Raw genomic sequence first — 922746 nt, 5'->3', positions numbered from 1 at the left:
ACATATGTATGAAATCTTTTTTGTGCGCACAGATACAAACTGGCTTAATGTTTTAGAAGCTTTTGCTCAAAATAACACGAATTTAATGCCTGTTCTTGATGAAACTACGAGAGCTTATCTTGGATATTATGAGCTGGCAGATGTGATGACCTATTTCAACAACACTCCTTTTTTAAATGAACCCGGAAGCATTCTTGTTATTGAACACGGTATTCACGATTATAGTTTTAGCGAAATAAGCCAAATTGTTGAAAGCAATGATGGTAAAGTATTAGGAGCTTTTATTTCAAAAATCAAAAACGAGGTTGCTCAAATATCAATCAAGATAGGAGGCAATACTAGTTTTAATACCATTCTTCAAGCATTTAGACGCTATGGCTATGTGGTAATTTCAGAACATCAGGAAGATGCCTTTATAAAAGATTTGAGGGAACGCTCTCAATACCTTGAAAAGTACCTAAACATATAAGTTTAAACTTGCCCCATATGAAAGTAGGTATCTACGGTCAATTTTACCACGAGAATTCAGGACATTATGTACAACAGTTACTCGATCTGCTAGATCAGAAAGGTGTCGAAGTTATTATTGAAGAAAACTTTTTGCGTCTTATTCACGAGAATGACGACATTAATAAAACATATTCACACTTTAGCACTTTTGAAGAGCTAGATACAAGCTACGATTTGTTTTTTAGCATAGGTGGTGATGGTACTATACTGCAAACCGTTACCTATGTGCGCGATTTAAACATACCTATAGTAGGTATTAATACAGGACGATTAGGATTTCTAGCTACTGTTCAAAAAGAAAAACTGGTAAGTTCTGTTGAAGAAATACTGAAAAATAACTATAGTATTTCTGAACGCTCGCTAATAGCGATCAAAACTGCCAGCCCTAATGAAAACTTTGAAGAGTTAAACTTTGCTCTAAACGAAGTAACCGTAAGCCGAAAGAACTCAACATCTATGATTTCTGTAGACACTTATCTAAACGGAGAGAAATTAACAAATTACTGGGCAGACGGTTTAATCATTTCTACACCTACAGGTTCTACAGGTTATTCTTTAAGTTGCGGTGGGCCGGTTATTACCCCTATGACTTCTAGTTTTATCATAACACCTATAGCACCACACAATTTAAATGCAAGACCCATTGTAGTTCCTGACGAAACCGAGATAAAATTAATAGTAAGTGGTAGAGAACACGAGCACCTTGTATCGTTAGATTCGAGAATAGCCACACTCCCTATTGAAACAGAAATCACACTTACCAAAGCACCATTCAAAATTAAGCTGGTACTTCTAGAAGAAGACACGTTCTTAACCACCCTCAGAAAAAAACTACTTTGGGGTGAAGACAAGCGCAACTAGGCAATAAAAACGCTCTTATCTTGTTTACCAAAAGACTACAGAATCATTTTGAGTCTGCGTAAACAATATTGCTATATTTGCAAACTTTTAAAACCTATGCGGTATTTATCAATTTTACTAATTGCTTTGCTCTGTCACCTAGCTGTTGAGGCCCAGACCTATGAAATAGGTTTGTATGGCGGGGGTACTAATTTTATAGGTGATGTAGGAAAATCAAATTACATAGCTCCTAACGCCCCTTTCATAGGTGGTATTGCAAAATGGAATCGTAGTCCGCGTCACGCATTTAGAGCCAGTGTCGTGGTTGCAAATTTAGAAGCTGCAGATAGCGATAGTGATGACGCAAGAAGGCAACAGCGCGATTATGAATTTAACTCTACATTTATTGAAGCTTCTTTAGGTATAGAATACACGTTCTGGGAGTTTGATATGCATAAAAGTTTCAGTAAACCTGCTACTCCTTATTTATATAGCGGTTTTACTTACTTTTACCACGACAATTTTGCCTTAGACCCAGATCAAAATGCACTGGTTAATATAGGTTCTGAAGGAAATATTGCAATCCCAATGGTTATCGGGTTTAAGGCATTAGTGACAACATCTATAGTAGTTGCTGCAGAAGTAGGAGCGCGCTATACCTTTACAGATAATTTAGATGGAAGCTATCCCGGTGATGGTGATAACATTAATTATTTTGGTAACATAAATAATAAAGATTGGTATATGTTTACAGGTTTTACAGTAACCTATACCTTTGGAAGGCAGCCGTGTTATTGCGGCTTTTAAGTATATATAATGGATTTTTTAGACGAAATAAATCACGATAAACTACCCCAACACATCGCTGTGATTATGGATGGTAATGGTCGTTGGGCTAAAAACCAGGGATTATTACGTGTTAAAGGTCACCAGAAAGGCACAAAGGCGGTTAAAGAAACCATTGAGGCTTGTGCAGAACTTGGTGTTCCTTGCGTAACACTCTATGCTTTCTCAACAGAAAACTGGAATCGTCCAAAACTCGAAGTAGACACCTTGATGAAGCTTTTAGTTTCCTCCTTAAAGAAGGAAATTAAAACACTTCAGGACAACAACATATCTCTTCACGCAATAGGAAATTTATCTAGTTTACCTGATAAAGCTCAACGTGAATTAACCGAGGTTATAGAAAAAACTAAAAATAATTCAAGATTACGATTAACGCTTGCACTCAGCTATGGCTCTAGGGAGGAACTCATAAAAACAGTGCAGGAAATAAGTCTTAAAGTTAAAAATAACCTAATTTCGCCACATTTAATAAATGAGGCAGTCATTAAGGAACATTTGTACACTCATGATTTGCCTGATGTTGATTTACTTATACGCACCAGCGGTGAACAACGCATAAGTAATTTTTTATTATGGCAGATAGCCTACGCCGAGCTCTATTTTACACCAGTGCTCTGGCCAGATTTCACAAGAAAACATCTGTACGAAGCAATTTATAATTATCAGAAAAGAGAACGACGATTTGGAAAGACGAGTGAGCAAATTAATTAAGCAGATGGCTAAACAAACAGGGTTAATTTTGGCCTTCTTATTAAGTTGTATAAGTTTTACAACAGCAACAGCACAAAACGATTTACCGGTTTCTAATGGTAAGCAATACGAGATAGGGGTTATCTCTGTTGTAGGTGCAAAACAGTATAACGAGCAAACCGTTATTGCCTTTACGCGTCTCAAAAGCGGAGACCTTGTATATCTTCCCGGCGATCGTATTAGTAATGTCATTAAAAAACTATGGGATTTAGATCTTTTTAGTGATATAAATCTATATGCCACTATTAATGGTGATAAAGTAGATCTCAAATTTGAGATTGAAGAAGTTCCCGAGCTTAATAAGGTTACAATAACCGGTATTAAAGAGAAGAAAACAAAAGACATTATAAAAGATAATGATCTTAATAAAGGAACAAAGGTTACTGAAAACTTAATAACTAAAACCAAGTATTATATTGAAAATAAATATAAGAAAGAGGGATATTTAAATTCTAAAGTAACCATACTAACAAGACCTACTAAAGATACTACAGAGTCACAGCGTGTAGATATGTTAGTTAACGTAGAGCTTAGTGACCGTGTTAAAATCGAAGACATTGAATTTATAGGAAACGAGGAGCTTTCTGATGCTAAACTGCGTAAGCAGATGAAAAACACGAAGCAGAAAAACCTTATACGTTTCTGGAAACGTTCAAAATATATTTCTGAAAACTACGACGAGGACAAAGTTGCAATTGTTGATAAATACAAAGAAAACGGGTTCAGAGATGCACGTATTGTTACAGATACTCTAATTCACAGTGGCGAAGATTTAATCACATTGAAAATAAGTCTTGAAGAAGGTGACAAATATTACATAGGAGACATTGATTTCTTAGGAAATACTGTGTATTCAGATCGTGAACTTGCCCGCCAGTTGGGTCTTGAGAAAGGTGATGTTTACAATGGTGTTTTACTTAAGGAGCGTATCGCAAAAGACGGCGATCCTAATGCAGATGACCTTTCTAATTTGTATAAAAACAGCGGATATTTATTTTCTTCTATTAACCCAGTTGAAGTAAATGTAGAAAACGATACTATAGATTTTGAAATACGTATTACAGAAGGTAAGCTCGCTTATTTTGACCGTATTACAATCACAGGAAATGACAAGACTAAAGATCGTGTTATCTACCGTAATTTACGTACCAGACCTGGTCAACGCTATAGCCAAGCAGCCGTTTTACAAACAACCAGAGAATTAGGCCAGACCGGTTTCTTTGATCCTGAGCAATTAAATCCTCAGTTTTTAAATGCAAACCCTTACGACGGCACTATTGATATTAACTACGCTTTAGTTGAGCAAGGAGCCAGCCAGATAGAACTACAAGGTGGTTATGGTGGTGGTGGTTTTGTAGGTACCTTAGGTCTTTCTTTCAATAACTTTTCTATTCAGAATTTATTTAATAAAGATGCCTACCAACCTTTACCTATGGGTGATGGTCAGAAATTTAGTTTAAGAGCTCAGGCCAGTACTTTCTATCAAACTTATAGCGCTTCACTTGTTGAACCGTGGTTAGGTGGCAAAAAACCGGTACAATTACAACTAAGCTTTTCGCACAGTATACAGTATCGTTATAACTTTAATGGTGGTAATAATGCACGACCAGATAAAGACAGTAGATTCTTAATTACCGGTGGTTCTATAGGGCTTGCTAAGCGTCTTGAGGTTCCTGATAACTACTTTACGATTTCACATGCTATAAGCTTTCAACATTTTGATTTAAGAAATTATAATGTAGGTCTATTTACCTTTGGTAATGGCTCTTCAGAAAATTTAGCATATACAATAGGAATTTCTAGAAATGAAGGTGATGTTAACCCTATTTTCCCACGTACAGGATCTAAATTTAATTTAACTGCAAAATTAACACCTCCTTACTCGCTTTGGAATGGAACAGATTACAAAGAATTAGCCGACACCCGTGCTTCTTTAGATCCTGTTGCAGATCAAACTGAAATATCACAAATTGACCAAGAGCGTTTTAACTGGTTAGAGTACTATAAAATTAAGTTTGAAGGACAATGGTTTACTTCTTTGGTAGGTAAATTAGTATTAAGTTCTAAAGTTGAATTTGGTTTCTTAGGAGCCTATAATAACGACAGAGGCATTCCTCCTTTTGACCGCTTTTTCTTAGGTGGTGATGGTCTTGGCGGTTTTGCTCTTGATGGTAGAGAAGTAATTAGATTACGAGGATATCCTAATCAATCTGTACTTCCTCAGGACCGTGTAGATAATTCTAGCCTGGATGCAAGTGATGGTGCTACCGTTTTTAATAAATTTGAATTTGAATTGCGTTACCCGATAACTTTAAAACCTTCAGCATCTATTTATGCTTTAGTGTTTGGAGAAGCAGGATCATCTTTTGATAATTTTAAAGATTACAATCCGTTTTTAATGAATAGATCTGCCGGTGCCGGTGTACGTATTTATATGCCAGCGTTTGGTCTTCTAGGTATTGATTTCGGTTATGGGTTTGATCCTATACCAGGAACAGTAGGTGGCCCTAACGGATGGGAAACTCACTTTATAATTGGTCAACAATTTTAATTTGGCACGATATTTTCTAATATACTCTTAACTATGAGAAACAACGTTATTTTACTAAGCTTAACCGTATTATTTACGGGATTCTTGGCAGAAGCACAACGTAGTATTCGCATAGGTTATGTTGATATGAATTACATTCTAGAGAATGTTCCTGAATATCAAGAAGCTCAAAACCAATTAGATTCTAAAGTCGCAGGATGGAAAGATGAAATTGAAAAACGCAATAAGGAAATTGATTTAATGAAGACGGCTTTAGAAAATGAGCGTGTTCTATTAACACAAGAACTTATAAAAGAACGGGAAGAAGAAATACGTTTTCTTCAGAACGAAATTTTAGAATATCAGCAAAAGAGATTTGGGCCCCAAGGTGACTTAATGAAACAACGTAGTGTTTTAGTTGAACCTATACAGGATCAGGTTTTTAATGCGGTTCAGGAAATTTCTGCTAATAGACAGTATGATTTTGTTTTTGATAAATCTGCAGATTTAGTAATGTTGTATGCAGATAAACGTAACGACATTAGTGATCAGGTCTTATTAAGTATAAAACGTTCTTCAAAACGCAGTCAGGTAAATTCTAAAGCAGACAGAGAGCAATTAGCACGTGATGAGTCTTTAGATCTAGAGGAAGTGAGAGAGCGTGAAGCAAGAGAAGCAGAAGATGCTGCAAAGTTATCTGAACGCGAACGCATAATTGAAGAACGAAGAGCACTACGTGATTCTGTACAGGCAGCAAAACAAAAAGAATTTGACAATCGCCGCCAGCAGTTATTAGACGAGCGTCAACGTAAAAAAGATTCTATTAGAGATGCCAGAAGCGGTACCAGAAATGCAGGTAACCCGCCGGGATTACCTCCTAATGGAGTTAAAAGTGCAGACGGATTAACCCCTGAGCAACGCAGACAGCAAATTTTAGAAGAAAGACAACGCAGAAAAGATTCAATATTAGCATCTAGAAAAAAAATTAAAGACTCAATTAATTAAAAATAATACCTTGCCATTAGGTTTAATAATGGCCCCTCAAAACTTAAATAATTAAACACTTAATATCACTTAAAATGAAACACGTTAAAACCCTAGTTGTAGCCATAGCTTTAATTTTAGGAACAACAGGATTTATGCAGGCTCAAGATCTTAAAGTTGCTCATATTGCTACTCAAGAATTGTTAACTTCAATGCCACAGTACAAACAAGCACAAGCAGATTTAGAGAAATTACAAAGCTCGTATGATGCCGAAATGACAAACATGGCTAATGAGCTAAAGAAAACAATGGAGCGTTACGGAAATGAAGCTACAAGCCAAACTGACGAAACTAATTTACAGCGTCAGGCTGAGGTAGAGCAAACTCGTAACAAGATTATGGAGTACCGCCAAAACGCACTTAGAGATCTTCAGAAAAAAGAATCTGAAGCTTTACAACCTATAGTTGAAAAAGCTCGTTTAGCTATTCAAAAAGTAGCGCGTGCTAAAGGTTATAAGTATGTTTTAGATAGCACAACCGGTACCGGTCTTATCTTAGCAGACGGTTATGATCTTATGGCAGATGTTAAAAAAGATTTAGGTATCTAATACCTTCAAACTATTAATGAACTGCCCTATCGATTAATTTCGGTAGGGCAGTTTTTTTTTATTTTTGAGCTATGAGAAACAAAGAAGCAATAGGTGTATTTGATAGCGGTGTAGGTGGCACCTCTATCTGGAAAGAAATTATTAGGATGCTTCCTAATGAAGATACAATCTATCTGGCAGATATTGCAAACGCCCCTTATGGAGAAAAATCACCAGAACATATTATTGATTTATCAATAAAGAACACACAGAGACTCATTTCTCTCAATTGCAAACTAATTGTTGTTGCCTGTAATACTGCCACGACTAATGCCATAGATTTTCTTCGAAATAATTATGACATCCCATTTATAGGAATAGAGCCAGCTATAAAGCCGGCTGCACTTGCTTCAAAAAGTAAATCTATAGGTATATTAGCAACTAAAGGAACGCTCAGCAGCTCCTTGTTCCACCGAACATCAGAATTGTATGCAAGTGAGCTTAATGTTATTGAAGTGGTAGGAAAAGGGCTTGTAGAGCTAATTGAAGCAGATAAAATAGAATCTACAGAAATGTACAAACTACTCGAAGATTATCTTCAGCCTATGATTAATCAAAATATAGATTACCTGGTTTTAGGATGTAGTCACTACCCCTACTTAATACCTGTTTTACGTAAAATTTTACCTCAGGATGTAACAATAATAGATTCTGGGCAAGCCGTCGCTTTGCAGACAAAAAATATTCTAACAAAAAACAACCTTTTAAATACCCGTGAACTTTTAGGAAATCATATTTTGTATAGCAATGCGAATATTGAAGTATTACAAAAGCTCACAGATACTGAAAAAGAAATAAATAAGGAAGTTGCTTTCTTAGACTTTTAATTTATTGCGGGGCAATTACACTCATACTGTTCCCGCCTCTTTCCGAAGTCATAACCTAGCGTAATCTGGTGAAACCCATTTGAAATTACAATATCATTTTGTTGATATGAATAGGTATATGCTACTAAAAAGTTTCCGTAAGTAACCCCTAAAAATGGACTCAAATATTGTGATTTTTGATTAGATATAGATCCATCTCCGTTACGATATTGAGCACCATCAAGATTTCTTCTGTAAGACAAGCCGCCCCAAAGTTTCCCCCAATCAAATTTATGATACACTTTGCCATTTATATCTAGAGAAACTTCTTTAGTCTCGTCTGTAGCCTGTAACATTAAAGAAGGCTCATAGCTCCACGGGCTATCAAATTTACCAAACACATAACCTGCAGAAGCCAGATAACGACGCTGGTTTCTAGACTCTAACTCTGGTGTAAATATGGCTCTGTTTCTGGGGAGAATATTTTTGACTGTAGCGTGTGCATAAAAATCAAGAAAGTAATAGGACATCCCAAGATCTACATTAAAGTAATTATCAGTTTGGCTACCACCGGTAATTACAGGATCAAAATCAGTTTGATCAAAGGAGCTTTCATCTAAGGTATTTTGTAGCAATCCTACACTCAGCCCAAAAGATAATTGATTGAGATCTATATAATTTCTAGATAATAATAAATGATAGGCAAAAGTTGTATATACTCCACGTTGCGAATAATTACCATTCTCATCAGAAAACAAAATAGCTCCAAGACCCACTTTATCTCCTATCCTACCATTTACGGCTGCTGTATATAAATTAGGGGCATCTTCTATATCAAACCATTGCTGGCGCGCAGTTAATCGAACCTGATTAGAATTAGCAGCGCCCGCCATTGAAGGATGCAACAAATACAGGTTATCTGTCAAATAATCCCAATATACCGGTATGCCTTCTTGTGCCTGAATAAATTGACCAAAAATCAAAAAAAATAGTACTATAAATCTCTTCAAAATAACAATATGGATTTTAGGTCATTAACACACAGGGTGCAAGATGTAAATCTAATTAATTTATTAGGTAGATTGCGTTTAAGAGTTCTAAAAATAAATTATAAGAGTTCTAAATTAGCTAAATTTGCATCAAAATTATAATATGAGCACTTTTAGCATCTCTATAGAATCTACATCAAATCCTGCGATAAAAAAATTTCAGGCAAGTTCATTTCTTGTTAATCACAACAGCTACGAATTTAAAAATATTGATGAGGCCAAAAATTCACCTTTGGCACAGCAACTCTTTTATCTTCCCTTTGTGAAAACGGTTTATATTTCACAAAATTTCATCGCTATAGAAAAGTTTAGCATTGTTGATTGGATAGACGTTCAAAATGAACTCTCTCAGCAAATTGAAGACTTTCTTAATGACAACGGAATTGTTATTATTGAGGATGCTGCTTCAGCTAAAAAAATACCGGTTACCGTTTATGCAGAAAGTACACCTAATCCTGCTGCACTTAAATTTGTAACTAATAAAAAATTAGTTACAGAGACTCTTGAATTTAAAAATATTGATGAGGCTAAAAATGCACCTTTAGCTGTTGCACTTTTTAGTTTTCCGTTTGTAAAGGAAGTTTTTATGGATTCTAACTATGTTAGTATTCATAAATACGAGGTTGCAGATTGGGATAATGTTTTTCAGGAAGTAAGAGAGTTTATCAAAAACTATATTGAAGACGGAAAAGAAATCTTATCAGAAAACTTTAAAAAGACGCCTCAACTTGTTGAACAGGAAAAAGAAGCCCAGTTTGAACATTTAGACGATATTTCTAAAGAGATAGCCAATATTATTGAAGAATACGTAAAACCTGCAGTAGCAAGTGATGGTGGAAATATTCTCTTCAAAAATTACGATCCGGAGACTAAAAATGTAAAAGTTGTATTACAGGGAGCTTGTAGTGGCTGTCCTTCCTCAACATTTACATTAAAAAATGGAATTGAAAATATGTTAAAAGAAATGCTGAAGGGTAAAATCAACAGTGTTGAAGCCATAAACGGATAATTACTAATAGATTAGTTAAAATATAGCTGAAAAATTGAGCATAATATTGTAAATTCAACAGAAATCACAATAATTAATAAAATCAACGATTATGGCAATTTTAAAAGTTATAGAATTATTAGCTAGTTCAAATAAAAGCTGGGAGCAAGCAACAGCAAATGCTGTTAAAGAAGCTTCAAAAACAATTAAAAACATACGCTCGGTTTATGTAAACGAGCAAAGTGCAGTTGTTACCGGCGATACAGTTTCAGAATTTAGAGTAAACGTAAAGATTACTTTTGAGGTAAAATAAAAATTCAAATCAAGTATTATGAAGTCCTGTTTCCATTTTTGGTTACAGGATTTTTATTTTATATAATAATCTATTAGCTCAAAAAATATTTTGAATTAGAATTATGTTAGCATTTTAACAATTAACGATATTTAAACACTTGTATTTTTTTTATATCTGCGCTATACAAGACCTTTGCTTCAAAATAAAGTTATTTATGGAATTGAATACCCAATATTACGAGGACTACATTAAAAAATTTGGAGATAAGATTATCGATTTTCTTCCTAGCCTAATAGCAGCAGTGTTAATGCTGGTAATAGGTTTTTATATCATCAAATTCATAAACCGTCTTGTAAAAAAGTTTTTTGACAAAAAAGATTACGACTTAACATTAGAAAAATTTATAGCAGATCTAATAAACTGGACACTTAAAATACTCTTATTTGTTTTAGTTGTCACTCAACTTGGGGTAGAATCTGCATCCCTCGTTGCTGTTATAGGTGCTGCCGGTTTAGCAATAGGTTTAGCATTACAGGGATCTTTAGCAAATTTTGCAGGTGGAGTACTTATTTTACTATTAAGACCATTTAAAGTAGGTGATTGGATTTCTGCACAGGGAATTGACGGTACAGTAAAAGAAATTTCAATTTTCAATACACGATTAATTACTTTCGGAAATCAAGAAGCTGTGATTCCTAACGGCAAACTTTCTAACGATAATATAATTAATTTTTCATCTCAAGGAATTCGTCGTAATGCACAGACCTGGGGAATTTCTTATGATAGTGATATCAAATTAGCAAAAGATATTTTGCTAAAATTAGTGAATGAGCAAGAGACTGTTTTACACGATCCACATCCTGAGCCAATGATCGTAGTTACCGAATTAGCAGATAGCTCTGTAAATCTATCGCTACGTTTTTGGGCTACAAACGATGATTACTGGGCACTGCACTGGTATGTTTTAGAGGAAGGAAAAAGAAGATTAGAAGAACAAGGTATTGTTATACCATTCCCACAACGTGATGTACACGTATTTAATGAGAGTGGTGCTTCTTTTAGTGCAAAATAATAAAACCTATTTTTTAGGCTTATTTATCTGAAAATCTTTAAGATAAAATGGTTCAAAATAAGCGACATCTTCGATGTCGCTTATTTTGTATTTAGCATCTGCTAATAATGCCATTTCCCTTGCAGATGGTAGTGCTTCTAAAACAAAGTTTCCATTTGGATGCTTGTTAATACGTTGTAGCTTTTCTGCACCGTCACCAATAAATACGGTCTTCCCCGCATTTAAAAAATCATTAAACGAATGCTCATCTATTATTTGTGCTTCGATACCACGCAATTCATTAAAATCTGCATCATAAATAGCGCTATAGACCTCCATTCTACGTGCATCTAAAAGTGGTATAATATATTTAGCATCACTAACTCTTGCTTGCATTGCAAGAGCTTTGAGCGTATTTGTAGCAATTAAAGGGATGTCAAGTGCAAATGATAAGCCCTTAGCACTACTTACTCCTATACGCAGACCTGTATAGGAACCAGGACCTTTACTCACCGCAATAGCGTCTAATGCACTTTGAGCTACGCCAGCCTTTTCAAAAACTTCTTGAATATAAATATGCAATCGCTCAGCATGGGAGTAATTGAGCCCCATGTCTTCCTTAAGTGCTATAACTGCTCCGTTATTAGCTAATGCGACCGAACAATTTGTTGTAGTAGTTTCTATACAAAGTATAAGTGCCATAAATCTAGTCTTCTTTCGAAGCCCCAAATTTAGCATCTTTTTTCACCTCAACAAGATCACCTTCTTTAAGTAATTTTGTAACTGTATTATAAGGCCCCACAATAACCTCATCACCCGGCTCTAACCCTGATGTCACAACAATATTTGAATCGTCCTGAATACCGGTTTTTATGCGTTTAACACTGGCTTTGTCTCCATTCTTTACAAATACTGCTTCATATTGATTATCTCCAAAAGCAGAAGTAGTCGTATCATTTTTAATTACAATTGCACTTATAGGCACTGCAATAGCATCTTTAACGCTATTTGTTATAATATCTACAGTAGCCGTCATACCGGGTCTAAATGGTGAGTATGCTTCCGGTTTACCTTCAATCAAATCTTTATAAGAAGATTCTAGGATACGTACTTTTACTTTAAAATTTGTTACCTGATCTGCTGTAAGATTGCTTTCGGCTGAATTTGCAATCTCAGTTACCTGCCCCTTAAAAGGTTTCTTCAAGTACGCATCTACCTCAACACGGGTAGAATCGCCTATATTAATTTTAACGATATCATTTTCATTTACATCAACTTCAACCTCCATATTGCCAAGATCTGCAACCCGCATAATCTCTGTACCGGCCATTTGTTGCGTACCTACAACGCGCTCTCCTAATTCTACATCAAGACTAGATATAGTGCCACTAATAGGCGCATAAATTGTAGTTCTAGATAAATTATCGCGGGATTGATTTACGTTTGCAGCAGCACTTTGCACACTGTAGTAAGAAGACTTAACATTAGCCTGGGCAACCTCATAATCTGAGATAGACTGGTCCCAAGCAGATTTTGAAATCACACCTTTTTCAAATAATGATTTGTTACGCTCATAGTTTGCTTTTGCATTTTTAAGTGTTGCCTCTGCCTGTGACAAACCGGCTTTAATATTTTGTAAAGAAGCTTGTGCCTGAGTTAATGCAGATTGAATTAAATCTGGATTTATACGCACCAAAAGGTCTCCTTTTTCAACCTGTTGCCCTTCAACAACGGGAAGTTCTATTATTTCTCCCGAAACTTCAGATGAAATTTTAACTTCTACTTCAGGCTGAATTTTTCCGGTAGCGGCAACCGTTTCAATCACATTCATGCGATCTATTTTTTGAGTTTCTACAGCTTTAAACTCACCAGTTTTGCCGAACCATCCCGCTTTTTTACCTCCTATAAGGGCTAAAATAAGTACTACAGCAACACCAAATATAATTAGGATCGTCTTTTTTTTCATCTTGCGTATTTATATAAATCTATTATTGGAAACAGAACTTAAAATCAATTAAAATTTTAGTTGGTCTGCAGGCACACCAAAGTACAATTCGAGCACTTTTATTTTAAATATATAATCGTACTTAGCACGATTTAAATCTATTTGAGCATTGTCATACCGTTGTTTTGACTGGCTAAAGTCAAATGCATTGATTAAACCTACATCATAACGATCTTTCCCGTAAGAATAAGCAAGCTCCTGAGATTCTGCAGCTTTTTGTGCAGCCTCATACGATTTTAAAGCCCCTTGAGCATCTAAATAAGCCTGATAAACATTGGACTCTAAATCAAGTTTTGTTTGCTCCAGGTTTATCGCTGCTCGGTCTGCAGTTATCTTACTTCTTTTCACATTATTACGCGCCTGAAACCCGTTGAGAATAGGCACATTTAATTGAAGTCCGTAAGAAATACCGTCATTAATGTATAACTGATCCTGAAAAGAATTAAATATATCTTGCTCAGAATATCGCGTACTATACCCAAAGAATGCTGATATTGTGGGAAGTTGAGCCCCTTTTGCTATTTGAACATCTTTCTCTGCAATCTCTAGATTAGTTTGCGCAATTTTAACTTCATTTCGCTCTTCTTTAGCAGCCTCTATAATTTTCTCTGGAGCTAACAAAAGCATTTCCTCGCCGTAAATCGCATAATCACCTTCGGCAATATCAAATGATTTGTAATCACGTATTAAAAGGGTTTGAGCTAGACTTATAAGCGAAATCTGTACTGCATTTTCTGCAGCTACAATACTTTGAATTTCAGTAGCATTTTGAGCCTGCACTTCTAATAAATCACCACGAGGTGAAACACCACCATCTACGAGATCCTGTGTTTGTTGAAGTTGTTGCTGGGTAACCTCATTTTGAGATTTTAATACTTTTAAATTTTCTTTATTTAAAATCACCTGTAAATAACCATTTGCAACAACAAGCGCAATGTCATCCTGCAATTTTTCTAGTCCGTATTGAGCTGACAACGCAGTTAATTTAGCACGTTGTACTTGCTTAAAGTTACGCAAACCGTCAAATAGGGTGTAACCGGTATTAATACCACCACTTGCAGATAAAAACTGAGTTGTTGTTACCAGGTTACTGGTAGGGTCAATGTTTAGACCCGTGTTTTTAGAAACACTCGCATTAGCATTTAAAGAAGGTAAAAAATTACCTATAGCATCAGACTTATCTATAGCGGCTGATTCTTTATCAAGTTCTGCCTGACGTATTTGTATATTTTCTTCTAATGCACGCTGTATGCATTCCTGCAGCGTCCATTTTTGTTGCGCCATCCCGGAAAACGCAGAAAAAACTATAAAAACAAAGAGTAATATATTTTTCATAATTGTAATTCTGTTTAATAAGTAGTCTTAATCATTGAAGTGTTACACCTAAGTTGTTTTTTTTAATCTAAAAACTTGCAGCAGGCTTAATAGCATTCCACACTTTAATCTTATCTGTCATTTGAATTCCAGATTTGATTTCGACATAGATACCATCGCTAACGCCCAGAGTTACCTCGCGACGTTCAAATTTCTGATCACCTACCTCAACTTCAACATAAGGCGCCTGTGTTTTAGAATCGTATTGTACCAGCGCTTCTTTTATGGCAAGTACTTCATCTGCTCGTTCTAAAATAATAGATGCGTTAGCACTTAACCCTGCACGTATAAATGTGGTATCTGTTTTAGTAAGTGTTCCTTTTATTTCAAATTGAATTGCTCCGTTCTCGGCAACACCCTTTGGCGCGATATAATCTAGAGTAGCATCAAATTTTTTGTTCTCAATAGCACCTACCGTAATTTCTAACGGAAGGTTTTCAGTAATTTTACCCACTTCACTTTCATCAACTTTACCTTCAAAAATCATATTATTGACATCTGCGATTGATGCTATGGTAGTTCCGTCATTAAAATTATTTGCTTCAATAACCTGATTGCCCGCTTTAACAGGAACTTCTAAAACCATCCCCGTGATTGTTGCTTTAACAGATGTTGTCGCGTCACTACCTAATCCTGCAGTTGTACCGGTTCTAATAATGTCATAGTTCTGTCGTGCAGAATTTAAATTTACCTGCTGCTGTCTCCATTCCTGAACTGCCTGGTTGTATTCACGCTGACTAATATCAAAATCATTTGCTGAAATAACCCCACGATCAAATAGAGATTTTTGTCTGCTGTAGATGTTTTTCTGGTTTTCATAAGCCAGTTTTGAAGTCTCTAATTGGTTGCGCGCTCCCTGAATTGTATTCTTAGCGCCTACAAGTGACGATGCATTAGGCACCACATCTATCTTCGCTATAAGATCACCTTCTTTTACAATTTGACCGGCGACAACATAAATCTCACCTATGATTCCCGAAATGTTAGGCTTTATCAAGATCTCTTCCTTAGGCACGATACTTCCCGTTGCAACCGTTTTTTTAACAATGGTTTGTTTAGACGGCGACTCTGTCTCGTAAACAATAGGATCTTCCTGATTCTTTTGGTAGAAATAGTATAAAGATCCTACAAAGACAATGGCTATCAACGAGAGGATTATAATAGTAACTGATTTTTTCATATGATTAACGTTCGTTTTTGATGATTTTTATTCGTTACGCAAAGCGTCAATAGGTTTAACTTTTATGGCATTTTGAGCCGGTATAAAACCAGCCAATAACCCTGAAAACACAAGGATAAATAAGGCGATTATAACTGTCCCAAGATCTACACTGGGATTAGAAAACATTTCTACAGGGCCATTAGCATCTAGTACCTTGTTTACCAAATAAATTACGCCGGCTCCCAGAGAAATGCCTACCATACCAGAGATTATAGTAAGAAAAACAGATTCCATTAATATTTGACCCCGTATAGACCATGGGCTGGCTCCTAATGCTCTGCGTATTCCTATTTCTTTGGTGCGCTCTTTGACTACAATTAGCATAATGTTACTTATGCCTATAATTCCCGATAGTAAAACCAAAATCCCGACGAAGTAGGCAACTATTTTTAAAGCAATAAAAAGACCATCTACTTTCTGATATTGCTCGTATAAATCAAAATTACCTATAGCTCTATCATCTTCAGGATGTATACTGTGTCTGTTTTTAATAATCTCAAATATTTCAGATTTCAACGCCGTGATAGAATAACCATCTTTAGCAGTTACAGCCATCCAACCTACGGTATCTCCCATATTAAATGCTTGAGAAAACGCGGTAAAAGGTACATAGATTTGCTTCTCATCTTCTTCTGCATTTCCGTTGCTAGAAACCATAGAATAAGTTCCTACAACCATAAAGTTTACACCGTTTACTTTAATATAGGTTCCTATAAAATCTTCTCCTTTATCATATAGCGCGTTACGTACTCCCTCTCCTATTACTGCTACCTTACGGTTTGCCTTTATATCGCTGTAGTTGACAAAGCGGCCGGCAGTAATATTCATAGGCTGCTGCTCAATATATTCTGGGTAATCACCATATACATTAAAAGCACCGGTATTAATACCACGTGTTACATTATTTGCTCCGCCAAAACCACCCAATTGATTACGAGGCGAGACAAAGCGCAATTGCGGTATGTTTTCTTTCATTGCAGTAACATCTCCCAGATTGTAATTAAATCTTCGGCCTTTAGGTAATCCTTTATAAGATTTTGAGATGGTTTGGGTCCACATAAACATGCTGTTGGTTGCTATGCCACCAAAATCTTTCTTTACTCCATTTTCAAGACCTTTACCGGCAGCCAGTAAAATCACCAGAATAAATATTCCCCAAAGAACTCCAAATGCAGTCAAAGCTGTTCTAAACCAATTACGGCTTAGTGCTTCAATAATTTCATCCCAACGATCTCTGTTAAACATTTTTTAAACTGAATTTATTCTTCTCTTAGTGCTGCAATAGGCTTTATTCTTGAAGCGCGCCAAGCCGGTATAAACCCTGCCAGAGCACCCGCAATTACCAGTATAAATACAGTTGTAATCGCCACATTAAAATTAACCGAAGGATTCCGTATATAATCCATTTCTAAATTAGGACCTATAAGCTCTAGCAAACCCATACTTACAATAAGGCCACTAAAACCGGCTATTGTTGTAACAAATATAGACTCGTGTAGAATCATACTTACGATTGAAAGCGGCTGAGCTCCCAGAGCTTTGCGAATGCCAATTTCTTTAGTACGTTCTTTTACGATGATAAGCATAATGTTACTTACTCCTACAATACCAGCTATTAGGGTACAGATACCCACAAACCAAAAGAACGTCTTTATCATCCAAATTAGATCATAAAAACGTTTAGCATTCTCGAGCGTATTATTCACATTTACCGCACTCGTATCATCTGGAGAAATTAAATGTCGTTCTTTTAGAAAAACTTCAATTTCTTCAGAAAATCGAAGGGATTGTGCTAAAGCATCTTGAAAAGTACCTTTAGGAGTTAAAGTAAAGCCTAAATTATTTACTTTATCTGCACCGCCAAAAACACGTTGTGCTGTAGAAAGCGGTAAGAAAACACGGGTCTCTTCACGTTCTCCCCCCGGGTCTGTATAAACACCTACTACTTTAAAATTAATACCGTTTATTTGAACCTGCTCCCCTATAGGGCTTTTGTCTTTAAAAAGATCTTGCTTTACCTTATTGCCTATTGCAATTACTTTAGCCTTAGAATCCTGATCAGAGTAATTTATATAGCGGCCTTCAGTTAAACTCGCGTTTTCTAAAAATTGATAATCAGGATACACCCCTTCAACACGATAACTTCCTGATTCATTTTTAAAGCTTAAAATACCACTCCATATTCTATATACTGAAGATTTAAATTGAAGATCATCCTCATATTTAGTTATCAGGTAATCATAATCCTCATTAGTCATCTCCACAAATCTTCCGGGATTAAGACCTTTATAGCCTACAGAAGTAACACCCGTATATACAGAAATACGATTAGAGGCATCCTGCTCAAATTCTTTGCTAATTCCATTTTGCATTCCCTGACCAAAACCCAAAAGTATTACCAGAATAAATATACCTGAAGCTACAGAAAGACCTGTTAAGAAGGTACGCAACCTATTTTTTGAGATGGTCTCTAATATTTCTTGCCAGCGTTCTAAACTAAACATGAGATGAAGCCCTTACTTGATTAACCAGTGTGTCATCTATAATTAACCCGTCTTTAAGGTTCACGATGCGCTTAGTCATATGCGCGATATCGTCTTCGTGCGTAACAATTAGAATGGTTTTGCCTTCATCGTTTATACCCTGTATAAGCTCCATCACCTCGTAACTTGTCTTTGTATCTAAGGCTCCGGTAGGTTCATCTGCCAGTAAAACTTTAGGATCACTTGCTAATGCTCGTGCGATTGCCACACGTTGCTTCTGACCTCCAGAAAGTTCATTAGGCATATGATGTGCCCAGTTTGCAAGACCTACTTTTTCAAGATAGCTCATCGCTTTTTCAGTGCGTTCTTTTCGCTTCATACCCTGATAGTAAAGAGGCATCCCCACATTATCTAAAGCACTTTTATAATTAATAAGATTGAACGACTGAAAGATAAAACCCAAAAATCGATTGCGATACTGGGCTGCTATTTTTTCGTTAAGATTTTTAATAGGAACATTGTCGAGCGTGTACGAACCATTGTCTGCTTCATCAAGCATTCCCAGAATATTAAGCAATGTAGATTTGCCAGAACCTGATGATCCCATTATTGAAACGAGCTCTCCCTCTTTTACTGAAAAATTGATACCCTTAAGTACATGCAATGAATTAGCTCCCATGTTATAGGACTTATGCAAATCTTTGATAGCAATCATATAATGATGGTTTAGAATAAAAAAATATAAAAGAGAGGTCTCAATCTATACTTTCATAATAGACCACAAAGTAGGGGGTTTGTTACAAAAAAACTATAAAATTATTTGAAATCAACTGGTATTTAGCGATCAGCTTTTTTTCTACTTCTGTAAATAAGATAGATGAGTCCTCCCATTAAGATATAGGGTATTGCAGCAAGATATACAATCCCATTATTTACTCCCTCTGCCATACTATTATCTGTCTCACTTTCTAAAACAGCTCTACACATTGCACATTGAGCATTTATAGAAAATGTAACTAATATGAATAGTAAAGAAAGAAGAACTTTTTTCATAGCAAGGTTTTAAGCAGGGTAATACGGGAAAATCATAAAATACACGACTACACCGGTTACTGCAACATATAACCATATAGGAAATGTAATACGCGCGATTTTACGGTGTAATTTAAATTTGCCCAGCGTGGCACGAACGTAAGTCACCAAAACAAATGGGATCACTCCTATTGAAAGTAGAATGTGTGAGATTAAAATGAAGTAGTATACGTATTTAAAAGAACCTATAGAAGCATTTTCAGCATCAGATACAACCCCATCAAGATTAGTATCGCCAAACATGGTCGAATCTGATGTCGCATGATATACAACATACAAGACTAAAAAAACCACCGATAAACCTATGCAGGTTTTCATGATTTTCTCGTGAGCTACACGGTTTCCTTTTTTTATTTGTACTACTGCAAAAATCAGCAAAACGGCTGTTAAGCCATTTATTGCAGCATAAATAGGAGGTAAAAAACCTAAACGGGCTACACCCGGAATACGCACTGTAAAAAGTAGCGCTACCGCTACAGGTATTGCAATAGATAAAATTATAATCCATCTATTATATAATTTTTCTTTTTTCTCTATAGCTTCCATCTACTATTTCTTATTCTTATTCTTATTCTTATTAAGTAATTTATGTATGTCTTCAATCAAAATATCTATTTGTGATGTCTCTTCGTCATCAGTCTCTGGTGTTCCCTGCGGAATAAAACCTCTGTAATAAATTAGAGGATTTCCAAAATCATCTTTGCGAGATCGTATAAAACCATTTTGATCAACTAAAGCAAAAAGACCTGAATGCTGAAAATTTCCGTCAATCTCAGGGTTCTCTTGAGCTAATAAATTAAAACCTACGTTTGCAAGTTCATATATTTTCTCACGCTCTCCCGTCATTAAATTCCAATCAGGATCAGTAACGCCATATTGATCTGCATATTCCTTTAGAATCTGTGGTTGGTCATATTCTGGGTCAATACTAAAACTAGCGATTCCGAAATTTGCATCATCCTTAAACTCGTCTTGTATAAGTACGAGATTTTTGTTCATAGGGATGCAAATAGTAGGACATCTTGTGAAGAAAAATTCTACTAAAAACACTTTTCCTTTATAAGAATCTTCGGTAATTGTGTCTCCGTTTTGATTTACGAACTCAAAATGCGGAACCTTACGATCTTTACCATTTATATTAATATAAGAAAGTTCTGCGTTAGAATCATCTACAGTATCTAGCTCTGCAACATTAAGCCTATCATTTTTCACCACTTCACCTCTCATCACTCGATCTATAATTTTTGGAATAACAACTATTCCAAAAATTAGAACGATTACCGCGATACCTATATAGGTCTTTTTTTTATTCATTTTTTAATTTTTTCTTTCTGCATTATTTTTCTTCAAAGCAAGCCTGTATTCTGCAAGTATAATTTTAACGTCATCTTTCATTTTATTTGCCAGTTCTGCTATGTCTGAACTATCGTAACCATAAAGCACCCCATAATCCTCATCATCATCACGCCCTCGTAAGCTTCTATCTTTATCTAGTATAAAAATGTAAGGAGAACCACCATCCTGAGATAATGTATAGGGAGATTTTAAGCTTTCAAATGTCTTATTAATGTTTTCTTGTGAAGTTTTAATAAAATACCAATTAGATATATCTGTAAGTAAACTTATTTCATCTAAAACACTTTTAAGCTCTTCATCATCTATGGTGTCAGGAACCAAATACACAAACTGAAAATCATCAAACTCTCTAAATGACTTAAATATCTTCTGATTGAGATTAAAAAGATCACCTCCATCACGTTCTATAGTGGTTCCTAAAAAACCAAGAACCGTAATTTTATCCTGTAATTTTACTTCGTTAGTGAAGTTTAATTCAGGTATATCATTTTCTATAATGGGAAGTTTTGCAAAGTTATGTATCCCGGATGCGAAAAAAAGATAGGCTACAATAGGCAATATAAATAAAACCCCTAATACCAAAAATTTCTTCATAACACAGCTGCTTTAGTTAGCATTTATTAATGACTGTAAAGTTAAGCTACAGAACGTTCTCCTTAAAAATAAGGCATAAAAAAAGACGGTATATACCGTCTTTTTTTATGCCTTATTTAAGTATTTCTTAGAAATCCCAACTTTGATATTCGCTATTATATACACCGTAGATATAATCACCTTCGGTAAGTAATATAAATACTAAATAACAAACAAGGAAAATACCCGTCCACACTACAGCTCTTCTCAAACCTTTTGCTTCATGCTCCATGTGCATAAACGCCCAGGTTATTAAATAGGCTTTATATAGTGTTAATATTATAAATATCCAGTTTAGTAAACGCATTCTTAGAAACATCGTCTCTATTAAGAATTCTGGTCTTATAATACCTAAAATTACTTCTGCAATTGTTACAACAGATAAAATCCCAAAAACCGACCAAATTCTTTTGGTAGCTGATTCATTATGTCCTGTATCGTGTGCCATTATATATTTTTTATTTATTCCGCGGAAGCGAACATCTTTTTATAATTAAACCAGATAGAAAAAGGTAAATACAAATACCCATACTAAATCTACAAAGTGCCAATAAAGACCTACTTTCTCAACCATCTCATAGCTACCTCTTCGCTCGTAAGTACCTAAAATTACATTTATGAAGATGATGATGTTTATAATAACCCCAGAAAGTACGTGAAAACCGTGAAATCCTGTGATAAAGAAAAAGAAGTCTGCAAATAACGGAGGCCCATATTCATTATGATACAAATTAGCACCTTGAACCACTCCTACTGCATCACGCTCTAAACGCTCTAAAGACTCTTCTCTAGATAATATAGTCTTTTCATTAGACTCGGTTAGAATTTCGGTACGTATAAGCAAATCTGGATTAGCTTTAAAACCTGCAACAATCTCAGCTAAATCATAGTCTGCCATAGTATCTTCAGACTCATACCACAGCGCATCACTTTTAGTAAGCAGTTTACGATCTGTAGGTATGTTTGCTGCAAATGACTCTAAAGCTACCTGCTCCCCTTCAGCATTTACAAATTGTAAAATACGACCTGCTTTAGTTTCAACAGCACCGTATTCACCCGAAATAAAGTTTGCCCACTCCCAAGCTTGAGAACCTACGAAGATTACACCACCTATAATGGTAAAAAACATATACCAGATTACACTGTTCTTCTTCATATGATGACCGGCATCAACTGCAAGAACCATAGTAACTGATGAGAAAATAAGAATAAACGTCATCAACGCCACATAGTACATAGGCGCATCAACACCGTGTAAAAATGGAAAGTGAGTAAACACTTCATCGGCTATAGGCCATTCGTCCATGTATTTAAATCTCGAAAATCCGTAAGCGGCAAGGAATGCGGAGAAAGTAAGTGCATCAGAAAGGATGAAAAACCACATCATCATTTTTCCGTAACTAGCTTTTAGGGGGTTGTTATCACCTCCCCAAATTTTGCCTTCTGTGCCTGTTCTAACAGCAGTAGCGTCCATATTTTAATATCAATTTATAAGCGTTGCAAAAATAGGTATTTTAAAAATGCTTTTCAAAGCAATAATCGGTATTTATAACCATTCAAAAAAACGATTTTTTAAAGAATTCTTAGCATTTAAAAAGAACTCTTTTATTTTATAAGATCGTCTGCAAATAAAAAGAACAGAAACAAATAAACCCAAAGTATATCTACAAAGTGCCAGAAGGTAGCACCCAGCTCAAATCCAAGTGATTGCTCTTTAGAATATTTTCCTCTTAATTGTTGAATAACTACTACTAATAAAACCAATATACCGGCTAATACGTGAACCACGTGTGTGATTACAAATGCATATATAAATGAAGTTGTAACCGAACTTTCACTACCCGTAAAAAAATATCCGCTGGCGATTATCTCATCAAAACCCCTAAACTGAAGCACCACAAAGGCAATTCCGAGCCCTAAAGTTGCCAATAAAGATAAAGTACCCAGTTGATTTTTATTTTGAAATATCGCCCACTTTGCAACAAACATAGATAGGCTACTCATTACAATAATTCCCGTACTTAAATAAAATGCTTGTGGTAATTCAAAATTTGAAAGCCAGTCTCTGCGCTCACTACTTACGATGTAAGCACTGGTAAGACCCGCAAACATCATTGAAAGACTAATGATACCAAACCACAGCATCATTTTTTTTGACCTCTTTAATTTAACCGCTTCTGATTGTGATGTATATTCCATTATCTCAAAAATTTATCAGCAACATATATAATCTGTATCAACGTTATATAGCTTACACTAGAAAGCATCAAACGCTTTGCAGTAACATTATTTTTAAACCTGTATAGCCGTATTGCATAATACAACAAGCCTAAACCGCAAATCCCAACCAGTACAGCAGATACAGGCGTCAAATACAACCTCCCTGTAACGCCAAATACAGGAATTAAAGAAACCAGGATAGTCCAGATTGTATATAAAATGACCTGTATTGCGGTGCCGCGATCGCGCTCACCTGTGGGAAGCATAAAGAATCCTCCTTTTTTATAATCATCATACAAGAACCAGCCTATTGCCCAAAAATGGGGGAATTGCCAAAAAAATTGAACCATAAAAAGCGTACCCGCCTCTATGCCAAAATTACCTGTAGCAGCAACCCAGCCCATCATAAATGGAATTGCACCTGGAAAAGCACCTACAAAAACAGACAAAGGAGTTTTAGTCTTTAATGGCGTATAGACACATACATATAGAAAAATAGATACTCCACCAAAAACTGCTGTAATTGGGTTTATTATATATAAAGTAAGTAAACCTAGAATTGTAAATGTAGTAGCAATAGTAAAGGCAGTACGCACAGTCATTCTTCCTGCAGGGATAGGTCTGTTCTTTGTACGATCCATCAAGGCATCAAGATCGCGCTCTATAATTTGATTGTAAGCATTAGATGCTCCTACCATTAAATAGCCTCCTATTGCGAGAAGAACCACAGTTAACCAGTCTAAGGCGTAAGCACCTAGAAGATAACCGGCCATACTAGAAAAAACCACGCTAATGGCAAGACGCATCTTAGTGATTTCTTTAAAATCTATCCAGATAGATGCTGGTGCTGTATGGGTTTTAGCGAGGCTCAAATGCGTGTTTTCAAGGGCTTTAAAAAGTCGTGCAAAGATACTGCACGCACACCTTCTATACAACCTATTCTAAGGTTAATACACCCTAATGATTTATGTATAGTAAAGTAATTCTCAAAGCTTTAATTTACTCAAGAAAATACACAGCATTTTAATGCTCGCTGTACTACTAACAATCAGTAATTTAAATGCTCAAAATGATATTTTTAAATTAGCGCAAATACGAGATCTGGTTTTGATTGCACTTTATAAGTTAACCAGAGCCCTGTCAAATATTGACATTGCTAGAGATCATAGAAGATGCAATTGCCCAATTCTCACAGGGTATAAAAGAACTATTATTCAAGTCAAAAATACTTTTCATTAAAGACTCCTCAATAATAAAATCACATATTCACAAAACCTTAATACAAGCGTTTGACTACTGAAAATCAACTAATCTAATTTTACAGAATCGTAAACCTGTACGCGCTCCCAGAGATTAGATGACTCTTCGATAAACTTTAAATGCACGGGTTCATTCTGGTAGTTATTCTGAGATTCTTTAGACGGAAACGTTAGAATTATTGAATAAGTCCAGCTGTTATCAACAACATCGCGTGGGGTTTCAGCAGGAACTCCTATAAATTTTGTCTTAGCGTATTCACTTGTAGCTAAGAATTTTTTTAGTGATGTTTCAAATGCTTTGCGGTCTTCTATATTTTCAGGGTTTTTAAGCCAGAAGTACACCACATGAGCAAAATTAGAGTCAAACTCCGGCCCTTTAAAAACTTCTTCTTTACATGAATTTGACATAAGTAATAGTATTGTTAAACCTAAAATAAAATGTGCTTTCATAATTCTAATAATCAAAATACCAATTAAATAAATCTGTTCGAATTCCAAAATTAACCCAAAGTGTTTTTTCTGTAAAATTTACAGGATCAACCTCATCTATTGTATGATCTCTAAAAAGCACATTTGTATAAATTTTTAAGTTTGTAGACGGGTTAACTAAATAACCGAGCTCAACATTTGCGAGAAGCGTCTGCGCTTTATTACCCTGACCGATCTCAATACCCAACTCACTGGGAATATTCTCATCATTACCATAAATACTTCCTCCATAATAGATGGTATTAATATCACCCACTTCAAAACCTCGCTCGCCGTATATAAGTTTTGCAGTACCATACCATCTATCATTCTCGTAGCGCGCAATACCTATAAGCTCTCTAAAATTTGCACCCCATAAATGCGCCATAGATTGATTGTTATGCCCGTAATTAAGCACAATCTCATTATTTGAATATACATAAGGACGCACCTGATTAAACTCAAACTGAAGCTGTAGATTATCTATCTTAAAAGCATCGTAGTACTTAAAGCCTACCTGCACCCCTTGTTTATTTTTATAGCTTTTTGTGTTACTAAACACTGCCGAGGTTGAGAATTCATCTATAACCACCTGTGCATAGGCATTAAAGTTATCGCTGAATTTATATTTTGCACTCAATCCTATTAAAGCATTTCCTCCTCTTGAACCTGTAGAAAACTCAATTGCCCGGTAAAATATAACCGGATTTAAATAATTAAGATCAAATCCTCTGTCGTTATCATTGGTCCAAATTACATTTTCAAAAAGCCCTAAATTCAAACGTTTTGTAGCATTAAAACTTAAATAGTGATTTGCCATAAACTTGGTCTTAAACGATCCGTCTGCAACAACTTCTGGCCGCACATCACGTAATGACATCCAGGTATTTGAATATTTAAATTTCCAAAATGTAGTATTCAATTTAAAAAAAGGATAAGGACTCGCATTATCACTCTGTAAAAGCGATCGGTAACCATCGCCTATAAAATTTTTTCCGTGACCAAATTGAAAATTAAAATGCTCATTTGGCGAATACGATAAATAAGCCTCAGCAACCGGATAATCAAAGTCATCTGTCCCAAAATCTGCAGCTACACCTCTACCCGGTACAATCGCAGGGTTACCCCCATCTGGTCTTAACGATCTTGCAAAACGATTATAATAGCCAGCAAAGCTACCCTGACTCTCATAAAATACCGTATAAAAATTAAGCTTACTTCCAAGACCTCCCTGAAATACTAAAGCACGTGTATTATTATAGGTATAACTTTGATTTTCTGAATCTGCAGTTTCAAAACCTAATTGCAAATCTGCTGCAGGATCTAATGTGAACCAGTAATCTTCACCCTGAAGCGTCACCATATGCTCATTCCATAATTTCCTTCCAAACCAGGAACTTTTCTCTTTATACAAACGTTCCTGCTTCTCCTTAAAATTGTAATATGTATTTACACTAGCATAAGTAAATGGCTTACTCGCCGTATGGCTATTTGTACCCACTCGATTCATCTCCTGATCAAATCTGCTATAGGTTTGATGAGAAAACGGAATATAAAGTTGCGAATTGTATTCCCGGTTTTCAAAAGGATATGTTTGAATACCATCATATTCTGAGGCACCTTGCTCTTCAAAAGATAGCTTCTGAACCGGTTTTGGCTTAATTACCGGAACATTATCTAATGGTCTTACATCTTGATTTTTGCTAAATGGAATAGGAACAGGCATACTAAACTGCATATAGGTAGGTCTACCGTTATAAGTTGCCGGTTTAACCTTTGGCAGCGTTAAAAAAACACGCTCAAGTTCTTCCTTTAGCTCAGTATAAATAGCGGTTACGTTCAAAAGTTCAAACTTGCCTTCTTTTGTAACTTCAAAGAGTACTATTAGCTCTCCGGTATAATTTTCGTCTAAAACCCGTTGCGGCATTTTAAATTCTGAAGTTACTTTAGCAATTAAAGTTGCATTAAAACAAACCTTTAAATCACCTGCGGAAACTGAATCGCACGCTTCAAAAACGGGGTATTTCTCAAAGTCTCCCTTAACTAGTTGTGAGTAAGCAAAATTAATACTGAAAAATAAAAAGCAAAATGCTAAAAGTTTAGATAGCATAAGTTGAAAAAATTTAGGATAGCGAAAGATAGTATTTTTTAGAAATCTTTAAGATTAAATACGCCAACACCACAAAAACTCAGTCTTTAACTTCCCCATTTTAAAAAAAGCCTGAGCAGTACACCTAGGCTTTTGAAGATAAACGTAATTTTCAATTAATTCTGCACTTTAAATTTTATAGGCTGATAATAAATAACCCGCACTTTTTTACCCTGCTGTGTTCCCGGTTTCATTTTGGGTAATTTATTCATAACGCGTTTAGCTTCGGCTTCTAAAGCCTTGTGTGGCGCGCGGCTTTGCAAATTAACCACATTACCAAATTCATCAATAGTGAATTGTACATCCACTTTATTCATTCCGGAAAGGCCATATTGCTCTCCCAATGAAGTATCAAAGTTCTTGCCTATAAAAGAATTTAATTTTTCCTGGAGACAAGCTTTACGCGCTGCATTAGAATCAAGCCCTTCACAACCGGGATAGATGGGAACCACTTCTACCCCCATAACACTAAACGTTTCTACTTCTTTCTCAGGCTCTGGTCTTAGATCATTGGGATTAATCGACTCCTTTGAGATATCTGTAGTTTTAAAGTCTGGTATTATAGCTGCTTCTGGGGTATTATCATCAACTACTTCTGGCGGCAAAATCTTTGACACTTCAGGTAACTTTGGTAAAGGCTTTTGATGGGATTCTTTTACAAAAGACTGATTCCAGTCTTCTAATGAAACCGTAGCTACTTCCTTTAAGGGTTCTGTTGAGTAGCTCACAGCAGGAGACTTAATTTCAAGAATTAAAATAGCTAGAATTAAGGTAACGATAAGCCCAATCTGAAAATAGACAACACTGTTTTTTCGTAGATTTACATCGTGCTTGCTTGTTGCGCGATTTCCACTTTGCCGAGTGGTAACTTCGCGTTTTTGTGATTCTTTCATAATAAAAGTTTTAAAGATTACTATATCTTAAAACTTTAACAATAAGCTTGCCACAAAAAAAATCCCGTCTCGCTTACGCGGACGGGATTTTTGATTCTATTAAAATTCAGATTAATCCTGAACCTGGAACACAATAGGAAGTGAATAAAGCACCCCTACAGCCTTACCTCTTTGCTTACCTGGAGTCATTTGCGGTAATAATTTAATTACACGCTCTGCTTCAGATTCTAATCTAGGGTGAGGACCTCGAGAACCTATATCAACTATATTTCCTTTTTGATCAATTTTAAAACGTACATATATACGGTTTACACCAGATAACCCTAATTCACTACCTAATTCAGTATTAAATTTTCTGTTTACAAACTGGCTGATCTTTTCAGACATACATTTTTTCTTTGCGTCGTTACCTTTCTCATCTTCGCAACCAGGATAAACCGGTACGTTTTCAATAACTGCAAATGGTACATCTTCAATAACTTCTTCTTCAGCAAAAGAAACTTCTTCAACTTTTACAATCTTCTCTTCCTGATTTGTTTCAGTAGATTCGATTACAGTTTCTTCAATTTCTTTATCATCCTCAACAACCTCAATGATTTCTGGTGCTGGTGGTGGTGGCGGAGGTGGTGGTGGAGGTGGAGGTGTGTTCAATTCAGTAATTGGCACATCTTCTTCTAGAACATCGTCCATATTTAATTGACCGATGTCTATGGCCTCTTTCTCATACGTTTTCCACTCAATGGCCATATAACTCAGCCCGAGTATCAAAATAAGACCTAACTGAAAGAAGAGTACACTTCTTTTACTTAGATCTGCTTTAGGATTTTTCTTAGGTTCCATGAATCTTTAGTTATTAAGGATTGCTAATTTAAATAAAAATAGCTTCAACTCGAAATTAAAATTTTGATTTTAATCGTAAAAACTGCGATTTCATTGCAATTATCAGAATTACTCCTGTTAAAATACCTATAGAATTCGCTATTAAATCTTTAAAATCTGCTGATCTAGAGACTGTTGCTACTTCCTGTACTACTTCAATAAGTATACCATAAATAAGAGCTAATCCCGCACATTTAATTAATGATTGCTTAAAATTTTCTGTTTTTGCTCTTAAAAAATAGTATAAAAACCAAATTAGTGTAAATAAAAAATACACCAAAAGATGAATGACTTTATCACTATCCTTTGGTGCATTAGAAACGCGCGGCATAGGCATTAAACAAATTACCGCTATAAATAGCGTATAAGCATATGCAGCAGGCCTTAAAAATTTACCCACCTATTAATTCTTGATACGCACTTGCTTCTAAAAGCGAGTCCAGCTCACTGGCATCTGTAAATTTAATTTTTATCATCCACCCCTTGCCGTAAGGATCTTCATTTACAGCTTCTGGCTCAGATTCTAATGCAGTGTTAAATTCTATTATTTCACCGGTTAATGGTAAGAATAAATCTGAAACTGTTTTAACAGCCTCTACAGTACCAAAAACTTCTTCGCGATCAAGTGTCTCTCCTTCGGTCTCTACTTCAACATATACGATATCACCCAGCTCTCCCTGAGCAAAATCTGTAATACCTACGGTTGCAATGTCACCTTCGATGCGTACCCACTCGTGATCTTTTGTATATTTTAAATCTGATGGTAAACTCATAACTTATATTTAATTAATTTCCGAAATTATATCTCAATGTTAAACCTGAACGTATTGTTGTTTGCGGATATGCAGTTGATATGGCATAAGTCGCAAATGAGTGATCATAATAAAAGATCGCAGTTAGATTTTTACTCAAAGCATAATCTGCTGTAAAGGTAAGACCATAAATGTCTTGTCCTGCTGTAATCTGACTGTTTTCTACATCTAAATAGCGCACTACCGTCTCATTTTGTCTCAGTGATAAATCTGCTTTAAAATTTAAATCACTTTTTAAGATTGTACGCTTACCTCCCACTCGCGTGGCAAATCTAATATCTTTTAAGCGATATCCTAAACCTATTATATATTCGTTTCCGTGAATTTCTGTAAGTAAATTATTATCAAAACTTAAGGATAGCGTGCGGTCTTTACGCAATTCTGCAAGAATTTTTACTGAATTTTTCATCTCAAAATCAAGGCGTATAAGCGGAGAAAATAATTCGGTAAGGTTAATATTAGAATATAAAACCGGATTTAGAAAATCTCCAGCCTGGTTCACCTGTGCGTCAGAAGCATCGTTATTTAAGCCCCTATCATAGTTTAAGTTAGTTCTAAACTGATTTATAGTATAGCCTGCCTGATATCCGTGATTTACAGAAAATCGCTTGAACCGCTTTTTAAACCAGTCTATCTTCATCAAACCGGTGTATTTAAGATTCCAGTTCGGTAACGGAAAACTTCTAAATGCTCCTAACGAAACATTATCTGCCGTTCCCGGAGTATATGCAGATAGAAATGCTGGTAACAACACTGCCTGGCTAGTTCTACTAAAACCTACAGGATAGCCACTTGCATCTCTGGGATATTGATCATTACCATAAAACTCTTCGGCAAGGCGTTCTGCAATAACGAGTCTATTAGCTCTAAACCGATTGAAGTTAGCTGAAGACTCTAGTGAACTTGAGTTGAATGCAGTCCCTATCATTAAAGTCGAAATACTGTAGTTGCCAAGCGTATTACCCGTAAGACTCGTGTAATCGAGACTTATAGGATTTACTCTGTAATTTTCGTTATAAGTTTCCTGATAAATTCGATTCATATTTATATCTAGGGTGAGGTCTTCTATAAAACTGGTCTGCGCCTGTATGTCTAGCTTACGGCTTTCAACTTCACTATACTGCTCATTATATTCTTGATAAAGCGTTAACCAACCTTGTCTGGCCGCATAATCACGTATCTCTGCCTGACTACCAAATACAAATCCTGTAGATGGTCTTACGGTACCCAAAAACCCTACTCCGGGAAGATAACCCGGTAAGAACGTACCATTGTTTTGCTCGTAATTTACCTGAATACGCTTAATACCTGTAGCCAGATTAACAAGCGAATTTTTAGCTTTATCACCGGCACTTAGTCCATCTTCATCAGGCTTTTGAGAAGCAGCTTTGGGATTTCCTAAAGTAGGCACAGCTTTACTTCTTGCTGATCGTGTCGTCGCTCCGGTTTTCTTTTTAACTAATCCTAGGGCATCGTACAGCGATTTCATGTCTAAAGAAGTCTGCAACGAATGCGTATTTGCATTTTGAACCGAATTTCCTAAATCTGGTATTCCTTCTAAGGACTGTAGCTGAAATGAACCTCGCGTCCATTGAAAATCTGTACTATAAGAATACGTAGACTTCACAAAGTCTAAGTAAGGAAGCTTATCTAATGGCAAGTCATAATTAACCTGCATCGTCTGATTGTGCCTGTCTGGCGTTCCTACATCAAAAAAGCTGGTATACACCCCACCGGCATTAGGATCTAACGTGTTATCAGGATTCAAATAATTACGTACTATTCGGTTTTGATACTGCTCCAGATTTACTCGTAATGATTTTGTAACGGGATAATTAATTGCAAAGTTTCGGTCAAACTGGTAATTGCGTTGTACATATTCAGGAATAGGTAATGAACCTTCTGTAGCTAAAAGATCTCTAAAACGCTGCTGGCTGAATTGCCGTGTAATATTTGAAGTAATATTTACACTGGCCGGCAGGTAATTAATATTGAAATCTTTAAGTAGTTTCCAATACTTACTTACAAACAAAGAATCGTTTTTCTTAAAAGGCTCGTATGCCTTTGGCTTAAAGGCATAACCATAAGTTGCTCCTGCCCGCACATTTTTACTCACAGCCTCTTCAATCTCAAAATCTTTATGATCTTCCTGATTATGGCTGTATGCCAATGTAAAATTCTCTATATCCCAGGGCATTGGTTTTTTCTCTCCCGTACGCTCTTTTCTAACGCCAATAAAATTTATGCTTTGTCGCTTAGTACGCTCAATAGCGATTTCTTTAATACGGTCTCGTTCTGCTTCACTAGCGGCAGAAGCAATGCGTTGATCTAATTTTATATCTGTAAATAGCGGATCGTATTGTGGTGTGATTGTCTCAGCACCGCTCGCATAATTAAATGGAAGTTTTATTCCCCAGTCTTTAGGAAGTAGTTGACCTAGATTTACATTAGTAACCACATCATAAGATTTTACATCTTCTCTACTACGCTGATTAGGACCAGCATCTATATTACCAAAACCTACTGTAGATTGTCTCGCTGTACCAGATACGGTAGCAAAATCTGCAAGGTTAGCATCTAGATTCACTACACCGGCCCAACCTCCTTGATTTTGCAATCCTGACAAACGCAATTCATTAAACCAGGCCTCTGCGCATACTGTATTTTGCCCTTCGTCATTTCCATTCTTAACACCTAGCATTAAAAGTCGTACATCTCCAAAACTAGGATTACCTTTTATACCCACTCTCACTCTTCCGGTTTCATAAGGTGTTGCTGCAGGATCAGCAATAAGATTTGCCTCATCATCAAAATAGGTAATTTCATCAACAAGCGTGTTGAATTCACCCCCAAAAAACACAGCTTTAACGCGTTGTAAAATATCTAATGAAAGTTTTAAGCGGTTAGCTTCAGGCCAAATTAAATCAGGACTGGTTGTTCCAAAAGCGGTAACGCTCAACGGCAACTCAATCTGGTAAAAATTTTGAGTTAAATCTGTACCCATACGCACTATCGCAACAACTTCGTTATCCTGAACCGCAGTTTCATTTAATAAGGACTCTAGATGTATAAACATTTCCAGATTTTCATACTGACGCATGTCTAATCTGAAATTCTTATAAACCGCACGGCTATCTTGAGTTTCTAAGTCACATACTTCAAGAGATAAAGATTGCTCATTTTGACGAATGTTGTTATTATTATTGATAAGCTCCTCTCTAAAAACTCCCGGTGGCAATACATAAGGAATAGGATTACGATCGTTATTTTCTTCAATATTTACTGAAGTTACTTCAAACCGTGTATTTTCTGTTGCAGGGTCTGACTCGTCAGGATCTAAGGTGTACAAGTATCTACGGTAATCTCCACGCACTAAATCTAGCGAACCTAAACGTAGTACGGTAGGCTGTTGCCAACCACTCATAAACATGCGCATAAAACGAATAGATCTGAAGTCATTTATACCTCCCTGTTTATTAGTTGAAGCACTAATAGGCACTTTAAACTGATACCATGTTACCGGTAATGTATTTCCATTTTGCAGAGTCACTTCAATATCACGTTGATCTACTATAAACTCGTTCTCAACATTAAGAGTAGCACGTGTAATATCTAGTTGATACTCGTAATAACTATCTACCGTGTTCATTGTAAAATCACGGTTTATATCTTCGGTATCGGGTATGGTTGTAGAACCCCTATTAGTTTGACTAACATCTACAGGAGAGTTTCCTTCCTGACCATTATATTGTTTATAGCGATCTAAAACCGAACCTTGAGCAGCAACAAAATATTGATAATTATCTCCGGCAGGATCTTCTAAACCCGCAAAGGCCGGAAAATTTGCGGCTTCCTCATCATCACTTAAACCGTCATAACCTACATCTTGATTTGTACGCTGAGCACCCTCTGTATCAAAAGCATAAATTAGTGCCTGATTAGTAGGTACTTTTCCCCAAACGGTAGGTGTTGTATTTGTAACACCACCATCCTGCGGCAATCCGTTCTCATATTGTTTACGCCCGTCCTTTAAAATATCTTCTGAAATATTTCCGAGATTTAATGTAAGTCTTCCACCGGTATTTGTTGCATTTTCAGCATAAATAAACGGATCCATAAGCCAGAATTCAATAAACTCTACGTTTGCCTGTTCAAAATCTGTTGAAGCAAATTGTCTCATTATGCCTCCAAAATTTTGTTCGGGGTTTTCAAGAATTCCATCTTGTGCATCTAGACTATAGTTATATGGCCCGCGCTCCTGAGGATAATAGGCCATATCTAACGTAAACAGCGCTTGTGTTGTACCCGCTACAATATCTTGTTCAGGAAAAATCTCATCTCTAAAAACTCTACGTGTTGCATAGGTAGAAACATCTGCATCTGTAATACCATCTGGACGCTGGTTTGTATAAAATATAGGGTCTATACTGTACCAGGCAAATTTTGCTCTACGGTAACCGGTTCTTAAATCACCATTAGCAAACTCACCCCCAAAATCTACCGGTGCCGATGCCAGACTCCATTGCAACGGAGAGCTTATATCTAATGAAGTTTGTGCACCTTCAAAATCATCTATATATGAGGCAGCCTGCCCTCCAAATTCTGTAGCCTTAGGTTGACCAGGCATTAAATAAGCTACTTCTCCTCTAAATGAAATATTAGAAGGAACATCTGTATCTATATTAGGAAGCTTATTTACGAGACGCGTAAGAAAGGGAACTTCAGTTGAAAAGTTAGCGTTGAAACCAAAAATGGTATTGTTTATAGGCTCAAAACTATATGTTGCTTTCTGGGTAAGCGGGCGCTCATTTAAATTAATCAACGTCCCACCCACCATAAAATTTTCATTAAACTGATGCTCTACATTAATTCCTGTAAAACGCTTAGTCTGCTGCCCAAACAATGTATTATTTTCTGTAGAGACCTGTATAGGAATTCCTGAACCCTTAAGCGCCTGATCAAGAATTATAACTCTTCCTCGTTGATAATCTACTGAATAATCAAGACCTTCCTGTAAAACTCTACCTCCTGCAGTTACTGTAACAGATCCCTGCGGAACATTGAAACCTCCTATAGGGATACCTTCTTCCTGTGTTGATTTAAAAGTACCCTGTAATTGAAACAGATTTTTATCTGCGTTATCCTGCGCTATGGTTTTAGTAGAATTATATAGCGAGTTATATACATACTTGCGCTGGTTAGCATTATAACTATCTTCGTTATCATAATTCTCTGTCCCGGCGTTGCGCAGCTTATTAAATAAATATTCTCCAAAAGGCTCTACCGAAGTAAAAATGATGCTTCCATTACTTTGATTAACAGTCAAGCCATTTACAAAATCAAAAAAACCGTCACCCCCATTTTGAGGATCTCCAAAGTTGGTCAGATTATCTAAATTAAATACATTAAGCAAAGGTGTATTCTGCACATCTTCAGGAAGCGCAGGACCACCATCTGCTGCAGTAATATAATTTATAGGTGATGGTGACGTGTAAACAATATTCATCCTAAAGCCATCTGGCTGCAACTGCCCCACTCCAAGACCATAGATGTTTTTCATCATCAAATCCCAAATGGGCTCATTAACATCTGTAATATTACTTTTAAGCAGTTTTACGATCAAGGCTTGAGATGTTCCTCCCTGCCCCGGGGTAATTAAACTATCTAAAATCCCATCATTATTTATATCTGCACCACGTATTTGCCCATTAACATTAGCGTCAGCTCCATCGGCAATTTGATCTCCGTCAACATCCTGCCCGTTCTCATTAACCCCATCTCCATCTACATCTACATCAACAAGATCTGGAATGCCATCGCCGTCTGTATCTGGGTAAGCGCCACTGGTAGCATCAACACCATCATTAGCAAATTCTCCAACCTGGTATACCTGCCCATTTACAGTATATTGAAAAGCAACAGCTAAAACCTCATCATTACTCAAACGTTGATTAAGCGATATATAGCCCAGCTGCGTATTTAATGTATATTCTGATGGTGTAAGTTGACGTGCATTTTCTAGAGAGGCATAATCAGACCCATCTGAAACCTGAACCCCACCAAAACCCTGACCAACGGTAGCCGCATCTCTAATCGCAGGTGTTAAAACAGTCTGCCCGTTGCCAGATAAACCAAAAGGGTTAAAATCGTTACTTGAGTTTCTAGGATAACTACCTGCCGGCAGATTAATAAAACCCGTAGGTATGTTAGGCAATCCTATTTGTGTGGGAGTAGATTCTCCAATATCTTGAATAGCAACAATATTACGGGTATTTTCAAAACGCTGTGTACGGTTTGTAACCCAGACTTCAACCCGTGTAATTTGAACATTAGAATTTATAAACGGGTAGTTAGCCAGTGCTCTATTATAGTTATCTCTAAAATATTGAGCTAAGAAATAATGCCTGTTTTCATCATATTCTAAAGCTTGTATTTCAAAATTTTGTATGGTGCCATCACCCTGTGCTAATACTTGCTGGGTTTGACTTTGTTGTTCTGAAAAAACACCTGTTATTGTTGTTTTTCCAAATTGAAGCTGCGTTTTAACCCCAAAAAGACTCTGAGAACCTTGTATTAATGCACTATTAAGAGGCATACTTACGTTTCCTACTTCAATCTTTTGTATAATATCGTCTTCGTTAGGCGTGTACTCTAACTTTATCTGATTTTGAAAACTGAAACTAGCTTCGGTATCATAAACTGCATTTACCTGAAGCCGTGAACCTACTTTACCCAGCAAGCTTAAACTGATGCGCTGATCAAAATCAAAACTGAAGTTTGTACGGTTTCTGGGAGAAAAACTTGGATTATCCTGCTTGGTAAAAAGACCACCAATATCCATCTCTACACTACCGGTAGGTATAAACTCTATACTGTTTCCTCCAAATATAGATTCAAACAAACCTGAGTTTACATAAAAATTAGGAAGTAAACTTTTTTGGTCTTCTAAACCTTCTTCAGTCTTACCATCTACAGCGGCAATTTTCTGCTGAAAATAGTTGCGCATCTGTTCTTTCTGAACAAGATCTTTAAACTCTTCTGGAGTTAAAATGCGCGGATAATTAATGTTGTAATTACCTACACTTTCCGTATAAATATATTTATCTGTTAACGGATCGTAAGTATATTTTGAAAGTATAGAGTTGGGATTTTTAAGGCTAAGTTTTCCTAATGTAAAACCTGTTTTTGTAGAGTCCTTAACTTCTTCCTCCTGAGCAAACAAAGACATCGAGCACAAAAACGTGCCTGAAACTAATAGCATTTTAAAAGAAAACCAGCGTAGTTTTGTAACCAAAGTCTATTAAAGTTTTTTAAGGGCCAATTTTATAATAGTTTCAACAGTAGCATCAGGATTTTCACGCACGATAACATCGCAAACTTTTTCTGCTTGTTTACGTACAAAGCCAAGAGTCTCTAAAGCTGATAACGCTTCATCCTTATTGGTATTGCCTGTTCCCGCCGAAACTTCATCAACATCGTAAACTTTAAGAATTTTATCTTTTAAATCAAGAATTACACGCTGAGCAGTCTTAGCGCCTATTCCTTTCACACCCTGAATTGTTCTTACATCTCCCGTTGCAATGGCTTGCTTTACCTGCGTAGGGTCTAATGAAGACAACATAGTACGTGCAATACTTGTACCCACACCACTCACAGATATTAATAGTTTAAATATCTCTCGTTCCGACTTTTGAGCAAAGCCGTAAAGTGTATGAGCATCCTCCTTTATATGAAGATATGTGTAGAGCATAATAAGCTCTCCTTCTGGCAAAAGTGAAAAGGTATGTAGCGAAATATTTACAAAATATCCTATACCCTGACAATCAATAACGACATCTGTGTGGTTTTTTTCGACCAACTTGCCCTTCAAAAAAGTAATCATCTAGCTAAAAAAGTTAAGGCTTCAAATGTACTAAAATTAATTAGCACAATTGAAGCCTGTTAGATAGAGTATTAGACTTTTGATTGGCCTAATAGAACATCTTGTAATTTTTTACCTTTTTGTTGAGCATCTATAACTGCAACTGCCGCCATATTAACTATCTCGTCAACACTAGCACCTAACTGAAGTACGTGAACAGGCTTGTTCATACCCATCATTATAGGTCCTATATTATCTGCATTATTGAGCTCCTTAATCATCTTATACATGATATTAGCCGAGTCTATATTTGAGAATACTAGCGTATTGACTTTTCTACCTGCTAATTTAGAAAATGGAAATTTACTTTTTAGCAACTCTGCATTCAACGCAAAATCTGCCTGCACCTCACCATCAACAGCTAAATCTGGATAATATTTATGTAAATAAGCCACCGCTTCTCTAACTTTATCTGCCTGTGGGTTTTTTGAAGAACCAAAGTTTGAATACGAAATCATTGCTATAACCGGCTCCATACCAAATAACCTAACTGTACGCGCAGTCATCAAAGCAATTTTAGCCAGTTCTTTTGCAGTAGGCTCGATATTTATAGAAGTATCTGCTAAAAACAAAGGACCTCTACTCGTGTTCATAAGGTTTGCCGCAGCAACTTTTTGAACATTAGGCGCCGCTCCTATTACTTCTAAAACCGGCTTAACTGCAGAAGGGTAGCTACTGCTATAACCGGTAATCATTGCATCTGCATCGCCTTCATTTACCATCATTGCAGCATAATAATTACGTTGTCTCAACAGCTTTTGAGCGTCAAAAAGCGTGACTCCCTTACGTTTACGACCTTGCCAGTATATATTAGCATATTTATTAAGATTTACTTTTTCCTCTGGCGTCTTAGGATCTATTATCTCAATATCTGCTTCAAAATCAAGCTCTTCCATAAGCTCAATAATGGTCTCTCTATTTCCTAACAAAACGGGAGTACCTATACCCTCATCATAAATTATTTGAGCAGCTTTCATCACATCGAGTTGATCTGCTTCAGCAAAAACCACACGCTTAGGATCTGTCTTTGCACGGTTAAGTATAAGACGTACGATCTTATTATCAGACCCCATTCGATCTAACAATTCGTCTTCATATTTTTGCCAGTCTGTTATAGGCTCGCGTGCCACACCACTTTCCATAGCAGCTTTTGCCACTGCAGGAGGTACTTTTGTAATTAATCGTGGGTCAAATGGTTTTGGAATAATGTAATCTGTTCCAAAATTTAAACGGGTTTCTCCATAGGCAATATTTACCTGCTCAGGAACCGATTCTTTTGCTAACTCGGCAAGAGCTTTTACAGCTGCCATTTTCATCTCTTCATTAATCTTAGTAGCGCGAACGTCTAAAGCACCACGGAAAATGAAGGGAAAACCAAGAACATTATTCACCTGATTAGGATGGTCTGAACGACCGGTAGCCATAATAATGTCTTTACGTGTACTTGTTGCCAACTCGTAATCAATCTCAGGATTAGGATTTGCCATTGCAAATACAATAGGGTTAGGTGCCATAGACAAAAGCATATCTGGTGTAACGATGTCTGCTATAGAAAGACCTATAAAAACATCTGCATCAACCATCGCCTCATCTAAGGTATCTATTTTACGATCTGAAGCAAATTCTGCCTTTTCTTCAGATAAGGTATCCCGATCGCTACGTATAACCCCTTTACTATCTAACATCACAATATTATGAGGTGATGCTCCAAAGGCTTTGTACAAACGGGTACATGAAACAGCTGCTGCCCCTGCACCGCTAATTACGATGCGTACATCTTCTAGTTTCTTTCCGGTAAGCTCTACCGCATTGAGTAAAGCAGCGGCAGATATTATAGCTGTACCGTGCTGGTCATCATGCATAACCGGTATATCTAACTCTGCTTTTAAACGGCGCTCAATCTCAAATGCTTCAGGAGCTTTTATATCTTCAAGGTTAATCCCTCCAAATGTTGGAGCGATATTTTTAACCGTTGCAATAAATTCTTCTACATCTTTTGTACCTACTTCAATGTCAAAAACATCAATTCCGGCAAATATTTTAAAGAGTAATCCTTTACCTTCCATAACCGGCTTAGATGCCTCAGGCCCTATATCTCCTAGACCCAAAACTGCGGTTCCGTTAGAAATTACAGCTACAAGATTTCCTTTAGCTGTGTATTTATAGGCATTTTCAATATCTTTTTGAATCTCTAAACAAGGCTCTGCAACGCCGGGAGAATAGGCTAATGACAGATCGCGCTGTGATGAATATTTCTTGGTTGGTACTACCGCAATTTTCCCAGGAGTAGGTTTTGCGTGATAAACTAAAGCTTCTCTTCGCTTACTTTCTTTACTCATAATTTAATGGTTTACTCGTACTACAAAAGTAAACCTATTATTGAATCACCCTAAGAAATGACCTCTTTTCCTTTAGCTTATTTTAGCCAAAACATCTACATCTTCGGGAATGCTACCCAGGTACTGAAGTTTTAAAGCGGCCATTTTTAATGCGGTTTGAGCTGCTTCTTTATCATCAAAACCAGATAAATATCCGAATAGAAAACCAGACCAAAAAGCATCTCCTGCTCCTGTAGCATCTGCTATAAATTCAATTTTTAAAGCTGGGAATTCTAAAATTTTAGCATTCCTTCTGGCTATTTTTACACCAGCAGCACCTAGTGTTAAGCAAACCAGATCAACACCATTACTATGGAAAAAATCAAATATCTCTTCATGTGATTTGTGAACTTCAAATAAGCGAAACATATCATCTTCACTTATTTTAACTAAAGGATTGTAACTGCAATAAGATTTAATCACCTCGATTGCCTCTTCTCGTTCTGGCCAGATACGCTCACTAAAATTGACATCTATACTTAATTTCAAACCCAATTCTTTAGCGCGTTTCGCCGCGGCCATAATACTTGTTTGCGCAGGCTTTTTACTCAATGCAAAACAGGTGGTGTGAAAAACTTTTGAACGCTCCAGCAGCTCTTGAGAAAGTTGCTCTTCATAAATCTCCTTATCAGCCTCTCTGTAAGCTACAAAATCTGGAGTTCCTGTAGTTTTAGAAACTAAAATCACACTCGTAGGTTGCGACTCCCGAACACCTACACTTTGAGTATCTAAATGATATGCACCAAGTTTACTAAGCATAAAATCTCCTAAACCATCATTACCTACTGCACAAACAATACGAGGGTTAAGTCCTAATCGAGAAGTATTAACGGCTACATTTGTTGGGCTTCCTCCTAAATATCTAGAATATGAAGTTGTCTCTTTTATAGAAACGTCATCCTGCATTCCTATAAAGTCTATAAGAATCTCACCTGCGCAAATAATATCTATATCTTTTTTCATAATGCCAGTGTATTACCGTTTAGAGCTTGTTGTATTAAAATAGCACCAGCTGCGCTCCAAGTACAATAAGGCACACCATTAGGCGCCCCTGTTTGAGAATTAAAATTTTCGTAAAATGACCAATCTTCATAGGCATTTAAAGTATTTATGTGACCTAACACCTCTTGTGCTATATCTTGTTTTCCTAAGTGCACAAGCCCCAAACCATAAAAACCATTAACCATTTGCCAGGTTCCCCCATTGTGAAATTCATAGGGATAGTTTCTAAACTCATACTTACAATTATTTGTTAGAAAACGCCAGTCTTCATCTCCTTCTTTAATTACGGGCCAAAAAGCAGGCAGGAGATTTGTTTTTAATTCTTTACGAGTAGTTTCTGTATAAGCGAGTAACTCATCCTGATCGTCTTGACTTCCTAATTTTAGCATAAGTGCAAGGCTGTTAGCAAATGCGTCAAACTGCGTTTGATAACCAGCAGGCTCCAAGGATGCTACCCAATACGGTTTTTTATCAAGATTAGAATATGCTTTAGGATGATAAACAGCTTCTTGCTCACCACGCTGCTTATAATTTTTGACGAGTTTACTTTCAATGGTCTTTACCTTAGACTTTAAATCTGCATCTTCCACTAGGTTTAGATACGAACGCATAGCCCAGACACGAAGTAATTGATCATATAAAATAAAACCTTGAGTAGGATATTCATCAGCCCAGTTTCCGCTGCGCGGTACATACATTAAACCTCCATCATTGTACTCCCAACTATGCATTAATGCAAACCCCTTTTCTATAGCTTCATTCATAGATTTAAAAAAAGCGGTATCTCCCGTTTTATGTACATATTGACAAACTCCTATTATAAACCAGGAAACTGTATCTACACGACCGGCTAGCCCTCCAAAACTGATTTCAACACCTGTTTCTGCAAAATGAACATTTGAAGGAATATTACCTAGCTTATGTTGATGTGTTGCTAATGTGATAAGCGTTTGTTTAAAAGCTTCAGTAAGCTGTTTATCACCATCAAGTAAACCAGCTAAACCGCATATAACACCATCACGTGCCCAAACTCTCCTATAATTTGAAATATCGTTGGCGCTTGCAAGAAAACCTTGTGGAGAAGCTACTTTATGAAGTAAATCTTTTGCTTTATTGTATTCTATCATAACTAAAACTTGTTTGGTTATTTTTTAAATAAGTAGTGGATTAATTACTGAGAATTAATCCACTACAATACAATTTAATTATAATAAGGGGGTTTAGAACGAATAGTTGAGTGAAAGGCTTAACGATCTACCGCTTAGAGCTCTTGCTCTAACAAAATTTGTTTGTCCTTCTATAATACTTCCTTCTTCAGCTTCAGTAATACCTAAAGAATCAAAAATGTTGTTTGCTGAAATATTAGCGCTTAAAGACTCTGTAATACCTACTTTAACAAAACTGTTAACCATAACAAATCCCGGTAGAATAAGTTCATTTGAATCTTGAGCATACGCCTTAGTTTGACCTACAAAGCTTAATCCTACAGAATTTTGCTTTGCAGCACCAAAATCGTAAGTAGGGATTACGTTAAAAATAAAGTCTGGCTGTCTACGTGGCTTATTTCCTTCATTATCCCCAGAATCTATCTTCGCATTTGTATAAGTAAGAGCTCCTCTTAAGCTAAAATCTTCAAAGGAATAAGAACCTTCAATCTCCAGACCTAGTGATCTGTAATCATTTTCTATAATAGTTTGCGAAGTTGCTTCAAACCCGCCTTCTTCAATAGTTTTAGCGTAAAAAGCAGTTACATAAAGTGCACCTTTCTCAAAGTTGTTTTTATATCCTAATTCTGCCTGGTTGATAAAATCTAAACCATTAATTGCATCACCATCAAGATAATTTAAACCTGAGAATAAAATACGATCTGCTTTTGCAGAAGCACCACGGCTATATCTACCAAATACCGCCTGACGATCTGTTAGCAATAAATTAGCTCCTACAGAATACGATACATAATCATAATCATAGTTAACAGTAGTTGCATTAGCATTATCTACAGCAAAAACATTTTGTTCTGGCACAGATATAATACCATCATTATTTACATCAAATTGTCTTGAAGTACCACCAGTGAATGTACCATCAACTCTACCTAAATCAACACGTAAACTTGCATCAAAATTTAATTTTTCTGAAGCTTCAAAACCTAAGTTAACATAGGGTGCAGATACATTATAACGCGTATCGTAATTACGATGTAGATTGCCCCAAAATGGTGTCCCGTATGCATAAAGTCCGTTTTCACTTAAAGAATTACCCGCTGCATCAGCTATATTTACTAAACGCGCATTATCATCTGATACCTCTTGCAGATAGGAATTCCACAACCAGGACATTGAGATATTTTGCATAGATTTAAAGAAACCTAAAGTAACGTTTAAGTTATTTAACTTCTTAGTAAGCTTAATATCATTCATAAAGTTATTGAAGTTGTTAAGCTCTGTATCAAATAGATGAATACGCGCTAAAACCGCATCATTGGCTACGGCGCCATCACCATTTGCGTATTGAAAAGAACTCCAATTGTTAGCTGCAGCAAAATCATCACCTAGTAGCGCACCAGCAGTTGCAACCTGCGCAGGGAAAGGAGATACAAATCTTCCTTTATTCATACTAAATCTTCCGTTTGTTTTAATCTTAAAATCGTTCCCTAAATCAAATGAAGCCTCAAGACCTACTGAAGTACTCACGGGGTTCATACCGTCAGAAATTTTAGATCTTCGCAAGTCACCATTAGGACCAAAACCTACATTTTGCTCAAGGAATGGGGTATGCAGTGTTCCGCGGGTTGCATCAAAATTAGCTAAATCTGAAAACTCAGGGTTTGCGTTAGTACCTGTAACGGCAACCGGTCCCGGAAGGTAAGCGATAGCACGATCATTAAGATACTTGGCGCTTAAACGCACATAGCCTTTTTCAAATTCCTTAGTGATATTAAATTTAAACTGGCCTCCATTATTTGCAGTAAAATCTGCAGGACGCACACCTTCACCTACGCGGTAAAAACCACCCATATGCATATATAAACCGTCACCTATCTTACCCCCATAATCAAAATCTGTACGGAAACTACTGTAATCAAGACCTAAAGTAGTTCCTACAGAACCGCCTTCTTGTTTTCCGGTTTTACTAATGATGTTTATAATACCACCCGGAGAGTTTGAAGATAATGTTGATGCAGAACCCCCACGTATAGCTTCAATACGAGCTACATTGCTGTCAAAACGGGTAAAGATATCTGCTGTACCAAAAGATATATCACCATACAATAATACTGGCAAACCATCTTCTTGTAATTGTACATATTTAGATCCGCCGGAAGAAATAGGCACCCCACGTACTGCGATGTTCGCATTCCCTTCACCACCTGAAGATTCTGAACGAATACCCGGTATGGTTCTAAAAATCTCAGCGGTACTTCTTGGCGCAGATTGCTGAACCACTTCTGGCTTTAAACTCGTAACCGAAACACTAGATTCTATACGTGATCTTGGGTTTGCAACACCGGTTACAATTACCTGATCTAAAGATTGTGCGTCAGTTTGTAAATCAAAGTTAGAAACCACATCTTCTCCGCTAATTGTGATCGCTCTTTTTTCAGTCTTAAAACCTACATAAGATACTAGTATTGTATAAGAGCCATCAGCAACATCTGTAATAGTATAATTCCCATCAAAGTCTGTAACAGAGCCTTTACTCATAGACTCAAGAATAACATTTACTCCCGGCAATGCCATACCAGCATTATCTTTTACAGTACCAGAAATTGTTGATTGGGCCATAAGGCCAGATCCTACTACTAAAAATAGTACTAGTAAGAAAACGTTTGAAAACCTATTTAATCTCATCTCAATATGATTTAATGATTACTTGATACCCTCAAATTAAATAGACTTATAAAGTAGAAATGATTAAAAAATCATCGAAAACGTTTTCGATTTAACCGAAAACGTTTTCGATTTTCATTTAAATAGTTGCGCTAATAGTACAATGTTTAAATTTGAGTATGGAACAGACGACCTTAAGAGATATTGCAGAAAAATTGAACATTTCTATTACTACCGTTTCAAAAGCCTTGAAAGGTTATAAAGATGTAAGCCCTAAAACCAGAAAAAAAGTTCTTGAGATTGCTGAAAGTCTCAATTACAAACCAAACTCGTTTGCTGTTAATTTAAGAACTAAAGAATCTAGAATTATAGGTGTGATCATTCCTGATGTTGTACATCATTTTTTTTCGACGGTTGTTAACGGCATTATAGAACTTGCAGAAAAAAAAGGATATCTCGTAATAGTTCTTCAGTCTAATGAATCCTATGAGCTAGAGAAAAAGCAAATAGATCTTCTTATTGATAAACGTGTAGACGGTATTATAATTTCGCTCGCAAATAAAACTGATGATTTTAGACATCTTTTAGAAGTCATAGACCGTAAAATTCCATTAGTGATGTTTGATAAAATAGCTAAGGTTGTACCCTGTTCTAAAGTTGTTATTGATGATCGCAAAGCAGCGTACATTGCTACCTCTCATTTATTAAAAAATGGCTGTAAACGCATTGCACATTTTAGAGGAACACTTATTCCTCAAAACGCAATCGACCGTTTCCTTGGGTACAAACAGGCATTAAAAGATTACAATATTCCGTACGACCCTTCTATAGTTTACGAATGCCCTGCAGTAGATTTTGAAGACGGCATTAGAAATGCAGAAAAACTACTTCAAGATCATACAGACATAGATGGTTTATTCACGGGTGCAGATCAAGTTGCGGTAGGCGCCATTAAAGTTTTTAATGAAAAGGGTATAAAAATGCCACAGGATATTGCTTTAATGGGATTTAGTAATTGGTTTGTATCTTCTGCAATTACGCCCACATTGAGCACGGTAGATCAACCGGGGTTTAAAATGGGTAAAAAAGCATTTAAATTATTGCTGAAAGAATTGAACGCAGGTAAACAAAAAACCGCTATAAAGCATAAAACAGTAGTTTTACCTACTGCTTTAATAACCCGTGATTCAACAAATAATACAATTATTTAGTAATGTATTATCCTTCTGTCTCTTCAAATACTTTCTCTGCGTGTTTTGGCTTTAGTCGTAATGCCAAAATTGCTGCGATCATAAAGAACACACCACCAAAAAGTATTGCATTTACTGCATTACCACCTAATAAATATTTATAAATAGGACCAAAAGAGACTGTTTGAATACCCATTGGGATTACAATCATCATATTTAAAATACCCATATAAATACCTCTTTTTTTCTGAGGAACAATTTTAGAAACCATCGTGTACGGAATACCCATCATCGCCGCCCATCCTATTCCGAATAAGATCATAGGTAATAATACTAATATAGGATCTGTAATGTAGGGTATCGTAAGCAGTGCTAGTGCAGAACCAAAAAGACTTAAAGAATACACTTTACGTCCCCCAAATTTCAAAGTTAACGGCACTAGTGCTAATGCTACTACAATAGTGGTGATATTATAAGTCGTACTCATCTTTGCTGCCTGTGCGGCTGCCTGTGAAGTATTGAAACCCATTGTTGTTTTAAATAAAGGCACCGTAAACTGCCAGTAAATAAATAATGCATACCACTGAAATAAATACACTCCTGCAACACGCCACATAAATCGAGGCATTTCTTTAATGGTGCTTGCAATCTCAATAAATGGTATTTTTAACCGCTGTGAAAATGGAAGTGCTCTATGCTGGTTAATTTCGTCAAGTTCCTCTTCTGTAGGTGGGATTTCAGGAGTTTTTAAAACAGACCACAAAATTGTTCCTACTGAAAGTACAGCTCCTATAAAAAACGAATAATATAACCATTTTGGGATCGAGCCTGCAGCATCAGCTACATCGCCTCCACCAAACCAATCTTGAAATAGGAAGATTGAAGCGTTTGCAAGAACTATACCTGCGCCTACAAAAAGACTTTGCATTTGATATCCTAAACTCAATTGCTTTGCAGGTAATTTATCTCCCACGAAAGCACGATAGGGCTCCATCGCCATATTGTTTCCCACATCAAGAATCCAGAGTAAACCTACAGCAAACCAAAGCGCCGGACTGTATGGAAAAGCAAATAAACACAAACTTCCTATTAGCGCTCCCACAAGAAAGAAAGGTTTTCTTCGACCACCCCATTTTGGCAACCAGGTTTTATCAGAAATAGCACCAATTATTGGCTGAATCACAAGTCCCGTAATAGGCCCTGCAATATTTAAAATAGGCAGCATATCTTCTGAAGCACCTAAAAATAAAAAGATAGGATTTATGGCTGTTTGCTGAAGTCCAAAACTGAACTGAATACCGAGAAAACCAACATTCATATTGAAAATTTGCCAGAATGAAAGTTTAGGTTTATTAATTGCACTCAATATCTTATTCATAAAAGAATATTAATAGATTATAATTAAATGTAGAAATAGAAAGTTGTTTTAAAATAGCAATACAGAAAACGCAAACGCTTTCGAGAATTAGATCACTAAAAACAGCGGTCAATATACAAGAATATGCTATTATATTAACAAGAAATTATAATTTATTACCTTAAGATACTATATTACCTATTCTGGCTTTATAAATTTTATATTCCGCATTAAACCAGCATATTTAGTACGTTTTACCGGTGATTTCCTGAAGATTTCTGAAAATAAATCTTGCGTAAGTTCTTCCCATTCATTTCTGGAATAGTCTAAAATAGCCTGATTGGAACTAAATAAAGGCTGATTATGAGGTTTAGAAAATCGATTCCACGGGCAAACATCCTGACAAATATCACAGCCAAACATCCATTCATCCATTTTATCCTGCGCATAGGATGGTATTTCGTTTTTGAGTTCGATGGTAAAATAACTAATACACTTACTGCCGTCAACTACGTGAGCATCTACAATTGCCTGGGTAGGACATGCATCTATACAAGCAGTACAGGAACCACAGTGATCTGTAACCGGTGTATCATACTCAAGATCGAGATCTATAATTAGTTCTGCAATAAAATAAAAAGAACCTACTTGCTTAGTGAGCAAATTACTGTGTTTACCTATCCAACCTAATCCGCTTTTGGCTGCCCACGCCTTATCTAAAACAGGCGCAGAATCTACAAATGCTCTCCCATCTACAGCACCAATTTCTTTAGTTATATAATTTAAAAGCTCTTTAAGTTTGTCTTTAATTACAAAATGATAATCTGTCCCGTAGGCATATTTAGAAACTTTATAAGAGTCTTTGCGTTGATGCGCTTCAGGATAGTAATTTAAAAGCAAGGAAACCACACTTTTTGCGCCGGGAACCAGTAACGTAGGATCAAGTCTTTTGTCAAAATGATTTTCCATATAGCCCATTTCTCCGTGCATATTTTTTTTGAGCCAACGCTCAAGTCGGGGAGCTTCCTGTTCTAAAAACTCTGCTTTTGAAATGCCACACGACATAAAGCCAAGACGTTGCGCCTCAGTTTTTATGAGTTGGGTATATTTTGACCTGTTATCTATCAATTTTCACGTTTTGTAAACTGAAGTATTGCGTCTTTAGGCTTAAGGGTTATTAAGGGATTAATTTCAATAGGACTGGCTTTAAACTCAATTTTAAAACGCTTAACTAATTCCGCCACTGCCAAAATCATTTCGTACATAGCAAAATTATTACCTATGCACATTCGCGGCCCCGCACCAAAGGGATAGTAATAGGGTGAATACTTAATGCTCGTGTCCTCAATAAAGCGATCGGGGTTGAAATTATTAGGATCTTTCCAAAAATTTGTGTCTCTGTGTATTTCATAAATAGAAAAAAGTAAGCTCGTATTTTGAGCAATTTCATAACCTGAAAATGAATCTGCCGCTATACTTACTCGATCTATAAAATATGCAGGAGGATAAAGTCGCATAGACTCATTTACAACCTGCTCTACATACTGCAAACTTTTGATTTTAAGTAAAAGGTCATTCTCATTATCTAGTTCGCTTATTTCAGCATATAATTTATCCTGAACTTCTGGATGCCTGGCCAGTAATTCTGCAGTAAAAGTTAATGCATTAGATGTAGTCTCGTGCCCGGCTGTAAATAGTATTAAAATCTCATCTATAAGCTGCTCTTCTGCCATGGCAGAACCGTCATCGTAACGCGCATCAAGAAGCATATCTAACAAATCATCCTGTCGTTTATTTTGGTTTTGACGCTCTTTGACTAAATCTTTTAGAATTTGCCGTGCCTCCTGAGTGAGTTTTAATGTACTATTTAACTGTCCAGAAAGTTTAAACCACCATATTAAATACGGTTGTCTCAATTCTCTGACCATCATTTCCTGAGCTGCTTCAGTAATGTATTGCAGTCTTTTTATAGATTTCTGATCTACAGCACTACTAAACAAAGCTTTCACGACAGTCTGGAAAGCAAGATCATTAAAAATGGGAAAAATATCGAAAGGCTTATTTACTTCGATTTTTTCAATTTCAGTAATGACAGCTTGTTCAATCTTATCAATTAAAGTGGCTAATTGCTTTTTATGAAAAGCAGGTTGAATAAGTTTACGCTGCTTTGCCCAGTGTGTTCCGTTTGAAGTTAATAAACCCTGCCCCAGATATTTTGCAAGATCTTTAGTTTGTATAGGAGACTTCTTATAATTTTTCTGATTTTTTTGAAGCACATATTGTGCGAATAATGGATCTTTAGAAAATACAACACTTTCAGATATACCCAACTTTAACCGAAAAGTATTTCCTTTAAGTTTAAAGTTTTTTTTATGAAATGGAAGCGGATTCTTTAAAATAGCACGCGCTGATTTAATAAACATTAGGCGCGAAACCTGAGGTATTTTTTGCATAGTGCTCATCAATTAAAATAAGCCACCTTGAACAGGACCTTTTATTCTGTCCAGGTGTTTATAGGCCGCTTCCGTCACCTCTCGTCCACGCGGTGTACGCATTATAAATCCTTGTTGAATTAGAAAAGGTTCATACACTTCTTCTATGGTTTCTGCACTTTCAGATACCGCAGTTGCTAATGTTGTAATACCTACAGGCCCTCCTTTAAACTTATCTATTATTGTAGAAAGTATTTTATTATCCATCTCGTCGAGACCGTGAGCATCAACATTTAGTGCCTTTAAACTAAAGCGCGCAATAGCAATATCAATTTTACCATTGCCTTTAATTTGAGCAAAATCACGTACCCTACGTAGCAAGGCATTTGCTATTCGCGGAGTACCTCTACTTCTACCCGCAATTTCAATTGCAGCCTCCATATCTATAGGCACATTTAATATTTCAGCACTGCGCTGTACTATGGTCGTTAGCAATTCGGTATCGTAATATTGCAAACGTGATGATATACCAAATCGAGCTCGCATAGGTGCCGTAAGAAGCCCAGATCGTGTGGTTGCACCTATTAATGTAAACGGATTGAGATTAATCTGAACCGTACGGGCGTTTGGCCCACTTTCGATCATAATATCTATCTTATAATCTTCCATCGCAGAGTATAAATATTCCTCTACAATAGGACTTAAACGATGTATCTCATCTATGAAAAGAACGTCTCGCTCTTCTAAATTTGTTAAAAGACCGGCAAGATCACCAGGTTTATCTAAAACCGGACCCGAGGTAATTTTTATACTCACACCAAGTTCATTGGCTAAAATATTAGCAAGTGTGGTTTTCCCTAAACCCGGCGGGCCGTGAAACAGTGTGTGATCTAATGCTTCTCCTCGCCTATTAGCTGCCTGTACAAATATCTGAAGGTTTTCAATAACCTGTTCCTGTCCTGTAAAATCATCAAAACTTAAGGGTCTTAATGCTCGTTCTATATCGTGTTCTTCTCTACTGAAGCTTTCACCACTGGCATCTAAATTCTCATTCATAGTGTAAATATACTAATTCAAAACTCAGGCAAAATACATACAAAGTATTAGCCTAAATTAATCATTAACAATAAAAAAGCCCGCTAGATGAGCGGGCTTTTAGATTAAATTATTTTGAATCTTAATGATTCATTTCTTCTTCATTTGGTTGAAGTGGAACTGTCTGAGGAACATAATCCTGACCGGCAATAACATAATCACTTTCATCCTCATTGAGTTTACTGTAATCATAAGGCCAGCGATACACGCTTGGTATTGCACCAGCCCAGTTACCGTGAATGTGTTCATGACCTGTAGTCCACTCTAACGTATTTGATTTCCAAGGGTTTAATTCTCCTTTCTTACCGTAGAAAATTGAAACAATAAAGTTGTATAAAAATACGAGCTGAGCAGCAGCAGTAACTATTGCAGCTATTGTAATTAGAATATTTACATCTGCTAAATCATCAAAATATGGGAAAGCAGTATTTGAATAATATCGACGCGGTAAACCGGCCATACCTATAAAATGCATTGGGAAAAATACTGCATAAGAGCCTATAGCCGTCACCCAAAAGTGAACATAACCAAGATTTTTATTCATCATTTTACCTTCAAACATTTTAGGGAACCAATGGTAAACACCAGCAAATAAACCATACAATGCAGATATACCCATTACCAGGTGAAAGTGAGCTACTACAAAATAGGTATCGTGAACATTTATATCTAGCGTACTATCTCCTAAGATAATACCTGTTAAACCACCCGTAATAAAGGTAGAAACAAGACCAATAGAAAATAACATCGCTGGGTTAAACTGGAGATTACCTTTCCATAAAGTGGTTATGTAGTTAAATGCCTTTACTGCTGAAGGTATAGCGATCAACAAAGTTGTAAAGGTAAATACAGAACCCAGGAATGGATTCATACCTGAAATAAACATATGGTGACCCCAAACTATGGTAGATAAAAATGCGATAGCTAAAATAGAAGCAATCATTGCTCTGTAACCAAAGATAGGTTTACGTGAGTTTGTTGCAATAACCTCTGAAGATATACCTAATGCAGGCAATAATACAATATATACTTCCGGATGACCTAAGAACCAGAATAAGTGTTCAAAAAGTACTGGAGAACCACCACTATTGTGCAGTACCTCACCACCAATATATATATCTGATAAGAAGAAAGAAGTTCCAAAACTTCTATCCATTATAAGTAATAAAGCTGCAGACAATAATACCGGGAATGAAACAATACCAATGATAGCAGTTACAAAAAACGCCCAAATTGTAAGTGGAAGTCTGGTCATAGACATTCCTTTTGTGCGCAAATTAATTACAGTTACCACATAGTTAAGTGAACCTAACAGTGATGACGCAATGAAAATAGCCATAGAAACTAACCACAATGTCATACCGGTACCCGCCGCAGAAATTGAATTAGGTAATGCACTTAATGGTGGATAAATAGTCCAACCGGCAGCTGCAGGCCCTGATTCAACAAATAAAGAACAACACATAATTACAGCAGACAAGAAAAATAGCCAATAAGAAACCATATTCAAAAATCCTGAAGCCATATCACGCGCACCTATTTGAAGCGGAATAAGAAGGTTACTAAAAGTACCACTCAAACCGGCGGTAAGTACAAAGAAAACCATTATAGTACCGTGTATCGTCACTAGCGATAAGTAGATACTAGGATCCATAACACCTTCTGGCGCCCATTTACCTAAAAATATTTCAAAAACCGTAAAACTTTTTTCTGGCCACGCTAATTGCAATCTAAATAAAATAGACATAGCAATACCAATAATACCCATTATAAGACCGGTAATTAAATACTGTTTAGAGATCATTTTATGATCTGTACTAAAAATGTATTTACTTATAAAAGTCTGGTGATGATCGTGATGTGAATCGTGATCATCGTGAGCATGGTCCAGTGCATTTGAATGTGCTGACATAATCTAATTTCTTTTTAGTAATTTTTTTTTATTCTTGACCTGCAATGCTAGTTTTAAACGTTTCTTGTTGTTTAATCCAAGCTTCGTAATCTTCCTGACTCTCTACTATTATTTTCATTTGCATATTGTAGTGACTTTTACCACAAATTTTATTACATAGCAAATAATAATCAAACTCATCATAATTGTCTAGAGCCGGTTCACCAGCAGCAGCAAGTTCTTTATTCTTATCATTACGTATTTTCTGAATTGTACGCATTTTATCTTGCATATAATCTGTAGTACGTATCTCTTCAGTAGTTACCGTAGGTGTAAATGAAAATTGTGTAATCATACCCGGCACTACGTTCATCTGTGCTCTAAAGTGAGGCATATAAGCAGAGTGCAATACATCTTGAGAACGTAATTTAAATATTACTTGTCTACCTACCGGTAAGTGTAATTCTTGCGTCACGATATCATCTTGGCCGTCTGCATCGCTAGGGTCAATACCTAATTGATTTATACCTTCTATAAAACGAACGTTAGCATTACCTAATGTATTATCCTCACCAGAGTAACGAGCTTTCCAGTTAAAACGTTGAGCATATAATTCAATCACTAGTGCATCTTCGTCTTCCTCAAAATTCATTATATCTGACCAGGTAAATAAACCGTAGATAATTAAACCCGCCAGTACGATTACAGGTATAATGGTCCAGATGAATTCTAATTTATCATTATCGGCATAAAACAATGCGCGTTTTCCTTTTTCACCTTTATACTTATAAGAGAAGAAGTGAAGTAAAAATTGCGTTATAATCTGTACAAACATGATTAAAGCAATAGAGATAAACATAAGATTATCATACTTGCTACCATGCTCAGATGAAGCTTCTGGTAAATAAAATTTAGAATAATGCCAGAAACAATAGAACATTAAGAAATAAAGGAAAACTGTAAACATCACCATCAATTTTGCATTGACGCTGTTGTCTTTATCATTTGCAACTTCACCAGACTCATCTTTCGACTTGCCTTTAGATAGTGCATATATCTTACTCATTTGCCATAATGTTACAGCAAAAAGTATAATTACAATAAGTACTAAAAAAACGGTCATTGTTGTGTTTTTTCTGTTCGTTGATATTAATAATGAAAATGCTCGCTTTCTACTAAGAATGGATTATTCTTAGGTCTCAACGACACTCTAGATAAGCCTAAGCCCACCATAAGAATAAATAATCCTAGGAAAAATAATATAGCTGCGAATTCTGTAATTCCGAAAGACCAGTATGGCCCTACTGTAGATGGCATAACAAGTAAGAATATATCTATGTAATGACCTACAAGTATAATAGTACCAGCTATAACTACAAACCAGGAAACTCGTTTGAAATCACTGTTCATTAAAATAATAATAGGAAATACAAAATTCAATATCAACATTCCGAAGAAAATAGGATTGTATTCCTGAATTCTTAAAATGAAATAGGTTACTTCTTCCGGTATATTTGCATACCAAATCAACATAAATTGACCAAACCATAAATAAGTCCAGAATATACTGAAACCAAACATAAACTTGGCTAAATCATGAAGATGACTGTCATTAACAAACTCGAGCTTACCAATTGCCTTTAGTGAAACGGTAACCATAGCTATAACGGTAACTGCAGATACCATAATACCAGCTAAAATATACCAGGCAAAAAGTGTGCTGTACCAATGTGGAGTCATTGACATGAACCAATCCCAAGCCATTGTAGATTCTGTACATAAGAAAAAGGCTAAAAAGAATATTGAAAACTTAAACAAATTCTTGTAAGGCTTATCATCTTCTGCCGTATCCATCGCAAGACTATTTTTTCTTGCAAAGAATCTATATAAATTCCATCCTGCAACATAAATAATAGAGCGTATTAGCCAGAAAGGAAAATTTAAATAACCAGCTTTATCTTGTAAAATTTGATCTTCAGCAACCAACTCGTGGTTTTGCCAGGGATAAAAATGCTCTCCTGCAAATATTACAATAAGAAGAACAATTATAGACCCAGGAAGTAAATAATGCGTTATACCTTCCATTACTCTAAAAAGTACTGGAGACCATCCTGCCTGAGCAGCTGTTTGAATCGCATAAAATACTAAAGTACCTAAAGCTATCATCATAAAAAAGAATGCGGCTACGAATGCGGCAGACCAGGGTTTACTTTGCATTTGATGTAAAACATGTTGCATATGCTCTTCATCTTCATGAGCATTATGTCCCATATCCTTATCTTTAGCCATTGCAGCTTCAGAATAACCGTGCTCCTGACGAGCTTCATCTATAAAACTGGCTTCTTCATGATTATCAGTAGTCTCATGATGGGCATCGTGAGAGGCTAAAACCGCGCTTGCCTCCTCTACCGTAGCCGGAACAGAAAGAAAGCCATAGACCAAGCCAACTAACCCAAGTACCATACTAATAATGGCGAAAAGTCTTAATTTACTAGAAAATGTATACATAATTTTGAAATATCCTGGCTTTATTATTCTTCAATATGAGCTTCTTCTGTGACTGTTGCATTAGTAGCAGCCTCCTCATCAGTTGTTTCTTCTTCAGTTAAAACAGCTTCATCATCTGCACTAGAATCAGAATCAAAGGCTCTTTTAGGCTTACCGTCTAATTCGTTTTTAAGATCTATGACATAATGATTAATCAACCATAATTCACGCTCTGTAGTTTGAGAAGCGTAAGAACCCATAGTATTTATACCGTAATATGTCACATGATAAACACTACCTTCAGTAATTGCTCTTCCCTGATCATTATATGCAGGTACACCTAAAATCTTTTCACGCTTGGCTAAAGTTCCTTTACCATCACCTTTATCACCGTGACAAATTGCACAGTAAATAGTATATAGTTCTTTACCTTCATTTAAATTATCTTCAGTGTAAGGAACCGGATTTACTAATGTTGCTTTAGCAGCTTCATAACCTGCTGTACTATTTTCGTACTCATAAGGCATCCAACCGCGAGAAACAGAACCCTCTGCAGGTATCATAGCTTCCATTCCATTTGGAAATACCTCATAATTACCGTAAGCCTCATAACTTACTTCCTGGTACATGTTAGGCATATATTGATAATTACGATAGTCTTTATTTTGACAAGATGCCAAAATAACGAGCAACATCAAAGAGCCTAATATTTGGATATTATTTCTCATTTGTTAAGCGTGTTCTTCATTATGAATTAAACTAATTTCTGAAGCTCCCGTGTCATATAGAAACTTAGAAAGCGCATCTAGATCGTGATTTGCAGCATCTACTTCAATTAAGAAATGATCATCTGTTGTTCTAACATCAGGATTAGCAGCTTTCTGAAAAGGCCATATTTTACTTCTCAAATAAAATGTAATAACCATTAAGTGAGCTGCAAAAAATACGGTCAACTCAAACATAATTGGCACAAAAGCAGGCATATTTTGTAAGTATGAGAAACTAGGCTTACCACCTATATTTCTTGGCCAATCTTCAATCATAATGAAATTCATCATTAAAGTTGCCACACTCAATCCTATAAGACCATAAATAAAAGAAGTTATTGCTAAACGTGTTGGAGCAAGCCCCATTGCTTTGTCTAGACCGTGTACTGGAAAAGGAGTGTACACTTCAATTATTCTATACTTTTTAGCACGTAACTCCTTCACAGCTTTCATGAGAATATCATCATCATTGTAAAGCGCATGTAAAACGTTTGCTGATGCCATATTTTATTGTTTAAGTTTTTGTGCCTGACCTGCCCAATCATCACGTTCAGCTCTTCCTGGAAAAGCATCAATGATCTCATCTAACAAATCATATTCTGTTTTTGTCATTTTACTTACCTGATCGTAGGTATAAATACCCAACTGATGTAATTTCTGTTCAAGTACAGGACCCACACCACTTATCAGCTTCAAATCATCTGCCGTTTGAGTTGCTGGATCGTAAATACCTATTCGTGACAACATCAAATCAACCTCTGCTTTTTTAGCTTCAGTATCTAACAATGCATCTGCATTAACTGTAGCTTGATGATATGTTTTATCATTATTTGATGCAGAAGCTAAGGTTGTACGCTCAGCATAATTAGAAGTACGACTATCTGCAGCAGTTCCTGCAAGATCTTCACCAGACTCTCTAATTCTCTTATAACGAGCTCCTGACGACTTAAGAATACTCTTAACTTCAGCCTGAGCTATTACAGGGAAAGTACGAGCATATAATAAGAATAATACGAAGAAGAAACCAATAGTTCCAACAAATACTCCAATATCTACAAAAGTAGGAGAGAACATAGTCCAAGAAGATGTTAATCTATCTTTACTCAAACAAAGAACAATAATATCAAAACGCTCAAACCACATACCTATGTTAATAACAAGGGCAACAAAAAAGGTCCAAACTATATTTCTTCTCCAAGCTTTAACCCAAAGCGTAAGCGGTACAATAAGGTTACATATAATTAATGCCCAGAAGGCCCACCAGTAAGGTCCCGTAGCAGCACCAAAAGACAAATAGGTATAATTCTCATAAGGTACACCAGAATACCAACCAATAAAATACTCGGTTAAGTAAGCAACAGTTACAATACCACCAGTTAGTAGTATTACCTTATTCATAAATTCAATATGAACAATTGTTATGTAATTTTCAAGATTTACAACTTTACGCATTACAAGAAGTAATGTTTGTACCATAGCAAATCCTGAAAATATTGCACCAGCAACAAAGTAAGGAGGGAAAATCGTACTGTGCCATCCCGGAACAACTGAAGTAGCAAAGTCAAATGATACAATAGTATGTACTGAAAGTACTAACGGTGTTGCTAAACCTGCAAGCACTAGAGATACTTCCTCAAAACGTTGCCAGTCTTTTGCACGACCGCTCCATCCAAAACTTAATATACCGTAAATCTTTTGTTGAAAAGGACTTTTGGTACGGTCTCTAATCATTGCAAAATCTGGAAGTAAACCTGTCCACCAGAAAACAAGCGAAACAGATAGATATGTTGATATTGCAAATACGTCCCAAAGTAGTGGTGAATTAAAGTTTACCCACAACGAACCAAACTGGTTAGGAATAGGTAATACCCAATACGCCAACCAAGGGCGACCCATGTGAATTATAGGAAATAAACCAGCTTGAACAACAGCAAAAATTGTCATCGCTTCTGCAGACCTGTTAATTGCCATACGCCATTTTTGACGGAACAATAAAAGTACTGCGGAGATCAAGGTACCGGCGTGACCAATACCTACCCACCAAACAAAGTTGGTAATATCCCAGGCCCAGCCAATTGTTTTGTTAAGACCCCAAACCCCAATTCCTGTAGTTACTGTATAAACAATACAGCCTAAACCCCACAAAAATGCGATAAGCGCTATAGAAAAAACAATCCACCAAGATTTATTGGCCTTTCCTAATATAGGAGCTCCTACATCTACACTGATATCGTGGTAAGATTTCTCTCCAAGAATCAAAGGCTCTCTTATGGGTGCTTCGTAGTGTGACGACATATTAATATATTGATATTTATTTTAAAAAATTTTAAGCTTCAGCAGTATTTTTAACTTTTACCTGATAGAATACATTAGGTTTAACTCCTATATCTTCAAGTAAATAATACTTGCGTTTATCATTTTTCAATTCTACGATTTCTGAATCTGGAATATTTACATCCCCAAACTTAATAGCACCATTATCACAAGCATTGCTACAAGCTGTTGCAAACTCACCATCTTTAATTACTCTACCTTCACGTTTAGCATCTAGAATAGTCTTCTGAGTCATTTGAATACAGAAAGAACATTTCTCCATAACCCCTCTAGAACGTACAGTAACATCTGGATTAAGAACCATACGACCTAAATCATTGTTCATATTGTAATCAAACTCATCGTTTTCACTATATAAGAACCAGTTAAAACGACGTACTTTATATGGACAGTTGTTTGCACAATAACGTGTACCTACACAACGGTTATATGTCATCTGGTTTTGACCCTGTCTACCGTGACCTATGGCAGCAACAGGACACACAGTTTCACAAGGAGCGTGGTTACAGTGCTGACACATCACAGGTTGAAAAGCTACCTCAGGATTATCATAAGACTGAACTTCTACTACAGAATACGAGTCAAAAGCCGGAAGCTCTTCAAGCGTTTTAGTTTCTTCAGCAAAGGTATCTTCAGAAGAATAGTAACGGTCAATACGCAACCAATGCATATCTCTAAAATTTCTAACTTCTTGCTTCCCTACCACAGGAACGTTATTCTCAGCATGACACGCAATAACACAAGCACCACAGCCGGTACACGCATTTAAATCTATAGAAAGATTAAAATGTGGCCCTACAGTATCATCAAAAGATTCCCAAATGTCTGCATTCTTATCTCTAACCTCAATCTCAGAGTGGTTATAATCAACCTCTCCTACAGGGTTCCAAGCATGAACATCTTTAGTATTAAAAATCTCTAATGTAGTCTCACGGATAATATCATCTGCACGACCAGCCATTGTATTCTGCATCTGAACGCAGGCAAACTCATGCCATCCACTAGTTTTAGTAATTTCAACTTTTTGAGTTGCACTAAAATCTTTATATAATGGGTAGGCGTTAACACCTACTTTCATTTCATCCTGTACAGCAGCAGTTTTACCATAACCCAAAGCAAGTCCTACAGACCCTGGAGCCTGACCTGGCTGAATATATACTGGTACATTTTCAAGTTTAACACCATCTAATGTTATGGTTACATAGCTACCATTAAGCTCTCCCTTTGAAGTAATCTCATTCTCGACACCTAACTTATCTGCGTCAACTTTTGACATAGTAAGAAAGTTATCCCATGAAGTTCTTGTAATAGGATCAGGAAATTCTTGCAACCAGGGGTTATTAGCCTGCTGACCATCACCCATACCCGTACTAGAATACAGCGTTAAATCAAAAACATTTCCAGAAGGTTCACCATCCTGAGCTAATGCAGATAATGCACTCGCTAGTGTTAAAGATCCATTTTCAGAAACTGAATTCATTTCTTCAGTAACAGCGGTTGCTTCTGTATTTATAGTGCCAGACACGATACCATCGTGCAAAGCTTGATTAAAGCTAGTTGAAGAGTTACTCCAATTTGCTTTTAAATAATCATAATACGTTTGTGTACTACCGGTCCAGGTTAATAAAGAATCCTGAAATTGTCTAGTACTAAATAATGGTCTTATGGTAGGCTGCGTCAAACAAATTTGACCCTTTTTAATCTCTACATCACCCCAAGATTCTAAATAGTGTGGAGTTGGCGCAAGATAATTACACAACAAAGCGGTTTCATCTTCTTTCATATTGAAAGAAACACGAACATCAACCTTCTCTAAACCAACTTTAAACTCATCAACATTAGGCATACTGTAAGCCGGGTTAACGCCCATTACTAATAAAGCACCTACCGAACCTGAGTTCATGTCAGCTACTAATTGCTTAACAGCCTTGGCATCACCCTGACGAGTCATTTTAGGATATTGTGTATCTATAACAACACTACCAAGAGATTCATTTATAGATAATGCAACTAGCTGAGCATTTGCATCCTGAATACCCGTTACAAAAACACCTTTTCTGCCAGCATTACGTAATTGTGCTGCAGCAGCTTTAACAGCTTTATCAAGTTCTGGAGAAAGACCTGTGTTAGACCCACCACCAGCAATTAAACCTTGCAATGCAGTTATTGCTTTTTTCTGCTCACTTGGCGTCATTAACACACGCTTATCTGCATTAGCTCCAGACAAGGTCATATTTGCCTCAAACTGAATGTGACGAGACATTTTTCCGTTTTGAGGAACTCTACTTTTTGAGTAGCTCGGTCCAAAACCACCACCTTGCCAATCTCCTAAGAAATCTGCTCCAAAAGAAACAATAACTTCTGCCTTAGAAAAATCGTAATCAGGTAATGCACGCATTCCATATTTACTCTCAAAAGCATCTAATGCTGCACTCTCACTTATAGTGTCATAAGTCACATGCTTAACATTAGGATACGCTGCAGAAAATTCTGCAATTAATTTTGACGTTGATGGACTCGCAAAAGTTTGTGTCAACAACACAATACTTTTTCCACCTAGAGATTTAAGTTTAGAACCTAAATTTTCATCAAGCTCATCCCACGAAACATCCTCTCCATTTATCTTTGGCCCTTGCAATCTTTTTGTATCGTACATAGACAATACAGAAGCGTGCACACGAGCATTATTACCCCCTAAAGCAGAGGCCATTTTATTATTCTCAATTTTAATAGGTCTTCCCTCACGAGTTTTAACCAATACACTAGCGAAGTCAAAACCATCTGCCATTGTAGACGCATAATACTCTGCTTTACCTACAGTAATACGCTCTGGAGCTACTACGTAAGGTATTGATTTCACAACAGGACCCTCACAGGCAGCTAATGTAGCAGCAGCTGTAGAAAAACCTACATATTTTAAGAAATCACGACGCGTAGTAGAAGAGGCATCTAACGAATTCTTGTCGCCCAGAAACTCATCTGTAGGAATCTCCTGCGCAAACTCATTCTGTTTAAGCGCCTCAACAATAGAGCTATTTTCATTTAGCTCTTCAACACTTTTCCAGTATTTCTTGTTTGATGACATAAAATCTATTGTTATTTATTTTGGAACGCGAGATAAAACAACACGTATTCTATTTTATTAATAATGGCACTTACCACATTCAAGACCTCCCATTTGCGCAGCCGTTAATTGCTCAACACCATATTTCTTAGAAAGCTCCTCATGAATTTTCTCATAATATGGGTTACCATCTATCTTAACGTTTGTCTCTCTATGGCAGTTTATACACCACCCCATAGTTAAAGGAGCAAATTGATACATAATCTCCATCTCCTCAACAGGACCGTGACACGTTTGACACTGCACCCCAGCAACACTAACGTGCTGCGAGTGGTTGAAATATGCAAAATCTGGTAGGTTATGAATACGTACCCATTCTACAGCCTGAGTCTCCCCAGTGTATGATTGCGTAGCAGGATCCCAACCCGCTGCTTTATATAATTTCTGAATTTCTTTATCGTAAAACTCTTTTGAATAGTCCTCAGTAACTGATGAGAATTCTGAAGTATTATCAGCAACCTCGCCTATACTCTTATGACAATTCATACATACATTCAAAGAAGGTATCCCAGAATGCTTACTTGTTCTTGCTGAAGAGTGACAGTATTTACATTCTATTTGATTCTCACCAGCATGAATTCTGTGTGAATAATGTATAGGCTGAATTGGCTCATAACCTTGATCAACTCCTACCTGCATCATCCACCCATAGGCAAAGTAAGCACCTCCTAAAAGCAATACAATAACAGAAACCAATACTAAAAATTGATTTTCAACAAATGCTTTATAAATAGGCTTACGGGTTTCCTTAACCGGAAGCTCTACACCTTGTGCTACTGCAAATTTTCTCAAAGTGCTATTTACAAGAAAAAGAACCGCAACCAGCATCACCAGGATTACAGCAAGAATTCCCAATATTATAGTGGTAGATACTCCACCTCCACCACCTTGAGCAGAATCACCAGCAACAGCAGCAGGAGCTGTAGCTTCAGGCTTAGGCGTATTCGTGTACGCAAGAATATCATCAATGTCTGCATTAGTCAACTGCGGAAACAAGTTCATTGCAGTTTGATTGTATTCATTATACACCTCTAAAGCTTCTGGATCTCCCGCATCAATTAATGCACGGTTGTTTTTAATCCATTGATACAACCACTCTCTGTCGCGTCTTTCTGTAACTTCAAATAAAGCCGGACCAGTAGCACGAGTGTACAATTTGTGGCAAGCTGCGCAATTTGCGTTAAATAAAGCTTTTCCGGCAGCCGCATCACCACCCTGCACCGCTGGCGAGGTTTCTGATTGAGCAGCACCATCAGCAGGCTGTTCCGCTTCTTGAGCATATACAAAAGAAGAAAAGGAAAGCAATAAAGCTAAAGTGATTAAAGAAAATCGAAAAGCTGAATTAAGGTTTTTACCCTGTTTCATAGTGTGATAGAATTGTCATCTTAGCGCGGCATCGATCTTAGGAATTCCAAGGGTCTCAAGGCTAAAAAGAATGCCGACAAATTTGATGGCAAAAGTAAGACTTAGAAGTGGATTTTTGAAGTGTTAGCAAAGCGTTAAAAGGTAATTTATACGAGTTCTAAATAATAAAATATGTCCATTTTGAGTTATAACAATTACTTTTGCTTAAACATTTTTTCTTATGAAAAGAACCCTTTTAAAACCGCTTGCATACATTTTTTTTGGCGGATTATTCATTACAAATACATACGCTCAAAGTGGCAAATCTAATGTTATTCAAGATAATAGAATACCCGAATTGCTGTCACTTAAATCAAAAATGACTAATAATGATGAATTAGTTGATCGATATAAAATTCAGCTTTATTATGGCACTGTGACCGGTGCAAATAGCGTTCACAGTAAATATAAGTCTCGCTATGATGAATGGGAGCCCAAAATTGTTTACGAAAGCCCCAATTACAAGGTTTGGGTAGGTAATTTTAGAAATCGACTAGAAGCTGACCGTGCACTATTACAGGTGCAAAAATTATTCCCTAACGCTTTTGTTATGAAGCCTGAGCGTTAATGCACTTAAGTATATGTAAAATCTAAAAAGCCCCTAAAGAATATTTCTTCAGGGGCTTTTTAATTTATATATTAAACCGAATTACTTCAGTTTCTTCTTGACCGCTACCTGGTGATAGGATTCAATAATATCTCCTTCTCGTATATCATTGTAGTTCTTAATCTGCATACCACAATCATAACCTTTAGCCACCTCACGCACATCATCTTTGAAACGCTTTAAGGATGCTAATTCACCGGTATAAACCACTACACCATCGCGAATTAATCGAACGCCATTATTGCGGAAGATTTTACCGGAAGTAACCATACAACCTGCGATAGTTCCTATTTTAGAAATCTTAAACGTCTCTCTAATTTCAGCATTACCAGTAATCTCCTCTTTCATTACTGGAGAAAGCATACCTTCCATTGCATCTTTAAGATCGTTGATAGCATCGTAGATTATAGAATATGTACGGATATCAATTTCTTCTTTATCTGCAACTTGACGGGCATTACCGGCAGGTCTAACATTAAATCCAATTATAATTGCATCTGAAGCAGAAGCTAACAATACATCACTTTCAGTAATTGCACCTACCCCTTTATGTATAATATTAACGACAATCTCTTCAGTAGATAGTTTAGCAAAACTATCTGTCAACGCTTCTACAGAACCATCAACATCACCTTTAAGAATTATATTTAACTCTTTAAAGTCTCCTAAAGCAATACGTCTTCCAATTTCATCAAGGGTAATATGTTTCTGAGTACGCACAGACTGCTCTCTTTGCAGTTGAGTTCGTTTAGAAGCAATATCTTTTGCTTCACGCTCATCTTCCATCACATTGAACTTATCACCTGCTTGTGGTGCGCCATCTAATCCTAAAATAGACACAGGAGTTGAGGGCCCAGCTTCTTTAACTTCTTTACCGCGCTCATCTTGCATAGCTTTAATCTTACCGCTATGAGTACCTGCAAGTACGTAGTCTCCTATTTTTAAGGTTCCTCCTTCTACCAGAATTGTAGAAACATAACCCCTTCCTTTATCTAAGAAAGCTTCTACCACAGTACCGTTTGCACGCTTATCTGGGTTTGCCTTAAGCTCAAGAATTTCGGCCTCTAATAGCACTTTTTCTAAAAGCTCTGCAACACCTACACCGGTTTTAGCCGATATATCGTGTGATTGTATTTTACCACCCCAGTCCTCAACAAGTAAATTCATTTGAGCTAATTGCTCTTTAATTTTCTCAGGATTTGAAGTAGGTTTATCTATTTTGTTTATTGCAAATACAATAGGCACTCCCGCCGCCTGTGCGTGAGAGATAGCTTCTTTAGTTTGAGGCATCACATCATCATCTGCCGCAACTACAATAATTGCAATATCTGTAACCTGAGCACCACGTGCACGCATTGCGGTAAAGGCTTCGTGACCCGGCGTATCTAAGAAGGCTATTTTTTGACCATCTTTTAAAGTAACCCCATAAGCACCAATATGCTGCGTAATACCACCACTCTCACCTGCAATCACATTCTCTTCACGTATGTAATCTAAAAGTGAGGTTTTACCGTGATCTACGTGACCCATTACCGTTACAATAGGAGCTCTTGGTTTAAGATCTTCTGGCGCATCTTCCTGTACAGCAACAGATTCTTTAATATCTGCATTTACAAAATCAACCTCATAGCCAAATTCATCTGCAACGATAGATAATGTTTCAGCATCTAGACGCTGATTCATTGTAACCATCATTCCTAATGACATACAAGCAGAAATCACTTTAGTGACCTGAACATCCATCATCGTGGCAACCTCACTTACAGTAACAAATTCGGTAACTTTTAAAACTTTGTTTTCTGCTTCTTGCTGAGCTTGCTCGTCTTCATTCTTTTGACGGTGTTGATCTCTCTTATCTCTACGATATTTAGCACCTTTACCTTTACTCGATTTACCTTGAAGTTTTTCTAAGGTTTCGCGCACTTGTTTCTGTACTTCTTCTTCAGTAGGCTCCTCCTTAACTACAGGTGTAGCACCTCTTCTGTTTCCGCTACCAGATGTATTACGTGTATTTTTTCCGCGTGTATTAGCGTTAGAACCTGCGGTATTCGCCCCTGGAGCACCCGGAGCTTTACTTATTCGCTTACGCTTGCGTTTTTTATCATCATTAACAACGGGCTTCTTCTTCTTTTCTGGTTTTTTAAACTGAGATAAATCAATTTTTTGACCGGTAAAGTTAGGACCGTCTAATTTTTTATAATCTGTTTTTAAAACATCATCCCCAAGTTTAGGCTCTTCTTTCTTAGGTTCTGCTTTTTGTTCCTGAGGTTTTGCACCTACTTTAACAGAAACTTCCTTCTTTGCCTCAACAGGAGCTACTTTAGGAGCTTCTTCAACCTTTGGCTCGGCCTTAGCAACCTCTTCAACCTTAGGCTTAGGAGTTTCTTCAACTTTCTTAGCCTCTTCTTTAGCTTCAGCTGGGGCCTCCTCTTTAGAAGCAGCTTCAACTTTAGATTCTGAAATCTCTTCCTTAGGAGCGGCAGCCTGCTCAGCTTTAACCGGCTCTACAGGTGTTTCTTTAGGTTTGCCAGGCTTATCAAGATCTATTTTACCTACTTGCTTTGGACCCTGAAGATTAGTTTTAGCACGAATAACCTCAGACTGAGTTTCTCGCGTCTGACGTTTTTCTTCAATTTCTTCTTCACGAGCTATACGCAACGCCTCCTTCTCTTTTTGCTTCTCTTGAGCTACCTCTTTTGACGCTACTTTTTTATTGGCATCTGTCTGAAATTGATCAGATAGTACCTCGTAGATTTCGGCAGAGATTTTTGTAGTAGGACGTGCTTCAATTTCGTGACCTTTTTCCTTTAGGAAATCTACTGCACGATCAAGTGAAATATTAAGTTCACGTAATACCTTATTTAACCTCATGTTTCTTACTTCTGCCATAAAATGCTATAATTCGCTATAAAATTAACCTAAAAAACCTGTACACTCCTAGTTATTGTTCAAACTCTTCACGAAGAATACGCATTACATCTAACACGGTTTCTTCCTCAAGGTCTGTTCTGCGTACAAGATCTTCTACGTCTTGTTCTAAAATACTTTTTGCGGTATCTAAACCTATTTTTGAAAACTCAGCTATTACCCAAGCTTCAACTTCATCAGAAAATTCGGAAAGCTCTACATCCTCTTCCACTCCTTCTCTGTACACATCAATCTCATAACCTGTTAGCTGACCAGCTAAACGAATGTTATGACCACCTCTACCAATTGCTTTTGAAACCTCTTCAGGCTTAAGCATAACCTCTGCTGTTTTATTCTCTTCATTTATTTTAATTGAAGTAATTTTTGCAGGACTTAATGCTCGTGTTATAAAAAGTTGCAGGTTAGACGTGTAATTGATTACATCTATATTCTCATTACCTAGCTCACGAACTATACCATGTATACGCGAACCTTTCATTCCCACACAGGCACCTACAGGATCTATACGATCGTCATAAGAGTCTACTGCTACTTTTGCTTTCTCACCAGGAATACGCACCACTTTTTTAACAGTAATTAAACCATCAAAAACTTCAGGTATTTCTGACTCAAACAATTTCTCCAAAAATAACGGAGAAGTACGGGACATTATAATAGAAGGCTTATTGCCTTTTAACTCTACACTCTCTATAATACCTCTTACACTTTCCCCTTTGCGGAAAAAATCTGATGGTATTTGTTTTTCTTTAGGCATTATGATCTCATTACCCTCATCATCAAGTAAAATGATCGCACGATGTCTAATATGATGCACTTCTGCATTATAAAGCTCTCCTTCAAGATCTTTAAATTGCTTGTATATATTTGTATTATCGTGCTCGTGAATCTTACTAATTAAATTTTGACGTAACGCCAAAATAGATCTACGACCTAAGTCTATTAATTTAACCTCTTGAGATACATCTTCACCTACCTCAAAATCTGGTTCGATTTTACGCGCTTCAGTTAAACTTATTTCAGAATTCTCATCTTCTACCTCTCCATCTGCAACAACAACACGATTACGCCAAATCTCTAAATCCCCTTTGTCAGGATTAATAATTATATCAAAATTATCATCACTTCCAAAACGTTTTTTCAAGGTACTTCTAAAAACCTCTTCGAGTATTGCCATAAGCATTACTCTATCTATTAGCTTATCATCTTTAAACTCTGAAAACGATTCGATTAACGCAATATTTTCCATGCTATGTACTTAAAATTTTATCTTAACTTTTGCTTGCTCAATAGTATCAAAAGAGATTACCTCTTCTTTATCAACCGTAATTTTACCTTTCCCTACTTCTTTAGGAACGCGTTCTTTCCAAGATAATGTGATAGTATTTTCTTCGGCCTTAGTAAGTAACCCGGTAATTTTTGAGCCATCCTGAAGCTTTACCTCAAGATCTCTCCCAACATTCTTTTTGTACTGTCTTTTATTAATTAATGGCTCTGTAGCACCAGAAGACATCACTTCAAGAGAAAAATCTTCTTCCTCTCTATCAAGATTATGCTCTACCTTACGACTCACATTTATACAATCCTGAACGGTAACACCCTCATCACCATCAATCACAACAGTAATTTCGTTATTTCCTTTAAAACTAAGGTCTACTAAAAATAGCGACTCATATTCTTCAAACGCCTCTACTAAAAGAGCTTTTACTTTTTCCTTCAACATGATCCTATAAAAAGAGGGGACTTTAAGTGCCCCCTCGTTTAATTTTTTCTTAATTAACGCTGCAAATATAGTAATAATTTTGAAGTTTTAAAAACCCTATACAATAGCATTGTGTAGGTATTAACTAAAAACCAATTTAATAGCAAATACCTACCATTAAATAGCTCCTCAAAATTTAAAATTTATACCTAAAATAGTTAATACTATTCTAAATAACATTTCATTAAAACTTTAGATTAAAAAACAGAGTTAAATTCAATTAAAATCTAAACCAGTCTTTATGAAAGCAACCACTCAAGAGATCCTAGTTAATCTATTTCAGATTATTGATCGCAACTGTACAAACAACCTTCGTTCTGCACAATCTGAAAGCATTCAAAAAGCTATTCTGAAAAAATTTTTCAAAGCCTCTGAAGTGGTGATAGAACATAAAGAAGATATTACATTAATTCGCCTGAAGTCGATTTTGTCTGATTCCCCAGACACGGAAGCTTTAATAGAGATTGAATCATCTCAACTAAAATCCTTTTTATGTGATTGCATAAAAAAAGACACACACGGAATCACTTTTTATACAAACATGCTTCACTACTTAACTACAAATAAAAAGGCCTAAATAAGTGGAAACTTTTTAAATAAAAAAAATCCGAATCTAAGATTCGGATTTTTTTTTGTTGGCCTACTAGGGCTCGAACCTAGACTCTTCTGGACCAAAACCAGACGTGTTGCCAGTTACACCATAGGCCATTAACCTTCTTCGTTAAAAAAGAAAACACTCACCTGACTTGCGAATGCGGCTGCAAATTTAAAACAAACTTTTAGACCAGCAAATATTTTTTTTAAAAACTTTCAAAACAAAAAATATTTTTATTCCTGGCGTCGTTTTAAGTAAAACAGAATTCATTACCGTATTAATTCTTAAATTCGCTGCTTGCTAAATTTGCCTTATGATAAACTTCAATTTCCCGAAGTACAATAAAATAGTTGGTTGGTGTGCATTTGCTGTTGCATTAATCACTTACAGCTTAACAGTAGAACCCACAGCCAGTTTCTGGGATGCCGGTGAGTATATATCAACCTCTTCAAAATTAGAAATTGGGCATCCGCCGGGAGCACCTTTATATCAAATGTTGGGAGCATTTTTTTCAATCTTTGCACCAGATGCCACTTACGTTGCCCTTTGCGTGAATTTCATGTCATGTTTAGCCTCTGCATTTACCATCTTATTTATGTGCTGGTCCATTTCTCTATTATTGCGTAAGCTCTTAAAACGCAATAAAGAAATTCTTACTGACACAGATCAAATGGCAATTTTAGCAGCCTCTTTTATAGGATCAACTGCATTTGCATTTACAGATAGTTTCTGGTTTAATGCTGTTGAAGCAGAAGTATATGCGATGGCCATGTTTATGCTATCAGCGCTTTTTTATGTAGCCCTTTTATGGGAGCGTGATATGTTTAAGCCGCGAGGCAACAGATGGCTTATGCTTATCTGTTTTATTATAGGACTTTCCTTTGGGGTTCACTTTATGGCCCTACTAACAATTCCTGCAATAGGTTTTTTATATTTCTTTAAAAATTACAAAACCATTACGGTAAAGAACTTTATTGTTGCTAACGTAATTGTAGTGGCAGTATTAATGTTCATTTTTAAATTCTTGCTACCCTATACCTTAAGCTTCTTTGGTTATGCCGAAGTATTCTTTGTAAACAGCTTCGGACTCCCTTTTAACAGCGGGACTATAATTGCAGGAATCGCATTTATTGCTATTTTCTATTTCTTGCTGAAGTTTACACGTAAAAAGTCATACTACCAGCTAAACACGCTAATTCTTTCGATATTATTTATTTTTATTGGGTTTTCGAGTTGGCTGATGCTTCCTATACGCGCAAATGCCGGCACTACTATAAATGAAAATAACCCAAACAACGCTCGAGAACTACTTGCATACTACAATAGAGAACAGTATCCAGAAACGCATTTGTTTTACGGCCCTCAATTCACCGAAATTTTTGGTGGGCTAGATGCTCAAAACCCATACGTTGACGGCAAACCTAACTATGAAAAAGATGAAAAAAGCGGGAAGTACATCATAGTTAACGAATGGAAAAATGCAGTTCAAAACTCAGAAGACCGTCATAAAGTTTTTCTACCACGTATGTGGAGTACAGACCATATGGCAAACTATATGCAGTTCACAGGGCCATTGCAGTTTCAGGTGAAGGCAGAATATGCAGATAATCAAGAATTACAACAAGCTGTCGCACAATTTAAGTCTGATTATGCTCAAGGTCGCATTGATAATGAAGGCTTTCAGGCTTTCTTAATGCGCATACGACAATATATAGATGTTGATCCTCCTTCATTTTCAGACAACCTTGCGTATATGTTTGATTTTCAATTTGGTTACATGTACTGGCGTTATTTTATGTGGAATTTCACAGGACGTCAGGATGATATTCAAGGTAATTATGACGATATACACGGTAACTGGTTAAGTGGAATTTCATTTATAGATGAAGCACGTCTAGGACCTCAGGATAATTTACCTAGTGATGTTTTAAATAATAAAGGAAGAAATATGTATTTCTTCTTACCACTTATTTTGGGACTACTCGGATTGGTTTTTCAGGCAAGTAAAGACAAAAAAAGTTTTTGGGTACTTCTTGTTTTATTTCTATTTACAGGAATTGCACTTAAAATTTATTTAAATGAGCGCGCATTTGAACCTAGGGAACGAGATTATGCTCTAGTAGGTTCGTTTTATGTATTTGCTATGTGGATAGGTTTTGGAGTATATGCACTTTATGATATGCTTAAAGATAAACTTAGTGCAAAGGTTGTTTTACCTATTGTTACCGTAGCATGCCTACTAGCTGCACCCGTAATTTTAGCAGCTCAAAACTGGGATGATCACGACCGTTCTAACCGAAAAACCGCGTTAGCCATGGCAAAAATGTATTTAGACAGTTGTGATGAAAATGCTATTCTATTCACTATAGGTGACAATGACACCTTTGCTCTATGGTATGCTCAGGAGATTGAAGGTTATAGAAGAGACGTGCGCATTATAAATACCAGTCTTTTTCAGACATCATGGTACATAGATGATATGAAGCGTAAAGCTTATGAGAGTGATCCTATCCCTTCTCAACTTACCCACGATAAATATGTAGCCGGAAACAGAGATGCAATTTGGTATAATGAGTTAAGACCAAATGATACTTTAGATATTAAAACCTGGATGAACTGGATAGCCAGTGATGACCCCAGAACAATGGAAGAATTGCAAAGCGGTACGATGGTTCACACCTACCCGACTAAACTTGTGAGCATACTTGTTGACAAAAACACTGTTTTAAAAAATGGCATTGTAGCACAAAAAGATGGAGATTTAATTGTTCCTAATATCGTTGTTAACATTAAGGAAGACGTGCTTTATAAAAATCGCCTTCTAATGCTAGACGTCGTGGCTAACAACAACTGGGAACGTCCTATTTATTTTACAGGCGGCAGCTTTGGGGACGATGACTACTTGTGGATGAAAGATTTTCTTCAGCTTGATGGTGTTTGCTACAAACTTGTACCTATACGCACTCCTATAGACCCGCAATCTCCTTATGATATGGGCCGAATAGATTCAGATAAATTTTATGATATCGCAATGAATTGGTATTGGGGTAATAGTGGCGATCCTGATGTTTATCACGATACCGAAACCCGTCGTAATGGTATCACCTACCGCGGAAATCTTGCTCGTCTAACCGAAACGCTAATTAATGAGCAAGAATTTAATAAAGCCAAAAATATTCTCGACCTGGCTATGGAAAAAATGCCGGTAGAAACTTTTGAATATTACACATTATTAGAACCCTATATTAGTGGTTATTATCAAGTAGGTGAACAGGAAAAAGCACGTGAATTATGGAATTCTGTCGCTAAAAAATATCAGGAAAAATTGAATTACTGGAGTACTGTAAATCTCAACAAGCAGTATAAATATGCACAGGATATCATTACAGATATTGAACGCTACCGAAGTCTGGTTGATCTTTTAATACGTAATCAGGATCAAGACATTTTGCCTGAGAAAGCAAAAGAGTTCAACTCGTATCTACGTAAGTTTAGTCAGTTTTATGGTGAAGACGAGACAGCTCCTGAAACTGCTCAACCCACAGAAAACTTAAGAGATACTTCTATTGCAATCCCAAAAGATACTACGCGATAATGTTTGAAGAATTTAACTTACCGGTAAAGACGCCTAAATTAGTTAAGCGTCTTTACAGTAAGTACATATGGGATAAAATAATTGCGAATGACTCTCAAAAAGATATTTACCTCACTTTTGATGATGGCCCCATACCAGAGGTTACTCCATGGGTAATAGACACTCTTAAAGCGTATAACGCTAAGGCCACTTTTTTCTGTATAGGTGAAAATGTTTTTAAGAATCCTACCACTTTTGAATACTTAAAGAATAGTGGTAATAGCATAGGTAATCACACCTACAATCATCTCAACGGCTGGAAAACAGAAACAACCACCTATATTTCTAATTTCTTAAAAGCGGAAGCGGTAATGGAATCTAAGCTTTCAGCAATTCAAAAAATCTTTAGACCTCCCTATGGGAAAATAAAGAAAAATCAAGCTGAAAATTTGATTGCTAGAGGTTACGACATTATTATGTATGATGTTATAGCCCGCGATTGGGACCCTAACATCACAAAAGAGCTGTGCTTAAAAAATGTTTTAAAAAACTCAGTAAATGGTAGTATTGTCGTTTTTCATGACAGCCTTAAAGCAGAAAGAAATCTGCGATATACACTTCCCAAAGTATTAAAGCATTTTTCTGAATTAGGATATGAGTTTAAAGGTCTTTAAACAAATTTTTGCACAATCGAAATTAAAGAGTTAGCATCAAGTTCCCCGCTTTGACGCCATTTCATCTCCCCTTTCTTATAAATAACTAATGTAGGAAGTCCTTTAATTCGCAAAGCTTCGGCAAGTTCTGGATTTTTATCTACATCTATTTTTACAACTTTAACTTTATCGCCTAGTGCCGCCGCAACATCACGCAAGATTGCATGCATTGTAGTTGATTGTTCATTCCATTCTGTATAAAAATCAAGCAATACCGGAATTTGCAAATCAATGAGTGCTCCAAATTTTGACATAGTTCACGCTCTTTTAGAGTGTTAAATATAAGGCTAAAAGCCTTAAAAGCTTTATTTTAAGAAAACATTATAAAAAAGACGCTCATTTATTAATTTCCTATAAGATTATAGCTCGTAACTAAAAATTGATTAGGAGTAGAAGATATATTTCTTTCTACATAAATTTCAATGTAATCATTAGGATTTACATCAACGGTACCTATAATTGACAATCCTTGCCTGTCGTTAGTGTTTATTATATCATAAATAACTTCGGTTCCCGAAACGATAGTGCCATTTTTTCGGATTGAAAAAGTAACTCGCATACCTCCTATGGCAGTGAATGATATTGCTCCAAAAATATTAATAGCTCGGGATTTTTTTCCTTGGTATACTAATCTATTTGAAACACCCCCATTAGCCATTCTAAAAAGTCGGGTTGACAATGTTGTGACGGGAAGTTTTATTGCTGATGATCCCAATACAGTAACTGGTGCAGAATCAAAATATATATTACCTGTAGCTTCATTATCTGATTCTGCCGGTATACCGGGACAATTAACAGTCCAATTGTTTGTGAAATTATACCCTGCAAATGACCCTGTTGTGTATTTATTAATATAAGTAGCTGATGTCCCTGTAAAAACCGTTCCTAAGATTACACCACTCCCTGCTAATACAGGATCGGCACTCACATCAATAGCTACAGCAGACCCGTTTACCGTACTAAAGCCACTAACCTTTTCTATCAATCCAAAATTACCCGTAAATTTTTCATATGTACCTAAATTTGTTCCTAACCAGGCCTGATTATTTAGCAATAAATTACCGATATTAGAATAGGAAACACCATTTTTATTACCTACAAACTGTACAATATTTGAAAATAGTAACCCGATTCCTGAGACAGAACCTACACTTGTAGTCATACCATTAATAATGGTGTTTTGTATTAATAAAGATTCTGAAGAGGCAATCCCCGGCCCGGTTATCTCAAATGCTTTAGACCCCTTAAGTGTAACATTACGAATACTTCCGCCTGTGGCTCCTTTAAAAATAACACCCCCAGGAAAATTCAAAACATCTTCGCCTGCATCTAAGCCAGCTACGTATGCTCCATTTAGATTTATAGAAGCGGTTAAAGTTATTTCGCCATTTATCTCATAATAAACATTCTCATCTAGCGTGATTGAACCCGCAGAAACTGCCGGAAAATCTGCCTGGCTTTTTACTAAAACATAATTGTCTCTTTTATTGGTACCATCAACCTTTGACCAGGTAGAAGATTTATAGTAATAAAAAGATGACTCATCTGTATCGTAAACTAAAAGTCCGTTTGCAGGATTACTTATTGCAAGTCTATTTATTGTTGTCATTCTAGGAGTTAAAAAACCCTTTGTATCAGAATGGATTTCAAGCAAAGCTGAAGTGTTGGGAGTGGTTGTTCCTATACCTACTTGAGCATAGCTAGTTAAACCTAAAAAAAACAACAAGAGCAGAAAAATATTTTTAACGTACATCATAATCACATATTAGATCTAAACTAATATATGTATTTCAAGTTAAATAATATAACTTTTATCGATATTTATTAATAATATAAATTTATTAGGTAGGAATTTTATTACTGTGATGTTTTATTGTTTTCGTTTTAATTCAATAACAGTGACTTCTGGCCAAATTCCTACTCGACCGGGATAACCTAAATATCCAAATCCACGATTAACATTAAGAATCCTATTATTTTCCTTATATATACCTGCCCAGTTTTCATATCGGTATTGAACAGGACTCCATCTTAAAAAGCCCGGAATCTCTATACCAAATTGCATCCCATGGGTATGACCACTCAATGTTAATTGATAATTTTTAGGATCTTTTTTTATGCGCTCTGCCCAGTACGAGGGATCGTGACTCATTAAAACTTTAAAATCATCTTTAGATAAACCTTTAGAAGCCTTATCAATATCTCCGACTTGCTTAAAACCGGCTCCCCAGTTTTCTACACCCACTAACGCAATACGCTCGCCTTTTCGCTCTATAAACCTATGCTCATTTAATAGAAGCTGCCAACCCATTTGAGCTTCAATACTTTTTAGCTGGTTTAAATTTTCTTGCTTAGCTATCTGGGATTCCCAATCTGCATAATCGCCGTAATCATGGTTTCCCAAAACAGAATAAACCCCATCTTCAGCTTTTAAAGTAGAGAAAAGCTGAGACCAATTAGTCATTTCACTTGCAAAGTTATTTACTAAATCTCCTGTGAATAAGATAAGATCACTTTCTTGTTTATTTACAAGATCGACCCCGTAAGCTATTTTAGTTTCGTCATCAAAACTTCCACTGTGTATATCACTTATTTGAGTTATACGATATCCATCAAATGCTTCCGGAAGATCCTCAAACTCTAACGTATAAGAAAGCACCCTGTATCTATACTTGCCCTTGTACATTCCGTAGATTAACGAGGCGAAAGGTATCGCGGCAATACCTAGAGCCACCGTACTTATAAATTTACGCCTTGAGGGTAATTCAAAAGATTCTGACTTTCCAAATAGTGTAGTTATCAAACCAACCAAAAATCGAACAAGATCTTCACCAAACATGATAATGAGCAAGATTAATTTCGGAACAAAAAAGACAAGAAACCAACCAAAAATATACATCTCGTGCGATTCAATTCCTTTAGACCTGTCCATAGTAGAAAGCGTATATATTAAAACACCCAATACAGTTAAAGACACGATTATATAAATTGAATTGAGCCATATACTCTTAGAAAAAGTTCTAAAAGCTTGAAAAGCGTATATATCAATAAGAATATAAAAGACAATAAATAAAACCCACCGCATATTTAAAATTTTGACGCAGCAATATTAATAAAGCAATGTGTTTAAAATTCTTATTAAAACTTATATTTTTAAGAAATCTATTTAAAAAAGGCTATTCACTATCTAATAATTATTCAGCACAAAACAACCCACATGAAACGTCGCAATTTTATTACCACTACAAGCTTAAATACCATAGCTATAGGACTAGGCATAAACAGTTTTGCTCAAGCTAAAACTCAAACTAAAAACAATCAAGATTTATCTACCTCTAAAATGAACGAAACTGCTGTAGCAATTTGCACATGGGAATTTACTAAAGCAAACGCAACAGCGGGTGCACTTTTAGATCAGGGATATTCTGCATTAGATGCGGTAATTGCAGGCGTTGCAGTTGAAGAAGAAAATATTAAAAATACAACCGTAGGAAAAGGGGGCTCTCCAGATCGCGAAGGAAATGTAACCTTAGATGCCTGCGTGATGGATCATACCGGGAATTGTGGTTCTGTAATGTGTGTAGAAAACATAACCAATGTTGCCGCACTTGCGCGTAAAGTAATGGAAGATACACCGCATGTAATTATGGTAGGAAAAGGAGCTGAAGAATTAGCCGTCGCTAGTGGTTTTACTTCAGAAAAACTATTAACAGAGGAGTCTGAAAAAGCATGGAAAGAATGGCTAAAAACATCAGACTATAAACCAATAATTAATATTGAAAACCACGATACTATAGGAATGCTAGGCCTTGACAAAGAAGGAAATATTTCTGGTGCGTGTACAACTTCTGGTCTGGCATATAAAATGAAAGGCCGTGTAGGTGATAGCCCCGTGATAGGTAGTGGGTTGTTTATAGACAATACTATAGGCGGTGCTGCTGCTACAGGAATGGGGGAAGAAGTTATTAAAACAGTAGGCAGTTTTTTAATTGTGGAACTTATGCGAAATGGAATGACGCCACAGGAAGCATGTGAAGAAGCTGTACGCCGTATTGTAACCTCAAATCCTAATCATATAAATTTTCAAGTCGCTTATATTGCTATAAATAAAAAAGGAGAGACAGGCTGCTATTGCATTCACCCAGGCTTTAAAATGATGCACTATAGTAATCAAGAAAATAAGCCAATCGTCGCAGGTAGTTATTTAAAATCTTAGAAAATCGAATAGATTTTTTAAATGTTTTTTTTTACAGAAAAAAACTTTAGTTTTGTTTCACGCTTTTTAAGGCAGAAAATATTTAAGACTGTTGTAATTGACTTGTAATAATCAATTATGATTTGGGGTGAAAGCCAGCTCTTGTAGCTGGCTTTCTTTATTTTTATAAATTCCATGATTACAGAAATTACTAATTGTAACTAATTTCGGGGTGGTCAGCGAGGTTTACGTGAAGCTACAATCCTCTAAAATATTCAAACCGAAGCGAAGCGTTATTCCAATATCACTGTAGCTGGCTTTCTTTATTTATATAAATTCCTTGATTACAGAAATTTCTAATTGTAACTAAATTTCGGGGTGGTGAGTGAGGTTTTCGTGAAGTTACAATTCACTAATTAATTCTTATCTCAAATACATACAGCTATATTGATAATCAATTACGGCTTTACCAATTTTGAGAACATCTGCACCTATTATACCACTTACAGGATCAGCATCGTGATTAATTAATGCTTGATTCACGTGAGAAAGATCAAATAATACTATTGATAAATTCTTAGTAGACCAGGTATCTATTTCAATTAAATTATCTTGAGCAATTTGGGTTAACATATCTATAGCTCCTGCACCAGCAGCTTTTACTTCACTTTCTTTGGCATATAATTTAAAACGCTCAAGATCTTCAAAACCTATACAGGTATTAGACGCACCTGTATCTAAAATAAAGTCTCCTTTGACACCATTTATAACAGCCTCAAATTTTAAATGCCCAGTACCTACAGGTTTAAGCGGTATTCTAGTGTACTTTTTTTTCTTTAAAAACTGCCAGAGTGAAATCATATCAAATGCTAGATGACCAAACTTAGATTAAATAAAACTTTTTGAATTTTAATTTTTTAATAAAGTTTACCAACGCTAAAGGCTAAGTTTTAAATTTACCCCATATGTTTATAGACACCCATACCCATCTGTACAGCGAATCTTTTGATGAGGATCGCGATGCCATGATTGCAAGAGCCCAACTGAAATCAATAACACATTTTATGCTGCCGGCTATAGATTCTACATACACATCAAAAATGTGGGATTTAAAAAAGAAATATCCAGAGGCTATGCATGTAATGGCAGGCTTACACCCTACACACGTTAAGCCCGAAAGTCTTAAAGGCGAATTAGAACATGTTGCCCAGCAACTCGGTTCAAAAAAACATTGCGCTGTTGGCGAAATAGGTATAGACTTATATTGGGATCAATCAACAAAAGAAATTCAACAAGAGGCTTTTGCTAAACAAATACACTGGGCAAAAGAATATGACTTACCTATTGTGATACATTGCCGAGATGCTTTTAAAGAAGTATTTGAGGTTCTCAAAAATGAAAATAATGATCGTTTGAGAGGTATTTTTCATTGTTTTACAGGAACTGAAGAAGATGCCTTACAAGCTTTAGACTTTAATCTTAAATTGGGAATAGGCGGTGTAGCCACATTCAAGAATGGAAAAATAGATCAGTTTTTAAAGAAGATTGATCTAAACCACATCGTATTAGAGACAGACGCTCCTTATCTCGCTCCAACACCCTACCGCGGCAAGCGCAACGAAAGTAGTTACCTTATTGAAGTAGCACAAAAACTTTCAGATATTTACAGTATTTCTCTCTCAGAAATAGGTGAGATTACCACAAAAAATGCCAAAAATATTTTTAACCTTGACTGATCAATAAAATATTTTGTTCTTTTACGATCAAACTAAAAAATAATTTGTGTCAAAATTTGACTCCATAAGACCCTATGACGATTCTGAAGTACATGAAGCACTTCAGACACATTATCGCCATCCCATGTTTCAGGCTTTGTTGCAATTCACATTTCCTGACAAATCCTTAAGGGAAATAAAAGAAATCATAAACGAATGTCATTCAATTTTTGACTTTCAGAGTAAAATCATCTATAAGTCAGTTCAAAAAATAATGGAAAAGAGCACCGATGGGTTCTCTACTTCGGGATTTGAGAATTTAGAGAAGGGAAAAGCGTATTTCTATTTGTCTAATCATCGTGATATTATTTTAGACACTTCCTTTATAAATGTTGCACTCTATGACAATGATCTTGTAATGACTGCATCAGCAATAGGTGATAATCTGGTTCAAAAACCATTTTTAATGGCACTTGCCAGACTTAATCGAAGCTTTCTTGTTCAACGCAGTTTGACCCCAAGAGAGATGCTACTAAGCTCTAAAAATCTATCAGAATACGTTGCTCATGTCTTAAATAACAACAATCAATCTATATGGATGGCGCAGCGCGAGGGGCGTACAAAGGATGGAAGCGACAAAACCCAGCAGGGAGTTCTTAAAATGATAGGAATGGCACGTCGTGATAAGCCGGTGATTCCATTTCTAAAAGATTTAAATATTCGACCAGTAGCTATCTCATATGAGTTTGACCCTACAGATGTCTTAAAAGTACCTGAGCTTATTGCTAAAAGTGAAGATACAGCTTATGTAAAAAGTAATAATGAAGACTTTAATAGTATATTAAGAGGAGCTCTTGGAAATAAAAAAAGAGTACATATCGCGACCGGAAAATTAGACACTTCGGTATTTGATGAGATTGATTCACGCGATTTATCTGATAATGATAAACTACAAGAGCTTGCTAAATATATAGACAAAGAAATTTATAGAATTTACAAGCTATGGCCTTCTAATTACATTGCCTACGATCTTTATCACAACACCAGCACGTACAGCTACACCTATACTGAAAAAGATAAAAGGGCTTTTGAACGCAGGCTAGAGCGCAGAATAGATTCTAACAGAGAAATTGCACGGGAAAGTTTTCTTTTAATGTATGCTAACCCCGTAATTAATAAACTTAAAAGTATTGAGTAAATTATCTAGAATCTTATTGATTTATACAGGTGGAACAATAGGAATGATTAAAGATTTTGAAACGGGAGCTTTAAAATCGTTCGACTTTAATGATCTTTTAGACAAAATCCCAGAACTACGTCTAATTGAATGTACTATTGAAACCATAAGCTTTGAGAAACCTATAGATAGCTCAAATATGAACCCTAAACTTTGGGGAGACTTATGCGCAATCATAGAAAAACATTATGACCGTTTTGACGGATTTGTAATTCTACACGGTAGTGACACGATGAGTTATACAGCTTCAGCGCTAAGCTTTATGTTAGAAAATTTATCAAAACCGGTTATTCTTACAGGATCTCAACTCCCTATAGGTGATTTAAGAACAGATGCAAAAGAAAATCTAATTACTGCTATACAAATAGCTGCATTAAAAAAAAGAGGTAGATCTTATATTACTGAGGTTGGACTCTATTTTGAATACAAATTATATCGAGGTAACCGGAGTTCAAAAATAAGTGCTGAGCATTTTGAAGCATTTAAATCACCTAACTATCCTCCATTAATAACCTCTGGTGTTCATTTGACAATTGAAGACGAAAAATTGCTTCCCTACACCAGAAAAAAGTTGAAAATTCATAAAGAATTAAAAACAGACGTGCTTGTAGTACATCTTTATCCCGGTATAAATGAAAATCTACTAACAAATATGTTTGAAAAATTAACCTACAGTGGCGTAATTATAATGACATTTGGGCCGGAAATGGCACTACAGAAGGTTGGTTTATCGATTTATTAAAAAAAATTATCAATAAAGGAATCCCCCTGGTAAACATTACGCAATGCAAATGGGGAAGTGTACAAATGGGTAATTATGAGACCAGTACAGCACTTAAAGAGCTTGGTGTTATTTCGGGAAAAGACTTAACAATAGAAGCTGCAATAACTAAAATGATGTATCTTAATAGTCAAAATTTGTCTCCAAAGGTCTTTAAGACTATATTTGAAACTTCACTAAGGGGAGAAATGAGTTGATAAGAAATTATTATTATTTTCGATGTTCCTTTTGGGATTTGACATATTTTTTGTTATTTGGCAGCCTGTCACAAAGGCTTCGGCTCAACAAATTAAAGAGAGGTGGCCGAGCGGTCGAAGGCGCACGCCTGGAAAGCGTGTATACGCCAAAAGCGTATCGAGGGTTCGAATCCCTTCCTCTCTGCTATTTTTTAATATTTGAATAATTAATTTTATATCTTTATCCTTTACTAACTAAATTTTTAAGATCAAAAGCAATGAAAAGAGTATTTTCTATTCTAGTAATCACAGCTGTAATCGCTTTAGGCAATCTTACAGTTCAAGCAAATACTGCCTCTTTAATGTCTGTTAACGCAACAGTATTAACTGCAGTTCAAGATGAAGCTCCAGAAGAAGCTGCAGCCGCAGACACTGATGAAGAGTCTTTATCATTTACTCAAGAGTTAAAGAAACGTTTTATAGAAGGGGGACCTGGATTTATGGGTATCGTACTTTTATGTCTTATTTTAGGTCTTGCTATTGCAATTGAACGTATTATTTACTTAAACCTTGCAAGCACAAATACAGCTAAATTAGCTCAAGATGTAGAAGATGCATTGAATAGCGGTGGTATTGAAGCTGCAAAAGACGTTTGTAGAAATACAAGAGGTCCTGTTGCATCTATATATTACCAAGGTCTTGATCGTGTAGACGAGGGCGTTGACGCTGCAGAAAAAGCTGTTGTAGCTTACGGTGGTGTACAGATGGGGCTTCTAGAAAAGAACGTATCTTGGGTTTCTTTATTTATTGCACTTGCACCGATGCTTGGTTTCATGGGTACAGTAATAGGTATGATACAGGCATTTGATAAGATTGAGGCTGCAGGAGATATGCAACCATCACTTGTTGCTGGTGGTATTAAAGTAGCACTTTTAACAACTGTATTTGGTCTTATCGTTGCGATTATACTTCAAATCTTTTATAACTATATCATTGCTAAAATTGATAGCATCGTAAATGATATGGAAGATGCTTCAATCACTTTGATTGATATGCTTGTACGTTACAAGAAGTAATAATCCTTTTAAATACATAACTTAATTATGTTACATAAAATTCTAAAAATAGTTGCACTAATCCTGTCGATTTTAGGAGCCGTATGGCTTGTTAGAATCATTCTTGCAGGAGATACTGCAATACTAGATTCAGCAGATTTACAAGATAGCCTGGTTACACCATTTATTTACATTGCTTATTTCATTTTTGCAATAGCATTGGTATTTGTCTTGGTATTTGTAATTAAGAATATATTCACTAGTGGTTCGTCAATAAAAGGAACTTTAATAGGGCTTGGCGCATTCTTAGCTGTTGTAGCTATATCTTTCCTACTAGCTTCTGGTGAAGAAACTCCAATGAGAGATGGTGAAGTGCTTTCCGCTAGTGCATCAAGATGGGTAGAAGCAGGTATTTACGCTTTTTACATTCTAGCTCTAGTTGCTGTGGGTGCAATGGTATTCTCAGGTGTTAAGAAATTAGCTAAATAAAATAAATTATGGCAAAGAGATCAGCTCCAGAAGTGAATGCAGGTTCGATGGCAGATATTGCCTTCTTACTTCTTATTTTCTTTCTGGTTACAACTACAATTGAAACAGATAGCGGTATAAGCCGTAAATTGCCTCCCAAGTTAGAGGATAATCAACCACCTCCGCCTATTATTAAAGAGCGTAACTTATTTACTGTTGTAGTAAATAGTAATAACGAACTTTTGGTAGAAGATGCGTTGATGGATCTTAAAGATTTGAGAGCGGCAGCAGTTGAATTTTTAGATAATGGAGCTGAAGATTGTAATTACTGCCAGGGTGCAAAAGCGGAAAATAGCTCTACTAATCCAACTAAAGCGATTATTTCTTTAGTAAATAATAGAGGTACATCTTACAAAAGGTATATAGCTGTTCAAAATGAACTTGTAGCTGCTTATAATCAGCTAAGAGATCGTGAAGCAATGAGTAGATACGGTGAATCTTTTGTTTCGTTAGAATCACGTTATAATGACGCGAGAACTACTCAAGCAAATAAAGATAAGCTTAAGCCGAAAATTGAACTCATTAGAGAATTATATCCTGAGAAGCTTTCTGAGGCAGAACCGAAATAATACTACTAAAACTTAATAAATACATACTATGTCTAAGTTTAATAAGAAAAAGGGAGGTGAACTACCAGCTATTTCTACGGCTTCATTGCCAGATATAGTTTTCATGTTGTTATTCTTCTTTATGGTTGCTACTGTAATGCGTGAAAATACCTTAATGGTTAAAAACAATTTACCAACGGCAAACCAAATTGAGAAACTTGACAAAAAAGATCTTGTTATGTACATATTTGCTGGAGAACCAGTGGATAGGTATCAAGCAAAATTTGGAACATCTGCAAAAATTCAGTTAAATGATAAATTTGCAGAAGTTAAAGAAATCCAAGATTTTATTTATCAAGAAAGAGCAAGTAAACGTGAAGAACTGGTAGACTATTTAACTACTGCTCTTAAAGTTGATGGCGATAGTAAAATGGGTCTTATTTCTGATATTAAACAAGAACTTAGGACTGCTAATGCTCTTAAAATTAATTATGTTACTAAGTCTGGTGACGCTGTTAAAAATAATTAAGATACATTAAATATTGCATTATTCTTAAAAGTTAAAAAACGCTCTGATTTTCAGGGCGTTTTTTTATTAACTTTAAATTCAACATCAATACTTCTAAAATAATTTTGACCTCTTCCTAATAAATATTTAAGTTGCTTAAAAATGCTTCAATCTTCTAAATCTACCCTTGTTATTTTATTCGTACTATTTTCAATAGTTACAAAAAGCAACGCGCAGGACAGCCTAATTGAGACCATAGATAGTTTACAACTTGATCAAAAATATAGGGAGGATCAATTTTATATTGGAGTTACTTTTAACCTACTAACCAATAAACCACAAGAACTATCTCAAAATGGATTTAGTGGTGGACTACATATCGGTTATATACGAGATATGCCAATTAATGAACAGCGCAATATTGCGATAGGTATAGGAGCTGGATTTTCGATGAACACCTACAATCAAAATTTATTTGTTGGAGAGGATCAATCTAATACTACAATTTTCAATGTAATAGATTCAGGCTATGACTATGATAAAAACTGGCTTAGCACTTATCTCATAGAAGCTCCAATTCAGCTACGATGGCGTACTTCTACTGCAGCAGATTATAAATTTTGGAGAGTATACACTGGATTGCAACTTGGCTACGTTTATGCGTACAAATTTAACTTTGAAGAAACCGGAAATCAAGTTGTACAAACTGATGTTCCTGAATTTGACAGATACAGATTAGGACTTACATTCACATTTGGTTATGACACATTTAATTTCCACTTTTATTATAACTTAAATCCGTTCTTTAAAGATGGAACTCTTATAAATGGACAACCTTTAGAGCTAAATAGCTTTAAATTAGGTCTGATGTTTTATATATTATAAAAATAAAACACTACAAGCTGAGGAAGACCTCCGGCGATTAAACCTACTACTAATTCGTGCATATTGTGGGCTTTCATCTGTAACCTTGATGCCGCAGTTAAACCTATTGCAATTACTAATAGGGAAATAATCTGAAGGTAGTTTGTAGTATAAACCATACTCAAAGCTATAATAAATCCCAGCACGCCACTAACACCTACCATATGCAGGCTTGCTTTATATTTAAAAAAACTCAAAAGCAAACAAACAGCTGAAGCTATTAAAATCCCTATAAAAAACATATATAATTCTGGGAATTCATACCCATTTATTATAACGCTAATAATAAGAAACGTTACACCCATCTGGCATATAAGCGGTACGCGTCGTTCCTTAACATCGCTCAATTCTTTGGAAGAAACAAGATTTATACTTTCTAGAAGAAAGTAAAATAAAATAGGTACTACAAGTGTTAATATACTAATCGCAAATATCTTAGCATACATAAAAGATTCTGGAACAAACTTAGGCGTAATCGTAAAATAAATACACACCCCTAGAAGTGGCATAAATAGCGGATGCATAATATAAGAAAAACTGCGAAGTATAAATTTCATTTAGATTTCCTTACGTAATCGGGCTACTGGCACATCTAATTGTTCACGATACTTTGCGACCGTTCGCCTTGCAATAGGATAGCCCTTATCTTTTAAAATCTTAGCTAATTTATCGTCGGTTAGAGGACGGCGCTTATCTTCTTCCTGAATTGTAATCTCTAAGATTTTCTTTATTTCGCGAGTAGAAACCTCTTCCCCCTGATCATTAGTCATACTTTCACTAAAGAACTCCTTGATCAATTTTGTACCGTAGGGTGTATCTACATACTTACTATTTGCTACGCGAGAAACCGTAGAAACATCCATCCCAATTTCATCTGCAATATCTTTTAAAATCATAGGACGTAGATTACGCTCATCACCAGTTAGGAAAAATTCTTTCTGGTAATTCATAATAGAATTCATAGTAACGAAAAGCGTTTGTTGACGTTGCTTTATAGCTTCAATAAACCATTTTGCAGCATCTAATTTTTGCTTTATAAACATTACCGCATCTTTTTGAGTTTTACTCTTTGCTGATGCTTCTTTATAACCTTTAAGCATATTTGTATACTCCCTTGAAACATGCATTTCAGGAGCATTACGACCGTTTAAACTAAGTTCTAGTTCACCATCTCGTATACGTATTTCAAAATCTGGGATAACGTGCTCGACAACTTTAGTATTTCCAGCGTAAGAACCTCCTGGTTTTGGGTTTAAATGCTCTATCTCATCAATAGCGGCCCTAAGTTGATCTTCAGAAATATCAAATTTAGAAAGTAATTTCTGGTAATGCTTTTTACTGAAATGATCAAAGGCCGTAGATAAAATGGATATGGCAAGTGAGACAGCCTCAGTTTCTTCTTTACGCTTTAATTGAATTAACAAACATTCTTCTAAACTACGCGCACCTACACCTGAAGGATCTAAATTCTGAACTATTTTTAATATTTTTTCTAAGGTAACCTCGTCTGTATAAATATTTTGTGTAAACGCTAAATCGTCTAAAAGATCAATTAGATCACGACGTAAATAACCACTATCATCAATGCTACCAATAAGAAATTCAGCAATTTCCATTTGTTGCTCATCTAATCTATAGGTATGCAACTGCCCCATAAGATGTTGTGTGAATGAAGTTCCCGATGCATAAGGCACCTGTCGCTCTTCGTCATCACTACTATAGTTATTTGTATTTAACCGATAACTGGGAACTTCATCATCAGACAAATAATCATCAACATTGATATCTGTCTCTATCTTTTCAGATTCATAATCGTCATCTGCACTGTTGTCAAATTCCTCATACTCATCTTTAGCTTCTTCCTTCCCACTATCGAGCGCTGGGTTTTCTTCTAGCTCTTGCTTTACCCGTTGTTCAAATGCCTGGGTAGGCAACTGAATAAGCTTCATCAGCTGTATTTGCTGAGGCGAAAGCTTCTGTGAAAGTTTAAAATTAAGTTGTTGTTTAAGCATATAGATTGACGAAACTGTTCTTACAAAAATAGAAAATTGCTGCAAGTAAAGAGTAAGAATATTTTGTTAAGACTTATATCAAAAAATCTACGCTGAAAAAAGGAAGCCCATTACGGAGTGAAGATATTATTTTTAATTGCGTATATAACCAGACCTGTGCGGTTTTTTAGACCTAATTTATGAAAGACAGATTCTCTATAACCCTCTATTGTCTTAGGACTTAAAAACATCTTTTCTGCAATCTCCTTATAAGTCATCTCAGTACACGCGTGCTTTATAAATTCTATTTCGCGTTCTTTTAAAACAATTTCTTCTTCTAATGAATGTTCAGATTTATGCACGAGTCGCTCAACAGTATTGGTATAATAAAACCCGAAATTTATCAACTCATTTAAAGCCTGTTCTAATATGCTTTTACGAGTGTCTTTAAGTAAATAACCTTTGGCACCTGAGCGTATCATTTGCATAACTACATTCTCCTCTTCTTCAATAGAAAGGGCAAGTACTTTAATATCGGGATAATGCTTAGTGAGGTACTTGGTCGCTTCAATACCACCCATAACAGGCATTTTTACATCCATTAAAACAATATCTGGTTGTAATGCGCCAGGCGATTCTAAATAATTTATGAGCTCTCTTCCGTTAACAGAAATGTTGACAACATCAAAATTTTTAAATTGACGAACTAAACCCGCAATGGCTTCAGATAAAAGGGTGTGATCGTCTACTAATGCAACTTTATACATAATTTAATCTAAAGGATAAATTAATTTTAATTGTGTTCCGGCTCCGGGTATTGAACTTATTTTAACCTGAGCTCCAATAAGATCTGCGCGTTTATCAATATTACTAAGCCCTATACCTTTGTCTGCGAGTTTATCAGAATCAAATCCCACACCATCGTCGTGCGCAATAATCTCTAAAGAATCTGCTTTAAAATGTACCAGCACTTTTAAATTTGCAGCCTTAGAATGTTTCATCGTATTCGTTATAAACTCCTGCACGATTCTAAAAAGAACAATTTCTGCCTGGGCATCAATAACAACAGAATCTCCGAGCAATTCATAAGACGCAGATAAAAATTTAAGACGGTTAAAACGGGCAACTTCCATCTCTAAAGATTTTATAAGTGACTGTCCATTTATAGCTTCAGGATTAATCGATTTTGACAACGCTCTAAGTTCATTTAAGCCCGTACCTATCGTTTCAGCAACCTCAAGCATTTCTTCCCCACCTTCTATGTTTTGTGCCTTTATTTTAGCTAAGGTGAGCAATTGACCAATATTATCGTGTAACTCCCAGCTTATATTGCGCAGTGTTTCTTCTCTAATTTCAATCTGAGTTTCTGCTATTGCCTTTTCAAAACGTTTTTCAGCCTCTATCTGCTCCCGAAGCAAACTGTTTTTACGCTTCATAAATACAGAAAACAGCACAAATACAATTACCGCAAGCAGAAAAAGAATTAACAAAACGACAAGAATGACGAGCTGTAATGTAGCTTGATCCATAACTTTAAATATTTACCAATTGCGGGCGCTTTGCACGATAAAAACCATAAGCAAAAATGATATACATAACACAATACGCCCAAAAACTAGCATTTCTTACAATACTAAAAAAAGTATTAAGGCTATTAGTTGCATCAGTTATTTGAGCCCACCCTACATACGTCATTATTACTACAGGAAGTTGAACAACACTGCTTAATAAAAGCGCAACACTTATATAAATCAATATAAAATCCTGAATTTTATTGAAATCTGTATTATTAATTGTTTCAACCAGATAAAATAGAATTATAATAATTAAAAAGAAATCTCCTGTTACAGCTGCCAGTATGGGTTTTTCTGAAAAAAAATCACTGGTTAATATAAATGACAGATAACTTAAAAGCCAGATAGCATATAAAAGCACGGTTGCTTTTCTAAATGAGGATTTTTGCAAAAACTTGTAATACAAACCATAATAAACGGTAAAGCATATAAAGTATCTAATATTATAAAATACAAAATTCATATCAACCAGCTCGGTGATATAAACGAGTGCACTTATCATTTCATTTACAAAATTGTAACCTAAGAAAAGTATAAACCATATAACCGGGGTTCCAGAAAATTTTCTCCAGTACAAAAGCCCCATTAAAAAAGAAAATAGCTCTAAAGCATCCATCGTAATTAACGAGGGATTGTTTAATATATGACCTAATCTTTCAGAAGAAACGTGAATATCCAACAGTTCTCTATTTACTATTGAAAATCTCCTCCCCCTACTGGTGGTGGTGGTGCCTCATGTCCTATATTCTCAGATAGCGACTGAATATCTTGACCTCCCATTTCAGCATCAAGAGCAGACCCGTCAAGTACAGAGCCAACAGTTACCGCCTGATACTTTCCTTTTGCACCTTTTTTTATTGCAAAGCTAACAGTATCTCTCGTTCCATCTGCTGAAACAAACTCTGCTGCAGGGTTAAAAAATACAGTACCTCTATTAGATTTATCTTTATTTTTAACTTTTTTACCGTATTTACCTAGATAAACGCGCAATTGTAAAATTTCAATATTAGCAGAATCAGATTGCTGTTCTATATATGCCATATATTTTTTCATCTCCTTAAATGAAAAACTCACATAACGAGTTGTTTGTTTATAATTTGCATCTTCTAGAGGTATGGTATCTCCTTCTTCGGTGATGTTTTCTGCACGCTCAATTAATGGAACTCGGCTGTTGCCATAATTTTGATATAAAGAATCTGCTGCTGCTATCGGGATAATATTAGCTGGTGCTCCCAAAACCGGGGTTTCCTGATCTTCGCAATTGCAAGGTTTATTTTCACAGGATACAATTAACAAAGTAGCAGTAAACGCAACTGCCAATAAAGTATTTTTATTCATTAGGTAAAAGGTTTTTGTTAGATAGCTGTAAAATAGACATCTTTTAATTCTTAAGGAAAATAACCTTTGAAAAAGGGTGTTTTTCCTCATTAAAAATTTGCCCACTTTTATGTATTAAAAAACCCGACTTCTTCAAATCGGGTTTTTATAAATATTTATTTTTTCTTTTAAAATTCAGCATTTTGCGGAAAACGTGGGTAAGGTATCACATCTCTAATATTTGTCATACCGGATGCAAAAAGAACTAAACGCTCAAAACCAAGACCAAAGCCACTATGTACACAAGTCCCAAATCTACGGGTATCTAAATACCACCACAGTTCTTCTTCAGAGATATCTAAAGCTGCCATTTTTTCTTGTAAAACCTCAAGACGCTCTTCTCGCTGCGAACCTCCTACAATCTCCCCTATACCCGGGAAAAGTATATCCATAGCACGTACCGTTTTTCCGTCTTCATTTAAACGCATATAAAACGCTTTTATATTTGCAGGATAATCAAACAAGATTACGGGACATTTAAAATGCTTTTCTACCAGAAAACGCTCGTGCTCACTTTGTAAATCTGCTCCCCATTCTTCTATAGGGTATTTAAACTGCTTCTTTTTATTAGGCTTAGAATTCTTTAAGATATCTATCGCCTCAGTATAACTAACACGCTTAAAGTTATTTTCTGTAACAAACTTTAGTTTGTCTCTTAATGCCATAGGTGCACGATCTGCTTCAGGCTTAGCTTTATCTTCCTGTATAAGTCTGCTTTCTAAAAACTCGAGATCATCCTGGCAATTCTCTAATACGTATTCAATAACGTACTTGATAAAATCTTCAGCCAGATCCATATTCATATCCAGATCATTAAAAGCTACCTCAGGTTCTATCATCCAGAATTCTGCAAGATGACGACTGGTATTTGAGTTTTCTGCTCTAAACGTAGGGCCAAAAGTATAAATCTGCCCCAGACCTAAAGCATATGTCTCTCCTTCTAACTGGCCAGAAACGGTCAAATTTGTTTCTTTTCCGAAGAAATCTTTTTTGTAATCTATATTACCATCTTTATCTTTTGCAGGATTCTTTAAATCCTGAGCGGTTACCTTAAACATCTCACCTGCTCCTTCTGCATCACTTCCCGTAATAATAGGAGTATTTACATAGTAAAAACCTTCTTTCTGAAAGTACTCGTGAACGGCAAAACTCAATTTTGAACGCAAGCGCATTACAGCTCCAAAAGTATTTGTTCGCACGCGCAGATGGGCCTGCTCTCTCAGTTTTTCTAAGGTATGACGCTTAGGTTGTAAAATAGTAAGTTTAACTTCTTCCGGGTCTGCATCGCCCAGAATTTTAACTTCTTTTACATCTACTTCTACAGTCTGGCCACCACCCTGGCTTTCAATTAAATTACCAGTAACCATTATCGCAGCACCTACTGTAATACGCTTTAGTAACGCAGGATCTGTGTTTTCAAAGTCAACAACACATTGTAAATTATTTATGGTAGAACCATCATTTAAAGCAATAAAACGATTGGCTCTAAAGCTACGCACCCATCCTCTTACAATAATCTCGAGCCCCTTTGGCTCTTCTTTTAAAATATGTACAATGGTTTTTTTCATAATCTAATCTATAGGATAAGCCATTAACGGCTAAAAATTCAATTTTATAATTAGCAAATATATATTTTACAGCTAATCTCCGCAAAGCGGAAACTCACATATAAAACTTATTCTTTATCTAAATTTTCTAATTCTTCCTCGTCATCAGCTTCATCAAGAATCTGAATAGCCGGCTTTTTAAAATCTTCTTTATTTGCAATATTTCGCTCAAGTGAAAGCAATAAAGAAGGTAATAATAACAAGTTTGAAAGCATTGCAAAAATAAGTGTCACTGAAACGAGACCACCTAAAGCTACAGTACCTCCAAAGCTACTAATCATAAATACCGAAAAACCAAAGAATAATACGATTGATGTATAAAACATACTCACACCTGCTTCTCTAACCGAAGCATATACAGAGCGTTTAATTCTCCAACCGCTACTCTTTAACTCCTGACGGTATTTTGCCAAAAAATGAATGGTATCATCTACCGAAATACCAAAAGCAATACTAAACACCAGTATTGTTGATGGTTTTATAGGTACTCCTAAATATCCCATAAGACCGGCAGTAATTAACAGCGGTAACAAATTAGGAATTAGGGAAACTAAAATCATTTTGACTGACCGGAACATAAATGCCATAAAAACAGCAATTAATAAAATTGCAAGAGACAAGCTTATAATCAGATTGTTTATTAAATACGTTGTTCCTTTTTGAAAGACCAGCGCTTTGCCCGTAAGCGTGACATTAAATTTATCTTTAGGAAACAAAATATTTATTTTATTATATAGGTTGTCCTCTACGATTTCCATACGATCTGTACCTATGTCTTGCATAAAAGTAGTCATACGCGCGTATTGACCGGTAGAATCTATGTAACTGTCTAGCAAGCTCGCTTCGGTAGAAAAACGCTGGGCATAGGGTAAAATAAAATTACGCTCGTTTGAAGTTGGCAACTGGTAATATTGAGGGTCGCCATTGTAAAAAGCCTGTTTACCATACTTAACAAGATTTACGATTGACAGTGGCTTAGACAGTTCTGGTGTTTCAGAAATTGTAGTTGCCAACTCATCCATTCGCTTTAAAGTAGGCAATTTCATCACTCCTTTAGGCCGCTTGGTATCAATTAAAACTTCGAGCGGCATGATACCATCAAACTCAGACTCAAAAAATTTAATATCTCTATAAAATCCGGTATTCTTCGGCATATCTTCAATAAGACTTCCTGAAACCTTAATCTTATAAATGCCTATCATACTTACAATAAGCAATAGAATTGTTGTAATGTAAATAGTAATTCTGCGGTCACGAACCATCTTCTCAACCCAGTTTACAAAACCTTCAATCCAGGATTTACCCAGATGTTTTAAATGACGTTCTTTAGGAGGCGTCATGTAGCTGTAAATGATAGGAATAATCAATAAACTCAATAAAAATATCGCAAGAATATTTATTGAAGCCACAATACCAAACTCTTTTAGTAACGAGCTTTGGGTTAAAATAAATGTGGCAAAACCAGAAGCCGTGGTAATATTTGTCATCAACGTAGCGTTACCCACTTTAGTAATGACCCGTTGTAAAGCTTTTATTTTATTACCGTGATTTTTGTATTCCTGCTGATATTTATTTATTAAAAATATACAGTTAGGAATTCCTATAACAATAATCAAAGGCGGAATTAAAGCGGTAAGTACGGTTATCTCATAACCCAGTAATCCTAGAAGACCAAATGCCCACATCACGCCAATTACCACAGTAATCATGGAGATGAATGTTGCCCTGTATGACCTAAAAAAGAAAAAGAATATTAATGAAGTAACCACTAAGGCACCTCCTACAAACCAACCTATCTCCCCTATTATTGTCTTACTGTTAAGAGTTCTTATATAGGGCATTCCGCTAGTGTGAACTGTAATACCCGTTTCTGCCTCAAAATTTTCGATAAGTGGAATTAAGTCATCTACTACAAAATCTTTTCGCGCAGCTGTATTCACAATATCCTTTTTAAGATATACTGCAGAACGCACCGTACCGGTTTTTTTATTGTAAATAAGACCTTCATAGAATGGAAGATCTGTAAATAATTTTTTCTTTAATGCTTGTGCTTCAGCATCTGTTTTGACATTACCATTTATAAATGGCTTCAAGTCAAAACGCTTTGGATTGTCTTCTTTTTGTAAGAGTTTCAAATCTTTTAAAGAAACCGAAAGCGCAACTGCATCTAAACTGTTTATGGTATCTGAAAGCGCATTCCACTTATTGAGGATTTCAGGTGTAAAAAGCGCGTCATCCTTTATCCCGAAAACAACTAGATTTCCCTCTTCGCCAAATTGCTTTAAAAACGTATTATATTCAAGATTTACTTCGTGATCGTCTGGAAGGAGATTCGCTTCGGTATAGGTAAATCGCATATATTTCCACTGCGTTCCCAAAAACACCGTAAATCCGGCAATAAGAAAAAGAATAAAGAGTCTGTTACGAAGAATAAGGCGAGCTACACCGTTCCAAAACCCGTAACCCAAAAGCTTGGTCATCGTCTTAGTTTAAGAGCGGCAAAGGTACTTATTTGATACTGAATTCCCTTTAGGAAAACCTTATTTTACAGTTGCAGATTAAAGGTGAATTTAAATGCGATATTATCTGCAAAATTTGGCAGACTATATGCACCGTATCTATAGGTTAAGCTGGTACCAAAACCAAATAGAATTTTATTAATCTCAAAACCACTTTCTGTAAACCCTTTGTTTAATTTACCAAACGTTACATCTTGATGACGCTCAATATTAGAGATATCTCCTATCGCATAACGGGTTATAAAAACCATTTCTGGTTGAAATTTTTCACCTAAATTAAATGGGCGTAAATGATGCTTTATTTGAAGTGAAGCAATACGATCTGAGAAAAACTCTCCAAAATACATGGTTTCAAAACTATTTACCCCTGCAACAGAAAAGCGTTGCATAATTGTTTCTTTAGTAGGTGCATTAGGATACGCATGAAATAAATGCGTAAGCGGTACCTCGCCAAATGCCATTTTACCTTCAATCAAAAATTCGGTTGTTGATTTATTTAAGCGCTCTACCTGATAGAAAAATTTAGCTCCTACCCGTGTAAAATCAAAATCTCCGTTGAGTAAACCAGATATACCTTTTGATATCTGCGCTGTAATTTTAGGATAGCCATCGTAAATCTCAACAGTTCCTTTTTCTGAACGCATAAACTTGCTAGACGGACTCCAGCGAACACCAAAAGTAGCTTCGGTAATATCATATTCACTATAGGTATCATCACCTAAAACAAATGAATAATCCTGGGTTTGCAACACATTTGTCTTAGCAAACTGAAACTCTGATAAAATTTTTGGTGTGATCTGATATTCCTGATTTAGTCGGAAGGTTTTAAAATCAAAAAACTGCGTAATATTAACTAAGCGCGGTTCAAAAAGCGAATATACCCGGCGATCTGTAAGATAATTAAAACTACCTGTCTCCTGCAAATCATCACTATAACTTAAACTTAACCAGGCTCCGTGAGATTCATTTAATAGCACACCACCTCCAAAACCGTATTTTAAAACTTTATCCTTAAAGCCATAAGCGGTATATCCTTCAAGTCTAAAATTTTCAGAAAATCGAGCGTTAGTAACTCCACCTAAACCCAAGCGCAGTCCCTCGTAATTGTTGAATTTTAAAGGGTAAGTAAGATCAAAATCAAAGAAGTCTACAGTATAGTACCCAATCCCAAAATTATTTATCATCGCTAAACGACGTTCTATATTTTCGGTTTTAACTACATCATCAAGATAGTCAAAACTATTTAAATCGCGCTGTGACAGCCCTTGTGTTCTGTACTTTTCCCAAAACGATTCAGGCTTCTCCTCAGCATCTTCCATAACTTCAATGGCCAGGTTTGAATGTTCAAGAGCGGCACTTTCAGAAAGGTTAAAGTTGGTGTTATACGATGTAGAGAGCAAATACCTGCCCTGTATGGCTTCCTTTACAGGATTTTTTTCAATTGTTCCTACTGAAACTTTTCCTCTAAAAAGTGAGAGCCTTTTTGAACTTTCTCCTTTTTCAATATAAAGTTTACTTGACTTAGGTAAATACACCTCATTTTCAGGTATGTATTCATACTCCTGTTCAATGCGTGCAAGAAGCTCATCATTGATGCTAATATGTACCTTCTGAAGCGCCATTGTTGCAGCATCTAAATAAAGGATCCCCTCTAATCCAGGAATTGTTTCTGGTCGCTTAGGCTGAAAAGACACCGCGAAGCCCGGCCTATTTAATATTAATGTATCTCCTACAAACTGATAATTATAATTTTTAAGTCCGCGTTTTGAAAGCGGTCCCGCATAGCGGTAATTAAAGATTACAAAGTCTTCATCATAAAAAGATCTTGACTGCAATGTGATACCTAATACTTCATAACGCGGCTCTTTAAAGCCTGCCATGTTAATACCCAGTACTTCTTCCTTAAAACCATTAGCCTCATTATAATTATTTAATGCAACCTTCTCGGTAAAAAATGAATGAGAATTTGTTTGGCTGGCTATAGAATCTGTAATTATCGTTTTCTCGTAGGTTGTATAGCTGTAATGCTTTAAAACGGCCTGAGGATTATTTACTATGCCTCGATCAATAGCCGACTGCATCAACGAATCAATATCTATATTTTTTTGCTGAGAAAAGCCATTAATCTGCCCAGCGAAGAACACAACAAGAATAAATATTACGGGTTTAACCATTATAAAAAAGGAACTTAGAGACTAAAAATACTATAAAAAAAGCGACCCTCGGGTCGCTCTTAGCATGAGTTTAACTAGCTAAATAAAGAAGCCGTTAACTAAATTAGGTACTGCATTATTAAACAGTAAGAATTTCTTTTTCTTTGACTACAAGAATCTCATCTATCTTTTTAATATAACTATCAGTTAGATCCTGCACGTCTACTTCCGCATTACGGCATAAATCTTCTGCAAGACCATCTTTCTCTAATTTTTTAATATCGTTGTTTGCGTTTTTACGATCATTACGCACGCCTACCTTAGCATCTTCTGCTTCTGCTTTTGCCTGCTTAACAAGATCTTTACGACGCTCTTCGGTAAGTGGCGGTACATTTATGATAACACTTTCCCCATTATTCATAGGATTGAAGCCTAGATTAGCATTCATAATTGCCTTTTCAATCTCGTGAATCATCGCTTTTTCCCAGGGTTGAATAGAAATTGTTCTACCATCTGGTGTATTCACGTTTGCGACTTGAGAGAGTGGCGTTTGACTACCGTAATAATCTACCATTACACTCCCCAACATCGCAGGACTAGCTTTACCGGCACGTATGTTTGCAAATTGTTTTTTAAGATGCGTAATAGCACTTTGCATCGCTTCTTCTGCACCGTCTAATATAAATTGTATGTCTTCGTTCATAGCATTATAAATTATCCTGTTTTTAAAAAACAGTCAAAAATACTAAATTATAAATTTACTGTTGTACCTATAGCTTCACCATTAACAACCTTTAAGAGATTGCCTTGCTTGTTCATATCAAATACAATAATAGGCAATTCGTTCTCCTGACTTAATGTAAAAGCAGTAGTATCCATTACCTTTAAGCCTTTTTGAAGTACATCTTCAAAACTAATAAAGTCAAATTTTACGGCTTTATCATCTTTTTCAGGATCGCTAGTATAAATACCATCTACACGAGTACCTTTTAAAATTACATCTGCGTGAATTTCTATTGCTCTAAGTACCGCTGCTGAATCTGTAGTAAAATAAGGATTCCCTGTACCTCCACCAAAAATAACCACGCGTCCTTTTTCTAAATGACGAATAGCTCTTCTACGAATGAACGGCTCTGCTACTTCGTTAATTTGAATTGCACTCTGTAGACGAGTTTGTATACCTGCCTCTTCAAGAGCGCTTTGCAATGCAAGACCGTTTATTACCGTTGCAAGCATCCCCATATGATCACCCTGAACACGATCCATACCACGGCTTGCACCTGCCACACCTCTAAAGATGTTACCACCACCTATAACAATAGCTACTTCTACACCTTTATCGAGAACTTTTTTAATCTCCTCTGCATATTCTGCTAATCTATCGGGATCAATACCATACTGGCGATTTCCCATTAATGCTTCACCAGATAATTTAAGAAGAATACGTTTGTACTGCATGATTTTAATAAATTTTGGGCAAATATACGGTTAATGAGTATGTGAAAAAAAATGAATTTAAGACATAAAAAAAGGCTGCCAATTGGCAGCCTTTTAATTCTATAGAATACTCTAAACGAATTAAGCTAAGCTTACACGTTTAAAGCCTACAACTTCAGCATCACCTTTGCTAGCTACATACTTAGCAACGTTTGTGCTTTCGTCCATAATAAATACTTGATCAAGTAAAGCTTTCTCATTATCCATAGTTGTGTTATCAGCTACGTAACGGTCTAATTTACCTGGTAAGATACGATCCCAGATTTGCTCTGGCTTTCCTTCTGCTTTTAATTCTTCTTTGATATCTGCTTCTGCCTTAGCCATAACTTCTGGAGTTAACTGAGACATTGAGATATATTGAGGAACATTTTTAAGTGTTTTACCTAAACGTCCTAGCTCTTCATTTTCTTTTTCAATAGCAGCAATACGAGCTTCAGTTTCTGATGCAACAAATTCTGGATCAAAATCTTTGTAAGATAATGTAGTCGCACCCATTGAAGCTACTTGCATAGAAACACTTTTAGCAACCTCATCTGCATTCTCTGTAGCTTTAGAAAGACCAGTTAGAGCACCTATTTTATTACCGTGTACATAAGCACCTACAAAAGGAGCTTCTAAAACCTCAAAACCACCTATTTCTAATTTCTCGCCAATAACACCAGTCTGCTCAATTAGCTTTTCAGAAACAGTCATCCCCTGAAAATCAGCAGCTAAAAATTCATCTTTGCTGTTGTAATTTAAGGCAACATCACCTAACTCATTAGCCATCTCAACATACGTATCGTTTTTAGCAACGAAATCTGTCTCACAGTTTAATGAGAAAACAACACCTCTATTGTTTGCATCATTAATCTTTGCTACAACAACTCCTTCACTTGAGTCACGATCTGCACGTTTTTCAGCAATTTTTTGTCCTTTTTTACGAAGTACAGTAATCGCTTTGTCAAAATCACCTTCTGCCTCAACTAATGCATTTTTACAATCCATCATACCGGCACCGGTAGCTTTTCTCAATTTATTTACGTCTGCGGCTGTTATTTTTGCCATTTTATTTAGAATTTATGAGTTAAAACAAAAAGTCGTTTAGCTTAGTGCAAAATTGCAATATACTAAACGACTTCAGCTATTATCAAATTGTTAAATACTATTCTTCTTCGTCGCTAGCTGCAGCTTTAGCTTTTGCCTTTTCTGGCTTAGCGTCTGCTTTTTTAGCTTTTGGCTTGTCTTCTTTATCTTTCTCTTTACCAGCTTTACGCTCAGAAAGACCTTCAACAATTGCATCAGCAACGTTAGCTATGATTTTCTCGATAGATTTAGAAGCATCATCATTAGATGGGATAGCGAAATCAACCTGACGTGGGTCAGAGTTAGTATCAACCATCGCAAAGATTGGAATGTTTAATTTTTGAGCTTCTTTAATCGCAATGTGTTCACGCTTAATATCAACTACAAATAAAGCACCCGGTAAACGTGTCATATCTTCGATAGAACCTAAGTTCTTCTCTAATTTGTCACGCATACGGTTCATTTGTAATTGCTCTTTTTTAGACAAGCTATCAAAACGACCGTCTTGTTTCATACGATCTACAGTTTGCATTTTCTTAACCGCCTTACGTATAGTTACGAAGTTAGTTAACATACCACCTGGCCATCTTTCTGTAATGAAAGGCATTTTAGCGCGACCTGCGTGATCAGCAACAATTTCTTTTGCTTGTTTTTTGGTAGCTACAAAAAGTATTTTTCTACCTGAAGCTGCAATTTTAGCTAGAGCTTCTGAAGCTTCGCTAAGTTTAGCAGCAGTTTTGTATAGATTAATGATGTGAATACCATTACGCTCCATATAGATATATGGTGCCATGTTTGGATCCCATCTTCTGGTAAGGTGACCAAAGTGTACACCTGCATCCAGTAAATCCTTTACATTTTCTGTTTTTGCCATTTTTAAATTTAGTTTACGTTCCCGTTGTAGTAGCAATATGTAAGTGGTTCCCGCCTTTGACGTGTCGCCTTACCTATTTAGATGCTAAACCAATTTTTCCGCTTTCGCGAAAACAAGGACTATTTAATTAAAAATTAATTTCTTTTTGATTTCAAAAGAGCTGCCAATAAAAGACAGAATTTTTGAAATACAATAGTTGTTAACGTTTTGAGAATTGGAATTTCTTACGCGCTTTCTTCTGACCGAATTTCTTACGCTCTACCATTCTTGGATCTCTCGTTAACAAACCTTCAGGCTTAAGGATAAGTCTGTTTTCTGCGTCTAATTCGCACATCGCTCTAGAAAGAGCAAGACGTACAGCTTCAGCTTGACCAGTAATACCACCACCGTAAACATTTACTTTAACGTCAAAGTTTTTTTCATTTTCAGTCATTACTAATGGCTGATTAACTTTGTACTGTAAAGTTCCTGTAGTGAAATATTCTTTAACATCACGCTTGTTTATGGTGATGTTACCAGAACCCGGAGCTAAATAAACACGAGCAACAGCCGTTTTTCTACGACCAATTTTGTGAATTACTTCCATTTACTTAAGTTCGTTAATGTTGATTACTTTAGGCTTCTGTGCTTCCTGCCCGTGATCTGCACCGGCATAAACCTTTAAATTGCGATAAATCGCGCTACCTAATTTGTTTTTAGGCAACATACCTTTTACTGCATTTTCGACAAGACGCGCAGGGTCTTTACCGTACAATTCTTTTGCAGTTAGGCTTCTTTGACCACCAGGATAGCCCGTATGACGGATGTAAGATTTAGAATCCCACTTCTTTCCTGTTAAGTTGATTTGAGAGGCATTGATAACAATAACATTGTCTCCGCAATCAACGTGTGGTGTGTAGTTAGGCTTGTACTTTCCGCGCAAAAATTTTGCAACGATAGTAGACATGCGACCCAACGTTTGTCCTTCAGCATCAATAACAACCCACTCTTTGTTAACGGTGTTCTTGTTGGCAGATACTGTTTTGTAACTTAATGTGTCCACACTGTTTTATTTAATTATTAAACATTCCATTTCCTGCTTTCTCGTTCACACGGGAAAACAGGGGTGCAAATGTACAATTATAAATGAATATGACAAACTCAGCCTTACTATAATTTTTATCGCTTTTAATAACTGGTTATCAATACACTAATCAGCTCTAATAAAAAAAAGATAAAAATGTTTACTGAATAAGATATAGTTGAAGACTCAGAGACTTCTACTTGTTAATAGACTAAAAGCTATTTATTTAAAAGAATCTAGATTTATGAGCCCTCTCATTTAAACTTTTAAATGCATCATAAATCACTTATTTAAACTTTCTTCAAAAGAATATTTTAATACATTTTGAAATATTTTTTAGGCTTACTGGGTATTTCTAAGAGTGAATTTATAATTACTTATGCACTCATTAAGCAGATCATAATTTCTCTTAAAATTTTGAAAACGTTTTTTCTAAATTCTGTTTTAAATTCTAACGCAACAAGTTTTGTTAAAATATTATTCAATAATTAGTTTTTACTACAAATAGTTGTGTATAATTTAAATATTAGACTGTATAATTGTTGAATTCTGTGTAAAAAGTAATAATCACTTCATTTTCATATTTTAGAAAAATATAATTAACAATTAATATAAATTTCACCTTTATAACCAAAACATAATTTAAATGGTGAAAAGACTATTATTTAGTTTGCTATTATGCCTGATAGCAATGAGCACCTATGCTCAAGAAAAAACCGTTTCTGGAACTGTTATAGGACCTGATGGTATTCCTTTGCCGGGAGTTAACGTAATTATTAAAGGTGCCACAAATCGGGGAACACAAACAGATTTTGATGGTGCGTACTCGTTAACTGCAAAACCCGAAGAAACATTAGTTTTTTCATTTGTAGGTTTTATTAATCAAGAGAAAAAAATAGGAACGCTGTCAAAGATTGATGTTGTTCTTGCTGAAAGTACAGAATCTCTTGACGAAGTAATTGTAGTTGCCTATGGTACCACCACACGAGGTGAAGTGACCGGGTCAGTAAGTACTGTATCTGGCGATGCAATTGAAAACAGACCACTTACTAATGTCATCTCTGCATTAGAAGGAACAGCGTCTGGAGTTCAAATCGCATCTGGTAGCGGCCAGCCTGGCTCTGCTCCTAGCATACGTATTCGTGGTTTTGGCTCTGTAAACTCAAGCCAGGAACCACTTTATATAGTAGATGGTGTAGTGTACTCAGGAAGTTTTGCTAGCTTAAACTCTAACGATATTGAAAGCTTTACAGTTCTTAAAGATGCTGCATCTACTGCAATTTATGGTTCGCAGGGTGCAAACGGGGTTGTTGTAATTACTACAAAAAAAGGGAAAAAAGGAAAGGATCAAATTAGTCTTGAAGTGAGCCAAGGTATGGCATCACGTTCGATTCCTGAATATGATCGTGTAGGCCCTTCTCAATATTATGAATTGATGTGGGAAGCTTATAGAAACAGTTTAACGTTTAGAAATTCTAACCCTTTATCTACTAATGATGCAAACATAAAAGCATCTGAAGATATTTCCAATTTACTAGGATACAATCCTTACAATGTAAGCAATGATCAAATTGTTTTAAATAATGGATCAATAAATCCTAACGCATCACTAAAATATCCTGGTGATTTAAATTGGCAAGATGCACTAGAAAGAACGGGGATTATTCAAAACATCAACTTCTCCTACCAAGGTGGAACCGAGAAAACTGATTATTTTGCATCACTAAGCTACTTAGATCAATCTGCTAACGTTATAAATTCAGACTTTGAGCGTATTACTGGTAGAATAAATTTAAACTCAAAAATTAAAGATTGGTTTAAGACAGGTTTTAATATTACTGGTGCAACCTCTACATCAAACCAGGCTGTGGATGGCGCTGCAAATAGCTCTTCATTTGTAAATCCTTTCAGATTCTCAAGATTTATAGCTCCCATTTATCCTGTATTTTTACACGACGCTACAACCGGAGACTTTATTCTAGATGATGCCGGAAACAGAATTTACGATACAGGAGATTATACGGAAGTAAGACCAGCAGGAGCGTCGCCTGGAAGACACGCTATACAAGAAAACTTGTTGAATATTGACAAGGATGATCGTTTTGCAATAAATGCCAGAACCTATGCTGAGTTCTACTTTCTTAAAGATTTTACATTCACATTTAATGCTGGTATAGATAAGAATTTTTATCAAAATGAAAATTATGATAATAAAATCGTAGGTGATGGCGCACCTGATGGTCGTGCCGGAAGAACAACCCAAACAACAACTGTAATCACTTATAACCAACTCTTAAATTGGAATAAATCTATCGGAAACCACAACATCACCGCTTTATTAGGTCATGAAAGTCTTGATTACAGCTTAAATTTTCTAACAGGTTTCAGACAAAATCAAGTTGTAGATGGTAATACCGAATTAATAAACTTTGCCACAACGGTAGATTTAGAATCTTACAGCAGAGAATATGGAAAAGAAGGGTATTTTTCAAGATTAAATTACAACTATGACAATCGTTACTTTGCTGCGGGGTCATACAGAAGAGATGGTTCTTCTCGTTTTGCAAATGACGTACGTTGGGGTAATTTCTACTCATATAGTGGGGCCTGGAGAATAGATCAAGAAAACTTTCTTAAAGATCAGAGTTGGTTAAACTTTTTAAAACTTAGAGCTTCTTACGGTCAGGTAGGTAACGACTCTAACCTGTCAAATGCTTCTTTAAGTTTTTATGCAAGTCAATCTTTATTAGGATTAGGTAATAACAACGCAGGTGAGCCTGGTATTTTAATAAGTGCTCCTGGTAATGAATTTTTAGAATGGGAAACTCAAAAACAAACTGATCTGGGTCTTGATTTTGGCTTTTTCAATAATCGAATTAGCGGATCTTTTGCATATTATAAAAAGATTACAGACGGACTCATATTTGACGTACCACTTCCTATATCTTCAGGTTTAGACAACTACCCTGCAAACATTGGTAATATGTTCAACAGAGGTCTCGAGCTAGATTTAAATCTTGGCTTAGTGAGAAATGAAAACTTTAGCTGGAATTTAAATATCAACGCTTCTACAATTCATAACGAGTTTACAGAACTTCCGCAGGAAGAAATTATCAACGGAACTAAAAAATATGTTGTAGGCGGTTCTATATTTGATTACTGGCTACGTGAATATTCTGGTGTAGACCCAGCAGACGGTTCTGCTCTATACGTCTTTGATCCAGAATTAGGTACTCCCGAAGATGCAGATGTAAGAACTGTAAATGGCAACCTAGTAACAACTAATCAAAATAAAGCACTTTACAATTCTACAGCCACAGCGCTCCCCGATTTATTCGGAAGCTTTACAAGTACTTGGAATTATAAAGGCATAGAATTGAGAACACTATTTACTTACAGCATAGGCGGAGACACCTATGATACTAATCTTGCAGGTCTTTTACATTCTGGAAATTACGGTGCAGCATTAAGCACTCGTATATTAGACAGATGGCAACAGCCGGGTGATATCACAGATATTCCTAGATTAGATACAGATCAACGTGCTGCTTTTGAAGCAGCTTCAGATAGATATTTGGTAAGCTCTACCTTTTTAGGTCTTCGTCAGGTTTCATTATCCTATAATTTACCTGCACAACTTATTGATCGTATTGGCTTAACTAATGCTAAAATTTATCTGAACGGTGAAAACATTCATTTTTGGACTTCGGTTGATGGTCTTGATGTAGGTCAAAACTTTAACGGAACCACACAAAACCGCTTTTCTCCCTCCAGAACTATAAGTTTAGGATTTAACTTATCTCTATAATATACTACTATGAAAAAAATATATAAATACACACTTGCACTTTTTGCTCTACTAAGTATGAGTAGTTGCAGTGAGGACTTTTTAGATAGATTTCCTACTGAAGATGTGCCTGCTGAAGCTGCAACGACCACCACAGACAACTTATTCTTGGTTGTAAATGGTATTCACCGCTCCTTATATCAGCGCTACAATTCACAGGGAGAAGGAGGAATAGGTTCTATGATGATTCAAACAGATGTTCTAGGAGAAGATTTTGTTATGACTTCTGCAGGAAACGGCTGGTTTAATAATACCTATAAATGGGTTGATCATACTAATGCTTCTGATGCAGATGACTTATTTCCATATCGCGTATTATACCGTGTGATAAGAAATGCCAACGTTATTATTAATGGAGCTGAAAATGCATCAGGTCCTACAGCAGATAGAGATGCAGCTCTTGGCCAGGCTTTAGTATACAGAGCCTACTGTCATTTCCAATTGGTTCAACTTTATGGTAAACGCTATCAAGCAGGAGCACCTAATAATCAACTGGGAGTTCCTATACGCCTAACTACAGAAAATAATCCTCTTGCCAGAGCAACTGTAGAAGAAGTTTACACTCAGGTAAACTTAGATTTAGATCGTGCTCTAACACTTCTTGATGGATATGAGCGTCCTAATAAATCTCATTTTGATAAAAGTGTGGCCTTAGGATTAAAAGCGAGAGTAGCTTTAGTGCAACAAAACTATCCGCTTGCAGCCACTTTAGCTAATCAAGCTAGACAAGGATACACGTTAATGTCTAATGACGAATATTTTAACTCATTTAATACTTACACAAACAGAGAATGGATGTGGGGTAGTTTTGTTCAGGAAGATCAAACAATATTCTTTGCAAATTTTGGAGCATATGTATCTAGAAACTTTAGCTCTACGAATATTAGAACAAACCCTAAAGCTATTAACTCAAAGCTTTACAATCTAATTTCTGAAACAGACGTACGCGCTAAACTTTTTGATCCAACAGGAGCTCATAGCAACCTTCCTGCAGGAGTTACTCTTGCCTCTAACTTTGCAAAAAAACCTTTTACCAGTCAAAAGTTTATTGCTGCAGGTACAGGAGATAGTAGAATGGATGTACCTTATATGAGAGCGGCAGAAATGTATTTAATTGAAGCGGAGGCATTATCCTATTCAAATGAAAACGCAGCAAAACAAGTTCTTCTAGCTTTAGCTTCTAATCGCGATCCAAGCTATACTCTTTCAGCAAATACAGGCGCAGCACTTAAAAATGAAATTTATACGCAACGCCGCATAGAATTGTGGGGTGAAGGTTTTAGATTTTATGACTTAAAAAGATTGAACCAACCTTTAGACAGAACTGGTGCAAATCACGATCCTGCTTTAGTGGGTCAATTATTTGAAGTTCCTGCCGGGGATAATAGATGGCAATGGCAAATACCACTAGATGAGATTAACTCAAATCCACTAGTTGAGCAAAACCCTTCTTAGTTAAATTAGCCCGTTTAAGAAATCTTAAACGGGCTTTTTTAATTCTTATAAGAACTTCATAGACTGCCGTTAGTAACTGTAAACAGCTTTCACAAATTTCTCAAGACACTCAAATTTAGTTCTGTTTAAGGTTTCAAAATTCCCATTCCAAATTAAAACTATAATTATTTATTCCGATTTTGTAAATATTGAGACCTATTTAAGTCTAAAATTCAATAAAAATTAAAATATTTGCCTTGTTATTGATAATCTCCTATCTAAAGGCTTAATTTTTATTTTATGCGCGGTTTATTATGTCTGGTATTTCTCTCCTTACTACTAGTTCCAGATATAGTTTATGGTCAAAATCAGAAGACTGAAAAAATTAATAAACGCTCGTATACAACATTAAAGATTGAAAATGAAAATGCACCTGATATTGATGGAGTTTTAAACGATTCTGCCTGGGAACTTGTACCATACACTACAGATTATACACAACTGCAACCTAATATTGGGTTGGCTCCTACAGAGCAAACTAAAATGAAAATCATCTACGATGACGGGTATATTTATGTCGCATTTAGATGTCTTGATCAAGATCCTGATGGTATTGAAAAACGCCTTTCAAGACGTGATGGTTTTGCAGGCGATTGGGTAGAAATAAGCTTTGACAGTTATAATGATGATCGTACGGCATTTTCATTTACTCTAACCGCTGCGGGTGTAAAAGCAGATGAGTTCATATCAAATAACGGTCGCTTTGATGAAACATGGAATCCCATCTGGTATGCTAAAACTAATATTGATGAGCTGGGCTGGACAGCTGAGTTGAAAATTCCTTTAAGTCAATTGCGTTTTAATAGTGATGAAGATCAAGTCTGGGGATTACAGTCAAAACGTTTTTATTTTAGAAACAGGGAGCGTTCACTCTGGCAGGAAATCGTACCCAATGCACCGGGATATGTTAGTGAATTTGGCGAATTAAGAGGTCTCAAAAACTTAACGCCTCAAAAACAACTGGAAATACAACCTTATTTAGTTACTCAACTTGACACATACGAATCTCAAGCTGGAAACCCTTATCGGGATGGTAGTGATTCCCGCATAAATGCAGGTCTCGATGCTAAAATAGGTATTACAAATGACCTTACACTAGATCTCACATTAAATCCAGATTTTGGGCAGGTAGAAGCAGATCCTGCGGCAATTGCCCTAGATGGTTTTCAAATATTTTTTAAAGAACAGCGTCCTTTTTTTGTAGCTAACAGCAATATATTTGATTATGATCTTGACGATCAATCTTCAGATAACTTATTCTATTCACGACGCATTGGTCGCAGTCCGCAGCGAGCGGTGCGTGACCCTGAAGTTGTTTATACAGACACTCCTCAAAATTCAACCATTCTTGGAGCTGCAAAGTTTAGTGGAAAAACAAAAAACGGGTGGACACTTGGCCTATTAGAAAGCCTTACTGCAAAAGAATATGCACAAACGTTTAGAAATGATTCTACACAACGCGATGTACTGGTAGAGCCGCTAACAAACTACCTTATTGGGCGTGCACAAAAAGATTTTAATAATCGCAATTCGTACATAGGCGTAATAGCCACAGCGACCCATCGCAAATTAGAACCCGGACTTTACAACTTACATAGCGATGCCTTTTCTGGAGGTATTGACTTCAAACATAACTGGATTGATCGCAAATATTATTTACAAGGTAATACTGTAATTAGTAATGTACAAGGCAGTACAGAGGCCATTACACGTACGCAGCGTTCCTTAACGCACCTCTTCAATAGACAGGACGCAACACACCTCACTGTAGATACTACAAAAACAGCACTTACAGGAACCGGAGGAAATTTAGAAATTGGTAAAGCTTCCGGCGGAAACTTCACAGGCAGTTTAGGAGCTTCCTGGAAATCTCCAGAATTAGAGCTTAATGACGTGGGCTTTCTCAGACAAGCAGATCTCATTACACAATTTAGCACGCTTAAATACACGCTTTTAAATCCTACTAAAAAATTCAGAACTATAAATATTGAATTTGAACAACAAAGTCTATTTGATTTTGAAGGAAATTACAACCGCATAGAATACAGTCTCGAGTCCTTTTTTAGATTTAATAATACCTGGGAGACTAATTTTGGTTTAATACACAAGCCTAGAATCATTAGTACAACAGAATTGAGAGGTGGACCACGTTTTAGATTTAATGAAGAAAATATTCAATTTTTATTTATTAACTCAGACTCCAGAAAAAAATTTACCTATGGTGCCGGGTATGTAATCTCTCAGGCATCTCAAAATAATTTCTCACTCTTTAGACTTGAACTTGGGTTAGAATACCAACCTCTAGACGCCTTAAGTCTAGCTTTTTATCCGGAATATGAAATTAGCCCAAACAAAACACAGTACGTTAGCACCACAAACTACAACAATCAAAACCGATATATCTTAGGGAATATAGATCAGAAGACCCTAAGCGCCACCCTACGTCTTAATTACAGCCTAAATCCTAATTTAAGCGTACAATATTATGCGCAACCCTTTGCCTCTAAAGGAACCTATACAAACTTTAACCGTGTTGATAATTCAATTGCAAAAGACCTTAATGAGCGCATACGTTTATTTACGCCAGATCAAATTTTTAAAAATGATGTAGAATACACAGTTGATGAAAATTTAGATGGCGTTACCGATTACCGTTTTAGAGATCCTGATTTTTCTGTGGTGCAACTAAGAACAAATCTGGTAGTACGCTGGGAATACATTCCGGGTTCGGAATTGTTTTTTGTCTGGTCACAGGGAGCAGACGGCAATAATGACCCTTCAAATACGGTCTTTAATGCTTTAGACCAACAAATTGTAAACAAGCAATTAAACAATACATTTCTAATTAAAGCTACCTATCGCTTTTTATTATAAAGTGATTAAACCAAGCCTCTAACGAAGAACCATCTTAAATGCATTTTCGATTTCAGAGGTTTTAAGCTTTCTATTTTCTTTACTTAGCTCTTCAATAAATACCTTCTTTTTTTCAAATCGAAGAAATTTAAATCATTTTACCAATTCATTTTATAGGTTAAAAAACAACCGTACCAACTGTAGTTGGCTGAAAATTAGATAAACTTTAAAAGTACTGGTACAAAATAACTTTTTTACCTATTTTTAAAACCCCAACTTATTGAAATGAAAAATTCCCTAATTTTACTACTACTCCTCACATTTTCTCATGCATTAATCGCTCAGGTAGGTATAGGAACTGTAGATCCTGAAGCTAGATTAGATATAGTTTCTACAAACTCAGGAATACTTATCCCACGTGTTGCTTTAACTAGCATCAATGATGTTGCAACGATTATTAATCCTGCAGGTGGTGCACTTGCTGTAAGCACCTTGGTCTATAACAATGGCACCGGAGGTTTAACACCACAAGGGTATTATTATTGGCAAAATAACCAATGGAATCAAATAGCATCAACTAACCAAAAGCAGGTTCACTTCGGAAAAATACTTGTAAGTGCCTCTGGAGTAATAAATGTTGCGGGCGTAGGATTTTCTCCAAAATCTGTTGAATTTGTAGCAATTAATAGAATACAAGGATATAACGGCACTTATCGGGCAGACGGTAATAATACTAATGATATACGTATGGCTGGTGGGATGACCGTAGGTTATGCTCAAAATAATGGCACCAGTATAGATCAACAAGTAATATCAAATGGTTTTAACGGGTCTAGTATTAATAACATTGGCACATTTGCATCATCATCGCATTGTATTGCAGCCTTTTTTGTGAATAATAATGGAGAACCCATACACGATAACGGCACTAACAACAATGGATCTGATACGCAAGACGGTTTAGTAAGAGCTTCTCTACAGTCTTTCAACAGCGATGGTTTTACTCTGAATTTTGATCGTTTTTTAGTTGGTGATTCTACCAATAACCGCACAAACCAAATTGCAATCATTTACAAAGCTTACAGATAAATCATTCTACAATCACTAAAAACACAAAGGGCTTCCAAGATGGAAGCCCTTTGTGTTTTTATTAATGCGCCTCAAGCCAGTTTTGACCAACTCCCAGCTCAACATCTAGCGGAACATCCATTTTAAAGGCATTTTCCATTTCAGACTTAATCATTGTTTTTACCTGTTCTAATTCTGTTTTATACACATCAAAAACAAGTTCATCATGTACCTGAAGCAACATTTTTGTCTTTAGTTTTTCAGCTTTCAGCTTTTTATGAATATTAATCATCGCAATTTTGATGATATCTGCAGCACTACCTTGTATAGGTGCGTTTACCGCGTTGCGCTCTGCTGCACCACGCACAACAGCATTACTACTGTTGATGTCTTTTAAATAACGACGACGACCTAAAACTGTAGAAACATACCCGTTATCGCGTGCAAAATCTACCTGCTCACTCATGTAGTTACGCAGCTTCGGATAGGTTTTATAATAGGTATCAATAAGATCTTTACTCTCTCCTCTGCTTAAATCTGTTTGATTGCTCAGTCCGAATGCCGAAACTCCATAAATAATACCAAAATTCACAGTTTTCGCATTGCTGCGTTGCTCTCTGGTAACATCTTCTAACGCTACATTAAATACTTTTGCAGCCGTAGAAGCGTGAATATCTTCACCATTCTTAAACGCCTGCATCATGGTTTCTTCCTGACTTAAAGCCGCTATGATTCGTAATTCTATCTGCGAATAATCTGCTGCCAGCAAAACATAGTCTTCGCTACGCGGAACAAAAGCCTTACGTACCTGACGACCACGTTCTGTACGAATGGGAATGTTTTGTAAGTTAGGATTATTAGAGCTCAAACGCCCCGTTGCCGCTACAGTTTGCATATAGTCTGTATGTACACGGCCGGTGTTCTCATCTACTTGCGTAGGCAATGCATCTACGTATGTACTCTTTAATTTTGCCAGTCCTCGATAATCTAGTACGTTCTGAATGATCTCGTGATCTGAAGCTAAATAAGAAAGCACATCTTCTGCTGTAGAATACTGGCCGGTACGTGTTTTCTTCGGCTTATCTACCAGTTTGAGTTTATCAAATAGAATCTCTCCTAATTGCTTCGGCGAACCAATATTAAATTCTTCGCCGGCATCTTTGTAAATTTTTTCTTCTAATGAAAGAATGTCTGAATTAAGCTCTTCAGCAAGGCTGTTTAAAAAATCTTTATCAAGATTAATACCTTCAAGCTCCATATCTGCAAGAACCTGTACCAACGGAATTTCGATTTCGTCAAAAAGCTTCTGTGTATTAGCCTCGCCCATTTCTTTTTCAAAATGCTCCTTGAGCTGAAGCGTTATATCTGCATCTTCAACAGCGTATTCGGTTTGTTGGTCAACCGGGACATCTGCCATCGACTTTTGATTTTTTCCTTTTTTACCTATTAACTCCTCAATAGAAACCGGTGAGTAATTAAGGTACGTTTCTGCAAGAACATCCATATTGTGGCGCATATCTGGATTTATGAGATAATGCGCAATCATGGTATCAAAAAGTTTTCCTTTTACTTCAACTCCGTATTTTGCTAATACTTTGATATCGTATTTTAAGTTTTGACCTATTTTCTGAATGGTTTCTGCTTCAAAAAATGACTTTAACTCTTCTATTAATTGCTGAGCTTCTTCCTGTTCCTGTGGAAAAGGAATATAAAACCCCTTGCTTTTTTCCCAGCTAAATGCAATGCCCACTAAATTTGCTTTTAACGGGTCGAGAGATGTTGTTTCGGTATCAAAACATACGGACTCCTGCTTCATAAGATTTTTAAGGAATAGTTTTGTAGCCATTCCGGGAGCAACGCTTTGATAAAAATGCTCTGTATCTTTAATTGTTTTGCGTGTATTACGCTCTTCAATCTCATTGCCTTCAGAAGGACCGCCAAATAAATTGTATTGCCCCGCTCCTGCATTTGCTGCCTGCTCTGAAGAATTTACAAGCCTCTTGGCTGTTTCCGTACTACTTACTGCTGCACCCGTATCACTATCGGCTTCGCCTGAAAATATCTTAATAAACTGGTCTTTAAGTCTTCTAAATTCTAATTCATCAAAAATCTCCTGTACCTTATCTGCATCGGGTTGTGAAAGTTCGTATGATTCTGCGTGAAACTGCACGTCACAATCGGTCATAATCGTAGCAAGCTTTCGAGACAGGCGCCCTAATTCTGCACTCTCAATTACCTTCTCTTTCATCTTGCCTTTAAGTTTATCTGTATTAGCAAGAAGTCCTTCAAGACCACCATATTCTTTAATAAATTTCTTGGCAGTCTTATCACCTACACCCGGTAAACCGGGTATATTGTCTGACGCATCTCCCATCATTCCCAGATAATCAATCACCTGTTCTGGTCGCTCAACTTCAAAACGTTTTTGTACTTCAGGAATTCCCCATATCTCAATCCCATTCCCCATACGGGCAGGCTTGTACATAAATATATTTTCGGAAACCAATTGTGCATAATCCTTATCTGGTGTTACCATAAAAACCTGATAACCCTCTTGCTCTGCCTGTTTAGCCAGTGTACCTATTAAGTCATCTGCTTCTACACCTTCAATTTGCACAAAAGGTACGTGCATAGCTTTTAAAATCTCCTGTATGATAGGCACAGCAATACGTATAGCCTCTGGCGTTTCATCACGATTAGCCTTGTATTCTTCATACATTTCTACACGTTCAGAGCTTCCACCTTTATCAAAAGCAACTGCTAAATGATCTGGTTTTTCTCGTTTAATCACATCAAAGAGTGAATTTACAAAACCCATAACCGCAGAGGTATCCTGCCCTTTTGAGTTTACTCTAGGATTTTTTATAAGTGCGTAATAACCACGAAAAATTAGTGCGTAAGCATCTAAAAGAAATAAGCGTTTTTGAGTTGACATATTGGGAATCTGTTTTAATCTGGAATTGAAATATCAAAAATAGGAATTAGTCTTTTGATATGCGTTTTTATACCTAATCCATTTTTAAATTTGCAAAATATAATAGATCTTCATCAATTGAAGTGTACCTATTACTAAGCTATTTTAGGATTACAATAGGAACTTTAAACTTAAAACAGAATACTGAAAACGTCTCAAATAAGTTCTGTTGAAGAATAGATTATTCGATTTATATAATGATCTTCAATCCCAACCTCAGCTTAGGTTTAGGACTACATTCAAACTTAAAATTAACTATGAGCATTCCGAAGGATTATAAAGAATTTGAGATCACGCTAACTTTTGACAATCCTCCTCCAGACTGGCCGGAAACCTTACAATCTTTGTGGTATAAAGCCAATGATAATTGGGAAGCTTCGCACACAATAGCTCAAGATATTAAGCATTCTATGGGTAGTCTTATTCACGCACACCTACACCGTGATGAAGGCGATATTTTTAATGCCAAATACTGGTATAGTAAGGCTGGGAGAGCTTTTCCAAACACCACTCTAAAAGAAGAATTAAAGTTAATTGTAATCGAAATTATTATCTGTCGCTGATTTAAAACATAAAAAAGCCTGTTAGCAAAAACTAACAGGCTTTTCATACATATTCCAATATTCTTAAAGCTCTAGTGCTTTTAATACATTGTTATTCATCAATAACTCTTCAGGATTTTCTAATGCTTCTTTAACAGCTACCAGAAACCCTACAGATTCTTTACCATCAATTATACGATGATCGTAAGAAAGTGCTACATACATAATAGGCGCAATTGCAATTCCTCCATCACGTACGATAGGTCGTTCTACAATATTGTGCATTCCTAGGATTGCAGATTGCGGAGGATTGATGATAGGTGTAGAAAGCATACTACCAAAAACACCCCCATTTGTAATTGTAAATGTACCACCGGTCATCTCATCTACTGTAATCTGACCATCACGTGCTCTAAGAGCAAGACGCTTCACTTCAGACTCAACACCCCTAAAACTTAAATTTTCAGCATTTCTAATTACAGGAACCATAAGACCTTTTGGACCAGATACTGCAATAGAAATATCTTTAAAATCATAAGTAATCATTTCCTTACCATCTATCATAGAGTTTACAGCAGGGTACATTTCTAATGCACGTACACAAGCTAATGTGAAGAAAGACATAAAGCCTAACCCAACACTATGTTTTGATTTAAAGTCTTCTTTATACTTATCACGTAAAGCAAATATAGCAGACATATCTACCTCGTTAAACGTAGTAAGCATTGCCGTTTCATTTTTTACGCTTACTAAGCGCTCTGCTACTTTGCGACGTAACATAGACATTTTTGAACGACTTTCTCCGCGACTTCCGTTACCCGGAGTTCCCATTGAAGGCTTAGCATTAACAGCATCATCTTTAGTAATACGACCGTCGCGACCACTACCCTGAACATCTTTAGCATCTATACCTTTCTCATCTAAAGTTTTCTTAGCTGCAGGAGACGGTGTTCCTGTTGCATAAGACTTTTTATCCTGAGATTGGCTAGGAGTACTTGACTTTGAAGGTGTTTCTGTTTTTGCTTCTGCCTTCTCGTTTGTATCTGCCGTATTCTTATCTTTTTTATCTAATTCTTTTTCAGAATCTCCACCACTACCTTCATCACCTGAAGCTTTGTTAGAATCTGAGCCCCCTGGTTTTGGAGCATCGGTATCAATAAGGCAAACGACCTGCCCTACTGCTACAGCATCACCTTCTTCAGCCTTTAATGTTATAATACCGCTTGCTTCTGCCGGAAGTTCTAAGGTAGCTTTATCGCTATCTACTTCGGCTATCGCCTGGTCTTTTTCTACATAGTCGCCATCCTCAACAAGCCACTGTGCTATTTCAACTTCTGTAATCGATTCTCCCGGAGAAGGGACTTTCATTTCTAAAGCCATATTTCTATTTTATTAACTTTTTTCTTTTGTAATGTTTCTATTTCAGTAGAACCAAAAACAAATTTTTTATTGGTTATTTGAATCTTTATCAAAAACATCATCAATCACTTTCTGATGTCTTCTTTTAAAACGAACAGAACTTCCTGCAGCAGGAGCACCGTAGAATTTACGACTGCAAATTCTGAATTTTTGCGCTTCGGGAAGATGCATTAACAAGTGCCCGTAAGCTCCCATATTACGCGGCTCTTCCTGAGCCCAAACTACATCATCTGCATTTTTATACTTTTCTATAGCTGCGCGAATCTCATTCTTAGGAAGTGGGAATAATTGCTCTACACGTACTAGGGCAACATCATCTCTTTTTAATTCTTCACGCTTGTCAAGAAGATCATAATAAAATTTACCGGTAACAAAAACTAATGTTTTTACAGCATCTGGCTTTACTGAATCATCATCAATTGTCATTTTAAAACTTCCGTTAGCTAATTCTTCTTTTGTAGAAACAACTTTAGGATGTCTTAATAAACTTTTAGGTGTGAAAACAATAAGCGGTTTTCTGAAATTGGTTTTTAACTGGCGACGTAATAAGTGGTAAAAGTTTGCCGGTGTGGTACAGTCTGCAACATACATATTGTCTACAGCACATAACTGTAAGTAACGCTCCATACGTGCAGAAGAGTGTTCTGCACCCTGGCCTTCATAACCGTGTGGCAATAACATTACCAGACCGTTTTGTAATTTCCACTTATCTTCTGCGGCAGATATATATTGATCTAACATAATCTGAGCTCCGTTGCTAAAATCACCAAACTGTGCTTCCCATATAGGAAGTGTTTTGGGGCTCGCCATTGCATAACCGTAATCAAAACCTACAACACCATATTCAGATAATAAAGAGTTAAAAATATACATATGACCCTGATCGCCTTTTAGGTTATTCAAGAGCACGATTTCTTCTTCACTATCTTCTACTTTAGTAACCGCGTGTCTGTGCGAAAATGTACCTCGCTCCACATCCTGACCTGTCATACGTACATCAAATCCTTCTTTGAGTAAAGAACCGTATGCAAGTAACTCTGCAAGACCCCAATCTATCTTATTATCATCAAAGTACATCGTACGACGCCCTTCAATAATCTTAAGAATTTTACGCATAAACTTTTTATCTTCAGGAAGCCTGGTAATTACATCTGCAATTTCATCAAGTGCCTCGAGATCATAAGTAGTATCTATAGGATTCATCATTTCTACCTCAGTAGCCTGCTCAAACCCTTCCCACTCATCCTGCATAATTGCAGTAATACGTGTGGTATCTTCTTCCCTAGATTTCTCTAGTTTTTCTTCTAATTTCTCCTTGTATTCTTCTTCAAGAAGTTTAACATAATTTTCATCAATAACACCTTCTGCTCTTAACTTTTCTGCGTAGATATCTCGAGCGTTATCGTGTTTTGCTATTGCTTTATACAATTTAGGCTGGGTAAAACGTGGCTCATCACCTTCGTTATGACCGTATTTTCTGTACCCTAAAAGATCTATAAATACATCACGACCAAACTCCATTCTAAAATCTAATGCAAATAATGAAGCGTGAACTACAGCCTCTGCATCATCTGCATTAACGTGCAGTACCGGCGAAAGTGTGGTTTTTGCAACATCTGTACAATAAGTAGAAGAACGTGCATCAAGATAATTTGTAGTAAAACCAATCTGGTTATTTATGACAATATGTATGGTACCCTTTGTGGTATAGCCATCTAACTGAGCCATTTGTATTATTTCATAAACAATACCCTGACCTGCAATTGCAGCATCCCCATGAACCACGATAGGCAATACCTGGTTAGGTTGGTCAAAATGATGCAAGTCTTGTTTTGCTCTGGCGATACCTTCTACAACAGCACCTACAGTCTCTAAGTGAGAGGGATTGGGTGCTATATTTATATTTATTTCTTTACCGCTATCTGTTTTGCGGCTAGACGTCCAACCTAAATGGTATTTTACATCACCATCAAAAACTTCCTGATCATAATCTTTACCGTCAAATTCGCTAAAGATGTCTTTTGCATTTTTACCAAAGATATTAGTAAGGGTATTTAAACGACCTCTGTGTGCCATACCCATTACAAATTCTTTTACACCGCGATCTGCTGCTGCTTCGATAATAGCATCAACTGCCGGGATAAAGCTTTCACCTCCTTCGAGAGAGAATCGCTTTTGACCCACGTATTTTGTATGAAGAAAAGTCTCAAAAGAAACAGCCTCATTGAGTTTCTTTAAAATCTTCTTCTTAACATCTGCTGAAAATTTTGGGTGATTGTCGTTGATATTCAGCTTATCCTGAATCCACTGTATTTCTTCAGGTTTGCGAATGAACATATATTCAACACCTATAGACTCACAGTATATTTTTTCAAGATGACTTACGATCTCGCGTAATGTCGTACTACCTATACCTAGAATCTCACCTGCCGAAAACGTGATATCTAAATCGTTTTCACTAAGACCAAAGTTTTTTAACTCTAGCGTGGGTATATACTGGCGGCGTTCACGTACAGGATTTGTTTTTGTAAACAAATGTCCACGTGTGCGATACCCGTCTATTAACTTTACTACCTGAAATTCTTTTTGAAGATTATCAGGAACAGAAGTTACTGTAGCTGTTGATTTTACCTCAGATATGGGGCTGTCTGGCTGTACACCACTTTCTTCCATACCGAAATCGAAACCTTGAAAAAATGCTCTCCAACTAGGCTCCACACTATCAGGATGCTGTAGGTATTTATCGTAAAGTTCTGCGAAATATGCAGTGTTTGCTGCATTGAGAAATGAAAATCTATCCATTTTATAATTTAAATCTGTCGATTTTTTAAGCAATAATTTGTCAAAAGTACAATTTTTCGATGGCACAAGACCTTTGGTTTACTAATTTTATGCTTATCATTAACATTTTAAATGAGGTGTTTATGAAGTTGTCAAATCACCAATTAATCACTTAAATCTAAGTTTATGAATTCACTACTAAAAGTTTGTGGTTTTGTGATGTTATTTTTAGCAACAAACATCTCATTACAAGCACAATCACAAGGCTCTGATTTTTGGGAAAAGGTAGATGTAGGCGGCGGTTTTGGTTTAAATTTTGGAAGAGAATACTTTGCAGCAAGCATCGCTCCAAGTGCCATCTATAATTTCAATCCGTATTTTGCGATGGGTCCCGGTTTGAGTTACTCATATGTAAAAGATAGGTCATTAAAATCTTCAATTGTAGGAGGTAGTATAATTGCCTTAGCAAACCCACTACCCATCATACAGCTGTCTGCAGAATTTGAAGAACTCTACGTTTCTCAAAGGGCAAATTTAGATGGAGGAACATTTAGTGATGACTTCTGGAACGCTGCCCTATTTTTAGGGTTGGGATATCGTAATGGCCCCGTTACAATTGGCGCGCGATATAATGTTCTTTACAGTGATCGTGATGCGGTTTACTCAAGCGCGATTCAACCTTTTATTCGTGTTTATTTTTAAAAGAAACTTTAACAAATTCACGTTCAAGAATTAATTGTGTTACTGCTGTTGCAAGTTCATGAACCTCTTGAACAGGCAAATCTTTTATTTTAGATTCAGAAACATCTATGGCATATAGCAAATTTAGATACGCCTCAAAGTCAGAAACGATAAGTTCATAAATTGTAGCAGTAAGGTTTCTAACGAGGGCTTCAGGTTTTAATTCCAGGCCAAAAGAGGCTTCTATCCCAACTCGCCTAAAATCTTTATTTAATTGATTTACTAATGCAACATAAAGTTGATTTGTAATTGATAATTTTAAGATTTCCTGAGTCGTTTTCATAGAAAGTTATTAAACTTTTCTTCGCATTAAAGCTTGAGCAAACTCTCTTAGGAGTTGCTTGTTTTCTTCTTTAACATCGAGATCATTCAGCACTTTAAGAGCCTTATTAGTATATACTTCAATTTCTTTTTTAATCGCTTCGGCTGCGCCGGAATCTAAAAAGAGCTGCTTAACGGTTTCTATTTTACCATTAGGATCTTGCGGACTAATACTGTACAAATGACTTAACTGTATACTGTGTGCCGGGTCGAGACGTTTTAAAGCAGTTAAGTACAGGAAGGTTTTTTTATTTTCTATGATATCACCACCTACCTGCTTTCCAAAGGTTTCAGGGTCACCAAAAGCATCTAAATAATCATCCTGAAGTTGAAAAGCGATACCTAAATCTCTACCGAATTCATAAATGAGGTCACAATTAGTTTTAGAAGCCGCCGCCACAATCGCTCCCATTTTTAAAGCCGCACCTACTAAAACAGCAGTTTTATATTCGATCATTTTTAGATACTCAGGTAACGTAACATCGTCGCGAGTTTCAAAATCAACATCGTATTGCTGCCCCTCACAAACCTCTATAGCGGTTTTACTAAAAAGTTTTGCCAGATTTCTAAAAGTATCTCCTTCATAATTTTCAAAAAGCTGATAGGCATTTATGAGCATGGCGTCCCCAGAGAGAATACCGGTATTTATATCCCATTTTTCGTGAACGGTCTCTTTACCCCTGCGTAGTGGAGCATCGTCCATAATATCATCGTGAACTAAAGAGAAGTTGTGAAATACTTCAACTGCCAGTGCAGCATCGAGCGCCTTTTTATAATCTGACTCAAAAATATCTGTAGCCATTAACGTTAACACGGGACGTAAACGCTTACCGCCCAATTGTAAAATGTAAAGAATGGGATCATAAAGGTTTTTAGGCTCTCTACTTTTAATTCGCTCATTTAAATAGTCAACAAATACATCTGTGTATTGATCAATACGCAACATAGTTCAAATTTTTGGCTAAAATAACACTCTAAATTCTAACTCTACTCTCAAACTCAAATAAGCTCAACTATATTCATAATGTTATTATTACGTTAAGTCACTAATAAACTTCGGAAACTTAATTCGTTTTTAAAGTTTCCGAAGTATCTTTGCGCCGCAATATGAAACAACAAATTTTAGATACCGCCACACAACTCTTTATAAAGCAGGGCTTTAAGAGTGTTACTATGGATGATATAGCCACGCATATGGGCATTTCAAAAAAGACCATTTATGCCAGTTATTCACACAAAACAGAATTAGTTTATGCAGTAAGTCATCAAATGATGACCACTGTACAGACCGCAGTAACTAAACTTATAAGCAAACATAAAAACCCTATAGAAGAGCTTTATGAGATTAAAAAGTATGTAATACAACATTTACAAGGTGAGAAATCCTCATCTATTCAACAACTATTGAAATATTACCCTAAAATTTTTAATGAGCTCCAACTTCAGCAATTTGATTTTATGAAAGGCTGTATGGAAGAGAACATAACTAAAGGTATAAATATGGGTTTATTTCGTAATAATCTAGATGTCGAGTTTGTTTCCAGAATGTATCATATAGGAATGACTAACATCAAAGACGACAGTATTTTTCCGCAAGAAAAATTCCCCCACGCTACTTTGTATGAAATGTATCTTGAATACCATTTACGTGGGATTGTCACTCCCGAAGGCCGGAAAATTCTCAATCAAATAATTCACTCAAATCAAGACTAATGCGAAAATCCCTAATTCTCTTAGCGTGTGTATTTGGCTTCCTAAATTATAGCCAGGCACAAGACAGTACAGAGGTACAATCGTATGCGCTAAGCTTACAAGACGCCATTATTTATGGCTTAAACAACAGTTATAGTGCAAAAAATGCACAGACAGATGTTGAGATTGCCCTTAAACAAAAATGGGAAATCATAGCACAAGGACTACCACAGATAACAGGTGAAATAACCTATCAAAACCAGTTGATACAACCTACGTCATTCATTCCCGCTCAATTTTTTGACCCGAATGCTGCCGCAGGAACCTTTATCCCCGTTCAGTTTAGCCCAAAACAAAATGCGGCCGCTACTGCAACCTGGAATCAACTAATTTTTGACGGTTCCTATATTGTAGGTGTTCAGTCTTCAAAAACCTTGCTTCAGATTTCTGAAAATGCAAAGGTTAAAACAGACTTAGAGGTAAAACAAGCTGTTATAGAGGCTTATGGTAATGTTTTACTTGCTGAAGAAAGTGTTATAATACTTCAGAAAAACCTAAAAACCTTAGATAAAAATTTATCTGACACCCGGAAGATTTTTGAAAATGGCCTTACGGAAGAGGAAGATGTAGAGCAATTACAAATCACCTATTTAGGTCTTGAAACTCAATTAAACAATACCATACGTCAACTTGCTATCGCTTATGATATGCTTAAGCTGACGTTAGGCATCACAATAGACAGCAAACTACAGGTTACAGACAGTCTTGAAGATTTAGCTATGCAATACTATGATCTAAACCTACTTACCCAGTCTATAGACCCAGAAAATAATATTGATTACCGCATTGCGGCAGATCAAACAAATCTTGCACAGACTGAAGTTAAACTTGAAAAAAGTAAAGCTTTACCTAGACTGAGTGCCTATGTAAATTATGGTGCTTCAGGTGCGAGCAATGATTTTAGTTTTCTTAGCGATGAGCAGCGTTATTTTGAACAGTCTATTGTAGGCGTATCGCTTACAGTACCTATTTTTAGTAGCGGAATGCGTGCAGCAAAAACCGCTCAAAAAGAACTGGCCTACAAAAAAAGTCTTGAAGATCTTGAGCAGACTCGCAATCAAGTAAAATTACAAATGGCTACTGCACGTAATGATTATCAATTTGCCCTAGATAATTTTAGCACTCAAGAGAAAAATCTGGCATTGGCAGAGCGTATTGAAAATAAAAATTCGATTAAATTCTTTGAAGGTATCGCCAGCAGCTTTGAACTTAGTGAAGCACAAACCCAACTCTACCAGGCACAACAAGATTACTTACAAGCTATGTATGAAGTTATTGCAAATAAAGCTGCATTAGAAAAAACATTAGACACCAGCGTTTATCAACCTCAACAAAACTAACCTTAGAAATTCTTTTTTTATGAAAAATATAGTATCCCTACTCGTAATTACCACACTATTAATTTCTTGTGGCGAAAAACAAGTTGATGTAGATAAACTTATTGCTTCAGGAGATATTGAAGCTATTAAGGAAGCGCAGACTCAATTAAAAGATGAGAGTACAGAGCTCCAATTAAAGCTTAAAAAATTAAATACGGTTATTGAAAATGCGGAAAAGAAAAATAACGGTCCGTTAGTTTCTACTCAGAAAGTAACAGATACTTTATTTAATCATTTTCTAGAAATACAGGGGAATGTTGAAACCAAACAAAATGTAATGATTAGCGCAGAATACAGCGGGGTTTTATCTCGGGTATTTGTTAAAGAAGGCGACAAGGTCACTAAAGGTCAGGTTTTAGCACGTATAGACGATGGCGGTTTAGGATCTCAGTTGGCTCAGTTAGAAACTCAAGCCCAACTTAACAAAACCACTTTTGAACGTCAAAAGCGCTTATGGGATCAGAATATAGGTTCTGAAATTCAATATTTACAGGCAAAAGCAACTTACGAGGCTTCTCAAAGCCAGGTAAATCAATTAAAGAGTCAATTAGGAAAAACTACTATAAATGCACCCTTTTCAGGAACAATAGACCAGGTAATGACTGAGCAAGGTTCTGCAGTAATGCCAGGCACTCAATTATACCGAATTGTAAATCTAAGCGATATGTATATCACTGCTGAAGTACCTGAAAGTTACTTAGGGACTGTAAACATTGGTAAAACTGTAGAAGTAGATTTCCCGGTACTCAATAAGAATATCGAATCTAAAATACGCCAGACCAGTAATTTTATCAATCCTGCTAACCGCTCCTTTACTATTGAAGTAGCAGTACCTAATGAAGAGAAAAGTATAAAACCAAACCTTACTGCAAAACTTAAGATTAATGATTACACCAGTGAAAATGCTATTTTAATTCCGCTTAGTGTAATTTCTGAAAACGCGGAAGGCGAGCAATATGTATACGTAGCAACTTCAGGAACTGAAAACAATAGAATTGCAAAACGAGTTATCGTCAAAACCGGAAAAGCACAGGGAGATAAAATAGAAATTCTAACAGGATTGAATGCAGGTGATGAAATCATCGTTCAGGGCGCTCGCAGCGTACAGGATAATCAGGAGATTAGAATCCTAAATAATTAAGGAGATGAGCGAAAAGAAAATAAGTAAGAAAAAAAATCAGGTAGATAAAGAATTTGGCATGTCAAGCTGGGCGATAGACAACCCCACCGTGATCTATGTCATAATGGCTTTACTTCTGGTAATGGGTGGTATCGCATATTATGTTATGCCACGGGAGGCATTTCCTGAAATTAATGAAACTAAAATTTACATATCTGCTCCTTACCCGGGGAATACTGCTGAAGATGTAGAAAAATTAATTACAGACCCTCTTGAAGACCGTTTAAAAAATGTTTCGGGAGTAACAGAGATTACCTCTACCTCTCAAGAAAATTATGCCCTCATCACCATAGAATTTGAAGATGATATTTCGGTAGAAAGCGCTAAGCAAGAAGTTAAAGACGAGGTAGATTCTGAAAAGGCAAATGAAGACTGGCCGGTTTCAAACGGTGTTAAAGTTGAACCTAATGTATTTGACTTAAGCTTATCTGAAGAACAGCCTATTCTTAATGTGAATATTCAGGGGAATTATCAGGTAGAGCAACTTAAAAAGTTTGGAGAATACCTTCAGGATGAAATAGAAGACCTTCCGGAAATTAAAGAAGTTTCTATACGTGGTGCTCAGGATAAAGAAGTTGAAGTTGCTGTAGATGTGACTAAAATGAATGCTGCGCAGGTAAGTTTTGACGATATCCTAAACACCATTCGCAATGGCAACATGACTATGGCTGCCGGTAACTTAATTAACAGCGGACAACGCCGAACCATTAGAATACTTGGCGAAATACAAAAACCTTCAGAGCTTGAGAATTTTATTGTTAAGTCTCAAAACGGAGCTGTTTACTTACGGGATATAGCAAGTATCACTTTTAAAGAAGAAGACAAAACTACGTATGCCCGCGAATGGGGAGAAAATGTAGTGATGCTCGACGTTAAAAAACGATCTGGTAAAAACATGGTTGAGGCGGTTGAGAAAATCAACACCATTTTAGCAGAAGCACAGGCAAATGAATTTCCTCCAGACGTAAAAATAACTACTGCAAACGATCAATCAGAAAAGACAATTAACCAGGTAAATGATCTGGTTAATAACATCATATTTGGTATTATTCTGGTTGTAGGCGTACTTACGTTTTTCCTTGGGTTTAGAAATGCACTTTTTGTAGGTTTTGCAATCCCAATGTCTATGTTCATGTCATTTATGATCCTGAATGCTTTAGGATATACGATGAATACGATGATCCTTTTTGCCCTTATTATGGGTCTGGGGATGCTCGTTGACAACGGTATTGTAGTGGTAGAAAATGTCTATCGCTTGATGGATGAAGAAGGAATGTCCCGTATTGAAGCCGCAAAAAAAGGTATTGGTGAGATTGCATTTCCTATTATTATATCTACACTTACGACTGTGGCTGCCTTTGTTCCGTTAGGGACCTGGCCAGGCGTAATGGGGCAGTTTATGATTTACTTCCCTATCACACTTTCTGTAGTATTGGGCTCTTCATTATTTGTGGCCATATTCATCAACTCGATGTTGGTTAGTAAGTTTATGGATGTTGACCAGAAAATTCTAACCAGAAAACAGCTAATTAGACTTACACTGGTTTTAGTGCCAATAGGTATTTTAATTCTAATTTTCGGCGGTGCTATACGCGGTATAGGTTCTGTAATGATTGTAACTGCAATTATCTTCTGGCTGTATAAATACAGCATAAAAGGAGCTGCAGAATATTTTCAGAATCACAGCTTGGTTTGGTTAGAAAACAAATACAAATCATTTTTAACCTGGGCCTTAAAAGGAAGAAAACCTTCTGTTCTGGTAATTTCTACTTTCCTACTACTAATTCTTGTATTTATAGGATTTGGAGCTTCGGTAGGATCACAACGTACGAGTATCGAATTTTTCCCAGACAATAAACCCAACCAAATAATTGTCTATATAGAATATCCTGAAGGAACAGATATCTCTAAGACAAATACCATCGCAAAAGATATTGAAAAGCGCGTGTATGCTATTCTTAATGATGAGCGCTACCTTAACGGAGATTTCAATTTTCTGGTAGAAAGTGCTGTTTCACAAGTGGGTGAAGGCGCCGGAAATCCACAGACAGATGGTGGTAGTGCAGCAGAAATGCCACACCGTGCTAAGATTACAGCGACTATGCGGGAGTACAAATTCCGTAATGGTGCAGATTCTGAAGAATTACGTACCCGTGTTCAGTCTGAATTGACAGATGCTTACCCGGGTGTAGCCATTTCGGTTGAAAAAGATGCTTCAGGTCCTGCGGCGGGATATCCTATAAATATCGAACTTGAAGGCACAGATTACAATGAGTTAATCGCTACCGCTGAAAATATGCGCAGCTTTATCAACTCTAGAAACATACCCGGAATTGAAGAATTAAAGATTGATGTTAACCGTGCTAAACCGGCAATGCAAGTTATTGTAGATCGTGAGAAAGCAGGTGCTCTGGGTGTTGCCAGCGGTCAGGTAGGTAACCAGCTTCGTAGAGCTCTTTTTGGTGAGAAAGCGGGTATTTATAAGGAAGACGGAGAAGATTATGATATTAATGTACGTTTTGAAGAAGACGATCGTTACAATACTTCGGCATTATTTGATCAAAATATAACTTTTAGAGATGCTGCGACAGGGGTAATTAAAGAAATTCCGGTTTCTGCGGTTGCTACAAAGAAAAACACCTCGTCTTTTAGTGCTATTAAACACAGAGATACTAAACGTGTTGTAACTGTTTATTCGGGCTTAGCCCCTGGTTTTGTTGATGCAACTGCCGTGGTTACTAAAATACAGGCAGAAATGCAGTCTTTTACAGCCTTACCAGACAGTATTCATATTGATTATACCGGTCAGATTGAAGAACAAAATAAGCAAATGCAGTTTTTAATGGGAGCGTTTTTTGGCGGTCTTGCATTAATATTCTTTATTCTTATTTTTCAGTTCTCTTCTATTTCTAAGCCTACTATAATTATGATAGCAATTTTCTTGAGCTTCATAGGTGTTTTTGGAGGTATTCTAATTACGGGAGCTTCTTTCGTTATTATGATGACGATGATGGGTATAATCTCGTTAGCCGGGATTGTAGTAAACAATGGTGTTGTACTATTAGATTATACACAACTTCTAGTAGATCGTAGAATTGTACAGCTTGACCTTGATGACGACGCGTTACTTCCTAAAAGTGAAGTTATAGATATAGTTGTAGAAAGTGGTCGTGCCCGTCTAAGACCGGTACTTCTAACAGCTATCACAACAGTATTAGGTTTAATACCGCTTGCAATAGGTATCAACATAGATTTCTTTGGCTTATTTAGTTCGTTTGACGCCGGTTTTTACATTGGTGGGGACAATGTAATATTCTGGGGTCCATTAGCCTGGTCTGTAATTTACGGTCTGATTATAGCTACCTTCTTAACGCTAATTATTGTGCCGTTACTGTATTTAATGGTACATAAATTTAAACTGCGTATTCACGGAAAAAAGAATACATCTGTTGAAGCTGAAACTCAGGAAATCGAGTAATAATCAAAATACCTCATATAAAAAATGGCTGCCTTTTAAGGCAGCCATTTTCAGTTTAAACTAATTGTGGGTATTTACTCATTTTCATTAAGCGGAATAGGAAATGAACTCCATACATCATCATTAGGACGCTCAAGAGGTAACGTATTTAAACGATCATATCTTCTAACATCTATCCATCTATGACCCTCTGCGTATAATGAATATCTACGTTGCTTTAGAAGTTCATCAATTAATGCTGCTTCTGTTTGAGCACCAGTATATGCTGTAAGCCCTGCTGCTGTGCGCACGCGATTAATACCAGTAACCGCATTTGCAGGAGTAGTAAAAATACTTGCTTCAGCGTATATTAAAATTAACTCCTCATTGCGAATTAACGGAATAGAACTCGTTTGTGAAGGATAAAGAAACACATCATAATTACCCGTAAGACCGTCTAATGTTAAGGACTCATCGCGCTGAACTACTTTACCTAAACGGGTATCACCTGCCTCTGCGTCTGTAACAAAACTAGATTGTACAATTCGTGCCCCAGCAGTTGATGCATTTAGTGGGAAAAACATAGGGTTTGGTAAATCTGTAGCATCTAAAGAGAAACTATAATAAACACCAGTATCCAAGTCGCCAGTTAAATCAAGAAATGAATTGCTTAAATAATTTAAAGCTCCTGCATAATCTTCTTGATATAATGCTACCCTAGCGGCAAGAGCTCTGTTAAACTCTAAAAAGGTTGCTGGCGTATCAAAACCCGTAAAACCTACCGGAAATTCAAACGGAAAAGAATCTCCTGCATTAGCTAATAGTGTAGCTGATTCATTTAATAGACCTAAAATTCCTGTAAGCGCTTCTGCTTTACCTACAATTGGTCCCAGATTATTAGGATCACTCACATCAAGACGTATCCCATTTTCATCCATCAGATTAAGATTCAGCAATAACTCGTGCGCTTTAATCGTATTTGCATATGCTCGAGTTGCATTGCGCTCTGCTTCTGTAAAATCTGCTGTAGAATTTGCAATACCATCACTTATAATATTTAATTCTTTTACCGTACGGTATCGTGCAGACCAGGGGCCGGTGGTATAAAATGTATTATTGTCTAAGACTGAATTCTCACCACCCAATAAATCTGCAGTAAATCGCGGGTCTGAACTTGAGAATCTAAAATACTCGCGACCTACAACACCCACATCATCATAATACGTACCTAAACGGTTACGCATCGAATAAAAAGTTCCTCCTACTAAATCCCTTAAATCTCCTCTAGAAAGATCTGCAACAATATCAGATACTTCGGGGCCATTAAGATTAGAATACTCATCAACCTCGCACGAGACACTTAACGTCCCCGCAAGAAAAAGCATACTTATATATTTAAATGTTTTCATAGTGTAGCGATTAAAATTTAAATGATACGTTAAACAAGTAACGTTTTGAAGATGGAAACGGTGTTACTTCAACTCCTGTAAATATTCCATTTGAACCAAAGTTTGAAACCTCAGGGTCATAACTGTTGTAATCAAAAATATTGATTAGGTTAGTTCCTGAAAATCCTAATTTTATCTGACTAAATGTACCACCTAAGAAGTTATCAAGCACTCCTGAAGGTAACGTATAGTACAAACCAATCTCACGCAATCTAATGTAAGATGCATCCTGCACAAATACTTTTGCAGAAGAACCTAACTGACTTACACGGTAAGGACCGTTTCCTAATTGACCGTCAGGATCAAGATCAATGGTATCAAAGTCGTGACTTGTACCGTTAAGATCGCTTAAAAGATTAGTAAGATTTATGTTATCACCACCCTTTTTCCACTGCCATAAGAAAGAAAGTGAAAAATTATCATACTTAATGTTATTATTGAAACCTATTTGAAAATCTGGCTCTGCATCACCAAATTTTTGTAGACCATTTTCACCTGGATTAGGACCTATACCTACAATCTGTGTAGCACTTTGACCTTCCTCAATTCTAAAAGTTCCTAAAGTTGCTCCAAAAGCACCTATGTTAAACGCCGGTATATCTAACTGCGTGATTTTTGATTTGTTTTTAAAGAAGTTGATTCCTGCATCCCAGCTAAAGTTTTCAGATTGAGCAATAGTTGCATCAAGGCTAATCTCAATACCTTTATTTTGAAGTTTTCCTGCATTTACAAATTCAGAATCAAAACCTGATGAAGGTTCTTTTGCTGCTTGTAAAATCAAATCATCTACTTTTTTAACGTAGTAGGTTACAGAAGCTGTAATTCTGTTGTTTAATAGACCAATATCGATACCTGTTTCAAATTCTTTTTGACGTTCTGGCTGAAGATCTGGATTTCCTAAAGTACCTAACAAGCTAATACCTGATAATCCTCCTGTTGAAGATGCAAAGTAGCTGGTAAATAAACTTCCGTAAGAAGGAAAGTTACCCGCTTCCCCATAAGCAGCTCTTAATTTAAGTTGGTTTAAGAAAGAGTCTTCCTCCCATAAACCAAATTCATGAATGTTTGCTGCAAGTGAAGCTTTAGGATAGTAATAGAGTTGATTTGCATCACCATTGTTAGATGATCTATCTCCTCGTACCCCGATGGCAGCGATAAGCTTATCTTCAAAATTTATCTCTTCCTGAACAAAGAATCCCGCATCCTGCTGCTTCAATCTAAACTGATTAACCCCTATATTTCCTGCCTGATCTACATTACTTTCTGAAGCAATTAAATCTGTAGCAGTGATTAAATAAGAATTTCTGTCAAAAACTTCTTTAGTAATACCCAACTGTGTTCTAAAATCAAGACGTTCACTTGCCGTATAATTGTGTACCAGAAAAGCAGATAGGTTGTATTGCTTGTTTGAGTTTGCTCCCTGAACAGAAACACCATCTACTCCCCCTTGTTCTGGTTGTTGAAACTGTAATTCTTTAGGAAATAAAGCAATGGTTTCAAGATTGTAAAAGTCAAGTCCTCCTCTTAATATCAACTCAAGATTTGATTTTTCAGCTTTATATAAATCTATATTAGCTGTACCACCCATTATAAAACGATTTGTTTTCTCACGGTTTGTTACCAGATCTCGGGTTTGCAAAATGTTAGAGGCTCCCGCGGGTTGTTAGGATAATTCCCATTTGCATCAGGAAATAATTGCAACCACGGTGTTGTAGCGGTTAGTGCCACACCTATTGAAGTTCCTGTATTATCATTATTAAAATACCCTCTATCTGAAGACGAATTGATAAAGTTTGTACTTAATCCTAATTTAATGAAATCTGCAGCACGGTGATCAAGATTTAGACGTAAAGAGATTTTATCATAGCCAGTATTTTGTACAATCCCGTTTTCAGAAACATAAGACACCCCAGAGTAAAAGCGTGTTTTATCACTTCCTCCACTCATACTAAAGTTAGTATTGCTCACCAGACCTTTACGACCAAACATCTCTTTTTCATAATCTACCAGCCTGTTTTGATTTTGAGCCTGTACAAACTGTGCAGCAGCATCTGCTCCAAAAGAATCTAATACGCGTTGCTCTGTATAGTCACGCATACCCAATAATGTGATGACACTTGTAAAACCTAAATTTTGAGAGAAACTATATTGTGTTTCTCCGGTTTTACCTTTTTTAGTGGTTATAATAACCACCCCGGCAGCTGCACGAGAGCCATAAATAGCTGCAGCAGATGCTCCTTTTAAGATTTCGATATTTGCTATATCCTCTGGGTTTATATCTGCAATACGGTTAGAGGGGTTATCCTGGTTAGACGCGCTACCTCCTGCGGCAGCGGCAGAAACCACATTTAAACCTGATGCTATTGAAGAGTTGTCAATATAAACCCCATCAATAATATAAAGAGGCTGTGTGTTTCCGTTGATAGACGTTGCTCCTCTTAATTTAATGTTTAAACCTCCTCCCGGCGCACCAGAGTTTGCACTTACTACCGCTCCCGGAAATTCACCGTATAATGCAGCGTCTAATGTAGGCGGTGCAGTTGTTCCTGTTAAAGCTTCCGCAGATATTGTTGCTACTGCATTAGCAAGATTAGATCGCTTTACCGAGGTTGCAAGACCCGTAACTACAACTTCTTCTAAAGATTCTGTTGATTCTTGCAAAACAATAGTTACAGCACTGGCATCAGTGATTTTGCGTTCGGCAGATGTAAAACCTAAAGTTGAGAAAACTAATGTTGTAGGTAATTCACTTACTTTAATCGAAAAATTACCATCAAAATCTGTTGTTGTACCATTAGAAGTACCTTTTTCTATAACATTTGCAAAAGGTATAGTACCTCCGCTACTGCTCTTTACAGATCCCGTTATTGTCTCTTGGGCAAATCCCCCCACGGATATGCTCAAGAAAAATAAAACCCTTAAATACCACAAAAAGTTAAATTGCTTCATAAATAGTTTATTTAATTAAAACTTAAAAATATCAAAGTATTATCAAATATTGTGATTTTTATTAACATATAATTGTAAATATTGACATTTAAATGATTATTTCAAATTTCACTCAGTTTAGTATACTTAGAACAATTACTTCTTAAATTTGTACCTCAAATAAATTACGATGTATAGAACGCATAACAATGGAGCTTTGCGCGCCGAACATATAAATGAAACCGTAACACTTTGCGGTTGGGTACAAAAATCACGAGATAAAGGATTTATGATCTGGGTTGATTTACGAGATCGTTATGGTATCACCCAGCTTATTTTTGATGAAGAGCGCACGCCTAAAGATGTTATGGATCTTGCAAAAACATTAGGTCGTGAGTTTGTTATTCAAGTGACCGGTTCTGTAATCGAGCGCGAATCTAAAAACTCAAAAATGCTCACGGGGGATGTAGAACTTCTGGTAGAAAAACTTGAAGTTTTAAACGAGGCAAAAACACCTCCTTTTACTATTGAAGACAGCACAGATGGGGGTGAGGATTTACGTATGAAATACCGCTATCTCGACATACGTCGTAATCCAGTGAAAGAGAAATTAATATTTAGACATAAAGTAAGCATAGCCGTTCGTAATTATCTTTCAGATAAAGGATTTATAGAGGTTGAAACGCCGTATCTCATTAAATCTACACCAGAAGGCGCCCGCGATTTTGTGGTACCCAGCCGTATGAACGAAGGTCAATTTTACGCACTTCCGCAATCGCCACAAACTTTTAAGCAATTGCTTATGGTAGGCGGTATGGATAAGTATTTTCAAATTGTAAAATGCTTTAGAGACGAAGATTTACGTGCAGACCGCCAACCCGAATTTACGCAGATTGACTGCGAAATGGCATTTGTTGAGCAGGAGGATATTTTGAATATTTTTGAAGGATTAACTAAACACTTGCTGAAAGAAGTCGTTGGTTTTGAGATCGAAAACTTCCCAAGAATGACTTATGACGAGGCGATGTCTAAATACGGTAACGATAAACCAGACATTCGTTTTGGGATGGAGTTTGGCGAATTGAATGCTGTAACTCAACACAAAGAATTTAAAGTGTTTAACGAGGCTGAGCTTGTTGTAGGTATTGCTGTTCCCGGTGGCGGAAGTTATACCCGTAAAGAAATAGATGCATTAATCGACTGGGTGAAGCGACCACAGGTAGGCGCTTTAGGCATGGTTTACGTAAAATGTAATGATGACGGAAGCTTTAAATCTTCCGTAGATAAATTTTACGATCAGGAAGATTTGGCAAAATGGGCAGAAGCTACAGACGCAAAACCTGGCGATTTGATTTGTGTACTTTCCGGCGAAAGCCTAAAAACCCGCACGCAATTGAGCGCCTTGCGTATGGAACTTGCAAACCGCATGGGCTTGCGTAAACCTGACGAATTTGCACCGCTTTGGGTAGTAGATTTCCCATTATTAGAATGGGATGAAGATACGCAGCGTTATCACGCGATGCACCACCCATTTACATCGCCTAAACCGGGCCAAATGGAATTACTGGACACCAACCCCGGCGACGTTAAAGCAAACGCTTATGACCTTGTTTTAAACGGAAACGAAATAGGTGGAGGTTCGATACGTATTCATGATAAAGAAACCCAGTCTAAGATGTTTGACTACCTTGGGTTTACTAAAGAAGAAGCTCAGGCACAATTTGGCTTTCTTATGGATGCATTTCAGTACGGTGCACCTCCACACGGCGGTCTTGCCTTTGGCCTAGACCGTTTGGTAGCGATTCTTGGTGGTCAGGAAACCATACGCGATTTTATTGCATTTCCTAAAAACAACGCGGGCCGCGATGTAATGATAGATGCTCCTGCAAAAATTGACGATGCTCAATTAAAAGAATTGAATTTAAAGGTTACTTTATAAACCTCAATAGCTTTAAACACAAGAGGGATGCTCGTTTGAGCATCCCTCTTGTGTTTTGTATACTACCTAAAAGGTGAACATAAAAAAACCCGGACGCTTGTCCGGGTTTTTTATTGGCAAATTAAAATAAATATTATTTAGTCCAACCACTACTCCACGTAGTATAATCGGTACCTGTACCATCACCGTCACCAGAAATGAAATCAGCAATCGTGAATTCAAAAGCTGTGTCATTTTTCATTTTAGTTGTAACATTTGTAAATAAAACATCATTTACTTGAAGTTTATCATCTACAACACCTTGTCCTGTAGGACTATTTCCCATATCACCATCTAAATCAAAACCTTCTTCAAAGCCTGTGATTGAAACGTTAGTGAAAATTCCCTGAGTACCTGCACGCAAACGTACAGCTTCAGTATCTGGTGTATTTCCCTGACCTACAATTGTTAAGTTTCTTACGTTAGGAGCAGAAAAATAAACAGGGTTTGAGTTATTCCCTATATCTGTATTGTATCCATCAGCCTCAATACCTTTATCGTGTGCAGCGCCGTGCTGAATATAAACATTGTTCAATGTCCCTGAAAAACCTTCAGTCCAGTCAACAGAATCATCTTCTGCATCAATTACAGAAATAAAACTAACATTAACAGTTCCTCCAAAAAACTCAACACCATCATCTTTTCCTTTATAAGCCTGAATGTGATCGACTACCGTACCATTTCCAACCCCATAAAATGAAAAACCGTTATTTTCAGACTGACCGTCAGCTGCTCCTCCAGAATATTCTACACGCACATACTTAATTACACCAGAATAATCTGAAGCATCACCACCACCGTAAGGCAACGCACCAATCTCTGATGTTGAAGTTGCTGAACCACTGGTAGAGTTAATAGGTGCCTTACCTAAAATAATTAAACCACCCCAATCACCTGCCGCTGGTGAAGCAGCCGCTGAAGTAAATATTATAGGATTTGTAGCTGTCCCCTGAGCATCAATTTCTGCACCCTGAGATATAGCCACATATGCATTTGCACCATTTGCTGCTTTAATTACAGTACCGGCTGGTATAGTTAATTTTGTATTAGGAGCCATAACCAGAGCATCAGTCAAACTATATTCTTGACCAGCCTGAAGTGTAAGATCACTTGTATAAGTTCCTTTTAACTCAGTTCCTACAACTGGACTACCATTACCGTTTCCGTCTACATTGATAACGATATCTGCTGTATCATCTGCTTCACAACCCGCGAAAAGAATCGCCGCCGCAAGCAAGCTTGAAAATAAATAATTAGTTTTCATTTTGTTTAAGTGTTAAGTTTAATTTTTTTGGTTATTATTTTTTAGAATGAATATTTTACAGAAAGGCTCATATCTATACCTCTTTTATAATTTGAGATAATAATATCTCCAGCAGACTCTGCTCTAAAATATTGAATATTAGGATCTAGTAAGTTTTTAGCACTAAGATTAATCTCCCAGTCACGACCCAATTCATTACGCAATACAAAATCAAGATTATGCACTCCTTTCTCAACGATATTGCCCAATTGCCCAGCTCCAAGTGCCTCTATACGATCATCAAAATAAGAGTAGATAATATTGGCTACGGGTTTGTAATTTTTAAAACGTGTAGGGCTGTAACTTAAATCAGCATTAATCAAAAATGGCGATGCACCCTGTAGTTCATCTGTACGATCAAGAGTAGATGAGAACAGTCCGTCTGAGCTTTTAAGTTTTTGTTCTGTTTTCATCACAGTCGCATTTAGCCCAGCAGAAAGAGTAGATTGATCATCCTCATCCATTAATAGGTTCTTGCGCAGCTCAAGCTCTAATCCATATACATTTGCCTTATCGCCTGTTCTAAAATAACGTTGAGTACCTGTAGCATCATTTGCGATTACCTTGTTTATAGGATCATTGATTTCTTTACCAAAAGCAGATACAGAAAGTAACTCACCCTTACCATAAAACCACTCGTATTTTAAATCAAGATTGTATATGTTTGAAACCGCAGGATCATTTAATAGGTCAGGATTACCTCCTACTCGCTGAGTTACATCTTCATATACAAACGGCGCAACCTCTTTAAATTCTGGAAAAGAAATTGTTTTTGAAAATGAAAAACGAAGATTAGAATCATCATTCAAACCGTACTTCACGTTTAAACTTGGCAAGTAAAAATTGTCATAACCGCTTGCTTCACCAACTCCACTATTACCTAAGTTAATTACATCATAAGCGATAGATTGTCTAAATGATTCGACACGTATACCAGGCACAAATAACCAGTCACCTGTTGTTATCTCAGCGTTCACGTAACCTGCATGAATATCTAGTTTACCATTATAAGTATTTTCTAAATTACCTGGTAAGTTTCTATTAGTAAGTCCGATTTCAGGAGCAAGAGGTCTAAACACGTAGGTATCGTAAACCGTTGATAAATTATTAAGATTAAATACCGCATCCAGGTTGTTGATATCGGTCACCTCGGTACGTGGCTGATTTAAATCATAACCGTATCTCGTATTGTCAAAATCACGAGTTTTAGTTCTACCGTTATATCCAAAATTAAATTTTACAGATTCTGATGCCGTGTATTCAAGATTTAAACGACTATTTAATTCCTCGTCCTCGATATTCTGAAAATAACGCTGGTTGTCAAAATTTGTATTATTGTAAAAAGAAGGATTTGTAGTTGGATCATTATCTAAAGCGTTTTGATAATTCTCAAGTGTAAATCGCTTACGATCTGGCTGTCTTGCAAATACTCGATTGTATCCTACACCCCAGCTAAGTTCAAATTTATCATTGATTTGATGATCTCCAGAAAGCTGATTTACAAAAATCATATCCTGGCTAAAAAGAATATTCCGTACAAAAAACCCTTCATCTGTATTGATGATTGCATCTCTGTTTGTACCAGTCCCATCAATACCATAATCTCCTACTTCATCTGACGAACTGTTTAGGAATAAGGAATTATATGAAATGTGGTGTTTGCTATTAATGCGATAAATTAAGTTTGCCATCGCTGTTGTTGTTGTAGAGTATTCAAATTCTTCAACATCATCAAAACGCTGTTTATATTCACTGGTAAAGTCTGCTTGTGAACCTCTTCTATATTCAAAGTCATTTGAAAAAGATGCAGTTGCAAAAACACTTAAACGCGTATCATTTTTAAAATTAAAAGAGGTGCCACCAGAAATACTCCCGTTTAAATTTATAGGCTGACCACCATCAACAGGATCTACAGGTTGAGAAAGAACTACTGCGAAAGGATTATTGTCATATCGGTTATAAAAACCGAAATAACCAGTACCCTCACTACGCACGAAATCTTTACCTAATGCGCGGGAATTAACTCCTGTGCCTAGTGAAATGTCTAAAAAACCCTGACCTTTATAGTCCTTAGCAATTACATCTACATTTGATGCAGCAAAATCTCCGTAAAATTTAGTAGAGTACGCTTTACTAACGGCAACATTTTGAATAATGTCTGAAGGAAACAGATCAAGATTAATATTCTTGCGTTCAATATTATTTGAAGGAAGTGACAAACCGTTGTAGGTTGTGTTTAAGTAGCGGTCACCCAGACCACGCACATAAACATTACCTGAGCCTCCAGATTGTTTAGAAACCCCAGAAATCTTAGCGATTGCTGCTGCTGCATCACTAACACCTTTACGAGCTAACTCATCTGCACCAATACTTTGTTGAATTGAAGTGGCATTTTTTTGTTCTAAAAGCAGTGCTACCTCAGATTCTCTTGAAACAGTTGTCGTAATTACCACCTCATCTAATGCTGCTGCGGTAGCACCAAGACCTGTATTAATTGTAGTTACTTTACCTGCCTCTACAATGACATTAGGTATTTCTACAGTCTCATAACCTACAAAACTAAATACTACGGTATAAGAACCAGCTTCTACATTTGCAATCTCGTATAAACCATCAAAGTCTGTAGTCGTACCTTTAGTTGTTCCTTTAATTTGAACTGTTGCAAACGGCAAAGGCTCATTGTTAACTTCTTTATCACTCAACACTCCTACTATACTTCCGCTACCTTGTGCAAAAGCACCTGCGGTCATTATAAGTCCTAGTAAAAACAGATAGAATTGTCTCATTGTTCGATTTTATTTATCGCTGCAAAGATGTTGCTAAAGAACCGCTAGTGGGTTAATGCATTGTTATCAATTCGTAAGCTAGGGGTTACATCATGGTTACCTTAACGTTAAGAGATCTGCGAAAACGCTATAAATCAATTAACCAAAAATTTTACAAAAAATGTATCTTGCTCAAAATTGAAAATTATGATGAACTGGGAGCAATTACTGTCTCTAAAACGTCAGGGCGACACTGCAAAACGCTTAAGAATAGAACAAGACGACACCCGCCTGGGTTTTGAAGTTGATTACGACCGCATCATATTTTCGGCACCTTTTAGAAGCTTACAGGATAAAACGCAAGTAATCCCGCTTTCTAAAACAGATTTTGTACACACACGACTTACTCACAGTATGGAAGTTTCTGTGGTAGGACGTTCCCTGGGTAGAATGGTAGGGAAACGTATTATCGAAAAATACCCGCACTTAGAGCAAATTCACGGGTATCAATTTAATGACTTTGGGGCTATCGTAGCAGCAGCGGCATTAGCGCACGATATTGGGAATCCGCCTTTTGGGCATTCTGGAGAAAAAGCAATTGGCGAATTTTTCAAAACCGGATACGGTGCTCGTTATAAAGACAACCTTACGGCAAAAGAATACCAGGATCTCATCAAGTTTGAAGGTAATGCTAACGGCTTTAAAGTACTTTCACAAAGTAAGCCGGGTGCTCCCGGAGGTTTACGTCTCTCGTACGCGACATTAGGAGCATTTACTAAATACCCAAAAGAATCGCTACCTCATAAACCTACAGACCATATTTCAGATAAAAAATATGGCTTCTTTCAATCTGAAAAAGAACTCTTTGATGATGTTGCGGTAGAATTGGGCTTAATTAACCGCAGTGCTGAGCATCTAAGCTGGTCACGTCATCCACTAGCGTTTTTAGTGGAAGCTGCAGACGATATTTGTTATACCATCATTGACTTTGAAGACGGTATTAATCTAGGTTTAATACCTGAAGAATATGCTTTAGAATATATGGTAAAACTGGTAGGTAACACTATAGACCGTAATAAATACAATGCATTACAAGACACTGCAGATCGTGTAAGTTATTTAAGAGCTTTAGCCATAGGCACACTCATTAACGAGAGTGTAGAAACATTTATGAAATATGAAGAAGAAATTCTGGCAGGCACCTTTAGTCATTCTCTAATAGATAAAAGTGCTTATCAGGCACAGATTACAGACATCATAAATCTTAGTATTAATCGTATTTATAACAGTCGTGAGGTGATTGAAAAAGAAATTGCCGGTTACGAGATTCTCTCAACGCTTCTTGAAGCACGTTGTAAAGCTTTAGATAATCACGATACCCATTACAACAGGCTTATTCAGAAGCTACTCGCTCCTGTAGATCAATCTGAAAAAAGTCTATACGCTAATCTTATTCAGATTTGTGCTGAAGTTTCAACAATGACAGACGGTAAGGCATTGCGCAATTACAAAAAAATAAAAGGGCTTGATGTGAAATAAGTTATTCTGCCAGGAGACTTTTAATTTTCTGTCTAATACTTTCAATATCTAAACCTATAGAAGTATAAAGTTGCGCAGTTGAACCGTGCTCTATAAACGCATCAGGTATTCCTAAAATTTCAAGGCTTCCTGTAAATTTAAAATGCGCCGCTTCTTCTGCGACAGCACTCCCAAAACCTCCGGCTTTGGCGCCATCTTCAAGTGTAACGACAGTCTTGTAAGTTTTAAAAATACGTTTGAGTGCACTTACATCTAAAGGTTTTACAAACCCAAAGAAGTAAACCGAAACAGCACCCTTAAATTCTTCAGCAAGGGCTACAGCTACATCTGTAAAATTGCCGGTTGCTAAGATTGCAAGTTTAGTACCTTGAATAAGATGTTCTGCCTTTCCTATTTCAATTTTTGTAAACGGAAGTTGCCATTCTAAAGTGTTTCCCCGACCACGTGGATACCGAATCGCGATAGGAAGTTGTAAGCCCAATTGTGCTGTATATAGTATGTTACGCAACCCGGCTTCATTCCGCGGAGCGTAAATAATTAAATCTGGAATGCAGCGCAAATAAGCTAAATCAAAAACGCCGTGATGTGTTGCCCCATCTTCGCCCACCAGACCCGCACGATCTATGCAAAAAATTACCGGAAGACGTTGTAATGCCACATCGTGAATAACCTGATCATAAGCACGCTGTAAAAAGGTAGAGTAAATAGCACAAAAAGGAATCAATCCTTCTGCCGCAATACCTGCGGCCAGAGTTACAGCATGCTGTTCTGCTATACCTACGTCAAATGCCCGTTCCGGAAAACGCCGCATCATATACTTTAACGAACTTCCTGTAGGCATTGCGGGGGTTATACCTACAATTTTCTCATTTTTTTCCGCAAGCTCAACTAACGTAAGCCCGAAGACATCTTGATATTTTGGCGGTTGTACATCCTTGCTTTTAGGATTTAACTCTCCCGTAATTGCGTTGAATTTTCCGGGAGCGTGGTAAACTACCTGATCGTCTTCGGCTTGTTTAAGTCCTTTACCTTTTGTGGTAATTACGTGCAGAAACTTTGGCCCTTTAATTTTCTTTAGCGTTTTAAAAATCTCTAATAGCTTCTCAATATCATGACCATCTACAGGTCCAAAATAATTAAAATTTAATGCTTCAAAAATATTATCCTGCCCCTGACTTCCGGTTTTTACGCTCGTAAGGTAGTTTTTTAATGCGCCTACACTGGGGTCTATACCTATTGCATTGTCATTAAGGATAACAAGTATATTTGCATCGCTGTCTCCCGCATGGTTAAGCGCTTCAAACGCCATCCCACTAGCTACAGATGCATCACCTATAACCGCAATATGGTGTCTGGTTGTATTATTTTGAATTTTTGCAGCTAATGCCATTCCTAAAGCTGCAGATATTGATGTGCTTGAATGTCCCGTTCCAAACGTATCATAAATACTTTCGTCTCGTTTAGGAAAACCACTAATACCTTTATATTGTCTGTTAGTTTCAAAAAGTGATCTTCTCCCGGTTAAAATTTTATGCCCATAAGCCTGGTGCCCCACATCCCAAATCAATTTATCATCAGGAGTATTAAAGGCATAATGCAATGCCAGAGTAAGTTCTACTACCCCCAGACTTGCTCCTAAATGACCTTCTTTTGTTGCAACGATATTTATAATAAAACGCCGCAACTCTGCTGCAACTTCAGCCAAATCTTTAACCGGTAATTTGCGTAAATCTGCCGGATCGTCAAGAGTTTCTAAAACACGATACTTCATAAAACAAAGGTAGCCGATGTTCAATAAATAACTAGTTTCCTCTATAAAAATGATATGAACGCATTTTTCTAGAAAAGTCATGAAGTTTCTTAAATACAGAAAGCGCTATTATATCTGTAAGCCTCTTTATTTTTAACCGTACTTAATGGTTAAAACTTTTTATCTTACTTCCTCAAATACGTTACAATGGCACTTATAGAACCTTTTGATGATTACTACTTTATGAAAAAAGCAATACAGGAAGCAGAGACCGCTTTTGAGCTTGGTGAGATTCCTGTAGGTGCGGTAATCACAGTTAACAATACAATAATTGCCAGAGCACACAATCTTACAGAACGCCTAAACGATGTTACAGCACACGCTGAAATGCAGGCAATAACTGCAGCAGCAAATTATCTGGGCGGTAAATACCTTAAAGATTGTACGCTTTATGTGACGCTTGAACCTTGCCAAATGTGTGCAGGAGCATTATACTGGAGTCAGTTATCACGTATTGTATTTGCAGCTTCTGATGAAATGAGAGGTTTTAAAAAAATGGGCACCCAGATACATCCTAAAACTACGGTAAGCAGTGGGGTGATGCAAAATGAGGCAGCAGCACTTCTAAAGCGCTTTTTTATCGAAAAACGAAATCTTAATTAGTTTACTTTTAGAGAATGACTACTAAAAATACAATAGCAGAGCGGGTAGCAGATTTTTTAAAACGGTATCCGCCGTTTCAGTTTTTGGAGGCCGAAAGTTTACTTACCATAGCTGGTCAGGTAAGCGTGCTGTATTTTGAAAAAAATAAATCTATATTTAAAGAGCACGAGAAAAACCACGGAATGTTTTATGTGGTTAAAGATGGTGCGGTACGCCTGTATAGAACACAGGACAATGAGCCTAAAATCGTTGATATTTGCGACGAGGGTGACCTTTTTGGCCTAAGGCCATTAATCACTAAAGAAGATTATGAGCTTTCTGCATCTGCAAATGAAGAGTCAATTCTGTATGGTATTCCTATAGATTTATTTTTACCCATAGCATTAGAGCATAAAGATGTAAGCAATTTTTTAATCGCTTCGTTTGCTTCAAATGTGAGCGACCCCTATTCTTTAGAAGAAAGCGGAAAGCTTTTTACTGAGTATTCTGTTGAGCGCAATAGTGAGATTTTTGATCTTCAGAAAGCCCGCTATTCAAAAAATATTTTGACCTGTCCACCTGAAACAACCATTAAAATTGCTGCTTTAAAAATGGAACATCGCGGTGTAGGTTCTATAGTTGTTGTTGAAGATGACAAACCTTTAGGTATTATAACTAATCGCGATTTGAGAGATAAGATTGCTACCGGTAAATTTCCTATTTCAGATGAGGTCACTTCGATTATGAGCGCTCCTGTACGCTGTTTTCAAAAAGATCTTAGCGTATCGCAGGCACAGCTTATTATGCTTAGAAATGACATAAACCATTTGTGTATTACCGAAGATGGCACTCCAGATACTAAACTTCTGGGGTTGTTATCTGAGCACGATGTAGTCGTCTCTTTTGCTAACAATCCTGTTGTTTTACTTAAAGAAGTAAAACTTGCAAAACGTACTAAGAGATTGCGCGAAGTACGCCTGCGAGTAGCACAACTCCTCAAAAAATACCTGGATCAAAATCTTCCGTTATCGCAAATTCTTAATATTTTAAATGAGATTAATTACGCTATAGCGGTACGTGCAATCGAACTTGCACTTGCAAAAATGGAAACGCCACCGCCATGTAAGTTTGCGTGGTTGGCTTTAGGTAGTCAGGGGCGAAAAGAACAGCTTTTATATACAGATCAAGACAACGCAATAGTGTTTGACGATGTTCCTAAAGAAGATTATGAGCAAACACAGGCCTATTTTATTCAATTAGCACGACACATTACCAGAGCAATGCACAAAGTGGGATACGCTTATTGTCCCGCAGATATGATGGCAAGTAACCCACGGTGGTGCCAGTCGCTATCAGAGTGGCAAAAACAATTTAACATATGGATTTTAGAGCCATCACCAGAAAGTCAATTACTTTCTGCAATATTCTTTGATTACAGTTATGTTTATGGCGACACATTACTAGTCACTAAACTTTCAGACAGTATTTTACAAACACTAGATCGCAATACAAATTTTTATAGGGTAATGGCAAAAGACGCCATAAGAAGTCCGTCACCACTCGGTTTTTTTAGACAATTTCTGGTTGAAGAAAGTGGAGATCATAAAGATTTCTTTGATATTAAAGCACGAGCGCTTATGCCCTTAATAGATGCAGCACGCGTTTTAAGTTTACAGCATAAACTGCGGAATATTAACAACACTGCAGGACGTTTTGAACGTCTTGCCGAAGTTGAAGATAATAATAAAGAGATATACGAAAACTGTTCGTATGCCTTTAAAGCACTGTTGAAATTTAGAACCAGACAAGGTATTTTACACGATGACTCCGGAAGGTTTATAGAACTTGCAACCTTAAGCAAAGCCGAAAAACTAAAGCTGAAACGTTGCTTTAAATCTATACATGACATTCAAGAATTACTCACCATACGCTACCAACTCAAATAAACTATGCGTATTCCCTTTTTCGACAAAAAACCAGACCCGCCAGAATTCTATAAAACCTATGCCAAAGCGTTTTCAGAAGCTACCCCTTCTACTATTGAAGATACCCGCTTTGTAGTTTTTGATACTGAAACAACCGGAATAAATGCACGTAAAGACAGGATGCTAAGCCTGGGAGCTTTAGAAATAAAAAGTAATCAGATTCAACTAACTAAAAGTCTTGAGGTGTACGTATCACAAGAGATATTTAATGAAGAAGCGGTTGCCATTCACGGGATTCTACGTCAACATAGAAATCAGATTAAAATTTCTGAAGAAGAGACCGTAAAATTATTTTTAGAATTTATAGGCAACGCTGTATTAGTAGGCCATCACGTAGGTTTTGACATCGCTATAATAAATTATGCTCTAAAACGATTAGGAGCCCCTAAGCTTAAAAATAGGTTTACAGATACCGGCATACTTTTTAAACGAAGCGTACACCTTGTAAACATTACAAACCCTGATAAAGTTTATAGTTTGGATGAACTCTGCGAAGAACTCAATATTTCTAAAAATGACCGTCATAAAGCTATGGGAGATGCGTTTATTACCGCTTTAGCTTTTCTTAAAATCCAGAACAGACTTAGGGCATCTAAGAAAATTACGTTGAAAGATATTTTAATTTAAATTATTGTGTTGTAAATGAATAGAACTTAACCCATTTAAATTTTCAAAATTAGGCACATACACCTCACGCATTAATTTTTCTACTTTATTAATATAGGGCAACTTATTTTGTGCAATTAATTCGTGTAAATGGCTTTCAAAAGCAGAATATAATAATGTAAGCAGTCGGTTTTTTATAAGCGTACTTTGATATTGTGTTGTAAACTTCTTGCAGGTAGATAAAAATAACTGCGGGTGTTTAATAAGCGTATCTACAACGATGTAGAAATATTTAATGACGTTGACATCGTGATGCTCCTGAACGATTTGTGTGTTTAAATTTGGTGTGTCACCTTGAAATATCCAGAGGTTTTTGACAATAAAATCGGTTTTACTACTAGGACTGCAATAATAGATATCCAGTCCTAAGGCCGTACTTATGAGGAACACATTTTGTCCTAAAGAATCTATAAGAAACCTATTAAATGATTTTTCTGCTGCAGGCGAAAGCACCATTGTGCGTTTAAAACCAGAGTTTCTAAAACGCACACAATGCAAATCATTTAAAATTGTACGATTGTCTAACATATCATAGCAATTGCTCTATTTGATCAAGGCCTTGCATTTTTGCGTGATCTTTTGCGGTTAAACCTTTAGAATCTTTAATTGAAGGATCTGCTCCATTTGCAATTAGCATTTCTACTAATTCTTTTTGATTGAATGTTGCCGCATAAATTAAGGCGGTTCCTCCATTTGAATTTTGGGCATTTACATCTGCTCCATTATCTATAAGAATCTTAGCGATTTTAGGATAGCCCTTAAAACAAATACCCATAAGTGCTGTATTCCCAGAAGCATCCTTTGCATTTAAATCGGCATTGTGTGCTACAAGTACTTCAGTAACTTTTTCAAATCCGTAGTAGGTTGCAAGTACTAAAGCCGTTGAACCTCGCTGATCTGTTGCAGCAATTAATTCAGGATTGTTCTCTAAAAGTTCCTGCACTTTTTGATCGTTTCCTAATCGTATGGTATCAAATAATAACTCTGAGTTCATAATGTTAAAATAATGTATTTATTATAAAAAATAGCCTTAACCGGGTTTTTAAGTTCTTATTTGCCTATCCTTCAATTTAATACTCCTCTATTTCCATAATTTCTAAAGTAGCATATTATTGTTACCGATGTAAATAGTACATAAAGTCAAAGCCTATAAGATAGTCACATTTACGACATAAACTCGCATCTTAGTAATTTCAAATGAGAAGCTTCCTTCGACCTAAATATATCTGAATTGGAGTAAAAAATTGTTCAGAATAATCAAAATTTTATTCAAATATATCTATTGAATACAGGTAAAACTGTTAGAAAATATGTAAATAATTAAAATCGAAATAATAATCTTTCCTAAATACTCAATTCTTAAAAACTTAAGGGAGTTTTAAATCTTGTCAAAGCGATGTTAAACCTTACTTCACATCGCAAGGAACTTTTAACTTTAGATCAAATTTATAATTATGAGTAACTCATTTGAAGCCTGGTTAGAAAAAGATTCGTTCACTTCTAATGTAAGTCGTGGCCTTATCTCCGGATTGTTAGGAGGTATTGCAGGGACTGTAGTTAAGAGTGCCATAGAAAAAGTACTACCAGTTAGAAAACCAAACACACGCTCTGCGCAGTTGAAAATGGTTGATGATTTGTCTGTAAAAATTACCGGAGATCGCATTAGTACCACAAATCACGAGCTTGCAGAACAACTGGTCAACATACCTTTTGGAGCAAGTTTAGGCGCAACCTATGGTTATGCAAAACGCGATAAAATGGAGACTAATATTTTTGAAGGAGTCGCCTACGGTGCTACAACGTGGATAGGAACACACGAAACTTCGTTACCGCTTTTGGGTTTAAAAGAAAGCCCAAAAGATATCCCATTAAATATTCAAATTAATGAGCTAATTGCTCACGTAGCATTTGGAATCACAACAGAAGTAGTACGCGGTCTCATTGCCCGAAAATTGCGTGATTAAAAAATTGCAAAATGCACATTATAAGCTAAAAAATCATTCTAAATTGCTGAATGTTTAGATTCCAGCAGCATTACAATTCTTCAATAGCCTTTGCAAAAAGTACAGACTTTGCAAAGGCTATTTTAGTGACCATCGGTGTGGTAACGCCTATTTTAGTAGGTTATTACCTTGATTATTTAGGTCTGGGAATTGCCATAGGAACTGGTGTTCTTTTAAGCTCCCCAAGTTCGGTAAGTGGTAGCTTAAAGAATAAACGTATAGGAATTCTACTCTCTTCATTAATTGCAACGCTGGTTAGTTTTATTGGCGCCTACATTCCAGATATTTATTGGATACAATTGCCTTACTTAGGTATAATGACATTTGCACTGGCTTTTATTGCAGTGTATGGTTTTAGAGCCTCTCTCGTAGGGTTTTCGGGATTATTTGCCCTTGTTTTAAGTTTTGCAAACTTATCATCATCAGGAATGCCTCCTTATGAACGCTCCCTCCTTATAGGGCTGGGTGGTATTCTCTATCTACTATTAACCCTGCTTTATGATGTACTAGCTCCAAAAAAACAAACCGAAGAATTACTGGAAACTGCTATTGAGTTAAGCTCACGATATATTGAAGCTCGTGGTCAATTTTTACGCCAAAGCATAGATCGTGATACCGGCTTAAAAAAACTTTTTACTGTACAAAGTGATTTTAATGACCATCTCGAGAAACTCAGGGAAATCTTATTAGATAGCAGACATGCTTCAGGAACTTCAAGCTATTATCGAAAGCGATTTTTAGTATTGGGAGAGCTTGTAGATCTATTAGAATTATCCCTGACGAGCCCTATTCCGCCTGCGAGAATGCACGAAATTCTTAAGAAATATCCTCAGCAGTTATATGCATTTGTAAACCTAAATAAAGCACAAACAGAAACCTTACGAAAGATTGCTCATACCGATCTCAAAAAAAATAAAGTAGACTTAAATGCACTTAGAGCTGCTTTAAAAGAAACTAAAAATAAAATCGATAACTACAAAGCCCCTACTGCCTCTACCGAAGATGATATAATACTACATAACCTGTATGAGCTTCAGGAAAATCAAACTCAACGCATCATAAACATTGCGCAAATATTAGATCGTAATAAAATAATAAAAAACACAAATTCAGCAAATTTAAACGACCTCGAAGGTTTTGTCACTAAACAGGATTATAGTTTTCAAATTCTGCTTGACAATCTAAATAAGGACTCCCCTATTTTTAAGCATGCATTGCGTATTGCTTTTATTGCAGTCTTAGGATTTGGTCTGGGTAACTTTTTTGAAGTTCAAAACCCCTACTGGATTTTGCTTACTATAATTGTAATAATGCGTCCCAGCTACGGCCTTACAAAAGAGCGATCAAAAAACAGAATTATAGGCACTTTACTTGGGGCAGCGTTGGCGACAGGCATAGTATATGTATTTAGAGATAATACACTTTTTAGAATACTTGCTGTACTTAGTTTTATAATGGCTCACGCATCGCTACAAAAAAATTACCGTACCGGGGCATTCTTTATTACGCTAAGTATCATTTTTGCTTACGCGTTATTGCGACCAGATATCCTGGCAGTTATACAATTCCGTGTGCTTGATACCAGCCTGGGAGCAGCGCTTACAGCGCTGGCCAGTGCCTTTTTATGGCCAACCCGAGAAGCAAAAAGCCTCAAATTTAATTTAGCCGAAAGCCTAAGGACAAACCGTAATTATCTGCAAGTAATATCATCACATTATGAGACTAAAAAACAAATTGAAACACATTACAAACTAGCTCGCAAAAAAGCTTTTTTAGCAACAGCTACAGTAAATGCTGCCATACAGCGCCTACTACAAGAACCTGGTGCAACAGGAAAACTCACGGGTAAACTGTATGAACTGGTTGTACTAAATCACGCTTTTTTAGGTGCACTTGCATCTATAGGTGCTTATTTACGCAATCACAACACTACCCATATAGATGATGTGTTTAGTAAATATAAAAATCCTATTTTTCAAAATTTAGATACTGCAATTGCAGTTCTAGAAAACAAATCTACTACTGGTACACTACCAGATACCTCTAAAGAACTAGAAGTACCTGTACCTTCAATTTATATAAATAAAGAACTTCACGAAGCGCATATTCTTACAGAACAGCTAAAATGGCTCAAAAAATTAAGTGAAGACTTTAATAAGCAGCTTAAAGCGCTACATACATAAAAATGTAAGCGATTTGATATAAACTGGAGAATTATAAACTCTTTAAAATTGTAGTCGCTTTCAAAAGCGTTTCGTCTGACTTTGCAAAACAAAAACGAAGGAGTTGACCGTCCTGTTGATTTACATTAAATACAGAAACTGGAATACTGGCAATTCCCTTCTCTTTTGTAAGCCTTTCGGCGAAAAGTTTTGCGTTTTCCTGAGAGATTGCACTATAATCTAGCATTTGAAAATACGTCCCCATCGCAGGTTTAAAATTAAATCGAGAATCTTTAATTCCATCAAGAAATAAATCTCTCTTACGCTCGTAGAAACCTGAAAGATTCAAATAATTGTCAGGATTTTTAAGATACGCTGCAATTGCTTTTTGCATAGGGTGACTTACGCAGAAAACTGTGTTCTGATGAACTTTCTGAAATTCGCGCATCAAATTCTCAGGAGCAAGGCAATAGCCTATCTTCCACCCGGTAGTGTGAAAAGTTTTACCAAAAGAAGCAGTGATTAAAGAACGTGCTGCCAGACCCGGATAGGATGCAACACTCTGATGTTTTTTCTCGTCAAAAACAATATGCTCATAAACTTCATCGCTTAAAACTAAAATGGAAGTACCTTCCAGGATTTCCTGTAGACGTTTGAGATCACTTTCAGAATACACCATTCCGCTTGGGTTATGTGGATTGTTGATAATAATCATTCGTGTTTTTGAAGTAATACTAGCCGCTACCTCATCCCAATCTACTTGATCATAAGGAGCTTTTAATTGTACTGTTACCGGCTTGCCTCCTTGTAATTGTATTGTAGGCTCATACGTATCGTATGCAGGTTTGAGTACAATTACTTCGTCACCGGGATGCACAAATGCCGTGATGGCCGCAAATAAAGCTTCAGAAGCACCTACAGTAATAGTCACTTCAGTTTGCGGATTGTATGATTTACCCCTCAACGTTTCAATCATTTCTGAAACTCTTTCGCGTAAGCCTAAATCTCCCGCAAGTGGCGCATATTGATTAAAACCATCTCGCATTGCTTTTGTAACCAACTCGATAAGAACAGGATCGGTCTCAAAATCAGGAAAACCCTGTGAAAGATTGAGCGCATCATATTCTGCCGCCATTTTGCTCATAACAGCAAAAATAGAGAGGGTCGAGTTAGGTAATTTGCTTTGCATTATTCTTTTCTAAAATGTGCCGCAACAGCTTCTAACTCCTCATACCACTCGGTGCCAAATTTACGTATAAGGGCATCTTTAGTAAATTTATAAACAGGAACCTGAAGCTCTTTTCCTAAGCTGCACGCATCATCACAAATAGGCCATTTATGATAATTTACAGCCGTAAACTTAGAATACTCCTGCAAACGCACAGGATATAAATGGCATGAAATAGGTTTTCTAAAATCTACTTCGCCTGCGTTGTAGGCGTCTTCTATACCACAGGAAGCGACACCTTCTTTAGTAAACGTCACATATGCACATTCTGCACCGTTTACCAGCGGCGTTTCAAGTTCATCAAGATCTGTAGTAATATGAGTACCCTGTTGTTCTATAGCAGCAATGCCTTCGGGACGTAAAAAAGGCTTTACTTTAGGATAGATATTTTTTAAAATCTCTACCTCTTGCGGCTCTAAAGGAGCTCCCGCCTCACCGGCAATACAACACTCGCCTTTACACGATGAGAGATTACACACAAAATCTTTTTGAATGACCTCTTCTGAAACTATGGTTTTTCCTATCTGAAACATAGCTGCAAAGATACATATTTGCCGAGGTTAACAATGAGTTAAATCTCTAGGCAATAACACCTGAAAATCATACAAATAACTGTACTTTTGCCGACCTTTTAAAAAATTTTAGATTATGGGGTTTGATTTTAAAGAAATCGCAACAGCAAGTATGATTCTTTTTGCAATTATAGATATCATAGGAAGCATTCCTATTATCGTAGGATTGCGTGAAAAAGTAGGGCATATTCAAAGTGAAAAGGCTTCTATAGTTGCTGCTATTCTTATGGTTGTTTTTTTATTTTTAGGAAAAGAAATTTTAAAACTTATTGGCATTGATGTAAATTCTTTTGCAGTTGCAGGTGCTTTTATCATCTTTTTTATTGCTCTCGAAATGATTTTAGGCATTCAGCTTTATAAAGATGATGCTCCAGAAACCGCGAGTATTGTTCCCTTGGCCTTCCCACTTGTTGCCGGCGCAGGTACTATGACATCTTTATTATCATTGCGTGCAGAATATGCAGTTCAGAATATAATTGTAGCGATTGTGATTAATTGCCTTTTTGTGTATTTAGTCTTAAAATCTTCAGGAAAAATAGGGAAATTGCTAGGAAAACAAGGAATTAGTCTTATTCGAAAAATCTTTGGCGTAATTTTGTTAGCGATGGCTGTAAAGCTGTTTACAACAAATATTCAAGGACTTTTTTAAACCCCTTTTTATGAAAATTGCTCTATATATTATTTTAGGCCTTGCAAGTGCATTACTTATTTTTAACTTCTCAAAAATAGATTATGCAGCTCCTCTAGATGGTAATAGTTCTGTCGCAGTGATTTCTGTACTTGCTTGCCTTTGTGCTATATTATTACTTGTGATATTACTTATCTCCAGAAAAATTGTAGAAAAGAAAAAGCGTAGTTCATAAAAGTTCAACAAGGGTAGGATTTATAAACTCGTATATAATACCCCCAATAAATGTAATTATAGAAAGCACCAGGAAAATCTTGTGCAACTTTTGATAAATTAAAGTGCGTTTAAGCTGCTTACGAAGTGTGCTATCTTCAATTTTATCTAATTGTTTTTTAACCTCAGATTCGGTTAAGTAAAACGGACTTACAGATATTCCGTTTGAGATAAGAATACCCGCACTGTTGTCTAACAATCTAAAAATTGCAGCAATACAAAACACAAATATAGACGCGATTATTACCATTATTCCTCTCTGCTTAATTCTTTAATCTTTTGAATAGCAGCATCTTCTTCGTTTATTAATTTCTCAAAGATAGTATTTCCAAAAAGTTGCTGCGCAAATACAGCTTTAATATAGCGCTTTAAATCTTCTTTATAATCTCTTACTCTTATTTTTAAATCTCGCTTACCGGTATAATTTACAAATTCTAAAATGTTAGCGTCTGAGATAACCACCTCTTCATTAAATTGCTTATAGGTAAGTTTATTATAATACGGTCTATTTTTCTCTAGCAATTCAAATACAAATCGGTTCATAAAACCAGTGCGCAATGCATAATTTATGGCTTCTTTCTCGTAGTTAGTATCTTTAGGTATAAAAATATCTGGTATGATACCACCACCACCATAAACCACTTTGCCCTTAGGAGTTACATATCGCAAACTATCTGCTATACTTATACTATCTATACTTTGCATCTCGCCGTTCTTGTATCGAGAAAGGTAATCTTCATAATATGCTTTATTACCTTCTCCATAGGGACGCTGTATGCTTCTGCCAGTAGGTGTGTAATATCTGGCAATTGTTAAGCGTACTGCACTGCCGTCACCAAGCTCCATTTCCCGTTGTACAAGACCTTTACCAAAAGAGCGTCTGCCTACAATATCGCCACGGTCATTATCCTGTAATGCTCCCGCAACAATCTCACTCGCTGAGGCAGAATTTTCATTAATTAAAACATATACTCGCCCTTCCTGAAAGACGCCGTCATCAGAAGTAAATGCTTTTTCGATTTTTCCGGTTTTATTTTTTGTAAATAAGATAAGCTTGTCATCTGCTAAAAATTGATCTGCCACTTGTTCTGCGGCAGAAATATAACCTCCCGGGTTATCGCGTAAGTCTAAAATTATTTGACTGGCACCTTTTCGCTTTAGCGTATTTAAAGCATTTTTAAATTCGGCAGGTGTACTCTCGGCAAAACGATTTATTTTAACATAGCCTAAAGTGTCGGTTAGCATATAGTACGCATCTACACTTTTTAGAGCAACTGTTGCGCGTTTTACTTTAAAATCTATTAGATCTTTTACGCCAGGCCGTTTCACTTTAAGATTAACCTGCGTATTTATTTTTCCCTTTAGCTGTGATGTTATAGAATCGTCTATTAAATTAGCTCCGGTAAGTGGTTTGTTATCTGCTGCAATGATACGGTCTCCGCCTTTTATTCCGGCTTTTTCGCTGGGACCTCCGGGAAGTGTGTAACTAACTGTTATAGAATCGTTGTAATTGTAAAAACTAACACCAATACCCACAAAATCACCTTTCATGCTTTCATTAACACGCTCCAGTTCGCTAGGCGGTATGTATACGGAATGTGGGTCAAGATTTTCTAAAATACTATTTACAGTAACATCAACAATACTATCTGTATTTATTGAATCTACGTACTCGTAATCTATATAATCTATAAGTCGGTTTAATTTTTCTTTCTTGGCATTACCTCCCAGAAGACTTGTAGTATTACTGCTGTAATTAAGCTTACTTCCTATAAATATGCCTATCGCAACTGCTACAGCAAAAAATATAGGAAGGTATTTTTTTTTGTAGCCTCCCATTATTCTTCAATATTTTCTATACACTCTACCTCAACACCTGCCCGCACTAAAAAATCGAGTCCACTAGGATCTTTATATCCCATATGATACACCACGCGCGTAATACCTGCCTGATGAATTAGTTTACTACATTCTGTACACGGAGAAAGCGTGATGTATAGTGTCGCTCCTGCACAAGCCTGTGTAGAAGAGGCTACTTTCAAAATTGCATTTGCTTCTGCATGAAGCACATACCACTTAGTATACCCTTCATCATCTTCGCAGACATTCTCAAATCCCGTAGGTGTACCGTTATAGCCGTCTGATATTATCATCTTATCTTTAACGATAAGCGCTCCCACTTGTTTTCTTTTACAGTAAGAAAGTTTTGCCCATTCACGAGCCATTCGCAAATAAGCAATATCATAAGTAAGTTGTTTATCTGAAGATATTGAAGACATATGTTAGCTTACTAAACATTTGAAGGCAGTTAATGGTGAGCGAAGATAAAAAACTTACACCGCTTATAATCTGTAAAAAAACACTTTACCACGGATAATTTGCTATAAGCATTGGGATTACCATACCTATTACTACAGCAGAAATAAACATCATCCAATCTCTGCGAGAAAATCTAAAAATAGTTTGACAAATAAACCCTATAATTAAGACAATTAAGACGATAATTATCTGTGCACATTCTATACCCAGAGCAAATTCTGCTAACGGTAATAATCTACTTGATAAGTGTGCCGTTAATGATTTAAAAAATGAAGAGAATCCCAGACCGTGTATAAGACCGAAAAATAATGCGGTGATTAACAAAACTCCTAACTTATCTTTTTTAGCTCCTTTACCTGCTGTAAACACATTGTACAAAGCAGTAATAAAAATGGTTACGGGTATTAAAAATTCAATAAAGCCACGATCTACTTTAACAACTCCATAGACGGCTAATAATAAAGAAATGGTATGTCCTAAGGTAAACAGCGTAACAAGTAGCAAAACACGACGCCAATCACTAAATATGTAGGGTACAGTAAGAACAATTAGAAATAATACGTGATCGTAAGCTTTATAGTCTAGTACATGTTCAAGACCTATATTAAAATAAAACCAAAAATCTGACATAAGGGAAGGGGATAATTTTGTATTTACTCAAAACTACAACTATTTCTGAAAGTTGATGAGTAAAACGTTAAACTAAGCCTAAACAGAAATAACAAAAATTGCAGCTTTCGTAATTTAAATTTTTCAAAAAAGACCAAGTTATGCAAAGAATCAGCTTGTTTTCTATATTTATACTAAACACTATGCTTTTAATGAGCTGTGGTGCTACACCAGGATTAACAAATCTGACCCAGAATGTTGATGCTAATTTGCCGGTATACACGTATTTAGACACTGAAGGAAATACATACCGTATTTCTCCAAATAAATTAATTTACGATCCCGCTTCCGCAGAGAATACTATAGACGGCATTAAAGATCAGGGATATCATCTTGAATTAAATATCTCGCTCAATGATTATTCTAAAATAGCAGCTACCTGCAAAAAACAATTCGAAATTTCGCAGGAAGCCTTACCTGCTGCAAATACAGATTTTGTGATCCCACAACTTACACGTAAAAGCACAGAAATTAATGAAACTATAGACTTGGGTAAAACCGCGGTACAGGATCTCAATTACGTAATAAAACCCTTTTTAAAAGATGAATAATCCTAAAAATCCTATTGTAAAAAGGGGGTTGTTTCTTTTTGCTTTTTTAAAGAAAACCTATTTTGCCTGGGACCGTACAGATCCTTTTGCCCGCAGTGCTATCATAGCTTACTACACGCTTTTCTCTCTACCATCATTACTAATGATTGTTACCTCTATCGCAAGTTATTTTGTAGGTGCAGAAGCGGTTCAAGGACGCATACATACAGAAATTGCGCGTTTTATATCTAAAGATGTAGCAATTGCGATTGAAGATATGATAGGTAATGTTACACTAGAAAATGACAATTGGATTACCCTTATCATAAGCATAGCGGCCCTTATTTATGGTGCTACTGGAGTATTTTTTCAGATGAAGATTACTATGAATATGATCTGGAATGTTACTGAGAAAAAGCAGAATTTTAAACGAATGCTTATCAACCGTGCTATTGCCTTTGGGATGGTGCTGGTTCTTGGCTTTATGCTTCTTGTTGCTTTTGTGGTAACTCTGGGCCTTAATCTACTTACTGAATATCTAAGTCAGTATGCTCCAGAAATCACTGTAGTCTTTGCCGAAATCTTAAGACTTCTAATCTCGTTTATATTTATAACTGGATTATTTGCTGCAATGTTCAAAATTTTGCCTGATGTAATTATGACGTATAAAACGACCTTACTGGGAGCAGGTATTACCGCAATATTGTTCTTAATAGGTGAAAGTTTATTAGGTTATTATTTTACAAGTAGCAATCCCGCTTCAGTTTATGGTGGCGCAGCTTCAATTGTTCTAATACTTCTATGGGTAAATTATACCTGTTTAATTTTATTTTTTGGTGCGCAAATAACGGTTCAATATGCCTTAATTAAAAGACATAAGATTGTACCCAATAAACATGCTAAGCTTGCACATGAAGATGTAATCGCCGCTTTAAATGAAAAAAAAAAGCTCTTGGATCAAGATAAAAAAGATGCCATAAAGCTCATTAACAACCCTGAGACACCACAAAAAAAGAAAACTAATTCTTAATTAGCGTATTCTCGTATTAAGCTAACATAAACAGGAAAATGATCGCTGTAACCACCGGTATAACTTCCGTTTGCAAAACTTCTAAAAGGATAGCCATTGTAAGGACCTGAAGGTGTTTGCAAAAATTTCTTATTAAAAATTCCGGCTTTATAAAACTGGAATGACCCATAGTCTTTAGAAAACCAGGCCGAAGTAAGTATTATTTGATCAAAGAGATTCCACCCATCCCGATACGCAAGCGTACCCAATCCCTTTTTAGCAAAAGCCTCCATAGGGTTATAAAGATCCTGCAATCCTAATTTTTTTAAACTTCCTTTAGCTCCTAAAATAGATTTTACACTGCTATTTTTTGGATCATCATTTAAATCGCCCATTGTAATAATCTTCGCATAGGGTTCTTTAGAACGTATAGAATCTATAATTTTCTTATTTAAATAAGCTGCAGCTTCTCGCCTGGGTTGTGACCTGGCCTCTCCTCCACTTCTCGAAGGCCAGTGATTTACGATAATATGAACTTTTTCACCCGCGAGTAAACCTGTTACCAGTAATTGATCACGCGTGTAAATACGTTCATTATTGTTTTCTGGATCATAAAGCAAGAGTTCGTGCGCACTACTGCTTATAGGTTGAAAATATTTCTTTTGGTATAGAAGTCCTGTATCTACACCCCTACGATCGGGAGAGTCATAATGTACAATGCCATAATCCCAGGGTAAAAGTGACGACTGAACTACTAAATCTTCTAAAACTTTTCGGTTTTCTATTTCTGATACGCCTAATATCACAGGTGGCATTTTAGAATTGTCAGGACCTATCTGTTTAATAACCTCAGCCATTTTACCCAATTTATCATGATAAATAGCTAATGTCCAGCGATCTTTACCCTCTGGAGTACGATCATCATCAAATGTCACAGGATCGTTTATGGTATCAAATAAGTTTTCAAGATTATAAAATGCAACAGTTACTAATTGATAATCACGAGCTTTTTGGGCATAATTAATAATTGAACAAAGACAGAATACCGTAATTATTACTTTTAATCGAATTTTTTGCATAACACATCTATTATCAAGACATTAAGATATAATTAATTAATATATTAGGTTTACCGGCGCGACATAAATATGTGCTTTTTAAAAATTGCGAACATTAGTATTTGTCTATTTATTAGTTATTTACGGGTATAAATTATCTTCTCAAGAATATACCATATATGGAAACGTTAGAGATGCAACTACAGCGACCAGTATTCCGGAAGTTCTCGTGACTTTAAAAAATTCTAAATTCAGTATTACGACTACGGGCGATGGTGCGTTTATATTAGAAGGTGTAACGCTAGACGGGAAGCAACAATTAGTTCTTAGTAAAGCAGGATATAAAACACTTATACTACCTATAACGCTAGAAGGAGGTAAAGAACTTAACCTGTTTTATATTCCTTTAGAAATTGATCTTAAAGAACTAAATGAAGAACTAGATCGTATAAGTCTAACAGAAACTGAACTCAACAGCGATGAAGAGCAACAAGACAATATTATTTCAGGACTTTTAGGTGCTACCAATGATGCTTTTAGCAACGCTGCTGCTTATGACTTTAGTTCAACATTTTTTCGACCGCGTGGTCTCGATAGTAAATACAGTAAGGTTCTTATCAATGGCATAGAATTAAATAAGATAAATACCGGCAGACCACAGTGGGGTAACTGGGGAGGTCTTAATGACGTGATGCGCAACAGAGAATTTAGTTTAGGTATTCAACCTAGTGAATATAGTTTTGGCGCTCCCGCAGGTGTACTTCATTTTAATATGCATGCTTCCCAATACAGACGCGGTGGGCGAGTATCTTATGCTTATGCAAACCGAACCTACACCGGCAGAGTTATGGGGAGCTACAGCAGCGGATTAAGTACAAAGGGTTGGGCATTTACAATTTTAGGCTCCAGAAGATTTGGTGCCAAGGGAGCTATAAAAGGAACTTCGTATGAAGCTAACTCGATATTTTTAAGTATTGAAAAGAAACTAACTCAAAATCACCGCATAAATCTGGTTGCTTTTTATACACCTAACCGTAGAGGAAGAAGTACTGCCCTTACCCAAGAGGTAATTGATTTAAAAGGTAACGACTACAACCCTAACTGGGGATTACAAAACGGAAAAATTAGAAATTCCCGTATGCGTGAGATTGAGGAACCTATTTTTATTTTAAGTCATGAATGGTCTCTAAGCGATAAAACTACATTAAGCACAAATCTCGCTTATCAACGTGGAACAACTAAAAATTCACGTATTGATTATACAGGAAGTACGCTAATCACGAGCTCTGAAGGTCAGGAAAGTTTTATAGGCGGGGCCCGCAACCCTGCACCCAATTACTATCAAAATTTACCCAGCTACTTTCTTAGATTTCCCAATCCTACGGCTGCAAATTATCAAAATGCCTATCTCGCTCAAGAAGCATTTACAAACGATGGCCAGCTAGACTGGTCTCAATTGTATGCTGCAAATACGATTGCTACAAATGCCGGTTTAAACAGTATTTATGCTGTACAAAATGATGTAAATAAAGACAGCTTTGTACAGGCGTCAAGTATCTTAAATAGTAATTTTTCTGAACATTTTAAGCTTACAGCAGGTGCCTCTGTTTCAACACTCAAAAGTTCAAACTATGCACAACTAGAAGATTTATTAGGTGGAAACACCTGGCTTGATATAGATAATTTTGCTGAAGATGATGCTTCTACAGGAGGTAACCTCGCACAAACCGACTTAAATAACAGGAATCGAATTGTACGGGAAGGAGATCGCTACAAATACAATTTTGATATTTCTGCATTTAAAGCATCTGGATTTACACAACTACAGGCCACTTTTAAACACATTGATTTTTATACTGCATTACAGGCAGGCACGGTAAACTATCAACGTAATGGGTTGTATGAAAATGGCTATTATCCCGGCGAGGCATCTTTAGGCAAAAGTTCGGAGATTAACTTTACAACCTATGGCTTAAAAGGTGGATTTACCTATAAATTTTCAGGAAAGCATTTTGCGCTTTTCAATGCAGGTTTACAATCACTTGAACTTCCATCTAACACAGTATTTACAAATTCACGACAAAACAATGCTGTAATAGAAGATGCTTCCGCAGAGAAACTTCTCAACCTTGATGCAAGTTATGTCTATCGCAGTGCATTACTCAAAGCAAAACTCACCGGTTATTATCTTGATTTTGCTAACGGAAGCGAACTTTCATTTTTCTATACACAGTCACTACAAAGCCCCTTAATTGAGCAAGGCAATGCACTGGTTCAGGAAGTAACTACTAATATTTCGAGAAGAAATATAGGTCTTGAACTGGGTATTGAATATAAAATCCTACCCACTCTAACCTTTAAAACAGCTGCTGCCCTATCTCAAAATACATTTACAAACAACCCAGATGTTTATTACACAACAACACTCGCAAATAACAAAATTACATTTGGCGACGGCACAGTAAAACTCAAGAATTACCACGTATCTGGTGGCCCAGAGCAAGCCATACAACTTGGTTTTGACTACAGAGATCCCGATTTCTGGTGGCTTGGCGCAAGCATTAACAGATTTTCAAATGCATATATAGATGTGAGTAACCTACGCAGATCAGGAGCATTTTCTACAGATTATGACGGTCTCCCGTTTAATGATTTTGATCCTGCAATTGCGAGAGACCTACTCATTCAGGAAAAAATAGGCTCGTATTATTTGCTAAATATTGTAGGTGGTAAATCCTGGCTAGTAAAAGGGCGTTCAATTGGCTTTTTTGCAACTATTAATAATGCGCTAAATACTAAATACAAGACCGGTGGTTTTGAAGATTCACGTATCGCCGACTACAGGGGTTTACAAGAAGAAAAAGAACGAGAGCAGCCCCTCTTTGGAAACCGCTATTTTCTAGGTTATGGCGCAACTATTTATGCAAATCTCTATGTACGCTTTTAAAGAATTTAGCGCTTCCGCGGAAGCGTAAAACAAAAACCTTATGAGACATCTTAACTATTTTACAGTCTTGATTATACTTGTATTCATTTCTTGCGTAGATTCTGAATTTGAAATCCCCGAAACGTCTGCAATTGATCCCGAACTTATTGGCACAGAAGTACCTTTAGTTTCGGTTAAAAATATACTTGCTCAAAGTACAGAGGGCATTGTCACCTTTAGAGATACAGATACCTATTTTGTAGGCTATGTCATAAGTAGTGATGTTGCCGGTAATTTTTTTAGAGAAGTAGTTGTTCAGGACAAACCCGAAAATCCCACAAGTGGAATCACCATTCAGCTTAATCAAAATGCAATTTACACCTATTATGAATTAGGCAGAAAAATTTACGTAAATCTCAACGGACTTTCAGCAACTACAGAAAATGGCATTGTACAGTTAGGAATCAGAGATGGTAATTCTATCACCGAAATCCCTACCTCGCTCATTGCAAATCACATTACCAGAAGCAACGAAATAGCCACACTCGTCCCCTTACCTATTACCATCGCAGACTTCTCTGACGACACCGAAAATTTATTAATAAGCTTGCCCAGTGCGCAATTTAACCGTAACGAAATTTTAGGTACTACCCGCAAGACCTTTGCCGGTGAGGCTACAGATGAGTTTGACGGCATTCGCATCTTAGAAACCTGTGACGCACGTGGGAGAACCTTAGTAAGTACCAGTACTTTTGCCGGTTTTAAAGCTGTTGAACTTCCCTTAGGAGGTGGAAGTATACAGGGGATTTTAAGTCGGGATTTTTATGATGATTTTTATATTCTACGCTTAAATACACTCGAAGATATTTCTTTTGATACAGGAAATAGATGTGATCCTAACGAACTCAAATGTGGTCTAGCAGATGCTGAAGGAGTTCAGATTTTGTTTCAGGATGATTTTAGTGCACAAACGCGCAATCAACCCATTACTGGTAATGGCTGGACCAATTTTAATGAATACGGCAATCAGTTTTGGGAGGCTTATACTGCAACCGGTACAAATGCCTCTCAAGGAGTTTCTGCCCGCATAGACTCCTATCAATCTGGTGACGCCCTTACTATGTGTTGGTTAATTACTCCGCCAATAGATTTACAAACTAATTCTAATGTAAAAATACGTTTTGAAACCAGCAATAGTTTTGCAGATGGCAGTGATCTCGAAGTACTTTTCAGCTCAGACTGGGACGGGGAGCAAGCAACAATTACACAAGCAAACTGGTTAGTTTTAGATGATGCATTTGTTATACGAGATCAGGATTTTTTTGGAGACTGGTACAGTTCGGGTATAGTAAACCTTTCCTGTGCAGAGGGCTCTACAGGTTATGTAGCTTTTAAATATATAGGAAGTACAAAAGATGCTTTTGACGGTACATATCAACTCGATAATATAACCATAACATCAGATTAGTTTTTTTTGAGCTCTAGCGATGACTTATTCATAAACCATCAGCATTATGTAAGACTGAAAAGGATATCGTAAAATATTCTATTTTTAAGGATATAAAACAGTTCATAATGATACGATCCCTAGTTACGGCAGTTGTACTAATTAGTTGCTTAAGCTGCACAAGTGCAAAAAAAGATATTCAGGCTACTTCTACAGCTTCACAATTTACAGAAAGTGACAGATCTTTAATTATGGCCGCAGATGGTACTAAACCTATGCGCGTATTTAAAATTACAAAAGAGAGCGACTCCATTTTATTGAGAACACCTAGTCAACATGTAATTGTTGACCCCAATGATCCAGAACTTAAGAATTTAATAGACCGAATGTACGCTACGGTAAGAGATAGTTTATCTCTAGGTGCAGGCATCGCGGCACCACAAGTAGGAGTTTTAAAAAATATAGCCTGGGTTCAGCGTTTTGATAAAGAGGGTTTTCCTTTTGAAGTAATTATTAACCCCGTAATAAAACAATATTCTAAGAAAAAGCAAGACTGCCCAGAAGGCTGCCTTTCTATTCCCGGAAGACGCGATACACTTTCTAGTAGAGCGTATGCAATTTTAGTAGAATATGACAAACCAGATACCAGTCATATGGTAGAAATGGTAGAAGATTTTACGGCTGTTATTTTTCAGCACGAGATAGATCATTTGAACGGTATTATCTATCTAGACCATTTAAAACAGGAAATCAAAGATGCTCAAGGCCTCAAAACCTTAAATAATCTGAAGAATTAAACTATTTTTGCGGCTATGGCTTTATCAAATAACGATGTTTTTAAAAAATTAAGGGTAGCATTAAAATTACGCGATGATGATATCGTAAAAATTTGTGCTCTAGTAGATTTTGCAGTTACTAAAAGCGAATTAGGTGCAATCTTTAGAAGCGAAGATCACCCCAAGTATGTAGAATGTGGCGATCAATTTCTCCGCAATTTCCTAAACGGACTAGTCATTCATATGCGCGGGCCCATGCCAGATAAGAGACCTAAAAAAGATGCTCTTAAAACTGAAGAAAAAAAGAAGCGAAGTACTAAGAAAGACTAGTTAGGTTCAGTTTTAAAAATCGTGTACACGGGGAAATGATCGCTGGGACCTCCCAGATAGTTGTCTCCTGCATACGTGCGCAAGGGATTTCCTTTATACTTCCCCGCTGCCTCAGCTAAGTGAGCAGGATTGAAAATTGCAGACTTCACATATTCTAATGGGTTCTCGTACGCCTTCATCCAGTTTGGCGATAAGATTATTTGATCAAATAAATACCAGTCTCCTCGATGAGTTAAAGATCCTGCATAACGTGTTAGCAGAAATATCATCGGGTTGTAAAAATCTGTAGATACCAGGTGATCACGGACAGCTACGCTCTGAGGATCATCGTTAAAATCACCCATTATTATAATTCGTGCTTCTGGATCTTTTGCCTGTATTTCCTGTAAAATTTCACGGTTACGTTTTGCCGCGAGAATACGTTTTGGGTTAGATTCTTCAAGCCCCTCGCGTCTAGAGGGCCAGTGATTAACAAGAATATACACGGGGACATCCTTTAACTTACCGTGCACATATAAAATATCACGTGTGAAATCACGTAAACCTTCTGCAGTTTCTAAATGAAGTGAGTAACTTCTAGATTCTAAAACTTCAAAATGATCTTTCTTATATAACAGAGCCGTATCTATTCCGCGCTCATCTGGGGAGTTGTGATGTACAAATGCGTAATTAAGATTTTTTAAAGCCTCGGTAGTTATAAGATCATTCAGTACTTTTTTATTTTCAACTTCAGCTACCCCCAATAAAACGGGAGAAGTGCCAGTTTCTTCTTTTCCTATTTCAGCAATTATAGCGCTTTGATCATTAAGTTTTTTAGCGTAGCGCGTTGCATCCCACTTCAACTCTCCCTTAGGAGTAAAGTCGTCATCAAAGATGTTGGGATCATTTTGCGTGTCAAAAAGATTTTCAAGATTATAAAAGGCTATTGCCAAATTATTTTGAGGCATGTTTATGATTTTGGTGGGTTCAATTTAAGAAAAGCTTAGCGTCTAAATCGTTATCTTTACCGCTTACTTAATCTTATGATAGAAGAGAATACAATAGAATACGAGAAAACCGTCTTAATCGGTGTAATCACGCAGTATCAGGACGAGGAAAAATCGACTGAGTATCTTGATGAACTCGAGTTTTTATCATACACCGCAGGTGGTGAAGTGCTGAAGCGTTTTACTCAAAAAATGGAATCTCCTAATCCTAAAACGTTTTTAGGAACCGGTAAGATGGAAGAAGTACGTGCCTATGTTGAGCAATATGAAGTAGGTACTGCGATTTTTGATGACGAATTGAGCCCGGCACAGCAAAAGAATATTGAAAAAATACTCAAATGTAAAGTTGTAGATCGTACAAACCTGATTCTTGACATTTTTGCACAACGTGCACAAACAAGTTATGCGCGTACACAGGTAGAACTTGCTCAATATGAATATTTATTACCACGCCTTGCAGGTATGTGGACGCACCTTGAGCGGCAGCGTGGAGGTATAGGTATGCGCGGACCCGGTGAAACTGAAATCGAAACAGATAGACGTATTGTGCGTGATCGCATCTCCCTACTAAAAAAGAAATTAGAAAAAATAGACCGTCAACAAGCTGTACAACGTGGCAATCGTGGTGCTTTAGTACGCGTAGCATTAGTGGGTTACACTAACGTAGGTAAGTCTACTTTAATGAATGTAATCAGTAAAAGTGAGGTGTTTGCCGAAAATAAATTGTTTGCAACCCTGGATACCACGGTACGCAAGGTCGTTATACGCAATCTTCCTTTTTTGTTGAGCGATACGGTAGGATTTATTAGAAAGTTGCCTACGCAGCTCGTAGAATCCTTTAAAAGTACACTAGACGAGGTGCGCGAAGCTGATCTTCTATTGCACATTGTAGATATATCCCATCCTCAGTTTGAAGATCATATTGCATCTGTAAATCAAATTATGGATGAAATAGGTGGTGCTGATAAACCTATGCTTATGGTGTTTAATAAAATTGATGCCTACACCCATAAAACAATAGACGACGATGATCTGGTAACCGAACGTACTGAAGAACATTTTACATTAGAAGAATGGGAACGTACCTGGATGTCACGAGCAGATGGTGATGCTATTTTCATTTCGGCTTTAAATAAGGATAATATGGATGCCTTTAAGAAAAAGGTTTATGAGCGTGTACGTGAGATACACATTACACGTTTTCCTTATAATAGTTTCTTATATCCTGAGTACGATTTGTATACAGGTAATGATGACGAGGAAGAATAAGCCTAGGTCTTGCGTAAATTCTAAATGCAAAAAAAAATCCGATACGTGCGTACCGGATTTTTTTATTTTAAATGCTTTTGCTAATTAAAACGAATAGGTAAGCCCTAAAATATAATATGATTGTAACTGGCTGTCTATACTATCAAAAGTAGGTACAGTTCCCGGAGGAGTTAATGCCGCAGCTTCTTCAATAGCATTTGCTAAGTTTTCTTGCTTGTTACCGCGCAAGCCTACTTCAAAACCAACACCTATATTGTTAAATAATTTGTAGTTGAATGCATTGATCCACGTAAAGTTTGAATAGTCACTACTCTTATAGCTTTGGAAAGCTGACAGGTTTGATTTAAAAGCAATTTTACCAATCTGGCGTGTGTAGTCTGCAACAATTTTTGCACCTAAAGAAGACTCATATACGGTTTCCCCACTGCTAAATACAAAATTGTAGTTTAACGGGTGTACAACCACCGTCAAATTGGTTATTGGAGTCCAGGTCATACCCACACCCAGGTCTAAATAACCAGGATCATTAAAGTTGTCAAGAATTGTAGTACGATATTCACCAAGTGTTGAAACAGCTAGTTTTTCACTTAGTTTATAACCATAAAGTGAAGTAATATTAAAAACATCTGTAGCATTACGGAAGCTGTCATCATCATTTTCATCATCGCGATCATCAAATTTTACCCAGCCTAAATTTAGATTTAATGCATTACGCCAGAAGTATTTTTCTTCTTTTCTATTAGCAAATGCATTTACTGTAATTGCTGCATTAGCTGAAGATACATTAGGAGTACCCTGAGAATACCAGCTGCTAAATCTGCTAAAGTTTGCTCCTACAGTACCAAATGCCCCAAATTTCCAGCCAGGCATATTGTCTATTTGAGCCTGCAACGCACCTACTTCTTTCTGTAGTTTTGCAATTTCAGCTTTCTTAGGAGCCATTTCCTGCTTTAATTCTTCTTCTGTCTTTTCTTGCGCCTGCGCAAAGCTGAAACTACAGATAGCCAGTAACATAAAAATAATTTTTTTCATCCTTCTTAAATTGTTGGTTTTGTGGCGCAAATATACAGCACACAAAAAACATGCGCAGTCTTCAATTTTAAGAAAATTTGAAAATTAAATTAAGAAACTATTTTGATTTGTAGAGTGGAACTGAAGAACAGGCTTCACCAAACATTAAATTTTTTACTGTTGCTTGTAATTTTTGAGTAAGTAAAATATAAGCATTTTGAGGTACAGGCTTATTGGAGCACCCTTTTATTATAACATACTGATCTCTATATTCAGAAACATCGAGTGTTTGAATTTCTTCAGCATATAAAACCGTTTCCAGGTCTGTTAGAGTACCTACCACTATTTTCTTAGCTACCGGCTGTAGATATGTTGAGACGAGCATAAATGCCCAGGCCGGTACGATTGCATCAGTACTGCAAGATAACGCTACAAAGGTGTCTTGATATACAGACCAATCATAGTTTTTTAAACTTTCCCGAAAGTCTTTTTCTCGTAAAATAAAACCTTCAGTTAGCCACTGGGAGATATCAATAACCTCACGTTTACCCGAAAGATATAAATCTTCCAGATTAAACGTGATAAGTTTACTGTTTGCTACTCTATTTATGATTTCCTCCATGAAGTTTCAAAACTTTTAAAGCAACCCTAACTCTAATTTTGCTTCATCACTCATAAGATCTTGTGTCCACGGCGGGTCGAACGTAATCTCTACCTCGCAGTCTTTGACCATATCAATAGTTTTTACTTTTTCTTCTACCTCTACTGGAAGCGTTTCTGCTACCGGACAGTTAGGAGTTGTTAAAGTCATAAGGATTTTAGTCTCATAATCTTCATTTACAAAAACGTCATAGATTAATCCCAATTCATAAATATCAACCGGGATTTCAGGATCATATATAGTTTTTAAAACACGAACGACTTTTTCGCCAAGTTCTTTTGTATCTATTTCTTTTGTATCGCTCATAGTATTCTAATTAGAATTTGCCTTAGCCTGATAGGCTATGGCATATAATTTAATTTGTTTAATCATACTCACTAACCCGTTTGCACGTGTAGGTGAAAGGTGCTCTTTTAAACCTATTTTATCAATAAAGGAAGTGTCTGCATCTAAAATTTCCTGTGGTGGCTGATTAGAAAATGAACGGATTAAAATAGCAATTATACCCTTTGTAATAATAGCATCACTATCTGCAGTAAATTCTATTTTATCTTCATTCAGATTAGCGTGAACCCACACTTTACTCTGGCATCCCTTAATAATATATTCTTTGGTTTTGTATTTCTCATCAATAAGAGGCAGTGACTTACCCAACTCTATCATATACTCATAGCGCTGCATCCAGTCATCAAACATCTCAAATTCTTCAACAATTTCGTTTTGTATTTCTTGTATACTACTCATACGCATTAATCCTCTTTTGCTGTCAAAATCAATTTATTTTCGGCATTATAAATACTTAAAATGCCTTTTTTTAATTTGTAGGTATTTGCCTTTAGTAATGATTGGAAAAAGTTATATTCTAAAGAAGTTCCTTCAGGACACATCATTTTTGTAGCCATTGCAGGAGAAAACTTTATATTCTCTGCACTCACGACGTATGTAGAACTATAACTGTTACAAACTCCCGTACCATTAATCTGGCCTTTTTCAGGGTTAAATTTTATAGTAATTTGCTTATCTACTACAGAGTCTTTATCTATTGTTTCTACAAGATATTCTCCTTTAGGGCCCAGCATTTTCTTATCTGAAGATTTGCACGAACTAAAACAAATTATAATTACGAGTAAGATGGTTGTGGTTGCTTTCATATTTTAAATTTTGTATGAAATTACTAGTAATCATCGATATAGACTTCTAATACTAGGTTAAATTTAACTCAACATCTCCTTCGCCTTAATTACTGCACTCACAAGGCTATCTATTTCTTCAAACGTATTATAGAATGAAAATGAGGCTCTTACCGTTCCGGGTATTTTATAAAAGTCCATTATAGGTTGTGCGCAGTGATGCCCTGTACGCACTGCAATACCTAGCTTATCTAGAATTGTCCCCATATCATACGGGTGTATTCCTTTTATATTAAAAGAAATTACAGCTGTTTTATGCGTTGACTCCCCATAAATACGCAAACCCTCTATTTCTTTAAGCTTGAGAGTAGCATATTCTAAAAGTTCATGCTCATAGTTTGCTATAGCATCAAAACCTATTGCATTCATATAGTCTAAAGCAGCGCCAAAAGCAATACCTCCACAAATATTAGGTGTGCCTGCTTCAAATTTATGTGGTAAACCGGCATAAGTTGTTTTCTCAAAAGTTACCTGATCTATCATCTCGCCACCACCTTGATATGGAGGTAACTTTTTAAGTAACTCTTCTTTTCCGTACAGCATTCCCACTCCTGTTGGACCGCATATTTTGTGAGCCGAAACTACATAAAAATCTACATCAAGCTCCTGTACATCTGCTTTTATATGCGGGGCTGCTTGCGCACCATCTACTAATACGGCTGCCCCTACTCGGTGTGCTTTTTGAATAATTTCTTCAATAGGATTTATAGTACCTAAAGCATTACTCACATGATTAACAAAAACCAGTTTTAAATTTTCTGAAGTTAATTCATCAAAAGCCTGCATATCTAACTCTCCGCTTTCTAGCATAGGAATTACTCTAAGCACAGCCCCTGTTTTCTCACATAACATTTGCCAGGGCACAATGTTAGAATGGTGCTCTAAAGCAGAAACCATCACTTCATCACCAGCCTTAAGTATTGAAGCGTAACCCGATGCCACTATATTTATACTGTGTGTTGTACCAGCAGTAAATAAAGTTTGATACGAATTGGGAATATTAAAATGCTTCTGAATTTTAATACGAGCCTGCTCATAAGCATCTGTTGCTTCCTGAGAAAGTGCATGAACACCTCTATGTATATTTGCATTGTAGTTAGAATAATAATCTACAATAACATCAATTACCTGTTGCGGTGTTTGAGAGGTCGCAGCATTATCTAAGTACACTAGCGGATACCCATTAACTTTTCTGTTAAGTATAGGAAAATCTGCTCGTATTTTAGAAACATCAAAAGTGGTAGTTGCAGTAGCGGAAGCCATAAGCATTTCTTGTTTTATTCCTGACAATGCCTACAGCTATCAGAAATGTTTTCAATTAAATTTTAAAGCCAATTCAAGTTTAACTCTTTGTGCAAATATTTTATGACACAAAATGTATTCTACTACACGTCAAATCCTAAATTCACCTCTAATTTATTGGCTATTAGTTTTGTAATTCGAGCTTTTAACTGAGGTATTTTTACACTCTCGAGTACGTTATTTGCAAAAGCATACATCAATAATGCACGACCTTCTTTAACGCCAATACCTCGTGAACGCATATAAAATAAGGCATCTTCATCTAGCTGACCTATTGTACAACCATGAGAACAACGTACATCATCGGCAAAAATCTCAAGTTGCGGCTTAGAGTTTATAGAAGCTTTATCACTTACCAGAATATTATTATTAGACTGGTATGCATTAATCTTTTGCGCAATGCTGTCTACAAGTACTTTACCATTAAAAACTCCCGTAGAACTATCATCAAAAATACCTTTGTAATCCTGATGACTCTCACAATTAGGCTGCTTGTGATGCACTAACGTATTGTGATCTACGTGTTGTTTATCTTCAATTATAGTAACCCCTTTTAAAATAGAATTATTATGTTCTCCATTCTGGTAAAAATTAAGATTGTTACGTGTTAATTTTCCACCGAAAGAAAATGTATGTACAGACACTTCACTAGAATCTTGTTGATCTATATGGGTGTTATCTATTAAAGAAGCATTCTCTTTATCATTCTGAATCTTATAGTAATCTACCATCGCACGCTTGCCTGCATAAATCTCTGTAACACTATTAGTGAATACAGCATTAGCATTTAAACTCTGGTGACGCTCTATAATCTGAACTTCTGCGTTCTCTTCAGCAACAATTAAGTTACGCGGCTGAAGCATTAAACTTGACTCATTACCGGTAGCAAAATGTAAAATCTGAATAGGCTTGCTTACTGCTTTTCCTTTAGGGACATATATATAGGCTCCTTCTTTTGCAAAAGCTGTGTTAAGAGAAGTAAGACTATCCTGAGGTGCTATTTTATTAAAATAAACATCTATTACGGCCTTGTACTTAGGCTTTGTAAGCGCAGCACTCAATAAACAAACATCAACACCATCATGGGTAGTTTCTGAAAGGTACGAACTGTAAACACCATCAATAAACACAATCTTATAGGTGTCTATATCGTGAATGAAATATTTTTTAACGTCTTTAAACTCTATAGTATCTTCTTGCTTAGGAACTAAGCTGAAGTCTTGTTTAACGAGGCTGTTAAGTGACGTATATTTCCAGTCTTCCTGCTTTTTAGTAGGGAAACCTTTTTCTTCAAAAATCTTAATAGCTTCATCTTTAATATCGTGAATGCTATTATCTAAATCAAGATGTTCCTGAGATGTTAAATAAGAAGAAAGTAATTTATCTTTAAGATTCATATGTGTTCAATTCAATATTCATTGTTTAATAACGATCTGTAATTCCAGATAATTATTATCCTGCAGCTAATTCTGCCTTCACCCAGTCGTAACCTTTTTCTTCTAGTTCAAGAGCTAATTCTTTACCTCCAGACTTAACAATTTTACCATCAACTAATACGTGTACAAAATCAGGTACGATATAATCTAGCAAACGCTGGTAATGGGTAATTACAATTACCGCATTGTCTTTACTTCTTAATTTATTAACACCATTAGATACGATACGTAATGCATCAATATCAAGACCAGAATCAGTCTCATCTAATATTGCTAATTTTGGCTCTAACATTGCCATTTGAAAAATCTCGTTTCTCTTTTTCTCTCCTCCCGAGAAACCTTCGTTTAACGATCTGGATAAAAATTTACGGTCAATTTCTAAAAGTTCAGACTTTTCACGTATCATCTTTAGCATATCACTTGCTGGCATGTCTTCTAGACCTTTAGCTTTACGCGTTTGATTGATTGCCGTTTTAATAAAGTTAGTAACTGAAACTCCAGGAATTTCTACAGGATATTGAAATGAAAGAAAAACTCCTTTATGTGCTCGTTCCTCGGCATCTAAATCTAAAAGCGATTCTTTTTCAAAAATCACGTCTCCTGCACTAACCTCGTACTCTTCTTTACCGGCAATTACAGATGACAAAGTACTTTTACCAGAACCGTTAGGCCCCATAATTGCGTGTACTTCACCTGCATTTACTTTTAAGTTAATTCCTTTGAGGATATCTTTTCCTTCTATACCTGCACTTAGATTCTTAATTTCTAACATAATCTCGATTCTACAGATTGCACTTTAGCAATCGTTCTTTAATTTCTTATTTAACGTTTAAATTCTGACCGTTAAAGGGTAAGAATTACGATTTATTTCTTTAAACTGAAACTCCCTTAAGAATTTCTAAACCTAACTATTTAATAGCGTCAGGAGCTTTAGTTGTTTCTTTAAAATCATCCATATCGTGCTGAATAATTACTTTAGCATTCTTCTCTTTTACAAAAGCTTCAAATGCCTTAATACTCTCTTCAGATTGAGGGATATCATAATTAAACTGTGGCACTACACCATCTATTCTATTTTGCTCAAAATGATAGGTGTCGCCTGTTAAAACCAGAGGTCCTGTCTCTGGCAAATCTACAAACAACGCATTATGACCTGCTGTATGACCGGGCATATATTTGATAACAACACTACCATCTCCAAAAACATCATAATCTGTATTTGCAATAATTTCTTTATTCTTTAATGCCGAAAAAGAATCAGGAGCATAAAATGTATTTCCTTTTATATCATCGCTGTTTAAGAAATCATCTTCGCTTTGCTGAATCAACCATTTTGCATTTGGAAAATGATTTGCAGCTCCCGTATGGTCAAAATGAATGTGAGAAAACGCGATCATACTAACATCTTCAGGCTTAATATTTATTGTTTTTAACTGATTAAGGATGCTATCTTTTCTAGTAATTGTAAAGGCTCCTCCTTCTGGAGTATATGGCTCCTGACCTACTAGCATTTCTGGCAAACCAGTATCCCATAAAAGAATCCCGTTAGGGTGTTTTATCACATAAAATGCGTCTGCCAACTCTTTACTTTCTCCTTTATACGTATCTCCCTGCGCAAAGAGATTTAAGTTATTAGCCATTACCGTTCCTCCATCAAAAGCATAAAGCTCTACGTCTGGTTTTGCAGTTTCTTCTACAACAACTTCTTCTTTATTTTCCTCTTTTTTTGAGTCTTTACAACTTGCAAAAGCTAGAGCAACAAGCGAATAAAAAGCAATTTTTTTAATCATTGTATTTAGTATTTCTTTTTCTAATTATTAAACAATTATCCTACAGACCCTTCTAATGAAATTTCTAAAAGCTTTTGAGCCTCAACAGCAAACTCCATAGGAAGTTTATTTAAAACCTCTTTACTAAAACCATTTACAATAAGTGCAATAGCTTTCTCTGTATCTATACCACGCTGGTTACAATAAAAAATCTGGTCTTCACCTATTTTACTTGTAGTCGCCTCGTGCTCTATTTTTGCCGATTTATTTTTAGCTTCAATGTATGGGAAGGTATGCGCTCCACATTTATTACCCATCAACAAAGAATCACATTGAGAAAAATTACGCGCATTGTCTGCTCTGCTATTAATTTGAACCAGACCACGATAACTATTTTGCGAATTTCCGGCAGAAATACCTTTAGAGATAATTGTACTCTTAGTGTTTTTTCCTAAGTGAATCATCTTTGTGCCGGTATCTGCCTGCTGAAAGTTATTAGTTACCGCAATAGAATAGAATTCACCAATTGAGTTATCCCCTTTAAGCACACAACTAGGATACTTCCAGGTTACCGCACTACCGGTTTCAACCTGCGTCCAGGAAATTTTAGCGTTTTTCTCACAAAGACCACGCTTTGTTACAAAATTGTAAACACCACCTTTACCCTCCTCATTACCAGGATACCAGTTCTGAACTGTAGAATATTTAATCTCAGCATCATCAAGAGCGATAAGCTCTACTACAGCGGCATGTAATTGATTTTCATCTCGTGATGGAGCCGTACAGCCTTCTAAATAGCTCACATAACTACCCTCATCTGCCACAACGAGCGTACGCTCAAACTGACCGGTATTTGCCTGATTTATTCTAAAATAGGTAGAAAGTTCCATTGGGCAACGCACCCCTTTAGGAATATAGCAAAAAGAACCATCACTAAATACAGCACTATTAAGAGCGGCGTAGAAATTATCTTTTTGAGGAACTACTGTTCCCAAATATTTCTTCACTAGCTCAGGGTGTTCTTTTATCGCTTCAGAAATAGGACAAAAGATTATACCTTTTTCAGCTAAAGTCTTTTTAAAAGTAGTTGCTACAGAAACAGAATCCATTACGATATCTACTGCAACACCTGCAAGTTTTTTCTGCTCATCTAAAGAAATACCCAATCTTTTAAACGTATCCAACAATTCTGGATCTACCTCATCAAGACTATCGTATTTAGGTTTTTTTGAAGGTGCAGAATAATAGGAAATGCTCTGAAAATTTGGTTTTTCATAATGCACATTTGCCCATTCAGGCTCCTCCATTGTTAACCAGTGTCTAAAAGCCTCGAGTCTCCAATTGGTCATCCATTCTGGCTCGCCCTTTTTTAAAGAAATAGCACGTACAATATCTTCATTAAGTCCTATAGGAAATGTTTCAGACTCAATATCTGTATAAAATCCGTATTTATATTCTTTAGTGGCTAATTCCTTTTCTAAATCGTCTTCTGTGTATGCCATATACTTTTTGTAACCTGTTCAAGAAATTGAACAACTTTTTAATTCTTTTTTAAAGTGAAAAACTTTCACCACAACCACAAGTGCGCTGTGCATTGGGATTATTAAACACAAAACCCTTACCGTTAAGGCCTCCACTGTATTCTAAAACAGTACCTATAAGGTATAAAAAGCTTTTTTTATCTACTATAAGCTTAATATTATTGTCTTCAAAGAGTTTATCTTCTTCAGCAATGCTTTTATCAAATTTTAATTCATACGATAAACCAGAACAACCACCACTCTTCACACCCACTCTAACATAGTCAACGACAGCATCATAACCCTCCTCATTCATCAAGGCGGCTATTTTCTTTTTAGCATCTTCACTTACTTTAATCATATCATTTTCAATTAGTGCAAATATACCATTTAAGTAGGGTTTTACCATACTTCCTTACATTAAACTATACTATGATTGCATAGCTTCTATATATAGCAAATTATTAAGCTATTACATAAATCTATTCTTACAAAAAACTTAACTAAATCAAACCAGCGAAAAGCCACTAGGATATACATTTTGAGCCTCAATCTTGGTTTAGAGAATCGATTAAAAGGTCTTTAATTATTAAAATTAAAAGCTTCTCGTTTAAAATGAAATTACAGACAAATGAATATTTAGTGTCTGTAATTTCCCATTCAACTTATTCAAGTTAACTTTGCGTGCAAAATAGCAGCTATTATGTTTGACAATAAAGATCAATCCCGCACATCTCTTAGTGAACTTGGTGAATTCGGTTTAATAAATCACTTAACTAAAGATTTTACCATAAAACAATCTAGCACTGTAAAAGGCATTGGCGATGATGCAGCGGTTGTAGATACAAACGGAAAACAACTTGTAATCTCTACAGATTTACTGGTTGAGGGTGTTCATTTTGACATGAGCTTTATGCCTTTAAAGCATTTAGGATACAAAGCCGTTATGGTAAACCTTTCTGACATTTACGCGATGAATGCAGAACCTACACAAATTACAGTATCTATTGCCGTATCTAACCGGTTTCCGTTAGAAGCTTTAGAAGAATTATATGCCGGTATTGAATTAGCCTGCGCGATTTACAATGTTGACCTGGTAGGTGGTGACACAACTTCAAGCACAAAAGGGTTATTAATAAGTATAACCGCTCTGGGTCTGGCCGATGCAGATCAAATCGTGGGCAGAGATGGTGCTAAAGATGGAGATTTACTTGTTGTATCTGGTGATTTAGGCGCATCTTACATGGGGCTTCAGGTTTTAGAACGAGAAAAACAAGTACATAAAGTAAACCCTAATTCTCAACCAGATTTAGAACCTTATTCCTACTTAATAGAGCGCCAACTTAAGCCTGAGGCTCGCAAAGACATTATTGAGTTACTTAAAAAATTAGATATAAAACCCACCGCTATGATTGACATTAGCGACGGGCTTTCTTCAGAAATTATTCACTTATGTAAAAACTCAAATGTGGGTGTGCGACTTTATGAAAATAAAATACCCCTAGACCCGCAAATGATTACTGTTTGCGAAGAGTTTAAAATAGACAGCACCACAGTAGCATTAAGTGGCGGTGAAGATTACGAACTCTTGTTTACAATGCCGCAAACAGACTATGAGAAGATTAAAGGAAATCCTAATTTTACAATTATAGGCCATATTACTCCAGAAGGTGACGGAATGAATTTAATCACACGAGCAGACACCTCTATTCCGCTTGTAGCACGTGGCTGGAATGCACTAAGTAACGATAGTGAAGATTAGATTATGCAGATTGACGCTGATGCCTAAAAACATAAAACTTCTCCATTACTTCGTTTATCTGTCTTAGTTTTGGAGTAAGTATTAGTTTATCGCCATCTTCATTTTCTGTGAACTGCTTTTTGCACTGAATACACTGAAATTCTTTCTGTTCATTTTTATAAAATCTTAAGATCTCATATTTATGACCTAAGATTTTACATAGTATACTGCTAAACATGTTTTTAATTAATTGTGGAGAATTCATATTAGGGAGTTAAACTGTTGAACACCGTGAAATTAACAAAAAATAACGTTAAAAGGTTTATTTTGACGTTTAAAAACATTATGAGCGCTGTAAATCTTTAAATTCAATTTTACACCTTACACTTACAGCTGATTAAATTACTGATTTACAGTTTTTTAAAATTGAATTAAATGCTTCATTAAATCATTTGGATTTTCAAGATGCAACATATGCCCGCCATCTAAAATGACTACTTCGACATCCTGGTTGCTAAATTTACGGGTCAAATGACTAGAATCTAGCAATGTATCCTGAGCTCCTAACACTATTTTCTTCTTAAATAAGGCTTGTTTAAATAAATTGCTATAGTCTGCTCGTAAAGCCATCGCTCCCTGACAAGCTATATAACTTTGTTGAGAAGTAGCCAAAGCTGTACTTTTTGTTCGCTGAATTTCTTCCTCTAAATTTGCTCTAAATTTTTGTGTAAATAAATTGACTACAGACATTGATATGAGCGCCTCATAGTTGGTTTTAGCTACTTTTATTCCGTGTTTACGCAATTCTTTGCGTTTTAAAGTATCTGCTTCTGGTGTAGAATTCATCAATAGAACACCCATGACTTCTTGCGGAAATGTTTCCGCATAAGCCAGTGCAACATAACCACCCATAGAGTGCCCTATAAATTTAACCTTAGCTATACCGCATTCTCGTAAAACTGAATGTACTGCATGTGCCATATCTACCATTGTGTTTCCGGCAGCAAGCAAACTACTTTCTCCATGACCCGGTAAGTCAATACTAATAACCCGGTAGTGTTCTGTGAGTTTAGTTAAGAAAGGATCCCAGATTTCTTTATTTTCTAAAAAACCATGTAATAAGCAAAGGTTTTCTCCATTTCCATTATCAGTGTAATTAAGTCGTTCAGACTTTATAGATAGCGTCATTTTATTTTATCTTTCGCCCCGAAAGATACGCAGCATATGAGATTTACCAAAGAGACCGCAATTACTTCATTTGCCTTGTTCTCCCTTTTTTTTGGAGCCGGAAATTTAATCATTCCTCCCTTTTTAGGATATACAGCTGGCAGCATGTGGCTTATAACCAGTTTAGGATTTGCGCTTTCGGCAGTGGTAATTCCTATTTTAGGCATTTTTGCTCACGCACGTTTACAGGGAACTTTACTAGATTTTGGAAATAAAGTACATCCTATATTTAGTCTTATTTTTTGCATTATCGTCTATCTTATTGCCATTACCTTACCGGGGCCACGTACTGCTTCTGTCACCTACGAAATGGGATTACAACCTTATTTCGCCATTAACTCATTAACGTCTAGCAGCATCTATTTTGGATTGGTTCTAATTTTTGTACTTAACAGATCTAAAATTATTGACCTCTTAGGTAAATATCTAACCCCACTTTTATTAATCATATTAGCAACTATAATTGGAGTTGCTGTTTTTGCAGAATTACCCGCTCCTCAAAAAATATCGGAAGAGGGCTCAGTTTTTAAAGGAATTATAGAAGGTTATCAAACTTTTGATGCTATAGGAGCTATTGTAATAGGTGCGATTTTAGTAGTTTCCTTAAATCTTAAAGATCACGAATCTGCTGATATAAAGAAAAAGCTTCTTTTTAGAGCAGGTATCTTTGCAGGTCTAGGCTTGTTCTTAATTTATTTTGGTCTTATTTACGTAGGGGCATTATACAGCACAGTACTGGAGACATCTTCCCGTACAGACCTACTTTCACTACTAAGTTATGAGACCCTGGGTAAAGGTGGCAGGTTAATGCTTTCTGTACTTATAAGCCTGGCTTGTTTTACAACCGCTATAGGAATTGTTACAGGTACTTCAGACTTTATAAAAGGCATTCTCAAAGGGTCACAAAAAGCCTATATAATTACCGCCGTTTCTGCATGTATTTTAGGAGTCATTATCGGTCAAACCGGCGTAGCATATATCATAAGCATTGCAGTACCCGCTTTAAATTTTATTTATCCGTTAGTAATCGTTTTGATTATCCTGAATGTTTTTCCGGCAAGAATGGTGTCACCATTTATATTTAGATCTGTAGCCATTGCAACTTTTTTATTGAGTATCCCAGATTTTTTAATAAGTCTTGACCTACTGTCTATAGAAACAGCCAAAGAATTAATTCCATTTACAACTTACGGAATCACCTGGGTTATACCCACTTTAATTATTTTTGCATTAGCAAAATTAGTAGAACCTTTTATCTTTAAAAAGGCAAAAACAGATACTGAAATCTAATGGCAAAGCGAGGAACTCCCAAGAACGGAAAAAACAAGGCATTACACACAAAGCTGCTCAAGCGCAAAAAAGACAAATTACGTGATGACAAACAATTGAGAGCAGATAAACTAAAAGCTATTTTAAAGGCTACCCAAGTCAAAGATGTCACGGGCGATTAAATATTTCCCAATGTGCCATAGGTATATTTTTAAATAATAGATATTTACCGCTATGAAAGCAGAACCCACTTTAATTTGTATCCCAGACATTAGCGGTTTTACCCAGTTTATGCGGGAGGCGAATTTTGAGCTTACTTCACAAATTATACCTGCACTACTCAATGAGATTATTTATTCTAATACAATAGATTTGAAGGTTTCTGAAATTGAAGGAGATGCTGTTCTGTTTTTTAGAAGTGGAGAATTACCCACTCTTGACGACCTTATTGATCAATGTAAGCGGTTTTACCTTGATTTTTACCATAAAATGAACCTACTTTATAAGAAGCATAAAAAAGCTGAAGATGCTGAAAGTATTCCTCAAATTTTAGGGTTAAAGATCATAGTGCACTACGGGGAAGAAATAGCCATGGTTCCTATAGGGAACAGAATTAAATTAATGGGGGAAGATGTCATTACAGCACACAGATTATTAAAAAATTCTATAAAAATTGATGAGTACTTACTCATTTCAGACCAACTTCTTAACCACTACGACAAAGAGGATTTTGTTAGAAAATGTAACTGGAGTTCTTTACATAGTGAATCTATTGAAGTTGAGCATTTAGGAACAATCAACTATCATTTTATAGATTTACTACCATTAAAAACAAGCTAACTAGTGTAATGAATATCAATAATTTTTAAAAGTCTCGTTTCATTACCTAATTTTAATTCTGCTATTTCACCTACTTTTTTTCCCACTAAAGCTCTAGCTATAGGTGCTGTAAATGCAATTTTCATTTTTTTTACATCTGCCTCATCTACCCCTACAATTGTTATGGTATTTAGCTTTGAGTTAGGTTCTATTTGGTAACTCACTGTAGCTCCAAAACGTACTTCGCCACTTTCTGTATTTTCTAAAATACGAGCAGAAAGCAACCGCTCATTAAGCAATTGCAATTTACCTACGATAATAGCTTTTGAACGCCTTAATTCGCGTTCATCAATTTCAGTGAGATTTAGAAGTTCATTTTCTAATTCTAGCTTTTCGGCTTTAAGCGCTGCTAATCCATTTTTTGTCACATAATTTGTTTCCCCAACTGGTAATGCTGCTCGTGGTGGAATAATTGGAGCTTCTTCCTGATCATCTTCTTTTACAAATCCTCTGCTCATATAATTATTTTTATTGCTAGAATATACAAGTTCTATCCTCTTGAAAATCATATAAAATTCATAAAAAAACCTTTCTGAAGGCAAAGCGAAAACGATTGCTATAAAAATATTAAAATTTTAACATAAAAATCATAGAGATATCCTAGAGTAATTTATGCTCAATACAAGGAATATTTATTATCTATAATAATAGTTTATAAATAATAATGTCGGAAATGTAAAAAATATAAAGACTTAAGGAATTTTCCTACTAAAAAATAATTAATCCTGCAAGAGCTTAAAAACCCATTTATCGCTTTATTACGTATATTTGACGATATTTAAGCGTCGTTTATCAACAAAATTGCAAAGATGTTAACACTGTCCTTTAAATTTAATGTTTTTAAACTGCATTTTAAGAATTGCATCCCAACTTTAATTCTTGCTTTATGAATAAAATTACTTCTCGATTTTTGTTTTTTTCTATTCAAATTGATAGAATAAAATTAGTTTCTCTTTTTTTTATTCTCTTTTTAGGTGGTTCTGCAACATTTCAGGGTTATAGTCAGGCTACATTTTCTGCAAATCCTTCAGACGCGGCAATTGTTAATCAGTTAAGCGGAGAAGGTGTAACGATTACAAATTTTAGCTTAATCACAGGAGATAGAAACTCTCAGTTAGCTATTTTTAGTAATGGTAATGCCGGTGCAAATCTAGATATCAATACAGGTGTTGCCATAACTACATCTAATGTTACTACAGCCTTTTCAGCGAATGATATACCTAATGCAAGCATAAATGCTCCGGGACCAACTACATACAACGATGCTCAATTACGTAGTATAGATAACAATGCACGGTTTGATGTGGTAGTTTTAACGTTTAATGTAACGCTAGACCCAGGTTACTCAGAGTTAAATATCACTTCCATTTTTGGGTCTGAAGAATACCCTGATTATGTAGGATCTGTTTTTAATGATGCCTTCGGCTATTTTATTTCTGGACCAGGTATTTCAGGAAGTAGAAACTTAGGGGTACTCCCTAATGGGAATCCTGTATCTGTGAATAATGTTAATGCAGGATTTTTAGGTTGTGCACAAGACGGCTCATTTGCAGATTTAGGACAAACTCAAAATTACATCAACAATGGTCACGATGGTCCCGGCGCTTGTAATAACGGTGGAAATATAGCTCCGGTATTTGTAGAGTTTAATGGTTTAACTACTCCTCAAACCGGTAAAATAACAGGATTATCTTCTGGTGTATCATATACTTTTAAAATCGCTATAGGTGATACAGGTGATGCAACTTTTGATTCTGGTTTATTTATTAATCAATTATTTGCATCATCTCCTGCAGACTATGATCAGGATGGTATAACAGATGTTGTTGACTTAGACGATGATGATGACGGTATTTTAGACACGGTTGAAAGCCCAGGTTTGCCCAATGCTAGTGAAGATGATGATCTGGATGGTATATTAAATTATCAAGACCCAGATATAGCTGGTTTTATAGATTCTAATAATGATGGAGTAAATGATAATTACGATTATGACTTAGACGGGATTATAAATCAGTTTGATCTTGATTCTGATAATGACGGACTTCTAGATATTTTTGAAAGCGGGCAGACAGATAGTAACAAAGATGGTAAAGTTGATAATTTTGTAGATGCAAATACAAACGGTGTCTCAGATCAGGTAGACCCCGAATGTAATGGTGCGACCAGTACTTTTAATGTTACAGCTAGCTCTGTATATAGCCAATTTGCCGTGACAAATGCTGGTAATGCTCTGGGCGCTCAGGATGATAATTTTGCGATTTTAGACACTACAGATGATGTATTAGTTTTAAGACTTTCTGATGCCATACCCGTTGGTGAAATTTTACAGGTACGATCAAATCTATCAGGAGGCACAGGGTCTGTTTACGATTTAGGAATAGAACAATCTATAGATGGTTCAACATTTACAAACCTTCAAACAATCCGTTACACTACAACTGCGGCTACAAACTATAATTATACGGTTACAGGGAGTCAGGCTAGATTTATTAGACTTTCGATGGTTACAGATAATGGATCACGTGTGATAGGTATTGATAACCTTAGGAGTACGTTTACACTTACCGCTCCATGTTCCGGAGGAATTGCTGTAACCCCTAGAAATACAGACGGTGCAGATACTGCAGATTATTTAGATACAGATGCAGATAACGATGGCTGTTTTGATGCTCTCGAAGGAAGCAATACGTCTATTAGTTTGGCCTCGGTCAATGCCGGTGGTTTCTTGCTGGGAAATATAAATACAAATGGGATACCTACACTTGTAAACAATGGTCAAGATGATGTGAGCAGTACAAATAACGCTATTACTTCACCTCGTTGTGATGATGATGGTGATGGCGTTATAAATGCTGAAGACATTTGTCCTGATTTTGATAATTCTATTGATGCAGATAATGATGGTGTGCCAGACGCTTGTGATCTTGATGATGATAATGATGGGATATTAGATACTGATGAAGAAGCTTCTTGTTTAGCTTCAGTATCTTATGAATTTTATGATTTAATACCTCCTGGTTTAACAGTAGATAATATTCCTACAACTGGAGCTCTGGCAACAGGCACAGTAGGTAATTTTGATGTCAACTCACTTCAAAATACAGTAGATCCAGGCGACACAGACACCTATGCAATTCGATATACCGGATTAATAAATATTGCCACTGCAGATACGTATACCTTTTTCACAAATTCTGACGACGGCTCAAAATTAATTATTAACGGTATTGAGGTTGTAAATAATGATGGTGATCACGGTCCTAGAGAGGCAAGTGGTGCAATAAATTTAAATGCAGGTCTTTATCCAATAACCGTATTATTCTATGAAAATGGTGGTGGTGCAGTTCTAACGGTGAGTTATCAAAGCAGTACAATATCTAAAACAGCACTGCCTTTCTCAATACTATCGTGTGGCTTAGATTCTGACGGCGATGGCACACCAGATTATTTAGATACAGATTCTGATGATGATGGTTGTAGCGACGCAAATGAGGCGTATGGTGATGCAAATACAGATGGTGGCGATAATGAATTTTACGGTACGGGGAATCCCCCTGCTGTAAATGCTGATGGTACTGTACAGGGGGCAACATATCCCGGTACAAATGTAGATGTGACTACAGCAGGATCTGCTCCTGCAATAAATACTCAACCTACAGATCAATCTATTAATGAAACTGAAAATGCAACCTTTAGTGTAGATGCAAGTGGTGTTTCATTAAGCTATGTATGGCAGGTTAGCACAGATAATGGCACGAGTTTTACAACGCTTTCTGATACAGGAATATATACAGGAAGTACAACAAATATTCTTACCCTAACCGCAGTACCCTACACATATGACAATTACCAATATCAGGTAATTATTACAGATGAAAATTATGTTTGTGGTACTACCACTTCAGAAGCGGCGCTCCTTAGTGTAAATGCAAATCCTATTGCGGTTGATGATTTTAATTCAACAACTCAAAACATTACACTCTCAATAGGAGATAACACCCCGGGAGATTTATTACTAAATGACACAGATGCAGACGGCGATACGCTAACAATCACCTCATTTACAATAGGTGGTTCTAATTATACTGCTGGTCAAACAGCTTCTATTACAGGTGTAGGTAGTCTACAAATATACGGAAACGGTAGTTACATATTCATTCCGGAAACTGACTATACAGGTCTTGTACCTTCAGCAGAATATAGTATTACAGATGGAAACGGTGGCACAGATACAGCTATACTTACAATTACCATAGATATAGATTCAGACGGTGATGGTATTGCAGATATTGTCGATTTAGACTCAGATAACGATGGTATTCTAGATACTATTGAAGGACAAGGTACAGACCCTACCGCAGACGCTGATGCTGATGGTGTGCCTAACTATCTAGATGCAGATTTTGCTGCGCTTGATGCTAATGGTATAGCCGCAGGTTTTGACTTTGACGGTGATGGGATACCTAACCATTTAGATCTGGATGCAGATAATGACGCTATTCCAGATGTTATAGAAGCTGGTCTTGCAGATACAAATAATGATGGTCTTGTAGATACTTCCACTTTTGGAACTAATGGTTTTGCAGATTTCTTAGAAACTTCAGCAGATAGCGGTACACCTAATTTTACAGTACGAAATACAGATGCCTCTTCAGATATAAAAGCCACCCTTTACGACTTTCTCGATAGAGATTCAGACAATGATGGTCTTTCAGATACAACAGAAGCCTTTTCAAATAACAACTCTTATAACGACACAAATAACGACGGGATAGTTGATGGCTTTGCGGACACAGACAATAATGGGTGGCACGATGCTATCGATGCTGAAGTTACATTTCCTGCTTTTCTAAATTCAGATACAGATGTATTACCCAACTATTTGGATCTTGATTCTGATAGTGATGGCTTACCAGATACTTTTGAAGGAAACTTTCAAATAGTTGACGGTGATAACAATGGTATTGTAGGCACAGGAACTCCTGCAGATAGTGATGAAGATGGTCTTGCAGATACAAATGATCGTGATTTTGGCGGCAATGTTTTGGATAGTTTCGGTTTTAATCAAGACAGAGATAGTGATGGGATTAAGAATTATCTGGATATAGATATTGACAATGATGGTATTATTGATAATATAGAAGGTCAATCAACTTCAGTCTATGTTGCACCATCAGGAATAGATACCGACAGCGACGGTATAGATAATGCATATGATGTAGATAACGGGGGCGCAGGTATAGGATATACAAACACAGATGGTGGTTCTGCTCCAGATTACGCAGATGTAGATTCTGAAAATGATGGGATTTTTGACTATCTAGAAAACAATACTACTGTAGATGATTTATTTACTCAGCGGGCTGATGGTATTCTTGAGCCAAATCAATTTACCGATTCTGATGGTGATGGTCTCGCTGATATTTACGATACTGTTTCTGGAACAGGAACTGCCGGTAATGCTACAAATGGCGGTCAAACCCCAAATGACCAGCCAGATTTAGACCCTGCTGGTGGCGATAGAGACTGGAGAGAAGCTTCAGCACAAGATAATGATGGTGACGGCATTAATGACATCGTTGACTTAGACGATGATAATGATGGTATTTTGGATACTGATGAAGATTTCAACGAAGATGGAGATAACAACCCAAGAACAAATCCTTCAGACAAAGACGGAGATGGTATTCCTAATTATTTTGATTTAGATACAGATAATGATGGTATTCCAGACTATCGCGAAGCAGGCGGTACAGATGATCCTGACGGAAACGGTCAACCGGGAATAGGAGTTTTAGATAATACCGAAGTAAATGACAATGGTATTCCTTTAGCGGTGACCACAGATCAAACTTCAACAGACTCAAATCTTGCGATTCCTAATACAGCAGGGACTAATAACCCAGATTTTATTGATCTAGATTCAGACAATGATGGTATTGTAGATGCTATAGAAGCCGGCGGTACAGATGCGGGTGGAGATGGTCGTTATGGTGCCGGTATTGCTAATGATGCAGATGCAGATGGTCTGGCAGATATTTTAGATCCTTATGACGACCGTGAAGGTAATTCTGACATAGCATTTGGTGTTATAGGAATACCTCTACCTGTACCAGATACAGACGGCGATGGTTTTCCAGATTATTTAGATTTAGATTCTGATGATGATACAATACCAGATAATGTTGAGGGGCAAAGTACGTTAGGATACAGACCGCGTTTAGAAGTTGATTCAGATAAAGATGGTCTTGATGACGCTTATGATTCAACAGATAATGTGGGAATTCCTATTATACCTGTAAATACAGATGGAACTGATGTTCCTGATTATTTAGATTTAGATTCAGATAATGATCTTTTATTTGATATAGTTGAAGCTGGCAACGCCACTGCAGATACAGACAATGATGGCCAGACGAATACTGCTGTGGGTAATAATGGTTTAGACAATAATTTTGACAATGCAGACACGTACGTAGACGTAAACGGGATTCTAGATGATACCCAGGCAGATAACTTCCCTGATGAAGACGCAGATGTAAATACTGGTGGTGATGTAGATTATAGAGATATTCAAGATACAGATGGTGATGGCGTTGCAGATGCTATAGATCTTGATGATGATAATGACGGTATTTTAGATACTGCAGAAAATGGTGGTATAGACCCTACTCTAGATTCTGATGGGGATGGAATACCAAACTATAAAGATTCTGACTCTGCAGGATTCGTAGATTCAAATTCAGATTTTGTTGATGATAATTTTGATACAGATTTAGATGGAATTATCGATCAATATGATAATGATTCTGATGGAGATGGTTGTAATGATGCAAATGAAGCTTACAATTCTGCAACTGCAGATGCTGACGGGAACGGATATTACGGCATTGGTAATCCACCTGCTGTAAACACAGATGGTACTGTTATTGGCGCAGCCTACCCGGGTACAAATGCAAATGTTACTACAGCTGGTGCAGCTCCGGTTATTGATGTTCAACCTGCTGATCAATTAATAAATGAAGGTGAAAACGCTACTTTTTCAGTAGATGCTACAGGCGCAACGCTCAATTTTCAATGGCAACTAAGTACAGATAACGGAGCGACATTTACTGATTTAGCTAATACAGGAATTTACTCAGGAACCACAACTTCTACCCTTACCTTAACTGCTGTTCCTTACTCACACGACAACTACCAGTATCAAGTTATCGTAACAGATAACAGCTACATATGTGATTTTACAGCCTCTACACCTCCTGCTCTTCTTTCAGTAAATGGTCTGCCTGTAGCAGTAGATAACTCAAATACCACTTTTGAGGATGTAGCTATAAATGTAATAGATGACTCTGCAGATGATTTGTTACAGAATGATACTGATGCAGATGGAGATTTATTAACCATTATATCTTTTACATTTAATGGAGTTTCTTATACTGTAGGAGACCCTGCTTTTATAGATGGAGTAGGAACCTTAACTATAAATAGTAATGGAAGCTACACATTTGTGCCTTTTGTAAATTTTAATGGAATATTACCTGCAATAACCTATACAATTACAGACGGTGGTGCAACTGATACAGCTAGTTTAAACATAACAGTTATATCTACTCCTGATGCTGTAGATGATGCTTTTACTACAAATGAAGATACACCTATCCGGAATGATTTATTTGCGAATAATGGAAGTGGCACAGACGATTTAGGAACGGAACCTACAACTGCAGCTCTTACTACAGGAACTACAAATGGAACCGTAAATGTAAATGCAAATGGTACATTTACCTACACTCCAAATGCTGATTTCAATGGTAGTGACAGCTTTACCTATACCATCACAGATGCTAACGGTCAAACCAGTACCGCTACTGCCACCATAACTATTATTGCTACTCCTGATGCGGTAGACGATGCCTTTACCACTAATGAAGACACGCCGGTAACGGGTAACTTATTTGCTGATAATGGTAACGGAATCGATGATTTAGGAACCGAATCAACTACGGCGGCTATTGAAACGGCTGCAACTAATGGGACAGCGGTAGTCAACTCTGACGGTACATTTACCTACACTCCAAATGCTGATTTCAATGGAAGCGATAGCTTTACCTATACCATCACAGATGCTAACGGTCAAACCAGTACTGCCACAGTAACCATCACGGTAGCTCCCGTAGCTGATGCCCTAGCTGATACTTTTAACGCTACTGAAGATACCCCGTTGAGCGAAGATGTAAGCACTAACGATACCTACAGCGCAGCTGCTACCTATGCATATAACAACAATACCGACAATGGTGGTACAGTAGTAATGGCCGCTGACGGAACTTTTGAATATACGCCGGCACCTGACTTTGCAGGTGAGGAGACCTTTACCTATACCGTAACTGATGTAAACGGCACTACCGAAACTGTAAGTGTTACCATCACGGTAGCTCCCGTAGCTGATGCCCTAGCTGATACTTTTAACGCTACTGAAGATACCCCGTTGAGCGAAGATGTAAGCACTAACGATACCTACAGCGCAGCTGCTACCTATGCATATAACAACAATACCGACAATGGTGGTACAGTAGTAATGGCCGCTGACGGAACTTTTGAATATACGCCGGCACCTGACTTTGCAGGTGAGGAGACCTTTACCTATACCGTAACTGATGTAAACGGTACTACCGAAACTGTAAGTGTTACCATCACGGTAGCTCCCGTAGCTGATGCCCTAGCTGATACTTTTAACGCTACTGAAGATACCCCGTTGAGCGAAGATGTAAGTACTAACGATACCTACAGCGCAGCTGCTACCTATGCATATAACAACAATACCGACAATGGTGGTACAGTAGTAATGGCCGCTGACGGAACTTTTGAATATACGCCGGCACCTGACTTTGCAGGTGAGGAGACCTTTACCTATACCGTAACTGATGTAAACGGCACTACCGAAACTGTAAGTGTTACCATCACGGTAGCTCCCGTAGCTGATGCCCTAGCTGATACTTTTAACGCTACTGAAGATACCCCGTTGAGCGAAGATGTAAGCACTAACGATACCTACAGCGCAGCTGCTACCTATGCATATAACAACAATACCGACAATGGTGGTACAGTAGTAATGGCCGCTGACGGAACTTTTGAATATACGCCGGCACCTGACTTTGCAGGTGAGGAGACCTTTACCTATACCGTAACTGATGTAAACGGCACTACCGAAACTGTAAGTGTTACCATCACGGTAGCTCCCGTAGCTGATGCCCTAGCTGATACTTTTAACGCTACTGAAGATACCCCGTTGAGCGAAGATGTAAGTACTAACGATACCTACAGCGCAGCTGCTACCTATGCATATAACAACAATACCGACAATGGTGGTACAGTAGTAATGGCCGCTGACGGAACTTTTGAATATACGCCGGCACCTGACTTTGCAGGTGAGGAGACCTTTACCTATACCGTAACTGATGTAAACGGCACTACCGAAACTGTAAGTGTTACCATCACGGTAGCTCCCGTAGCTGATGCCCTAGCTGATACTTTTAACGCTACTGAAGATACCCCGTTGAGCGAAGATGTAAGTACTAACGATACCTACAGCGCAGCTGCTACCTATGCATATAACAACAATACCGACAATGGTGGTACAGTAGTAATGGCCGCTGACGGAACTTTTGAATATACGCCGGCACCTGACTTTGCAGGTGAGGAGACCTTTACCTATACCGTAACTGATGTAAACGGCACTACCGAAACTGTAAGTGTTACCATCACGGTAGCTCCCGTAGCTGATGCCCTAGCTGATACTTTTAACGCTACTGAAGATACCCCGTTGAGCGAAGATGTAAGCACTAACGATACCTACAGCGCAGCTGCTACCTATGCATATAACAACAATACCGACAATGGTGGTACAGTAGTAATGGCCGCTGACGGAACTTTTGAATATACGCCGGCACCTGACTTTGCAGGTGAGGAGACCTTTACCTATACCGTAACTGATGTAAACGGTACTACCGAAACTGTAAGTGTTACCATCACGGTAGCTCCCGTAGCTGATGCCCTAGCTGATACTTTTAACGCTACTGAAGATACCCCATTGAGCGAAGATGTAAGTACTAACGATACCTACAGCGCAGCTGCTACCTATGCATATAACAACAATACCGACAATGGTGGTACAGTAGTAATGGCCGCTGACGGAACTTTTGAATATACGCCGGCACCTGACTTTGCAGGTGAGGAGACCTTTACCTATACCGTAACTGATGTAAACGGCACTACCGAAACTGTAAGTGTTACCATCACGGTAGCTCCCGTAGCTGATGCCCTAGCTGATACTTTTAACGCTACTGAAGATACCCCGTTGAGCGAAGATGTAAGTACTAACGATACCTACAGCGCAGCTGCTACCTATGCATATAACAACAATACCGACAATGGTGGTACAGTAGTAATGGCCGCTGACGGAACTTTTGAATATACGCCGGCACCTGACTTTGCAGGTGAGGAGACCTTTACCTATACCGTAACTGATGTAAACGGCACTACCGAAACTGTAAGTGTTACCATCACGGTAGCTCCCGTAGCTGATGCCCTAGCTGATACTTTTAACGCTACTGAAGATACCCCGTTGAGCGAAGATGTAAGTACTAACGATACCTACAGCGCAGCTGCTACCTATGCATATAACAACAATACCGACAATGGTGGTACAGTAGTAATGGCCGCTGACGGAACTTTTGAATATACGCCGGCACCTGACTTTGCAGGTGAGGAGACCTTTACCTATACCGTAACTGATGTAAACGGCACTACCGAAACTGTAAGTGTTACCATCACGGTAGCTCCCGTAGCTGATGCCCTAGCTGATACTTTTAACGCTACTGAAGATACCCCGTTGAGCGAAGATGTAAGTACTAACGATACCTACAGCGCAGCTGCTACCTATGCATATAACAACAATACCGACAATGGTGGTACAGTAGTAATGGCCGCTGACGGAACTTTTGAATATACGCCGGCACCTGACTTTGCAGGTGAGGAGACCTTTACCTATACCGTAACTGATGTAAACGGCACTACCGAAACTGTAAGTGTTACCATCACGGTAGCTCCCGTAGCTGATGCCCTAGCTGATACTTTTAACGCTACTGAAGATACCCCGTTGAGCGAAGATGTAAGTACTAACGATACCTACAGCGCAGCTGCTACCTATGCATATAACAACAATACCGACAATGGTGGTACAGTAGTAATGGCCGCTGACGGAACTTTTGAATATACGCCGGCACCTGACTTTGCAGGTGAGGAGACCTTTACCTATACCGTAACTGATGTAAACGGTACTACCGAAACTGTAAGTGTTACCATCACGGTAGCTCCCGTAGCTGATGCCCTAGCTGATACTTTTAACGCTACTGAAGATACCCCGTTGAGCGAAGATGTAAGTACTAACGATACCTACAGCGCAGCTGCTACCTATGCATATAACAACAATACCGACAATGGTGGTACAGTAGTAATGGCCGCTGACGGAACTTTTGACTATACGCCGGCTCCTGACTTTGCAGGTGATGAGACCTTTACCTATACCGTAACCGATGTAAACGGTACTACCGAAACCGTAAGCGTAACCATCACGGTAGCTCCCGTAGCTGATGCCGTAGCTGATACTTTTAACGCTACAGAAGATACCCCGTTGAGCGAAGATGTAAGTACTAACGATACCTACAGCGCAGCTGCTACCTATGCATATAACAACAATACCGACAATGGTGGTACAGTAGTAATGGCCGCTGACGGAACTTTTGAATATACGCCGGCACCTGACTTTGCAGGTGAGGAGACCTTTACCTATACCGTAACTGATGTAAACGGCACTACCGAAACTGTAAGTGTTACCATCACGGTAGCTCCCGTAGCTGATGCCCTAGCTGATACTTTTAACGCTACTGAAGATACCCCGTTGAGCGAAGATGTAAGCACTAACGATACCTACAGCGCAGCTGCTACCTATGCATATAACAACAATACCGACAATGGTGGTACAGTAGTAATGGCCGCTGACGGAACTTTTGAATATACGCCGGCTCCTGACTTTGCAGGTGAGGAGACCTTTACCTATACCGTAACCGATGTAAACGGTACTACCGAAACCGTAAGCGTAACCATCACGGTAGCTCCCGTAGCTGATGCCGTAGCTGATACTTTCAACGCTACAGAAGATACCCTGTTGAGCGAAGATGTAAGTACTAACGATACCTACAGCGCAGCTGCTACCTATGCATATAACAACAATGCAGACAATGGTGGTACAGTAGTAATGGCCGCTGACGGAACTTTTGAATATACGCCGGCACCTGACTTTGCAGGTGAGGAGACCTTTACCTATACCGTAACTGATGTAAACGGCACTACCGAAACTGTAAGTGTTACCATCACGGTAGCTCCCGTAGCTGATGCCCTAGCTGATACTTTTAACGCTACTGAAGATACCCCGTTGAGCGAAGATGTAAGTACTAACGATACCTACAGCGCAGCTGCTACCTATGCCTATAACAACAATGCAGACAATGGTGGTACAGTAGTAATGGCCGCTGACGGAACTTTTGAATATACGCCGGCACCTGACTTTGCAGGTGAGGAGACCTTTACCTATACCGTAACTGATGTAAACGGCACTACCGAAACTGTAAGTGTTACCATCACGGTAGCTCCCGTAGCTGATGCCCTAGCTGATACTTTTAACGCTACTGAAGATACCCCGTTGAGCGAAGATGTAAGCACTAACGATACCTACAGCGCAGCTGCTACCTATGCATATAACAACAATACCGACAATGGTGGTACAGTAGTAATGGCCGCTGACGGTACTTTTGACTATACCCCGGCTCCTGACTTTGCAGGTGAGGAGACCTTTACCTATACCGTAACTGATGTAAACGGCACTACCGAAACTGTAAGTGTTACCATCACGGTAGCTCCCGTAGCTGATGCCCTAGCTGATACTTTTAACGCTACTGAAGATACCCCGTTGAGCGAAGATGTAAGTACTAACGATACCTACAGCGCAGCTGCTACCTATGCCTATAACAACAATGCAGACAATGGTGGTACAGTAGTAATGGCCGCTGACGGAACTTTTGAATATACGCCGGCACCTGACTTTGCAGGTGAGGAGACCTTTACCTATACCGTAACTGATGTAAACGGCACTACCGAAACTGTAAGTGTTACCATCACGGTAGCTCCCGTAGCTGATGCCCTAGCTGATACTTTTAACGCTACTGAAGATACCCCGTTGAGCGAAGATGTAAGCACTAACGATACCTACAGCGCAGCTGCTACCTATGCATATAACAACAATACCGACAATGGTGGTACAGTAGTAATGGCCGCTGACGGAACTTTTGAATATACGCCGGCTCCTGACTTTGCAGGTGAGGAGACCTTTACCTATACCGTAACTGATGTAAACGGCACTACCGAAACTGTAAGTGTTACCATCACGGTAGCCGATGTTATAGATATTGTAGCAGATGCTGATACTACATTAGAAGATACTGCTGTGACTACAGCTGTACTCGATAATGATACCTTTCAGGGAACATACGGTACAGACTATACCATCACGGCAACTACTGATCCGACAAACGGAACCATTACCTTAAATACCGATGGCACCATTACCTATTTACCAAATCCGGACTTTAACGGAACTGATTCCTATACCTACTCAGTAACTGATGTAAATGGAGCGGTTAGTACCGAAACAGTTTCTATTACCATCACTCCGGTGGTAGATATTGTAGCAGATGCTGATACTACTTTAGAAGATACTGCTGTAACTACAGCTGTACTCGATAATGATACCTTTCAGGGAACATACGGTACAGACTATACCATTACGGCAACTACTGATCCGGCAAACGGAACCATTACCTTAAATACCGATGGCACCATTACCTATTTACCAAATCCGGACTTTAACGGAACTGATTCCTATACCTACTCAGTAACTGATGTAAATGGAGCGGTTAGTACCGAAACAGTTTCTATTACCATCACTCCGGTGGTAGACATTGTAGCAGATGCTGATACTACGTTAGAAGACACTGCTGTAACTACAGCTGTACTCGATAATGATACCTTTCAGGGAACATACGGTACAGACTATACCATCACGGCAACTACTGATCCGACAAACGGAACCATTACCTTAAATACCGATGGCACCATTACTTATTTACCAAATCCGGACTTTAACGGAACTGATTCCTATACCTACTCGGTAACTGATGTAAATGGAGTGGTTAGTACCGAAACAGTTTCTATTACCATCACTCCGGTGGTAGATATTGTAGCAGATGCTGATACTACGTTAGAAGATACTGCTGTAACTACAGCTGTACTCGATAATGATACCTTTCAGGGAACATACGGTACAGACTATACCATCACGGCAACTACTGATCCGACAAACGGAACCATTACCTTAAATACCGATGGTACCATTACCTATTTACCAAATCCGGACTTTAACGGAACTGATTCCTATACCTACTCAGTAACTGATGTAAATGGAGCGGTTAGTACCGAAACAGTTTCTATCACCATCACTCCGGTGGTAGATATTGTAGCAGATGCTGATACTACTTTAGAAGATACTGCTGTAACTACAGCTGTACTCGATAATGATACCTTTCAGGGAACATACGGTACAGACTATACCATTACGGCAACTACTGATCCGACAAACGGAACCATTACCTTAAATACCGATGGCACCATTACCTATTTACCAAATCCGGACTTTAACGGAACTGATTCCTATACCTACTCGGTAACTGATGTAAATGGAGCGGTTAGTACCGAAACAGTTTCTATCACCATCACTCCGGTGGTAGATATTGTAGCAGATGCTGATACTACGTTAGAAGATACTGCTGTAACTACAGCTGTACTCGATAATGATACCTTTCAGGGAACATACGGTACAGACTATACCATCACGGCAACTACTGATCCGGCAAACGGAACCATTACCTTAAATACCGATGGTACCATTACCTATTTACCAAATCCAGACTTTAACGGAACTGATTCCTATACCTACTCCGTAACTGATGTAAATGGAGCGGTTAGTACCGAAACAGTTTCTATCACCATCACTCCGGTGGTAGATTCAGAAAATGATATTGTATCTACGCCAAATGAACAAGCAATTGAAATTGATGTCTTAATTAACGATACAGAGGTTCCAACATTAGGTACCTTATCCGTTTCTGTTTCGCCAGCTAATGGTACAGTTTCAATTTTAGATAATGGAACACCAAATGATCCTAGCGATGATAGTATTCTATATACACCAAATGATAATTTCTTCGGAATAGATACATTCGAATATACAGTTTGTGATCAAAATGGAGGATGCGATAAGGCAACTGTAACTGTAACTGTAGATGAAGCCATAATTACAGCTGTAGATGATGATCTAACAGCAACACCTATACCTGGCGATACTGGAGCTACGGGAATTGTTAACGTTTTAGATAATGATCTTAAAAATAACCAACCTGTTGATCCTACTGAAGTATCTATTACTCCAATCACAGTTGGTCCACTAACTGTGAATGCCGATGGTTCTGTAGATGTAGCTCCAAAAACATCACAAGGAAACTATTCTATTGAATACACTATTTGCGAAATCGCCAATCCAACGAACTGCGAAACAGCTGTTGTAACAGTTGTTGTTGCTCCGGCGGTACTGGTGGCTAATGCTGATGATTTCAGTGCTAACCCGATCACAGGACAAACCGGTGGTGTGGCTGGTGATGTTACGACTAATGATACCTTAAATGGGGATCCGGTTGATGATGGTGATATTACCATCTCAGTTGCCAATAACGGCGGTTTACCTGGTGTAACAATTGATGCTGATGGATCTGTAATTGTGCCTGCGGCTACTCCTGCAGGAACCTATGACATTACCTACTCCATCTGTGAAAATTTAAATCCAACGAACTGCGAGACAGCTGTTGTAACAGTTGTGGTTGCTCCGGCGGTACTGGTTGCTAACACTGATGATTTCAGTGCTAACCCGATCACAGGACAAACCGGTGGTGTGGCTGGTGATGTTACGACTAATGATACCTTAAACGGAGATCCGGTTGATGATGGTGATATTACTATCTCAGTTGCTGATAACGGCGGTTTACCTGGTGTAACAATTGATGCTGATGGATCTGTAATAGTGCCCGCAGCTACTCCTGCAGGGACCTATGACATTACCTATTCCATCTGTGAAAACTTAAATCCAACGAACTGCGAAACGGCTGTTGTAACTGTAGTGGTTGCTCCGGCGGTACTGGTGGCGAATGCTGATGATTTCAGTGCTAACCCGATCACAGGACAAACCGGTGGTGTGGCTGGTGATGTAACTACCAATGATACCTTAAATGGGGATCCGGTTGATGATGGTGATATTACCATCTCAGTTGCCAATAACGGCGGTTTATCAGGTGTAACAATTGACGCAGACGGTTCAGTGATTGTGCCTGCAGCTACTCCTGCCGGTACCTATGACATTACCTATTCCATTTGTGAAAACTTAAATCCGGATAACTGCGAGACAGCTGTGGTAACAGTTGTAGTCGCTCCGGCGGTACTTGTGGCGAATGCTGATGATTTCAGTGCTAACCCAATCACAGGACAAACCGGTGGTGTAGCTGGTGATGTTACGACTAATGATACCTTAAATGGTGACCCGGTTGATGATGGAGATATCACTATCTCAATTGCTGATAATGGAGGACTTAACGGTGTCACTATAGATGCTGATGGATCAGTAATTGTGCCCGCAGCTACTCCTGCAGGTACCTATGATATTACCTATTCCATCTGTGAAAACTTAAATCCAACGAACTGCGAAACGGCTGTTGTAACAGTTGTGGTTGCTCCAGCGGTACTCGTGGCTAACACTGATGATTTCAGTGCTAACCCGATCACAGGACAAACCGGTGGTGTGGCTGGTGATGTTACGACTAATGATACCTTAAATGGTGACCCGGTTGATGATGGTGATATTACCATCTCAGTTGCTGATAACGGAGGGCTTAACGGTGTCACAATAGATGCTGATGGTTCGGTGATTGTGCCCGCAGCTACTCCTGCAGGTACCTATGACATTACCTATTCCATCTGTGAAAACTTAAATCCAACGAACTGCGAGACGGCTGTTGTAACTGTAGTAGTTGCTCCAGCGGTACTGGTTGCTAACACTGATGATTTCAGTGCTAACCCGATCACAGGACAAAACGGTGGTGTAGCTGGTGATGTTACGGCTAATGATACCTTAAACGGAGATCCGGTTGATGATGGAGATATTACTATCTCAGTTGCTGATAACGGCGGTTTATTTGGTGTCACAATAGATGCCGATGGTTCAGTAATCGTGCCCGCAGCTACTCCTGCAGGTACCTATGACATTACCTATTCCATCTGTGAAAACTTAAATCCAACGAACTGCGAAACGGCTGTTGTAACTGTAGTGGTTGCTCCGGCGGTACTGGTTGCTAACACTGATGATTTCAGTGCTAACCCAATCACAGGACAAACCGGTGGTGTAGCTGGTGATGTTACGGCTAATGATACCTTAAACGGAGATCCGGTTGATGATGGTGATATTACCATCTCAGTTGCTGATAACGGCGGACTTAACGGTGTCACTATAGATGCTGATGGTTCAGTGATTGTGCCTGCAGCTACTCCTGCCGGTACCTATGACATTACCTATTCCATTTGTGAAAACTTAAATCCGGATAACTGCGAGACGGCTGTTGTAACAGTTGTTGTTGCTCCGGCGGTACTCGTGGCGAATGCTGATGATTTCAGTGCTAACCCGATCACAGGACAAACCGGTGGTGTGGCTGGTGATGTAACTACCAATGATACCTTAAATGGGGATCCGGTTGATGATGGAGATATTACCATCTCAGTTGCTGATAACGGCGGTTTATCTGGTGTAACAATTGATGCTGATGGATCTGTAATTGTGCCTGCGGCTACTCCTGCAGGTACCTATGACATTACCTATTCCATCTGTGAAAACTTAAATCCAACGAACTGTGAAACGGCTGTTGTAACAGTTGTTGTTGCTCCGGCGGTACTCGTGGCGAATGCTGATGATTTCAGTGCTAACCCAATCACAGGACAAACCGGTGGTGTGGCTGGTGATGTTACGACTAATGATACCTTAAATGGGGATCCGGTTGATGATGGTGATATTACCATCTCAGTTGCTGATAACGGCGGTTTATCTGGTGTAACAATTGATGCTGATGGTTCAGTGATTGTGCCCGCAGCTACTCCTGCAGGGACCTATGACATTACCTATTCCATCTGTGAAAACTTAAATCCAACGAACTGCGAAACGGCTGTTGTAACTGTAGTGGTTGCTCCGGCGGTACTGGTGGCGAATGCTGATGATTTCAGTGCTAACCCGATCACAGGACAAACCGGTGGTGTGGCTGGTGATGTAACTACCAATGATACCTTAAATGGGGATCCGGTTGATGATGGTGATATTACCATCTCAGTTGCCAATAACGGCGGTTTATCAGGTGTAACAATTGACGCAGACGGTTCAGTGATTGTGCCTGCAGCTACTCCTGCCGGTACCTATGACATTACCTATTCCATTTGTGAAAACTTAAATCCGGATAACTGCGAGACAGCTGTGGTAACAGTTGTAGTCGCTCCGGCGGTACTTGTGGCGAATGCTGATGATTTCAGTGCTAACCCAATCACAGGACAAACCGGTGGTGTAGCTGGTGATGTTACGACTAATGATACCTTAAATGGTGACCCGGTTGATGATGGAGATATCACTATCTCAATTGCTGATAATGGAGGACTTAACGGTGTCACTATAGATGCTGATGGATCAGTAATTGTGCCCGCAGCTACTCCTGCAGGTACCTATGATATTACCTATTCAATTTGTGAAAACTTAAATCCAACGAACTGCGAAACGGCTGTTGTAACAGTTGTGGTTGCTCCAGCGGTACTCGTGGCTAACACTGATGATTTCAGTGCTAACCCGATCACAGGACAAACCGGTGGTGTGGCTGGTGATGTTACGACTAATGATACCTTAAATGGTGACCCGGTTGATGATGGTGATATTACCATCTCAGTTGCTGATAACGGAGGGCTTAACGGTGTCACAATAGATGCTGATGGTTCGGTGATTGTGCCCGCAGCTACTCCTGCAGGTACCTATGACATTACCTATTCCATCTGTGAAAACTTAAATCCAACGAACTGCGAGACGGCTGTTGTAACTGTAGTAGTTGCTCCAGCGGTACTGGTTGCTAACACTGATGATTTCAGTGCTAACCCGATCACAGGACAAAACGGTGGTGTAGCTGGTGATGTTACGGCTAATGATACCTTAAACGGAGATCCGGTTGATGATGGAGATATTACTATCTCAGTTGCTGATAACGGCGGTTTATTTGGTGTCACAATAGATGCCGATGGTTCAGTAATCGTGCCCGCAGCTACTCCTGCAGGTACCTATGACATTACCTATTCCATCTGTGAAAACTTAAATCCAACGAACTGCGAAACGGCTGTTGTAACTGTAGTGGTTGCTCCGGCGGTACTGGTTGCTAACACTGATGATTTCAGTGCTAACCCAATCACAGGACAAACCGGTGGTGTAGCTGGTGATGTTACGGCTAATGATACCTTAAACGGAGATCCGGTTGATGATGGTGACATTACCATCTCAGTTGCTGATAACGGCGGACTTAACGGTGTCACTATAGATGCTGATGGTTCAGTGATTGTGCCTGCAGCTACTCCTGCCGGTACCTATGACATTACCTATTCCATTTGTGAAAACTTAAATCCGGATAACTGCGAGACGGCTGTTGTAACAGTTGTTGTTGCTCCGGCGGTACTCGTGGCGAATGCTGATGATTTCAGTGCTAACCCGATCACAGGACAAACCGGTGGTGTGGCTGGTGATGTAACGGCTAATGATACCTTAAATGGGGATCCGGTTGATGATGGAGATATTACCATCTCAGTTGCTGATAACGGAGGACTTAACGGTGTAACAATTGATGCTGATGGTTCAGTGATTGTGCCCGCAGCTACTCCTGCAGGTACCTATGACATTACCTATTCCATCTGTGAAAACTTAAATCCGGATAACTGCGAGACGGCTGTTGTGACAGTAGTGGTTGCTCCAGCGGTAATTGGTGCAGAACCAGATGACTTTAGTGCCACTCCAATTAATGGCTTAACAGGCGGTATTGCCGGCGATGTGACAGCAAATGACACGTTTAACGGAGCACCCGTAGATGATGATGATGTATTCATTTCTGATGATGGTGGTATACAAGGGGCCAGTATCGATAACGACGGAAGTTTAATTATTCCTCCAGGAACACCAGCAGGAACCTATACTATTATTTATACTATTTGCGAAAACCTGAATCCTGGGAATTGTAGTTCGGCACCTATAACTATTGTGATTGCTGCAGCTACTATTGATGCTGTTGCAGATAACTTTAGCACAACTCCAATTAATGGATATGAAGGTGGTAATACAACTTCAGTATTTGGAAATGACACCTTAAATGAAACAGGATTCAATAACAATAAAGTGCGTTCTTCAATCATTGATAATGATGGAATTTCAGGTTTAAGCATTCTAAGCAACGGTGTACTTGTAATTCCTTCGGAAACTCCGGCCGGAACGTATACAATATCTTATCAAATATGTGAAGCACTTAACCCTTCTAACTGTGATACTGCAGAAGTGACGATTGTCATTTCAGAACCTGCAATTATAGCTGTAAACGATGATTTTTCAGCCCGAACAATAAATGGTATTGAAGGGGGTTCTGCCGGTAATGTATTGAATAATGATACCATTAGTGGCGACCAAGCAGATGCTACTACGGTCACTATTTCTGTTCTTAATGATGGTGGTGTAAGCGGAATTACAATTTCTCCTAACGGGGTGGTTATAATTCCTGCAAATACTCCCGCAGGCACCTATACTGTAGATTATCAAATATGTGATGTGCTTAATCCTTCAAATTGCAGTACTGCTTCCACAACGCTCAGTGTAGGTGCCGGTACGCTAAATGCAAATGATGATGATCTTACAGCATCTCAAATAAATGGTTATCAAGGCGGTACTCTTAATGGTATTTTAGATAATGATTTACTGAACAATACAGCTGTAGATCCAACTGCAGTTACATTAAGTCTTGTGGATAATGGCGGAATAAATGGTTTAAGTATTGATGTAAATGGAATTGTAACTATTCCTTCAAATACAAATGCCGGAAATTACAGTGTTATTTATCAGATTTGCGAAAACCTAAATGCTAACAATTGTGATAGTGCTACGATTTTAATTACTGTTGTAGCACCTGCTATAGTTGCGCTGAATGATAATTTCACCGGAGACTCTGTTAATGGTTTTACAGGAGGAATAACTCCAAGTGTTTTAAACAACGATTCTCTCGATGGAAATGCTATAGCAGCATCAGATGTTACACTTCAATTAGTAAACACAGGTGGTTTAGACGGCCTTGAACTAAATGCAGACGGAAGTTTTACGATTCCATCAGGAACACCTGCAGGAGACTATACGGTGAGCTATGTAATCTGTGAAAACTTAAATCCAAATAATTGTACCACGGCTAGTGTAATAATTCGAGTTGATGCAACTTCTATTGAAGCTATTGCAGATGATTTTACAGCTAATATCGTTGATGGTCAAAGCGGCGGAATTGCTGGAGACATCACAGATAATGACACTTTAAATGGCGCAGCTGTAGATGATAATGATATAGACATCACGCTCGTTAGCAGTGGCGGACTTAATGGTGTTGAGATTGATAATGATGGTACCGTAAGTGTTCCTCCATTAACTCCTGCAGGCGTATATACAATAACCTACTCAATCTGTGAGAACTTAAATCCAAACAATTGTTCGGGACCTGTGAGCGTTCAAATTAATGTGGGACAATCTACATTAATACTTACACCAGATAATTTTATTGGAACTCCAGTAAGTGGCCCTAATGGCGGTATAGCCGGGAACGTTCTTGTTAACGATACATTTAATGGTGCTGCAATTGATGCTGCAGACGTTGATGTAACGCTAACCAGTAATGGCGGATTAAGTGGTGCCCGTATTAATGACAACGGAAATCTAATTGTACCACCAAATACTCCGGCAGGTACATATACGATTACCTATTCAGTTTGTGAAAACTTAAATCCGAATAATTGCTTAACTACAACTGCTACAATAGCTGTTGAAGCTGCAGATCTAGTTGCAACTAACGATGACTTTAGCGCTACACTGGTTAACGGAGCAGATGGTGGCGTTGCTGGTAATGTCTTAGGAAATGACACCTTAGATAACGCTGCTGTTGACTTTGCAGATGTGGCTGTAAGCCTGTCAGACAATGGTGGATTAAGTGGAGTAGCTCTTAATGATAATGGTGACTTGATTGTTCCGCCAAACACACCGGCGGGTACATATACTATTACCTATTCAATCTGTGAAAACTTAAATCCGAATAACTGCCAGACAGCAACGGCTACTGTAGTTGTTGGAGCCAGCGAAATAATTGCAGGTGCAGACGATTTCAGTAACACTCCTGTTAATGGTAAGACTGGCGGAATCGTAGGTGATGTAACGGCTAACGATACCTTGAATGGAGATCCTGTTGAAGATGCTGATGTCTATATCGTAAACAATGGCGGACTGAACGGTGCTGCAATTAATGCCAATGGAAATTTGGTGGTTCCACCAAATACACCGGCGGGTACTTACACGGTAAGTTACAGTATTTGTGAGGTTCTTAATCCTGATAATTGTGCGACTACTACGGTAACTGTTGTGGTTGCTGCAAGTGAATTAGTTGCCACTAACGATGACTTTAGCGCTACACCGGTTAACGGAGCTGATGGTGGCGTTGCTGGTAATGTCTTAGGAAATGACAGCTTAGATAACGTTGCGGTTGACTTTGCAGATGTGGCTGTAAGCCTATCAGACAATGGTGGATTAAGTGGAGTAGCTCTTAATGATAATGGTGACTTGATTGTTCCGCCAAACACACCGGCGGGTACATATACCATTACCTATTCAATTTGTGAAAACCTAAATCCGAATAACTGCCAGACAGCAACGGCTACCGTAGTTGTTGGAGCCAGCGAAATAATTGCAGGTGCAGATGATTTCAGTAACACTCCTGTTAATGGTAAAACTGGTGGTATTGTAGGTGATGTAACGGCTAACGATACCTTGAATGGAGATCCTGTTGAAGATGCTGATATTTATATCGTAAACAATGGCGGACTGAACGGTGCTGCTATTAACGCAAATGGAAACTTAGTGGTGCCACCAAATACACCGGCCGGAACATACACGGTAAGCTACAGTATTTGTGAGGTTCTTAATCCTAATAATTGTGCGACTACCACTGTAACTGTTGTGGTTGCTGCAAGTGAATTAGTTGCCACTAACGATGACTTTAGTGCTACGCCGGTTAACGGAGCTGATGGTGGCGTTGCTGGTAATGTCTTAGGAAATGACACTTTAGATAACGCTGCTGTTGACTTTGCCGATGTGGCTGTAAGCCTATCAGACAATGGTGGATTAAGTGGAGTAGCTCTTAATGATAATGGTGACTTGATTGTTCCGCCAAACACACCGGCGGGTACATATACCATTACCTATGCAATCTGTGAAAACCTAAATCCGAATAACTGCCAGACAGCAACGGCTACCGTAGTTGTTGGAGCTAGCGAAATAATTGCAGGTGCAGACGACTTCAGTAACACTCCGGTTAATGGTAAAACTGGTGGTATTGTAGGCGATGTAACGGCTAATGATACCTTGAATGGAGATCCTGTTGAAGATGCTGATGTTTATATCGTAAACAATGGCGGACTGAACGGTGCTGCTATTAACGCAAATGGAAACTTAGTAGTTCCACCAAATACACCGGCGGGCACTTACACGGTAAGCTACAGTATATGTGAAGTACTAAATCCTGATAATTGTGCGACTACCACGGTAACTGTTGTGGTTGCTGCAAGTGACTTAGTTGCCACTAACGATGACTTTAGCGCTACACCGGTTAACGGAGCTGATGGTGGCGTTGCTGGTAATGTCTTAGGAAATGACACCTTAGATAACGCTGCTGTTGACTTAGCAGATGTGGCTGTAACACTATCAGACAATGGTGGATTAAGTGGAGTAGCTCTTAATGATAATGGTGACTTGATTGTTCCGCCAAACACACCGGCGGGTACATATACCATTACCTATTCAATTTGTGAAAACTTAAATCCGAATAACTGCCAGACAGCAACGGCTACTGTAGTTGTTGGAGCCAGCGAAATAATTGCAGGTGCAGACGACTTCAGTAACACTCCGGTTAATGGTAAGACTGGCGGAATCGTAGGTGATGTAACGGCTAACGATACCTTGAATGGAGATCCTGTTGAAGATGCTGATGTTTATATCGTAAACAATGGCGGACTGAACGGTGCTGCTATTAATGCCAATGGAAACTTAGTAGTTCCACCAAATACACCGGCGGGTACTTACACGGTAAGCTATAGTATTTGTGAGGTTCTTAATCCTAATAATTGTGCGACTACCACTGTAACTGTTGTGGTTGCTGCAAGTGAATTAGTTGCCACTAACGATGACTTTAGTGCTACACCGGTTAACGGAGCTGATGGTGGCGTTGCTGGCAATGTCTTAGGAAATGACAGCTTAGATAACGTTGCGGTTGACTTTGCAGATGTGGCTGTAACACTATCAGACAATGGTGGATTAAGTGGAGTAGCTCTTAATGATAATGGTAACTTGATTGTTCCGCCAAACACACCGGCGGGTACATATACCATTACCTATTCAATTTGTGAAAACTTAAATCCGAATAACTGCCAGACAGCAACGGCTACTGTAGTTGTTGGAGCCAGCGAAATAATTGCAGGTGCAGACGATTTCAGTAACACTCCGGTTAATGGTAAAACTGGTGGTATTGTAGGCGATGTAACGGCTAATGATACCTTGAATGGAGATCCTGTTGAAGATGCTGATGTTTATATCGTAAACAATGGCGGACTGAACGGTGCTGCTATTAACGCAAATGGAAACTTAGTGGTGCCACCAAATACACCGGCCGGAACATACACGGTAAGCTACAGTATATGTGAAGTACTAAATCCTGATAATTGTGCGACTACCACTGTAACTGTTGTGGTTGCTGCAAGTGAATTAGTTGCCACTAACGATGACTTTAGTGCTACACCGGTTAACGGAGCAGATGGTGGCGTTGCTGGTAATGTCTTAGGAAATGACAGCTTAGATAACGTTGCGGTTGACTTTGCAGATGTGGCTGTAAGCCTATCAGACAATGGTGGGTTAAGTGGAGCAGCTCTTAATGATAATGGTGACTTGATTGTTCCGCCAAACACACCGGCGGGTACATATACCATTACCTATTCAATCTGTGAAAACCTAAATCCGAATAACTGCCAGACAGCAACGGCTACCGTAGTTGTTGGAGCAAGTAGTTTAATTTTAGAAGATGATAATTTCAGTAGTATTCCTATTAATGGTATTACAGGAGGTGTTGCAGGTAACGTTCTTAGCAATGACACTTTAGATGGCAACCCAATAGATTCAGCAGACGTTAATGTTACAATTGCTGACAATGGTGGATTAATTGGGGTTTCTGTAAACAATAATGGTAATATAATTGTTTCTCCAAATTCTAAAGCAGGAACTTATCGTGTGACATACACCGTTTGTGAAAACCTGAATCCGAATAATTGCTCAACCGCAACTATAACAATAATTGTATTAGAATCAAGTATGCAACTTACTAAAGGTGCTATTTATGTAGATGCAAATACAGATGGTATTGTAAATCTAGGTGATTTAATCACCTATACATTTACAGTTATCAATACCGGAAACACAGTTCTTAACAATATCGCAATTGATGATGCTGAAATTGGAGTGACTGGTATAGCGATCTCTAATTCAACTTTAAACCCTGGAGAAGAAGGTTCGGTTACAGTAGATTATCTAATCACACAACAGAATATAGATAGTGGTCAGGTCGTTAACTCTGCTACAGCAACAGCAACTGATGACAGTAACAATGTCATTACTGATATTTCCGATAGTTCTAACCCTGCAGATGAAACCGGTGGTGATGCTGATGCAACTGTTACCCTATTGAATGCAAACTCTAATTTAGATCTGCTTAAACAAGTAAACTATGCAGATACTAATGGAGATTTAATAATAAGTGCAGGTGATGTATTAACCTATAGCTTTACGGTAACAAATAATGGCAGTACAGCCATCAATGACATTTCAATCTTAGACGATATGGTTGCAGTTATTGGAGGACCAATTAGTCTTGCTCCAGGTCAAAGCAATTCTAATACGTTTAGCGCTACCTATACTATCACTCAGGCAGATTTACTTGCGGGAGAGGTTGTGAACATAGCCTTAGCTACAGGGACCGATGTTAATGGAATTGTAATAGATGATTTTTCGGATAACCCGGCAGATCCTACCAATCTAGATATTGATAACGATGGTGATTTTGAAGATCCTACTACGTTTGTCATTACGGCTAATCCCGGTATAGAATTATTAAAAATGGCAGAATATGTAGATTCAAATAATAATGGTATTCCTGATTTTGGAGATACCATTAACTACACGTTCCAGATTAACAATACCGGCAATGTGGTGTTAAATAATATTACAATTACAGATAGTAAGGTTACTGTGATAGGCGGACCAATTAGTCTATTGCCGGGTGAATCAGATTTCACTTCGTTCTCTGCAGTATATCAAATCACGCAACGTGATGTAGCTACAGGCTATGTAGATAATACGGCAACGGTAACTGGTACAACTGAAAATAACACCCTTATTACCGATATTTCTGATGATCCTACAAACACAACAAATGAGGATTTAGACGGTAATGGTGATCCAGATGATGTTACCAGAATGGTACTTTCTATAGAAGACATATTTGTATATAATGTTATTACGCCAAACGGAGATGGTATTAATGATGAGTTAACCATAGGGGCAATAGAACGCTTCCCAGATAATACGTTAAAAATATTTAACCGTTGGGGTGTTGAAGTATTTAGTCAAGATGGCTATGGCCAAGCCGGAAGTTCAGCATTTACAGGATATTCTAATGGACGTACAACAATAGATAGCGGAAAGTTATTACCTACCGGAACCTACTATTATGTATTGAATTATGCAACTGCAAACGGAACACCCCGTTCAAAAGCAGGATACATATATATCAATTAATAGTAAATTAAGAAACACGCTTTATTCAAGTTTAAAAAAGAGAATGTGAGTATATTCAATAAATGTTTAATCATAACGGCCCTACTCTGCTGTACATTCGGGTTTTCTCAGCAAGACCCGCAGTACACACAGTATATGTACAACCCATTAGTAATTAACCCTGCTTATGCGGGAAATCGCGGTGTAACCAGCATTTTGCTTCTACACCGCAGCCAGTGGGTGGGTCTTGATGGTGCGCCACGTACACAAAATCTTTCGGTGCACAGCCCTATAGGTTTAGGTAAAGTAGGACTTGGTTTTAGTCTTGTAAATGATGCTTTAGGTCCCGCACGGGAAACTTATTTTAATGCAGACTTTAGCTACACAATAGAAACAGGTGCAGAAGGGAAGTTTAGCTTTGGTATTAAAGGATCATTAAATGTACTGGATGTTGACTTTAGTAGAACCAATCCTTTTAATTCGGGAGATCCTTTTTTAGTTAACATTGATAATAAGCTTTCTCCAAATGTGGGTGTAGGTATATTTTACCACGATTCTAAGTTTTATGGAGGAATATCTGCTCCTCAACTCCTGCAGACTTCTCACTTTGATAGAAGCGGTACGGCAGGAGCAGAAACATTTTTAGCAGAAGAGCGTATTCATTATTACGGTTTAGCCGGTTATGTATTTGATTTAAACAGAGATGTAAAGTTTAAACCCTCTACATTAGTTAAACTGGTAGCGGGAGCACCGCTAGCAGTTGATGTGAATGCAAACTTTTTATTTTATGACAAACTAACACTAGGCGCTTCCTACAGGTGGAGTGCTGCCTTAAGTGGTTTAGTAGGCTTTCAGGTTAATGACGGCTTACTCATAGGCTTTGCATACGATCGAGAAAGTACAGATTTAGGAAATGCAACTTACAATGATGGTACTTATGAATTATTCTTACGCTTTGAATTATTTAAAGAATACAATCGTATGCTAACTCCTCGATTCTTTTAAATGCAATTTCTAATTTAAAATAGCTTTAGGTATAGCCTAATTTTTAGGCTCCAAAACCGCATAGAGAAATCCGTATTTGATAAAACAAATACGGATTTCTTTATTTTTAAACTCTTCTATTTTGAAATAAAATTTTCATTTCTCAATCTAAATAGAAAGTGATCGATATGTGGTGAAGAGTTAAAAATTTGATTTTAAGATTATCAATTCAACAAAAAAAACTTCAAAATTGAACTTTCAGTAAACTCCATTATGTATTTCTATCGATAAGGTTAAATCATTTACATTTAACTTTAAATTAATATAAGTTTTAAAGAATATGCGTTGAAAACCACGTGTTTATTACGATTATAACTAATCGTGCTTCAAGATTCGCAGTGTTTGCTTCATTTCTTTTAGTGCACATGTTACCCTTCACATACATTTGTTTTATTGCAGCTTGTAAAAAAGCCAGTATTAATAACAAACAACATTAAACGATTTAATTATGAGTAAACTCAAACTCGCATTAATTGCACTAATTGCAATGCTCGGGCAAATTGCATTTTCGCAAACAACGACCATCACGGGTGTTGTCACTGATGAAAATGGCGCCCCGCTTCCCGGAGCCTCAGTTGTAGTTGTAGGAACAAATAATGGTTCACAAACAGACTTTGACGGAAATTACAGCATTACCAATGCTCCTTCAGACGGACAACTGGTTATAAGTTTTGTTGGCTTTTTTACGCAAACGATTTCAATAAATAATCAGCGTACTATAAATATTCAATTAAAAGAAGATACAGCTCAATTAGATGAAGTTGTTGTTGTAGGTTATGGTACCCAACGTAAAGAATCTGTCACAGGGGCAGTCTCCTCAATATCTGCAGACGAAGTTACCGCATTACCCGTAGTAAGCTTTGCAGAGGCTCTACAAGGTAGAGTTCCCGGTATACAGGTTACCAATTCAGGTGGACCCGGTACAGACCCTATTGTACAGATTAGGGGTGTAGGTTCTATTACCTTTGCCTCTACTCCACTTTATGTGGTTGACGGATATCCTGTAGGTGGTCTTGGAGATTTTGATAATAATGATATCGAGTCTATTTCGGTATTAAAAGATGCAAGTGCTGCTGCTATTTATGGTTCTAGAGCTGCAAATGGGGTTGTTCTTGTTTCTACTAAAAAAGGTCGAGCAAACGGAAAAGTAGAATTTACTTATAAAGGTTTTACAGGTTTTTCTGATGTTCCTAATACATTAAACTTACTTAACAGAGAGCAATACTTACAATTTGGCCGTGAATTATTAAGCAATGCAGGACAGGCAGAACCTGCACGTTGGGCAAATTTAGACACACCTATATATGCAGGCGCAACTCAAACGTTTGCACAAACAGATACAGATTATCAAGACGCTCTTTTTCAATCTGCAGTGACTACTTCACATCATATTGATCTAAGAGGAGGTTCAGATAAATCTCGCTTTTATGGTTCTTTTGGTTACTTTAAACAAGAAGGTATTGTCGTAGGAACCGGTTTTGATCGTTATAATTTCAGAATAAATTCTGATCATGAGATTACAGACTGGTTAAGTATTGGAGAATCATTAACACTTGCAAACGGAAGAAGAGAAAATGAGGGCGAACCTGGTGGTCGTACCAGTATTCAAAATACAATACGAGGTGTACCTTATATACCCTTACGTGATCCTACTTTAGCAGGAGGGTTTAGATCTCCTGATGGTGCAGATGGCACAGACCCAGTAAACCCGCTTATTTCTAGTCTTCTTAATACAAATGAAGATACTAACGTACGTATTTTAGGTACGGCATACGCAGATTTACGTTTAGTTAAAAACTTAAAATACCGTTTTACATTTGGTCTAGACTGGACAAGCGCTACAAATAGCGACATACAACCTATTTATTTTGATGGTTTTACGGGCAATAACGAAAATAAAATAAGAAAAACTACCAGTACGTTTTCAGGGAATTACTTTTCTAATCAGTTGAATTACGAAAATAGCTGGGGAGATCACAATCTAGACGTATTAGCTGTTGCAGAACGACAAGATTTTCAGCAAACAACACTTGAGGGTTATGGTGAGCGTGATAGCAACACCATTAATGTATTACAAGGTACAGTAAATCAAACCACTAGTTCTACATTAAGCGAAAGCAGTATTTTCTCCTTTTTAGGAAGGGTAAATTATGATTTTGGCGGTAAATATTTATTTAGTGCTTCAATAAGACGTGATGGTTCTTCTAAATTTTCTGATGATAACAAATGGGCAACCTTCCCGGGTATCTCTGCAGGCTGGAATTTAGCACAGGAATCTTTTATGGAAGATGTAGATAACATCACAGAATTAAAACTTAGAGCAAGCTGGGGTAAAATGGGGTTTGAAGGTATTGGCAATTATGAAAGTAATGCTGGTATAAGCACAGACACCTATGCAGTTATTAACGGCCAAGTGGTACAAGGTGCGTTTTTTCAAAGTTTAGCTAATAGCGCTTTAGAATGGGAAATTACTGAAATGACTAACATAGGTATTGATCTGGGTCTATATCAAAATCGAGTACAGTTTACTGCAGAATATTATAAGAGAACTACAGACAATCTTATTCTTATAGTTCCTACGGCAGACTCACAAGGTTTTCAAGGAAATACACTTGCAAACGTAGGTGCTATGGAAAACTGGGGACTTGACTTCTCTGGATCTTATTACTCTAAACCGGGTACTGCTTTTCAGTGGAATGCCAGTGCGAACATTGGTATTTTTAGAAACACTGTAAATGGTTTAGGATCGGGCCCTATTTTTGGCGGAAGAAATGCAGACTTCGGCGATACAGATATTACAAGAACAGCTGTGGGTGATCCTATACAATCGTTCTACGGCTATCGTGTTGAGCGTATTTTTCAAACTCAGGCAGAGATTGATCAGTTAAACGCAGCATCGCCTAATGGTGCTTATCAAGTTGCTCAGACCGCTCCCGGAGATATTAAATTTAAAGATTTAAATGGTGACGGCCAGGTAACTCCAGATGATCGAGAAGTAATAGGAAGTTTTATACCAGATTTTAGCTACGGATTAAATTTTGATGCAAACTATAAAAATTTCTTTATGAGTATGTACTGGTACGGTAATCAAGGTAATGATGTTTATAATGCGCTACAGGTTACAAGACAAGGTGGTGTACGTCTGTTTGGTCACGATGTAGCAGTTTTAGATGCGTGGACACCAGAAAATACAAATACAAGCATACCTCGTATGATAAGTGGTGATCCTAATGCGAATAATAGAACTTCAGATCGCTATCTGGAAGATGCATCTTTCTTACGATTACAAAATTTAAAAATAGGATATCAGTTTCCTGAAGAATGGTTAGGCAGAACTTTAAATGACAATGTTAGTAAACTAACTATTTATGTTTCAGGTAACAATCTGGCTACGTTTACAAAATATTCAGGTTATGATCCTGAGATAGGTGCCAGAGGAAATAATTTACGCGTACAAGGTGTAGATTATGGTCAATACCCAAGACCACAATCGTTTTTATTAGGTCTTGAACTCGGATTTTAAAAAGAAAAAAATTATGAAAAATATTAAGACAATTGTTACGCTGTGTGTTGGTTTTTGGGCAGTCACAGCTTGTGATTCAGAAGATTTAAATCTTAAAAACCCCAATGATTATTCGGTACCCACTTATTACCAAAACACAGCAGAATTACTAGCAGGTACAAATGCTATTTACGCGACTATTCAATCAAGTCAAATGTATGCCCGCGAATTCTGGTTTTTACATGATTTACGTGGCGATGATAATAAATCTGGTGGTGGTCAATTAGAATTGCCGCGCGCGGCACTTTTAAACGGTACAAATAATGCAGACAATGCGGTTGCAACCGCCGTCTGGAAAGGATCTTACACTGCAATTCTACGTGCAAATACGGTAATAGAACGTGGGGCAGAAACTCCAGACATCTCTGATGCAGACCGTAAAACCTTAATAGGTGAAGCTAAATTTGCCCGCGGTTGGATGTTTTTTGAATTAGGTTCCCTTTGGGGCGGTGTACCGCTTGCTACAAAAGTAGCTACAGACTTTAATGAAGGCTTTCCTAAAGCTACTCAAGAGGCTGTGCTTAATCAGGCAATCACAGATCTTAGTGAAGCCGCCGAAGCTTTACCACTCGCATCAAACACAGCCATAAAAGGTCGCTTTTCTAAAGGTGCGGCACTTGCAATGCTGGGCCGTGTATATATGTACACCGGTCAATATGGTCTTGCAAAAGATGCATTTGATGCTATTGTTGATTCTAAAGAGTATAAGTTAATAGACCAATATGACGAGAATTTTCAAGAAGAAAATGAATTTAATGACGAGTCTATTTTAGAAATAGGCTATGCTAATGCAGGTGGTTTTGACTGGGGTGGAACTGGTAATGGTACAAATGAACAAGCTGTAAGAACTCAGGAATATTCTCACATAGGATGGAGAAACCTAATACCTTCTAATGCCTTACTAAACGATTTTGAGCGTGTCTCTAAAGGTGACGCTAAGAATGATCCGCGGTTTGCAATGAGCTTTTACAAAACAGGAGATTTGTTTAATAATGGAACAGAAGTCGTACCTCCTGCACAGGGAGAAACTACCACCTTTGAAGGAGAGACTACAGAAATAAGCTGGAGAAAATACTCGTTAATGTATAAGGAAAATCCGGGTGGTTTTAAAACAGGTGGTATTAATATGCGTGTAATTCGTTATGCAGAAGTACTACTTAATCTTGCAGAATGTGAGCTTGAAGCGGGTGATCCCGCCCGTGCAATAACTCTTATGAATCAAATAAGAAGTCGTGCCAGTGTAAATATGCCCGGATATCCTACCGCAGCATATCCTGTAAATTCTGAACAACAGATTATGAAAGCAATTATGCACGAAAAACGAGTAGAATTAAGTTCTGAACAAGTTAGAAACAGAGATATTCTAAGATGGAGAAAAGAAGGAAAATTTACAGTTGAACCTCTGGCTAATTTTGAGCAAAAACTGTTGGTACTACCTATACCTCAATCTGAAATTGATAATAACCCTGCATTGACACAAGCTGATCAAAATCCCGGTTATTAGATTAGAATTAAAATATTTATTTGAGTTTGTTTCAAAATGCTGTGATCTTTTATCTGATCACGGCATTTTGACTTTCTGAGAAAGTTGTCATTTAATCTGTAAATTTCTTTATGCTTAGAATCACCTACTTCTTATCGTTGATGTTATTATTTTCCTGCACAGATAAACCTGCAGAATTAACCATGTTTGTAAAGATTCCCGCACATTTATCACATTTAGATTTTGAAAATACCCTTGTAGAAAATGAATTGTTCAATATTATGGATTATCAATATATGTACAATGGCGGCGGTGTAGGAGTAGCAGATTTTAATGGTGATGGTCTTCCCGATGTCTGTTTTACCGGTAATATGGTGAGTAGTAAAATTTACATCAACCAGGGGAATTTACGTTTTAAAGATATAACTGAAACCTCGGGCTTTACAACAGATAAATGGTGTACAGGTGTATCAATTGTAGATATCAATAATGACGGTAAACCAGATATACACATATCGACCGCGCACGATCTTAATTTAAAGGAATCTAAAAATTACTTCTACATCAATAAGACAGATGCAGACGGAATAGTAAAGTTTGAAAACCTTGCGGAAGAAATGAATCTAACAACTACGGGCTACGCCATACAGGCAGCCTGGTTAGATTATGACAAAGATGGCGACCTGGATATATATCTGGCAACAAACTCAAATGAAAATTACCCTAAGAACAATCCGTTTGGACAGCGCAAAGATGGCACAGGTAACAGCACAGATCATTTATTTCAAAATCAGGGGTTAAATGAAAACGGCATTCCGGTTTTTAAGGAAGTTTCTGCAGAAGCCGGTATTCAAATTGAGGGATGGAGTCTGGGCCTTAAAGTGCTTGATATTAATCAGGATGGTTTCCCAGATATATATGTGGCAAATGATTTTATGTCTAACGACATCTTGTATGTTAATAATGGGGACGGAACATTTACAAATAAGATAGCAACGTATTTTAAGCATCAAAGCCATAATAGTATGGGCATAGATGCTGCAGATTTAAATAACGATGCCCTGTTAGATCTGGTAGTACTTGATATGCTCCCAGATGATAACGTGCGTAAAAAAACCATGTTTTCAGAAATTCCTTATGATCGCTATAATACTGCCATAAAGTCTGGGTATCAGCCCCAATTTGTGCGTAATGTGTTGCAAATAAACACCGGAAACAACTTTAGTGATTTGGGCTATTTTTCGGGAATAGCAGCAACAGACTGGAGTTGGTCTCCTTTAATAGCAGATTTTGACAATAATGGCTATAAAGACATTTACATCACAAACGGCTACAAAAAAGACATCACAGATATGGATTTTGTCGATTTTAATAATTCGGCAAGTAGTTTTGAATCACGCGATAAGCACATTGAAAAATTACGCGCAGAATTGGCAAAAATGCCAGGTGTAAAAAAATCGAATTTCTATTTTCAAAATGAAGGGTTAAACAGGTTTTCAAATCAAACTAAAGCCTATGGCTTAGCATTACCCTCCTACTCTAACGGTGCTGTTTATGCAGATTTTGATTTAGACGGCGATCTGGATATGATTACAAATAACATAGATGAGCCTGCTTTTCTATTTGAAAACACCACGTTCAAAAAGGAAACAACCGCACATAATTATTTAAAATTAAACTTTCAGGCAAATGGGCAAGATCTGGGAGTAAAGGTGTGGTTGTATGCTCATAACGGTGTTCAGTTTTCAGAATTGTATCCGCATCAGGGTTATTTATCTTCTTTTGAACCTTCGCTGTATTTTGGTTTAGGCAAGTCGCAGCAAGCCGATTCTATACGTATTTTGTGGCCAGACAATACCACCATTCTCTTATCAAATGTTGAAAAAAACCAGGTACTTACACCCACAAAAGGAACAAAATTTCTAGCAGATCAAAATACACAAAAGCCTAAATCTTCCTATTTAACGCTTTATGAAGCAAAGGGTTTAAACTTTAGACCTAAAGAAACTACGTTTAACGATTTTAAAAAATGGCCGTTACTCTTTAGAGCACACAGCAAACCGGGCCCTGTCATAGTCACAGGAGATAGCAACGGTGACGGGATTGAAGATGTATTTGTAGGCGGATCGAAAAATCAAAGAAACCACCTCTATTTACAATCTAAAACAGGTGATTTTAAACTAAAAAAGGAAAATCTGGTCGCTTTAGATTCAATTTCTGAAGTTTCTGCAGCCTTGTTTTTTGACGCAGATGGTGACACAGATCTTGATCTTTATATCGCCTACGGAAGCTCTGAAAATTATTTTGACACCAGTCTTTATCAAGACAGGATTTTTGTAAATGATGGTACGGGTAACTTTACCTACTCCCCCAATAGCTTACCTAAGATAGAATTTCCTACCAATACGGTTGTACAAATTGATTATGATCAAGATGGTGATCTCGACCTCTTTGTAGGCGGCAGACTCAATCCCAATAACTACCCATATGCTCCGCGATCGTATCTTTTAGAAAACAACAATGGCATCTTTAAAGATGTTACTGCTTTAAAAGCGCCTGCACTTCTCAATCCGGGAATGGTGACGGGTGCTTCCGTACAGGATCTCAACGCAGATGGCACTGCAGATCTGGTTCTCGTTGGCGAATGGATGCCTATACAGGTCTATTACTCTAAAAATGGTAAACTCATACCAGACACCTCAGCAAATGGTTTAGCTAATACAAATGGCTGGTGGAACTGCATAAAATCTAGAGATTTTGATGGGGACGGAGATCTGGATTTTGTTGTAGGCAATTGGGGACTTAATAACCCATTTAAAGCTTCGGTAGAAGAACCGCTGCGTATTTATGCTAAAGATTATGATTCTAATGGAAGCATTGAGCCCATTATGACGCACTATGTGCAGCACAAAGAATATATTATGCAGCCCAGAAACACGCTTATAAGTCAGATACCTATGATACGTAAACGTACAGGCTCCTATAAAATGTACGGCAGCTCAACCTTTCAGCAACTTTTTGGAACCGTAAAATTTACTTCTGAAGAAATTTTAAATACATACATGTTACAATCTATATATATAGAAAATCTTGGCGACGGAACTTTTAAGTATACCGCTCTTCCTGATGAAGCGCAATGGGCACCTATTTTTGATTTTGAGTTTATAGATATAAATGCAGATAAAAAACCTGATATTCTCGCAGTAGGAAATTATATAGATACTGAAGTATTAACGGGACAATACGATGCAGGAAATGGTTTATGCCTTATAAATAGAGGACATAATACATTTACAGCTGCAAATGCTACAGAAAGTGGTTTTTATGTACCTGAAGAAGCCCGAAAAATCGTAAAACTAAAAACTGAAGATTCTAAAGATTTATACATTGTGAGTCTTCAAAATGCTCCTTTAAAACTATTTAAAACCCGGTAGAACTTGCAATACTGCCACTCAATAAAAACCCTGAAGCTACTAAAAACACATTATACACGTGATTTTTAGTAAGTTCAGGGAATAGCATTTATTCTAAACTATTTAATTCTACGCTGTTTCAAGTCGGTTTCTATTTGAGTTTCTGCTTTTTTATTAATCTCGTAGAAAAACAACAAGCCTATACCTATTAAAAAAGGTATTGCAGGATAAATACTCACCAGCAAACGGGTTCCCTGTATAGCACTTTCGGGCTGTATAAGCGCTTCTCCTGCTACCGCAGCTTCTTTAGTGATATAGTTATACAAACCTAAAATCCAAGTGACTAAAGCACTCCCAATACTCAACCCTCCTTTTAAACCTACCATCATTGCCGAAAATATAATAGCGGTTGCTCTTCGATTATTTTTCCATTCAGAATAATCTGCAACATCTGCAATCATTGCCCAAAGTAAGGGTATGGTTAACCCATAAAAGAATCCGTGTAGGATTTGGGAGAGAAATATTAAGCCTACAGACTCTTTTGAAAAAAAGTAAAAAGCTATTATAAAAAGTGTTGATAAAAATAAAGCCACACCAAAAACATCTCGTTTTCCGTATTTATCTGCAAAGCGTTTTGAGAAGGTAATTCCCACAATCATAAAGATAATACCGCCGGCATTAAAAAGACCAAAACCCGCAGAGACCGGGTTTTCCCCAAAAAAATTAATTCCTATAGAATTTAAAAAATCGAGTATAGGCTGTATAAACGTAGTAAGCGCATTTGGGTCTACATAATTTTTAAAGTAATAGACATACGAACCCCCTTTCATCGCAAGTGTTATAAAAACTAACGTAGTAAGCACCAGCATAATCACCCAAGGGCGATTTTTGAATAAATCACCCAGGTCTTCCTTAATACTTGACTTTTGATCTACAGATGGTATAATACGCTCTTTTGTGGTTAAAAAAGTAATGATGAGCATTATGGTACCTATTATAGCAAGCCATGTCATTACAATCTCAATGCCTACGGCTTTATCGCCATCTCCTGCAGATTCAATGATAGGCAGCATAAATACCTGAACAAAAAACTGAGCAAACATAACTGCCACAAAACGATAGGCAGATAAACTGTTGCGTTCTCCCATATCTCCCGTAATCACCCCACTAAGTGCGGAATAAGGAAGGTTATTAGAAGCATATAAGAGTAATAATAATGTGTAAGTTACGACCGCATAAATCACTTTACCTTTATACTCAAAATCTGGAGTTGTAAAGGCTAAAAGCGCTACAATACCTAAAGGTACTGCCGTCCAGATAATCCACGGTCTAAACTTACCATACTTCGATTTTGTACGATCTGCCAAAGCCCCTATTACTGGGTTGAAACCAAATGCAGCCACCAGTCCTACAGTAAGAATAATTGCTGAAGCATCATTTGCTTTTAAACCGTAGATATCTGTATAAAAATAGGCCAGGTAGGTCATTAAGGTTTGAAAAACCAAATTTGCTGAAAGATCGCCCAGGCTGTAGCCTATTTTTTCTTTGATCGATAATTTTTGTGAATGGGTGCTCATGAAATATGTGGTAGGGTATTTATTAGTTTAAGAGGAGCTTGTTTACATGATTTTGAATCATCACATTTTGTAATACAAACAAACTAGAAAACGTTTTACGCAAATACATCGTTTGCGTAATTAACCAGTTTAGTCTAGATGTTTCCATTTTTAATTTTAGCGATTAGGTGTTCAAAAAACACGTGTTGTTAGATCTCTAAAATTCGCCCAATTAAAATCCACCCAATACTAACTATGAAGCACTTGTTGAAACATTTGTGGCTAAATGCAGCAAATACGCGATCTACGAGCTCTATTTAAGCTCTGTAGGTAGAATCCCGAAATGAGCCTTAAAGCATTTAGTAAAATACGAAGGGGACGAGAAACCCACTTTAAAACAAACCTCACTTATTGAAGCATTACCACTCTCAATGAGTTCTTTTGCTTTTTCAAGGCGTATTTTTCTCAAGAATTCATTAGCAGAATTACCGGTAAGGGCTTTAATTTTTCGATACAACTGACTTCTACTTAAATTCAGCTCTTCGGCCAGATTTTCTACCGTAAGGTTTTCATCAGAAATATTTGTAGTAATATACTCCAGCACTTTTGTGATAAATTTCTTATCGAGCTGTGAGGTGTTTTCAGGAATCATGACATTATTAGAATCCTTTAGATATTTATTAAAAAGTACCTGACGACTCAAAATAATCTGACGTAATTGTGCCTTTAAAATTTTCATGTCAAAGGGCTTGTTGAGGTACACATCTGCACCGGCATCTATACCGGTTACCCAATCTTCAGTCATTGCCTTTGCCGTTAACATTATTAGTGGAATGTGACTGGTTTTTAAATCGGCTTTGAGCTGTGCGCAAAAAGCAAAGCCATCTAACTCGGGCATTACCACATCTGTAATGATTAAATCGGGTATCTTCTTCGAAGCAAGAGCTAAACCTTCGGTACCGTTAGAAGCTTCCAGAATAAAATATTCTGAAGAGAGTTCGTTTTTTAGATAATTGCGCAACTCTGCATTATCTTCAACAATAAGCAAACTTTTTAAATCGCTGTCTTTTAATAATTCTGAAACCGAATCCCTTTGAGGCGTATTATTTTGTGGCACAGTAGCACTTTCCTGCGGAACCAAAAACAGTTCATTTGCACTAAAGTGCGCATAGCCTAACGGGAAAAACAATTTAAACTTGGTTCCTATACCTTCTTCACTTTCTACTTCAATTTTACCTTTAAGAAGGTCTATAAAATTTTTAACCACCTCGAGACCTATGCCGGTACCGCCGTAGTATTGACTGTTCATTTTTTCAACTTGATAAAATCGCTCAAAAATTTTATCTACTTCCTCTTTTTTAATGCCCAGGCCGGTATCTTCAACCTGTATTTCTAGAGCAGAAACGGGTTCGTTCTCATCTACCAGCGGGAGTATTATTTTTTGATTACACCTGTACACGCTTACTGAAATACTACCAGAATCTGGTGTGATTTTAAAGGCATTTGACAATAAATTGAATAAAATTTTCTCAAGCATTGAAGGGTCGCTCCACAGATTTACATCAACCTCATCGGTCTCTACGCTAAGTGCTATATTTTTAAGTGAAGCTTCTTCTTCAAAATGAGAAGTGATTTCTTTAACAAAAGCTCCCGCATCTAATTTTGAAGCTTTTACCGAAAATTTATTGATCTCAAGCTTTCTAAAATCCATAAGCTCGTCTATAAGACGCTTGAGACGGTTTGTATTTTTATGAATTATTGCAAGCTTATCGGTAACGGGTTTGGGCATTTTTGAAAAACCCCCATCTATAATATCTTCTAACGGATTTAAAATAAGTGTGAGGGGCGTTCTAAACTCGTGCGAGATGTTTGTAAAAAACTGAAGCTTTCTATCATTTAATACTTCTTCCTGTATTCTTCTGTCCCGTTCTGAAGCTATTGCGCGTTTTTCGGCAACCCGTTGTTTTACGAGATTGTATATAAAAAAGGAAATAATAAGCAGTGCAAATAAGTATGCCCCAATAGCTGTATTTGTAGACCACCATGGGCGCAAAACTTTTATGTTTAATGTCTGCGGAATTTCATCCCAAACACCATCATTATTAGCGGCTTTTACTTTAAACACATAATCACCGGGAGGAAGATTTGTGTATGTAGCGCTTCTACTTTGACCTACATAATTCCATTTCTCGTCAAAGCCTTCTAGATAATATGCGTATTGATTTTTTTCAGATCGTGTAAAACTAATTCCTGCATATTCTATTGTAAATACAGATTGCGCACTGGTGAGTGTGATCGCCTCTGTTTGTGAAATAACTTTCTTTAACGGAGCATCTTCAGTATTAGGAATAACAGATTTATTAAAGAGTTTAAAGTCTGTAAAATAAACCTGCGGACTATAATCGTTAAAACTTATGTTCTTAGGATTTAAATAATTTATACCCTCATAACTACCAAAATATAAATAGCCATTCTCGTCTTTAAATGATGCGTTATAATTAAAATCATTTGCCAGAAGACCATCTTGCTTATCAAAATTCTTAAACATTTTTGAGGCGGTATTAAATTGCGTTAGACCATTGTTTCCACCTACCCAAATATTACCCAGATCGTCTTCTAATATAGAAGCAATCGTCTCTTGACCCAGGCCATCTACTCCAGTAAACCATGTAAATGTATTTTCAGCAGGATTGTATTTACACAAGCCGGCTCCTATGGTACCTGCCCAGATGATACCTTTAGAATCTTCAAATAGCGAAACGATGATATCTACCTCTGTTCTGTTTACTAGATTTTGACGCATTTTCTCTTTAAAAGAAATTGCACGCATACTGCCGTCAGGAAGTTGTTCTATTTCATAAAGACCACTGGTAGTACCCAGCCAAACCGCATCTTTTTTATCTACTAAAACAGTACGCACATCGCGCTGGCTCGCCAGGGGGTTCGAAAATAACTGGTCGTTGACGTGGGTGAATTTTTTAGTTTGTGGGCTGTATGAATGCAAGCCCATGAGAAATGTTCCTATCCAGATAGTGCCTTTTGAGTCTTCTGCAAAACTCATAATACGGTTTGATTTTAAACCGCCGTCAGTATTAGAGACATTGTATTGTATAAATGCCGAAGCATTTTCTGGCAGATAGAAAATTCCAGAATTCCAAGTGCCCACCCAAATTGTATTTTTACTGTCTATAAACAGTGTGACAATATCGCGGGCATCAAGATTTTTAGCAATGGGGTTGTTAGGATCTGTAAGGTGTGTGATATTTTTACTTGCCGTGTTATACACATCAACACCACCGCCGTCTATCCCTATCCAGATATTTCCTTTCTTATCGTTAATAATGCCGGTCACAGAAGCACCGTGCAGCGAATTATTAACATATGGCAGGCTTTCTATATCTTTAAATTTATCATAGAATTTATCGTAAACAGCCAATCCTTGATTGTAATATCCTATCCAGATACGGCCTTGCGTGTCTACAAACAAAGACCAAATAGAATTTGATTTTATGCTTCCGGTATCAAATTTATTATGCCTGTAATTTTTATAAACCTGATCATTTTTATCGATAACAAAGAGTCCGTCATTTTCAGTTCCGCAGAGCATTTTACCATCTGGAGCCTGTGCAATAGCAAGAATACGTTTATCACTTATTTCATAACGTAATGTTGTATAATTTCCTCGCGCATCAAAGCTTATTTTAAATAATCCGTTTGCAAAGGTTCCCACCCATAAAGCACCGGTATTATCAAAATATAAGGTTTCAATATGATGTGATATAAGTTTATCATCTTGTTCATATTGAGCTAATACCGGTTCTACAATGGTACCCGTATATTTAAAAAGCCCTTTATTTGTACCTATGTATAAATCTCCGTGTGTACTATTTACAATGCTGTTAACTTCTAGCGAATTAATTCCTGAAAACCGCACGGGCACCTGATATCCCTTTAATGTTTTTGGGTTTACTTTAAAAAGCCCGTGATAATGCGAGCCTATTAACAAATTGCCATTTGCATCTTCCTGTATCGCCCTAATTTGAATATTTGAAACCTCTAGTGAGTCTACATAAAGCTTAACTTCTTTAAAATTATCAAAATCTCGATTATACAGATTTAACCCATAGTTTGTACCTGCCCACAGGCGATTTGCCTTATCTATAAAAAGTTTATGTATAAGTGAGCTACCTAAAGAGTTGCTATCATTAAAATTCTGCTTGTACGATGTTAAGTCGGCACCATTATATCTATTTATGCCTACGCCATTTGTACCAAACCAAATAAAACCCAGACTATCCTGAACAATTGTAGAAACAGCTCGTTGTGTATTTCCGTTTGCAATATTTAAAAAACGGTACTCTTCTCCTACTTCCTGAGCAAATAGACTACTTTGTAGTAGTAAACTAAAAATAACTGCTAACTTGAAAGACACTCTAATCTTCATAATTCTTTAAAACGAAAAGGTACAGGTTAATTCTATTTTGACGCGTATAGGGAGTTCGTTAATTTAAAAAAAGAAAAATATCTTTTTAAAAAAATGGAAGAACTTCAGCTTTAAATTTTAGACCACATATTAGATAAATTTCAATATAAATAGAAAAAAATAACAGATTTGCAAATGCACCATATGTACTAGCAAGAGCAACATATATACTAGAGACTACCAGTATTAACCAAGATATTTGAGCTATAAAGAAATTAATATCACAGATAAATCTATTTTAAAATATTACCTGCATAAACTATAAACTCCTATGAAGAATAGAATTAAAACATATATTCAAACCCTGCTCTTATTAATCATAGCTATATTTACAACAACTGCACAAGTACAAGAATCATCAATTCCGCATCTTAGAAAACAAGGTAATGCCACTCAACTTATTGTAGAAGGGAAGCCTTTTTTAATATTGGGAGGAGAACTGGGCAATTCTACGTTTACCAGTCTTGAAAATATGGCGCCTGTATGGCCCAAGTTGAAAGCACTCAATCTCAATACTGTTTTAGCTCCCGTTTACTGGGAATTATTAGAACCGGAAGAAGGAAAGTTTGAGTTTCAGCTTTTAGATGATTTACTAAAAGAAGCTCGTAAAAACGAACTCAAAGTGGTGTTGCTTTGGTTTGGTTCCTGGAAAAATAGTATGTCTAGTCATGCTCCATCCTGGGTAAAAACCAATCAGGAGAAATTTCCGCGAGCAAAAGATGATAACGGAATTAGCCAGGAATTACTTTCCCCATTTAGCTCGGCAAATTTAAATGCAGATCGCGCTGCGTTTAAAGCATTAATGCTGCATTTAAAAGAGTTTGATTCAAAAGAACAAACTGTAATTATGGTACAGCCCGAAAATGAAATAGGAATGCTACCCGCTGCACGAGATCACAGCAAAGAAGCTAATCTCAAATTTGAAATGGCAGTTCCGCAAGCTTTAATAACTTATATGCAGAAACATAAAGAGAATCTTGTGCCAGAACTTTATAGCGCGTGGGAACAACAGGGGTTTAAAACAAAGGGAAATTGGGAAGAACTCTTTGGTAAGGGAGACCACACCGATGAGTTTTTTATGGCCTGGTATTTTTCTGAATTTACAAATGCGGTTATTACAGCCGGTAAAGATGCATATGCGCTCCCTATGTTTGTAAATGCTGCTTTAAATTACAAAGGTCGTAAACCGGGTGAATACCCCAGTGCCGGCCCTCTGCCGCATTTAATGGATATCTGGAAAGCTGCGGGTTCTAAAATAGATTTTATGGCTCCCGACTTTTACAATCCAGATTTTAAATATTGGAATGATTTATATGTAAGACAGGGAGACCCTTTATTTATTCCTGAGCATCGCTATGATAATACCATTGCCGGGAAAGCTGCTTTTGCGATAGGTCACTATGAGGCAATAGGTTTTTCGCCATTTGCAATAGAATCTGCTGAAAATCCCGAAAATCAACCCTTATCTAAAATGTATAATTTACTGCGACAATTAACGCCAATACTAATGGCTAATCAGGGTCAAAATAAAATTGAAGGAGTCTTGCTTGATAAGGAAAATGAAGGGAACGTAATTACTCTGGGAGATTATGAATTTACATTTAACCACAGTTACAAATTAGGTTGGGAGGATGCCGCTAAAAATGAAAATTGGGATATGGCAGGAGCACTCATTGTACAAACCGGAGCGCATGAGTTTTATATAGCAGGAAACGGAATCTATGTAACCTTTAAAAATCTCAAAAATCCAGATTTACATGTGGGCATTTTAAAAGTAGATGAAGGAGTTTTTGAGAATGATACCTGGAAAACAATACGCCATTTAAATGGTGATCAGACGCATCAGGGCAGGCATTTGCGCATCTTTAAAGAAGATTATAAAATACAGCGTTTAGAGCTTTATAATTATAAATAAAAGTAGATTTCAATTAAAATATATACGTCACCATCTTATTAAACAAAAAAAGAAAGCCAAAAAATAGTACACATAAAATAATAACCTGCAGATAAAATTTAAAATGGTTTGTTTTCATCTGTTTTAAAATTTAAGTGAGTTATAAACTTCTTGTGTCTCTTTACGTGTTATCTTATTTCTAACGAAATAAGGCGCTCATAAATGATGTTTTGTAGCGCTTTAAACTCTCTAAAATGATTTATAAACTGATTGCGCTGCATATCTTGCTCGTGATTCCAATCTAAATTGTAAACCCCAGAGCCGTATTCTTTTTCTTTTTGAAGTCTCTGCTCCTGTCTAAATAAAGCAGCAAGAAATAACGTATTTTTTCTTCTGAATGCGAGCAGGTTATAATTTAAAGAATTGTTTTTTAATAGTTTTTTTTCGATAGCAGTTAATTGGTTTATCTCTACAGTGAGCTGCTCTAGTTGCATCATCCAGAAATTCAATTCTTTAATGTCTTTATTAAAAAGTTGAATTGTAAAAAAATAGTCTTGAGATTTATTCATTAGTATACAGCCAGAATCTTACTTCAACCCTGCTTGAATGTTGTTTTTAAGTTGAATATTTGATTGCAGGTTTAAACTATTAAAAAAACTGCATTTTAATTTTGTGCATTGTTCAGCATGATAGTTAAATAATCGTCTTAGCTGCTCGTGCTGGCGTTGATAATAAATTTCACAATCCATATCATCGCATTCTCTATTATCTTCAACCTGATTTACATATTTATAATAAATATTAAGCTGTGAGCTTGTTTCTGCTTTCTTATCAACTATCTTTTGAATTAGGCTTGAGTCTATAGTATGATTTTGTTCAACGAGATTAACGAGTGTTTCAAACTCCAGATTTAGATTTTCTAATAGCTTAATCCAGGTATACAGTTCTGCGCGTGTATTCTTTTGAAAAAGATCAAACTCATTATCGTGATTATAAGCACTTGTATTCATAATATAAAAATTTACTCAACTATTATAAAACAGTAGTATCAATAGAAGTGTCTTGCTGCAAAACAGCTTTAATAAGTACACGTTTAGAACCATCTGGGAAATCGCCTAAGACTTCATCTCCTTCAGAGAAACCCATTAATGCAGCACCTAAAGGTGACATAACAGAAATTCGTTTTTTTAAGAGATTACTTTGCGCAGGAGGCACTATGTATAAATCGTGTGTTTGCTCGCTGCTCTCAACCGTAACTTTACTATTAAACCGAACCACATCTGCGGGGACATCTATATCCTCGCAGATCATGGCCAGTTGTAATTCTTCGTTCAATTTATGTATTGAATCGCGTATAATAGGGTCGTCTAAATGATAGGAGATATTCATAATACGCTTTAAAAGAACGTATTCTTTCTTCTCTAAAATTAAGCTTCCGTATTTCAAAACAGGTATTTCAATTATGGGAAAATCCCGCGTTGCACGTATGCTTTTTCAATACGCTCTATCGCTAAAATGTACGCAGCAGAACGCATATCTATATTACGCTCTTCTGCAGCATTGCATACATCGTGAAAGTTTGCTCCCAGTTTTTTATCTAATTTTTCAATAACCTCATCAAGCTTCCAAAGCTCTCCGTTACGGTTTTGAAGCCACTCAAAATAACTGGTTATAACCCCGCCAGAATTGCATAAAATATCAGGAATGATGGTCACACCTTTTTTAAGTAGAATTTTTTCTCCCTCTACATTTGTTGGTCCATTAGCACCTTCAGCTATAAGAGTTGCTTTAATATCTGCGGCATTATCTTCGGTGATTTGATTTCCTAATGCTGCCGGAATAATAAGATCACAGTCTATACCAAAGAAAGTGTCTTTCTCAATTTCGCTAGCACCCGGAAAATTCTGAACACCGCCTTCATTAGCATTAATATGGGTAAACAGATCTGCTACTCCTATACCTTCTGCCTTATAAATACTTGCGAAAGCATCTTGAACACCTACCATAAGAGCTCCTTCCTGCTCCATAAAATAAGCGGCCCAGTATCCTACATTTCCAAAGCCCTGTACAATATATTTTTTGCCTTTAAGCGGCATATTGTTTTTTTCTGCCCAGAGTTTGATACATAAATAAACGCCATATCCTGTTGCACGATCACGGCCTTCAAGACCACCAGAACCTACCGGCTTACCGGTAACAACGTGTTGATGCGTAGAACGCTCAGACGGACTTTTTGTAGACATGTATGTATCTGCAATCCACGCCATCGTTTGCGCTCCTGTGTTAACATCTGGCGCAGGTATATCATGTTCAGGTCCTATGTTTTCACCTAATGCATACGTAAACCTACGGGTAATACGCTCTAATTCAGATTGAGAATACAGTTTAGGATTTATTTGAATACCTCCTTTTGCACCCCCGTATGGTAAACCAGCCAATGATGTTTTCCAGGTCATCCACATAGCTAAAGCCTTTGCAGCATCAATATCTACTGTATCGTGGTAACGCAGGCCGCCTTTATAAGGTCCTAAAGCATTGTTGTGTTGTACACGATAACCTGTAAAAATTTCGACATCGCCATTATCCATCTTTACCGGAAAATGTATGATAATCTCATTGTTAGTTACGCTAAGAATCCTGCGTATGTTAGGATTTAAATTGATAATATCTGCCGCAGTATTAAACTGCTCCAGAACATTTTCTACCATCCCCGTAGCATTAGATTTTGAAGGACGATTTACAACTACCGTTGTATCTTTTTCTAGACTTGTCATATAAATTTATTATTTCAAGGTTACTTCACCAGTTGATAAAGCACCCTTCAAATTTATGCTAACTGCGCTAACTGCATTAAAAAACTTTGATCCATCTGCGAGTTTAACGTCAATTTTAGAAATACAGCCTTCTTCATGTTGTACACCTGTTATTTCTACCTCTTTATTATTTAATTTTTTGTAGTCTACGATGCCTCCACGTTTAATTATGAAGTTTTTCTTCGGAAAATTTATATGTTGAAAGGTCGTATTTGTATCACCAGAAATTTTTAGAACATCACCCACTTTCAAATCTGGAGTATCACATTGCTTTTGTGCCTGAAGACTTAATGAACCAAAAGCGATAAGCATTGTAAATAAAATAGTTTTCATAGTACTGTGTTTTAAGTTTAATAATTAATTTTTTCGTTGCTGTGTTTGTATTAAATGTGCGTTTATCAGCGTATCTGAAAAGTCGTATTCGCTGCAAGACCATACCTGATCTTTTTGCATAGTTAGCACACACGTATGCACGTGTCTGCAACTGGGGCAAATGTTAAATGAATTGATTTTCATAGTATATAACTTTAACTATACTGCTAAAGGCAATACTAATGCCAATACCGCATTAATAAAGCAGAACAAACCTCAACACATTTATAATTAGACACTTATAGTATTGTGTGTTATTTTTTTCGATTTAAGAAATAGGAAAAGTTTACCCAAGTGGGTAAGGATTGACCAGCTGGTGTATGTAGCACCAATTAATGGTTTTAAAATTTTAATCGTTAAATAAGAAATCCCGTCCTTTACTTGTCTGTGCTGTTGCACCTTAGCGATGCAATTTGATAGTTAATCTTTAAGTTTTTCGCGAAGTGTTTTGCGGGTAATTTGAAGAATTTCTGCTGCCTTGGTCTTGTTGTTACCTGTAGCTCTAAGTACTTTTAATATATAATTCTTTTCCATTGCAGCTAAAGTAGTTAAAGCCTCTTCCGGAAAATCTAAAACATATTTCAAGTGATCTGGTAAATGTGTTACCTTAATATTCTTGTCACACATTATAACAGCTCGTTGTATTACATTTTCTAACTCTCTAATATTACCGGGCCATTGATAGCGCTTTAAAACGTCTACAGCTTCTCTATCTATTTTTATAAACCGGTCTTTGTATTCAACCCCGTATTTAAAGAGAAATTTTTCTACAAGCAAGGGTATATCTGCTACACGTTCGCGTAATGGCGCAACATTTATCTCTACCACACTAAGCCTGTAATACAAATCTTCTCTAAAAGTTTGTTTTTTAATCATCTCGTGTAGATCACTGTTTGTTGCTGCAATCACACGTAAATCTATTTTTTCTGGGATCTGCGATCCTATACGTACTACTTCTTTTTCCTGTAAAACACGTAGTAATCGCACCTGTACTGCAAGCGAAGCATTGCCTATTTCATCTAAAAAAAGCGTACCACCCTGAGCCGCTTGAAAAGCTCCTTTTCTATTTTTATCTGCTCCTGTAAAAGCTCCTTTTGTATACCCAAAAAGTTCTGCTTCAAGTAAATTTTCAGGAATACCTCCACAATTAACTGCAATAAATGGTGCCGCAGCAAACTTTCCGCTGTAGTGAATAGCCCGCGCCACCAGTTCTTTACCAGTACCACTTTCACCCGTAACCAGAACTGTAGCTTTGTTGTTTTTTACACGATCAATAATCTGCAGAACCTCACTTATTTTTTCGGAAGTACCTATTATTTCATTAAACGCAGTATCATTATTTTTTGAACGCTGAATTGGTTCAACACCCTCTTTTAAATCTTTAGGGATTGCTTTTTCAATAGCATTTTTTAATTCATCTTTAGTAAAGGGTTTAGTAAGATACTCGAGAACGCCAGATTTAATCGCTGCAAGCGAGTCTTGAACCGAAGGATAGCCGGTAACTATTAACTTAGGAATCTGTGGGTAATGCTCAGAAACAAATTTTATAAGTTCGAAGCCATCTATTTGAGGCATTTTTAAGTCTGTAATCAACAAATCTACTTGAGTATCGCTTAAAATACTCACGGCCTCTTTAACAGAAACTGCCCTGTAGGTATGATAATCCCAAGAGTTTAAATGCCGCTGCAATAGCTCTAAGATATTGAGGTCATCATCAACAATAAGAATATTCTCTTTACGTAATTGCATCTCGTTTATTTAGGTAAGCTTACTATAAATGTAGCGCCTTTATCACTATTGTTTTCTGCACTAATCGTTCCCTGATGGCTTGCTACAATGCCATGTACCACGCTAAGTCCTAAACCAGAACCTTCTCCCGTAGGTTTTGTGGTAAAAAACGGCTGAAAAACTTTTTCCAAAGCGTCTTCAGTTAAACCGGGACCTTCATCAATGATTTTTAAAACAATTGTATTTGAATCTTCGTGGACTTCAACAGTAACTAATCCTTCTTCTGGAGTAAAGTATATAGCATTTATAATAAGATTAAAAATAATTTGCGTGATTTGCACAGTATCTGCCCGCAAAAACATTTCCTCTTCCTGTATTTTTACTATGTATTTTACCCGCTCTTTTCTAAAGGTAGCGTCAAGCAGATTAATAGCATCATTAATATGAGGTACGATGTTTATCTTCTTTTTTTCCTGAGGCATAGCACAGGCAAAAAACATGAGTTTCTTTACCACCTCTCTAGAAAAAATAGCGTTTTTAATAATCTTATCTAAATCTGCTACTGTTTCTTTATCATCTTCAAAATTATCTTTAAGTAGTTCTGAAAAACCTAAAATATTAGCCAGAGGTGTATTGAGCTCATGAGCAATACCCGCAGTAAGTTCGCCTAAAATTGATAGGCGGTCTGCACGCTCCATCTGTTGTTTAAGTAAGGTCTCACTACGTTTAATTGCAACCCGCTCTAGAAAATCTCCAATTTTAAGTGCAATATTGTCTATTAGCTGCTGCTCTTCCGCAAGAAAAAGCAACTCTTTTTTATTAAGACCTACCTGCAGAATACCTTCTTCTTTGTTGAATAAATTTATTGAAGCTTTTAAAAAATTGTCTGTTTTAAAATCGCCCGTATTTGTGCTGGTCTCCCCCTGTTGAATTTTAATCTCGGTGAATTCAGGATACTGAAAAGCCCGCTTTAAACATAAGCTAATAGCTCTAAAAGTCTCTTCCTGCTCCTCAGGATTTGCATTTACCAGAATTGAAGAAACTTCATAAAGGCAGGTAAGTTCTTTGATACGTTCTCTTAATGCATCTTCGGGACTATTCATAAATTTAAATATGTTACCATGATTACCCTAAATACTGAAAACTTCAAGCTGCAAAATTACGCTTGCTTTCAGTTTACTCACCACGTTTAAACCTCAATATCAAATATCCTAAAATCGCTGCAATTAATGAACCTATAAGTATGCCCATTTTTGCAGATAAGTTATAAATAGGATCACTCGCAAAAGCTAAATTAGAAACAAAAATTGCCATCGTAAAACCTATACCTGCCAGAAAAGAAGTCCCTATAATGTGCTGCAGCGTAATATCTTTAGGAACTACAATAAGTCTCATTTTTTGTGCTAAAACTACAATTGCCGTGATGCCTATACTTTTACCTAAAACAAGACAAACAATTATATTTATTATCAACATGGTATCTAGATTTACATCACTTGACAAGGTTATCCCTGCATTAGCAAGTGCAAATATTGGAATTATTAAATAGGCTACCCAGCCATGTAAATTATGCTCCATATGCTGCAATGGAGATTGATATCTACTCGTCCAATCTTGTAAATCATCTATTTCTTGTATTTGCTCCTTACTTAAAATAGGTTTCTTAGATATAGCTGCCTCTTTAATATTGGTGGTAATAGCTACCAGATTTTCTATAAAAGCCGGTGTGTTTATGGTTTGTCGTATAGGTACTGAAAATGCCAGTAATACGCCTGCAAGTGTAGGGTGAATGCCCGACTTGAGAAACAATACCCAAATTATAATCCCAAACGTAATTAAAACAAATTTTGAATAATACCGCTTGTACGAGAGTAAGTACAACATCCCTAAGAGCGCAACAGCAATACTTAAAAGTATGAGATTAATAGTCCCACTATAGAAAAAAGCAATCACCAGCACTGCTCCCAGATCATCAACGATGGCAAAAGCCGTTAGAAATATTTTGAGACTAAGCTGTACTTTTTTACCTAATGTATTTAAAATCGCAAGAGAAAAAGCAATATCTGTTGCCATAGGTATTCCCCAACCTTTATAGGTTTCTCCATTGTTATTTAGTACCAAGAAAAACACAACCGGTATCAGCATTCCGCCTACTGCACCAAAGAGTGGAAAAGCCATTTTTTTTAATGAATTTAATTCTCCTATGAGAACCTCGCGCTTTATTTCTAACCCTATCAAAAAGAAGAAAATAGTCATAAAACCATCATTTACCCAAAGAATTAATGGTTTATAGAGTTCAAAATGCTCTGTTTTAATACCTATTTTAAAATCCCATAAAGCAGCATAGCTTGACCCGAGGGGTGAATTTGCCCAGATTAGTGCGGTTAGGGTTGCTAATAAAAGAAGTATTCCTCCTGAACTTTCAATTTTTACAAATTTTTGAAATGGAGTAATGCGTAGTATTTTTTTTTCCATAGAGAATTTTTAAAGGATAATCAATACTGCCCCGGGTTGTGCAAGATGCTTCCTACTAACGGCTTTTCTTTACCCTATAAAAGAGAATAAATTGTATGGCTATCCCGGTTATAATAAGAAATAGGATTTCTAAATTAGAAAGGAGCTCACTAAAATCTAAAGACTTTTGAGCATTAAATGTAAGATCTCTACTCTCTCTAATTTGAATTTCAGAAAGTTCTTTAAGATTTACCTGCATTGCTTCTAGCGTTTGAGAAATTTTGTCTTTAAGCACAACTGTATCTTTTACCGGTTGAGAATATTGAGATTCTAATTGAATTAATCGATCAAAGTTCGCCTGTAATTTATCGAAATTTCGTGCTTCGGCAATAGTAAGCTTAGTCTCTTTAAAATTTAAAAGAAGTGTACGTATATTCTCATTTTCTTTAAGTCGTTGCAGCTTAACAAGACTATCTTTTAGAGCCAAACGCTTATAAAATAAAGCATTAGATATCGAGAATATATAATCCTGTACTACAACTCGATCATTATAAACTTCTTTAACTGAGTTTTGAGCGACTTCAAAATGTTTTCGATCTATACGATTAGTAGCCAGTACCAATAAAAAAACAATGGAAAGGGCGAGAATGGCGTTTACGCGTTTTGATATCGATATTTTTTTAAACATACTTGGTTGTACTTAAGGTTTGTATTTCTTTGAATATGAACCTGCAAAGACTTTTCCAAATCAAAATGAAACAAAACTGAAAATATATAACCGCCTAAATACCTGTATTTTACGCAAAAAGGAACAGATTATAACATGTTCTATTAATGGATTTATTTTTCCCGATAGGGTAATTATTACCCATAACAAATTATATAGCAATAAATTACACTGATACACAAAAATCTAAAAAGGGAACAAAGCGTAATCCAGAAACATAAAATTCTAAAATTTTCCTATTTCAACATAGCGAGATCAACCACAGTTCTAAAACCGGTATGGTCTGAAGAAGAATTTAAGCTTTGCCCCATACGGGCAGAAATGCGATAGCTCGCACAATAAGACTTGTCACACAAAAACGAACCTCCTTTAATCACCTTCTCCTGTTGATAAGGATTTTCAGGATTAAATGGTTTTTCCGGTCCTTGTGGATTGAGTGACTTTTTGCTACTATCTATATCCTGATAATAACGCACTGAAAACCAGTCTTGGGTCATCTCCCACACGTTACCTGACATATCGTAAATACCAAGTGAGTTAGACTCAAAAGAAGCTACCGGTGCTGCATATGCAAAACCATCTTCTTTTATATTTTTATTAGGGAAATCACCTTGCCATGTATTTGCCTTAGTAGTTAATTCTTTCTCATCATTTCCCCAGGTATATATACCACCATGCATTTTTCCATGGGCAGCGGCTTCCCATTCGGTTTCGGTAGGCAGTCTCCTATTTGCCCATTGGCAATAAGCAAGAGCATCTTTATAGGTAATATGAACAACAGGATAATTTTCTTTTCCCTTAATCGAACTTTCTGGTCCCTGAGGGTGCTGCCAATTGGCTCCTATTTTCCATTCCCACCATTGTGTATAATTATCCAAATCTATTACCTGCTCAACGTTACGATTAAATATTAAAGAGCCAGGCTGTAATAGGCTGTCTGCGGGCTTTGGAGTTCCTGCCGGTAATTCTTTTTTTAATTCCCCCCATTTAATAGGCCGTTCTGCCACAGTAACATAACCCGTCGCATCAACAAAATCTTTAAATTGAGCGTTTGTAACTTCGGTCTTATCTATAAAAAAACCATCTACAACTACAGGATGTGCGGGTTTTTCGCGCGGTAAAGCCAGTAGATCAGTAGCTGTTGCTCCCTGAGTAAACTGTATCCCCGACACCCAGACCATTCCGTCTGGTGTAGCAATACTATCTGGTTGTGCTATAATTCGTGGCGCTATTTCTAAAGCTGCATTTTCTGTAATAGTTTTTATAGGGTGCTTCTCTCTACACCCCGTTGCTTGTGTGCATAAAACTAGCGGCATCAATAAGACGGAAAGATATTTTTTTAAGATCATAACGTACTAATTATATTGAAGCTAATCTTCCTCATACCCAGGCAAACGGTTCTCAGGTAAAAGTAACCACGTAAGTACTTCTAATAAAGTTTTTGCTGTTAATTGTAAATTTACAGAAGCCCAATAGCGCTTATTCAAATCTAAAAAATACTACTTTTGTAGCGATGAGAACATTGATTCTGACCCTTTCTATTATCACACTTTTTTCTTCGGTTTTTCCGTGCTGTTTTACAGAGCAATTTTGCGATTCTGCATCTTTTGAAATATGTGATGACACCTCACAGAGTGATCACGATGTTGATCATTTACCCTGCTCTCCATTTTTTAGCTGCGGAAACTGTACCGGTTTTATTAGCCCTAGTTTTGATCAAATTTCATTTATACAAGAATCTATTTTGACTTCTAAGATCATATCCTATAAAAGTCTGAACACGTATAACTTCTGTTCACCTTCCTTTAAGCCTCCTAAGGCTAGATATAGAAATTCTTTCGATTTCGCTTAAGCGAAAAAACACATTTTATAATCAAAACATTTACAAATTGAAACATCTCGTTTTAATGTTGTGGCTATTAGCATGCACAACAACCTGGGCTCAAAATTCATTTGAAGCCACTATACAAGAATCTGAAAACAACGAACCGCTTTATGGCGTTTCCGTATTCATTAAAACTTTAAACAATGGTGCAGTCACTAATATGCAAGGTCTCGTACATTTAAAGAATATACCAGACGGCACACACACTATAGAAATTAGTTATGTAGGTTTTAAAACCTTAAGAATTACACGAAATTTTCCTTTAGATAATCAATATTTAAATGAAACAATCCTACTTCAGGAATCTCACGAAGAAATGGACGAAATTATTTTGACCTCTACACGAAGTTCAAGAACTTTTCAAGATACTCCTTCCCGTCTAGAATTTATTGCCGGTGAAGAATTAGCCGAGAAAGGAAATATGAAACCCGGTGATATTAGAATGCTACTTAATGAAAGTACCGGAATACAAACGCAGCAAACCTCTGCTACCAGTTACAACTCGAGTATTAGAATACAAGGTTTAGACGGTAAGTACACCCAGTTAATACGCGATGGTCTTCCGTTATATTCGGGTTACTCAGGCGGATTAAGCCTAATGCAAATCGCACCCTTAGACCTTAAGCAAGTCGAAGTAATTAAAGGTTCGTCTTCAACATTATATGGCGGCGGTGCGATTGCAGGTCTGGTAAACCTAATTTCAAAAACACCTCAAGAAGAACGAGAGTTAAGTTTTATGGCCAATGCCACATCAGCATTAGGTTTAGATTTGAGCGGTTTTTATTCTGAAAAATATGGCAAAATAGGGACCACAGTTTTTGCTTCCTACAATACCGCTACTCCTTATGATCCGGCAGATATAGGCCTTACAGCGATTCCTAAATACGATCGTTTTACCTTAAACCCCAAGCTCTTTTTGTACTTAAATGAAGAAACTAATTTAAATATAGGCTTCAATTTTGTTACTGAAAATCGCTTGGGCGGATCGATAGATTTTATAAAAGAAGATCGCGATGCGGGTTATTTTGAACGCAATAGCACAGACCGTTTTTCGACACAACTGCTAGGGTCGCATAGCTTCTCGAGTACCTTGTCACTGGTAGTCAAAAACAGCATTAGTTTTTTTGATCGAAAGATTGAAATCCCTGACTATACATTTGCAGGAAAGCAAACCTCCTCATTTTCAGAAATAAACCTAACCGCAATTGAGGAGAAGACCGAGTGGGTTGCCGGTATTAATTTATGGACGGAAGACTTCAAACAATATGAGGGAAATCCCAATCAGGATTTAAGTTTTACAAATTATACCTTCGGAATGTTTGCCCAGAATATATGGGATATTGAAGAAAATTTGACGCTTGAAACCGGCTTGCGAGGTGACTATCAAAGTGATTACGGGTTTTATATACTTCCCCGATTTTCTGTAATGTACAAGCCATCAACACAACTTACCTTAAGAGCCGGTGGAGGTTTAGGTTATAAAACACCCACCGTTTTTACAGAAGATGTAGAGCGCTTGCAGTTTCAGAATATATTACCTATAGATGTTGATGAAACCAGTGCAGAGCAATCTATGGGATTTAATTTAGATGCAAATTATAAATGGTCTATTACAGAGGATCTGAATCTATCTACAAATATTCTGTTGTTCTATACACAAATTAATGACCCCCTATTGCTAACCAGAACATCGGGTTCTTCGTTTGAATTTACTCAACCCGATGGTGCAATAGATACAAAAGGGATAGAAGCAAACTTGCGTTTAAGTTATCACGATTTTAAATTATTTGTAGGCTATACGCTTGCTGATGTAAACCAGGAGTATAACGGTAAGCGCGAGCAATATCCTCTAGTAGCAACCCACCGCCTAAACAATGTGTTGATGTATGAAAAACACGAAAATTTCTGGATAGGTCTCGAAGGATACTACTACAGCCCGCAACAATTAAATGACGGTGCTACCGGTGATGCATACTGGATTGTAGGTGTAATGACCGAAAAGAAATTAGGAGATAAATTTTCGTTATTTCTAAATTTTGAAAACCTACTAGACACGCGTCAAACCAGATTTGACACTATTTACACAGGAAGCATTGATGATCCTCAATTTAGAGATATTTATGCACCTGTAGATGGGTTTGTAATTAATGGAGGCTTTAAGCTAAAATTATAGCACTTAACCTGTACTATAACTTATAACAAATCCGTATATCGCTACTTAACGATATGCGGATTTATTGTTTAGGTCTTGAATTATTTTACTAAAGACGGTCTATCCAGTTATCTTCAAAATATTTTATTGGATTAGCTCCTTCAAAATAGTTGTTAAGTAAGTTGTTGCAATAGACCTTAAAAACAAAAAAGCCCAACATTTCTGTTGAGCTTTGTACCCCGGGCGGGAATCGAACCCGCACTCGTAAGAACTGGGTTTTGAATCCAAATAATATAAAATGAAAACAAAACATTTTTTATTATATATCATTGCTTTTTAGAGTTTTAATAAATTATGGTTTTATTAAATATCATTAAAAAGTAAATTTAGTTGTACCTATGTTGTACCTGTATTTTATATCTTTATTGCTATAAATTATAAAAATATGACTTCAAACACCAAAATAGTTATACGAAAGAAATCGAATAAAGAAGGACTTTATCCTCTAGCTATTAGAATAACTAAAAACAGACGGTCCACCTATCATTATATTGGTCATTATATCAATCTAAAAGATTGGGATGAAAAAAACTTAAAAGTTAGAAAATCAAACCCTAATGCTGCACAACTTAACAATTTGATCACAACTAGACTATTAGAAGCAAATCGAACTTTGGTAAACCTACAGTCAAACAATATGGATTTATCAGCAAATCAGATTAAAAAAGAGCTTTACTCGAATTCAAAGACAAAGAATTTTTATGAAGTAGCTCAGGAGTTTCTATTTGAGTTGGATCAAAATAAAAAGCTTGCACAGTTATCAGCAGATAAGGTACGGGTTAATCACGTAATCAATTTCCATAACTCAAAACAACTGACGTTTGAGGAAATTGATGAAGCTTTTCTCAGAAAATTTAAAATTTATCTTAAAAGTAAAATTAACCTTTCAGAAAGATCTATAGTTAATAACCTTATTGTCATCAGAACCATCTACAACAGAGCTATTAAGTCGAGGATTGTTGACAGGAAACTATATCCTTTTGGTGCAGATAAGATTAGAATAAAGATTCCAGAAGCTCAAAAAATTGGATTAAGTGTTAATGAAATAAAGGCATTTGCATCTTTAGAAAACCTCACAAATGAGGAAAAGCATGCTCAAAATATATGGCTTTTTAGTTTCTATTTAGCAGGTATCAGAATAGCAGATTTATTAAAAATAAAGTGGAGTGACATTTTTGATGATAGATTACATTATACCATGAATAAGAACTCCAAGGTTCTTTCATTAAAATTGCCAGAAAAGGTACATCCTATCCTTAATTATTATAAACCGCTTCAAAATAATAATGATGATTTTATATTTCCAGAAATGAAGATTGCTGACCTTAGTAACTCAAAAGATATATATGCCAAGACAAAAACAGCAACAAAGAATATAAACTATCATTTAAAGGAGGTGGCTAAAAAAGCCAAAATTAAAAAAAAAGTAACTATGCATATTGCACGTCATAGTTTTGGACATATTTCTGAAGATAAAATTCCAATACAAATGTTACAGAAACTATATCGCCATTCTTCATTAACTACAACAATAAATTATCAATCCAATTTCATTCATAAAGATGCTGATGATGCACTTAATAGTGTAGTGAATTTTTAAGGAAAATTCCAAATATCAACTTTTTAAAAAAAGCCATCTAAATAAATTTTCTCTTCTGATATAGTTAAGTTCCCAAGAAGTTATATGTCTCATTAAACCTTATAAATGTCTCTAGGCAATTAGTATAAGTTTGTCCTTTCTATAATATTCAAGTCTCTTTTTATTTATTAAAATGCTAACATATAATCCTTTTAAGAACCCTAAGTTCATTGTATTCGTCCTTAAAAAATAGAAAAACCATAAACATAACTATAATCTCTGTCTGGATAGAATAATAAGGTGTTATTAAACTAATAATTCTGAGTCAAGTATTATTAGAAGTATAATTCGAGCGGTGATAATTTATATAACAGATATGCAGATTAAAATTGTTTTATATCCTCAAGGTATTTGTTAATTCAGTTGAATTACTTTTAATCTTCATTTGAAAATAATGAGACAAATGACGCTCCATTAAGTTTAAAACTTATTTTTCCGTCTTTAGGTCTTATTTTCTTCTTCTTTTCAAAAAAACTACTCTCGTTAGTCGTATAAATATTAAAAAAAGATATTGTTTCAGGTATACCCAAAATGGTAATCTCTCTGTCACCGCTTTTATTCACGAGATGTAGCGCATATTGCGAATTTTCGCTACTACCCAGCGCTGTAGCTGTTATTAACGGATCATCAGAAACAAGAGGGAGAACATTTAAACCCTTTGGAGTTGTTCCCAATTGTTTCAAATTATAGAAACGCTGAGTAGGGTGCATTTCCTCGTCATCATTACCATAAACACCACCTCCGGAAAGCACCGAATAATCTGAGGTCAACTGCCATTGAAGGATACTCAAAGGCTGCGCCATTTTTATAATCTTCAGGTAAATGCGCATTTCTTCAAGTGCATAGGTAGGTTCCTCAAAAATTTGGGGATATCTCCAAGCTCCTGCATCGATACTCCCTTCTCCTACAAAAAGCGGCTCTTTGACTCTATTAGCAATATCAAGCCATTTCAGAAGATTTTCCTGAGACCAACCCCGCCAAGAATGAAAAGAAACACCCCCTATAAAAGGTAAGGATTCCGGGTTAATAGAGGCTTGATTGGTAAAATCCCATCCTGTTGCATCGGCGGTATCTCCCAGAAGTAATTTTGTGTTTAAACCGGCATTTTTGAAATGACTACCAAGCTCTCGTATCAATTGATCGTGTTCTTCCGGAGCTTGTCTTACATCGATTCCTAAATCTGATTCATTGAACGAAAACAGTACAGCTTCTACCCCATATTCTTCTTTTAAAAATTGAATGTAAGACGTTATCGAATTATAAATTTCTTCTTTTTTAGACTGATCTAATTGGTTTCCACGGCTGCCGTCAAGATTAACTCCTTCTGCCCGTTCCCCAATAATTGCCCAATTAGGAGCAAACCAGGCCGCCAGGATTACCGGAATACCTCGTTCATTTAAACGCTTCGCCATTTCTAAAGAGGCTTTTACCTTGGGATGTAAATTCCCCTTTTTAGCCTCAATCATCGGGTTTTTATCAGGATCAGGATGCCATTGTTTCCAAGGTAATTCTACCCGGCTCCAGGCGACACGTAGGTTGTCTAAAGCATAATCTATAACCTGTGGATCTGCTTTGGGATTTTGTAAACGAAAATTTCCACCTATCCCGTCAAAAGGATTTCCTTCTTGTTCCGGAAAGAGCTTTAAAGTTACCGGTGAGTTATCAGTTTCTCCGCTAACTTCTATATCAAATGTGTTTGAATAGGTCTTACCCGCTTCAAGATTACCCGTAGCTATGGCAAAATTCAACTCAAATTCAGGATTTAAAGAATCTTTACCCGTAATAATAATCAATTCGGTTTGCTCTTGAGCTGTGACTTGAATGCCGCGTTCTTTGGTGAGCATATTCACTGCTTTTACCGGCGCCTTATAAGATGCATTATCAAACGCAGCCCTTATCGCCTGAGCAGTTATAGATTCTGGATTGGTGATTTTAATACTAGTGTCTTTTGTAAAATCTTCCGGTAATTTAATTCTAAAATAAGCACCCTGAATCAGAGTATCTTTTGGAGCGCTAAAATCAATTTTAACACGAATGGAATTAGTAGTTAATGGTTTAAGCGTTTGAGTCCAACTGATGTTTTTCATTTCATAACTGAATGTATTGGTCTCGTTATCTCTCTTAAAATCGGTTTTCTGCCCTTCTTTTCGTGTGACCCATTTATATCCTTGTTCATTTACCAGCACGAGGCTGGTATTAAAATCATGCAGGCCTTGCTCTGTGCGAATGCCGGTAAGGTTACCCCAGGTTTCAAATTCGGTCTGAGCAGTTATTTTTTGAAAAAAACTTGTAACCACTAACAGTGTTAGCAATACCTTATTTTTTAATTTCATCTTTTGTTATCGTTTCTGAGTAATTATAGATTTCTTTCACGCGATTGACCGTATTTGCAGTCTCGAGCCAATTAGACCACACCATAAACCAAGACCATTTAGGTTGTTTTTGAAGAATATTAGGTTTGGGTAATTCTCCCACTTCCCCGAGCGCTATAGGCTTACCGGCGGCAAGCTTTAAAAGTGCTTCATAATCGCGCTGCTCATAGTCATAATGATACACATCTGTAGCTAGTATATCTACATATTCAGCTCCCGGGTAAAAGTCCTCATAAGCAAAAGCCTCATCAAAGGGGATATCACGCGGCGCATTTGCATTCCATACCCAAATCAAGTTATTTAATTGATGGTACTCCGTTAAGCGGTTGTAGAGCATTTTCCAAAGCTTTTTATAGGCCTCCGGTTTATTTCCCCACCAAAACCAAACCCCGTTCATCTCATGATAAGGCCTCCACAAGACCGGCACTCCTGCTTCTTCCAATTTTTTAAGATATGAAGCCACATGATCAACTTGCTTGAGCCATCTCAAATGAAGAGCGGTATTGGGAGTAAGTACTTGTTCCCAATTTTCATCACTAAATTCATTCTGTACACTTTCACTCCAGCTATAGGGTGGTTTATCTGTAGGTCTTCCTACATGCCACATCAACGTTACCAGTGCTCCCTCTTCATGTTTTTGAATAGCATTCTTTACAATTCGCTCTCCAGGATCCTTTTGACCATTCCAATAAAAATCTGTTCCCCAGACCGCGGGATAGTTCCCAGTGATTTCATAAGCCAGTTTATAAAACTTTTCAGGCTCTTCGTTGTAACTGTGCTGACCAGATAAAATATTGTCACCTAAAGAAGCTATATAGGCTAATACCTGCTTTGCTTCCGGAGTTGCATACGCATTTACCGGTGTTTGAGCCAAACCTACAGTAGAAAGCACTACACTTATTAAACAGATTATTTTTCTCATTGCTGCTCATTTAAAAACTGATCTGCCGCAAGAACCAGAAAGATATAATCTGTGGTTCCTCCTCCCAACACATATTCGGTTTGCTGCCAAAGGAAAGGCCACTCCAGTAGTTCGGGAAAATCGGGTCTAATTAAAGCGGTTCCCGAACCAATACCTCCGGGTATAAACGAAAACTCCCCTCGATTCATCCCATAAGCTTGAGTCAAAGATCGTGCACCTATCCCTGAGGCAAAAGAAGAGGTATTTACGCCGGGATGAGCACCTAACACAAAATTAAGAGCGTTAAGCAAATAGTCTTTCGGAAAAATTTCAGGATAACTGGTATGAAAATAATATTGTTTCATTCCAAAATTCTGAATGCCCCAGCCAGCACCCCAGATGTCTGGTTCATAAGGCATTCCATAAGGTGTTTTTTTACCTAAGTCTACTACTTGTTGATAATAAGCCTTTACAGCGGTGTTCAATCGCTTCTTGAAAGCAGGCTCTTGAATTAAGGGTAATGCCGGCCCTACTATCCACCCGGTGTTTTCTATATTAGAAATAATACCTTCTGTGTTTTTTATCAGGAATTGTGCGTATTCTTTATTTTGAGTAGACCTTAACAGTTCTACTGCCAGTTCTAGTTTAGGGATAAAAGCTTCCTCACTGTGCGAGTCCCAAATGGCTTTTGCAATAGACAGGCATTGCGCAGCCAGGTCTGGATTGTAGCTTTTTAAAACCCGTGCTGCTGCAGCTAAGGCAGCGGCAGTAGAAAGTTCTCTGGCAGGGTTTTCTTCTGTAAAAACCCAGCGGTCATCAGGTGCACCGGCTAAACCTACAGGGATATTCTGATCTGCTTCCGTGTTGGAAAAAATAATATTATCGCTATGGTTTACAGGATCTCCCAATAAGGTATATTGCCTTTTAGTAGGAACTATTATTCCGCGGTAAAAACGACCCATAGCGGTATACCCTCCCACTATAGAAAGTACGCCATGCTCAATTTGCTGTAAGATATCTGGTTTGCCATCTGGCTGAAGGATTTCAACCACGCGTGTACTTTGATCAATACTTGTATTGTCGTAGTTTATGTTGAAATTTTCATAAATATGCGCCAACCCTTGTACTGTAGCTGCCTGAGATTCAACCCGAAGATCAAAATCTCCTGCATCATGCCAGCCGCCCTTATTTAATTCAGGGACGTGTTCTCCTGATTTATATTCTGTAAGTGTTGTAAACCCCTGTATATACCCGTCAAAATGATTGTAGTCTACAGGAGCCATACGCGCATCATCCATATGACAGAGTCCGTGCCAGACTTTATAACGATCGTTCACGCGCATATGGCACATTTGAACCGGTAAAAAGTATTCTAGTGTGGGTTGCCAGACGTCTCTTTGATATACCTCTTGGGTTATCTGAAAAGCTTCGGTAGTATAGTCACCATATTGAACCACATACATACCGGGTTTTGTAATCGCACTAAAGTCTAGTTGATAATAGGTATACCGAAGAAAATTCCCCCAAAGTTCTGGTTTCTTAGAAACCACTTCTGTATATCCGCCTTCGTTATTGATGCGTAGCAGTTTTGCATCCTGTTTTTTGGTGTCATTGGGATCAGTTTCTATTACGGCTATTTTTTCTTGTGCCGGATGGTAGCCCACCTGAGAAATTTGTACTACCGGATCGTATAAAAAATCTTTCAGCGTATTAGGCGTGATGAGCCATTCTATAGCATTTTTTGTTTTTCCGGCGGGAACCAGCGATCTAACAATAAACCAACCATTGCTGTGACTGGCACGCCCATCTAATAATCGCAGTTCCGCCTGAGAATTTAAATTTTCAATATGAATAGTTTGTGCCGGAGTACCCGGAGCAATTACCAGATGTTTTCCTTGAGCCATGGACTGCAGGCGATATTCTCCTTCTTCAGCAAAGGTGCCGGGGCCATTAGCTTGCCTATTAAAAAGACCAAACTTTTCATCCATGTAATAGGATTTTCCAAAAAGAATTCCGGGGAAAAATTCAATATTCATCCCTACTTTTCCTACCCATTCTTCCGGTAAAGGTTTATCAAGATCTACCGTTATTTTAAAAGATTTCCCTTGCGGAGTTACCTTCAGTTCATATTCCATCTCCAGACCTGGGTAAATAATAGGGTTAAATCCTTTGCGGTCTTTCGAAGCGTCGGGGTAGCTCATGTGAACGCTTATTTCCTGTTTTTGTCTGTCTACCTGTCGCTCTCCTACTTTGGGAACCGGTTGCCATTGACCGGGAGTTGGTTCTAGTCTAAGATCACCATTCGTGGCGACGCGTATGCCGTTCTGAATGACACCTACTCCGCCCTGATGGCTTTCCGGATAAAAATCGTGCGCCAGCATCACATTAGCACCTTGTCGTTCAAGATATTCCTGTTTGTTAATTTTAAAAACAGCAGAAGAGTCAGCCAATTGTTGCGCACTAACTTGAGCTAATCCGAAAAAAAATAAGAAAAAAATAAAAATACGTGTCATAAATTATCGAAAACTTAAAAATAGGTCTCTAATGTATGCCTTACTTAATACTTTTTTATCGATTTCCTATAGGATATTTTCAGAACAGGTTGCGCTAGTGCACATTGCTTTATATTTAAACTGAAATTAATTATGTTATGAAAATACTACACTTTTTTAGTCTCTTTTGTCTAACTACTTTTACCGCTTTTGCTCAGGAAAAAGTAGCTAACGAGGCGATCATTTCTCAAATGAAGGTTGATGCCAAAGAAAACCTACTCGATAAATGGTATCCGCTTGTGATAGACAAGGAAGACGGGGGATATTACAGCGAGATTACCTATGATTTTCAAGTAGGGGAAAAACACGATAAGATGATCGTAACGCAAGCACGGCATATCTGGACCAACTCGGTCGCAGCTGAATTTTTTCCTGATAAGCAGAACTACCTAAATTATGCGGCACACGGATTCGAATTTTTGAGAGATGTCATGTGGGATGCTAAATATGGTGGGTTTCATAACCTGGTTACCAAAGAAGGAAAACCTATCGCTAAAAAAGGAGAAGAAAAAACCGCTTATGGAAACTCTTTTGCTATGTATGGCCTTGCGGCATACTACAGGGTTTCTGGGAATAAAGAAGCGCTTGATCTTGCAAAAAAAACCTTTTACTGGCTTGAAGAGCACAGTCATGATCCAAAAAATAAAGGCTATTTTCAATCTTTAAACTTAGATGGTTCTCCAATTTTAAGAGACTCAAGTTTTGACTCTACATCAGATGTGGGTTATAAAGATCAAAACAGCTCTATACATTTACTGGAAGCTTTTACAGAATTATATAAAGTATGGCCAGACAAACTAGTTGCCGAAAGACTGGAAGAACTCTTATTGCTTATACGAGATACTATCGTGAGTGAAAGATATTATATGAATCTCTTCTTTGAGGCAGACTGGACTCCTGTATCTTTTAATGAGGAAACAAAAGAGATTATAAAAAAACATTATTATCTAGATCATGTTTCGTTTGGTCACGATGTAGAAATCGCGTACCTAATGCTAGAAGCTTCTGAAATACTGGAGCGTAAGGATATCGAAAAAACGTTATTAAAAGGCAAAATGATGGTAGACCATGCTCTTGAAAATGGTTGGGACCCCGAATTTGGAGGCTTTTATGACGGTGGGTATTATTTTGGGGAAGATAAGTCGTTAACCATCGTGAATTCAGATAAAAACTGGTGGTCACAAGCTGAAGGATTAAATACACTCCTGATTATGCAACACTATTTTCCAAATGACAGCCACCACTACGGGATTTACTTCAATCAATTATGGGAGTATGTGAACACATTTTTCATGGATGATCGCTTTGGAGGTTGGTATGAATGGGGCCAAGACAATAAACCGGAAACGAAAGACGATCTAAAAGGCCATATTTGGAAAGCTAATTATCACAACTTTAGAGCACTTATCAATTGCTTAAAAAACTTAGAAAAATAAGCAATAAAAGTATTTTCAAAAAAACAGGGCAAATACATTGATGTATTTACCCTGTTTTTTTGAAATATGTTTACTCTATTTTTTAGTTAACTGCAGTGTGATCACATCGTGTGGTGCAACTACTGCATTAAAGGAACTCTTTGTTGTTTTTAGGTCTTTCTGCGCCCATACATCTTTTAAAGAAAACAGGGTATTTTTAAAATCAACACTATATTCAAAATCAGGATCTTTTATTTGATGATCTTCCCAGTTGAAATTTACTTGATGTTCACGATCTGCCCGGTTTAAGAACGTTACAGCCCAGTCTCCGTTTTTAAGAGGCTTAAACCACGTTTCAAGTCCATCTTTACTGCTGTATTTGAAGCCTTGGATTCCTAAAGAATCCTGATTGATAGCTATCATATCTTTATTAGTAAGAATAGCAACCGTTTCTGCACTCATATCTGCTAAATCATTGCCCGCTATTAGTGGTGCTGATAGCATAGACCACATTGTAAAATGGGCACGGTCTTCATTAACAGTCATTCCATTACCCACTTCCATCATATCAGGATCATTCCAGTGACCGGGACCCGCATATTTTCGCAGCCCATCTTGCATATCAAGAATTTTGAGTACGCCCCAAGATGACCAATCCCCATGGTCTTCTTCGCAATCCCAACATGGGTAGATATCACCTGTCGTTCTCCACATATGTCCTATATCTTCTGCCCATTCCCACGGTTTATTGTCACCCCACTCACATATTGCAAATAAAACAGGTCTGCCTGCCTCATAAAGTGCGTTTCTCATTGTTGTGTAGGATGCTTGGGCATTTTGTTTACCCGTATTGCACCAATCGTACTTTAGATAATCGACTCCCCATTTGGCATAAGTGATGGCATCCTGATACTCATGACCCCGACTTCCGGGCTCTCCGCCACACGTTTCTGTACCGGCATCTGAATAAATTCCAAATTTTAAACCTTTATTGTGTATATAATCTACCAAGGATTTTATTCCTGAGGGGAATTTTTCTTTATCAGCATGTATAAATCCGTTTTCATCCCTTTTCCCGTGCCAACAGTCGTCAATTACGATATACTCATAACCTGCGGCTTGCATTCCGCTTGAGACAAGGGCATCTGCAGCCTCCTTAATGACCTGCTCATTTATATCGCAGGCAAATTTGTTCCAGCTATTCCAACCCATAGGAGGAGTTTGAGCGACATCCTTAAATTTTTGGGCTTTAGCTTGGCCTATGCCGGTACTTACGACACAGAATAAAAAAAGAAGATATTTATTCATAGTATTTATTTAAAAAATTGTTCCCTGCCTAATTTCTTAAACAGGGAACAAACATGAAACATTCTTGTTAAAAACAAATTGCTAAATCAAACCTAAATCGTCAATATAGACAACGGCAGGTACTGTGCCGCTAAACTCTTGAACCCAAAATTCTGTTAAGACGGCTGGAGATCCTAATTCAGAAAGTGGAATCGTAAAGTCATTCCATACTCCTTCTTCTATCGTAATCACTTTACCAACGCCATCATTACCATTAAGAACTATTTTGACATCATTTATACCCTCGCCTCCATAAATAGACACTTTAACTGCTGACATAGTACTTAGATCTATAGTTGCTCCTCCGTTCCCAATTTGAAAACCAGAATAACCCCCTTCATAGGTTCTCTTTATTGAAAAATCCCCTCGTTTAACTCGTTCTGTATTTTCAAAATCTTGAGTACCGGCCCATCCACCTATCCACCAGCTATCGGCTAGTGCATCATCGTAAATGACAAATTTAAAACCAAAAGACTGGGTACTTTGAGATACTCCTCCTGCTGTTTCAACAAATAGAAAAGCCTGTACAACACCTTCAGGCACCCTTACTTGAATTTCTGTTGTAGTGGAAGAAACAATTTCTGCCTCGGTGTCTCCAAAGCGTACAGATTCTAAACCTTCAAATATTTCTCCTTTTATAGTCACAATATCTCCAGCACTAGCAGCTAAAGGAGCAAAAGAAATTATTTTAGGAGCAGGCTGCTCTATGGAAAAAGGTATTGTTGCCTCACCTTTAGAAGTTACTACCCGAAGCTCATCACTTGCATCAAAATAAGGTGCATCTTCCGGTATACTTGTAATTATAACATTATTAGTAACTAGAGTAGGGTTAAAATAAGCCTTGGTGCCATTAAAATAGACCTCTTGAGTTGTGCCCAGATTATTGCCATAAATCGTATACGAGTTTTGGCGAAGACCTACTGTTGTAGTAGAATCTTTTGCTGTAAGTGCTACACTTTCAATAGAAGGAGGTCCACTTGACTCAGCCCCCCCCCCAGTGTCATCTGGTTGACAAGATGTGAGGGCGCCTACGAAAAGAAGCGTCATCAAGAATAAGGTGCAATTACCTTGATTTAAAATTTTAAAATTCATCATTATCACAATTTTTTAATTAAATTCATATGGAACAGGATCTTCTAGCAATCTTGGATTCAGAGCCACATCTGTAGCCGGATAAGGCAATGTAAAATCGTTTGCTTCCGGAGTGTACATTTCAGAAAAAACCACTGGTGGAGAATCGTTACTATAGGTACCTCTTTCCTGATTACTAATTATAGTAATAGCTTTTTGGCGATCGATTCTTCCTAAATCAAACCAGTAATCCCCTTCAATTGCAAATTCTACCCTTCTTTCATGTAATATGTTATCAAGGGTAATCGAAGGAAGAGTACCAAGGCCCGCACGTAACCGTACTTTATTAAAAGATTCTAAGGCTTGGGTATCGCTTGTAGAACTACCTCCTGCAAGAATAGCTTCCGCATTTATTAGCAACACATCTGCATATCTCATAATATAAGTATTATTGGAAGCGGCTTGTTGTGCTGAATTACCATTATTATCAGCCGGAGTACCTACAACATATTTTTTGATACCTGCTTTTGTATTCTGAGCATTAATATCATCTGGCACTGTATAACCGCCATCTGCAGCTCTAATGTTAGGATAAAAGTCGTTTGCAAGCATTATAGTTGCTTTACGTCTTTCATCCCCGTCTTCAAATGCCTCTTGCAAATCTATTGTGGGTCCTATAACGCCATAACCGTCACCTGTACCCGTAATAGCGCTACTTATTGCGAAGGATGCCTGCATAGCATTACCCACTCCATAACCTTGCGAAGTCCATTGCATTGCTGCTATAGATTCTTCATTATTGTTAAACTCTGTAAGAAATAAATCAGCATAATCATCTAGCAATTTAAACTCTTTGCTTGCAATAACTTCTTGAGACAATTGTCTTGCCATATCATATTCTTCCTGATAAAGATGTACTTTGGCCTTCATAGCTTTGGCCGACCCACTTGATACATGAGCATTAGCTAGATAGTTACCGCCACGCACTTTAGGATAACAATTATCGATAGCAAACTGAAGATCTCTCTCTATTAGTTCGTAAATATCTTCGACTCTATTGGTAGGTATTTGAGGGTCGTAAACATAGCTAAGGTTATTTTCAATTATTGGCACAGGCCCCCAGATTCTAGTCAGATAAAAATAAGATACTGCCCTCATGAAATGAGCTTCCCCAATCGTATTGTTGACTGCAGCTTGAGGAACATCTCCGCTAACTCTACTCTCAGTATAATTAATTATTGCATTAGATTGAGCAACAACTCCCCATAAAGAACTCCAGCCATCTGCTAATACCGTATTATCACCAGTTATTGAGAAGTTGAAAAAGTTTACAACATCTCCAGAATACGTTCTGGCATTACCTGAGCTCAGTTCCGTAATAGACCAAAAAGCCTTAGTATTAAAATTAAACCAAACTGACCCATAAAGACTGTTTGTATTAGCGATAAGTTCTTCTTCACTTGAGTAAAAATTATCTAAAGCTATACCATCTTCTGGAGGTCTTTGTAAGAATTCCTCACTACAGGAAAAGAGCATAAAAATCGACACACTAAATAATAGTAATCTATTTATTTTTATATTTTTCATTTTCATTTTATTTAAAATTCAACATTTAACCCAAGTGTGAACGTTCTAGGAGAAGGATATCTTCCTCTATCAACACCCATTTGTAGTGCATCTCCATTAAAGGAACCCACCTCAGGATCATATCCTGAGTAATTCGTAAAAGTATACAGGTTTTGTATCGTGCCGTAAATTTTAAGGTTAGATAGATAAAATTTTTCAGAGATATCTTTCGGAATATTATATCCTAAACTAATGTTTTGTATTCTCAAATAAGAACCGTCTTCAACATAACGGTCTGATATAAATAAATTTTGATTATCATCACCTCTGCGTGGTCTAGGAAATGCCGATTCTATATTATCTGGCGTATAAAAATCTTGAGCTACGTCTAACTGATTTGTATATAATCTGGCAAGTCCTACAGTTTCTTTTCTTGTTAAGTTTAAAAGGTCATTACCCACAGATCCCTGAAGGAAAACACTTAAATCAAAATTTTTATAGCTAAAACTGTTTGTAAAGCCAAATGTAAAATCTGGATGAGGATTACCAATATAGGTTCGGTCTCTTTCATCAATAACACCGTCATTATTAACATCTACATATTGAATATCTCCCAGGCTATTGTCACCTTGTTCTTCAGAGAAGGGTATACCGAATTGTATAGGTGCACCACTAAGATCTTCTGCTGTTCTGAAGATCCCTTTTACTTTATAACCCCAGTATTGTCCGATAGGTTCACCTTCAACGGTTCTTGTGATAGGTGATGATAAGAAGCCAGTAGTTACAGATCTTAGCACTTCAAGACTCTCATTATATAAGGAAGTTACTTCGTTTTTATAGTGAGATATGTTAATGTTAGTAGACCACGTAAAATCTTTGGTTTTAAGAGTTGTATAACCTAAAGTTACATCAATCCCTTTATTGTTCATTTCCCCAAGGTTAACATAAGGTGCAGCAATACCGCCTAGGTAGTTATCAGGACCTGTTAAGTAAATAGGTAAAGGTAACTGATATAAGAAATCTTTAGAATTTTTATTATATACTTCAATAGTAGCGTTAAGTCTGTTATCTAATAAAGTAAATTCTAAGCCCAAGTTCGTTTGTCTTGTTTCTTCCCATTTAAGATCAGGGTTTGGAATATTATTTACCAAATATCCCAATCCTATTCCTGTAGGGGTGTTGTTTAAGCTTGAGCCGTAAAGGTAATTTGGAATACCTTGATTACCAACCACACCATAACCTGCCTTAAACCTTACATTATCTATTGTTTGATTAATACTTTCCATCCAAGGCTCACTTGACACTTTCCAAGATCCTGCAAATGAAGGGAAATAACCCCACTGTTTATCTCCTTGGGGATCAAATTTTGAAGAACCATCGGCTCTAAGGGTAGCTGTTATACTGTACTTGTTATTGTACGAATAGTTTGCTCTACCAAAATAAGAACTAAGAGAAGTACTACCTTGATACGCATCATAACTTACAATAGAATTGGCATTATTCAAAGTTTGAATATCATTGTTTACAAAACCCTGACCCTGAGCTTGAATACCTTCCCAAGAAGATTCCTGAGCTTCCTGGCCTAGTAAAAATGAAACATTATGAATCTCATTAAAGGTTTTTGAGTAATTAAAATAGTTTTTAACAATCCAAAAATAACTTTTCTCTCTTTTTTCAAATAGGGTCGCATTCTCATTAACAAACCTTCCCCATTCATAGGTAGGTGTAAATTGAGAGTTAGTCCCAAAAGTTAGGTTACCTCCTATTTCATTTCTAAAAGTTAACCCTTCTAAAAGAGTGAATTCTGAATAAAAGTTACCTAAAACGTTATACGTAATTAAATTATTACTTCGTTCCAATGCCAGGGCAACCGGATTGATACTTCCTTCAACTGCGCCTGGTTCATCAGGGGGGCCTGCAAATGTACCATCAGGATTTCTTACTGCAACATCTGGAGCTTGAAGTAAACCTAGACTTACGATTCCGTTCCTATTACTATTTAAGGTAATTCTCTCATCAGTTCTACTTGCGGTAACGTTTGCGCCAACTTTTAACCACTCTTTAAGCTTACCGTCTACGTTTGTTCTTACAGTCATTCTCTCAAATCCAGAACCTATTACGGTACCTTCCTGATCTAGGTAACTCCCAGAAATCAAATAGTTTATCTTTTCATTCCCTTGCGAATACGATACCTGATGGCTCTTTAAAATTGCCTGTTGAAAAACTTCATCTTGCCAATCAGTACCTTCTCCAAGATTTTCAATCGTTGTAAATTCTACCCGTGGTTCAGTATCATATTCTACAGCCAAGGCATTTTGTAATCTTGCATAGGTTTGAAGATTCATAACATCTAAAAGCTTCTGTGGTTCTTGCAATGCATAATAGGTGTTGTACTTAAACGAACCTTCTTTGTTACGGCTACCATTTTTGGTTTTTATTATTACTACACCGTTTGCGCCTCTAGATCCGTAAATGGCAGTAGCTGAAGCATCTTTAAGAATATCTACAGACTCTATATCACTTGGGTTTAATCCTGCAAGTGGGCTGGTTCCTGTTTGACCACTACCCCCAAAATCTGAAGCAGCAGTGCGGCCACTCGTACTTGTATTTCTAGAATCCCCAGATATTGGAACCCCATCAATAACATATAAAGGTTCATTATTACCGGTTATTGAAGTAATACCTCTAATTCTTACAGATACCGCACTTCCAGGCTTACCCGAGTTTTGACTAACGGTAACACCGGCAGCTCTGCCCTGCATAAGCTGATCTATACTTACCTGAGGAATATTTTCTATCTCGTCAGCTTCTATACTAGACACAGAACCGTTTACATCTTGTCTTTGCTGAGTTCCATAACCAATAAGCACAACTTCCTCTAGACTTTCAGAGTCTTCATACATACTTACATTAATTGTCTGTCTATCTCCAATTGTCACTTCTTGAGTTTCAAAGCCCAGAAAACTAAATACTAAGACTGCATCTTGGGGCGCAGTAATCTGATAGTTTCCATCGAAATCTGTTGCAGTCCCATTACTTGTGTTCTTCTGAATAACATTAACACCCAGAAGAGGGGTGCCACTTTGATCTGTTACGGTTCCTTTAACCACAATTTGTTGCGCCCAACCTACTTGAGATAAAAGGCAAAGGAATGCAAAAGTGAGCATCTTGCCTTTGCGATAAATACCGTCTTTACGTTTGAATAGTTTTTCTTGCATTTTAAATTAAATTGTATGATTGATTTTTAATAATTGAGGCTTTAATAAGATTGCTAGTAATTAATTACGACTTTAATAATTATTAGCCGAAATTATTTGAATATCAAAATTAGAAGGAAGGTTAAGTTTTTGTTAATAGTATTTTATCATTTAATAATGTTATTTTTTCGATAAAATGCTAAACTTCAAGTATATTAAATGTAATTTTGACAATTAATCAATAAATATCTCTTATTATTGAGAATTTGAAACATCTAAAGGAAATTTTTAAAATCCAAGTGAGTTTCCTGTGAATTAGCTAACCTTTATGGAGAATTTTCAAAAGAAACTTACCTGAGTCTGAGAGATTCTCGGATGAATCAATATGATCAGGCTCAATTCCCTGCTTTAAAGCCGCCGAAGCCTCCCTTTTATCAGCTAAAGACCAGTTGCACCAGGAAAGATCATTTTTTTTCATAAAGCGTAGCCACTTTTTTGTTTCCTTATAAAAAACCTTTCCATCTCCATCTGCATTGGTAGTACCAAACTCTGTTACAAAAATGGGAAGCCCCTTTTCTATAGCTAATTTGGCTTCATTTCTCAGCTCCTCTTTGTGTGTGCCTGCATAAAAATGCAAGGTGTAGGCGATATTAAACTCCTTAATAGGGTTTTGAGAAGCTTCTAAAACATTTTGAGACCATTGGGGCGTACCACAGACAATAATATTATCTGGATCATTCATTCTTATTTGAGCAATAACACTCTCGTGATAAGGTTTTAAGACATTTTTCCAAGAAACCGCTAATGGCTCATTATAAATTTCATAAATAATATTTGGGTAACTTCCATATTTGCGGCTTACCTCTTCAAAAAAACCACGAGATTCACTTAAATGATCTTCAGCATGATGATCATGCCAATCTACAATCACGTAAATTCCGTTTGCAATAGCAGCATCTATAACTCGATAAACTTTTGCTTTTTCTATTTCAGGATTTTTCAAGTAACCACCGTTCTCAATGCCCATTGCGGCTCTTACTACCGTAACGCCCCAGGATTCCTTTAAAAGTTTTACAGACTGTGCAGTATAAAACTGAGGTTGCCATTGACTCCAAAATAGGGACATCCCTTTTAAACGAACTACTTTACCATGCTCATCTTTAAGTACGTGACCTTCAAAGGCTAACTTCCCATGTTTTTGAACCGGGTCTGAAATATTTTGAGAGTACGAATAAGAACCTATGATGAAAAACGTAATTAAAAGATAAAACCTCATTTTTTTATTATTTATTTTAAAGAATCTAAGGCTATAAAACTCTTTTAATCCCACTAAACTCACTTCTATATTGACTGGGAGTACAGTTTTTTGTTTTTTTAAAAACCCTATTAAAATTTGCAATATTATTAAACCCACATTTAAAGGCAATCTCTGCAATACTAAGCTCTTTTTCAATTAACCACCTAGAAGCGAAGCCTATTCGTGTATCATTAACGTAGTCAATAAATGTTTTGCCTGTTCTCTTTTTAATAAATCGATTGAACGAAACCGCGCTCATATTTACTAATTCTGATATCTCTTTTAAACTTATCTTATTCTGGTAGTTTGCCTGCACGTATTCATAAATCTTTTTAATTTTATCACTATTCTCAAAATTTTTGTTTTCGCTGGTATAGGTCGAAAGTATTTGTTGATTTCTCGAATTTGCAAGATCATGAAGAATAGAAATAAGTTCTAAAAAGTAATCAATACTGTCAATTTTGGATAAGCGTAAAATTTTTGGCTTTATTTCGTCTGCTATTTTTTGTGAGAACAAAATTCCATGGGCTGAACGTTCAAACATATCTTTAATCGGTTTCATAATTCTTCTCCCTAAAAGTCTCTCATCAAAAAGATCATTATGAAATTGTATGGTTATCTCGTGTATCTTATCATTTGTACAGTTATGAATCTCCCAACCGTGTTGTAAGTTGGGACCCACCAAAACCAACTCAACATTCTCAATTTCATTCAAATTGTCTCCAACGATACGCCGCACTCCTTTGCCGTTTAAAATAAAATTGAGTTCAAACTCAGGATGAAAATGAATTGGAAAATCAAAATCGTCTTTTATTCTGTCGAATACAAGGAAACTATCCTCAGGGGACAATGGTGTAATCTCTCTATGTACATCTTTTTGCATTCTGTGAAATTTTTAGAATTTATTTTATTAAGAAATGACAATATCCTATTAATTCCCTAATAGAATTGAGTTTAATTTTGGTTTTTCTTAACTTTTTAAAGAAAATATAATTAAAATATAATCAGCAACAATTTTAAGAAAAATATTTTAAGAGCTGAAACAACTCTATAATATATTGTCTTTTTTTAACCTTATATCACTTCTTAAATGCAATATTTTTACAAAATAACAGTATTAATTTTAAGTATTTTACACCTAACTTCATGTTCAAGTCTTTCTAGTACCAACTTTAACCAGTTGCAATTAGCTGATAAGAATGCAGAGTTACAAACTAAAATCCTTTTTGAAAGAATTCGCGAGATACCCAATAAAGGGATCGCATTTGGTCAGCAAGACGCAACTATGTACGGTATAAACTGGAAAATGAAAACAGCAACTTCTAAGCTAAAGAGTGATATTAAAGAGGTTAGTGGCAAAATGCCTGCAATTCATGGATTTGATTTGGGACATATAGAATTAGGTGCCTCTTCAAACCTAGATACAGTATCTTTTGATCTTATAAAAAATCACGTTAGAAAATTAAATAAAAAAGGCGCGATTATAACGTTTAGCTGGCACGCAGACAATCCTAAATCAATGGGTACATCTTGGGACACTACTTCGGTAGTTAAAACAATACTCAAAGGCGGCTCAGAACGCTCAAAATATGAAAGTTGGGTAGCCAGACTCTCCACTTTTTTTAAATCGTTAAAGACATCTAAAGGAACTCCTATTCCAGTTGTATTTAGACCTTTTCATGAAATGAATGGTAATTGGTTTTGGTGGGGAGAAGGTAACTGTACTCCAGAAGAATATAAAGAATTATGGCGCGAAACGTTTTATTTATTAAAGCAAAACGGAGTGACAAATCTACTGTATGCTTATGCCCCTAATATTATGCAATCTTCCGAAGAGTTTGATTTGTACTATCCCGGCGATGATTTTGTTGACATTCTGGGTGTTGATATCTATAACTATGGTGGTAGGGAAGCTTTTATAAATAACATTCAAAAAAACCTTGCTATCCTCAAAGAAAAAGCTATTCAAAAAAATAAGCCTTTTGCGTTAACAGAAACCGGAAATGTTAATTCAGGATCTGAACCTAACTGGTGGACGAAAAGTTTATACCCGGGCATTGAGAACAGTGGTGCAGCTTGGGTTCTTCTGTGGAGAAATGCAAGATTAGATCATTATTTTTCTGTGTATCCCGAAGATATTTCAGTACCAGATTTTAAAGAATTTGCAAGGCTTGATGAGCTCCTATTTTTGAAAAAAATAAAAAAAATTAACTACTAAAACAAAGCACTAAATGTTACAAGGTTGGGATATCGTTATAATCTTAATTTATCTTACGGGTACCATAGTAATTGGCCTGGCCCTGCGTAAGCGTGCGCAAAAGAGTAAAGATGACTACTTAATGGGCGGCAAAAGCTTGCCCTGGTATATGTTAGGCCTTTCTAATGCTTCGGGTATGTTTGACATATCTGGTACGATGTGGTTGGTAACACTAACCTTTGTCTACGGCTTTAAAAGTATCTGGATCCCTTGGTTATGGCCGGTTTTTAATCAGGTTTTTCTAATGGTTTATCTCTCCGTTTGGCTGAGACGGTCTAATGTTACTACCGGGGCAGAATGGATTTTGTTTCGATTTGATAGTGGTAAAGGTGGAAGAAGATCCCATACCATCATAGTTATTTTTGCCATATTAAGTTGCCTCGGCTTTCTAGCATATGGCTTTATTGGACTGGGAAAATTTGTTGAAATCTTTATCCCTTGGGAAATCGTTTCTAATTACGTCCCTTTTAACGTTCCGCCTAACTATATTCCTCACTTCTATGGTATTATTTTTACATTATTTGCGGTATTTTATTCCGTTTTAGGAGGAATGTCTGGTATCGTGTGGACAGACGTACTTCAATATACGGTGATGACCATATCATCTGTAGCCATTGCTGTAATCGCCTGGCAAGCCATGGGTTCAAACGAGTTAAATGTTCCAGATGGCTGGATGAACCCCTTCTTTGACTGGAACTTGAATATGGATTGGACCGGAATAATAGATGAAGTAAATACTAAAATCGCTTCAGACGGATACTCTTTATTTACCATTTTCTTTATGCTCATGCTGTTTAAAGGTATTTTGGCAAGTATTGCCGGACCCGCACCCAACTACGATATGCAAAAAATTCTCTCCACAAAATCTCCCCTAGAAGCTGCTAAAATGAGTGCCTTTTCGTTAGCGGCACTAATTCCTACCCGTTACCTAATGGTTGGTGGCTTCTCTGTACTGGCTATTTTATTTTACGACGACCTTGATCTTTATACAGCTGGAATTCTTGATTTTGAAAAAATACTTCCGGCTGCAATTGAGCAATTTATTCCTGTAGGCTTATTAGGTTTGTTACTGGCGGGCTTGCTTGCCGCTTTCATGTCTACGTTTGCCGGTACGTTAAATGCCGCTCAGGCTTATCTGGTAAATGATATTTATTTAAAGCATTACAATCCGGAAGCTAGCCATGATAAGGTAAAACAAATGAATTACAGTAGCGGCATTGTTGTGGTGATCATCAGTATTATACTCGGTTTTTTTATTCAGGATGTGAATTCTATTCTACAGTGGATTGTTTCTGCACTTTACGGTAGTTATGTAGTGTCTAACGTTTTAAAATGGCACTGGTGGAGATTTAATGGGGAAGGCTATTTCTGGGGAATGCTTTCAGGAATGATTCCGGCAATGATTTTTCCAATTTTTACAGACACCCTTGACCTCTATTACTTCCCTATAATACTCCTGATTTCTATAGCGGGAAGTATTTTAGGAACCTATTCAGCGCCTCCTACAAACGAGCGGGTACTTATGGATTTCTATAAAAAAACAAAACCGTGGGGATTCTGGAAACCCATTTACAAGCAGATTAAAAAAGAAGATCCTCAATTTTCCAGAAATAAAGGTTTTACGAGAGATATGTTTAACGTGGTTTTAGGTACTGTAGCACAAACCTTACTCGTAATAATCCCACTCTATCTCATTTTACATAAAAACATATCTCTAATCGTATCGGTTTTAATATTGGTAGTATGTGTGGTAATCTTAAAACGCACGTGGTGGGATAAAATTAAAACTGAAAATAATATTAGCAACAATTGAATATGGACCTAACAGAAAATAACAAAGCTTTACACAAAAAAATCTCCAATTACCAAGAACTGGTTAACAATCACGCAGAATTTTTAGCAATACCGAATCAACCTGAAAAACACTCAAACGGTATTTTTAAAAGATATATAAACCCGGTGCTTACTGCTACACACGCGCCTTTAGAATGGCGGTATGATTTTAATGCTGAAACGAATCCGTTTGGAATGGAGCGCATAGGAATCAACGCAACATTTAACCCGGGCGCCATGAAATTGAAAGATAATTATATACTGGCAGTTCGCGTAGAAGGCAATGACCGTAAATCTTTTTTTGCCATTGCAGAAAGTCCTAACGGGGTTGATAATTTTAAATTCTGGGATAAACCTTTAATATTACCCCAAACCCATGAGCCAGATACTAATGTGTATGACATGCGCCTTACAAGGCACGAAGACGGTTGGATTTATGGTATTTTTTGTACAGAGCGCAAAGACAAAGAAAGACCGGGAGATACCTCTGCGGCAATCGCTAATGCCGGTATAGCCCGTACTAAAGATTTGACCAACTGGGAACGTTTACCCGATCTAATTTCAACTTCAGGACAGCAGCGTAATGTTGTTATGCATCCCGAGTTTGTAGATGGTAAGTATGCCTTATATACCCGTCCCCAAGACGGTTTTATCGAAGTAGGAAATGGCGGAGGAATAGGACTGGGATATATCACAGATATGACTAACCCGGTTTTAGAAGATGAAAAAATCATTAACCGTAAAGTTTACCATACGATTTATGAATTGAAAAACGGTCTGGGTCCTGCCCCTATCAAAACTAAAGAGGGCTGGCTACACTTGGCTCATGGCGTTAGAAATACAGCCGGAGGCCTACGTTATACCTTATACCTTTTTATGACCGCGCTTGATGATATTTCTAAAGTAATCTACCAACCTTCCGGTTATTTTATGGCTCCCAATTATATAGAAACAGTAGGTGATGTACCTAATGTACTTTTCGGTAATGGCTGGATTCAGGATGATGATGGGACACTTTTTATCTATTATGCCTCATCTGACACACGCTCCCATGTAGCGGTCTCTTCTATAGACAGAATTCTTGACTATGTGATGAATACACCCCAAGATGCATTTACTTCAGCTGCTTCCGTTCAAAATATAATTTCACAAGTAGCACAGAATATGACCCTCAATGATGAAGAATGAAGAGTTTATACAATTTAAAAACGAGATCAGAAGTGAGCTTGACAGTATTCTAACCTATTGGAAAACCAATAGCGTAGATACGGTCAACGGCGGCTTTTACGGCAGACGTGATTTTAATAATAATCTAATCGCAGACGCTAATAAAGGTATTATTTTAAATACGCGCCTGCTTTGGTCATTCTCAGCAGCAGGTAACTTTTATAAAAATGACACCTATAAAACCTATGCTGATAGGGCTTATACGTATCTGAAAACTAATTTTCAAGATCAGGAATTTAAAGGTCTTTACTGGGAATTGGATCATGAAGGAAACCCAGTAAATAAAAGAAAACAAATTTATGCTCAGGCTTTTGGCATCTATGCACTTTCTGAATTTTACCGGTACACCGCAGATGAAGAGGCTTTAAATTGGGCCATATCTCTATTTAATCTAATAGAAAAATACGCCAGAGACAACAAACTCAATGGCTATTTAGAAGCTTTTCAAGAGAACTGGTCTCCTATAGAAGATATGCGTTTGAGCGAGAAAGATGACAATTCTGCTAAAACGATGAATACCCACCTACACATTTTAGAGGCCTATACCAATTTGTTACAAGTAACAGGAAATAATGCTGTAAAAGAAGCGCTCGAAAATTTGACAAAGCTCTTTCTGGAAAAATTTCTAAATACAAAAACGCATCATTTTCAATTGTTTTTTGATACCCAATGGAAAAGAGCCAATAATGTGGTTTCCTTTGGCCACGACATTGAAGCGGTTTGGCTTATTGTAGACGCTTGCAAAGCCATAGCCAATAAAGACCTGCTACAACAAGCAGAGCAAGTTACGCTTGAGGTTGCTTCAACCTTTCTTAAAGAAGCCTATATACCCCAAAAAGGGGTGGTGAATGAACAAGACATGGATACCGGTGAGATAGATACAGATAGACACTGGTGGCCACAAATGGAAGCCATTGTAGGATTGCAGTACGCATTTGAAATTTCAGGAGAGGAACATTTTAGAACTGCTCAGCTCGATATTTGGCAATACACGAAGAATCATATCATAGATCACAAAAATAGAGAATGGCATTTCCGCGTAAATAAAAATAATGAGCCTTATACATCAGAAGATAAACTCAGTATGTGGAAAGCTCCATACCATAACTCCAGAGCCTGTATGCTTGTTTTAAACTAAAAAAATTATGAAAAAATTTCTATTATCTTTATTACTAGTGAATTTTATTCTTGTAAGCTGTTCAAAAGACGAAGAATTTCTTGAGGATCCAGAAACAAACTCTGAACCTCCTGTAGCAGAGCAGTCTGATGTGCGTTTTTTACCCTCAGAAGCCAATTCCTATATGGTAGATCCTTCTGCTACTCCAGAAACAGTAGCCTTGTTTTACAATCTGAAAGCGCTTTCTTATAACAACTACATCGTTGGTCAGCAAGATGCATTAAGTTCATTTTATCAGAATAACAGTGGTATGTCTGATATGAAAAAATTAACTGGAAGCGACCCGGGATTACTAGGCTCTGATTTTATGTTCATTACAGATGATGAAAATAACGAGCAACCTAACAACTGGTTTTATCAACAAGAGCAACTTATAAAATCTAAAACTATAGAAGCTTACGATAAAGGTATGGTCAATATTTTTTGTTGGCACCTGAGAGAACCTTTTGAAGGAGAGGTCTTTTATACTTCAGAAATGACCGCAACACAAAAACAAAATGCATTTAAGAGTATTTTACCGGGCGGTGAAAATCATGAGTATTACAAACAAAAACTTCAAAAAGTAGCTTCTTTTGCAAAAAGCCTTACAGGCTCAGACGGTAACGCGATTCCTATCATTTTCAGACCGTTTCATGAGTTTGATATGGACTTTTTCTGGTGGGGAGCTGCATACAGCACTCCGGAGGAATTTAAAGAATTGTGGCGCTTCACCGTTGAATACTTAAGAGACGATCTCAGCGTAACCAATATGCTTTATGCCTTTTCCCCAGATAACAGTTATACGACAAAAACCGCTTATCTAGAACGATACCCGGGCGACGCCTATGTTGATGTTGTGGGGATGGATAACTACGGTGATGTGGCAGCCCAAAACGGTTCGTTAATCGCTCGTGCCAATCAAAAACTTAAAGTAGTGTCAGATCTAGCTGAAGAACGTAATAAAATAGCCGCGTTTACAGAAACAGGCTATTTTGTTTCTGCATCGGGTACCGAACTCGCATCAGATTTTTACTCTAATAATTTGTATAAAGTTCTTACAGATCAAGATATAAACCTTGGTTTTATGATGTTCTGGCAAAATTATTCGGACTCCTATACGGTTCCGGTTCCTGGCGCTAAAGGAGCTGATGATTTTATGCTTTTCACCAAGAAAGAAAAAACAATTTTATTAAATGATATGCCAGATGTTTATGACCTTCCTCAGGACAATACCTAAACTAAAAAAGATTAATCTCGTTTTTATCTTTTTATCCTTCTTCCTTTTTTCGTGCGCAAGTCTAGACAGGATAACCGTAAAGGAAGGCAAATTTTATAAAGGGAAAAAACCTTATTATTTTGTGGGTGCCAATTATTGGTATGGCCCTTTAATCGCCGCGAGGAATATAGGTGACCGCGAACGTTTACTTCGGGAACTAGACCTGATGGATAGTCTGGGAATAGATAATCTACGGATTTTAGTAGGTGCTGAGGGGGGTAATGAAGACTTTCAGGTCAAACCCGCTTTACAGCCAAAACAAGGCGAGTATAACGAAGATCTTTTAGACGGTCTTGATTTTCTCCTAGCAGAAATGGCTAAGCGGAAAATGTATGCCGTTTTATATCTCAACAACAACTGGATCTGGTCTGGAGGGATGTCTGCCTACCTAAGTTGGAATGGATATGGAGAAGTTGCCAATCCCTTTTTAGAAAAATACAGCTGGCCAGATTATTTTAATTATACCCAACAATTTCACACCTGTACCCCTTGCCGGGAAGCTTTTCAAAATCACATACGTTTTATACTGGGTAGAACCAATTCTTATAACGGGAAAAAATATACCGAAGATAATACCGTAATGTCATGGCAAGTTGCTAATGAACCCAGAATATTTACAGAGGAAGATAGAGGTCCTTTTAAAGAGTGGTTAAATGAAGTTGTAGGCTTACTTGAAGAATTAGATCCTAACACCCTAATATCGACGGGAGCAGAAGGTAAGGCAAGTTATTTACAAGAAATTGAGACTTATAAAATGTTGCATGAAAACCCTGATATAGACTATTTAACAATGCACATGTGGCCTAAAAACTGGCAATGGTACTCCTCAGAAAATGAAGAAGAAACTTTAAAAAATTCTGTAATTAAAGCTAAAGATTATATTCAGGAACATATACAGGTTGCACAAGAACTGAACAAGCCTGTAGTAATTTCAGAATTTGGCTTTCCAAGAGAAAAAGAAAGTTTGTCTAAAAATGCCTCTGTAGTAAATAGAAATACCTTTTACTCTGTTTTGTTTGAAATGATCGAAAAAAGTGCAGACGAAAAAGGATCTCTTGCAGGATTAAATTTTTGGGGTTTTGCTGGTTTCGCTGAAACCAATGAAAAAAGCGGAAAGTGGGAAAAAGGAGATGACTTTAGCGCAGATCCCCCTCAGGAACCACAAGGACTGAATTCTGTTTTTGCTTCTGACACCTCCACATTAAACCTTATTAAAAAATCTAACGATGCTTTACAAAACTAATTTTATAAAATGGAGTTTAACAATTACTCTAGGATTAAGTGCCTTTATTGTTTTGAATAGTTTCCGTTTTAAAAATCCTTCAAATTTATCAGCAATGCAGAAGCCGCAAGCAGATTCTATTGATGTGAAAGTAGATTCCATTTTAAAAATTATGACTCTTGAGGAAAAAGTGGGTCAGATGAATCAATATAACGGTTTCTGGGACGTCACCGGTCCTTCACCCGAAGGAGGAAATGCAGAGAAAAAATACGAAGACCTCAGAAAAGGGCGGGTAGGCTCTATGCTAACCGTACGGGGAACAGAACAAGTAAGAGCAGTACAAAAAATAGTAGTCGAAGAAAGCCGACTGGGTATACCCCTTATTATAGGTTTTGATGTAATTCATGGTTATAAAACGCTAAGCCCTATCCCCTTAGCAGAAGCCGCAAGCTGGGATCTAGAAGCGATACAAAAATCTGCTTCCGTCGCAGCTTCAGAAGCCTCTGCTTCAGGCATCAACTGGACCTTTGCTCCTATGGTAGATATCTCTCGGGACCCCAGATGGGGACGTGTTATGGAAGGTGCAGGAGAAGACCCCTATCTGGGCAGTAAAATTGCTATCGCAAGAGTTCACGGTTTTCAGGGAGAAGATCTTGCTGCTGTAAATACAATCGCTGCAACCGCAAAACATTTTGCCGGTTACGGCTTTGTCGAAGCAGGCAGAGAATATAATAAAGCAGATATAGGGAGCGTCACATTACACAATATAGTATTACCCCCTTTTAAAGCGGCAGAAGAAGCCGGGGTTAAAACCTTTATGAATGGCTTTAATGAGCTTAATGGTATCCCGGTTACTGGTAGCAATTATTTACTTCGGGAACTTTTAAAAAATAAATGGGGTTTTAAAGGTTTTGTGATTTCAGACTGGGCGTCTATTGGAGAAATGACAACACATGGCTATGCTAAAGATCTGGCTCATGCCGCAGAAATGGGTGTAAAAGCCGGTGTTGATATGGATATGGAGTCTTATTCTTATATTGATGAGTTGGTGAATTTGGTAGAAACAGGCAAAGTAGATGTAGCACTCATCGATGATGCCGTTAGAAGAATTTTACGTGTGAAATTTGAATTAGGTTTGTTTGATGATCCTTATAAGTATTGCGATCCGGAAAGGGAAAAAAATGTAATAGGCAGCAAGGAGAATCAGGAAGCTGTCTTAGATATGGCAAAAAAATCTATAGTTCTTTTAAAGAATAATAACAAGTTGTTGCCTTTAAAAAAGAAAGGTCAGAAAATAGCCGTTATAGGCCCTCTGGCAGATGACAATAACAGTGTTTTAGGAAGCTGGCGCATTGCATCTAAAGATAGCAGTGGCATCTCTGTTTTAGACGGTTTAAAACAGTATACCGGCAATGACCTTATGTTTGAAAAAGGAGCAGACCTTCTTACCAATGAGCCTACTTTTATTAATGAACTTGCATTTAATACAACCGACACAAGCGGATTTGAAAAGGCAATTAACGTCGCTAGAAATTCAGATGTGGTTATCCTTGTTTTAGGGGAACACGGCTTTCAGAGTGGAGAAGGTCGCAGTAGAACAAATTTAGATCTTCCTGGAGTACAGCAGGAATTGATGGAGAAAATTTATGCAGCCAATAAAAATGTAGTCTTGGTACTCAATAACGGAAGACCTTTAGTGTTAAACTGGGCTGCAAACCATATACCGGCAATCGTAGAAACTTGGCATCTAGGAACGCAGACAGGGAACGCAGTTGCTCAGGTTTTGTATGGGGATTACAACCCCAGCGGCAAGTTACCTATGACTTTCCCTAGAAATGTTGGGCAAATTCCCATCTACTACAGTCATAAAAATACAGGAAGACCTGTAGATCCGCAGCCGGGTGCAAACATGGTTTTCTGGTCGCATTACAGCGACGTAGAAAGCTCTCCACTCTTCCCTTTTGGTTATGGGTTAAGCTACACTTCTTTTAACTACTCCAATCTCAACGTAGAAAAAGATAGCTATGCTTTAAACGAAGAAGTACAAGTTAGTGTAGAACTTAGCAATACCGGGGATTATGACGGTAAAGAGGTTGTACAATTATACATTCGTGATCTTTTTGCAAAAATAGTAAGGCCGGTAAGGGAACTTAAAGGTTTCCAATTAGTAGAGCTAAAAAAAGGCGAATCTAGAACTATAAAGTTTAGTCTTACCAGCAAAGAGTTGGGTTATTATGATCAAGACGGAAACTTTACAGTAGAGCCGGGAGAATACGAAATCTTTGTAGGTACTGATTCAAACGCTAGTCTTAAAACCCATTTTATCCTAAAGGAATAACTACTCTATTTTTATAGTAAAACTGGAAGTAGGTAAGCCTGCTGTATTAAAGATATTTGGAACACATGAATTTGTCCAAGAATAGCGGACAAAAAGCGGGTGTTCCAGCTTTCCTTTTTTAAGAAAAATCTGGTTGTCTTTTATTTTAAAATCTACAGGTTGAAAGGCTTTATTTGCTCCTGCAATTTCAAACTGACTAGCTTTATTATTCTTGTCAATTTGTAAACGTTCCGCATTACTAAAGTTTAGAATAATTTTATTTTTATCGACTGTAGCTTTTTGAATAAGCGGTGCGTATGCCTTTATTTCTTTTTTGAATTTATCAGCCAGCACGAGGTTTGCAAATCGAATCCCTACTTCTTTCTTATTTTTAGGATGTATGTTGTTTATATTCCCAATGTCACCTGTTACCACCATTGCAGTATGCGGCAGCTTTAAGGTTTTTCGTTGAGCGTCTCGCACCTTTACTCCAGAAAATTCAGTTTCGTAACTAAAGGGAGCTATTTGAGCAAAATAAAACGGTAATTCTTCTTTAAATTCAGCTCTCCAACTTGTGATAAGCGCACTAAAAATAGCTTCATAAGAATCTGCATTCGGCGTATTTGATTCTCCCTGATACCATAAAATTCCAGAAAATTTAAACGGTTTTAAAGGATTAACCATCGCGTTATAGATCAAACCGGGCTTGCTGGGCCCCCACTCGGTTTCTGGTAGAAGATCTGCTGCCTTACTTAAAACACTATCATTTTGAATAATTTGTGCAGGAATCCAAGGTTCTGCAGGCGTTCCGCCCCAAGTGGCATTTACTAGACCTACAGGTACGTCAAGTTCTTTACTGAGTTTTTGTGCGAAAAAAAAAGCCACGGCACTAAAATTCTTCATCGTCTCGGGCGTACTCTCTTCCCAATTACCTCTTAAATCATTTTGAGGGAACTCTGCTGTTCGGTGATTCACTGTAAAAAATCGAATGTTGTTGTTTTTTGAATTTTCAATCGCCTCTTCTCCACCCTCAATACCTGCACCTGCGCTCCATTCCATATTTGATTGTCCTGATATTAACCAGACTTCGCCTAACAAAACATTTTTAAGAACAACTTCATTATAGCCTTTTATGCGTATTGTCTGGCTTCCAGACTTTTCATTAGTAGGAATTACAGATTGCCAGAAACCGTTATTAGTAGGCTTAACCTTAAACTTCTCATCACTCCAACTAACGCTTATTTCAATTTCCTCTCCCGGTTTAGCCCAGCCCCAAAAAATCACATCAGCATTTCTCTGAAGCACCATATTATCGGCAAATAAAGCAGGTAAACTTACATTTGAATAGGTAAAACCCGGGGTTAAAATGATAGCAAAAAGTAAAGCAGCAATTTTGGTGGACATAATATAACGTTAGAATAAAATTAATTCGAGTTTAGAATTTTCTCAAGGAAAGGAATAAGATGCTCAGTCATTTTTTTATGATCTTCAATATCAGGATGACCGCCGCAACCATTTGGTTTCATTATATCAAATTCAAAGATAAAAAGCGGTTTCTCTGAAAAATGATTTTTAACTTTCTGGAGACTTTCTAGTAAGATAACTTGTTCCTTTTCTCCTATCATTGGACTGGTGAGTAACGTTATTTTTGTTTCGGGGAATTTCTGGAATACCTTTTCTACAAAACCTATATAATTAGCTACAAATTTTTCCTGATTGAATTCGCTTCTTTCCTTTTGACCGTCGCCTACAGAAAGGTCATTGGTTCCCAGCGCGATAGAAACCAGATCTGGCATTCGATCTATAGTTACTTTTTTTGAAGAATCTGTATTGAGTCTAAGGTTCTCATAAACGTCTGGCATAACGGCTTGATCTTCGTCATTCCAGTTTCGGTACATTCCCATGCCAGAAACACAACTTAAACGAAAATCTGTATTTAAAGCACGTGCTGCTCTAGGCCCGTAAGCGAGATATGCATTGTGCTGATCGTACCATTCACCTTTATCACAAGGAATTTCCTCTGTATGCGAACCCATTCCACAAGTAATGCTATTCCCTATAAATTCTATTAAGGGCTTTCTTTCCGTTTCGACTTCTAGTAGGTTTTCAGCAATGATTTTATTAAATATAACATCTCCGGTACTAGCCTCTGTAGCTTTATAAATTTTTATGTTTGACGTATCTGATGAAGATAATTTAAGCCCTATTGGATTTTCGTCAACAAGAAATCTACCTTTATATTCCTGATTTACTTCGAGAGTAACATAGGAGTGATCCTGGTTTCCGTTAGAAATAAAAAAGATACAGGTATCTCCCACAACTTTCATCTGTGCAAAGGAACCCGAACTTATAAGAGCTACAGCAGAATCGTTGAGTTGCTCTGTCCTACCCTCAAATTGAAACAAAGGGTTACCTGCATTGTATTCACGACTTTCCTTAGCTTTATCCTTGTGACAGCTAATTATTATAAATATTAAGATTGAAGATGTTAGATATTTTAATTTCATAGTTCGGTGAATTTTCAACAATTTATTAAAGGCCAAATATTTTTTATTGTAGCATTTCTTCAAAAACTTCTCCTATTTTAACTTTTTTCAAAAGTTTAATAACTCTCATCGTATAAAATTACAATCAAAAACTTTTTTTATCCTACAATAATTTAAATCATATTAAATCTATATAACTAATTAGTGACGATATGAATATTTTAAAAGCGACGGTAGATGCTCGTGAAAATAAATAAATGCCAAACTAAAAAAAGTAACCCTAGTCTTAAAGAGGCTCATCATAATTTTTAATTCTATTGCTTTTTACTTTTAAATCTTCTACAAAGCCAGAAAATGGACTGGTATAGTTTTCTCTATTTTTAAAACCATTCTCAACAAAATTTAAAGCTAATTTCTGCCAGTTTTGAATCTTTAATCCTTTGCTAAGTTTCCAATTTTTACTTTGATAATATGCATAAAATTTTTTTCCTTCATCAGCAGGCCATTTTTGTTCTTCAAAATAGTTTAAAACGACAAGTTCATTTTTTGGCCTGCCCTGTTTATTAATGTATTTATAAATTGTTTTTTGTTTATTAAAAGAGGTCAAATTTTGGCGTACTTCTGGTACGGTCAAATCCAATTTTTGAACTTGCACCGGCCAAAAAATAAACATCTCTATTTTAGATCCTCGAGCAGGATTATAGGTTGGATAATAATTTAAATACCTCCAGTCGTTTAAGTCCTTCAGGTAATTATGATAGGTCGTTTTCGATTTAATCTTCGCACAATCCATAATCTGTAACCTACTCACCTCAATATACTTTTTAAAACGACTACGGTTCCACTTTTGAAAAAAGGCTAGATATAAAGTAATGTGACCTTGCTTGATTCTTGAGTCGTTGCTGAAACGATCAAAAACCGTATTTAATTGAGTGATATAATTGACTTCGCTCATAACTGTTCTTTTAAATATTAATGCTCCTATCTCGTAATCTTAACTTCTAAAAATTTAGCGTTCGTTATTCCCTTTTTCCTTTTCAACAAAACGTACCGGCTTCTTTTCCTCGCTGTTTTTCTTTTCTAAAATCAAGGGTTTCTTTTGGGGTTGATCTACTTGAAAAAGCGATTCTAACATGGCTACCGTTGGTTTGGATTGCGTCTTTTCAATATCACGCATTATGGCAATAACGGCATTGATGCGTTTCTTTAAATTCGCCTCGATAGTTCTACCGGTGGGTCCGAGTCGTTCCTTTGGGGAGATCTCATTGTAGCGAAAAAAATCAAGCATCGAATCCATAGCCTGGGTATGGGTTTTGAAATGCGCTTTTGAAAATTCCTGAAACCGTTTGGCTGTGGCTCGTTTAATACGGATGGTGATAAAAGTGTCCATTTGACTTTCCTTTTTTAGTGAGTTTGACGTAAATCCATCCCTATTTACAGGCATTTCAAAGGCATTTGACGTAAATCGCAACCATTCAGTTGATTTACATATTTATAAAACATTGATATACAATGTTTTATAAATAGTATAAGGACCGTAACAGCGCGTAGCGTGTTACCCTCTTGCTAGTCCTTTTCGTTCGCCCCGGGCGAACAAAAATTCCATACATACTGACCTAAAGTCAATTGCCTTTTCCAGGGATTTTTCATCCCTATGCTTAAATAAAATGATGGATACAGCTACCAGCGAAAGTCAAAAATTGGGATAGCTATATGTATTTTAATCGCTGTAGTTCAGCATTCTAAAGATACACTTTTTTGAATAAAATCTAATTTTTAGCCAAAAAAAAGACCTCTGCTTTAGAGGTCCTTTCAATTGTGTATTTTGAGTTTATAAAATGCCTTCATCTGCAAAACTGTAATACTCCCCATCGGGGTTCAGGATTAAATGATCCAAAATTTTAAGGTCAAAAAATTCTGCTGCCGTTTTAATTTTACGTGTAATGTTTATATCTGCCTGACTCGGTTTTAAGGCTCCACTGGGATGGTTGTGTGCTAAAATTAAACCGATGGATAAGGACTTTAAAGCCACTGCAAAAAGCAAGCGCATATCTACCAAAGTACCGGTGATTCCTCCCTGTGAAATTTGATAAATCCCTTTGATTTGATTGCTGTTATTTAGCAGTAGAATTTTAAACGATTCATACACTGTAATGGTGTCGATATCCCAGTTTTTAAAAAGTACTTCTGCAGCGGTACGGGAAGAACTCACCTTGGGCCAATTTAAAGCCTTAACCCGATGTACATAGCTTATTTTTATTTCGTTGATACGTGATTCCATAGTACTGATTTTAGGTTTAATATTCACCGGGAAGCATCAACGTATCCTGTACAAAGAACAGCCGAAGTTCATCCAATGGCAAGTCTGAAAATTTATAATCCTGTTGATACGGTATGGTTCCATTACCATCACCATAGGTGATTTGTGCTTCTGTATTTTGTTTTTGCTGCAGCTCTTCTGATAAGCGATTAAAATAGATTACTAGGAATGCACTTTTTTTACGCAAGGTCTTAGCCATCACCATCACATCAGTTACTAACCAATAGCAGTTGGCAGCTTCGGCTAAATACTTAACGCCTTCGGTATATCGGGTCTTAAACATAGGGATTGTATATATGGTTTCACTTCCACAAAATCTGTGTAGCTGTTCTATTATTTGATTACTTTGTGTGCTCATTTTAGTAACATTTAAAGTGTTTAATAAGAGGGCGCTACTTTGATCGGGAACGCCCTCTTTTTTAATTGGATTTACGCATTGGATTTAGATCCCAGCAACAGAATTTCACTGGCTTCTACTTCGGTTACATAGCGTTTGATGCCGTCTTTATCCTCATAGCTTCGGGATTTAAGTTTACCGATTAAGGCTAACTCTTTACCTTTTGGGGCGTAGCTTTCGATGAGTTCTGCAGTCTTTCCCCAGGCTACAACCGTATGCCATTGGGTGTCCTGCACCTTCTCCCCTTTTTCACTTTTGTAGTATTCATTAGTAGCCAATGAAAAACGAGCTACTTTTTTTCCGCTCTCTAGCGTGGTTAGGGTAGGTTCCTGTCCTACGTTTCCAATTAACTGAACTTGATTTCTGATCGTACTCATAACAGTAGTATTTAAAGATTAATTAAAATGCTGCCTAAACTATTCAGACAGTTGACCTGTATTTTTTAAAAATTGATTTACTTATTTTATCCTGAGCGTTTTCCTTTTTTGTTTTTGATCGTTTTGATCCCGCTTCTTTTTGGATGTTTTGAATTGAGTTCATAGTGCTTTATTTTGATTTACTTCCCTTAGTGCCTATCGCTGTTCTCTTTTTTTGTTGCTGATACATCTTCAAGAGTTTGAATTAGGTAGGACATATAAAAGCGCGTATGCAAGCGGTTATGCTGTCCGTCTAACTTCAAACTATTGGTATTTTGCTTTCAAAAAAGAGAAGGATAGCGATGCTACTTTGAGGGAATTCAAAGGGAAAGATGGGAAGTTTTAAAACTCAAGAAGTGGGATCAAATACTAAATGAAAATCCCCTAAAGCGTATCTCATTTACAATTTAAGCATGCAATGAAGCGGTCTATTCCTTAAGAATAGTTAGCGCAATGAAATGAAGAAATGGAAAATGGTGTCTAAGACAATGGAGTGAACCGCTTTGCCTGCAATACAGCTTTTCGCGAAATATAAGGAAATGGGGGCGGTTAATTAAGGTTGAAAGTCTTAACTATTTAATTTTTCCTTGGGGGTTCTATAAAAATTAAAAGTAAATACTTTTAAAAAGATGCAAATACTATGTAGACTCAAAAAGCACTCAAATGTTGTACCTATGTTGTACCTAATAAAATAAAAAAGGGCCTAAGCTTTCGCTTAAACCCTTCTGGTACCCCGGGCGGGAATCGAACCCGCACTCGTAAGAACTGGGTTTTGAATCCAGCGCGTCTACCAATTCCGCCACCGAGGCATTGTGCGTGCCAAAATTAATAAAAAATAAGGTTCTTTCACTAAAATTTATCATCAAATAAAACTCTACAACCCAATTAAATTTATACTTTTGCAGCCTCTTATAAATTTAGCTAATCTAATCATAAGATACAGATGCCTTTACAAGAACCCGAAGCAAAAATTTTTCCCTGTACTCAAAGCAGGGCCTTAGCTGAAAAAATAGCTGAAGCTTACGGGCAACCGCTAGGTAAGATTATCACATCAACCTACAGTGACGGTGAATTTCAACCTTCTTTTGAAGAATCTGTAAGAGGATCACGAGTATTTATCATAGGCTCAACAATGCCCAGCAGTGAAAACCTGATGGAAATGTTGCTTATGCTCGATGCCGCAAAACGTGCTTCTGCTCGTCATATCACGGCTGTACTCCCCTATTTTGGGTGGGCACGCCAGGATAGAAAAGACAAACCCAGAGTACCTATTGCCGCAAAACTAGTCGCTAATTTATTAGAGACTGCAGGAGCAACACGCATAATAACGATGGATTTACACGCAGATCAAATACAAGGCTTTTTTGAACGCCCGGTTGATCACTTATTTGCATCTACAGTATTCTTGCCGTACTTACGCTCTTTAAATTTACCTAACCTAACGATAGCTTCACCAGATATGGGTGGTTCTAAAAGAGCCTATGCCTATTCTAAAGCTCTTGATTGTGATGTGGTAATTTGCTACAAACAACGTGAGAAAGCTAATGTAATTAGCTATATGGAACTCATAGGTGATGTAAAAGGTCGTAATGTCATTTTAGTTGATGACATGGTAGACACTGCCGGTACACTTACAAAAGCTGCCGATCTAATGATGGAACGTGGCGCATTAAGTGTACGTGCAATATGTACACATGCCCTACTAAGCGGCGATGCTTATGAGCGTTTAGAAAAAAGTAAATTAGAAGAACTTATCGTAACCGATAGTATTCCCCCACGAAGAGAAAGCAATAAAGTACGCATCGTAACATGCGCAGACTTATTTGCAGATGTAATGCACCGTGTGCACAATAACACGTCTATTGCATCAAAATTTATAATGTAATTTATTAATACTTAATATATAATTAAATGAAGTCAATCACGATCACAGGATCTAAAAGAGAAAGCGTGGGCAAGAAAGCTGCAAAAGCCCTACGTAATGCTGGACAGGTTCCTTGCGTATTATACGGAGGGGATGAGCCAGTACACTTTAACGCACCAGAATTAGCGTTTAAAAGCTTGGTTTATACTCCAGATGCGCATACCGCGACTTTGGAGCTTGACGGAACTACCTATATGGCAATTCTTCAGGACATTCAATTTCACCCGGTAACAGATCGCATTCTTCACGTAGATTTTTACCAGATTTTTGAAGGTAAAGAAGTTACAATGACTATCCCTGTACACTACGAAGGTAACTCTAGAGGTGTACGTAATGGTGGTGTTTTACGTAAAACATTCCGTACGTTACGTGTTAAGGCATTGCCTAAAAACCTTCCTGATTTTGTTGTTGCAGATATTACCAAACTTAAAATTGGTGATAAATTGTACATTACTGAAATTGAACAAGGAGACTGGAAATATCTTCACCCAGACAACACTGTTGTTTGTCAGGTTAGAACTTCTCGTAATGTTGTTGCCGACATGGATGACGAGGATGAAGAAGAAACTGAAACTACAGAAGCAACTGAACAAGCTGCTAACCCTGAAGCATAGGTTTAATCAAAAAACCATAACAAAAACACCCGCTATCGTGGGTGTTTTTTTATGCGCTAACTTCAAGAGCAAATTAAAGACAGTAATTTTCTGATAAGCTTAACCAATTATTCAAATTCAATACATTCAAAACCTTAAATTTGCAGAGATAATAAACCCTATACGCCAGAATTACTGTGTAGGTTATATAATTTATTGATTCTGATTTTTCAAAATTGAAATACCAGAAATGTATTCCACAGAAATTTTAGAACATTAAATTTTTGAATACAAACAATGCTCTTCATTAATTGAGCAGTAAAATATGAGTGCATTCTTTAGCAAATTTTTTAGCTCATCAAAAAAGGAAACCATAGACCCTATGAAGAAGTTCTTAATAGTAGGTTTAGGCAACATAGGCCCTAAATATGCAGAAACCCGACACAACATTGGTTTTAAAATTGTTGATGCCTACGCAGAATTAAAAGAAACCACCTGGGAAACAGAAAAACTGGGTGATGTCGCTTATACTAAGGTTAAAGGTAAAACGGTTATTTTATTAAAACCTAATACCTATATGAATCTTAGTGGTAAATCTGTAAACTTCTGGATGCAAAAAGAAAAAATAAGTTTAGAAAATATTCTGGTTATTACAGATGATCTTAATCTTGATTTTGGAACCATTCGCGTAAAAACAAAAGGCAGTGATGGTGGTCATAACGGTCTTAAAGACATTCAAAATCAGCTTTTAACTTCAGCATATAACCGATTTCGTTTTGGCATAGGCGATCGTTTTAGCAAGGGCAGACAAGTAGATTATGTTTTAGGAGAATGGGTAAAAGAAGAACAACTAGATATGCCCGAAAGGCTTGATATGTCGTGCAAAGTTGTTGAAAGTTTTATAGCTTCGGGCATTACAAATACAATGAACGCGTACAACGGCAAATAAATTGGAACAACACATTTCTGCAGAAGGCTTTAACGGTTCAAAACACACCGTAGTTACTATTGGCACTTTTGACGGTGTTCATTTAGGACACCGCAAAATTATAGATCGCCTGCTTACCAGTGCGCAAAACAACGATTTAGAGTCTGTAGTACTCACTTTCTTTCCGCACCCTAGAATGGTGCTTCAAAAAGATACCCAGATAAAACTTATAAATACAATAACCGAGCGAAAAGACCTTCTTGAGGCAACAACACTCGACCATTTAATAATTCATCCCTTTACCAAAGATTTTTCACGTTTAACAGCAGAAGAGTTTGTAAAAACTATTTTAGTAGATCAGCTTAAAGCGCACAAAGTAATTATAGGATACGATCATCATTTTGGCCGTAACCGCAATGCAAATATTGAAGATCTGAAAGAATTTGGTAAACACTATAATTTTGAAGTTGAAGAGATTTCAAAAAAAGATATTGATGACGTCGCTGTAAGCTCTACTAAAATTCGCAAAGCACTTCTTGAAGGTGATATTAGACTTGCTAATGACTATTTAGGATATTCTTTTATGCTCAACGGGATTGTTTCTCGCGGCAGAGGTTTAGGCAGAAAATTTAATTACCCTACAGCAAATCTTAAGGTTGAAGAAAACTATAAGCTCATTCCTGCTAAGGGCGTTTATGTTGTAAAATCTGTTATTGCCGGGCAGACGGTTTACGGGATGATGAATATAGGCACAAACCCCACCGTAGGCGGAAGCGATCTTACCATAGAAACTTTTTTCTTTGACTTTAACGAAGATCTTTACGACCAGCATCTTCAAATAGAATTGCTTACCCGAGTGCGCGATGAGAAAAAATTTAATGATGTAGCCGATTTAATTGAAGCTATGCAGGCAGATGAACGTTTCTCTCGGGAATTTATTAAAAAATTAGATGCTTAATAAGTATCTCTACAAACAGGTAGACAATAGCGCTCTCATCGTTTTTAGAGTATTTTTTGGTCTGCTGATTACGATAGAGGCCTGGGGAGCAATTGCCACCGGGTGGATTCGCACCACCTTAATGGAAGGCGATTTTACATTCAATTTTATAGGCCTAGATTTTTTACAACCTCTTCCCGGCAATGGTATGCTCTACTATTACGGGATAATGGGATTATTTGGCGTATTTATTATGTTAGGCTTTAAATACCGCTTTAGTGTTGTTGTTTATGGTATTATGTGGTCTGCGGTTTATTTGATGCAAAAATCATCGTACAACAATCATTACTACCTCTTAATGCTTCTTTTGGGTATAATGGCTTGCCTGCCTGCAAACCGATACTTTTCAATAGATGTAAAACAAAACCCAGCTTTAAAAAAAATAAGCATGCCGCGCTGGGTTTATATGATTATAATCGCTCAACTCTGGATTGTTTACACCTATGCTTCCGCAGCAAAACTTTACCCAGACTGGCTCGATGCTAGTATGGCAGAGCAACTTATGCGCTCAAAAGCAGACTACCGCATAATAGGAGGACTCCTTCAACTAAAATGGGTGCACTGGTGCATCGCCTATTTTGGAATTCTATTTGACCTTCTTATAATTCCTGCGTTACTGTGGAAACCTACCCGTAAATTTGCTTTTATATTTTCAATCTTTTTTCACTTATTCAATTCAGTAGTGTTTCAAATTGGCATTTTCCCATATATGTCACTAGCATTCACACTGTTCTTCTTTCCTTCGGAAACCATACAGCGTATTTTCTTACCTAAAAAAGAATTCTACGATAAAGCTGAAGTGATACGGCCAGATATCTACAAACCGGCTCTACTCATTTTCGGTTTGTATTTTTTAATTCAACTGGAGCTCCCTTTACGACATTGGATTATTAAAGATGATGTACTGTGGACTGAAGAAGGGCACCGTCTTAGCTGGCGTATGATGCTACGCTCTAAAGGCGGGAGGATAAACTTCAAGGTTATTGACAAAAACACTGGTCTTGAAATACCTTTTGATCACAACAAAATACTCTCCCGCAAGCAGCAACGATCTGTAGGCACAAAACCAGATGTAATCTGGCAGTTTTGCCAGCGTATTAAAAAAGATTTTGCAGCAAAAGGTAAAGACGTTGCAATTTATGTAGATTGTAAGATACGGGTTAACGACAGCGATTATCATACCTTAATTGATCCAGAGGTAGACATGGCTGCTGCTAAATGGGATTATTTCTGGCACAATGAGTGGATTATGCCGTCTCCACTGGGAAAGGAATCTACTAAAGAGGCTTTACATAATTAATTAAGTTCTGCTTTTTTATAGCATAATTCCTAAATTATTAGCTTCCGTTTTTAGCGTGGGTTTACGTACTTTTGCCGTCTAAAATTTAAGATATGCTACACCTTGCAGATATACGTGAAAACAAAGAAGAATACATCAAAGCACTTACTAAACGTAATTTTGATGCCACTTCTGTTTTTGACCAAGTAATTTCTTTAGACGACAAGCGTCGTAGCACCCAGACTTCTTTAGATAATACTCTCGCCGAAAGCAATAAGCTCTCTAAAGAAATAGGGGCTATGTTTAAAAATGGCGAAGCTAAAAAAGCTAACATTTTAAAAGAGCGCACTGTTAAGTTGAAGGAAGATTCTAAAAACTTACAGGAAACACTTACTGCAACTATTGAAGAATTAGATCAATTACTGTATACCATTCCTAACATCCCACAGGAAAGTGTACCCGCAGGGAAAAGTGAAGATGATAATGAAGAGGTTTTCCGCAAGGGAGATATTCCTGTTTTAGAAGATGGCAGCTTGCCGCATTGGGAACTGGCAAAAAAATATGACATCATAGATTTTGAACTGGGTAACAAAATTACAGGTGCCGGTTTTCCGGTGTATAAAGGAAAAGGTGCGCGTTTACAACGTGCTCTAATAAACTACTTTTTAGATAAAAATACAGCAGCCGGTTATACTGAATTTCAAGTACCGCATTTAGTAAATGAAGCTTCAGGTTTTGGTACCGGTCAGTTGCCAGATAAAGAAGGTCAGATGTACCACGCAGGTATAGACGACTTATATTTAATTCCTACTGCAGAAGTACCGGTTACAAATATGTACCGCGACAGCTTGCTTGAAGAAAAAGAACTCCCTATTACTTGTACTGCTTACACACCTTGTTTTAGAAGAGAAGCAGGTTCTTATGGGGCACACGTACGCGGCTTAAATCGACTACATCAGTTTGACAAAGTTGAAATCGTACGCCTAGAAAAAGCCGAAAATAGCGATGCTGCACTTGACGCAATGGTTGACCACGTGAAAACCATATTAGACGAGTTAAAATTACCATACCGCATTTTAAGACTTTGTGGTGGCGATCTTGGCTTTACTTCTACCCTAACCTATGATTTTGAAGTTTTTTCTACAGCTCAGGATCGCTGGTTAGAAATTAGTAGTGTTTCTAATTTTAAAACCTTTCAGGCAAACCGTTTGAAACTGCGTTACCGTGATGCAGATGGCAACAAACAACTTGCACACACGTTAAATGGTAGTGCACTTGCATTACCACGAGTTCTTGCAGGTATTTTAGAAAATTATCAAACAGCAGATGGCATTAAAATTCCAGAGGTTTTGATACCGTACTGCGGCTTTGATAAAATCTAAGATTTAATACGTTTAACACACAGTGCGTTAGTGAAGTGTAGACTCTGCTGCAACTTTAGTATATTTATTAAAAATTGTAATTACGTGCTGCGCCTTTTCTCACTTATCGTATTTGTTTTTTGTATTTCCTTATCTGGAAATGCACAGGACGAACTTGCCCGTAATTATGCAGATCAGGGAGCTTTTGAAAAAGCTGCGCTTAGTTATGAGGAATTACTTAAGGAGTCACCCACAAATTCTAATTACATTCACGCACTCGTTGAAGTTTATCATCAGTTAAAAAAATACGAAGCTGCTGAAAGCCTACTTAATCAAGCAATACAGGTTTCTAAAAACAACAAAACCTTGCTTGTAGATCTGGGTTACACCTATCAACTACAAGGCAAAACCACCGAAGCAAAAACGTATTACGATAAAGCGATAGCAAGTATTACCGAAAATGCTGCTTTTGCATATCAAGTGGGTAATGCGTTTCAAAATTATAGCTTGCTTGATGAGGCTATTCAAGTGTACACTTATGCATCACAACAAAATCCCCGATTCAATTTTGAGTCATCTTTGGCTCGCATTTATGGGGAACAAGGCAAGATTGACAAAATGTTTAATTCCTATCTTGATCTTATTCTTAAAGATGAAAAACAGGAAACCATTTTACAGCGCTATTTCAACGAATTCATAACAGAAGATCCTGAAAATGAAGCCAATCAAATTTTAAAAAAAGTACTGCTTAGCCGCATGCAAGAAGACCCCAACCTGTTTTATAACCGAAAACTAAGTTGGTTGTTTATTCAGCAAAAAGAATATAATAAAGCCTTTTTACAAGAAAAAGCAATTGCCAAGCGCAGTAATAATGAATTAATAGGCGTACTAAGACTTGTTGATGTTGTTTTAGATAATGAGGAAGATGAGCTGGCAACTTCGATACTCAATTACATCATAGAGAATACACTGGTAGACGAACTCAAACTTCAGGCACATCAAAAGATTCTTGAAATTCGAATTAAAACTGCAGAACCCAGCACTTTTAATGACATTAAGGAAGAATATAAAAACCTGCTTTCAGTATATGGCTCTGGTGCTTCAACATTAGATCTTCAGACTGAGTATGCACACTTTCTGGCGTTCAGTAAAAAAGAAGAGGAAGCTGCTTCAGATCTTTTACAAGAGACTTTAAAACTGAAGCTAAATACATTTGAACAAGCCCGCGTAAAAATGGAACTTGCAGACATTCTGCTGCTACAAGAGCGGTTTAATGCAGCTCTTATCTATTACTCCCAAATTCAAAAATTGCTTCCTAACGACCCTATTGCACAAGAAGCCCGCTTTAAAGTGGCAAAAACCAGTTATTTTAAAGGAGATTTTGAGTGGGCAAAAACCCAATTAAAAGTTTTAAAATCTTCAGCAACCCAACTTATTGCAAATGATGCTCAAGACCTGTATTTACTAATAACAGACAACGCTATTGAAGATTCTACTCTGGTAGGTTTAAAAGCGTATGCACGTGCAGAGTTACTACAATATCAAAATAGAGATGAAGAAGCACTAGCCGTTTTTGACAGCTTGCTTATTATTGAAAAAGGCAAATCTATAGAAGATGAAGCGCTTTTAGCTCAGGCTATTTTATTTGAAAAAAAGAAAAATTACGCGAAAGCCGAAGAAAATTATTTAAAAATCATTCAATACCACAACGACGATATCTTAGCTGACGATGCCTATTATAAATTAGGAAACCTATATGCAAACGTGCTTCAGGAACCCGAAAAAGCTAAAGCTCAATACGAGCAAATCATATTTAATTTTGCTGACAGTATTTTTTATGTTGAAGCACAGCAGAAATATCGAAAATTAAGAGGAGACGCGATTAACTAAGGTATCTTTGCCCTCACAAAATAAAATTCCCTATGATAATATATAACGTTACGGTTAACGTAGATGACAGTATTCATGAAGATTGGCTGTACTGGATGCGCAATGAGCATATTCCTGAAATCTTACAAACAGGTAAATTTTTAAAAGCGCTAATGACTAAAGTTTTAGTAGAAGAAGAAATGGGTGGCAAAACCTATTCTGTACAATACACTGCTAAAAGCAAAGACAGTCTTTTGCGTTATTATAAAGAAGATGCACCTCGACTTAGAGAAGCTGCAGCCCGTTTTGGTGATAAAACAGTAGCATTTAGAACAGAACTTGAGATTATTAGCGAGCAATCTGAATTTAAGCCACAATAAGACGGCATAAATAATCAATACTAAATCACACTCATGAAGAAAAAGTTTACCCGGTCTCATTCTAAACCTGCATCAGATGATCCCATAAAGGCAAAGAAACATCTGGGTCAACATTTTTTAAAAGATGAAGGTATTGCTCAAAAAATTGCAGAAACTCTTACACATTCAGGATATAATGAGGTGTTAGAAATAGGACCGGGAACTGGTGTTTTAACTAAATATCTGTTACGCAAAAACAGCCATATCACCGCAATGGATCTTGACAGCGAGTCTATTGTATATCTCAATCACAGTTTTCCGCTTGAGTACCCTGCCCTTTTTGAAACAGGTTCGCTCACCGTTTTAGAAGCAGATTTTTTGAAATATGATTTAAGTGAGCTATATGCAGAAAAGTCGTTTGCCATAACGGGTAACTTCCCTTATAATATTTCTACACAGATTGTTTTTAAAATGTTAGAATGGCGAGATCAGGTTCCAGAATTTAGCGGAATGTTTCAGAAAGAAGTGGCACAACGCATCTGCGCACCTTCGGGCAGCAAAACCTATGGTATTCTTTCGGTACTGGCACAGGCGTTTTACAATGCAGAATATCTGTTTACAGTACCACCTGAAGTTTTTAATCCGCCGCCTAAAGTAGATAGTGGTGTTCTTAAACTTACGCGTAAAGAAAACTATAAAGAGCTCGCTTGCGATTCCGCAGAACTTTTTAAAGTTGTAAAAATGGCGTTTCAACAACGTCGCAAAACCTTACGCAACAGTCTTAAACAACTGGAATTGAGCGAAACATTAAGAGCTACAGATGTTTTTGACAAGCGCCCCGAGCAATTAGATGTTAATCAATTTGTAGCACTTACTCAAGCAATACATGAGGATTTGCTTTTAGACAAAAACTAAAAATACGCATCTTCAATACCTTACTAGAAAGCCATTAATAGTTCTAATTAGGAGCGTTAAAGAATCTCTTATAATTGCTATTTTAAGAGGGTAAATCTATCACAATGCGACGCTCGTCTCCTACTAGTTTATTTATATTTGCCAGACCCAAAAACTAAGTAATAACCCGTTAAGTGAGCAACTATGGCTTTTGAAATTACTGAAGACCTTATAGAGCAAATCGAAAACTTAATCGAGGCTCGTGATGACGCTGCTATTCTTGAGCTTCTTGACGAGGTTCACCACGCGGATATTGCCGAAATTTTTGATGAGATTAATCTCGATGAAGCAACCTATCTGGTAAAACTTCTGGATAGTGAGACTACTTCTGAAGCTCTTATGGAGCTTGATGAAGACCTGAGGGAAGACATTCTTGATAATCTTTCTCCACAGGAAATTGCAGATGAGTTAAACGAGCTAGACACCGATGATGCGGTTGACTTTTTATCTGAACTCTCTGATGAGATTCAAAAGCAGGTTATAGATGCCATTGAAGATGAAGCGCATGCTCGTGATATCGTTGAGATGTTGCTCTATGAAGAGAATTCTGCAGGGGGGTTAATGGCAAAAGAGCTTATACGTGTACGCGAAACCTGGACGGTTGCCGGTTGTGTAGATAAAATGAGAGCTCAGGCCGAAAATGTAACCCGGGTACATTCCGTTTATGTAGTTGATAAAAGAGACCATCTAATAGGCAGACTTTCGCTTAAAGATCTGTTAACTGCAGATGCTAATGCAAAAATTTCAGACATTTATATTCCTAATGTAGATTCGGTTAACGTACACGATTCTGGTGAAGATGTTGCCCGTTTAATGCAAAAATATGATTTGGAAGCCGTGCCGGTTACTAATGATTCTGGCGTGCTTTTAGGTAGAATTACCATAGATGATATTCTAGATTTTATACGGGATGAAGCAGATGAAGATTACCGTATGGCTGCGGGTTTATCACAAGGAGCAGAAGCAGATGATACCACCTGGGAACTTACCCGGGCACGATTACCGTGGCTTGTACTAGGTCTCGTAGGAAGTCTGGGCGCTGTAAATATTATGAAAAGTTTTGAAGGTGCTTTACAGGTACATCCCGAACTGTTTTTCTTTACACCACTCGTGGCAGCAGTTGCCGGTAATGTAGGTGTACAATCAAGTGCGATTATTGTTCAAGGTCTCGCTAATGACAATGTAACGGGTAGTTTATGGCTGCGACTTCTTAAAGAAATAAGTATAGGACTTATTAACGGTATTGCCTTAGGAGTACTCGTAGTAAGCTTCGGACTTATATTTGGTTTTGGCTGGTTATTAAGTTTAACTGTCGCTGTGGCAATGCTTTCTGTTATTATTGTTGCTGCTCTGGTAGGTACGTTTGTCCCCATCTTATTAGACTGGAAAGGTATAGATCCTGCAATTGCAACAGGACCTTTTATCACCACGAGCAATGATATCTTCGGAATTCTTATCTATTTTAGCCTGGCGAAACTCATCCTAGGGTTTTAAATAAGGCTAAAATATTCCCAAATAAATCTCAAAACAGGTAGTTAAACATACTTGCCAAATTTAGTTTAGTATTTTTGAGAAATGAATGCAAAAACATTTAAACTTAATATAACGGTTCCTGCTGAAGCTATTGACGGTCTTGGTCACGTAAATAATGTAATTTACCTTCAGTGGGTGCAGGATGTTGCAGAAGCACACTGGCAACACAATTCTACAGAAGAAATGTTACAAAAATATGCCTGGGTAGCACTCGAGCATACTATTAAATATCACGCCCCTGCATTTGAGGGAGAGGCGGTCACCATAGAAACGTGGATTGAAAAATTTGAAGGTGTTCGCTCGTTCCGTAGAACAAAAATATTTAGACCGGCAGATAATAAGCTATTGGCCAGCGCTATAACGAGTTGGTGTTTACTGAATATGGATACTCGTAAGCCTTTACGCGTACCTGAGGGTTTTACAGCATATTACGAAGAAGTAAATCAATAATTTCCAGATTATCATACTTATGAAAATTTTACATATAGACAGCAATCATGACTTGATGATTGAACAATTAGAGGCAGCCGGTCATAGTAATCACACAGACTTTACCTCTTCTAAAGAAGAAATTGAAGCAAAAATTGATGAGTATGAAGGTGTTGTAATTAGAAGTAGGTTTAAAATAGATAAACAGTTTATTGACAAGGCAACAAACCTAAAATTTATCGCGCGTGTAGGTGCCGGTCTTGAAAGTATAGATATCCCGTATGCCGAATCTAAAGGAATACAACTTATAGCCGCTCCTGAAGGAAACCGAAATGCAGTAGGAGAACACGCATTGGGAATGCTCCTAATGTTGTTTAATAAATTGAAATTGGCAGATGCAGAAGTAAGACATGGCCAATGGAATAGGGAGAAAAATAGAGGTTTAGAACTTGAAGGAAAGACCGTAGGGCTTATAGGTTATGGCAACATGGGAAATGCCTTTGCTAAAAAACTGCAGGGTTTTGATTGTGAAGTACTGTGTTATGATATAAGACCCAATTTGGGTAATGCGCATGCACGACAGGTTACTCTTGAAGAATTACAAGAAAAATCAGATGTCTTAAGCTTGCACACCCCGTGGACACCATTAACTGACAAGATGGTTGATAAACAGTTTATAGAAGGGTTTAAGAAACCATTTTGGCTCATCAATACTGCCCGTGGTAAAAGTGTGGTTACGGCAGATCTTGTAGACGCTCTTAAATCTGGTAAAATCCTGGGTGCCGGTCTCGATGTTTTAGAATACGAGAAACTTTCTTTTGAAAATTTATTTACTACCGAAGAAATGCCAGAACCCTTGCAATATTTAATTCAAGCTGATACGGTTATTTTAACCCCGCACATTGCGGGTTGGACGGTTGAAAGCAAGGTTAAACTTTCTCAAACAATAGTAGATAAAATTTTAAAGCTTTAAAAAACTACTACGGTTTCCTAACTAGCTTATATAAAAGGCTGATTTTTAATGCATTTTTGTTATTTTAGAAGTAACAAAAGGTATTTTATGCAGCACATTTACGATCCTAATTTTCAAAATCAAAATCTTTCTGTACGCACAACTGCGGCTTTTGATAAGCTTGCAGATGCTTTTAGAATACTCGCCTGGAAAGGGCAAAAGCAAAGCGGTTTCTCTCCACTTCAACTAAAATTATTATTATTTATAGCCTATCACGAAGCAAAAGATAATACGGTAAGCAGGTTAGTAAACGAATTTCAAATTACTAAAGCAACAGTTAGTGATTGTATAAAAACACTTGAAAAACAAGGACTTCTACTTAAAGTACTAAACTTTAGAGATAATCGTAGATTTCATATAGAACTTACCGAAAAGGGTAAAAAACGTGTTTCTGAAATTCAAGAGTACACAACTCCTGTTTTAAATATTTTAAACGATGAGAAAACAGAGAATTTAGAGGCTATTTATAATAGTCTGTTTTCCATACTATCTAAACTTAATTCGCAGAATACAATACAATTAAACAGATCTTGTGCAAACTGCACGGCCTATAGATCTGACGGTATTAATCACGCCTTTTGTATGCAACTGCGCGTGCAATTAAAACCAAAAGACAGACGAATTGATTGTCCCAAACATCAATCTAAATAAAATAATATGAAGAATAGAGTTACCGGTTTAGGAGGATTTTTTTTCAAAACTAAAAATCCAGATCAGATTAAAGAATGGTATAAAACTCATTTAGGAATACCCACAGATCAATACGGGTGGACATTCTGGTGGCATGATAAAGACGGCAATAAGTGTTCTACGCAGTGGAGCCCTTTTGAAGAAAAGTCAGAATATTTCTCACCCAGTGACAAACCGTTTATGATGAATTTTAGAGTTGAAAACTTAACCGAATTATTAGAAATTCTCAAAGAGGAAGGCGTCACTATAGTTGGAGAAACTAAAGAATATGAATACGGAAAATTTGGTTGGATTTTAGATCCCGAAAACAATAAAATAGAATTGTGGGAACCTAAGGATTCTGTATTTTTAGAAAATAATTAATTAACAATCAACCAAAATCAGTAAATCAATGAATGAAGATAAAAACTTCGAAGACCAGGCCAGAGAAACTGCTAAAAACTTTGGCGATGGAGCAAAAAATGCTGCTAATGATTTTAAAGAAAGCTGGAATCAAACAACCAATCACGGAGAGAATAAAAAATTAATCTGTGGTATTCTGGCATTAATTTTTGGATACTTAGGTATTCATAAATTTATTTTAGGATACACAAAAGAAGGCATCATTCAAATTGTAGTTTCGGTTGTTACTTGTGGAATAGGCGGCCTTATAGGTTTTATAGAAGGCATCATCTATCTTACTAAAACAGATGAAGAATTTTATCAAACCTATCAGGTAGGGAGAAAACCCTGGTTTTAATTTTAAATGGATTTCTTTATATTCAGTAGTAAAATTGCTTAAATATAAATTTTAAAACCTAAAAATGTCGCTACAAACATAAAGTTAGTAGCGACATTTTTTTTATATACAGGTTCTTTAGTTTTGTTTTAAGACTCTCTAGCAGACTCTTCTTCCTCGCGCTTAGATTGCTCTAATTTTTGCTCTAATTCTGCCTGAAATTCTTCTAAAACCGGTTTTACCGTACTTTCAGGAAGATCTTCTATACGTATATACATTAACCCGTCTATTGCGTCATTAAAAAGCGGATCTACATTAAAAGCGACTACTTTAGCATTTTGTTTAATGTATTTTTTGATCAAAACAGGAAGACGCAGGTTTCCGGTTTCCATCTCTTCAATGATTTTATCAAACTTATTCAAGTCTGCTTCTGTCTCGTCAAAAACAAACTCTTTATCTGCATCCTTCAGCTTAACCTTAAATTCTTTTTTCGGTCTAATGTATTGTGCCACATAAGGATCGTAGTAATGCGAGCGCATAAATTCAATCATCAAAGATTTTGAGAAATTAGAAAACTGATTGCTAATACTTACACCTCCTATAAGATATTTATGTTCCGGAAAGCGCAAAGTTGTGTGCACAATACCTCTCCACAACAGGAATAAAGGCATTGGTTTTTGCTGATATTCTTTTATGATAAATGCACGCCCCATCTCGATACTCTCGCCCATCATTTTGTGCAATTCAGGCTCAAATCTAAAGAGACTTTGAAGGTAAAAACCGTTGATACCAAGTTTCGGCATAATCTGAGAACCCAATCCCATACGGTACGCGCCAGCGATTTTTTTATTGTCTTCATCCCATAAAAACAGGTGATGATAATGACGGTCATAACCGTCTAGGTCTGTAGGCTCATTAGTTCCTTCACCCACTTCTCTAAAAGTGATCTCGCGCAAACGACCTATCTCATTTAATATATTCGGAATAATTTCGGCGGAAGCCAAAAACACTTCATAGTTCTTGCTTTGCAACAGGCGACGCTCATTATCCCGAAGAAAATGAACTTCCTCCTCAATAAGCTCAGACTTCACACCTTTTACAATCTTTTTAGGCTCTTTAGGCACTTTTAAAGACTGCGGAATAGTACTCAAAATTGACTTTTTCTCAAAAGTCTTGGCGAGCATATAGGTTTTCTTTCTTAAAAATTCGGTGAATTCTTCTAATGTGGCATGCTCTTTTTGAGCTGCTACATTAATAGGATTACCTATACGTACGTGAATGATACGCTTCTTCTGCGTAAGTAATTCTGAAGGTAATTTTGCTGTACGCAACGTATCACTTATACGGGATAATTGATAAAACAGTCGGCTGTTTTTTGCGTGAAAATAAATAGGAACAATAGGCACCTCTGCACGTTTCACGAGCTTCATCGCTGCTTCTTCCCAGGGTTTATCTATAATTAACTTGTCATCTTTGTAAGTAGAAACTTCCCCTGCAGGAAAAATCCCTAAAGGATGCCCATCTCTCAAATGTGTAATTGCTTGCTTAAATCCTGCAATGCTCGATTTTGCATCCTTGTGATCTTCAAAAGGATTTACCGGCATTACGTAGGGTTTAAGCGGCTCTATACGGTGCAGTAAAAAATTAGCGATAATCTTAAAATCAGGGCGCTGCTCTATCATCAGCTTTAAAAGCAGTATGCCATCTATACCGCCCAGCGGATGATTACTTATAGTTATGTAACTTCCATTTTTAGGAAGTCTTTTCAAATCTTCTTCAGGTATATCAAAATCGATCTCAAATTCACCTAGAATAGCGTCCAGAAATTCTAGGTCGCTCAAATGCTTATTGCGATCATAAATCTCATTTGCTTTTGAGATTTTGAGCACTTTCATAAGTGTCCAACCCATAAATGTACCCGCAAAACCAAATTTATCTACATTAATTGCTTTTGCGACTTCTTTTGCGGTAACTAATCCCATTAATTGCTAGTGTTCAAAACCTTTAAATAAAGATAAAGGTTGTATCGTTTTAACTAAATTATTTTGAAGGCAAGGCCTACTATTAAAAGACCACCAAGAAGGTAGAAAACAAATATAGGTAAAAACGCAGCAAGCTACCTATAATGTAACCAGTTGAACGGTATTTTGCGCAACTTGTTTTAATAAGATCTGTTTATTTAACTCTAAAACTTTTACAGAATCATCTGTAGCATGTCGCAGCGTGTACAACGATACATCCTGATATACAGTCACCTTGAAGTCTGCCCGCAGCTTTGCAACCAGCGCATCTAAGTTTTTATATTTATTATCTATACACACCGAAAAACTAATAGCAGAGTTCTGTATTAAATCTACTTTCATTTTATACGTACCCAGTAATTTAAAAATTTCACCAATATTCTCTTCGGCCATAAATGAAAAATCTAATGATGCCAACTCTAGCAAAACCTGCCCGGTTTTTAAAATATAGCAAGGCACTTCGGGCTCTATAGCTTTACCCAAACTCACCTGGGTTCCTAATGCTTTAAAATCGTTAAAAGAACGTACATAAAGCGGAATTTCCTTACGCTGCAACGGCTGTAATGTTTTAGGATGTATTACAGACGCCCCATAAAAAGCCAGTTCTATCGCTTCTTGATAGGATATAAACTTTAGTAAAACGGCATTTTCAAAATACCGCGGGTCTGCACTTAAAACACCGGGCACATCTTTCCAAATAGTTACCTGTTTAGCATTTAAACAATAGGCGATGATAGCAGCCGTATAATCACTGCCTTCTCTTCCTAATGTTGTAGTAAACCCATTTGCGTCAGAACCTATAAAACCCTGCATCAGCTGAATCCCACTTTTAGGCAAATTTCTACTTAGATTACGCATCGTAAGTTCCCAGTTTACTTTTCCTTCTCGGTAACTCGCGTCAGTTTTTATATACTCTCTTACATCGTGCCAAGTGCTTCCTAAACCTTGCTCCTGTAAATAGGCGTTTACGATAGTAGTACTTAAGAGTTCGCCATAACCCACAATCTGGTCATATACAAAATCGTAATCGGGAGATTTATTGCGGTTTAAAAAACCTCTCAATTCATCAAAGAGACTTTGTAATCTTTTAAATACGGGTGCAGCAGGATTTTCAAATAAATCACCTGCAAGTGCAAAATGAAATTCAATAACCGGCTGTAAGGCTTCAATACATCCTTTTGGAGACTCAAAATAGGCCACAATTACCCGCTCCAGAGCATTAGTCATCTTACCCATCGCCGAAACCACTATTATAAGGTCTTGATTTTCGGTTTCTTTAAGAACGTTTAATAAATTACGTACACCGCCGGCACTTGCAACAGATGCGCCTCCAAACTTGTAAACTTCAAAACTCATAAGCTGTTAATCGAGCATTCCTTTAGTAGACAGAAATTTCTTCATAGCCTCAATATCCATTTGTACTGTATTCCACTCCCGCATCACATTTGCTCCAGAAGCTTCATAAAAATCAACTGCAGAAGTATTCCAGTCTAGCACGACCCATTCCACACGTTTTAAACCCAGCTTGTAAGTATATTTAATCACTTCGGTATATAATGCCATTCCTATACCCTCGCCGCGGTATTGCTGGCGTACGATAAGATCTTCTAGATGCACGGTACGGCCTTTCCAGGTAGAAAACCTAAAATAAACCAGTGCTATACCCAGAATTTCACCCTCTCGCTCTGCAATAAAACAGGTGAAATCAGCATCATCTCCTGTTCCATAAGAAATAAGATCATCTACAGTTACCTCAACGGCATCAGGTTCTTTTTCATAAACAGCAAGCTCTTTGATTAAGCGTAAAACCTGAGCCATGTCGTTAGATTCTGCTATACGTATGTGTGCATTCATAAAATGGGATTTTCTAGTTAAAGATACATTTAAAAAAAAAGAACAAAATCACGAGAACCCATACCTTTAAATAGATTCTTGAGAGTTCCTTAATAAAAAAACCCGCTACAACAGGTTGTACCGGGTTTGATATATATATTTATAACCTGATCTTACTTCTTATTTAGAAGGTAGATATAATCTTCAAAATCTACACCACCTTGAAAAATCTCAATAGATCGCTCTATTAAACTTTTTGATTTTTCTGCACTAAAACCAAGACCTATCGCATATTTTTCAATTAAAAAACGCTCGTGATCATCAATCTCGTGGTCGATAAAAATCATTTTAAACAAATCGTGTAAACGCTCTAAACGTTTTTCTGAAGTGTTAGGAGGATTAATTGGGTATTTACGTGCATTTTCAACGATATCAACATATTCACTCTCGTCAATATCAAGTTTAACTGCAAAACGCTTTAAAAGCTTAGTTTCTTCCGCGTTAAGTTCACCATCAACAGTCGCCATATTTGCAATTGCTGCAAAATGACCCAGGTTGCGTCTGTGTTCTCCGCTATCAAATAAATCTGTAAAAGACATGGTTGTATTTTTAAGAGCCCAAAGATAATTAATATGTAATCGTATTAAAACATAAAAGTAATTATTTGAGAGATTGCATTTTTAGCTTAAAAAAGCTAGAAATGCACCGGGCTATACGCGCTACACGGTAGCTTGCTGCTATCCCTATCTCAGCGGTAAGTTTAGCAATTATAGTTTACCTTGAATATTCAAATTTCTTTTTCCTACTTTCCAATTCTCTTTTCTGATATACATTTTATTTCTATTTTAAAAATCCTGTTGGATCACTTACAATTTAAATAATTTGATAACCATCAACAATAATTACCTGTTGACGCTAATATTTTCTTAATCCCACAAAGGCTTTACAGACTGCATTGTAACTTTAAATAAAAAAGCTAGAAATCATCGCAGAGCCACTCTTACAATTTAACGACAAAGGTATTTACTGTGCAGCCGCTAAGGTCTATCTCGACCCCTGGAAACCGGTAGACAAAGCCATTATATCCCATGGTCACGCAGACCACAGTCGCTACGGTCATAAAGCATACATTACGCATCATACTAATGTCCCTATTATTCAGCACCGGCTGGGAGCAATTAATGTGACCGGTAAAGAATGGGGAGAAACCTTTGTGATTAACAATGTAAAATTTAGTCTGCATCCTGCGGGACATATTATTGGCAGCTCGCAGATACGAGTAGAACACAAAGGTGAAGTCTGGGTATTTACCGGCGATTACAAAACTGAAGATGATGGCATTGCGGTACCTTATGAGCCGGTAAAATGCCACACATTTATTACCGAAAGCACCTTTGGACTTCCGGCATTTAAATGGCGCCCGCAAGCTGAAGTATTTACGGATATTAACAATTGGTGGGCAGAAAATAAAGCCGAAGGTAAGACCTCTATAATATTTGGATATTCATTGGGTAAAGCACAGCGCTTGTTGCGCTACCTGGACACAGATATTGGTAAAATATACACCCACGGGGCAATAGAAAACATGACCGAAGTCATACGCCCGCTTACCCCAATGCCGGTAACCACACGTGTAACCCGAGAGACCAAAAAAGAAGATTTTATAGGTAATATTGTGGTTGCGCCGCCCAGCGCACACGGCAGTACGTGGATACGTAAGATGGTTCCCTACGTTACCGCATCTGCGAGTGGTTGGATGACTTTTCGCGGAGCGCGTCGAAGAAGAGCCATAGATAAAGGTTTCGTACTTAGCGACCATTGCGATTGGCAAGGTTTACTAGAAAGTGTAAAAGCCACTGGAGCAGAAAAGATCATCAGCACCCACGGTTATACCGATATTTTTACGCGCTTTTTACTGGAACAAGGTTATGATGCACGTACCGAAGCTACACAATACGAAGGCGAACTCGGAGAAGAAAATAAAAAAGAAGAATCTGAAGAAAATTAACTGCTCCCCTCCCTTTTCTCTGTTGAGAAGGGCTGGGGATGAGGTACAGCGATATGAAGGCATTTGCACAACTCATTAAGAAAATAGACAGCACTAACAAAACTAATGTTAAGGTAGATGCACTTACCCAATATTTTCAGGAAGCTTCCCCTAAAGATAAGGTGTGGACGATTGCTATTCTTTCACACCGTCGTCCACCACGACCGGTAAACACAACGTTATTGCGTACCTGGGCGACGGAACTCGCCAATATTCCCTTATGGTTGTTTGAAGAGAGTTACCATATCGTAGGTGATCTCGCAGAAACTATTGCACTGGTGATTCCCGCCTCTGAAGATAGTACCGAAAAAAGCCTGACGCAGTTTCTTGAAGAAATGATTGCCCTTAAGAAAAAAACCGACGAAGAAAAAAGAGAATATCTTCATGAAAACTGGACAAACCTCAACTACTACGAGCGCTTTGTATTTACTAAACTCATTACCGGAAGTTTTCGAATTGGCGTTAGTCAGAAGTTAATGACGCGTGCACTGGCAAAAGCTACAGGTATAGACATTGATGTTTTGGCTTACAAACTGATGGGGAATTGGGATCCTAAAAAAATTAGTTTTCAAGAACTTATTTTAGAAGAAAACGCAGCAGATTACCTCAGCAAACCTTATCCCTTTTATCTCGCCTATGCTATTGAAGACAAACCAGAAGATTTAGGTGATGTAAATAATTGGTACGCAGAACATAAATGGGACGGTATACGATCTCAGGTAATTATTCGTAATGAAGAATTGTTTGTATGGAGTCGCGGAGAAGAACTGGTTACCGATAAATATCCTGAGTTTGAAGCTTTTGTTTCAGCATTACCTAACGGAACCGTACTAGACGGCGAAATTCTCCCTTATAAAAAAAACACAATAGGCACATTTAATGATTTACAAACCCGAATCGGTCGTAAAAATATTACCAAAGCCCAACTCAAAAAAACTCCTGTAATTCTTAAAGCCTACGATATTCTGGAGTGGGATGGCAAAGACATACGTGAAATGGCTTTCGCCGAAAGGCGTAAACTTTTAGAAAAACTATATGCCGAAGTTAAAACTGAAGAATTACCATTACATCTTTCAGAAACCATCGAGTTTTCAAATTGGGAAGAGGCAGCAGTAGAACGGGAGCGCAGCCGCGAAGTGATGTCTGAAGGCTTGATGCTCAAACGGAAAGATTCGCCGTATCTGGTAGGTCGTAAAAAAGGCGACTGGTGGAAATGGAAGGTTGACCCGCTCACTATTGATGCGGTGCTCACCTATGCGATGCGCGGTCACGGCCGCCGCAGCAATCTGTTTACCGATTACACCTTTGGACTTTGGGATGACAATAAAGAAGAACTCGTCACTTTTGCCAAAGCCTACTCCGGATTAACAGATGCCGAGTTTCGCAGTTTGGATGCTTGGATTAAGAAAAATACGTTAGAACGTTTTGGTCCCGTGCGCAGTGTCACACCACATCATGTTTTTGAGATCGCCTTTGAAGGCATCGCGCTATCTAAACGTCACAAAAGCGGCGTCGCCACCCGTTTCCCGCGTATGCTGCGCTGGCGTAAAGACAAAAAAATTGATGATGCCAATACCTTAGAAGACCTCAAGCAATTGATTCCGAAGCCTGAAAAAGGTGAATAATCTGCTATGACAACTAAACAACTACATACACTCGCAAAATCCTGGTTTAAATCTCAGGGCTGGAAACCATTTCCCTTTCAGGAAGAAAGTTGGGATGCATTTTTGGCGGGTAAAAATGGTTTATTAAATGCGCCAACAGGAAGCGGAAAAACCTATGCCTTGTGGGTCGGGTTTGTTTTAGACTACATTAAAAATAATCCTGATTATAAAACTAAACACAAGCCGGGATTAAAAGCAATATGGATTACACCACTGCGGGCGCTTTCAGTAGAAATTGCACAGGCGGCGCAACGATTTTCTAATGGTTTAGAAACCCAACTAACTATAGGCATACGCACAGGAGACACGCCTCAAGCCGAACGTGCAAAACAAAAACGTAAAATGCCAGATTTGCTCATCACTACTCCAGAAAGCTTACAGCTTTTACTAACTTCTAAGGGCTACGACAAGGTTTTTAAAGACTGTACAGCAATTGTAATTGATGAGTGGCACGAACTTTTAGGCAGCAAACGAGGCGTTCAAGTAGAGTTGGGATTATCAAGACTTAAGACAATTGCTCCAAAACTGCGTATTTGGGGAATTTCAGCAACTATAGGAAATCTCAACCAGGCACGCGAAGTGCTTTTAGGAACCGACTCTGAGCCTTTTGAAAATTCAGTATTGATAAAAGCAAATCTTGGGAAATCGTATAAAGTAGAAAGTATTATTCCTGAGACTATGGAAAAGTTTCCGTGGCGCGGTCACATGGGTTTACATCTGGTTGAAGAAGTTGTGCCTATAATCAATAACAGCAAAACAACTTTACTGTTTACAAATACCCGAGCGCAATGCGAATTGTGGTTTCAGAAGTTGATGCATAAACATCCTGAATATGCGGGCGAACTCGCAATGCATCACGGAAGTATAAATAAAGAAACCCGATTATGGGTTGAACAAGCCATTCGTAATGAGAGTCTAAAAGCGGTGATTTGTACTTCTAGCCTTGATCTGGGTGTTGATTTTGCTCCTGTAGAAAGCATCATCCAAATAGGCGGGCCAAAAGGTGTTGCCCGCTTTTTACAACGTGCAGGGCGCAGTGGTCACCAGCCGGGGAAAGAAAGCGTCATCTATTTTTTACCTACACATGCGATTGAGTTAATCGAAGCTTCGGCATTGGGGAAAGCAGCTATTAATCAGGTGGTAGAAGATCGCATTCCATACTTATTAAGTTTTGATGTATTGATTCAGTATTTGACGACTTTGGCGGTTTCTGATGGATTTTACCCAGCAGATATCTGGAAAGAAATTAAACAGACCTTCTGTTTTCAGGCAATGACCGAAGATCAATGGCGCTGGATTCTCAATTTTATAACTAAAGGAAGTCAGTCTTTACAAGCCTATGACGAATACAAAAAAATTGAAATTGAAGACGACGGGAAATTTAAAGTAAACAGTAAAGCCGTTGCCATGCGCCACCGCCTACAAATAGGAACTATCGTGAGCGATGCCGTACTGCAGGTAAAATATCTCAAAGGTGGTTTTATAGGTAGTGTTGAAGAGTGGTTTATCTCAAAATTATCACCGGGTGATGTATTTACGTTTGCTGGTAAAAACCTCGAACTTTATCGCATAAAAGGAATGCAGGTTTTAGTCAAAAAGGCAAAAACTAAAAAACAAGCCCGCGTGGTAAGTTGGATGGGAGGCAGACTTACACTATCTGCTCAAATGAGCGAACTGCTGCGCGAAGAGCTCTACTCTGCAAACTTACCCTTTGCACAACAAACCCGCGAACTGCAGGCCTTAAAAGAGATTTTTGAACGTCAGCGTTTAGAATCTATCGTACCTACAAATGATGAATTTCTCATAGAAACCTTTAAAAGTAGAGAGGGCTATCACCATATATTTTACCCTTTTGAGGGACGATTTGTACACGAGGCTTTAGGCAGTTTACTAGCATATCGCATTAGTTTACTTTCGCCTATAACCTTTAGCATTGCCTTTAATGATTATGGTTTTGAGATTTTATCAGACCAAAAAATAGATATGCAACAGGTGCTTGATAATGATCTTTTTACTTCAGAATTTTTATTTGAAGACCTGCAAAAAAGCTTAAACAGCACCGAAATGGCACGCAGGAAATTTAGAGATATTGCGGTAATTAGTGGAATGGTTTTTACCGGTTTTCCGGGAAAAATAGTCAAAAACAAACACCTGCAAAGCAACAGTCAGTTGTTGTTTGAAGTGTTTCGGGATTATGAGCCCGAAAATTTGTTGTTTCAGCAGGCGTATCGTGAGACATTTGAGCACCAACTTGAAGAAGGCCGCTTGCGTATTGCCTTAGAGCGCATCGAAAAACAAGAAATAATTGTAAAAGAATGCCAGAAAGCAACGCCGTTCTCCTTCCCTATTATTACAGATCGCCTACGCGAAAAACTGAGTAGTGAAAAACTCGAGGATCGCATTAAGAATATGCTGAGGTATCTAGATAAGATTTAGTTTTCGGTAAAAATAACAGCTGAAACTCCTCCTTTTAAACTGACTATTTTTTTAAGCGGAAAATATTCTATAAGTGCTTTTACCGCACTAGCACTGCGTTTTCCCGAAGCACAATACAATACGAGATTATCTTGCGCTGCGAGTACTTGAGGATTTGCCAACAGTTTATTTAAAGGAATGTGCAAACCACCTAAATTGAAATGTTCCCGTTCTTCCTGCTCCCGCACATCTACTAAAAAATAGATTTCTTTAGCTTCCGCGTATGCAGAATAATCTATTTCAGGAATTGAAGGTATCGTGCAACTCAAATCCAGCTCAATAAGTCCTGTGATTTTGATAGCTTCATTTTTTGTAAACGGAAGCAGTATTTGAGAGGCTTCAAGACTATTGTAAATGAGAAGTTTCCCAGAAAGCACATTCCCCAAATCTAAAATAATCTTAAGCACTTCATTTGCCTGAAAAATTCCTATAATTCCGGGTAGAATTCCCAGTACACCCACTTCGCTACAGGTAGGCATTTCTGCTTCTGAAACCGGCTCGGGGTACAGGCAGCGGTACGTAGGGCCGTTTTTGTAATTGAACACAGAAACCTGCCCTTCAAACTTAAAAATAGATCCAAAGACCAGTGGCTTATTGGTTAGTAACGCAGCATCATTCGCCAGGTATTTTGTACTGAAACTATCGCTGCCTTCAACAATAACATCGTATTTATCAAACAAATCGAGTGCATTTTCCGCAGATAAGCGTGTGGGGTAAGTCTCAATTTTTAATTGTGAATTCAGCCCGGCTAACACCTCTTTTGCAGCTTCAACCTTTAATGTTCCAACGTGATTTTCCGTAAATAAAATCTGTCGTTGCAGATTACTAACATCAACGCGATCATCATCTATAATCCCTAATTGCCCTATTCCGGCAGCAGCTAAATACTGTAAAACAGGACAGCCTAAACCGCCGCAGCCAATTACAAGCACGTTAGCATTTTTAAGTTTTTGCTGCCCTAATTCTCCCACCTCATCAAGTAGAATATGTCTGGAATACCGCTTTTTATCTTTAGTAGTTAACATCATTTACCAGTTTTGATCCCAATCTTTCCATACCGGTTCACGACCACTATCGCGTAACATTTGAGCAATAGTTTCGGTGCTGCGCTCATCTGAAATTTCAAACTGCTCTAATGACTGCGGTTCTACCACATAACCGCCGGGATTTGTTTTTGACTCCGCACTCATCGAAGTGATTCCTAAATGCACAATATGATCTCTAAACTTTTGCTGTTCGCGTGTAGAAATTGAAAGCTCTACATCTTCATCAAGAATACGATAGGCACAAATTAACTGCAGCAAATCTGGATCTGTCATTGCTACTTTAGGTTCGAGACCTCCACTAAAAGGACGCAATCTGGGAAACGAAATAGAATACTTCGTTTTCCAATAGGTTTTTTGCAAATATTTGAGATGTAAGGCTGTAAAAAAACTATCTGCCCGCCAATCTTCAAGTCCAAATAATGCGCCGATTCCTATTTTATGAATTCCGGCTTTTCCTAACCTATCTGGTGTTTCTAACCGGTAATCAAAGTTTGATTTTTTTCCTTTGGGATGGTGAATTTTATAGGTTGCCTCGTGATACGTTTCCTGATATACTAATGTGGCATACAAACCTTCTTTAATTAAAAGCTCGTACTCATCCTGATCTAACGGCTGTATTTCTATAGAAATGTTTGCGAAATGTGGTTTTAATATGCGTATCGCATTAGCAATATACCCCACGCCTACCGTCTGATTTGCTTCACCGGTAACTAATAAAATATGCTGAAAGCCTTTATCTTTTAAAAACTGAGCTTCCTTAAGAATTTCAGCATCAGTCAGCGTTTTTCTGGGAATCTTGTTAGTAAGACTAAAACCGCAATAGGTACAAATATTCTGACACTCATTACTTAAATACAAAGGCGCATACATTTGCATCGTATTACCAAACCGTTTCTGCGTAATCGCCTTGCTTTTTGCCGCCATGTGCTCTAAAAAGGGTTTTGCCGCAGGCGAAATCAAAGCTTTAAAGTCCTCTAGGTTGGGTGTAGCACTGGCCAGCGCCAACTCCACATCCCGTTCTGTTTTAGAAAAAATAGATTCTAAAACGGCACCCCAAGAGTGTGCGTTTAAGTGCTCTTTAAAATTAGTCATACAGAAATTGAGTTAGTGGGCTGCTTGCCTGTGCGTGTGTAGCTTGCGGTGCAAATCGTGCCGTATATGCCATTCTACCGGCTTCGACAGCCATTTTAAACGCTCTTGCTATCCTCACAGGATCTGGAGAAACAGCAATTGCTGTATTTACTAAAACGGCATCGGCACCCAGCTCCATAGCATCTGCTGCGTGAGACGGTCTGCCAATCCCCGCATCTATGATAACCGGCACATTGCTTTGCGCTATAATGATTTCTAAAAAATCCCGCGTTTTAAGTCCGTTGTTACTGCCTATAGGCGAACCCAACGGCATCACACATTGCGCACCTACTTCTTCAAGACGCTTGCACAACACCGGATCTGCCTGAATATAGGGCATCACTACAAAACCTAATTTTACCAGCTCTTCACAAGCTTTTAATGTTTCAATTGCATCGGGCAACATGTATTTAGGATCTGGATGAATCTCCACTTTAACCCAGTTTGTTTGTAAAGCTTCCCGAGCCATCTGTGCTGCAAACACCGCTTCTTTTGCGGTGCGTACTCCAGAGGTATTGGGAAGAAGATGCAGGGTTTCATGAGCAAGACTGCTTATCATATCATCCTCAGTATTTCCTGCTTCTACGCGTTTTAAAGCAACGGTCACCAACTCACTTTCTGAAGCTAAAATCGCATCGCGCATCAATTGCGAACTACTGAATTTTCCGGTTCCTGTAAACAGTCTTGAATTGAAGGTTTTATCTGCTATTCTTAATTTTTCCATTTTTTAAAATATTTTATTTTTTCGCCATAAACGGAAAACCTGATTAATAGGCTCTTCAAGGTTCTGTGATTGAGTAAGTAATCCTGAAACCGCAACACCGTGTATTCCGCAGCTTTTTAATGCCTCAAAATCTTCTATGGTAATTCCGCCAATAGCGATAATAGGTACTGTATTTTGATTTTTTAAATACTTCTGAAGCACGCTTGAATACCCTTCTATCCTTAAAACCGGACTCAGCTTTTCTTTAGTAGAAGTAAATCGTAACGGCCCTAAACCAATATAGTCGACTCTATTTTTTAGGTGATCTAAACACTGCTCTAGTGTATTTGCAGTACCACCAATTATTTTAGACTCGCCTAAAATCTTTCGCGCTTCTGCGGTTGACATATCCTGTTGCCCCAAATGAACACCAGCTGCATCTACCTCTTGTACAATACTCACATTATCATTTATAATGAGTTTTGCATTGAATTCATCGCATAATTTTTTCGCTTTATGCGCAGTATCAAGAACTTCTTCATAAGCTGTATTTTTCATTCGCAGCTGTACCCAGTTGCAACCTGCCTTTAAAACCTGATCTATATGTTCTAAATGGGCTTTGCCGTCTGCTCCCTGAGAAATATAGTGCAAATGAGAAATTTCCTTATTTACACGGGTTTTATCTATAAATGTGTTCATACTCATTTTTTATTTTAATAAAAGCTTCTACGGGATTTTCAGAAAGCCAGATTGCTCCCAAAACGGCAGCTCCGCTAAATCCGCGTTGGTGTACTTCTGCAATTTTTTCTGAAGTGATTCCGCCCAAAGCGATTATTTTTTGTGGAATATTATGCACTTCAAAGTGTTTCCCTTCATATCCTGTTTTTGAAATCGAAGTAAAAACCGGACTTAAAAAACAGTAATCAAAAAGTGCTGCATAACTATTGAGTTTGTTTATCTCGTGAAAAGAGGTACTCACCTGAAACCCTTTCTTCTTAAGTTTTTCTAATTCATATCTAAAAGCTTCTGACTCTGTATTGCGCTGCATTTCTTTAAAATGCATTCCCTTACAGCAAAATTCCTCAGCTAGTTTATGATGCTGATGTAGCATCATGGTCGCTAAATAATGAGGCTCAAACTGCTGCAACCAACTTTTCAATTCAGCATAAGAAGCCTGTGGTTTGCGAATGTGAACTGTTTTTAAACCCAAATCAATAAGTTGTTTGATTTGGGTTATTTCAGAAGTAATAAACGCTTCAGCAGTAATAACAATTAGCATCTTTAATGATTTACAGATACACTTCGCTTCCGTGTTTTTTAAACTCTTCAGACTTTTCCTTCATTCCTTTCTCGAGTGCTTCTTCGGTCTCTAAACCATTTTCTTTAGCGTAATTGCGCACATCCTGACTAATTTTCATCGAACAAAAATTAGGACCGCACATAGAACAAAAGTGAGCCACTTTAGCATTTTCAGAAGGTAAGGTCTCGTCGTGAAATTCACGAGCCGTATCAGGATCGAGTGCTAAATTAAATTGATCTTCCCATCTAAATTCAAATCGCGCTTTACTCATCGCATCGTCTCTGTGTTGCGCTCCGGGATGCCCTTTTGCGAGGTCTGCTGCGTGCGCCGCAATTTTATAAGTTATCACACCGGTTTTTACATCTTCTTTGTTAGGCAACCCCAGGTGCTCTTTAGGGGTCACATAACACAACATTGCACAGCCGTACCAGCCTATCATTGCAGCACCTATACCACTGGTGATGTGATCATAGCCTGGAGCAATATCTGTAGTTAAGGGTCCCAAAGTGTAAAACGGAGCTTCCCCACACACTTCGAGTTGCTTATCCATATTTTCTTTTATCATATGCATGGGGATGTGGCCAGGACCTTCTATGATACATTGTACATCGTGTTTCCATGCAATTTTTGTGAGTTCGCCTAAAGTTTCTAACTCGGCAAACTGTGCATAATCATTAGCATCTGCAATACTTCCGGGACGCAAACCATCTCCTAAAGAGAACGATACGTCATAGGCTTTCATAATCTCACAGATATCTTCAAAATGCTCATATAAGAAGCTCTCTTTATGATGCGAGAGACACCATTTTGCCATTATAGAACCTCCCCGAGAAACAATTCCGGTAAGGCGTTTTGCTGTATGTGGCACATACTTAAGGCGTACACCGGCGTGAATCGTAAAATAATCTACTCCCTGCTCTGCCTGCTCGATAAGCGTGTCTCTAAAAATCTCCCAGGTTAAATCTTCGGCTTTGCCATTTACTTTTTCTAAAGCCTGATAAATAGGAACTGTACCTATGGGCACCGGAGAGTTGCGTAAAATCCACTCTCGAGTTTCATGAATATTTTTTCCTGTAGAAAGATCCATTATGGTGTCTGCTCCCCAACGGCACGCCCATACCGCTTTTTCTACCTCTTCTTCAATGGAAGAACTTACTGCAGAATTACCGATATTGGCATTTATTTTTACTAAAAAATTACGCCCTATAATCATAGGCTCTGCTTCCGGGTGATTGATGTTTGCCGGGATTATTGCTCTTCCACGAGCCACCTCATCACGCACAAATTCTGGAGTAATCACTTTTGGAATACTCGCCCCATAACTGTTGCCGGGATGCTGTGGAGTAATGTGTTGTATTTCGGCTAGTTTTTGATTTTCGCGAATTGCGATATACTCCATTTCAGGAGTAATGATTCCCTGACGCGCATAATGCATCTGAGTAACATTTTTGCCTGCTTCAGCCTTTAATGGATTTGTATTGCGTACAAAGCGCAAATGATCGAGCGCGGCATTTTCTTCCTGTTTACGACCGTAAGCCGAAGAAAGCCCTGATAATTGTACGGTGTCATTTCGGTCTAAAATCCATTGTTTACGTACGGGATCAAGTCCTTTTTTAACATCAATCTCAATATTAGGATCGGTAAATGGGCCGCTGGTATCATACACCAAAACCGGCGCGTTTTTTTCAACCTTACCATTAAATTTATCTATCGTATCTGCCAGAGAAATCTGGCGCATAGGCACTTTAAGGTCTGGGTACAGGCTGCCGCTTACGTACACTTTTTCTGAATTAGGAAAAGGTGCGCGGCTAATGGTTTGTTGCTTCGGAATTTTTTCGGTCTTCATAACGGATAGTTTTAAGAATTATACGTGTCACAAATCAATAATTCTATCCGCCTTGCGTGGCTTTAACGATAAGTACCAGAGCACCATCTTTCAGCATAAATTCATTCCATGCAGTTTGGGTAACAATGGCGTTATTAACAGCCACAGCGATGCCTTTTTGCACGATGTCGAGATGAATTAAAAGTTCTGAAAGCGAAGGCTCTTTAGCGAAAGAATGTGATTGATTGTTGACGTTTACAGTGATCATTTAAAATAGTTTTAAACTGTAAACTGAAGGTGGCATACGCCAAAAAGCAACAACCCGTTTGCATGGAATCTTTATAAAAGATCCTATCTATTGTGGAAAGTTTTCACTTTTCCCTTCGCTGGTACTAACCAGATCAGGTTCAAAGGGTACTATCTCAGCCGATATTGCTATCAGCGCCCCTAAAGTTTACAACGTAAAGCTATACATAAATTGGAGACCTACTGCACTTATAATTTGAAAATTTTAAAAAGGCATTATCCTACTTAACATTATTTAGCCTTTGATTAAGAACAAAATAACACGAAAGAGCCCATAAATACACGCCTCGCTTTGTAATTTTAGAATAACTAAAAAATCAAAAATTATGAAAACAGTAAAACCATATTTAACCTTTAGAGGTGAGTGTCAAGAAGCTTTAAATTTTTATAAAGACTGTTTTGGTGGAGATATCATTAACAAAGAAACTTACGAAGGGAAAGACATTGATATTCCGGGAAGTTATAGAGATAAACTACAGCATGCAGAGCTCAAAGGAAAAGGAATTCATTTAATGGCATATGATGCTTCTCCAGATACACCCTTACAGCACGGCAATCAAGTGCAACTGGGCGTTGATCTTGAGAGTAAAGATGAAGTAAGCGAATTATTTAATAAATTATCTGCAGAAGGTCAAAGTCTTGCAAAACCACAAGAAACCAGCTGGAATGCCTATTACGCTCGTGTTCGCGATAAGTATGGTGTAAACTGGATGCTTAATTACGATATGTAATAATATCATTATTATAAATTTTTAAAATGCCGAAGTACTGCTTCGGCATTTTTTATGCGTCTGCGTTTAAGAAGTGGCTAAAAAGACTGAAATTTGCAGCGCTATGAATCAAACTATTACCATACTCGATAATACCTTTGTTTTACATCCTGCAGGTGGTATTTATTGGGTAGAACAGGAGACGCTTCTTATTGCAGATGTACATCTGGGAAAAGTTTCCCATTTTAGAAAACACGGAAGCGCTGTGCCTTACAAGGCTGTAGCCGAAAATTTTATACAACTTTCACGCATTGCAGATTCTTTTAAACCTAAAGGCATTTGCTTTCTGGGCGATTTGTTTCACAGCAGCTTAAATACCGAATGGAATTTATTTGAAGACTGGGTTGCCTCCCGAGAAGAAAATATCATTTTAGTGGCGGGGAATCACGATATCATTGCTCCGCTTAAATACGAAAAACTGGGAGTTCCCATATATTCTGAAATTAGAACCGGGGCGTTTTTACTTACGCATCACCCGGAGGAAACTGAAGGCTTTTTCAATTTTTGTGGACATATACATCCGGGAATTCGTCTGGGCGGAATAGGCCGTCAGGTATTAAAACTTTCATGTTTCTTTAAGACTGAAAATCAATTGATCTTACCGGCTTTCGGTACATTTACCGGAAACTATTATCTGGAGCCAAAACCTGGAGATGCTGTTTTTGCCGTAACAAAAAAAGAGGTAATACAAGTTCAATAGAAAGCTGGTCTAACGCAATGGAATGATACTATTTTTGAATCTTTCAACTTATTATCAAAGCTGAATAGTTTAAATACCTAAAAATTTTGAGACACTTAGAATACTAATTTGATTTTTATACAAATCGAAATCTATGAAAAAGAAACTCGCTATACTCAATTTACTTTCGGTACTTCTGGTTATTACCGTTAATGGCTTATCACAAGCACAACGCTGGAACAATACTACTATTGGCGAAGTAAGTAATCGTTATGACAATCTGTTTACGCCTGCGGGTTACGCTTTTTCAATCTGGGGTGTTATTTTTTTGGGTCTTTTGGCGTACGCAGTATTTGGCATTAGACGCGCCTTTTTCAGTAAAAAAGATACTCCGCATATCGAGCAAACAGGTTACTGGTTTACGAGTGTAAATGTACTTAATGCATTGTGGGTGGTTGCTTTTACGTATGAATACGTCTGGCTTTCCGTATTTATAATAATCGGGATGCTTTTTTGTCTGCTTAAAATTGTTTTAAAAACAAATATGGAACGCTGGGATGCTCCTATAGAAATTATAGCATTTGTATGGTGGCCTATTTGTATTTACAGCGGTTGGGTAGCGGTTGCAGTCATTGCAAATATTTCAGCATTTTTAGTTAAATTAGATCTAGCCGGAAGCCAGTTAACCCAGATTATTGCTACGATGACATTAATTACTATTGCTGTGTTTATAAATCTGCTTATGATTAACCTGCGCAATATGCGCGAATTTGCACTGGTAGGCGCATGGGCGCTTTTTGCCATATTCATAAGACATAAAGACAGCCTGGAAAGTGTTGCCTATTTTGCATTATTAGGAACTTTATTACTCGTAATTTCTTCAGGATTGCACGGCTATCGCAATCGGGAAACAAACCCTATTAATAAACTTAAAGAGCGGTTTAAATCATAGATTTAATATCATTAGACCAGCTGGGATAAGTAAAAACCATCCCTTTTAAGGTATTTACATCTAGTTTGCCGCACATTGCCATAACGAACATATTTATGGTTTCTGCGGCATCCCAACTTAACAGATGTGCTCCTAAAATATAACCTGTTTCTTTATCCACAATTGTTTTAAAGGCATAGCAATTTTGATTCATTCGTTTTGAGTTGTACCATGTAGGCACATTTTCTTCCCGTACGACAATATCATAACCCTGTTCCTTAGCTTCTTTTTCATTAAAACCTACAGTTGCCAGTTGTGGTTGTGTAAATACGACAGAAGGCGTAGGCGGCACATCTAGTTTCAAGTAATTTTCTCCTTTAACTATATTCTTAGCTACAACTCGTGCTTCTTGATGCGCTATAGGGGTTAGTGCTAATGTGCTTGTATCTGAAACATCTCCACAAGCATAAACATTTACATTTGTTGTGCTTTGCAAATATTCATTGACCTCAATCCCTTTTTTACTGAACGCTACGTTTCCATTTTCAAGCTCTAAGTCTGCTATTGCCGGCGCACGACCTGCAGTATTAAAGATCATTTCAGCTTTTAATTCAAAAGACTCATCTCCCTGATCTAAAGTAACCCGGTAGTTCTTCCGAAGTTTTTCTATAGCGGTGGCTCGTGCATTAAAAACAAACTTAATTCCTATTTGCTCAGAATTCTCCTGAAGATATTTTGCCAGCTGGCTATCAAAATTAGAAAGAATACCGTCATTCACATCTACGATAGTTACGTCTACCCCGCAACGTGCAGCAATATGCGCAAACTCCATCCCAATATATCCTGCACCTATAAAAATCATGCTTTCGGGCAATTCTTTGAGCTCTAAAAAGTCATCACTTATATGCGCATATTCTCTTCCCGGTATTTTTAACTCAAGTGGTATGTTTCCCGTCGCAATTACAATTTTATCTGCTGTCACCGTTTTACCTTCCACAGAAAGGGTTTGCGCATCAATAAATTTCGGCGACTGGTGGTATAATTTGATTCCTGCATCTTTCAGTTTTCGCTCTGTTGTAAAGGGTACCGCACTGGTAAAGGTCTCTTTAAATTTCATTAAGTCTCCCCAATTTACTTTAGGCAAATCATCGATTCCTTTACCGCTTAAGTCACGACTACGCTCTAAGACTTCGGTGATTCCTACTAAAACTTTTTTAGGATCACATCCTCGGTTTGCACACGTACCGCCAAACTCTCTATTATCTGCAATGGCAACTTTTAATCCGGCTTCAACAGCATCATAAGCTACATGCTTTCCTGCGTTACCGGTCCCAATTACAAATACATCAAAGTGCTCAATTGCCATAAATCTAGTTTTTTATAAAGATACTGTTTGCCGCAAGGCTATCTTGTTATTGAAATTGTAAATACCTGTTAGGCTTTTGCCAAAGCACTGTTTTAAATATATAAATAGATTTAAGCTATGTTACAATAATATTAAATACGCCTGCGGATTAATGATAAAAAACAAGAAGATACTATCTTTGTCGGCTTATGGGTAAAACCAAGATCACGCAGCCTTTTTTACAGTCTTTGCAAATGCAAAAACTGCAAGACGCTATTTCTAGTAGCGAAAAAAATTCATCTCGAATTACATTGAACGGCCTTATAGGTTCGTCGCTTTCCATTTTAATTGCAGAAAGTTTTAAAACTGCAGATAAACCCTTTCTTATCATCTTAAATGACAAGGAAGAAGCGGCTTATGTGCTCAATGATTTAGAGCAATTAGTAAAAGAAAGCAATGTACTTTTCTATCCCGGCAGCTACCGCAGACCGTATCAAATAGAAGAGACCGATAATGCTAATGTGTTACTTAGAGCCGAAGTTTTAAACCGCATCAACAGTCGTAAAAAACCGGCCCTTATTGTCACTTATACTGATGCGCTTTTTGAAAAAGTAGTAACCCGTAAAGAACTCGACAAAAGTACCTTAAAGGTAAAACTGAATGATAAGCTGTCGCTTGATTTTGTAAACGAAATGCTTTTTGAATATAAATTTAGGCGAGTAGATTTTGTTACAGAACCCGGCGAATTTTCGGTGCGCGGGGGGATTATTGATGTCTTCTCCTTTTCACACGATGAGCCGTATCGTATTGAGTTTTTTGGCGATGAGGTTGACAGCATACGTACTTTTGATGTAGAGACGCAACTTTCGGTAAAAAAGATTGAAAAGATAAGTCTGATGCCTAATGTTGAAAATAAAGCTTTACAGGAATCACGCGATAGTTTTTTCAAATATATTTCAGAACAGACCGTTGTTTTTGTACAAGACTTAGAACAACTTTCAGCTCGTATTGATACTAATTTTGAAAAGGCTCAGGAAGCCTATGATAAACTTGAAAGTGAGATCAAACGTACAGCGCCTGAAGCTTTATTTTGCGATTCAAAAACCATTCGAAGACAGTTACTTGATTTTACCCTGGTAAAAATAGGAACTGATTTACCGGAGCAGGAATCTGCAAATCAAATAACTTTTAGCCAACACCCGCAACCGGCATTTAATAAGCAATTTGATTTGCTTATTCAAAATTTAAATGAAAACAACGAAGCGGGATACACCAATTATATTTGCTGCAGTAGTGAGCAACAAGCAAAGCGTTTTAAAGATATCTTTGATGATGCCAAGTTAGACGTGAAGCAATATGACACCATTATTTTACCGCTTTACCGGGGTTTTATTGATGAGGATTTTAAAATAGTCTGTTATACAGATCACCAGATTTTTGAGCGCTATCACAAGTTTAAGCTTAAAGACGGTTACGCAAAAAAACAGGCGATCACGCTTAAAGATTTAACCAGTCTGCAGGTAGGTGATTACATCACACACATAGATCACGGGATTGGTAAATTTGGCGGACTTCAGAAGATTGAAGTGGAAGGCAAAATGCAGGAAGCCATCAAATTAATTTATGGCGAACGCGATGTGCTCTACCTGAGTATTCATTCGCTTCATAAAGTCACTAAATACAATGGCAAAGACGGCAAACCGCCTCAAATTTACAAGCTAGGTAGTGCCGCCTGGAAAAAACTTAAACAGAAAACAAAAACACGGGTTAAAGAAATTGCTTTTAACCTGATTAAACTATACGCCAAACGTCGTCTTGAAAAAGGCTTTGCCTTTGGTCCTGACACCTATTTGCAAAACGAGTTAGAAGCGAGCTTTATTTACGAAGATACTCCAGATCAAAGTAGCGCCACCGAAGCGGTAAAAGCAGATATGGAAAGCTCCCGACCTATGGATCGTTTGGTTTGTGGTGATGTAGGTTTTGGTAAAACTGAAGTTGCCATACGTGCGGCCTTTAAAGCAGTAGATAATGGGAAACAAGTGGCGGTTTTAGTACCCACAACAATTCTTGCTTTTCAGCATCATAAAACCTTTAGCGAGCGTCTTAAAGATTTACCGGTTACTGTAGATTATTTAAACCGTTTTCGCACAGCGAAAGAAAAACGAGAAACCTTAGAGCGTCTTGCAAATGGTAGAGTTGATATCATTATAGGCACACACCAGCTTACCAGTAAAAATGTAAAATTTAAAGATTTGGGCTTGCTCATTGTAGATGAGGAGCAAAAATTTGGTGTAGCAGTAAAAGATAAGCTTAAGACGATAAAAGAAAATGTAGATACGCTTACCTTGACGGCAACGCCTATACCGCGTACGCTACAGTTTAGTTTAATGGCGGCTCGTGACTTAAGTACCATCACCACAGCACCGCCTAACCGTTACCCCATTGAAACCCATATCGCGCGTTTTACCGAAGATACCATACGAGATGCTGTATCGTATGAAATACAACGCGGCGGACAGGTGTTCTTCATTCATAACCGCATTGAAAATATTAAAGAAATTGCCGGTTTAATTCAGCGGCTTGTACCCGATGCTAAAGTAGGCATAGGTCACGGCCAGATGGATGGAAAGAAACTTGAAGAACTTATGCTCAGGTTTATGGATGGCGAGTTTGATGTACTCGTATCTACCACCATTGTAGAAAGCGGTCTTGATGTACCTAACGCAAATACGATATTCATCAATAATGCTAATAATTTTGGACTTTCAGACTTGCATCAAATGCGCGGTCGTGTAGGCCGAAGCAATAAAAAAGCGTTTTGCTATTTCCTTACGCCTCCGTTTTCTACAATGACCGAAGATGCGCGTAAACGTATGACGGCATTAGAGCAATTTTCAAGTTTAGGTAGTGGTATCAATATCGCGATGAAAGACCTTGAGATACGCGGTGCCGGTGACCTTCTGGGTGGTGAACAAAGTGGTTTTATGAACGAGATAGGTTTTGATACCTATCAGAAAATCTTAAACGAGGCTATAGAAGAACTTAAAGAAAATGAGTTTGCAGATCTATATGCTGAAGACAATGCAGACGACACTAACAAAGAGTACGTAAAAGATACCGTCATCGATTCTGATTTCTCCTTAATGTTTCCTGATGACTACATCAATAATATAACCGAGCGTTTAAATCTCTATACAGAACTTAACGGGTTAAAAACTGAAGAAGAACTGGCAGCTTTTGAAACTCGATTGATAGATCGTTTTGGTGAGTTGCCCAAACAAGCAGATGACTTATTGAACTCGGTACGTATTAAATGGGTTGCAACGCACTACGGACTTGAAAAAGTAGTAATGAAAAATAAAAAACTTATTGGGTTTTTTATTGCAGACCAGCAATCTAAGTTTTACCAAAGTGCTGCGTTCTCCCGCGTACTTCAATATGTACAAACGCACTCTAACCGCGTGACCTTAAAAGAGAAGAAAACCAGTAAAGGTTTACGTTTATTACTTACTGCTCAAGGGATTTCTACAGTAGATAAGGCTATAGATGTTTTAAAACCACTAATGCCGAAGAAAGTAGAACAAGTTTCAGAATAGGTTAAAAACTGCAGAAGACTAACCTCAAAAGAGGAAGATTAATTCGAGTTTGATTTCTCTTTTTAAGTTTTAGAAATATTCTTTCTAATGACATTTTGAACTACTTCTGCTACAGTATTCTCGTTTATACTTTTTGATAAACAATATTTGCCAGTAAGCCATTCTTCTAATTTATGAGCTCCTTTGCTCGCATTACAAGAAATACAACATAGCGCAATATTTTCTGCTGAGGAAAGATGAATATCATTAATTATATGCTCCCAAGATGGTTTAGTCTTTCTTGAGACATGGTTTATTGGAAAATCAACCCCGCAATACACACACTTTTTATCACGGCTTAAAACTAATTTCTCAACATCTGCCGGAATACCCCACTGATTAGCCATAGTTATGTTTTAAAAATGATAAAATGCATTCTCAAAATGCTCTAGCTTTTCTTGAGTCTTGTTTTTAAGAACAGCAATGATATCAAAACGGGTTTCGATATCCAGATCATTTGATATGACATATTCATTAGCTGCTTTGACGAGTAATTTAATTTTTGAAGAACTGACAAAGTCCTGAGGGTCTCCAAAAAAATCTGAGTTGCGCGTTTTGACCTCTATGATGATGAGTTCGTTGTTTTTTGTAGCTATGATATCAATTTCCGCTTTAGCGAAAAACCAATTGCGCTCCAGAATTTCAAAACCGTTTTTTTCTAGATATTCTGCTGCAAACTGCTCGCCCCATTTACCTAATTCGTTATGATTCATAGCGAGATTTAATACTTATTCTACGTGGTCAAAAGCAAGTCTAGAACCTTTTTCTGTAACTTCAAGCGACACATTTCTACCTAATATTAGCGCGCGATTATCTTTTAAATGACCCGCAGGAAAATTAAAACATACCGGAAAATCATAATCCTTAACGGCATCTAACACAATCTCTTTTGCCGTTTTTCCAAATGGAATTGAATTGTCGTGCATTTTAGTTAAACTACCTACCACAAGACCTTTTAGATCGCATAGCATATTATTACGTTTTAAATTAACCATCATACGATCTACGTGATACAGGTATTCATCAAGATCTTCTATAAACAGGATTTTATTTTTTGTATGAATCGAAGAATTGCTTCCACATAAAGAGTACAAAATAGAAATATTACCTCCTACCAGCTCTCCAGTTCCTGTTCCCAAGCGGTTTAGAGGAGCAGGTTTTACACTATAATTTAAGGCTTTCCCAAACCACGCTTTCTCTAAAGTTTGTTTAGCTGCTACTGTGTTACGTGCAATACCCACCGGCATAACCCCGTGAATGGTTTCAAAACCCATCATATGCAATTGCGAATGCAACACGGTGATATCACTATAGCCCACCACCCATTTAGGATATTTTACAAACTTGTAAAAATTGATTTGATCTATAATGCGCACTGTACCATAACCTCCCCGGGCACACCACACTGCCTTGATTTCTTCATCATCAAGCATTGTCTGCAAATCTGCAGCCCGGGCTGCATCTGTACCACCAAACTGATCATCTTCGGCTCCTATAGTTTTACCTAACACAGGGATTAAACCATAAGATTCGAGCAGTAAAATACCTTTGTGTAAGTCTTCTTCATCAACCTTACGAGCGGTACAAACAATACCTATTTTATCACCTTTTTTTAAATATGGGGGAGTTAACATAACCTGTTATTTGTTAGGACGATATAGTAGTCCCGTTACTTTAAATTCAATATCATAATCTTTAGCCTGCTCCGCAGTAATTTTGACATCACTGCCTACAAATTCTTTGGGCATCGCCACATCACCGTCAGTACCCAAATAAACAAAGAGCGTTTTGCTAGACAGGGCTCCATGTTGAAAATCTACAGCACCAGCAAAATCCCATTCGTAGCCAGAAAAACGAATTGCTTTCTTATTTAACGTCTCGAGTTCTGCCAGTGGCATCCCCATATAAATATCGGTTTCTGATTTCCAGGGGCTGTCATAGGCATAAGCTTCAATACTGTGAACGGCAGTCTTGTTGATATCTGTATAATGTACCAGTAATTCTTTCGGCGTGTTTGGGTATATTTTTAGCGTAACCACTTCGATAGAGCCCTCTTCTATCCAGTTTTTTGTTTCCAAAAGATCGTCTTCGGCAAACTTATTTTCTAATGTGCCTGTCTGGGCAAAACCGTAGATTTCTTCAATAATAAATACCGTTTCCTCTGCAACATTTTCTTCTGTTACAGTATTGGAAGCAGGTGCAGAATCTGGTTTTTCTTTACAACACACAAAGATTGTAAAAACTGCTAAAACTAAATAACGTAGGATCATAGTGTATCTAAAAGACTAATATACATACTTAATAAATGTACTCCTACCACAGGTTTTGATTAATCCCATAAATGGTATCTTTGCGGCTGAAAATTTTACTTTTACTATGACTCCCAAAAGATATACAATTACCGCAGCATTGCCCTATACTAACGGCCCTATACATATAGGTCACTTAGCCGGAGTTTATGTACCTGCAGATATTTACGCGCGCTACCTAAGAGGCATCGATAAAGATGTTGCTTTTATATGTGGTAGTGATGAGCACGGTGTTGCAATAAGTATTAAAGCTAAAAAAGAGGGAATTACGCCTCAGGAAGTGGTTGATAAATACAATACAATAATCAAAGACTCTTTTGCAGATTTTGGGATCTCATTTGATAATTACTCCCGCACTTCTGCACAAGTACATCACGATACCGCTTCAGAATTTTTTACAAAACTCTACGAGAAAGGCGACTTTATTGAAGAAGTAACCGAACAATTGTACGACCCTGAAGCAAACCAATATTTAGCAGATCGCTTTGTTATAGGAACCTGCCCTAAATGTGGAAATGAAGAAGCCTACGGAGATCAGTGTGAAAATTGCGGTTCTTCTCTAAACGCAACAGATCTTATCAATCCAAAATCTACCATCTCTGGTGCAAAACCGGTGATGAAAGAAACCAAACACTGGTTTTTGCCTTTAGAGCGTTATGAAGATTTCTTAAAACAATGGATTCTTGAAGACCATAAAAAAGACTGGAAATCTAATGTATACGGGCAATGTAAATCGTGGATTGATGATGGTTTACGCCCTCGCGCAGTGACCCGCGATCTGGACTGGGGGATTCCTGTACCGGTTGAAGGTGCAGAAGGCAAAGTTCTTTATGTATGGTTTGATGCACCTATAGGGTATATCTCATCTACAAAAGAATGGGCAGCACGCGAAGGAAAAAATTGGGAAGATTACTGGAAAAAAGAGGATACCAAATTAGTACACTTCATTGGGAAAGATAACATCGTATTCCATTGTATTATTTTCCCTGCCATGCTTAAAGCAGAAGGCAGTTATATTTTACCAGATAATGTACCGGCAAACGAGTTTTTAAATCTGGAAGGAAACAAACTTTCTACTTCAAAAAACTGGGCGGTGTGGTTACACGAATATCTTGAAGATTTTCCGGGCCAGCAAGATGTGTTGCGCTATACCTTAACTGCAAATGCTCCCGAAACAAAAGATAATGATTTTACGTGGAATGATTTTCAAGCGAGAAACAACAATGAACTGGTTGCTATTTTTGGAAATTTCATCAACCGTGTGGTTGTATTAACGAGTAAATATTATGAAGGTGTAATACCGCACCCGGCAGCTTTTAATGAAGAAGACGAGCGTGTTTTAGCAGAAATGAAAGCTTACCCTGCTGTGATTGCCAGTTCTATTGAACGCTATCGTTTCCGCGAAGCGCAAAATGAATTGATGAATGTGGCACGTTTGGGTAATAAATATCTTGCAGATGCAGAGCCCTGGAAAACGGTGAAAACAGATGCAGAACGTACGCAAACCGTGATGTATGTGGCGTTACAAATCGCAGCAAGTCTTGCTGTTTTAAGCGAACCCTTTTTACCCCACACCGCAAAAACTTTAAAAGATATGCTTAATATGGAAAGTAACGATCCGCTAATGACGTTACCTCAACCTTTAAGTTGGTCAAGTTTAGGTGAAAAAATAGATTTACTACCTGTAGGTCATACGATTAATGCTGCTGCATTGCTCTTTAGTAAGATTGAAGACGAGCAGATTCAAAAACAATTAGATAAACTAGAAGCCACAAAAATGAGCAATCAAGCCGAAAACGCAACGGTAACTCCGCAAAAAGACACCATCGAATTTGATGATTTTACCAAATTAGACATGCGTGTGGGAACCATTATTGAAGCGGAAAAAATGCCAAAAACCAAGAAACTTTTGGTTCTTAAAGTTGATACCGGTATTGATGTGCGTACAATTGTTTCAGGTATTGCAGAGAGTTTCACTCCCGAGGAAATTATAGGTAAACAAGTGACTGTTCTCGTAAATCTTGCTCCTCGCGCATTGCGTGGTGTAGAAAGCCAGGGAATGATTTTAATGACCGAAGATGCAAAAGGCAAACTCGTGTTTATGAACCCAGATACTGCCGGTGTAAAGAATGGTGGGGTGATTAGTTAACTATTATAATCTCCCCTCTTTCTTTAGAAGGGAGCTTTTCAGCTTTGCTAAAATAAGGGTGGTGTTTTTCGCATTTCTTGCGATAAAGTCTGCCCTTTTTCATTCAGATTAAATTATTTTATCAATTATGTCCGCAATCCTCTCCTACCTCCTATCTCAAACTAATCTTCCGGAAAGTAGCATTAAAAATACCTTGCAGTTACTTGATGAAGATGCGACTATTCCTTTTATATCGAGGTATCGGAAAGAACGTACCGGAAATCTTGACGAGGTACAAATAGGTGAAATTGTAACCTATAAAGAGCAGTTTGAAGCGTTGGAAAAGCGAAAAGCAGCCATACTAAAAGCGCTTAAGGAGCAGGAGGTTTTAACCCCAGAACTTAAAAAGCAAATTAGTAACACCAGTGATTTAATTGCACTTGAGGATCTTTATTTACCTTATAAAAAAACTCGAAAAACAAAAGCAGACACTGCCCGTGAAAATGGTCTGGAGCCACTTGCCAAAATCATAATGGCGCAAAATACCCGTGATCTGGAAGCTGCTGCTGTGACGTTTCAAAACGATACGATTAGCTCTACAGATGATGCGCTGGAAGGTGCCCGTCACATTATTGCAGAATGGGTAAATGAGCGTGCAGACATTCGTAATTATTTACGTAATCAATTAGAGCGCCACGCGCAGATTACCACTAAAGTTGTCAAGTCTAAAAAAGACGAAGAAAAAGCACAGAAATACAAAGATTATTTTGAGTGGGATGAGTCATTAGCGCGTATTCCTTCCCATCGGTTTTTAGCATTAATGCGTGCTGCTGAAGAAGGTTTTATTCGGTTAAAAGTTGAGATTGATGACGATAAAGCCTTGCAAAACATAGAGAATCGCATTATAAAATCTAACAACGCCAGTGCAGAACAAATTCAATTGGCAATTGCAGATTCTTACAAGCGTTTGCTATTTCCCGCATTAAGTAATGAATCATTAGGCGCTGCAAAAGAGAATGCAGACAACGAAGCGATTTCAGTTTTTGCAAAAAATTTACGCCAGCTGCTATTAGGTTCGCCACTGGGCGAAAAACGTATTCTCGCACTCGATCCCGGTTTTAGAACGGGTTGTAAAGTGGTTTGCCTTGATGAAAATGGCGGATTGCAACACAACGAAACCATTTATCCGCATCCACCTAAAAACGACACAAAAGGCGCAATGCGTAAAATAAGTTTTCTGGTCGACGCACATAAAATAGAAGCTATTGCTATTGGTAACGGTACCGCTAGTCGGGAAACCGAACAGTTTATCAAACGCATGCAATTCAATAGAAATATAGATGTTTTTGTAGTGAGTGAGGCCGGTGCCTCGATTTATTCGGCTTCTAAGATTGCCCGTGACGAGTTCCCTAATTATGACGTGACAGTGCGCGGCGCGGTTTCTATAGGGCGTCGCCTGGCAGACCCGCTTGCTGAATTGGTAAAAATTGATGCAAAATCTATTGGCGTAGGACAATACCAGCACGATGTAGATCAAACGAAATTGAAAAACGAACTCGACCGTGTTGTAGAAAGTTGCGTAAATACCGTGGGAGTTAACATTAATACAGCTAGTGTTCCGTTGTTAAGTTATGTTTCCGGAATTGGCCCTAAACTGGCAGAAAATATTGTTGCCTATCGTGACGAAAAAGGTGCTTTCGCTTCGCGGAAAGAAATTTTGAATATTCCGCGACTGGGTGCAAAAGCCTTTGAACAAGCCGGTGGGTTTTTACGCATAAAAGATGGTGAAAATCCGCTAGACGACTCTGCTGTGCATCCCGAGCGTTACGATTTGGTCGAAAAAATGGCTAAAAAACTAAAAGTTTCCGTAGCAAATCTGGTAGGAAACAAAAGCATTTTAAAAGAAATAAGCCTTGAAGATTACGTTACCAACGAGGTAGGCTTACCTACACTTAAAGACATTTTAGACGAATTAGAAAAACCCGGACTCGACCCCCGGGAGCCGGCAAAAGCTTTTACCTTTAATCAAAACATACGTAAAATTGAAGATCTGGAAGTTGGCCAACTGCTTCCGGGGATTGTGAATAACGTGACTAATTTTGGTGCTTTTGTAGATATTGGGATTAAAGAAAGTGGTTTGATTCACATCTCAAATCTCGCCGATGGCTTTGTAAGTGATGTAAATGCACACGTAACCTTACAGGAACATGTGGTGGTAAAAGTGCTCGAGGTAGATATTCCGCGAAAGCGTATTCAACTTAAATTGCATAAGCTGAATGCTTAAAATCGCCTATCATCCTATTTATAAGCATCCTTTACCCGAAGGACACCGCTTCCCGATGGAAAAATATGATTTGCTGCCCAGGCAATTGTTGCATGAAGGCACGTGTACCGAAGCTAATTTTTATGAGCCGGGTTTCCCTGAAGAACACTACATACGTGCCGTACATACCGATAGCTATGTTACAAACCTTAAGGCTTTAAACCTAGACCGAAAAGCTGCACGTAAAATAGGTTTTCCGCTGTCGCAGGAGTTAGTAGACCGCGAACAAATAATCGCTCAGGGTACTATTTTAGGTTGTCATTATGCGTTGGAAAATGGCATCAGTTTTAACATCGCAGGTGGTACTCATCACGCTTACAGCGATCACGGCGAAGCCTTTTGTTTGTTTAATGATCAGGCTATTGGGGCGCGCTATCTTCAGAGAAATGAGTTGGCTCAAAAAATTCTTATTGTAGATCTGGATGTACATCAAGGCAATGGTACAGCAGAAATTTTTCAGGAAGATGACTCGGTGTTTACATTTAGCATGCACGGCGCAGGCAATTATCCGTTTAAAAAAGAAGTTTCTGATCTTGACATTGCTATACCTGATAAAAGTGGTGATGACTATTATTTAGCAAAGCTGAAAGAAACTTTACCCAAACTCATTAAGCAGGTAAACCCAGATTTTATTTTTTACCTCAGCGGTGTTGACATCCTGGAAACCGATAAATTGGGCAGACTTTCCTGCACCGTAGAAGGCTGCAAAGAGCGTGATCGTTTTGCATTGTCTTGTTTCCGCGAAAGCGAAATTCCTGTACAGGTAAGTATGGGCGGTGGGTATTCTCCTCAAATAAAAACCATCATTGAGGCACACGCAAATACGTACAGACTGGCACAACAGATTTATTTTTAAAAAATATTCTAAATAGCTGGTTTTAATCTAAATAGCTCTTGACTTAGGTGTTTTCCCCCTATTTAAAAGTAAAGACTTGATTTCTATTTAATTAGTGCTATTTTTGTTAATGTAATTAACAAATGAATTATGAAAACAATTAAAACCTTTTTTGCCCTTTTTATTTTTGCTGCTACGTTTACTTCGTGTGATGCTGTAGATGACCTTGTCAAAATTGATGTACCTACCACATTTACTAAGGATCTCGTGATTACAGTTTCTGAAGGTGAAACTTCTTTTTCAGAAACTGCTGCAATAAGCATTGATAATGATGAAGTACAGGATAATCTTGATAAAATAGATAATATTGAAATTACAAAACTTACTTATCAAATTGTTAGTGTAAGCGGTACCGAAAACGTAGTTGCTACAGGAATGTTTACTGCTTCAAGCAGTTCATATCCTTGGTTTGAGGCGTCAGATAGTGATTCTGTAAACTTAACCGAGGCAGCGGCAGCCGGAACAATTTATAATATAGATGTAAATCAATCTTTAGTTGATGCTTTTGAAGCTGATTTAAAAAGCGGTGCAACAGCAACACTATCGGCATCAGGAACAGTATCTGATGCACCTGTAACATTTACCGTTCGAGTAACAGCAGACGTTAAAGTTACTATATAATTTAGTTAAGTAAATAAAGTGAGAAGAACCCGATGCTAATGCATCGGGTTTTTTTATGCCTATATTTTACTCATAAACAGGTAAGTGCAGGTAGCACACTTCTAATTAAAGAATTATATTAGTAAACTATTAACACAATTACAAAAATGGCTATTCCCGAAAAGGCACGTAAATACTGGCGTGAGAACATAAAATATCTCACCCTATTACTCATAATCTGGTTTGCAGTTTCGTTTGGCTGTGGTATTCTTTTCAAAGATTTTCTCAATCGATATAGTCTGGGCGGTTTTAAACTGGGTTTCTGGTTTGCGCAACAAGGAAGCATTTATGTCTTTGTCATCCTCATCTTCGTATATGTGTGGCTAATGAATAAGCTTGATAAAAAATACGGCTACAACGAATAGCGAATTCTTCTCAATTTTAAATATCAACTATGAGCGTTCAATTATGGACTTGGATTTTAGTGGGGGTGACCTTTGCTATTTATTTTGGAATTGCAATCTGGGCACGTGCAGGATCAACTAAAGAATTCTATGTTGCCGGTGGCGGGGTTTCTCCTCTTGCAAATGGTATGGCAACAGCAGCCGACTGGATGAGTGCTGCTTCGTTTATCTCAATGGCAGGAATCATCTCTTTTGCGGGCTATGACGGCTCTGTTTATTTGATGGGTTGGACCGGTGGTTATGTGCTACTCGCATTACTGCTTGCTCCATACCTGCGTAAGTTTGGTAAATTCACTGTACCTGATTTTATTGGAGACCGCTATTACTCCAACACTGCCAGAACCGTAGCCGTAATTTGCGCACTCATTGTTTCATTTACCTACGTAGCCGGGCAAATGCGTGGTGTAGGTATCGTTTTTTCGCAGTTTCTTCAGGTAGAGATTACCACCGGGGTGCTTATAGGTATGGCGGTAGTGCTCGTTTTTGCTTTTTTAGGCGGAATGAAAGGTATCACGTACACACAAGTTGCTCAATATTGTGTATTGATTTTTGCATTTATGGTTCCGGCAATTTTTATTTCGATACAAATGACGGGGAATATTATCCCGCAAATTGGGATGGGTGGTCGTGTAGAAGATGGCACCTATTTACTAGAAAAATTAGATACGTTGCATACCAAGTTGGGCTTTAAAGAATATACTGAAGGAACAAAATCAACCTGGGATGTTTTTGCAATTACATTGGCTTTAATGGCAGGTACTGCAGGTCTTCCGCATGTTATTGTTCGTTTTTTTACGGTTCCTAAAGTAAAGGATGCCCGTAAATCTGCGGGCTATGCGCTGTTGCTAATTGCCATTTTGTACACTACAGCTCCCGCGGTATCGGTTTTTGCGCGCACAAACCTCATCGAGACCGTTAGTGAAAAAGCGTATGCAAACCTTCCGCAATGGTTTAAAAACTGGGAAAATACAGGTCTTATCGCCTGGAGTGATAAAAATGGAGATGGAAAAATACAATACGTAAATGGGGAAGCTGTTTCCGGTAAACCCGAATTTACCGAAAAACGTGGCAAATCTGGCGAACGCTTAGTAAGTAATGCAACTACCGAAACAAACGAGTTGTATGTAGATCGCGACATTATGGTTCTTGCCAATCCCGAAATTGCACAACTACCGGCCTGGGTAATCGCTTTAGTGGCTGCAGGAAGCCTTGCTGCTGCACTATCTACCGCTGCGGGCTTACTGCTGGTAATCTCTACTTCAGTTTCTCACGATTTGATAAAGAAACAATTAAGACCTAACATTTCTGATAAAGGTGAATTATTAGCAGCACGCATAAGCATATTTTTTGCGATTCTGGTTGCGGGGATTTTTGGTATTTACCCGCCGGGATTTGTTGCGGCAGTTGTCGCATTGGCTTTTGGGCTTGCAGCTGCTTCATTTTTCCCTGCAATTATTTTAGGGATTTTTGATAAACGTATGAATAAAGAAGGAGCTGTTTCCGGAATGGTAGTAGGTATTATCTTGATGTTGTTTTATATGATACGCTACAAAACCGGACTTATAGGCGTTTTAGAACCCTTACCAGAAGCAGACTGGTGGTTTGGCACATCGCCTGAAGGTTTCGGCACGATAGCGATGTTTGTAAATGTGGTGATCGCCGTGGTGGTCTCACGAATAACTCCTGCCCCGCCTGAAGATGTACAGGAAATCGTTGAGACCATTAGAATTCCCAGCGGTGCTGGGGAAGCACAGGAGCATTAAATTTGAGATATTAGAAGTTTAAGATTTAATTAAATTTTTAGAATTATAGGATTTTAAATATAATGAAGACCTTTAAGCCTTAAATCCTACCGCATGCCCACTTTTATATTTAATCATATTGCGCTTTCAGTCAAAGATGTTGATGCATCCATAGTCTTCTATCAAAAGGTATTTCAGCTTGAAGAAATAGAAAATACCGCTTCAACTTCTGCTACCCGTTGGCTATCGCTGGGCGAAGGCAAACAACTGCATCTAATCCCGAGACCAGATGCTGAAATAAAAACCAATAAAGCTGTTCATTTTGCACTATCAACCGCAGATGTAGGTTTATTTATGGGACACTTAGATAACTTAGCGATTACCTATTCAGACTGGCGGGATACGCCTACTAAAGATTATATACGCAATGACGGAATACGGCAGGTATATTTTCAGGATATAGATGGATATTGGATAGAAGTGAATGAGGCTGTATAAGGCTAAACTTAAATTCTGAAATACAATATATTTTATTTGCTGTGTACTTGAAGCATATTGGCTTTCGCAAGAAATAGATTTTTTTTAAATAGTTAAATTGAAAAAACACAGTTATAAAATACACAACAGTATAGTATTGTTCTCCTCAAATCGACCACGATTTAGTAATTTTAAGCGTTATAACTACACTAAAAAGACCAGATGAGTAATTATCATATAAAACATTTAGAAGAATATTTTCAAGTATATCGTAAATCTGTGCGCAACCCGGAGAGTTATTGGGAAGAAATAGCTGAAGAACATTTTATGTGGCACAAACGCTGGGATGAAGTTCTTAGTTATGATTTTGAAAAACCAGAATTTAAATGGTTTGAAGGTGCAAAATTAAACATTACCGAAAACTGTATAGACAGACACTTAAGAACGCACGGTAACAAAACAGCAATTCTTTTTGAACCTAACGATGCTTCTGAAGAAGCGCAACACATAACCTATAACGAGCTACACGAGCGGGTTTGTAAAATGGCAAATGTGCTTAAGTCAAAAGGAGTTCAAAAAGGTGACCGGGTATGTATTTACCTACCTATGATACCAGAACTGGCCGTTTCAGTTCTTGCGTGTGCACGCATAGGTGCCATACATTCTGTTGTTTTTGCTGGTTTTTCTTCTACAGCTCTTGCTACACGTATTAATGATTCTTCGTGTAAAATGCTTATCACCAGTGACGGGTCTTTCCGCGGAAATAAAAAAATAGACTTAAAAGGGATCGTAGATGCGGCCCTTGAGCAATGTGATTGTATAAAAGATGTTTTGGTCGTTAAGCGCATACAGACCGATATCCCAATGGTAAGTAACAGAGATGCGTGGCTTCAGCCCTTATTAGATACAGCAGAATCTACTTGCGAACCTGAAATTATGGATGCCGAAGATCCACTATTTATCTTATATACTTCCGGTTCTACCGGTACGCCTAAAGGGATGGTGCATACCACAGCTGGATATATGGTGTACACGGCATTTACCTTTAAAAATGTGTTTCAGTACAGAGATGATGATGTGTATTGGTGTACTGCAGATATAGGCTGGATCACCGGTCACAGTTATATTGTGTATGGTCCGCTGGCAAATGGAGCAACTACAGTTATGTTTGAAGGTGTGCCCAGCTATCCTGATTATGGGCGATTTTGGGAAATTGTAGAAAAACATAAAGTTACGCAGTTTTATACGGCACCCACAGCAATACGTGCCTTAGCCAAAGAAAAAATTGAATATGTTGAGAAGTATGATTTATCATCGCTTAAAATTTTAGGAACCGTAGGTGAGCCTATTAATGAAGAGGCCTGGCACTGGTATGACGAGAATGTAGGAAAGAAAAAATGCCCTATTGTAGATACCTGGTGGCAAACTGAAACAGGAGGTATTATGATCTCGCCCATCCCCTATTCTACTCCTGCAATACCTACTTTTGCAACGCTTCCATTACCGGGAATACAGCCTGCGCTGATGGATGAAGCAGGAAAAGAAATTAAAGGAAATCAAGTTGATGGTCGCTTGTGTATTAAATTTCCGTGGCCTTCTATGGCACGTACCATCTGGAATAATCACGATCGCTATAAAGAAACATATTTTTCTGCTTATAAGAATATGTATTTTACCGGAGATGGTGCATTGCGCGATAGTGTAGGCTATTATAGAATAACCGGTAGAGTTGATGATGTCGTGATTGTAAGTGGTCACAATCTGGGTACAGCTCCTATAGAAGATGCGATTAACGAGCACCCGGCTGTGGCAGAAAGTGCAATTGTAGGATACCCGCACGATATTAAAGGTAGCGCACTTTACGGTTATGTTATTCTGAAAGAAACCGGTGAAACCCGTAATCAGGATAATTTGAGAAGAGAAATAAATCAACTAATTTCAGACCGAATAGGACCTATTGCAAAACTTGATAAAATTCAATTTACAAGCGGTTTGCCTAAAACCCGAAGCGGAAAAATTATGCGTCGTATTTTACGTAAAATAGCATCTAACGATACTGCTAATCTTGGAGATACCAGTACGTTATTAAATCCTGAAGTGGTAGAAGAATTAATGGAAAATGTGTTGAAATAATTAATATGAACTATTGCTGTTAATCTTTATGAACAAAATAAACCATTCTATTTTAAGATAATTCTTAAATTAGTTCACTACTAATCAATCAAAATAAACAAATGAACACATTTAATGATCAGCAACCCCCTAAAACCTGGCTCGTAGAATCTATACTTGTAACCATATTATGCTGTTTGCCTTTTGGTATTGCAGGGATTGTAAATGCTGCAAAAGTTGAATCACAATTTAATGCTGGCAATTATGAAGGTGCCAGAAAGGCTTCTGCAAATGCTAAAAAATGGACCATCGTTAGCTTTGCAGTTGGTTTAGGTGGAGCAATTATTTATGGAATTATAATGGTATTAGGTTTTGCCGGAAGTCAATTCTAAGAAATCCTACTATCTAGGCTTTGCACTTTTGGGTATAGGATTGCTTATTTTTTATAAGACCTATAACCCGGAAGTGCATTCTTTTTTTCCGAAGTGTCCTTTTTTATCTATTACAGGTTTACAATGTCCCGGTTGTGGTTCACAGCGAGCCATTCACCATATTTTAAACGGGCATTTAGTTAGTGCAATTAAACAAAATGCAATGCTGGTCATAGCAATACCTTACGTAAGTCTTGGTATGTTTTTAGACTATAAAAAATCCCTTAGCCCAAAATTGTTACAATTAAGAAATAAGCTTTATGGCATTACAGCCATATGGTTTATTCTGGGATTAGTTGTATCATTTTGGATTTTTAGAAATATTTCGATTTAATGATTCATAAAAAAAGCCCCCAATTGTATCTAAATTAAATACACTTGAAGGCTTTTAAATCAATAATCTATTTGTTTAAAAGGGTCTTTTATTTACTTAAGAGTAACAATTCATCACATACAATCTCTGTGATGTAGCGTTTTTCACCTTGTTTAGTCTCGTACGATCTGGAAGTAAGCTTCCCTTCAATAGCGATTTCTTTTCCTTTAGTAACATAGTTTTCAACCAGCTCGGCTGTTTTTCCCCAGGCCACTACATTATGCCATTGCGTATCTGTAACACGCTCACCCTTGTTATTCTTGTAGTTTTCATTAGTTGCGATACTGAATTTTGCCAGTTTCTTACCCGATTCTAAATTTACAATCTCAGGATCATTACCTAAATTTCCGATCAACTGTACTTTGTTTCTTAATGTGCTCATGATTTTTGTTTTTGCGTTAAACAGTTAATTATACTTCCGCAAAGGCGGAAGTTTTTTTGTCTTTCATTACAATTGCTGCAACTAATTGACAGGGCAAAGATGAATCAGCACTCAAAAAATATTCGGTTATTAACCAGTTACTTACGTTTATAGTCGATTGTAAACGCTTACAAGTGTTTGTTTTCAGTTCTTTCTGTAGACTTATAGCCTTCTTATAAATTCAAGTTTAAATCCCTGTAACTAAAGGAGAAAATACCCCTTGCGATTGAGTCACAATCTTCTAATCTTGGCATTATCGCTTGATATTAAATAATATATGAGCAAACGCAACAGAGAACCGACTTAAAGACTAAAATATGATTGCAACATTATTCAAACCGAAAAGACCTAAAACACCTGCACTCTATAACGACTCATTTTTTAATACGTTAAGACAAAAAGAGTACAGCAGACTAGATAAAGACAGTCATGTATATTTAGATTATACAGGGGGTAATCTCTACAGCGAATCTCAAATTTTAAAGCATCTTAACTATTTAAAAGAGCATACTTTTGGTAACCCACACTCGTCAAATCCCACATCAAAACATGCTACCTACTTAGTGGAGGAAACCCGAAACTCTATTTTAGACTATTTTAATGCCCACGACTATCATTGCATATTTACACAAAATGCTTCAGGCGCTTTAAAAATTGTTGGAGAGTGTTACCCATTTACTGCAACCAGTGAGTATTTGCTGTTTTCAGACAATCACAATTCAGTTAATGGCATTCGAGAATACTGCCGTAATAAAGGCGGAAATTTTAATTATGTTCCTTTAAAATTTGAAAATCTACGTGTAGATGAAGACCGTTTAAAGGAAGCACTGCATAAAAATAAGTCTGCATCAAATAAACTCTTTGCTTACCCGGCACAATCTAATGTATCTGGAGTACAACACGATTTAAACTGGGTTGCGTACGCACAGCAGCTAGGATGGGATGTATTACTTGATGCCGCAGCATATGTTCCCACTTCGCAGTTAGATTTAAGTAAAATAAAGCCTGATTTTGTTACTATGTCATTTTATAAAATTTTTGGCTACCCTACGGGTCTTGGATGTCTTTTAATAAAAAAATCAAAATTTAATAAGTTGAAAAAGCCCTGGTTTGCAGGGGGTACAGTTACTTTGGCTTCGGTGATGGCACCTCATCATTTTCTTATAAATAATCACGAACGCTTTGAAAACGGAACGCTTAATTACTTAGACATTCCTGCTTTAAAAACAGGACTTGAGTATATTAGTGAGATAGGTATAGACCGTATAAATGCGCGGGTCCAATCATTAACTCACTACCTATGCGAAAAATTAAGTGCCTTAAAACACACTAATGAGGTACGGAAAGTAAAACTTTTTGGACCCTGTGACCGTTCAGATACTGGCGGAACGTTAATTATGTCTTTTTTTGATTCATGCAATAAAGTAATTCCCTTTGAACACATTGAAACGCAAGCCAACGCAAAGAATATTTCATTACGCACCGGCTGCTTCTGCAATCCCGGGATTGATGAGATTAATAATAATCTTTCCGCAGAAGAATTAGACAGTTATTTTAGCACCAGACACACCGGCAATTACAATGAGATGATAAATACCCTACAAAAATTAAGAGGTGCAACCCGAATTTCGGTAGGGATCGCTACGAATAAAGCAGATTTAGACTATTTCATAGATTTTGTAAAACATCTCGAATAGTATTTACTAAATAATAAAGACAAATCTCAATTTCAGTTTGCTACTTTTTTAGGTTTAATATTTTAAAACAGGTTTTTTCAAAGTCAATAAATTTTATATTTAAATTTTAAAACAATCAATCAAATCACAATTTTAAAATTTAATCACCTTGACAAAATCTAACAATTATCTGTTCTCAACGCTTCTGCTCATTGTCCTATCGTTTACCTCGTGTTCAAATGATGATAACACTAGTAATTATAGAAATTCATATACTACAGCAGACCTACAGATCATTCATAATAACGATTCAAAAAATTGGATTCTTGAGGGGTATTATGATCACTACAATTCAAAAACCTTGAATAAAGACAATGCGTGTTATACCGATGAGCAATTTAGTTTTACAGCAAATGACGGACAAATAAGTGTTATTTCTGGTGAAGAAAATTGTTTTGCAAATGCTTCACAAACCGAACTTACAAATGCCTCTTATACGTTTTATGAAGAAACAGGCTCTGTATTTATTACCATTGCAAAAAATGCCGAACTAGGAGAAGTAACCAAATCAGTTTTCTTTAGTTTACAACTCGTAGAGCTTGAAGAAAACTTAATGATTTTTGCTTCAGGAGAACAAAACAATTACGGTAAAGCTTTAGTTTTTAAACGCTAATTTAATTCCTGTTTAATTGTGATACCATGAATGATTTAGAAACACTTCAATATCCTATAGGTAAATTTCAAAGACCGCAGTTTATTAGTGATACACAACTGCAAACAAGCATAAAACAGATCGCTAATTTTCCTTCGGAAGTGGAACAGTTAATTAGTAGTTGTTCACCGTTTGATTTAACTAAAACCTATCGCCCGGGAGGTTGGAGTATTAATCAACTCGTACATCACTGTGCAGACAGTCACATGAACGCTTTTATAAGATTTAAACTGGCGCTTACTGAAGATTGCCCTACAATTAAACCGTATTTTGAAAATCTCTGGGCAGAACTACCAGACACCCATAAAGTTGACCCGTCTATCTCTTTACAAATTATAAAAGGTGTGCATTACCGCTGGGAAGTACTGCTCAACTCATTAACACTTAATGATTTTGCAAAAGAATATATACACCCCGAACTTGGCGAACGCTTTACGCTAGCTGCCGTACTTAGTATGTACGAATGGCATTGCAAACACCATCTAGCTCATATTAAACTGGCAATCAACTCCTAAAAAAGTCTTATTTTAGTAAAAGACTTAAAAAATATGCAAAAGACCTGTCCGGAGTGTGGTGATAAAATTATAGGAAGAGCAGATAAAAAATACTGTAGTGATGCCTGTAGAAATACCGCAAACAATAAACTGAATACAGACAGTAAAAATCTATTGCGGAACACAAATAATAAGTTGCGTAAAAATTACCGCATCTTAGAAGCGTTGAATCCAGACGATAAAACTAAAACCACAAAGGCTAAACTACTTCAAGCAGGTTTTGATTTTGATCTGTTCACGGGTATTTATACGACTAAAGCGGGCACTATATATTATTTTGTTTATGACCAGGGTTATCTTCCGCTTGACGGAGATTTTTATGCGCTCGTAAAACGAAATTAAATAGTATTCTCTTTTGATTTATCTTTGTAGCTTGAAGAGCACAGGTGTCGTCCCGGGCTCAACGAACTTTTTACTGAAAAGTTCTAGTTATTATTCAGAATGCAAAATTTAAATCAAGTTCTTTCCCTAGAGGACAATCAGGCACTAATTCTTGCCGTTGGTGAAATTATTACACCTAAAATTAAAGAGCGCGATCAGTTTGATCACCTCAACACAGCAGAAAAAACCTTCATCTATCTTGATGTGTTTGAAGCTGCTCTACACACCGGTAACTTTGAATCCTTTTTTATAAACTCAGGCCAATTAGCTCATGAAATCCTTGAAGCGTATCGCGCTATTGGTGCTACTAAAACCGTTCTACTCTTAGAACAGGCTATAAGTAGATTTCCAGATCATAAGGTGCCTAAAAACCCCTCAGCACGTGCTCAGGTTATAGACCAGATGCACGAGTCAACGTTTGAGTTTTGGGATTCACTATTTCAAAAACTATTTGCGAGCGGTGAGCCTGTAGCAGATTTGCTTGCAGCATACATACGCGATCACAAAGACCAGTTTACTGTAGAACCTAATACAGGTTCTCATGTCTAAACTACCTAAAAAGTACGCGTTTACAGATCTATCTGATTATGGTCGTGCAGGCGGACGATTTATTGCAAGTAATCTAAAAGACACTTCATTTACACCTATTCATATCACAACTGCTTTTATATGTGCAGGTATAGCAGCTGTATTTTGCATTCATTATGGGCTTCATGGTGCTGCAGCACTCCTATTAATACTAAAATCTATTCTTGACGCTGCAGACGGTGAACTTGCGCGCATAAAAAACACCCCATCTTATACCGGGCGTTATTACGATTCTATTGCAGATATTATTTTAAATTTTTTGATTTTAATTGCTATTGCACAAGCAACACAAACACCACTTTGGTTTGCGCTTTTAGCTTTTTTAGGTCTTCAACTGCAGGGTACACTTTACAATTATTACTATGTAATTCTACGCAACAGGCATAATGGAGACACCACAAGCCGCGTTTTTGAGAATGTTACGCCTTTAGCATTATCAGGCGAAAATCAAGCAACAGTAAACTCGATGTTTTTAATGTACACCATTTTATACAGCGCTTTTGACAAAGCCATTTACTGGCTCGACCCTAAAGCAATACAAGGCACAAAATTACCGGGCTGGTTTATGACTGCCGTATCTGTGTTTGGCCTGGGCTTTCAACTGTTGGTAATAAGTTTACTCTTGTTTTTGAGATTAGAAATTTACATCATCCCTACACTCTTAGCAATGACGCTGCTAATCCCTGTATTTATTGGAGTTCGTAAATTATTATAACCTATTTCCAGGTTGCGCCTTTAAGTTGCAGGGCTGCTTTAATGACATCCATTTGGCTTATTTGTCCTACTAACTTTCCGTCTTCAACTATGGGAAAACGTCTGTGTTTACGTTCAATAAAAAAACGAGCAGCATCAAAAACATTCATATTTCCGTCTATGGTTTCTACATCAATCGCCATATTTTGACCTACTGTAGCATTAAGCATAGGCAGGTTATGATACCGGCTATCTGAAATATGTTTAATACAATCTCCTTCAGAAATAACACCCAGCAACTCATTGTTTTCATTGACAACAGGAGCTCCTGAAATGCGATTTTTAATGAGTTTTTGCATAACCTCCATAATCGATTGATCTGGAGTAAATGTGATTAATTTACGGGTCATATAATCTGCCACCGTGATGTTTACTTCTTCTTCCACAACCTTTGAGCGCTTGCCCATAAAACTCTTGATTCCCATATGATTAGATTTTAGATTCCTTAAGTTAGTTAATTTTTTTAAAAATCAGAAAATGATTTTTGTAGCCTAAGCCCTTATATTTTTAGAGTTGCGGGTAATAGGTATTCCTACTACCTTTAACGCACAATACCCTTTTATGAAAACAAACTACGCCGCTATACTTTCCTTTTTACTGATTTTAGGACTTCTCTATTTCAGTTTTTACACACATAAACCGCAAAATATATCGGGTGCAGACACCCCGTTAATACAATTTTCTACATTACGCGCACAAGCATATGTAGATTCTTTAGCGCAAATGCCTCATGCAGTAGGAATGCCGGCACATCAAAACGTACAGGATTACGTTGTAAAAACCTTAGAAAAGTTAGGACTTGAAGTAGAAATACAGAGTGATTTTGCTTACAAACCGGGCTGGGGAGCACTAAGCAGAGCCGAAAATATAATTACAAAAATACCCGGTGACGGTACCGGTCAGACGCTTTTATTAATGTCTCATTATGACAGCGCACCACATACAGATTCTCGCGGCGCCAGTGACGCAGGTAGTGGGGTGGCTGCCATTTTAGAAATAGTAAGAGCACATATAGCTAAAGGAGAAACCTCTAAAAATGATATTATTATTCTCTTTACAGATGCGGAAGAATTAGGCTTAAATGGCGCATCTGTATTTGTAAATAAACATCCCTGGGCAAAAGATGTAGATCTTGCTTTAAATTTTGAAGCACGCGGAAGCGGAGGCCCTTCTAATATGATTGTAGAAACTAATGGAGGTAATGGGGCGCTTATAAAAGCGTTTTCAAAAGCGAATCCGTCGCACCCATATGCAAACTCCCTAATGTATAGTGTGTATAAACTTTTACCTAATGATACAGATTCTACAGTTTTACGTGAGAATGGTGATATAGATGGATTCTTTTTTGCCTTTATAGGTGACCATTTTGATTACCACACGGCTAATGACATCCCTTCCCGTTTAGACCCGGAATCTCTAGAGCATCAGGGCCGATATCTTTCAGCGCTTTTAGACTATTTTAAAGATGCCAATCTTAATTTGAAAGCAGATGAAGACTACGTTTATTTTAACCTTCCGCTGCTTAAAATGGTGTATTATCCTTTCAGTTTTATACTCCCTATGCTTATAGGTGCGTGGATTTTGTTTATTGTGGTTTTATTATATGGAATACGAAAGAAAGAAGTAAGCCTTGCTTCTGTAGGACGTGGTTTTTTACCTCTTTTAATTGCCCTTTTTTTTGCATATATCTTGAGTCTGGGTTGGAAATTAATTCTTGCATTAGATCCTGCTCAGGCAGATATTCTACAGGGATTCCCGTATAACGGCTACGAACTTTTAGCTGGTTTTGTGGCGTTAATGCTTGCGATAACATTTTTAATCTACTATTTTTTCTACAGACCTAATGATGCTGCAGCTCTCAGTTTTGCTCCGTTATTTTTCTGGTTATTAATTGCAACCGGAGTAGGTATATATCTCGAAGGTGCTTCATTTTTTGTGATTCCAGTTTATTTTGGCTTGCTTTCAGTATTTTTAATTTTACGCAGCGGTAAACCTTATTTATTACTATTAACGCTTCTTTGTGCTCCTGCCCTATTTATTATAGCCCATTATATTAAAGAGTTTCCGGTAGGACTAGGACTCAAAATGCTTGTTGCCGCAATGATGCTCACCGTTTTATTATTTGGTCTTTTGCTTCCGGTAATGGGGTATTATAAGATGAAAGCTAAACTTGCGATCCTGTTTACTCTGGTGAGTATAGGCGCATTTATTTCGGCGTATGCCAAATCTGATTTTACCGAAGAGCGTCGTTTTCCTAACAGCCTTAACTATGTATATGATGCAGATAGCGGAGCTACATTTTACGCTACCTATAACACACATCTTGACGACTGGCTAAAACAAACCCTGGGCGAAAACCCAAAAATAGCTTCAGAAGTTTATGAGGCACCGGGCTCTGGGAAATACGGTTCACGATTTACATTTGCTAAAGAAGCTCCTAAAAAATTTATAGCGCCTTCTCAAGCCTACACGTCAAAAGACACAATCATAGACGGAAAACGGCATTTAAATTTCAGTATTTTTCCGCAGCGTAATGTAAATGATATGGTTTTACTAGTTTCTCAAGAAACTGTATTTAATAAATTAAGCTTTAATGGTCAGGAAGTAGAGGCGAGACCGGGAGAAGCATACCCACTAGCCGATAGAAATTCTAATTATTTATTGAGTTACAGACTCACAAACAGAGAGCCGCTAGAAGTACATTTAATTACAGAAAGCACAACAGATCTCAATTTTACACTACTTGATTACAGTTATGATCTTTTAGAAAACCCAGACTTTGACTTACCTTCGCGACCCAAAAATGCAATGCCAATGCCTTTTGTAAATACAGATGCGCGCATTACCATACAGCGTATTGCTTTTTAAAAGGAACGCTATAAGAAAAATTATATGAGTACGATTGCTATTGCTGGTTTAGGTTGGTTAGGGTTGCCTCTGGCTTCTCAATTACGGGATTTAGGCCACACGGTAAAAGGTTCTGTAACATCAAAATCTAAACAAGAGGAACTAAAAACTTATGGTCTTGATGTCTATCAGGTTGAGATTGCTGAAGACGAAATACGTGGCGAAATAAATTCGTTTTTAAAAGATACTGAAATTCTTATCGTTCTAATACCTCCTGGATTACGCCGAAATACAGGGCACAATCACGCTTTGCGAATGGCGCAATTTCTAGACGCAATAGAAAAATCGCAAATTAAAAAAGTGATTTTAGTAAGTAGTACAGGCGTTTATGATGACTCGCAAGGTAAAGTGACTGAAGCAGACATCCCAAAACCCGAAGATTCTAAAGGAAAACAGCTTGTAGAAGTAGAACAGCTATTCTTTAAATCTCCTGCAATACAAAGTATGATTATTCGTTTTGGCGGACTTTACGGTGGTAGTAGAAATCCTGTGAAATATCTTGCCGGCAGAACAGGTTTAACAAACGGTCAAGCCCCTGTAAATATGATACATCGTCAAGACTGTATAGGAATAATTCTAGGTGTTATTTATAAAAATGCCTTTGGTCATATACTTAATGCTGTAAACCCAGAGCATCCTACAAAAGAGGTTTATTATACGCAACAGGCAAAAAAACTGGGTCTTGAGCCGCCTCAATATGAAGTAGAAGACGCGACGCTATTTAAGCAAGTAGATTCGGCAAACCTACAACCGCTTATAGGGTACACATTTAAAAAAAGCCTATAAAAAAACCCGGCAAGCACATCCCGGGTTTTTCATGTTAGTCTTCTGGTTGGTCAGAAGACAGGCTAACACTAACTAACAAAGTTTAGGCTACTGTTTCTTGAAGTTGAAACAGTTGTGCATTTAAATACTGTAGCGCATTAATTTTTTCACGTGTAGGCACGAGTAGAGAGATATTATTATTACTACCACCATAGGCAATCATACGTACTGGAATAGAATTTAAAATCCCGAAAGCTTTATACGATTCCTGGTCTGCTATAAGATTCTCTCCTACAATACAGATGATACTGTGATCTTCTTCTACCGTTACTTCTGCAATAACAGATAGTTCTGTTATGATACCTTTTAAGTGACTGGTATCATCTATTGTTAATGAGATAGCTACTTCAGAAGTGGTAACCATATCAATAGAAGTCTCGTGACGGTCAAATACCTCAAAAATGGTACGTAAAAAACCGTGAGCACCAAGCATACGATTTGATTTAATTTTTATTGCCGTGATACCATCTTTAGCTGAAATCGCTTTTAAACCACGGTTGTGATATTCATTAGAAATTTTTGTTCCGGGAGCAGAAGGTTCGAATGTATTTTTTAACCATACCGGGATATCTCTGTCTATTACAGGAGCTACCGTTTGTGGATGTAAAATTTTCGCGCCAAAGTAAGCCAACTCCGCAGCCTCATTATAGGTCAAATGCTCTATTGGGTTTGTACCTTCTACATAACGCGGGTCATTATTGTGTAACCCATCAATGTCTGTCCAGATTTGTACCCCGTCTGCAGCAACAGCAGCAGCAATAATTGTTGCGCTAAAGTCGCTACCTCCTCGTTTAAGTGTTGCCAGTGAACCGCGTTCATCACGACATACAAAACCTTGAGTGATGTATACCTGTGATGGATTTTGAGTGAGTTGCGGTAACAATGCGTCAGAAACGTTTTCTATATTCGGATTTTCAACAGAGCCTACATTCATAAAGGAACTGGCATCCAGCAATACGTTATGTACATTTTCCTGCGTTAAAAATCTTGAAAACAGTGATGTTAACATCGTTTCCCCAAATGTCACCAACTCAGCATATGTGGTAAGTGTACGGCCACCTCTTGCAATAGATTCTATCTCACTTATAAAACCTTCGATTTGAGCTCTCGCATCGGGTTGATTAGCAACGGTAAATAAACTATCTATAGCCTCGTTATGTTTTGCACGTAACTGCTCAAGTACAGCGGTAATCTCGTCTGCCTTTTTATCTATACTCGCCTGATTAAGGCTTACTAATAAATTAGTCACACCAGACATTGCAGATAACACTACAATTTTTGGACTTTCAGTAACCGCTAGTATTTCTACTACTTTTCTAATATTTTGAGCACTTCCTACAGAAGTTCCTCCAAATTTTAAAACATTCATCTTCATTAATTTAGTGATGCATAGTTAAGTCGAAAAAAAGAAGACTGAAAAAAATTCAACAATTTTATATAAATTTGTACAAATTGTTAAATATATAACATTGAAGACAATCACATCTGTTGTAGAGAAACTTATCAAACATCAGCCATATACTGAAGATGCGCTGATGCGAAAGATTATTAATTACAGTGCCCTTGCTGAAGATTTTCAGCCTAGAATAGAAAAAGAGTTGGGCAAATCTGTAAACGTAGGTTCTATTGTAATGGCCTTACGCAGATATTATCCCCAAAAACGATTAGATGAGCGTGTGATGCGCGATCTGGGCGATATCGTGGTGCGTAGTGGTATTACAGACTTTACATTTCTAAATTCAAATACCATTTTAGAAAGTCAGTCAAACTTGATGGAGCAAACTAAAACCATACCTAAAGCCTATCTCACCTACTCAAGCACCTTTCACGAGAGTAATATTCTTGTGTCTAACGATCTTACGCAACTTGTAGAACGTTGTTTTGAAAAAGAAACCTGTGTTATGGTTAAACACGATCTTTCTTCGTTATCTATTGCTTTACCCGTTAACAACTCTAAGACCGTAGGCTTATACTTCTATATCTTTAAGCTTCTGGCCTATGAGGGGATTCCTATTTTTGAAGCTATTTCTACTTCAAATTATTTTACACTGTTCCTAGAAAAGGAATATGTGAACCAGGCTTTTGCATTGGTTAATGAAATAAAGGGATAAAAAAACCCGGAAGCTTTGCTTCCGGGTTATTAACTTTTTAAAAAGATTTTAATTACCAGATACGTACCCGCTTTTCAACAGGTAAAAACATCGCATCTCCTTCTTTAATATTAAATGCCTCGTAGAATGCATCAATATTTTGAAGTGGTACGTAAGCTCGGTACATTCCCGGAGAGTGAGGATCTGTTTTAATACGTGTTCTTAAAGCATCATCACGCATCTTTGTACGCCAGATAGTTGCCCAGCTGATAAAGAAACGCTGTTCTGCTGTGTAACCATCTATAGGTTGAGGTTTCTCATTCTTCTCATAGAATTTCTGTAAACCGGTATAGGCCGCTAGTACGCCTCCTAAATCCCCTATGTTTTCGCCCAAGGTAAATTTTCCGTTTATAAATAAGCTGTCTGCAACTTCTATAGCGCTATACTGCTCTGCAAGAGCACCACTACGTTCTGAAAATGCACTTAAATCTTCATCGGTCCACCAGTTTTTTAAGTTACCATCACCATCAAAACGCGAACCACTGTCGTCAAAAGCGTGAGAAATCTCGTGACCTATAACCGCTCCTATACCACCATAATTCACCGCTTCATCTGCCTGATAATTATAGAAAGGGGGTTGTAATATGGCTGCAGGAAATACAATCTCGTTAAATGAAGGATTAAAATATGCATTTACCGTTTGTGGAGACATACCCCATCTTGTTTTATCTACAGGCTCTTTATAGTCTGCATTGTTTTTATCTTCTGCCCAGGATCCTGCTGCAAGTAAGTTTTCAAAGAAAGTTTTATCTGCAGTTATTTCGAGTTTAGAATAGTCTTCCCACTTATCAGGGTAACCTATTTTTACAGTAAATTTATTCAGTTTGTCTATCGCCTGAAGTTTTGTAGAATCGGTCATCCACTCCAGGTTGTTGATACGATCTCTAAAGGCTTCTTTGATATTGTCTATCATCGCTTCTGCTTTAGCTTTCGCCTCTGGCGGAAACACTTTATCAACATACAATTTACCTAAAGCTTCTCCCAGTGTATTGTCTACGGTCTCTAGAGCGCGCTCGTCTGCCGGTTTTTGCTTAGGTGTACCGTTTAAAGTTTTGCTGTAAAACTCCCAGTTTGCATATTCTAACTCTGTAGTTAGCGCATCTGACCATGAGTTAAGTGTTGCCCATCGCATTAGTAATTTAAGATCGTCTAATGGTGTTTTTGTCAATACATTTTGAAGTGACTTCATGTATTGTGTTTGCAATACAATAACCGTATCAACTTCTTTAGACAGACCCTGATTTTCAAAATATGCTTTCCAGTTTATTGCTGAAGTCATCTTTTGAAGTTCTGCGACGCTACGTGGGTTATTCATATTACGCGCATCTCTGCGTGCAACCTTATCTAAACGCGGTTCTGCAAGTTGAGTTTCTAATGCTAAGATACGGTCTGCTTCGGTTTTTGAAGTAGCCTCATCATCTCCCGCATATTGCAATACCCAGCTAATATATGCTTTGTATTGCTCACGTATTTCTTTTGATTTTGCATCCTGCTCTACGTAATAGTCACGGTCTGGCAAACCTAATCTTCCCGGAGCGATATAGCCCGCGTTCATCTTACTGTTTGAAAAGTCTGAAAACACGCTGAAGTTTACAAATGGTGAAACCGTACCGTTACGTTCCTGACTCACTTTCTGTATGTCTAAAACAGAAGTGATAGCAGCAATACTTTCTAATGCAGGCTGAAGCGGCTTTAAACCGGCTTCGTTACGAGCAACCGTATCTAACTGACCTTCGTATAAAGCAAGTGCTTTTGCCTGATCTGTTTCTGGCCCATACTTGCCTTCTTTTTGCGCATCTGCAATAATTGTAAGTACATCTTCACGGGTTTTTTTACGTAATACACTAAAACCTCCCCAGGTAGATTCTTCTTCAGGAATCTCGGTGTTACGCATCCAATTACCATTTACAAAATCGTAAAAATTATCTTGAGGTTTTACGAGTGTATCCATATTTGCAAGGTCGAGCGCTGGTATTTTAACCTCGGCTATCTCCTGCTTTTTAACTTCCTCTTTACAGGCCGTTAAACTTAAAATCCCAACCGAAACCGGGATTATCATTCGAACGATTTTATTCATAAATCATTTTTGAAATTAGGGTTTATTATAAATTAATTAGCACGCAGCTTTGTAATAAGCAAGCTGTCGTGTTCTTTTTTAAGTGCTGTAACTTCTGAAACATTTTCATTAGGCACAGCTATAGAGAGTACATAGTGTTGCACTTTCCAATTATTATCTTCAAAACGCATGACTCCAGATCCTCTGCAGATTCCCATTTGGGTATCTAACAGCTCGTCAAACCAGGCTATTTTTGATTTTTTGGGATGGTATATTGTGCGTTCTAATGTTGTAAAACTCCAGGCTTTGCCCGCCTCAAAATATGGTTTAGCAAATGTTTTGAATTGATCTAACTGCCAATTTTCTTCTGCATCGGTACCTATAAAAACAGCATCGCGAGTCATAAGCGCAAAATAGGCATCAAAGTTTGCGTCTGCAGCTGCCTTATGCCAGTTTTCTAACTGCGAATTAATAGCCATTTCTGAAGTATCTCGTTGCTGAGCAACTAAAGACCCTGCTAATAAGGTGAAAATAAAAAGAAACTTTAGTCGCATAATTCGTGTTTTATTTTAGCCCCTGCGCTGGTGTTAATTTAGAAAGTGTTGCTGCTTTTCTTATTGAATCTCGAGAAACAGATAAGGAATCTGCTTTGATCTCATATTTTTCTAATAACTCTTCAATAGACTCCTGATACTTTAAATTTATTTGAAGCTTTAGATTTTGAAAAGCATTAAAGAATTCTGTGGCTTCTTTATTTACAAGTGCTGTGTCTATTTTAACTTTAGATGCTTCCTGAACGAGTGTATTGGTTTTAGAAAAAAGAACATTAAGTCGGGATTGAATTGCCGGGTTAACAATACTATCACTTACCTCCTTCTGCGCATTTGCGGCGTTTTTAATCCACTCACTTCCCTGTTTACGTAAATAATACAGTGTTATCGTGTCTAGAGCATTAACATGTTCTGTAAGAAATTTAAATTCTTTCCACGATTCTATCTCTTCTTGAGCCGTAGTGGTTAAAAAGATCTCCTGTTTTATTTGAGGCTGCATCTTGATTGATAAAGTGTCTGTGGCTAAACGAGGGTCTACTGCAACTTCTTGTTTTTTGTTGCAGGAAGCAAAAAGCACAGTGAGTAGAAGAAAGGCTAAAATTGTAAATCTCATAGCCCAAAAATACGCAAAGCTTTCCATAAAAAAAGCCCCTTAAAAAGGAGCTTATTAACTGGTATAATATGATCACATAATGTGATTGATTTCTTTATTGAGCGTATCAAAAGCTTGATAAATTGTTTTTAAATGATCTTCTACTACACGCTCTCGAATCTCATCGCGATTTACTTCGGCATAAAATTCATTCACTTCTTTTTTAACTTTCTCAACTTGATTCTTAATTTCAGGTAGCTCTAAATCGTCAGGGATATTTTTTATCATTGAGTCGCAATTTTCGGCGAGCTTATTGCGCATATCTACGGCATTCAATGCATTTGTATTAGAAATTAGAATTATTGTTTTTTCTAATGCTAAATATCCATCCCACTTTTTAACCGCTTCTTTAGCATTGGGTTCTAATTGTTCAACATTAGCTTTTAACACCAAATTTTGAGACCTTTCTGTACCCGAGTTTTTACACGATACTATCGAGGCAAAAATTAGTAATACTATGAACAATTTGTTTTTCATTAAAAAATCATGTTATTTCAAGGTGTAAAATTAAGATAATGCACTATTCTTAAGAATTTTATATTAATAAAGTATTCCTAATAATTAGCTGTAAAATTCTAAAAACAAGTATCTTTTATTAAAACACTGTTAAAAAAAACGCCTGCTGTAGAGCAGGCGTTTTTTTCATTGAGATAAATCAATAACCTTATTGATTATCGTCAAGAATAGTTTTACCGTTTTTAGAAACTGTTTCTTTAAGCTCCTCATTTAAATCTGCATAAGCTTCCATCAACTCCTCTACTTGATTTTCAATTTTATTTTTATCTGTACCTGATTTAGCAATTACAGCTTTTAAATCTGCTACTTCTTCCTTGATATCTTTTAAATCTTCCTGTACTTCTTCAGTAAGTAATGATTTAGGTATTGTAGTCTCAAGATTAGATGCTTCTTCTTCTAATTGTGTGATGTAATCTTTAATTTCCGCTTGCGGAACTTCTTTCAAATCTAGTGCCTTAACGCTGTTAGAAAAAGTTTTTAGATTTTTCCATCCATCGACGTCTGCTTTTAATTTAGGATCTACATCTACCTGATCCCAGTTAATTGAGTAATCGTCTGGCATAGCAGGCTTTTCTATAGACCCCAGATCATCTACTCCTGCATCTGCATAACGCTCTTTTTCTGTTACGGCGCTGTCTTTTACATTTTGCACTTCTTCTGTTGCTTCATTTACCTGCGCTTCTTTATCTGCATCATTTTTACAACCTATAAAGGCTAAAGTCACTAATAAACCGGTGGCGGTTAAACTTATATATTTCATAATGTTTTTTTTTAAATGTATATAAAAGTAAAATTAAAAGAGATACTCAGAACTAAACGTTTTGATAATATAAAAATTACTTAAACTTTAGCTAAATCTTTAAGAGACTTTTTGATTTCAAATAAACTTAACCCCCTAAAAATTAAGGTTAACGCAATTTTAAAATTTAAATAAAACCTATTGAATATCTTTGTTTAAAAACTAATTGTTAAAAAGAATTATTAATGAGTACTACTAACTATTCAGAGAAGTTTAGCGATCGTGAGATAGACCGAATTATTGAAATGGCCTGGGAAGATCGTACAACTTTTGATGCAATCGAATTTCAATTTTGTTTAAAAGAGCAGGAGGTAATCGAATTGATGCGTCGCCAGATGAAACCATCTAGTTTTAAAATGTGGCGCGAGCGGGTACAGGGGAGAGCTACGAAACATGCGGCTAAACGTAGTTTTGAGAAAGGCACCTTTAAAAGTACCAGACAGAAACAAATTACCCATAACAAAATAAGTAAGCGATAATATATTGCTACTGTGTAAAAGAAAAGCCGTTAATCTCGCGATTAACGGCTTTCTAATTTTTTTTAAAGAACGATTTGTTCTAACTAAAGAATTTAGTTTTATTCGTTACTTACTACACGATCACCTGAAAGTTTCCATGTATTTACTGCTGTAATTTTTGACCCGCTGTAATCAACTTCACGTAATGTGTTTTCATTCCAGAAAAACCATTTACCTGTTTTCTCTCCGTTGTCATAATTTGCAACAGCTGTTTTAGAGCCATTTTCATCATAGCTCACCCACTCACCAGTTAACTTACCATCTTCTGTGTAATAACCCTTCTGACTAATTTCTCCGTTGTTATGAAACAAAGTTGCTTTAATCAAATTACCGTCTTTCTCGTAAACATTCTTTTGCTTCTCTTGTGCAGATGCAAAACTTACAACACCCATTAAGGCAATAACAACTAGTAACTTTTTCATAATAAACAGTATTTGGGTTAAACTTTACTTTACAAATCTATGAATAATTTAAACATATAGCAATGTTTAGGTAACATTAAATTAACATTTAAAGTTTAATTAACTGTATATCAATATTTTAAACTGGTTTTTTTATCATAAACTTAGGTAACACGGGAGTTTAATTGTGTTTTTTAACTAAATTATAGACCTCAACATGCACTACTTATAACTTTATCGTAACATACAGCCTAAAAATAAGTATCAAATTTGCAGGCTGAACTGATTCATCTTAATATGGATAATATTTACCTGATTATGCTTATTGCTCTAGCTATTTTAGCTATTGCAGATCTTGTTGTGGGAGTGAGTAATGACGCTGTCAACTTTTTAAATTCTGCTATAGGATCTAAAGCAGTCTCCTTTAAAACTATAATCATTGTTGCCAGTGTGGGTATCGCTTTTGGTGCGCTATCTTCAAGCGGAATGATGGAAGTTGCCCGTAAAGGAATTTTTGTACCCGAAAAGTTTTACTTTGACGAAATCATGATCATTTTTATGGCCGTGATGCTTACCGATATTCTTCTTCTTGACTTTTTTAATACTTTAGGATTACCTACCTCTACAACGGTTTCTATTGTATTTGAATTACTGGGAGCTGCATTCTGTATGACTTTTATAAAACTGGCCGGAAGCTCAGACACGCTCTTACATCTGGGAGAATACATAAATTCAGACAAGGCTATAGAAATTATAACCGGAATTCTCCTCTCGGTCGTCATCGCATTTACAGTAGGTGCCCTCGTCCAGTTTTTTACACGACTCTTACTTACATTTGATTTCAAAAAACGTCCTATATGGAATGCTGCCGCATTTAGTGGAATAGCAATAGCCTCTATAAGTTACTTTATCATTATTAAAGGTCTAAAAAGTGCAGATTTTGTTCAGGGAGCTTTTCTAGATTGGGCAAATGCTAATGTATGGCCGTTTATAGGATTAAGTTTTGTCGTTTACTTCATACTAAGTTACATTCTCATTAAACTCGTTAAACTTAATGTTTACGTACTGGTAATTATAGTAGGTACTTTTGCTCTGGCAATGGCATTTGCCGGTAATGACCTGGTAAACTTTATAGGCGTACCTATGGCTGCCTACAATTCATACGAAATATGGATGGCGAGTGGCGAACCTGCAAGCTCTTTTACAATGGAGTCACTTGCAGAAAAAGTACCTACTCAACCGTTACTCTTATTATTTGCCGGTCTGGTCATGATACTTACACTCTGGTTTTCTAAGAAAGCACGAAGAGTGGTAAAAACTTCTGTAGATTTATCGCGTCAGGATGAAGGCCAGGAGCGTTTTAAATCAAATATGGTTTCTCGTGCTTTAGTACGTGGAGCAATGAAATTAAATGTAGGATTCAATGCAATTCTACCTCAAAATATAAAAGATTACATAGAAGTTCGGTTTTCTAAGCCTAAGTCATCTATACGTGTTGCAGCGATAGACATGCCTGCTTTTGATCTTGTACGGGCCGCAGTAAACCTGATGATCGCCAGTGTTCTTATCTCTGTTGCAACATCATTAAAATTACCCTTATCTACTACTTATGTAACCTTTATGGTGGCTATGGGTAGCTCATTAGCAGATCGTGCCTGGGGTAGTGATAGCGCAGTGTATCGTGTGGCCGGTGTTCTTAATGTTATAGGAGGCTGGTTTATGACTGCAATCAGTGCATTTACCGCAGCTGCAATTATGGCCTTTATTCTTTATGAGGGTGGAAGTGTTGCGCTCTTTTTACTTTTTGCAATTGCCATCGCAATATTAGTGCGTAACTACATGAATCATAAAAAACGTTCTGAAGCTGAAGCTGAAGAAGGACGTCTAATGCGTGCCGTTAGCAGCTCTATACAGGGTATTATTAATGAAAGTACTACAAACGTAGCTTCAGCATTCAAAAGAGGAAGTAAAGTGTATGTAGGTGCGATTGAAGGGCTTGCTAAAGTAGATCTCGGTAAGCTGCGAAAAAGTAAAAAAGGTATTACAAAATTAAATGCTGAAGTTGAGGAACTACGTAACAGCCTTTATTATTTTATAAAAAATCTCGATGAATCTCATGTACAGGCCAGTCGTTTTTACATAGACGTTTTAGGTTATTTACAAGATGTAACCCAATCTATAGACTTTGTAGTTACCTCTAGCTACAATCACCTTAACAACAATCATAAAGGCTTAAAGTTTACACAGCTTAAAGATTTAAAGGAAATCGAAGAAAAACTTGATACACTTTTCAGTAAAATTGAAGATACCTTTAAAGCTAAAAACTTTGATGCCATTGTACCTATTTTAGAAGAAAAACAAGATCTTTTAGATAGCGTTTCAAGCAAGATTGAAAAGCAGGTAGAACGTACTAGAAACAGCGATTCTAGCCCTAAAAATACGATGCTTTATTTTAGCTTACTTCAGGAAACTCAAGATCTTATTGTAGCTACCATGAATATCTTAGAGCACTATTATATAGAACACAAGAAGCTCATGAAGTAATTTATTTACTTCATAAAAAAGCCGAAAACGCATTGTGTTTTCGGCTTTTTTATTTTGTGCCAAAACCAACTAAATATCGTTGATAGCTTTCCTGCACTTATAGTATTTATATATAAAAACTATTGCGAAAATTTGAATACACACAGCCAGAATTGATCCTTCAAAACCAAATGCACCGCCATTTAAAAGATTAGCATCCTGAATATCAAATTTAACGATGGAGTAGAAATCCTGACCACTTACATTAAACCCAAAATAGGACTGAAAGAGATTCCAGCTAAAATGCAAGCCTATAGGAAACCATAGATTTCTCGTATATACATACGAAATGCCTAAAAGTACACCCGCAAGAAACAGGTTTATAAATGCCATATCATCAAGATTGGGATTTAACCCGTGCATTGCTGCAAATAGCACAGAAGAAACAATAAGTGCTATATATTTATTAAAACTCAACATTAAATTGCGCAATACATAACCTCTCAACACGACCTCTTCTGCGACCGCAACTACGGCAAATAGAAGTATAGAAACAAGAGCATCCCTCCTATTAAAATCTATACTCTTAAAAATAATTTCATCTAAAACAGTAAGAAAACTAAATGCAAAAGCCATAATAAGTGTACCTAATAAAAAACCTGCTAAAAGTTCTTTTCTTCGGTTTTTAAAAGAGAAGCCTAATGCTACAAAAGGCCTCTTATCTACGTATTTCATGAAAATCCATAAGGCCAATAAGGTTCCTAAAAACTCGAAAAATTTCAGTAGAAATTGCTCTATATACGTATGCTCATTTGATGGATATTCAATACCACACACATAAGCACCCAGTATCTGTATCCCACCAGCAATAAATATATAAGGCAGTATAAAGAGCAGCACACGAGCCCATCCCCTTTTTTCCCTTTCCATGCTAAATTTTAGTTTAATTTGAGTTTTACAATGTTAGCAAAACACTACTTATTCCGCATAAAAAAAGCCCTCTCTAAACGAATAGAAAGGGCGATTTTCAATTAACTACTTAAATTGTTATTAAGAACCACACATTAGGCAATCATCATCACCTTCGGCTGCTTTTGCCTGCGCTATGATTGCTTTCATTTCTGCAGCACTCATAGGTTCTGTGTTTATTTCTTTTTCTACAGCTACCTCTACAGATGCCGCTTCTTTTACTTCGTAAGGCTTAGCACGCTCTTCAACAGAGTCAGGTCTATGAATGGGTCCTGCCGTAGCTTTTAGCGTTTCAGCAGCGCGCTGAGCTACATGTATTTCTTGAACGGGCTCTTGCTTTGATTCTTTATTAAGTGTGAACTTAATCGCATCTACTGCAGACTTCGTTCTTAAATAATACATTCCTGTTTTAAGACCACTTTTCCAGGCATAGAAGTGCATTGAAGTAAGCTTAGAGAAGTTTGCGTTCTCCATAAACAGGTTGAGTGATTGAGACTGGTCAATAAAATATCCACGATGACGAGACATATCAATAATGTCTTTCATACTTAATTCCCAAACGGTTTTATAAAGCTCTTTTAAATCTTCCGGAATACCATCTATGTGCTGTATAGAACCATTTGCACGCATAATCGCTTGCTTTAATTCTTCATCCCATAAGCCTAATTCAACCAGGTCTTCAAGGAGGTGTTTGTTTACAACAATAAACTCACCAGAGAGTACACGTCTTGTGTAAATATTAGAAGTATACGGCTCAAATGCTTCATTATTTCCTAAAATCTGTGAGGTAGAAGCAGTAGGCATAGGTGCAACCAATAACGAGTTACGCACACCGTGCTCCATAACTTCTGCACGCAGTTTACCCCAATCCCAGCGACCGCTTAATTCTTCATCTTTAATTCCCCATAAGTTGTGCTGAAATTCTCCTTTAGAAATAGGCGAACCTTCAAATGTAGAGTATGCTCCTTCCTCTTGTGCCATTTCTTTTGATGCGGTTACTGCTGCAAAATAAAGGGTTTCAAAAATTTCCTGATTCAGTTTCTTCGCTTCATCAGAGGTAAATGGTAAACGTAATTTTATAAATGTATCTGCAAGACCCTGAACACCTAAACCAATAGGGCGGTGACGCAGGTTACTGTTTTCTGCTTCTTTAACCGGGTAGTAATTACGGTCTATAACTCTATTTAAATTACGGGTTACTCGTTTTGTAATTCTATATAATTCTTTATGGTCAAACTGCCCGTCTTTAATAAACATAGGCAAACCTATAGAAGCAAGGTTACAAACCGCAACTTCATCAGGGCTTGTATATTCCATAATTTCAGTACATAAGTTAGAAGAACGTATGGTACCTAAATTTTGCTGGTTTGACTTACGGTTAGCAGCATCCTTATACAACATATAAGGGGTTCCTGTCTCAATCTGAGATTCTAAAATTTTCTCCCAAAGTTCGCGTGCTTTTATGGTCTTGCGCCCTTTACCTTCAGATTCATATTTTAAGTATAACTGCTCAAACTCTTCACTGTGAACATTGAATAAGTTAGGACACTCGTTAGGACACATCAGCGTCCAGGTATCATTATTCTGAACACGCTCCATAAATAAATCTGGAATCCACATTGCATAAAATAAATCACGTGCACGCATCTCTTCTTTACCGTGGTTCTTCTTTAAATCTAAGAAGTCAAAAATATCTGCGTGCCATGGCTCAATATACATTGCAAACGAACCTTTACGCTTTCCACCGCCCTGATCTACATACCTCGCGGTGTCGTTATAAACGCGCAACATAGGGACAATACCATTTGAAGTACCGTTAGTACCCCCTATATAAGACCCTGTAGCTCTAACATTATGAATAGACAAGCCTATACCTCCTGCACTCTGCGAAATTTTCGCCGTTTGCTTTAAGGTATCGTAAATACCATCTATACTGTCATCTTGCATTGTAAGTAAGAAACAAGAAGACATTTGAGGTTTAGGTGTACCCGAATTGAATAAGGTAGGTGTAGCGTGCGTAAAGAACTTTTTAGACATCAACTCATACGTTTCCTTTACCGAAGCAAGGTCGTCTAAGTGAATACCTACAGCAACGCGCATAAGCATATGCTGCGGGCGCTCTGCTATCTTACCATTTATCTTTAATAAATAAGAACGTTCTAATGTTTTAAAGCCAAAATAATCGTAACCAAAGTCTCTGCTGTAAATTATTGAAGAATCAAGTTCTTCTTTATGCTTGCTAATTACTGCATATACATCATCTGCAATAAGCGGCGCTTTTTTACCGGTACGTGGGTTCACGTACTCATACAAATCTGTCACCACCTCACTAAAGGTTTTCTTGGTGTTTTTATGCAGGTTAGATACAGAAACACGAGCAGCTAACTTGGCATAATCTGGGTGAGATGTCGTCATTGTAGCCGCAACTTCTGCAGCTAAATTATCAAGCTCACTGGTGGTTACACCATCATATAAACCTTCAATAACACGAAGCGAAATTTTAACCGGATCAACCAGCGGGTTTAGACCATAACACAGTTTTTTAATACGTGCAGTGATCTTGTCAAACATTACCGGCTCTTTGCGGCCATCCCTTTTTACTACATACATAAGGCTTCAGTTTTAAAGATTTTTCAAAATTATTTTGGCGAAATTTTGAAAAAAGTGGTTTATGGGTCAAAATGAAATACATTTTAACCTGAATTAAAATAAATATGGTATTGTGTATTTGGCCTAAGCCAAAATGAAAATTATAATCTAAAAATCAGCATCAAAGCTAATTTTTTGACCTTCGGTGCCGCCGCTTCCGCTTGCAACACCTGCCTTCTGGTACTCACCTACACGCTTCTCAAAGAAGTTAGTTTTACCCTGAAGGGAAATCATATCCATAAAATCAAATGGATTTGTGGTATTGTACTCCTTCTCGCACTCTAACTCTACAAGCAATCTATCTGTAACAAACTCAAGATATTGTGTCATTAATTTAGAATTCATTCCTATTAAACTAGCAGGAAGTGACTCTGTAATAAACTCACGCTCAATATTTAAAGCATCAACAATAATCTCGCGAATGCGTTCTTTAGGAACTTTATTTATCAAGTGATTGTTGTGCAAGTGCACCGCAAAATCACAATGTACACCCTCATCTCTGGAAATCAACTCATTTGAGAACGTAAGACCTGGCATAAGTCCTCTTTTCTTTAACCAGAAGATTGAACAAAATGCCCCAGAAAAGAAAATACCTTCAACGGCTGCAAAAGCGATTAAACGCTCAGCAAAAGAAGGACTGTCAATCCATTTTAAAGCCCAGTCTGCTTTTTTCTTGATTGCAGGAAAGGTTTCGATCGCATTGAATAGCTGATCTTTTTCTTTTTCATCTTTAACGTAGGTATCAATAAGCAACGAGTACGTTTCAGAATGAATATTTTCCATCATAATCTGAAAGCCGTAGAAAAATTTAGCCTCAGAATATTGTACTTCATTTACGAAGTTTTCTGCAAGATTTTCATTTACGATACCGTCTGAAGCGGCAAAGAATGCTAAAATATGTTTTATAAAGTAACGCTCATCTGCATTTAGCTTAGTGGTCCAGTCTGAAAGATCCTGGTGTAGATCAATCTCTTCTGCAGTCCAAAAACTCGCTTCAGATTTTTTGTACCACTCCCAGATATCAGGGTGTTGTATTGGAAAAATCACAAATCGATTTTTGTTTTCCTGTAAAATTGGCTCTACTGCATTACTCATGTCCGTCTATTTTTTTAGTGATTAAGTACCGATAATTAGGGACTAACAAATATCAAAAAAAAAGAAGGGTTAAAGCCGAAAAGCGGCCTGACGTTTTCAACAAAGTTTTCAACATTGAGCATAAACAAGAATTTACCTACAACATGCAGAAAACCATTGCAAAAACTTGAAAACGAGGTAATTATACCAATATATAATACTTAGAAATATACCGTTTTTTAACCTCTAAAAAGCTCCTTAGCAAGTGCAATTACAGGCGTTTAAAAGTGTTTTACCTGAGCTTTTTTTAGGCTGAAAAAGTTATTAAAAATGCTATTTTCTTATCAAGAAGAGTACTAAACTTTAACAGTTACAAGCTTCCTTATAGATTAAGTAATTCACTTTAGCCCCTTGTCGTTTTTTAGTGTTAAAAAGCAATCTAAACCGAAAATCTAAACAGGGCAATAATTACAAGCTTCCCTCCCATTCTGCATAGAATTGAGTTAAAAAATCTTCCATAAACTCGTGCCGCTTTGCCGCTATTTTTTTTGCCGTCTCAGTATGCATACGGTCTTTAAGAAGTAAAAGCTTCTCGTAGAAGTGGTTAATGGTGGGCGCATCAGACTTCTTATATTCTTCAACAGTCATATCTAGTTTTGGCGGTATAGCAGGATCGTATAATTTTCGATTTTTAAAGCCGCCATAATTAAAAGTTCGCGCTATCCCAATAGCTCCTATCGCATCTAGTCGGTCTGCATCCTGCACGATTTTTAGCTCAATACTGTTATGCTCTGTCTTTCGGTTTCCGCCTTTAAACGAGATATTTTCAATAATAAGAATCACAGCCTCAATGAGACTTTCTGCAGCATTTTCTTTTTTTAAAAACTCCCGTGCAACTCGTGGACCTACGTGCTCATCACCATCGTGAAATTTTGAATCTGCAATATCATGCAGTAAAGCGCCTAGGGCAACAACCATAATATTACACGTTTCGCCCTGTGCGATATGCAACGCATTTTTATAAACACGTAAGGTATGAAACCAGTCGTGGCCCCCTTCAGCATTTAAAAGCGTTGTTTTTACAAAAACACTGGTTTTCTCAATGAGTTCGATGTCTGATTTATGTAAGTGTAAAAGCGCGTTCAATTGAAGATATTTTAAATTAAGATCTGTGCTGTCGTATTTCTTTAAAGTCTGCCAAAACCACGGCCTGTACAATTTTCACCAATTCTTCAGGATCGTGATTTGCTACCGGAATAGGTGTGTGTACGTGATGCTTTACGTGAACCCCTATGTCTTGCGGAAAACCTCCCCAGCGCATCAACTTCCACGAATTATTAATGGTGACAGGCACGATTAAAGCTGTGGGCATAGATTTAAACAATGTAACTAAACCTCCTTTAGCAAATTCCTTTGGGATACCGGTTTTACTGCGTGTTCCTTCCGGAAAAATTACAACAGATCTGTTTGTCGCATTCAATGTTTTAGTGAGATCCCGTATTGCAAGTATAGATTGTCTTTTGTCTTTTCGGTCTATTAATGCTGAACCTCCTTTACGCAGGTTATATGAGATACTGGGAATACCCCTGCCCAGCTCTACTTTGCTTACAAACTTAGGGTGAAGACGTCTTAAATACCAGATTATAGGCGGAATATCCCACTGCCCCTGATGGTTTGCCACAATAATTATAGGCTGATCGCGCTTTATCGTATGCTTATTTTCAAAACTAAAACGTGTGCCCAATAGATTGAGCGTACGCATAATCATAAAATTGAGGTAATCTACACTCTTTTTATGCGCCTGATATCCTAAAAGGTTATAACACAACCATTGTATGGGATGAAAAATTACGATTACCAGGCCAAAAGCGAGATAGAAGATAATACTTAAGGGGTATGCTATTAGTTTTCTCATCGTGCAAACATTGAAGGCAAAGAAAAGACTTCGCGCTAAACCTACAAATTTAAAGATAATGATTGTTTAAAATAAACCCGATTGGTCTCAATTGAAAGCATACCCATTTCTGGGGAGAAACCCCCTAACACACCTAAGCATGCTCCTGTATCTTCGCTATTAAGAAATAGAAATGAAAAGATCTCTTAAAATACGAATTACTGTTTTTCTGGTGCTCATGAACTGTGTTGCCTTAAGCGTTAATTATTTTGGTATCTCCCCAAAAATAAAGGCTACTGCAGAACATAAGACGGTGGAGATTTTTTTGTTAACAGATTCAGAGATCGGCTTAAAGTCCCAGTTGCAACAAGTTGGGTATTTAGAGCATACGTCTGACGGTTTCTGGCCTTTTGAAGCATTTTACGTAAATACTTCAGTAAGCGCTACAGATTACACCGGAAGATTTAGGGGCTTTTTTGCCGGCTTTGATTTTTCTGAATTTGTATTTTACAACAGTATGCTTTTAGGCACTTTATTATTTCTTAGACTCTGGTGATTTATTGAGTTTCTTTTTACGACGTTTACTCCAATACACATACAGGCCAAAAATCACAAGACTTACTACAGAACCCCATAAAAGTCCGGTTTTCATACCTTCAGAGCGCTCTCCCATTATTGCAATAAAGACTGTTAATGGCGCTACCCCAAGAAGTGTGGCGCTTATAAATCGCAGATAATTCATTTTTAATATTCCGCCTACAAAACTAATTGCATCATTAGATAAAAACGGATTTAAGCGTGTTATTGCAATAGCCCAAAAGCCATAATCCTCAATAAAATCTTCGAGCTTAGCTTCGGTAGAAGAACCTATCAATTTATTAATTAATCCAGATCCTAATTTTTTACCCAAAAGATACCCTACGCTAGAAGCACACCCTATAGCCACAAACACGAGTAAACTTCCCCAGACGGGCCCGTAGGCAAGAATACAAACAGCCATAAGTACTACAGAGGGAATTATAATTAAAAACATCTGGGCGATCATGGCTACAATTAACACAACAGGTCCTACCCAGCCAAAGGAAGAGACCCACTTCTCAATACGCTGCTCATCGCCACTGGTTAAAATCTGCCAGGCCTTATTAAAAAAGGTTTGCACATCTGGGATAAAAAAATAGGCCAGTACCAGACTTAAAAACAGCAAGACCGAAACCAGTTTAGGTAGATTATTTGAGATAAATTTCTGCATGGTAACATTTTAGACTAGGGCTCATAGACAAACAGCTCTTCTATGGTACATTTAAATACAGCTGCGAGTCTAAAAGCGGTAGGTAAACTTGGGTCAAATTTACCTTTTTCTATGGCATTAATCGTCTGCCGCGAGACTTCTATGCGGTTTGCCAAATCTTCCTGAGTGAAATCAAACGTGGCTCTTAGCGTTTTGATGTTGTTTTTCATGAGTACTTTCGGCTATTAATGGCAGTACAAACTATATACGTCACCCCCATAAACAACAACAGGGTGCTAATCTCAGCATCAGAATTGAGTAAGCCGGTAGTATCTAATTGAGAATAGGCAAGACCTACCACAACGGTGAGCCCAAGCGTAAGCCCCATAGATTCTAATTGAATTTTACGTTGCAACTCATCAGCCGCGTTTACAAATTTTCTATTAGCAAGCACCATACCTACTCCCACAGCCAGACTTAGTATAATAGCAATGCCCGTAAGCAGTGATGATTCCCATAAATACATAGAGCCAAAGGTTACCAGGGCTGTGGTACACACCCAGGCTAATGCCCACATTAGAAGATACTTTTTTGAAAATTTCTGTTTTGATTTCATAATTGATTGTTTTTTGATTAATGTAAAGTACACTTTACAAATATAAACCTATTTTCAAATGTAAAGCAAGCTTTACATTGAGAAATTTATGAAAATCGAATTTTTGTGTAAAGTATTGATAGGGTAAGTTGAGAGTGGTAAGGAGATGAAAACGAAATGTATAAGAACAAAGAGGCCTTTTATTATCAGATTTTTTCTACATCATTTTCTTTAATTCATGATGAAAAGTTTAAATTTCAATAATGGACTTAAACAATGATGGAAGAATTATTAGTAAAATATTTAAACCATTTCAAGAAATTGAATAGAGGTTTTAATCCTGGCTTTGGCAAAGCTCCTCACAAGCCTATTCTTCTGATTTCTATCATAGATATTGCTGAAAGAGGTCTATTAACTAGTAATAGATTTGACATTACTCCAGAATTGGTATTAAGATTTAAAGAATATTTTGCTGCTTTAGTTGAAACAGGGCATCACGATAATTTTGCCCTTCCTTTTTTCCACATGAAAAGTGAACCTTTTTATAGATTAATTCCTCGAATGGGTTTTGAAAGAACGTTTGATAAAATGAAAAGTGCAAAAAGCATTTACAAACTTATTGAACTAGTTGCCTTTGCTGAAATTGACAAGGAATTATTTGAATTACTTCAAATACAGTCCTATAGAATTATAATGAAGAAATTTCTATTAGAGTCATACTTTCCGGGACATACACTTGCTCTTCAAGCTAATAAACAAGGATATTTAGAAAACATAATAGAGCAACAAATATTAAATGATTCAAGAGCTGAATACGTATTAAAATTGAATAGTATTAAAGCTAAACTTGAAGAAACTAATTTTGAAGAGGAATTATTTGTTAGAGGAGGTGTATTCAAAAAAACAGTACCTAAGATATATGACTATACTTGTTGTATTTCAGGATTAAAAGTCATTTCCAATCATAATTTTCAGATGGTTGACGCCTGCCACATAATTCCTTTTAGTCAAAGTCAGGATGATACTATAAGCAATGGCATATCCTTAAGCCCTACTTTGCATAGAGCATTTGATAGAGGTCTCATAACGATAGACTTAAAGTATAAAGTGCAAATCTCTTCTTCTATAAATGAATCTGAATCTACGAGAGAGCTTCTAGATCTTAGTGGATTTCCAATTAAATTGCCTAAATATGAAAAGTATCTACCTTCTGTTGAAGCTTTAGCTTGGCATAATCAAGAGGTTTTTCTAGGTTAGAAAATTTAAATTTCACTTAAAGCTTATCTAGCTTCCATTAAACTTAAACTCATTGCAATATTAGCCAACTCATAAGAAGAGCTACCTTTTTCTTCTGCTGTCTAATCTATTTTAGATAAACGGTTAGATAAACCAAACCGCCTAAAAACAAAAAAGCCTCAACTAGAATTAGTTAAGGCTTAATTTTGCTCCCCCTCTTGGGCTCGAACCAAGGACCCTTTGATTAACAGTCAAATGCTCTAACCAACTGAGCTAAGGAGGAATTTATCTTTAAATTTTTAAAATCATCTATCAACATCGCAATGTTGAAGTTTGTTATGTCTTAAAGAACGTTTCGCTTATTTGCTGAAAGCGGATGCAAATATACACAACTATTTAAACCCACAAAACAATTTTTAAAAAACTTTTTTAAAGCATTTTAAAAATTGTTTTTCTAAGCTTATCCACCCGTGATCCAGCGATACACATCGTTTCCGTTAGCATATAATACTAAGGCAATTAGCAAGAAGAAGCCTATCATTTGCGCATATTCTAAAAATTTGTCGCTAGGTTTTCTTCCGGTAATAATTTCATACAATAAGAACATTACGTGCCCACCATCTAATGCCGGTATAGGTAAAATATTCATAAACGCCAGTATGATCGATATAAACGCGGTAGTTTCCCAAAAGGACAACCAGTTCCATGTGTCAGGAAAAAGGCCTGCAATCGCTCCAAAACCACCTACCTGAGAGGCTCCTTTAGAAGTAAACACATATTTAAACTGAGTTACATAGTCCCTCAATTTATCATACCCATAACCTACACCTCTACTAATACTTTCTCCAATACCATATTCCCGCTTACGACGTTCTGGCATTAAATAGTCTTTATCTGCAAAGCCAAAACCTACTCCTACCATTTTTTGATCACCCATAGGGATTTCAAATTTGCGCTCTACTCCGTCCCGAGAAACGGTAATGGTTGCGATACTATCTTTTTTAGCCTGCAAGGCGTAACTCGCATCACTTTTATATTTTATGGGGTAATCATTTATTTTCAATAATTCATCGGTCCCCAGTACTCCTGCTTGTTCTGCACCTCCAAAAACCGAATCTAAATAGACCGGTGTACGCGGAAAGTTAACCCCAAACATCTCACCAGATTTAAACAACTGCATCCCAATATCATCAGGAAGGCTTAATTCTTCCTGACTTCCGTTTTCGTGAAGTACCGTAACTTTAGAAACATCACGCATCATTAACATTTGCGGAAACGCTAACTGATCTTCTAATTCTTCACCATTTACAGCAAGTATTTTGTCTCCCTGTTCAAAGCCATACTGCTCCATCGTAGGGGTGAAACCAAAGCCGTATTTTAAATCTTCTGGTGTAGAATACTCATCCCCATAAGTTGCAATGATCATTATGTAGATAAAGAATCCTAGCACAATATTTACGGTAACTCCACCTATCATAACGATAAGTCGCTGCCAGGCCGGCTTAGAACGAAATTCCCATTCTTTAGGTTCCTGAGCCATAGCCTCCTTATCCATACTCTCATCTATCATCCCGGCGATTTTTACATAACCACCCAGAGGCAACCAGCCTATACCATAAACTGTTTCCCCAATTTGTTTTTTAAACAGGGCAAATTTGACATCAAAAAACAGGAAGAATTTCTCTACACGTATTTTAAATAAACGGGCCGGTATAAAATGACCAAACTCGTGAAGTACGATTAATATTGAAAGACTCAGAAAAAGCTGAGCACCTTTTACAAAAAATGGATCCATAAATTTTATATAACTAAAGGTATCAATCTAATCACGTATTACAGGGAATAAAAGATACCTTAAAAACTAAAAATACTATATTAATTAAAAGGCAAGGGGCCTTAAAAAGTGCACAAAAGTAACCTTTTACATCCGCATACAAAAGTATTTACAGCGTGCTGCAGCGGGCATTTAAAAAGATAGCCTTAGAATACTTTTGCCAGGCGCGATTCGGGTTGTAATTTTGTAATCTAAAACGCAGTTTATGCTTCAGTTTTTTGCTAAGTACAAAAAGTTTGCCATTGTAATGGTGATCCTTTCCGCAGTAATTCTTTACATATTTTATACCCTTCTTAAACCAGAACCCAGCCTGCCTATTTACCAACCTACGATGGTAGATAATACACTTGTAGACAGCACGGTTCAGTTTGTAAAAAAATACCACAAAATTGCCGACTTTAAACTGGTTAATCAAAACGGAGATACCATTACTCAAAAAGACTATCCCGGGATTTACGTAGCCGATTTTTTCTTTACCACCTGCCAGACGATTTGCCCTATTATGACCGAACATATGGTGCAAATACAGGAAAAGCTTAAAAACAATCCCAAAGTAAAACTACTCTCACACACGGTGATACCTGCAACAGATACCGTAGCTCAATTAAAACGCTATGCTATAGAAAAAGGGGTTAATGATGCACAATGGAATCTCGTTACAGGACCCAAAAAAGAAATTTATGAGCTGGCGCGAAAGAGTTATTTGGCTGTAAAAACTGCGGGAAATGGCGATAAATATGATATGATACATACTGAAAATTTTATGCTCATTGATTCTGAAAAACGAATTAGAGGCTTTTATGACGGTACAGATCCCGAAGCTATTGAGCAATTGCTAGAAGACATTGCTATACTTCAACAAATTGAAAGTCGGGTTTACGACTAAATACCTGCTATTTTAAGCATACTTTATACCTCAAATCTTTTCGAGTCTGTTGCTTTTCCATTACTTTTGCCTTGTTTAAATTCAATCTAAATAAATTTTGATTATTTCATTAGATCTTCTGAAGCGTGGCGAGAAAGCTATAATTAAAGAGTTTACCTTAGATATGGTACCTCTTAAGCTTTTAGAAATGGGCTGCCTGCCCGGTAATGAAGTAGAATTGGTTCAGATTGCACCGTTTAAAGACCCCATGTATCTCAACATCAATGGTAGTCACCTGGCAATACGTAAAGAAACTGCCAGTCATATCCTTGTAGAAAAGCTCTCGCAATGAGTAAACAGTTAAACGTAGCCCTTATAGGAAACCCTAATACCGGTAAGACTTCCGTTTTTAATCAATTAACCGGTCTTAAACAACAGGTAGGAAACTACCCGGGAATTACGGTAGAAAAGAAAGAAGGTATATGCAAACTTCCTCGAGGGGTTAAAGCACATATACTTGATCTTCCTGGTACCTACAGCCTTAATGCCAGCTCTCTTGATGAGAATGTGGTTATAGAATTACTTTTAAATAAAAACGATAAAGATTATCCAGACGTCGCCGTTGTGGTTTCTGATGTAGAAAACCTAAAACGGAATCTGCTGCTGTTTACTCAAATTAAAGATTTAAAAATACCTACGATTCTGGTTATCAATATGGCAGATCGTATGCAGCGTAAAGCCATTACGCTAGATATTGAAAAGCTTGAAGAGCGTCTGCAGACCAAAATTGCACTGGTGAGCTCGCGTAAAAACACCGGCTTTGAGAATCTTAAAGAACTAATTACAAATTATAAAGAACTCTCTGTTGAACCTTGTGTAAATGCTTCGGTAATTGCGCCAGAATACTTTGATCGCTTACGCAAAGCATTTCCGAAACAGGATTTGTACAAATTATGGTTGGTTATTACCCAGGATGTAAATTTTGGTAAACTTGACCGTAATGAAATGCAAAGTATTACCAGTTTTCAAACCGAAAGTAAATCTAATCTTAAACGTTTACAGCAAAAAGAAACTATTGTACGCTACCAGTTTATAAATGGTGTTCTAAAAGAAACACTGAGTATAGATCATCTGGCAGCTAAAGATTTGCGCAGCAGACTAGATCGCGTGCTTACTCATAAATTCTGGGGATACATCATATTTTTTGCGATTTTACTGCTTATTTTTCAGGCGATTTACGACTGGTCTTCCTACCCTATGGACCTTATTGATGAGTCTTTTGCCGCAATGGGAGAATGGGTACGTAATACGATGCCACCGGGTGCGTTTACAAGTCTTATCGCCGAAGGAATCATACCCGGTTTAGGAGGTATTGTAATTTTTATTCCGCAGATTGCCTTTTTATTTCTCTTTATTTCTATACTCGAAGAAAGTGGGTATATGAGTCGTGTGGTCTTTTTGATGGATCGTATTATGCGTCGTTTTGGCCTAAGCGGAAAAAGCGTTGTACCACTGGTTTCGGGTACTGCCTGTGCGATTCCTGCGATTATGGCTACCCGTAATATCGAAAACTGGAAAGAACGCCTTATTACCATTCTCGTCACCCCATTTACAACCTGTAGCGCACGATTGCCGGTATATCTTATCATCATCTCATTAGTTATACCAGACCAACAAGTACTTTACATTTTCAATCTACAGAGTTTAGTACTTATGGGGTTATACCTCATTGGGTTTGGTACCGCAATACTTTCTGCCTGGCTTTTAGATCGAATACTTAAAATTAAAAGCCGTACCTTTTTTGTTATTGAGATGCCTAACTATAAGCTTCCGTTGTTTAAAAACGTTGCTTATAATGTGATCGAAAAGACAAAATCATTTATCGTAGGTGCCGGTAAAATAATTCTTGCAATCTCTATTGTGCTGTGGGTTTTAGCTTCTAATGGTCCCGGAGATGCTTTTAATAATGCCGAAGCAAATGCTGTTGAACGCATGCAAGCCGGAGATTTCCCAGAAAGCGAACTCGATAAACACATCGCTTCAGAAAAACTGGAATACAGCTACATTGGCTATATGGGTAAAGCTATAGAACCTGTTGTGCGTCCTTTAGGTTACGATTGGAAGATAGGCATCGCTATTGTAAGTTCATTTGCAGCCCGTGAAGTATTTGTAGGCACGCTAGCAACCATTTATAGCGTAGGTAGTGACGAAGAAGAAACTATTAAAAACAGAATGGCAGGCGAAGTAAATCCTATTTTAGGTGGCCCGCTGTTTAATCTGGCAAGTGGTGTTTCCCTCCTATTATTTTACGCTTTTGCAATGCAATGTATGAGTACTCTGGCAATTGTTAAACGAGAGACCAATACCTGGAAGTGGCCCATACTACAAGTCGTAATTATGAGTGGTTTTGCCTATGTAGTTGCTTTAATTGCTTATCAAGTATTGATTTAAGTGTTTTTTCGCTTTAGCGAAAGCAAACCATTAAAAACAAAATTATTATGATACAGAATATAATAGTACTTCTTATTTTTTTAGTTGCTGTAGGATATCTTGTAACTAAATATGTTTGGAAACCAGCATTTTTAAGCAGCAAATCGGGTGATAAATCCTGTGGAAGCGATAACTGTGGCTGTCACTAATTCTGCTTCCAAACTACACTAAAAATATAATCTTTTTGGGATATTCTTTCTTCGGAAGTTTTAGGATAAGGATGTACAGAAAGTGCAGCAAGACTTGTACCGGCAGTATCTAGCAAACTAACAAACTCTTCTTTTGCCCCTAAGATCGCTTTGCAGTCTTCCACAAATTTTCCATCTCTATATACTGAATACTCAACACCTACGTTTCCTGCCCAAACACAGATTACGTCACTAGGACATCTGGAATCTACAACTTTAGTAACTTTGATTGCCACATCCCCAAAAGAAGTAAGTTTACCAAAGGGTACTAGTACCACAAATTGAGGTTCAGGAACCTGCTTTTTAGCACTTATTGAATCATTAGATATAACAATTGTTTGCGCTGTAGATACCACACTAAACAAACTGAATAATATAAGTGCTAGCTTTTTCATAATACAATTGTGAGTTATTTAATAAAGACTCAAATAAAAGCTGTACCGTTGCAATTATCCTAGCCCTACATCAAGTGTCATCATTAGAATAAATCCTCCTATAAAGCCTAGTGTGGCAATATCTGTATTACTCCCTTGTTGCGATTCGGGAACTACTTCTTCTACTACCACAAAAATCATGGCTCCTGCGGCAAAAGCTAAAGCATACGGTAAAATAGGTTTAAAAGTCATTACCGCATAGGCACCTATTACTGCTGCAATAGGCTCAACGATCGCAGAAAGCTGACCGTAGTGAAAACTCTTCCATCTACTGAAACCTTGTTTGCGTAAGGGTACGGCAACTGCAAAACCTTCCGGGAAATTTTGCAAACCTATACCTATGGCAAGCGCCACGGCACCCCCTATGGTTGCGCCATCAAAACCGGCCGCAACACCACCAAACAACACCCCTACCGCAAGACCTTCGGGGATGTTGTGAAGCGTTATCGCCAGCGTTAACAATACCGATTTATGCCAGGGACTGCGAATACCTTCTTTATCTTCCTCTTTAAAGTTTACGTGTAAATGTGGCAATACTTTGTCTAAACCAAACAAAAATGCAGCACCCAGAGCAAATCCCACTGCTGCGGGTATCACTTTTATAAAACCTTCCCCGGGGCTCATTTCGATTCCCGGTGCCAGTAAACTCCAGAAACTAGCGGCAACCATGACGCCTCCTGCAAATCCTAACATTGCATCAAAAACCTTACGATTCATCCCTTTAAAAAAGAAAACCAGAGAGGCGCCTAAAGCGGTCACACCCCACGTAAAAAGTGTCGCTAAAAAAGCACCCATAACCGGGTCTAAGGTTTCAAAATAATCTATTATTTCATTCATTTTACAGTAGAATTAAAATCTAAAACTTACTTTTTAATACTTTTAAATACGCACATAAATATGTTCTGTGGCGATTTGTGATAAGGACAATTCACGCTCCTCTATACGCACCCGCATACTTTTATCAAACTCCTGAATATTTAAAATTTCTAAAACGCTCCCTAACCGTATATTTTGCTGATCGAGAAACTGCAAAAAAGACGACGAGGTGTCATTAACCCCAATACAGGTTCCCACATCTCCGGGAACTAATTGAGAAACACGCTTCTTTTCCATTTTTATGATATTTCCATCTGCATCAGGAATGGGATCTCCATGCGGATCGTGCTTGGGAAACCCCAAAAAACGATCTAGTTCTCGTATCAACTTTTCAGATTTTATGTGTTCAAGCTGCTCTGCCACGTCATGAATCTCATCCCAACTAAAATCTAATTTCTGTACTAAAAAAGTTTCCCAGAGGCGGTGTTTCCGAACCACACGCAAGGCGATTTCTTCTCCTTTTTTATTTAAAAGCACTCCTTGATACGGCTGATAATTCACTAAATCCTTATCATTTAGTTTTTTAATCATTTCTGTAGTCGATGCCGGTTTTGTCTCTAAATACTGAGATAAAACCGTCGTACTCACACCCTTAGGACTATCTTTTTGCAAGGCGTAAATCGATTTTAAATAATTTTCTTCAGAAAAAGTCATACTTATATTTAATTATACCACAATAATACGTCAAAATATTCAAATATATTTTTTAGGTTTACCTAAACTTTATTTTTGACAATACATAAACAACTATGAGGTATTTGATTAGGATTCTATTTTTAAGCATTTACTGCGTGACTTTTGCACAAGAAACCATCACAATACACGGCAACATCTCGCATAATAACACAAAACTACCCTTTGCGACGATTCTGGTTAGTGATACAACAATCGGAGTTGCTGCAGATGAAAACGGGTTTTTTCAACTTGATGTTCCTGATAAATACATCACATTAGTGATTCAAGCAGTAGGTATTAAAACTTTAAAAAAAACAATTAATCCCGCAGAGTTTGTTGAAAAGCCACTTAATATCAACCTTACTGAAGATTTACTGAGTTTAGAAGAGGTGGTGGTTAGCGCTACGCGGAATAGAATAAGCAAGAAAAAAGCGGCAGTAATTGTAAATGTCTTAAGTCCGAAACTGTTTAAAGCAACACAATCTATTTCGCTTGCAGACGGTTTAAATTATCAACCGGGCGTTCGGGTAGAAACCAATTGTCAAAATTGCGGATTTACGCAGGTGCGCCTTAATGGTTTGGGTGGTCAATACACACAGGTTTTATTGAATAGTCGCCCAGTTTTTAGCGCACTTAATGGCGTGTATGGTCTTGAACAAATTCCGGTTAGTATCATCGACCGTGTAGAAGTGGTACGTAGTGGTGGCTCTGCACTTTTTGGGTCTAGCGCAATCGCCGGAACGATAAATATTATTACTAAAGAACCCATTAACAACAGCTGGGAAGTAAACAGCAGTCTTGGTTTAATAAATGGTGAAACTCCAGACCGTAACCTCAATATAAATTCATCAATTGTAAGCGAAGATTTGACCGCCGGAATTACACTTTACGGAATGTATCGCAATCGTGATGCATTTGATGCTAATGATGACGATTTTAGTGAAATAACGAAACTCACTAATAATTCATTTGGAATGAAAACATTTTATCGTCCTAACGATAATAGTAAGCTGGGCTTAGATTTTACAGCGATTAAAGAATACAGGCGTGGTGGAGATCGGCTTGATTTGGCACCACAATTTACAGATATCACTGAAGAGCTAGACCACAATACGATTTTTGCGGGTGTAGATTATGAGTTGTTTAATGACTCTCGCACCAATAATCTTACGGCTTACGCTTCGATACAACACACCAATCGGGACAGTTATTACGGCGGATTAGGCGGCGGCCGAACGCGAGTAGATTCTACTGCTGCAAACAATTCTTTCGGAAAAACTACAGATATTGCTTTTGTGGCTGGCACTAAATTCACACATACATTTAAGAATAATGATGTGCTCACCTCAGGCTTAGAGTATCAACTTAACGATACCGAGGATGCTATTTTAGGTTATAATCGTGTAGTTGATCAAGAAGTGAATAGCTTAGGTTTTTACAGTCAGTATGAGTGGAAACCTACAGAGCGTTTTACCACATTAATAGGCGCGCGGCTAGACCACATTACTATTGATGGGTTTTATCAAATTCAAAATGTTTCCCGCACCTCAACAGTTTCTCAAGCAGTTTTCAGTCCGCGATTAACCTTGCTTTACAACTTTACAGATGACCTTCAGTTTAGAGGAGGTTACGCACGCGGCTTTCGAGCTCCGCAAGCTTTTAATGAAGATCTGCACATCAGTTCGGTAGGTGGTGAGCAACGCTTCGTAATTTTATCAAACGATCTGGAAAGCGAATTCTCAAATGCTTATACAGCATCTTTAAATTTCACAAAAGAGTTCAATAAAGTACAAACCAGTTTGCTGGTAGAAGGCTTTTACACCACACTAGAAAACCCATTTACTCTGGTGAGCACGGGTGCTTCATTACCCAATGGTTCTATTCTTGAAGAATCTCGTAACGGTAACGGCGCCTACGTAGCAGGTACTAATATTGAATTTAATGTATCTCCAAACAAGGCTTTGTTGTTTCAGGCAGGAATTACCTACCAACAATCTATTTACAACGAAAACCAAATTCTCTTTGAAGCCGATGGAAGCAACCCCAATGAGTCTGATGTTTTGACAGATCAATTTGTACGATCGCCTAATGTATATGGCTTTTTTAATACCAACTGGACGGTAAATGAAGCCTTAAAGGTTGACTTTACCGGAAGTTATACCGGCACTATGATTGCCCCTCACGTGATTACCGAAAGTGGCTTTATAAAACTGGAAGACACCCCATCTTTTATGGATGTTACATCCAAAATTACCTATCATTTTGACCTGACAGAACACCTGCATATAGAATTAAGTGGTGGGGTTCAAAATGTGTTTAACAGCTATCAAAACGACTTTGACCAAGGCGCGCTTAGAGACTCAAATTATATTTATGGTCCTAATAGACCGCGCACTGTTTTCTTCGGAATACGTTTTGGCGACTTCTAATTGCGGGCCACACGGGCAAAATAGATTGTTATGAAAAGATTTATTCTTCTTCTTATTGTATGCTGCGGAAGCCTTGCCGCTCAGGATCGGGCGCAAATCAATTGGATTAGCTGGGAACAACTAGAAGATTCTTTAGTTGAAAAACCCAAAAAAACATTCATCTTCTTTCACGCCGACTGGTGTGCATATTGTAAAAAAATAGACCGTGTTGTATTTACTAAGCCTGAAGTGATCAAAAAAATAAATAAAGAATTTTATGCCCTACGCATGAATGTAGAAACCACAGACACCATACATTTTGATGGTCAAATCTTTACAAACAAACAACATCTCACTAAACGAAATGGTGTTCACGAGCTCCCACTCCTACAAGCTACGCGACCTAATAAACCCTTCTCATTACCGGTAACCTTGATTTTTAATAAAGACTTCACCGTAGAAAAACGCATTTTTGAATATTATACCTCAGGTTTATTGCTTGGTTTTTTAGACGACTAAGCTTAAAATCATTTTGTGCGATAGCTCAATAAGTTCTAGCTTTAAACCGCTATGCAAAAGACTTCTTTACATTTTGATTACATCATACTGGGCGCCGGGCTATCTGGATTGATGGTTGCAAAATCATTAGTTAGTGATCCTTACTTTTCAGATAAAAGCATCCTTCTTATTGATAAATCTGAAAAAAATAAGAATGACCGTACCTGGTGTTTTTGGAGTGAAAATTCACATAACTGGGATGCGGTAATTTCTAAAAAATGGAATAAAATACGGTTTAAAGGCAGTGCATTTGATGCTGAAATTCCGCTGAAAGAATACAGTTATAATAAGATTGAAGGCATCGATTTTTACAATTCGGTTTTTGAAATCCTTCGGGCTTCCAAACAAATAACTTTTAAAACTGAAAATTTTCAAGACTTAACCGAAACAAAACAAGGTGTTGAGGTCACTACAGATCAAAATACCTATACGGCTTCTAAAGCGTTTAGCAGTATTCTTCCGCCAGAACGGCTAAAAAATCAAACTGCATTTCCAGTTTTACAACAGCATTTTATAGGCTGGGAAGTAAAAACTCAGGAATCTGTTTTTGATCCTGAAGTTGCCACTTTTATGGATTTTTCTATCAAGCAAAATGGCAATACGCGTTTTATGTATGTGTTGCCTACGGCGAAAAATCAAGCCCTTGTAGAGTACACCCTTTTTTCTGAACATCTTCTGCCCAAAGCAGAATATGAAGCGGCAATAGAAGATTATATGGAAGGTCTGGGCGCGTCACAATATGAAGTCACAGCCGTAGAACAAGGCAGCATCCCGATGACGGCCTATCCGTTTGAACAACACAATACGAAAAGCCTAATGCATATAGGCACAGCAGGCGGTTGGACGCGTGGTAGCACCGGTTATACCTTTAGCTATACCGTGAAAAGAACAGCTGAATTGATTCGCTTTTTAAAGCAAGAAAGTGACTTTAGAAAGCTTTCGCTAAACGATAGATACCGCTGGTATGACAAGCTATTTCTAGATGTTTTGTACCGCAATAATGATCAGGGAGCGGCTCTTTTTACACAGATGTTTAAAAAGAATGAGATTGCTAAAATATTTAGATTTCTGGACGGCACCAGCACCGTAAAAGAAGACTTACAAATCATCTGGAGTCTGCCTAAAAAAGAATTTATAAAGTCTTTTTTTGGGTTGAAATAAAAATACCGGAAGGGTTAAAATCTAGTTTTGCTCGAGTAAAGCTGCCGGAACTAATTTTTCTAACATCCCATTTTGGCGGTTTTCGAGAACGATAAATTTCCAATCTGTGGTGCCATTATTTGAGATTGCGATAACCTCTTTTTCTGCGTGTATGGTATAACTATCTGTAGAGTCTTTATACTTCACATTATCTTTACCAAATGATTGTGCAAATGCAGCTTGTGTAAGCCCCGTACGCATAGCTTTTTGTTCTTCGGTCTCGTTTTCTTCACCTTTAAGTTGCATATCCATATCATTTGCATAGGTGAGCATTGCATAAAATTTATCTTCTATCTCCTGTGCATCCTCAACACGCAACACTTCAGGATTACGAATTTTAAAAGACATTTGCGGGTTATTAAACGTCTGCTCCATAATGCTCACGAGTTGCGCTCTAGGGATAATATCGAAGAATTCGGGCAACATATAATCCATCGCTTTCTCAAAGTCTGAGTTTACAATCGCATCCAGATATTCTGAAAAAGTACTTTTTATAGTGCTTTTATAGTTCTGTGCGTGTATCGTGAAGCTTGCAAAAAGGAAGCAGGCAATCAATAAAAAGTGTTTCATTTAAATGGTTCTAAAAGTTTTAAAAACTGAAAAATACAGTTTAAAACAAATAAACCTCAACAGAAATTAAAATCCGTTGAGGTTTATTTTTCAATTTAAGTATTTTGATACTATTCCTGTATTAACTCAAAAGCACCTTTAGTAAGATATTGCGCATTTTTATCGAGCTGATCTGCATTTAAAATTTCGGTTAATCCATTTGCGGTTTTTCCGGGTTCTACCGCTATCTGGTCAAATAAATATGCGCCATTTTCCTTACTTTTTAATTTAAGTACATAATACGCTTCTCCAAGATTTACAACAGCGGTCTGAGGTAACGCCATTCGCGTGGCTTCTCCGGTTTCAATCTTAGCCTCAACAAACATTCCTACCGCAAATGTTGGGGTGTCGTTCTCGTGCTCCAGATGCCCGTGTACTTTTACCGTACGACCTTGCTCACTAAGCGAATTTCCTATTAGATGTACTTCTCCTTTATACATTGTGTTTGAAGATTCCGGGATTTTAAATTGTATCGCCTGCCCTTTCTGCACGTTAAGCATATCTTTCTCAAATACCGAAAGCTCGAGATGTATGTGGTCTACGTCTATAATTTCCATAATAGGATCTGCGGGAGAAACATAGCTTCCTTTACTCACAAAAGTCTCAGAAATGGTACCGGTTATGGGTGCATAAATACGTGCCAGCGAGGTATAGTTTCCTTGCAAAGCCTGCGCGGTGCTAATGTTGAGCATCTGCAATTTTTTCTGAAGTCCGTTATAGGTTGCCACACTTCTTTTGTATTCACTTTCAGCTTTTAAAAAGTTTTTTTGTGAAGTAATTTTTTCGGCTACTAAAGCTTGTTGCCGCTCATATTCTGACTTTAAATACGCTAATTGCTCTGCCAGTTCCTGAAATTCTTGTTGTAGCGCAACAAACTCGGTATTCTCAAGCGTGATCAACACCTGTCCTTTTTTAACGGCATCACCTATCAACAACGGGTTGTCTTTAATATAGCCTCCCATAAAAGACGTAATTACGGCTCTGTTTTCGGGTGGGACATCAATCATTCCGCTAGCTTCTACCCATTCTGGGAATGTAGCCTCCTTTAACTTATCGAGTTCAAGACCGGCACTACTAAACTGCTTTTGAGTCACCGTAATATCTGCCTTATTTACCCTGGGTTCTTCTTCAGCATTTTTCTCTTTGCTTCCACAGCTTAACACTATAAAAAGCGAGCAAATTTGTGCGTATCGTTTAATTAAATTTTTCATTAGAATTTTTATAAAAGCGCCTTTAAGACGGATTAGTTGATTTATAGAACACTGTAATTGAGCTGAATAACCACCTGATTGTAGTTATTAAGACTCTCCAGATATGCGAGTTTAATATCATACGCCTGTTGCAGGATTTGTATGTATTGAAAAAAGTTTATCTCCCCGTTTTTATAGCTGGTAATCGCTGTTTTTTCAAGTTCGTCTGCCAATGCATTTCCCTCCTGCTCGTAATATGCAAGTGTCTCTGTATATTTAGATAAATGACTTATCAATTCTTCTTGCTTAGCCTGTAACTGAATTTTATAATTAACCGCTTCCTGTTGTGCCGCTTCGGCAGAAATTCTGGCCGTTTTTATTTGGCTTGCCGCTCCTGAGAAAAACAAAGGAATCTTTACGCCAAACTGATACCCGATCAGATTTTTATTTAAACCGTCGTTGGTACCCTGAAAATAGTTTAAAGTTAGATCTGGCAAAAGCTGTTGACTACTGTATTGACGTTGGGCTTCAGCTAAACTAATTTTAGAATCATAGTATGCGTTTGCCGTTCCCATCGTTTCATAATTTATTTTGGGGATCAAACGATCTAAAGGTTTAAATTGAACGTGAAAATTATCTACTTGCATCAAACGATTTAGGTTAATAGCAGCCGCTTTCAGTTCTTCACGCACTTGTTTGAGCTGCGTTTCGATCTCTTTTTGTTTGGCTTGCGCCGAAATTTTCTCGAGATAATTGCTTTCGCCCAACTCAAACCGGCGTTTTGCCGCATAGGCAAAATTCTGATAGATGCTGTCCAGATTCTCATACAACCGAAATTTTTCATTTACATACTGCAGGTTGTAATACGAACTTGCAAGGCTGCGCTCTAACTCTATTTTAGTAAGTTCGGCGCGAGTCGCGACCAGATTATAATTGGCCTTATTCACCTTAGCTTGCGCAAAATACACCGTAGGAAACAAAAAAGTCTGACTCACCCCAAAAACATCTATAGGCCGGTTGTTTGACGCAAGGTTGTTTTCATCAAAATGATAATACACTTCAGTTTTATCAAATGTAAATGCATTTCCTATAGCTGCAGTTGCTTCTTCACTGCGCAAACCGGCAGCTTTTATACCCGCATTGTTTTTAAATGCGAGATCGCGTACCTGCTCAAAACTGTTTATTTCCTGAGCCTGTGCAAAACCTCCCATCAAAATCAAAATCAGGAGTATTGAAATTCCTTTGTTTTTAAATTTCATTCCGCCTTCATTTTTTAAATCGTTATCAAACCAGGAAACCAGAACCGGTAATACCACCAGTGTTAATAATGTTGCTGAAATAAGGCCTCCTATAACCACTGTTGCTAGTGGGCGTTGTACCTCTGCCCCGGCATTTGTAGATACCGCCATAGGTAAAAAACCCAGTGCAGCTGCAGTTGCCGTAAGCAATACCGCTCTCAAACGATCTGTCGCACCTTTAGTAATAAGCTCCCGCATATCTGTGATTCCCTGGTTTTTAAGTTCTTTAAAATGCTCGAGCATTACAATACCATTAAGTACAGCAATGCCAAACAGCGCAATAAACCCAACACCTGCCGAAATACTAAAAGGCATACCGCGCAGCCATAATAAAACGATACCACCCACTGCCGAAAGTGGGATTGCTGTAAAAATCAGCAAGGCTTCTTTAACTGAATTAAAAGCGAAATACAACATTATAAAAATGAGCAGCAACGCCACAGGAACCGCTATTTGCAAACGGGAGGTAGCACTTTGTAGATTTTCAAACTGGCCCCCATAATCTATAGAATAGCCGGTAGGTAGTTTTATATTTTGAGTTACAAGCGCCTGAATCTCATCAACCACAGATTGTAGATCGCGGTTACGCACATTTACACCTACAACAATGCGACGTTTAGTCTCATCACGTGAGATTTTCGCGGCACCTTTTGTATAACTTATTTCGGCGAGTTCGCTAAGTCTCACTTTTGCCCCTAGCGGTGTATCCACATATAAATTCTGAAGGTTATCAATATCTTTACGCTGGTTTTGTTCCAGTCGTACGACCAGATCAAATCGTTTTTCCCCTTCAAAAATATTCCCAACGGTTTGTCCCGAAAATCCCATTTTCACTACGTCATTAAGGTCTGAAATATTGAGACCGTAGCGGGCTATTTTTGCCCGGTTATACTTTACGCTCATTTGGGGTAAACCGGTAACTTTCTCTACCGAAATGTCTGCGGCACCTTCTACATCCTGAATTAAATCCCGAATTTCATTACCTTTTTTATTGAGAATATCAAGATCTTCACCAAAGATTTTAATAGCGATATCTGCCCGCACGCCGGTAATCAACTCATTAAAACGCATCTCGATAGGCTGTGTAAATTCAATTTCCATTCCGGGAATAACACTTAACGCCTCTTTAAAGCGGTCTGCCAGCTCATCTTTAGTTTCTGCAGAAACCCAGTCTCCTTTTGGTTTGAGCGTTACAATCACATCGCTTTCCTCCATAGACATAGGGTCTGTAGGTACTTCGGCCGCGCCTATGCGACTCACCACCTGTTTAACTTCAGGAAAACTATCAAGGAGTATTTGTTCAATCTGCGTGGTACGCGCTATTGCTCCACTAAGCGAAGTTCCTGTTTTGAGCACTGGCTGAATTACAAAATCTCCCTCGTCTAATTGCGGAACAAACTCCCCGCCCATTGTGGTAAATAAATATACCGATGCTGCAAGCAAGCCTACTGAAAGCCCTACAACCAGTTTTCGGGAATCTAATGCCCAGTGAATAACGCGCTCGTACTTCTGCTTTAAAAAATTAACCAATCGTACCGAAATGTTTCGGTCTGAAGGGGCTTCCGCCTTTAAAAATAATGAGGCTGCTACAGGCACATAAGTAAAACATAACAGCATTGCTCCAACGACTGCAAAGCTAAAAACCAGTGCCATAGGCTTAAACATCTTGCCTTCTACACCACTTAAGGAAAGTATGGGGATAAAAACGATTAAAATAATCAATTGACCAAATACCGCCGAATTCATCATCGTTGACGCCGCGTCTGTTGTAATCTCATCTTTAAGTTGGCGGGTTTCCGTAGTGGTAAGTTCTCTTATCGTGTTTTGTTTTTGTGCCATTTTATAAGCCACAAACTCTACAATAATTACTGCGCCGTCTATAATAATTCCAAAATCTATCGCCCCAAGACTCAGTAAATTTGCATCAACATCAAAAATATTCATAAGTGATATGGCAAACAATAAACAAAGCGGTATTACCGAAGCGACAACCAGACCACTACGCCAGTTCCCTAAAAGCAGAACGACAACAAAAATCACGATGAGAAAACCAAGAACCAGATTTTCACCAATAGTAAATGTGGTTTTTGCAATAAGTTCGCTTCGGTCTAAAAAGGCATTGATGTAAACCCCTTCGGGTAAAGAGCCGCTTATCTCTTCAACCCGATCTTTAACCGCCTGAATCACCTGATTTGAGTTGGCGTCTTTAAGCATCATTACCTGCCCCAGTACTTTCTCGCCTTCACCATTACCAGTTATTGCGCCAAAGCGTGTTGCATAACCAAAACCTACCGTTGCTACATCTTTAACATAAACAGGTATACCATTTTGGTTAGCAACCACCATATTCTCAATATCTTCAAGAGAACTTGCAAGTCCTTCGCCACGTATAAAATACGATTGATTAGCTTTCTCGATATATCCACCCCCGGCGATACTGTTATTTTTTTCTAAAGCAGTAAAAACCTCAGCTGCAGAAATATGCATTGCATTTAATTTCTGAGTGTTTATAGCAACCTCGTACTGTTTTAAGTAACCACCCCATGAATTGATTTCTACTACCCCGGGAATACCAGAAAGCTGGCGTTTAACAACCCAGTCTTGTATAGTGCGTAGTTCTGTAGCGGTGTACTTGTTTTCATAACCGGGTTTAACATCTAGAATATACTGGTAAATTTCTCCCAGACCCGTGGTAATGGGTCCCATTTGCGGAGTTCCAAAACTAGCCGGAATTTGTTCTGAAGCAGATTTAATTTTTTCGGCGAGCAGTTGTCTGGGTAAGTAAGTACCCATTTCATCCTCAAAAACCACGGTTACTACCGAAAGACCAAATTTTGAAACCGAGCGTATTTCTTTTACGCCGGGTAAATTTGCCATTTGTAATTCTACAGGATAGGTAATGAATTGCTCCATATCTACCGTAGAAAGATTTTGTGATGTGGTGATTACCTGTACCTGATTGTTAGTAACATCAGGAACGGCACCTACAGAAAGTTGGGTTAGCGAATACAGCCCAAAAGCCACAATCGCGGTGGTAAACAACAGGATAATTAATTTATTCCTGATGCTAAAAGTTATAATTGCATTAAGCATAGCATTAAAATAAAAACGTTAAAACATACTATTCTTAAACCGGTAGGGATAAGATTAAAAAAAGGCTTTGGCTAATAGCCAAAACAACTGTTTTAAGCGTTTTTGGGCGGCTGAAAAATGCTTGAATCTACCGCATGAGAATACGAATTGTGATATTCAAAATTTGAAGAAACTTGATCTGCAGGAATAATCTTAGGAATAACCTCCAAATCATTTTGATCAAAAAAAGCGACTACAGAATGCACACAACTGTGTTGATGTTCAAAAGGTAACTTCTCGTGATCTTCGCGTTCTTCCTGATGTTCTCTGTTGTGTTCTGATTTAAGTTCGCCGTAATGCTTATCAATAAACGTGATTATAGTATCGCCAAAAGTCTCCTGGTGATACTCATAGTGCGCGATTAAATCATCTATATGCAAAAAATCCCCAAAACTTACATTGAAACTTTGGGCAAGTATAAAAACCGATAAAATTGCGGTAGCGATTTTTTGCATAGGGTAAATTTAAGTAAGAACACTTCAACATTAACGCAACGTATAAATTTTAGAATCATATTAAATAGTTTGTAACAGCTATGATTTTATAACCAAAATCTATTGAAGATAAAACTATTACCGTTTTAGCGTAAAATGTGATTTGAACTCAGCTGGACGATCTTCAAAAATATACTCAACTCTAAACCAGTAATCGTCTGAAGGCATATTTACCCCTCGATAGGTCCCATCCCAGCCCGGGCCAGATGGAAAGATGTTTTTTATAAGTTTCCCAAACCGGTCAAATATAAAAATTTGTGCCTCGGGGTAGTCTTCGAGCGCTGTAATGTTCCAGGTATCGTGATACCCATCATTATTAGGTGTAAAATACTTCGGAAAATCTATAACCTGCACCTCAACAATTGTAACTCCACACGTGCCGTTAATGCCGCGTACAGTAACGGTATGTGGCCCCGGCAACACATTTATAAACTCGGGTGTGTTTTGAAAAGCCTGGTCGTCTAATTGATACTCATAATCCCCATACCCCTGAATAATCGCAACCCGTATTCCTGAAACATCTTCAAAAGGCCGGGTAATTTCTACTTCTACAACAGGCTCTGCAGATTCAAAAACTTCGACAGTTGTGGGGTTGTAATTACAAGCCGCACCCACGTCTGGAGTGAGTTTCTGGGTTGAAACAGTATAAATACCGGCCTGTTCTACTGCAAATGTTGAGCCCTGATTAACTTCCTGACCATTTAAAAACCAACTTACTAAAAATTCTGCCGGGTCGAGTCCCGAATCTAATAAAACACCACTTTCTACCGCTCCTGTGGCTGCATTTCTACAAACAGTACCACCGTCAACAGTAAAATCTAAAAGAGGATACACAATGACTTCAAAAGAATCTTCAGCAAAACAGGTTGCATTGTTTAATGCTTCTGCATATTTAAAAATCGTGTAAGTTCCCGGTTGTAATTCATATTCAGAAACAGGGATGGGATTTTGTTTGTTTCGGCTTAAATAATAGCCCTGAGCGAACACATCTTGTGGTAAGTCTGGTAATCTATAAACCCCACAAACCTCAACATCTGCTTCAGGAATTAAAACCGGAGTTTCTGAAATGGTCACGGTAAAACTACTTTCATCTTCACAAAAAAACCGCGTTCCGTTACGGGCATAAATAAAAATCTCCTGCGTGGTCGTTATGATATCACCTGCATTTAACGGCGTACCCTGACCACCAGATGCTGTGTAGTAGTTTCCTGAGCTAATTGCCGGCAATGTGAAGCTATCACATGATATCACATCATTAAAGGTTTCTACTTCAACTCCCAGGATATTTATGGTAAACCTGTTTTCTGAATAACAAGACGGGAAATCATCGTATGCATTATAAACAAATATGGTTTGTGTTGTTGTAATCTCAGTTCCCGAAAAAAGCTCCGTTCCTCGTCCCTGTGATTCAGTAAAATACCTCCCGTTATTTAAATCGGGTAATGTGTACGCTTCACAAGAGAATACAAAGGTTAGATTATCTACAGGCAATGATGGTCTAATTTCAACTGTAAACTGTGTTTCATTTTCACAAATACGTACCTGATTATTAATGTAAATCGTTTGTGTCGTATTAATGACATCTCCTGCATAATACTGCGCACCTGATCTCCCCGGACCCTCAAAATACTCCCCGTTTGTTAGTGTAGGTAAGGTATACGTATCACCTTCACATAATAATTGATCTGACAACGTATCAACTGGTGGAGTATTTATCACTTCTAATTCAAAAAAGGAATTATTGGTACAATTAGGACCATCTGTTGTGTTTACGTAATAATAAATACGCTGTGATATATTTAATACCGTTCCCTGCGGTATAAGTATACCGCCACCTAATGCAGCAGTATAAAAATCACCTGCTTCGACAGTGGGAACTGTAAAGCTGCCACAAACCGTCATATCTGTATACTCTTCTACAATAAAAATGCGCCATTCATAATCATTAGTACAGCGGCTATCATCTGCAAATATGTACACAGATTGTGTTTCTTCAATTAAATCACCTGCGTTTAGTGGTGTTCCCTGTCCTTCGGGTTCTGTAAAATAGTTCCCATTTGTTAATGCCGGAAGGGTAAAATTGTTGCAAGCCACCACATTTGCAGGCATATCTACGAGCGGCAAGGGGTATACAATGATGTCAAAAGCATCATCTCTACACACTGAATTATTCTCATTGAAATAAAAATAAATAGTTTGAGAGGTAGTTAATGCTTCCCCGGTATTTAGACGTCTTCCTGTTCCGTCTGGCCCATTAGGCTGCGTGTAAAATGCACCTGCCGGAGTAGGAGGAATACTAAATTCGCCACAAGCTTCTACTTCGCTTAAATCAAACTCTGTAACAAATGTAATACTGAAAGAAGACTCGTTGCTACACCCATTAGCATCAGGCCCATTAAAAATAAATAGATCTATATCTGCTGTAATTATATCTCCTGCATTATACCGAACCCCAGTACCATTAGATCCACTAAAATAATTTCCGTTTGTAAGCGGTTCTAACTCGTAAGCATTACAGGTAATTACATTACCCAATTGATCTACCGGTGGCAAATCATTGATAATAATATCAAAACTTACCGTTCTAAAGCAACGCTCATTAGACGCATATGAAACCCGTGCCCAAAGTGTTTCTCTAGAATTTCCATCTTCAATAACATAAGTAGCACTTAACGCATTTTGTGCGGCATTTGCATCATTCTGATTTGCATAGTAGGTAATCGTAAAAAGCGCAGGATTTTGACCATTGAGAATGCGGTTGTCTATTTGATTTAGATTTATAGTTAGGTCACTTCCCGGGATGGTACAAACCTCAATTGGTGCAGGTTGAGTTATAGTAATGGCGGGTAAAACATCAAGATCAAAATTATAGGTAGCGCCACAAATAGTGCCGCTTATTAAATTACGTAATCTCAAATAGATAGTTTGCCCTGTACTCGAGAATGCTGTAGTTTGATTTGCAGGAATAGGATTATTTGCATTTAAATCTGAAAGCGATGCATAATACATAACTTCAAACTGAGAAGAATCTACGTCTAAAGCATCTGCATCATTTTGTGTCAAATCAAATATGGAAGGATCTCCACCATTAGGACATTCTTCAAGATTTACTGGCGGAGTGACCGTGAGTTCGTTTATCGTTAAATCATCTGTTACTTCACACCCATTATTGGTAATGCGTACCGTGTAAGTTCCACTTCTGTTAACCGTTATGCTACTTGCATTTTGATTAGGAATTACTGTGCCATTAAAAAGCCAACTGTGGTTATAAACCGAAGCATCTAAACCGGTTTCTAAAGTTGCCTGATCGCCGCTACACAATGTACGGTCTGGCCCCAGATCTACACTAGTATTAAAACTTCCGCCGGCAAGAAAAATAGCCGAATCAAAATTTGTGTCATTAGAATCTCCTATAACAATACGCACATTATAGGGTGTTCCCGGAGTTAAGGTAGATGCGGCATTGAGAACCTGAGTATAACCCCGCATATTTATGGTAGACTGTGCATTTGTGACTTCGTACGAGTCAAAAAGATTTTCATTTACAGAATTGCACGTAGGATTAAAACGCTGATCTCTAATATTACGCACCGATACAGATTCTCCAGAAGCGGTAATTGCAAGATTTTGAGCATTACCTGTACTCAAATCTGTTAATACAAAAGCAACAATATCTTGAGAGGAACACTGCCACTCCCCGTATTCATTAGAGGCAAAAATAAAATCGAAACTAAAATTACTGGAAAGCGGTGTAAAGTTAAATTCTAAAAATGAGGTTTCGTTAATCTGAGCACCACTACCGGATGCATCATTCAAATTTTGAAGATAGGTATCTGAGTTTGTGTTTAATTCACTGCTTAAATCTGCGGTATTGCCTGTATATGCCCCTCCGGTAAGAGTTGCTATTCCCGTGCGTAAAACAACTCCGTTAGCTAATGGAAAGGCACCTCCATTATTAGAAAAAGATCCTGCTGCCTGGATTGATGATATGGAAACATTTGAAATTTCTGCACAAGAATCGTTGAATAGCAAATCAACCAACTCCCCTGCAGGGCGTGGATTACTAACGGTTACTTGCTGAGCGTTTAAGCTGAGACTTATTAAAGCTATTAAACAGAGTATTAATCGAAGCATTATTGTGGGGGCTCTTACAATTTTTAAATAACTAGTGTACTAAAGTTAGTACTTAACGCTAATTACACCCCATAATTGCCTGAATATTAACAATCTTCAACTCTAATTGTTAACGTTAATTATTTTTAAAAGCTATTACATCCCCCGCTCTTTCTGAATCGTCTCATACGCTTCCCTAACCTTAGTGAATTTTTCTTCTGCAGGGGCGCCAGAAGATTCAATTTAGCCCCTATTAATTTTTAAAGTCTAAAACTTTACCAACTTTACAAAGCCCTTGTCGACGTAAGAATATATGTAGTTTTCTCCAAAAAAAATTAATGCATCTTTAATATCCTTTTTTAAATCTTTTGATTCTTTAAAATCTTTGATTTTATCATATAAGTTGGGGATTGTTTCAGTATCCAAATGATTAAAATTCGAATCGAAGACAGCACTAAAAGAAATCCATCTATCACTTACCGCACTTAAATCACTTATAGGCAAGGGGTTACTATATAAATAATTTTGAGGTGCCCCATCAAAATTGACTGCCCCTGCCATTATGACCCCGGGATAAGAACTTCTGTTTGCGCCAATACGCATCTGTATGGTATCATTAATTTTTCTAACGAAAATTGCCGATTCTGAGGAAACCACTTTTCTTATGAATTGTGAAGTTTTTTCTAACACCCGTTCTTTGACATAGGCAGCGCCTCTAAGTCTTACTTCAGTGTTTCTAATACCTATATTCTCATCTTCTTTTACACTAAATCGATAATCCATAAGTCCTGATTCCAGATTTTTAACTTCTAAGATCATTTCTTTTTTATTTAACGCGAGCTGATAAATATATTTATCTTTTATAAACGAATTAGATTCCCTCATTCGACCTTCACTTGATAGCGGCTTTGGAATATCCTGTAAAGCCATTTTCCCATTATCCAGATTAAATTTAATTAGTCTCGTAAGTTCGGGATCCTGATCAAAAGTTAACCACAATTCCTGATTGAACACATAGCTTTTATTTTTTAATGAAGCTCCAAGAAACGAATCTATCTCATTGTTTTCAATAGGACTTATTCCTTTTTGATAAAAGAGATATTTGAGCTTCTCGTCACTAAAACCTGGAGCTTTGAACTTATAATGAGAAAAATCATAGCTCTTTTTGGAGATTTTACTGGCTTTACTAATTGTGTAAATCGACAACTCCTGACTATCGAGGCTCACAGTAAGTAAGTGCAACTTATCTTTAATAAAAAATGAGCCTAAAAATTCTTCGTTTATAAACTTTTGAAGCTGCAGAATTTCTTCAAACTTTTGATTCTGAAAATTATACGAAATGAGTGAAAACCTATTTTTAAATATTCCGCCCGAAAGCAAAAAAAGCATTGAATTATCAACAGATGCAGAAGATAAAATTTTGTAATTTTTAAAAGGGGAATCGGTTAAATTTACCTGTTTGACTTGATTGTATTCAGCATCAAATGTGGTAATCTTAACATCTGATGCGACTCGTTGCACTACATATAAAAGGCTATCTCGACTTTTTATCAGATTTAGTTCTTCGTCTATATTGTAGGCATTTATTTTGTCTATTAAAGGTATAGAGGCAATTTCCTGAGAAAAGGTATTTGCACTTAAAATTACAATAACTGAAAAAATATACCTGGTCAAAATCAAAATTTAAATTAGTCTATTAAAATATTACATTCCCCGCTCTTTCTGAATCGTCTCATACGCTTCCTGAACCTTAGTGAATTTTTCTTCTGCTCCCTGACGATACGCTTCATCCATATGCTGTAGTTTATCTGGATGGTATTTTTTTGCCATATTACGGTATGCTTTCTTAACTTCTGCATCTGTAGCCGATTTCTCAATTTCGAGAATTTTATAGGCGCTTTCCGCATTTTTAAAGAACATAGCTTTTATGCTTTCAAATTCGCCACGACTCAACATTAAATAACCGGCTATTTGAGAGATTTGATTAACCTCTGAAGTTGATACCGTACCATCTGCCTGTGCAATACCAAATAGAAAATGTACGATTTGTAAACGCACTTCTCTTCGCGTACGCTGGGTCAAATAGGTGCATATACGCTCTACATTAATTTCACGCTTTTTTATAACTTCATTAAATGTTCTAAAAGTTGCATTAGCTCTGTCTTTACCGTAGGCCTGCACAAAATATTGACGTACATAATCCATCTCTCGTTGACTCACCTGCCCGTCTGCTTTGATTACAATAGAGCACAGCGAAAGTAAATTGAGTTCAAAATCACCTGGAGTAACAGTTTGTTCTGCTCTGCTAAAAGGTGATCTACCACCTGTAGCTGTCGTTTCTTTTTTATTAAAAAACAAACTATCTAAAAGTGTACCTATAACATAACCTGCAACTGCCCCTAATAAACCTCTGTATGCAAAGCCTATAATGGCTCCTATATATTTAATCATTTAATCTTCTTTATAATGACATCAAAACTTGTGCTGATGTAAACTTATTCTGTGCGGTGCAAAAATAACGCCTTTGTAACTTGTAGGTCTTTAAAACAGCGAAAATGTTACCCGGTATTACCTGCGCAAGGGATTGAAGCCTTTGTGAAGCTCGTATGATTTGCCCGAGCAAATCATACAGCGACGGCTGAAAGCCCGACCCTATGGGTTGCGCTAAAAAATCAAAAAAAATCAATAAAGCTTATGTAGGGTTTGCAAAAAGTAGCCGACTATTATTTTGTATCTTTGTAATCTTAAATTAAAACAGAACTTATGTATCCAGCAGAATTAGTAAAACCTATGCGTGAAGACCTTACTTCTGTAGGTTTCACAGAATTACATACAACAGAAGATGTACAGGCAGCAATGAAAAAAGAAGGTACAACTCTTGTGGTTGTAAATTCGGTTTGTGGTTGTGCCGCAGCTAATGCAAGACCAGGAGCGCGTATGGCTCTTCAAAATGCTAAAACTCCAGATAATTTATATACTGTATTTGCAGGTGTTGACCGCGAGGCTACAGATCTTGCACGCAGCTTTATGGTACCTTTTCCTCCTTCATCACCCTCTATGGCGGTTTTTAAAGATGGGGAATTAGTGTATATGTTAGAGCGTCATCACATTGAAGGGCGTCCTGCAAACCTTATTGCAGACAATCTAATTGATGCTTTCAACGAATATTGCTAATTAACTGGCAGTTAGAAATAAAAAAATCCCTACTCGTTAAAGTAGGGATTTTTTTATTTTATGTATGTTGTGTTACATTGGTTCTAAGAATTTGAGTTTACTTTTGAACCACTAAACTATTGAATGGTATGCCTGGTAAAAAACCTCTCTTACACCGCTTTCATGCCTGGCGCTATAAGCATATTTCTAAGACAACATTTATTTACTTTCTAGCAATACTTACCGGGTTGCTGGCAGGATTAGGTGCGGTTCTTATTAAAAATATCACACACATAATACAAATGTTACTTGAGGGTAAACTTGTAGAAAATTACCGCTACGGTTTCTATTTCTTATTTCCTATAATAGGTCTTGCGATTACCGTTCTCATCGTAAAATATGTAATACGTAATCCATTAAGTCACGGAGTTCCTATGACCTTACGCGCAATTTCGAAGCGTAAAGGTCTTCTCAAAAATTATCAAATATTCGGATCGTTATTAACAGCTCCTATTACGGTAGGTTTTGGAGGTTCGGTAGGTCTAGAAAGCCCTACGGTGGTCACCGGCGCGGCGATTAGCTCCTACCTATCTCGTATTTTTCATATGGATCAGGCAAACCGCACACTTTTACTGGGCTGTGCTGCTGCAGGCGCGATGTCCTGTATTTTTAAGGCACCTATCGCTGCAATCATTTTTGCAGTAGAAGTTTTTAGTCTTGACCTTACCTTGCTCTCCTTAATGCCCTTGCTTTTGGCTTCACTCTCTGCCATATTAACTTCGTATTTCTTTTTTGGTTCAGACACTATTTTACCTTTTGAATTGAAGGATGCCTTTACTATTGCAGACTTTCCGTATTATATGATATTAGGAGTGGTTGCCGGATTAGTTTCGGTATATTTTAGCAAAGCCTATTTTAAAACCAGTAAACTGTATAAGCGATGGGATTCTGCTCTCATACGTTTACTAGTAGCCGGGGGCTCTTTAGGAATACTGTTGTTTTTGATTCCGCCGCTATACGGCGAAGGTTTTGACATGATAAACGAGTTGCTAGATGGCAAGGCCGTAAATGCCTTAGGCGAAACCTTTTTTAATGATTATTTAGATAATGTCTGGGTGGTTATTGCCTTACTCGCAGGCCTTGTGTTTTTTAAAGTTATCGCCTCTGCAATTACATTTGCCGGTGGTGGTATAGGTGGTATTTTTGCTCCTGTACTCTTTATGGGAAGCGTTATGGGTAATTGCCTGGCTAAGATTATTAACAACCTGGGGCTCGACGGTGTTTATATTTCTGAAACAAATTTCACCCTCGTAGGGATGACTGGTTTGCTTGCAGGTGTGCTACATGCCCCATTAACGGCGATCTTTCTTATTGCAGAAATTACTGGTGGCTATGGTCTTTTTATCCCATTAATGGTTACCGCCGCAATAGCCTACGGGATTAATAAATACTTTTTGCCTCACTCTGTTTATGGCATGGAGCTGGGACTTAAAGGTGAACTCATAACACACGATAAAGACCAGGCTGTACTTACGCTGCTTAACGTAAATGATGTAATTGAATCTAATTTTATTCGCGTACGCCCCGAAATGACTTTAGGTGAAATGGTAAAAAATGCAGTTGCAAAATCTGCCCGTAATTTATTTCCGGTAGTTAATGAAAATGATGAGCTCGTAGGTGTAATAACCTTAGATGATATACGTGAGATAATGTTTGATGCCACGTTGTACGATACCACTACCATAGGAAGTTTAATGCACGCTGCGCCAGAGTATATCTATTTAGAATCTGACCCTGCAAAGGTGGTAATGCGTAAATTTCAGGAAAGTGGCGCGTGGAATTTGCCGGTGATTAAAGACGGAAAATATCACGGTTTTATATCAAAATCAAAATTACTAACCGCGTATCGTCGTATGTTGGTTAGTTTTTCAAGAAAATAATAAACATACTTTACCCAAAAACAAGTTATGCGCAACCTCATCATAATTCTTTTCTGTATTTGCTGTCTCACCCTGGCCTATGGTTTTTACCTGCGCTATTTTACAGATGACGTACTTACTGGAGATCGTTTTTTAGGACTTACAATACTAGCCGTATCGTTTATTGTAATGCCTCTGTTTTTATACCACCGTTGGAAAGACCGAAAAGTTAAAGATTACATGCTAGACGAAGATAACATAAGGAAAATGAGAGCGTTCAATGACAGCAAAGAATCTCGTAAAAAACCTGAAAATCAATAATTTTTGGAAATTTATTTACATTTAGTTAACCTATATGTTCTATAAACTCTTAGCTTTGTATCAATATTAATTTTTTACAATTTTACAATGAAAGGTACAGTTAAATTTTTTAATGAATCAAAAGGTTACGGATTCATTACTGACGATGAGACAGGAAAAGACATCTTCGTACACGCAACCGGTTTAAACGGTGAAGTATTAGAAGAAGGTGACCAAGTAGAGTACATCGAAGAAGAAGGAAGAAAAGGTAAGGTAGCTGCGCAAGTACGCGTGCTAAACGACTAAGATATATATAAGTATATTTAAGATTCCAAAAACCCGCTCACCTGTAGCGGGTTTTTTTATGCGTGATTGTCAACATACTTTGCATCAAGTTGTAAAGAAAGATACAGCACTAAAAAAGGTGTAAATAAGTTGAAATAGGTAATATCAAAATGAGAATCTATAATTGCGCCTTTAAATCCCGTATCATTTACAATAATAAAAAAAGCAACGACAACCGGGATGGCAAGCGCCACAAAGCTATTGCGTAAAAGTTGCTCAACTGTTTTTAATTTACTTAAAAAATAAATAGACAACCCTGCTAAAAGCAAACTCAGCCACAACGGTAGTTGCCTGTTTTGTAGTGTAAATGGATTTTCAGCATAGAAAACCTCAAAAGACGGACACGTATAAAATACCAAAGCTCCTAAGCAAATCGCCGCTGTAAAAAATCCTAAAAGGAATTTAATTCGCTCACTTAAAGATGCTTTTATAAAAGGTAGAGTAAACAATATCCCAACAGGTAACGCAAAAACGAGACGGGTAAAAATTAGCATTCCCGCTAAAATACCTAACAAAAATGCTCTTTTTAGGCCTTCGTTATTGGTCAGTTTAAATAGATAAACAAGACCTGCTAATACAAGAATTGTATTGCTCACGAGATCACTTTTTACTACAATCTCATACAAATACCACAACGAACTCATAAGCAACAATAAACTTACGATGCGTATTGCGTGTGATTTAATTAGTTTATAAATAATACCGGCAAAAACTAAAAAGGTAAAACTCTGTAAAAGCCCTACATCTCCTAAAAGATAAAATGGCAATCCTATGAGAAAGAGTGTTGGTAAATTAGAGGTTCTGCCACCTAGATGATCTAATGCGCTATAGGGATAATTTCCATTTAATAATGCTGCTATACCTTCGGTCATTGCAGACCAGCGATCTATATGAAGAGCGTACCCATTTACTTTAAGATTAATATAAATAGTAATTGCAAAAAACAATACGACAAGTCCATAAAAGATATGGTTTGCTATATGTTGAACAGGTTTAAATCGCTTCGGAAACTTAACCACTAATACCACTACTAACCCGGTATATAAAAAGGCTATAAGTGTAACCTCAACAACTTCAAAATAACGAAAACCATACTTAAACACATACACCCAATTTAAGAGTATAAGCAGAGTGAGGCAAAATTGAATTTGACGTTTACGGGTTAATAACATTAACTTTATACCTAGTATGAGAGCGTTTTTAATGTATTCAAAAATGCTTATAAACTCCTGTAATTAAAAATAAAGTTTATGAAGACTTTAAAAGTAGCCGCAATTCAAGCCGATTTAAAATGGGAAGATCCAGAAGCTAACAGATCGTATTTTGATAAAAAAATTGACAGTCTTAAACACGAGGTAAATCTTATTGTGCTACCAGAAATGTTTTCGACAGGTTTTAGCATGCAACCTCAAGGAATTGCAGACCAGGGAGAAACCTTAAACTGGATGCTTGCTAAAGCAGCTGATCAAAATTGTGCATTGGCAGGAAGTCTTATGGTTTTTGAAAACGAGCAGTACTACAATCGCTTTTATTTTGTTACGCCAGAAGGTGAGGCTACTACTTATAACAAGCGACACCGGTTTACTCTTGCGGGCGAACATAAAGTTTATGAACGTGGTGACAAGCCTGTTGTTATAAGTTATAAAGGATGGCAGATTTTAGCACAGGTATGTTACGATTTGAGATTTCCGGTTTTTGCACGTAATACAACTAATTATGACGTGGCTATCTATGTGGCAAACTGGCCTAAAAAACGAATTTTTGCCTGGGATACCTTGCTTAAAGCAAGAGCTATTGAAAATATGTGTTACACTATAGGTGTAAATAGAGTAGGTTTAGATGGCAATAACTATGAGTACAATGGTTACAGCGGAATTTACGACAGTCTGGGAGCAACTTTAGCTTTCGCGGAAGCTGAAGAAAAAACCATATATGCAGAATTATCTAAAGCTCATTTGACTGAAACGCGGGAGCACCTAAATTTTTTAGCAGATCAAGATGCATTTGAACTTAAATAATTCCGTTTTTTTGTTACTCCTGATTGAGAATAAACGTCTCTTTAGGATACCATCCTGATCGTATATCTAGTTCCTTGGGGTAATATAAAACCTCCTCTGGCTGTCGTTGTTCTAAGAAATTACCGGTATCAAATTTTCCGTTAGCATTAAGATCTACGATTATTCGTGCAAAATATTTGCCGGGCTCTATTCGATCAAATTTAAATTCTAACTGCCCTACTGCTCCTATTTGCTCACGTTTGACATCACCTTTTTCGGTAACGAGTTGTACAATATGTTGTACTTCTGCTGCCCCTTTTAAGGTAATATCAAATTCCCCATAATCTGAATATTCTTTAGTGGTGGCTCTGAAGCGTAACGTGTCATTTTTACTTCCGTAGAAATCTGTAAGAGCCTCCGGAAGCATCGTGATTGCGTAAGATTCCTTTTCTTCAGTAAGAAATTTAAGACTCAGTTGTAATTTTTTAGGAAACACCTCAACCTTAAAATCGCTTACAAATGTTGAATCTTTACGTTGTATTGAAATTTTTGTAGTGTCAACAGCGACAACAGGAATAGTACTGTTTAATATAAAATCTTCTTCTAAAACCAGACCTGTAGAAACGGGGTTGATCTGCAACGAATCTGGCTTTAAGTTACGTAAACGCAGGTAAGCCGTATCTGTTTTTTTGCTTGTTAGTGTTTTAAAAATAAGAGAATCTGTCTGCACTTTTGGAGTAAACCAGTATTGTAAAGAGTCCTGATCTTTCTTGCGGGTAATTAATGATTTAAAGCCTTCTGGACGCGCACTTATTAACTCGACATTTATGCTGTCTGGATTACCCTTATAGGGGAATGCGATACGTTGTGCAGCAGCTTGCTTAGGCCTGCTAACTTCTGGCGCTAATTCTTCGTTAAAAAGATTGAGCACATACACAGAATCTGTAGGCACCTCTATAAATGAGTCGTAAAATGCAATTTTATCTTTTGCAGGTTGAAAAGTATAATTGTTATCTGCATCTTTTAAAGCCGCTAACCGGTAGCGACCTGCTTTCACGTTTGTGATTTCAAAAACATTAGAACTGTCTAACGTATTGGTAACATATCGTGGTACTTTTTTATAAACCACAGAATCTGTATATGTAGAGTCTGCTTCATAAAGCATAACGGTTACATAATTATCTGCTTTTTGAAAAAGTGCATCACGTATAACACCCACTACCTTTAATGAATCTATATAATCACCAGTAGAAAAAACATATTTAAAAAAGGAAAACGGATTTCCTTCGTTATTATCAGTAACACTTTCCCCAAAGTTGAATACGTAGGTTGTATTCGCTATCAGAGTGTCCATAATTTTTATATCTATAAATCGAGAAGCGCTTCCCATAGGTGTTATGGAGGCCTTAGGATCCATAGGAGGAGAAACAATAAGGTTTTTATTTAGGTCCTTCAGCTTAATAAATTCATCAAAATAAATGCGAATCTCATCCCCTTCAAAATTTGTAGAATAGTTAGGAGGATCTGCACTTACCAGAACGGGAGGCGTCTCATCTTTAGGGCCACCGGTAGGTGTACCTCTTTTTGCACAATTTACTACTAAGAGAAGTAGTAGCGAGACGATAAACAGCTGTGAACCTTTTTTAAACATAGCAGCGCAAAGTAACAATTATTTTTAAAGATTAATACTAGAAACCTGCTTTGAGACTTTAGCAAACACCTATAAAAAATCTATTTTCATTTAGTAACGTGGCTTTCTAAACGGCTATTGCCATGACCGCTACACTCAACTTAATATTTGTTGTGGTATTTAATGCTAATGCGCAGCCTTCTACTGTACCTCCTGTTGTTATTAAATCATCAACTAAAAGTATATGTTTTCCTGCAAGTGTGTTGTTTTCGCGCAGCGCAAACGAATCTATAACTTCGGTACTCCTAAAACTTCTGCCTAAAAAAACCTGTGTGTTTGTGGCTTTGGTTCTATACAAAACATCATCTAAATATGGTTTTTGCAAGGCAGTAGCAATTGCTTTTCCAAAACCGGCCACTTGATTGTATCCGCGAGCTTTCAGTCTTTTTTTGTGTAATGGTACAGGAATCACACAATCAATAGTTTTAAATGCTTCCGTAGCCATTAACTCGCTGCCCAGCCATTCTCCTAAATAAGCACTTACCCGCTCCTGCCCCTTATATTTTAAATTGTGAATAAGATGTTGTACGCGTGTTTTTTTATCAAAATAAAACAGAGCTGCAGCATTTTCTACTGAAGTTCTACCGTATAATAATTTTAATATAGGATTGTACGTTGTAGTATGAAAATGAGCAAGAGGTAACGCATGCCGGCAGGATGTGCAAATGAGTTTTTCTCCGATACCGAGTAATTCATCACAAGCACTACATTGATCTGGATAAAAGAGTTTGAGTAGCGACATTATCTCATTTTGATTAAAAATTATAACTTCACACTAAGATATAAAATCGTTTGCATGAGTGCTAATCGCAATAACAATGCTTTAAAGATTCTAATCGGTATACTTTTTTTTCTGCTTTTAGGCTTAGGAGTTTATACCTATTCATTCTATCAAGAGCTAACTGCGAATAAAGTCGCATTATCTGAAGAGAAGTTACTACTTCAAAATGAATTAAGTGACCTGCTCGTCACGTATAACTCTGAAATTGAAAGCAGTAAACTTATGAGCAAAGAGCTGCGCGAAGCCAGATCACGAATCCAAAATTTACTGAATCGTTTAGAAAATTCTACGACTTCTCAAACTACCATTCAAAATTACCGAAGAGAATTGAGTATTCTTCGGAATGAACGAGATGTCTTACGTAAAAAAACAGATAGTTTAATGCTTGCAAATGCGCTCCTGGTATCTCAAAAAACTACGGTAGAAGCAGCTTTTGATCAGAGTGTAGTTCAATTAGATTCATTACAAGTTCAAAACAATACCCTAAAAGATGACCTTGCCAAAGGTTCTCAGCTTACAGTTAGCAGGTTTACTTCTGCAGGAGTTATTTTACGACGTAGCGGTAAACGATTACCTAATGATCGCGCAAACCGCATAGATAAACTAGAGATTTGTTATACTGTAAACGCAAATGAATATGCCAGAGCCGGCGATCACGATTTTTACATTCAGGTTATAGATCCTCGTAACAATGTTATGGGAGAACGTATTTCTTTAGCCTTTGGCGAAAACATTTTAATCTACAGCGCTTATCAGGAAATCGCTTATCAAAATGAAGAAGTAGAATCGTGTGTACTCATAAACCCGGCTATAGATGAATTTTTACCGGGAATTTACCGCATCAATTTATTTGAAAACGACCGTTTATTAAGTAATAGCGTCTTAGAATTAGAATAAAAACAATCCTTTAAAATTCCACTTCATTGCTCCGGTTTTTTTATTTTTACCGGCTGTTTCTCAATGGAGAGACCTCTTATACCAATTACAAAAGCAACATACTAAATGGCACAACAGGAAGATCATTTTAAAAAGGTAATATCTCACGCTAAAGAATACGGATACATTTTTGGAAGCAGTGAAATTTATGATGGGTTAAGCGCGGTATATGACTACGGTCAGAACGGAGCAGAGCTTAAGAAAAACATTAGAGATTACTGGTGGAAAAGTATGGTGCAAATGAATGAAAATATTGTAGGCCTTGACGCTTCGATTTTTATGCATCCTACTACCTGGAAGGCTTCAGGTCACGTTGAGGCATTTAACGACCCACTTATAGATAATAAAGATTCTAAAAAAAGATACCGCGCAGATGTCTTAATTGAAGATTATGCCGAAAAAATAAATCAGAAGGCACAAAAAGAAATCGAGAAAGCTAAAAAGCGCTTTGGCGATGCTTTTGATGAAGCCGAATTTGTAAGTACAAACCCAAGAGTTCTTAGATACCGCGAAGAGCAGGAAACCATCTTAAAACGTATGGCGCGTTCTTTAGAAGCTGAAGATCTTGCTGATGTTAAAGCTCTAATTGAAGAACTAGGAATTGCAGATCCTGACACAGGTTCAAAAAACTGGACAGATGTGCGTCAATTTAACCTCATGTTTGGTACAAAATTAGGTGCTTCTGCAGAGACAGCAACAGATTTATACTTAAGACCGGAAACGGCTCAGGGTATCTTTGTAAACTTCTTAAATGTTCAGAAAAGCGGTAGAATGAAAATTCCTTTTGGGATTGCTCAAACCGGTAAGGCTTTTAGAAACGAGATTGTTGCAAGACAATTTATCTTTAGAATGCGCGAGTTTGAACAAATGGAAATGCAATTTTTTGTACGTCCTGGTGAAGAACTTAAGTGGTATGAGCACTGGAAAGAAACACGCTTAAACTGGCATTTATCTTTAGGTTTAGGAAGAGAAAATTACCGTTTTCACGATCACGAGAAACTTGCTCACTACGCAAACGCAGCTGCAGATATCGAATTTAATTTCCCTTTTGGTTTTAAAGAATTAGAAGGAATACATAGTCGTACAGACTTTGACCTTAAAGCTCACGAAGAGCATTCGGGTAAAAAACTACAATTTTTTGATCCTGAATTAAACGAAAGCTATGTGCCTTATGTGGTAGAAACCTCAATAGGTCTGGACCGTATGTTCTTAGCTGTCTTCTCACAATCTCTTGAAGAAGAAGAATTAGAAAACGGTTCTACGCGTACGGTTTTAAAATTACCGGCAATATTAGCTCCTGTTAAAGCAGCTATTTTACCACTTGTTAAAAAAGACGGTCTACCCGAAGTGGCCCGTAAAATCATAGATGATCTTAAGTGGGATTTTAACGTTGCTTACGACGAGAAAGATGCTGTAGGTCGCAGATACCGCCGTCAGGATGCTGCAGGAACACCATTTTGTATAACTGTAGATCACGACACCTTAGAAGACGACAGCGTAACCATACGTGACCGGGATACTATGGAACAGAAACGAGTGAAAATTTCTGAATTAAATACAATACTTCATGATAAGATCGATTTCAAAAATTGGATGAAATCTTAATTCTAAGCAATATATTTTTATTAAAAGCCCTTAACGGGGCTTTTTTTAATCCGTATACTGGTAACTTTCGTACATTTATAGACCCTATTTATACGTTATGATAAAGATTTACAGGTTTTTATTTAAGAAGCAAGCCTATTTACTAATTCCGCTATTTAGCCTATTCTTTTTTGTTTCAGAATCCTTAAAAGCTCAGGAAATTGAAGGCCCTTCACTAATAAGATCAATTCAATTTGTGAAGGAAGTACCAAGTTTAACCTCTCAAATCGAAAAGGGAATTTTTCAAACTCCTTTAAAAGCTACCGAAATTCAGGAAATAAACCCTAAAAGACGTACCACAAATCAAGTTGTTCCTGGTAAAGGTTTTCCTAAAGATGGTGATCCTCTGCTAAAAACCCAGAAAAGCAAAAGTCCTACAAAATCTTATATTCCAGAACCTATTCGGGTTTTTGAAGCCAATACCTCTCGCTTCACACCTTCAGATCCTACAGGAGCAGTAGGGCCTAATCATTATGTAGCTGCCTGGAATGCCGGTTTTAAAATCTATGATAAACAAGGAAATCTTTTAGTAGACGAGGCTTCTTTAGGAACGCTGTTTGAAGGCAATACCGAAGGTGACCCTATTGTTTTATATGATGCACCTGCAGATCGATTTATAATAACAGAGTTTGAGAAAGACAATGATTCGGGTGGCGTTAATGGTTTAAATATAGCAATCTGTAAAGGTCCAGACCCGGTTAATGATGGCTGGTATGTATATACAGCAGGTTTTGAAACCGGTGAATTTCCTGATTATCCTAAATATTCGGTGTGGCACGATGGCTATTATATCACCTCAAATATTACCATAAATACAGACCGACAGGGAAATCAAAGTGACGCCATATTTGTTATGGAACGCGAAAAAATGTTACAAGGTCTTACAAATGTTGGTTTTTTAGGCTTCAGTTTACCCACTCTGCAAACCAATGGCTTTTTTAGTCCGCAGTTTTTTAATGTTAGTAGTCCGGAAGCTCCTGCAAGTGGGCCCGCAACAGTCGTTTTTTTACAAGATGATTCCTGGTCTGGCGTTACAGATGATCACCTCAAATTATGGGATGTGAATGTTGACTGGACGACTCCTCAAAATTCGGCAATTTCACAACCTCGCATCATTACCGTTTCAGATTTTAACAGCGTATTTGATGGAGGCGCTTTTTCAAATCTTCCGCAGCCCGCAGGACCAGATATTGATGCCTTGCAGGGGACGATAATGAATCAAGCTCAGTTTAGAAAATTTCCTACCTATAATTCAGCTGTTTTCAACTTTGCTGTAAATGTCGCACCGGCCGGTCAGGAACAAGCTGGAATACGCTGGTACGAAATGAGACAAACCGGTGATGGCCAACCATGGACTGTTTTTCAGGAAGGCACTTATGTATCACCTACCGGAAATAATGCTTTTGCAGCCAGTATGGCGATGGACTCACAAGGAACTATAGGGATGGGGTATACAACGGTAAGTACAAGTACACCTGTCACCATAAATTACACGGGGCGCTATGCAAACGACCCGTTAGGACAAATGTCTGTTCCCGAAGCGCTCATTAGAGCCAGTACAGGGGTTAGTGCTTCAGAACGCTATGCAGATTATACACATTTAACTGTAGATCCTGTAGACGGAAATACATTCTGGTTTATTACAGAATATTTTAATGCAGAACGTAAAGACTTAATAAGTGTTTTTAAGCTCGCTCCAGATCTTGCAAATGATTTGCAGGTGGTTTCTATAGATACTCCAGAAGAAGGTACCCTAACAAATACGGAAACTATTACGGTAACACTGCGTAATGCAGGGACTGCAACACAATCTAATTTCCCAATATCCTATAGCATAAATAATGGCAGCGTAATTACTGAAACATTTACAGGAACTCTCGCTTTTAATGAATTTGCAACATACACATTTATGCAAACTGCAGATTTATCTAGCATGGGTCAACGCTACACGATTTCGGCTCAAACTGCTCTCCCTACAGATGAGGACACCTCTAATGATGCGGTTGTAAAAGCTGTAGAACATCTATGGCAAAATGACTTAGGGGTAACAGCGCTGTTAAAACCACAATCTCAAACGCGACTGGGTAACAGTGAAAGTATTTCTATTGAAATCACAAACTTTGGGACTGCCCCGCAAACAAATTTTCCGGTATATTATGAGGTAGATAACGGCGCACGTGTAACCGAAACCTTTACGGCAACAATTGCTGCAGAATCTACAGCAAATTATACATTCACCGCATCAGAAGACTTTTCAGAATTACGCCCTTATACCATAAGCACCGGTACTAATTTAGCCACAGATAGTAATGCTGCGAATAATAGTATTACTCAAGAAATTATAAGTTCATATTGTACTCCTATGGCAAACTGTACCCTGGCCAATGACGGTATTACAAGTATAAGCTTAGAAGGCACAACGATAACCACGACATGTACTTCAGACGGTTATAGCGACAATACAGATATTATATTTGACCTTGATATACAGAGCAACCCCTACACCGGTCAATTGCAAGCCGGTTTTGAAAATACAGGTTATGCTATTTTTATAGACTTAAACAACAACGGCACGTTTGAAGCCTCAGAACTGGTTTCTAATAACACTATTCCCTTAGCGAATAGAAATACACCTTTTGAACTTACACTGCCAGCAGGAGTAAGTTTAGGCACGTACAGAATGCGCTTACGTAGTAAAGACAGCGAATTTGGAGGTGACTTGCTAGACCCTTGTGATGATATCGCATACGGTCGTATAACAGATTTTAGCGTACGTATTTTTAACAGTCTTTCCGTGGAAGAAAATATATTTCCAGATGGAGACCTGGTCATTATAGAAACTGATAAAAATCAATTTCAAGTATCGCTGAGTACAACAGAAGTAAGGGATAAAATGGCGGTCACCGTTTTCTCAATTTCAGGACAAAAACTTGCAGAAAACTGGATTAAAAATGAATACGGAAGTTTTAAATACGATCTCGACATGTCGTACGCCGCAAGTGGAGTTTATATTGTACGTATAGGCAATAGCAAAGGCGGCCAATCTAAAAAAATTATTGTGCGTTAAAAAAAGGCGCGTAGTTGTACAGTTCCCGTGTGTATTGTTTTTGAGGTCTCACTTTTTCTGCCAAAATAAGCCAGATTGAGATCTAAAAATTTTGTGATTCTTTTTTGCGCCAATGCCGTCCACGTAAAATTAGCGCCTGGCTGCAAGCCTTCGAGCATTAAATACGCAACAGGAGAAAATGCACTCCCGCTAAATGCATTACTAATGTATTTTGCCTCTGCATTTAACGAGACTTTTTCGGTGTTGCTATACGAGAACGAAAGACCCAAATCTTGCTGCTTTAAATACTCCTGTTCTCCAAGTGTATTTTCTTTAGTCGCAATACCGTAAAACGCCTCAATTCTAGAATTATCACTATATAAATAAGCTATTTTGGGGTTAACCGCTACGCTGGAAACATCAAAATTACGCTGCTCAAAATTTGCTGAAGTACTCGAGTTTGATCCCAAATCTGCTTTTAAATTAAACAGGTAACTCGCTTTAACCTTGTGTAAAAAATTAAATTGATGGCTGCGTAATTCATTAGTTTGTAATCCTAACGAAACTAAATTACGCGTTGTATTTGCTAAGTAAGTATAACTGGTCGTGTATTTCTGCTTCCCTCTATTAAAAAATAAGGTATTTCTAAAATTGAGATTCAATCCTAAAGCATCTTCCCGCTCATTAAACGGATTCAAATCAAAAGAATCTCCCGCTCTCAAAATCTTCTGGTCTATTAGATAACTTGTCTGGTTGTAAAAATGAGAGACAAATTTTTTAAAACCACTCTGCCCGCTCCATTGCTGAAAATCTAAAGTCAGCAGCTGACTGAATTTATTTTGATGCGTTTTTATAAAAATCTGATTGGGGAGTAACACTTTTATAAAGTCGGCCTCGTCTTTAAATTGTGCAATTTCAAATTCTTGAAGTTGTTGTATTGCATCACCATTATAATCATTCCACGTGTAGACACCTTGTCCCTCATCAACTTTTACATAGGTGAATTCTTGCTGTGGAAGGGTGCCGCTGCTGGTTTCAAAAACCGTATTTAAGCGCATAATATTTTTAAAAAGACGCTGATCAAAAAGTAATCTTGAATTTAAAGACCGCTCAGTCTCTTTAGTTTTTTCAGAAAAAACCAATTGCCTGTAGTTTACAAAAAGACCCAGAGACGTGGTTTTCGATTTTATTAATTGTGATTTTAAGTAGTAGGTATTGCTGTGATTTACACGCGCTAAACCAGGACCGCGTAAACTGTCGTTTACCCGGTGTCTGTAGCCTAATTCAACAAAAACCTGAGTACTGTCTCCGCGTCCCACAAAAGCTTCAACCGACTGAAATCGCTGACTTAAAGGATCTAATCTCCCCGTTAGCGTTTGGGTACCTACATTGTTTTCTGCTCTCAATTTTGCGCCAATCCACGATTTCTTGTGACCATAAACAGTAGTGCTATTCAGTCTGAAAAATTCGGTTTTTGACGTATCTGCTTCGGTTTTGAGATAACTTGTGTTTAAAAAAGTACGTAAGTTCTTATGCCTGTAATTAGCCACGATACTGTTTCGGTTTCCTGTATATGTATTTGAATAGCTGAGATTTTCAAACCGATAATCTAGAAATCCGCGCGCAGAGTCTCTTAGCTGTAAACCTGTCGTAATTAAAGCCTGGTTTCCTTTAGGAAATACCGGTAAATTCCAGTCTCTGCTAAATTCAATTGCATACGTACGCTCTATATTTTCAAAGTTATCTTGTATATAATCTACTGTTGCAAAAGCATCTAAAGACGTTGCCTTGCTGTTGCCTAGTACACGATGTCGCACATCAAGTTTACCGGCAAAACCCGTATTATCCTTATCATTTAAATCTGAAAATAAATTAAGATCGCGTTTGCTGCCTGCGCCTTCAAAGGAAATCGCTGTTTTGTCTGAAGCGTTGTACGAGCCTTGCACAACTGCCATCTGCAATTGTGTTGGGGCAAAAAGACGCACTACCGGTGCAAAATCACCTTGTGAAACCCCATTTAAAGGCGCTACAAATTCATAAATACGATTAACCGCTGTAGCCGTACTCAGGCGGTAATCTCCCTCATTAGGCCCTACTTGCGTAAAACGCACATTAAACAATGCATCTTCAGGATTATTTGAAAAAATATAAACATCCTGCCCATTGCGTGTTTCCTTTCGGTATAAAATTTTGTTCTCGTTATAGGTTTCGGGGTTTACCCCGGGAGCAAACATTTGAGATGTGTCATCTCCTGCACGCTGCAAAACAGCTACTTGATCTGCATTTAAATTTTGTAAGAGAGGCTGATTTTTAGCATCGCTTTCAGAATACACATGAGCATTTAACTGCAGGCGGTCATCATTTGTCTTGTGATCACCTCCTGCATATGCAATAATTCTGGTGAAGTTTTGCTCACTGTATTGATATTCTACCGAAATACGCATCTCACTCGTAATGGGAAACGTGGGATTAAAGCGCAATTCACCGGCATTGTAGTCTATCACATAATCTGCTGTCTCACCGCGCTTCAGCAAGACTCCGTTTACAAAAACACGCTCGCTGCCACTCACAATGAGCACATATAATTCTCCGTTAGGCCCCGTTAATTTATAGGGTCCTTGATTACCTTCCTGTCCCGTAAATCGGCTTTGTGTAAATACTCCGCGTACGAGTGCAGCGGTCGCAAATAAATCTGTTTCGGTTGTTGAGTGATTTAAAGTTCCGCGAAGCGAAAGCCCCTGTACCTTTTTTGAAAATCTGCCAAAATAAGAAGTGTTATTTTCTAAATTAATATCACCGGCTCGTATACTCCAGTCATCGCTATAAAGTTCAATAAATATCTGGTCAAACTCATCTAGACGCTGTGAATAGCCGCCATCTTGCTGCGGAATATTAGCATCCTGTAACGACGCCCTCAAGGAGACACGTTCACTCAGTTTACCTGTAATCTGAAGGTCTAATTCGCTGTTTAAAGTGCTGTTCTGGTTGTTGCCAGAGGTGACACCACGTACTAAACTTCCCGTAACATCAAGCCCATCAAATGGTACAATCTCTTGCTTTGAATTTTCCTTTTTGAGCGCATATACCTTCTCCAGATTTCCAGAACTTTGTACAACTAAATCAGGATCGTATTCAAAATAACGCCTGGTTAAAAATTCTGGATATGTTCTATAGTGCACTCGTATGGAATCTGGTAGGTTCTCGTTCTTTTTAAAAACAAGTAATGAAGTACCAAAATCTATAGTGTAGGCGGTGCTGTCTATTAAGTTCCCTTCTTGGCTGGTAACTCTAAACAATGCCGGATTAATACTTACTGAATCGATACGTATTGTATCGCGTACCGCATACGTTTTGGTCTTGATTTCTGCAAAACCGCGATCCTGAGCAAAACTGCTTAAGCACAGAGAAAATAGTAATAAACAGGCAAGGTTGCGCATCGGCTATAAAACTACATGAAAAAGTACAAAGCATACCTGCGTTCTTAACTTTGGCGCTGCTTAATACTGCTTGATGTCATCTATCTATTGAATATAGATTAAACCTAAATAATTAACTTCGCCCTAAATACAAAACAAACGCATGAAAATCATAACCTATAATGTAAACGGAATACGCGCAGCGGTTAAAAAAGGACTTCTTGACTGGATTAAGCAGACAGACCCAGATGTATTATTGTTGCAGGAAACCAAAGCAAATAAAGAGCAGGTAGAAATTGACTTTCTTAAAGAAACCGGCTATCACGATTACTGGTTTAGCGCACAGAAAAAAGGATATAGTGGTGTTGCAATACTTACTAAAAACGAACCCGACAATGTTGTTCACGGCACCGGCATTGATTATATGGATTTTGAAGGGCGTAATTTACGTGTAGATTTTGGTGACCTTAGCATTATGAGTATGTATCTGCCCAGCGGTACAAATGCAGATAGACTTGAGCATAAGTTTAAGTATATGGCAGATTTTCAAAAGTATGCAGATGAGCTGCGCAAAACACGACCTAATCTGGTAATAGGCGGAGATTACAATATTTGTCATGAGCCTATAGATATTCACGACCCGGTACGTCTTAAAAATGTAAGTGGCTTTTTACCTGTAGAACGCGAGTGGATGAGTGGTCTTATAAATAGTGGCTTTACAGACAGTTTTAGACACCTTAATGCAAATGTAGAGCAATACAGCTGGTGGAGTTACCGTGCAAATGCACGCGCTAATAACAAAGGCTGGCGTCTTGATTACAATATGGTAAGTGAACCGTTACAAGACGCGATTTCCAGAGCCGTAATTTTACCCGATGCTAAGCACAGTGACCATTGCCCTGCCCTTTTAGAACTAAACTATACAGGCAAATAATTTTATTAGGTAGATCACCAATAAATTAACAATGCCTGCGTTACTGAAAAACAACTTAATCACTTTATAATTATGCTAAAAAAGTTTTGCGTTATTCTATTTAGCGCTGCTACACTTACTTCGTGTGTTTCTGCAAAAGTTTACAAAGATCTAGAAGCGCGCTATGCCGGTCTTAAAGCCGAAAATCAAGATCTAGATAGAGATCTTGCTACTTCAAACCGATTAAAAAATCAGTTTGAAACCGAATCTTCCCGCTTGCGTGAAGAACTTGAAAGTGCAACAGCAGAGCGTGACCAACTCGCGAGCCAGTATGCAGCTGCCAAGAGCAATCTTGAAAATTTACAAAAATCGTACGATGCCTTAGAAGCAAACAGCTCAAAGAGTCTTGCCGAAAATTCTAAGAAAAACAGAGAATTATTAAGTGAACTTGATGAAAAACAACTCGCCCTTGCAACAGAGCAGGCCCGTCTTGAAAAACTTCAGCGGGATCTTGCAGAACGTTCGCAACGTGTAGATGAGCTTGAGTCTATGATTGCTGCTAAAGATGCAAAAATGCGTGCATTAAAAGATGCGATTTCAAAAGCTCTTGTAGATTTTGAAGGAAAAGGTTTAACGGTAGAACAGCGTAATGGTAAGGTTTATATTTCGTTAGAAAACAAATTGCTTTTTGACAGCGGTAGCTGGACGGTAGGAGCTAACGGCCGCAAAGCGGTACAGCAGTTAGGGTCTGTACTTGCAGATAATTCTGAAATTGCTGTACTCATAGAAGGGCATACAGATAATGTACCTTATAACGGCAGTGGCACAATAAACAATAACTGGGATTTATCTACAAAAAGAGCAACAGCTATTGTTGAGATTTTAAGTCAGAATTCTGCTATTAACCCACAAAACTTAACGGCTGCAGGTCGTGGAGAATATGCTCCCGTAGCGCCTAATACTACAGCAGAAGGAAAAGCAAAAAACCGAAGAATCGAAGTAATTCTAACCCCTCAACTTGACGAGGTAACAAAATTGCTTAACGAGATCTAGCTTTTTTCAGTTTTAATATTTAGTAGTCCGCTTGCAATTTGCAAGCGGATTTTTTTGTTTTAAACCTTTTTTAACAATACTTCGTATATACCTAAAATACAACCACTAAACTTTTAAAATACAATACTTAAGATTGAAAAGCACCAGTTTTCGGTTTGCTTTAAACGTAGTATTTAATTAACGATTATAAATAAAAACGAGTTTATTATGGATAGAAAAGACTTTTTGATTACAGTAGGAAAGGGTGTATTTCTGGCGTGTTCCGGCTCTTGTCTCCTGGCTGCATGCAGCACCGGCGATGATGGTGGCTCTAACGTGCCAGATACTAATGGTGGTACCGGTGGAAACCCTGTAGATGTTACGGTTAATCTAAGTGACCTCGCCACTGTAGGAGCTCAAAAAACACAAAACGGTGTTTTATTTATACGTATTAGCGAGGGAGAAACCTCAGCATCATTTGTTGCTACAGAATCATTATGCCCCCATCAGGGAGGACGTTTACTCTTTCAGGGAAGCGCTAATTTAATTGAGTGTCAATTACACGCTGCTCGCTTTGAGGTAGATGGTGGTATTATACGTGGCCCACAAAATTCATCGGGTAGTGTGCGTGCTTTAAAAATTTATACAACGACTATAAACGGATCTTCTATAACAGCTCGAAAAGCATAATTAATAGTACTTACATAATTATACAAAACTAAAAGAGCCTGCGTTTGCAGGCTCTTTTAGTTTCTTCTTAAATTTTTTCACAAAAATTAATTCCTAAAAATTCACTTCTTTACTTTTACAAAATTCAAAAAAATTAAAGAATATGCGCTACACAACGCTCCCCAATACCACTGTAAAAGTGAGTAAGATATGCCTGGGAACAATGACGTACGGTCAACAAAATACCGAAGCCGAAGGTCACGCACAACTTGACTACGCAATAGAACAAGGAGTAAACTTTATTGATACTGCAGAGCTATACAGCGTTCCTGCCAAGCCTGAAACACAGGGAAGCACAGAACGTATTATTGGTACATGGTTAGCTAAAAAAGGGAAACGTGATGATCTGGTTATTGCATCTAAAATTGCAGGTCCGGCAGCAATGTCTAAACACATTCGTACTGGTGGCTTTACAAAAGCAGAGTTTAAAGATGCCATTCACAAAAGTTTAAAGCGTCTTCAGACAGATTATCTTGATTTGTATCAATTGCACTGGCCAGAGCGCAATACCAATTACTTCGGAAAGCTAGGTTACACGCACGATGAGAACGAAAAATGGCAGGATAATTTTGCTGAAATTCTTGAAGGTTTACAGGACTTTGTAAAAGAAGGATTGATAAGACATATAGGTGTAAGTAACGAAACACCTTACGGATTGTCTCGATATCTAGAAGAAGCCCGTAAAGGATTGCCTAAAATGATAACGGTTCAAAACCCCTATAATTTATTAAACCGAAAGGATGAAGTAGGATTAACAGAGCTCTTACACCGCGAGGAAGTAGGATTACTGGCGTATTCACCGCTTGGTTTTGGCACACTTTCCGGGAAATATATTAAAGGTACAGATGCACAAGATTCTCGGGTGAATCAATTTCCGCAGTATAATAGATACTCAAATGATAATGCAGTAGCAGCAACAAAGCAGTATATAGCAATCGCAGAGAAACACGGTTTATCTATTACCCAACTTGCACTGGCTTTTGTAACAGATCGCCCGTTTATGACTGCAAATATTATAGGTGCTACCTCATTAGAGCAACTTAAAGAAAATATAGGCAGTATTAACGTCTCTCTTTCTGAAGAAATTTTAGAAGAGATAGAAACGGTACATAAGGCAATTCCAAACCCGGCTCCTTAAATTTTACAACTTATAGAATTAGATAAAACCAGATCTCAAAAAGGTCTGGTTTTTTTATTCATATAACCTCAATCGGTTTTGTGTTGCAGTTAGCTGATTTCTGAGGTCATCTACCGTGTCTAAAAGATTTAGAATCACATCAATTCCTTCAATATTAATATGCAATTCTTCAGAAATACGCACTATTTTCTCAAATGTGGGTATGCTCTCGTGATGCAGGCAATTTGTATGCGCTATACTCACAATCTCAAGCACGCCTTTATCGTGTAATTCTTCAAAAAAGGTTTGCTTTATACAATAATGTTTGCAAAGTTCGGGAACGGGTATGTAGTCTGAATGGCTCATGAGGATTGTAATTTTGAGAGTTCTTCAAATAGTTCTTTTTCTTTTTCTGATATATTTGTGGGTACTTTAATGGCATAGGTAATAAACAAATCTCCAAATTGATTTTCCTTTTTATATACAGGAAACCCTTTTCCTTTTAATTTAACCTGCGTACCGCTTTGAGTGCCCGCAGCAACTTTTAATTTTGCTTTCCCATCAAACGTGTCTACGATAAGTTCTCCACCTAAAATTGCAGTATATAAATCAAGATCTACCGTTTTATATAAATTTGCTTTATCACGCTTAAAAGCAGAATTATTTGCAATTGAGAATTGAAGCAGCAAATCACCTTTAGGTCCTCCATTTACACCTTCACCACCATAGCCCTTTATTTTTATGGTTTGCCCGTTTTCTACCCCTGCAGGTATGGTAAGTCGTATATTTTTACCATTAATGGTAATGGTGCGTTTTTCGGTTTTAAAAACCTCTTCGAGGTTTAATTGAAGTGTTGCATTAAAATCCTGACCTCTATACTGCGCAGCACGTCCTCCACGAGAACCGCCTGCGCCGCCAAACATAGAACCAAAAAAGTCTGAAAAATCGCCCGAATCATAGCCTCCGCTATACTGTGCTCTTCCGCCGCCAGGATTGCCATACGATCGTTGCTGACGTTCGGCATTTTCATAAGCATCAGCGTGTTGCCAGTCTTTACCGTACTTATCGTATTTTTTTCGGTTTTCTGGATTTCCTAAAACTTCGTTTGCCTCATTTAACTGCTTAAATTTTTCTTCGGCTTCTGCATTTCCCGGGTTAACATCAGGATGGTATTTACGTGCCATCTTGCGATATGCTTTTTTGATATCTGCTTCGGTAGCCGTTTTATCTATACCTAAAACTTTATAATAATCGATGTATGCCATTGAGAAGTTACTTAAGTTGTGTTTTATTTAAATCTTTTATTCAATAGCAAAGAATTAAACAATTCACTTCACATTAAAATTAAGGAGATTTATAGTAAAGACACGATAAGATAATTCTAAATTTTAGTTAAGTAACATGTCTTCAAGATCTGTGTAAGTTACGCTTTCGCGGAAGCAAAAACTATCCTAAACTATTTAGATAAAAAGCCAGAATGAGACCTATTGCAGTCGCAATTCCTGCCCAATAACTGTCTTCTTTATACGCCTTAGGAAAGACTTCAATAGCCAGAGAAGCTACTACCGCGCCACCGGCAAAGCAACGTATATATGCCAGTAAAGTGTCAGATACATCAGCGAGTAGTAAATTTCCTAAAAATGCTGCCAGTGATAAAATTAAGGCTGTAGCTGCCCAGAGGGTAAGTACTTTCTTTTTTGAAGCCCCGTTTTGAGTCATTTCTTTGGCGCCGCCGGCTGCTTCAGGCAAATTAGAGAGAAATATTGAGCCAGACAGTGCCGCTATGGTAAGTGGGTCTGCACCTATTAAGGCAACACCTAACGCCAGATTCTCAGGAATACCATCTAGCGTAATTGCAGCTAAAAGTCCGCCGCCACTATTTGAACCCCATTTTTGTTTGACGAGATAATCAAGACCTGTAAAAACCAGAGCCCCGGCAAAAACAATGCTCAATGCTTTACCTATAGAAGATTGTTCCATCGCTGGGTTAATCAACTCCAGCACTGCAGAAACAATTAAGGCACCGCCTGCCAATGCGACCAAAAAGCCTTCTGTTTTCTTTGATAACGAACCATAAATACCCCAAACAGCTCCCAGCAGAAGCGCTCCGGAAACTACCGCGATTACAATTAAGGTCATCATAATAAGCTTCGGTTTATCTTAAACAGCTGTGCTGAATTTTGATTGAATGGGTTATTTTATACCTAATAACTCTACATCAAAAATGAGCATTGCATACGGTGGAATATCTTCTCCTGCACCGCTTGCGCCATATGCCAATTCTGCAGGAATATATAATTGATATTTAGAACCTACTTTCATAAGCTGCAAAGCTTCTGTCCATCCTTTTATTACCTGCCCTACTCCTAACACAATAGGTTCTCCCCTTTTGTAAGAGCTGTCAAACACGGTACCGTCTAGCAAGCGTCCTTCATAATGCACCTCAACCTTATCTGAAGCGCCAGGAACTGCTCCTGAGCCTTCTTTTAATACTTTATACTGCAAACCACTTTCAGTCGCTGTAATACCCTCTTTAGTCTTATTAAGTGTCAGGAAATCTGTTTCTTCTTTTTTGTTTTTAACTTCTGCAGCTTCCCGTTGTTTTTCTTTTAAAGAACGTAGTTCAGCCTGAAATCTTCCCATAATGTCTCTGATTTCATTTTCTGAAAGCGCAAGCGTGTCGTTAAGACCTTCTTTTAAGCCGTTTTCATACTGCTTCAGGTTAAAAATAGAATCCTGCGACTCGCCAAACATACCTTTAAACTGCTTTGCTGTTGAAGCACCCATCGCGTAAGAAACCGAATCTTTAAAGGATGTAAACTTAGCAACCGGCGCTACCGGTTTTGCCATTACAACTTCTTTAGGAGTAGAGCAGTTTATAAAGCATAACGTTAAGGGTATGAGGTATAGCGCATTTTTAAATTGCATGGTATAGATTTTAAGCTTGTGATTTATTAAAACAAAAAAAGGCACTGTAATTTACAGTGCCTTTCAAAATTATGCTTTTCTTTTTTATTCTTTTACTACTTCTAGTAACTCAACATCAAAAATTAATGGCTCACCAGGTCCAATGTTAGGTTGTGATCCGCGCTCGCCGTATGCTAATGCTGAAGGAATATACAATTGATATTTTGCTCCTTCCTTCATAAGTTGTAATGCTTCTGTCCACCCTGCAATTACCTGAGTAACACCAAAAGTTACCGGCTCTCCGCGCTCATAAGAGCTGTCAAAAACAGTACCGTCTAGCAATTTACCTTCGTAGTTAACACTAACTCTATCTTCTGCTGTAGGAGTTGCTCCTGTACCTTCAGTTAATACTTTGTATTGCAGACCGCTCGCTGTTGTTACAACACCTTCTTTCTTAGCATTTTCAGCTAAAAACTCATCTTCTTTTTTCTTATTATCTGCAGCTTTAGTAGCCATTTCAGCATCTTGCTTCTTCTTTAATTCTGCTTGAAAACGCGTCATTAAACTTTGCATTTCAGCCTGAGAAAATTCAATACTATCTGTAAAACCTTTGCGTACTCCCTGCTCGTAAACATCTAAATCAAAAAGATCACCAGCGTCATCACCAAGAGCTTGTTTAAATTGAGCTCCGGTATTACCACCTATCATATACGATATTGAGTCTTTAAAGGTCTTAAGCTCTACATCTCCAGAGCCTTTTTTTGAATCATCACAATTAACCAGTGTTAATGCTACCGGCAATGCAAGAAATAATCTATTAAATTTCATTTTATATTTTTTAAAAAATTCAGTTGCAAATAACGTGATATTCTAACAGCTATAAAAATCTTTACCCGTCATTCTTTACATCTGTATTTATCTAGCTTACAAAGGCGCTGTAGCCTGTAATTGCTCTACCTACAATTAGAGAATTAATTTCTTTAGTACCTTCATAACTGTAAATTGCCTCTGCATCTGCAACAAAACGCGCCACGTCATACTCCAGTAAAATACCATTACCACCCATAACTTCGCGCGCTCTGCTTACGACATCACGCGTACGCATAGAACAAAATACTTTTGCTAAAGAAGCGTGCTCATCTTTTAACTGCCCGGCATCCTGCATCTCGCTAAGACGAAAACACATAGTCTGCATTGCTGTAAGATTAGAAACCATTTCTACCAGGTGATTCTGAATTAACTGAAAACTGGCAATAGGACGTCCAAACTGTTCCCGCTTCTTAGTATATTTTAAGGCAGCCTCGTACGCACCACGTGCGCAACCTACCGCTTGCCAAGCAACTCCTGCACGGGTCATTTGCAATACTTTTGCGGTGTCTTTAAACGATTCTGCATTTTGTAAACGATCACTTTCGGGCACTCTACAATCTGTTAAGGTGATTAATGCGTTTTGTACGGTACGTAATGCCATTTTATCCTGCATTTTTTCGGCTTTAAAACCCGAATTTTCTTTACGCACGATAAAACCTTTAACCCGGTCTGTAGCTTCGTCTCGCGCCCAGATTATGGTTATGTCTGAAAACGTAGCATTACCTATCCATTTTTTCTGGCCGTTAAGTACCCACTCCTCTCCTTCTTTACGACAAGTTGTTCCCATACCGCCCGCTACGGCAGAACCTACTTCAGGCTCTGTAAGTCCAAACGCTCCTATTTTTTCAAATTTTTGCATTTTAGGAAGCCATTCTTGTTTCTGTTCTTCGCTACCGCAAAGGTAGATTGAGCCCATCGCAAGGCCACTATGCACGCCAAAAAAGGTCGAAATAGAAACATCTACACGAGCAAGCTCCATTGCCAGAATCCCTTCCATTAAGAAAGATTGACCGGGACAACCGTATCCTTTATACGCGATACCTGCTAACCCCAGCTCAGCAAATTTGGGAATTATATGATGTGGGAATTCGGCTCTGTTCCAGAAATCATTGGCGATGGGTTTAACCTCATCTTCCATAAAGTTGCGCATCTTCATTTGCATTTCGCGCTCTTCAGGAGTTAATTTTAGAGCCATATTGTAAAAGTCCCCATCTACAGGAGGTAATTTGCGCTGGCCTTTTTTTGCCTGTGAAGTCAACATTTTCATCAGTCCTTTAAGTTGGCGATCATCAAGATTACCTACAGCACTCATCACTTGCGAGAGATCTACTTTCTCAGATAATTTTGCGAGAGCATCTAAATCAACCGATTTTAATAAGCCTATTGTATTTTTTACTTTTCCAAATAACGACATCGTTTGCGATTTTTAGTTTTCCGCTTAAAAATAACAACGATTGATCCTTTTAAAGCCAAAAAACTGTTAATAAGACGCAGCGATATTGTGCTTTTAAAAGGACTTTACCAAACTTTGATGAATGTACGCCCGCTGGGAATCCTGAGTTGCAATATGCATCCAATCGTTGACAACTCCTAAAACCTGAATGGTATCATTTCGGTTTAAAACACCTATTTTTTTTGCTTTCGCGGAAGCGGAATTTCTCAAATTAGCCACATTGTTTTTAATTAAATAGTCTAATGGTGCATCAGCATCTACTTCAGCAGCTTTCAAACCGGTTTCTTGTTTTAAAAACGAAAGCGGATTAATTGCTCCAGTGCCTCTGCCGTAAATACCAAAATGCAAATGAGGCGGAGTGGTTCTTGCATTACCGGTGTTTCCTACTAATCCTAAGGTGTCACCGCTTTTTACACGCTGCCCGTCTCGTGCGATTATACTATCTAGATGTGCATAATACAGCGAATTACCAAACAAACCTTCCCGCAACCACACTTGTTTACCGCCTAATCCCCTATTTCCAGTTCTGCCCACAATACCGTCTACACTTGCAAGTACAGGAGTCCCGCGATCTGCAAAAATATCTACGCCTTCGTGACTGCGCTTACCGCCATCACGCGATGCTCCCCAATAACTTTGTATGGCCTTTTCTGAAATATCCGCTACGGGGAAACTATAGGCCGGTGTACTAGAAAGACTAAATGTGAATGTTGATTGTGCTCCTAATTGAGGCTGAACCACAATTTTATAATCTCCTTCTTTTTTTGTTGAAAAGCGCAACTTTTTAGAATTGTATTCTGCCTGCTCAATTAAATTGAAATGTGCTAAACTATCTGAAGTTTTCTCATAGAGGTCAATAAATACTAACGGATTTAACGTGTCTGTCTGCAACGCAAACGTATAGCTACGCCCACGTTCTAATCGAAGATCATAACTATAAACCGGAAATCGTTCTGGGTTGAATCTCCCTGATTCTAAGTAAGGTGAATCTATGGTTAAACTATCTTTTAAAGCATTTGTAAACGCCGTTTTCCATAGGGTGTATGGTAGTGAGTCTGTCTTAAAGTTGCGGGCATAAATCTCCCGGGCAGTGGGTTGGGTTATAAAATCTGTTGCCTTAGTAAGCTTATCGCAAGACACCATAAGCAATACAAAAGCACAGCCGACAAATCGAAGGAATAGGTTTTTCATTTTCTGTTTTATAGCAGACTATTATGTACAGAAATTATGCCAGTACGTAAATCTAAAACAAAGACAGTTGCCCCGGTCTGTATTGCTCAAACAAATCGCAGTTAAGCGGTTCTTTCTCGCGACCTTTCAGATATTTTTTACGACCTAATTCCATTTGTGTCTGTATCTGGTTTGCAAACTCTCCGCTACCCTTCATTCTCCTTCCATATTGCGAATCGTTGAGATTTCCGCCGTGACACGCCGCTATTTGATTGAGTACTTTATCTGCGCGGTCTGGCATTGCAGAACGTATCCACTTTTCAAAAATACCGCCTATAGCCCCATTTAAACGCACTACGGTATACCCCACCGAACTTGCGCCGTGATCTGCTGCAGCCTTTATTAGCGGTAAAACTTCATGGCTATTTATTCCTGGAATAATGGGAGCTGTCATCACCCGTACCGGCACGCCCATATCGGTAAGTTTTTTAACCGTCTCTAATCGTTTTTTGACACTTGCCGTACGCGGCTCGAGTAAACGTCTGGTTTTTTCTTCGAGCGATGTTATAGACATATTTACGTGTATCAAATTATACGCGGCAAGTTCTTTAAGAATATCAAAATCCCGCTGAATGAGTGCATTTTTAGTAATAATCCCCACAGGATGCCGGTATTTTAGAAAGGTCTCAAGCAGACTTCGGGTGATTTTAAATTGTTTTTCTGCAGGCTGGTAACAGTCTGTATTACCCGATAGGACAATAGGAGTGGCTTTCCACGATTTTTTAGTGAGGTGTTTTTCGAGTAAACGTACCGCATTGCGCTTCACTAAAATGCGGCTTTCAAAATCAAGACCGGCACTATATCCCCAATATTCGTGCGAGTTACGGGCATAACAATACACACAACCGTGCTCGCAGCCCTGGTACGGATTTAAAGAATATCCCATTCCCACGTCTGGACTTTCAACTTTATTTACAATCGTCTTTGGGAATGTATCTATAAAAAGCGTTTTTAGGTTTTGAGGTTCGTCACCTTCCTGATTGCAGTGGTTTAGAAAATCATCCCGCATCTCGTGGCTGTGTGCCGAAAATCTATTAGTTACATTTTGCTGCGCCCCTCTGCCTTTTAAATATTCTCCGGGAATTTGCATAAATAGGATTTATTACAAATATATGGAATATTTCCTATTTTTAAATGAAAATATTACATTGAAGATAGGTTTGGTGGGTAAGTTAATTGTTTGGAGAATTAGTGGCTTGTGCAACGGTTACCGTTGTTGCCTGCAGTTATTTCTTGTTTTCCTTCAAATTCTTTGTCCAAAACATGAACCCAACTATTCGGATTATTTTTGGTTTCTTTAATTAATTCAGGATTACTCTTGTTCATATTGACTTAATTCAAATAATAGGTGGTTTTTCATATCCACAGCAGAAACATGAACAGTATTAAAATCCGAATTAGGAAATCCTGCTAAATCTACGTTCTCTTTTTCCAAATCAGTCAGCCATTCCATAAAATTGTGAATGTCGCATTCAACCACTTTGTAGTTTTTCCAGTCGTCAGTCAGAAATAATTCAGCAAATTCTTTTTCTGGCCAAACAGGGATAACGCTCAAATCATTCGAACCAATCATAACATATTTATCTTCGACGTCCGTAATTAGATAGATTCTTTCAAAGTCAGCTACTTTTCTCAACAGATATCCGTATCTCTCTTTCGAGTCAAGTGCAAAAATGTTATTTATTTTCGGTTGGTTCATTCAAATGTTTTACAACGCTTGGGCTATGAGTAGTTGCTTGGGTCAGCACTTAACTTTGCAAGTACACACCAAATTGAAAATCCGTGAGGATTTTCAGAAGTAGGTAATAACAAGCAATTACTTAAAGCCATTGTTGTAGCACGTTTTTTTAATTCAGAATTTCAGTTAAACTTCTGAAGTTGTCAATTATATAGTTTGGTTTTTGTTTTTCTAATTTTTCCCTTGTGTTGTTGCCATAAGTTACTCCGCACGTATCGACATAAGCCCTTTTTCCCATTTCAATGTCAAAAATTGTATCCCCAACAACTAAGCATTCATTCAATTGATAGTTGTATTTATCGATTATGAGATTTACGATGTCAGGTGATGGTTTTTTATTTTTTGCATCCTCTTCTCCACCTACAAATGAAAAAATATCATAGATGTTTTGCTTTTTGAGAATCTTAATTAATGCAGCTTTTCCTTTACTTGATGCAACAGTTAAATTTATTCCTTTAGAATGAAAATCCAACAAGGTTTCTTTTACACCATCAAAAAGAGAAATTGTGTCGATTACAATTTCATTATAATGTTCACGATAAATCAAAGTCGCCTCCTCAATCAATTTTTCGTCAAGTAAAAAGGCTTTTTCGAAGGTAGTTTTCAGAGGTAACCCTATCAAACTTTCTATTAGATTTTCATCAACGTTTTGGAGATTAAAACTATGGGCAACAAATTTCATAGTTTGTATAATGCTTTCTTTTGTGTCGGCTAATGTGCCATCAAAATCTAGAATAAGAGTTTTATATTTCATTCTGGTTTACATTCTTTTCAAATGTGCTACAACTCCTTATATCCAAACAAATATACTTGTTTATAGAAGTGATTAACTGGATATCTAAACTTTTTTACACTGATTATCAGGGCCTTTTTTTAAATAGAAAAACCGCTAAAAAGCGGTTTAACAGAATGAGATTTCTAAAAATTAAAGGTTTGTGCAACGGTTAGCGGTGTTGGCTGCAGTTATTTTTCTTTTTTTCTCATTTGCGCTTTATAGTAAGCTGCCCACATTATTAATATTATCCCTAAAGAACTAAATAATATACCTGAAGTTTTGTTAGTAAAATACAATGAATAAAATAATGCTCCGACCGCTGCAATCGTCATAATTATTAACACGTAAAACATCAATTTGTACTCAAACATCGATTTTTTCCTAACAATTTCTAAATTGTTTTCATTCTTGTAATTTGATATGTTGGACTCAAAATAATCTGTAAACTTTTCAAATGAAGATGCGTCACAAAAGTTGTCATTGGCAGTAATTTGATGCTTTTTGCCACTCTTTAATTTCACTTTAAAAATTACCCCATTGTAGTGATCAATCTTATAATTTTCAATTTCATTCAAATCAATAGTCAACATTTCGGTGTCAAGCTTAAGAAAAAGAACTCCATTTTTAATTAGTCCTTTTCCAAACCTTTTTATGTTTTTCTTGAAAATAAAGAATATGATTACAGGAATGGAAAAACTCAAAACAAGAGTTATATCAGTTTTGTCAAGAAGATTTGTAAAAACCAAAATCAATAAGATTAGTGAGCCAAAACATATTCCAAGAAGTCCGAGAGTATATTTTGTACTGGTATAGGTAAAATCTTGTTCTGTTATTGATTTGTTGTCAATTACTTTCAATTGTGGTGGTTTTAGGTAATTCATAGCCATAGGAGAATCAATATTTAGATTCGAAACATTCTCGGTTCGACAATTGTTACAAATGACTGGTGTTTTTTTTGTTCTATTGACATTTTTTTTGTCTAATGTGTTAAAACGGTTTGGTATAAGAAAAGTTGCGATTTTGTCAGCGAGGATTTTCCGCAGGAAAATCGGATGCAAGCAAACAAGCACTAACTTTTGGTTTAGGAATAAACTTGCGCATTATTTTTATACAATGTTGTAGCACGTTTTTTGTTTTTTAGTTCAATTCGTAATTAATTGTCTTTTTGTTTTCACTGTTTAAAAGAAAAAAACCACTTTCATTTATAAAGTCAATTTGTAATTCTTTTGGCTGAAATGGTATTTCATCAAATTGCAGAGAGTCCATTACAAATTTGGCGATTGTTAATCCACGTTTATTAGAGTATTCATTGTCAGACATAATTTTTTCGATATCGGTTGGGTTTTTAATTTCGACAGATATAAACTTTCTGTCTTCAGTCAATTCGCCATTGGTTTTTGTCTCTACAGTTTTAAAGTCAAAACTTATAGTTTCTGCATTATATTTATCGGCTAAAAATTGTTCCGTTGCCGTCATTTTTGCTTCATCCGAATTACATCCGATACATAGACAACTGATTAAAGTCATTAAGTGAATTTTCAATTTCATAGGTTTTTCTCAAATGTGCTACAACTCCTTATATCCAAACAAATATACTTTTTTACAAAAGTGATTTACGGGATATCAGAACTTTTTTGTGCTGATCATCAGGGCTTTTATTAAAATAGAAAAACCGCTTAAAAGCGGTTTAAATACGTGATGTTTTCTAAGAATTAAGGCTTGTGCAACGGTTACCGGTGTTAGCACCTGTTTTTTTTATAAACTATAATTAATATAATAGTTGAAATTACTATAACAAATAAACCAGGTCGAATTTCAAAAGCTCGCCTAAAGCTCCAACCAAATAATCCGATTAGGTATAAGGATAAACATATAACTTGAATTATTATATATTTCATTTTGTTTTTAATAAATCCCAGTGAATTTATTATAACTGTTAATCCTACAGTAATAGCACTTATACTTAAAAACCAATTGTAAAAGTGATAATCATTCAAGTAAGTATATCCATTCCAACCATCATATTTTGTGTAAATCTTTTCGAACCCTGAATATCCTCTTGAAATCCGTATCCATACTGTAAAAGAACTTATGATTATTGCCAATGTTAAAAAAATTGACCCAATCAAGTTTTTATCTAATTGGAATTTTTTTTCATTTTCGATCATTTCTATTTCTAAAACATCAAAGATTAACCGAAGCGTTTTATTTCTAGGATTTGTTTCATTATTTTCTATACGCTGAATTGTTCTTAAATTTACTTTCGAAGATTCCGCTAGATTTTCTTGGGATAAACCTTTTTTTAAGCGCACTTTTTTGATTTTTTCTCCGATTTTTCTCATTATTTACTATTTTTATTTTGGAGCTAAAATATTTAAAGATTATTAATTTTATAGCGGCTTATTGACGACATTCTTACGGCATTCACTGAATTTTATGATTATAGGTACATTCAAGGTGCTAACGGTCTCGTATAACCGTCAGTTATGGGTTAATAAGCGTTAATATTCGGGCACAGGCTTTAGCAATTCTGAGTGGATTCGGACGTAGTCGAATCCGCCGTAATTGCGGTTATACATTATTGTGCAACGTTTTTATCATTCGCTCAACTCGTTTTTCCGCTTCCGCAATTGTGATTCCTTTTTCCCAATCCGAAATCAATTTATGTTCGTTTTGGTGAGGAATTATTTCTGGTCTAATTCCACCTTTTCTTGTGTTCAGATTTACGTGTAATCCCAAAGTACTTTCTTCATAATCTGGAATGTCATTACTTATCATTCCGAAATAGGTTTTTTCTTCAGCGTTATTTTTGAAGTCAGCTTCATATTCGTTAAAACTCTTTTCACTTAAAGAAACCCAAACTCCATAATCCAAATTTTCGCAAGCATCATTAATTTGAATTGTCAATACAGTTCTTATAAATCTGTCAGTTTGGTCTTCGTGAGTTATTATGCAAAAATCACTTGAAATTTCAGCAATTTCTTTTTTGTCTTTTTCGTTCAGAATTTCATAATAGAAAGGTGTAATAAATCCAAGAGCTGGTAATTCATCGTGAATTTCTCCACAAGTCGAACATTTAAATTCGGAAGACTTTTGTTTTTTTCTAAATAAATCAAAAATTCCCATATTTCGTTTACTCAGACTTTAATCCTAACCATATTTTTCTATAGTTTAGAAAATGTATGATACAAGTTTCACGTAATTCAAAAAATTGTCTACCTGACCTCTCTGAGACATACCAATCAAAAAATCCATCGTCAAAAGTATCTGGCATTATTTGAAAATAAGGTGCATTACTCTCTAATTCCACATCGTTAGATTTGCCCCATTTTCTATGAGCTCCTTGCGCAAAAACATAGTCGCAACCTGTAAATTGTTTTAGATAAGCCCTTGCTTCTTTCTCATTAAGGTATTCATTTTTTAATTCCATTTAGTTTTTGTTTTGATTGGTCAATCTCGGTTTTCGCAACTGTTGCACAACTCCCTATATCCAAACAAATATAATTGTTTACAGAAGTGAATTACGAGATATTAAATCATTTTTATGTTGATTTTCAGTGATTTTATATAAAAAGAAAAAACCGCTTAAAAGCGGTTCAACGGAATGTGATTTCTATAAATTAAAGTCTTGTGCAACGGTTACCGGTGTTGGCAAACGTTATTTTTTCCGTTATTCTGGCATCCTTAATTACCTCAGACGGATAATTATATAGTTCTAAAATTTTGATTGCGTTTCTCGTTTTTAATTCACCTTCTTTAAGTTTATAGTCAAAATTTAATTTGTTGTTTTCTACTTGTTCACTGAAATGAAATAACTCAAAATTTTCTTTACTTAATATATCGGTTAACTCAATATCGTGAGTTGAAACCAAAACAATATTTTTACCTTTATTGAGATACGATAAAATAGCCTTACTTCCAGAAATTCTCTCAATTGTATTTGTTCCTTTAAAAATCTCGTCTAAGACAAATAAATGAGGAACTTTGCCTTTAGATACATCTATTAATTTTTTGATGGTCAAAACTTCTTCAAGATAATAGCTTGTATTTTCTAGCAAGTCATCTGTAATTCTAATCGAAGAATATATTTTTAAAAAAGGGGCAATATATTCTTTAGCAAAACAGATGTTTAAAGTTTGAGCTAAAATACTATTTATGGAAATTGACCTTATGAAGGTTGTTTTTCCCGACATATTTGAACCTGTCAACAATAAACTTTTGTTTGTTAAACTTAAATCATTAACAACGCAGTTTTTTATCAATGGATGAGAAATTTCTTTGACTTTTATTTCTTTGTCTTCTGTGAATTTTGGAGAACATAAATTATAATCACTTGCTTTTAGTGAAGCATTAGAAATAGCAGAATCAATTTCTCCTATAAAATGAAACATTTTTTTTAGTTCTTCTCTTTTCGTTGTAATTGAGTCAATGAAACTGTAAAAAATTAGATATTCTAAATTGAAAATTACTTTTATAAATTCAGATATTAGCCAAACTACTGATGCAAATTCGTTATCAATGTTTTTCTCAAAACTAATAAATGCAGTTTTGAGCTTTATTTTTTCTATTTCTTTAATGAAGGATGTGTTTGGGAAATGATGTTTAACTTCTTGAAAACTTGCTATTTTCTTGGAAACATTTAATGCCTTGGAAAGTTGGCTTACACCATCAAGATAATTTGATACATTCCATTTATTTTTATAATGAAATGCCATATTTAAAGCAAGTATTGGAATTAGAAATATAAAAAAAATGGGAAAGAATATACCTAAGAGGATAAAAGATGTTGATAAACCTGTTAATGTATATATTAACCATAATATTTTTGGCTTTTTAACGGGTTTTGAAGTTACCAAATCCTCAAAGTTATAAGAATCATTAGAGTTCAGCTTACTCAACTCCAATTGGCTTTTTAGTCTTAAATTTTGATTTTTTTCGAAAAGAAGAACAAGTATATTGAATTTCATCAATTTATCTTGGTTTTCAATTGTTCTTAATTTATAGTAGAGAAATTGTTGACCTATTTTTGAAGAAGTTCTGTCAATTATTTTAAATGTTTCGTTAATATCCAAATCAGATGCACATCTGTCTGAGATTATGTGAAATGCTTTTTCTTTTTGGTTATTATTTTGAAAATATTTTTCGATGGAGCCAAAATGGAATTCATCTTTTATTTTATGTTTGCCCCAATTATTTATTAAATCATTTTTGATTTTTCTTAACGACTTTTTCTTTCTGAAGTTAGTGATTATAAACAGTAAAATTAAAAAGATAATTATTCCTAAAATCCAACTCATATATTTTCAGACGATTTTTTTATGTTTACTACGTGTTTGTGTATGATTTCGTTGCGTTTTTCAGCAACTAATTTAGCAAATACAAACCGAATAGAAAGTCCGCGATGACTCTCGTAAGTAGGCTAGAACTAGCAATAAATTATAAACGGCTTAAGTTTGATTCTCTTTAAATTGATAGTATAAATCAGAAAGAACAAAGAGAGGATTAAGGTTATGATATACGCTGAAGTGTTAGATTTTGTCAACATTGATAATCCCCTCTCTTTGTTAGCATTAGTTTTTTATTTCACAACGTACCTAATTCCAATAAATCCACGAATAAAAACGTCTTCAAAGTCAATTTCATATAACGGATTTAATTCAATATTAAATGATAAGTTTTTCAAACTCTCAAATGGTTTAATTCCGATTCCAATAGGTATAACTATTCCATTAATATTATTTAATACAATTCCAGCTCCGATATATGTTTCATATTTTTCTTTTTTCACTAAATTATAATTCAGGACTATTTCTGGTGTTATATTTTCAATATTTGTTCCAGAATATAATCTAAAGTCCGTCCATAATGTGTCGTTAAATTCGTACCCAATTGCAATTTTAGAGTTTGATTCATTCTGATAAAAGGATGCAGATATTTGGGAATAACTGTTAGAGAAGATTATTCCTAGAATTAATGAAAAAATTAGTTTTTTAGTTTTCATTTCGTAGATTATTTTTAATTATTGAATTTTGAGTTGGTCCGTTAAGTTCTTGAATTCGGGGTACGATTTTCATTCAAATGTTTGCCAACGTGTTTGTGTATGATTTCGTTGCGTGTTTCAGCAACTAAATTAGCAAATACAAACCGAATAGAAAATCCGCGAGGATTTTCGTAAGTAGGCTAGAACTAGCAATAAATTATATATGTTGTCGTGGTGTCGTTTTTTTATTCAATTCGTTTTCCAGTTTTATCTATTTCAAACCAACTTTCACTTTCAGAACGTAAATGTTCATCCAAGTCATAATACAAATAACAATCGTAAGTTACTGATGCAATTCCATTCTCAAAATTCGAAGCACATTCAAATTGCGGTTTGATTATAATTTCTCCTTTTTCATTCGCAAAACCAATTTTTCCATTTTTCTTAATTCTGAATAAACCTTCAGAAATATAATCAGGTCCATTGTCATAAATATATACTTCAAAAATTCTTTCTCCTTTCCGATTTATTCCAATTAAATCATAAGTTTCTTTTTCAAGTACAATTCCGAATGTTGTAATAGTATCTTTAAATGTGAAGTATATTTTTTTAGATGAAATTATAGTATCTCCTTTTCGATTCACAAAAGCAAAATCATCTCCCATTTCATAAAACTCATTTTTTGAAATTCTGAATAAAGTGTCTTTTGTATTTAATTCAGTTAATACAAAATATTCATTCTCATTTGTAGCTGGTTTGAATCTTTTCGAACAAGAAAAAAGTGATAGAATAAAAATTATAATTATTAAATTTTTCATTTTGTTGATTCGAGTGAGAAATGCACCACAACGGCTCCGTATATGAAAAGTAGCGCTGAAAATAAGCTGTTAATCTTCGGATTAAACACAAGCCGAATTTTTAAATTTTACTATTTATCTTTTTATTTAAAATCGTCAATTTTAAATATTTGGCGACTTTCCAAAAATGCCCAAGCCTTAGTGTTAGCAAAGACTTGCGCTATTTTTTATATACATTGTTAGCAACTGGGCTTTGCATACTATTCCTCAATTGCAACGTTTAAATAATCCACCAAAGGTTTAACTGTTACGAAATAATCAAGGATTTTTTCCGAAATCTGGTTCGATTGAATTTCCTTATCCGATATTGGTTCCTGTGTATAAAATCCTTTCATTTTTAGAAATTCGATTGCAGGATTGTCATCTTCAAATTCTTTAGGACTTCTGACAAGAGTTCCAGAATTATGGATTCCACTTGGAAATTTTGTTTGGAAATCTTTGTTATTGATAATTTTATTCCATTCGTCGAAGGAAGCGTTAATTTCACTTCTTATTTTTTTCAGTTCGGAAGATTGCGGATTATAAACTCCACCTCCTACAAAACAATTATTCGGTTCAATATGCACATAGTAGAAAGCACAAGGACTGTTTTTTCCGTTCCGATTCAGCACAATGTAATAGCCCGTTTTATACGGTGTTTTGTCTTTAGAGAATCGCAAGTCTCGATTTAGTCTTGTAATACACTTTTTTGGATTTAAGTCCGCTTTTGCAATTCCTAAATCAAATTCAGATACCGAATTGATAAGAGTTTGGGTCATATTTAAGATATCATCTTTCGCAAAATTATAATCCGACCTATTTTCGTCCAGCCATTCTTTAGAATTATTGGAAGTTAATTTTTTTAAAAATCCGAGTGTTTTTTTATCTATCATTTGATGAACTCCTAATTTTTATTTTTATCTCGATGTTTTTTCAGCCTTGTTGCTAACTCCTTATATCCAAACAAATATACTTGTTTACAGAAGTGATTTACGGGATATCAGAACTTTTTTGTGCTGATAATAAGGGCTTTATTAAAATTAAAAAACCGCTAAAAAGCGGTTTTTTTGTTTATGAGTCTTTGACAAGTTCAGACTAGCGTATCTATTTATTTTCCGGGAAACTCTGCTTTTCGTTTTTCTAAAAATGCTGAAGTTCCTTCTTTAAAATCTTCAGTACCAAAAGAAGCACCAAAACCTTCAATCTCTACATCGTAACCGTTAACACCCGCTTTAAAACCTGCGTTAACTGCTGTTATTGCTGTAGCAATCGCAACGCCGGAGTTATCTAAAATCTTAGCCGCTAATTTTTCTGCGTGAGACATTAACTCTTCTTGCATTGTTACGTGATTCACAAGACCATATTGTAATGCTTGATCTGCATTAATCATACTGGCAGTCATAATCATTTCAAAAGCGCGGCCTTTACCTACTAACTGCGGTAAACGCTGTGTGCCCCCATAACCTGGTATTAAACCCAGCGAAGTTTCGGGCAGACCCATTCGTGCATTATCACTGGCGATACGTATGTGAGCCGCCATTGCTAATTCTAGACCGCCACCTAATGCAAAACCGTTAATTGCAGCAACTACCGGTGTACTTAGGTTTTCGATAAAGTCAAATAATAATTTCTGACCTTTACGTGCTAAAAGAGCGCCTTGCTCTTCTTCAAAATCTGAAAACTCACTAATATCTGCGCCGGCAACAAATGCTTTTTCTCCGCTTCCGGTTAAGATGATTACTCCAATATTAGGATCGCTATCAGCTTCTGCAAACGCGTCGTGCAATTCCTGAATGGTTTCTTTATTAAGTGCGTTTAGTTTTTTTGGTCTGTTTATGGTTATGATAGCCAATTGATCATCGACTTCATAAATAAGATTTTCAAAATTCATGATTATACTATTTAGTTTTTAGACAATTGCCTGCGGAAAAGACACTTTAAAAACAGTTCCTCGTTCCGATTTAGAAGTAAAGGTAATGGTTCCGTTATAGGTTTCCACGATATTTTTAACCATCGCCAGTCCTAGTCCCATTCCACTTGATTTTGTGGTGAATTTAGGTTCAAAAACTTTTTCTGCAAGATCTTCTGAAATACCATGACCATTATCGCAAACCAAAATACATACCATACCGTCTTCCCGCTTTACCTCAACCCGTATTTTAGGATCTGGAGTATCTTCGGTCGCCTGAGTAGCATTTTTAACAAGATTTGTAATCACCCGAATCAACTGGGTACGGTCAAATTTTGCGGTAATCTCTTCCTCTTCCGAAACAAAAGTCAAATAAGGTTCTGTAAAAATATCGAGCGCGAGCTTAGTTACAAAAACCACATTCAACGTTTCATTTTGCTGCGCAGGCATTTTAGCGAAGTTAGAAAAAGCCTCTGCTATAGAACTCATCGTGTCTATCTGCTGAATCAAGGTTTTGCTGTACTCATCTAACTTTTTGTGAATATCAGGATCTTCAGGATCAAATCTGCGTTGAAAACTTTGTACGGTTAAGCGCATAGGTGTCAACGGATTTTTAATCTCGTGTGCTACCTGTTTTGCCATCTCTCGCCAGGCTGCCTCCCGCTCGCTTTGTGCAAGTTGCGCTGCAGAGTTTTCGAGTTCGTCTATCATCCCGTTATAAGACTGCACGAGGTTGTTAATTTCTTCACTGGCATCGTCAATCTCAATACGCTGATTGCGCTTGTCAAGACGCGTCTCAATCATTTTATCACCTATGGTTTTTAAGCTACGTGTAATGTAACGCGATAGAAAATAGGATAATGCTGTAGCAATAAGCAGCATAAACAAATAGCCTTCTGCAAGTCTACGCAGAAACTCATCGAGCTCGCGGGTTATAAAATCATCATCCTGTATATAGGGTAGATTCATTATCGCAAGCGGCTTAAACTTATTGTCGTTGATGTAGGTGTATGACGAGGTATATTTTACACCGTCTATCTCTAATTGTTCGACCCAACGTTTTGTGGGAGAATTAGCTAAACCATCTAGAATTTTAGGTGTGAGCGCTGTTTCTAAGGTATCTGAAACAAAGCCGTCTTTAGATTTTAATAAAAGGTGTCCTTTTAGATCGTAGATATTAATAGGCAACTCGTGAACATCTGCAATGCGGTATATGTTCTGTTGCCATCTTAAAATATTAGGGAGGTTATTTGCGGTTATCTCATAAGAAGTCTGGTCCAAAACGTAATCTATCTCTGCTCTAATCTGATCTTCTTTGCGCAACAAGCGATCGCGGTGATATTCTTTTGCTTCCTCTTTGTATTGTACAACACTAATAATCCCAATGAGAATCGAAGCTCCCAGAATGAGGAAAACCATCCCAAAAAAGATGCGCAGGCGTAACGAAAGCTTGTTAAATTTCATGGGTTAGAAGGTATCAAAAATCGCGCCGTCAGGCGTTCGGGTTTTTTTCGCGTATGCTTTTATATAGTTTTATTCCTAGCATAAGAAGTATCGCAAGCGTTAATAGCCCTGCTAAACCCCAAATCCAGTTGGTTGCACTTTTTGTTATTACTAAAAATACTACGGCAAAGAGAATAAGTGTAGGACCCTCATTCCAGATGCGCATAAATTTTGTGGTATACTTAAAATTACCGGCTTGCAACTGCTTATAAATCTGATGATTTTTGAAATGATATGCATACAGTAAAACCACAAACCCCAGTTTAATTTGCATCCACGGAAGCTCTAAAAGTCCCGGGCTAATATGTAACATTCCAAATGCAAAAATACTTGCTAAAATCATCGAAGGCCAGGTAATAATCTTCCAAAGGCGCTTAGTCATTAAGGCAAGTTGATCACCTAAAATACTGCGGTCTGGCTCTTGTTTTTCTGAAGCTTCAATCTGATACATAAACAGGCGCGGCACGTAAAAAAGTCCCGCAAACCAGGTTACTATAAAAATAAGATGCAGGGATTTTAGGTAATTGTAGTATTCCATAGGGTAAAAATAAACCTAATATATCGTTGAATAAAAAAGGGGAGCATCAAAATAGCTATAAACTAAACTGAACCACCCCTCATTTTATTCAAAATTACTTCCCCATCATTTAAAGGAGAATGTTTTTAAAAACTAATCTTCCTGTATAAATAAATAATTTAATTGCATCGCATTGAAATCTGCGTTAAAGGCAGTCACCTCATCGCTTACAAGCTTATCAAACCTCGTTAACTGGGTGTTTATTTGCTGAGTAAGTTCATTTTTAACAGCGATATCCTGATCTGTAGGTGCAAAGTCTCCCATACTTACTAACGAATTTAAATGCGCCAGTTTATTTGTTAATCTAATCGGAAAATTTAAAGGATCCTGACCGCTTCGGTTTTTAGTTTGATACAAGGCTTTCTCAATCTCTTCAAGATCTTCACGCAGTTTTTTAGACTTGTCTCGTAAATCTTTAGTTGCTTCGTTATCTTTATACTGCTTCTCAAAAGCACTCAGCTGATCATTGATGTTGCGTATTTTCTTAATGCTTTGATGTGCGTGGTCTACCGTTTCATTCACATCAGTTATAAAATCAAATTGTGCCTGCATATCTGCTAAAGTTGATTCACTCCGCGGGTCGGCAACTACTTTGTACGGCGCACTATAATCTGTACCATTTACATTTAGTTTTACGGTGTAGTTTCCAGGAATTTGCTTGGGTCCTTCGGTACTTGCCCACCATAAGATCATACCATCAAGACGCTCTGCACCTTTGTAAGTCATATCCCAGTTAAATTGATTAGCTCCTTTTTCTACTTCAAGCTTATCTTTTTTATCCTTGTTGTTATACGATTTAATAGTATCATTTTTAGCGTCAAAATAGGTAAGCGTAATACTGTCTTTTTTTGCATCGTATTCCGGTAAATAAAAATAAGTCATTACTCCTGCAGGGTGATTTGTTCCCGAGTCGTTAGCATTTTTACGACTTCCGCCATCCATTCTATAAGTGTCTTTGGGCTTAAATAATTTTACAGCATCAGTTTTTGAAGAACTATTCAACTGGTGTAAAACACTCAAGTCATCAATGATATACAGACTTCTACCCTGTGTTGCCACAATGAGGTTATTGTCTTTTAGGGCTAAGTCTGTAATAGGAACTATAGGCAAGTTTAATTGAAAGGGTTTCCAGTTTGCGCCTGCATCAAATGAAATATACATTCCGGTTTCGGTACCGGCGTATAATAATCCTTTCTGCTTAGGATCTTCTCTAACTACACGTGTAAAGTGTTCGCCAGCAATGCCGTTTGTAATTTTTTTCCAGGTTTTTCCGTAGTCTGTGGTTTTGTATAAATACGGAGCAAAATCTCCGGTCTTGTATTTAGTACCTGCGATGTAGCACGTGCCTTCTTCAAAATAGCTTGGTTCAATACTGTTTATCATCATCCACTCTGGCATTCCTCTAGGCGTGACATTCTCCCAATTTGCACCGCCGTCACGACTTACGTGAACTAAACCATCATCACTACCGGTCCATAAGAGGCCCTCTTTTATAGGGCTTTCATTAGCGGCAAAAATGGTACAATAGTATTCTACCGAAGTGTTATCCTGCGTAATTGGTCCGCCCGAAGATTTCTGTTTTGATTTATCATCTGTAGTTAAATCTGGGCTAATAACTTCCCAGCTTTGACCTTCGTTTGTGGTCTTATGCACTCTGTTGCTATACGTATATAAAACATCTGGATTGTGACGCGAAAACATAATCGGGAAATTCCACTGAAAACGGTATTTCATATCTTCTGCACCGTGCCCCATCGGGTTATCTGGCCAAACCGAAACAGAGCGTACACTGTTATTTTTATGATTTACACGAGTTAGAAACCCATCATAACTACCACCATAAACAATATCAGCATCTTCAGGATCTACTGCAATGTGTGCAGATTCTCCTCCTGCAGTCTCATCCCAATCGTCTTCTCCTATACTATAACCATCTGTTCGGTGCGGGATACGTACCGTAGAGTTGTCTTGCTGCGCCGCATAAATATGATATGGAAACTGATTGTCTGTCGTAACTCTATAAAATTGTGCGGTAGGTTGATTGTGATAGGTACTCCAGGTTTCACCGCCATCATAAGTTACCTGAGCGCCACCATCATCACCCATAATCATACGTGTAGGATCTTCTGGGGCGATCCATAAATCGTGATGATCGCCATGCGGTGCATTATTGCTTTCAAATGATTTACCACCATCTGTACTTTTGTGATAACTCACATTAAGTACATACACCACATCCTCATCCTGAGTATCTGCATATACTTTTGTGTAATACCAGGCACGCTGTCTAATATTGCGATCGTCGTTAATCATAGACCAGTTTTCACCACCGTCTTCACTACGATACAAACCCCCTTTTTCTTTATTTTCTACAATAGCAAAAACCCGTTCAGAATTTACCGGAGAAACTGCAACTCCTATAATCCCTAAAGTATCTGTGGGAAAGCCTTTATTTGCTGATATTTCTTTCCAGGTAGAACCACTGTCTGTACTTTTCCAAAGGGCAGATCCCGCACCTCCACTGGTAAAATCGTAGGGTGTTCTGCGCGCATGCCAGGTTGAAGCATATAAAATACGCGGATTATTAGGATCGAAAGTTAAATCAATTGCTCCCGAGTCTTCATTTGCAAAAAGAACTTTAGCCCAGTTTGCGCCGCCATCTGTAGATTTATAAACACCGCGTTCTTGAGTAGGTTTATAAATATCTCCCAAGACAGCAGCATACACGACATCTGGGTTAGTAGGGTGAATACGTATTTTTGAAATATGCCTGCTTTTTGGTAACCCAGCTTGTTGCCAGGTTTTACCGGCATCTGTAGTCTTCCACATTCCGTAGCCCGAAGAAACGTTTCCGCGTAGCGTATTTTCTCCTCCACCTACATAAATAATATTAGGATCACTGGGAGCAACTTCTACAGCGCCAATACTTCCGCCAAAAAAACCATCTGAAATATTATCCCAGCTACGACCGCCGTCTTTTGTACGCCACACTCCGCCACCTGTTGCGCCAAAATAAAATAAATTAGGCTTACCAGGAACACCGGTGACAGCCGCACTGCGCCCACCTCTAAAAGGACCTATAAGTCTATATTCTAAAGCATCGTAAAGTGATTCATCTATATCTTGAGCCTGTGTAGCAAAGGTTGAAATAAAGAGTGTTAGGCAAAAAGCCCTGAGTAAAAGTGATCGCATATTTTTAAAACTTAGTTTGTAGCTAACTAAAATACGCAATCGCATCAATACATGCGAGAAGCCCTACAATTTTGTACGTGTTTCTCGCCACAGAAAGTAAGCGGTGACGATTGTAGATAGCACGTCTGCTATGGGAAACGAGATCCACACGCCCAATTCTCCAAAATAATTAGGCAAGATGAGTACCAGCGGAATAAAGAAAAAACCCTGCCTGGTTAACGTAAGTAAGAGTGCAGGAATCGCTTTACCTATCGCCTGATAGTAAGCCGAACCTATTAACTGAATGCCTATTACCGGCACAGCCGCGAAAACCCAACGCATAGCATTAGGTGTATCTCTTAAAACAGCAGCATCTTGTGTAAAGACCGAAACGATAGCTTCGGGAAAAATCATAATTAGCGCAAAAATTAAAAGTGCAACACCACAAGCGTACGTTATTGCGAGCTTTATACTTTCGCGTACGCGGTTATAATTTTTTGCTCCAAAGTTATACCCGGCAATAGGTAGAAATCCCTGAGTTACCCCAAGCACAGGAAACAAAGCAAACATAAGCATACGACCTATTATTCCATAGACTGTAACAGATGCTTCGCCGCCAAGGTCAAACAGAATATTATTCATCAACAAATAGGTAACACTTACCACTGCCTGTCTCGCTAGTGTCACAAAACCTAAAGCAGACATCTCCTTAAGTATAGGCCAGTCGAGGCCAAAATGGCTGATATCTATTTTTAATTCTGAATGGTTACTTAAAAAATACCAGACAATGTATAAAAAGCAGCAGATATAAGAAGCTGTCGTTGCCCAGGCTGCACCAGCCATCCCCATATCTAGCATGTTGATTAAAATATAATCGAGGATTAGATTCCCCAATGAAGGGATAATCATTGCAATCATAGCAAATTTGGGCTTCCCCTCTGCTCTAATAACGTTGTTGCCCATCATCGAAAGCGCCAATACCGGAACGCCATAAAGAACAATACGATAATACACTTTAGCCGGCTCAAAGATTTCTCCTTTACCCCCAAAAGCGGGGATAAGTTCGTTTATAAAAACCAACCCCAAAACAACCATTCCTACAGTGAGCAACACGGTTACGGTAATTTGGTTTCCGAAGGTTTTAAATGCTTTAGCTTTATTGTTTGCTCCTAACGCTCTTGAGATAATTGAAGAGCCGCCTATCCCTATTGCCATTCCTAAAGCGGCTATAAAGAACGAGACCGGAAGAACAACATTAATAGCGGCAATTGCGATACTACCTATCCAGTTACCCACAAAAATGGTGTCAACCAGGATATTAAGCGACATTACCAGAATACCTATTGAAGCCGGTAATGCTTGTTTTATAAGCAAGGTACTTATGGGTTCTGTACCTAAAACTTCAGATCTGTTTGGCTTTAACAAAAACGTATGTATTTAAATGAAAATTCCCCCAATTAAGAATTGAGGGAATTAAATTATGCTATTGCTTTAGAGGGTTCTACGAGTGCCCAGTCATTTATCCAGGTAGCTACTACATGCGCCCAGTCGTCACGATCATTTAAACAAGGTATGGTTGTGAATTCTTTACCACCCATCTCGTGAAAAATCTCTTCCCCTTCCATCGCGATTTCTTCTAAAGTCTCTAAACAGTCACTTACAAATGCCGGTGTAACAATTGCCATTTTCTTTAAACCTTCTTTACCAAAACGTTCTATCGTGCGGTCTGTATACGGCTGTAACCACGGGTCAAACCCTAAACGCGATTGAAACGAGGTAAAATAGGTTCCTTCTTTTAAGTTGAGTTTTTCGGCTACCTGACGTGTGGTCTCATAACATTGATGGCGGTAGCAAAATTGATGTGCCGCAGATGGCGTTTTACAGCAAGAACCATCTATTTTACAATGACTTTTAGTAACGTCGTTTTTACGTATGTGTCGCTCAGGAACCCCATGATAACTAAAAACAAGCATCTCATAATCGAGATCTGTAATTTTTTCTTCTATGCTACGCGAAAGCACTTCAATATATTCGGGTTTGTTATAAAACGCCGGAATATCAGAAAATCGCATGTTTGGAAAATGCGCTGCGCGCAATTCTTCAGCTAATACTAAAATAGTTTCTGTAGTCGCCATCGCAAACTGTGGATATAATGGCAGTATTAATACCTCATCAACACCCTGATCATTGAGTTCCTGTAATCCCTGCATCATAGACGGGCTTCCGTAGCGCATAGCTAATACAACAGGCACGTCAACTTTATCAGCGACTTTCTCCTGAAGCATTTCACTTAAAACGATGAGCGGAGACCCTTTTTCCCACCAGATTTTAGAATAGGCTTCAGCAGATTTTTTAGGACGTGTATTTAGGATAATCCCTTTCACTAGAAGGGTGCGTGCCCACAAGGGAAAATCAATCACGCGTTCATCCATCAAAAATTGCCCAAGGTACTTTTTTACATCTTTAGGGTCTGTGCTATCTGGTGATCCCAGATTAACCATAAGTACTCCTTTTTTCATTTTCTTTTTTTTGATTTACAAAACTACGACTTATCCACTTTTTAAAACCAAAAAGCTATAAGGGTTGTTAGGTGGTGTATTGATGTTTTCTATTGGTTAGAATAACTAATTAACCATTTCATTACATCTTCTAAATGCTGTCTAAATTGAGGTTCTGTGTATGATTCGTCAGTATGACCTCCTCCCGTGTAATACATTTCACCTTCCCCTACCTTATGAAACCAGGCATGCGGGTGGTACTCCCCATTTTTACCGCCTTTGTAAGAAGACTCGTCAAGTGTTAGCGTTACATGAACATTTGGATTCAGGTTTTTAAAATTGTACCACTCATCTACCCGCTCAAAAGACTCCGGAAATGCTTTAACCGTCTTATGATTCTCTATTTTTTTTATACGGGCTTTTTGAGTTTCAGGATGGCTTAAAAAATAGCCTCCTATAAATTTCCCGTACCAGGGCCAGTCATATTCGGTATCAGATGCTGCATGAATACCAAAGAATTTTCCCCCGGTTTCCATATAATTCTGAAAAGCTACCTGTTGTTCTTCTCCCAGAATATCTCCGGTTGTGCTTAGAAAAACTATTAAATCAAAGTTTTTTAAATTTTCAGAATTAAATATTAATGAATCTTCAGAGTGCTGAACTGCCCAGTGATTTTCTGAAGCTATTTCTTTTAATGCAGTAACTCCGGGTTCTATCGAAGCGTGTCTAAAACCGTTGGTTTTTGTAAAAACCAGCACATTTTTTTTGGTCAGAAAAACACCACTTTTAGTCGAATTACAACTTAAAATCAATGAGGAAAGGAAAACTAGCAATAAAAGATTTTTCATAAAATTAGTTTAGAGATTGAATGTATTTTTTAGGCGTTGTACCGTATTGTTTTTTAAAGGCTGCTATAAAATGACTGGCGGTACTGTACCCTATTTTTAAACCTACTTCGTTTACATTATGCGAACCGGAAGCAAGTAATTGCCGAGCGACTTCCATCTTGTAATCAAACAAAAAGCTGTAAACCGAGTCGCCATAGATTTGTTTAAAACCTTCCTTAAGTTTATTAATACTTAAGTTAATTTCATCTGCAAGTTCTTGTAGGGAGGGTGGCTCTGCCATACGCGCGATGATAATATCTTTTGCACGTTTTATTTTTGCGACATTATCTTCATCAACCAAAAACGGACATTGTTCTGTATCTGCTTCTGAAGGCCGATTAAAATACAGGCTTAGTAGCTCATACGCCTTCCCTTTAAAATATAAAGCCTTGATTGAAGGGTGCAAATTGTAATTCATTAACTGATTTAAAACTATCGCCATAGATGGCGAGATATTTCCATCTTTATAGTATTTACGATCTCGGTTTTCATCACTTAAAAAGGTGATAAAATCTGCTTCGCGAGAAAAAAGAGAATGAAATTTTTTAATTGATATAAAAACCGAAATCACCCAGCTGTCTGGGGTAATCTCAAGATTTATGGGTAAATCCCGCTGCGGATTGTACAACAATAAAGAGTGCTCTTCTCCTAACGGAAGTTTATAATTACCTTCATTAAATTGAAAAACGGAAGAACCTTTTGCACAAAAGTGAAATTGGATATAACTGCTATCAACCTCGCGGGTTATTAATTGGTTTTCAGGAGTATCATTATTAAATTTTAAAATAAAAAAACCATCTTCAATATTGGTCTCACTATACAAACCTAGAGCGTTATTTTTTAAAGCTTCCATATTCTAAAAAAGGAGTTTTATTTAGATTTATTCTAAACAAAAGGGAAATCTTAGGTTTAGATTACTTCACTAAATTAGGGCATTTTGAGCATTTTATACTTAAAAACTACTTTTTATTCGGGTATCGTTAAAAATGATACGTCTAGCGTTATTTTTTAAACAAGCTGCGGAATACTTTTGCCAGCGATATTATGAATACAAACGGCAAACGACATTTTTATCCGGCTTATCCCGGTGATTTTTTCGCCATTGGCTTAAGCTATTTAAAAGCAGATGCTGAGACGCGCGGTCATTTTAGTGTAGATACGGCAGTACAAGAACGCATTTTAGAACGTGCCCGTGAAGAAGGCATAGAAGGTCTAAGTATTATTTCTACGTGCAACCGCACTGAACTATATGGCTTTGCTCAAGAACCGCTAGATCTTGTAAAATTACTTTGTGAACATACGCAGGGAACGATTCAGGAATTTGAAAAGGTTTCTTATTCTTATAAAAACGAAGAAGCGGTAGATCATCTTTTTAAAGTGGGTACCGGTTTAGACAGTCAGATATTAGGTGATTTTGAAATCATCAGTCAGTTAAAAAATGGTTTTCGCAGAGCAAAAAAGTTAAAACTGGTTAATCCGTTTATGGAGCGTTTAGTAAACTCTGTAATACAAGCCAGTAAGCGTATAAAAAACGAAACCAACATTTCTAGTGGTGCAACATCGGTAAGTTTTGCTTCGGTACAATATATTTTATCTCGTGTTCCTTTTATTTCAGAAAAGAATATTTTGCTATTTGGTACGGGTAAAATAGGGCGTAATACCTGTGAAAATCTCGTAAAGCATACGCGCAATGAAAACATTACGCTTATAAACCGCACCAAAGACAAAGCCGAAAAAATAGCAGGAAAATTTAACCTTATTGTTAAAGATTATGCAGATATACAATCTGAAATTGCTACAGCTGATGTTCTAATTGTCGCTACAGGAGCACAAAAGCCTACGATTTCTAAAGAGCTTTTGTATATTAAAAAACCTTTGCTTATACTTGATTTAAGCATTCCTAAAAATGTGCATGAAAATGTTGAAGAGGTTGAAGGCGTTACATTAGTGCATCTTGACCAACTTTCAAAAATAACAAACGACACCTTAAATCGTCGTAAAAAGCAGTTGCCGCAGGCAATAGCAATTAATAAAGAAATACAAGACGAATTTTACGAGTGGCTGACTACACGCCAGTTTGCGCCTACTATTAAAGCGCTTAAGATGAAACTTGCCCATATGAAAGATGGTGAGATTGACAATCAACGTCGTAAAATTGCAAACTTTAATGAAGAACAAGCTGAAATTATCAGCGAGCGCATTATTCAAAAAATTACTACTCAGTTTGCTAAACACTTAAAAACCGAAGATATTTCACACACCGAGAGTTTGGAATTAATTCAAAAAGTGTTCAAACTTCAAAATCACTAAGTTTTGGCAAAAACCATACGCATAGGTACCCGCGACAGCGAATTAGCGCTCTGGCAGGCACATACTGTACAGCATAAATTAGAAAATCTAGGCTATAAAACCGAACTCGTATCGGTTAAATCTACCGGCGATCTTATTCTAGACAAACCGCTGTATGAATTAGGTATTACCGGTATTTTTACAAAAACTCTTGATGTTGCAATGATCAATGGTACCGTAGACATTGCGGTTCACTCTATGAAAGATGTGCCTACACAATTGCCTAAAGGAATTATTCAGGGAGCTGTTTTAGAACGCGCTGCGAGTGAAGATATTTTTGTTTTTAAAGACGGAAAGAATTCTGCAGATTTTGATGCTAATGCTACTATTGCAACCGGCAGTTTACGACGTAAAGCCCAGTGGTTAAATAAATACCCACATCATCAGGTCGTTGATTTACGCGGAAACGTAAATACCCGACTTCAAAAAGTTGCTGACAGCGATTGGGTAGGTGCTGTTTTTGCAAAAGCAGGTTTAGAGCGCATAAACTTAAAGCCTGATAATCACATCGTGCTCGACTGGATGTTACCGGCACCGGCACAAGGCGCAATGGTTATTACAGTAATGCAAAACGACTCGTATTGCAAAGAAGCCTGCGCACAACTTAATCATAAAGATTCTGAATTAGCAACTCATGTAGAACGTGAGTTTTTAAGAACTTTAGAAGGCGGCTGTACAGCACCTATTGGCGCCTTTGCAGAAATTAAAGAAGAGCGTATTCATTTTAAAGGAGTTTTATTTAGCTTAGACGGCACTCAAAAAATGGATATTGAAGAAAGCGTTCCGGTTTCTGAATGTCAAAACTTTGGAACTCTTTGCGCACTCAAAATACTTGAAAGTGGTGGTCGCGAGTTGATGGAGTCCATTAAAAAAGAGTTGTAACGCCCCTACTCTAATGAAATCTATACTCTCCACAAAAAAATTAACCCCTTCTCAAAAGAATTTAATTCTGGGAGCTGGTTTTTCTGTGGTTGAATACGATGCTATACAAATTGAGTATGTAAATTTTGAACTTCCCGGTAATCTGGAGAACTTGATTTTTACGAGCAAAAATGCCGTAAATGCATTTTTGAATAAAATGGTTAAAGAACCCAATGAGTCCGCAGACATTAAAGGGCTCCTTTCTCTAAAGGCAGAACAGTTAGGTGTGCAAGATTACAAGTGCTTTTGCGTAGGTCCCAAAACCGAAGCTATACTTTTAGAAAATGACCTCAACGTAATAAATGCTGCAGATAATGCTCAGGATTTGGCAAATTTTATCGTGAATACCTATAAAAATGAGCGATTTATCTTCTTTTGCGGTGAAAGCAGAAGAGCAGAATTACCTCAAATTTTTAAAGAAAATAATGTTGATTTTGAAGAGATTGAAGTTTACAAAACCCGTTTAAATACAAAGAGCTTTAAACAGCATTTTGACGCTACACTCTTTTTTAGTCCAAGTGGTGTTCAGAGTTTTATAACTCAAAATACATTAGAAAATACGCTAGCCGTTTGCATAGGAGAAACCACTGCAACCGAAGCAAAAAAACATACAACAAACTATACCACTGCAAATGCAACTACTATTGAGAGTGTAATTGCAAGAGCAGTAAAAGCACTTAACTAATAACCACTCGAGCCCACTCGGGATGACTTAGAACTTATGATTAAGAACGACTTATTTTTAAAGGCATTAAAAGGTGAAACTGTTGAACGACCACCAGTATGGATGATGCGTCAGGCAGGAAGATATTTACCCGAATTTCAGGAAATTAAGGCCAAATATGATTTTTTCACCCGTTGTCAAACTCCAGAATTAGCCAGTGAAATTACTGTGCAGCCCATACGCCGTTATGGTATGGATGCTGCGATCTTATTCAGTGATATTTTAGTAATTCCGCAGGCAATGAATATTCACGTAGAGATGAAACCGGGTGTTGGGCCGTGGTTGCCAGATCCTATTCGGTCTCAAAAAGATCTGGATCGCGTGATTGTACCCGATATCAATGACACTCTGGGTTATGTTATGGATGCTATAAAAATGACTAAAGAAAAACTGAATGACGAAATTCCGTTAATTGGTTTTGCCGGTAGCCCATGGACAATCTTATGCTACTGTGTGCAGGGACAGGGCTCTAAAAATTTTGATATAGCAAAGGAGTTTTGTTTTACACAGCCGCTTGCTGCACACGAATTGCTGCAGAAAATTACAGATACTACCATTCTTTATTTAAAAGAAAAGGTAAAAGCAGGTGTTAATGCGGTTCAGGTTTTTGACAGTTGGGGCGGCATGCTATCTCCTGTAGATTATCAAGAATTTAGCTGGCAGTATATGCAACAAATCATAGATGCTTTGAAAGACGAGATTCCGGTAATCGCATTTGGTAAAGGCTGCTGGTTCGCACTGGGCGAAATGGCTAAAAGTGGCGCTTCGGCATTAGGAATAGATTGGACGTGTAGCGCACGTAATGCCCGTTATTTAACCGGAGGAAACATTACTTTACAAGGCAATTTTGATCCCACACGCCTGTTTTCGCCCCCGAGCGAAATAAAACGTATGGTTACCGAAATGATTGATGCTTTTGGCAAAGACAAATATATTGTTAATCTGGGCCACGGTATTTTACCGAATATTCCGCTAGAAAATGCAGGTGCATTTATTGAAGCTGTAAAAGAGTATAAAGCCGAACGATGAAAATCTGGGCGCGCTTAAAATCATTTGATGCCCATCAGCTTTTTAAGCTTGTCAAATTATTTATTACAAAGCCTTTTTATATCAAATTGACATTGCAGGCAACGCAACAGGCAGTACAGCTGGCAAATAGACACTACGGCAATACACATCATAAAAGCAATGCTGCAAATGCATTTAGACATGCATTATGGACAATCTTATTAGCAAAAGCTGTTTATGATAAGACCGGTAATGAAGTAACTGCAAAAAACTGGGCGCTAAAAGTTACTACAGCGCACGAAAATATCGCAGTTAATAAACCGCTAGAACGCGCGATGGATTTGCACAATAACAATGTAGGCATCTTATTGCTGGCAGAATTGATTAATAAAAAAGAAGACGAAATTGTACTTTTATTAAAGAAGAAAGCACAGGAAGCACAGCAAATCTGTGAGCCGGAAGAGGTGGTAAATTTGAAAAATCAGCTTGTATACATTTCTGAAGAATGATAAAATCTATAGTTAAAGGACTTGCCGATTACAAAGATTCTATAAGTTTAATTCATAAATTAAACCTCTGGAAATACTTTGCAATCCCTATGGTAATTAGCTTTGTTACCGCTCTATTAATAGGGATTACGGCGTGGGGACTTTCTGATACTATAGGTGGTTTTATATCTCGTTTATGGGTCTGGAGTTGGGGAGCAGAAACTGTAACAACAATTAGCAACATAATAGGAGCTTTAGTAATCATAGCCTTGGGGCTTATTCTCTACAAACATTTAATAATGGCATTCTCGGCTCCTTTTATGAGCCCTGTTTCTGAGAAAATAGAAGCCTATTTACAGCCCGGAATTCATCAACATCGAGATACTTCAAATGCAAGCCAACTTATACGCGGTATACGTATAAACCTGCGTAATCTAGGTTGGGAATTACTTATGACACTGCCCTTATTGCTGTTGAGCTTAATTCCTGTTGTAGGCTTCATTGCGACTTTGTTGCTATTTTTAATACAAGCCTATTACGCAGGTTTTGGTAATATGGATTATACGCTGGAACGGCATTTGCGCTACCGCGAAAGTATTTCTTTTGTGAAACAAAATCGAGGTTATGCAATAGGCAACGGTATTGTATTTATGCTTTTTCTTTTGATTCCGATCGTCGGAATACTTCTGGTTTTGCCCATCTCGGTTACAGCGGCAAGCAAAACAACGCTCACCCTTTTAGATCAAAAAAACCAATGACTGAAGAATCTCAATTTGAAATTGCATTATTAAATGCAGAAGATGCTAAAGCGCTACACCTTCTTTTAAAGGAAGATAATGACGCCTTTAAAGAATATTTCCCGATAACTTTAAGTGAGAATACTTCGCTTTCTGCTACTAAAAAATATATTGCGCTTAAAGAAAAGGAAGCAGCAAATAAAACTGATTTTACCTTTGCTATACATACAATTATACATCCAGAGATAGCAGGATTGGTCATCTTAAAAGATCTTGATTTTGAAAATAATGAAGCAGAATTAGCGTATTGTTTAAGTCCGCGGTTTCAAGGAAGAGGATGGATAACACAAGCAGTATCTCAAATTGTAGATTTTGCTTTTTTAAACCACCAGATTTCAAGCTTTAAAATCATCACCCACAAAACAAATACAAAGAGTATAGCAGTCGCAGAACACAGCGGCTTTGTATGGCACAGCACTCTTGAAAAAGAATTTAAACCAGAAGGTAAAGAAGCTCAGGATATGGAGCTTTATATTTTAAAAAAATAAGAATAAACAGTTACCCAATGAGAGAACAGTTTGTTAACTACATAAAGAATTTACAAGACACAATTACCTCAAAACTAGAAGCAATAGATGGTTCTGCAAGGTTTAAAGAAGATAATTGGGTTCGCAAAGAAGGTGGTGGCGGGCGTACGCGTGTGCTTGAGAATGGCGCTGTAATAGAAAAAGGAGGCGTCAATATTTCAGAAGTACATGGTGCCCTGGCTCCTGCTATGCAGAAGTATTTTAATGTAGGTGATTGTGATTTTTTTGCGTGTGGACTTAGTTTGGTTATTCACCCTAAGAACCCATATGCACCTACCGTGCATGCAAACTGGCGTTATTTTGAGATGTATGAAAAAGACGGTACGCTAGTTGACTCGTGGTTTGGTGGTGGGCAAGATTTGACACCGTATTATCTTTTTGAAGAGGATGCTTTTCATTTTCATCAGACTTGTAAAACAGCCTGTGATGCGCACGATCCAGATTTTTATAGTCATTACAAAGCCCGCTGTGATGAGTATTTTTACAACAGCCATCGTGGCGAAGCCCGTGGTATAGGTGGTTTATTTTTTGATTATTTAAAAGCTACTCCTGAACGCTCCATGCAAGACTGGTACAATTTTGTGACTGAAGTAGGTGATAGTTTCCTAGATGCTTACGCTCCTATTTTAGAAAAAGAAAAGCCTTGCCATACGGCGAAAAAGAGCGAGACTGGCAAGAAGTACGTCGCGGTCGCTATGTAGAATTTAACCTCGTACACGATAAAGGAACTCTTTTTGGTCTTAAAACAAATGGGAGAATAGAAAGTATATTAATGAGCCTTCCTCCTAATGTGCAATGGCGCTACGACCATCATCCCGAGCCGGGTAGTGAAGAAGCAAAACTGGTTGATGTATTAGAAAACCCGAAAGACTGGGTGTAATTGTAATACCGTTATTTCCAGATTGTAGCCTGTTTTGCACTTACATGCGTATCTTTTTTAAGGGCTTGAAAGCGTGCTTTTAGCAACAATTTTCTGCCTCTTAAATTTCGGGTAAAATACAAAGAACATTCTCCTAAATGCTGCGTCCAAAAATTATAGAAAACCAGTGCATCTTCCTTGCGCTGTGCAAAAACATCAGGAACTGTAAAATAGCTGGAGAACCCCAGTTGCTCTCGTAGCCAGTTTGCCTGAGCTAATATATATCTTGGGTTTTCTATGGGCAATATCACTTCCTGCAAATAGGATATAAACAGTTTTTCTTCTTTTGCGGTAGCACCTTTTAAATAGCAATTTATAACACCTGCATGAGGCTCCTCAATTTCTAAAACGATATTTTTAGGTGGTGTATGTATATGTTTTAGATTAATCATTGTACGTAACACAACTTTGGCGATTGCCTCAATATCTTTATCTATTCTTCCAAAATATAAATAAAGTTTTGATGCTTTAAAAAATTTCGGCATTAATGTAACCGCAAGTGCAGCTGCCACTACAACAATAAAATGAATGATTCCTTTAGAGATGAGAACGCGTAGGTAACTGATAAAAATCTCGGGTAACACAACAGTAAGTATTAGACCTATTTCTGCCAAAGCATACTTGAGCGTAGTATCATAAGCGATTTTCCGTTTGACTTTAAAAGGTTGATTATCATCAAAATTTAATTTCAGCTCATTAACCATAACAGCTCCTTCTTCAATAGCTTCACTCCAGCGAGATTTGACAAGATTGCGATTTGAAGCTAAATTTCTAAAATGCAAATTGAGATCTTCACTGTTATTAGAACCTACTTTTATATTTAAGCGATCACTGCCATTCTCTATAACCGGTACTCCAGTTAAGCTTACGCCGCAAAAAGCATCAAAACGTCTTTGCAGCAAATTGTAATCTGCTCCACCACTATCTGCGGTTGGATCAACACAGGCAAGATGCCAGATGTTTGCAACTTTATCGGGTTGATTTGGTGAAACCCGTATGGCTCGGCCCCGCATTTGATTAGACATTACAAAAGAGCCTACAAACGAAGCCAAAACCAGCGTATTTATTGCCGGGCAATCCCAGCCTTCTCCTAATAGCGATTTTGTACCTATTAATATTTTTATAAAACCAGTTTCAAATAAGTGTGTTATCGCCCCTATTAACAAGGTTTTTGAAGTTGCATTGGGTTTAATAATTAAAAATGATGATGCAGGGATTTGCTCCCAGGTAATTGCATCTGCAGGGAGGTGTTTTCTTAATTCATCAATCGTACTACTGTGTAAAATAATTAATGAGCCGGTGAGTACTCCCAGATACTGTTCTTTAATTCCATTAAAGCGTAAATGCTGAAATATAGGAATTACACCTAATTTATTAATAGTATGCAATTGATTCTGCCGAATATCAACAAATTCTTTTCTTATATAATCTGAAAGAATGACTTGCCGTAGCGAGTCGCCCATATTCTTAGCCTCCAGATTTGTAATCTCAAGAATGCTATTCAGTTTTGTTACACTTTGTGATAAAGATTTATAAAATCGCTGATCTCCTATAAGATTTAAACGCTTTTGATCGAGTACTCCTATACGTCTGAGTTCTTTTTCAATGGGATAAAGAACCGCCGCATCTTCACCATACGCATCTTTAAAATCAACCAGATAATACTGCAAAAGTACCTCTACCCACTCATAAGAAAAGCTTGGGATGTGCTTCTGTTCCTCTTCGGTTAAACCCAAAATTTCGAGTTTTTCTCTGGTGATTAATTCTTTAGAAGCATTTAGAAAGATAAGCAGTGCTGAATAGAGCTTAGGCGCCTCATAAATCTGCGGCAGCACAGCTTCTGTTTCCTTATAAAACGGATGGGTTTTAACTAACTCAATAAATTTAATATTACCAGTAAGTGCCGTTACAAAATGGTAAATCTGTTCTCTAAAATCAAGAATATCATTTATACGCTCTATACTGGGTTTTGAAAAATGAATATAATCCTGGTGAGGACATAAATTCTGTTCTTTTACTAGTTCAGGAACTGTGATTTCTGCATCTACAGCACCGCAAAGTTCAAAATAATTACGTAATTCTCTGGGTGAACTGTCATAAGGCGGTGTAGCTGTAAGGGCGATATAAATACAGTTTTCTAATCTTTTTAGTTCAAAAAGCGGCAGCCACCACTCATTTTTTAGATGATGTGCCTCATCTAAAACAATATTTTTAATCCCTGCATTTCTAAAAAAATCAAGTAATTTTTCTGAAGAAGAATTCATCTCATTCTTAAAAAAAGCATGTAGCGATTGATATGTAGAAAATGTAATATCTGCAGGCTTCTTTAAATTATAACCACAATTTACATCCTTACTGTTTTTTAGAAAACAATCCCCAAGACGATCATTCCATTGATTTCTAATGGTAAGCGTAGGTGTAAAAACCAGTGTTTTTTTATTTACCCGTCTTATCATTTCGAGACCTAAAACCGTTTTGCCAGATCCTGGCGGCGCAATTACATGCAAATGCTCGTCTTCTATATGCTTATCAAAATCCTTAAGAAATTTATCTTGATACGACCTCCACGGAAATATGAATTTGAGATGTTCAGTTAGAGTAAAATCAGGCGCTAAGCTCAAAATATAATGGTAAATTTGCCTGTAAAATACAGAATAATATGTTTCCATTAAGAAGAAATCGCAGATTACGTACTTCAGAAGCTATGCGCGCTTTAGTACGTGAAACTATCATATCGCCTAATGACTTTATTCTACCTGTTTTTGTGGTAGAAGGAAAAGGGGTTAAAGATGAAATTGCATCAATGCCGGGTTATTATCGCCTGAGTCTTGACAATCTTAAAAAAGAAGCTAAAGAAGTATGGTCGCTGGGTATTAAAAGCGTGTTACTTTTTGTAAAAGTAGATGATAAACTGAAAGACAATAAAGGTACTGAAGCACTAAATCCTGACGGACTTATGCAACGAGCTATAAAAGCTGTTAAAGATGCAGTGCCGGGTATGGTTGTTATGACCGATGTCGCCTTAGATCCTTTCTCGTCTTTTGGGCACGATGGTATCGTAGCGGGAGGTAAAGTACTTAATGATGATTCTAGTGCTATTTTAGCTGAGATGGCACTTTCACACGCTAATGCCGGTGCAGACATGGTTGCTCCTAGTGATATGATGGACGGTCGTATTTTTGAAATGCGTACCCTGCTTGAAGATGAAGGGCACCACGACGTAGGTATTATGAGTTACTCAGCAAAATATGCTTCTGCTTTTTACGGTCCGTTTCGGGATGCTCTAGACAGTGCTCCTGTTGATCTTAAGGATGTTCCAAAAGATAAAAAGACCTATCAGATGGATTATGCAAACCGCGATGAGGCCATTAAAGAAACACTCATGGATATTGAAGAAGGTGCAGATATTGTTATGGTAAAACCAGGTCTTTGCTACCTTGATATTGTACGCGACATTAAAAATGAGGTTAATGTACCGGTAGCTGTATATCAGGTAAGTGGTGAATATGCTATGATAAAAGCGGCATCAGAGCGCGGCTGGTTAGATCACGACGCTGTGGTTCTTGAACAAACATATGCAATTAAACGCGCAGGTGCAGATCTAATTGCCAGTTATTTTGCTAAGGATGTAGTGAAGTTAATTTCATAACCGATCATTAATATTAGAAAATTTAGAAGAGGCTCGTTGAGCCTCTTTTTTTTCCAAATAGTTTCGAGTTTAACCTAAGCTTTTCTTAACCTGTTTGTAAGGTGTTTTGATTATGGTATCTTTATCTCAAATCAAACTAAACCAATGGGTCTACTAATCGCCTTTGCATTTATATCTATATTTTTCTCGTTTCTATGTTCTATCCTGGAAGCGGTTTTATTAAGTGTTACTCCTAGTTTTATACGCATTAAAACTAAGGAAGGTCACGCATACGCCAAGACATTGGCTAACTTTAAAAAAGACATAGACAAACCCCTAATTGCTATTTTAACTTTAAATACAATTGCGCATACTGTGGGTGCAATTTTAGTAGGGGATCAAGCAGGTACAATGGCTGCTGAGTCAGGTTGGGATTTTTCTGTTTTAGGACTCAATTTTGTCGCTATTGTCTCTACAATAATGACCTTATTAATACTTGTGCTTTCAGAAATTATCCCTAAAACAATAGGTGCTACTTACTGGAAATCTCTGGGCAACTTTACAGCGAAGACCTTAACGCTTATTCTAATATTTCTAAAATATACCGGTATTTTATGGTTGTTGACTCAAGTAACTAAACTTGTGGGTAAATCTGCTCATGTAAGTACAATGAGTCGTGAAGAATTTTTAGCACTCACCGATGCTGCTGAAAAAGAAGGAGTTTTTGAAGATAATGAGACTACTGTAATTAAGAATCTACTGGTTTTTAAATCGGTGATGGCAAAAGATGTAATGACGCCTTTTCCAGTTGTGGTGACCGAAGATGAGACTAAAACTTTAAATCAATTTCATAAAGAACACCCACATCTTAAGTTTTCGAGAATACCTGTTTTCAGTAAAAAATCACACAACATAACCGGCTTTATTTTAAAAGATGATGTTCTCGAGGAAATTGTAGAAGAACAGGGAGAGAAATTGCTTTCAGATATAAAAAGAGATATTCTTATTGTAGATGCAGATCAACCCATACCTGCACTTTTTGACACTTTTGTAACCAGTCGTGGTCATATTGCATTAGTAACAGACCATTTTGGAAACACCATAGGTGTTGTTACTATGGAAGACATTATAGAAACACTTCTGGGACTCGAAATAATGGACGAGAGTGACACTATTGAAGATATGCAGGTGCAAGCTCGTAAAAACTGGGAGCGCCGTGCAAAACGTATGGGAATCGTTCTAGACAAAATTCCAGAGAACTCTAAAACAGTTGAGTTATCTCCTCAGCACGATGTAAACGTAAAAAACGAAGATGTTGATAAACCTTCAGAATGAAAGAAGCCTATCTAGATTCTCCTTTGGGAACACTATTAATTAAAGGAAATCAAGAAGGACTGGTATCTGTAACATTTTTAGATGAAAAAATTTTGCAAAGCGAAGCAATACCTAAAGAGCTTCAAGATGTAGTTTCTCAATTAGAACACTATTTTACAGGAGATTTAAAAGATTTTAATCTAAAATTGAATCTACAAGGCACCGATTTTCAGAAAAAAGTGTGGTTACAACTGGCGAAAATCCCTTTTGGGAAAACCACTTCCTACTTACAAATGGCCAAAGATCTTGGCGACCCAAAAGTAATACGCGCAGCAGCTACTGCAAATGGTAAAAACCCAATCGCTATTATTGTACCATGCCACCGTGTGATTGGCAGCGATCATTCTATGACGGGTTACGCCGGTGGCATCTGGCGTAAAAAATGGCTTCTTGAGCACGAAAGTCCGGTTACACAACAAACGCTATTTTAGAGTTTTTAAGCTCCTTACTTTTTTCATAAACTTTTGATTATATTTAGTTTACAACTAGGTTATCCTATTTGGATGATTGAATTTTTATCATTGACAGTTTTCAAAAATTGCAACAGAAATCTAAATTATGCTATCAAAAATACACTTAGAAAACATTTTATTTCTAGATATAGAAACCGTACCTCAACTCGAAAATTTTAGCGATTTAGATACAGATATGCAGGAATTATTTGCCGATAAAACTCAGTATCAGCGCAAAGATGATTTTACAGCAGAAGAGTTTTACGACAGGGCAGGTATTTGGGCTGAGTTTGGTAAAATCGTTTGTATTTCGGTAGGTTATTTTAAAGTTAAAGACGCCATGCGTACATTTAGAACAACCTCTTTTCATGGAGATGAACGAAACCAACTGCTTGAATTTAAAAAACTTCTATCTGAACATTTTAATAAGCCGCAACACCTATTGTGTGCCCACAATGGTAAAGAGTTTGACTTCCCGTTTATCGCAAGACGTATGATTATTAATGGGATTGCACTTCCGTTTAAATTAGATTTATTCGGCAAAAAACCATGGGAAATTCCGCATCTTGACACCTTGGAAATGTGGAAGTTTGGCGATTATAAACACTATACTTCTCTAAAACTACTCACTAAAATCCTAAATATTCCTTCTCCCAAAACCGATATAGATGGTAGCCAGGTACGCGATGTATTTTATTTAGAAAATGATATTGCGCGTATTGTAGAATATTGCGAACGTGATGTCGTCGCTGTTGCACAAATTGTTTTGCGCCTGCGCAATGAAGCTTTATTACTAGAGACAGAGATCATTTCAGTTTAAATACTATAGGATATTGTAAATTTAGGCTGTGAATACAACAGCTCTACTTTCAATAAAAGATCTTAGCCTCGGTTTCAAAACCGGAAAGCAAACGAATCAGGTTTTGCATAGTATTGATTTTAATATTATGCAGAACGAAATTGTAGGTGTAGTAGGAGAATCAGGGTCAGGTAAATCAGTTACAAATTTGGCTGTTTTGGGTTTGCTTCCTAAGCGCATTACCGAAATTACTTCGGGAAATATTTTATTTGAGGGAAGTGATTTACTTCAACTAGCAGACAACGAACTCCAAAAAATACGCGGTAATAAAATTTCGATGATTTTTCAAGAACCTATGAGTTCCCTAAACCCTTCTATGCGTTGCGGGAAACAGGTTACCGAGATCTTATTAAGACACACAAATCTCTCTAAGAAAGCCGCAAAAGAAGAAACTCTAAAACTTTTTAATCAGGTAAAATTACCTAGACCCGAAGCAGCATTTAAGGCCTATCCTCATGAGATTAGCGGTGGGCAAAAACAGCGGGTTATGATCGCGATGGCAATCGCCTGCAAACCCAAATTATTAATAGCAGATGAGCCAACAACTGCACTAGATGTAACGGTTCAAAAAGAGATTATCTTGCTTTTAAAAGAATTGCAGCAACAAACGGAGATGAGTATTTTATTTATCTCACACGACCTCTCTCTCGTAAGTGAGATAGCAGATCGCGTTATCGTAATGTATCGCGGTAAAATTATTGAGCAAGGCAGCGCTAAAACCATCTTTAACGACCCTAAAGAAGACTACACAAAAGCTTTAATCTATGCCCGCCCTTCTACAAGTGAACGGCTTGCAAAACTACCTACTGTATCAGATTTTTTAAAGGGAAATGCACTTGCAAAACCAGTGAGTAGGGCAGAACGGGAACTTGAACACGAGAAGATATACAGCAAAACCCCATTATTAGAAATCAAAAACGCTACAAAAGAGTATTATTCTAAGGTTTCATTCTTCGGAAAGACAGAAACTCTAAAAGCAGTAAATGAAGTAAGTTTTAAAATTTATGAAGGTGAGACCTTAGGCCTTGTTGGTGAGTCTGGCTGCGGAAAGTCAACTTTAGGAAATTTAATTCTTCAGTTAGACAAAACTACCAGCGGAGCTATTTTCTACAAAGGAAAAGACTTAACTCTGTTGTCTTCAAAAGAACTAAGAACCCTTCGTAAAGATATTCAGATCATATTTCAGGACCCCTATTCTTCTTTAAATCCAAGGCTTACTGTAGGTCGTTCTATTACCGAAGCTATGCAGGTACATAAACTGTATAAATCTTCAGAAGAGCGTAAAGCAGAAGCCTTAAAGTTACTTCAAGAAGTAGGTTTATTGCCTGAGCATTATGACCGGTATCCTCAAGAATTTAGTGGTGGTCAACGACAACGTATAGGTATAGCGCGCACTATTGCAGTAAGGCCTAAGTTTATAGTTTGTGATGAGTCTGTATCTGCACTGGACATCTCTGTGCAGGCTCAAGTACTTAATCTGCTTAATACCTTAAAAACCTCATACGGTTTTACGTATTTATTTATTTCACACGATCTGGCCGTAGTGAAATATATTTCAGACCGTTTGCTGGTTATGCGAAACGGTAGATTTGAGGAAACTGGAGAAGCAGATACTGTATACGAGAACCCTCAAAGCGATTATACTAAAGCGTTAATCGAGGCAATTCCTAAAGGAATTTAAAACATAAAAAGAAAAACTTTTTTAAAGAGGTAAAGAATACTTCGTGTAGTTTGATAGGTATCTTGTAAAACTGCATTTAAGCCTTTAGACTTATGATTCTTAACGGGAGAAAGTGTTGGCATGTTCTTATTTCTTATTTTTCGTTAACGTGAATTTAACTTTTTTTATTTAGATATAAAAAAACCGCCGGGCTCCCCCTGCGGTTTATTAACAAATCATAACATCAAAACACTCCTGCTTTGAAATTAAGTAATAATTGAAAGGACTCCTCCTAAACTTTATATCTAAAAAATCCTGATTTGGGAGTGACTAAAGTAATTGTAATTTTCAGTTCGCGCAAGAATTTGAGTAACTAATTTTAAAAAACGTTAAAAAAAAGTGTTTTTCACCTGTTTTAACTTGCTTTTTAGCGTTGTTTTTAGTGACTAAATTCATTCAACGATTATTTTTGACACTAGAAAGATAAAAAAAGGAGCCCTAAGGCTCCTTATAAATTGATATACAAAATCTTTAAGCGAGTATCATTTCCGGGACTTCTGCAGGGATTTCTAAATAACCTTCTGTTGCTTTAATAATTTCATCAACAGATACCCCTGGAGCACGTTCTAACAGCCTAAAGCCTTTAGGCGTTACCTCGATCACAGCAAGATTAGTAACGATTTTAGTCACACAACCTACACCCGTAAGCGGTAAAGAACAGCGTTTAAGAAGTTTAGATTCTCCTTCTCTGTTAGTATGCATCATGGCTACAATAATATTTTCGGCACTGGCAACAAGATCCATTGCACCTCCCATACCTTTAACCATTTTTCCGGGAATTTTCCAATTTGCGATATCACCATTTTCAGCTACCTCCATAGCACCTAAAATGGTAAGATGTACGTGTTGACCACGTATCATTGAAAAACTTGTTGCAGAGTCAAAAAAAGAGGCTCCTTTAAGTGCTGTAATGGTTTGTTTACCTGCATTAATCAGATCTGCATCCTCTTCACCTTCAAAAGGGAAAGGACCCATTCCTAATATTCCGTTTTCACTCTGAAACTCAACTTCTATATCATCTCTAACATAATTAGCAACCAGCGTAGGAATACCTATACCCAGATTGACATAGAAGCCATCCTTAACTTCACGAGCTATGCGCTTAGCGATTCCGTTTTTATCTAGCATTATTTATTGGGTTGTGGTGTCATTCTTAAATACGGCTTAATCTCTGTGTGTCCCTTCGGAAAAAATTCTGGTATTTGCTCATTACTTACGCTTGGTGAGATTACGCAATCTTCGCCATCATTCCAATTTGCCGGTGTAGCCACTTTATGATATGCTGTAAGTTGAAGAGAGTCTATTACCCGTATAATCTCGTCAAAATTACGACCGGTAGAAGGTGGATAGGTAAGTGTTAATTTTATTTTCTTATCTGGTCCAATGATAAATACCGAACGTACCGTAGCTTTCTCACTAGCATTTGGATGTATCATATCATATAATTCAGAAACCTTGCGGCTCTCATCACCTATGATAGGATAGTTCATCGTTGTATTTTGAGTTTCGTTGATGTCTTTAATCCATCCCATATGTTCTTCAACGCTGTCTACGCTAATTGCAATAGGCTTTACATTACGTTTTTTAAACTCTGGGTAATAATTTGCCACAGTACCCAATTCTGTTGTACACACCGGCGTATAATCTCCCGGATGCGAAAACAAAATTCCCCAGCTGTCTCCTAGCCATTCGTGAAAATTGATTTCACCTTCGGTAGTATTTGCTGTAAAATCTGGTGCTATATCTCCTAATCTTAAATGTGCCATTTTATTTATTTTTATTATTAATCGTGATTAATTTATTGGTTTATCGTTTTCTAACAGTAAGTTGTTCGATACGCTTCTCATAGGCAGATCCTTTAAAAATACGTTGAACAAAAATACCTGGAATGTGTATTTGATTTGGGTCAAGTTCTCCTGCAGGTACGAGTTCTTCTACTTCGGCAACTGTAATTCTTGCTGCGCCACACATATTCGGGTTAAAATTGCGAGCTGTTCCCTTAAAAATAAGATTACCTGCAGTATCACCTTTCCAGGCTTTGACGAACGCAAAATCGGCTTTAAATGCTTCTTCAAGCACATACATTTTACCGTTAAACTCTCGGGTTTCTTTACCTTCAGCTACTTCTGTACCATACCCTGCCGGAGTATAAAATGCCGGAAATCCTGCCTGAGCGGCACGGCAACGTTCGGCCAAAGTTCCTTGCGGAATAAGCTCAACATCAAGCTCGTTACTCAACATTTGGCGTTCAAATTCTGCATTTTCGCCTACATAGGAAGAAATCATTTTTTTGATTTGCTTTTTCTGAAGTAGTAAGCCCAGTCCAAAATCATCAACTCCTGCATTATTAGAAATGCATGTTAACTCTTTTACACCCAGTTTAACTAATTCTGAAATAGCATTCTCAGGAATTCCGCTGAGGCCAAAGCCTCCAAACATCATTGTCATTGAATCAGTAACACCTTCAAGAGCTTCTGAAACTGAATGCACTGTTTTTATTATCATTTTCTGATTTTAGATACAGAAAATTACGAAACAACGCAGCCAACGGCAATTTTTTTGCAAGAATTTATGCAATTCATTTTATGCCGTAATTCTAATGAAAACTTACAACTGTAGTTAAACTAAAAGTCAAGTTCGTCAATAATATCAGATTGATGCGAACTGGCTTCAGATTGAGAACAATCTATGCGTATAGAAAGATTTTCTGGTTTCTCAAATGCGCCCTGTGAAATTTTTAGTGCCTCATCTGCGTAACATTTTTTCATAAAACTCCCCCAGATAGGTAACGCCATTGTTGCCCCCTGACCATAGGTTATAGAAGAAAAGTGAACCGATCTATCATCTCCTCCTACCCAAACACCGGTAACCAGGTTAGGCACCATACCCATAAACCAACCATCACTTTGATTTTGTGTAGTACCCGTTTTACCCGCGATAGGATTTTTAAAAGCATACGGATGTCCCGTAATTACTTTTTTATAAACATCACTATTTATTGCTCCCGAGCGTAGTCTGGCCCCAGAACCGTATTGAGTTACTCCTTCCATAAGGTTAACCGTTACATATGCAGATTCTTTACTTAAGACGTCTTTAGCCTCCGGAATGCTTTGGTACAAAACCGTCCCGTTTTTGTCAACAATTGTAGAAACTATTTGCGGCTCAACGTGAACCCCTTTGTTTGCAAAAGCAGAATAAGCCGAAACCATCTCAAATAAACTAATATCTGGAGTACCTAAAGCAATAGACGGCACTACCGGTATATCTTTAGTATCTATACCTAATTTTGCTATTAAATCAATTACCGTTTGTGGCCCCACACGATGCATTAAACGGGCAGAAACGGTATTAATTGATTGTGCCAATGCACTTTTTAAAGTCACCATACCACCATATTGCCCTCCAGAATTTTCAGGGCACCAGTCACGCTGAGCTCCCATTTCTCCCGCAGGAATACAGTAAGGAATATTAGGGATTGTATCGCAAGGAGATAGGTGTAATTGATCTATGGCTGTAGCATATAGAAAAGGTTTAAATGTAGAACCCACCTGGCGCTTTCCGGTTTTTACGTGATCGTATTGAAAATGCTTATAATCTATACCACCTACCCATGCTTTTACCTCGCCGGTCTGCGGTGTAAGACTCATTAAACCTGCTCTAAAAAAGCGCTTATAATATCGTATGCTATCTTTAGGTGTTAAAATAGTATCTATTTCTGAAGCTCCATTCTTCCACGCAAAAACACGCATATCTGTTTTAATATCAAACGATGCTCTAATTTTGTCTTCTGAAATGCCATTAGCGGCCATTTTTCTCCAGCGATCTGAAGTGCGCATTGCACGATATAAGATTTTCTGCTCTTCGTCTTCTGTTATATCTCTAAAGGGAGCTGTTTTGTTTCTTTCATTTTGTTTATCAAACTCACGCTGTAAATTCTCCATGTGCGCAGTAACAGACTGCTCTGCATAACGCTGCATACGCGAATCTATCGTAGTGGTTATAACTAGCCCGTCGCGATAAATATTATAGAACTCTTCATTACCATCTGCATCTTTACCTTTAGGATTATTTTTAATCCAGTCTGCCATGAATGCGCGTAAATATTCTCTAAAATAAGTTGCAATACCATCTGCATGGCCTTCTGGTGAAAAGTTAATTTTCATGGGCATCGCCATAAGGCTATCGCGCTCCTGTACTGTAAGCTTACCGGTTTGAGCCATAAGGGCTAAAACTGTGTTACGACGTTCTAAAGCATTGTCTTTAGAAATCTCACGATGTGGATTAAACTGTCGCGGATTTTTAAGCATTGCTGCAATTACTGCAGATTCTTCAGGACGTAACTCTATGGGTTCTTTGTCAAAGTAAATTTTTGAAGCAGAACGTATTCCCACCGCCTGAAACAAGAAATCCTGCTTGTTCAAATACATGGTAATTATCTCTTCTTTTGTGTATTGTCGCTCAAGTCGCGCAGCAATAATCCATTCTTTTACTTTCTGCACCAGGCGTTCTAGCGTACTGCCGGGTGTATCAGAAAAGAGCAATTTTGCGAGCTGCTGTGTGATGGTACTTGCACCACCTTTTGAACCTAAATAGGCAACGGCACGAGTGGTACCTCGTACATCTATACCAGAGTGATCATAAAATCGTCTATCTTCAGTAGCCACAACTGCATCAATTAAATTTTGAGGTAAGTCGCTATATTTTACAGGAGTTCTGTTTTCATTATAAAATTTCCCTAATGTTTTTCCATCTGAAGAAAGGATTTCTGTAGCCAGATTACTTTCAGGGTTTTCTAATTCGTCAAACGTGGGTAAACTTCCAAAAACACCCCAGGAAGCTAAAAGAAAAACAAGAACAAGCGCTCCTATAGATCCAAAAAATAAAATCCAAAATCCTTTTATATACGGTGCGTTACTGGGTGTATTCTTAGCTGTTTTTTTTGTTTTCTGAGCCATTTTTTATTCTTTAATTTTTTCGATGCGTAAGCCCACATCTACAATACCACCTAATTCTTGTACAGGGTTTACGCTACCATTGCGTCGCATTGCCTGTTTGAGTCTAAACTGGTATTCTCCTGCTTCAGTAAACCTGAAATTCTCTTTATACCAAAGTTTATTTTCTTTTAAATCTCCAAAACCCTCTCCCAGCCAGGATCCATCAGGTCGTGCCATTTTATATTCTAAAGTATCTGTAATGGTTTTTCCATTAGGAAATTGCAATTCTGAGATTAAAAATAAATTGCTAAATGCGTATTCATTTGTGTTTCTCAAAGTGATAAAAAGATTATAGTTAATTAAACTATCAAGTTTATTCACTTTAAAAACCACTGCAGCGTCGCTTTCCCAGTAATCTGGAAGACTTTTATACTCGTGAAAAACAGCTTTCTCATCACAAGCTGAAAAACAGATTAAAATTAAAAGTGCATAGCAAAATTTATGCATTATTACTTGGGCCTTTTTTACGATAATTTGATTTCTTTCTTCTGCCTTTAGACTTTTTACGAGCTACTTTAGGCTTGTCAAAACGTGTTAAACTGTCTTGCCCAACAACGTTACCAAAATCAACTTTAGTATCTGAAATTAGTTCTGCTGCATATTCTTCAAGACTTGCAACCGGCTCATTCTTTTTATTAGACTCTAAAATCTCATTTGCCTGTGTGGTGGTAAGTTTGTGCCAGTTCATCCACTCACCTTCGTATGCATACCACAGGTGTCCCTGAAAAATGTCTATTTTTTGGCAAACAGCAGTTCCTTTTTCGGTCTTTAATTTTTGTTCCGTCTTCGGAAAGTCTTTTAATGCATCTAAATACGCATCAAGCTCATAATTTAAACAACATTTAAGCTTACCGCACTGTCCCGCAAGTTTTTGAGGATTTAACGACAACTGCTGATAGCGAGCTGCGCTCGTAGTCACCGATCTAAAATCTGTTAACCACGTAGAACAACACAACTCTCGACCACAAGAGCCTATACCGCCCAGGCGAGCTGCTTCCTGTCTAAAACCTATTTGACGCATTTCTATGCGCGTTCTAAATTCTTGTGCAAACTCTTTAATAAGCTGTCTAAAATCTACGCGCTCTTCTGCAGTATAATAAAAGGTAGCTTTAGAACCATCGCCCTGAAACTCAATATCAGAGATTTTCATATGTAGGTTAAGACGAATGGCTATTTGTCTAGAACGCACTTTCATTGCTTCTTCGCGATCTTTTACACCTTGCCAGATTTCTACATCTTTCTGATTTGCCTTCCTATATATTTTTAAAAATTCTTCGGTGTCATAAGGCACCTTTTTCTTTTTCATTTGAATACGTACTAGCTCACCAGTAAGCGAAACAATACCTATATCATGACCAGAAGCAGCCTGTACGGCTAACACCTCACCTATATTAATCTGAAGATTATCTACGTTCTTAAAAAACTCTTTACGCCCGTTTTTAAAACGAACTTCTACAAAATCAAAAGGTTCTTGCCCATCTGGTAAGCTCATATTTGCTAACCAGTCAAAAACCGTTAATTTATTGCAACCATCTGTACCACAGGTACCATTATTTTGACAACCACGTGGCTGACCGTTAACGGTCGTACCACAACTTCCACACGCCATGAGATCCTATATTTAGTAAATCTCTAATTTAAAGTAAATTAGGATTTTTTGATTTGTATTCTTTAAAACGAAATTTTTTCGTTTTAATTTATGCTAAAGATAACATTTTAGACAGGCAAAAATATAGTAATTCTTATTGTCAGAAAATGTTATCTCAAATACATTGATATATGACAAATTCAAAAAACCTAATTAAGCTTCCCTTAAAACACGAGTACAAAAGGGTTTTGTGTTAAAATTTTTTAAATGTTGGTGGTTATCTACCTAATCTTTAAATTGTCTGAAATAATATTTAAAAAACAGCACGAATATGATTAAGAATTATTTAAAAATGTTAGCCATTGGAAGTCTCGTATTAACTTCTTGTAGTCAAGATGAAACTTTAGAAACTTCGGTGGAAATGAATTTAACAGCTACCGCTAATACAGAAAGTACCAATTTAGATGTTTTAGAAACTCCTGCTTTTTTCACACACAACGATTTTAAATTTAAGATTTCGAGTCTCGTAGAACCTACCAGTTGTGCAACAACACCATTTAATGATGTAATTAACGCTTCAGTAAGTAGTAATATTGATGCTTTAGGCGCTCAGTATTACGATATTTATACACAGATAGCTCAACTATATACTTTTATTGACACAGATTCTCAATATTTTGGGGCAGATGGGGAATACACAAACTATGTAAATAATAGAACCCGTAGTCTTGAAAAATTTTGGGACATGTCTAATTTAATTACAGTAAGAGGTCAACATAACGCGACCTTAAATGATCGCGATAAAATTGCAAGTGTATATCTTAATTTTTCTACATTAACAGAAGCTCAGGCTTATGGTAATGCAGATTTTTTTCTTGCAGTAAATGAGGCTAGCACATTCTTAAATGAAAGCCCTTTATTGTCTTTTGACGGTTTTGCATCTTCTGCAGATCTTATTGTTATAGGTGATGGTCTTGTTCAACTTGCTTCTGAAGCAGGTGTTGAAGACAAGATTGTATGGTCTGGTATTTTAGCTCACGAATGGGCACATCAAATTCAGTTTGATAATACAGCGGTATGGTATCCTAATGGGGCTGCTGACAATGCTCCAGAAGCGACACGATTTACAGAACTTGAAGCAGACTTTTTTGCTGCATTTTATATGACTCATAAAAGAGGAGCGACTTTTAACTGGAAACGTGTTGAAGAATTTAATAAACTGTTCTTCAACATTGGAGATTGCCAGTTTACGAGTCCTGGTCACCACGGAACTCCTGCACAGCGTATGCGTGCTGCAGAGGCTGGTTATGATTTTGCACAAAGCCTTCAGAAAAACGGAAAATTACTTTCTGCAGATGAAGTGCACCAGAGTTTTCTTCAGTATTTAAATACTACTATTTTAACTGCTCCTATCAACCCACCTGCTAATAACTCACAAGTAAGAAGATAGTTCTATAGATTAATAAAAAAAGCCGGCATTAGCCGGCTTTTTTTATGCTTTCCGTTGAAATTTCAACTTCTCTGATCTTCCTTTTTTAAAGATTTTATTACTGTTAGGGATTCCCTTTCGCAGTTCTTTTTGTTCTTCATAAGGCAGCGCAATAATCTCTTTACACTCATCAGAACACGTTAGACTCATCGCGTCTGAGCATTCTTCACATTGTATAAATAACAAGTGACACGCTTCATTAGCGCAATTTACATGTGTGTCACAAGGTTTACCGCACTGGTGACAATTAGAAATCACATCATCAGAAATACGCTCGCCACGACGGTGATCAAAAACAAAGTTTTTTCCTTTAAACTTGTTTTCCAGTTTTAACTGCTCTACCTGCCGCGCATATTCAATAATCCCTCCTTCTAATTGATATACCTGTTTAAAACCTTTATGCTTATAATAGGCACTCGCCTTCTCACAGCGTATACCACCGGTACAATACATTACCAGCTTTTTATCTTCTTTGTGATCTTTTAAATCTTCTTCTATAAGGTCTAAACTATCACGAAAAGTATCTACATCTGGAGTAATAGCATTTTTAAAATGTCCTATCTCGCTCTCGTAATGGTTACGCATATCTACAAGCACCACATCGTCACTTTCTATAAGTTCGTTAAACGTCTGTGCGTCTACGTGTATCCCTTTATTAGTTACATCAAATGTGTCATCATTAAGACCATCTGCTACAATCTTATCACGCACTTTTACTTTAAGCTTTAAAAAGGATTTTGCATCCTGTTCTATAGCGATATTTAACCGAACATCTTTGAGAAAATTAATATTATCTAAAAATGATTTAAAGGCTTCAAAGTGTTTTGCAGGGACTGAAAGTTGGGCGTTTATTCCTTCGTGAGCTACATAAATGCGCCCTAATACCTCCATATCGTCCCAGGCAATAAAAAGGTGATTTCTAAAAAGGTGTGGATTGCCTATTTTGGCATATTGGTAGAACGAAAGAGTAAGACGGTCTTCGCCGGCTTCATCAATAAGTGCAGCTCGTTCTTTCGCACTTAATTTATTGTACAGTTGCATGCTATACTAATTTTAAGGTTAAAGAATGCGCAAAAATAAGGTTTTAAAAGAGATAGCAACTCTATCCTGTATTAGAATTTTGCAGGTGAAAAGTTTAGAACATAAAAAATGCCTTCAATCGTATTGAAGGCATTTTTCTGAACGGCTAATTCATTAGTAAATTATTTGAAATCAATCAAAGAACTTAGCTAACCGCCGTCCAGCCTAATACTGCAATGCAGGCAACCCAACAAAGACCCCATATAGTCGCAGTATAAAAGATTAATATTATATTTCATAAGTAGAGATTTATAATATAGTTGCAACAATCCTTAAATGGTTGCGCACGCGTTTGTTAAAATTTAATACCCAAACTAGGATATTTTCCTATTTAAAAGATTAAATACACGCTAAACCTATTATTTAATGGAATTTTTCCATTATTAACTTCTCATTTCATTGTGTCCATCAAAAAGAAATGGTACTTTAGCATCCATAAAAAAATTAAAATGTAGAATACTAAGTATTTGATTTTTACACCAATCAAATAACTTATAAAGATTATAAAAGCATCATAATGGCAAAAAAAGAAGAAGTTGCAATGGGTAAAGAGCAAGAAGCAAAACTTAAAGCTCTGAAACTCACCCTTGACAAAATGGATAAAACCTACGGGAAGGGAACAGTTATGAAAATGGGTGATAATGCTATTGTAGAGGTTGAAGCTATTTCTACAGGTTCTTTAGGTCTTGATATTGCATTAGGCGTAGGAGGTTTACCTAAAGGTCGTGTAATTGAAATTTATGGCCCAGAATCTTCTGGTAAAACGACACTTACCTTACATGCAATTGCAGAATCACAAAAAAAAGGAGGTATCGCAGCATTTATTGATGCAGAACACGCTTTTGACCGGTTCTATGCAGAAAAGTTAGGCGTTGATATAGAGAATCTTATCATCTCACAACCAGACAACGGAGAGCAGGCATTAGAAATTGCAGATAATCTTATTCGCTCGGGAGCAATTGATATTATTGTAATTGACTCTGTTGCCGCCTTAACTCCTAAGAGTGAGATTGAAGGAGAAATGGGAGATTCTAAAATGGGCTTACATGCACGTTTAATGTCTCAGGCATTAAGAAAACTTACCGGCTCGATTAGTAAGACTAATTGTACAGTTATCTTTATTAACCAGTTAAGAGAGAAAATAGGTGTAATGTTTGGCAACCCGGAAACTACAACCGGGGGTAACGCACTAAAGTTTTACGCTTCGGTACGTTTAGATATACGCCGTTCTACACAGATTAAAGATGCTAACGGTGAAGTACAGGGTAATAAAACCCGTGTAAAGGTGGTTAAGAATAAAGTTGCACCACCTTTCCGTCAGGCAGAATTTGATATAATGTACGGTGAAGGTATTTCTAAAGTAGGAGAGATTCTTGACATAGGTGTTGAGTATGAGATCATCAATAAAAGTGGTTCTTGGTTTAGCTATCAGGATACTAAATTAGGTCAGGGACGTGATGCTGTAAAAGCAATACTTAAAGACAACCCAGATCTTTTAGAAGAACTAGAAATTAAAATTAAAGACGCTATAAAAGTAGCTACCTCAGCGTAGTAAGATCTTTTTTATTAAACGTCACGCAACCTTTTTCATCATTAGGTATCTACTTTAAAAAGAAGATATTTATAATGATGAGAAAGGTTTTTTTATTACTCGCTTTACTAACCCTGGTTGTTAGCTGTTCATTAGATGATGATGGAAGAAACGTTAGCTATGAGTTTGTGCCTATTACAGATTACGAGTTGCCCGATTCTTTAGTATTAGGTCAGAAATATCAATTCCCCATTAGGTATGTTTCTCCTACAGATTGTAATGCTTTTTATGGTTTTGAGTACGACCGTAGAGACAGTACGCGTTTTGTATTTGTTGTAAATCAGGTTTTTGAAAATGAAAATTGCACAACTACAACAGACACGTTAGAAGCTACACTTAACTTTGAGGTGTTATACAATTACACCTATGTATTTAAGTTTTTTAAAGGGTTTGATGCAAATGACGAGCCTACTTATATTACTGAAGAAGTGCCGGTAAAACAACCCTAAGAATTTAATAAATTAAAAATGTGAGTTTAGAACAGCTCATTATTGACTGCAAACGTCAAAAATCAAAAGCACAGGAAGCATTGTACAGGCAATTTGCCGCGACGCTTTTTCCCGTTGCTTTAAAATATGCCCGCAACTACAGCGAGGCAGAAGATATCTTGCAGGAAAGTTTTATTATAATATTTGAAAAAGTTACCCAATTTAAAAGTAAAGGGTCTTTTGAAGGTTGGCTCAAACGTATCGTAATCAATACCGCATTACAACGTTACCGAAAACAAGCAGTATTCGAAATAATAAATGAAGAAAATATTGAAGAAGCAGCTGTAGAAGTTGATGATGATGAAATTTCGCTTCAATTTTTACTTCAAATTGTACAAGAACTCCCCGACCGGTATCGGTTGGTTTTTAATTTATATGCATTAGACGGTTATTCTCATAAAGAAATCTCTAAAATGCTAGAAATTAAAGAAGGCACATCTAAATCAAACCTTGCTCGTGCCCGAATGATTTTAAAAGAGAAAGTTCAAGACTTTCAAGCTAATGCTCACATACAAGCTTCAACGCGGTGAAAGAAAAGAAAAACATAGATCGCTTATACCAGGAAAAGTTTAAAGACTTTACCATAGAACCTAGTGAACATATCTGGGCAGGTATTGCTGCGCGACAAAATCAAAAGAAAAAACGCATTCTTCCGTTATGGTTTCAATTAAGTGGAGCTGCAGCAATTCTAGTGCTCTTGCTTTTAGCAGGTACATTTTGGTTTAATACGGAAAATGATTTAAAGACACCTCAACTTGTAAATCAAGAGCAGGAAAATACTTCAGATTCTCTTAAAAAGGAAGATAAAACCATTTATGCCCCTACCCCTTCAGAAACTATAAATACTAATCAAGAGGCGATTACTTCTACAACTACTAAATCTTCTGAAGTTTTAAACACTGAAAATATTTCGGTTGAAAATAATATTAGAGAAACAATTAAAAATACCTCAACTCAACATCGATCTGCTGTAGTAACTAATGGTCAAAACTCTTTAAACAATGCTTCCGTAGGAAAAAATGGAATAGGACAACCTATTGAAAAAGCAACGGTTACGTCAAATATTCTTAACGAAGATTTAAAACCGAATGAACCATTACACAATACAGCTGCGTCTCCCCTTAAAAAACCGGTTGTTGAAACAGCAGTTGTTCAAAACGATATTGAAAACACAACTCAAGATAAACAGACTCCTACAGAAATTGACCCCAATACTTTAGAAAAACTGGCAAATAAAACTAAAGAGGAGGCTATTGCTACAACAGATGATCCTAATAAAGCAGAAATGATGCGATGGGGGATTACACCTATGGTTGCGCCTGTTTATTACGACAGTTTTAGTGGTTCTGGTATAGATCAACAGTTTGCTAATAATACAAAACGTGCCGATGTAAATCTCAGTTATGGGGTGCAGGTTAGTTATGCAGTTTCAAAACGTATTACGGTACGTTCTGGGATTAACAAAGTAGAACTGGGCTATAGCACCGAGCAAATAGGATTTACGCCCAGTATTAGTGCCAGAAATCCTAACACGATGATTAGCAGTATAGACTTTAATGACAATTCGCAAATCATACAACTTGACAACAATAACAACTCGGGTTTACCCAATTTACCTAGTGGTAATCAAACCGAATTTGCCACCAGTATAAGCGCTAATAAAAATACATCTTTACGACAGGAATTGGGATACATAGAGATTCCTGTTGAGGCAGAATATACTCTGCTAGATAGTAAAATTGGTTTACAGGTGATAGGTGGATTAAGTTCAATGTTTCTAAATACAAACTCTATTTCACTTGAGGAAGAAGGCAATTTAGTATCTGAACTGGGTAAATCAAACAGTCTTAATAATACCAGTTTTAGTACTAACATAGGACTTGGTATTGATTATAAATTCACTGAACGAATTCAATTTAAATTAGAGCCTATGTTTAAATATCAACTTAACGCATATACAAAAAGCGTAAGTGATTTCAAACCTTATTATCTAGGTCTATACACCGGTTTGAGCTTTAAGTTTTAAAATATTAAAGAGGGAAGGTTAGGTTATTTTTTTAGTTGGTTAGGTAATTATTGCACAGCAATAATTAGAAAACCGCCCCTGGTTAGGGCGGTTTTTTTGGTTTACATACTAAGATCTTTAAGAAGTTCTTTATGTATTACGCAATAAGTTTGATCTCTTAATTCTCTACGGTCTTTTGCTTCTTTCCCTTTTGTTTCTATAAATGGTAAAATTTTAACTCGCATTTTACCCGGTGAACCAGAAAAGAAATCATACGAGAACCGTTTTTTATTATCGTAAAAAACCATAGGTACAATGGGTACCTGATGATCTATCGCTAGTCTAAAAGCCCCATCTTTAAACGTGTCTAAGACTACTGAAAGATCATCAGGAACGCCACCTTCTGGAAATATGCAAATACTTAAACCTTGATTTAATCTGCGCTGCGCGCTTTCAAATACAGCCATTCTACTCTTTGCGTCTCCTCTATCTACTAAAATACAGGTTTGTTTATAGAAATATCCAAATAGCGGAAACCGTGCTAATTCTTTTTTACCTACAAATACAAAAGGGTTGCGTACTACGTGCAGCATCAACATTATATCTGCCATTGAGGTATGATTTGCGACAAACATATAGCTCTTGCCGCGTTTAGTCTTTTCAAGACGTTTTATCTGTGGCCAAAAACCCATCCCAAATAAAATAAACCGGGCCCAAAATTGAGCCATTCTAAAAAAGTAAGGATACCACGTGTCTTTTGCAACAGATATTACAAGAAAAGGAAACAAGACAATTATAGGAACTACTAAAAGTATATAGAACCATATACGCCAAAGCAGTGTAATAATCTTACGAAAAATGTGAATCATATGTGGTTAGGTAATTTGGCTGTGCTAAACTATAAATGAAGTTGTAACCATTCAAAAATAGGCATTTTAAAAGGAGTTAATTAGCCAAAAGGGGTAACTTTACGCAAAATTATAGTTATAAATGTCACGAATTTTAACCGGAGTTCAAAGTACAGGAACTCCTCACTTAGGAAATTTATTAGGCGCTATTATTCCCGCAATACAAATGGCGAATATGCCCGAAAATGAGTCTTACCTGTTTATTGCAGATATGCATTCTCTTACTCAAATTAAAAACGGAGAGACATTAAGACACAATACCTATTCTACAGCAGCTACCTGGCTGGCCTGTGGTCTTGACATTACTAAAACTGTTTTCTACCGTCAAAGTGATATACCACAAACAACAGAATTAACCTGGTATTTAAGTTGTTTTTACCCCTATCAACGCCTAACCCTTGCGCATAGTTTTAAGGACAAAGCAGACCGTCTAGATGATGTAAATACCGGTTTATTTACCTACCCAATGCTTATGGCCGCAGATATTCTTTTATATGATGCAGAGATTGTACCCGTGGGTAAAGATCAATCGCAGCATCTAGAAATGACACGGGATGTTGCTTCTCGTTTTCATGCGCAAATGGGAGAAACATTTGTGATACCACAACTTAAACTGCATGAAGAAACCATGTACATACCGGGTACAGACGGTGCTAAAATGAGTAAAAGTAAAGGCAATACCATTATTTTGTTTCAGTCTGATAAAGAGTTAAAAAAACAAATAATGAGTATTGAAACAGATAGTACTCCATTAGAAGAGCCTAAAGACACAAATACATGTAATGTTTTTGCAATTTATAAACTGTTAGCTTCTGCAGAAGATGTTGCTGCAATGCGTGCTAATTATGAAGGTGGTGGCTACGGTTACGGTCACGCTAAAAAGGCGTTATACGAACTCATACTAACTAAATTTGAAAAAGAACGCGCACTTTACAACCATTATATGGCAAATCTCGATGAGCTTGATGAAGCCTTAAAAGTAGGTGCAGAGAAAGCTCAGGCTGTGGCGCAGTCTGTTTTAAAGCGTGTACGTACAAAATTAGGGTATTAAGCAAGTTCAAACTGCTTACCCGGAAGTGGGCGTATAACCCCTTTTAATTCCATATTTAAGAGAATGCCAGCCACTTTAAAGGTTGGCATTTTGCAATTTAAAGCGATTAAGTCGAGCTGCTCTTTTCCTTGATTGGTTAAGTAATTAAATATTGCTTTCTCTTCAACATCAAGTTCTATAAAAAGTTGCTTTTGCACGGGTTTGAAAGAATCTTTTACGCTCCAATTCAACATATAAATTAAATCTGCAGCACTGGTAATTAACTGGGCTTGCTGAGATTTTATAAGATTATTACAGCCTAAACTTTGTGAATCATCTGGCCTTCCAGGAACAGCAAACACATCTCTGTTGTACGAGTTCGCGATTTCTGCCGTAACCAGCGAGCCTCCTTTATCTGCACTTTCAATTACTACAGTTGCCTCACTAATTCCTGCAATAATACGATTGCGTCTTAAAAAATTAGTGCGATCAAAATTATCTGAACTCCAGAAATCGGTGATAAATGCGCCCTGAGCTTCTAAAGATTTTGCATACTTGTGGTGAACTTTAGGATAAATCTGATTGAGGCCGTGCGCTAAAACTGCAATTGTTTCTAAGCCATTATCTAGTGCTGCCCTATGTGCTGTGATGTCTACACCATAAGCAAAACCCGATACAATTACAGGTTTTAATGGCGCAAGATCTTCAATAAACCGCTTTATAAATTCTATGCCGTAAGACGTGACTTTACGGGTACCTACAATAGAAATCATTTTAGGGTTTGCATAATCTGAGTTTCCGCGCTTGAAGAGTAAAATAGGACCGTCTATGCAATGTTTTAGTCGTTCAGGATATTCAGCATCTAGAAAACACGAGTATTCAATATTATTAGTCTCTATAAACTTGATTTCTTTTTCGGCTTCAATAGCGTGTTCTTTATTATAAAAATCTTTCAATTTATGCTCTCCTATTCCATCTATATCAAGAAGTGTTGCCTTTTTTTGAACCAAAACATTTTGAGGCGTTTCAAAACGATTAATAAGTCTTTTTATAGAGGTGTCTCCCAGATTGGGGATACGTTGTAAGATTAGAAAAGCGTGTAGTTGGTCCTGAGTCATCTTTATAGTTAGCTGGTTCTAAAGATATTGTAAAATTGTTGACAATTCAATGCTCACATTTAAAGGGCGGTCGCATTTTTTTTTATTTTTACGGTATGCATTACTCTACTTACATAAGCGATTTGCTTTACCGTTACGAGTGCGTTATCATTCCCGGGTTTGGGGCATTTTTAGCGCACAAAATTTCTGCATATCACGATGCCGAACAAAATTTATTTTTTCCTCCTAAGAAGCGTATTTCATTCAACGCACAACTGAAGGAAAATGACGGCCTTTTATCAAATTACATCGCAACGGCAGAAAATATAAGTTATACAGAAGCTTTAGGTAAACTTCAAGCTTATGCACACACGCTTGAGACGCGTATACTTAATGGGGAAACTATTTTACTAGATAAAATAGGTACGCTAACCCAGAATGAATCATCACAAATTAAATTTGAACCAGTTTCTGTTACAAATTATCTAACAGAAGCTTTCGGTCTATCTTCTTTTGAGACTAAACCGATAATGCGCGAAGTTCACAAACAGGAAGTAGAAGCTTTAGAAGAGAGAGCACCTATTCACATAACAACTGCACGCCGCAACAATACCTGGTTAAAATATGCTGCTGTGGGAGTTCTTGCCATTGGACTTTCAGGTACATTTGGTTTTTTACATTTTAAAGATATTGCAGATTATAACTTTGCTCAAGAACAAAAAGCAAAGAAGCAGGTTGAAAATACCATACAACACGCAACATTTACGATAGAAAATCCGTTGCCCGCTGTTACTTTAAACGCTTTTAAACCTAAAGGAAGCTATCACATTGTAGCCGGTGCTTTTAGAGTACCTGAGAATGCAGAAAGCCGTGTGAAAGAATTGAGAGAAGCCGGATATAAAGCACGCACTTTAGGCGAAAACAAATATGGTTTACATCAAGTTGTTTACGGAAGTTATACAGACCGTACTGAAGCACTAAACGATTTACGCAAAATACGTACTAACGATAATTCTAATGCCTGGATGCTAATTCAGGAAGTAGATTAACGTTAAAGAAACTATATAATATTGAAAGCCTCCTATTTGGAGGCTTTTTCATTTCTCAATCGCTTTAATTCTTGTTACTTTTGCGCAAAAATTAATCTATGGATACCAAGACGCCTTCACAATCGCGCACAATGCAAACAGATCTTGTTTTACCTAACGAGACTAACCCACTTAATAATATGTTTGGTGGTGAACTGTTAGCGCGTATGGACCGTGTTGCCAGTATTACAGCAAGGCGACATTCTCGCCGAATTGTCGTTACTGCTTCAGTGAACCACGTTGCATTTAACAAGGCTATACCTTTAGGCAGTGTTGTAACCGTAGAAGCGGCTATTTCCCGAGCTTTTAAAACTTCTATGGAAGTTGTTATAGACGTATGGGTTGAAGATCGTGAAAGTGGCTTAAAATCGAAAGCAAACGATGCCATATATACTTTTGTAGCTGTAGATGATACCGGTATGCCAGTACCTATACCCCAAATTAAACCAGAAACCGAAGAAGAGGTCGCTCGATATGATGCAGCTTTACGCAGAAAACAGCTGAGTCTGGTTCTTGCAGGTAAGATGAAAGCTTCAGAAGCCACAGAACTTAAAGCCTTGTTTCAGCAATAAATCTATTGTAATTTCAGCTTCTTTACCTTATATAAAAACCCCTGTTAAGTCTAAGCTTAAGAGGGGTTTTTTATTGATTCTTATAGTTTGAAGAAGCACTTTGCTTACTTTTAAAATTTTACATATTATAAACCCAATCTTCGGGATTTAAACGTTCTGAATCTTTATACACTAAAAACTTTAGGATGGTTTTGCCGTTAAATGAGTTTTCAGCAATTTCTCCCAGTGCTTGTTTTGTAGAAATTTGATCGTTTACTTTAACTTTTAAGTTTTTTAAATTCTGATAAACCGTTAAATAGTTTCCATGGCGAATTAAAACCGTATATCCTCCACCTCGTATTAGTTGTATTTGTTGAACGGTTCCTTTAAACGCTGCACGAGCTATACTACCTGGGGCAGTCTCAATTTCAACACCACTATTGTAAGTTGTGATATTAGGTAGTGTGGGATGTTTTGAGGTACCAAACTTTTTATAAACTCTACCGCGTTCTACAGGCCAGTCCATACGACCTTTATTTGATGCAAAATCACTTGCTAATGCTTTTGCTGCCGGTGTTAATGAGAACGTAGGCATTTTACTCACATTTGTAGCCGCTTCTTTAGTTGGCTCTGCTCCTGTTTCTTTTTTAGAAGCTGCAATTGCCTCTCTAATTAAACGGTCTATCTCACGATCTATTCGGTCTGCAGCCTTTTGCTTGTCTTGTATTTGCGTTACATAAGTAGACTCTTGTTTTCTAATTTTTGAAATCAACTCATCTTGTTGTGCGCGCTCCCCTTCTAATTTCTCCTGTTCAATTTTATTTTGGGCAACCAGCTTTTGTTTTTCTTCTTTTTGTAAGGCTAGTTTCTTATTTGTCTCCTGAAGTAAAGCCGTACGTTCTTTTATCTGATCTCCCTGTTTTTTTCGGTAATTGCTGTATTGCTTCATATACTGCACCCGCTTGTAGGCTTGTAAAAAGCTTTTAGAAGAAAGTAAAAACATGATGCGGCTCTGGCTACTTTTACTTTTGTAAGACTTTTGCACCATACTGGCATAATCGTCTTTCAGTTTTTCTAGTTCGTCTCTTAGCGAGGAGAGTTTGTTTATATTTTGGTTAATTTTTTGCGTCAATAAATTTGCCTGACTATTAGTAACCTTAATAAGATTTTGACGTGTTTTTATTTTAGAATCAAGATCTTCTACCTGACTCAATACGTTAATCTCTTTCTTCTTATTACTTTGACGCAGTTTGCTTAATTCTTCAATCTGACCCATCAACGCTCGTCGTTGTCGCTCAAGCTCTGCCTGCTTGTCGTTTTGAGACCACAATGCAGTGCTTCCTGCAAATAGAAGCGCTACTACTAAACCAAATTTATAAATCTGCTTCAATTGCATTAAAGTTTTATTTCTTTTAATCCCCCGGGAATACTAAACGGAAAACTCACCTCTGTATTAAAATCTACGCCTTTGTACTCGATATCTACAAGGGTTTCTTTGTTCTCCTCCTGAGCACTTATGCTAATTGCTGTAGGGAAATAACCATTTTGCTCCTTTATGTAATCTGCATATTTAATCGTTAAATCTCTTTGTTCTTTAGATTGAGTAAGGCGCTGCTCCTGCAGTGTAAATGCACCTGCATTTAAATAGAAAAATAGGTTAAATAGATTCTGTTGCTGACGCGGTGCTACCAGATAGCGTGTTCCCGTTGCTCCTGCACTAAAACCACCATTACGCAAATCATAGATGGGTTCTCCCAGCAATAAAGCTTCTACCTGCTCATAATTTAATTCGGTGCCTAGTAAATCACTAAGAAGTTTAAAATCACCATCAAAATAAGTTCCGTCAATTTTCTCATAAAACTGAACGCGATCTTTAGTAATCATCGCTTTCGCAAGTGATATGCCCAATACTGAAGCACTCATCCAGATGGTTTCATCTTTTTGCATACGCAAACTTACCGTTACACTTTGTGTACGATCAGGGTCTGAATATTTTATTTTTAATCGTGCAGCAAGGGTTTCAAATTGCGGGTGTGTCTCGTAATGACTTGCTATTATTTTAGCAGAAGCTAAATCATCATTAGTAGCAGCTACTTTTTTCGTTGATTTACATGCGGTAAGACTTACCATCAATAGTACTACAAAACTTTTAAAATATATACGCATCGTGTTAATTCAAATTATTAATTAGCTCGCGATACCTAGTGGCTTTGTTTGCATCTCCCAGCGTAACATAAGCGCGTACCAACTCACTATAAAAATCTGCAAGCATTTTTGAATCTTCAACTATATAGTCTAAACCCATTTCTAAATATTCTGCAGCATTCTTAGATTTACCCAAATTGTTTTGAGCAACTCCATAAACCAAATAAAACAAGGCTTGAGCAGGATATAAGCTTAATGCTTCCTCACTAAGGTTTGCGGCATTTTCAAACTGTTTTGCTTCAAGCTGAAGCATAAGCAAATTGCGCAATACACCTAAATCTGAAGGATTCTTTTTATATGCATTCTCATAATAAGACAATGCCTTGTCGTTTTCTTTATTCTTTAAATAATAAGCTCCTAATTCTTCATTTACATCTGCATCTTCTTCGTTAGAAAATAATGTAATTGCTTGCTCCAGTTCGGGCTCAAACTCAGGATTACGATCTACAAAAATCAAAAAATCATTTAAAACACTGTGTTTTGCCTTCGCTTCAATCTTTGAACTACGCATGACTTTCTCAAGCGAGGCAACCGCTTGTTTGATGGCGCCGCTCTCGAGGTAGTATTTGTACAACGCCATATGTACAATCTCAGCCTTTGGGTTTACTTTTAATAAGCGTTGAGCCGTCTCATAGGCCTGTTGTGTCTTGCCCTGCTCGCTGTAGACGTAAATAAGATTGAGATAATGCTGTTCATTTTTAGGACTAGCAGCTATTTGTTTTAAAAGTGCTTTTTCCTGAACATCACCTCCACTTAATGCTAATGCTTGCTGTCGTATTTGATTGCGATAAGCATCTTTGCCTAGTTTCTCATCAAGCTCATCTATGAGGCCTATAACTTCTTTAAATGAACCCTTACGCAAATAAATACGCGCTAAGTCTTCTTTATATCTAATATCAAATTTTACGAGTTGTTTTACAAGATCTATAGCTTTCTCAAAGTCCTGACGCGCATAATAAACATCATATAGACTAACCATTATATCGCGTTGGTTTGGCTTTAATTGTAGCGCCTTTAAATAATTATTTTCGGCCTCCTGCACATTGCCTAATAATGCTTCATTCTTTCCTTTCTCAAAATAGAGAATGGCTTCTTGCGGTCGTAGTGAGATGCATTTATCTAAAGCAATTATAGCCCGCTCGTAATTTTGAATACCTTTTTGCTTTAAAGCTTCAAAAAAATACTCTTGAAAATCATCTGTTACATCTTCAAGATTGTCAACATTTACGTCTTTTAGGGTAGCAGGCTCCTGCGCTTCCGCCAACGGCGAAAACAAAGAAAACACGAGTAAACACGTAAATAATTTCATTCTATAAAAGCTATATCAATTCTGAATAGTCACCAATACTAATTTCGGTAAAATTACCATTGTATTTGGCGTAATTACCTATCATGGCGTTTTTTAATTGTGCATTTTTAATAGTGCTGAAATTCTGAATTAAACTTTGCTCAATGGTACTGTTTTCAATAACGGTTCCCTTACCTACGGAAACGTTGGGGCCTATTGTTGAATCTTTAATCACCACATCATCACCCAGATATACCGGCGGAATAATTGAAGCGTTCTCTAGTTTTGCTGAAGGAGAAACTAATTTTTGCTCTTCTTTATGCAAAAACTGAAGCATTCTTCCGTTAGTTTCTACCGTTACATTTTTATTACCACAGTCCATCCACTCGTCGATTTTTCCAGGTTTAAAGACATAGCCTTTAGCTTGCATTTGTTTAATACCATCGTTAATCTGGTATTCGCCACCATGCATTAAATTAGCGTCGAGAACAGCTTGCAATTCTTGTTTAAGAACACTGCCCTCTTTGAAATAATAAATACCTATAACGGCTAAATCTGAAACAAATTCTGTAGGTTTTTCTACAAGACCAGTAATTTCTTTGTTTTCATTTAAAGAAACCACACCATAGGCCTGCGGGTTTTTAACCTGCTTTACCCAGATTACACTATCTGCTTCTTTGTCTAACGTAAAATCTGCCCTAAAGAGTGTATCTGCATAAGCAATCACACAAGGGCCGCTCAAAGATTCCTGAGCGCACATAATCGCATGACCTGTTCCCAGCGGTTTATCCTGATAATAAATAGTCCCTTTTGCACCTAGACGTGCAGCAATTTGCTTTAAATTTTCTTCAGTTTCTGAGCCAAAATCTTCTGCAATGACAAAAGCTATTTCTTCAATTTTCTCTTCAAGAACAGCGGCTATATCTTCTACCAGACGTTGTACTATAGGCTTGCCGGCTATTGGAATTAACGGTTTAGGAATTGTTAACGTATGTGGTCTTAGACGAGAACCCCGCCCTGCCATAGGAACTATTATTTTCATTTTTTATTTCTGGTATTTTCCTGTAAAAATTTGTACAAAAGCTCTTCTGGTAAAAAAACTATTGTGTTAATATTTCCGCTTTTGCGGAAAAAAATTATTTGGTTCCGGTACTGCCAAAGCCACCAGCCCCACGAACTGTCTCACTTAGAACATCGACTTCATTCCAGTTTGCACGCTCATGTCTTGCGATAACCAATTGTGCTATGCGCTCCCCGTTTTCTATGGTAAAATCTTCATTTGATAAATTAACGAGAATTACACCTATTTCGCCGCGGTAGTCTGCATCAATAGTTCCCGGCGCATTAAGAACAGTAATTCCGTTTTTTGCAGCCAGACCGCTTCTAGGTCTTACCTGAGCTTCTATTCCTACCGGCAACTCTATAAACAATCCTGTTTTTATAATAGTGCGCTCCAAAGGTTTTAAGGTCACGGGAGTCATAAGTTCTGCTCGTAAATCCATACCTGCAGAGGCTTCAGTCTCGTAATGTGGTAGGGCGTGACTCGATTTATTAATAATATTGATTTGCATAATTTAGTTATTGATTTGTATTTCGGTTTAAAATTCCAACCAGCTCCTTTTTTTCAAGCATAAACACCAGTAAAGCAAAAGCTATTAGAAACCCGAAATTCACAACATAAGATTCTCTTAAGTAATAAAATGAAACCATAGCAATTGTGGTAGCTACAGTAAGATACATCGCAATACGTGTGGTATTGTAAGGTATTCTGTAATGTTTTTGCCCGTAAAAATACGAAATCATCATCATCACACCATAAGCAACCACAGTAGCATAGGCCGAAGCCATAAAACCAATCTCAGGTATTAGTAATAGGTTTAATCCTATCGTTAGCGCTGCTCCTATAATTGAAAAATACATGCCGTATAAGGTCTTATCTGTTAACTTATACCAGACTGCTAGGTTGTGGTAAATACCCAGAAAAAGATTTGCCAAAAGAATGTATGGTACAATTTCCAAGGCCTTAAAATATTCCGCATCACGAATTAGAATATCCTTAAAGAAATCGATAAAACAAACGATAATCATTAAGCCCAAGGCTCCTGCTATCGTAAAGTATTTAAGGATTGTTGCATACGTTGCAGGCGCATTTTTTGAATGGGCGTGATTAAAGAAAAATGGCTCTGCTCCTAACCGAAAAGCCTGTATAAAAATCGTCATAAATACGGCAAGTTTGTAACACCCTGAATACGCACCCATAATCTCCTTATCGAGCATATTTCCAAGGAGCAACTTGTCTAAATTCTCATTAATTACAAATGCCAAACCGGCAACTAAAACCGGCCAACCGTATTGCCATAATTGTTTAAAGAGTTGCCTGTCAAAAATAAGTTTAATGCGGAAAAAGTCTGGAGCGATGAGCAAGAAGGTTACTGCACTTGCAGCAAGATTTGCGATAAATATATATACGAGAATATTTTCGGAATTATACCAGGAAAACTTGAGATCAAAATACGGGATTGCCCAAAGGAAAAAGAGATTGAGCACCACATAAATAGCCAGATTCACTAATTTGATACCTGCGAATCGCAATGCTTTACCTTTAGCTCTCAAATATGCGAAAGGAGCGACAACGAGCGTATCTAATATAGTTAACCCTATCAAATAACCGAAGTATTCACTGCGAAGCTCTAAAGCTTCCGAAATGGGATTTTTAAATACAAATAGGAGTCCGAACGCGACAATTGCTGTAGTGGTTAAAGCAATTAAAACCGTACTATACACCCGATCTTTATTTTCTGATTTCGAAAAAAAGCGGAAAAAAGCGGTTTCCATACCATAGGTAAGGAGAACATTTAGAAAAGCTGCACCAATGTAGAATGAAGTGTTCTCTGCGTAGTTAACAGGATCCAATACATCTGTATGCAAAGGAACCAGTACAATATTCATTATACGAGGCAAAATAGTAGCAAGACCATATACCGCAGTATCCTTTACAAATCGCTTTAATACACTCAAAGAGGTTATTTTTTAAAATTCAAAAGTAGGTTATACACATCAATCTATAAAGGGTGTCCTATTCACCTTTTAAATACTAGTCTTGCGCTCTAATTGGTATCAAAATTAAGCACCTTATACTTATCTACTGCACCTAACAAATAGCTCAATAAAGCCTGAGACTTTTTAATTTCAACGGGTGCCTTTACCGGCAATGATGGGAGTGTATTCTTAGATTCTTGAGACATATCGAGGGATAAAATGCGATCTTCAGAATTCAATTTTAAAGCAGCAAATTGGGCTGAGTAGATACCCGGCGAAGAATGGGTAACCCGAGCTTTTTGATTTTCAAAATACAGATAGTTTAACGTGATTGCAGGATTTAGCGCGTCAACTTTAAAGGTTACTTCAAAACTTTTATCTTCAAAGTCAATTCGTTTTAAATTTTCAACCACAAATTCTTCATTTTCTGAAATTTTACCACTACCGCAAGAACCTGTAGCTAGTGCTATTAGAATAAATATTCCCAATTTTATATGCATAGTAATTTTGTATTAAAAGGGTTACACAATAATTGAAACCTCAATATTTTTAAAAAATTGTACAAATAAAAAAAGCCTTGCAAATGCAAGGCTTTAATATATGAATTTAATCTACTATTAATTGTTTAATGCTTCTGCACCACCTACAATTTCTAAGATTTCATTTGTAATTGCTGCCTGACGCGCTTTGTTATACGTCAACTTAAGCTGATCTCTTAATTCTGTTGCATTATCAGTCGCTTTATGCATTGCTGTCATACGCGCACCATGTTCACTCGCTACAGAGTCTCTAACTGCCTTAAAAAACTGTGTTTTTAAAGCTTTAGGTATTAATTGCTTTACAATTTCTTCTTTTGAAGGCTCAAAAATATAATCTACAGTAGGAGCTTCAACGTTTTCAAATTGCTCTTTTAAAGGTACAATAGGCAAGAATTGTTCTCTGGTAACGATTTGTGTAGCTGCATTTCTAAATGAGTTATATACTAACTCTACTTTATCATACTGCCCATTCACAAATAAATCCATCACCTGTTCTGCAATAACTTCTATATTCTCAAAAGTTAAATCATCGTAAACCGCATTATCATTAGATATGATTTTTGCAGATTTCTTCAAAATATCATTTGCCTTTTTACCTACGGTCAAGAAATGAACTTCTTTCCCAGGGTAAACCGCAAGCTGAATATTTTTTGATTCTTTAACAATGTTTGAGTTAAAAGCACCAGCCAATCCTCTGTTTGATGAGATAGCTACCACAAGTACTTTTTTAACCTCGCGTTCTTCGGCAAAACGGCTACCGCTGTTGCCTTCCATAGAAGCGCTAAGACTTTGTAAAAGTTCGGTTAATTTATCAGAATACGGGCGCATAGCTGTAATAGCATCTTGAGCCCTTTTCAACTTAGCAGCAGACACCATTTTCATAGCGCTGGTAATCTGCATCGTTGAGGATACTGATGAAATCCGGTTACGTATTTCCTTTAAATTTGCCATTCTTTAATTGGTTTTTTCGCTTTGCGAAAAAATTACTTAGTATATCTAGATGAAAGATCTTTTGCTACAGTAGTTAACGTGTCGATAACTTCGTCTGTAAGCTTACCTGCTTTTAAAGTATCAAGCACATCTCTATGCTTAGCATTTAAAAACTCTAAGTAATCTCTCTCAAATTCTTTAACCTTATCGATAGGCACATTACGTAGCAAGTTTTTAGAACCTGCATAGATAATAGCAATCTGATCTTCTACGGTAAACGGAGTATTTTCTCCTTGTTTAAGGATTTCTACGTTACGTTTTCCTTTTTCAATTACACTTAATGTTGCAGAATCTAGATCTGAACCAAACTTTGCAAACGCTTCTAGTTCACGGAAAGCCGCTTGATCGAGTTTTAAGGTTCCTGCAACTTTCTTCATTGATTTAATCTGAGCGTTACCACCTACACGAGATACCGAAATACCTACGTTAATTGCAGGACGTACACCTGAGTTAAATAAATCACCATCTAAGAAAATCTGACCATCTGTAATCGAGATTACGTTTGTAGGTATATACGCCGAAACGTCACCAGCCTGAGTTTCTATAATTGGAAGTGCAGTTAATGAACCACCACCTTTTACGATTGGCTTCAAAGTATCAGGAAGATCGTTCATATTCTTAGCGATATCATCATCTGCAATAATTTTTGCAGCACGCTCTAACAAACGAGAGTGTAAGAAGAAAACGTCTCCAGGATATGCCTCACGTCCCGGTGGACGGCGTAATAAAAGAGACACCTCACGATACGCTACCGCTTGCTTAGATAAATCATCATAAATGATTAGAGCAGGGCGACCTGTATCTCTAAAATATTCACCGATAGATGCACCTGCAAAAGGAGCATATACCTGCATAGTTGCAGGATCTGATGCATTTGCAGCAACAATAGTAGTGTATGCTAGAGCACCTTTTTCTTCAAGTACATTAGCAATGTTTGCTACGGTAGAAGCCTTTTGGCCTATCGCAACATATATACAATATACAGGCTCCCCTGCATCGTAAAATTCTTTTTGATTTAAAATGGTATCAATACAAACGGTAGTTTTACCAGTCTGACGGTCACCAATAACAAGCTCACGTTGACCACGACCTACAGGAATCATTGCATCAATAGACTTTATACCAGTCTGTAATGGCTCTGTTACCGGTTGACGATAAATTACACCAGGAGCTTTACGCTCTAATGGCATCTCATACGTTTCACCTTGTATAGCACCTTTACCATCTATAGGCTGACCTAAGGTGTTCACAACACGACCTACAATACCTTCTCCTACATTTATAGAAGCGATACGTTGCGTGCGTTTTACGATAGCACCTTCTCTAACTTCTTTAGAAGGACCTAAGAGTACAACCCCTACGTTATCTTCTTCTAAGTTCAATACAATACCTTCAAGACCTCCGTCAAATTCAACGAGTTCTCCGTATTGTGCGTTAGAAAGACCGTAAACACGGGCAATACCATCACCTACGGTAAGTACTGTTCCTACCTCATCTAATGAAGCTGATGCTTCAAAGCCTGAAAGTTGTTTCTTTAAAATTGTTGAAACTTCAGCTGGTTTTACTTCTGCCATTTTGTTTGATATCTAATAAGCCTCAATTTAACTCAAGACTTAGTTGTAATTATAAACGTTTACTAAACTCTTTTTGTATTTTATCTAATTGATTTGCAACCGTTGCATCGTATTGCACATCACCTACTCTCAATATAAATCCTCCTATTAAATTAGAATCTATATGATGTTCTAAGGTTACTTCTTTACCATCTGTAATCTCTTTAACCTTTGCAAGAACTTTTGCTTCTAATGAGGCGTCAAGTTCTACCGCAGTTGTTAAATGAGCTACTACAATACCCTTAGATTTATTATAAATGTCAACATAGCTTGAAGCCACGTCTCCTAAAATTGCAGTTCTTTTTTTATCAACAAGCAATTCTATAAGACTTATTGTACTCAAGTCATATCCATTAAAAATTGCAAGTAATGAAGCGCGCTTATCATCAGATTTTATAACCGGACTTTTAAGTACATTTCTTAATTCTTTACTTGCGTTGAGGGTCGCCTCAATAGATTTCATATTACCAAAAACAACTTCAGCAGTACCCTTTTCACGGGCCTGTTCTAAAATTGCTTTTGCATAACGTATTGCTGCTCTTGAAGACATGAACTACTTTTTTTATTAATTAAGGGTAGCGTCTTGCAGCATCTTATCTACATACTGCATTTGTTTACTTTTGTCTGAAAGCTCTTCTTTCACCACTTTTTCTGCGATCTGTAAAGAAAGTTCTGCAACCTGACTTTTTAATTCGGCAACAGCAGCGCGCTTTTCTGCAGCGATAGCTTCCTGAGCCTGAAGAATAATCTTGTCTGCCTGAGATTTAGCATCACCTTCTGCTTCAGCGATCATTTTTGCTCTAATCTCACGAGCTTCCTTAAGCATACCATCGCGCTCTTCACGTGCTTGCTGTAATGCTCTTTCATTGTCTGCCTGAAGATTTTGCATATCTATGCGAGCCTTTTCAGCAGCTTCTAACGCACCTTGAATACCTTCTTCACGATCATCTAATGATTTAAGAATAGGTTTCCAGGCAAATTTTACCATTAGTAAAATAAGCACTAACAATAAGACTGTTTGCATTATAAACAGTCCCGGAGAAAAGTCATTTAATAATTGATCCATAACGTGACCTTGTTTATTGTTTGTTTAATTAAAACTCATTTCCTGCAACCAACCGTTACAGGAGAATGAGTTTTGATTTTTATTTGGATTATTTTCCTAAGAAAAGTGCACCAAATGCTAAACCTTCTAAAAGTGCAGCGATAATAATCATTGCAGTTTGGATTTTACCGGCAGCTTCTGGCTGACGAGCGATACCTTCCATAGCGCTACCACCAATTTTACCTAAACCAATACCAGCACCTAATACGATTAAACCAGCACCTACTAAATTTGGAACCATTGCTTCCATAATTAAAAAATATATAAATAATTAAACAAAAATTAATTTTAAATAAAGTCTGCTCTTATATCTTCTGCATCAACCTTATCGTGACCCTTTGCATCGTGCGCGTGGTCATGATCGTGATCGTGTTCTGCAACAGCCATCCCAATAAATAAAGCGGAAAGCATGGTGAAGATATAGGCTTGTAGAAATGCAACAAGCACTTCTATTAATGTTATAAATAAGGATAATACAAACGATAAAAGTGTTGATCCCGCAGGTGTCAATTCTCCCTTAAGGGTTATCATAATTGCAATAAGGCTCATGATTACAATATGTCCCGCAGAGATGTTTGCAAAAAGTCGAACTAATAATGAAAATGGTTTTATTATGAACGCTCCCACTAACTCGATTACTGCTAAGACAGGACGTATTAGATACGGTACTCCCGGCATCCACAAGATGTGCATCCAGTAATCTTTATTACCACTAAAAGTGTAAATTATTAAGGTGAATATCGCAAGAGCTGCAGTTACTGCTAATTGCCCTGTAACGTTAAATCCAAAAGGAGTTAATCCTAAAAGGTTCAAAATCCAGATAAAAAAGAAAACCGTTAATAAAAATCCTGTGAATTTTCGATATTTCTTTTCTCCAATGTTTGGTCTTGCTAACTCGTCTCGTACATAAATTACTAGAGGTTCTAACACTCTTCCAAAACCTTTTGGAATTGTTCTTTTCTTGTATTGACGGGCTAAAGATGAAAACCAGATAAGCATAAGCAAACCTATTACCAAAATACCTACAACACTTTTTGTGATTGATAAGTCTAAAGGCATATGTGCATTTACAGGATGATGATCTTCACCCATCTCGACTGCAGTTGCTCCTTCTTCCAGCTCATAAATTTTATCGTGAAGATTTACAAAACGGCTCCCGCCTGCTTCAACAATAACCTCACCATTAATATCATGATGAAAAGCTGATGACATAAATGCTGCAGGCCCATTAGATCCCCATACAATTACAGGTAATGGTAAACCTACAGAATGACGCACACCATCATCTCCCGTATAAGAATACAAATGAAAATCGTGAGAATCTTTTATGTGATGTTGAATATACTCATCTATCTCTTCCTGAGTGTCTAAAGTACCAGCATCATTACTTTCTGCAACGCTGTGTTCCTGAGCCGTGGCCGCGTTTCCAATAGTTAGAAACATCAAAACGGTTAAAAATTGGATAGGTAATTTTGCTATCTTCATTATTATAATTTCAAAAATAAGGCTTGCTAAAATTTGCTGCAAAACTAAACATTTTATTCAGAATAAGAATCATTTTAAAATAAATATACCGCTAAGCGTTTCTATTTAAGATTTTTGTAATCACTATCACCTCATAAAACAGGTAAATAAATATGGGTATCAGCAAACTAAGGCTGTCTGGTTTTGTTAAAATTATATCTGAAAACAAGATGTTATTAAACACTAAACAGAACAATCCTATTTTACCAACCATCGTTGCAAGGTAAATGAAGCCCAATTGCTCTGCAAAACGCTTTGAGAAAGTTGCGAGAATCTCAAAACTTCCACAAATAATTAAAGTTGCTATAGCTTGAAACAAATAAATATGTAACAATGAAAAAGGATGCGATAGGTCATTAGTTTCGATAATATAGCTATGTAAAAAGTATCCTAGAAAAAATAGAACTGCTATAATTACAAAATAGTTAAGTAGACGCTTTATAAGCATTATTTATTAAGTTGTTTTACTCCTCTTATAACGATATACATCGAAAGAAATACGGCAAGTAAAGTGATTGTAGATTCTAAATAGGTGGTTTCAAATTTTTTGTCTAACCAGCCGCCAAAGAGGTTTCCCAGGAATATGGTTCCTCCCATTTGTATGGCTATGGTAGAAAACCTTGCCCAGGTACTAAGCTGATTTTCCGGCTTCTTTTCTGACATCGCTAGTTAAGTTTTTTACTCCATTACCCATCACACAACTTGCATTAAAACCGGCGCCCGGTTCTACTGCCAATCTTCCGGTTGCAACTTCCCCATTAATCACCGCACTGGCTCTTAAGTTTAAAAGTTCGTCTACCTTTAATATCCCCTCTACAGTACCTTCTACGTCTGCTTCTTTACAAATAAGCGTTCCTTTTAAAAGACCATTTTTTCCTATAACTACTTTGCCGGTACTCTCCATCTTTCCTTCAAGAGTGCCATCTAACCTGAAGTCTCCCTGAGATTTTACATCTCCTATGATAGACGTACCATCACTTATTCTATTTTGTTTGCTTCCCTGGTCTAAATTGTTAGCTACTTTGTCTTTTCTCATAATACTATTCAACTTCTCGATTTTTATAAGCTTCTAAATTCTTGTGTATTTGTACGATTCTATAATTGTCTGTACTTATTAAAACAGGTTCTCTTGTTAAAGTTGACGGCTCTACCTCTTTCAGTTTTTCAGCAAAAAATAAGGCTTCAACAGTGTTTTTAAAACCATGTACTACCAGGAAACTCGTGGCTGCATCGTAAACATCTGCAGAGGCTGTAATTGTCTCAGGAGCTTCCTCTTTTAAATATGCCGTAAGTGTATCTTCTGTATTCTTCATTAAGTCTTTTTCAGAAGTATTAAAAACATACAGTAACTTAAAACTTAATGCTTTTGAGTCTGCTACAAACTCATCACTTTTTAACTGAGGTAATGCTTTATCTATGAGCTCTTTTGCTCGTTTACCTTCTTCCTGATTGGGGTAATTAAGCGCTACATAGTTTAAAGCTTCTTCATAGGCTTCAAAACCTTTGTACCTCCCAATTGCTGTAGCTTTCAGCAATTCAAATTTAGGGACAAAAGCATCGCCTGCAAACTCATCAATATATCTGTCTGAATTTAAAAGTACAGTCTCATACTCTTGATTTTCAAACATTCTATACAATTTGTTATACAGCACTTCTGGGCTATCTTCATCCTGAGTAAGCGCTTTTTCAGGATTTTTTATAATACTTGCATAACGCGTGTCTGCATAGTTTATCAAGATATCATTTTTAAATTTATCTCTGTTAAACGCATCATTTTGATCTAAATACAATTGATACAAATTATATTTTGCCGGTAAAACAAGTCGTTCTTCAGGATTATTATTTAATAAGGTCTCAAGACGCTGTATGGCAAGCTGCGGTTCTTTTAGTTTTTCTTTATAAATAAGACCTAACTGATAATACGCAAAATTGCGCGCCGTAGAAATACTGTCTATGACCGGTTTTTCTGATGGAATTTTAGACAGATAAGTTTTTACGTTATAAAGTCCGTTTTCTGAGGTTTCCAGCAGGTCTTTAGAGCCGGAAGCTGTGCTTTGTTCCTGAAAGGCTCCCTGCTTGTTAGAAATGCGCCAGTTATCTTCATTAGGCCTGCTACCCCAACGCGATTTAAAATCTAATTTGCCCTGTGCAATTTGAACCGGATTGTAAAAATAAAAGGTGCTCCCTGCAGGTGGCTGATTACTGGCATCAGCAACAAAAAATTCATTATTTGCAATCGTAGCTTCAGCAATTGCTGCTGCGACAGAATCTTTTGCACGTTCTTCTTTTAACTGAGTAATATATTCCTCAAAGTAAGTGTTCCGCTCTGCGGAACTCATATTTACTAATTTTAAAATACTATCGTTGCGTTTTGAAATACCCTCATATAAAATTACATCGTTGAGATTAGTTCGTTTTTTATTTATGTCTCTAAACTCTCTCGATTTTTCGGGTATAAACGCTAAAGTACTGTCATAATAAGCCCCTGCAGCGAGGTAGTCTGAATTATCAAAATTGAGTTCTCCCAGACTTAGGTAGTTTCTAGAAACGAGAAATTTATCTGCACTCTTAGATGCAAGGGATTTATTAAAATAGGCAACAGCCGAATCTTGCCTACCTACATTCTGGTAAAATTGAGCAAATTGATAATTTATAATATCTAAATAAGGCCTGTTTTCTCTATTGTTCTCAAGATCTGTCAGGAGTTCAAAAAGTTGCTCCTGATCTTGAGTCTCATAATCAAAATTTGCAATTTTATTTACATAGGCATTAATCATATAACGCCGCGGTGATTTGCGGTTTAGCGCGATGACCTTATCATAGTTTGCATTTGCCAGTTGTGGCTGATCTATTAAATCGTATAACTGGCCTTTAATGAAATAGTACCTGCCTTTTTCTTCATTTTTACGCGTTAAAAAGGCTGCCTTCTCTATGTAAACAAGTGCGCTATCTATACGATTTTCAGTGATGTACCCCTGTGCCAACATAGCTGAAGCGTCTGCATAATCCTGTGCGTCTAGCTTTTTTTCTTCCTCTAGAAGTTTGTGTAGCCGCTCAATTGCAATTTTTGTATTATCTAACCGAAGGTTTGTTTTTTCTTTCCAGATTTTTGCCTGTGCGATGTTATTACTGGCGGGATAATAAGCGAGAATATAATTAAATGCCTCAAGTGCGCGCACAAAACGCATATCGTAGTAGCGTGATTTTCCTAAAAGCATAAACGCCTCGTCCATTTGCGGATTACGCTCTGTGCCATTAATCTGCATACTGTGCTTTTGTATGGCTTTTATAGCTTTTTCTTCGGAAAGTTTAAAACTGGGGTCAATAGCATCGCCGGGTAAAGGCACAAACTCCGGATTTTCTAAACGCTCTACAGGCAAAATTGCCCAAAAATTATCTTGATAATTGTCTATAAGCGCATCACGACCCTGCTCAAAGGCTTGTCTACCATTAAACAACGTGTTATATTCTGTAGTAAGTGCGTGAAAATTTCTGCTTAGAAATTTATCTTTCTTACGGGAGCATCCCATAAGAACTCCCACTAGCACCGCTAAGATGAGTATTTTTTGTACCTGAGTTTGCAAATCTAATTAAGTATAAAGCAATAACTGCAAAGTAGCAAAATTAGTATGAACGGGTTAAAGTGGTGTTGAAATAATTTAAAGAGTCAAAATCAATGAGTGCAATAATGATTAAATCTATATCAAACAATTACAGCATTATCGTCCTCCTTACTAAAATAGGCTTCCAATTCCTTAAGCGTTGCTTCAGAGGTTTTGATATCTTTAACCACACTTCCTTTTTCAAGAACCACGATGCGCTCGCAAACTTCGGTTACGTGAATGAGGTCGTGACTAGATACTAAAACGGTGATATCTGTATCTGCAGCCAGTTTTTTAATAATACCTTTCAGTCTAAATTGTGTGGTAGGGTCAAGGTTGGCAAAAGGTTCATCGAGGATGATTACATCTGGCGAACCTATCAAAGTTGCTACAATACCTACTTTCTTTTGATTACCTTTAGAAAGATCGCGCAGATACTTGCGCTTGTTAAGGATCTCATCATTAAAAAAGTCGGCAAAACCAGCGAGTAATGCATCAACATCGGCTTTGTTTTGTCCACGCAATTCTCCAATAAAATAGAAGTATTCTTCCGCAGTTAAATAGCCTATTAGAAAACTCTCATCAATAAATGAAGCCGTGTGTGATTTCCAGGCTTCGCTTTCATTTACTTTACTTTCTCCATTTTGAATGTAGCCGGTAGTAGGTTGTATCAAATCAAGTAATGCGCTAAACAAGGTCGTTTTGCCGGCTCCGTTATTACCCACCAGGCCAAAAGCTTCTCCTTTAGGAATACTGAGTTCGTCAATTTTTAATACGGTTACCCCGTTGTACGTTTTTGTTAAATCGTGAATATGTATCATAATTCTAAATTTCTTGGTAGTTACTATAACATCACTCCCTTTGAGAGTAATTAAAAAATATCTTAATTTTTCTGCTTGTAAGCCGCAATGGTCTTGTATTTTTCGGCTTTATAAACCTCTTCTATTTTTCTGAACATATAATCTCTAAAAGCAAAACCGGCAAGACCGGCAAGTGCCACTAAAGCATAGCCAAAAACAGGTCCTAGTGTAAAATGACCTAGTGCATACAGCGCTATGGGAAGTAATAATTTTGGCATCGTAATCAATAATGTTTTTACGTTAAAAGACGAACTATCACCAAATGCTTTTTTATTACTCGTTAAATCTATAGGCGTTTTTATATAAGCGCCTCCCAGTAAAACTACGTGACCGTTTACTCCCATATTAAAAATACCGCCCACCAGTATTGCTGCATACGCTTCCCAACCAAAATAGAGATAAAATGCACCCAGTACAGTAGAAATTGCTGTAGCAATAACCACTAACATCCATTTTGACTTTAAATATTCCTGGTATTTTATATTCTGCGTCATCATTAAGGGATAATACGAACTATCCCAACTTGGTACAAACTGACCAAAACTGAACATAAACCCGCCAGAAACAAAAATTCCCGCAAAAATCTTCATAAAAGGGTTGTCATAACTCTCGATACCGCCAGAGAAAAATAACAGACCGTAGAACAGGAAAACAACACTCATGATAATCGTCGTACGTGAGCGCTTGTTTCGCTTAATAAGTTTAATATCATTTTTAAGAAAAACTGCTGTTTTACCAAAACGGTCTAACCAGTCCAAATTTTCGGTAGAAGCTGCCTGTGCTTTTGTTGCCAAACCAGCATCTAAATATAAACGTTTTAGAAAATAATTATGGGCAAACCTATATAAGAGAAATGCCAAAAGTAGCGGGATAATAAATAACCACAAATACTCAAATAAACCTTGAAAAAAGATGCCGGTATAAGCGGTTATATCAAAAATCTCATAATACTGAAGCGCGCCAAAAGCAGCAATTACAGTTCCTAAACCCACTACGAGTGCAAGCGCATCATTCAGAAATACATTGATAAAATTATTTAAGTAAATCATCCCTAACATTCCCAAATGCCAGGTAATCACGTGTAGCGGATCATACCCCTGTACCACTAAAACAATGCTAAAAGGAATAAAGAAAAATGCGTGAATTATATTAAAAAAGGAAAGCATGGTTTTACCCATCGCAAAATCTACAATCTTTGCCTTTTTAAAGGGAAGCAACAGCAACGGTTTAATATTTACCACCGGCATTTTTTGTAAGAAATACTTAATCATGAGATCTACTACCACATAGTAAATCATAAAGCTATTGAGTGTTTCTAAGGGTTCAAAACCTGCCTTTTCTAATCCGAAATAAGCTCCTACACCCGCAAGTGTAAAGATCCCAATAAAATAAAGCGCACCCAGCGCCATAAATATTTTCAGAATAATATTAGTCTGGAACGCTGCTGATCTAAAAAAGCTTTTCCATTCTAGATTTATAAAGTGTTTAATCATCACTATTCATTTTTTGGCTAGTAGTCATACCATTAGTGTGAAAATTATAAAAATGTTACGCCTCATAACCAACATGCTTTGTATTTTTGCCAAAATTTTTAAGCAATGAGCGATTTTCACGCACTTACTATACAAGATATTACTCGCGAAACAGCCCAGGCTGTTAGCATCACATTTGGAGTTCCAGATGCTTTAAAAAACGATTTTAGATTCAAAGCCGGGCAATATGTTACTTTAAAAACCAAAATTGACGGTAAAGAAGTACGCAGAGCCTACTCTTTGTGCTCTACACCACAAAGCGGTCTTCTTAAAATAGCTGTTAAAGAAGTTGAAGGTGGTACTTTTTCTGTACTTGCAAATAACAAATTAACCGTAGGCGAATCATTAGAGGTACACCCTCCTGAAGGTAAATTTTTTGTTGAGCCTAATGGCGAAAACAATAAAGACTATGCTGCTTTTGCTGCAGGAAGCGGAATTACCCCGGTGCTTTCTATCATTAAAACAGTTTTAGAAGAAGAGCCTAAAAGTAGATTTGTATTGCTTTATGGAAACAGGACTGTTGAAGAAACTATTTTTCACAAAGAGTTATTAGAATTACAGCTTCAATACCCGGAGCGACTATTTATAGAATTTGTATACAGTCGTAAGCAAGAGACAGATTCCCACTTTGGCCGTATCGAAAAAGCTACAGTAAACTTTGTGCTGAAAAATAAGTTTAAATCACATGATTTTGATCAGTACTTTTTATGTGGTCCTGAAGAAATGATTAAAGGAGTTAGTGCTGTTTTAGCTGAGAACAGTATTCCTGAAGACAAAATTAAGTTTGAATTATTTACAAGCTCTAGTGACGGTGAAGAGATTGCTGAAGCTCTAGATGGCATCACCCAACTTAAAATCGTAGTAGATGATGAAGAGTTTGAACTTACTATAAACCAGGACAAAGTAGTTCTTGACGCCGCATTAGAAAACGACATTGATGTACCTTACTCCTGTCAAGGAGGTATTTGCAGTAGTTGTATCGCACGAGTAACCGAGGGTACAGCTGTAATGCGTAAAAACCAGATTCTTACAGATGGTGAAGTGGCAGAAGGATTAATCTTAACCTGCCAGGCATTAGCTACTTCAGCAAACTTAACTGTTGATTATGATGATTTATAGATTCTAGATCTCTTAGAATAACTAAAAAAGCCTCAAAGATTTTAAAATCTTTGAGGCTTTTTTAGTTGATGATTAATTTTGAAAAATTAAATAAACCGCTCAATAATTTTCTTTAACGGTTCAATTGCTTTTGTATGCTCTATGGTTGGGCCAGCAACCCAGACAGTTTTATAGGTTGCCCCTGCAGCAGCTTTTGTCACCATATTCGTTCCTTTTAAGAAACGTAACATTTTTACATATTTCTTAAGCCATTTATTTTTATTGAGTAGACTCTCAATCCACGATTGCTCTGTACCTATTTCCTGAACGTAAGGCGTATTGATCACCGTACACGGCGTTCCGCTTATCTTTTGAGTCACGACTATATCTTTCTTGCCGTACGTTACACAGGCCTCTTTATATTCATTAGAAACCCCGGCCTCTTCAGAAGCTATAAATGGGCTACCAATACTTACTCCTACTGCACCATAACTCAGTTTCTCATCGAGCTCTGCCTTATTACCCACGCCTCCTGCAGAAATTACAGGTATTTTTAATGCAGCATCTAACTCCTCTATTAATTGTTTAGGTGAAATGCTTCCTCTGTGGCCGCCAGCTTCATTGTTTACCGCAATAACCGCATCACAACCTAGACTTTCAACTTTTAAGGCCTGTTCAAGATTTACCACATCACAAAAAACGAGAATTCCTTTTTTATGAGATTCTTCTATAACCTGTTTTGGATTACCCAAAGAAGTTATTATAAAATCAACACCCATCTCACAACAGACAGTCAATTGATCTGGAAACTTAAGATTTGATTTGTTTACGATAAGATTAAAGCCAAAAGCGCCATTTTCTGTTTTTGAAGCTTTTAATTGTGTAATTGCTTCTCGTAATTCGGGTAGGGTGCGGTAATTTAATGCCGGTATACAGCCTGCTGTACCCGCTTGCATCGCGGCTGTTACCATCGCAACATTAGAGACTAAAAACATAGGAGCGATAATGATAGGGTGCTCAATAGCAAGCAACTGCTTTAGCGTTTTTTTCATAAGATTTTAGTCTAAAAGTATATAAATGCGTTCTAAAACGTCACCTGGTAAAATGCTGTGCATGGCTTTATCGTATCCCTGAGGAACTTTATTACCATACACCGAGGTGGGTATTGCAGGAAATTGTTCTCGATCTGCGAGTAATTGATTTTCGGGCATTTGCCCGTAGGGAGCAAAACCTAAATGAGGATGGGTTACACCCCAGATTGTGAGTGTAGGAACTCCAAAAAGCGCTGCTAAATGCCCATTACCGCTATCCATTGCAAGCATCGCATCTAAATGAGAGATTAGCGCCAATTCTTCAGCAAAGGTAAAACGACCGGCGACACTGACGTGGTTTTTATATTTTAATGCAAATGAATTTAGAAGCTGTTCTTCTTCTTTTCCACCGCCAAAAAGAATGATTTTATAAGGCTTTGTGCTTAATTCAGACAAAATCTTATCAAGCAATTCTAAGGGATATTTTTTACCATCATGCGCAGCAAACGGTGCTATTCCCAGCCATTTAAGAGGTTCGTTACCTAATAAATCGCGTACTCGAGTATTTAAATTTTGTTTCGGTAAGAATTCAGAACCGTTTAGAACAACAGGATATCCTATTTTTTTGAAAACAGAAGCATAGCGCTCATGAGTCGTCTCAAGCGGCTCAAAATTTTTATTTGTAGGGCGCGTTAAGGCTTTTTTAGCTGCTCTGCCTTTATCTATCTGAGCTATATGATTTCCGCGGAAGCGAAAAAAAGATTTTAGCACGTTAGAACGTATGACGTTATGCAAATCTGCAATAGCTGTAAATCGTTCTGGATTGAGGTTTTTAAAGAGCTTGTACAAGCCTAAAGCTCCTTTATATGTATTCTTAACGTCTGCTTCAAAAAAATGAACCCGTTCTAAAGGCTTAAAAATGGGAGCAAAAAAAGGCTTTGACACCACTGTGATTTCCAGGTTAGGATACGAGCGTGTCAAAGCGATTAGTACCGGAACCGTCATCGCCACATCACCCATCGCCGAAAAGCGGATGCATAATATATGTGGCGATTTAGTAGCCACTTAAATTGCTTTATTCTGGTTACGCAATACCGGATTCAGCTCATCGTCGTTATACATTTTCATCTGTTTATAGACTTTCATGTATTTATCACCATTGCGAATATCTATGATAAGAGTATCTATTGCTGCACATAAATCTACACGTTGCTCTAATAAAATATCAAGCTTTTTCTGGCAGGCCGCTCTATGTTCGTCAGAAGCATCTTCACGATTTGCTTCCTCTTCCATGTGATAAATCTTAAGCGTAAGTATAGATAAGCGATCTATTGCCCACGCGGGACTTTCGGTATTTACGGTAGCACTGTCATTAGGCTCAATATCTTTATACTCTTTTAAAAAATAGCTGTCAATATATTCAACCATGTCTGTACGCTCCTGATTTGAAGAGTCTATTTGACGCTTTAGCTTTAAAGCAGCTACAGGATCTATTTGCGGGTCGCGTATGATATCTTCATAATGCCATTGTACGGTATCAATCCAGGCTTTACGATATAATAAATGCTCTAAAAAATCTACTTCTGTATCAAACGGATTTTTAAAAGGCTGATCAACATTGTTTTCTACGTGATAATCATCAACAGCGCGCTCAAATATGCGCTTTGCGGTATGTGTAATCATGTTATTTTATTTTTCTAATATGTGTAAATATTCGGTTGTTGTGGTTGCTTTATGATTACGGCTTTCTGTTTTATCTGCTTTAAAACGCTGGTATTCTTTAGTTACTAAATCATACCTTCCGTAGCGTTGCATAATAGATTTTACAGTCGCTGCAGGCATAAGACCCTCATTATTGTAACTTAAAAACAGCGTTTTAAAGTTTGCCGATGCAATAAGGTTTTCAAATGTTTGAGCAACCTCAACCTTACTGCAAAATGCACTTTTTGAATAGGCGCGCAAACCTGTTTTTCCTTTAGGTACAAAGGTATCTTTTTTTGCAATAGTATTTAGCAAATGATAATTTGCACCATACTGCCTAGCGTTATAAGGCGGGTCTAAATACAGAATATCACCTTCAATCTTTTTAATTAAAGCGTTACTATCTTGATTAAAAACAACGTGATTTCCTGAAGTTATTTGAAATTCTGCCGATTGCATCACCAGTGGTTTTTGAGCAGATTTTTTAATCTTTTTCAAATAAGCCCCGTAAACGGAAGCGGTATTCGCAACTTTATCTGCACTCTCCAGCAAGCTTGCCAGAAGGAAATAATAGAGGTCTTCTTCAATTTCTTTTTGAACATACCAGATTTCAATCTGATTTCTAATAGCATCAATTTTTTTACCGTTTTCTGCTGAAAAATAAAGACGGTCTGCTGCCCCAGAGGCACTATAGGTTTCAAAAATAAAACCTTTCTCAGGTTCTAAGGTATTTAAGCGGTTAATGTATTCTTCAGAATTTAAAGCCGTGTTGTTGCCTATGTAATTTCGGTTTAAAATATAACTATAATATTCAAGATCATTTGCAATAACTCCTTTAACCAGAGGTTTAAACGTTCTGCCTACACTACCCGTCCCGGCAAAGAGATCGCAAAAAGTATGTGTCGACAAATCTTTTCCACAAACAGCATTAATATTTGTGAGTAACCAGTCTGAAAGTTTATGTTTTGAGCCTATATAATTCATCGAATAGCCCAGATTATATCTGAGTAAGCAGGTTTAGTTTCGGTAATATGTGGTCTTTTTAAATTATCAGGGTCAAAAGATGCAACATAATTTTCAATATGTGTTTTTAGCCAGCTTATTTCGGCTTTTAACTTATAATGATCCCCGTTTGTACTGTAAACAATAAGAAACAACCTGTTTTCTATATGATAGCGTCTGCCGGTGCTTTGATTAAGATATAGCCACTTTATAAGTCTTTCCTGATGGGATTTTGCATAGTCTAAATTTCTACCAAAACCCTTTGGAAACTTAGACGTTTTTAAATCAAATTTGATGCCCTGTATACTAAAATCTACGAGCCTGTCTTTTTTGTTTTTTGCAGCATCTACACCATCTAATTCAATAAATAATTGCTCTACAGCACAGGCGCTCCAGAAATTATACCAGCGGTTAACTGCATAATAAAAAAAGTGCTTTTTATTTAAATTATGGGTTTCTACGCTTTCTTTAATGCGTTCTAAAAGAACTTCAAACTCTTGAATCGTATAAATAAAATTACTGTATGTATCCCAGGTATTATTTTGCTTTCTAAACCAAATATCCCTGTAAGGCCAACGTTTTTTGAGCTCTTGCTCAAGTTTTACTAAATCTAACTGTGCCAAAACAATAAAAATATAGGAATGAGTAATGCAAGCCACAACAGCATTTCTTTAAACCAAAAACTCTTATGGTTTTCAATATAAGTAGCGCTAATAATTGCTAACGGGCCAAAGATAAAGTACAATTCACTGCCATCTCGTAAAGGCGCCAGAAAGAGAATAATTAACAGAGCTATCGCAGAACTAATAAGTATTATAAAGTAAGAAGATTTTAATTTTTGACGCGCATCAGAAATTTGAGATACGTAATAAATTCCACACCATAAATACAATGCTAAAAAGAAAGATGCCGGGAGCAGCAATTTAATTGAACTATATGCTGTAAAATCTAATGTGGGTAATTGCACATAATTTAAAGCAAATGCTAAAGCCCCATCTGTATACATTCCATAGGTTAATGCAATAATTAGAACTGCAAAAATGCCTGTAAAAGGAATTAACCAGTTTCTATAGTCAAGACGGCCGTAAAACAAAATTGCAAAATACAGCACTATTAAAAACAAGAAACTCCAGAAGAAAAATAAGGAGGCAATTGTAATCCAAAACGCTGCGTCAAATAATTTTTTATTAAAATCATTAGGCGATTTTAAGCTTATGATACGTCTTAAAGCAAGAAGTACAAATGCTCCCGAAAGTATGATGTTTGTATTAAAAAAAGTGGCAGGTACCGCAAATGTAAAGCATACAAAAAGGTAAACAATATAGGTGTTGCGCCTGCTAAGCGTATTGCGTTTAACCACAAAATTAAGAACACCCAAAGAAAATAAATAAACCAGTAAAATGAAGAATTGATTTAGTATTGAGTAAGCAGTTAACCCGTTAGAATCTGACAACACATAGAAACTCGAAAAATAAAGAATCACTGCAATTACAATAATTGCAAAATTTATAGGTTTTGAAACGCTAAAAAAGCTTGTAAGCATCCTAGTTTTTTATATTTTTGCACCGCACAATAAGACATTGAACGTGCGACTTCGCTAATAACGATGTAAAAGTATACAATTATGGAATTGAAAGATTTATTTTACGGTATTCAAGATTTTTTTGTGAATGTTGCTTTAGCGCCGTTAGATGCAATACGTGAGTTACAAGATAGCAGCTGGATTGCTGCAAATTTACTCAATTTTGTATTTATACTAATTGCTGCAACTGCATTTACTTATTGGACATTACAATTAAAAAAGTTTGATAAAGACGAGCATCACAATCTAAATAAATAAGCTCCTTTTTAATTATAGATTAAACAAAAAGCCTGCTATGAGCAGGCTTTTTGTTTGCTATACTAGAGATCAAAACCAATATCTGTTCTATAATTCATTTTATCAAATGAGATTTTCTTTATATTCTCATAAGAATTATCTAAGGCTTTTCTAAAATCCTCATGAAGCGAAGTTATTGCCATAACACGACCTCCTGCGGTAATGATTTCCCCATCTCTTAGTGATGTCCCTGCGTGAAATACAAGAGCATCTTCTATGGTTTCAGAACCTGTTAATTTCATTCCTTTTTCATAAGCCTCGGGATAACCGCCGCTAACAAGCATAACCGTTGCGGCATACCTGGGATCTAAATCAAGCTCAACCTCATCTAGTTTCTGAGCCGCAACTTTTTCAAACATTGTGACCAGATCATTCTTAATACGTGGTAAAACAACCTCTGTTTCAGGATCGCCCATACGCACATTGTATTCAATTACTTTAGGCTCATCACCTACTTTAATCAAACCTATAAAAATAAATCCTTTGTACTCGATATCTTCTGTAGCTAAACCTGCAACGGTAGGTTTAACGATACGATTTTCTATCTTCTCCATTAGAGCAGCGTCTGCAAACGGCACCGGAGAGACAGCACCCATTCCTCCTGTATTTAAACCTTTATCTCCTTCACCTATGCGTTTGTAGTCTTTTGCTGTAGGTAATGTGATGTAATTTTTACCATCTGTAAGTACAAAAACACTCAACTCTATACCGTCAAGAAATTCTTCAATAACTACTGTTTCACTTGCCGCACCAAACTTCTTATTGGTAAGCATGTCTTCTAATTCGGCTTTTGCTTCTTCAATATTCTGTAGAATTACAACTCCTTTTCCGGCAGCAAGGCCATCTGCTTTAAGCACATAGGGAGGCTTCAATTCTTCTAAAAATGACTTCCCTGCATCAAGACTTTCAGCTGTAAAACTTTTATAAGCAGCTGTAGGAATGTTGTACATAGCCATAAATTCTTTAGCGCGTTCTTTACTTCCTTCTAGTAAAGCACCTCGCTTTGAAGGCCCTATGACAGCAATTTTTTCTAATGCTTTGTCATTTTTAAAAAAGTCATAAACCCCATTTACAAGCGGATCTTCTGGTCCCACGACAACCATTTCTATCTGTTCTGCTAAAACAAGTTTTTTAACAGCTTCAAAATCATTTACATTAAGGTCAACATTTGTCGCCAATTTTGCAGTTCCTGCATTTCCCGGGGCAACAAATAAGCGATCACATTTGGGACTTTGAGCAATTTTATAGGCGAAAGTATGTTCACGACCACCAGAACCTAGAATTAAAATATTCATCGTAGTTACTTGTAATTAGATTAAGCGTCAAAAATAAATGTTTGTAAATTGACCTACTAATTTTAGTCTTGTGAATTTAACAAACCTCAGTTTACGTTTTAATGGTTTTGATATCGCCTCCGCGAAAAGAAAACTTGAGGCTTTAAAACGCGAAGTTGCTACAGATAGTGCACAGTATTATATAAAAAGAAGATCTCAAATTTTAGAATTCCATTTAAGAAATAACTCCTTTTATAGAAACTTCGTAGCCGGTAACCCTACAGGCTGGGATTCGCTTCCCGTATTAACAAAAGCAGATTTGCAAAAACCCTTAGAAGAGCGTTTGTCTGAAGGTTTTTCTAAAAGAAATTCTCACGTACACAAGACCTCAGGATCTTCAGGAAATCCCTTTATTTTTGCAAAAGACAAATACTGCCACGCACTCACCTGGGCATCTATTCAAGATCTTTACCTACTTGCAGGAGTTAACCTCAACACCTCCTATGAGGCTCGGTTTTATGGTATTCCGCAAGGCGGAATGCCCATTTATAAAGAGCGTTTAAAAGATGTTCTAAGCAACAGATATCGCTTTTCAATATTTGACGCTTCAGATCAAAATTTTGAGAAATTTATCAATCAGTTTAAGCGTGTAAAATTTGGGCATTTAAATGGCTATACCAGCACTTTAGTGTTATTTGCGCACTATTTACGTTCTAAAAATCTCATTTTAAAACAAATTTGTCCCAGTTTAACACATTGTATTGTAACTGCAGAAATCCTACTCAAAGATGACAAATTACTTCTCGAACAGCAATTTGGCATTCCTGTATTGAATGAATACGGCTCATCTGAAACAGGAGTAATCGCCTTCGGAAAAGCAGAAAATCCTTTAAAAATTGATACTGCATTGCTCTATGTAGAGATTTTAGACGACCAAAATAAACCTGTTCCTAATGGTACGAGCGGTAAAATTGTGATCACTTCCCTGTTTAACAAGGCACATCCATTTATTCGATATCAGATTGGAGACTTGGGAGTTATTAATTTAGATGAACACAACAACACCGTTCTAACAAATCTTGACGGAAGAATAGGAGATTTTGCAATTTTAACTAATGGAAAGAAAGTTCCTGCGCTGGCTTTTTATTATGTTACTAAGACCGTAATTGAAGATAGTGGCAACGTAAAAGAGTTTATTATAAACCAGAATAAGCCTAATAAATTCACCATAAAGTATGTAGCAGATATAGCTTTTAATGAATTTCAACTTGCTAAAATTGAAAAAGCGCTAAAGACATATTTAAATCAGGAAATTGAATTTGTTATTGTAAAGCAACCCTTTTTAGACCGAAGTAATCGAGGTAAATTGAGACAGTTTAAAAGAGATTTTTAAACTAAGAATTGTACTTTTTGTAGCCAAAATACGCCCAACATATCATATAATAAACCGATTTAAAAAAAGAGATTTTTTCTACCTTTCGATAAAAATCCCACTGGTGTTTTAGTAGGTTTTTTTTATTCCGCGAAAGCGAATTCTCTCTAATTCTATACATAGCCAAAGGCTTTTTAATACCAAAAGCATACTCTGTTTTTTTAAGGTACTGTAGCCACAGTCCCATATCCTGACGCTTTTTAATGAGCGGCATATAGAGTTTCCCCAGTTTTTCAATATCTATAAAGGCTGTAGAACAAATGATTGAATTACTCTTTAACACATCTGAATAAGATACTTTTTCAGGGACAATAAATGGGGATAACATCGGTTTTAAATTCTCATCTACACGCAATGCTGAAGTAAATACGAAAGCTTTATTTCTGGCAATACAAGATTCTAAAAATAATGGGAGCCACACATCATCTGCATCTAAAAAAGCAAGGTATTTCCCTTTTGCATTTTCTATACCGAGGTTGCGTGCGTAAGCCGGTCCCCGGTTGTGATTATGTTTAAAATATTTTATCCGTGAGTCGAACGTTTGGCACTCTTTTATAATTCGTTCTGTATGATCTGTAGAAGCATCGTTAATGAGTAACAACTCCCAGTCTGTTACCGTTTGATTTTGAACAGAGTTAATGGTGTCGAGAATATACTTTTGAGAATTAAAGCAGGGAGTAACTATAGAAACTAAGGGGTTTGCCTTTTTAATAGGCCTTATTGTCGCCATAAATCACTTTAATAAACGTTTTAGCGATAATACGTAGATCCATTAAAATAGACCAGTTTTCAACATAAAATATATCAAAACGCACTCTGTTTTTTATATCACGCTTAGTTTCTATCTCTCCGCGGTAACCACTTACCTGAGCTAAGCCTGTAATACCGGGTTTTACCAGATGTCTAAGCATAAATTTATCTACCTGTGTTGCAAATGAATGCGTATGTGCAACCATATGCGGCCGCGGCCCCACCACAGACATGTCTCCCATTAAAACATTGTAAAATTGAGGCAACTCATCTAAACTTGTTTTACGTAAAAAACTACCTACTTTAGTTGTTCTAACATCGGTTTTACTTGCTTGAGTGGCATCTGCAGTCCCATTTACTTTCATAGATCTAAACTTAAAGCAGTAAAACTCATTCCCACCTATCCCGTTACGTTTTTGTTTAAAGAATATAGGTCCTTTAGAATCACAAACGATGATAATTGCTATTAAGGGTGTCAACCATGATAATATACCTATAACCACAAATAGACTTATAGTAAGGTCAAGCAGGCGCTTTAAAAATAGATTAACAGGTGTATCTATAGGTAATGTACGAAGAGACAAAATGGGTGTTATGCCATAATACTGAAACTCCATTTTCTTTGTGAAAATTTTCTTGTTATCTGGTAAGAATTTTAAACTGATTAAATTATTGTCTGCAAAATGAATTAACTCTCTTATTTCTTTATTCTTAAGCTCTGCTATAGAGCAAAAAACCTGACTAATATTATTATTAAGAATGTACTCTTTTACAGAATCTATAGTTACTTCAGGATCGAGTAAGTTGAGGTTTGCTATTAGTTGAAATCCGTATGCGGGATTATAATTAAAAAAGTTCTTTAATCGCTCTGTTTTAGGATTGCATCCTATGATAATTACCCGTAACGTATCGCTACCCAGTTGCTGTCTAAATTTTTTTCGTACGTTAAAAATAGTAACTTTTAGGATGGCGATTATTCCCATACTCAAGCAGGCATATTCTAAAACAGCCCTTATAGAAATATTGATTTCGCTAAAAATTCCGAAGAAAGTAAAAGAGCAAAAAATTAAAAGGAAAAATTGTTTTCCAATAATGGATAGTATACGTACCAGTGGTGTAAATCTATATACACTATAAAATCCAAAACTATATGTTGTTATCAACCAGCTAAAAAATGTATAAACCGAAAATAATAAATAGCTGTGCGAAGAGAAATCAAATAATTTCGCGAAACCAATTAAAATTAGAATATCTATACTTGCAATTAATGGCTGAAGTAGGTAATTATGTTTAGTGTCGTTTACAATCATAAAAAACTAACGCTAACGAGGTTGTCAAAACTTGATAAAGTTAGTTAAAAGTAAATGAATGAAAACCAATAATACACTTGTAAAATTGAATAAAAACAAGTTATTAATGGTTAAAATTATACATGTGCTAATTTATTGTGTTTTTGTCGTTAATAATCCTTGCTAAAAAATTGTATAAAGCACGTTAGAGAGCCCGTTTTTATGAGTAAATTAAAGGTAGTTCATATCGTAGAAGCTTTAGGAGGTGGTGTTTACACCTATTTTATAAATTTAACCCATGTGCTTGCTGCACATTCTAATATAGATCTCACCATAATCTACAGTGACAAAAGACAGGAAATAGACCCAAACAAAGTCGCTGATGATTTTCACCCCAATACAACATTGGTTAAAATACCCATGTTGAGAGAAATCTCTCCCAAATATGATTTTATAGCCTTTAAACAATTACGATACGCATTAAAAAAGCTCAAACCCGATATAGTACATCTGCACTCTTCTAAGGCAGGAATTTTAGGAAGACTCGCATATCTGGCCACTTATCGATTTAATACAAAACTCTATTATACACCACATGGGTATTCCTTCTTAAGAAAAGACATAAGCTCCTTTAAACGTTTTGTGTTTCTTACCATTGAGTTTTTAAGTCAGAAATTAACCGGAGGAACTATTATCGCCTGTGGAGATACAGAATTACATTATTCAAAAAAAATAGGTCCCTCGCTATTGGTTCGTAACGGAATAAATTTTGATTCTGCACCACAACAATTGCCACAAAGGTCTATAACGGTTAATAAAATAGGCATTCTTGGAAGAATCACCTATGCCCGAAACCCATCACTTTTTAATGAGATTGCTTTACAAAATCCTAACCTCAAATTTATTTGGATTGGTGATGGTGAATTAAGAGCTCTCTTAACAGCTCCTAATATTGAAATTACAGGTTGGTTTAAAGACAGACGTGAGGGATTATTTGTTTTAGAAACTATAGATGTGTATTTGCAAACCTCTCTTTGGGAAGGTTTACCTATCGCACTTCTTGAAGCTGCTGCGCGTAAGCTACCCATAGTTGCCACGGCGATTATTGGTAATAAAGACATCGTCGCAGATGGAAAAAGCGGTTTTCTTTTTAAAGATGCTTCTGAATTTTCTAATACTATAGCAAAACTAACAACCGCTCAAGATCGCGATCGTATAGGCAAAGCTAATTTTGAACGCTGCAAGCTACTATTTGATAGTTCGCGTAATTTTGCAAAGCTTATTTCAATTTATTTTGAGGATCATCCAAAGCATGTTTTGTGAATATACTCAGCCAAAGCGCGCTAAACACAATCCCATCAAAACGAATTAAAAAGTCATCTACAAAATTTGATGTAGCAAAAAGTATAAAGAAAAAAACACACAGTAGTTGCTTTGAAGTAAAGCCTATATAGGCGAATAATCCCACATAGATAAAGGCAATTAAAGCTCCTAAAAGACCAAATTTTATCCAGAAATCTAGATATTGATTGTGTACCGGAAACTCATATTTAAATAGAAAATTTTGATGTGTTTCTTTAAAGTACTTAATAAGTTCTTTTTTGCCATCTGCAGCACCCACTCCTAAAACAGAATTTCTGCACGCTAGTTCTACACCTGATTTCCAGATACTCAGACGTGTTACTAAACCATTATACGCCGTCTTTTCTGGGTTTTCAAGATCATCTAATTTTCCTACTTTATCAAGATTATTAAACGTGACACTTGTAAATTTTTCAATAGAATACGGGAACACTTTTACAAAGGCAATGGCAAGGGTAATAAATAATGCTAATCCCAAGACCAGTTTCTTATTTGCTTTAAATTCAGTAACACTTATTTTCTTATAAAACGTGATCAGCAAAATTCCTATAAAAGCATTTAAAATAGCTAAACGGGTGTTTACATAGAATAGGATAATAATAGATGTGATAAAGATAATTACACGCCAGATTTGATACTTTTTTGAAACTTTGGTAAATCCTTCTTTTAAAAAATAAAAGTTAATCACAACGACAAAGGCTACATGTAAATTAAGTGCGGGAGCATGCATATTTATTGAACTTGCAAACCTATACCCCATTTCCCAAAGGTCAACTCCGTTAAGATATTTTGCCCATAATTCTGGAGAAATTACGGCAAACCGAATTAGACAAAAACTCAGGATTAAAGTGGTCAAAATAGCGTAGCAACGCACAATCAACGCTGTATTAAATCTGTGATTTTGAGTTAAAATAAAAAAAGGTAAAAGAAGCATACTTATGCGCTTTTCGGCATGTTTTAATCCTTCTTGCAAAAGCTCATTATTCCATAGAAAAATAAGGTCTAGTAAAAATGGTGATGCTATTAAACCTATAAAAAGCAACCTCTTTTTGATAAACTTGAGGTGTTTGTAAAAAAACAGGTTGTAGGCTACAAAAAGAATTAAAAGTAGGGTGGCCGGCAGTCTAAAAATGAGTGAAACCGCTAAAATAATAAGCCAGATATTGTAATTAAACCGGTATGTTCTTTCTGAAACAATCATAATACAAGGCAAAGTAAATTAGTGGCAATATCCCAATTTTATGTTTAACAGCAGAACCCAGATCGGGTTCAAAGACTCCCTGAACGATGAAGTAGGCAAAAACGAGGTAGAATGCCCAAATCTCATATTTATACCGTTGTCTTTGTCGAAGACAATTTTGATATAAATAAAGTAGATATAGCATTAAAACAGTCTGCCATAAAACAAAAGCCAGTATCTGCGGTTTTAAAATATGCCTAAAACCGTTTAAAGGTACATTTACCGACACAAAACCATAAAAAACACCCACTACCTCACCATACCATCTTTCTGTGCTCACGGGCGATATAATTACTGAATTTGTGGCTTCTTCACCGGCACGTACTTCATTGAGTTCTTCGCGCGTACTTTGCGATAAATATTCTCCCTTCACAAAACCATAAGAGAGCGATAGGAAGATAACCAGAAGTAATCCTGAGAAAATACCCGCAAAAACCTTTTGTTTAAAGTTGACCAGACTTGTACTAAAAATCACTAATGCCACAACTGGAATTAAAATAAAATACGACCTAAACCAAATTCCAAATAAAACAATACCGCTAAAAATAAGTAAGACCGTCGTAATTAATCTAAATCTTTTATTCTTCAGCAAAAAAGGAATAAAAGCAATAAAGAGAAAGGTGATAAACTCTTTTGAGGGCATCGAGATAAAAAAGGCTAATAGCAATAAACAGATGTACACTAAAACGTTGCGCAATGTAAAATTTGCAAACCTTGCGGGAATTCCTATGCGGTACAACACAACTAGTAACACAGGTAATTGAATTAAAGCGACAACAGGAAATGGCGTATGCCCAAGGCCGGTAACCTCATAAAAAAGCATCGTAACAGGATAGCTGCGGAAAAATCCTTTCTCATTATAAAAATCTTCAGAAATAATAATGGCATCAAAAAAAAAGCGATTTGGCAGAATCCAATAAGAAATGATGCCAAGAGAAACTACACAAATGCTTAGAAGCAAATAGACAAAAGTTGATTTATGTAGTTTTTTACGCTGCATAATTAATGAATGAAGAGCACTATTTTGTCTTTTTTATAGACAATTAATACGGCACAAATATTCCATAAAACAACACTGAGAGCAGAAGCTATAGCCGCTCCTTTCATTCCCATTTTAGGAACCAGTATATAATTAAGAAACACATTAAAAAGTACTGTAGCTATTAAAATGTATTGCAGTGTTACTTGTTTTTTAGTCATATTTAAGTATACCGCCGTGATGCCACAAAGTGTACTTAAAAAATGACCAATAATTAAAATTTGAAGCGACTCATTTGCAGCCGTGTACGATGCTCCAAACACATTGAGAATAAATTCTGAAAAACAAAATAAAACCACAGACAGTACCAGAGAAAGACCTGTTATAGCGCGTACACCATTTTTTAAAATTTGCTGCAGCTGCGTTTTATCGTTAACATACAAATCTGCTATTTGAACCGCATAAAAAGAGCTTATCGTACTTACAACTGTAGAAATTAGAAAAATAATTTTTACTGAAGTTCCATAATATGCGAGTGTTTCAAAATCTGTATATATTTTAAGAAAAAATACATCAATACTTATTAGCAAATAAAACCCCAGCGAACTGACTGAAATAGGTATTGTTGATTTAAAAATTGTTTTAAAAGATACTTTAATGGGTACGCCTTTTTCGGTATTGATTTTCGGTAAATTTTTAAAATTTCTAAGGAAGATATTAGGGCTAAAAGCACAAAACTTCCTAAGAATACCTCAACAACGTAATTCTGATTTTTAAAAAATAGCAAGATTAAAAGACCTAACCCAAATGGAAGTTGTTTAAAAATACCGCGATATAATTCTGATTTTCCCTGAAGGGAGAAACCTCTGAAAAATTCGGTGTTTAAAAGTGTAATCGCATAAAAAAATAAACAGAAACTAACCCATATGAGCAAATAGCCAGATGTGCTGTCATTAAAAACAACCCTATAAGCAGACTTCGGTGTTAAGAGTGCTATAACCAGAATTAGTAACGATGCAAGAAGCAGCATTTTTACCATTTTTAGATAAATCCCAAATAAGGCTCTAACCTGATCTTTTTTAGCAAATCTTCCCGAAAAAAATAAAATAGATTGATCTGTACCTAAAAGTACAAACCCGCCAATTAGAAATAATGAAGAGCGGGTAAACTCATAGGCTCCTACAGCTTTTGGATCATAATAATTAGTGAGAAAAATGGTGATGCCAAACAGCAATAAAATACCGCAAATTCTTAAAAACATCACGCTAATAGCACCCTGCAAGCTTGATGCTTGTTGAAGTTTATAAAATTGATTACTTAGTTTTTTTAACATAGGCTAAATGCAAAACACGTCTCATTTTTATTTCTGGTATTTTGAGCATTGCACAATTAGAAATAGACAATGATTTCAGAATGCTATAGGTCTGCTTTAAAACGCTTTTTAAACCTCGAGGTTGCGTGGTAAACTATGAAAAGAAGTATAAAGGCGAGCGGAAGTATAAACTTCAAATTGGTTTTCCAAGAATTTGTATTTAACCATTTTGAATAAGTATGAACTTTAAAAACAGTCTTTAAATTTAAGAGCTGTTTATTTATTTGAGCATTACGCCTTATCAATTCTAGTTTACTATTTAAAACCGAACTCAAATTTGAATCATCTGCAACAGCTATAACGGCAAGTGATTGGGTTCCGCTTTTTAAAGCCAGGTTTAAATTTACAAGTACACTATCTATTTGCTTTATCGTGTACTCGTTAGACTTAAATTCATCTTTTAAATTCTCTGTTTCAGCCTTGAGTTTTGCCTGTAAATGCTGTTCTTTTTCGAGCAGACTCATAAACATTGTAGGATCTTCAAAATTTCCTGAAGCCGTTAACGTAATTCTATGCAGATTATAAACAGGTGTTAAAAGTGGTTTTTCAAAAAATGAAGATTCCGGAGTGTTGTTATCTAATAAATAAGCACTCAACTCATCATTAGATAATTGATTGTTTTCAAGCAAGTTTACCACATCTTCAACGGGCTCAATAGTTACCTCAGCTAACCGTGTTTGCGGAAGAATAGTCTCAAGTTCTGAAATTAAACTGGAGTCTGCACTTAAAATACCTCTGTTGAGTTGGTCAATTTTACTGTATAAATACGTGGTGCTTTCTACATTAGGACCTACAATAATTTCTGCAGTTTTTGACTGTTTAAAAAATGTAGATATGCCGTAGCCCAGAGCAAAGCCTAAGATAATTAGTCCAATTAGAATTAGCGCATTTCTTAGCAGAAACCGCACAAAGCGATATAGATAAATAATTAGTTTTTTAAACTGCCTGCGAAGCCATTTAAAAACGTCAAATAAATCTATATCCTGAGCGCTGTTTTCCATTAATCTTTAAAGATTTGCTCTAAGATTTGTTCGGTAATCAAGTAAGTAGGCTTTACTCCTGTTGTACCTAACCCTCCTGAAGCAAGCGTGCTTCCGGTTTCTAACGGATTATCTGATGCATAATAGGCATAACGCACTTTTACTTTATCACTAATGCTTCCGCGTAATTTAGCTGCTGCCTGTATCGCTTTTTGATAATGTGCCCCTTCCATCTCAAGCCCTATAACATTCCAGGTGCTTTCATAAAAAAAGCGCAGAATATCTCTGTTTTGTAAAGAAGTACCTAAAACTGAAATCATAGCACCTTCACAAACAGAAATTCCGTTACCTTCAAAGTGCTCTTTTTTAAGTTGGTTATCAAACGGATAATTATCTGCAGTACCTTCAAAAAGATGGGCGCTAGGTATCATAATATCTCCTTTTCCGCCTTCAAGAATACCTGCTTTACCCATAATGGAAACTGACTTAACATCAAGATATGTTAAAGTCTCATCTTTTTCATAAGGTTTTAAAAGCTCTTCCATCGTCTCATACGCCTGCTCACCAAACGCATAATCCATCACAATAATAACAGGCGCTTTTCCTTCTGGATAAGAAGCTTTAGAGCAAAAATTATTTTGATCAAGATCTAACTTTGCAGTATCAAATAGTTGAACATCTATATTCGTTCCGCTTTGATCTGGCACTGAGATCATACCATTTTGAAGCGCTGTTTTTTCTACACGAGCTCTTAATTTACCGCTACCGGCATCACTTAAAGTCTCATAAATTTCTAGATTTTCCTTTTTTGCCATCTCTTTTGATAAAGCTACTGGCGCAAAAAGTGTGTTCATAACACTGTGCATGTTTGCACTTATAATGTGAATAGGCCTACTAAGAAGATCTCTGCTGTCTAATTCTTTTTTAATGGTATCTGCCCAGACTTCTCCGTGAATATGGTGTCCTAAACGCTCTCGTAAAACAGGTGAAAACGTCACGATGCGTTTATCATGTTCTGAAATTTCTTCGATAGCCCGTTTGCCTAGCCAATAGACCAAATTTAAAAAACGCTTCTCGTTTGTAGGTGCAGAAAATTTGCCATAAATCACAGATACTTCATGAAATGTTCTTCCTAAAATATTAGCCGTGTGTGTAAGTGCAATCTCACGCTCTTGCTGTGTTAATGGCTCTTCAGAAAGAACTGCTTTCTCAAGTTTGTTCCAGTCTCTGGTGGTATGCCCCTCTTCATTAATAACCACACGCTTCATTATTTTGTGTGATTCTACAAACAGAAAGGTTAAGTGCGTAAGAATATCATAAATTTCAGATCTACCACGCGTAATCTCAATATTCATCTGCTCCTCGTCTATACGGTAGCAATTACGACGTCTCTTAGGAGGAACGATAGGCTTAAAATGCGAATTTTTATAGCCTTCATCGCTTGTAAGGTTTATGTATCTGCACTCTTCTATTCCTTCGGGAAGACGGTCTATAACATAAAGTAAACCGTTAAGTTCTACTTTTTCTTCTGCAATGGTACCATATATTTCGGGGCGCAATATCAATAAAGCTTCTCGTAATGTATCTCCTGAAACACCCATAGGTTTATAAAAACCACGGTTAAAAAGGTGTCTCATTGTTATGTACATGCGCTCAATAGCTGCAGAGCTTTCCTGCGCACGTGTTCTGTTTTCTTGTTTTATTAAACTCATTAAATCAAATATACTTTTTTAAAAACCAAATTCATTTAAGGCATCTGCGATTTTACGATCATTAGCCAGTCTGGGAAGCTTGTTTTGACCTCCTAATTTGCCCTTAGATTTCATGTAGGTATTGAAACCTCCCTTGGGAACAACATTGATTTTTAATGTTTCTAATACTTTTCCTGTAATTAAATCTTTGTAATAACTATTTTGTTCTTGAAGTGCTAGATCAATTGCTTTAGCAAATGCATTTACATCTTCAGGCTCCTTGTCAAACTCAATAAACCACTCGTGATAGGGTAAGCCCACTTCAGGATTTATTTGTGGCGCGACGGTAAATTCACTTACCTGAGCTTTAAATGAGGTTGCTGTGCTGGCTAAAGCTTCCTCAACCTCCTTTCCTATCACATGCTCCCCAAAGGCTGAAATAAAGTGCTTAATACGCCCTGAAACTATAACTCTATACGGTTTTGTAGACGTAAACATTACCGTATCTCCCACATTATAGCTCCAGAGACCGGCTGTTGTAGAAATTATCATCACATAATTTACGCCTGTTTTTACCTGACCTATAGTGAGTCTGTCGGGGTTTTCATCAAAAAATGACGCTGCCTCTATAAACTCATAAAAAATACCACTATCAAGTAATAGTAGCATTCCTTTTTCTTTTTGAGAATCCTGAAATGCAAAAAACCCTTCACTTGCAGGATACAGTTCAATACTGTCTACTCTTCTGCCTATTAAATTTTCAAACTTTTTACGATATGGCTCATAGTTTACACCACCATAAATAAACAAATTAAAGTTAGGAAACAGTTCTCCTACCTTCTTTCCGGTTTTTGCATTAAGTCTTTCAAAATACATTTGTACCCAAGACGGTATACCGCTTATAATACTCATGTCTTCTTTTATAGTCTCTTCAACAATAGCATCAACTTTTGTTTCCCAGTCGTCAATACAATTAGTTTCCCAGCTTGGCATTCTATTTTTCTGAAGGTATCCGGGTACATAATGAGCGACAATACCTGATAATCTTCCGGTTTGAATACCGTTTTTCTCCTGAAGCTCAGGACTTCCCTGAAGAAAGATCATTTTTTTATCTACAAAACTGCGGTTTCCGGTCTCTGCTATATAATGTAAAATAGCATCTCTTGCCGCATTGGTATGCATAGGCATAGACTCTGCAGTAATTGGGATGTATTTCGCTCCTGAAGTAGTTCCAGATGTTTTTGCAAAATACTGTGGTTTACCGGGCCATAAAATATTAGGATTCCCGGCAACTACTTTATCTACATAAACTTTTAATTCTTCATAATCCCGCACCGGAACCTGCTTTGCATAGTCGCTGTAATTTTTAATGGTTTCAAAATTATGATCCCTGCCAAATTGGGTTTGAGAGGCCTTTTTAATTAAATATTTAAAAACCTTAAGTTGGGTAGCTTCTGGTGTAGAGGCCCATGCTTCGGTTTTTGAAACGATATGTTTTGCAAAAAGTTTTGCTCCAAAAGATTTTATAGACATTATTCGAATGCGATGTAATTAGTAGGATCTACGGGGTAACCATTATTCCAAAGTTCAAAATGTAAATGCGGACCAGTTGTGTATTCTCCTGTCGATCCGGCAATTGCAATAACTTCACCTGCTTTAACAAGATCTCCCTGATCTTTATTACGGGAAGCACAATGTTTATACACCGAAATCAAGTTATTTCCGTGATCGAGAATGAGAACATTTCCGGTTTCGGCTGTCCATTCAGAAAATATGACTGTAGCATCTGCCACGGCTTTTATGGGTTCGTTTTTAGGTACAACAACATCTACAGCATAATGCTTTCGATCTAAATTGTATTTTTCGGTAATGTTGCCTTTGACAGGAGGAAATAATGAAAAATTAACTTTTGTTGAAGCCGGTTCAAATAGATTATAGCGATCTTCATTAGCTACGCGCTCTCTTAAAATGCTATCTTCTTTAGAAATTTTAAAAGATAAACCTCCATTTTCTCCAGGTTCTACAAGTAATAACGAGTCTTTATTAAAATTTACGCGATCGACATCGCCCGTAAGTACTTTTCTAATACTTGCGTAATATTGCTCATTTATATCGAGTTGTCGCTTAAGAGAATCTGTCTCAAAAATTAATTCTGTAGCCTGTTTTTTGAGTCTTACAGAAGAATATCCCGGAATATATTCTCGTAACGGAGTATATGCGATTAGAAAGGTCGTTAATGCGATGAGTATAATAATCGAGAAGCCAACGACAATAAATACATTTAAACGGGTAAGCTTAAACGATACCCGTTCTTCAAAGGTGTCTTCGTTTAAAATCACTAGCCTGTATTTATGCAAAAGGCGTTTTCTAAACTTCTTTCTCTCTTTAGATTTAGCCATATAGTTTTGTGCTTATGCAAATATAAAATTTAAAAGGCGTTTATCGCCTGCTAAAGTTTCTTAACGAAAGGTCTATTCTGATGAATTCTTTTTATATTTACGTTCTAAATTAGAATAATATGAATTTACTATCGATATTTTTAGGAATGGTTGGACCCTGGCAGATAGGTCTTATCGTCGTTGTGATACTTTTGCTTTTTGGAGGTAAAAAAATACCTGAAATGATGCGTGGTTTAGGAAGTGGTATTAAAGAATTTAAAGATGCTTCTAAAGATGATGACGCTCCTAGAAAATCTGACGAAACTATAGAAGAGAAGAAATCATAATTTCAAAACACTTTTATATTAAAAAAACCGCTTCAAATATTTGAAGCGGTTTTTTTATGTTTATTGTATATTTTATATACTTATTCTACAAACTCTACAGAACGTAGAATAGATTCTAGTTCAAATATATTATCACGTTTGTTTGCAGAAGGTTTAAATACAAAGCCTTCTAAAACGAGATAGCGATTGTTTTCTTTATCATCTACCGTAAAGTTTACAAAAGGTCCTGCCATAAAACGGCCTTTTACTTCCCACATTCCTTTCATCTCGTAGGCTGGCTTATCTCCAATTGTCGTCTCACTTAAATAAGGTGCAAAGGCTGCTTCTGTAATAAAGCGCATTCCCTCATTTACTACAATATTATCACCTGCAATAGAATCTCTCATCGCTATTAACGAGCCTATTGTGTTGCTATCTCTATCTATAAGATTATAGGGTACTTCGTAAATTGTTATATTCATATCTCCGTTAGGAATGTCTTTACGTATCCAAAAAAAGCCATCATCTGTTTTTGCATAGCGATACGCCGAAGGAAACTTCATAGATATTCCAAAAGCCTTTTTAATAGGATCATCTTCCTTGAGAGACAAACTAATACGACGTATTTTTTCTTTAAACTCTGCCCCTTTGTACGTGTCTACAATTTTTGCACTGTCTTGTTTAATTAAATTAATTATTGCTTCTTCTGTAGGACCTCTTAAAATTATACCGGTTTGTGGTCTTGCATATTCATCTGTAACAATTTCTAAGGAAGGAGTATCTGCCTGTTCTACCTTTAAAAACGTACGTTGTTTGCGCATAAACCCAGAGAATGCTTCTAAAGGCATTTGATTTATTTCAAACATAGGTTCTACCTGTGGTAGTCCGTTTACAGGACCGGCTAATTTTTCTCTGATGCTTTCACCCACTGCGCCCGCCCACATATCATTAGGCATTACAATCGTTAGGTTATTAAGACCACCAGAAGAGGACGATAAAATTTTACCTTCTGGTTTATCATTACAGGCAATTAAAGTAAACAATACGAATGCTAAGAGTAGTTTTTGCATAATAAATTTTCTATTAAGGGTTAGTTGGCTATGACCAAAGTCATTCCCGGTTTTAATTTATTACCACTAATATCGTTCCACTTTTTCAAATTCTCTGGACTAACACCTGGAAATTTCTGAGCGATCTTCCACAAACTATCACCCTTGCGTACCACATACTTTTTAGAACTACTTCTACTAGAACTGCTTGATGCAGTTGAAGTAACGGCTTTAGTAGGGTGCAATGTGAGCCGCTGCCCCACGCGTAACGTGTTAGACCTCAAGTTATTCCATCGTTTTATTTCAGAAACACCCACTCCATATTTAGAAGCTATTTTACCCAGATAATCACCACTACGTACGCGATAGCTTACGCTGGTAGGGTTTTCTACATATTTAGGTAAGGTTGCTTCGTCGCGTTCTAATTCTTTTTTTGCAGTCGCATAAATCGCTTCTTCATTAGCAACAAAAGAACCTAAAGCTTCTACTGGTAGCCTTAAATAGTACTCTTCATCACTCACATAAGGAATAATATCTAGTTTATACGACGGGTTTAAGAATTGTACTTCATCAAATGATACACCTGTGTACGCAGCAACCTGCTGTAGCGACAAGGTCTGCTTAATCTTAACGGTATCTGTGGTAAAGTAATTAATGTCTGGCTTAGCAGGATTGTAACCGTGTTCTTTTGCATATTCAAATATGTACATGGTTGCAAGAAATGCTGGAACATATCCTGCGGTTTCACGAGGAAGATTGTGTCTGATATTCCAATAATTAGTGCTGCCTCCGCTGCGCCGTATAGCTTTACTTACATTACCGGGACCAGAATTGTATGACGCCAGAGCCAAATCCCAATCGCCAAAAACATCGTAAAGTTTTGAAAGATATTGCGCTGCTGCTTCTGTAGAAAGTATGGGATCCATTCGTTCATCTACATATGAACTTATGTCAAGACCGTATAATTTGCCCGTGCTGTACATAAATTGCCACATTCCTGTAGCTCCTACCCGTGATTTTGCTCTGGGACGTAATGCAGATTCTACAATTGCCAGATACTTTAATTCTAAAGGCATATTGTATTTATCAAAAGTCTCTTCAAAACCGGGAAAATAAAATTCTGAAAGTCCCATTAAACGCTCTAAAGTAGGCTTATGCCTCTTTAAATACGATTTGATAACATTTTCTAAAGAAGGGGTGTATTCTATATTAAAGGGTGTACGTGCATTTAAATCTGCCAGACGCTTTTTGAGTGTATCTGTAGAGAGTTCTGAATATACAACCTCACTATCGTAGTAACTCTCATCAATAATCGCTTCGATTGAATCGTACAGGGAACCCGCTGTGAGCTCTCTAAGCCATTTTCTATCTACTTTAGCAGGATATTCCTGATCATTTAGGTTGTAGACTACCTTACCGCCTTTACGTTGCTTAAAAAGGAAGTTTTGCGACATCTCTTCCTGAAGCTGTTTTATTTCTAGCGTGTCAACGACTGAAAGTGTATCTGATAAAATCTCGTCTTCTACAATTTCAGATTTTATAACTTTTTTCTGAGCAAATGAACCCAATGTGGTTATTAAAAAACAACCTATAATTAAACGTTTTCTCATATCTGTTTAGAACGATGCAAACGCTAAAGTCGTATATTTTAATCGAAATCGAAAATGCTCAGAAAAAAGTAAGTGCTATAATATTTTAGTCGCGCATTGCTGCAATACCCGGAAGTTCTTTACCCTCAAGCATTTCTAGCATTGCACCGCCACCTGTTGAAACATAAGATACTTTATTTTCAAAGCCAAATTGTTTTACAGCCGCAACACTATCACCTCCTCCAACAAGAGAAAAAGCTCCATTTTTAGTTGCTTCTGCAATGGCATCTCCTAAAGCAATTGTTCCTTTTGCAAAAGGTTCCATTTCAAAAACGCCTAAAGGACCATTCCATAAAATAGTTTTGCTATTAGCTACCACTTTAGCAAAGTTCTCAAGAGACTTTGGCCCTGCATCAAGACCTTGCCAGCCGTCTGCGATTTCAAAAATATTTTCAATTTGTGTGTTTGCAAATTCAGAGAAATCATCTGCCGCAATAACATCTACAGGTAAATGTACATTTACATTTTTCTCCTTTGCTTTTTTGAGTATTTCTAAAGCCAGTTCTTGTTTATCGTCTTCACAAATAGAACTTCCTATTTTACCTCCCTGAGCTTTAATAAAGGTATAAGCCATACCTCCACCTAAAATTAAATCGTCTACTTTATCAAGAACATTCTCAATAACGGTAATTTTTGAAGATACTTTTGCGCCACCTAGAATCGCTAAAACAGGACGCTCATTATCATTTAAAACTTTATCTATACTCTCAATTTCTTTAGCTAATAAGTAACCAAAGCATTTTTTTTCAGGAAAAAACTGAGCAATTATTGTTGTTGAAGCGTGTGCTCTATGTGCTGTGCCAAAAGCATCGTTGACATAAATATCACCAAGATTAGCTAATTTTTGAGCAAAATCAACATCTCCCTTTTCTTCTTCCGCGTGGTATCTTAGGTTTTCTAAAAGTAAAATTTCACCGGGCTCTAACTTTGCAGCTGCAGCTTCAGCAGTTTCACCTACACAGTTTTCTACAAATTTTACCTGTACCCCTATAATTTCTGTAACAGCATCTGCAATGTGTTTTAATGAAAATTCTGGTTCATTATTTTTAGGTCTTCCCAAATGAGACATTAAAATTGCAGCTCCTCCATCTTCTAAAACTTTTAAAATTGTAGGTTTTGCAGCTTCAATACGAGTAGCATCAGTTACCTTATAATTTTCATCTAAAGGAACATTAAAATCTACGCGTATTAGCGCTTTTTTGTTTTCAAAATTAAAATTGTCGATGGTTTTCATGAGTAGTTATTATTTACAGATTCAGTAATTAATTGGGTTGTATTTATTATAAGCAAACCTATAGTTAGCGGCAGCTTTAGCCAACAAATATAACAGATAAGGCACAAAATATACGTTACATTTCTGTTATATTTGGCGCATGTTATTTCAGAAAATATTAGGTCAAGAATTTATTAAGAAACACCTAACTACCAGTGTAGATGGTAAGCGTGTTGCTCACGCTCAATTATTTGTGGGCAGCAGTGGTAGTGGTGTTCTTCCCTGTGCTATTGCCTATGCACAGTATTTAATTTGTAACAATAGTGAGGGAGAGAACACGGGCGGTAATGCTTCCTGTAATTTAAAATTTGATCATTTAGCACATCCAGATTTACATTTTGCGTATCCTGTAGCAACGACAGATGCTATTAAAAATCATCCTGTATCAGACAATTTTGCTAAAGAGTGGAGGTCTTTTGTAGACTCTAATCCCTACGGAAGCTTATATGACTGGCATCAACATATAGGAATTGAGAAAAAACAAGGTAAAATTGGGGTAGATGAAGCCCAGGATATCGTTAGAAAATTATCTCTAAAATCCTATGAAGGGGGTTATAAAGTTATGATTATCTGGATGGCCGATAAAATGAATAATGCGGCATCAAACAAATTGCTTAAATTAATTGAAGAACCTCCACAAAAAACTGTATTTCTTCTTATTGCTGAAAATGAAGACCACATAATTGACACTATAAAATCAAGGTGTCAGGTTCTTAATTTTCCTCCTTTAGCGGCAGAATCATTAGAAAAAGCCCTCATTACTTCGCATAACTGCAATGCTGCTGAGGCTAAAAAACTTGCAATAAAGGCACACGGAGATTACAATCTTGCTTTACATCTGCTGGAGCATAGTAGTGATGAAGAAGAATTTGAAACGTGGTTTGTATCTTGGGTACGTACTGCTTTTAAAGCCCGGGGAAATAAAAAAGCAATCTTAGATCTTATCTCCTGGAGTGAACAAATTGCCGGAACAGGACGGGAAACCCAAAAAAACTTTCTTACTTACTGTGAAGATTTTTTTAGGCAAGCCATGCTTTTAAATTATGGAGCTAAAGAACTTGTTTATTTACAGCCGCAAACAAAATTTGAACTCGCAAAATTTGCGCCTTTTATACACGGCAATAATATCAGCTCTATTATCGAAGAGCTGCAAACGGCTTCCTATCACATAGAACGTAATGGTAATGCAAAAATCGTACTTACCGATTTATCTATAAAGCTTACACGCTTATTACACACTAAAGCATAAAAAAAGCAGCCTATTGGCTGCTTTTTCTTTAATATTTGGTTTATTTATTCTGCTGTTTCTGCTTCTGGAGCAGTCGTAGCTGCCGGTATAGCAGTTGTACCCGGAGTATATTCTTTATTTAATGCCTCTAGTACTTTATCTGTAATATCAAATTCTTTCTTACCAAATAAAATATTACCACTGTCATTTTTACCATAAATGAAGTCATAACCATTCTCAGCACCATAAGTATCAATAAATTTTCTCACTTTACTTACAACCGTATCGATCGCAGTTTGACTTTCTTGTTGAAGTTGACCTCCACGAGCTTGCTGCTCTTGTTGAATTTGTTGTTGTAAGGCTCCCAGCTCTTGCTCTTTAGATTGACGTTCTGCCGGACTCATAGTCTGTACATTTTTTTGATAAAGATCTAATTTGATTTGAAACGCTTGAATCTTTGGTTCTAAATCTGCACGCACACTTTCAGTCAACTTTTCATATTTGTCCTGTACCTCTGTCATTTCTGTATAACCCTCAAAAAGTTTTTGAGTATCTACATAAGCTGATTTTGATTTTGAACAACTTGCTAAGGTAATTGTAATTAAAAGCGCACTAAATATGTTTTTCATAATTTCTAAAAATTTGCTGCAAAAGTAACAAGTTGTACTATGCAAAAGTTAAAAAAGGAAAGATTTATTTATCATAAGTAAATTAAATAGGTGAAACTTTTGAAATAGGTTTTTCTTATTAAATATAAACCTATTAAAAGCTCTCTAATGGTTTTTTAAAAAATTGCCAATACAGGACAAGGCAAAGGGATTAAAAGCCTCTTAAATTGGCTTATTTTATGTTTTTTGCTCCTTGAAGGTATATATAAGAGAAGAATATTCGCCAGAACGCCTCGCTTTCCAATTAGAGCTCAAACCTGATAAAAATGACATAATAAGATTTGATTTTCCTTTCATATATTTCTCAGAAAGAAGACTTACATAGAATGAATCAAAAATTAATGGTTTCTCCACAATAAGTTCAAACCCGAAATTTGAAAACAGTGTAGTAATACTTTTTCTAGAGAAGTGATGTATGTGTCTGGGCACATCCCAGGCAGCCCAAAATTTTCCGTATTTTTTTGCATCATCAGAATTAAAATTAGGAACTGCAATTACTAAAATTCCATCTTCTGATAAATGTCTTTCAAGCCAATTAATTTGTTCTTGTAAATGAGGTACATGTTCTAAAACATGCCACATGGTTATTACATCAAATTTTTGAGTAGTAAGTTGAGAAGTGTTTTCTAATAGTGTAAGTTTTTTATTTAACGCATTTTTTCTTGCAACTGAACTTGGTTCAACACCGGTTACCTCCCACCCTCTTTTTTTTGCTTCAATTAAAAAATCTCCGGTTCCTGCACCTATATCTAATAAAGATCCTACAGACTTAAATTTACTAATATGCTTTAGTTTTTGTTTTAGCATAAAGCTTTTCACAAATTGGTAAAGTGTTTCAGTAATTCCTTTTTTTGAATCTGTATGAGATATATAATTTTCACTTAAATAATAATCTTCTAAATTTTCAGGAATTGATGATGTTATGTACATATCTAATTCAGAATCGTAAATCAAGTCAAATTCCTCATTAGAAACAGAGAAATCTTTTATCTTAATTGTAGTTTTTTTATCTAAAGAAGAACTCATAAAATGAAAAAATGGAGAGATTGTTTCACGTGGAACTATAAATTAACGTCCCATATAAACTAACATTACTGAAATGTCGCTCGGAGAAACACCACTTACACGTGATGCTTGAGAAATAGTTGTAGGTTGAATTTTTGTCAATTTTTCACGAGCTTCAAAGGATAATGACTTAAGCTTAGAATAGTCAAAACCATCTGGAATTTTAATATTCTCTAAACGCTGAAGTTTATCTGCATTTGCTTTTTCTTTAGCAATATACCCGGCATATTTAACACGGATTTCTGCCTGTTCTAAAACTTCAATATCCAGATTATTTGTCTCCACATAATTTTTAACATCAGCAAAACTCAACATATCTGAAAGCTCAATTTGAGGTCTGCTGAATATTTTTACCATCTTGTCTGATTGCTTCATAGGAGAAGTTCCTTTTTCAGCAAGAACAGGATTTGCCTCTTCTGGTGTAATACTTGTTATATTGAAAAAGTCAACAAGATTTTGCGCTTCTTGTTCTTTATGCTCTAAAGTGCGCATACGCTCATCACTTGCTAAACCTATTTTGTGCGCAAGCGGAGTAAGTCTACTATCTGCATTATCCTGTCTTAACAAGGTTCTATATTCTGCACGCGAAGTAAACATGCGATACGGTTCTTTAGTTCCCTTAGTAATAAGATCGTCAATTAAAACACCAATATAGGCCTCATCTCTTTTTAAAATTAAAGCGTCACGTTCCTGCACTTTCAAACTTGCATTTATACCTGCCATTAATCCTTGTGATGCGGCTTCTTCATAACCGGTAGTGCCATTAATTTGACCTGCAAAATATAGTCCTGATACTACTTTAGTTTCTAAAGTGTGTTTTAATTGGGTAGGCGGAAAATAATCATATTCTATAGCATAACCCGGTCTAAAAAACTTTACATTTTCAAAACCTGCTACTTTACGCAATGCTCTAAATTGAACTTCTTCAGGTAAAGACGTAGAAAAACCATTTACATAATATTCTATCGTATCCCAACCCTCGGGTTCAACAAATAACTGATGACGATCTTTATCTGCAAAGCGATTTATTTTATCCTCAATTGAAGGGCAATATCGAGGCCCGGTACTTTTTATACGACCGTTAAACATAGGTGACCTATCAAAACCTTCCCTAAGTAAATCATGTACTTCAAGACTAGTATAACTCATTTGGCATGAGCGCTGTTTAGTAAGTGGTTTTGTAACGTTACTATAACTAAATTTCTGCGGATTTAGATCCCCAGGTTGTTCAATCATTTTTGAAAAATCAAGACTACGACCATCAACCCGAGGTGGTGTTCCGGTTTTCATTCTACCCGATTCAAAACCTAAATCTACTAGTTGTTCTGTAATTCCTTTTGAGTTACGCTCCCCTGCTCTACCACCTCCAAATTGTTTATCTCCTATATGTATTAAACCATTTAAAAAAGTACCATTAGTAAGAACTACAGATTTTGCTTTAATCTCGATCCCCAGGGAAGTTAATACACCGCCTATTCGATCACCATCCATTAAAAGACCACTTACCATTTCCTGATAAAAATCAAGATTAGGTGTGCGCTCTAACATTAGACGCCATTCATCTGCAAAACGCATACGGTCGCTTTGTACTCTGGGACTCCACATTGCAGGACCTTTGCTCTTATTTAGCATCTTAAACTGTATAGCAGTTTTATCTGAAACAATACCGCTATAACCTCCCATTGCGTCAATTTCACGCACAATCTGGCCCTTAGCGATACCACCCATTGCAGGGTTACACGACATTTGAGCAATAGTTTGCAAATTCATCGTCACTAGCAGCGTACTGCTTCCGGTATTTGCAGCGGCAGCAGCAGCCTCACAACCAGCGTGACCTCCACCTACTACAATTACATCATATATTTGATCAAAAAAACTCATTGTTCCACGTGAAACATTTAATTATACTTCCTTAAAAATGGGCGCAAAGATACTAAAAATTAAGTGCCTAGCAGCAGTTATTCTACCGGCCAAAGGTTAAGATAGAAATCTTCTTTAGCCCGCATAACCACTTTTTCCTCATCAGTCTTATCACCGTAACCACACATGTGTAACAGGCCATGTATTATTACACGCCTTAATTCTGTATTAAAACTCACGCCAAAAGTTTCGGCATTTTCTGCAACACGATCTGTACTTATATACATTTCACCATTTAAAAGCTTGTTCTCAGTATAGTCAAAAGTGACTATATCTGTAAATGTATCGTGCTTTAAAAACTGCTCATTAATTTGTAACAAATACTCGTCTGAACAAAAAACATATTCCAACATTTCAATCCCGTAGGATTCTTTAAGGGCTGTAGCTTTGATCCAATTACGCGTTTGTTCTTCCAGATCTAAACTGAAATCATTCTGACTATCAAATTCAATCATTATCTTGTTTAAAATATTCTTTAACCTTGTTTTTATAGATTCCGTTTAAGGGAAGTTGATCTCTATTCAGAAGCTCCTTAGTATTAAAATAATTACGGCTTTCAGGGATAATACTGTTAGCAGAATTAATAAATTCTTTAGTCGTACCCTCAGCTTCCCGCTTAGTATCTTTGTCTTGTTCCTGTTCAGCAATTTCTAACTTAAGAAACTGTTGAATGACATCACTCATTCTCTTTTTTGCCTGCGCTGAATTACCGTTTAATAAATCTGACTCTACTTGCTCTATCGTTTTTAAAATCCGTGTAGTTTCACTTTTGAGATCTTCTTTATTTATTAAATCCTGTAATCTGTTTCTAATCTCTTCCTGTTGTTTATAAATCTCATATTGTCGTGCAAGCTCGCCTTCACTTACAGATTTTGCGTCGTTTTCATTATCTCCCTTCCCCCCATTTGAGCTTTTACCCTTTTCACCTCCAGAGCCAGAACCTTCTCCACTACCACCTTGCTGAGCATCACCTTCTCCATCAGCCTTGCCAGATTTACCTTTGCCAGATTTACCTTTGTCGCCATCGCCTTTTTGACCAGATTGTTCTCCCAATTTCTCAGAAAGCTCCTTCTGAGACATAATAATATCACTTAATTGCTTACCAGATCCCTGACCTCCAGGTTTAGGAATAGGCATCGGCATGCCACTGGATCCTTGACCTAATGAAAGCGATAATTGCCCTTGCATATTATCTAAAATATTTGAGAGTAAATCAGCCAAAGTATTTGATGAACTTACAACATAGCGTTCACTTACAACGCCCATATTTACATTGTTATCTGATAAACGGTCAAGCGCCTGGTCAAGACTAAAAGTAATATTTGTAAGCTCTTTATTTATATCCTCTTCTAATAAAGGATTTCTAAGCGATAAAGCAAAAAGACTATCGTCGATATGCTTAAAATTATCACGTAATACATTTTGTTTTACTAGATGTTTTGAGAAAGCAGGATTAGCATTATTAATCGCTTTAAATTTATACATCAAGTCTTCCTGATCAAAAGAAAAAACAACCAGATTATCTAGAATTTGCCTTAACATCTCAACATCTTCTTCAAGTTGTTGCGCACCACCTCCCCCAGCAGAAGAAAATTTATCTTGCAACTTACTACCCAATTGCTTCATTTTCTTTCCTGCGCTCTTTTGTTTTTCTTTAGTGGTTTTTGAAGATTCTGCGCTAGCGGGTTTTTGCATTTGTTCAAGCGCTCCTTTTTGATCATTATCTATTTCCTTCTCAAGATTTTTATCTTCTGGTATATCGAGCGGTTGTTTTAAAGCATCATTTTCTTTCTTTAATTCCTCAAAAGAATTTTTGAATTCCTCAAATTCCTTATTTAATTTTTCTTGATTTTCCTTTAATGGTTCTTCAGATTTTTGACCTTCTTTAATCTGCTCTTCTCCGGTTTCTTGAAGTTGTCTTGCGAGGCGTTCGCCTTTAGTTTGTACATAAAAACGCTTAGTCAGCTCTAAGAGCTGTTGCATACTTTTGCTAGAATTTTTACTATTCTTAGACATTTTATTTAACTTCTCTTTCAGTTCTTCATCATTCATCAAATCTTGAAGCTTAGACAATTCTTCTAATAGCTTTTCTTGCTCCTTGAGTTGTTCTTCATTTTTCTCTATACGCTTTCTCAGAAGTTCGTTTTCCGGACTCGATTTCTCATTTAATTTATCTAACTCGTTAAGGCTATTCTTCAATTTTTCAGAATAATTTTTCATCATCTGCTCCTGTTCCTTTTGCCGTTCTAAAAAAGAGTTCAACTTGCGTTTGTCATTAAAATCAAGTTTGTTTTTTTCCTTTTGTAAATCTTGTAGTTCTTTTAAATCTTTCTGCTGCTCCTCAATTTTTTGAATAGATTTATCTAAACCCTGAATACTGTTTTGTTGTAATTCTAATTGCTTATTAATAGACTGAGTACGCGTTAGCGATTGAAAATTTTGAATTTCAGATTGAGTTGCCTTGTAGTTGTGAATGGCATCATTATCACGCACTTCGAAGTAATAATTATAGGCTACACCCTCTTCGAGATTTAATTTGCCAGGAAAAGAAACATAAAATTGATCTACCGTTGCTTTTGCTATCGAAATTGGGATTGACTTTTTATTAATTATTTGATTTTTAATATAATAAACTAATTTTAGGTCATATAAACCATTGTCATCAGATACAAAACCCTGATAATAAGTTTGATTACTACCCAAAGTATCTTTTTTTGATTTTAAAAGAAGATCTGGGTATGCATCTTTAGTGATCTGAATGCTATAACTCAGTTCTTCATAATTCTTCAATTGCTTATTGCTCGTTGCAATTTTATATTCTATTGAATTAAAAATTGTTTTTGAAAATTTAAAAATATCATCCTGAAATTTAAAAGCATTTATAAGCGTATCACTAATAAAGTCAATTTGTGATGTATTATTAGCTTCTAGTAACCAATCGACCTGTGTACCTTCAGGAACTGTAATTGAACTTGTATTAGAAACTATCTGATTTTGCATTTTTAAATAACCCGGATACTTTAAACGCATATTAAAAGAACTAATTACTGGAATGTGTACCAGCGGAAATTTATAAGAGCCCGATGAAAACCCATTTCCTGAAAAAGAAATATTTAAATCTTCTGAAGGCTGTTCTACCGTGTATGCAAAAACCCCGCCTCCCCTATTTTTCATAAAATAAGTGACGTCGTTAATATTTATAGTTAATTCTTCCGGAATTTCTGACCCCTCAACTTTTGCTAAAATTTCAAAATTACGACCTTCAATAACGGTTTGTTCTTCATTAAGAATTATAAAATTAAATGGTGCCGGCGGAGTATATTCAGTAGAATAATTTAAAACCCGCTTGGCACTACTCCCAAAAAAGTCTGAAGTTTTACTAAAACTAATGGCTAGAAATATAAGAACCGGTATTAAAGCATATTTAATATACTTAGCATTTGCTTTATAATTTATAGCAAGAGAAAATGGTATAGGCTCTAATTCCTTGCTTTTTTGAAGTATGCTTGCCTGCACTAAATCTGAATCATTTGCAGAAGATTTGAGCTGAAGGGTGTTTTTTAATTTATCACGAACTTCAGGAAAATGATTACCTATTAGTGTAGAAGCCCTGGTATAATCTATACCCTTAGAAAGTTTAAACAATCTAAAAACCGGTATGAGAATAAATCTGAAAATAAGCAGCAATTCGATGCCTACAAATGACCAAAATAAAAATCCCCTACCCCAGCGTCCTAACCATAACCAATATTCAATTGCCAATACAAGCAAAAGATAGGTGAGCCCTATTGCTATAAAAAACAAGAATCCTTTTAAAAGTTCGTTCTTGTAATATTTACTAATAAAATTTTCTATTTTTTTCTCTAAAGCTTCCACAACCTACCTCTTTTACTAGCTAATTTTCTAATAACTAAAACTACGCCATTATATTTTAGTTAATTGGGCTTAATTTTAAAGCTTTAATAGTGTACTGCATCTTACTTTTTTCAGTTATAATTCTAAAAAACTCAACACACTAGTATACAACTTAAGGCCCAAAACCATCAGACAAGATATTAAAAATCCCAATTTAATTAGAAAGCAACATGTAACAGATCTGGTGCTACACTTATTAAGATTGAGTACCTTTGCAGCCTAAATTTTTACTATGTCTAACAATGTACGTGTGCGTTTTGCACCAAGCCCCACAGGACCTCTACACATAGGAGGTGTGCGCACTGCACTTTATAATTATCTTTTTGCAAAAAAAAATAAAGGAACCTTCATTCTTCGCATTGAAGATACAGACCAAAACCGTTATGTAGAAGGCGCAGAAAACTATATAATCGAAGCTCTTAACTGGTGCGGTATTCCTTATGATGAAGGCCCAGGCAAAGAAGCAGGTTACGGCCCGTATAGACAAAGTGAACGCAAGGATAAATATTTTGCTTTTGCTGAAAAATTAATCGCTTCAGGTGATGCTTATTATGCATTTGATACTTCTGAAGCCCTAGATGAGCATCGTAAAAACCACGAAGAACAAGGCAAAACCTTTATCTACAACTGGCACAACCGCAATAAACTGGATAACTCTTTAAATCTTTCTTCAGAAGAAACACAAAAGCGAATAGATGCAGGTGAAGACTATGTTATTCGATTTAAATGTCCTGAAAGCGAGCTTTTAGAATTAGAAGATATCATTCGCGGTACTGTTGAAGTAAATACAAGTTTATTAGACGACAAGGTATTGTTTAAGTCAGACGGAATGCCTACCTACCATTTAGCAAATATTGTTGATGATCACTTAATGGAAATTTCACACGTTATACGTGGTGAAGAGTGGTTACCCTCTATGGCGCTACATGTATTACTATACCGCGCATTCGGCTGGGATGCACCTCAATTTGCACATCTCCCCTTAATTATGAAACCGGTAGGAAAAGGTAAATTAAGCAAGCGTGATGGGGATAAAATGGGCTTTCCTGTCTTTCCATTACTATGGAAAGATCCTAAAACAAATGATGTTTCGGCTGGTTATAGAGAAGATGGTTATTTACCTGAAGCTGTAGTAAATATGCTTGCGTTTTTAGGATGGAATCCCGGTACTGAAAAAGAAATATATAAACTGGAAGAGCTAATACAGGATTTCGACTTAGAACGTGTACATAAATCAGGAGCAAAATTTGATCCTGAAAAAACAAAATGGTTTCAGCAGCAGCAATTACATATCGCTTCTGATGCTTCTCTGGTAGCTGGATTACAAAAAATTCTCGCTCAAAAAAATCTGGAGTTTAAAGATGATTATGTTGAACAAGTGATTCATCTGGTTAAAGAACGTGCAGTATTTGTTGCAGATTTATGGGAACAAGGAAATTTCTTCTTTGAAAGACCAGAAAATTATGACGAGAAAGCCGTTAAAAAAGCCTGGAAAGAAGACACCGCAGAAATCATGACCACTGTTTCTAAAATCGTTAATGATACTGAAGATTTTACTGCTGAAAATTTATCAGCTAACATTAAAGAATGGATTCAAAATGAAGGTTTAGGTTTTGGTAAAGTAATGCAGCCTTTTAGAATTAGTTTAGTAGGATCTATGTCTGGACCAGATGTATTTATGATTGCCGAAACTATAGGTAAAGCGCGTACACTAGAGCGAATACGTTTTGCAATTGAAAAATTATAAATAGAAAACTATCCCCGTAAGTATTAAATTAAAAAATAGCTACGGGGATTTCTTTTTTAAAAACTCTTCACTTAACTATTAACAGGATTTGTCAAATCTTATTAATATCTAAAACTAGAATACAAAGTTATAACTAGTAATTACTATTATAATTAGTAAAATCATTAGTGAGATTTTCTCGCTAGTTTTATCCTAAAGCTAAATATAATCTGGCTCAGAATACCTATTCTGTAACGCTCACCTACCTAATTTTAAAGTTCTATGGATATTCAGTAGAGTTTTTTAAAGCTCTTAGAAATTAATTCCCTTATGTATAAAAATGAAAAATTTCAATAAACTGCGCAGCATTTGACAATATTTAAATTCTGAAGTAATACATTAAAGATTAAATTTTATATTAAAATGTAAAATAGTGTTTTCAAAAGCGTTACAATTTTATCAAATACAAGACATATGTATTGTATTTTTAATAAGTCTCTCATTTTGAGATATAACTAAAAAAATAACTATGACTTACTTTTTACCCGTTATCCTCTTTATAGGATTAATCATTTTAATTTCTGCAGTCTTTATGGTTAAACAGCAAACAGCTGCAGTAATAGAGCGCTTTGGCAAATTTACCAGTGTGCGTAACTCTGGTATTCAACTTAAAATACCGCTAATAGATAAAATAGCCGGTCGTATTAATTTAAAAATTCAGCAATTAGATGTTATTGTTGAGACAAAAACTAAGGATGATGTATTTGTTCGTTTAAAAATTTCGGTACAATTTCAGGTAGTAAAGACTAATGTATATGATGCCTTCTACAAGTTAGAAGATCCTCAAAATCAAATCACTTCATACGTATTTGATGTAGTACGTTCTGAAGTTCCTAAAATGAAACTCGATGATGTTTTTGAACGTAAAGATGATATTGCTATTGCCGTAAAAAGTGAATTGAATCAAGCGATGACAGATTATGGTTATGATATTATAAAAACACTTGTTACAGATATAGATCCAGATCAGCAGGTAAAAATTGCTATGAACCGTATTAATGCAGCAGAACGTGAGAAAGTTGCCGCAGAGTATGAGGCAGAAGCAGAACGTATTAAAATAGTTGCTAAGGCGCGCGCAGAGGCCGAAAGTAAGCGTTTACAGGGTCAAGGTATAGCAGACCAGCGTAGAGAGATTGCAAGGGGGTTAGAAGAGTCTGTAGAGGTTTTAAATAACGTGGGTATAAACTCTCAGGAAGCTTCTGCTCTAATAGTGGTAACCCAACATTATGATACGTTACAATCTGTAGGTGAGAATACAAATTCAAACTTAATTCTTATGCCTAATTCACCACAGGCAGGCAGTGAAATGTTGAATAACATGATTGCCAGTTTTGTAGCTTCAAACCAAATAGGTGAAGAAATGAAAAAGAAGAATGAAGCCAATGGTATTCTACCTAAGAAAAAGGTTAAAAAACCACGACCAGAATCTGGTTACGATTCTAATTTTGATGATGACACGATTTAAAATTTGCTGTCATTAAGAAGTATAAAAAAAGCCTCAGATACAAATATCTGAGGCTTTCTATTTTCAACACAAGATTTATTAATCATCTTGTCCCTCTACGTTTTTAACCTTAACGCGTTTTACTCCTAAAATAGAATTAACTACCTTAAGAACTAATGTTTTTTGAGCAATGGCTCCTACAGTACCAGCAATCATAGAAACTGGCGAAAATGAGGTCTTAACATCGTTTAAGCTCAATTTTACCTGCTCGCGATCTATTTGATTCTGAAGTTTAAGTACTTTTAAATCATGTTCTATTTCTAAAAAAGATTTATAAACTTTCATGAGCCTCGCGTATTGGTTCTAAATTTTGATTGTATGTAGCAGGGGTTTCAGCTTGTTTAAACTGTTCACTTACCTGTATATCGTCATCATCGTGAAAAAAGATCTTAGAATACTTAGTAAGAACAATTTTTGTAATGATAGGTTTCCCAAAAGTACGGTAGAGTAAAAAAACAAGTAAATAAAAGCCACCCATTATAAAGTAACCATAACTTACGCTACCTAAAGACTCGCCAATTATAATTGCTAATCCAACCGAAACAAAAAGGATAAAAATCATAAAGATGCTACCTGTAACTAATAAATTTACTAGTGAAACGGCACCACTCATAGATTTTTTAAAAAGATCTAGTTTGTAAAATTCAATACTACTATCTAGATACTTTTTAGCATCATCTGCTACTGTATTTATATGTTTTGAAATGTTGAATATAGACATTACCGCTTATACTTTTGCGGTTGGAACATCTATATCTTTAACTTCATCAACCACTTTATTAGCTGTCTTAGCATTTTTAGATCTAAGCTCTTCTAATTTACGCTCCATAGTTACTAAAATATCATCTGCCTTAGTACTTGCTGTTTTTAGCGTATCTTCTAATTTAGCATCAAATGACTTTTTAGCTTGTTTAGCTGATGCAGTAAGATTTTCTGAAGTTTCATTAATCTGTTGCTCTAATTTCTTCTTTGCTTCTTTAGCATTTTTAGAAATTTTCTTTCTGGTTTTATCACCACTTTCCGGTGCATATAATAAGCCTAATCCCGCTCCTATTGCTGCTCCTGTTATAAGTGCTAAAATGGTATTTCCTGTTTTTGACATGGTTATAGATTTTTGTTACAATCAAAATTAGTATTGTTTAATGCTAATCTCCGTTAATAACCGGTTAATAAATCGACTGTTAACCTTAAAGTAATGCTAAAAAAAGCATATATTCAGAATACTCAGCTTAAAATTAGAGTTTCTCAACCGCTTGTTCTAAAAGACTGTCACCAGAAGTTTTCATTTCTTCAAGATAAGTGGCTACATCAATTTGATTACTAGATACTTTTTCTGTTTTAATAAGTACTATTAAAGTTTCTAAAACAGCTAAACGGGTACCTATCTTTTTTGCTGAAGTATTAAACAACTCTTTTAATTCTTCAAAGTCAACATTTTTAGCCAATTCCTGTATTTGAGAAACACTTTTTAAACGCTTTTCATCAGGCAACTGACCTAATTTTTTACCTATTTTTTTAATTTCATTTAAAGCAGGAAGTTGTGGTATTTGCTTAACAGGTGCAGTTTTCTGTTGAGTAGGGTTTGCCACTTTAGATTCAGCTTTTGCCCACGTATCTCTTAATCCTACCGTTTTATTAAAAATGAGTTTTTCTGTAGTACTTTCTTTATCTACGTTAAAATATCCCATACGTTGAAATTGAAAAATATCTAAAGGCTTAACATCTTTAAGGCTTGGTTCTAAATAACCAGTTATAACTTCTAAAGATTCTGGATTTAAGTAATGCATAAAATCTACCTCTTTATCACCATCTGGAGACTCGTGATTAAATAAACGATCGTAAAGACGTATTTCTGCTTTAATGGCATGTTCTATTGAAACCCAATGCAATGTACCCTTAACCTTGCGTAAACTCGCTTCTGTACCACTTCCACTCTGTGAGTCTGGATCGTATGTACAGTGAATTTCTGTAATGGTACCAGAAGCATCCTTAACTACAGATTCTCCTTTGATGATATAGGCATTCTTTAATCTAACTTCTTTACCTAGACTAAGCCTAAAATATTTACTATTTGCAGACTCTTTAAAATCATCTCGTTCAATGTAAAGTTCTTTAGAAAAAGGTACTTTTCTAAAACCTGCACTCTCATCTTCCTGATTATTTTCGGCATCAAGCCATTCTACTTGATCGTCAGGATAATTATCTATTATAAGTTTAACAGGATCTAAAACAGCCATTACACGAGGAGCTGTTTTATTGAGATCTTCCCGAATATTAAACTCAAGTAAAGAAACATCAATTACATTATCACGCTTTGCAACCCCTACTGTATCTATAAAATTACGTATAGAAGCCGGTGTATAACCTCTTCTGCGCAAACCAGAAATTGTAGGCATTCTTGGATCATCCCAGCCGCTTACAATACCTTCTTCAACAAGTTTAAGCAACTTACGCTTACTCATAATGGTGTAACTCAGGTTCAACCGTGCAAATTCGCGTTGTTTTGGCTTAACACCAGTTGTATAAATATTATCTACAAACCACTCGTATAGTGGTCTGTGCGGCTTAAATTCTAATGAACATAAACTGTGTGAAATTTGCTCCAGGTAATCACTCTCACCATGTGCCCAGTCGTACATAGGATAAATATTCCATGCAGTACCGGTACGATGATGTGCTTTGTTAATAACGCGATACATAATGGGATCCCTTAATAACATATTAGGAGATTTCATATCAATTTTTGCACGAAGTATATGTACACCTTCAGCAAAATCACCACGTTTCATACCTTCAAAAAGCTCGAGATTTTCTGCTACCGAACGATCTCTATACGGACTGTTTGTACCAGGTTCTGTTGGCGTTCCTTTTTGCAAGGCCATGGCCTCACTAGACTGAGAGTCTATATACGCTTTACCTTCTTTAATTAGCTGAACTGCCCAATCATACAATTGCTGAAAGTAATCTGAAGAATAACAAACTTTATCCCAGGTATAGCCTAACCATTTAATATCTTCCTGAATAGCATCTACATATTCCTGCTCTTCTTTAGATGGGTTAGTATCATCAAATCTAAGATTTACAGGCGCATTATACGTCTCTCCAAGACCAAAGCTTATACAGATGGCCTTACTGTGACCTATGTGTAAATAGCCATTAGGCTCTGGTGGAAATCTAAAACGCAGTTTTTCTTTTGAAAATCCGTTATTAATATCCTCTTCTACTATTTGCTCTAAAAAATTGAGCGCTACATAATCTTCTGCCATTGTATAATCTGTGCTGTATGAAGGTGTAAAATTACTAAAAATACACGTCTAAGAGCGTTTAAAGTATTCTATTTAAAGCAGCCTAATTCTAGCCTTTCAATTAATCAGAAATAATATCTTTACCACTGTATATAGCGTTTTTAGATATAATAACTAGTACAATTAAATGTATTCTATTGAAATTATTTAAATAAATAGTTATTTAAAAAACGATTAAACTATTTAAGCCTTATGGGAATTATAAAACTGAATAAAGTAAAAGTATATGCCTATCATGGCTGCCTTATTGAAGAAGGCCAAATAGGTTCTGATTACTATGTAGATTTAAAAATAAAAACAGATTTAAAAACGCCTGCAAATACAGATAACCTTAGTGACACTGTAGATTATGTGCATTTAAATAAAATAATTAAAGAGGAAATGGCAGAACGTTCAAAGCTTCTTGAACATGTATGTCAACGTATTTTAGATCGCTCATTTAAAGAAATTTATGAACTTCAAAAAGCAACGGTAACCGTACGAAAAATCAACCCTCCCATAGGAGGAGATGTTGCTTCTGTAGGGGTTTCTATGACTAAAAAGCAATAATCGCTTTCATATCTAAAGAAAAACCTTAAATTTGCACACCGATTCAAAAAGGTGTCGTGGCCGAGTGGCTAGGCTCAGCTCTGCAAAAGCTGCTACAGCGGTTCGAATCCGCTCGACACCTCAACAAAGACCCTTCATAGTGAAGGGTCTTTTTTTATTCTACAATTTATGAAAATGTTATAGCCGTAATCCCAAAACTTCGGGATAGGTATAAAGTTAATTATAAAGTAATTGAGTCACCATTAATATTAAATTGACCCTCTGGAGCAATCTCTTCTATTCGCTTTTCAATTTGCTCAATCTTTGCAGGAAACATTCCCTTAGAAATTAATATTAATCCAAAAACAAACATCAAAACACTAATACTTCTTTTAATAATAGAGATTCGTGTGGGTGTAAGCTTACTTCTTAATTTTTTTGCAAGAAGAATTTTAAAGACGTCAGTTAATAAATAAGTACCTAAAATACCTGCGAAGAAAATAAGAAGACGATCTGAATTCATATCTAAAGCAGGACCAGCAGATATTAAAATTACTAACCAAAAACCGAGTACACCTATGTTTATAAAATTGAGTAAAAAACCTTTAACCATAAGGCCTAGATAATTACGTTTACTCATAACCACAGTAGGATGCTCGTCGTCTTCAAGTTTATTATTTTTTACTCTTAAAAAAGAAATAACACCATACATAGCCAGGAGCATACCTCCAAAAATAAAAAGTGCGGGATCATCTTTTAATTTTGCAAGAAGTTGATTTGTGCTAAAATAAGCAATGAGAATAAATGTAATATCTGCAACAACGACGCCTATATCAAAAATAAAAGCCGCTCTAAATCCCTTTAAAGCAGCTGTTTCTAGCAATACAAAAAATACCGGTCCTACGAGAAAGGCAAGTAAAAAACCGAGAGGTATGGCAGAGTAGAAATCTTGTAGCATTAGGATTTTAAAATCATTATGCTACAAAAGTAACTAAATTGACTTTAATCACTTCACGACGTCAATACGACCCCCTATAAACTTATCTTTTATAACTTCGGTAGGATTACCATAAACGGTAACATCACCTCCGGCACGGATCTTAATTTGAGCTGTTCTACGTGCAAATATATCTGCCTCTCCTCCTGCTTGTATACGTAAGATTGTATCTGTAGTTTCTAAAGATTTTCCTTCAAAAATACCACCTGTATTTATTTCTACATTTTGCTTTTCTGCAGAACCTTTAGCTGTAATAATACCACCGGTTACTGCACGCATTTCTGCAAATTCAACATCCAGACCTGCTTTAACTAGAGCACCTTCCTGTACGCGTATTTCAATTCTGCTCTGCTCTAATAGCTCATTAACTTCTACACGGGCACCTTCATTTGCATCGATTACCCTTAGATTATTGTAATAAACTTCTACAAAGGTCTCATTACCGTCAAAAATCTTTTCTAGGTTCATACGCACTTTTAAGACACCATCACTGTTAATAAGTTCAATATTTTCAGTATCCTTTCCTTTTAAAATAACCTTATTTTCAGAAGATTTTATAAGGTTAACCCGCATACGGTCAAAGACTTTAACCTCTGTAAAGTCACCTATATTTTTTACATTATCCTGTGCATTAATAGCACCCGCCGTTAGCAATACTAACAACACAATTAAATTTTTCATACTGTTTAAATTTGTAATCTAAAGACAAACGGAATTATGAATTGTTACACTTTAAAAAGTTATTTAGCTTTACTTTCGTATTCGGCTTTTGTGCCAATTAATGTAAAATCAAGATGTTTCTTAACTAAATCTGCCTCTTTAACCTTAACATAAACTTCATCGCCCAAAGTGATTGTTTGCTTTGATTTTCTGCCTACAATAGCATACTGCTCCTGGTCAAAATCATAGTGATCACCTTTAATATCACGCAAGCGTATCATACCCTCACATTTATTATCTATAATCTCTACGTAAATACCCCATTCTGTAACACCAGATATAACACCTAAGAATATCTCATCTTTATGATCTTGCATAAATTTGACCTGCATGTATTTAATAGAGTCACGCTCAGCACTTGTTGCAAGATATTCCATATCACTACTGTGCTTACATTTTTGCTCATACTCTTCTTCATTTGCAGATTTACCCTGATCTAGGTAATGCTGTAATAAACGATGTACCATTACATCGGGATATCTTCTTATAGGTGAAGTAAAATGCGAGTAATAATCAAAAGCCAAACCGTAGTGACCTATGTTATCTGTACTATAAACCGCTTTGCTCATAGTACGTATCGTTAAGGTATCTATAAGATTTTGTTCTTTTTTACCGGCTACATCGCTTAGTAAATTATTTAAAGATGCTGTAGTACTCTTACGATCTTTATAATTCATTTTGTAACCAAATCTTCCTGCAATTGTTTGTAACGCAGCCAGTTTTTCATCATTAGGTTCATCATGAATACGATAAACAAAGGTCTTTTTTGGAGATTGATTACCTATAAACTCTGCAACTTTTTTATTTGCAAGTAGCATAAATTCTTCAATAAGCTTGTTAGCATCTTTAGAACTTTTAAAGAATACGCCTACAGGCTCATTATCTTCATCTAAATTAAATTTTACTTCAACTTTATCAAATGAGATTGCGCCGTTTTTCATACGCTGTTTACGCATAATTTTTGCTAATCTATCTAATTCTAAAGTTGCTTCTACAATAGAATCTGGCGAAGTATATTCTTTACCGGTGATAGAAACTTCAGCAGGTATATTACCTTCCCGGGTTTCTATGATTTGTTGGGCCTCTTCATAAGCAAAACGTGCATCGCTATATGTTACAGTACGCCCAAACCATTGATTTAAGACTTTTCCTGAAGATTTATCTAATTCAAAAACTGCAGAAAAGGTGTACTTCTCTTCATTAGGTCGTAAAGAACAGGCATTATTTGATAAAATTTCAGGAAGCATAGGTACAACGCGATCAACCAGATAAACCGATGTTGCACGCTCATAAGCCTCATCATCTAAAATGGTACCGGGAACTACATAATGCGATACATCTGCAATATGAATTCCTACCTCATAATTGCCATTTTCTAACTTTTGAAAGCTTAATGCATCATCAAAATCTTTTGCATCTTTAGGATCTATCGTAAACGTCAAAACATCACGCATATCGCGACGTTTTTTAATCTCTTCCTCTTTTATACTGGTATCAATATTATTTGCGTATTCTTCTACTTCTTTAGGAAAATCGTGAGGTAAACCATATTGAGCAAGAATAGAATGTATTTCGGTATTGTGCTCACCGGGCATTCCCAGAACTTGTATTACACGACCAAAAGGAGAATCTGCTTTTTCTGGCCAGTCTTCAATTTTCACAAGAACCTTCTCACCATCTTTAGCGTCCCCTATTTTGTTTTTAGGAACAAAAATATCGGTACGCATTTTTCCTTCTGCAGAGGTATTTACAAAGGCAAAGCTTTTTTGCATTTGTATCACGCCAACAAACTCCTCTGTTTTACGCTCTATTACCTCTACTATTTCTCCTTCGTGTTTTTTACTTCTACGTTGTTTATAAACGTAAACTTTAACCGTATCGCCATTTAAGGCTTTATTCATATTATTTTTAGGAATGTAAATATCCTGTTCCATACCTTCAACTATAACATAACCATCACCTTTTGAAGTACAATCGAGTTTACCGGTATGGTAATGCGAGGAAGCGTTAAAACTGAATTTTCCGCGTTCTTTTTCTTCTACATGCTTTTTAGCTGTGAGTTGTGATAGTTCTTTTACAATCTCATTGCGACTGTTAGGATCATCTACCTGAAGCTTAGCAGCAATTTGTTTATGGTTGAATAACTTACCGGGTTCTCTTTTTAGAATTTTAAGTATTTTCTGAGAAAGGTCAGCAATTTGTGTAGTGGGTCTTCTTCTTTTTTTATTTGGCATTCAATGCTTTGTATTTAATATTCGTAAAATTAGGGTTATTAGCTGAAACTAAAGGAGCTATTACGTGAACTTTAAGTTAATCTTAGTGGAATAAGCTTCCTAAAATCCTTATTTAATCGTTTGGTAACCAATTCTTAATCTATAATAGTTTCCAGTTGTTAAAATTAACTTAATTTTACACCTAAATGAATTCTTAGTAAACCTATGAAGATACTCAGTATCAAGAAGAACAAAATTCTAATCTTATTTCTAAGTATATTTATACTTGGCATAATAGTCGTATTTACGTACGTAAATTCACAATTCTAAATATCAATTTTTAAATTATAAGAAAAGAGCTCCATAATAGGAGCTCTTTTTTTTTCTGAAATTTTAGATGTTAACAATATATATAATAATCATATTTCTTTTTTAAAATTTAAATAAAATCTGATTGTTATTATAGTCTGTTAATAGCGGTATAAGTTTAGGTATATATTTCTTGCTTTATTAATTATGGGTAGTTGTAAACGTATTATGAGTATCATTATACAACTTAAATCCTTTGATTATCAAGGTAATTTAAGTAGCTGTTAACAATTGTTGATAACCCTAATTAAATGAAAATTTTAGATAAGTTTTTACTAACATTTATTAAAAATAACCTTTTTGATTGCTCATAAAGTGAATACAAAAAATAGGAAGATTTACTTGCATGGTATTACCCATGTTCTGCTTTGTTTTTTTTTAATTATAAAGCAATTTTCATTTTACTTTTTTGATGACAACTTATGAACAGTCATGTTAACTAAATGTTAACTCATTGAATATTAAGTGTATTTACAATAATGTTCTTGTTAACGCGCACTATTTCAAAGTAATTTTGCGGTAACACTATTAACAAATAATCTTTAGTGATCCTATCACCTAATATTTAATTAAACAAAGAGATATTTTTCGGTATTTTCTAAATCAGTACCTATATAAACTTTTATATTCAACCTTAATTCTAATTGCTAGTTTCAAATTTTTTAAAAGCAAAAAAAGGGGTACAAATATTTTAAAATTTGAAAATTGCACTATACTTAGGAAAACGAACTATAAACTATGGAAATTAGAATACTAGAATTTAATCAGCTTGACATACATATGCTTTACGAATTGTTGCAATTACGCTCTGCCGTTTTTGTAGTTGAGCAAGATTGTGTGTATCAGGATATAGATGATAAAGATCAAAAAGCTATCCACGTAATGGGTTATAAAGATAAAGAGTTAGTTGCCTATACGCGAATTTTCAACAAAGGAAACTATTTTGATGAGGCCAGTATAGGCCGTGTTCTTACCAAACAGGATCAACGTAAATATGGGTATGGTAAGTTAATTATGCAAGCCTCTATAAACGAGTTAGAATCTCGCTTTGTGATAAACATTATTCAAATTTCTGCACAAAAGTATCTCAAGAAATTTTATAATGAACTTGGTTTTGTTGAAGTTGGTGAGGGCTATTTAGAAGATAACATTCCCCATATTAAAATGCTTAGAACTAAATAAAAAAACCGCCTTTTGGCGGTTTCTAGTTTTGTTATATATGGTGCAATTAAATCTTGACCGGTGTTTTATTTAAGCTAATACTGTCTAACATCTCGTCTGTAAATTTATAATGCCCACGAGTTGTAAGAATTTTAAATTTAAATTTCTTCATATCGCTTAAAACATCAAGAAAAAGCCATTTAGATTTTAAAAGTCTCGGTTTTTTAGATTTCAAGCTCAATTCAAAAATGTGTTTTTCACCATCGCGCTCTGCAACAATATCTGGTGTGATTGATACTTCGCTACCTCGTTTAATATAAGATTTTGGGCTCTCAAAGCCCTCTGTATCGGCCTTTATATTTTCAAATCCTCTATCTTCTAAATAGCTAATTGCAGTTCCTAAAATTTCAGTGTTCTTATCGGTATCCTTATCTATAGTTATCATAAACAGAAGATACTAAATGAAATTGTTAATAATCTTAAGATAGGGTTAAACCCTTATGTATTATTGTTAAAATACTGAAATTAGTACTAATTATTGAATAATAGTGTCTTTTACTTATTCAAAATCTTCGAATAGCGCTTCGTATCTTTTAATATTGAAATAGCTTCTGCGATCTCTTCATTATGTTTAATTTGATATTTATACAAACCTTCTTTATAGAAATACCGCTTTACAAGTTCATCTATGATTAAATTAGAAATCTCTTTTTCTTTAGAATCTAGTTGTTGTTTTTTAGCAGTATCTATAGACTTCATAAGACCAGCATATTGAGTACTAATTTCTTTTTGAAGGTTATCTTTTTCTGCCGTAAGAAATGATTTTTCTAAATCTTTTTCAGTTTGCGTCTGGTATGTAAATCCTTTTTGTTCAAGAAAAGTTTTAAAAGCTGTATAGTCTGCACTGGTAAATTTAAAATCTTCTAAGTTATCGTAATTATGCTTGTAGAAATAGTCTGTAGCAAAGTCAAAAATTGCCTGGTCCATTAATAAAGCTTCAGTAATCGCGCTTAATTTTGCAGACTCTACCTCAATATCGGGTAATACTCCACCACCATCATAAACCGTTCTTCCCGTTCTTGTTTTAAACTCATTATAATCTGCAACGTTAGTACGTATCGCATTACCCTGATCATCACGGTTCCAGTAATCAAGTGCTTGTATACAACGACCACTAGGTGTATAATATCTGGAGATTGTAACTTTTAACTGCGTACCATAGGTTAGTTCTTTAGGACGCTGTACAAGACCTTTACCAAAGCTTCTGGCTCCTACAATAACACCACGATCATAATCTTGTAAAGAACCCGAAACAATCTCGCTGGCAGATGCACTACGGCCATTTATTAACACAGCAACAGGTATTTCAACATCTAGAGGATCATTAGGTGTGCGGTATTCCTGATTGTATTTCTCAATAACAGATTTTGTAGTGGTAATAATCTGTGCCTTAGGAATAAACAAGTTACTAACATTAATAGCTTCTGTTAATAAACCTCCGGGGTTTCCTCTTAAATCAAGAATTATAGAAGTAGCCCCTTCATTTTTTAATTGTTTTATTGCATCTGCAGTTTCTGAAGAAGCTTTTTTATTGAATTTAGATAAAACAACATAACCTATACTTCCATCAATTAAGGTGTAAAAGGGTACGGCTTTAATATCAATTTCTTCCCGTTTAAGAGTTGTTTGTTTTAAAGTACCCTGGCGTTTAAAAGAAATAGGAATCGAAGTTCCCGGAGCACCTTGCAGTAAATCACCCGCATCAGCATTAAAATCTGCAATAGTTATATCTCCTATTTTAATAAGTTCGTCACCCGCTCTTAAACCGGCTTTATCTGCCGGATAGTCCTTATAAGCTTCCAGAATGATAATTTTTTTGTCTTTTGAAATTACTGAAGCACCTATACCGGTATATTCTCCGGTGTTATTAATACGGGCATCTTCAACCTCCTGCTCGGTCCAATACTTTGTATACGGGTCCAGTTCAGAAAGCATACCTTCTATGGCAGCGTCCATTAATTTTGACGGATTTACCTCATCAACATAATTCATGTTAAGCTCTTTAAACAAGGTGGTAAATATTTCAATCTGCTTAGCAATCTCAAAAAAATCACTCTTAAAACTAACTGTTGTAAATAAAATTACCACTGCGGTTACCGAAACCAATATTCTCTTTCTCATAAATTCTATATTGATGAATTTCTCTTTTTAGCATTTCTTTTTTGCCATCTTAGTAATAAAAAGATAGCCACCATTAAAATAATAATAAACGGCCAAATATAAATGAGACCCAGTAAAAAGGTAGAAATACCCTGCCAACCGCCTTTTATTGCCTGTACAATTTTAGAACCGTACGATTTTGTAATTCCATTTTCAACCGAAATCTTGTAAAAGTTAACGGTTAAAGTGCTGTACGAAACCTGTTTTGATAAGTAATTTAGACGACCCTGTTTAGACTCAATCTCTTCTCGTATTACTGAAAGTTCTCGTTCTATTTCTAAAATATCTTTTACCGAATTTGCTTTTTTCAATAAATCGAGATAACGCATTTCTAGTTCTCGTTTAGCTTTAAGACGGGCTTCTAGATCTATAAATTCTTCGGTTACATCACGTCTTGAAATAGATTTTTCATCAAAAAAAGCTACACTATCGCTTATTAAATCTAGTGCTTTCTGAAAATTCTGAGTAGGAATACGCAGTTCTAACTCTTGAAAATTTCCAGAATAATCTTTACCCGAATTCTCATTTTGTACATAGCCGTTTGAAGCTTCTACAGCTTTCAAAACCTGAGTGCGTGTTTGTATCAGATCTTGCGTTTCAAAGCGTATTCTTCCCGTTTTAATGATTTTTTGTTCGATGTTAGCTACTTGCAAATTAGGAGCCGGTTGCTCATCAGCATATACATCATTTTCGATATGCATTGCTCCTATATTTTCAACCTCGCTAGAAGGAGAACCGCACATATACATTAAACTCAGCAACGTAAAGCCTAGAATCTTCATAACCTATATTTTAGTTTATAATAACAAGTAGTTCAAATACTCTCAAAATTGCGGTTACGCACTCTACTAAGCTACCTATTTTCTAAAGGTCGATTCTCTTTAGTATTAAATTTTGAGATCAACTTCAACATAGCCTTTTCAATTTCTGAGTAGGTCAATACTTCTCGTCCCGTGTAAATAAACATAAACGCAAATGTGCCCTCATTTGTTTGAAAATCAGTTTTATTTTTGCGATAAACTTCTCGCATCAATCGCTTTAAGCGATTGCGGGTAACTGCTAATTTATGATTACGCTTAGCAACAGAAACCCCAGCTTGTATGTTTATTCCTTCTTCGAAAAGTGGTGCTTTAGTATAAAAAAGCAACAAGGGATATGAACTCACTTTTTGACCTTCTTTAAAGAGAAGATCAATGAGTTTTTTACGTTTTAAATGTTCTTTTTTAGGGAAAGTTTGATTCATTTTTTTGCCATTCGGCGAAAGGATTTGAGGTGTAAATATAGCTAACTTATATACTACAGAGATATATTCTTAAGCTTTTGCCTTCTAGTTTTTTATGGTTTTACGCATCTTTTGCACACGGTCAAGATCATCTGTAGCTTGTAATAATTTGCTTTTTAAAACCGGATTTAAGTTAGGATGTGCAGCTAAAAATGCCTCGCGTATTTGGTATGCTTCAGCAGAAGAATACTTTCCTATTGTTGCGTTTAGCCAGTTTTTAGGAAAGAAAATATCTCCCGTTAATTGAATCTCTTCTAGCAATTCTAGCGAAGTTTCTAAATTTTTGAGTCCATCTTCCTGACGTAACGGATGGTTTATATAATGTAAAGCAGAAATCACCCAGGATTCTTTTTCCCTATTTTTTGAATTTCTTAAACCTTCAAAAAATGCATTGCGAGTTGTGGTATCTGCGGCCAATGCGGGTAGCAAAAACTCAAAACGTACTTTTTTATCAGGGTTTGTAATTGAAGCTTCGGCTTCTTTTAAGATAGTTGCTCTATTCTCGTGATTATATACTGCCAGATTCATAGCCATTGCGGTATAATCATCCTCATTGAGTTTTAGATTTTTTATTTCAATCTTCTTATCCCAAATAGCATATAACCTTTCTTTACCGGTTTTAGAATAAGCAATACTGTTAAACAGGCCAAATAAGGTCTTTTTAATATTTGCGGGTAAGTCTTGTTGGAGCTGGGTGTACACTAAATCTTCTAATTCTTTTTGATGAGCTTCCCGTTGTAAATCATCAAAATAGGTCCAATATAAACTTTCCATTTTACTGGTAATTTGACGCAGAATTAAGGCATTTGTTTCGGTTTTTATTCCTTCTTTAAACAGTTTAAAAGCTGAAGATGGTGCAATACTTCCATTAAGCAAATTTTCATAACTGTTAATGTAACTATAACCACGGGCAACAACATCTGTAATTTCAGGAATTTGTGTTAGCGCTTCTTCCGCTTGCGGAAAAATACCATAACCCATTCCGTCATAGTTATAAATGATTTGTAATGGTTTTGGTAAACCTTGCGCGCTCTTTAGATTAAGTTTTGCACCTGCAACTGTTGCCGTAATGCTATGCGTAGAATCTGCGTAAACCAGTCCTATTTTAAAGGTCTGAGGCCATATTTTATCTGTGTTATCTTCGGCATGTTGTGAGAGTATAAATGATTTTATTTCGTTCTGCGCGTTATAAACAATACTATCTGTAAATACAGGTCGATTGCTTTGATTTACCCAGACGTCACTCCATTTGTTAAGATCTATTGTGGTTTTAGCATCGAGTATACCTACCAGATCGTCCCAAACAGCATTGTCATTTGCATAGGTTTTTATGTACTCTTGTATGCCTTCACGAAACTTTTTTTCTCCAACAGCAAGTTCTAACTGGCGCATCATAATAGGTGCTTTATGATAAATAATACCGCCATACAAAGAACCTGCATTTTTAAGATTATCTAGTTGCTGTCGTATGGGGTTTGCACCCTGTGTACGGTCTTCACTATAAGCACCGGGATAATGATTGAGCACGAAAAGTAAATCGTGATTTACATCGGGAAATGCAGGATTTACAATTTTATCTGCCATAAAATTTGCAAATACTTCTTTCATCCAAACATCATCAAACCAGTTCATCGTTACCAAATCACCAAACCACATATGCGCAGTCTCGTGAGCAATAAGTTTTGCGCGTCCCAGTTTATCATTTTCAGTGGCTGTATGATCTAGAAACAATGAAGATTCTTTGTACTGAATAGCGCCCACATGCTCCATCCCACCATATTGAAAAATAGGAATTGAAGCAAAATCTAATTTTTGAAATGGAAACTTTTGCGCAGTATAAGCTTCAAGAAAGTCTACAGCTCCTGCATGTAATTTGAAAATAGGATCTAAACTGTTTGCAATTTTAATGGAGTCTGTTTCCCGATACAGCATTTTCATATTGAGCTCATCAACCTTCTGAGTTGCCGTGTTGAATTTACCCACTACAAAAGAAAAAAGATACGTACTCATCTTATCAGATTTTCCAAATTGATGTGTAGTAAAATCGCCTGCTGTGCTAGTACTAATTTCGGGTGCACCACACAAGACTTCCCATTCTTTAGGCGCGGTTATTTTTAGAATGTAGTTTGCTTTTAGATTGGGTTGATCAAAACAGGGAAACAACGTACTCGCACGATCGGGAACTAAAAGTGTGTACAAAAAATCTGAATTTCGGTTAAGTGATTGTTCACCGGCAATAAAGTCTATTGTAAATGTATTAGAGCCTTCTAAAAGATTTTCTGAAGGAATAATTAAATGCTCATTTTTATGTAGAATAGAGACATCTGTTCCGTTTGCCACTACCCTATTTATAAGACCTTCATTTACATTAAAATCCAGATAAAGCGGTCTTGAAGTATCGTGAATTGTAACTTCTAATTCTAATTTGGCAGGTATTGAATCTTCAAGATTTTTAGGGATGCTTAAATCTAAATTGTAGGTGATATCACTTAATTGCCCTTTGCGAAAATTTGCCAGATCTTTTGAAATTCCGGGTTCAGGAAGAATGTTTTCCTGATCTTTATTTTGACAGGAAATTGAAGTAATAACTAGTAACAGAAGTAAAGAGAAGCGTTTCATAAATTACGGTAGCATTGATAATTTTAAATATCGGAAAAATTGAATGAAGACATTATAAACAACCCGAATATAAAAAGCCGGTTCAATAGACGAACCGGCTTTAAGAGCTTTTTTAAAAACTGAAACTATTCAGTCTGTGTCCAGCTGTTGTTTGACCTATCTATATCTGCCAATAATTGTTGTGCATCTATAGTCATTGCTTTAATTTCTGAAAGCGGTTTGTCTATCGTAAATGTATACGTAGGCATTGCCCATGGCCAGTCTTCCAGTTGCGTACGCTTCATTTCTGGAAATGGATTAGGTTTTTCTGCACGCATCATTCTCAACGGAATGTAATAGGCTTCATTGGTATCATCTGTAGTATTGATGTAAAAATCTATAGGCATTGGCATAAGGCCTTTACGCTCTAATGTTACCTGAGTTTTACCGTCTACTTCTTCTACATTTTTAATCGCATAGTCGATTGTATTTGTAGTTTGCGTCCAGTCTACAAGATACCAGTCTAACTGCATACCACTCACCTTCTCTGCCTCACGTTTAATATCGTTAGGCATAGGATGTTTAAAATGCCAGTTTTTGTAATAGTTCTTAATGGTTTTATCAAGATTCTCTTTGCCTATAATATAACCTAGTTGTGCCATAAACACAGCACCTTTAGAATATGCAGAAGCGCCGTATGCTGCATTTAAAGCATAGCGGTCTGCATAGGTTGTCTGTGGCTGTTCAAAGCCGCTTGTAGCGAGTCTAAAATACGAATTGTAATTTCCTGCCTGCGGATTTGGTTTTTGTTCATCCATAACTACGTTCATTGCTTCATCAGAGATGTAGGATGTAAAACCTTCATCCATCCACTCGTGTTTTTGCTCATTTGTAGCCATTAAAAACTGAAACCAGGTATGTGCAAACTCGTGTGCAGTAACTCCTATAAGGCTGCCTAAATTTCTTCCGCCCGTAATTAATGTACACATCGCATACTCCATACCACCATCACCACCTTGTATCACAGAATATTGATCATAAGGATAAGGACCTATATGCTCGTTATAGTACATTAATAAATCTGCTGTTTTGGGTTGTAGTTTTTTCCAGTTTTCTATGATTTCTTTATCGTCTTTATAGAAAAAATGAAGTACTGTACCATCTTCTGCGGTTAATTTATCGTGTATATAATCAGGATCTGCTGCCCAAGCAAAGTCGTGTACATTAGGAGCTACAAAATGCCAGGTGTATTTACCCTTTACAGGTTTAACCGCTTTTTGACCCGGCTCATTATAACCGTGACCTATTTCCGGGTTTTGTAAGTTACCGGTACCACCTATAGTGTATTCTGAATCTATCGTTATTTTAACATCAAAATCTCCCCATACGCCGTGAAATTCACGAGCGATATAGGGGTCTGCGTGCCAACCTTCAAAGTCATATTCTGCTAATTTAGGATACCACTGCGTCATAGACAGCGCTACACCTTCAGCGTTATCACGACCGCTTCTGCGTATCTGTACTGGCACCTGCCCGTTAAAATTCATATTAAAAGTGGTGCTTTCACCTGGTGCGATAGGTTTTGCCAGGCTAACTTCAAGAACAGTCCCTGCAACTTGATAGGTTAAGGGAGTTCCGTTTTGAGATAGTTTATCAACTTTTAAAAACCCTATCTCGTCTGGCTTTAATTTTGAAATACGGTCTTTAACCCTTCCGTCAGGATCTTTAATGTTTAGAGAGCGTACATCCATTTCACTTCCCGGTTGAAACGCATTAAAATAAAGATGATAAAAAACCTGACTTAATGTATCTGGAGAATTGTTTGTATATACCAATTCTTGTGTACCGGTATAAGTGTAGTTATCCACATCCATATCAACATTCATCTTGTAGTCAACGTGTTGTTGCCAGTAAGACGTATTGTCTTGTGCCTGCGCGAAAGCAAAAACACTTAAAAAAGAAAGACTTATTAGAACTTTTAAATTCATATTCATTTAGATTTTACCAATTAGGAGGTATTAAATATTATCAGAATCAACCCCGAAACATTGAAAGCTTATCTTTAATTTTTCGGTATTTATTCAAATTATTTTGATAATTCGGCCATTTTAAAGGCGTTGTACATATTAACCATTTTACCTGTTTTAGATAACGCCGAAAATGGTTTAACCACTTCACCTTCTTCACCTGCAGAAACCTGAATGTTTGTAGTTACACCACTCTGTAAAATAATCTGCTTTATTTGTGCAGCAGAAAATTGAGGGTAATACGATCTCAACATTGCAGCTACACCGGCAACTTCTGGCGAAGCCATAGAAGTCCCCTGTAAAAACTGATAAGAGTTACCTGGTGTAGTTGACCAGATTTGAACACCGGGAGCAAAAACATCTACATTAGCTTTACCAAAGTTAGAAAAGCTTGCTACCAGTTTACCTCCGTATTTATAGTTTAAAGCGCCAACCGTAATCACATTATCTGCAAACTCGGTAATATTATCTAATTGATCGTTAGGATATACCGTATCACCCATATCAAGATCTATACCCTCATTACCTGCAGCATTTACGATAAGAACATCCTTTTTTGCAGCATATTTTATTGCATCGTAAACCCACTCCGGGTTGGTAGCAAAGTATTTACCAAAACTAGTATTGATTACTTTTGCTCCATTGTCAACAGCATATCGTAAAGCCAATGCGATATCCTTGTCGCGCTCATCACCATCTGGCACCGCGCGAACAGTCATAATTTTCACATTGTTTGCAACACCATTCATCCCTATCCCATTATCGCGTTGAGCAGCAATAATACCGGCAACGTGTGTACCGTGTAAAGCAGCATCAGGATCTGGTCCTGTTACATTGTTATTACCATAAACAACATCTTTAATATCATCAGGATTATCACCTAAAACACTACGGTAATTACCCTCTAGATTGTAATTGTTATTAAGACGATCTGTCATGCTTTCTAGTTGCTCATTAAGCATTACTAAAAATTCTGGAATCGTATCTGCATACGTTAGCATTTGAGTAAGCACACCTTTATTGCGTTCCTCCATCGCTGTTGTTGCGGGTAATGTAGCAACATCTTCTACAGTATAATCTTCTTTCCCAAATTTTTCTGTAGCAGCAGCATGAGCAGTTTTTACGGCTGCAAGTAAGCCATCGTATTGCGTTTTTTGCTGAATTAATTCATCACGCTCTGTTTCTACCTGTCTTTTAGCCTCGGTATAGGTTTTAAATAGCTCTTTTTGAGCAGCAGGCACTTGATCTAAAGTTTTGCCTTTAAACTGTGCATCGTATTTCTGTACGATTCTGCTTTTCTCTAATTGTTCCTGAACAATGTCTCCTAGAAAATTCCATCCGTGCACGTCATCAATATATCCGTTTTTGTCATCGTCAATACCGTTACCGGCAATTTCCCCAGGATTTGTCCACAATACATTTTTAAGATCTTCATGCGTAATATCTATACCGCTGTCGACGACACCTACAATTACAGAAGTTCCTTTGCCTTTAATAAGTTCGGCATAGGTTTTCTCAACACTCATACCCGGCACAGTGTCCATAGTGATATCCATCATCGGCCAATTCTTCAATTGGTCTTCGCTGAGGTCACTTATTTTTAAAGGAAGTTTATCTACATTTTCTTCCGGTATGGTAAGTAATGGTGCGGTACCGCAAGCATTTAGAAACAGTGCAGCACTAAATGCTGCAATAAAAATTCTTTTCATTTTATAGGAGTTGTTATTTAAATTTTTGTTTGAAGGTTTTCGCTTTTAACTCAAGTAAGAGGTCTGGTTTACAGGACGTCTTCGATCTTAAAACGTTCTTTAAGTCTAACCCCTTTATCTGTATGTTCTACTGTGATTATGGGATTGTGAGCATCATGCTCTAGCCATAAATAATAATTATTATCTGCGGCTTCTTTCAAAAACGTGTCTTTTTCACCTAAGGTGAGCAAGGGTCTTGTATCAAAACCCATTACATAAGGCAATGGTAAATGGCCTGCTGTAGGAAGCAAATCTGCCATAAAAACAAGGGTTTTATCTTTGTATTCTATATGCGGAATCATTTGCTTATCGGTATGACCATCTGCAAATAAAATACCAAAATCAAGTTCTGATGTTGCAGAAAAAGCGTTTTGAGGTTTATCAACAAATCGCAATTGACCACTTTGTTTAATAGGTAAAATGTTTTCTTCTAAAAAAGAAGCTTTCTCACGAGCATTAGGTTTTGTTGCCCATTCCCAATGATCTGCGTTACTCCAGTAAATTGCATTCTTAAAGGTAGGTATCAGGGTTTTGCCGTCATTTGCCCATTTTATAGAGCCACCACTGTGGTCAAAGTGTAAATGTGTAAGAAAAACATCGGTAATATCATCTGGGTGAAAGCCTTTTTGCTTCAATGATTTTTCTAAAGTAGCATCTCCCCAGGGATGATAATAACCAAAGAATTTATCACTTTGTTTATCTCCCATTCCCGTGTCTATAAGTATTAGGCGATTGCTGTGTTCAATAAGCAGACATCGTGCACCAATGTCTATCATATTATTTGCATCTGCGGGGTTTGTACGTGTCCATAATGTTTTGGGAACAACACCAAACATAGCACCACCGTCTAATTTAAAACTGCCGGCGTCAATTGCGTGTATTATCATATAGTTGCGTTCTGTAAACCAGTTGATATGTACTGAATTTTAAAAAATATCACATAACATTATCACATATCTTTTTAAAAGGCACACCTCAATTATTAGGTAAAGTCTTGCAAAATACTAAAAGCACGTTAAATCAAATTTTTCTAGCCGTCTAATTAAGCTATATTTAACACGGAAACGGCTTTGTGCGCTTTAGAATCAATGCAGAAAAACGTATCATAGCAAAAAATTGAATTCATGTTAGAACTGGGAGGAATCATTATATTAGGAATACTAGCACAATGGGTTGCCTGGAAGTTTAAAATTCCGGCGATTTTACCGCTTATACTTATCGGGCTTTTTGTGGGACCTATCTCTACCTTATTTACTTATGACGGTTCAAAATGGATTGAACCTATATGGAATGGTGAAGTGGGTATTTTTCCCGGAGAGCGGCTATTTAATTTTGTGTCACTGGCAATTGGGATTATTCTTTTTGAGGGAGGCCTTACACTGCGTTTTAGTGAGATAAAAAATGTAGGCCCCGTGATTACAAAGTTAATTATTGTAGGATCTTTAGTTACGTTTTTTGGAGCGGGAGCTGCTGCCTATTATATTTTTGATTTAAGTTTACGTATATCGTTTTTATTCTCTGCATTAATAATAGTTACGGGACCCACCGTGATTACACCCATTCTAAGAAATATTCCGCTTAAAAAAGATATTTCGACAATCTTAAAATGGGAAGGTATTTTAATAGATCCTATAGGAGCTCTTGTTGCCGTATTAGTATTTGAATTTATTAGTGTAGATGCCGGTAGCGAGTTTACATTAACCGCTCTTGAAGAGTTTGGTAAAATTGTACTTTTTGGCTTTACCTTCGGTTTTACTTTTGCACATGCACTGGCTTTATGTATTAAACGAAAAGTCATTCCGCATTACTTATTAAATGTATTTACACTCGCTTCTGTTTTAGGTGTTTTTATACTTTCAGACTTATTTGCGCACGAGAGCGGCCTTCTTTCTGTAGTGGTGATGGGTATGGTAATGGGTAATATGAAATTACCTAACTTAAAAGAACTTTTATATTTTAAAGAATCGCTAAGTGTACTTCTTATTTCGTTGCTGTTTATTCTACTTTCAGCAAACATAGAAATCCAAGATTTATATCTCGTTTATACCTGGAAGGCGGTATTGTTATTTGCTATTGTTGTTTTTGTGTTGCGACCTATAGGCGTATTCTTAAGCTCAAAAGGGTCTGGTCTCAAGTTTAATGAGAAACTGTTTGTAAGTTGGGTAGGCCCACGTGGTATTGTTGCTGCAGGTATTGCCTCACTCTTTGGATTAAAACTGGTAGATGAAGGTGTTGCCGGGGCAGAATATATCACGCCTCTTGTATTTATGATTGTGTTAGGAACGGTTTTATTAAACGCAACAACGGCACGTCTTTTTGCTAAAATTGTAGGTGTGTTTTTAACTGAATCTAAAGGTATAGTGATTATAGGTGCGTCTAAAGCTTCCCGAATTATTGCAGAATATTTGATGAAAGGTGGTCGTCACGTTGTACTTGTTGACAGTAACAGTGTGAATATCGAAAAAGCAAAAGAACGCGGTCTGGAAGCTATTGAAGACAGCATTTATTCAGATAGCTTAATGAATAATATAGAACTTAATGATGTAGGATATTTGATGGCACTAACCGGTAATGGTGATATAAATCAATATGCCATTAATAGATTTAAAGATATTTTTGGTGAAAATGGCGCATTTAGACTCATTACTCCAGATGAGATGAAAGATCCTCAAAGCAGTCCCGAAGGAGGTTTATTTTCACCTACAGACGATTTTATTCGCTTAACCGAAGTGGCCCGCGCACATCCCACTATTCAGGAAGTTAATATTGATTCTAAAGAGATGTTTGAGAAGTTGATAGAAAGTACCCGAGCAGATAAAAATAGTATTCCTATATTTTTGAAAAAGGAATCTGGCGAACTCGAAATTTTAAAATCTAATATAGACGATCTTGAGGTAGATTCATATGTAGATACTAAGTTGGTTTATTTAGGAAAACCATTTGATCCAGAAAAAATGCCGGTTAAAGAAAAACTGGTCATAGAAGAGCCAGAAGCATAATATTTAAGGGATTCAAATTGAGTCCCTTTTTTTATTGAATAATTTTAAGGACTCGTGCATTTTTTCTTATTATGGTAGCAACGTATATTAAAATTTTGCTAAGTGATTGCGGGTATGTGTTTTAATATCAAATTGTTCTGTAAATTTCTAAAAAATATAAAATGCAAAACAGACGTTCGTTTATTAAAAAATCTGGTCTCGCCGTTGCAGCCACTACGATTCCATTTCCTTACTTAGCGTGTTCAAAACCTAATAAGAAGCTTGGCATTGCGCTTTTAGGTCTGGGTAGTTACGCTACAAACAATTTAGCTCCTGCGCTTCAGAAAACGCAGCATATAGAGTTGAGGGGTATTGTTACAGGAAGTCCTGAAAAAATTCCTACCTGGAAAGATAGATATGGGATCAAAGACAGTAATATTTATAATTATGAAAATCTGTCTTCAATAGTTGATAATAAAGATATTGATGTAGTGTACATTGTTACACCTACTTTTTTACATAAAAAATTCTGCATATTAGCCGCTGAAGCTGGTAAACATGTTTTTTGCGAAAAACCTATGGCAATGACTGTAGCAGAATGTCAGGAAATAATAGATGCTTGCGATAAGAACGGAGTAAAACTGGCCATTGGCTACCGTATGCAACATGAAGAAAACACAAAGACAATCATAGAATGGTCTAAAACACAACCCTACGGTGCTCTAGAGCAGGTACACACAGAAGCCGGTTTTAAAATTGGTGCTGATGCAGGCTGGCGATTAGATGGTGCAAAAGGAGGAGGTGCAATCTATGATATGGGTGTTTACCCTATTAATGCAATGCGTTATGCAACGGGTCTCGAACCAGTATCATTAACCGCAAAACACGTTACTCAACGCAAATCGCTGTTTACAAACGGAGCTGAAGAAATCACCTATTTTGACGTAGAATTTCCTGACGGAATAACAGCTAAAGGCCGGGTAACTTATGCTGACAATATAAATTTTTTAAAAGTAGCTTGTAAAGATGGAAATTATGAACTGTCCCCTTTTCAGAGTTATACGGGAGTTCAGGGTAGCACTAGTGATGGGAAAAAGCTTGAACCTTGCAATTGCAATCAACAAACGCTGCAAATGGATGATGATGCGCTCTCTATCCTAGAAAATAAAGAGATGACTGCCCCAGGGATCGAAGGCCTACGTGATATTCAAATTGTAGAAGCAGCTTTAGAATCTGGTAGAACTAATGGAGCAAAAATTTTACTTAAACAGTACTAATTCTTAAGAATTACTTCAAAAAAAAAGTCTTAACTAAGACTCTTTTTTTGAAGTAAAATATTCTGATAAGACCAGCAGCATTCCTGCCATTGCTCCTAGTGCCATAAGCCAGACCATAAGTTGATTTTCTTTAGCAGGCGTCCATTGACTTAACCCGCCGCAAACCACAATTAATCCCAGGCCTATGAGTTGTTTCTTTTGCATTAATCATTAAGTTTTAAAACAGCCATAAATGCTTCCTGTGGTATTTCAACGTTACCTACCTGACGCATACGTTTTTTACCTTTTTTCTGTTTTTCAAGAAGTTTACGCTTACGCGAAATATCACCACCATAACATTTTGCGGTAACGTCTTTACGTAAAGCCTTTACCGTTTCTCTTGCAATAACTTTAGCCCCTATTGCAGCTTGTATAGGTATATCAAACTGCTGGCGTGGTATTAGCTCTTTTAATTTCTCACAAATTCGTTTACCTATATCGTAGGCATTGTCACGGTGTAAAAGTGCAGATAGTGCATCTACTACATTCGCATTTAACAATACATCTACCTTAACCAGATGTGATGCACGCATACCTATAGGTGTATAATCAAAAGAAGCGTATCCTTTTGAAACCGTTTTAAGACGATCGTAGAAGTCAAAAACGATTTCAGCAAGCGGCATATCAAAAGACAATTCAACACGCTCTGGAGTTAAATAAGTTTGATTTGTAATCTGACCCCGCTTCTCAATACATAGAGACATTACAGGTCCTACAAAATCTGCTTTAGTAATTATAGAAGCCTTTATAAATGGTTCTTCAACGCGATCTATCCCAGAAGGGTCTGGTAAATCTGAAGGGTTATTAACTAAGATAGGCGTATCTCTGTTTTTAATTGTGTATGCATGGTAGGATACGTTAGGTACTGTAGTGATTACAGTCATATCAAACTCACGCTCTAAACGTTCCTGTATGATTTCAAGATGCAACATTCCTAAAAACCCACATCTAAAACCAAAACCAAGAGCAGCAGAACTTTCCGGTACAAATACTAAAGAAGCATCATTTAACTGCAGTTTTTCCATAGAAGAGCGTAAATCTTCATAATCTTCAGTATCTACAGGATAAATACCTGCAAATACCATAGGTTTCACATCTTCAAAACCTTCAATCATATTTGTAGTAGGCGTCTTTGCATCTGTAATAGTATCCCCTACCTTTACTTCTTTTGCTTCTTTAATACCGGTAATAAGGTAACCTACATCTCCTGTTTTAATTACTTTTTTAGGAGTCTGTTTAAGATTAAGCGTTCCTACTTCATCTGCAAAGTAAGTTTTACCGGTAGCCATAAACTTGATGTTTTGGCCTTTTTTAATTTCCCCGTTTAAAACTCTAAAATAGGTTTCAACCCCTCTAAAAGGATTGTAAACCGAATCAAAAATAAGTGCTTGTAACGGTTCATCTACCACACCTTTAGGAGGAGGTATACGTTCAATAATTGCATTTAAAATTTCCTGAATTCCCAAACCTGTCTTTGCACTTGCAGGAATTACATCTTCATGTTTACAACCTAAAAGATCTACAATATCGTCTGTAACTTCCTCTGGATTTGCGCTGGGTAAATCAACTTTATTTAAAACAGGTATAATCTCAAGATCATTTTCTAAAGCCAGATATAGGTTAGAAATAGTTTGTGCCTGTATACTTTGAGCTGCATCAACAATTAGCAAAGCGCCTTCGCAGGCAGCAATACTACGAGATACCTCATATGAGAAATCTACGTGACCTGGAGTGTCAATAAGATTAAGTATATAGGGCTCACCGTTATGTACATAATCCATCTGTATAGCGTGCGATTTAATGGTGATACCACGTTCACGCTCAAGATCCATACTATCTAAAAGTTGCTCTTGTTTTTCACGTGCTGTAACAGAACCCGTAGCGTCGAGTAAACGATCTGCAAGGGTACTTTTACCGTGATCAATGTGAGCTATAATGCAAAAATTGCGAATGTTCTTCATAGACTTTCTTCATCGTGCGACACTAAAGTCGCTTTAGCGCACAAATATACAGTTTAGAAAAGCCATTTTCTAATAAATCTATTTTAAGGGAATTATTATTCTTAAAGTTTAAAAAAAGGTCAAAATTCATTCAGCTTTAACATTAAAATTACATTAGATTTGATTTTCTATGCGGAACACAATTCTATTCTACATATTTCTTGCTCCTTTGGCACTAATTGCACAGGAGTACGATATCTCTTCTAAAGTCATTGATTCTAAGAAGAAACCGGTCTCCTTTGCAAATATCTTATTGCTTAAAGCAGCAGATTCTAGCTTTGTAAAAGGGACAGTAAGTGAAGATGATGGTTCTTTTAAATTCTCAAATTTAGAGATAGCCCGCTACTTAATAAAAGTAAGTTTTGTAGGCTATAAAGATTTTTACAGCACTCCTATTGATGTTAAAGACGCTAGTATTCTTCCTCCTTTTACATTACAAGACAGTGCAGAATTTCTGGATGAAGTTACCATTACAGCAAAAAGACCAGTAATACAACGCAAGATTGATCGGCTGGTGTTTGATGTAGAAAATACTGCAATTTCTTCGGGGTCAACATACGATATTCTAAAGCGTACGCCCGGAGTTATTATAAATCAAGATCAGATTTTAGTGAAAAACAGGCCGGCACAGATTTATATAAATGACCGAAAAGTTTATTTAACAAGTCAAGAATTGCAGCAATTGCTTGAAGGTTTTGCCGGAGTCAATGTAAAATCTGTGGAAGTTATAACTACACCACCGGCAAAATACGATGCAGAAGGCGGTGCGATTTTAAATATCATTACTTCAAAAAATCTTTCAATAGGGTATAAAGGAAGTATTAATGCTTCAAACACCGTGGGTATTGTTCCTAAATATGCCGTAGGAACAAGCCAATATTACAAAACCGACTGGTTAAATGCATATGCCAGTTATACCTTTAATTCACGTTTTGATACTAAAACCGATGAGGGGTTTGTACAATTTTATAACCCCGATGGAAGCGAAAAAGCAACCTGGGAAGATTTATTTAAACGCGATACCCGTACATTTTCACATAGCCTAAATACTATTTTAGATTTCACGTTAAGTGAAACCGAATTACTAAGCTTTAGCGCTAATATCTTACATACGCCTAAAGCAGATTCAGATATTAGCGGTAGAACAGAAACGTATAATCCGCAAGGACAGCTTGATTCTTTATATACCACACAAAGCCTACTTGAGAATGACCGTGATAATTTGATCTTTAGTTTAAACTACGATAAAGAACTGGGAGAAAATGGTGCGAAGTTAACTACGATTGCAAACTATATTGATTACACAGACAATCAAATTCAATCTGTAAACACGCGTTATTTTTCTAACCAGGGAAACCTTTTAAATGCAAATGCGTTCAATACCATACCTACTCAAAATTCTCAAATTTATACAGGACAGTTAGATTATACCGGAAGCTTAGAAAATTGGGCAATTGAAACCGGAGTAAAATATTCAGGAATTAACTCTGAAAGTAGACAGGAATTTTTCAATACTGCCGGAAATGTGAGTGATTCTGATGCTATTTTAAATGATAATTTTGATTATACCGAAAATATATACGCTTCTTATTTCAGCTTTTCTAGAGATTGGGATAAATGGAGTTTTAAAGGCGGTTTACGAGGAGAATATACAGCTGCAAATGGCGACTCACGAACATTGGGAGTTGTAAACACACAAGAATATCTCGAGTTGTTTCCTACTGTTTACATAACTAACAACCCGTCTGAAAATCATTCTTTTAGTTTGACCTATAACCGAAGAATTGATCGGCCGCGTTTTCAGAGCTTGAATCCTTTTAGATATTTCTTAAATGAAAATAATTTTCAGGAAGGAGATCCTAATATTCAGCCTGCAATAGCTAATAGAATTCAATTTAATTATACGTTTAAAAATAAGTTGAGTATTGATCTATATTGGGATCGTATAGATAATGCGATGAGCCGTTTACCTTTTCAGGATAATCAGGATTTGACCTTAAGAAGTGTGAATACTAATCTCAATTATGAGCGACAATTCAGCTTTGATATTACGTATTCTGAATTTGTTACCAATTGGATGTGGATGAGTGTCGAATCTTCCTTTTATAATATGGAAAACGAATTTAAAGCACTCGAAAGTCAGGTCGATAACGTGAAAAAGAATATTAATGGTGTTTATTTACGAACCCTGAATTATTTAATAATAGATCAATCGCTTACCGCAACAGTTACAAATTATTTTATGTCAAATATTCTGGCCGGTTCTTATGAATACGATCGCCCGCAGTATGCTTTAAGTCTTGATCTACAGAAGGCCTTTATGAATGGGAGGTTAACGGCGACTTTTAGTACTGAAGATATATTTAATACGATGAATATCCCGCTTACTTCAAAATATGGGAATCAAAACAATACTTTCTTCGCAATGCCAGAATCTCAAAAGATTCGGCTAGGACTGCGCTACAAATTTGGGAATTTCAAGTTAAGCGACAACAGCAGAGATATTAATACTGAAGAAGAAAAGCGCTTAACAAAACAATAGTTAAAGCTACACTCTTTTTTTTACGTATATAAACTACACACTTACTTAGCAAAACATTGCTTAATTTTGCAAAAAATTTATCGTTTTGTCAAAAATAGGAGATATTGATGTAGGAGACTTCCCGTTGCTTTTAGCACCTATGGAAGATGTAAGTGATCCACCGTTTCGCGCATTGTGTAAAGAGCAGGGTGCAGATGTGGTTTTTACTGAATTTATTTCGAGTGAAGGCCTTATTCGGGATGCCGCTAAAAGCGTGATGAAACTCGATATTTACGAGAAAGAACGACCCGTAGGCATTCAGATCTTTGGTGCAAATCTCGAATCGATGTTGCAAAGTGTAGAGATCGTTGAAGCTTCAAAGCCAGATATTATTGACATCAACTTTGGTTGTCCTGTAAAAAAAGTGGTTTCTAAGGGCGCCGGTGCCGGGATTCTAAAAGACATAGACCTTATGGTTTCCCTAACCGAAGCTATGGTTAAGCATACACACCTTCCTATTACCGTAAAAACCCGTTTGGGTTGGGATCACGATTCTATCAAAATTGTGGAGGTTGCAGAACGTTTACAGGATGTGGGCTGCAAGGCGATTTCCATACACGGAAGAACCCGTGCCCAAATGTATAAAGGTAGCGCCGACTGGAGACCTATTGCTGCAGTTAAAAACAATTCAAGAATGCATATTCCTGTTTTTGGGAATGGTGATGTAGACACACCCGAAAAAGCTGCTTTAATGCGTGATGAATATGGTTTAGATGGCGCGATGATAGGCCGTGCTAGCATAGGCTACCCCTGGTTTTTTAAAGAAGTAAAGCATTATTTTAAAACTGGAGAACACTTACCACCTCCTACAATGCAAGAGCGCATAAATGCTGCCCGTAGACATTTACAAATGGCAATAGATTGGAAAGGTGAAAAACTGGGTGTTTTTGAGACGCGTCGTCATTATACTAACTATTTTAAAGGGATTCCTGACTTTAAAGAATACCGAATGAAAATGGTGACCAGTGATGATTCTATAGATGTATTTGCAGCCTTCGATGAGGTTGAAGAGCGTTTTTCAGACTATGTCTTTGAACATTAGAAACTGAATTTTATTCTTTTTTCAATTGAAAAATTAGTCTTCAATAAGCTTGGGTCTGATGGTAGATGCTGCTAGATAAGAAGCCAATATTCCTAAAATGGAGATCGTTGCAAAAACGGTTATGAAATTTGTAAAGGTAAATTCCATAGGATAGGCAAGCGTTGCTGTGATCATTTTAAGTTTAAACTGAAGTTGAGCACCTACAATTAAGGCTCCCAGAATAATACCGGCAAGACCTCCAAAAATGGTCATCATAGCCCCTTGTAAAAAGAAAATATACCTAATTTCTTTTAGCGTAGAACCCAGACTGTGTAAGGTTTTAATATTTTCTTTCTTATCGATAATGATCATTATAATGCTACCTACCAGATTAAAAAGGGCGATGATGAGCACTAAAGTGAAAATGAGATAAACCGCCAGATTTTCGGCATTAAGCATCTTGTATAATTTGTCATTGAGCTGAAAGCGGGTTTTTACTTCAACGTTTCTGCCCAAAATAGCTTCTACATTTTTCTTAACGGCTAGCGGGTCTGCCAGTGGGTCTAACTTAATCTCTAGAGCACTCAATGTGGTGCTGTCATATCGCAACAGATTGCGTACAAACTCAAGATTAGTAAAAATATACTTTTGATCTAGCTCTTCATTAACTTGAAAAATATCTGAAACTACTAACTGAGCACTATTAAAGGCTTGGGTAGGGTCTGAAATTTGGCCGTCACCGGGTCTGGGAACCATTACCCTTAGCAAATCTGTATAATTATTAACTCCAAGAGAAAGTAAACGAGAAATACCAAAGCCAATTGCAGCCACAGGTTCGTCTTCTGTAATCCAATTGCCATAAAGTAGCGTGCTGTCTATAGTATTAACACGCATATAGTTTGCATCAACCCCTTTAAGATATGCAATATGGTTTTTGCCTCTAAATTCTAGAAATGCACGTTCTTCGATAATTTTAGTGAAGTCTGCAACACCGGATACAGCCGTCAAATCTGTTGCATTTTTATCTGTAAATTGAATTGTTTTTCCGCTTGCGGGAATCACTTTCAAATCAGGATCAAAAATTGAAGAGAAAGATAAACTAAAATCTTTAAGCCCTGAAAAACCGGACAATACGATAAACAATGCAGCAGAACCTGCTACAATACTAATCGCAGAAATTAGTGTAATAATATTTATAGCATTGTTGCTGCTCTTTGTAAACAGGTAACGTTTTGCGATAAATACAGGAAATTTCAACGTAGGTTCTTCTTATGATTTTTTGCGTCGTGGCAATAAATCTGGATTTTCAATAGGATCTTCGGTACCTTTTAATGATTTATCAATACCGTCAATATATTCTAAAGAGTCATCAATAAAAAATTGTAATTCGGGCATACGGCGTAATTGATGACGCGTACGTTGTGCAATCTCGTGTTTTATAAACGGCTTAACCGCTTTTACCTCGCGCAACATTTCTGCTGCTTTATCGTGAGGAAAAACACTCATATATACTTTAGCTTGTGATAAATCTGTAGTAACACCTACTTTACTTACAGATACTATAATACCTGTAACACCTGCCTGTGCAAGTGCTTTTTGTATAACATCTACGAGGTCGCGCTGCAAAACGCCACCTACTTTTTTCTGCCTGTTCGTTTCCATATTGCAAAAGTACGTTTTTTAGATACGATGTAATTGTAAATAATGAGGAGGTGTTTTAGATTAAATTTCTTAATGGCATACCTCGTTTAGGATACATTTTAAATAGTTCTATTTTTATAATCTTATAATATTAGAAATACTATGAAAAAAATAGAACATATAGGAATTGCGGTAAAAAGTCTTGAGGCCTCAAATGTACTTTATGAGAAGTTGCTTGGTAAAGCACCTTATAAGACTGAAGAAGTAGCTTCAGAAGGAGTAAACACCTCTTTTTTTGAAATGGGAGAAAGTAAAATAGAACTGTTAGAAGCAACAAATGCAAGTAGTCCTATAGCAAAATTTATAGCTAAACGAGGAGAAGGTGTACATCATATCGCTTATGCTGTAGAAGATATTAAGTCTGAAATGAATCGTTTAAAAAAAGAAGGTTTTGAATTATTAAATGAAACCCCAAAGCAGGGTGCTGATAATAAATGGGTTGCATTTTTGCATCCTAAAACTACGGGTGGTGTTTTAATAGAATTATGTCAGGATAGAGGTATTGAATTCAAGGAGATCAATTAAATGTTTGCAGTAATAAAAAATTAATGTTATTTTTGCGCCCGCTTTGATGCTTTAAATAGTATTAATGCCGGTCCTATAGCTCAGTTGGTTAGAGCACCTGACTCATAATCAGGTGGTCCCTGGTTCGAGCCCAGGTGGGACCACTAGTAAACACTAAGCCTCAGAAGATTTTGTCTTCTGAGGCTTTTTTTATTTGCAAGTAATTTGCAAGTGACTCTAATTTTAATAAAAATTTAACTCATTTGCAGTCAATTGATTATGAATTTTATCAATTTGACTTAAAATGGAAATATTGTGGGGATTTTGGTGCGATTTACAGAAAGAAACAAATAAATCTTGCTTTACAAACATTCTACTAAACTCTAAAAGCTAGAATTTTATTAATTTTTTCTTCAAGAATAATTATTCGTTCTTCACGTATCAACGGATGAATATGAGCGGCAAGTAACTCGTTTTTTAAAGGACTTTCCATTATAACGCTTAATTCGTTTTGAAGATAATAAATAACGTCTCTATGAGCTTTGCTTATGTCTTCTACGATGTATGTACAGTTGTTGAGTACGTTTATAATATCCTCAAAATCGTGACTGGTTCTAAAATCACTCCCACGACTGTGAAAAGCCTCAAATTTTGTTGCAATAAAAACAGCAGGACTAAATATTTGAATTTCCTGATCCTTAGCAAATGTTTTACGGATATCTTTGAAACCATAGCTGTACCATTTGTTTGCTGGGCCAGTAAGTCCGTCTTTTCCTGGAACAATATCTATTGCGATATTATTAAATAGATAACTTATTATATCTCCCGCATTTGGATCAGGATAAATTTTTAATTCACTGAGTTTTTCCTGAAGATTTAATAGATCGGTATACGTTACCAGTTCAGTGGTGAGATCGATATCCTGTGTAGGGCGTATCTCCTCTGCACTTGGATCATCAGTATATAAACTGACTATCGCACCACCCACAAAGATCATTTTCGATTTGAGATCTTTTAACGCTATTGCAACTTGTGCAACGGTGTCTATATTTATGATTTTATTTTCCATGAATGATACTTTGCTCTAGCTTTTCTTTTGCAATAGCAGTTTCTCTTATTTTTCCAACTCGAAGCGCGTCAACTAAAGCCAAAAGTGCGTAAAATTTAGTATCTTCTAAGCTAGCTTTTGGAAGGTTTTTGTAAAAGGGTTCAACATGCTGTCCTCTTAAAGTGCCCTTCGCATATGCCCATACATAATTTTCCTGACTGATAATGAGATCGGCTAGTGGAGGAGCACTATGTGCCGTAGCGATGCCTCTTACAATTGAACCAGGTTGTACAGGAAATGCATATTTAACTCCATAAACAAGAAACTCAAAAGTATTCATTCTATTTACGGATTTGTTATGCTTACTATATAACTGTGCATAATCTAAACGTGATAAGGATCTACTCACTTCAGACTGGGCAATATATAATTGCTCCGAAAGCTGAGTTTGCATTAGCGGGTTATCTTGATTAGCAATTAATTTTAGAAGCATTGCTATATCAATTGCAGTAAGTTCTGTTGTTTTTTGCATAATGATATCCTGTATCCGGATATGCAATATAATCATATATTATATTAAATATAAGTTTAGTATACAATAATATCCTGTATCCGGATATTAGATACTATACCAATATTAACTGTAACAAAAACTGTATTATTGATTTTGATTACTGCTTAACTCTCGATAATTTAGGGGGTAAATTAAGCATTTATGATAGAGCAATTCACTCGTGAGAAGTTTTATGATCTAGTCTGGTCTAAGACCTTAACTAAAATAAAAGAGGAACTGAATATTGATTACCATACCATTATTGCGATTTGTAAAAAGCATGATATACCAAGACCACCATCTAATTATTGGTCAAAATTAAAATTTGGTAAACAAGGGATTCAACCGAAACTACCAAACCCTAATGATGCCCGTATTGTTTGGGGAGCTATTAAAGAAAAAAAAGATCCTTATTCTTGGATGTACTTAAGCGGAAAGGCATTAGAAAAATACATTCAAGAAGAAATCGAAAATGATAGTCGATTAGATTTATCCGTATCAAAAAGACTCAGTAAGCCTGATAAATTAGTACAAGAGTATTTAAGGGTGGAAGAGGAGCGAGAAAAGGCTCGTAAGCGAGGTAAATACTTGAGCGGTTATGACAATCCCACAATTTCTATTAACACATCTAAAGAACTACACGCTCGTGCGCTTCGATTTATGGACTGTTTGATTAAAAGTTTAAGATTAAGAGGACATCGTTTTAAAATCCGGAATTACCAATATGAAATTAGTATTTATGGAGAAACCTATCCCTTTAGTCTTCGTGAAGTTAACAAACGGGTTTCTAGGTATGATGGTTGGGGATCTGATTATATACCTACAGGAAAGCTTGCTTTAAAAATTGATAGATGGAGAGCGAAAGAATGGCAGGATCAAAAAACAATAACTATAGAAGATAAGATTTCTGAAATCATTGCTAAACTGGAGTATTTAGCAAAAACAGAACGTGCTGAATCCATTTATCGTGATGTAAGACATCAGAGAAATAAAATTGAGTCAGAAAAGGCTGAAGCTTTAAAACGGAAAAAGATCGAAGAAGAAAATCGATTTGAGAAACTTTTACAATTAGCTGATCAATGGAAACGAATTGAAAATCTCAAGGAATTTATAGGGATGTTTGAAAATAATCAAACATTAGATGGTGAAAAAGATCAAGTAATTCAATGGGCTAAAAATAGAATTGAGAAACTAGATTTTATTAATTCTATAGAATAGCATTTTTAGGTTCTTAAATCTTCACCCCATTCCCCTGCATTTCGCGAAAAGCTCCATTTCGGGAAAAGAGGCTCATTCGAAAATCTTGAACACAACCCCTGAAAAAGGGATTACGTTCACTTGATCCGATTAGGTTGAAATTTCGTTTCAAATCAAACTTTGGGCAAACTCAAAACTAACATTTGTCCATTCTCCACAGTAGCCGTTTCCGTTTCCTTTTCATTAAAGAACTATTATTTAACATTATCAAATATGTTTTAAGACTAATTGCTATTGGTTTAAACACAGAAATTAAAGTTCATTTATAATAATCCTTCTAAATTAAATAGCAGTAGTTGCTGCTTCTTAGTATCTTAAAGTCTAATGTTGTCTTTGATAAATAAGAAAGTTCACTTGCTACTTAAAAATATTCCTCTACTTTTAGTCAATCAAAAAAATGACACCCTATCTTCCCTTCAATATAGTGTCAAGTTATTTTCTTACTATAATTATACTTTGATTAATTCTTAATGAATATTCAGGATTCAGGATTTTATGTTACCAACGCTGATTTAAATCTCAGAAGTAGTTCTTCGTCAACGTCTTCTATTGTTGATGTTATTAGCAAAGGTGATACTGTAGAAGTTTTAGGCGCAAAAGGCTCTAATTGGGTTAAGTTATCCTATAAAGGAGTTGAGGGGTATTCATTTAATAAATATTTGCAAGAGATTGAGAGAGATTCTAATTTATCTCAAAGAACTTTAATATCGGATTCGAGTAAGGCATTGAATCAATCTTCTGATTTTTTTGATTTTTTTATTGCCATAATAGTTATTTCCACATTAGCTTATATTTTTTTCCGTATTGGATTTAAGAATAAAAATAAAATAGGAGCAAGCTTATTGGCATTATTTTTTGGAGGAATAGGATTGCATAGATATTATTTAGGCCAGATAGGTAAAGGAGTCCTTTATACTTTGTTTTGTTGGACATTTATTCCTTTCGTTATTGGTTTTATAGATTTTATAATACTAATCACTATGCAAGATTTAAAATTTAACGAAAGATATAATAAAGGAATACCCTTTAGTAAAAAGAAAGATTTAAGGAATAGTCACGTGACTAAAGAACAATGGAATGAGGTTGTTAATAATAGGCATAGGCCAAAAATTAAAGACTCTTCCAATAGATACGTTACAAACTCTCAAGATGTAAATAATGCTCCAAATGATGATTCTATTTTTGATGTTAACAGTTTTGAATTAAATCTAGAGATAGTAAAGGAAGAATACTTAAATACAGTGCCATCTTGGTCACATATGTATGTTTATAGTTATGACGATATAAGCTATGCTTCTAAGTCACAAAAGGCATTTTATGAAAGATATAAGAAGAGCTTTTTAAATGGACAAATACTCGACATAGAAGGAAATACCAACTACGCTTTCATACTTTACTTTGATTTATATAATTCGTTTCAAAAGCATCAGAATTTTCAAAAACTATACGATCAACTTATTTTGTTAGGGAATGAAACGCCGAAGATTAAATCTTACAGTCTTTATTTATTGATGGATATCTTAAGAAAAAGGACTGATAATAATTCAAAAGAACTTTTATCTAAATTAGAAGACCCTCTATTTCAATTCCAGAATGGGTTTACAGAATATGACCCAAATGCATATCGTCTTGGTGGGATTTATGGTGAAAGTTTGAATTTAAAAGATTCAGAAGTAATTCTTCTTAATAAATTTTATTATCAATCCAATGTTTTTAATTCCATCCCAGGATGTATCACCGCTATAATAAATCTTTATTTAAAAGTAATAACTGAATTGGATTTTGAGCTAGAAAAGCAAAACACTTCTATAGAATTATTCATTGAAGAGCTACGAATAATTCTAAATAAAAATCCAGAATATTCTAATAAGTATGATTATCGATTTGCCTCAGAAAATATTGAAAGGGATTTTTATTTATCCGTTTTCAAGCGTACTGAGAATGTTTTAAGAGAAAGATTTAGACATAATCGAAAGATCAGTGCTGAGGTATATTTTAATCATGAAAATGCTATAATAGAAAAGTTTGAAGATTTTACAGGACCTCTGATTGATAAATTACTAGAGCGTTTTAAAAATGAAATAGGCTCTCCTGATGATGAAACTGAAATAGAACTAAATTCTCAAAATGTAAATAGATGGAAAGAAGAATTCAAAAAAATTAAACTCGATAAAGGAAATGTTGAATCTTTTAATCAAGAGATTGAAAGGTTGGAAAAGTTAAATGTTAAAAATCAAAATATTGAAAATGTTTTTTATGAGGCTTCTAAAATAATAGCAGGTGTAGATAAAACGCAAGCTTTAAAATTTTATGCTAAATACATTTTTTATGATTTGAAATCTGATAAGATTCATAATAAACAATTAACTAAAACAATTCAAAAGTCACTATTCAAAAGTCAAGATCAAGTTATAGAGTTCCAGAAAATAATTGATGAACTTATGACAACCGAAAATATTGAAAAAGCTCTTCAAAATTTGTCGGGATTTTACGAGCCAAAACGAAGAAAAATTATTTTAGATAAGAAGAAAATTCAAGAAGTCGAAGATAAACATTCAAATACAATAGAGATCTTAAATAAATATTTAGGCTCTTCAGAATCGGATGATGATATAACTCAAGTTGAAAAGACGGATATTGTAATTGACCTAGGAAATAAACGAAAAGAAGAATCAATCTCAAAATATAGAAAAGGTCTGATTTTTAATGATTTACAAAAAAATATTTTGAATTCAATTGTTGATAATGAATATATGATTCCGCAACAGGCAGTGCAGCTAATTGCAATTCAAGGAGGATTTCTAAAAAATCAGTTGATTGACAGTATTAATGAGATATGTTTTGAGGTATTGGAGGGAGAGGTGTTAATTGAAGAAGATGAAGAAAATTATATTATAGAAAAATCTTTTTACGAAGAAATAATACAAAATTAAGTTTATGGCAGCTAAAATTAGATCTAAAGAAGCGAAAGCTATTGTCAATTCATTATCAGGAGGTGTTGTTCCAAGAATTGGAGTTCAACATATAACCGTCGGAAGAGAACCTGAAATTGAAGCTTACACTAGTGCCTTAGAAGATGTCAAAAATGGGCATAGTATGTGCAAATTTTGGATTGGAGATTTTGGTTCTGGAAAGTCATTTATGCTTCATCTACTAAATACAGTAGCGACTAGAGAGAAGTTCGTAGTATCAAATGCAGATTTCACACCAGATAATCGATTATATTCTAATGATGGTAAAGCATTAGCGCTTTATAGTGCAATAATGGATAATATAGCTATTCAAACAAAACCTGAAGGGGGAGCTTTGCCAACTTTGCTTGATAAATGGATTGAACAAGAAATATCTATTACAGCTCAGCAAAATAAAATAGCTGTTACTGAAATAAGAGAAGAGAAATATATCAGCTTGATTCAAAATAATTTGATGAAAGCAGTTAATGAAGTATCTGATACTGGTGGATTTGATTTTGGAGTGGTTGTTATCAAATATTTTGAGGGGTATATTACGGGAGACGACTATTTAAAAAGGAGTGCTTTAAAATGGTTAAAGGGAGAGTACTCAACAAAGACAGAAGCTAGACAAGATTTAGGTGTTAGGGAAATAATTAATGACCTGAACTACTATGATATGCTCAAAAATTTTTGCAGACTATTTGTAAGTATTGGATATAGTGGTTTTATGATTAATTTGGATGAGGCTATCAATTTATATAAAATATCAACTGCACCCACAAGAGCCAAAAATTATGAAAAAATACTAACTATTTTTAATGACTGTTTTCAAGGAAAGATATCTAATCTCTTTATAAATTTTGCAGGGACTAAAGAATTCTTAGAAAATGAGCGTAGGGGGTTGTTCAGTTATGACGCTTTAAAAACTAGACTTCAAACCAATAAATTTGAGACAGTAGAATTTAGAGATTACACCCAACCTGTAATTAAGCTAAAACCACTTAATCATAATGAAATATTTGTCTTGCTAAAAAAGCTAAAAGAGATATACAACTTTAACTATGATATAGAGATAGATATCACAGATGAAGATATCCAATTGTATATGGAGGATATGTTTAATAAGCCTGGAGCAGATGAATTTTTAACACCAAGAGAAGTTATTCGAGACTTTCTTAATATTATGAGTCTATTGCGTCAAAATCCTAAAGCAGATAAAGCATCTATTTTTTCAAGTATTGAAATAAAGGATGAAAGACCTCAAGAAACTAATTTAGATTCTATAGAAGAATTATAGTGGCATATAAACTACTTTCAGAGCCTATTAGAAAATATATACGGGAAAAGCGGTGGGATAAATTACGACCTATACAAGCAGCAGCCATCCCCAAAATATTAGAAACTAATAATCATTATATTCTTGCATCACATACAGCTTCAGGTAAAACTGAGGCTGCTTTCTTACCTATAATTTCTAAAGTTAATTTTAACGAAGTCGGAGTACAGGTTCTTTATATATCTCCGCTGATAGCTTTAATAAATGATCAATTTAAGCGTATAGAAGATCTATGTAAAAACCTTGAGATTGATGTTACTAAATGGCACGGGGAAGCTAATCGATCTTTAAAAAAGAAACTAATAAAAGATCCTCAGGGAATAGTTTTAATTACTCCCGAGTCGATTGAGGCAATGTTTGTTAATGCTCCATATAACGTTGTGACATTATTTAAAAACTTAAAATTTATTGTGATTGACGAAATACACTCTTTTCTTGGAGTTGATCGAGGATTACAATTGATGTCTTTACTATTTAGATTAAAAGAAAGAACAAATGCACAATTTGCTATCATTGGTCTTTCAGCAACAATAGGAAATGAGAATTTTCTAGAGATAAAAAAAATCACAGGAGACGTTGAGCGCACAAAAGTTTTAGTTGATAAGACGAAAAAAATAACAAAAGCATATTTTAAATATTTCGAGAATAAAGGAAAGGAATATGGATTGGACCTCTTAAAGGACTTATATCTTGAAACAAACCATTCTAAAACGTTAGTATTTCCAAATAGTAGAGCTAAAACTGAGGAAATTGCAGTTAAACTAAGACGAATTTCAGATAAAGTTGGAGGGCATAAAAATTATTTTTCACATCACTCATCTGTAGATAAGGAAATTCGAGAATCAGTAGAGAATTTTGCTAAAACCAATGAACGTTTTAATTTTTGTATTTCTTGTACTTCAACATTAGAATTAGGAATTGATATAGGAACAGTTGATAAAGTTGTTCAAATAGATTCTACCTTTTCAGTTTCTTCATTAGTTCAACGGATAGGTAGAAGTGGTAGAAAAGAAGGTGAGTCTAGTAATGTTATTATATATACCACTACCAAATGGAGTTTTTTACAATCTCTAGCTTGTTGGGGTTTATATGAGAAAGATTTTTTGGAGCCATTAAGAATTTCTGAAAAGGCTTATGATATATTACTTCATCAATTATTATCTATTGCTAAGCAGAATAGTGGTATAAAACAGGCGGAGCTAATTAATTTTATAATTTTGAATCCTGTATTTAAGTTAATCAGACAAAATGAGGTCGAAGAAATAATTGAAGAATGTCTTAAACTAGAATATTTGGAAAAAATCAGAGATGAGATCATCTTAGGTTTGGAGGGAGAATATATTGTTAATTCAAAAGACTTTTACAGTGTATTTAAAACAGAAGAGAATTTTAAAGTTTCTTCTCAAGGTCGTAAAATTGGAGAAATGCCTTTTTCTCCGCAAATAGAAGTAGGAGAAAACATTTTACTTGCAGCTAGAATTTGGAAAATTAAGGATGTTGATTTCAACTCGAATAAAATAGAGGTTATTCCTGCAAATGATGGAAAACCCCCTACATACTCAGGAACAGGTGGCAATATCCATCCTGAGATAAGAAAAGAAATGTTTCGTATTTTAAAATCAAACTTTTCTTATCCCGAACTAAATGAAAATTGCAAATCTATTTTGGAAGAGCTTAGGTTTGAATTTAAGCACTTTACTATAAATGATTTCTCAAGAGATGTTCCAATTGTTTTAAAAGAAAATTCCATTTTGGTTTATACTTTTTCAGGAAGTAAAATCAATAAAAGCATAAAATTCATATTTGCTATTTTGGGATATGAATCTCTTTTGGATGAAAATAATAGCAGTTTGGATATTAATAGCAATCTTGATGATTTGAAAGGTATTTTTACTTCAAATATTAAAAGTAAAATAGATTTAGATTTGGCTATAAAAGAGGCATTATTAGAAAATAAAACATTTTTAAATTTCTCTAAATGGGGAGTTTATCTTCCTGTTTTTTATCAAATAGAAATAATTAAAGATCGCTACTTTGACTTCGACGGGGCATATAGTTTTCTTGAAAAGTCAAGACTTGTTTTGCAGGATATTTAGTACTATTAAATCCTATATTTAAATTTCACCCCATTACCCTGCATTCCGCGAAAGGCTTCATTACGGGAAAAGCGGTTCATTCAAAGGTCTTGAACACAATCCCAGAAAAAGGGATTACGTTCGCTTGATCCTACTCACTTAATATTTCAGTTTCTAAATGAGCTTTGAGCAAACTCAAAACAAACATTTAGGCATTCTTTACAGCAGCCATTTCCTTTTCTTTAAAGAACTAAAATTTAGCTTGAGACGCTTTGCATAATCAGGCTCCAAAGTCGCTCTTTTTATAAAAGCCTTTCTCAATTCTAAATTTTAAATAGGAGCAATCGAAAAGGAAACGCATACAGCTCTATGGAAAGTAAATGGAATTCAACAGTAGTATTTCTCGTTTTAATACTGGTTGAAATTTTGAAGGATGAAAATCTCTAGTTCAATCAGATTACAAGGATAACGCTCCAGATATAATAAGTAAATGGCTTTTTGATCTCATTTAATTTGATACTATTTACTATCAAAATTAATGAGGATTTTTAATGATAACTTAGGGTTTAAAAGTTATCGTTTTGAGTAGCGAAGCGGATAAAAATGAGAAGCAAGAGGGTAACACGCTGCGCGCTGTTACAGATCTCATTTTTAAGTTTAAAGTGCTGTATTTCAGTTATTTAAATTTATTTTTAATTTGGAGTGAAATTCACTTTTGCGCCAAATAATTTAAAAACGCTCCGCAAGCCTTATTAACAGTGCGATTGATTGTCCTAATTTTAAATTTTAAAGCTATGAGTTCTAAATTTTCCAGAATTAATTTCCACACCGAAACTGTTGAGCGCTTTAAAAAGTACGCCATAACAAATGATGCAAATTATACAGAAACCTTAGAGGCTATTTTAGATTTTTTTGAAAAGTATTCGATTAATCCTTTTGTGCCCTTTGATGATTCTGTACATAGTTTACACCTACTCATTGATAAGCGCATGGATGCTGTTGAGGCTATCTTAAGAAGAATGGAAACAGAACAATTGAAGCCTTCACGAGAATTATTAGAGCGCTTATTTCAGCCCCAAAAAAATGAGAAACCCTTACTTGTGGAGCGGAAAATTTTGGAGAAAAATAATGCCTCTTTTAAAGATTGAGCTGGCTAATATTTTTGATTCAATATCCTGCCGTAATAGAATTAATTCCTTCTAAAAAGTTGCTGTATTTTTTCTTTTTCATCAGCAGTTTACGCTGTCAATTGGTAAATGAACAGTTTAATTATAAAAAATCTTACGCCGTTATATATGCCTGATATTTGGTGAGTGTCTGCGATCTCACTTTGCGCATATACAAGTACCCTCCTAATTGAATCTTCTATAAGTTCAATTCTGGTTACAACGGTCTTGTATTTTATTTTGGTCAGCAGTTTGTGACTCCATTTCCTTTTGGCCTATGAGCTTAATAGGATAAAAAAGGGAAGGCTTTTGTTGTATATGCTGTGCGCATTTAGTGAGTGTTTTAAAAACCTCACCTTGCGGGTGTACAAGCACCCTCCTAATTGAATTTAATCTACTATAAGTTCAATACCGGCTTTATCAGCCTTGTATTTTATTTTGTTCATCAATTCGTGGTAATTCCAATTTCTTAGAACAAACCCATTTTCTTTTTTGGCAATTTCCATTTTATCTTCCTGGTTTAACAAAATAAGGGTCCCAGCTTGTTGTTCAATACAAAAATCAATTAGCTTTCGGCTGTATAGATGCAAGCGGTTTCCGACATAGTTTTTTTCTTTTTCGTGAAACCGGTCTATTGCTTTTGTTTTACGTTTACGGCCTTTTCCCGATCTGCAATAGGCGGCACCGTTTTGTGCCCTTTTGAGTGCAGCCTGTATGGCTAATCTTCTGTATAGAAATTCTTCCCGACTGCCAATACTCAACGTTGCTTTTCCAGATTTTACTATTATAGGATATTCAAGAGATAAAGAAGCCTCTGCAATTACTTGCGGTTTCAGGCTGTGCTTTTCTTTATCCATATCAAATACGGCTAGCCAATAAATCTTTTGATTTTTGAGTTGAATTTTAGAGGCGCAAAGCTTGATTTCACCTGACACTACCTGTTCCAGTAACCGACGTTTATCCGTATAGTCATTTCCCAGATATGCTTTCATTGGAACAGAAAATAGTCGAAAACAAAATGTTTTTCTTTCTTCGTTATACGATAAGCCTTGAATGCCTCTAGATCCAAAAGGAAAGGCGATATCCCTTCTGAAATTTGACAAGGAGCTTTCTCCTTTTCGGTATGCCGGCAAGTTGTTACTAAAGCTATTCATAACGATATTGTTCAGGTTAGCTAGAATATTGGTTGGAATTTCCCCTTTAAATTGATCGGATACCACCCGGTAGGTACAATTGGTTTTGGAACGGTTTAGTATGCCGTCTTCCGCTTTTTTTTCATCCGCCAGCCTATATTTTATTCCTTCTGATAAATAAAAGAATTCTTTGATTATTTCCTGTATGTACAGATGGGTTACAATAAGATTAGCCGCCCTGTAACATCTATTTTGCCAGCGGTATAGGGTTTCCAAAGCCTCCCTTTTTTCTTCATGAGTAGGGGCGTCCACTTGCAGCTGGATTTTTCGCGTGAGTTTTATCCTGTCTTTTTCCATAATTAAGCGGATTGTTGTTGTTCGTCTTTGAGCTGTATCAGTTTATAGGCAGCCACAAATTCCTTATGCACTTCCTTTTGGGAAAGGTTAAGCTCTCTGGCAATGGCTGCAAAGGAATACTGCTTTTCTGTACGCAGCTGTAACACCTTTTCCTGTTCCTGAGTCAAGATATCCCCGATCTGCACCGCCAGCATCTGTTTTGGTTTAATTTCTAGTGTACTCCCTTTAGTAATGATCTTTTTAATATCGGCAATGGCGCTTTTTACTTCGATACTGGTTTTGGTGATGCTGACTCCCATCGCTTGAGCAATAGCTTTATACTGAAAGTCGTATTTTAAACAGAGTTCAATGAGAAGCTTTCTTTCACTTCTAAGCAAGGGGAGCACCCTTTGAATCCGATCGAAAGCTTTCTGGTCTGCTTCCTGCCCCAGTAGATGCGTATCTTCTTCCTCCGGATCATATCCGTGCATATATTCCTGATAGTTCTCAAAAAATTCTAATCTGCTTAGGTTTCGTTGAAACTTCTTCCTTGGCTTGCCATAGTAATAAATGCACTCGCTTTTCATAACAAAGTGTAAGAACGCACACATATGCTCCGGTGATTTTATCCGGTCTCTTTTCTCCCACAGTATTAGAAACGTATCCTGAAGGATATTTTCTACGACAAAGACATCTTTAAGTATACTCCTACCCATCCAGTAGATGCGCCTTTGGTATTGCCTGTAAATCTGAGCGAAAGCCTGTGGGCACTCCGATTGAAGTAAATCAAAATAATATGCATCCCGGGAAGACTTCCTTGCAGGAATGCTATCTTTGGAGGATATCGGAGTAGGACGCATAGCTACTTTTTTTAAGGTGAAACAAGCTTGGGCTTTACCAAGCAGAAATTTTGCTTTAAATTAGTAGTGTCAAGAAATGTAGCCCACCAAAGGCTTTTGTAAAATACCAAGATGAACTTGTATTTTACCAAACAAGTAAATCAAGGAGAAAGAACCAATATCTTTAAGTTATGACAACAGCAACCAAACCCAATCATATAGGAAAAAAGATCGCCCGCATACGTGAGCTGCGCGGGATGAAACAAGAAACTCTTGCCCAAGAACTAGGGATCAGTCAACAAAGTGTTTCACACATTGAAAAAAGTGAAACTTTAGAGGAAACGAAATTGGAGGAAATTGCTAAAGTACTTGGAGTGACTAAGGAAGGACTAAAGAACTTCTCAGACGAAGCTGTTTTTAACAATATTAATAACTTTCATGATAATTCAATTCAAAATAATTTCAATCCAATTGAAAAAATAGTTGAATTATATGAACGACTAGTTCAAGCTGAAAAAGATAAAGTGACTTATTTAGAAGAGTTGCTTAAGAAGAAATAAACTTCACTAACCAAAAGTTTATGAATGGACCTCAGACTTTAAAAAGTTTGAGGTTTTTTTTATGTTTAAAAATTGAAATTTTTATGGTGACTAATACTCTAATAGCTATATATATATATAGCTATCGATTATATCAATTTACTTTTAGTTTCTTATGAAGAACCATTTGACACTTACTTATTATTAAAATATTTCGAATATAGCATTTAAGTTTTTCGTACTCCATTATTAATTAAATTGAAACTGTATTTTGCGGCTTATAATAAAATATAAATTTTCTAAATATTCTTGATTTTACGCTTATAAACCCGAAAGTATTTACTATATCTAACTAATAAATTTATTAAGAAAACAATAGTTTAAAGACGAATTTGAATAGGTAAACCACGATTATCATAGTTAAAGTTAAATGAATTAACCATGCTTCTTGTGGATGCATCGCTTTAATTGTATTTGCCATAGAAATAGATTTAGGAGAATACTCAAATATTTAAAAATCAAAAACATATAGGATAATGCTTAATCATGAAATAAAAAGTCAGGTACAAAATCTTTGGGATCGTTTATGGTCGGGTGGACTTTCTAACCCTATTACCGCCATTGAGCAAATTTCCTATTTACTTTTCATGAAGCGATTAGAGGACTTTCACGAAACCGTACCAAAGGAATATAAGTGGAGTAACTACCACAAAATAGAAGGCAAGGAACTTGTGAAGCGTATGGGCGCAGTTTTCAATTACATCAAAACAGACCTCGGCCAGCAAGATGAGCCTTTTGCGCAAGCGATGGCGAATGCCAATTTTGAAATAGAAAATCCGGCTTTGTTAAAAAGTGCCATTGGTTTTATCGATGCCATTTACCAAGAGATAGATAAAGAGATAGAAAGAAATCAGCACTTTCATGATATTCAGGGAGATGTTTACGAACACCTTTTGCTGCATACTTCAGAAGCTGGTAAAAATGGACAATTCCGTACGCCTCGTCACATCATCCACATGATGGCGGCTTTACTCGATCCCGATCTTGATGGAAAAATTTGTGACTTGGCTTCGGGTTCCGGAGGTTTCCTGGTGGCAGCCTATCAATACATTCTCACCAAGTATTCCGATCACAAAGAATCGGATGATGATGGCCTTCAAAAAGGAACGGATGGTAATCAATTTACTGCGGAACAGAAACAAAAATTAAAGGAAGACATCTTTTATGGTTTTGACATAGACCGTACCATGGTGCGCATTGGGGTGATGAACCTAATGATGCATGGTATTACCAAGCCACATATCGTCCACCTCGATTCCCTTTCTTCTCAATACGAAGCATGGGAAGCTCTACAACTTCAGGAGGAGTTTGATCCTATAGATAAAAGCACGTTGGCCAATGTAGCTATACAAGGTCAGTACAAATACATTATGGCCAATCCTCCCTTTACCGGTAGAATTGACAGCCCTGGGGTAAGTGAGAATTTAGACCGCGTGTATCCACCGAAGTACGATAAAAAGGACGAAAACAAACGGGTTAAGCAATCCGTTCAATCCGAACTGCTCTTTTTAGAACGGATGGTATATATGCTACAAGAAGGTGGCCGTGCGGCTGTGATTGTACCCGAGGGCGTATTGTTCAATTCGGGCAAAGCACACAAAGATGTACGGCAAATTCTGATGAAGGATTGCCGCTTAGATGCAGTTATTTCTCTACCTGCAGGAGCTTTCAAGCCTTATACAGGAGTAAAAACGGCTATTCTTATGTTTACCAAAGTAGAACAGGATGCGAAAACCTTTCACACGGAAAAAGTATGGTTTTATGAGCTAAAAAGTGATGGCTATAGTTTAGACGACAACCGCAAAAAGCTCTCAGAAAATCCATTGCCCGAAATAGTAAAAACGTATGAGCAAATTAAGGATCAAAAAATTACCCCTGAAGACCGAAAGAGCCTCCACTTCTATGTGCCACTAAGTGAACTACAAGAAAAAGCATACGACCTGAGTCTTAATCGCTACAAGGAATTTGTATATGACGAACAGACCTACGATCCTCCTAAAGAAATCCTTTCCCGATTGATAGAATTGGAAGATGATATACTGAATGAAATGCGGGAACTAAATGATTTGATTGGATGAATTTGGATGAATTTCGCATTGGAGACCTTACTAAGCAGGTTCGAGGACTGTCGTACAAGAAAGAGCTCGCTCTTAGCGAACCTGAATCTGGTTATGTGCCTGTTTTACGAGCTAATAATGTCAATGAGAGCTTTCATATTACTTATGAAGACTTGATCTACTTACCAGAAGAATTAATTAAGGAGGAGCAATTCTTGCAAGATGGCGATATTTTAATAGTTGCCTCAAGTGGAAGCATCAATGTTGTTGGAAGAGGAGCCCGATTTACCGGAAAGCAAAGATGTTCTTTCGGGGCTTTCTGCAAAGTGGTCCGACCGTTTTCCAGTCACGTTTTAAGTGGTTACATCGCTCACTACTTTCAAAGCCAGCGATACCGCAGAGAAATTGCCAATTTGGCAATAGGAGCTAATATCCTCAACATCAAGAATCGGGATATCGATGACTTAATGTTAAGCGCTCCTGAAAATATCACTACCCAGCGTGAGATCGTGACCGCTCTGGATAAGGCTAAGATTCTAATTGATAAGCGCCATAGAGCTCTACTAACTTTCAAAGAATTATTGGATGCCACTTTCACATTGAATTTTAGTGGAATTGCTTCGGTCGATGGCGATTCCGAATCATTTCCGTTAGGTGACTATATTGACATACATCATGGGTATGCATTCAAAAGTAGGTTCTTCAAGGCCTCAGGGGAAAACAAATTGTTAACTCCTGGGAATTTTAATGAAAATGGAGGGTTCAGAGATTTGGGAGAAAAACAGAAGTTTTATGAAGGTGAATTTCCTGAAAGATTCCTTCTTAAAAAAGATGATCTTCTTGTTGTTATGACGGAACAAACTAAAGGTTTGTTAGGAACCCCACTATTCGTACCGGGAATCAACTTCCTCCATAACCAAAGATTAGGATTAGTTGAAATTACATCCAAAAAGCTTAACAAACAGTTTTTGTTCTATCTTTTTAGATCAGAATTAATGAAAGAAATTATTCATTTTCAATCAACCGGAGCGAAGGTTCGTCATACTTCTCCAAATAAAATAAAAGCTATTCAGGTGTGGCTTCCTGACAGAAAAAAGCAAGATCGATTTGCAATTTTTGCAAATAAAATAGAGGCTCAAATTCAGATTCAAGAGAAGTCCTTGGAAGAGATGAATTTACTTTTCCAATCCTTGCTCCAACGTGCCTTTCATGGTAACCTAACTATAGATCCTGACTTGCAGTTAGACGGCTATTTAGAAAAAGAAAACTTCGAAGCCATTGCAGCTGATGCAGTGCTGATACGAACCCTCGTTGATCGTTTCAACCAAGCCAAAACAGATGCATTATCGGAAGAAGAGGAGGAAGCAACAATAGATGAAGACACCAAATCATTCGACTTTGAATCCGTAGCCGCCTACAACCGAGCCAAGGATGCCCTTTATCACATGCTAAAGAAAGGATTAGTAACCCAAGAAACGTCAGATAACGAAGATGGTTCCATTAAAACCAGACTCACCACCATATGAAGCTGCTTCACCTCACTATAGGAACGGATTTTCGCAGCCTTGATGCAGGGTTCAAGCTCGCATTTCGTGCCCAAGCCGAAAATGAAGAGTTGCTGCAATTCCAGCCTTTTTGCTTTGCTGGGCTAAACGGCAGTGGCAAAAGCAATGTATTGGAAGCATTGGCAAACATCTTCTATCACCTTGAATTGTGTGCCAACCGCTACAAGCCCGAAGGGTTTAAACACTTTTTCACTCCGGCACACCACCCGAACGGCCCTGATTCGTTTGAGGTGGAATACCTCATTGCCCCGAAAGATGCCAGTGGCCTCGAAACCGGATACAATCACATCCGCATTGTTAAAGAAATAGGTAAATCACCTAAAATGTGGCAACGTTTCGTTAGACCAAATGAGGAAAGCGGTGAAAAGGAAATGGAAATTGTTGCCAAAAGCAACGAGAAATCGGCTGAAGGCAAAGGTTTTCTACCAGAATTGGTAGTAGGCTATTCATCGGGTGAAAACGAAATTTTGAGTATTCCCTTTCTCAAGTCGCGCCTAATCCGATTGGATGAACATGCACAACTGGCTTCACAAGGCGGTACTTGGAAAGAATCTGCACACAGTTTAACATACATCGATGCGGAAATGAGCCAAGCAGTATTGATGTCTTGTATGCTTTTTGAAGAAGACAGGACACTGGAACCGCTACATAAAGAATTGGGGATTAGACAACTCCGCAGTTTTCGTATGCATCTCAATAACCATCGGCTAAAAAAGGCATTTGAAGGAGACAAAAACACACAACTTACTTACCCAGTATTTGCCTACATCAAACCGATACTTGATAAACTAAAAGTTATATCCACCTCCTTTTATGAAGAGGATCGAACAGAAGAGGAAGGATATGTAAGAGGTGAAAGCTACCTCTTACTCGACTTTTATGTGGATGTCACTATGAAAAAGGCCTTTCGGAAAATATTTAACAACAGCGCGCTTGCCTGCTTTCGTTTTTTTCAACATTTATATGAGCTTAACAATCACTTTGTAGAGCAAGAAACGAAGGAAGAAGTGTACGAGTCCAAAGGGAAGTACACACACGGCAAACTACAACTTCCCGGACCCGATCAAAAAGTGTTTTACTTTTTGGATTTCCTCATTGATAAACGCATCAAGGAAAATCCTACTAAATATAAGGAATTGCTATTGCGCGATTTTTCTGATGGTGAACACCAGTTTCTGCACACCATGGGTATTTGTCTACTTCTAAAAGACAGGCGCACGCTCATGTTGCTGGATGAACCAGAAACGCATTTCAATCCCGATTGGCGCAGCAAATTCATCCGCGTATTGTCCGACAGCATCAAGGCAGGAGGAGGTAATAATCTTTTAAAAGATGTGGTACTTACTTCCCATTCTCCTTTTATTATTTCCGATTGCTTTCCCAACAATGTTTTTGTATTCAAAAGAGAAAACAACATTGTAAATGCCCGATCAGCAAAAGACATGGAGTTCAACACATATGGAGCAGGTGTCGATTTGGTGTTACAGGAAGTGTTCGGTGTACAACATTCTATATCTGAAAAGGCACTGGAAGAAATCAGGGTGTTATTGGAAAAAGAGGATATAAATGAAATCGTTTACCGGGGTATTCTTTTATGGTTGTTGAGTAAAGCCTTTATTCCTACGAAACAAGTGAAAGGTATATTTTTTGGCTGGGGATTTATAATCGTAACCTTTCTGTTCGCAATGATTCATGGTGTCGTGCTAACGGAAGCTATGGAATTTAAAGTAGATTATATTACGATTGTCTACATAACCCTAATTACCTCGTTGAGTTTGGGTATTCTGAGAAAATTCTCGGGAAATTTGATTTTACCAACTGTAGGACATAATATAGTTAATTTGATGAATTTTTGTATTCGGTTACTATAGTTCTAAATTTTTCGAAATCCTTGCTAAATCATCACAATCCGTTCATTATAGTTATCTAAAATGTTACTAGGTAGCGATTTTAAATAAACCTGAGTGGTATTCAAGTTGGTATGCCCCAGCATCTCTGATATGGCCTGTAACGGCACTTCTTGCAGCATAGCCTGGGTAGCAAAGCTATGCCGGGCTACGTATGCCGTGAGTGTCTGTTGAATCTGGCATTTTTCTCCAATTTTACGCAAGCCTAAATTATAGAGGCGGCGTGCCCGATGCAGGTCTTTATATTGATGATCCAGACTTTCTCGATGAATGAACGGGAAGATAAAGTCATCGAGCTCCTTATCTTTTGTATAAGGAGCAAGAAGTTCAATAACCTGATCAGTAAGCTTGATGTTATACTGTTTGGCGGTTTTCTTCCTTTTATACTTAACCCTGCCATCCTGAATGTCCTTAAGTTTTAAAAAAGCTAAATCAATAAATGGCATCCCATAGAGCATATAGGATATCAAGAAGTAGTTGCGGTGATGAAACAGCGGATCATCTTCCTCTAATTTAAGATTCACGATTTTACGAATGGAATGGAGGTCTAAAGCCCGTTTGGCTGTAGGTTCCGTTCTAATCTGATAATGAATAAAGGGATAAGCTTCCTGTTCAATAATCCCTGCCTTGATCCCTCTGTTGAATAAGGCGCGAATGTTTCGCATATAGTTGGAAAGCCCGTTGAGGCTATTGCCTTTTGCCATATGATATTTATGGAAACGTTCTAATAAATCTAGGTTAACTTCATTAAACTTGAGGTCTGCGCCCTTATTGAACGTTCTAAGAACCCCTAGAGTAACGTTATAACACTTAGCACTACCAATACGATCTGCCGCTTTCAACTCGGCCACAACCTGATCGCCAAAATCAAAAAATGAATCGTAAACAGCTTTGGTGGTGATTTTATCCCTTAATTCTTTAAGGGAGAGAAATCGCAGTTTTCGTTGATCGGCAAGCTTATTAATAATATCATTTCCTCTGGCTTTTTCTTTAAGGAGTACCGTGTTTAAACGAGCAACAGAAAAGGTGTCCGGATAGGATTTTTTGATTTCTTGTTTTACAGGATCCCAATAGCGTTTTTCGACGGCATATCCTGTAGCAATAGAAGTAGATTTTCCGAGATGAATCAATCTGAAAATAATTGGAAAAGTGTTATCTTTTCGCTTGCGTCTCGTGTCTAAAATAAGGTTAAATCGCGTATTCATAGCTTCAAATTACATAAAAAAATTCGCAAGCTATTCGCAAATTTTCTTGATATCATTTGATATCAAATGATATCAAGAACTGTTAATATTTTAAAAATCAGTGAATTAAGGTTTGTTTAAACTAATATTTAGGCACTCCTTAAATTCTCATAATCAGGTGGTCCCTGGTTCGAGCCCAGGTGGGACCACAACTAAAGCCACTGTAAACTTTAAGTTTATAGTGGCTTTTTTAATATGTCGATTTTTTTTGAAATTTTAATATTTTGAATCGATTCTTCCCATCATAATTTTAAGTATAGAGCTCACTATAATGTTTTATCGCATTTAGATTGTCCTACATCTCAATTAAGTAAAGATCGTTAGTAATTTTCTTTCATTTTATTTTTGTACTAATAAAACTTAATTTCTAATCCTATTTTGCTCAGATAGTATTTTCTCTAGTAATTAACTAGTCTTTTCGATTATAAATGCGACTTTAATTAGTATTTTATAATTACTTCTCATTAAATTTTAAGCATTTTAACGATATATATTGTTTTTAAACGATAACTGTCTTATATTTACTTCATAACAAAACCTTAAAGCTTTTCTTAAGTCCCCCCAGCTTAATATTAGCGTCTTCAACCCCCAATTTTATGAAGACTATATATTTTGAATTTTATGCTAATCTAAAGACTAATTCTTGGTGCTTTAGTCAAGTCGATATATCATTATTTCATAATGATAATCGTTTTATGAATTCCGCTTTTTTCACAAATATCTTTCTGGCAAATATTCTGTGTAATCAATTACACGGATTATTAGCTAATAGTCGAAGTATAACTTTAATTATATGATATAGTGTTGTGTTGTTTTATTAAAATAAATAAAACAACATAAAGAAATGGAGAAAGAAAAAGATTACATTATTTAAAATCTATAAATCTAAAAGGTAAAAAATTACGTTTATAAACTGCTTTGGGTTAGATTTTAAAATTTATAATAATAAATTAATACACAAAGTGTTAATTTTAAGTATTTTACGACTAAATGCAAGAATAGTCTTTTAAAGTAATAGGGATTATTTAGTTTTGCGAAAATTTGTTAAATTATTTGGTTTAACGGAATATGAATAAAAAATTCAACACATTAATTTTAATCCTCTTTTTCTTGGGGTTTTCTTTGTTGGGTTATTCTCAGGTTCCACCAGCGCCTCCTCCACCTCCTCCTGTAGGTTTAAAGGTTCCTATAGATGATTACATTCCTTTCTTTATAATATTTGCCTTGATTATTGGAGTTATATGTATATATAATAAGGAGCGTTCTAAGATTTTAACTCCATAAGGCGTTTTACATACTTTCCTATTACATCAAATTCTAAATTAACTACTGTTCCCTTTATAAAAGATTTGAAAGTAGTGTGCTCGTATGTATAAGGTATTATGGCGACACTAAATTCATTTGATTTAGAATTTACTACAGTTAGGCTTACTCCATTTACAGTAATAGATCCTTTTTCTATAGTTACATTGTTAAGACTGGGGTCGTAATCAAAGGTAAATACCCAACTGCCATCTTTTATAGCTACTTCTTTGCAAACAGCTGTTTGATCTACGTGACCCTGAACAATGTGACCGTCTAAACGTGAACCTAATATCATGGCGCGCTCAAGATTTACAAAATCTCCCTGTTTTAAATCTCCCAGATTTGTTTTAGATAGTGTTTCTTCGATTGCAGTTACCGTATAGCTCGTATCGTCTAAATTAACTACGGTTAAACAAACCCCATTATGTGCGACACTTTGATCAATTTTTAATTCTGGTGAAAGAGAACTACTAACCGTAATGTGGAGATTTTCTCTATCTCTTTCTAATTGTTTTATAGTGCCTAAATCTTCAATAATACCTGTAAACATGATTGCGTTTTAATTGAGTACTTTTACATTTCAATTTACAAAAGAAAGCCAAAGGGGTTTAGCATGAAAGAACAAAATATAAAATTAGGAATCAGTATTGGAGACCTAAATGGTATTGGAGGTGAAATCATTTTAAAAACGTTTGAAGATGTAAGAATGCTTGAGTTTTGTACTCCTGTTATATTTGCTTCAGCTAAGACAATTACATTTCTTTTAAAACACTTTAAACTGGATATAAATTTTCAGGGAGTAAAATCTGTAAATGCGATTATTGAAGGAAAAATTAATGTTGTTAATGTGTGGCAAGACAACCCTCAGATTACTTTTGGTGAAGAAAACCTTACAGGAGGAAGCTATGCTATTAAATCGTTAAAAGCCGCAGTTGAGGCTTTAAAGAATAATAGTATAGATGCGCTGGTTACTGCTCCTATACATAAGGCAAATATTCAATCTGAAGATTTTAGTTTCCCTGGTCATACAGATTACCTTAATCAAGAACTTGAAGGTAACAGCCTTATGTTTATGATTACTGAAAAACTTAAAGTGGGGCTACTTACAGATCACGTCGCCGTTCGTAGCGTTTCAGATAAGATAGATGCACCTTTAATTATTCAAAAGTTTAAAACAATAGAGCATTCGTTAATTCAGGATTTTGGAATTAGTAAACCTAAAATTGCATTTTTGGGAATAAACCCACATGTGGGAGATAATGGGGTTATAGGTAAAGAAGATGATGATATATTAATACCTACTCTTAAACAATTAAGAGAAAAAGGAGATTTAACATATGGTCCTTATGCTGCAGATAGTTTTTTTGGTAGTGGAAATTATAAAAACTTCGATGCGATCATTGCTGCCTATCATGATCAGGGCTTAATTCCGTTTAAAACCCTTTCTTTTGGTAAAGGAGTAAATTATACTGCCGGATTGAATAAGGTGCGTACTTCTCCTGACCATGGTACTGCTTTTGAAATCGCAGGGAAAGGTCTTGCGAGTAATAGTTCTTTTAAAGAAGCTGTATATGCTGCGTTAGAGATTTACAAGAGACGCTCTGAGTATGCTGAATTAACCGCAAATGTTTTACAAAAACAGCCGCGTAAAAAACAATTTTCGGGTAGATCACGTAGTAATTAAACCTTTTTAAAAAATTTATCCACACTTAATTAACAGCTAAATAAAAATTTATATCTTTGCACCCGCCTTTTGCGGAAAGATTAGATTAGGAAAGAGAAAGGTAATGAAGCATTTGAAAACGTATACAATTCCATTTGTTGGTTTAAAACAGGGAGAACACGATTTTGAATATACGATTAACGACGCGTTCTTTGAGCATTTTGAATATGATGATTTTAATTCTATTAATATAGATTTAAAAATAGTCCTGAATAAAATGTCTACGTTGATGGAGTTTTATTTTGATGCGCAGGGTAGTATAAACGTTAATTGCGATATTACAAATGAACCCTACGATCAGCCCATTGATGCCACCTATAAGTTGGTGGTAAAATTTGGTCAGGAATTTAATGATGAGGTTGAAGATATTTTAATTCTTCCTTATGGAGAATATGAGGTAAATATTGCACACTATATATATGAGCTTATAGTTTTAGCAATGCCTGCAAAACGTATTCATCCGGGAGTTGAAGATGGTACTTTAAAATCAGACATATTAGATAAACTCGAAGAGTTAAGTATAAAGAGTAACGAAGAACAGGATAAAAATTCTCCTGAACAAAAAGAAATTGATCCCCGTTGGGATAAATTAAAAGATTTTTTAACAGATAATAAATAATAAACGGTAATGGCACATCCTAAGAGAAAAATCTCCAAAACAAGAAGAGATAAGAGAAGAACACATTACAAAGCTGCAATGCCAAAAATAGGTGTAGACGCTACTACTGGCGAGGCACACCTTTATCACCGTGCTCACTGGCATGAAGGTAAACTCTACTATAGAGGGCAGGTTGTAATTGATGCTACTTCTAGCGAAGAAGCTGCTTAATAAAAGCATATACTTATAGTAAAACTCCCATTATTTGGGAGTTTTTTTTATTTTTCAGGATGGGCAAAAAAAGTTAATTTTCGAGCCAGTTTGTTCGAATTTTAGTACTTTTCCTTCCATTTTTAAGCGAATAAGACAATTTTTCGCAGAAACCAGATTTATATGAGTAAAATCACTGCTGCCATAACAGCTGTTGGCGCCTATGTGCCAGAATATGTGCTTACCAATGAAATTTTGGAAACAATGGTTGAGACCAACGATGAGTGGATCACTTCCAGAACAGGAATTAAAGAGCGTAGAATATTAAAAGATCCCAATAAAGGAACTTCTTATTTAGCTATTCAGGCTGCTCAAAATTTGATTTCTAAAAGCGGTATCGATCCTTTAGAAGTCGATATGGTAATTGTAGCGACCGCCACACCAGATTTGCCTGTTGCTTCTACCGCAGCCTATGTCGCTACTCAAATAGGAGCAACAAATGCATTTTCTTACGATCTTCAAGCGGCTTGTTCAAGCTTTCTTTATGGCATGTCAACGGCCTCTGCTTATATAGCTTCAGAAAAGTATAAAAAAGTATTATTGATAGGAGCAGATAAAATGTCTTCAATCATAGATTATACAGATCGTACTACGTGCATCATTTTTGGTGATGGCGCGGGCGCGGCACTTTTTGAACCTAATGAAGAAGGGTTAGGATTACAGGATGAGTATTTACGCTCAGACGGTATAGGCCGTAACTTTTTGAAAATAGAAGCCGGTGGGTCTTTATTACCACCTTCTGCAGAAACGGTTGCTAACAATCAACATTACGTATATCAAGACGGTAAAACTGTATTTAAGTTTGCAGTATCTAATATGGCAGATGTTAGTGAACTTATAATGAAACGTAACAATCTTGCAAATGATGATGTAAGTTGGCTTGTAGCACACCAGGCTAACAAACGTATTATTGACGCAACTGCGAGACGTATGCAACTTGACGACAGTAAGGTGCTTATGAATATTCAACGTTATGGTAATACAACATCTGCAACATTACCTTTATTACTTAGTGATTTTGAAACTAAGTTTAAAAAAGGAGATAATTTAATATTTGCCGCTTTTGGAGGCGGATTTACTTGGGGGTCTATTTATCTTAAATGGGCTTACAACTCTTAATATAAACTAACTAACGTTATCAATTATGGATTTAAAAGAAATTCAGAATCTTATCAAGTTTGTGGCTAAATCAGGTGCAAGCGAAGTAAAGCTTGAGATGGATGATTTTAAAATCACCATTAAAACCGGTGAAGAGGGTAAAGGAGAAACTACTATTCTTCAGCAAGTACCTATGATGGGCAATACGATGCAACAGCCTGCTATGCAACAGCAACCCGTCGCTCAACAAGTGCCTGTTCAGGAAGCAGAGAAGCCTAAAGCAGATATAAGTGATAATTACATTACTGTAAAATCTCCTATCATTGGTACATTTTACCGCAAGCCTGCTCCAGACAAACCCACGTTTGTTGAAGTAGGTGCAGATATTAAAGCAGGTGACGTTTTATGTGTTATCGAAGCGATGAAATTATTCAACGAGATTGAAAGCGAAGTGAGTGGTAAAATCGTTAAAGTACTTGTTGACGATTCTTCTCCTGTAGAATTCGATCAGCCACTATTTTTGGTTGACCCTTCTTAATCTATAGAAGAAAATAACGTCAAATAGTTCGTTTGAAGTTTTCTAAACTTTAAACTTTAATGCAAAACAGATATGTTTAAAAAAATATTAATAGCAAACAGAGGAGAGATAGCCTTAAGGGTAATCAGAACCTGTAAAGAAATGGGCATTAAGACTGTAGCTGTTTATTCTACAGCAGATGCCGAAAGTTTACATGTACGCTTTGCTGATGAGGCAGTTTGTATAGGACCGCCGGCGAGCAGTGAATCGTATTTGAAAATTTCAAATATTATGGCTGCTGCAGAAATCACAAATGCAGATGCTATTCACCCGGGTTATGGGTTTTTATCTGAAAATGCACGTTTCTCAAAAATATGTGAAGAACACGGTATTAAGTTTATTGGCGCTTCACCAGATATGATCGCAAAAATGGGAGATAAGGCAACTGCAAAAGCTACTATGAAAGCTGCAGGTGTACCTTGTGTACCAGGAAGTGATGGTATTATTAAAGATTTTGAAGACTGTGAGCGTATAGCTGATGAAACCGGATATCCTGTAATGCTTAAAGCAACTGCAGGAGGTGGTGGTAAAGGTATGCGTGCTGTCTGGAAAAAAGAAGAATTGCGTAAAGCATGGGATTCTGCTCGTCAGGAAGCTTCAGCATCTTTTGGTAACGATGGTATGTATATGGAAAAGCTTATTGAAGAGCCACGCCATATCGAGATTCAAGTTGTAGGAGATAGTAATGGTAAAGCATGCCATTTATCAGAACGTGATTGCTCTATACAACGCCGTCATCAAAAACTTACTGAAGAAACTCCGTCTCCATTTATGACAGATGAGCTTCGTGAACAAATGGGTAATGCTGCTGTACGGGCTGCAGAATTTATAAAATATGAAGGTGCAGGTACTGTAGAATTTTTAGTAGATAAACACCGCAACTTCTACTTTATGGAAATGAACACCCGTATCCAGGTAGAGCACCCTATTACAGAGCAAGTTGTTGATTACGATTTAATACGTGAGCAAATTCTTGTAGCTGCAGGTGTAGCAATCTCCGGTAAAAATTACTATCCGCAATTGCATTCTATAGAGTGTCGTATTAATGCAGAAGATCCTTATAATAACTTTAGACCTTCTCCAGGCAAAATTACAAACCTTCATGCACCGGGTGGGCATGGAGTACGCATAGATACACACGTTTATAGCGGTTACTCTATCGTTCCCAATTACGATTCTATGATCGCAAAATTGATAACTACAGCTCAGACAAGAGAAGAAGCTATCAATAAAATGAAACGCGCATTAGATGAGTTTGTGATTGAAGGTATTAAAACAACAATTCCTTTTCACCGTCAATTAATGGACGACCCTCGTTATTTAGAAGGCAATTACACCACAGCATTTATGAATGACTTTGTCATGAATGCACCAGAAGAAGAATAAAACTTCTTAGTTATACAATGAAAACCCTGAACATTACTATATGTTCGGGGTTTTTCTTTTGTGGGCGTTTCCCTGCGTAAAAACTCCGGGCCCGGGCTTTCACGGCTCGCTTTCTGCCTAAAATGGCAGAAGAGCTTAAACAAACCCTTCAATCCCTAACGCTTTAGTTCTATATTTAGAATCAATTTATAAAAAGCAAAACAACAATGACAAGGGAGTTGTCTTATTGGGAATATAAATCCTGGCTAACTAATATAGATTTCACCATAGTAGGGAGTGGCATCACCGGTTTAAGTTGCGCTTTACAACTACGAAAGCTCTACCCTAAATCTAAAATTTTAATTTTGGAACGCGGTAGCCTTCCGCAGGGAGCGAGTACGAAGAATGCAGGTTTTGCGTGTTTCGGGAGTCTTTCTGAGCTTATTTCAGATTTAAACACACATAGCGAAGACGAGCTATTAAACCTCGTGCAAATGCGGGTAAAAGGCCTCGCTCTTTTAAGGCAATCATTTGGTGATGCTGCAATAGGTTATAAAAATAATGGAGGGTATGAACTTTTTTTTGAAGAACAGGATAAACTTTATGCGAACTGTTTAGAAAAACTAAAGACTATAAACAACTTTCTACAGCCTGTATTTAAAGAATCTATTTTTAGTGAGATTTCTAATTCATTTAATTTTCAAAAGATTAAACCCAGAGTTATTCTTAATAAAGCCGAAGGCCAACTTGATACCGGCAAAATGATGTACAGCCTTCTTAAAAAGGTTAGAGATCAAGATATTAACATACTCAATAATTGGACGGTAGATAAATACAATGATACAGAATCAGCAGTGGTTATCAATGCTAATGGTATTTGTTTTAACTCAAATAAACTTCTAATTGCGACAAATGGTTTTGCATCACAGTTAGGCATTAATCAGGTTATTCCGGCACGTAACCAGGTTTTGGTAACCAAACCGATTAAAGACTTAAAAATTAAGGGGACTTTTCATTTAGATGAAGGTTATGTCTATTTTAGAAATATTGATGATAGAATTCTTTTGGGAGGCGGCCGAAATCTTAACCTTAAAGGGGAACAAACAGATCTTTTGGGCACTACACAGCAAATTCAAAACTATCTTGAACGATTACTCTCAGAAACTATTTTACCGAATACACCTTTTGAAATCGAACACCGTTGGAGTGGGATATTAGGTGTAGGCGATCAGAAAAAACCGATTGTAAAGCAACTTTCAAATAATGTGTTTTGTGGCGTGAGAATGGGAGGGATGGGTGTTGCTATAGGTAGCCTTGTTGGTAAGGAGCTTGCTGAATTATTGGCTTAGTTTTAAAAAGACCTCCTGCGTTGTTTTAAGCAGCTTAGAAGAATAAAAATAAATTTTTTGACCTTCATATAATCCTTCAATGAGATAGTAACTTCCTTTAAAATAGCTTTTTAAAACAGTTACTTTTAAAGGTGTTTTTGATTCAGAAACACAAAGTTGATGCGGCATTATCAAGGTTTTTGTTCCATTAATAATCAACTCGCTTATATCTCCAAAAAAAGAAGCTACATAGGCATTTTTCGGATTTGCGAATATTTCTTTCGGTGTCGCAAATTGTATAAAAGAACCATTACGCATCATTTTAATTTCGTCAGAAAAGGACAAAGCTTCTTCGCTATCGTGGGTGGCTGTAATACAGGTGATATTTTTTTTCTTTAAATATGCATAGAGATTTCGCCTTAAAGCATTCCTTCTAAAGTTATCTATGTGACTAAAGGGTTCGTCAAGTAATAAAAGCTCGGGTTCTTTAGCAATTGCACGCGCTAAAGCTACTCGTTGTTTCTGGCCGCCACTTAACAGTTTTACGTGAACGTCTGCAAAATAGGTCATATCAACTACTTCAAGAAGTTCGTCTATACGCTCCTGGCGCTGCTCCATAAATCTTCTGGAAAGATGTTTCCCTATATTTTCTGAAACAGAAATAAAAGGCATCAGATCAAAATCCTGAGCCAAATATTTTATAAATGGCTCTCCGGGAACCAGATTAAAATCAGGTCCCATTAGTTCTTGTTCACCCCAGAAAATCTGACCATTTTCTAATTGAAGTAAACCATAAATTATTTTGAGCAAGGTACTTTTACCGCAACCGCTTTCGCCCAAAATTGAAGTATGTGTTCCTTTTTCAACTTTAAAATCAAGGTCCTTTAAAACCGTTTCTTCAGCGTAGGCGAAGCTTTTAATAGTTACGTTGAGCATAATTTAATATAGTAAGACCCTACAGGTTTTCAAAACGAGCAGGGTCTTAATTAAAAATTTAAAGAGTTTCGTCTTAATTTACAGATGTGCTTTCCGCAGTTAACCCTTTACTTTTACCTGACTTTTTGAAGGAAGTACGTCAAATCCCATATTATAGAGTGTAAAGGCAAATATATCTGCGGTCTGTTCTATTTGTTTGCTTACGGGAGTTCCCGCTCCGTGACCCGCATCAGTTTCAATACGTATTAACACCGGTGCATCACCTGCTTGCTTTTCCTGCAATTCTGCAGCAAATTTAAAACTGTGAGCGGGCACAACACGATCATCGTGATCTCCAGTTGTCACCAATGTGGCAGGGTATTTAGTCTCTGCTTTTACGTTATGAACCGGTGAATAGCTTTTAATATATTCAAACATTTCCTTACTGTCTTCAGAAGTGCCATAATCGTAAGACCAGCCGGCACCTGCGGTGAAGGTGTGGTAGCGTAACATATCCATAACCCCAACTGCGGGTAGCGCCACCTTCATTAAATCTGGACGCTGCGTCATTGTCGCCCCTACGAGCAAACCGCCATTAGAACCACCTCGAATGGCTAAATAATCACTCGAAGTATAGTTTTCTGCAGTCAAATATTCCGCGGCAGCGATAAAATCGTCAAACACATTTTGTTTCTGCATTTTAGTTCCTGCATCGTGCCATTCTTTCCCATACTCGCCACCTCCACGAAGGTTAGGTACAGCGTAAACACCGCCCATTTCCATCCAGATTGCATTGGTGATGCTGAATGATGGCGTAAGCGAAATATTAAATCCGCCATAGGCATAAAGGATTGTTGGATTCTTACCGTTGAGTTCTAATCCTTTTTTATAAGTAATAATCATTGGTACCTTAGTACCATCTTTTGAAGTATAAAAAACCTGCTTACTCTCGTAATTTTCAGGATTGAAATCAATAGCAGGCTTGCGGAATAATTCTGATTTACCGGAAGCGATGTCGTATTTGTAAATGCTTCCGGGAGTGGTGTAATTGGTAAAGCTGTAATACAATTCGGTTTCTTCTTTTTTAGCACCAAAACCTCCTGCGCTACCAATACCCGGTAATTCTACTTCACGTACTAATTTGCCATCATAGTCATACTGCTTAATTTGCGAAACAGCGTCCACCATATATTCGGTGAAGAAGTAGCCCCCGGCAGTAGAAGGCGACAGTACATTTTTAGTTTCCGGAATAAAATCTACCCAGTTTTCAGGAGTGGGATTTGAGGCGTCAACCGTTACGATTTTCTTGTTAGGCGCATCTTTATCGGTTACTAAAAAAAGTTTTGAACCTACATTTTCAATAATCGATGTATTGGTGTTCTCATTATCTAAAATCGTGATGAAAGAACTTCCCGGTTTAGAAAGATCTTTAATAAATAACTTATTACCTGAAGTTGCATTACTCGCACTTACAATAAGATACTTGTTATCTTCTGTAGTAGCCGCACCAATATAGCGGTGTTTTTGAGCTGCAGTACCTCCAAATATTAATTCATCAGATTTTTGAGTCGTATTTAATTTATGGTAATATACTTTATGCTGATCTGTTTTTGCTGAAAGTTCGCTTCCTTCAGGCTTGTCGTAACTCGAGTAATAAAACCCGTCATTCTCTTTCCATGAAATGCCACTGAATTTTATATCGACCAGAGTGTCTTCGGTTATTTCTTTAGTTTCAGCATTCATTACCAAAACCTTACGCCAGTCGCTACCTCCTTCAGAAATGCTGTATGCAGCCAGAGAACCATCTTCAGAGAAGCTTAAACCACCTAAAGAAACGGTACCATCTTCAGAAAAGTTATTAGGATCTAAAAATACTTCTGCAGTTGAAGGATCTGCTTTGGTTTTATAGCGGTAAATCACATACTGATTTTGAAGTCCGTCATTTTTATAAAAATAGGTATAGTCGCCTTCTTTAAAGGGAGCGCCAATTTTTTCGTAATTCCAGATTTTCTCCAGTTTTTTCTTTATTTCTTCCTTAAATGGAATTTTATCTAAATATCCAAAAGTGGTTTTGTTTTCTGCTTTTACCCAGGCTTCAGTTTCTGCACTGCGGTCATCTTCTAACCATCGATACGGGTCAGGAACCTGAGTGCCAAAATAGGTGTCAATAGTATCAACTTTTTTAGTTTCGGGGTAAATCATTTTAGAGGATTTTTCTCGTATGGTTTGCGCTTGAAGAATCGTTCCGAAGGAAGCGAAACAGAACATCAGAGTTGATTTTTTCATAGCATTTTAATTGATTTCTCTCAAATATACCTATAAAAAAACCTCCTAAACACAGTGGTTAGAAGGTTTTAACTATTTGTTAGGAAATTGATTTTAGACCAAACCCTGAGCGGTTAAATATTCTGCAATCTGTACCGCGTTTGTTGCTGCACCTTTACGCAGGTTATCTGCAACCACCCACAAATTTAAGGTGTTTTCCTGTGAAAAATCACGACGGATACGACCTACAAATACATCATCTTTACCGTGTGCATAGATAGGCATAGGGTAGGTGTTTGTGTCTGGATTATCTTGTACGGTAACGCCGTCTTGAGCTTGCAGTAGCTGACGAACTTCAGAAAGATCAAAATCATTTTCAAACTGAACGTTGATTGCTTCAGAGTGACCACCCACAACCGGAATACGCACTGCTGTTGCAGTAACTGCAATACTGCGATCACCTAAAATTTTCTGAGTCTCGTTAACGAGTTTCATTTCCTCTTTTGTGTATCCGTTTTCTGTAAATACGTCACAGGCAGGAATTGCATTACGGTGAATAGGGTAGTTGTAGGCCATCTCGCCTTTTTCCCCATTGTACTCATTTTCTAATTGCTGCACTGCTTTAACACCAGTACCCGTAATAGATTGATATGTTGAGATTACTAAACGTTTAATCTTATATTTTTTATGCAAAGGAGCCAGAGCCAATACCATTTGAATGGTAGAACAGTTAGGGTTTGCAATAATCTTGTCTGAAGCCGTTAATTCACCTGCATTGATCTCAGGAACGATTAATTTTTTATCGGCATCCATTCTCCAGGCAGATGAATTGTCGACCACAACTGTACCAACCTCAGCAAATTTAGGAGCAAATTCTAAAGAGGTATTACCACCTGCAGAAAAGATTGCGATATCTGGGCGTGCCGCAATAGCATCATTCATAGAGCTTATGGTGTAGTCTTTGCCTCTATAAGAAACAGTTTTACCTACAGAGCGCTCACTCGCTACAGGAATTAATTCGGTTATTGGGAAGTTGCGTTCAGCTAATACTTGCAACATCACGTGGCCTACCATCCCGGTAGCGCCTACAACAGCTACTTTCATAAATTTTAATTTAGCGTATAAATAATCTCAGCTTTTTAAGTGTTGAGATTTATATTTTAATCAAACAAACATGGGTAAACTACTGTTTGGTTTGAGAGAGGCCAAAAGTAATAACTCCTTCTAAAAAAGGAGACTATCTTTTTAAAAATGTACACATTTGTTTTAAAAGTGACATTTTGTATAATTTCAACCAATTTTGTTAGATATATAACAAAAAAGAACCCCCGGTAGATGCCGAGGGTTTAGTTAAAAAAATCTGCAGTGCAGCGGTTCGTGCTCAAAGCACATTTATCGTAAATTATTTCTTTCTTAATTCGTCGCGAATTTCAATAAGTAATTCTTCTTGTGTAGGACCTGCAGGCGCGGCTGGTGCAGCTGCCTCTTCTTTCTTCTTGGTTTTCTCATAACCTTTAAGCAACCAGAAAATTACAAAGCCAATGATAATAAAATCAATCACTGCCTGTAAAAAGTTTCCATAGGTCATAATAGCACCTCCGGCTTCTACCGCAGCCTCAACAGTTTCATAATTGCCACCGTCTAGTGAGAAAAATAGATTATTGACGTTTTTTCCGCCCATAAGCACACCTATTACAGGCATGATAACATCTGCTACTAACGAGCCAACAATTTTATTAAAGGCTCCGCCTATAATTACAGCTGTAGCAAGAGCTACAATGTCACCTTTCATTAAAAAGGCTTTAAAATCTTTTAAAAATGCCATATTCAGTTATTTAAGTTAGTGTTAAAGAAATGCTAATATAGTTAAAAATAGAATTGCTCGTAAAAATAATTAATCGATTTACTCAATAATACGACGCTCAACCCGCTGAGAAATTGCTGTTATAAGTTCGTACGGGATACTTTTTATACGTGCAGATAGTGCTACTGCAGAAGCTTCTTTTCCAAAGACAATGACTTCATCACCTTCTTCGCAGTCAATTTTAGTAACATTTACCATAATCATATCCATACATACATTGCCTATTATGGGTGCTTTTTTTCCGTGTATCATCACATAACCTCGGCCTTTACCATAAGCTCTTGAGATACCGTCGGCGTGACCAAGGGGCAGGGTCGCAGTACGTTCTTTTTTAGCTGCTGTATGAGCCCGATTGTATCCTACAGTCTCACCAATTGAAATCTCGTGAATTTGAGAAATAACCGTTTTTAATGTGGCTACCGGTTTTAGTTTTAAATCTTCTTCCTGAGTATTACCATAACCATATAGACCTATACCCGTGCGCACCATATCAAATTGTGCCTGCGGGTAATTGATAATCGCAGAAGTATTGCTTTGATGCAATATGGGGGAGTAGCCCAGGCCATTAATGATATTTTTAGAATTCTTAGTGAAGGTTTCAATCTGATGTAAGGTGAATGTTTTTTCATTCATATCCTCACTTGCCACGAGGTGTGAAAACAAGGATTTAATTTTGATAGCGCTAGTGGCATTTACCTGTTCTAAAATGTCTTTTTCATTTACATCTTTAAAACCTAAGCGGTTGAGTCCTGTATTAAATTTAATATGTACAGGATAATCTGTTATTTTTTTTTCTTCCGCGGTAGCGATAAATGCTTTTAAAACGCGAAAACTATAAATACTAGGCTCTAAACAATGCTCTATTATTTTTTCAAAATTCTCAATTTGTGGGTGTAGCACAAGTATAGGTGTTTTGATACCAGCTTCACGTAATGCGATTCCTTCTGAGGTATATGCAACGGCAAAATAATCGATGCCTTTTACTTCTAGTTTTTTAGCAATAGCAACAGATTCACTACCATATCCGTAAGCCTTTACAACCGCCAGCATTTTTACGTCTGGGTTCAGTTTAGATTTAAGGTAATCATAATTATGACTTAAAGCGTTGAGATCTATTTCAAGAACAGTATGTGGCATTTACTCTGTTTTTTTAGGATTTTTAAGTACCTCGGGGTCCTTAACATCTATTGTTTTGAGGCGTTCACGTAGCATGGCTTTATAATAGGCGCCTCTGCTTAGCGGTTCGTACTCTTCAGTTTCTCCCAATAATACAAGATCATCACTAGCTGCCTTTCGATAGCTATACTGGGCAAGATTACCGGTACGAGTACAAACTGCATGAACTTTAGTGACATATTCTGCAGTAGCCATAAGAGCCGGCATTGGGCCAAAGGGATTTCCTTTAAAATCCATATCAAGACCGGCGACAATTACACGTACACCTCTATTTGCAAGATCGTTACATACTTTTACAATCTCATCATCAAAAAACTGCGCTTCATCTATACCCACAACATCACAGCCATCTGCAAGAATAGGTATGTTTGCAGCAGCAGGAACTGGGGTCGATCTAATTTTGTTGGCATCGTGAGAGATAACTAATTCTTCATCATAGCGTGTGTCAACAGAGGGTTTGAAAATTTCAACCTTCTGTTTTGCAAACTGGGCGCGCTTTAATCTTCTAATTAACTCTTCTGTTTTTCCAGAAAACATAGAGCCACAGATGACTTCTATCCACCCAAATTGCTCCTTGTGATTTACAGTATTTTCGAGAAACATTTTGTATTTTTCAACCTCTTAAAGGGCAACAGTGCTATTTTTTGAGGGCTGAGCAAATTTATTAAAAAGACCAGCAATAAACAGAGCAAACAAAAAACTTATGAAGAAGAAATTAAAATCTGACTTGGTTAGCCTGGCGCATAAGATTTTAAAAATAGATTCCGATAGTGATTATGAGACTTTAAAACACGAAGCTCTTAAAATTTATGAGGCTTTATCTATCATGGCTTATGTTGAATCTCATTTTGAAGGTTCAAAACCTACAATAGGTAAGCGGGAGATTATTGAAGCTTTAGAAAAAGAAGATACAGATACTCTAGAAGAAATTATACAGGAAGTACAGGAAACGCAACAAGCACCTCAGCTAAATTTTGAGGCTACAAAAGAAGAAACAGATTTGGAGCGTATTGCACGAATAGCAGCATCTAATACAGAACTATTTGAGCGATTAAGAAAGCCTGAAGAACCACCCGTAGCACCACAAGTGGTAAGCTCTAGAGAAGATAAAACCGAAGAAAAAATTAATCAGGCGTCTCTTTACGAGCCTGTGATGGAAAAAATAAAAGACATCGTTGCGCAAATGCCTTCTGAAGCTGATGCCATTGACGAGATGTTTCAGAAAATAACGCAGGAGCCTAATTATCTTAAAAATGACAGAGACGAGATAGGTGAATATGGCCGTATTCCTGAGTTTGAAGAGAAAGAAGCAGCTAAAGAAGAACTAAAGCCAAAAAAATTAAATGATCGTGCCACCAGAGGTTTGTCTTTTGGTCTTAATGATCGTATTGCCTTTATCAAGCATTTGTTTAATGGTAACGCTGCAGATTACAACCGGGTGCTTTCTCAGCTCAATACAGCCCGGTCTAAAGAAGAAGCCTTTAACCTTATAAATACAATGATCAAACCAGATTATAATATGTGGGAAGGAAAAGAGGTTTATGAAAATCGCTTTATGGAACTGGTAGGTCGTAAATTTGATTAGAACAGGCACTATGGCCAAACTTTTTCTTGTTCCCACCCCTATAGGTAATCTTGACGATATGACCTTTAGAGCTATTAAAGTTTTGCAGGAGGCAGATCTTATTTTAGCCGAAGATACACGCACAAGCGGGAAACTTCTCAAACATTTTGAGATTACTACACAGATGCACTCGCATCATATGCATAATGAGCATAAAACTGTAGAAAACTTAGTGTCACGTATACAAGGTGGCCAAACCATTGCTCTTATTAGTGATGCAGGGACACCGGCAATTTCAGACCCTGGCTTTTTATTAACTCGGGCTTGTGTAGATGCAGGTATCGAGGTAGATTGTTTACCAGGCGCTACCGCTTTTGTACCAGCTCTTGTAAATAGTGGCTTACCTAATGATAAGTTTGTTTTTGAGGGCTTTTTACCCGTTAAAAAAGGAAGGCAGACGCGTTTTAAAATTCTGGCAGAAGAAGAGCGTACCATTATTCTTTATGAAAGTCCGCATAAGCTGGTTAAGACTCTTGCAAATATGGTAGAATATTTTGGCGCAGATCGGAAAATTTCCGTTTCACGCGAGATTTCAAAACTTCATGAAGAGACCGTACGGGGTTCTGTAGAAGAAGTTTTAAAGCATTTTGAAGCGAAGCCTCCTAAGGGCGAACTTGTAGTCGTAGTAGCAGGAAAGCCGAAAGATTAAATAGGTTCTATAGCTTTTGTTTTTTGAAGTTGTAATAAATCTATAAGCATGTTTACATCTTCTTTACTATACGCAGATACATCTATTTTAATTGATTTTTTCTTGCTTTTCCATAAAATTAAATGATTCTCAAGAGCTTCGAGATATTTAATTTGAGAATAGCGAAAAGCCTTAGAACTTCCTGTATTTAGTTTGAAATTGATTCCATTTGTAGAATAACGCACGACATTTTTAAACTTAAAAGGAATTAAATAGGGAAGAAAAACAAGTAACATTCCTAAAGGTTGTATGAGTCTACCTATTATTAAATTCTCTAAAAAGAAATGACCTATAATTAATAAAACTGCACCTGTTGCCGGCACCAGAATGCGCCAGAGATGAGATTGATTTATAAAGGTGAGTTTGATTTTTGACGTTTTCATCATCTTTTTTATTTGGAGTTTTCTTCAGAAATTTAAATGAAAAATACGAAAGCTTAAATAATTTGTAAAACCACACTAATTTGTAACTTCGGCAATCCCCTATTTTTTTTAAGTAATAATCTACTCAACAAAACGGCTATGTGCTTAATAATACGAATATTATGTTTATTTTTTGCTGTTTCAGGTTTTAGCCAGGGTGTTTCTTTTCAGCGGGTTAATGAATATTACCTGCACGGTGACAGTAGGGTAATTGGCAATAATATATTGAGTAGCGACTCAAGAGATGCCTATGATAGGCCCCGAGGTATAAACGACCAGACTGAGATGGTTTATGTAGATATAGATGACGACTCAGACACCTACAGCTCTAGCAGCGCAGATTTAAAAGTACCGGCAAATACTAAAATCGTATATGCCGGCTTATACTGGGCTGCGACATACCCTGGTGCAGTAGGCAAACAAAAAGTGCGAGGCGGCCGTATTGTTTATGATTTAAAGAAAAAGAGAGATCGTCCCTTTGATCTGGTTCAATTAAAAATTCCGAGTAAAAATGAATATATACAAGTACAGGGAGAACTTGTATATGATGGGATGGTAGATGGTAATACCGATTTAAAAAATGCCGCTCCCTATGTCTGTTACAGCGATATAACCCAAACACTTGTTGCTAATGCTGCGGGTTCAGGAACCTATACTTTAGCAAATGTAGCAGCATTAGAAGGGGAGATGTACGGGGGGAGTTCTGCCGGGTGGATGTTATATATTGTCTATGAAGATGCAAAAGCACCCTTACAATATTTTACAAGTTATCAAGGTTTTAGATACATAAGTACAGAGAAACCAGAGGAGTTGGTTTTTAAAAATTTTAGGGCTGTTTCTAAGGGAGATGTAAAAACTTCGGTGATATTAGCTGGCCTCGAAGGTGATCTCGCACTTTCAAAAGATGTCGTTTCTATTTATAGCAATAAGCAGAAAAAATACATGCCGTTAAAGAGTAAAGTGCGTTTTGCAAATAATTTTTTTAATAGCAGTATTACTATAAATGACCTTACATATTTAGATCGATCTCCTTCTAGTAGTAACACATTAGGTTTTGATTTAGCCCAGATTAAAATACCTAACGTAAAAAACGAAGTCATAAGCAATGATGCTACCAGCGTGAAGCTTCAGTTTAAAACCGAGGAGGACCGATTATTTGTATTTTTTAACGCCTTTCAGACCGAAATAAGTAGCGATTATTATCAAAATGTTATCGTAGAAGGCAAACCAGATAGTATTGTTGCACAACCCACAGAGCAAATATCAGAAACAAAAGTAGCCTTAGAAGAAAAACAAAGCGTTCCCGAACCGGTTTTGGAAACAAAAAAACCGGAAGTAGCTGTACAAAAACGAAGTGAAGACCTATTAGAAATGATCAATGCAAATTCTGTTGAGGTCCCTGGGCTTGTAAGTGGTTATTATGCTGTAAACCATGTTTTTTCTAGCGCTAAAAATGCAGATAACTGGGCTAAAAAAATGGTACAGGCAGGTTTTTCGCCAAAGCAATTTGTGAGACCCTCAAACGGATTTCATTATGTATATATTGATTTTAGTCAAGACCCCGATGCATTGTATAATCGTGTAAAAGGCTACCGAAAGATGAAAGATTTAACCAAATGCTGGATGCTTAAAATAAATTTAGAGTAATGCGCTGGACGTTAAAACCCACTCCTAATAAAGTAATTACTGAAGCTTTAGCTCTTGAATTAAAAGTGCCCGAAAAGATTGCGGTGCTACTGGTGCAGCGCGGTATAGACACCTATGAAAAAGCAAAGAAATTCTTTAGACCTTCGCTAGATGAATTACACGATCCGTTCTTAATGAAAGATATGGATAAAGCTGTTGCCCGAATCAATAGTGCTTTTAAACAGGAAGAAAATATTTTAGTCTATGGTGATTATGACGTAGATGGCACGACAAGTGTTGCTTTAATGAGTAGTTATTTATTAAGCCATTATCCGCAGGTTGCTACCTATATTCCAGATCGCTATGCAGAGGGCTATGGCGTCTCTTATATGAGTATAGATTATGCCCACGATAATGATATTACCTTAATTATTGCATTAGACTGTGGTGTTAAAGCAGTTGATAAGATTGCTTATGCAAAAAAACTGGGAATAGATTTTATCGTCTGCGATCATCACAGACCGGGCCCAGTATTGCCAGATGCTGTTGCGGTTCTAGATCCTAAACGAGAGGATTGCACCTATCCTTACGATGAATTGTGTGGCTGTGGCGTAGGGTTTAAATTAATACAGGCTTTAGAGCAGGAAAAAGGCTTGCCTGCTAAAACGTTGATTCCTTATTTAGATCTTGTTGCTACTGCAATAGGTGCAGACATTGTACCTATAACCGGGGAAAACAGAGTGCTTGCTTTTTATGGTCTTGAAGTTATAAATACGTTGCCGCGCACAGGCATTAGAGCTTTAATTGAAAATGTAAAAAAAGACACCCTTACCATAACCGATGTTGTTTTTATAATTGCACCGCGCATAAATGCCGCGGGCCGTATTAAACACGGGCTACACGCGGTAGAATTACTCACTGAGCAAGATGAGGCAATTGCACAGGAAATGGCTGCGAATATTGAAAATTATAACGCAGAGCGAAAAGATCTGGACAAACTAATAACAGTAGAAGCTTTAGAGCAGATTACCACAAATAAAGAAGAAGACTTAAAAACTTCTGTTGTGTATCAGGAAAACTGGCATAAGGGTGTTATAGGTATAGTTGCCTCACGCCTAATTGAAACCTATTATCGTCCTACGCTGGTTTTTACAAAAAGTGGAGATAAACTAGCTGCCAGTGCTCGTTCTGTTAAAGGATTTGATGTGTATGAAGCCCTTGAAGCATGTAGTGAACATATAGAACAATTTGGAGGGCATAAATACGCCGCAGGTCTAACACTGAGTGAAGCTCAATACCCTGGTTTTAAAGCAAAATTTGAAGAGGTTGTATCGGGTAGTATAGATGAGCGTTTGCTTATTCCTGAAATAACTATTGATGCTTGTCTTGAACTACACGAAATTTCCGCAAAATTCTATAGAATTTTAAGGCAGTTTGCACCCTTTGGGCCGGGAAATATGTCTCCTGTTTTTATGAGTAAAAATCTAATAGATACGGGTTATGGTAAATGTGTAGGGGCAGATGAAGATCATTTAAAATGTACAGTTACCCAAAACAATAGTGCAATTCAAATAGGAGCTATAGGATTTAATCTGGGAGCAAAATGCAATCTTATAACTAACAAAAAACCATTTAAAGCTGCTTATTCTCTTGACCTTAATGAGTGGAATGGTAATGTGAGCATTCAGTTAAAATTAAGAGATATTCAGGAATAATTCAATTCTATTTAGATTAATTCTAAACAAGGTTTTATATTTGTGTAAAATCGGGTTTATGAAACATATAAATATCATCTATCGCAACGAGTCTGGTATTTCTTTCTATTGGAAGACATCTAATGACAGCATTCTTAAAGCACAGGTAGTATTTAGGGATATAGGTTTTTATTTCACTTTAGATCAGCTCAAATCATTTGCTTTTCAAACACAAGCTGCAAAGAGTGAGCATAAATGTAAAGATTGTATAAATCCTAAAGAGTGTAGATCGTTACTTCTAAAAACACCTTCAGACTGCATAGACCTTGCGGTAAATAAGCAGGAGTTAGAAGATATACAGGATCTTTTAGACCAAACAATTTTAAGAATGGAAGCGCAGGCGTATATGCAAACAGCCCTTAATTAGGGTTGTATTCTTTCAGTTCAAAAGAGGTGCCGTCGTACACGCCATAAGTGTAATGAACGATCCAATCTCCCAGATTGTGGTAAGAGGAGTTTGTACCCACATCAATTTTCATAGGTAAATGCCTGTGCCCAAATACAAAATAATCATAGTGGTTAGTTTGCAACTTTCGCTTTGCATAAGCAGCAAGCCATTCATTTTCATCACCTAAAAAAATATGGTCATCATCACCGCTTATAAGCTTATTTTTCACCGAAAGGTACTGCGCAACACGTACGCCGATATCAGGGTGTACCCATCTAAAAAGCCATTGAAAAACGCTCGATTTGAAAACCTTTTTCATCCGTTTATATCCTTTATCTCCTGGGCCTAAGCCATCGCCGTGTCCTATAAAGAATCGTTTATCGTTAAACTCAAATACTTGTGGGTTGTGATACACCGGTATGTTTAATTCGGTTTCAAAATAATCGTGCATCCACAAATCATGATTGCCTACAAAAAAGTAGATAGCGATACCCTTATCACGCAGGTCTGCAAGTTTACCCAGAACTCTTACAAAGCCCTTAGGTACAACTGTTTTATATTCAAACCAAAAGTCAAAAAGATCTCCTAAAAGAAAAATAGCAGCTGCATCTTTTTCTATTTCGTTAAGCCAGGCTACAAATTTTAATTCACGTGGTTTACTGGCTTCTGCAGTAGGAGCACCCAGATGATTATCACTAGAAAAGTAAATTTTTTTTCCTTCGGGTATTTTGGCTTGCAAAACGGGTTGCTTCATACCGTAAATTTAGGATAAAGTTGAGATGATATTAATGAGGCTTAATTGTCTGAGGCATACCATTCTGCAAAACTACTATCTGTTTCCTGCAGTTTTAAAGAGAATAGGCTAATATTTTCAGGAAGGTATTTCTTGATTTTTTCAGCAAAATCAATCACCATCATTTCACTAGTGGGCTGGTAATCTACAAGAAGAACATTGTGCCCACGGTCTGATAATTCTTTAGCAAGTTCAACGTGCGGTGTGTTTTTGTTGAAAACCGTAGCGTGATCAAACACATCAACAATTTCTGTTTTTACAATTTTTTTGAGGTCTCCAAAATCGATTACCATACCAAATTTGACATTGTCATTTTGAGAAATAGGGGTGCCTATCACAGTTACCGAAAGTTTGTAACTGTGCCCGTGTACATTGCGACATTTACCGTCATAGCCATATAATGCGTGACCCGTTTCAAATGAAAATTGCTTTGTGATGCGTATGTTACTCATACTTACTTTTTAAATTTTCTTATAAGTACCACTACAATTAATGCGATGGCAAAAATTAAATAAATTCCTGTACCACTTATAAATTCTAAAAACTCCATTTTAATTCTAATTAAGAGTGTAAAAGTAGTAAAGTATATGCCCCAAGCCTAAAAATTAATGTCAAGAAAAAAGTTTGGGTTTTTCTATTGTTTTTTGCACGTAATTTGCCGCCATGGAAACACAACTTTTTGAGCAGCTTCAGTTTACAGAAAATCCTGTTTATGAGATGGTTATATCTGATATTTTAGATAGGGGTTATAGTATCGTAGATGATTTTTTTGATTCTTCTGAGATCGAAGAATTACGACAGTCTTTAAAAGATGTATATGAGGCAGATTGCTTCAAAAAAGCTGCCATAGGAAATAGGCTTAATGAAGAGATTGATAAATCTATACGAGGGGACTTTATTTTGTGGATTAATGAAGCCGAAGGTCGCGCTGTTGAGCGTAGATTTTTTGCTAAAATTAATGATCTCGTTGCTTATTTAAATCGCACGTGCTTTTTAGGGATCTTGCAGAAAGAATTTCACTATGCTGTCTATCCCACAGGAACTTTTTACAAAAGACACCTAGATACTTTTCAGAATGATGACCGTCGTAAATTGTCTATGGTGTGCTATTTAAATGACGATTCCTGGATTGCCAGTAATGGCGGCGAGCTCACCCTGTATTTACCTTCTGAAACTGGCGAGACAGCTTTAGATATCATTCCCAGACCTGGGCGAATGGTCATTTTTGAAAGTCAGGTTTTAGAGCATGAGGTTAAACCGGTATTGGCATCAGAGCGTTTTAGTATAACAGGTTGGTTAAAAACACGATAGGTTTTGAGGCTCTAGCTTTCAATTTTTGGTTTAAAGCGTTTTCTAAATTTTAAGATTAAAGCAGCACTGCGCACAACCATCCACATCGTAAAAGCAATCCATACCGCATAGAGTTTTAAATCAAAATAATCTGCGATAAATATAGCGGGTACAAAGCCAAAAAAAGTTGCAGCCATTAATACGTTGCGCAGGTATTTCATCTCACCCATACCTTTAAAAATTCCATCAAAAATAAAAGCAAGTGCATTTAACGGTTGCATCAGGATCACAATAAAAAAGATTGTGGTAAAACGAGCGATAACCTCAGGTTCTTTACTAAAAATCAAACCCAGCTGTTCATAGAAAATTGCAGCAATAAGCATTAATCCGCCAGAAATAATCAAACTGTATTTGGTGAGTTTTTTACTAAGATCCCAAAGGCTCTTATAATCTTTAGCTCCCAGAAAACGACCGGCCAGAATATTTCCTGCTGCGGCATAGCCATCTATAAAAAATGCTGAAAACAACCAGATATTTATTAAAATAGTTTGTGCTGCGATATATGAGGCACCATAGCCGGTAGCAAATGAGTTTGCCAGGTAAAGCGCGACATTAAGCGCAATGGTACGCACAAAAAGGTTAAGTGCCATACCTACGAGTCGCCAAAGTTCTGGGTGAACCGGAAGTTTTAATTTGAGACTCACCTTAGTTTTTGACAACACTAATATAAGTGATAGAATAGCCATAACTCCCTGCGCAATTAAACTTGCATAGGCAGCACCTTCAAGTTGCAATGCCGGGATGTAACCTTCAATACCATAAACAAGCGCAAAGTCAAGTAGTATATTTAAACCAGCTCCTATTAAAGCCACAACCATGGGCCAAAATGTATTTTGAAGCCCTCTAAAGATGCCAAATACCGCAAAAGTGAATAGTGTTAACGGAAAGCCCCAAACCCGAATAGAATAATATTGTACACAGTATTCTAATATGAGACCCGATGCATTATATAATGAAAAAATACCTTCTATAAACGGAAGAGTACTTACTAAAATAACAACGCTTAGTAGAATATTAAAATAGATTGCCTGTGCCGGCAATGTGCTAATCTCATCTATTTTATTTGCTCCATAATATTGTGCGATTATAGCCTGTAAGGCACTACGAGTCTGGCCTAAAACCCATATTAAAGCTGATAAGAATGAACCTACGATACCTACAGCAGCAAGTACTTCGGTGGCATTAATGGGTACGTTACCTACTACGGCAGCATCTGTAGCAGAAAGTATAGGCTCTGCTATACCCGCAAGAAGAGCCGGAATGGCAAGGCGGTTAATATTTTTAAAAGAGAGGGTATTTGTTTTTGACATAAAGCATAGCTTATTGAGAAAATACCACTTCTTAGTTGCAAAACTTAAAATACAAGTTCGTAGCAGTAAAACGGAAACTCGCTTTGCTTCGGAAAATAAATTTCCTGAAGCTTATGATAGCCGCGTTTTGTGTAAAATATATTGTTTCGGGGGTTTTTACTAAAGGTGTCTAGCCGTACTGAAACATACTTATTCTCTTTAGCAAAACCTTCAGCAAAATTCATAAGTTGCTGCGCAATGCCCTGACCTTGTGAATCAGGATGCACAGCGAGTCTATGAATATAGATAGAATCAGCGTCTCCGGGAGTAAGCCAGTTAACCTGCTCATAGATTTCATCTTTTAAAGCAGAAATCACAATGGTACCTGTTATTTTTTCGCCTTGAGCAAAAACAAAGAGCTCGTCACGTTTTATGTCTTCTTCAAAGGCCTGATGAGACGGGTAATGATCATTCCATTGATATATGTTGTTCTCAATCATAGCCATTGCACACGCACGGGTAAGATTAAGAATTGATTCTATTTCTGAGAGTTTTGCCTTGCGTATCATAGATAAGCGTTAATTTTGTTCAAAATTGAGATAAAGCTTGTAAAGATGAAAACTATTTTCCTTCCACTTGGTAATCAAACTCTTTCAAAAACCAATGTCAAGTATATTCTTGAACTGGCACGTGTGCTTAAAGCAACGCTTTATGTATCTAAATTGTACAAAGAGCCGGCGCGATCTGGGGGTTTACCTAAAACGCTTAACGTTTCTCAAATTACAGCTCAGGAAATAGAAGAGCAGTTGAGCGCTTTTAATACGGAAGGTATAAAAGTACGCGTAAAACCGCTTGAAGGAGATGACTGGGTAGAGGCCGTGGGGAAATTTCATCAGAAAACAAACCTTGATTTAATTGTGCTCACACCGAAACATCACAACGTAAATCAAGCAAACTTTTTAGGTAAAACTGCAGGTAGTTTGCTTAGAAATACTGAGACTGCCGTATTAGTCGTTCCAGTTGATTATGAGTATAAACCCATAAGTCGTATTCTTATGGCTGTAAAGTCTGGTATTGTTCACGATAAACGCACATTAGATCCTTTACGTACAATTAAAAAACGCTACAAGGCAGATGTTAGGCTTTTACAAATTAAGACTCCTAATTACTTACCAGAAGATTCTGAATTTGATGCAAACTTAGGCGAACTCGTCGACACTTATAAATCTACAGAGAATGCTACTGTTTTTCAGGGTTTGTTAGAGCATCTTAATGAAAATAAACCTGATATGATTTGTGTTTTTAAACGCAAACGTGGCTTTTTTGAAAAGCTTTGGGACGATGACTCTGTAAAAAAGGCCGACTTTGAAAGTCGGACACCACTACTGGTCTTAAAAGAGCAGCAGTAAGAATATTGTAAGCGCATTTATAGTATATTTGCGCCAGTAAATGGGGATGTAGCTCAGTTGGCTAGAGTGCTTGACTGGCAGTCAAGAGGTCGTGGGTTCGAATCCCATCTTCTCCACAGAAAACCCTGTTATCGCAATGATGACGGGGTTTTTGCTTATAATCGCGATGCAATCGTATTCTTGATGAGTATTAAAGTCACTAATTTTAAAAAATCTTTTTCCGCATTTAGAAGGGCTTTTATTTTTTCAGTAAGATCTATCAAATGCGGATGCTTAAACAATTTGTTTTCACTGATTTACTAAGATATTTTTCTGTTTTCTAAATGACCTTTTATAACATTAAAATGTAGAGCCTGCTGTATACCTGAAGTTTTTGCTTCTTTAAAATTAGATTCTTAAGGTGACAAGCTTGTCAATTCATTTTACGCTTTTCAGAAATTTCAGATAAATGTGCGCCCTTTTCATCATCAAACGTTTTGGTTTTTGGACTTCCTATTATTTGAGAAGCGTATACTCCCGAGTGTCCTGAAAATAGATAAGCGGTGCTACACGCTAAGGCTATAAAAACTCCAGATTCTATCCCAAATAACTCAATTCCCATAACAGTACAGGCGATAGGTGTGTTTGTAGCTCCTGCAAATACTGCTACAAATCCCATTCCTGCCAGCAAATCTATAGGCAACGGCACAAACCAAATTAGGGCATTACCCAAGGTTGCTCCTATATAAAATAAGGGTGTTACTTCGCCACCTTTAAAGCCTGCCCCGAGTGTGAATGATGTAAATAATATTTTAATTAAAAAGTCGTAAGAATTCATTGACATCGTAAATGAATCTACAATGGTAGGGATTCCTAAACCAATATATTTTGTTGTACCTAGGGCATATACCGCTATTGCAATTATTGCGCCGCCTACAAATGGTCTAAGCGGAGGATATTTTATATATCTTTTAAATAAAGCACTCCAAAAGTGTGTAGATTTTGAAAAAAGCATGCTTACAAGTCCAAAAATGATTCCGACTAGTAATGCCCATACTAAATTCTGGGGATTCATAACTGTGATAGAATCTATATGATACTGGGTGTGTGTGACATTCCATAGGGTACAAAAATAATCGGCAAGTACTGCCGCTAAAAAACTGGGAACAATAGCATCAAGACGTATTCTCCCCAATATAAGTACTTCTAAAGCAAATATTCCTCCAGCTAATGGAGTTCCAAAAACGGAAGCAAAACCGGCACTAATACCTGCAATAAGTAAAATTTTGCGATCACGGTTTGAGAGGTTAAAGATTTTTGTAAACTGGTCTGCAACTGCCCCTCCTATTTGTACCGCAGTACCTTCTCGTCCTGCAGAACCTCCAAACAAATGAGTTGCTAAAGTGCCAAAAAGAACCAAAGGCGCCATTTTAAATGGAATAATTTTTTTAGGGTTGTGAAACTCTTCAAGCAGTAAATTATTCCCTTTTACAACACTGTTTCCGAATAAATGGTAAGATAGGCCTACTATAAATCCGCCTAGAGGGAGTAAAGCAATAATCCATAGGTGAGACTCTCTATAATTTGTCACCCAATCGAGACTAATTAGAAAGAATGCCGATATGCTTCCTGCAATAGCACCTATTAGTGTACAGATAAAGAGCCATTTTAAAAGATAAAACAGGGCAGGAAGTTGCTCTATCGAAGAAAATGCGGATTTTAATTTTATTACATTCATACTGCCATGTATAACGATTCTGCATTAGCTGTAAGCGATTTTGAAGCAGAATGCATAGCTATTCACAAAGTCATAGAAGGTAAACCTTGCGGTTTATTTAAGCCGTAAATATACTAGAAATCGTATGCAATAGATCCGTTTAGTTCTTCGGAATGGAAATTTGGCAAATTTTAAACTTAATCGTTTTGATCAAAAAGCATTTTTATATGTGGCTTATTAATTTCGATAATAGTAAACACGCCAAGAATAATTCCTAAAATACCCGATAGACAATTGAGAATGGCAATTACAAGTACAAATGTATAATTGCAGGTTTGTCCTATATATTTTGCGGCCATTAAGGTTAGAATACCTACTATTAAACAAAGGATAAAACCAATGCCCATTATAATATTTAAGACGCTCATTACATCAATATTTGCATCAGGCATTGTCGTAGATTCATTAATAAATATATTTAAAAAGGCTAAATAACCCACAAAAAACAAAGCAGCTAATAAGCTTAAAACACCTTTAACTATGTACAGGACTCTAAAGGTGTTGAGGTTGTTTGATACTACTTGCATAATTGAATGATTTATCTATAGGTAGTTACTCGTAGGCTATTGTTACAATTACTTCTGTAAAAAGAGAAACCCCAACAGAATAAACTGTTGAGGTTTCTCAAATAATTAAATTGGGTGTTTTAAAAACTATTTTTGAGCTGCTTTCCAAAAATCGTTTTCAAAATTGATATCTGTGATGATTTTATCAGGATCAAGTTCAACTTTATTTACTGTTTTAGTAGTTTCTAATAAGTAGTTCCAGGTATTGCCACGTTGCCAGATTTCTACAGGAAGCGCTATTCGTTCTGTTGTATTGTCATCAAATGTAACTTCCATTTTTACAGGCATAGGTACTTCTCCTTTATTTGAAATACTAATGATATAATTACCTTCGTTCTGTTTTACGTTTTCAATTGCAATATCAATATTACCGGTGCCGTAGAACCATCCTTTCCAGAACCAGGCAAGATTTTCGCCGGCCACATTTTCTATATGGTTGAAAAAATCTTTAGGCTGGGGATGCTTGTACGCCCAGTGTTTTATATAAGATTTAAATGCATTATCAAATCGTTCTGGTCCTAAAATGTACTCACGCAACATAAATAAACCTTGTGCAGGTTTGTAATAAGCGGTCATACCTAAGTTTCTTAAGTTAGTAGCATCTGGGTAGGTATCTATACCCTCGCGGTTAGGACTGTTAAACCAGCCTACAGTATTGCGTACTTTACTAAGATTTGCAGGATACTCACCATTATTAAATTTTAAAGTACTGTAGTAGTTTATAAAGGTGTTGAAACCTTCATCCATCCACGCATAACGACGTTCGTTTGAGCCTACAATCATAGGAAACCAGTTGTGACCAAACTCGTGATCTGTAACTCCCCATAAGCTTTCGCCTTTAGATTTCCAGCTGCAAAAACTCAAACCGGGATATTCCATACCGCCTATTTCTGCGGCTACATTAACAGCAGTAGGGTATGGGTATTCAAACCACATGTTAGAATAGTTTTCAATCGCATTTTTTGTGTATTCGGTAGAGCGAGACCACGCATCCTGACCAGAACTTTCAATAGGATATACAGACTGTGCAACTGCTTTTTTACCGCCGGGTAAATTTATTTTAGCAGCATCCCAAATAAAGGCTTTTGAAGAGGCAAAGGCCACATCACGCGTGTTCTCCATTTTAAAATGCCAGGTTAATGTGCCGCTTTGTTTTGCACGCAATGACATATCATTGAGTTCTTCAGGATTTATAATGTAAACTGTTTTATCGCTATTTTTAGCTTGATCCATGCGATCACGCATTTTTGAAGACATTATGTCTTTTGCATTTTGCAATTCGCCTGAAGCCACTACGATATGATTATAAGGTGCTGTAATTTTAAAATCATAATCCCCATAATCCAGATAAAATTCACCCGCACCTAAATATGGCTCAATATTCCACCCCTCAATATCATCAAGTACTGCAGCTCTAGGAAACCATTGTGCTAAAGCAAAAATAGTCCCGTTTTTTGTATCAACCCGTCCCATACGGTCCATTCCGTCTTTAGGTATTTTGTATGTAAAATTCATTGATACCGTCGCTTCACCACCATTTGCAGGAATGGGCTCGTCAAAAAACACTTGCATGCGAGTATCTGTAATTATGTGTTTTGAAGAAGTGCTGCGCTTTACTTTAGCAGCGAGATTTGTTATGGTATACCCACCGTTTACATCACCATTATAGCGATTGCCGGAGATAGGAGTGGTAAGCGTACCTCTAGATGTTTCTGTAAAACGGTTTTGCTCCAGATGCATCCAGATAAAATCTAGATCTTGTGGGCTGTTGTTAGTATAAGTAAGGGTGACTTTTCCGCTAATAGATTGAGCCTGCTCGTTTAATGTAGCTTCAATAACATAATCGGTTTCATTTTGCCAATAATGTTCACCGGGCTGGCCGGTTGCAGTGCGAAATTCATTACCACTGTGCTCTAGAAACTCGCTAAAAAGAGGCTGGTTATTAATTTTGGTTTCTTGTGCCTGACTACCTGATATGGCACCAATAACTAAGGTTGCAAAAGCAATTTTTTTGCTTAAATAATTCATTTACTAAAAAGATTAGATTGAGCCTTAAATGTAAAAGTTCTATTCCTATTTCAGTAAAATATAATTGAACAAAAAATGTTAATCCTGAACAAATTTTATACCTGCTGTAATGATGTTTGAGCTCAATCCAGTATTGCGCTTGTAGTTGTAATACTTAAGATCTATACTTTTTAAACCAAATTGAAAGATGTGGAATTTTGTAAAGATATCTGTATAGTTTGCACCGAAGCCAAACTGATTTGCATCATACGCAGAGAGGTCAAAATCTGAGGTGTAAAACTCGTCTGTAGAAGCGTGTTGCTCATAACCTGCAAATTGATCTGCGGCGGTTTGCGTATAATACCTGTAAGATGGGTACAGCGTAAATTTATCTATGATTTTTATCGGAATTTCTAAACTTGCTGTGTGTGAAGTAATCCCCCAGTCATCTGCATAAAAACGGTAATAAGAGCGTAGCACCACTCTTGAATTTAAGTAATAATTTAATCTTCCGCCGGCGGCTATTTTTGATCGCGTATCAGGTAATCGCTCGATATCATCTGCAAGCTGAAAATCTTCAACCATAACATCTGGCTTATCGCTAAAATAAATACGTTGAAACGGGGTAGAAAGTAAACCACTTTGCTGAACTAAATCTAATGCTAGCGATGCCTGTAATTTTTTAGAAAGTATTTGAGAGAACCCAAAACCTACAGCATAAGAGTTTCTATTTGTATGGTCAAAAGGTATAAATTGCGGATTGTAATTTGCATCTCCGTAAACGCTTCCTGGGCGTAATTCAATAGGATAAATCGTTTTCCAGGAATCTAGGTAGATATTACCATTTACACTTAATTCTGTGTTTTTCTCATTAAATAACCAGGTGTAGCTTCCACCAAAACCTACTGAGAAGTAATCATATTCTGAAGAGACAGATGCTTTTGCTGTCCATATTTTATTGCGATCAGTACTGCTATGGCTGTAAATACCGTTTATGTTTGACCATAAATCACTACTAGAAGCGCCAGATGAAGCCTGAAAAGCATTTGCAGCGTTGCTACCATCAAACGGATTGATGTTACTGGAGGAAGCAGATGTGTATGCAGAAACCCCCGCATCTATAGTTAACACATCATCGTCGTTTAGCGGTATCGAAATTACAATCGTACCCGTAGCATCAGTAAGCTCTTCTGTGCCTATACCTCCCGTTACAGCAGCGTTAGCGCCATCCTGAGCATAATAGCTACTTAAAAAATCAACTTCAGTAGTTTCTAAAACTCTTTTTTTATATGCTTCCTGATTTTCTTCCTGTGCGTGTACTGCAGAGAATGAAAGTACTAATAAAGCCCCAAAACTTATTTTAAATAATTGCATATGCTTATATAAATACTCATTAATTACAACCGCAGCCACCACCGGTTTTACCTCCATTAGCGCCTACCGCCGCTTCTCTATAGGAATGAAAGGTAGAAACATTGCGATCTGCCGGCTTATCTGAAAGAACCATATCAGGATCATTTATTGCTACTTTCTCGTACTCTTTTACCGCAACACAACTGGTGAAGTACAAGCTAAGAGAGCTCAACAGAAGAATTTTTTTAATCATGATCTTTAATTTCTATATGGTCTGATTTATATATTTTACCGGTATCGTCAATTATAATACACTCAATATTAGGCAATTGATTAATCCTATTAAGTCCCACCTCAATCCCCATAACAAATACAGAAGTTGCTAATGCGTCTGCTAATTCAGCCTTTGGAGCAAACACAGTTGCACTTATAATTCCGGAAGCAGGATACCCTGTTCGCGGGTCTATAATGTGACTATATCTTGTATCATTAAAAGATACGAACTTTTCATAGTTGCCAGATGTTACAACAGCACTATTTATTAAAGGGAGTAACGCAAAAACCTTATTTTTATTCATAGGGTTTGTAATTGCAACTTTCCAGGTGCTTCCATCAGGTTGCTTTCCCCAGGTATTCATGTCTCCTGATGCATTTATAATACCTGCAGAAACACCTTTAGAAATCAATAGCGCTTTAGCTTTATCTGCAGCATAGCCTTTACCTATTGCACCAAAGCCAATTTTCATTCCTGCATCTGGCAAAAAAACGGTGTGAGAGGAAGCATCTAATTGAATTTTATTAAAACCTACGCGATCTACAGAAGCGGTTATCGTTGCTGCATCTGGCATTTGGGTCATGCTTCCATCAAACTTCCATATTTTATCCATTGAGGCGTAACTAATGTCAAAAGCGCCATCTGTAAGTTTAGAAATGGAAATTGCTCGTGTGATGAGGTCAAATAATTCTGCATCTACTGCAACGGCTTTAATACCGGCATTTTTATTTATTGCTGAAGTTTGAGAATTAGCATCCCATGAAGAAATTAGTTTTTCAATTCGTGTAATTTCGGCTATAGCCAGATTTATAAAAGCATCTGCCTTCTCCTGATTTTGAGCGACAACCGTTATATCAAAACGGCTTCCCATTAGCTTTAAAGTTCGCTTAAATGTTTGTTGTGCATTTAAGTTAAAACTTAAGAGCAGAATTAAAATAGGGAGTATGTGTTTCAAAATTTTACTTTGTGAAAGCCTCAAGCTTTTTAATGTAAGCCTCTGGAGTTGTCTTCTCATAACCGGCTTGTCCAAGTACTTTACCAGCATGATCTAAAACTACCACAAACGGAAAATACCCATTTTTGTTATAGGTTTCAGCAAGTTTATTGTTACGTGCTTGTTGATCTTCAGGTAATGCATTTTTAGTTTTTCTAGGAAAATCTGCTTGAAGCATTACAAAATGATCTTTAGCATATTTTTTAAATGCTTCTGTTGACCATACTTCTTTATCTAACTTAATGCACGGCGCACACCAGTCTGAGCCTTGAAAAACGAGTATAATAGGTTGATCTAGCTTAGTCGCTTCCTTTTTTGCTTCAGAAAAATTGGTTTTCCATTCCTGAGCATTTGTGCTAAACACGGTTAGCGTTGCGAATAGCGTGAAAAAAAGAAACTTTTTCATAGGGATTTTTATTTTTAATTGAATATTTAAAAGTAGTCCTAACTACCTCAATTTGTTAGTTAATTTCAAAAGCTATGCCGCGTTTGTTAGTGTAGATTTTTAAACCTCTTTTTCTACAAAAGCAGTGTTTATATCTAGTATTTCATTAATTAACTTAAGAAGATAACTTTCAAAAGTTTCCAGAAGCTCTGTGGTTACTGAAGCGTTTTGGTCTTTGTTAAGTTTTAAAAATCCGGCATTTAAGTTTTTAAATGAAATTATACCAGCTTCCGTGAATTCTGGCAGACCTTCACTTTTATAAAGCATCAAAGCATAACACAAAACCTGAAAAGCTTTAGACTGTTTGTCGTAATCTGTAATTAGATCTTCCCATTCTTTAATTACAAGATGGTATTTGTCTACTTTACCTGTTTTATAATCAAGAATGCGCAAAACATTGTTTACCCGGTCTATTCGGTCAACCGTGCCTTTAAGTACAATGCCTTCCCAAATAGGCACACTGTATTTTGATTCAAGGGCTTTTATTATGATTTCATTTCCATCATTGATATCACGCTGCTCTTGCATTAAAAAATTACGAACAAATTGTTTAGCGACATTAAAAATAATCAGGTTTTTACCAGTATCTATATGGACTGCATTATACCAGATGTCAAATTGTTTGCGCACTTCTTTATCTACTGAAGACATCATTTTTTTTAAAATATCTGCAGTAAGTATCGTATTTATATAGGGCTCATAAAGTTTTTCTAGCGTTTCATGAACAACGGTTCCTAATGTGTTGTGCGCAATAATATCTTCTACTTCATCTAATTCTTGTATTCCTAAAACGTATTTATAATAAAAATCTACAGGATTTCTTATATAGGTGGTTAATGCAGAAGGGGAAAGGCCAGATTGCGCATGTTTTTTAATAGCTTCTATTATCTGAGGCGTTTTCTCAATATGCTTGAGTTTTTTTGGTTTTAAACTTACAGAAGCACTTGCGGTTTGTTCGCTGTAGGTATACTTAACCTCTGGGTCTGTAGCAAGCTGAAGTAGAAATCTGCTTTTTTCACCACTATTTAAACCGCCTGCTTCATTATTGAATAAAAGGTTTATTTTTTCTGAACGCTGAAGCAATCTAAAGAAGTGATATGCATAAATGGCATCTTTCTCTCTGTAAGTGGGCAGTTTATATTCAATTTTTAAATCAAAAGGAATAAAACTATTTTGACTCTTACCAGAAGGAAATGTCCCTTCATTGAGCGATGTAATGATTATATTTTTAAAATCAAGTACCCGAGATTCAAGAACTCCCATTATTTGAAGTCCAGAATAAGGATCACCCCTAAAATCGAGCGTCTCTTTACTTAAAAGCTCTCTATAAAACTGTTTAAGGGTTTTTATATCTCCCAGATACGTGTAGCTGTCGTTAAGATTTTTAAGTTGCGTAAAGAGCTCTAAAAAGGCGTGTAAAAATTCTAATTGCAACCAGTTTTTCTGCGGAAGCAAAATTTCTTTCAACAACTGGATTGTTCCTAAGATTGAAGTAAGTGCGTTCTCGCTATTATTGAGCCACGGATTGAAAATTAATTTTAAAGCCGCTGAATGCACTGCATCATTTTCTAATCGGAGCGGATTTATATAAACCAGGTTTTTTTGAGTGATTTCTTTTTTAATCTTTAGTCGTGCGTCACCTAAGAGTAGAATGGCATATTGCTGATCGAGTATAGAAAGGACATCTTTATAATAATACCCGCTTTCCTGTCTGTTGAGTTGTAACTGAAACCAATTTTCAAAAAATGCAGCCTGGGCAACTTGTTGTAAGGGTAACCCCATGGTTACATTGAGAGCTAAAACATTTGATGGCAATGAGTTTAAAAGAGGAAGCAAAAGTGCTTCGTCTCCTAATATCACGGCGGTATTTTCTAGTTCTTCCTGAGAGAGTTTTGAAAGTAGCTGGCCAGTATATTTAATCTGTCCTATATTTTGAGAGATCCCGGTTGCACATATGGTTTTTTCTGAATTATAATAGGAGACCTTTTGAGGAATTATAGAATTTGTAGCATTTAATTCTTTCCAGTTTTTGAGGTATCCTTTTATAAAAGTGCTGGCAACGTGATTCTCATCCTTTAAAAAGTAAGGATCTATATCCCAGTAAATTTTTGTGGTAGATCGTTCTAAGAATTTTTTTATAATGGTTTGTTCTGCAGAGTTAAGTGCGTTAAAACCGCAAAAAAAATAATTCTGAGTATTCTCTTTTAGGTAACTGTCAATAGTTTCTACCGCTTTTCTATAAAGCATTCCCTGATAACCGAGACCAAGATTCTCTAAGTGTGTTTTATAGTTGTTATAATACAGTTCAATAGATTTCCAGAATATGAGATAATTTGAGACTAGAGTAGAAGTTGTATCTATTGACCAGTGATTGAGTTCTTTAATTGCACTTAGGTAGTCAAAAAATGATTTTGTAGAAATGAGGTATCGGTCTATTTCATTAAAATCTCCCAATAAGGTTTGTCCCCAACCTAAAAAGTTTAAAAAGGGTTCGGGTTCGCCTTGATTAAATTGTTTTCTATAAATGTGATAGAGCTCTACTTGAAGTTGAGTTTGAGAAGCAGGTACGAGCCCTGAGATATCTTCTACAAGTTCTTCTATGCTCAAAGTTTTTGGTAAAAAGCATATCTCGTCTTTGAGCTTCTTTTTTAAATTTTTAGTAAAAAAACTTCCTGCTCTTTTAGATGGAAGTACAATCACTGTTTGAGAAAGGGGTATTTCTGAATTTAACAGGTCTTGTATAATCTCGTCGATGAATGTTGTCATATGCTAAAAATAAAAAACGCCCCGAATAAACGGGGCGTTTTAAAAATATATTGTAATGAGATTTAAATCTGAATGTATCTTACTTTAAAGTAAGTTTTACACGTCTGTTAAGTTGCATACCAGCAGCTGTAGTGTTAGGAGCGATTGGCTTCTCTTCACCATAAGCGTGAATCATTAGATTATCTGCATTAGCACCTTTAGAGATTAAGTAATCTACAACAGATTGAGCTCTTCTTTCAGAAAGACTCATGTTGTATGCATTACTTGCACGGCTATCAGCGTGACCTTCTACTTCAAACTTAGCGCTAGGGTATTCTTTAACAATTGCAGCAATTCTGTCTACAGTTGCAAGAGAGCTCTTACGGATAGTAGCTTTATCTGTATCAAATAAGATACGACCAGCTTCACCGTTTAATTCTTCTAATACAGCAGCGTCAACTTCTGGGCAACCATTGTTAGATGCAGGACCAGCTACGTTAGGACATTTATCATCTTTGTCAGCAACACCGTCACCGTCAGTATCTACAAAAGGACAACCATTGTTAGATGCAGGACCAGCTTCGTTAGGACATTTGTCTTCAGCATCGATAACACCGTCACCGTCAGCATCAGGACATCCATTAGTTGCAGCAGGACCAGCTACGTTAGGACATTTATCTTCATTGTCAGCGATACCATCACCGTCAGAATCAGGACATCCGTTAAATTCTGGTAAACCAGCAACCTCAGGACAAGCATCTTCAGAATCTTTTATACCATCACCGTCTGTATCAGGACATCCGTTGAATTCTTTAAGACCTGGAGTTTCAGGGCACTCATCATCTTTATCATATACACCATCACCATCAGTATCTTTTCCGCCAAAAACGAAACCTACACCAACAACGTGTTGAAAATGACGTGTGTCAACGTATTTATTACCTTCAAAAGTATGCTTATAAGTTGATGCAAAATTTAAGTTGATATTTTCACTTAACCAGATTTTTAAACCAGCTTGTAAGTTACCAGTTCCGTGGCTTGGCATATCTCCAAAAAATACGTAACCTCCACCAACACCTACGAAAGGATCAGCCCATCCACCTTCTCCATTAAGAAGATCTCTAAAACTATAGTTGAAAACACCATCAACAGCATAATATGCAAGGTCATCTGCAGGAGCATCTCCAAATTTTTCTATTTTATTAATAGATCCCTGTACACCAAAAGAAAGACCAGCACCAATGTAACGACCTACATATAATGTTGAAACTGAAGGAAGAATATTCCAATGATCTCTTTGGTTGAAATATTCGTTCCAAAGACCTCCTCTTAATGGTTCACTATTACTTGGATCTACAGGGTAGGTATCTACCGCGTTTACACCAATACTAACCCCCCAAGGGTTATTCTTGTCTTGAGCATTTGCTTGACTCATACCTATAAAGGTAAGGGCTGCAAATAAAAATAATTTAGTAAGATTTTTCATGTTAAGTAAGTAAAATTTAAGTGTGTTAATTGAAGCAAATGTAATTTGTTAAAAACTAGCAACAAAATCAAATCTAAGAAAAATCAAATAATTGCTTATTTAGTATAAATCTTCAGATTGATTTGTTGCTAATCAGTAACATTTAAGTTTAATCTATAAGTGAAATTTCAACTCTACGGTTTTGTTGTCTACCAGCAGCAGTTGCATTATTTGCAACAGGCTTAGTTTCACCAAATCCTTCGGAAGAAAGTCTTGAAGCAGGTAATCCTTTTTCAATTAAATAGTTTTTAACTGAAGCTGCACGTTCGTCAGAAAGCTTAAGGTTGTATGCATCACTTCCTTGACTATCTGTATGACCCTCTATTAAAAATCTTGTATTAGGATATTCCATCATTGTACCAGCTACAGTATTTAAATTTTCAAGTGACTCTTTACGAATTGTAGCTTTATTTAAATCAAATAGTACAGTTCTAACCTGAACATTAATTTCTTCTAACACCTCAACAGTTACTTCTGGGCAACCATTGTTTGCTACTGTACCAGGAACTGTAGGACACTCATCATCCTTGTCTAATACACCATCATTATCTTTATCCTGATAAGGGCAACCATCATTTGCGGCAGGGCCAGCTTCATTAGGACATTTATCTTCTGCATCTGTAACACCATCACCGTCAGCATCAGGGCAACCATTTAAAGCAGGTAAACCAGCTACATTAGGACATTTATCATCTGGATCTGCAATGCCATCACCATCTGTATCAGGGCAACCATTAAATTCTGGTAAACCGGCAACTTCAGGACAAGAATCTTCAGAATCTTTTATACCATCACCATCTGTATCAGGACATCCATTAAATTCTGGTAAACCAGGAACATCTGGACACTCGTCATTTTTGTCAAAAATACCATCACCATCAGTATCGGTACCTCCAAAAGCAAAACCAATACCGGCAGTATGTTGCATATGCTTAGTATAGTTATCTTCAAATGCGTGCTTGTAGGTTGTAGATAAGTCTAAACTTATAGACTCTCCTAACCATATTTTTAAACCTACAGTACCGTTAGCAGTACCATGGCTTGATAAATCACCTACAAAAACATAACCACCACCTACTCCTAAGTATGGGTCAAACCAGCCACCTTCACCAAAAAGAGCATCGCGGAAACTGTAAGAGAACATACCATCTACTGCATAATATGCAAGATCATTTGCTGGTACATCACCAAATTTCTCTATTTTATTAAGAGAACCTCTTACACCAAAAGCAAAACCACTACCAATGTAACGGCCTACATAAAGAGTAGAGATAGATGGTAGAATATTCCAATGGTCATCTACATTATACATTTCATTAAGAAATCCTCCTGTTAGAGGTCTGTTATCTTCATCTACGGGATAAGTGTCAACAGCGTTAACTCCTACACTTATATACCAAGGGTTATTTGCATCCTGAGCAAATACAGAGTTTACTCCTATAAATACTGCAAAAAACAAAAACAATATACTAGTACTTTTTTTCATATTTCTAATTGATAAGTTATTCAATACGGGGGTAAAAGTAGTTTGTTAAAATTTAGATACAAAACGGCAATTGATAAAGTTTTATTAAACCTTTATTAAGAATTATACAAAACCAAGAAAATTTATTAACTTAAATATTTAGCAGAACAAATGTTAAAGGTCACAAAATCAAATAGTTGTATTGAAATCTGTTGTTGTTTTTAATAAGTGCAATTAGATAAATTTTATATTTTAATTAAGGTGTGAATAATTGAATTTCATCATTTAGATATACTATTAATTGCTTCTTGATTGTATATCCCATTGCAATGAGTGCCTGGGAATAAGAATTTATTTGTTTACTATGTGCCTCATTTTTTAATCCGGTTTTATAATCTAATAGCCAGGCTTCATTCTTGTCATTAAGTTCCAAACGGTCTGGTCTAATAGTTTTACCTTTTAAGTTTATATCTCGTTCATTTAAAATAAAATGGGCACGATTAAAGAAACCCTCGGGTTTCAACTTAGCTATAAGTTCTTTTAAATTATTGTTTAACTTTTGATAATTAGCTGTATCTATTAATCCTAATGTAAGAGCTCTTTTAATGGCTAAATCAACATCTTCTTCTACTTCAATATTTTCCATTAGTTCATGAATTACATTACCTAGATTTATGGCTTCAACAAGTTCTGTGTTCCATAGAAAATCTGCCTGGGTAACCATAATTAAATTGTGTTCTTCTTTAGAAGTACTCGTTAATTCTAAATTTTCTGAAGATTGAACCAGATTTTTTGGCTTTGAAGTTCGTTTTTCATTTCCTATGGAATAATAGAGAGTATCTTCAGTAAAGTTGGGATCCTGATTAACGAAGTTCATAAATAGATCAGAAAATGTTTTTGGCTCTGCTTTGCTAAGCGCCCCCTTATTAGTTATAATGTGTAGTTGTTCAACACTACGCGTCAAAGCAACATAAAGAATATTAATATTATCCAGTTGTTGTAAACTTCTTTTTACGTGGTAAAGTGCCGCTGTCTGCTCATTAAATTGGGTGAGCTCATTTTTTTGACCTATTAATAAGGCCTTAAAATCTAAGAATTCACCAGCGTTGGGTAAATACCAATTATAAGAATCTGAATTTCTAGGATACAAATCGCTATCTGCAAACGGATAAATAACAACCGGAAATTCTAAGCCCTTCGCTTTGTGAACCGTCATTATTTGCACAGCCTTTGAGGCGGGAGGTGTACTTATGCTTAGCTTATCCTGTTTGCGATTCCACCAGGTAATAAATTCAGGAACACCGCCAGAATTCTTTTGTGTAAAGTCATAAACAGCGTCTAAAAAGAATTGAAGGTAGGCTCCTCCGCTTTTTTGAAGGTTAAAACTTCTTACAATGTATTCTACAGCTTCGTAAAGAGGTAATGTAGCGCATTGTGTAAAATCAAAATGAGAATTCACACCTAACGCATTTTTTAATAGCTCAGAACCATTAAAAATTAAATTGTTTTTATAAAAGGCATGGCGATTTTCAATATTTAGAAATTCTTCAGCAAGATATTCTAGTAGTTTTATGCTTATAGCGTTAGATTCATTTTCAATTGTATAATGCAGCAGATTTACTATAAACTGTACTTGAGAAGACTGTTTTAAAAGTAAACTCTCACTAGATATTACCGGTATATTTTGTTCTTGTAAGCGCTGGGCTATAGCTACACCTTCTGAATTTTTTCTAACCAGTATACAAAGCTCATTAAGTGTAAAACCATTTTCCAGGCACGAATAAATAGTCTTGACCACCTCGTCTAGATACAAAGGCACAGCTTCCTCTTTATTTACAGCATCTATAAATGAAATAGCAACATAGCCACCTTGCTTTGTATTTACGCGTTGTGCGTTTCCTTCGGTATATATTTTTTTATAGTCTACATTTTCAAAAACATCTGCAAGTTTGCTGAAGAATGTATTGTTAAATGCTATAATCTTATCATAACTTCTATAATTAAAGGGAAGATTTATAACGTCTTTATTTTCATTCTGAAACGGATTTTTACCGTTAGATAACTCTATAAATTGAGCTGCCTCGCCACCACGCCATCTATAAATTGCCTGTTTAGGGTCGCCTACGAGCATCAGACTATTTGATAAATCTTCAGTTTGATTAACGCTAACCGCATTGTCTATTAAGGGCACGAGATTTTCCCACTGTAAGCGCGAAGTATCTTGAAATTCATCTATAAAGTAATTTTCATAACGCTCACCCAGTCGCTCGTAAATAAAAGGGGTAGGTTGATTTGCTATATTTTTATGAATAAGTTCATTAAAGTCTGAAATTAAAATGAGGTTATTTTTGGCTTTAATTTTATCTACTTCCTCCTGTATTGCTTGTAAAACAGATAACGGAGTGATTTTTTTATACAGTTCTTCTTGAAAACTCAAATTTAATATGTCGTGTTTTATCACATTAAATTGAAGAGCGATTTCTGGTGCAATCTGGTCTAAAATATCTTTTATAGGCTGCTTTTGAGTTTTAGTATACATGGGTTCCTCACCCAAATTTGCAACCCACGCCGAAGCAGTATTAATAGCAAAAATGCCTTCACTAATTTTTGTTACTGCTTTGGGCAAATATTTTCCTTTAAAATGGCCTTCTTCGAGTCCGTTTGAGGCAATAAAACCGAGCAATGATTTCGCTTTTTCTAATATTCCTTTTTCAAGCTGTGAAGAGCTTTTTTTTATAAACTCTTTTAAGTCTGCAAAATCCTTCAATGATTTACCCTCCAGCATTTTTAAATAGGCTCTGTCATTTTCGCTTAAAAGCAGTCTGCTAATCTCATAAAAGTCTCTTGATATATCCCAGCTTCGGTCACTGTCAATCTTTTCTAAGGCATAATCGAGTAGCACTTGTGTTACTAAATCATCTTTACCCGCTTTGTCAATTAACTTATCTACAGCCTGCTCTAAAACATCTTGAGTATTGAGTTCAACTTCAAAATTTTGTGGAATTTTTAAATCATGTGCAAATGTACGTATGACCCGATGGGTAAAATTATCTATAGTTACCACATCAAATGATGCAAAATCCTGAACGATATTCTTTAAGAGGCGCTTTGATTTTTGCTGAATTTCGGTTCGTTTTAAACCGGTCTCTTCTTCGATTGAAAGCAGCATTGGACCCGGATTATCAAAAATATCATCATGAGTAAACGCCTGTAGGTTGTCTACAATACGCAACTTCATTTCGGCGACCGCTTTGTTTGTAAATGTTATGGCGAGAATGCGGCGGTATTTGAATTCGTTTTTACTTTTAAAAAGAATTACAAGATAATTTTTAACTAGAGCAAAAGTTTTTCCTGCGCCAGCTGAAGCATTGTATATAGAGATAGTAGGTAGATCTTGCATAGATTCAAGATGGTAAAAATGTTAATACTAATTATATGAGTGTGTTATAAGCGATTAGTATTTAAACCTTAAGACTTTTATAACACGTGTTGTTTTTAATACGGGTGCTGAATTGCTATCTTTGGGGAACAACTATTATATTAACGAAAAAAATAAATAAAAATGTCATTTCAACTTCCAAGTTTAAAATATGCCAAAGATGCATTAGAACCTAGTATAGATGCACAAACCATGGAAATTCACCACGGTAAGCATCACGCAGGTTACACCAGTAAATTAAATGCAGCTATTGAAGGTACAGACCTTGAAGGTAAAACTATAGAGAATATCTTAATAAATCTAGATATGTCTAATAGTGCCGTACGTAACAATGGTGGTGGTTTTTATAATCACAGTCTCTTTTGGGACATAATGTCTCCAGATGGAGGTGGCGAGCCTACAGGAGAGTTAGCTGAGGCTATAAATGCTGCATATGGTTCTTTTGAAGCTTTTAAAGATAAATTTAGTAGCGCAGCAGGAAGCCAATTCGGTTCAGGTTGGGCTTGGCTTTGTGTTCACGAAGGCGGAAAAGTAGAAGTATGTTCTACACCTAATCAGGATAACCCGTTGATGCCAGAAGTAGGCTGCGGTGGAACTCCAATTTTAGGATTAGATGTGTGGGAACACGCCTATTACTTAAAATACCAAAACAAGAGACCAGATTATATTGATGCATTCTTTAATGTAATCAATTGGAAAGAGGTTTCTAGCCGTTACGCTCAAAATAAATAAGAAACATTAATTTGTTTTTATGAACCCGGAATACTATTCCGGGTTTTTTTTATGCTCAATTTTAAATGAGTTTGTATAAGTTGGAGGATATGGGTTGTGAAATGTTATTACCGAAGCAAACATGTAACTGAGTCAAATTAGATATATGCACAGTTTTGTCTCCCACTAAGATCTATTTTTTCAAAAAGGTGGAGTAAACGGAAAGGTGAGTGCGGCTCGCAATGAGTTTTCAGCTTTTGATCTATAGTATTGTATCTCGCTATTCAGGGGGAATTTTAGAAAACTCGCCACCCCAATTTGGGTCAAATAAAAAAGTGGAATAAGACAGGAGTTAAAAGCGGCTCGCAATGAGTTTTCGGCTTTTGCATTTACAGGGTTTTACCGTGCTATTGTTATTCAGGGAAATTTTTAGAAAGCTCGCCACCCCAATTTGGGTCAAATAAAAAAGGTGGAGTAAACTTTAAAGTGAGTACGGCTCGCTGTGAGTTTTCGGCATTTGCATTTACAGGGTTTTACCGTGCTATTGTTATTCAGGGAAATTTTTAGAAAGCTCGCCACCCCAATTTGGGTCAAATAAAAAAGGTGGAATAAACCGAAAGGTGAGTGCGGCTCGCAAGAGTTTTCAGTTTTCGATTTAAAAGCTTATACCGAGCTATTGTTTTTCAGGGAAATTTTCAGAAAACTCGCCACCCCAATTTGGGTCAAATAAAAAAGGTGGAATAAGACAGGAGTTGAAAACGGCTCGCTGTGAGTTTTCGGCATTTGCATTTACAGGGTTTTACCGTGCTATTGTTATTCAGGAAAATTTTTAGAAAACTCGCCACCCCAATTTGGGTCAAATAAAAAAGGTGGATAAATCCACCTTTTTTGCCCCAAATCTACCATGAACTTAACCTACTTATGCTCTGGTAGAAACTAAAATACCATGTATAATTTACAGTAAACAAACTTTTAGATAAACTGCGAAATTATCAGTTTAAGTGCCATTTTAATACGCTCTTTTTAAACTTCCCTCTACATAATTGATAAAAGCACGGTTTACAACGCGATTTCCTCCTGCAGTTGGATAATCTCCTGTAAAGTACCAATCTCCTAAATTCTTAGGGCAAGCTAAGTGTAGGTTAGATACTTTTTGATAAATAACGCTTACCTCTGTTTGTATTGTTTCATCTACAAGTAGTTGTGCAATCTTATCAGAAATTTGCTCATCTGTAAAAGGAGCATAAATTTCTTTTACATAATTGATCACATCTTTATCTTCAAAACCAGTTTGAGATAATGATTTTTCATAAACCTCATTTATTATGTGTTCTTGTTTTGTTTCTTCAAGTAACGCAATAGCGGCTCTAAAAGCAATAAAATCTTGCAACTTTGCCATATCGATTCCGTAGCAATCTGGATATCGTATTTGAGGTGCAGACGATACCACAACAATTTTCTTAGGGTTTAAGCGAGATAACATTTTGATAATACTCTTTTTAAGAGTTGTTCCTCGTACAATACTGTCATCTATAATAACCAGATTATCTGTGGGCTTCACTACTCCATACGTTACATCGTAAACATGTGCAACAAGATCATCTCTACTGCTATCTTCCGTTATGAACGTACGTAGTTTAACATCTTTAATAGCAATTTTCTCTGTTCGTAGTTTTTTTGCTAAGATCTTATTTAACCCTTCCTTGTCAAGAGTTTCGCGATGTTCAAGAATCTCTGCAGTCTTTTGGGTGTCAAGCTCTTCTTGTGCTGCTTCAACCATACCGTAAAATGAAGTTTCAGCAGTATTGGGGATATAGCTAAAAACAGTATTCTGGGTATCGTGATTGATATGTTTTAAAACTTCGGGCATTAATAAACGGCCAAGTTCTTTGCGCTCTTGATAAATTTCGGCATCACTACCTCTTGAGAAATAAATACGTTCAAAAGAACAGGCTTTGCGCTCACGAGGTTCCTGAACTTTTTCTATAGAAGTTGCTCCGCTTTTTTTAATTATGATCGCATGGCCAGGATCTAATTCCTGAACATCTTCAAATTTTGCATTAAAAACAGTTTGTATTACAGGTCGCTCACTTGCTACCACAACCACTTCATCATCTTGATAGTAATAAGCAGGTCTAATCCCAGAAGGATCACGCAATACAAAGGCATCACCGTGACCTAACAGACCGGCCATAGCGTAACCGCCATCCCAATCTCTTGAAGCTTTCTTTAATATTTTTGCGATATTTAAACGCTCTGCAATTTGTGGAGAAGCTTCAAATTTTGAAAAACCCTCTTTTTTTAACTTCTTATAAATTTTAGCAACCGCATCATCAAGAAAGTGACCTATTTTTTCCATTACGGTAATAGTGTCTGCTTTTTCTTTAGGATGCTGACCCAGTTCTACAAGCTTATTAAAAAGCTGAAAAACATTGGTCATATTAAAGTTACCTGCAACGATAAGATTACGATGCATCCAGTTGTTTTGTCTTAAAAACGGATGTACATTTTCAACACTGTTTTTTCCGAAGGTACCATACCGAACGTGCCCAAGTAATAATTCACCTATATACGGCACAAACTTTTTTTGTAACGCAACATCATCTGCATACTCGGGGTGCTCTAGAAGTGTCTCATTAATTCTTGAGTTTATCTGAGCAAATATATCTTGAATAGGTTGTTGTGCTATAGATCGTTGTCTGCTTATATAACGCTCTCCCGGCGCTACGTCTAATTTAATGCTGGCAAACCCTGCGCCATCCTGACCGCGGTTGTGCTGCTTTTCCATCATTAAATACATCTTATTTACACCATAAAATGCACTGCCATACTTCTCCTTGTAATACTCTAAAGGTTTTAGTAAGCGTATTACCGAAATTCCACATTCATGCTTAATTGCATCACTCATAGCTTAGTCAAATGTTTGCGCCCCCTTCGTTAGAAGAGGGCGCGGTTGTTTTATAGGTCTATATTAAATTGCGTTAACGCTTTAAATTCTAGCAAACGCTGGTTTATTTCGTCTGGTTTTAAATCTTGCATTCGCTCGGTGCCAAATTTTTCTACACAAAACGAGGCTAGATTTGAGCCGTGTATAATGGCCCGTTTCATATTTTCAAAAGAAAGATCACCAGAACTTGCTAGATATCCTGCAAAGCCTCCTGCAAATGTGTCACCTGCTCCGGTAGGATCAAAAACTTCTTCTAAAGGCAATGCGGGTGCAAAGAAGATATTACTACCTTCAAATAATAAAGCGCCGTGCTCTCCTTTTTTAATTACTACAAAGCGAGGTCCCATTTCTGATATTTTCTGGGCGGCAACTACAAGTGAATATTCTCCACTTAGTTGTCGTGCCTCTTCATCATTTATAGTTATGACATCAACGCGAGCGATTACCTTTTTCAAATCTTCTAATGCACTATCCATCCAGAAATTCATAGTGTCCAGAATAGCAAGTTTAGGCTTAGTATTCATCTGCTCTAATACAGAAAGTTGAACTAAAGGATGCAAATTGCCCAGAACTACAATCTCTGAATCTTTATAAGCTTCAGGTACTATTGGGTTAAAATCTGCTAATGTATTTAATTCTGTAACTAAGGTATCTCGAGAATTAAGGTCGTTATGGTATAGACCTTTCCAGAAAAATGTCTTTCCGTCTTTAACAACTTCAAGACCTTCCAGGTTAATACCTTTATTTTTTAAGATGTCTATATATTCCTGAGGAAAATCTGACCCAACAATAGATACTATAGCCTGGTCTATCTCAAAATTAGATGCTGCAAGACCTATATAAGTACCTGCGCCACCTAAAATTTTTCCTGTTTTTCCAAAGGGAGACTCTATTTCATCAAAGGCACATGTGCCTACAATTACCATTTTCTGCATTCAAATAATTTTTGCAAATATACAGTTTTGCCAGTGCAATTTTAAACAATGGTCGTTAGAGTAAACTTAAACTTACTTTCTGCCAAAATCTGCAGGAATTTCTCCCCAGGCTTTTGTTTCCCATTTAACAATTACAGTAGTATATGTATTTGTTTTTAACCAATTTTCGGCACGTCTAACCAGATCATAAACATCTTTGTTGCGCGGGCTCTCAGTAAGTTTTGTGTTGCATTTTTTCTTTTTTACCCAGCCTATGGCAATTTTGGAGTCTGAGTAAATGATGCGATCACTGTTATTTTTCTTTAGAAAAGCGAGGCCGTGAACAAGAGCTAGAAACTCACCTATGTTATTAGTGCCTTGTTTAAACGGGCCTTGATGAAAGAGTTGCTTTTGGGTCTGTGTATCAACGCCGCGATATTCCATAATGCCGGGATTGCCAGAGCTGGCTGCATCAACAGCAATAGAATACAGATTAGGCTCACCGTATTTTACTTTTTCTGCTGCGGAAAGTATTTTTTTAGTTTTGGAGCTTCCTTTTACATCTTTAAAATCTTTGTTGTAAGCCGCTTTCGCTTCAGTAAACGACTCAAAAGATTTAAACTGCGCACCTGCAAAACCATCTATCATAGCTTTGCAATCTTTCCACTTCGTGTAGATTCCTGGTTTTTTACCTTGCCAAACAACGTAGAACTTTTCTTTTTTAGCCATTGAAAAATTACTTTTCATTTCCACACAGGTAGAAATCTCAATGATATTTTAATTGTTTACTGCTTTTCTAAAAGCTCTGCAATAACTCTGGGAAAATGCTCGTATTCTAATTTGTGAATTTTAGCAGCAAGACTATCTGCCGTTTCTTCTGAATCAAGTTTTGTTTTAGCCTGAAAAATTATCGCACCCTCATCATAATTTTCGGTTACATAATGAATAGTGATGCCAGATTCGATTTCTTTTGCCTCCACCACAGCTTTGTGTACGTGTGCACCATACATTCCTTTACCCCCGTAAGCAGGTAGTAGTGCAGGGTGTATATTAATTATTTTTCCTGTATAAGATTGTATAATCGACGCAGGAAATAACCATAAAAAACCAGCTAGTACAATTAAATCTGGTTTAGCAGACTTCACAAGATTAAGAACATGGTCATTCTCATAAAACGCCGTTTTATTAAAACTAAAGGCACTAATATTAAGATTTGCCGCGCGATCTAGAACTTTTGCAGTCGCTTTATTGCTTAAAATGAGCGCTACCTCTACTTCATTTTGATCTTTAAAATATTCTACGATGCGCTGTGCATTTGTGCCACTGCCTGATGCAAAAATCACTATCCGTTTCATACATTACTGGTGTTTACGAGATACAAAACAAGGTATAATAATCCTTTAATTGAAGGTTTTTTATCTAAAGTTAAAAAGGAAATGTTTATTTTAACGACACATTTTAGAGAGGGAATGTGGTAAAACCGTAAAGTTTGCTATTTTTGCCTCCTAATTAAAATTTAAAATTAAATATTATGTCAGACATTGCATCAAGAGTAAAAGCCATCATCGTAGATAAATTAGGCGTTGATGAAAACGAGGTTGTTGCAGAAGCTAGCTTCACAAACGACCTAGGAGCAGACTCGTTAGATACAGTTGAGCTTATTATGGAGTTTGAAAAAGAATTTGATATTCAGATTCCAGACGACCAGGCAGAAAATATAGCTACTGTAGGTCAAGCTATTTCCTATATAGAAGAAGCAAAATAAGAAGAAAGCATATTACCTTATGGAGTTAAAGCGAGTCGTTGTAACAGGTCTTGGTGCGCTTACGCCAATCGGGAACAATATTGAAGAATATTGGGAAGGATTGAGTACAGGTAAGAGTGGCTGTGCCCCAATTACGTATTTTGACGCAGAGAAGTTTAAAACCAAATTCGCTTGTGAGCTCAAAAATTTTAATGCCGAAGATTTCTTTGACAGAAAAGAAGCCCGTAAACTAGATCGCTTTGCACAATATGCATTAGTATCTTCAGATCAGGCTATCAAGGATGCAGGAATAAATCTTGATGAGGTTGATAAATTTAGAGTTGGTGTTATTTGGGGAGCTGGTATAGGTGGACTGGAAACCTTTCAGGATGAAGTTACAAACTTTGCCCAGGGTGATGGTACTCCAAGATTTAACCCATTCTTTATACCAAAGATGATTGCAGATATCGCCCCGGGCAATATCTCTATTAAACATGGTTTTATGGGACCTAATTATACGACAGTTTCGGCTTGCGCATCATCTGCTAATGCAATGATAGATGCTCTAAACTACATTCGTTTAGGACATTGTGATATCATTGTTACAGGAGGTAGTGAGGCAGCAGTAACAAAAGCAGGTATGGGCGGTTTTAACGCTATGCATGCTTTGTCAACCAGAAACGAAAGTCCGGAAACCGCTTCACGTCCTTTTGACTCAACCCGCGATGGTTTTGTCTTAGGAGAAGGTGCAGGAGCTTTAATTCTTGAAGAATACGAGCACGCTAAAGCAAGAGGCGCTAAAATCTATGCAGAAATTGCCGGAGGCGGTATGTCTAGTGATGCATATCATATGACAGCTCCTCATCCTGAAGGTATAGGTGTAGAACGTGTAATGCTTAATTGCTTGCGCGATGCTAACATACGACCTGAAGAAGTAGATGCTATTAACACTCACGGGACTTCAACACCCTTAGGAGACGTAGCAGAACTTAAAGCAATTACTAAAGTTTTTGGAGAGCACGCTAAAGATATCAATATCAATTCAACAAAGTCAATGACAGGTCATTTACTTGGCGCTGCCGGTGCGATTGAAGCAATTGCTTCAATACTAGCAATGCAGCACAGTCTTGTACCACCTACTATAAACCATACGACTGTTGATGAGAATATTGATTCTTCATTAAACCTAACTTTGAACAAAGCTCAAAAACGTGAGGTAAATGTTGCTATGAGCAACACTTTTGGTTTTGGAGGTCACAACGCTTGTGTCATATTCAAAAAGTTTAGCGAATAATTATATATGAGTGCGATTCGCAACATATTTACTTCCCGTCCTGAAAAGGACGGGAATTTTTTTGCCACGATTAAGGCAATAATTGGGTTCAAACCCAGAAACATTAGACACTATGAAGAAGCATTTACACATAGGTCTATGGGATTACAAAACAGTAAAGGCCACGCCTTTAACTATGAACGCTTAGAATTTTTAGGCGATGCTATGCTGGGGAGTGTTATAGCAGCGCATCTCTTTGATGAAGTAGGTAAAGGAGATGAAGGTTATCTTACAAAAATGCGATCTAAAGTTGTAAGCAGAGAGCATTTAAATGAATTAGGCAGAGATCTCAATTTATTAAATCTTATGAGAGCTGCAATCCCTAAAGAAAATTTCGGAACAAATATACACGGTAATTTATTTGAGTCGCTTGTAGGTGCTATTTATCAGGATCGCGGGTATAAATATTGTTGTAAATTTATAGGAAAGCGCGTTATTGACCCATATGTTGATATAGAGAAGCTAGAGGGCAGGGTAATTAGCTACAAAAGTCTCTTAATTGAATGGTGTCAAAAAGAAAAGCGCAACTTTGAATTTGATACATATGAAGATTCAGGGCTTGATGTTATACGACACTTTTCTGTTAAGTTATCTATTGATGGTAAGCAGGTTGCAAAAGCACGATCTACTTCAAAAAAGAAAGCTGAAGAAAAAGCTGCAAAACGAGCCTACTATGTTTTTCAGAATAAAATAGATTTGCATCGTTTTAACTAAATCAATTTAGCATTGATTCTCATTTTACATTTAGTTAAGGTAAAACACATGCTTATCTGTTAGACTTTAACTATATTTAGAAGCTCAAATAAGTCTATGGCAGCTTTAAAACTTTTATTGGACGATACGTTTGAATATGATTTTGCGTTAATCGCAATACATTGCTCTTTAGAAGATTACCGCATTGCATTTATGCTCAATAAATATGCGGGTTTGCGCCTTAAAAGCGCAAAGGACATAAATTATTATACAAAGAACGATACATATAGTTTTCCTACATTGCAATATGATGATGTAAAAAACTACGTCTATTATACATTAATAAGTAATAAACATAAGTTTAAAGATGTATCTCGGGTTTTAAATAATGATCTCTTTGCAGAATCTGCAGGAGAACATTTCAAAACCTTTAATTTAGTTCCTGAAGTTAAAAATGCAGATTATTTGCTGAAAATTGAAAGCGATTCAGGTAAAGTTAGTATACAGAATCTGGTAAATCAATTAAATCAAATATCCCAAATAATAACGGCTTACGATGTTAACGTAAGTTCCTTAAAATCTAAACAAAATTTAATTTTTGAATAATGTCAAATAAGAAGAAAACTAAAATTGTTGCAACTCTAGGACCCGCAACCAGTAAGAAAGAAGTACTACACGAAATGATTAAAGCGGGTGTAGATGTATTTAGAATTAACTTCTCACACGCAGATTATGATGCTGTTAAAGAGCGTATTCAAATGATACGTAGCTTGAGCGATGAGTTTGGTTACAACACGGCAATACTTGCAGATTTACAAGGACCAAAACTTCGTGTAGGTATCATGAAAGAAGGGATAGAGGTTAGCCCGGGTGATATCATAACGTTCTCAACTAAAGAAGAATTTGAAGGTACTAAGGAGCGTGTTTATATGAACTATCAACACTTTCCAAGAGATGTAAACAAAGGCGAACGTATTCTTCTTGACGACGGAAAGTTAATTTTTGAAGTTCTTAAAACCGATAACGAGAGTGAAGTAGAAACTGTGGTAATTCAAGGAGGACCATTAAAATCTCGTAAAGGTGTAAACCTACCCAATACAAATATTTCGCTTCCGGCTTTAACCGAGAAAGATATTGAGGATGCCATTTTTGCAATAGGTCAAAAAGTTGACTGGTTAGCGCTTTCTTTTGTGCGTCACGAAGGTGATTTAATTCAACTTCAGGATTTAATTAAAGAACATTCTGACCACAAAATTCCTATTATATCAAAAATAGAGAAGCCAGAAGCTGTAAAAAATATAGATAAGATTGTTGCATACAGTGATGGTCTTATGGTGGCTCGTGGAGATCTGGGTGTTGAGATTCCTGCAGAAGAAGTTCCGCTTATACAAAAAGAACTTGTGCTTGCTGCTAAAAAAGCACGTATTCCGGTTATTATCGCTACCCAGATGATGGAAACGATGATAGAAAGTCTTACTCCAACACGAGCAGAAGTAAATGATGTTGCTAACTCGGTTATGGATGGGGCAGATGCTGTAATGTTAAGCGGCGAAACTTCAGTAGGTAAATACCCGGTACAGGTTATTGAGCGAATGTCATCTATTTTGCGCAAGGTAGAAGATTCTGATCTTATCAAAGTACCACATACGCCACCGCATATACGTACTAACAGATACATTACTAAAGCGATTTGTTATCACGCAGCTTTAATGGCTAACGAAATTGATGCAAAAGCGATTACTACTCTTACAAATAGTGGTTATACTGCTTTTCAAATATCTGCCTGGAGACCAAAATCTCACATCCTTGTATTTACTTCTAACCGAATTATCTTAACCCAATTAAACTTACTTTGGGGAGTTAAGGCATTTTTCTACGATAAATTTGTTTCTACAGATGAGACCGTAAGAGATATCAACCGTATCGCAAGAGATCAGGGGTATTTAGAAGTAGGTGATATGGTAATTAGCCTTGCAGCGATGCCTATTAGTGAAAAAGGTATGGTTAACACATTACGTGTAAGAGAAATTCAAGGTACCTAATAAGAAGTTATTACATAAAATTAAAAGCCTTTCAGTTTTAAATTGAAAGGCTTTTTTTAATTCTAAAAGTCAAATTTTAGCTGTACCGCGATTACTTTTTGTTCTACACTTTTTTGATCCCGATCTTCGGTATTCAAATTAGCAAGTGTAATACCCAGTAAGCGCACGCTGTTTTCCATCTTTTCCTGAAAGAGTAGTTCTCTGGCGGTTTCTAAAATTACTTCTTTAGAACGAATAAAATAGGGAAGGGTCTTACTGCGTGTTTTTAAGGTAAAATCGCTGTATTTTATTTTTAAAGTAACTGTTTTACCTGCTACATCAGATTTTTTAAGTCGGCGTTCTATCTCTTCTGCAATATTTTCAAGACGCTCAATCATAAAAATTTCTGAAGATATATTCTCACTAAAAGTACGCTCGGCGCCTAATGATTTGCGTATGCGGTCTGGCTTAACCTGGCTGTTGTGAATACCGCGTACCACATTGTAGTAAAACGCACCACTTTTGCCAAATTTCTCCTGAAGATACTCGAGCGATTTTAATTTTAAATCATTCCCTGTAAAAATGCCTAATTGATACATCTTCTCAGCCGTAACCTTACCTACACCATAAAATTTACGAATATCAAGCTTTTCTAAAAACGGAATAACCTCTTCGGGTCCTATTGTTTTTTGACCATTTGGTTTGTTGATATCGCTGGCTACCTTAGCTATAAATTTATTGACAGAGATACCTGCTGAAGCATTAAGACCGGTTTTCTCTTTAATCTTTGCTCGTATTTCTTTAGCAATTAGACTGGCACTGGGATTGCCTTTTTTATTCTCGGTCACATCGAGGTAGGCTTCATCGAGAGATAGTGGTTCTACCAGGTCTGTATATTCAAAAAACACTTCACGTATTTGAGCGCTAATTTCCCGATACCGTTCAAAACGAGTTTTTACAAAAATAAGTTCTGGGCACAGTCTGCGGGCAAGACCACCGGCCATTGCACTACGCACACCAAATTTACGAGCCTCGTAACTAGCCGCACTAACCACACCACGCTCTGAGCCGCCTCCTACGGCCACAGGTTTACCCCGAAGCTCAGGATTGTCTAGCTGCTCTACAGATGCGTAAAACGCATCCATATCAACGTGAATAATTTTTCTTTTTTTAGCAGACTCTTCCATAGCAGTCGTAAAGTTACCTACTAAGTAGTATTTACAGATAGCTTAGGTTTTATTTGGCAGTATTTTAATTTGCTTTTAGTAGTTTTCAAAACACATTTATGACAGTTTGTTTTAATGTATTAAGTTGAAAATAAGCAATAATGGGAAAGACAGCATTAATTTTAGGAATCACCGGTTTAGTAGGAGAGGCATTAGCAAAATCGATTTTAGCTCATGCCAAATATGATAAATTAATTAGTTTTCACCGAAGAAAATCGGGTATTGCGCATCCTAAACTAGAAGAGCACGTTGTTGATCTTTTTGAGTTGCAAAACCATTCAGACTCTTTTAAAGCAGATGTGGTTTTTTGCTGTATAGGAACAACGCAGGCTAAAACCAGTGATAAAGAAGAGTACAAAAAAATAGATTACGGGATACCTCTTGCTGCCGCAAAACTATGCAGCATAAATAACATTCCTAAACTCATTGTAATTTCGGCTTTAGGTGCAGATCCTAAAAGCAGTGTGTTTTACAATAAAACAAAAGGAGAGATGGAGCGTGATGTTTTAAAACAGAATGTAAAAGAAACGTATTTTCTTCAGCCTTCATTACTTGCAGGCAATCGTGAAGAACAACGCACTGTTGAGAAATTAGCTATTGGCGCTTTTAAACTGTTCAACTTATTTTTAGTGGGTCCTTTAAAAAAATATCAAAGTATAAAGCCAGAAGCAATTGTGCAAACTATGCAGTATCTAGCATTTAATACCTACAGTGAAAAGCGAATTGAATCTGATGAAATAAAAAAAATAGCGAATTAGGATGCTGGAGATCGAACGTAAATTTTTAGTAAAAAGTGATGCTTTTAAGAACGAGGCTTTTTCGCAAAGCGAAATAAAACAGGGTTATTTAAACAGTAATCCTTCTCGTGCGGTACGCATTCGCATTCACAATGACAAAGGGTATCTTACCATTAAAGGAAAGTCTGATGAAAGTGGTACCACGCGATTTGAGTGGGAAAAAGAAATAGACCTAACCGAAGCAAATGCGCTTTTAAAGTTATGTGAGCCTGGAGCAATATCTAAAACCAGATATGAGGTTAAGGCAGGAGAGCATATTTATGAGGTAGATGAGTTTTATGATGATAATCAAGGACTCTGGTTAGCAGAAATAGAATTAAAGGATGCTAATGAAGCATTTATAAAGCCAGATTGGCTAGGCGATGAGGTTACAGGTGATGTGCGGTATTATAATTCACAACTTAGTAAGAACCCATTTACTAAATGGTAGGGATTTTGAATTTTGATCAAATAAAAAACCGGTAGCCTTTGACAGCGTTACCGGTTTTTTTATGGACTTATAATTTACTTAGGGGTAAAAGACACTCCAATTTTTGTTATTCTAATCCACCGCCTAAAGCTTCATATAAATTTACTATCGCTTGTAGTTGATTAAATCGTGTATTCACAACATCAAGGCTAGAATTTAGGGCATTCTGTCTTGCGGTTAATACTTCAAGATAATTTACGAGACCATTGTCTAAAAGTTCTTCAGAATAGCTTGTAGCTAGATCATAAGCTTCAAATTCGTTCTTCTTAACTTCTAGTTTTTCTGTGGCAATCTCATACGAGTAAAGGGCATCAGAAACTTCGCGTGTAGCTGTTAAAAGGGTTTTTCTAAAATTAAGCTTCGCCTGTTCCTGCTGTGCTTGTGACACTTCATATTGTGTACGAATTTTTCGGCCATTAAATATAGGCTGAGTTAAACCACCTACTATTGTTGCAAATAAAGAGCTTGTGTCAAATAATTTTTCAAAATCAAGACTTTGAAAACCACCAGAAGCCGTTAACGTCAACGAAGGATAAAAACTACTTCGGGCTACGTTAGTAAGCTCAAAGGCATTCATCAAGTCAAATTCTGAAGCTCGTACATCTGGGCGATTGCTTAAAAGCTCTGCAGGCACTCCTGTTTTAAGCGGAGTAGTTATTGACTGCTCACTAAGTTTGCTGCGAGATATAGGTCCTGGTTGTTTACCTAAAAGTATAGATAAACTATTCTCCTGTAAACGTATCTGATTTAAAATGTCGAGGCGTAGTGCTTGTGCGGTGTATAATTGCGCCTCAGTTTGTTTTACACCTACTTCGGTAACATTACCTGCCTCTTTAAGCGCTCGGGTAGTTTCTAAACTACTACTACGGGTTTCAATTGTTTCTTCAGTAACACGTAACTGCTCATCAAGTGATAAAAGCTGAAAATAAGCAGAAGCGATATTAGCAATCAGCTGTGTTTTAACCGCGCGGTGCGCTTCAATAGTTTGTAAATAAGAAGCTGCAAAAGCGCGTTCGTTACTGCGTATTTTTCCCCAGATATCTGCTTCCCATGATAAATTTCCGGCAAGTTGATACACATCAAGTTTAGAAAATTGATTTCCAAACTGACTGTTAGAAGACAGTTCTTGATGTGTGTATTGAGGAGTTACGCTCAAAGTAGGGAAATAACCTTGCTTCCCCTGTTTAAAATAAGCTTGAGCAGCTAATATCTGCTGTAAGGCTACGCGAATATCTATATTCTGCTCTAGTCCCTCCTGAATGTGGTTTTGAAGCAAAGGGTCTGTAAACAGATCCTGCCACGCAATCATAGAAACATTAGAGCTGTCTGCCGCAACAGTATCTGTGCGAAAATTAAGATCGTTGATAATTTCTTCTGGTCGCTCATAATCTTTAGCAGCAAAGCAAGACGCAAGTAGAAATGGTACAGCTCCTAAAAGGAAAAATCTATATACAATTTGTTTTTTCATAATTAGTGAGTTTCTTCAGTTTTAGGGGTTGGAGCTCCTGAAATTTTTTCTTGTAACCATTGAAAGAGAATGTATAATACGGGTATTATAAATACACCTATAACTGTACCTATCAACAGACCACCTACTGCACCTGTACCTATAGAGCGGTTACCTTCGGCACCTACTCCAGAAGCAAATACCAGCGGAAGAAGTCCCATAATAAAGGCAAATGAGGTCATCAAAATGGGTCGTAAACGAGATTCTGCGCCGTGTACTGCAGCATCTACAATACTTTCACCGGCTTTACGCCTTTGTATAGCAAACTCCACGATAAGAATTGCGTTCTTGGCGAGAAGACCCAGAAGCATTATTAGTGCAATCTGAAAGTATATGTTGTTCTGCAGTCCTGTAAACTGTGTGGTAATGTAAGCCCCAAATACTCCAAAGGGTAGCGAAAGAATTACCGCGAGCGGAATAATATAACTTTCGTATTGAGCCGCAAGTAAGAAGTATACGAAAACCAGAGACAGAATAAATATTGTGGTCGTTTGGTTACCAGCATTTACTTCTTCTCGTGTAAGACCAGAATATGCTGTTGTATAATTAGATGGAAGCGTTTTAGAAACCTCTTCTACCGCTGCAATCACATCTCCAGAACTAAAACCAGGGTTTGATGCCGCTGTAATTTTAGTCGAATTAAACAGGTTGAATCGAGTTACAGACTGTGGGCCATAAACACGCTTTAGGTTTATAAATTGTGTGATAGGAGTCATCTCGCCGCTATCTGTTCTTACATAAAGGCCATCAAGATCTGCAAGATCTGCCCGGTCTTCTGGCAAAGATTGTATGTAAACTCGATATTGTTTACCAAAACGGGAAAAGTCTGACGCAAAAATACCACCTATATAACCCTGTAATGTTGAGAATATACTGCTAATAGGAACTCCTAATTCTTTGGCTACTGGCACATTAATCTCTAACTCGTATTGAGGATATTTTGTGTTAAATGAGGACTGCGCGTATTGAATTTCGGGGCGCTGATTAAGCTTGCCTATAAATTCTTGATTGGTCGCGTCGAGTTCTTCAAAACTACCTCCCGAGCGGTCTAGTAAGTTTACCTCGGCACCAGCGGAGTTACCAAAACCGGGAATAGATGGTGGTGCAAAGAAAATCACCTGTGCTTCCGGAATTTGTGCGGCAATGCCAAAAAGTTTTCCGGTTATTGCTTCGATTGAAAGTTCGTCACTATCTCGTTCTGACCAGTCTGCCAGTTTGATAAAGCCAAGACCATAGTTGCTACCCGCACCGTTAATAATACTTCGGCCTTCAATAAAAGACATACTTTCAACGCCTTCCATACCGTTAATCATATTGTAAAGTTTCTCATTTACTTCGTGCGTACGGTCTATAGAAGAACCTGCAGGTAATTCTGTATTTACAAATAAGAAGGCACGATCTTCATCGGGTACAAATCCTGTTTTTACAACTGATGAAGACCAGAAGATACCTCCAATTGCAAGCGCAAAGATTAAAATAGTAACCCATTTATTTCGGTATAAAAAGTGAACCGAACGACCGTAACGTTTTATGGTTGCATTAAAGCCACGGTTAAATGCGTCAAAAAAGCGCTGTGCAAAATTTTTCTTTTTACCACCTTGTTTGTCGTCATGACCCTTTAGTAATAAGGCACACAATGCAGGACTCAGCGTTAATGCGTTAATTGCAGATATCACAATTGCGACAATAAGAGTTATACCAAACTGCTCGTAAAATACACCCGTAGGTCCCTGAACAAAGGTAACCGGTATAAATACCGCAGCCATTACCAGTGTAATTGAGATGATTGCACCTGAGATCTCGTGCATCGCTTCTGAAGTCGCCTTCTTGGGGTCATTTTCACCTGCATCAAGTTTGGCATGCACGGCTTCAACGACCACAATGGCATCATCTACCACAATACCTATCGCTAGAACTAAAGCAAATAGCGTTAATAGGTTAATAGAGTACCCAAACAAACTCAGGAAGAAAAATGTTCCAATAATAGAAACCGGTACTGCAATCGCAGGAATTAGGGTAGACCTAAAATCCTGTAAGAAGATAAATACAACTATGAACACCAGAACAAAGGCTTCAATGAGTGTGTGTATCACTTTTTCTATTGAAGCAGATAAAAATGTGTTTGTATTATAGGGTACAACCACTTTTATACCTTCAGGGAAATCACCTTGAAGTGTTTCTAATTCAGTTTGAATTTGTTCTATTATTTCTTGTGCATTAGATCCTTTAGTCTGAAAAATACCCAGGTTAACCGCAGGGTTTCCATTAGTAACAGCGCCCCCGGTATAAGATTGTGCTCCCAATTCGATTTCAGCTATATCTTTTAAGCGTAAAAACTCGCCGTTTCCTAAAGCCTTTATAACAATATCACTGTATTGTGTTTCTGTTTTAAAACGCCCACTGTATTTGATTACATAAGAAAAAGACTCACCATCATTTTCTCCTAAAGAACCTGCAGCTGCTTCTAAACTTTGCTCTTTAAGAGCGGCGCTTACATCTGAAGGCATTAGGTCATAAGCAGCTAGTTTTTGTGGATTAAGCCAGATACGCATAGCGTAATCTTTAGACCCAAAAACCTGAACGTTACCTACCCCGTTAACACGTTGTATTTCTGGAATGACATTTATCTTTAGGTAATTTTGTAGATAAATGTCATCATAATCTTTGTTTTCGCTGTAAAAAGACAAGAACATTAAGGCACTGGTCTGTTGCTTTTGAGTAGTAACACCCGTTTGAATAACTGCTTGTGGTAATAAAGAGTTTGCTTGAGAAACCCTGTTTTGCACGTTTACTGCAGCGATATCTGGATCTACATCCTGATCAAAGAAAACAGTGATTGCGGCGGTACCATTATTAGTCGCTGTTGAGGTTATGTAGGTCATCCCCTCAACACCGTTTATTTGTTCTTCAATGGGTATTATTACACTTTCTAGAATAGTCTCTGCATTAGCTCCGGGATAGGTAGCGCTCACCTGGATTGTAGGTGGGGCAATATCTGGATACTGCGTAATAGGAAGAGATGAAAGACCTAAAACCCCTAGAATTACAATAATAATTGATATTACCGTAGAGAGAACTGGACGTTCTATAAATTTTTGTAACATAATTTATTTTGTTCTGGGATTATATTTATCTAAATACTTTGTTTACAGGTTTGGCGATACTGTCAAACGGGGTTTCCTGGGGCTGAATCGTTGTTTGACCGCGCAGGGTATTTGTACCTTTGGCTACAATACGATCTCCTTTTTGAACACCTGAGGATACTACATATAGGTTGTCAACATCTCCAGTAATTTCAATTTTTGAAGAGGTTGCCAGATTATTAGCATCAAGCTTATAAACGTAAACACTTCCTTGTTGTTCAAAAGTTGCTTCTTTAGGAACCACGACTACATCTGTGTATGTTTTAGGTATTCTTATTTTACCGCTGTTTCCGTTAGTTAAAATTCGCGATGGGTTATCAAATACAGCTCTAAAAGAGATGGTTCCTGTGTTTTTATTTATTTGAGAATTTATAGTCTCTATTTTACCTTCCACATCATATTCAGCGCCATTTGCCAATATCAATTTAACAGGAGGCAAATTTTTAATCTTTTCATCAATAGATATACCATCAGCATTTTGAATAAAATCGATATACTCTTTTTCATTCATAGAGAAGTAAGCATAAACTTTACTAATGTCAGATACCGTAGTTAAGGGTTCTTGACTAGAAGGACTTACTAAAGAACCAGTTCTAAGGTTAATAGAACCCACAAAACCATCTACAGGGCTTTTTATATTACCATAGTCTATATTAGCAGCAATACCATTGTAACCGCTTTTAGCTTGTTGCAATTGAGCCTTTGCAGTTTCTAATTGCACATTGCTTATTATGTTTTTTTCAACAAGTGGTTTTAATTTATCTACCTCAACCTGAGCTGCATTTACATTTGCTTTTGCAGCAGCGGCATCTTGATTAAGAGATTGAGTCTCTAATCTAAAAAGTGTCTGACCTTTTTTTACTTTTTGACCTTCATCAACTGCAACACTTGTTATGTAACCTGAAATTTTTGCGTATACCTCTGCATTTACAATACCTTCAATACGGGTAGGGTATGAGGTAAAACCGGTAACTGTTTGAGTGGGTAAAGTGACAACCGGTAAGCTGGGTGCCTTGGCTGCATTTTGTGCAGGTTGCTCTGCATTGCTGTCTCCGCAAGATGCTGCGGTTAACAGAATACCCAATAGTACAGGGATATAATTAATTAAAACTCTCTTTCTCATTGTTACAGATTTAATCTTGGTTTGTTTTTGATGCTAATTTTTGACGTATATTCTTTATAGAAGTAGTTGCTTGATTCAGATAATTGAGAAAATCATTATGAAATTCCAGATCAAACTCCAGATCATCATTTACAACATTGCTTTGATTTGTTTTTTGCTTGTATTCCATAATTTGAATATGCAATTGCATTTCTTGCTCCCAGGTAGCTATCATTTTATCCATATTGATAATTAAACCATCGGGATTCATGATGAAATATTTTTTGCGGTCTCCACAAATCGTGTAATACGTAATATTTTTAGAATTCTGAAGACTGTTGAGGTGCGTAGAAATAGTGCTTTTACTCGCTTTTAATCCCACAACCAGCTCCTCAAAAGTGGCTCCTTTTTTACCGGTAAGCACAAGTGTAGAAATGATTCTGGCAGCTAAAGGAGGTAATTGATCTTTTCGCTCAATGTGCACTCCTAAACTTTCAATTAATCGTTCTTTAGATTCTTTAAGTTCTTCCTGATCCATAATATAGATTCTGAAGTGCAAAATTATAGTTAGTTCGTAAATCACCGAACTAAGCAAACTTAAATGTTTGTTAAATGAAAGGTATCGTTGTAGTAATTAAAAATAACCTTCTATATTCTCTAATTAATTTGCAGTTAAGAGGAAGCAAATTTGATCTGTATGCGCTGTTTGATTGTGTTTCCAGCAGAATCTGTTGCTGAAAGTATGTAGCTTCCGGGAGAAAGCGCTAATGATAGTTCGTGAAAGGTTTCGGTGCTGTTAATGAATGTATTGTCTAAATACCAATAAACAATTGTGTCTGGGTTACGGTGTGCAAGTTTAAAAATTACCTCTTGTTGCTGATCATTAAAATCTTTAGGAATAAGAATGGTTTCTCCTCGTTTGGGATAAATAAACTCCATAATTTTTTCGCTTTCGCGGAAGCACCCCAACTCAAAATCTGGAAGTGGTTTATATTCGGGATGTAGAGGAGCATAATAATATTCCCAAACCGGCGGAAGGCTAAACCACGATTGCGAGATCATTTCACCTAAGGGGTAACAATCTGCATTTACTCTATGATCACCTTCTTTATTCAAAAAAATTTGTGTGTGAAATGTGCAGGCTTCGGTACGTGTGCCTTTTTTAGGAATCCATTGGAGTTTTGTTTCGGGGCAATACAGCCCAGCGAGATTTCCGCTTTGCGTACACAGTTCTGCTTCTACCAGTTCATCAAAGGGTTTTTGAAACCAGGGAGAAGCGGGTAAAATAGATAATACATCAAAAAGGATGGGTGCGGCTGCCTGTATTCCTGTAATTCCGGGTCTGCCTTCGCCATCTGCATTACCTGCCCAGACGCCTATGGCAAAACTACCTGTTACTCCTACAGCCCACGCATCTTTAAAACCATAGCTGGTGCCAGTTTTCCAGGCAATGGGCTGTGCTTCATTAAAAAACTCCCAGTTTTCAGAACCTGTGGGGCGGTTTACTTCGCGTAAGGTTTCTAGTGTTTGATAGATAGCACCGGCATCAACAAATTCCGGTTGTGTGTTGGTTTCTATTTCTGGGTTTTTATCGTTACAGATATAAACCGGATCATTAAATAAGCCATCACGGTATTCACTGGAGTGGGTGTTAAAATAGTTAAGCGTTGCAGCCATACCTGCATAGGCATTTGTGAGTTGCCAAAGATTACTTTCTGCACCCCCTAGTATGAGCGATAGGCCATAGTAGTCTGCAGGTTTTGTAACGGTTTTAAAATTGAGTTTCTGAAGAACATTGTAAAAACGTTTTAAGCCATATTCCCGCAACAAATTTACTGCAGGAACATTTAAAGAGCGTGCTAAAGCTTCTGAAGCCGGTACTGCTCCCTGAAAATTACGATCAAAATTCTGTGGATTATAGCCATTAATACTTGTGGGTACATCAGCAACTAAGGTATTAGGAAGTAGCTCTCCTGCGCTCAATAACGAAGCAAAAAGAAATGGTTTTAAGGTGCTGCCTGTACTGCGGTTGCTGGTAATAATATCAACATAGTTCGCATGTTCTGCAGTTGTTGAAGCATTGCCTATATAGCCTAAAACCTCGCGCGTATTTACATCGAGAACCAGAATTGCCAGATTGTGTATGTTATTTTGATCTAATTTGTAATGGGCTTCTGCTGCGATTTGATTTAAGCGGGATTGTAAATTAAATCGCAGCGTACTCTTAATAAATTCTCCAGATTTCTCGCGTGCTACACGTTCTGTAAAATGAGAAGCAGCGTCAGGAAGTTCCTGAGGTTTGCCGGGTAGTTGTTCAGATAGGGCCAATTCATAAGTTGTTGAATCAATGTGTTTTTCGGTATATAGTTTTTTTAAAAGGCGATTGCGTTTAGCTTTAAATATGCGTTCGTTTTTCCCCGGAAAAACCAATGCAGGATTATTAGGTAAAACAGCAAGCGCCGCTGCCTGACCCCAACTCAACTCACTCGCAGGAATACCAAAATACCGCCAGCTCGCACTTTCTAATCCTACTACATTTCCTCCAAAAGGTGCGTTTGAGGCATATAATTTTAAAATTTCAGATTTACGATAACCGGCTTCAAGTCTCGTGGCCATTGCAAGTTCAATGAGTTTTTCATAATATGTACGCCCGGGATTTTTACGTGAAAGCCGAATTACCTGTTGGGTTAGGGTGCTTCCGCCGCGTTGTTTTTTTGTTGTAAGATTTGCCCACAAGGCTTTGCTCATCGCTATGGGGTTAAAACCGGGATGTTTATAAAAATAAGCATCTTCAAACTCGAGAAGAGCCACTTCAAATCTGTGAGGAACACTATCATTTGCAGGAAACCGCCATTGCCCGTCATCTGCAATACGAGCACCTAGTAGCAGCCCTTCTTTACTGGTTACTACGGTTGCTGTAGGATCTTTAAATAAAGGTTTTGGTAAGCAAAATAGCCATACAAGCAAAATAATTAAAAAGGCACCAATAGATATTCGGTGCCTTTTTAAGAAGATTAAAGAAGTAGTTAATACTGCGTTATTCACAATAATTTTATTGATTAACTAAAATCCATTTTCCTTTTGTTCTTGCAAAATAATTGTGGTCATACATTGCTTCAACCTGCGTTCCTGGTAAATAATACGTTCCTAAGTACGATGCATTAAGATCAATTTCAAAAGTTTTTGAAGCTTTAGCTTTTAATTCAAAATAGAAATTTACACGGTCGTCTCGTATGTCTTTGTAGCGAGCATTGCCACTTGCTCCACCGCCAAGGCTTGTAAAACTCGTATTCACAATTTCCCATCCACTCGGGAAAATCTGAGTTAATGCCACGTTATCTATTAAATTGAGAGAGGTGTTAGTTACTGTAATACGTGCTTTTATAGCGGTACCCTGACGTAACTGAGAAACATCAATGGGTTTATTTTGACCATCTAAAAACTGAGTGGAGACATTAAAATTACGTTGCTCTACAAGTTCTTTTCCTAACGGAAGTTGCCCTTGTTGAATGATACTTACGTAAACCCGATTGTCTTTGTTGTTCTTTAAAGTTATCGTGTTTTTGCCTTCCGTAATTTTTAAATCTGCTCTAACAAAACCTTTTTCACTCTTTAAGGCTTGTTTCAATTGTGTTTGCAAAGTGGCATCAATAGATTTTCCACCATTAGCCAAAAGCATTTTTGACAAACTCAATAATGCATAAGAGGTTGTTTGCGTGCTGTACCAGCCAGAAGTAGAAAGGTCTTTTGCGATAGAAGTTGCTAAATCTGTCTGTCTGGCATCAGCTAACAGTACCATAGTTTCTAAAGCCATTGCTTTATTGCGTAAAACAGAACCATAGGTAAATCTCAAATCATCATTTTCTACAAAATTTAAATTGGCTTTTTTAGCGAGATCCTGTGCGACTTGTTTTTTACCGGCAAGAGCATAGGCGGCTGCCAGCCTCCATCTCGAATCATTTGTCAACGTGCCAGACTCCCTTAGACGATTCATCGCGGCCAGCTCTGGCTGTCCTGCAAGAGCCAATGTGTACAGTCGATACGCCTGTGTAAGACTGTTGTTGTAAGATGTTGCGCCGTTACGCCATTGTCGGGCGGCATTTTGTTGATAAGTCAACCAGTTTGATAAAAAGGTGATAGGAGGAGCAAATCCTTGTTTTTGAGCCTCAAGTATAAAATGACCGGCATAGGATGTAGCCCACGCGTCAGAGTCGCGCTCACCCGGCCAATAGCTTACACCTCCAGATGTGTTTTGAAGCATGCCCAGACGGCTTATGGTAGCTTTGATATTCTTTTGCGTGTCTTGCTCCTGATCTGCATTTAAATCAAAAATGCTTGATAAATAAATCTGCGGAAACCCACTTGATGTGGTCTGTTCTGCACAACCATATGGGTAGCTAATCAAATACTGCAGGCGTTTTGTAAAATCTATTTGAGGTAAAGTAGAAAGTTCTACAGTTGCTGTATTGCTTGAGGGAACACCGAAGGTTTCAAAAGAAATTTCAGTTTCGGCATTAGGCTCTAAAGTGTAATAGGTTGCTTTTTGTGTTAACGGATTGGGATTTTCAACATCTATTTCGACAACGTATGAAGCTTTTTCTCCTGCACCTGTAACCGAAATCTCAAACTTTTCTACCCGGTCTGACGGAAATACTTCAAATTCAAAATTAACAATTTGTTCTCCCGGCTCTTTAAACTGAATGGTTTTAGAAGTGCCGTTTATCGCTTTATGAGCATTACTTGTTTTCACAGTTATGCTAGCCTGCTTTACTTTGTTTTCCATAGCAAAAACAGTAACGGGCAGGGTGAGTGTTTCTCCCGGCGATAATTTGCGCGGTAGCGATGCCAGTACCATTAACGGCTTACTAACAGGTGTAGATTTTTCTACTTTACCATAAGCTCCGGTTGTATTATTACCTGCAATTAGCATGGTGCGTACGGCTCCTACATAATTAGGCATATGGAGTTTATGAGTAGCGGTTGCTCCTGCCTCAAGATTAAACGGCCCTAAAAATTGCACCACAGGCTTAAAGCGATCTGCTTTTTTATTTTTAGCTCCTGCTGCTGCGTCACCACCACCTATAGCGTAAATGTTATCGACACTGCCCGAGTATGCACCTATAACATAATCGTAAATATCAAAGGTCTTTACACCCAGCGCCTGGCGTGCATAAAAAGCCTCATGTATTTTAGGAGTAGCAAAACCGGTAAGGTCTAAGAGTCCTTCATCTACCACAGCCAGTGTATAGGTCATTTTTTTATTAGAGGCTTCACTGACTTTAATTGTAAAATCCTGTTCAGGTTTGAGAACCTTAGGCATTTTAAGTTGCGGTTTTAAAAGGGTTGCCGGGTTTTCTACCAGAAGCGGAATCACACCATAAAGTCTAATGGGCCTGTCATTAAGTGTTTGTGCATGTTTTTGTAAAAGAGTAATGTTTACATAAACATTAGGAGCCATATCCTGAGTAATAGGGATTTTTACTGAAGTTTCTCCTTCACGAGTTTCTACCCAATTTTTACTCAATACCTGTGTGCCATTTTCAATACTTACCAGAGCGTTACTATTTGCATCTGACGGAAATTTAATAATCGCCTCATCACCCACCTGATAATTTTCTTTGTCTGACGTAAAAACCAGCATTTTTGCACTGTCAGAATCACCGGCAGGCGCATTGCTCCAATTGCGGTAGAAATAAGTAATGAGCCCTGTTGCGTGACCAGATTCTTTATCAAGTATGCGTAAAAGATAACGCCCGCCTTCTTCTTCAGGAATATTTATCGTAGCCTGTGTTTTTCCTGAAGCATCTGTGGTTACTTCAAAATCCTGAATTGGCGTATACACAGAACTATTCTCGTACCGTGAAAGGTTATCGCTACCGCGGCTAAACCACCAGCGCCATTCCATTTTAAATAGTTGTACTCTTAATTTGCGATTAGGAGCAGCCTTCCCATCTGCCTGTACACTGGCCATGTCAAATTTTATATTTTCATCAGTAAAATAAGAGCCATATTTATGAGGTTGAGGAGCTCTTAAACCCACAAAGTGAGAATAGGGCGCCAGCTCTTTACTAAATACATCTATAGAAAAATCGCCTCCGCCTTCAAAAACTTTAGTTAAGAATGTTGCTTGTAACATTCCCGGAGCTTTATCGCTTAAGCTAATTTTTTTACTGAAATTTATAGTACCTTCATTTGATAGACTTTGCTGGTCAAGTACAGGTAGTTCAACTTCCTCAAAGCTGCGCACGGGATCAGTAAATTCATAATTTTTAAAATTCTTAAAACTGGCATTTACACTACGTAAGGTAGCGGTCATATCTATTTTAAGATTTCGGGCAGGAGAACCGTGCAGCCACGTGGCGGTTGCAGAACCTTCTAGAGGTGCTGTCGTTGTAAGCATTTGCTTTTTAAAATCTAACTTAATCTTTAAACGGTTTGGTTTTACCGTTGCTACCCGTAGGGTTTTATTAAAGTGAACACCTCCCACGATTATAGTTGCATTCCAGTTACCTGTGGGATCTGTGGCTTTTGTAGGTATGGGGAAGTAATAGAACCCATTAGTACTTCCGCCATCAACGCCCTTATTTGTAAGGGTAGAACTCAAGACACTGCGTTGTACTAATTTGCCTCGTGCATCTGTAACTTCTAGTTTTACAGGGTGTTCTTTAGGCAACGGATTTGCTAAATCATTAAGAACGAAGCTTAGGTGAATGCTGTCGCCGGGGCGATGTACCCCTCTTTCAGTATATATAAATCCTTGTAATCCTTTTTGTAGTGTAGCACCGCTTATATCAAAATTACTCAGGGATAATGCATTACCATCATCAAGTTTTGCATAGGCATAATTATTACGATGTTGCGCAACAGCAAAAGCAACACTTTTATTGCTCTTGAAGGTTGCAAGCCCATCAAGATCTGTTTTTATTGTTTTGATAAGCTGCTGTTGGTAATTGTAGAGTTTAATTTCTACACCTATCTCCGGCTTTGCACTTAGTAGGTTTGCAGTTATAAAATCATAAGTTCCGTTTTGACCTTCTTTTACGATAAGTCCCAGGTCTGATCCTATAACATTAGTAGTAGCAAATCGCTCTTCATTATAATAAGCCGGGTGACATGGGTTGTCTTCTTCTTCCCAATTGTAAACGCGATCCCGCCAGCTGTAAAGTTCATTATCCCAGAAGCGTTCTTCTAATTGTTCTTCATCGTCTTCGGGACCCGAGTGGTAATACGCTTCATAAGCTTCTTCAAAATAAATATCTTCTTTAGTCTTTGAAGTCTTTGAAGATTTTTCGGTAGCTGCGCAGGGATATAGGCTGTATTCTTGGTTAAAGCTAAATTCTACGCGGTATAATGCCCCGGGATCTGCTTTAAAAAGCTCAGATAGATCAACGGCATAGGCTTTCCAAAGCCCTGTAGCTCCAATACTATTATTAATGAGGGGTATGGTTTTTTTTGCAACACGACGCCCAACGCGTTTTAAATCCCAGGATTCTGTACTGTTGAGGTTATTTGATTGTAAATACTGTAGCATATTACTTTGATAAACCTTAACAACACGCACGTCTACAGCAGACAAGTTTACGGCTTCAAAGTAGATAGGAGTTTTCATAGAAGCAGGCAAAATACTTCCTTTAGAAATAAGTCTTACCTGAGGTTTTAATTGCTCAAAAGAGATTTCCTGTGTGTAGTTGCTTTTTAAAATGTCCCCAGAACTATTTTTTATACCTCGATTAAGAGTTAAGTTTAATGTGCCACTAAGAGTTTGTCGCGGATAAATGTTTAAAACATTACCCTGAACCTCATAGCGCAAATTAGTAAGACTGTCTATTTGTACCAGTCCGTCAAAGTTTTGATCCATTTGAAGCGGATCAGAAAAATTAACGCTTACCGAAGTTTCCGGACTTAAGGCACTCACAACATCTACAATCGTAAAATTAGATTGACCTGGAATATTAAGAGTACTCTGACCTTGCGTACTGCTTTGAATAGCTTTGCCATCCCAGCTGATTCTAATTTGAGAATTCTCAACTTTTCTGCTAATACTATCTATTGTAAAATTGAAAAAGGTGCCTTCACTATTTTCTGATGGAAAGTCTATATGCAATGCTTTTTCTTCCTGATGGGATTGTAGGATTTTTCGCGCATTTTCTAGAGAAATATAGTCTGACGTTTCTACAGATCCGGTTAGATATTGCCATTCTTTAGAATACGACTGAAGATTTCCCAGATTAATTTTAAAATTAGGAGTAATGGTTTTAAAACTGAAGGTGTAGCTTTTAAAATCTGGATTTACATTTTCATAAAAACGATTCAGTTTAAGGGTTACATTATATTCTGTGTCTGGTTTTAAGTTTTTTTCAGGCTGAAATATCAACGTAGTCCCATTCTCTATATAAAGTGTTCCTTCGGTTTTCGGGTTTATGATTAAATATTCTGAAGGAATCTGTTGCGACAGCTCAAACTGTGTCGTCTGTTTAGCCAGTTCTATTTGAATAGGTTTTGTAATTGATACGTTGCCAAAAGTGTTGTAGGAGATGTATTCTTTAAACCGAAAGATGTTATCTGTTTCCTTGGCTTTAGGATTACAACTACTCACTAAGGCGAAAATGAGTAAAATGATTAGATGTGAATAGAATTTTTTAAGTAGCCTCATTGCCTGTACGTTTTTAAATAGATCTCTTTTGTAAAGTACCTATTTTCTAGGCATAGTAAGTAGTACCTATTTAAAAAATTTATAAGCTATTCTTCTTAAACCAGTCTTAAGTGGCTAGTGTCATCATTTAAATAGGGTTGTCTTCCAAATAATTTGTTCTTACAATTTGTTCTTATAAATGCACTTTAACCGAATAAATAAATAAAAACAACGACATAATACACATATAATAGAATTTTCATAAAATGTAGGTAAATACTATTATCGATAAAAGGCACTTTAGACAGCCGAAAAGTGTTAAAGTTTAGATTTTTTATGTTAAAAAAGAGAGTATAATCGACAAAATACACAAAATGGCTGTTTAACGGTTGTAGGAACAAAAAGTTCATGCTATGTTTGCAACAACATAACTCATAAACCCCAAATCATGAGAACTTTTACAACTAGCCTTTTGGCCCTTACTTTTGCGTTATTTTTAACAAGCTGTTCACAGGATGAAGAGCTAATGCCTGCTCAGGAAGCAACATTAGAAATTGCAGCAGACCTTACTGTTGAAGAAGCATTTGCAGCAGAGATTTTACAAGAAGTTAACGAACACCGTACATCATTAGGATTAACAGCACTTAAGAACAACTCAGATTCTAAGGTTAAAGCTGTAGAGCATACTAAGTATATGGCTACAAAAGGAATTATAAGCCACGATAACTTTTTTAAGCGTTCAGATTATTTAAAAGCTAAAGGTGCTGGTCGTGTAAGCGAGAATGTTGCCTTTGGGTACCGTACTGCAGAAGAGGTTGTAGCAGCGTGGATCAAGAGTGAAGGTCACAGAGAAGCTCTTGAAGGAAATTTCACACATAGTGGTATTTCAGTAGTAAAGAATGAAAAAGGCACTGCCTATTTTACACAGATTTTTATTACAAAATAAGACCCCAAATCATACCCCAAATCATACCCCAAATCATACCCCAAATCATAATTGTTTATTTAACCTTAAAAAACCCCCCGGTTTTAAAATCCCCCACAGAAACCAATTCAATTACAATATTTAAAACATTTACAAACTCGAAGACTTTAAGTTGGTTTTGTTATGTTAGATGCAGCGGGCGGGGGCCTGCTGTTTCGCTTTTACCCACAGTGTGGGATTTATCAATTTTTAGAAAACCTCTGTTGCTTGTATGCTTCAGAGGTTTTCTTCTTTAATAAAGTGATACTCACGTTCAACCTTACAAATACGTATGCTGTATTTAGAATACCAGCGTTGTTTACCTATTCGCTGAGCCTCTTGATGCTGTAAGTTTTTTTTCCATTCGAGAATACTTTTTTGATCTTTCCAGTAGGATATGGTGATTCCTGTTTCATTTCTTGCGCTTTCCAGTCCTAAAAACCCTGGCTGTTGTTTTGCGAGACGCTCCATTTCTTCGGCCATCTCAGCATAGCCTGAAATGTCAGATACTAAAAGAGAAGTAAAAATCACCGCATAGTAAGGTTTATCGTACATCACCTAAATTACTACTCATTATTTTTATAGATACCTAAGGTAAGTTCACCCTGATCATTCATATAGGCTCTGTACATTCCTTCGGTATTAAACTCCATTGAAGGGTTGCCATAGTGATCAAGAGCTACGATACCTCCAGTGCCTCCCAGATTTGTTAGTTTTTCCTGTATTACATTTAAAGTAGCCGCTTTTAAGGTCTTGCCGGCGTATTCCATTTGAGCACTAATGTCATAAGCAACCTGACCTCTAATGAAATATTCACCCCATCCTGTAGATGACACCCCGCAGGTGGTGTTGTTGGCATAGGTGCCAGAGCCTATAATGGGTGAGTCGCCAATGCGGTTGTAACGTTTGTTGTTCATGCCTCCTGTAGAGGTGCCGGCAGCGAGATTTCCAGCTTTATCAAGTGCTACGCAGCCTACAGTACCATATTTATCATCTTTTATAAATGGATCGTAAAATGCAGTCGTATTAGTTGTAGAATCTTGTTTTTCTCGAGCCAATGTGCGCTGTAATGCATCATATCTATTCTGTGTAAAGAAATAGGAGGGATCTACCAATTCAATATTATGCTCTTTAGCAAACGCTTCTGCTCCTTTACCGCTTAAAAGTACATGCTCAGAATTGGTCATCACTTCGTAAGCCAGATTTATAGGGTTTTTCACATTTGTAACACCGGCAATTGCTCCCGCATTTAATGTGTTCCCATCCATTATAGAAGCGTCTAGCTCGTTAATGCCATCGTGATTAAATACAGCGCCTTTAGCTGAGTTGAATAAGGGTGAGTTTTCCATAACATTTATGGTGCGCTGTACAGCTTCCAGGCTCGTACCTCCATTTTCAAGAATTGTATATCCGGTTTTTATGGCTTCTGTTAGCGCGGCTTTATAGGCTTGCTCCAGAGAGTCTGTCATATTCTCTTTTAAGATGGTACCCGCGCCACCATGAATTATAATAGCAAATTCCTGTTGCTTTTGGGTTGATTGCTGCTGCGGTGTTTCATTGGTTTCCTTTTGCTTGCATGATACACATGCTATTAAACCAATTAAGAAAATAGAAAGAGTTCTCATAGAATAAAATTAGATCTGTAAAGTACATAAAATCAATTTTTCATCAAACAGCTAATGGTATAGGTTTAGTTCTGAAAATGACTAATAATTAATTTGTTCTTACAATTTGTTCTTAAAGATGCACTTTAACCGAATAAATAAATAAAAACACCGATGTAATACACATATAATAGAATTTTTATAAAATGTAGGTAAATACTATTATCGATAAAAGGCACTTTAGATAGCCGAAAAGTGTTAAAGTTTAGATTATTTATGTTAAAAAAGAGACTGTAATCGATAAAATACACAAAATGACTGTTTAACGGTTGTAGGAACCAAAAGTTCATGCTATGTTTGCAACAACATAACTCATAAACCCCAAATCATGAGAACTTTTACAACTAGCCTTTTGGCCCTTACTTTCGCTTTATTTTTAACAAGCTGTTCACAGGATGAAGAGCTAATGCCTGCTCAGGAAGCAACATTAGAAATTGCAGCAGACCTTACTGTTGAAGAAGCATTTGCAGCAGAGATTTTACAAGAAGTTAACGAACACCGTACCTCATTAGGATTAACAGCACTTAAGAACAATTCAGATTCTAAGGTTAAAGCTGTAGAGCATACTAAGTATATGGCTACAAAAGGAATTATAAGCCACGATAACTTTTTTAAGCGTTCAGATTATTTAAAAGCTAAAGGTGCTGGTCGTGTAAGCGAGAATGTTGCCTTTGGGTACCGTACTGCAGAAGAGGTTGTAGCAGCGTGGATCAAGAGTGAAGGTCACAGAGAAGCTCTTGAAGGAAATTTCACACATAGTGGTATTTCAGTAGTAAAGAATGAAAAAGGCACTGCCTATTTTACACAGATTTTTATTACAAAATAAGACCCCAAATCATACCCCAAATCATACCCCAAATCATAATTGTTTATTTAACCTTAAAAAACCCCCGGTTTTAAAATCCCCCACAGAAACCAATTCAATTACAATATTTAAAACATTTACAAACTCGAAGACTTTAAGTTGGTTTTGTTATGTTAGATGCAGCGGGCGGGGGCCTGCTGTTTCGCTTTTACCCACAGTGTGGGATTTATCAATTTTTCGATAACCTCTGTTGCTTGTATGCTTCAGAGGTTTTCTTTTTAGATGCATTAATAAGACACAGCGAGATCTTTTAGAAAATTGTAATTTTAGCTTTAAACACTTTGTTATGGCTATTGCAAAACCGTTCAACCTTACACAATGGGTTGAAGAAAACCGCGATCTTTTAAAACCTCCCGTAGGAAATAAAAATCTTTATAAAGAGGCAGACGACTATATTGTTATGGTGGTCGCAGGACCCAACGCACGTAAAGACTATCATTATAATGAAACCGAAGAGCTTTTCTATCAGTTAGAAGGTGAGATTGAAGTTCACGTACAGGATGAAGGTAAAAAGCGTACGATGAAACTGGGACCCGGAGATATGTATTTGCACCCTGCAAAAGTGCCACATTCGCCGGTGCGCAAAGAAGGATCTATAGGGTTAGTGGTAGAACGTAAGCGTGCACATTTAGAGGGTAAAGACGGTTTATTATGGTTCTGTGATAACTGCAATCACAAATTATATGAAGTGTATTTTCCGCTCAATGATATTGAAACAGATTTTTTAAAGCACTTTAAAGCGTTCTATGGAAGCAAAGAATTACGCACTTGCGATGCTTGCGGTACTGTGATGGAAGCAGATCCCAGATTTACAGAATAAAGTCAATATAAACAGTATAATACGTGCGCTCAAGGGCGCACTTTTTATTTTATGAATCTGCTAATAAATACTTTAAAACCCTTAATTGATTTAGTAACTTGGCAGATATCAAATACATTTAATTAGAAAAACACAATATAATGGCTAAAAACCAAATAAACACTGCAATTGATGATGCGCTTAAAGCCTTAGAAATAATGCGTGAAAATCCCGGGACATCAACGGGCTCTGAGTCCTCAAGCAAAGGAGAAGCATTTGATTCAATCTCACCGGTTGATGGTGCTACCATAGCAAGCGTTACACAAACTACTCCCGAAGAGTATGAGCAGGTGGTTCTAAAAGCACAGGAAGCCTTTAAAACATGGCGTACTATGCCCGCACCTTTGCGCGGAGATATTGTTCGTCAATTTAATGAAGAGTTACGACGCTTAAAAGAACCTTTAGGTAAACTGGTTTCTTATGAGATGGGAAAAAGCTATCAGGAAGGGCTGGGAGAAGTGCAGGAAATGATAGATATCTGTGATTTTGCTGTGGGACTTTCCCGTCAATTACATGGCTTAACAATGCACAGTGAGCGTCCCGGTCATCGTATGTATGAGCAATATCACCCATTAGGAATTGTCGGTATTATTTCAGCATTTAATTTTCCGGTAGCAGTATGGGCTTGGAACACAGCTTTAGCCTGGGTGTGTGGTGATGTTGCCATCTGGAAACCTTCAGAAAAAACGCCGCTTACCGGTGTTGCCTGTCAAAAAATTGCAGCTCGTGTTTTTGCTAAAAATAAGTTGCCTGAAGGTATTTCGTGTTTGATAAATGGAAACTATAAAGTAGGTGAACTGATGACTCAAGATGAGCGCGTACCGCTTATTTCTGCTACTGGTTCTACCCGAATGGGAAAACAGGTTGCGCAAACCGTGGGCGCACGTCTGGGTAAATCACTTTTAGAGTTAGGCGGAAACAATGCCATAATTGTAACCCCGGATTCTGATTTAAAAATGACGGTTATTGGAGCTGTTTTTGGCGCAGTAGGTACTGCCGGTCAGCGTTGTACCTCTACACGTAGATTAATTATTCATGAAAGTATATACGATAAGGTAAAAAATGCCATTGTTGCTGCTTATAAGCAATTGCGAATAGGAAATCCTTTAGATGAAAAAAACCACGTAGGACCTTTAATAGATACTGATGCGGTTAAGAATTATCAAAAGGCTTTAGAAAAAGTAGTTCAAGAAGGTGGAAGCATTTTAGTTGAAGGCGGAGTGCTAGATGGTGAAGGTTTTGAAAGTGGTTGTTATGTAAAACCTGCAATTGCCGAAGCTGAGAATCATTTTGAAATTGTACAGCACGAGACTTTTGCACCCATTCTATATATTATGAAATACAGCGGAAACGTAGAACAGGCAATTGATTTACAAAACGGAGTGCGCCAGGGTCTTTCTTCTGCTATAATGACAAACAATTTGCGCGAAGCAGAACGATTCTTGAGTGTAATGGGTAGTGATTGTGGTATCGCAAATGTAAATATAGGAACCAGCGGAGCCGAAATAGGCGGAGCTTTTGGAGGGGAGAAAGAAACCGGTGGCGGTCGTGAAAGCGGTTCTGATGCCTGGAAGGTGTATATGCGCCGTCAGACGAATACGATTAATTATACTACAGAACTTCCGCTTGCGCAGGGAATAAAGTTTGATTTATAATGCATAAACTATAAGGTCAACTCTTGTGGTTGTCTAAAAATTGAAATATAAGGTCAAACTGAGCTTGTCGAAGTTTAGTAAATTCTTTGTCGAATGGTCTTTGACACGCTCAGATTGACAAACGCCAATTAAATTATAAGTTATAACCATCTATATCCTTTATTTTCCGGCAAACAAATAAACCACCCCAAAAATAAGGAGTACTGCAAGTATAGTCAGAAATATTTTCCAGAATGAATAAGGTCGTTTTCCGGAGATGCTTCCGTTTTCTCCGTTTACAAAAAAGCTGTACTCCTTATTCTTATAGCGGTACGCGCTTATGTAAACTGGGAGTAAAATGTGCTTAAACGTTTCTTCCTCGAGATTTATATCGAGGTTGCTTATTTGTTGCTCGTCTCCGCCAATGTCACGTCGCGCCCAGCTGTTTGCAATACTGCGCATTTCTTCCTGTGATTGCAAATGACCATTTTTTAGAGGAATGGTATATTTTTCAGTAACAAAACCAGATAAAAAACCGCTTTCAAAGGGTTGTAGCTTTTTTAAATCCCACAACGATACACCTCCTGGAACTTTACCGGTATGTTGCTTTGATGCACTTATTAAGGTGTCGTCTATAAAACCTTTAATAGAACCGCTTGCCGGTGTCCATCTGGTTTTACGCACCCTTCGGGTTTGTCTCTTTCCGTTACTGTCTTTGTACGATTGGGTTTCATAATAATAATCACCTCGCATACCGCTGTAATTTCCGTAGAGTTGGGCATCAAAGGTCCAATAGGGTAAATACAAACCTTTAGTAAATTGAGGATCTAGTGTGGCTTTTTTTAAATCGTCTGGCGCCCACCATAACCCATTAACCCATTTTTTAAAGCGTAAAATGGCTTGCTGTTGTGTAAGTTGAAAAGGCAATACAGCTCCGGGTAATATCCATTGCTCGGTTTTTGCATCTTCCCGAATAAGCGGCGTGCCGCAGTACACGCAGTGTAGTGATTTATAATTTTCTTCTACGTGCTGATTTGCGCCACAATTTTTACAATGCAGAATGCTTATCTCTTCGCTGTTTGCCTGGTTGCCTTGACCCTGTAAATACTGTCTAAGGGGTAATTCTTTAATAGGATCTGTGTCTAGATTTATTTGCTCTTCGTGACCACAATATTCACAGATAATACTTGTGGTGCCGGGCTTATATTTAAGTTCGGCACCACAATTTTTACAGGCTTTTTTAATTTCAGATTTTAAAATAGTGGGTTCAGACACGCTGTAAGTGCTACTTTAAATTAAACTCCGGGTAATGGAGGAGGTGTGTTTCCGCCTAGAAATGATTTAAGCTCTTCTATTTCCTGTAAAGCTTTCCATTCTGTTAAACCTTGTTTCCAGATTAAAGAATCTCTGTTAATCGTACGTGAAGCAAAGAGTGCCTGTAACTGTTCAAAACTTACAGGGCCTTGCTGCTGGCTGTTGTGCGCATAAAAATATTGAGTTGCAACCGGCATTGGAGGCGGCGTTGCTGCGGCTTGTGGTTGTCTTGCTGCTTGTGGTGTGCCACCCATCATCGCGCCACCCATTTGTTGCGCTAAAGCAAAACCCATGCCCATACCCATGCCTGTCCCTGCGGTGCCCCCTTCGTTATTTGCAGCAGCTTCAATAGCTTTTGCTGTTTTAAACTTAGTTAGCTTGTCAAGATCAAGTTTATCTATACGGCTGTACTCAAAGATTTCTTTTTTAAGCTCTTCGGGCATTGAGACGTTCTCGATGTAGAATTTTTCTAGTGAAATACCCACACTTAAAAATTCGGGCTGCATTACTTCTTTGCAGGTTTCTGATAGTTCTGTGGTGTTAGCCGCGTATAATTCTATAGGTAGTTTTGCTTCGCCTACAGTATCTGTAAAGCGCGTGGCGATTAGACTTTTTAGGTGTTCATTAATTTCAAAGTTTGTAAAATTATTATCTGTACCTACAATGTCTTTAATGAATTTTCCGGCGTCATTTATACGGAAAGCATACGTCCCAAAAGCGCGTATTTCTACCAGACCAAAACGGTCATCGCTAAGTGTAATTGGGTTTTTTGTTCCCCATTTTTCGTCTGTAAATAAATGGGTGTTTAAAAAATAAACCTCAGCTTTAAACGGACTGTCAAAACCATATTTCCAACCTTTGAGAGTAGATAGAATAGGAAGGTTTTGCGTATTTAAAGTATAGGTGCCAGGAGTAAAAACATCTGCGAGCTGCCCTTCATTTACAAAAACGGCCGTTTGACCTTCACGCACAATGAGTTTTGCGTTGTTTTTAATTTCGTTTTGATAGCGCTCAAACCGGTGCGCAATAGTATCATCTGTATAATCGAGCCACTCAATAATATCTATGAATTCGTGACTCAGTTTTTCTTTAATTGTGTCAAATATTCCCATAGTTGCTTGTTTTACAGATTTATGCTTCTTTTTAGTTAGTAGCAGAAATCTTATTATTGTTTCAGAAAAATAACATTTTAATTTCTTCCTTCTTCGTTAGGATATAATTTATAAAGAGGTTCGCTTTGCCAAAATTGTTTTGAATCAACATCTAAGATTGAGAGTTTTCCCTTAAAAGCTGCACCGGTATCTACATTCCACACATTAGCCATTTGAGTGGGTATGTCTCTATTTATTCTGGTAACGGGTGTATGACCAATATAAATTTCTTTGTGATGCGTTAAGCGTTTAGGGTATTCAAGATCTTCTTTTTTGAGATTTTTATCAAGGGCAACGGCCATTTCCCAAAAGGTACGATCCCAGTAGAATGCCGTCTTGTGGTGCTCGTGTTCGGGACCATTGTGATTTTGAAAACCTGCATGTACAAACATTCGGTTTTGATCGTCTATATAGTAATCTTCGAGATTTTTATAGAATTCAAGATGTTCTGCTTTTTGCTCTTGAGAATATTCTTTATAAGAATCTATGGTACTTTTTCCGCCGTGGTTAAGCCAGATTTCATTGCGTTTATTTGTTTTTAGCCAGTCATAAACCAGATCATCGTGATTACCTCGTATAAAGATGCATTTATGATTTTTTGATAGTGATATAAGAAAGTCTACTGTTTGAGCACTTTCACTCCAGCCATCAACATAATCACCTAAAAACAGGAGTAAATCATCTTTTGAAACCATTGCGTTTTGAAGTACTTGTTTTAAACCTTTAAGGCCTCCGTGAATATCGCCTATTGCAAGTGTGCGTGTCATTAATTGTATTTTACTTTTCGTAAGATTCGTAAATTTTCTTTGTATGCGTTGTAGAGCTTACTGCCGTATTTTTTCAAAAAAGGGTGTAAACTTTCAAGCTTTTCTAAGGCAGATTCAAAACCGTTTAGATAGCAAATTAGATAGGTTGCCGGGAGATTATACAAATCTTCAAGTTCGCCTTTATTTAATTCTTTATGCGCTAAAACCTTATTGAGAATGCTTGTATTGTTATTATAAATATGATGTAATAATTTCTTATCAAATATGGGTGGTTCAAAAACCAGATTACTATCAATTACATAAGAGCCGTTTTCTTTAAAAGAAATGGATAATTTTTCTAAAGGATAGTATTTAAACTTGTTTTGAATACCCAGTAAAACATATTCTAAAATAGAGAATTGATCATCTGTCATGGTGATAGAAACCTCATCAAGTGCAGAGTAAAATAAGCGTACCTGCTCGTTAATAAGCTCGATATCAACTCTGCTGTAAAAGGTGTTGCCTTTAATTACTTTTTTTGTACCTGCCCAGCAAACTACAAACTGCTCTTTAAAGACCTTGTAGTCTGTAAATAAATCTGCGTGACGCACATTTATAAAATCAATAACTCCGTCTAAAGTATGCTCAATACTGTTATTAGCGTGCTTTTCTATAGCTGCAACCACGGTACTGTTAACATCTTGAAGTTCGCTTTTAAAAGATTTAGGCATAGAGATGCTTCCGTCCCGGTAAAAGACCGTTCCTCCCCAATACTTCCAGATATTCTTCTTAAGAGAGGTTAGTAAATTATTAGGTTTAATGGTGACCAAGCCCACCACAAGATCTTGAGGTAGATGCGGAAACGGTATATTTTCATAAGAAACTAAAGGAGGATTATTTAAGTAGGCATTAATGAGATTCTGAATTTTACTATCGTCAAAGAATGGAACACCTACAATCTCATTAGATTCATCTTCAACACCAATTACGATATAGCTGTTATTTTTAGGGTTTGAGTTAGAAAGCGCACAAACATGTTTTAAAAATTTAGCTTTACCTTCTTTATTACCAATATCTACTTTACGCTTCTTATCATAAAAACTGTTCTCGTCATTATGTGCGAGTAGGTTTTTTATAAGTAAGCGTTTGTTGATCATGGCTTATTAATTTCTATTAACTACAGTACTTGAAGCCTGGTCAACACTCATTACAACCAGATCTGCAATATTAACGTGATACGGTCTGGTAACTACAAAATGAATGATATCTGCAATATCTTCGGCTTGTAAAGGTTTAAATCCTTGATAGACTTTGCTGGCTTTATCATCATCTCCTTTAAAACGTACTTTACTAAATTCGGTTTCTACCATTCCCGGATGTACTGCTCCTACCCGAATGTTATAAGCATTCAAATCAATACGCATTCCTTGATTTATTGCATCTACAGCGTGTTTACTGGCACAATAAACATTTCCTTTGGGATACACTTCTTTAGCGGCAGTAGAGCCTATGTTTATTATGTGTCCGCTATTTGCTTTAATCATCTTAGGGATAATCATATTGCTTACATAAAGTAAGCCTTTTACGTTTATATCTAGCATAGCATCCCAGTCGTCTGTGTTACCATCTTGAAGAGTGTCTAACCCATGGGCATTGCCTGCATTGTTGATGAGAATATCTATTTGCTGAAAATCTATAGGCAAACCATTAATAGATTGTTGTACGATCTCTTTATCTCTCACATCAAAACTTAGGGTGTGTACCTTTACGTGCTCACTTAACTCTTTCTGTAGTGCTTCAAGACGATCCTGTCTTCTTCCGCAGAGAACAAGATTAATATTGTTTGTGGCAAAAATGCGTGCTGTCGCGGCGCCTATTCCACTAGTAGCACCGGTTATTAGAGCTGTTTTGTTTGACATAGTTTTTTGATTATAAAGTTGGTGATTCTCTTAGAGAGGATTATTAAAAGAATGCTAAACTTAGTTAACAGACGTTAAGAAATTTTAATTCTGTAGGAATTTGCAACACTTTTGGATAATTGAAACACATTAAATATTAAATTCTATGAAGAATATAGCAAAAATAAGCCTGGTCCTACTGTCGTTATTGGGATTAAATTCATGTAGTGATGATACAAATAATAATTCTGTAAATGGTACTTCACAAGTTTCGATACGTATGGTTGATGCTCCGGGAGATTATGATCATGTTTATGTAGATGTAGAATCTGTTGTTGTAAAATACAATGATGATTTTGAAAATATAGAAATAGATGATGATTATGTTCTTGTAGATGGAGAATTAGAATTAAATACAGAAGCTAAAATTTATGATTTACTAGAATTAACGGGTGGTACTTATGCTTTATTAGCAGATCAAGATGTACCTGCAGGATCTATAGGTCAGGTTCGATTAATCTTAGGAGATGATAATACGGTCGTTGTTGACGGAGAAACATTTCCTCTAGATACTCCAAGTGCCCAACAATCTGGTCTTAAAATTCAATTTAATCAAACGCTTGAGGCTGGTGTATTTTACACTATCGTATTAGATTTTGATGTTGAAAAGTCTATTGTGCAGCAGGGCAATGGGGGATATTCTTTAAAACCGGTTATTAGAGCAACGGCTATTGAGGCAACAGGAATAATTTCGGGTAGTATTGCACCTCTAAATATTCCTGCTACTATTACCGCCGTGGGAGCAGGGGTTGAAGTTTCTACTGCTGTAAATGCAGAAGGTGATTTTGTCTTAAATGGTTTGCCAGAAGGCACATACGATTTAACCATAGATGCAGAACTTACAACAGATGTTGTAACCTCAATTACACTTGAAGACGTGACGGTTGTTAATGGAGAAAATACTGCAGTGGGAATTATAACTATTGAATAAAATTAGAATAACATTTATATTTGAAAAGCAATCTGAAAAAGGTTGCTTTTTTTTTGCAACATTTTTAAAAAAAAGCGGTCTGTTATAGAGCCCTTTCAGAAGACTTCTAAGCCTTTAAAATGTAGGGTTTTAACGATAGCTTAACAAAATCATTAGTAATAAAATTTAACCTTGTAGGCCTTAGAGTCATATAAAAAATAGCATACATATTATGGAAAACACCAATGCGTCTGTTGATATAGGAGCGCTTAATGAAAAGATAGAAAGAGAAAGTGCATTTGTAAAAATTCTTACGATGGAGATGAATAAAGTCATCGTAGGTCAAAAACACATGATAGAGCGCTTGTTAATAGGTCTTTTAGGTCGCGGGCATATTTTATTAGAAGGAGTTCCCGGTTTAGCTAAAACACTTGCTATTAATACACTTGCACAAGCAGTGCAGGGTAGTTTCAGTCGTATTCAGTTTACACCAGATTTGCTTCCGGCAGATGTTGTAGGTACGTTGATTTACAATATGAAATTGAATGATTTCAGTATAAAAAAGGGACCCATTTTTGCAAACTTCGTTCTTGCAGATGAGATAAACCGTGCTCCTGCAAAAGTGCAGAGTGCGTTGCTTGAAGCGATGCAGGAAAAGCAGGTGACTATTGGTGACGAGACCTTTAAATTAGATGCGCCGTTTTTAGTAATGGCGACTCAAAACCCGGTAGAGCAGGAAGGTACTTACCCGCTTCCAGAAGCACAGGTTGACCGTTTTATGCTAAAAACAGTTATCGATTATCCTAAAATTGAGGATGAGCAGTTAATCATACGTCAAAATTTAAAAGGATCTTACGAGAAAGTAAATGCTGTAGTGACAGTAGAGCAGATTCTAAGAGCTCAGGAGGCTGTGCGTGAGGTGTATATGGATGAGAAAATCGAGAAATATATTCTTGATATTGTATTTGCAACCCGTTATCCTGAAAATTATAATCTGGCAGAGCTTAAACCTTTAATAAGTTTTGGTTCTTCACCTCGTGGTAGTATTAACCTGGCTACCGCTGCAAAATGTTATGCGTTTATTAAAGGACGCGGATATGTGATTCCTGAAGATGTGCGAGCAGTCATACACGACGTATTGCGCCATCGTATAGGGATTACCTATGAGGCCGAAGCAGAAAATGTAACTACCGAAGAAATCATTAATAAGATCGTAAACGAGATTGAAGTACCATAAGAGCTAAAAATTCAAAGTAAAATTGAAAATTTAATTAAAACTGAAAAGCAATACTTTTTTCTTTTTAAGAAAAAGGATTAAGGAAGAGCGGGTTTATGGATACTAAAGAGCTTTTAAAAAAAGTACGCAAAATAGAGATCAAGACCAGACGGTTATCTGATCATATTTTTGGTGGTGAATATCATTCTACATTTAAAGGTCGTGGGATGACCTTTAGTGAGGTGCGTCAATATCAGTTTGGAGATGATGTACGTAATATAGATTGGAATGTTACCGCGCGTTACAGCGAACCTTATGTAAAAGTTTTTGAAGAGGAGCGCGAACTTACGATGATGCTTGTTGCAGATGTAAGTGGCTCAGAATTCTTTGGTACAGACCAGCAGTTTAAATCTGAAATCGTGACCGAGGTTGCTGCAACATTAGCTTTTTCGGCGATGCAGAATAATGATAAAATAGGATTGATTCTATTTTCTGATGGCATCGAACTTTATATTCCGCCTAAAAAAGGAAAATCTCACGTTTTACGTATTATACGTGAATTACTAGAATTTAAACCAAAAAGCAAACAAACTGATGTTGCGCAGGCTCTAAAGTTTCTTTCGAGCGTGATGAAGAAAAAGGCAATTGTTTTTGTGCTTTCAGACTTTATTGCAGACGGTTACCGAGACACTATGAAAATCGCTGCAAAGCGCCATGATATAACAGGAATTCGTATCTACGACCAGCGCGAAGAAGAGATCCCAAGTTTAGGTGTTGTGCAGATGGAAGATGAAGAGACCGGCGAGTTACTTCTTGTAAATACAACCTCTAAAAGCGTACGTAACAACTACTCAAAATATTATAAAGAGCGGGTTGCGTATTACAAAGAAAGCTTTACACGCAGTGGTGCAGGCGTTATAGACGTGCGTACCGATGAGAGTTATGTAAAAAAATTATTAGGTTATTTTAAACGAAGAGGATAAGAGTATAATGAATAATAACCCCAATACATCCCTAAATAGTATTACCGCAAGTGCTTGCAAAAAGAGATTCTTGTTCTTGATACTGTTTTTTATCGGAATAGGAATCTCACAGGCACAACAAGTTAAAGGTACTATAGACAGTACTTCTATACGTATAGGAGCGCAAATCACGTATGAATTTCAAGTAGAGGCAGACGCTAAGGATCTTGTGATTTTTCCCGAAGGACAAACTTTTTCTCCTTTAGAGATGATTGAGTCGTATAAAGTAGATACCTCATTTGCCGGTGCAAAAATGAGTCTAATAAAGCGCTATGGCCTTACCCAATTTGATAGTGGCTCTTACACCATACCACGCCAACTTGTTACGATAAACCAACAGCCTTTTTACACAGATTCTATTGCTGTTGAGGTTAATAATGTGCAGGTAGATACCACAAAACAAGGTCTTTATGATATTAAAGATATTGTTGAGGTTGATCACGCTACCAGTAAAGTGTGGGAATATCTGCTGTATTTTTTAATTATTGCGTTACTTATAGGAGTGTTCTTATATTTTATAATACGTAGAAGCCGTAAAAAAGCAGAGGCAGAACGCAAATTACCACCTTTTGAGCAAGCTTTATTTTCATTGCGAAAACTTGACGAAGAATTTAAAGAACCCGCTCGCGGTATAGAGCAACATGAGATTACTAAAGCTTACTATTCTAAACTTACAGATATTGTTAGACGTTATCTTGATGAAGAAGTTTACAGCCGTTCTATGGAAAGTACTTCGGCAGAATTAATAGATAAATTATTACAGGAAAAACAACTGGGTAAAATAGACCTGAGTAAAGAAACTATTCTCAAACTAGATCAGATTTTAAAACGAGCAGACCTTAGTAAGTTTGCGCGTATGTCGCCGAGAAGTGGTCAGGCTGAAGCAGATCGTATTGTAGCAGAAGAGATTGTTAAAGAAACAAAAGAAGCAATTCCGGCACCTACAGAAGAAGAGTTAATGCGGGATGCTGCTTATCGCGAGGCACTGGCAAAACGTAGAAAGCATAGACTAATTATTTCAGGTATTGTAGGGGTATTTACTATTCTGGTACTTGCAACTGGTATTTTAATTGCGGTTAAAGGTTTTGATTTTGTAAAAGATAATTTTATAGGTCATCCTTCAAAAGACTTATTAGAAGGCGAGTGGGTGCGTAGTGAATATGGCTATCCTCCAGTTATTGTAAGCACACCACGTATTCTTGAACGTAATGACATTCCTATTCCAGATTCATTAAGAACACAGATGGATATGAGCACCTTTACCTACGGAAGCTTAATCGATCAATTTTATGTCGTTGTTAATAATACCCGCTATGGCGGAAATCAAGAGGCAGATTTAGAAAAAGCAACTCAAGGTTTTATAAGTACTTTAGAAGCAAGCGGTGCAAAAAATCTTATCGTAAAAACAGAAGAATATACCACACCCGAAGGAACAAAGGGACTTCGTGTGTTTGGCTCAGGAGCATTTCCTGACGCACTAAATAATAAGAAATTTAGTCCAGGTACTTACGAGATGTTATTATTTACTGCTCCGGGAGTATTGCAGCAAGTTCTTGTCGCCTGGCGAGATGATGATAAATATGCTATAGATATGGCAGCACGTATCATTAATTCTGTAGAATTACAAAAAACAGTACCTACCGATGTTAAGTAATTTTGAATTTCAAAATCCTGAGTTTTTTTGGTTGCTGTTACTAATTCCGGTAGTAGCAGTCTGGTATTTCGTTAAACGTAATAAAGTAACTGCGCAGGTCAAAATTTCTAGCTTAAAAGGGTTTAAAGCGGGAAGCGGTTTTTTAGCAAAATTAAGGTCTATTCTTTTTGTATTAAGACTTCTCGCTATAGCCTTTATCATTGTAGCTCTGGCGCGGCCTCGCACTGTAGATGTTTCTACGCGAACGAAAACCACACGAGGTATTGATATTGCTATCGCAATAGATGTGTCTGCAAGTATGCTTGCAAAAGACTTAAGGCCAAACAGACTTGAGGCGCTTAAGGATGTGGCTGCAGAGTTTATTAAACAACGCCCTAATGATCGTATAGGTCTGGTAGAATATGCCGGTGAAAGTTATACCCGTACACCCATCACAAGTGATAAAAGTATAGTGTTGAGTTCGCTAAATGACATTAGGTACAACAGTATTATTGAAGGAGGTACTGCAATAGGTATGGGGCTTGCAACTTCAGTAAACCGTTTAAAAGACAGTAAAGCAAAAAGTAAAGTCATTATTTTAATGACAGATGGTGTTAATAATGCGGGCTTTATTGAGCCGGTTACAGCAAGTGAACTAGCGGTAGAGTTTGGTATTAAAGTTTATACAATAGGTTTAGGTACAAATGGTACTGCGCTTTCTCCTGTAGCTCTACGGCCAGATGGCAGTTTTCAATATGGGAGTATTCCTGTAGAAATTGATGAGGCCCTGCTTAAAGAAATCGCAGATAAAACTGGCGGGCTCTACTTTAGAGCTACAGATAATGAGTCTCTTGAGGAGATTTATGCTGAGATTAATAAGCTTGAGAAGACAGATGTTGAGGAGTTTAAGTACACTAATTACGAAGAAAAGTATCGTCCATTAGTAATTTTGGCAGGTTTGCTTCTACTGTTTGAGTTGTTGCTTAGAAATACAGTTTTCAGAAGTTTTGTATAGTTAGAAATAGTAATAACAATAATAATTGAGTTTGTGTATTTACTAGAAGAAAAAATATGGTTTTGGGCGCTACTGGTAATTCCGCTGGTAGTAGTACTTTTTTTTGCTGTTGCATTATGGAAACGTAGCGCTCAAAAACGATTTGCAGCAAATAGAACGTTATTTAATCAGTTAACACCTAATCGCTCTGTTTTTAAGCCGGTATTCAAGTTGGTTATAATTTGTTTGGCAATTGCATTTATGGTGATTGCGCTGGTTAATCCCAAAATAGGAACCAAGCTTGAGACGGTAAAACGAGAAGGGGTAGATGTAGTCTTTGCTGTGGATGTATCTAAAAGTATGGATGCTGAAGATATCGCACCAAGTCGTATAGATAAAGCAAAACAACTTGTCGCGCAGGTTATTAATAATCTGGGAAGTGACCGAGTAGGCATTATCGCTTATGCAGGGAGCGCATATCCGCAGTTGCCTATAACAACAGATTACAGCAGTGCAAAAATGTTTCTCAACTCGATGAATACAGATATGTTATCGAGCCAGGGAACCGCAATTAAAGATGCTATTGAGCTCGCTAAAACCTATTATAATGATGAGGAGCAGACAAATCGCGTTTTGGTAATTATCTCAGATGGCGAAGATCATGAAGGTGATGTTGCCGCTATCGCAGAATCTGCTGAAGAAGTAGGTATTAGAATTTTTACAATTGGTGTGGGTACAGAGGCTGGTGACCGCATCCCGTTGAAACGTAATGGTGTTATTCAATCTTATAAAAAAGACCAAAATGGAGAAACGGTAATTACTAAGCTAGATCCTGCAATTTTGCAAGAGATTGCTGCTTCGGCAAATGGTGAGTATATAAATGGGAATAGTACTCAGGAAGTCGTAGATAAGATGGGTACTGCACTCAATCAAATGGATAAAAAGGAGTTTGAAGCAAAACAATTTGCAGACTTTAAAGATCAGTTTCAGTGGTTTTTAGGAGCGGCATTATTGTTGCTTGTTTTAGATGTATTCCTTTTAGAGCGTAAAACTGCCTGGGTGCGAAAATTGAATTTGTTTAATGAGAATACAACTAAGTCTTAAACAAAAGTTGATGATGATGAAGAGACATAACCTATTAAATAAAATACATTATTTAGGAATTTTAATAGTTCTAATATCCTTAAGTGCTTCGGCACAAAGCGATAAACCAGATCCTGCAATTTTAGAGGCGCAGGATTTTGTTGCAGATGGCAACGAAGCGTTTGTTTCTAAAGAATTTACTTCCGCAGAAACAGCGTATAGAAAAGCAGTGGCTAAGAATCCTGCTAATGCAACTGCAAAATACAATATGGGTAATAACTACTATCGCAATAAAAAATATGCAGAAGGGATGACGCGTTACATTCAGGCTGCTGAGGTTGCACAAACTAAAGCCGAAAAACATAAAGCCTTTCATAATTTAGGCAATGCTTTTTATCAGCAAAAAGATTATAAGAAAGCAGTTGAAGCTTATAAAAATGCTCTACGCAATGATCCTACAGATGAAGAAACCCGTTATAATCTAGCTCTTGCTAAAAAAGAAGAAGAGAAAAACGGCGGAGGCGGCGGTGATGATCAGAAAGATGATAATAAAGACAAAGGCGACGACCAAAAAGACAAAAATGGGGACGGCGACGATGAGAAAAGTGATGATGGCAAGCCAAAAGATTCTGATGATGAAGGCGATAAAAAGGATAAGGGCGACGAGAATAAAGATGAGAAAGGTAAGCCTGAAGATAAAGAAGGTGATAAACCTAAAGATGGTAAAGACGGCGATAAGCCTAAAGAACAACCTCAGCCACAACCCGGGCAGGGTCAATTGTCACCACAGCAGGTAAAAAGTTTACTTGAGGCAATGAAGAATGAGGAAAATAAAGTTCAGGATAAAATGAATGCCCAGAAAGTTAAAGGAGCCAAAGTCAAAACAGACAAAGACTGGTAATTAACAGAGTTGTATATAAATTTAGCCTGTTTAAGGCAAAGCAGAAGTTATAATGAAGATGAAGCTAAAATTTTTGCTGATTGTTTTTTTTGCCGGTTTCTCTGCCTGGTCTCAGGTAAAGTTTGATGCCGTAGTTAGTAAAGAAACATTAGGAGTTAATGAGCGCTTACGTGTAGATTTTGAGATGAATGAAGATGGAGACAACTTTAGACCTCCCAGTTTTCAAGGGTTTGTAGTTGTAGGTGGACCTAATCAATCTATTAGCAAACAATGGATAAACGGTAAATCTAGTTTTTCTAAGACATTCTCGTATTTTTTACAGCCTAAAGGCACGGGTAAGTTGCAAATAGGTGCTGCAGAAATTGAGATAAATAATACAGTTTATAAAACCCTACCCATAGAAATAAATGTTACGGGAGCAGTAGATCTGGCTAAAGATCCTAATGATCCCGCATCTTCTGCGGCCGAAAATGTGCATCTAGTTGCTGAGGTTTCTAAATCTAATCCCTATTTAAATGAAGCGATCACCGTTGTTTATAAGCTGTATGTTTCTCGCGAAACAGCTGTAAACGGATGGAATGAAATAGACGCTCCCAAGTTTGCCGATTTCTGGAGTCAAAGCTTAGATGAGAAGCAATTTAAAGTGTACGACGGGACCTTTAACGGCAAGCCATATCGGTATGTGATTTTGAGAAGAACCTTATTATATCCTCAAAAAACAGGTGAATTGGATATTGAATCGCTTGCGCTCAATATTAATGTTGAAGCACCTACAAACAGACGCGATATTTTTGGTATGCGCATTACGCGACCGGCACAAATAACAGTGTCTGCACCTAAGAGAACAATAAAAGTTAGAGAATTGCCAGAAGCAGGTAAGCCCGATAATTTTACAGGAGCTGTAGGTAAATTTGATTTTAGTGTAACTGCCAGTAAAACTAAACTGGATGCCCAGGATGCATTAGATTTGACACTTACTGCAAAAGGAAACGGAAATTTAAAACTCTTTAAACTTCCTAAGCCTACATTACCTAGTGCTCTAGAGGTTTATGAGCCCGAAAATTTACAGGATGTAAACGTATCTTTATCTGGTATGACCGGTAAAAATGAAGAGCGTTATACGATTGTTCCACAACGCAAAGGAGCTTATCCTATACCGCCCATACGCTTTTCTTATTTTGATCCCGCAACAGAGCGATACAATACGGTAAGTAGTGACGAGATTGTAATTACTGTAGAAAATGGGCCAGATGCTCTAGCTTCGGCTAGTGGAGTGAATAAATCTCCTGTAAAAGCAGCTGTTCAATTTAACTATATTAAATCGGAAGCAGATTTAGTAGCTCAAAATAAAGATTCATTCTTTATGAGTAAGCTGTTTTGGGGACTACTTGCAACTCCGTTAGTTTTAATTCCGTTTGCTATATTTTTTGGTCGTAAGCGTGAAGCTTATCAAAATGATATCAAGGGTAACAGGCTGCGTAAGGCAGATAAACTTGCCCGAAAATATCTAGGAGAAGCAAAGAAAAATTTAGGAGACCAGAAAGCGTTTTATCTTGCTTTAGAGAAGTCATTACATAATTTCTTAAAAGCACGCTTAAATATTCAGACCAGTGATATGAGTAAAGAGCGCATAAGTAAATTACTACAGGAGCGTGGCGCAAACGTGAGTACTACCGCAGATTTTATTAAGTTACTTGAGAGTTGTGAATTTGCACGATATACACCTGCGAGTATAGATGCTATGCAACAGGATTATAACAATGCCGGCAGTGTAATCTCTGAAATTGATAAGCAATTATGATAACACAGAATATGTATTATACCTATCGCAACTTAATTCTTGTTCTGTTCTTGGGAGTAGTAACGATAAGCAGCAGCTTTGCTCAAACTCCTGAGCAATTATTTGAAACCGGAAACTCCCAGTATGCACAGAATAATTTTGAAGCAGCTATTGTTAATTATGAGAAAGTACTAGAGTCGGGTTACGCTTCTGCCGCGGTATATTATAATCTGGCTAATGCTAATTATAAACTTAACCGTATAGCAGCAAGTGTCTATAATTATGAGAAAGCACTGGCTTTAAAACCTAACGATAAAGAGATTAAAAACAATTTACAGTTTGCCCAAAATATGACCATAGATGCGATAACCCCGTTGCCGCAAAATATATTTAAAAAATGGTATAATCAGATTCTGGGTATTTTTACTATAGATGGCTGGGCAACCGTAACGGTGGTATTTATACTCATATTTACACTGAGTTTTTTAATCTATTTTTTTAATAAGGGAGTAGGTAGTAAGCGTATTTTCTTCACAGTGTCTTTTGTAGCACTGGGGCTAGGAGTATTGAGTTTAGCTCTTAGTTTTCAGGCAAAATCAAATGAAAATAATAGGGAATTTGCTATTGTTTTTTCGCCGGAGGCGGAAGTAAAAAGTGAACCGAACAACACCAGCGAGCAGACTTTTATTTTACATGAGGGTACTAAAGTTAGAGTACTTGAACAAAAAGACGATTGGCAATTAATACGACTTGCTGATGGTAAAGAAGGTTGGGTTGCTAGTGTTGCTATAAAGATTCTTTAGATTTATTTTATTATTGACTTGAAATACAAGGAGCTTTTCTAAATTTGTTTTTTAATTTTTTAAAAACGTTGAAACAACAATCCGTATTTTTTTTAATTCTATTTGTGACATTTTTAGTCACACCTGTTGTTGTATCCTATCTTAATCGTGGTGATAAAGTGCTGGTAGTGTCTGTTTTAGAGGAAGAAAATACTGGAAAAGGTTTTAATCAGAATTTTGAAAAAGACGTTAAATTAATAAGTTCGATTTTAATTATAAATACATTCTTGACAGAGCAGAAAACGGCTTTATTTTTTCATAATAATTCAATTGAGTGCTCTGTATATTTAGATCCTGTATCCCCACCTCCACGATTAGTTTAATAAGATGGTATAGAAATTATTTTTTTAATTTCAGTATAGCATCAATTTAATTGCATATTTAATTAAATACATTTTAAACTAAAAAATATCAAAATGGACATTTCAAAAATTTTCGAAAATAATAAAGAGTGGGTTGCAAGTCGTTTAAAGTCAGAACCTAATTACTTCAAACAATTGTCTGAAGGGCAATCCCCAAAAATTTTATATATAGGTTGTAGCGATAGTAGAGTTTCTTCTGAAGAACTTATGGGCGTGGGCCCGGGTGACGTTTTTGTACATCGTAATATTGCTAACATGGTACCTAATACAGACTTAAACTCCATGTCTGTAATTAATTATGCTGTAGAGCATCTAGAGGTTGAGCATGTTGTGGTATGTGGCCATTATTATTGTGGTGGTGTTAAAGCAGCAATGCAATCTGCAGACCTGGGTATTTTAAACCCGTGGTTGCGTAACATACGTGATGTATACCGTATTCATAAAGACGAACTTAATCTTATTGAAAACGAGGAAGAACGTTATAAAAAGTTTGTTGAGCTTAATGTTCAGGAGCAGTGTGTAAATGTGATCAAAACTTCAGATGTACAAAAGGCAATACGCAAGCGTAAGCTTACAGTTCATGGGTGGGTTTTCGATATTCATTCGGGAAAACTGATCGATTTGAAAATTGATTTTGATGCAATTCTTAAAAACATCATGGAAATTTACAGATTAGACGAGTTGTAATGACATCTAGTTTTCGGTAAAAAATCAATTTGTGTAGTGTAAAGCTGCATAAAATTCTCATTTTTCAATTTCAGTTTTATGTGCTGCGCAAAGCGTATGACTTGAACTGAAATTCTCATTTTTAATACTAAGCTTATGTTTAAAAATTTAAAAAACGACTTCCCGGCGAGTGTCGTGGTGTTTTTTGTAGCGCTACCCTTGTGTTTAGGAATTGCTTTAGCAAGTGGTGCTCCACTCTTTTCAGGTCTAATTGCGGGTATTGTTGGCGGTATTGTAGTAGGTGCAATGAGCGGTTCTAGTCTGGGGGTTAGTGGTCCTGCGGCAGGTTTATCTGCGATAGTTTTAGTGGCTATATCTACCTTAGGCGGGTATGAAAACTTATTAGTTGCTGTAGTTCTTGGAGGGGTCATTCAGTTGATATTTGGTCTTCTAAAAGCCGGTATTATAGGATATTATTTTCCATCATCAGTAATTAAAGGAATGCTTACCGGTATAGGAATTATTATCATACTTAAACAAATTCCACACTTTTTTGGTTATGATGCAGATCCAGAAGGAGACTGGGCTTTTTTTCAGGTAGATGGTAGAAATACGTTTACTGAAATAGGGCAGATATTTGATAGTATAAGCCCGGGTGCAACAGCAATAGCATTTATCGCGATGTTTATTTTAGTGCTATGGGATGTTGTACTTAGCAAAAAAGGTAAAATATTTAAGTTAATTCAGGGACCATTAGTTGCCGTAGTGTTAGGTATTCTTTATTATGTATTTACACAGGATTCTGAAGCCTGGGGTATTTCTAATGATCATCTTGTAAAAGTACCTGTGCCAGATGATTTTAGTTCATTTATAGGGCAATTTACATTTCCTAATTTTAGTGTTATTACAGAGCCTCAAATCTGGATCACTGCATTTACGCTTGCCCTGGTCGCGAGTCTGGAAACTTTGCTCTGTGTTGAAGCAACAGATAAACTAGATCCTAAAAAACGTACAACGCCTACAAACCGTGAACTTTTTGCTCAAGGTGCCGGTAATATAATTTCTGGGATGATAGGAGGTTTGCCTATTACCCAGGTAATCGTACGTAGCTCTGCAAATATTCAATCTGGTGGGCAAACTAAAATGTCTGCAATAATTCATGGATTCTTATTATTAATTTCTGTGATTCTGGTGCCTAATGTTCTTAATTTAATACCACTTTCTGTCTTGGCAGCGGTATTATTTTTAGTGGGTTATAAGCTTGCTAAGCCTTCTACTTTTAAGCGTATGTGGACGCTGGGTTGGAAACAATTTATTCCCTTTATCATAACGGTATTAGGTATCGTATTTGCAGACTTACTTGTGGGTATTAGTTTGGGTCTGGCTGTAGGTATTGTTGTTATTCTTATTAAGAATTATCAAAATTCACATTTCTTACATATTGTAAGAGAAGAGGAAACAGGTCTTGATATTGTAAAAATGACATTAGCCGAAGAAGTGACTTTTATAAATAAGGGAGCGATTATGAAAGAGTTAAACAAACTTCATGAAAATTCATATTTAGAGGTTGACGTACGCAAAACACGTTATTTAGATCAGGATATCATAGAAATTCTAGATGATTTCAGATTTAGAGCGCAGGATAAAAATATTAATGTCAAGATTATCTCTGAGCGCGGTACAATTGAAAACCCCGAAAGTTACGAGCAGTTTTTCAATCAGGAAAAGAAAGATAACTTGAAAGTTTCAGCATAACAAACACTTTGTACAAATTCAAAACGCCGGTAATTTACCGGCGTTTTTTTATTAATAACATTCTGTTTAACACTATTTCTAAACTAAGCCGATTCAAGTTGTAATTGAGAATCTTCATTAGATTCTGGTTTTTCGGTTTTTAATTTATCTACTTCTCTGAGTAAATTAGGAAGTACTAATGGAGCTATAGGCTGTATGGCATTGTAAACAACAGACTCTTCTCTAATTTTTTCATCTATAAGAGTCATCGTAAATGCAGAGCTAAACATAAGAATTACACTTAGTATAAAAGCAACTTTAAGTATACCGAATAGACCACCTAAAATTTTATTTACTATACCTAGCATTATTAATGAAGCAACTTTAGTTAATAAGCGCCCAGCCAAACTAATTATGAGTACGATGGTGATAAAGGTAAGTGCAAAGGCAAGTAGATTTATGGTATGTTCACTCCACGCTACTTTATCGTTAAGATAATCTACAGCGTAATATGAAAAGTGAATAGCACCGTAGATGCCAATCACTAAAGCAATTATTGATGCTAATTCAATTAAGAGTCCGTTTTTAATGCCTTTATAAAGCCCTAGAATCAAAAAAATTCCTAGAATAATATCAAGATAGTTCATGCGTTAAAGATACTATTTTTAAGAAGCTTGTTGACTATATTTGCGGCTATGGCAAGAGATGAACAACTTAAAGAGCGCTGGGATCAGATAGTAACTAAACTCTCTGCACGATTTGCAGACGGTGATACTTTAGATCTTGATGCGATTATATATTTAATAGGAGTGCAGGAATTGGGACAACCCGGTAAAAAATTTAAAAAAGACGATAAGCTTGATTTAATGCATATTGCAATCTGCAGATTGTTAGAGCCTTTCGGCTATTATAAGTTTGATTATCAAGACGCAGATGGTTGGCCTCATTATGAGGTTATAGATCAATTACCTACCCTTAAAGCAGGTGAACAAGCGCTGCTTATGAAAGAGGCAATTGTGCAGTATTTTTTAGAAAAAGAATTAGTTCATTAATTGAAAGTAATTCAACCTATGTTATTAGCGCTATTGCAAGATGTATTTCCTAATGATACCGGCCCCATCTATAAAGAGACCATTGCAGGGCGATTTCCTGTAGAGCCTTTTAACACGTATAGTAACCTCATTTTTCTATTTATCGTTATCTATTTTGGGATACGTATCTATAAAGAACCGCAAAAGCAATGGTTTTTAATGCTTACGATTCCCTTTATATTTATAGGGTATATAGGAGGCACATTATACCACGGGCTTCGCAGTTCTGAGGCGTATTTGCTTATTGATTGGGTACCTATACGAGGTCTTAGTTTTGCGGCTATACTGTATTTTGTTTTTAAATGGAAAGATACCTGGAAGAAACGTCTGTTTTTTATAATTGCAATAGGTATTGCTTTTATAGGCTTGAGGTACTTACCAGTAAGTGAAAGCTTAGAACATAACCTGGGATATTTAATAAGTGCGCTTACCATACTCATACCTATAATAGGATATTTATCTAAAACAAACTGGCGCAATGCACGCCCCGCAATCATTGCTTTTGTGATTTTTGGCTTTGCAGTAGCGTTTAGAGTACTTGACAACAGACTTGATTTTGAAATATTTTGGATGGGAACCCATTGGTTATGGCACCTCTTTGGCGGCACAGCTGTTTTCTTTATACTCTTATATATTTTTAGAGACAATAAAGCCCAAGCCACCTATATTTCTTAAATTTGTGCCTTCCTAATTTAAAGGAATTATGCTAGAAAAAATAAAAGAGCTTATTGCAGAAGCGGAAGCGTTTACAACTACTTCACTTGAGGAAACAGAATCTTTCAGAATTAAATTTTTAGGGAAGAAAGGCCTGTTCAATGAGTATTTCTCTGAATTTAAGAATATACCCAACGAAGAGAAAAAAGAGTTTGGTCAAACGATTAACACTCTTAAAACCGTAGTTCAGGAGAAAGTAGATGCCTTAAAGGCCAGCCTGGAGGTAGCAGAAGATAATGGGGTTTATGGTGATTTAACCAGACCTGGAGAGCCTGTAGTATTGGGTTCACGCCATCCCATATCTATTGTTAAGAATCAAATCATAGATATATTTTCGCGTATAGGCTTTGACGTGTCTGAAGGTCCTGAGATTGAAGATGACTGGCATAACTTTACAGCACTAAACTTGCCAGAATACCACCCTGCCCGTGATATGCAGGACACCTTTTTTATACAAACTAATCCAGATGTGTTGTTGCGTACACATACTTCATCTGTACAGGTGCGCTATATGGAAGCCAATAAGCCGCCTATACGTACCATATCACCGGGACGTGTTTACCGCAACGAGGCAATTTCTGCACGGTCACATTGCTTTTTTCATCAGGTAGAAGGCTTGTATATAGATAAAGATGTTTCATTTGCAGACTTAAAGCAAACGCTTCAGCATTTTACGACAGAGATGTTTGGAAAAAGTAAAATACGCTTAAGACCTTCTTATTTTCCATTTACAGAACCTAGTGCAGAAGTAGATGTATACTGGGGTCTGGAGACTGAGACAGATTATAAAATGACAAAGGGAACCGGATGGTTAGAAATAATGGGCTGCGGAATGGTAGATCCTAACGTACTTGAAAATTGCGGTATAAACTCTAAAGAATACAGTGGGTTCGCATTTGGTATGGGTATAGATCGTATCGCATTATTATTACATCAGATATCAGACATTCGTTTACTTAGTGAAAATGATTTACGTTTTTTAAATCAGTTTAAGAGCGCTCTTTAATCCTTAATAATTTCACATCCTTCCTGCGGAACTTTTTCCCCGGGTTTAAAAAATTTGTAGTTGCTATGAAAAAGTATCTTGTAATTGCGGTTCTTGCTATCGCACTTGTCGCTGTAGCTTATTTGACTTTTGTCATAGCAGCTATTAAAATTATGATAGGCAGTATATTCTTAGGGATTATGGCAATTGCGCTTTTGGCCCTCTGGATTATGTGGAAAGTAAACGACTAATATGCGTAAAGATATAGATATACCTGAGGTTTACGATGTTTACGTTGCTGCGGTAAAGGAGTTTAATGAAGAACATCGCACTACAGACTGGAATGCTTATATTATAAACAATACAGACGAGCCATTAGAATTGGTCATGATTGTTTCTGATGGTTATAGTGCAGATCAAGTGACGAGTCAAATGCGTCATAAATTAGAAAAGCTACCTTCAAAAGCCTTTGCTAAAATTGAATTTATTGAAGACGGTGTCCTTGAACTAACAAACCAGTTTGCAGTCACCTATTTCTTAGGAGGAAAGCTCTACGAGAAAACCTTTGTGTTTACTGCGGGCAGCATTAAAGATCAAAATCTGGGACCTGTGCCTGCTATGCTGAAAGAAGGCATCCTGGCTGAGTAATTAATCTACTTTTTCAGTAAGTTTTATAAATGTCTTTTTAGGGTCTTTTCCCTTGTAAAGAATATCGTAAACAGCATCTATAATTGGCGTTTTTGCGCCTAACTTCTCATTTATTTTAAAAGCACTTTCTGCTGCATAGTAGCCTTCAGCAACCATACTCATTTCCATTTGAGCGCTTTTAACCGTGTAGCCTTTACCTATCATATTTCCAAACATTCTATTGCGGCTAAAAACAGAATAACCTGTAACTAATAAATCTCCTAAGTAAGCAGAATCATTAATGTTACGTTTCATTTTATGTACTTTTTTGATAAACTTTTTCATCTCGCGTATCGCATTGCTCATTAATACGCTTTGAAAATTATCTCCATAACCCAGCCCGTGCGCAATACCGGCAGCAATCGCGTAAATATTTTTAAGCATTGCAGCATACTCGGTACCTATAGTGTCATCGCTTATTGTGGTTTTAATATAATCACTGCTAAGATGTTTTGCCATTACTTTAGCATGGGCTTCATCTGCACAGGCAATTGTGAGGTATGAAAGACGCTCAAGAGCCACTTCTTCTGCGTGACAAGGACCGGTAATTACTCCTATGTTTTCAAAAGGGATGTCATATTTATCGTGAAAATGAGCCCCTACAATTTGACCCGTTTCAGGTACAATACCTTTAATAGCCGAAAAAACTATTTTATCCTTAAAACTAGCGGTTACCTGTTCTAATTCTTTACCCACAAAAGCAGATGGTATCGCAAATATTAAATAGTCTGCGTATTCAATAATTTCATTAATATCATTACTTAGTTTTAATTGTGCAGGATTAAACTCTACCGCACTTAGGTAATTGGGATTGTGCTGTTCTTTCTTGATGTGTTCTAAAGCATAATTACTACGCATGTACCAACCTACTTCATTCAGGTTTTCTGATAACATTTTTACAATTGCCGTTGCCCAACTTCCGCCTCCTAAAACCCCAAATTTTAAGCTCATAATCTAATTTGTTTACTACCTCAAAAATACAGATTTTCTAGCCCACCTAAAACCTTGAAAACCACCTCCATTATTTTTTGGCACGCGGTTTGGTTAACAGTTAATATAATTCACAAGCCAGACGTCAATGCTAAGAATTTTCAGGAATAGTTATTTAGAAAACGATTCCCTGAGTTATTAACTTAAAAACTTATAATTATGAGAACTATAAAATTACTTAGCGGTTTTGCTCTTATACTTTCAATGTTTACATCGTGTTATACAGATGTATATTTAGAGGATGAGGTAATCAATGAACCACAGATATCTCTTGGTGAAGTTCTTAATGCATACGAATTGTGGTATGTAGATATAGATCTTACTAAAGGAAATGGAGCAATTCCTTTTATGGAAAAAGCATTTACGTTATCATTTATAAACGGAAACTTAAGAGCAAATAACAATCTGGTTGCAATAGGTGATCAGGGTAATGGTTTTGGCATTCCGGTGGGTTATTATGATCTGTTTGATTACGACCTTGATATAAGTCACGATATAGATGGTTTTTACTCTTTTGAAGTAAGCTTGTTAGCAAACGGAAGCATAGAATTGTACAACAGACCTTTACGAACTTCATATATTCTTAAAGGATATCAACGTAACAATTTTGATTACGACCGCATCTTTTACGACAACATACATTTCTTTTTACAGGAATATGCAGCGTGGGAGAAAATATATACCAGTCAGCAGGGGGCTTCAAACGAATTTGACGCAGAGAATTTCCTTCAGTTTTTACCGGCTTCAAGTGGTGGGAATTTTGAAAGTTCGCAAGACCCTAACGGAACTTCTGTAAATTCTATTTACTGGGATTATACAGGTATTTATGAAGTGCAAAATGTTGCTAATAATGCCTATTTAAAAACGCTCACGCTAGATTATGATTATTTTCAAAATGAATTTTTTGAGCTTTCTATTCTAGATGATTCTACCATTTCGTTATATCAACCTTCATCAGGCACAGAATATCGATTTAGAGGAAAAGGATATATTGCCTATAAAACTCCTGAAGAGGGAAAAAGTAGGGTTAAGCAAAGTGAAATAGAGCAAACTATTAAGCAAATGAAGACATTAAAGAAGTAGATAATTTTTTGGTTGGTTAGTTGAAAAACGCTTTAAGATTTATTCTTAGGGCGTTTTTTTAATTATAAGCACTTAATTTAGTAATGAGTTGAAAAATCATTACTAAAATGCAGCCTGAAAGATTTACATAGATTTAGATTACTCTTATTATACTCTTAAGATGCTATTTTGTAATTTACATTCTTAAAACTAACTAATACTAGAAATAAAAGTTATGGGATTATTTTCATTTATTAAAAATGCCGGAGCTAAAATAGGCATCGGTAAGAGTACAGCTGAAGAAGCTGCAGAGAAGAAAGCAGAAGCTGCCGCAGCAGTGGCTGAAGCAAACAAGAAGGCAGCATCTTCTTTAAAAGAGACTATAAGTGATTTAGGTCTTGAGGTAGAAAATCTTGAAGTTACAATTACAGGCGAGTCTGCTGTTGTTTCTGGTAAAGCTAAAGATCAAACAACAAAAGAAAAAGTGGTACTTGTCGTAGGTAACGTAGAGGGTATTGCTCAGGTAGATGATCGTATGGAAGTAGATCACAGTGAGCCTGAAGCGCAATTTCACACTGTTGAGTCTGGAGATACGTTAAGTAAAATAGCAAAGAAGTTTTATGGCAACGCTATGAAATACCCTGTTATTTTTGAGGCTAACAAACCTATGCTTAAAGACCCAGACAAGATTTATCCTGGTCAAATGTTACGTATTCCTAATCTTGATTAAGTTTAAAATAACGTATAGATAAAAAAATCCGCTTCAATGTTGAAGCGGATTTTTTTTATCTATAAAAATTCATTTGATCTATATAAACCCATACAGGATCTGGTAATAGCGGCCTGCAGTTTTTACCTTCTTTAAGCGCTTTTCGAATAAATGTTGAAGAAATTTCAACAACAGGTGCATCAACAACGTGTATGTTTGTGTGATTTATTAAATTATTTTCTTCCTTTTTTTCTGATATTCGAGGGTAAACGTAAATCTCATGATTATCTAAAATAACTTCATAGTTTTTCCATTTATGAAGTGTTTTGAGATTGTCTTCCCCCATAATCAAGCTAAACTCGTGTTGCGGATATTTTTCCTTAAGATGGGCTAAGGTGTTTGTAGTATAATTAGGTTGTGGTAGGTTAAATTCTATAGTGCTAGCCTCAATTTTAGGATATGCTTCTAGAGCTTCTAATACAAGTTGATACCTGTGATTATTATCTAAAAGACTACTCTTTTTTTTAAATGGATTGTGTGGTGTAAGAACCATCCATATTTTATCAAGGTCGCTGTATTCAGCAAAGTGATTAGCGATAATTAGATGCCCTATATGTATAGGGTTAAAAGTGCCAAAGTATAGCCCTATTTTCATACCAGATTTTAGTGCTTTACAAATTTTTCAACCAGGTTATATGCTTCTTCTAAAGCAACATCAAGATCGTTATTCTCAATAATGTGATCAAATTGAGGTGCCGTGGCAAGTTCAATACTGGCTTTGGCGACACGCATATTTATGCGGTCTTCACTTTCGGTTTTGCGGTTTTTCAATCTTATTTTTAACTCTTCAATGCTTGGGGGTTTTACAAATACGGCTAGTGTGCGTTCTGGGTATAATTTTTTAATATCTAAACCACCTACTACATCTATATCAAAAATCACATGTTTGCCGTGTTTCCAAATGCGCTCCACTTCACTTTTTAATGTGCCGTAAAAATTATCTCGGTAGACCTCTTCCCATTCTAAAAACTCTTCAGATTTAATACGACGTTTAAATTCTTTTAAAGAAAGAAAATAATAATCAACTCCATCTTGTTCTGTGGGTCTGGGTTCTCGTGACGCAGCAGAGATACTAAATTCAAGATTTAATTCTTCTTTAGCTAAAAGCCACCTTACAATGGTTGTTTTACCGCTTCCGCTGGGCGCAGAAAAAACAATTAATTTACCTCCCTCAGTCATTTTAAAGCACGTTTAAAAGTTGTTCTTTAATTTTTTCTAGTTCGTCTTTCATACGCACCACAACTTGTTGCATTGGAGCGTAATTAGATTTAGAACCTATTGTATTTATTTCTCTTCCCATTTCCTGACTTATAAAAGCCAGTTTCTTACCATTAGAATCTGCAGATTTTAATGATTTCTGAAAGTATTCTAGGTGATTATTCAAACGTACTTTCTCTTCTGTGATATCGTACTTTTCTAAATAGTAGGTAAGTTCCTGCTCAAAACGATTTTCATCTACTTCAGTTTTTAGATCGCTTACTGCTTTAATGAGACGCTCGCGTACTCCTTGCATACGTTCTGGATCTAAGGTTTTAACTTCTTCTAAGTAAGCCGAAATATTAGAAATACGCAGATCAAAATCTTCTTTAAGAACCTTGCCTTCATCAAGCCTATAACTATCAATGGCATTTAGGGCAGTTTCAAGACCCGCTAAGATGGTTTTATATTCTTCAGCGTCAATCTCGTCTCGTTCTGTTTTAAGAGCGTCAGGCAGTCTCACGGCCATTTTTAAAAGTTCGACCTCATCTGCACCTGGAGAGACAGCTTGCAATTGCTTTATATATTGTTTTACAACATCTGCATTTATAGAGGTACTGGTTTCTTCACCATTAAGTTCAACATATAAACTAAAATCTATTTTACCACGCTCCAGTTTCTTTGCAACAAGGTTTCGCAATTCTAATTCTTTTTCTCTGTAGAAAGAAGGAATGCGCGCATTAAGATCCTGGCTCTTACTGTTAAGAGATTTAATCTCAATGGTTATTTTTTTTGTGGGAAGCTGAGTAACAGATTTCCCAAAACCGGTCATAGATTTTATCATGCGAATTATTTAGTGCGCAAAGATAACAAAACAAGCTGGGTTGAGGTACTTATTGAATAATACGATAAAGTGTTAATTTATTAAGTTGAAATTTATTTTATTGAAAAATATATGTAGATTTTGTTAATTGTTTATAAATTACAAACTACTTAATTTAAAACATTAACTATTTATGAAAAAAGTAACACTAATACTCGGGTTGGCATTATTAACCGTAATCTCCTGTTCAGAAAATGCAGAAGAATTGAAAGATTCTCAAATATCAGAAAATCAAGAGGTTGCTGTTGATATGAGCGACTTTTATTTGTATACAGATGATTTTGAAAATGGAAAATCTAAAGTAGGTAAAGATTCTAAAGTTTGCTATTCAATGGCTAATTTAAATAGACAATTATCTGAAAATGAGGAGCTATATGACAAGATGTACACGATTGAAAAGGGTGTAAGAAAATTCATAAATGCAAAAAAGCCTTCAGGAGCAGGTAATGGTAATGGAGGCGGTACCAATACGGGCGGTGGTACAGATCCTGTGAGTGACGGTTTAGGAGTTATTACAATTCCTGTTGTGGTTCACGTGATCTACAGTAATTCACAAGAAAATATAAGTGACGCACAGATACAATCTCAAATTGCGATTCTTAATCAAGATTTTAATGCGACTAATGGAGATGTAAACAATGTACCTTCAGAATTTGCAGGTTTAGTTGCAGATTCAGACATCAATTTTACATTAAGTCAGACGATACGAGTAGCTTCTACACGTACTTCCTGGGGAACAAGAGATGAGATGAAATTTGCTTCAAATGGCGGTTCTAATGTAGTTACGCCCCAAACTCATTTAAATCTTTGGATTTGTAATATAGGAGGTGGTATTTTAGGATATGCACAGTTTCCTGGAGGTTCATCTTCAACAGATGGCGTAGTGATTTCTCCTCAATATATCGGAAACACCGGTTATGTTGCTGCTCCTTTTAATAAAGGTAGAACGGCTACTCACGAAGTTGGCCACTATTTAAACTTACGTCACATTTGGGGTGATGGCCGTTGCCAGCAAGATGATTTTGTTGCAGATACGCCATCTTCAGATGCGCCTAATTACGGTTGTCCATCGTATCCTACGGTAAATTGTAGATCTACAGATATGACCATGAATTATATGGATTATGTTGACGATGCTTGTATGTATATGTTCTCTGAAGGTCAAAAATCACGTATGCGTGCAATTTTTGGATCAGGAGGTCCAAGAGCGAGCTTCTTAAACTAGGCTACATACTCATAAATGAATTGTAAAGGCGCTCTTAGCAGAGCGCCTTTTTTGTACATTAGTTTTAAATAATAGATTATGAATTATATAGTGGGATTACTTTTTGTTTTGCTTGCTGCTAAAGGTTGTGAAGAGCAGGCTGCATATCAAACTTTAGATTATGAAGCTTCTACCAGAGGTTATTATAGCCACATCAAGGTTGACGGAAATAAACTTACGGTTGATAACAACAGAGATGGTAGCGATAGGGTTACTAAAGAATTATCGGCTAGTGAGGTAAACGAACTAAATAGACTCGTGCAGGCTTTTGTAATTACAACCCCGGGAGATATAGAAAATCCTTCAAATGCTGCAGATACAGATGCGGCAATTCCTGTAAGATTTGTGATTAAAGGAGCGAGTTATAGTCGTACAGCAGAATTTGATAAAGGTAGTCCGCCTGCAAAACTGGCGCCTCTTGTAGGGCGTTTACTTTTATTAGCAGACACACTTTAAAACAAAAAACCCACAAGATATCTTGTGGGTTTTTTAATAGTGGGATAATACGCTTAAAGTTTACGCACCCATATATTTCTAAAACTTACCGGGTTTCCGTGATCCTGTAATTTTATGGGACCTTCACCGTGGGCTTCATTTTTGGGTTTTCCTATATACTCTGTAGTACCTTGTATCTCTACATTATCTTGAACTAAAACACCATTGTGCAACACAGTTACGGTAGCAGCTTGTGTCTTGTTACCATCTACATCAAATACAGGTTGATGATAAATGATGTCATAGGTCTGCCATTCTTTAGTAGGTTTTGTAGCATTTACTAGCGGGATACTTTGCTTATAAATTGCTGTTGCCTGCCCGTTAGAATAGGTGCGGTTTTCAAAACTATTTAAAACCTGTACTTCGTATAACCCCTGTAAAAAGATCCCACTATTACCTCGACCCTGACCTTCTCCTTCAACAACTTGAGGGGCTTGCCATTCTACGTGTAGCTGCATATCTCCAAAAGATTCTTTAGTTTGAATATCTCCTGTACCGCCTACAACGGTCATAGAACCGTCTTTATTTATTTGCCACGGTGCATTTACGATAGAGTCTGTAGCACTTTTCCAGGCATCAAGGTTTTCACCATTAAATAATACAACCGCGTCAGAAGGGATCCCTTTTTCACTAAAACTTACTACAGCCGGTTCTGGTTCCCAAACTTCAGTTTCTTTAGGATCTGTTATGGGGGCTTCTTCAACCACCATAGTGGTGTCTTTCACTGGAGCAGTAGTCTCGTCGGTTTTCTTTTCTTCGGAAGTATTACAGGAGATTAACAAACCTGCAGCCAGAGCCGGAAGTATAAATGTTTTTTTAATCATCATATTAAAGTTGTTTGATTTTTATATTTCGGTAAGAAACTTGATTTCCGTGGTCTTGTAAGGCGATTTTTCCCGATTTTACCTTAGCAAATGCTTCCCAATCTGCAAACTTAGATTTTGCAACCATCGCATCCCATTCTTCACCAGTAACCGGAAATGTTACTACTTCTTCACCATTCATAACTACAATACCTTTATTGTTATCATAATCAATAGTGATCTCATTAGTATTCCATTCTCCAGCAGGTTTTACAACACCTTCAGGAGCTGCAATCATATCATATAAAGCACCAGAACGGTGTGTTGTTCCTGCTTTAGCATCAGGGTGGCGCTCGTCGTCTAATACCTGTATTTCTGCACCTGTGTAATACGGCTCGTTTAATTTAGGATCTTCTTGTACACCCCATAATACCCCACTGTTTCCACCTTCTGAGATCTTCCAATCAAGGCTTAAAACAAAACTTGTATACGTGCTATCTGTTACCAGATTTTCGGTTCCCTCCCGGTTATCTGCGGGTGTAAAAACTAAAGCATCGTCAACTACTTTCCACTGGGTAGGTTCTGCACCATTATAAACGTGCCAATGATCTAGATTGCTTCCGTCAAAAAGAACAGTCCACTCGCCAGTTTCCTGTTGTATTTCTTCCGTTTCGGTAAGCGCTACTTCTTCTTTTTCAGAATTTTTGGGTTGATCTTTACAAGAAGCAAAAAGTGCTAAAGCAAGGCCTAGGGTTAATGTGATTTTTTTCATGGTGATATTTATTTAATGCCTAAAATTCGTTTCAATTTAGCTTCGTCTGTTTCCGCGCCGGCGAAATCATCAAAAGCTTTTTCTGTAGCTTCAATAATATGACTGGCAATAAACGGGGCGCCTTCACGAGCTCCTTGATCAGGAGATTTGATACAGCATTCCCATTCCATAACCGCCCATACGTCACAGCTGTATTCGGTAAGTTTTGTAAAAATGGTTTTAAAATCTATTTGTCCATCACCTAAAGAGCGGTAACGTCCTGCGCGATCTCTCCAGTCGCCATAACCGCCAAAAGCACCTTTTTTGCCCGTAGGATTAAATTCTGAATCCTTAACGTGAAACATCTTTATAAACTCGTGGTAGTTGTCTATATATTCAATGTAATCTAATTGCTGAAGCACAAAATGGCTGGGGTCATATAAAATATTTACCCGTTTGTGATTACCTGTCGCTTCGCGGAAACGCTCAAAAGTAACCCCATCGTGAATATCTTCTCCGGGATGCACTTCATAGCAAACATCAACTCCCTGCTCGTCAAAAGCATTCAAAATAGGAGTCCAGCGATTTGCAAGTTCTTTAAATCCTAGTTCTACTAATCCTGGTGGGCGCTGTGGCCAGGGGTGAAAGGTATGCCAAAGTAATGCACCGCTAAATGTACCGTGAACGTCTATGCCAAGATTTCTACTTGCTTTTGCGGCACACATCAATTGGTCAACAGCCCATTCCTGACGTTTTTTTGGGTTGTTTTTAAAACCTTCTGGAGCAAAATTATCAAACATCTCATCATAAGCGGGATGTACTGCAACCAGTTGTCCTTGAAGATGTGTACACAGTTCGGTAATTTCGAGACCGTAGCTGTTTACTTTACCTTTAAGTTCATCGCAATAGGTTTTACTTTCTGCTGCTTTTTTAAGATCGATTAACCGGTTTTCCCAGGTAGGGATTTGAATTCCTTTATAACCGAGATTGCTTGCCCATTTGCATAACCCATCAAGAGAATTGAAGGGTTCTTTATCGTCCATAAACTGAGCGAGAAATACTGCAGGGCCTTTTATGGTTTTCATTTGGTTGTTTGTTTTATACAAACACAGCGTCTAAGTGACGCTGCGTTTTTAAATTATTAATTTGTTAAGCTTACCCAGGCGGCATTATTGTCGCTTGATGCCACAGATGCGTAAATAAACTGCATACCTCTTAAACCGTCATCTATAGTTGGAAAATCTGGTCGTTCAGAGCAAGCTGCTCCGTCTTTTACGGCGAGAACTTCTTTAGCAAAGCTTCTGTAAATGGTAGCGAAACCTTCTAAATAACCTTCCGGATGGCCGGGAGGAACTCGGGTATATTCGGTAGATTCTGCATAAGTGCCGTTTCCACCCGGTGTGTAAATCTGTTTCGGCTTGTCTAACCAATATGCGGTAAGCTCATTAGGGTTTTCCTGATACCAGGCGACACTTCCTTTTGTACCATAAACACGTATGCCGAGGTTGTTTTCTTCACCGGTTGCTATTTGCGAAATACTCAAAGAGCCTTTAGTATTACCTTCAAGACGCAATAAAATATTACCGTCATCATCTAAAACACGCCCTGCGCCAAAACTGCTGAGGTCAGCAGCAACTTCTACAATTTTTTTACCCGTGATATATTCGGTTAAGTTTTCAGCGTGCGTACCTATGTCGCCTAAAGCACCGCCAATTCCAGATTTTTTAGGATCAACGCGCCAGCTGGCTTGTTTGTTTTCGGTTTCTTCAACAGCGGTAGACATCCACCCTTGTAAGTAGTGTACAACTACTTTGCGTATTTCTCCAAGTTCACCATTTGCAACCATTAATCGTGCTTGCTTGACCATAGGATAACCGGTGTAGTTGTGTGTCAAAGCAAATACTTTTCCGCTGCTTCTAACTACTTTTTGAAGTTCAAAAGCTTCTTCTAGCGTAAGTGTAACCGGCTTATCGCAAATAACGTGAAAACCATGTTCTAAGGCCATTTTTGCCGGTGGAAAGTGCATATGATTTGGAGTTACGATAGAAACAAAATCCATACGTTCTGCTTCAGGAAGCTCTGCTTCCTTTTTAATCATTTCCTCAAAACTTTTGTAAGCGCGCTCAGGAGCAACACCTAATGCTTCGGCAGATTTGATGCTGCGTTCTGCATCACTGCTAAAGGCACCACAAACTAAATCTATCATCCCATCTATTCTGGAAGCTCTACGGTGTACATCTCCTATAAAAGAACCCTGGCCACCGCCTACCATTCCCATTTTTAATTTTTTCATCTTATAAATGTTTTTCTTCTACTTTTTCGTTCTTGAAGAATATAGCAAAAAGAACCATAACAGCTACAGCAAACAGCACCGGAAATGTCCAAATTCCATTCCAGTCGTGTACCCCTTCACTCAATAAATTGCTGTCTGTTACTTTACCTGCTATAAAGAAGCCTACTAACATACCTACACCGTAGGTGGCTAATGTGATAAGGCCTTGAGCTGAACTTTTAAACTTCTCTCCTGCTTTACTATCTGTATAAATTTGTCCTGAAACAAAGAAAAAATCATAGCAAATACCGTGCAATGCAATACCTATAAACAGCATAAATACGAGCTCGTCTGCATTGCCATAAGCGAATAATAAATACCGAACTGCCCACGCCGCCATACCTATAAGTAAGGTGAATTTTACACCAAAACGTTTAAAGAATAATGGTAGTAAAAGCATAAATAACACTTCAGATACCTGACCCAGGGCTGCCTTGGCGGTTGAACCTTCCATACCTATTTCAGTTAAAAACGGACTCAAATTCTGATAGTAAAATGCTAACGGAATACAAATGAGAATAGAAGATAGGAAGAATACAAGAAAGTTTCGGTCTTTAAGAAGTGAAAGCGCATCAAGTCCTAATATATCACGTAATCCTATTTTTTCTCCTTTAGCAACAACAGGAGGTGTTTTAGGTAATGTAAAACTAAAAATACCCAATACTGCCGAAGCAATAGCGGTCATTAAAAAAGTGTTTTTAAGAGCGCCTGCAGCTAATGCTTCGGTACTATCCCAGAAAAATATATAGCTAATAACCACCCCGGCAACAATCCACCCTATTGTGCCAAATACACGTATGTAAGAAAACTCTTTTGCAGGGTCTTTTAACTGTCTAAAAGATACTGAGTTTACTAAGGCAAGAGTTGGCATATAGGCAATCATATACCCTAAAACATAGGGATAGAAAGCCGCAAAATCTGTAGCATTTGCCATTTGATACATAAGAACAGCGCCTATAAGATGTAGGACACCCAGAATACGTTCTGCATTAAAGTACCGGTCTGCAATTAACCCAATTATAAATGGGGCAATAATTGCTCCCCAGGATTGTGTTGAGAATGCAGCGCCTATCTCGCCGGCGGTAGCATTTAAATTTTGTCCCATAAAGGTACCTAATGTAACAAACCAGCCACCCCAGATAAAAAACTCCAGAAACATCATGATTGATAGCTGTACGCGAATAAATGATTTCATAAAAAAGATTAGTTAAGATTTTGTGCTGCAGAAAGTAGTAATTCTTTAGTTTTTATAATTCCTTCTTCGGCGGTGAGGTTTTCACCTTCATATTCAATACCTATAAAGCCTGTGTATCCCGCATTTTTTACAAGTTGAAGAATCTTGGTAAAGTCCATAATGGTTTCTTCTCCTGCTTCATCAAAGTTATAAGTCTTTGCGCTAACGGCTAAAGCTTTTGGCATCATTTCTTCAATACCTTGATACCTTGGATATTCCTCAACACAAGCACCATCCCATTGCGCACCATTTTCACGTTTTACACAAAAATTACCAAAGTCAGGAAGCGTACCGCAATTGGGTTTATCAATCGTATTGATAACTTCCATTAATAATTTTGCGTTAGAAGAAAAGCCGCCGTGATTTTCGACAATTACGTCTATGTTTTTAGAAGCTCCATATTCTGCTAATTTCCCCAAACCATCTATTGCGCTAGTTTTCCAAACCTCCTTATCTGGAGCGCCTATCAAATTAACGCGAATTGCGTGACAGCCTAAATAAGCGGCGGCATCAATCCATTTTTTATGATTTTCTACAGCGGTATTACGCTCATCGTCATCTGCTACAGCAAGATCTCCTTCTGCATCAACCATTATCAAAACGTTTTGCACATTAAATTCTTCAGACTTGGCTTTCAATTTAGGAAGAATAGAATCTAATGCGGTTTTATCATCAGAAAATGTTTCCATTAAGGGTGTGTATAACTGACTTACATATTCAATACCTTCAAAACCCATTTCGTGTGCTTTTTCTGCAAAGTCTAGAGGGTTCATTTCTCCGCTGCGAATTGCTTTGTTAAGTGACCACTGTGCGAGAGAAATCTTGAAAAATGGTTCTTTTTGAGTAACTACAACGCTTTCATCTACATTATTTTCAGTTTTATTTTTGTTTTTACACGAGATAACTGCGAGTAGTATTAGGGTTGTTAGTAAGAGTTTAACGTTCATTGGTTGAGTAAATTAGGTTGATTTGCACGAGTCTCAAAATTGGATGAAAAAGGTGCAAAAGATATAAGATCTCTAAATTATACTTTTTTTGGTTTAACTAAAAAATAACTTAAAATTTATATATTTGATAGCATTGGCTAGAATATATTATCAAAAAACTAGAAAAAACGTGAGTAGTATTAAACCTGAAGAGATGTACGATGCCATTGTGGTAGGTACTGGAATTAGCGGCGGCTGGGCTGCCAAAGAATTAAGTGAGCAAGGTCTTAAGACTTTAGTTCTTGAACGCGGCCGTATGGTGAGGCATATTGAAGATTATCCTACTATGAATATGGATCCCTGGGATTTCAAATTTAAAGGACAGCCTACAAAAGAAGAGGAGGCCAAGCAATTTAAGCAAGCGCGTACAGGATATACCACAAACAAGGCGCACAGCCACTTTTTTGTAAATGATCTAGAACACCCCTATAATGAGACCAAACGTTTTGACTGGATGCGTGGTTATCACGTGGGTGGTCGTTCTATTATGTGGGGTCGCCAGAGTTATCGTCTAAGCGACATTGATTTTGAAGCAAATAAAAAAGAAGGGATAGCTGTTGACTGGCCGGTGCGTTACAGTGATATTGCACCCTGGTATGATAAGGTTGAAGAATATATAGGAGTAAGTGGTGAGAATTTAGGATTACCTCAATTACCTGATGGTCATTTTGGCCCGCCAATGGATCTTAACTGCGTTGAAGAACATCTTAAGAAAAACATGGCGCAGAACTATAAAGACCGTTTGGTTACTATAGGACGTACCGCACATATTACCTATACAGACAAAACCTTTGAAGGTAGATCTGCGTGTCAATACAGAAATCGCTGTATGCGTGGTTGCCCGTTTGGAGCTTATTTTAGTAGTAACTCTTCTACATTACCTGCTGCTGAAAAAACAGGTAATATGACGCTAAGACCGTTTAGCATCGTAAAGGAGGTGGTTTATGACGATACTACAAAATTAGCAACAGGGGTTAAAGTTATTGATGCTGAAACTAAAGAAGAAATGACTTTTAATGCAAAAGTTATCTTCTTATGTGCTTCTGCAATTGCTTCTGCATCTATTTTAATGCAGTCAAAATCTGAACGCTTTCCAAATGGATTAGGAAACGACAGTGGAGAATTAGGACACAATATAATGGACCATCATTTTCAGGTAGGAGCTTCTGGAAAGTTTGATGGTTTTGAAGATAAATATTACAAAGGTCGCCGTGCAAACGGACTTTACATTCCTCGCTTTAGGAATGTAGGTGGCGATACAGATCAACCTAACTTTAAAAGAGGTTATGGGTATCAAGGAGGTGCAAGCCGTGGTGACTGGACTGAAGCTGTAGCCGAAATGAAATATGGTGAAGATCTTAAAAAAGCAATTTCTGAGCCGGGCGGCTGGACGATAGGTATTACCGCTTTTGGGGAATGCTTACCGTATCACGAGAATAAAATGAGCTTAGATTATGATAAAGTAGATAAGTGGGGACTACCTACCATCACTTTTGATGCAGAGTGGAAAGAGAACGAGTGGGAAATGCGAAAAGATATGAAGCAGCAAGCTGTAGAAATGCTTACTAATGCTGGCTTTAAAGATGTTAAGCCCTATGATAATCCGGGAGCACCGGGATTAGGTATTCATGAAATGGGAACTGCGCGTATGGGTAGAGATCCTAAAACTTCGGTTCTAAATGGTAATAATCAGGTACATGCAGTACCTAACGTTTATGTTACAGACGGTTCTTTTATGACTTCAGCAAGTTGTGTGAACCCATCATTAACATATATGGCTTTTACTGCAAGAGCTGCAGCACACGCAGCAGAACAATTTAAAAACGGAAAATTCGCTTAATTATGAAAAGAAGACAGGTTTTAAAAAATATTGGTCTGGGCGCTGGTTATGTTATGGTAGCCCCTGCTGTTTTTAACTTATTGCAAAGTTGTAAAAGCGAACCTAAAAGTGATTGGGAGCCCGTTTTTTTAAACGCTACTAATGGTTATGCCCTAACTAAAGTGCTCGATGTGATTTTGCCTAAAGGCGATACTCCGGGAGCATCAGATCTAAACTTGGCTCAGTTTATTGACAGTTACATGAATGAAGTCGCAGGAGATAAGCAAAAAGAAGAGTTTAAGTCTGGAGCAAATGCTTTTGCCTTAAGCTTTAAAGAAAACTATGATAAAGAACTAATAGACGGTAAAGATGAAGATTTTGAAAGTGCCGTTGCAAAATATCTTGGTGCAGATAAAGAAACACGTGATGGTTACGTGAAGCAAATTTCTGAAACTCAGGATCCAGATGCTCCTAAGGCAGATTTTGATGCACATGCAGGATCGTATGCATATTTAAATGCCGTACGTGATTTAGGAGTTTGGGCCTGGAAAAATAGTGAAGAAGTGGGTGAAAACGTACTATGGTATGATCCTATACCGGGAGCTTACATTGGCTGTTTGCCAGAATCTGAAGCAGGTGGCGGAAAAGTGATGTCACTCTAATGAAAAGACGTGTATTTATACAAAAAGGAGCCCTTAGTGGCTCCTTTTTAGCTCTGGGTGGTTCTCAATTATTTGCGATGCAAAACGAGATTGAATTGCCTCAGCATACATTTAATCTGCATTATGCACCACATTTGGGGATGTTTAAAAATAGCGCAGGTGATGATCCAATAGCGCAGCTTCATTTTATGGCAGATCAAGGTTTTACTGCTTTTGAAGATAATGAAATGCGTAATCGTGAAGTTGCATTGCAAAAGAAAATGGCTCAGGTTATGCAACAGCGCAATATGCAAATGGGTGTTTTTGTCGCGCATAAAATTTATTGGACAGCCCCAAACCTTACAAGTGGAAAATTAGATCTTCGTGATGAGTTTCTCAAAGATATAAAGGCTTCTATAGAAGTTGCCAAACGAGTGGGTGCAAAATACATGACCGTTGTTCCCGGTTATGTAGATATGTCTCAGAATATAAATTATCAAACAGCACATGTTATTGAGTCTTTAAAACAGGCCGCTGGGCTTCTTGAACCTGAAGATTTAGTAATGGTTTTAGAACCGCTTAATTTTTATAATCATCCTGGTTTGTTTTTAAAAGAAAGCGCGCAGGCTTTTCAAATTTGTAAAGCAGTAGATAGTCCTGCTTGTAAAATTCTATTTGATATTTATCACCAGCAAATTCAGGAGGGTAACCTTTTACCTAATATCGACGCCTGCTGGGATGAGATAGCTTATTTTCAAATGGGGGATAATCCTGGGCGAAAAGAACCAACTACTGGTGAAATTAATTATAAGAATATATTTAAGCATATACACAGCAAAGGATTTAAAGGTATTTTAGGGATGGAACATGGCAATTCACAACCTGGTATTGCCGGAGAGCAAGCTGTTATAGATGCCTATGTTGCTTGTGACAATTTTCTTTAAAAGATTTGCATCAAAAAACAGGGGTGACTTTTTTAAAAGTCACCCCGTGTTATATTCTGCTTTAAAAAAGTTTAAGTACCTAGTAATTAATTCTTTTTAAGGTCTAAATAAACCCCATTTGTCCACCCGAAACCATCCTGAGTAGGGTATTCACCGCCACCTGCAACAAGTGAGGTGTCAATCACATTATATTTTTCAAGCATTTTACCGGTGCGTTTATAAACCTGATCGTTTAGGTGTAACCATCTTGAAGAAATTTTTTCAGCAAGAGTATTCTTTCCGTAGATTTCAAGACCACGTACAGCAAGCCACTGGTGAGGCGGCCACCCGTTAGGACTGTCCCATTGCTGGGTGTTAATTTTAAGAGTGGTAACCAGACCTCCCGGTTTTAAAAATTGACTTTCTAAAACTTTAGCTACAGATTCTGCTTGTTGAGGTGAGGCCACTTTAAAATACAGCGGATAGACCATAGCTAGAGAAAGGGTAGGAGATGCAGCTTTTTTTGTTAAGTTGTAATCTGTATAAACCCCTTTATCTGCATCCCATAAATAGGAGTCAATTGCGTCCTTACGAGCGCCTGCGGCTGCGACCAATTCTTCGGCACCTTCTGTGTTGTCATTAAACCTGCGTGCCTTAGCAAGCATCTGTTCAAGATTATAAAGAAGTGCATTTAAATCTACAGGGATGATCTGAGTAGTTTGTATGGTCGCAATATCATTAGGGTCTTCAAACCATCTGCTGCTAAAATCCCATCCACTCTCGCACGCAGCTGAAATATTTAAATATACTTCTGCGGCATTTCTACCAGACTCTTCTGCTGTAGTCACATCTTCAAGATAACTTTCTGCACGAGGGGTAGTGGTATTACTGTAATATCTGTTTAATAAGCTTCCGTCTGGCATTTTTACAACACGGTCTATGGCAGAATCTTCGGTAAGACCTTCTCCTCCTTTCATCCAAAAATCATATTCTTTTTCAAGAGCATCGTGGTATTTTAAAAACACTTCTTTTTCCTCTTTAATACTTGCAAGAAGGTTTACCATTTCTGCAAAAAATGGAGGTTGTGATCTGCCTAGATAATAAGTTCTGTTACCATTAGGGATAAAACCTATAGTCTCTATTTGATATGCAAAGTTGTCTAAGATATTTTCAATTAATTCAACCTCACCGGCATCTTTCAATCCTAATAAAATAAAATAACTATCCCAATAATAAACCTCTTGAAAACGACCGCCGGGTACAATATAGGCTTTGGGTAATGAGATTCTAGAACCATTTTCTACCGCATCTGCATCTCTTTTTAAATAGGGCCAAAGTGCATTAATATGTTCTGCTGTTGTACGAGTAGTATCAGATTCAAAAGTTGAAGTAGAAATCTCAGGTAGTGTAAAATTCTCAAGTACAAATGCTTTTAAATCAAAATCAGGAAGATCTTTAAGACGTTTGTAATTTGCTAAAATACTGTCTGAAGGAAATTTAGGCTCGCAATCTACAAATGTTTTTCCGTCAGGAAATATGCGATTAGTTTGTACGTCTATAAGGAGATCTCCGTAACGATCTATAGGATCTAGATTTTTATTAGGAAAATTTATTGGTTCCTGTATTGCAGAATCTGTTTGTGATTCTTTTTTACAGGAAGTAACTGATAACGTCATTAGGATTGCGAGTATTAGGGAATAGCATTTAATCATATCAGATTTTATTTAGTGCTAAAAAGCCCAAAAATTAATCAGTTCTGATAACTTTTGGGCTTATAGTTTGTATTTAAGTGTTGCAGCTTTACTCTACAATAAACTTACCTTTCATTACACTATAATGACCGGGAAAACTACAGATAAAGTCATAAGTACCAGGCTCTGGTGCATCAAATTCTATAGTATCTGACTGGCCGCCACCTAGCATTTTTGTATTTACGATTACCGCGTCTGTACCTTCAGGAATATAGCCATTGTCTCTTGCTGCAGAAGCTTTAGCTCCAAATGCAGGAATCTCTGTGCCTTGGGTTAATAAAACAAAATTATGACCCATAACTTCAACAGGTTGTTTACCAGTATGACGTAAGGTTAATTTTACTTTTTTACCCGCAGCAACGCGTATTTCATTTTTATCAAACTGCATTAAATCTGTAGCTAGAAGAACAACTTCAGTTACATTTTCGTCAGCTTTTTTTGACGTAGATGTATTGTTAGCGCCAATTTTTACAGTTTCTTTTTCTTCCTTATTTTCTTTATCTCCGCAGTTTACAAGTAATAGAGAAAGTGCAAAAATAAGTGTGAGTTTAAATGTTTTCATTAGTTTTTATTTAGGTAAGGGCTAATATACGTAACAATTTAGAGTGTGCCAACACTCTCTGAGTGTTAATAGGAATACTTTAAGATTTAAGGGTGTGCACGTTAAAAAATGCTAATGTGCGCTCTTCATTATACGTAGTTCTTCGTGTAGTCATAAAACCTACATGCCCCCCTTTTTCGGGCATCTCAAGATGTATAAATGGATGCGATCTAGAAACAGAAACAGGATAACATTTCTCATTAAGAAAACTATCGTCTTTAGCGTTTAAAAGTAATACCGGTACTTTTATTTGATTTAAAAACTGACTGCTGCTGCTCTTTGTGTAATAGTCAAGAGCGTCTTTAAAGCCGTGGGCAGGAGCTGTATAATACTCATCAAATAAGCGCAGCGATTTAATTTTCCTGTAATTTTCTGCATTTAACTCTCCGGGAAAATTAGTGAGTTTCATCTTGTATTTAGCTCGTAAATCTTTAAGAAATGACCATCGGTAAATCCAGTTTCCACTTCTTTCTAAGGCGCCTAAAGAATCAAATAAATCTATGGGAGTAGATATGGCAACAGCAGCAATAATGTTATCTGGTCGCTCTCGGTTTTCTCCTAAATATTTTAAAATGAGATTGCCGCCAAGACTAAAGCCACATAAATATAATTGGGTGTTTTTCTTTAAGCTATTAATGTGACTAATAATTTCAGCCACATCTTCTGATGCTCCAGAATGATACGATCTTAATTTAGTATTAATCTCACCGCTACAGCTGCGTAAATTTATGGCTGCACAATCATAACCATGTTGTATGAGTTGCTTTACGGTTCCTAACATATAGGTCCTTTTAGCGGTGCCTTCAAGACCGTGAAAGAGTAATACAGTTTTTGACAGTTTACTGGTACTCTTAGAATAACTCCAATCGATATCAATAAAATCACCGTCAGATAAAATAACGCGTTCCCGTTTTTGGTAAACGCCATACACGCGTCTTAACTTGGCGGCAAAAATAGTGTTAAAATGTGCGTTTTTGAAAGGGCCTTTAGCTGTATATGTAGATTCAATTAATGGCATTAATAGAGAATATCGTCTTTAGGTTTTATACTTTCGGGTAAATTTTCTTCATCAAGCATATCCCGTAAATCTATTTCAATAGTACGACAGAGGGCGGTCATAGGCACATCATTAGCTTTGCCTTCAAAAGGATCTTCACTGTTATCTCCTACATATTCCATAGTGGTAAAAATCCACATAATTAGAATGGTAAATGGGATCATTTGTAAAAACATAAAAGCAATTTGCCTAGCGGGTTCGATATCTTCTGAAACGTGATTTTCAAAAATATTTAGTAATCCCAGCGGAAGCAGTAATACAAATATCCACGTAAAAACTTTTGAAAAATAACCGTATTGTCTGGGAAATGGGGTGTTTTTTATACGCTCACACATTCCCTGAAAATCATAGAATTTTGCTAAGGCTTCCTGTAACTGCATTTCTTGAAAGCCATCTATAACCTGATCTTTTCTCAAACGCTGTATTATTAATGCCTGATTTTTTAAAAGGTGTGTAGCAGGGTTTGCCCGGTCTTTTGTCTCCTCATACTCGCTTTGCCCTACATATTGATGTACTTCACTACTTTCTTGATTGCGCTCTGCATGACGGTCAAAAAGACGTTCTACTAAGGCACCTTCCTGAAGGGTCCAGGTACGAGGCTGTCTCAATTGAACGCGTAATGCATTGAGCCAGGCGATATGTCTGTAAAATAAATCTCTCCTTATTTCTTTCTCTGCAATAGGGTCATCTATACTTATAAGACTTAATACTCGTATACCCCAGGTGCGACTCCAGTTTACAATCATTCCCCAAATTTTACGACCTTCCCAAAAGCGATCATAACTCTGACTGTTTTTAAAGCCAAGGTAAAAGGAAACAGCAATACCAATAACTGTTAGAGGTTCAAAGGGAATATCTATAAAATACCAGCCTAAATAGTGGTAAACAAAAAAAATAGCTAAAGAATATACCAGAAAAAACAGAAGCTCTTTCCACGTGTATCGCAAGATTAATTTCCAGCTTATATTTCTTCTAATTAACATATAAATAATATTATTTCAGCCAAAGATAAAGGCATTTGATGCGACTGTAATACGTATTAAGGTAATTTTAAATAGTATGCACGCATAGGATATTTCAATATATTTGCGTTTTAATAGAGACTTATGTACACTAAACAATTTGAAATACGCTGGAGTGATATTGATGCAAATAGACATCTGGCGAATAGCGCATATATAAATTTTATGAGTCATACACGAATGGCTTTCTTAATGGAAAATGGATTTGGTCATCAAGAAATGGCTAAGTATAACATAGGCCCGGTAGTATTTTATGAGCATATGTATTATTTTAAAGAAGTATTTGCAGGGAAGCCTGTGACGGTATCCCTACAGTTAAAGGGTATCGCAGAAGACGGGATGTATTTTGAATTCTTGCATAATTTTTACGATCATAATGGCCGAAATTTTGCAAGTTGCGAAATGATGGGTGCCTGGATTGATTTAAAAGAACGAAAACTTACGGCATTGTCCGAAGAGCTTATCGCTAATCTTGCTAAATTAGAACATACAGAAGATTTTAAAATTCTTACCAAAGAAGATACACGCAGATACGGCAAGAAACCCCAGGATTTAAGTTAAGAAATAGCGGCTTTACTTGTGCGGGTAGATAAATAGACACCTGCAAATATTAAAAGTCCTGCTATTGCGCGTATGGGAGTAATCTTATCTGCACCTACTAGAACTGCAAAAATAACAGCTATTAGAGGCTGTAAATAGATAAAGGCTCCCACAGTAGAAGCTTTTAAAGTTTTTAAGGCGTAGAGGTTGAGAAAATAGGTAGAAAATGTGGTGCCGGCAACTACAAATATCATAATCCATATTGCATTTGATGGCAGTTCTAACCAGTTTACAGCGGTAAATTCGTTTAGCGTAAAAGGTAAGTTAAGAATAACACCGCCAAGAAATAGCCATTTCATTAATGTTATTGTTGAGTACTTGTGAGTGATGGGTTTGACTAAAATAAGGTAAACTGCATATGTTGCCCCATTTACAAAAAACAACACATTACCTAAGGGTATATTAGGTGCATTAGGTTGCTGCGATGCGCCAAATAGTACAAGTACCAGTGCTCCAAGCATCCCTATAGCGATTCCTAAAATTTTAATAAGGCTTATTTTTTCTTTAAGAAAAATTGCAGAAAGTACTAAGAGTATTACTGGAGAAAGTGTAATAATAACCGAACTATTAATAGGAGTAGAAAGGCTTAATCCCTTAAAAAATGCAAGCATATTAATAAACATACCAAAAACAGCGCAACCAAGTAATCTCCAATAATCTTTAGAATCTATTTTTTCTGATTTTGTAAAAATACTCGCCAACCAGAATAAAGCAGCTGCGCCTACAACGCGCAATAGTATAAAGCCATAAGCTCCTATGTAATTAGGCATGACTCCTTTTGCTAATGTATGATTTATACCATAAATGGTGCTGGCACCGGTTGCTGCGAGAAGCGCTAATACGCGTTTATTCATATCAGCTTATGAGTGTATTGAAGCTTTAGCTTCTTCTACTACTTTTTTACTGTTGCCTATAAAAATTTTGTCATTGTTTACAATTACCGGTCTTTTTAGAAAGGTATAGTGTTCTAAAATAAGTTCTTCAAAATCAGGCTCCTCAAGTTTTTGTGTATTTAAACCACGTTCTCTGTAGAGTCGTGCGCGCTTATTGAAGAGCATCTCAAAGCTTCCGGTTAGATTATGCAATTCGTTAAGTTGCTCCTCAGATATGGGGTCGGTTTTTAAATCCTGCTTAATAAATGCTGAAGGCAGTGCGATTTCTTTTAAAATGCGGGCGCAGGTATCGCAGGTAGATAAATAATAGACTTTTTTCAAAATACGAAGTTTAAAATATTCTTCAAGTTACAAAGTAATTGCTTTTACTTCTAAAATAGTACTTTTAGAAAAAATTTAAAACCATGCCCTTTACATTAGAGTATACACTCGATATAAGTCGTAAGAATCGCGAAATATTTAAAGGTTTTCTAAAGACAATATCGCTCAAAGATTTAAATAAAATACCTGCGGGCTTCAATAATAACATCATTTGGAATATTGCGCACGTTATCGCTACACAGCAGGTTTTGGTGTATATCCTTTCTGGTGTAAAGCCTCGTGTATCTTCAGAGTTTATAGAAATGTACCGCAAAGGAACTAAACCTGAACGCGATATTTCTCAGGAAGAATTAGTTGAGATATGTGAACTCTTAAGCATTACCATAGACCATACAGCTACAGATTATGTCGCTGGTGTATTTAATGAATTTAAAGAATATACGGTATCTACCGGAAGCACCTTAAGTAATGTAGACGATGCATTGGCTTTTAATAATTTTCATGAAGGCATTCATTTAGGCTCTGTACTGGCCTTACGCCATGCTATAGGTTTGGTTTAATAAACGGAGCAACCTCGCTTAACGCGATCTTAATTATTATTTGACCTTCAGCATAGGAAGCTACTTCATATGGGTTGTAAATTAAAATCATTTCGTTTTCAGTAAATCCTATATTAGCCGGTAAAATAAAGCTATCATTTTCAAAGAAATAACCAGTACTGTTAATGCTTTCATTTTCAGGAATTTCTTTTTGATTTCTAAATTTTTGCTCCACTAATTTTAGAAAAGCGGGTAGATCATTAATTAGATTTTCCGGGCTAAGAGATTTTCCGTTTTGTTTATCAATATTTAGATAGGTGGTGCTTCCATAACCGTGTGCTCCTCCCCAAAAACTATAAGTGTCAAAAATGATACTTAGTAGTTCTTCGCCATTGTAGCTGGTTGTCGAGTTGCTGGTAAATACATAGCCGGCACTTGTTTCGGGAAACTCATCCTGATAACTTCTGTAACTTGAAATAAAATTTGCGATGGCCTTATCTAGCGTTTTTATTTCGGGGCTTTCGTCTGGGTTGATGATAAGATTGCTTATAAGAATGCGCTCTATAGCATTATTGATAGAATCAGATAATTCGTCTGGACCCTGAGCAGTTAATTTATTAATTTCAATTTCAGGACATATGCCATTTTTACATGTTTCTAGAGTGGTTGCATTGTAAATGGTATTTTTAAAAGCTAACGGAGATTCCTTTTTTTGACAGCTAATTACAACAGATAGTATTACGTAAAAGCAGAAGTATTTTTTCAAATTAATAATTTTTTGCCTGTTAAACATAGGATAAAGGTACATTGATTTTTGGCAAAGCTTACTTAGCAAGGTACATTTACGGTACGATTTAATAAAAGTTTAAAATTTATGAAATTCAATACTAAGACGATACACGGTGGTCAGCACAACACAGATCCTGCTTATGGTAGTGTAATGCCTCCTATCTATCAAACTTCTACTTATTCTCAAACAACCCCGGGTGGTCATAAAGGTTTTGAATATTCCCGTAGTGGTAACCCTACACGTAAAGCTCTTGAAAATGCATTGGCAAGTATTGAAAATGGAAATTTTGGTTTGGCTTTTGGTTCAGGATTAGCAGCAATAGACGCAATTTTAAAGCTTTTTAAGCCCGGTGATGAGATTATTTCTACAAACGATTTGTATGGTGGGTCCTACCGGTTATTTACAAAGATTTTTGAAGGTTTTGGTTTAAAATTTCGTTTTGTAGGGATGCAGGATACTTCAAAGATTGAAAATGTAATAACAGATAAAACAAAACTTATTTGGGTAGAAACACCTACAAACCCAATGATGAATATTATAGATATAGAGGCAGTTTCAAAAGTAGCAAAAGCACATAATTTACTCTTAGCTGTAGATAATACATTTGCCACACCTTACTTGCAACAACCTTTAGATCTGGGCGCAGATATCGTTATGCACAGTGTAACAAAGTACCTGGGCGGTCATAGCGATTTAGTTCTGGGGGGACTTATTGTAAAAGATAAAGAGCTGGCAGATAGGTTATACTTTATTCAAAATGCAAGTGGAGCTGTTTGTGGACCACAGGATAGTTTTTTAGCGCTACGCGGAATTAAAACACTTCATGTACGTATGCAGCGTCATTGTGAAAATGGAAAGGCAGTTGCACATTTCTTAAAAGAGCATCCTAAAGTTGATAAGGTTTACTGGCCTGGTTTTGAAGATCACCCTAACCACGATATCGCAATGAGGCAAATGAACGATTTTGGCGGAATGGTTTCTTTTACAACTAAAAATGATTCGCTTGAAGGCGCAGTTTCAGTCGTTGAAAATTTAAAAGTATTTACTCTTGCTGAAAGTTTAGGAGGCGTTGAAAGTCTTGCGGGACACCCGGCGAGTATGACGCATGCAAGTATACCCAAAGAAGAGCGTGAAAATTTAGGAATAAAAGATTCTTTAATACGATTGAGTGTGGGTATAGAAGATATAGATGATCTTCTAGAAGATTTAAAACAAGCTCTAAACTAGAGCGATAATTGTAGTTTTAGAAATTGAGATAGTAGATATACCCAATATTTAGCCAGACTATAGAATCATCATATCTATTGGGCGGGTAAAACTCTTCATCAGGATTTAGGCCATCTACCCAGTTAGAGTAATATTTGTGATAGCGCAGCTCTAGGTTTATATCGCTTAATTCGCCTATTTTGTATCTGATACCTACGCTTCCTGTGAGCGCCCAGGTATTGCCAGAGCTATCGTCAATACCGCCTAATTTACCATCACCTATAAGAAAATCATCAAAATAGATATCTTCAGGCGTTGCTCCTTCAACATCCTGAATAGAAGAGTAGGATGGGTTAAAGCCTACATAGTGAGCTCCTAAACTTATATAGGGTGCTACTTTATAGCCACCTGCTTGAAAATCACGAATACTTTTAGGGAAATATTCAATCTGCATACCTAATTCAAAAACGAGAGAAGACCCTTTGTGATCTCTTAAGTCGTAACCTTCGGGGGTTTCTTTTTGAGACTCAATACCCTCGTGTGTAAACTTGGAGTAGTGTAAATCTGCTTCCGTTCTTAATTTAAAATGGTCGTTAAAGTATTTATCCCGTGTATAGCAGTTACAATCAGAGCGATAAGCGAAGTTCATATAATGAACAATACCAACCCCAATCCCTATATTATTCAAATTTGTATCTACATTTTCGCGCAAACCAAAATCAGATTGAAAAAGTAAGGGGCCTGCGATTATTCCTACTTCATTTGAGAAGCCAAACTGAGCATTGCTTTTGAAAGGCATTGACAAACAGATGAATAATACCGCAAAGAGGATTTTGGTATTCATTGATAATTGGGGATATTTATACGACAAATATACTAAAACATCCGATTTAACCTAAAATTATGCACTTCCCAGAATATTACATTTAAAAAATATAAAAATACAGACGCTATATTAAGAATATGGAAAATTTATACCCTTATTTTTATTGATATTATATATTTGCACTGCATTAGCGTGTAGAATATTATAAATAGTAAAAACTTTAATATGTCAGATAGCATTAAGAAGTTCGTTGACTCTGTAGAAAAGGCAAATCCTAATGAACCAGAATTTATTCAAGCGGTTCAGGAAGTTGCAGAAACTGTAATACCTTTTATAGAGAATAACCCAAAATATCAAGATAAAAAATTGTTAGAGCGCATGGTAGAACCAGAGCGTGCAATTTTATTTAGAGTACCCTGGGTAGATGATAAAGGAGAAACGCAAATAAATAAAGGGTATCGTGTAGAATTTAATTCGGCTATAGGTCCTTATAAAGGTGGTCTTCGTTTTCATCCTTCAGTAAATTTAAGTATTCTTAAGTTTTTAGGTTTTGAGCAGGTTTTTAAAAACAGCCTTACTTCCCTACCTATGGGTGGTGGTAAAGGCGGTTCAGACTTTAATCCCAGAGGTAAGAGTGATGCTGAGGTTATGCGTTTTTGCCAGAGTTTTATGACAGAATTATACCGTCATATAGGTCCTAATACAGATGTTCCTGCCGGTGATATAGGTGTGGGAGGTCGTGAAATAGGTTATATGTTTGGTCAATACAAACGTATACGTAATGAATTTACAGGTATTCTTACCGGTAAGGGGCTTTCCTACGGAGGTTCTAAAATACGTCCTGAAGCTACAGGTTATGGAAATGTATATTTTACTAAATATATGTTGAATAATATAGGGGAGAAGCTTGCCGGTAAAACGGTAGTCATTTCCGGTTCTGGAAATGTTGCTCAATATGCAGCAGAAAAGGCAACGCAGCTTGATGCAAAAGTTATTACCATGTCAGATTCTGACGGTTTTATTTACGATGCAGCCGGTATAGATAAGCACAAGCTTGCTTACATAATGGAAATTAAAAATGAGCGTCGCGGCCGTATTAAGGAGTATATAGATAAATATCCTGATGCAGAATTTCATGAAGGTAAAACACCTTGGGGTGTCAAATGTGATATTGCGCTTCCGTGTGCAACTCAAAATGAGTTAGACAAAAAAGACGCAGAATTACTGGTTAAAAATGGAGTAATGAGCGTAGGTGAAGGGGCGAATATGCCTTGTACACCAGAAGCTGTTGAGGTTTTTGTAAAAGCTAAAATCTTATTCTCACCAGGTAAAGCTTCTAATGCAGGTGGTGTTGCTACATCAGGGTTAGAAATGTCTCAAAACAGTATCAGATACAACTGGTCTGCAGAAGAAGTAGATCAAAAACTTCACGAGATTATGTACGATATTCATAAAGCCTGTGTAGAATATGGTACTCAAGAAGATGGTTTTGTAGATTATGTAAAAGGTGCAAACATAGCAGGCTTTGTAAAAGTGGCAGATGCTATGCTGGCGCAGGGAATTGTATAAGAAAAGATTTCTTTTCAAATAGATTAAGACCCCGATACCGCTTCGGGGTTTTTTTATGGCATAAATTGTACTTTTAGCTTCTTATTAAGGCCATTTGATGATCAAAAAAATCCTTTTTATATTGGTTTTTTTATTCCCTTTACTGTGTATAAAGGCACAGAGTTATGCAGATTTCTGGACGGGTTATTTTTCTTACAATACTATTGTTTCTATTTCTGAGGGAGATGCTGAAATTTATGCGGCATCACAAAATTCTGTATTTAGTTACGCGCTTAATTCAAACGCAATTAAAACCTTTTCTACAATTGAAGGGTTAACAGGTGAAGCGATAAGTACCATACACTACAGTAAATCAACCGGAATTCTCTTTGTAGGCTATTTTTCAGGATTAGTTGATCTGGTAAAACCAGACGGCAGTGTTTCAACTTTAGTGGCAATACGTGATAAACCGGCAATTCTTCCGTCAGAAAAAAAGATAAATGATTTTTATGAAAACGGCAACACCCTTTACATTGCTACGGGTTTTGGTATTTCTCTTTTTGACCTTGCGAGATTAGAATTTGATGATTCGTACTTTATAGGTGATAATGGTGCGCGCATTCCTATTTTACAAACTACAATTTTTGAAAATTATATTTATGCAGCGTCACCTACAGGTGGTTTGCGAAGGGCTTTGGCAACTGCCGACAATCTTATTGATTTTAGAAACTGGGAGACCGTAGATTCCAGGAGTTGGCTGGGAATACAAACATTAGAAAATTCTCTTTTCGGTATAACAGCAGATCAAAATTTGCAACAATTAGCAGCAGATTCATTTAATGCAGTTGCATCTTTTTCAACACTACCAAAACAATTAAAAGCTTCTGATAGTGATTTGATTGTAACTCTTAATGACGAGATTCTATTATTCAATGCTCAGGGAAGTTTGATTTCTAGGATTATGTCGAGTTCTCAATATCCTGATAATTTTAATGCAGCTCTCACTTTTGAAGACCAACTGTATACCGGTACACAACAAAACGGACTATTAATTAGCTCTAAAACTACGCTTGAAGATGCGATTAGAGTCATTCCAGACGGGCCATCGCGCAATGATCCTTTTGCGATTGAAGCTGCCCCGGGAGAATTATGGGTTGCATACGGGGATTATAGTGATGCCTATAATCCGTATCCTTTAAAACAACGCGGAGTGAGCAATTTAAGCGAAGAGGGTTGGTTAAATATTCCGTTTAATGAGCTTTTAGGGGCAAATAACATTACAAATATCACTTTTAATCCAGAAGATAACAGTAAGGTGTTTATGAGCTCATACAATTCGGGACTATTAGAGTTTGCAAATAAAATACCTGTACAGCTTTACGATGAGACTAATAGTGGGCTAAGTGATGTACCTGTAAATCCTACAGATGTGCGTATTAATGGTGCAGCATTTGATCGAGAGGGTAATTTATGGCTTACAAATAGTCTTGTAAAAAACGCACTTGCTAAAAAAACGGGTGCTACTATTCAAGGAATTTCTGTAGAAGATATTTTACCAGATTTTAATCAAATTAACGGCTATACGCAATTAGTCACAGATCGAAGAGGCTTTGTATATTTTGGGTCATCAAACCGCGGATTATTAGGTTACAACCCTGCTACCAATACCTTTGCCCGTCTTAATGCAGAGCGCTCAAACTTACCTTCTAATGCGGTACTTTCTTTGGCGATTGATGCTAATGGTAGTTTATGGATGGGTACTTCAGCAGGTTTACGGGTATTATTTAATCCTTCTCAAATGTTTGAAAATCCCGAAATTCAAGCGCGGGAAATTATTATAGAAGACAATGGTATAGCGGTAGAGCTACTTAGTGAGCAGGTAATACGCGCTATTGCTGTTGACGGTAATAATAATAAATGGATTGGGACTGTATCTAGCGGTGCGTTTAGCTTTAATGCTAATGGTCAGGAAACCCTACAAGAATTTAACCGACGCAATTCACCCTTGCCTTCAGATAATATTCAGGATATTACCATTGATGATGCGTCTGGTGAGGTCTTTTTTGCAACTCCTTTAGGCTTAGTTTCTTTTAGAGGAAATGCGGTAGCTCCAGAAGAAACCTTAGACAATGCCCGGGTCTATCCCAATCCTGTTAGACCGGGATTTAATGGTTTAGTAACTGTAGATGGATTAACGGAAAATGCAAACATTAAAATCACAGATCTTAATGGTAATCTGGTGTATGAAGAGGTTTCTGAAGGAGGAAGTATACAATGGGATACAACCGCTTTTGGAAAATACAGAGTTGCCTCTGGTGTTTATTTTATTCTGATTACTGGAGAAGATGCCACGGAAACTAAAATCGTTAAACTCATGATTATACGCTAATGTTAGTAACCACACGTGCGTTAGTGATTTCGGCTTTAAAATATGGCGAGGCAGATTTAATTGTTAAATGTTTTACCGAAGAAGCGGGTCTTAAATCTTATTTGTTGCGTTCTATTTTAAAGTCAAAAAAGGGAAAGCTTCGTACGGCTATGTTTCAACCTGCAACGCAGCTTGAAATCGTTGCGATGCACAAAGATAAAGGTACTTTAGAAAGTATTCGTGAGGCAAAAGTTATACAACCCTATGTGAGCTTACATACAGATATTTTGAAGTCGAGTATTGTTCTTTTTCTTTCAGAAATGTTGCGTAATGTTATTCAGGAAGAAGAAGAGAATAGGCCGATGTATGCCTATTTAGAACATGCTTTTATGTGGCTCGATTTGCATACGCACACCGCTAATTTTCATTTATTATTTCTTCTGGAGCTCACTAAGTATTTGGGCTTTTATCCCGATACTTCAAATATAGATTTACCAAATTTTAATCTGGAGTCGGGTAATTTTGAGCGTATAGAAACTTTATACAGTATTTCCGAAGAAAATTTAGACACATTAAAAAGTCTTCTGGGTACAAATTTTGATGCATTATCTGGCATAAAATTGAACCAGAAACGCAGGGCGGCCTTTGTAAATATGCTTTTGAGCTATTATGAATTACATTTGCACAGCTTTAAAAAACCCCGGTCTCTGGCGGTTTTAAGCACGCTTTTTAACTAATCACAACCTATGCGCTTACCTTATATTTCGGTATTTTTTTTACTAAGCTTTTGCCTTGTTCACGCTCAGAAAATTACAGTTTATGATAATTTGAGTCAGGTTCCGGTTGAAGGTGCGGCACTTTATAATGCGACAAAAACAAGCACTGCAGTAACAAATGATAAGGGCATCGTAGATATATCACTATTTACAAATTCTGAAACCATTTATATTTCTCACGTTTCACATATTCTTAAAAAAACAACTAAGGCGGCTCTGATTGCTTCGGGTAATCAAGTGTTTTTGATAGATGATGAGAACCAACTGAATGAAGTGGTGCTTTCGGTTTCAAAATTTGAACAACAAGCACGTGATATCACTCAAAAAGTTATTCGGCTTGATGCAGAAGATGTAGAACTTAAAAACCCGCAGACTGCTGCAGATTTTTTGAGTCAGAGTGGGCAGGTCTTTGTGCAGAAAAGTCAGTTGGGCGGTGGCAGCCCTATGATTAGAGGTTTTTCTACAAACCGTTTGTTGATTACCGTTGACGGTGTACGTATGAATACCGCCATATTTAGATCGGGAAATCTTCAGAATGTAATCAATATAGACCCATTTACTATAGATCAAACTGAAGTTATTCTAGGTCCCGGTTCTGTCGTTTATGGTAGTGATGCGGTAGGTGGTGTGATGAATTTTTATACAAAAAAGCCGTCATTTTCTTTTGAAGAAGGAACTTCTTTTTCCGGAATGGCCTTAAGTAGGTATGCAACCGCAAATAACGAAAAGACAGGACACCTTGATATTAATTTCGGTTTAAAAAAGTGGGCTTTTCTAAGTAGTATAAGTTATTCTGACTTTGACGACCTGCGTATGGGTGGGCATGGTCCCGATGATTATCTAAGACCAGAATACGTTAAAATTATAGATGGTGTTGATACTGTTGTAGATAATAAAGACCCTAAAATTCAGACTCCTACAGGATTTGAATTGCTTAACCTCACTCAGAAAGTGCGTTTTATGCCTAATAGTATTTGGGATTTTAATTTGGGTTTGCATTATAGCACCACTTCAGACTATTCTAGATACGATCGTTTAACACGTAAACGCGGTGATCAATTGCGTTCTGCTGAGTGGTATTACGGTCCGCAGACATGGTTTTTAGGAAATATTCAGGTAGATAAAAAGGGGAATGGTGATATTTATGATGACGCAAAAGTAACCGCGGCTTACCAATATTTTAAAGAAAGTAGAAACGACCGGGATTTTAGAAAACCTACACTATATTCAACCGAAGAGCAGGTAAATGCCTATTCCTTAGGACTAGACTTTACTAAAAAACTTTCTGAAAACAGGTTATTTTACGGTTTAGAATATGTGTACAACAAAGTAAATTCCTTCGGAAATCAAACCAATGTAGAAACTGGTGAGCGGGCTGCAACAGCCAGTAGATATCCTGATAATTCGAGTTGGCAATCTCTAGCTGCCTATTTAAGTGGCCAATTTAATCTTGCTGAAAAATTAACCCTTCAAACAGGCTTGCGCTACAATCATATTTTAATTAACGCTGCGTTTGACGATACTTTTTATGACTTCCCTTTTGAAAAAGCAGATGTAAACTTTGGAAACCTCACCGGTTCTGCAGGGTTAAACTGGCAGACTAGTGACATGCTCGATTTAAAATTAAATCTGGGGACGGCCTTTAGAGCACCTAACATAGACGATATAGGTAAAATATTTGATAGTGAGGCGGGTTCTGTTGTGGTGCCTAATCCTAATTTGAAAGCAGAGTACGCCTACAATGCAGAGATAGGTGCGGCACTTAAAGTTGGCGAATCACTCAGATTGGATTTAACAACTTATTACACACATTTAGAAAATGCATTAGTGCGTCGCGATTTTAATCTTGAAGGGGTAACTGTTATTGATTATCAGGGCGAGCCCAGCAATGTGCAGGCGATTCAAAATGCAGCACGTGCTGAGGTTTATGGTATCGAAGCCGGTTTAGAGTATTTATTTGCTAAAAATGTGAAGTTCACCGCTCATATCAATATTACAGAAGGTAGCCAGGAAGAAGATGATGGCAGCGATGCGCCCTTACGCCATGCGGCTCCATTATTTGGGAATACGCATTTAATTTACCGACTCAAAAAATGGAAGTTTGACGCCTCTGCAGAATACAATGGGGAGATTGCTTATGCAGATCTTGCACCTTCTCAAATTGCAAATGATTATTTATATGTACTTGATGCAGAGGGGAATCCGTACTCGCCCAAATGGTATACTTTAAATTTGTATAGTGAGTATCAAGTGGCACAAAACTGGAAAGCCACCGCAGCTTTAGAAAACATTACAGATCAGCGCTACCGACCTTATTCTTCGGGGATTTCTGCACCAGGTAGAAATTTGATTTTGGCGTTGAAGTATAGTTTTTAGAATTAAAGATGGTTTCGTTAATAGCTCAGTGTATGTTAAGAAGCCGTTAAGATGTAAAATACCCCCCCCCCAATTATTTTGAAGGATTATTTAGATTGCTCGTAATAATTTAAAAATAGTTTATGAGGCAGTTTTACGTTTTGAACCGTGTATTAGTAATTGGGATTTTCACACTCCTATTTTTTTCCTGTGAACAGGAAGAAGAATTTATTATAACTGAAAGCATTGATAAGGAAGATGCCGTAAATAAAGTTGAAGTACCCAATCTTAATGCGGTACAACGTAACTTAAATCAAAAGCATCTGTCAAAAAACTCTTTCAGAGTTCTGGTTCAATTAAATCAACAATAGACGAAGACTTGCAGATTAATGTGGACTGGGAGCATTCTCACGAAGCTATTTACGATTCTGATCGTCAATTTAACATACTTTATACACATATATAGTATAAATCAAATCAGCGGATTAAAAGCTTCATTGCGTCAGTATTAGTAAATGACAGTTTAGTTTCAAAGGTGATTACTTTAGCCTATTTAGACGAGCCCAGTATTGAGTCTTTAAGCGGTATTTTATTTGTTCACAATCTTGAGGGTGATTTTGAATCAGCCTCAGCCTATAAGAATGGTAAACTAATTAAAAGAGCTATGTCTAATCCTAATAAAACAGCAAATAACAAATCTACAGATAGCGATTGTGTGGAGGATAGAATAGCGTATTTAACTGTTTATGGAATTCAGGGTTATGAAAAATTTTTTCAAGGAGAATGTATTGGCGGGACAACTGTAGTGGTGGATACAAGTGGTGGTGGAATGGATACCTCGACAAATGGCTATACTGATTTTTACATACCTGCTGTTGATGATGGTTTTATTCCAGGTGGTGGCAGTGGGTCAAATACCGGTGGTGGAAATGGAAACAATTTGCCAGATGCAGTGATTTCACCAGATCCCTTTTGGCCCGAGAATGTTTCTCCTAGTAGTTCTGTAATGCTAAGCTTATTGTCTGATTTACAATTAACACTGCAAGAAGAACAATATCTTGATAACCTACCTAATGAAAGCCTATTACTGTATCAAATAAGAGCTTTTCTAGATCAAAATAATAAAAGTCCAGAGGCTAAAGGATTTGTGCGTGAGGTGATTGCTGTTGGGATAGAAGGTGGTGGAGAAGTTTTTTTGGAGGATAGGATAATTAATACACTGAAAGGAAAAGAAAAATGTTTACATACAAAACTAACTTCTGAAGGAAATAATTATGTAAAGAATTTACTTAAAAATTTTCAGGGAGAGTCAGAATTCGATATTTACGTTTCATCGGAATCATATGTATAAGAAGAAGACGGTACTGAGATAAATGGGGCAACTACATTTATTCCAGGAACTAAAAACATTTTGATAGAAATAAATTCTAATCTTGCAAAATATAGAATCTCACTAGGAGTGGCGCGAACAAATCTACACGAGTGTATACACGCTGATATGCTTCGTAAGCTGAATTCTAAACAGTTACTAAACCTTGAAGAAATGAATTTTAAATTGGTATATGAGCATTTTAAAGATAAAAATTTTAATCCCTCTCAAACCCACCACGAAACTATGGCCGAACTTTATGTAGTAGAAATGGCCAAAGCTTTGGAGGATTTTCATAAAAACGCATTGTCTTCTGATTATAACGATTTTATTAATTACTACGGGACTCCACCAAACAGTACATTCTACGAAGCTCTTGCTTGGCGAGGGCTTAAGGACGGGGATGTACAGGCTTGGAAGGATCTTACTCCTAAAGAAAAGCAAGCTATCGATGTCGAAAGCGGTAAACTTAACATGCTCACAAAAAATTGTAATTAAAAGTATGAGATCATTTTTTATAGTTTTCGGGATATTTCAAATAATAACTATTTCTTCATTTGCGCAAGAAATATCAGTAACTGAAACTCAAAAAGAAAAGTTGTTTATAATGCTCGATACAACGTATTATAAACAAGCATTTTGGGATCCAAATATGTATTTCTTGGAAAAACTTACGCCTAGTGAAGGTATATTTTTTAAAATTGACTCGATTTCATTAACCGAGGAATACGACAAAATGTGGGATTTAAAAGAATTTGTAGAGCCGTCACAATTTTATTCGAACGATCATGGGATAATACCTGATATTGAAAAATTCCTGAACTATTTAAATCAAAACTACATAGTTTATATGGTAGATAACCAATGTAAGAGAAAACTGTTTTATAAAGTGTCTTATGGGGTAAGAATGAAGTAAGTGAAAAGAGTAAAAATACTTTAGAATCTATATGATTTTAGTTTCGAATTCTTTTGATGTAATATCTAATTTATCAAGAAGAGGTTTTGACGAACTCGCACCGTCGCAGGTAGGCAATGCCTATTTGTACGCGCTTGACGCTAATGGTAATCCCTACTCGCCGCGTTGGTACACGCTTAATTTGTATAGCGAATACCAGATCGCCAAAAACTGGAAAGCTACCGCTGCCTTAGAAAACATTACAGATCAGCGCTACCGCCCGTATTCTTCAGGAATCTCTGCGCCGGGTAGGAATTTGATTTTGGCAGTGAAATACACATTTTAAGGATTGTTAAACTGCGTTGAATAGCCATTTATTCTTCATTTTTTATGGGTGTTTCAAAACGGTAGATTTCTTATCAAAATTCCGTAATTTTGCACACTTATTAGAAAACGCACACCATGAGCACAAAGTTCCCTGAATATAAAGGACTTGACCTACCTAAAGTGGCCGAAGAAATTTTAGCCTATTGGAAGGAAAACGACATATTTGAAAAAAGTATTTCTACACGAGAAGGTAACGACCCTTATATCTTTTTTGAGGGACCGCCATCTGCAAACGGAATGCCTGGTATTCACCACGTTATGTCGCGTGCGATTAAAGATATCTTTTGCCGTTTTCAAACTCAAAAAGGAAAACAAGTTAAGCGTAAAGCCGGTTGGGATACGCACGGACTTCCCGTTGAGTTAGGTGTTGAGAAAGAACTGGGTATTACCAAAGAAGATATCGGTAAAAAAATAAGCGTTTCAGAATACAATGAAGCATGTAAAAATGCGGTGATGCGCTATACCGATGTGTGGAATAATCTTACCGAGCAGATGGGATATTGGGTAGATATGGAAGACCCCTATATTACCTACAAGCCAAAATATATGGAGTCAGTATGGTGGCTTCTAAAAAATATTTACAACCAGGGCCTTATTTACAAAGGCTATACAATACAACCCTATTCACCAAAGGCAGGAACCGGTTTAAGTTCGCACGAACTAAACCAGCCGGGTACCTATCAAGATGTTACGGATACTACGGTAACGGCACAGTTTAAGGTTGTAGAAGATGAGACTTTTAAAGCCTCTCCCTTAGCAGCATTTGAAGGACAGAAATACTTAATGGCTTGGACCACCACTCCATGGACATTGCCTTCTAATACAGCTTTGACAGTTGGCAAAAAGATTGATTATGTGCTGGTAAAAACATTTAATCAATATACGTTTGAGCCTATCAATGTAGTTATTGCTAAGGCTTTGGTGAGCAAACAATTTGATAAAAAATTCTTTGCTTCGGAAAGTGAGGAAGACTTTTCAAATTTTAAAGAAAGCGATAAAAAAATACCATATCAAATCCTTTCAGAATTTAAGGGTAGCGACTTATTAGAGCTGCGTTATGAGCCGGTGATTGATTATGTGAAACCTCACGATAATCCTGAGAATGCATACCGGGTAATTTCTGGCGATTTTGTTACTACAGAAGATGGTACCGGTATTGTACATACGTCACCTACTTTTGGTGCAGATGATGCAATGGTCGCTAAGCAGGCAGAGCCAGAGGTGCCGCCTATGCTCATAAAAGATGAGAATGGGAACCTAGTACCACTTGTAGATTTACAAGGTCGTTTTAGACCAGAGTTGCAGGAATTGGGAGGTAAATATGTGAAGAATGAATACTACGATGACGGCGAAGTACCAGAGAAAAGCGTAGATGTTGAGATTGCAATAAAACTCAAAGAAGAAAACAAAGCCTTCAAAGTTGAAAAGTATGTGCACAGTTATCCCAATTGCTGGCGTACCGATAAACCTATTTTATATTATCCCTTAGATTCCTGGTTTATTAAAGTAACCGATGTGCGTGATCGTATGCACGAGCTGAATTTGGGTATAAACTGGAAGCCAAAGGCTACCGGAGAAGGCCGCTTTGGGAATTGGCTCGCAAATGCCAATGACTGGAACTTATCCCGCTCACGCTATTGGGGAATTCCGTTGCCTATCTGGAGAACTGAAGATGGTAAAGAGGAAATTATCATTGGTTCGGTTTCCGAACTAAAAGAAAAAATCATTGAAGCAGTAGAATCCGGTGTTATGCAAACAGATCCTTTTGAAGGTTTTGTTGCAGGAGATATGACAGATGCAAACTATGATCTAGTTGACTTGCATAAGAATATTGTAGATGAGATTAAGTTAGTTTCACCTACCGGAAAACCCATGCGTCGCGAAGCAGATCTAATTGATGTTTGGTTTGACAGTGGTAGTATGCCCTATGCACAATGGCACTATCCTTTTGAAAATAAAGAAAAGGTTGAAAGTACCTGGCGTAAGGCAGATTTTATTGCTGAAGGTGTAGATCAAACGCGTGGATGGTTTTATACGCTTCATGCGATTGCAACGATGACTTTTGACGATGTTGCTTATAAAAACGTTGTTTCTAACGGTCTTGTTTTAGACAAGAATGGTCAGAAAATGTCTAAACGTTTGGGTAATGCCGCAGACCCTTTTGAGACCTTAAATACCTACGGTCCCGATGCGACACGCTGGTACATGATTAGCAACGCAAATCCTTGGGATAACTTAAAGTTTGACCTTGATGGTATTACGGAAGTGCAACGTAAATTCTTCGGTACACTGTACAATACCTATTCGTTCTTTTCATTGTATGCTAATCTTGATAGTTTTAACTACTCTGAAGCAGATATTGAACTTAAAGACAGACCAGAGATTGATCGTTGGGTTCTTTCAGAATTACATACGTTAATTGCCGAAGTAGATAAGTTTTATGCAGATTATGAGCCTACAAAGGCTACACGAGCGATTTCAGAATTTGTACAGGAAAATCTAAGTAACTGGTTTGTGCGATTAAGTCGTCGCCGTTACTGGAAAGGTGATTATGCACACGATAAAATTTCGGCATATCAAACCCTTTATAAATGTTTGATTACAGTTGCAAAATTAGGTGCTCCTGTCGCTCCATTTTTTATGGATCGGTTGTATAAAGATTTAAACGGTCTAACCGGTTTAGAGACTTCAGAAAGTGTTCACCTATCTGATTTTCCGGTAAGCGATGCATCTTATATAGATAGAAAGCTTGAACATAAAATGCAGAAAGCACAGACTATTTCTTCATTAACACTTTCATTACGTGCTAAAGAAAAGATTAAAGTGCGCCAGCCTTTGCAACGTATAATGATTCCTATTTTAGATAATGAACAGCGCGAAGAGATACTTGCGGTACAGGATTTGATAAAGTCTGAGGTAAATGTTAAGGAGATTGAATTGATTGATGATGCTTCAGGAATTCTCGTAAAATCTATTAAGCCCAACTTTAAAGCGCTGGGACCACGATTTGGTAAAGACATGAAGGTAGTAGCAAATGCTATTAATGCAATGAGCGCGGCAGATATTACTACGATTGAAAATGAAGGAAAAATCACCGTGGACATTAATGGAAAAAGTGTTACTTTGGCGCCCGAAGATGTGGAAATAACTTCTCAAGATATTGAAGGGTGGTTAGTTGCAAGCAGTGGTTCTTTAACAGTAGCACTTGACGTAACGCTAAACGATGCTTTAAGAAATGAAGGTATTGCCAGAGAGCTGGTTAACCGTATTCAGAATCTTAGAAAAGACTCTGGTTTTGAGGTAACAGACAAAATAGAAGTACAAATACAACGTGACGGTAAGATCGAGCAAGCCGTTATTGATAATTTAGACTATATTAAAATGGAAACGCTCACCGCAAAACTCGAGGTTGCAGAGCAAGTTACTAACGGTATAGCCATTGCATTTGACGATGTAGAAACAAAGTTGGCTATAAAAAAACAGTAAATAGAATATGGCGGCAGAAATTAAAGAACGTTTTAGCGACGCAGAATTAGAAGAGTTTAGAGTTCTTATACAGGCTAAAATCGATAAGGCTCAGAATGATCTTGATCTTATAAAAAGTGCTTATATGAATGATGGTAACAACGGTACAGATGATACCTCTCCTACATTTAAAGCTTTTGAAGAAGGTAGTGAAACCATGAGTAAAGAAGCGAATTCTGCCCTTGCAATACGTCAGGAAAAGTTTATACGTGATTTAAAAAATGCATTAAACCGCATTCAAAATAAAACGTATGGTATTTGTCGTGTTACAGGTAAATTAATTAATAAAGAGCGTCTTAAGCTTGTACCTCATGCTACATTGAGTATCGAGGCAAAAAATATGCAGTAATTCTGTATATTTTAAATAATATATAAACGCTTCAGTATCTTCTGAAGCGTTTTTTATTTTGAATAAACTATGAATACATCTAAAACTAGTTTTGCTCTTATAATGGTTCTTCTATTTTTGGGTACGATTTATAGCCAGAAGCAACTAGAATATCGTATTCCATCAAATCTTGCAAAAGGTGTTTTTGTGGCTTCTGATGATGTTTTTGAGATTTTCATTAAAACTACAGATACAAGAAATATTAGTGTACGAGCAGAAGTTGAAGGAGAGACTTTTGAAACTATAATAATAGATCCTGTTGTCGAAAATGGGTTGTGGCTAATAAAGGTAAGCAGGTCTTTAGGTTTTGAGGCTATAGACGATAAACTGGCTGCTCACAAAGTAGTCTCTATTGTGTTACATATAGAATTACCTAAAGATAAAGAGGTTTGGGTGAATTCAAGTTTAGCTTCGGTGCAGGCTCGAGGTAATTATGAGTATATAAACATGAATCTTTCGGGAGGAGATTGTAAATTGTTTGATTTCTGCGGAAGCGGTATTATCAATACGCTTAGAGGTGCTATTGAAGTAGAGACTCGCAATACGCGTATTGAAGCGTTAACCCGTAACGGAATTCAGAAAGTAGCCACAAGACCTAATGGAAAGTATCACTTAAAGCTTAAAAGCGTTGACGGTAATATAAGCGTATCGCAATCTCAATAATTTAATTATTTTTACCTTTCGCTAATCAAAAACAGCTCATGTCATTAAAGAAGGCCGTAGGCATTATAGTTCTTATTTTACTTATAGATCAAATTAGTAAAATTTATATTAAAACACATTTTCAATTACAAGAGCAAGTACAGGTTTTTGAGTGGTTTAGAATTCTTTTTGTTGAAAATGAAGGCATGGCCTGGGGGACAAAAATACCCGGTGATTACGGAAAAATAATTCTTACCCTTTTTAGAATAGGTATTCTTCCCTTAATAGGATACTGGCTTTATGATAGTGTAAGAAAAAATATGTCGAGAATTCTTATTGTTGGTGTTGCATTGATTTTTGCGGGAGCTTTTGGAAATATTATTGATTCTGTTTTTTACGGAATTATTTTTGACAGTAGTGCAGGGCAACTGGCAACTTTTTTACCTCAAGACGGGGGTTACTCTAGTTTATTTTATGGTCGTGTAGTAGATATGCTGTATTTTCCAATATGGGAAGGGTATTTGCCAGAATGGTTGCCTATCTGGGGGGGTAATTATTTTACATTTTTCAATGCAGTTTTTAATATTGCAGATATGGCGATTAGTACCGGAGTGGGTTTGCTTCTTGTGTTTAACAAAAGAGCTTTTGCAAAAGAGAAAACGGCTTAGCGTTTAGATCAACTAAGCCTCAACTAACTTAGATGGTAATAATAAATTTGGTTCCGTATCCTAATTTACTCGTGACTTCTACCTTGCCTCCTAGTGCTTCTACTTGATTTTTTACTATAAATAAGCCTACAGATTGATTGTTTTCATTATTATCTGTACTTCTAGACATATGAAAAATCTGCTCAGCATTTTTATCTGATAAATCATAGCCTGTACCATTATCTTCTATAATGAGTGATAGCTTTTTATTGTTTTCAAGACAGTAAGCTTTAATTTCAGGTTTACGACTTGGGCTTTTATTAATAATTCCATTTTTAATTAATATGGTAAAAATGTTTGTCAAAAACTCTTGATTGTATTCAATTTCCGGAACCTCTGAAAAGTCTGAGTATATGTACGCTTCCTCGCGGTCAATAAGTGGTCTTAAATTAGATTTTACCTGGTCTAGGGTTTCTTCTAGATCTATGGTTACTTTAGGCTCTGCTGCCTTTGTTTGTATTGATACAACCTCGTTAAGTCGGGCTACAGTTCGGTTTAAGCTTTGTGCAATCTCCTTATAATTGTTAAACAGTTCTTTTTGATCGTCTGTAAATTTCTGAGTTTCTACTAACTGGCTTGTAAGTTCAAGATTATTAACGTGAGATTTTATATTGTGTGACACATAATTTGCAAAAGTGAATAGGCGAGAGTTATTGGCTTCTACCAGGTCTATGGCTTTTTCAAGCATAAGCTCACGCTCTTTTTCTTTATTTACATTTACCACTACTCCCTTAAGGCCTATAATTTGACCTTTACGATCAAAATCTGGTCTGCTAATCGCGTGAGCCCAAAAGGTCTTATTCGTGTAGGTAACCATTTTGATAACTTCATCAAAGATGGGAGTTCCATTTGCTAAATTATGATAACTGGCAATTACAGACTCATGATAATTCATATCAAAAAAATGCAGTGCGTGTTTTATTGAGGGTTTGTAATTATCTGGAGTTTCTAAGATTTTTTGCAGTTGTTTATCAAAGTAACTTTTTTTATTAATAAAATCTATTCTCCAGCCACCGGCGCCTACCATTTCAGCTATTTGCTCGTAAAAAAAGCTTTCTCTTGACTCTGCGGTCTCAGGAACTGATTTTTTAGATAAAAAGGAAAGAATTCCATTTTGTTTGGTAACTGACATGCGAATTGGATTTTTAAAAATGAGGATGAAGATAGCAAAAAAATCGACATCGTGTCAAAAATTATACGTTTTATTAGGTGTTATACAGTGAGTTAGCGTGATGTCTTTGTTGTTGTGAGGTAGGTTTTTCTCAGCTTCAAACAAGGATAAACCTATCTTTAAAGCGCCTGGTCTACATCTATTTAAAAAGCGATCGTAAAACCCTTTGCCATATCCAATTCGTGATCCAATTTGATCAAAAGCGAGTAGGGGTATGAATATGACATCAAGTTGTGTGGGCGTAATTTCAATACCATTTTGAGGTTCGGGGATTCCCCACTTATTTATAATTAAGCGTGTACTGTCTGTAAGCAAATAATGACGCATAGTAGAATCTTGAAAATCACTTTTAGAAATGACAATATGTTTATCTTTTCCGTTGAGTATATTCAAAATATAATCGGTATTAACTTCCTTTAAATGTTCTATGCTTAAAAAGATATGATAAAACTCATAGTCCCAAATAGGGAGTTTGAGTAGCTGATTTGCGATAGAAAGGCTTAGTTCATCTATTTCTGATAAGCTTAAATTGTTACGCTTTTCTTTATATATTTTACGGTATTCTGCTTTAGTCATGTTTAATTTCTGAAGTAGAAAGATGAAATATCGCATCACCCTGATACACTAAAGAAGCTTCATTAGAGTTTATAATATACCCGTCATTTGTAGCTTTTACTTTATGTCTAAACGATCCGTATGGGTCTGTTATTGTTGCAATTACCTCATTTTTTTCTACAAAGTCACCGCAATTACTTTTAAGATGAAGTAGGCCGCTGTATTTTGCTCGTAACCATGAACTCGTCACAATGGTTGTTGATTTTTTTACTAGTGGTGGAGCCGTAAATTCTTTTGAGAGCATTTTAAAATGGTCTAGAATGCGCATCACCCCAAACACTCCTTCCCGCGCAATATCTTTGTCACTTACTTGCGACTTTCCGCCTTCAAAAAGTAAAATAGGTATATTTAATTTTTCGCAGGTAGAACGATAGGATTTTGCGATGTTTTTTGAGTAAACAGTAAATGGAGCTCCAAAAATTTCAGCATATTCTATAAGTTCTTTTTTATCAGGATCTACACGTATTTGAGCTACATTAAACCGGCTTCCTCCGCCGGTGTGAAAATCAAGACAAAAGTCTGCAGCAGGCAGTATTTTATTACTAAATTGATATGCAAATCTGCCTGCCAAAGAACCTTTACGAGTTCCGGGAAAAACACGGTTTAGATCTCTTCCGTCAGGAAAAGCACGTTCCATATTTAAAAAACCGAAGACATTTATAACCGGAATACATATAACAGTACCCCGTAGAACCTTGTTTATTTTTTTTGAAATAACCTGACGTACAATTTCTACACCATTAATCTCATCACCGTGAATACCTGCCGTAATTAAAATGCAGGGTCCGGGTTTTTTTGCGCGTTGTATTATAATAGGCACCTCTACAGATGTGGTCGTATATAATTTTGCGAGATTAAAATTAAGTGTGCGCCTTGTTCCCGGAGGAATTTTCTCGCCCAGTATGTGTAAAATATTGTCTTCGTCTATACCTGTCATAATTTTAGACGCCTCTTTCAATATATTTAATGACTTCTTTTGCGATATCTCTTCCCGTAGCACGTTCTATGCCCTCTAACCCTGGCGAAGAATTTACTTCAAGAATTAAAGGACCTCGAGCACTTTGTAGCATATCTACACCGGCTACGCCTAGCCCCATTGCTTTTGCTGCTTTAATAGCAGCAATTTCTTCCTCATCAGAAAGCGTGATGACTTCTGCGGTACCACCTCGGTGCAAATTAGATCTAAACTCGCCTTCTTTACCCTGACGCTTCATAGCGCCCACTACGTGGCCGTCTATTATAAAGGCTCTAATATCTGCACCTTTAGCTTCCTTAATAAACTCCTGTACAATTACACGTGCCTGTAATCCATTAAATGCTTCAATTACAGATTCTGCTGCATTTTTGGTTTCGGCTAAAACGACACCTAATCCCTGTGTTCCTTCTAAAAGTTTAATGATTAAAGGAGCGCCACCTACATGGTCTATAATCTCACCTACATCGCGCGAATAATTGGTAAAAACAGTTTTAGGAAGTCCCAAGCGTGCCCGAGATAAAATTTGAAGGCTGCGTAATTTATCACGGCTACGTACGAGTGCTTGTGACTCTGTAGTGGTAAAACAACCCATCATTTCAAATTGTCTAACTACAGCGGTACCGTAGTAGGTAATCGAAGCTCCAATACGCGGTATTATTGCTTCGGTGTCTGAAAGGTAACGTCCCTTGTAATATACAGAGGGTTTCTTCTTTTCAATAATTAAATCACATTTAAGGGGATCTATTATTTCTACATTATGCTTGCGCTTCTTTGCAGCTTCTACAAGACGCGCAGTAGAGTATAAATTACCATTACGGGATAAGATTTTTATATTCATAAGGCTTTTTGAGCGTGTGAGACATCAGTGAGTTCTGTGTCTACGATAAATTTTTTAGTAAGGAATTTACGCCCTATCAAAACCGGGAACCGCATGTCTTCGCGAGAACTTAGTGTGAGCGATATTTTGAATGTTTTTTTAAAAATAGTAATGTTACTCTGTACAACATACCGGTATTGAATCTCGCCATTACTGCTCTTTACAGCTGTAATATCATAGGATGAAAAGCGCATTTCTTTACCGTTATATTCAGGATGTTTAGGATCTAGAAATGTACAGCATAAAATGTTATCTTCTTCTCGTATATGATTACAGTGTATTGAAGATGTATAGGCACCGGTATCTATTTTGATATCAATGTCAGACAAGCCCAGTTTAGGAAAATCGGCACGGTCTATACGTCCTATAATTACTTTTTCCATAGGTTGCAATTTAATAAAAGCATAGCTGTTAATTGGTAATACCTTCTAAAACTAGGTTAATGTAGTCTTAATATTCTTTGGTAAAATTATGTTTTAATCTGTAAAGATACAGCCTATAATTACGACCAAAGTAGCGCCTGTATATTAGGGTTGCTAATTTTTATTTGCTCAAGAAGCTGTAAATTTGAATGAGATGGAAATACCTGATTTAGACTTACAATTAAAAACACTTCCCAGCAGCCCCGGGGTTTATCAATACTATGATAAGAAAGGCAAGTTGCTCTATGTGGGAAAGGCTAAAAATTTAAAAAAACGTGTTTCTTCTTATTTTACCAAGAGACACGATAATGCCCGAACGAATCTTCTGGTTAAGAAAATAGTCGAAATTAAACATATTGTTGTTGACAGTGAGACAGATGCGCTCCTGCTTGAAAATAATATGATAAAAAATTATCAGCCGCGTTACAATGTAATGCTTAAGGATGATAAAAGTTATCCCTGGATTTGTATTAAAAATGAGCGCTTTCCGCGGGTTTTTCCCACCAGAAGATTAATAAAAGATGGTAGTGAATATTATGGGCCATACACCAGTATGAAAACTGTACATACCCTACTTGATCTCATAAAAGGGTTGTATCCTTTACGTACTTGCAACTATGATCTTTCTAAAGATAAAATAGAATCTGGCAAGTATAAAGTTTGTTTAGAATATCATCTGGGCAATTGTTTGGGGCCTTGCGAGGATAATATTTCCGCAGAGACGTATCATGAGAATATAGATGCGATACGCGATATTGTAAAAGGAAATTTTAAAGACTCGTTGCATCGTTTTCGCCTACAAATGAAGGCTCATGCCGAAGCTATGGAGTTTGAAGATGCACAGCGTATTAAAGAGAAAATAGATATTTTAGAGGGCTATCAGGCAAAGAGCACAGTGGTAAACCCACTCATTAATAATGTAGATGTTTTTAGTATCGTATCTGATGAGGGGTATGGGTATGTAAACTTCTTACAACTTTCTCACGGGGCGATTATTAGATCGCACACACTGGAGCTAAAGAAAAAATTAGAGGAGTCTGATCAAGAGTTACTCGAAATAGGAATTATAGAAATACGACAGCGTTTCAATTCTCAATCTCCAGAAATATACACGCCGATTCCTGTTGATTTAGGTGAAAAATTTAGAGTTACAGTTCCAAAATTAGGTGATAAAAAGCGCATAGTAGAATTGTCTGAGCGTAATGCAAAGTATTTTAGAATGGAGCGCTTCAAACAAACCAAAATCGTAGATCCAGACCGGCATGTGAATCGCCTAATGGCTCAAATGAAGTTAGATCTAAGACTATCTGTAGAGCCCAGACATATAGAATGTTTTGATAACTCAAATATTCAGGGAACAAATCCTGTTGCAGCCTGTGTTGTTTTTAAAGACGGAAAACCCAGTAAAAAGGATTATCGTAAATTTAATATCAAGACAGTAGAAGGCCCTAATGATTTTGCATCTATGGAAGAGGTTGTGTTTAGAAGATACAGACGTTTGCTAAATGAAGATGGACCTTTGCCACAACTCATTATTGTAGATGGCGGTAAAGGCCAGCTTTCTTCTGGTGTAAAGGCTTTAGAAGATCTGGGTCTGCGCGGAAAAATTGCTATTATAGGTATCGCAAAACGACTTGAGGAGTTATTTTACCCCGGAGATTCTATTCCACTTTATCTCGATAAAAAGAGTGAAACTTTAAAAGTGATTCAGCAGCTGCGTAATGAGGCTCACCGTTTTGGAATTACATTCCATAGAAACAAGCGCAGTAATGCTGCTATAAGTACAGAGCTAGAGACAATTTCTGGTATTGGAGAAAAGACGGTAATTGAGTTGTTAACCCATTTTAGATCTGTTACTAAAGTTAAAGAAGCTTCAGAAAAGAATTTAGCTGAAGTTATAGGGCCATCAAAAGCCAGGATTATTTACAATCATTATCAACAAACAGAATGAAAAAAAGCTACTGTCTACTTATTATAGTTTTGATGAATTGGGCATTTTATGCTCAAGACAGTACGACCATAGATTTTAGTAAATATCCCAAAGGGAATCAATTAAAGGTAGGTCTTGTGCTTAGTGGCGGTGGTGCTAAAGGTTTAGCGCACATAGGCGTTTTAAAAGAGATTGAAGCAGCCGGGGTTAAAATAGATTATATAGGCGGTACCAGTATGGGTGCCATAATTGGGGGTTTATATGCGTCCGGGTATAATGCACATCAGCTTGATTCTATTTTTAACGTTGTTAATTTTGACAAATTAATTCAAGACAATTTACCGCGTAGTGCGCAATCATTTTACGAGCGCGCAGACGCAGAAAAATATGCCATAAGTCTCCCTTTTGATCATTTTAAAATCTCGTTTCCTTCAGCACTTTCTAAGGGTCAAAATATTTATAACCTATTTACAGAGTTAACGCATCACGTACAGGAAGTAAATGACTTTTCAGAATTATCTATTCCATTTTTCTGTGTGGCTACAGATGCCGAAAAAGGACAGGCTATTATTTTAGATAAAGGCTGTTTGCCCGAAGCTATTACGGCAAGTGGCGCATTACCTTCCTTATTCAGTCCAGTAATTGTAGATGACCGTATTTTAATAGATGGTGGTGTTGTTAATAATTATCCGGTTGAAGAATTACGTAGAAGAGGTGCAAATTTTATAATAGGAGTTGACGTTCAGGATGATTTGAGAGGCAAGAGTGAGCTCAAGAGCGCACCAGAGATGCTTATTCAAATTAACAATTACCGAACTATTGAAGCGATGAAAGATAAAGTCGCTGAGACAGATATTTATATAAAACCCAATATTGCAGGTTACAGCGTTGTAGACTTTGATAAAGGAGCAGCCATAATTAAGGGTGGCGAAGAAAAAGCAAAAACATTTGATTCAGAATTTGTAAAGCTAGCTCAACTTCAAAATGCGCAGTATAACAAGCCAGCATTAGCGATTAATGATACAGATACACTTAGAATTAAAAGTGTGGGTATTAATGGCAACACCTATTATACGCGATCATATATCTTAGGTAAGCTTAAAATTAAAACTCCGGCTAAAACCACTTATGCGGCTCTATTTGATGGAATTAATAATCTTGCAGCTACAAATAACTTTCAGCGTATAAATCATAAGCTAGAAGCATATGATGATGGTCAATACCATTTATCTGTAAATCTTACCGAAAGTGAATCTACAACTTACATAAAAGCGGGTATTCATTATGATGATGTGTATAAAAGTGCTGCTTTAATGAATATCACAAAAAAGCGTGTATTATTTAAAAATGATATTGCATCATTTGACCTTGCTTTAGGAGATAATATTCGGTATAATTTTGACTATTATAGCGATAATGGTTTTTATATTGGTTTTGGTTTAAGATCCTACTACAATAGCTTCGACCGTCGTGTAGATGCGAGATTTATTGAGCAATTGAGCGATTTGCCTTTGGAGAGTTTTAATAATATTACGGTAGATTATACAGATTTTACGAATCAGATATATATACAAACACTTTTTCAAAAACAATTTTCATTTAATCTGGGATTAGAACATAAATTTTTAAAAATAGATACAGAAAGTGTACGCCTTGTAGAAGACCCTAACAGTAAAGTTTATTTTGACAATAGCCATTACTTCAGCACATACGGAAGTTTACTTTTAGACAGTTTTGATAATAAATACTTCCCTACATCTGGTTGGTATTTTAATGGCGATTTTCATCTATATCTGTTATCCTCAGACTACAATAATAATTTTGAAGAGTTTTCTGTAGGTAGTGCGCGATTAAAATATGCACATAAAATCTTACCAAAACTTTCTGTACTTGTAGGCGTTGAAGGCGGTTTTAAAATAGGGGCCTCAGAAGGCGGTAGCTTTGACTTTATTTTAGGAGGTTGGGGTAATGATTTTATTAATAATATAATACCCTTCTACGGTTATGATTTCATTAGCAGCGCCGGCGATGGTCTCGTAAAATCTGATATAAGTTTTGATTTTAATTTTTATCGCAAAAATCATTTAAACTTTGGGGGTAATTTTGCCAATCTTGAAAACGGTCTTTTTACTAGCGGCAACTGGTTAACTGGGCCAGATTATACCGGTTATTTTATAGGTTACGGTTTAGAAACGCTTGTAGGACCCTTACAAACAAAACTTTCATATTCCCCTGAGGTTGATAAAGTGTTCTGGAATTTTAGCCTGGGATTTTGGTTTTAAGAAAATATTAGTTTGTTTAGCTAGTCTTTTTACGATATTTGTAATGATCGATAACGTTTTCGAAGAAAAACACAATAAGCATAAATCCTAATTGTATTACTTCGGTAAAAAAAAAGAAACTATGCCTTTCTACCATAAACTGGGTAAGATCCCGCACAAGCGTCATACACAATTTAGAAAATCTGACGGGAGTCTCTATTACGAGCAACTTTTTGGTACTATAGGTTTTGACGGGATGTATAGTAATATGTATCACGAGCAACGCCCCACACAGGTTAAAGAGATTAAAGGCAGTAAAAGTGTTAAGCCTAAAGTTGCCAAAGCAAATCACATACAATCCTATAGATTTAGAGGTTTTGAGATAAAGCCTCAGGCAGATTATCTAGAAAGCCGCAAACCTATTTTGACCAATAGCGATTGCACAATAATTCTTGCTGCACCGCAAAACAAAACACAAGATTATTTTTATAAAAACAGTGATGCAGATGAGTTGATCTTCGTGCATCGCGGTAGCGGTAAATTTCGCAGTCACTTAGGTAATTTAGACTTTAAATATGGTGATTACATTTTAATTCCGCGGGGAACAATCTATAAATTAGACTTTGATACAAGTGACAACAGATTGTTTATTGTAGAGTCTCGCAGGCCTATATACACCCCAAAAAAATACCGCAATTATTTTGGTCAATTATTAGAGCATTCTCCATTTTGTGAGCGTGATTTACGCAGACCTTATGAGTTAGAAACCAATAACGAAACTGGCGAATTCTTGATGAAAATTAAGAAGCAGGACGATCTTTTTGATATGGTTTATGCGACGCATCCCTTTGATGTGGTGGGTTATGATGGTTATAATTACCCGTATGCATTTTCTATTCACGATTTTGAACCCATAACAGGGCGCATACACCAGCCACCACCGGTACATCAAACTTTTGAGACCGATGCATTTGTGGTGTGCAGTTTTTGTCCGCGTAAATATGATTATCACCCAGAAAGCATTCCCGCACCTTATAATCACAGTAATATAGACAGCGATGAGGTGTTGTATTATGTAGATGGAGATTTTATGAGTCGCAACGATATTGAAGCCGGGCATATTTCATTACATCCTGCCGGTATTCCGCACGGGCCACACCCAGGAGCTACAGAACGTAGTATAGGTAAAACAGAAACCGAAGAACTTGCTGTAATGGTTGACACCTTTAAACCGTTGCAGATTTGTGAAGATGCGATGCCTATTGCAGATGAGAGCTATTATAAATCGTGGTTACCACACTAAATTTATTAATAGGGCTAGTTTATATAGATGCAGGTAGAGAATAACAAATAAGAAATACAGAATACAAAATCGCTTTAGATTATGAGTAAAGAATTAAAGTCAGTCGATTACGGACTCGAAAAAATATTTGAAGGAGCGCAGGATTTTCTTCCGCTTCTGGGTACAGATTATGTAGAATTTTATGTGGGTAATGCCAAGCAGGCGGCACATTTCTATAAAACGGCTTTTGGCTTTCAGTCATTTGCATATAGTGGCTTAGAGACCGGTCAGAAAGATCGCGTGAGTTATGTCTTGAAACAAGATAAAATACGACTGGTGCTTACGTCTCCGTTAGGAAGTGATTCCCCTATTAATGATCACATTGTAAAACACGGTGATGGGGTTAAGGTGGTTGCGCTTTGGGTAGAAGACGCACGCAGTGCATTTGAAGAAACGACAAAGCGTGGTGCAAAACCATTTATGGAACCTACAGTAGAAAAAGATGCGCATGGTGAGGTTGTGCGTTCTGGTATTTACACCTATGGTGAGACTGTACATATGTTTGTAGAGCGTAAAAATTACAAAGGTGATTTTATGCCAGGTTATCGTAAATGGGAATCAGACTACAATCCAGAATCAACCGGTTTAAAATACATAGACCACATGGTAGGTAATGTAGGCTGGGGAGAAATGAATACATGGGTGAAATGGTATGAAGATGTAATGGGCTTTGTTAACTTCCTGACTTTTGATGACAAGCAAATCACCACAGAGTATTCTGCTTTGATGAGTAAAGTGATGAGTAATGGTAACGGCAGAATAAAATTCCCAATTAATGAACCGGCAGAAGGGATTAAAAAATCTCAGATCGAAGAATATCTAGATTTTTACGAGGGTCCTGGAGTTCAGCATTTAGCTGTTGCTACAGATGATATTGTTAAGACTGTTTCCGCTTTGCGTGCTAGAGGAGTAGAATTTTTGCCACCACCACCGCAAGCCTATTACGATGATATTCCTAGAAGACTGGGAGCGCATATGGAGACTATGAAAGAAGATCTTACTAAACTACAAGAGCTATCAATACTTGTGGATGCAGATGAAGAAGGGTATTTGCTTCAGATTTTCACTAAGCCACTTCAAGACAGACCCACTTTATTTTTTGAAATCATTCAGCGTATGGGAGCAAAAGGTTTTGGTGCAGGTAACTTTAAAGCCTTGTTTGAGTCTATAGAGCGGGAGCAAGCTTCAAGGGGTACCTTATAATATTTGAGCTTTGCTAAAAAAATATACGTTACAAATCCTTGTTTACTAGTAAGCAAGGATTTTTTTATTTAATCTATCCTTAGGATTAGGTTTTTAAGCTTTTGGCTATTTTTGGAACAACTCTTGCAAAAGCATTAGTAAAGCCCCTAATAATTAGTGCTATGAAAAAAGGTTTTCTGTTTTTTACAATTATGCTTTTAAGCTTTGCAACATTTGCTCAAGAGAATTCTTTTGGCGATGGGGAGTGGTTTAGATTCCGTATTAGTTATAGTGGCTGGTGGAAAGCGGGAGAAGCAACAATGGCTGTCTCTAATGACACGTATAAGGGTAAGCCAGTATATCATATTAAAGGTAAAGGTGTTACTACGGGAATGACCAAATTGTTTTTTGGCGTTGAAGATTATTACGAGACTTATGTAGATAAGCAAACAACGCTTCCTTATAAATTTATTCGGAAAATTGATGAGGGTGGCCACACAAAAGACAAAGTAATAGATTTTGATCAGCGCGCTCATGTTGCTACTGTAAACGATAAGAAGCATAACACGATCACTACTCATAAAACTGAACCTTCTATACACGATATGGTTTCTAGTTTTTATTATTTGCGTAATACGATTGACTCAAAAACATTAAAGGAAGGCGACGAGACGGTGATTAATATGTTCTTTGATCAGGAAAACTTTAAATTCAAACTTAAATTTATGGGTAGAGAAGTGCTTAAAACCAAGTTCGGTAAAGTAAATACCCTTATTTTTAGACCTTATGTACAAGCCGGAAGGGTATTTAAAGAGCAAGAAAGTTTGACAGTTTGGATTAGTGATGATCAAAATAAAATACCTTTACAAATCAAAGCTGATTTAGCAGTAGGTTCACTAAAAGCAGATATTGATGCTTATAAAGGTTTAAAGCATCCTTTCTATATTATACAAGATTAATGATTAAAGAAAACAGCCCGGAAACACAACAGCAGTTAGACGCTTTAAGCGAGAAGTTTGATGCGATGGGCCAGAATCTTAATCACCATTTAGAAGGTTTTGTACATGGCAAACCTATAAATTACTGGGACTACATTCAAACAGATGTACTTTTAAATCTACAGGTACAACGCACGTTAATTCCTGATGAGATGGTATTTATTATGTACCATCAGGTTAATGAGTTGCTGTTTAAAATGATCTTGTGGGAGATAGAACAAGTTGCCTATGCTGCTGAGCTTACTATTGCTCTCTTTTCATCAAAATTAGATCGCATTAGCAGATATTTTGATATGCTTACCTCCTCTTTTAATATTATGCGTGAGGGAATGGAGATGGAGCAATACTTAAAATTTCGCAGAACACTTAGTCCTGCCAGCGGATTTCAAAGTGCGCAATACCGCCTTATTGAATTCAGCTCAACAGAATTCTGTAATCTTATAGATGCGCGCTTCCGTAACGATTTTAGTAGTGATGATATTAAAGATGACCTCTTTTACAATAAAGCTTTTGAACACTTATATTGGCAGGCTGCTGGTAAAGACTACAGTACAGGAGAAAAAAGTTACACCTTAAAAGAGTTTGAATTAAAATATAAAGAGGAATTCATCCGTTTCATTAAACGTTATGAATCGCTAAACTTATGGTCAAAATTTAAAACACTACCGCTCTCAGATCAAAAAGATGCAACATTGCTAAAGGCAATGCGTCACTATGATTATACGGTTAATATACAATGGGTGATGGCGCATTACCACGCAGCACTACATTATTTAAATCAAGGTAAAGAACCTCTTGAAGCTACAGGTGGCAGTGATTGGGTAAAATACATGCATCCTAAATATCAAAAGCGCATTTTCTTTCCGGAGTTATGGTCTGAGAATGAGCGTGATGAATGGGGGCAAAACATAAACTAAATTAAGAATTTTCAAAAACCCTAAATTGAAGAAATTAAGCATACTACTTCTGGCAGCACTTACATTGGGTGCATGTGCAGATGATGAAACAAAAGAAGTTAAACCTGTTGCAAAAGAAAAAGTCGTTCCTATAGTAAAACGTTTTGGTTACACCCTTAATGATTATAACGTTGTCTCAGATACAGTTCAACAGGGAGATAGTTTTGGACAGATATTATTTGATAATGGCATTGATTATGCCACAATTCAGCAGATTACAGATTCTGTTCAGGGTGTTTTTGATACTCGTCTTATTCGTGTAGGTAAACCCTATACGTTATTAAAATCTAAGGATACATTAAATCAAGCGCAGGTCTTCATTTATGAAGAAAACAATATAGATTACGTTGTTCTTGATTTTAAAGATGAGGTTGTACAGGCTACTGCAAAAAAACGTCCTGTTACAATTAAAGAACGTGAAGTAAGTGGTGTAATTAATAATAACCTTTCTACGACTTTTGACGACTTAGGACTTAGTGTTAATGTGGCATATAAGATGGCAGACATTTATGCATGGACTATAGATTTCTTTAGGCTTCAGGCAGGAGATCGTTTTAAACTGGTCTATACAGAGAAGTTTATAAACGATACCATCCCTGCAGGAATAGGCGAGATAAAAGCCTCCTGGTTTGAGCATAAAGGCAAACCGTTTTATGCGTTCAGATATAAAAGCGACAGCCTCGCTGATACTTACGGGTATTTTGATAAAGAAGCGATGAATTTAAAACGTGCCTTTTTAAAAGGACCTTTGTCATTTAACCGTATTTCATCGAGATACAACCTTAAACGTCGTATAGCCTATTATGGTAATCGCATTAGACCACATAAAGGTACTGACTTTGCCGGTGCTGTAGGTACGCCTATTATGGCAACTGCAAATGGTACGGTAACTAAATCTGAATATAGAGGCGGAAACGGTAATTATGTTAAGATTAGACATAATAAAACCTATGAAACGCAATATCTTCACATGAGTAAGCGAGCGGTTAAAGTTGGTCAGCGTGTTTCTCAGGGAGATGTGATAGGATATATAGGGATGACGGGTAATACCAGTGGTCCTCATGTTTGTTACAGATTTTGGGAAAACGGCAAGCAGGTAGATCCTTTTGCCTTAAACCTACCTACTTCAGAACCACTTGCAGAAGCACTACAAGAAGAATATTTTATACACATTGCTCCATTAGTAGAGCAACTAGACGCAATAACCTTCAAAAAATAATATAACATGCAAAAAATCAATCCCACTCAAACAAAAGCCTGGAAAGCGCTAAAAGATCATTTTGACAAGGTAAAATCCTTGGAAATGAAAACGCTCTTTAAGGATGATTCAAGAGCCGAAGATTTTTCCTTAATCTGGGATGACTTTTATGTAGATTATAGTAAAAATAGAATGACTTCGGAAACTAAATCTCTTTTATTAGATTTAGCGAAAGAGATGAATTTTGAAGACGCACGTGCCGCATATTTTAATGGTTCTGAGATAAATGAGACCGAAGGAAGAGCGGTTATGCATACAGCATTAAGACAACCTAAAGATGCTCACATAGCAATTGATGGTGAAGACGTTATTCCTGAAGTAAACGCGGTTAAAGAAAAAATAAAAGGCTTTTGTGATACAGTTATAAGCGGAGAGCACAAAGGTTTTACCGGTAAATCTATTACTGATGTTGTGAATATAGGTATAGGTGGTTCAGATTTAGGCCCTAATATGGTTGCCGAAGCTTTAGCCTTTTATCATAATCATTTAAAGGTTCATTTTATTTCTAACGTAGATGGTGATCACGTTCACGAGTCTTTAAAATATTTGAATCCTGAAACAACACTTTTTGTAATTGTTTCAAAAACCTTTACAACTCAGGAGACCTTATCAAATGCCAATACCGCTCGTAAATGGTTTTTGAGTAAAGTGGCTGGCACGGTTGCAGAAGGTGAAGCCGTGGCTAAACATTTTGTTGCTGTATCTACAAATGAAGAAGCAGTTAAAGACTTTGGTATAGACCCTAACAATGTGTTTACCATGTGGGACTGGGTAGGAGGTCGTTTCTCTCTGTGGAGTTCTGTGGGATTATCTATAGCACTTGCAGTAGGTTTTGAAAACTTCAACAGTATGCTTGCAGGAGCGCATAGAGCAGATGAGCATTTTAAAAATACAGATTTAGAAGAAAATATACCCGTGATTATGGCGCTGGTTACAGTATGGTATAACAATTTCTTTGAAGCTGAAAGTGAAGCGATAATCCCATACTCTCAATATTTAAACAGATTTGCAGCGTATTTACAGCAGGCAATTATGGAGAGTAACGGGAAGAGTGTAGACCGTAATGGCAATCCTGTAGATTATCAAACCGGTCAAATTGTTTGGGGAGAACCGGGAACAAACTCACAACATGCTTTCTTTCAATTAATACATCAAGGAACTAAAATTATTCCAACTCATTTTATAGGATTCAAACACTCTCTTCACGGCGATACAGATCATCATAATAAATTGATGGCAAATTTCTTTGCACAGACGGAAGCTCTGATGAATGGTAAAACCGAAAAAGAAGCGCGTGAGGAATTAGAGTCTTCAAATATGAGCGCAACCGCTATAGACAAATTAGTTCCATTTAAGGTTTTTGACGGAAATAAACCTACTACCACTATACTTATTGATAAATTAACTCCAGAAAGCTTGGGAGCACTTATCGCGATATACGAGCACAAAATCTTTACAGAAGGTATTCTTTGGAATATTTTTAGTTACGATCAATGGGGTGTAGAATTGGGTAAGCAGTTGGCGAAAAACGTGTTAACAGACTTAAATTCAGATAGTATAGCAAGTCACGATAGTTCAACCACATCACTAATTCAGCATTTTAAAAGTTAATATTAAAATGTGCTTGTAATTTATATTTTTAACTCTTAAATATCAATTATAGATATTTAAGAGTTAAAATTAAACATATTGCGTTAAATAGTAATTCTTAACATTGCGTTAATATTTAATTAGGTCTTTATTAAGACTTTTGCAAAAATTATAAATTCAAACAAGCACAATGAAAAAAATTACAAGTTTACTAGCACTTGTTTTTCTTCTGTTAACTGCTGTTGCGCAGGCTCAGGGAACTTTACGAGGTACAGTTGTAGATGGTGAAAATGGCACACCACTACCTGGAGTTAACGTAGTTGTTGACGGCACAACTAACGGAGTATCAACTGATTTTGATGGGTTATTTGAGATTCAAGTTGCTAAAAACACAGGTTCTTTACGTGTTTCTTATGTGGGATTTGCTCCACTAACGTTAAATTTTGATGTTACAGGAAAAAAAGTTATTGATTTAGGTACTGTGAAGCTTCAGATGGATTCTGATGCTCTTGATGAAGTAATTGTTAAGGCTTACTCTTTAGCAATAGATCGTAAAACTCCTGTTGCAGTTTCTACAATTAAAGCAGAAACTATTGAGAATGAATTGGGTAGTCAGGAATTTCCTGAAATATTGAAAACTACACCTGGTGTTTATGTGACTAGAGGTGGTGGTGGTTTTGGAGATGCAGAGCTGCGCATACGTGGTTTTAACTCTCAAAACGTTGCGGTTATGATTAACGGTATTCCTGTAAATGATATGGAAAACGGTAATGTTTACTGGAGTAACTGGGCAGGTCTTTCTGATGTAACTAGTTCTATGCAGGTTCAAAGAGGTCTTGGTGCTGCTATGATAGGTCTTCCATCAATTGGAGGTACTGTAAACATCGTTACAAAATCTACTGATATTGCTGCAGGTGGTAATGTTGTAATGACTACTGGTAATGATGGCTATACAAAATATGGTTTTACTCTTTCAACTGGCTTATTAGAGAATGATTGGGCTGCAACTGTAAGTTTATCTAGAACTACAGGAGAGCAGTTTGTTGATGCAACTACTATTGATGCATATTCTTACTTCTTAAACGTAGCTAAGAAAATAAATGAAAACCATGAATTATCGTTCACGGCTTTCGGTGCTCCACAACGTCACGGTCAGCGTCAAAACAGATTGTTAATTGATGATTACAGAAAAAGTGATCGTGGAATCAGAACAAATACAGATTATGGTTATAAAAATGGACAGTTATTAAATCACGAAGATAACTTCTATCACAAACCACAAATGTCATTAAACCATTATTGGACAATTAGTGATATTTCCTCACTTACAACTTCTATCTATGCCTCTTATGGTACTGGTGGTGGAGGTGGTACTGCAGGTGCTAACAAATTTGGAAAAGATGATTTAAATTACCGTGATTCTGCTTATGGTCCTGTAGATTTTGATAAAATTGTTGCTGAAAATAAAGCCTTAGGAGCAGCAACCAGTGTTGAGACGTTCTTAAGAGCATCTAGAAATAACCACCAGTGGTATGGTGCTTTATCAACATATAATACAGAGCTTTCAGAATATATTGACCTTTCTGCGGGTGTTGATGTACGTATCTACAAAGGAGATCATTATACAGAGCTTACAGATCTTTTAGGAGGTTCTTTCTATATAGACAATAATGACGTTAATAATCCTAATAAGGTTGTTAAGGTAGGTGATAAGTATAACTATAGTGATTCGGGTTATACAAACTGGGCTGGGCTTTTTGCTCAGGCAGAGTATAACAAAGACAAGATTTCAGCGGTTATTTCTATTGCCGGTAACAATACATCTTACAAAAGAGAAGATTACTTCAAGTACACTCCAGAAGATCCATTAAGAGAAACAGACTGGGTAAACTTTACTGCTTTTAGTACTAAAGGTGGTCTTAACTACAGACTTGATGATGTAAATAATGTTTTTGCAAATGTGGGCTACTTTGAGCGTGCTCCTTTTAGCGATGCAGTTTTCATAAACAACACAAACATAACTAATGCTGATGCAGAGAATCAAAAAATCTTTAGTGCAGAATTAGGTTATGGTTTTAGAAGTGATAACTTTAGAGCAGATCTTAATGTGTACCGTACAAAATGGACAGATCGTACCTACACTATCTCAAGAACAGCAGATAATGTTCAATACACTGCAAATATATTAGGTTTAAACCAGTTGCATCAAGGTGTTGAATTAGAGTTACAATACCGCCCAATTGAAACTTTAACTTTAACAGGTATGGCTTCTCTAGGTGACTGGAAATTTGCTAATGATATTAAGAATGTTCAGGTTTTTGATGATCAACAAAACCCAATTGGAGATCCTATTGATATTTATTTAGAGGATGTAAAAGTTGGAAACTCTGCTCAAACTACCTTTGCTTTAGGTGCAGACTATGCAGTTTTAGCTTCTACTACTATAAGAGCATCTTTTAACTATGCTGCAGATTACTTTGCAGATTACGATCCTACAGGTCGTAGTGTTGAAGGATTACCACAAACTTGGGAAATGCCAGAATATGGTTTACTTGACTTAGGTTTAACCCACAGATTTAACTTCGGAGGATTTAATGCGCAGATTAATGCAAATGTATTTAACGTTTTAGATACAGAATACATTTCTGATGCACAAGACGGTAATAACTCACTTGCAACTACAGCAAGAGTTTATTACGGAGCTGGTAGAACCTATACTGTAGGTGCAAAAATTAATTTTTAATAAAAATTGAAATGAAAAAATTTAATTATTTATTGACAGCAATTACTGTAGGGGCTATGTCTATGGTAAGTTGTGATCCTGTAGAAGATATTAATGATCAGCTAGAGGCAAATGAAGCGGGTATCTCTGATGTATTTAATTATACATTAACTGAAGATGATTACAAAGAAGTTTTAGAACTTGATTTTGCAACTTTTAATACTGTAGAGGATGCTAAGAGTTTAGTTCCGTTAGTTCTGAAAAATAATTTCCCTGTTTTAGGAGATGGTTCTTTAGCAACGGTAACATATGATTTGTATGCTCCGGTATCTACTGAGCGCTCATTAGTTGTTTACACAGTAAGTACTGCAGATTATGATTCATATCCTGAAACAGAACGATTTGACAACTTTGACGATGAGGATCAAATCTATACATTTTTAGATGACAAATTTCCTGATGTTGCTAACAGAACATTAGTTTCTTTAACATACAAGTTTTACAACGGAAGTACTCAAACTTTGAATAATGGGTTTCTTAGAGTAAATGGTGAATGGCAATTTGCATTAGGACTTACAAATGCCGAATATACAATGGTAGGTCAGGGTTTTGCAAACTTCAATACTAAAGATGAAGCTTTGAGAAAATTACCAATTTATCTTTTAGATAAATTTAAATATGAAGATGTTGCAGTCAATGATGTTAAATCTACAATGTACAAAGTTTATACTACAGATGTAAATGATATTGATGGAGATGGAAGTGTTACAGATAGTGCAACGTATAGTTTCATAGCAAATTTCATTTTTGACGGATCTAAATGGAATGTTTATAATAATGCACTTCCTATGACTCTTCAGTTCGGTAATGATGCAGGTGAATGGATTCCTGATAATACTATAGCTTATACATTGGCTGTAGCTGATTATGCATTTATAGGTTCAGAATTATCTTCAGAGTTCCCTTCTCAAACATCAAGTATGTTACGTTATAACAACCTTGATCGTCGTAGCGGTAATGATGCTTTCTGGAGTGATGACTTAATATATAGAGCTCTAAATTTACTATTAAATAAGTTAGATGCTAATGCAGAAGAAGGTCAGAAATATGCTGTAACTCTTGATATTTATAATGGGGCTAACACAACAGAAACGTTCTTTGTAATTAAAACTAACGGAAGTTGGGTAAAACAATAAATAAATAATAGTTTAAATAAAACCTCCTGCTCAATAAGAGACAGGAGGTTTTTTTATTTTTGTAAAAATTTTATTATGAGAAAGAAAATATTCGTTGCTCTATGTTCAATGTTAGCTTTTGCGTCGTGTGGGGGTTCTGATGATGATGTAGTTGTTGCGCCTCCCGTAGAGCCAGAATTAGAAAGTCCGGTAGCGGTAGCTGATGCATTCAACGCCGAAGAAAACACAGATTTTATAATTCAAAATCTAACTGCTAATGATGATTTAGCTTCTGGTGCACGCATTGTTTCTGTTGATGCGGCAACCACACAGGGTGGTACACTAACAGACAATCGTAATGGCAGTTATACTTATACTTCAAAGGTTAATTTTGTAGGTGACGATACGTTTACTTATCAATTATGTCTTAATGCAGATACGAGTATTTGCTCACAGGCAACCGTTACCATAACTGTTTCAGATGCAGGTACGCCGGTTGCTAAAGATGACACTGCAGCCACAGCAAAATCCACCTCTTTAACACTTGTAAATTTATTAGCAAATGATGAGTTACTTGACGGGGCTGTGCTTACAAGTGTTGATTTTTCGACTAGTACGGGAACAGGTGTGTTAAATAGTAACGGTTCTGTTACCTATACCCCTGCGACAAACTTTTTAGGTGAAGATACTTTTACATATACAATCTGTGATAACGATGCGACCCCTAGCTGTTCTACAGCAACGGTAACCATAAATGTTTTAGAGGCGGTAAGTTTTACAATTCCTGCGCAATTACAAAGCTATTATGCAGGTGTAAGTTTCTTTGATGACAGAGACCTCACATTTGATGCTTTAAGTTCATTTACAATAGCAAAGCACACCACAATTTTAACCTACACACAACGCCACCAATTTTTATATGATGCTGATGCAGATTTGAGTAACGCTGCTAATGTGATTTTAATGTATTCTGGAGAAAGCCGTGATGAGCGGGAGTATACTTCAGGAAGCAATTCTCATTCACCACAAACCTTTAATACTGAGCATATTTTCCCTCAGTCACGATTAGCTACCGAAGATGCTGTAACAGATTTACATCATTTACGTTCTGCAGATGATGCGGTAAATTCATTACGATTAAATTACCCGTTTGTAGATGGTAGTGGGGCTTACAAATTGATAAATGATAATTCATGGTATCCTGGTGATGAGTGGAAAGGGGATGTTGCAAGAGCTGTTTTATATCTGAATATACGATATGGTGAAGATTTTAAAAAAGTAGGAAATCTTGACTTGTTTTTAAAGTGGAACCGTGAAGATCCTGTTTCAGATTTTGAGAAAAACAGAAACAAAGTTATAGAAGCAGCTCAGGGTAATCGTAATCCGTTTATAGACAATCCATATTTAGTAACTTTAATTTGGGGTGGAACACCTGCTGAAAACACATGGAACTAGTTTCTAATTAAAGCTTAATAAAAACCCTTCCATTTTAAACGGAAGGGTTTTTTGCATTTAAAGCATTTCGGTTTCAGTCCTTTCAGAGCAAAAAGTTATCTTTGATTTTTAAAATTTCAGACTATGTATACTACCGTACAATTTGTGCATTCGTACTGGGCTTATTTGGCTCTTATTATCCTTACAATAACAACTATAAACGTACTCGTTTCTTATTTTTCGGGTAAAGAATTTGGGGCTCGTGACTTTAGGTTGGCGTTGTTTACTTTAATTGTTTCACACATTCAATTATTAATAGGTATTGTGCTTTATTTTGTTTCTCCATTAGGAGCAAAAGCAATAGCATCACAGGGTATGGGTGCTGCGATGAAAGATCCTAATCTACGTTTGTATGTGGTAGAGCATCCTATTGCAATGATTCTTACCATTGTTTTTATTACAGTAGGGTATAGTAAGCATAAGAAAAAATTAACTTCAAAGCCTAAGTTTAAACTACTAGCCATATTTTATACCCTTGGTCTTATTGTAATGCTAAGCCGCATTCCGTGGTCAAACTGGTTTTAGAAGATTATAGATTTCAGACATAAGTATTGAGCATAAAAAAAGCTCCGTAATCAAATTGATTACGGAGCTTTTTCAATTATTACAAACTGCAAACTGAATCTAGCGATTCATCCAGTCTTCAATCTCTTCAACTTCTAATGGAATATTGCGCATCAAATTAAAAGGCTCACCTTGTTCCTGAATAACTAAATCATCTTCCAGGCGAATTCCAAAACCTTCTTCAGGAATATAGATGCCGGGTTCAACCGTAAATACATTATTGGCTTGCATGGGTTCGTGCAATAAACCATAATCATGGGTATCTAGACCAATATGGTGCGAGGTGCCGTGCATAAAATATTTTTTGTAAGCCGGCCAGTCTTTATTTTCATTTTGAACATCAGCTTTGTCGAGAAGTCCAAGTCCTAATAACTCTGAAGTCATCAACTTACCCACTTCTTCGTGATAGGGTCCCCAAAGATTTCCTGGTGTAAGCATTTTTGTAGCTTCTTTCTTAACGCGTAAAACAGCATTGTAAACCTCTTTTTGTCGTGCTGTAAATCTTCCGGAAACGGGAATAGTACGCGTCATATCACTGCTATAATTCGCATATTCAGCACCTACATCTAGTAAAATTAAGTCGCCAGCCTTGCATTCTGCATTGTTAACGATATAATGTAGCACGTTAGCCTTATTTCCTGAAGCAACAATGGGTGTGTAGGCAAAACCACGTGAGCGATTGCGTAGAAATTCGTGCATAAATTCAGCCTCTATTTCGTATTCCATCACACCTGGCTTTACAAACTGAAGAATACGCTTGAAGCCTTTTTCAGTAATATCGCAGGCTTTTTGTAGTAAATCTATCTCTATAGGATTTTTTACAGATCGTAAGCGCTGCAATATAGGATTGCTTTTAGCTACGCTATGTGCAGGGTACTGCTCTTTTATTTTTTTATTAAAACGAGCTTCACGGGTTTCAGTTTCTACATTGGCACGGTAATGCTCATTTGTATTTATATAAAGCGTCTCTGCTTGAGTCATCAATTCATAAAAAACCTTATCCCACTCTTGTATCCAATACACCGTTTTTACGCCGCTAACTTCAAGAGCTTTCTCTTTTGTGAGTTTTTCTCCTTCCCATACGGCAATGTGGTCATTAGTTTCTTTTAAAAATAAAATCTCGCGGTGTTTTTCTTTAGGACAATCTGGAAAAAGTACCAGAATACTTTCTTCCTGATCTACTCCACTTAGAAAAAATAAATCTCTGTTTTGCTGAAAAGGCATGGTGCTATCAGAGCCTATGGGGTAGATATCATTACTGTTGAAAACTGCAAGACTATTTGGCTTCATAGCAGCCATAAATTCTTTGCGATTATGTATAAAAAGATTGCGATCTATTAGGTCGTATTTCATAGTTGTAATTTGAATTTACTCAAAGGTAAAAACAACATGATTAAAGGGTGTTAAACTCTTTTTAAATTGTTTAGATTTCTTTAACAAATAGGTATTTTTAAAAGCATTAAACTGTTATACTATGCACATTCGATTTTTACTCCTCACTATTTTTTTAAGTTTTTTTTCAAGCTCCTTTTCTCAGCAACCGGCCACTTCGCCAGATTTAATTGTAAAATCGCTTGAAACTAAAGAAACCTTGGTTTCAAATTCTATTGTTAAAAATATTCCTTTTAAAAATGCAGGCCCTACCATTATGAGTGGTCGTGTAGTTGATATTGAGGTAAATCCTGAAAATAGCACAGAGTTTTACGTGGCTTATGCTACGGGTGGCGTTTGGCATACAGTGAATAACGGTATTACATTTACTTCAGTTTTTGACAGTGCACCTACTCAAAATGTGGGTGATATTGCGGTAAACTGGGCACATAATATAATCTGGGCAGGTACAGGCGAGACCATTTCTTCAAGGTCATCGTATGCAGGGGTAGGTATTTTAAAAAGTACAGATAATGGTAAAACCTGGGTGAATACGGGGCTTTATGACTCCCATCATATTAGTGATATTATTGTAGATGAAAAAAATCCTGATGTAGTACTTGTAGCTTCCTTGGGGCATTTGTACTCTCCTAATGACGAGCGAGGCATTTTCAAGACTTTAGATGGCGGAAAAACATGGAATAAAACCTTGTTTATAAATAGCGACACAGGCATTATTAATCTGGGTGCCGCGCCAGAAAATGCTAATGTGTTGTATGCCGCTGCCTGGGACAGAACGCGTATGGCCTGGGATTTTAGGGGGTCGGGTGAAAACTCAGGGATTTATAAATCTACTGATGCAGGTGAAACCTGGTCGTTAGTGACTGTAGGTAATGGTTTTCCGCAGGGAAAAGGAGTAGGGCGTATAGGTCTTGCAGTTGTAAATGAAAATACACTTTATGCAATTCATGATAATCAGGATATGCGTGATGATTCTAAAGAGAAGAAAGCTGAAAAGACAAACGAAGATTTAAAGCCTGAAGCATTTAAAAATATGACTTCTGCAGCATTTTTAGAATTGAATGCCGATGAGCTGGATGATTACTTAAAATCAAATCGCTTTCCAAAACAATACACAGCTGCTAAAGCAAAAGAATTGGTAAAGTCTGGTGAGTTTAAAGCATCAGATTTCTATTTGTATACTTTCGATAAGAACAGTCCTGACTCAGAAGGTGAAGTAATAGGTGCAGAAATCTATAAATCTAATGACGGTGGAAAAACGTGGAACCGTACTCATGAGGGCTACATAGAAGATTTCTTTTATTCCTATGGGTATGTTTTCGCAGAAATGGATGTAAACCCACAGAACGAAAACGAAATCTATTTAGTAGGCGTTCCGCTTATTAAATCTACAGATGGCGGTAAAACCTTTACCTATATAGATGAACCTAATGTTCATGTAGATCATCATATTATTTGGGTAGATCCTAAAATGCCAAATCATCTTATTAATGGTAATGATGGTGGTTTAAATATGTCTTATGACGGAGGTAAAAGCTGGTCAAAAATAAACTCAATGCCTTTAGCGCAATTCTATGCAATTAATGTAGACTATGAGAAACCCTATAATATTTATGGGGGTTTACAGGATAATGGGACTTGGAAGGGACCTCATAATTATGAGTACTCTAAAGATTATGAGGCAGAAGGTCAATACCCTTTTAAGCGCGTAGGAGGTGGTGATGGTATGCAGGTGCAGATAGACCGCAGAGATAGTGATATTATTTATGTGGGATCGCAGTTTGGGTTCTACAATCGTCTAAATTTAAAAACAGGGGAGCGTGCGTTTATAAAACCGAGTCATGATTTAGGGGAAGCTCCATATCGTTTTAATTGGGAAACGCCCATTTTGCTTTCATCGCACAATCAGGATATTTTATACATGGGCGGTAATAAGTTAATGCGCTCTATGAATCAGGGTGACACGTGGACGGCTATTTCGCCAGATCTTACAGCGGGCGGCAAGCCAGGTAATGTACCTTACGGAACGCTCACGGCAATTAGTGAATCTGTATTTCAGTTTGGTTTAATTTATACCGGTAGTGATGATGGGGTGATACAGGTCACTCAAGATGCTGGGGGTAGCTGGGATATTATTTCAGAAAACTTGCCTCAGAATTTATGGGTGAGTAAAGTAACTGCTTCGACTCATAAAAAAGGAAGAGTGTATGCAGCTTTAAATGGCTACCGCTATGACGATTTTAAGCCCTATGTATATGTAAGCGATGATTATGGGAAGAGCTGGAAAGATATAAGCTCTAATTTGCCACTTTCTCCTATAAATGTAATTATAGAAGACCCGGTTAAAGAAAACATCCTGTATCTGGGAACAGATGACGCGAGTTATGTGAGTTTTAATAAAGGCGAAAGCTGGGAGGTTTTAGACGGAAGTATGCCTAATGTAGCGGTTCACGATTTAGTAATTCAAACTGAAGCTAATGATCTGGTAGTGGGCACTCACGGAAGATCTATTTTTATAACAAATCTTGATGAGATTCAGAGTTTTGATCCCGGTAAGGCTGAAGATTTGCAACTTTTTAAAATGCAAGCGGTAGATTTTTCTACAAACTGGGGCAGGTCGTGGAGTGCATGGCGTACTGCAAATACACCAGAAACCAGCATTAAATTTTATGCTCCTAAAGCCGGTGAGGCTAAACTCGATATCTTAAGTAAAGAAGGTAAATCTGTTAAATCCTGGTCTACAGAGATTGATGCGGGATTTAATTATGTAACCTACGATTTAAGTATTTCTGAAGATGGGAAAAAGCAATTAGAAAAAGAAACTAAAAATTTAAAAATCACAAAGGCTCAAAATGGTGTTTTTTATCTTCCGCCGGGTACTTATACAGTGCAAATAAATGCAGCTGGTACATCTGCTAAAACCAAATTTGAAATAAAAGAGGGTAGTCGTCGCCAGGATCGTGCTGAGCGTGCCGCACAAGCACAGGAAGATTAAAAAACTATTTATGAATTTAAACCTGAGTATTCCGGCATTGTTGTTTCCGGCAATTTCTTTAACAATGTTAGCTTATAATGCCAGATACCTGGCAATAGCTGCTTTAATTAGGGAGTTGCATAAACGTTATCAGGATAACTCGTCATCTCCTGTAAAAAAGCAAATTAATCAATTGCGTAAACGGCTGGGGATTATAAAAGCCATGCAGGCTATGGCAATTGTAAGTTTTCTACTAGCGGTAATAACGATGTTTTTGATTTATATTGAAAGAATTTTTCTTGCAAATATTGTATTTGGAGCTAGTTTAATAGCTTCAATGATTTCACTAACACTTTCGTTTATCGAAGTTCAGTTGAGTACTCGGGCTCTTGAAATTCAATTAAATGATATGGATGATTAATTATTCGGTGGCAGTACAAAATACAATCGGTTAACCTGTATTGTTTTACAAAGACTTAATTCACCTATTACCATCAATTCTAATCTTCAGTAAGAAAATTATGTTTAACGAGAAGCCTATATTTCAAAGGTTTTCGTAAGAAATATTAAACATTTTTTTTATTATTTAAAACCATTCCAAAAGCGGTCTCAAAGTTTGTGAAACAACCTTTTGAGCCGTATTTTTGTGCCACTAAATAAAAAACGTAAATAAATGGGAATCATTTCCTCTTCTATCGCCCGAAAAGTTGCCATGGCACTTTCAGGTTTGTTCCTAGTATTGTTTTTAGGTCAGCATTTTACAATTAACTTAACATCGACCTTTAGCCCAGAAACTTTTAATGAGTTTTCTCATTTTATGGGAACTAACTTTTTGGTTCAGGCAATACTTCAACCTGTATTAATCTTTGGAGTTATTTTTCACTTTGTAATGGGTTTCATTCTTGAAATTCGTAACCGTGCTGCGCGTAAGATTAACTATGTAAATTACAAAGGGAGTGCAAACTCAAGCTGGGTTAGCCGTAACATGATTTACAGTGGTCTTGTGATTTTAGCATTTTTAGGATTGCATTTTTATGACTTCTGGTTTCCTGAGATTGTACACAAATACATTGAGTCAAACCCAGCTGATGCAACGCGTTACTATGGGGAGTTAGTAGAAAAGTTTGAAAGCCCGGTTAGAACAGGTCTTTATGTGCTTTCTTTTGTATTCTTAGCACTTCACTTATTTCACGGTTTTGCATCTTCTTTTCAATCGGTTGGCTTCAATAACAAATACGCGACAGGCTTGAAGAAGTTTGCTAAGTTTTATGCAATCGCAATACCTGCGGGTTTTGTATTCATCGCGTTGTTTCACCATTTTAATCACTAGACGATGTCAGAATTAAAATCAAATATACCAGACGGCCCACTTGCAGATAAGTGGACTCAACATAAAAATGATATTAACCTGGTTAACCCTGCAAACAAGCGTAACATAGATGTTATTGTGGTAGGTACAGGTCTTGCAGGAGGTAGTGCTGCTGCAACTTTAGCAGAATTAGGTTATAACGTGAAGACGTTTTGCTATCAAGATTCTCCACGTCGCGCGCACTCTATCGCTGCACAGGGGGGTATTAACGCTGCAAAAAATTATCAGGGAGACGGGGATTCTAATTACCGCTTATTTTACGATACCGTAAAGGGTGGGGATTATCGCTCACGTGAAGCAAACGTTTACCGTCTTGCTGAAGTTTCGGGAAATATTATCGACCAGTGTGTTGCGCAGGGAGTTCCTTTTGCACGCGAATATGGCGGACTTTTAGATAACCGTTCTTTTGGTGGGGTTTTGGTTTCTAGAACTTTTTATGCAAAAGGGCAAACGGGACAGCAGTTGCTTTTAGGAGCGTATTCTGCAATGAACCGCCAGATTAATAGAGGAAAAATTCAGCCATTTAACCGTCACGAGATGTTAGATCTTGTCTTGGTAGATGGTAAAGCGCGAGGAATTATTGCTCGTGACCTTGTAACAGGTGCAATTGAGAGACATTCTGCTCACGCAGTTGTTTTAGCGAGTGGTGGTTATGGTAATGTATTTTTCCTTTCTACTAATGCGATGGGAAGTAACGTAATGGCTGCGTGGAGAGCACACCGTCGCGGAGCGTATTTTGCAAATCCTTGCTATACGCAGATTCACCCAACGTGTATTCCGGTTTCGGGAGATCATCAGTCAAAATTGACGTTGATGTCAGAATCCTTACGTAATGATGGTCGTATCTGGGTTCCAAAGAAAAAAGAAGACGCAGAAGCTATACGTGCCGGCAAATTAAAACCTACAGATCTAAAAGAAGAAGATCGTGATTATTACTTAGAGCGTCGTTACCCTGCTTTTGGTAACCTGGTTCCTCGAGATGTGGCATCAAGAGCAGCAAAAGAACGCTGTGATGCGGGCTTCGGTGTTAATAAAACCGGTGAGGCCGTATATCTTGACTTTAAGAGCGCAATAAACCGTTATGGTAAGGAAGAAGCTTTAATAAACGGTAATCACAACCCTTCAGATAAAGAAATATATGATTACGGTAAAGCTGTAGTTGAAAATAAATACGGAAACCTCTTCCAGATGTATGAGAAGATTGTAGATGAAGATCCGTATAAAACCCCAATGATGATTTACCCGGCAGTTCATTACACGATGGGTGGTCTATGGGTAGATTACAATTTGCAAACTACCATACCTGGTTGTTATGCGGCAGGAGAAGCAAACTTCTCAGATCACGGTGCAAACCGTTTAGGAGCTTCAGCATTGATGCAAGGTCTTGCGGATGGTTACTTTGTATTGCCATACACTATTGGAGATTATCTTTCTAAAGATATTCGTACCGGTAAAATACCTACAGATTCTCCAGAATTTGATCAGGCAGAAAAAGATGTACGGGAGCGTATGAATAAATTAGTGAGTGGTAAAGGCATACATTCAGTAGATTATTATCACAAGCGTTTAGGAAAAATCATGTGGAATAAATGTGGAATGTCTCGTAACGCAAAAGAGCTTCAGGAAGCTATGGATGAGATTTCTGCTTTACGTGCAGATTTCTGGGAGAATGTAAAAGTACCGGGAAGTGTAGATTCTAAAAATGCAGAGTTAGAAAAAGCCGGAAGAGTAGCCGATTTCTTAGAATTGGGTGAACTTTTCGCTAAAGATGCCTTAACTAGAAATGAATCTTGTGGAGGCCACTTTAGAGAGGAATATCAAACTCCGGAAGGAGAGGCCTTAAGAGATGATGAAAACTTTAGTTTTGTTTCTGCCTGGGAATATAATGCAGATCCACGTGAGGCTAAATTGCATAAAGAACAATTGACTTTTGATAATATCGAAGTTAAAACGCGTTCTTATAAATAATAATTAAAAGATAACTTTTACTATGAAGTTAACACTCAAAATATGGCGTCAGGAAAGCGCTAAAGCAAAAGGGGCGATGAAAAGCTACCAGATTGATGGGATTGACGGAGATATGTCTTTTCTAGAAATGCTAGATGTGCTTAATGAAGATTTGATTAATAAAGGTGAAGTGCCGGTAGAATTTGATCACGATTGTCGTGAAGGAATTTGCGGAAGTTGCTCTTTACAAATTAATGGAGAACCGCATGGTCCAGACCGTTTAGTTACAACCTGTCAGTTACACATGCGTAAGTTTAATGACGGGGATACTATTACAATAGAGCCTTGGAGAGCAACTGCGTTCCCGGTTATACAGGATTTGATTGTAGATCGTACTTCTTTCGATCGTATTCAGCAGGCAGGTGGTTACATTTCTGTAAACACTTCTGGTAATACAGTAGATGCTAATGCGATTCCTATTAAGAAAGAGAATGCAGATGATGCTTTTTATGCAGCTACGTGCATAGGTTGTGGGGCTTGTGTTGCTGCTTGTAAAAATGCAAGTGCTATGTTATTTACATCTGCAAAGGTTTCACAGTTTGCTTTATTGCCACAGGGTGAAGTAGAAGCTACAGAGCGTGTGCAAAATATGGTACGTCAGATGGACTTAGAAGGTTTTGGAAATTGTACCAATACTGGTGCTTGCGAGATAGAATGTCCTAAAGGAATTTCTTTAGAAAATATAGCTCGTATGAATCGCGAGTATTTAAGTGCTGTTTCAAAAGGATAAGCTTTTCGCAAAGCGGAAATTATAAATAAAACACCCGATAGATTTCAAAATCTATCGGGTGTTTCTATATAAAATAAGTTCCTCCAAAGGGTAGATCAGCAAATCGGATTGATCTAAACTTGTTGTAAGTATCAGATTATCCAAACAACCACTCCACAACATCATTCATCTTAGCAACTTTAACTATAGTAATACCATAATTTTCATTCGGTATTTTACAATATTTAGAAACCATTATAGCGCTAAAGCCTAACTTCTCGGCTTCAAGAATACGCTGTTCTACGCGTGTAACCGGGCGTATTTCTCCTGCAAGACCTACTTCTGCTGCAAAACAAATATCTTTTGCGACTGCAATGTCTTCATTACTCGATAATATAGCAGCGACTACCGCAAGGTCAATTGCCGTATCATCAACACTAATGCCGCCTGTAATATTTAAAAATACATCTTTCGCGCCAAGTCTAAACCCAGCGCGTTTTTCAAGAACAGCAAGAATCATATTCAATCGTTTAGCATTATAGCCAGTTGCGCTTCGCTGCGGCGTGCCGTAAACGGCTGTACTTACTAAAGCCTGTATTTCTATCATTAGCGGGCGCATCCCTTCTAAGGTGGCAGCTATTGCAGTTCCGCTTAATTCTTCATCGTTTTTTGAAATTAAAATTTCAGAAGGGTTAGAAACTTCACGCAAGCCGCTGCCTTGCATCTCGTAAATACCAAGTTCGTTTGTAGATCCAAAGCGGTTTTTATGAGCTCTTAATATTCGATAAACGTGATTGCGATCGCCTTCAAATTGTAATACGGTGTCAACCATATGTTCCAGAATTTTAGGACCTGCAATATTTCCATCTTTGGTAATATGGCCTATTAAGATCACCGGAGTTGCTGTTTCTTTAGCAAATTTTATTAACTCTGTGGTGGTTTCCCGAATTTGAGAAATGCTACCGGCGCCACTTTCTACATAATCTGTATGCAGTGTTTGTATTGAATCTATGATAACAATATCGGGCTCTACAGCTTCAATCTGTTTAAAAATGTTCTGGGTTTTCGTTTCCGTTAGGATCAGGCAATTTTCAGCATTAGGGTTTATGCGTTCTGCCCGCATTTTAATTTGCTGAGCGCTTTCTTCTCCAGAAACATAGAGTGTTTTATAGGGAAGCATTAATGCGATTTGCAGCATTAAAGTGCTTTTTCCTATACCCGGTTCACCACCTAAAAGCGTTAAAGATCCAGGTACGAGTCCGCCTCCTAAAACACGATTGAGTTCGTTGTTTTTTGTATTTAAGCGTGCTTCGGCTGTGGTATCAATCTCCTGAATACGTTGGGGTTTTGCGACCCGTTTTGTTGTTGGAGTCTCAACTTTCCAGCTCGATTTTTCTGCTTTTTGTATTACTTCTTCAGCAATTGTATTCCATTCTTTACAGGAAGTGCATTGTCCTTGCCATTTTGCAAATTGAGCACCACAATTTTGACAGAAAAAGGTTGTTTTAGTTTTTGCCATTAATATCCGAAATCATCTTTTATACGTTGAGCACGGGCCATTAAAATATCTTTATCTACATCGCCTGCGCTTTTTAATACCAATGCGCTCTCATAGGTACGCATTGCTTTTTTTGTATCTCCATTCCCTTCATAAGACCGGCCCAAATAGTAGGCCCCCAAAACAGTCTCGGGGTATTCTTTTCGGGCAAGTTTGCCCAGGTTTTCAAAACCATCCCAATCTGCTTTTTTCTCTAGAGCCGCTGCAATGGCAATAAAGTCATTGATGCGTATTTTATCTTTGATACCGAATAGATTTTCAATAATCTCATATTTTTCAGTTAGATAATTAAACGGAGATTCTGCGGTAAGAATATCTTCCTGAAACTCTTTTTTTGTGATAGGTCTGTACACAGAAAAAATCTGTTCTAGTGCACTGGGTATTGCTTTGCCTGCCAGCGTGTAATGTGTTGCGTTCTCAAAATCGTCAAAATAATACTTAAGATTAGTGTTTTCTATATTTTGAAGTGCAATATGAAGTACCTGTGTAGATTCTCGAAGTGCTTCAATATCTTCAGTTCCTGTTGCCTGATAGTAAAATATTTTATTTTCAGTTTTCTGAAGAATATCGGTTAGGCGTTCAGTCATTTGTGGTGCCAGATCTGGACTTAAGGAAATATAGGCATTAAATAATGGCGGATTTTTCATCAGGTAATAGTTTGCAAAACCTGCAGTCGCATCGTGACCTACTATTAAATTGAAAGGTGCCAAGCGGTATTTTTTGCCCAACCAGGGGAAAAGATCCTGGCCAATAAAATTAAAGAATGAAGCGCCTTGTTCTGTGGGTAAAAAGTTGCCGTCATCATACTGGGTATCGAACATACGATTAGGTTGCATGACGCCTACTACAATGGCTTGAGGCATATCTTCCCAATAACTGTAATAATCAACATTGCCAGCGACAGGTTCAAAAAGATAATCTGCATCGAGTACTACGATTACCGGGTAATTTTTGTCTTTAATAGTCTCGTAATTACGGGGTAGCTGTATTTTTACTTGTCTGCTTTCGCTAAGATTTGTTGAAGGAACGGTTTCGTACAAAACCTGTGCATTCAGAAAGCTGCTAAACAGCAAAAGTAAGAGTAGTGTCTTTTTCATGGTAGGTAGATTTTTTGGATACGTGAATTTAACCATAAAATGGCTATGCTACCTCAATGCGGTCGTGATTACTTATTTCGATTTAATACCGGTAATAAAATAAATGAGAGTGCTCCTAAGACAATTACTAAAAGTGTTTGTGAGCCCCATATAATCCAGCCAAAAGCTTCACCACCTTCTTTACTAAAACCAAAAAAAACAAAAAGGGCGCCTATAGTTATAGGATACACTCCGATGCCTCCGTTTGTTACAGAGATAGAAAACGAACCAATAACAAATGCAGCCAGTATGATGCCTGATGAAGCCGTAGCAATTTCTGGAATCGTAAATTTTACAATCCAAAACATCATAACATACATGATCCAGATGAACAATGTATGTGCGATAAATGCAGTTTTATGTTTCATATGCAGGATACTGCGCATGCCCTCTAAAAGGCCGAACATAAATTTTTTGATTTTTAAGAAAAATCCGGACTTTGAGTTTTTAACTATTCTAAAACCTATATAGATACCACCAACTACAACAAATAGAAACGCTACAGTATATAATGGATTAATATTTTGATCTTTTAGATAGGTAAGCAGTAAATCTGTTTGCAGAAAAATGGCAATAGCAACAACCAGTAAAAGCATTACAAAATCTGCAATTCGTTCTGATATTATAGTGCCGAAGCCTTTCTCGAAAGGAATGTCTTCATAAGTGGTTAAAAGTGCTCCTCTTAACAGTTCACCACTTCTAGGAATGCCTAAATTTGCAAGATAAGCAGCCATTACCGCCATAAATCTGTTAGAAAGGTTGGGTTTGTAGCCCATAGGTTCTAATAAATATTGCCAGCGATAAGCTCTTGAAAAATGGCTTAAAAAGCCAAATATCAAAGAAATTAAAATATAAATGGGGTCTGCTTTTTTAATATTTTCCCATAGCGTGGCTCGCTCCTCTGGAGTAGCTGAAATTAAAGAATAATATATGAGAAAGATCCCTAAACCAAGAGGAATTAAAACTTTAAGAAGTTTTATAAGTTGCTTTTTATTCAAGGTTATTTAAGCAAATTTGTTTCTTCATTAGGGAATACTAAAGAAGGTTTAAATGCTTTGGCTTCCTCAAGTTCCATAAAAGCATAGGCGATTAAAATGAGAATATCACCTTTTGCAACCTTGCGTGCTGCGGCGCCGTTGAGTGTGATTTCACCGCTACTTCTAGGGCCGGGAATTGCGTAAGTTTCTAAACGTTCTCCATTAGTAACGTTTACAATTTGTAAGCGCTCTCCTTCTATAACTCCGGCAGCATCCATAAGATCTTCATCTATAGTGATGCTTCCAATGTAATGAAGTTCTGCTCCGGTAACTTTTACGCGGTGTATTTTAGACTTTACAACGTTAACTAACATGATGTAAAAATAAGGGTTTTTAATTTAGGGCGATATTGTCAATAAGGCGAACATCTCCTGCAAAAACAGCGATGAAAGCTCTGTACGATTCGTTTGCTTTTTTAGCTACAGTATGTTCTAAAGTACGTGCATTTGCGATTTCAAAATATTCTAGTTTCAATAGCGCGCTTTCTGCAAAAGCATTTGTCACAAAATGATGTATTTCTTCAATTCCTTTGTCGTCAAAAAGTTCTTTTGCTTTCAGTAACGTGCTATATATAAAGGGAGCAATCTCTCTGTGATTATGCGTTAATCTCATGTTGCGAGAGCTTTCCGCAAGACCATCATCATGACGGCTAATTGGGCAACCTATGATTTCAACAGGAAGTTTTTCTAGGGCAACAAGTTTATTTACGATTTGTAGTTGCTGGTAGTCTTTTTCACCAAAAAAGGCAAAATGAGGCTGTACAATCTCAAAAAGATACTTTAATACAGTAGCTACGCCTTCAAAATGACCGGGTCTAAAAGCACCTTCCATTACGGTATCTAGCCCGTCAAAATTATAATCTATAGATTCAATTTTAGTGCCGTAAATCGTTGTAGTATTTGGAGCAAAAACAATAAGGTTTGGGTTGATGTTTTCAAGGAGTTCAAGGTCTGCCTGAAGGTCTCTTGGGTAGGTCTCTAAGTCCTGACTGTTATTGAATTGCGTGGGGTTTACAAAAATACTAACCACCACTACATCACATTTTTGTAAAGCAAAATTAAAGAGACTGGCATGCCCCCTATGCAATGCTCCCATAGTGGGGACAAAACCTATTTTTGAACCATTTTCTTTATGCTTTGCAACAGCGTTAGAAATTTCTGGTCTATTAGTGAATACGTGCATGGGGATTAATTTAACAGGCGGCAAAATTACTATATTACTGGCAATCTGCATAAATTTTCGTAATTTTGCGTGTTTTTTAGCCTTAATAGAAACTTAGAAGCACACATATGAAAAATAAGAGGATATTGTACGTATCATCTGAAGTTATACCTTATTTGCCAGAGACAGAGATTGCATCTATGTCTTTTGAGGTACCTCAAATGGTTAATAGTAAGGGAGGTCAGATTAGAATTTTTATGCCTCGATACGGAAATATCAACGAAAGACGTCATCAATTACATGAAGTAATACGTCTTTCTGGTATGAACTTAGTTATTAATGACTTTGACATGCCTCTTATTATTAAAGTTGCTTCAATACCTAAAGAGCGTATTCAGGTTTACTTTATAGATAACGAAGAGTATTTTAAGCGTAAAGCGACTTTTACAGATGAAGACGGAAACTTATTTGCAGATAATGACGAGCGTGCTATCTTTTTTGCAAAAGGAGTTGTAGAAACTGTAAAAAAATTGAATTGGGCACCAGATATTATCCACGTTCATGGATGGTTGGCATCTTTATTGCCACTTTATTTAAAGAAATATTATGCGAGTGAGCCACTTTTTAAACAAAGTAAAATAGTTACTTCTGTTTACAATAAAGGCTTTGACGATACGCTTAATATGCAATTAATAGATAAAATAGCTTTTGACGGCATAGACAAAGGTGAGATTGCAGAATTAGAGGAGCCTACTTATTCAAACTTGATGAAAGTAGCGATTAAAAATTCTGATGCTGCAATTATAGGTTCGTCAGATTTAGATGAAGAGCTTTCCAGCTATTTAAATGTGACCAAAATACCGGTATTACCCTATAAGAAAAAGGAAGAGTTTGCTCAGGCGTATGAGGAATTCTACACGACTAAGGTTTTAGATTAAAAAAAAACGAATGAAATTAAATGCTTTGTTGGTAAGAACATTAGGAATACTAATGCTTCTTTTTATTGCTGCCTCTTGTGAAGATGATTTTTTGGAGATTGGAGATGGCTTAGTAGATTCTAGTAATTTTACTTCGGGTGTAGAAGCCTATAATGTTGTTGCTTATAACGAGCAACTTGTAAATAAGAATGCTGTTCAGACTAATGGTTTAAATGTAGGAATCTTAGGTTTTTACAATGATCCGTTGTACGGGACAACCACTGCTTCAACTTTAAGTCAGGTAGGTTTAACAACATACAACAGGACTTATGGTACAAATCCGGTTATAGACTCTATAGTTTTTACAATGCCGTATTTTAGTACACAATCTGTAAACGAAGAAAGTGAGACAGTTTATACGTTAGATTCGGTATCAGGTACAAGCCCTATAAAGCTAACTGCCTACAGGTCTAATTATTTGCTTACAGATAATGCTCCGCCAGATTTTGAAGATGCTACGATCTATTATTCTGACGACATACCCGGTTTTACAGGTGTGCGCGGTGATTTTCTATTTGAAAAAGAAGTTTTACCATCTAATGCTCCGGTAATTACAACCGTGCCGGCAGAAGCAACCGCAGAAAACCAGGACCCTGTGGCAACCACAAATTCTCCCAGATTACGATTTAGATTAGACGGTCTTACAACAGGTGCGAACTCTGCATACTGGCAAGATGTAATTTTTTCTAAAGAGGGGCAAGATGTTCTTTTTAATGGTAATGCCTTTAGAAATTATTTTAGAGGAATTTATTTAGATGCACAGCCTATAGGCAATACAGGTAATTATTTTGTATTTGATAAAGCTAACACTTCAATCGTAATTTATTATAAGTCTGGAGCTGAAACTGCTCGTGTTTCGGGAAGTATCACTTTAGGATTTTCGGGTAATTCTGTTGTAAACTTTGAGAACAACTTTAAGACTTCTGTGACAGATAGGTTGGCTACTGTTAATACTACTGAGGGGGATGCAAATCTATTTTTAAAAGGTGGTCAGGGAAGCATGGCTGTTGTAGAGCTTTTTGGAGCAGATACAGATAATGATGGTATACCAGAAGAGTTAGCTGAACTTCGAGCAAAAAACCGACTTATAAGAGAAGCAAATCTTGAGTTTTTTGTAGATCAATCAACTATTAGTGCATTGTCGACTTCGGCAATTTCAGAGCCAGAGCGCATATATATATACGATCTTGAAACAAACCAACCTCTGGTAGATTTTTCACTAGATGCAAATATCACGAGTCAGGGAGTAATTACTGCTGTAGGAACAACGCACTTAGGGCCTTTAACAAAAACCGAATCAGGAGCAGGAATTAGTTATAAAATACGAATTACAGAATATATTAAAAATCTTCTAAGCGCAGATAACGATAGTCCAAACACAAAATTGGGTGTTGTGATAAGTCAGAATCTTACTGCTATAGGAACGGCTAGAATAGATAATAAAACATCTGCAGATTACCCGAATAGAATTCCTTTCGCATCTGTAGTTTCTCAAAAGGGAACAGTTCTTTATGGAAGTAATTCTTCAGTGCCTGATGAGAAGCGATTAAAATTGAATATATTTTATTCTGAAGCAGGAAATTAAATAAATTATATGTGCGGAATAGTAGGTTATATTGGGCACCGTGAGGCTTACCCTATCATTATGAAAGGTCTACAGCGTCTGGAGTACCGAGGATATGATAGTGCTGGTGTTGCAATATATGATGGAGAATCTATACAGCTTTGTAAAACAAAAGGCAAAGTAGACGATTTAAAAAAGAAGGTCGAATCTTCAATTAATACAAAAGGAAATTTAGGTATAGGTCATACACGCTGGGCAACACACGGGGTACCTAACGATGTGAATTCGCATCCGCATTATTCAAATTCGGCAGATCTTGTAATTATACACAATGGAATCATTGAAAATTATGATGCCATAAAAAAAGAGCTTACCAACCGGGGTTTTACTTTCAAATCTGACACAGATACTGAAGTTTTAGTTAACCTTATTGAAGATGTACAAATTAATCAGGGTTTAAAACTGGGTAAAGCAGTACAGGTTGCGCTAAATCAAACAGTAGGTGCCTATGCCATCGCTGTTTTTGATAAGAAAAAACCAAATGAAATTGTAGTTGCACGGTTGGGAAGTCCTCTAGCTATAGGTATTGGTGAAGGTGAGTTTTTCATTGCATCTGACGCTTCTCCTTTTATAGAGTATACTACAAATGCACTGTATCTTGAAGATGGCGAGATGGCGGTGGTGCGATTAGATAAGAAAATCAAGGTCTTTAGCATTAAAGACGATGCCTTGGTTACTGCCCCGTATATTCAAGAATTAAAACTTAATCTTGAACAGATAGAGAAAGGTGGTTACGAGCATTTTATGCTTAAAGAAATTTATGAACAGCCGCAGGCAATACGAGATACCTTTAGGGGTCGTATGCGTGTTAAAGAAGGCATTATCAAAATGGCCGGAGTAGATGACCATATTGATAAGTTTATTAATGCAAAAAGACTCGTCATTTTAGCCTGCGGAACTTCGTGGCACGCTGGTCTGGTTGCAGAATATATAATTGAAGAATTAGTACGTATTCCTGTTGAAGTAGAATATGCTTCAGAATTTAGATACCGTAACCCTGTAATAGAAAAAGGAGACATCGTTATTGCAATTTCTCAAAGTGGAGAAACAGCAGACACGATGGCTGCAATGAAACTTGCAAAAGAGCAGGGGGCATTTGTTTTTGGTGTTTGTAATGTCGTTGGCTCGTCAATATCCAGAGAAGCTCACGCAGGTGCCTATACGCACGCGGGTCCCGAAATAGGAGTTGCATCAACAAAAGCATTTACTACGCAAATTACAGTTCTTACGTTGTTAGGATTAAAAATTGCAAAAGCAAGAGGTAAGATTTCAACTTCAGATTTTCATATGCATTTAGAGGAGCTAAACCTTGTTCCTCAAAAAGTGGAAGAAGCTCTGCAAAGTAATGAGCAGGCAAAGAAAATTGCCGAAGTGTATAAAGACGCAGCTAACTTTTTATATTTAGGTCGTGGATTTAACTTTCCGGTTGCTTTAGAGGGCGCATTAAAACTGAAAGAGATTTCATATATACACGCAGAAGGCTATCCAGCAGCAGAAATGAAGCATGGACCAATAGCTTTAATAGATGAGCAAATGCCGGTGGTTGTAATTGCAACCCGCCGAGGTCACTACGATAAAATCGTAAGTAATATTCAGGAAATAAAAAGCCGAAAAGGAAAAATTATAGGAATTGTTACAAAAGGAGATGTTACGGTGCGTGATCTCGCAGATTATGTCATTGAAGTTCCTGAGATAATGGATTCTATGTCGCCGCTTTTAACTACAATACCATTACAATTATTATCCTATCACATTGCAGTGATGCTGGGTAAAAATGTTGATCAGCCTCGTAATTTGGCAAAATCAGTTACGGTTGAATAAACTCATATACTGGTCTTTATGACCTATTAGATAAACACCAAAAGCCTTCCTGTACAAGAAGGCTTTTGTTGTTTATAAATGTTTTTCAGCTAAAAAAAAATCAACAGATTAAATTCAACTAAAGAGGATTAGTTTTTTTAATATTAAAAACTATCTTTGCACGATGAAAAAAAGTAGGTGTTTTTATGCACTATTAATTTTTTTCAACTACATATTTTGCTAAACATTAAATAGTTAAGAATGTCAAACGTTACAGGTAAAGTTTCCCAAATTATCGGCCCTGTTGTAGATGTGGAATTTGCAAGCATTGCAGATCTTCCAAAAATTTATGATTCATTAGAAATCACTAGAGCAGACGGAAGTCTTCTGGTACTTGAGGTGCAATCACACGTAGGTGAGAACACAGTTAGAACTATCGCTATGGATTCTGCAGATGGTTTGAGCAGAGGTACAGATGTAGTTGCTACAGGAGCTCCTATTCAAATGCCTATAGGTGATGATATATATGGGAGATTATTTAATGTGATAGGTGATGCTATAGACGGTATAGGAAATCTTCCTAAATCTGGAAATGCAGGACTTCCTATTCACCGTGAAGCACCAAAATTTGAAGATTTATCAACTTCTACAGAAGTTTTATTTACAGGTATTAAAGTAATTGACTTAATTGAACCTTACGCAAAAGGTGGTAAAATTGGTCTTTTTGGAGGTGCTGGTGTAGGTAAAACAGTATTGATTCAAGAGTTGATTAACAATATTGCAAAAGGTCACGGTGGTCTTTCTGTATTTGCCGGAGTAGGTGAGCGTACTCGTGAGGGTAACGATTTACTACGTGAGATGTTAGAGTCTGGTATTATTAAATACGGTGATGCTTTTATGCACTCTATGGAAGAAGGCGGTTGGGATCTAAGTAAAGTAGATAAAGAAGCTATGAAAGGCTCTAAAGCTACTTTCGTATTTGGTCAGATGAATGAGCCTCCAGGGGCGCGTGCACGTGTGGCACTTTCAGGATTAACCATTGCAGAATATTTCCGTGATGGAGCAGGAGAAGGTCAGGGTAAAGACGTTCTTTTCTTCGTAGATAACATTTTCCGTTTTACTCAAGCAGGTTCAGAAGTATCTGCACTTTTAGGACGTATGCCATCAGCGGTAGGTTACCAGCCTACACTTGCAACAGAGATGGGTGCGATGCAAGAGCGTATTACTTCTACAAAAAGAGGTTCTATTACATCTGTACAGGCAGTATATGTACCTGCAGATGACCTTACAGACCCTGCACCGGCGACAACCTTTGCTCACTTAGATGCTACAACAGTACTTTCTCGTAAGATTGCAGAATTAGGTATTTATCCTGCAGTTGATCCATTAGATTCAACTTCTCGTATTTTATCTGCAGCTATCTTAGGTGATGAGCATTACAACTGTGCTCAGAATGTAAAAGAGTTATTACAGCGTTATAAAGAACTTCAGGATATTATTGCCATCTTAGGTATGGAAGAACTTTCTGAAGAAGATAAATTAGCTGTTGGTCGTGCACGTCGCGTACAACGTTTCTTATCTCAACCGTTCCACGTTGCAGAGCAGTTTACAGGTATCCCAGGAGTTTTAGTTGATATTAAAGAAACTATTAAAGGATTTAATATGATTATGGATGGTGAATTAGACCACCTTCCGGAAGCAGCTTTTAACCTTAAAGGTACTATTGAAGAGGCTATTGAAGCTGGAGAGAAAATGCTTTCTGAAGCATAAAAATAAGTAGGCAGTTTTCGGGTAGCGGTTTAACAACTGCAAACTGTAACTGTAAACTGAAAACTAGAAGATATGCATTTAGAAATTGTAAGTCCAGAGGCTACTTTATATAGCGGTGAAGCAACGTCAGTAACACTTCCGGGTGTAGATGGCGGGTTTCAGATTTTAGATAATCACGCGCCTATAGTTGCTCTTTTAGAAAAAGGAGTAGTTAAAGTTAAAGGAGCTATACTTTCAGAAAAAGCAAAAAAGCGTTTTACAGTAGGAAAAGAGGCGGGAGAATTTGTTCTTGCAATCAATTCAGGGACTGTAGAGATGAAAGATAATAAAGTAATTGTATTGGCAGATTAATCACTGCTAAACTACATAATGCAAAAGCGCTTAATCTAGTTGATTAAGCGCTTTTTTTTATGATTACGTTTATTGAGTTTTAAAGAGTACTCAAATTTTTATACTATTGCTTGGCTAACCACGCTTCGCGTGCAATTACAGCCTCTTTTTTAGCCTTTTGTTTAAGAGTTATAAAATAGGTAGGGTCTGCCGAAAGTGTTGCCTTTGTAGTCTTTAAATCACCAAATCGAGTAAATTCAATATTCAAATGGTCTCCTACTTTTTTAGATGCTAATAGGGTGTTGAAGTTCTCTATACTGGTAAAAGGAGTTTCATCTATAGATGTTATAAGATCACCTTTATCAAGATCGGCTTTATATGCCGGGCTCCCTTTAAATGTGTTTCTGGTAATTTCTAAGCCAGTTTCTGTTTCTTTAAACGAAGCGCCAAAATACGGCTTGTTAGCATCCTGTTCAAGATTAAGTCCTACTTGTTCAAATAATCCGGCATAATTAGGAATCTCACTGTTGTAGATGTAGTTGCTAAAAAAGTTTTGGGCGAAAGTATCACCGGCATAATCGACCAGTGTAGTTTCAATATCAGCAACGGTATACGCCACTTCAGTTTTACCGAAACGATTCCACATCAGTTGCATAAAATCATCCAGGTTTAAGTCTTTTTCGCGTAAGCTTAAATCCAAAGCCAGACCTAAAACACTTCCGTAGGAATAATAGGAAATAAACATATTCTCACGGTTTACAGGGTCAACCGAAGTTGCGGCATCTACAAAAGGCGCCTGATTGCTCATCTCAATGGGGTTGAAATACTGCAATGCAGGAGAGTTCCAAACATAATTAAACGTGCCATTAAGACCTTCAACATATTCTTCTGCTGTAATAACACCTGCACGTTCTAAAATCAGATTTGTGTAGTAGCTGGTAAACCCTTCGGCAAACCAAAGATTGTTGCTCATATTGGCTTTATCGAACTGAAACGGTTCCAAGTCCGCCGGGCGAATGCGCTCCACATTCCAGCTGTGAAAATATTCGTGAGATACGGTGCCAATATTGCCCTTCATTCCACCATTGGCAAGCGTTTCAGTATCAGTAAGAATGGTGCTGTTGCGGTGTTCCATTCCGTCACCGGAAACATTAGGCATATAACACGCTAAAAACGTATATTCGCCATAATCGTATTTTGGCAACTCCCCAAAAACCGCTTGTTCCTGCAACACAATTTTTTGAACTTTATCCCAGTATTCATCAAATTCAGCTTCGGTTCCGGGATCGTGTAAAACGAATCTTATATTCTGACCGTCTACCTTAAATTCACGCAGTTTATAGTCGCTTATTTCTGTGGGGCTGTCCATAAAATAGTACAGATTTGGTGACGTGTAGGTAGTACCTTCTTTAAGTTTTAGTTGTGTTGCAACTTTCCAGTTTAAGTCTTCACGAGCATTAAAGGTGATTTCTATAGGGCGTTCCTGTAATGATTCAGCGTACATAAATGTAGCGGGCATATTAAGGTGCGCATGGGTTTCATCAACTTGAGAATACGTGCCGCCTCCCCGATTGGCAAAAAGAATATATTCCACATTTATAGTCCCGTCTGTATTGGTGATTTCCCAGCTGTAGGGATCATTTCGATGTATTTCTAAAGTTTCGCCCGCCCCGTTTGTAGCTTTAAATCCGTAGACATTTTTGGCAAATTCGTGAATGGCATAGCGTCCTGGTGAAGACCTACTCATTTGTACGCGCAGCGTTTTAGATTTTACCTGTGGAAAGGTAACCTGTACCACGGCCTCGTGGTGCACGGCATTGTCAAAAGAAATGGTATAGGTGTTAGTTTGTGCCTGAAGTGAAAGGCTTATAAGAAGGAAGGCAATCCAAAGTTTCATAAAGTACTATTTGCATTAAAAATAATTAAACAAATGCAAATGGATACTAGAAACCTGCCTATTTCTGTTCCTATCCTTTGGAGGGATAAGGTAAGGAAAAGGCTAGAATATCTCCAGGCTGACAATCTAATGCTTCACAAATGGCTTCTAAAGTTGAAAAACGTACCGCCTTCGCCTTACCCGACTTTAGTATGGAAAGGTTTGCCTCCGTAATACCTACGATTTCCGCCAGCTCTTTACTCTTCATATTGCGGTCTGCCAATACCTGGTCTAAGTTGATGATGATAGGCATAGCTAAACGGTTAAATCGTTTTCTTGTTTTAAAAGTTCACCTGTTTTTAATATTTCAGAAAAACTATATATCCCATAACCTATGATCGTTATAAAAATGCTTGAAACACTATTTGTGAAGATCTTAGAAGCATCTATAGAATAGATGAAGTTTAATTGAAAAAGGAGATAGCCAAAACCGTATAAGCCAATAGCCGTGCCAGCATACTTAAAGTTCATAGTGCTTCTAGAATTAAAACCACCAAAGACAATTATAGCTTTCAATGCAAATAAAATGTAAACGAGTCCTAGAATTAGAACGGTAAATAGGACAGGGTAAATAAATTGGGTGTAATAACCCAGAATTGTATTTTGATTTGCCACTTCAAATGTAGATTTCATATTTATAGAGTAAAAAAAATCTGTTACTATAGATATTGAAATTAGGATAGTGATTGCCAATAAGATCCAATACAAGATTTTAATTTTTTTCATATCAATAGTTTTAAACAGTTAAATCGTTTTCTTCTTTCAGTTTTAACGCTCTTGCAAACGCATCACTAAGTAGTAAAAACAGTACACCTACGATTAAAAGAAATAAAAGAAGGTTGAAATTTGAAGTTCCAAAAGTGATACTGAATTTATTCTTAACCGTAAGCAAGGAATAGATTCCTATAAAAATGAATGAACCCAATGCGCAAGCCGTAAAAAACTGTCCGGCTTTTTTAGTCCGAACAATAACTTCTTTTGAGAAGAGCTTGTTTTTAAGCAGCAAGCCGGCAAACTTTCTTAAATGGTAAAAACCTGTAAAGAATAGAAGAAATAAAGCAAAAAAGAGGATCAAAAATACGAGCGCTTTTCCTCCAAAACCATCTTCAATAAACGGAATATTTACATTAATAATGGTCTGTTCCGGGAAAATAAGGATATATAAAATAGTTCCCGGAAAAAAGACCACAATGGGGATCATCAGAAAAAATGCCAGATCGATGAGCAATTTAAAGAGTTTGTTTAAGTGCATTTTTCTAGATATGGGTTACACCAATACTTATCTTATCGGCAAAAAAGGCCATAAGCGTTACAATAAATAAGGCCACAATGGCAATAACAAAAAGTACATTTTTAGTTTTCATAATTTTAAATATTATCGTTTTACGATAACAAATATAGTTTAATTATTGAAAAACAATAATTTTAATAGAAATATTTTTCATTCCTGCGTTTCGAAGAGGTCAGATGAGGACGTATCTTTGCTCAATGCTTCCCAAAAAATTACAGACAAAACTTGATCAACGCAACGCAGCTAATGCGTTACGCAAATTGGGTTCTTCTACTTTGGAGGGCCTGAGAAAGGATGTCGATTTTTCATCTAACGATTATTTGGGTTTTTCAAAAAGCGAGAGTATTTTCTTTCGCGCAAGCGAAATTTTAGAAGAACAAAACCTACAACAAAATGGTGCAACCGGTTCGCGTTTACTTTCCGGCAATCATAAAATTTACGATCTGGCAGAAGCGTTTATTGCAAAAACACATCAGGTTGAAGCAGCATTGATTTTCAATTCGGGTTACGATGCCAATGTGGGTTTTTTTAGCAGTGTGCCACAACGCGGCGATGTGATTTTGTATGACGAATTCATTCACGCCAGTATACGCGACGGTATCCAAATGAGTCATGCAAAAGCGTATAAGTTTAAGCATAATGATTTACAGGATTTTGAGCGGCTTCTAGCTAAACAGGATAAGATGCTGAAACAAGTTCAGCATGACGTGCATGTCATTTACGTAGTAACCGAATCGGTTTTTTCTATGGATGGCGATAGTCCAGATCTAAAAGCAATGACTGATTTATGTGAAAAGTACGGAGCTTATTTTGTGGTCGACGAGGCACATGCGTTAGGTGTTTTTGATACAGGATTGATTGATAAATTGGCTCTCGGGCACCGAGTTGCAAGGTTGGTGACTTTTGGTAAAGCGATGGGCTGTCACGGAGCAGCAGTTTTAGGTTCAGAAGATTTGAAAAGTTATCTTATTAATTTTGCCCGAAGTTTAATTTATACCACGGGTTTGCCACCGCATAGTGTAGCAACCATCTTAGCATCTTATAAACAGCTTACAAATGTCACCCCGAGCGTAGAAGAGGGGCTTTCCGATGAGGTGAAAAAGCTCAATGATAACATTCAGTTCTTTCGGGATAAAGTCAAAAATAAAAACCTTCAAGCGTATTTTATCCCGAGCGATTCGGCAATACAATCTGCAGTAATTCCTGGTAACGATACCGTCAAAATGATTTCGCTTCAGCTTAAAGAATCTGGTTATGAGGTTAAAGCGATTCTTTCGCCTACAGTACCTGCAGGACAGGAACGCTTGCGGTTTTGTTTACACAGCTACAACACACAACAAGAGCTTAAAAATGTACTTGAGCGGCTTGCAAAATCTTTACATACATTCTCTATAGATTAAGCTTGCGGTAGTACCTTTGCAGTATTATGGCAAAACAAACTTTTTTTATAACCGGGATTTCAACTGAAGTAGGGAAAACATTGGCTTCGGCGATTGTAACTGAGGCTTTAGAAGCAGATTATTGGAAGCCCATTCAGGCGGGAGATTTGGAACATTCTGATACGCACAAAGTCAAAGACTTTATCTCAAACAGCAAGACGCAATTTCATCCAAATGCCTTCAGCTTAAAAACGCCTATGAGTCCGCATGCAGCAGCAGCGATTGATGGTGTTCAAATCATTTCTGCAGAGGTAAAACGACCCGAAACTAAAAACAATCTGGTCATTGAAGGAGCGGGAGGTCTTTTGGTTCCTATAAGTGATACCGAAACGATTCTAGATTTAATTAAACCGCAAGATTTAGTAATCGTAGTTTCGCGTCATTATTTAGGAAGCATCAATCATACATTGCTCACAATCGATAAACTGAAACAAGCCGGGAAAACCATTTTCGGAATTCTTTTTAGCGGAGCTGAACATCCCACCACAGAGGCTGTAATTGCAAAAATGAGCGGCGTTAAGATTATTGGCCGTATTGATGAAGAGCCCTATTTTGATAAGATGGTGGTTAAAGAATATGCTGATCTTTTGAGAGATAATTTTAAGAGTTAATCGTCACCCTGAACTTGTTTCAGGGTCTCAAAAACTAGTTAGAATTAAGTCTTACTTTTTATAGTTTTTACCTATGCAAAATAGTTATGTTTATATTATAACTAATTCTTATAGAACAACTTTTTATGTTGGTTTGACTTCAGATCTAAATCGGCGTATTTTAGACCATCTAGACAACAAGGGATCTAAATTTACTTCGAAATATAATCTACGTGATTTAATTTATTTTGAAGGGTTCACAAGCATTGACCAAGCAATTTTAAGAGAAAAGCAATTAAAGAACTGGAGGAAGAGTTGGAAGTTAAATTTAATTAAGGAGAAGAATCCAACACTTCAAACATTGAACATTTTTGAGTAAGGAAATCATCTTATTGAAATGTGATGCTGAAACAAGTTCAGCATGACGTTAAATAATAAAAGCGAAATATTTTGAATCTAACTGAACGCGATAAAAAACACATTTGGCATCCGCTAACGCAGCATAAACTACATCCGGAAGCAAAACCTATTGTCAAGGCAAAAGGAGCTTTGCTTTATGATGAGGACGGAAATGAATATGTAGATGCAATTTCTTCCTGGTATACTGCCATGTACGGGCATTGCAACGATTTTATTATCGACCACGCCTATAAACAAATGCAGCAGCTCGATCAGATTATTTTTAGTGGTTTTACACACGAGCCGGCAGTAGTTCTTTCTGAAAAATTGATGGCTATATTGCCTAGCAATCAGGCGAAATTGATGTTTAACGACAACGGCTCAACTGCTACAGAAATCGGTATTAAAATGGCGTTGCAGTATCATCATAATAAAGGTGCTGATCGCAAAACACTTTTGGCATTTCAAGAGGGTTTTCACGGGGATACCCTGGGTGCAATGTCTGTAAGCGGATTATCTGTTTACAATGGTCCGTTTGAAGAATTTTTTATTGATGTAAAACGCATTCCATTGCCTAATGGCGAAAATATCAACAATGTACTTCAAGCCATAGATGCTTTTCACAAGGAAACTCCATTAGCCGGATTTATTTATGAGCCTTTAGTGCAAGGTGCTGCGGGGATGAAAATGTATCAGCCTGAACATTTGGAACCTGTTTTAAAAAAATGTAAAGACCTTGGTATTATTACCGTGGCTGATGAGGTCATGACCGGCTTCGGTAAAACCGGAAGCTTTTTTGCTTCAGACTACATCAGCATTAAACCCGATGTGATGTGTTTGTCAAAAGCTTTAACCGCCGGTTTGGTTCCTATGGGGATAACCACCTGTACTCAGGAAATTTACGATGCCTTTTACGATGATGATATAAGTAAAGGGTTGTTTCACGCGCATACCTATTCGGCTAATCCCATCGCATGTGCCACAGCAATTGCCGGGATAGAATTATTGCAGTCGGAAGAAATTCAAGCAAACATTAAACAAATTACGAGTTGGCATCAGCAATTTGCTGAAGAATTAAAAGACCATCCTAAAGTACGTGTTACGCGACAACAAGGTGTGATTTTTGCTCTAGAATTAGCAATTGAGATGGAACGTTACGGCAACCTGCGCTACCGCATCTATGAGGCGTGTATGAATGAAGGCGTGTATTTGCGACCACTTGGCGCTACTATTTATATTCTAGCACCCTTTATTACTACTCGGGAGCAAATGGAAAAAGTGTATAGTGCGATCAGGAAGGTTTTAGATACTTTTTAGTAATCTCCAGCTTTTAGTTGACTTTTATTTAGATTTATAACCTCGCCAGTATTTTCAAGAGTTACTTGAAAAATCTCATAGAGTATTTCATCATCCTCGCCAGCAGATTTAAGTTCTACTAAAGCTTCTCCTTTAGGGCCTTTTATTGGGAATGATGCTTCTGCGGTTTTATCGCCGTTATTGTAATTTACTTTATAACTGCCAAAGCCATTTTTCTCTATGGGTTCTCCTAGGGCTTCAATTACTGCAGGGTTATTCTGTACAATTTCTAGAGCCTCGTCACCGCCGCTGCTATTTTGTACTTTATTAACAAAGCCAAAGATTGCTCCTCCTATTAGAAGAATTCCGCCAATAATTATGGTAAAACACCCACCTACGGGTACGACCCATTTCCAGTTGCGAGACCACCAGCTGCGTTCTTCTTTTACTAATTCGTTCATTGATTTTTGTAGTTGATTGATTCTACGAATCTAAGTAAATCTTTTAAAACTTGATTTTTTGATGTTCTCATTAACTGATATAGTAATTTTGCGATGTATAAAAAATCAGTTTTTAAATACTGATTTTGTCAAAAATAAATCCAGTTGAAACACATAGTTGCACTAACCGGAATTTCTGCTATATCTGCTTCGGGAGAAGATACGTTTCTGCGCAATGGCTTAGCAAATCATAATTTATCTTTTGATGAAGGTCTTGACGCCTGGGTAGGTAAACTGCCTAAAGAGATTCAGTTTAAAATTGAAAAAATACGAAAGGAAAACCGCAATTATCAGGCGCTCGATCCTTCAGTATTGTATGCGATGTATGTATCTCGTAAAGCGGTTGCACAAGCCGGCTGGACTTACGGCAGTAAATTTGGTATTAATATAGGTTCGTCACGCGGAGCTACTCAGCTTTTTGAAGGGTATTATGAGGCATTCACCAAATCGGGAAAAACCGAAACCCTGGCGTCACCCACAACCACTTTAGGAAATATCTCTTCCTGGGTTGCTCAGGATTTACAAAATGATGGCCCCGATATTTCACATTCTATCACCTGTTCTACTGCATTGCATTCTTTGCTTAATGGGGTTGCCTGGTTACAGTCGAGTATGTGTGATAAATTCTTAGTAGGTGGTAGTGAGGCTGCGTTAACACCATTTACTATAGCACAAATGCGGGCGATGAAAACCTATAGTCGAGCAGATAAAGAGGCTTCTTATCCGTGCCGTGCGTTGGATTTTAATAAAACTGAAAATACAATGGTTTTAGGAGAAGGGGCAGCATCAGTGTGCCTGGAGTTAGGAACTCGTGAGCACGCACTGGCATATGTAGTAGGTGTAGGTTATGCAACCGAATCCTTGAAGCATGCTGTTTCTATTTCGGCGGAAGCCACATGTTTTCAAAAGTCTATGAAGATGGCAGTAGAAGATGCTCTTGGCACTGGTGATAGTGTAAGGATTGACACTATCGAGGAAATGATGGGGGCTATAGATGCGATTGTGATGCACGCTCCCGGAACTCTATTAGGAGACAGCAGTGAGTTTAAGGCGGTACAGGCACTATTTGGAGATAATCTTCCGTTATTAACAACCAATAAATGGAAGATAGGCCACACCTTTGGTGCCAGTGGGTTATTAAGTCTTGATCTGGCTGTAAAAATGCTGCAATATCAACAGTATGAGGAAGTGCCCTTTATTTCGCCGCAGGCAAAACAGAAAGAGATTAAGAATATATTAGTAAATGCTGTGGGTTTTGGCGGTAATGCTGTTAGTATTTTGTTACGCAAAGCCTAGCTTTTTCACATTTATAAACAACAGATTTAGTATTTTTGAAACACTTTCAAGAGCTATAAAATCTACTTTGGTAGAAAAGATAAATTCTTTTACTGTCAAGGATTTAAAATGAAACAGATGAAACATAACTGGACTCGCGAGGAAATCCTCGATATCTATAATAAACCTTTAATGGAATTGCTTTATGAAGCTGCGACAACACATCGCTTGCATCACGATCCCAATACCGTACAGGTTTCTACATTATTATCAATTAAAACAGGTGGTTGCCCCGAAGATTGTGGGTACTGCCCGCAAGCTGCGAGATATCATACAGATATTAAAGGCAATGATTTAATGGGAGTTCAGCAGGTAAAAGCACAGGCTTTACGTGCTAAAGCTGCAGGAAGTTCGCGCGTTTGTATGGGTGCTGCCTGGAGAAACGTAAAGGATGGTGAAGAGTTTGATCAGGTATTAGAAATGGTACGTACCATTAACAAACTGGATATGGAAGTATGTTGTACGCTAGGTATGATTACCGAAAATCAGGCGCAACGTCTGGCTGAAGCGGGTTTATATGCTTATAATCACAACTTAGATACTTCTGAAGATTATTATAAAGATGTGATCTCAACACGTGCTTTTCAAGATCGATTAGATACGATAGGAAATGTACGCAAGACCAATGTTACGGTTTGTAGCGGTGGTATTATTGGGATGGGAGAAAAAGTAGAAGATAGAGCTGGTATGCTCGTTGCTCTTGCGACTTTAGACCCACAGCCAGAAAGTGTGCCTATAAATGCATTAGTAGCGGTAGAAGGCACCCCAATGGAAGATATTGAGCCTATTTCTATATGGGAAATGGTGCGTATGGTAGCAACTACTCGTATTGTAATGCCACAAACACAAGTACGACTAAGTGCAGGACGTACGCAAATGAGCAGAGAAGGGCAGGCAATGTGTTTCTTTGCGGGAGCAAATTCGATTTTTGCAGGAGATAAGTTGTTAACTACACCTAATCCTGATGTAAATGAAGATATGAAGATGTTTGAATTGTTAGGCTTAAATCCGCAGGCACCTTTTGTAAAAAAGGCAAAACCAGAAACTGTAGAAGCTCAAGACTCTAAACATATGCCTACCGGTGAAAAGCCAAAATGGTCTAGACCGGGTCATACGATACCTCGTAATGAAGAAGCAAAGGCAAAAGCTAAAGCTTAATCCTAATACTTATATACTTGAAGCTTACCGAAATAAATAGGGTAAAAACAATTACTAAAGCAGAATTGATTAAAAATTATTTGAAACCACAAAAACCAGTGGTAATCGAAAATTTAATTGAAGATTGGCCTGCTTTTGATAAATGGGATCTTGACTACATTAAAGATGTAGCCGGTGATAAGGAAGTGCCATTATATGATGATAGGCCGGTTACTCACGAAGACGGCTTTAACCAGGCCCACGCAAAAATGAAGATGGCAGATTATATAGATTTGCTAAAAAAAGAGCCTACGACCTATCGTATTTTCTTATATAATATTATGAAAGAAGTTCCTTCGCTTAAAAAGGACTTCAATTTTCCAAAAATAGGATTGCATTTAATCAAGCAAATACCTATGGTATTCTTCGGTGGTGAAAACTCACGGGTTTTTATGCATCACGATATAGATTGGGCAAATATTTTGCATTTTCATTTCCACGGAAAAAAACAGGTGGTTTTATTCCCTCCGGAGCAGACTAGAAATTTATACAAAGTTCCGCACTCGTTAATAACCAGAGAAGATATTGATTTTGATAATCCGGATTTTGATAAATTTCCGGTTTTAAAAAAAGCAGAAGGCTTTATCTGCGAACTTAACCACGGGGAAACTCTATACATGCCTGAAGGATACTGGCATTATATGAAGTATGTAACGCCTGGTTTTAGCATGAGTTTACGTTCGCTACCTAGAAAGCCTAAACATCTGTTACGCGCCGTTTATAATGTCTTTATAATGCGTCATTTTGATGGCTTAATGCGACGTAGAAAAGGACAGGCATGGATCGATGAGAAAAACGAACGTGCGATTACCGAAACCCATACGGCACACGGTATTTAAATGAGTTTCTGATTCTGAAGTTTGCTTAAAAGTTGGTGAATCTTGCTGCGATGGTTCTCTACGTAAAAGCACTAAAATTTATTTCTTAGTCCTAAGAATATAAAACTGTTAGTAAAAGAAAACTAAGGTATTAATTCTTTAGACTTCTCGTAAATCCAGTCTCCTGGCCAGCCACGGTAGAATAAGTAATCGGCTAGTTTTTTTCGTTTTTTGTATTTATCTTTTTCCGTTAATTGGTTAAAGCGTTTTTGAGCTAGTAGATCAAAAGTTTCTAGATATTCAGAATCTGGAATTTCGGTGAAAGCTTTTTTGATAATATAATCGCCTATTTCGCGCTGTTTTAATTCTTGTTTAATGCGGTTTTTACCCCATTGCTTATGACGAAATTTTCCACGGGCAAAACTGCGTGCGAAGCGTTCTTCATCTAAAAATTTGTGCTGTAAAAGATGATAAATTATTGCATCTATAGCATCTGGAATCATTTGCATTTGAAGCAGTTTCTCACGCACTTCTTTATGGCAGCGATCTTGATAAGCGCAATAAGCTTCAAGCTTTCGCTTTGCTTCTTCTAGCGTATAGGTTTTTACAGGTTGTTGCATTAAAATTAAAATAAGCCAAAGATATAAAACAAAAAACCCCCACCGTTTGCACGATGAGGGTTATTTCAGTTATCTAATTTCTTTCCCGTCTTTATCTGTAAAACGGTACTCAAGATACGTGTAAGCATCTCTGGGCATTATTTTTACCCATTTTTTATGTTCTATAAACCATTTAGAACGTACTGATGGGAAGCCTTTTGTCAAGAAGGCCTCTATAAAAGGATGCGTATGTAACGTAATCTTTTTATAGTCTTTTTTGAATAATTTTATTAAGTCTGCTTGTATGCGACTTACAACACTAATAGGTGCTTCAATTTCACCATCTCCATTAGGATCTTTCTCCCGGGTCTTTATGTTCATTTCAGGTCGTACACGTTGACGTGTAATCTGAATAAGTCCAAATTTACTGGGGGGTAAAATTTTATGCTTTGCACGGTCATCGCTCATTTCATCACGTAGATGATTAAAAAGTGTTTTACGATTTTCGGCTTTACCCATATCTATAAAATCTACTACTATAATACCGCCCATATCGCGTAGACGCAATTGGCGTGCAATCTCAGTTGCAGCGATCATATTTACTTCCAAAGCTGTTTCTTCCTGACTTTTAGCTTTATTAGATCGGTTACCACTATTTACATCTATAACATGTAAAGCTTCAGTGTGTTCGATAACTAAATAAGCCCCACGACTCATCGATACAGTCTTCCCAAAGGAAGTTTTAATTTGTCGTTCAATGCCATGTTTTTCAAAAACAGGTACATTACTCTGGTGTAGTTTTACGATATTTTCTTTATTAGGTGCAATCTCTTGCAGATATTCTTTAATTTGATAATACAATGTCTCGTCATCTACACATATTGCAGTGAAGGTGTCGTTAAACAAGTCTCTTAACATAGAAGAGGCTCTGTTCATCTCACCTAAAACTTTACTGGGTAAATGGGCATTGTGTAATTTTTTACACATGGCAGTCCAACGGTCTACCAGGTTTTGTAGATCTTTATCTAACTCTGCAACCATTTTTCCTTCAGCGACAGTACGCACAATTACGCCAAAACCTTTGGGTCGTATACTCTGCATGAGGCGTTTAAGGCGTGCTTTTTCTTCTTTAGATTCTATTTTTTGCGAAATAGAAATACGATCAGAAAAAGGAACTAAAACCACATATCTCCCGGCAATAGATAGCTCACTGCTTATTCTTGGGCCCTTTGTAGAAATGGGTTCTTTAACTACCTGTACGAGAATAGATTGATTAGATTTTATAGCGTCTGCTATTTTACCGTTTTTATCAATGTCTTTTTCTGTAGGAAAGTTTTTTAAGGAGTAATCCTTGAGTTTACCTGTGCTTACACGTTTTACAAATTTCAAAAGAGTGGGAAGCTGCGGTCCTAAATCGTGATAGTGCAAAAATGCATCTTTCTCGTAGCCTACATTGACAAATGCGGCATTAAGACCAGAAACCGTCTTGCGTATTTTAGAGATAAAAATATCTCCTACCGCAAACTGGTTATCTTCCTCATCCTTATGTAATTCTATTAGTTTACCATCTTTTAAAAGGGCAAAATCAACTGAAGTGGAACTGGATCTAATGATTAATTCATTATTCACGCTTCATTAAATTATATCCACAGCATTAGCCTGATATACAGGTATTTGCTGCAAAAAGATTAAACATTTTTTTTCACAGGATTTTGTAAACGTTAGAAGTTTTACGCAGCAAATTGTGCGAAGACTCCAGATGTCAATGAACATGTGTTATTATAACAAACGCTATAATAACAGAAAAAGTAGTACTAGACTACTTTTTCTTTTTGTGACGGTTAGCGCGACGACGTTTTTTACGTTTGTGCGTTGCTACCTTGTGTCTTTTTCTTTTTTTACCACTTGGCATAAGAGCTCGGTTTAATAATTAATAGTTAGTTTTCGTCTACTGATACGTTTGACTTAACACCTTCTACAAAAACCTTAGCAGGTTTAAACGCAGGTATGTTATGTGCGGGTATCTTAATAGTAGTATTCTTAGAAATGTTACGGCCGGTTTTCTCAGCACGCGTTTTGATAATAAAACTTCCAAAACCTCTTAAGTAAACATTGTCTCCACTTTCCAGAGAGTTCTTCACTTCGGTCATAAATGTTTCAACAGTTGCCTGAACATCATTTTTCTCAATTCCTAATTTCTCGGAAATCTTAGCAACAATATCTGCTTTTGTCATTATTTATTGTTTTAGGGGGTTAAAAATTTTCAAGGGTGCAAATATACACATTAATAAATCAATATTTCAAGCGTAAAAGATTAAAATATAACTACATAAACGGCTAAATTGAACAAAAGGTATTTTTTGTGTTAAATTTCTCTAAAAAACTAATTGACTGGTACTTACAAAATAAAAGAGCGCTTCCTTGGAGGTCTACAAGCGACCCGTATTACATTTGGCTTTCAGAAATCATACTTCAGCAAACACGTGTTGAGCAGGGAACTCCTTATTATTTTAAGTTTATAACGGCATTTCCTGATATAAAATCACTCGCTGATGCAGACGAAGATGTGGTTTTAAAATTATGGCAAGGTCTGGGCTACTACTCTAGAGCTCGTAATTTGCATGCTACTGCAAAAAAAGTAGCTTATGATTTAGACGGTATCTTCCCGACTACCTATTCTGAAATCATAAAATTAAAGGGTGTGGGTGATTATACCGCCAGTGCGATTGCTTCTATATGTTTTAATGAAGTTAGAGCTGTTGTAGATGGTAATGTATATAGAGTACTTTCTCGAGTTTTTGGTATTGAAACTCCTATAGATTCTACATCTGGTAAAAAAGAGTTTAAAGAGTTGGCTCAAAAACTGATTGATATCAATGATCCAGCAACCTTTAATCAGGCGATTATGGAGTTTGGTGCAACGCAGTGTAAGCCTAAGAATCCGTATTGTTTGCATTGCCCTTTTATTAGAGAATGTGTCGCGTTTCAGCAGGGTAAAATAGAGCGTCTTCCTTATAAAGAAGGAAAAATAAAAGTGCGGGACCGGTTTTTTAATTATTTAATATTCATTACACGAGACGGCAAAACTGTACTAGGTAAGCGGGAAGAAAAGGGTATCTGGCAGGGCTTGTTTGACTTTCCCTTACTGGAATCTGAAACAGATCTTGATTTAAATACGTTCCGCGAATGCGTGAAAGGCTTTTCTATTAAAGGTACAGATGAACCAATTCTCTTTGACAATTTAGAAGTAGAGTCTATTAAACCAGGTCAGACTGAGCCTATTGTTCATAAGTTGTCACATCAAAAGCTGCACGTTAAGTTTTGGATTGCTAAGGTCGTAGAAGCTAAGGGTCTTCAAACTATACCATTTACAAGCTTTAGTGAGTTTGCAGTGCCTAGAGTTATTGATCGTTTTATGGAAACTTTTGATTTTGAGGAACATTAATAGGGAAACACCTTAAAATCTATGTGATTTATGGCAAAGGCTTAACGTGTTTTTAGTTGAGCAACTACTTAATTTTAGTTACTTTTGATCTTTCAAATTAAGATTATGTCAGGTACATTAAATAAAGTAATGTTAATAGGTCACACCGGAGACGATGTTAAAATGCACTATTTTGAAGGTGGTGGCAGTATAGGGCGTTTTCCGCTTGCTACTAACGAGACGTATACAAATAAAACTTCGGGTGAGCGTGTAAGCTCTACCGAATGGCATAATGTGGTTGTGCGTAATAAAGGTGCCGAGATTTGTGAAAAATACTTGAAGAAAGGCGATAAGGTATATATAGAAGGGCGTATTAAAACCCGTAAATGGCAGGATGAGTCTGGTATTGAACGTTACAGTACAGAAATACAGTGTACAGACTTTACATTTTTAACGCCTAAAGATAATGGAGGTATGGATTCTTCTGCATCTCAACCGACTCAAAGTAGACCTGCAGTAGCGGCTAAAACGAAAGCGGCACCATCTCCTGTAACTCCTGCAATTGAAGAGGAAGAAGATGATCTACCTTTTTAAATAGTATAAACTAAACACCATCATTTAATTGGATCCTGACCCCCCAAGTTTGCTACTCATTCAACAAAGCTTTTCAATAACCACGGTTATAGAAATTATAGCGGTGCTTATCTTGCTGGTTTTTTCAGCTTTAATTAGCGGTACTGAGGTTGCTTTTTTTTCACTTACTCCTTCAGATTTAGAGCTAGATCCCGATAAGCAATCTAGAAAAGAAAGCATTGTTGCGGGATTATTAGAAAAGCCAAAAAAACTTCTTGCAACAATACTGGTTGCAAATAACTTTATAAATATTGCTATTGTTTTAATATTTACAGGTCTTGGAGAGACGTTATTCTCGGGTCTTGATGGCTTAAAGGTTTGGGTGGTAGATCTTAGATTTTTAGTAGAAGTTTTAGGAATTACCTTTCTTATACTTATGTTTGGTGAGATCTTGCCTAAAGTTTACGCCAGTAGAAATAAGGTAAAGTTTTCTGGCCAAATGGCATATCCTATGCTGGTTTTAGATTTTATCATTACACCCTTAAGTATGCCTATGCGTTCTATAACGCTATTGCTTCAGGATCGCCTGGGCAAGCAAAAGGCTAATATAAGTATAGATCAATTAGGGCAGGCATTAGAGTTAACCAGTGAAGAAGATACCTCTTTAGAAGAGCAAAAAATTTTAAAAGGTATAGTGAGTTTTGGTAATACAGATACCAAGCAGGTGATGAAACCTAGAATGGATGTATTTGCGCTTAATGAAGAGTCATCCTACTCAACTATTATTCCTTTAATAATTGAGAATGGGTATTCACGTATTCCTGTTTATGCAGATAATGTAGATAATATATCTGGGATTCTCTATGTTAAAGATTTGCTTCCGCATATAGATAAAGAAGAATTTGAGTGGACTTCTCTTTTAAGAGACCCTTACTTTGTGCCCGAAAATAAAAAGCTAGATGATCTTTTAAACGAATTTAAAGAGAAGCGAATACACCTTGCAATTGTTGTAGATGAATATGGCGGTACAAGTGGTTTAATCTCTATGGAAGATATCATAGAAGAGATTGTGGGTGATATTAGCGACGAGTTTGACGATGAAGATATTATCTTCTCTAAGCTAGATGACAATAATTATATTTTTGAAGGAAAGACATCGCTTAAAGATTTTTACAAAGTTCTGCGAATGGATGATCCTTCGTCATTTGAAGAAAATAAAGGGGAGGCTGAAACGCTAGCCGGATTTCTTTTAGAGATTTCTAAAGGTTTTCCGCGGAAAAACGAAATACTAAATTTTGAGCACTATGCGTTTACTATAGAGGCTATAGATCAAAAGCGTATTAAGCAAATTAAACTTACAATTAGAGACACCGAATAAAGGCGGGTTTCTTATAATCTTTATAGTATTGAATCTAAAAGCAGCACATATAATGGTTTTATGCAGTTTTCTGATCTTTTCTTGCAAAGATGATGTGTTGCCAAAGCCTGATGCTTTTTTAGCGCTTAATTACAAAGCTCCTGAATATTCTCTGTATGGTTCAGACGATTGTTCATATGAATTTATGAAAAATGCGCTTGCGGTAGTTCGCTATAAAAGTGATTGCTCTGCCGTTTTAGAATATCCTGCGTTAGATGCTGCGCTGTATCTAACGTACCGGCCTGTTACTAATAATATTAAAGAGTTGTTAATCGATGCTCAAAAACTAACTTATGAGCACGTTATAAAGGCAGACAATATCTCTGAAGAGAAGTATTTTAATGAGGAACACAATGTTTACGGTATGTTTTATGACGTTGCTGGTAACGCAGCTTCACAATCTCAATTTTATGTTACCGATAGCACGGCGCACTTTATAACAGGATCTATCTATTTTAATGTAAAGCCTAACTACGATAGTATTTTACCCGCTGCCGCCTATATGAAAAATGATATCCGTCATATAATGGAAAGTCTTAGGTGGAAGAAATAGCCAGGTACTCGCCGCATAATCCCGTTTTTTAATCACAATTTTGCAGCCAGATTTTGGGCTATGGAAAATGATACTAAAAAATGGATTTACCTCATTATACTCTCGCTGGTTTGGGGCAGTTCTTATATACTTATTAAAAAAGGGTTGCTGGGGTTAACGCCGCTTCAGTTAGGGGCTGTGCGTATTACATTTTCTACAATTTTTCTTTTTCTCATAGGATTTAAATCTCTTTTTAAAATTACCAGAAAGCAGTGGCCCTGGATTGCACTTAGTGCTTTACTAGGTACCTTTCTTCCTGTTTTTTTATTTGCTTATGCAGAAACTGAGATTGATAGCAGTATCGCTTCGATACTAAATTCACTGGTTCCCCTGTTTACTATGTTCTTAGGTTATGTGATTTTTAAAATACCGTTTACTGGAAATCAAGTGCTTGGAGTTTTAATGGGGCTTGCAGGAGCAGGGATTCTTATTTTTAAAGGAGCTGAACTCAACCCAGAACAGAATTATGTGTTTGCAGGTTTTGTTGTTCTTGCGGCGCTGTGTTATGCAGGTAATGCAAATATCATAAAATCGAAATTACAGGAAGTTTCCTCTAAGGCAATTGCAGTAGGTAATTTTACGGTAATGATTATTCCGGCGTTAATTGTTCTTTATTTCTCAGGTGTTTTAGAGCTTGATTTATCAAATAATTTAGTCTCAGAATCTCTGATGTATATAGGTGTGCTTGCTGTAGTGGGAACAGGAATCGCTAAAATTTTATTCAATAGGCTCATTCAGATTTCGTCTGCCGTGTTCTCAACTTCGGTGACCTATTTGATTCCTGTAATTGGTATTTTTTGGGGTTTACTTGATGGTGAATTATTCACCTTAATCCATTTTTTAGGAGCGATGGTTATTCTGGCGGGTGTGTACCTTGTAAACCGTAAACAAAAAAAAGACCGACGATTAAGCCGGTCTTCCTAAGTATTTAAAAAGCTGATTTTTATTTGAAATCTGCTTCAGTAACTCCTTCATTAACCTTTACTTCAGAAAATGTAAACTCAATATTTTGAGGTCCCATAGACTGTGATAATTTGGTAGGAAATTGTACGCCTTTAACTTCTTTGTAGTCCCCAAATAATACGGTTTGAACAAAGGTCTGGCCTTGCATTTCCTGGGTAGTTTCCTCTTTAATTTTTAGACCACTTTCTGTGTCATAAAAAGCTTTTTTCTTTTCATTTAAAGCTAAAACATAAGCGTTTTTACCATCTACTTTTTCGATCTTCTCAAGCTTAATAGTTTCATCATCAAGCATATTTAATTCAGCAACGATAGCAGATTCTGCCTTTAAATCTTTCAGTTGCTCAGGAGTAGGAGTAACTGTTTGACCTTGTGCAGTAATAACAGCGGTATCACCATTAAGTACTTGCTTAGACATTACATTACCCATTACCTCTATCATTTGTACAAACTGTTCTTTGTTTGTTTTTTTCATAGTGAGTTTAAGTGGTGTTCCCTGAACACTGCCTTCGCCAACCATTAAAAGAGATTCAAGAGCTGCTACTTTATCTTTTCCGCCTATTGCCTCCAGATAGTTGTTTAAAACCGTTTGCTTAGTTACACCTTCAGGAAGAGCTACCTCATATTTTGGCTTTTCTACAGCATTACCTTCTTTATCATAAAATTTTACAGGAATTGTTTTTCCTTTAAATGATACGTTTTCAAGGTTGCTCAAGACTTCGCTTCCTTTTCCTGCAATAACAATACGCGAATTATCTGATAAGAAATACTTTTTAGCTACGCGTTGAACATCTGCAATAGTTACAGCATTAATCTTACTTAAGTAATTCTGGTAAAAGTCTTCAGGAAGATTTTCTGTTTCAATATTTAACGCAAAACGCGCTACAGTAGCCGGTTGCTCTAGAGATCTTACAAAACTTCCTACATATTTAGCCTTAGCATTTTTTAGATCTTTTTCTGAAACCGGAGTCTCACGTATTCTATCTATTTCTTCTAAAAATGCCACAACAGAACTGTCTGTAACCATATTTCTAACACTCGCTGAAGCGCTAAACGAAGTCATCCCATATTTGTCATTGCCTATGCTAGAATAAGCTCCGTAAGTATAGCCTTTGTCTTCACGTAGGTTTAAAAACAGGCGGCCTTCACCACCACCACCTAAGATTTGATTTGCCATTAAAACCGGAAAATAATCAGGATCACTCATTTTAAGAGAAACCAGGTTTTCTACAATCACTTCAGACTGCACCGCATTAGGCATATCTATAAAGTCTATTTCTGTACTAACAACATTTTTAGGAGTTGTAAAAGCTGCAGGAAGAGCGCTTCCTTTTTTCCAGTCTTTAAAATTGCTAGTTACTATTTTTTTGATGTTTTTAAAATCAACATCCCCTACCACAACCAGATATGCGTTGTTAGGAATGAAAGCTTTGTTATAAAAAGCTTTAGCATCTGCAAGAGTCACATTCTCTAAGCCTGCTGGCGTCTCAAATTCACCTTTTGGGTGATCTTTACCATAAAGCAATGCACGACTTGCAGTACTTGCAGCTGCAGAAACACTTTTTTCATTTGTTTTTAAGTTGTCTATAAGAAGGGCTTTCTCTTTATTGAATTCTTCTTCAGTAAAATTAGGATTGATTGCTGCATCAGCAAGAAGTTCTAAAATACGATCTGAATATTGAGTAAGACCACTTGCAGCAGCATATTGAGACCCAAAGTTGATACGGGCACCCATAAAATCTACTTCTTCATTATAAGCATCTTTACTAATGCTTGTAGAGCCTTTACCTAATAATGCGCCAGATAATGTTGCAGCTCCTGTTTTGTCTCCTTCCTGAATAGGCGGATTGTCTAACGTAAGTGTGTAGGCAACGCGTGGGAGTTTGTGATTTTCTACAACGATTACCTTTAGACCATTCTTTAATTCGAAGCTCTGAGGTTTGCTGAGGTTAATTTCAGGTGCAGGCCCGGCTTTTGGCATTGTGCTTCTGTCTACCTGTGCGTTAGCGCTAAAACTAGCCGCTAGAACAAGTAAACTAAATATTATTTTTTTCATCAGAATTTGATTTTGTTTGACGTTACTGTTTGATTTATAATAATCTACAGTTTATTTCTCCTCTTTTTTCGGTAGATATTCTACTTCAACACGTTGATTAGGCTTTAAATATTTATTTGCAACCTCTTTAATTTCTTCACGAGTGATAGAACGGTAAATTTCTATTTCTGTATTAATTAGATTAGTATCGTCATAAAGCATATAGTCTGTTGCCAGTGTGCTTGCAATACCTTCAACGCTAGAGTTTGAGTTTACAAAGTTGGTTTCAGCCTTATTTTGAAGTTTTTGAAAATCACTTTCTGAGATTAAATCATTTCGCAAAGCGGCAATTTCTTCTTCCATACCCTCAAGTAGTGTTTCAAGAGAAGTTTCTCCTAAAGGCAAACCATAGATGATATACATACCGTAATCTTCCTGCTCTAAATTTATGGCTCCTATTTGTAGCGCCTGTTTTTTCTCATCAACCATTTTCTTATACAGTTTAGAGCTTTTACCATCGCTTAAATAAGAAGAGATCATATTTAGAACATAAGCATCGTGATCACCATATCCCGGTGTGCGGTATGCGGTAAGAATTGCAGGGACCTGTATATTAGAATCGTAAAACTGAGTTCTTTTTGCTTCAGTAATAGGAGCCTCTTCAGGATAACTGCGTTCTAATTTTGGTCCGCTAGGAATAGGACCAAAATAGTCCTGAATCATTTTTTTTGTTTTTGCGATATCAATATCTCCGGCAACCACTAATGCTGCATTACTAGGTTTGTAATATTTATCGAAGTAAGCTTTAAAATCTTCAAGAGAAGCAGCATCCAGATCTTCCATATAACCTACATTAGGATCTTTATATGGGTGCTTTTCAAACAATTGCTCGCTTATTGCAAATAAAAATTGGCCATAAGGAGAGTTGTCATAACGCAAACGACGCTCTTCTTTAACAACTTCATTTTGAGTGTCTACACCGTCTTGTTTTATAATAGGATGTAACATACGTTCAGACTCCATCCACAGGCCAAGTTCTAGATTATTTGAAGGAAAAACTTCATAATAATACGTTCGATCCTGAGATGTGTTGGCGTTATTAGTACCTCCATTAGAACTCACCATCTCAAACCATTTTCCATTTTCGATGTTTTCTGTTCCTTCAAAAAGTAAATGTTCAAAGAAATGCGCAAAACCGGTTTGCCCATCTTCACGGTCTTTACCACCTACGTGATACATTACAGCTGTAGTAACCACTGGAGCAGTATTGTCCTGATGTAAAATTACGTGAAGACCATTGTCTAAATCATACTCTTCAAATTCAACTTCCTGAGCAGTAGCATTAAAGCTCAAAAGAAGAATTGAAGCAATTGAAAAAAGAGTCTTTTTCATGCTTAAATTTTATTTTTAGTTATACCCATAAGTATATGATTAACAAAAAAAGTTACATAATCTTCATTAAAAGTATGTAATCTCTATTCTTGACGAATTATTTTGCAATAAACAGAGTTTTTAAAGGGAGAATTCTCTTTTTTTAACACGGTGTTAATGACATTAAATTTTAAAAGTGTGAACTTTATGAAAAATCAAAAAAAAAGTTATGCTTAAAGTTGCCCTACCCATTCGTTTTGGTGTTGCTATCACCGCTGGTCTAATCGCTTATTTTTTAGTCCTTGCCCTTTTTGGGTTACATACAAATCCTATATTTAGTCTCTTTAATGGAGTTATTACCGGATTTGGAATTTTTGAATCTATTAAATATTACAAATTAAGTAAAGGAAAAGAATTTGAATATGGTGATGGTTTTTCTGTAGGAATTGTCACCGGTTTTGTTTCTACAATATTGTTTACAGCATTTTTTGCACTATACGCGGGTAATATAAATCCTGATTATCTAGATATTATGATAGGCAGATGGGAGAGTACGTATGACACTAGCCTGGGAAGTGTTGTATTTGTAGTTGCCATTATGGGTTTTGCGACCAGCGCTGTACTAACCTTGAGCTTTATGCAATTGTTTAAACAAAGTTGGAATACAACTAAAAGAGCTAAATAAGTCAATTTTAAATGTTACCATTGGTTTGGATTGTAAGTAAATAGCTGTATATTTGCGCCCTCTTAAATCTAAAGGTTTAAGATTTTAAAAACTATTTAATCATTACGCTATGTACGCAATTGTAGAGATAGCAGGGCAGCAATTTAAAGTTGCAAAAGATCAAAAGGTATTTGTAAACCGTTTGTCAGGAGAAGAAGGAGACGATGTTTCTTTCGATAAAGTTCTTATGACAGGAGATGGTGACAACATCACTTTAGGCGCCCCGGCTATAGAAGGAGCTCTAGTAGGAGCAACAATCACTCGTCACTTAAAAGGAGACAAGGTTATCGTTTTCAAAAAGAAGAGACGTAAAGGTTACAGAAAGAAAAACGGTCACCGTCAATCTTTAACTGAACTTTTAATAGGTGATATCTCATTAAAAGGAGGTAAAAAAGCAGCTAAAACTGAAAGCGCAGCTCCTAAAGCTGAAGCTAAAAGTGAATCTAATGACGATTTAAGTAACAACACTGTTGCTGAATTGAGAGAGATGGCTAAAGAACAAGGACTTGAAGGATATTCTTCAATGAAGAAGGCTGAATTAATTGAAGCTTTAAGTAAATAATAATCTACTAAAAACTTAAATAAGATGGCTCACAAAAAAGGAGTAGGTAGTTCGAAAAACGGTAGAGAATCAGAATCAAAACGCTTAGGTGTTAAGATTTTTGGTGGTCAGGCTGCTATAGCAGGTAATATTATCGTTAGACAACGTGGTAACACGCATCACCCAGGTGATAATGTTTATGGTGGTAAAGACCATACACTACACGCAAGAGTAGACGGTGTTGTTAAATTCACTAAAAAGAAAGACAACAAATCTTACGTTTCTATAGTACCAGCTGCAGAAGCATAAGTAAAACTTATATAATTATTTAAAAGGGTCTCTTTCAGATTGAAAGAGACCCTTTTTTTGTTTATAGTTTAAACTTTATCTAATACTGACGTAACACCGCTACTTTATCTTAGTATGTTAATTCAACCCATTGAGAACCCTACTTTTAATTACATTACTTTGTATTATGGCTCCTTATGCTTTAATACAGGCACAGTCTATTGATAAATCTTTTCAGCATTTTTCAGACTCTCTCTTTTATGTATATAAATTAGAATTAGATACTGCATTAAAACAGTCAGATCGTAATAAAATTGTTGAAGCATATTTAAACCGCGCATCGCTATATAAACAATCTCAGATTTACACAGAAGCAGTCGAGAATTATAGCTTAGCATACAGATATAGCTCAAAAACAGCATATAAAACTAAGTCTTGTATTAAAAATAATCTTGGGGAGATTTATATATTATTAAATAATTATACAAAGGCTCTACAATATTTAAAAGAAGCTTTTGAGATTGCATCAGAAAATAATTTATCTATTGAAAAAGCTAAAAGTTTACGGTTAATAGGTACGTGCAAAGAAAAGCTTGGTGAACCCCACGTAGCGTTGACATATCAAAACAGAAGCTATGCAATTTATAATGAGCAAAATGATTTATATGGGCAGGCCATAGTAAATGAAAATTTAGGAAGTATCTATGAGGACCTTAAAATGTATGATAAAGCGTACAGTCACTTTGAAAAGGCTTTTGTGTATTTTAAAAATACAAATGATGAGTCGCAGATAAATGCTCTTAATAATCTGGCAGATATTTACAGAAAGACTCAAGATTACACGAATGCCCTGATAAAAACAACAGCGGCATTAAATCTTGCACAGCAGTATGGTAATTCACATCAAATACAAAGTGCCTATAAAGATCTTTCTAAAACTTACATTCTAAAAAATGATTTTGAAAAGGGTTATCACTATTTGTCTAAATATCAAAAACGTGTAGAGCAGCAGTTTTATTCTCAAAATTTTAATCAGCTAAATGCGCTTCAAACCATTTTTGACACTAAAGAGAAACAAGCTCAAATTAATTTGCTTGAAGCAAAAAACAAGACGGCAAAAGCTAATTTAGTTATTCTCATCCTGCTTACACTCGTTGCGGTCGTTTCATGTGTTTTAGTTCTTTATATTCAGAAAAGAAGAAGGAGCTTAATTGCCAAGATTCACGCGTATAAACAACGTGCTCTAGAAGCTGAAATAGAACATAAGGTTGCTCAGGAGCAATACTTACAAAATGAAATTCAGCTTAAAACAGCTACACTCTCTAAATACAGCTTAAGCATTTCTCAAAAAAACAAATTAATAGAAGAGGTATCGGGAACACTTCAGAAACTAAGTTCTCGTAAACGAATGGATCTTCCTGTAAAATTAGAAGCCCTATCAAAAGAATTAGATCTTCATCTTGCAGAAGATAATGAGTGGAACCAATTTATGGTTCTATTTGAAGAAATTCATCCCCACTTTACAAAAAATTTAAGTGAAGTTACGTTACATAAGCTTACGGCAACTGAGTTGCGTTTATGTTTGCTTTTAAGACTTAATTTATCATCAAAAGAGATCGCTTCTATTTTACGAATTACGGCAGACAGCGTTCGGGTTGCGAGGTATCGTTTACGCAGAAAACTACCCATAGAAACACAGGAAGAATTAGTGAATTTTATGCTCAGGTTATAAAGGAGAGTGATTCTTTAACAAGATGTTAGTTTTGTGTAAAGTTTAGGTAATTGTTGCCCTGGTGTAGCTTTCAAAATTTACAATCTTTACAATTTGTTGCTTTTAATTTTAGCAGGTGTTTAAAGGGCTCAGGTAAATTTGACAAAATACTAAACACCAAAAAAATGAAAATTATTACCAGTTTAAAGTTGCTCAGTGTAACGCTGCTTTTTGCCTTTAGTAGTACAAGTTTATCTGCGCAAAACAGTAGTATTCAAGGCGTGATTGTAGATGATTATGGAATAAATGTTCCCGGCGCCGCAGTAATGATTGAGGCCTTAAATAAAGGAGCGGTTTCTAATCAAGACGGGAAATTTACCTTTCTTAACATTCCTGAAGGTAGCCATACACTTGCTATTAAATATTTAGGATTTAAAGATATGTTTGTGCCGGTAGATGTCACTAGTGGTAAAACAGCAACGATATCAATTTTGTTAACTTCAGAAGAGACTAAATTAGAAGATGTACAGGTTATAGGTTATAGTTCTGGTGGGCAATCGCGTGCACTTAATACACAAAAGAATAATCTTAATATTACTAATGTTGTTTCTACAGATCAGATAGGTAAGTTTCCTGATGCCAATATAGGTGATGCGGCAAAGCGTATTCCGGGTATTACGATGCAGATAGATCAGGGAGAAGCACGAAATATTATCGTGCGTGGTCTGGCTCCACAGTTAAATTCGGTAACCTTAAACGGAAGCCGTATTCCTTCGGCAGAAGGAGATAATAGAAATGTACAGATGGATTTGATTCCGTCTGATATGATACAAACCATAGAGGTCAATAAAGCTGTAACGCCAGATATGGATGCAGATGCTTTAGGTGGTTCTGTAAACCTTGTAACACGATCTACTCCGCAAAGCTTTAGACTCTCTGCCACGGGTGGAAGTGGAATAAATTTTATTACAGATAAACGTATTCTAAGCGGGTCGTTTCTTGTAGGCGATCGTTCAAAAAACAAAAAGTTTGGCTGGCTTGTTTCTGCATCCATAAATGACAATGATTTTGGTAGCGATAATGTAGAAGCAGAATGGGCAGATACATTTGAATATACAAACGCAGCTGGTGAGGAGACTGAGGTTGATGTCAATCCGTATGTGGCTGTTTTTGAAACGCGTAAATATCTTGTTCAACGAGTAAGACGCAGTTTTTCTGCAAACCTAGACTACAACATTGATGAGAATAATGAGATTTATTTAAAAACGATGTATAACTGGCGTGATGATCGGGAGAATCGTTTTGCCTATTCTTCTGAAATTTTAGATGCTGAAGATATTCTTGAAAGTGATTTTGATCTGGTTAACAATACACCTTCGCGTTTTCCGGTTGAAGCAAAAAGAGAAACTAAAGGAGGTATCCCCGGTGGAAGAAATCAAAACAGACGTCTTGAAGATCAGCGTATGCAGAACTATAGTCTGGGAGGAAATCACGTTTTTGGAAATCTTAAATTCACCTGGATGGGTTCTTTTGCAAAAGCATCTGAAGAACGGCCTAATGAGCGTTATTTAGTTTACGCTTCGGAATATGGTATAAACAATGAAGTTGTTGACACACGTTACCCATTGCATATGCCCGAAGAAACAGAAGATTTCACAAATTTCGAATTTGATGAGTTGACTGAAGAATATCAATTTACAGAAGAAAAGGACCTTAACTTTTTTGCCAATTTTGAGCTCCCGGCAGACTTTTTTAATACCGGAAGTGGGAGTATAAAATTTGGTGTTCGTGGTCGTTTTAAAAATAAGAATAGAGACAATAGCTTCTTTGAATATGCACCGCTTACCGGCACTTTAGATAATCTATCTCTTGTAGAGCAACGTATTTATAGTGGTAACGATTTTCTTGCAGGATCTCAATATAAACCCGGTGTTTTTGCATCCCCACAATTTTTAGGAGGTTTAAATCTACAAGATGTAACAGCTTTTGAAGGTGAGGCTGTGCCTGATGAATATCTGGGTGATAATTTTGACGTGACAGAAAATGTGTTTGCAGGTTATATAATGACTAATCAAAAGCTTACCGAAAAACTTGACGCGTTAATAGGTTTAAGAATAGAGAATACACGTATTGAGAGTATAGGAAACAGTTTTAATGTAGATGAGCCAGAAGATGTTACACAGGTTAATGATGAGAGCTCCTATACTAATATACTGCCGGGAGTGCATTTTAAATACAATGCCTCAGAATCAACAGTTTTGCGCTTTGCGTGGACAAATACACTAGCCCGGCCTAATTATATAGATCTGGTGCCTTACAGACAACGCGAAGACGATGAGATCTCAATAGGAAATCCGCAATTAGAACCTACAACTTCTATGAATTTTGATTTTATGGCAGAGCGATATTTTGAGTCTGTAGGGATTATTTCAGGCGGAATGTTTTACAAAAATATTCAGGATTTTATTTACACTCAAAAAACAGATCAGGAAGATGGTATAGAGTTATTTCAGCCTTTAAATGGTGACAAAGCAACCATCTTTGGAGCTGAAGTTGCTTTTCAGCGACAGCTAGATTTCCTGCCGGGTTTCCTCAAGAACTTTGGTATCTATGTAAACTACACCTATCTAAATTCTGAAGCTAAGGGTATTGCAAATGAAGATGGTGACTTGCGCGGTGATCTCGATTTACCAGGCTCTTCTCCTAATATGTTTAATGCTTCATTATCTTATGGTGACAGCTGGTTTAGTGCTCGTTTATCTGGTAATTATTCTGATGCTTATTTAGACGAATTAGGAGGCAATGCTTTTGAAGATCGTTTTTATGATGAGCAGTTCTTTTTAGATTTTAATGCAACTGTTTTCTTATCTAAAAATCTTCAGGTATTTGCAAACCTCAACAATATTACAAATCAGCCTTTGCGTTATTATCAAGGAGTGCAGGATAGAACCATGCAGATGGAATACTACAATACGCGTTTAACCTTTGGTATAAAATATGACTTATTTTAAAATGAAAAACTTCAAAATTATAGCATTTCTAAGCGGTATTTCTATAGTGATTTCCTGCGGAAGTAGTAAATCTAAATTGCCTGAGATTAAACCCGATCTAATAACAGAGCACGTTAAATATGATACAGATGACCCTGCGATTTGGATAAATCCTGAAGATGCATCGAAGAGTATTGTTTTTGGTACAGATAAAGAGAGTGATGGAGCGATCTATGCTTTTGATCTCAACGGAAAGATTATAGAATCAAAAACCATTCGCGGTATTCAAAGACCTAACAATGTAGATCTGCGCTACAATTTTCCTGTGACTGATTCTACTACGACAGATATCATTGCTTTTACTGAGAGGGAACGTAAAATGTTGCGCATCTATTCGGTTCCTGATATGAAACCTTTAGATGGTGGTGGATTTCCTGTATTTGCAGATGATAGCGATTCTAATACAGAATTTCAATCTCCTATGGGTGTGAGTTTATACAAGTCGGCAATTGACAGCTCATTCTATGCGATTGTAGGCCGAAAATCTGGGCCTTTAGAAAACTACTTATATCAGTATAAAATCACGACAAAATCAGACAGTTTAGTAGGATTTGACTTGGTACGTAAATTTGGTCAATTTAGTGGTAAAAAGGAAATTGAAGCTATTGCGGTAGACGATGCGATGGGTTTTATTTATTATTCAGATGAAGGAGATGGTATTAAAAAATATTTTGCAGAACCTGATAAGGGTAATGAGCAGGTAAGCTCTTTTGGATTTGCAGATTTTCAGAATGATATTGAGGGTATAGCGATTGCAACTTATGAAGATGGCACAGGTTTTTTAATAGTATCAGACCAGCAACGGGGCAGTTTAACATTTATGATCGCAAAACAAATGCTTTTATAAAGGCTTTAAATCTTACAACGACAGAAACAGACGGTTGTGATGTAGTAACGGTACCTCTCAATAGTACATTTAAAAACGGCTTGTTTGTAGCCATGAATGACGACGGTACTTTTTATTTTTATGATTTAGCAAAGCTGAAGTAGTTAAGAAAAATAGGTTGAAAACCAAAAAACCCCTCTTAAATACATTTAAGAGGGGTTTTGCACTTTAAGTGTTATCAATTATAAGCCAGGATATGTTCCTGTAATAATCTCGACACCATCAATTATCCATCCTACTACAAAGAATCCTGCAGTTAGGATAAAGAGAATGTTCCATAAAATAGGGCTTCCTAAGTACCATCTGTGCGCAGCAAAGGCTCCTAAAAATAACCAAAGCAAGATTGCAACGGTTTGACGATCTGCAGCAACAGCAGCCGGTGACACGAGTTCACTGCTAGCTTCATCGGCTGTATTTAGTTCGGTTGTAACTTTTGCTTTGCGCTCTACAGGAAAGCCTGCAAAAGTTGTTGTTGATATCATTAGCAGAAGTGCCAGTGAAAGAATAATTTTGAAATTCATAGAGTTTAGTGGTTAAATTAGACTTTTAAAAATTACGCTATTTTGAGAAGAAAATCCTACACGCTCGTATTGTTTTTGATTTGTTTAACTTTTAGTAATTCGGCAACAGCACAGGAGTTTGAATTTTTTGGAGTTATAAAACTAAACGATACTTCTCTAATAAGTTATAAGCTGTTGTTTAACAGGGTAAATGATTCAATACAAGGGTATTCTCTAACAGATTTTTCTGGAAAGCACGAGACCAAATCCAACATAAAAGGATATTATAATGCTGATAAAAATCTATTGACTTTTAAAGAGTATGATATCGTTTATACAAAGTCTCCTGTAGTACAGGAAGATTTTTGTTTTGTAAACTTTAAAGGAAACGTTCGCGACCTTGATAAAGTGAAGGCGTTTAGTGGTGATTTTAAAGGCTTATATACTAATGGTGAATCTTGTCTCGATGGCGTTATCGTGGTGAACTCAGGTCAGGAAGTACGTAAACGCGTAGAAAAAATAGATAAGGTTATACAGAAGTCTAAGAAGTTTTCAGATTCGGTTAAACAGAATATCAAAGTAGCGCGGGTTTTAGATACCCTTACGCGAAATATTATCGCAAAAAATGAGAACTTAAATATTTTTACCCGCGATCAGAACATAAAGCTGGCAATCTACGATGCCGGCAAAGAAGACGGTGATATTATTAATTTGTTTGTAGATGAAAAACCTGTGCTGGAAAACTTTACAGTAACGCGTGCTAAAAAGCATATGGAATTTAAACTTTCTAAACCCGCCACAGTGATTCGGGTAGAGGCTATTAGTGAAGGTACGTCTTCTCCTAATACCGTTCGCCTAGAAGTGATAGACACCCGAAATTTTGTGAGAACCATTACAAATCTTAAAGCCGGCGAAAAAGCAGAGATGACCATTATAAAAAAATAACCCCCACATTGAAGCGAGGGTTACTAAAATTAATTTCCTTTATTTCTAAACCAGATATTTCTGCCAAGAAAGAATGCAGAAGTGAGTAAAAATATACTTAGAATTAAATGTCCTAGAAAAGCTCCTTCTCCATAATCACTTAAATTCTTAAGTTGAAATGTTATGAGTTTTAGTAGGTAGTATATTGATCTTATAACTAGTAAAAGGCATAGAAAGAAAAGTATTTTTTTAATCATATTAATACTTTACAATTGTGGTTGTAGGCGTGTATAGACCAAAAGTAATTGCATTAACCAGACCATTTACAAAAGAGTGTTTTGTAGTTACGGTATAATCTTTAGCTCCATTAGCCATTACCTCTGGTTTAGAAACTCCTACGGGAGCAAGACCACCTATTAAGTAATGATTCCATTGTGTTACTTCAGTGTTTCCTTTAGCTCCTGCACCTACTACGCTAGTTTGTACGTAGCACGATGTAGCCATAAGAGCTAGTGCCCCTACGATAAATAATTGTTGAAATTTGTTCATAATCTGATTTTAAATTAAGGTGCTAAATTAACATTTAAATAATTTTAACAAAATATATTTCCGAAAATCATACTGTATTTTTTGAATGATTATTTTAATTAGTACAGGTACGAAAATCAGTGTTATAATTTTAAAAGTATCAAAAAAAAATAACCCCCGCATTGCTGCGAGGGTTTGGCTAAGAGTATAAATCTAAGATTTAATACCTCTATTAGTATCTGTAATACTCAGGCTTATATGGGCCTGCAACAGTTACCCCTATATATTCAGCTTGTTCTGTACTTAATTCGGTAAGTTCTACACCTATTTTCTCTAGGTGTAAAGCAGCTACTTTTTCATCTAAATGCTTAGGAAGCATATAAACGTCATTGTCATAGTTAGCAGAATTTTTCCAAAGTTCAATTTGTGCTAAAGTCTGGTTTGTAAATGAGTTACTCATTACAAAACTTGGGTGACCCGTTGCACAACCTAAGTTCACAAGACGACCTTCAGCAAGAAGAATAATATCTTTACCGTCTATCGTGTATTTGTCAACCTGCGGCTTAATCTCATCTTTAGTAGAACCGTAGTTTTCATTTAACCATGCTACTTGTATCTCGTTATCAAAGTGGCCTATGTTACAAACTATGGTTTTATCTTTCATCGCTTTAAAGTGCTCAGCACGTACAATGTCTTTATTTCCTGTAGTAGTGATCACGATATCTGCAGTGCTTACAACGCTTTCTAGGCGTTTAACCTCAAAACCGTCCATTGCAGCTTGTAATGCACAAATAGGGTCAATTTCGGTAACCGTAACAATAGAACCCGCACCTTTAAAAGAAGCAGCTGTACCTTTACCTACATCCCCATAACCACAAACTACAACACGTTTACCGGCAAGCATAATATCTGTTGCACGACGCACAGCATCAACAGCACTTTCGCGACAACCATATTTGTTGTCAAATTTAGATTTAGTAACGCTATCATTAATATTAATAGCAGGCATCATTAAGCTTCCTTTTTTTACGCGCTCATATAAACGGTGAACTCCTGTAGTAGTTTCTTCAGAAATACCTTTAATTGCAGCACCTAACTCAGGATACTCATCTAGTACCATATTTGTTAAATCACCACCATCATCAAGTATCATATTTAATGGCTTACGATCTTCACCAAAGAAAAGCGTTTGCTCAATACACCAGTTAAATTCTTCTTCACTTAAACCTTTCCAGGCATACACAGGAATCCCCGCTGCTGCAATTGCTGCTGCTGCGTGATCTTGTGTAGAGAAAATATTACAAGAGCTCCAGGTCACATCTGCACCTAGCGCAACAAGTGTTTCAATTAATACTGCTGTTTGAATTGTCATATGCAGACATCCTGCAATACGCGCTCCTTTAAGAGGTTGCTCGGCACCATATTCTTCTCTCAAAGCCATAAGTCCCGGCATCTCTGCCTCAGCTAATTCAATTTCTTTTCTACCCCAAGCAGCTAAAGAAATATCTTTAACTTTATAAGGTACATACTGTACTGTTTTCGTTGACATAGTCTTATATTTACAATTCTTATTTTTTGCAAAAATACGTAATAATCACTACTTAACGTGCCACTTTTCAAAACAATAACACCTAACTCTACCACTCAAGTTTATATTTGGAAAGTGGAAGAGCCTCTTGAAGTTTTAGCTAAATCTGTAAATCTTACTCCGCATTGCCAGACTCGTTTTGACAGTATGAAGTCAGAATTACACCGCAAAGGTTTTTTGAGTATAAGACATCTTTTACACGTTGCAGGTTATACAGATCAAGACTTGTATTATACAGAGAATGGAAAGCCGCATCTTAAAGACGGTAAGCATATCTCAATAACACACTCCTATAATTTTACAGCGATAATCGTAAGTGATATTTCTGAAGTAGGTATAGATATTGAAATGCAGCGCGATAAAATCTTACGCATTGCATCCCGCTTTACTCCCTTAAAAGAATACAAAACTCTGGCAAATGATGAAGCTGTTGTGCGCAAACTCACCATTGTTTGGGGAGCAAAAGAATCATTATATAAAATATACGGGGTTAAAGGGCTCAGCTTTCTACAACATATTAATGTAGCTGATTTTGATTTTGATGACTATAAATCAACAGCGGTTATAAATTATCACGGGAGTCAGAGTGAGTACAGTATTGATTTTCTCGAGTTTGAAGGCTTTACCTGTGTATATGCTTTGGCTTTATGATCAAAAATTTAAAGAAAAGTAAAAAAGAAGTCTACACGCATTTTCTAAATGCAGCACAAAACAGGCAGTCTCTCTTTGCAATCTTATTTGATCCCGAAGAATTTGATGGTAAGGCTATTGAAAATCAGCTAAAGCGAATTCCAAAAAACACCACACACATTTTAGTAGGAGGTAGCACAGCGACTCAATCTCAAACGCAAGTAGCCGTTCGTTATATTAAAGAACAGTGTAAATTACCGGTTGTATTATTTCCCGGAGATTACCGGCATATTACAGCAGAAGCAGATGCATTACTTTTTTTAAGTTTACTTTCTGGGGACAATGCAGAATACCTCATACATCAGCAAATAAAGTCTGTAGACATACTTAGAGATACAGATATAGAGATTATACCTACCGGTTATATTTTAATAGATGGTGGAATTGAAACTGCAGTTCAGCGGGTAAGCAACACTCAGCCGTTATCTCAAAACAATATTGATCTCATTGTAAATACTGCACTTGCGGGGCAGTATACAGGTAAAAAATTAATTTATTTAGAGGCGGGTAGTGGAGCTGTGAATCGGGTTTCCGTACAAATTATAGAGGCTGTAAAAAAAGCGATTGCAATACCTTTAATTGTAGGAGGCGGAATACGCACTCAACAGCAGTTGCAAGATGCATATCGCGCAGGAGCCGATATGATTGTGGTAGGAAATGCTTTTGAAAAAGGCGATTTTTAAGACCCTCGTATTGTTGAGATAGTTCTATATTATCGCAGAAATAAAATAATAAAACTCATGAATATTTCAGTAGAACTTACATTAACGCCACTCCAGGACGATTACGAGCCGGCAATTATAGATTTTATTAAAAGTTTGCGTGCATCTGGGCTAATCGTTTTAGAAAATCCTTTAAGTACACAGGTTTATGGTGATTATGATGCGGTAATGACTGTGCTTCAGAAAGAAATGAAAGTTGCTTTAGAAGCGGTAGAGCGAGGTCTTTTATACATAAAAATCGTAAAATCTGACCGCAGCGACTATGAGCCCCATTTTTGATTTTCTATTTGGTCAATATGCAGAATACGAGACCACTTCTGTAGTCTTAGAAATTATAGCGGTTGTTTTCGGACTCCTTTCTGTCTGGTTTTCTAAGCAGAACAATATTTGGGTTTATCCTTCGGGGATGATAAGCACAGCAATTTTTGTGTATCTGTTAGCAAAATGGGGCTTGCTGGGCGATTTAATGATTAACGCATATTATTTTGCGATGAGTGTTTATGGCTGGTACATCTGGACGCGTAAAGTAGATGCAAAACATGTCACACCTATAACGCGAACTACGTTAACAGAACATAAATGGTCTGCTCTCATTTTTATAATAACGCTCATTTTTGTGTTTTGTGTCTACACGTATTTTGACAAGTGGAATAGTTGGACGGCATATGTAGATACGGTAACTACAGCAATATTCTTTGTAGGTATGTGGCTTATGGCTAAGCGTAAGATTGAGAATTGGATTTATTGGATAGTGGGAGATATAATCTCTGTGCCCCTATATTTTCACAAAGGCTTCACATTTACCAGTTTTCAATATGTTATTTTTACTATTCTAGCTATTTATGGTTTTATTGCGTGGAAAAAATACCTGAACAACAACCCGGTGATTGTATAAAAATTGTGCTGTTTGGACCTGAAAGTAGTGGTAAAACAACGCTTTCACGAGCACTTTCTGAATATTATAAAACGCTATGGGTACCCGAGTATGCTCGCGAATACCTTCAGGAGAAGTGGGTAACTCAAAAAACAATTTGTGAGCCTAAAGATATACTACCCATTGCAAAAGGACAGATTAAACTAGAGAATGACGCAGTACAAACCGGCATTAAATTAGTATTTTGTGATACAGATCTCTTAGAGACAAAAGTCTATAGTGAAGCTTATTATGAGGGCTGGTGCGACCCTTTAGTTGCTGAAGCAGCGCTCAAAAACGTGTATGATCTTTATCTTTTAACTTATATTGATATACCCTGGGAGGCAGATGACTTACGAGATAGGCCAGAGCAACGTCAGGAAATGTTTGATCTTTTTGAACAGGCATTGATTAATAACAACAGACCATATGTGCTTTTAAAAGGAACTGTACAGCAACGTTTAAAAACAGCTATTAACCAAATTAACAACTTACTACCTTGAATTTTACAGACCAAGAAATCAGCGAAATCAGAGAACATGGTTTAACTACAAAACAAGTAGCCTCTCAAATTGAACTTTTTGTAAATGGTGTACCTAATGTTAAGCTGGTCTCTGCAGCAACAATATCAGACGGTATTTTTCAGCTTTCAGATCAGGAGGCGTTAACCTATCGTGATGTTTATGAACAAAAAAAGGCAGACCTAGAAATTTTAAAATTTACACCAGCCTCTGGTGCTGCCAGTCGTATGTTTAAAAGTGTATTTAAATTTCTGGAAGATTATAATTCAGAGAAAGAAACAGTTAATGCATATTTAGAACGTACCGGTAGTAAGGTTATGAAAGTCTTTTTTGATAACTATGAGAAATTTCCTTTTTATAATAGAATAGTAGATCATCTTAGTGATGCAGAATTAGCAGATGAAAGCTCAAAAAAGTATGCATTTGTAAAGAAAATGATGGGTGCCGAAGGTGAAGATTTTGGCAATTTGCCTAAAGGTTTAATCCCTTTTCATTATTACGGTTCATATAGTGTAACCGCTTTTGAAGAGCACCTCTATGAGGCGGCTGCTTACGCTGCAAAAAATGATCACGCAAAATTACATTTTACCGTATCTCCAGAACATAAAGAAGCTTTTGAAGCACAATTAAAAGAGGTAGAGACTTCAGTAAGTACAAAAACTAACACCAGTTTTAAGGTTGACTATTCTTTTCAAAAGCCAGAAACAGATACTATTGCAGTTACCCTAGACAATAAAATGTATCGTAAAGATGACGGTTCGTTACTTTTTAGACCAGGAGGCCACGGAGCATTAATTGAAAATTTAAATGATGTTGATGCAGATGTGATTTTTATTAAAAATATAGACAATGTCCTGGTTAACGGTAAGATTGAAAATTTAGCAAAAAGTAAACGTACACTTGCGGGTGTGTTACTTGCAAAGCAGGAGCAGGTTTTTAAATATGCAGGTTTACTGGCAAACGATACCATTACAGAAGCAGAGCTCGAAGCGCTGGTTACGTTTTTAGAAACCGAATTTAGTACGCGTATAAGTGATGCTTATTCTAATTTTTCAATGGCTGAAAAGAAAACATATCTAGCTGAAATTTTAGATAGACCCATACGAGTTTGTGGTATGGTTAAAAATGAAGGAGAACCTGGCGGAGGTCCGTTTTGGGTTGAAGATGAAAATGGCAAGATAGCGCTGCAGATAATTGAAAGTGCACAGGTAAATACTAAAGATGCTAAGCAGGAAGAGATTTTTAAAAACTCAACTCATTTTAATCCGGTAGATATTGTCGCAGGTGTTCGTAATTATAAAGGAGAAAAATATAATTTACTTGATTTTGTAAATCCAGACCTGGCATTTATCGCTTATAAAACAGATGGCGGTACAGAGATTAAAGCATTAGAGCTTCCGGGATTGTGGAATGGCGCGATGGCACGCTGGAACACTTTATTTGTTGAGGTTCCTCTAGAAACATTCAATCCGGTAAAAACGGTAAATGATTTGCTAAAACCTTCGCACCAAAGCTAGATGAATAAAGACGTACTGTTTTCAGAATGTGATTTTAAAGCAGTTCGCAGTAGCGGGCCCGGAGGTCAGCACGTAAATAAAACTTCAACTAAAGTAATGCTACACTGGAGTTTAAAAGACACAACAGTATTTGATGATGTTCAAAAAGATCGTCTGAGTGCGCGTTTATCGTCAAAACTTACTACAGAGGGTTCATTGGTGCTATCATACGATCAAAGTCGCAGTCAGCACAAAAATAAAGAAGAGGTATTTAAGAACCTGGTAAAGCTCTTGGAAGCAGGATTAAAAATTCCGAAGTATAGAAAAAAAACAAAACCTTCTTTAGCTTCTAAAAAGAGGCGACTTGATATAAAGAAGCATACAGCAGATAAAAAAGCAAACCGAAGACCGCCCAGTTTATAAATTTAACGGTCAAGATTTTAAAAGTGTGGAGAATTTCCACACTTTTTTTGTGGAATATACTCAGATTCTACAAGTTCCACACATTCCATCATTTAGTGTTGTTGTGTTTAATTACCTGTATTTCAATACAATATAGTTATTAGAGATGGCTTAGTTGTACTTGGTACAGTTTTGCTATATACCTAAATGAGTTTGAGAGTAAACAAGCTTAATTTTCAAAATACTAATAAACAAATACAGGAATGAAAAATTTAATAATGACAGTGGCAGCAGCAGCAACGTTACTTTTTGCAAGTGAAAAGGTAAATGCTCAGGATACTGAAAATAAGGATATAGCATTAAATAAAACAGAAGTTCAAGCTCCGGTAAATGATGGATTTGAAAAAATAGAAATTTCAGAATTACCTAAAATCGTTACAGATGCTGTAGTGGTTGATAAAGCTGGAGCGACGGTTGATGAGGCTTTTTTAAATGCCGAATTAAAACTGTATAAACTCACTCTAGTTAGTGAAGGTCAAGAATCTGAAACTGCCTACATAAATGAAGTAGGAAAATGGGTTGAGGTTAAATAAAAAAATCAATTAAATAATCAATATAAATTTTTGTACGCAAGTGCACTTTCTAAATAATACAATTATGAAAAATCTAGTAATGACAGTAGCAGCGGCAGCAACAATGATTTTTGCAGCTCAAAATATGACCGCACAAGAAACATTTCAAGATGTTGCAATGAATCAAACAGAAGCACAAGCTCCGATACAGGATGGTTTTGAAAAAATAGAAACAGCTGCACTACCTGAAACAGTTACAAATGCAGTAACAGCAGATAAAGCAGGTTCTGAAGTAACCGAAGCATTCTTTAATGAAGAATTAGGAGTGTATAAGTTGATGTTACAGGCAGAAGGCGCAGAAGCTGAAACAGCATATATCAACGCTGAAGGAAAATGGGTTACTTTAAAGTAATCTGGATTAAAAAGTAAGTATTATAAATCACGACACTTAGGTGTTAATCTAAAATATCAAATTATGAAAAAGTTAGTAATGACTGTAGCAGCCGCAACAACAATGCTTTTTGCAGCTCAAAATATGACCGCACAAGAAACATCTCAAGATGTTGCAATGACTCAAACAGAAGCGCAAGCTCCGGTACAGGATGGTTTTGAAAAAATAGAAACAGCTGCACTACCTGAAACAGTTACAAATGCAGTAACAGCAGATAAAGCAGGTTCTGAAGTAACTGAAGCATTCTTTAATGAAGAATTAGGAGTGTATAAGTTGATGTTACAGGCAGAAGGCGCAGAAGCTGAAACAGCATATATCAACGCAGAAGGTAAATGGGTTACTTTAAAGTAATCTGAAATAAAAAGTAAGTATTATAAATCACGACACTTAGGTGTTAATCTAAAATATCAAATTATGAAAAAGTTAGTAATGACTGTAGCGGCCGCAACAACAATGCTTTTTGCAGCTCAAAATATGACCGCACAAGAAACATCTCAAGATGTTGCAATGAATCAAACAGAGGCGCAGGCACCTGTAGCAGATGGCTATGAGAAAATTGAAGTTTCAGAATTACCTGTAACGGTAACTGATGCAATTGAAGCAGATAAAGCAGGATCTGAAGTAACAGAAGCTTGGGTTGATGCAGAGAAAAAAACGTTCAAACTTATTTTAGTAGCTGAAGGTGCAGAAGCAGAGACTGCTTACATCAATGCAGCTGGTGAATGGGTTGAACCAAAAGAGTAGTTTAATTCCCTTGAATTTTTAAGTTATAGAATGGTTAGAAATTCAGAAAAAACCCCGACGAAAGTCGGGGTTTTTTGTTTTTAATACAATCAGGTTTTAAAAATATAAGAGATTAAAATCCGTTATGTATTTTATGATTTATTTGACCTCAGTCACACCCTGGGTTTAGTACTTTTAAACTTATAAAATTAAAACAGTTGACTAGTATTCTAATTATTGAAGATGATGTAGCATTTTGTAAAATGCTGGAGACCTTTTTGAGCAGGCGCGATTTTAAAGTAACAAGCGCTTTTACTGCCGAAGAAGCCCGAAAGATTTTAGATACAACCACCATAAATCTTGTATTAACAGATGTACGTTTGCCAGATGATGATGGTCTTAGTGTTTTAAAACACGTTATACAAATAAATCAGAATATACCCGTAATTCTTATGACGGGCTATGCAGAAGTGAATAAGGCAGTGCAGGCAATGAAGGAAGGTGCTTTTGACTACATTTCTAAACCGGTACGACCCGATGAATTGCTGCAAATAATAGAAAAAGCACTTCAGAAAAATAACAGTACAAAAGCAACTCAGAACGTAGCAGAAGTAAAGCAAGAAGCTGTTGTTGAACCTAAGACTAAGAGTGCGGCAAAATCCCAGTTTATAAAAGGTATAAGTGATGCTTCGGCAAAACTCAATCAATATGTAGATTTAGTAGCGCCCACAACAATGTCTGTTTTAGTAATAGGTGATAGTGGTACGGGTAAAGAATACGTTGCAAAAAATATTCACGATAGAAGCAAACGAAAGGAGAATCCGTTTATCGCAGTAGATTGTGGTGCTATTCCAAAAGAATTAGCGAGCAGTGAGTTTTTTGGTCATAAAAAAGGATCATTTACAGGAGCCTTAACAGATAAAATAGGTCACTTTGAAGCGGCAAATGGGGGTACACTTTTTTTAGATGAAATAGGAAACCTCTCTTACGAGCTGCAAGTTCAATTGTTAAGAGCTTTGCAAGAGCGCAAGGTAAAACCGGTAGGCGCAAATACTGAAATTCCGGTAGATATACGTGTTGTAGCAGCAACAAATGAGGATCTTGCTGAAGCTGTTAAAAAAGGTGAGTTTAGAGAAGATTTATACCACAGACTTAATGAATTTTCAATTAAAGTACCGAGGTTAAGTAAACGTAAAGAAGATTTACGATTGTTTGTAAGTGCATTTTTGCAACGTGCAAATAACGAACTAGAAAAAGATGTTGAGGGCTTTAGCGAGCAGGCGATGCAGGCTTTAGAGCGTTACGACTGGCCGGGAAACTTACGAGAACTTCAAAATATTGTAAAACGATCTGTTTTACTAACACAGCACACCACTATACCTTTAGAATTATTGCCTCAGGAAATTACAAGCTTTAAAGAAGATGCGTCAAAACAAGACTTTAGTTTATTTAAAAATGCAAATGAGCAGGAACTTATATTAGATGCTCTTGAGGAAGCAAACGGTAATAAAAGTAAAGCCGCACGTATTCTTAATGTAGATCGTAAAACACTTTACAATAAGTTAAAACAGTACGATATTAAACTTTAAAGTGAAATCGTAAATCTTTAAGTAATTCATTGGTGTCTTTCTCCACAATATGAATAAGGGATTTCAATACTTTTTTAGAAATTGTTTTTCCGTCAGGATTCTCTAGCTTTTCTAATATTTTAACTATAGATGTTGCTTCTAACTGGCGCATCATAGGTAGCATTTTATGAGCGATTTCTTTGAGTTGCTCCGGGCTTTCTGCGTGTGTATTGAGTAAAATAAGATTTTCTTCGGCAGTTTCTATAAATACTACGATAATAGATTTTAACGACTCAGGATCATCATCAGCAAAAGCGTTAAGCGCATCTAAATTGTAAGCCTGGTCTGCGTGTTGATTGTTTTCTTGAAGTGGTTTAACCGTAAAATTCAGATTCTTAATAATGGCTATTAGGTGATCTGGTTTGTAAGGTTTTTTTAGATTACTGGTGAATCCTAACTTTTTATAATCGTCATCTTCTAATTTTCCATTCCCGGAAAGTGCTATAACGGGAGTCTCTTTTAAACGTATATCCTGCCTAATTTTTTTGATAAGTTCGATACCATCTAGAATGGGCATTTGTATATCGGTTAGAATAAGGTCAAAGGTGTTATGCTCTAATTGGTCTAGCGCTTCTTTACCGTTTGTTGCAACAGTAATGGTATAGGGGTGACTTTTTAGCGTTTCCTGAGCAAGCTTTATTTGCATGGGTTCATCATCAACCAGCAATATATTTTTAGGGGTGTTGGTGTCAAACTCTTCAGTAATGGTCGGGGAGGTTTCCATTTTTTGCCCCGTTTCTTCTACAGGAATACTAAGTGTAAATGTGCTTCCTTTTCCGAGTTCGCTTTCAAGTTTCAGCTTACCATTTAATAAATCTGCAAGTTTTTGAGAGATGGAAAGTCCCAGGCCAAAGCCGCCATACCTCTGCGCAATATGATCTTCCGCTTGAGAAAACTCTTTAAATATAATTTTCTGTTTGTGTTTTGCGATACCTATTCCTGTATCTGCAACAGCAATGATCAAATTTGCCTTTTCTAAAACTAATGAAATAGTAATGCTGCCCGAGTCTGTAAACTTATAGGCATTAGTAATTAGGTTTGAGACAATTTGTTTTATACGGAAAGGATCACTTAAAAACAGACGATCTAATTCTTGAGGTACGTCAACTTTGAGATTTACATCTGGTTTCCCAACAGCCGGGATTGCCACAGCTATAATGTCTTCAATAAGATTTTTAGGATTAAATGGTATTTTTTCTATCTTAATTTTGCCGGCTTCTAATTTTGAGAAATCAAGAAGATCATTTACCAGCTGAAGCATATACTCGCCAGATTTTTCTATGGTGTGTAAATAGCGATTTTGCGTGGCATCTACGCTGGTTTTTTGCAGCAAATCTGTAAACCCTATAACCGTATTTAAGGGGGAGCGCATATCGTGTGTGATGGTCGCCATTAGCTGCTCTCTACTTTTTAAAAGCGATTTAGCCACTTTATTGCTTTTTTGTAATTCGGTGTTGTATTGTTGGCTTCGTGATGCGTCTTTAAATATCATTATTACAAAACCCAGAGCTAGAACGATGCTTATTAAACCTATAATCTTTAAGGTTTTTGAGATCTCATCTATTCGTGAGTTAAGGAGTTCTTCACGTTGTTTTGCAGATAACAGACCTTCCTGTTCAAACGAACTTAAAAGCGTTCTAATCTTCAGGTTAATTTCGCGGTCGTTTTTAAGCAGATTATTCTCTTTACTAATAATATCAATCTCCAGCTGTTTTTTTCGGTCTTCAATTTTTGCCAGTGTTTCCCGCACGGTCTTAGCCATTGAGGTTAGATTTTGATCGGGGTCTGCATTGTCTTTTCGCAGATATTCGAGATAATCTACAATCACTTTTTTAGTATATGCATCTACAGAATCAAGTCTGGGATCGTTAGAATAATCTTCAAAATAGATGTCTTCCTTTGTTAATTCGGCAAGAGCCTCGTCATAATAATTACGGGAGTATTGCTCCCTGCGCAACTGTACCATTGCGCTTATGTTTGTAGTTTTTGTATTTAGAAGTATTTTAATGCTGTCCAGTTGTTGGGTGAGCATTCTGGTTGTGGTTAATGCGCGTAAGGAGTCGAGTTGAGGTGAGATGCTATCTACTATCACCCGGTATTGTTTAAATTGATCCTGAGAGCCTGTGGCCATCGCTGTACGACCTATGGTCTCTGCCTCATATAAATAACTTAGAGCGTTACTGGTGTAGGTAAGCTTCTTGTTTGTAGTGGCAGACTCTTTCTCAGGATAAATAAATGTTTTGATTTGCGGGTAAATAAACCAGACACCTACAATAATTAAAAGGGCGATTAAAAAGTAGCCTGCAAGTACTTTAAGGGTAATAGATCGCTTTGTGTTTTTCATAAAAAGGTATTCGGTTTAAAATTAATCTTATGCGAAACAAAAGCCCTTAATTTTTTTATAAAAGCAGAACTATTGTACTACATTTGCCGCTCAATCTCAAAGGGGTGCTTAAACTTTCTATTTAGAAACGCAAGCTGAGATCACACCCAATGAACCTGGGCAGGTAATGCTGCCAAGGGAAACGTTTAAAAGTATAGATGTATTCAATATTGCTTTTAAACAACATTGCTTTTTTATTTAATAATTTCACAGAATAATCGCCCCTTTTATTCGTAATAATTTTACGAATGAAAACTCTTTTATTTGTGTGTGTTGCTTCCATAACAACCTGGGGAGCACTCGCACAGCAAAAACCATCAGACACTACTAGCGTAAATACGTTAAACGAAGTTTTAGTGAAATCTGTACGCGTAAATGCAGACTCCCCTATTACCTTTAGTAACCTTTCTAAAGAAGAAATCAACCAGCGTAATCTGGGTCAGGATTTACCCATTTTGCTTAATTTTTTACCCAGTGTAGTAACCACATCAGATGCAGGTGCGGGAGTGGGTTACACGGGTTTTCGCGTACGCGGAACAGGAAATCAAGGAATAAATGTTACAATTAACGGTATCCCATATAACGATTCTGAAAGTCTTACGACCTTTTTTGTAAACCTTCAGGATTTTAGCAGTTCTGTACAAAGTTTACAATTGCAACGTGGTGTAGGTACTTCTACAAATGGAGCCGGAGCTTTTGGTGCGAGTTTAAATATTCTTACCGAAGCTATAGATAATAAGGCATACGCCGAAGTTAGTGCTTCGGGAGGATCATTTAATACTCGTAGAGCCAATGTAAAATTTGGTACAGGTCTTATAGGTGATCACTTTAGCTTTTCGGGAAGATTATCAACTATTAAATCAGACGGTTACGTTGACCGTGCTAGCTCAGATTTAAAATCTTATTATTTACAGGGAGGCTATCGCGACGAAAATACTTTAATTAAGGTTATAGGTTTTGGAGGTGCTGAGGTTACTTATCAATCGTGGAATGGTATAGATGCCGAAACACTGGCAACAGACAGAACCTTTAACCCTATAGGCTTTCAATACGATGATGCCGGAAACCTGCAAGGCTTTTATGACAATCAGGTAGATAATTATAAGCAAGACCATCTTCAGATATTATGGAATCAAAAATACGGCGGCGGCTGGTCAACAAATCTCAGTTTAAACTATACAATGGGACGTGGCTTTTTTGAAGAATATGTAGACTCGTGGTATTACGCAAATGTCAATTTTAGTGATGATGCTACTTTTGACTTTATAGGCTGGGAGCCGTATGAAGTTGAGGGTTCTTTACAAACCGATACTGATTTAGTACGTCGTCGCTGGTTAGATAATCGTTATTATGTAGCTAATTTAACTACTAATTATTCAGACGAAAACATCGATTTTGATGCCGGGGTTTTTGGTAGTATATACAGCGGTGATCACTACGGTGAAATCACGTGGGCTCGGTATTTTTCACAAACTGAAGAACCGGGTTACCGTTATTATTTTGGGACAGCAGATAAAAATGAGTTTACCACATTTGCTAAGGCTACGTGGCGTATAGACGATACCTGGAGTGTGTTTGGAGATTTACAACGTAGGTTTATATCCTACCAAACAGATGGTTTAAATGATGACAGGGAAGAATTTATCATTGATAAAAAGTTTTCATTTTTTAATCCTAAAGCAGGATTAACAGTTAGTCTTGATGCCTCAAACAAGGTTTATGCATCTTATGCGCGCGCAAACCGAGAACCCAATCGCACAGATTTTGAAAATGGAAATCCCATACCCGAAACTTTAAATGATTTTGAATTAGGCTATCGCTTTACTCAGGAGCGAGCTCGTATTTATGCAAACCTGTATTATATGGATTATCGTAATCAGCTTGTATTAACAGGTGCAATTGACGATGTGGGTGCTCCCATACGTCAAAACAGCGGTTCAAGTTATCGATTGGGATTAGAAGTGGAGGCTACTGTAGAGCTTATACCTGGTATTCTCGCGGTATCCCCTAACATTGCCTTAAGCACAAATAAAAACAGAGATTTTCTTTTTGAGAGAGATGGTGTTCTACAAAATTTAGGAAATACAAATATTTCTTATTCACCAAATGTTATAGCAGGAAATCGTTTAGATGTTTTTCCTTTAAAAAGTTTGAGATTGTCGTTACTTTCTAAATATGTAGGTGAGCAATACCTTGGTAATATAGACGCAGAAAGTTCTAAGCTAGATGCCTATTTTATAAATGATTTTAATGTGCAGTATGATCTGGAGGAAATAGGTTTTGCAAAATCTATAACGCTAACCGCTTTAGTAAATAACATATTTGATAAAAAGTATGTTTCAAACGGATATTTCTTTACGTATGATGATGACTTTACAAACCCGGGAACCATAACTACAGTTGAAGGGACGGGATATTATCCGCAGGCAGGAATTAATTTTTTAATAGGAGCAACGATTAGGTTTTAGGGGACTCATAGCGTTGCTTTACAGCCGGCATCTGCCGGCTGTTTTTATTTTAATTAGAAACATTAATTCCACTTCCGCTCTGCGAAACCCGGTATTCTATAAGTGTATAAGGTAGTTGTTTGCCAAGATCCTGCCCGGTATAAAGTGTATAGGTGTTTTCTTCACAAGAACATTTAGCTTCAACTCCATTTAAAATCATAGTAGAACACTCATTAGGTACGTGATTGGGATCTGTAGCTTCCCAGGCACGCACTCCTGCACCAGTATTAATTACAAAAATACCCCGTACTCCGGCATTAGCAACAAACACCGCATTGCCGGGAAACTGCAAAACGCTGTATTCTGGTAAATTTGTGTTTAAACTTATAGTAAATGATATGGGATTTATATTGGGGTTATTAGTACGATTATCATCTGTGCTGCAGGAGAGAAAAGCAACGGAAAGAATTAAAATAGCTGAGATTTTATTGAACATTTTTGATAAAAGATGAATTGTCAATTTATAAGATTTTAAAAGTAAGAATTAATAAATTCGTATATTAGCAACAGATAATCCCGTTTTTGATGGGATTTTTTGTGTTTATAGCACTGCGCATACATTATGCTGTGAACAGCCAAATGATAAAACGAAGATACGCAGATTACATTGTATTTAATAAATGAAGTTATGAGTAAGGTAGCATACTATACAGAAGAAGGATTAAAGAAATTAAGAGACGAACTTAATCATTTGAAAGATGTAGAGCGTCCTAAATCCTCACAAGCAATTGCAGAAGCGAGAGATAAAGGTGATTTAAGTGAGAATGCAGAATATGACGCAGCTAAGGAAGCACAGGGAATGCTTGAAATGCGTATTTCTAAGATGGAAGAAATTGTTGCTAATGCACGTATTATAGATGAATCACAATTAGATACTTCAAAAGCATTAGTACATTCTACGGTTACGATTAAAAATCAGGTAAACGGAATGGAAATGAAATATAAGTTAGTAGCTCAAAGCGAAGCCGACTTAAAAACCGGGAAAATTTCGGTTGATTCTCCTATTGGTAAAGGTTTATTAGGTAAAAAAGTAGGGGATGTTGCAGAAATTAGCGTTCCTAACGGGACTATGAAGTTTGACGTAATTGATATTACAAGAGACTAACACCTTTATTTAATAAAGTTTTATAGCTGAGTTCATAACAAGGAATCCTTTTATGAACTCAGCTTTTTTAATTTAATTTCTCCAGATAAAATCTCCTTTGTCAACAGACCAGTCATTGCCAAAGAAACCACTGGCTTTAACACCTTCAATTCCTTTTGAAAGCATAGTATTGTCAAATATTAAAACGTCTGGAAAGGTGGTTCCGTTTTCAAGATAGTCATTGGCATATGCCGCTTTCATACCTTCAACACCTGTAGCTGTTACAACACCTATACTTGCAATAGCGCTATCTGTTCTGGGATAAATAAATAGTGCACCCCAGGAATCACCAGTAAGCGATTTTGAACCCATCTCAATTTTATTTGTTGAAACCTGAATGGGGCTGTCTTTCAAAAGTTTGTTCCAGGTTGTATTATTGCTTTTGTTTCCGTAGATAATTATGTTCTGATCAGGATAATTACTTGCTTTAAAATCACGATCTTTTACAAGTTCTACAGAACCATTTGCACGGTACCAGAATTTTTCAGCATCAAATTTAGCCCGGTTATAATACCATTTATTCTCCTCATTAGAACCGTTAGAGGCATAAACAAAAACCATATTATTTCTAAAGGCATCTTTGAATCCGCCATTTCGGTGAGGCCCTTTTTCACTAGCTTGAGGAGCCTTGATACGAGCCCATGTTCCTAAATTATTCTCTAAATAGATTGTTTCTTTAGAGGGGAAAGTTAATTGCTGATTATCGATAGCTAATGTATCATTTGTTATTGCTGCATTCTGTAAATCTATGCGCAGTACGGCTGTGTTTATTGTTGTAATATTTAGTTTGCCGTCTTCTTTTTTCAATTTAAATGAACTTATTTCAAAGGGTTTTTTCTGCTGAAGAATACTAACATAATGAGAACCGGCAGAAACTCCGGGAGAACCCGTTGAAAACTCAATCTCATCAATATCTTCTGAAGCCTTTATTTTTCGGGCTTTAAAGAAATCAAAAAGCAAGGGATAATCTACACTCTCGTCACCATACCAGTGTGTTCCGTCAGGATATTCATAATACGAGAAGTCGTTATGATAAGAGCCTAGCTGCGCACGCATATCGCGGGCTATTGATGTAGGAACTACATTGTCTTTTTCTCCGTGTAAAATATAAACCCCATAATGCAGATAATTGCGTTTTAATTTTAGTGTACGGCTGGGATTGCCTGCTCTACGAATGATACTGTCTAAGTGGGCATCTATATCATTGTTAAATGTTAATGTCGCTTTTTTCAAAAAGTCATCTTTAGTCATACCAAAACGGTCAAAACTTTCTGCCGGCATTTCTCTCATACGTTCTATAGAATTGTTGCGGTATAGCAGAAGATCAGGATAACCCGCACAAGGAGCAATAGCAGCAAAGCGATCTGGATAGGTCGCACCAAGATACCAGGTGCCGTGACCGCCCATAGAATGGCCGGTTAAATACGTATGTTGTTTATCTGTTTTAAGTAATTTTTCTGCTTCATCAAGAACTTCCAAGGCATCAAGTCTACCCCAGTCTTCCCAGGCAAAACCATAAGGTCTGCGGTTAGTAGGTGCCACAAGATGTCCCCAGTCTTTCTGCTTATAAGCATTGGCTTGATTCACCGCTTCTACAGAAGCCCCATGAACAGAGAAAAACAAGGCCTGATTGTCTGTATCTTTAGTAAGAGAAGGTGCTAAACTGTAATATTGAACACTGCCATCTACCTGACTTATAAACGTGTTTTTATGATGCTTATACTTTGATTTTACAGCAAGTTCTAACGTATCTGTACTTAGTGTTTTTCCAGACTTATCCATTAATGTAATTACAGCATTTACAGTTTCCTGTTGTGCTAAATTTTTAGGAATTGCTATTTTAAATGGGACTTTTCTAACGATGAGCGGTGAGATGTTAGGAACCTGAGAGCTAATCTCAGCATCCCCTATTTTTACGTGAATCTTTCCGTTTTTAAACCAGTCATCTGTTGTGTTCATTACCCTAATTGCACCATATACAGGTTTAGACTCTTCAATTAAAAGGTCTGGAAGTGTGAGATCTCTTTTAGTAAATTGAATAGGTTGATCTGCCTTTAAGAGTCTGGCACGCATTGTAGCAAATCGCCCGCCAGAAAGCACAAATTCATTTTTGCCTTTATTGAGTTTTACAGGTATTAAATTCCATCCAAAATCATAGTGATCACCCTCATGAGGTAAGCCATTAATTAAAACATTAGTATGTCCTGATGCTTCAAAAAGTACAGTTTGCTCGGTTTCTGAATTATATTCTAGATATAAATACCCAGAGCGCAAACCGCGATCAGCAAATTCATTTTTCTCTTGTGTTTTTAGGGGTTCCCACTCAAGAGTTTTACCAGAAAAAGCATCAATTATTTTGATTTCTGCTATTGGTGTATTTACCTTTTTGTTGAGTATTTGTGCGAATACGGGATCACTTGAAACGGCATCATTATTAAACGCAAATCCTTGTTTTTTTAAAATTAATCCTTCAGTAAATAAATGCAGGATCTCACCTTCGTTGACGTCCTCTACTTTTTCTTTACCAAAATATTGAACGATGTTACCTTGTTGATTCTGGGCAAATGACAAAGAAGTTACCGCGAGTAAACTGAATAAAAGCCAGCTAAATTTCATTATCTATGTATTTAAATTAAAAACGGGTCACTGTTAAATGACCCGTTAGAATTAGTATTTAAAACCTATTGTTTAGGTCCTGCACCATAATTAGGGTTTTGTTTATCAAACCACAAACGCTCTGTGTTTAAGACTTGCGGGTCATTAGATCCCGTTGTAAAGCCTTGTTCCATATATGCGTTGTTGTAGTTGTTGTAATTACTGTTGTCTTCAGTAGGAGTTCTCACAGTAAAACGGCGCGGTACTGTTGCAGAAGAGCCGCCGGTTAAGAATGGGTCTCTGGGCAGAATTGTACTTGCAGTTTTAGGAATTCCAGATCTTCTTACAGTTGTCCATAAATCACCGGGCATCGCCGCAAAATTTATGTATTGTTGTATGTACACTTTTTCTAAACCGTCTGTACTCAAATCATATGCAGGCTGAAGTAATAAGTTAGCGATCTCTTCATCTCTTAGTTTTGTTGCGCCAGCTTCAGCTAATGCTGCATCCATATAAACAGGGTCTTCGTCATAGTATGGAAAACCATTGTTTTCAGCAAGCATATCTAATACACGTGCAGAAAACTCAACGCCGCGGTTTAAATAGTCCTGTGCATCTCCCGGAATGTTTGCTCCCAGAAGTTTAAATTCTGCCAGATATAAATTAGTCTCAGCAGATGATCCTAAAATCACTTTTAAAGGAGGAAAGTTATCGTTGCGTTGTAACACACGACCATTTGGTTTAGTAGGGTAGGTAAAGCCATATCCTGTACGAGTTATACGCTCTGCAAAATTTGAAGTAGATGTATAGGTTTTTTCAGCTCCGTTAAGATTAACTCTATTGTTAATTCCTTGATTAAAATAAACATCATTTGCACCTATAAAAGCAGCATCTGGAGATAACGGTACTCCAAAATAGCGCACCCAGGGCTCACCCGGTCCAGACCATCCCTCAAAATTGCCGGCTGCATCTAATACCACATACTGCTCAACATAAGGAGGTAAATCCTGTCCTGCATCAATAAATGCCTGTATCACCTCACCGTTAAATGAGTTTTTATCAAAAAGCACTTTAACTCTAGGGTCTTTATTAGCAACCATAAAATCTATAAGCTCTATAGATCCTGCACCTGCGCCCATAGGATTACCGGTACCTCTGTAATTAATATCACGTTGATAGATAAAATCATCACTCAAATCATCCATATAACCTGCAGGAGAGTTTGCTACCTCTTCTGCTATAGCTAATGCTTTTGCACGATCTGTATTGATCATACGTGCTGCAATTTTTAATTTAAGCAGATTGCAAAATTTTGCCCATTTTGCATAATCTCCGCCATAAATCACGTCATTGTCACCTATTTCAAATTGATTAGAAGCACTTAAATCTTCAATAGCCATATCTAATTCTTCAAGCCATATTGTATATAATTCTTCTTGTGTATCAAATTCAGGATTAAATAGTGGAGGCGAAGTATAGGGAGCTAAACCGGCTTGTGTGTAAATCATAGAGCCATAAAGGTCTGAATACAGCATAGACGGAAAGATTTGAACCGGGTAGGTCATTGCTTTTAACGCTCTTCTTGCTTCTTGCTCTTCCTCGCTTAATGCCTCTATTTGAGCTCTAATATCTCTGGTATTAGGTATCACCTCGCGGTATATATATAGGCGGTCTGCAACAGGTCCCATTTCAAAAATAGCTTCAGAATTTGCACCACTTCCGGTAGCAGTTGCTACTTGTGACCACGGGTACGCATAATCAAAATTATCATAGAACCAGATGAGGTAATCGTCGCCATACATCTGTTCTACTGCTTTAGTCATCGAGAATCGCAAATCAGGATCTGATAATGCCGATGGGTCGCTATTTAATTCAGCAAAACTGTCTTTATCGCACGCAGAGACAAATACCAGTAGTAGAATTAAAAATATGTTTATCGTTTTTTTCATTTTTTCTTTCTGTTAAATTAAAAATCTAGAGAAATCGTCATGGTGTAACTTGCTGTATACGGAGTAAATGAGCGCTCTCTAAACGAATCTGCACTTCCTGTACCTCTAAAACTTTCCGGGTTAATATTGTTAGGTAAAGAATTATATATGTAGCCTAAGTTTCGTGCATTAACACCTATATAAAGATTGCGTGCATTTAACTTGTCGCTTATACTTTTTGGCAGGTTATATCCTAAAGAAATATTTCTTATAGCGATATATTTTACCTCTTTAAACCAATTGTCGTTAACAACTCCCTGACCCCATGAGTTTGTGAAATAATTATAGAAACTGGCATGAGTGGGTTCTACTAATCCCTGGTCGTAAGCTTCCTGATACGTCATGCCGCCTACATTAACGCTCTCACCACTAGGAGCGGTAATCATTTGACCTTCTTGAAAAATACCTTCCGGGATGATACCATCAGAATAGGTGCGTCCTTCAATATCTGAATATTGAGAAGTCCAGCTAACTCCACCATTTGCTTCATCTCTACCTCTTAGAGAAGAATCAAGATATCCATAAGCAGTACCATATCTGCTTGAATACGATGCGATGTGGCCACCATATCTAGCATCTAATAATACAGAAAGAGATACACCTTTATAGGTGAATTCATTGCTTAATGAACCTTCAAAATCTGGCTGAACCTTACCTACCTTTTCTACTGTCCCACTGCGTTGATAATAAGCGCCACGTCTTGAGTCACTATAGGTAAGTAGTTTCATTCCGTTACGCGGATCGTCTATGGGATTACCGGCGTCGTCTACAGATTGCCACGTCTTTATAGCACTATCAGACATTAACACACCATATTCGCCATCTTCAAAGGCAACAGAGCCTATTCTAAAGTTTCCGTAGCTGATATCGCCGCCTAATGTTTTGAAACCTCCGAAGGCATCATCAAGATCTTTAACTTTTGTGGTATTATTCCAGTAATTGAAAGTTGCATTCCATTCAAAATTCTGAGTTTTTACAGGAGAACCATAAAGACTTAATTCAACCCCATAATTACTTAAGGTACCTATGTTAGTTAAATATTGAGTGTAACCCGCTTCAGCATTTACCGGAACATTACCAATTTGGTTTTTAATAGTCTCATTGTAATATGCAAAATCAACACCTAGACGATTGTTTAAAAAACGGGCATCAAGGCCAAATTCATACGAGTTTTTACGTTCTGGAATAAGTTCTCGGTTAACAAGAGTTTTTGATATTGAATTATTATAAACAAAATTGCCGTCATTCATTTCATATCTGCCAATAGCGTATCCGGGATTTATTACATACGGGTCTGTGTCGCTACCTACCTGCGCCCAGGAAGCTCTTAATTTTCCAAAAGTTACCCAGTCTGGCGTTTTAAAAGTTTCGCTTAAAAGCCAGGAACTAGATACAGAAGGGTAGAAGTAGGAATTTGAGCCGGTTCCGTTAGTGTAAACCAGGGCAGAAGACCAGTCATTTCTACCGGTAATGTCTAAGAACAATTGATCTTTATAGCCAAAACTAGATAAGAAATAAAGCGAGTTAATTTGTTTGGTGCCAAAGATACCTGCATCAGAAATAAGATTTCTTCTTGAGTTGTCCATAAAAAATCTACCCGGTACAATTAAACCACCATCTGTTCTCACATTACTATATGATTTTTCCTGATCAAATATTTCTGCACCTATTAAGAGTGTTGAAGAAATATCTTCGCTTATGTCTTTATGAATATCAAAAGTAATTTTTCCGTTACGTGTTAAATCTCTAGAGTGATTTAAAACATACTGCCCACCTTCATTTGCATAGCCACTACCTAATGCTTTAGACTCATATTTTGTGGTATAATCATTAGCACTAGCCTGTGCGGTTATAGTTAACCAGTCTGTTGCTTCAGCAGAAAGAGTAATAACAGGACGCGAGACAGTCTCTTTACTTCTATCATCTATGGTATTGTAGTTAAACCATAAACCGCTATTGGGAGCAAAGGCAAACTCATCATTAAATTGCGCATTGGGTACACCCCCATGTGGCGCCTGCCAAAAACGGCGTTGTGAATATTTTTCAGTATTGTAAATACGTTCAAAACCACCTTCAAAGAAGTTTTGTGATATAGCATCTAGCGCGTTTTGTGCATTAGATTGGGTGAAAGACATAGATCCGCTAGCTTTTAGCCAGGGGGTTAAATTATAAGTAGCTCTAAATAAAATGGCATTTCTCTCAAAGCTGTTGCTTGGTAATGTACCTGTTCTTTTGTTATAAGAATCAGATAGATAAAAGCTACCCTTGTCGTTAGCGCCACTTACTGAAAATGAAGTGTTTGTATTAATACCAGTCTCGTAGGCATTCTTCATATTATCTTTTTGAGCAGCATAGGGTATTAAACTCCCATCATAATCTTCTATTAACGAACCGTCAAAACGTGGGCCATAGCTTAAGCCGCCGCCCGCGTGGCCTATTAAGGTAGCCTGACCTTCGTTATTATAATAGAATTGCCCTGTGTCAAAACGATAAAAATTATTGTTTTCATCTCTGTTACCGTAGCCAATATAACCGGCGAGTGTACCAGGACCAAATTGATTTTGTAAATCTGGAGTGTCAAAAACGTAATCAATACCTACAGATTGCTTTACTGAAACACCAATCCCGCGCGTACCAGAACCATCTTTAGTTTCGATTAAAACCACTCCATTAATACCACGAGAACCATATAGTGCAGTTGCTGCAGCTCCTTTAAGTACCGAAACAGATTTGTAATCATCTGGGTTAAGATTTTTTAAGATATTACCATAGTCATTGGCACTTGCAGCCCAATCTGCAGAGTTGTCTTTAGATTCGGTATTTTCAAGTATTACCCCGTCAATAACGAATATAGGTTGATTGTTTGTAGAGTTTAATGAAGAAACACCCCGAATCTGAATTTTTGAATTACCAAATAATCCACCGTCTGAAGCGCCAATACTAACCCCAGCAACCTTACCTTGTAAGGCAAGAACGGGATTAACCGTGTTTGTTTTTGCCAGTTCTTCACCGCTCACTTCGGTCATTGCATACCCCAGCTTTTTAACTTCACGCTTGATACCAAGAGCTGTTATTACCACCTCATTTAGAGCTTCTGTGCTCACAACAAAATTCACATTGATTTCATTTTTTCCTGCAACATCAACTTCCTGAGTTGTGAAGCCTATCATCGAAAATACAAGTGTTGCACCTGAAGAAACTTCAATAGTATAATTACCATCAAAATCAGATACGGTTCCGTTACCTGTCCCTTTTTCTGATATGGTAACACCTGGTATGGGCATTCCGTTTTCAGAATCTAAAATTGTTCCTGACACCTGTTGTTGCTGTGCGCAAATACTCTGTATACACAGAAAAAACAACGGCAGTACTAAATACAGTAGCTTTTGTTTCATAAATGTTTTATTTAATAGATCTAATTGTTAGTTACATCTAAGTAGCAGAAAAGGTTAAAAAAAACATAATGAATTAGACAGACGTCACTTGTGAATCGACAGACGACGAATTTTGCATCATTTACTTTTTAAAAAATGAAAACCAATTAATACTTTAATCGGCTTTTTATGTATCATTTAATAAATAGGCACATAAAAAAGCAAGGATTTCAAGAAAAACTGAGAATACATTAGCCTGTTGGGATATGCTTTAAATTTTGTTAAAAAAGGGTCATATTTTAGTAGTGCAATCAGCGTTATTTTGCTAAATGTGATGCTTGAAGAATTTTAAATTAGGAAGAAAAACACATTCTCGTTACCTTCGAGAAAAATAAGCAAATTATTATGCCATCAATTTTCACTAAAATAATAAATCGCGAGATCCCGGGTCATATCGTTGCAGAAGATGACAATCATATTGCAATTTTAGATGTAAACCCAAATGCCAAAGGGCATACATTATGTATTCCTAAGAAAGAAGTAAATAAATTATTTGATCTTTCTGAGCCCGAATATATTGCGCTTATGGCATTTAGCCGAAAAGTGGCAATTGCTCTTGAAAAGGTAGTAGATTGTAAACGAATAGGAGTTTCTGTTATAGGTCTTGAAGTGCCCCATGTGCACGTACATTTAATACCCTTAACGACTATGGAAGATGCCCGTTTTATTTCAAAACAATCTCTTACAGAGGCTGAATTTAAAGAACTAGCATCTCAAATCAATGCTGCGATATAAGATTCTTGATGAAGTATATTTAATATAGTTCAGCAAAGAAATAAAATGCCGAAGTAGATTTTTTAAGGTTGTTGTAATTTGTAAAATGCAAATGCTGCACCTGCAATAGCTATAGTAATTCCTACAAAAATACCTACTGCTAAAGGTTTAAAACGGGTGTAAACTTCAGGATTGCCTATGCGTTTTAAATTGTACAGATATACACGGTCAATTTCATCAGTCCATAGTGCAGGATAGATGACGGTTTCGCAATGACTGCATGTAAGTTCTCCTTTAATTTCTTTTGTGGCCTTACTCATTAATTTATTCTCCACTACTTTATTAGAGAAACTGAAAACGAGACCGTCCTGGGCAAAACATTTAGGACAATTGTTACGTATTTTGGATTCACCAAATTTAACGTACGTAGTAGCCATAATTCATCTATTGATTGATGCCGCTAAATTAAATTATTTAGCAAGATCTACCAGATTTATTTGAGCATATTGTAGAAGCATAATTGTTTTGGCATCTTTTATAGCGCCAGTTTTCATAAGGTTTATTGCTTCTTCAAATTGGTATTCAAGTACTTCAATATTTTCTGTCTCATCTGCAGCTCCGCCGCCTTCAGATACTTTTTGTTTCTTAGAATATTCTGCGATAAAAAAGTGTAAGATTTCGGTAACTGAGCCGGGTGACATATAAGATTCAAAGATTTTTGTAGCCGTATCTACTTTGTAACCTGTTTCTTCTTCAATCTCTTTTAGAATAGCTGTAGTAGGATCGTTTTCATCTAGCAGCCCTGCACAGGCCTCAATCATCATCCCATCTTCATTTTTATTCAAATAAGTAGGCATTCTAAATTGGCGGGTAAGAATTACAGTCTTTTGTTGAACATTGTAGAGTAATACAACAGCACCATTACCTCTGTCGTAGGCTTCGCGAGATTGTTTCTCCCACTCCTTATCCTTGTTGAGGTATTCAAAATCTACTTTATTAAGCGTGTACCAGTTGTCAGACAACACGGTAACGCTCATATTTCTTACATTCTTATTCATTAATCTACCAGTTTTAAGGCAATTTGAAATGTTGTCCCTTTATTTATTTCGCTATGTAAAACCCGCACCTGCCCATCGTGATATTCTTCTATAATACGCTTCGTAAGTGATAAGCCCAGCCCCCAACCTCTTTTCTTAGTGGTGTAGCCGGGTTCAAAAATTGTAGAGAAATTCATTTTAGGAATTCCTTTACCGGTGTCTTTAATTAAAATTTTAGCGTAGCGCGTATCTCGTTTTAGAGTTAACTTTAAAGCTCCCTTGCCTTTCATGGCATCAATTGCATTTTTTACAAGGTTTTCTATACTCCAGGCAAAAAGCTCTTTATTGAGCATTACATAAAGTTCTCCCTGAGGTACGTCTATTTCAAAATCTATAAGTTTAGAGCTGCGTTTAGAAAGGTATTCAAAGGCATCCTGTGTTTCTAGAATTATATTCTTACGCTCTAGTTTTGGGATGCTTCCTATCTTAGAAAACCTGCCGGTGATGGTTTCTAGTCTGGTAATATCTTTATTGATCTCTATCAGATATTCGGGATTTACATTTTCACTTTTTAAAATTTCTGTCCATCCCACCAGTGATGATAACGGTGTTCCTATTTGATGTGCCGTTTCTTTTGCCATACCTGCCCAGACAAGATTTTGCTCAGAAGCTTTTGAGGTGGCGTAAAAGAAATAAATTACAGCAATAAACAGGATGACGATTATCACTAAAACAATAGGAAAGTACTTAAGCTGATTAATAACAGGAGAATGCCCGTAGTATGCATATTGCAAATCACCGCCGGTGATGTCGATGCGTATGGGTTCGTTTTCGGCGGCCATCTCCATTAAAAGCTCTTGTGACCGTACGGCATCTTTAAGTACTGCATCAGGAATATTTATACTGTTTACAATACTGTCCTGATCATCAGTTATTATAATTGGGATGTATTGATTTTTTGAATTTATTTTCTGGCTTAGGGCATAGTATTGATTAATATCTTCAGTATTAAAAGCTTCCATAGAAGAGGCCCAGATCTGCATACGATCACGCTCTGACTGTTTGAGCTGGTCAAAGAATAAAGAAACATTCCAGAGAATTAGGGCTGTAATAACTACAGCAGCAAAGATTATAAACCAGCGGGAGAACCGTTGATCTGGGTTAAAATTCATAAAGTTCCTGTCTTTAATCTAAAAAAAACGCGTTTTAATATATCTGTACAAATCTTAGGTTTTTTTCCCGGATTATGGTCTGTAAAATAGTAAAGAGACCTAATTAAATATAAAGTATTTCTTAGAGAATTATTGTAATCAAAACGGTTTTAAGTGTAATACCGTATGCCTACCTTTGCAAAATGAACAAAGAATTTGTTACCATTGATCCTGCAAATACAGATAATGCCAGCGTTTATGGCATTTTGTCTGGTTCTGTAGGCCCCAGACCTATAGCTTTTGCAAGCACATTAGATGCAGACGGGAGGCCTAATCTGGCACCCTACAGCTTTTTTAATGTGTTTAGTTCTAACCCGCCTGTCGTGGTATTTTCGCCGGTACGACGGGGTAGAGATAATACGACTAAGCATACCTTAGATAATATTATAGCTACGGGAGAAGTGGTTGTAAATAGTGTTAATTATGCGATGGTACAGCAAATGTCTCTTACGAGCACAGATTATGACGCCGGTGTAGATGAATTTATAAAAGGAGGGTTTACAAAAGAAGTTTCTGAAGTTGTGAAGCCTTTTAGAGTGAAAGAATCACCTGTACAATTTGAATGTAAGGTAAAAGATGTTGTTGCATTAGGAAATGAGGGTGGAGCAGGTAATCTTGTAATTTGCGAAATTGTAAAAATACATATACAGAAAGCGATTTTAAATGAAGACCTCACCATTAATGAGCATAAACTAGATTTAGTTGCCCGTATGGGAGCTAACTGGTATACACGCGCCATAGAAGGAATGTTTGAAGTACCAAAACCTTTGCGTAATTTAGGCATAGGCGTAGATCAAATTCCTGAAAAATTTAGGTATAGTAGTGTGCTTACGGGTAATGATTTAGGTAAATTAGGAAACGTAGAGCGTGTACCTTCAGCAGAAGAGATCACAGCTTTTTTAGATAATAATGAAGATTTAAAACTTCTGATAACCAATAAAGAAGATCAAGAACTGCATTTAAAAGTGCGCGACTTGATTAATCAAGATAATACAGGTGATGCCTGGAAATTAATTTTAGCCTAATACAAAAGGCACGTATAACAATAAACAACTAAGATGGAAGTACAGGGAAAAGTAAAAATGATAGGCGATACGCAAAGCTTTGGAAGTAATGGCTTTAGAAAGCGTGAGATTGTTGTAACTACTGAGGAGCAGTATCCTCAACATATTATGGTTGAGTTTGTACAGGATAAGACAGACTTATTAGACAGTTACAAGCCTGGTCAAAACGTAAAAATTAGTATTAATTTACGGGGTCGTGAGTGGGTAAATCCACAAGGAGAGACAAAATATTTTAACAGTATTCAAGGCTGGAGAATAGAGAATCTAGAAGGTTCTGCACCTGGTGCTGCAGGTATGCCTCCTGTACCACCAGCAGATCAATTTGAGCCTGCTTCAGATTTTGATGATGATGATCACGATGATTTACCATTTTAATCTAATTTTAAATTAATAAATAACCCCTGTAACCTTAAAACTACAGGGGTTATTTCTTTATAGTACTTTCAAAAAAATAAGGCACTAAAATTGTAATTTGATTATTCTTGAGTTAGTGTAGTAAGATCAATCATAATTAAATACAAAAGTCATCATTTATATAAACAAACATCAGCCTTTTCCAGATTACAGCTATGCAGATGAGGATGGTTTGCTTGCTGTAGGGGCAGATTTATCTGTAGATAGATTGTTAGATGCCTACTCTAAAGGAATTTTCCCGTGGTACAATGATGGGCAGCCGGTTTTGTGGTGGTCACCAGACCCACGCATGGTCTTGAAACCTGCCGAAATTCACATCTCAAAAACAATGCGTAAAATTCTACGCGAAAAGGTATTTAGGGTGACTTACAATACTTGTTTTCTTGATGTGGTTTTAAATTGTAAGCGCATAAAGCGAGATGGTCAAGATGGAACTTGGATAACTAATGAGATGTTAGAAGCCTATCAAAAATTACATGAAATAGGCGTTGCAGAATCTGTTGAGGTATGGCAAAATGATGCTCTGGTAGGTGGTTTATATGGCTTAAATCTCAAGGAAAAGAACATATTTTGTGGCGAAAGTATGTTTGCCAAAGTGAGTAATGCGAGTAAGGTTGCACTTATAACATTAGCGCAAAAACTACAAACTCAAGATTACAATTTAATAGATTGCCAGGTTTATACAGAGCATCTGGAGCGTATGGGAGCCTCAGAAATTAGTAGATCTCAATTTTTATCTTATCTGTTATAAATCAATTTTTGCTGAAGTATATAAGAATACTCTGTTTGACTCCTCAAGTAAATAATCATCTTTTCTATATTCTATAGCAATCTGAAGTTTTGTCGCAGGGCTTATTTTGTTACCAAGCGTTAGCGACAACCGCTGATTAAAATCTGGTTTCTCCCGATCCTGAACGCTATAGACGTTTTCTAAGTTAATGGCAGTGTAAAATTCACCCGTGTCTAAACGTAAGCCCTGTAGCGGAAAATCAATACCTAATCTATAGCGTAATCTATAGGCAGTTTCTCCTGTATACAATCGTTCTTCTAGCCTAAATCTGTGACCTATGCGATATTGATTATAAGATCTCACATAATTATATTGCTGTGTAATGCGCACTTCATTACTGCGTTCTGCATCAAATAGATCACGGTTTCTATAGCGTAATCCTAGACTAAAACTTCCGTAGAAACCACTTTGGTAGGTTGTAAAGTGCGATAATTCTAAATGCTGTACTTTGTAAGCTTCCTCAGATGTAGGAAAGGTATTGCGATTAGTAAACTCAAAATTAAAACTCCATCTTGTTTCAGGCTTGTAATTTAAGGAAAGCTCATGCTGGTTTAAAAATTCTGTGCGTTGACTAAAAAGGCACAGAGGGAAAAGAACTGCTAACAACAGCAGTCTAGAATAATAAAAAGTCATACGGTTGTCTCACTACTTCACGCGATTTTAGAAAATTACCATTTTGATCAAATGTCATTTCAAATCGCTCTAATTTATTGGTTGTATTTTTTGTGGCAATTATTAATTCCCAGGCATCAGGATTACTGGGAGCAATATGTATAAAATTACTATTAGGTTGGTACTGCGCCTGAATTTTTTCAATTTTATGCCGGTCAAAGGTAGTGCTTAAGTAAGCTTCAATTGATTTTATAACGCTACTCATTTCGCCTTTTGAAACTTCAACTTCTACATCCTCGAGCTTACCGTTCTCATTAAACTCTACACTATATAAATATCCTTTAGATCTAAATTTAGACTCAAAACTAGTAGCAGCGCCATCTATTTCTTTATAGTAACGCATCTTTTGCTTTTCTATTTTAAGATTTTCAATATACTTTAAAGCTTCCACAGGCATCTGTTGAGCATTAATTTTTTGCTCATATTCTTGTTTTACTTCCTGAGCATTTAGCATACTCAAACCAGAGATTAAAATGAAGAATATTAGCAACCTCATGGGTTTAACTCTTTAATTTGATTATATCTAAAACAAGTTATCTCGTGATCATTTACCATTCCTGTAGCTTGCATATGCGCATAAATAACGGTAGATCCTGTAAATTTGAATCCGCGTTTTTTTAAATCTTTAGATAGTGCATCACTAACAGCTGTAGTTGGGGAAGCTTCTTTATAATTTAAAACTGCATTTTGTACCGGTTTATGATTTACAAACCCCCAAATGTATTTTGAAAACGTGCCAAATTCTTCCTGAATATTAATAAATGCTTTTGCATTAGATACGGTAGCTTTTATTTTAAGTTTATTTCTAATTATTCCGGGATTGCTCATAAGATCTTCTAACTTTTCAGCAGAATAGTTGGCGATCTTGTTATAGTTAAAATTGTCTAGCGCTTCGCGGAAGTTTTCGCGCTTGCGCAAAATAGTAATCCAGCTTAAACCTGCCTGAAAGGTTTCTAGTATTAGGAATTCAAAAAGTATTGCATCATCATAAACGGGAACGCCCCACTCGGTATCGTGGTAGGCTTCATAAAGCGCATCTCCTGTGCACCAGCCACATCTGTTAATAATCATAAATCTAGTTTATCTGATTATTTAAAGATAAACATTTATAATCGTGACCTTTTAAAGGTGTAAGTTAAGTTATTAAATACCGACTTTTTTGAAATGAGTTTAAATCCTATAGAAGTTCAGGAATTTGCAAAGCAGGCTGTTGTAAGCGGGTTGACCTATGCAGATTACCGCATACTGGTTGCAAAGCATGCAGCCTCTTTTACGAGTACAGGTCACACCCAATCAGAAGCACTATCTAATTACACAGTACTTAATGATAAGCGTATGAAGCGCTGGGATAAAACCTTACGACTTACTCAAGATCAAGAATTGCAAATTGAGACGTTTAATAGGCCGTTAAACTGGCTTGTACTTTCTGAAAGCTGGTGTGGTGATGCGCCACCGGCACTCGCCGTTATGAATCGTATAGCAGAAGTACAACCGGCGATTAATTTTAAAGTAATCTTGAGAGACGATCACCCTCAATTGATGGATGCTTTTCTAACAAATGGGGCGATGTCTATTCCTAAACTTATTATTCAGGATTCGATTACTCAGGAAATTCTTACTTCTTGGGGTTCGCGTTCTGCACCGGCTCAAAAATTAGTTGATGACAAGGCAAAATATGGTGAGATTAAACCTTCATTTAAAGAAGAGTTGCAATTGTGGTATAATAAAGATAAAGGGATGTCTATACTCTCAGAACTACTGTTGATATTAAGCGCTCTTAACCTTGAAACTCAAAAGTTATAGTGCCTAACTGAGAAGGTCTGGGGCTGTCATTAAATATCGCCTGTTGCGCATATTCTAAAGCCTGGTCAACAAGGCAGCCATTTGTTGTTGTAGAAGCTGCTTTATTAAAATAAACCTTACTTACGCTGCCCAGATTGGTTACTTCAATATTAATAACCACTTTTCCTGTGGCGTCGCATGTATATACAGGATTAGGTATTTTAATGGCATTGCGATCATTTAGGTGATAGGTAACGGTACTGCGTCTGTAACTTGATGTATTTACTTTAGAAACCTCTTTTGAAGTACTGTTTTCTCCAGCAGACTGTTTTTCTTTCCGTTTTTGCTTTAACAATGCGATACGCTGTTGGTAATCTGGGAAGGACTCATCGTCCCCGTCATTATCTTCTGAAGGATCAGCTGTTTCAGAATCTGTTTTTAGCGCATTATCAACTTGATTTTGCTGACTAAAAAATCTATTTGCCTCACGCACCAGCCTATTGCTATTTTGCGCTTGATTTGTCATTTTTTGATTTAACTGTTGCACTTCTTCAAGTTGCTCAAGTTGTTGCTCCTCTTCAGGAATATCTTGAATTATAGGAATTGGTATAAATTCTTCTACCTGTGATGTATCGTACGGGTTTATTGTTAAAAAGAAAAAAACCAGAACAAAGATGCTGGCACCGGTAAAGGTGATAAGCATTGCTTTATCTTCTGGTGATAATTTCATAACTGTAAAAATACAAAAACGCAGCGTGCGTTGCTGTTAAACAAAACGGAAGAACCTCGTGCTAATTGTATGACTAATCTGCGTTATATAACGCGGCTTCAAAATCTTTAAGATTTGTAGCATTTGTAACGGAATATGCGCCAATTTTTGTTCTGCGCAAAGCGGAAAGATGGGCTCCAGAATTTAGTGCTTTACCAAAATCATGAGCTAATGAGCGTATATACGTTCCTTTACTGCAACGTACTCTAAAGTCTACCTCAGGAAGTTTGATACGGGTAATCTCAAAGGCCGAAATCTCTACCTCACGACTCGGGATTTCTACCGCTTCGCCTGCCCGGGCAAACTCATATAGGCGTTTACCTTCTTTTTTTAAAGCTGAAAAAACAGGTGGTTTTTGCTGAATGTTTCCGGTGAATTGTGCTGTTGTAGCATGTATTAATTCTTCGGTGATTTCTGAAGTAGGGAAGGTCGCGTCTATTTCAGTCTCTAAGTCGTAAGAAGGCGTAGTAGCACCAAGAACAAAGGTTCCTGTATATTCTTTTTCCTGCCCCATAAAGTCCTCAATACGCTTAGTAAACTTACCGGTGCAAATAATAAGCAAACCGGTAGCCAGAGGATCTAAAGTACCTGCGTGACCTACTTTAATTTTTTTTATATTAAATGTTTTGCGTATTAACCACCGCGCCTTGTTAACCAGCTGAAACGACGTCCAGTTTAAGGGTTTGTCAAAAAGCAAAATCTGCCCTTCTTTAAAGTCTTCTTCGGTAAACTGCATACTGATTTTATGAAATGCTATTTAAAAAATAGGGTTAAAGGTTAGAATACCCAAAACCTATTGCAATGATGCCTACAATTAGGCAGTAGATTGCAAACCAGGAAAGCTTACTCTTTTTAACCAGTTTTATCATCCATGTACAGGCAATTAATCCGCTTACAAATGCTGCAACAAAACCAATAGAAAGAGCCGTAAAATTACCAGAGTCTGTTGTGATCTCACCGCCCAGAATGTCTTTTGCGATTTTTCCAAAAATTAAAGGCACCACCATTAAGAATGAAAACCGGGCTGCTTTAGCTTTATCGTTTCCTAATAAAACCGATGTAGAAATTGTTGCGCCACTTCTTGAAATGCCGGGAAGCATCGCTATTGCCTGAGCAATACCTATTACAACAGCGTTGCGATAACTTACGGGTTTTTGGGTATCTTTTGCTTTATCTGCAAGCCATAATAAAAGAGCTGTAATGATAAGCATCATCCCTACCAGCAAAATATTTCCACCAAAAAGAGATTCTAATTGCTCTTCAAAAAACAAACCGATAAGGACAGCAGGTATCATAGACAATATGATTTTGACCGCAAATTGAGATTCTTCATTCCATTTAAATTGAAATAAACCTTTTATGATGTCAAAAATGTCTTTTCTAAATACAACCAGTGTACTCAAAGCTGTAGCAAAATGAAGTACTACGGTGAATAAAAGACTTTCTTCTGGTAGTGTATTATCCCCTAAAATAGCCTTACCTAATTCGAGATGACCACTTGACGATACCGGTAAAAATTCGGTAAGTCCTTGAATTATACCCAGTATTATAGCGTCTATTATATCCATTTACTTGGTGTGCTTATCCTTAGGAAAAGTTTCAGAAACTTTATCTCGTGTTATTGTTGAAGATGAGTCTGGGTTCAATAAAATCGCATACACTTCTATTCCAAAACCTATTAATACCAAAGCAGGAGCCAGACGTATACGTCTCCAGTTGTAAATTTCCGGATTAAAAACGTTAGGATCGTCACTGCCACCACCAGACATTAAAATAAAACCCAGTGCAATTACACCAAGGCCTATAAGCATTACCTGATAATTTTTTTTCTTAAAAATAAAACTACTGCGGTGCAGTTCGTTTTGCTTTTTTCGTTTTTGTTCTCCCATTTCTCGTTAAGAGTTAAATGTTATTGGTTATATGTTAAGAGCGCTTTTGCTCTTTTATGTCTTATCTAAAATTTTAAGTCTTAGATCTAATAGTAAAGTTCGTCTGTTCTCAAATTGAGAAAACGTTGTGTTGCTAAAAAGGTACTAAACCAGGTAATGATAACGCTAGCGGCAAAAACACCTACAAATAATATAGCTAAAATCATTTTATCGCGTAACAATTCAAGTTCAGGAAACGTTTCATTTAAGTAATACAAAACTGCTGCCATACCGGCTAGTGCGATTATGGCACCTATCATCCCCAGTTTCATACTTAGCCAAATAAAAGGTCTGCGTATAAACCCTTTGGTTGCCCCCACCATTTGCATGGTTTTAATCGTAAAACGTTTAGAATAGACAGATAGGCGTATGGCGCTATTGATAAGCAATACAGCAATTAGTGTAAAAACACCGCTAATAATCACAATCCACAGACTTATCTTTTTAATGTTGTCATTAAGCAATGAGATAAGTGGCTGGTCATAATTTACCTCTTCCACAAAGTCTTTAGTCATCAATTCGTCAGCAATTTCCTTTACCTGAGCGGCAGAAACAAAGTCTGCTTTCATATAAACATCTATCGAGTTTTGCAGCGGGTTGTACCCTAGAAAATCCATAAAATTTTCACCTATTTCTTTACTATGTTCTTCTGCAGCTTCCTCTTTAGAGACAAATTGAGTAGATTTTGTGTAGTCTGCAAGCGCTAAGGTCTTTTCGAGCTGCTTCATTTCTACTTCTTTGGCGTCGTCTTTGAGATACACCGTTAGTGCAATTTGCTCTTTAAAGTGGTCTGCAACTTTCTTAGAGTTGAGCACTAAAAGGCCTAATAAACCCAGTAAAAACAGCACCAAAGCAATACTTAGAACCACCGAAAAATACGATGAAATCAATCTGCGGCGTTGAAATTTTTCAAAAGATGACGACATGAGGCTTACTAAAATTTTGCGTAAAAATACTAAAGTTCGTGCTTCTTAAACGCACCCTTTCTGCATTTTGTATTTTTAGTTTGTCTTTTTCAAAATAACAGTGTTCTTAAACTTAAAATATAAATAGAAAACGATGAATATTCTTATATATGGTATAGGTGGTGTAGGTGGCTATTTTGGCGGAAAACTCACACAGACAAAACATAATATAACCTTTATCGCTCGCGGTGAACATCTCAAAGCGATACAGGATAATGGGTTAGATGTTACCAGTTACAAAGGTGATTTTAAAGCGACACCAGATCTTGCCACAGATGATTTGAGTAAAATACCTATTCCAGATCTTGTAATTTTAGGTGTAAAATCTTGGCAGGTAAATGATACGGTAAAAAATCTGAAGCCTTTCATAAAACCGGAAACACTTTTTTTGCCGTTACAAAATGGCGCGGCAAATGCCGAAATGATTCTTGAAGTACTTCCAGAAGCACAGGTTTTAGGTGGATTGTGCCGCATCGTGAGTTTTGTAGATGGCGCTGGCAAAATAAAACATCCCTATTTTGAGCCCAGTATTACCCTGGGAGAACTTGATGGCAGTCTTACAGATCGAGCAAAAAGAATCAAAGAAATGTTTGAAGAGGTGGGCGACGTTACGGTTCACTTAGTAGATAATATTCAAGTAGAAATCTGGAAGAAGTTTTTATTCATATGTACCATTAGTGGTCTTGGTGGTTTGGTGCGTGTACCTATGGGAAAAATTAGATCTAGTGATTATCTTTTTAATATGATGAGAGATACGGCTCAAGAGATTTTTAAAGTAGCAAAAGCTAAGGGCATCAAGCTTACCGAAGCGCATATGGATGCTGTTTTTGAAGCGATTCAAAATCAGGGAGCAGACGTAACTGCTTCTACACAGCGCGATATTATGGAGGGCAAGCCTAGCGAACTCGATAATTTTAACGGTTATATTGTGAGGGAAGGGAAACGTCTTGGGGTTCCGGTTCCTATAAATGAGCTCATTTATGAATGCCTTAAACCTATGGAAAAAGAGGCGCGATCGTAGCTTTATAGCTTTCGCGAAAGCAAAACACCAAATCCCTTTAAAATTGTAAATTTGCCGCCTATTATAACGCACCCTGTGCGCAAAGTAACACACGGCAATGAACTACGATTTTAACGCGATAGAAGCAAAATGGCAAAAGCACTGGAAAGATAACGGTACTTTTGAAGCTCAAAATAACAGTGATAAACCTAAATATTATGTTCTGGATATGTTTCCATATCCTTCAGGGGCAGGTCTGCACGTGGGGCATCCGTTAGGGTATATCGCCAGTGATATTTATGCGCGTTACAAGCGCCATCAAGGATTTAATGTGTTACACCCGCAGGGTTATGATTCTTTTGGTTTGCCGGCAGAGCAATATGCCATTCAAACCGGGCAACACCCTGCTATTACGACTGATACCAACATTGCACGCTACCGTGAGCAGCTTGATAAAATAGGTTTTTCATTTGATTGGAGTCGCGAAGTGCGCACTTCTGAGCCTGAGTATTACCGCTGGACCCAATGGATTTTTATTCAGCTTTTTGAAAGTTGGTATAATAAAGACAGCAACAAAGCAGAACACGTAGACACTCTTATTGCAAAATTTGAAGTCGAAGGAAATGCTTCAGTTAATGCCGTTTGTGATGAGGATATAGAAGCCTTCACCGCTGAAGATTGGAAGAATGCTTCCGCGAAAGCGAAACAGGAAATTCTTTTAAAATACCGTTTAACGTATTTAGCAGAAACCGAAGTAAACTGGTGCCCGGCATTGGGTACGGTTTTAGCAAACGATGAGATTGTAAACGGCGTTTCAGAGCGCGGCGGTCATTCTGTAGTACGTAAAAAAATGAAACAATGGAGTATGCGCATTAGTGCCTATGCACAGCGTTTACTAGATGGACTGCAAGATATCGACTGGCCACAACCGCTTAAAGATTCACAAACCAATTGGATTGGGAGAAGTAAGGGGGCTTCAGTAGAATTCATAATCCTCCCCCCAACCCCCTCCCACGGAGGGGGCGCAGGCCACGCCGGTTTTATGACCGGAAAGCCCGAACTAATCTCGGTTCTTTTAGAACGCGCTCAGGAAATGCGTGATAAACCTACAAAAGCCGAGGCCCTACTGTGGAGCAAATTGCGCGGTAAAAAAACCGGATTTAAATTTAGACAGCAACATCCAATTGATCAATATATTGTTGATTTTGTGTGTCTTTCAGCTCAACTCATTGTTGAGGTAGATGGGGATGTGCATCAATATCAAATGGATAAAGATGCAGAACGTCAATTGTTATTGGAACAGAAAAAAGGGTACAAAGTTCTAAGATTCTCTAATGATGAGGTGCTAAATAATGTTGAAAAGGTAGTTGAAACGATTACCAGTGAAATAGAGCGTCGTGAGAAAGTCCTCCCCTTGGGGGAGGATTTAGGTGGGGAGCGTATATCTGTGTTCACCACTCGCCCCGATACTATTTTTGGAGTGACGTTTATGACACTTGCTCCAGAACTAGATTTGGTTAATGAGATTACCACTCCAGAGCAAAAAGCTGAAGTTGATGCGTATATAGCAGCGACTGCAAAACGTAGTGAGCGCGAGCGTATGGCCGATGTAAAAACCATTTCGGGAGCATTTACAGGAGCGTATGCAGAGCACCCATTTACCAAAGAGCCTATCCCAATCTGGATAGGAGATTATGTACTTGCCGGTTATGGTACAGGAGCAGTGATGGCGGTTCCTTGCGGGGATCAGCGGGATTGGGATTTTGCAAAGCATTTTAATATTCCTATTAAAAATATATTTGACGGCGTAGATATTAGTGAGCAGGCATACGCCGAAAAAGATAATACGCCGCTTAAAGATTCAGATTTCTTAAACGGATTGTCATATAAACAAGCGCTTCCTAAAGCGATTGAAGCACTGGAAGAATTAGGGCAGGGAGAAGGCAAAATTAACTACCGCTTGCGCGACGCAGTATTTAGCCGCCAGCGCTATTGGGGAGAGCCATTCCCGACCTATTATGTAGACGGAATGCCACAAATGATCGCGCCTGAGCATCTACCCATTCGCTTACCTGAAGTAGAAAAATACTTACCCACCGAAGAAGGCGAACCGCCATTAGGCCGTGCCGATGTTTGGGCCTGGGATACCAACCAAAACAAAGTAGTGAGTAACGAAAACCTCTCCCCCGTGGGGGGAGACCGAGAGGGGGACAATGGAGTTTACCCACTCGAGTTAAACACAATGCCCGGTTGGGCAGGGTCAAGCTGGTATTTCTTCAGGTATATGGAGAAAGCTTTGCGCGATGAAGCTTTTGCGTCAAAAGAAGCGATGGATTACTGGCAGGATGTGGACTTGTACATTGGCGGTAGCGAGCACGCTACCGGTCACTTATTATACAGCCGTTTCTGGGTAAAGTTTTTAAAAGATCGCGGTTTTGCTTCTGTAGAAGAGCCTTTTAAAAAGCTGATTAATCAGGGAATGATATTGGGGGAGAGTGCATTTACTTATAGACTTAAGCTAGAAAACCATGTTGATTATATAGTCAATAAAATCCTAGGGGTTTCATTTGACAAAAAAGAGCGAGAGTCAGTTGACGATTTCATTAAGAATTATGATAATAAAATATATGCTTCTTACGAGCTTATAAAAAATCATCCTTTCGCTGACATGATACCTGAAGAAAATAAAGGTGATTTTCAAACAGCTGTAAAAGATGTTTATGAGAAATTAAAAGAGCAATTTCCTAATTATTCGAAAGCAATAGATGGATTAGGCTTTACCCTCTTCAAAGTCCACGTTGATGTTAATATGGTAGATAATTCGAATTATCTTGATTTAAATAGCTTTAAGAATTGGAGACAGGAAAATCAATTAGGACTTTATGTTGGTGATGAAAAAAAATTCCTTGTAAAAAGAGAGGTAGAAAAAATGTCTAAATCCAAATATAATGTGGTCAATCCCGATGATATTTGTGAGGAGTACGGCGCCGATACGCTACGTATGTATGAGATGTTTTTAGGTCCGTTAGAGCAGGCAAAACCCTGGAATACTGCAGGAATCACTGGAGTGCATAACTTCCTTAAAAAATTATGGAAGTTGTATCACACAGTAGATGCATCCGGAAACTTGGGTGACTTTGCGGTTTCAGAAGATGCTGCTTCTAAAGAGGCTATGAAAGTGTTGCATAAGACCATTAAAAAGGCTCAGGAAGATATTGAGAACTTCAGTTTCAATACTTCGGTTTCTACATTTATGATTGCGGTAAACGAACTTTCCGCATTAAAATGCAACAGCAGAGAAGTGCTGGAGCCGTTGGCGGTTTTGATTTCGCCTTACGCGCCACACATTGCAGAAGAATTGTGGAGTTTATTAGGGCACAGCGAGTCTATCGCTACTGCGCCATTTCCAGAATTTGACGCAAAACATTTGGTAGAAAGCAGTAAAGAATACCCAATTTCATTTAACGGGAAAATGCGTTTTACAATGGAACTTCCGCTAGATCTTTCTAAAGAAGAAATTGAAAAGGCAGTACGTGCACACGAGAAAACTCAGGAATATTTGGGTGGCCGCGAACCTAAAAAGGTGATTATTGTGCCGGGTAAGATTGTGAATTTTGTGGGTTAATCCCCCTAACCCCCAAAGGGGGAATTTTCAAAACGCTCCTCCCTTCTACGTTGGAAGAGGGTTGGGGATGAGGGAAAATAAGCCAAAACGACAGCTTTCGTTTTGGCTTATTTTTTGCTAATTAATGATTAGTTTTATACTACCTAAAATTTAAAGTTATGATGGGATATTATATTCTCATAGGTGCAATTGCACTGGTGAGTTGGTTAGTGAGTAATAAATTAAAAAGCAAGTTTAAAGAATACTCACAAATACATTTACAAAATGGTATGAGCGGTGCAGAAATTGCCCGTAAAATGCTTAGTGATAATGGGATTAATGATGTAAAAGTGATATCGGTACAAGGTCAATTGACAGACCACTATAATCCTGCAAACAAAACGGTTAATTTAAGTGAGGCGGTTTATAATCAGCGTAATGCAGCTGCAGCTGCAGTAGCGGCGCACGAGTGTGGGCACGCGGTACAACACGCACAAGCTTACAGTTGGTTAACTATGCGTTCTACGCTAGTGCCAGTAGTAAGTGTAGCTTCTCGTATGTCTATGTTTGTAATTATAGGAGGCTTTGTGTTGATGTCAATTATAAGTAGTGGAGTAGGTTTTACCGTGGCTGTAATAGGTCTTGGTCTATTTGCAATGGGAACATTATTTGCTTTTATTACGTTGCCCGTAGAATATGATGCGAGTAATCGTGCCTTGGCCTGGTTAGAATCATCTAATATGTTGACCAGTCAGGAACATGCCGGGGCTAAAGATTCTTTAAAATGGGCTGCACGTACATATGTGGTGGCAGCAATAGGATCGCTGGCAACCTTATTGTATTTTGCGCTACAGGTTTTTGGCGGAAGAAGATAGTTCAAGTAGAAAATAAAAATAAAAAGCCGCAAACAGTACGATTCTGTTTGCGGCTTTTTTATTGATGTATAAGCGAATTTAATCCATCACGCGAATCACAAAGTAATTTTTCTTACCGCTCTGTAATAAAATAAATCGGTTGTTGATTAAATCTTCGGTAGTGATGTTGCGACCGTCTGCTACTTTTTCCTGATTTACAGAAATTGAATTTTGCTTTAATGCGCGTTTTGCTTCTCCGTTAGACTTTAAAAATCCGGTTTTTTCAGAAAGAGCACTCACGATATCTAATCCTGCTTCAACTTCCCCACGGCTAATTTCCGCTTGCGGTACACCTTCAAAAACATCTAAAAAGGTTTTCTCATTAAGTGCTTTTAAGTTTGCAGCTGTAGATTTTCCGAAGAGAATTTCTGACGCTTTTACGGCATTTTCAAGATCTTCTGCGCTGTGTACGGTAAGTGTCACCTCCTCAGCAAGACGCTTTTGTAAAGCACGTTGATGAGGGGCTTCCTGGTGGGTTGCAATTAGGTTTTCAATCTCTTCCTTTTCTAAAAAGGTAAAAATCTTAATGTATTTAGCGGCGTCTTCATCGCTGGTATTTAACCAGTATTGGTAAAATTTATAAGGAGAAGTACGCTCAGCATCTAGCCATACATTGCCACCTTCACTTTTACCAAACTTGCTTCCGTCTGATTTTGTGATAAGCGGGCAGGTAAGTGCATACCCTTTACCCTCGCCTATACGGCGTATCATTTCGGTACCCGTAGTGATATTTCCCCACTGGTCACTACCGCCCATTTGGAGGGTAAGACCGTGTTCTTTATACAAATGATAAAAGTCATAGCCCTGAACCAACTGGTAGGTAAATTCAGTAAAAGACATCCCATCGCCACGTGATTCAGAATCGCCAGATAACCGGTTTTTAACCGAGTCTTTTGCCATCATATAATTTACGGTAATGTGTTTACCCACATCGCGAATGAAATCGAGGAAAGAAATATCTTTCATCCAGTCGTAATTATTTACCAATACGGCCTGATTTGCAGCACCCGAGGTAAAATCTAAAAACTGAGAAAGTTGTCCTTTTACACATTCCTGATTGTGGCGTAAAGTTTTTTCGTCAAGTAAATTACGCTCGCTAGACTTCCCGGAAGGATCACCTATCATGCCTGTAGCGCCACCTACCAGCGCAAAAGGTTTATGACCGCAGCGTTGATAATGAGCCAAAATCATGATAGGAACCAGGTTCCCTATATGCAAACTATCTGCGGTAGGGTCAAATCCTACATAGGCAGAGCGCATTTGCTCCATAAGGTGTTCTTCGGTGCCCGGCATCACGTCGTGAATCATTCCGCGCCATTTAAGTTCTTCAATAAAATTGGTAATCATAATTACGGTTTTCTGCGATTTTACTCGATAATCGAGATTAAACTAGTTCGACTTTTTAGCTGTCAAATTAATGCCTGTAAGACCTGCTTAAAGTGCGATTAATAAGCGCGCAAAGATAAAGATATTGCGCAAAGCATCGCGACAAGAACGCAAGAATATCGTTAACTTAGTGCCCATGATTTTAGTAACTGGAGGAACAGGCTTAGTTGGCTCGCATTTAATGTATGAATTGATCGCTCAGGGCGAAACAAAACTACGTGCTACCTATAGAACAATTGAAAGTATTGAGCCGGTGCGCGATTTATTTAAATGGAAAGCTAAAGAGAATACAAAACAGGCAGCGTTACTTTTTAAACATATAGAGTGGGTAGAAGCAGACGTTACAGATATTCCTGCGCTTACTGAAGCATTTGATGACATAACCTTTGTGTATCACTGTGCAGCGCTTATATCGTTTAACCCAAGAGATTTTGAAAGGCTACAAAAAATTAATGTAGAAGGTACAGCAAATGTGATTAATCTTTGCATTAAAAATAAGGTTACAAAAGTATGCTATGTGAGTTCTGTGGCAGCCTTAGGTAATTCTAAAGGGGCAATAACAGAAGAGACACACTGGGAAGCTAACAAAGAAAATAGCGTTTACAGCATTAGTAAGTTTGCTTCAGAAATGCAGGTATGGCGAGGCACGCAGGAAGGTCTTGATGTTGTAATTGTTAACCCCGGAATAATTTTAGGTGAAGGGTTCTACAAACAGGGTAGTGGTGTGTTCTTTAAAAAAATTAAAAAGGGTCTTGATTACATGGTCCCGGGTTCTTCTGGTTTTGTAGATGTTTTAGATGTGGTAAATGCAATGATTTTGCTTATGCGGAGCAAGCAAGTAAATGAGCGTTATATTTTAGTAGGTCATAACCTGGGTTTTAAACAGGTATTTGAACAAATTGCAATTGCGTTGCAGGTAGCACTTCCAACTAAAAAGGTAAAAAACTGGCAACTAGAATTAGCCTGGCGTCTCGATTGGGTAGCAAGTCTGTTTGGTAAAAAGCGACGTTTGTTTAGAACTACTGCACGCTCTGCTTATACTCAGGTGATTTATGACACTACAAAAATAAAGAATCAGCTAGCTTTTAAATATACCCCCTTAGAAGAAACGATTAACCGAATTGCCAATCATTTTAATCGCCAATAGGAGCAAGAAGAGAGTCTTGTGTAGGTTCAATTTTTGAAAGGCTGTCTTTAAGTTGAACTTGTTTGCGTATAGAATCTCTTTTAAATTTAGATTCTACATTGCGAATGCTGTCTTGATCATTTTGTGCAAACTGAAGTTTATCGCGCTGCTCGGTAAGTCTTTTGCTTACTTCTTCCCAAATCGCTGTAAACTCATTAAAATTGACACTGTAGTAATTTATGCTTTCTGCAAACTGTAAACTGTCTATATCGTATTTTTTATAAATGAAGGAGTCTGGCTCAATACCCAGGCTTCGCATCTCATTCATATTGTACGTTCTAAGGGTACGCATAATCGAGACATCATACAAAATGTCTGTCATAAGATCTTTCTTGATAAAATTATCAGGCTTTTTAGGCTTCTGAATGTCGTTACAACTCAGCAGGAGCAGTAGCGAGAGCATAACTATATAGCCCGTTCTTTTCATCGGTTAAAGGTTAAACGCTTTGCAAACTTATCGTCATAAACTTTAAAGTTTTTATATGCTAATCGACCATTTACGAAAGTATGTGTAATACGTGATTTAAAAGTGCTCCCTTCAAATGGAGACCATTTGCATTTGTATAAAATATTGTCTGTGGTAACCGTCCAGGGATTGTTAAGATCAACCATTACTAGGTCTGCAAAATAACCCGGTTTAATAAAACCGCGCTTTTCTACTTCAAAAAGAATAGCAGGGTTGTGACACATTTTTTCTACAATCTTCTCAAGACTTATTTTTTCTTCGTGATACATCTCTAGCATAGCCGGCAGTGCATGTTGCACAAGCGGACCACCACTAGGTGCTTTTGTGTATACGTTTTGTTTCTCTTCTAAAGTATGTGGTGCGTGATCTGTAGCAATAACATCTAAGCGGTCATCAAGTAAGGCTTCCCACAACGCATCTTGATCTGCCTGAGTTTTTACAGCAGGATTCCATTTTATAAGAGTGCCTTTTTCTTCATAATCTGCATCGCTAAACCACAGGTGGTGTATGCAAACTTCGGCAGTAATTTTTTTATCTTTTAGAGGTGTCTTATTGTCAAACAGCTCCATTTCTTTTGCAGTAGATAGGTGAAAAACATGTAGTCTGGCTCCTGTTTCTTTAGCTAAGGCAATTGCTCGAGATGAAGATATATAACATGCTTCGGCACTACGTATAATAGGGTGCATATTAATAGGAATATCATCACCATAACGCTCTGTGTAAATTGCTAAATTCTCGCGTATAGTCTCCTCGTCTTCGCAATGTACCGAGATTAAAAGATCTGTACTTTTAAAAATTTCACGCAGAACCTCTTCATCATCTACCAGCATATTACCTGTAGAACTTCCTAAAAAGAGCTTTAAACCGGCAACTTTTTTCTTATCTACCTTTTTAATTTCGGCAAGATTGTCATTTGTGCCACCAAACATGAATGAATAGTTTGCGTAAGAAGTCTCTGCAGCAATACTAAATTTTTCTTCTAACTTTTCTATAGTAGTAGTTTGCGGTACCGTATTAGGCATTTCTATAAAGGAAGTAATACCTCCTGCTACTGCGGCAGCAGACTCTGTTGCTATAGATGCCTTGTGTGTAAGACCGGGTTCTCTAAAATGAACCTGATCGTCAATAACACCAGGTAACAAATGTTGTCCTTCGGCATCAAAAACGTGTACATCTGGGCTTTTAACGCTCAAATTCTGACTCACTTCCATAATAATACCATTCTCAATATATACGTCACCGCGCATAATTGAGCCTTCATTAACTATGTTTGCGTCCTTAATTAGTACTTTTTCCATTCTATATCGCGTATCCTTTAAAAAGACTTTTAATCTTCATTCCTATTACTCCAAAAACGGCTTCACTAAATATCCCTGTACTCATTTTGCTGGTACCCCGTGTTCTGTCTACAAATATCACCGGCACTTCAGAAATCTTAAAACCCAGAAGATGCGCCTTAAATTTCATTTCAATCTGAAAAGCATATCCTACAAATTTAATTTTATCGAGTGTTATCTGCTCTAAAACTTCACGTTTATAACAAATAAAACCCGCTGTTGTATCTGCAATATCAAGCCCTGTTATAAATCGAACATATTTTGAAGCTACATAAGATAATAAAACTCTTCCCATTGGCCAGTTTACAACATTAACCCCTGTTTTATATCTAGAGCCTATTGCGAGATCTGCATTTCCTTTTGCGCAGGCATTGTATAAACGTATTAAATCATTAGGTGAATGTGAGAAGTCTGCGTCCATCTCAAAAATATAGCTGTACTCTTTACTCAAAGCCCATTTAAAACCTGCAATGTATGCAGTGCCTAACCCATTTTTACCAGGTCTTTTAATTAAATGTAAGTTGTTTCTAAACTCCTGTTGTAAAGCGGTAACAAGTTGAGCTGTACCATCTGGTGAATTGTCGTCAACTACCAGTACTTCAAATGCACGTTGTTGCGCAAATATATTACGCACTAACTTTTCAATATTCTCTGCTTCGTTATAGGTTGGGATTATGACGAGCGAACCTGCCATCGTATGTAATTTAAGCGCAAATGTAATTATTTTGCACGTTAATTGTCTGCTGCAATCGTCTAAACTCTCTGAATTATATTAATTTTAACCTCTCAATTAACAGCATCGTGCAAGCTCTAGAACGCAGTTTTATTAGTAATGACTGGATTACCATTGTATTTGTTGCATGTCTTGCACTTATAGTACTGGTTAAAGTTGCCTACGAGACTCGTTTTATAGATTTTACAGAGCTACTTATAAATGAAAAGTATCTTCTTAAGGCGAATAAGGAAATTAAATTTCAAGATCCGTTTAACTTAATACTATTTGTGGCCCAGCTGTTATCGGTCTCCCTCTTTATTCAAATTGCACTCACGCATTTTGGTATAGCTGTAGAAATAAGTCCGGTTTTATTATATATACGCATTGCATTAGTATATGTGGTATTTATCGCGCTAAAATTTTTTATTGAGCGTATGATGGGTGTTTTATTTAGTGGTGAGCACGTCTTAAGTTCCTACCAATTTCAAAAACTGAGTTACCGAAGCTTTTTTGCGCTGATTTTATTACCAGTTAATGCGTTGTTTGTCTACGGAATAAATCCTAGTTTGATATTAATAAAAATAATAATCGGGGTTTTTGTTTTATTCAATTTAATCAGTCTTTTCAATACGTTGCGTAAATATGAAAAGTTGATTTATTTCAATCTCTTTTATTTTATTTTGTACCTTTGCGCACTTGAAATTGCACCCTACTTCATTTTATATAAGGTGTTTAGTATGGGAGTTAATTAAACAAATTTGAATGTCTATGAAAGTGAAGACTATTTTGGTATCACAACCAGAGCCAAAAGTTGAGAATTCCCCCTATTTTGAACTGCAAGAGAAGAAGCGTGTTAAAGTTGATTTTGTGCCTTTTATCCACGTAGAGGGTGTTTCTGGGAAGGAAGTTAGGCATCAAAAAATCGACCTGAATAAATACACGGCAATTATCTTAACAAGTCGTAATGCTGTCGATAATTTCTTCAGAATCGCCGATGAGATGCGTTTTAAAGTTCCAGATTCGTTAAAATATTTCTGTCAGAGTGAGGCTGTTGCGTATTATCTTCAGAAATATGTGGTTTATCGTAAGCGTAAAATTTATGTGGGTAAACGTACGTTTACCGAAATGTCAACGATTTTAAAGAAGTATAAAACAGAGAAGTTTTTATTACCATCTTCAGATGTTTTAAAGCCTGAAGTTCCTTCGGTTCTTAATGATTTAAAGCTTACCTGGGATAGAGGTATTTTCTATCGTACGGTTGTAAGTGATTTATCACATTTAAAAAATGTGACTTATGATGTATTGGTATTTTTTAGCCCTAGCGGAATAAAATCTCTTTTTGAGAATTTTCCAGACTTTAAGCAGAATGATACGCGTATTGCTGTCTTTGGCAATTCAACCGTTAAGGCTGTTGAAGATGCTGGTCTTAAAGTAGATATTATGGCGCCAACTCCAGAAACACCGTCTATGACTATGGCTCTTGAGAAATACATTGATGATGTAAATAGTAAAAAGTAGTTTTCTACTTTAACTCATAAAAAAGGCTCCTTTAAGGAGCCTTTTTTAGTTATTGTATTTTAAGATTATCCTAAAGGCGGCTGCCCGGCCATAATCTCATCACTTGCAAATGCCTCAAACTTTTTAAAGTTTTCTTTGAATGCTGCGGCAAGTTTAAAAGCAGTCTTGTAATACGCATCTTCATTATCCCATGACTGTCGTGGGCTCAAAATATAATTAGGAATTCCCGGGCAGGTACGCGGTTGTGCAAGGCCAAAAACAGAGTGTATGTGATAGTTCTCATAATTTAATGGGCCTAAATCACCGTTTAATGCTGCATTTATCATAGTACGAGTATATTTTAAAGGCATACGCTCCCCTACACCGTAAGATCCGCCTGTCCAGCCTGTATTTACCAGCCATACATTTACCTGGGCAGCTTTCATTTTTTCGCTTAACATTTCGGCATAACGTGTTGGGTGTAAAGGCATAAATGGTGCTCCAAAACAAGCCGAAAATGAAGGTATAGGTTCTTGAACACCGGCTTCTGTACCTGCAACTTTAGCGGTATAGCCACTTATAAAATGATAAGCTGCCTGACCAGGTGTTAGTTTTGAAATGGGAGGTAGCACCCCAAACGCATCTGCTGTTAAGAAGAAAATATTTTTAGGGGTAGTTCCTGTCGAAGGATTTTGAATGTTTTTTATGTGATGTATGGGGTAGCTTACACGCGTGTTTTGAGTAATTGATGTGTCTTCAAAATCTACAGAGTTGTCTTCATTTAAAACCACATTTTCTAAAAGAGCACCTTTTTTAATTGCATTAAAAATATCTGGCTCTTGTTCTTTAGAAAGGTTGATCACTTTTGCATAGCAGCCTCCTTCAAAATTAAAAATAGAATTATCTGCAGACCAGCCATGCTCATCATCTCCTATTAGTTTTCGTTTAGGATCTGCACTTAATGTCGTTTTACCGGTTCCTGATAAACCAAAGAATAAGGCAGTCTGCCCATCTGCTCCCACATTTGCAGAACAGTGCATAGGAAGTGCATTTTTTTCGGTAGGTAGTAAGAAATTGAGAACCGAGAATATACCTTTTTTAATTTCACCGGTGTAACCTGTTCCGCCTATTAAGATTGTTCTTTCTTTAAAATTTACAATAGCAAAATTTTCCTGCCGTGTACCGTCTAACTCTGGATTTGCTTTAAAGCCAGGAGCATTTATAATGAGCCAATCTTCTTTAAAATTTTCAAGTTCCTGCTCGTTAGGGCGCAAAAACATATTGTATGCAAAGAGATTAGACCAGGGATGCTCATTAATGACACGAATGCCTAAACGAAAACGCGTATCTGCACAAGCAAAAGCATCGCGCACATATAAGTTTCGATCAGATAAATAGGTTGTCATTTTTTCCATAAGATGACTAAATTTTTGACTGTCAAACGGGATGTTGATATCTCCCCACCAGACATCGTCACGAGTAAGTTCATCAATTACAATAAAACGATCTTTAGGTGATCTTCCGGTAAATTTGCCTGTTTCTATAGCCAGGGCGCCTGTAGAGGTTTCTTGTCCCTGACCCAGATCTAGACTAATAGATTGAAGCTCTTCCGGTTCTAATTGATAATAAGTTGTGGCATTTTTGATTCCGTATTTTGACAACGCAATCGTTTTCGTTAATAGGGCGCTTGAAGCCATAAAATTGAATTTTTAGTAAATACGAGGCAAAATTAAGTCTTTATTTTCGCAAATAATTTAATTTTAACTAATTATTTTGCAGATTTGATAAGGGTGTAACAGATGCAAATCCAGGCAGATATAAGTAGTGCTCCTCCTATGGGTGTTATCCAGCCTATAGCAGAAATATCTATTCCGGTAAGGGGTTTTGTTGTTAGCAAGTAAATAGAGCCGCTAAAAAGAAGAATGCCGCTAATTACTAAATAGAAAACAGTTTTTAGTGCTTTAGAATTTAAGGGTAAAAAACTACCGGCAATAAGTAATAAAAAAGAATGATACATTTGATAACGTACTCCTGTTTCAAAAGAATTTATAGCTTCAGTACTTAGACTTTCCTTAAGCCCGTGAGCACCAAATGCTCCTAAGATCACAGCTGTTAAACCTAAAATTGAACCGGTAATAAGTATTTTTCTTTTCATTAGAACTTTTTTTAAGCGCTATCAAATGACTAATTTTCTAGTAACTCAACGCAGGCAAAATTAAAACATTATTATGCGAAAAATCTTAATTATAGGTGCAGGAAAATCTACTGCACAATTAATTCAATATCTTTTAGATAAGGCGGAAATAGAACAACTGCGACTAATTGTAGCAGATCAAATTCTAGAAAATGCCGCTCGTTTAATAAAGAATACATCTTATGCCGAAGCGATAGCATTAGACATCTTAGATGCTCAAGCTCGCCAACAACAAATCGCATCTGTAGATATTGTTGTTAGCATGTTGCCTGCACACCTACATTATACCGTTGCCAAAGACTGTTTGACATTGAGTAAAAGCCTGGTTACCGCCTCTTATATAAGTGATGAGATGTTGCAATTAGATGAAGCTGTGAAAGCAAAAGGCTTAATCTTTATGAATGAAATAGGTCTTGACCCTGGCATTGATCATATGAGTGCCATGCGGGTTATAGATCGAATACGAGACCAGGGAGGAAAGATTGTACTGTTTGAGTCATTTTGCGGGGGTTTGCTCGCTCCTGATAGCGATACGAATTTGTGGAATTATAAGTTTACCTGGAATCCCAGAAATGTTGTGCTGGCAGGGCAGGGTGGTGTTGCAGAATTTATTCAGGAAGGAACCTTTAAATACATACCTTATCACCGTCTTTTTAGACGTACCGAATTTCTGGATGTTGAAGGTCACGGTCGCTTTGAGGCATACGCAAATCGCAACTCTTTAAAATACCGAAGCATTTACGGTCTTGAAGACGTGCTTACTTTATATAGAGGCACGATGCGTAGGGTAGGTTTTTCTAGAGCCTGGAATTTATTTGTGCAGCTGGGTATGACCGATGACAGTTATACATTACAAGATACAGAGCATATGAGTTATAGAGAATTTACAAATCTGTTTTTGCCCTATTCTCCTACAGACTCAGTGCAATTAAAATTGAGACACATGCTCAAAATAGATCAGGATGATTTGTTGTGGGATAAATTATTAGAACTCGACCTGTTTAATGGTTCAAAATTACTGCGACTTAAAAACGCTACTCCTGCGCAATGCTTGCAACGTATTCTAGAAGATAAATGGACTTTAGAAGAAACTGATAAGGATATGATTGTGATGTATCACAAGTTTGGGTATGAATTAAACGGAGCGCAAAAGCAAATAGACGCTACCATGGTGAGTGTAGGTGAGAATCAAACCTATACTGCAATGGCAAAAACTGTAGGGTTGCCTGTAGCTATAGCAACATTAAAAATTTTAAATAAAGAAATCACACAGCCTGGTGTACAACTTCCAGTTACTAGAGCGGTTTATGAGCCTATTTTAAAAGAATTAGAAAACTACGGTATTGTATTTAGAGAATATGAAGTTCCCTATTTAGGTTATAATCCGCATCACTTATAATGGCAGTTGGTTTACTAATATAAGTAGAAGTAGTACTTTTAGTTACAAATAGTGTCTTATGAAAATTGTAAATGAACAGATCGCAATTGACGGAATTGATAAAATTATTTTGCGACAACTTATGGATGATGCCCGAAAACCTATTTTAGAGATTGCACGGCAGGTAGGTATTTCTGGTGCGGCAATTCATCAACGTCTTAGAAAACTAGAAAAGTCAGGATTAATAGCAGGTTCTCGTTTTATAGTAGATCCTAAGATTTTAGGCTACAATACTATGGCCTTTGTAGGTATTTATTTAGACAGGGCGATGAGTAATCCTAAAGCGGTAAAGCAACTTGAGGAAATACCTGAGGTTATAGAATGTCACTACACAACAGGAAACTGGTCTGTTTTTATTAAAATTCTCTGTAAAAACAACGAGCATTTGATGCATTTACTCAATAAGAAAATACAGGCTATTGAAGGCGTTTCTCGTACCGAGACCTTTATTTCTTTAAATCAGCAAATAGAACGACAAATACAAATTTAAGCATAAAAAACCCGGCACTTTAAAAGCTTAAAGTATCCGGGTTTTTCAACTTAACTAACCAATCAATTATGAACGCTTATATAGTCGCTTATACGTTAGTTAGCTTACACATTTTTTTTATTTTTTTAAAATACCATTAGATTGCAACCGCGAATGTCGGAGGTGTCAAAACGGCCTAATATCTCAAACCGATTTTCGTCGATTTTTTTACCTAAATCTTGAGTTGCTATAAACGGGCAGGAGTTGTGATTGGCGAGATCTATAACATTTATTCCGCCTGTAGTTCCCGGTTTTACAAGTTGCAGCGCGTCTTCTGTATCACGCATAAAAACCTGAAGCCAGGGTGGTGTGGTGAAGATCCCGTTTCCATTTGAGTAGCCCTGCGATAATAATTCGGTCATACCGTATTCACTGTGAATTTCACTAACGCCAAATCCTTCCTTTAAGATGGCATGAAGCTCTTCGCGTATAAGTTCTTTCCGCCTGCCTTTCATACCGCCTGTTTCCATAATTATAGTAGAATTCAGGTTAAATCTGTACGCTTCAACTAAATCTAATAAAGCAAACGATACGCCTATTAGTAACACTTTTTTACCTTCGGCATTAAGACGTTTTAATTTTTCACTAAGTGATGCATAATTATTTAAATAGAAACCACTGTCTGGTTGATTGCTGTCTTTAATGAGTTGATCTACCATTAAAATTAATGAAGATCCATCACGCTCCAGATAGGAGGGTAATAATGCGAGTATGGTATATTCTTTAACGTTTCCATAATGTATCCTAAAGCTTTCGCGAAAACTTTTTATGTATAAATCAAGATCTGTAACGTGATGTTTGCTGGTTGTACTTCCTGTAGTGCCACTGCTTGTAAATGTAGTTTGAACGGGGTCTGTAGAGGCCAATACATCAAATTGTTTAAAGAACTGAATGGGTAAAAACGGAATTTCTTCAATCGTTTTAATCGTCTCGGGATCAACTTGTAAATGATCGCAAAACCTACGGTAAACCGGGTTAAATTGCCACTGATGTTTAAAAGATTGTAGTGCCATATCTTTAAACTGTGACGTACTGGATATATCAAAAATTGCGTTAGGGTGCATACCATTAATTAGGATTGTAAAGGTATTTAAAATGAAAGTCTCTTTTCCTATATATTAGCGATAAGCTGCTCAACTTTATCTAAATGTTACCAATGTAAATAGCAATGCTGTGCCACGATTTAAACCTTATCTTTACGATTACATTAAATCTTTATACGCATGAAGAAAAAGGAAATTAAAATTTTGCTCGTTGATGATGAGCCAGATATCCTGGAGATTGTAGGGTATAATCTTAGTAATGAAGGTTATCAGGTTATTACTGCAGAAAACGGTAAAGAAGGTGTTAAGATGGCAAAAAAGCACAATCCACATCTTATTATCTTAGATGTTATGATGCCCGAGATGGATGGTATCGAGGCGTGTGAGCAAATACGTAAACTTCCTGAACATGCAGAAACCATAATCACGTTTTTAACGGCACGTGGTGAAGATTATTCTCAAGTTGCAGGCTACGATGCTGGTGCAGACGATTACATTACAAAACCTATAAAGCCTAAAGTTTTAGTAAGTAAAGTAAAAGCCCTGCTACGAAGACTTAAAGAGGAAGAAGAGGGAGATGCGCTTGTTAAAGTAGGAGATCTTATTATAAATCGGGAAGAATATAAAATTATCAAAGACAAGAAAGAGCTGGTGCTTCCCAGAAAAGAATTTGAATTGTTATCGCTATTAGCTTCAAAGCCCGGTAAAGTATTTAAACGGGAGGATATTCTTGATAAAGTGTGGGGCAATGAGGTTGTTGTAGGGGGTAGAACTATAGATGTTCATATTAGAAAGCTACGTGAAAAAATAGGAGATAAACGATTTAAAACTATAAAAGGTGTAGGTTATAAATTTGTTGTTTAATGTCTGCTAATTTTAAAAAATCATATCGCTTTGCGGGTTTTTCAGCCTTTTATATAACTGTTTTCTTAACGCTCTTTGTGGGCGTTTTTTTCTATACTGAAGGACGGTTAAGTGTTGCCTGGCTTATTAGTTTTTTCTTCCTTAGTTTTTGTTTTTCGTTTGTTATTCTCCAGGTTCGGGTTGAAAAGTTTATTTACAAGCGGGTAAAAAAAATATATGATGACGTGTCGTTGCTTGATGTTACCACATTAAGAAGAGGGCAGGTTACAACAGATATGGGAACGCTTACTAAAGAAGTAGAGCGCTTTGCAGCTAGTAAAAAATTAGAAATTGAATCGTTAAAAATACGGGAAGAGTACAGAAAGGAGTTTATGGGTAATGTGGCTCACGAGCTCAAGACACCTCTTTTTACAACTCAGGGTTATATACATACCTTGCTTGACGGGGCGATGAAAGATAAAACCGTACGCAAAAAGTATCTTAAGCGTGCAGCTGCAGCCGTAGAGCGTCTAGTTTACTTAGTAAGTGATCTTGATATGATCTCAAAGTTAGAAGTGGGAGATCTCAATTTACGCTATGAGTATTTTGATATGGTCGAGCTTGTAAAAAACACGTTTGACTTACTAGAGATGAAAGCTGCTAAAAAGAATATTACACTAGCCTATGATATGCCTTACAATGGTCCTATAATGGTTAATGCAGATCGAGAGCGCATACAGCAATTACTTACTAACCTTATTGTAAATTCTATTAAATACGGGAAGCAAGACGGTACTACTGAAGTTTCCATAGAAAATTTAATACAAAACAAAGTAATTGTACGGGTAACCGATAATGGTGAAGGTATTGCCTCAGAACATATACCACGCTTATTTGAGCGTTTTTACCGTGTAGATAAAAGTGGGTCACGTCGCGAAGGAGGTTCTGGTTTAGGTCTTTCTATCGTCAAGCACATTATTGAAGCCCATGACGAAAAGATTTATATAGAAAGTGATTTTGGAGTGGGATCTGAGTTTTCTTTTACCCTCGAAAAGGCCGAAGAGCTTCCGGAAACTACCCTCTTCAAGGACCCATTGATTGGATAATCTATTAAAGCCGCTATAGACTTTTACTTTACTTAAGTCTTTAATTCTAAATTTTTCCTGTTCAGAATAGGGCACTATCCCGGCTTTCTGAAAACGTTTTGCCAGATATTCCTGCTCTGTTTGCCCGGGCGTGGGTATAAAAAAAGCCTTTTTACCCAGCTTTACTAAATCCATTACTGTAGTATAGCCAGATCTACTTATTATAAGATCGCTAGAGCACAATGCACACTGTAAATCTGCAGACTCCATATAGTTTACAATCTTCATGTGGTCTTTTACATAACTTGTTTGCGTTTCTTCAATTACTCCACGTACAAATAAGACCTGACCTTTATAGTGCTTTAGTTCATGCATTAATATTTCTTCGAGCTCGGTGCGCTGAGGTTCGGGACCACTTAGCAAAACCATAACATCGTAAATAGATTTGTGTTCTTCTGCTTTTAGGCGTGATAAAGCACCTATATATTTTACCGGGATCGTGTAGTTTATAGGGTGTCCTAATTTTCCGCTAAGATTAGGTTCTTTTTCAAAATCTGGAACCCAGCATTCATCAAAACGTTTAATATAATTACGGTGCATCGCAGATGTAAGCTTTGTTGTTTTTCCGCTTAATACCTGTAATTGATGCGTGACAAATACGGTAGGAATATCAGCGTGATACAGACCTAATCTGTTGTCAGAAATTACACCGTCAATAGTTTTCAGTTTTACCAGGTTCTTTAACTGTTCCCGCTCTTTGCGAATAGCCGTTAAAACTTTTGGACTGCGCAATAACATTTTCCACTTAAAATGTTTGCCGTTTTTTGCATATTCAATTTTATAAGAAGGCAGTTCTATAGCTTTTAACTGCGGAAACTCTTTTTTGAGCAACTCTAACGCCTGACCATCACTTGCAACTATAACCTCAAACCCCTCAAATAGGAGCTCGCGTATTATAGGCACGCATCGCGTTGCATGACCCAAACCCCAGTTTAGAGGCGCTACAAGTATAGTTTTTAATTTTTGCACATTACAAAATTGAGACAAGTCTCAAACACAAATGTTTCCGATAGATTATTAAACTATTAAACCTACTAAGTTTTTTCTATTATTTACAGATTATATGGTAGGTTTAAATTGTTGAAAATTAAGGGTTTAAAAATATTAAGATATGTTATTTCTATGTTATCTGGTATTTCAATCTCAATAAAGCAGGTACTATTACAAGAGTACTCGTATCTTTGGCGCGTAATTTTTTAATCAATTAGAGACCTGGTTTGGGAAGTAAAAATAAATTAAGACGTTTTCGCGAGAATGAAACATTTAGTAATGTCGTACAGCCTGAGCGAAAAGACCTTACAGATCAGGAGTTTTCTTTAAAAGGAAACTGGAATCGCGATTTTTTTAAAAAGGATCAGCCTATCGTCCTTGAATTGGGTTGTGGTAAGGGTGAGTATACCGTAGGGCTTGCAAAACGCTTTCCAGAGAAAAATTTTTTAGGAATAGATATAAAAGGTGCTCGCTTCTGGAGAGGTGCAAAAACTGCCCTGGAAGAAGGGATTACTAATGCAGGTTTTATGCGTACTCAAATTGAGTTGGTAGATAAAGCGTTTGCAGAAAATGAGGTGTCTGAAATATGGATTACATTTCCTGATCCTCAAATAAAATACAAGCGTACTAAACACCGCATGACTAATCCACATTTTTTAGAACGCTATAAAACGGTATTAAAGCCTGAAGGTTTGATGCATTTAAAAACCGATAGCGAGTATATGCATGGCTACACTTTAGGCCTGCTTGAAGGTTTAGGTCACGAGATTTTATATGCACACCATAATATTTATATAAATCACGATGCTCCAAAAGAAGTGGTTGAGATACAGACTTTTTATGAAAAACAGTATCTTGAAATAGGAAAACCTATAACATATATTAAATTCAGGATCAACTAGAGGCTTTTGGAAATAACAAAACTATTCTTTATCACTTATTTTGCTGCGTTTCTTGGGGTTTTGCCTCCGGGTTTAGTAAACATGTCTGTCGCTAAAACCTGTGTTCACAGAGGTAAACGTAATGGGATGTTAGTAGCTTTAGGGGCTTCTATAGTAGTTTTAGTACAGGCTTTTGTTGCCATTCTTCTCGCTCGCTATATTTTTAGCCACCCTATTGTGCGTAATACCTTATTGCGTACAGGTATAGTAATATTTGGTCTGCTTGCTGTCTATTTTTTTATCGCAGCAAAAAAGAATAAAGTTAAAGAGGTAGAAATACCTAAACATTCAGGTAGAAAAAGTTTTGCAAAAGGGATGCTGGTCGCACTTATTAATGTTCTTCCTATACCTTATTTCTGTGCTTTAAGTGCCGCTTTTAATGTGACCAGTTCTATAAATAATGGCTTAGTAGAAGTATTACTTTTTGTACTTGCTGCAGCTTCAGGCACATTTACAGCCCTTTATATTTATGTTGTAGGGTTTAACCGAATTCAAAATGAACCCCGCAACTTCGCTAAATATTCTAACTACTTTATGGCTGCGTTAATGGTCGTATTGGTAGCGCTCACGCTTATACGCATGTTATATGCCAAAACCTGAAACACTTGGTTTTTATCAGCAGGTATATACGGTTGTACGTCAAATTCCGTATGGGAAAGTAACCTCCTATGGGGCAATTGCAAAATACCTGGGTGCTGCAGGTAGTTCGCGTATTGTTGGTTATGCAATGAACGGGTGTTCTAAACTCGAAGATGTTCCTGCGCATCGTGTACTTAATAGAAATGGTTTGCTTACCGGGAAGCATCATTTTCCGGGAACCAATTTAATGCAACAGCTCTTAGAAAGTGAAGGGCATGTAGTGATAAATGACCAACTACAAGATTTTAAAAAACATCTTTGGGATCCTGTAAAAGAACTGGGTTTTGAGCGTAATGATTAGTGTAATTTTTCGGCTAAGATTCAAGGCTAGATAACATCTCATAATAGAACTAATCAATAAAGAGATAGGTAATAACTCTTTCGATTTCTGAAGTTTTCAGCCTATATTTGTATTTTTAGAATCAATCTAAGTAAGTTAACGTGAAGTTAGAAAAACAAGCAATATACGATGCACTGAAAACCATTAGTGCGCCTGGTGAGGGAGAAGATATGGTAACAAGTGGTGCGGTAACAAATGTTGTCACTTTTGGCGATGAGGTTATCGTAGATATTACAATTACTAACCCTAGTTTACAAGCAAAAAAGAAAACCGAAGTTGAGATCATGAAAGTGATACATGCAGAAGTGCATATGAAAGCTCAGGTAAAGGTTAATGTGCGTGTTAATGCTCCAGAAAAGCAGGCTAAAAACGAAATTAAAGGAAAACCTATTCCCGGTATTCAAAATATAATTGCTGTAGCTTCTGGTAAAGGAGGTGTAGGTAAATCTACAATTACCGCAAATCTTGCTGTAAGTCTATCAAAAATGGGCTTTAAAGTGGGTATACTTGATGCAGATATTTATGGGCCTTCTATACCTATAATGTTTGATGTTCAGGATGCTAAGCCGCTATCTGTTAAAGTAGATGGTAAGCAAAAAATGCAACCTGTAGAAAGTTATGGTGTAAAAATTCTTTCGATAGGATTTTTTACTAAGCCAGATCAGGCTGTAGTATGGCGAGGACCTATGGCTTCTAAGGCCTTAAATCAAATGATTTTTGATGCAGCCTGGGGTGAACTTGATTTCTTATTGGTAGATCTACCTCCGGGAACAGGAGATATTCACTTAAGTATTGTACAGGCGATGCCGTTAACAGGAGCTGTAGTAGTAAGTACGCCACAAAATGTTGCTTTAGCAGATGCTAAAAAAGGAGTTGCAATGTTTCAGCAAGAGAGTATCAATGTACCGGTTTTAGGTATTGTAGAAAATATGGCGTGGTTTACACCAGAAGAGTTACCAGACAATAAGTATTATATATTTGGTAAAGATGGCGCGCGTAACCTTGCAGAAGATTTAGGCGTACGCTTACTGGCTCAAATTCCATTAGTACAAAGTATACGTGAAGCAGGAGATGTAGGTCATCCTGCAGCATTGCAAAATGATACTATTTTAGCAGCGTCTTTTGAAAGCATGATGCGTAATACAGTAGAAGAATTAGTGAAGCGTAATGATGATTTACCACCTACCGAAGCGGTAAAAATCACTACAATGGCCGGCTGTTCTGCCGTTAAAAAATAGATTATGACAGATTTAGAATTAAAAGGTAAAGTTGAAGATGCGTTAGAAGAAATCAGACCTTTTTTACAAAGTGACGGTGGCGATATTGCATTATTAAGTATTGAAGATGGTACTACAGTTAAAGTTCAACTTGAAGGTGCATGTGTGGGTTGTAGTGTAAACCAAATGACCCTTAAAAGTGGTGTAGAGATGACTATTAAAAAACACGCGCCTCAAATTCAGAATGTTATTAATGTAGTCGCGTAGAATCTATTTAAGAAATAGTTTATAAAAGCAGTTTTGTTCTTATCAAAACTGCTTTTTTTTTGCTTAAGAATTATTTTTATAAGCGTAAAATGTACATTTTATAAAGTAAATGATTAGTTTTAATTAAATTACAAACGTCAATATATTATGAGCCATTCTAACGGTCGCAGAAACGCTTTAAAAAACATCGCACTTACAACCTCTGGTATAAGTTTAGGATTAACCGCTTTAAGCTGCAAAGATTCGCCAAATAGTTCAGAGGCAACCATTGCCACAACAGAAGATGATTCTTTAAAAGGAAATGTAAACCATTCTGCATGTTACTGGTGCTATGGCTCAATGCCTTTAGATAAGTTCGCTAAAAGTGCAGCTGGTTTAGGCTTAAAAGGAATTGATTTATTGAAACCTGAAGAGTGGGAGGTTGCTGAAAAATATGGATTAAAGTGTGCTGTTGCCACAGATACATTTGCTAATATACAAGACGGTTTTAATGATAAAAACAATCACGCATCCCTTCAGGAGCAGTACAGTGTTTTAATTGATAAAGCTTCGGCACAAGGCATAAAAAATGTAATTGTGTTTTCAGGAAACAGACGTGAGCTTTCTGAAGATGAAGGTCTCGTAAACTGTGCAGAAGGTCTGGCTCCTTTAATAAAACAAGCCGAAGAAAAAAATGTGGTCCTAATTATGGAATTATTAAACAGTAAAATAGACCATAAAGATTACCAATGTGATCATACTCCCTGGGGTGTAAAGCTATGTGAACTTATAGGTTCTGAAAATTTTAAACTTTTATACGATATCTATCATATGCAGATTATGGAGGGTGATGTTATACGCACGATAAAAGATTATCATTCCTATATCGCGCACTACCATACGGGTGGTGTACCGGGTCGTCACGAGATTAATGATGGTCAGGAGCTAAACTATCCTGCAATAATTAAAGCTATTTTAGAAACAGGATATACAGGTTATGTGGCTCAGGAATTTATTCCTACTTATGATGATAAAATAGCAGCTTTAAGAGAAGGTGTAAAAATTTGTGATGTTTAGTAGACTTCTTATATAATCCTATTCTTTTAGTAGGTTTTGAAGGTGGTCTAAAGCTGTTTTTTACTAATTTAGCACCCTCTTAAGAAAAGCAGATATGCAGGATATAACAATCACAGTAATTGACCGGGAAGGTGTAGCACATGCGCTTGAAGCACCTACAGATATGAATCTTAATTTAATGGAAGTGTGTAAAATGTACGAGCTTCCTGTTGAAGGTACCTGCGGCGGAATGGCTATGTGTGCTTCTTGTCAATGTTACATCGTATCTGACCATAAATTAAATGAGATGGGCTATGATGAGGAGGCAATGCTTTCTGAAGCCTTTTATGTAGAAGATAACAGTCGTCTGGGTTGTCAAATTCCTATAACACCAGATTTAAACGGATTAGAAGTCAAATTAGCTCCTGAGAGTTAAAATAAACCCTAAAATTAAAATAAAGCCTTAATGATTTCTTTCGTTAAGGCTTTATTTATTTAGTATATTTTCTACTATTAATACTAGACGCTCTACAAATAAAGCATAAGCATCTTTAGAAGGGTGTAAACCATCAGAAGCAACCAGATTGGGTTGAGATAAGCCTTTTCTGGTAATGTCTGTGATATTTAAAAAAACCACTCCACTAGCTTCAGAAAGCTCTTTAGCATAAGTATTGTATTCATCTATTTCACTAGAAATATCTTCCGGGTTTCTATAATTTAAACCGAATGGTGTGTAAGCATAATCGGGTATTGAAATAACAACAACGCGTGCTGCATCTCCTTGTGCTAGTTGTATTGCAGTTTCTAAAAGAGTTTTGAAGTCTTTTTGATATTCAGAAAATACGATTCCCTGATATTGATTATTTACACCTATCAGAAGGGTGACAAGATCAAAATTAGGATTGAGATTCTCACTGGCTAAGGCACTTATAAGATTATCTGTACGCCAGCCTGTACGGGCAATTATAGTAGTTTCTAAACCGCTACTTGCTGTGGTTTCAAATCTATTTTTGAGTTGTATTGGAAACTTACAGTTATCGCAAACGCTTTCTCCTATAGTATAGCTGTCTCCTAAGGCGAGATAGGAATATGATTGTTCAAAAGAAGTACTGGTTTCTTTTTCTAATTCTGCCGAAGCGCTGCAGCTGGTCGCAATAATTATAATTAAAACGAGATATGCGTACTTAAATAGAAATGTGTTCATATTAGATATACGCTGAGCCCGGCTATTCGGTTTTATAATCAATAAGCTTCTGTGGTCCTTCTAATAAAACACGTACAATTTTAAGTACACCATCATCTGTAGTTGCAATTTGCCATTTTATAAGTGAGATGGCTCCATTTTCAATTTCTAAACCGGTTATACTTCTGGGATGTACACAGCTGCCATCATTAAAATAGGCAATATCGCCGGGTTCGGGAAAGCGTGGTCTATGTGTGTGACCGGTTATTGTGAATTGGTTATTTCGTTCTGTAATCCACTTTTTAGTCTTGCGTTCTACCTTAATAAGTTCTAAGTAGTTTTTTGCAGGGCTGGTGGGGTCAGAAATTCCGGCTCCTTGCAACGGTCTCCACAATACACGTACTAAAAACCGATTGAATTGCCAGCCTACATAATTCATCCAATCTGCCTGATGACCATGACATAAAAATAGCTCTTGGCCGGTTTGTGCATGTTTTAATATTAGCGCTTCGTGAACTTGTATTCCCGGAAATAGTGGTTGTTGGGTATTTGTTTTTCGATCGAAAAAACTATAGAGATTTTTCTCAACCTGACTTTTATTTTTATAAATCATATCGTGATTTCCCCATAGTAAATGCAATCTCTTTTCATTGTAAAACAATTGCATTAAACCATAAATATTTTTATGGGATTCAAACAGCGTACTGAAGTTTAGATTTTCCCAGAGTTCATCACCATCGCCTAATTCGCAATATGTAAAATCATTTTGATAGTATTGCTTTAAGGCGTGATAGTAAATATTGCGGTTGTTAGCAAAATCGTCTGCACCGCTATTGTCACCTCTGTGGCAATCACTAAATAGAATAAATTTACTGGAGTCGTCAAAAGTTACGACAGGAGCATTTTTAAAAGCCTTATCGAATCTGGAGATAAATGACATAGATTATCTTTTAATTAAAGATACTCTATGATTCTTTAAGCTGTGATTTTAGAAACTATTTCCTGATCAATTCCATTCCAAAGCACGCAACGTTTTTTAAGAGCAGTTACAGCAGTTTGTTTTACTTCTTCCCATTTTACAGGGTCATCGCCGCATAATTCTGAAACCATTTGTAAGGCCATAGGCCCGTGCTCATCACCATCTAACTCGATGTGACGGTCAAAGTAATATTTAAACAGAGTAAGATCTTCCATAGGGAAATTTTGCTGTATGTTTTCAATTATTTTTGTAAACATACTGGGTATAAGATCCTCTCTGCCAAAGGTAAAAGCAGCTGCAATCTTATGTGCTTTACCTTCAGAAATAGTTTCAAATGTAAATCGTAGAAATTCTTTTACAGTTTCTGGGATTTCACTCACTGCTATTACCAGAAAAATATCTGTGCCGTGGGTGATATGACTTAAAAAAGAGTTTATTTTTTCGGTGGAAGCTTCTGACTTTGCCATCGCGTCAAGGTACATTTCAAAATGACTTTGACGTTTCCCATCAGGATTTAAATCTGTTTCTTCAGCTAAAACTATCTCATTAATTAGATAGCGTATTTCAGGATTTCCTAAAGGATACCAGGGTGTAGAAACCTTAGTTAAATCAAACTGAAGGGCTTTTAGTAGTGACATAAAATCCCAGACAGCAAAAACGTGATGTTGCATAAAAGCCTTTAAATCTGCCGGAGTACGTAAATTTTTATACAAACGGTGATTTAATAACTGGTCTTGATACGGGGCGATCGCCTTATTCACATCCTCAATCATACTCTGTATTTTCTCGCAAAACTAGTAAACTATTAAGATTATAGCTTAGTTTAAACCTTGATATTATTTATAGTACTATTATTTAAATGCATTTAAACCCGTGATATCCATGCCGGTTATAAGCAAATGAATGTCGTGTGTACCTTCATAGGTTACCACGCTCTCTAAATTCATCATATGTCTCATAATACTATACTCTCCCGAGATACCCATGCCTCCTAAAATCTGGCGTGCATCACGTGCAATTTTGAGAGCCATATCGACATTGTTTCTTTTTGCCATAGAGATTTGTGCAGAAGTAGCTTTGCCTTCATTGCGCAATGTTCCTAAACGCCACGCCAGTAATTGAGCTTTTGTAATTTCAGTAATCATTTCTGCTAGTTTTTTCTGCTGAAGTTGAAAAGAACCAATAGGCTTTCCAAATTGATGACGTTCTTTTGCATAGCGCAGTGCAGTGTCATAACAATCCATAGCTGCGCCAATGACCCCCCAGGCAATTCCAAAGCGAGCCGAATCTAAGCACATAAGCGGTGCACCCAACCCAGATTTATTGGGTAGTAGATTTTCTTTAGGCACTTTTACATTGTCAAATATCAGTTCGCCTGTTGCGCTGGCGCGCAATGACCATTTATTATGTGTTTCTGGAGTTGAAAACCCTTCCATTCCGCGTTCTACGATAAGACCGTGAATACGTCCTTCTTCGCTTTTTGCCCAGACTACAGCGATGTCTGCAAAAGGGGAATTGGATATCCACATTTTTGCACCATTTAATAAATAGTGATCGCCTTTGTCTTTAAAGTTAGTCACCATACCGCCAGGGTTGGAGCCGTGATCGGGCTCCGTAAGGCCAAAACATCCCATATATTCGCCACTGGCTAACTTCGGAAGGTATTTTTGACGCTGTTCTTCATTCCCAAATTTAAAAATGGGATACATAACCAGCGATGATTGTACGGAAGCCGTAGAGCGAACCCCGCTGTCACCGCGTTCTATTTCCTGCATAATAAGTCCGTACGAAATTTGATCTAGTCCTGCGCCGCCATATTCTTCAGGAATGTATGGGCCAAAAGCCCCAATATCTGCAAGCCCTTTTATTATTTGTTTTGGGAATTCAGCCTTTTGTGCCGCCTCTTCAATTATGGGCGATACATCGCGCTTTACCCAATCCCTTGCTGCTGTGCGTACAAGTTTTTGTTCATCAGTTAGCAGGTCATCTAAATTGTAGTAATCTGGAGACTCAAAAAGATCTGGTTTCATAATTGTAATATTTTCATTTTAAATATTTTAAATTTAAAATGATTGAATTAATAGCGGTTATACTCTTTGTTTTTGTAGAAAATGACAAAAAATCTATAACTAATATTACAATTTTTTAGATTAAAATGCTCAAATGAGCGCTACATTTTGAGGTAGAAATCTTTGACAAGATCTATGTATTGAGACGTGTAGACATGTCTTTGAATCTCAATAATTAGCGTGTCTTCTTCCGGATTAGTTTCTTGAGTGGTAAAAGCTATTAAAGAACGCTTGGGGGATGTTGCTGCAGCAGTACCTTTTACACGCGTGATTTTTGAAGGATATAAACCTGTTTTTGAAGCAAGGCTTAAAAATTCTTCTTCACGTGCGTTGGGAATTATTACACAAAAAATACCGTTTGTGTTTAATAAGTGACGGGCAGAAGCAACCAGTAAATCAAAAGGCATTGCGTCTTCAAAACGTGCTTGCTCCCGAGCTGAGTTTTTTTGTTCGGTAAGGGGGGCATTTCCTTCAAAATAGGGAGGGTTACATACAATTAGATCGTATTTATCTTCAATTTCTGTTGCGAACTCATATAAATGTGCGTGATAACAAAAAAGGCGATCTCCCCAGGGCGCATTTTCAAAATTAGACACGGCTTGTTCGTATGCAGCATCATCAAGCTCTAAGGCATCTATAAGCTCGGCGTCAGAGCGCTGAGCAAGCATTAAAGCAATAATGCCGGTACCGGTGCCTATATCAAGTATAGCATCTGGAAAATGAGTTACCGGTGCCCAGGCACCCAGCAAAACGCCATCTGTACCTATTTTCATGGCACATTGATCCTGAGCTATTGTAAACTCTTTAAATTTAAAAGGCTTTGACACTTAAAGAATAATTAGAGGCTAGATGTAAATATCAATCAAGCCTTCTGGCGCATCAATTGTAATGATTTTTGTAGTGCGATCTACTTCTTTGATAAAGTCATCGTTAATAGGAATTAAGACTTCTTTGCCTTTATGATCAATTTCAAAAAGGGCCTGAGAGGTATTATCGTTTACACCGGTTATGGTGCCCACTTCCCCAAAAGAAATATCTTTTACCGTAAAACCTATAATCTCGTGGTAATAAAACTGTGTGCCTTCAAGTGGAGGTAACATTGAAAGCGGTAAAAAAAGTTCTGCATTAATTAGATCTTCTGCATCTTCTTCTGTGTTTACGTCTTCAAAATCAATACGAAGTAATGTAGATTTATGCAGCTGGCAAGAATGAATAAAAAATGGAACCAGATTGCCGTTAAAATCGACAAATACTGATTCCAGATTTTCATACATTTCAGGCTCATCGGTATCTAGCTTAGCTAGTAACTCGCCCTTAAAACTAAATTTTCGCACGATTTTGCCCAGATAGAAACATTCTTCTTTGCGCATCGTGAGTTTATTTATTTAGCTTCTTCGTTGTTTTCTTCAGTCGCAGGAGCTTCTTCAGTTGCAGCTTCTGCCTCAGGAGCAGCCTCTTCAGCTACTTCTTCAGGTTGAGCAGCAGCGATACGAGCTTCGTTCGCAGCTTTTTCAGCAGCTAAAGCCTCTTTCTTTGCCTTTTCCTGTTCTTTAGATAGATTGTCTTTTTTAGACTCTACTTTAGAAGATTTTTCTTCTAACCAAGCATTGAATTTTTCTTCCATTTGCTCCTCAGTGAGCGCACCTTTACGTACACCACCGGCTAAATGATTTTTCAATAAAACACCTTTGTAAGAAAGTAAACGTTTTGCAGTTTCAGTAGGCTGAGCCCCGTTTTGCAACCATTTTACTGATGAATCTACGTCTAAATCAATAGTCGCAGGATTTGTGTTTGGATTGTAAGTTCCTAGTTTTTCTAAGAATTTACCATCACGTTTAGCGCGCGTATCTGCGGCTACTACCCAATAAAAAGGTTTTCCTTTTTTACCGTGTCTTTGTAATCTGATTTTTACTGGCATAAAAATTAATTTTTGAGGTACCCGACCTCGATTATAATTTGTTGAATACTATAATTAAACACAGGCTTAAAAATAGTTTCTCTAAATGAGGGCGCAAATATACTACAATTTTCTGGCTGTCAATACGTTTTTAATCTATAATATCTTAAATTTGATTCCTTATACTTAACGTGTTATGTTGAAGAACCTTGCTGCTTTTTTAGGTCTGCTTTCTATTATTTCCTGTACAGACGATGTGAGCTTCAACACACCGGCTTTTCAAGCGATATGTGACACGGTTTTTTTTAAAGCTAATATATCTAGGGCAGAAGTTGTTGATGAAGATAATCTTGAGGTTACTGTTCCTGGCAATTCGGTACCGGTAATTCGCTTATCGGGTATATTAAATGAAGAGCAGGTAAGCCTTACGCTACCTTTTTATGGTGAAGGTGTTTTTAATATAGAGCCTGATAACCCTACTTACGCAACATATATTTCGGCCTCCGGGAAAGAGTTTTCGACACTAATTGACGGTGAAGGCTCAATCGTAGTTGAGCGAATAGAAGATAGTACGTATACGGGATCTTTTAGATTTAGGGCGCGATCACAGGTAGATAGCAGTGATGTATATTTTACTAAAGGCTATTTTTATGAAGTTCCTTTTTATAAAAAACCACCGGTTCCCGAAGAAATTCCAGTAGTTGCAACTTCTTTTTACTGTAGAATAAACGGAAATACATTTAATCCTATAAGTGTTAATGCATCAGCAGGTTCAACAGCTATATTAGGGTCTGGGAATCAAAGTTCTGTTGTAATTCGATTAGTTTTTCCAAAGAATATTGAACCGGGTACCTATCCTTTAACAGATTTTTCAGTTACGAGTCCTTATCAGGCTTCGTATCAATCTTCAAATACAAACCCAATAGTTCAAAGCGGAACACTAACCATAACTTCACATAATAGAGATGCAAGATCTGTGGGAGGCACATTCTCTTTTACAGCACAGGGATCGAGTACTGTACAAATAACAGATGGTAGATTTGGGTTTAACTATTAGATTTTTTTATTTTAAAAAAAGCAAATAGGGTACAGGTTGCTAAAATGATCCAGAATAGATCTACAAAAGCAATTTGATAATTAGCCGCCGCAAAATTTTTCCAGATTCCGGTACCAGTCATAATATAGTTAGCTATAGGTATAAAAAAACCAAAGATACTTCCCCATAACAAACTGAATTTTATACAGTAAGTTCTGTTTTTTCTAAGTATTAAATACAAACTTGCCAAAGCCCAGATTCCTAAATAAAACCAGTATAGAAACGTTTCATTTAAAGAATGTGCAAACTTTACAACAACAAAGCTTACCGCAGTTACAGGATACATACTTAAACAAATTGCGAGGTAAACCAAAGCGACTCGCCTGTAAAACGTTCGCTTTTTTATGGGAGCATTCTTCTTGTCTCTTGCCAGCAACCAAATCATCACACCAGAGATTATAACTACACAGGTAATGATGCCTAATAAAAATGAAATGATGCGTAGTAAGTACCCTCCATAATCTCCAAAATGTAGCCGATACATTACATTTTTTACGCTGTCAAGATATGAGGCATTAGCGTATGGGTTTTTTATAATCGTTGTTTCGCCAGTAGCTACGCAATATTGTAATTGTCCGGGAGCATTAAATTTTGCACTATAATCCTGCTGTCCTTTAACAGTGACATACATATTAGCGTCGCCGTAATTATTTATGATTAACTCGTTTATATCAAAGTCTGGCCAATCTGTTCTGGTATTTTTTAAAACTAAATCGAGTTCTGGTTTGCGTGCTAATTTTTGATTTGCAAACTCAAATGCGGGTGTGTCATACTCGAGCTCTTCATATATTTTTTGCTCATCACCACCATATAGAGTAACCGCAGCAGGAGTAAGCAGTAAAATTTTAAGCATAAAAAAGGCTCCGGTTACAGCAAGTACAAATTGAAAAGGAAGTCCTATAAAACCTAGTGCGGTATGCGCATCGGTCCATAAGGTTTTTAATTTCGCCCAAGGGCGGAATGTATAGAAGTTGCTTACTATTTTTTTCCAGTGAATGAGCAATCCTGTAAGTATCGCAATTAGAAAAAAGAAGGCAACAAAGCCGGAAACATAATAACCTACCGGATAAAAAAACTGGGTTAGAAAATGAAGCCTGTATAAAAACTCGCCCAGCGTATAGGATTCTGTATAGGTTTGCTCAGTAAACTCTAGCGGATCTAAATAAAAAAAATGTGCTCCGGCATCTGGGTTTTTTAATAAGGTGTCTTTTTGGGCAGTCAGACTGATGCTAACACGTCTTTCTGCATAATACGTCTTTAGAGTTACATCTCGGCTATTTAGGTTGTAACGTGAATTGAGACTGTCTAGTATAGGATCTATCTGAGCAGGTAAGTTATCATTTGTTAACGTATTTTGATTGCGTTCCCAGGCAATGATGTCATCTCTAAAAAATGAAAAAGAACCTGCAAAAAAAATGATATATAATGCCACGCTAATCACGATACCACTTACCGTATGTAAACTAAAAAACAGATTGTAAAGTCGATTTCCCATAGTTATTATAGTGTGGGTTGATTAGCTGGTACACAAAATAAAACCATCCCCAAAATCACCGAAATACCGGTATAAATTACAAGGGCATGCCAGGTTTTCTTCGGAATGTATGCAGTTATAAATAATACCGCCCAAAGAATAAAGCCGCTAAAAGTAAATGTTATTAGAGCTATGCTTTTTGATACATATGATGCAGCTAGTAAATGTACTAATGTAGTTATTGCATAGCCACCTACAAATCCTGTAAGTAGGCGTAGGAGGCGTTGTGCCCGGGAAGTCGTTAAATATTTTGAGTTTGCCGGCACTGTTATTTAGTTTTAAAAAGATTTAAAGGAGCTAGAATTAATAGGAGGCAGCTAAAAGTCATCAAGGTGATGCTGGCCGTAAAAAAACCTGAACCAATGCCCAATTCATTCATAAAAATACCATAACCTATACATAGCAGGTACAGTCCGAAAGAATTGAGAACCCATCTATTCTTCGGGGTTTTAGTTTTTTCTATGGTAGCTTTTTTAGGTTGGTTCTTACCCGATGTACTATACATCAGATAAAAACCAACCATTAGTAAGGAGCAGGCAATAACTAGCATTAAGGTAAGCTGGTATAAGTTGCACAATGCCAAATAAATTCATAATCTACCCCTTTAAAGGCTCCGGGTGTTTTTTCATTATGAGTTACTTCAACGATATATTTAGTGTTAAATGGTTTCGCATAGCTTATGATACCGTTTTCGTCTGTGGTAATTTTTTTTGTCCATAAATCAAGCATAGATACTGTAGCTTCTGCTTTGTTTAAAGGAGAGCCATTGTATAAAACCTGTAATTTAACTTCGTTAGAATCGTTTTGCAGTTCTTTAATTACGAGACCTTCGGTAAAAAGTGCAGGATTAACAGATTCTTCAGAATTTACATTTACTTGTTTAAATGTTTTATAAACTGGTTTAAATATTCCGAAGTCATATTGTGTATAATCCAGGACATCTATATTTTGATTTTCAAGATACACGAGATAAACACCGTCAACTTTAGGGGTAAATTCGGCAGAATAGTGATCTGCTTTTGCTGTTGTTTTAAGGAGGTGTTTTTTTCCGGAAGGGTCAACCAGCCAAAGTTTAAAATCACGTACACCTTTAAATGCTTCACCCTGTGCTTCTTCAACAACACCGTAGGCATATTCCCCAAAGAAAACCTGCACCTCCTGAGATTCGTTAAGGTTTCCTTTAGCACTGGTTTCTAACCATAGGTAATGTGCAAATGCAGTGTTTGAATTGCTTAAAAGTACAATTGTGAATAGTAGGATTAATTTTTTCATCTTTAAAATTTTAAAAGTTATAAGTAAAATTGGCGAGCAAAGACCGTTTGTTTTGAGGACTAATTGTTGACCAGCCTTTGTAATACGATTTATTGGTAATATTGTCTAGCTTTAGTGAAATGCGGTAATCAGAAGTTCCGTAGAAGATTGATGAATTCAAAATGGTGTATTCAGGAAGTGTAAAGGTGCCGCCTAAATTTCGGTTGAAGATTTTGTTCTCGCTTGCATAGTTTCCACCAAAACCAAAACCTAATCCTTCTAATTTACCGGCTGTTAATTGGTAACTTGCCCAAAGATTCATAAGATTTTCAGGCCCTGCACTTTCTGGTCTTAGGCCTTTAAAATCTGCAGCTCCTTCTACAAGCTTACTGTCATTATAACTATACCCGGCTATCAGATTTAAGCCATCTATGGGGTTTGCTATTAGACTGGCTTCAAAACCTTTACTTTCCTGAGTTCCGTTTTGGGTAAAGAAATAATTATTGGCATCAACATCTACGCGCAGTGTTTTATCTTTTACCTGTATGTCGTAATAGCTTAATGTGGCGCTAATTCTGTTTTTATAAAGATTGAATTTTGTACCTACTTCAAACTGGTTTGCCTGCTCGGGATCAAGAGTTCTTAATGTGGTAATACCAGCTGCAAGTTCTTCTACAGGTGCCGTATTACTGAAACCATTCATGTAATTTGCAAAAATAGATACCTTATCTAAAATGGGTTGATATACTAAACCAAATTTTGGAGACAGTGCCGTTTGTGCGTGATTGTTATTGCTAAAGCGATCAACACGTAAACTTAACATCGCAGACAATTCTGGAAGAATATTTATGACATCTGAAGCGTATGCGCTAAAGATTTCCTGTTCAGACTTTGATGGATTTATCGCTGAGTTTTCTAATAAAGCATTAGTGCCCGCCTGGGTTAATATACCAGAATCATCTGTAAAATTAGCAGGATCTGTATTTCCAAGTACTTCTTCATTAAACTCCTGAAGGTTGTCGCCAATATAAATCATACCATTTGCCACGTAAGGAGAACTGTTGTTAGTTATGGTGTTTTTATAATAATCAAGCCCCACGACCAGCCTATTGCGTACCGACCCTATTTTAAAATCTCCTATAAAATTTTGCTGTAGGTCTGTAGCATTTGTTTCTGAATTCTGTTTGCTGATATAGCGGGAAAGACTAATACCCTCATCGAGTGTGGTATACTGTGTTCCTTCATATAAATAGGAGTAATAGCCATCAGATTTTGACGACGAACTCGAGAAAGCAGTCTGAGAGGTCCAATTATCATCTAATTTATAATTCATCTGTGCCTGAAGACTATACGTTGGAGTTTGTATATACAAGTCATTACCGGTATAGGAGCGGTTGATATCATAACCAAGCTCTTCAATAGTATGCACACTAAGGGGTGCAGCACGGTCAAGAAAAAGCATAGTTTGGTTGGTGCTTTTTCCATTATAAAATTCAGTATTTAGACTAAATGAGAGGCGGTCATTTACACGGTAAGCTAATGAGGGAGCAAAGAAAAACGACTTCTTAAAACCTGCATCCTGATAACTGTTTTGAGTGTGATAAGCGGTATTTACGCGTAAGGCGATGTTTTTGTCCTGACTTAATAAAGTGTTCACATCTGCAGTAACCCTATTAAGACCATAACTACCGGCGGTGTATGACAATGTACCCCCAAAACCGAAAAACGGTTTTTTAGTAGTAATATTTATAAGTCCACCATAAGAAACTAAACTGCTACCATAAAGTGTTCCTGAAGGACCTTTAATCACATCTATATGTTCAATATTTGCAGGGTCAGGACTTCCGTTAGTTAGTGCAGGAAGACTATTTACGAGATTAGGTTGTGTTGCAAAACCGCGCAGCGAAAAATAGCCGGCACCATCGCTGCCACGACCCGTAGATTCCCAAAGCTTATCTATACCGGGAGCATTTTTAAGCGCATCATCAAAGTTAGTAATTACCTGCTCTTTTAATAAAGCTGAAGTTATACTCGTATAGACCTGAGGATTTTCGATATTGGCAAGGGGCATCTTAGAAACACTCATACTCATCTCTCTATTAAACTTATTGTGTTTTATGCCATTAATACTTACCGCTGCAAGTTGTTCCTGATTTTCCTGCAACGTTAGTACGCCAAGTTTTTTAGTTTCTCCATTGGCAAGTGTGAGATTTAAATATTTTGTTTTAAAACCTATGTAAGAAATTGTAATACGGTAGTTACCCGCTGGGATTTGATCAAGTAAAAAATTTCCATTAAAATCTGTTGTAGTCCCTAGATTAGTTCTCCCTACATCTATAGTTGCTCCTTCTAAAGGTTGAGCTGCAGAATTTTGAACTAAACCCTGTAATTGCGCAGTTTGAGCTGAGGCCTGAATAGTGATTAGCGTAAAGAGAAAAACACCTATAATGTTACGCATTGTTATTTAGATTAAATTAATATAATTTTGAAGGGCAAATGTATTTGTGATTTTGTAAACAACAAAACTTATTTAGACTTAATTTAAATAGATAATTATTACATTTATTCATTAATTTGATAGTCAGTTGTTTGATTAGTTATTTTAATATATAATTAACAGATTAGCCTATGTAAAACCTAATTTTGAAACGACTTTTATTGTTCAACTAGGAGGTCTAATTAGCTTATTTTTACTGAAACTTTCCTTTAAACTCAACCGCTATGAATGTGACTTCTAAATATTTGGCTCCAGACAAACGCTATGAAACTATGCGCTATCGCCGTTGTGGAAGGAGCGGAATTAAGTTGCCTATGATTTCTCTGGGATTGTGGCATAACTTTGGTAATTCAGCAGATTTCACAAACGGAAGATCAATTTTAAGAACCGCATTTGATAAAGGGATTACGCATTTTGATCTCGCTAATAATTATGGTCCGCCGTATGGTTCTGCAGAGACTAATTTTGGTCAGATTTTTAAAGAAGATTTTAAACCGTATCGGGATGAACTTATCATTTCATCAAAAGCTGGTTATGATATGTGGCCCGGACCTTATGGAGATTTTGGGTCGCGAAAATATTTAATCGCCAGTTGCGATCAATCATTAAAGCGTATGGGCTTAGAGTACGTAGATATATTTTACCATCACCGTCCAGATTTAGAGACACCGCTTGAAGAAACCATGGGTGCGCTAGATCAGATTGTACGATCTGGAAAAGCACTTTATGTAGGTATTTCTAATTATGGTGCAGCACGTACGCGTGAAGCGGCAGCGATTTTAAAGCAGCTGGGAACACCTTTTCTCGTGCATCAGCCCAGATACAATATGTTAGACCGCTGGGTTGAAGATGGTTTGCTAGATGCGTTAGATGAGACCGGTCTGGGAAGTGTGGTTTTTTCACCTTTACAGCAAGGATTATTAACAGATAAATACCTCAACGGAATCCCAAAAGATTCACGCGCTGCTAATTCTATGTATCTCTCTGAGGATCGAATTACAGAAGATCTCATAAATACGGTTAAGCAATTAAATACGCTTGCAAAAGAGCGTGGTCAAAGTCTTGCGCAAATGGCTATTAGCTGGTTGCTAAAAGATCACAGGGTGACTTCGGTATTAGTTGGGGTGAGTAAAGTTGAACAGCTTCAGAACAATATAGATGCGTTATCTAATCTTGAATTTTCTGATGATGAACTTTCAAAAATTGAAGTACTACTGAAAAAGAATTCTTAATCACAGCTTTAATTTTATATTTTCCTGGCATTAATTGTAATCTAAATAGCATTTAGCAGACTATATGGGCTGAAAGTTTCAAAGTAACCTTTCATCCTAATCATTTTATTAAATAAGACGAGTGCTGCTATGCCAAAAATTACGCTTTCCCTATTACTTATTTTACTACTAAAGGTAGCTCCTGCCTTTGCTCAGGATAGCCTTTTTGTTGCCTTTAACACCGATAAAAAAAATACATTATGGAATGATTTTACCTATGATATGGGTAATGTAGTAGGGGGTGTAGGTTTTGCGTATTCAAGACCGTTGCATTGGCAGGGTGATGATTTTCTAAGGTTTGGAGGTGTTGCTGCAGGAACTACAGGTCTTTTTTTACTAGATGATGAGATACGCAAAGCACTCGTTTCTCATAAAGATGATGTGCCGCCTCTTCTTTTAGATTTTGGCTATTATTCTGGAGCACCCCAGAATAATTATGGAATTACGGGAGCGGTTTACCTCACGGGTTTATTTACTAAAAATGAGAAATTAAGACGTACCGGAGTTTTAATGATAGCCTCAGCAACTGCCGCGGGTGTTGTACAACAAATAAGTAAATCACTGGTAGGTAGAGCGCGACCGGGAGCCGGTTTTGGAAATCACCATTTTAAACCTTTTGGCGGTAGTTCTTCATACCGTTCTTTTCCTTCCGGCCATGCGGTTCTTACGTTTACGACAACGTACTCGATTGCAAAGCAATTTGACAATAAGTGGATTAAAGGAGGTATCATAGGTGTTGGTTTAATACCGGGTTTAACCCGAATTTATGAAGAAGCACATTGGGCAAGTGATGTAGCTTTAAGTTGGGCAATGAGTGCATTTATTGTAGAAGCAATAGATAAGTATCTTGATAGAAAATATGAGCAAAAATATAACCCTGATCTTGCTGCTAAAGAATCAAATTTTGAATGGAATCTTACCTTCAGCGGAGATCAAATAGGAGTTGTACTTCAATTTTAGAAATTAAGCTTTTGTTTTATTGAATCAATTTATTTAAGTACATTTTACGCTTTACCTTAATGCAGTAAAACACATTATTTTCAACCTGTTTAATTGTTTACCCAACTTTTTGAATTCTAAGAAAAATATTTATGCCCGTTCGGGGCTTTTTGCAAAGGCAATTCTCTTTTTATCAATTGGGGTTATTACCGCTATGGAAGCTTTTGGCCTGGGCGGTTTTAAAGCAGGCAGCTTTACCCTTATGGATGTTTTAGCTAAACAGGAATTTGGAAACGCCTTGCTTATATTGTGGGCAGTAGCCCTTTTTGGGTATGTTTTCTGGCGGGTTTATGAAACTATTGTTGATAATGAGGGCTATGGTACGAGTATTATAGGTTTAGGCCAGCGTATCGGATTTTGTTTTGGTGGTCTAGTTTATGCGTTTTTAGCTGTCAGCGCGTTGCAAGTGGTATTCAACCCAGATGGATCAAGCTATTTAACAACCACAGATTTTCAAAAGTTTATTCATACAGATTTTGGTAGAATTTGTGTTGTAGGAGCGGCTTTAGGGATGATGGGAGGTGCTTTAAATGAGTTTTATATCGCTTTTTCGGGTATTTTTAAAAAGACTATAAATATAGATGCCATACGCCCTAAACTTCAAAGAGCGGTGATGAGTTTTGGTACTATAGGGTATGCCTCTCGCGGTTTTACAGTAAGTATAGCTGCATTACTTTTACTGGACTCAGCATATACCACCCGCGATATTACGAGCGCAAATAAAGAAGCTGCATTTTCATTTATGCAATATGCCTTTGGCGACCTTATTTTAGGGTTAATCGCCATAGGCTTTATCGTTTATTCCATGTATGTATTTGTTGAGGTGCGCTACCGTAAAATTGATATGTAATCTATTTAAAATGCGGTATTCTTTTAATTCTCTTAATTTACTTTCCAAGTAAACTTTTATTAAACAACTTTAGAATACGTTTATACTCATCTGTCCAGCTGCTGGGTTCTATAAAACCGTGACTTTCTACCGGGTAAACTGCTAGTTCCCAGTTGTCTTTTTCCAGCTCGATTAAGCGTTGTGTTAACCGCACCACATCCTGAAAATGAACGTTAGTATCTACCATACCATGCTCTATTAGTAAATCTCCCTGTAAGCCTTCGGCGAAATAAATAGGAGAAGAGCGCTTATAGGCTATTGGGTCTTGAGTAGGTTCGTTTAAAATATTTGCTGTATAGCCATGATTGTAATGTGCCCAGTCTGTAACAGAGCGCAAAGCAGCACCGGCTTTAAATGTATCCGGCTCGTTAAAAAGTGCCATTAATGTTATAAAACCACCATAGCTTCCGCCGTAAATACCTATTTTTTCAGGATTTATACCGTAATTTTTGATGAGGTATTGTACACCATCTACCTGGTCAGAAAGATCTTTTCCGCCCATATGGCGATAAATTCCTGTTCTCCAATCGCGACCATAACCGGAACTGGCACGGTAATCAATATCGATAACGGTATACCCCAGGTCGGTTAACATATTATTAAACATGTATTCTCTAAAGTAGCTAGACCACCACTTATGTGCATTTTGCAAATAGCCTGCGCCGTGTACAAATACTACCGCAGCACCATTTTTTACTGAAGTTTCAGGAACATACAGGCGTGCAGGTACCATAGCACCATCTGCAGCTTTAAATTGTATGTTTTCAGGTATGCGCCACGGGTAACTTTTAAAGGCATCAGACTGGCCACTAGTAAGTTGCTTAGCGGTTTCTGAAGCTGAGGTTTTCTTAAAATAGAGTTCCCAGGGTTTGTTACTATATGAATTACGTATCGCCATATACTTCTCGTCTGGAGATAGTGCAACTTCATTGTTGCCGGGAAGCGTAGTAAGCTGCCTCATAGTACCGCCCATCACCGGCATTTTATAAAAGTGACGCTCACCCGCATTTACTTCTGATGTGGTTAAAAACCACGACTTTTTATCGTTAGATAAAAACGGATCAAAAACCTCATATTTCCCTTGTGTGAGGGCTTTTTTCTTACCGCTATTTACATCTAGCAGATACAGGTGTGAGTACCCACTTTCTTCAGACTGAAAATAAATATGTTTATTATCTGGCAACCAGCCTAAAGTACCGCCACCAAAAGACCAGCCGATTCCCGGGCCGGCAATCCAGGCCTCATCACGCTGGCGATCTAAGGTTTTAAGACTTCCATCTTCAAGGTTTAAAAGCGCAATCCAGCGGTCTTTATTATCTTTAGAACGCACATTTACAATGGCTTTGCTGCCGTCGTTAGAAAAGATAGCTTGCGATACAATAACTTCACGTTCTTTAGCCTCCCACTCTTTATCCGGGTAATCAGAAACATAATCAGGTAAATCTGTAATTCCCGTTAATTTTGAAGGGTCTACACTATATACCGTATCTTTTTTACGGTTGTAAATAGCTAAAGAAGCTTCGGTTTTATCATCGCCTACTTTGCTGCGTGCACGTAAATCTTCGGTATAACCTGACGCATCTACATAATTAGGTACATTAGTGCTTTCTCCACGATCGCGCTTTGTCAATACAATAGTTACAAAATTTGCGTTAGGAGCAACCTGTAAAGTGTTAATAGATTGTTCGCCCGAGTAAAAGACAAACGGTTCTGGGTCTGCTGTCATCTCGCGGTAGGCTTTAGAAAGAGAGTCCTGTTCTTCGCGCTCTCTTACGATCTGCAACAGGCCTAGGTTTTCTTCTTTCAACCATTTATTTTTATCAGATAACTTTTTATCCTTATCGTCTGTAGCTTTTCCTTCTTTAAAATTGGTAAGTTTTTCTAGACTTCCTTTTGCAGTATTAAAAACATACGCATTGTTTTCAAACGTAAAAGCGATTTTATTTTCATCTGAAAGAAAAGTAGCATCGCCCAATCGTGCCCCCAGATTTACTATTAAACTAGATTCATTTTTCGCTACATCATAGAGGTAGAGGGCATTGTCTTTAGTATATAGTTTTTTAGTTTTTGAACTATTAAAACTGCCATACGAGCTAATCATCGCTTTGCGCTCAGCGAGCGACACTTTTTGAATATTATCAAGTTTGTTAACTTCTATTTTATAGAGACTATCGCTTGTATTCCCGTCAGGGTTGTAATTAAAATAGATGGTGTTGCTTTGCGTTCCCCACTGTACATTTTCAGGAAAGTTACCCATCCATTTAGGATCTTTCATTATTTTTTCTACGGAAAGAGCGCTGGTTTGAGCAGAAACAGTAAGATTGCTGAAGCACATAAGGGCAACCAGAAGGATGCCTAAATAGGATTTAAACATAGAATATTCTTGAAAATTAGAGAACAGCCTGAAAGTTACAGAATTGTTTGAAAAGTGGGGGTTGTTTTTTTAGGGATAGCCACGAGTTAAAACAAAAAAGCCTCACCGTTTAAGGTAAAGCTTCTCAAAGGTTTCACTACAAAACCAGTTTCCAAATCTCTTTGGAAACAACACAACATCGTTATAAAAAGGCAGCTTCAAAGCTGCGGTTATTTCTTAGTAAGAAAACAAAAATAGTATTAGTTTTTTGAATTTTGATCAACAAACCTAAATTTTAAGATTGCAATTTGATCAATACGTAAACCGGTAAATGATCTGAGGCATAATGCAAATCTTTAGAATCGCTTAAAACAGCGTGCTTTAGAACCTGAGACGTATTGCTTTTTCCCTGAAAAATATAATCTATACGTCGGGTAACCGGCTCATCAAATTTAAAACCATTAAATGTACCTGATGGTCCAAAAGCTCCTCTGGGAGCAAGTTCATTTGTGTCAAATAATTTGGTTTTTAAAACCGCGATAGGATCACTATCTGGTTCGAGATTTAGATCTCCGGTTAGAAAAACCGCTGCATTTTCGGTATTTAATTCGGTCATTTTTTGCAGAATTAATGCAGCTGCTTCTTTGCGAGCTTCAACACCTACGTGGTCAAAATGCGTATTAAATACATAAAATTCTTCCTGAGTAGTTTTGTCTTTAAATAAAGCATAGGTGCAAATACGTGGCAGTGCAGCATCCCAGCCGGTTGAGATTTTTTCGGGAGTTTCAGAAAGCCAGAACGTATCGCTTTTAAGAACTTCTAATTTACCAGCATTGTAAAACAGTGCTGAAAATTCGCCTTGATTCTCTCCTTCACGCCCCACACCTATATGCTTGTATCCTGTAAGATTATGATTTAAATAATCCATCTGCTCAGGCAAAGCTTCTTGAACGCCCATTACGTCTGGGGCATAAAATAACACCTGACTAGTTAAAAACTCTTTACGCTGACTCCAGGCATCATCGCCATCAGATTCTGTGCTCAATCTAATGTTATAGGTCATTAAACTAATTTCCTGAGCATTTAATGCGGTGAGGCACAAAAGAAGAATTAATGGAGTAAGACAGTTTTTCATTTTAAAGATTTAATAAAGGTTGAAAGATATAAATATCTAGTTCACTTATTTCAGTTTGGTGATCCCTGCGTTAACGATCCACGTGTTTATTTTTGGGTAATAACTTCTGTATTCTGAATCTTTTCGCCTTTAATAATTACATCATTTAAAAACTGTGCAATTTCATTTGTAAAAGCATAACCCAGATTTGCCCAGTCATGATTTCCGCCTTCTGCCGTGAGTAGACTGTAGGAAGCATCTAGATTTTTAAGACGTTCTGCGATAAAAGCATCACCATCTAAAGGTAAAAATCCCGGGGTTTCTGCGCTGCAAAAATGGTGGGGTTGACTGTTATACGGGACTAAGTTATCTGCGTCTCCGTGAATGAATATTCCGGGAACAGCATTGTATTTTGTAATATATCGTGCATCAACCACAGCTCCGGCAAGAGACACAACCGCAGCTATCCTGGCGAAGTCTCCAAGACTTTTAAATTCAGGATGGTTTGCCATATAGGCGGTATTTAAAATACCTTCAGCACCAGCGCTGCTACCTGCAAGGATTATTTTTTGAGTATCAAAACTGAATTCAGTAGTATTTTTTAGATATGAAATAGCTTTTAAAATATCTGCAGTCGTTTGTTTAAAAGTTTCCATTTTTTCTGAAGCGGGACACGCACAACCAAAACCTGTTGCTTTGCCTTTTCGCGTAAGCGTATAACTTATAGAAGCTACTGCATAGCCTTTTGCAGCCATTGTTTGAGCAAATTTAACTTCTAAAGGATTGTCACGTTGGCCACCAGAAAAACCACCACCGTGAACTAAAACAATTAAGGGTCTGGCTGCATCTTTCTCATTCTCCTTAGCAGTATAAAAATCTAATTTTAATGAATCAGAATAGGTATGTGTAGATTTAACCAGATCAGCATATATCTGACCTACATATTGTTCTTGTGCTTGTGTAAGTATTCCTGTAACCAGGAATAAAAAAAGAATACTGATCTGGCGTTTCATCTAATTGTAATTTTAGTTTAACGTAAACGTTTCTTTTAATGAAGCATTGCTGTCGCCGCCTACAAAAATTTCAAATTCCCCGGCTTCTGCAACAAAATCAAGCGAGCCGTTATAGAATTTAAGATCATCTGCTTCTAAAGTTAAGGTTACCGTTTTTGTTTCACCTTTCTTTAAAAATACATTTTTAAACCCTTTAAGTGTTCGCTTAGGTGGAGCGAGAGTACGTACTACATCGTGAAGATAAACCTGTACGATTTCTGTACCGTCATAATCGCCCGTGTTTGTAACATCTACCTGTATTACTACAGGTTCGCCCTGTGCTACTTCTTTCTTATTAATAGTAATGTTTTTATAGGCAAAACTAGTATAGCTCAAACCAAAACCAAAAGGCAATAAAGGAGCATTAGGTACATCTAAATATTGAGATTTAAACTTCTCAAAGGCTGCAGTAGGAGCCGGGCGACCGGTATTTTTCTCACTGTGGTAAATAGGGATTTGCCCTACATTACGAGGCCAGGTAGCGGTTAACTTTCCAGATGGATTGTAGTCTCCAAAAAGCGCATCTGCAATAGCATTACCGGCTTCAATACCGGGATGCCATACCTGTAAAATACTTACCGGTAAAGCCAATTCTTCTTCAATAACCAGTGGACGACCACTCATCAAAACAAGAACCAGAGGCTTGCCTGTTTCTGCGAGAGCACGTATTAATACTTTTTGACTTTCAGGTATTGTAATGTCTGTTCTGCTCGCTGCTTCCCCGCTCATTTCTGTCGCTTCACCTACAACAGCAACAATAATATCTGCTGTTTTAGCTGCTGCTAAAGCTTCTTCTAAAAGGCTATCGGGAGTTTGTTCTGAAATATCGATTCGCGGGCCGAACACATTTACTTTTTTCGCAAAAGCGGAATCATTAGAAATATTTGCTCCTTTTGCATAGGTGATTTTAGCATTTGGGGCTACATTTTTCAATCCAGGTAAAACAGGAATAGATAGTTGTGGGTCACCAGTAGGCGCCCATGTTCCCAACATGTTATTTTTATTATCAGCTAAAGGACCTATCAACGCAATGTTTGCATTTTTTGCTAACGGAAGTATGTTGTTTTCATTCTTTAACAAAACAAACGACTTTCTAGCAGCTTCTCTGGCTAATTGCCTGTTTTCAGCAGTTAGTATATCACGTTTAGGTCGCTTGCTGTCTGAGTATTTATAGGGGTCTTTAAACAGTCCCAATTTATATTTAGCAACCAGAATACGACGACATGCTTGTGTGATTGTTTCTTCGGAAACGTTACCTTCATCAACAGATTTTTTTAGAGTAGTAAGGAAACCTTCACCCACCATATCCATATCAAGGCCTGCATTTATTGAAAGTGCAGAAACTGCCTGCAAATCGCCCATACCGTGAGCCACCATCTCATTTACTGAAGTATAATCTGAAACTACAAAACCATCAAAACCCCATTGTTCTCTCAATAGTGTAGTTAATAGCCATTTGTTACCACTTGCAGGAACACCGTCAACATCGTTAAACGAACTCATTACACTCTCTGCACCTGCGTCTAAAGCAGCTTTGTAAGGAGGTAAATATTCATTATACATACGTACTCTACTCATATCGGTAGTGTTGTACTCGCGACCCGCTTCTGAAGCGCCATACAACGCAAAATGTTTTACAGTAGAAATCATTGTAGCTTCGTCAGATAAATCGGTTTGCTGGTACCCATGAACCATTGCCTTTGCAATTTGAGATCCTAAATACGGGTCTTCACCGGCTCCTTCAGAAATACGTCCCCAGCGTGGATCACGCGATACATCTACCATAGGAGAGAAATTCCAGTTGATACCGTCTGCTGTTGCTTCTTTAGCAGCAACCTGAGCTGTTTTTTCAATCAATTCTAAATCCCAGCTACTGGATAATCCTAACGGAATAGGAAATGTAGTTTTATAACCATGTATGATGTCTGAACCTATTAAAAGCGGAATTCCCAAACGGGTTTTCTTTACGGCGATTTCCTGCGCCTGTCTTATTTTGTCAGGTCCTGAAACGCCGAATAAACCACCTACGTTTCCGGCTTTAATTTTTTCTTCAACATTTTTACTTACCACCGAACCGGTAGCAACCCCGCCACCCGGAGTTAATAAGTTAAGTTGACCTATTTTTTCTTCAAGCGTCATTTTTTTTAGCAATTCTTCTACTTCAGGAATGCGTTGCTGATTTTGGGAGAATGCAGTACCGAAGCTTGCGATTGCTATAATGAGTAGTAATTTAGGGAGTGTATTTTTCATAATTCTTATTGCACGTGTATTTTTAGTTTTGTTTAGTGTGACTAAAAAGCCATTGTAAAAAATCGGGTTCAGCAAATGCCGAATCCCAACTGTTGTGATTAGCGTGTTCATAAACCGTTACTCGGGGTTTTGCACCGGCTTCAAGTAGTGCCTGCGCCATTTGCAATGAATACACAGGGTTTACCACATTATCTTCTGCACCATGAATTACCCAAAATGGAGTTTGAGTAGCATAATTATTTACTTCGCTTGTACTTCCTGCACCACAAATTGCGATTGCTGCAGCAAACATTTTTGGGTTGCGTTGTACGATTTCATACGTACCCATACCACCCATCGAAAGGCCGGCAACATAAACTCTAGAGGTATCTACTTTACCTTTTTTAATGAAAGAATCCACTAATTCTACTGCCATCTTAAGATGCGGTGTTGGCTTTTTTTCGGGGTGAAAGGTGATGCCAATAGGATAGGTGCTACGGTCTACATCTACATTTGCCCAATACGAATTTGCAGGGCACTGCGGAAAAATTACAATTGCCGGAAACGCATTGCGATTACCGGTAGTTGCAAACACTTTTGCGCCGTGTGTTAATTGAGATGTATTGTCTGACCCACGCTCTCCTGCACCGTGCAAGAACAGAATTAATGGATATTCTTTAGTCTCATCATAATTTAATGGATACTGAATACGGTATTGTAAACTGTCTTCTGCACTGTGATAAACGGCAGCTTCAAAACTATCCTGAGCCGTCATACTTACAGAATATATAAGTGCTATAAAGAATGTGAGTTTTATTTTCATACTAGTATTATTGAGGTACGGTATAATTAAAGTCGAGTTTTTCAAGCCCTGCCTGCACGCGTTCATTACGCATAAATAAGTTCCACAGTAGCCCTGTTCTGTGATTTTCAATCATCACTAAAATAGGTCCTTGATCTATTGCTAGATATGCTTCGGCAACTTTGTAATTTTGATCTGGACTAAAGGCATCGTAAAAACCTGCAGGTCCTAAAAGGATGTTTTTAATGCTATAAAATCCACGTAATGCTGCCATAGATTCCTGTGGTGTGTATGGGAACGAACTTAATGCAGCTGTGGGTGAGATCACACCGGTATCGTTACCGGGACGATGGGCTTTATAACCCAGACTTCCGTCTGTATTAAGCGTGTAACTTGCTGTTAATCCCCAAAAATTCTGACCATAATCGCGCCATCCCAAAGGGTTTTGCACGCAATAGGCATAATTACTCAACGCGTGATTTACAGTAGCGGTCTCATAATTTACGTAGGCATCAGATAATCCAAAAGGATTTAATCCCAGGTAGGAGTAATGTGCCCAAAACAATGGACCGCCGGTTTGTTCTGAACCTGCGTGTTTTACTTCTAATGGATAACCATATGCCGAAGCACTAGATTTTAGATTTCCGTTTAATGCCCAGCCCTGCTTGTAAACTTCTGCGGCTATGCTATTTTCTTGCGAAGCAGCCGCTAAAATATAAGCGATTAAAGTCTCATTGTATCCCTGAAGTTTTAGGTTTATCGCAAACTCATTGTTAGGACTCCAATGCCAATACAATACATTCTCACCTTGAGTAAACCAATTCCATTCTATACCGTCAACGAGTGAAAAAGCGAGTTCTGAAAGTGCTTGTTCTTCGGTAGAACCATTTTTAAAATATTCTCCAACAGTTATTAAACCTTGAGCAAGAAAAGCGGTTTCTACTAAATCTGCTCCATCATCAAGTGTACTAAATGGAAGCGCTTTTCCGGTGGAACCGTGAATCCAATGCGACCAGGCTCCGTGAAAGCGATCTGCATTTTCTAAGAAATTTAAAATTTTTGAAAGGCGGTTTACCGCTTCTGTACGTGAAACGAAATTACGTTCTATCCCAACCAGAATTCCCATTAAGCCAAAACCCGTTCCGCCTGTAGTGACCGTGTTTTGATCCTGATTGGGATTTGCAGGAATATAGCGTTCTCGAGCTGCTCCAGATTCTGCATTAGCAAAATCCCAGAAATATTTAAAAGTTTCCTGCTGTGTAAGATCTAATAATTCTGCATCAGTTAACTCGGGCTGGGGAGTAGGATTTTCATCGCCGTCGCCTTGCCCGGGATTTTCTTCAGGAGCTTCTGCAACAGCATCACTGCTATCACTAGAACATCCTAGAATTAAAAAGCAAAGAATTATATAGATCGCGTTTTTAGTCATTTTCTGGTTTTAAATACGGACTTTCAAATCCGAGTTTTTGAAGTCCCTCTAGGACGTCTTCATTTTTCATAAATAAATCCCACAACAAACCACTTCTGTAATTCTCGATCATTACCGGAATAGGACCCTGATCAATCGCCAGGTAGCGTGGCAGGTACCAATCATCCTGTAAACTAAATGCATCGTAAGGGCCGTATTTGCCAACCAGCGTATCTAAATTTGTGTACATATTGCGTAAAAATGCCTGACTTTCAGTAGGTGTATATGGCATAGATGATAAAGCTGCAGTAGGAGAAATTACACCCAGATCATTGCCGGGGCGATGCCCGTCATAACCTTTCATAGAATAGCTAGATGTCATTCCCCAAACTTCTGGGCCATAGCCTTTATAACCCTTTGGGTTTTCTAAGGCATACTCATATTGAATTTTAGCATGGTTCACATTGAGTTTCCAATAGTCGCCATATTGGTCTGATAATCCTTTTGGGTTTAAACCTAAATACGAATAATGTGCCCAGAACATAGGGCCTACAATAGCTTCGTCATCGTGCTCAAAGTGATTTAGAACGGTACGCAATCCATAAGCAGTTGTGTCTTTCGCAATCTTACCATTCAAAGCCCAGCCTTGTTCATAGACTTCTTTTGAAATAGGGTGAGTAGGAGAGGCAGCAGCCAATACATACATTATTAGAGCTTCATTATAACCACCCACGGGGAAGTTCATCTTCCAACCCACATTAGGTGACCAGTGCCAGTACAAGGTGTTTTTACCTTGAGTATACCAGTCCCATTCTACTTCTTCCCACATTTTTTCAATTTGAGCAACTAAAGCTTGTTCTTGCTCATTTCCATCACGGTAATACTCAGCTACAGTAAGCATCCCCTGTACTAAAAATGCAGTTTCTACAAGATCACCACCATCATCAAATTTGCTGAATGGTTTAACCTTGCCGGTTGTACCATCTAGCCAATGTGGCCACGCCCCGTGAAAACGATCTGCTTTTTCTAAGAAGTTTACCATTTTTTGAAAACGGGCAAAAGCGGAGTCTTTAGGGATGAAACCGCGTTCTGTACCCGCAATTAAGGCCATAAAGCCAAAACCACTACCGCCTATGGTAACTACATTTTTGTCGTTTGAAGGGTAAATGCCATCTAGATGTATACGCTCTGCGGCAAGCCCCGAGTTCTTGTTTGCTCCTTCCCAGAAGTAGTTAATAGTTTGTTTTTGAACGGTGTCTAGTAATGCTTCGTCAGAAAGAGAATCAGAGGTCGTGGTTACGACCTCTTGATTCTGACTCTCAGTTTTAGAATCTTTACATCCTGGCAGGGATAAAAGAACCAATCCAATTAAAAATAAACGCATAAAGCTTTTTTAAATAGGTTTACCAACCTGGGTTTTGTGTCATTTCCGGAGTTTGTACTAACTGGTTGTTAGGTATAGGAAACAACTCATGTTTGCCTTCAATAAAGGTTTTGCCGTCTGCTGCCATTGCCGCTTTAGCTTGTCCTGTACGTATTAAATCAAACCAGCGATCGTGTTCCATAGCTAATTCTAAGCGGCGTTCTTTCCAGATTAATGGTCGTAATGCAGCTTGATCTGTAGTTGTAACTGCAGGTAACGAAACGCGAGATCTAACACGGTTAAGTGGTGTTAAGGCAGCAGCGCTTTGCCCCAGTTCATTTAAAGCTTCAGCTCTAATTAAAAGAATCTCAGAAAAGCGCAATACACGAATATTCTTATCGCCATCACCCTGACCTCCATTTGCCGAAGAATAAGCTTTCTCATTGTAGCGCGGGTTCTCAACACCTTCGTCTATAAATCTTCCGTCAAATAAAGTTTCTCCTGCAAAAATTATGGTTGCATCTCTACGTATTACATCTCCTTCGGCATTAAAAGCATCTTCCAGATTTTTTGAAGGTGTATTAAAGCCCCATCCCATACCATTAGATCCACCACGGGTTCCTTGAGTTTGAGAATATTGCTGAACACCATGCTGAGGAATTTCTCCACGAGCTTGAATTTCAAATAAAGACTCAGGACCATTTTCTGTAGATGCTCTCCATACTGTAGCATAATCTGGCTCTAAATCATACTGATTAGAAGTAATTACAGTATTAGCCATATCTGCAGCTTGTTGCCACTTTTTCTGATATAAATATACTTTTGCAAGTAAGCCTTGTGCAGCCCCTTTAGTTGCGCGACCTAAGTCTTGCGCAGCATAATCACTTTTAAGCGGTAGTGCAGCAATTGCATCGGTAAGGTCCTGCTCAATATACGCATACACGTCTGCAGCAGGAGCGCGTTCAACTAAGTCTATATGCTGAAGCGGTACTGCTCCAAAAGAACGTACTAACCAAAAATAGTTAAGAGCTCTTAAAAATTTTGCTTCACCAATTACTCGCTCTTTGGGTGCTGAAGATTCTCCTTCATAAGCCTCGGTAAATTCAATAGTTTGTGAAGCACGACCTACGGTTTTATACCATTGCGTCCACATAGAAGTCACAGACCCCGATGAAGTGGTAAATGTCAATTCATCTAGAACACGTTTATCGGCTCCACTATCTGTAGGCGAACTTCCTTTATCTGAATTATCAGAAATCATATCGGTAATTCCCAGATAGGAGAATGCATAAGCAAATTCAGTATGCATCCCGTAAACTCCGGTTAAAAATTCTTCAGGCTGAAAGTTTTCTGCGCTGCCTTCTGCCACAGGATCTACGATCTCAACTTCTTCAACAAAGTCATCACAACTGGTGATTGTCGCTGCTGTAAACATGCTAAGCAGGGCTATTTTATAGGTGTATTTCATAATGCTTTTTGTGTTTAATTAAAGTTTGAAATTAGCTCCAAGAATAAAGGACTTGGTATTAGGGTATGCTGAAAGTTCAATACCTGTTGTACTGGTAGGATCTCCATTCTGATTTAATTCTGGAGTAAACCCTGAATAGTCTGTAATCATAAATGGGTTTTGTAAGGTCACGTAAATGCGGGCACTGCTGATGATAGATATTTCAGGTAGTGTGTAACCCAGCGTAATGTTGTTAATTCTAAAATAAGAACCATCTTCTAAGTAATACGAAGAAGCTTCTACATCACGATCTGCACCTGGGTCAGAATTGGTTGATCCTGCACCTGTCCATCGTTTATTAAAGATATCTTCGGTTATATTTTCACCACCTATACGGGTGCTGTAAAGACCATTGTACACTTTATTGCCACCTACGCCAAAACCAGAAACACTTAGATCAAAGTTTTTATAGTTAGCGCCCAGGTTTATACCGTAATTATAGGTTGGAATGTAAGAACCAAAGTATTTTTTATCCCGATCGTCTATAACACCATCTTCATTCTGGTCTACATAACGTAAGTGACCCGGAGCAGCACTACCTAAAGAAGTGTTAGCATCAATTTCTTCCTGAGTTTGCCACACACCATCTGCTTCATACATCCACCATGCAAATATGGGTTGACCTTCTGCAAGACGTTTTGTAATACGGCCGTTTCCTAAACTTCCACCTATCGCACCATCATACGCCGGTTTTACGTTTTGTACTTTATTCTCGTTTGTAGAAAAATTAAGACCTACGTTATAGCTAAAATCAGATCCTATTTGATCTCTCCAGTTTACTAAGAATTCAAAACCGCTATTAGAAATTTCGGCAGCCTCGTCAAAAAAGTTTGCTGAATACTGTGAGTTAAGTAAGGGCTTAACACTCAAAATAGCATTGGTATTTAAACGGTTGTAGTAATCTATCGTACCTGATAATCTTCGGTCTAATAAAGCGAAATCAAAACCGGCTTCAAATTCTTCGGTAACCTCCCAGGATAGGGGTTGAGCAGGAGAACCTACTGCAGCGCCCAGTATTAAACTTTGAGCAGGGCCAAAAACATAATTTGTATTGCTACTACCATCGCTGGTATTAATTCGTTGAATGTTAATAGGCACAGACTGGTTTCCTAATTTACCCCATCCTGCAAAGAATTTAAGGTTGTCAAGCACGCCATTATTTTCCATAAACGCCTCGTTAGTCATCGTCCATCCTAAACTTACTGCCGGGAAATAGCCAAAGAAATTACTGTCACCGGTAATGAAATCACTAGTACCATCTCTTCTAATTACTCCACGTACATAATATCGCTGATCGTAATTATATTCTACACGACCAAAATAGGATTGTAGATTAGTGCTCTGATAGGTATCACCACCTACATTGTCATTAAATAACTGACTTGTTCTGGTGTTGAAATTACGTAAGCTGCGTTCTGGTCTTACGTCATAGGCCTGTGAGCTTGTGAATTCACCACCTTCGTAGTTTTCACGACTCAAACCTAAGGTAGCGCTCAGATTGTGTTTGTCAAATTCTTTAGTATAGGTAAGAAACCCTTCTACATTCCAGCGATACGATTCAACCCGGCTAATACTGTATGAGTTATTTGCAAATTCAGTAGAAACATTACCATCTGCATTAGGAATTCGTCCTGCTTCAAACTGAGCTTCAGTTCTTGTAGGGTTATTATTTAACCATTGATCTCTAATGTCTGAATAGCTATGATTTGTTGAATAAAACTTAGTAGCTCCAAAACGGGTAGTCAACATTAAATCATCTGTAATATCAAACTCGGTGGCTATTTGCCCTTGTAAACTTGTAGTATTTATATACGTATCTTCATAGTAAACCTGAGAAACCGGGTTTCCGTGAGAGTTTAAACGACCTAAAGTTTCGCCTGGTGCAGTTTGAAACCCTACAACACCGGTTTGTTGATTAACCAATGACTGACCAAAACGACCGTTATCATAACGCACAGGAACTAACGGAGACTTGCGGTATGCTGTGCTAAATGCTCCAAATGGTTTTGGAGTCTCATAAGTATAAGCAACGTTTAAATTTTGAATAACTCTAAAGCGGTCATTAAACAAATGGTAGGTATTGTTGCTACGTATGGTACCACGACGATACTCCTGACCTTCTAAAATCCCTTTTTCCTGATATAAATTATAGCTTAAGAAGTAATCAATGTTTTCGTTTGCACCTGAAACAGAGAAACTATTATTTTGAATGGTTCCTGTTTGTAATAATTCGTCATACCAGTCTGTATCATACTGCTGGTTATCTTGTAATAAGAAACCGCCATTTGCAGCACTTTCTTCATTAAAGTATTGTGTGTATTGCTGCGCATTAGCCATTTTTACCTGGTTTAGCACAGTTTTAGCACCATAATATGATTCAAAAGAAAAAACGGCTTTACCTTGTTTCCCTTTTTTGGTAGTTACTAAAATAACACCATTTGCTGCACGTATACCGTAGATGTTAGCATAAGATGCACCTTTTAAAAAGTCTATGCTTTCTATATCATTTGGGTTAATACTACGTATATCGCTTAAAGGTTGCCCATCTACAATATATAGAGGCGTTCTACCTCCTTCTGCTGTACCTAAACCACGCATCAATACGGTAGGAGAAGATCCCGGGGCGTCATTTGTGATAATATTTACACCCGCAACTTTACCCTGTACAGATGTTAGTGCAGAGGTAGCAGGCTGTTTTGTGATTTCTTCACTTTTAACAGAAACAATTGCACCGGTTATATCAGATTTTTTCTGATTTCCGTATCCAACAACCACGACTTCCTCAAGTTCGTTAGAATCATCCTGCAACGTAATGTTATAAGTAGCGTCTTTAGTTATAGAAAACGTTTGAGCTTTAAAACCTAAATAGGTAACACGTACCTGATCTCCTTCAGTTACTTCTAAAGAAAAATTACCGTCAAAATCGGTTACTGCATAGTTGTCTTTATTAACAACCTTCACTTCTGCTCCCGGTAAAGGAACTTTTCGGGTGTCTATTACAGTTCCCGTAACTGTTTTTGTTTCCTGCGCAGTTACACCAAATGTAATAAGCGTCAGCAATAACAGAAATGTTATTTTAAGTTTCATACGCACTATATTTTGAATTAGTTTTTTGTTATTTGAGGGTGAATATAGAAGAGTTGTGAGTTAATATAGGTACATAACAAATACATCAAAACGTTAATAAAATTAAAAGCATTGATAATCAAACAACTAAAAATTTAAATAATTGATTATAACGTTTGCGAAAATACGTTTGATGTAGTAATGAGAAAGTTTAAAAGCGTTAAAATAGCTTTTGAAGTATGAGGATTTAGTAATTTTTAATCAGATATTTTGATAAATTCTTACCACTATTTATGTTTAGTTTTTTACGTAAACGGTATCTGTGAATTTCTACTCCACGAACAGAAATTGCCATTAAAGGAGCAATTTCTTTAGTCGTCAAATTCATCTTTAAGTACGCACATAACTTTAAATCTTTAGAACTTAATGTAGGATGATCTTCTAATAATTGATGAAAGAAGTCATCATTAATTTCTTTAAAAGTGGTCTCAAATACTTTCCAGTTGTCTTTGGTATCTATGATGTGATTAATTTTATTTTGAATGGTAGATACTTTCTTTGGGTTGATACCCGAATTTTTTACATCTTCCAGTTCATTTTTAATATCAATAAGGCTGCTGTTTCTTTTTGCTGCCAGATAAGTAGTATTGGCCAGTTCTTTACGCTTTGTATTGATCTCTTGTAGTAGGTTATTGCGTTCTGCAAGTTGGGTTTTACGCTCCTGTTCTTTTATAAGGCGTTCCTCGAGTTCTTTACGATGGTGGTTTAATTTTCGTTTATTATAAAGACCAATCAAAATAATGATACCAAAAACACTGAGTACGTAAATCACGATCATTAAATTAGACAAATACCAGGGTCTCTTAATTGTAAATTCTACCTCTAAAGGATTTGATCCTTTTTGACCATTAATAAGTGGCCAGACTTTTAAGGTATAATTTCCTGCTGATAAATTTTGAAATTCTAATGCTCCCGAAAAATAGGCACTCATCCCATTTGATAAGGTATAATAAAACATAGGCTTGTGCAGGGCCGGCGCAGCAATGTCAAAGCGTACACGAGAAGCTTCATTAAACGGAATTTCATAACTGGCAGCATTCAGTTTTAAAATAGCCGCTGATGTTTGAAGGCGATTGAGAAGTGGTTGTTGTGAGTTAGTTTGTTTTGTGTTTTTGTGTAATTCCTGAAGATTTATTCTTCCGAAGCCTTCATTAAGCGTAATAAAATAAATACTGTCGTTGCGTTCAATTACCTTTTCATAATTCTTAATTACGCGGTCTTCAAGTAAGGGTTCATAAACATAAATACTATCATTGATGAAGTTTGTATATACCAGGCCATTTCCATTTTGATTTTTAAACCAGTACTTATTATTTTGATTATTTATGAGCGCGTACGATTGGTAATTTTTTAAGTCTGTAAAGTCTTCCAGATTATCATTAATGCTGTTATAACGGTACCAGTTGCCGGCATTGTAAAAGGCAATCTCACCTTCAATTTTATGTATTTTAGTTTTTGAAGCAACGAGATCTGCGGTTTTATTAAAGGATTCCTTGTTTAGTAGTTTGGTGTTTGTGTTGTCAAGCTGTGCACGATAAAAGCCTTTGTAGGGATGCGCAGCCCAGAAATACTTTTTATCTTCAAAAATTACGTGTTCTACAGGGGCACCATCTGTTTCGGCAATAGGAGCATCGTTTAGTGCATTTGCATTAGGGTTAAAATATTTTAAGCCATTGTAAGTGTTGTTTAAAAACAAGTTTGTTTCAGAAATAGAGGTAAGACTATAACTTCCTGATGGCCCGGTAACCCGCTCTAACTGATTTCCTTTTAATTCATAGAGGCCCAGGTTGTGGTTTACAAACAGCCTTTCTTCAATCTCCGTAAAACTCCATACCTGTCCTTGGGAGCCGGGTATAAAGTAAATTCCGGTATCGGTAATTTTGTGTACGCCGGTGTTGCTGCCCACATACAATTCACCTTTAAAAGATGCGATATCGTACACCGCACCCAATTGCCCGGTATTATCTAATAAGTATTGTATAGGTGCATCAGGAATAATTACATCTATACCATTGTCAAGACCTATCCAGATTTTACGTTGATCTTTATGCAGCGATAACACCGTATTGTTTTGTAAGCCGTTTTGACGGTAGTGATTTCTGAGAGTTTGTGATTTAGGATTGTAATAAATAATACCACCTTTAACTGTGCCTATTATAAGAAGGTCATCGTTAAAGACTTCTATTTTATTAAGTTCATTTATTTGAAGAAAGCGTGTAAGAGCATCGCTACCCCAGGGTTCTAGAGAACCGTTTTTAAGTGAAAAAATACCTTGAGTACGTGTGCCTGCAAGATTAAAATCTTTATAAGTAACTAATTCTATTATTGATGTTTGATTGAGTTTGGTGGTAGTAATTGGTTTAAAAACACCACCGTCAAATTCAAGGATCCCGCCAGAATTAGTGCCTAAAAGCAATCTTCTATCTACTACGCTTAAAGCGGTAATAATCTCTTGTGGCTTAAAAGTTCTAATGTTTTCACCTGTGTAGCAGTAGAGATTTCCAAACGATCTAAATATAATGGTATTCTCCCACGCACTTATTTGCCAAAATTCTTCATTAGCATATTTTGTTTTAATTAATTTTGAAAGTGAGGTATAGTTTAGCGAACCGTAATCGTCTTTTTCCCAATAGCCAAACTCCTCATAAGAACCGGTATAAATGCGATCTCCCAGACAAAAAACAGATCGAATGATGGTTTTATTAGGAAGTGTAAATACTTCCCAGCGTTGCCCGTCAAAGCGCAATAATCCTTCATTATTTGCCGCGTATAATGTACCATCTTCATCTGTACTCAATCCCCAGTTTTGACTGGCAGCATCATAATCACTACTGCTGTAGCTGGTGACTGGAGGTAAAAAATTTTGCGCTAATACCCTCATTTGACTCAAAGTCAAAATAAATAGGAGTAAAAAAGTAGGTTTTAATTTTTTAAACATGATTACCTGTATTAACAGATGGCAGGCACAATAAATTGTGATGGTATAGGTAATCTTAATTCTATAGAGTACCTAACAGGTTTTAAAATTATTAAAAAGCAGTAACCTGACGCCAATATTGATTTTAATCTTAAGCTAAACTATTCATTAGTTACATCGGCGGGTTGAATTTGGCTTAAGCGCTGCGAATTTACTATCGCCAAAACCAGTAATCCAAAAAGGGTTAGTATCAAATACGGGAAAGCAACACTCTGATCTATTAGAAAACCTATAAGTAAAGGCGCGAGTGCTGTACTTAAAATCATAGCCATCGAGAATAAACTGTTTACAGCACCTAGTTTTTGAGTACCATAAACTTCAGCGAGTACTGCAGATTTTACGGTACCTGCCACACCTGTAGTAATGCCGGTCATAATAAGAAATAGTAAGGCACCCCAGATACTTTCCATAAAAGCAAACGGTAATAAGCCTAATGCCTGCGGAATCAGGAAAAACCGATATAGCTTTTTAGCAGTAAATTTATCTACCCATAACCCACCTACGATAGACATCAAAAATCGGGTAATTGCGTAGCCGGTAAAAAAAGCTGCGTACAATGAAACTGACCAGCCTTTTTCTTCAACAAAGGTGTATTGATACAGGAAAATCGCTGTAGAAGTAAAACTCAACATAAATGTAGAAGGCATAAGCACGCTAAAACGTTTATCTTTTAAGATCGTCCCAAAATCTTTAGCAAGCATTTTAAAACCCGGCCTTTTGGCGACCTGAGATTGTTCATCAAAATAACTTAAGTCCTTAAAACTTAAAAAAAGCAAATATAAAAGAAGAATCGCCGCACTTGCCTGAGCGGCAAATTCAAAACCAAAAGTGAGTATGAGTGTTGTAATGCAAATAGGAAACAGCGCTTCTCCCATTGGGAATCCTAAAGCCGCAATACTTAACGCTTTTCCGCGGTTAGCACCATAATAGCGGCTCATAACGGTCTGGCTAATATGACTCATCATACCTTGTCCTGTAAGGCGTAAACCTATCATTGCAAGAATTAAGAGACTAATATGATGGGTAGAAATACTAAGAATTAGACAGGAGGCTATTAGCCCCACAATATTTAAAAAGACTACTTTTTTTACGGGCTTGTGGTCTATGGTATGTCCTACAGAAATTAAAATGACCGAAGCGATTACCGTACCCAAAGCGTAAATACTGCCAAAGGTGCCTTCAGAAATCTTAAAGGTTTTAAGCAGTTCGGGTACATAAAGCGATATTAAAAACGTTTGTCCGAAGCTGGATAGAAAGGTAAGCGACCACCCAAAACTTGCCGATTTATAATTGTGTTTTAAAAAATAAATAAGGCTTTTCACAAATAATTTTTTGATGGAAAGATTCGCGTTGTCTTTGCGAAATTACTAAACCCCGAAGCTACAACGTAGATTTTGACAAAACACTTTTCGATTTTTAAATAAATCAGAATAAGTAGGCATTAGAAACCACTTTAATTGACCAAAACCCCGTAAAACTTATGATTAGTAATCTGCAAACAGGGCTAAGGCACAAGATTTGCATCCTTTTAAGAGAAACTAAATTTAGGCTCACGAACTTTACTGCTATACGGTAGATTGAATTGTTGGCCTAAGAGAAAAATTAAAATAACGAGTTATGAATTATTTAAAATATATAAGTCTGGTATTGGCAATAGTAGTGTTTTCGGCTTATTATAATCCGCAGCAGCTTTCAGAAAATGTCAAGAAACACGATTTAACAATTGTAAACAGCTGGGAGCTTCCTGACGCATTACGCGAAGTGTCGGGCATAGATTGGATAGGTGATGATAAACTTGCAGCTATTGAAGATGAAGATGGTATCATTTACATCTACGACTTAAAGGCAAAAAAAATTACTAAAGAAATTGAGTTTGCAGACGATGGCGATTATGAAGGAATTGCGGTAAATGGTAAAAATGCCTATGTAATGCGCAGTGACGGTTTGCTTTTTGAAGCACTCAATTACCAGTCAGATCAAATAATCACAAAGACTTATCAATCTAAAATGTCTCATAAAAATAACGTTGAAACGTTAGCATTAGATGCGAAGAATAATCGTCTGTTAACAGCCCCTAAAGATGAAGACCCCAATGATGAAAATATTAAAGGTGTTTATGCTTTTGATTTGAAAGGGCAAGCTATGCTTTCAGATTTAATCTTTAAAGTAGATATGAAGGACAAGGCGCTAAAGGATTATGAAGAGAAGAAAAGTTATAAAACGTTTAGACCTTCAGATCTGGCGGTACACCCTAAAACCGGGGAACTTTACGTGCTTGAAGGTGTAAATCCAAAGCTTCTTATTATGAATAAGAATGGTGACATTAAAAACGTATTTAAACTCGATAAAGACGACTTTGCGCAACCGGAAGGAATAACGTTTAGTCCAGATGGCAGGTTATTTATATCTAATGAAGCTCACGGTAAAATGGCTACTATTCTAGAAGTTAGATTGAATGAATAGAAATAAAGGTAATGTATGATAGCTGGCCTACATTTCAAAAGCATATTCTTAACCAAAAGGTAAAGCCTTTTATTATGAGAAAGTGCAGCGATGTATTTCTTTTGTTTTAACCAAAAGATTATGCAAGCCCACCTTACCAGCTATACAGATTTAGAGCTCCAACTTCTCCTCAACAAAGATCGTCATCGTGCCTTTAATTTAATATTTGACAAATATTGGAAACGTCTGTATACTTATGCATTCAAGATTTATTCTGAAGAAGAAATATGTGAAGATATTGTGCAGGAGGTTTTTGTAAGTCTTTGGGAAAAATCTAAAAATACACCTATTATCAATCTAGAAGGATACCTCCTTAGGGCTGTAAAATATAAAGCAATTACTTACTTACGCAATCTCAAATTTAAACCTCAACACGAACAAGTCTTAAGATCAATTGCAATTCCTGCTAAATCTGAGTGCTTGTTAGAATACAACGACTTTGAAGCGCTAATTGATTCAGAAATAAGCAAACTCGCTCCCCGCTGTAAAAAAGTCTTTATCCTAAGCCGATTTGAAGATTACACAAATGCTGAGATCGCAAAAAAGCTAAATATTTCTATACGCACTGTAGAAAAGCACATTAGCGATGCTTTGAAGCAACTCAAGGCTTCACTTTCTGCAACAGAGCTTTCGCTTATGGTTATCTTAATGTTTCAGTAATGTAAATAAAATTAAGATCATTTAAACAAAACATTAAATGCCATTTTAACACTACGTGTACAGCTTACAAAATGTGACTTACTTGTAAAAGGAACTCATTTTGACGCGAAAAGAATTATTAGAATTAGCCAAAAAGTACGAATTAAGACAAACAAGTGAAGTAGAAGAATTGGCGTTGCTTTCTTTTATAGAAGGTGCAGAAAAGGCCTCTTTAAATCTTAAGGTTCCTAGTACTCCTAAAAATAAAAAACGCATACTTAAAGCAATCAATGCTAAGATTAAGCCTAAGCAACCACGTTTCACCCACAGAAAAATTATGGCTTATGCAGCCATTTTTGTGGCTATAATAGGGGTAGGAGTATTATCTAATTATTTATATAATGGTCGCCTTATTATAGAAAGTACATCTAGAGGGGAGAAGCGTACTGTGCTGCTTGCAGACGGCTCAAGAGTATTTCTCAATTCAAATTCTCGCATTAGCTATCTTAAAAATTTTAAAACCCATAGAACAGTAGCACTCACAGGTGAAGCCTTTTTTGAGGTTCAGCGCGACCCAGAGCATCCTTTTAGCATTACTACAGGAGCAGTAGAAACTCAGGTTCTTGGTACCACATTCAACATACATAGTTATAACCAAAATGAAGTAACGGTTACTGTAAGCAGTGGTAAAGTTTCAGTGCGTAATACACGTACGCAAGAGGCAGTTTATCTTCAGAAAAACCAGCAGGTATTATTTAAAGATTCAGCGGCTGCTCTGCAGTCTCCAGTAAATAGTGAGGATAAAATTGCCTGGACAAAAAATATTATCTCCCTTCACGGCACAAGCCTGGCTAAGACAGCAGCGATATTAGAAAACTGGTATGATGTGCAAATTGACTTTGAGAATAAAGAAATCGAAAACTTAAAAATCACCGGAAAATTTAAAGAAGAACCGCTAGAAAATGTTTTAAGAAGCATAGCCTTAATCAACAACCTAACCATAGAAACGCTAACCCAAAAGCACTTTGTTATAAGAGAAAACTCCTCCAACTAAAATCAAAAAACCCATAACTGCTCTAACAGAAATGGGCTTAATTAATTTATGACTACAAATCGACAAATAAGAGCCATTATTAAAATGAAAACTAAACTACAATTTTTAAGAAAGTTACGCTTTCGGAAAATAGAATTTTTAGCATTTATACTGTGTTTTGTGAATTTCACATACGCAGCACCTAACACAAACCAGGATTTAAAAGACGTTTACGTAACCACAAAACTAACTGATGCTTCTCTTACTGAAACCTTTTCTGCCATAGAGAGGCAAACTCAATTTACATTTGTTTTTGATAGCGCTTTATCACAAACAGCAAGCCCAATTACACTTTCGACGACTCACGAAAGTTTAGATTCTGTATTAAGGAAAATCACGACGCAAACCGGATTACGATTTACTCAAATCAATAATACGATTACCGTATTAAAGTCTGCCAGTCAACAAGTGGTTACCGGTAAAGTAGTAGATAAAGAAGGTGTTCCTTTACCGGGAGCAACAGTAATGGAGCAAGGTACAGGTAACGGAGTGACTACAGATTTTGACGGTCTCTTTAATATCTCTCTTACAAATTCTGCAGTTCTAGAAGTTTCATTTATAGGTTTTGAAACACAAACAGTAGCAGCACAAACCGGTGCAGCAATGACAATAGTTCTGGAAGCTAATGTAAATGCTCTTAACGAAGTAGTAGTTACAGCATTAGGAATTAAGAGAGAAGAAAAAAGACTCGGATTCTCTCAAGCGACAATTAATGCCGATAATCTGTCGCAGACTATGCCCACCAACTGGTCTTCTGGATTAAAAGGTAAAGTTGCGGGTTTAAATATTGTTTCATCAGGTTCTGGTCCTTTAAACTCACAACAAATCACATTACGCGGTAACAACTCGTTAAATCCTAACGGAAATAATGCTTTAATCGTCGTTGACGGTGTTCCTGTAAATAGTGAAATGACAACTTCTGGCTCTTCGGCATCCTATATTGGAGAAGATTCTCCTATAGATTATGGAAATGGTATTTCAGATTTAAATCTTGATGATATAGAAAGTGTTACTGTTTTAAAAGGTCCCGGTGCAACGGCACTTTATGGTAGTCGTGCTGCTAATGGTGCTCTCGTAATTACAACAAAATCGGGTAAGCAAACTACAGGACTGGGACTTACGTATAACTCAAGCGTAAATCTTGATGTAATACAGCGCTGGCCAGATTGGCAATATGAATACGGGCAAGGTACAGGTAAAAGTTTTAATGCCGCGGGTGATCCTTATTACTCGTATGGCGGTTCTGAAGATGGCAACAATACGGGGAGTACAAGTAGTGCCTGGGGACCTCGCTTTGACGGACAAGAATATTATCAATATGACCCTACGGTTGAAGGTCAATCGCTAGAACGCCAGCCGTGGACTGCCTATAAAGATAATCGTAAAGATTTTTGGCGTACCGGAATAACTTTTACAAATAACCTTTCTCTTCAAGGAGGAAACGATAAAGGGTCGATGCGACTTTCTGTAGGGCACTCTAAGAATGAATGGATTATGCCAAATACCGGTTATGAGCGAGTTACGGCTTCTATAAACTCTAACTATCAGATTTCAGAACATATTAAGATAGGTTCGGTGGTTAATTACAACAACCGAAGCAGTGATAATCTGCCGAGTACAGGTTACAACAATGGTTCAATCGCTTATTTTATGATTTTCCAGAACCCTAATGTTGATCTTGATTGGCTAAGACCCATCTGGCAGGAAGGGCAAAATCAAATTCAGCAGATACAGCCTTTTAGCTCCTATATAGACAACCCCTATTTAATTGCTTACGAAGCAACAAACCCGCTTGCAAGCAGCCAAATTGTAGGTAATATATTTTCGAATATACATCTGGCTCCTAATCTTGATTTAATGTTACGTGCTTCTTTAAATACGTATAATCAAGATCGTGAGCAAATACGACCATATAGCATTAATCGCTATAAAAATGGATTTTACGAGACGCAGGATATCTGGAAACAAGAAGTAAATACAGACTTTTTATTGAGTTATAAAAATGACCTTTCACAAAAAATAGGTTTATCGGCTTCTGTAGGTGGTAATGCAATGGACTATAAATACCGTCGTACCGATGCATCTGTAGATGGCCTTGTGGTACCGGCAGTTTATAAACTTGCAAACGGAATTAACAATCCTATTGTGCAGACGTATGATAAAAACAAAAAGGTAAACAGTCTTTACGGTTTAGTTTCTCTTTCTTTTGAAAATAAATTGTTCCTTGATGTAACCGGGAGAAACGACTGGTCGAGTACACTTCCTACAGCTAATAACTCTTTCTTTTATCCTTCAGCCAATGCAAGTATTATTTTATCTGAAGTTTTTGAGCTTCCGCAGGCTGTAGATTATTTAAAATACCGTTTTTCATTTGCAGAGGTAGGTAACGATACAGATCCGTATAAGACGAGTAAGTACTACAGTCAGAGTGCATTTCCAAGTTCTGCAACAGTTCCTACAAACCTTTATAATGGAAATTTTAAACCCGAAATAACTACCAGTTTTGAAACAGGTCTAGAAGCGCGACTGATTAAAAACAGACTTAATCTGGATGCGACCGTTTATCAAACACTTACTAAAAACCAAATTATCTCAGTGCCGCTAGATATTACAACGGGGTATAGCTCTGGAGTTTTAAATTCTGGTGAAGTACGTAACCGAGGTGTAGAATTAACGCTAACCGGAAAGATTTTTGACACAAAAAAATTTAAATGGAGCAGCACACTTACTTTCTCCAGAAACTGGAACAAAGTTATGGAGCTTGCAGACGGGATAGACGGTCAGCAAGAAATAGGTTCTGGTGGTAACGCAACCTTACTGGCAAAAGTAGGAGGTACGACAACTGCGATTTATGGTTATGGTTTTGTGCGTTCTCCAGATGGTGAGATTGTTTATGATAATGCGGGATTACCAGCATATCCAGACGAGATAGAATATATAGGCGATGCAAGTCCAGACTGGAAAGCAGGATTATATAACAGCTTTAATTTTGGGCCGGTAACCCTTAATGTTATGTTAGACGGGCAGTATGGTGGTATTATTTATTCACAGACACATCATAAACTTACGCAACAAGGTAAACTGCGCTCCACCTTTGAAGGTCGTGAAGAAGGGTTTATTGTAGGTGATGGTGTTGTTTTAAATGAAGAGGGTACTTATAGTCCAAACACGACTGAGGCAATTACTCCAGACTGGTACAACCGGTATTACCGCCGGGCAAATGTAGAATCTAACTCATTTGATGCTTCATTTTTAAAGCTTAGAGAGGTGAGTTTGCAGTACGCATTTCCTAAACGTTTATTAGGTAACAGCGGTATTACAGCACTCAATATCTCCATTTTTGGTCGTAATCTGGCAACCGTTTCAGATTTCCCGATTTATGACCCTGAGACTGCAGCTTTAAATGGCGATACGATTTTACCAGGTATCGAAATGGGACAAATGCCATCACCGGCAACTTATGGTTTTAATCTTAAAGTAAACTTATAAAAGACTAAGATGAAAAATTTAAAAACACTTTTTGCAGGTTTAAGCTTCTTGATGTTTCTGACAGCTTGTACCAGTAATTTTGAAGAAATAAATGAAGACCCTAACCGTATTGCAGAGATAAGTCCTGGGACGTTAATTAATCCTATTATTTATGGTCTGGCAAGTCATAATGCAGGCAGAGCTCACGGGATTACTTTTGACTTAATGCAGGTAACGCTGCCTTTCCCTAGTGTTTCTGGGGGATTACACCGGTATGATGTAAGTCAAAATATAGGTAACTCATCGTGGTATTATTATTACAAGTGGTTGAATAATATTAAAGAAATGCAACTTGCATCTATTGCTGCCGAAGATCCTAATTATGAGGCTATCGCACTTACGCTTAAAGCGATGTGTTACTCAAATCTTACCGATCTTTTTGGCCCTGTACCTATGACCGAAGCAGTAAATGGAGAAGAAGGAAACTTCTACCCGAGTTTTGACAGTCAGCAGACAGTTTATGAGACTATTCTGGAAGATCTGGAGCGGGCAAATTCTATTTACGATACCAGTCTGGATATGGTTTATGCAGAAGATATTTTATTTCATAATGATATAGAACTGTGGCAGAAGCTTACTAATGCTGTGCACATGCGTTTGTTACTGCGTATTTCTAACCGTACTGAAACCGGTGCGTTTACAAAGCTGGCGGCGATGATAAATAACCCGGCGACCTATCCTGTTTTTGAAAGCACAGCAGAATCTGCCATTTTACAAGTTACGGGTATCACGCCTAATGTATCACCTTGGGGTCGACCACAAGATTTTCCATTAGGTACAAAAATGGCCTCTTTCTTTGTTGATAATTTAAATGCACTAGAAGATCCGCGCAGACCTATTATTGCGACAGAAGCAAAAGATCTTGCCGGTGTATCTTTAGGATACAAGGGTATTCCTAGTGCCTATGCAGGTAGCGAATCACAATTTGATTATGATGCCAGCAACTTAAACAGAGAGCAGGTAGAAAACCCGATGCAGATATTTCTTTTTACCTACGCAGAAGTAGAATTTATAAAGGCAGAAATGGCGCAGCGCGGTTATACTTCTAATGCAGAAGTACATTATCAAAATGGCGTTAAAGGAGCAATCGAGCAACTGGAAACAGAGATTACTCCAGACTATTTTGCAAATCCGGCGGCAGCTTACGATGGGACTTTAGCGCAAATCTTACTGCAAAAATATTTTGCGCTCTACTTTGTAGATTACCAGCAGTGGTTTGAGTACCGCAGAACAGGTTTACCCGTGTTGCCTACAACAGAAGCTATGCTTAATGACGGTATTATGCCGGCTCGTTTTCAATACCCTTCTGATGTACAAATAAGTAATGCATCAAATTATGGTGCAGCTTTAGAATTACTGGGAGATGATGATTCAATAAACACTAAAGTCTGGTGGGATAATTAATTACATAAAAATTAAAACTGATGAAAAATTTTAAAGTAGCCCTATTCAGCTGTATGATTTCTCTAAGCGTATTTGCTCAGGAACAAGCTTCAGGTTTTGTGTATGAAGATGCTAATGCAAATGGAAAAAAGGATCGTTCTGAAAAAGGAATTCCCGATGTTTCTGTTACAAATGGCGAACTAGTCGTGCGCACTGATGCAAGCGGAAAATATAAGCTTCCAGTTGTAGATGGTCAAACGCTTGCTGTTATCAAACCTGCGGGTTACAGCCTTCCTGTAGATAAAAATAACCTGCCTCAATTTTATTACAGTTATAGACCAAAAGGATCTGTAGAATCAGAATTTGCGGGTATTGCCCCAACGGGGAAACTTCCGCGATCTGTAGATTTTGAGGTATTACCTGCAGCTGAAAAAGAACGTTTTACAGCGTTAATTTTTGGCGATCCACAACCGTATACCGAAGAAGAAGTTGCTTTTTTTGCTAAAGGGGTGGTTTCTGAAGTAATAGGGATTAAAGATGTTGAATTTGGTTTGAGTTTGGGAGATTTAGTAGGTAATGATCTCGATTTATTCAATCCGTATATTGCAGCTACGCAGCAGGTGGGAATTCCCTGGTTTAATTTGATGGGTAATCACGATATGAATTTTGATGCTGCTACAGATTCTGATACAGATGAGACTTATGAAGCCCATTTTGGCCCGGCTAATTATGCGTTTAATTACGGTAAAATTCACGTGATCGTACTGGATGACATTTTATATCCTGATCCTCGTGATGGGAAGAGTTATTGGGGCGGATTTAGAGAAGACCAATTGCTTTTTGTAGAGAATGATTTAAAATTTGTGCCTAAAGATCATCTGGTGGTATTGGCATTTCACATACCTCTTAATGAGCCCGAAGGAGATCCTTTTAGAGATGCAGACCGTGAACGCTTATTTAAAGCGCTTCAGCCTTTTGAAAACACCTTATCATTATCTGCGCATACGCATATTCAGCGTCAGGATTATTTTGGAAAAGAATCTGGTTTTATGCGTGACAAACCGCATCACGAGTATAATGTAGGTACGACTTCCGGCGATTGGTATTCGGGCAAGTTAAACGAGCAGGGAGTGCCGGTCTCTACCATGCGTGATGGTACACCTAAAGGTTATGCCTTTATACATTTTGAGGGAAATCAATATAAAATAGATTACAAAGTTGCCGGTAAAACAGAAGATTATCAGGTTGAGATTTTTGCCTCTAAAGTGGCGGCACAAGGTAAGAATACAAGAGCGGGTATTTATGCAAACTTTTTTATGGGTAGAGAAGGAGATATAGTAGAATACCGTGTTGATGACGCCGAGTGGAAAAAAATGAACTACGTAGAAGAGCAGGATCCTACCTATGAAGTTTCGGTTTATGAGTGGGATACTTCAGAAGAATTACTTGAAGGAAGACGCTCGAGTAATCCCGTACCCAGTAAACATTTATGGCGTGCGGCGTTACCTACAAAATTACCGGTAGGAAACCATAAAATTGAAGTTAGAGCGACAGATCAATATGGAAAAACCCATAGTGGTGAAGTTTCCTATAGATTAGAATAAAATTATTAATACTTGTTTGTTTGAGCCTGCCTATATTGAAAAATAGATGGCGGGCTTTTTTTAAATTGAATCCACAATGAAAAATGTAATTTTAGGAACACTTACTCTGGTTTTAATTGCGACAGGCTGTAAGTCAAAATCTGAAAGAAAACAAGATATGGAAATAACAAAACAACATACGATTCACGTACAAGGCCACCGTGGCGAGCGCGGTAATTTGCCGGAAAATTCGATTCCTGCATTTTTAAGTGCTTTACGAAAAGGTGTTGAGGTTCTTGAGCTTGATGTTGTGATTTCTAAAGACAAACAGGTCGTGGTAAGTCACGAGCCGTATATGTTGGCTTTGTATATGACAACTCCACAAGGGGATTCCATATCTGTTACAGATGAGAAAAACTACAATCTCTATGAGATGAATTATGCCGAGATCAAACTATTTGACGGCGGTTCTAAAGGAAACGTACGCTTTCCGCAGCAACTAAAGAGGAGTACGTATAAGCCGTTGCTGAGTGAGGTTTTTGATACTGTTGCGTCAACTATTGAAGCAGAAAATCTCAAACCTGTAAAATTTAATATTGAGATTAAATCTGAAGAAGATGTTTATGGCATATTTCAGCCCGGTCCAGACGAATTTGTAGATCTGGTAATGCAGGTGATACACGATAAAAATGCAAAGGATAAGGTAAATATTCAGTCTTTTGATAAACGTATTCTTGAGGTGATGCACAGTAAATATCCTGATATCGAACTGGCTTATTTAGTAGAAGAAGGTAAATTTGCAAACAATCTCGCATTACTCAGTTTTCAACCTCAGATTTATAGTCCGTATTTTAAGTTACTCGATTCAACAGAAGTTGCCGCAATACACGCAAAGGGAATGCAGGTTATTCCGTGGACGGTGAATGAGCCAGCAGATGTTGACGCAGTAATTAATTTAAATGTAGATGGTATTATAACAGATTACCCCGAGCGGGTGATTGAGAAATTGAAGAATTAAATGAACTATAAACTCAAATCCATTCGACCATTTATAGGAGCTAAAGATTTTAAAACTTCATGTAGGTTTTACCGGGATATGGGTTTCAACGAAGTGTTGCTTCCGCCTAAAATGGCAGTGTTTACTCTAGGAGATTTCTCCTTTTATTTGCAGGATGCCTACGTTAAAGATTGGATAGACAACACCATGCTTTTTTTGGAAGTTGAAGACTTAGAACAGCACCTGTCTGATATAAAAGCGCTTCAATTGCCACAAAAATATCCCGGAGTTCGGGTTTCAGAAATTGTGACTAACGATTGGGGAGCCGAGTTTTTTGTGCACGATCCTTCCGGAATACTCTGGCATATAGGAAGTTTTAAAAATTAAAATTTACCGTATAATCTCATTTATAGATATCTGGTTAAGGATCAAATTTTAACCAAAAAATCAAGGTCAAGAAAGATAGAGTATTAGTTTTACAAACTTCTGTTTTTAAAGAAGTCTGATGTTTAAAAAAGAATCTTTTTTACAATCTAATGGGGTCGCGCTTGCAAGTCTTTTTTTGGCACTTGTATATGTACTGGCGCCGTTACAGAAAGAGATGCTTACACTGGTTCACGATCTGGAACATAAATTTGATCACGTTACTGCTAGTGATCACAATCACGATTTTTTAAATGCAGAGCAGCTTCTTGCAGAAGCCGGTCACGACCACCGTACTTTAGAATACATCAAACAGGTATTAGAGCCTTTTGGGGATGACGTTCAGCAAGAAAAGAAAGAACAAAAGCCGGTTAAAATTGATAAGCATCTACCTGGCACACATTATAAAACAGACTTTGCGACTCTTCAGTTAAGAAAAGAGCAAGTGATAAAATTTATCGCTGCTTCACAGCAACAGTGGGCACTTCATACGCCATCACCACCTCCTAAATTAGTATAGTTTATATCGTTTTTTACATCAACCGCTACACTAGGGGTTGAATTTTCGGTACGGTACATTTCTCCAATAACCAGGAGAGGTGATTACGGTGAATCTTATTATTCAATTAAAACTATACTTATGAAACACAGTGTACTACTGTTACTGTTGCTTTGCGCATATCTGGGTTTTGCTCAGAATTTTAGCGGAAGCATCATTGATATTAAAAATAATGCTTTAGAAAATGTCAATATTTATAACCTTTCTAAAGGCAATCATACCCATACCAATCACAACGGGACATTCATACTTCCTAACGCACGGGTTAATGATTCTCTTGTAATCTCCAGATTGGGTTTTCAAACCTTAACGCTGGTTCTTACACCAAAACTGCTTGCTCAGCCCCAGGTGTTAAACCTTGAAGTAGCGAGTACCTCACTAGATCAGGTGGTGCTTACTGCAGAAGTGAATAGCCTGAGCAGTATTGTAGCTGTAGATCTACAGCTCAATCCCGTTAAATCTTCACAGGAAATCCTTAGAAAAGTACCGGGTCTTTTTATTGGTCAGCACGCCGGTGGTGGTAAAGCCGAACAGATTTTCTTACGGGGTTTTGACGTAGATCACGGCACTGATGTTGCCATTAGCGTTGACGGGATGCCCGTCAATATGGTGTCTCATGCACACGGTCAGGGTTATGCAGATTTACATTTTGTGATTCCTGAAACGATAAAGAATATTGACTTCGGAAAAGGTACTTATTATGCAGATAAGGGAAACTTTAATACAGCAGGTTATGTTGACTTAAGATTAAAAGATCAGCTCGATGCAAGTAGTATTTCGCTGGAAGCAGGTCAGTTTAATACCTCGCGCTTAACAGGGATGTTCAATCTTATTGATGAGAAAGAGCATACCGCTTATCTGGCTTCTGAAATCTATTTAACTGATGGTCCTTTTGATGCGCCTCAGGATTTTACCCGTCTCAATATTATGGGGCGGTATACATATACCAATCCTAATAAAGACAAACTCACACTTAGTGCTTCGCATTTTCAAAGCAAGTGGGATGCCTCTGGTCAAATTCCGCAGCGGGCTGTTGATCAAGGCTTAATAGGTCGTTTTGGAGCCATTGATGATACCGAAGGTGGGCAAACCAGCCGGTCAAACCTCAGCCTCAATCACCTTAAACATCTGGAGCATGACGCGATTTTAAAAACCAATGCTTTTGTCTCCAAGTATGATTTTGAACTTTATTCTAATTTCACCTTTTTCTTAGAAGACCCGGTAAACGGTGACCAGATTAAGCAACAGGAAGATCGTTTTATAGCAGGTCTGCAAAGTGTGTATGAGCGACGTCATCTTCCGTTTTTGGGCGAAAGTACACTCGATTATCAAGCCGGTGTAGGGTTTAGATATGACAATGTGAATGGGGTAGAGCTGTCTCATACATTAAACCGCCAGACTACTTTAGAACGCCTGGCTTTGGGAGACGTAGATGAACTCAATATGTTTGCTTTTCTAAATACCGAATTTAAAACCGGAAAGTTCACCTTTAATCCGGCTTTGCGTCTCGACTATTTTAAGTTTGATTATTATAACAAACTCACTGAAACCTATGATAATAAAAGTGAGTCTAAAGTAGCTTTCAGCCCTAAATTGAATACTATATTTTCAGTAAACCGCAATTGGCAACTTTTTTTAAAAACAGGAATAGGGTTTCATGCTAATGATACCCGTGTCGTTGTTGCAAATGACGGAGAAGCCATTTTACCTGCGGCTTATAGTTTTGATCTTGGAACTATTGTAAAACCTGTAGATAAACTGGCACTTAATGCCACCTTGTGGACGCTTTTTCTCGAGCAGGAATTTGTGTACGTGGGCGATGCCGGTATAGTAGAACCCAGCGGAAAAACCCGTCGTATAGGTGTAGAAGTAGGTGCGCGTTATCAAATTTTAGACTGGTTGTATCTGTATGGTGACGCCAATTATACCTATGCCCGAAGTACTGAAGAGCCTGATGGTGCAGATTACATTCCGCTGGCACCTAAATTTACCTCGGCAGGTGGTCTAAGTGTAGAAAATCTAAAAGGTTTTTCAGGTTCGTTAGGCTACAGATGGTTAGGCGACCGGGCAGCAAATGAAGACCATTCAATCACCGCAGAAGGCTATTTTGTAACTGATTTTAATGTCAATTACACGATTAAAAATTGGACATTAGGTGTCATTGTTGAAAATCTTTTTGATATTAATTGGAATGAAACCCAGTTTGCTACAGAAAGCCGACTCTTCAACGAATCCACACCGGTCGAAGAAATTCACTTCACACCGGGAACACCCTTTTACTTAAGAGGAAAAGTCACCTACAGATTCTAATAAATTCTAAATCTGTAGCTAAAATAAAGAGGAAGCTTAAACAGCTTCCTCTTTTTTATTTAGTATTAAAGGTTTTATGTTTAGGGAGTAGGCTTTTTTTATGGAGGTAAAATTGGTGTTTAAAGGTATGTAGGTGGTACTTTATAAAAGAAAATATTGCTTCTTTCACTCGGCTGTATAGGATGGTAAAGAGATTTGTGAGATTTTATAAGGATGCTTTTGAGGGTAAGTGCATCGGTAAAATTTTGATAGTTATTGTTCTTAACTATCCTAAAATCAAATAGCTATTGCTATTTAAAACCTTCGGTAATTTTAGTAATATGGTTGTAAAAATTATTAAGCGTATAAAATACATATTATGTATGCGAGTAATAGAGTATTTACTTAAATTTATAATTAAGTACGCAAACGTTTGAGTACTTTTCAAAAACCAATTTATTACCTATGAAAAACTATGTACTTCTTTTTATTTTAAGTGTTTCCTTTTTTGCGCAGGCTCAGGACACTCTATTTGGAGCGCCAGATGAACTTACTCCTAAAATTAACGATGATAAGACTGTAACATTTACGCTTAGAGCACCTAAGGCAGATAGTGTACAGGTAACCGGCGCTTTTTTACCCTTTACTAAAGTAAAAAGCCCTATGGGCGATATGGATAAAGAAGGGATTGCCAATATGACTAAAGGCGAAAACGGCGTATGGTCGTATACGACTTCGGTTCTCCCTTCAGATTTGTACAAATACCATTTTATAGTAGATGGTTTGCGTGTTGCTGATCCTACTAATTCTTTTGGTCTTCGTGATGTTTCAGCAATCACAAACTTTTTTATCGTTCCGGGAGATCGTGCAGACTTGTATATGGTGCAGGACGTACCTCATGGTACACTTGCCAGTCGCTGGTATGATTCACCGGGCTTAGGTATAGATCGTAAACTATCCATTTATACACCACCAGGTTATGAAGATTCAAAAGCAGAATATCCTGTTTTGTATTTATTACATGGTGCAGGGGGTGATGAAGAAGCCTGGTTAAATCTGGGGCGTACAGTACAAATTCTTGATAATCTTATCGCACAGGGTAAAGCAAAACCTATGCTGGTTGTAATGCCTAACGGTAACGTAGATCAGGATGCTGCACCGGGAGCAGGAAGCAGAGGCTATTATATGCCTACCTTCTTTACTGCAGAAACAATGAATGGTAAGTATGAAGCTAACTTTATGGATGTAGTAAAATTTGTAGAAAGTAATTACCGCGTTAAGGCCAAACAGGCGAGCAGGGCAATTGCAGGTCTTTCTATGGGTGGTTATCATACGATGCATATTTCGCGTTTTTATCCGGGCACTTTTGATTATGTAGGCTTATTTTCTGCAGCGATTAATCCGCGTATTGACCAAAGTGGAGTAGGCGTTTATGACGATCTTGACGGTACCCTAAAAACTCAGATGGATAAAGGGTATAAACTGTATTATATGGCAATAGGAGAAACCGATTTTCTATATAAAACGAATGAAGAGTTTAGAGCCAGACTTGATAAAATAGGAATGCCTTATGAGTATGTAGAAAATGGTGACGGTCATATCTGGAGAAACTGGCGTATTTATCTTTCAGAATTTGTACCTAGATTGTTTCAGGAATAAACTTTCGCTTTCGCGGAAAAATAGCAAGCCCTTTCGTAACTGAAGGGGCTTTTTTTAGTTCACAATACTGAAATGTTATAAAATTAGATTTAATAAGTGTTTTAAATACTTTTTAACTAATTTATACAAGGCTTAGTATTCTAGACACTTAGTTATTCAAAAACAATCTAATTTATGCGACTCTCTAAAATTCACTATTTCAGCATATTATTTATTTTATCCTTGTTTTCGATAAGTACGTATGCGCAATATGATAATGTTAATCCGGTAGAACTAAATGTTGATTTTGACGCAAAATTGGGTGAGCTAAAACCTATTTGGGCATTCTGGGGACACGACGAACCCAATTATACCTATATGAAAGACGGTAAAAAATTACTTACCGAAATTTCAGAATTAAGCAAAGTTCCCGTTTTTTTAAGAGTGCACAGTTTATTAGTTACCGGCGATGGAGAGGCTGCGTTAAAATGGGGTTCTACTAATGCCTATACCGAAGATGAACAAGGAAATCCCATTTATGACTGGACGATTATCGATAAAATATTTGACACCTATATCGATCTAGGGATTAAGCCTCTTGCGCAAATAGGTTTTATGCCCGAAGCCTTATCCTCTAAACCCAAACCTTACAGACATTACTGGAAACCTGGAGCAAAATATGAGGAGATTTTTACAGGATGGGCATACCCGCCTAAGGATTATGAGAAATGGGCAGAGTTGGTATATCAATGGGTAACACACGCTGTAGATCGTTATGGAAAGGAAGAAGTAGAAAGCTGGTACTGGGAACTGTGGAATGAGCCTAACATTGGCTATTGGAGAGGTACAATCGAAGAATATATCAAGCTCTATGACTACACAGCAGATGCGGTAAAACGCGCGTTACCCGAAGCAAAAATGGGCGGACCGGAAACTACTGGTCCCGGGTGGGATAAGGCAGAAGAATTTTTACGTACCTTTTTAGATCACATTGTTTCAGGTAAAAATTATGTTACCGGAGAAACCGGAGCTCCACTAGATTTTATTACGTATCACGCTAAGGGTAGCCCTAAGCTGGTAGATGGCCAGGTACACATGAATATGGGCGCGCAATTAAATGATCTGGCAAAAGGCTTTGAGATTGTAGCTTCGTATCCTACGCTTAAACATTTGCCCATCATTATAGGTGAATCTGATCCTGAGGGTTGTGCAGCATGTTCTGAAGAGGATTATCCCGAAAATGCCTACCGAAACGGGACCATGTACAGCAGTTATACTGCAGCCTCTTTTGCGCGTAAATATGCCATGGCAGCAGCTTATGATGTCAATTTAGTAGGCGCAGTAACCTGGGGATTTGAGTTTGAAGATCAGGCTTGGTATGCCGGGTTTAGAGATATGGCAACAAATGGGGTAGATAAGCCGGTGCTTAATGTGTTTAGAATGTTTGGGATGATGCACAATACCCAGGTAGCCGTTACCGGCGATTTAGATTATGATTATAAGAAAATCCGTAAAGAGAGCGTGCGCGGTAATCCAGATGTGAATGCTTTGGCATCTGTGGGTACAGATGGCGCTTCAATTATGGTTTTTAATTACCACGATCGTAATGATTTGGAGGTTTTAGCATCTCCGGTTACAATAAATCTCAAACACGTTCCTGCTACTAAAGTGCTTGTTAATCAATACCGGGTTGATCAGGAATTTAGCAATTCGTATACGCTTTATAAAGAAATGGGTTCGCCAGAAAACCCCACGCAGAAACAAATAGACCAACTTGAACAGGCCGGACACTTACAATTAGCAACATCTCCCAAGTGGGTTACTGTAACTAATGGCGAACTGGTTTTAACGCTTGATCTGCCCAGACAAGGGGTAGCGTTGTTTCAGCTTGAATTTGAGAAGTAATTAAATAAAAGGGGGTATGAAGTATTTTTTGGTTGTTATTTTTAGTTTCAACATAGTTAACAATTATTCGCAATCTACTACTAAATTCAATTTAGATTTTGAAAAACAAGACCTCTATGAAAATATAGCAAGAGATTGGGGAACGTACGGTAACTATGAAATAACCAGCGATACCACTTCGGTACACACCGGTAAATATTCCGGGAGGATTGTTTCAAATGAGGACGATACTGATGGAAGTTTGGTGTATTATATCCCCGCAGTCTATGAAGGAAAAACAATTCGGCTTGACGGTTTTATCAAAACGAAGAATGTAGAAAATGGTTTTGCAGGTTTAACACTGAGTATAATTGGTGCTGGAGAGAGTCTTGCCTTTGACAATATGAAAGCTGCTGATTTAAAAGGTACTAATGATTGGAATAGATATAGCATAACACTTCCTTTGCCAGAAGGAGCTGAGTACTTTTTAATAGGTGGGACATTAATCGGATCTGGAGCGGTTTGGTTTGACGATTTTACAGTGACTATAGATGGTGAGGATATTCAATCTTTATCACCAAAGGAAATACCAATTCCAAAGGCAAAACTTGACAAAGAATTTGATACTGGTTCAGAAGTTGAATTTCCGGAACTCACGGTAGATTCTTTAGACAAGTTGACCTTATTAGGAAAAATATGGGGATTTTTAAAATACCACCACCCTGCAATTGCATCAGGTACTTATAATTGGGATTATGAGCTCTTCCGAATTCTTCCAGAGTATTTAAGCACTAAGAATAATTTAGATAGAGATACAGTACTCTTGAACTGGATCGAGAGTTTTGGTGAAATAGAGGAGTGTCAAACTTGTAAAGAAACGTCAGAACTAGCATTCTTAAAACCAGACCACTCCTGGTTTGATAATTTTTTTATGACAACTGAACTGAAATCGGCACTGAACTCTATTTATGCAAACAGGCATCAGGGAAAGGGTTTTTATTTAGGGCTAGATATGGCAGGACGCCCAGACTTATTAAATGAAGAAATTTACAAAGACGTTAATCTTCCAGATCAGGGATTTCAACTTTTGGCATTGTATAAATACTGGAATGCTGTCCATTATTTTTTTCCATATAAATACCTAACCGATGAAGATTGGAGTAAAATTTTAAAAGAGTATATCCCTGTTTTTCTAAAAGTTAAAACCAGACCCGAATATGAATTAACAGTTTTAAAGTTAATAGGTGAAATAAATGATACGCACGCTAGTCCCGGAGGTTATTCAGGATTTGACTTAGACAAACTAAGAGGAGATAGTTATGCACCTATCCGAGTAAGATTTGTAGAGGAACAGTTAGTGGTAACGCATTATTATATTAAAGAACTAAAGGATAGTCTGGATATCAAAATAGGTGATGTAATTACCCAAATAGATAATGTTCCGGTTGAAGAAATTGTACAAAACCTTAATTTCCTTTATCCAGCTTCCAATAACGAAACTAAGTTAAGAGATATCACCAATGATATACTTAGGTCTTCTAAGAAAAAAGCAGTTGTCAAATACATTTCAAATAAAATAGAAAAGGAGATTGAGCTTGACCTGTACCCTAAAAGTTCTTTAGACTTAAAATGGTATGATTATGATGGAGAAAATACTTACCGAATACTTGATGGCAATATTGGCTACATAAATTTGCAAATGCTAACCGATTCGCAAATTCCTAAACTGAAAGAACTTTTGAAAGATACCAAGGGAATTATTATAGATATACGCAGACGTCCTTTTGGATTTTTTTATAACAGTTTGGGGTCTTATTTTGTATCAAAACCTACACCGTTTGTAAAAGTGACCTATGGGAACATTAATAATCCTGGAGAATTCAATTTTCAAAATGATTATGAAATCCTTCCTTCATCAGAAACGTATGAGGGTAAACTTGTAGTGCTTTTGAATGAAGATACGCAAAGCAGTTCTGAATGGGCAACAATGGCATTTAAAGTAGGAAATAACACCACTCTTATTGGCAGTCATACAGCAGGAGCTGATGGGGATATATCAGACTTAAATCTACCTTTTGAAATTACAACCTATTTTTCGGGAATAGGTGTTTATTATCCAGATGGTAGAGAAACACAACGAATAGGAATACTGCCGGATATTGAAGTAAAACCGAGTATTGAAGGGATACGGCAGGGTAGGGATGAGTTATTAGAAAAAGCTATTGAAGTAATCAATAACGAATAGCGGTTTTTAACATTCTAAAAAATACCTTACAACACCAAATCCACAAAAAGCTGCTCCAGCGTTGCTTCTAAATCATCACTAAAACCCGGATGCGTTTTTGAAGTTTGAATCACCGAGCTTCGGGTGGCTGTAAGCCATCTAAAACGTTCAGAAGCTTCCAGTTGCGCAATGGGTCCGCCGGTTTTTTCACCACAGCTTATCGCTTTAAAGGCATTTAGGTTTTTCTGTACCTGCTCTGCGTCAAGCTCTGGACAAAAGGCCACGAGTTTTTGCGCATCAAGCTGGTAGTTCATATTAATGTACTTCGGATTTTTACAGTATACAATCACGCCTACATTAAAAAATTCCTCACGATCAACCGCGGGCACAAGGCGTATTACCGCGTACTCATATAAGTGCTTTTCGTGCATCTTGTGCGGTTTTAGTGAATACTTCAGATTGTGCCAGTCGCGTACTTAAAAACTCAAAGTAGATTGCGCGTATTTCTTCTGCGTTTTCATCATAGCCTTCCCATTCAAGCCATTCTTGCGGGATGAGGTTAACGATATTTTGTAAAACTTCAGAAGTTAATAGTGCTTTGAGTTTGGTATCAGCAGCTTCCAGTGCACTTGCCTGCGGAAGCAATACGTGATCTTTTATCAACCCAAAAGGCGTTTGAGCTCCTTGTTCCCAATTGGTAAAACTATGATGAAAATAAAGGGATGCGCCGTGGTCTATAAGCCACAATTCGCGGTGCCACATAAGCATATTTGTGTTTCGAAACGTACGGTCAATATTAGTCATAAAGGCATCAAACCATACAATTTCTGAAGCTAAAGTGGCATCTACTGTAGTGACCACCGGATCAAAATTGATGGCGCCCGATAAAAAATGCAATCCTATATTGAGTCCCTGACTCCCTTTTAATAAATCCTGAATTTCCTCATCGGCTTCGGTACGGCCAAAGGCTTCATCAAGATGAGCAAATACCACTTCAGGAACTTTAAAACCTAATACCCTGCCCACTTCACAACCTATCAATTCTGCAATGAGCATTTTTACCCCATGACCGGCGCCTTTAAACTTAACAACATATTTAAAACCGTCATCGGCATCTGCCACAGCAGGCAGGGAACCGCCTTCGCGCAGGGGCGTGATATACCGCGTAACATTAACGTGGCGAATTTCTGAAGTTGAATTCATTTACGTGTTTTTAAGGCTTGTAAAAATAGGTTTTTTTGTGTGGGCTCTGTTCTTAGAGTGTCATTTTCCGTAGCTATATATGATAAAAAACAGATTGTCAAATGCCATTAAATTTCTTTTGGTACACATTCGGTTACTTCTTACAATCCCAAAAATAAGCTCAGAATTACGTATATAATAAATGGGGAAGATTACCCTACAAATGAATTTGCGATAGGTTTATTAAGTATTCTCTATGACAAAGAATATAAGCTGCCCCAATTAAAAGAATACACACCTAAACGGAGCTTTTACAAGACCTATGCCGGGACTTACACCGCTGCAGACTTTCCTATAAAAATTAAAATATATGAAGAAGGAACTGTTTTAATGGCACAGGGAGAAGGGCAACCGGCTATAGAATTGTCTCCGGTAGCAGAACATACCTTTGAATTTTTAAAAGCGGGCTTAACTATTCAATTTGACCCTTATGCTGAAACACTACTTTTAAAACAGGGCGGACAGGAATTTAAACTGAAGAAAGAATAGTTACCTGATGAATAACTAAAAAGCAGTAGTTTTAGTGAAACCAATAAATCAATAATGAGACTGTATCTTTTATTTATAGCCGCGTTTACACTTTTAATATCGTGCAAACCTTCCACAGAGAAGAACGCAGAACCTACTCTTAATCAGGAGCAAAACATAGAGCCTGCGGTTGCTCAGGAAGAACCGGTTTATGAATCTGAAGCAGATGCAAAACTTGCCTTGGTGCAGGGTAACTGGTATAGCACTGAGGATGCTGCAGCGTATATAAAAATAAGTGATGATCAATTACTTATGGGTTATGAAGGTATCGAGGCTGCTTCAAATACTTATACGATAACTATTGTCGATGAATTACCTGATGGTGAAGTGTCTAATCCTGATATGCAGTACTTGATTCTAAAGCAGGAAGGTGATATGATGACGTATGCTATTGATGAACTTACCGAAGATTCCTTAAGGCTTCTATATCTGCCCAGGGGTAATTTTTTAACCTATAGCAGAACAAAACAGTAACCTTTTTAAATCTTCAAAATGAAAAAAATAGTTTCCGCAGCCTGGCTTTACGAGAATCTGAAAGAGGAAAACCTTATTATTTTAGACGCGAGTTTAGGCGCCACTATAGATGGTACCCAAACCGATCTTAACGAAAAAACCATCCCCAATTCCAGGTATTTTGATTTAAAAGCTAACTTTTCTGATGGGGATGCGGCGTTTCCTAACACGCTTCCAACAGCAGCACATTTTGAAGTAGAATGTCAAAAACTTGGTGTGAATACCGATTCAAAAATCGTGGTTTTTGATAATCTGGGAGTATATTCGAGTCCGCGAGTCTGGTGGATGTTTAAAGCAATGGGGCATAAAAAAGTGTATGTTCTCGATGGTGGCCTTCCGGAATGGAACGCGCAGGGTTTTGAGGTGGAAGAGCGCAAAGGCGCCAACTGGGAAACCGGAAATTTTAAAGCGACACTTCAGCAGGAATTGGTGGTAAGCTATGATGAGGTGGTTGCCAATATTAAAAACCCTTCTTTTTTAATTGTAGATGCCCGTTCTGAAGGACGTTTTAACGGCACCGAGCCTGAACCCCGAAAGCAATTGCAAAGCGGCAGCATTCCACATTCAGTAAATATCCCATATACCGAGGTTTTAGAAAACGGCAAATTCAAAAGCAAAGGCGAGCTTCAGGAAGTGTTTGACGATACGGTAGAGCAGGATACAGATCTAGTCTTTAGTTGTGGATCGGGTTTAACAGCCTGTATTATTATGTTGGCTTCTGAAATCGCCGGTCAAAAAAGCAAGCGGGTTTACGATGGCTCTTGGACCGAATGGGCCGAACTGCAAAACCTCAAAACCGGTTTATAACAAAGGCACAGGATGCCGCAGGATGCGATTAAAGCAAGCTTCTATTAATTTGAATGCTCAAAATCTTCAGGATGCACAAACAAATTAAATCAGTAAAGTTATATACAGAAGTGTTAGTATTCGGTTTATTCGTTTTGAGTTTGGGTTTTAGTAGTTGTGCGCAGTTAAAAACCATAACCAACGATACGTTTTGGGACACGATTGACGGGAAACCTATTTACAGTCAGGGAGGTGGTATTTTTCAATTTAATAATCCGCAGAGCGGAGAACCTACTTATTACTGGTATGGCGTGCATTACAAAGAAGCCGAGACCTATCGCAACGATCCCAGTGTAACGCTAGAAAATAACCATTTTGAAGGGGTGACTTGTTATTCTTCCACAGATCTGGTAAACTGGAAATTTGAAAAACATGTACTTACTCCCGAAGCAGTAGATTATAAAAATAATCCCACCTGGCTGGGACGTATGGGTGTGGCTTACGTACCCGAAATTAACCAATATGCTTTGCTTATTCAGCATGGGAAAAAGGTTTTGATTGCACTGGCAGATTCGCCCACAGGCGATTTCAAAACCCACCGGGAAATTGATATGACAGATCGAATAGGCACGCCCAATACCGGAGATCAAACCGTTTTCAATGATCCTGCAACGGGTAAATCCTATCTGGTGTATTCTTATGGGCAGGGTCGCAATAAAATTTACCTGTCTGAAATTGGCATTCGCGACGGCAAGGTAGATTTATTAGATTGTGTTGAGGTTTTTCGGGGAGCAAGTCGCGAGGGCAATAGTATGTTTACCTACAACGAAAAATACTATATGGCAGCCTCCAATATTTACGGCTGGGACAGTTCGTTTGCCTATTATCTGGTAGCAGACAATATCTATGGGCCCTATTTGCCCACAAACGAAATGAAAATTATGCCGGGTAGTGAGCAAGATTATGCGCACATCACCCAAACTGGTTTTTTCTACACCATTGCGGGAAGCCAGCAGGAAACCGTATTGTATTGCGGGGATCGTTGGGCAGAATTTGCAGGAAACGGCTTGGGGTACAACCAGTGGTTTCCAATGTCTTTTGAGGGTGAAACACCGCATTTTAATTCGTTAAGTGCATGGAATCTCGACGCGCAAACTGGGAATTGGACAGTCGCCAAAACTAATAATTATGTAAAAAACGGTAGTTTTGAAGCTGATCGGCGTCACATACCCAGCAATAACAAACCGGTGCAGGAACAGCTTTTAGGTTGGAATACCGAAATACTAAAAGGGAATTCCATTTCCACCACTGCCGCAAGTTCTCCGGTCTTGAATTACTTTAATACGGAAGCAGACCGCAAACAGGTGGTGGGCGAAAAAAGCCTGTACATTAGTGATGCTATCCCTTTTGAGCGGGTAATCTCTCAGGAAATCACGGCAACTCCCTACGTTGATCTTCCTGACGGAAACTACACGCTAAGCGCAAAAATCAAGAACACCGAAGGTTTTCTTAAGCTACAACTTTTTGCGACTAGCGCAGGAAGCACGCGAACACTAGATTTTAAAGCGGCAACTGCAGAGTGGACGAGCATCAGCTTTTCAAACATCAACATACAAAACGGCAGCGTTACTATAGGTTTTGAAGTGAAGGCTCAGGCTGGTGCAGAAGCCATCATTGATGAGGTTGCTTTAATTCGGGAATGATTTTTTGTCACAGAACTTGTACTGATTTCATCTAATTGAGCGTGTCACACTGAGCTTATCGAAGTGCATTAAAGCTATAGCTAAAGATATTTTTTAAAGATGAAGAAAAGTAAGGGACATATTAACTTCTAATCCTCTTTCTGTTCTTTTGCCTTGATGCCAAAGAACCAAAAGATCAAGGCTCACAAGACGGTATCTGAATTTTTCGTTCGCTGCACTGCATGCGCTTAACTCGGCCAGCGCACCGGCCTCAAACAGAACCGCCTGCGACGTTTCGCTCGCTTCAAATTTTACGACACCTTCTTATAGGCCGTTATTTAAGTACCCATAATTTTTGTACACTGAAGGATTAAAAGAATTACGACCATCGGTTCAGAATAGGGGTGGAAAATATAGAAAACATCCAACTCTAAAATGCTGAAAATTGGAAATCGGCATATAGAAAAGATCTCGTAAAATTTGATGTGAGGTTTCGTGAAATTTTCTGCTGTTTGACCCGCAGGGGAGTTCAGAAAATTTAGAAGCCGAATGATAAATTTAGAGATCGTTTCTTAAGCCTAGCGTTTTTTGTTTCTTTTTTGGGCAATGCAAAAAAGAAAATATGAACGTTTATTCCTCTTTCTGTTCTTTTGCCTTGATGCCAAAGAAACAAAAAATCAAGGCTCACAAGACGGTATCTAAATTTTTCGTTCGCTGCACTGCATGCGCTTAACTCGGCCGGCGCACCGGCCTCAAACAGAACCGCCTGCGACGTTTCGCTCACTTCAAATTTTACGATAACTTCTTGTAGGCCGTTCTATAAGTAACCAATAGCCTAGCGTTTTTTGTTTCTTTTTTGGGCGATGCAAAGAAGAAGATATGAACGTTTATTCGTCTTTCTGTTCTTTTGCCTTGATGCCAAAGAACCAAAAAATCAAGGCTCACAAGACGGTATCTAAATTTTTCGTTCGCTGCACTGCATGCGCTTAACTCGGCCGGCGCACCGGCCTCAAACAGAACCGCCTGCGACGTTTCGCTCACTTCAAATTTTACGATAACTTCTTGTAGGCCGTTCTATAAGTAACCAATAGCCTAGCGTTTTTTGTTTCTTTTTTGGGCGATGCAAAGAAGAAGATATGAACGTTTATTCGTCTTTCTGTTCTTTTGCCTTGATGCCAAAGAACCAAAAAATCAAGGCTCACAAGACGGTATCTAAATTTTTCGTTCGCTGCACTGCATGCGCTTAACTCGGCCGGCGCACCGGCCTCAAACAGAACCGCCTGCGACGTTACACTCACTTCAAATTTCACGATACTTTCTTGTAGGCCGTTCTATAAGTTACTAATAGACTAACGTTTTTTGTTTCTTTTTTGGGCAATGCAAAGAAGAAAATATGAACGTTTATTCCTCTTTCTGTTCTTTTGCCTTATTTCCAAAGAACCAAAAAATCAAGGCTCACAAGACTGTATCTAAATTTTTCGTTCGCTGCACTGTATGCGCTTAACTCGGCCGATGCACCGGCCTCAAACAGAACCGCCTTCGACGATACACTCACTTCAAATTTCGCGATATCTTCTTGTAGACCGTTATACCAGTAGAATAGAAAATGTAGGTCATTTTATAGAAAACAGACATTTTAATAAAAATCGTTGTAGTAAAAATGACTATATTCAATATTTAAAACTTTAATAGCAGTATTATGAGCAGTATTCCAAGGCGTAGATTCTTACAACAAACCACTTTAGCCACCGCAGGACTGGGACTTTCAGGTTCTCTTTTAGCAAATCCACTATCGTTTTTTGGCGCAAACGACCGAATGAATTTTGGCGTTATAGGGTGTAACGGTATGGGTTGGTCTAATATGCAGGCACATTTAAAAATCCCCAACGTTAACTGTGTGGCATTAGCAGATGTTGATCAGCGGGTGTTAGATCGTCGTGCAGGTGAAATCAAGAAAATGACCGGTAAGGCACCTAAACTCTACACCGATTACCGCAAAATGCTTGAAAATAAAGATATTGATGCGGTCATCATAGGCACGCCAGACCATTGGCATTGTCTGAACATGGTAGATGCGGTGCAGGCAGGTAAACATGTGTATGTAGAAAAGCCATTGGCAAACAGTATTGAAGAATGTAATGTGATGCTTAAAGCGGCAAATGCTTCAGATCGTATGGTGCAGGTGGGGCAGTGGCAACGTAGCGGCCAGCAGTATGATGAGGCTATTAAATATGTACAATCGGGGAAGCTGGGACAGATCCGTTTAGTGAAATGTTGGGCGTATCAGGGTTGGATGAATCCGGTACCGGTAAAACCCAATAGCACTCCACCAGAAGGGGTAGACTATAAAATGTGGCTGGGTCCTGCGCCAGAACTTCCATTTAATGAAAACCGTTTCCACTTTAATTTTAGATGGTTTTGGGATTATGCAGGCGGCCTGATGACAGACTGGGGTGTGCACGAACTCGATATTGCCTTGTATGCGATGGGCGCAAAAGCACCTAAATCTATTCTGGCTTCGGGCGGAAAGTTGGCGTATCCCGATGATGCTTCCGAAACGCCAGATACCTTACAGACGATTTATGAGTTTGATGGGTTCAACTTGTTGTGGGAACACGCTACCGGTATTGACGGCGGTAATTACGGGCGTAACGAGGGCATTGCCTTTATAGGAAATAACGGTACGCTTGTGGTTAACCGAGGTGGCTGGGAAGTAATTCCCGAAGGAAAACGCAAAGACGACGAGTGGATTACAAAAATTGATCGGGTAGCGCTTATTAAGCCCGAAGGTAATGCGCTGGAGCGTCACGCTCAGAATTTTGTAACGGCCATACGCGACAACGACGCGTCAAAATTAGCCTGCGGTGTTGAAACCGGAAGTGTGGCTGCAATCACGGCACATATGGGGAATATCGCTTATAAAACCGGTGAAAAGTTATACTGGAATCCGGAAACCGGTATGTTTAACAACGCAGAGGCAGATGCACTAGTAAAAGCACAGTACCACAACGGCTGGAAGTTACCCACGGTTTAACATTAGCTTATTCTAAACCGTATCATAGGAAGTGATACGGTTTTTGCTAGTTTTTTTGTTGTTATCTCATCACTTGCGCTGCGTTTACAAAAGAGCTCTTGTCACATCGAGCGCAGTCGAGATGCCTTTGTTAGTTATCAGGGTGGCTGTATAATCTCACAGCGTAGGGGAGTTTTTTAAATACCAGTTTAAGTGGGGTTATTTAGCGGATTTATCCCCTTTTCTAAGTTTAAATCAAGGGTTTATGCAATTCCATAAATAATAGTTAATTAGAATGTTTAGCTTTAATTACTATATAAGTTTTAAAAAATTAAGTAATGAAAACTCCATTCGGTTCTGAGAAAATAATTACACATAAAATAAATGAATCCGAATTAAGTACTTTTTTGGTAGGATTTGACATTGACGATGGTGGAGAAGTTGAATACCGAGCTAAACCACTAATTCAAAAGTTATCGGACGTAATTTATGAGTTTGCTTTTGGATTTCACGATGGAGAAGAAACGTCAAATAATGAAATTTTAAGCAAGCTAACCGAAGCTGCTCAATCTATTTATAAAATTGACGCTTTTCAAAAAGTAAAAGATATTTACGATAATAACGGTTCCATCACTGATGATCTAAAAGATACATATTTGAGAAGAGGTGAATTCGGAGAATTAATTTTACACTTATTACTAAGAGATTTTCACAATACGATACCTCTATTATCTAAAATATATTTTAAAGATTCTTTTGGAGCTACAGTTCATGGATTTGACGCCGTTCATCTAGAGCCAAACACAAAAACTTTATGGCTTGGAGAATCAAAATTGTATAAAAATGGGAAAGTAGGAATTAAGGCGTTAATACAAGATATAGAAGAACATTTTCAGAGTGACTATCTCAATAATGAATTTTTAATTGTCTCAAAAAAACTGAAACACTTTGATAATATTCCAGAAAAGGATTATTGGTTAGGCCTAATGAGTAAATCTTCAAAACTTATTGACCAACTTGGTTCGATAAACATACCTTTATTATGCACTTATGACTGTGAACTCTTTAATAAATATTCAGATGAAAATTGTCAAGATTTTATAAAAGAATATTTAGCAGAAATGAATGATTTAAAACAATATTTTGATGACAATAACAACCATCCATTAAAAACGAAGCTAAATATTATTTTAGTTCTTTTTCCCGTTCAAAATAAAGTAGAATTAGTTAAGGGATTACATAATAAATTGTCTCTACTTCAAAAATTAGGAGAATGATTGAAGAAATACTTTTGGAAATTCAAAACAAGGAATCATTTGATTTTGAAGAAACTTTTGAGGTATACAAAAAATGTTAGCAATTAATTATTGATGATGATATATCCGCTCAAAAAGTTATTGTAAATATTCTTGAAGAGAAAAAAAAATTTGAAGCTTCATTAAATAATGTACTTACGGACCTAATAGAAGCTGTTGGATTTTACCCATATTTAGCTAAAGAGAACTTACGGTTAAATTCTACTGATTCTTTAATACGTCAGGTTTATCATCATTCCAATAACTTAAATAAATTTCTTCACGAAGACCAAAAGCATCTTTTATCCCTACTAAATTCCGATAAAAATGTTGTAGTTAGTGCGCCTACAAGTTTTGGAAAAAGTCTATTAATTGAAGAATTTGTTGCGTCAAATAAATTTAAGAATATAATAATAATTCAACCTACTCTGGCTTTGCTTGATGAGACAAGGCGTAAATTGAAAAAATACGATGAGAAGTACAAAATAATTGTTCGAACCTCACAAGAACCATCATTAGAAAAAGGTAACATCTATTTATTTACAGCCGAGAGGGTGAATGAATACAAGGAGTTTCCAAATATAGAATTTATAATAATTGATGAGTTTTATAAACTGAGCTCACAAAGAGATGATGAAAGAGCTGATTCATTAAACAATGCACTTCATTACATTCTAAAAACCTTCAACAGCAAATTTTATTTATTAGGACCAAATATTGATAATATCTCAGAAGGATTTGTAGAAAAGTACAATGCGGTCTTTTACAAAACTAAATCCTCACTAGTTGATGTTAAGACAGTAGACATATATTCAAGACATAAAGAAAAATTCGACAAGCCAAGAAAATTTAAAGAATACAAAGAAAATATTCTCTTTGATTTGCTTTTGGAAAATAAGAACAATCAATCCATTATTTATTGTTCATCGCCAAATAGAGTTCGATATCTATCGAACAAATTCTGCTCATTTTTAATGGAAAAGCTACAAGATTCTTTGAATAATGATTTTGATATTATTCAATGGATAAACGAAAACATTTCAAAAGATTGGAGTTTAATTAAACTACTTCAAAATAGAATAGGAATTCACGATGGAGCATTACAAAAACATATAACATCCACTGTTATTGATTATTTCAATAAAGGAGAATTGAACTATCTTTTCTGTACAACTACAATTATTGAGGGAGTAAATACAAGTGCTAAAAACATAATCTTTTTCGACAAAACAAAAGGACTTAATACACTTATCGATTATTTTGATTATTCTAACATTAAAGGACGTGCAGGGAGATTAATGATTCATTATACTGGAACAATTTTTAATTTTAATCCTGTACCCCCAAACGAACAAGTAATTATTGATATTCCATTTTTTGAACAAAATCCAATTTCTGATGAGGTATTAATAAACTTAGATGAAGATGAAGTGAGAAATCTTGAATCAGCGCAATATAAAAAAATTAAGCAAATCCCAAATGATGAGAAAGAAGTCATTAAAAAAAATGGCGTGCAAGTTAATGGCCAAAGAGGTATTATAGAAACGATAAGACAAGACATAACTTCTAATTATGACTTAATAACTTGGACAAGAAGTCCAAATTACTACCAATTGAAATATTGTCTTAGTCTTGGCTGGAAATTTCTAATGAAAAATGGAGAATCAAAATCTCTTGGTCTTGATAAATTAGTTAATAAAACATTCAATTACGGACTTCATCAAAGTCTTCGTCGCTTAATTAATTCAGATATTGATTATATTACTGAGTGTGTAGAATATTACAATACACATAAAGATAATATTACTGATGAAGTAGTTAAGAATAAAATGTCTTTCGGTAAACGATATAATGATAAGTCCGAATTAGAAGTCATGGAGGAAGTTATTATGACGAATTTCCAAATTCAAAAACATTGGTTTCAATATAAAATTCCAAAGTGGTTATCAGTAATTAATTCTATTCAAGAATTTGTGTGTAATGAGAAAGGTATTAGAGCTGGAAATTATAGTTACTATACCAATCTAATTGAAAATGAATTTCTAAGAGAAAACCTCACAATATTATCCGAATTTGGAATTCCAAGTTCAGCAATTCGTAAATTAGAGAAGTTAATTCCATCTAATATGCAACAAGATGATGTAATTAAATCTATAAGGGATAACAGGTTATACGAGAATTTTGTTTTTATTGATTATGAAAGGAATAAGTTAAAAGAGGCATGAAATATTTTTTAATTGCTAGTGCAATTATCTCGAATGTTTCATTAATTATGTTGTTGCACTCGTCAAACTACCACCAAAATTTTCCGCGTTTACGGGGTCTCACAAACCCTTCCGCCCAAGCAGGATGCGATGCTGAAACCAGTTCAGCATGACGAGTACCCTTCAGCTTTTCAATCTTTAACTCATAACCCGCTTCCGCAGTTCTCGTTTTTTAAAATACCGCAGCGAAAAATAAAGCACCACTGCCAGGGGTAATGCGATCATTAAATACCGCAACGACATATCGAATGTGGTGTTTATTTCGCCCGAGGCTGAGATGGCAAAACTACCTATAGAGGTGATGATGTAGAGCAAACCACCCATAAGCCCGCCTGCGATCCCGGCATTTCCGGGAAAGAAAATCATATTTTGGGTAAAGTAATTGGTAAATAAAAAGCCCGAGCAGATGTGAATGAGAAAGGCAAAGGCAACGAGCAGTACGAGGTTATCTACAAAGCCGGCGAGCGTGATAAATACTCCTATAATTCCTAATTGTATCAAGGAGACTAACCGTATTTTTTTAGCAAAAGCTATTGGTGTAAACTGTTTGCTCAGGATACCGCCTATCATCCAGGAAAGTCCCAGAACCAGTGTGCAGTACCCAATAATTACCGGGCTGTAATTAAAGTGATGTTCTACCACAAACGGCCCGGCGATGTTAAATACCATCACCACTGAGTAGGCAAATCCCAATACCAGAATTCCTAAAATAAAGCCCGGGTTTTTAAGCATCGCCATATACAACAGCGAGGTTTTCTTTAGATTGAATTTCTTGTAATTGCGTATGGTTTCGCCGCCCCAGATCCCTTCGGCTCCTAAAAGAATCGCCGCGTAGATCGCGAGAAAGTAAAAGTTAGACTGCCAGCCAAATTGCTCTTCCAGAAAACCACCCAGAAACGGGGCGATAATAGGTCCGCACGACCAAACAATGGTAAAGAAACTCAGGTAGTGTTTCCGCTCTTTGTCGTCATAGAGGTCTACAAAATAGGCACGTTTGGCAACCACAATAAATGCCGTGGCAATCCCCTGCACAATACGCAACAGACTAATGACCGCAACTTCGTGGGTAAAGGTAACCGCAAGGCTGCTCAACAGTAAAATAACGAGCGAGACCATCACCGGTTTACGCCGGCCAATGCTGTCTGCCACAGGACCCACAAACAACTGGGCAAAGCCGTAACTCAGAAAAAAGCAGGTGAGTGTAAACTGTATGCTTTGTTCCGAAACGTTGAGGTTGCGCGCCATAGAAGGAAAGGACGGCAAATAAATATCGGTCATAAACCCAGATAGGGGAATCGACAAAAAAGTGATGATTGTTGCAATTTTCTTTCGGGATTGGGAGGCGTCACGTAGGTGCATTGGGCATTTCTTTAAAAGTTCCACTCCTTTTAAAGGAGGAGATGCATGCGCCAGAGGCGCAGAAGGGGTGTTTTTAGTTACTGGAGCAGCGGTTAGCACCACCCCATTTGAATTAGAATTCCTAAACGGAATTAAAATTAAAACTCCCCTCCTCAGGAAGGAGGGGAGTTTTTGATATTTCAAATTTTAATAGATGTTATTCTGTCATTCTGAACTTGTTTCAGAATCGCATCTTTAGGGGTTCAATCTGTATGAGAACCTGAATCACGTTCAGGTTGACGAGAAATCGTTTTTAACGATTAATGTGTTCCGGCTTTTAAAAGCTCGGGAAATTTTGCTTGAAAACGCTTTAACCTTGGGATCGATACATTTTGAATGTAAGGATTCTCGGGATGTTGTCTTTCGTAATTCTGGTGGTAGCCTTCTGCTTCCCAGAATTTTTCAAAAGGTTTTACTTCCGCAGCAATAGTTGCGTTAAGTTCTTTTGCCAAAGCCGCTTTTTTCTCGTCTATAATTTTCTTTTCGGCATCGTTTTGATAGAAAATGATCGAGCGGTATTGCGAACCTTTATCTGGTCCCTGACCGTTTACCTGCGTAGGATCTTGCGAACCAAAATACACATCTACAAGTGTGCTAAAACTTACCACACTAGGATCGTATATAATTTTCACAGCTTCAGCATGACCTGTTTTACCGGTATTGCTGTCTTCGTAAGTTGGGTTTTTAGTGTGACCACCTGCGTATCCTGAAACAGATTCTTTAACGCCTTTTACACTTTCATAAACTGCCTCTACACACCAGAAACACCCGCTAGCAAAATAAGCCGTAGCTTCGGTTTGAGAAGTTGTGGTATTTATTTCGTCTTTCGGTATAAATTTTAATGCAGCAGAGTTAATGCAATAACGCAAACCGGTAGGCTCTGGACCGTCGTTAAAAACGTGACCTAAATGTAAACCGGTTTCTTTTTCAATTACCTCATCACGGCTCATCCCAAGACTGTTATCTTTTACCCAGATTACAGCGTCTTCATCTATAGGAGCATAAAACGCAGGCCATCCTGAACCCGAATCAAACTTCGTATCTGAGCTAAAAAGCGGTTGCCCCGTTGCAGCGCTTACATATATACCTTCTGCGTGATTGTCATAGAATGCATTTTTAAAAGGAGCTTCTGTTCCTTTTTTAACCATAATGTCGTACTGCTCTTCAGTAAGTTGTGATTTCCATTCGGCATCGGGTTTAGCATCAGGAAATGTGGTATTCATCGCCATATCTGAAGTGTCAGAAACGCTCGTTTTACCTTGCTTGCCATCTGCACACGAGGTAAATAATAGACTTAGAGCGATAGTCGCTGCCAGTAATGCTGAAAATAGGATTCTATTTTTCATAATCTTTATTAATATAAACGTTTTTTAGGCGTTTCCGGTTTTTTGCTTTGGACGTAATGCAGGGTTTTAACTTTCTTAAAGCTCTGCCAAAATTTAGAAGTTTTTTTGAGGTTTTTCTTCGGAAAAAAATGATGTTATTTTAAGCTGTTCAGATAGTTTCTAAAATCCTGGGTGTCATAATCTGCCATACCCATATGGGTAAGTGCGAGATTGCTCTGAGCATCTATACATATCGTGGTAGGCAGACTGCCGGTATTGTACATGTCGGGCAGATCGTTTGCAATGCGGTATATGGGAAAGGTGTATCCTTTTTTTGCTTTAAAATCTCGTGCCTTCTGAAAGTCTGTATCAAAAGAAACCAGCACAAAATTTACTTCGTCTTTTTGATCCTGATATAAATTTGAAATCCCTGGCATTTCTGCAATACAGGGCGGACACCAGGTAGCCCAGAAATTTAGAAAAATAGGTTTATCGCTAAGGCTTTTAAGGGAAACTAATTCATTTTGTTCGTTGTAAAAAGAAACGTCTAAATCTGCTTTTACCAAAACTTCAGAATCTGTAGCATCAGTATTGTTTTTAGTCTGCTTCAGATCGGGATTGAGGAGTCCTGTTTTAAGGATGCCTCGTTGTACGGTCGCTATAATAGGTTTATGCATTCCTGTAAAATAAATAACAGCTACAGCTATTAAAAGCAACAGGTATTTAAAGTTGAACTTCTTTTGCTGGGTCATAGGTCGCTCTCGATTTGGCTGTTTTTAGAATAAAAAGTTTCCGCTCTGGCCTCGGGGCTTAAACTTGGTTCCTTAAAGTTAACCGTGTTGTGGGGAACAGTAGGTTTGCCTTCTTCTACCGCATACCAGGAAATAGATTTTGGCAAAATTAAATCCTGTACCGGCATCCAGTCGCCATAGTTGATGTAATTAATTCCTGTTCTTTTTTCTGCTGCGCCAAAAGTCGCTGTATAACCTAACCAGCGCATTTGGTAGGTTTCTGCATCGTAATACAGGTAATACTCATCGTTTGCCGAAGAGCCTGTGTTTTCTTCAAAGCTTATTTTAAGACCGGGATAGCTGGTGTCGCTTACCACAAGGGCTTCGGTTTTCTCATAGATAATACCCGGATCTGCCAGTACAAATGGCATTGCGTAAAAGTAGAACATCAGGTTATGGTAGAATTCGGGATTGCCCTTGTACGTTCCTTCCGGGTCTTGAAGCCAGGCTTCACTTCCATTAAATCCCATTGTTACCATTCCTATATCAATATGATCTCTACGATTTTTTAAATCTATTGTGTGCACCTCGTCTGATTCTTCACCTTTTTCTATTGTAAAGCATAGGGTTTGATAAATATTCCAATTCGTAAGCCCTCCGTGAGCTTCCAGAATTTTAGAAATAGCTTCGGGATATGGTGAGTTGCTTTGTGAAACAAGCGAATTTTCTGGTGTTTGTTTCGATTGTGTTTCAGTTTTGTTTTTGCACGAAAGGGTGCTTACAAAAAATAAAAGGAGTACAGCGTATTTCATAGAATGGTTGTTTAAGTAGTTTTTAGTCCGTAGGTATTTGCAGGTCTTACAGCAGTTTTAAATTTTGTTTTAAAAATTCTTACGAACTGACAAATGTCATAAAATAGGTTTAAAGTGACTGGTACTTTTACCCTGTAAATTAATAGTAATTTAAATTTTCAGGTATGACCACTTTTTCAAAACTTCAAAACGATTTTACCCATAACATAATGGGATATTCTGCTCTGGGTATAATTCTAAGCACCTGTTTAGGTTCTGTAGCCGTATTTAGTGTACTGCATTTTGGGCACGGTTTAGCACAAATGCTTTTAGTAATGGTTTCGGTTATTTTATGCAGTTTACACAATGCAGCAATCTTAACCGTTCAAAAACCCGAATTAATCTTTAAGCTCCTAACTACAAGTATTGCTGTAAGTGTGCTAATCATCATAGGTAGTCTTTTAGCATAAGCCAGGCTACATAATTTCTTTTAATGAATACTTCGGGAATTTGCATTAGGGGGCATTTTTCCGAAGTATTTAATACTTTGTATATGCAAGAATCTTTAATTACAAAATACAATGTTCCGGGACCGCGATACACGAGTTATCCTACGGTACCCTATTGGGACACGGCTAATTTTCAGTTAAGCGATTGGAAAAAAAGGTTTAAAAAGAGTCTTCTTGAAAGCAATAAAACCGAAGGGATAAGTATCTACATACATCTGCCCTTTTGCGAATCTATGTGTACCTTTTGCGGGTGTACAAAGCGTATTACCAAAAATCACGATTTAGAAAAACCCTATATTCACGCGCTTTTAAAAGAACTGTCGCTATACCGTGCGCTAGCAGGTGAGCGGCTTCATATACAGCAAATACATCTGGGTGGCGGGACACCAACATTTTTTTCGGAATTCAATTTAGCCGAATTAATAACCGGAATATTTAGAAATGCAGATGCCGCAAAAAACTGTGAGATGAGTTTTGAAGGGCATCCTAATAACACCACGCTGGCGCATTTAGAAACGCTGGCTTCCTTTGGTTTTAAACGGGTTTGTTATGGAGTGCAGGATTATAACGAGACGGTGCAAAAAGCCATTAATCGTATTCAGCCTTTTGAGCACGTAGAACGGGCTACTATAAATGCACGCAGAGCAGGTTATACTTCGGTAGGACACGATATAATTTATGGACTTCCTTTTCAAACCCTGGAGCATGTTAAAAACACAATTGCAAAAACCATACAGCTTTTTCCAGATCGCATTGCATTTTACAGCTACGCACACGTACCGTGGATAAAAGGAAACGGCCAGCGCGGGTATTCTGAAACAGATTTACCTACGGCGGAAGAAAAGCGACTGCAGTATGAAACCGGCAAGCGCTTACTGGCAGAAGCAGGCTATATAGAAATAGGGATGGATCATTTTGCGCTGCGTACAGACGACCTGTACTATGCACAACAGGAAGAACGTATACACCGTAATTTTATGGGGTATAATTCTTCTAAAACACAGGTGATGCTGGGACTTGGTGTTTCGGCAATAAGTGACAGCTGGTCTGGTTTTGCACAAAATGTAAAAGGGCTACAAGAGTACTACCATTTATTAGAAAACGATATGCTTCCTGTGTTTAGGGGTCATATTTTAACCGCGGAAGATTTGATAATTCGTAAACACATTTTAAATCTAATGTGTCATTTTAAAACCTCCTGGGAAGATCCTGAAAAATACTTTGAAGAGTTGCCCGAAGTATTGATGAAGCTTTACGAACTCGAGGCAGATGGCTTGCTTTATGTGAAACCTAAAAGCCTTATAGTTACCGAAAAAGGAAAACCTTTTGTGCGTAACATTTGTCTGCCTTTTGACTTGAGATTACAACGCAACAAACCTGAAACTAAACTTTTTTCAATGACTGTTTAACGGCTTAAATACTTAGTTAGTGAAGGCCTGCTTATGAAAATAAGCGGATTTTTTTGCGGGTGCTACAATGTGTAGCTATGCAGCAAACCAGATCCCCTGGTTTACTACCGGATGATGCATATGAACTATTTTATATTTTTTGGTTCAGTTGAGGTGATTTTTGTAATCTGAATCTTAGGAAAGGGGGGATAGATTTTGTAACACGTCTAATTATCAATGGCAACTATGCTCCGCCTGAACCTGTTCTACAGCCACCTGTTTCCCGGGAGACACATACGGGATTCCCAATCCCAATCCGCGTAAAATAAATAAGCAACCCATAAGTACCACAGCCACCGGAATGAATTTTACAATTCGTTTTTTTGCTTTTCCTTTTAAGAAATTTCCCAGATAAATAGCGGTAGTCATGAGCGGTACGGTACCTAGCCCAAATACAAACATATACAATGCGCCGATTAGCGCGTTCCCTGTTGCTATAGCACCAAAAACAGCCATATAGACCAGTCCGCAAGGCAGTAATCCGTTTAATAAACCAAGTGTAAAAAAAGTTCCTTTACTTTTAGATTTAAGTTGTCTGCCTAAAGCCGATTTTACCTTACCTACGAGTTTATACATAGGTTTTGAAAAATTATACCGGTTAAAAATATGCGATGGCAGCAAGATTACTAAAATCATTAACAGGCCTATACCTATAGACAGTTGTTGTTGTAAACCAAATAAATTAAGGCGTTTTCCCAGTTCACCAAACATAAACCCTATGAGGGCATAGGTGACTAATCTACCCATATGATAACTCAACGTCTGAACAAATTTTTTAGTTGGGTTGTTGTGATCTACGGGCATTAAAAAGGCAATAGGGCCGCACATACCTACGCAGTGAAAACTACCTAAAAGACCAAATATAAGTGCCGTCCAGATCATCTTTAATAGTTTATCGGTTTGTCAAAGCGGTAGTTTACACCGGCATATTTCCAGTTTACGGTAATGTTCCAGCGACCGCCTACCAAGCGTTTGTCAGGTATGAGCAAATTAGAAGTTGACAATGCGATAGGCATGTCAAAATCAAGTTGCTTGCCAGACGGTCTATATAGGAACACTGTACCTGTAATTTTTTTGGGGTCAAAGTTCTCTGGAAACTGAAGCTCATAACCGGCCTCGGTTTTACGCCCAAGCACCGGTGTTTTTAGATGCATACTGTTTGTCTCAGCATCTATATCGTTTTGCAGATTCATCTCGTGTTTGTAATAATCTTCAATTACCAGATCATAACTATACGTATCATCTATAGAAAGTTTAATTACAAAAAACAGAATAAAGCTTATAAAAAGCAGCATCCCAATGACCAGCCCGGTTCCCCAATTAATTTTCATAGCGTTAGATTTAAGAATATTTTTGTGCAAGTTCGGTCTGGCTCAATGCTTTTTTCTCGGCTTCTTCCTTAAGCAGACGCACTTTACAATGTTGATTTTGGCCTGGATTACCTTTTTGACATCCCAGGCAACAGTTTTGATGGTTCTTTGTACTCATAATGGTTTTATTTATAGCTTCTGGGACCCAGAAACACTGTGGTTGTAGTTTCTATAAGTTGGTCTTTACTAAAGACTCCTATTCGTAATTTTTCTTTTTCACCTTTTAAAGCGTGCGTATCTAATTCTATAAACAGTGTTCCTTCAGCGAGCCCTTGTGCAGGAACCAGCAGAGCCTCTTGTGATACTGCATTTATAGAGCCTTTATGAGAGATCAATTCAAAGTGAATATCTTCAACTGCAGAAGTGGTTTTGTTAATGAGTTTGTAGGTGTACACATTACTAATTATAGATTCTCCTTTATGCTCATATAATTGTCCCGGTAAGCGTAGCACGGTAGCTTCTACATCATTGCGCAGAAACAACATGCCACTTAATACACCAATTAAGATTACCAGCACGGCGGTGTATCCTTTTAACCGGGGTGTAAATTGAAATGGGGTTTTCTTTGCTATTTGCTCTTCACTCGCGTAGCGTATTAAATTCTTCGGAAGGTCTACGGCTTCCATCATTTGATTACAGGCATCAATACAGGCGGTACAGTTCACACACTCTAATTGCGTACCATTGCGAATGTCTATTCCCGTAGGGCACACCTGTACACATTGATCGCAGTCTATACAATCCCCTTTTCCGGTTGCTTCTCGATCTTCAGTCTTTTTAAATTTAGCCCTGCCTTCTTCTTTCTCTCCGCGTTTGTAATCGTAGGCCACCACAATAGATTTGTTGTCGAGCAATGCACCTTGTAATCTTCCGTAGGGACAAACAATAATGCAAACCTGCTCTCTAAACCAGGCAAACACAAAGTAGAATACCGAAGTAAAAATGAGCAGTGATATTAAGGTGCTTATGTGATTGAGCGGGCCTTCTGTGATGTACTGTACTAAACGGTCACTCCCTATGAGGTAGGCCAGAAAAACATTTGCAATTAGAAAGGAGATTATAAAAAACACAAACCATTTTAACAGGCGTTTGCGTATTTTTTCGGCATTCCAGGGCATTTTTGATAAGCGTATTTGTTTACCGCGATCGCCGTCTATCCAGTACTCAATTCTACGGAAAACCAGCTCCATAAAAATAGTTTGAGGGCAGATCCAGCCGCAGAAAATACGACCAAAAGCTACCGTAAACAGTACCACAAACACCACGCCTATAATCATAATGATTACAAATAGGTGAAAGTCTTGCGGCCAGAAGGGAAACCCGAAAATATTAAAGCGACGCTCCAGTACATTAAACATAAAAAACTGATTGCCGTTCATATGAATAAACGGAGCACTAATCAACATCGCCAGAAGCACATAACTAACCCACTTACGATACTCGTAGAGTTTACCTACCGGCTTTTTAGGAAATACCCACGCGCGTTTTCCCTCTTCATTGAGGGTGCCAATGCTATCTCTAAAATTATCTCTGCCTTGTTCTGCCATCTCCTGTGATTAAGGGTTTTACGGTCTATGCGTGGTTCTCTATTTTGTAAAGCATTAACCCGGCAATGTTAATCCCGCGTTGTTTAGCATCATTAGCCTTTTCCCCACTAAAATAGGTATCTATTGTGTTGTGCCATAAGGCCAGCCAACGGTCAAAATGCTCTTGAGACAGTGTTGTTTTCTTACTCAATTCAATATGTCTTAGCATTGGGTTGCCCTTATAATTCATACCGCCCAGTAAAATGCTTTCCCAGAAATCATACATTCTGGGTAGGTGTGTATCCCAATCTACTTTTGCAATTTTGATAAAAATGGGACCTATGCAATCATCTGTAGTTACCTTTTCGTAGAAAGAATTTACAAGAAGCTCTATAGCGTTACGGGTAGTAATGTCTGGTTTCATTAGTCTAAGGTTGCTTCGGGTTGCGATTCTTTGCCTGCTGCAGGTACATCTTCCCAAAGATCGCCCTGTGGTTCTTTTGGTTCGGCCGGGGTAGTGCCTTGTAAACTCAACACATAACTGGCTACTTGCGCAATTTCGGCAGGTTTTAAGTCAGTTTTCCAGGCGATCATCCCTTTACCGGCTCGGCCTCCTTCAGAAATCGTATGAAACACATTTTTTATGCCGCCACCCAGAATCCAGTAGGCATCAGTAAGGTTAGGACCTATTCCGCCGCCGCCGTCTGCTTTATGACACGCCACACAGCTGGTGTTAAAAATAGTCTTACCTGCGTTGAGGTCACTTGCATCTGTAAGCAGTTCTACCGAATTCTCATCAACGAGGTTTTTTGCGGTACGTTTATACTCGGCAATCTCGATTTTTGCCTGTGCTATAGCTTGCTCATACTCATCAATCTGACTGTCGCCATCTAAAACTTCAAAGCGTATCATATAAACAATGGCAAAAAGGATACTTGCGTAAAAGCCATATACCCACCACGGCGGTAATTTATTATCTAGTTCCTGTATGCCATCATAGTTGTGGTCAAGTATAATCTCGCTCTCCTCTTCAATAGGTTTAACCTTCCAAAGTTTTGCGTAGGCATTTTTAAACCACCGGGTTTGTTGTTCTTTTTTTGCGATTAGACCAGCCTCATAATTGGCCTGTGCTTCGGGCTTAAGCGTTTTAAAAAGAATGGCGCGTAAACTTTCTATACAAATCTCAAATGCGATGTATAAAAAGATAAGAATACCATAGATTGCCCAGAGCCAGTTTTGGGTTACAAAGACAGAAGCTTCCCCTTGGGTGGTGCCTATGTAGTTTAAAAACAGATATGCAAAGCCTGCAAAAAAAACAATTCTTAGTAAAGATACGGTACTTCTCATGGCTGGTCAGATTTTAATTGATCGTCAAAAGGAATATTACTTACCTCTTTAATATGTTCTTTTTTAGCTGTAAAAACCCATAAAAAAAGAGCTACAAAAAAGAGGAAAAAAATGAGTAGGGAAATGATGGGGTAAATGGCTACCCCATCAATATTTTCTAGATTTTGTTTTATAAATTTTAACATGGCTATTCGTTTTTAGCATCGGTTGCGGTAGTGCCAGACTTAATTTTGATATCGGTTCCCAGGCGTTGTAAGTAGGCGATAAGTGCTACAACTTCGCGGTTGCGCATTTCTATAAATTCTTCATTGTTATCTGCTGCGTATTTTTTGTCAGACTCATAGGTCCTGGCAAAATCAGGATCTGCATATAAGTTTTTTTCAATTTCGGTACCCTGCTCGGTCATCCACTGTTGCGCTCTGGCGATATCTTCTACCGTGTAGGGGACACCCAGCGTTTGCATCGCCCGCAACTTTGTCTCGGTATTCGACTTATCGAGTTTGTTATGAATTAACCAACTGTACGACGGCATAATCGAACCCGACGAGGTGCTCTGCGGATCGTATAAATGGTTGAGGTGCCAGTTGTCTGAATACTTTCCGCCTACGCGAAATAAATCTGGTCCTGTACGCTTGCTTCCCCATAAAAACGGATGGTCATACACATATTCTCCAGATTTTGAATACTCGCCATAACGTTCTACTTCGCTTCTAAACGGGCGTATCATTTGCGAGTGACAGCCTACACAACCTTCTCTTATATATAAATCGCGGCCCTCTAATTCTAGCGGAGTATAGGGCTTAACGGTTGAAATAATGGGCACGTAATCGTCAACAATTAACGACGGTATAATTTGCACCATACCTCCTATTAAGATGGCGATGGTAGCAAAAATGGTTAATTGTACCGGGCGGCGCTCCAGCCAGGTGTGATAGCCCTCTTTAGAAGTTCGTTTTTTAGTAACACGAGTGAGTGGTGCCGCTTCAGCCAGTTCGTCTGTTACTTTGCTTCCGCTGCGTATGGTATGTACAATGTTATACAGCATTACAAATGCACCTATAATATATAGTGTGCCACCTATTGCACGCATCCAGTACATCGGGATGATTTCGGCTACTGTTTCGAGGAAGTTTCCGTAGGTAAGGGTTCCGTCGGGGTTAAATTGTTTCCACATAGAAGCCTGTACAAAACCGGCAACATACATAGGAAGTGCATACATTATAATCCCCAGCGTTCCCACCCAGAAGTGAACGTTAGCCAGTTTAACAGACCAGAGTTTTGTGTTAAACAGACGCGGCACCATCCAGTAAATCATACCAAAGGTTAGAAAACCATTCCAGGCTAAGGCACCTACATGAACGTGTGCAATAATCCAGTCACTAAAATGGGCGATGGCATTTACATTTTTAAGGGATAGCATAGGCCCTTCAAAAGTTGCCATACCATAACCGGTAATCGCCACGACCATAAATTTAAGAACCGGGTCTGTACGCACTTTATCCCACGCACCACGCAGGGTTAAAAGTCCGTTTATCATACCACCCCAGGAAGGGAGTAAAAGCATTATTGAAAACGCCACACCCAGATTTTGTGCCCATTCGGGTAATGCGGTGTAGAGTAAATGATGCGGTCCTGCCCAGATGTAAATAAAAATTAGCGACCAGAAATGCACGATAGACAAGCGGTAGGAATACACCGGTCTGTTTGCAGCTTTAGGGACGAAATAATACATAAGTCCTAAAAACGGAGTGGTTAAGAAAAATGCTACTGCATTGTGCCCATACCACCATTGCACCAGCGCATCCTGCACTCCGGCATAAACCGAGTAGCTTTTTAAGGCACTCACAGGAATTTCTATACTGTTTACAATATGCAAAACAGCGACAGTTACAAAAGTTCCTAAATAGAACCAGATAGCAACATATAAGTGTCGTTGTCTTCTTTTAAGAATGGTGCCTATAAGATTTGCGCCAAAAACCACCCAGATCACCGCAATAGCAATATCAAAAGGCCACTCTAATTCTGCATATTCTTTTGACGTAGTATATCCTAGCGGAAGTGTGATTGCAGCACCTACAATAATAGCCTGCCATCCCCAAAAGTTTAGGTTGCTCAACCAGTCTTTCCACATACGGGCTTTAAGAAGGCGTTGTGAGGAGTAGTAAACCCCGGCAAAAATAGCATTACCTACAAAGGCAAATATCACCGCATTTGTATGTAATGGGCGCAGACGCCCAAAACTTAACCATGAAATACCGTCTGTGATATTTGGGAATAAAAACATAAATGCCAGTAGCAATCCTACGCTCATCCCGATGAGCCCCCAGAAGATGGTGGCGATGATAAACTTTCTTACGACCTTGTTATCGTAATAAAACTGTTCTGTTTGCATAATTACTTCAATTTCGGATTAGGTGTGTTAGTGATAGGTTTTTCCGACTTTTCTACGGAAGACTCTCTGGGTTTTACGAGTTCGTCTTCAAAAAGCATCCGTACCGATGGGGTATAGGTGTCATCGTACTGTCCTTTTCGCACCGAAAAAATAAACGCCACAAAAAAAACTAGTGCCACTATCACGCTTATCGCGAGAAGCATATAAATGATACTCATACCTTACCTGATTTGAAATGTAAAATTATCGGTACAGTCTATTTTAAAAGATGACTTTTGTCAGCTTTGGAAGTTTTTCACTAAATAATGGAGATTAAAATCTGCTTAGTATCCCGTGAGATTACTCAAGGTTTTTTACTTAAATTTTTACCCAGTAAATAGGTGCTAAGAGTTGTAAATGCTACAATACTTATAGAACTTAAGGGCATTAGAATAGCTGCGTAAACGGGTTTTAAATTTGCTGTAATTGCCAGTGAGAGCCCTATAAGATTGTAGAGTAACGAGAAGACAAAACTCCATTTAATGATGTGCACGCCTTGTTTAGCCAACTTTAAATAAGCGGGTAATTGTTTAAAGCGGGAAGCATCTAATATTCCGTCACATGCGGGCGAGAATACATTGATATTTTCAGAGAGTGCAATACCTACATCACTTTGAGCTAAAGCGCCACTATCATTAAGACCGTCGCCTATCATAACTACTTTTTTACCCGTTTGCTGCAATGCTTTTATAAATTCTAATTTGTCGCCAGGCTGCTGGTTAAAATACATTTCGACTTCAGTTGAAATGCGTTTTTTTAATTGGTCCTGTTCTCCGTCATTATCGCCTGAAAGAATAATTAAGTGGTTCTGTTTACTTAAACTTTCAAAGACATCGTTAAGGTTTTCGCGATAGCGGTTATAAAGAATGTAACATCCTTTATAATCACTGTTTGTACTTATGTGTACAGTAGTTTGTTTGCCTGTGTTGTGCACAAGGTTTCTGGTATTACCACCCACAAAATCGTACGATCCTATTTTAATGGTAGTATCATTTTGTGTACCGGTGAGTCCTTTTCCTATGTGTTCCTTAAATTCATCTAAGGTTTGTATGTTATGATCTTTGAGAAGTGTATATAAGCTTCTGCTAAGCGGATGATTAGAGGCTCTTAATGTGTTTGTAAGCAGTGATTCTTCAGAAGGAGTAAGTGCAATGCCCTCATAGCGTATAGCAGTTTCTGATGTGGTTGTTAAGGTGCCGGTTTTATCAAAAACCACTGTATCTATTGCTGCGAGTTGCTCTATAACCTGCGCATTTTTTAAATAAAGTTTATGGCGACCCATAATACGTAATAAATTACCCAAAGTAAAAGGAGCAGATAATGCCAGCGCACAGGGGCAGGCAACTATAAGAATGGCTGTGAATACATTAAACACTTTTGAAGCGTCATAGACATACCAGAAGCCCGCAGCACTAAAAGCAATACTTAAAATACCCAACGTAAAATGTTTGCTTATACGGGTTGTAAGGGTATCAAATTCTGTGAATTTTTCTTTTGTAAACACCTCATTACTCCATAATTGTGTTAAGTAGCTTTGCTCAACTGCTTTTGTAACACAGAGTTCAATAACACCTCCCTGCTGGCGGCCACCGGCAAAAAGATGGTCGCCCTTGTTTTTTGCTACAGGCTCTGCCTCACCAGTGACAAAGCTGTAATCAATAAGACCTTCACCTTTAAGAAGTGTGGCATCGCAAGGCAACAGTTCGCCATTACGTATAAGTATATGATCTCCCGGTTTTATGTTGTAAACAGGTGTTTGTTTTTCTAGAGTACGCTTTTTGTTATTTTGTGAAGTAATGATCTGGGTTACTGCTATAGGGAAATAGGATTTATAATCCCGCTCAAAAGATAGAAAAGAGTATGTTTTTTGCTGAAAAAACTTTCCTAAGAGTAAAAAGAACACCAGACCCGAAAGACTATCAAAAAAGCCGGTTCCTGTTTGCGCGATAACTTCATAACACGATCGAAAAAACAAGACTAAAATCCCCAAAGCGATAGGCACATCTATGTTGAGTATTTTTGAACGCAGGGATTTATAAGCAGAGCTGAAATAATCCTGAGCCGAATAAAAAACAACCGGAAGGGAAAAAAGCAGCATCAACACTCTAAAAACTGTTTTATAGCGGTCTAGCCAAAACTCATTAACGTCAAAATATTCCGGAAAGGAAAGAAACATAATATTGCCAAAAGCAAAGCCGGCAACTCCCAGTTTGTAAATGAGACTTGGGTCTGTTTTCTTTTCTTTTTTACTGAAATCCTGCAGGGAGATAGAAGGTTCATACCCCAACATGCAGACTAATTCTACAACTTTTTTTAAATCTATTGCTGAAGCGTTATAGGTAATACGCACAGATTTTTCGGGAAAGTTTACCTGTGAGTTTTTAATTGCAGCATTGAGTTTGTTGAGGTTTTCTAATACCCAGATGCACGAGCTGCAGTGTATTGCCGGTATAACAAATGATACAATCTGGGTATCCTGTTCATCAAATTCCAGTAGTTTTTTGCGTATTTCAGCATTATCCAAAAAGTCAAATTTGCCTTTGATGGTCTTAGGGGTACTACCCGGACTTTTATCTAAATCATAGTAATACGACAGATCATTGTCTTGTAGAATATCAAATACGGTTGTACAACCTCTACAACAAAATATTTTGTTCCGGTGCGAGATAGCGCCATCCAGGCACGCGTCACCACAATGATAACAGTTTTCCATTTTAATCTAATTTGCTCAAATACCTGAAACAAAGTACTGAAAGTGGTATTTGATAAAAGATGACTTTTGTCAGTTGGCTTAAAAATTTTGCTAATTTTGAAGTATGGCAGTACACGAAGAATCCCGGTGTGAAAATTGTATTATCAGAGAACTTAATTCACTTAAAGCCCTTAAAAAAGAAGAGCTTAAGATAATTTCTGATAGTAAAGTTTCACGCAGCATAAAAAAGGGAGAAGCACTTTTTAAGGAAGGTGAGAAACTTGGGGGTGTTTTTTGTGTGCGTAATGGGGTTTCTAAACTTTCTAAGCTTAGCGAAAACGGAAAGGATCAAATTGTAAAAATTGCTTCTAAAGGCGAGGTAATGGGGCAGCGTTCACTCATTGCCGAAGAAGCCGCAAACCTTAGTGCGGTTGCACTCAACGATATGCAGGTTTGTTTTATACCGAAAGAGAATTTTACCGAAAGCCTGTCTAAAAACCCCGAATTTATACAGGCCTTGCTCAAAAATATGGCCCGCGAACTCAAACTGGCAGATGACGTTATTGTAAATATGGCTCAGAAAACTGTTAACCAGCGTCTGGCCGGTATTTTACTTTATCTCGATACCCATTTTGGCACCGATGCAGACGGCTATCTTAGTCTGATACTGTCACGAAATGACATTGCAGATGTGGTAGGCACCGCCACCGAATTGTGCATACGCTCCCTTGCTAAGTTCAAAAAAAGCGGACTTATAGAAACCGAAGGGAAGCGTATTAAAATTAGTGACAAAGTCTCGCTTACTCAAGTTAGCGATGGCTTGTTATAGGTATTAAATCAGACAGATTAAGAACCTGGTTAAGCTTCGGTGAGTAGCAGTTTATATCTCCCTGTGTAAATTTTTTTACTAGATTTCTTTGTATTGAATCTCCTAATACATCCTCTTCTCATTTTAAAAACTTTCTTTTTTTTAATTAATGCCGCAAACCTAATGGCTACGGGAGTTCCAGTAATTGCTGGGGACTCTGATTAATTAAATTCCTTATTTTTATTTGTACTTAATCTAAATAAATATAAGTTTGCAATTCAATTTAATGTTGATGAAGCAAAAATTAATTCTTTTATTATTTCTTTTTCCGGTTTTGGCAGCTGCACAATATGACATTAGTGGTGTGGTTAAAGATGCAAATGGATATCTGGTTGCTAATACCAGCATTCAATTAAATCACACTAAATATGGTCAGCGTGTAGTATCTAATGAAGCTGGAATTTATGTGTTAAAAAATCTACCATCGGGTACTTACACCTTAGAGATTACTTCAGGTGACTTTATGGATTTTGAGCAGGTAATTGTAAAAAATGCTCCGCTGCGATTCGATATTCAGCTTAAGAATGATAAAGATTATGAGCTTGATGAAGTTGCTATTCAGGGTGAATCTTTAAAGACAAAAATTGAGAAAAAAGGCTTTGCAGTTAATATTGTAAATACCGAAGAAGCCAGCCAGCGTAATATACAAACTAACGAATTGCTCAATACCACCGTTGGGGTTAAGATTCGTCAAAATGGGGGATTGGGTTCTAATGTTGAATATTCCTTAAACGGACTTTCAGGAAGCGCGGTACGTATTTTTATAGACGGGATTCCTATTTCAACCTTTGGCTCGTCATTCAACCTAAATAGTATTCCACCTTCATTAATTGAGCAGATTGAAGTGTACAAGGGTGTTGTGCCCGGTTATCTGGCCGATGATGCTTTAGGAGGAGCTATAAATATTGTTTTAGATAAAACTGCCAACACACATCTAAATGCTTCCGCTTCTTATGGATCGTTTAATACCTTTCAGGCAAGTGTAAATGGTTTATACCGATTTGAAGATTCGGGCTTTACCATTAAAGCTTCGGGATTTCATAATTATTCAGATAATGATTATAAAGTTTCGGGTAGAAGTGTTGTAGTTGCAGGGTTAGGAGGTGTACAAACTCCCATTACAGCTCGTAGATTTAATGATGCCTACCGCTCAACTGGTGGAATGGTACAATTAGGATTTACCAATGTAAACTGGGCAGATCAATTTTTTGTAGGCTTTACCGGTTCTGACGATTACAAAGAAGTACAGCACGGTGCATTTATGACGATAAGACCGTATAAGGGTCGTTTTCTAGAGTCTGACGCGACACTTGCAAATCTTACGTACCAAAAGCAAAATTTATTCATAGAAGGTTTAGATCTTAATTTAAATGGATATTACGGTAAACGTAACCGTCAGGTAAACGATACCGTTGCTGCAGCTTATAGCTGGGCGGGTGAGCGTGCCATTGACTTTAGAGGCGACGAATTTGAATATCTGTGGGGTTCTCAACAAGAAGGTGGTCCTACACTGGCAAAGATTAAGCGAAATGTAGCATCTATACGTACGGGATTATCCTACGCAGTAAATGACAATCATCGATTTTTGCTTAATCACGTTTATAGCGGGATTGATCGCGAAGATAGCGATGAGCTCGTATCCCTTTTAGAAAATACATTTATAGGTACTAGAGATTTATACAAAAATATTTACTCGTTTACTTATGAATTTAATGCCTTTGATGATAAGCTAGAAGCCAGTTTATTTGGTAAGCACTATCAGCAAAAATCGGTGAGTGTTGACCCTGCATTGACGACCGATGCAAATGGTGATAGTCAAGTTGTAGATGAGGTGGTAAGTAGTAACAAAACCTATGAAGGCTACGGGTTTGCACTTTCTTATGCGATTTTACCTGAGCTTACCTTGCTTACTTCTGCAGAGAAAGCCATACGCTTACCTAATGAGACCGAAATTTTTGGGAATGATGGAGATAATGTGGTTGCTAACTCCAGTATAAATCCTGAGCAAAGTAATAACTACAACCTTGGTTTTAGGTATGGTTCGTTTAATATCAAGAAACATCAATTCACGGTTTCTACTAACTTATTTACCCGAAATATAAAAGACCGAATAGGACTTCCTATTGAAAATTCATCAAACATAGACGACGAACTAATCGTTTATGTTAATCAGGGAAGCGGAACTTCAAAAGGGATTGATGCGCAACTAAACTATAGCTATGATAGAAATTTTGGATTCAATTTTAATGTATCAAAATTTGATCTAAAAATAGAGAATCGCGGATCTCAGGTTAATGTTCCCAATACGCCTTTTCTCACTATGAACGGTAGTCTTAGATATTCATTTAAAGACTTCATACAAAAAGATGCCCGTTTAAATCTGTTCTACACTCTGTATTATACAGATGAGTTTTCCTATCTCGTACCACAAGGGTCAAACACCGTAGGCGACGAATTTTTTAAAGTGCCTGAACAATTACAACAGGATTTTGGGTTGAGCTACAGCTTTCCTAAAAACAACCTCGTAATGAGTTTTGATGTCAAGAATATTTTCGACAGGCCTGTGTTTGATAACCTTTCGGTACAAAAACCCGGAAGAGCTTTCTACTTAAAACTAAACTATACAATCAATAAATTTTAATTACTAAAGTAACTATTATGAAACGTAATTTTTTCAATATCAAATATGTCGCAGCAGGAATACTGCTAGCAAGTTTAATGGCATCTTGTAGTACAGACGATACAAATGAAAATACAGACCCCGGCACAGATCCTGTAGCAGAATCACGATTTATTACCATTGCAGCTGCACGAATGGGTACAAACCCGGGAGATGGTAATGGAGGAACTTCTATTTTTTCGATTACCAGTGAAGAGGCAAAAGATCCTAACTTTTCTGTAGACGCTTTTAACAACGGGTTTACAGTACCTTCTAATAGAACGGCACGTTTACAGTCTTCTGAAGATGGTAGCACTATTTTTAATATTAGTTATGCAGGCGATACCGGTGGTAACTATTCAAAATTTGCAGTAGGCGGTGGTCAGGATTTTGTAAAAGTAGGTTCTGATATAAGCATTGAACCGTATGTAGGATCTGCACCACGATGGATAAAGCTTTTTGATGGAGACCAGACCGGAGCTGCAGTGTATGTAAACACTGAAAATATAATTGACGACAATGATACGCCAGATATTGTTACAGATGACTTTTATATGCGTACCGAAGCAACAATGGGTATTGTAACCTTAGATTTAGAAAACTCGTTAATAAAGAATTTTGAAGAATCTACCCTTCGGTTAACTGCCGAGGAAGAAGCAGATGGATATTATATTTCAAGAATAGATATGCCCACTTTAAATGCTGCAGGAGACAAATTGTATATAGGAGCGCGTTTAAGTAAAGTAAACCCTGATACGGTAGAAAGTGAATCTGGCTATGAGATTTTAGGATCTAAAACGATCGTGTTAGATTACCCATCATTATTAAATCCTACGGTTATAACTTCTAATGTAGGATTAGGTAACACAAACGGATACAGAAGTATCAACTCTTTTCTTTATAATGGAAGTGTTTACCAGGCAAATCAAGGCGATCCTCAAGGTTCGCATATCTTAAAAATAAATGCAGACAATACATATGATGATTCGTATGTGTTTAATTTAGACACTGCTTTAGGCGTTGACGATGCTTATATTCTTGCGTGGAGACCAGCAGCTAATGGAAAGGCTGTTGTTGCTTACCGTCACGCAGGTTCTGCAGAAGGTGTTGCAGGAGCTCAAGGGTTTTTTGCATTAGTAGATTTAGAAACTAAAACCGCACAAAAAATTGATGCTATACCTTACGATCCTGACTTTTACTTATTCCAATATCAGGGATTTGTAGTAGATGGTAATGAGATTTATGTAACTCAGGCTCCCGTAGGTAAAAATGGAAACATTTATGTTATAGATACTGACACCGGCGCAGTTACAAAAGGAGCTGAATTGGTAAACACTACAGGAAGTCACTTTATAGGTGTATTCTAGTAGTAAACATTAGACCTTCTGAAAAAACCCGTAGCAATACGGGTTTTTTAGGTTTTACTGAATGTTGCGTTTAGTACGTCTTAAAATAAATGCCCGCTTTAGCGGGCATTTATAGTTTCTAAACAGAAATAACTTTATTTTATTTCGGTGATAAAATCTTCTTTAGGGGTACGCACTTTTTTCATATTAACTAACCAGTCATTGTCTGCATCACGATAGCCTAGCGTAAGAAGAAGTGTGCTCTTATAACCGCTGTTTTCAAGGCCTAAAAGTTCATCTACTTTAGGAGGTAAAAATCCTTCAATAGGAGTTGCATCTACTTTTTGCTCTGCCGCTGCTGCGATTGCCATAGCAAAAGAAATATAACTTTGTTTAGAAGCGTGGTCTGCCTGCCACTCTTTACCTAAAGGCTCATAAAGACCCATTATAGTTGCCTTGTAATCATCCATAGTAGAATGTGGCAATCCGCGCTCATCCATCGTATAGTTAAATACTTCAGTCACACGCTCATTAGAATACCCGTCCCAGGCAGCAAAAACTAGTAAATGAGAACAATCTATAACCTGACTTTGACCCCAGGCTACTTCTTTTATTTTAGCAAGCAAATCTCTGTTTGAGATTACAAATATTTTATAGGGCTGTAAACCCGATGAAGACGGTGCAAGTCGCGCCGCTTCTAATATATAATCTAATTTCTCCTGCGGTATCTGCTCACCGTTCATTTTCTTAGCAGCATAGCGCCATTGTAGATCTTCTAATAAACTCATGTTTGTTTTCTTTAAATTTTCGGTAAAATTAGTAAAGGTTGGTGACATAAAGTAACTTTGTGAACTAAAGTGATAGTGACATTTAAGTAACCATTAACAAGATTCAAAATGAATTTAGAAAACAATATTACCTGCAGTCAGAAAATACGTGCTATACACGATACTATGGATGTTTTAAGTGGAAAATGGAAAGTATCAATAATTGCATGTTTATGTTATCAGGGAATGCGGTATTCTGAATTACTACGCGAGGTAAAAGGAATCTCGGGAAAAATGTTAAGCAGAGAGCTTAAAGATTTAGAAATGAATAAGCTTGTAGAACGCGTGGTTGAAGATACTAAACCCATAAGCGTATATTATAAAATTACGCCCTACGGGTCTTCTTTAAAAGAACTTACAGATACCATTGCTGCCTGGGGATTAGCCCATAGAGAACTGGTAAAAATATAATGGTTTTTCTAAAAAAGTAAGCGTATTTCGGTACCGGTATTGGGTTCACTTTTAATCTGAATTTTACCTTTGTGAAGTGTCATAATTTGCTTGCTTAAACTAAGACCTACACCGCTTCCGGTTTTTTTAGTGCTAAAAAACGGAATAAAAATACTATCCTTAATTTCTTCAGGAATACCAGTCCCATTATCTATTACTTTTAGTTGCACACGGCCTTGTGTATTTTGAGAAGCCGTGATGAGTACACGTGCATGTTCCGCAGAGACACAGGCATCTATTGCGTTTAAAATAAGATTTATAAGTACCTGTTCAATGAGATAACTGTCTATCTCCAGACTCATTTCGGGACTTTCAGTTTTAAACTGAAGCAGGATTTGCTTATCTGCTAAAGTAGGTTTCATAAGGTCGCTTATGTTTTTAAACAAGTCTGCGACTTTTATGGTTTCCAGATTAAGATGGGTGACCTTACTTAGGCTGCGGTAGGTTTTGGCAAATTTCATTAAGCCTTCACTACGTTTTTGAATACTGCTTATCCCCGCGTTGAGGTCGTCTAAATCAAGGGGATGGCTTTCCGGGTTTTTCTGGCTGGCTTGTATGTGGTGTTGCAAGGTTTCAGCCAGAGAAGAAATAGGCGCGATACTATTCATAATCTCGTGCGTCATTACACTTAGTAATTTCTTCCAGGAATCAGATTCGTTTTGATTAAGCGTATCTTCTATATTCTGAAGTACAACAAGTTTAAAAGCATCTTCTTCAACCTGAAAAACCGTGTCTGAGATTAAAACTTTAAGATTCTCATTTCGCAAACTTAAATCTACTGAAGTTACACCGGTACGATATGTGTCAAAAAGTTCTTCATACAGCTGCGGTCTTCTTTTTTCAACAAAGCTGATGTTTTTAAAAGAGGGTAGATCTAGTGTAGTAATGAGCGATTCGTTTGCCCAGAGCACCTCGCCGCTATCTAGATTATACGCTACAATACCCACATCTACCATTTCTAAGATTTTCTGCAAATACACAAACTGAGCCTGTCGCTCATTATTGATTGCTTTTATGGTTTTGTTGACGTTGTTAAAGCCTTTATGAAGGGTTCTAATATCTTGCGGACCGTGTTTTTCTGAAAACCAACGTGAGAAATCACGGTATTTAACAGACTCAAAAAAGTCGTCCATTTCTTCAAAGCGGCGTATTAGAAAGCGGTATAAATTATAGAGTATAATGATTGAAACAAGTGCCCCGCCCCAGAGAGCATAGGTGTTACTTTTAACAACGCCATAGGCGATGCTAATTAGCGCCGCAAGCAACAGCAAAACGCGCAAAAATAACTGAATGAAATAGCCCTTATAAGTCATATTTATTGAGTCTGCGGTATAAGGCTGTGCGGGTTATCCCTAATTCTTTTGCAGACTTAGAGATGTTCCCTTTATTTTTTTCGATAACCTTTAGAATGGTATTTTTCTCCACCGCATCCAGATTGGTGGTTTTCAGTTTTAGTTCTGTTTCCGGTAGTTTTTCGAGTTGAGAGAATGCTAAATCTTCAGCATACAAAACATCGCCTTCTGCCATAATTACTGCGCGTTCTAAAGCATATTGAAGTTCGCGCACATTTCCCGGAAAAGAATGCTCTTTCAACTTTCTAAGAAAATCAGGAGCTAATTTGAAAGGCTGTTTTAGGTATTTCTCGGCATATATTTCTACAAAGTGATATGCCAGTAATGTTATGTCTGAACTACGTTCTCTAAGTGGTGGTATGGTAAGATCTACCGTATTTATTCGGTAGATAAGGTCTTTTCTAAATTTGCTTTCATCGGCGAGCTGGGTGAGGCTCAGGTTTGTCGCACAAATAAGCCGAATATCTACCGGTATGGCTTCGTTAGAACCCAACGGTGTCACGAGTCTATTTTGTAAAACGGTGAGCAACCGCGCCTGCTGGCTTAAGCTAATATTGCCTATTTCATCAAGAAATAGTGTGCCGCCCTCAGCTGCCTCAAAGCGTCCTTTTCGATCTTCACGGGCATCAGTAAACGCTCCTTTTTTGTAGCCAAAAAGTTCGCTTTCAAATAAAGTAGACGTTAATGAACCGATGTCAACTTTTACAAAAGGTTTGTTTTTGCGTAGCGAATTTTCATGTATAGAACGCGCGATGAGGTCTTTACCGGTGCCGTTTTCCCCGAGTATTAAAATATTAGCATCAGTAGGTGCTACTTTTTTGAGCTTTATAAAAACCTCTTGCATAGGCTCACTAT

The 922746-nt window shown here is 37.0% G+C and carries 776 protein-coding genes, 7 tRNA genes, 4 pseudogenes and 1 riboswitch (2 of these 788 only partly in view); of the genes and pseudogenes, 357 read left to right on the top strand and 430 right to left on the bottom strand.

The features are described from left to right. The 8 genes from P164_RS16795 to murI all read left to right on the top strand — a co-directional run. A protein-coding gene (locus P164_RS16795) for a CBS domain-containing protein (RefSeq protein WP_028377482.1) crosses the window boundary here: on the top strand, nt 1-469 show its 3' portion. 194 nt of this gene lie to the left of the window's left edge; only the last 469 of its 663 coding nucleotides appear in the window; the start codon falls outside the window, past its left edge; its stop codon occupies nt 467-469. Nucleotides 470-486: 17 nt separating this feature from the next. Then, on the top strand, nt 487-1371 hold the full coding sequence (locus P164_RS16790; protein WP_028377481.1) for an NAD kinase: 885 nt from the start codon (nt 487-489) through the stop codon (nt 1369-1371). A 96-nt stretch (nt 1372-1467) separates the two neighbouring features. Next, entirely contained in the window at nt 1468-2157 is a 690-nt protein-coding gene (locus P164_RS16785) for a DUF6089 family protein (RefSeq protein WP_028377480.1), read from the top strand. A 9-nt stretch (nt 2158-2166) separates the two neighbouring features. Beyond that, a complete protein-coding gene (locus P164_RS16780; RefSeq protein ID WP_028377479.1) occupies nt 2167-2907 on the top strand; it encodes an isoprenyl transferase in 741 nt (246 codons plus the stop codon). A 4-nt stretch (nt 2908-2911) separates the two neighbouring features. Then, entirely contained in the window at nt 2912-5497 is a 2586-nt protein-coding gene (locus tag P164_RS16775; RefSeq protein WP_028377478.1) for an outer membrane protein assembly factor, read from the top strand. A 33-nt stretch (nt 5498-5530) separates the two neighbouring features. Then, nucleotides 5531-6481: an OmpH family outer membrane protein gene (locus tag P164_RS16770; RefSeq protein WP_028377477.1), complete on the top strand. Its 951-nt coding sequence runs from the start codon at nt 5531-5533 to the stop codon at nt 6479-6481. A gap of 74 nt (nt 6482-6555) precedes the next feature. After that, the gene (locus P164_RS16765; RefSeq protein WP_028377476.1) at nt 6556-7068 is read left to right on the top strand and encodes an OmpH family outer membrane protein; all 513 of its coding nucleotides are present in this window, start codon (nt 6556-6558) and stop codon (nt 7066-7068) included. 71 nt (nt 7069-7139) lie between these two features. Further along, on the top strand, nt 7140-7934 hold the full coding sequence (gene murI, locus P164_RS16760; protein WP_028377475.1) for a glutamate racemase: 795 nt from the start codon (nt 7140-7142) through the stop codon (nt 7932-7934). Here murI and P164_RS16755 read toward each other — a convergent pair. Next, on the bottom strand, nt 7931-8923 hold the full coding sequence (locus tag P164_RS16755; RefSeq protein ID WP_028377474.1) for a type IX secretion system membrane protein PorP/SprF: 993 nt from the start codon (nt 8921-8923) through the stop codon (nt 7931-7933). The two genes, murI and P164_RS16755, sit on opposite strands and share 4 nt — an antisense overlap. Before the next feature lie 142 nt (nt 8924-9065). On the opposite strand from P164_RS16755, the gene P164_RS16750 reads away from it, so the two are divergent. From P164_RS16750 to P164_RS16740, 3 genes are all read left to right on the top strand, one after another. After that, nucleotides 9066-9971: a NifU family protein gene (locus P164_RS16750; RefSeq protein ID WP_028377473.1), complete on the top strand. Its 906-nt coding sequence runs from the start codon at nt 9066-9068 to the stop codon at nt 9969-9971. Nucleotides 9972-10062: 91 nt separating this feature from the next. Beyond that, nucleotides 10063-10263, top strand: coding sequence for a dodecin family protein (locus P164_RS16745; RefSeq protein ID WP_028377472.1), 201 nt, complete (start codon nt 10063-10065; stop codon nt 10261-10263). 196 nt (nt 10264-10459) lie between these two features. Further along, nucleotides 10460-11317 carry a mechanosensitive ion channel family protein gene (locus tag P164_RS16740; protein WP_028377471.1) on the top strand — a complete coding sequence of 286 codons (858 nt, stop codon included), beginning with the start codon at nt 10460-10462 and terminating at the stop codon, nt 11315-11317. Nucleotides 11318-11323: 6 nt separating this feature from the next. On the opposite strand, the gene tsaB is transcribed toward P164_RS16740, so the two are convergent. The 27 genes from tsaB to P164_RS16605 form a co-directional block, all read right to left on the bottom strand. Then, complete coding sequence (gene tsaB, locus P164_RS16735) at nt 11324-11998, bottom strand: tRNA (adenosine(37)-N6)-threonylcarbamoyltransferase complex dimerization subunit type 1 TsaB (protein WP_028377470.1); 675 nt, start codon at nt 11996-11998, stop codon at nt 11324-11326. 4 nt (nt 11999-12002) lie between these two features. Continuing rightward, entirely contained in the window at nt 12003-13262 is a 1260-nt protein-coding gene (locus P164_RS16730) for an efflux RND transporter periplasmic adaptor subunit (protein WP_028377469.1), read from the bottom strand. A 48-nt stretch (nt 13263-13310) separates the two neighbouring features. Then, nucleotides 13311-14636 (bottom strand): TolC family protein, encoded by a 1326-nt coding sequence (locus tag P164_RS16725; RefSeq protein WP_028377468.1) that lies wholly within the window; start codon nt 14634-14636, stop codon nt 13311-13313. A gap of 67 nt (nt 14637-14703) precedes the next feature. Beyond that, nucleotides 14704-15855 carry an efflux RND transporter periplasmic adaptor subunit gene (locus P164_RS16720; RefSeq protein ID WP_028377467.1) on the bottom strand — a complete coding sequence of 384 codons (1152 nt, stop codon included), beginning with the start codon at nt 15853-15855 and terminating at the stop codon, nt 14704-14706. A 27-nt stretch (nt 15856-15882) separates the two neighbouring features. Next, nucleotides 15883-17142: an ABC transporter permease gene (locus tag P164_RS16715; protein WP_028377466.1), complete on the bottom strand. Its 1260-nt coding sequence runs from the start codon at nt 17140-17142 to the stop codon at nt 15883-15885. Nucleotides 17143-17156: 14 nt separating this feature from the next. Further along, nucleotides 17157-18401: an ABC transporter permease gene (locus P164_RS16710; protein WP_028377465.1), complete on the bottom strand. Its 1245-nt coding sequence runs from the start codon at nt 18399-18401 to the stop codon at nt 17157-17159. After that, nucleotides 18394-19095 carry an ABC transporter ATP-binding protein gene (locus tag P164_RS16705; protein ID WP_028377464.1) on the bottom strand — a complete coding sequence of 234 codons (702 nt, stop codon included), beginning with the start codon at nt 19093-19095 and terminating at the stop codon, nt 18394-18396. Before P164_RS16705 ends, P164_RS16710 begins: the two co-directional genes overlap by 8 nt. Before the next feature lie 122 nt (nt 19096-19217). Then, nucleotides 19218-19433, bottom strand: coding sequence for a hypothetical protein (locus P164_RS16700; RefSeq protein ID WP_028377463.1), 216 nt, complete (start codon nt 19431-19433; stop codon nt 19218-19220). Between the two features lie 9 nt (nt 19434-19442). Continuing rightward, the gene (locus tag P164_RS16695) at nt 19443-20018 is read right to left on the bottom strand and encodes a DUF420 domain-containing protein (protein ID WP_028377462.1); all 576 of its coding nucleotides are present in this window, start codon (nt 20016-20018) and stop codon (nt 19443-19445) included. Between the two features lie 3 nt (nt 20019-20021). Then, complete coding sequence (locus P164_RS16690) at nt 20022-20786, bottom strand: SCO family protein (RefSeq protein ID WP_028377461.1); 765 nt, start codon at nt 20784-20786, stop codon at nt 20022-20024. A 3-nt stretch (nt 20787-20789) separates the two neighbouring features. Next, on the bottom strand, nt 20790-21422 hold the full coding sequence (locus P164_RS16685; protein ID WP_028377460.1) for a hypothetical protein: 633 nt from the start codon (nt 21420-21422) through the stop codon (nt 20790-20792). Nucleotides 21423-21549: 127 nt separating this feature from the next. Further along, nucleotides 21550-21909: a cytochrome C oxidase subunit IV family protein gene (locus P164_RS16680; protein WP_028377459.1), complete on the bottom strand. Its 360-nt coding sequence runs from the start codon at nt 21907-21909 to the stop codon at nt 21550-21552. A 45-nt stretch (nt 21910-21954) separates the two neighbouring features. Continuing rightward, nucleotides 21955-22935 carry a cytochrome c oxidase subunit 3 gene (locus P164_RS16675; RefSeq protein WP_028377458.1) on the bottom strand — a complete coding sequence of 327 codons (981 nt, stop codon included), beginning with the start codon at nt 22933-22935 and terminating at the stop codon, nt 21955-21957. Between the two features lie 131 nt (nt 22936-23066). Then, nucleotides 23067-23660 carry a heme-copper oxidase subunit III gene (locus P164_RS16670; RefSeq protein ID WP_028377457.1) on the bottom strand — a complete coding sequence of 198 codons (594 nt, stop codon included), beginning with the start codon at nt 23658-23660 and terminating at the stop codon, nt 23067-23069. Next, nucleotides 23660-24553 (bottom strand): heme o synthase, encoded by an 894-nt coding sequence (gene cyoE, locus P164_RS16665; protein ID WP_028377456.1) that lies wholly within the window; start codon nt 24551-24553, stop codon nt 23660-23662. The genes P164_RS16670 and cyoE overlap by 1 nt, the downstream gene beginning before the upstream one ends. Before the next feature lie 435 nt (nt 24554-24988). Further along, a complete protein-coding gene (locus P164_RS16660) occupies nt 24989-25348 on the bottom strand; it encodes a Dabb family protein (RefSeq protein WP_234405877.1) in 360 nt (119 codons plus the stop codon). Nucleotides 25349-25394: 46 nt separating this feature from the next. Beyond that, nucleotides 25395-27518 (bottom strand): hypothetical protein, encoded by a 2124-nt coding sequence (locus P164_RS16655; RefSeq protein WP_028377454.1) that lies wholly within the window; start codon nt 27516-27518, stop codon nt 25395-25397. A gap of 155 nt (nt 27519-27673) precedes the next feature. Further along, a complete protein-coding gene (locus P164_RS16650; RefSeq protein WP_051621388.1) occupies nt 27674-28450 on the bottom strand; it encodes an energy transducer TonB in 777 nt (258 codons plus the stop codon). Between the two features lie 111 nt (nt 28451-28561). Beyond that, nucleotides 28562-29290, bottom strand: coding sequence for an energy transducer TonB (locus tag P164_RS16645; RefSeq protein ID WP_028377453.1), 729 nt, complete (start codon nt 29288-29290; stop codon nt 28562-28564). Nucleotides 29291-29345: 55 nt separating this feature from the next. Next, entirely contained in the window at nt 29346-29729 is a 384-nt protein-coding gene (locus tag P164_RS16640; RefSeq protein WP_028377452.1) for a VanZ family protein, read from the bottom strand. Further along, nucleotides 29722-30102: a glycine cleavage system protein GcvH gene (gene gcvH, locus P164_RS16635; RefSeq protein WP_028377451.1), complete on the bottom strand. Its 381-nt coding sequence runs from the start codon at nt 30100-30102 to the stop codon at nt 29722-29724. Before gcvH ends, P164_RS16640 begins: the two co-directional genes overlap by 8 nt. Before the next feature lie 13 nt (nt 30103-30115). Continuing rightward, complete coding sequence (sprA, locus tag P164_RS16630; protein ID WP_028377450.1) at nt 30116-37402, bottom strand: cell surface protein SprA; 7287 nt, start codon at nt 37400-37402, stop codon at nt 30116-30118. Between the two features lie 39 nt (nt 37403-37441). Next, the gene (gene ruvA / locus P164_RS16625) at nt 37442-38023 is read right to left on the bottom strand and encodes a Holliday junction branch migration protein RuvA (RefSeq protein WP_028377449.1); all 582 of its coding nucleotides are present in this window, start codon (nt 38021-38023) and stop codon (nt 37442-37444) included. A gap of 71 nt (nt 38024-38094) precedes the next feature. Further along, nucleotides 38095-40401, bottom strand: a complete 2307-nt coding sequence (locus tag P164_RS16620; RefSeq protein WP_028377448.1) for an NADP-dependent malic enzyme — start codon at nt 40399-40401, stop codon at nt 38095-38097. 72 nt (nt 40402-40473) lie between these two features. Further along, nucleotides 40474-41403: a carbohydrate kinase family protein gene (locus P164_RS16615; protein WP_028377447.1), complete on the bottom strand. Its 930-nt coding sequence runs from the start codon at nt 41401-41403 to the stop codon at nt 40474-40476. After that, on the bottom strand, nt 41400-42569 hold the full coding sequence (locus tag P164_RS16610; RefSeq protein ID WP_028377446.1) for a glycoside hydrolase 100 family protein: 1170 nt from the start codon (nt 42567-42569) through the stop codon (nt 41400-41402). Before P164_RS16610 ends, P164_RS16615 begins: the two co-directional genes overlap by 4 nt. Nucleotides 42570-42662: 93 nt before the next feature. Continuing rightward, nucleotides 42663-45293 carry a TonB-dependent receptor gene (locus tag P164_RS16605; protein ID WP_028377445.1) on the bottom strand — a complete coding sequence of 877 codons (2631 nt, stop codon included), beginning with the start codon at nt 45291-45293 and terminating at the stop codon, nt 42663-42665. Between the two features lie 158 nt (nt 45294-45451). On the opposite strand from P164_RS16605, the gene P164_RS16600 reads away from it, so the two are divergent. Next, nucleotides 45452-46483, top strand: a complete 1032-nt coding sequence (locus P164_RS16600) for a LacI family DNA-binding transcriptional regulator (protein ID WP_028377444.1) — start codon at nt 45452-45454, stop codon at nt 46481-46483. 7 nt (nt 46484-46490) lie between these two features. Here the strand turns inward: P164_RS16600 and P164_RS16595 are convergent, their stop codons facing one another. The 12 genes from P164_RS16595 to P164_RS16540 form a co-directional block, all read right to left on the bottom strand. Next, nucleotides 46491-47840, bottom strand: coding sequence for an MFS transporter (locus P164_RS16595; protein ID WP_028377443.1), 1350 nt, complete (start codon nt 47838-47840; stop codon nt 46491-46493). A gap of 177 nt (nt 47841-48017) precedes the next feature. After that, nucleotides 48018-48947, bottom strand: a complete 930-nt coding sequence (queG, locus tag P164_RS16590; protein WP_028377442.1) for a tRNA epoxyqueuosine(34) reductase QueG — start codon at nt 48945-48947, stop codon at nt 48018-48020. Continuing rightward, complete coding sequence (locus tag P164_RS16585) at nt 48944-50281, bottom strand: cytochrome P450 (RefSeq protein WP_028377441.1); 1338 nt, start codon at nt 50279-50281, stop codon at nt 48944-48946. Before P164_RS16585 ends, queG begins: the two co-directional genes overlap by 4 nt. Before the next feature lie 3 nt (nt 50282-50284). Further along, nucleotides 50285-51307, bottom strand: a complete 1023-nt coding sequence (gene ruvB / locus P164_RS16580; RefSeq protein WP_028377440.1) for a Holliday junction branch migration DNA helicase RuvB — start codon at nt 51305-51307, stop codon at nt 50285-50287. 121 nt (nt 51308-51428) lie between these two features. Beyond that, a complete protein-coding gene (locus tag P164_RS16575; protein WP_028377439.1) occupies nt 51429-53258 on the bottom strand; it encodes a cbb3-type cytochrome c oxidase subunit I in 1830 nt (609 codons plus the stop codon). A gap of 28 nt (nt 53259-53286) precedes the next feature. Then, the gene (locus P164_RS16570) at nt 53287-54360 is read right to left on the bottom strand and encodes a cytochrome c oxidase subunit II (protein ID WP_028377438.1); all 1074 of its coding nucleotides are present in this window, start codon (nt 54358-54360) and stop codon (nt 53287-53289) included. Between the two features lie 26 nt (nt 54361-54386). Then, nucleotides 54387-55745, bottom strand: a complete 1359-nt coding sequence (locus P164_RS16565; RefSeq protein WP_028377437.1) for a hypothetical protein — start codon at nt 55743-55745, stop codon at nt 54387-54389. A 23-nt stretch (nt 55746-55768) separates the two neighbouring features. Beyond that, complete coding sequence (locus P164_RS16560; RefSeq protein WP_035899956.1) at nt 55769-56452, bottom strand: c-type cytochrome; 684 nt, start codon at nt 56450-56452, stop codon at nt 55769-55771. A 3-nt stretch (nt 56453-56455) separates the two neighbouring features. Next, on the bottom strand, nt 56456-56995 hold the full coding sequence (locus tag P164_RS16555) for a DUF3341 domain-containing protein (protein ID WP_028377436.1): 540 nt from the start codon (nt 56993-56995) through the stop codon (nt 56456-56458). Between the two features lie 3 nt (nt 56996-56998). Beyond that, nucleotides 56999-58786 (bottom strand): NrfD/PsrC family molybdoenzyme membrane anchor subunit, encoded by a 1788-nt coding sequence (gene nrfD / locus P164_RS16550; RefSeq protein WP_081817394.1) that lies wholly within the window; start codon nt 58784-58786, stop codon nt 56999-57001. A 31-nt stretch (nt 58787-58817) separates the two neighbouring features. After that, nucleotides 58818-61910, bottom strand: coding sequence for a TAT-variant-translocated molybdopterin oxidoreductase (locus P164_RS16545; protein ID WP_028377435.1), 3093 nt, complete (start codon nt 61908-61910; stop codon nt 58818-58820). Between the two features lie 57 nt (nt 61911-61967). Further along, a complete protein-coding gene (locus P164_RS16540; RefSeq protein WP_028377434.1) occupies nt 61968-63314 on the bottom strand; it encodes a c-type cytochrome in 1347 nt (448 codons plus the stop codon). A gap of 220 nt (nt 63315-63534) precedes the next feature. Here P164_RS16540 and P164_RS16535 point away from each other — a divergent pair, with 220 nt between their 5' ends. Then, nucleotides 63535-63921 carry an SPOR domain-containing protein gene (locus P164_RS16535; RefSeq protein ID WP_028377433.1) on the top strand — a complete coding sequence of 129 codons (387 nt, stop codon included), beginning with the start codon at nt 63535-63537 and terminating at the stop codon, nt 63919-63921. Between the two features lie 81 nt (nt 63922-64002). On the opposite strand, the gene infB is transcribed toward P164_RS16535, so the two are convergent. Genes infB through rimP form a run of 3 tightly spaced genes read right to left on the bottom strand, consistent with a single transcriptional unit; the run spans nt 64003 to nt 68608 of the window. Then, the gene (gene infB / locus P164_RS16530) at nt 64003-66849 is read right to left on the bottom strand and encodes a translation initiation factor IF-2 (protein ID WP_028377432.1); all 2847 of its coding nucleotides are present in this window, start codon (nt 66847-66849) and stop codon (nt 64003-64005) included. A 52-nt stretch (nt 66850-66901) separates the two neighbouring features. Next, a complete protein-coding gene (gene nusA / locus P164_RS16525) occupies nt 66902-68134 on the bottom strand; it encodes a transcription termination factor NusA (RefSeq protein ID WP_028377431.1) in 1233 nt (410 codons plus the stop codon). A gap of 9 nt (nt 68135-68143) precedes the next feature. Next, nucleotides 68144-68608 carry a ribosome assembly cofactor RimP gene (gene rimP, locus P164_RS16520; RefSeq protein ID WP_028377430.1) on the bottom strand — a complete coding sequence of 155 codons (465 nt, stop codon included), beginning with the start codon at nt 68606-68608 and terminating at the stop codon, nt 68144-68146. A gap of 280 nt (nt 68609-68888) precedes the next feature. On the opposite strand from rimP, the gene P164_RS16515 reads away from it, so the two are divergent. Next, nucleotides 68889-69224 (top strand): hypothetical protein, encoded by a 336-nt coding sequence (locus tag P164_RS16515; RefSeq protein ID WP_028377429.1) that lies wholly within the window; start codon nt 68889-68891, stop codon nt 69222-69224. Nucleotides 69225-69282: 58 nt separating this feature from the next. Here the strand turns inward: P164_RS16515 and P164_RS16510 are convergent. Then, nucleotides 69283-69355, bottom strand: a tRNA-Gln gene (locus tag P164_RS16510). A 200-nt stretch (nt 69356-69555) separates the two neighbouring features. Here P164_RS16510 and P164_RS16505 point away from each other — a divergent pair. Both P164_RS16505 and P164_RS16500 read left to right on the top strand, forming a co-directional pair. Next, complete coding sequence (locus tag P164_RS16505; RefSeq protein WP_028377428.1) at nt 69556-72837, top strand: DUF2723 domain-containing protein; 3282 nt, start codon at nt 69556-69558, stop codon at nt 72835-72837. Further along, a complete protein-coding gene (locus P164_RS16500) occupies nt 72837-73490 on the top strand; it encodes a polysaccharide deacetylase family protein (RefSeq protein ID WP_028377427.1) in 654 nt (217 codons plus the stop codon). Before P164_RS16505 ends, P164_RS16500 begins: the two co-directional genes overlap by 1 nt. On the opposite strand, the gene P164_RS16495 is transcribed toward P164_RS16500, so the two are convergent. The 3 genes from P164_RS16495 to P164_RS16485 form a co-directional block, all read right to left on the bottom strand. Beyond that, nucleotides 73487-73783 carry a thioredoxin family protein gene (locus P164_RS16495; protein WP_028377426.1) on the bottom strand — a complete coding sequence of 99 codons (297 nt, stop codon included), beginning with the start codon at nt 73781-73783 and terminating at the stop codon, nt 73487-73489. The genes P164_RS16500 and P164_RS16495 overlap by 4 nt on opposite strands. 89 nt (nt 73784-73872) lie before the next feature. Continuing rightward, nucleotides 73873-75285 carry a hypothetical protein gene (locus P164_RS16490; protein WP_035899953.1) on the bottom strand — a complete coding sequence of 471 codons (1413 nt, stop codon included), beginning with the start codon at nt 75283-75285 and terminating at the stop codon, nt 73873-73875. Nucleotides 75286-75399: 114 nt separating this feature from the next. Next, on the bottom strand, nt 75400-76614 hold the full coding sequence (locus P164_RS16485) for a metallophosphoesterase (RefSeq protein WP_028377425.1): 1215 nt from the start codon (nt 76612-76614) through the stop codon (nt 75400-75402). Nucleotides 76615-76746: 132 nt separating this feature from the next. Here P164_RS16485 and P164_RS16480 point away from each other — a divergent pair, with 132 nt between their 5' ends. Then, nucleotides 76747-77745 carry an isoaspartyl peptidase/L-asparaginase family protein gene (locus P164_RS16480; protein WP_028377424.1) on the top strand — a complete coding sequence of 333 codons (999 nt, stop codon included), beginning with the start codon at nt 76747-76749 and terminating at the stop codon, nt 77743-77745. A gap of 402 nt (nt 77746-78147) precedes the next feature. Here the strand turns inward: P164_RS16480 and P164_RS16475 are convergent, their stop codons facing one another. Continuing rightward, nucleotides 78148-78585 carry a retropepsin-like aspartic protease gene (locus P164_RS16475; protein ID WP_028377423.1) on the bottom strand — a complete coding sequence of 146 codons (438 nt, stop codon included), beginning with the start codon at nt 78583-78585 and terminating at the stop codon, nt 78148-78150. 104 nt (nt 78586-78689) lie between these two features. Here P164_RS16475 and P164_RS16470 point away from each other — a divergent pair, with 104 nt between their 5' ends. From P164_RS16470 to P164_RS16430, 9 genes and pseudogenes are all read left to right on the top strand, one after another. Next, nucleotides 78690-79460 (top strand): TatD family hydrolase, encoded by a 771-nt coding sequence (locus P164_RS16470; RefSeq protein ID WP_028377422.1) that lies wholly within the window; start codon nt 78690-78692, stop codon nt 79458-79460. Nucleotides 79461-79506: 46 nt separating this feature from the next. Continuing rightward, a complete protein-coding gene (locus tag P164_RS16465) occupies nt 79507-80637 on the top strand; it encodes a 1-acyl-sn-glycerol-3-phosphate acyltransferase (protein WP_028377421.1) in 1131 nt (376 codons plus the stop codon). 43 nt (nt 80638-80680) lie between these two features. Continuing rightward, nucleotides 80681-81654, top strand: a pseudogene (locus P164_RS16460) (asparaginase). Nucleotides 81655-81750: 96 nt separating this feature from the next. After that, nucleotides 81751-81838 (top strand) — tRNA-Ser (locus P164_RS16455). A gap of 73 nt (nt 81839-81911) precedes the next feature. Beyond that, nucleotides 81912-82709 carry a MotA/TolQ/ExbB proton channel family protein gene (locus tag P164_RS16450; protein WP_028377420.1) on the top strand — a complete coding sequence of 266 codons (798 nt, stop codon included), beginning with the start codon at nt 81912-81914 and terminating at the stop codon, nt 82707-82709. Between the two features lie 27 nt (nt 82710-82736). Beyond that, complete coding sequence (locus tag P164_RS16445) at nt 82737-83177, top strand: hypothetical protein (protein ID WP_035899950.1); 441 nt, start codon at nt 82737-82739, stop codon at nt 83175-83177. 8 nt (nt 83178-83185) lie between these two features. Beyond that, nucleotides 83186-83785, top strand: coding sequence for an ExbD/TolR family protein (locus P164_RS16440; RefSeq protein WP_028377418.1), 600 nt, complete (start codon nt 83186-83188; stop codon nt 83783-83785). 28 nt (nt 83786-83813) lie between these two features. Further along, nucleotides 83814-84293 (top strand): ExbD/TolR family protein, encoded by a 480-nt coding sequence (locus tag P164_RS16435; protein WP_028377417.1) that lies wholly within the window; start codon nt 83814-83816, stop codon nt 84291-84293. Between the two features lie 141 nt (nt 84294-84434). Further along, nucleotides 84435-85157, top strand: coding sequence for a porin family protein (locus tag P164_RS16430; RefSeq protein WP_035899949.1), 723 nt, complete (start codon nt 84435-84437; stop codon nt 85155-85157). Here the strand turns inward: P164_RS16430 and P164_RS16425 are convergent. The 15 genes from P164_RS16425 to rplM form a co-directional block, all read right to left on the bottom strand. Then, entirely contained in the window at nt 85145-85753 is a 609-nt protein-coding gene (locus P164_RS16425) for a membrane protein (protein WP_028377415.1), read from the bottom strand. The genes P164_RS16430 and P164_RS16425 overlap by 13 nt on opposite strands. Further along, complete coding sequence (rpoN, locus tag P164_RS16420) at nt 85754-87208, bottom strand: RNA polymerase factor sigma-54 (protein WP_028377414.1); 1455 nt, start codon at nt 87206-87208, stop codon at nt 85754-85756. It lies immediately after the preceding gene. A gap of 110 nt (nt 87209-87318) precedes the next feature. Continuing rightward, complete coding sequence (locus P164_RS16415; RefSeq protein WP_028377413.1) at nt 87319-87954, bottom strand: response regulator transcription factor; 636 nt, start codon at nt 87952-87954, stop codon at nt 87319-87321. A gap of 3 nt (nt 87955-87957) precedes the next feature. Then, complete coding sequence (locus P164_RS16410) at nt 87958-88716, bottom strand: sensor histidine kinase (RefSeq protein ID WP_028377412.1); 759 nt, start codon at nt 88714-88716, stop codon at nt 87958-87960. A gap of 4 nt (nt 88717-88720) precedes the next feature. After that, nucleotides 88721-89440, bottom strand: a complete 720-nt coding sequence (locus tag P164_RS16405) for a hypothetical protein (RefSeq protein WP_125411791.1) — start codon at nt 89438-89440, stop codon at nt 88721-88723. Between the two features lie 14 nt (nt 89441-89454). Next, nucleotides 89455-90099, bottom strand: coding sequence for a hypothetical protein (locus tag P164_RS16400; RefSeq protein WP_028377410.1), 645 nt, complete (start codon nt 90097-90099; stop codon nt 89455-89457). A gap of 167 nt (nt 90100-90266) precedes the next feature. After that, entirely contained in the window at nt 90267-91706 is a 1440-nt protein-coding gene (gene asnS, locus P164_RS16395) for an asparagine--tRNA ligase (RefSeq protein WP_117434324.1), read from the bottom strand. Between the two features lie 107 nt (nt 91707-91813). Continuing rightward, a complete protein-coding gene (locus tag P164_RS16390; RefSeq protein WP_028377408.1) occupies nt 91814-94225 on the bottom strand; it encodes an efflux RND transporter permease subunit in 2412 nt (803 codons plus the stop codon). A 65-nt stretch (nt 94226-94290) separates the two neighbouring features. Then, the gene (locus tag P164_RS16385; protein ID WP_028377407.1) at nt 94291-96438 is read right to left on the bottom strand and encodes a DUF5686 family protein; all 2148 of its coding nucleotides are present in this window, start codon (nt 96436-96438) and stop codon (nt 94291-94293) included. Nucleotides 96439-96556: 118 nt separating this feature from the next. Beyond that, a complete protein-coding gene (gene frr, locus P164_RS16380; protein WP_028377406.1) occupies nt 96557-97120 on the bottom strand; it encodes a ribosome recycling factor in 564 nt (187 codons plus the stop codon). 47 nt (nt 97121-97167) lie between these two features. Continuing rightward, the gene (pyrH, locus tag P164_RS16375) at nt 97168-97875 is read right to left on the bottom strand and encodes a UMP kinase (protein WP_028377405.1); all 708 of its coding nucleotides are present in this window, start codon (nt 97873-97875) and stop codon (nt 97168-97170) included. Nucleotides 97876-97995: 120 nt separating this feature from the next. Then, a complete protein-coding gene (tsf, locus tag P164_RS16370) occupies nt 97996-98961 on the bottom strand; it encodes a translation elongation factor Ts (protein ID WP_028377404.1) in 966 nt (321 codons plus the stop codon). A gap of 97 nt (nt 98962-99058) precedes the next feature. Then, a complete protein-coding gene (gene rpsB, locus P164_RS16365) occupies nt 99059-99853 on the bottom strand; it encodes a 30S ribosomal protein S2 (protein ID WP_028377403.1) in 795 nt (264 codons plus the stop codon). A gap of 199 nt (nt 99854-100052) precedes the next feature. Further along, the gene (gene rpsI / locus P164_RS16360) at nt 100053-100439 is read right to left on the bottom strand and encodes a 30S ribosomal protein S9 (protein ID WP_028377402.1); all 387 of its coding nucleotides are present in this window, start codon (nt 100437-100439) and stop codon (nt 100053-100055) included. Then, complete coding sequence (rplM, locus tag P164_RS16355) at nt 100440-100895, bottom strand: 50S ribosomal protein L13 (protein ID WP_028377401.1); 456 nt, start codon at nt 100893-100895, stop codon at nt 100440-100442. It lies immediately after the preceding gene. A gap of 667 nt (nt 100896-101562) precedes the next feature. Between rplM and P164_RS16350 the strand changes: the two genes are divergently transcribed. From P164_RS16350 to P164_RS16335, 4 genes are all read left to right on the top strand, one after another. After that, the gene (locus P164_RS16350) at nt 101563-104724 is read left to right on the top strand and encodes a SusC/RagA family TonB-linked outer membrane protein (protein WP_035899946.1); all 3162 of its coding nucleotides are present in this window, start codon (nt 101563-101565) and stop codon (nt 104722-104724) included. 9 nt (nt 104725-104733) lie between these two features. Further along, nucleotides 104734-106218 (top strand): RagB/SusD family nutrient uptake outer membrane protein, encoded by a 1485-nt coding sequence (locus tag P164_RS16345; protein ID WP_028377399.1) that lies wholly within the window; start codon nt 104734-104736, stop codon nt 106216-106218. A gap of 279 nt (nt 106219-106497) precedes the next feature. Then, the gene (locus P164_RS16340; RefSeq protein WP_028377398.1) at nt 106498-109131 is read left to right on the top strand and encodes a DUF5916 domain-containing protein; all 2634 of its coding nucleotides are present in this window, start codon (nt 106498-106500) and stop codon (nt 109129-109131) included. A 264-nt stretch (nt 109132-109395) separates the two neighbouring features. Continuing rightward, nucleotides 109396-110199, top strand: coding sequence for a hypothetical protein (locus P164_RS16335; protein ID WP_028377397.1), 804 nt, complete (start codon nt 109396-109398; stop codon nt 110197-110199). A 61-nt stretch (nt 110200-110260) separates the two neighbouring features. On the opposite strand, the gene polA is transcribed toward P164_RS16335, so the two are convergent. Further along, nucleotides 110261-113113: a DNA polymerase I gene (gene polA, locus P164_RS16330; protein ID WP_028377396.1), complete on the bottom strand. Its 2853-nt coding sequence runs from the start codon at nt 113111-113113 to the stop codon at nt 110261-110263. 296 nt (nt 113114-113409) lie between these two features. On the opposite strand from polA, the gene P164_RS16325 reads away from it, so the two are divergent. Next, nucleotides 113410-113715 (top strand): hypothetical protein, encoded by a 306-nt coding sequence (locus P164_RS16325; RefSeq protein ID WP_028377395.1) that lies wholly within the window; start codon nt 113410-113412, stop codon nt 113713-113715. Nucleotides 113716-113778: 63 nt separating this feature from the next. Here the strand turns inward: P164_RS16325 and odhB are convergent, their stop codons facing one another. Further along, complete coding sequence (odhB, locus tag P164_RS16320; protein ID WP_028377394.1) at nt 113779-115074, bottom strand: 2-oxoglutarate dehydrogenase complex dihydrolipoyllysine-residue succinyltransferase; 1296 nt, start codon at nt 115072-115074, stop codon at nt 113779-113781. Between the two features lie 66 nt (nt 115075-115140). Next, a complete protein-coding gene (locus tag P164_RS16315; protein ID WP_028377393.1) occupies nt 115141-117915 on the bottom strand; it encodes a 2-oxoglutarate dehydrogenase E1 component in 2775 nt (924 codons plus the stop codon). A 165-nt stretch (nt 117916-118080) separates the two neighbouring features. On the opposite strand from P164_RS16315, the gene P164_RS16310 reads away from it, so the two are divergent. After that, the gene (locus P164_RS16310) at nt 118081-118596 is read left to right on the top strand and encodes a hypothetical protein (protein WP_028377392.1); all 516 of its coding nucleotides are present in this window, start codon (nt 118081-118083) and stop codon (nt 118594-118596) included. On the opposite strand, the gene P164_RS16305 is transcribed toward P164_RS16310, so the two are convergent. Together P164_RS16305 and P164_RS16300 are read right to left on the bottom strand one after the other, a co-directional pair. Further along, nucleotides 118577-118918, bottom strand: coding sequence for a hypothetical protein (locus tag P164_RS16305; RefSeq protein ID WP_028377391.1), 342 nt, complete (start codon nt 118916-118918; stop codon nt 118577-118579). The genes P164_RS16310 and P164_RS16305 overlap by 20 nt on opposite strands. Before the next feature lie 9 nt (nt 118919-118927). Next, nucleotides 118928-119902, bottom strand: coding sequence for a polyprenyl synthetase family protein (locus P164_RS16300; protein ID WP_028377390.1), 975 nt, complete (start codon nt 119900-119902; stop codon nt 118928-118930). Nucleotides 119903-120063: 161 nt separating this feature from the next. Between P164_RS16300 and P164_RS16295 the strand changes: the two genes are divergently transcribed. From P164_RS16295 to P164_RS16280, 4 genes are read left to right on the top strand one after another with little or no spacing between them, the layout of a single operon-like run. Continuing rightward, complete coding sequence (locus tag P164_RS16295) at nt 120064-120669, top strand: TetR/AcrR family transcriptional regulator (RefSeq protein ID WP_028377389.1); 606 nt, start codon at nt 120064-120066, stop codon at nt 120667-120669. Continuing rightward, nucleotides 120669-122048: a TolC family protein gene (locus tag P164_RS16290; RefSeq protein WP_028377388.1), complete on the top strand. Its 1380-nt coding sequence runs from the start codon at nt 120669-120671 to the stop codon at nt 122046-122048. The genes P164_RS16295 and P164_RS16290 overlap by 1 nt, the downstream gene beginning before the upstream one ends. Nucleotides 122049-122067: 19 nt before the next feature. After that, the gene (locus tag P164_RS16285; protein ID WP_028377387.1) at nt 122068-123228 is read left to right on the top strand and encodes an efflux RND transporter periplasmic adaptor subunit; all 1161 of its coding nucleotides are present in this window, start codon (nt 122068-122070) and stop codon (nt 123226-123228) included. 4 nt (nt 123229-123232) lie between these two features. Beyond that, on the top strand, nt 123233-126745 hold the full coding sequence (locus P164_RS16280) for an efflux RND transporter permease subunit (RefSeq protein ID WP_035899943.1): 3513 nt from the start codon (nt 123233-123235) through the stop codon (nt 126743-126745). A 74-nt stretch (nt 126746-126819) separates the two neighbouring features. Here the strand turns inward: P164_RS16280 and P164_RS16275 are convergent, their stop codons facing one another. The 3 genes from P164_RS16275 to P164_RS19145 are packed head-to-tail and all read right to left on the bottom strand — an operon-like array spanning nt 126820 to nt 131121. After that, nucleotides 126820-128133 carry a RagB/SusD family nutrient uptake outer membrane protein gene (locus P164_RS16275; RefSeq protein ID WP_028377385.1) on the bottom strand — a complete coding sequence of 438 codons (1314 nt, stop codon included), beginning with the start codon at nt 128131-128133 and terminating at the stop codon, nt 126820-126822. A gap of 10 nt (nt 128134-128143) precedes the next feature. Beyond that, complete coding sequence (locus P164_RS18845; protein WP_199907797.1) at nt 128144-129811, bottom strand: TonB-dependent receptor domain-containing protein; 1668 nt, start codon at nt 129809-129811, stop codon at nt 128144-128146. Continuing rightward, complete coding sequence (locus tag P164_RS19145) at nt 129790-131121, bottom strand: carboxypeptidase-like regulatory domain-containing protein (protein ID WP_199907796.1); 1332 nt, start codon at nt 131119-131121, stop codon at nt 129790-129792. The genes P164_RS18845 and P164_RS19145 overlap by 22 nt, the downstream gene beginning before the upstream one ends. Nucleotides 131122-131290: 169 nt before the next feature. Between P164_RS19145 and aspS the strand changes: the two genes are divergently transcribed. Beyond that, the gene (aspS, locus tag P164_RS16265; protein WP_028377384.1) at nt 131291-133039 is read left to right on the top strand and encodes an aspartate--tRNA ligase; all 1749 of its coding nucleotides are present in this window, start codon (nt 131291-131293) and stop codon (nt 133037-133039) included. Between the two features lie 133 nt (nt 133040-133172). On the opposite strand, the gene P164_RS16260 is transcribed toward aspS, so the two are convergent. Together P164_RS16260 and P164_RS16255 are read right to left on the bottom strand one after the other, a co-directional pair. Next, entirely contained in the window at nt 133173-134342 is a 1170-nt protein-coding gene (locus tag P164_RS16260) for a hypothetical protein (protein ID WP_028377383.1), read from the bottom strand. Between the two features lie 41 nt (nt 134343-134383). Continuing rightward, nucleotides 134384-137167: a TonB-dependent receptor gene (locus P164_RS16255; protein ID WP_028377382.1), complete on the bottom strand. Its 2784-nt coding sequence runs from the start codon at nt 137165-137167 to the stop codon at nt 134384-134386. 189 nt (nt 137168-137356) lie between these two features. Between P164_RS16255 and dgt the strand changes: the two genes are divergently transcribed. Then, nucleotides 137357-138685, top strand: a complete 1329-nt coding sequence (gene dgt, locus P164_RS16250; RefSeq protein ID WP_035900175.1) for a dGTP triphosphohydrolase — start codon at nt 137357-137359, stop codon at nt 138683-138685. A 1-nt stretch (nt 138686) separates the two neighbouring features. Here the strand turns inward: dgt and dxs are convergent, their stop codons facing one another. Further along, nucleotides 138687-140456, bottom strand: a complete 1770-nt coding sequence (gene dxs, locus P164_RS16245) for a 1-deoxy-D-xylulose-5-phosphate synthase (protein ID WP_028377380.1) — start codon at nt 140454-140456, stop codon at nt 138687-138689. A gap of 186 nt (nt 140457-140642) precedes the next feature. On the opposite strand from dxs, the gene P164_RS16240 reads away from it, so the two are divergent. The 3 genes from P164_RS16240 to P164_RS16230 are packed head-to-tail and all read left to right on the top strand — an operon-like array spanning nt 140643 to nt 143689. Further along, a complete protein-coding gene (locus tag P164_RS16240) occupies nt 140643-141098 on the top strand; it encodes a nucleoside deaminase (protein WP_028377379.1) in 456 nt (151 codons plus the stop codon). 14 nt (nt 141099-141112) lie between these two features. Further along, nucleotides 141113-143023 carry a DUF294 nucleotidyltransferase-like domain-containing protein gene (locus P164_RS16235; RefSeq protein WP_028377378.1) on the top strand — a complete coding sequence of 637 codons (1911 nt, stop codon included), beginning with the start codon at nt 141113-141115 and terminating at the stop codon, nt 143021-143023. 3 nt (nt 143024-143026) lie between these two features. Continuing rightward, nucleotides 143027-143689 carry a PolC-type DNA polymerase III gene (locus P164_RS16230; RefSeq protein WP_028377377.1) on the top strand — a complete coding sequence of 221 codons (663 nt, stop codon included), beginning with the start codon at nt 143027-143029 and terminating at the stop codon, nt 143687-143689. Here P164_RS16230 and P164_RS16225 read toward each other — a convergent pair. Together P164_RS16225 and P164_RS16220 are read right to left on the bottom strand one after the other, a co-directional pair. Beyond that, nucleotides 143681-144256: a hypothetical protein gene (locus P164_RS16225; RefSeq protein WP_028377376.1), complete on the bottom strand. Its 576-nt coding sequence runs from the start codon at nt 144254-144256 to the stop codon at nt 143681-143683. The genes P164_RS16230 and P164_RS16225 overlap by 9 nt on opposite strands. Nucleotide 144257: 1 nt before the next feature. After that, nucleotides 144258-144722 carry an ankyrin repeat domain-containing protein gene (locus tag P164_RS16220; protein WP_028377375.1) on the bottom strand — a complete coding sequence of 155 codons (465 nt, stop codon included), beginning with the start codon at nt 144720-144722 and terminating at the stop codon, nt 144258-144260. A 460-nt stretch (nt 144723-145182) separates the two neighbouring features. Here P164_RS16220 and P164_RS16215 point away from each other — a divergent pair, with 460 nt between their 5' ends. Together P164_RS16215 and P164_RS16210 are read left to right on the top strand one after the other, a co-directional pair. Beyond that, complete coding sequence (locus P164_RS16215) at nt 145183-145692, top strand: DUF1440 domain-containing protein (RefSeq protein WP_028377374.1); 510 nt, start codon at nt 145183-145185, stop codon at nt 145690-145692. Nucleotides 145693-145742: 50 nt separating this feature from the next. Further along, nucleotides 145743-147914 carry an FUSC family protein gene (locus P164_RS16210; RefSeq protein WP_028377373.1) on the top strand — a complete coding sequence of 724 codons (2172 nt, stop codon included), beginning with the start codon at nt 145743-145745 and terminating at the stop codon, nt 147912-147914. 31 nt (nt 147915-147945) lie between these two features. Here the strand turns inward: P164_RS16210 and P164_RS16205 are convergent, their stop codons facing one another. Continuing rightward, a complete protein-coding gene (locus tag P164_RS16205) occupies nt 147946-149082 on the bottom strand; it encodes a methionine aminotransferase (RefSeq protein ID WP_028377372.1) in 1137 nt (378 codons plus the stop codon). Next, nucleotides 149082-149654, bottom strand: coding sequence for a DUF3109 family protein (locus tag P164_RS16200; protein WP_028377371.1), 573 nt, complete (start codon nt 149652-149654; stop codon nt 149082-149084). Before P164_RS16200 ends, P164_RS16205 begins: the two co-directional genes overlap by 1 nt. Nucleotides 149655-149769: 115 nt before the next feature. Here P164_RS16200 and P164_RS16195 point away from each other — a divergent pair, with 115 nt between their 5' ends. Further along, complete coding sequence (locus P164_RS16195; RefSeq protein WP_028377370.1) at nt 149770-150342, top strand: MarC family protein; 573 nt, start codon at nt 149770-149772, stop codon at nt 150340-150342. Between the two features lie 10 nt (nt 150343-150352). Then, complete coding sequence (locus P164_RS16190) at nt 150353-150556, top strand: hypothetical protein (protein WP_028377369.1); 204 nt, start codon at nt 150353-150355, stop codon at nt 150554-150556. On the opposite strand, the gene P164_RS16185 is transcribed toward P164_RS16190, so the two are convergent. From P164_RS16185 to P164_RS16170, 4 genes are all read right to left on the bottom strand, one after another. Then, on the bottom strand, nt 150551-150844 hold the full coding sequence (locus P164_RS16185; protein ID WP_028377368.1) for a hypothetical protein: 294 nt from the start codon (nt 150842-150844) through the stop codon (nt 150551-150553). The genes P164_RS16190 and P164_RS16185 overlap by 6 nt on opposite strands. Beyond that, entirely contained in the window at nt 150844-152433 is a 1590-nt protein-coding gene (locus tag P164_RS16180; protein ID WP_028377367.1) for a S41 family peptidase, read from the bottom strand. Before P164_RS16180 ends, P164_RS16185 begins: the two co-directional genes overlap by 1 nt. After that, the gene (locus tag P164_RS16175; protein WP_028377366.1) at nt 152433-152873 is read right to left on the bottom strand and encodes a deoxycytidylate deaminase; all 441 of its coding nucleotides are present in this window, start codon (nt 152871-152873) and stop codon (nt 152433-152435) included. The genes P164_RS16180 and P164_RS16175 overlap by 1 nt, the downstream gene beginning before the upstream one ends. Before the next feature lie 85 nt (nt 152874-152958). Further along, nucleotides 152959-153543 (bottom strand): HupE/UreJ family protein, encoded by a 585-nt coding sequence (locus tag P164_RS16170; RefSeq protein ID WP_028377365.1) that lies wholly within the window; start codon nt 153541-153543, stop codon nt 152959-152961. Nucleotides 153544-153683: 140 nt separating this feature from the next. On the opposite strand from P164_RS16170, the gene P164_RS16165 reads away from it, so the two are divergent. Continuing rightward, nucleotides 153684-154133, top strand: a complete 450-nt coding sequence (locus P164_RS16165; protein WP_028377364.1) for a hypothetical protein — start codon at nt 153684-153686, stop codon at nt 154131-154133. Next, nucleotides 154126-155142 carry a YihY/virulence factor BrkB family protein gene (locus P164_RS16160; protein WP_051621387.1) on the top strand — a complete coding sequence of 339 codons (1017 nt, stop codon included), beginning with the start codon at nt 154126-154128 and terminating at the stop codon, nt 155140-155142. Before P164_RS16165 ends, P164_RS16160 begins: the two co-directional genes overlap by 8 nt. On the opposite strand, the gene P164_RS16155 is transcribed toward P164_RS16160, so the two are convergent. Further along, on the bottom strand, nt 155139-156200 hold the full coding sequence (locus tag P164_RS16155; protein WP_028377362.1) for an endonuclease: 1062 nt from the start codon (nt 156198-156200) through the stop codon (nt 155139-155141). The two genes, P164_RS16160 and P164_RS16155, sit on opposite strands and share 4 nt — an antisense overlap. An 85-nt stretch (nt 156201-156285) precedes the next feature. On the opposite strand from P164_RS16155, the gene P164_RS16150 reads away from it, so the two are divergent. The 4 genes from P164_RS16150 (at nt 156286) to P164_RS16135 (ending at nt 161658) form a co-directional block, all read left to right on the top strand. Beyond that, on the top strand, nt 156286-159126 hold the full coding sequence (locus P164_RS16150; protein ID WP_028377361.1) for a carboxypeptidase regulatory-like domain-containing protein: 2841 nt from the start codon (nt 156286-156288) through the stop codon (nt 159124-159126). A 40-nt stretch (nt 159127-159166) separates the two neighbouring features. Further along, a complete protein-coding gene (locus tag P164_RS16145; RefSeq protein ID WP_028377360.1) occupies nt 159167-160573 on the top strand; it encodes a DUF5689 domain-containing protein in 1407 nt (468 codons plus the stop codon). A 107-nt stretch (nt 160574-160680) separates the two neighbouring features. After that, complete coding sequence (locus P164_RS16140; RefSeq protein WP_028377359.1) at nt 160681-161349, top strand: peptide deformylase; 669 nt, start codon at nt 160681-160683, stop codon at nt 161347-161349. Nucleotides 161350-161364: 15 nt separating this feature from the next. Then, the gene (locus P164_RS16135) at nt 161365-161658 is read left to right on the top strand and encodes a DUF1456 family protein (protein ID WP_035899939.1); all 294 of its coding nucleotides are present in this window, start codon (nt 161365-161367) and stop codon (nt 161656-161658) included. Here P164_RS16135 and P164_RS16130 read toward each other — a convergent pair. After that, nucleotides 161655-162605, bottom strand: a complete 951-nt coding sequence (locus P164_RS16130) for an endonuclease (protein ID WP_028377358.1) — start codon at nt 162603-162605, stop codon at nt 161655-161657. The genes P164_RS16135 and P164_RS16130 overlap by 4 nt on opposite strands. A 75-nt stretch (nt 162606-162680) precedes the next feature. On the opposite strand from P164_RS16130, the gene hflX reads away from it, so the two are divergent. Continuing rightward, nucleotides 162681-163913, top strand: coding sequence for a GTPase HflX (hflX, locus tag P164_RS16125; protein WP_028377357.1), 1233 nt, complete (start codon nt 162681-162683; stop codon nt 163911-163913). Nucleotides 163914-163997: 84 nt separating this feature from the next. Here the strand turns inward: hflX and P164_RS16120 are convergent, their stop codons facing one another. From P164_RS16120 to P164_RS16070, 11 genes are all read right to left on the bottom strand, one after another. Continuing rightward, nucleotides 163998-164945 carry a DUF3078 domain-containing protein gene (locus P164_RS16120; RefSeq protein WP_028377356.1) on the bottom strand — a complete coding sequence of 316 codons (948 nt, stop codon included), beginning with the start codon at nt 164943-164945 and terminating at the stop codon, nt 163998-164000. Between the two features lie 97 nt (nt 164946-165042). Further along, a complete protein-coding gene (locus P164_RS16115) occupies nt 165043-165546 on the bottom strand; it encodes a DUF2480 family protein (protein ID WP_028377355.1) in 504 nt (167 codons plus the stop codon). Between the two features lie 15 nt (nt 165547-165561). Then, nucleotides 165562-165891, bottom strand: coding sequence for a DUF59 domain-containing protein (locus P164_RS16110; RefSeq protein WP_028377354.1), 330 nt, complete (start codon nt 165889-165891; stop codon nt 165562-165564). A gap of 6 nt (nt 165892-165897) precedes the next feature. Continuing rightward, a complete protein-coding gene (locus P164_RS16105; RefSeq protein WP_028377353.1) occupies nt 165898-166329 on the bottom strand; it encodes a SufE family protein in 432 nt (143 codons plus the stop codon). 5 nt (nt 166330-166334) lie between these two features. Continuing rightward, nucleotides 166335-166736 (bottom strand): META domain-containing protein, encoded by a 402-nt coding sequence (locus tag P164_RS16100; protein WP_028377352.1) that lies wholly within the window; start codon nt 166734-166736, stop codon nt 166335-166337. 63 nt (nt 166737-166799) lie between these two features. Then, the gene (locus P164_RS16095) at nt 166800-168038 is read right to left on the bottom strand and encodes an aminotransferase class V-fold PLP-dependent enzyme (protein ID WP_028377351.1); all 1239 of its coding nucleotides are present in this window, start codon (nt 168036-168038) and stop codon (nt 166800-166802) included. 122 nt (nt 168039-168160) lie between these two features. Beyond that, the gene (gene sufD, locus P164_RS16090) at nt 168161-169474 is read right to left on the bottom strand and encodes a Fe-S cluster assembly protein SufD (protein ID WP_028377350.1); all 1314 of its coding nucleotides are present in this window, start codon (nt 169472-169474) and stop codon (nt 168161-168163) included. 55 nt (nt 169475-169529) lie between these two features. Next, entirely contained in the window at nt 169530-170285 is a 756-nt protein-coding gene (gene sufC / locus P164_RS16085) for a Fe-S cluster assembly ATPase SufC (RefSeq protein WP_028377349.1), read from the bottom strand. 136 nt (nt 170286-170421) lie between these two features. Then, complete coding sequence (locus tag P164_RS16080) at nt 170422-171303, bottom strand: N-acyl homoserine lactonase family protein (RefSeq protein ID WP_028377348.1); 882 nt, start codon at nt 171301-171303, stop codon at nt 170422-170424. 35 nt (nt 171304-171338) lie between these two features. Continuing rightward, nucleotides 171339-172784, bottom strand: a complete 1446-nt coding sequence (sufB, locus tag P164_RS16075; RefSeq protein ID WP_028377347.1) for a Fe-S cluster assembly protein SufB — start codon at nt 172782-172784, stop codon at nt 171339-171341. Nucleotides 172785-172833: 49 nt separating this feature from the next. Further along, entirely contained in the window at nt 172834-173163 is a 330-nt protein-coding gene (locus P164_RS16070) for a HesB/IscA family protein (protein ID WP_028377346.1), read from the bottom strand. A gap of 342 nt (nt 173164-173505) precedes the next feature. Between P164_RS16070 and thiL the strand changes: the two genes are divergently transcribed. Further along, nucleotides 173506-174564, top strand: coding sequence for a thiamine-phosphate kinase (thiL, locus tag P164_RS16065; RefSeq protein ID WP_028377345.1), 1059 nt, complete (start codon nt 173506-173508; stop codon nt 174562-174564). Nucleotide 174565: 1 nt separating this feature from the next. Here the strand turns inward: thiL and P164_RS16060 are convergent, their stop codons facing one another. Together P164_RS16060 and P164_RS16055 are read right to left on the bottom strand one after the other, a co-directional pair. After that, entirely contained in the window at nt 174566-174808 is a 243-nt protein-coding gene (locus tag P164_RS16060) for a hypothetical protein (RefSeq protein WP_028377344.1), read from the bottom strand. A gap of 155 nt (nt 174809-174963) precedes the next feature. Continuing rightward, a complete protein-coding gene (locus P164_RS16055) occupies nt 174964-175731 on the bottom strand; it encodes an alpha/beta fold hydrolase (protein WP_028377343.1) in 768 nt (255 codons plus the stop codon). Between the two features lie 36 nt (nt 175732-175767). Between P164_RS16055 and brnQ the strand changes: the two genes are divergently transcribed. Genes brnQ through P164_RS16045 form a run of 3 tightly spaced genes read left to right on the top strand, consistent with a single transcriptional unit; the run spans nt 175768 to nt 177879 of the window. Next, nucleotides 175768-177060: a branched-chain amino acid transport system II carrier protein gene (brnQ, locus tag P164_RS16050; RefSeq protein WP_051621386.1), complete on the top strand. Its 1293-nt coding sequence runs from the start codon at nt 175768-175770 to the stop codon at nt 177058-177060. Then, nucleotides 177060-177221: a hypothetical protein gene (locus P164_RS18835; RefSeq protein WP_199907795.1), complete on the top strand. Its 162-nt coding sequence runs from the start codon at nt 177060-177062 to the stop codon at nt 177219-177221. The genes brnQ and P164_RS18835 overlap by 1 nt, the downstream gene beginning before the upstream one ends. Before the next feature lie 52 nt (nt 177222-177273). Beyond that, entirely contained in the window at nt 177274-177879 is a 606-nt protein-coding gene (locus P164_RS16045; protein WP_028377342.1) for a DUF2652 domain-containing protein, read from the top strand. On the opposite strand, the gene P164_RS16040 is transcribed toward P164_RS16045, so the two are convergent. Next, nucleotides 177876-178376: a GreA/GreB family elongation factor gene (locus tag P164_RS16040; protein ID WP_028377341.1), complete on the bottom strand. Its 501-nt coding sequence runs from the start codon at nt 178374-178376 to the stop codon at nt 177876-177878. The two genes, P164_RS16045 and P164_RS16040, sit on opposite strands and share 4 nt — an antisense overlap. Nucleotides 178377-178804: 428 nt before the next feature. Between P164_RS16040 and P164_RS16035 the strand changes: the two genes are divergently transcribed. From P164_RS16035 to P164_RS16015, 5 genes are all read left to right on the top strand, one after another. After that, nucleotides 178805-205330, top strand: coding sequence for an Ig-like domain-containing protein (locus P164_RS16035; protein ID WP_028377340.1), 26526 nt, complete (start codon nt 178805-178807; stop codon nt 205328-205330). A 45-nt stretch (nt 205331-205375) separates the two neighbouring features. Further along, complete coding sequence (locus P164_RS16030) at nt 205376-206314, top strand: type IX secretion system membrane protein PorP/SprF (RefSeq protein ID WP_028377339.1); 939 nt, start codon at nt 205376-205378, stop codon at nt 206312-206314. Between the two features lie 487 nt (nt 206315-206801). Beyond that, complete coding sequence (locus tag P164_RS16025; protein ID WP_035899936.1) at nt 206802-209876, top strand: SusC/RagA family TonB-linked outer membrane protein; 3075 nt, start codon at nt 206802-206804, stop codon at nt 209874-209876. A gap of 13 nt (nt 209877-209889) precedes the next feature. Next, entirely contained in the window at nt 209890-211419 is a 1530-nt protein-coding gene (locus tag P164_RS16020; RefSeq protein ID WP_028377337.1) for a RagB/SusD family nutrient uptake outer membrane protein, read from the top strand. A 110-nt stretch (nt 211420-211529) separates the two neighbouring features. Next, entirely contained in the window at nt 211530-214832 is a 3303-nt protein-coding gene (locus P164_RS16015) for a VCBS repeat-containing protein (RefSeq protein ID WP_028377336.1), read from the top strand. A gap of 98 nt (nt 214833-214930) precedes the next feature. On the opposite strand, the gene P164_RS16010 is transcribed toward P164_RS16015, so the two are convergent. After that, complete coding sequence (locus P164_RS16010) at nt 214931-216388, bottom strand: MFS transporter (RefSeq protein WP_028377335.1); 1458 nt, start codon at nt 216386-216388, stop codon at nt 214931-214933. Between the two features lie 292 nt (nt 216389-216680). Then, a complete protein-coding gene (locus P164_RS16005) occupies nt 216681-220811 on the bottom strand; it encodes a two-component regulator propeller domain-containing protein (RefSeq protein WP_028377334.1) in 4131 nt (1376 codons plus the stop codon). Between the two features lie 310 nt (nt 220812-221121). Here P164_RS16005 and P164_RS16000 point away from each other — a divergent pair, with 310 nt between their 5' ends. Continuing rightward, the gene (locus P164_RS16000; RefSeq protein WP_051621384.1) at nt 221122-222765 is read left to right on the top strand and encodes a DUF5597 domain-containing protein; all 1644 of its coding nucleotides are present in this window, start codon (nt 221122-221124) and stop codon (nt 222763-222765) included. 167 nt (nt 222766-222932) lie between these two features. Here P164_RS16000 and P164_RS15995 read toward each other — a convergent pair whose 3' ends face one another. The 10 genes from P164_RS15995 to P164_RS15950 form a co-directional block, all read right to left on the bottom strand. After that, nucleotides 222933-223313: a hypothetical protein gene (locus tag P164_RS15995; RefSeq protein ID WP_028377332.1), complete on the bottom strand. Its 381-nt coding sequence runs from the start codon at nt 223311-223313 to the stop codon at nt 222933-222935. An 18-nt stretch (nt 223314-223331) separates the two neighbouring features. Next, nucleotides 223332-223754, bottom strand: coding sequence for a hypothetical protein (locus P164_RS15990; protein WP_028377331.1), 423 nt, complete (start codon nt 223752-223754; stop codon nt 223332-223334). Nucleotides 223755-223776: 22 nt separating this feature from the next. Continuing rightward, a complete protein-coding gene (locus P164_RS15985) occupies nt 223777-224190 on the bottom strand; it encodes a GreA/GreB family elongation factor (protein WP_028377330.1) in 414 nt (137 codons plus the stop codon). Nucleotides 224191-224204: 14 nt separating this feature from the next. Continuing rightward, nucleotides 224205-225452: a Glu/Leu/Phe/Val family dehydrogenase gene (locus P164_RS15980; protein ID WP_051621418.1), complete on the bottom strand. Its 1248-nt coding sequence runs from the start codon at nt 225450-225452 to the stop codon at nt 224205-224207. A 75-nt stretch (nt 225453-225527) separates the two neighbouring features. Next, the gene (locus P164_RS15975; protein ID WP_051621383.1) at nt 225528-225890 is read right to left on the bottom strand and encodes a hypothetical protein; all 363 of its coding nucleotides are present in this window, start codon (nt 225888-225890) and stop codon (nt 225528-225530) included. A gap of 459 nt (nt 225891-226349) precedes the next feature. Beyond that, a complete protein-coding gene (locus P164_RS15970) occupies nt 226350-227678 on the bottom strand; it encodes a sigma-54-dependent transcriptional regulator (protein WP_028377328.1) in 1329 nt (442 codons plus the stop codon). A 5-nt stretch (nt 227679-227683) separates the two neighbouring features. Next, nucleotides 227684-228760, bottom strand: a complete 1077-nt coding sequence (locus tag P164_RS15965; protein WP_028377327.1) for a sensor histidine kinase — start codon at nt 228758-228760, stop codon at nt 227684-227686. A 73-nt stretch (nt 228761-228833) separates the two neighbouring features. Further along, entirely contained in the window at nt 228834-230132 is a 1299-nt protein-coding gene (gene nhaA / locus P164_RS15960; RefSeq protein WP_028377326.1) for a Na+/H+ antiporter NhaA, read from the bottom strand. A 55-nt stretch (nt 230133-230187) separates the two neighbouring features. Then, nucleotides 230188-230799 (bottom strand): hypothetical protein, encoded by a 612-nt coding sequence (locus tag P164_RS15955; RefSeq protein ID WP_028377325.1) that lies wholly within the window; start codon nt 230797-230799, stop codon nt 230188-230190. A gap of 275 nt (nt 230800-231074) precedes the next feature. Further along, entirely contained in the window at nt 231075-232187 is a 1113-nt protein-coding gene (locus tag P164_RS15950; RefSeq protein WP_028377324.1) for a formylglycine-generating enzyme family protein, read from the bottom strand. 540 nt (nt 232188-232727) lie between these two features. On the opposite strand from P164_RS15950, the gene P164_RS15945 reads away from it, so the two are divergent. Both P164_RS15945 and P164_RS15940 read left to right on the top strand, forming a co-directional pair. Next, nucleotides 232728-234896 (top strand): TonB-dependent receptor, encoded by a 2169-nt coding sequence (locus P164_RS15945; RefSeq protein WP_234405876.1) that lies wholly within the window; start codon nt 232728-232730, stop codon nt 234894-234896. Between the two features lie 424 nt (nt 234897-235320). Then, nucleotides 235321-236535, top strand: coding sequence for a site-specific integrase (locus tag P164_RS15940; RefSeq protein WP_028377322.1), 1215 nt, complete (start codon nt 235321-235323; stop codon nt 236533-236535). Between the two features lie 413 nt (nt 236536-236948). On the opposite strand, the gene P164_RS15935 is transcribed toward P164_RS15940, so the two are convergent. Genes P164_RS15935 through P164_RS15925 form a run of 3 tightly spaced genes read right to left on the bottom strand, consistent with a single transcriptional unit; the run spans nt 236949 to nt 242360 of the window. Continuing rightward, nucleotides 236949-238907, bottom strand: coding sequence for a hypothetical protein (locus P164_RS15935; RefSeq protein WP_028377321.1), 1959 nt, complete (start codon nt 238905-238907; stop codon nt 236949-236951). Further along, nucleotides 238891-239868, bottom strand: coding sequence for a glycosyl hydrolase (locus P164_RS15930; RefSeq protein WP_035899932.1), 978 nt, complete (start codon nt 239866-239868; stop codon nt 238891-238893). The genes P164_RS15935 and P164_RS15930 overlap by 17 nt, the downstream gene beginning before the upstream one ends. Further along, nucleotides 239865-242360 (bottom strand): glycoside hydrolase family 9 protein, encoded by a 2496-nt coding sequence (locus tag P164_RS15925; protein WP_028377320.1) that lies wholly within the window; start codon nt 242358-242360, stop codon nt 239865-239867. Before P164_RS15925 ends, P164_RS15930 begins: the two co-directional genes overlap by 4 nt. A 137-nt stretch (nt 242361-242497) precedes the next feature. Between P164_RS15925 and P164_RS15920 the strand changes: the two genes are divergently transcribed. Beyond that, nucleotides 242498-243835: an AGE family epimerase/isomerase gene (locus P164_RS15920; protein ID WP_028377319.1), complete on the top strand. Its 1338-nt coding sequence runs from the start codon at nt 242498-242500 to the stop codon at nt 243833-243835. A gap of 75 nt (nt 243836-243910) precedes the next feature. Here the strand turns inward: P164_RS15920 and P164_RS15915 are convergent, their stop codons facing one another. The 6 genes from P164_RS15915 to P164_RS15890 all read right to left on the bottom strand — a co-directional run bounded on the left by P164_RS15915 (nt 243911) and on the right by P164_RS15890 (nt 253175). Beyond that, nucleotides 243911-245122, bottom strand: a complete 1212-nt coding sequence (locus tag P164_RS15915) for a glycoside hydrolase family 27 protein (protein WP_028377318.1) — start codon at nt 245120-245122, stop codon at nt 243911-243913. 81 nt (nt 245123-245203) lie between these two features. Next, nucleotides 245204-246256, bottom strand: coding sequence for an IPT/TIG domain-containing protein (locus P164_RS15910; RefSeq protein WP_051621382.1), 1053 nt, complete (start codon nt 246254-246256; stop codon nt 245204-245206). Between the two features lie 12 nt (nt 246257-246268). Further along, complete coding sequence (locus P164_RS15905; protein WP_234405875.1) at nt 246269-247819, bottom strand: RagB/SusD family nutrient uptake outer membrane protein; 1551 nt, start codon at nt 247817-247819, stop codon at nt 246269-246271. Nucleotides 247820-247830: 11 nt separating this feature from the next. Beyond that, the gene (locus tag P164_RS15900; RefSeq protein WP_051621381.1) at nt 247831-251016 is read right to left on the bottom strand and encodes a SusC/RagA family TonB-linked outer membrane protein; all 3186 of its coding nucleotides are present in this window, start codon (nt 251014-251016) and stop codon (nt 247831-247833) included. A gap of 298 nt (nt 251017-251314) precedes the next feature. Continuing rightward, entirely contained in the window at nt 251315-252271 is a 957-nt protein-coding gene (locus P164_RS15895; protein ID WP_035900160.1) for a glycoside hydrolase family 5 protein, read from the bottom strand. A 31-nt stretch (nt 252272-252302) separates the two neighbouring features. After that, nucleotides 252303-253175: an AraC family transcriptional regulator gene (locus tag P164_RS15890; protein WP_028377315.1), complete on the bottom strand. Its 873-nt coding sequence runs from the start codon at nt 253173-253175 to the stop codon at nt 252303-252305. A gap of 297 nt (nt 253176-253472) precedes the next feature. Here P164_RS15890 and P164_RS15885 point away from each other — a divergent pair, with 297 nt between their 5' ends. From P164_RS15885 to bglX (P164_RS15855), 7 genes are all read left to right on the top strand, one after another. After that, the gene (locus P164_RS15885; RefSeq protein WP_159106034.1) at nt 253473-254510 is read left to right on the top strand and encodes a glycoside hydrolase family 26 protein; all 1038 of its coding nucleotides are present in this window, start codon (nt 253473-253475) and stop codon (nt 254508-254510) included. A 13-nt stretch (nt 254511-254523) separates the two neighbouring features. Next, a complete protein-coding gene (locus P164_RS15880; RefSeq protein WP_028377313.1) occupies nt 254524-256362 on the top strand; it encodes a sodium:solute symporter family protein in 1839 nt (612 codons plus the stop codon). 2 nt (nt 256363-256364) lie between these two features. Then, on the top strand, nt 256365-257570 hold the full coding sequence (locus P164_RS15875; protein WP_028377312.1) for a glycosidase: 1206 nt from the start codon (nt 256365-256367) through the stop codon (nt 257568-257570). Next, entirely contained in the window at nt 257557-258747 is a 1191-nt protein-coding gene (locus P164_RS15870; protein ID WP_051621379.1) for an AGE family epimerase/isomerase, read from the top strand. Before P164_RS15875 ends, P164_RS15870 begins: the two co-directional genes overlap by 14 nt. A gap of 7 nt (nt 258748-258754) precedes the next feature. Next, nucleotides 258755-260002, top strand: a complete 1248-nt coding sequence (locus P164_RS15865; protein ID WP_028377310.1) for a glycoside hydrolase family 26 protein — start codon at nt 258755-258757, stop codon at nt 260000-260002. 121 nt (nt 260003-260123) lie between these two features. Then, complete coding sequence (locus P164_RS15860) at nt 260124-261284, top strand: glycoside hydrolase 5 family protein (RefSeq protein WP_234405874.1); 1161 nt, start codon at nt 260124-260126, stop codon at nt 261282-261284. A 94-nt stretch (nt 261285-261378) separates the two neighbouring features. Continuing rightward, nucleotides 261379-263601, top strand: coding sequence for a beta-glucosidase BglX (gene bglX / locus P164_RS15855; RefSeq protein WP_081817411.1), 2223 nt, complete (start codon nt 261379-261381; stop codon nt 263599-263601). On the opposite strand, the gene P164_RS15850 is transcribed toward bglX (P164_RS15855), so the two are convergent. From P164_RS15850 to P164_RS15815, 8 genes are all read right to left on the bottom strand, one after another. Next, nucleotides 263602-264984 (bottom strand): sialate O-acetylesterase, encoded by a 1383-nt coding sequence (locus P164_RS15850; protein WP_028377307.1) that lies wholly within the window; start codon nt 264982-264984, stop codon nt 263602-263604. A gap of 20 nt (nt 264985-265004) precedes the next feature. Beyond that, nucleotides 265005-266087, bottom strand: coding sequence for an SGNH/GDSL hydrolase family protein (locus tag P164_RS15845; protein WP_028377306.1), 1083 nt, complete (start codon nt 266085-266087; stop codon nt 265005-265007). Nucleotides 266088-266352: 265 nt separating this feature from the next. After that, the gene (locus P164_RS15840) at nt 266353-267021 is read right to left on the bottom strand and encodes a hypothetical protein (protein ID WP_051621378.1); all 669 of its coding nucleotides are present in this window, start codon (nt 267019-267021) and stop codon (nt 266353-266355) included. Between the two features lie 54 nt (nt 267022-267075). Continuing rightward, on the bottom strand, nt 267076-267456 hold the full coding sequence (locus P164_RS15835; protein ID WP_028377305.1) for a BfmA/BtgA family mobilization protein: 381 nt from the start codon (nt 267454-267456) through the stop codon (nt 267076-267078). 441 nt (nt 267457-267897) lie between these two features. Beyond that, nucleotides 267898-268347 carry a JAB domain-containing protein gene (locus tag P164_RS15830; protein ID WP_028377304.1) on the bottom strand — a complete coding sequence of 150 codons (450 nt, stop codon included), beginning with the start codon at nt 268345-268347 and terminating at the stop codon, nt 267898-267900. A gap of 16 nt (nt 268348-268363) precedes the next feature. Further along, a complete protein-coding gene (locus P164_RS15825) occupies nt 268364-268744 on the bottom strand; it encodes a DUF6876 family protein (RefSeq protein WP_028377303.1) in 381 nt (126 codons plus the stop codon). Between the two features lie 71 nt (nt 268745-268815). Then, nucleotides 268816-269160 carry a single-stranded DNA-binding protein gene (locus tag P164_RS15820; protein WP_028377302.1) on the bottom strand — a complete coding sequence of 115 codons (345 nt, stop codon included), beginning with the start codon at nt 269158-269160 and terminating at the stop codon, nt 268816-268818. 765 nt (nt 269161-269925) lie between these two features. Beyond that, a tRNA-Leu gene (locus P164_RS15815) sits at nt 269926-270008 on the bottom strand. Between the two features lie 134 nt (nt 270009-270142). Between P164_RS15815 and P164_RS15810 the strand changes: the two genes are divergently transcribed. From P164_RS15810 to P164_RS15740, 15 genes are all read left to right on the top strand, one after another. Beyond that, complete coding sequence (locus P164_RS15810) at nt 270143-271084, top strand: ribose-phosphate pyrophosphokinase (protein WP_028374449.1); 942 nt, start codon at nt 270143-270145, stop codon at nt 271082-271084. Between the two features lie 26 nt (nt 271085-271110). Next, nucleotides 271111-271737, top strand: coding sequence for a 50S ribosomal protein L25/general stress protein Ctc (locus P164_RS15805; RefSeq protein WP_028377301.1), 627 nt, complete (start codon nt 271111-271113; stop codon nt 271735-271737). Between the two features lie 304 nt (nt 271738-272041). Further along, nucleotides 272042-272665: an aminoacyl-tRNA hydrolase gene (gene pth / locus P164_RS15800; protein WP_028377300.1), complete on the top strand. Its 624-nt coding sequence runs from the start codon at nt 272042-272044 to the stop codon at nt 272663-272665. A 1-nt stretch (nt 272666) separates the two neighbouring features. Then, nucleotides 272667-273602, top strand: coding sequence for a bifunctional riboflavin kinase/FAD synthetase (locus tag P164_RS15795; RefSeq protein ID WP_028377299.1), 936 nt, complete (start codon nt 272667-272669; stop codon nt 273600-273602). Further along, nucleotides 273595-274941 (top strand): HTTM domain-containing protein, encoded by a 1347-nt coding sequence (locus tag P164_RS15790; RefSeq protein ID WP_028377298.1) that lies wholly within the window; start codon nt 273595-273597, stop codon nt 274939-274941. Before P164_RS15795 ends, P164_RS15790 begins: the two co-directional genes overlap by 8 nt. Nucleotides 274942-275033: 92 nt before the next feature. Beyond that, a complete protein-coding gene (gene serS / locus P164_RS15785) occupies nt 275034-276302 on the top strand; it encodes a serine--tRNA ligase (RefSeq protein WP_028377297.1) in 1269 nt (422 codons plus the stop codon). An 84-nt stretch (nt 276303-276386) separates the two neighbouring features. Next, a complete protein-coding gene (locus P164_RS15780; protein ID WP_028377296.1) occupies nt 276387-278171 on the top strand; it encodes a tetratricopeptide repeat protein in 1785 nt (594 codons plus the stop codon). Between the two features lie 32 nt (nt 278172-278203). Next, complete coding sequence (locus P164_RS15775; RefSeq protein ID WP_028377295.1) at nt 278204-278530, top strand: DUF4286 family protein; 327 nt, start codon at nt 278204-278206, stop codon at nt 278528-278530. Between the two features lie 33 nt (nt 278531-278563). Beyond that, entirely contained in the window at nt 278564-279424 is an 861-nt protein-coding gene (gene rsmA, locus P164_RS15770; RefSeq protein WP_028377294.1) for a 16S rRNA (adenine(1518)-N(6)/adenine(1519)-N(6))-dimethyltransferase RsmA, read from the top strand. A 183-nt stretch (nt 279425-279607) separates the two neighbouring features. Further along, the gene (mgtE, locus tag P164_RS15765) at nt 279608-280957 is read left to right on the top strand and encodes a magnesium transporter (protein ID WP_028377293.1); all 1350 of its coding nucleotides are present in this window, start codon (nt 279608-279610) and stop codon (nt 280955-280957) included. Nucleotides 280958-281038: 81 nt separating this feature from the next. Next, a complete protein-coding gene (locus P164_RS15760; RefSeq protein ID WP_035899925.1) occupies nt 281039-281446 on the top strand; it encodes an acyl-CoA thioesterase in 408 nt (135 codons plus the stop codon). 19 nt (nt 281447-281465) lie between these two features. Next, a complete protein-coding gene (locus P164_RS15755; protein ID WP_028377291.1) occupies nt 281466-282398 on the top strand; it encodes a 2-hydroxyacid dehydrogenase in 933 nt (310 codons plus the stop codon). Between the two features lie 87 nt (nt 282399-282485). Then, the gene (locus P164_RS15750) at nt 282486-283088 is read left to right on the top strand and encodes a MarR family winged helix-turn-helix transcriptional regulator (RefSeq protein ID WP_028377290.1); all 603 of its coding nucleotides are present in this window, start codon (nt 282486-282488) and stop codon (nt 283086-283088) included. Between the two features lie 6 nt (nt 283089-283094). Next, nucleotides 283095-283490: a VOC family protein gene (locus tag P164_RS15745; protein WP_028377289.1), complete on the top strand. Its 396-nt coding sequence runs from the start codon at nt 283095-283097 to the stop codon at nt 283488-283490. Between the two features lie 28 nt (nt 283491-283518). Further along, nucleotides 283519-283866 carry a TM2 domain-containing protein gene (locus P164_RS15740; protein WP_028377288.1) on the top strand — a complete coding sequence of 116 codons (348 nt, stop codon included), beginning with the start codon at nt 283519-283521 and terminating at the stop codon, nt 283864-283866. A 128-nt stretch (nt 283867-283994) separates the two neighbouring features. Here the strand turns inward: P164_RS15740 and P164_RS15735 are convergent, their stop codons facing one another. The 4 genes from P164_RS15735 to P164_RS15720 all read right to left on the bottom strand — a co-directional run bounded on the left by P164_RS15735 (nt 283995) and on the right by P164_RS15720 (nt 288298). Beyond that, nucleotides 283995-285827 (bottom strand): GNAT family N-acyltransferase, encoded by a 1833-nt coding sequence (locus P164_RS15735; RefSeq protein WP_035899922.1) that lies wholly within the window; start codon nt 285825-285827, stop codon nt 283995-283997. Between the two features lie 138 nt (nt 285828-285965). Beyond that, nucleotides 285966-287222: an aspartate kinase gene (locus P164_RS15730; protein ID WP_028377287.1), complete on the bottom strand. Its 1257-nt coding sequence runs from the start codon at nt 287220-287222 to the stop codon at nt 285966-285968. Nucleotides 287223-287228: 6 nt separating this feature from the next. Next, on the bottom strand, nt 287229-287720 hold the full coding sequence (locus tag P164_RS15725) for a GNAT family N-acetyltransferase (RefSeq protein WP_028377286.1): 492 nt from the start codon (nt 287718-287720) through the stop codon (nt 287229-287231). Nucleotides 287721-287872: 152 nt separating this feature from the next. Beyond that, complete coding sequence (locus P164_RS15720) at nt 287873-288298, bottom strand: TerB family tellurite resistance protein (RefSeq protein ID WP_028377285.1); 426 nt, start codon at nt 288296-288298, stop codon at nt 287873-287875. Between the two features lie 386 nt (nt 288299-288684). On the opposite strand from P164_RS15720, the gene P164_RS15715 reads away from it, so the two are divergent. Genes P164_RS15715 through P164_RS15705 form a run of 3 tightly spaced genes read left to right on the top strand, consistent with a single transcriptional unit; the run spans nt 288685 to nt 293846 of the window. Beyond that, entirely contained in the window at nt 288685-289707 is a 1023-nt protein-coding gene (locus tag P164_RS15715) for a ligase-associated DNA damage response exonuclease (protein WP_028377284.1), read from the top strand. A gap of 53 nt (nt 289708-289760) precedes the next feature. Beyond that, nucleotides 289761-291371 carry an ATP-dependent DNA ligase gene (locus tag P164_RS15710; RefSeq protein WP_028377283.1) on the top strand — a complete coding sequence of 537 codons (1611 nt, stop codon included), beginning with the start codon at nt 289761-289763 and terminating at the stop codon, nt 291369-291371. 6 nt (nt 291372-291377) lie between these two features. Then, on the top strand, nt 291378-293846 hold the full coding sequence (locus P164_RS15705; protein ID WP_028377282.1) for a ligase-associated DNA damage response DEXH box helicase: 2469 nt from the start codon (nt 291378-291380) through the stop codon (nt 293844-293846). On the opposite strand, the gene moeB is transcribed toward P164_RS15705, so the two are convergent. From moeB to thiS, 7 genes are read right to left on the bottom strand one after another with little or no spacing between them, the layout of a single operon-like run. Continuing rightward, nucleotides 293843-294913, bottom strand: coding sequence for a HesA/MoeB/ThiF family protein (gene moeB / locus P164_RS15700; RefSeq protein WP_028377281.1), 1071 nt, complete (start codon nt 294911-294913; stop codon nt 293843-293845). The genes P164_RS15705 and moeB overlap by 4 nt on opposite strands. Beyond that, nucleotides 294914-296023 (bottom strand): 2-iminoacetate synthase ThiH, encoded by a 1110-nt coding sequence (gene thiH / locus P164_RS15695; RefSeq protein ID WP_028377280.1) that lies wholly within the window; start codon nt 296021-296023, stop codon nt 294914-294916. Further along, nucleotides 296016-296786, bottom strand: coding sequence for a thiazole synthase (locus tag P164_RS15690; protein ID WP_028377279.1), 771 nt, complete (start codon nt 296784-296786; stop codon nt 296016-296018). The genes thiH and P164_RS15690 overlap by 8 nt, the downstream gene beginning before the upstream one ends. A gap of 3 nt (nt 296787-296789) precedes the next feature. Then, nucleotides 296790-297464, bottom strand: a complete 675-nt coding sequence (locus tag P164_RS15685; RefSeq protein ID WP_035899919.1) for a thiamine phosphate synthase — start codon at nt 297462-297464, stop codon at nt 296790-296792. Further along, nucleotides 297445-298044: a thiamine phosphate synthase gene (locus P164_RS15680; protein WP_028377277.1), complete on the bottom strand. Its 600-nt coding sequence runs from the start codon at nt 298042-298044 to the stop codon at nt 297445-297447. The genes P164_RS15685 and P164_RS15680 overlap by 20 nt, the downstream gene beginning before the upstream one ends. A gap of 10 nt (nt 298045-298054) precedes the next feature. Continuing rightward, nucleotides 298055-299911, bottom strand: coding sequence for a phosphomethylpyrimidine synthase ThiC (gene thiC / locus P164_RS15675; RefSeq protein ID WP_028377276.1), 1857 nt, complete (start codon nt 299909-299911; stop codon nt 298055-298057). Nucleotides 299912-299954: 43 nt separating this feature from the next. Beyond that, nucleotides 299955-300158: a sulfur carrier protein ThiS gene (gene thiS / locus P164_RS15670; protein WP_028377275.1), complete on the bottom strand. Its 204-nt coding sequence runs from the start codon at nt 300156-300158 to the stop codon at nt 299955-299957. A gap of 93 nt (nt 300159-300251) precedes the next feature. After that, nucleotides 300252-300349, bottom strand: a riboswitch (TPP riboswitch). Nucleotides 300350-300522: 173 nt separating this feature from the next. Between thiS and P164_RS15665 the strand changes: the two genes are divergently transcribed. The 3 genes from P164_RS15665 (at nt 300523) to P164_RS15655 (ending at nt 302597) form a co-directional block, all read left to right on the top strand. After that, the gene (locus tag P164_RS15665; RefSeq protein ID WP_028377274.1) at nt 300523-300927 is read left to right on the top strand and encodes a VOC family protein; all 405 of its coding nucleotides are present in this window, start codon (nt 300523-300525) and stop codon (nt 300925-300927) included. Between the two features lie 103 nt (nt 300928-301030). Further along, nucleotides 301031-301666: a ligase-associated DNA damage response endonuclease PdeM gene (gene pdeM / locus P164_RS15660; protein WP_028377273.1), complete on the top strand. Its 636-nt coding sequence runs from the start codon at nt 301031-301033 to the stop codon at nt 301664-301666. Between the two features lie 133 nt (nt 301667-301799). Then, nucleotides 301800-302597 carry a hypothetical protein gene (locus P164_RS15655; protein WP_028377272.1) on the top strand — a complete coding sequence of 266 codons (798 nt, stop codon included), beginning with the start codon at nt 301800-301802 and terminating at the stop codon, nt 302595-302597. Here P164_RS15655 and P164_RS15650 read toward each other — a convergent pair. Continuing rightward, a complete protein-coding gene (locus tag P164_RS15650) occupies nt 302587-303942 on the bottom strand; it encodes a dihydrolipoyl dehydrogenase family protein (protein WP_028377271.1) in 1356 nt (451 codons plus the stop codon). The two genes, P164_RS15655 and P164_RS15650, sit on opposite strands and share 11 nt — an antisense overlap. A 188-nt stretch (nt 303943-304130) precedes the next feature. Between P164_RS15650 and mfd the strand changes: the two genes are divergently transcribed. After that, nucleotides 304131-307517, top strand: a complete 3387-nt coding sequence (gene mfd / locus P164_RS15645; protein ID WP_028377270.1) for a transcription-repair coupling factor — start codon at nt 304131-304133, stop codon at nt 307515-307517. 62 nt (nt 307518-307579) lie between these two features. Here the strand turns inward: mfd and P164_RS15640 are convergent, their stop codons facing one another. The 4 genes from P164_RS15640 to P164_RS15625 are packed head-to-tail and all read right to left on the bottom strand — an operon-like array spanning nt 307580 to nt 309826. Continuing rightward, nucleotides 307580-307903 (bottom strand): HNH endonuclease, encoded by a 324-nt coding sequence (locus tag P164_RS15640; protein ID WP_028377269.1) that lies wholly within the window; start codon nt 307901-307903, stop codon nt 307580-307582. 9 nt (nt 307904-307912) lie between these two features. Continuing rightward, nucleotides 307913-308269: a YraN family protein gene (locus P164_RS15635; RefSeq protein WP_028377268.1), complete on the bottom strand. Its 357-nt coding sequence runs from the start codon at nt 308267-308269 to the stop codon at nt 307913-307915. A 15-nt stretch (nt 308270-308284) separates the two neighbouring features. Next, on the bottom strand, nt 308285-309190 hold the full coding sequence (locus P164_RS15630; protein WP_028377267.1) for an LD-carboxypeptidase: 906 nt from the start codon (nt 309188-309190) through the stop codon (nt 308285-308287). A 6-nt stretch (nt 309191-309196) separates the two neighbouring features. Beyond that, complete coding sequence (locus tag P164_RS15625; protein ID WP_028377266.1) at nt 309197-309826, bottom strand: hypothetical protein; 630 nt, start codon at nt 309824-309826, stop codon at nt 309197-309199. Between the two features lie 106 nt (nt 309827-309932). Here P164_RS15625 and metG point away from each other — a divergent pair, with 106 nt between their 5' ends. The 10 genes from metG (at nt 309933) to P164_RS15575 (ending at nt 321371) form a co-directional block, all read left to right on the top strand. Then, nucleotides 309933-312014: a methionine--tRNA ligase gene (metG, locus tag P164_RS15620; RefSeq protein WP_028377265.1), complete on the top strand. Its 2082-nt coding sequence runs from the start codon at nt 309933-309935 to the stop codon at nt 312012-312014. Between the two features lie 127 nt (nt 312015-312141). Next, nucleotides 312142-314277 carry a Tex family protein gene (locus tag P164_RS15615; protein ID WP_028377264.1) on the top strand — a complete coding sequence of 712 codons (2136 nt, stop codon included), beginning with the start codon at nt 312142-312144 and terminating at the stop codon, nt 314275-314277. Then, complete coding sequence (locus tag P164_RS15610; RefSeq protein WP_028377263.1) at nt 314270-315172, top strand: histone deacetylase; 903 nt, start codon at nt 314270-314272, stop codon at nt 315170-315172. Before P164_RS15615 ends, P164_RS15610 begins: the two co-directional genes overlap by 8 nt. Before the next feature lie 129 nt (nt 315173-315301). Beyond that, nucleotides 315302-315832 (top strand): hypothetical protein, encoded by a 531-nt coding sequence (locus P164_RS15605; protein WP_028377262.1) that lies wholly within the window; start codon nt 315302-315304, stop codon nt 315830-315832. Nucleotides 315833-315978: 146 nt separating this feature from the next. Beyond that, a complete protein-coding gene (locus P164_RS15600) occupies nt 315979-316236 on the top strand; it encodes a DUF4212 domain-containing protein (protein WP_028377261.1) in 258 nt (85 codons plus the stop codon). 29 nt (nt 316237-316265) lie between these two features. Continuing rightward, complete coding sequence (locus P164_RS15595; protein ID WP_028377260.1) at nt 316266-318038, top strand: sodium:solute symporter family protein; 1773 nt, start codon at nt 316266-316268, stop codon at nt 318036-318038. A 93-nt stretch (nt 318039-318131) separates the two neighbouring features. Continuing rightward, nucleotides 318132-318515, top strand: a complete 384-nt coding sequence (locus P164_RS15590) for a VOC family protein (protein WP_028377259.1) — start codon at nt 318132-318134, stop codon at nt 318513-318515. Nucleotides 318516-318716: 201 nt separating this feature from the next. Further along, nucleotides 318717-320627: an acetate--CoA ligase gene (acs, locus tag P164_RS15585; protein WP_028377258.1), complete on the top strand. Its 1911-nt coding sequence runs from the start codon at nt 318717-318719 to the stop codon at nt 320625-320627. A gap of 101 nt (nt 320628-320728) precedes the next feature. Next, the gene (locus P164_RS15580; protein WP_028377257.1) at nt 320729-320998 is read left to right on the top strand and encodes a CD225/dispanin family protein; all 270 of its coding nucleotides are present in this window, start codon (nt 320729-320731) and stop codon (nt 320996-320998) included. Next, complete coding sequence (locus P164_RS15575; RefSeq protein WP_051621377.1) at nt 320979-321371, top strand: DUF2752 domain-containing protein; 393 nt, start codon at nt 320979-320981, stop codon at nt 321369-321371. The genes P164_RS15580 and P164_RS15575 overlap by 20 nt, the downstream gene beginning before the upstream one ends. 88 nt (nt 321372-321459) lie before the next feature. On the opposite strand, the gene P164_RS15570 is transcribed toward P164_RS15575, so the two are convergent. Then, nucleotides 321460-321792, bottom strand: coding sequence for a single-stranded DNA-binding protein (locus P164_RS15570; protein WP_028377256.1), 333 nt, complete (start codon nt 321790-321792; stop codon nt 321460-321462). Between the two features lie 356 nt (nt 321793-322148). Between P164_RS15570 and P164_RS15565 the strand changes: the two genes are divergently transcribed. The 6 genes from P164_RS15565 to P164_RS15540 all read left to right on the top strand — a co-directional run bounded on the left by P164_RS15565 (nt 322149) and on the right by P164_RS15540 (nt 326457). After that, nucleotides 322149-323528: an aminotransferase class V-fold PLP-dependent enzyme gene (locus P164_RS15565; protein WP_035899912.1), complete on the top strand. Its 1380-nt coding sequence runs from the start codon at nt 322149-322151 to the stop codon at nt 323526-323528. A gap of 148 nt (nt 323529-323676) precedes the next feature. Further along, complete coding sequence (locus tag P164_RS15560; RefSeq protein WP_035899910.1) at nt 323677-324180, top strand: hypothetical protein; 504 nt, start codon at nt 323677-323679, stop codon at nt 324178-324180. Between the two features lie 26 nt (nt 324181-324206). Then, nucleotides 324207-324734 carry a YfiT family bacillithiol transferase gene (locus P164_RS15555; protein ID WP_028377254.1) on the top strand — a complete coding sequence of 176 codons (528 nt, stop codon included), beginning with the start codon at nt 324207-324209 and terminating at the stop codon, nt 324732-324734. A 33-nt stretch (nt 324735-324767) separates the two neighbouring features. Further along, nucleotides 324768-325115, top strand: a complete 348-nt coding sequence (locus tag P164_RS15550) for a hypothetical protein (RefSeq protein WP_028377253.1) — start codon at nt 324768-324770, stop codon at nt 325113-325115. Nucleotides 325116-325214: 99 nt separating this feature from the next. Continuing rightward, nucleotides 325215-325703, top strand: a complete 489-nt coding sequence (locus tag P164_RS15545; RefSeq protein WP_028377252.1) for a DUF4375 domain-containing protein — start codon at nt 325215-325217, stop codon at nt 325701-325703. Continuing rightward, on the top strand, nt 325696-326457 hold the full coding sequence (locus P164_RS15540; protein WP_028377251.1) for a CDP-alcohol phosphatidyltransferase family protein: 762 nt from the start codon (nt 325696-325698) through the stop codon (nt 326455-326457). The genes P164_RS15545 and P164_RS15540 overlap by 8 nt, the downstream gene beginning before the upstream one ends. Before the next feature lies 1 nt (nt 326458). On the opposite strand, the gene P164_RS15535 is transcribed toward P164_RS15540, so the two are convergent. Beyond that, a complete protein-coding gene (locus P164_RS15535; protein WP_028377250.1) occupies nt 326459-326920 on the bottom strand; it encodes a CBS domain-containing protein in 462 nt (153 codons plus the stop codon). Nucleotides 326921-327056: 136 nt separating this feature from the next. On the opposite strand from P164_RS15535, the gene P164_RS15530 reads away from it, so the two are divergent. Together P164_RS15530 and P164_RS15525 are read left to right on the top strand one after the other, a co-directional pair. Further along, entirely contained in the window at nt 327057-329363 is a 2307-nt protein-coding gene (locus P164_RS15530) for a M20/M25/M40 family metallo-hydrolase (RefSeq protein ID WP_028377249.1), read from the top strand. Nucleotides 329364-329387: 24 nt separating this feature from the next. After that, the gene (locus P164_RS15525; RefSeq protein WP_028377248.1) at nt 329388-330188 is read left to right on the top strand and encodes an SDR family oxidoreductase; all 801 of its coding nucleotides are present in this window, start codon (nt 329388-329390) and stop codon (nt 330186-330188) included. Nucleotides 330189-330270: 82 nt separating this feature from the next. Here P164_RS15525 and P164_RS15520 read toward each other — a convergent pair whose 3' ends face one another. Then, entirely contained in the window at nt 330271-331596 is a 1326-nt protein-coding gene (locus tag P164_RS15520; protein ID WP_028377247.1) for an aspartate kinase, read from the bottom strand. Between the two features lie 100 nt (nt 331597-331696). On the opposite strand from P164_RS15520, the gene P164_RS15515 reads away from it, so the two are divergent. Next, a complete protein-coding gene (locus P164_RS15515) occupies nt 331697-332338 on the top strand; it encodes a hypothetical protein (RefSeq protein ID WP_028377246.1) in 642 nt (213 codons plus the stop codon). A gap of 52 nt (nt 332339-332390) precedes the next feature. Here P164_RS15515 and P164_RS15510 read toward each other — a convergent pair whose 3' ends face one another. The 5 genes from P164_RS15510 to P164_RS15490 all read right to left on the bottom strand — a co-directional run bounded on the left by P164_RS15510 (nt 332391) and on the right by P164_RS15490 (nt 336912). Continuing rightward, nucleotides 332391-334454, bottom strand: a complete 2064-nt coding sequence (locus tag P164_RS15510; protein WP_028377245.1) for a M13 family metallopeptidase — start codon at nt 334452-334454, stop codon at nt 332391-332393. 32 nt (nt 334455-334486) lie between these two features. Beyond that, nucleotides 334487-334987 carry a nuclear transport factor 2 family protein gene (locus P164_RS15505; protein ID WP_035899908.1) on the bottom strand — a complete coding sequence of 167 codons (501 nt, stop codon included), beginning with the start codon at nt 334985-334987 and terminating at the stop codon, nt 334487-334489. A gap of 10 nt (nt 334988-334997) precedes the next feature. After that, complete coding sequence (locus P164_RS15500) at nt 334998-335597, bottom strand: hypothetical protein (RefSeq protein ID WP_125411790.1); 600 nt, start codon at nt 335595-335597, stop codon at nt 334998-335000. Nucleotides 335598-335669: 72 nt separating this feature from the next. Next, entirely contained in the window at nt 335670-336113 is a 444-nt protein-coding gene (locus P164_RS15495) for a hypothetical protein (protein WP_125411789.1), read from the bottom strand. 187 nt (nt 336114-336300) lie between these two features. After that, a complete protein-coding gene (locus P164_RS15490; protein WP_051621376.1) occupies nt 336301-336912 on the bottom strand; it encodes a hypothetical protein in 612 nt (203 codons plus the stop codon). A gap of 224 nt (nt 336913-337136) precedes the next feature. Here P164_RS15490 and P164_RS15485 point away from each other — a divergent pair, with 224 nt between their 5' ends. Beyond that, nucleotides 337137-337430: a TIGR03643 family protein gene (locus tag P164_RS15485; RefSeq protein ID WP_028377241.1), complete on the top strand. Its 294-nt coding sequence runs from the start codon at nt 337137-337139 to the stop codon at nt 337428-337430. A 98-nt stretch (nt 337431-337528) separates the two neighbouring features. Here the strand turns inward: P164_RS15485 and P164_RS15480 are convergent, their stop codons facing one another. Continuing rightward, complete coding sequence (locus tag P164_RS15480; RefSeq protein ID WP_035899905.1) at nt 337529-337891, bottom strand: toxin-antitoxin system YwqK family antitoxin; 363 nt, start codon at nt 337889-337891, stop codon at nt 337529-337531. Nucleotides 337892-338167: 276 nt separating this feature from the next. Here P164_RS15480 and P164_RS15475 point away from each other — a divergent pair, with 276 nt between their 5' ends. Continuing rightward, entirely contained in the window at nt 338168-340414 is a 2247-nt protein-coding gene (locus P164_RS15475) for an inorganic phosphate transporter (protein ID WP_028377239.1), read from the top strand. 69 nt (nt 340415-340483) lie between these two features. Here P164_RS15475 and P164_RS15470 read toward each other — a convergent pair whose 3' ends face one another. From P164_RS15470 to P164_RS15450, 5 genes are all read right to left on the bottom strand, one after another. Further along, nucleotides 340484-341323, bottom strand: a complete 840-nt coding sequence (locus P164_RS15470; protein ID WP_035899904.1) for a CPBP family intramembrane glutamic endopeptidase — start codon at nt 341321-341323, stop codon at nt 340484-340486. 120 nt (nt 341324-341443) lie between these two features. Next, entirely contained in the window at nt 341444-343972 is a 2529-nt protein-coding gene (locus tag P164_RS15465; RefSeq protein ID WP_028377237.1) for a ribonucleoside-diphosphate reductase subunit alpha, read from the bottom strand. Nucleotides 343973-344119: 147 nt separating this feature from the next. Continuing rightward, nucleotides 344120-345106 carry a ribonucleotide-diphosphate reductase subunit beta gene (locus P164_RS15460; protein WP_028377236.1) on the bottom strand — a complete coding sequence of 329 codons (987 nt, stop codon included), beginning with the start codon at nt 345104-345106 and terminating at the stop codon, nt 344120-344122. 447 nt (nt 345107-345553) lie between these two features. After that, entirely contained in the window at nt 345554-346231 is a 678-nt protein-coding gene (locus tag P164_RS15455; RefSeq protein WP_117434323.1) for an HD domain-containing protein, read from the bottom strand. A 16-nt stretch (nt 346232-346247) separates the two neighbouring features. Further along, nucleotides 346248-347000: a lysophospholipid acyltransferase family protein gene (locus P164_RS15450; RefSeq protein ID WP_028377234.1), complete on the bottom strand. Its 753-nt coding sequence runs from the start codon at nt 346998-347000 to the stop codon at nt 346248-346250. Nucleotides 347001-347172: 172 nt separating this feature from the next. On the opposite strand from P164_RS15450, the gene P164_RS15445 reads away from it, so the two are divergent. Beyond that, nucleotides 347173-347535, top strand: a complete 363-nt coding sequence (locus P164_RS15445; RefSeq protein ID WP_125411788.1) for a hypothetical protein — start codon at nt 347173-347175, stop codon at nt 347533-347535. Here P164_RS15445 and P164_RS15440 read toward each other — a convergent pair. From P164_RS15440 to P164_RS15430, 3 genes are read right to left on the bottom strand one after another with little or no spacing between them, the layout of a single operon-like run. Beyond that, nucleotides 347515-348228: a TVP38/TMEM64 family protein gene (locus P164_RS15440; protein ID WP_028377232.1), complete on the bottom strand. Its 714-nt coding sequence runs from the start codon at nt 348226-348228 to the stop codon at nt 347515-347517. The genes P164_RS15445 and P164_RS15440 overlap by 21 nt on opposite strands. Nucleotides 348229-348242: 14 nt before the next feature. Beyond that, nucleotides 348243-348437 carry a helix-turn-helix transcriptional regulator gene (locus P164_RS15435; RefSeq protein ID WP_028377231.1) on the bottom strand — a complete coding sequence of 65 codons (195 nt, stop codon included), beginning with the start codon at nt 348435-348437 and terminating at the stop codon, nt 348243-348245. Further along, nucleotides 348434-348823, bottom strand: coding sequence for a hypothetical protein (locus tag P164_RS15430; RefSeq protein ID WP_028377230.1), 390 nt, complete (start codon nt 348821-348823; stop codon nt 348434-348436). Before P164_RS15430 ends, P164_RS15435 begins: the two co-directional genes overlap by 4 nt. Before the next feature lie 255 nt (nt 348824-349078). Here P164_RS15430 and P164_RS15425 point away from each other — a divergent pair, with 255 nt between their 5' ends. Then, a complete protein-coding gene (locus P164_RS15425) occupies nt 349079-350059 on the top strand; it encodes an HNH endonuclease (protein WP_234405873.1) in 981 nt (326 codons plus the stop codon). Between the two features lie 188 nt (nt 350060-350247). Here the strand turns inward: P164_RS15425 and P164_RS15420 are convergent. Together P164_RS15420 and rseP are read right to left on the bottom strand one after the other, a co-directional pair. After that, nucleotides 350248-350321, bottom strand: a tRNA-Asn gene (locus P164_RS15420). A 177-nt stretch (nt 350322-350498) separates the two neighbouring features. Then, nucleotides 350499-351833: an RIP metalloprotease RseP gene (gene rseP, locus P164_RS15415; protein WP_028377228.1), complete on the bottom strand. Its 1335-nt coding sequence runs from the start codon at nt 351831-351833 to the stop codon at nt 350499-350501. Between the two features lie 244 nt (nt 351834-352077). Between rseP and P164_RS15410 the strand changes: the two genes are divergently transcribed. The 4 genes from P164_RS15410 to P164_RS15395 all read left to right on the top strand — a co-directional run bounded on the left by P164_RS15410 (nt 352078) and on the right by P164_RS15395 (nt 355376). Further along, nucleotides 352078-352758: an SCO family protein gene (locus tag P164_RS15410; RefSeq protein WP_028377227.1), complete on the top strand. Its 681-nt coding sequence runs from the start codon at nt 352078-352080 to the stop codon at nt 352756-352758. Between the two features lie 163 nt (nt 352759-352921). After that, a complete protein-coding gene (locus P164_RS15405) occupies nt 352922-353089 on the top strand; it encodes a ferrous iron transport protein A (protein WP_410503393.1) in 168 nt (55 codons plus the stop codon). Beyond that, nucleotides 353086-355188, top strand: coding sequence for a ferrous iron transport protein B (gene feoB, locus P164_RS15400; protein ID WP_028377225.1), 2103 nt, complete (start codon nt 353086-353088; stop codon nt 355186-355188). The genes P164_RS15405 and feoB overlap by 4 nt, the downstream gene beginning before the upstream one ends. A 47-nt stretch (nt 355189-355235) precedes the next feature. Then, nucleotides 355236-355376: a FeoB-associated Cys-rich membrane protein gene (locus tag P164_RS15395; RefSeq protein ID WP_316930214.1), complete on the top strand. Its 141-nt coding sequence runs from the start codon at nt 355236-355238 to the stop codon at nt 355374-355376. Here P164_RS15395 and P164_RS15390 read toward each other — a convergent pair. From P164_RS15390 to P164_RS15380, 3 genes are read right to left on the bottom strand one after another with little or no spacing between them, the layout of a single operon-like run. Then, nucleotides 355373-355810, bottom strand: a complete 438-nt coding sequence (locus P164_RS15390) for a hypothetical protein (protein WP_028377224.1) — start codon at nt 355808-355810, stop codon at nt 355373-355375. The genes P164_RS15395 and P164_RS15390 overlap by 4 nt on opposite strands. A gap of 54 nt (nt 355811-355864) precedes the next feature. Continuing rightward, nucleotides 355865-356686, bottom strand: coding sequence for a ZIP family metal transporter (locus tag P164_RS15385; protein ID WP_028377223.1), 822 nt, complete (start codon nt 356684-356686; stop codon nt 355865-355867). A gap of 42 nt (nt 356687-356728) precedes the next feature. Further along, nucleotides 356729-357379 carry a metal-dependent transcriptional regulator gene (locus P164_RS15380; RefSeq protein WP_028377222.1) on the bottom strand — a complete coding sequence of 217 codons (651 nt, stop codon included), beginning with the start codon at nt 357377-357379 and terminating at the stop codon, nt 356729-356731. A 137-nt stretch (nt 357380-357516) separates the two neighbouring features. Here P164_RS15380 and P164_RS15375 point away from each other — a divergent pair, with 137 nt between their 5' ends. Genes P164_RS15375 through P164_RS15365 form a run of 3 tightly spaced genes read left to right on the top strand, consistent with a single transcriptional unit; the run spans nt 357517 to nt 361527 of the window. After that, nucleotides 357517-359829 (top strand): TonB-dependent receptor, encoded by a 2313-nt coding sequence (locus P164_RS15375; protein WP_234405872.1) that lies wholly within the window; start codon nt 357517-357519, stop codon nt 359827-359829. A 30-nt stretch (nt 359830-359859) separates the two neighbouring features. Next, complete coding sequence (locus P164_RS15370; RefSeq protein ID WP_028377220.1) at nt 359860-360327, top strand: thioredoxin family protein; 468 nt, start codon at nt 359860-359862, stop codon at nt 360325-360327. Nucleotides 360328-360378: 51 nt separating this feature from the next. Further along, entirely contained in the window at nt 360379-361527 is a 1149-nt protein-coding gene (locus P164_RS15365) for a lycopene cyclase family protein (protein ID WP_028377219.1), read from the top strand. A 21-nt stretch (nt 361528-361548) separates the two neighbouring features. On the opposite strand, the gene P164_RS15360 is transcribed toward P164_RS15365, so the two are convergent. The 7 genes from P164_RS15360 to P164_RS15330 all read right to left on the bottom strand — a co-directional run bounded on the left by P164_RS15360 (nt 361549) and on the right by P164_RS15330 (nt 374853). Next, nucleotides 361549-362136: a hypothetical protein gene (locus P164_RS15360; RefSeq protein ID WP_028377218.1), complete on the bottom strand. Its 588-nt coding sequence runs from the start codon at nt 362134-362136 to the stop codon at nt 361549-361551. 110 nt (nt 362137-362246) lie between these two features. Further along, nucleotides 362247-363386 carry an efflux RND transporter periplasmic adaptor subunit gene (locus P164_RS15355; protein WP_028377217.1) on the bottom strand — a complete coding sequence of 380 codons (1140 nt, stop codon included), beginning with the start codon at nt 363384-363386 and terminating at the stop codon, nt 362247-362249. A 41-nt stretch (nt 363387-363427) separates the two neighbouring features. Continuing rightward, nucleotides 363428-367756, bottom strand: a complete 4329-nt coding sequence (locus P164_RS15350) for a CusA/CzcA family heavy metal efflux RND transporter (protein WP_028377216.1) — start codon at nt 367754-367756, stop codon at nt 363428-363430. 92 nt (nt 367757-367848) lie between these two features. Next, nucleotides 367849-368250: a hypothetical protein gene (locus P164_RS15345; RefSeq protein ID WP_028377215.1), complete on the bottom strand. Its 402-nt coding sequence runs from the start codon at nt 368248-368250 to the stop codon at nt 367849-367851. 117 nt (nt 368251-368367) lie between these two features. Next, entirely contained in the window at nt 368368-372423 is a 4056-nt protein-coding gene (locus P164_RS15340) for a T9SS type B sorting domain-containing protein (RefSeq protein WP_028377214.1), read from the bottom strand. Between the two features lie 246 nt (nt 372424-372669). Beyond that, nucleotides 372670-374076, bottom strand: coding sequence for a hypothetical protein (locus P164_RS15335; RefSeq protein WP_028377213.1), 1407 nt, complete (start codon nt 374074-374076; stop codon nt 372670-372672). 30 nt (nt 374077-374106) lie between these two features. Next, complete coding sequence (locus P164_RS15330) at nt 374107-374853, bottom strand: TerB family tellurite resistance protein (RefSeq protein WP_028377212.1); 747 nt, start codon at nt 374851-374853, stop codon at nt 374107-374109. Nucleotides 374854-375165: 312 nt separating this feature from the next. Here P164_RS15330 and P164_RS15325 point away from each other — a divergent pair, with 312 nt between their 5' ends. The 4 genes from P164_RS15325 to P164_RS15310 all read left to right on the top strand — a co-directional run bounded on the left by P164_RS15325 (nt 375166) and on the right by P164_RS15310 (nt 378080). Next, the gene (locus P164_RS15325) at nt 375166-375576 is read left to right on the top strand and encodes a BrxA/BrxB family bacilliredoxin (RefSeq protein WP_028377211.1); all 411 of its coding nucleotides are present in this window, start codon (nt 375166-375168) and stop codon (nt 375574-375576) included. A gap of 128 nt (nt 375577-375704) precedes the next feature. Beyond that, complete coding sequence (locus tag P164_RS15320) at nt 375705-377495, top strand: chloride channel protein (protein ID WP_028377210.1); 1791 nt, start codon at nt 375705-375707, stop codon at nt 377493-377495. A gap of 27 nt (nt 377496-377522) precedes the next feature. Then, entirely contained in the window at nt 377523-377795 is a 273-nt protein-coding gene (locus P164_RS15315; protein WP_028377209.1) for a hypothetical protein, read from the top strand. 87 nt (nt 377796-377882) lie between these two features. Continuing rightward, complete coding sequence (locus P164_RS15310) at nt 377883-378080, top strand: cold-shock protein (protein WP_028377208.1); 198 nt, start codon at nt 377883-377885, stop codon at nt 378078-378080. 56 nt (nt 378081-378136) lie between these two features. On the opposite strand, the gene P164_RS15305 is transcribed toward P164_RS15310, so the two are convergent. After that, nucleotides 378137-379222 carry a hypothetical protein gene (locus P164_RS15305; protein ID WP_125411787.1) on the bottom strand — a complete coding sequence of 362 codons (1086 nt, stop codon included), beginning with the start codon at nt 379220-379222 and terminating at the stop codon, nt 378137-378139. 147 nt (nt 379223-379369) lie between these two features. Here P164_RS15305 and P164_RS15300 point away from each other — a divergent pair, with 147 nt between their 5' ends. Beyond that, the gene (locus P164_RS15300) at nt 379370-380137 is read left to right on the top strand and encodes an amidohydrolase (RefSeq protein WP_028377206.1); all 768 of its coding nucleotides are present in this window, start codon (nt 379370-379372) and stop codon (nt 380135-380137) included. A gap of 13 nt (nt 380138-380150) precedes the next feature. Here P164_RS15300 and P164_RS15295 read toward each other — a convergent pair whose 3' ends face one another. Both P164_RS15295 and P164_RS15290 read right to left on the bottom strand, forming a co-directional pair. After that, nucleotides 380151-381767 (bottom strand): Ig-like domain-containing protein, encoded by a 1617-nt coding sequence (locus tag P164_RS15295; protein ID WP_028377205.1) that lies wholly within the window; start codon nt 381765-381767, stop codon nt 380151-380153. Between the two features lie 106 nt (nt 381768-381873). Next, entirely contained in the window at nt 381874-382548 is a 675-nt protein-coding gene (locus P164_RS15290; RefSeq protein ID WP_035899898.1) for a ComF family protein, read from the bottom strand. Nucleotides 382549-382602: 54 nt separating this feature from the next. Here P164_RS15290 and P164_RS15285 point away from each other — a divergent pair, with 54 nt between their 5' ends. The 3 genes from P164_RS15285 (at nt 382603) to P164_RS15275 (ending at nt 388234) form a co-directional block, all read left to right on the top strand. Beyond that, nucleotides 382603-383484: a hypothetical protein gene (locus tag P164_RS15285; protein ID WP_028377203.1), complete on the top strand. Its 882-nt coding sequence runs from the start codon at nt 382603-382605 to the stop codon at nt 383482-383484. A 105-nt stretch (nt 383485-383589) separates the two neighbouring features. Beyond that, nucleotides 383590-385128, top strand: a complete 1539-nt coding sequence (locus P164_RS15280; RefSeq protein WP_028377202.1) for a glycine--tRNA ligase — start codon at nt 383590-383592, stop codon at nt 385126-385128. Between the two features lie 97 nt (nt 385129-385225). Further along, nucleotides 385226-388234: a GEVED domain-containing protein gene (locus tag P164_RS15275; protein WP_051621375.1), complete on the top strand. Its 3009-nt coding sequence runs from the start codon at nt 385226-385228 to the stop codon at nt 388232-388234. On the opposite strand, the gene P164_RS15270 is transcribed toward P164_RS15275, so the two are convergent. Beyond that, entirely contained in the window at nt 388231-391650 is a 3420-nt protein-coding gene (locus P164_RS15270; RefSeq protein ID WP_028377200.1) for a hypothetical protein, read from the bottom strand. The two genes, P164_RS15275 and P164_RS15270, sit on opposite strands and share 4 nt — an antisense overlap. A gap of 142 nt (nt 391651-391792) precedes the next feature. Between P164_RS15270 and P164_RS15265 the strand changes: the two genes are divergently transcribed. The 4 genes from P164_RS15265 (at nt 391793) to P164_RS15250 (ending at nt 395441) form a co-directional block, all read left to right on the top strand. After that, a complete protein-coding gene (locus P164_RS15265) occupies nt 391793-392563 on the top strand; it encodes an exodeoxyribonuclease III (RefSeq protein WP_028377199.1) in 771 nt (256 codons plus the stop codon). 72 nt (nt 392564-392635) lie between these two features. Further along, nucleotides 392636-393595, top strand: a complete 960-nt coding sequence (locus P164_RS15260) for an OmpA family protein (protein ID WP_028377198.1) — start codon at nt 392636-392638, stop codon at nt 393593-393595. A gap of 207 nt (nt 393596-393802) precedes the next feature. Then, nucleotides 393803-394264, top strand: coding sequence for a ubiquinol-cytochrome c reductase iron-sulfur subunit (locus tag P164_RS15255; RefSeq protein WP_028377197.1), 462 nt, complete (start codon nt 393803-393805; stop codon nt 394262-394264). A gap of 142 nt (nt 394265-394406) precedes the next feature. Further along, nucleotides 394407-395441 (top strand): NADP(H)-dependent aldo-keto reductase, encoded by a 1035-nt coding sequence (locus tag P164_RS15250; protein WP_028377196.1) that lies wholly within the window; start codon nt 394407-394409, stop codon nt 395439-395441. A 54-nt stretch (nt 395442-395495) separates the two neighbouring features. On the opposite strand, the gene P164_RS15245 is transcribed toward P164_RS15250, so the two are convergent. The 27 genes from P164_RS15245 to P164_RS15115 form a co-directional block, all read right to left on the bottom strand. Continuing rightward, nucleotides 395496-395786: a chaperone modulator CbpM gene (locus P164_RS15245; protein WP_028377195.1), complete on the bottom strand. Its 291-nt coding sequence runs from the start codon at nt 395784-395786 to the stop codon at nt 395496-395498. Then, nucleotides 395783-396685 carry a DnaJ C-terminal domain-containing protein gene (locus P164_RS15240; RefSeq protein WP_028377194.1) on the bottom strand — a complete coding sequence of 301 codons (903 nt, stop codon included), beginning with the start codon at nt 396683-396685 and terminating at the stop codon, nt 395783-395785. The genes P164_RS15245 and P164_RS15240 overlap by 4 nt, the downstream gene beginning before the upstream one ends. A gap of 181 nt (nt 396686-396866) precedes the next feature. Next, complete coding sequence (locus P164_RS15235; RefSeq protein ID WP_028377193.1) at nt 396867-397562, bottom strand: ZIP family metal transporter; 696 nt, start codon at nt 397560-397562, stop codon at nt 396867-396869. Nucleotides 397563-397613: 51 nt separating this feature from the next. After that, nucleotides 397614-398348, bottom strand: a complete 735-nt coding sequence (locus tag P164_RS19115) for an FKBP-type peptidyl-prolyl cis-trans isomerase (protein ID WP_028377192.1) — start codon at nt 398346-398348, stop codon at nt 397614-397616. 84 nt (nt 398349-398432) lie between these two features. Continuing rightward, the gene (locus P164_RS19110) at nt 398433-399155 is read right to left on the bottom strand and encodes an FKBP-type peptidyl-prolyl cis-trans isomerase (protein ID WP_028377191.1); all 723 of its coding nucleotides are present in this window, start codon (nt 399153-399155) and stop codon (nt 398433-398435) included. Nucleotides 399156-399246: 91 nt separating this feature from the next. Continuing rightward, the gene (locus tag P164_RS15220; RefSeq protein ID WP_028377190.1) at nt 399247-400611 is read right to left on the bottom strand and encodes an acyl-CoA dehydrogenase family protein; all 1365 of its coding nucleotides are present in this window, start codon (nt 400609-400611) and stop codon (nt 399247-399249) included. Between the two features lie 93 nt (nt 400612-400704). After that, nucleotides 400705-401841: a M23 family metallopeptidase gene (locus P164_RS15215; RefSeq protein ID WP_028377189.1), complete on the bottom strand. Its 1137-nt coding sequence runs from the start codon at nt 401839-401841 to the stop codon at nt 400705-400707. 52 nt (nt 401842-401893) lie between these two features. Beyond that, nucleotides 401894-402970, bottom strand: a complete 1077-nt coding sequence (locus P164_RS15210; protein WP_028377188.1) for a PA0069 family radical SAM protein — start codon at nt 402968-402970, stop codon at nt 401894-401896. A gap of 222 nt (nt 402971-403192) precedes the next feature. Next, complete coding sequence (locus P164_RS15205; RefSeq protein WP_028377187.1) at nt 403193-403579, bottom strand: DUF2750 domain-containing protein; 387 nt, start codon at nt 403577-403579, stop codon at nt 403193-403195. A gap of 148 nt (nt 403580-403727) precedes the next feature. Further along, the gene (locus P164_RS15200; RefSeq protein ID WP_028377186.1) at nt 403728-404372 is read right to left on the bottom strand and encodes an HAD family hydrolase; all 645 of its coding nucleotides are present in this window, start codon (nt 404370-404372) and stop codon (nt 403728-403730) included. Between the two features lie 209 nt (nt 404373-404581). Then, entirely contained in the window at nt 404582-405250 is a 669-nt protein-coding gene (locus P164_RS15195; protein ID WP_125411786.1) for a hypothetical protein, read from the bottom strand. 280 nt (nt 405251-405530) lie between these two features. Then, entirely contained in the window at nt 405531-405920 is a 390-nt protein-coding gene (locus P164_RS15190; protein ID WP_125411785.1) for a hypothetical protein, read from the bottom strand. A gap of 212 nt (nt 405921-406132) precedes the next feature. Beyond that, a complete protein-coding gene (locus P164_RS15185) occupies nt 406133-406735 on the bottom strand; it encodes a helix-turn-helix domain-containing protein (protein ID WP_081817388.1) in 603 nt (200 codons plus the stop codon). A gap of 229 nt (nt 406736-406964) precedes the next feature. Then, nucleotides 406965-407519 (bottom strand): DUF2199 domain-containing protein, encoded by a 555-nt coding sequence (locus tag P164_RS15180; protein WP_051621374.1) that lies wholly within the window; start codon nt 407517-407519, stop codon nt 406965-406967. A 7-nt stretch (nt 407520-407526) separates the two neighbouring features. Then, nucleotides 407527-407823 carry a hypothetical protein gene (locus P164_RS15175; protein WP_028377182.1) on the bottom strand — a complete coding sequence of 99 codons (297 nt, stop codon included), beginning with the start codon at nt 407821-407823 and terminating at the stop codon, nt 407527-407529. A 190-nt stretch (nt 407824-408013) separates the two neighbouring features. Further along, the gene (locus P164_RS15170; protein WP_028377181.1) at nt 408014-409690 is read right to left on the bottom strand and encodes a MutS-related protein; all 1677 of its coding nucleotides are present in this window, start codon (nt 409688-409690) and stop codon (nt 408014-408016) included. A gap of 281 nt (nt 409691-409971) precedes the next feature. Next, complete coding sequence (locus P164_RS15165) at nt 409972-410394, bottom strand: hypothetical protein (protein ID WP_051621373.1); 423 nt, start codon at nt 410392-410394, stop codon at nt 409972-409974. Nucleotides 410395-410618: 224 nt separating this feature from the next. Continuing rightward, nucleotides 410619-411191: a WG repeat-containing protein gene (locus tag P164_RS15160; protein ID WP_051621372.1), complete on the bottom strand. Its 573-nt coding sequence runs from the start codon at nt 411189-411191 to the stop codon at nt 410619-410621. Between the two features lie 239 nt (nt 411192-411430). After that, nucleotides 411431-412102, bottom strand: a complete 672-nt coding sequence (locus P164_RS15155) for a DUF2461 domain-containing protein (RefSeq protein ID WP_028377179.1) — start codon at nt 412100-412102, stop codon at nt 411431-411433. A 215-nt stretch (nt 412103-412317) separates the two neighbouring features. After that, on the bottom strand, nt 412318-413100 hold the full coding sequence (locus P164_RS15150; RefSeq protein ID WP_028377178.1) for an enoyl-CoA hydratase/isomerase family protein: 783 nt from the start codon (nt 413098-413100) through the stop codon (nt 412318-412320). 18 nt (nt 413101-413118) lie between these two features. Beyond that, on the bottom strand, nt 413119-414582 hold the full coding sequence (locus tag P164_RS15145; RefSeq protein ID WP_028377177.1) for a sensor histidine kinase: 1464 nt from the start codon (nt 414580-414582) through the stop codon (nt 413119-413121). Nucleotides 414583-414610: 28 nt separating this feature from the next. After that, nucleotides 414611-415159, bottom strand: a complete 549-nt coding sequence (locus P164_RS15140) for a CopD family protein (protein WP_028377176.1) — start codon at nt 415157-415159, stop codon at nt 414611-414613. A 132-nt stretch (nt 415160-415291) separates the two neighbouring features. Continuing rightward, nucleotides 415292-418390 carry a WD40/YVTN/BNR-like repeat-containing protein gene (locus P164_RS15135; protein ID WP_028377175.1) on the bottom strand — a complete coding sequence of 1033 codons (3099 nt, stop codon included), beginning with the start codon at nt 418388-418390 and terminating at the stop codon, nt 415292-415294. Between the two features lie 63 nt (nt 418391-418453). Continuing rightward, entirely contained in the window at nt 418454-419794 is a 1341-nt protein-coding gene (locus P164_RS15130) for an MATE family efflux transporter (RefSeq protein WP_028377174.1), read from the bottom strand. Nucleotides 419795-419847: 53 nt separating this feature from the next. After that, nucleotides 419848-420888: a ferrochelatase gene (hemH, locus tag P164_RS15125; protein ID WP_028377173.1), complete on the bottom strand. Its 1041-nt coding sequence runs from the start codon at nt 420886-420888 to the stop codon at nt 419848-419850. Between the two features lie 89 nt (nt 420889-420977). Then, the gene (locus P164_RS15120) at nt 420978-421715 is read right to left on the bottom strand and encodes a ThuA domain-containing protein (protein WP_028377172.1); all 738 of its coding nucleotides are present in this window, start codon (nt 421713-421715) and stop codon (nt 420978-420980) included. A 4-nt stretch (nt 421716-421719) separates the two neighbouring features. After that, a complete protein-coding gene (locus P164_RS15115) occupies nt 421720-422607 on the bottom strand; it encodes a helix-turn-helix domain-containing protein (RefSeq protein ID WP_028377171.1) in 888 nt (295 codons plus the stop codon). A 191-nt stretch (nt 422608-422798) separates the two neighbouring features. On the opposite strand from P164_RS15115, the gene hemA reads away from it, so the two are divergent. From hemA to hemF, 8 genes and pseudogenes are all read left to right on the top strand, one after another. After that, nucleotides 422799-424064 carry a glutamyl-tRNA reductase gene (gene hemA / locus P164_RS15110; protein ID WP_028377170.1) on the top strand — a complete coding sequence of 422 codons (1266 nt, stop codon included), beginning with the start codon at nt 422799-422801 and terminating at the stop codon, nt 424062-424064. A gap of 3 nt (nt 424065-424067) precedes the next feature. Beyond that, complete coding sequence (gene hemC / locus P164_RS15105) at nt 424068-424985, top strand: hydroxymethylbilane synthase (protein ID WP_028377169.1); 918 nt, start codon at nt 424068-424070, stop codon at nt 424983-424985. 13 nt (nt 424986-424998) lie between these two features. Further along, complete coding sequence (locus P164_RS15100) at nt 424999-425709, top strand: uroporphyrinogen-III synthase (RefSeq protein ID WP_028377168.1); 711 nt, start codon at nt 424999-425001, stop codon at nt 425707-425709. Nucleotides 425710-425745: 36 nt separating this feature from the next. Then, a complete protein-coding gene (gene hemE, locus P164_RS15095; protein WP_028377167.1) occupies nt 425746-426777 on the top strand; it encodes a uroporphyrinogen decarboxylase in 1032 nt (343 codons plus the stop codon). Next, nucleotides 426774-427265 carry a DUF6973 domain-containing protein gene (locus tag P164_RS15090; protein WP_028377166.1) on the top strand — a complete coding sequence of 164 codons (492 nt, stop codon included), beginning with the start codon at nt 426774-426776 and terminating at the stop codon, nt 427263-427265. The genes hemE and P164_RS15090 overlap by 4 nt, the downstream gene beginning before the upstream one ends. Then, nucleotides 427262-428002, top strand: a complete 741-nt coding sequence (locus P164_RS15085) for an EI24 domain-containing protein (RefSeq protein WP_028377165.1) — start codon at nt 427262-427264, stop codon at nt 428000-428002. Before P164_RS15090 ends, P164_RS15085 begins: the two co-directional genes overlap by 4 nt. Further along, a complete protein-coding gene (locus tag P164_RS15080) occupies nt 427999-428529 on the top strand; it encodes a GNAT family N-acetyltransferase (protein ID WP_028377164.1) in 531 nt (176 codons plus the stop codon). The genes P164_RS15085 and P164_RS15080 overlap by 4 nt, the downstream gene beginning before the upstream one ends. Nucleotides 428530-428546: 17 nt before the next feature. Further along, nucleotides 428547-429448 (top strand): annotated as a pseudogene (gene hemF / locus P164_RS15075) (oxygen-dependent coproporphyrinogen oxidase). Between the two features lie 11 nt (nt 429449-429459). Here the strand turns inward: hemF and P164_RS15070 are convergent. Further along, nucleotides 429460-432108 (bottom strand): DEAD/DEAH box helicase family protein, encoded by a 2649-nt coding sequence (locus P164_RS15070; RefSeq protein WP_051621371.1) that lies wholly within the window; start codon nt 432106-432108, stop codon nt 429460-429462. Nucleotides 432109-432146: 38 nt separating this feature from the next. Between P164_RS15070 and hemB the strand changes: the two genes are divergently transcribed. The 5 genes from hemB (at nt 432147) to P164_RS15045 (ending at nt 437481) form a co-directional block, all read left to right on the top strand. Continuing rightward, on the top strand, nt 432147-433136 hold the full coding sequence (gene hemB, locus P164_RS15065; protein WP_028377162.1) for a porphobilinogen synthase: 990 nt from the start codon (nt 432147-432149) through the stop codon (nt 433134-433136). A gap of 144 nt (nt 433137-433280) precedes the next feature. Beyond that, nucleotides 433281-434450 (top strand): CNNM domain-containing protein, encoded by a 1170-nt coding sequence (locus P164_RS15060; protein WP_028377161.1) that lies wholly within the window; start codon nt 433281-433283, stop codon nt 434448-434450. Next, on the top strand, nt 434447-434920 hold the full coding sequence (locus tag P164_RS15055) for a methylated-DNA--[protein]-cysteine S-methyltransferase (RefSeq protein ID WP_028377160.1): 474 nt from the start codon (nt 434447-434449) through the stop codon (nt 434918-434920). Before P164_RS15060 ends, P164_RS15055 begins: the two co-directional genes overlap by 4 nt. 127 nt (nt 434921-435047) lie before the next feature. Continuing rightward, nucleotides 435048-435761, top strand: a complete 714-nt coding sequence (locus P164_RS15050; RefSeq protein ID WP_028377159.1) for a 3'-5' exonuclease — start codon at nt 435048-435050, stop codon at nt 435759-435761. Nucleotides 435762-435789: 28 nt separating this feature from the next. Then, on the top strand, nt 435790-437481 hold the full coding sequence (locus P164_RS15045) for an ABC transporter ATP-binding protein (protein ID WP_028377158.1): 1692 nt from the start codon (nt 435790-435792) through the stop codon (nt 437479-437481). A gap of 510 nt (nt 437482-437991) precedes the next feature. Here P164_RS15045 and P164_RS15040 read toward each other — a convergent pair. The 6 genes from P164_RS15040 to P164_RS15015 all read right to left on the bottom strand — a co-directional run bounded on the left by P164_RS15040 (nt 437992) and on the right by P164_RS15015 (nt 444123). Then, nucleotides 437992-438648: a 3-oxoacid CoA-transferase subunit B gene (locus tag P164_RS15040; RefSeq protein WP_028377157.1), complete on the bottom strand. Its 657-nt coding sequence runs from the start codon at nt 438646-438648 to the stop codon at nt 437992-437994. Further along, nucleotides 438648-439286, bottom strand: coding sequence for a peroxiredoxin (locus P164_RS15035; protein ID WP_028377156.1), 639 nt, complete (start codon nt 439284-439286; stop codon nt 438648-438650). The genes P164_RS15040 and P164_RS15035 overlap by 1 nt, the downstream gene beginning before the upstream one ends. A 40-nt stretch (nt 439287-439326) precedes the next feature. Beyond that, complete coding sequence (locus P164_RS15030; RefSeq protein WP_028377155.1) at nt 439327-440025, bottom strand: CoA transferase subunit A; 699 nt, start codon at nt 440023-440025, stop codon at nt 439327-439329. A gap of 119 nt (nt 440026-440144) precedes the next feature. Then, nucleotides 440145-442475, bottom strand: a complete 2331-nt coding sequence (locus P164_RS15025) for a penicillin-binding protein 1A (protein WP_028377154.1) — start codon at nt 442473-442475, stop codon at nt 440145-440147. Between the two features lie 3 nt (nt 442476-442478). Then, nucleotides 442479-442961, bottom strand: coding sequence for a gliding motility lipoprotein GldH (locus P164_RS15020; protein WP_035899894.1), 483 nt, complete (start codon nt 442959-442961; stop codon nt 442479-442481). After that, complete coding sequence (locus tag P164_RS15015) at nt 442954-444123, bottom strand: stage 0 sporulation family protein (RefSeq protein WP_028377152.1); 1170 nt, start codon at nt 444121-444123, stop codon at nt 442954-442956. The genes P164_RS15020 and P164_RS15015 overlap by 8 nt, the downstream gene beginning before the upstream one ends. Nucleotides 444124-444433: 310 nt before the next feature. Between P164_RS15015 and P164_RS15010 the strand changes: the two genes are divergently transcribed. Beyond that, nucleotides 444434-445552: a hypothetical protein gene (locus P164_RS15010; RefSeq protein ID WP_028377151.1), complete on the top strand. Its 1119-nt coding sequence runs from the start codon at nt 444434-444436 to the stop codon at nt 445550-445552. Between the two features lie 42 nt (nt 445553-445594). Here the strand turns inward: P164_RS15010 and P164_RS15005 are convergent, their stop codons facing one another. Continuing rightward, nucleotides 445595-446632 (bottom strand): rhodanese-related sulfurtransferase, encoded by a 1038-nt coding sequence (locus P164_RS15005; protein WP_028377150.1) that lies wholly within the window; start codon nt 446630-446632, stop codon nt 445595-445597. Between the two features lie 580 nt (nt 446633-447212). On the opposite strand from P164_RS15005, the gene recA reads away from it, so the two are divergent. The 4 genes from recA to P164_RS14985 all read left to right on the top strand — a co-directional run bounded on the left by recA (nt 447213) and on the right by P164_RS14985 (nt 450776). Further along, on the top strand, nt 447213-448223 hold the full coding sequence (recA, locus tag P164_RS15000; RefSeq protein ID WP_035900150.1) for a recombinase RecA: 1011 nt from the start codon (nt 447213-447215) through the stop codon (nt 448221-448223). A 74-nt stretch (nt 448224-448297) separates the two neighbouring features. Next, the gene (locus tag P164_RS14995; RefSeq protein ID WP_125411784.1) at nt 448298-448711 is read left to right on the top strand and encodes a hypothetical protein; all 414 of its coding nucleotides are present in this window, start codon (nt 448298-448300) and stop codon (nt 448709-448711) included. Nucleotides 448712-448731: 20 nt separating this feature from the next. Beyond that, nucleotides 448732-449280 (top strand): RNA polymerase sigma factor, encoded by a 549-nt coding sequence (locus P164_RS14990; RefSeq protein ID WP_028377147.1) that lies wholly within the window; start codon nt 448732-448734, stop codon nt 449278-449280. Further along, nucleotides 449277-450776 carry an outer membrane beta-barrel protein gene (locus P164_RS14985; RefSeq protein WP_028377146.1) on the top strand — a complete coding sequence of 500 codons (1500 nt, stop codon included), beginning with the start codon at nt 449277-449279 and terminating at the stop codon, nt 450774-450776. The genes P164_RS14990 and P164_RS14985 overlap by 4 nt, the downstream gene beginning before the upstream one ends. Nucleotides 450777-450877: 101 nt before the next feature. On the opposite strand, the gene P164_RS14980 is transcribed toward P164_RS14985, so the two are convergent. Beyond that, nucleotides 450878-451624, bottom strand: coding sequence for a lysophospholipid acyltransferase family protein (locus P164_RS14980; protein WP_028377145.1), 747 nt, complete (start codon nt 451622-451624; stop codon nt 450878-450880). 121 nt (nt 451625-451745) lie between these two features. On the opposite strand from P164_RS14980, the gene trpS reads away from it, so the two are divergent. Next, complete coding sequence (trpS, locus tag P164_RS14975) at nt 451746-452714, top strand: tryptophan--tRNA ligase (protein WP_028377144.1); 969 nt, start codon at nt 451746-451748, stop codon at nt 452712-452714. Here trpS and dprA read toward each other — a convergent pair. After that, nucleotides 452711-453811 carry a DNA-processing protein DprA gene (gene dprA, locus P164_RS14970; protein ID WP_028377143.1) on the bottom strand — a complete coding sequence of 367 codons (1101 nt, stop codon included), beginning with the start codon at nt 453809-453811 and terminating at the stop codon, nt 452711-452713. The two genes, trpS and dprA, sit on opposite strands and share 4 nt — an antisense overlap. Nucleotides 453812-453906: 95 nt before the next feature. On the opposite strand from dprA, the gene P164_RS14965 reads away from it, so the two are divergent. Together P164_RS14965 and P164_RS14960 are read left to right on the top strand one after the other, a co-directional pair. Beyond that, nucleotides 453907-454839 (top strand): SPOR domain-containing protein, encoded by a 933-nt coding sequence (locus P164_RS14965; RefSeq protein ID WP_028377142.1) that lies wholly within the window; start codon nt 453907-453909, stop codon nt 454837-454839. Nucleotides 454840-454937: 98 nt separating this feature from the next. After that, nucleotides 454938-455450 (top strand): acyl-CoA thioesterase, encoded by a 513-nt coding sequence (locus P164_RS14960; protein ID WP_028377141.1) that lies wholly within the window; start codon nt 454938-454940, stop codon nt 455448-455450. Between the two features lie 118 nt (nt 455451-455568). Here the strand turns inward: P164_RS14960 and P164_RS14955 are convergent, their stop codons facing one another. From P164_RS14955 to P164_RS14865, 19 genes are all read right to left on the bottom strand, one after another. Beyond that, nucleotides 455569-456825, bottom strand: a complete 1257-nt coding sequence (locus tag P164_RS14955) for a murein hydrolase activator EnvC family protein (protein ID WP_028377140.1) — start codon at nt 456823-456825, stop codon at nt 455569-455571. Next, nucleotides 456825-457595 carry a DUF4292 domain-containing protein gene (locus P164_RS14950; protein WP_028377139.1) on the bottom strand — a complete coding sequence of 257 codons (771 nt, stop codon included), beginning with the start codon at nt 457593-457595 and terminating at the stop codon, nt 456825-456827. The genes P164_RS14955 and P164_RS14950 overlap by 1 nt, the downstream gene beginning before the upstream one ends. Nucleotides 457596-457599: 4 nt before the next feature. Next, nucleotides 457600-458943 (bottom strand): tetratricopeptide repeat protein, encoded by a 1344-nt coding sequence (locus P164_RS14945; RefSeq protein ID WP_028377138.1) that lies wholly within the window; start codon nt 458941-458943, stop codon nt 457600-457602. A 10-nt stretch (nt 458944-458953) separates the two neighbouring features. Beyond that, on the bottom strand, nt 458954-459964 hold the full coding sequence (locus P164_RS14940) for a sugar phosphate nucleotidyltransferase (protein ID WP_028377137.1): 1011 nt from the start codon (nt 459962-459964) through the stop codon (nt 458954-458956). 94 nt (nt 459965-460058) lie between these two features. Then, complete coding sequence (dut, locus tag P164_RS14935) at nt 460059-460493, bottom strand: dUTP diphosphatase (RefSeq protein WP_028377136.1); 435 nt, start codon at nt 460491-460493, stop codon at nt 460059-460061. A gap of 7 nt (nt 460494-460500) precedes the next feature. Beyond that, the gene (locus P164_RS14930; protein ID WP_028377135.1) at nt 460501-461940 is read right to left on the bottom strand and encodes an oligosaccharide flippase family protein; all 1440 of its coding nucleotides are present in this window, start codon (nt 461938-461940) and stop codon (nt 460501-460503) included. 89 nt (nt 461941-462029) lie between these two features. After that, a complete protein-coding gene (locus P164_RS14925) occupies nt 462030-462461 on the bottom strand; it encodes a hypothetical protein (RefSeq protein ID WP_028377134.1) in 432 nt (143 codons plus the stop codon). A 117-nt stretch (nt 462462-462578) separates the two neighbouring features. After that, complete coding sequence (atpG, locus tag P164_RS14920) at nt 462579-463451, bottom strand: ATP synthase F1 subunit gamma (RefSeq protein ID WP_028377133.1); 873 nt, start codon at nt 463449-463451, stop codon at nt 462579-462581. 32 nt (nt 463452-463483) lie between these two features. Next, nucleotides 463484-465064 carry a F0F1 ATP synthase subunit alpha gene (gene atpA / locus P164_RS14915; protein ID WP_028377132.1) on the bottom strand — a complete coding sequence of 527 codons (1581 nt, stop codon included), beginning with the start codon at nt 465062-465064 and terminating at the stop codon, nt 463484-463486. A 49-nt stretch (nt 465065-465113) separates the two neighbouring features. Next, on the bottom strand, nt 465114-465653 hold the full coding sequence (gene atpH, locus P164_RS14910; protein WP_028377131.1) for an ATP synthase F1 subunit delta: 540 nt from the start codon (nt 465651-465653) through the stop codon (nt 465114-465116). A gap of 15 nt (nt 465654-465668) precedes the next feature. After that, complete coding sequence (locus P164_RS14905; RefSeq protein ID WP_028377130.1) at nt 465669-466169, bottom strand: F0F1 ATP synthase subunit B; 501 nt, start codon at nt 466167-466169, stop codon at nt 465669-465671. A gap of 88 nt (nt 466170-466257) precedes the next feature. Then, nucleotides 466258-466458, bottom strand: coding sequence for an ATP synthase F0 subunit C (gene atpE / locus P164_RS14900; RefSeq protein ID WP_199907794.1), 201 nt, complete (start codon nt 466456-466458; stop codon nt 466258-466260). A gap of 38 nt (nt 466459-466496) precedes the next feature. Next, nucleotides 466497-467693 carry a F0F1 ATP synthase subunit A gene (atpB, locus tag P164_RS14895; protein WP_028377128.1) on the bottom strand — a complete coding sequence of 399 codons (1197 nt, stop codon included), beginning with the start codon at nt 467691-467693 and terminating at the stop codon, nt 466497-466499. A gap of 91 nt (nt 467694-467784) precedes the next feature. Next, nucleotides 467785-468180: a DUF6168 family protein gene (locus P164_RS19200; RefSeq protein WP_035899890.1), complete on the bottom strand. Its 396-nt coding sequence runs from the start codon at nt 468178-468180 to the stop codon at nt 467785-467787. Next, nucleotides 468180-468395, bottom strand: coding sequence for an AtpZ/AtpI family protein (locus P164_RS14885; RefSeq protein WP_028377126.1), 216 nt, complete (start codon nt 468393-468395; stop codon nt 468180-468182). Before P164_RS14885 ends, P164_RS19200 begins: the two co-directional genes overlap by 1 nt. Continuing rightward, nucleotides 468364-468768, bottom strand: a complete 405-nt coding sequence (locus P164_RS14880) for a polymer-forming cytoskeletal protein (RefSeq protein WP_028377125.1) — start codon at nt 468766-468768, stop codon at nt 468364-468366. Before P164_RS14880 ends, P164_RS14885 begins: the two co-directional genes overlap by 32 nt. A gap of 4 nt (nt 468769-468772) precedes the next feature. Next, nucleotides 468773-471316 (bottom strand): tetratricopeptide repeat protein, encoded by a 2544-nt coding sequence (locus P164_RS14875; protein ID WP_125411783.1) that lies wholly within the window; start codon nt 471314-471316, stop codon nt 468773-468775. A gap of 119 nt (nt 471317-471435) precedes the next feature. Next, entirely contained in the window at nt 471436-472155 is a 720-nt protein-coding gene (locus P164_RS14870; protein ID WP_028377123.1) for an ABC transporter ATP-binding protein, read from the bottom strand. A 62-nt stretch (nt 472156-472217) separates the two neighbouring features. Further along, nucleotides 472218-473687 carry a DUF5687 family protein gene (locus tag P164_RS14865; protein WP_028377122.1) on the bottom strand — a complete coding sequence of 490 codons (1470 nt, stop codon included), beginning with the start codon at nt 473685-473687 and terminating at the stop codon, nt 472218-472220. A 105-nt stretch (nt 473688-473792) separates the two neighbouring features. On the opposite strand from P164_RS14865, the gene P164_RS14860 reads away from it, so the two are divergent. Further along, a complete protein-coding gene (locus P164_RS14860; RefSeq protein WP_028377121.1) occupies nt 473793-474845 on the top strand; it encodes a ferredoxin--NADP reductase in 1053 nt (350 codons plus the stop codon). An 86-nt stretch (nt 474846-474931) separates the two neighbouring features. Here the strand turns inward: P164_RS14860 and P164_RS14855 are convergent, their stop codons facing one another. The 6 genes from P164_RS14855 to P164_RS14830 are packed head-to-tail and all read right to left on the bottom strand — an operon-like array spanning nt 474932 to nt 480101. Continuing rightward, nucleotides 474932-475876: an NAD(P)H-dependent flavin oxidoreductase gene (locus tag P164_RS14855; protein ID WP_028377120.1), complete on the bottom strand. Its 945-nt coding sequence runs from the start codon at nt 475874-475876 to the stop codon at nt 474932-474934. A gap of 6 nt (nt 475877-475882) precedes the next feature. Beyond that, nucleotides 475883-476920 (bottom strand): glycosyltransferase family 9 protein, encoded by a 1038-nt coding sequence (locus tag P164_RS14850; protein WP_028377119.1) that lies wholly within the window; start codon nt 476918-476920, stop codon nt 475883-475885. After that, complete coding sequence (locus tag P164_RS14845; protein WP_028377118.1) at nt 476921-477538, bottom strand: DUF4254 domain-containing protein; 618 nt, start codon at nt 477536-477538, stop codon at nt 476921-476923. A gap of 6 nt (nt 477539-477544) precedes the next feature. Further along, nucleotides 477545-478540, bottom strand: coding sequence for a DNA adenine methylase (locus P164_RS14840; protein ID WP_028377117.1), 996 nt, complete (start codon nt 478538-478540; stop codon nt 477545-477547). Beyond that, nucleotides 478537-479181, bottom strand: coding sequence for a hypothetical protein (locus tag P164_RS14835; RefSeq protein WP_035900148.1), 645 nt, complete (start codon nt 479179-479181; stop codon nt 478537-478539). Before P164_RS14835 ends, P164_RS14840 begins: the two co-directional genes overlap by 4 nt. Further along, nucleotides 479169-480101, bottom strand: a complete 933-nt coding sequence (locus P164_RS14830) for a DUF6427 family protein (RefSeq protein WP_028377115.1) — start codon at nt 480099-480101, stop codon at nt 479169-479171. The genes P164_RS14835 and P164_RS14830 overlap by 13 nt, the downstream gene beginning before the upstream one ends. Before the next feature lie 81 nt (nt 480102-480182). Between P164_RS14830 and P164_RS14825 the strand changes: the two genes are divergently transcribed. Further along, nucleotides 480183-480398, top strand: coding sequence for a DUF6341 family protein (locus P164_RS14825; RefSeq protein ID WP_028377114.1), 216 nt, complete (start codon nt 480183-480185; stop codon nt 480396-480398). Between the two features lie 62 nt (nt 480399-480460). Here the strand turns inward: P164_RS14825 and purD are convergent, their stop codons facing one another. Continuing rightward, a complete protein-coding gene (gene purD, locus P164_RS14820; RefSeq protein WP_028377113.1) occupies nt 480461-481732 on the bottom strand; it encodes a phosphoribosylamine--glycine ligase in 1272 nt (423 codons plus the stop codon). 70 nt (nt 481733-481802) lie between these two features. Here purD and P164_RS14815 point away from each other — a divergent pair, with 70 nt between their 5' ends. Next, the gene (locus P164_RS14815) at nt 481803-483104 is read left to right on the top strand and encodes a phenylacetate--CoA ligase family protein (RefSeq protein ID WP_028377112.1); all 1302 of its coding nucleotides are present in this window, start codon (nt 481803-481805) and stop codon (nt 483102-483104) included. A 1-nt stretch (nt 483105) separates the two neighbouring features. Here P164_RS14815 and P164_RS14810 read toward each other — a convergent pair whose 3' ends face one another. Continuing rightward, nucleotides 483106-483873 (bottom strand): glycosyltransferase family 2 protein, encoded by a 768-nt coding sequence (locus P164_RS14810; RefSeq protein WP_028377111.1) that lies wholly within the window; start codon nt 483871-483873, stop codon nt 483106-483108. Continuing rightward, nucleotides 483851-485203, bottom strand: a complete 1353-nt coding sequence (locus P164_RS14805) for an exopolysaccharide biosynthesis polyprenyl glycosylphosphotransferase (protein WP_028377110.1) — start codon at nt 485201-485203, stop codon at nt 483851-483853. The genes P164_RS14810 and P164_RS14805 overlap by 23 nt, the downstream gene beginning before the upstream one ends. Nucleotides 485204-485404: 201 nt before the next feature. Here P164_RS14805 and P164_RS14800 point away from each other — a divergent pair, with 201 nt between their 5' ends. After that, the gene (locus P164_RS14800; protein ID WP_028377109.1) at nt 485405-486505 is read left to right on the top strand and encodes a glycosyltransferase; all 1101 of its coding nucleotides are present in this window, start codon (nt 485405-485407) and stop codon (nt 486503-486505) included. Here P164_RS14800 and P164_RS14795 read toward each other — a convergent pair. From P164_RS14795 to P164_RS14765, 8 genes are all read right to left on the bottom strand, one after another. Then, the gene (locus P164_RS14795; protein WP_051621368.1) at nt 486462-487745 is read right to left on the bottom strand and encodes an O-antigen ligase family protein; all 1284 of its coding nucleotides are present in this window, start codon (nt 487743-487745) and stop codon (nt 486462-486464) included. The genes P164_RS14800 and P164_RS14795 overlap by 44 nt on opposite strands. Beyond that, the gene (locus tag P164_RS14790; protein ID WP_035899887.1) at nt 487714-488784 is read right to left on the bottom strand and encodes a hypothetical protein; all 1071 of its coding nucleotides are present in this window, start codon (nt 488782-488784) and stop codon (nt 487714-487716) included. Before P164_RS14790 ends, P164_RS14795 begins: the two co-directional genes overlap by 32 nt. Before the next feature lie 2 nt (nt 488785-488786). After that, a complete protein-coding gene (locus P164_RS14785) occupies nt 488787-489353 on the bottom strand; it encodes a polysaccharide biosynthesis C-terminal domain-containing protein (protein ID WP_028377107.1) in 567 nt (188 codons plus the stop codon). Continuing rightward, the gene (locus P164_RS18745; protein WP_028377106.1) at nt 489347-490096 is read right to left on the bottom strand and encodes a hypothetical protein; all 750 of its coding nucleotides are present in this window, start codon (nt 490094-490096) and stop codon (nt 489347-489349) included. The genes P164_RS14785 and P164_RS18745 overlap by 7 nt, the downstream gene beginning before the upstream one ends. A gap of 83 nt (nt 490097-490179) precedes the next feature. Beyond that, nucleotides 490180-491136, bottom strand: coding sequence for a hypothetical protein (locus tag P164_RS14780; RefSeq protein WP_028377105.1), 957 nt, complete (start codon nt 491134-491136; stop codon nt 490180-490182). Then, nucleotides 491136-492827 (bottom strand): DUF6909 family protein, encoded by a 1692-nt coding sequence (locus P164_RS14775; RefSeq protein ID WP_028377104.1) that lies wholly within the window; start codon nt 492825-492827, stop codon nt 491136-491138. The genes P164_RS14780 and P164_RS14775 overlap by 1 nt, the downstream gene beginning before the upstream one ends. Before the next feature lie 18 nt (nt 492828-492845). After that, nucleotides 492846-494339 carry a GH3 auxin-responsive promoter family protein gene (locus P164_RS14770; protein ID WP_035899886.1) on the bottom strand — a complete coding sequence of 498 codons (1494 nt, stop codon included), beginning with the start codon at nt 494337-494339 and terminating at the stop codon, nt 492846-492848. Further along, entirely contained in the window at nt 494339-495205 is an 867-nt protein-coding gene (locus tag P164_RS14765; RefSeq protein ID WP_028377102.1) for a M23 family metallopeptidase, read from the bottom strand. The genes P164_RS14770 and P164_RS14765 overlap by 1 nt, the downstream gene beginning before the upstream one ends. A 119-nt stretch (nt 495206-495324) precedes the next feature. Between P164_RS14765 and tatA the strand changes: the two genes are divergently transcribed. Next, on the top strand, nt 495325-495531 hold the full coding sequence (tatA, locus tag P164_RS14760) for a twin-arginine translocase TatA/TatE family subunit (protein ID WP_028377101.1): 207 nt from the start codon (nt 495325-495327) through the stop codon (nt 495529-495531). Between the two features lie 80 nt (nt 495532-495611). Here tatA and P164_RS14755 read toward each other — a convergent pair whose 3' ends face one another. The 3 genes from P164_RS14755 to P164_RS14745 form a co-directional block, all read right to left on the bottom strand. Next, a complete protein-coding gene (locus P164_RS14755) occupies nt 495612-496580 on the bottom strand; it encodes a DUF4837 family protein (RefSeq protein ID WP_028377100.1) in 969 nt (322 codons plus the stop codon). Nucleotides 496581-496600: 20 nt separating this feature from the next. After that, nucleotides 496601-498169 carry a LysM peptidoglycan-binding domain-containing protein gene (locus P164_RS14750; RefSeq protein ID WP_028377099.1) on the bottom strand — a complete coding sequence of 523 codons (1569 nt, stop codon included), beginning with the start codon at nt 498167-498169 and terminating at the stop codon, nt 496601-496603. Between the two features lie 85 nt (nt 498170-498254). Then, the gene (locus tag P164_RS14745) at nt 498255-499442 is read right to left on the bottom strand and encodes a phosphoglycerate kinase (RefSeq protein ID WP_028377098.1); all 1188 of its coding nucleotides are present in this window, start codon (nt 499440-499442) and stop codon (nt 498255-498257) included. A gap of 139 nt (nt 499443-499581) precedes the next feature. Here P164_RS14745 and P164_RS14740 point away from each other — a divergent pair, with 139 nt between their 5' ends. After that, a complete protein-coding gene (locus P164_RS14740) occupies nt 499582-500730 on the top strand; it encodes an ATP-binding protein (RefSeq protein WP_028377097.1) in 1149 nt (382 codons plus the stop codon). Between the two features lie 44 nt (nt 500731-500774). On the opposite strand, the gene P164_RS14735 is transcribed toward P164_RS14740, so the two are convergent. The 5 genes from P164_RS14735 to P164_RS14715 all read right to left on the bottom strand — a co-directional run bounded on the left by P164_RS14735 (nt 500775) and on the right by P164_RS14715 (nt 508238). Continuing rightward, nucleotides 500775-501338: an OmpH family outer membrane protein gene (locus P164_RS14735; RefSeq protein ID WP_028377096.1), complete on the bottom strand. Its 564-nt coding sequence runs from the start codon at nt 501336-501338 to the stop codon at nt 500775-500777. 216 nt (nt 501339-501554) lie between these two features. Further along, a complete protein-coding gene (locus P164_RS14730; RefSeq protein WP_035899884.1) occupies nt 501555-502403 on the bottom strand; it encodes a class I SAM-dependent methyltransferase in 849 nt (282 codons plus the stop codon). A 42-nt stretch (nt 502404-502445) separates the two neighbouring features. Then, the gene (mnmG, locus tag P164_RS14725) at nt 502446-504323 is read right to left on the bottom strand and encodes a tRNA uridine-5-carboxymethylaminomethyl(34) synthesis enzyme MnmG (protein WP_028377094.1); all 1878 of its coding nucleotides are present in this window, start codon (nt 504321-504323) and stop codon (nt 502446-502448) included. A 77-nt stretch (nt 504324-504400) separates the two neighbouring features. Next, nucleotides 504401-504817 carry an rRNA maturation RNase YbeY gene (gene ybeY, locus P164_RS14720; RefSeq protein WP_028377093.1) on the bottom strand — a complete coding sequence of 139 codons (417 nt, stop codon included), beginning with the start codon at nt 504815-504817 and terminating at the stop codon, nt 504401-504403. Beyond that, on the bottom strand, nt 504810-508238 hold the full coding sequence (locus tag P164_RS14715; RefSeq protein ID WP_028377092.1) for a hypothetical protein: 3429 nt from the start codon (nt 508236-508238) through the stop codon (nt 504810-504812). The genes ybeY and P164_RS14715 overlap by 8 nt, the downstream gene beginning before the upstream one ends. Before the next feature lie 271 nt (nt 508239-508509). On the opposite strand from P164_RS14715, the gene gltX reads away from it, so the two are divergent. Beyond that, a complete protein-coding gene (gene gltX / locus P164_RS14710; protein ID WP_028377091.1) occupies nt 508510-510024 on the top strand; it encodes a glutamate--tRNA ligase in 1515 nt (504 codons plus the stop codon). Between the two features lie 508 nt (nt 510025-510532). After that, the gene (locus tag P164_RS14705; protein WP_028377090.1) at nt 510533-511528 is read left to right on the top strand and encodes an SPFH domain-containing protein; all 996 of its coding nucleotides are present in this window, start codon (nt 510533-510535) and stop codon (nt 511526-511528) included. Between the two features lie 78 nt (nt 511529-511606). Here the strand turns inward: P164_RS14705 and P164_RS14700 are convergent, their stop codons facing one another. The 4 genes from P164_RS14700 to P164_RS14685 all read right to left on the bottom strand — a co-directional run bounded on the left by P164_RS14700 (nt 511607) and on the right by P164_RS14685 (nt 514833). Continuing rightward, nucleotides 511607-511852: a DUF6327 family protein gene (locus P164_RS14700; RefSeq protein ID WP_028377089.1), complete on the bottom strand. Its 246-nt coding sequence runs from the start codon at nt 511850-511852 to the stop codon at nt 511607-511609. Then, a complete protein-coding gene (locus P164_RS14695; protein ID WP_051621367.1) occupies nt 511839-512288 on the bottom strand; it encodes a hypothetical protein in 450 nt (149 codons plus the stop codon). Before P164_RS14695 ends, P164_RS14700 begins: the two co-directional genes overlap by 14 nt. Nucleotides 512289-512294: 6 nt before the next feature. After that, entirely contained in the window at nt 512295-512669 is a 375-nt protein-coding gene (locus P164_RS14690; protein WP_028377088.1) for a YtxH domain-containing protein, read from the bottom strand. A gap of 133 nt (nt 512670-512802) precedes the next feature. Next, on the bottom strand, nt 512803-514833 hold the full coding sequence (locus tag P164_RS14685) for a glutamine--tRNA ligase/YqeY domain fusion protein (RefSeq protein ID WP_028377087.1): 2031 nt from the start codon (nt 514831-514833) through the stop codon (nt 512803-512805). Nucleotides 514834-515064: 231 nt separating this feature from the next. Between P164_RS14685 and folB the strand changes: the two genes are divergently transcribed. Beyond that, nucleotides 515065-515421, top strand: coding sequence for a dihydroneopterin aldolase (gene folB / locus P164_RS14680; RefSeq protein ID WP_028377086.1), 357 nt, complete (start codon nt 515065-515067; stop codon nt 515419-515421). A 50-nt stretch (nt 515422-515471) separates the two neighbouring features. After that, a tRNA-Cys gene (locus P164_RS14675) sits at nt 515472-515542 on the top strand. 99 nt (nt 515543-515641) lie between these two features. Here the strand turns inward: P164_RS14675 and P164_RS14670 are convergent. Genes P164_RS14670 through rnr form a run of 3 tightly spaced genes read right to left on the bottom strand, consistent with a single transcriptional unit; the run spans nt 515642 to nt 519351 of the window. Then, nucleotides 515642-516358 (bottom strand): LysE family translocator, encoded by a 717-nt coding sequence (locus tag P164_RS14670; RefSeq protein ID WP_028377085.1) that lies wholly within the window; start codon nt 516356-516358, stop codon nt 515642-515644. A gap of 48 nt (nt 516359-516406) precedes the next feature. Continuing rightward, nucleotides 516407-517078 (bottom strand): head GIN domain-containing protein, encoded by a 672-nt coding sequence (locus P164_RS14665; RefSeq protein ID WP_028377084.1) that lies wholly within the window; start codon nt 517076-517078, stop codon nt 516407-516409. A gap of 59 nt (nt 517079-517137) precedes the next feature. Next, nucleotides 517138-519351, bottom strand: coding sequence for a ribonuclease R (rnr, locus tag P164_RS14660; RefSeq protein ID WP_028377083.1), 2214 nt, complete (start codon nt 519349-519351; stop codon nt 517138-517140). A 1086-nt stretch (nt 519352-520437) separates the two neighbouring features. Between rnr and P164_RS14655 the strand changes: the two genes are divergently transcribed. Then, the gene (locus tag P164_RS14655) at nt 520438-520881 is read left to right on the top strand and encodes a GNAT family N-acetyltransferase (protein WP_028377082.1); all 444 of its coding nucleotides are present in this window, start codon (nt 520438-520440) and stop codon (nt 520879-520881) included. 46 nt (nt 520882-520927) lie between these two features. Here the strand turns inward: P164_RS14655 and P164_RS14650 are convergent, their stop codons facing one another. From P164_RS14650 to P164_RS14615, 8 genes are all read right to left on the bottom strand, one after another. Beyond that, on the bottom strand, nt 520928-521305 hold the full coding sequence (locus P164_RS14650; RefSeq protein WP_028377081.1) for a hypothetical protein: 378 nt from the start codon (nt 521303-521305) through the stop codon (nt 520928-520930). 110 nt (nt 521306-521415) lie between these two features. After that, nucleotides 521416-523041: a S41 family peptidase gene (locus P164_RS14645; RefSeq protein WP_028377080.1), complete on the bottom strand. Its 1626-nt coding sequence runs from the start codon at nt 523039-523041 to the stop codon at nt 521416-521418. A gap of 5 nt (nt 523042-523046) precedes the next feature. Continuing rightward, the gene (locus P164_RS14640) at nt 523047-523862 is read right to left on the bottom strand and encodes a DUF4349 domain-containing protein (RefSeq protein ID WP_028377079.1); all 816 of its coding nucleotides are present in this window, start codon (nt 523860-523862) and stop codon (nt 523047-523049) included. 71 nt (nt 523863-523933) lie between these two features. Next, nucleotides 523934-524323: a ribonuclease P protein component gene (rnpA, locus tag P164_RS14635; RefSeq protein ID WP_028377078.1), complete on the bottom strand. Its 390-nt coding sequence runs from the start codon at nt 524321-524323 to the stop codon at nt 523934-523936. A gap of 84 nt (nt 524324-524407) precedes the next feature. Further along, nucleotides 524408-526981 carry a M1 family metallopeptidase gene (locus tag P164_RS14630; protein WP_028377077.1) on the bottom strand — a complete coding sequence of 858 codons (2574 nt, stop codon included), beginning with the start codon at nt 526979-526981 and terminating at the stop codon, nt 524408-524410. A 125-nt stretch (nt 526982-527106) separates the two neighbouring features. Continuing rightward, a complete protein-coding gene (locus tag P164_RS14625; protein WP_035899880.1) occupies nt 527107-528948 on the bottom strand; it encodes a M1 family metallopeptidase in 1842 nt (613 codons plus the stop codon). 98 nt (nt 528949-529046) lie between these two features. Continuing rightward, entirely contained in the window at nt 529047-530696 is a 1650-nt protein-coding gene (locus tag P164_RS14620) for a S8 family peptidase (protein ID WP_028377075.1), read from the bottom strand. A gap of 68 nt (nt 530697-530764) precedes the next feature. Next, on the bottom strand, nt 530765-531622 hold the full coding sequence (locus tag P164_RS14615) for an MBL fold metallo-hydrolase (protein ID WP_028377074.1): 858 nt from the start codon (nt 531620-531622) through the stop codon (nt 530765-530767). Nucleotides 531623-531859: 237 nt separating this feature from the next. Between P164_RS14615 and P164_RS14610 the strand changes: the two genes are divergently transcribed. Together P164_RS14610 and P164_RS14605 are read left to right on the top strand one after the other, a co-directional pair. Beyond that, nucleotides 531860-533734: a cation:proton antiporter gene (locus P164_RS14610; RefSeq protein ID WP_028377073.1), complete on the top strand. Its 1875-nt coding sequence runs from the start codon at nt 531860-531862 to the stop codon at nt 533732-533734. Between the two features lie 161 nt (nt 533735-533895). Then, nucleotides 533896-534990 carry a Gfo/Idh/MocA family protein gene (locus tag P164_RS14605; protein WP_028377072.1) on the top strand — a complete coding sequence of 365 codons (1095 nt, stop codon included), beginning with the start codon at nt 533896-533898 and terminating at the stop codon, nt 534988-534990. 33 nt (nt 534991-535023) lie between these two features. On the opposite strand, the gene P164_RS18740 is transcribed toward P164_RS14605, so the two are convergent. Together P164_RS18740 and lepA are read right to left on the bottom strand one after the other, a co-directional pair. Next, entirely contained in the window at nt 535024-535194 is a 171-nt protein-coding gene (locus P164_RS18740) for a hypothetical protein (RefSeq protein WP_159106033.1), read from the bottom strand. Continuing rightward, nucleotides 535194-536990: a translation elongation factor 4 gene (lepA, locus tag P164_RS14600; protein WP_028377071.1), complete on the bottom strand. Its 1797-nt coding sequence runs from the start codon at nt 536988-536990 to the stop codon at nt 535194-535196. Before lepA ends, P164_RS18740 begins: the two co-directional genes overlap by 1 nt. 169 nt (nt 536991-537159) lie before the next feature. On the opposite strand from lepA, the gene P164_RS14595 reads away from it, so the two are divergent. Then, a complete protein-coding gene (locus P164_RS14595) occupies nt 537160-539571 on the top strand; it encodes an outer membrane beta-barrel family protein (RefSeq protein WP_035899877.1) in 2412 nt (803 codons plus the stop codon). 85 nt (nt 539572-539656) lie between these two features. After that, complete coding sequence (dusB, locus tag P164_RS14590) at nt 539657-540652, top strand: tRNA dihydrouridine synthase DusB (RefSeq protein ID WP_028377069.1); 996 nt, start codon at nt 539657-539659, stop codon at nt 540650-540652. 33 nt (nt 540653-540685) lie between these two features. On the opposite strand, the gene P164_RS14585 is transcribed toward dusB, so the two are convergent. Further along, nucleotides 540686-541888, bottom strand: coding sequence for an ABC transporter permease (locus P164_RS14585; RefSeq protein WP_028377068.1), 1203 nt, complete (start codon nt 541886-541888; stop codon nt 540686-540688). Nucleotides 541889-541900: 12 nt separating this feature from the next. Beyond that, the gene (rbfA, locus tag P164_RS14580) at nt 541901-542293 is read right to left on the bottom strand and encodes a 30S ribosome-binding factor RbfA (RefSeq protein WP_028377067.1); all 393 of its coding nucleotides are present in this window, start codon (nt 542291-542293) and stop codon (nt 541901-541903) included. A gap of 141 nt (nt 542294-542434) precedes the next feature. On the opposite strand from rbfA, the gene mce reads away from it, so the two are divergent. Then, on the top strand, nt 542435-542857 hold the full coding sequence (mce, locus tag P164_RS14575) for a methylmalonyl-CoA epimerase (protein ID WP_028377066.1): 423 nt from the start codon (nt 542435-542437) through the stop codon (nt 542855-542857). Nucleotides 542858-542926: 69 nt separating this feature from the next. Next, nucleotides 542927-543000: transfer RNA gene (locus P164_RS14570), tRNA-Ile, on the top strand. A 212-nt stretch (nt 543001-543212) separates the two neighbouring features. Here P164_RS14570 and P164_RS14565 read toward each other — a convergent pair. Together P164_RS14565 and P164_RS14560 are read right to left on the bottom strand one after the other, a co-directional pair. After that, nucleotides 543213-543905 carry a nucleotidyl transferase AbiEii/AbiGii toxin family protein gene (locus tag P164_RS14565; RefSeq protein ID WP_051621366.1) on the bottom strand — a complete coding sequence of 231 codons (693 nt, stop codon included), beginning with the start codon at nt 543903-543905 and terminating at the stop codon, nt 543213-543215. Beyond that, nucleotides 543895-544416: a hypothetical protein gene (locus tag P164_RS14560; protein ID WP_028377065.1), complete on the bottom strand. Its 522-nt coding sequence runs from the start codon at nt 544414-544416 to the stop codon at nt 543895-543897. The genes P164_RS14565 and P164_RS14560 overlap by 11 nt, the downstream gene beginning before the upstream one ends. A gap of 183 nt (nt 544417-544599) precedes the next feature. On the opposite strand from P164_RS14560, the gene P164_RS14555 reads away from it, so the two are divergent. From P164_RS14555 to P164_RS14535, 5 genes are all read left to right on the top strand, one after another. Further along, nucleotides 544600-545655 carry a hypothetical protein gene (locus P164_RS14555; protein WP_028377064.1) on the top strand — a complete coding sequence of 352 codons (1056 nt, stop codon included), beginning with the start codon at nt 544600-544602 and terminating at the stop codon, nt 545653-545655. A gap of 509 nt (nt 545656-546164) precedes the next feature. Beyond that, complete coding sequence (locus P164_RS14550; protein WP_081817384.1) at nt 546165-548627, top strand: NINE protein; 2463 nt, start codon at nt 546165-546167, stop codon at nt 548625-548627. A gap of 4 nt (nt 548628-548631) precedes the next feature. Further along, on the top strand, nt 548632-549945 hold the full coding sequence (locus P164_RS14545) for an ATP-binding protein (protein ID WP_028377063.1): 1314 nt from the start codon (nt 548632-548634) through the stop codon (nt 549943-549945). Next, nucleotides 549945-552080: a DEAD/DEAH box helicase gene (locus P164_RS14540; protein WP_028377062.1), complete on the top strand. Its 2136-nt coding sequence runs from the start codon at nt 549945-549947 to the stop codon at nt 552078-552080. Before P164_RS14545 ends, P164_RS14540 begins: the two co-directional genes overlap by 1 nt. A 773-nt stretch (nt 552081-552853) precedes the next feature. Then, entirely contained in the window at nt 552854-553207 is a 354-nt protein-coding gene (locus P164_RS14535; RefSeq protein WP_028377061.1) for a BfmA/BtgA family mobilization protein, read from the top strand. A gap of 407 nt (nt 553208-553614) precedes the next feature. Here P164_RS14535 and P164_RS14530 read toward each other — a convergent pair whose 3' ends face one another. Together P164_RS14530 and P164_RS14525 are read right to left on the bottom strand one after the other, a co-directional pair. Continuing rightward, nucleotides 553615-554715, bottom strand: coding sequence for a hypothetical protein (locus P164_RS14530; protein WP_028377060.1), 1101 nt, complete (start codon nt 554713-554715; stop codon nt 553615-553617). Nucleotides 554716-554717: 2 nt separating this feature from the next. Next, a complete protein-coding gene (locus tag P164_RS14525; protein WP_081817383.1) occupies nt 554718-555554 on the bottom strand; it encodes an RNA polymerase sigma factor in 837 nt (278 codons plus the stop codon). A gap of 170 nt (nt 555555-555724) precedes the next feature. Between P164_RS14525 and P164_RS14520 the strand changes: the two genes are divergently transcribed. From P164_RS14520 to P164_RS14505, 4 genes are all read left to right on the top strand, one after another. Then, nucleotides 555725-556093, top strand: a complete 369-nt coding sequence (locus P164_RS14520; protein WP_028377058.1) for a helix-turn-helix domain-containing protein — start codon at nt 555725-555727, stop codon at nt 556091-556093. 515 nt (nt 556094-556608) lie between these two features. Then, the gene (locus P164_RS14515; RefSeq protein WP_028377057.1) at nt 556609-558210 is read left to right on the top strand and encodes an N-6 DNA methylase; all 1602 of its coding nucleotides are present in this window, start codon (nt 556609-556611) and stop codon (nt 558208-558210) included. After that, nucleotides 558207-559715, top strand: coding sequence for a restriction endonuclease subunit S (locus P164_RS14510; protein ID WP_051621364.1), 1509 nt, complete (start codon nt 558207-558209; stop codon nt 559713-559715). Before P164_RS14515 ends, P164_RS14510 begins: the two co-directional genes overlap by 4 nt. Next, nucleotides 559712-561625 (top strand): restriction system-associated AAA family ATPase, encoded by a 1914-nt coding sequence (locus P164_RS14505; RefSeq protein WP_081817382.1) that lies wholly within the window; start codon nt 559712-559714, stop codon nt 561623-561625. The genes P164_RS14510 and P164_RS14505 overlap by 4 nt, the downstream gene beginning before the upstream one ends. A 23-nt stretch (nt 561626-561648) precedes the next feature. Here the strand turns inward: P164_RS14505 and P164_RS14500 are convergent, their stop codons facing one another. Together P164_RS14500 and P164_RS14490 are read right to left on the bottom strand one after the other, a co-directional pair. Then, complete coding sequence (locus P164_RS14500; RefSeq protein ID WP_028377056.1) at nt 561649-562866, bottom strand: site-specific integrase; 1218 nt, start codon at nt 562864-562866, stop codon at nt 561649-561651. A 1303-nt stretch (nt 562867-564169) separates the two neighbouring features. Beyond that, nucleotides 564170-564760, bottom strand: coding sequence for a riboflavin synthase (locus P164_RS14490; protein ID WP_028377054.1), 591 nt, complete (start codon nt 564758-564760; stop codon nt 564170-564172). Between the two features lie 63 nt (nt 564761-564823). On the opposite strand from P164_RS14490, the gene pdxA reads away from it, so the two are divergent. From pdxA to P164_RS14455, 7 genes are all read left to right on the top strand, one after another. Beyond that, a complete protein-coding gene (pdxA, locus tag P164_RS14485; RefSeq protein ID WP_028377053.1) occupies nt 564824-565894 on the top strand; it encodes a 4-hydroxythreonine-4-phosphate dehydrogenase PdxA in 1071 nt (356 codons plus the stop codon). A gap of 103 nt (nt 565895-565997) precedes the next feature. Beyond that, nucleotides 565998-566552: a YceD family protein gene (locus P164_RS14480; protein ID WP_028377052.1), complete on the top strand. Its 555-nt coding sequence runs from the start codon at nt 565998-566000 to the stop codon at nt 566550-566552. 9 nt (nt 566553-566561) lie between these two features. Further along, nucleotides 566562-566762 carry a 50S ribosomal protein L32 gene (gene rpmF, locus P164_RS14475; protein ID WP_028377051.1) on the top strand — a complete coding sequence of 67 codons (201 nt, stop codon included), beginning with the start codon at nt 566562-566564 and terminating at the stop codon, nt 566760-566762. Nucleotides 566763-566924: 162 nt separating this feature from the next. Beyond that, on the top strand, nt 566925-567920 hold the full coding sequence (locus P164_RS14470) for a beta-ketoacyl-ACP synthase III (protein ID WP_028377050.1): 996 nt from the start codon (nt 566925-566927) through the stop codon (nt 567918-567920). A gap of 25 nt (nt 567921-567945) precedes the next feature. Next, entirely contained in the window at nt 567946-568437 is a 492-nt protein-coding gene (gene accB / locus P164_RS14465) for an acetyl-CoA carboxylase biotin carboxyl carrier protein (protein ID WP_028377049.1), read from the top strand. A 72-nt stretch (nt 568438-568509) separates the two neighbouring features. Beyond that, nucleotides 568510-569862: an acetyl-CoA carboxylase biotin carboxylase subunit gene (accC, locus tag P164_RS14460; protein WP_028377048.1), complete on the top strand. Its 1353-nt coding sequence runs from the start codon at nt 568510-568512 to the stop codon at nt 569860-569862. Nucleotides 569863-570068: 206 nt separating this feature from the next. After that, complete coding sequence (locus P164_RS14455; protein ID WP_035899874.1) at nt 570069-571190, top strand: NAD(P)/FAD-dependent oxidoreductase; 1122 nt, start codon at nt 570069-570071, stop codon at nt 571188-571190. On the opposite strand, the gene P164_RS14450 is transcribed toward P164_RS14455, so the two are convergent. From P164_RS14450 to P164_RS14425, 6 genes are all read right to left on the bottom strand, one after another. Beyond that, complete coding sequence (locus P164_RS14450) at nt 571179-572105, bottom strand: ABC transporter ATP-binding protein (protein ID WP_028377046.1); 927 nt, start codon at nt 572103-572105, stop codon at nt 571179-571181. The two genes, P164_RS14455 and P164_RS14450, sit on opposite strands and share 12 nt — an antisense overlap. Nucleotides 572106-572204: 99 nt before the next feature. Further along, on the bottom strand, nt 572205-574286 hold the full coding sequence (locus P164_RS14445; protein WP_234405883.1) for a prolyl oligopeptidase family serine peptidase: 2082 nt from the start codon (nt 574284-574286) through the stop codon (nt 572205-572207). A 177-nt stretch (nt 574287-574463) separates the two neighbouring features. Then, nucleotides 574464-575453 carry an aspartate-semialdehyde dehydrogenase gene (locus tag P164_RS14440; protein ID WP_028377044.1) on the bottom strand — a complete coding sequence of 330 codons (990 nt, stop codon included), beginning with the start codon at nt 575451-575453 and terminating at the stop codon, nt 574464-574466. 298 nt (nt 575454-575751) lie between these two features. Continuing rightward, nucleotides 575752-576174 (bottom strand): large conductance mechanosensitive channel protein MscL, encoded by a 423-nt coding sequence (gene mscL / locus P164_RS14435; RefSeq protein WP_028377043.1) that lies wholly within the window; start codon nt 576172-576174, stop codon nt 575752-575754. 78 nt (nt 576175-576252) lie between these two features. Further along, on the bottom strand, nt 576253-577350 hold the full coding sequence (alr, locus tag P164_RS14430; RefSeq protein ID WP_028377042.1) for an alanine racemase: 1098 nt from the start codon (nt 577348-577350) through the stop codon (nt 576253-576255). After that, nucleotides 577351-577992: a thymidine kinase gene (locus tag P164_RS14425; protein WP_028377041.1), complete on the bottom strand. Its 642-nt coding sequence runs from the start codon at nt 577990-577992 to the stop codon at nt 577351-577353. A 100-nt stretch (nt 577993-578092) separates the two neighbouring features. On the opposite strand from P164_RS14425, the gene P164_RS14420 reads away from it, so the two are divergent. Then, nucleotides 578093-578974: a hypothetical protein gene (locus tag P164_RS14420; protein ID WP_028377040.1), complete on the top strand. Its 882-nt coding sequence runs from the start codon at nt 578093-578095 to the stop codon at nt 578972-578974. A 10-nt stretch (nt 578975-578984) separates the two neighbouring features. Then, nucleotides 578985-579662, top strand: a complete 678-nt coding sequence (rsmI, locus tag P164_RS14415) for a 16S rRNA (cytidine(1402)-2'-O)-methyltransferase (protein ID WP_028377039.1) — start codon at nt 578985-578987, stop codon at nt 579660-579662. On the opposite strand, the gene P164_RS14410 is transcribed toward rsmI, so the two are convergent. Further along, complete coding sequence (locus tag P164_RS14410; RefSeq protein ID WP_125411782.1) at nt 579659-580087, bottom strand: hypothetical protein; 429 nt, start codon at nt 580085-580087, stop codon at nt 579659-579661. The two genes, rsmI and P164_RS14410, sit on opposite strands and share 4 nt — an antisense overlap. 135 nt (nt 580088-580222) lie before the next feature. Between P164_RS14410 and P164_RS14405 the strand changes: the two genes are divergently transcribed. The 3 genes from P164_RS14405 to P164_RS14395 are packed head-to-tail and all read left to right on the top strand — an operon-like array spanning nt 580223 to nt 583870. Then, nucleotides 580223-581770 (top strand): hypothetical protein, encoded by a 1548-nt coding sequence (locus P164_RS14405; RefSeq protein WP_051621363.1) that lies wholly within the window; start codon nt 580223-580225, stop codon nt 581768-581770. Next, nucleotides 581770-583464, top strand: a complete 1695-nt coding sequence (gene recJ / locus P164_RS14400; protein ID WP_028377037.1) for a single-stranded-DNA-specific exonuclease RecJ — start codon at nt 581770-581772, stop codon at nt 583462-583464. Before P164_RS14405 ends, recJ begins: the two co-directional genes overlap by 1 nt. 58 nt (nt 583465-583522) lie before the next feature. Then, nucleotides 583523-583870, top strand: coding sequence for a DUF6686 family protein (locus P164_RS14395; RefSeq protein WP_028377036.1), 348 nt, complete (start codon nt 583523-583525; stop codon nt 583868-583870). Here P164_RS14395 and P164_RS14390 read toward each other — a convergent pair. Together P164_RS14390 and P164_RS14385 are read right to left on the bottom strand one after the other, a co-directional pair. Continuing rightward, entirely contained in the window at nt 583863-584645 is a 783-nt protein-coding gene (locus P164_RS14390; RefSeq protein ID WP_028377035.1) for a UDP-2,3-diacylglucosamine diphosphatase, read from the bottom strand. The genes P164_RS14395 and P164_RS14390 overlap by 8 nt on opposite strands. Nucleotides 584646-584686: 41 nt before the next feature. Further along, complete coding sequence (locus tag P164_RS14385; protein ID WP_028377034.1) at nt 584687-585136, bottom strand: 6-pyruvoyl trahydropterin synthase family protein; 450 nt, start codon at nt 585134-585136, stop codon at nt 584687-584689. A 211-nt stretch (nt 585137-585347) separates the two neighbouring features. Here P164_RS14385 and P164_RS14380 point away from each other — a divergent pair, with 211 nt between their 5' ends. Continuing rightward, nucleotides 585348-585995: a 2OG-Fe(II) oxygenase gene (locus tag P164_RS14380; protein ID WP_028377033.1), complete on the top strand. Its 648-nt coding sequence runs from the start codon at nt 585348-585350 to the stop codon at nt 585993-585995. 11 nt (nt 585996-586006) lie between these two features. Here P164_RS14380 and P164_RS14375 read toward each other — a convergent pair whose 3' ends face one another. Together P164_RS14375 and P164_RS14370 are read right to left on the bottom strand one after the other, a co-directional pair. Further along, on the bottom strand, nt 586007-587344 hold the full coding sequence (locus P164_RS14375) for an MATE family efflux transporter (RefSeq protein WP_028377032.1): 1338 nt from the start codon (nt 587342-587344) through the stop codon (nt 586007-586009). A gap of 44 nt (nt 587345-587388) precedes the next feature. Next, nucleotides 587389-587892 (bottom strand): GNAT family N-acetyltransferase, encoded by a 504-nt coding sequence (locus P164_RS14370; protein ID WP_028377031.1) that lies wholly within the window; start codon nt 587890-587892, stop codon nt 587389-587391. Between the two features lie 45 nt (nt 587893-587937). Between P164_RS14370 and P164_RS14365 the strand changes: the two genes are divergently transcribed. Both P164_RS14365 and P164_RS14360 read left to right on the top strand, forming a co-directional pair. Beyond that, nucleotides 587938-588732: a universal stress protein gene (locus tag P164_RS14365; protein ID WP_028377030.1), complete on the top strand. Its 795-nt coding sequence runs from the start codon at nt 587938-587940 to the stop codon at nt 588730-588732. Between the two features lie 42 nt (nt 588733-588774). Then, nucleotides 588775-588848 (top strand) — tRNA-Ala (locus tag P164_RS14360). 296 nt (nt 588849-589144) lie between these two features. Here P164_RS14360 and P164_RS14355 read toward each other — a convergent pair. The 11 genes from P164_RS14355 to P164_RS14305 form a co-directional block, all read right to left on the bottom strand. Then, the gene (locus P164_RS14355) at nt 589145-590449 is read right to left on the bottom strand and encodes a voltage-gated chloride channel family protein (RefSeq protein WP_028377029.1); all 1305 of its coding nucleotides are present in this window, start codon (nt 590447-590449) and stop codon (nt 589145-589147) included. A gap of 176 nt (nt 590450-590625) precedes the next feature. Continuing rightward, entirely contained in the window at nt 590626-591015 is a 390-nt protein-coding gene (locus P164_RS14350; RefSeq protein ID WP_028377028.1) for a hypothetical protein, read from the bottom strand. Nucleotides 591016-591141: 126 nt separating this feature from the next. Continuing rightward, on the bottom strand, nt 591142-593082 hold the full coding sequence (locus P164_RS14345; RefSeq protein ID WP_028377027.1) for a M1 family metallopeptidase: 1941 nt from the start codon (nt 593080-593082) through the stop codon (nt 591142-591144). Nucleotides 593083-593160: 78 nt separating this feature from the next. Next, nucleotides 593161-594435, bottom strand: a complete 1275-nt coding sequence (locus tag P164_RS14340) for a DUF3570 domain-containing protein (RefSeq protein WP_028377026.1) — start codon at nt 594433-594435, stop codon at nt 593161-593163. Between the two features lie 19 nt (nt 594436-594454). After that, nucleotides 594455-594667 carry a DUF4266 domain-containing protein gene (locus tag P164_RS14335; RefSeq protein WP_028377025.1) on the bottom strand — a complete coding sequence of 71 codons (213 nt, stop codon included), beginning with the start codon at nt 594665-594667 and terminating at the stop codon, nt 594455-594457. Beyond that, nucleotides 594660-595643, bottom strand: a complete 984-nt coding sequence (locus tag P164_RS14330; protein ID WP_028377024.1) for an FAD:protein FMN transferase — start codon at nt 595641-595643, stop codon at nt 594660-594662. Before P164_RS14330 ends, P164_RS14335 begins: the two co-directional genes overlap by 8 nt. 4 nt (nt 595644-595647) lie before the next feature. Beyond that, a complete protein-coding gene (locus tag P164_RS14325) occupies nt 595648-596088 on the bottom strand; it encodes a thioredoxin family protein (RefSeq protein ID WP_028377023.1) in 441 nt (146 codons plus the stop codon). A gap of 99 nt (nt 596089-596187) precedes the next feature. Beyond that, nucleotides 596188-598893, bottom strand: coding sequence for a PD-(D/E)XK nuclease family protein (locus P164_RS14320; RefSeq protein ID WP_028377022.1), 2706 nt, complete (start codon nt 598891-598893; stop codon nt 596188-596190). A 79-nt stretch (nt 598894-598972) separates the two neighbouring features. Next, entirely contained in the window at nt 598973-600358 is a 1386-nt protein-coding gene (locus P164_RS14315; protein ID WP_028377021.1) for an OmpA family protein, read from the bottom strand. 148 nt (nt 600359-600506) lie between these two features. Continuing rightward, entirely contained in the window at nt 600507-601883 is a 1377-nt protein-coding gene (locus tag P164_RS14310; RefSeq protein WP_035899873.1) for an OmpA family protein, read from the bottom strand. Nucleotides 601884-602118: 235 nt separating this feature from the next. Next, a complete protein-coding gene (locus P164_RS14305; RefSeq protein ID WP_028377019.1) occupies nt 602119-605262 on the bottom strand; it encodes a UvrD-helicase domain-containing protein in 3144 nt (1047 codons plus the stop codon). Nucleotides 605263-605424: 162 nt separating this feature from the next. Here P164_RS14305 and P164_RS14300 point away from each other — a divergent pair, with 162 nt between their 5' ends. After that, on the top strand, nt 605425-606033 hold the full coding sequence (locus tag P164_RS14300; protein ID WP_028377018.1) for a superoxide dismutase: 609 nt from the start codon (nt 605425-605427) through the stop codon (nt 606031-606033). A 988-nt stretch (nt 606034-607021) separates the two neighbouring features. Here P164_RS14300 and P164_RS14295 read toward each other — a convergent pair. The 4 genes from P164_RS14295 to purN all read right to left on the bottom strand — a co-directional run bounded on the left by P164_RS14295 (nt 607022) and on the right by purN (nt 611228). Continuing rightward, nucleotides 607022-608920, bottom strand: a complete 1899-nt coding sequence (locus tag P164_RS14295) for an amidophosphoribosyltransferase (protein ID WP_028377017.1) — start codon at nt 608918-608920, stop codon at nt 607022-607024. A gap of 50 nt (nt 608921-608970) precedes the next feature. Continuing rightward, entirely contained in the window at nt 608971-609894 is a 924-nt protein-coding gene (locus tag P164_RS14290; RefSeq protein WP_028377016.1) for a PfkB family carbohydrate kinase, read from the bottom strand. A 72-nt stretch (nt 609895-609966) separates the two neighbouring features. After that, nucleotides 609967-610602, bottom strand: a complete 636-nt coding sequence (locus P164_RS14285; protein ID WP_028377015.1) for a viroplasmin family protein — start codon at nt 610600-610602, stop codon at nt 609967-609969. A gap of 56 nt (nt 610603-610658) precedes the next feature. Then, a complete protein-coding gene (gene purN, locus P164_RS14280) occupies nt 610659-611228 on the bottom strand; it encodes a phosphoribosylglycinamide formyltransferase (protein ID WP_028377014.1) in 570 nt (189 codons plus the stop codon). Nucleotides 611229-611404: 176 nt separating this feature from the next. Between purN and P164_RS14275 the strand changes: the two genes are divergently transcribed. From P164_RS14275 to pyk, 5 genes are all read left to right on the top strand, one after another. Next, entirely contained in the window at nt 611405-611638 is a 234-nt protein-coding gene (locus tag P164_RS14275; RefSeq protein ID WP_009778413.1) for an acyl carrier protein, read from the top strand. Nucleotides 611639-611657: 19 nt separating this feature from the next. Next, nucleotides 611658-612911, top strand: coding sequence for a beta-ketoacyl-ACP synthase II (gene fabF, locus P164_RS14270; protein ID WP_028377013.1), 1254 nt, complete (start codon nt 611658-611660; stop codon nt 612909-612911). A gap of 6 nt (nt 612912-612917) precedes the next feature. Further along, on the top strand, nt 612918-613664 hold the full coding sequence (rnc, locus tag P164_RS14265) for a ribonuclease III (protein ID WP_028377012.1): 747 nt from the start codon (nt 612918-612920) through the stop codon (nt 613662-613664). A 96-nt stretch (nt 613665-613760) separates the two neighbouring features. After that, nucleotides 613761-614249: an IPExxxVDY family protein gene (locus P164_RS14260; protein ID WP_028377011.1), complete on the top strand. Its 489-nt coding sequence runs from the start codon at nt 613761-613763 to the stop codon at nt 614247-614249. Continuing rightward, on the top strand, nt 614249-615685 hold the full coding sequence (gene pyk / locus P164_RS14255) for a pyruvate kinase (RefSeq protein WP_028377010.1): 1437 nt from the start codon (nt 614249-614251) through the stop codon (nt 615683-615685). Before P164_RS14260 ends, pyk begins: the two co-directional genes overlap by 1 nt. A 62-nt stretch (nt 615686-615747) precedes the next feature. Here the strand turns inward: pyk and dinB are convergent, their stop codons facing one another. Next, entirely contained in the window at nt 615748-616851 is a 1104-nt protein-coding gene (dinB, locus tag P164_RS14250; protein ID WP_028377009.1) for a DNA polymerase IV, read from the bottom strand. Between the two features lie 140 nt (nt 616852-616991). Here dinB and P164_RS14245 point away from each other — a divergent pair, with 140 nt between their 5' ends. Together P164_RS14245 and P164_RS14240 are read left to right on the top strand one after the other, a co-directional pair. Further along, nucleotides 616992-617648, top strand: a complete 657-nt coding sequence (locus P164_RS14245; protein ID WP_028377008.1) for an NAD-dependent epimerase/dehydratase family protein — start codon at nt 616992-616994, stop codon at nt 617646-617648. Between the two features lies 1 nt (nt 617649). Continuing rightward, entirely contained in the window at nt 617650-618117 is a 468-nt protein-coding gene (locus P164_RS14240) for a CYTH domain-containing protein (protein ID WP_028377007.1), read from the top strand. 106 nt (nt 618118-618223) lie between these two features. Here P164_RS14240 and P164_RS14235 read toward each other — a convergent pair whose 3' ends face one another. The 6 genes from P164_RS14235 to P164_RS14210 all read right to left on the bottom strand — a co-directional run bounded on the left by P164_RS14235 (nt 618224) and on the right by P164_RS14210 (nt 632561). Next, nucleotides 618224-619624, bottom strand: a complete 1401-nt coding sequence (locus tag P164_RS14235; protein WP_028377006.1) for an efflux transporter outer membrane subunit — start codon at nt 619622-619624, stop codon at nt 618224-618226. A gap of 2 nt (nt 619625-619626) precedes the next feature. After that, a complete protein-coding gene (locus tag P164_RS14230; protein ID WP_028377005.1) occupies nt 619627-622767 on the bottom strand; it encodes an efflux RND transporter permease subunit in 3141 nt (1046 codons plus the stop codon). Nucleotides 622768-622792: 25 nt separating this feature from the next. Beyond that, complete coding sequence (locus tag P164_RS14225; protein ID WP_028377004.1) at nt 622793-623929, bottom strand: efflux RND transporter periplasmic adaptor subunit; 1137 nt, start codon at nt 623927-623929, stop codon at nt 622793-622795. 10 nt (nt 623930-623939) lie between these two features. Beyond that, nucleotides 623940-624446 carry a GbsR/MarR family transcriptional regulator gene (locus P164_RS14220; RefSeq protein ID WP_028377003.1) on the bottom strand — a complete coding sequence of 169 codons (507 nt, stop codon included), beginning with the start codon at nt 624444-624446 and terminating at the stop codon, nt 623940-623942. Between the two features lie 134 nt (nt 624447-624580). Then, the gene (gene pbpC, locus P164_RS14215; protein WP_199907793.1) at nt 624581-626953 is read right to left on the bottom strand and encodes a penicillin-binding protein 1C; all 2373 of its coding nucleotides are present in this window, start codon (nt 626951-626953) and stop codon (nt 624581-624583) included. Nucleotides 626954-626960: 7 nt separating this feature from the next. Beyond that, nucleotides 626961-632561: an alpha-2-macroglobulin family protein gene (locus tag P164_RS14210; protein ID WP_028377001.1), complete on the bottom strand. Its 5601-nt coding sequence runs from the start codon at nt 632559-632561 to the stop codon at nt 626961-626963. 427 nt (nt 632562-632988) lie between these two features. On the opposite strand from P164_RS14210, the gene P164_RS14205 reads away from it, so the two are divergent. Further along, nucleotides 632989-633486, top strand: a complete 498-nt coding sequence (locus tag P164_RS14205) for a CAP domain-containing protein (RefSeq protein WP_028376998.1) — start codon at nt 632989-632991, stop codon at nt 633484-633486. Between the two features lie 255 nt (nt 633487-633741). Here P164_RS14205 and P164_RS14200 read toward each other — a convergent pair whose 3' ends face one another. Next, nucleotides 633742-634059, bottom strand: a complete 318-nt coding sequence (locus tag P164_RS14200; RefSeq protein ID WP_028377000.1) for an antibiotic biosynthesis monooxygenase family protein — start codon at nt 634057-634059, stop codon at nt 633742-633744. Between the two features lie 11 nt (nt 634060-634070). Beyond that, entirely contained in the window at nt 634071-635129 is a 1059-nt protein-coding gene (locus tag P164_RS14195; protein WP_028376999.1) for an isoaspartyl peptidase/L-asparaginase family protein, read from the bottom strand. A 367-nt stretch (nt 635130-635496) separates the two neighbouring features. On the opposite strand from P164_RS14195, the gene P164_RS14190 reads away from it, so the two are divergent. The 3 genes from P164_RS14190 to P164_RS14180 all read left to right on the top strand — a co-directional run bounded on the left by P164_RS14190 (nt 635497) and on the right by P164_RS14180 (nt 638547). After that, nucleotides 635497-635994, top strand: a complete 498-nt coding sequence (locus P164_RS14190; RefSeq protein ID WP_028376998.1) for a CAP domain-containing protein — start codon at nt 635497-635499, stop codon at nt 635992-635994. 325 nt (nt 635995-636319) lie between these two features. Beyond that, nucleotides 636320-636853, top strand: coding sequence for a 3-hydroxyanthranilate 3,4-dioxygenase (locus tag P164_RS14185; RefSeq protein WP_028376997.1), 534 nt, complete (start codon nt 636320-636322; stop codon nt 636851-636853). Between the two features lie 140 nt (nt 636854-636993). Further along, on the top strand, nt 636994-638547 hold the full coding sequence (locus tag P164_RS14180) for an aldehyde dehydrogenase family protein (RefSeq protein WP_028376996.1): 1554 nt from the start codon (nt 636994-636996) through the stop codon (nt 638545-638547). 159 nt (nt 638548-638706) lie between these two features. On the opposite strand, the gene P164_RS14175 is transcribed toward P164_RS14180, so the two are convergent. From P164_RS14175 to P164_RS14155, 5 genes are all read right to left on the bottom strand, one after another. Then, nucleotides 638707-639801: a hypothetical protein gene (locus P164_RS14175; RefSeq protein WP_028376995.1), complete on the bottom strand. Its 1095-nt coding sequence runs from the start codon at nt 639799-639801 to the stop codon at nt 638707-638709. Between the two features lie 20 nt (nt 639802-639821). Beyond that, nucleotides 639822-640952 (bottom strand): SPFH domain-containing protein, encoded by a 1131-nt coding sequence (locus P164_RS14170; protein ID WP_028376994.1) that lies wholly within the window; start codon nt 640950-640952, stop codon nt 639822-639824. 77 nt (nt 640953-641029) lie between these two features. Next, nucleotides 641030-641758, bottom strand: a complete 729-nt coding sequence (locus P164_RS14165; RefSeq protein WP_028376993.1) for a metallophosphoesterase family protein — start codon at nt 641756-641758, stop codon at nt 641030-641032. Beyond that, entirely contained in the window at nt 641758-642894 is a 1137-nt protein-coding gene (locus P164_RS14160; protein ID WP_028376992.1) for an ATP-binding protein, read from the bottom strand. Before P164_RS14160 ends, P164_RS14165 begins: the two co-directional genes overlap by 1 nt. A gap of 6 nt (nt 642895-642900) precedes the next feature. Continuing rightward, nucleotides 642901-643656 (bottom strand): SDR family NAD(P)-dependent oxidoreductase, encoded by a 756-nt coding sequence (locus tag P164_RS14155; RefSeq protein WP_028376991.1) that lies wholly within the window; start codon nt 643654-643656, stop codon nt 642901-642903. 145 nt (nt 643657-643801) lie between these two features. Between P164_RS14155 and P164_RS14150 the strand changes: the two genes are divergently transcribed. The 12 genes from P164_RS14150 to P164_RS14095 all read left to right on the top strand — a co-directional run bounded on the left by P164_RS14150 (nt 643802) and on the right by P164_RS14095 (nt 656859). Continuing rightward, complete coding sequence (locus tag P164_RS14150; RefSeq protein WP_035899870.1) at nt 643802-644626, top strand: DUF4382 domain-containing protein; 825 nt, start codon at nt 643802-643804, stop codon at nt 644624-644626. 211 nt (nt 644627-644837) lie between these two features. Further along, entirely contained in the window at nt 644838-645842 is a 1005-nt protein-coding gene (locus tag P164_RS14145) for an AAA family ATPase (protein ID WP_028376989.1), read from the top strand. Nucleotides 645843-645937: 95 nt separating this feature from the next. Further along, the gene (locus tag P164_RS14140) at nt 645938-646804 is read left to right on the top strand and encodes a DUF58 domain-containing protein (protein ID WP_028376988.1); all 867 of its coding nucleotides are present in this window, start codon (nt 645938-645940) and stop codon (nt 646802-646804) included. Between the two features lie 76 nt (nt 646805-646880). Further along, a complete protein-coding gene (locus P164_RS14135) occupies nt 646881-648497 on the top strand; it encodes a hypothetical protein (protein ID WP_051621362.1) in 1617 nt (538 codons plus the stop codon). Beyond that, nucleotides 648487-649491, top strand: a complete 1005-nt coding sequence (locus P164_RS14130; RefSeq protein WP_028376986.1) for a vWA domain-containing protein — start codon at nt 648487-648489, stop codon at nt 649489-649491. The genes P164_RS14135 and P164_RS14130 overlap by 11 nt, the downstream gene beginning before the upstream one ends. Before the next feature lie 33 nt (nt 649492-649524). Then, the gene (locus P164_RS14125) at nt 649525-650574 is read left to right on the top strand and encodes a VWA domain-containing protein (RefSeq protein ID WP_028376985.1); all 1050 of its coding nucleotides are present in this window, start codon (nt 649525-649527) and stop codon (nt 650572-650574) included. After that, nucleotides 650552-651454 (top strand): tetratricopeptide repeat protein, encoded by a 903-nt coding sequence (locus P164_RS14120; protein ID WP_234405871.1) that lies wholly within the window; start codon nt 650552-650554, stop codon nt 651452-651454. The genes P164_RS14125 and P164_RS14120 overlap by 23 nt, the downstream gene beginning before the upstream one ends. A gap of 58 nt (nt 651455-651512) precedes the next feature. Continuing rightward, on the top strand, nt 651513-653255 hold the full coding sequence (locus tag P164_RS14115; protein WP_316930212.1) for a BatD family protein: 1743 nt from the start codon (nt 651513-651515) through the stop codon (nt 653253-653255). Continuing rightward, complete coding sequence (locus P164_RS14110) at nt 653252-654037, top strand: tetratricopeptide repeat protein (protein ID WP_234405870.1); 786 nt, start codon at nt 653252-653254, stop codon at nt 654035-654037. Before P164_RS14115 ends, P164_RS14110 begins: the two co-directional genes overlap by 4 nt. Before the next feature lie 68 nt (nt 654038-654105). Beyond that, nucleotides 654106-654399, top strand: a complete 294-nt coding sequence (locus P164_RS14105) for a hypothetical protein (RefSeq protein ID WP_125411781.1) — start codon at nt 654106-654108, stop codon at nt 654397-654399. A gap of 93 nt (nt 654400-654492) precedes the next feature. Next, entirely contained in the window at nt 654493-655125 is a 633-nt protein-coding gene (locus tag P164_RS14100; protein ID WP_028376980.1) for a carbonic anhydrase, read from the top strand. A 135-nt stretch (nt 655126-655260) separates the two neighbouring features. Next, on the top strand, nt 655261-656859 hold the full coding sequence (locus P164_RS14095) for a SulP family inorganic anion transporter (protein ID WP_028376979.1): 1599 nt from the start codon (nt 655261-655263) through the stop codon (nt 656857-656859). An 83-nt stretch (nt 656860-656942) separates the two neighbouring features. Here the strand turns inward: P164_RS14095 and P164_RS14090 are convergent, their stop codons facing one another. Then, complete coding sequence (locus P164_RS14090; RefSeq protein ID WP_028376978.1) at nt 656943-657485, bottom strand: CvpA family protein; 543 nt, start codon at nt 657483-657485, stop codon at nt 656943-656945. Nucleotides 657486-657533: 48 nt separating this feature from the next. Here P164_RS14090 and P164_RS14085 point away from each other — a divergent pair, with 48 nt between their 5' ends. From P164_RS14085 to P164_RS14070, 5 genes are all read left to right on the top strand, one after another. Then, a complete protein-coding gene (locus P164_RS14085; RefSeq protein ID WP_028376977.1) occupies nt 657534-657890 on the top strand; it encodes a hypothetical protein in 357 nt (118 codons plus the stop codon). Then, nucleotides 657891-658604, top strand: a complete 714-nt coding sequence (locus P164_RS14080; RefSeq protein WP_234405869.1) for a ceramidase domain-containing protein — start codon at nt 657891-657893, stop codon at nt 658602-658604. Nucleotides 658605-658632: 28 nt separating this feature from the next. Further along, on the top strand, nt 658633-659649 hold the full coding sequence (gene pheS / locus P164_RS14075; protein WP_028376975.1) for a phenylalanine--tRNA ligase subunit alpha: 1017 nt from the start codon (nt 658633-658635) through the stop codon (nt 659647-659649). Between the two features lie 65 nt (nt 659650-659714). Further along, a complete protein-coding gene (locus tag P164_RS18830; RefSeq protein ID WP_199907792.1) occupies nt 659715-659879 on the top strand; it encodes a hypothetical protein in 165 nt (54 codons plus the stop codon). Between the two features lies 1 nt (nt 659880). Then, nucleotides 659881-660276, top strand: a complete 396-nt coding sequence (locus P164_RS14070; protein WP_028376974.1) for a hypothetical protein — start codon at nt 659881-659883, stop codon at nt 660274-660276. Here the strand turns inward: P164_RS14070 and P164_RS14065 are convergent, their stop codons facing one another. Then, nucleotides 660277-661266: an NAD(P)H-dependent glycerol-3-phosphate dehydrogenase gene (locus tag P164_RS14065; protein WP_028376973.1), complete on the bottom strand. Its 990-nt coding sequence runs from the start codon at nt 661264-661266 to the stop codon at nt 660277-660279. A 198-nt stretch (nt 661267-661464) separates the two neighbouring features. Between P164_RS14065 and P164_RS14060 the strand changes: the two genes are divergently transcribed. Both P164_RS14060 and lysM read left to right on the top strand, forming a co-directional pair. After that, on the top strand, nt 661465-662388 hold the full coding sequence (locus tag P164_RS14060) for a hypothetical protein (RefSeq protein ID WP_028376972.1): 924 nt from the start codon (nt 661465-661467) through the stop codon (nt 662386-662388). A 214-nt stretch (nt 662389-662602) separates the two neighbouring features. Continuing rightward, on the top strand, nt 662603-663097 hold the full coding sequence (gene lysM / locus P164_RS14055) for a peptidoglycan-binding protein LysM (protein ID WP_028376971.1): 495 nt from the start codon (nt 662603-662605) through the stop codon (nt 663095-663097). A 55-nt stretch (nt 663098-663152) separates the two neighbouring features. Here the strand turns inward: lysM and nadD are convergent, their stop codons facing one another. From nadD to P164_RS14040, 3 genes are read right to left on the bottom strand one after another with little or no spacing between them, the layout of a single operon-like run. Further along, complete coding sequence (nadD, locus tag P164_RS14050; RefSeq protein WP_028376970.1) at nt 663153-663731, bottom strand: nicotinate (nicotinamide) nucleotide adenylyltransferase; 579 nt, start codon at nt 663729-663731, stop codon at nt 663153-663155. Between the two features lie 8 nt (nt 663732-663739). Further along, a complete protein-coding gene (gene gmk, locus P164_RS14045) occupies nt 663740-664315 on the bottom strand; it encodes a guanylate kinase (RefSeq protein WP_028376969.1) in 576 nt (191 codons plus the stop codon). 1 nt (nt 664316) lies between these two features. Continuing rightward, a complete protein-coding gene (locus P164_RS14040; RefSeq protein ID WP_028376968.1) occupies nt 664317-665177 on the bottom strand; it encodes a YicC/YloC family endoribonuclease in 861 nt (286 codons plus the stop codon). A 172-nt stretch (nt 665178-665349) separates the two neighbouring features. Here P164_RS14040 and P164_RS14035 point away from each other — a divergent pair, with 172 nt between their 5' ends. Further along, nucleotides 665350-666441 carry a zinc metalloprotease gene (locus P164_RS14035; RefSeq protein WP_028376967.1) on the top strand — a complete coding sequence of 364 codons (1092 nt, stop codon included), beginning with the start codon at nt 665350-665352 and terminating at the stop codon, nt 666439-666441. A 78-nt stretch (nt 666442-666519) separates the two neighbouring features. Then, a complete protein-coding gene (locus tag P164_RS14030) occupies nt 666520-666936 on the top strand; it encodes a hypothetical protein (RefSeq protein ID WP_028376966.1) in 417 nt (138 codons plus the stop codon). A gap of 53 nt (nt 666937-666989) precedes the next feature. Here P164_RS14030 and P164_RS14025 read toward each other — a convergent pair whose 3' ends face one another. Genes P164_RS14025 through P164_RS14000 form a run of 6 tightly spaced genes read right to left on the bottom strand, consistent with a single transcriptional unit; the run spans nt 666990 to nt 673042 of the window. Next, nucleotides 666990-667799: a DUF1080 domain-containing protein gene (locus tag P164_RS14025; RefSeq protein ID WP_199907802.1), complete on the bottom strand. Its 810-nt coding sequence runs from the start codon at nt 667797-667799 to the stop codon at nt 666990-666992. Between the two features lie 4 nt (nt 667800-667803). Beyond that, complete coding sequence (locus tag P164_RS14020; RefSeq protein WP_028376964.1) at nt 667804-668550, bottom strand: DUF1080 domain-containing protein; 747 nt, start codon at nt 668548-668550, stop codon at nt 667804-667806. A gap of 8 nt (nt 668551-668558) precedes the next feature. Beyond that, nucleotides 668559-669614 carry a sugar phosphate isomerase/epimerase family protein gene (locus tag P164_RS14015; RefSeq protein WP_028376963.1) on the bottom strand — a complete coding sequence of 352 codons (1056 nt, stop codon included), beginning with the start codon at nt 669612-669614 and terminating at the stop codon, nt 668559-668561. A gap of 56 nt (nt 669615-669670) precedes the next feature. After that, nucleotides 669671-670822 (bottom strand): Gfo/Idh/MocA family protein, encoded by a 1152-nt coding sequence (locus tag P164_RS14010; protein ID WP_028376962.1) that lies wholly within the window; start codon nt 670820-670822, stop codon nt 669671-669673. A 1-nt stretch (nt 670823) separates the two neighbouring features. After that, entirely contained in the window at nt 670824-672056 is a 1233-nt protein-coding gene (locus tag P164_RS14005) for a nucleoside permease (RefSeq protein ID WP_028376961.1), read from the bottom strand. An 8-nt stretch (nt 672057-672064) separates the two neighbouring features. Continuing rightward, nucleotides 672065-673042 carry a sugar phosphate isomerase/epimerase family protein gene (locus P164_RS14000; RefSeq protein WP_028376960.1) on the bottom strand — a complete coding sequence of 326 codons (978 nt, stop codon included), beginning with the start codon at nt 673040-673042 and terminating at the stop codon, nt 672065-672067. Nucleotides 673043-673235: 193 nt separating this feature from the next. On the opposite strand from P164_RS14000, the gene P164_RS13995 reads away from it, so the two are divergent. From P164_RS13995 to P164_RS13985, 3 genes are read left to right on the top strand one after another with little or no spacing between them, the layout of a single operon-like run. After that, nucleotides 673236-674921 carry a GMC oxidoreductase gene (locus tag P164_RS13995; RefSeq protein WP_035900125.1) on the top strand — a complete coding sequence of 562 codons (1686 nt, stop codon included), beginning with the start codon at nt 673236-673238 and terminating at the stop codon, nt 674919-674921. Nucleotides 674922-674923: 2 nt separating this feature from the next. Beyond that, the gene (locus P164_RS13990; RefSeq protein ID WP_028376958.1) at nt 674924-675562 is read left to right on the top strand and encodes a gluconate 2-dehydrogenase subunit 3 family protein; all 639 of its coding nucleotides are present in this window, start codon (nt 674924-674926) and stop codon (nt 675560-675562) included. Then, on the top strand, nt 675562-676485 hold the full coding sequence (locus P164_RS13985; protein WP_028376957.1) for a hydroxypyruvate isomerase family protein: 924 nt from the start codon (nt 675562-675564) through the stop codon (nt 676483-676485). The genes P164_RS13990 and P164_RS13985 overlap by 1 nt, the downstream gene beginning before the upstream one ends. 86 nt (nt 676486-676571) lie before the next feature. Here P164_RS13985 and treF read toward each other — a convergent pair whose 3' ends face one another. The 4 genes from treF to P164_RS13965 form a co-directional block, all read right to left on the bottom strand. After that, nucleotides 676572-678140, bottom strand: coding sequence for an alpha,alpha-trehalase TreF (gene treF / locus P164_RS13980; RefSeq protein WP_234405868.1), 1569 nt, complete (start codon nt 678138-678140; stop codon nt 676572-676574). A gap of 124 nt (nt 678141-678264) precedes the next feature. Beyond that, nucleotides 678265-678777 carry a plastocyanin/azurin family copper-binding protein gene (locus P164_RS13975; protein ID WP_028376955.1) on the bottom strand — a complete coding sequence of 171 codons (513 nt, stop codon included), beginning with the start codon at nt 678775-678777 and terminating at the stop codon, nt 678265-678267. Between the two features lie 79 nt (nt 678778-678856). Next, nucleotides 678857-679834, bottom strand: a complete 978-nt coding sequence (locus P164_RS13970) for a YheT family hydrolase (RefSeq protein ID WP_028376954.1) — start codon at nt 679832-679834, stop codon at nt 678857-678859. After that, entirely contained in the window at nt 679834-680856 is a 1023-nt protein-coding gene (locus P164_RS13965) for a bestrophin family protein (RefSeq protein ID WP_028376953.1), read from the bottom strand. Before P164_RS13965 ends, P164_RS13970 begins: the two co-directional genes overlap by 1 nt. Before the next feature lie 123 nt (nt 680857-680979). Between P164_RS13965 and P164_RS13960 the strand changes: the two genes are divergently transcribed. Next, entirely contained in the window at nt 680980-681456 is a 477-nt protein-coding gene (locus P164_RS13960) for an acyl-CoA thioesterase (RefSeq protein ID WP_028376952.1), read from the top strand. On the opposite strand, the gene P164_RS13955 is transcribed toward P164_RS13960, so the two are convergent. After that, nucleotides 681453-682349 (bottom strand): DMT family transporter, encoded by an 897-nt coding sequence (locus P164_RS13955; RefSeq protein WP_028376951.1) that lies wholly within the window; start codon nt 682347-682349, stop codon nt 681453-681455. The genes P164_RS13960 and P164_RS13955 overlap by 4 nt on opposite strands. 6 nt (nt 682350-682355) lie before the next feature. Beyond that, on the bottom strand, nt 682356-682709 hold the full coding sequence (locus P164_RS13950; protein WP_028376950.1) for an arsenate reductase family protein: 354 nt from the start codon (nt 682707-682709) through the stop codon (nt 682356-682358). An 83-nt stretch (nt 682710-682792) separates the two neighbouring features. Between P164_RS13950 and P164_RS13945 the strand changes: the two genes are divergently transcribed. Next, entirely contained in the window at nt 682793-683269 is a 477-nt protein-coding gene (locus P164_RS13945; protein WP_028376949.1) for a DinB family protein, read from the top strand. Here P164_RS13945 and P164_RS13940 read toward each other — a convergent pair. Next, nucleotides 683253-684014 (bottom strand): DUF3298 and DUF4163 domain-containing protein, encoded by a 762-nt coding sequence (locus P164_RS13940; RefSeq protein ID WP_028376948.1) that lies wholly within the window; start codon nt 684012-684014, stop codon nt 683253-683255. The genes P164_RS13945 and P164_RS13940 overlap by 17 nt on opposite strands. 105 nt (nt 684015-684119) lie before the next feature. On the opposite strand from P164_RS13940, the pseudogene P164_RS13935 reads away from it, so the two are divergent. Continuing rightward, nucleotides 684120-685265, top strand: a pseudogene (locus tag P164_RS13935) (cystathionine gamma-synthase); the annotation flags it as partial. Nucleotides 685266-685281: 16 nt separating this feature from the next. On the opposite strand, the gene P164_RS13930 reads toward P164_RS13935, so the two are convergent. Beyond that, nucleotides 685282-686088 carry a THC0290_0291 family protein gene (locus P164_RS13930; protein ID WP_028376946.1) on the bottom strand — a complete coding sequence of 269 codons (807 nt, stop codon included), beginning with the start codon at nt 686086-686088 and terminating at the stop codon, nt 685282-685284. Between the two features lie 207 nt (nt 686089-686295). Between P164_RS13930 and gdhA the strand changes: the two genes are divergently transcribed. The 13 genes from gdhA to P164_RS13865 all read left to right on the top strand — a co-directional run bounded on the left by gdhA (nt 686296) and on the right by P164_RS13865 (nt 700991). After that, a complete protein-coding gene (gdhA, locus tag P164_RS13925; protein ID WP_028376945.1) occupies nt 686296-687639 on the top strand; it encodes an NADP-specific glutamate dehydrogenase in 1344 nt (447 codons plus the stop codon). Nucleotides 687640-687736: 97 nt separating this feature from the next. After that, entirely contained in the window at nt 687737-690007 is a 2271-nt protein-coding gene (locus P164_RS13920) for a T9SS type A sorting domain-containing protein (protein WP_051621360.1), read from the top strand. Then, nucleotides 690007-690723, top strand: a complete 717-nt coding sequence (gene recO, locus P164_RS13915; protein ID WP_028376943.1) for a DNA repair protein RecO — start codon at nt 690007-690009, stop codon at nt 690721-690723. The genes P164_RS13920 and recO overlap by 1 nt, the downstream gene beginning before the upstream one ends. A 9-nt stretch (nt 690724-690732) precedes the next feature. Next, complete coding sequence (locus tag P164_RS13910) at nt 690733-693138, top strand: TonB-dependent receptor plug domain-containing protein (RefSeq protein ID WP_028376942.1); 2406 nt, start codon at nt 690733-690735, stop codon at nt 693136-693138. Between the two features lie 122 nt (nt 693139-693260). Further along, a complete protein-coding gene (locus P164_RS13905) occupies nt 693261-693488 on the top strand; it encodes a hypothetical protein (protein ID WP_028376941.1) in 228 nt (75 codons plus the stop codon). Between the two features lie 164 nt (nt 693489-693652). Next, nucleotides 693653-694468 (top strand): hypothetical protein, encoded by an 816-nt coding sequence (locus P164_RS13900; protein WP_028376940.1) that lies wholly within the window; start codon nt 693653-693655, stop codon nt 694466-694468. A gap of 108 nt (nt 694469-694576) precedes the next feature. Then, a complete protein-coding gene (locus P164_RS13895) occupies nt 694577-694984 on the top strand; it encodes a hypothetical protein (RefSeq protein WP_125411780.1) in 408 nt (135 codons plus the stop codon). 4 nt (nt 694985-694988) lie between these two features. After that, a complete protein-coding gene (locus P164_RS13890; RefSeq protein WP_028376938.1) occupies nt 694989-695402 on the top strand; it encodes a hypothetical protein in 414 nt (137 codons plus the stop codon). 31 nt (nt 695403-695433) lie between these two features. Then, on the top strand, nt 695434-695727 hold the full coding sequence (locus P164_RS13885; RefSeq protein ID WP_028376937.1) for a TonB-dependent receptor: 294 nt from the start codon (nt 695434-695436) through the stop codon (nt 695725-695727). Nucleotides 695728-695843: 116 nt separating this feature from the next. Continuing rightward, nucleotides 695844-699254, top strand: a complete 3411-nt coding sequence (gene ileS, locus P164_RS13880; RefSeq protein ID WP_028376936.1) for an isoleucine--tRNA ligase — start codon at nt 695844-695846, stop codon at nt 699252-699254. A 7-nt stretch (nt 699255-699261) separates the two neighbouring features. Beyond that, nucleotides 699262-699642 (top strand): TraR/DksA family transcriptional regulator, encoded by a 381-nt coding sequence (locus P164_RS13875; protein ID WP_028376935.1) that lies wholly within the window; start codon nt 699262-699264, stop codon nt 699640-699642. Between the two features lie 69 nt (nt 699643-699711). Next, nucleotides 699712-700344, top strand: a complete 633-nt coding sequence (locus tag P164_RS13870; RefSeq protein ID WP_125411779.1) for a hypothetical protein — start codon at nt 699712-699714, stop codon at nt 700342-700344. A gap of 38 nt (nt 700345-700382) precedes the next feature. After that, nucleotides 700383-700991: a lipoprotein signal peptidase gene (locus P164_RS13865; protein ID WP_028376933.1), complete on the top strand. Its 609-nt coding sequence runs from the start codon at nt 700383-700385 to the stop codon at nt 700989-700991. Nucleotides 700992-701019: 28 nt separating this feature from the next. Here the strand turns inward: P164_RS13865 and P164_RS13860 are convergent, their stop codons facing one another. Genes P164_RS13860 through P164_RS13840 form a run of 5 tightly spaced genes read right to left on the bottom strand, consistent with a single transcriptional unit; the run spans nt 701020 to nt 705052 of the window. After that, nucleotides 701020-702162: a sensor histidine kinase gene (locus P164_RS13860; protein ID WP_028376932.1), complete on the bottom strand. Its 1143-nt coding sequence runs from the start codon at nt 702160-702162 to the stop codon at nt 701020-701022. A 54-nt stretch (nt 702163-702216) separates the two neighbouring features. Further along, nucleotides 702217-702777 (bottom strand): 5-formyltetrahydrofolate cyclo-ligase, encoded by a 561-nt coding sequence (locus P164_RS13855; RefSeq protein WP_028376931.1) that lies wholly within the window; start codon nt 702775-702777, stop codon nt 702217-702219. Beyond that, nucleotides 702770-703753, bottom strand: coding sequence for a succinylglutamate desuccinylase/aspartoacylase family protein (locus P164_RS13850; RefSeq protein WP_028376930.1), 984 nt, complete (start codon nt 703751-703753; stop codon nt 702770-702772). Before P164_RS13850 ends, P164_RS13855 begins: the two co-directional genes overlap by 8 nt. A gap of 4 nt (nt 703754-703757) precedes the next feature. Beyond that, the gene (rimK, locus tag P164_RS13845; RefSeq protein WP_028376929.1) at nt 703758-704630 is read right to left on the bottom strand and encodes a 30S ribosomal protein S6--L-glutamate ligase; all 873 of its coding nucleotides are present in this window, start codon (nt 704628-704630) and stop codon (nt 703758-703760) included. Continuing rightward, nucleotides 704627-705052, bottom strand: coding sequence for an ATP-dependent zinc protease (locus P164_RS13840; protein WP_028376928.1), 426 nt, complete (start codon nt 705050-705052; stop codon nt 704627-704629). Before P164_RS13840 ends, rimK begins: the two co-directional genes overlap by 4 nt. Nucleotides 705053-705245: 193 nt before the next feature. On the opposite strand from P164_RS13840, the gene uvrC reads away from it, so the two are divergent. The 12 genes from uvrC to P164_RS13780 all read left to right on the top strand — a co-directional run bounded on the left by uvrC (nt 705246) and on the right by P164_RS13780 (nt 722524). Then, nucleotides 705246-707042 carry an excinuclease ABC subunit UvrC gene (gene uvrC / locus P164_RS13835; RefSeq protein WP_028376927.1) on the top strand — a complete coding sequence of 599 codons (1797 nt, stop codon included), beginning with the start codon at nt 705246-705248 and terminating at the stop codon, nt 707040-707042. Next, nucleotides 707039-709303: a patatin-like phospholipase family protein gene (locus P164_RS13830; RefSeq protein WP_028376926.1), complete on the top strand. Its 2265-nt coding sequence runs from the start codon at nt 707039-707041 to the stop codon at nt 709301-709303. Before uvrC ends, P164_RS13830 begins: the two co-directional genes overlap by 4 nt. A gap of 121 nt (nt 709304-709424) precedes the next feature. Beyond that, nucleotides 709425-710585, top strand: a complete 1161-nt coding sequence (locus P164_RS13825; protein ID WP_028376925.1) for a homogentisate 1,2-dioxygenase — start codon at nt 709425-709427, stop codon at nt 710583-710585. An 81-nt stretch (nt 710586-710666) separates the two neighbouring features. After that, a complete protein-coding gene (hppD, locus tag P164_RS13820; protein WP_028376924.1) occupies nt 710667-711827 on the top strand; it encodes a 4-hydroxyphenylpyruvate dioxygenase in 1161 nt (386 codons plus the stop codon). Between the two features lie 161 nt (nt 711828-711988). Next, nucleotides 711989-712765 (top strand): DUF3108 domain-containing protein, encoded by a 777-nt coding sequence (locus P164_RS13815; protein WP_028376923.1) that lies wholly within the window; start codon nt 711989-711991, stop codon nt 712763-712765. Continuing rightward, nucleotides 712765-713721, top strand: coding sequence for a tryptophan 2,3-dioxygenase family protein (locus P164_RS13810; RefSeq protein ID WP_028376922.1), 957 nt, complete (start codon nt 712765-712767; stop codon nt 713719-713721). The genes P164_RS13815 and P164_RS13810 overlap by 1 nt, the downstream gene beginning before the upstream one ends. Before the next feature lie 25 nt (nt 713722-713746). Next, nucleotides 713747-714979, top strand: a complete 1233-nt coding sequence (locus P164_RS13805; RefSeq protein ID WP_035899863.1) for a M23 family metallopeptidase — start codon at nt 713747-713749, stop codon at nt 714977-714979. Between the two features lie 6 nt (nt 714980-714985). Next, nucleotides 714986-716629, top strand: a complete 1644-nt coding sequence (pgi, locus tag P164_RS13800) for a glucose-6-phosphate isomerase (RefSeq protein ID WP_028376920.1) — start codon at nt 714986-714988, stop codon at nt 716627-716629. Between the two features lie 169 nt (nt 716630-716798). Continuing rightward, complete coding sequence (locus P164_RS13795; RefSeq protein WP_028376919.1) at nt 716799-719351, top strand: TonB-dependent receptor; 2553 nt, start codon at nt 716799-716801, stop codon at nt 719349-719351. 11 nt (nt 719352-719362) lie between these two features. After that, a complete protein-coding gene (locus P164_RS13790; RefSeq protein ID WP_028376918.1) occupies nt 719363-720526 on the top strand; it encodes a hypothetical protein in 1164 nt (387 codons plus the stop codon). A 75-nt stretch (nt 720527-720601) separates the two neighbouring features. Continuing rightward, on the top strand, nt 720602-721960 hold the full coding sequence (locus P164_RS13785; protein WP_028376917.1) for an endonuclease: 1359 nt from the start codon (nt 720602-720604) through the stop codon (nt 721958-721960). Between the two features lie 123 nt (nt 721961-722083). Beyond that, nucleotides 722084-722524, top strand: a complete 441-nt coding sequence (locus P164_RS13780; protein WP_028376916.1) for a hypothetical protein — start codon at nt 722084-722086, stop codon at nt 722522-722524. 99 nt (nt 722525-722623) lie between these two features. On the opposite strand, the gene P164_RS13775 is transcribed toward P164_RS13780, so the two are convergent. Then, nucleotides 722624-723916, bottom strand: a complete 1293-nt coding sequence (locus P164_RS13775; protein WP_028376915.1) for an aminopeptidase P family protein — start codon at nt 723914-723916, stop codon at nt 722624-722626. Nucleotides 723917-724037: 121 nt separating this feature from the next. Here P164_RS13775 and P164_RS13770 point away from each other — a divergent pair, with 121 nt between their 5' ends. The 5 genes from P164_RS13770 to P164_RS13750 all read left to right on the top strand — a co-directional run bounded on the left by P164_RS13770 (nt 724038) and on the right by P164_RS13750 (nt 731035). After that, entirely contained in the window at nt 724038-726950 is a 2913-nt protein-coding gene (locus P164_RS13770) for a WD40/YVTN/BNR-like repeat-containing protein (protein ID WP_028376914.1), read from the top strand. A 10-nt stretch (nt 726951-726960) separates the two neighbouring features. Next, nucleotides 726961-727350: a DUF2721 domain-containing protein gene (locus P164_RS13765; RefSeq protein ID WP_028376913.1), complete on the top strand. Its 390-nt coding sequence runs from the start codon at nt 726961-726963 to the stop codon at nt 727348-727350. A gap of 252 nt (nt 727351-727602) precedes the next feature. Further along, entirely contained in the window at nt 727603-728259 is a 657-nt protein-coding gene (locus tag P164_RS13760; protein WP_035899861.1) for a succinate dehydrogenase cytochrome b subunit, read from the top strand. 3 nt (nt 728260-728262) lie between these two features. After that, complete coding sequence (locus P164_RS13755; RefSeq protein WP_028376912.1) at nt 728263-730266, top strand: fumarate reductase/succinate dehydrogenase flavoprotein subunit; 2004 nt, start codon at nt 728263-728265, stop codon at nt 730264-730266. A gap of 22 nt (nt 730267-730288) precedes the next feature. Beyond that, nucleotides 730289-731035 carry a succinate dehydrogenase/fumarate reductase iron-sulfur subunit gene (locus tag P164_RS13750; RefSeq protein WP_028376911.1) on the top strand — a complete coding sequence of 249 codons (747 nt, stop codon included), beginning with the start codon at nt 730289-730291 and terminating at the stop codon, nt 731033-731035. A gap of 136 nt (nt 731036-731171) precedes the next feature. On the opposite strand, the gene radA is transcribed toward P164_RS13750, so the two are convergent. The 5 genes from radA to panC all read right to left on the bottom strand — a co-directional run bounded on the left by radA (nt 731172) and on the right by panC (nt 735927). Then, the gene (radA, locus tag P164_RS13745) at nt 731172-732533 is read right to left on the bottom strand and encodes a DNA repair protein RadA (RefSeq protein ID WP_028376910.1); all 1362 of its coding nucleotides are present in this window, start codon (nt 732531-732533) and stop codon (nt 731172-731174) included. Then, nucleotides 732533-733669 (bottom strand): alpha/beta hydrolase, encoded by a 1137-nt coding sequence (locus P164_RS13740; RefSeq protein WP_028376909.1) that lies wholly within the window; start codon nt 733667-733669, stop codon nt 732533-732535. The genes radA and P164_RS13740 overlap by 1 nt, the downstream gene beginning before the upstream one ends. A gap of 68 nt (nt 733670-733737) precedes the next feature. Further along, nucleotides 733738-734706, bottom strand: coding sequence for a lysylphosphatidylglycerol synthase transmembrane domain-containing protein (locus tag P164_RS13735; protein ID WP_028376908.1), 969 nt, complete (start codon nt 734704-734706; stop codon nt 733738-733740). A gap of 2 nt (nt 734707-734708) precedes the next feature. After that, nucleotides 734709-735059: an aspartate 1-decarboxylase gene (gene panD, locus P164_RS13730; RefSeq protein WP_028376907.1), complete on the bottom strand. Its 351-nt coding sequence runs from the start codon at nt 735057-735059 to the stop codon at nt 734709-734711. A 19-nt stretch (nt 735060-735078) separates the two neighbouring features. Then, nucleotides 735079-735927, bottom strand: a complete 849-nt coding sequence (gene panC, locus P164_RS13725; protein WP_028376906.1) for a pantoate--beta-alanine ligase — start codon at nt 735925-735927, stop codon at nt 735079-735081. Between the two features lie 107 nt (nt 735928-736034). Here panC and P164_RS13720 point away from each other — a divergent pair, with 107 nt between their 5' ends. The 5 genes from P164_RS13720 (at nt 736035) to P164_RS13700 (ending at nt 742428) form a co-directional block, all read left to right on the top strand. Further along, nucleotides 736035-736844: a glycogen/starch synthase gene (locus tag P164_RS13720; RefSeq protein ID WP_028376905.1), complete on the top strand. Its 810-nt coding sequence runs from the start codon at nt 736035-736037 to the stop codon at nt 736842-736844. A gap of 10 nt (nt 736845-736854) precedes the next feature. Continuing rightward, on the top strand, nt 736855-738468 hold the full coding sequence (locus P164_RS13715; RefSeq protein ID WP_035899859.1) for a DUF4270 domain-containing protein: 1614 nt from the start codon (nt 736855-736857) through the stop codon (nt 738466-738468). Nucleotides 738469-738477: 9 nt separating this feature from the next. Continuing rightward, the gene (gene glmS, locus P164_RS13710) at nt 738478-740328 is read left to right on the top strand and encodes a glutamine--fructose-6-phosphate transaminase (isomerizing) (protein WP_028376903.1); all 1851 of its coding nucleotides are present in this window, start codon (nt 738478-738480) and stop codon (nt 740326-740328) included. Nucleotides 740329-740568: 240 nt separating this feature from the next. Beyond that, nucleotides 740569-742077, top strand: coding sequence for a F0F1 ATP synthase subunit beta (gene atpD / locus P164_RS13705; RefSeq protein ID WP_028376902.1), 1509 nt, complete (start codon nt 740569-740571; stop codon nt 742075-742077). Between the two features lie 72 nt (nt 742078-742149). Continuing rightward, on the top strand, nt 742150-742428 hold the full coding sequence (locus tag P164_RS13700) for a F0F1 ATP synthase subunit epsilon (protein ID WP_028376901.1): 279 nt from the start codon (nt 742150-742152) through the stop codon (nt 742426-742428). 103 nt (nt 742429-742531) lie between these two features. On the opposite strand, the gene P164_RS13695 is transcribed toward P164_RS13700, so the two are convergent. From P164_RS13695 to P164_RS13680, 4 genes are all read right to left on the bottom strand, one after another. Beyond that, a complete protein-coding gene (locus tag P164_RS13695) occupies nt 742532-744304 on the bottom strand; it encodes a M61 family metallopeptidase (protein WP_028376900.1) in 1773 nt (590 codons plus the stop codon). Nucleotides 744305-744374: 70 nt separating this feature from the next. Further along, entirely contained in the window at nt 744375-744596 is a 222-nt protein-coding gene (locus P164_RS13690; protein ID WP_028376899.1) for a helix-turn-helix domain-containing protein, read from the bottom strand. 2 nt (nt 744597-744598) lie between these two features. Next, nucleotides 744599-745069, bottom strand: coding sequence for a hypothetical protein (locus P164_RS13685; RefSeq protein WP_028376898.1), 471 nt, complete (start codon nt 745067-745069; stop codon nt 744599-744601). A gap of 10 nt (nt 745070-745079) precedes the next feature. Then, nucleotides 745080-745595 carry a DUF2975 domain-containing protein gene (locus tag P164_RS13680; RefSeq protein ID WP_028376897.1) on the bottom strand — a complete coding sequence of 172 codons (516 nt, stop codon included), beginning with the start codon at nt 745593-745595 and terminating at the stop codon, nt 745080-745082. 236 nt (nt 745596-745831) lie between these two features. On the opposite strand from P164_RS13680, the gene P164_RS13675 reads away from it, so the two are divergent. The 4 genes from P164_RS13675 to bioA all read left to right on the top strand — a co-directional run bounded on the left by P164_RS13675 (nt 745832) and on the right by bioA (nt 749379). Next, on the top strand, nt 745832-747034 hold the full coding sequence (locus tag P164_RS13675; protein ID WP_028376896.1) for an aminotransferase class I/II-fold pyridoxal phosphate-dependent enzyme: 1203 nt from the start codon (nt 745832-745834) through the stop codon (nt 747032-747034). Between the two features lie 26 nt (nt 747035-747060). Beyond that, nucleotides 747061-747684, top strand: coding sequence for a dethiobiotin synthase (bioD, locus tag P164_RS13670; protein ID WP_028376895.1), 624 nt, complete (start codon nt 747061-747063; stop codon nt 747682-747684). 73 nt (nt 747685-747757) lie between these two features. Beyond that, nucleotides 747758-748042, top strand: coding sequence for a GIY-YIG nuclease family protein (locus tag P164_RS13665; RefSeq protein ID WP_028376894.1), 285 nt, complete (start codon nt 747758-747760; stop codon nt 748040-748042). A gap of 71 nt (nt 748043-748113) precedes the next feature. After that, nucleotides 748114-749379, top strand: a complete 1266-nt coding sequence (gene bioA / locus P164_RS13660; RefSeq protein WP_028376893.1) for an adenosylmethionine--8-amino-7-oxononanoate transaminase — start codon at nt 748114-748116, stop codon at nt 749377-749379. On the opposite strand, the gene P164_RS13655 is transcribed toward bioA, so the two are convergent. Then, nucleotides 749376-749819, bottom strand: coding sequence for a cytochrome c oxidase assembly factor Coa1 family protein (locus tag P164_RS13655; RefSeq protein WP_028376892.1), 444 nt, complete (start codon nt 749817-749819; stop codon nt 749376-749378). The genes bioA and P164_RS13655 overlap by 4 nt on opposite strands. Nucleotides 749820-749963: 144 nt before the next feature. On the opposite strand from P164_RS13655, the gene P164_RS13650 reads away from it, so the two are divergent. The 3 genes from P164_RS13650 (at nt 749964) to P164_RS13640 (ending at nt 753229) form a co-directional block, all read left to right on the top strand. Continuing rightward, nucleotides 749964-751154 carry a beta-ketoacyl synthase N-terminal-like domain-containing protein gene (locus P164_RS13650; RefSeq protein ID WP_035899855.1) on the top strand — a complete coding sequence of 397 codons (1191 nt, stop codon included), beginning with the start codon at nt 749964-749966 and terminating at the stop codon, nt 751152-751154. A 108-nt stretch (nt 751155-751262) separates the two neighbouring features. Beyond that, complete coding sequence (gene bioB, locus P164_RS13645) at nt 751263-752351, top strand: biotin synthase BioB (protein WP_028376890.1); 1089 nt, start codon at nt 751263-751265, stop codon at nt 752349-752351. Nucleotides 752352-752368: 17 nt separating this feature from the next. Then, nucleotides 752369-753229, top strand: coding sequence for a cupin-like domain-containing protein (locus P164_RS13640; protein ID WP_035899853.1), 861 nt, complete (start codon nt 752369-752371; stop codon nt 753227-753229). A 122-nt stretch (nt 753230-753351) separates the two neighbouring features. On the opposite strand, the gene P164_RS13635 is transcribed toward P164_RS13640, so the two are convergent. The 3 genes from P164_RS13635 to P164_RS13625 form a co-directional block, all read right to left on the bottom strand. Next, entirely contained in the window at nt 753352-753828 is a 477-nt protein-coding gene (locus P164_RS13635) for a regulatory protein RecX (RefSeq protein ID WP_028376888.1), read from the bottom strand. A gap of 69 nt (nt 753829-753897) precedes the next feature. Beyond that, the gene (locus P164_RS13630) at nt 753898-755436 is read right to left on the bottom strand and encodes a ribonuclease E/G (RefSeq protein ID WP_028376887.1); all 1539 of its coding nucleotides are present in this window, start codon (nt 755434-755436) and stop codon (nt 753898-753900) included. 308 nt (nt 755437-755744) lie between these two features. Further along, nucleotides 755745-756041, bottom strand: coding sequence for an HU family DNA-binding protein (locus P164_RS13625; RefSeq protein WP_028376886.1), 297 nt, complete (start codon nt 756039-756041; stop codon nt 755745-755747). Between the two features lie 128 nt (nt 756042-756169). Here P164_RS13625 and mutY point away from each other — a divergent pair, with 128 nt between their 5' ends. From mutY to P164_RS13600, 5 genes are all read left to right on the top strand, one after another. Then, a complete protein-coding gene (gene mutY / locus P164_RS13620; RefSeq protein WP_035899851.1) occupies nt 756170-757252 on the top strand; it encodes an A/G-specific adenine glycosylase in 1083 nt (360 codons plus the stop codon). Nucleotides 757253-757357: 105 nt separating this feature from the next. Then, nucleotides 757358-757825, top strand: coding sequence for a single-stranded DNA-binding protein (locus P164_RS13615; RefSeq protein ID WP_028376884.1), 468 nt, complete (start codon nt 757358-757360; stop codon nt 757823-757825). 28 nt (nt 757826-757853) lie between these two features. Further along, nucleotides 757854-759182 (top strand): gliding motility-associated protein GldE, encoded by a 1329-nt coding sequence (locus P164_RS13610; protein WP_028376883.1) that lies wholly within the window; start codon nt 757854-757856, stop codon nt 759180-759182. A gap of 28 nt (nt 759183-759210) precedes the next feature. Continuing rightward, nucleotides 759211-759774 (top strand): gliding motility lipoprotein GldD, encoded by a 564-nt coding sequence (gene gldD / locus P164_RS13605; RefSeq protein WP_410503388.1) that lies wholly within the window; start codon nt 759211-759213, stop codon nt 759772-759774. A 60-nt stretch (nt 759775-759834) separates the two neighbouring features. After that, nucleotides 759835-760737 carry a DMT family transporter gene (locus P164_RS13600; RefSeq protein ID WP_028376881.1) on the top strand — a complete coding sequence of 301 codons (903 nt, stop codon included), beginning with the start codon at nt 759835-759837 and terminating at the stop codon, nt 760735-760737. A 19-nt stretch (nt 760738-760756) separates the two neighbouring features. Here P164_RS13600 and P164_RS13595 read toward each other — a convergent pair whose 3' ends face one another. Beyond that, the gene (locus P164_RS13595) at nt 760757-762829 is read right to left on the bottom strand and encodes an insulinase family protein (RefSeq protein WP_028376880.1); all 2073 of its coding nucleotides are present in this window, start codon (nt 762827-762829) and stop codon (nt 760757-760759) included. Between the two features lie 51 nt (nt 762830-762880). Beyond that, nucleotides 762881-764200 carry a M16 family metallopeptidase gene (locus tag P164_RS13590; protein WP_028376879.1) on the bottom strand — a complete coding sequence of 440 codons (1320 nt, stop codon included), beginning with the start codon at nt 764198-764200 and terminating at the stop codon, nt 762881-762883. A gap of 208 nt (nt 764201-764408) precedes the next feature. Between P164_RS13590 and P164_RS13585 the strand changes: the two genes are divergently transcribed. From P164_RS13585 to P164_RS13560, 6 genes are all read left to right on the top strand, one after another. Then, nucleotides 764409-764864, top strand: a complete 456-nt coding sequence (locus tag P164_RS13585) for a DUF4199 family protein (protein WP_028376878.1) — start codon at nt 764409-764411, stop codon at nt 764862-764864. A 109-nt stretch (nt 764865-764973) separates the two neighbouring features. Continuing rightward, complete coding sequence (rplU, locus tag P164_RS13580) at nt 764974-765465, top strand: 50S ribosomal protein L21 (protein ID WP_028376877.1); 492 nt, start codon at nt 764974-764976, stop codon at nt 765463-765465. 24 nt (nt 765466-765489) lie between these two features. Then, nucleotides 765490-765753: a 50S ribosomal protein L27 gene (rpmA, locus tag P164_RS13575; protein ID WP_028376876.1), complete on the top strand. Its 264-nt coding sequence runs from the start codon at nt 765490-765492 to the stop codon at nt 765751-765753. A gap of 166 nt (nt 765754-765919) precedes the next feature. Next, nucleotides 765920-767464, top strand: coding sequence for a tetratricopeptide repeat protein (locus P164_RS13570; protein ID WP_028376875.1), 1545 nt, complete (start codon nt 765920-765922; stop codon nt 767462-767464). Between the two features lie 164 nt (nt 767465-767628). Next, nucleotides 767629-770454: a TonB-dependent receptor gene (locus tag P164_RS13565; RefSeq protein WP_028376874.1), complete on the top strand. Its 2826-nt coding sequence runs from the start codon at nt 767629-767631 to the stop codon at nt 770452-770454. Beyond that, the gene (locus P164_RS13560) at nt 770441-771340 is read left to right on the top strand and encodes a phytase (protein WP_316930210.1); all 900 of its coding nucleotides are present in this window, start codon (nt 770441-770443) and stop codon (nt 771338-771340) included. Before P164_RS13565 ends, P164_RS13560 begins: the two co-directional genes overlap by 14 nt. 221 nt (nt 771341-771561) lie before the next feature. On the opposite strand, the gene P164_RS13555 is transcribed toward P164_RS13560, so the two are convergent. Continuing rightward, the gene (locus tag P164_RS13555; RefSeq protein ID WP_028376873.1) at nt 771562-771900 is read right to left on the bottom strand and encodes a TM2 domain-containing protein; all 339 of its coding nucleotides are present in this window, start codon (nt 771898-771900) and stop codon (nt 771562-771564) included. Between the two features lie 42 nt (nt 771901-771942). Between P164_RS13555 and P164_RS13550 the strand changes: the two genes are divergently transcribed. Further along, nucleotides 771943-772824, top strand: a complete 882-nt coding sequence (locus P164_RS13550; RefSeq protein ID WP_234405867.1) for a hypothetical protein — start codon at nt 771943-771945, stop codon at nt 772822-772824. 237 nt (nt 772825-773061) lie between these two features. On the opposite strand, the gene P164_RS13540 is transcribed toward P164_RS13550, so the two are convergent. Together P164_RS13540 and ahcY are read right to left on the bottom strand one after the other, a co-directional pair. Further along, nucleotides 773062-773352: a Bor family protein gene (locus tag P164_RS13540; RefSeq protein WP_051621358.1), complete on the bottom strand. Its 291-nt coding sequence runs from the start codon at nt 773350-773352 to the stop codon at nt 773062-773064. A gap of 211 nt (nt 773353-773563) precedes the next feature. After that, nucleotides 773564-774880: an adenosylhomocysteinase gene (gene ahcY / locus P164_RS13535; protein ID WP_028376869.1), complete on the bottom strand. Its 1317-nt coding sequence runs from the start codon at nt 774878-774880 to the stop codon at nt 773564-773566. A gap of 57 nt (nt 774881-774937) precedes the next feature. On the opposite strand from ahcY, the gene P164_RS13530 reads away from it, so the two are divergent. The 12 genes from P164_RS13530 to P164_RS13475 all read left to right on the top strand — a co-directional run bounded on the left by P164_RS13530 (nt 774938) and on the right by P164_RS13475 (nt 782998). Beyond that, nucleotides 774938-775570 (top strand): 4'-phosphopantetheinyl transferase family protein, encoded by a 633-nt coding sequence (locus P164_RS13530; RefSeq protein ID WP_028376868.1) that lies wholly within the window; start codon nt 774938-774940, stop codon nt 775568-775570. Further along, entirely contained in the window at nt 775567-776292 is a 726-nt protein-coding gene (locus tag P164_RS13525) for a geranylgeranylglyceryl/heptaprenylglyceryl phosphate synthase (RefSeq protein ID WP_028376867.1), read from the top strand. The genes P164_RS13530 and P164_RS13525 overlap by 4 nt, the downstream gene beginning before the upstream one ends. Before the next feature lie 57 nt (nt 776293-776349). Beyond that, nucleotides 776350-776610 (top strand): thiamine-binding protein, encoded by a 261-nt coding sequence (locus tag P164_RS13520; protein WP_028376866.1) that lies wholly within the window; start codon nt 776350-776352, stop codon nt 776608-776610. After that, nucleotides 776594-777226: a nicotinamide riboside transporter PnuC gene (pnuC, locus tag P164_RS13515; protein ID WP_028376865.1), complete on the top strand. Its 633-nt coding sequence runs from the start codon at nt 776594-776596 to the stop codon at nt 777224-777226. The genes P164_RS13520 and pnuC overlap by 17 nt, the downstream gene beginning before the upstream one ends. Beyond that, nucleotides 777187-777747 carry an AAA family ATPase gene (locus P164_RS13510; protein WP_028376864.1) on the top strand — a complete coding sequence of 187 codons (561 nt, stop codon included), beginning with the start codon at nt 777187-777189 and terminating at the stop codon, nt 777745-777747. Before pnuC ends, P164_RS13510 begins: the two co-directional genes overlap by 40 nt. Continuing rightward, on the top strand, nt 777744-779282 hold the full coding sequence (locus P164_RS13505; RefSeq protein ID WP_028376863.1) for a DUF4301 family protein: 1539 nt from the start codon (nt 777744-777746) through the stop codon (nt 779280-779282). Before P164_RS13510 ends, P164_RS13505 begins: the two co-directional genes overlap by 4 nt. Next, nucleotides 779283-779684: an alternative ribosome rescue aminoacyl-tRNA hydrolase ArfB gene (gene arfB / locus P164_RS13500; RefSeq protein ID WP_028376862.1), complete on the top strand. Its 402-nt coding sequence runs from the start codon at nt 779283-779285 to the stop codon at nt 779682-779684. It begins immediately after the preceding gene. Between the two features lie 242 nt (nt 779685-779926). Next, nucleotides 779927-780256: a hypothetical protein gene (locus tag P164_RS13495; protein WP_028376861.1), complete on the top strand. Its 330-nt coding sequence runs from the start codon at nt 779927-779929 to the stop codon at nt 780254-780256. Nucleotides 780257-780320: 64 nt separating this feature from the next. After that, on the top strand, nt 780321-780647 hold the full coding sequence (locus tag P164_RS13490; RefSeq protein WP_028376860.1) for a hypothetical protein: 327 nt from the start codon (nt 780321-780323) through the stop codon (nt 780645-780647). A 63-nt stretch (nt 780648-780710) separates the two neighbouring features. After that, nucleotides 780711-781037, top strand: coding sequence for a hypothetical protein (locus P164_RS13485; protein ID WP_051621357.1), 327 nt, complete (start codon nt 780711-780713; stop codon nt 781035-781037). 63 nt (nt 781038-781100) lie between these two features. Next, nucleotides 781101-781430, top strand: coding sequence for a hypothetical protein (locus tag P164_RS13480; RefSeq protein WP_028376859.1), 330 nt, complete (start codon nt 781101-781103; stop codon nt 781428-781430). 197 nt (nt 781431-781627) lie between these two features. After that, a complete protein-coding gene (locus tag P164_RS13475) occupies nt 781628-782998 on the top strand; it encodes a sigma-54-dependent transcriptional regulator (RefSeq protein WP_028376858.1) in 1371 nt (456 codons plus the stop codon). Here the strand turns inward: P164_RS13475 and P164_RS13470 are convergent. Further along, a complete protein-coding gene (locus tag P164_RS13470; RefSeq protein WP_028376857.1) occupies nt 782988-785381 on the bottom strand; it encodes an ATP-binding protein in 2394 nt (797 codons plus the stop codon). The genes P164_RS13475 and P164_RS13470 overlap by 11 nt on opposite strands. A 287-nt stretch (nt 785382-785668) precedes the next feature. On the opposite strand from P164_RS13470, the gene P164_RS13465 reads away from it, so the two are divergent. Continuing rightward, the gene (locus P164_RS13465; protein ID WP_028376856.1) at nt 785669-787888 is read left to right on the top strand and encodes a TonB-dependent receptor; all 2220 of its coding nucleotides are present in this window, start codon (nt 785669-785671) and stop codon (nt 787886-787888) included. Between the two features lie 49 nt (nt 787889-787937). On the opposite strand, the gene P164_RS13460 is transcribed toward P164_RS13465, so the two are convergent. Further along, the gene (locus P164_RS13460; RefSeq protein ID WP_028376855.1) at nt 787938-788363 is read right to left on the bottom strand and encodes a hypothetical protein; all 426 of its coding nucleotides are present in this window, start codon (nt 788361-788363) and stop codon (nt 787938-787940) included. Nucleotides 788364-788555: 192 nt separating this feature from the next. On the opposite strand from P164_RS13460, the gene greA reads away from it, so the two are divergent. Then, nucleotides 788556-789032: a transcription elongation factor GreA gene (greA, locus tag P164_RS13455; RefSeq protein ID WP_028376854.1), complete on the top strand. Its 477-nt coding sequence runs from the start codon at nt 788556-788558 to the stop codon at nt 789030-789032. A 72-nt stretch (nt 789033-789104) separates the two neighbouring features. Here greA and P164_RS13450 read toward each other — a convergent pair whose 3' ends face one another. From P164_RS13450 to P164_RS13440, 3 genes are all read right to left on the bottom strand, one after another. After that, complete coding sequence (locus tag P164_RS13450) at nt 789105-791687, bottom strand: alpha/beta fold hydrolase (protein WP_028376853.1); 2583 nt, start codon at nt 791685-791687, stop codon at nt 789105-789107. A 65-nt stretch (nt 791688-791752) separates the two neighbouring features. After that, nucleotides 791753-793615: a SusD/RagB family nutrient-binding outer membrane lipoprotein gene (locus tag P164_RS13445; protein WP_028376852.1), complete on the bottom strand. Its 1863-nt coding sequence runs from the start codon at nt 793613-793615 to the stop codon at nt 791753-791755. A gap of 17 nt (nt 793616-793632) precedes the next feature. After that, the gene (locus tag P164_RS13440) at nt 793633-797049 is read right to left on the bottom strand and encodes a SusC/RagA family TonB-linked outer membrane protein (RefSeq protein ID WP_028376851.1); all 3417 of its coding nucleotides are present in this window, start codon (nt 797047-797049) and stop codon (nt 793633-793635) included. Between the two features lie 384 nt (nt 797050-797433). Here P164_RS13440 and P164_RS13435 point away from each other — a divergent pair, with 384 nt between their 5' ends. Next, nucleotides 797434-797823, top strand: coding sequence for an HIT family protein (locus P164_RS13435; protein WP_028376850.1), 390 nt, complete (start codon nt 797434-797436; stop codon nt 797821-797823). 62 nt (nt 797824-797885) lie between these two features. On the opposite strand, the gene P164_RS13430 is transcribed toward P164_RS13435, so the two are convergent. From P164_RS13430 to P164_RS13420, 3 genes are read right to left on the bottom strand one after another with little or no spacing between them, the layout of a single operon-like run. After that, the gene (locus P164_RS13430) at nt 797886-798239 is read right to left on the bottom strand and encodes a hypothetical protein (RefSeq protein ID WP_051621356.1); all 354 of its coding nucleotides are present in this window, start codon (nt 798237-798239) and stop codon (nt 797886-797888) included. Nucleotides 798240-798272: 33 nt separating this feature from the next. After that, the gene (locus P164_RS13425) at nt 798273-798860 is read right to left on the bottom strand and encodes an NUDIX domain-containing protein (RefSeq protein ID WP_028376849.1); all 588 of its coding nucleotides are present in this window, start codon (nt 798858-798860) and stop codon (nt 798273-798275) included. Beyond that, nucleotides 798860-800011 (bottom strand): sensor histidine kinase, encoded by a 1152-nt coding sequence (locus P164_RS13420; RefSeq protein WP_028376848.1) that lies wholly within the window; start codon nt 800009-800011, stop codon nt 798860-798862. The genes P164_RS13425 and P164_RS13420 overlap by 1 nt, the downstream gene beginning before the upstream one ends. Before the next feature lie 182 nt (nt 800012-800193). Between P164_RS13420 and P164_RS13415 the strand changes: the two genes are divergently transcribed. From P164_RS13415 to aat, 3 genes are all read left to right on the top strand, one after another. Then, nucleotides 800194-801075: a flavin reductase family protein gene (locus tag P164_RS13415; protein ID WP_028376847.1), complete on the top strand. Its 882-nt coding sequence runs from the start codon at nt 800194-800196 to the stop codon at nt 801073-801075. Nucleotides 801076-801108: 33 nt separating this feature from the next. Further along, complete coding sequence (locus tag P164_RS13410) at nt 801109-801489, top strand: DUF3127 domain-containing protein (protein WP_028376846.1); 381 nt, start codon at nt 801109-801111, stop codon at nt 801487-801489. 151 nt (nt 801490-801640) lie between these two features. After that, complete coding sequence (aat, locus tag P164_RS13405; protein ID WP_028376845.1) at nt 801641-802279, top strand: leucyl/phenylalanyl-tRNA--protein transferase; 639 nt, start codon at nt 801641-801643, stop codon at nt 802277-802279. On the opposite strand, the gene P164_RS13400 is transcribed toward aat, so the two are convergent. From P164_RS13400 to P164_RS13390, 3 genes are read right to left on the bottom strand one after another with little or no spacing between them, the layout of a single operon-like run. Next, entirely contained in the window at nt 802274-802951 is a 678-nt protein-coding gene (locus P164_RS13400; RefSeq protein ID WP_028376844.1) for a DUF2490 domain-containing protein, read from the bottom strand. The two genes, aat and P164_RS13400, sit on opposite strands and share 6 nt — an antisense overlap. Continuing rightward, nucleotides 802932-803486, bottom strand: a complete 555-nt coding sequence (locus tag P164_RS13395; protein ID WP_125411777.1) for a hypothetical protein — start codon at nt 803484-803486, stop codon at nt 802932-802934. Before P164_RS13395 ends, P164_RS13400 begins: the two co-directional genes overlap by 20 nt. Further along, nucleotides 803483-804061: a DNA-3-methyladenine glycosylase I gene (locus P164_RS13390; RefSeq protein ID WP_028376842.1), complete on the bottom strand. Its 579-nt coding sequence runs from the start codon at nt 804059-804061 to the stop codon at nt 803483-803485. Before P164_RS13390 ends, P164_RS13395 begins: the two co-directional genes overlap by 4 nt. A gap of 93 nt (nt 804062-804154) precedes the next feature. Between P164_RS13390 and P164_RS13385 the strand changes: the two genes are divergently transcribed. Beyond that, nucleotides 804155-804793, top strand: a complete 639-nt coding sequence (locus P164_RS13385) for a thioredoxin family protein (RefSeq protein ID WP_028376841.1) — start codon at nt 804155-804157, stop codon at nt 804791-804793. Here P164_RS13385 and P164_RS13380 read toward each other — a convergent pair. The 5 genes from P164_RS13380 to P164_RS13360 all read right to left on the bottom strand — a co-directional run bounded on the left by P164_RS13380 (nt 804768) and on the right by P164_RS13360 (nt 808395). Further along, nucleotides 804768-805502: a hypothetical protein gene (locus P164_RS13380; protein WP_051621355.1), complete on the bottom strand. Its 735-nt coding sequence runs from the start codon at nt 805500-805502 to the stop codon at nt 804768-804770. The genes P164_RS13385 and P164_RS13380 overlap by 26 nt on opposite strands. A gap of 73 nt (nt 805503-805575) precedes the next feature. After that, nucleotides 805576-806277 carry a tRNA pseudouridine(55) synthase TruB gene (truB, locus tag P164_RS13375; protein WP_035899842.1) on the bottom strand — a complete coding sequence of 234 codons (702 nt, stop codon included), beginning with the start codon at nt 806275-806277 and terminating at the stop codon, nt 805576-805578. A 34-nt stretch (nt 806278-806311) separates the two neighbouring features. After that, nucleotides 806312-807109 carry an undecaprenyl-diphosphatase UppP gene (gene uppP / locus P164_RS13370; protein WP_028376839.1) on the bottom strand — a complete coding sequence of 266 codons (798 nt, stop codon included), beginning with the start codon at nt 807107-807109 and terminating at the stop codon, nt 806312-806314. Continuing rightward, nucleotides 807110-807430: a DUF3098 domain-containing protein gene (locus P164_RS13365; RefSeq protein ID WP_051621354.1), complete on the bottom strand. Its 321-nt coding sequence runs from the start codon at nt 807428-807430 to the stop codon at nt 807110-807112. 86 nt (nt 807431-807516) lie between these two features. Beyond that, nucleotides 807517-808395, bottom strand: a complete 879-nt coding sequence (locus tag P164_RS13360) for a cell division protein FtsX (protein ID WP_028376838.1) — start codon at nt 808393-808395, stop codon at nt 807517-807519. A 133-nt stretch (nt 808396-808528) separates the two neighbouring features. Between P164_RS13360 and P164_RS13355 the strand changes: the two genes are divergently transcribed. The 3 genes from P164_RS13355 (at nt 808529) to P164_RS13345 (ending at nt 813913) form a co-directional block, all read left to right on the top strand. Next, a complete protein-coding gene (locus P164_RS13355; protein WP_028376837.1) occupies nt 808529-809455 on the top strand; it encodes a ketopantoate reductase family protein in 927 nt (308 codons plus the stop codon). Between the two features lie 97 nt (nt 809456-809552). Then, complete coding sequence (locus P164_RS13350; protein ID WP_028376836.1) at nt 809553-813059, top strand: leucine--tRNA ligase; 3507 nt, start codon at nt 809553-809555, stop codon at nt 813057-813059. A gap of 158 nt (nt 813060-813217) precedes the next feature. Continuing rightward, complete coding sequence (locus tag P164_RS13345; RefSeq protein WP_028376835.1) at nt 813218-813913, top strand: zinc metallopeptidase; 696 nt, start codon at nt 813218-813220, stop codon at nt 813911-813913. Nucleotides 813914-813991: 78 nt separating this feature from the next. Here P164_RS13345 and tyrS read toward each other — a convergent pair whose 3' ends face one another. Then, nucleotides 813992-815299: a tyrosine--tRNA ligase gene (tyrS, locus tag P164_RS13340; protein ID WP_028376834.1), complete on the bottom strand. Its 1308-nt coding sequence runs from the start codon at nt 815297-815299 to the stop codon at nt 813992-813994. A gap of 175 nt (nt 815300-815474) precedes the next feature. On the opposite strand from tyrS, the gene P164_RS13335 reads away from it, so the two are divergent. Continuing rightward, nucleotides 815475-816485, top strand: coding sequence for an NAD-dependent epimerase/dehydratase family protein (locus tag P164_RS13335; protein WP_028376833.1), 1011 nt, complete (start codon nt 815475-815477; stop codon nt 816483-816485). Here the strand turns inward: P164_RS13335 and P164_RS13330 are convergent. Genes P164_RS13330 through P164_RS13320 form a run of 3 tightly spaced genes read right to left on the bottom strand, consistent with a single transcriptional unit; the run spans nt 816472 to nt 819021 of the window. Then, nucleotides 816472-816951: a DUF4296 domain-containing protein gene (locus P164_RS13330; RefSeq protein ID WP_028376832.1), complete on the bottom strand. Its 480-nt coding sequence runs from the start codon at nt 816949-816951 to the stop codon at nt 816472-816474. The two genes, P164_RS13335 and P164_RS13330, sit on opposite strands and share 14 nt — an antisense overlap. Continuing rightward, nucleotides 816948-818288 carry a dihydroorotase gene (locus P164_RS13325; RefSeq protein WP_028376831.1) on the bottom strand — a complete coding sequence of 447 codons (1341 nt, stop codon included), beginning with the start codon at nt 818286-818288 and terminating at the stop codon, nt 816948-816950. The genes P164_RS13330 and P164_RS13325 overlap by 4 nt, the downstream gene beginning before the upstream one ends. A 1-nt stretch (nt 818289) precedes the next feature. Next, a complete protein-coding gene (locus P164_RS13320) occupies nt 818290-819021 on the bottom strand; it encodes a polyprenol monophosphomannose synthase (RefSeq protein WP_028376830.1) in 732 nt (243 codons plus the stop codon). Between the two features lie 107 nt (nt 819022-819128). Between P164_RS13320 and P164_RS13315 the strand changes: the two genes are divergently transcribed. Together P164_RS13315 and P164_RS13310 are read left to right on the top strand one after the other, a co-directional pair. Further along, nucleotides 819129-819794 (top strand): DUF4271 domain-containing protein, encoded by a 666-nt coding sequence (locus P164_RS13315; protein ID WP_028376829.1) that lies wholly within the window; start codon nt 819129-819131, stop codon nt 819792-819794. A gap of 16 nt (nt 819795-819810) precedes the next feature. Next, nucleotides 819811-820560 (top strand): uroporphyrinogen-III synthase, encoded by a 750-nt coding sequence (locus P164_RS13310; protein ID WP_028376828.1) that lies wholly within the window; start codon nt 819811-819813, stop codon nt 820558-820560. A gap of 65 nt (nt 820561-820625) precedes the next feature. On the opposite strand, the gene pckA is transcribed toward P164_RS13310, so the two are convergent. Further along, nucleotides 820626-822236 carry a phosphoenolpyruvate carboxykinase (ATP) gene (gene pckA / locus P164_RS13305; protein ID WP_028376827.1) on the bottom strand — a complete coding sequence of 537 codons (1611 nt, stop codon included), beginning with the start codon at nt 822234-822236 and terminating at the stop codon, nt 820626-820628. Between the two features lie 71 nt (nt 822237-822307). Then, on the bottom strand, nt 822308-822694 hold the full coding sequence (locus P164_RS13300; RefSeq protein WP_028376826.1) for a DUF423 domain-containing protein: 387 nt from the start codon (nt 822692-822694) through the stop codon (nt 822308-822310). 73 nt (nt 822695-822767) lie between these two features. Between P164_RS13300 and P164_RS13295 the strand changes: the two genes are divergently transcribed. Beyond that, nucleotides 822768-824132 (top strand): saccharopine dehydrogenase family protein, encoded by a 1365-nt coding sequence (locus P164_RS13295; protein WP_028376825.1) that lies wholly within the window; start codon nt 822768-822770, stop codon nt 824130-824132. A gap of 58 nt (nt 824133-824190) precedes the next feature. Next, nucleotides 824191-824661 carry an Lrp/AsnC ligand binding domain-containing protein gene (locus P164_RS13290; RefSeq protein WP_028376824.1) on the top strand — a complete coding sequence of 157 codons (471 nt, stop codon included), beginning with the start codon at nt 824191-824193 and terminating at the stop codon, nt 824659-824661. Between the two features lie 125 nt (nt 824662-824786). Here P164_RS13290 and P164_RS13285 read toward each other — a convergent pair whose 3' ends face one another. Beyond that, nucleotides 824787-825764 carry an acyltransferase gene (locus P164_RS13285; RefSeq protein WP_028376823.1) on the bottom strand — a complete coding sequence of 326 codons (978 nt, stop codon included), beginning with the start codon at nt 825762-825764 and terminating at the stop codon, nt 824787-824789. 159 nt (nt 825765-825923) lie between these two features. Here P164_RS13285 and P164_RS13280 point away from each other — a divergent pair, with 159 nt between their 5' ends. After that, nucleotides 825924-826607, top strand: coding sequence for a response regulator transcription factor (locus tag P164_RS13280; RefSeq protein ID WP_028376822.1), 684 nt, complete (start codon nt 825924-825926; stop codon nt 826605-826607). Continuing rightward, a complete protein-coding gene (locus tag P164_RS13275) occupies nt 826607-827692 on the top strand; it encodes a sensor histidine kinase (RefSeq protein ID WP_028376821.1) in 1086 nt (361 codons plus the stop codon). Before P164_RS13280 ends, P164_RS13275 begins: the two co-directional genes overlap by 1 nt. An 87-nt stretch (nt 827693-827779) precedes the next feature. On the opposite strand, the pseudogene P164_RS19010 reads toward P164_RS13275, so the two are convergent. Further along, nucleotides 827780-828046: pseudogene (locus P164_RS19010) on the bottom strand (glycosyltransferase); the annotation flags it as partial. Nucleotides 828047-828948: 902 nt separating this feature from the next. Here P164_RS19010 and trmB point away from each other — a divergent pair. The 7 genes from trmB to P164_RS13235 all read left to right on the top strand — a co-directional run bounded on the left by trmB (nt 828949) and on the right by P164_RS13235 (nt 833596). Then, complete coding sequence (trmB, locus tag P164_RS13265) at nt 828949-829623, top strand: tRNA (guanosine(46)-N7)-methyltransferase TrmB (RefSeq protein ID WP_028376819.1); 675 nt, start codon at nt 828949-828951, stop codon at nt 829621-829623. A gap of 6 nt (nt 829624-829629) precedes the next feature. Continuing rightward, complete coding sequence (locus P164_RS13260; protein ID WP_028376818.1) at nt 829630-830262, top strand: LysE family translocator; 633 nt, start codon at nt 829630-829632, stop codon at nt 830260-830262. Beyond that, entirely contained in the window at nt 830249-830602 is a 354-nt protein-coding gene (locus tag P164_RS13255; protein WP_028376817.1) for an MGMT family protein, read from the top strand. Before P164_RS13260 ends, P164_RS13255 begins: the two co-directional genes overlap by 14 nt. Nucleotides 830603-830742: 140 nt before the next feature. Further along, a complete protein-coding gene (locus P164_RS13250) occupies nt 830743-831879 on the top strand; it encodes an Mrp/NBP35 family ATP-binding protein (RefSeq protein ID WP_028376816.1) in 1137 nt (378 codons plus the stop codon). A 3-nt stretch (nt 831880-831882) separates the two neighbouring features. After that, a complete protein-coding gene (locus tag P164_RS13245; protein ID WP_028376815.1) occupies nt 831883-832125 on the top strand; it encodes a NifU family protein in 243 nt (80 codons plus the stop codon). A gap of 147 nt (nt 832126-832272) precedes the next feature. Then, complete coding sequence (locus tag P164_RS13240) at nt 832273-833181, top strand: hydroxypyruvate isomerase family protein (protein WP_028376814.1); 909 nt, start codon at nt 832273-832275, stop codon at nt 833179-833181. Between the two features lie 94 nt (nt 833182-833275). Beyond that, nucleotides 833276-833596, top strand: a complete 321-nt coding sequence (locus P164_RS13235) for a 2Fe-2S iron-sulfur cluster-binding protein (protein WP_028376813.1) — start codon at nt 833276-833278, stop codon at nt 833594-833596. A 51-nt stretch (nt 833597-833647) separates the two neighbouring features. Here P164_RS13235 and P164_RS13230 read toward each other — a convergent pair whose 3' ends face one another. From P164_RS13230 to P164_RS13200, 7 genes are all read right to left on the bottom strand, one after another. Next, nucleotides 833648-834364 carry an SGNH/GDSL hydrolase family protein gene (locus P164_RS13230; protein ID WP_035900107.1) on the bottom strand — a complete coding sequence of 239 codons (717 nt, stop codon included), beginning with the start codon at nt 834362-834364 and terminating at the stop codon, nt 833648-833650. Between the two features lie 22 nt (nt 834365-834386). Beyond that, nucleotides 834387-835283, bottom strand: a complete 897-nt coding sequence (locus tag P164_RS13225; protein ID WP_028376811.1) for a metallophosphoesterase — start codon at nt 835281-835283, stop codon at nt 834387-834389. Between the two features lie 35 nt (nt 835284-835318). After that, complete coding sequence (locus P164_RS13220) at nt 835319-836095, bottom strand: DUF3050 domain-containing protein (protein WP_028376810.1); 777 nt, start codon at nt 836093-836095, stop codon at nt 835319-835321. Nucleotides 836096-836173: 78 nt separating this feature from the next. After that, nucleotides 836174-837352, bottom strand: a complete 1179-nt coding sequence (locus tag P164_RS13215; RefSeq protein ID WP_028376809.1) for an acyl-CoA dehydrogenase family protein — start codon at nt 837350-837352, stop codon at nt 836174-836176. Between the two features lie 140 nt (nt 837353-837492). After that, nucleotides 837493-838164, bottom strand: a complete 672-nt coding sequence (locus P164_RS13210; RefSeq protein ID WP_051621413.1) for a methyltransferase — start codon at nt 838162-838164, stop codon at nt 837493-837495. A gap of 72 nt (nt 838165-838236) precedes the next feature. Beyond that, nucleotides 838237-838761 (bottom strand): ribosome maturation factor RimM, encoded by a 525-nt coding sequence (gene rimM / locus P164_RS13205; RefSeq protein ID WP_028376807.1) that lies wholly within the window; start codon nt 838759-838761, stop codon nt 838237-838239. 11 nt (nt 838762-838772) lie between these two features. Then, the gene (locus P164_RS13200; RefSeq protein ID WP_028376806.1) at nt 838773-839309 is read right to left on the bottom strand and encodes a 30S ribosomal protein S16; all 537 of its coding nucleotides are present in this window, start codon (nt 839307-839309) and stop codon (nt 838773-838775) included. A gap of 175 nt (nt 839310-839484) precedes the next feature. On the opposite strand from P164_RS13200, the gene P164_RS13195 reads away from it, so the two are divergent. Then, nucleotides 839485-840345: a DUF6252 family protein gene (locus tag P164_RS13195; RefSeq protein ID WP_028376805.1), complete on the top strand. Its 861-nt coding sequence runs from the start codon at nt 839485-839487 to the stop codon at nt 840343-840345. Here P164_RS13195 and P164_RS13190 read toward each other — a convergent pair. From P164_RS13190 to P164_RS13170, 4 genes are all read right to left on the bottom strand, one after another. Next, on the bottom strand, nt 840335-841879 hold the full coding sequence (locus tag P164_RS13190; protein ID WP_028376804.1) for a PepSY-associated TM helix domain-containing protein: 1545 nt from the start codon (nt 841877-841879) through the stop codon (nt 840335-840337). The two genes, P164_RS13195 and P164_RS13190, sit on opposite strands and share 11 nt — an antisense overlap. A 5-nt stretch (nt 841880-841884) precedes the next feature. Further along, nucleotides 841885-842184: a hypothetical protein gene (locus tag P164_RS13185; RefSeq protein ID WP_028376803.1), complete on the bottom strand. Its 300-nt coding sequence runs from the start codon at nt 842182-842184 to the stop codon at nt 841885-841887. 283 nt (nt 842185-842467) lie between these two features. Continuing rightward, nucleotides 842468-843190, bottom strand: coding sequence for a DUF4198 domain-containing protein (locus P164_RS13175; protein ID WP_028376801.1), 723 nt, complete (start codon nt 843188-843190; stop codon nt 842468-842470). A 10-nt stretch (nt 843191-843200) separates the two neighbouring features. Further along, on the bottom strand, nt 843201-845627 hold the full coding sequence (locus P164_RS13170) for a TonB-dependent receptor (protein WP_028376800.1): 2427 nt from the start codon (nt 845625-845627) through the stop codon (nt 843201-843203). Between the two features lie 263 nt (nt 845628-845890). Between P164_RS13170 and mgrA the strand changes: the two genes are divergently transcribed. The 3 genes from mgrA (at nt 845891) to P164_RS13155 (ending at nt 848786) form a co-directional block, all read left to right on the top strand. After that, nucleotides 845891-846898, top strand: a complete 1008-nt coding sequence (mgrA, locus tag P164_RS13165; RefSeq protein ID WP_035899835.1) for an L-glyceraldehyde 3-phosphate reductase — start codon at nt 845891-845893, stop codon at nt 846896-846898. Between the two features lie 129 nt (nt 846899-847027). Further along, nucleotides 847028-847897: a phosphatase PAP2 family protein gene (locus tag P164_RS13160; RefSeq protein WP_028376798.1), complete on the top strand. Its 870-nt coding sequence runs from the start codon at nt 847028-847030 to the stop codon at nt 847895-847897. A gap of 109 nt (nt 847898-848006) precedes the next feature. Continuing rightward, the gene (locus tag P164_RS13155) at nt 848007-848786 is read left to right on the top strand and encodes a DUF1206 domain-containing protein (protein ID WP_028376797.1); all 780 of its coding nucleotides are present in this window, start codon (nt 848007-848009) and stop codon (nt 848784-848786) included. A gap of 37 nt (nt 848787-848823) precedes the next feature. Here the strand turns inward: P164_RS13155 and P164_RS13150 are convergent, their stop codons facing one another. From P164_RS13150 to P164_RS13100, 11 genes are all read right to left on the bottom strand, one after another. Further along, nucleotides 848824-851199 (bottom strand): S9 family peptidase, encoded by a 2376-nt coding sequence (locus P164_RS13150; RefSeq protein ID WP_028376796.1) that lies wholly within the window; start codon nt 851197-851199, stop codon nt 848824-848826. Nucleotides 851200-851473: 274 nt separating this feature from the next. After that, nucleotides 851474-852313, bottom strand: coding sequence for an endonuclease/exonuclease/phosphatase family protein (locus tag P164_RS13145; protein ID WP_081817377.1), 840 nt, complete (start codon nt 852311-852313; stop codon nt 851474-851476). Nucleotides 852314-852399: 86 nt separating this feature from the next. Beyond that, entirely contained in the window at nt 852400-853305 is a 906-nt protein-coding gene (locus P164_RS13140) for an alpha/beta hydrolase (RefSeq protein WP_028376794.1), read from the bottom strand. A gap of 12 nt (nt 853306-853317) precedes the next feature. Then, on the bottom strand, nt 853318-855594 hold the full coding sequence (bglX, locus tag P164_RS13135; protein WP_028376793.1) for a beta-glucosidase BglX: 2277 nt from the start codon (nt 855592-855594) through the stop codon (nt 853318-853320). Between the two features lie 22 nt (nt 855595-855616). Next, nucleotides 855617-856396, bottom strand: a complete 780-nt coding sequence (locus P164_RS13130) for a prolyl oligopeptidase family serine peptidase (protein ID WP_035899833.1) — start codon at nt 856394-856396, stop codon at nt 855617-855619. 7 nt (nt 856397-856403) lie between these two features. Beyond that, nucleotides 856404-857804: a glucoamylase family protein gene (locus P164_RS13125; RefSeq protein ID WP_028376791.1), complete on the bottom strand. Its 1401-nt coding sequence runs from the start codon at nt 857802-857804 to the stop codon at nt 856404-856406. Next, nucleotides 857797-859167: a glucoamylase family protein gene (locus tag P164_RS13120; protein WP_028376790.1), complete on the bottom strand. Its 1371-nt coding sequence runs from the start codon at nt 859165-859167 to the stop codon at nt 857797-857799. The genes P164_RS13125 and P164_RS13120 overlap by 8 nt, the downstream gene beginning before the upstream one ends. A 19-nt stretch (nt 859168-859186) precedes the next feature. Beyond that, nucleotides 859187-860614: a RagB/SusD family nutrient uptake outer membrane protein gene (locus P164_RS13115; RefSeq protein ID WP_028376789.1), complete on the bottom strand. Its 1428-nt coding sequence runs from the start codon at nt 860612-860614 to the stop codon at nt 859187-859189. Nucleotides 860615-860632: 18 nt separating this feature from the next. After that, entirely contained in the window at nt 860633-863740 is a 3108-nt protein-coding gene (locus tag P164_RS13110; protein WP_028376788.1) for a SusC/RagA family TonB-linked outer membrane protein, read from the bottom strand. A 226-nt stretch (nt 863741-863966) separates the two neighbouring features. Beyond that, nucleotides 863967-866660, bottom strand: coding sequence for a LuxR C-terminal-related transcriptional regulator (locus P164_RS13105; protein ID WP_159106032.1), 2694 nt, complete (start codon nt 866658-866660; stop codon nt 863967-863969). A 197-nt stretch (nt 866661-866857) separates the two neighbouring features. Further along, the gene (locus tag P164_RS13100; protein WP_035899830.1) at nt 866858-868078 is read right to left on the bottom strand and encodes an MFS transporter; all 1221 of its coding nucleotides are present in this window, start codon (nt 868076-868078) and stop codon (nt 866858-866860) included. A gap of 295 nt (nt 868079-868373) precedes the next feature. On the opposite strand from P164_RS13100, the gene P164_RS13095 reads away from it, so the two are divergent. From P164_RS13095 to P164_RS13035, 13 genes are all read left to right on the top strand, one after another. Then, on the top strand, nt 868374-869219 hold the full coding sequence (locus P164_RS13095; RefSeq protein ID WP_028376785.1) for an SdiA-regulated domain-containing protein: 846 nt from the start codon (nt 868374-868376) through the stop codon (nt 869217-869219). Nucleotides 869220-869339: 120 nt separating this feature from the next. Further along, the gene (locus P164_RS13090; RefSeq protein ID WP_028376784.1) at nt 869340-869918 is read left to right on the top strand and encodes an RNA polymerase sigma-70 factor; all 579 of its coding nucleotides are present in this window, start codon (nt 869340-869342) and stop codon (nt 869916-869918) included. Nucleotides 869919-870018: 100 nt separating this feature from the next. Further along, nucleotides 870019-870951 (top strand): FecR family protein, encoded by a 933-nt coding sequence (locus P164_RS13085; protein ID WP_028376783.1) that lies wholly within the window; start codon nt 870019-870021, stop codon nt 870949-870951. Nucleotides 870952-871035: 84 nt separating this feature from the next. Beyond that, complete coding sequence (locus P164_RS13080) at nt 871036-874479, top strand: SusC/RagA family TonB-linked outer membrane protein (RefSeq protein ID WP_028376782.1); 3444 nt, start codon at nt 871036-871038, stop codon at nt 874477-874479. A gap of 9 nt (nt 874480-874488) precedes the next feature. Then, the gene (locus P164_RS13075; RefSeq protein WP_028376781.1) at nt 874489-875922 is read left to right on the top strand and encodes a SusD/RagB family nutrient-binding outer membrane lipoprotein; all 1434 of its coding nucleotides are present in this window, start codon (nt 874489-874491) and stop codon (nt 875920-875922) included. 20 nt (nt 875923-875942) lie between these two features. Then, entirely contained in the window at nt 875943-877505 is a 1563-nt protein-coding gene (locus P164_RS13070; protein WP_028376780.1) for a calcineurin-like phosphoesterase C-terminal domain-containing protein, read from the top strand. 76 nt (nt 877506-877581) lie between these two features. Next, nucleotides 877582-878502 carry a glycerophosphodiester phosphodiesterase family protein gene (locus tag P164_RS13065; protein ID WP_028376779.1) on the top strand — a complete coding sequence of 307 codons (921 nt, stop codon included), beginning with the start codon at nt 877582-877584 and terminating at the stop codon, nt 878500-878502. Further along, nucleotides 878503-878868 carry a glyoxalase gene (locus P164_RS13060; protein ID WP_028376778.1) on the top strand — a complete coding sequence of 122 codons (366 nt, stop codon included), beginning with the start codon at nt 878503-878505 and terminating at the stop codon, nt 878866-878868. Nucleotides 878869-878986: 118 nt separating this feature from the next. After that, a complete protein-coding gene (locus tag P164_RS13055) occupies nt 878987-879424 on the top strand; it encodes a hypothetical protein (protein WP_028376777.1) in 438 nt (145 codons plus the stop codon). A gap of 120 nt (nt 879425-879544) precedes the next feature. Continuing rightward, the gene (locus P164_RS13050; RefSeq protein WP_028376776.1) at nt 879545-881773 is read left to right on the top strand and encodes a TonB-dependent receptor; all 2229 of its coding nucleotides are present in this window, start codon (nt 879545-879547) and stop codon (nt 881771-881773) included. Nucleotides 881774-882217: 444 nt separating this feature from the next. Beyond that, nucleotides 882218-883411 carry an esterase gene (locus P164_RS13045; RefSeq protein ID WP_028376775.1) on the top strand — a complete coding sequence of 398 codons (1194 nt, stop codon included), beginning with the start codon at nt 882218-882220 and terminating at the stop codon, nt 883409-883411. 174 nt (nt 883412-883585) lie between these two features. Then, on the top strand, nt 883586-885295 hold the full coding sequence (locus P164_RS13040) for a GH39 family glycosyl hydrolase (RefSeq protein WP_028376774.1): 1710 nt from the start codon (nt 883586-883588) through the stop codon (nt 885293-885295). Nucleotides 885296-885311: 16 nt separating this feature from the next. Continuing rightward, complete coding sequence (locus P164_RS13035) at nt 885312-887519, top strand: S41 family peptidase (RefSeq protein ID WP_028376773.1); 2208 nt, start codon at nt 885312-885314, stop codon at nt 887517-887519. A 26-nt stretch (nt 887520-887545) separates the two neighbouring features. Here the strand turns inward: P164_RS13035 and P164_RS13030 are convergent, their stop codons facing one another. Both P164_RS13030 and P164_RS13025 read right to left on the bottom strand, forming a co-directional pair. Then, complete coding sequence (locus tag P164_RS13030; RefSeq protein WP_028376772.1) at nt 887546-887929, bottom strand: DUF3037 domain-containing protein; 384 nt, start codon at nt 887927-887929, stop codon at nt 887546-887548. Beyond that, nucleotides 887907-888701 carry a HipA family kinase gene (locus P164_RS13025; protein WP_028376771.1) on the bottom strand — a complete coding sequence of 265 codons (795 nt, stop codon included), beginning with the start codon at nt 888699-888701 and terminating at the stop codon, nt 887907-887909. The genes P164_RS13030 and P164_RS13025 overlap by 23 nt, the downstream gene beginning before the upstream one ends. 369 nt (nt 888702-889070) lie before the next feature. Here P164_RS13025 and P164_RS18735 point away from each other — a divergent pair, with 369 nt between their 5' ends. The 7 genes from P164_RS18735 to P164_RS12985 all read left to right on the top strand — a co-directional run bounded on the left by P164_RS18735 (nt 889071) and on the right by P164_RS12985 (nt 898782). Next, nucleotides 889071-889229: a hypothetical protein gene (locus P164_RS18735; RefSeq protein ID WP_159106031.1), complete on the top strand. Its 159-nt coding sequence runs from the start codon at nt 889071-889073 to the stop codon at nt 889227-889229. Between the two features lie 54 nt (nt 889230-889283). Next, nucleotides 889284-889742, top strand: coding sequence for a hypothetical protein (locus tag P164_RS13020; protein WP_028376770.1), 459 nt, complete (start codon nt 889284-889286; stop codon nt 889740-889742). A gap of 18 nt (nt 889743-889760) precedes the next feature. Beyond that, nucleotides 889761-890588, top strand: a complete 828-nt coding sequence (locus tag P164_RS13015) for a sulfurtransferase (protein ID WP_028376769.1) — start codon at nt 889761-889763, stop codon at nt 890586-890588. Nucleotides 890589-890659: 71 nt separating this feature from the next. Further along, on the top strand, nt 890660-892270 hold the full coding sequence (locus P164_RS13010) for a family 43 glycosylhydrolase (RefSeq protein WP_051621353.1): 1611 nt from the start codon (nt 890660-890662) through the stop codon (nt 892268-892270). Nucleotides 892271-893948: 1678 nt separating this feature from the next. Continuing rightward, complete coding sequence (locus P164_RS12995; RefSeq protein WP_028376765.1) at nt 893949-895283, top strand: Gfo/Idh/MocA family protein; 1335 nt, start codon at nt 893949-893951, stop codon at nt 895281-895283. 317 nt (nt 895284-895600) lie between these two features. Then, the gene (locus P164_RS12990; RefSeq protein ID WP_028376764.1) at nt 895601-896539 is read left to right on the top strand and encodes a DUF1837 domain-containing protein; all 939 of its coding nucleotides are present in this window, start codon (nt 895601-895603) and stop codon (nt 896537-896539) included. A gap of 86 nt (nt 896540-896625) precedes the next feature. Continuing rightward, a complete protein-coding gene (locus tag P164_RS12985; protein ID WP_316930219.1) occupies nt 896626-898782 on the top strand; it encodes a DEAD/DEAH box helicase in 2157 nt (718 codons plus the stop codon). A 177-nt stretch (nt 898783-898959) separates the two neighbouring features. On the opposite strand, the gene P164_RS12980 is transcribed toward P164_RS12985, so the two are convergent. The 4 genes from P164_RS12980 to P164_RS12965 all read right to left on the bottom strand — a co-directional run bounded on the left by P164_RS12980 (nt 898960) and on the right by P164_RS12965 (nt 903087). Beyond that, complete coding sequence (locus P164_RS12980) at nt 898960-900180, bottom strand: MFS transporter (protein WP_028376763.1); 1221 nt, start codon at nt 900178-900180, stop codon at nt 898960-898962. Between the two features lie 299 nt (nt 900181-900479). Continuing rightward, nucleotides 900480-901442: a bifunctional methionine sulfoxide reductase B/A protein gene (locus P164_RS12975; RefSeq protein WP_262490372.1), complete on the bottom strand. Its 963-nt coding sequence runs from the start codon at nt 901440-901442 to the stop codon at nt 900480-900482. A 257-nt stretch (nt 901443-901699) separates the two neighbouring features. Then, complete coding sequence (locus P164_RS12970) at nt 901700-902296, bottom strand: TlpA family protein disulfide reductase (RefSeq protein WP_028376762.1); 597 nt, start codon at nt 902294-902296, stop codon at nt 901700-901702. Further along, nucleotides 902293-903087 carry a DUF6503 family protein gene (locus P164_RS12965; protein WP_035899826.1) on the bottom strand — a complete coding sequence of 265 codons (795 nt, stop codon included), beginning with the start codon at nt 903085-903087 and terminating at the stop codon, nt 902293-902295. Before P164_RS12965 ends, P164_RS12970 begins: the two co-directional genes overlap by 4 nt. Nucleotides 903088-903251: 164 nt before the next feature. Here P164_RS12965 and P164_RS12960 point away from each other — a divergent pair, with 164 nt between their 5' ends. After that, nucleotides 903252-903536: a hypothetical protein gene (locus P164_RS12960; protein WP_028376761.1), complete on the top strand. Its 285-nt coding sequence runs from the start codon at nt 903252-903254 to the stop codon at nt 903534-903536. 83 nt (nt 903537-903619) lie between these two features. Continuing rightward, the gene (gene hemN, locus P164_RS12955; RefSeq protein WP_028376760.1) at nt 903620-904984 is read left to right on the top strand and encodes an oxygen-independent coproporphyrinogen III oxidase; all 1365 of its coding nucleotides are present in this window, start codon (nt 903620-903622) and stop codon (nt 904982-904984) included. A 213-nt stretch (nt 904985-905197) separates the two neighbouring features. Here hemN and P164_RS12950 read toward each other — a convergent pair whose 3' ends face one another. From P164_RS12950 to P164_RS12910, 10 genes are all read right to left on the bottom strand, one after another. Beyond that, nucleotides 905198-905905, bottom strand: coding sequence for a sulfite exporter TauE/SafE family protein (locus P164_RS12950; protein WP_028376759.1), 708 nt, complete (start codon nt 905903-905905; stop codon nt 905198-905200). Nucleotides 905906-905907: 2 nt separating this feature from the next. Then, nucleotides 905908-906354, bottom strand: a complete 447-nt coding sequence (locus tag P164_RS12945) for a FixH family protein (RefSeq protein WP_028376758.1) — start codon at nt 906352-906354, stop codon at nt 905908-905910. 10 nt (nt 906355-906364) lie between these two features. After that, the gene (locus P164_RS18730; protein WP_159106030.1) at nt 906365-906511 is read right to left on the bottom strand and encodes a hypothetical protein; all 147 of its coding nucleotides are present in this window, start codon (nt 906509-906511) and stop codon (nt 906365-906367) included. Between the two features lie 7 nt (nt 906512-906518). Then, the gene (gene ccoG / locus P164_RS12940) at nt 906519-907940 is read right to left on the bottom strand and encodes a cytochrome c oxidase accessory protein CcoG (protein WP_028376757.1); all 1422 of its coding nucleotides are present in this window, start codon (nt 907938-907940) and stop codon (nt 906519-906521) included. Between the two features lie 25 nt (nt 907941-907965). After that, nucleotides 907966-908343: a group III truncated hemoglobin gene (locus P164_RS12935; protein ID WP_028376756.1), complete on the bottom strand. Its 378-nt coding sequence runs from the start codon at nt 908341-908343 to the stop codon at nt 907966-907968. Then, nucleotides 908343-909266: a cbb3-type cytochrome c oxidase N-terminal domain-containing protein gene (locus P164_RS12930; RefSeq protein ID WP_035899825.1), complete on the bottom strand. Its 924-nt coding sequence runs from the start codon at nt 909264-909266 to the stop codon at nt 908343-908345. Before P164_RS12930 ends, P164_RS12935 begins: the two co-directional genes overlap by 1 nt. Continuing rightward, nucleotides 909263-909451: a CcoQ/FixQ family Cbb3-type cytochrome c oxidase assembly chaperone gene (locus P164_RS12925; protein WP_028376755.1), complete on the bottom strand. Its 189-nt coding sequence runs from the start codon at nt 909449-909451 to the stop codon at nt 909263-909265. The genes P164_RS12930 and P164_RS12925 overlap by 4 nt, the downstream gene beginning before the upstream one ends. Nucleotides 909452-909453: 2 nt before the next feature. Beyond that, nucleotides 909454-911658, bottom strand: coding sequence for a cytochrome-c oxidase, cbb3-type subunit I (gene ccoN / locus P164_RS12920; RefSeq protein WP_028376754.1), 2205 nt, complete (start codon nt 911656-911658; stop codon nt 909454-909456). 2 nt (nt 911659-911660) lie between these two features. Beyond that, nucleotides 911661-911876 carry a cbb3-type cytochrome oxidase assembly protein CcoS gene (ccoS, locus tag P164_RS12915; RefSeq protein WP_028376753.1) on the bottom strand — a complete coding sequence of 72 codons (216 nt, stop codon included), beginning with the start codon at nt 911874-911876 and terminating at the stop codon, nt 911661-911663. 125 nt (nt 911877-912001) lie between these two features. Next, complete coding sequence (locus P164_RS12910; protein ID WP_028376752.1) at nt 912002-914410, bottom strand: heavy metal translocating P-type ATPase; 2409 nt, start codon at nt 914408-914410, stop codon at nt 912002-912004. Between the two features lie 103 nt (nt 914411-914513). Between P164_RS12910 and P164_RS12905 the strand changes: the two genes are divergently transcribed. From P164_RS12905 to P164_RS12895, 3 genes are all read left to right on the top strand, one after another. Next, nucleotides 914514-915218, top strand: coding sequence for a Crp/Fnr family transcriptional regulator (locus tag P164_RS12905; protein ID WP_028376751.1), 705 nt, complete (start codon nt 914514-914516; stop codon nt 915216-915218). A 271-nt stretch (nt 915219-915489) separates the two neighbouring features. Continuing rightward, nucleotides 915490-917898 carry a TonB-dependent receptor plug domain-containing protein gene (locus P164_RS12900; RefSeq protein ID WP_410503387.1) on the top strand — a complete coding sequence of 803 codons (2409 nt, stop codon included), beginning with the start codon at nt 915490-915492 and terminating at the stop codon, nt 917896-917898. A gap of 17 nt (nt 917899-917915) precedes the next feature. Beyond that, complete coding sequence (locus P164_RS12895) at nt 917916-919283, top strand: hypothetical protein (protein WP_028376749.1); 1368 nt, start codon at nt 917916-917918, stop codon at nt 919281-919283. Nucleotides 919284-919417: 134 nt separating this feature from the next. Here P164_RS12895 and P164_RS12890 read toward each other — a convergent pair whose 3' ends face one another. Beyond that, nucleotides 919418-920050 (bottom strand): nitroreductase family protein, encoded by a 633-nt coding sequence (locus P164_RS12890; protein ID WP_028376748.1) that lies wholly within the window; start codon nt 920048-920050, stop codon nt 919418-919420. Nucleotides 920051-920158: 108 nt separating this feature from the next. Between P164_RS12890 and P164_RS12885 the strand changes: the two genes are divergently transcribed. After that, entirely contained in the window at nt 920159-920500 is a 342-nt protein-coding gene (locus tag P164_RS12885) for a winged helix-turn-helix transcriptional regulator (protein ID WP_028376747.1), read from the top strand. Nucleotides 920501-920508: 8 nt separating this feature from the next. Here P164_RS12885 and P164_RS12880 read toward each other — a convergent pair whose 3' ends face one another. Beyond that, nucleotides 920509-921852: a sensor histidine kinase gene (locus P164_RS12880; protein WP_028376746.1), complete on the bottom strand. Its 1344-nt coding sequence runs from the start codon at nt 921850-921852 to the stop codon at nt 920509-920511. Continuing rightward, nucleotides 921842-922746, bottom strand: the 3' portion of a protein-coding gene (locus P164_RS12875) for a sigma-54-dependent transcriptional regulator (RefSeq protein WP_028376745.1). It continues 442 nt past the right edge of the window; 905 of the gene's 1347 nt are visible here — the last part of the coding sequence; the start codon falls outside the window, past its right edge — the gene reads right to left on this strand; the stop codon is at nt 921842-921844. The genes P164_RS12880 and P164_RS12875 overlap by 11 nt, the downstream gene beginning before the upstream one ends.

Origin of the sequence: Leeuwenhoekiella sp. MAR_2009_132 (assembly GCF_000687915.1) — a bacterium.
GTDB lineage: Bacteria > Bacteroidota > Bacteroidia > Flavobacteriales > Flavobacteriaceae > Leeuwenhoekiella.
This window is presented reverse-complemented; position numbering and strand designations above follow the sequence as displayed.

Coding starts and splice junctions, on each gene's coding strand:
- P164_RS16790 (WP_028377481.1), top strand. CDS start 487: ATGAAAGTAGGTATCTACGGTCAATTTTACCACGAGAATTCAGGACAT.
- P164_RS16785 (WP_028377480.1), top strand. CDS start 1,468: ATGCGGTATTTATCAATTTTACTAATTGCTTTGCTCTGTCACCTAGCT.
- P164_RS16780 (WP_028377479.1), top strand. CDS start 2,167: ATGGATTTTTTAGACGAAATAAATCACGATAAACTACCCCAACACATC.
- P164_RS16775 (WP_028377478.1), top strand. CDS start 2,912: ATGGCTAAACAAACAGGGTTAATTTTGGCCTTCTTATTAAGTTGTATA.
- P164_RS16770 (WP_028377477.1), top strand. CDS start 5,531: ATGAGAAACAACGTTATTTTACTAAGCTTAACCGTATTATTTACGGGA.
- P164_RS16765 (WP_028377476.1), top strand. CDS start 6,556: ATGAAACACGTTAAAACCCTAGTTGTAGCCATAGCTTTAATTTTAGGA.
- murI (WP_028377475.1), top strand. CDS start 7,140: ATGAGAAACAAAGAAGCAATAGGTGTATTTGATAGCGGTGTAGGTGGC.
- P164_RS16750 (WP_028377473.1), top strand. CDS start 9,066: ATGAGCACTTTTAGCATCTCTATAGAATCTACATCAAATCCTGCGATA.
- P164_RS16745 (WP_028377472.1), top strand. CDS start 10,063: ATGGCAATTTTAAAAGTTATAGAATTATTAGCTAGTTCAAATAAAAGC.
- P164_RS16740 (WP_028377471.1), top strand. CDS start 10,460: ATGGAATTGAATACCCAATATTACGAGGACTACATTAAAAAATTTGGA.
- tsaB (WP_028377470.1), bottom strand. CDS start 11,998: ATGGCACTTATACTTTGTATAGAAACTACTACAACAAATTGTTCGGTC.
- P164_RS16730 (WP_028377469.1), bottom strand. CDS start 13,262: ATGAAAAAAAAGACGATCCTAATTATATTTGGTGTTGCTGTAGTACTT.
- P164_RS16725 (WP_028377468.1), bottom strand. CDS start 14,636: ATGAAAAATATATTACTCTTTGTTTTTATAGTTTTTTCTGCGTTTTCC.
- P164_RS16720 (WP_028377467.1), bottom strand. CDS start 15,855: ATGAAAAAATCAGTTACTATTATAATCCTCTCGTTGATAGCCATTGTC.
- P164_RS16715 (WP_028377466.1), bottom strand. CDS start 17,142: ATGTTTAACAGAGATCGTTGGGATGAAATTATTGAAGCACTAAGCCGT.
- P164_RS16710 (WP_028377465.1), bottom strand. CDS start 18,401: ATGTTTAGTTTAGAACGCTGGCAAGAAATATTAGAGACCATCTCAAAA.
- P164_RS16705 (WP_028377464.1), bottom strand. CDS start 19,095: ATGATTGCTATCAAAGATTTGCATAAGTCCTATAACATGGGAGCTAAT.
- P164_RS16700 (WP_028377463.1), bottom strand. CDS start 19,433: ATGAAAAAAGTTCTTCTTTCTTTACTATTCATATTAGTTACATTTTCT.
- P164_RS16695 (WP_028377462.1), bottom strand. CDS start 20,018: ATGGAAGCTATAGAGAAAAAAGAAAAATTATATAATAGATGGATTATA.
- P164_RS16690 (WP_028377461.1), bottom strand. CDS start 20,786: ATGAATAAAAAAAAGACCTATATAGGTATCGCGGTAATCGTTCTAATT.
- P164_RS16685 (WP_028377460.1), bottom strand. CDS start 21,422: ATGAAGAAATTTTTGGTATTAGGGGTTTTATTTATATTGCCTATTGTA.
- P164_RS16680 (WP_028377459.1), bottom strand. CDS start 21,909: ATGGCACACGATACAGGACATAATGAATCAGCTACCAAAAGAATTTGG.
- P164_RS16675 (WP_028377458.1), bottom strand. CDS start 22,935: ATGGACGCTACTGCTGTTAGAACAGGCACAGAAGGCAAAATTTGGGGA.
- P164_RS16670 (WP_028377457.1), bottom strand. CDS start 23,660: ATGGAATATACATCACAATCAGAAGCGGTTAAATTAAAGAGGTCAAAA.
- P164_RS16660 (WP_234405877.1), bottom strand. CDS start 25,348: ATGTCAAATTCATGTAAAGAAGAAGTTTTTAAAGGGCCGGAGTTTGAC.
- P164_RS16655 (WP_028377454.1), bottom strand. CDS start 27,518: ATGCTATCTAAACTTTTAGCATTTTGCTTTTTATTTTTCAGTATTAAT.
- P164_RS16650 (WP_051621388.1), bottom strand. CDS start 28,450: ATGAAAGAATCACAAAAACGCGAAGTTACCACTCGGCAAAGTGGAAAT.
- P164_RS16645 (WP_028377453.1), bottom strand. CDS start 29,290: ATGGAACCTAAGAAAAATCCTAAAGCAGATCTAAGTAAAAGAAGTGTA.
- gcvH (WP_028377451.1), bottom strand. CDS start 30,102: ATGAGTTTACCATCAGATTTAAAATATACAAAAGATCACGAGTGGGTA.
- sprA (WP_028377450.1), bottom strand. CDS start 37,402: ATGCTATTAGTTTCAGGCACGTTTTTGTGCTCGATGTCTTTGTTTGCT.
- ruvA (WP_028377449.1), bottom strand. CDS start 38,023: ATGATTACTTTTTTGAAGGGCAAGTTGGTCGAAAAAAACCACACAGAT.
- P164_RS16620 (WP_028377448.1), bottom strand. CDS start 40,401: ATGAGTAAAGAAAGTAAGCGAAGAGAAGCTTTAGTTTATCACGCAAAA.
- P164_RS16615 (WP_028377447.1), bottom strand. CDS start 41,403: ATGAAAAAAGATATAGATATTATTTGCGCAGGTGAGATTCTTATAGAC.
- P164_RS16610 (WP_028377446.1), bottom strand. CDS start 42,569: ATGATAGAATACAATAAAGCAAAAGATTTACTTCATAAAGTAGCTTCT.
- P164_RS16605 (WP_028377445.1), bottom strand. CDS start 45,293: ATGAGATTAAATAGGTTTTCAAACGTTTTCTTACTAGTACTATTTTTA.
- P164_RS16600 (WP_028377444.1), top strand. CDS start 45,452: ATGGAACAGACGACCTTAAGAGATATTGCAGAAAAATTGAACATTTCT.
- P164_RS16595 (WP_028377443.1), bottom strand. CDS start 47,840: ATGAATAAGATATTGAGTGCAATTAATAAACCTAAACTTTCATTCTGG.
- P164_RS16585 (WP_028377441.1), bottom strand. CDS start 50,281: ATGAGCACTATGCAAAAAATACCTCAGGTTTCGCGCCTAATGTTTATT.
- ruvB (WP_028377440.1), bottom strand. CDS start 51,307: ATGAATGAGAATTTAGATGCCAGTGGTGAAAGCTTCAGTAGAGAAGAA.
- P164_RS16575 (WP_028377439.1), bottom strand. CDS start 53,258: ATGTCAGCACATTCAAATGCACTGGACCATGCTCACGATGATCACGAT.
- P164_RS16570 (WP_028377438.1), bottom strand. CDS start 54,360: ATGACCGTTTTTTTAGTACTTATTGTAATTATACTTTTTGCTGTAACA.
- P164_RS16565 (WP_028377437.1), bottom strand. CDS start 55,745: ATGTATACATTTTCTAGTAAATTAAGACTTTTCGCCATTATTAGTATG.
- P164_RS16560 (WP_035899956.1), bottom strand. CDS start 56,452: ATGAGAAATAATATCCAAATATTAGGCTCTTTGATGTTGCTCGTTATT.
- P164_RS16555 (WP_028377436.1), bottom strand. CDS start 56,995: ATGGCATCAGCAAACGTTTTACATGCGCTTTACAATGATGATGATATT.
- nrfD (WP_081817394.1), bottom strand. CDS start 58,786: ATGTCGTCACACTACGAAGCACCCATAAGAGAGCCTTTGATTCTTGGA.
- P164_RS16545 (WP_028377435.1), bottom strand. CDS start 61,910: ATGTCATCAAACAAGAAATACTGGAAAAGTGTTGAAGAGCTAAATGAA.
- P164_RS16540 (WP_028377434.1), bottom strand. CDS start 63,314: ATGAAACAGGGTAAAAACCTTAATTCAGCTTTTCGATTTTCTTTAATC.
- P164_RS16535 (WP_028377433.1), top strand. CDS start 63,535: ATGAAAAGAACCCTTTTAAAACCGCTTGCATACATTTTTTTTGGCGGA.
- infB (WP_028377432.1), bottom strand. CDS start 66,849: ATGGCAGAAGTAAGAAACATGAGGTTAAATAAGGTATTACGTGAACTT.
- nusA (WP_028377431.1), bottom strand. CDS start 68,134: ATGGAAAATATTGCGTTAATCGAATCGTTTTCAGAGTTTAAAGATGAT.
- rimP (WP_028377430.1), bottom strand. CDS start 68,608: ATGTTGAAGGAAAAAGTAAAAGCTCTTTTAGTAGAGGCGTTTGAAGAA.
- P164_RS16515 (WP_028377429.1), top strand. CDS start 68,889: ATGAAAGCAACCACTCAAGAGATCCTAGTTAATCTATTTCAGATTATT.
- P164_RS16505 (WP_028377428.1), top strand. CDS start 69,556: ATGATAAACTTCAATTTCCCGAAGTACAATAAAATAGTTGGTTGGTGT.
- P164_RS16500 (WP_028377427.1), top strand. CDS start 72,837: ATGTTTGAAGAATTTAACTTACCGGTAAAGACGCCTAAATTAGTTAAG.
- P164_RS16495 (WP_028377426.1), bottom strand. CDS start 73,783: ATGTCAAAATTTGGAGCACTCATTGATTTGCAAATTCCGGTATTGCTT.
- P164_RS16490 (WP_035899953.1), bottom strand. CDS start 75,285: ATGATGTACGTTAAAAATATTTTTCTGCTCTTGTTGTTTTTTTTAGGT.
- P164_RS16485 (WP_028377425.1), bottom strand. CDS start 76,614: ATGCGGTGGGTTTTATTTATTGTCTTTTATATTCTTATTGATATATAC.
- P164_RS16480 (WP_028377424.1), top strand. CDS start 76,747: ATGAAACGTCGCAATTTTATTACCACTACAAGCTTAAATACCATAGCT.
- P164_RS16475 (WP_028377423.1), bottom strand. CDS start 78,585: ATGATTTCACTCTGGCAGTTTTTAAAGAAAAAAAAGTACACTAGAATA.
- P164_RS16470 (WP_028377422.1), top strand. CDS start 78,690: ATGTTTATAGACACCCATACCCATCTGTACAGCGAATCTTTTGATGAG.
- P164_RS16450 (WP_028377420.1), top strand. CDS start 81,912: ATGAAAAGAGTATTTTCTATTCTAGTAATCACAGCTGTAATCGCTTTA.
- P164_RS16445 (WP_035899950.1), top strand. CDS start 82,737: ATGTTACATAAAATTCTAAAAATAGTTGCACTAATCCTGTCGATTTTA.
- P164_RS16440 (WP_028377418.1), top strand. CDS start 83,186: ATGGCAAAGAGATCAGCTCCAGAAGTGAATGCAGGTTCGATGGCAGAT.
- P164_RS16435 (WP_028377417.1), top strand. CDS start 83,814: ATGTCTAAGTTTAATAAGAAAAAGGGAGGTGAACTACCAGCTATTTCT.
- P164_RS16430 (WP_035899949.1), top strand. CDS start 84,435: ATGCTTCAATCTTCTAAATCTACCCTTGTTATTTTATTCGTACTATTT.
- P164_RS16425 (WP_028377415.1), bottom strand. CDS start 85,753: ATGAAATTTATACTTCGCAGTTTTTCTTATATTATGCATCCGCTATTT.
- rpoN (WP_028377414.1), bottom strand. CDS start 87,208: ATGCTTAAACAACAACTTAATTTTAAACTTTCACAGAAGCTTTCGCCT.
- P164_RS16415 (WP_028377413.1), bottom strand. CDS start 87,954: ATGTATAAAGTTGCATTAGTAGACGATCACACCCTTTTATCTGAAGCC.
- P164_RS16410 (WP_028377412.1), bottom strand. CDS start 88,716: ATGGATCAAGCTACATTACAGCTCGTCATTCTTGTCGTTTTGTTAATT.
- P164_RS16400 (WP_028377410.1), bottom strand. CDS start 90,099: ATGAATAAAAATACTTTATTGGCAGTTGCGTTTACTGCTACTTTGTTA.
- asnS (WP_117434324.1), bottom strand. CDS start 91,706: ATGAAAAAAACCATTGTACATATTTTAAAAGAAGAGCCAAAGGGGCTC.
- P164_RS16390 (WP_028377408.1), bottom strand. CDS start 94,225: ATGACCAAGCTTTTGGGTTACGGGTTTTGGAACGGTGTAGCTCGCCTT.
- P164_RS16385 (WP_028377407.1), bottom strand. CDS start 96,438: ATGGTTAAACCCGTAATATTTATTCTTGTTGTGTTCTTCGCTGGGCAG.
- frr (WP_028377406.1), bottom strand. CDS start 97,120: ATGAACGAAGACATACAATTTATATTAGACGGTGCAGAAGAAGCGATG.
- pyrH (WP_028377405.1), bottom strand. CDS start 97,875: ATGCAGTACAAACGTATTCTTCTTAAATTATCTGGTGAAGCATTAATG.
- tsf (WP_028377404.1), bottom strand. CDS start 98,961: ATGGCAAAAATAACAGCCGCAGACGTAAATAAATTGAGAAAAGCTACC.
- rpsB (WP_028377403.1), bottom strand. CDS start 99,853: ATGGCAAAAACAGAAAATGTAAAGGATTTACTGGATGCAGGTGTACAC.
- rpsI (WP_028377402.1), bottom strand. CDS start 100,439: ATGGAAGTAATTCACAAAATTGGTCGTAGAAAAACGGCTGTTGCTCGT.
- P164_RS16350 (WP_035899946.1), top strand. CDS start 101,563: ATGGTGAAAAGACTATTATTTAGTTTGCTATTATGCCTGATAGCAATG.
- P164_RS16345 (WP_028377399.1), top strand. CDS start 104,734: ATGAAAAAAATATATAAATACACACTTGCACTTTTTGCTCTACTAAGT.
- P164_RS16340 (WP_028377398.1), top strand. CDS start 106,498: ATGCGCGGTTTATTATGTCTGGTATTTCTCTCCTTACTACTAGTTCCA.
- P164_RS16335 (WP_028377397.1), top strand. CDS start 109,396: ATGAAAAATTCCCTAATTTTACTACTACTCCTCACATTTTCTCATGCA.
- polA (WP_028377396.1), bottom strand. CDS start 113,113: ATGTCAACTCAAAAACGCTTATTTCTTTTAGATGCTTACGCACTAATT.
- P164_RS16325 (WP_028377395.1), top strand. CDS start 113,410: ATGAGCATTCCGAAGGATTATAAAGAATTTGAGATCACGCTAACTTTT.
- odhB (WP_028377394.1), bottom strand. CDS start 115,074: ATGGCTTTAGAAATGAAAGTCCCTTCTCCGGGAGAATCGATTACAGAA.
- P164_RS16315 (WP_028377393.1), bottom strand. CDS start 117,915: ATGGATAGATTTTCATTTCTCAATGCAGCAAACACTGCATATTTCGCA.
- P164_RS16310 (WP_028377392.1), top strand. CDS start 118,081: ATGAATTCACTACTAAAAGTTTGTGGTTTTGTGATGTTATTTTTAGCA.
- P164_RS16305 (WP_028377391.1), bottom strand. CDS start 118,918: ATGAAAACGACTCAGGAAATCTTAAAATTATCAATTACAAATCAACTT.
- P164_RS16300 (WP_028377390.1), bottom strand. CDS start 119,902: ATGTTGCGTATTGATCAATACACAGATGTATTTGTTGACTATTTAAAT.
- P164_RS16295 (WP_028377389.1), top strand. CDS start 120,064: ATGAAACAACAAATTTTAGATACCGCCACACAACTCTTTATAAAGCAG.
- P164_RS16290 (WP_028377388.1), top strand. CDS start 120,669: ATGCGAAAATCCCTAATTCTCTTAGCGTGTGTATTTGGCTTCCTAAAT.
- P164_RS16285 (WP_028377387.1), top strand. CDS start 122,068: ATGAAAAATATAGTATCCCTACTCGTAATTACCACACTATTAATTTCT.
- P164_RS16280 (WP_035899943.1), top strand. CDS start 123,233: ATGAGCGAAAAGAAAATAAGTAAGAAAAAAAATCAGGTAGATAAAGAA.
- P164_RS16275 (WP_028377385.1), bottom strand. CDS start 128,133: ATGAAAACATTTAAATATATAAGTATGCTTTTTCTTGCGGGGACGTTA.
- P164_RS19145 (WP_199907796.1), bottom strand. CDS start 131,121: ATGAAGCAATTTAACTTTTTGTGGTATTTAAGGGTTTTATTTTTCTTG.
- aspS (WP_028377384.1), top strand. CDS start 131,291: ATGTATAGAACGCATAACAATGGAGCTTTGCGCGCCGAACATATAAAT.
- P164_RS16260 (WP_028377383.1), bottom strand. CDS start 134,342: ATGAAAACTAATTATTTATTTTCAAGCTTGCTTGCGGCGGCGATTCTT.
- P164_RS16255 (WP_028377382.1), bottom strand. CDS start 137,167: ATGAGACAATTCTATCTGTTTTTACTAGGACTTATAATGACCGCAGGT.
- dgt (WP_035900175.1), top strand. CDS start 137,357: ATGAACTGGGAGCAATTACTGTCTCTAAAACGTCAGGGCGACACTGCA.
- dxs (WP_028377380.1), bottom strand. CDS start 140,456: ATGAAGTATCGTGTTTTAGAAACTCTTGACGATCCGGCAGATTTACGC.
- P164_RS16240 (WP_028377379.1), top strand. CDS start 140,643: ATGGCACTTATAGAACCTTTTGATGATTACTACTTTATGAAAAAAGCA.
- P164_RS16235 (WP_028377378.1), top strand. CDS start 141,113: ATGACTACTAAAAATACAATAGCAGAGCGGGTAGCAGATTTTTTAAAA.
- P164_RS16230 (WP_028377377.1), top strand. CDS start 143,027: ATGCGTATTCCCTTTTTCGACAAAAAACCAGACCCGCCAGAATTCTAT.
- P164_RS16225 (WP_028377376.1), bottom strand. CDS start 144,256: ATGTTAGACAATCGTACAATTTTAAATGATTTGCATTGTGTGCGTTTT.
- P164_RS16220 (WP_028377375.1), bottom strand. CDS start 144,722: ATGAACTCAGAGTTATTATTTGATACCATACGATTAGGAAACGATCAA.
- P164_RS16215 (WP_028377374.1), top strand. CDS start 145,183: ATGAGTAACTCATTTGAAGCCTGGTTAGAAAAAGATTCGTTCACTTCT.
- P164_RS16210 (WP_028377373.1), top strand. CDS start 145,743: ATGTTTAGATTCCAGCAGCATTACAATTCTTCAATAGCCTTTGCAAAA.
- P164_RS16205 (WP_028377372.1), bottom strand. CDS start 149,082: ATGCAAAGCAAATTACCTAACTCGACCCTCTCTATTTTTGCTGTTATG.
- P164_RS16200 (WP_028377371.1), bottom strand. CDS start 149,654: ATGTTTCAGATAGGAAAAACCATAGTTTCAGAAGAGGTCATTCAAAAA.
- P164_RS16195 (WP_028377370.1), top strand. CDS start 149,770: ATGGGGTTTGATTTTAAAGAAATCGCAACAGCAAGTATGATTCTTTTT.
- P164_RS16190 (WP_028377369.1), top strand. CDS start 150,353: ATGAAAATTGCTCTATATATTATTTTAGGCCTTGCAAGTGCATTACTT.
- P164_RS16185 (WP_028377368.1), bottom strand. CDS start 150,844: ATGGTAATAATCGCGTCTATATTTGTGTTTTGTATTGCTGCAATTTTT.
- P164_RS16180 (WP_028377367.1), bottom strand. CDS start 152,433: ATGGGAGGCTACAAAAAAAAATACCTTCCTATATTTTTTGCTGTAGCA.
- P164_RS16175 (WP_028377366.1), bottom strand. CDS start 152,873: ATGTCTTCAATATCTTCAGATAAACAACTTACTTATGATATTGCTTAT.
- P164_RS16170 (WP_028377365.1), bottom strand. CDS start 153,543: ATGTCAGATTTTTGGTTTTATTTTAATATAGGTCTTGAACATGTACTA.
- P164_RS16165 (WP_028377364.1), top strand. CDS start 153,684: ATGCAAAGAATCAGCTTGTTTTCTATATTTATACTAAACACTATGCTT.
- P164_RS16160 (WP_051621387.1), top strand. CDS start 154,126: ATGAATAATCCTAAAAATCCTATTGTAAAAAGGGGGTTGTTTCTTTTT.
- P164_RS16155 (WP_028377362.1), bottom strand. CDS start 156,200: ATGCAAAAAATTCGATTAAAAGTAATAATTACGGTATTCTGTCTTTGT.
- P164_RS16145 (WP_028377360.1), top strand. CDS start 159,167: ATGAGACATCTTAACTATTTTACAGTCTTGATTATACTTGTATTCATT.
- P164_RS16140 (WP_028377359.1), top strand. CDS start 160,681: ATGATACGATCCCTAGTTACGGCAGTTGTACTAATTAGTTGCTTAAGC.
- P164_RS16135 (WP_035899939.1), top strand. CDS start 161,365: ATGGCTTTATCAAATAACGATGTTTTTAAAAAATTAAGGGTAGCATTA.
- P164_RS16130 (WP_028377358.1), bottom strand. CDS start 162,605: ATGCCTCAAAATAATTTGGCAATAGCCTTTTATAATCTTGAAAATCTT.
- hflX (WP_028377357.1), top strand. CDS start 162,681: ATGATAGAAGAGAATACAATAGAATACGAGAAAACCGTCTTAATCGGT.
- P164_RS16120 (WP_028377356.1), bottom strand. CDS start 164,945: ATGAAAAAAATTATTTTTATGTTACTGGCTATCTGTAGTTTCAGCTTT.
- P164_RS16115 (WP_028377355.1), bottom strand. CDS start 165,546: ATGGAGGAAATCATAAATAGAGTAGCAAACAGTAAACTTATCACGTTT.
- P164_RS16110 (WP_028377354.1), bottom strand. CDS start 165,891: ATGAGCGATACAAAAGAAATAGATACAAAAGAACTTGGCGAAAAAGTC.
- P164_RS16105 (WP_028377353.1), bottom strand. CDS start 166,329: ATGAGTAGTATACAAGAAATACAAAACGAAATTGTTGAAGAATTTGAG.
- P164_RS16100 (WP_028377352.1), bottom strand. CDS start 166,736: ATGAAAGCAACCACAACCATCTTACTCGTAATTATAATTTGTTTTAGT.
- P164_RS16095 (WP_028377351.1), bottom strand. CDS start 168,038: ATGGCTTCCGCTACTGCAACTACCACTTTTGATGTTTCTAAAATACGA.
- sufD (WP_028377350.1), bottom strand. CDS start 169,474: ATGAATCTTAAAGATAAATTACTTTCTTCTTATTTAACATCTCAGGAA.
- sufC (WP_028377349.1), bottom strand. CDS start 170,285: ATGTTAGAAATTAAGAATCTAAGTGCAGGTATAGAAGGAAAAGATATC.
- P164_RS16080 (WP_028377348.1), bottom strand. CDS start 171,303: ATGATTAAAAAAATTGCTTTTTATTCGCTTGTTGCTCTAGCTTTTGCA.
- sufB (WP_028377347.1), bottom strand. CDS start 172,784: ATGGCATACACAGAAGACGATTTAGAAAAGGAATTAGCCACTAAAGAA.
- P164_RS16070 (WP_028377346.1), bottom strand. CDS start 173,163: ATGATTAAAGTAAGTGAAGATGCTAAAAAGAAAATAGCCGCCTTGATG.
- thiL (WP_028377345.1), top strand. CDS start 173,506: ATGTTTGACAATAAAGATCAATCCCGCACATCTCTTAGTGAACTTGGT.
- P164_RS16060 (WP_028377344.1), bottom strand. CDS start 174,808: ATGAATTCTCCACAATTAATTAAAAACATGTTTAGCAGTATACTATGT.
- P164_RS16055 (WP_028377343.1), bottom strand. CDS start 175,731: ATGACGCTATCTATAAAGTCTGAACGACTTAATTACACTGATAATGGA.
- brnQ (WP_051621386.1), top strand. CDS start 175,768: ATGAGATTTACCAAAGAGACCGCAATTACTTCATTTGCCTTGTTCTCC.
- P164_RS18835 (WP_199907795.1), top strand. CDS start 177,060: ATGGCAAAGCGAGGAACTCCCAAGAACGGAAAAAACAAGGCATTACAC.
- P164_RS16045 (WP_028377342.1), top strand. CDS start 177,274: ATGAAAGCAGAACCCACTTTAATTTGTATCCCAGACATTAGCGGTTTT.
- P164_RS16040 (WP_028377341.1), bottom strand. CDS start 178,376: ATGAGCAGAGGATTTGTAAAAGAAGATGATCAGGAAGAAGCTCCAATT.
- P164_RS16035 (WP_028377340.1), top strand. CDS start 178,805: ATGAATAAAATTACTTCTCGATTTTTGTTTTTTTCTATTCAAATTGAT.
- P164_RS16025 (WP_035899936.1), top strand. CDS start 206,802: ATGAGTAAACTCAAACTCGCATTAATTGCACTAATTGCAATGCTCGGG.
- P164_RS16020 (WP_028377337.1), top strand. CDS start 209,890: ATGAAAAATATTAAGACAATTGTTACGCTGTGTGTTGGTTTTTGGGCA.
- P164_RS16015 (WP_028377336.1), top strand. CDS start 211,530: ATGCTTAGAATCACCTACTTCTTATCGTTGATGTTATTATTTTCCTGC.
- P164_RS16010 (WP_028377335.1), bottom strand. CDS start 216,388: ATGAGCACCCATTCACAAAAATTATCGATCAAAGAAAAAATAGGCTAC.
- P164_RS16005 (WP_028377334.1), bottom strand. CDS start 220,811: ATGAAGATTAGAGTGTCTTTCAAGTTAGCAGTTATTTTTAGTTTACTA.
- P164_RS16000 (WP_051621384.1), top strand. CDS start 221,122: ATGAAGAATAGAATTAAAACATATATTCAAACCCTGCTCTTATTAATC.
- P164_RS15995 (WP_028377332.1), bottom strand. CDS start 223,313: ATGAATAAATCTCAAGACTATTTTTTTACAATTCAACTTTTTAATAAA.
- P164_RS15990 (WP_028377331.1), bottom strand. CDS start 223,754: ATGAATACAAGTGCTTATAATCACGATAATGAGTTTGATCTTTTTCAA.
- P164_RS15980 (WP_051621418.1), bottom strand. CDS start 225,452: ATGGTAGAAAATGTTCTGGAGCAGTTTAATACTGCGGCAGATATTATC.
- P164_RS15975 (WP_051621383.1), bottom strand. CDS start 225,890: ATGAAAACTATTTTATTTACAATGCTTATCGCTTTTGGTTCATTAAGT.
- P164_RS15970 (WP_028377328.1), bottom strand. CDS start 227,678: ATGCAATTACGTAAAGAGAATATTCTTATTGTTGATGATGACCTCAAT.
- P164_RS15965 (WP_028377327.1), bottom strand. CDS start 228,760: ATGAATAGTCCCGAAGATGCATTAAGAGAACGTATCAAAGAACTTACC.
- nhaA (WP_028377326.1), bottom strand. CDS start 230,132: ATGGAAAAAAAAATACTACGCATTACTCCATTTCAAAAATTTGTAAAA.
- P164_RS15955 (WP_028377325.1), bottom strand. CDS start 230,799: ATGTTTAAAAAAATATCGATATCAAAACGCGTAAACGCCATTCTCGCC.
- P164_RS15950 (WP_028377324.1), bottom strand. CDS start 232,187: ATGATCTTAAAAAAATATCTTTCCGTCTTATTGATGCCGCTAGTTTTA.
- P164_RS15940 (WP_028377322.1), top strand. CDS start 235,321: ATGACTTCAAACACCAAAATAGTTATACGAAAGAAATCGAATAAAGAA.
- P164_RS15935 (WP_028377321.1), bottom strand. CDS start 238,907: ATGAAATTAAAAAATAAGGTATTGCTAACACTGTTAGTGGTTACAAGT.
- P164_RS15930 (WP_035899932.1), bottom strand. CDS start 239,868: ATGAGAAAAATAATCTGTTTAATAAGTGTAGTGCTTTCTACTGTAGGT.
- P164_RS15925 (WP_028377320.1), bottom strand. CDS start 242,360: ATGACACGTATTTTTATTTTTTTCTTATTTTTTTTCGGATTAGCTCAA.
- P164_RS15920 (WP_028377319.1), top strand. CDS start 242,498: ATGAAAATACTACACTTTTTTAGTCTCTTTTGTCTAACTACTTTTACC.
- P164_RS15915 (WP_028377318.1), bottom strand. CDS start 245,122: ATGAATAAATATCTTCTTTTTTTATTCTGTGTCGTAAGTACCGGCATA.
- P164_RS15910 (WP_051621382.1), bottom strand. CDS start 246,256: ATGATGAATTTTAAAATTTTAAATCAAGGTAATTGCACCTTATTCTTG.
- P164_RS15905 (WP_234405875.1), bottom strand. CDS start 247,819: ATGAAAAATATAAAAATAAATAGATTACTATTATTTAGTGTGTCGATT.
- P164_RS15900 (WP_051621381.1), bottom strand. CDS start 251,016: ATGCAAGAAAAACTATTCAAACGTAAAGACGGTATTTATCGCAAAGGC.
- P164_RS15895 (WP_035900160.1), bottom strand. CDS start 252,271: ATGAGGTTTTATCTTTTAATTACGTTTTTCATCATAGGTTCTTATTCG.
- P164_RS15890 (WP_028377315.1), bottom strand. CDS start 253,175: ATGCAAAAAGATGTACATAGAGAGATTACACCATTGTCCCCTGAGGAT.
- P164_RS15880 (WP_028377313.1), top strand. CDS start 254,524: ATGTTACAAGGTTGGGATATCGTTATAATCTTAATTTATCTTACGGGT.
- P164_RS15875 (WP_028377312.1), top strand. CDS start 256,365: ATGGACCTAACAGAAAATAACAAAGCTTTACACAAAAAAATCTCCAAT.
- P164_RS15870 (WP_051621379.1), top strand. CDS start 257,557: ATGATGAAGAATGAAGAGTTTATACAATTTAAAAACGAGATCAGAAGT.
- P164_RS15865 (WP_028377310.1), top strand. CDS start 258,755: ATGAAAAAATTTCTATTATCTTTATTACTAGTGAATTTTATTCTTGTA.
- bglX (WP_081817411.1), top strand. CDS start 261,379: ATGCAGAAGCCGCAAGCAGATTCTATTGATGTGAAAGTAGATTCCATT.
- P164_RS15850 (WP_028377307.1), bottom strand. CDS start 264,984: ATGTCCACCAAAATTGCTGCTTTACTTTTTGCTATCATTTTAACCCCG.
- P164_RS15845 (WP_028377306.1), bottom strand. CDS start 266,087: ATGAAATTAAAATATCTAACATCTTCAATCTTAATATTTATAATAATT.
- P164_RS15840 (WP_051621378.1), bottom strand. CDS start 267,021: ATGAGCGAAGTCAATTATATCACTCAATTAAATACGGTTTTTGATCGT.
- P164_RS15835 (WP_028377305.1), bottom strand. CDS start 267,456: ATGGACACTTTTATCACCATCCGTATTAAACGAGCCACAGCCAAACGG.
- P164_RS15830 (WP_028377304.1), bottom strand. CDS start 268,347: ATGGAATCACGTATCAACGAAATAAAAATAAGCTATGTACATCGGGTT.
- P164_RS15825 (WP_028377303.1), bottom strand. CDS start 268,744: ATGAGCACACAAAGTAATCAAATAATAGAACAGCTACACAGATTTTGT.
- P164_RS15820 (WP_028377302.1), bottom strand. CDS start 269,160: ATGAGTACGATCAGAAATCAAGTTCAGTTAATTGGAAACGTAGGACAG.
- P164_RS15810 (WP_028374449.1), top strand. CDS start 270,143: ATGCCTTTACAAGAACCCGAAGCAAAAATTTTTCCCTGTACTCAAAGC.
- P164_RS15805 (WP_028377301.1), top strand. CDS start 271,111: ATGAAGTCAATCACGATCACAGGATCTAAAAGAGAAAGCGTGGGCAAG.
- pth (WP_028377300.1), top strand. CDS start 272,042: ATGAGTGCATTCTTTAGCAAATTTTTTAGCTCATCAAAAAAGGAAACC.
- P164_RS15790 (WP_028377298.1), top strand. CDS start 273,595: ATGCTTAATAAGTATCTCTACAAACAGGTAGACAATAGCGCTCTCATC.
- serS (WP_028377297.1), top strand. CDS start 275,034: ATGCTACACCTTGCAGATATACGTGAAAACAAAGAAGAATACATCAAA.
- P164_RS15775 (WP_028377295.1), top strand. CDS start 278,204: ATGATAATATATAACGTTACGGTTAACGTAGATGACAGTATTCATGAA.
- rsmA (WP_028377294.1), top strand. CDS start 278,564: ATGAAGAAAAAGTTTACCCGGTCTCATTCTAAACCTGCATCAGATGAT.
- mgtE (WP_028377293.1), top strand. CDS start 279,608: ATGGCTTTTGAAATTACTGAAGACCTTATAGAGCAAATCGAAAACTTA.
- P164_RS15760 (WP_035899925.1), top strand. CDS start 281,039: ATGAATGCAAAAACATTTAAACTTAATATAACGGTTCCTGCTGAAGCT.
- P164_RS15755 (WP_028377291.1), top strand. CDS start 281,466: ATGAAAATTTTACATATAGACAGCAATCATGACTTGATGATTGAACAA.
- P164_RS15750 (WP_028377290.1), top strand. CDS start 282,486: ATGCAGCACATTTACGATCCTAATTTTCAAAATCAAAATCTTTCTGTA.
- P164_RS15745 (WP_028377289.1), top strand. CDS start 283,095: ATGAAGAATAGAGTTACCGGTTTAGGAGGATTTTTTTTCAAAACTAAA.
- P164_RS15740 (WP_028377288.1), top strand. CDS start 283,519: ATGAATGAAGATAAAAACTTCGAAGACCAGGCCAGAGAAACTGCTAAA.
- P164_RS15735 (WP_035899922.1), bottom strand. CDS start 285,827: ATGGGATTAGTTACCGCAAAAGAAGTCGCAAAAGCAATTAATGTAGAT.
- P164_RS15730 (WP_028377287.1), bottom strand. CDS start 287,222: ATGAGTTTTGAAGTTTACAAGTTTGGAGGCGCATCTGTTGCAAGTGCC.
- P164_RS15725 (WP_028377286.1), bottom strand. CDS start 287,720: ATGAATGCACACATACGTATAGCAGAATCTAACGACATGGCTCAGGTT.
- P164_RS15720 (WP_028377285.1), bottom strand. CDS start 288,298: ATGTCTTTTACAGATTTATTTGATAGCGGAGAACACAGACGCAACCTG.
- P164_RS15710 (WP_028377283.1), top strand. CDS start 289,761: ATGAAGGCATTTGCACAACTCATTAAGAAAATAGACAGCACTAACAAA.
- P164_RS15705 (WP_028377282.1), top strand. CDS start 291,378: ATGACAACTAAACAACTACATACACTCGCAAAATCCTGGTTTAAATCT.
- moeB (WP_028377281.1), bottom strand. CDS start 294,913: ATGATGTTAACTACTAAAGATAAAAAGCGGTATTCCAGACATATTCTA.
- thiH (WP_028377280.1), bottom strand. CDS start 296,023: ATGACTAATTTTAAAGAGCACTTAAACGCACACTCTTGGGGTGCCGTT.
- P164_RS15690 (WP_028377279.1), bottom strand. CDS start 296,786: ATGGAAAAATTAAGAATAGCAGATAAAACCTTCAATTCAAGACTGTTT.
- P164_RS15685 (WP_035899919.1), bottom strand. CDS start 297,464: ATGAACACATTTATAGATAAAACCCGTGTAAATAAGGAAATTTCTCAT.
- P164_RS15680 (WP_028377277.1), bottom strand. CDS start 298,044: ATGCTAATTGTTATTACTGCTGAAGCGTTTATTACTTCTGAAATAACC.
- thiC (WP_028377276.1), bottom strand. CDS start 299,911: ATGAAGACCGAAAAAATTCCGAAGCAACAAACCATTAGCCGCGCACCT.
- thiS (WP_028377275.1), bottom strand. CDS start 300,158: ATGATCACTGTAAACGTCAACAATCAATCACATTCTTTCGCTAAAGAG.
- P164_RS15665 (WP_028377274.1), top strand. CDS start 300,523: ATGAAAACAGTAAAACCATATTTAACCTTTAGAGGTGAGTGTCAAGAA.
- pdeM (WP_028377273.1), top strand. CDS start 301,031: ATGAATCAAACTATTACCATACTCGATAATACCTTTGTTTTACATCCT.
- P164_RS15655 (WP_028377272.1), top strand. CDS start 301,800: ATGAAAAAGAAACTCGCTATACTCAATTTACTTTCGGTACTTCTGGTT.
- P164_RS15650 (WP_028377271.1), bottom strand. CDS start 303,942: ATGGCAATTGAGCACTTTGATGTATTTGTAATTGGGACCGGTAACGCA.
- mfd (WP_028377270.1), top strand. CDS start 304,131: ATGGGTAAAACCAAGATCACGCAGCCTTTTTTACAGTCTTTGCAAATG.
- P164_RS15640 (WP_028377269.1), bottom strand. CDS start 307,903: ATGGCTAATCAGTGGGGTATTCCGGCAGATGTTGAGAAATTAGTTTTA.
- P164_RS15635 (WP_028377268.1), bottom strand. CDS start 308,269: ATGAATCATAACGAATTAGGTAAATGGGGCGAGCAGTTTGCAGCAGAA.
- P164_RS15630 (WP_028377267.1), bottom strand. CDS start 309,190: ATGTTAACTCCCCCATATTTAAAAAAAGGTGATAAAATAGGTATTGTT.
- P164_RS15625 (WP_028377266.1), bottom strand. CDS start 309,826: ATGATCCTACGTTATTTAGTTTTAGCAGTTTTTACAATCTTTGTGTGT.
- metG (WP_028377265.1), top strand. CDS start 309,933: ATGACTCCCAAAAGATATACAATTACCGCAGCATTGCCCTATACTAAC.
- P164_RS15615 (WP_028377264.1), top strand. CDS start 312,142: ATGTCCGCAATCCTCTCCTACCTCCTATCTCAAACTAATCTTCCGGAA.
- P164_RS15610 (WP_028377263.1), top strand. CDS start 314,270: ATGCTTAAAATCGCCTATCATCCTATTTATAAGCATCCTTTACCCGAA.
- P164_RS15605 (WP_028377262.1), top strand. CDS start 315,302: ATGAAAACAATTAAAACCTTTTTTGCCCTTTTTATTTTTGCTGCTACG.
- P164_RS15600 (WP_028377261.1), top strand. CDS start 315,979: ATGGCTATTCCCGAAAAGGCACGTAAATACTGGCGTGAGAACATAAAA.
- P164_RS15595 (WP_028377260.1), top strand. CDS start 316,266: ATGAGCGTTCAATTATGGACTTGGATTTTAGTGGGGGTGACCTTTGCT.
- P164_RS15590 (WP_028377259.1), top strand. CDS start 318,132: ATGCCCACTTTTATATTTAATCATATTGCGCTTTCAGTCAAAGATGTT.
- acs (WP_028377258.1), top strand. CDS start 318,717: ATGAGTAATTATCATATAAAACATTTAGAAGAATATTTTCAAGTATAT.
- P164_RS15580 (WP_028377257.1), top strand. CDS start 320,729: ATGAACACATTTAATGATCAGCAACCCCCTAAAACCTGGCTCGTAGAA.
- P164_RS15570 (WP_028377256.1), bottom strand. CDS start 321,792: ATGAGCACATTAAGAAACAAAGTACAGTTGATCGGAAATTTAGGTAAT.
- P164_RS15565 (WP_035899912.1), top strand. CDS start 322,149: ATGATTGCAACATTATTCAAACCGAAAAGACCTAAAACACCTGCACTC.
- P164_RS15555 (WP_028377254.1), top strand. CDS start 324,207: ATGAATGATTTAGAAACACTTCAATATCCTATAGGTAAATTTCAAAGA.
- P164_RS15550 (WP_028377253.1), top strand. CDS start 324,768: ATGCAAAAGACCTGTCCGGAGTGTGGTGATAAAATTATAGGAAGAGCA.
- P164_RS15545 (WP_028377252.1), top strand. CDS start 325,215: ATGCAAAATTTAAATCAAGTTCTTTCCCTAGAGGACAATCAGGCACTA.
- P164_RS15540 (WP_028377251.1), top strand. CDS start 325,696: ATGTCTAAACTACCTAAAAAGTACGCGTTTACAGATCTATCTGATTAT.
- P164_RS15535 (WP_028377250.1), bottom strand. CDS start 326,920: ATGGGAATCAAGAGTTTTATGGGCAAGCGCTCAAAGGTTGTGGAAGAA.
- P164_RS15530 (WP_028377249.1), top strand. CDS start 327,057: ATGAAAACAAACTACGCCGCTATACTTTCCTTTTTACTGATTTTAGGA.
- P164_RS15525 (WP_028377248.1), top strand. CDS start 329,388: ATGAGTACGATTGCTATTGCTGGTTTAGGTTGGTTAGGGTTGCCTCTG.
- P164_RS15520 (WP_028377247.1), bottom strand. CDS start 331,596: ATGAATGTTTTAAAATTTGGAGGAACTTCTGTAGGAAGTGCTCAAAAT.
- P164_RS15510 (WP_028377245.1), bottom strand. CDS start 334,454: ATGAATAAAATCGTTCGAATGATAATCCCGGTTTCGGTTGGGATTTTA.
- P164_RS15505 (WP_035899908.1), bottom strand. CDS start 334,987: ATGCGACTAAAGTTTCTTTTTATTTTCACCTTATTAGCAGGGTCTTTA.
- P164_RS15500 (WP_125411790.1), bottom strand. CDS start 335,597: ATGAGATTTACAATTTTAGCCTTTCTTCTACTCACTGTGCTTTTTGCT.
- P164_RS15495 (WP_125411789.1), bottom strand. CDS start 336,113: ATGAAAAACAAATTGTTCATAGTATTACTAATTTTTGCCTCGATAGTA.
- P164_RS15490 (WP_051621376.1), bottom strand. CDS start 336,912: ATGAAATATATAAGTTTAACCGCCACCGGTTTATTAGTGACTTTAGCC.
- P164_RS15485 (WP_028377241.1), top strand. CDS start 337,137: ATGAGTACTACTAACTATTCAGAGAAGTTTAGCGATCGTGAGATAGAC.
- P164_RS15480 (WP_035899905.1), bottom strand. CDS start 337,891: ATGAAAAAGTTACTAGTTGTTATTGCCTTAATGGGTGTTGTAAGTTTT.
- P164_RS15475 (WP_028377239.1), top strand. CDS start 338,168: ATGGATAATATTTACCTGATTATGCTTATTGCTCTAGCTATTTTAGCT.
- P164_RS15470 (WP_035899904.1), bottom strand. CDS start 341,323: ATGGAAAGGGAAAAAAGGGGATGGGCTCGTGTGCTGCTCTTTATACTG.
- P164_RS15465 (WP_028377237.1), bottom strand. CDS start 343,972: ATGTATGTAGTAAAAAGGGATGGCCGCAAAGAGCCGGTAATGTTTGAC.
- P164_RS15460 (WP_028377236.1), bottom strand. CDS start 345,106: ATGAGTAATGCAGTAGAGCCAATTTTACAGGAAAACAAAAATCGATTT.
- P164_RS15450 (WP_028377234.1), bottom strand. CDS start 347,000: ATGAGAAAACTAATAGCATACCCCTTAAGTATTATCTTCTATCTCGCT.
- P164_RS15445 (WP_125411788.1), top strand. CDS start 347,173: ATGAAAAGATCTCTTAAAATACGAATTACTGTTTTTCTGGTGCTCATG.
- P164_RS15440 (WP_028377232.1), bottom strand. CDS start 348,228: ATGCAGAAATTTATCTCAAATAATCTACCTAAACTGGTTTCGGTCTTG.
- P164_RS15435 (WP_028377231.1), bottom strand. CDS start 348,437: ATGAAAAACAACATCAAAACGCTAAGAGCCACGTTTGATTTCACTCAG.
- P164_RS15430 (WP_028377230.1), bottom strand. CDS start 348,823: ATGAAATCAAAACAGAAATTTTCAAAAAAGTATCTTCTAATGTGGGCA.
- P164_RS15425 (WP_234405873.1), top strand. CDS start 349,079: ATGATGGAAGAATTATTAGTAAAATATTTAAACCATTTCAAGAAATTG.
- rseP (WP_028377228.1), bottom strand. CDS start 351,833: ATGGATCCATTTTTTGTAAAAGGTGCTCAGCTTTTTCTGAGTCTTTCA.
- P164_RS15410 (WP_028377227.1), top strand. CDS start 352,078: ATGCTTCAGTTTTTTGCTAAGTACAAAAAGTTTGCCATTGTAATGGTG.
- P164_RS15405 (WP_410503393.1), top strand. CDS start 352,922: ATGGTACCTCTTAAGCTTTTAGAAATGGGCTGCCTGCCCGGTAATGAA.
- feoB (WP_028377225.1), top strand. CDS start 353,086: ATGAGTAAACAGTTAAACGTAGCCCTTATAGGAAACCCTAATACCGGT.
- P164_RS15395 (WP_316930214.1), top strand. CDS start 355,236: ATGATACAGAATATAATAGTACTTCTTATTTTTTTAGTTGCTGTAGGA.
- P164_RS15390 (WP_028377224.1), bottom strand. CDS start 355,810: ATGAAAAAGCTAGCACTTATATTATTCAGTTTGTTTAGTGTGGTATCT.
- P164_RS15385 (WP_028377223.1), bottom strand. CDS start 356,686: ATGAATGAAATAATAGATTATTTTGAAACCTTAGACCCGGTTATGGGT.
- P164_RS15380 (WP_028377222.1), bottom strand. CDS start 357,379: ATGACTTTTTCTGAAGAAAATTATTTAAAATCGATTTACGCCTTGCAA.
- P164_RS15370 (WP_028377220.1), top strand. CDS start 359,860: ATGAAAAGATTTATTCTTCTTCTTATTGTATGCTGCGGAAGCCTTGCC.
- P164_RS15365 (WP_028377219.1), top strand. CDS start 360,379: ATGCAAAAGACTTCTTTACATTTTGATTACATCATACTGGGCGCCGGG.
- P164_RS15360 (WP_028377218.1), bottom strand. CDS start 362,136: ATGAAACACTTTTTATTGATTGCCTGCTTCCTTTTTGCAAGCTTCACG.
- P164_RS15355 (WP_028377217.1), bottom strand. CDS start 363,386: ATGAAAAATTTAATTAAACGATACGCACAAATTTGCTCGCTTTTTATA.
- P164_RS15350 (WP_028377216.1), bottom strand. CDS start 367,756: ATGCTTAATGCAATTATAACTTTTAGCATCAGGAATAAATTAATTATC.
- P164_RS15345 (WP_028377215.1), bottom strand. CDS start 368,250: ATGCAAAAAATCGCTACCGCAATTTTATCGGTTTTTATACTTGCCCAA.
- P164_RS15340 (WP_028377214.1), bottom strand. CDS start 372,423: ATGCTTCGATTAATACTCTGTTTAATAGCTTTAATAAGTCTCAGCTTA.
- P164_RS15330 (WP_028377212.1), bottom strand. CDS start 374,853: ATGATTAAATATATAGGAGCCATTATAGGCTTTGCATACAGAGGTTTA.
- P164_RS15325 (WP_028377211.1), top strand. CDS start 375,166: ATGTATCCAGCAGAATTAGTAAAACCTATGCGTGAAGACCTTACTTCT.
- P164_RS15320 (WP_028377210.1), top strand. CDS start 375,705: ATGCCTGGTAAAAAACCTCTCTTACACCGCTTTCATGCCTGGCGCTAT.
- P164_RS15315 (WP_028377209.1), top strand. CDS start 377,523: ATGCGCAACCTCATCATAATTCTTTTCTGTATTTGCTGTCTCACCCTG.
- P164_RS15310 (WP_028377208.1), top strand. CDS start 377,883: ATGAAAGGTACAGTTAAATTTTTTAATGAATCAAAAGGTTACGGATTC.
- P164_RS15300 (WP_028377206.1), top strand. CDS start 379,370: ATGAAGACTTTAAAAGTAGCCGCAATTCAAGCCGATTTAAAATGGGAA.
- P164_RS15295 (WP_028377205.1), bottom strand. CDS start 381,767: ATGTTTAAAAAAGGTTCACAGCTGTTTATCGTCTCGCTACTACTTCTC.
- P164_RS15290 (WP_035899898.1), bottom strand. CDS start 382,548: ATGTCGCTACTCAAACTCTTTTATCCAGATCAATGTAGTGCTTGTGAT.
- P164_RS15285 (WP_028377203.1), top strand. CDS start 382,603: ATGAGTGCTAATCGCAATAACAATGCTTTAAAGATTCTAATCGGTATA.
- P164_RS15280 (WP_028377202.1), top strand. CDS start 383,590: ATGGCACAACAGGAAGATCATTTTAAAAAGGTAATATCTCACGCTAAA.
- P164_RS15275 (WP_051621375.1), top strand. CDS start 385,226: ATGATAAAGATTTACAGGTTTTTATTTAAGAAGCAAGCCTATTTACTA.
- P164_RS15270 (WP_028377200.1), bottom strand. CDS start 391,650: ATGCGCAACCTTGCCTGTTTATTACTATTTTCTCTGTGCTTAAGCAGT.
- P164_RS15265 (WP_028377199.1), top strand. CDS start 391,793: ATGAAAATCATAACCTATAATGTAAACGGAATACGCGCAGCGGTTAAA.
- P164_RS15260 (WP_028377198.1), top strand. CDS start 392,636: ATGCTAAAAAAGTTTTGCGTTATTCTATTTAGCGCTGCTACACTTACT.
- P164_RS15255 (WP_028377197.1), top strand. CDS start 393,803: ATGGATAGAAAAGACTTTTTGATTACAGTAGGAAAGGGTGTATTTCTG.
- P164_RS15250 (WP_028377196.1), top strand. CDS start 394,407: ATGCGCTACACAACGCTCCCCAATACCACTGTAAAAGTGAGTAAGATA.
- P164_RS15245 (WP_028377195.1), bottom strand. CDS start 395,786: ATGAGCCATTCAGACTACATACCCGTTCCCGAACTTTGCAAACATTAT.
- P164_RS15240 (WP_028377194.1), bottom strand. CDS start 396,685: ATGGCATACATCGATTATTATAAAGTTTTAGGTATAGATAAAACGGCT.
- P164_RS15235 (WP_028377193.1), bottom strand. CDS start 397,562: ATGATGACCTTAATTGTAATCGCGGTAGTTTCCGGAGCGCTTCTGCTG.
- P164_RS19115 (WP_028377192.1), bottom strand. CDS start 398,348: ATGCAATTTAAAAATGCGCTATACCTCATACCCTTAACGTTATGCTTT.
- P164_RS19110 (WP_028377191.1), bottom strand. CDS start 399,155: ATGAAATTTAATAGATTATTTCTTGCATTGCCGGTAGCATTAACACTG.
- P164_RS15220 (WP_028377190.1), bottom strand. CDS start 400,611: ATGTCGTTATTTGGAAAAGTAAAAAATACAATAGGCTTATTAAAATCG.
- P164_RS15215 (WP_028377189.1), bottom strand. CDS start 401,841: ATGAAAAACCTATTCCTTCGATTTGTCGGCTGTGCTTTTGTATTGCTT.
- P164_RS15210 (WP_028377188.1), bottom strand. CDS start 402,970: ATGCAAATTCCCGGAGAATATTTAAAAGGCAGAGGGGCGCAGCAAAAT.
- P164_RS15205 (WP_028377187.1), bottom strand. CDS start 403,579: ATGAACCAACCGAAAATAAATAACATTTTTGCACTTGACTCGAAAGAG.
- P164_RS15200 (WP_028377186.1), bottom strand. CDS start 404,372: ATGAAATATAAAACTCTTATTCTAGATTTTGATGGCACATTAGCCGAC.
- P164_RS15190 (WP_125411785.1), bottom strand. CDS start 405,920: ATGACTTTAATCAGTTGTCTATGTATCGGATGTAATTCGGATGAAGCA.
- P164_RS15185 (WP_081817388.1), bottom strand. CDS start 406,735: ATGAGAAAAATCGGAGAAAAAATCAAAAAAGTGCGCTTAAAAAAAGGT.
- P164_RS15180 (WP_051621374.1), bottom strand. CDS start 407,519: ATGGGAATTTTTGATTTATTTAGAAAAAAACAAAAGTCTTCCGAATTT.
- P164_RS15175 (WP_028377182.1), bottom strand. CDS start 407,823: ATGGAATTAAAAAATGAATACCTTAATGAGAAAGAAGCAAGGGCTTAT.
- P164_RS15170 (WP_028377181.1), bottom strand. CDS start 409,690: ATGAGTTGGATTTTAGGAATAATTATCTTTTTAATTTTACTGTTTATA.
- P164_RS15165 (WP_051621373.1), bottom strand. CDS start 410,394: ATGAAAACTAAAAAACTAATTTTTTCATTAATTCTAGGAATAATCTTC.
- P164_RS15160 (WP_051621372.1), bottom strand. CDS start 411,191: ATGAAAAATTTAATAATTATAATTTTTATTCTATCACTTTTTTCTTGT.
- P164_RS15155 (WP_028377179.1), bottom strand. CDS start 412,102: ATGATAGATAAAAAAACACTCGGATTTTTAAAAAAATTAACTTCCAAT.
- P164_RS15150 (WP_028377178.1), bottom strand. CDS start 413,100: ATGAATTTTGAAAATCTTATTTATGAAGTCGATGATCAATTGGCTATC.
- P164_RS15145 (WP_028377177.1), bottom strand. CDS start 414,582: ATGAAATTTAACAAGCTTTCGTTACGCCTGCGCATCTTTTTTGGGATG.
- P164_RS15140 (WP_028377176.1), bottom strand. CDS start 415,159: ATGGAATACTACAATTACCTAAAATCCCTGCATCTTATTTTTATAGTA.
- P164_RS15135 (WP_028377175.1), bottom strand. CDS start 418,390: ATGCGATCACTTTTACTCAGGGCTTTTTGCCTAACACTCTTTATTTCA.
- hemH (WP_028377173.1), bottom strand. CDS start 420,888: ATGAAAAAAGGAGTACTTATGGTTAATCTGGGATCACCAGATAGCACA.
- P164_RS15120 (WP_028377172.1), bottom strand. CDS start 421,715: ATGAAAAATCTTTTATTGCTAGTTTTCCTTTCCTCATTGATTTTAAGT.
- P164_RS15115 (WP_028377171.1), bottom strand. CDS start 422,607: ATGGAAGCTTTAAAAAATAACGCTCTAGGTTTGTATAGTGAGACCAAT.
- hemA (WP_028377170.1), top strand. CDS start 422,799: ATGAATACAAACGGCAAACGACATTTTTATCCGGCTTATCCCGGTGAT.
- P164_RS15100 (WP_028377168.1), top strand. CDS start 424,999: ATGAAATCTATACTCTCCACAAAAAAATTAACCCCTTCTCAAAAGAAT.
- hemE (WP_028377167.1), top strand. CDS start 425,746: ATGATTAAGAACGACTTATTTTTAAAGGCATTAAAAGGTGAAACTGTT.
- P164_RS15090 (WP_028377166.1), top strand. CDS start 426,774: ATGAAAATCTGGGCGCGCTTAAAATCATTTGATGCCCATCAGCTTTTT.
- P164_RS15085 (WP_028377165.1), top strand. CDS start 427,262: ATGATAAAATCTATAGTTAAAGGACTTGCCGATTACAAAGATTCTATA.
- P164_RS15080 (WP_028377164.1), top strand. CDS start 427,999: ATGACTGAAGAATCTCAATTTGAAATTGCATTATTAAATGCAGAAGAT.
- hemB (WP_028377162.1), top strand. CDS start 432,147: ATGTTTCCATTAAGAAGAAATCGCAGATTACGTACTTCAGAAGCTATG.
- P164_RS15060 (WP_028377161.1), top strand. CDS start 433,281: ATGGGTCTACTAATCGCCTTTGCATTTATATCTATATTTTTCTCGTTT.
- P164_RS15055 (WP_028377160.1), top strand. CDS start 434,447: ATGAAAGAAGCCTATCTAGATTCTCCTTTGGGAACACTATTAATTAAA.
- P164_RS15050 (WP_028377159.1), top strand. CDS start 435,048: ATGCTATCAAAAATACACTTAGAAAACATTTTATTTCTAGATATAGAA.
- P164_RS15040 (WP_028377157.1), bottom strand. CDS start 438,648: ATGCTAGATAAAAACGGAATCGCTAAGCGCATAGCTCGTGAAGTTAAG.
- P164_RS15035 (WP_028377156.1), bottom strand. CDS start 439,286: ATGGCACATTTAAGATTAGGAGATATAGCACCAGATTTTACAGCAAAT.
- P164_RS15030 (WP_028377155.1), bottom strand. CDS start 440,025: ATGATAATAAAAACAGTGCATTCAGTTTCAGAAGCTCTTGAAGGTGTT.
- P164_RS15025 (WP_028377154.1), bottom strand. CDS start 442,475: ATGGCTCAGAAAACAAAAAAAACAGCTAAGAATACACCCAGTAACGCA.
- P164_RS15020 (WP_035899894.1), bottom strand. CDS start 442,961: ATGCATAAATTTTGCTATGCACTTTTAATTTTAATCTGTTTTTCAGCT.
- P164_RS15015 (WP_028377152.1), bottom strand. CDS start 444,123: ATGGCGTGTGGAAGTTGTGGTACGACCGTTAACGGTCAGCCACGTGGT.
- P164_RS15010 (WP_028377151.1), top strand. CDS start 444,434: ATGATTAAGAATTATTTAAAAATGTTAGCCATTGGAAGTCTCGTATTA.
- P164_RS15005 (WP_028377150.1), bottom strand. CDS start 446,632: ATGCAACTGTACAATAAATTAAGTGCGAAAGAACGAGCTGCACTTATT.
- recA (WP_035900150.1), top strand. CDS start 447,213: ATGGGTAAAGAGCAAGAAGCAAAACTTAAAGCTCTGAAACTCACCCTT.
- P164_RS14995 (WP_125411784.1), top strand. CDS start 448,298: ATGATGAGAAAGGTTTTTTTATTACTCGCTTTACTAACCCTGGTTGTT.
- P164_RS14980 (WP_028377145.1), bottom strand. CDS start 451,624: ATGATTCACATTTTTCGTAAGATTATTACACTGCTTTGGCGTATATGG.
- trpS (WP_028377144.1), top strand. CDS start 451,746: ATGTCACGAATTTTAACCGGAGTTCAAAGTACAGGAACTCCTCACTTA.
- dprA (WP_028377143.1), bottom strand. CDS start 453,811: ATGACTCAGGACCAACTACACGCTTTTCTAATCTTACAACGTATCCCC.
- P164_RS14965 (WP_028377142.1), top strand. CDS start 453,907: ATGCATTACTCTACTTACATAAGCGATTTGCTTTACCGTTACGAGTGC.
- P164_RS14960 (WP_028377141.1), top strand. CDS start 454,938: ATGGATACCAAGACGCCTTCACAATCGCGCACAATGCAAACAGATCTT.
- P164_RS14955 (WP_028377140.1), bottom strand. CDS start 456,825: ATGCAATTGAAGCAGATTTATAAATTTGGTTTAGTAGTAGCGCTTCTA.
- P164_RS14950 (WP_028377139.1), bottom strand. CDS start 457,595: ATGCGTATATATTTTAAAAGTTTTGTAGTACTATTGATGGTAAGTCTT.
- P164_RS14945 (WP_028377138.1), bottom strand. CDS start 458,943: ATGAAATTATTTACGTGTTTACTCGTGTTTTCTTTGTTTTCGCCGTTG.
- P164_RS14940 (WP_028377137.1), bottom strand. CDS start 459,964: ATGAAAATAATAGTTCCTATGGCAGGGCGGGGTTCTCGTCTAAGACCA.
- dut (WP_028377136.1), bottom strand. CDS start 460,493: ATGCAAATCAATATTATTAATAAATCGAGTCACGCCCTACCACATTAC.
- P164_RS14925 (WP_028377134.1), bottom strand. CDS start 462,461: ATGCATATAAAATTGGGAATATTTATTCTAATAGCACTAGCTACAGGT.
- atpG (WP_028377133.1), bottom strand. CDS start 463,451: ATGGCAAATTTAAAGGAAATACGTAACCGGATTTCATCAGTATCCTCA.
- atpA (WP_028377132.1), bottom strand. CDS start 465,064: ATGGCAGAAGTAAAACCAGCTGAAGTTTCAACAATTTTAAAGAAACAA.
- atpH (WP_028377131.1), bottom strand. CDS start 465,653: ATGTCTTCAAGAGCAGCAATACGTTATGCAAAAGCAATTTTAGAACAG.
- P164_RS14905 (WP_028377130.1), bottom strand. CDS start 466,169: ATGGATCAATTATTAAATGACTTTTCTCCGGGACTGTTTATAATGCAA.
- atpE (WP_199907794.1), bottom strand. CDS start 466,458: ATGGAAGCAATGGTTCCAAATTTAGTAGGTGCTGGTTTAATCGTATTA.
- atpB (WP_028377128.1), bottom strand. CDS start 467,693: ATGAAGATAGCAAAATTACCTATCCAATTTTTAACCGTTTTGATGTTT.
- P164_RS19200 (WP_035899890.1), bottom strand. CDS start 468,180: ATGCTTATAAAGCGTCTACTTAACTATTTTGTAATTATAGCAGTTCTA.
- P164_RS14885 (WP_028377126.1), bottom strand. CDS start 468,395: ATGTCAGAAAAGAAGCCGGAAAATCAGCTTAGTACCTGGGCAAGGTTT.
- P164_RS14880 (WP_028377125.1), bottom strand. CDS start 468,768: ATGAGAAAAGACAAAGTAGCTAACAATTTAGACCAGGGAAGCAAACAA.
- P164_RS14870 (WP_028377123.1), bottom strand. CDS start 472,155: ATGATACATATTCACGATTTAACAAAAACGTACAACGGGGTAACCGTA.
- P164_RS14865 (WP_028377122.1), bottom strand. CDS start 473,687: ATGATTAAACACTTTATAAATCTAGAATGGAAAAGCTTTTTTAGATCA.
- P164_RS14860 (WP_028377121.1), top strand. CDS start 473,793: ATGAGCGATTTTCACGCACTTACTATACAAGATATTACTCGCGAAACA.
- P164_RS14855 (WP_028377120.1), bottom strand. CDS start 475,876: ATGAAAAAAACGCTAAAGCAGTTGCTTGCTATTGAGCACCCTATCATT.
- P164_RS14845 (WP_028377118.1), bottom strand. CDS start 477,538: ATGATTACACATACCGCAAAGCGCATATTTGAGCGCGCTGTTGATGAT.
- P164_RS14840 (WP_028377117.1), bottom strand. CDS start 478,540: ATGAATTATATAGGCTCAAAACATAAACTTTCAGACTGGTTACTCACA.
- P164_RS14830 (WP_028377115.1), bottom strand. CDS start 480,101: ATGCTTACAAGCTTTTTTAGCGTTTCAAAACCTATAAATTTTGCAATT.
- P164_RS14825 (WP_028377114.1), top strand. CDS start 480,183: ATGGAATTGAAAGATTTATTTTACGGTATTCAAGATTTTTTTGTGAAT.
- purD (WP_028377113.1), bottom strand. CDS start 481,732: ATGAATATTTTAATTCTAGGTTCTGGTGGTCGTGAACATACTTTCGCC.
- P164_RS14810 (WP_028377111.1), bottom strand. CDS start 483,873: ATGGCGACAATAAGGCCTATTAAAAAGGCAAACCCCTTAGTTTCTATA.
- P164_RS14805 (WP_028377110.1), bottom strand. CDS start 485,203: ATGATTGTAAACGACACTAAACATAATTACCTACTTCAGCCATTAATT.
- P164_RS14800 (WP_028377109.1), top strand. CDS start 485,405: ATGAGTAAATTAAAGGTAGTTCATATCGTAGAAGCTTTAGGAGGTGGT.
- P164_RS14795 (WP_051621368.1), bottom strand. CDS start 487,745: ATGATTGTTTCAGAAAGAACATACCGGTTTAATTACAATATCTGGCTT.
- P164_RS14790 (WP_035899887.1), bottom strand. CDS start 488,784: ATGCAGCGTAAAAAACTACATAAATCAACTTTTGTCTATTTGCTTCTA.
- P164_RS18745 (WP_028377106.1), bottom strand. CDS start 490,096: ATGTTAAAAAAACTAAGTAATCAATTTTATAAACTTCAACAAGCATCA.
- P164_RS14780 (WP_028377105.1), bottom strand. CDS start 491,136: ATGGAAAACAGCGCTCAGGATATAGATTTATTTGACGTTTTTAAATGG.
- P164_RS14775 (WP_028377104.1), bottom strand. CDS start 492,827: ATGAGTTTAATAAAACAAGAAAACAGAACACGTGCGCAGGAAAGCTCT.
- P164_RS14770 (WP_035899886.1), bottom strand. CDS start 494,339: ATGTCTATAAAATCTTTTGGAGCAAAACTTTTTGCAAAACATATCGTT.
- P164_RS14765 (WP_028377102.1), bottom strand. CDS start 495,205: ATGGCTAAATCTAAAGAGAGAAAGAAGTTTAGAAAACGCCTTTTGCAT.
- tatA (WP_028377101.1), top strand. CDS start 495,325: ATGAATTTACTATCGATATTTTTAGGAATGGTTGGACCCTGGCAGATA.
- P164_RS14755 (WP_028377100.1), bottom strand. CDS start 496,580: ATGCAAAAACTACTCTTAGCATTCGTATTGTTTACTTTAATTGCCTGT.
- P164_RS14750 (WP_028377099.1), bottom strand. CDS start 498,169: ATGAGAAAACGTTTAATTATAGGTTGTTTTTTAATAACCACATTGGGT.
- P164_RS14745 (WP_028377098.1), bottom strand. CDS start 499,442: ATGAAAACCATCGACAATTTTAATTTTGAAAACAAAAAAGCGCTAATA.
- P164_RS14740 (WP_028377097.1), top strand. CDS start 499,582: ATGTTATTTCAGAAAATATTAGGTCAAGAATTTATTAAGAAACACCTA.
- P164_RS14735 (WP_028377096.1), bottom strand. CDS start 501,338: ATGAAAAACATATTTAGTGCGCTTTTAATTACAATTACCTTAGCAAGT.
- P164_RS14730 (WP_035899884.1), bottom strand. CDS start 502,403: ATGAGTTCTTCTTTAGATAAAAAAACTACAATTAAGATAAAAGATTTC.
- mnmG (WP_028377094.1), bottom strand. CDS start 504,323: ATGAGTTTTTTTGATCAAATATATGATGTAATTGTAGTAGGTGGAGGT.
- ybeY (WP_028377093.1), bottom strand. CDS start 504,817: ATGATTGAATTTGATAGTCAGAATGATTTCAGTTTAGATCTGGAAGAA.
- gltX (WP_028377091.1), top strand. CDS start 508,510: ATGTCTAACAATGTACGTGTGCGTTTTGCACCAAGCCCCACAGGACCT.
- P164_RS14705 (WP_028377090.1), top strand. CDS start 510,533: ATGACTTACTTTTTACCCGTTATCCTCTTTATAGGATTAATCATTTTA.
- P164_RS14700 (WP_028377089.1), bottom strand. CDS start 511,852: ATGAAAGTTTATAAATCTTTTTTAGAAATAGAACATGATTTAAAAGTA.
- P164_RS14695 (WP_051621367.1), bottom strand. CDS start 512,288: ATGTCTATATTCAACATTTCAAAACATATAAATACAGTAGCAGATGAT.
- P164_RS14690 (WP_028377088.1), bottom strand. CDS start 512,669: ATGTCAAAAACAGGAAATACCATTTTAGCACTTATAACAGGAGCAGCA.
- P164_RS14685 (WP_028377087.1), bottom strand. CDS start 514,833: ATGGCAGAAGATTATGTAGCGCTCAATTTTTTAGAGCAAATAGTAGAA.
- folB (WP_028377086.1), top strand. CDS start 515,065: ATGGGAATTATAAAACTGAATAAAGTAAAAGTATATGCCTATCATGGC.
- P164_RS14670 (WP_028377085.1), bottom strand. CDS start 516,358: ATGCTACAAGATTTCTACTCTGCCATACCTCTCGGTTTTTTACTTGCC.
- P164_RS14665 (WP_028377084.1), bottom strand. CDS start 517,078: ATGAAAAATTTAATTGTGTTGTTAGTATTGCTAACGGCGGGTGCTATT.
- rnr (WP_028377083.1), bottom strand. CDS start 519,351: ATGCCAAATAAAAAAAGAAGAAGACCCACTACACAAATTGCTGACCTT.
- P164_RS14655 (WP_028377082.1), top strand. CDS start 520,438: ATGGAAATTAGAATACTAGAATTTAATCAGCTTGACATACATATGCTT.
- P164_RS14650 (WP_028377081.1), bottom strand. CDS start 521,305: ATGATAACTATAGATAAGGATACCGATAAGAACACTGAAATTTTAGGA.
- P164_RS14645 (WP_028377080.1), bottom strand. CDS start 523,041: ATGAGAAAGAGAATATTGGTTTCGGTAACCGCAGTGGTAATTTTATTT.
- P164_RS14640 (WP_028377079.1), bottom strand. CDS start 523,862: ATGAAGATTCTAGGCTTTACGTTGCTGAGTTTAATGTATATGTGCGGT.
- rnpA (WP_028377078.1), bottom strand. CDS start 524,323: ATGAATCAAACTTTCCCTAAAAAAGAACATTTAAAACGTAAAAAACTC.
- P164_RS14630 (WP_028377077.1), bottom strand. CDS start 526,981: ATGAAACGCTTCTCTTTACTTCTGTTACTAGTTATTACTTCAATTTCC.
- P164_RS14625 (WP_035899880.1), bottom strand. CDS start 528,948: ATGAATTTAAAAGTTCTAATAAGTCTTTCTTTTTTAAGTGTTTTTGCT.
- P164_RS14620 (WP_028377075.1), bottom strand. CDS start 530,696: ATGAAAAGAATTTTTATTGCAGCATTTAGTGCTGCACTGTTTCTAAAT.
- P164_RS14615 (WP_028377074.1), bottom strand. CDS start 531,622: ATGATAATACACGCAATTGACGCCGGCAGTTTTAAATTAGACGGTGGT.
- P164_RS14610 (WP_028377073.1), top strand. CDS start 531,860: ATGTTAGAACTGGGAGGAATCATTATATTAGGAATACTAGCACAATGG.
- P164_RS14605 (WP_028377072.1), top strand. CDS start 533,896: ATGCAAAACAGACGTTCGTTTATTAAAAAATCTGGTCTCGCCGTTGCA.
- P164_RS18740 (WP_159106033.1), bottom strand. CDS start 535,194: ATGCAAAAGAAACAACTCATAGGCCTGGGATTAATTGTGGTTTGCGGC.
- lepA (WP_028377071.1), bottom strand. CDS start 536,990: ATGAAGAACATTCGCAATTTTTGCATTATAGCTCACATTGATCACGGT.
- P164_RS14595 (WP_035899877.1), top strand. CDS start 537,160: ATGCGGAACACAATTCTATTCTACATATTTCTTGCTCCTTTGGCACTA.
- rbfA (WP_028377067.1), bottom strand. CDS start 542,293: ATGGAAACGAACAGGCAGAAAAAAGTAGGTGGCGTTTTGCAGCGCGAC.
- mce (WP_028377066.1), top strand. CDS start 542,435: ATGAAAAAAATAGAACATATAGGAATTGCGGTAAAAAGTCTTGAGGCC.
- P164_RS14565 (WP_051621366.1), bottom strand. CDS start 543,905: ATGGAAAATAAAATCATAAATATAGACACCGTTGCACAAGTTGCAATA.
- P164_RS14560 (WP_028377065.1), bottom strand. CDS start 544,416: ATGCAAAAAACAACAGAACTTACTGCAATTGATATAGCAATGCTTCTA.
- P164_RS14555 (WP_028377064.1), top strand. CDS start 544,600: ATGATAGAGCAATTCACTCGTGAGAAGTTTTATGATCTAGTCTGGTCT.
- P164_RS14550 (WP_081817384.1), top strand. CDS start 546,165: ATGAATATTCAGGATTCAGGATTTTATGTTACCAACGCTGATTTAAAT.
- P164_RS14545 (WP_028377063.1), top strand. CDS start 548,632: ATGGCAGCTAAAATTAGATCTAAAGAAGCGAAAGCTATTGTCAATTCA.
- P164_RS14535 (WP_028377061.1), top strand. CDS start 552,854: ATGAGTTCTAAATTTTCCAGAATTAATTTCCACACCGAAACTGTTGAG.
- P164_RS14530 (WP_028377060.1), bottom strand. CDS start 554,715: ATGGAAAAAGACAGGATAAAACTCACGCGAAAAATCCAGCTGCAAGTG.
- P164_RS14525 (WP_081817383.1), bottom strand. CDS start 555,554: ATGCGTCCTACTCCGATATCCTCCAAAGATAGCATTCCTGCAAGGAAG.
- P164_RS14520 (WP_028377058.1), top strand. CDS start 555,725: ATGACAACAGCAACCAAACCCAATCATATAGGAAAAAAGATCGCCCGC.
- P164_RS14515 (WP_028377057.1), top strand. CDS start 556,609: ATGCTTAATCATGAAATAAAAAGTCAGGTACAAAATCTTTGGGATCGT.
- P164_RS14510 (WP_051621364.1), top strand. CDS start 558,207: ATGAATTTGGATGAATTTCGCATTGGAGACCTTACTAAGCAGGTTCGA.
- P164_RS14505 (WP_081817382.1), top strand. CDS start 559,712: ATGAAGCTGCTTCACCTCACTATAGGAACGGATTTTCGCAGCCTTGAT.
- P164_RS14500 (WP_028377056.1), bottom strand. CDS start 562,866: ATGAATACGCGATTTAACCTTATTTTAGACACGAGACGCAAGCGAAAA.
- P164_RS14490 (WP_028377054.1), bottom strand. CDS start 564,760: ATGTTTACAGGTATTATTGAAGATTTAGGCACTATAAAACAATTAGAA.
- pdxA (WP_028377053.1), top strand. CDS start 564,824: ATGAAAGAACAAAATATAAAATTAGGAATCAGTATTGGAGACCTAAAT.
- P164_RS14480 (WP_028377052.1), top strand. CDS start 565,998: ATGAAGCATTTGAAAACGTATACAATTCCATTTGTTGGTTTAAAACAG.
- rpmF (WP_028377051.1), top strand. CDS start 566,562: ATGGCACATCCTAAGAGAAAAATCTCCAAAACAAGAAGAGATAAGAGA.
- P164_RS14470 (WP_028377050.1), top strand. CDS start 566,925: ATGAGTAAAATCACTGCTGCCATAACAGCTGTTGGCGCCTATGTGCCA.
- accB (WP_028377049.1), top strand. CDS start 567,946: ATGGATTTAAAAGAAATTCAGAATCTTATCAAGTTTGTGGCTAAATCA.
- accC (WP_028377048.1), top strand. CDS start 568,510: ATGTTTAAAAAAATATTAATAGCAAACAGAGGAGAGATAGCCTTAAGG.
- P164_RS14455 (WP_035899874.1), top strand. CDS start 570,069: ATGACAAGGGAGTTGTCTTATTGGGAATATAAATCCTGGCTAACTAAT.
- P164_RS14450 (WP_028377046.1), bottom strand. CDS start 572,105: ATGCTCAACGTAACTATTAAAAGCTTCGCCTACGCTGAAGAAACGGTT.
- P164_RS14445 (WP_234405883.1), bottom strand. CDS start 574,286: ATGATTTACCCCGAAACTAAAAAAGTTGATACTATTGACACCTATTTT.
- P164_RS14440 (WP_028377044.1), bottom strand. CDS start 575,453: ATGAAAGTAGCTGTTGTAGGCGCTACCGGGATGGTAGGCCACGTGATG.
- mscL (WP_028377043.1), bottom strand. CDS start 576,174: ATGGCATTTTTAAAAGATTTTAAAGCCTTTTTAATGAAAGGTGACATT.
- alr (WP_028377042.1), bottom strand. CDS start 577,350: ATGCCACATACTGTTCTTGAAATAGATCTCAACGCTTTAAGTCATAAT.
- P164_RS14425 (WP_028377041.1), bottom strand. CDS start 577,992: ATGTTTCTCGAAAATACTGTAAATCACAAGGAGCAATTTGGGTGGATA.
- P164_RS14420 (WP_028377040.1), top strand. CDS start 578,093: ATGAAGAAGAAATTAAAATCTGACTTGGTTAGCCTGGCGCATAAGATT.
- rsmI (WP_028377039.1), top strand. CDS start 578,985: ATGGCCAAACTTTTTCTTGTTCCCACCCCTATAGGTAATCTTGACGAT.
- P164_RS14410 (WP_125411782.1), bottom strand. CDS start 580,087: ATGATGAAAACGTCAAAAATCAAACTCACCTTTATAAATCAATCTCAT.
- P164_RS14405 (WP_051621363.1), top strand. CDS start 580,223: ATGTGCTTAATAATACGAATATTATGTTTATTTTTTGCTGTTTCAGGT.
- recJ (WP_028377037.1), top strand. CDS start 581,770: ATGCGCTGGACGTTAAAACCCACTCCTAATAAAGTAATTACTGAAGCT.
- P164_RS14395 (WP_028377036.1), top strand. CDS start 583,523: ATGAAACATATAAATATCATCTATCGCAACGAGTCTGGTATTTCTTTC.
- P164_RS14390 (WP_028377035.1), bottom strand. CDS start 584,645: ATGAAGCAACCCGTTTTGCAAGCCAAAATACCCGAAGGAAAAAAAATT.
- P164_RS14385 (WP_028377034.1), bottom strand. CDS start 585,136: ATGAGTAACATACGCATCACAAAGCAATTTTCATTTGAAACGGGTCAC.
- P164_RS14380 (WP_028377033.1), top strand. CDS start 585,348: ATGGAAACACAACTTTTTGAGCAGCTTCAGTTTACAGAAAATCCTGTT.
- P164_RS14375 (WP_028377032.1), bottom strand. CDS start 587,344: ATGTCAAAAACAAATACCCTCTCTTTTAAAAATATTAACCGCCTTGCC.
- P164_RS14370 (WP_028377031.1), bottom strand. CDS start 587,892: ATGATACGCAAGGCAAAACTCTCAGAAATAGAATCAATTCTTAATCTT.
- P164_RS14365 (WP_028377030.1), top strand. CDS start 587,938: ATGAAAACTATTTTCCTTCCACTTGGTAATCAAACTCTTTCAAAAACC.
- P164_RS14355 (WP_028377029.1), bottom strand. CDS start 590,449: ATGAATGTAATAAAATTAAAATCCGCATTTTCTTCGATAGAGCAACTT.
- P164_RS14350 (WP_028377028.1), bottom strand. CDS start 591,015: ATGCAAGTAGTATCAAACAACCTCAACACCTTTAGAGTCCTGTACATA.
- P164_RS14345 (WP_028377027.1), bottom strand. CDS start 593,082: ATGAATTATTTAAGCAAAAAAATTGCTTTTGCAACCTTAGTTATTGGT.
- P164_RS14340 (WP_028377026.1), bottom strand. CDS start 594,435: ATGCAATTATTTAAAATAAGTTTTGGGGCTTTATTAGTACTTTCATTC.
- P164_RS14335 (WP_028377025.1), bottom strand. CDS start 594,667: ATGATTAAAAAAATTCTTCTGTTGAGCTCTCTTAGCTTGTACTTCACC.
- P164_RS14325 (WP_028377023.1), bottom strand. CDS start 596,088: ATGAAAAAGTTTCTTTTTTTCACGCTATTCGCAACGCTAACCGTGTTT.
- P164_RS14320 (WP_028377022.1), bottom strand. CDS start 598,893: ATGACAACATTCATCGACGAGATTATACAAGACCTGTTAAATTCAGAA.
- P164_RS14315 (WP_028377021.1), bottom strand. CDS start 600,358: ATGAAAAATCTTACTAAATTATTTTTATTTGCAGCCCTTACCTTTATA.
- P164_RS14310 (WP_035899873.1), bottom strand. CDS start 601,883: ATGAAAAAAAGTACTAGTATATTGTTTTTGTTTTTTGCAGTATTTATA.
- P164_RS14305 (WP_028377019.1), bottom strand. CDS start 605,262: ATGCAAGATCTACCTACTATCTCTATATACAATGCTTCAGCTGGCGCA.
- P164_RS14300 (WP_028377018.1), top strand. CDS start 605,425: ATGTCATTTCAACTTCCAAGTTTAAAATATGCCAAAGATGCATTAGAA.
- P164_RS14295 (WP_028377017.1), bottom strand. CDS start 608,920: ATGAGTGATGCAATTAAGCATGAATGTGGAATTTCGGTAATACGCTTA.
- P164_RS14290 (WP_028377016.1), bottom strand. CDS start 609,894: ATGCAGAAAATGGTAATTGTAGGCACATGTGCCTTTGATGAAATAGAG.
- P164_RS14285 (WP_028377015.1), bottom strand. CDS start 610,602: ATGGCTAAAAAAGAAAAGTTCTACGTTGTTTGGCAAGGTAAAAAACCA.
- purN (WP_028377014.1), bottom strand. CDS start 611,228: ATGAAACGGATAGTGATTTTTGCATCAGGCAGTGGCACAAATGCACAG.
- P164_RS14275 (WP_009778413.1), top strand. CDS start 611,405: ATGTCAGACATTGCATCAAGAGTAAAAGCCATCATCGTAGATAAATTA.
- fabF (WP_028377013.1), top strand. CDS start 611,658: ATGGAGTTAAAGCGAGTCGTTGTAACAGGTCTTGGTGCGCTTACGCCA.
- rnc (WP_028377012.1), top strand. CDS start 612,918: ATGAGTGCGATTCGCAACATATTTACTTCCCGTCCTGAAAAGGACGGG.
- P164_RS14260 (WP_028377011.1), top strand. CDS start 613,761: ATGGCAGCTTTAAAACTTTTATTGGACGATACGTTTGAATATGATTTT.
- pyk (WP_028377010.1), top strand. CDS start 614,249: ATGTCAAATAAGAAGAAAACTAAAATTGTTGCAACTCTAGGACCCGCA.
- dinB (WP_028377009.1), bottom strand. CDS start 616,851: ATGGAAGAGTCTGCTAAAAAAAGAAAAATTATTCACGTTGATATGGAT.
- P164_RS14245 (WP_028377008.1), top strand. CDS start 616,992: ATGGGAAAGACAGCATTAATTTTAGGAATCACCGGTTTAGTAGGAGAG.
- P164_RS14240 (WP_028377007.1), top strand. CDS start 617,650: ATGCTGGAGATCGAACGTAAATTTTTAGTAAAAAGTGATGCTTTTAAG.
- P164_RS14235 (WP_028377006.1), bottom strand. CDS start 619,624: ATGAAAAAACAAATTGTATATAGATTTTTCCTTTTAGGAGCTGTACCA.
- P164_RS14230 (WP_028377005.1), bottom strand. CDS start 622,767: ATGTTACAAAAATTTATAGAACGTCCAGTTCTCTCTACGGTAATATCA.
- P164_RS14225 (WP_028377004.1), bottom strand. CDS start 623,929: ATGAGAAAGAGAGTTTTAATTAATTATATCCCTGTACTATTGGGTATT.
- P164_RS14220 (WP_028377003.1), bottom strand. CDS start 624,446: ATGGATCAGGAAGAACTTAAAGAATCTAAAGAACGATTAATTGAAAGT.
- P164_RS14210 (WP_028377001.1), bottom strand. CDS start 632,561: ATGAGGCTACTTAAAAAATTCTATTCACATCTAATCATTTTACTCATT.
- P164_RS14205 (WP_028376998.1), top strand. CDS start 632,989: ATGAGAACTTTTACAACTAGCCTTTTGGCCCTTACTTTTGCGTTATTT.
- P164_RS14200 (WP_028377000.1), bottom strand. CDS start 634,059: ATGTACGATAAACCTTACTATGCGGTGATTTTTACTTCTCTTTTAGTA.
- P164_RS14195 (WP_028376999.1), bottom strand. CDS start 635,129: ATGAGAACTCTTTCTATTTTCTTAATTGGTTTAATAGCATGTGTATCA.
- P164_RS14190 (WP_028376998.1), top strand. CDS start 635,497: ATGAGAACTTTTACAACTAGCCTTTTGGCCCTTACTTTCGCTTTATTT.
- P164_RS14185 (WP_028376997.1), top strand. CDS start 636,320: ATGGCTATTGCAAAACCGTTCAACCTTACACAATGGGTTGAAGAAAAC.
- P164_RS14180 (WP_028376996.1), top strand. CDS start 636,994: ATGGCTAAAAACCAAATAAACACTGCAATTGATGATGCGCTTAAAGCC.
- P164_RS14170 (WP_028376994.1), bottom strand. CDS start 640,952: ATGGGAATATTTGACACAATTAAAGAAAAACTGAGTCACGAATTCATA.
- P164_RS14165 (WP_028376993.1), bottom strand. CDS start 641,758: ATGACACGCACACTTGCAATAGGCGATATTCACGGAGGCCTTAAAGGT.
- P164_RS14160 (WP_028376992.1), bottom strand. CDS start 642,894: ATGATCAACAAACGCTTACTTATAAAAAACCTACTCGCACATAATGAC.
- P164_RS14155 (WP_028376991.1), bottom strand. CDS start 643,656: ATGTCAAACAAAACAGCTCTAATAACCGGTGCTACTAGTGGAATAGGC.
- P164_RS14150 (WP_035899870.1), top strand. CDS start 643,802: ATGAAGAATATAGCAAAAATAAGCCTGGTCCTACTGTCGTTATTGGGA.
- P164_RS14145 (WP_028376989.1), top strand. CDS start 644,838: ATGGAAAACACCAATGCGTCTGTTGATATAGGAGCGCTTAATGAAAAG.
- P164_RS14140 (WP_028376988.1), top strand. CDS start 645,938: ATGGATACTAAAGAGCTTTTAAAAAAAGTACGCAAAATAGAGATCAAG.
- P164_RS14130 (WP_028376986.1), top strand. CDS start 648,487: ATGTTAAGTAATTTTGAATTTCAAAATCCTGAGTTTTTTTGGTTGCTG.
- P164_RS14120 (WP_234405871.1), top strand. CDS start 650,552: ATGAGAATACAACTAAGTCTTAAACAAAAGTTGATGATGATGAAGAGA.
- P164_RS14115 (WP_316930212.1), top strand. CDS start 651,513: ATGAAGCTAAAATTTTTGCTGATTGTTTTTTTTGCCGGTTTCTCTGCC.
- P164_RS14110 (WP_234405870.1), top strand. CDS start 653,252: ATGATAACACAGAATATGTATTATACCTATCGCAACTTAATTCTTGTT.
- P164_RS14100 (WP_028376980.1), top strand. CDS start 654,493: ATGGACATTTCAAAAATTTTCGAAAATAATAAAGAGTGGGTTGCAAGT.
- P164_RS14095 (WP_028376979.1), top strand. CDS start 655,261: ATGTTTAAAAATTTAAAAAACGACTTCCCGGCGAGTGTCGTGGTGTTT.
- P164_RS14090 (WP_028376978.1), bottom strand. CDS start 657,485: ATGAACTATCTTGATATTATTCTAGGAATTTTTTTGATTCTAGGGCTT.
- P164_RS14085 (WP_028376977.1), top strand. CDS start 657,534: ATGGCAAGAGATGAACAACTTAAAGAGCGCTGGGATCAGATAGTAACT.
- pheS (WP_028376975.1), top strand. CDS start 658,633: ATGCTAGAAAAAATAAAAGAGCTTATTGCAGAAGCGGAAGCGTTTACA.
- P164_RS18830 (WP_199907792.1), top strand. CDS start 659,715: ATGAAAAAGTATCTTGTAATTGCGGTTCTTGCTATCGCACTTGTCGCT.
- P164_RS14070 (WP_028376974.1), top strand. CDS start 659,881: ATGCGTAAAGATATAGATATACCTGAGGTTTACGATGTTTACGTTGCT.
- P164_RS14065 (WP_028376973.1), bottom strand. CDS start 661,266: ATGAGCTTAAAATTTGGGGTTTTAGGAGGCGGAAGTTGGGCAACGGCA.
- P164_RS14060 (WP_028376972.1), top strand. CDS start 661,465: ATGAGAACTATAAAATTACTTAGCGGTTTTGCTCTTATACTTTCAATG.
- lysM (WP_028376971.1), top strand. CDS start 662,603: ATGGGATTATTTTCATTTATTAAAAATGCCGGAGCTAAAATAGGCATC.
- nadD (WP_028376970.1), bottom strand. CDS start 663,731: ATGAAAATAGGGCTATACTTTGGCACTTTTAACCCTATACATATAGGG.
- gmk (WP_028376969.1), bottom strand. CDS start 664,315: ATGACTGAGGGAGGTAAATTAATTGTTTTTTCTGCGCCCAGCGGAAGC.
- P164_RS14040 (WP_028376968.1), bottom strand. CDS start 665,177: ATGATAAAATCTATGACCGGTTTTGGGAAATCTGTTACTCAGCTTCCC.
- P164_RS14035 (WP_028376967.1), top strand. CDS start 665,350: ATGAAAAAAGTAACACTAATACTCGGGTTGGCATTATTAACCGTAATC.
- P164_RS14030 (WP_028376966.1), top strand. CDS start 666,520: ATGAATTATATAGTGGGATTACTTTTTGTTTTGCTTGCTGCTAAAGGT.
- P164_RS14025 (WP_199907802.1), bottom strand. CDS start 667,799: ATGATTAAAAAAACATTTATACTTCCGGCTCTGGCTGCAGGTTTGTTA.
- P164_RS14020 (WP_028376964.1), bottom strand. CDS start 668,550: ATGAAAAAAATCACATTAACCCTAGGCCTTGCTTTAGCACTTTTTGCT.
- P164_RS14015 (WP_028376963.1), bottom strand. CDS start 669,614: ATGAAAACCATAAAAGGCCCTGCAGTATTTCTCGCTCAGTTTATGGAC.
- P164_RS14010 (WP_028376962.1), bottom strand. CDS start 670,822: ATGAAAAAATTAAAAATGGGAATGGTAGGCGGTGGCCAGGGTTCTTTT.
- P164_RS14005 (WP_028376961.1), bottom strand. CDS start 672,056: ATGAAATCATTTATTCGCGTACAGCTATCAATCATGATGTTTCTGGAG.
- P164_RS14000 (WP_028376960.1), bottom strand. CDS start 673,042: ATGAACGTTAAACTCTTACTAACAACCCTAATACTACTCGCAGTTATC.
- P164_RS13995 (WP_035900125.1), top strand. CDS start 673,236: ATGTACGATGCCATTGTGGTAGGTACTGGAATTAGCGGCGGCTGGGCT.
- P164_RS13990 (WP_028376958.1), top strand. CDS start 674,924: ATGAAAAGAAGACAGGTTTTAAAAAATATTGGTCTGGGCGCTGGTTAT.
- P164_RS13985 (WP_028376957.1), top strand. CDS start 675,562: ATGAAAAGACGTGTATTTATACAAAAAGGAGCCCTTAGTGGCTCCTTT.
- treF (WP_234405868.1), bottom strand. CDS start 678,140: ATGACGTTATCAGTTACTTCCTGTAAAAAAGAATCACAAACAGATTCT.
- P164_RS13975 (WP_028376955.1), bottom strand. CDS start 678,777: ATGAAAACATTTAAACTCACACTTATTTTTGCACTTTCTCTATTACTT.
- P164_RS13970 (WP_028376954.1), bottom strand. CDS start 679,834: ATGCCATTAATTGAATCTACATATACAGCTAAAGGCCCTTTCAAAAAC.
- P164_RS13965 (WP_028376953.1), bottom strand. CDS start 680,856: ATGTTAATTAGAAGAAATATAAGCTGGAAATTAATCTTGCGATACACG.
- P164_RS13960 (WP_028376952.1), top strand. CDS start 680,980: ATGTACACTAAACAATTTGAAATACGCTGGAGTGATATTGATGCAAAT.
- P164_RS13955 (WP_028376951.1), bottom strand. CDS start 682,349: ATGAATAAACGCGTATTAGCGCTTCTCGCAGCAACCGGTGCCAGCACC.
- P164_RS13945 (WP_028376949.1), top strand. CDS start 682,793: ATGCCCTTTACATTAGAGTATACACTCGATATAAGTCGTAAGAATCGC.
- P164_RS13930 (WP_028376946.1), bottom strand. CDS start 686,088: ATGAATACCAAAATCCTCTTTGCGGTATTATTCATCTGTTTGTCAATG.
- gdhA (WP_028376945.1), top strand. CDS start 686,296: ATGTCAGATAGCATTAAGAAGTTCGTTGACTCTGTAGAAAAGGCAAAT.
- P164_RS13920 (WP_051621360.1), top strand. CDS start 687,737: ATGATCAAAAAAATCCTTTTTATATTGGTTTTTTTATTCCCTTTACTG.
- recO (WP_028376943.1), top strand. CDS start 690,007: ATGTTAGTAACCACACGTGCGTTAGTGATTTCGGCTTTAAAATATGGC.
- P164_RS13910 (WP_028376942.1), top strand. CDS start 690,733: ATGCGCTTACCTTATATTTCGGTATTTTTTTTACTAAGCTTTTGCCTT.
- P164_RS13905 (WP_028376941.1), top strand. CDS start 693,261: ATGAGGCAGTTTTACGTTTTGAACCGTGTATTAGTAATTGGGATTTTC.
- P164_RS13890 (WP_028376938.1), top strand. CDS start 694,989: ATGAGATCATTTTTTATAGTTTTCGGGATATTTCAAATAATAACTATT.
- P164_RS13885 (WP_028376937.1), top strand. CDS start 695,434: ATGATTTTAGTTTCGAATTCTTTTGATGTAATATCTAATTTATCAAGA.
- ileS (WP_028376936.1), top strand. CDS start 695,844: ATGAGCACAAAGTTCCCTGAATATAAAGGACTTGACCTACCTAAAGTG.
- P164_RS13875 (WP_028376935.1), top strand. CDS start 699,262: ATGGCGGCAGAAATTAAAGAACGTTTTAGCGACGCAGAATTAGAAGAG.
- P164_RS13870 (WP_125411779.1), top strand. CDS start 699,712: ATGAATACATCTAAAACTAGTTTTGCTCTTATAATGGTTCTTCTATTT.
- P164_RS13865 (WP_028376933.1), top strand. CDS start 700,383: ATGTCATTAAAGAAGGCCGTAGGCATTATAGTTCTTATTTTACTTATA.
- P164_RS13860 (WP_028376932.1), bottom strand. CDS start 702,162: ATGTCAGTTACCAAACAAAATGGAATTCTTTCCTTTTTATCTAAAAAA.
- P164_RS13855 (WP_028376931.1), bottom strand. CDS start 702,777: ATGACTAAAGCAGAATACCGTAAAATATATAAAGAAAAGCGTAACAAT.
- P164_RS13850 (WP_028376930.1), bottom strand. CDS start 703,753: ATGACAGGTATAGACGAAGACAATATTTTACACATACTGGGCGAGAAA.
- rimK (WP_028376929.1), bottom strand. CDS start 704,630: ATGAATATAAAAATCTTATCCCGTAATGGTAATTTATACTCTACTGCG.
- P164_RS13840 (WP_028376928.1), bottom strand. CDS start 705,052: ATGGAAAAAGTAATTATAGGACGTATAGACCGTGCCGATTTTCCTAAA.
- uvrC (WP_028376927.1), top strand. CDS start 705,246: ATGGAAATACCTGATTTAGACTTACAATTAAAAACACTTCCCAGCAGC.
- P164_RS13830 (WP_028376926.1), top strand. CDS start 707,039: ATGAAAAAAAGCTACTGTCTACTTATTATAGTTTTGATGAATTGGGCA.
- P164_RS13825 (WP_028376925.1), top strand. CDS start 709,425: ATGCCTTTCTACCATAAACTGGGTAAGATCCCGCACAAGCGTCATACA.
- hppD (WP_028376924.1), top strand. CDS start 710,667: ATGAGTAAAGAATTAAAGTCAGTCGATTACGGACTCGAAAAAATATTT.
- P164_RS13815 (WP_028376923.1), top strand. CDS start 711,989: ATGAAAAAAGGTTTTCTGTTTTTTACAATTATGCTTTTAAGCTTTGCA.
- P164_RS13810 (WP_028376922.1), top strand. CDS start 712,765: ATGATTAAAGAAAACAGCCCGGAAACACAACAGCAGTTAGACGCTTTA.
- pgi (WP_028376920.1), top strand. CDS start 714,986: ATGCAAAAAATCAATCCCACTCAAACAAAAGCCTGGAAAGCGCTAAAA.
- P164_RS13795 (WP_028376919.1), top strand. CDS start 716,799: ATGAAAAAAATTACAAGTTTACTAGCACTTGTTTTTCTTCTGTTAACT.
- P164_RS13790 (WP_028376918.1), top strand. CDS start 719,363: ATGAAAAAATTTAATTATTTATTGACAGCAATTACTGTAGGGGCTATG.
- P164_RS13785 (WP_028376917.1), top strand. CDS start 720,602: ATGAGAAAGAAAATATTCGTTGCTCTATGTTCAATGTTAGCTTTTGCG.
- P164_RS13780 (WP_028376916.1), top strand. CDS start 722,084: ATGTATACTACCGTACAATTTGTGCATTCGTACTGGGCTTATTTGGCT.
- P164_RS13775 (WP_028376915.1), bottom strand. CDS start 723,916: ATGAAATACGACCTAATAGATCGCAATCTTTTTATACATAATCGCAAA.
- P164_RS13770 (WP_028376914.1), top strand. CDS start 724,038: ATGCACATTCGATTTTTACTCCTCACTATTTTTTTAAGTTTTTTTTCA.
- P164_RS13765 (WP_028376913.1), top strand. CDS start 726,961: ATGAATTTAAACCTGAGTATTCCGGCATTGTTGTTTCCGGCAATTTCT.
- P164_RS13760 (WP_035899861.1), top strand. CDS start 727,603: ATGGGAATCATTTCCTCTTCTATCGCCCGAAAAGTTGCCATGGCACTT.
- P164_RS13755 (WP_028376912.1), top strand. CDS start 728,263: ATGTCAGAATTAAAATCAAATATACCAGACGGCCCACTTGCAGATAAG.
- P164_RS13750 (WP_028376911.1), top strand. CDS start 730,289: ATGAAGTTAACACTCAAAATATGGCGTCAGGAAAGCGCTAAAGCAAAA.
- radA (WP_028376910.1), bottom strand. CDS start 732,533: ATGGCAAAAACTAAAACAACCTTTTTCTGTCAAAATTGTGGTGCTCAA.
- P164_RS13740 (WP_028376909.1), bottom strand. CDS start 733,669: ATGAAAAAGACACTACTCTTACTTTTGCTGTTTAGCAGCTTTCTGAAT.
- panD (WP_028376907.1), bottom strand. CDS start 735,059: ATGTTAGTTAACGTTGTAAAGTCTAAAATACACCGCGTAAAAGTTACC.
- panC (WP_028376906.1), bottom strand. CDS start 735,927: ATGCACGTATTCACTAATAGACCAGAAATTTCTAACGCTGTTGCAAAG.
- P164_RS13720 (WP_028376905.1), top strand. CDS start 736,035: ATGAAAAATAAGAGGATATTGTACGTATCATCTGAAGTTATACCTTAT.
- P164_RS13715 (WP_035899859.1), top strand. CDS start 736,855: ATGAAATTAAATGCTTTGTTGGTAAGAACATTAGGAATACTAATGCTT.
- glmS (WP_028376903.1), top strand. CDS start 738,478: ATGTGCGGAATAGTAGGTTATATTGGGCACCGTGAGGCTTACCCTATC.
- atpD (WP_028376902.1), top strand. CDS start 740,569: ATGTCAAACGTTACAGGTAAAGTTTCCCAAATTATCGGCCCTGTTGTA.
- P164_RS13700 (WP_028376901.1), top strand. CDS start 742,150: ATGCATTTAGAAATTGTAAGTCCAGAGGCTACTTTATATAGCGGTGAA.
- P164_RS13695 (WP_028376900.1), bottom strand. CDS start 744,304: ATGAAACTTTGGATTGCCTTCCTTCTTATAAGCCTTTCACTTCAGGCA.
- P164_RS13690 (WP_028376899.1), bottom strand. CDS start 744,596: ATGCCTATCATCATCAACTTAGACCAGGTATTGGCAGACCGCAATATG.
- P164_RS13685 (WP_028376898.1), bottom strand. CDS start 745,069: ATGAAAAAAATTAAAATCTTGTATTGGATCTTATTGGCAATCACTATC.
- P164_RS13680 (WP_028376897.1), bottom strand. CDS start 745,595: ATGCACTTAAACAAACTCTTTAAATTGCTCATCGATCTGGCATTTTTT.
- P164_RS13675 (WP_028376896.1), top strand. CDS start 745,832: ATGCTTCCCAAAAAATTACAGACAAAACTTGATCAACGCAACGCAGCT.
- bioD (WP_028376895.1), top strand. CDS start 747,061: ATGGCAAAACAAACTTTTTTTATAACCGGGATTTCAACTGAAGTAGGG.
- P164_RS13665 (WP_028376894.1), top strand. CDS start 747,758: ATGCAAAATAGTTATGTTTATATTATAACTAATTCTTATAGAACAACT.
- P164_RS13655 (WP_028376892.1), bottom strand. CDS start 749,819: ATGAACGAATTAGTAAAAGAAGAACGCAGCTGGTGGTCTCGCAACTGG.
- bioB (WP_028376890.1), top strand. CDS start 751,263: ATGAAACAGATGAAACATAACTGGACTCGCGAGGAAATCCTCGATATC.
- P164_RS13635 (WP_028376888.1), bottom strand. CDS start 753,828: ATGCAACAACCTGTAAAAACCTATACGCTAGAAGAAGCAAAGCGAAAG.
- P164_RS13625 (WP_028376886.1), bottom strand. CDS start 756,041: ATGACAAAAGCAGATATTGTTGCTAAGATTTCCGAGAAATTAGGAATT.
- P164_RS13615 (WP_028376884.1), top strand. CDS start 757,358: ATGTCAGGTACATTAAATAAAGTAATGTTAATAGGTCACACCGGAGAC.
- P164_RS13600 (WP_028376881.1), top strand. CDS start 759,835: ATGGAAAATGATACTAAAAAATGGATTTACCTCATTATACTCTCGCTG.
- P164_RS13595 (WP_028376880.1), bottom strand. CDS start 762,829: ATGAAAAAAATAATATTTAGTTTACTTGTTCTAGCGGCTAGTTTTAGC.
- P164_RS13590 (WP_028376879.1), bottom strand. CDS start 764,200: ATGAAAAAGACTCTTTTTTCAATTGCTTCAATTCTTCTTTTGAGCTTT.
- P164_RS13585 (WP_028376878.1), top strand. CDS start 764,409: ATGCTTAAAGTTGCCCTACCCATTCGTTTTGGTGTTGCTATCACCGCT.
- rplU (WP_028376877.1), top strand. CDS start 764,974: ATGTACGCAATTGTAGAGATAGCAGGGCAGCAATTTAAAGTTGCAAAA.
- rpmA (WP_028376876.1), top strand. CDS start 765,490: ATGGCTCACAAAAAAGGAGTAGGTAGTTCGAAAAACGGTAGAGAATCA.
- P164_RS13570 (WP_028376875.1), top strand. CDS start 765,920: ATGGCTCCTTATGCTTTAATACAGGCACAGTCTATTGATAAATCTTTT.
- P164_RS13565 (WP_028376874.1), top strand. CDS start 767,629: ATGAAAATTATTACCAGTTTAAAGTTGCTCAGTGTAACGCTGCTTTTT.
- P164_RS13560 (WP_316930210.1), top strand. CDS start 770,441: ATGACTTATTTTAAAATGAAAAACTTCAAAATTATAGCATTTCTAAGC.
- P164_RS13555 (WP_028376873.1), bottom strand. CDS start 771,900: ATGAATTTCAAAATTATTCTTTCACTGGCACTTCTGCTAATGATATCA.
- P164_RS13540 (WP_051621358.1), bottom strand. CDS start 773,352: ATGAACAAATTTCAACAATTATTTATCGTAGGGGCACTAGCTCTTATG.
- ahcY (WP_028376869.1), bottom strand. CDS start 774,880: ATGTCAACGAAAACAGTACAGTATGTACCTTATAAAGTTAAAGATATT.
- P164_RS13525 (WP_028376867.1), top strand. CDS start 775,567: ATGATCAAAAATTTAAAGAAAAGTAAAAAAGAAGTCTACACGCATTTT.
- P164_RS13520 (WP_028376866.1), top strand. CDS start 776,350: ATGAATATTTCAGTAGAACTTACATTAACGCCACTCCAGGACGATTAC.
- pnuC (WP_028376865.1), top strand. CDS start 776,594: ATGAGCCCCATTTTTGATTTTCTATTTGGTCAATATGCAGAATACGAG.
- arfB (WP_028376862.1), top strand. CDS start 779,283: ATGAATAAAGACGTACTGTTTTCAGAATGTGATTTTAAAGCAGTTCGC.
- P164_RS13495 (WP_028376861.1), top strand. CDS start 779,927: ATGAAAAATTTAATAATGACAGTGGCAGCAGCAGCAACGTTACTTTTT.
- P164_RS13490 (WP_028376860.1), top strand. CDS start 780,321: ATGAAAAATCTAGTAATGACAGTAGCAGCGGCAGCAACAATGATTTTT.
- P164_RS13485 (WP_051621357.1), top strand. CDS start 780,711: ATGAAAAAGTTAGTAATGACTGTAGCAGCCGCAACAACAATGCTTTTT.
- P164_RS13480 (WP_028376859.1), top strand. CDS start 781,101: ATGAAAAAGTTAGTAATGACTGTAGCGGCCGCAACAACAATGCTTTTT.
- P164_RS13470 (WP_028376857.1), bottom strand. CDS start 785,381: ATGAAAAACACAAAGCGATCTATTACCCTTAAAGTACTTGCAGGCTAC.
- P164_RS13465 (WP_028376856.1), top strand. CDS start 785,669: ATGAAAACTCTTTTATTTGTGTGTGTTGCTTCCATAACAACCTGGGGA.
- P164_RS13460 (WP_028376855.1), bottom strand. CDS start 788,363: ATGTTCAATAAAATCTCAGCTATTTTAATTCTTTCCGTTGCTTTTCTC.
- greA (WP_028376854.1), top strand. CDS start 788,556: ATGAGTAAGGTAGCATACTATACAGAAGAAGGATTAAAGAAATTAAGA.
- P164_RS13450 (WP_028376853.1), bottom strand. CDS start 791,687: ATGAAATTTAGCTGGCTTTTATTCAGTTTACTCGCGGTAACTTCTTTG.
- P164_RS13445 (WP_028376852.1), bottom strand. CDS start 793,615: ATGAAAAAAACGATAAACATATTTTTAATTCTACTACTGGTATTTGTC.
- P164_RS13440 (WP_028376851.1), bottom strand. CDS start 797,049: ATGAAACAAAAGCTACTGTATTTAGTACTGCCGTTGTTTTTTCTGTGT.
- P164_RS13435 (WP_028376850.1), top strand. CDS start 797,434: ATGCCATCAATTTTCACTAAAATAATAAATCGCGAGATCCCGGGTCAT.
- P164_RS13430 (WP_051621356.1), bottom strand. CDS start 798,239: ATGGCTACTACGTACGTTAAATTTGGTGAATCCAAAATACGTAACAAT.
- P164_RS13425 (WP_028376849.1), bottom strand. CDS start 798,860: ATGAATAAGAATGTAAGAAATATGAGCGTTACCGTGTTGTCTGACAAC.
- P164_RS13420 (WP_028376848.1), bottom strand. CDS start 800,011: ATGAATTTTAACCCAGATCAACGGTTCTCCCGCTGGTTTATAATCTTT.
- P164_RS13415 (WP_028376847.1), top strand. CDS start 800,194: ATGAACAAAGAATTTGTTACCATTGATCCTGCAAATACAGATAATGCC.
- P164_RS13410 (WP_028376846.1), top strand. CDS start 801,109: ATGGAAGTACAGGGAAAAGTAAAAATGATAGGCGATACGCAAAGCTTT.
- P164_RS13400 (WP_028376844.1), bottom strand. CDS start 802,951: ATGACTTTTTATTATTCTAGACTGCTGTTGTTAGCAGTTCTTTTCCCT.
- P164_RS13395 (WP_125411777.1), bottom strand. CDS start 803,486: ATGAGGTTGCTAATATTCTTCATTTTAATCTCTGGTTTGAGTATGCTA.
- P164_RS13390 (WP_028376842.1), bottom strand. CDS start 804,061: ATGATTATTAACAGATGTGGCTGGTGCACAGGAGATGCGCTTTATGAA.
- P164_RS13385 (WP_028376841.1), top strand. CDS start 804,155: ATGAGTTTAAATCCTATAGAAGTTCAGGAATTTGCAAAGCAGGCTGTT.
- P164_RS13380 (WP_051621355.1), bottom strand. CDS start 805,502: ATGAAATTATCACCAGAAGATAAAGCAATGCTTATCACCTTTACCGGT.
- truB (WP_035899842.1), bottom strand. CDS start 806,277: ATGCAGTTTACCGAAGAAGACTTTAAAGAAGGGCAGATTTTGCTTTTT.
- uppP (WP_028376839.1), bottom strand. CDS start 807,109: ATGGATATAATAGACGCTATAATACTGGGTATAATTCAAGGACTTACC.
- P164_RS13365 (WP_051621354.1), bottom strand. CDS start 807,430: ATGGGAGAACAAAAACGAAAAAAGCAAAACGAACTGCACCGCAGTAGT.
- P164_RS13360 (WP_028376838.1), bottom strand. CDS start 808,395: ATGTCGTCATCTTTTGAAAAATTTCAACGCCGCAGATTGATTTCATCG.
- P164_RS13355 (WP_028376837.1), top strand. CDS start 808,529: ATGAATATTCTTATATATGGTATAGGTGGTGTAGGTGGCTATTTTGGC.
- P164_RS13350 (WP_028376836.1), top strand. CDS start 809,553: ATGAACTACGATTTTAACGCGATAGAAGCAAAATGGCAAAAGCACTGG.
- P164_RS13345 (WP_028376835.1), top strand. CDS start 813,218: ATGATGGGATATTATATTCTCATAGGTGCAATTGCACTGGTGAGTTGG.
- tyrS (WP_028376834.1), bottom strand. CDS start 815,299: ATGATTACCAATTTTATTGAAGAACTTAAATGGCGCGGAATGATTCAC.
- P164_RS13335 (WP_028376833.1), top strand. CDS start 815,475: ATGATTTTAGTAACTGGAGGAACAGGCTTAGTTGGCTCGCATTTAATG.
- P164_RS13330 (WP_028376832.1), bottom strand. CDS start 816,951: ATGAAAAGAACGGGCTATATAGTTATGCTCTCGCTACTGCTCCTGCTG.
- P164_RS13325 (WP_028376831.1), bottom strand. CDS start 818,288: ATGGAAAAAGTACTAATTAAGGACGCAAACATAGTTAATGAAGGCTCA.
- P164_RS13320 (WP_028376830.1), bottom strand. CDS start 819,021: ATGGCAGGTTCGCTCGTCATAATCCCAACCTATAACGAAGCAGAGAAT.
- P164_RS13310 (WP_028376828.1), top strand. CDS start 819,811: ATGAAAGTGAAGACTATTTTGGTATCACAACCAGAGCCAAAAGTTGAG.
- pckA (WP_028376827.1), bottom strand. CDS start 822,236: ATGGCTTCAAGCGCCCTATTAACGAAAACGATTGCGTTGTCAAAATAC.
- P164_RS13300 (WP_028376826.1), bottom strand. CDS start 822,694: ATGAAAAGAAAAATACTTATTACCGGTTCAATTTTAGGTTTAACAGCT.
- P164_RS13295 (WP_028376825.1), top strand. CDS start 822,768: ATGCGAAAAATCTTAATTATAGGTGCAGGAAAATCTACTGCACAATTA.
- P164_RS13290 (WP_028376824.1), top strand. CDS start 824,191: ATGAAAATTGTAAATGAACAGATCGCAATTGACGGAATTGATAAAATT.
- P164_RS13285 (WP_028376823.1), bottom strand. CDS start 825,764: ATGCACCCTAACGCAATTTTTGATATATCCAGTACGTCACAGTTTAAA.
- P164_RS13280 (WP_028376822.1), top strand. CDS start 825,924: ATGAAGAAAAAGGAAATTAAAATTTTGCTCGTTGATGATGAGCCAGAT.
- P164_RS13275 (WP_028376821.1), top strand. CDS start 826,607: ATGTCTGCTAATTTTAAAAAATCATATCGCTTTGCGGGTTTTTCAGCC.
- P164_RS13255 (WP_028376817.1), top strand. CDS start 830,249: ATGCCAAAACCTGAAACACTTGGTTTTTATCAGCAGGTATATACGGTT.
- P164_RS13245 (WP_028376815.1), top strand. CDS start 831,883: ATGACAGATTTAGAATTAAAAGGTAAAGTTGAAGATGCGTTAGAAGAA.
- P164_RS13240 (WP_028376814.1), top strand. CDS start 832,273: ATGAGCCATTCTAACGGTCGCAGAAACGCTTTAAAAAACATCGCACTT.
- P164_RS13235 (WP_028376813.1), top strand. CDS start 833,276: ATGCAGGATATAACAATCACAGTAATTGACCGGGAAGGTGTAGCACAT.
- P164_RS13230 (WP_035900107.1), bottom strand. CDS start 834,364: ATGAACACATTTCTATTTAAGTACGCATATCTCGTTTTAATTATAATT.
- P164_RS13225 (WP_028376811.1), bottom strand. CDS start 835,283: ATGTCATTTATCTCCAGATTCGATAAGGCTTTTAAAAATGCTCCTGTC.
- P164_RS13220 (WP_028376810.1), bottom strand. CDS start 836,095: ATGATTGAGGATGTGAATAAGGCGATCGCCCCGTATCAAGACCAGTTA.
- P164_RS13215 (WP_028376809.1), bottom strand. CDS start 837,352: ATGAAACCAGATCTTTTTGAGTCTCCAGATTACTACAATTTAGATGAC.
- P164_RS13210 (WP_051621413.1), bottom strand. CDS start 838,164: ATGAAAATAGGTACAGATGGCGTTTTGCTGGGTGCCTGGGCACCGGTA.
- rimM (WP_028376807.1), bottom strand. CDS start 838,761: ATGCGCAAAGAAGAATGTTTCTATCTGGGCAAAATCGTGCGAAAATTT.
- P164_RS13200 (WP_028376806.1), bottom strand. CDS start 839,309: ATGCCAGTAAAAATCAGATTACAAAGACACGGTAAAAAAGGAAAACCT.
- P164_RS13195 (WP_028376805.1), top strand. CDS start 839,485: ATGTTGAAGAACCTTGCTGCTTTTTTAGGTCTGCTTTCTATTATTTCC.
- P164_RS13190 (WP_028376804.1), bottom strand. CDS start 841,879: ATGGGAAATCGACTTTACAATCTGTTTTTTAGTTTACATACGGTAAGT.
- P164_RS13175 (WP_028376801.1), bottom strand. CDS start 843,190: ATGAAAAAATTAATCCTACTATTCACAATTGTACTTTTAAGCAATTCA.
- P164_RS13170 (WP_028376800.1), bottom strand. CDS start 845,627: ATGCGTAACATTATAGGTGTTTTTCTCTTTACGCTAATCACTATTCAG.
- mgrA (WP_035899835.1), top strand. CDS start 845,891: ATGAATGTGACTTCTAAATATTTGGCTCCAGACAAACGCTATGAAACT.
- P164_RS13160 (WP_028376798.1), top strand. CDS start 847,028: ATGCCAAAAATTACGCTTTCCCTATTACTTATTTTACTACTAAAGGTA.
- P164_RS13150 (WP_028376796.1), bottom strand. CDS start 851,199: ATGTTTAAATCCTATTTAGGCATCCTTCTGGTTGCCCTTATGTGCTTC.
- P164_RS13145 (WP_081817377.1), bottom strand. CDS start 852,313: ATGAAAAACTGTCTTACTCCATTAATTCTTCTTTTGTGCCTCACCGCA.
- P164_RS13140 (WP_028376794.1), bottom strand. CDS start 853,305: ATGAAACGCCAGATCAGTATTCTTTTTTTATTCCTGGTTACAGGAATA.
- bglX (WP_028376793.1), bottom strand. CDS start 855,594: ATGAAAAATACACTCCCTAAATTACTACTCATTATAGCAATCGCAAGC.
- P164_RS13130 (WP_035899833.1), bottom strand. CDS start 856,396: ATGAAAATAAAACTCACATTCTTTATAGCACTTATATATTCTGTAAGT.
- P164_RS13125 (WP_028376791.1), bottom strand. CDS start 857,804: ATGACTAAAAACGCGATCTATATAATTCTTTGCTTTTTAATTCTAGGA.
- P164_RS13120 (WP_028376790.1), bottom strand. CDS start 859,167: ATGCGTTTATTTTTAATTGGATTGGTTCTTTTATCCCTGCCAGGATGT.
- P164_RS13115 (WP_028376789.1), bottom strand. CDS start 860,614: ATGAAATACACCTATAAAATAGCCCTGCTTAGCATGTTTACAGCAGCG.
- P164_RS13110 (WP_028376788.1), bottom strand. CDS start 863,740: ATGAAACTTAAAATAACATTTCTGTTATTGCTGACGCTTATTACATTT.
- P164_RS13105 (WP_159106032.1), bottom strand. CDS start 866,660: ATGAGGGTATTAGCGCAAAATTTTTTACCTCCAGTCACCAGCTACAGC.
- P164_RS13095 (WP_028376785.1), top strand. CDS start 868,374: ATGAATTATTTAAAATATATAAGTCTGGTATTGGCAATAGTAGTGTTT.
- P164_RS13090 (WP_028376784.1), top strand. CDS start 869,340: ATGCAAGCCCACCTTACCAGCTATACAGATTTAGAGCTCCAACTTCTC.
- P164_RS13080 (WP_028376782.1), top strand. CDS start 871,036: ATGAAAACTAAACTACAATTTTTAAGAAAGTTACGCTTTCGGAAAATA.
- P164_RS13075 (WP_028376781.1), top strand. CDS start 874,489: ATGAAAAATTTAAAAACACTTTTTGCAGGTTTAAGCTTCTTGATGTTT.
- P164_RS13070 (WP_028376780.1), top strand. CDS start 875,943: ATGAAAAATTTTAAAGTAGCCCTATTCAGCTGTATGATTTCTCTAAGC.
- P164_RS13065 (WP_028376779.1), top strand. CDS start 877,582: ATGAAAAATGTAATTTTAGGAACACTTACTCTGGTTTTAATTGCGACA.
- P164_RS13060 (WP_028376778.1), top strand. CDS start 878,503: ATGAACTATAAACTCAAATCCATTCGACCATTTATAGGAGCTAAAGAT.
- P164_RS13055 (WP_028376777.1), top strand. CDS start 878,987: ATGTTTAAAAAAGAATCTTTTTTACAATCTAATGGGGTCGCGCTTGCA.
- P164_RS13050 (WP_028376776.1), top strand. CDS start 879,545: ATGAAACACAGTGTACTACTGTTACTGTTGCTTTGCGCATATCTGGGT.
- P164_RS13045 (WP_028376775.1), top strand. CDS start 882,218: ATGAAAAACTATGTACTTCTTTTTATTTTAAGTGTTTCCTTTTTTGCG.
- P164_RS13040 (WP_028376774.1), top strand. CDS start 883,586: ATGCGACTCTCTAAAATTCACTATTTCAGCATATTATTTATTTTATCC.
- P164_RS13035 (WP_028376773.1), top strand. CDS start 885,312: ATGAAGTATTTTTTGGTTGTTATTTTTAGTTTCAACATAGTTAACAAT.
- P164_RS13030 (WP_028376772.1), bottom strand. CDS start 887,929: ATGCACGAAAAGCACTTATATGAGTACGCGGTAATACGCCTTGTGCCC.
- P164_RS13025 (WP_028376771.1), bottom strand. CDS start 888,701: ATGAATTCAACTTCAGAAATTCGCCACGTTAATGTTACGCGGTATATC.
- P164_RS18735 (WP_159106031.1), top strand. CDS start 889,071: ATGGCACAGGGAGAAGGGCAACCGGCTATAGAATTGTCTCCGGTAGCA.
- P164_RS13020 (WP_028376770.1), top strand. CDS start 889,284: ATGAGACTGTATCTTTTATTTATAGCCGCGTTTACACTTTTAATATCG.
- P164_RS13015 (WP_028376769.1), top strand. CDS start 889,761: ATGAAAAAAATAGTTTCCGCAGCCTGGCTTTACGAGAATCTGAAAGAG.
- P164_RS13010 (WP_051621353.1), top strand. CDS start 890,660: ATGCACAAACAAATTAAATCAGTAAAGTTATATACAGAAGTGTTAGTA.
- P164_RS12995 (WP_028376765.1), top strand. CDS start 893,949: ATGAGCAGTATTCCAAGGCGTAGATTCTTACAACAAACCACTTTAGCC.
- P164_RS12990 (WP_028376764.1), top strand. CDS start 895,601: ATGAAAACTCCATTCGGTTCTGAGAAAATAATTACACATAAAATAAAT.
- P164_RS12980 (WP_028376763.1), bottom strand. CDS start 900,180: ATGCACCTACGTGACGCCTCCCAATCCCGAAAGAAAATTGCAACAATC.
- P164_RS12975 (WP_262490372.1), bottom strand. CDS start 901,442: ATGAATACCACATTTCCTGATGCTAAACCCGATGCCGAATGGAAATCA.
- P164_RS12970 (WP_028376762.1), bottom strand. CDS start 902,296: ATGACCCAGCAAAAGAAGTTCAACTTTAAATACCTGTTGCTTTTAATA.
- P164_RS12965 (WP_035899826.1), bottom strand. CDS start 903,087: ATGAAATACGCTGTACTCCTTTTATTTTTTGTAAGCACCCTTTCGTGC.
- P164_RS12960 (WP_028376761.1), top strand. CDS start 903,252: ATGACCACTTTTTCAAAACTTCAAAACGATTTTACCCATAACATAATG.
- hemN (WP_028376760.1), top strand. CDS start 903,620: ATGCAAGAATCTTTAATTACAAAATACAATGTTCCGGGACCGCGATAC.
- P164_RS12950 (WP_028376759.1), bottom strand. CDS start 905,905: ATGATCTGGACGGCACTTATATTTGGTCTTTTAGGTAGTTTTCACTGC.
- P164_RS12945 (WP_028376758.1), bottom strand. CDS start 906,354: ATGAAAATTAATTGGGGAACCGGGCTGGTCATTGGGATGCTGCTTTTT.
- P164_RS18730 (WP_159106030.1), bottom strand. CDS start 906,511: ATGAGTACAAAGAACCATCAAAACTGTTGCCTGGGATGTCAAAAAGGT.
- ccoG (WP_028376757.1), bottom strand. CDS start 907,940: ATGGCAGAACAAGGCAGAGATAATTTTAGAGATAGCATTGGCACCCTC.
- P164_RS12935 (WP_028376756.1), bottom strand. CDS start 908,343: ATGAAACCAGACATTACTACCCGTAACGCTATAGAGCTTCTTGTAAAT.
- P164_RS12930 (WP_035899825.1), bottom strand. CDS start 909,266: ATGAGAAGTACCGTATCTTTACTAAGAATTGTTTTTTTTGCAGGCTTT.
- P164_RS12925 (WP_028376755.1), bottom strand. CDS start 909,451: ATGTTAAAATTTATAAAACAAAATCTAGAAAATATTGATGGGGTAGCC.
- ccoN (WP_028376754.1), bottom strand. CDS start 911,658: ATGCAAACAGAACAGTTTTATTACGATAACAAGGTCGTAAGAAAGTTT.
- ccoS (WP_028376753.1), bottom strand. CDS start 911,876: ATGAGTATCATTTATATGCTTCTCGCGATAAGCGTGATAGTGGCACTA.
- P164_RS12910 (WP_028376752.1), bottom strand. CDS start 914,410: ATGGAAAACTGTTATCATTGTGGTGACGCGTGCCTGGATGGCGCTATC.
- P164_RS12905 (WP_028376751.1), top strand. CDS start 914,514: ATGGCAGTACACGAAGAATCCCGGTGTGAAAATTGTATTATCAGAGAA.
- P164_RS12900 (WP_410503387.1), top strand. CDS start 915,490: ATGAAGCAAAAATTAATTCTTTTATTATTTCTTTTTCCGGTTTTGGCA.
- P164_RS12895 (WP_028376749.1), top strand. CDS start 917,916: ATGAAACGTAATTTTTTCAATATCAAATATGTCGCAGCAGGAATACTG.
- P164_RS12890 (WP_028376748.1), bottom strand. CDS start 920,050: ATGAGTTTATTAGAAGATCTACAATGGCGCTATGCTGCTAAGAAAATG.
- P164_RS12885 (WP_028376747.1), top strand. CDS start 920,159: ATGAATTTAGAAAACAATATTACCTGCAGTCAGAAAATACGTGCTATA.
- P164_RS12880 (WP_028376746.1), bottom strand. CDS start 921,852: ATGACTTATAAGGGCTATTTCATTCAGTTATTTTTGCGCGTTTTGCTG.